Origin of the sequence: Terasakiella sp. SH-1 (genome assembly GCF_004564135.1) — a bacterium.
Classification (GTDB): Bacteria; Pseudomonadota; Alphaproteobacteria; order Rhodospirillales; family Terasakiellaceae; genus Terasakiella.
Genome location: NZ_CP038255.1, coordinates 377,642 through 1,300,387 on the forward strand (window position 1 = coordinate 377,642; position 922,746 = coordinate 1,300,387).

The 922,746-nt window shown below is 47.7% G+C and carries 839 protein-coding genes, 13 tRNA genes, 2 other RNA genes and 9 pseudogenes (2 of these 863 only partly in view); 484 read left to right on the forward strand and 379 right to left on the reverse strand.

Annotated features, from left to right (window positions below):
* The 4 genes in view from E4K71_RS01770 to E4K71_RS01785 are tightly spaced (at most 28 nt apart) and all read right to left on the reverse strand, a layout consistent with a single transcriptional unit that may run on beyond the window.
* A protein-coding gene (locus E4K71_RS01770) for an ATP-binding cassette domain-containing protein (RefSeq protein ID WP_135075666.1) crosses the window boundary here: on the reverse strand, nucleotides 1-192 show its 5' portion. It extends 639 nt beyond the left edge of the window; 192 of the gene's 831 nt are visible here — the first part of the coding sequence; its start codon is at nucleotides 190-192; its stop codon lies off the left edge, out of view.
* Complete coding sequence (locus tag E4K71_RS01775) at nucleotides 189-1,007, reverse strand: ABC transporter permease (RefSeq protein ID WP_135075669.1); 819 nt, start codon at nucleotides 1,005-1,007, stop codon at nucleotides 189-191. Before E4K71_RS01775 ends, E4K71_RS01770 begins: the two co-directional genes overlap by 4 nt.
* 28 nt (nucleotides 1,008-1,035) lie before the next feature.
* Nucleotides 1,036-1,371 (reverse strand): STAS domain-containing protein, encoded by a 336-nt coding sequence (locus tag E4K71_RS01780; RefSeq protein ID WP_135075672.1) that lies wholly within the window; start codon nucleotides 1,369-1,371, stop codon nucleotides 1,036-1,038.
* Nucleotides 1,368-3,137 (reverse strand): SpoIIE family protein phosphatase, encoded by a 1,770-nt coding sequence (locus E4K71_RS01785; RefSeq protein ID WP_135075675.1) that lies wholly within the window; start codon nucleotides 3,135-3,137, stop codon nucleotides 1,368-1,370. Before E4K71_RS01785 ends, E4K71_RS01780 begins: the two co-directional genes overlap by 4 nt.
* A 157-nt stretch (nucleotides 3,138-3,294) precedes the next feature.
* Here E4K71_RS01785 and pap point away from each other — a divergent pair, with 157 nt between their 5' ends.
* Nucleotides 3,295-4,833, forward strand: a complete 1,539-nt coding sequence (gene pap / locus E4K71_RS01790) for a polyphosphate:AMP phosphotransferase (RefSeq protein ID WP_135075678.1) — start codon at nucleotides 3,295-3,297, stop codon at nucleotides 4,831-4,833.
* A gap of 20 nt (nucleotides 4,834-4,853) precedes the next feature.
* Here the strand turns inward: pap and E4K71_RS01795 are convergent, their stop codons facing one another.
* Genes E4K71_RS01795 through pabB form a run of 3 tightly spaced genes read right to left on the reverse strand, consistent with a single transcriptional unit; the run spans nucleotide 4,854 to nucleotide 7,563 of the window.
* Nucleotides 4,854-5,681, reverse strand: a complete 828-nt coding sequence (locus tag E4K71_RS01795; protein WP_135075681.1) for an aminotransferase class IV — start codon at nucleotides 5,679-5,681, stop codon at nucleotides 4,854-4,856.
* Nucleotides 5,678-6,247 (reverse strand): aminodeoxychorismate/anthranilate synthase component II, encoded by a 570-nt coding sequence (locus tag E4K71_RS01800; protein WP_135075684.1) that lies wholly within the window; start codon nucleotides 6,245-6,247, stop codon nucleotides 5,678-5,680. Before E4K71_RS01800 ends, E4K71_RS01795 begins: the two co-directional genes overlap by 4 nt.
* Nucleotides 6,244-7,563, reverse strand: a complete 1,320-nt coding sequence (gene pabB / locus E4K71_RS01805; RefSeq protein WP_135075687.1) for an aminodeoxychorismate synthase component I — start codon at nucleotides 7,561-7,563, stop codon at nucleotides 6,244-6,246. Before pabB ends, E4K71_RS01800 begins: the two co-directional genes overlap by 4 nt.
* Before the next feature lie 92 nt (nucleotides 7,564-7,655).
* Here pabB and E4K71_RS01810 point away from each other — a divergent pair, with 92 nt between their 5' ends.
* Both E4K71_RS01810 and E4K71_RS01815 read left to right on the forward strand, forming a co-directional pair.
* Nucleotides 7,656-7,970, forward strand: coding sequence for a (2Fe-2S) ferredoxin domain-containing protein (locus E4K71_RS01810; protein WP_135075690.1), 315 nt, complete (start codon nucleotides 7,656-7,658; stop codon nucleotides 7,968-7,970).
* A 21-nt stretch (nucleotides 7,971-7,991) separates the two neighbouring features.
* Nucleotides 7,992-8,657, forward strand: coding sequence for an SDR family oxidoreductase (locus E4K71_RS01815; RefSeq protein WP_135075693.1), 666 nt, complete (start codon nucleotides 7,992-7,994; stop codon nucleotides 8,655-8,657).
* Between the two features lie 32 nt (nucleotides 8,658-8,689).
* Here the strand turns inward: E4K71_RS01815 and E4K71_RS18125 are convergent, their stop codons facing one another.
* From E4K71_RS18125 to E4K71_RS01825, 3 genes are read right to left on the reverse strand one after another with little or no spacing between them, the layout of a single operon-like run.
* Nucleotides 8,690-8,851 carry a hypothetical protein gene (locus E4K71_RS18125; protein WP_167730204.1) on the reverse strand — a complete coding sequence of 54 codons (162 nt, stop codon included), beginning with the start codon at nucleotides 8,849-8,851 and terminating at the stop codon, nucleotides 8,690-8,692.
* Between the two features lie 2 nt (nucleotides 8,852-8,853).
* Nucleotides 8,854-9,120, reverse strand: coding sequence for a hypothetical protein (locus E4K71_RS01820; protein ID WP_135075696.1), 267 nt, complete (start codon nucleotides 9,118-9,120; stop codon nucleotides 8,854-8,856).
* Entirely contained in the window at nucleotides 9,117-9,410 is a 294-nt protein-coding gene (locus E4K71_RS01825; RefSeq protein ID WP_135075699.1) for a hypothetical protein, read from the reverse strand. The genes E4K71_RS01820 and E4K71_RS01825 overlap by 4 nt, the downstream gene beginning before the upstream one ends.
* 68 nt (nucleotides 9,411-9,478) lie before the next feature.
* Between E4K71_RS01825 and queA the strand changes: the two genes are divergently transcribed.
* The 4 genes from queA (at nucleotide 9,479) to E4K71_RS01845 (ending at nucleotide 12,926) form a co-directional block, all read left to right on the forward strand.
* A complete protein-coding gene (gene queA / locus E4K71_RS01830) occupies nucleotides 9,479-10,513 on the forward strand; it encodes a tRNA preQ1(34) S-adenosylmethionine ribosyltransferase-isomerase QueA (RefSeq protein ID WP_135075702.1) in 1,035 nt (344 codons plus the stop codon).
* Complete coding sequence (gene tgt / locus E4K71_RS01835) at nucleotides 10,510-11,640, forward strand: tRNA guanosine(34) transglycosylase Tgt (RefSeq protein WP_135075705.1); 1,131 nt, start codon at nucleotides 10,510-10,512, stop codon at nucleotides 11,638-11,640. Before queA ends, tgt begins: the two co-directional genes overlap by 4 nt.
* A gap of 87 nt (nucleotides 11,641-11,727) precedes the next feature.
* Nucleotides 11,728-12,195 carry a preQ(1) synthase gene (queF, locus tag E4K71_RS01840; protein ID WP_135075708.1) on the forward strand — a complete coding sequence of 156 codons (468 nt, stop codon included), beginning with the start codon at nucleotides 11,728-11,730 and terminating at the stop codon, nucleotides 12,193-12,195.
* Between the two features lie 86 nt (nucleotides 12,196-12,281).
* Nucleotides 12,282-12,926, forward strand: coding sequence for a glutathione S-transferase family protein (locus tag E4K71_RS01845; protein ID WP_135075711.1), 645 nt, complete (start codon nucleotides 12,282-12,284; stop codon nucleotides 12,924-12,926).
* On the opposite strand, the gene E4K71_RS01850 is transcribed toward E4K71_RS01845, so the two are convergent.
* Nucleotides 12,923-13,933, reverse strand: coding sequence for an NAD(P)-dependent alcohol dehydrogenase (locus tag E4K71_RS01850; protein WP_135075714.1), 1,011 nt, complete (start codon nucleotides 13,931-13,933; stop codon nucleotides 12,923-12,925). The genes E4K71_RS01845 and E4K71_RS01850 overlap by 4 nt on opposite strands.
* 96 nt (nucleotides 13,934-14,029) lie before the next feature.
* Here E4K71_RS01850 and E4K71_RS01855 point away from each other — a divergent pair, with 96 nt between their 5' ends.
* The 6 genes from E4K71_RS01855 to E4K71_RS01880 all read left to right on the forward strand — a co-directional run bounded on the left by E4K71_RS01855 (nucleotide 14,030) and on the right by E4K71_RS01880 (nucleotide 35,666).
* Nucleotides 14,030-14,380 (forward strand): ArsC family reductase, encoded by a 351-nt coding sequence (locus tag E4K71_RS01855; RefSeq protein ID WP_135075717.1) that lies wholly within the window; start codon nucleotides 14,030-14,032, stop codon nucleotides 14,378-14,380.
* 20 nt (nucleotides 14,381-14,400) lie between these two features.
* A complete protein-coding gene (locus E4K71_RS01860) occupies nucleotides 14,401-16,050 on the forward strand; it encodes a thiamine pyrophosphate-binding protein (RefSeq protein WP_135075720.1) in 1,650 nt (549 codons plus the stop codon).
* Nucleotides 16,051-16,229: 179 nt separating this feature from the next.
* Nucleotides 16,230-32,423 (forward strand): tandem-95 repeat protein, encoded by a 16,194-nt coding sequence (locus E4K71_RS01865; protein ID WP_135075723.1) that lies wholly within the window; start codon nucleotides 16,230-16,232, stop codon nucleotides 32,421-32,423.
* Nucleotides 32,424-32,527: 104 nt separating this feature from the next.
* Nucleotides 32,528-33,400 carry a serine/threonine-protein kinase gene (locus E4K71_RS01870; RefSeq protein WP_167730206.1) on the forward strand — a complete coding sequence of 291 codons (873 nt, stop codon included), beginning with the start codon at nucleotides 32,528-32,530 and terminating at the stop codon, nucleotides 33,398-33,400.
* Between the two features lies 1 nt (nucleotide 33,401).
* Complete coding sequence (locus E4K71_RS01875; RefSeq protein WP_135075729.1) at nucleotides 33,402-34,805, forward strand: malonyl-CoA decarboxylase; 1,404 nt, start codon at nucleotides 33,402-33,404, stop codon at nucleotides 34,803-34,805.
* A gap of 6 nt (nucleotides 34,806-34,811) precedes the next feature.
* Entirely contained in the window at nucleotides 34,812-35,666 is an 855-nt protein-coding gene (locus tag E4K71_RS01880) for an isocitrate lyase/PEP mutase family protein (protein ID WP_135075732.1), read from the forward strand.
* A 38-nt stretch (nucleotides 35,667-35,704) separates the two neighbouring features.
* Here the strand turns inward: E4K71_RS01880 and E4K71_RS01885 are convergent, their stop codons facing one another.
* The 3 genes from E4K71_RS01885 to E4K71_RS01895 form a co-directional block, all read right to left on the reverse strand.
* The gene (locus tag E4K71_RS01885) at nucleotides 35,705-37,402 is read right to left on the reverse strand and encodes a cache domain-containing protein (RefSeq protein ID WP_135075735.1); all 1,698 of its coding nucleotides are present in this window, start codon (nucleotides 37,400-37,402) and stop codon (nucleotides 35,705-35,707) included.
* Nucleotides 37,403-37,670: 268 nt separating this feature from the next.
* On the reverse strand, nucleotides 37,671-39,437 hold the full coding sequence (locus E4K71_RS01890) for an EAL domain-containing protein (RefSeq protein ID WP_135075738.1): 1,767 nt from the start codon (nucleotides 39,435-39,437) through the stop codon (nucleotides 37,671-37,673).
* 155 nt (nucleotides 39,438-39,592) lie between these two features.
* On the reverse strand, nucleotides 39,593-40,795 hold the full coding sequence (locus tag E4K71_RS01895; RefSeq protein ID WP_135075741.1) for a pyridoxal phosphate-dependent aminotransferase: 1,203 nt from the start codon (nucleotides 40,793-40,795) through the stop codon (nucleotides 39,593-39,595).
* Between the two features lie 192 nt (nucleotides 40,796-40,987).
* Here E4K71_RS01895 and E4K71_RS01900 point away from each other — a divergent pair, with 192 nt between their 5' ends.
* On the forward strand, nucleotides 40,988-41,743 hold the full coding sequence (locus E4K71_RS01900) for a transporter substrate-binding domain-containing protein (RefSeq protein ID WP_135075744.1): 756 nt from the start codon (nucleotides 40,988-40,990) through the stop codon (nucleotides 41,741-41,743).
* Nucleotides 41,744-41,796: 53 nt separating this feature from the next.
* Here E4K71_RS01900 and ppk2 read toward each other — a convergent pair whose 3' ends face one another.
* Entirely contained in the window at nucleotides 41,797-42,795 is a 999-nt protein-coding gene (ppk2, locus tag E4K71_RS01905) for a polyphosphate kinase 2 (protein ID WP_135075747.1), read from the reverse strand.
* 124 nt (nucleotides 42,796-42,919) lie between these two features.
* Here ppk2 and uvrB point away from each other — a divergent pair, with 124 nt between their 5' ends.
* Genes uvrB through E4K71_RS01930 form a run of 5 tightly spaced genes read left to right on the forward strand, consistent with a single transcriptional unit; the run spans nucleotide 42,920 to nucleotide 47,886 of the window.
* On the forward strand, nucleotides 42,920-45,040 hold the full coding sequence (gene uvrB, locus E4K71_RS01910; protein ID WP_135075750.1) for an excinuclease ABC subunit UvrB: 2,121 nt from the start codon (nucleotides 42,920-42,922) through the stop codon (nucleotides 45,038-45,040).
* Nucleotides 45,037-45,453 carry an alternative ribosome rescue aminoacyl-tRNA hydrolase ArfB gene (gene arfB / locus E4K71_RS01915; RefSeq protein ID WP_135075753.1) on the forward strand — a complete coding sequence of 139 codons (417 nt, stop codon included), beginning with the start codon at nucleotides 45,037-45,039 and terminating at the stop codon, nucleotides 45,451-45,453. The genes uvrB and arfB overlap by 4 nt, the downstream gene beginning before the upstream one ends.
* Before the next feature lie 38 nt (nucleotides 45,454-45,491).
* Nucleotides 45,492-46,109 (forward strand): LysE family translocator, encoded by a 618-nt coding sequence (locus E4K71_RS01920; protein ID WP_135075756.1) that lies wholly within the window; start codon nucleotides 45,492-45,494, stop codon nucleotides 46,107-46,109.
* A 5-nt stretch (nucleotides 46,110-46,114) separates the two neighbouring features.
* Nucleotides 46,115-47,182 (forward strand): PLP-dependent cysteine synthase family protein, encoded by a 1,068-nt coding sequence (locus tag E4K71_RS01925; RefSeq protein ID WP_135075759.1) that lies wholly within the window; start codon nucleotides 46,115-46,117, stop codon nucleotides 47,180-47,182.
* Nucleotides 47,182-47,886, forward strand: a complete 705-nt coding sequence (locus tag E4K71_RS01930; protein ID WP_167730208.1) for a glycerophosphodiester phosphodiesterase family protein — start codon at nucleotides 47,182-47,184, stop codon at nucleotides 47,884-47,886. The genes E4K71_RS01925 and E4K71_RS01930 overlap by 1 nt, the downstream gene beginning before the upstream one ends.
* Before the next feature lie 18 nt (nucleotides 47,887-47,904).
* Here the strand turns inward: E4K71_RS01930 and rlmJ are convergent, their stop codons facing one another.
* From rlmJ to E4K71_RS01970, 8 genes are all read right to left on the reverse strand, one after another.
* Nucleotides 47,905-48,672 carry a 23S rRNA (adenine(2030)-N(6))-methyltransferase RlmJ gene (gene rlmJ / locus E4K71_RS01935; protein ID WP_135075765.1) on the reverse strand — a complete coding sequence of 256 codons (768 nt, stop codon included), beginning with the start codon at nucleotides 48,670-48,672 and terminating at the stop codon, nucleotides 47,905-47,907.
* A gap of 13 nt (nucleotides 48,673-48,685) precedes the next feature.
* A complete protein-coding gene (locus tag E4K71_RS01940) occupies nucleotides 48,686-48,925 on the reverse strand; it encodes a hypothetical protein (RefSeq protein ID WP_135075768.1) in 240 nt (79 codons plus the stop codon).
* A 121-nt stretch (nucleotides 48,926-49,046) separates the two neighbouring features.
* Nucleotides 49,047-49,451 (reverse strand): F0F1 ATP synthase subunit epsilon, encoded by a 405-nt coding sequence (locus E4K71_RS01945; protein ID WP_135075771.1) that lies wholly within the window; start codon nucleotides 49,449-49,451, stop codon nucleotides 49,047-49,049.
* 33 nt (nucleotides 49,452-49,484) lie between these two features.
* Complete coding sequence (atpD, locus tag E4K71_RS01950) at nucleotides 49,485-50,909, reverse strand: F0F1 ATP synthase subunit beta (protein WP_135075774.1); 1,425 nt, start codon at nucleotides 50,907-50,909, stop codon at nucleotides 49,485-49,487.
* 42 nt (nucleotides 50,910-50,951) lie between these two features.
* The gene (locus E4K71_RS01955; RefSeq protein WP_135075777.1) at nucleotides 50,952-51,848 is read right to left on the reverse strand and encodes a F0F1 ATP synthase subunit gamma; all 897 of its coding nucleotides are present in this window, start codon (nucleotides 51,846-51,848) and stop codon (nucleotides 50,952-50,954) included.
* Nucleotides 51,849-51,883: 35 nt separating this feature from the next.
* Nucleotides 51,884-53,416 (reverse strand): F0F1 ATP synthase subunit alpha, encoded by a 1,533-nt coding sequence (gene atpA / locus E4K71_RS01960; RefSeq protein ID WP_135075780.1) that lies wholly within the window; start codon nucleotides 53,414-53,416, stop codon nucleotides 51,884-51,886.
* Nucleotides 53,416-53,976, reverse strand: coding sequence for a F0F1 ATP synthase subunit delta (locus E4K71_RS01965; protein ID WP_135075783.1), 561 nt, complete (start codon nucleotides 53,974-53,976; stop codon nucleotides 53,416-53,418). The genes atpA and E4K71_RS01965 overlap by 1 nt, the downstream gene beginning before the upstream one ends.
* Before the next feature lie 284 nt (nucleotides 53,977-54,260).
* Nucleotides 54,261-56,465: a primosomal protein N' gene (locus tag E4K71_RS01970; RefSeq protein WP_240796859.1), complete on the reverse strand. Its 2,205-nt coding sequence runs from the start codon at nucleotides 56,463-56,465 to the stop codon at nucleotides 54,261-54,263.
* A gap of 240 nt (nucleotides 56,466-56,705) precedes the next feature.
* On the opposite strand from E4K71_RS01970, the gene fsa reads away from it, so the two are divergent.
* The 3 genes from fsa to E4K71_RS01985 are packed head-to-tail and all read left to right on the forward strand — an operon-like array spanning nucleotide 56,706 to nucleotide 59,090.
* Nucleotides 56,706-57,362 carry a fructose-6-phosphate aldolase gene (fsa, locus tag E4K71_RS01975; protein ID WP_135075789.1) on the forward strand — a complete coding sequence of 219 codons (657 nt, stop codon included), beginning with the start codon at nucleotides 56,706-56,708 and terminating at the stop codon, nucleotides 57,360-57,362.
* 49 nt (nucleotides 57,363-57,411) lie between these two features.
* Complete coding sequence (locus tag E4K71_RS01980; protein WP_135075791.1) at nucleotides 57,412-58,110, forward strand: DUF484 family protein; 699 nt, start codon at nucleotides 57,412-57,414, stop codon at nucleotides 58,108-58,110.
* 2 nt (nucleotides 58,111-58,112) lie between these two features.
* Nucleotides 58,113-59,090, forward strand: a complete 978-nt coding sequence (locus E4K71_RS01985) for a tyrosine recombinase XerC (protein WP_240796860.1) — start codon at nucleotides 58,113-58,115, stop codon at nucleotides 59,088-59,090.
* Nucleotides 59,091-59,109: 19 nt separating this feature from the next.
* Here E4K71_RS01985 and E4K71_RS01990 read toward each other — a convergent pair whose 3' ends face one another.
* The 4 genes from E4K71_RS01990 to E4K71_RS02005 are packed head-to-tail and all read right to left on the reverse strand — an operon-like array spanning nucleotide 59,110 to nucleotide 62,653.
* Nucleotides 59,110-59,289 (reverse strand): hypothetical protein, encoded by a 180-nt coding sequence (locus E4K71_RS01990; RefSeq protein WP_135075794.1) that lies wholly within the window; start codon nucleotides 59,287-59,289, stop codon nucleotides 59,110-59,112.
* Nucleotides 59,290-59,314: 25 nt separating this feature from the next.
* On the reverse strand, nucleotides 59,315-60,103 hold the full coding sequence (locus E4K71_RS01995; RefSeq protein WP_135075796.1) for a metallophosphoesterase: 789 nt from the start codon (nucleotides 60,101-60,103) through the stop codon (nucleotides 59,315-59,317).
* 11 nt (nucleotides 60,104-60,114) lie between these two features.
* Nucleotides 60,115-62,256, reverse strand: a complete 2,142-nt coding sequence (locus tag E4K71_RS02000; protein WP_135075799.1) for an exonuclease domain-containing protein — start codon at nucleotides 62,254-62,256, stop codon at nucleotides 60,115-60,117.
* 25 nt (nucleotides 62,257-62,281) lie between these two features.
* The gene (locus E4K71_RS02005; protein ID WP_135075802.1) at nucleotides 62,282-62,653 is read right to left on the reverse strand and encodes a response regulator; all 372 of its coding nucleotides are present in this window, start codon (nucleotides 62,651-62,653) and stop codon (nucleotides 62,282-62,284) included.
* A gap of 153 nt (nucleotides 62,654-62,806) precedes the next feature.
* On the opposite strand from E4K71_RS02005, the gene ettA reads away from it, so the two are divergent.
* Complete coding sequence (gene ettA, locus E4K71_RS02010; RefSeq protein ID WP_135075805.1) at nucleotides 62,807-64,486, forward strand: energy-dependent translational throttle protein EttA; 1,680 nt, start codon at nucleotides 62,807-62,809, stop codon at nucleotides 64,484-64,486.
* 236 nt (nucleotides 64,487-64,722) lie between these two features.
* A complete protein-coding gene (locus E4K71_RS02015; RefSeq protein WP_135075808.1) occupies nucleotides 64,723-66,873 on the forward strand; it encodes a PAS domain-containing hybrid sensor histidine kinase/response regulator in 2,151 nt (716 codons plus the stop codon).
* Between the two features lie 159 nt (nucleotides 66,874-67,032).
* On the opposite strand, the gene E4K71_RS02020 is transcribed toward E4K71_RS02015, so the two are convergent.
* Complete coding sequence (locus tag E4K71_RS02020) at nucleotides 67,033-67,440, reverse strand: hypothetical protein (protein ID WP_135075811.1); 408 nt, start codon at nucleotides 67,438-67,440, stop codon at nucleotides 67,033-67,035.
* A 144-nt stretch (nucleotides 67,441-67,584) separates the two neighbouring features.
* Entirely contained in the window at nucleotides 67,585-68,205 is a 621-nt protein-coding gene (locus tag E4K71_RS02025; RefSeq protein ID WP_135075814.1) for a cell wall hydrolase, read from the reverse strand.
* Nucleotides 68,206-68,493: 288 nt separating this feature from the next.
* On the opposite strand from E4K71_RS02025, the gene E4K71_RS02030 reads away from it, so the two are divergent.
* Nucleotides 68,494-69,147, forward strand: a complete 654-nt coding sequence (locus E4K71_RS02030) for a pseudouridine synthase (RefSeq protein WP_135075817.1) — start codon at nucleotides 68,494-68,496, stop codon at nucleotides 69,145-69,147.
* Here the strand turns inward: E4K71_RS02030 and E4K71_RS02035 are convergent.
* Together E4K71_RS02035 and E4K71_RS02040 are read right to left on the reverse strand one after the other, a co-directional pair.
* Entirely contained in the window at nucleotides 69,144-69,791 is a 648-nt protein-coding gene (locus E4K71_RS02035; protein ID WP_135075820.1) for an ABC transporter substrate-binding protein, read from the reverse strand. The two genes, E4K71_RS02030 and E4K71_RS02035, sit on opposite strands and share 4 nt — an antisense overlap.
* A gap of 12 nt (nucleotides 69,792-69,803) precedes the next feature.
* The gene (locus tag E4K71_RS02040) at nucleotides 69,804-70,610 is read right to left on the reverse strand and encodes a VacJ family lipoprotein (protein WP_135075823.1); all 807 of its coding nucleotides are present in this window, start codon (nucleotides 70,608-70,610) and stop codon (nucleotides 69,804-69,806) included.
* A gap of 417 nt (nucleotides 70,611-71,027) precedes the next feature.
* Here E4K71_RS02040 and E4K71_RS02045 point away from each other — a divergent pair, with 417 nt between their 5' ends.
* From E4K71_RS02045 to metH, 4 genes are all read left to right on the forward strand, one after another.
* Nucleotides 71,028-71,954: a metalloregulator ArsR/SmtB family transcription factor gene (locus E4K71_RS02045; protein WP_135075826.1), complete on the forward strand. Its 927-nt coding sequence runs from the start codon at nucleotides 71,028-71,030 to the stop codon at nucleotides 71,952-71,954.
* A gap of 162 nt (nucleotides 71,955-72,116) precedes the next feature.
* Entirely contained in the window at nucleotides 72,117-72,926 is an 810-nt protein-coding gene (gene metF / locus E4K71_RS02050; RefSeq protein ID WP_240796900.1) for a methylenetetrahydrofolate reductase [NAD(P)H], read from the forward strand.
* Nucleotides 72,923-73,990, forward strand: a complete 1,068-nt coding sequence (locus tag E4K71_RS18320) for a homocysteine S-methyltransferase family protein (protein WP_206201938.1) — start codon at nucleotides 72,923-72,925, stop codon at nucleotides 73,988-73,990. The genes metF and E4K71_RS18320 overlap by 4 nt, the downstream gene beginning before the upstream one ends.
* A gap of 14 nt (nucleotides 73,991-74,004) precedes the next feature.
* Complete coding sequence (metH, locus tag E4K71_RS02055) at nucleotides 74,005-76,644, forward strand: methionine synthase (protein WP_206201939.1); 2,640 nt, start codon at nucleotides 74,005-74,007, stop codon at nucleotides 76,642-76,644.
* Nucleotides 76,645-76,689: 45 nt separating this feature from the next.
* On the opposite strand, the gene E4K71_RS02060 is transcribed toward metH, so the two are convergent.
* A complete protein-coding gene (locus E4K71_RS02060; protein ID WP_135075832.1) occupies nucleotides 76,690-77,589 on the reverse strand; it encodes a response regulator in 900 nt (299 codons plus the stop codon).
* 4 nt (nucleotides 77,590-77,593) lie between these two features.
* Entirely contained in the window at nucleotides 77,594-79,090 is a 1,497-nt protein-coding gene (locus E4K71_RS02065) for a hypothetical protein (RefSeq protein ID WP_135075837.1), read from the reverse strand.
* Nucleotides 79,091-79,213: 123 nt separating this feature from the next.
* Between E4K71_RS02065 and E4K71_RS02070 the strand changes: the two genes are divergently transcribed.
* The 6 genes from E4K71_RS02070 to E4K71_RS02095 all read left to right on the forward strand — a co-directional run bounded on the left by E4K71_RS02070 (nucleotide 79,214) and on the right by E4K71_RS02095 (nucleotide 86,595).
* Nucleotides 79,214-79,684, forward strand: a complete 471-nt coding sequence (locus tag E4K71_RS02070; RefSeq protein WP_135075840.1) for a thioesterase family protein — start codon at nucleotides 79,214-79,216, stop codon at nucleotides 79,682-79,684.
* Between the two features lie 65 nt (nucleotides 79,685-79,749).
* Nucleotides 79,750-80,826 carry a diguanylate cyclase gene (locus tag E4K71_RS02075; RefSeq protein ID WP_135075843.1) on the forward strand — a complete coding sequence of 359 codons (1,077 nt, stop codon included), beginning with the start codon at nucleotides 79,750-79,752 and terminating at the stop codon, nucleotides 80,824-80,826.
* A gap of 82 nt (nucleotides 80,827-80,908) precedes the next feature.
* A complete protein-coding gene (locus E4K71_RS02080; RefSeq protein WP_135075846.1) occupies nucleotides 80,909-82,684 on the forward strand; it encodes a chloride channel protein in 1,776 nt (591 codons plus the stop codon).
* 65 nt (nucleotides 82,685-82,749) lie between these two features.
* Entirely contained in the window at nucleotides 82,750-85,047 is a 2,298-nt protein-coding gene (locus E4K71_RS02085; protein WP_135075849.1) for a UvrD-helicase domain-containing protein, read from the forward strand.
* Between the two features lie 122 nt (nucleotides 85,048-85,169).
* Nucleotides 85,170-86,045 (forward strand): 50S ribosomal protein L11 methyltransferase, encoded by an 876-nt coding sequence (locus tag E4K71_RS02090; RefSeq protein WP_135075852.1) that lies wholly within the window; start codon nucleotides 85,170-85,172, stop codon nucleotides 86,043-86,045.
* 67 nt (nucleotides 86,046-86,112) lie between these two features.
* Nucleotides 86,113-86,595, forward strand: coding sequence for a hypothetical protein (locus E4K71_RS02095; RefSeq protein WP_135075855.1), 483 nt, complete (start codon nucleotides 86,113-86,115; stop codon nucleotides 86,593-86,595).
* An 18-nt stretch (nucleotides 86,596-86,613) separates the two neighbouring features.
* Here the strand turns inward: E4K71_RS02095 and E4K71_RS02100 are convergent, their stop codons facing one another.
* Complete coding sequence (locus E4K71_RS02100; protein ID WP_135075858.1) at nucleotides 86,614-88,308, reverse strand: methyl-accepting chemotaxis protein; 1,695 nt, start codon at nucleotides 88,306-88,308, stop codon at nucleotides 86,614-86,616.
* Nucleotides 88,309-88,506: 198 nt separating this feature from the next.
* Between E4K71_RS02100 and E4K71_RS02105 the strand changes: the two genes are divergently transcribed.
* The 5 genes from E4K71_RS02105 (at nucleotide 88,507) to E4K71_RS02125 (ending at nucleotide 95,331) form a co-directional block, all read left to right on the forward strand.
* Nucleotides 88,507-90,156 (forward strand): NAD+ synthase, encoded by a 1,650-nt coding sequence (locus E4K71_RS02105; RefSeq protein WP_135075861.1) that lies wholly within the window; start codon nucleotides 88,507-88,509, stop codon nucleotides 90,154-90,156.
* A complete protein-coding gene (gltX, locus tag E4K71_RS02110; RefSeq protein ID WP_135075864.1) occupies nucleotides 90,153-91,487 on the forward strand; it encodes a glutamate--tRNA ligase in 1,335 nt (444 codons plus the stop codon). Before E4K71_RS02105 ends, gltX begins: the two co-directional genes overlap by 4 nt.
* 84 nt (nucleotides 91,488-91,571) lie before the next feature.
* Complete coding sequence (gene cysS, locus E4K71_RS02115; protein WP_135075867.1) at nucleotides 91,572-92,939, forward strand: cysteine--tRNA ligase; 1,368 nt, start codon at nucleotides 91,572-91,574, stop codon at nucleotides 92,937-92,939.
* 23 nt (nucleotides 92,940-92,962) lie between these two features.
* A complete protein-coding gene (locus E4K71_RS02120) occupies nucleotides 92,963-93,721 on the forward strand; it encodes a transporter substrate-binding domain-containing protein (RefSeq protein WP_167730210.1) in 759 nt (252 codons plus the stop codon).
* 77 nt (nucleotides 93,722-93,798) lie between these two features.
* Nucleotides 93,799-95,331 (forward strand): DUF4384 domain-containing protein, encoded by a 1,533-nt coding sequence (locus E4K71_RS02125; protein WP_135075873.1) that lies wholly within the window; start codon nucleotides 93,799-93,801, stop codon nucleotides 95,329-95,331.
* A gap of 1 nt (nucleotide 95,332) precedes the next feature.
* On the opposite strand, the gene E4K71_RS02130 is transcribed toward E4K71_RS02125, so the two are convergent.
* Nucleotides 95,333-95,851 (reverse strand): adenine phosphoribosyltransferase, encoded by a 519-nt coding sequence (locus tag E4K71_RS02130; RefSeq protein ID WP_135081948.1) that lies wholly within the window; start codon nucleotides 95,849-95,851, stop codon nucleotides 95,333-95,335.
* A gap of 135 nt (nucleotides 95,852-95,986) precedes the next feature.
* Here E4K71_RS02130 and E4K71_RS02135 point away from each other — a divergent pair, with 135 nt between their 5' ends.
* Nucleotides 95,987-96,964 (forward strand): TAXI family TRAP transporter solute-binding subunit, encoded by a 978-nt coding sequence (locus E4K71_RS02135; RefSeq protein WP_240796861.1) that lies wholly within the window; start codon nucleotides 95,987-95,989, stop codon nucleotides 96,962-96,964.
* A 4-nt stretch (nucleotides 96,965-96,968) separates the two neighbouring features.
* Here the strand turns inward: E4K71_RS02135 and E4K71_RS02140 are convergent, their stop codons facing one another.
* Both E4K71_RS02140 and E4K71_RS18325 read right to left on the reverse strand, forming a co-directional pair.
* The gene (locus E4K71_RS02140) at nucleotides 96,969-98,519 is read right to left on the reverse strand and encodes a hypothetical protein (RefSeq protein ID WP_135075876.1); all 1,551 of its coding nucleotides are present in this window, start codon (nucleotides 98,517-98,519) and stop codon (nucleotides 96,969-96,971) included.
* A gap of 120 nt (nucleotides 98,520-98,639) precedes the next feature.
* Nucleotides 98,640-99,476 (reverse strand): hypothetical protein, encoded by an 837-nt coding sequence (locus E4K71_RS18325; RefSeq protein ID WP_206201940.1) that lies wholly within the window; start codon nucleotides 99,474-99,476, stop codon nucleotides 98,640-98,642.
* A 175-nt stretch (nucleotides 99,477-99,651) separates the two neighbouring features.
* Between E4K71_RS18325 and E4K71_RS02150 the strand changes: the two genes are divergently transcribed.
* Nucleotides 99,652-100,359 carry a hypothetical protein gene (locus tag E4K71_RS02150; RefSeq protein ID WP_135075878.1) on the forward strand — a complete coding sequence of 236 codons (708 nt, stop codon included), beginning with the start codon at nucleotides 99,652-99,654 and terminating at the stop codon, nucleotides 100,357-100,359.
* A 42-nt stretch (nucleotides 100,360-100,401) separates the two neighbouring features.
* Complete coding sequence (locus E4K71_RS02155) at nucleotides 100,402-102,264, forward strand: ABC transporter ATP-binding protein/permease (RefSeq protein WP_135075881.1); 1,863 nt, start codon at nucleotides 100,402-100,404, stop codon at nucleotides 102,262-102,264.
* Nucleotides 102,265-102,921: 657 nt separating this feature from the next.
* Here E4K71_RS02155 and E4K71_RS02160 read toward each other — a convergent pair.
* Nucleotides 102,922-103,905 carry an MDR family oxidoreductase gene (locus E4K71_RS02160; RefSeq protein ID WP_135075884.1) on the reverse strand — a complete coding sequence of 328 codons (984 nt, stop codon included), beginning with the start codon at nucleotides 103,903-103,905 and terminating at the stop codon, nucleotides 102,922-102,924.
* 278 nt (nucleotides 103,906-104,183) lie between these two features.
* Between E4K71_RS02160 and E4K71_RS02165 the strand changes: the two genes are divergently transcribed.
* Genes E4K71_RS02165 through E4K71_RS02180 form a run of 4 tightly spaced genes read left to right on the forward strand, consistent with a single transcriptional unit; the run spans nucleotide 104,184 to nucleotide 107,187 of the window.
* Nucleotides 104,184-104,957 carry an ATP-binding cassette domain-containing protein gene (locus tag E4K71_RS02165; protein ID WP_135075887.1) on the forward strand — a complete coding sequence of 258 codons (774 nt, stop codon included), beginning with the start codon at nucleotides 104,184-104,186 and terminating at the stop codon, nucleotides 104,955-104,957.
* Nucleotides 104,958-105,016: 59 nt separating this feature from the next.
* Complete coding sequence (locus E4K71_RS02170; protein WP_135075890.1) at nucleotides 105,017-105,760, forward strand: transporter substrate-binding domain-containing protein; 744 nt, start codon at nucleotides 105,017-105,019, stop codon at nucleotides 105,758-105,760.
* A gap of 57 nt (nucleotides 105,761-105,817) precedes the next feature.
* The gene (locus tag E4K71_RS02175) at nucleotides 105,818-106,513 is read left to right on the forward strand and encodes an ABC transporter permease (RefSeq protein WP_135075893.1); all 696 of its coding nucleotides are present in this window, start codon (nucleotides 105,818-105,820) and stop codon (nucleotides 106,511-106,513) included.
* On the forward strand, nucleotides 106,510-107,187 hold the full coding sequence (locus tag E4K71_RS02180) for an ABC transporter permease (protein ID WP_135075896.1): 678 nt from the start codon (nucleotides 106,510-106,512) through the stop codon (nucleotides 107,185-107,187). The genes E4K71_RS02175 and E4K71_RS02180 overlap by 4 nt, the downstream gene beginning before the upstream one ends.
* Nucleotides 107,188-107,189: 2 nt before the next feature.
* Here the strand turns inward: E4K71_RS02180 and E4K71_RS02185 are convergent, their stop codons facing one another.
* From E4K71_RS02185 to E4K71_RS02220, 8 genes are all read right to left on the reverse strand, one after another.
* Nucleotides 107,190-107,714, reverse strand: coding sequence for a sigma-70 family RNA polymerase sigma factor (locus E4K71_RS02185; RefSeq protein ID WP_135075899.1), 525 nt, complete (start codon nucleotides 107,712-107,714; stop codon nucleotides 107,190-107,192).
* A 3-nt stretch (nucleotides 107,715-107,717) separates the two neighbouring features.
* Nucleotides 107,718-108,407 (reverse strand): glutathione S-transferase N-terminal domain-containing protein, encoded by a 690-nt coding sequence (locus E4K71_RS02190; RefSeq protein WP_135075902.1) that lies wholly within the window; start codon nucleotides 108,405-108,407, stop codon nucleotides 107,718-107,720.
* Nucleotides 108,408-108,478: 71 nt separating this feature from the next.
* Nucleotides 108,479-110,356, reverse strand: coding sequence for an SLC13 family permease (locus E4K71_RS02195; protein WP_135075905.1), 1,878 nt, complete (start codon nucleotides 110,354-110,356; stop codon nucleotides 108,479-108,481).
* A 138-nt stretch (nucleotides 110,357-110,494) separates the two neighbouring features.
* Nucleotides 110,495-111,373: a DMT family transporter gene (locus E4K71_RS02200; RefSeq protein ID WP_135075908.1), complete on the reverse strand. Its 879-nt coding sequence runs from the start codon at nucleotides 111,371-111,373 to the stop codon at nucleotides 110,495-110,497.
* Entirely contained in the window at nucleotides 111,370-112,158 is a 789-nt protein-coding gene (locus E4K71_RS02205) for a PhzF family phenazine biosynthesis protein (RefSeq protein WP_135075921.1), read from the reverse strand. The genes E4K71_RS02200 and E4K71_RS02205 overlap by 4 nt, the downstream gene beginning before the upstream one ends.
* 2 nt (nucleotides 112,159-112,160) lie before the next feature.
* Nucleotides 112,161-112,865: an alanyl-tRNA editing protein gene (locus tag E4K71_RS02210; RefSeq protein ID WP_135075924.1), complete on the reverse strand. Its 705-nt coding sequence runs from the start codon at nucleotides 112,863-112,865 to the stop codon at nucleotides 112,161-112,163.
* A 10-nt stretch (nucleotides 112,866-112,875) separates the two neighbouring features.
* On the reverse strand, nucleotides 112,876-113,421 hold the full coding sequence (locus tag E4K71_RS02215; protein WP_135075927.1) for a LysE family transporter: 546 nt from the start codon (nucleotides 113,419-113,421) through the stop codon (nucleotides 112,876-112,878).
* A gap of 79 nt (nucleotides 113,422-113,500) precedes the next feature.
* Complete coding sequence (locus E4K71_RS02220) at nucleotides 113,501-113,752, reverse strand: DUF1127 domain-containing protein (RefSeq protein ID WP_167730212.1); 252 nt, start codon at nucleotides 113,750-113,752, stop codon at nucleotides 113,501-113,503.
* A 114-nt stretch (nucleotides 113,753-113,866) separates the two neighbouring features.
* Between E4K71_RS02220 and E4K71_RS02225 the strand changes: the two genes are divergently transcribed.
* The gene (locus tag E4K71_RS02225) at nucleotides 113,867-115,267 is read left to right on the forward strand and encodes a PLP-dependent aminotransferase family protein (protein ID WP_135075933.1); all 1,401 of its coding nucleotides are present in this window, start codon (nucleotides 113,867-113,869) and stop codon (nucleotides 115,265-115,267) included.
* Here the strand turns inward: E4K71_RS02225 and E4K71_RS02230 are convergent.
* From E4K71_RS02230 to E4K71_RS02240, 3 genes are read right to left on the reverse strand one after another with little or no spacing between them, the layout of a single operon-like run.
* Nucleotides 115,260-115,976 carry an LrgB family protein gene (locus E4K71_RS02230; protein WP_135075936.1) on the reverse strand — a complete coding sequence of 239 codons (717 nt, stop codon included), beginning with the start codon at nucleotides 115,974-115,976 and terminating at the stop codon, nucleotides 115,260-115,262. The two genes, E4K71_RS02225 and E4K71_RS02230, sit on opposite strands and share 8 nt — an antisense overlap.
* Nucleotides 115,969-116,310 (reverse strand): CidA/LrgA family protein, encoded by a 342-nt coding sequence (locus E4K71_RS02235; protein WP_135075938.1) that lies wholly within the window; start codon nucleotides 116,308-116,310, stop codon nucleotides 115,969-115,971. Before E4K71_RS02235 ends, E4K71_RS02230 begins: the two co-directional genes overlap by 8 nt.
* The gene (locus E4K71_RS02240) at nucleotides 116,307-117,209 is read right to left on the reverse strand and encodes a hydrogen peroxide-inducible genes activator (protein ID WP_135075941.1); all 903 of its coding nucleotides are present in this window, start codon (nucleotides 117,207-117,209) and stop codon (nucleotides 116,307-116,309) included. Before E4K71_RS02240 ends, E4K71_RS02235 begins: the two co-directional genes overlap by 4 nt.
* 122 nt (nucleotides 117,210-117,331) lie before the next feature.
* Between E4K71_RS02240 and E4K71_RS02245 the strand changes: the two genes are divergently transcribed.
* A complete protein-coding gene (locus E4K71_RS02245; RefSeq protein WP_240796901.1) occupies nucleotides 117,332-118,270 on the forward strand; it encodes a response regulator in 939 nt (312 codons plus the stop codon).
* Here the strand turns inward: E4K71_RS02245 and E4K71_RS02250 are convergent.
* Nucleotides 118,267-119,457: a DUF2478 domain-containing protein gene (locus E4K71_RS02250; protein ID WP_135075947.1), complete on the reverse strand. Its 1,191-nt coding sequence runs from the start codon at nucleotides 119,455-119,457 to the stop codon at nucleotides 118,267-118,269. The genes E4K71_RS02245 and E4K71_RS02250 overlap by 4 nt on opposite strands.
* A 69-nt stretch (nucleotides 119,458-119,526) precedes the next feature.
* On the opposite strand from E4K71_RS02250, the gene E4K71_RS02255 reads away from it, so the two are divergent.
* From E4K71_RS02255 to E4K71_RS02280, 6 genes and pseudogenes are all read left to right on the forward strand, one after another.
* A complete protein-coding gene (locus E4K71_RS02255) occupies nucleotides 119,527-120,192 on the forward strand; it encodes a histidine phosphotransferase family protein (RefSeq protein ID WP_135075950.1) in 666 nt (221 codons plus the stop codon).
* 220 nt (nucleotides 120,193-120,412) lie between these two features.
* Nucleotides 120,413-123,199, forward strand: coding sequence for a chemotaxis protein CheW (locus E4K71_RS02260; protein ID WP_135075953.1), 2,787 nt, complete (start codon nucleotides 120,413-120,415; stop codon nucleotides 123,197-123,199).
* A gap of 126 nt (nucleotides 123,200-123,325) precedes the next feature.
* The gene (locus E4K71_RS02265) at nucleotides 123,326-123,691 is read left to right on the forward strand and encodes a response regulator (protein ID WP_135075956.1); all 366 of its coding nucleotides are present in this window, start codon (nucleotides 123,326-123,328) and stop codon (nucleotides 123,689-123,691) included.
* 47 nt (nucleotides 123,692-123,738) lie between these two features.
* Nucleotides 123,739-124,872 (forward strand): chemotaxis response regulator protein-glutamate methylesterase, encoded by a 1,134-nt coding sequence (locus E4K71_RS02270; RefSeq protein WP_135075959.1) that lies wholly within the window; start codon nucleotides 123,739-123,741, stop codon nucleotides 124,870-124,872.
* A pseudogene (locus tag E4K71_RS02275) lies at nucleotides 124,872-125,672 on the forward strand (protein-glutamate O-methyltransferase CheR); the annotation flags it as partial. The gene E4K71_RS02270 and the pseudogene E4K71_RS02275, both read left to right, overlap by 1 nt.
* A 345-nt stretch (nucleotides 125,673-126,017) precedes the next feature.
* On the forward strand, nucleotides 126,018-127,625 hold the full coding sequence (locus E4K71_RS02280; protein WP_135075967.1) for a hypothetical protein: 1,608 nt from the start codon (nucleotides 126,018-126,020) through the stop codon (nucleotides 127,623-127,625).
* A 39-nt stretch (nucleotides 127,626-127,664) separates the two neighbouring features.
* Here E4K71_RS02280 and E4K71_RS02285 read toward each other — a convergent pair whose 3' ends face one another.
* Entirely contained in the window at nucleotides 127,665-128,369 is a 705-nt protein-coding gene (locus E4K71_RS02285; protein WP_135075970.1) for a response regulator transcription factor, read from the reverse strand.
* Between the two features lie 220 nt (nucleotides 128,370-128,589).
* Between E4K71_RS02285 and fliI the strand changes: the two genes are divergently transcribed.
* Nucleotides 128,590-129,987 (forward strand): flagellar protein export ATPase FliI, encoded by a 1,398-nt coding sequence (gene fliI / locus E4K71_RS02290; RefSeq protein WP_135075973.1) that lies wholly within the window; start codon nucleotides 128,590-128,592, stop codon nucleotides 129,985-129,987.
* Nucleotides 129,988-129,999: 12 nt separating this feature from the next.
* Nucleotides 130,000-130,428 carry a flagellar export protein FliJ gene (locus E4K71_RS02295; protein WP_135075976.1) on the forward strand — a complete coding sequence of 143 codons (429 nt, stop codon included), beginning with the start codon at nucleotides 130,000-130,002 and terminating at the stop codon, nucleotides 130,426-130,428.
* Nucleotides 130,429-130,500: 72 nt separating this feature from the next.
* Here E4K71_RS02295 and E4K71_RS02300 read toward each other — a convergent pair whose 3' ends face one another.
* From E4K71_RS02300 to E4K71_RS02365, 14 genes are all read right to left on the reverse strand, one after another.
* A complete protein-coding gene (locus E4K71_RS02300; RefSeq protein ID WP_135075979.1) occupies nucleotides 130,501-130,878 on the reverse strand; it encodes a hypothetical protein in 378 nt (125 codons plus the stop codon).
* 2 nt (nucleotides 130,879-130,880) lie between these two features.
* Nucleotides 130,881-132,518: a hypothetical protein gene (locus E4K71_RS02305; protein ID WP_135075982.1), complete on the reverse strand. Its 1,638-nt coding sequence runs from the start codon at nucleotides 132,516-132,518 to the stop codon at nucleotides 130,881-130,883.
* A gap of 15 nt (nucleotides 132,519-132,533) precedes the next feature.
* Nucleotides 132,534-133,313 (reverse strand): MinD/ParA family protein, encoded by a 780-nt coding sequence (locus tag E4K71_RS02310; RefSeq protein ID WP_240796862.1) that lies wholly within the window; start codon nucleotides 133,311-133,313, stop codon nucleotides 132,534-132,536.
* A gap of 133 nt (nucleotides 133,314-133,446) precedes the next feature.
* Nucleotides 133,447-133,839 (reverse strand): hypothetical protein, encoded by a 393-nt coding sequence (locus E4K71_RS02315; RefSeq protein ID WP_135075988.1) that lies wholly within the window; start codon nucleotides 133,837-133,839, stop codon nucleotides 133,447-133,449.
* Nucleotides 133,840-133,925: 86 nt separating this feature from the next.
* The gene (gene flhA / locus E4K71_RS02320; protein ID WP_135075991.1) at nucleotides 133,926-136,055 is read right to left on the reverse strand and encodes a flagellar biosynthesis protein FlhA; all 2,130 of its coding nucleotides are present in this window, start codon (nucleotides 136,053-136,055) and stop codon (nucleotides 133,926-133,928) included.
* Nucleotides 136,056-136,073: 18 nt separating this feature from the next.
* A complete protein-coding gene (locus E4K71_RS02325; protein WP_135075994.1) occupies nucleotides 136,074-137,432 on the reverse strand; it encodes a sigma-54 dependent transcriptional regulator in 1,359 nt (452 codons plus the stop codon).
* Between the two features lie 24 nt (nucleotides 137,433-137,456).
* On the reverse strand, nucleotides 137,457-138,263 hold the full coding sequence (locus E4K71_RS02330) for a MotA/TolQ/ExbB proton channel family protein (RefSeq protein WP_135075998.1): 807 nt from the start codon (nucleotides 138,261-138,263) through the stop codon (nucleotides 137,457-137,459).
* Nucleotides 138,264-138,274: 11 nt separating this feature from the next.
* Complete coding sequence (fliN, locus tag E4K71_RS02335) at nucleotides 138,275-138,574, reverse strand: flagellar motor switch protein FliN (RefSeq protein WP_240796902.1); 300 nt, start codon at nucleotides 138,572-138,574, stop codon at nucleotides 138,275-138,277.
* 76 nt (nucleotides 138,575-138,650) lie between these two features.
* On the reverse strand, nucleotides 138,651-139,451 hold the full coding sequence (locus E4K71_RS02340) for a FliH/SctL family protein (protein WP_135076001.1): 801 nt from the start codon (nucleotides 139,449-139,451) through the stop codon (nucleotides 138,651-138,653).
* An 18-nt stretch (nucleotides 139,452-139,469) separates the two neighbouring features.
* Nucleotides 139,470-140,489: a flagellar motor switch protein FliG gene (gene fliG, locus E4K71_RS02345; RefSeq protein ID WP_135076004.1), complete on the reverse strand. Its 1,020-nt coding sequence runs from the start codon at nucleotides 140,487-140,489 to the stop codon at nucleotides 139,470-139,472.
* 12 nt (nucleotides 140,490-140,501) lie between these two features.
* Nucleotides 140,502-142,133, reverse strand: a complete 1,632-nt coding sequence (fliF, locus tag E4K71_RS02350; protein ID WP_135076007.1) for a flagellar basal-body MS-ring/collar protein FliF — start codon at nucleotides 142,131-142,133, stop codon at nucleotides 140,502-140,504.
* 422 nt (nucleotides 142,134-142,555) lie between these two features.
* Nucleotides 142,556-144,730, reverse strand: coding sequence for a flagellar hook-basal body complex protein (locus E4K71_RS02355; RefSeq protein ID WP_135076010.1), 2,175 nt, complete (start codon nucleotides 144,728-144,730; stop codon nucleotides 142,556-142,558).
* Between the two features lie 89 nt (nucleotides 144,731-144,819).
* Nucleotides 144,820-145,566 (reverse strand): flagellar hook assembly protein FlgD, encoded by a 747-nt coding sequence (locus E4K71_RS02360; protein ID WP_135076013.1) that lies wholly within the window; start codon nucleotides 145,564-145,566, stop codon nucleotides 144,820-144,822.
* A 32-nt stretch (nucleotides 145,567-145,598) separates the two neighbouring features.
* Complete coding sequence (locus E4K71_RS02365) at nucleotides 145,599-147,392, reverse strand: flagellar hook-length control protein FliK (RefSeq protein ID WP_135076016.1); 1,794 nt, start codon at nucleotides 147,390-147,392, stop codon at nucleotides 145,599-145,601.
* 262 nt (nucleotides 147,393-147,654) lie between these two features.
* On the opposite strand from E4K71_RS02365, the gene E4K71_RS02370 reads away from it, so the two are divergent.
* The gene (locus E4K71_RS02370; RefSeq protein WP_135076019.1) at nucleotides 147,655-148,791 is read left to right on the forward strand and encodes a glycosyltransferase; all 1,137 of its coding nucleotides are present in this window, start codon (nucleotides 147,655-147,657) and stop codon (nucleotides 148,789-148,791) included.
* Between the two features lie 3 nt (nucleotides 148,792-148,794).
* Here the strand turns inward: E4K71_RS02370 and E4K71_RS02375 are convergent, their stop codons facing one another.
* Both E4K71_RS02375 and E4K71_RS18530 read right to left on the reverse strand, forming a co-directional pair.
* Nucleotides 148,795-149,913: a hypothetical protein gene (locus tag E4K71_RS02375; RefSeq protein ID WP_135076022.1), complete on the reverse strand. Its 1,119-nt coding sequence runs from the start codon at nucleotides 149,911-149,913 to the stop codon at nucleotides 148,795-148,797.
* Nucleotides 149,914-150,000: 87 nt separating this feature from the next.
* Nucleotides 150,001-150,642, reverse strand: coding sequence for a CatB-related O-acetyltransferase (locus E4K71_RS18530; protein ID WP_135076025.1), 642 nt, complete (start codon nucleotides 150,640-150,642; stop codon nucleotides 150,001-150,003).
* 195 nt (nucleotides 150,643-150,837) lie between these two features.
* On the opposite strand from E4K71_RS18530, the gene E4K71_RS02385 reads away from it, so the two are divergent.
* The 6 genes from E4K71_RS02385 to pseB all read left to right on the forward strand — a co-directional run bounded on the left by E4K71_RS02385 (nucleotide 150,838) and on the right by pseB (nucleotide 157,662).
* The gene (locus tag E4K71_RS02385; RefSeq protein WP_135076028.1) at nucleotides 150,838-151,746 is read left to right on the forward strand and encodes a flagellin; all 909 of its coding nucleotides are present in this window, start codon (nucleotides 150,838-150,840) and stop codon (nucleotides 151,744-151,746) included.
* A gap of 91 nt (nucleotides 151,747-151,837) precedes the next feature.
* The gene (locus E4K71_RS02390) at nucleotides 151,838-152,284 is read left to right on the forward strand and encodes a flagellar biosynthesis repressor FlbT (RefSeq protein WP_135076031.1); all 447 of its coding nucleotides are present in this window, start codon (nucleotides 151,838-151,840) and stop codon (nucleotides 152,282-152,284) included.
* A complete protein-coding gene (locus tag E4K71_RS02395) occupies nucleotides 152,220-152,711 on the forward strand; it encodes a flagellar biosynthesis regulator FlaF (RefSeq protein WP_135076034.1) in 492 nt (163 codons plus the stop codon). The genes E4K71_RS02390 and E4K71_RS02395 overlap by 65 nt, the downstream gene beginning before the upstream one ends.
* Before the next feature lie 20 nt (nucleotides 152,712-152,731).
* On the forward strand, nucleotides 152,732-154,594 hold the full coding sequence (locus E4K71_RS02400; RefSeq protein WP_167730214.1) for a CDC27 family protein: 1,863 nt from the start codon (nucleotides 152,732-152,734) through the stop codon (nucleotides 154,592-154,594).
* Between the two features lie 12 nt (nucleotides 154,595-154,606).
* On the forward strand, nucleotides 154,607-156,625 hold the full coding sequence (locus tag E4K71_RS02405) for a 6-hydroxymethylpterin diphosphokinase MptE-like protein (RefSeq protein WP_135076040.1): 2,019 nt from the start codon (nucleotides 154,607-154,609) through the stop codon (nucleotides 156,623-156,625).
* A gap of 17 nt (nucleotides 156,626-156,642) precedes the next feature.
* A complete protein-coding gene (gene pseB, locus E4K71_RS02410) occupies nucleotides 156,643-157,662 on the forward strand; it encodes a UDP-N-acetylglucosamine 4,6-dehydratase (inverting) (protein WP_135076043.1) in 1,020 nt (339 codons plus the stop codon).
* Nucleotides 157,663-157,785: 123 nt separating this feature from the next.
* Here pseB and E4K71_RS02415 read toward each other — a convergent pair whose 3' ends face one another.
* A complete protein-coding gene (locus E4K71_RS02415; RefSeq protein WP_135076046.1) occupies nucleotides 157,786-159,021 on the reverse strand; it encodes a phytanoyl-CoA dioxygenase family protein in 1,236 nt (411 codons plus the stop codon).
* Nucleotides 159,022-159,297: 276 nt separating this feature from the next.
* Between E4K71_RS02415 and E4K71_RS02420 the strand changes: the two genes are divergently transcribed.
* The 13 genes from E4K71_RS02420 to E4K71_RS02480 all read left to right on the forward strand — a co-directional run bounded on the left by E4K71_RS02420 (nucleotide 159,298) and on the right by E4K71_RS02480 (nucleotide 175,402).
* Nucleotides 159,298-160,410, forward strand: coding sequence for a radical SAM protein (locus tag E4K71_RS02420; protein WP_135076049.1), 1,113 nt, complete (start codon nucleotides 159,298-159,300; stop codon nucleotides 160,408-160,410).
* Between the two features lie 17 nt (nucleotides 160,411-160,427).
* Nucleotides 160,428-161,195 carry a hypothetical protein gene (locus E4K71_RS02425; protein ID WP_135076052.1) on the forward strand — a complete coding sequence of 256 codons (768 nt, stop codon included), beginning with the start codon at nucleotides 160,428-160,430 and terminating at the stop codon, nucleotides 161,193-161,195.
* A gap of 25 nt (nucleotides 161,196-161,220) precedes the next feature.
* The gene (locus E4K71_RS02430; RefSeq protein WP_206201942.1) at nucleotides 161,221-162,744 is read left to right on the forward strand and encodes an N-acetylneuraminate synthase family protein; all 1,524 of its coding nucleotides are present in this window, start codon (nucleotides 161,221-161,223) and stop codon (nucleotides 162,742-162,744) included.
* Nucleotides 162,745-162,750: 6 nt separating this feature from the next.
* On the forward strand, nucleotides 162,751-164,580 hold the full coding sequence (locus E4K71_RS02435) for a thiamine pyrophosphate-binding protein (protein ID WP_135081952.1): 1,830 nt from the start codon (nucleotides 162,751-162,753) through the stop codon (nucleotides 164,578-164,580).
* Between the two features lie 7 nt (nucleotides 164,581-164,587).
* Nucleotides 164,588-165,967, forward strand: a complete 1,380-nt coding sequence (locus E4K71_RS02440; RefSeq protein ID WP_167730216.1) for an NAD(P)-dependent oxidoreductase — start codon at nucleotides 164,588-164,590, stop codon at nucleotides 165,965-165,967.
* A gap of 5 nt (nucleotides 165,968-165,972) precedes the next feature.
* A complete protein-coding gene (locus E4K71_RS02445; protein ID WP_135076058.1) occupies nucleotides 165,973-167,115 on the forward strand; it encodes a class I SAM-dependent methyltransferase in 1,143 nt (380 codons plus the stop codon).
* Nucleotides 167,116-167,365: 250 nt separating this feature from the next.
* On the forward strand, nucleotides 167,366-168,886 hold the full coding sequence (locus E4K71_RS02450) for a radical SAM protein (protein WP_167730218.1): 1,521 nt from the start codon (nucleotides 167,366-167,368) through the stop codon (nucleotides 168,884-168,886).
* Nucleotides 168,887-168,915: 29 nt separating this feature from the next.
* Nucleotides 168,916-170,034, forward strand: coding sequence for a radical SAM protein (locus E4K71_RS02455; RefSeq protein ID WP_135076064.1), 1,119 nt, complete (start codon nucleotides 168,916-168,918; stop codon nucleotides 170,032-170,034).
* Nucleotides 170,031-170,579 carry a TIGR04076 family protein gene (locus E4K71_RS02460; protein ID WP_135076067.1) on the forward strand — a complete coding sequence of 183 codons (549 nt, stop codon included), beginning with the start codon at nucleotides 170,031-170,033 and terminating at the stop codon, nucleotides 170,577-170,579. The genes E4K71_RS02455 and E4K71_RS02460 overlap by 4 nt, the downstream gene beginning before the upstream one ends.
* Before the next feature lie 26 nt (nucleotides 170,580-170,605).
* Nucleotides 170,606-171,772 carry an iron-containing alcohol dehydrogenase gene (locus E4K71_RS02465; protein WP_135076070.1) on the forward strand — a complete coding sequence of 389 codons (1,167 nt, stop codon included), beginning with the start codon at nucleotides 170,606-170,608 and terminating at the stop codon, nucleotides 171,770-171,772.
* A gap of 35 nt (nucleotides 171,773-171,807) precedes the next feature.
* A complete protein-coding gene (locus E4K71_RS02470; RefSeq protein ID WP_135076073.1) occupies nucleotides 171,808-172,884 on the forward strand; it encodes a glycosyltransferase family A protein in 1,077 nt (358 codons plus the stop codon).
* Nucleotides 172,881-173,963: an SDR family oxidoreductase gene (locus E4K71_RS02475; protein WP_135076076.1), complete on the forward strand. Its 1,083-nt coding sequence runs from the start codon at nucleotides 172,881-172,883 to the stop codon at nucleotides 173,961-173,963. The genes E4K71_RS02470 and E4K71_RS02475 overlap by 4 nt, the downstream gene beginning before the upstream one ends.
* Complete coding sequence (locus E4K71_RS02480) at nucleotides 173,888-175,402, forward strand: radical SAM protein (RefSeq protein WP_135076079.1); 1,515 nt, start codon at nucleotides 173,888-173,890, stop codon at nucleotides 175,400-175,402. Before E4K71_RS02475 ends, E4K71_RS02480 begins: the two co-directional genes overlap by 76 nt.
* Before the next feature lie 26 nt (nucleotides 175,403-175,428).
* On the opposite strand, the gene E4K71_RS02485 is transcribed toward E4K71_RS02480, so the two are convergent.
* Genes E4K71_RS02485 through E4K71_RS02495 form a run of 3 tightly spaced genes read right to left on the reverse strand, consistent with a single transcriptional unit; the run spans nucleotide 175,429 to nucleotide 179,143 of the window.
* A complete protein-coding gene (locus E4K71_RS02485) occupies nucleotides 175,429-176,601 on the reverse strand; it encodes an FkbM family methyltransferase (RefSeq protein ID WP_135076082.1) in 1,173 nt (390 codons plus the stop codon).
* Between the two features lie 57 nt (nucleotides 176,602-176,658).
* Nucleotides 176,659-177,921 (reverse strand): radical SAM protein, encoded by a 1,263-nt coding sequence (locus tag E4K71_RS02490; protein WP_135076085.1) that lies wholly within the window; start codon nucleotides 177,919-177,921, stop codon nucleotides 176,659-176,661.
* A gap of 31 nt (nucleotides 177,922-177,952) precedes the next feature.
* Nucleotides 177,953-179,143, reverse strand: a complete 1,191-nt coding sequence (locus E4K71_RS02495; protein WP_167730221.1) for a radical SAM protein — start codon at nucleotides 179,141-179,143, stop codon at nucleotides 177,953-177,955.
* 237 nt (nucleotides 179,144-179,380) lie between these two features.
* On the opposite strand from E4K71_RS02495, the gene E4K71_RS02500 reads away from it, so the two are divergent.
* From E4K71_RS02500 to E4K71_RS02515, 4 genes are all read left to right on the forward strand, one after another.
* Nucleotides 179,381-180,433: a glycosyltransferase family 2 protein gene (locus E4K71_RS02500; RefSeq protein ID WP_135076090.1), complete on the forward strand. Its 1,053-nt coding sequence runs from the start codon at nucleotides 179,381-179,383 to the stop codon at nucleotides 180,431-180,433.
* 27 nt (nucleotides 180,434-180,460) lie between these two features.
* The gene (locus E4K71_RS02505; RefSeq protein WP_135076093.1) at nucleotides 180,461-181,747 is read left to right on the forward strand and encodes a radical SAM protein; all 1,287 of its coding nucleotides are present in this window, start codon (nucleotides 180,461-180,463) and stop codon (nucleotides 181,745-181,747) included.
* A 127-nt stretch (nucleotides 181,748-181,874) separates the two neighbouring features.
* Nucleotides 181,875-182,873 (forward strand): glycosyltransferase, encoded by a 999-nt coding sequence (locus E4K71_RS02510; RefSeq protein WP_135076096.1) that lies wholly within the window; start codon nucleotides 181,875-181,877, stop codon nucleotides 182,871-182,873.
* A 245-nt stretch (nucleotides 182,874-183,118) separates the two neighbouring features.
* Nucleotides 183,119-184,060, forward strand: a complete 942-nt coding sequence (locus tag E4K71_RS02515) for an IS110 family transposase (RefSeq protein ID WP_135076099.1) — start codon at nucleotides 183,119-183,121, stop codon at nucleotides 184,058-184,060.
* A 199-nt stretch (nucleotides 184,061-184,259) separates the two neighbouring features.
* Here the strand turns inward: E4K71_RS02515 and E4K71_RS02520 are convergent, their stop codons facing one another.
* From E4K71_RS02520 to E4K71_RS02545, 5 genes are all read right to left on the reverse strand, one after another.
* The gene (locus E4K71_RS02520) at nucleotides 184,260-188,285 is read right to left on the reverse strand and encodes a filamentous hemagglutinin N-terminal domain-containing protein (protein ID WP_135076102.1); all 4,026 of its coding nucleotides are present in this window, start codon (nucleotides 188,283-188,285) and stop codon (nucleotides 184,260-184,262) included.
* 18 nt (nucleotides 188,286-188,303) lie between these two features.
* Nucleotides 188,304-190,022: a ShlB/FhaC/HecB family hemolysin secretion/activation protein gene (locus E4K71_RS02525; protein ID WP_135076105.1), complete on the reverse strand. Its 1,719-nt coding sequence runs from the start codon at nucleotides 190,020-190,022 to the stop codon at nucleotides 188,304-188,306.
* A 168-nt stretch (nucleotides 190,023-190,190) separates the two neighbouring features.
* Nucleotides 190,191-190,859, reverse strand: a complete 669-nt coding sequence (locus tag E4K71_RS02530; protein WP_135076108.1) for a response regulator transcription factor — start codon at nucleotides 190,857-190,859, stop codon at nucleotides 190,191-190,193.
* An 84-nt stretch (nucleotides 190,860-190,943) separates the two neighbouring features.
* Entirely contained in the window at nucleotides 190,944-192,548 is a 1,605-nt protein-coding gene (locus E4K71_RS02535; RefSeq protein ID WP_135076111.1) for a transporter substrate-binding domain-containing protein, read from the reverse strand.
* Nucleotides 192,549-193,141: 593 nt separating this feature from the next.
* Nucleotides 193,142-193,528, reverse strand: a complete 387-nt coding sequence (locus E4K71_RS02545; RefSeq protein WP_135076117.1) for a hypothetical protein — start codon at nucleotides 193,526-193,528, stop codon at nucleotides 193,142-193,144.
* A gap of 87 nt (nucleotides 193,529-193,615) precedes the next feature.
* On the opposite strand from E4K71_RS02545, the pseudogene E4K71_RS18395 reads away from it, so the two are divergent.
* Nucleotides 193,616-194,026: pseudogene (locus tag E4K71_RS18395) on the forward strand (IS481 family transposase); the annotation flags it as partial.
* Nucleotides 194,027-194,236: 210 nt separating this feature from the next.
* Nucleotides 194,237-195,922, forward strand: coding sequence for a radical SAM protein (locus E4K71_RS02555; protein WP_206201943.1), 1,686 nt, complete (start codon nucleotides 194,237-194,239; stop codon nucleotides 195,920-195,922).
* A gap of 45 nt (nucleotides 195,923-195,967) precedes the next feature.
* Here the strand turns inward: E4K71_RS02555 and rfbH are convergent, their stop codons facing one another.
* The 10 genes from rfbH to pseF are packed head-to-tail and all read right to left on the reverse strand — an operon-like array spanning nucleotide 195,968 to nucleotide 206,488.
* Entirely contained in the window at nucleotides 195,968-197,335 is a 1,368-nt protein-coding gene (gene rfbH / locus E4K71_RS02560; RefSeq protein ID WP_135076123.1) for a lipopolysaccharide biosynthesis protein RfbH, read from the reverse strand.
* Nucleotides 197,336-197,348: 13 nt separating this feature from the next.
* The gene (rfbG, locus tag E4K71_RS02565; RefSeq protein WP_135076126.1) at nucleotides 197,349-198,392 is read right to left on the reverse strand and encodes a CDP-glucose 4,6-dehydratase; all 1,044 of its coding nucleotides are present in this window, start codon (nucleotides 198,390-198,392) and stop codon (nucleotides 197,349-197,351) included.
* Nucleotides 198,392-199,162 carry a glucose-1-phosphate cytidylyltransferase gene (gene rfbF / locus E4K71_RS02570; protein ID WP_135076129.1) on the reverse strand — a complete coding sequence of 257 codons (771 nt, stop codon included), beginning with the start codon at nucleotides 199,160-199,162 and terminating at the stop codon, nucleotides 198,392-198,394. The genes rfbG and rfbF overlap by 1 nt, the downstream gene beginning before the upstream one ends.
* A gap of 5 nt (nucleotides 199,163-199,167) precedes the next feature.
* Complete coding sequence (locus tag E4K71_RS02575) at nucleotides 199,168-200,253, reverse strand: FkbM family methyltransferase (protein ID WP_167730223.1); 1,086 nt, start codon at nucleotides 200,251-200,253, stop codon at nucleotides 199,168-199,170.
* A gap of 1 nt (nucleotide 200,254) precedes the next feature.
* Nucleotides 200,255-201,772: a class I adenylate-forming enzyme family protein gene (locus tag E4K71_RS02580; RefSeq protein WP_135076136.1), complete on the reverse strand. Its 1,518-nt coding sequence runs from the start codon at nucleotides 201,770-201,772 to the stop codon at nucleotides 200,255-200,257.
* A 3-nt stretch (nucleotides 201,773-201,775) separates the two neighbouring features.
* The gene (locus tag E4K71_RS02585; protein WP_135076139.1) at nucleotides 201,776-202,027 is read right to left on the reverse strand and encodes an acyl carrier protein; all 252 of its coding nucleotides are present in this window, start codon (nucleotides 202,025-202,027) and stop codon (nucleotides 201,776-201,778) included.
* A gap of 11 nt (nucleotides 202,028-202,038) precedes the next feature.
* Nucleotides 202,039-203,091: a pseudaminic acid synthase gene (gene pseI, locus E4K71_RS02590; protein WP_135076142.1), complete on the reverse strand. Its 1,053-nt coding sequence runs from the start codon at nucleotides 203,089-203,091 to the stop codon at nucleotides 202,039-202,041.
* Nucleotides 203,091-204,224 (reverse strand): Gfo/Idh/MocA family oxidoreductase, encoded by a 1,134-nt coding sequence (locus tag E4K71_RS02595; RefSeq protein ID WP_135076145.1) that lies wholly within the window; start codon nucleotides 204,222-204,224, stop codon nucleotides 203,091-203,093. Before E4K71_RS02595 ends, pseI begins: the two co-directional genes overlap by 1 nt.
* Before the next feature lie 6 nt (nucleotides 204,225-204,230).
* Entirely contained in the window at nucleotides 204,231-205,838 is a 1,608-nt protein-coding gene (gene pseG, locus E4K71_RS02600; protein ID WP_135076148.1) for a UDP-2,4-diacetamido-2,4,6-trideoxy-beta-L-altropyranose hydrolase, read from the reverse strand.
* Nucleotides 205,838-206,488 (reverse strand): pseudaminic acid cytidylyltransferase, encoded by a 651-nt coding sequence (pseF, locus tag E4K71_RS02605; protein ID WP_240796903.1) that lies wholly within the window; start codon nucleotides 206,486-206,488, stop codon nucleotides 205,838-205,840. The genes pseG and pseF overlap by 1 nt, the downstream gene beginning before the upstream one ends.
* Between pseF and E4K71_RS18400 the strand changes: the two genes are divergently transcribed.
* The gene (locus tag E4K71_RS18400; protein WP_240796863.1) at nucleotides 206,414-206,584 is read left to right on the forward strand and encodes a hypothetical protein; all 171 of its coding nucleotides are present in this window, start codon (nucleotides 206,414-206,416) and stop codon (nucleotides 206,582-206,584) included. The genes pseF and E4K71_RS18400 overlap by 75 nt on opposite strands.
* On the opposite strand, the gene E4K71_RS02610 is transcribed toward E4K71_RS18400, so the two are convergent.
* The 8 genes from E4K71_RS02610 to E4K71_RS02645 all read right to left on the reverse strand — a co-directional run bounded on the left by E4K71_RS02610 (nucleotide 206,562) and on the right by E4K71_RS02645 (nucleotide 215,788).
* Entirely contained in the window at nucleotides 206,562-208,085 is a 1,524-nt protein-coding gene (locus E4K71_RS02610; protein ID WP_135076153.1) for a flagellin, read from the reverse strand. The two genes, E4K71_RS18400 and E4K71_RS02610, sit on opposite strands and share 23 nt — an antisense overlap.
* Nucleotides 208,086-208,096: 11 nt before the next feature.
* Nucleotides 208,097-210,265, reverse strand: coding sequence for a flagellar hook-associated protein FlgK (flgK, locus tag E4K71_RS02615; protein WP_135076156.1), 2,169 nt, complete (start codon nucleotides 210,263-210,265; stop codon nucleotides 208,097-208,099).
* 28 nt (nucleotides 210,266-210,293) lie between these two features.
* Nucleotides 210,294-210,725 (reverse strand): flagellar export chaperone FlgN, encoded by a 432-nt coding sequence (locus tag E4K71_RS02620; RefSeq protein WP_135076159.1) that lies wholly within the window; start codon nucleotides 210,723-210,725, stop codon nucleotides 210,294-210,296.
* Nucleotides 210,726-210,727: 2 nt separating this feature from the next.
* Entirely contained in the window at nucleotides 210,728-211,123 is a 396-nt protein-coding gene (locus E4K71_RS02625) for a rod-binding protein (RefSeq protein ID WP_206201944.1), read from the reverse strand.
* Nucleotides 211,123-212,205, reverse strand: coding sequence for a flagellar basal body P-ring protein FlgI (locus tag E4K71_RS02630; protein ID WP_240796904.1), 1,083 nt, complete (start codon nucleotides 212,203-212,205; stop codon nucleotides 211,123-211,125). The genes E4K71_RS02625 and E4K71_RS02630 overlap by 1 nt, the downstream gene beginning before the upstream one ends.
* A 354-nt stretch (nucleotides 212,206-212,559) precedes the next feature.
* Nucleotides 212,560-213,213, reverse strand: coding sequence for an IS1595 family transposase (locus E4K71_RS02635; RefSeq protein ID WP_135081955.1), 654 nt, complete (start codon nucleotides 213,211-213,213; stop codon nucleotides 212,560-212,562).
* 208 nt (nucleotides 213,214-213,421) lie between these two features.
* Nucleotides 213,422-213,916 carry a hypothetical protein gene (locus E4K71_RS02640; RefSeq protein ID WP_135076162.1) on the reverse strand — a complete coding sequence of 165 codons (495 nt, stop codon included), beginning with the start codon at nucleotides 213,914-213,916 and terminating at the stop codon, nucleotides 213,422-213,424.
* A 213-nt stretch (nucleotides 213,917-214,129) separates the two neighbouring features.
* Nucleotides 214,130-215,788 (reverse strand): flagellar hook-basal body complex protein, encoded by a 1,659-nt coding sequence (locus tag E4K71_RS02645; protein WP_135076165.1) that lies wholly within the window; start codon nucleotides 215,786-215,788, stop codon nucleotides 214,130-214,132.
* Nucleotides 215,789-216,017: 229 nt separating this feature from the next.
* On the opposite strand from E4K71_RS02645, the gene E4K71_RS02650 reads away from it, so the two are divergent.
* The 6 genes from E4K71_RS02650 to E4K71_RS02675 all read left to right on the forward strand — a co-directional run bounded on the left by E4K71_RS02650 (nucleotide 216,018) and on the right by E4K71_RS02675 (nucleotide 221,028).
* A complete protein-coding gene (locus E4K71_RS02650) occupies nucleotides 216,018-216,449 on the forward strand; it encodes a flagellar assembly protein FliX (protein WP_135076168.1) in 432 nt (143 codons plus the stop codon).
* Nucleotides 216,450-216,601: 152 nt separating this feature from the next.
* Nucleotides 216,602-217,018, forward strand: a complete 417-nt coding sequence (gene dksA, locus E4K71_RS02655) for an RNA polymerase-binding protein DksA (RefSeq protein WP_135076171.1) — start codon at nucleotides 216,602-216,604, stop codon at nucleotides 217,016-217,018.
* A gap of 136 nt (nucleotides 217,019-217,154) precedes the next feature.
* Nucleotides 217,155-217,538, forward strand: a complete 384-nt coding sequence (locus E4K71_RS02660) for a hypothetical protein (protein WP_135076174.1) — start codon at nucleotides 217,155-217,157, stop codon at nucleotides 217,536-217,538.
* Nucleotides 217,539-217,753: 215 nt separating this feature from the next.
* Nucleotides 217,754-218,896: a UDP-4-amino-4,6-dideoxy-N-acetyl-beta-L-altrosamine transaminase gene (gene pseC, locus E4K71_RS02665; RefSeq protein ID WP_135076177.1), complete on the forward strand. Its 1,143-nt coding sequence runs from the start codon at nucleotides 217,754-217,756 to the stop codon at nucleotides 218,894-218,896.
* A gap of 177 nt (nucleotides 218,897-219,073) precedes the next feature.
* Entirely contained in the window at nucleotides 219,074-219,460 is a 387-nt protein-coding gene (locus E4K71_RS18330; protein ID WP_206201945.1) for a DDE-type integrase/transposase/recombinase, read from the forward strand.
* 422 nt (nucleotides 219,461-219,882) lie between these two features.
* Nucleotides 219,883-221,028, forward strand: coding sequence for a GMP reductase (locus tag E4K71_RS02675; protein ID WP_135076183.1), 1,146 nt, complete (start codon nucleotides 219,883-219,885; stop codon nucleotides 221,026-221,028).
* Between the two features lie 2 nt (nucleotides 221,029-221,030).
* Here the strand turns inward: E4K71_RS02675 and E4K71_RS02680 are convergent, their stop codons facing one another.
* Nucleotides 221,031-222,518, reverse strand: a complete 1,488-nt coding sequence (locus E4K71_RS02680; RefSeq protein ID WP_240796864.1) for an MFS transporter — start codon at nucleotides 222,516-222,518, stop codon at nucleotides 221,031-221,033.
* Here E4K71_RS02680 and E4K71_RS02685 point away from each other — a divergent pair.
* Nucleotides 222,517-222,942 carry a hypothetical protein gene (locus E4K71_RS02685; RefSeq protein WP_135076186.1) on the forward strand — a complete coding sequence of 142 codons (426 nt, stop codon included), beginning with the start codon at nucleotides 222,517-222,519 and terminating at the stop codon, nucleotides 222,940-222,942. The two genes, E4K71_RS02680 and E4K71_RS02685, sit on opposite strands and share 2 nt — an antisense overlap.
* Here E4K71_RS02685 and E4K71_RS02690 read toward each other — a convergent pair.
* Nucleotides 222,939-223,868, reverse strand: a complete 930-nt coding sequence (locus E4K71_RS02690; protein WP_135076189.1) for a pseudouridine-5'-phosphate glycosidase — start codon at nucleotides 223,866-223,868, stop codon at nucleotides 222,939-222,941. The genes E4K71_RS02685 and E4K71_RS02690 overlap by 4 nt on opposite strands.
* Before the next feature lie 92 nt (nucleotides 223,869-223,960).
* Here E4K71_RS02690 and E4K71_RS02695 point away from each other — a divergent pair, with 92 nt between their 5' ends.
* Complete coding sequence (locus E4K71_RS02695) at nucleotides 223,961-224,845, forward strand: SUMF1/EgtB/PvdO family nonheme iron enzyme (RefSeq protein WP_135076192.1); 885 nt, start codon at nucleotides 223,961-223,963, stop codon at nucleotides 224,843-224,845.
* Nucleotides 224,846-224,906: 61 nt separating this feature from the next.
* Complete coding sequence (locus E4K71_RS02700; protein ID WP_135076195.1) at nucleotides 224,907-225,986, forward strand: sensor domain-containing diguanylate cyclase; 1,080 nt, start codon at nucleotides 224,907-224,909, stop codon at nucleotides 225,984-225,986.
* Nucleotides 225,987-226,043: 57 nt separating this feature from the next.
* Here E4K71_RS02700 and efp read toward each other — a convergent pair whose 3' ends face one another.
* From efp to gap (E4K71_RS02715), 3 genes are all read right to left on the reverse strand, one after another.
* On the reverse strand, nucleotides 226,044-226,613 hold the full coding sequence (gene efp / locus E4K71_RS02705) for an elongation factor P (RefSeq protein WP_135076198.1): 570 nt from the start codon (nucleotides 226,611-226,613) through the stop codon (nucleotides 226,044-226,046).
* A 76-nt stretch (nucleotides 226,614-226,689) separates the two neighbouring features.
* The gene (thiE, locus tag E4K71_RS02710; protein ID WP_135076201.1) at nucleotides 226,690-227,307 is read right to left on the reverse strand and encodes a thiamine phosphate synthase; all 618 of its coding nucleotides are present in this window, start codon (nucleotides 227,305-227,307) and stop codon (nucleotides 226,690-226,692) included.
* A 3-nt stretch (nucleotides 227,308-227,310) separates the two neighbouring features.
* The gene (gene gap, locus E4K71_RS02715) at nucleotides 227,311-228,321 is read right to left on the reverse strand and encodes a type I glyceraldehyde-3-phosphate dehydrogenase (protein WP_135076204.1); all 1,011 of its coding nucleotides are present in this window, start codon (nucleotides 228,319-228,321) and stop codon (nucleotides 227,311-227,313) included.
* A 187-nt stretch (nucleotides 228,322-228,508) separates the two neighbouring features.
* Here gap (E4K71_RS02715) and E4K71_RS02720 point away from each other — a divergent pair, with 187 nt between their 5' ends.
* The 5 genes from E4K71_RS02720 to E4K71_RS02740 all read left to right on the forward strand — a co-directional run bounded on the left by E4K71_RS02720 (nucleotide 228,509) and on the right by E4K71_RS02740 (nucleotide 230,881).
* Entirely contained in the window at nucleotides 228,509-228,883 is a 375-nt protein-coding gene (locus E4K71_RS02720) for a hypothetical protein (protein ID WP_135076207.1), read from the forward strand.
* The gene (locus E4K71_RS02725; RefSeq protein ID WP_135076210.1) at nucleotides 228,883-229,275 is read left to right on the forward strand and encodes a cell division protein ZapA; all 393 of its coding nucleotides are present in this window, start codon (nucleotides 228,883-228,885) and stop codon (nucleotides 229,273-229,275) included. Before E4K71_RS02720 ends, E4K71_RS02725 begins: the two co-directional genes overlap by 1 nt.
* Nucleotides 229,276-229,307: 32 nt before the next feature.
* Nucleotides 229,308-229,468, forward strand: a non-coding RNA gene (gene ssrS, locus E4K71_RS02730) — 6S RNA.
* A 21-nt stretch (nucleotides 229,469-229,489) separates the two neighbouring features.
* Nucleotides 229,490-230,047 (forward strand): 5-formyltetrahydrofolate cyclo-ligase, encoded by a 558-nt coding sequence (locus E4K71_RS02735; protein WP_135076213.1) that lies wholly within the window; start codon nucleotides 229,490-229,492, stop codon nucleotides 230,045-230,047.
* Nucleotides 230,048-230,071: 24 nt separating this feature from the next.
* On the forward strand, nucleotides 230,072-230,881 hold the full coding sequence (locus tag E4K71_RS02740) for a TIGR00282 family metallophosphoesterase (RefSeq protein ID WP_135076216.1): 810 nt from the start codon (nucleotides 230,072-230,074) through the stop codon (nucleotides 230,879-230,881).
* Nucleotides 230,882-231,029: 148 nt separating this feature from the next.
* Here the strand turns inward: E4K71_RS02740 and E4K71_RS02745 are convergent, their stop codons facing one another.
* The gene (locus E4K71_RS02745; protein ID WP_135076219.1) at nucleotides 231,030-233,192 is read right to left on the reverse strand and encodes a methyl-accepting chemotaxis protein; all 2,163 of its coding nucleotides are present in this window, start codon (nucleotides 233,190-233,192) and stop codon (nucleotides 231,030-231,032) included.
* 360 nt (nucleotides 233,193-233,552) lie between these two features.
* Between E4K71_RS02745 and E4K71_RS02750 the strand changes: the two genes are divergently transcribed.
* The 14 genes from E4K71_RS02750 (at nucleotide 233,553) to folP (ending at nucleotide 246,731) form a co-directional block, all read left to right on the forward strand.
* On the forward strand, nucleotides 233,553-234,302 hold the full coding sequence (locus E4K71_RS02750) for a YebC/PmpR family DNA-binding transcriptional regulator (RefSeq protein ID WP_135076222.1): 750 nt from the start codon (nucleotides 233,553-233,555) through the stop codon (nucleotides 234,300-234,302).
* Nucleotides 234,303-234,305: 3 nt separating this feature from the next.
* The gene (ruvC, locus tag E4K71_RS02755) at nucleotides 234,306-234,800 is read left to right on the forward strand and encodes a crossover junction endodeoxyribonuclease RuvC (protein WP_135076225.1); all 495 of its coding nucleotides are present in this window, start codon (nucleotides 234,306-234,308) and stop codon (nucleotides 234,798-234,800) included.
* Nucleotides 234,797-235,423, forward strand: a complete 627-nt coding sequence (gene ruvA / locus E4K71_RS02760) for a Holliday junction branch migration protein RuvA (RefSeq protein WP_135076228.1) — start codon at nucleotides 234,797-234,799, stop codon at nucleotides 235,421-235,423. The genes ruvC and ruvA overlap by 4 nt, the downstream gene beginning before the upstream one ends.
* Nucleotides 235,424-235,516: 93 nt before the next feature.
* Nucleotides 235,517-236,569, forward strand: a complete 1,053-nt coding sequence (ruvB, locus tag E4K71_RS02765; protein ID WP_135076231.1) for a Holliday junction branch migration DNA helicase RuvB — start codon at nucleotides 235,517-235,519, stop codon at nucleotides 236,567-236,569.
* Nucleotides 236,566-237,006, forward strand: coding sequence for a tol-pal system-associated acyl-CoA thioesterase (ybgC, locus tag E4K71_RS02770; RefSeq protein WP_135076234.1), 441 nt, complete (start codon nucleotides 236,566-236,568; stop codon nucleotides 237,004-237,006). Before ruvB ends, ybgC begins: the two co-directional genes overlap by 4 nt.
* Entirely contained in the window at nucleotides 236,996-237,727 is a 732-nt protein-coding gene (gene tolQ, locus E4K71_RS02775; RefSeq protein ID WP_135076237.1) for a protein TolQ, read from the forward strand. Before ybgC ends, tolQ begins: the two co-directional genes overlap by 11 nt.
* Nucleotides 237,728-237,732: 5 nt before the next feature.
* The gene (tolR, locus tag E4K71_RS02780; protein WP_135076239.1) at nucleotides 237,733-238,188 is read left to right on the forward strand and encodes a protein TolR; all 456 of its coding nucleotides are present in this window, start codon (nucleotides 237,733-237,735) and stop codon (nucleotides 238,186-238,188) included.
* A 9-nt stretch (nucleotides 238,189-238,197) separates the two neighbouring features.
* Nucleotides 238,198-239,082, forward strand: coding sequence for a hypothetical protein (locus tag E4K71_RS02785; protein WP_135076242.1), 885 nt, complete (start codon nucleotides 238,198-238,200; stop codon nucleotides 239,080-239,082).
* Nucleotides 239,083-239,166: 84 nt separating this feature from the next.
* On the forward strand, nucleotides 239,167-240,480 hold the full coding sequence (gene tolB / locus E4K71_RS02790) for a Tol-Pal system beta propeller repeat protein TolB (RefSeq protein WP_135081957.1): 1,314 nt from the start codon (nucleotides 239,167-239,169) through the stop codon (nucleotides 240,478-240,480).
* Nucleotides 240,481-240,595: 115 nt separating this feature from the next.
* Entirely contained in the window at nucleotides 240,596-241,087 is a 492-nt protein-coding gene (pal, locus tag E4K71_RS02795) for a peptidoglycan-associated lipoprotein Pal (protein WP_135076245.1), read from the forward strand.
* Nucleotides 241,088-241,220: 133 nt separating this feature from the next.
* Nucleotides 241,221-242,261: a tol-pal system protein YbgF gene (gene ybgF, locus E4K71_RS02800; RefSeq protein ID WP_135076248.1), complete on the forward strand. Its 1,041-nt coding sequence runs from the start codon at nucleotides 241,221-241,223 to the stop codon at nucleotides 242,259-242,261.
* On the forward strand, nucleotides 242,252-243,490 hold the full coding sequence (gene tilS, locus E4K71_RS02805) for a tRNA lysidine(34) synthetase TilS (RefSeq protein WP_135076251.1): 1,239 nt from the start codon (nucleotides 242,252-242,254) through the stop codon (nucleotides 243,488-243,490). The genes ybgF and tilS overlap by 10 nt, the downstream gene beginning before the upstream one ends.
* 78 nt (nucleotides 243,491-243,568) lie before the next feature.
* Nucleotides 243,569-245,491, forward strand: coding sequence for an ATP-dependent zinc metalloprotease FtsH (gene ftsH, locus E4K71_RS02810; RefSeq protein WP_135076254.1), 1,923 nt, complete (start codon nucleotides 243,569-243,571; stop codon nucleotides 245,489-245,491).
* A 151-nt stretch (nucleotides 245,492-245,642) separates the two neighbouring features.
* Nucleotides 245,643-246,731: a dihydropteroate synthase gene (gene folP / locus E4K71_RS02815; RefSeq protein WP_135076257.1), complete on the forward strand. Its 1,089-nt coding sequence runs from the start codon at nucleotides 245,643-245,645 to the stop codon at nucleotides 246,729-246,731.
* On the opposite strand, the gene E4K71_RS02820 is transcribed toward folP, so the two are convergent.
* Entirely contained in the window at nucleotides 246,728-247,291 is a 564-nt protein-coding gene (locus E4K71_RS02820) for a YigZ family protein (RefSeq protein WP_135076260.1), read from the reverse strand. The genes folP and E4K71_RS02820 overlap by 4 nt on opposite strands.
* A 106-nt stretch (nucleotides 247,292-247,397) precedes the next feature.
* Here E4K71_RS02820 and glmM point away from each other — a divergent pair, with 106 nt between their 5' ends.
* The 5 genes from glmM (at nucleotide 247,398) to E4K71_RS02845 (ending at nucleotide 252,048) form a co-directional block, all read left to right on the forward strand.
* The gene (gene glmM, locus E4K71_RS02825; RefSeq protein ID WP_135076263.1) at nucleotides 247,398-248,741 is read left to right on the forward strand and encodes a phosphoglucosamine mutase; all 1,344 of its coding nucleotides are present in this window, start codon (nucleotides 247,398-247,400) and stop codon (nucleotides 248,739-248,741) included.
* Complete coding sequence (thiD, locus tag E4K71_RS02830; RefSeq protein ID WP_135076266.1) at nucleotides 248,738-249,541, forward strand: bifunctional hydroxymethylpyrimidine kinase/phosphomethylpyrimidine kinase; 804 nt, start codon at nucleotides 248,738-248,740, stop codon at nucleotides 249,539-249,541. The genes glmM and thiD overlap by 4 nt, the downstream gene beginning before the upstream one ends.
* A 100-nt stretch (nucleotides 249,542-249,641) precedes the next feature.
* On the forward strand, nucleotides 249,642-250,631 hold the full coding sequence (gene moaA, locus E4K71_RS02835) for a GTP 3',8-cyclase MoaA (RefSeq protein WP_135076269.1): 990 nt from the start codon (nucleotides 249,642-249,644) through the stop codon (nucleotides 250,629-250,631).
* A 43-nt stretch (nucleotides 250,632-250,674) separates the two neighbouring features.
* Entirely contained in the window at nucleotides 250,675-251,442 is a 768-nt protein-coding gene (locus tag E4K71_RS02840; protein ID WP_135076272.1) for an NAD kinase, read from the forward strand.
* Nucleotides 251,443-251,520: 78 nt separating this feature from the next.
* Complete coding sequence (locus tag E4K71_RS02845; RefSeq protein WP_135076275.1) at nucleotides 251,521-252,048, forward strand: DUF2726 domain-containing protein; 528 nt, start codon at nucleotides 251,521-251,523, stop codon at nucleotides 252,046-252,048.
* Here the strand turns inward: E4K71_RS02845 and E4K71_RS02850 are convergent, their stop codons facing one another.
* The 13 genes from E4K71_RS02850 to E4K71_RS02910 form a co-directional block, all read right to left on the reverse strand.
* Entirely contained in the window at nucleotides 252,049-253,290 is a 1,242-nt protein-coding gene (locus E4K71_RS02850; protein WP_135076277.1) for a hypothetical protein, read from the reverse strand.
* Nucleotides 253,290-253,811, reverse strand: coding sequence for a hypothetical protein (locus tag E4K71_RS02855; protein WP_135076280.1), 522 nt, complete (start codon nucleotides 253,809-253,811; stop codon nucleotides 253,290-253,292). Before E4K71_RS02855 ends, E4K71_RS02850 begins: the two co-directional genes overlap by 1 nt.
* A complete protein-coding gene (locus tag E4K71_RS02860) occupies nucleotides 253,808-255,439 on the reverse strand; it encodes a hypothetical protein (protein ID WP_135076283.1) in 1,632 nt (543 codons plus the stop codon). The genes E4K71_RS02855 and E4K71_RS02860 overlap by 4 nt, the downstream gene beginning before the upstream one ends.
* Before the next feature lie 81 nt (nucleotides 255,440-255,520).
* A complete protein-coding gene (locus E4K71_RS02865) occupies nucleotides 255,521-256,492 on the reverse strand; it encodes a sensor domain-containing diguanylate cyclase (RefSeq protein ID WP_167730225.1) in 972 nt (323 codons plus the stop codon).
* Between the two features lie 100 nt (nucleotides 256,493-256,592).
* Nucleotides 256,593-257,558 (reverse strand): GGDEF domain-containing protein, encoded by a 966-nt coding sequence (locus E4K71_RS02870; protein WP_135076288.1) that lies wholly within the window; start codon nucleotides 257,556-257,558, stop codon nucleotides 256,593-256,595.
* A gap of 121 nt (nucleotides 257,559-257,679) precedes the next feature.
* Nucleotides 257,680-258,228 (reverse strand): membrane lipoprotein lipid attachment site-containing protein, encoded by a 549-nt coding sequence (locus E4K71_RS02875; protein ID WP_135076291.1) that lies wholly within the window; start codon nucleotides 258,226-258,228, stop codon nucleotides 257,680-257,682.
* Nucleotides 258,229-258,245: 17 nt separating this feature from the next.
* A complete protein-coding gene (locus E4K71_RS02880; RefSeq protein ID WP_135076294.1) occupies nucleotides 258,246-259,451 on the reverse strand; it encodes a murein transglycosylase domain-containing protein in 1,206 nt (401 codons plus the stop codon).
* A gap of 5 nt (nucleotides 259,452-259,456) precedes the next feature.
* Nucleotides 259,457-260,290 (reverse strand): hypothetical protein, encoded by an 834-nt coding sequence (locus E4K71_RS02885; protein WP_135076297.1) that lies wholly within the window; start codon nucleotides 260,288-260,290, stop codon nucleotides 259,457-259,459.
* Nucleotides 260,291-260,362: 72 nt separating this feature from the next.
* Nucleotides 260,363-261,349 (reverse strand): hypothetical protein, encoded by a 987-nt coding sequence (locus tag E4K71_RS02890; RefSeq protein ID WP_135076300.1) that lies wholly within the window; start codon nucleotides 261,347-261,349, stop codon nucleotides 260,363-260,365.
* Between the two features lie 24 nt (nucleotides 261,350-261,373).
* The gene (locus E4K71_RS02895) at nucleotides 261,374-262,480 is read right to left on the reverse strand and encodes a hypothetical protein (protein WP_135076303.1); all 1,107 of its coding nucleotides are present in this window, start codon (nucleotides 262,478-262,480) and stop codon (nucleotides 261,374-261,376) included.
* Nucleotides 262,481-262,698: 218 nt separating this feature from the next.
* The gene (locus tag E4K71_RS02900) at nucleotides 262,699-263,103 is read right to left on the reverse strand and encodes a cytochrome c family protein (protein WP_135076306.1); all 405 of its coding nucleotides are present in this window, start codon (nucleotides 263,101-263,103) and stop codon (nucleotides 262,699-262,701) included.
* Between the two features lie 200 nt (nucleotides 263,104-263,303).
* Entirely contained in the window at nucleotides 263,304-263,657 is a 354-nt protein-coding gene (locus E4K71_RS02905; RefSeq protein WP_135076309.1) for a response regulator, read from the reverse strand.
* A 362-nt stretch (nucleotides 263,658-264,019) separates the two neighbouring features.
* Nucleotides 264,020-265,183: a hypothetical protein gene (locus E4K71_RS02910; RefSeq protein WP_135076312.1), complete on the reverse strand. Its 1,164-nt coding sequence runs from the start codon at nucleotides 265,181-265,183 to the stop codon at nucleotides 264,020-264,022.
* A 144-nt stretch (nucleotides 265,184-265,327) separates the two neighbouring features.
* Between E4K71_RS02910 and E4K71_RS02915 the strand changes: the two genes are divergently transcribed.
* From E4K71_RS02915 to mobA, 9 genes are all read left to right on the forward strand, one after another.
* Nucleotides 265,328-266,131, forward strand: a complete 804-nt coding sequence (locus E4K71_RS02915; protein WP_135076315.1) for a dienelactone hydrolase family protein — start codon at nucleotides 265,328-265,330, stop codon at nucleotides 266,129-266,131.
* A gap of 73 nt (nucleotides 266,132-266,204) precedes the next feature.
* A complete protein-coding gene (locus tag E4K71_RS02920; protein ID WP_346504512.1) occupies nucleotides 266,205-267,992 on the forward strand; it encodes an ABC transporter transmembrane domain-containing protein in 1,788 nt (595 codons plus the stop codon).
* Nucleotides 267,993-268,020: 28 nt separating this feature from the next.
* Nucleotides 268,021-268,713, forward strand: a complete 693-nt coding sequence (locus tag E4K71_RS02925; RefSeq protein WP_135076318.1) for a DUF2927 domain-containing protein — start codon at nucleotides 268,021-268,023, stop codon at nucleotides 268,711-268,713.
* Nucleotides 268,714-268,879: 166 nt separating this feature from the next.
* A complete protein-coding gene (locus E4K71_RS18135) occupies nucleotides 268,880-269,020 on the forward strand; it encodes a hypothetical protein (RefSeq protein ID WP_167730227.1) in 141 nt (46 codons plus the stop codon).
* An 89-nt stretch (nucleotides 269,021-269,109) separates the two neighbouring features.
* Entirely contained in the window at nucleotides 269,110-269,904 is a 795-nt protein-coding gene (locus E4K71_RS02930) for a NapC/NirT family cytochrome c (protein ID WP_135076321.1), read from the forward strand.
* Nucleotides 269,905-269,933: 29 nt separating this feature from the next.
* The gene (modA, locus tag E4K71_RS02935; protein ID WP_135076324.1) at nucleotides 269,934-270,626 is read left to right on the forward strand and encodes a molybdate ABC transporter substrate-binding protein; all 693 of its coding nucleotides are present in this window, start codon (nucleotides 269,934-269,936) and stop codon (nucleotides 270,624-270,626) included.
* Nucleotides 270,610-271,293, forward strand: coding sequence for a molybdate ABC transporter permease subunit (modB, locus tag E4K71_RS02940; protein WP_135076327.1), 684 nt, complete (start codon nucleotides 270,610-270,612; stop codon nucleotides 271,291-271,293). The genes modA and modB overlap by 17 nt, the downstream gene beginning before the upstream one ends.
* Nucleotides 271,290-272,384 (forward strand): molybdenum ABC transporter ATP-binding protein, encoded by a 1,095-nt coding sequence (gene modC, locus E4K71_RS02945; protein WP_135076330.1) that lies wholly within the window; start codon nucleotides 271,290-271,292, stop codon nucleotides 272,382-272,384. The genes modB and modC overlap by 4 nt, the downstream gene beginning before the upstream one ends.
* On the forward strand, nucleotides 272,381-272,962 hold the full coding sequence (mobA, locus tag E4K71_RS02950) for a molybdenum cofactor guanylyltransferase MobA (protein WP_135076333.1): 582 nt from the start codon (nucleotides 272,381-272,383) through the stop codon (nucleotides 272,960-272,962). The genes modC and mobA overlap by 4 nt, the downstream gene beginning before the upstream one ends.
* 28 nt (nucleotides 272,963-272,990) lie before the next feature.
* Here the strand turns inward: mobA and E4K71_RS02955 are convergent, their stop codons facing one another.
* The gene (locus tag E4K71_RS02955; RefSeq protein ID WP_135076337.1) at nucleotides 272,991-273,767 is read right to left on the reverse strand and encodes an FCD domain-containing protein; all 777 of its coding nucleotides are present in this window, start codon (nucleotides 273,765-273,767) and stop codon (nucleotides 272,991-272,993) included.
* A gap of 286 nt (nucleotides 273,768-274,053) precedes the next feature.
* Between E4K71_RS02955 and E4K71_RS02960 the strand changes: the two genes are divergently transcribed.
* The 14 genes from E4K71_RS02960 (at nucleotide 274,054) to E4K71_RS03025 (ending at nucleotide 293,829) form a co-directional block, all read left to right on the forward strand.
* The gene (locus tag E4K71_RS02960) at nucleotides 274,054-275,103 is read left to right on the forward strand and encodes a TRAP transporter substrate-binding protein (RefSeq protein ID WP_135076340.1); all 1,050 of its coding nucleotides are present in this window, start codon (nucleotides 274,054-274,056) and stop codon (nucleotides 275,101-275,103) included.
* A 181-nt stretch (nucleotides 275,104-275,284) separates the two neighbouring features.
* Entirely contained in the window at nucleotides 275,285-275,866 is a 582-nt protein-coding gene (locus tag E4K71_RS02965) for a TRAP transporter small permease subunit (RefSeq protein WP_135076343.1), read from the forward strand.
* A 4-nt stretch (nucleotides 275,867-275,870) separates the two neighbouring features.
* A complete protein-coding gene (locus E4K71_RS02970; RefSeq protein ID WP_135076346.1) occupies nucleotides 275,871-277,253 on the forward strand; it encodes a TRAP transporter large permease subunit in 1,383 nt (460 codons plus the stop codon).
* A gap of 11 nt (nucleotides 277,254-277,264) precedes the next feature.
* A complete protein-coding gene (locus E4K71_RS02975; protein ID WP_135076349.1) occupies nucleotides 277,265-278,023 on the forward strand; it encodes a (Fe-S)-binding protein in 759 nt (252 codons plus the stop codon).
* Complete coding sequence (locus E4K71_RS02980) at nucleotides 278,010-279,449, forward strand: LutB/LldF family L-lactate oxidation iron-sulfur protein (RefSeq protein ID WP_135076352.1); 1,440 nt, start codon at nucleotides 278,010-278,012, stop codon at nucleotides 279,447-279,449. Before E4K71_RS02975 ends, E4K71_RS02980 begins: the two co-directional genes overlap by 14 nt.
* A complete protein-coding gene (locus tag E4K71_RS02985) occupies nucleotides 279,442-280,098 on the forward strand; it encodes a lactate utilization protein (RefSeq protein WP_135076355.1) in 657 nt (218 codons plus the stop codon). The genes E4K71_RS02980 and E4K71_RS02985 overlap by 8 nt, the downstream gene beginning before the upstream one ends.
* A 17-nt stretch (nucleotides 280,099-280,115) precedes the next feature.
* Nucleotides 280,116-283,565 (forward strand): pyruvate carboxylase, encoded by a 3,450-nt coding sequence (locus E4K71_RS02990; RefSeq protein WP_135076358.1) that lies wholly within the window; start codon nucleotides 280,116-280,118, stop codon nucleotides 283,563-283,565.
* 76 nt (nucleotides 283,566-283,641) lie between these two features.
* A complete protein-coding gene (locus E4K71_RS02995) occupies nucleotides 283,642-284,886 on the forward strand; it encodes a methyl-accepting chemotaxis protein (protein WP_135076361.1) in 1,245 nt (414 codons plus the stop codon).
* 35 nt (nucleotides 284,887-284,921) lie between these two features.
* The gene (locus E4K71_RS03000; protein WP_135076364.1) at nucleotides 284,922-287,726 is read left to right on the forward strand and encodes an FAD-binding and (Fe-S)-binding domain-containing protein; all 2,805 of its coding nucleotides are present in this window, start codon (nucleotides 284,922-284,924) and stop codon (nucleotides 287,724-287,726) included.
* Between the two features lie 124 nt (nucleotides 287,727-287,850).
* Nucleotides 287,851-288,852 carry a cytochrome-c peroxidase gene (locus tag E4K71_RS03005; RefSeq protein ID WP_206201946.1) on the forward strand — a complete coding sequence of 334 codons (1,002 nt, stop codon included), beginning with the start codon at nucleotides 287,851-287,853 and terminating at the stop codon, nucleotides 288,850-288,852.
* Complete coding sequence (locus E4K71_RS03010) at nucleotides 288,849-291,269, forward strand: DAHL domain-containing protein (protein WP_135076367.1); 2,421 nt, start codon at nucleotides 288,849-288,851, stop codon at nucleotides 291,267-291,269. Before E4K71_RS03005 ends, E4K71_RS03010 begins: the two co-directional genes overlap by 4 nt.
* Before the next feature lie 67 nt (nucleotides 291,270-291,336).
* On the forward strand, nucleotides 291,337-292,032 hold the full coding sequence (pxpB, locus tag E4K71_RS03015; protein ID WP_135076370.1) for a 5-oxoprolinase subunit PxpB: 696 nt from the start codon (nucleotides 291,337-291,339) through the stop codon (nucleotides 292,030-292,032).
* Nucleotides 292,029-293,075, forward strand: coding sequence for a biotin-dependent carboxyltransferase family protein (locus tag E4K71_RS03020; protein WP_135076373.1), 1,047 nt, complete (start codon nucleotides 292,029-292,031; stop codon nucleotides 293,073-293,075). Before pxpB ends, E4K71_RS03020 begins: the two co-directional genes overlap by 4 nt.
* On the forward strand, nucleotides 293,062-293,829 hold the full coding sequence (locus E4K71_RS03025; protein WP_135076376.1) for a 5-oxoprolinase subunit PxpA: 768 nt from the start codon (nucleotides 293,062-293,064) through the stop codon (nucleotides 293,827-293,829). Before E4K71_RS03020 ends, E4K71_RS03025 begins: the two co-directional genes overlap by 14 nt.
* Nucleotide 293,830: 1 nt before the next feature.
* Here the strand turns inward: E4K71_RS03025 and E4K71_RS03030 are convergent, their stop codons facing one another.
* Complete coding sequence (locus E4K71_RS03030; protein WP_167730229.1) at nucleotides 293,831-295,261, reverse strand: methyl-accepting chemotaxis protein; 1,431 nt, start codon at nucleotides 295,259-295,261, stop codon at nucleotides 293,831-293,833.
* A gap of 290 nt (nucleotides 295,262-295,551) precedes the next feature.
* Here E4K71_RS03030 and E4K71_RS03035 point away from each other — a divergent pair, with 290 nt between their 5' ends.
* The 8 genes from E4K71_RS03035 to E4K71_RS03070 all read left to right on the forward strand — a co-directional run bounded on the left by E4K71_RS03035 (nucleotide 295,552) and on the right by E4K71_RS03070 (nucleotide 307,357).
* Nucleotides 295,552-296,136, forward strand: coding sequence for an ANTAR domain-containing protein (locus E4K71_RS03035; RefSeq protein WP_135076383.1), 585 nt, complete (start codon nucleotides 295,552-295,554; stop codon nucleotides 296,134-296,136).
* A 6-nt stretch (nucleotides 296,137-296,142) separates the two neighbouring features.
* A complete protein-coding gene (locus E4K71_RS03040) occupies nucleotides 296,143-297,252 on the forward strand; it encodes a CmpA/NrtA family ABC transporter substrate-binding protein (RefSeq protein WP_135076386.1) in 1,110 nt (369 codons plus the stop codon).
* 383 nt (nucleotides 297,253-297,635) lie between these two features.
* Complete coding sequence (locus tag E4K71_RS03045) at nucleotides 297,636-299,021, forward strand: CmpA/NrtA family ABC transporter substrate-binding protein (RefSeq protein ID WP_206201947.1); 1,386 nt, start codon at nucleotides 297,636-297,638, stop codon at nucleotides 299,019-299,021.
* Between the two features lie 117 nt (nucleotides 299,022-299,138).
* The gene (locus E4K71_RS03050; protein ID WP_135076389.1) at nucleotides 299,139-300,137 is read left to right on the forward strand and encodes an ABC transporter permease; all 999 of its coding nucleotides are present in this window, start codon (nucleotides 299,139-299,141) and stop codon (nucleotides 300,135-300,137) included.
* 29 nt (nucleotides 300,138-300,166) lie between these two features.
* Nucleotides 300,167-301,885, forward strand: a complete 1,719-nt coding sequence (locus tag E4K71_RS03055) for an ABC transporter ATP-binding protein (protein WP_135076392.1) — start codon at nucleotides 300,167-300,169, stop codon at nucleotides 301,883-301,885.
* Between the two features lie 13 nt (nucleotides 301,886-301,898).
* The gene (gene nirB / locus E4K71_RS03060; RefSeq protein ID WP_240796865.1) at nucleotides 301,899-304,352 is read left to right on the forward strand and encodes a nitrite reductase large subunit NirB; all 2,454 of its coding nucleotides are present in this window, start codon (nucleotides 301,899-301,901) and stop codon (nucleotides 304,350-304,352) included.
* Nucleotides 304,353-304,365: 13 nt separating this feature from the next.
* Nucleotides 304,366-304,701 carry a nitrite reductase small subunit NirD gene (gene nirD, locus E4K71_RS03065; RefSeq protein WP_135076395.1) on the forward strand — a complete coding sequence of 112 codons (336 nt, stop codon included), beginning with the start codon at nucleotides 304,366-304,368 and terminating at the stop codon, nucleotides 304,699-304,701.
* The gene (locus E4K71_RS03070) at nucleotides 304,694-307,357 is read left to right on the forward strand and encodes a nitrate reductase (protein ID WP_135076398.1); all 2,664 of its coding nucleotides are present in this window, start codon (nucleotides 304,694-304,696) and stop codon (nucleotides 307,355-307,357) included. Before nirD ends, E4K71_RS03070 begins: the two co-directional genes overlap by 8 nt.
* Nucleotides 307,358-307,404: 47 nt before the next feature.
* Here the strand turns inward: E4K71_RS03070 and E4K71_RS03075 are convergent, their stop codons facing one another.
* A complete protein-coding gene (locus E4K71_RS03075; RefSeq protein WP_135076401.1) occupies nucleotides 307,405-308,403 on the reverse strand; it encodes a response regulator in 999 nt (332 codons plus the stop codon).
* A 151-nt stretch (nucleotides 308,404-308,554) separates the two neighbouring features.
* On the opposite strand from E4K71_RS03075, the gene E4K71_RS03080 reads away from it, so the two are divergent.
* Together E4K71_RS03080 and E4K71_RS03085 are read left to right on the forward strand one after the other, a co-directional pair.
* On the forward strand, nucleotides 308,555-310,267 hold the full coding sequence (locus tag E4K71_RS03080; RefSeq protein WP_135076404.1) for a PAS domain-containing sensor histidine kinase: 1,713 nt from the start codon (nucleotides 308,555-308,557) through the stop codon (nucleotides 310,265-310,267).
* 94 nt (nucleotides 310,268-310,361) lie between these two features.
* Nucleotides 310,362-311,696, forward strand: a complete 1,335-nt coding sequence (locus tag E4K71_RS03085; protein WP_206201948.1) for a diguanylate cyclase — start codon at nucleotides 310,362-310,364, stop codon at nucleotides 311,694-311,696.
* 274 nt (nucleotides 311,697-311,970) lie between these two features.
* Here the strand turns inward: E4K71_RS03085 and E4K71_RS03090 are convergent, their stop codons facing one another.
* Complete coding sequence (locus E4K71_RS03090; protein ID WP_135076410.1) at nucleotides 311,971-312,297, reverse strand: hypothetical protein; 327 nt, start codon at nucleotides 312,295-312,297, stop codon at nucleotides 311,971-311,973.
* Between the two features lie 89 nt (nucleotides 312,298-312,386).
* On the opposite strand from E4K71_RS03090, the gene E4K71_RS03095 reads away from it, so the two are divergent.
* Nucleotides 312,387-312,590, forward strand: a complete 204-nt coding sequence (locus E4K71_RS03095; RefSeq protein WP_135076413.1) for a hypothetical protein — start codon at nucleotides 312,387-312,389, stop codon at nucleotides 312,588-312,590.
* Here the strand turns inward: E4K71_RS03095 and E4K71_RS03100 are convergent.
* On the reverse strand, nucleotides 312,579-312,950 hold the full coding sequence (locus E4K71_RS03100) for a hypothetical protein (protein WP_135076416.1): 372 nt from the start codon (nucleotides 312,948-312,950) through the stop codon (nucleotides 312,579-312,581). The genes E4K71_RS03095 and E4K71_RS03100 overlap by 12 nt on opposite strands.
* A gap of 521 nt (nucleotides 312,951-313,471) precedes the next feature.
* Between E4K71_RS03100 and E4K71_RS03105 the strand changes: the two genes are divergently transcribed.
* The 4 genes from E4K71_RS03105 to E4K71_RS03120 all read left to right on the forward strand — a co-directional run bounded on the left by E4K71_RS03105 (nucleotide 313,472) and on the right by E4K71_RS03120 (nucleotide 317,043).
* Nucleotides 313,472-313,810, forward strand: a complete 339-nt coding sequence (locus E4K71_RS03105) for a P-II family nitrogen regulator (RefSeq protein ID WP_135076419.1) — start codon at nucleotides 313,472-313,474, stop codon at nucleotides 313,808-313,810.
* A 62-nt stretch (nucleotides 313,811-313,872) separates the two neighbouring features.
* Nucleotides 313,873-315,294: a type I glutamate--ammonia ligase gene (glnA, locus tag E4K71_RS03110; RefSeq protein ID WP_135076422.1), complete on the forward strand. Its 1,422-nt coding sequence runs from the start codon at nucleotides 313,873-313,875 to the stop codon at nucleotides 315,292-315,294.
* 531 nt (nucleotides 315,295-315,825) lie between these two features.
* Nucleotides 315,826-316,080 carry a hypothetical protein gene (locus tag E4K71_RS03115; protein WP_135076425.1) on the forward strand — a complete coding sequence of 85 codons (255 nt, stop codon included), beginning with the start codon at nucleotides 315,826-315,828 and terminating at the stop codon, nucleotides 316,078-316,080.
* Nucleotides 316,081-316,566: 486 nt separating this feature from the next.
* Nucleotides 316,567-317,043 (forward strand): hypothetical protein, encoded by a 477-nt coding sequence (locus E4K71_RS03120; protein ID WP_135076428.1) that lies wholly within the window; start codon nucleotides 316,567-316,569, stop codon nucleotides 317,041-317,043.
* Here E4K71_RS03120 and E4K71_RS03125 read toward each other — a convergent pair.
* Together E4K71_RS03125 and E4K71_RS03130 are read right to left on the reverse strand one after the other, a co-directional pair.
* Complete coding sequence (locus E4K71_RS03125) at nucleotides 317,040-317,768, reverse strand: SprT family zinc-dependent metalloprotease (RefSeq protein ID WP_206201949.1); 729 nt, start codon at nucleotides 317,766-317,768, stop codon at nucleotides 317,040-317,042. The genes E4K71_RS03120 and E4K71_RS03125 overlap by 4 nt on opposite strands.
* Nucleotides 317,758-318,969: a type I restriction endonuclease subunit R gene (locus E4K71_RS03130; protein ID WP_135076430.1), complete on the reverse strand. Its 1,212-nt coding sequence runs from the start codon at nucleotides 318,967-318,969 to the stop codon at nucleotides 317,758-317,760. Before E4K71_RS03130 ends, E4K71_RS03125 begins: the two co-directional genes overlap by 11 nt.
* Before the next feature lie 8 nt (nucleotides 318,970-318,977).
* On the opposite strand from E4K71_RS03130, the gene E4K71_RS03135 reads away from it, so the two are divergent.
* Nucleotides 318,978-320,045, forward strand: coding sequence for a tyrosine-type recombinase/integrase (locus E4K71_RS03135; RefSeq protein ID WP_135076433.1), 1,068 nt, complete (start codon nucleotides 318,978-318,980; stop codon nucleotides 320,043-320,045).
* 242 nt (nucleotides 320,046-320,287) lie between these two features.
* On the opposite strand, the gene E4K71_RS18535 is transcribed toward E4K71_RS03135, so the two are convergent.
* From E4K71_RS18535 to E4K71_RS03150, 4 genes are all read right to left on the reverse strand, one after another.
* The gene (locus E4K71_RS18535) at nucleotides 320,288-320,413 is read right to left on the reverse strand and encodes a hypothetical protein (protein WP_276321851.1); all 126 of its coding nucleotides are present in this window, start codon (nucleotides 320,411-320,413) and stop codon (nucleotides 320,288-320,290) included.
* A gap of 11 nt (nucleotides 320,414-320,424) precedes the next feature.
* Nucleotides 320,425-321,738 (reverse strand): TRAP transporter large permease subunit, encoded by a 1,314-nt coding sequence (locus E4K71_RS03140; RefSeq protein ID WP_135076436.1) that lies wholly within the window; start codon nucleotides 321,736-321,738, stop codon nucleotides 320,425-320,427.
* Nucleotides 321,738-322,208, reverse strand: coding sequence for a TRAP transporter small permease (locus tag E4K71_RS03145; RefSeq protein WP_135076440.1), 471 nt, complete (start codon nucleotides 322,206-322,208; stop codon nucleotides 321,738-321,740). The genes E4K71_RS03140 and E4K71_RS03145 overlap by 1 nt, the downstream gene beginning before the upstream one ends.
* A 99-nt stretch (nucleotides 322,209-322,307) precedes the next feature.
* Nucleotides 322,308-322,979 carry a GntR family transcriptional regulator gene (locus tag E4K71_RS03150; protein ID WP_135076443.1) on the reverse strand — a complete coding sequence of 224 codons (672 nt, stop codon included), beginning with the start codon at nucleotides 322,977-322,979 and terminating at the stop codon, nucleotides 322,308-322,310.
* Nucleotides 322,980-323,138: 159 nt separating this feature from the next.
* Here E4K71_RS03150 and dctP point away from each other — a divergent pair, with 159 nt between their 5' ends.
* The 7 genes from dctP to E4K71_RS03185 all read left to right on the forward strand — a co-directional run bounded on the left by dctP (nucleotide 323,139) and on the right by E4K71_RS03185 (nucleotide 331,611).
* Nucleotides 323,139-324,182 (forward strand): TRAP transporter substrate-binding protein DctP, encoded by a 1,044-nt coding sequence (gene dctP / locus E4K71_RS03155; RefSeq protein WP_135076446.1) that lies wholly within the window; start codon nucleotides 323,139-323,141, stop codon nucleotides 324,180-324,182.
* A 90-nt stretch (nucleotides 324,183-324,272) separates the two neighbouring features.
* The gene (locus E4K71_RS03160; protein ID WP_240796866.1) at nucleotides 324,273-325,367 is read left to right on the forward strand and encodes an isocitrate/isopropylmalate family dehydrogenase; all 1,095 of its coding nucleotides are present in this window, start codon (nucleotides 324,273-324,275) and stop codon (nucleotides 325,365-325,367) included.
* 27 nt (nucleotides 325,368-325,394) lie between these two features.
* Nucleotides 325,395-326,663 (forward strand): 3-oxo-tetronate kinase, encoded by a 1,269-nt coding sequence (gene otnK, locus E4K71_RS03165; RefSeq protein WP_135076449.1) that lies wholly within the window; start codon nucleotides 325,395-325,397, stop codon nucleotides 326,661-326,663.
* Entirely contained in the window at nucleotides 326,660-327,334 is a 675-nt protein-coding gene (locus E4K71_RS03170) for a class II aldolase/adducin family protein (protein ID WP_135076452.1), read from the forward strand. Before otnK ends, E4K71_RS03170 begins: the two co-directional genes overlap by 4 nt.
* 2 nt (nucleotides 327,335-327,336) lie before the next feature.
* Nucleotides 327,337-327,621 (forward strand): putative quinol monooxygenase, encoded by a 285-nt coding sequence (locus E4K71_RS03175; protein WP_135076455.1) that lies wholly within the window; start codon nucleotides 327,337-327,339, stop codon nucleotides 327,619-327,621.
* 285 nt (nucleotides 327,622-327,906) lie between these two features.
* A complete protein-coding gene (locus E4K71_RS03180; RefSeq protein ID WP_135076458.1) occupies nucleotides 327,907-330,030 on the forward strand; it encodes a methyl-accepting chemotaxis protein in 2,124 nt (707 codons plus the stop codon).
* 18 nt (nucleotides 330,031-330,048) lie between these two features.
* Nucleotides 330,049-331,611: an ATP-binding protein gene (locus tag E4K71_RS03185; RefSeq protein WP_135076461.1), complete on the forward strand. Its 1,563-nt coding sequence runs from the start codon at nucleotides 330,049-330,051 to the stop codon at nucleotides 331,609-331,611.
* Here E4K71_RS03185 and E4K71_RS03190 read toward each other — a convergent pair.
* Nucleotides 331,608-332,297 (reverse strand): FCD domain-containing protein, encoded by a 690-nt coding sequence (locus E4K71_RS03190; protein WP_135076463.1) that lies wholly within the window; start codon nucleotides 332,295-332,297, stop codon nucleotides 331,608-331,610. The two genes, E4K71_RS03185 and E4K71_RS03190, sit on opposite strands and share 4 nt — an antisense overlap.
* 335 nt (nucleotides 332,298-332,632) lie before the next feature.
* On the opposite strand from E4K71_RS03190, the gene E4K71_RS03195 reads away from it, so the two are divergent.
* From E4K71_RS03195 to gap (E4K71_RS03260), 14 genes are all read left to right on the forward strand, one after another.
* On the forward strand, nucleotides 332,633-333,619 hold the full coding sequence (locus E4K71_RS03195; protein WP_135076466.1) for a sialic acid TRAP transporter substrate-binding protein SiaP: 987 nt from the start codon (nucleotides 332,633-332,635) through the stop codon (nucleotides 333,617-333,619).
* 20 nt (nucleotides 333,620-333,639) lie between these two features.
* The gene (locus E4K71_RS03200; protein ID WP_135076469.1) at nucleotides 333,640-334,218 is read left to right on the forward strand and encodes a TRAP transporter small permease; all 579 of its coding nucleotides are present in this window, start codon (nucleotides 333,640-333,642) and stop codon (nucleotides 334,216-334,218) included.
* Between the two features lie 9 nt (nucleotides 334,219-334,227).
* A complete protein-coding gene (locus E4K71_RS03205) occupies nucleotides 334,228-335,505 on the forward strand; it encodes a TRAP transporter large permease (protein WP_135076472.1) in 1,278 nt (425 codons plus the stop codon).
* A gap of 27 nt (nucleotides 335,506-335,532) precedes the next feature.
* Nucleotides 335,533-336,636: a mandelate racemase/muconate lactonizing enzyme family protein gene (locus tag E4K71_RS03210; RefSeq protein WP_135076475.1), complete on the forward strand. Its 1,104-nt coding sequence runs from the start codon at nucleotides 335,533-335,535 to the stop codon at nucleotides 336,634-336,636.
* A 16-nt stretch (nucleotides 336,637-336,652) separates the two neighbouring features.
* Nucleotides 336,653-337,681, forward strand: coding sequence for an alcohol dehydrogenase catalytic domain-containing protein (locus E4K71_RS03215; RefSeq protein WP_135076478.1), 1,029 nt, complete (start codon nucleotides 336,653-336,655; stop codon nucleotides 337,679-337,681).
* 19 nt (nucleotides 337,682-337,700) lie between these two features.
* Nucleotides 337,701-338,465: an SDR family oxidoreductase gene (locus tag E4K71_RS03220; protein ID WP_206201980.1), complete on the forward strand. Its 765-nt coding sequence runs from the start codon at nucleotides 337,701-337,703 to the stop codon at nucleotides 338,463-338,465.
* Between the two features lie 62 nt (nucleotides 338,466-338,527).
* Nucleotides 338,528-339,454, forward strand: coding sequence for a sugar kinase (locus tag E4K71_RS03225; RefSeq protein WP_206201951.1), 927 nt, complete (start codon nucleotides 338,528-338,530; stop codon nucleotides 339,452-339,454).
* A gap of 11 nt (nucleotides 339,455-339,465) precedes the next feature.
* Nucleotides 339,466-340,107 (forward strand): bifunctional 4-hydroxy-2-oxoglutarate aldolase/2-dehydro-3-deoxy-phosphogluconate aldolase, encoded by a 642-nt coding sequence (gene eda / locus E4K71_RS03230; RefSeq protein ID WP_135076484.1) that lies wholly within the window; start codon nucleotides 339,466-339,468, stop codon nucleotides 340,105-340,107.
* A 226-nt stretch (nucleotides 340,108-340,333) separates the two neighbouring features.
* The gene (gene pyk / locus E4K71_RS03235) at nucleotides 340,334-341,764 is read left to right on the forward strand and encodes a pyruvate kinase (protein ID WP_135076487.1); all 1,431 of its coding nucleotides are present in this window, start codon (nucleotides 340,334-340,336) and stop codon (nucleotides 341,762-341,764) included.
* Nucleotides 341,764-342,222 carry a methylglyoxal synthase gene (locus tag E4K71_RS03240; protein WP_135076490.1) on the forward strand — a complete coding sequence of 153 codons (459 nt, stop codon included), beginning with the start codon at nucleotides 341,764-341,766 and terminating at the stop codon, nucleotides 342,220-342,222. Before pyk (E4K71_RS03235) ends, E4K71_RS03240 begins: the two co-directional genes overlap by 1 nt.
* 15 nt (nucleotides 342,223-342,237) lie before the next feature.
* Nucleotides 342,238-343,314, forward strand: coding sequence for a carbohydrate kinase family protein (locus tag E4K71_RS03245; RefSeq protein WP_135076493.1), 1,077 nt, complete (start codon nucleotides 342,238-342,240; stop codon nucleotides 343,312-343,314).
* Between the two features lie 277 nt (nucleotides 343,315-343,591).
* The gene (locus E4K71_RS03250) at nucleotides 343,592-347,047 is read left to right on the forward strand and encodes a pyruvate carboxylase (RefSeq protein WP_135076496.1); all 3,456 of its coding nucleotides are present in this window, start codon (nucleotides 343,592-343,594) and stop codon (nucleotides 347,045-347,047) included.
* A gap of 202 nt (nucleotides 347,048-347,249) precedes the next feature.
* A complete protein-coding gene (gene eno, locus E4K71_RS03255; RefSeq protein ID WP_135076499.1) occupies nucleotides 347,250-348,515 on the forward strand; it encodes a phosphopyruvate hydratase in 1,266 nt (421 codons plus the stop codon).
* Between the two features lie 19 nt (nucleotides 348,516-348,534).
* A complete protein-coding gene (gap, locus tag E4K71_RS03260; RefSeq protein ID WP_135076502.1) occupies nucleotides 348,535-349,545 on the forward strand; it encodes a type I glyceraldehyde-3-phosphate dehydrogenase in 1,011 nt (336 codons plus the stop codon).
* 409 nt (nucleotides 349,546-349,954) lie between these two features.
* Here gap (E4K71_RS03260) and E4K71_RS03265 read toward each other — a convergent pair.
* Nucleotides 349,955-350,155 (reverse strand): annotated as a pseudogene (locus tag E4K71_RS03265) (transposase); the annotation flags it as partial.
* Nucleotides 350,155-350,817, reverse strand: coding sequence for a transposase (locus E4K71_RS03270; protein WP_135076505.1), 663 nt, complete (start codon nucleotides 350,815-350,817; stop codon nucleotides 350,155-350,157). The gene E4K71_RS03270 and the pseudogene E4K71_RS03265, both read right to left, overlap by 1 nt.
* A 56-nt stretch (nucleotides 350,818-350,873) precedes the next feature.
* On the opposite strand from E4K71_RS03270, the gene E4K71_RS03275 reads away from it, so the two are divergent.
* The gene (locus E4K71_RS03275) at nucleotides 350,874-351,812 is read left to right on the forward strand and encodes an IS3 family transposase (protein WP_240796905.1); all 939 of its coding nucleotides are present in this window, start codon (nucleotides 350,874-350,876) and stop codon (nucleotides 351,810-351,812) included.
* A gap of 301 nt (nucleotides 351,813-352,113) precedes the next feature.
* Here E4K71_RS03275 and E4K71_RS03285 read toward each other — a convergent pair whose 3' ends face one another.
* Nucleotides 352,114-352,620 (reverse strand): hypothetical protein, encoded by a 507-nt coding sequence (locus E4K71_RS03285; protein ID WP_135076511.1) that lies wholly within the window; start codon nucleotides 352,618-352,620, stop codon nucleotides 352,114-352,116.
* Between the two features lie 124 nt (nucleotides 352,621-352,744).
* Nucleotides 352,745-354,298 carry a glutamine-hydrolyzing GMP synthase gene (gene guaA / locus E4K71_RS03290; RefSeq protein ID WP_135076513.1) on the reverse strand — a complete coding sequence of 518 codons (1,554 nt, stop codon included), beginning with the start codon at nucleotides 354,296-354,298 and terminating at the stop codon, nucleotides 352,745-352,747.
* Between the two features lie 165 nt (nucleotides 354,299-354,463).
* Here guaA and E4K71_RS03295 point away from each other — a divergent pair, with 165 nt between their 5' ends.
* Entirely contained in the window at nucleotides 354,464-355,081 is a 618-nt protein-coding gene (locus E4K71_RS03295) for a TetR/AcrR family transcriptional regulator (protein ID WP_135076515.1), read from the forward strand.
* A 10-nt stretch (nucleotides 355,082-355,091) separates the two neighbouring features.
* On the opposite strand, the gene E4K71_RS03300 is transcribed toward E4K71_RS03295, so the two are convergent.
* The 5 genes from E4K71_RS03300 to E4K71_RS03320 all read right to left on the reverse strand — a co-directional run bounded on the left by E4K71_RS03300 (nucleotide 355,092) and on the right by E4K71_RS03320 (nucleotide 360,749).
* Nucleotides 355,092-355,883: a TSUP family transporter gene (locus E4K71_RS03300; RefSeq protein ID WP_135076517.1), complete on the reverse strand. Its 792-nt coding sequence runs from the start codon at nucleotides 355,881-355,883 to the stop codon at nucleotides 355,092-355,094.
* Nucleotides 355,884-355,890: 7 nt separating this feature from the next.
* On the reverse strand, nucleotides 355,891-357,177 hold the full coding sequence (locus E4K71_RS03305) for an RsmB/NOP family class I SAM-dependent RNA methyltransferase (protein ID WP_167730232.1): 1,287 nt from the start codon (nucleotides 357,175-357,177) through the stop codon (nucleotides 355,891-355,893).
* Between the two features lie 101 nt (nucleotides 357,178-357,278).
* The gene (gene guaB, locus E4K71_RS03310; RefSeq protein ID WP_240796867.1) at nucleotides 357,279-358,742 is read right to left on the reverse strand and encodes an IMP dehydrogenase; all 1,464 of its coding nucleotides are present in this window, start codon (nucleotides 358,740-358,742) and stop codon (nucleotides 357,279-357,281) included.
* Between the two features lie 115 nt (nucleotides 358,743-358,857).
* A complete protein-coding gene (locus E4K71_RS03315) occupies nucleotides 358,858-359,577 on the reverse strand; it encodes an RlmE family RNA methyltransferase (protein WP_135076523.1) in 720 nt (239 codons plus the stop codon).
* A 146-nt stretch (nucleotides 359,578-359,723) separates the two neighbouring features.
* Nucleotides 359,724-360,749 (reverse strand): Ppx/GppA phosphatase family protein, encoded by a 1,026-nt coding sequence (locus E4K71_RS03320; protein ID WP_135076526.1) that lies wholly within the window; start codon nucleotides 360,747-360,749, stop codon nucleotides 359,724-359,726.
* A 606-nt stretch (nucleotides 360,750-361,355) separates the two neighbouring features.
* On the opposite strand from E4K71_RS03320, the gene E4K71_RS03325 reads away from it, so the two are divergent.
* From E4K71_RS03325 to E4K71_RS03345, 5 genes are all read left to right on the forward strand, one after another.
* The gene (locus E4K71_RS03325; RefSeq protein WP_135076529.1) at nucleotides 361,356-361,616 is read left to right on the forward strand and encodes a DUF4212 domain-containing protein; all 261 of its coding nucleotides are present in this window, start codon (nucleotides 361,356-361,358) and stop codon (nucleotides 361,614-361,616) included.
* Between the two features lie 23 nt (nucleotides 361,617-361,639).
* Entirely contained in the window at nucleotides 361,640-363,415 is a 1,776-nt protein-coding gene (locus tag E4K71_RS03330) for a sodium:solute symporter family protein (protein WP_135076532.1), read from the forward strand.
* A gap of 190 nt (nucleotides 363,416-363,605) precedes the next feature.
* Nucleotides 363,606-365,459, forward strand: a complete 1,854-nt coding sequence (locus tag E4K71_RS03335) for a DUF294 nucleotidyltransferase-like domain-containing protein (RefSeq protein WP_135076535.1) — start codon at nucleotides 363,606-363,608, stop codon at nucleotides 365,457-365,459.
* A 10-nt stretch (nucleotides 365,460-365,469) separates the two neighbouring features.
* Nucleotides 365,470-366,168, forward strand: a complete 699-nt coding sequence (locus tag E4K71_RS03340; RefSeq protein ID WP_206201952.1) for an exonuclease domain-containing protein — start codon at nucleotides 365,470-365,472, stop codon at nucleotides 366,166-366,168.
* A gap of 99 nt (nucleotides 366,169-366,267) precedes the next feature.
* The gene (locus tag E4K71_RS03345; protein ID WP_135076538.1) at nucleotides 366,268-366,783 is read left to right on the forward strand and encodes a hypothetical protein; all 516 of its coding nucleotides are present in this window, start codon (nucleotides 366,268-366,270) and stop codon (nucleotides 366,781-366,783) included.
* 11 nt (nucleotides 366,784-366,794) lie between these two features.
* On the opposite strand, the gene E4K71_RS03350 is transcribed toward E4K71_RS03345, so the two are convergent.
* The 3 genes from E4K71_RS03350 to E4K71_RS03360 form a co-directional block, all read right to left on the reverse strand.
* Nucleotides 366,795-367,208, reverse strand: coding sequence for a hemerythrin family protein (locus E4K71_RS03350; RefSeq protein ID WP_167730237.1), 414 nt, complete (start codon nucleotides 367,206-367,208; stop codon nucleotides 366,795-366,797).
* An 81-nt stretch (nucleotides 367,209-367,289) separates the two neighbouring features.
* Entirely contained in the window at nucleotides 367,290-368,279 is a 990-nt protein-coding gene (gene dusA / locus E4K71_RS03355; RefSeq protein ID WP_135076544.1) for a tRNA dihydrouridine(20/20a) synthase DusA, read from the reverse strand.
* Nucleotides 368,280-368,344: 65 nt separating this feature from the next.
* A complete protein-coding gene (locus tag E4K71_RS03360) occupies nucleotides 368,345-368,551 on the reverse strand; it encodes a dodecin (protein WP_135076547.1) in 207 nt (68 codons plus the stop codon).
* 83 nt (nucleotides 368,552-368,634) lie between these two features.
* Here E4K71_RS03360 and E4K71_RS03365 point away from each other — a divergent pair, with 83 nt between their 5' ends.
* The 7 genes from E4K71_RS03365 (at nucleotide 368,635) to E4K71_RS03395 (ending at nucleotide 377,247) form a co-directional block, all read left to right on the forward strand.
* A complete protein-coding gene (locus tag E4K71_RS03365; RefSeq protein WP_135076550.1) occupies nucleotides 368,635-371,454 on the forward strand; it encodes a PAS domain S-box protein in 2,820 nt (939 codons plus the stop codon).
* Between the two features lie 115 nt (nucleotides 371,455-371,569).
* A complete protein-coding gene (locus E4K71_RS03370) occupies nucleotides 371,570-372,832 on the forward strand; it encodes a methyl-accepting chemotaxis protein (RefSeq protein ID WP_167730239.1) in 1,263 nt (420 codons plus the stop codon).
* 20 nt (nucleotides 372,833-372,852) lie between these two features.
* Nucleotides 372,853-373,158, forward strand: coding sequence for an STAS domain-containing protein (locus E4K71_RS03375; RefSeq protein WP_135076556.1), 306 nt, complete (start codon nucleotides 372,853-372,855; stop codon nucleotides 373,156-373,158).
* A 9-nt stretch (nucleotides 373,159-373,167) separates the two neighbouring features.
* The gene (locus E4K71_RS03380) at nucleotides 373,168-374,049 is read left to right on the forward strand and encodes an ATP-binding protein (protein WP_135076559.1); all 882 of its coding nucleotides are present in this window, start codon (nucleotides 373,168-373,170) and stop codon (nucleotides 374,047-374,049) included.
* Nucleotides 374,049-375,092 (forward strand): SpoIIE family protein phosphatase, encoded by a 1,044-nt coding sequence (locus E4K71_RS03385; RefSeq protein WP_135076562.1) that lies wholly within the window; start codon nucleotides 374,049-374,051, stop codon nucleotides 375,090-375,092. The genes E4K71_RS03380 and E4K71_RS03385 overlap by 1 nt, the downstream gene beginning before the upstream one ends.
* A gap of 242 nt (nucleotides 375,093-375,334) precedes the next feature.
* A complete protein-coding gene (hemA, locus tag E4K71_RS03390; RefSeq protein WP_135076565.1) occupies nucleotides 375,335-376,552 on the forward strand; it encodes a 5-aminolevulinate synthase in 1,218 nt (405 codons plus the stop codon).
* A gap of 122 nt (nucleotides 376,553-376,674) precedes the next feature.
* Nucleotides 376,675-377,247, forward strand: coding sequence for a hypothetical protein (locus E4K71_RS03395; RefSeq protein ID WP_135076568.1), 573 nt, complete (start codon nucleotides 376,675-376,677; stop codon nucleotides 377,245-377,247).
* Here E4K71_RS03395 and E4K71_RS03400 read toward each other — a convergent pair.
* Together E4K71_RS03400 and E4K71_RS03405 are read right to left on the reverse strand one after the other, a co-directional pair.
* A complete protein-coding gene (locus E4K71_RS03400; RefSeq protein ID WP_135076571.1) occupies nucleotides 377,244-377,615 on the reverse strand; it encodes a response regulator in 372 nt (123 codons plus the stop codon). The two genes, E4K71_RS03395 and E4K71_RS03400, sit on opposite strands and share 4 nt — an antisense overlap.
* 89 nt (nucleotides 377,616-377,704) lie before the next feature.
* Nucleotides 377,705-378,448 carry an SDR family oxidoreductase gene (locus E4K71_RS03405; RefSeq protein WP_135076574.1) on the reverse strand — a complete coding sequence of 248 codons (744 nt, stop codon included), beginning with the start codon at nucleotides 378,446-378,448 and terminating at the stop codon, nucleotides 377,705-377,707.
* Nucleotides 378,449-378,492: 44 nt separating this feature from the next.
* Between E4K71_RS03405 and E4K71_RS03410 the strand changes: the two genes are divergently transcribed.
* Entirely contained in the window at nucleotides 378,493-380,058 is a 1,566-nt protein-coding gene (locus E4K71_RS03410) for a bifunctional aminoglycoside phosphotransferase/ATP-binding protein (protein WP_135076577.1), read from the forward strand.
* Nucleotides 380,059-380,088: 30 nt separating this feature from the next.
* Nucleotides 380,089-380,949 carry a universal stress protein gene (locus E4K71_RS03415; protein WP_167730241.1) on the forward strand — a complete coding sequence of 287 codons (861 nt, stop codon included), beginning with the start codon at nucleotides 380,089-380,091 and terminating at the stop codon, nucleotides 380,947-380,949.
* Here E4K71_RS03415 and E4K71_RS03420 read toward each other — a convergent pair.
* Complete coding sequence (locus E4K71_RS03420) at nucleotides 380,946-381,521, reverse strand: SOS response-associated peptidase family protein (protein ID WP_135076583.1); 576 nt, start codon at nucleotides 381,519-381,521, stop codon at nucleotides 380,946-380,948. The genes E4K71_RS03415 and E4K71_RS03420 overlap by 4 nt on opposite strands.
* A gap of 2 nt (nucleotides 381,522-381,523) precedes the next feature.
* Nucleotides 381,524-382,729: an ABC transporter substrate-binding protein gene (locus E4K71_RS03425; protein WP_135076586.1), complete on the reverse strand. Its 1,206-nt coding sequence runs from the start codon at nucleotides 382,727-382,729 to the stop codon at nucleotides 381,524-381,526.
* 78 nt (nucleotides 382,730-382,807) lie between these two features.
* Here E4K71_RS03425 and E4K71_RS03430 point away from each other — a divergent pair, with 78 nt between their 5' ends.
* Nucleotides 382,808-383,473: an HAD family hydrolase gene (locus tag E4K71_RS03430; RefSeq protein ID WP_135076589.1), complete on the forward strand. Its 666-nt coding sequence runs from the start codon at nucleotides 382,808-382,810 to the stop codon at nucleotides 383,471-383,473.
* Here E4K71_RS03430 and E4K71_RS03435 read toward each other — a convergent pair.
* Nucleotides 383,470-383,928 (reverse strand): winged helix DNA-binding protein, encoded by a 459-nt coding sequence (locus E4K71_RS03435; RefSeq protein ID WP_135076592.1) that lies wholly within the window; start codon nucleotides 383,926-383,928, stop codon nucleotides 383,470-383,472. The two genes, E4K71_RS03430 and E4K71_RS03435, sit on opposite strands and share 4 nt — an antisense overlap.
* Nucleotides 383,929-383,989: 61 nt before the next feature.
* Complete coding sequence (locus E4K71_RS03440; RefSeq protein ID WP_135076595.1) at nucleotides 383,990-384,577, reverse strand: TIGR00730 family Rossman fold protein; 588 nt, start codon at nucleotides 384,575-384,577, stop codon at nucleotides 383,990-383,992.
* Between the two features lie 56 nt (nucleotides 384,578-384,633).
* Here E4K71_RS03440 and E4K71_RS03445 point away from each other — a divergent pair, with 56 nt between their 5' ends.
* Nucleotides 384,634-385,488 carry a hypothetical protein gene (locus E4K71_RS03445; RefSeq protein ID WP_135076598.1) on the forward strand — a complete coding sequence of 285 codons (855 nt, stop codon included), beginning with the start codon at nucleotides 384,634-384,636 and terminating at the stop codon, nucleotides 385,486-385,488.
* An 81-nt stretch (nucleotides 385,489-385,569) separates the two neighbouring features.
* A complete protein-coding gene (locus E4K71_RS03450; protein ID WP_135076601.1) occupies nucleotides 385,570-386,535 on the forward strand; it encodes a LysM peptidoglycan-binding domain-containing protein in 966 nt (321 codons plus the stop codon).
* Between the two features lie 3 nt (nucleotides 386,536-386,538).
* Here the strand turns inward: E4K71_RS03450 and E4K71_RS03455 are convergent, their stop codons facing one another.
* Nucleotides 386,539-387,183 (reverse strand): hypothetical protein, encoded by a 645-nt coding sequence (locus E4K71_RS03455; protein ID WP_135076604.1) that lies wholly within the window; start codon nucleotides 387,181-387,183, stop codon nucleotides 386,539-386,541.
* Nucleotides 387,184-387,348: 165 nt separating this feature from the next.
* Here E4K71_RS03455 and pssA point away from each other — a divergent pair, with 165 nt between their 5' ends.
* Entirely contained in the window at nucleotides 387,349-388,173 is an 825-nt protein-coding gene (gene pssA / locus E4K71_RS03460) for a CDP-diacylglycerol--serine O-phosphatidyltransferase (RefSeq protein WP_135076607.1), read from the forward strand.
* A gap of 72 nt (nucleotides 388,174-388,245) precedes the next feature.
* Here the strand turns inward: pssA and E4K71_RS03465 are convergent, their stop codons facing one another.
* Complete coding sequence (locus E4K71_RS03465; RefSeq protein ID WP_135076610.1) at nucleotides 388,246-388,668, reverse strand: hypothetical protein; 423 nt, start codon at nucleotides 388,666-388,668, stop codon at nucleotides 388,246-388,248.
* A 194-nt stretch (nucleotides 388,669-388,862) separates the two neighbouring features.
* On the opposite strand from E4K71_RS03465, the gene E4K71_RS03470 reads away from it, so the two are divergent.
* From E4K71_RS03470 to pyrC, 3 genes are all read left to right on the forward strand, one after another.
* Entirely contained in the window at nucleotides 388,863-389,579 is a 717-nt protein-coding gene (locus tag E4K71_RS03470; RefSeq protein WP_135076613.1) for a response regulator, read from the forward strand.
* Nucleotide 389,580: 1 nt separating this feature from the next.
* The gene (locus tag E4K71_RS18405) at nucleotides 389,581-390,987 is read left to right on the forward strand and encodes an ATP-binding protein (RefSeq protein ID WP_167730245.1); all 1,407 of its coding nucleotides are present in this window, start codon (nucleotides 389,581-389,583) and stop codon (nucleotides 390,985-390,987) included.
* 66 nt (nucleotides 390,988-391,053) lie between these two features.
* Entirely contained in the window at nucleotides 391,054-392,103 is a 1,050-nt protein-coding gene (gene pyrC / locus E4K71_RS03480; protein ID WP_135076619.1) for a dihydroorotase, read from the forward strand.
* A gap of 60 nt (nucleotides 392,104-392,163) precedes the next feature.
* Here pyrC and E4K71_RS03485 read toward each other — a convergent pair whose 3' ends face one another.
* From E4K71_RS03485 to dmeF, 6 genes are all read right to left on the reverse strand, one after another.
* Complete coding sequence (locus tag E4K71_RS03485) at nucleotides 392,164-392,916, reverse strand: sulfite exporter TauE/SafE family protein (protein WP_135076622.1); 753 nt, start codon at nucleotides 392,914-392,916, stop codon at nucleotides 392,164-392,166.
* An 89-nt stretch (nucleotides 392,917-393,005) separates the two neighbouring features.
* On the reverse strand, nucleotides 393,006-393,689 hold the full coding sequence (locus E4K71_RS03490; protein ID WP_135076625.1) for an orotate phosphoribosyltransferase: 684 nt from the start codon (nucleotides 393,687-393,689) through the stop codon (nucleotides 393,006-393,008).
* A 136-nt stretch (nucleotides 393,690-393,825) separates the two neighbouring features.
* Nucleotides 393,826-395,226, reverse strand: coding sequence for a TRAP transporter large permease subunit (locus E4K71_RS03495; RefSeq protein ID WP_135076628.1), 1,401 nt, complete (start codon nucleotides 395,224-395,226; stop codon nucleotides 393,826-393,828).
* Nucleotides 395,226-395,882, reverse strand: a complete 657-nt coding sequence (locus tag E4K71_RS03500) for a TRAP transporter small permease (RefSeq protein ID WP_135076631.1) — start codon at nucleotides 395,880-395,882, stop codon at nucleotides 395,226-395,228. Before E4K71_RS03500 ends, E4K71_RS03495 begins: the two co-directional genes overlap by 1 nt.
* 128 nt (nucleotides 395,883-396,010) lie before the next feature.
* Nucleotides 396,011-397,000 carry a TRAP transporter substrate-binding protein gene (locus tag E4K71_RS03505; RefSeq protein ID WP_135076634.1) on the reverse strand — a complete coding sequence of 330 codons (990 nt, stop codon included), beginning with the start codon at nucleotides 396,998-397,000 and terminating at the stop codon, nucleotides 396,011-396,013.
* A gap of 368 nt (nucleotides 397,001-397,368) precedes the next feature.
* Complete coding sequence (gene dmeF, locus E4K71_RS03510; RefSeq protein WP_135076637.1) at nucleotides 397,369-398,358, reverse strand: CDF family Co(II)/Ni(II) efflux transporter DmeF; 990 nt, start codon at nucleotides 398,356-398,358, stop codon at nucleotides 397,369-397,371.
* A gap of 174 nt (nucleotides 398,359-398,532) precedes the next feature.
* On the opposite strand from dmeF, the gene E4K71_RS03515 reads away from it, so the two are divergent.
* Nucleotides 398,533-399,138 (forward strand): response regulator, encoded by a 606-nt coding sequence (locus E4K71_RS03515; RefSeq protein WP_135076640.1) that lies wholly within the window; start codon nucleotides 398,533-398,535, stop codon nucleotides 399,136-399,138.
* A 17-nt stretch (nucleotides 399,139-399,155) separates the two neighbouring features.
* On the opposite strand, the gene E4K71_RS03520 is transcribed toward E4K71_RS03515, so the two are convergent.
* From E4K71_RS03520 to E4K71_RS03530, 3 genes are read right to left on the reverse strand one after another with little or no spacing between them, the layout of a single operon-like run.
* Nucleotides 399,156-400,517 (reverse strand): sigma-54 dependent transcriptional regulator, encoded by a 1,362-nt coding sequence (locus E4K71_RS03520; RefSeq protein WP_135076644.1) that lies wholly within the window; start codon nucleotides 400,515-400,517, stop codon nucleotides 399,156-399,158.
* A complete protein-coding gene (locus E4K71_RS03525; protein WP_135076647.1) occupies nucleotides 400,510-402,435 on the reverse strand; it encodes an ATP-binding protein in 1,926 nt (641 codons plus the stop codon). Before E4K71_RS03525 ends, E4K71_RS03520 begins: the two co-directional genes overlap by 8 nt.
* Nucleotides 402,436-402,482: 47 nt before the next feature.
* Nucleotides 402,483-403,268 (reverse strand): transporter substrate-binding domain-containing protein, encoded by a 786-nt coding sequence (locus E4K71_RS03530; protein ID WP_135076649.1) that lies wholly within the window; start codon nucleotides 403,266-403,268, stop codon nucleotides 402,483-402,485.
* Nucleotides 403,269-403,375: 107 nt separating this feature from the next.
* Between E4K71_RS03530 and E4K71_RS03535 the strand changes: the two genes are divergently transcribed.
* Both E4K71_RS03535 and E4K71_RS03540 read left to right on the forward strand, forming a co-directional pair.
* A complete protein-coding gene (locus E4K71_RS03535) occupies nucleotides 403,376-404,347 on the forward strand; it encodes a mitochondrial fission ELM1 family protein (protein ID WP_135076652.1) in 972 nt (323 codons plus the stop codon).
* A gap of 17 nt (nucleotides 404,348-404,364) precedes the next feature.
* Complete coding sequence (locus tag E4K71_RS03540; RefSeq protein WP_167730247.1) at nucleotides 404,365-405,114, forward strand: transporter substrate-binding domain-containing protein; 750 nt, start codon at nucleotides 404,365-404,367, stop codon at nucleotides 405,112-405,114.
* Nucleotides 405,115-405,185: 71 nt separating this feature from the next.
* Here E4K71_RS03540 and E4K71_RS03545 read toward each other — a convergent pair whose 3' ends face one another.
* From E4K71_RS03545 to E4K71_RS03570, 6 genes are all read right to left on the reverse strand, one after another.
* Nucleotides 405,186-407,066: an autotransporter domain-containing protein gene (locus tag E4K71_RS03545; protein ID WP_167730248.1), complete on the reverse strand. Its 1,881-nt coding sequence runs from the start codon at nucleotides 407,064-407,066 to the stop codon at nucleotides 405,186-405,188.
* A gap of 207 nt (nucleotides 407,067-407,273) precedes the next feature.
* Entirely contained in the window at nucleotides 407,274-409,433 is a 2,160-nt protein-coding gene (locus tag E4K71_RS03550) for an autotransporter outer membrane beta-barrel domain-containing protein (RefSeq protein ID WP_135076661.1), read from the reverse strand.
* A gap of 129 nt (nucleotides 409,434-409,562) precedes the next feature.
* Nucleotides 409,563-410,237, reverse strand: a complete 675-nt coding sequence (locus E4K71_RS03555) for a response regulator transcription factor (protein ID WP_135076664.1) — start codon at nucleotides 410,235-410,237, stop codon at nucleotides 409,563-409,565.
* 75 nt (nucleotides 410,238-410,312) lie between these two features.
* Nucleotides 410,313-412,037 (reverse strand): ATP-binding protein, encoded by a 1,725-nt coding sequence (locus tag E4K71_RS03560; protein ID WP_135076667.1) that lies wholly within the window; start codon nucleotides 412,035-412,037, stop codon nucleotides 410,313-410,315.
* Between the two features lies 1 nt (nucleotide 412,038).
* Nucleotides 412,039-413,463, reverse strand: coding sequence for an FAD-binding oxidoreductase (locus E4K71_RS03565; protein ID WP_135076670.1), 1,425 nt, complete (start codon nucleotides 413,461-413,463; stop codon nucleotides 412,039-412,041).
* Nucleotides 413,464-413,523: 60 nt separating this feature from the next.
* Nucleotides 413,524-415,584 (reverse strand): M48 family metalloprotease, encoded by a 2,061-nt coding sequence (locus E4K71_RS03570; protein ID WP_135076673.1) that lies wholly within the window; start codon nucleotides 415,582-415,584, stop codon nucleotides 413,524-413,526.
* A 202-nt stretch (nucleotides 415,585-415,786) separates the two neighbouring features.
* Here E4K71_RS03570 and gatC point away from each other — a divergent pair, with 202 nt between their 5' ends.
* The 4 genes from gatC (at nucleotide 415,787) to E4K71_RS03590 (ending at nucleotide 419,975) form a co-directional block, all read left to right on the forward strand.
* Nucleotides 415,787-416,077 carry an Asp-tRNA(Asn)/Glu-tRNA(Gln) amidotransferase subunit GatC gene (gene gatC, locus E4K71_RS03575; RefSeq protein ID WP_135076676.1) on the forward strand — a complete coding sequence of 97 codons (291 nt, stop codon included), beginning with the start codon at nucleotides 415,787-415,789 and terminating at the stop codon, nucleotides 416,075-416,077.
* A 2-nt stretch (nucleotides 416,078-416,079) separates the two neighbouring features.
* Nucleotides 416,080-417,558, forward strand: coding sequence for an Asp-tRNA(Asn)/Glu-tRNA(Gln) amidotransferase subunit GatA (gene gatA, locus E4K71_RS03580; protein ID WP_135076679.1), 1,479 nt, complete (start codon nucleotides 416,080-416,082; stop codon nucleotides 417,556-417,558).
* A 3-nt stretch (nucleotides 417,559-417,561) separates the two neighbouring features.
* A complete protein-coding gene (gene gatB, locus E4K71_RS03585) occupies nucleotides 417,562-419,019 on the forward strand; it encodes an Asp-tRNA(Asn)/Glu-tRNA(Gln) amidotransferase subunit GatB (RefSeq protein ID WP_135076682.1) in 1,458 nt (485 codons plus the stop codon).
* Between the two features lie 155 nt (nucleotides 419,020-419,174).
* Nucleotides 419,175-419,975: a transporter substrate-binding domain-containing protein gene (locus tag E4K71_RS03590; RefSeq protein ID WP_135076685.1), complete on the forward strand. Its 801-nt coding sequence runs from the start codon at nucleotides 419,175-419,177 to the stop codon at nucleotides 419,973-419,975.
* A gap of 6 nt (nucleotides 419,976-419,981) precedes the next feature.
* Here E4K71_RS03590 and E4K71_RS03595 read toward each other — a convergent pair whose 3' ends face one another.
* Complete coding sequence (locus tag E4K71_RS03595; protein WP_135076688.1) at nucleotides 419,982-420,203, reverse strand: hypothetical protein; 222 nt, start codon at nucleotides 420,201-420,203, stop codon at nucleotides 419,982-419,984.
* Between the two features lie 128 nt (nucleotides 420,204-420,331).
* On the opposite strand from E4K71_RS03595, the gene E4K71_RS03600 reads away from it, so the two are divergent.
* The 7 genes from E4K71_RS03600 (at nucleotide 420,332) to E4K71_RS03630 (ending at nucleotide 426,317) form a co-directional block, all read left to right on the forward strand.
* The gene (locus E4K71_RS03600) at nucleotides 420,332-421,018 is read left to right on the forward strand and encodes a glutathione S-transferase N-terminal domain-containing protein (protein WP_135076691.1); all 687 of its coding nucleotides are present in this window, start codon (nucleotides 420,332-420,334) and stop codon (nucleotides 421,016-421,018) included.
* 71 nt (nucleotides 421,019-421,089) lie between these two features.
* Nucleotides 421,090-421,179: transfer RNA gene (locus E4K71_RS03605), tRNA-Ser, on the forward strand.
* A 361-nt stretch (nucleotides 421,180-421,540) separates the two neighbouring features.
* The gene (locus E4K71_RS03610; protein WP_135076694.1) at nucleotides 421,541-422,518 is read left to right on the forward strand and encodes a hypothetical protein; all 978 of its coding nucleotides are present in this window, start codon (nucleotides 421,541-421,543) and stop codon (nucleotides 422,516-422,518) included.
* A gap of 3 nt (nucleotides 422,519-422,521) precedes the next feature.
* Nucleotides 422,522-423,511 carry a DUF3578 domain-containing protein gene (locus tag E4K71_RS03615; RefSeq protein WP_135076716.1) on the forward strand — a complete coding sequence of 330 codons (990 nt, stop codon included), beginning with the start codon at nucleotides 422,522-422,524 and terminating at the stop codon, nucleotides 423,509-423,511.
* A gap of 429 nt (nucleotides 423,512-423,940) precedes the next feature.
* The gene (locus E4K71_RS03620; RefSeq protein ID WP_135076719.1) at nucleotides 423,941-424,540 is read left to right on the forward strand and encodes a site-specific integrase; all 600 of its coding nucleotides are present in this window, start codon (nucleotides 423,941-423,943) and stop codon (nucleotides 424,538-424,540) included.
* 531 nt (nucleotides 424,541-425,071) lie between these two features.
* Nucleotides 425,072-425,386 carry a helix-turn-helix transcriptional regulator gene (locus tag E4K71_RS03625; protein ID WP_135076722.1) on the forward strand — a complete coding sequence of 105 codons (315 nt, stop codon included), beginning with the start codon at nucleotides 425,072-425,074 and terminating at the stop codon, nucleotides 425,384-425,386.
* Nucleotides 425,387-425,429: 43 nt separating this feature from the next.
* Nucleotides 425,430-426,317 (forward strand): reverse transcriptase family protein, encoded by an 888-nt coding sequence (locus E4K71_RS03630; protein ID WP_167730251.1) that lies wholly within the window; start codon nucleotides 425,430-425,432, stop codon nucleotides 426,315-426,317.
* Here the strand turns inward: E4K71_RS03630 and E4K71_RS03635 are convergent.
* Nucleotides 426,314-426,586 (reverse strand): hypothetical protein, encoded by a 273-nt coding sequence (locus E4K71_RS03635; RefSeq protein WP_135076728.1) that lies wholly within the window; start codon nucleotides 426,584-426,586, stop codon nucleotides 426,314-426,316. The genes E4K71_RS03630 and E4K71_RS03635 overlap by 4 nt on opposite strands.
* Before the next feature lie 109 nt (nucleotides 426,587-426,695).
* On the opposite strand from E4K71_RS03635, the gene E4K71_RS03640 reads away from it, so the two are divergent.
* The 3 genes from E4K71_RS03640 to E4K71_RS03650 are packed head-to-tail and all read left to right on the forward strand — an operon-like array spanning nucleotide 426,696 to nucleotide 427,763.
* Nucleotides 426,696-426,983, forward strand: coding sequence for a hypothetical protein (locus tag E4K71_RS03640; RefSeq protein ID WP_135076731.1), 288 nt, complete (start codon nucleotides 426,696-426,698; stop codon nucleotides 426,981-426,983).
* A gap of 2 nt (nucleotides 426,984-426,985) precedes the next feature.
* Nucleotides 426,986-427,417 (forward strand): hypothetical protein, encoded by a 432-nt coding sequence (locus E4K71_RS03645; protein ID WP_135076734.1) that lies wholly within the window; start codon nucleotides 426,986-426,988, stop codon nucleotides 427,415-427,417.
* A complete protein-coding gene (locus tag E4K71_RS03650) occupies nucleotides 427,407-427,763 on the forward strand; it encodes a hypothetical protein (protein ID WP_135076737.1) in 357 nt (118 codons plus the stop codon). Before E4K71_RS03645 ends, E4K71_RS03650 begins: the two co-directional genes overlap by 11 nt.
* 931 nt (nucleotides 427,764-428,694) lie before the next feature.
* On the opposite strand, the gene ndk is transcribed toward E4K71_RS03650, so the two are convergent.
* Entirely contained in the window at nucleotides 428,695-429,117 is a 423-nt protein-coding gene (ndk, locus tag E4K71_RS03655) for a nucleoside-diphosphate kinase (RefSeq protein WP_135076740.1), read from the reverse strand.
* Between the two features lie 165 nt (nucleotides 429,118-429,282).
* On the opposite strand from ndk, the gene E4K71_RS03660 reads away from it, so the two are divergent.
* Nucleotides 429,283-431,160, forward strand: a complete 1,878-nt coding sequence (locus E4K71_RS03660) for an ABC-F family ATP-binding cassette domain-containing protein (RefSeq protein ID WP_135076743.1) — start codon at nucleotides 429,283-429,285, stop codon at nucleotides 431,158-431,160.
* Here E4K71_RS03660 and E4K71_RS03665 read toward each other — a convergent pair.
* Entirely contained in the window at nucleotides 431,157-432,950 is a 1,794-nt protein-coding gene (locus E4K71_RS03665; RefSeq protein WP_135076746.1) for a tetratricopeptide repeat protein, read from the reverse strand. The genes E4K71_RS03660 and E4K71_RS03665 overlap by 4 nt on opposite strands.
* 300 nt (nucleotides 432,951-433,250) lie before the next feature.
* Here E4K71_RS03665 and E4K71_RS03670 point away from each other — a divergent pair, with 300 nt between their 5' ends.
* Complete coding sequence (locus E4K71_RS03670; RefSeq protein WP_135076749.1) at nucleotides 433,251-433,556, forward strand: STAS domain-containing protein; 306 nt, start codon at nucleotides 433,251-433,253, stop codon at nucleotides 433,554-433,556.
* 15 nt (nucleotides 433,557-433,571) lie between these two features.
* Complete coding sequence (locus E4K71_RS03675) at nucleotides 433,572-434,366, forward strand: helical backbone metal receptor (RefSeq protein WP_135076752.1); 795 nt, start codon at nucleotides 433,572-433,574, stop codon at nucleotides 434,364-434,366.
* 199 nt (nucleotides 434,367-434,565) lie between these two features.
* On the opposite strand, the gene E4K71_RS03680 is transcribed toward E4K71_RS03675, so the two are convergent.
* Nucleotides 434,566-435,714 carry an IS3 family transposase gene (locus E4K71_RS03680; protein WP_135081968.1) on the reverse strand — a complete coding sequence of 383 codons (1,149 nt, stop codon included), beginning with the start codon at nucleotides 435,712-435,714 and terminating at the stop codon, nucleotides 434,566-434,568.
* Nucleotides 435,715-436,069: 355 nt separating this feature from the next.
* Between E4K71_RS03680 and E4K71_RS03685 the strand changes: the two genes are divergently transcribed.
* Nucleotides 436,070-437,374 carry a peptidoglycan DD-metalloendopeptidase family protein gene (locus tag E4K71_RS03685; RefSeq protein WP_135076754.1) on the forward strand — a complete coding sequence of 435 codons (1,305 nt, stop codon included), beginning with the start codon at nucleotides 436,070-436,072 and terminating at the stop codon, nucleotides 437,372-437,374.
* 3 nt (nucleotides 437,375-437,377) lie between these two features.
* Here the strand turns inward: E4K71_RS03685 and E4K71_RS03690 are convergent, their stop codons facing one another.
* Entirely contained in the window at nucleotides 437,378-438,148 is a 771-nt protein-coding gene (locus E4K71_RS03690) for a hypothetical protein (protein ID WP_135076757.1), read from the reverse strand.
* 223 nt (nucleotides 438,149-438,371) lie between these two features.
* Here E4K71_RS03690 and E4K71_RS03695 point away from each other — a divergent pair, with 223 nt between their 5' ends.
* The 4 genes from E4K71_RS03695 to E4K71_RS03710 all read left to right on the forward strand — a co-directional run bounded on the left by E4K71_RS03695 (nucleotide 438,372) and on the right by E4K71_RS03710 (nucleotide 442,293).
* Complete coding sequence (locus E4K71_RS03695; protein WP_135076759.1) at nucleotides 438,372-438,605, forward strand: DUF3489 domain-containing protein; 234 nt, start codon at nucleotides 438,372-438,374, stop codon at nucleotides 438,603-438,605.
* A gap of 3 nt (nucleotides 438,606-438,608) precedes the next feature.
* A complete protein-coding gene (locus E4K71_RS03700; protein WP_135076762.1) occupies nucleotides 438,609-439,058 on the forward strand; it encodes a DUF2924 domain-containing protein in 450 nt (149 codons plus the stop codon).
* Complete coding sequence (locus tag E4K71_RS03705; RefSeq protein ID WP_135076765.1) at nucleotides 439,051-440,661, forward strand: recombinase family protein; 1,611 nt, start codon at nucleotides 439,051-439,053, stop codon at nucleotides 440,659-440,661. Before E4K71_RS03700 ends, E4K71_RS03705 begins: the two co-directional genes overlap by 8 nt.
* A 351-nt stretch (nucleotides 440,662-441,012) precedes the next feature.
* Nucleotides 441,013-442,293: a tyrosine-type recombinase/integrase gene (locus tag E4K71_RS03710; protein WP_135076768.1), complete on the forward strand. Its 1,281-nt coding sequence runs from the start codon at nucleotides 441,013-441,015 to the stop codon at nucleotides 442,291-442,293.
* Between the two features lie 387 nt (nucleotides 442,294-442,680).
* Here E4K71_RS03710 and E4K71_RS03715 read toward each other — a convergent pair whose 3' ends face one another.
* Nucleotides 442,681-443,106: a hypothetical protein gene (locus E4K71_RS03715; RefSeq protein ID WP_135076771.1), complete on the reverse strand. Its 426-nt coding sequence runs from the start codon at nucleotides 443,104-443,106 to the stop codon at nucleotides 442,681-442,683.
* A gap of 137 nt (nucleotides 443,107-443,243) precedes the next feature.
* Here E4K71_RS03715 and E4K71_RS03720 point away from each other — a divergent pair.
* A pseudogene (locus E4K71_RS03720) lies at nucleotides 443,244-443,342 on the forward strand (nucleoside-diphosphate kinase); the annotation flags it as partial.
* 157 nt (nucleotides 443,343-443,499) lie between these two features.
* Here E4K71_RS03720 and E4K71_RS03725 read toward each other — a convergent pair.
* Nucleotides 443,500-444,954 (reverse strand): methyl-accepting chemotaxis protein, encoded by a 1,455-nt coding sequence (locus E4K71_RS03725; RefSeq protein ID WP_135076774.1) that lies wholly within the window; start codon nucleotides 444,952-444,954, stop codon nucleotides 443,500-443,502.
* 21 nt (nucleotides 444,955-444,975) lie between these two features.
* Complete coding sequence (locus tag E4K71_RS03730) at nucleotides 444,976-445,290, reverse strand: hypothetical protein (protein WP_135076776.1); 315 nt, start codon at nucleotides 445,288-445,290, stop codon at nucleotides 444,976-444,978.
* A 238-nt stretch (nucleotides 445,291-445,528) separates the two neighbouring features.
* Between E4K71_RS03730 and E4K71_RS03735 the strand changes: the two genes are divergently transcribed.
* Together E4K71_RS03735 and E4K71_RS03740 are read left to right on the forward strand one after the other, a co-directional pair.
* Nucleotides 445,529-447,160, forward strand: a complete 1,632-nt coding sequence (locus tag E4K71_RS03735; RefSeq protein ID WP_135076779.1) for an AMP-binding protein — start codon at nucleotides 445,529-445,531, stop codon at nucleotides 447,158-447,160.
* Between the two features lie 188 nt (nucleotides 447,161-447,348).
* The gene (locus E4K71_RS03740; protein WP_135076782.1) at nucleotides 447,349-448,908 is read left to right on the forward strand and encodes an inorganic phosphate transporter; all 1,560 of its coding nucleotides are present in this window, start codon (nucleotides 447,349-447,351) and stop codon (nucleotides 448,906-448,908) included.
* A 73-nt stretch (nucleotides 448,909-448,981) separates the two neighbouring features.
* Here the strand turns inward: E4K71_RS03740 and purN are convergent, their stop codons facing one another.
* The 3 genes from purN to E4K71_RS03755 form a co-directional block, all read right to left on the reverse strand.
* A complete protein-coding gene (gene purN, locus E4K71_RS03745; RefSeq protein WP_135076785.1) occupies nucleotides 448,982-449,632 on the reverse strand; it encodes a phosphoribosylglycinamide formyltransferase in 651 nt (216 codons plus the stop codon).
* Nucleotides 449,620-450,687: a phosphoribosylformylglycinamidine cyclo-ligase gene (gene purM / locus E4K71_RS03750; protein WP_135076788.1), complete on the reverse strand. Its 1,068-nt coding sequence runs from the start codon at nucleotides 450,685-450,687 to the stop codon at nucleotides 449,620-449,622. The genes purN and purM overlap by 13 nt, the downstream gene beginning before the upstream one ends.
* 122 nt (nucleotides 450,688-450,809) lie before the next feature.
* A complete protein-coding gene (locus E4K71_RS03755) occupies nucleotides 450,810-450,992 on the reverse strand; it encodes a hypothetical protein (protein ID WP_135076791.1) in 183 nt (60 codons plus the stop codon).
* Between the two features lie 206 nt (nucleotides 450,993-451,198).
* On the opposite strand from E4K71_RS03755, the gene E4K71_RS03760 reads away from it, so the two are divergent.
* From E4K71_RS03760 to E4K71_RS03775, 4 genes are read left to right on the forward strand one after another with little or no spacing between them, the layout of a single operon-like run.
* On the forward strand, nucleotides 451,199-452,308 hold the full coding sequence (locus E4K71_RS03760; RefSeq protein WP_135076794.1) for a DUF2066 domain-containing protein: 1,110 nt from the start codon (nucleotides 451,199-451,201) through the stop codon (nucleotides 452,306-452,308).
* A gap of 6 nt (nucleotides 452,309-452,314) precedes the next feature.
* The gene (locus E4K71_RS03765; protein WP_240796868.1) at nucleotides 452,315-452,878 is read left to right on the forward strand and encodes a CDP-alcohol phosphatidyltransferase family protein; all 564 of its coding nucleotides are present in this window, start codon (nucleotides 452,315-452,317) and stop codon (nucleotides 452,876-452,878) included.
* Between the two features lies 1 nt (nucleotide 452,879).
* Nucleotides 452,880-453,950 (forward strand): AI-2E family transporter, encoded by a 1,071-nt coding sequence (locus E4K71_RS03770; RefSeq protein ID WP_135076798.1) that lies wholly within the window; start codon nucleotides 452,880-452,882, stop codon nucleotides 453,948-453,950.
* Nucleotides 453,951-453,965: 15 nt separating this feature from the next.
* Nucleotides 453,966-454,631 (forward strand): DnaA/Hda family protein, encoded by a 666-nt coding sequence (locus tag E4K71_RS03775; protein ID WP_240796869.1) that lies wholly within the window; start codon nucleotides 453,966-453,968, stop codon nucleotides 454,629-454,631.
* Here the strand turns inward: E4K71_RS03775 and E4K71_RS03780 are convergent.
* The 3 genes from E4K71_RS03780 to E4K71_RS03790 all read right to left on the reverse strand — a co-directional run bounded on the left by E4K71_RS03780 (nucleotide 454,588) and on the right by E4K71_RS03790 (nucleotide 457,546).
* Nucleotides 454,588-454,872, reverse strand: coding sequence for a hypothetical protein (locus tag E4K71_RS03780; protein ID WP_135076801.1), 285 nt, complete (start codon nucleotides 454,870-454,872; stop codon nucleotides 454,588-454,590). The genes E4K71_RS03775 and E4K71_RS03780 overlap by 44 nt on opposite strands.
* 85 nt (nucleotides 454,873-454,957) lie before the next feature.
* Nucleotides 454,958-456,781, reverse strand: coding sequence for an aspartate--tRNA ligase (aspS, locus tag E4K71_RS03785; protein ID WP_135076804.1), 1,824 nt, complete (start codon nucleotides 456,779-456,781; stop codon nucleotides 454,958-454,960).
* A 156-nt stretch (nucleotides 456,782-456,937) separates the two neighbouring features.
* Nucleotides 456,938-457,546, reverse strand: a complete 609-nt coding sequence (locus E4K71_RS03790; RefSeq protein WP_135076807.1) for a response regulator — start codon at nucleotides 457,544-457,546, stop codon at nucleotides 456,938-456,940.
* Nucleotides 457,547-457,779: 233 nt separating this feature from the next.
* Between E4K71_RS03790 and E4K71_RS03795 the strand changes: the two genes are divergently transcribed.
* From E4K71_RS03795 to E4K71_RS03805, 3 genes are read left to right on the forward strand one after another with little or no spacing between them, the layout of a single operon-like run.
* A complete protein-coding gene (locus E4K71_RS03795; RefSeq protein ID WP_135076810.1) occupies nucleotides 457,780-458,076 on the forward strand; it encodes a DUF2849 domain-containing protein in 297 nt (98 codons plus the stop codon).
* A 13-nt stretch (nucleotides 458,077-458,089) separates the two neighbouring features.
* Nucleotides 458,090-459,748 (forward strand): nitrite/sulfite reductase, encoded by a 1,659-nt coding sequence (locus E4K71_RS03800; RefSeq protein ID WP_135076812.1) that lies wholly within the window; start codon nucleotides 458,090-458,092, stop codon nucleotides 459,746-459,748.
* Nucleotides 459,735-460,250 carry a DUF934 domain-containing protein gene (locus E4K71_RS03805; protein WP_135076815.1) on the forward strand — a complete coding sequence of 172 codons (516 nt, stop codon included), beginning with the start codon at nucleotides 459,735-459,737 and terminating at the stop codon, nucleotides 460,248-460,250. The genes E4K71_RS03800 and E4K71_RS03805 overlap by 14 nt, the downstream gene beginning before the upstream one ends.
* Nucleotides 460,251-460,316: 66 nt before the next feature.
* On the opposite strand, the gene E4K71_RS03810 is transcribed toward E4K71_RS03805, so the two are convergent.
* Together E4K71_RS03810 and E4K71_RS03815 are read right to left on the reverse strand one after the other, a co-directional pair.
* Nucleotides 460,317-462,131, reverse strand: a complete 1,815-nt coding sequence (locus E4K71_RS03810) for a hypothetical protein (protein WP_135076818.1) — start codon at nucleotides 462,129-462,131, stop codon at nucleotides 460,317-460,319.
* Between the two features lie 148 nt (nucleotides 462,132-462,279).
* Complete coding sequence (locus E4K71_RS03815; protein WP_167730253.1) at nucleotides 462,280-463,920, reverse strand: S8 family peptidase; 1,641 nt, start codon at nucleotides 463,918-463,920, stop codon at nucleotides 462,280-462,282.
* A gap of 161 nt (nucleotides 463,921-464,081) precedes the next feature.
* On the opposite strand from E4K71_RS03815, the gene E4K71_RS03820 reads away from it, so the two are divergent.
* Nucleotides 464,082-468,305 (forward strand): hypothetical protein, encoded by a 4,224-nt coding sequence (locus tag E4K71_RS03820; protein WP_135076823.1) that lies wholly within the window; start codon nucleotides 464,082-464,084, stop codon nucleotides 468,303-468,305.
* A gap of 12 nt (nucleotides 468,306-468,317) precedes the next feature.
* Here the strand turns inward: E4K71_RS03820 and E4K71_RS03825 are convergent, their stop codons facing one another.
* The 3 genes from E4K71_RS03825 to E4K71_RS03835 are packed head-to-tail and all read right to left on the reverse strand — an operon-like array spanning nucleotide 468,318 to nucleotide 470,872.
* The gene (locus E4K71_RS03825; RefSeq protein ID WP_135076826.1) at nucleotides 468,318-469,130 is read right to left on the reverse strand and encodes a CbiX/SirB N-terminal domain-containing protein; all 813 of its coding nucleotides are present in this window, start codon (nucleotides 469,128-469,130) and stop codon (nucleotides 468,318-468,320) included.
* Nucleotides 469,123-469,878, reverse strand: a complete 756-nt coding sequence (cobA, locus tag E4K71_RS03830; protein WP_135076829.1) for a uroporphyrinogen-III C-methyltransferase — start codon at nucleotides 469,876-469,878, stop codon at nucleotides 469,123-469,125. Before cobA ends, E4K71_RS03825 begins: the two co-directional genes overlap by 8 nt.
* A complete protein-coding gene (locus tag E4K71_RS03835; protein WP_135076832.1) occupies nucleotides 469,871-470,872 on the reverse strand; it encodes a glycosyl transferase family protein in 1,002 nt (333 codons plus the stop codon). Before E4K71_RS03835 ends, cobA begins: the two co-directional genes overlap by 8 nt.
* A 154-nt stretch (nucleotides 470,873-471,026) precedes the next feature.
* Here E4K71_RS03835 and E4K71_RS03840 point away from each other — a divergent pair, with 154 nt between their 5' ends.
* Together E4K71_RS03840 and E4K71_RS03845 are read left to right on the forward strand one after the other, a co-directional pair.
* Nucleotides 471,027-471,716 (forward strand): cyclic nucleotide-binding domain-containing protein, encoded by a 690-nt coding sequence (locus E4K71_RS03840; RefSeq protein WP_135076835.1) that lies wholly within the window; start codon nucleotides 471,027-471,029, stop codon nucleotides 471,714-471,716.
* Nucleotides 471,706-472,389, forward strand: a complete 684-nt coding sequence (locus tag E4K71_RS03845; RefSeq protein WP_135076838.1) for a Crp/Fnr family transcriptional regulator — start codon at nucleotides 471,706-471,708, stop codon at nucleotides 472,387-472,389. The genes E4K71_RS03840 and E4K71_RS03845 overlap by 11 nt, the downstream gene beginning before the upstream one ends.
* 4 nt (nucleotides 472,390-472,393) lie before the next feature.
* Here E4K71_RS03845 and rsmA read toward each other — a convergent pair whose 3' ends face one another.
* The 5 genes from rsmA to lptF form a co-directional block, all read right to left on the reverse strand.
* Nucleotides 472,394-473,215 (reverse strand): 16S rRNA (adenine(1518)-N(6)/adenine(1519)-N(6))-dimethyltransferase RsmA, encoded by an 822-nt coding sequence (rsmA, locus tag E4K71_RS03850; RefSeq protein WP_135076840.1) that lies wholly within the window; start codon nucleotides 473,213-473,215, stop codon nucleotides 472,394-472,396.
* The gene (gene pdxA / locus E4K71_RS03855) at nucleotides 473,212-474,213 is read right to left on the reverse strand and encodes a 4-hydroxythreonine-4-phosphate dehydrogenase PdxA (RefSeq protein ID WP_135076842.1); all 1,002 of its coding nucleotides are present in this window, start codon (nucleotides 474,211-474,213) and stop codon (nucleotides 473,212-473,214) included. The genes rsmA and pdxA overlap by 4 nt, the downstream gene beginning before the upstream one ends.
* On the reverse strand, nucleotides 474,210-475,487 hold the full coding sequence (locus tag E4K71_RS03860; protein ID WP_135076845.1) for a peptidylprolyl isomerase: 1,278 nt from the start codon (nucleotides 475,485-475,487) through the stop codon (nucleotides 474,210-474,212). Before E4K71_RS03860 ends, pdxA begins: the two co-directional genes overlap by 4 nt.
* 70 nt (nucleotides 475,488-475,557) lie before the next feature.
* Nucleotides 475,558-476,661 (reverse strand): LPS export ABC transporter permease LptG, encoded by a 1,104-nt coding sequence (gene lptG, locus E4K71_RS03865; RefSeq protein WP_135076848.1) that lies wholly within the window; start codon nucleotides 476,659-476,661, stop codon nucleotides 475,558-475,560.
* 4 nt (nucleotides 476,662-476,665) lie between these two features.
* Complete coding sequence (lptF, locus tag E4K71_RS03870) at nucleotides 476,666-477,820, reverse strand: LPS export ABC transporter permease LptF (protein WP_167730255.1); 1,155 nt, start codon at nucleotides 477,818-477,820, stop codon at nucleotides 476,666-476,668.
* Between the two features lie 79 nt (nucleotides 477,821-477,899).
* Between lptF and E4K71_RS03875 the strand changes: the two genes are divergently transcribed.
* Nucleotides 477,900-478,352, forward strand: coding sequence for a dCMP deaminase family protein (locus tag E4K71_RS03875; RefSeq protein ID WP_135076854.1), 453 nt, complete (start codon nucleotides 477,900-477,902; stop codon nucleotides 478,350-478,352).
* A gap of 19 nt (nucleotides 478,353-478,371) precedes the next feature.
* Here E4K71_RS03875 and E4K71_RS03880 read toward each other — a convergent pair whose 3' ends face one another.
* Nucleotides 478,372-478,689 carry a hypothetical protein gene (locus E4K71_RS03880; protein ID WP_135075034.1) on the reverse strand — a complete coding sequence of 106 codons (318 nt, stop codon included), beginning with the start codon at nucleotides 478,687-478,689 and terminating at the stop codon, nucleotides 478,372-478,374.
* 515 nt (nucleotides 478,690-479,204) lie between these two features.
* Between E4K71_RS03880 and E4K71_RS18140 the strand changes: the two genes are divergently transcribed.
* Entirely contained in the window at nucleotides 479,205-480,791 is a 1,587-nt protein-coding gene (locus tag E4K71_RS18140; RefSeq protein ID WP_167730257.1) for a hypothetical protein, read from the forward strand.
* A 163-nt stretch (nucleotides 480,792-480,954) separates the two neighbouring features.
* Here E4K71_RS18140 and E4K71_RS03890 read toward each other — a convergent pair whose 3' ends face one another.
* A complete protein-coding gene (locus E4K71_RS03890) occupies nucleotides 480,955-482,739 on the reverse strand; it encodes an acyl-CoA dehydrogenase (protein ID WP_135076857.1) in 1,785 nt (594 codons plus the stop codon).
* 175 nt (nucleotides 482,740-482,914) lie between these two features.
* On the opposite strand from E4K71_RS03890, the gene E4K71_RS03895 reads away from it, so the two are divergent.
* Nucleotides 482,915-483,739, forward strand: coding sequence for a hypothetical protein (locus E4K71_RS03895; protein ID WP_135076860.1), 825 nt, complete (start codon nucleotides 482,915-482,917; stop codon nucleotides 483,737-483,739).
* A gap of 10 nt (nucleotides 483,740-483,749) precedes the next feature.
* Here E4K71_RS03895 and E4K71_RS03900 read toward each other — a convergent pair whose 3' ends face one another.
* The 4 genes from E4K71_RS03900 to E4K71_RS03915 form a co-directional block, all read right to left on the reverse strand.
* Nucleotides 483,750-484,505 (reverse strand): transporter substrate-binding domain-containing protein, encoded by a 756-nt coding sequence (locus E4K71_RS03900; RefSeq protein ID WP_135076864.1) that lies wholly within the window; start codon nucleotides 484,503-484,505, stop codon nucleotides 483,750-483,752.
* A gap of 58 nt (nucleotides 484,506-484,563) precedes the next feature.
* Nucleotides 484,564-485,922: an oxygen-independent coproporphyrinogen III oxidase gene (hemN, locus tag E4K71_RS03905; protein ID WP_135076867.1), complete on the reverse strand. Its 1,359-nt coding sequence runs from the start codon at nucleotides 485,920-485,922 to the stop codon at nucleotides 484,564-484,566.
* A gap of 211 nt (nucleotides 485,923-486,133) precedes the next feature.
* Complete coding sequence (locus E4K71_RS03910) at nucleotides 486,134-486,682, reverse strand: peptidylprolyl isomerase (RefSeq protein ID WP_135076870.1); 549 nt, start codon at nucleotides 486,680-486,682, stop codon at nucleotides 486,134-486,136.
* 18 nt (nucleotides 486,683-486,700) lie between these two features.
* The gene (locus E4K71_RS03915; protein ID WP_135076873.1) at nucleotides 486,701-487,195 is read right to left on the reverse strand and encodes a peptidylprolyl isomerase; all 495 of its coding nucleotides are present in this window, start codon (nucleotides 487,193-487,195) and stop codon (nucleotides 486,701-486,703) included.
* A 225-nt stretch (nucleotides 487,196-487,420) separates the two neighbouring features.
* Between E4K71_RS03915 and E4K71_RS03920 the strand changes: the two genes are divergently transcribed.
* Complete coding sequence (locus tag E4K71_RS03920) at nucleotides 487,421-487,897, forward strand: helix-turn-helix domain-containing protein (RefSeq protein ID WP_135076876.1); 477 nt, start codon at nucleotides 487,421-487,423, stop codon at nucleotides 487,895-487,897.
* Here the strand turns inward: E4K71_RS03920 and E4K71_RS03925 are convergent.
* Both E4K71_RS03925 and E4K71_RS03930 read right to left on the reverse strand, forming a co-directional pair.
* Nucleotides 487,894-488,442 carry a hypothetical protein gene (locus tag E4K71_RS03925; RefSeq protein WP_135076879.1) on the reverse strand — a complete coding sequence of 183 codons (549 nt, stop codon included), beginning with the start codon at nucleotides 488,440-488,442 and terminating at the stop codon, nucleotides 487,894-487,896. The two genes, E4K71_RS03920 and E4K71_RS03925, sit on opposite strands and share 4 nt — an antisense overlap.
* A gap of 42 nt (nucleotides 488,443-488,484) precedes the next feature.
* Nucleotides 488,485-489,075, reverse strand: a complete 591-nt coding sequence (locus E4K71_RS03930; RefSeq protein ID WP_167730260.1) for a GGDEF domain-containing protein — start codon at nucleotides 489,073-489,075, stop codon at nucleotides 488,485-488,487.
* A gap of 285 nt (nucleotides 489,076-489,360) precedes the next feature.
* Between E4K71_RS03930 and E4K71_RS03935 the strand changes: the two genes are divergently transcribed.
* Nucleotides 489,361-490,158: a DUF1849 family protein gene (locus E4K71_RS03935; protein WP_167730262.1), complete on the forward strand. Its 798-nt coding sequence runs from the start codon at nucleotides 489,361-489,363 to the stop codon at nucleotides 490,156-490,158.
* Between the two features lie 62 nt (nucleotides 490,159-490,220).
* On the opposite strand, the gene E4K71_RS03940 is transcribed toward E4K71_RS03935, so the two are convergent.
* The 4 genes from E4K71_RS03940 to E4K71_RS03955 form a co-directional block, all read right to left on the reverse strand.
* The gene (locus E4K71_RS03940) at nucleotides 490,221-492,116 is read right to left on the reverse strand and encodes an autotransporter outer membrane beta-barrel domain-containing protein (protein ID WP_135076888.1); all 1,896 of its coding nucleotides are present in this window, start codon (nucleotides 492,114-492,116) and stop codon (nucleotides 490,221-490,223) included.
* Nucleotides 492,117-492,323: 207 nt separating this feature from the next.
* Nucleotides 492,324-493,601, reverse strand: coding sequence for a DNA polymerase IV (locus E4K71_RS03945; RefSeq protein WP_135076891.1), 1,278 nt, complete (start codon nucleotides 493,599-493,601; stop codon nucleotides 492,324-492,326).
* 111 nt (nucleotides 493,602-493,712) lie between these two features.
* A complete protein-coding gene (locus E4K71_RS03950) occupies nucleotides 493,713-494,138 on the reverse strand; it encodes a rhodanese-like domain-containing protein (protein WP_135076894.1) in 426 nt (141 codons plus the stop codon).
* Between the two features lie 68 nt (nucleotides 494,139-494,206).
* Nucleotides 494,207-495,097: an ROK family protein gene (locus E4K71_RS03955; RefSeq protein WP_135076897.1), complete on the reverse strand. Its 891-nt coding sequence runs from the start codon at nucleotides 495,095-495,097 to the stop codon at nucleotides 494,207-494,209.
* 194 nt (nucleotides 495,098-495,291) lie between these two features.
* Between E4K71_RS03955 and E4K71_RS03960 the strand changes: the two genes are divergently transcribed.
* Both E4K71_RS03960 and E4K71_RS03965 read left to right on the forward strand, forming a co-directional pair.
* Nucleotides 495,292-496,056, forward strand: a complete 765-nt coding sequence (locus E4K71_RS03960) for a hypothetical protein (protein ID WP_135076900.1) — start codon at nucleotides 495,292-495,294, stop codon at nucleotides 496,054-496,056.
* A 12-nt stretch (nucleotides 496,057-496,068) separates the two neighbouring features.
* Nucleotides 496,069-497,100: an MBL fold metallo-hydrolase gene (locus E4K71_RS03965; protein WP_135076904.1), complete on the forward strand. Its 1,032-nt coding sequence runs from the start codon at nucleotides 496,069-496,071 to the stop codon at nucleotides 497,098-497,100.
* A 77-nt stretch (nucleotides 497,101-497,177) separates the two neighbouring features.
* Here the strand turns inward: E4K71_RS03965 and E4K71_RS03970 are convergent, their stop codons facing one another.
* Nucleotides 497,178-498,032 carry a methyltransferase domain-containing protein gene (locus E4K71_RS03970; protein ID WP_135076907.1) on the reverse strand — a complete coding sequence of 285 codons (855 nt, stop codon included), beginning with the start codon at nucleotides 498,030-498,032 and terminating at the stop codon, nucleotides 497,178-497,180.
* Between the two features lie 82 nt (nucleotides 498,033-498,114).
* Nucleotides 498,115-498,432, reverse strand: coding sequence for a metalloregulator ArsR/SmtB family transcription factor (locus E4K71_RS03975; protein ID WP_135081971.1), 318 nt, complete (start codon nucleotides 498,430-498,432; stop codon nucleotides 498,115-498,117).
* A 232-nt stretch (nucleotides 498,433-498,664) separates the two neighbouring features.
* On the opposite strand from E4K71_RS03975, the gene E4K71_RS03980 reads away from it, so the two are divergent.
* On the forward strand, nucleotides 498,665-498,895 hold the full coding sequence (locus E4K71_RS03980) for a sulfurtransferase TusA family protein (protein WP_240796870.1): 231 nt from the start codon (nucleotides 498,665-498,667) through the stop codon (nucleotides 498,893-498,895).
* A 15-nt stretch (nucleotides 498,896-498,910) separates the two neighbouring features.
* Here the strand turns inward: E4K71_RS03980 and E4K71_RS03985 are convergent, their stop codons facing one another.
* Together E4K71_RS03985 and E4K71_RS03990 are read right to left on the reverse strand one after the other, a co-directional pair.
* Entirely contained in the window at nucleotides 498,911-502,048 is a 3,138-nt protein-coding gene (locus E4K71_RS03985) for an efflux RND transporter permease subunit (RefSeq protein ID WP_135076910.1), read from the reverse strand.
* Nucleotides 502,045-503,169, reverse strand: a complete 1,125-nt coding sequence (locus tag E4K71_RS03990; RefSeq protein ID WP_167730264.1) for an efflux RND transporter periplasmic adaptor subunit — start codon at nucleotides 503,167-503,169, stop codon at nucleotides 502,045-502,047. Before E4K71_RS03990 ends, E4K71_RS03985 begins: the two co-directional genes overlap by 4 nt.
* Before the next feature lie 192 nt (nucleotides 503,170-503,361).
* On the opposite strand from E4K71_RS03990, the gene E4K71_RS03995 reads away from it, so the two are divergent.
* The 5 genes from E4K71_RS03995 to E4K71_RS04015 all read left to right on the forward strand — a co-directional run bounded on the left by E4K71_RS03995 (nucleotide 503,362) and on the right by E4K71_RS04015 (nucleotide 508,202).
* Nucleotides 503,362-504,300, forward strand: a complete 939-nt coding sequence (locus tag E4K71_RS03995; protein WP_135076915.1) for a histone deacetylase family protein — start codon at nucleotides 503,362-503,364, stop codon at nucleotides 504,298-504,300.
* Between the two features lie 66 nt (nucleotides 504,301-504,366).
* Nucleotides 504,367-504,606, forward strand: a complete 240-nt coding sequence (locus E4K71_RS04000) for an exodeoxyribonuclease VII small subunit (RefSeq protein WP_135076918.1) — start codon at nucleotides 504,367-504,369, stop codon at nucleotides 504,604-504,606.
* Between the two features lie 74 nt (nucleotides 504,607-504,680).
* Entirely contained in the window at nucleotides 504,681-505,508 is an 828-nt protein-coding gene (locus E4K71_RS04005; RefSeq protein WP_135081973.1) for a polyprenyl synthetase family protein, read from the forward strand.
* A 23-nt stretch (nucleotides 505,509-505,531) separates the two neighbouring features.
* Nucleotides 505,532-507,454 (forward strand): 1-deoxy-D-xylulose-5-phosphate synthase, encoded by a 1,923-nt coding sequence (gene dxs / locus E4K71_RS04010; protein ID WP_135076921.1) that lies wholly within the window; start codon nucleotides 505,532-505,534, stop codon nucleotides 507,452-507,454.
* Nucleotides 507,438-508,202: a TlyA family RNA methyltransferase gene (locus E4K71_RS04015; protein WP_135076924.1), complete on the forward strand. Its 765-nt coding sequence runs from the start codon at nucleotides 507,438-507,440 to the stop codon at nucleotides 508,200-508,202. Before dxs ends, E4K71_RS04015 begins: the two co-directional genes overlap by 17 nt.
* A 76-nt stretch (nucleotides 508,203-508,278) precedes the next feature.
* Here E4K71_RS04015 and E4K71_RS04020 read toward each other — a convergent pair whose 3' ends face one another.
* The 4 genes from E4K71_RS04020 to fabI form a co-directional block, all read right to left on the reverse strand.
* Nucleotides 508,279-509,217: a nucleoside recognition domain-containing protein gene (locus E4K71_RS04020; RefSeq protein WP_135076927.1), complete on the reverse strand. Its 939-nt coding sequence runs from the start codon at nucleotides 509,215-509,217 to the stop codon at nucleotides 508,279-508,281.
* 277 nt (nucleotides 509,218-509,494) lie between these two features.
* Nucleotides 509,495-510,067 carry a peroxidase-related enzyme gene (locus E4K71_RS04025; protein WP_135076930.1) on the reverse strand — a complete coding sequence of 191 codons (573 nt, stop codon included), beginning with the start codon at nucleotides 510,065-510,067 and terminating at the stop codon, nucleotides 509,495-509,497.
* A 225-nt stretch (nucleotides 510,068-510,292) separates the two neighbouring features.
* A complete protein-coding gene (gene aroC / locus E4K71_RS04030) occupies nucleotides 510,293-511,366 on the reverse strand; it encodes a chorismate synthase (protein WP_135076933.1) in 1,074 nt (357 codons plus the stop codon).
* Nucleotides 511,367-511,453: 87 nt separating this feature from the next.
* Nucleotides 511,454-512,263, reverse strand: a complete 810-nt coding sequence (fabI, locus tag E4K71_RS04035) for an enoyl-ACP reductase FabI (protein ID WP_135076936.1) — start codon at nucleotides 512,261-512,263, stop codon at nucleotides 511,454-511,456.
* 172 nt (nucleotides 512,264-512,435) lie between these two features.
* Between fabI and E4K71_RS04040 the strand changes: the two genes are divergently transcribed.
* From E4K71_RS04040 to E4K71_RS04050, 3 genes are all read left to right on the forward strand, one after another.
* The gene (locus E4K71_RS04040) at nucleotides 512,436-513,656 is read left to right on the forward strand and encodes a YihY family inner membrane protein (protein ID WP_135076939.1); all 1,221 of its coding nucleotides are present in this window, start codon (nucleotides 512,436-512,438) and stop codon (nucleotides 513,654-513,656) included.
* Between the two features lie 2 nt (nucleotides 513,657-513,658).
* The gene (locus tag E4K71_RS04045) at nucleotides 513,659-514,165 is read left to right on the forward strand and encodes a hypothetical protein (protein WP_135076942.1); all 507 of its coding nucleotides are present in this window, start codon (nucleotides 513,659-513,661) and stop codon (nucleotides 514,163-514,165) included.
* Between the two features lie 78 nt (nucleotides 514,166-514,243).
* Nucleotides 514,244-515,194 (forward strand): ABC transporter substrate-binding protein, encoded by a 951-nt coding sequence (locus E4K71_RS04050; protein WP_135076945.1) that lies wholly within the window; start codon nucleotides 514,244-514,246, stop codon nucleotides 515,192-515,194.
* Here E4K71_RS04050 and E4K71_RS04055 read toward each other — a convergent pair.
* The 4 genes from E4K71_RS04055 to E4K71_RS04070 all read right to left on the reverse strand — a co-directional run bounded on the left by E4K71_RS04055 (nucleotide 515,181) and on the right by E4K71_RS04070 (nucleotide 518,042).
* On the reverse strand, nucleotides 515,181-515,636 hold the full coding sequence (locus E4K71_RS04055; protein WP_135076948.1) for a YaiI/YqxD family protein: 456 nt from the start codon (nucleotides 515,634-515,636) through the stop codon (nucleotides 515,181-515,183). The two genes, E4K71_RS04050 and E4K71_RS04055, sit on opposite strands and share 14 nt — an antisense overlap.
* Nucleotides 515,637-515,657: 21 nt before the next feature.
* Entirely contained in the window at nucleotides 515,658-516,461 is an 804-nt protein-coding gene (locus E4K71_RS04060) for a PDZ domain-containing protein (protein WP_167730266.1), read from the reverse strand.
* 67 nt (nucleotides 516,462-516,528) lie between these two features.
* Nucleotides 516,529-517,500 (reverse strand): DnaJ C-terminal domain-containing protein, encoded by a 972-nt coding sequence (locus E4K71_RS04065; RefSeq protein ID WP_135076954.1) that lies wholly within the window; start codon nucleotides 517,498-517,500, stop codon nucleotides 516,529-516,531.
* Between the two features lie 59 nt (nucleotides 517,501-517,559).
* Complete coding sequence (locus E4K71_RS04070) at nucleotides 517,560-518,042, reverse strand: RT0821/Lpp0805 family surface protein (RefSeq protein WP_135076957.1); 483 nt, start codon at nucleotides 518,040-518,042, stop codon at nucleotides 517,560-517,562.
* Nucleotides 518,043-518,175: 133 nt separating this feature from the next.
* Here E4K71_RS04070 and pdxH point away from each other — a divergent pair, with 133 nt between their 5' ends.
* Complete coding sequence (gene pdxH / locus E4K71_RS04075) at nucleotides 518,176-518,718, forward strand: pyridoxamine 5'-phosphate oxidase (protein ID WP_135081974.1); 543 nt, start codon at nucleotides 518,176-518,178, stop codon at nucleotides 518,716-518,718.
* A gap of 19 nt (nucleotides 518,719-518,737) precedes the next feature.
* Nucleotides 518,738-519,652, forward strand: coding sequence for a cation diffusion facilitator family transporter (locus E4K71_RS04080; protein ID WP_167730268.1), 915 nt, complete (start codon nucleotides 518,738-518,740; stop codon nucleotides 519,650-519,652).
* 255 nt (nucleotides 519,653-519,907) lie between these two features.
* Here the strand turns inward: E4K71_RS04080 and E4K71_RS04085 are convergent, their stop codons facing one another.
* Together E4K71_RS04085 and E4K71_RS04090 are read right to left on the reverse strand one after the other, a co-directional pair.
* Entirely contained in the window at nucleotides 519,908-520,111 is a 204-nt protein-coding gene (locus tag E4K71_RS04085; RefSeq protein WP_135076960.1) for a DUF2892 domain-containing protein, read from the reverse strand.
* On the reverse strand, nucleotides 520,108-520,425 hold the full coding sequence (locus tag E4K71_RS04090; RefSeq protein ID WP_135076963.1) for a metalloregulator ArsR/SmtB family transcription factor: 318 nt from the start codon (nucleotides 520,423-520,425) through the stop codon (nucleotides 520,108-520,110). Before E4K71_RS04090 ends, E4K71_RS04085 begins: the two co-directional genes overlap by 4 nt.
* Nucleotides 520,426-520,489: 64 nt before the next feature.
* Between E4K71_RS04090 and E4K71_RS04095 the strand changes: the two genes are divergently transcribed.
* Nucleotides 520,490-521,470, forward strand: a complete 981-nt coding sequence (locus tag E4K71_RS04095) for an efflux RND transporter periplasmic adaptor subunit (RefSeq protein ID WP_135076966.1) — start codon at nucleotides 520,490-520,492, stop codon at nucleotides 521,468-521,470.
* A complete protein-coding gene (locus E4K71_RS04100; RefSeq protein WP_135076969.1) occupies nucleotides 521,467-524,664 on the forward strand; it encodes an efflux RND transporter permease subunit in 3,198 nt (1,065 codons plus the stop codon). The genes E4K71_RS04095 and E4K71_RS04100 overlap by 4 nt, the downstream gene beginning before the upstream one ends.
* On the opposite strand, the gene E4K71_RS04105 is transcribed toward E4K71_RS04100, so the two are convergent.
* The gene (locus E4K71_RS04105) at nucleotides 524,661-526,499 is read right to left on the reverse strand and encodes a GGDEF domain-containing protein (protein ID WP_135076971.1); all 1,839 of its coding nucleotides are present in this window, start codon (nucleotides 526,497-526,499) and stop codon (nucleotides 524,661-524,663) included. The genes E4K71_RS04100 and E4K71_RS04105 overlap by 4 nt on opposite strands.
* Before the next feature lie 174 nt (nucleotides 526,500-526,673).
* A complete protein-coding gene (locus E4K71_RS04110) occupies nucleotides 526,674-528,410 on the reverse strand; it encodes an alpha/beta fold hydrolase (RefSeq protein WP_135076974.1) in 1,737 nt (578 codons plus the stop codon).
* Between the two features lie 95 nt (nucleotides 528,411-528,505).
* Here E4K71_RS04110 and E4K71_RS04115 point away from each other — a divergent pair, with 95 nt between their 5' ends.
* Entirely contained in the window at nucleotides 528,506-529,666 is a 1,161-nt protein-coding gene (locus E4K71_RS04115) for a M20 aminoacylase family protein (protein WP_135076977.1), read from the forward strand.
* On the opposite strand, the gene E4K71_RS04120 is transcribed toward E4K71_RS04115, so the two are convergent.
* The 4 genes from E4K71_RS04120 to E4K71_RS04135 all read right to left on the reverse strand — a co-directional run bounded on the left by E4K71_RS04120 (nucleotide 529,663) and on the right by E4K71_RS04135 (nucleotide 535,117).
* The gene (locus E4K71_RS04120; RefSeq protein WP_135076980.1) at nucleotides 529,663-530,067 is read right to left on the reverse strand and encodes a DUF1465 family protein; all 405 of its coding nucleotides are present in this window, start codon (nucleotides 530,065-530,067) and stop codon (nucleotides 529,663-529,665) included. The two genes, E4K71_RS04115 and E4K71_RS04120, sit on opposite strands and share 4 nt — an antisense overlap.
* Before the next feature lie 50 nt (nucleotides 530,068-530,117).
* Nucleotides 530,118-530,483, reverse strand: a complete 366-nt coding sequence (locus tag E4K71_RS04125; RefSeq protein ID WP_135076983.1) for a hypothetical protein — start codon at nucleotides 530,481-530,483, stop codon at nucleotides 530,118-530,120.
* A gap of 422 nt (nucleotides 530,484-530,905) precedes the next feature.
* Nucleotides 530,906-534,043 (reverse strand): efflux RND transporter permease subunit, encoded by a 3,138-nt coding sequence (locus E4K71_RS04130; RefSeq protein WP_135076986.1) that lies wholly within the window; start codon nucleotides 534,041-534,043, stop codon nucleotides 530,906-530,908.
* Nucleotides 534,044-534,046: 3 nt separating this feature from the next.
* On the reverse strand, nucleotides 534,047-535,117 hold the full coding sequence (locus E4K71_RS04135; protein ID WP_135076988.1) for an efflux RND transporter periplasmic adaptor subunit: 1,071 nt from the start codon (nucleotides 535,115-535,117) through the stop codon (nucleotides 534,047-534,049).
* Between the two features lie 140 nt (nucleotides 535,118-535,257).
* On the opposite strand from E4K71_RS04135, the gene E4K71_RS04140 reads away from it, so the two are divergent.
* From E4K71_RS04140 to E4K71_RS04160, 5 genes are all read left to right on the forward strand, one after another.
* Nucleotides 535,258-535,788: a GNAT family N-acetyltransferase gene (locus E4K71_RS04140; RefSeq protein WP_240796871.1), complete on the forward strand. Its 531-nt coding sequence runs from the start codon at nucleotides 535,258-535,260 to the stop codon at nucleotides 535,786-535,788.
* Between the two features lie 10 nt (nucleotides 535,789-535,798).
* Nucleotides 535,799-536,239, forward strand: coding sequence for an Rrf2 family transcriptional regulator (locus E4K71_RS04145; protein ID WP_135076991.1), 441 nt, complete (start codon nucleotides 535,799-535,801; stop codon nucleotides 536,237-536,239).
* Between the two features lie 397 nt (nucleotides 536,240-536,636).
* The gene (locus tag E4K71_RS04150; RefSeq protein ID WP_135076994.1) at nucleotides 536,637-540,104 is read left to right on the forward strand and encodes an EAL domain-containing protein; all 3,468 of its coding nucleotides are present in this window, start codon (nucleotides 536,637-536,639) and stop codon (nucleotides 540,102-540,104) included.
* A 39-nt stretch (nucleotides 540,105-540,143) separates the two neighbouring features.
* A complete protein-coding gene (locus E4K71_RS04155) occupies nucleotides 540,144-540,659 on the forward strand; it encodes an HAD-IA family hydrolase (protein WP_206201955.1) in 516 nt (171 codons plus the stop codon).
* Nucleotides 540,660-540,817: 158 nt separating this feature from the next.
* Complete coding sequence (locus E4K71_RS04160; RefSeq protein ID WP_135076997.1) at nucleotides 540,818-541,156, forward strand: hypothetical protein; 339 nt, start codon at nucleotides 540,818-540,820, stop codon at nucleotides 541,154-541,156.
* Between the two features lie 13 nt (nucleotides 541,157-541,169).
* On the opposite strand, the gene E4K71_RS04165 is transcribed toward E4K71_RS04160, so the two are convergent.
* Both E4K71_RS04165 and ccoG read right to left on the reverse strand, forming a co-directional pair.
* Nucleotides 541,170-541,565 carry a hemerythrin family protein gene (locus E4K71_RS04165; protein ID WP_167730270.1) on the reverse strand — a complete coding sequence of 132 codons (396 nt, stop codon included), beginning with the start codon at nucleotides 541,563-541,565 and terminating at the stop codon, nucleotides 541,170-541,172.
* Nucleotides 541,566-541,740: 175 nt separating this feature from the next.
* Nucleotides 541,741-543,183, reverse strand: coding sequence for a cytochrome c oxidase accessory protein CcoG (ccoG, locus tag E4K71_RS04170; protein WP_135077003.1), 1,443 nt, complete (start codon nucleotides 543,181-543,183; stop codon nucleotides 541,741-541,743).
* A gap of 139 nt (nucleotides 543,184-543,322) precedes the next feature.
* Between ccoG and E4K71_RS04175 the strand changes: the two genes are divergently transcribed.
* From E4K71_RS04175 to E4K71_RS04185, 3 genes are all read left to right on the forward strand, one after another.
* Nucleotides 543,323-544,714, forward strand: a complete 1,392-nt coding sequence (locus E4K71_RS04175) for a PLP-dependent aminotransferase family protein (RefSeq protein WP_135077006.1) — start codon at nucleotides 543,323-543,325, stop codon at nucleotides 544,712-544,714.
* Nucleotides 544,715-544,751: 37 nt separating this feature from the next.
* Complete coding sequence (locus tag E4K71_RS04180; RefSeq protein ID WP_135077009.1) at nucleotides 544,752-545,168, forward strand: GNAT family N-acetyltransferase; 417 nt, start codon at nucleotides 544,752-544,754, stop codon at nucleotides 545,166-545,168.
* 101 nt (nucleotides 545,169-545,269) lie between these two features.
* Nucleotides 545,270-545,596: a gamma-glutamylcyclotransferase family protein gene (locus tag E4K71_RS04185; RefSeq protein WP_135077012.1), complete on the forward strand. Its 327-nt coding sequence runs from the start codon at nucleotides 545,270-545,272 to the stop codon at nucleotides 545,594-545,596.
* A 97-nt stretch (nucleotides 545,597-545,693) separates the two neighbouring features.
* On the opposite strand, the gene rpsI is transcribed toward E4K71_RS04185, so the two are convergent.
* The 7 genes from rpsI to E4K71_RS04220 all read right to left on the reverse strand — a co-directional run bounded on the left by rpsI (nucleotide 545,694) and on the right by E4K71_RS04220 (nucleotide 549,729).
* Nucleotides 545,694-546,185: a 30S ribosomal protein S9 gene (gene rpsI / locus E4K71_RS04190; protein ID WP_135077015.1), complete on the reverse strand. Its 492-nt coding sequence runs from the start codon at nucleotides 546,183-546,185 to the stop codon at nucleotides 545,694-545,696.
* A 2-nt stretch (nucleotides 546,186-546,187) separates the two neighbouring features.
* The gene (rplM, locus tag E4K71_RS04195; protein ID WP_135077018.1) at nucleotides 546,188-546,652 is read right to left on the reverse strand and encodes a 50S ribosomal protein L13; all 465 of its coding nucleotides are present in this window, start codon (nucleotides 546,650-546,652) and stop codon (nucleotides 546,188-546,190) included.
* Between the two features lie 251 nt (nucleotides 546,653-546,903).
* On the reverse strand, nucleotides 546,904-547,530 hold the full coding sequence (locus tag E4K71_RS04200; protein ID WP_135077021.1) for an AEC family transporter: 627 nt from the start codon (nucleotides 547,528-547,530) through the stop codon (nucleotides 546,904-546,906).
* Between the two features lie 256 nt (nucleotides 547,531-547,786).
* Nucleotides 547,787-548,104 carry an AEC family transporter gene (locus tag E4K71_RS04205; protein ID WP_135077024.1) on the reverse strand — a complete coding sequence of 106 codons (318 nt, stop codon included), beginning with the start codon at nucleotides 548,102-548,104 and terminating at the stop codon, nucleotides 547,787-547,789.
* Between the two features lie 38 nt (nucleotides 548,105-548,142).
* Complete coding sequence (locus E4K71_RS04210; protein ID WP_135077026.1) at nucleotides 548,143-548,343, reverse strand: hypothetical protein; 201 nt, start codon at nucleotides 548,341-548,343, stop codon at nucleotides 548,143-548,145.
* Between the two features lie 71 nt (nucleotides 548,344-548,414).
* Nucleotides 548,415-549,236, reverse strand: a complete 822-nt coding sequence (locus tag E4K71_RS04215) for a transporter substrate-binding domain-containing protein (protein ID WP_135077028.1) — start codon at nucleotides 549,234-549,236, stop codon at nucleotides 548,415-548,417.
* Between the two features lie 70 nt (nucleotides 549,237-549,306).
* Entirely contained in the window at nucleotides 549,307-549,729 is a 423-nt protein-coding gene (locus tag E4K71_RS04220; RefSeq protein WP_135077031.1) for a PaaI family thioesterase, read from the reverse strand.
* 114 nt (nucleotides 549,730-549,843) lie between these two features.
* On the opposite strand from E4K71_RS04220, the gene E4K71_RS04225 reads away from it, so the two are divergent.
* Together E4K71_RS04225 and E4K71_RS04230 are read left to right on the forward strand one after the other, a co-directional pair.
* Nucleotides 549,844-550,647, forward strand: a complete 804-nt coding sequence (locus tag E4K71_RS04225) for an enoyl-CoA hydratase (protein ID WP_135077034.1) — start codon at nucleotides 549,844-549,846, stop codon at nucleotides 550,645-550,647.
* 4 nt (nucleotides 550,648-550,651) lie between these two features.
* Nucleotides 550,652-551,092, forward strand: a complete 441-nt coding sequence (locus tag E4K71_RS04230; RefSeq protein WP_240796872.1) for a CoA-binding protein — start codon at nucleotides 550,652-550,654, stop codon at nucleotides 551,090-551,092.
* Here E4K71_RS04230 and E4K71_RS04235 read toward each other — a convergent pair.
* Both E4K71_RS04235 and E4K71_RS04240 read right to left on the reverse strand, forming a co-directional pair.
* Nucleotides 551,089-551,352 (reverse strand): GIY-YIG nuclease family protein, encoded by a 264-nt coding sequence (locus E4K71_RS04235; RefSeq protein WP_135077037.1) that lies wholly within the window; start codon nucleotides 551,350-551,352, stop codon nucleotides 551,089-551,091. The two genes, E4K71_RS04230 and E4K71_RS04235, sit on opposite strands and share 4 nt — an antisense overlap.
* On the reverse strand, nucleotides 551,349-552,140 hold the full coding sequence (locus E4K71_RS04240) for an alpha/beta hydrolase (RefSeq protein WP_135077040.1): 792 nt from the start codon (nucleotides 552,138-552,140) through the stop codon (nucleotides 551,349-551,351). The genes E4K71_RS04235 and E4K71_RS04240 overlap by 4 nt, the downstream gene beginning before the upstream one ends.
* Nucleotides 552,141-552,316: 176 nt before the next feature.
* On the opposite strand from E4K71_RS04240, the gene E4K71_RS04245 reads away from it, so the two are divergent.
* From E4K71_RS04245 to rpe, 6 genes are all read left to right on the forward strand, one after another.
* Nucleotides 552,317-552,874 (forward strand): hypothetical protein, encoded by a 558-nt coding sequence (locus tag E4K71_RS04245; RefSeq protein WP_135077043.1) that lies wholly within the window; start codon nucleotides 552,317-552,319, stop codon nucleotides 552,872-552,874.
* A gap of 179 nt (nucleotides 552,875-553,053) precedes the next feature.
* On the forward strand, nucleotides 553,054-553,308 hold the full coding sequence (locus E4K71_RS04250) for a hypothetical protein (protein WP_135077046.1): 255 nt from the start codon (nucleotides 553,054-553,056) through the stop codon (nucleotides 553,306-553,308).
* Between the two features lie 16 nt (nucleotides 553,309-553,324).
* Nucleotides 553,325-553,843, forward strand: a complete 519-nt coding sequence (locus E4K71_RS04255; protein WP_135077049.1) for a hypothetical protein — start codon at nucleotides 553,325-553,327, stop codon at nucleotides 553,841-553,843.
* Between the two features lie 101 nt (nucleotides 553,844-553,944).
* Nucleotides 553,945-555,915 (forward strand): transketolase, encoded by a 1,971-nt coding sequence (gene tkt / locus E4K71_RS04260; protein WP_135077052.1) that lies wholly within the window; start codon nucleotides 553,945-553,947, stop codon nucleotides 555,913-555,915.
* Between the two features lie 80 nt (nucleotides 555,916-555,995).
* On the forward strand, nucleotides 555,996-557,060 hold the full coding sequence (fba, locus tag E4K71_RS04265) for a class II fructose-bisphosphate aldolase (RefSeq protein ID WP_135077055.1): 1,065 nt from the start codon (nucleotides 555,996-555,998) through the stop codon (nucleotides 557,058-557,060).
* A gap of 61 nt (nucleotides 557,061-557,121) precedes the next feature.
* Nucleotides 557,122-557,766, forward strand: a complete 645-nt coding sequence (gene rpe / locus E4K71_RS04270; protein WP_135077058.1) for a ribulose-phosphate 3-epimerase — start codon at nucleotides 557,122-557,124, stop codon at nucleotides 557,764-557,766.
* Nucleotides 557,767-557,877: 111 nt separating this feature from the next.
* Here rpe and E4K71_RS04275 read toward each other — a convergent pair whose 3' ends face one another.
* Entirely contained in the window at nucleotides 557,878-558,171 is a 294-nt protein-coding gene (locus E4K71_RS04275; RefSeq protein ID WP_135077060.1) for a pyrimidine/purine nucleoside phosphorylase, read from the reverse strand.
* A gap of 136 nt (nucleotides 558,172-558,307) precedes the next feature.
* Here E4K71_RS04275 and E4K71_RS04280 point away from each other — a divergent pair, with 136 nt between their 5' ends.
* From E4K71_RS04280 to E4K71_RS04290, 3 genes are all read left to right on the forward strand, one after another.
* Nucleotides 558,308-559,258: a recombinase family protein gene (locus E4K71_RS04280; RefSeq protein WP_240796906.1), complete on the forward strand. Its 951-nt coding sequence runs from the start codon at nucleotides 558,308-558,310 to the stop codon at nucleotides 559,256-559,258.
* A gap of 43 nt (nucleotides 559,259-559,301) precedes the next feature.
* Nucleotides 559,302-559,805, forward strand: a complete 504-nt coding sequence (locus tag E4K71_RS04285) for a hypothetical protein (RefSeq protein ID WP_135077065.1) — start codon at nucleotides 559,302-559,304, stop codon at nucleotides 559,803-559,805.
* 162 nt (nucleotides 559,806-559,967) lie between these two features.
* Complete coding sequence (locus E4K71_RS04290) at nucleotides 559,968-560,621, forward strand: IS1595 family transposase (protein ID WP_135081979.1); 654 nt, start codon at nucleotides 559,968-559,970, stop codon at nucleotides 560,619-560,621.
* A gap of 25 nt (nucleotides 560,622-560,646) precedes the next feature.
* On the opposite strand, the gene E4K71_RS04295 is transcribed toward E4K71_RS04290, so the two are convergent.
* From E4K71_RS04295 to E4K71_RS04335, 10 genes and pseudogenes are all read right to left on the reverse strand, one after another.
* Complete coding sequence (locus E4K71_RS04295) at nucleotides 560,647-561,414, reverse strand: TIGR02186 family protein (RefSeq protein WP_135077068.1); 768 nt, start codon at nucleotides 561,412-561,414, stop codon at nucleotides 560,647-560,649.
* Nucleotides 561,415-561,422: 8 nt separating this feature from the next.
* Nucleotides 561,423-561,848, reverse strand: a pseudogene (locus tag E4K71_RS04300) (sulfite exporter TauE/SafE family protein); the annotation flags it as partial.
* A gap of 141 nt (nucleotides 561,849-561,989) precedes the next feature.
* Nucleotides 561,990-562,349, reverse strand: a complete 360-nt coding sequence (locus E4K71_RS04305) for a DUF86 domain-containing protein (protein ID WP_135077074.1) — start codon at nucleotides 562,347-562,349, stop codon at nucleotides 561,990-561,992.
* Complete coding sequence (locus E4K71_RS04310) at nucleotides 562,327-562,635, reverse strand: nucleotidyltransferase family protein (protein ID WP_135077077.1); 309 nt, start codon at nucleotides 562,633-562,635, stop codon at nucleotides 562,327-562,329. Before E4K71_RS04310 ends, E4K71_RS04305 begins: the two co-directional genes overlap by 23 nt.
* A gap of 290 nt (nucleotides 562,636-562,925) precedes the next feature.
* Nucleotides 562,926-563,114, reverse strand: a pseudogene (locus tag E4K71_RS18410) (transposase); the annotation flags it as partial.
* Between the two features lie 125 nt (nucleotides 563,115-563,239).
* Entirely contained in the window at nucleotides 563,240-563,368 is a 129-nt protein-coding gene (locus E4K71_RS18540; RefSeq protein ID WP_276321853.1) for a hypothetical protein, read from the reverse strand.
* A gap of 259 nt (nucleotides 563,369-563,627) precedes the next feature.
* Nucleotides 563,628-564,521, reverse strand: a complete 894-nt coding sequence (locus E4K71_RS04320; RefSeq protein WP_135077080.1) for a DMT family transporter — start codon at nucleotides 564,519-564,521, stop codon at nucleotides 563,628-563,630.
* A gap of 407 nt (nucleotides 564,522-564,928) precedes the next feature.
* Entirely contained in the window at nucleotides 564,929-566,350 is a 1,422-nt protein-coding gene (gene pyk / locus E4K71_RS04325) for a pyruvate kinase (protein ID WP_135077083.1), read from the reverse strand.
* Nucleotides 566,351-566,447: 97 nt separating this feature from the next.
* Complete coding sequence (eno, locus tag E4K71_RS04330) at nucleotides 566,448-567,743, reverse strand: phosphopyruvate hydratase (protein WP_135077086.1); 1,296 nt, start codon at nucleotides 567,741-567,743, stop codon at nucleotides 566,448-566,450.
* A gap of 3 nt (nucleotides 567,744-567,746) precedes the next feature.
* Nucleotides 567,747-568,754, reverse strand: coding sequence for an aminoglycoside phosphotransferase family protein (locus tag E4K71_RS04335; protein ID WP_135077089.1), 1,008 nt, complete (start codon nucleotides 568,752-568,754; stop codon nucleotides 567,747-567,749).
* A 117-nt stretch (nucleotides 568,755-568,871) separates the two neighbouring features.
* Between E4K71_RS04335 and E4K71_RS04340 the strand changes: the two genes are divergently transcribed.
* Nucleotides 568,872-569,864, forward strand: a complete 993-nt coding sequence (locus E4K71_RS04340; RefSeq protein ID WP_135077092.1) for a LacI family DNA-binding transcriptional regulator — start codon at nucleotides 568,872-568,874, stop codon at nucleotides 569,862-569,864.
* A 27-nt stretch (nucleotides 569,865-569,891) separates the two neighbouring features.
* Here E4K71_RS04340 and E4K71_RS04345 read toward each other — a convergent pair whose 3' ends face one another.
* Nucleotides 569,892-570,917, reverse strand: a complete 1,026-nt coding sequence (locus tag E4K71_RS04345) for a LacI family DNA-binding transcriptional regulator (RefSeq protein WP_135077094.1) — start codon at nucleotides 570,915-570,917, stop codon at nucleotides 569,892-569,894.
* Nucleotides 570,918-571,385: 468 nt separating this feature from the next.
* On the opposite strand from E4K71_RS04345, the gene E4K71_RS04350 reads away from it, so the two are divergent.
* From E4K71_RS04350 to E4K71_RS18545, 5 genes are all read left to right on the forward strand, one after another.
* On the forward strand, nucleotides 571,386-572,429 hold the full coding sequence (locus E4K71_RS04350) for a TRAP transporter substrate-binding protein (protein ID WP_135077098.1): 1,044 nt from the start codon (nucleotides 571,386-571,388) through the stop codon (nucleotides 572,427-572,429).
* A 102-nt stretch (nucleotides 572,430-572,531) separates the two neighbouring features.
* Nucleotides 572,532-573,227 carry a TRAP transporter small permease subunit gene (locus tag E4K71_RS04355; protein WP_135077101.1) on the forward strand — a complete coding sequence of 232 codons (696 nt, stop codon included), beginning with the start codon at nucleotides 572,532-572,534 and terminating at the stop codon, nucleotides 573,225-573,227.
* Nucleotides 573,224-574,594 (forward strand): TRAP transporter large permease subunit, encoded by a 1,371-nt coding sequence (locus E4K71_RS04360; protein ID WP_135077104.1) that lies wholly within the window; start codon nucleotides 573,224-573,226, stop codon nucleotides 574,592-574,594. Before E4K71_RS04355 ends, E4K71_RS04360 begins: the two co-directional genes overlap by 4 nt.
* Nucleotides 574,595-574,625: 31 nt before the next feature.
* Nucleotides 574,626-575,717 carry a mandelate racemase/muconate lactonizing enzyme family protein gene (locus tag E4K71_RS04365; protein WP_135077106.1) on the forward strand — a complete coding sequence of 364 codons (1,092 nt, stop codon included), beginning with the start codon at nucleotides 574,626-574,628 and terminating at the stop codon, nucleotides 575,715-575,717.
* A 310-nt stretch (nucleotides 575,718-576,027) separates the two neighbouring features.
* Entirely contained in the window at nucleotides 576,028-576,120 is a 93-nt protein-coding gene (locus E4K71_RS18545; protein ID WP_167730272.1) for a 3-methyl-2-oxobutanoate hydroxymethyltransferase, read from the forward strand.
* On the opposite strand, the gene E4K71_RS04370 is transcribed toward E4K71_RS18545, so the two are convergent.
* The gene (locus E4K71_RS04370; RefSeq protein WP_135077109.1) at nucleotides 576,109-576,342 is read right to left on the reverse strand and encodes a hypothetical protein; all 234 of its coding nucleotides are present in this window, start codon (nucleotides 576,340-576,342) and stop codon (nucleotides 576,109-576,111) included. The genes E4K71_RS18545 and E4K71_RS04370 overlap by 12 nt on opposite strands.
* A 239-nt stretch (nucleotides 576,343-576,581) precedes the next feature.
* Between E4K71_RS04370 and E4K71_RS04375 the strand changes: the two genes are divergently transcribed.
* Together E4K71_RS04375 and E4K71_RS04380 are read left to right on the forward strand one after the other, a co-directional pair.
* Nucleotides 576,582-577,742, forward strand: coding sequence for an aminotransferase (locus E4K71_RS04375; protein WP_135077112.1), 1,161 nt, complete (start codon nucleotides 576,582-576,584; stop codon nucleotides 577,740-577,742).
* A gap of 77 nt (nucleotides 577,743-577,819) precedes the next feature.
* Nucleotides 577,820-577,896, forward strand: a tRNA-His gene (locus tag E4K71_RS04380).
* Nucleotides 577,897-577,980: 84 nt separating this feature from the next.
* Here E4K71_RS04380 and E4K71_RS04385 read toward each other — a convergent pair.
* Both E4K71_RS04385 and E4K71_RS04390 read right to left on the reverse strand, forming a co-directional pair.
* The gene (locus E4K71_RS04385; RefSeq protein WP_135077115.1) at nucleotides 577,981-578,169 is read right to left on the reverse strand and encodes a hypothetical protein; all 189 of its coding nucleotides are present in this window, start codon (nucleotides 578,167-578,169) and stop codon (nucleotides 577,981-577,983) included.
* A gap of 92 nt (nucleotides 578,170-578,261) precedes the next feature.
* On the reverse strand, nucleotides 578,262-578,456 hold the full coding sequence (locus tag E4K71_RS04390; RefSeq protein ID WP_135077118.1) for a hypothetical protein: 195 nt from the start codon (nucleotides 578,454-578,456) through the stop codon (nucleotides 578,262-578,264).
* A 279-nt stretch (nucleotides 578,457-578,735) separates the two neighbouring features.
* Between E4K71_RS04390 and E4K71_RS04395 the strand changes: the two genes are divergently transcribed.
* The 4 genes from E4K71_RS04395 (at nucleotide 578,736) to ssrA (ending at nucleotide 579,744) form a co-directional block, all read left to right on the forward strand.
* Nucleotides 578,736-578,820 (forward strand) — tRNA-Tyr (locus E4K71_RS04395).
* A 30-nt stretch (nucleotides 578,821-578,850) separates the two neighbouring features.
* A tRNA-Asp gene (locus E4K71_RS04400) sits at nucleotides 578,851-578,927 on the forward strand.
* Between the two features lie 28 nt (nucleotides 578,928-578,955).
* Nucleotides 578,956-579,032, forward strand: a tRNA-Asp gene (locus E4K71_RS04405).
* A 340-nt stretch (nucleotides 579,033-579,372) separates the two neighbouring features.
* Nucleotides 579,373-579,744: a transfer-messenger RNA gene (gene ssrA / locus E4K71_RS04410) on the forward strand.
* 16 nt (nucleotides 579,745-579,760) lie between these two features.
* On the opposite strand, the gene E4K71_RS04415 is transcribed toward ssrA, so the two are convergent.
* Entirely contained in the window at nucleotides 579,761-580,438 is a 678-nt protein-coding gene (locus tag E4K71_RS04415) for a DUF2270 domain-containing protein (protein WP_135077121.1), read from the reverse strand.
* Between the two features lie 271 nt (nucleotides 580,439-580,709).
* Here E4K71_RS04415 and E4K71_RS04420 point away from each other — a divergent pair, with 271 nt between their 5' ends.
* Nucleotides 580,710-580,889: a hypothetical protein gene (locus E4K71_RS04420; protein ID WP_135077124.1), complete on the forward strand. Its 180-nt coding sequence runs from the start codon at nucleotides 580,710-580,712 to the stop codon at nucleotides 580,887-580,889.
* A 72-nt stretch (nucleotides 580,890-580,961) separates the two neighbouring features.
* Here the strand turns inward: E4K71_RS04420 and E4K71_RS04425 are convergent, their stop codons facing one another.
* The gene (locus E4K71_RS04425; protein WP_135077127.1) at nucleotides 580,962-581,375 is read right to left on the reverse strand and encodes an acyl-CoA thioesterase; all 414 of its coding nucleotides are present in this window, start codon (nucleotides 581,373-581,375) and stop codon (nucleotides 580,962-580,964) included.
* Nucleotides 581,376-581,501: 126 nt separating this feature from the next.
* Between E4K71_RS04425 and parE the strand changes: the two genes are divergently transcribed.
* Complete coding sequence (parE, locus tag E4K71_RS04430; protein ID WP_135077130.1) at nucleotides 581,502-583,493, forward strand: DNA topoisomerase IV subunit B; 1,992 nt, start codon at nucleotides 581,502-581,504, stop codon at nucleotides 583,491-583,493.
* A gap of 194 nt (nucleotides 583,494-583,687) precedes the next feature.
* A complete protein-coding gene (locus E4K71_RS04435) occupies nucleotides 583,688-583,879 on the forward strand; it encodes a hypothetical protein (protein WP_135077133.1) in 192 nt (63 codons plus the stop codon).
* 108 nt (nucleotides 583,880-583,987) lie between these two features.
* Here E4K71_RS04435 and argC read toward each other — a convergent pair whose 3' ends face one another.
* Together argC and E4K71_RS04445 are read right to left on the reverse strand one after the other, a co-directional pair.
* Nucleotides 583,988-585,028: an N-acetyl-gamma-glutamyl-phosphate reductase gene (gene argC / locus E4K71_RS04440; protein WP_135077136.1), complete on the reverse strand. Its 1,041-nt coding sequence runs from the start codon at nucleotides 585,026-585,028 to the stop codon at nucleotides 583,988-583,990.
* 182 nt (nucleotides 585,029-585,210) lie between these two features.
* Nucleotides 585,211-585,801 (reverse strand): rhodanese-like domain-containing protein, encoded by a 591-nt coding sequence (locus tag E4K71_RS04445; RefSeq protein ID WP_135077139.1) that lies wholly within the window; start codon nucleotides 585,799-585,801, stop codon nucleotides 585,211-585,213.
* 206 nt (nucleotides 585,802-586,007) lie between these two features.
* Here E4K71_RS04445 and E4K71_RS04450 point away from each other — a divergent pair, with 206 nt between their 5' ends.
* Nucleotides 586,008-587,369, forward strand: coding sequence for a methyl-accepting chemotaxis protein (locus tag E4K71_RS04450; RefSeq protein ID WP_135077142.1), 1,362 nt, complete (start codon nucleotides 586,008-586,010; stop codon nucleotides 587,367-587,369).
* A 144-nt stretch (nucleotides 587,370-587,513) separates the two neighbouring features.
* Entirely contained in the window at nucleotides 587,514-588,254 is a 741-nt protein-coding gene (locus tag E4K71_RS04455; protein ID WP_135077145.1) for a transporter substrate-binding domain-containing protein, read from the forward strand.
* 6 nt (nucleotides 588,255-588,260) lie between these two features.
* Here the strand turns inward: E4K71_RS04455 and E4K71_RS04460 are convergent, their stop codons facing one another.
* Nucleotides 588,261-588,548 carry a hypothetical protein gene (locus tag E4K71_RS04460; RefSeq protein ID WP_135077148.1) on the reverse strand — a complete coding sequence of 96 codons (288 nt, stop codon included), beginning with the start codon at nucleotides 588,546-588,548 and terminating at the stop codon, nucleotides 588,261-588,263.
* Nucleotides 588,549-588,820: 272 nt separating this feature from the next.
* Between E4K71_RS04460 and E4K71_RS04465 the strand changes: the two genes are divergently transcribed.
* A complete protein-coding gene (locus E4K71_RS04465; protein ID WP_135077151.1) occupies nucleotides 588,821-589,762 on the forward strand; it encodes an IS110 family transposase in 942 nt (313 codons plus the stop codon).
* A 24-nt stretch (nucleotides 589,763-589,786) separates the two neighbouring features.
* Here E4K71_RS04465 and uvrA read toward each other — a convergent pair whose 3' ends face one another.
* A complete protein-coding gene (uvrA, locus tag E4K71_RS04470; protein WP_135077153.1) occupies nucleotides 589,787-592,612 on the reverse strand; it encodes an excinuclease ABC subunit UvrA in 2,826 nt (941 codons plus the stop codon).
* 76 nt (nucleotides 592,613-592,688) lie between these two features.
* Nucleotides 592,689-593,435 carry a transporter substrate-binding domain-containing protein gene (locus E4K71_RS04475; protein ID WP_135077156.1) on the reverse strand — a complete coding sequence of 249 codons (747 nt, stop codon included), beginning with the start codon at nucleotides 593,433-593,435 and terminating at the stop codon, nucleotides 592,689-592,691.
* A 174-nt stretch (nucleotides 593,436-593,609) separates the two neighbouring features.
* Between E4K71_RS04475 and ssb the strand changes: the two genes are divergently transcribed.
* The 7 genes from ssb (at nucleotide 593,610) to E4K71_RS04510 (ending at nucleotide 600,284) form a co-directional block, all read left to right on the forward strand.
* The gene (gene ssb, locus E4K71_RS04480) at nucleotides 593,610-594,149 is read left to right on the forward strand and encodes a single-stranded DNA-binding protein (RefSeq protein WP_135077159.1); all 540 of its coding nucleotides are present in this window, start codon (nucleotides 593,610-593,612) and stop codon (nucleotides 594,147-594,149) included.
* Between the two features lie 285 nt (nucleotides 594,150-594,434).
* Nucleotides 594,435-595,163 carry an SDR family NAD(P)-dependent oxidoreductase gene (locus tag E4K71_RS04485; protein WP_135077162.1) on the forward strand — a complete coding sequence of 243 codons (729 nt, stop codon included), beginning with the start codon at nucleotides 594,435-594,437 and terminating at the stop codon, nucleotides 595,161-595,163.
* Between the two features lie 71 nt (nucleotides 595,164-595,234).
* The gene (locus tag E4K71_RS04490) at nucleotides 595,235-595,627 is read left to right on the forward strand and encodes a YbaN family protein (RefSeq protein ID WP_135077165.1); all 393 of its coding nucleotides are present in this window, start codon (nucleotides 595,235-595,237) and stop codon (nucleotides 595,625-595,627) included.
* Nucleotides 595,628-595,966: 339 nt separating this feature from the next.
* Nucleotides 595,967-597,553 carry a Re/Si-specific NAD(P)(+) transhydrogenase subunit alpha gene (locus E4K71_RS04495; RefSeq protein WP_135077168.1) on the forward strand — a complete coding sequence of 529 codons (1,587 nt, stop codon included), beginning with the start codon at nucleotides 595,967-595,969 and terminating at the stop codon, nucleotides 597,551-597,553.
* Between the two features lie 14 nt (nucleotides 597,554-597,567).
* Nucleotides 597,568-599,001 (forward strand): NAD(P)(+) transhydrogenase (Re/Si-specific) subunit beta, encoded by a 1,434-nt coding sequence (locus tag E4K71_RS04500; protein ID WP_135077170.1) that lies wholly within the window; start codon nucleotides 597,568-597,570, stop codon nucleotides 598,999-599,001.
* A 97-nt stretch (nucleotides 599,002-599,098) separates the two neighbouring features.
* Nucleotides 599,099-599,656: a cysteine hydrolase family protein gene (locus E4K71_RS04505; RefSeq protein WP_135077173.1), complete on the forward strand. Its 558-nt coding sequence runs from the start codon at nucleotides 599,099-599,101 to the stop codon at nucleotides 599,654-599,656.
* A gap of 226 nt (nucleotides 599,657-599,882) precedes the next feature.
* Nucleotides 599,883-600,284: a bacteriohemerythrin gene (locus tag E4K71_RS04510; protein WP_135077176.1), complete on the forward strand. Its 402-nt coding sequence runs from the start codon at nucleotides 599,883-599,885 to the stop codon at nucleotides 600,282-600,284.
* A 215-nt stretch (nucleotides 600,285-600,499) separates the two neighbouring features.
* Here E4K71_RS04510 and rpsU read toward each other — a convergent pair whose 3' ends face one another.
* Nucleotides 600,500-600,643, reverse strand: coding sequence for a 30S ribosomal protein S21 (rpsU, locus tag E4K71_RS04515; RefSeq protein ID WP_069186507.1), 144 nt, complete (start codon nucleotides 600,641-600,643; stop codon nucleotides 600,500-600,502).
* Between the two features lie 267 nt (nucleotides 600,644-600,910).
* Between rpsU and E4K71_RS04520 the strand changes: the two genes are divergently transcribed.
* The 5 genes from E4K71_RS04520 (at nucleotide 600,911) to E4K71_RS04540 (ending at nucleotide 607,150) form a co-directional block, all read left to right on the forward strand.
* Nucleotides 600,911-603,514: a PAS domain-containing hybrid sensor histidine kinase/response regulator gene (locus E4K71_RS04520; protein ID WP_135077178.1), complete on the forward strand. Its 2,604-nt coding sequence runs from the start codon at nucleotides 600,911-600,913 to the stop codon at nucleotides 603,512-603,514.
* A gap of 99 nt (nucleotides 603,515-603,613) precedes the next feature.
* Nucleotides 603,614-604,135, forward strand: a complete 522-nt coding sequence (gene def / locus E4K71_RS04525; RefSeq protein ID WP_135077180.1) for a peptide deformylase — start codon at nucleotides 603,614-603,616, stop codon at nucleotides 604,133-604,135.
* Between the two features lie 4 nt (nucleotides 604,136-604,139).
* On the forward strand, nucleotides 604,140-604,784 hold the full coding sequence (locus E4K71_RS04530) for a COQ9 family protein (protein ID WP_135077182.1): 645 nt from the start codon (nucleotides 604,140-604,142) through the stop codon (nucleotides 604,782-604,784).
* Nucleotides 604,785-604,815: 31 nt separating this feature from the next.
* A complete protein-coding gene (locus tag E4K71_RS04535; protein ID WP_167730274.1) occupies nucleotides 604,816-605,883 on the forward strand; it encodes a peptidoglycan DD-metalloendopeptidase family protein in 1,068 nt (355 codons plus the stop codon).
* Between the two features lie 70 nt (nucleotides 605,884-605,953).
* On the forward strand, nucleotides 605,954-607,150 hold the full coding sequence (locus E4K71_RS04540; protein WP_167730277.1) for a multidrug effflux MFS transporter: 1,197 nt from the start codon (nucleotides 605,954-605,956) through the stop codon (nucleotides 607,148-607,150).
* A 36-nt stretch (nucleotides 607,151-607,186) separates the two neighbouring features.
* Here the strand turns inward: E4K71_RS04540 and E4K71_RS04545 are convergent, their stop codons facing one another.
* Nucleotides 607,187-608,284: a 5-(carboxyamino)imidazole ribonucleotide synthase gene (locus E4K71_RS04545; RefSeq protein ID WP_135077188.1), complete on the reverse strand. Its 1,098-nt coding sequence runs from the start codon at nucleotides 608,282-608,284 to the stop codon at nucleotides 607,187-607,189.
* A gap of 17 nt (nucleotides 608,285-608,301) precedes the next feature.
* Nucleotides 608,302-608,796, reverse strand: a complete 495-nt coding sequence (purE, locus tag E4K71_RS04550) for a 5-(carboxyamino)imidazole ribonucleotide mutase (RefSeq protein ID WP_135077190.1) — start codon at nucleotides 608,794-608,796, stop codon at nucleotides 608,302-608,304.
* A 148-nt stretch (nucleotides 608,797-608,944) separates the two neighbouring features.
* Here purE and E4K71_RS04555 point away from each other — a divergent pair, with 148 nt between their 5' ends.
* Nucleotides 608,945-609,697 (forward strand): diguanylate cyclase, encoded by a 753-nt coding sequence (locus tag E4K71_RS04555; protein ID WP_135077192.1) that lies wholly within the window; start codon nucleotides 608,945-608,947, stop codon nucleotides 609,695-609,697.
* On the opposite strand, the gene E4K71_RS04560 is transcribed toward E4K71_RS04555, so the two are convergent.
* A complete protein-coding gene (locus E4K71_RS04560; protein WP_135077194.1) occupies nucleotides 609,687-609,887 on the reverse strand; it encodes a DUF465 domain-containing protein in 201 nt (66 codons plus the stop codon). The two genes, E4K71_RS04555 and E4K71_RS04560, sit on opposite strands and share 11 nt — an antisense overlap.
* Before the next feature lie 89 nt (nucleotides 609,888-609,976).
* On the opposite strand from E4K71_RS04560, the gene E4K71_RS04565 reads away from it, so the two are divergent.
* The 3 genes from E4K71_RS04565 to E4K71_RS04575 all read left to right on the forward strand — a co-directional run bounded on the left by E4K71_RS04565 (nucleotide 609,977) and on the right by E4K71_RS04575 (nucleotide 613,663).
* Nucleotides 609,977-611,062, forward strand: a complete 1,086-nt coding sequence (locus E4K71_RS04565; RefSeq protein ID WP_135077196.1) for an ATP-dependent 6-phosphofructokinase — start codon at nucleotides 609,977-609,979, stop codon at nucleotides 611,060-611,062.
* A gap of 90 nt (nucleotides 611,063-611,152) precedes the next feature.
* Nucleotides 611,153-611,320 (forward strand): YdcH family protein, encoded by a 168-nt coding sequence (locus tag E4K71_RS04570; RefSeq protein ID WP_135077198.1) that lies wholly within the window; start codon nucleotides 611,153-611,155, stop codon nucleotides 611,318-611,320.
* Between the two features lie 606 nt (nucleotides 611,321-611,926).
* On the forward strand, nucleotides 611,927-613,663 hold the full coding sequence (locus E4K71_RS04575) for a methyl-accepting chemotaxis protein (RefSeq protein WP_135077200.1): 1,737 nt from the start codon (nucleotides 611,927-611,929) through the stop codon (nucleotides 613,661-613,663).
* 114 nt (nucleotides 613,664-613,777) lie between these two features.
* On the opposite strand, the gene E4K71_RS04580 is transcribed toward E4K71_RS04575, so the two are convergent.
* Nucleotides 613,778-615,412, reverse strand: a complete 1,635-nt coding sequence (locus E4K71_RS04580) for an acyl-CoA synthetase (RefSeq protein WP_135077202.1) — start codon at nucleotides 615,410-615,412, stop codon at nucleotides 613,778-613,780.
* Between the two features lie 299 nt (nucleotides 615,413-615,711).
* Here E4K71_RS04580 and E4K71_RS04585 point away from each other — a divergent pair, with 299 nt between their 5' ends.
* Nucleotides 615,712-617,613 (forward strand): propionyl-CoA synthetase, encoded by a 1,902-nt coding sequence (locus E4K71_RS04585; RefSeq protein ID WP_240796873.1) that lies wholly within the window; start codon nucleotides 615,712-615,714, stop codon nucleotides 617,611-617,613.
* Between the two features lie 84 nt (nucleotides 617,614-617,697).
* Here E4K71_RS04585 and E4K71_RS04590 read toward each other — a convergent pair whose 3' ends face one another.
* Both E4K71_RS04590 and E4K71_RS04595 read right to left on the reverse strand, forming a co-directional pair.
* A complete protein-coding gene (locus E4K71_RS04590) occupies nucleotides 617,698-618,774 on the reverse strand; it encodes an adenylate/guanylate cyclase domain-containing protein (RefSeq protein ID WP_135077206.1) in 1,077 nt (358 codons plus the stop codon).
* Nucleotides 618,775-618,889: 115 nt separating this feature from the next.
* Entirely contained in the window at nucleotides 618,890-619,432 is a 543-nt protein-coding gene (locus E4K71_RS04595; RefSeq protein ID WP_135077208.1) for a TlpA family protein disulfide reductase, read from the reverse strand.
* Nucleotides 619,433-619,593: 161 nt separating this feature from the next.
* Here E4K71_RS04595 and E4K71_RS04600 point away from each other — a divergent pair, with 161 nt between their 5' ends.
* The 12 genes from E4K71_RS04600 (at nucleotide 619,594) to E4K71_RS04655 (ending at nucleotide 630,655) form a co-directional block, all read left to right on the forward strand.
* The gene (locus E4K71_RS04600) at nucleotides 619,594-620,970 is read left to right on the forward strand and encodes a pilus assembly protein TadG-related protein (protein ID WP_167730279.1); all 1,377 of its coding nucleotides are present in this window, start codon (nucleotides 619,594-619,596) and stop codon (nucleotides 620,968-620,970) included.
* 28 nt (nucleotides 620,971-620,998) lie between these two features.
* Nucleotides 620,999-621,415 carry a TadE family protein gene (locus E4K71_RS04605; protein WP_167730281.1) on the forward strand — a complete coding sequence of 139 codons (417 nt, stop codon included), beginning with the start codon at nucleotides 620,999-621,001 and terminating at the stop codon, nucleotides 621,413-621,415.
* Entirely contained in the window at nucleotides 621,402-621,950 is a 549-nt protein-coding gene (locus tag E4K71_RS04610; RefSeq protein ID WP_135077214.1) for a TadE/TadG family type IV pilus assembly protein, read from the forward strand. The genes E4K71_RS04605 and E4K71_RS04610 overlap by 14 nt, the downstream gene beginning before the upstream one ends.
* A gap of 198 nt (nucleotides 621,951-622,148) precedes the next feature.
* Nucleotides 622,149-622,394 carry a Flp family type IVb pilin gene (locus E4K71_RS18340; protein WP_135077216.1) on the forward strand — a complete coding sequence of 82 codons (246 nt, stop codon included), beginning with the start codon at nucleotides 622,149-622,151 and terminating at the stop codon, nucleotides 622,392-622,394.
* A gap of 154 nt (nucleotides 622,395-622,548) precedes the next feature.
* Nucleotides 622,549-623,052 (forward strand): prepilin peptidase, encoded by a 504-nt coding sequence (locus E4K71_RS04620; RefSeq protein ID WP_167730285.1) that lies wholly within the window; start codon nucleotides 622,549-622,551, stop codon nucleotides 623,050-623,052.
* A gap of 18 nt (nucleotides 623,053-623,070) precedes the next feature.
* On the forward strand, nucleotides 623,071-623,982 hold the full coding sequence (cpaB, locus tag E4K71_RS04625) for a Flp pilus assembly protein CpaB (RefSeq protein WP_135077220.1): 912 nt from the start codon (nucleotides 623,071-623,073) through the stop codon (nucleotides 623,980-623,982).
* A 6-nt stretch (nucleotides 623,983-623,988) separates the two neighbouring features.
* The gene (locus tag E4K71_RS04630; protein ID WP_135077222.1) at nucleotides 623,989-625,341 is read left to right on the forward strand and encodes a type II and III secretion system protein family protein; all 1,353 of its coding nucleotides are present in this window, start codon (nucleotides 623,989-623,991) and stop codon (nucleotides 625,339-625,341) included.
* 17 nt (nucleotides 625,342-625,358) lie between these two features.
* Nucleotides 625,359-625,988, forward strand: coding sequence for a CpaD family pilus assembly lipoprotein (locus E4K71_RS04635; protein WP_167730287.1), 630 nt, complete (start codon nucleotides 625,359-625,361; stop codon nucleotides 625,986-625,988).
* Complete coding sequence (locus E4K71_RS04640) at nucleotides 625,988-627,199, forward strand: AAA family ATPase (protein WP_135077226.1); 1,212 nt, start codon at nucleotides 625,988-625,990, stop codon at nucleotides 627,197-627,199. Before E4K71_RS04635 ends, E4K71_RS04640 begins: the two co-directional genes overlap by 1 nt.
* An 85-nt stretch (nucleotides 627,200-627,284) precedes the next feature.
* Nucleotides 627,285-628,700, forward strand: a complete 1,416-nt coding sequence (locus tag E4K71_RS04645; RefSeq protein WP_135077228.1) for a CpaF family protein — start codon at nucleotides 627,285-627,287, stop codon at nucleotides 628,698-628,700.
* A 12-nt stretch (nucleotides 628,701-628,712) separates the two neighbouring features.
* Complete coding sequence (locus E4K71_RS04650; protein WP_167730289.1) at nucleotides 628,713-629,693, forward strand: type II secretion system F family protein; 981 nt, start codon at nucleotides 628,713-628,715, stop codon at nucleotides 629,691-629,693.
* Complete coding sequence (locus tag E4K71_RS04655) at nucleotides 629,690-630,655, forward strand: type II secretion system F family protein (protein ID WP_135077232.1); 966 nt, start codon at nucleotides 629,690-629,692, stop codon at nucleotides 630,653-630,655. The genes E4K71_RS04650 and E4K71_RS04655 overlap by 4 nt, the downstream gene beginning before the upstream one ends.
* Here the strand turns inward: E4K71_RS04655 and E4K71_RS04660 are convergent.
* From E4K71_RS04660 to E4K71_RS04680, 5 genes are all read right to left on the reverse strand, one after another.
* Nucleotides 630,652-631,431, reverse strand: coding sequence for a tetratricopeptide repeat protein (locus tag E4K71_RS04660; RefSeq protein ID WP_135077234.1), 780 nt, complete (start codon nucleotides 631,429-631,431; stop codon nucleotides 630,652-630,654). The genes E4K71_RS04655 and E4K71_RS04660 overlap by 4 nt on opposite strands.
* Before the next feature lie 405 nt (nucleotides 631,432-631,836).
* A complete protein-coding gene (locus tag E4K71_RS04665) occupies nucleotides 631,837-633,579 on the reverse strand; it encodes a methyl-accepting chemotaxis protein (RefSeq protein ID WP_135077236.1) in 1,743 nt (580 codons plus the stop codon).
* Nucleotides 633,580-633,741: 162 nt separating this feature from the next.
* On the reverse strand, nucleotides 633,742-636,030 hold the full coding sequence (locus E4K71_RS04670) for a GAF domain-containing protein (RefSeq protein ID WP_135077238.1): 2,289 nt from the start codon (nucleotides 636,028-636,030) through the stop codon (nucleotides 633,742-633,744).
* Nucleotides 636,017-636,670: a hypothetical protein gene (locus tag E4K71_RS04675; RefSeq protein ID WP_135077240.1), complete on the reverse strand. Its 654-nt coding sequence runs from the start codon at nucleotides 636,668-636,670 to the stop codon at nucleotides 636,017-636,019. Before E4K71_RS04675 ends, E4K71_RS04670 begins: the two co-directional genes overlap by 14 nt.
* A gap of 70 nt (nucleotides 636,671-636,740) precedes the next feature.
* Nucleotides 636,741-637,427, reverse strand: a complete 687-nt coding sequence (locus E4K71_RS04680; protein ID WP_135077242.1) for a hypothetical protein — start codon at nucleotides 637,425-637,427, stop codon at nucleotides 636,741-636,743.
* A 455-nt stretch (nucleotides 637,428-637,882) separates the two neighbouring features.
* Here E4K71_RS04680 and E4K71_RS04685 point away from each other — a divergent pair, with 455 nt between their 5' ends.
* Nucleotides 637,883-638,200 (forward strand): hypothetical protein, encoded by a 318-nt coding sequence (locus E4K71_RS04685; protein WP_135077244.1) that lies wholly within the window; start codon nucleotides 637,883-637,885, stop codon nucleotides 638,198-638,200.
* An 80-nt stretch (nucleotides 638,201-638,280) separates the two neighbouring features.
* Here E4K71_RS04685 and E4K71_RS04690 read toward each other — a convergent pair whose 3' ends face one another.
* A complete protein-coding gene (locus E4K71_RS04690) occupies nucleotides 638,281-639,393 on the reverse strand; it encodes a porin (protein WP_135077246.1) in 1,113 nt (370 codons plus the stop codon).
* Between the two features lie 263 nt (nucleotides 639,394-639,656).
* Here E4K71_RS04690 and E4K71_RS04695 point away from each other — a divergent pair, with 263 nt between their 5' ends.
* Nucleotides 639,657-640,136, forward strand: coding sequence for a 4Fe-4S dicluster domain-containing protein (locus E4K71_RS04695; RefSeq protein ID WP_135077248.1), 480 nt, complete (start codon nucleotides 639,657-639,659; stop codon nucleotides 640,134-640,136).
* Between the two features lie 14 nt (nucleotides 640,137-640,150).
* Nucleotides 640,151-641,998 carry an aldehyde ferredoxin oxidoreductase family protein gene (locus E4K71_RS04700; protein ID WP_135077250.1) on the forward strand — a complete coding sequence of 616 codons (1,848 nt, stop codon included), beginning with the start codon at nucleotides 640,151-640,153 and terminating at the stop codon, nucleotides 641,996-641,998.
* A gap of 53 nt (nucleotides 641,999-642,051) precedes the next feature.
* Here the strand turns inward: E4K71_RS04700 and E4K71_RS04705 are convergent, their stop codons facing one another.
* From E4K71_RS04705 to E4K71_RS04720, 4 genes are all read right to left on the reverse strand, one after another.
* Nucleotides 642,052-642,465: a hemerythrin domain-containing protein gene (locus E4K71_RS04705; RefSeq protein ID WP_135077252.1), complete on the reverse strand. Its 414-nt coding sequence runs from the start codon at nucleotides 642,463-642,465 to the stop codon at nucleotides 642,052-642,054.
* A gap of 3 nt (nucleotides 642,466-642,468) precedes the next feature.
* Nucleotides 642,469-645,090, reverse strand: a complete 2,622-nt coding sequence (locus E4K71_RS04710; RefSeq protein WP_135077254.1) for a bacteriohemerythrin — start codon at nucleotides 645,088-645,090, stop codon at nucleotides 642,469-642,471.
* A 56-nt stretch (nucleotides 645,091-645,146) separates the two neighbouring features.
* Entirely contained in the window at nucleotides 645,147-645,632 is a 486-nt protein-coding gene (locus tag E4K71_RS04715) for a YchJ family protein (protein WP_135077256.1), read from the reverse strand.
* 126 nt (nucleotides 645,633-645,758) lie between these two features.
* On the reverse strand, nucleotides 645,759-649,808 hold the full coding sequence (locus tag E4K71_RS04720) for a cadherin-like domain-containing protein (protein ID WP_135077258.1): 4,050 nt from the start codon (nucleotides 649,806-649,808) through the stop codon (nucleotides 645,759-645,761).
* A 378-nt stretch (nucleotides 649,809-650,186) separates the two neighbouring features.
* On the opposite strand from E4K71_RS04720, the gene E4K71_RS04725 reads away from it, so the two are divergent.
* From E4K71_RS04725 to rnd, 6 genes are all read left to right on the forward strand, one after another.
* Complete coding sequence (locus E4K71_RS04725; protein ID WP_206201956.1) at nucleotides 650,187-651,869, forward strand: ABC transporter transmembrane domain-containing protein; 1,683 nt, start codon at nucleotides 650,187-650,189, stop codon at nucleotides 651,867-651,869.
* Nucleotides 651,866-654,061, forward strand: coding sequence for a peptidase domain-containing ABC transporter (locus E4K71_RS04730; RefSeq protein WP_135077262.1), 2,196 nt, complete (start codon nucleotides 651,866-651,868; stop codon nucleotides 654,059-654,061). The genes E4K71_RS04725 and E4K71_RS04730 overlap by 4 nt, the downstream gene beginning before the upstream one ends.
* Nucleotides 654,058-655,422: an HlyD family type I secretion periplasmic adaptor subunit gene (locus E4K71_RS04735; RefSeq protein ID WP_135077264.1), complete on the forward strand. Its 1,365-nt coding sequence runs from the start codon at nucleotides 654,058-654,060 to the stop codon at nucleotides 655,420-655,422. Before E4K71_RS04730 ends, E4K71_RS04735 begins: the two co-directional genes overlap by 4 nt.
* 45 nt (nucleotides 655,423-655,467) lie before the next feature.
* Nucleotides 655,468-656,748 carry a DUF2336 domain-containing protein gene (locus E4K71_RS04740; RefSeq protein WP_135077266.1) on the forward strand — a complete coding sequence of 427 codons (1,281 nt, stop codon included), beginning with the start codon at nucleotides 655,468-655,470 and terminating at the stop codon, nucleotides 656,746-656,748.
* A gap of 12 nt (nucleotides 656,749-656,760) precedes the next feature.
* The gene (locus tag E4K71_RS04745; RefSeq protein ID WP_135077268.1) at nucleotides 656,761-657,105 is read left to right on the forward strand and encodes a LysR family transcriptional regulator; all 345 of its coding nucleotides are present in this window, start codon (nucleotides 656,761-656,763) and stop codon (nucleotides 657,103-657,105) included.
* 168 nt (nucleotides 657,106-657,273) lie between these two features.
* Entirely contained in the window at nucleotides 657,274-658,431 is a 1,158-nt protein-coding gene (gene rnd / locus E4K71_RS04750) for a ribonuclease D (RefSeq protein ID WP_135077270.1), read from the forward strand.
* A 90-nt stretch (nucleotides 658,432-658,521) separates the two neighbouring features.
* Here the strand turns inward: rnd and E4K71_RS04755 are convergent, their stop codons facing one another.
* On the reverse strand, nucleotides 658,522-660,015 hold the full coding sequence (locus tag E4K71_RS04755) for a Ppx/GppA family phosphatase (RefSeq protein ID WP_135077272.1): 1,494 nt from the start codon (nucleotides 660,013-660,015) through the stop codon (nucleotides 658,522-658,524).
* A 9-nt stretch (nucleotides 660,016-660,024) separates the two neighbouring features.
* On the reverse strand, nucleotides 660,025-662,184 hold the full coding sequence (locus E4K71_RS04760; RefSeq protein WP_135077274.1) for an RNA degradosome polyphosphate kinase: 2,160 nt from the start codon (nucleotides 662,182-662,184) through the stop codon (nucleotides 660,025-660,027).
* A gap of 161 nt (nucleotides 662,185-662,345) precedes the next feature.
* On the opposite strand from E4K71_RS04760, the gene E4K71_RS04765 reads away from it, so the two are divergent.
* Nucleotides 662,346-662,858 (forward strand): histidine phosphatase family protein, encoded by a 513-nt coding sequence (locus tag E4K71_RS04765; RefSeq protein ID WP_135077276.1) that lies wholly within the window; start codon nucleotides 662,346-662,348, stop codon nucleotides 662,856-662,858.
* Between the two features lie 2 nt (nucleotides 662,859-662,860).
* On the opposite strand, the gene E4K71_RS04770 is transcribed toward E4K71_RS04765, so the two are convergent.
* Nucleotides 662,861-663,262 (reverse strand): hypothetical protein, encoded by a 402-nt coding sequence (locus E4K71_RS04770; RefSeq protein WP_135077278.1) that lies wholly within the window; start codon nucleotides 663,260-663,262, stop codon nucleotides 662,861-662,863.
* A 151-nt stretch (nucleotides 663,263-663,413) separates the two neighbouring features.
* Here E4K71_RS04770 and pyk (E4K71_RS04775) point away from each other — a divergent pair, with 151 nt between their 5' ends.
* Together pyk (E4K71_RS04775) and E4K71_RS04780 are read left to right on the forward strand one after the other, a co-directional pair.
* Nucleotides 663,414-664,829 carry a pyruvate kinase gene (pyk, locus tag E4K71_RS04775; RefSeq protein WP_135077280.1) on the forward strand — a complete coding sequence of 472 codons (1,416 nt, stop codon included), beginning with the start codon at nucleotides 663,414-663,416 and terminating at the stop codon, nucleotides 664,827-664,829.
* Nucleotides 664,830-664,831: 2 nt separating this feature from the next.
* Nucleotides 664,832-665,707 carry an AEC family transporter gene (locus E4K71_RS04780; protein ID WP_135077282.1) on the forward strand — a complete coding sequence of 292 codons (876 nt, stop codon included), beginning with the start codon at nucleotides 664,832-664,834 and terminating at the stop codon, nucleotides 665,705-665,707.
* A gap of 4 nt (nucleotides 665,708-665,711) precedes the next feature.
* Here the strand turns inward: E4K71_RS04780 and E4K71_RS04785 are convergent, their stop codons facing one another.
* The 3 genes from E4K71_RS04785 to E4K71_RS04795 all read right to left on the reverse strand — a co-directional run bounded on the left by E4K71_RS04785 (nucleotide 665,712) and on the right by E4K71_RS04795 (nucleotide 672,385).
* The gene (locus E4K71_RS04785; RefSeq protein WP_135077284.1) at nucleotides 665,712-669,182 is read right to left on the reverse strand and encodes an indolepyruvate ferredoxin oxidoreductase family protein; all 3,471 of its coding nucleotides are present in this window, start codon (nucleotides 669,180-669,182) and stop codon (nucleotides 665,712-665,714) included.
* 210 nt (nucleotides 669,183-669,392) lie between these two features.
* Nucleotides 669,393-670,505 carry an HD domain-containing phosphohydrolase gene (locus tag E4K71_RS04790; protein ID WP_135077286.1) on the reverse strand — a complete coding sequence of 371 codons (1,113 nt, stop codon included), beginning with the start codon at nucleotides 670,503-670,505 and terminating at the stop codon, nucleotides 669,393-669,395.
* A 95-nt stretch (nucleotides 670,506-670,600) separates the two neighbouring features.
* On the reverse strand, nucleotides 670,601-672,385 hold the full coding sequence (locus E4K71_RS04795; RefSeq protein WP_135077288.1) for a long-chain fatty acid--CoA ligase: 1,785 nt from the start codon (nucleotides 672,383-672,385) through the stop codon (nucleotides 670,601-670,603).
* Nucleotides 672,386-672,473: 88 nt separating this feature from the next.
* Here E4K71_RS04795 and E4K71_RS04800 point away from each other — a divergent pair, with 88 nt between their 5' ends.
* Complete coding sequence (locus tag E4K71_RS04800; RefSeq protein ID WP_167730291.1) at nucleotides 672,474-674,237, forward strand: M3 family oligoendopeptidase; 1,764 nt, start codon at nucleotides 672,474-672,476, stop codon at nucleotides 674,235-674,237.
* Nucleotides 674,238-674,260: 23 nt separating this feature from the next.
* Here E4K71_RS04800 and E4K71_RS04805 read toward each other — a convergent pair whose 3' ends face one another.
* Together E4K71_RS04805 and E4K71_RS04810 are read right to left on the reverse strand one after the other, a co-directional pair.
* Complete coding sequence (locus E4K71_RS04805) at nucleotides 674,261-676,168, reverse strand: ATP-binding protein (RefSeq protein ID WP_135077292.1); 1,908 nt, start codon at nucleotides 676,166-676,168, stop codon at nucleotides 674,261-674,263.
* 7 nt (nucleotides 676,169-676,175) lie between these two features.
* Nucleotides 676,176-677,150: a substrate-binding domain-containing protein gene (locus tag E4K71_RS04810; RefSeq protein WP_135077294.1), complete on the reverse strand. Its 975-nt coding sequence runs from the start codon at nucleotides 677,148-677,150 to the stop codon at nucleotides 676,176-676,178.
* Nucleotides 677,151-677,358: 208 nt separating this feature from the next.
* On the opposite strand from E4K71_RS04810, the gene E4K71_RS04815 reads away from it, so the two are divergent.
* Nucleotides 677,359-679,524, forward strand: coding sequence for a bifunctional diguanylate cyclase/phosphodiesterase (locus E4K71_RS04815; RefSeq protein ID WP_135077296.1), 2,166 nt, complete (start codon nucleotides 677,359-677,361; stop codon nucleotides 679,522-679,524).
* A gap of 6 nt (nucleotides 679,525-679,530) precedes the next feature.
* Here E4K71_RS04815 and E4K71_RS04820 read toward each other — a convergent pair whose 3' ends face one another.
* From E4K71_RS04820 to E4K71_RS04835, 4 genes are all read right to left on the reverse strand, one after another.
* Nucleotides 679,531-679,809 carry a DUF3572 domain-containing protein gene (locus tag E4K71_RS04820; RefSeq protein WP_135077298.1) on the reverse strand — a complete coding sequence of 93 codons (279 nt, stop codon included), beginning with the start codon at nucleotides 679,807-679,809 and terminating at the stop codon, nucleotides 679,531-679,533.
* Nucleotides 679,809-680,894 carry an HD domain-containing phosphohydrolase gene (locus E4K71_RS04825; protein ID WP_135077300.1) on the reverse strand — a complete coding sequence of 362 codons (1,086 nt, stop codon included), beginning with the start codon at nucleotides 680,892-680,894 and terminating at the stop codon, nucleotides 679,809-679,811. The genes E4K71_RS04820 and E4K71_RS04825 overlap by 1 nt, the downstream gene beginning before the upstream one ends.
* A gap of 78 nt (nucleotides 680,895-680,972) precedes the next feature.
* Nucleotides 680,973-682,859 (reverse strand): PAS-domain containing protein, encoded by a 1,887-nt coding sequence (locus E4K71_RS04830; RefSeq protein ID WP_135077302.1) that lies wholly within the window; start codon nucleotides 682,857-682,859, stop codon nucleotides 680,973-680,975.
* A 139-nt stretch (nucleotides 682,860-682,998) separates the two neighbouring features.
* Nucleotides 682,999-683,075 (reverse strand) — tRNA-Arg (locus tag E4K71_RS04835).
* Between the two features lie 183 nt (nucleotides 683,076-683,258).
* Between E4K71_RS04835 and E4K71_RS04840 the strand changes: the two genes are divergently transcribed.
* Both E4K71_RS04840 and E4K71_RS04845 read left to right on the forward strand, forming a co-directional pair.
* Nucleotides 683,259-684,074 carry a phosphate/phosphite/phosphonate ABC transporter substrate-binding protein gene (locus tag E4K71_RS04840; RefSeq protein WP_206201957.1) on the forward strand — a complete coding sequence of 272 codons (816 nt, stop codon included), beginning with the start codon at nucleotides 683,259-683,261 and terminating at the stop codon, nucleotides 684,072-684,074.
* 24 nt (nucleotides 684,075-684,098) lie between these two features.
* Entirely contained in the window at nucleotides 684,099-686,327 is a 2,229-nt protein-coding gene (locus E4K71_RS04845; protein WP_135077304.1) for an ATP-binding protein, read from the forward strand.
* Between the two features lie 8 nt (nucleotides 686,328-686,335).
* Here the strand turns inward: E4K71_RS04845 and E4K71_RS04850 are convergent, their stop codons facing one another.
* The gene (locus tag E4K71_RS04850; RefSeq protein WP_135077306.1) at nucleotides 686,336-686,827 is read right to left on the reverse strand and encodes a response regulator; all 492 of its coding nucleotides are present in this window, start codon (nucleotides 686,825-686,827) and stop codon (nucleotides 686,336-686,338) included.
* Nucleotides 686,824-688,119, reverse strand: coding sequence for a hemerythrin family protein (locus E4K71_RS04855; RefSeq protein ID WP_135077308.1), 1,296 nt, complete (start codon nucleotides 688,117-688,119; stop codon nucleotides 686,824-686,826). The genes E4K71_RS04850 and E4K71_RS04855 overlap by 4 nt, the downstream gene beginning before the upstream one ends.
* A gap of 193 nt (nucleotides 688,120-688,312) precedes the next feature.
* Between E4K71_RS04855 and E4K71_RS04860 the strand changes: the two genes are divergently transcribed.
* Nucleotides 688,313-688,993: a hypothetical protein gene (locus E4K71_RS04860; RefSeq protein ID WP_135077310.1), complete on the forward strand. Its 681-nt coding sequence runs from the start codon at nucleotides 688,313-688,315 to the stop codon at nucleotides 688,991-688,993.
* A 21-nt stretch (nucleotides 688,994-689,014) separates the two neighbouring features.
* Complete coding sequence (locus tag E4K71_RS04865) at nucleotides 689,015-691,759, forward strand: response regulator (RefSeq protein ID WP_135077312.1); 2,745 nt, start codon at nucleotides 689,015-689,017, stop codon at nucleotides 691,757-691,759.
* Here E4K71_RS04865 and E4K71_RS04870 read toward each other — a convergent pair.
* Nucleotides 691,756-694,377, reverse strand: coding sequence for an ATP-binding protein (locus E4K71_RS04870; RefSeq protein WP_135077314.1), 2,622 nt, complete (start codon nucleotides 694,375-694,377; stop codon nucleotides 691,756-691,758). The genes E4K71_RS04865 and E4K71_RS04870 overlap by 4 nt on opposite strands.
* 254 nt (nucleotides 694,378-694,631) lie before the next feature.
* On the opposite strand from E4K71_RS04870, the gene E4K71_RS04875 reads away from it, so the two are divergent.
* Nucleotides 694,632-697,823 carry a PAS domain S-box protein gene (locus E4K71_RS04875; protein WP_135077316.1) on the forward strand — a complete coding sequence of 1,064 codons (3,192 nt, stop codon included), beginning with the start codon at nucleotides 694,632-694,634 and terminating at the stop codon, nucleotides 697,821-697,823.
* A gap of 318 nt (nucleotides 697,824-698,141) precedes the next feature.
* On the opposite strand, the gene E4K71_RS04880 is transcribed toward E4K71_RS04875, so the two are convergent.
* The 3 genes from E4K71_RS04880 to E4K71_RS04890 form a co-directional block, all read right to left on the reverse strand.
* Complete coding sequence (locus E4K71_RS04880; RefSeq protein ID WP_135077318.1) at nucleotides 698,142-698,522, reverse strand: hypothetical protein; 381 nt, start codon at nucleotides 698,520-698,522, stop codon at nucleotides 698,142-698,144.
* Between the two features lie 17 nt (nucleotides 698,523-698,539).
* The gene (locus E4K71_RS04885) at nucleotides 698,540-698,782 is read right to left on the reverse strand and encodes a hypothetical protein (protein WP_135077320.1); all 243 of its coding nucleotides are present in this window, start codon (nucleotides 698,780-698,782) and stop codon (nucleotides 698,540-698,542) included.
* 343 nt (nucleotides 698,783-699,125) lie between these two features.
* A tRNA-Ser gene (locus E4K71_RS04890) sits at nucleotides 699,126-699,195 on the reverse strand.
* A gap of 144 nt (nucleotides 699,196-699,339) precedes the next feature.
* On the opposite strand from E4K71_RS04890, the gene E4K71_RS04895 reads away from it, so the two are divergent.
* Nucleotides 699,340-700,608, forward strand: a complete 1,269-nt coding sequence (locus E4K71_RS04895; RefSeq protein WP_135077322.1) for a site-specific integrase — start codon at nucleotides 699,340-699,342, stop codon at nucleotides 700,606-700,608.
* On the opposite strand, the gene E4K71_RS04900 is transcribed toward E4K71_RS04895, so the two are convergent.
* On the reverse strand, nucleotides 700,600-701,640 hold the full coding sequence (locus tag E4K71_RS04900; protein WP_135077324.1) for a hypothetical protein: 1,041 nt from the start codon (nucleotides 701,638-701,640) through the stop codon (nucleotides 700,600-700,602). The two genes, E4K71_RS04895 and E4K71_RS04900, sit on opposite strands and share 9 nt — an antisense overlap.
* Nucleotides 701,641-702,021: 381 nt before the next feature.
* Between E4K71_RS04900 and E4K71_RS04905 the strand changes: the two genes are divergently transcribed.
* The gene (locus E4K71_RS04905; RefSeq protein WP_167730293.1) at nucleotides 702,022-703,386 is read left to right on the forward strand and encodes a DUF87 domain-containing protein; all 1,365 of its coding nucleotides are present in this window, start codon (nucleotides 702,022-702,024) and stop codon (nucleotides 703,384-703,386) included.
* On the opposite strand, the gene E4K71_RS04910 is transcribed toward E4K71_RS04905, so the two are convergent.
* From E4K71_RS04910 to E4K71_RS04920, 3 genes are read right to left on the reverse strand one after another with little or no spacing between them, the layout of a single operon-like run.
* Nucleotides 703,359-704,000 (reverse strand): hypothetical protein, encoded by a 642-nt coding sequence (locus E4K71_RS04910; protein ID WP_135077328.1) that lies wholly within the window; start codon nucleotides 703,998-704,000, stop codon nucleotides 703,359-703,361. The genes E4K71_RS04905 and E4K71_RS04910 overlap by 28 nt on opposite strands.
* On the reverse strand, nucleotides 703,984-704,370 hold the full coding sequence (locus tag E4K71_RS04915) for a hypothetical protein (RefSeq protein ID WP_135077330.1): 387 nt from the start codon (nucleotides 704,368-704,370) through the stop codon (nucleotides 703,984-703,986). Before E4K71_RS04915 ends, E4K71_RS04910 begins: the two co-directional genes overlap by 17 nt.
* 54 nt (nucleotides 704,371-704,424) lie before the next feature.
* Complete coding sequence (locus E4K71_RS04920) at nucleotides 704,425-705,429, reverse strand: hypothetical protein (protein WP_135077332.1); 1,005 nt, start codon at nucleotides 705,427-705,429, stop codon at nucleotides 704,425-704,427.
* Between the two features lie 62 nt (nucleotides 705,430-705,491).
* Between E4K71_RS04920 and E4K71_RS04925 the strand changes: the two genes are divergently transcribed.
* Nucleotides 705,492-705,764 carry a hypothetical protein gene (locus E4K71_RS04925; protein WP_135077334.1) on the forward strand — a complete coding sequence of 91 codons (273 nt, stop codon included), beginning with the start codon at nucleotides 705,492-705,494 and terminating at the stop codon, nucleotides 705,762-705,764.
* A gap of 5 nt (nucleotides 705,765-705,769) precedes the next feature.
* Nucleotides 705,770-706,051: a type II toxin-antitoxin system RelE/ParE family toxin gene (locus E4K71_RS04930; protein ID WP_135077336.1), complete on the forward strand. Its 282-nt coding sequence runs from the start codon at nucleotides 705,770-705,772 to the stop codon at nucleotides 706,049-706,051.
* A gap of 45 nt (nucleotides 706,052-706,096) precedes the next feature.
* Here E4K71_RS04930 and E4K71_RS04935 read toward each other — a convergent pair whose 3' ends face one another.
* Entirely contained in the window at nucleotides 706,097-706,324 is a 228-nt protein-coding gene (locus tag E4K71_RS04935; RefSeq protein ID WP_135077338.1) for an AlpA family phage regulatory protein, read from the reverse strand.
* A 218-nt stretch (nucleotides 706,325-706,542) separates the two neighbouring features.
* Between E4K71_RS04935 and E4K71_RS04940 the strand changes: the two genes are divergently transcribed.
* Nucleotides 706,543-708,342: a hypothetical protein gene (locus tag E4K71_RS04940; protein WP_135077340.1), complete on the forward strand. Its 1,800-nt coding sequence runs from the start codon at nucleotides 706,543-706,545 to the stop codon at nucleotides 708,340-708,342.
* A gap of 105 nt (nucleotides 708,343-708,447) precedes the next feature.
* On the opposite strand, the gene E4K71_RS04945 is transcribed toward E4K71_RS04940, so the two are convergent.
* The 3 genes from E4K71_RS04945 to E4K71_RS04955 all read right to left on the reverse strand — a co-directional run bounded on the left by E4K71_RS04945 (nucleotide 708,448) and on the right by E4K71_RS04955 (nucleotide 711,846).
* The gene (locus tag E4K71_RS04945; protein ID WP_135077342.1) at nucleotides 708,448-709,890 is read right to left on the reverse strand and encodes a hypothetical protein; all 1,443 of its coding nucleotides are present in this window, start codon (nucleotides 709,888-709,890) and stop codon (nucleotides 708,448-708,450) included.
* Nucleotides 709,891-710,067: 177 nt separating this feature from the next.
* Complete coding sequence (locus tag E4K71_RS04950) at nucleotides 710,068-711,018, reverse strand: tetratricopeptide repeat protein (protein ID WP_135077344.1); 951 nt, start codon at nucleotides 711,016-711,018, stop codon at nucleotides 710,068-710,070.
* A 36-nt stretch (nucleotides 711,019-711,054) separates the two neighbouring features.
* Nucleotides 711,055-711,846 (reverse strand): tyrosine-type recombinase/integrase, encoded by a 792-nt coding sequence (locus E4K71_RS04955; RefSeq protein ID WP_135077346.1) that lies wholly within the window; start codon nucleotides 711,844-711,846, stop codon nucleotides 711,055-711,057.
* A gap of 182 nt (nucleotides 711,847-712,028) precedes the next feature.
* Here E4K71_RS04955 and E4K71_RS04960 point away from each other — a divergent pair, with 182 nt between their 5' ends.
* Complete coding sequence (locus tag E4K71_RS04960) at nucleotides 712,029-712,436, forward strand: hypothetical protein (RefSeq protein ID WP_135077347.1); 408 nt, start codon at nucleotides 712,029-712,031, stop codon at nucleotides 712,434-712,436.
* Nucleotides 712,437-712,557: 121 nt separating this feature from the next.
* On the opposite strand, the gene E4K71_RS04965 is transcribed toward E4K71_RS04960, so the two are convergent.
* The 4 genes from E4K71_RS04965 to E4K71_RS04980 are packed head-to-tail and all read right to left on the reverse strand — an operon-like array spanning nucleotide 712,558 to nucleotide 714,842.
* Complete coding sequence (locus tag E4K71_RS04965) at nucleotides 712,558-712,974, reverse strand: DUF3732 domain-containing protein (protein WP_135077349.1); 417 nt, start codon at nucleotides 712,972-712,974, stop codon at nucleotides 712,558-712,560.
* A 35-nt stretch (nucleotides 712,975-713,009) separates the two neighbouring features.
* Nucleotides 713,010-713,675: an IS1595 family transposase gene (locus E4K71_RS04970; protein WP_135077351.1), complete on the reverse strand. Its 666-nt coding sequence runs from the start codon at nucleotides 713,673-713,675 to the stop codon at nucleotides 713,010-713,012.
* 8 nt (nucleotides 713,676-713,683) lie between these two features.
* The gene (locus E4K71_RS04975) at nucleotides 713,684-714,193 is read right to left on the reverse strand and encodes a DUF3732 domain-containing protein (protein WP_135077354.1); all 510 of its coding nucleotides are present in this window, start codon (nucleotides 714,191-714,193) and stop codon (nucleotides 713,684-713,686) included.
* A gap of 4 nt (nucleotides 714,194-714,197) precedes the next feature.
* Nucleotides 714,198-714,842 carry a hypothetical protein gene (locus E4K71_RS04980; RefSeq protein WP_135077356.1) on the reverse strand — a complete coding sequence of 215 codons (645 nt, stop codon included), beginning with the start codon at nucleotides 714,840-714,842 and terminating at the stop codon, nucleotides 714,198-714,200.
* Here E4K71_RS04980 and tnpA point away from each other — a divergent pair.
* From tnpA to E4K71_RS05035, 11 genes are all read left to right on the forward strand, one after another.
* On the forward strand, nucleotides 714,831-715,103 hold the full coding sequence (gene tnpA / locus E4K71_RS04985; RefSeq protein ID WP_206201958.1) for an IS200/IS605 family transposase: 273 nt from the start codon (nucleotides 714,831-714,833) through the stop codon (nucleotides 715,101-715,103). The genes E4K71_RS04980 and tnpA overlap by 12 nt on opposite strands.
* A 133-nt stretch (nucleotides 715,104-715,236) precedes the next feature.
* Nucleotides 715,237-715,977, forward strand: coding sequence for a hypothetical protein (locus E4K71_RS04990; RefSeq protein WP_135077358.1), 741 nt, complete (start codon nucleotides 715,237-715,239; stop codon nucleotides 715,975-715,977).
* Between the two features lie 28 nt (nucleotides 715,978-716,005).
* Complete coding sequence (locus E4K71_RS04995; RefSeq protein ID WP_135077360.1) at nucleotides 716,006-717,151, forward strand: VWA domain-containing protein; 1,146 nt, start codon at nucleotides 716,006-716,008, stop codon at nucleotides 717,149-717,151.
* Between the two features lie 137 nt (nucleotides 717,152-717,288).
* Nucleotides 717,289-720,375, forward strand: a complete 3,087-nt coding sequence (locus E4K71_RS05000) for a virulence factor SrfB (RefSeq protein WP_167730295.1) — start codon at nucleotides 717,289-717,291, stop codon at nucleotides 720,373-720,375.
* A complete protein-coding gene (locus E4K71_RS05005) occupies nucleotides 720,368-722,890 on the forward strand; it encodes a virulence factor SrfC family protein (RefSeq protein WP_135077365.1) in 2,523 nt (840 codons plus the stop codon). Before E4K71_RS05000 ends, E4K71_RS05005 begins: the two co-directional genes overlap by 8 nt.
* Entirely contained in the window at nucleotides 722,883-725,894 is a 3,012-nt protein-coding gene (locus tag E4K71_RS05010; RefSeq protein ID WP_135077367.1) for a hypothetical protein, read from the forward strand. The genes E4K71_RS05005 and E4K71_RS05010 overlap by 8 nt, the downstream gene beginning before the upstream one ends.
* Nucleotides 725,895-726,011: 117 nt before the next feature.
* On the forward strand, nucleotides 726,012-728,879 hold the full coding sequence (locus E4K71_RS05015) for a hypothetical protein (RefSeq protein WP_135077369.1): 2,868 nt from the start codon (nucleotides 726,012-726,014) through the stop codon (nucleotides 728,877-728,879).
* A gap of 12 nt (nucleotides 728,880-728,891) precedes the next feature.
* The gene (locus E4K71_RS05020) at nucleotides 728,892-731,492 is read left to right on the forward strand and encodes a hypothetical protein (RefSeq protein WP_135077371.1); all 2,601 of its coding nucleotides are present in this window, start codon (nucleotides 728,892-728,894) and stop codon (nucleotides 731,490-731,492) included.
* A 200-nt stretch (nucleotides 731,493-731,692) separates the two neighbouring features.
* On the forward strand, nucleotides 731,693-732,367 hold the full coding sequence (locus tag E4K71_RS05025) for an ATP-binding cassette domain-containing protein (protein ID WP_240796907.1): 675 nt from the start codon (nucleotides 731,693-731,695) through the stop codon (nucleotides 732,365-732,367).
* Nucleotides 732,368-732,373: 6 nt separating this feature from the next.
* Nucleotides 732,374-734,329 carry a hypothetical protein gene (locus E4K71_RS05030; protein WP_135077376.1) on the forward strand — a complete coding sequence of 652 codons (1,956 nt, stop codon included), beginning with the start codon at nucleotides 732,374-732,376 and terminating at the stop codon, nucleotides 734,327-734,329.
* Nucleotides 734,330-734,337: 8 nt separating this feature from the next.
* The gene (locus E4K71_RS05035) at nucleotides 734,338-735,780 is read left to right on the forward strand and encodes a hypothetical protein (RefSeq protein WP_135077378.1); all 1,443 of its coding nucleotides are present in this window, start codon (nucleotides 734,338-734,340) and stop codon (nucleotides 735,778-735,780) included.
* Nucleotides 735,781-735,836: 56 nt separating this feature from the next.
* On the opposite strand, the pseudogene E4K71_RS18415 reads toward E4K71_RS05035, so the two are convergent.
* Nucleotides 735,837-736,603 (reverse strand): annotated as a pseudogene (locus tag E4K71_RS18415) (IS3 family transposase); the annotation flags it as partial.
* A gap of 101 nt (nucleotides 736,604-736,704) precedes the next feature.
* Here E4K71_RS18415 and E4K71_RS05050 point away from each other — a divergent pair.
* From E4K71_RS05050 to E4K71_RS05060, 3 genes are read left to right on the forward strand one after another with little or no spacing between them, the layout of a single operon-like run.
* The gene (locus E4K71_RS05050) at nucleotides 736,705-737,526 is read left to right on the forward strand and encodes a hypothetical protein (protein WP_135077384.1); all 822 of its coding nucleotides are present in this window, start codon (nucleotides 736,705-736,707) and stop codon (nucleotides 737,524-737,526) included.
* Nucleotides 737,513-738,061, forward strand: coding sequence for a hypothetical protein (locus E4K71_RS05055; RefSeq protein WP_135077386.1), 549 nt, complete (start codon nucleotides 737,513-737,515; stop codon nucleotides 738,059-738,061). Before E4K71_RS05050 ends, E4K71_RS05055 begins: the two co-directional genes overlap by 14 nt.
* A gap of 10 nt (nucleotides 738,062-738,071) precedes the next feature.
* On the forward strand, nucleotides 738,072-738,503 hold the full coding sequence (locus tag E4K71_RS05060) for a hypothetical protein (protein ID WP_135077388.1): 432 nt from the start codon (nucleotides 738,072-738,074) through the stop codon (nucleotides 738,501-738,503).
* Nucleotides 738,504-738,594: 91 nt separating this feature from the next.
* Here E4K71_RS05060 and E4K71_RS05065 read toward each other — a convergent pair whose 3' ends face one another.
* The gene (locus tag E4K71_RS05065) at nucleotides 738,595-739,260 is read right to left on the reverse strand and encodes a hypothetical protein (RefSeq protein ID WP_135077390.1); all 666 of its coding nucleotides are present in this window, start codon (nucleotides 739,258-739,260) and stop codon (nucleotides 738,595-738,597) included.
* A gap of 231 nt (nucleotides 739,261-739,491) precedes the next feature.
* Nucleotides 739,492-740,379 carry a hypothetical protein gene (locus E4K71_RS05070; protein ID WP_135077392.1) on the reverse strand — a complete coding sequence of 296 codons (888 nt, stop codon included), beginning with the start codon at nucleotides 740,377-740,379 and terminating at the stop codon, nucleotides 739,492-739,494.
* 100 nt (nucleotides 740,380-740,479) lie between these two features.
* Between E4K71_RS05070 and E4K71_RS05075 the strand changes: the two genes are divergently transcribed.
* The 3 genes and pseudogenes from E4K71_RS05075 to E4K71_RS18420 form a co-directional block, all read left to right on the forward strand.
* Nucleotides 740,480-741,025 carry a hypothetical protein gene (locus tag E4K71_RS05075; RefSeq protein WP_135077394.1) on the forward strand — a complete coding sequence of 182 codons (546 nt, stop codon included), beginning with the start codon at nucleotides 740,480-740,482 and terminating at the stop codon, nucleotides 741,023-741,025.
* Nucleotides 741,026-741,027: 2 nt separating this feature from the next.
* The gene (locus tag E4K71_RS05080; RefSeq protein ID WP_135077397.1) at nucleotides 741,028-741,708 is read left to right on the forward strand and encodes a DUF6710 family protein; all 681 of its coding nucleotides are present in this window, start codon (nucleotides 741,028-741,030) and stop codon (nucleotides 741,706-741,708) included.
* A gap of 49 nt (nucleotides 741,709-741,757) precedes the next feature.
* Nucleotides 741,758-742,758, forward strand: a pseudogene (locus E4K71_RS18420) (IS3 family transposase); the annotation flags it as partial.
* 258 nt (nucleotides 742,759-743,016) lie between these two features.
* On the opposite strand, the gene E4K71_RS05095 reads toward E4K71_RS18420, so the two are convergent.
* From E4K71_RS05095 to rlmB, 3 genes are all read right to left on the reverse strand, one after another.
* A tRNA-Thr gene (locus tag E4K71_RS05095) sits at nucleotides 743,017-743,092 on the reverse strand.
* 27 nt (nucleotides 743,093-743,119) lie between these two features.
* Nucleotides 743,120-743,195, reverse strand: a tRNA-Thr gene (locus tag E4K71_RS05100).
* 111 nt (nucleotides 743,196-743,306) lie between these two features.
* Nucleotides 743,307-744,170, reverse strand: coding sequence for a 23S rRNA (guanosine(2251)-2'-O)-methyltransferase RlmB (gene rlmB, locus E4K71_RS05105; protein ID WP_135077403.1), 864 nt, complete (start codon nucleotides 744,168-744,170; stop codon nucleotides 743,307-743,309).
* A gap of 166 nt (nucleotides 744,171-744,336) precedes the next feature.
* Here rlmB and E4K71_RS05110 point away from each other — a divergent pair.
* From E4K71_RS05110 to rplL, 11 genes are all read left to right on the forward strand, one after another.
* Nucleotides 744,337-744,421 (forward strand) — tRNA-Tyr (locus tag E4K71_RS05110).
* A 61-nt stretch (nucleotides 744,422-744,482) separates the two neighbouring features.
* A tRNA-Gly gene (locus tag E4K71_RS05115) sits at nucleotides 744,483-744,556 on the forward strand.
* Between the two features lie 58 nt (nucleotides 744,557-744,614).
* Nucleotides 744,615-745,799, forward strand: a complete 1,185-nt coding sequence (tuf, locus tag E4K71_RS05120) for an elongation factor Tu (RefSeq protein WP_135077405.1) — start codon at nucleotides 744,615-744,617, stop codon at nucleotides 745,797-745,799.
* Between the two features lie 75 nt (nucleotides 745,800-745,874).
* Complete coding sequence (locus tag E4K71_RS05125) at nucleotides 745,875-746,216, forward strand: carboxymuconolactone decarboxylase family protein (RefSeq protein WP_206201959.1); 342 nt, start codon at nucleotides 745,875-745,877, stop codon at nucleotides 746,214-746,216.
* Between the two features lie 122 nt (nucleotides 746,217-746,338).
* A tRNA-Trp gene (locus E4K71_RS05130) sits at nucleotides 746,339-746,414 on the forward strand.
* Nucleotides 746,415-746,461: 47 nt separating this feature from the next.
* Nucleotides 746,462-746,650, forward strand: coding sequence for a preprotein translocase subunit SecE (secE, locus tag E4K71_RS05135; protein WP_135077407.1), 189 nt, complete (start codon nucleotides 746,462-746,464; stop codon nucleotides 746,648-746,650).
* Between the two features lie 10 nt (nucleotides 746,651-746,660).
* A complete protein-coding gene (nusG, locus tag E4K71_RS05140; RefSeq protein ID WP_135077409.1) occupies nucleotides 746,661-747,194 on the forward strand; it encodes a transcription termination/antitermination protein NusG in 534 nt (177 codons plus the stop codon).
* Nucleotides 747,195-747,438: 244 nt separating this feature from the next.
* The gene (rplK, locus tag E4K71_RS05145) at nucleotides 747,439-747,867 is read left to right on the forward strand and encodes a 50S ribosomal protein L11 (RefSeq protein WP_135077411.1); all 429 of its coding nucleotides are present in this window, start codon (nucleotides 747,439-747,441) and stop codon (nucleotides 747,865-747,867) included.
* A 4-nt stretch (nucleotides 747,868-747,871) separates the two neighbouring features.
* Nucleotides 747,872-748,567 (forward strand): 50S ribosomal protein L1, encoded by a 696-nt coding sequence (gene rplA / locus E4K71_RS05150; RefSeq protein ID WP_135077414.1) that lies wholly within the window; start codon nucleotides 747,872-747,874, stop codon nucleotides 748,565-748,567.
* Nucleotides 748,568-748,867: 300 nt separating this feature from the next.
* Entirely contained in the window at nucleotides 748,868-749,380 is a 513-nt protein-coding gene (rplJ, locus tag E4K71_RS05155; protein ID WP_135077416.1) for a 50S ribosomal protein L10, read from the forward strand.
* A 60-nt stretch (nucleotides 749,381-749,440) separates the two neighbouring features.
* A complete protein-coding gene (gene rplL / locus E4K71_RS05160) occupies nucleotides 749,441-749,818 on the forward strand; it encodes a 50S ribosomal protein L7/L12 (protein ID WP_135077418.1) in 378 nt (125 codons plus the stop codon).
* Nucleotides 749,819-749,887: 69 nt separating this feature from the next.
* Here rplL and E4K71_RS05165 read toward each other — a convergent pair whose 3' ends face one another.
* A complete protein-coding gene (locus E4K71_RS05165) occupies nucleotides 749,888-750,598 on the reverse strand; it encodes a transporter substrate-binding domain-containing protein (protein ID WP_135077420.1) in 711 nt (236 codons plus the stop codon).
* A 375-nt stretch (nucleotides 750,599-750,973) separates the two neighbouring features.
* Here E4K71_RS05165 and rpoB point away from each other — a divergent pair, with 375 nt between their 5' ends.
* The 5 genes from rpoB (at nucleotide 750,974) to E4K71_RS05190 (ending at nucleotide 761,472) form a co-directional block, all read left to right on the forward strand.
* The gene (gene rpoB / locus E4K71_RS05170; RefSeq protein ID WP_135077422.1) at nucleotides 750,974-755,134 is read left to right on the forward strand and encodes a DNA-directed RNA polymerase subunit beta; all 4,161 of its coding nucleotides are present in this window, start codon (nucleotides 750,974-750,976) and stop codon (nucleotides 755,132-755,134) included.
* A 1-nt stretch (nucleotide 755,135) separates the two neighbouring features.
* On the forward strand, nucleotides 755,136-759,371 hold the full coding sequence (gene rpoC / locus E4K71_RS05175; protein WP_135077424.1) for a DNA-directed RNA polymerase subunit beta': 4,236 nt from the start codon (nucleotides 755,136-755,138) through the stop codon (nucleotides 759,369-759,371).
* Between the two features lie 416 nt (nucleotides 759,372-759,787).
* Entirely contained in the window at nucleotides 759,788-760,324 is a 537-nt protein-coding gene (locus E4K71_RS05180; protein ID WP_135077426.1) for a PAS domain-containing protein, read from the forward strand.
* A gap of 1 nt (nucleotide 760,325) precedes the next feature.
* The gene (locus tag E4K71_RS05185) at nucleotides 760,326-760,988 is read left to right on the forward strand and encodes a hypothetical protein (RefSeq protein ID WP_135077428.1); all 663 of its coding nucleotides are present in this window, start codon (nucleotides 760,326-760,328) and stop codon (nucleotides 760,986-760,988) included.
* Nucleotides 760,957-761,472, forward strand: coding sequence for a methyl-accepting chemotaxis protein (locus E4K71_RS05190; RefSeq protein WP_135077430.1), 516 nt, complete (start codon nucleotides 760,957-760,959; stop codon nucleotides 761,470-761,472). The genes E4K71_RS05185 and E4K71_RS05190 overlap by 32 nt, the downstream gene beginning before the upstream one ends.
* A 58-nt stretch (nucleotides 761,473-761,530) precedes the next feature.
* Here the strand turns inward: E4K71_RS05190 and E4K71_RS05195 are convergent, their stop codons facing one another.
* Nucleotides 761,531-761,974 carry a helix-turn-helix transcriptional regulator gene (locus E4K71_RS05195; protein ID WP_135077432.1) on the reverse strand — a complete coding sequence of 148 codons (444 nt, stop codon included), beginning with the start codon at nucleotides 761,972-761,974 and terminating at the stop codon, nucleotides 761,531-761,533.
* Between the two features lie 726 nt (nucleotides 761,975-762,700).
* Between E4K71_RS05195 and E4K71_RS05200 the strand changes: the two genes are divergently transcribed.
* From E4K71_RS05200 to E4K71_RS05390, 39 genes are all read left to right on the forward strand, one after another.
* Nucleotides 762,701-763,234, forward strand: a complete 534-nt coding sequence (locus E4K71_RS05200) for a PAS domain-containing protein (protein ID WP_135077434.1) — start codon at nucleotides 762,701-762,703, stop codon at nucleotides 763,232-763,234.
* Nucleotides 763,234-764,379, forward strand: a complete 1,146-nt coding sequence (locus E4K71_RS05205) for a methyl-accepting chemotaxis protein (protein ID WP_135077435.1) — start codon at nucleotides 763,234-763,236, stop codon at nucleotides 764,377-764,379. Before E4K71_RS05200 ends, E4K71_RS05205 begins: the two co-directional genes overlap by 1 nt.
* Nucleotides 764,380-764,620: 241 nt before the next feature.
* On the forward strand, nucleotides 764,621-764,992 hold the full coding sequence (gene rpsL, locus E4K71_RS05210; protein WP_135077436.1) for a 30S ribosomal protein S12: 372 nt from the start codon (nucleotides 764,621-764,623) through the stop codon (nucleotides 764,990-764,992).
* A gap of 12 nt (nucleotides 764,993-765,004) precedes the next feature.
* The gene (gene rpsG, locus E4K71_RS05215; protein WP_135077438.1) at nucleotides 765,005-765,475 is read left to right on the forward strand and encodes a 30S ribosomal protein S7; all 471 of its coding nucleotides are present in this window, start codon (nucleotides 765,005-765,007) and stop codon (nucleotides 765,473-765,475) included.
* A 15-nt stretch (nucleotides 765,476-765,490) separates the two neighbouring features.
* A complete protein-coding gene (gene fusA / locus E4K71_RS05220) occupies nucleotides 765,491-767,578 on the forward strand; it encodes an elongation factor G (RefSeq protein ID WP_135077440.1) in 2,088 nt (695 codons plus the stop codon).
* Between the two features lie 41 nt (nucleotides 767,579-767,619).
* On the forward strand, nucleotides 767,620-768,804 hold the full coding sequence (tuf, locus tag E4K71_RS05225) for an elongation factor Tu (protein WP_135077405.1): 1,185 nt from the start codon (nucleotides 767,620-767,622) through the stop codon (nucleotides 768,802-768,804).
* Between the two features lie 364 nt (nucleotides 768,805-769,168).
* A complete protein-coding gene (locus tag E4K71_RS05230; RefSeq protein ID WP_135077442.1) occupies nucleotides 769,169-769,783 on the forward strand; it encodes a hypothetical protein in 615 nt (204 codons plus the stop codon).
* Between the two features lie 199 nt (nucleotides 769,784-769,982).
* Nucleotides 769,983-770,291 (forward strand): 30S ribosomal protein S10, encoded by a 309-nt coding sequence (rpsJ, locus tag E4K71_RS05235; protein WP_028878479.1) that lies wholly within the window; start codon nucleotides 769,983-769,985, stop codon nucleotides 770,289-770,291.
* Nucleotides 770,292-770,304: 13 nt separating this feature from the next.
* On the forward strand, nucleotides 770,305-771,030 hold the full coding sequence (rplC, locus tag E4K71_RS05240) for a 50S ribosomal protein L3 (RefSeq protein ID WP_135077444.1): 726 nt from the start codon (nucleotides 770,305-770,307) through the stop codon (nucleotides 771,028-771,030).
* A 5-nt stretch (nucleotides 771,031-771,035) separates the two neighbouring features.
* The gene (gene rplD, locus E4K71_RS05245) at nucleotides 771,036-771,656 is read left to right on the forward strand and encodes a 50S ribosomal protein L4 (RefSeq protein WP_135077446.1); all 621 of its coding nucleotides are present in this window, start codon (nucleotides 771,036-771,038) and stop codon (nucleotides 771,654-771,656) included.
* A complete protein-coding gene (locus E4K71_RS05250; RefSeq protein ID WP_135077448.1) occupies nucleotides 771,653-771,976 on the forward strand; it encodes a 50S ribosomal protein L23 in 324 nt (107 codons plus the stop codon). Before rplD ends, E4K71_RS05250 begins: the two co-directional genes overlap by 4 nt.
* Before the next feature lie 3 nt (nucleotides 771,977-771,979).
* Nucleotides 771,980-772,810, forward strand: coding sequence for a 50S ribosomal protein L2 (rplB, locus tag E4K71_RS05255; protein ID WP_135077450.1), 831 nt, complete (start codon nucleotides 771,980-771,982; stop codon nucleotides 772,808-772,810).
* Between the two features lie 11 nt (nucleotides 772,811-772,821).
* Nucleotides 772,822-773,100, forward strand: a complete 279-nt coding sequence (gene rpsS / locus E4K71_RS05260; protein WP_069185982.1) for a 30S ribosomal protein S19 — start codon at nucleotides 772,822-772,824, stop codon at nucleotides 773,098-773,100.
* Between the two features lie 3 nt (nucleotides 773,101-773,103).
* Complete coding sequence (gene rplV, locus E4K71_RS05265) at nucleotides 773,104-773,484, forward strand: 50S ribosomal protein L22 (protein WP_135077452.1); 381 nt, start codon at nucleotides 773,104-773,106, stop codon at nucleotides 773,482-773,484.
* Nucleotides 773,484-774,170, forward strand: coding sequence for a 30S ribosomal protein S3 (gene rpsC / locus E4K71_RS05270; protein WP_135077454.1), 687 nt, complete (start codon nucleotides 773,484-773,486; stop codon nucleotides 774,168-774,170). Before rplV ends, rpsC begins: the two co-directional genes overlap by 1 nt.
* 14 nt (nucleotides 774,171-774,184) lie before the next feature.
* Complete coding sequence (gene rplP / locus E4K71_RS05275; RefSeq protein WP_135077456.1) at nucleotides 774,185-774,604, forward strand: 50S ribosomal protein L16; 420 nt, start codon at nucleotides 774,185-774,187, stop codon at nucleotides 774,602-774,604.
* Between the two features lies 1 nt (nucleotide 774,605).
* Entirely contained in the window at nucleotides 774,606-774,791 is a 186-nt protein-coding gene (gene rpmC / locus E4K71_RS05280; RefSeq protein ID WP_135077458.1) for a 50S ribosomal protein L29, read from the forward strand.
* An 11-nt stretch (nucleotides 774,792-774,802) separates the two neighbouring features.
* Nucleotides 774,803-775,039 carry a 30S ribosomal protein S17 gene (gene rpsQ / locus E4K71_RS05285; RefSeq protein ID WP_135077460.1) on the forward strand — a complete coding sequence of 79 codons (237 nt, stop codon included), beginning with the start codon at nucleotides 774,803-774,805 and terminating at the stop codon, nucleotides 775,037-775,039.
* A gap of 186 nt (nucleotides 775,040-775,225) precedes the next feature.
* Complete coding sequence (gene rplN / locus E4K71_RS05290) at nucleotides 775,226-775,594, forward strand: 50S ribosomal protein L14 (RefSeq protein ID WP_135077462.1); 369 nt, start codon at nucleotides 775,226-775,228, stop codon at nucleotides 775,592-775,594.
* Between the two features lies 1 nt (nucleotide 775,595).
* Nucleotides 775,596-775,913, forward strand: a complete 318-nt coding sequence (gene rplX / locus E4K71_RS05295) for a 50S ribosomal protein L24 (RefSeq protein ID WP_135077464.1) — start codon at nucleotides 775,596-775,598, stop codon at nucleotides 775,911-775,913.
* An 11-nt stretch (nucleotides 775,914-775,924) separates the two neighbouring features.
* Nucleotides 775,925-776,464 carry a 50S ribosomal protein L5 gene (gene rplE / locus E4K71_RS05300; RefSeq protein WP_135077466.1) on the forward strand — a complete coding sequence of 180 codons (540 nt, stop codon included), beginning with the start codon at nucleotides 775,925-775,927 and terminating at the stop codon, nucleotides 776,462-776,464.
* Between the two features lie 20 nt (nucleotides 776,465-776,484).
* Nucleotides 776,485-776,790, forward strand: a complete 306-nt coding sequence (gene rpsN / locus E4K71_RS05305; RefSeq protein WP_135077468.1) for a 30S ribosomal protein S14 — start codon at nucleotides 776,485-776,487, stop codon at nucleotides 776,788-776,790.
* Nucleotides 776,791-776,802: 12 nt separating this feature from the next.
* Complete coding sequence (gene rpsH / locus E4K71_RS05310) at nucleotides 776,803-777,201, forward strand: 30S ribosomal protein S8 (protein ID WP_135077471.1); 399 nt, start codon at nucleotides 776,803-776,805, stop codon at nucleotides 777,199-777,201.
* Nucleotides 777,202-777,215: 14 nt separating this feature from the next.
* Entirely contained in the window at nucleotides 777,216-777,749 is a 534-nt protein-coding gene (gene rplF, locus E4K71_RS05315) for a 50S ribosomal protein L6 (protein ID WP_135077473.1), read from the forward strand.
* Complete coding sequence (gene rplR / locus E4K71_RS05320) at nucleotides 777,749-778,111, forward strand: 50S ribosomal protein L18 (protein ID WP_135077475.1); 363 nt, start codon at nucleotides 777,749-777,751, stop codon at nucleotides 778,109-778,111. Before rplF ends, rplR begins: the two co-directional genes overlap by 1 nt.
* Nucleotides 778,112-778,125: 14 nt before the next feature.
* A complete protein-coding gene (gene rpsE, locus E4K71_RS05325) occupies nucleotides 778,126-778,716 on the forward strand; it encodes a 30S ribosomal protein S5 (protein WP_135077477.1) in 591 nt (196 codons plus the stop codon).
* A gap of 6 nt (nucleotides 778,717-778,722) precedes the next feature.
* Complete coding sequence (gene rpmD, locus E4K71_RS05330) at nucleotides 778,723-778,908, forward strand: 50S ribosomal protein L30 (protein ID WP_135077479.1); 186 nt, start codon at nucleotides 778,723-778,725, stop codon at nucleotides 778,906-778,908.
* A gap of 63 nt (nucleotides 778,909-778,971) precedes the next feature.
* Nucleotides 778,972-779,433, forward strand: a complete 462-nt coding sequence (gene rplO / locus E4K71_RS05335) for a 50S ribosomal protein L15 (RefSeq protein ID WP_135077481.1) — start codon at nucleotides 778,972-778,974, stop codon at nucleotides 779,431-779,433.
* 45 nt (nucleotides 779,434-779,478) lie between these two features.
* A complete protein-coding gene (gene secY, locus E4K71_RS05340) occupies nucleotides 779,479-780,822 on the forward strand; it encodes a preprotein translocase subunit SecY (protein ID WP_135077483.1) in 1,344 nt (447 codons plus the stop codon).
* Nucleotides 780,819-781,463 (forward strand): adenylate kinase, encoded by a 645-nt coding sequence (locus tag E4K71_RS05345; RefSeq protein ID WP_135077485.1) that lies wholly within the window; start codon nucleotides 780,819-780,821, stop codon nucleotides 781,461-781,463. Before secY ends, E4K71_RS05345 begins: the two co-directional genes overlap by 4 nt.
* Before the next feature lie 118 nt (nucleotides 781,464-781,581).
* Nucleotides 781,582-781,950 (forward strand): 30S ribosomal protein S13, encoded by a 369-nt coding sequence (gene rpsM / locus E4K71_RS05350; RefSeq protein ID WP_135081983.1) that lies wholly within the window; start codon nucleotides 781,582-781,584, stop codon nucleotides 781,948-781,950.
* Nucleotides 781,951-781,969: 19 nt separating this feature from the next.
* The gene (rpsK, locus tag E4K71_RS05355; protein ID WP_135077487.1) at nucleotides 781,970-782,362 is read left to right on the forward strand and encodes a 30S ribosomal protein S11; all 393 of its coding nucleotides are present in this window, start codon (nucleotides 781,970-781,972) and stop codon (nucleotides 782,360-782,362) included.
* Nucleotides 782,363-782,434: 72 nt separating this feature from the next.
* A complete protein-coding gene (locus tag E4K71_RS05360; RefSeq protein WP_135077489.1) occupies nucleotides 782,435-783,505 on the forward strand; it encodes a DNA-directed RNA polymerase subunit alpha in 1,071 nt (356 codons plus the stop codon).
* 150 nt (nucleotides 783,506-783,655) lie between these two features.
* Nucleotides 783,656-784,090: a 50S ribosomal protein L17 gene (gene rplQ / locus E4K71_RS05365; protein ID WP_135077491.1), complete on the forward strand. Its 435-nt coding sequence runs from the start codon at nucleotides 783,656-783,658 to the stop codon at nucleotides 784,088-784,090.
* 180 nt (nucleotides 784,091-784,270) lie between these two features.
* Entirely contained in the window at nucleotides 784,271-785,686 is a 1,416-nt protein-coding gene (locus E4K71_RS05370; RefSeq protein ID WP_135077493.1) for a DegQ family serine endoprotease, read from the forward strand.
* Nucleotides 785,683-786,972, forward strand: a complete 1,290-nt coding sequence (locus tag E4K71_RS05375; RefSeq protein ID WP_135077495.1) for a replication-associated recombination protein A — start codon at nucleotides 785,683-785,685, stop codon at nucleotides 786,970-786,972. The genes E4K71_RS05370 and E4K71_RS05375 overlap by 4 nt, the downstream gene beginning before the upstream one ends.
* Before the next feature lie 133 nt (nucleotides 786,973-787,105).
* Nucleotides 787,106-788,152, forward strand: coding sequence for an HD domain-containing phosphohydrolase (locus tag E4K71_RS05380; RefSeq protein ID WP_135077497.1), 1,047 nt, complete (start codon nucleotides 787,106-787,108; stop codon nucleotides 788,150-788,152).
* Between the two features lie 111 nt (nucleotides 788,153-788,263).
* The gene (locus E4K71_RS05385) at nucleotides 788,264-789,157 is read left to right on the forward strand and encodes a response regulator (protein ID WP_135077499.1); all 894 of its coding nucleotides are present in this window, start codon (nucleotides 788,264-788,266) and stop codon (nucleotides 789,155-789,157) included.
* A gap of 23 nt (nucleotides 789,158-789,180) precedes the next feature.
* A complete protein-coding gene (locus tag E4K71_RS05390; protein WP_135077501.1) occupies nucleotides 789,181-790,779 on the forward strand; it encodes a HAMP domain-containing sensor histidine kinase in 1,599 nt (532 codons plus the stop codon).
* A gap of 263 nt (nucleotides 790,780-791,042) precedes the next feature.
* Here E4K71_RS05390 and E4K71_RS05395 read toward each other — a convergent pair whose 3' ends face one another.
* Nucleotides 791,043-791,840, reverse strand: a complete 798-nt coding sequence (locus tag E4K71_RS05395; protein WP_135077503.1) for an ion transporter — start codon at nucleotides 791,838-791,840, stop codon at nucleotides 791,043-791,045.
* 124 nt (nucleotides 791,841-791,964) lie between these two features.
* Nucleotides 791,965-793,452, reverse strand: a complete 1,488-nt coding sequence (locus E4K71_RS05400) for a hypothetical protein (RefSeq protein ID WP_135077505.1) — start codon at nucleotides 793,450-793,452, stop codon at nucleotides 791,965-791,967.
* 153 nt (nucleotides 793,453-793,605) lie between these two features.
* Here E4K71_RS05400 and crcB point away from each other — a divergent pair, with 153 nt between their 5' ends.
* Entirely contained in the window at nucleotides 793,606-794,001 is a 396-nt protein-coding gene (crcB, locus tag E4K71_RS05405; RefSeq protein WP_240796874.1) for a fluoride efflux transporter CrcB, read from the forward strand.
* 9 nt (nucleotides 794,002-794,010) lie between these two features.
* Nucleotides 794,011-795,042, forward strand: coding sequence for an RluA family pseudouridine synthase (locus tag E4K71_RS05410; protein ID WP_135077507.1), 1,032 nt, complete (start codon nucleotides 794,011-794,013; stop codon nucleotides 795,040-795,042).
* 83 nt (nucleotides 795,043-795,125) lie between these two features.
* On the opposite strand, the gene E4K71_RS05415 is transcribed toward E4K71_RS05410, so the two are convergent.
* The 8 genes from E4K71_RS05415 to E4K71_RS05450 form a co-directional block, all read right to left on the reverse strand.
* Complete coding sequence (locus tag E4K71_RS05415; RefSeq protein WP_135077509.1) at nucleotides 795,126-795,407, reverse strand: acylphosphatase; 282 nt, start codon at nucleotides 795,405-795,407, stop codon at nucleotides 795,126-795,128.
* The gene (locus tag E4K71_RS05420; protein WP_135077511.1) at nucleotides 795,407-796,237 is read right to left on the reverse strand and encodes a transporter substrate-binding domain-containing protein; all 831 of its coding nucleotides are present in this window, start codon (nucleotides 796,235-796,237) and stop codon (nucleotides 795,407-795,409) included. The genes E4K71_RS05415 and E4K71_RS05420 overlap by 1 nt, the downstream gene beginning before the upstream one ends.
* 107 nt (nucleotides 796,238-796,344) lie before the next feature.
* Nucleotides 796,345-798,345, reverse strand: a complete 2,001-nt coding sequence (accC, locus tag E4K71_RS05425; RefSeq protein WP_135077513.1) for an acetyl-CoA carboxylase biotin carboxylase subunit — start codon at nucleotides 798,343-798,345, stop codon at nucleotides 796,345-796,347.
* 39 nt (nucleotides 798,346-798,384) lie between these two features.
* On the reverse strand, nucleotides 798,385-799,917 hold the full coding sequence (locus E4K71_RS05430) for an acyl-CoA carboxylase subunit beta (protein ID WP_135077515.1): 1,533 nt from the start codon (nucleotides 799,915-799,917) through the stop codon (nucleotides 798,385-798,387).
* 177 nt (nucleotides 799,918-800,094) lie between these two features.
* Nucleotides 800,095-800,679, reverse strand: a complete 585-nt coding sequence (locus E4K71_RS05435; protein ID WP_135077517.1) for a hypothetical protein — start codon at nucleotides 800,677-800,679, stop codon at nucleotides 800,095-800,097.
* A gap of 80 nt (nucleotides 800,680-800,759) precedes the next feature.
* On the reverse strand, nucleotides 800,760-801,473 hold the full coding sequence (locus E4K71_RS05440; protein ID WP_240796875.1) for an ATP12 family protein: 714 nt from the start codon (nucleotides 801,471-801,473) through the stop codon (nucleotides 800,760-800,762).
* A gap of 74 nt (nucleotides 801,474-801,547) precedes the next feature.
* Nucleotides 801,548-803,629 carry an AsmA family protein gene (locus tag E4K71_RS05445; RefSeq protein WP_135077519.1) on the reverse strand — a complete coding sequence of 694 codons (2,082 nt, stop codon included), beginning with the start codon at nucleotides 803,627-803,629 and terminating at the stop codon, nucleotides 801,548-801,550.
* A gap of 3 nt (nucleotides 803,630-803,632) precedes the next feature.
* Entirely contained in the window at nucleotides 803,633-804,313 is a 681-nt protein-coding gene (locus E4K71_RS05450; protein ID WP_135077521.1) for an HAD-IA family hydrolase, read from the reverse strand.
* Nucleotides 804,314-804,507: 194 nt separating this feature from the next.
* On the opposite strand from E4K71_RS05450, the gene E4K71_RS05455 reads away from it, so the two are divergent.
* Nucleotides 804,508-805,323, forward strand: a complete 816-nt coding sequence (locus E4K71_RS05455) for an OmpA family protein (RefSeq protein WP_135077523.1) — start codon at nucleotides 804,508-804,510, stop codon at nucleotides 805,321-805,323.
* A gap of 62 nt (nucleotides 805,324-805,385) precedes the next feature.
* Here the strand turns inward: E4K71_RS05455 and lipB are convergent, their stop codons facing one another.
* Nucleotides 805,386-806,015: a lipoyl(octanoyl) transferase LipB gene (lipB, locus tag E4K71_RS05460; RefSeq protein ID WP_240796908.1), complete on the reverse strand. Its 630-nt coding sequence runs from the start codon at nucleotides 806,013-806,015 to the stop codon at nucleotides 805,386-805,388.
* 141 nt (nucleotides 806,016-806,156) lie between these two features.
* Between lipB and E4K71_RS05465 the strand changes: the two genes are divergently transcribed.
* Nucleotides 806,157-806,241: transfer RNA gene (locus tag E4K71_RS05465), tRNA-Leu, on the forward strand.
* A gap of 65 nt (nucleotides 806,242-806,306) precedes the next feature.
* Here the strand turns inward: E4K71_RS05465 and E4K71_RS05470 are convergent.
* The 4 genes from E4K71_RS05470 to E4K71_RS05490 form a co-directional block, all read right to left on the reverse strand.
* Nucleotides 806,307-808,076 carry an HlyD family type I secretion periplasmic adaptor subunit gene (locus E4K71_RS05470; RefSeq protein WP_167730301.1) on the reverse strand — a complete coding sequence of 590 codons (1,770 nt, stop codon included), beginning with the start codon at nucleotides 808,074-808,076 and terminating at the stop codon, nucleotides 806,307-806,309.
* Between the two features lies 1 nt (nucleotide 808,077).
* Nucleotides 808,078-810,315, reverse strand: a complete 2,238-nt coding sequence (locus tag E4K71_RS05475) for a peptidase domain-containing ABC transporter (RefSeq protein ID WP_135077527.1) — start codon at nucleotides 810,313-810,315, stop codon at nucleotides 808,078-808,080.
* Nucleotides 810,316-810,427: 112 nt separating this feature from the next.
* Nucleotides 810,428-811,525, reverse strand: coding sequence for a hypothetical protein (locus E4K71_RS18155; protein WP_167730304.1), 1,098 nt, complete (start codon nucleotides 811,523-811,525; stop codon nucleotides 810,428-810,430).
* A gap of 199 nt (nucleotides 811,526-811,724) precedes the next feature.
* On the reverse strand, nucleotides 811,725-813,950 hold the full coding sequence (locus E4K71_RS05490; RefSeq protein ID WP_135077531.1) for a response regulator: 2,226 nt from the start codon (nucleotides 813,948-813,950) through the stop codon (nucleotides 811,725-811,727).
* Between the two features lie 470 nt (nucleotides 813,951-814,420).
* On the opposite strand from E4K71_RS05490, the gene E4K71_RS05495 reads away from it, so the two are divergent.
* The 17 genes from E4K71_RS05495 (at nucleotide 814,421) to E4K71_RS05575 (ending at nucleotide 831,896) form a co-directional block, all read left to right on the forward strand.
* Nucleotides 814,421-816,724, forward strand: a complete 2,304-nt coding sequence (locus E4K71_RS05495) for an NADP-dependent malic enzyme (RefSeq protein ID WP_135077533.1) — start codon at nucleotides 814,421-814,423, stop codon at nucleotides 816,722-816,724.
* A gap of 6 nt (nucleotides 816,725-816,730) precedes the next feature.
* On the forward strand, nucleotides 816,731-818,149 hold the full coding sequence (mgtE, locus tag E4K71_RS05500) for a magnesium transporter (RefSeq protein ID WP_135077535.1): 1,419 nt from the start codon (nucleotides 816,731-816,733) through the stop codon (nucleotides 818,147-818,149).
* Between the two features lie 72 nt (nucleotides 818,150-818,221).
* Nucleotides 818,222-818,614, forward strand: a complete 393-nt coding sequence (locus E4K71_RS05505) for a MerR family DNA-binding transcriptional regulator (protein ID WP_135077537.1) — start codon at nucleotides 818,222-818,224, stop codon at nucleotides 818,612-818,614.
* Between the two features lie 122 nt (nucleotides 818,615-818,736).
* On the forward strand, nucleotides 818,737-819,186 hold the full coding sequence (locus E4K71_RS05510; protein ID WP_135077539.1) for a thioesterase family protein: 450 nt from the start codon (nucleotides 818,737-818,739) through the stop codon (nucleotides 819,184-819,186).
* A gap of 12 nt (nucleotides 819,187-819,198) precedes the next feature.
* Entirely contained in the window at nucleotides 819,199-819,633 is a 435-nt protein-coding gene (locus E4K71_RS05515; RefSeq protein WP_135077541.1) for a PaaI family thioesterase, read from the forward strand.
* 83 nt (nucleotides 819,634-819,716) lie between these two features.
* Nucleotides 819,717-820,280: a YeeE/YedE thiosulfate transporter family protein gene (locus tag E4K71_RS05520; protein ID WP_135077543.1), complete on the forward strand. Its 564-nt coding sequence runs from the start codon at nucleotides 819,717-819,719 to the stop codon at nucleotides 820,278-820,280.
* Complete coding sequence (locus E4K71_RS05525; RefSeq protein ID WP_135077545.1) at nucleotides 820,280-820,852, forward strand: YeeE/YedE thiosulfate transporter family protein; 573 nt, start codon at nucleotides 820,280-820,282, stop codon at nucleotides 820,850-820,852. The genes E4K71_RS05520 and E4K71_RS05525 overlap by 1 nt, the downstream gene beginning before the upstream one ends.
* A 204-nt stretch (nucleotides 820,853-821,056) precedes the next feature.
* Complete coding sequence (locus E4K71_RS05530) at nucleotides 821,057-822,229, forward strand: isovaleryl-CoA dehydrogenase (protein WP_135077547.1); 1,173 nt, start codon at nucleotides 821,057-821,059, stop codon at nucleotides 822,227-822,229.
* A 25-nt stretch (nucleotides 822,230-822,254) separates the two neighbouring features.
* Nucleotides 822,255-823,445 (forward strand): acetyl-CoA C-acyltransferase, encoded by a 1,191-nt coding sequence (locus tag E4K71_RS05535; protein ID WP_135077549.1) that lies wholly within the window; start codon nucleotides 822,255-822,257, stop codon nucleotides 823,443-823,445.
* Nucleotides 823,446-823,482: 37 nt separating this feature from the next.
* Entirely contained in the window at nucleotides 823,483-824,619 is a 1,137-nt protein-coding gene (locus tag E4K71_RS05540; protein ID WP_135077551.1) for an acyl-CoA dehydrogenase family protein, read from the forward strand.
* A gap of 138 nt (nucleotides 824,620-824,757) precedes the next feature.
* Nucleotides 824,758-825,366: a 2-hydroxychromene-2-carboxylate isomerase gene (locus E4K71_RS05545; RefSeq protein ID WP_135077553.1), complete on the forward strand. Its 609-nt coding sequence runs from the start codon at nucleotides 824,758-824,760 to the stop codon at nucleotides 825,364-825,366.
* Nucleotides 825,367-825,369: 3 nt separating this feature from the next.
* A complete protein-coding gene (locus E4K71_RS05550; protein ID WP_135077555.1) occupies nucleotides 825,370-826,983 on the forward strand; it encodes a carboxyl transferase domain-containing protein in 1,614 nt (537 codons plus the stop codon).
* A 9-nt stretch (nucleotides 826,984-826,992) separates the two neighbouring features.
* A complete protein-coding gene (locus tag E4K71_RS05555; RefSeq protein ID WP_135077557.1) occupies nucleotides 826,993-827,781 on the forward strand; it encodes an enoyl-CoA hydratase/isomerase family protein in 789 nt (262 codons plus the stop codon).
* A 2-nt stretch (nucleotides 827,782-827,783) separates the two neighbouring features.
* Nucleotides 827,784-829,781: an acetyl/propionyl/methylcrotonyl-CoA carboxylase subunit alpha gene (locus E4K71_RS05560; RefSeq protein WP_135077559.1), complete on the forward strand. Its 1,998-nt coding sequence runs from the start codon at nucleotides 827,784-827,786 to the stop codon at nucleotides 829,779-829,781.
* 84 nt (nucleotides 829,782-829,865) lie between these two features.
* On the forward strand, nucleotides 829,866-830,765 hold the full coding sequence (locus E4K71_RS05565; RefSeq protein ID WP_135077561.1) for a hydroxymethylglutaryl-CoA lyase: 900 nt from the start codon (nucleotides 829,866-829,868) through the stop codon (nucleotides 830,763-830,765).
* 37 nt (nucleotides 830,766-830,802) lie between these two features.
* A complete protein-coding gene (locus tag E4K71_RS05570) occupies nucleotides 830,803-831,480 on the forward strand; it encodes a DUF445 domain-containing protein (protein WP_135077563.1) in 678 nt (225 codons plus the stop codon).
* Nucleotides 831,477-831,896, forward strand: a complete 420-nt coding sequence (locus tag E4K71_RS05575) for a DUF1489 domain-containing protein (protein ID WP_135077565.1) — start codon at nucleotides 831,477-831,479, stop codon at nucleotides 831,894-831,896. Before E4K71_RS05570 ends, E4K71_RS05575 begins: the two co-directional genes overlap by 4 nt.
* A gap of 1 nt (nucleotide 831,897) precedes the next feature.
* Here E4K71_RS05575 and E4K71_RS05580 read toward each other — a convergent pair whose 3' ends face one another.
* Together E4K71_RS05580 and E4K71_RS05585 are read right to left on the reverse strand one after the other, a co-directional pair.
* Nucleotides 831,898-832,833: a response regulator gene (locus tag E4K71_RS05580; RefSeq protein ID WP_135077567.1), complete on the reverse strand. Its 936-nt coding sequence runs from the start codon at nucleotides 832,831-832,833 to the stop codon at nucleotides 831,898-831,900.
* Between the two features lie 20 nt (nucleotides 832,834-832,853).
* Nucleotides 832,854-833,816: a nucleoside recognition protein gene (locus E4K71_RS05585; RefSeq protein WP_135077569.1), complete on the reverse strand. Its 963-nt coding sequence runs from the start codon at nucleotides 833,814-833,816 to the stop codon at nucleotides 832,854-832,856.
* Nucleotides 833,817-833,913: 97 nt separating this feature from the next.
* Here E4K71_RS05585 and E4K71_RS05590 point away from each other — a divergent pair, with 97 nt between their 5' ends.
* Nucleotides 833,914-834,345: an Lrp/AsnC family transcriptional regulator gene (locus E4K71_RS05590; protein ID WP_135077571.1), complete on the forward strand. Its 432-nt coding sequence runs from the start codon at nucleotides 833,914-833,916 to the stop codon at nucleotides 834,343-834,345.
* A gap of 3 nt (nucleotides 834,346-834,348) precedes the next feature.
* On the opposite strand, the gene E4K71_RS05595 is transcribed toward E4K71_RS05590, so the two are convergent.
* Together E4K71_RS05595 and E4K71_RS05600 are read right to left on the reverse strand one after the other, a co-directional pair.
* Nucleotides 834,349-834,672, reverse strand: coding sequence for a PilZ domain-containing protein (locus tag E4K71_RS05595; RefSeq protein ID WP_135077573.1), 324 nt, complete (start codon nucleotides 834,670-834,672; stop codon nucleotides 834,349-834,351).
* A gap of 99 nt (nucleotides 834,673-834,771) precedes the next feature.
* Entirely contained in the window at nucleotides 834,772-835,824 is a 1,053-nt protein-coding gene (locus E4K71_RS05600) for an amino acid dehydrogenase (RefSeq protein WP_135077575.1), read from the reverse strand.
* Between the two features lie 298 nt (nucleotides 835,825-836,122).
* Between E4K71_RS05600 and cobD the strand changes: the two genes are divergently transcribed.
* The 3 genes from cobD to E4K71_RS05615 all read left to right on the forward strand — a co-directional run bounded on the left by cobD (nucleotide 836,123) and on the right by E4K71_RS05615 (nucleotide 837,758).
* Nucleotides 836,123-837,124, forward strand: a complete 1,002-nt coding sequence (cobD, locus tag E4K71_RS05605) for a threonine-phosphate decarboxylase CobD (protein WP_135077577.1) — start codon at nucleotides 836,123-836,125, stop codon at nucleotides 837,122-837,124.
* 69 nt (nucleotides 837,125-837,193) lie between these two features.
* Entirely contained in the window at nucleotides 837,194-837,397 is a 204-nt protein-coding gene (locus E4K71_RS05610) for a hypothetical protein (protein WP_135077579.1), read from the forward strand.
* 112 nt (nucleotides 837,398-837,509) lie between these two features.
* A complete protein-coding gene (locus E4K71_RS05615; RefSeq protein ID WP_135077581.1) occupies nucleotides 837,510-837,758 on the forward strand; it encodes a hypothetical protein in 249 nt (82 codons plus the stop codon).
* A 12-nt stretch (nucleotides 837,759-837,770) separates the two neighbouring features.
* On the opposite strand, the gene E4K71_RS05620 is transcribed toward E4K71_RS05615, so the two are convergent.
* The 5 genes from E4K71_RS05620 to E4K71_RS05640 all read right to left on the reverse strand — a co-directional run bounded on the left by E4K71_RS05620 (nucleotide 837,771) and on the right by E4K71_RS05640 (nucleotide 841,988).
* Nucleotides 837,771-838,865: a hypothetical protein gene (locus E4K71_RS05620; RefSeq protein WP_135077583.1), complete on the reverse strand. Its 1,095-nt coding sequence runs from the start codon at nucleotides 838,863-838,865 to the stop codon at nucleotides 837,771-837,773.
* A gap of 8 nt (nucleotides 838,866-838,873) precedes the next feature.
* Nucleotides 838,874-839,992, reverse strand: coding sequence for an NAD(P)/FAD-dependent oxidoreductase (locus E4K71_RS05625; RefSeq protein ID WP_135077585.1), 1,119 nt, complete (start codon nucleotides 839,990-839,992; stop codon nucleotides 838,874-838,876).
* A gap of 64 nt (nucleotides 839,993-840,056) precedes the next feature.
* Nucleotides 840,057-841,016, reverse strand: coding sequence for a DUF3179 domain-containing protein (locus E4K71_RS05630; protein WP_135077587.1), 960 nt, complete (start codon nucleotides 841,014-841,016; stop codon nucleotides 840,057-840,059).
* Between the two features lie 83 nt (nucleotides 841,017-841,099).
* Entirely contained in the window at nucleotides 841,100-841,435 is a 336-nt protein-coding gene (locus tag E4K71_RS05635) for an STAS domain-containing protein (RefSeq protein WP_135077589.1), read from the reverse strand.
* 85 nt (nucleotides 841,436-841,520) lie between these two features.
* Nucleotides 841,521-841,988 (reverse strand): hypothetical protein, encoded by a 468-nt coding sequence (locus E4K71_RS05640; RefSeq protein WP_135077591.1) that lies wholly within the window; start codon nucleotides 841,986-841,988, stop codon nucleotides 841,521-841,523.
* Between the two features lie 114 nt (nucleotides 841,989-842,102).
* Here E4K71_RS05640 and E4K71_RS05645 point away from each other — a divergent pair, with 114 nt between their 5' ends.
* The 8 genes from E4K71_RS05645 to E4K71_RS05680 all read left to right on the forward strand — a co-directional run bounded on the left by E4K71_RS05645 (nucleotide 842,103) and on the right by E4K71_RS05680 (nucleotide 851,099).
* On the forward strand, nucleotides 842,103-844,157 hold the full coding sequence (locus tag E4K71_RS05645) for a molybdopterin-dependent oxidoreductase (protein WP_135077593.1): 2,055 nt from the start codon (nucleotides 842,103-842,105) through the stop codon (nucleotides 844,155-844,157).
* Nucleotides 844,157-844,918: a division plane positioning ATPase MipZ gene (locus tag E4K71_RS05650; RefSeq protein WP_135077595.1), complete on the forward strand. Its 762-nt coding sequence runs from the start codon at nucleotides 844,157-844,159 to the stop codon at nucleotides 844,916-844,918. The genes E4K71_RS05645 and E4K71_RS05650 overlap by 1 nt, the downstream gene beginning before the upstream one ends.
* 10 nt (nucleotides 844,919-844,928) lie before the next feature.
* The gene (locus E4K71_RS05655) at nucleotides 844,929-845,435 is read left to right on the forward strand and encodes a DnaJ domain-containing protein (RefSeq protein ID WP_135077597.1); all 507 of its coding nucleotides are present in this window, start codon (nucleotides 844,929-844,931) and stop codon (nucleotides 845,433-845,435) included.
* Nucleotides 845,428-846,849: a hypothetical protein gene (locus E4K71_RS05660; RefSeq protein WP_135077599.1), complete on the forward strand. Its 1,422-nt coding sequence runs from the start codon at nucleotides 845,428-845,430 to the stop codon at nucleotides 846,847-846,849. The genes E4K71_RS05655 and E4K71_RS05660 overlap by 8 nt, the downstream gene beginning before the upstream one ends.
* A gap of 88 nt (nucleotides 846,850-846,937) precedes the next feature.
* A complete protein-coding gene (gene galU, locus E4K71_RS05665; RefSeq protein ID WP_135077601.1) occupies nucleotides 846,938-847,813 on the forward strand; it encodes a UTP--glucose-1-phosphate uridylyltransferase GalU in 876 nt (291 codons plus the stop codon).
* Between the two features lie 29 nt (nucleotides 847,814-847,842).
* Complete coding sequence (locus E4K71_RS05670) at nucleotides 847,843-849,159, forward strand: UDP-glucose/GDP-mannose dehydrogenase family protein (protein WP_135077603.1); 1,317 nt, start codon at nucleotides 847,843-847,845, stop codon at nucleotides 849,157-849,159.
* 95 nt (nucleotides 849,160-849,254) lie between these two features.
* Entirely contained in the window at nucleotides 849,255-850,634 is a 1,380-nt protein-coding gene (locus E4K71_RS05675; RefSeq protein WP_135077605.1) for a phosphomannomutase/phosphoglucomutase, read from the forward strand.
* Nucleotides 850,635-850,703: 69 nt separating this feature from the next.
* Nucleotides 850,704-851,099, forward strand: a complete 396-nt coding sequence (locus E4K71_RS05680) for a response regulator transcription factor (protein ID WP_135077607.1) — start codon at nucleotides 850,704-850,706, stop codon at nucleotides 851,097-851,099.
* 11 nt (nucleotides 851,100-851,110) lie between these two features.
* On the opposite strand, the gene E4K71_RS05685 is transcribed toward E4K71_RS05680, so the two are convergent.
* Nucleotides 851,111-852,301: a D-alanyl-D-alanine carboxypeptidase gene (locus tag E4K71_RS05685; RefSeq protein ID WP_135077609.1), complete on the reverse strand. Its 1,191-nt coding sequence runs from the start codon at nucleotides 852,299-852,301 to the stop codon at nucleotides 851,111-851,113.
* A gap of 110 nt (nucleotides 852,302-852,411) precedes the next feature.
* Between E4K71_RS05685 and E4K71_RS05690 the strand changes: the two genes are divergently transcribed.
* The 5 genes from E4K71_RS05690 (at nucleotide 852,412) to E4K71_RS05710 (ending at nucleotide 858,006) form a co-directional block, all read left to right on the forward strand.
* A complete protein-coding gene (locus tag E4K71_RS05690; protein ID WP_135077611.1) occupies nucleotides 852,412-853,074 on the forward strand; it encodes a hypothetical protein in 663 nt (220 codons plus the stop codon).
* A 138-nt stretch (nucleotides 853,075-853,212) separates the two neighbouring features.
* Nucleotides 853,213-853,995, forward strand: coding sequence for a phasin family protein (locus E4K71_RS05695; RefSeq protein ID WP_135077613.1), 783 nt, complete (start codon nucleotides 853,213-853,215; stop codon nucleotides 853,993-853,995).
* A gap of 146 nt (nucleotides 853,996-854,141) precedes the next feature.
* Complete coding sequence (gene clpS, locus E4K71_RS05700; protein WP_135077615.1) at nucleotides 854,142-854,468, forward strand: ATP-dependent Clp protease adapter ClpS; 327 nt, start codon at nucleotides 854,142-854,144, stop codon at nucleotides 854,466-854,468.
* Nucleotides 854,469-854,498: 30 nt separating this feature from the next.
* The gene (clpA, locus tag E4K71_RS05705) at nucleotides 854,499-856,814 is read left to right on the forward strand and encodes an ATP-dependent Clp protease ATP-binding subunit ClpA (RefSeq protein WP_135077617.1); all 2,316 of its coding nucleotides are present in this window, start codon (nucleotides 854,499-854,501) and stop codon (nucleotides 856,812-856,814) included.
* 97 nt (nucleotides 856,815-856,911) lie between these two features.
* Complete coding sequence (locus E4K71_RS05710; protein WP_135077619.1) at nucleotides 856,912-858,006, forward strand: CoA transferase; 1,095 nt, start codon at nucleotides 856,912-856,914, stop codon at nucleotides 858,004-858,006.
* Here the strand turns inward: E4K71_RS05710 and E4K71_RS05715 are convergent.
* The 4 genes from E4K71_RS05715 to E4K71_RS05730 form a co-directional block, all read right to left on the reverse strand.
* Entirely contained in the window at nucleotides 858,000-858,314 is a 315-nt protein-coding gene (locus E4K71_RS05715; protein WP_135077621.1) for a hypothetical protein, read from the reverse strand. The genes E4K71_RS05710 and E4K71_RS05715 overlap by 7 nt on opposite strands.
* 93 nt (nucleotides 858,315-858,407) lie before the next feature.
* The gene (locus E4K71_RS05720; RefSeq protein WP_135077623.1) at nucleotides 858,408-859,535 is read right to left on the reverse strand and encodes a GNAT family N-acetyltransferase; all 1,128 of its coding nucleotides are present in this window, start codon (nucleotides 859,533-859,535) and stop codon (nucleotides 858,408-858,410) included.
* The gene (locus E4K71_RS05725) at nucleotides 859,528-859,998 is read right to left on the reverse strand and encodes a RidA family protein (RefSeq protein ID WP_135077624.1); all 471 of its coding nucleotides are present in this window, start codon (nucleotides 859,996-859,998) and stop codon (nucleotides 859,528-859,530) included. Before E4K71_RS05725 ends, E4K71_RS05720 begins: the two co-directional genes overlap by 8 nt.
* Nucleotides 859,999-860,157: 159 nt before the next feature.
* Nucleotides 860,158-863,820: a vitamin B12-dependent ribonucleotide reductase gene (locus E4K71_RS05730; protein ID WP_135077626.1), complete on the reverse strand. Its 3,663-nt coding sequence runs from the start codon at nucleotides 863,818-863,820 to the stop codon at nucleotides 860,158-860,160.
* A 655-nt stretch (nucleotides 863,821-864,475) separates the two neighbouring features.
* Between E4K71_RS05730 and E4K71_RS05735 the strand changes: the two genes are divergently transcribed.
* The 5 genes from E4K71_RS05735 to E4K71_RS05755 all read left to right on the forward strand — a co-directional run bounded on the left by E4K71_RS05735 (nucleotide 864,476) and on the right by E4K71_RS05755 (nucleotide 868,146).
* On the forward strand, nucleotides 864,476-866,266 hold the full coding sequence (locus E4K71_RS05735; protein WP_135077628.1) for a bifunctional diguanylate cyclase/phosphodiesterase: 1,791 nt from the start codon (nucleotides 864,476-864,478) through the stop codon (nucleotides 866,264-866,266).
* A gap of 82 nt (nucleotides 866,267-866,348) precedes the next feature.
* Nucleotides 866,349-866,702 carry an NADH:ubiquinone oxidoreductase subunit NDUFA12 gene (locus E4K71_RS05740; RefSeq protein ID WP_135077630.1) on the forward strand — a complete coding sequence of 118 codons (354 nt, stop codon included), beginning with the start codon at nucleotides 866,349-866,351 and terminating at the stop codon, nucleotides 866,700-866,702.
* Between the two features lie 80 nt (nucleotides 866,703-866,782).
* Nucleotides 866,783-867,253: an MlaD family protein gene (locus E4K71_RS05745; protein ID WP_135077632.1), complete on the forward strand. Its 471-nt coding sequence runs from the start codon at nucleotides 866,783-866,785 to the stop codon at nucleotides 867,251-867,253.
* Nucleotides 867,254-867,274: 21 nt separating this feature from the next.
* A complete protein-coding gene (locus E4K71_RS05750) occupies nucleotides 867,275-867,736 on the forward strand; it encodes an outer membrane lipid asymmetry maintenance protein MlaD (RefSeq protein ID WP_346504513.1) in 462 nt (153 codons plus the stop codon).
* Between the two features lie 2 nt (nucleotides 867,737-867,738).
* Nucleotides 867,739-868,146 (forward strand): DUF2155 domain-containing protein, encoded by a 408-nt coding sequence (locus E4K71_RS05755; protein WP_135077634.1) that lies wholly within the window; start codon nucleotides 867,739-867,741, stop codon nucleotides 868,144-868,146.
* On the opposite strand, the gene aat is transcribed toward E4K71_RS05755, so the two are convergent.
* The 4 genes from aat to aroQ form a co-directional block, all read right to left on the reverse strand.
* The gene (gene aat / locus E4K71_RS05760) at nucleotides 868,068-868,751 is read right to left on the reverse strand and encodes a leucyl/phenylalanyl-tRNA--protein transferase (RefSeq protein WP_135077636.1); all 684 of its coding nucleotides are present in this window, start codon (nucleotides 868,749-868,751) and stop codon (nucleotides 868,068-868,070) included. The two genes, E4K71_RS05755 and aat, sit on opposite strands and share 79 nt — an antisense overlap.
* Nucleotides 868,752-868,842: 91 nt before the next feature.
* A complete protein-coding gene (gene accC / locus E4K71_RS05765) occupies nucleotides 868,843-870,186 on the reverse strand; it encodes an acetyl-CoA carboxylase biotin carboxylase subunit (RefSeq protein ID WP_135077638.1) in 1,344 nt (447 codons plus the stop codon).
* A 12-nt stretch (nucleotides 870,187-870,198) separates the two neighbouring features.
* Nucleotides 870,199-870,648, reverse strand: a complete 450-nt coding sequence (accB, locus tag E4K71_RS05770; protein WP_135077640.1) for an acetyl-CoA carboxylase biotin carboxyl carrier protein — start codon at nucleotides 870,646-870,648, stop codon at nucleotides 870,199-870,201.
* 18 nt (nucleotides 870,649-870,666) lie between these two features.
* Nucleotides 870,667-871,110: a type II 3-dehydroquinate dehydratase gene (gene aroQ, locus E4K71_RS05775; RefSeq protein WP_135077642.1), complete on the reverse strand. Its 444-nt coding sequence runs from the start codon at nucleotides 871,108-871,110 to the stop codon at nucleotides 870,667-870,669.
* A 142-nt stretch (nucleotides 871,111-871,252) separates the two neighbouring features.
* Here aroQ and thiS point away from each other — a divergent pair.
* From thiS to E4K71_RS05840, 12 genes and pseudogenes are all read left to right on the forward strand, one after another.
* A pseudogene (gene thiS, locus E4K71_RS05785) lies at nucleotides 871,253-872,238 on the forward strand (sulfur carrier protein ThiS).
* Complete coding sequence (locus E4K71_RS05790; protein ID WP_135077648.1) at nucleotides 872,238-872,954, forward strand: type 1 glutamine amidotransferase; 717 nt, start codon at nucleotides 872,238-872,240, stop codon at nucleotides 872,952-872,954. The pseudogene thiS and the gene E4K71_RS05790 overlap by 1 nt, the downstream one beginning before the upstream one ends.
* 35 nt (nucleotides 872,955-872,989) lie before the next feature.
* Entirely contained in the window at nucleotides 872,990-873,745 is a 756-nt protein-coding gene (locus E4K71_RS05795) for a YdcF family protein (RefSeq protein WP_167730306.1), read from the forward strand.
* 14 nt (nucleotides 873,746-873,759) lie between these two features.
* Nucleotides 873,760-874,953 carry a lytic murein transglycosylase gene (locus E4K71_RS05800; RefSeq protein WP_167730308.1) on the forward strand — a complete coding sequence of 398 codons (1,194 nt, stop codon included), beginning with the start codon at nucleotides 873,760-873,762 and terminating at the stop codon, nucleotides 874,951-874,953.
* A 67-nt stretch (nucleotides 874,954-875,020) separates the two neighbouring features.
* Nucleotides 875,021-875,989, forward strand: coding sequence for a septal ring lytic transglycosylase RlpA family protein (locus E4K71_RS05805; protein ID WP_206201960.1), 969 nt, complete (start codon nucleotides 875,021-875,023; stop codon nucleotides 875,987-875,989).
* Nucleotides 875,940-877,139 carry a D-alanyl-D-alanine carboxypeptidase family protein gene (locus E4K71_RS05810; protein WP_240796876.1) on the forward strand — a complete coding sequence of 400 codons (1,200 nt, stop codon included), beginning with the start codon at nucleotides 875,940-875,942 and terminating at the stop codon, nucleotides 877,137-877,139. Before E4K71_RS05805 ends, E4K71_RS05810 begins: the two co-directional genes overlap by 50 nt.
* Nucleotides 877,139-877,777 carry a dTMP kinase gene (gene tmk / locus E4K71_RS05815; protein ID WP_135077654.1) on the forward strand — a complete coding sequence of 213 codons (639 nt, stop codon included), beginning with the start codon at nucleotides 877,139-877,141 and terminating at the stop codon, nucleotides 877,775-877,777. The genes E4K71_RS05810 and tmk overlap by 1 nt, the downstream gene beginning before the upstream one ends.
* A complete protein-coding gene (locus E4K71_RS05820; protein ID WP_135077656.1) occupies nucleotides 877,774-878,889 on the forward strand; it encodes a DNA polymerase III subunit delta' in 1,116 nt (371 codons plus the stop codon). The genes tmk and E4K71_RS05820 overlap by 4 nt, the downstream gene beginning before the upstream one ends.
* Before the next feature lie 59 nt (nucleotides 878,890-878,948).
* A complete protein-coding gene (gene metG / locus E4K71_RS05825; protein WP_135081990.1) occupies nucleotides 878,949-880,673 on the forward strand; it encodes a methionine--tRNA ligase in 1,725 nt (574 codons plus the stop codon).
* A gap of 11 nt (nucleotides 880,674-880,684) precedes the next feature.
* Nucleotides 880,685-881,464, forward strand: coding sequence for a TatD family hydrolase (locus E4K71_RS05830; RefSeq protein ID WP_135077658.1), 780 nt, complete (start codon nucleotides 880,685-880,687; stop codon nucleotides 881,462-881,464).
* A 1-nt stretch (nucleotide 881,465) separates the two neighbouring features.
* Nucleotides 881,466-882,239, forward strand: coding sequence for an MBL fold metallo-hydrolase (locus tag E4K71_RS05835; RefSeq protein ID WP_135077660.1), 774 nt, complete (start codon nucleotides 881,466-881,468; stop codon nucleotides 882,237-882,239).
* A gap of 598 nt (nucleotides 882,240-882,837) precedes the next feature.
* Complete coding sequence (locus tag E4K71_RS05840) at nucleotides 882,838-883,338, forward strand: hypothetical protein (protein ID WP_135077662.1); 501 nt, start codon at nucleotides 882,838-882,840, stop codon at nucleotides 883,336-883,338.
* Nucleotides 883,339-883,403: 65 nt separating this feature from the next.
* Here E4K71_RS05840 and E4K71_RS18550 read toward each other — a convergent pair whose 3' ends face one another.
* From E4K71_RS18550 to E4K71_RS05925, 19 genes are all read right to left on the reverse strand, one after another.
* Complete coding sequence (locus E4K71_RS18550; protein WP_276321854.1) at nucleotides 883,404-883,535, reverse strand: hypothetical protein; 132 nt, start codon at nucleotides 883,533-883,535, stop codon at nucleotides 883,404-883,406.
* The gene (locus tag E4K71_RS05845; protein WP_135077664.1) at nucleotides 883,535-883,762 is read right to left on the reverse strand and encodes a hypothetical protein; all 228 of its coding nucleotides are present in this window, start codon (nucleotides 883,760-883,762) and stop codon (nucleotides 883,535-883,537) included. The genes E4K71_RS18550 and E4K71_RS05845 overlap by 1 nt, the downstream gene beginning before the upstream one ends.
* Nucleotides 883,763-883,772: 10 nt before the next feature.
* Nucleotides 883,773-883,925: a hypothetical protein gene (locus E4K71_RS18160; protein WP_167730312.1), complete on the reverse strand. Its 153-nt coding sequence runs from the start codon at nucleotides 883,923-883,925 to the stop codon at nucleotides 883,773-883,775.
* Nucleotides 883,926-884,031: 106 nt separating this feature from the next.
* Complete coding sequence (locus tag E4K71_RS05850; protein WP_135077666.1) at nucleotides 884,032-884,232, reverse strand: hypothetical protein; 201 nt, start codon at nucleotides 884,230-884,232, stop codon at nucleotides 884,032-884,034.
* The gene (locus E4K71_RS05855; RefSeq protein ID WP_135077668.1) at nucleotides 884,232-884,726 is read right to left on the reverse strand and encodes a cell wall hydrolase; all 495 of its coding nucleotides are present in this window, start codon (nucleotides 884,724-884,726) and stop codon (nucleotides 884,232-884,234) included. Before E4K71_RS05855 ends, E4K71_RS05850 begins: the two co-directional genes overlap by 1 nt.
* A gap of 37 nt (nucleotides 884,727-884,763) precedes the next feature.
* Nucleotides 884,764-885,702, reverse strand: coding sequence for a discoidin domain-containing protein (locus E4K71_RS05860; RefSeq protein WP_135077670.1), 939 nt, complete (start codon nucleotides 885,700-885,702; stop codon nucleotides 884,764-884,766).
* Nucleotides 885,703-886,251 carry a hypothetical protein gene (locus E4K71_RS05865; protein ID WP_135077672.1) on the reverse strand — a complete coding sequence of 183 codons (549 nt, stop codon included), beginning with the start codon at nucleotides 886,249-886,251 and terminating at the stop codon, nucleotides 885,703-885,705.
* Complete coding sequence (locus tag E4K71_RS05870; RefSeq protein WP_135077674.1) at nucleotides 886,251-886,625, reverse strand: hypothetical protein; 375 nt, start codon at nucleotides 886,623-886,625, stop codon at nucleotides 886,251-886,253. Before E4K71_RS05870 ends, E4K71_RS05865 begins: the two co-directional genes overlap by 1 nt.
* 2 nt (nucleotides 886,626-886,627) lie before the next feature.
* Nucleotides 886,628-887,035 (reverse strand): hypothetical protein, encoded by a 408-nt coding sequence (locus E4K71_RS05875; RefSeq protein ID WP_135077676.1) that lies wholly within the window; start codon nucleotides 887,033-887,035, stop codon nucleotides 886,628-886,630.
* Nucleotides 887,032-887,265, reverse strand: coding sequence for a hypothetical protein (locus E4K71_RS05880; protein WP_135077678.1), 234 nt, complete (start codon nucleotides 887,263-887,265; stop codon nucleotides 887,032-887,034). Before E4K71_RS05880 ends, E4K71_RS05875 begins: the two co-directional genes overlap by 4 nt.
* Before the next feature lie 11 nt (nucleotides 887,266-887,276).
* Nucleotides 887,277-887,591, reverse strand: coding sequence for a hypothetical protein (locus tag E4K71_RS05885; RefSeq protein ID WP_135077680.1), 315 nt, complete (start codon nucleotides 887,589-887,591; stop codon nucleotides 887,277-887,279).
* A gap of 12 nt (nucleotides 887,592-887,603) precedes the next feature.
* Nucleotides 887,604-888,500, reverse strand: coding sequence for a hypothetical protein (locus E4K71_RS05890; RefSeq protein ID WP_135077682.1), 897 nt, complete (start codon nucleotides 888,498-888,500; stop codon nucleotides 887,604-887,606).
* A gap of 12 nt (nucleotides 888,501-888,512) precedes the next feature.
* Nucleotides 888,513-888,650, reverse strand: a complete 138-nt coding sequence (locus E4K71_RS18165) for a hypothetical protein (protein WP_167730314.1) — start codon at nucleotides 888,648-888,650, stop codon at nucleotides 888,513-888,515.
* A gap of 127 nt (nucleotides 888,651-888,777) precedes the next feature.
* A complete protein-coding gene (locus tag E4K71_RS05895) occupies nucleotides 888,778-889,440 on the reverse strand; it encodes a hypothetical protein (protein ID WP_135077684.1) in 663 nt (220 codons plus the stop codon).
* A complete protein-coding gene (locus E4K71_RS05900; protein ID WP_135077686.1) occupies nucleotides 889,427-890,059 on the reverse strand; it encodes a hypothetical protein in 633 nt (210 codons plus the stop codon). The genes E4K71_RS05895 and E4K71_RS05900 overlap by 14 nt, the downstream gene beginning before the upstream one ends.
* 514 nt (nucleotides 890,060-890,573) lie before the next feature.
* Entirely contained in the window at nucleotides 890,574-891,782 is a 1,209-nt protein-coding gene (locus E4K71_RS05910) for a replication initiation factor domain-containing protein (RefSeq protein WP_135077690.1), read from the reverse strand.
* Between the two features lie 59 nt (nucleotides 891,783-891,841).
* Complete coding sequence (locus E4K71_RS05915) at nucleotides 891,842-892,036, reverse strand: hypothetical protein (protein ID WP_135077692.1); 195 nt, start codon at nucleotides 892,034-892,036, stop codon at nucleotides 891,842-891,844.
* 7 nt (nucleotides 892,037-892,043) lie between these two features.
* Nucleotides 892,044-892,502: a hypothetical protein gene (locus tag E4K71_RS05920; RefSeq protein WP_135077694.1), complete on the reverse strand. Its 459-nt coding sequence runs from the start codon at nucleotides 892,500-892,502 to the stop codon at nucleotides 892,044-892,046.
* A gap of 250 nt (nucleotides 892,503-892,752) precedes the next feature.
* On the reverse strand, nucleotides 892,753-892,989 hold the full coding sequence (locus tag E4K71_RS05925) for a hypothetical protein (protein WP_135077696.1): 237 nt from the start codon (nucleotides 892,987-892,989) through the stop codon (nucleotides 892,753-892,755).
* 483 nt (nucleotides 892,990-893,472) lie between these two features.
* Between E4K71_RS05925 and E4K71_RS05930 the strand changes: the two genes are divergently transcribed.
* Both E4K71_RS05930 and mazG read left to right on the forward strand, forming a co-directional pair.
* A complete protein-coding gene (locus E4K71_RS05930) occupies nucleotides 893,473-893,826 on the forward strand; it encodes a hypothetical protein (RefSeq protein ID WP_135077698.1) in 354 nt (117 codons plus the stop codon).
* 329 nt (nucleotides 893,827-894,155) lie between these two features.
* Complete coding sequence (gene mazG, locus E4K71_RS05935; RefSeq protein ID WP_135077700.1) at nucleotides 894,156-894,992, forward strand: nucleoside triphosphate pyrophosphohydrolase; 837 nt, start codon at nucleotides 894,156-894,158, stop codon at nucleotides 894,990-894,992.
* Nucleotides 894,993-895,095: 103 nt separating this feature from the next.
* Here mazG and E4K71_RS05940 read toward each other — a convergent pair whose 3' ends face one another.
* The 5 genes from E4K71_RS05940 to E4K71_RS05960 all read right to left on the reverse strand — a co-directional run bounded on the left by E4K71_RS05940 (nucleotide 895,096) and on the right by E4K71_RS05960 (nucleotide 899,729).
* Nucleotides 895,096-895,959, reverse strand: a complete 864-nt coding sequence (locus E4K71_RS05940) for an NAD(P)-dependent oxidoreductase (RefSeq protein WP_135077702.1) — start codon at nucleotides 895,957-895,959, stop codon at nucleotides 895,096-895,098.
* Between the two features lie 76 nt (nucleotides 895,960-896,035).
* Nucleotides 896,036-897,847: a DNA helicase RecQ gene (gene recQ / locus E4K71_RS05945; RefSeq protein WP_135077704.1), complete on the reverse strand. Its 1,812-nt coding sequence runs from the start codon at nucleotides 897,845-897,847 to the stop codon at nucleotides 896,036-896,038.
* On the reverse strand, nucleotides 897,840-898,664 hold the full coding sequence (locus E4K71_RS05950; RefSeq protein ID WP_135077706.1) for an inositol monophosphatase: 825 nt from the start codon (nucleotides 898,662-898,664) through the stop codon (nucleotides 897,840-897,842). The genes recQ and E4K71_RS05950 overlap by 8 nt, the downstream gene beginning before the upstream one ends.
* 53 nt (nucleotides 898,665-898,717) lie before the next feature.
* Complete coding sequence (locus E4K71_RS05955) at nucleotides 898,718-899,389, reverse strand: hypothetical protein (RefSeq protein WP_135077708.1); 672 nt, start codon at nucleotides 899,387-899,389, stop codon at nucleotides 898,718-898,720.
* 52 nt (nucleotides 899,390-899,441) lie between these two features.
* Nucleotides 899,442-899,729, reverse strand: a complete 288-nt coding sequence (locus tag E4K71_RS05960) for a hypothetical protein (RefSeq protein WP_240796877.1) — start codon at nucleotides 899,727-899,729, stop codon at nucleotides 899,442-899,444.
* A 110-nt stretch (nucleotides 899,730-899,839) separates the two neighbouring features.
* Between E4K71_RS05960 and E4K71_RS05965 the strand changes: the two genes are divergently transcribed.
* On the forward strand, nucleotides 899,840-900,085 hold the full coding sequence (locus tag E4K71_RS05965; RefSeq protein ID WP_135077710.1) for a hypothetical protein: 246 nt from the start codon (nucleotides 899,840-899,842) through the stop codon (nucleotides 900,083-900,085).
* A gap of 57 nt (nucleotides 900,086-900,142) precedes the next feature.
* Here the strand turns inward: E4K71_RS05965 and hflX are convergent, their stop codons facing one another.
* From hflX to ccsA, 11 genes are all read right to left on the reverse strand, one after another.
* Complete coding sequence (gene hflX / locus E4K71_RS05970; RefSeq protein WP_135081992.1) at nucleotides 900,143-901,528, reverse strand: GTPase HflX; 1,386 nt, start codon at nucleotides 901,526-901,528, stop codon at nucleotides 900,143-900,145.
* Between the two features lie 41 nt (nucleotides 901,529-901,569).
* Entirely contained in the window at nucleotides 901,570-901,818 is a 249-nt protein-coding gene (gene hfq / locus E4K71_RS05975) for an RNA chaperone Hfq (RefSeq protein ID WP_069185874.1), read from the reverse strand.
* A 95-nt stretch (nucleotides 901,819-901,913) separates the two neighbouring features.
* Entirely contained in the window at nucleotides 901,914-902,561 is a 648-nt protein-coding gene (locus E4K71_RS05980) for an HAD family hydrolase (protein WP_135077712.1), read from the reverse strand.
* Nucleotides 902,562-902,565: 4 nt separating this feature from the next.
* Entirely contained in the window at nucleotides 902,566-903,414 is an 849-nt protein-coding gene (locus E4K71_RS05985; protein WP_135077714.1) for a D-amino-acid transaminase, read from the reverse strand.
* Between the two features lie 4 nt (nucleotides 903,415-903,418).
* Entirely contained in the window at nucleotides 903,419-904,795 is a 1,377-nt protein-coding gene (trkA, locus tag E4K71_RS05990) for a Trk system potassium transporter TrkA (RefSeq protein ID WP_135077716.1), read from the reverse strand.
* Between the two features lie 18 nt (nucleotides 904,796-904,813).
* The gene (locus E4K71_RS05995) at nucleotides 904,814-906,199 is read right to left on the reverse strand and encodes a sigma-54 dependent transcriptional regulator (RefSeq protein ID WP_135077718.1); all 1,386 of its coding nucleotides are present in this window, start codon (nucleotides 906,197-906,199) and stop codon (nucleotides 904,814-904,816) included.
* On the reverse strand, nucleotides 906,189-908,495 hold the full coding sequence (locus tag E4K71_RS06000) for a PAS domain-containing sensor histidine kinase (RefSeq protein WP_135077720.1): 2,307 nt from the start codon (nucleotides 908,493-908,495) through the stop codon (nucleotides 906,189-906,191). The genes E4K71_RS05995 and E4K71_RS06000 overlap by 11 nt, the downstream gene beginning before the upstream one ends.
* 176 nt (nucleotides 908,496-908,671) lie before the next feature.
* Nucleotides 908,672-910,120 (reverse strand): nitrogen regulation protein NR(I), encoded by a 1,449-nt coding sequence (ntrC, locus tag E4K71_RS06005; protein WP_206201961.1) that lies wholly within the window; start codon nucleotides 910,118-910,120, stop codon nucleotides 908,672-908,674.
* Nucleotides 910,117-911,238, reverse strand: a complete 1,122-nt coding sequence (locus E4K71_RS06010) for an ATP-binding protein (RefSeq protein ID WP_135077724.1) — start codon at nucleotides 911,236-911,238, stop codon at nucleotides 910,117-910,119. Before E4K71_RS06010 ends, ntrC begins: the two co-directional genes overlap by 4 nt.
* Nucleotides 911,239-911,241: 3 nt before the next feature.
* Nucleotides 911,242-912,222, reverse strand: coding sequence for a tRNA dihydrouridine synthase DusB (gene dusB, locus E4K71_RS06015; RefSeq protein ID WP_135077726.1), 981 nt, complete (start codon nucleotides 912,220-912,222; stop codon nucleotides 911,242-911,244).
* Nucleotides 912,223-912,363: 141 nt separating this feature from the next.
* Nucleotides 912,364-913,167, reverse strand: coding sequence for a cytochrome c biogenesis protein CcsA (gene ccsA / locus E4K71_RS06020; RefSeq protein ID WP_135077728.1), 804 nt, complete (start codon nucleotides 913,165-913,167; stop codon nucleotides 912,364-912,366).
* Between the two features lie 210 nt (nucleotides 913,168-913,377).
* On the opposite strand from ccsA, the gene E4K71_RS06025 reads away from it, so the two are divergent.
* A complete protein-coding gene (locus tag E4K71_RS06025) occupies nucleotides 913,378-914,523 on the forward strand; it encodes a bifunctional 2-C-methyl-D-erythritol 4-phosphate cytidylyltransferase/2-C-methyl-D-erythritol 2,4-cyclodiphosphate synthase (RefSeq protein ID WP_135077729.1) in 1,146 nt (381 codons plus the stop codon).
* 48 nt (nucleotides 914,524-914,571) lie between these two features.
* Here the strand turns inward: E4K71_RS06025 and cutA are convergent, their stop codons facing one another.
* Nucleotides 914,572-914,895, reverse strand: a complete 324-nt coding sequence (gene cutA, locus E4K71_RS06030; RefSeq protein ID WP_135077731.1) for a divalent-cation tolerance protein CutA — start codon at nucleotides 914,893-914,895, stop codon at nucleotides 914,572-914,574.
* Between the two features lie 123 nt (nucleotides 914,896-915,018).
* On the opposite strand from cutA, the gene E4K71_RS06035 reads away from it, so the two are divergent.
* Nucleotides 915,019-915,282 carry a hypothetical protein gene (locus E4K71_RS06035; RefSeq protein WP_346504514.1) on the forward strand — a complete coding sequence of 88 codons (264 nt, stop codon included), beginning with the start codon at nucleotides 915,019-915,021 and terminating at the stop codon, nucleotides 915,280-915,282.
* Between the two features lie 239 nt (nucleotides 915,283-915,521).
* Nucleotides 915,522-915,791 carry a (2Fe-2S) ferredoxin domain-containing protein gene (locus E4K71_RS06040; protein WP_167730317.1) on the forward strand — a complete coding sequence of 90 codons (270 nt, stop codon included), beginning with the start codon at nucleotides 915,522-915,524 and terminating at the stop codon, nucleotides 915,789-915,791.
* Nucleotides 915,792-915,812: 21 nt separating this feature from the next.
* On the opposite strand, the gene E4K71_RS06045 is transcribed toward E4K71_RS06040, so the two are convergent.
* Both E4K71_RS06045 and E4K71_RS06050 read right to left on the reverse strand, forming a co-directional pair.
* Entirely contained in the window at nucleotides 915,813-918,335 is a 2,523-nt protein-coding gene (locus E4K71_RS06045; RefSeq protein WP_135077735.1) for an EAL domain-containing protein, read from the reverse strand.
* Nucleotides 918,336-918,408: 73 nt separating this feature from the next.
* A complete protein-coding gene (locus tag E4K71_RS06050; RefSeq protein ID WP_135077737.1) occupies nucleotides 918,409-919,002 on the reverse strand; it encodes a malonic semialdehyde reductase in 594 nt (197 codons plus the stop codon).
* A gap of 143 nt (nucleotides 919,003-919,145) precedes the next feature.
* On the opposite strand from E4K71_RS06050, the gene E4K71_RS06055 reads away from it, so the two are divergent.
* On the forward strand, nucleotides 919,146-919,826 hold the full coding sequence (locus tag E4K71_RS06055) for a class I SAM-dependent methyltransferase (RefSeq protein WP_135077739.1): 681 nt from the start codon (nucleotides 919,146-919,148) through the stop codon (nucleotides 919,824-919,826).
* Nucleotides 919,827-919,926: 100 nt separating this feature from the next.
* On the opposite strand, the gene E4K71_RS06060 is transcribed toward E4K71_RS06055, so the two are convergent.
* Together E4K71_RS06060 and E4K71_RS06065 are read right to left on the reverse strand one after the other, a co-directional pair.
* Nucleotides 919,927-920,979, reverse strand: coding sequence for a 2-oxoacid:ferredoxin oxidoreductase subunit beta (locus tag E4K71_RS06060; RefSeq protein ID WP_135077741.1), 1,053 nt, complete (start codon nucleotides 920,977-920,979; stop codon nucleotides 919,927-919,929).
* A gap of 5 nt (nucleotides 920,980-920,984) precedes the next feature.
* A protein-coding gene (locus E4K71_RS06065; protein ID WP_135077743.1) for a 2-oxoacid:acceptor oxidoreductase subunit alpha crosses the window boundary here: on the reverse strand, nucleotides 920,985-922,746 show its 3' portion. Its footprint extends 80 nt past the window's final position; only the last 1,762 of its 1,842 coding nucleotides appear in the window; its start codon lies off the right edge, out of view; the stop codon is at nucleotides 920,985-920,987.

Here is a 922,746-nt window from a genome sequence, read left to right on the forward strand (position 1 = left end):
CAAGCTCATGAGATAGCGCAACAAGGTGGATTTACCAGAACCCGAGCCGCCCATTACCACCATAATTTCGCCTTCACGCACATCCATGGAAATACCATGCAGGATTTCGCGCTCTCCATAATGGGTGACGAGATCTTCGACTTCAATGACTTTGGGGCGGGCCAGCAGTTCGGCTTCGGTTGGTTTTGTCATCGCGTCACCATGAAAGCAAACAGCATGTCGGTTAAAACAATGGCAGAGATGGATTGAACAACGGCACGGGTGGTGACTTTACCTACCCCTTCGGCCCCGCCGCGCACGCCTGCACCATTGGCGACCCCGATGACGGCGATCAAGATGGCAAATAACACACTTTTCCCAAGACCATGCATGACATCATCCACACTCAGCCATTCAAAGACCTGATCCCAATAAGCGGCCAGTGAAATGCCAAGGTCGATGGAAACATAAATCCCGGCCCCTAAAAGACCGATGACATCGGAGAAAAAGGTCAGGCACGGCACCATAATCACCATGGCAAGCAAGGCCGGGGCAACGAGAAAACGCACAGGGTTAATCCCCATCACCGATAAGGCATCCACTTCCTGATTGATGTTCATGATCCCGATGCGTGCAGCCAAGGCTGATCCTGAACGCCCGGCCACCAGAATACCTGTAATCAGCGGGGCAAATTCACGCACGACAGAAAAGGCAATGCCGATGGTGACATGGCTTTCAGCGCCAAAAATCCGCATGGTATAGATACCCTGGATTGCCAGCATCATGCCAACCGTTACCCCGAGCATGGCGACAATGGGAATGGCGCGAATGCCGGTTTCCATCATTTGGGCAAAAAGCGATTGTACACGAACGGGCTGGCCCATGGATTTCCCCATGAAGGTCCAGTACAGGGTCTCCCAGACCAAAGAGGCGCAGTAGCCGATTTCAGCCACACCAACCATAGTTGTGCGCCCGATGTTTTCGACTTTTTGGGCCAATGGGCCGTTTTCTGCGTCTTTATCGCTCATGTCTTTCTGATCCTTGAAGCGATGAGGCTTAGCGGGTTAATTCAGTGACGGCTTCACTAATGGTGTCATGAATGGTAAAAATTTTATCCAGACGGGCAAGCTGGAAAACGCGAATAGCCTTGTCTGAAATATTGGCAAGGGCAAAACCTGCGCTGGTGCGTCGCCCGGTTTGATAAGCTTCGACAAGGCAGGCAATGCCGGAACTGTCGATATAGCTGACATCAGCCATGCTGACGACGATCGACTTTCCCGCGTTGACTTCTGTGAGAAGCGCCTCTCGCAGTTGTGGCGAGGTTTCCAGATCAACATCTCCTTCCAATTCAAAAATGATGATGCTGTTGTCTTCTCTTCTTTCCAGTTTCATTTCTCGTCTTCGCCCTTGTTAAGTTCGAGGTGTTTAACCAATCGTAGCAAATTTCCTTCGCCTTGTGTGGGGCGAAGATATTGGACTTCATCCATAACTTCCTGAATAAGATGTGTGCCCAGTCCACCGGGGCGGATATCTTCCAGATCTCGTGGTTTGATTTCGCCCGGTGCCACCATAGGGGCAAAATCGCGCAGGCGAAAGACCAGTCTGCCGGGGCGCTGGCGCACCGTCAGTTCAATTTCTTCATCGCTTGGCCCGCCATAGGCATGACGAATTACATTTTGGCAGGCTTCATCCACCGCCAGCACCACATCATTGACGGTTTGTTCATCGCAACCGACTTTTTTACAAGCCTCGCTTACGCAGGCCCGTGCCAGCTTCATCCAGCTGGGGCGGGCTGGGAATTTAAAATCAATCAGCCAGTCACCATCACGTTCTTCGGTGTGATTAATATCATTCTGGCTTGCTTTGATTTCACTGTTTTCATCTGAACGTAGCGAATCTGTCAGGGCCAAAATAGTCACATCGTCGCGCAATTTCATGCCGTTGGGCGAAACTGCTGAAATGAGATGATCCAGCTGCTTTTTTAAGGGGAGGTGGGAATATTGCGAAAGAAGGTCACGCACGCCTGTAGCGTCCAACGGGTCCCCGTTTTGTGTATAGCCTTCTGTCAGCCCGTCGGTGTAAATAAAGAGTCCACCACCATTGGGGAAAATCTGGATTTCTTCGTAATCACCGTCATCACCGGGCAGGGGGGGGACAATGCCCAGCGGTGGCCCATCTGCGCCAAATGTTTCAAATTCGCCCTCTTTTTGGAGAAGAACGGGTTCATGACCGGCGTTGGCAAGGCGAATAAGACCTTCACAGCCAGGGCGTGGGTCATATAACCCTGCGACCATGGTGACAAACATGCCATGGGCAGCGGTTTCACAGAGTTCAGCATTAATGCGGCCCAACAGTTTGCCCGGATCACGTACCGTTTTCCCCAGACAACGAAACAGGGAAGCGGTTTTGGACATCAACAAGGCGGCATTGATGCCTTTGCCAGATACATCGCCAAGGGCAAAATAAATTCGCCCGTCTGGCAAGGTGAAATAATCAAAAAAATCCCCGGAAACGCCGCGTGCAGCCTTATTCACCCCGATAATCTGATCTTCATTATGGGCGCTGCTATCAGGCAGGAAACGGCGTTGAATTTCTGCGGCCAGTTCCAGTTCACGTTTGACCCGTTCCTGTTCGACCAGAGCCTTGGCCATACGTGCGTTGATGACGGCAAGAGCAGCCGAAGCGGCCAGTGTTTCCAGAACTTTCAGGTCATTTTCTGCAAACAGGTCGTCATGGTTCTTTTTATTGACCAGCTCAATGGCACCAACGCAACGGTCCTTGACGCTTAAGGGGGCACACAAGATAGAACGGGTGGTAAAGCCCGTTTGGTCATCGACCGCGCCGTAAAAATTGGGATCATTTTGAACGTCGCGGACCAAGGCCCCTTTGTTATCGGCGACGGATTTGCCGACAATGCCTTGACCATATTCCAGCGTCAGTCCGGTAATTTCTGTTGCCCCGCAACAGGTAACACAGCTGATGATTTGAGACGTTTCATCCAGCAGGAAAACGGCCCCGCCTTCGGCCTCCAGATAGTCGGTGATTTCGCGAAGCGCATGATGCAGTGTTTCATCCACATTCAAGGTATTGGCGAATTCGGCGGTCATGGTTGCCAGCAGATTGATCTGCTTGCTGATATTTGCAGGTATCTTTTCCATAGGGGTTACTATGACCGGAATATTCAAAAACGAAAAGGAGAACTTTTTGCCTAATTATATTTCATGGTGTTGGGGGCTTGTGATTGATTCTTTCTGATGGACTCCGCTTGTTAAGTCTCTATAGTTGTGGGCAGGAAACAGAAAAATGGAGGGGCTTATGTTTGAAACGGCGGAATTAGGGCGATCTATTCCTAAAAAAGAATTTGAAGCAGAAGTACAGGACCTGCGAACACAACTTCTGAGTATACAGCAGGACCTGCGTAAATGCGATTTTCCGGTGATTATTGTCATGGCGGGCGTGGATGGCGCTGGTAAGGGAAGTACGGTTAATGCATTGAATGAATGGATGGACTCTCGCTGGATCGACAATAATGCCTATGTGCGTCATTCCGATGAAGAATCCGAACGCCCGCCTTATTGGCGTTATTGGCGTGACTTACCGCCCAAAGGTAAAATTGGGATTTTCCTGAGTTCCTGGTATAGTTCCCCCTTGCTGGATAACGTTTATGGCAAGATCAACCGGGCAGAATTTGATGAACGTCTGGACCGCATTAAGGCGTTTGAGAAAACCCTGGCCGATGACGGCGCGTTGATTTTGAAGTTCTGGATGCATTTGGGGAAGGAAGACCAGAAAAAACGCCTCAAAAAGCTTGAAAAAAATGAACTTCAGTCGTGGCGGGTGAAGGAAAGCGACTGGAACCATTGGCGTATGTATGATGATTTTACGGACAGTGCTGAACGTCTGATCATGCGAACTTCCAAGGGTCATGCGCCTTGGTCCATCGTGGAAGGTATGGATACACGTTATGCCTCCGTGACGGTAGCCAAACAGGTGCGTGATGCGATTTTACGCCATATGGACGTGCGTAAAACCCAAAAGGAAACGCTGGAACAGCTTAAGAAAAAGCAGGCGGCAGAGAAAAAGCCTGCTGCGAAAAAAGTGGATAAGGATGCTGCTGTGAAGCCTTTGCCCTATCCAACGGTTCTCAGTTCTTTGGATATGAGCAAGACGGTTGAAAAAGACGCCTATAAGTCGGAGCTGAAAACGTTGCAGGGACGTTTGAACATGTTGTCGCGCAAGGCTTCGGATAAAGGGATTTCGACGGTTCTGGTTTTTGAAGGGTCTGATGCTGCAGGAAAGGGGGGCAACATCCGCCGGATTACCGGGGCATTGGATGCGCGTATCTATAAGGTCTTGCCTTTTGCCGCCCCCAATGATGAAGAACGTGCCCATCATTATCTTTGGCGGTTTTGGCGTCACATGTCACGGGCTGGACGTATGACGATCTTTGATCGCTCCTGGTATGGTCGGGTTCTGGTGGAACGCTGTGAAGGTTTTGCCCGCGAAGAAGAATGGCGTCGTGCCTATGGCGAAATTGTCGATTTTGAAGACCAGATTGTGGACCATGGCACGGTCTTGTTGAAATTCTGGATTCATATTACGCCGGACGAACAGCTTGAACGCTTTAAAGCCCGTGAAGTGACACCATGGAAACAGTGGAAACTGACGGATGAAGACTGGCGTAATCGGGAAAAATGGTCTGATTACGAAGAAGCCGTCAATGATCTGGTGGAAAAAACCAGCACATCAAATGCACCGTGGTTGCTGGTGGAAGGCAATGACAAAAAATTTGCCCGCATCAAGGTCTTGCGTGCAGTCTGCAAAGCGTTGGAAGAGCGTTTAAAGCAGAAGTAAAACAGGGGTGAGGCAGGGGATTATTCTTCTCCTGCCTTCACGACTGCTAACAACTTGTCTGTCCAGTTTTGTGCAGGTATGATACGGCCATCAATTTCGCAGATGGGGCGCACGCGAAACAGGCTGTTGGTCAGGAAGGCTTCGTCACATTTTTGTGTGATTTCCGGCCACAGGCTTTCTTCGTGAACGCCGAGCCCAATCTCTTCGGCCTTTTGTAAAATCACCTGGCGCATGGTACCGGGCAAGCAGCCGTCTTCGATTTGTGGCGTGAACAGGTCGTGGCCTTTGATAAAAAAGATATTGCTGATGGTGCCTTCGGCAATATGGCCTGTGGTGTTCAGCATCAAGGCTTCATCAGCCCCTGCATCATGGGCTTCTTCAAAGGCGATGATATTATCTAAATAACACAGGCTTTTGATCCGGCTGGTTGGACTATATTCGTTGCGCCGTACCGAAACGGTTTTGACCACAGCGGCCTTGAAATGATCCGGGGCCTCGGAAGCTGAAACCAATATTTGCGGGCTCATTTCCAGTGGTGGCATTAATCCACGAGGGCCACTGCCCCGTGTGATGGTCAGGCGGATGGCTGCACGTGTCTTGGTCAGTTGACAGCCGACCAGGACAGCTTGAATGGCCTCAAAAATCTCATCATTACTGTAGGGGATTGGAAGATTGAGCTTTTCACCACTCTGGCGAAACCGCGCCATATGATCGTCAAAGCGGATCACCTTTGTTTCTTGGGCCGCCATGGTTTCAAAAAAACCATCACCCAGCAAAAATCCCCGATCCGTTGCCGAGATATGGACACCGCGCAACGGAAGAAGTTCTCCATTAAACCAGGCAATCATGACAATACCCCCGCCAGTTTGAGAAAGTTTTTCAACACATCATGCCCATGATGAGTCAAAATTGATTCTGGATGAAATTGTACACCAAAAACCGGATCGCTTTTATGACGAATTGCCATAATCTCCCCATCCGGGCTGGTGGCATTGATCTGTAAATCATCAGATGAGTCAACGCTGAGGGAATGATAGCGCCCGACTTGCAGCGGATTGGGCAGGCCATGAAACAAGCCTGTTTCATCATGCTGGATCAGTGATGATTTCCCATGCATGGGAATTTTGGAACGTCGCACGGTTGCGCCATAATGTTGGGCAATCACCTGATGGCCCAAACACACCCCAAGGATGGGAATAGTCCCGGCAAAGCTTTTCACCACATCAAGGCAGATACCGGCTTGACCCGGTCCACAAGGGCCGGGGGAGAGGATGATGGCTTGCGGGTTTAAAGTGTTGATTTCATCAATGCTGATGGCATCATTGCGCACCACACGGGTATCGCTATAAAGCTCTTCGCAATAGCGTGACAGATTGTAGACGAAACTGTCATAATTATCTATGAGCAGGATCATGATGCCCCCTGTGTGAAGGCAGTAAACAGTGCATGCGCCTTGTCCAGAGTTTCTTGATATTCTGCCTCGGGCTGGGAATCTGAGACAATTCCCCCCCCAACCTGGGCACAGACCCGATCATCTTTGAAAATCAGTGTGCGGATGACAATGTTGGTATCCATGGTGCCATCTGCACCAATATAGCCAATGGCCCCACAGTAAGGACCGCGCGGGCAAGCTTCCAGTTCTGAAATAATTGCCATGGCGCGCACCTTGGGGGCTCCGGTGATGGAACCGCCGGGAAAACAGGCTTTAAGCAGGTCGATACTGTCATAACCTTCTTTAAGTTTGCCTGTCACAGTGGAAATCAAATGGTGCACACTGGCAAAGCTGTGAACTTCACACAGCTCGGGCACTTGTACGCTGTGAGGGGCACAGACTTTAGAGATATCATTGCGCAGCAGGTCCACAATCATGGTGTTTTCAGCCCGATCCTTTTCACTGTTTTTCAGCTCAAAGGCAAGGGCTTGATCTGCCTGTTTCGTATCCCCACGCGGGCGTGTACCTTTGATTGGACATGTTTCCACATCTCGCCCATCGGTTTTGATAAACCGTTCCGGGGAGCTGGAGGCAATGCTGAACCCCTCAAAATTCAGATAGGCTGAAAAAGGGGCGGGGTTAATGGTGCGCAGGTTCTGATAAAGGTCATAGCAATCAAACGCATGGGGTAAATCGGCACGAAAGCGCTGGGTCAGGTTGGCCTGAAAAATATCGCCTGCATGAATATACTCAATGACCTTTTGAACGGTGGCGATATAGTTTTCTTTGCTGAAATCCGATGTCCAGTCAAGCTCAACAGGGCTGAAAACTGGTGTGGTGTATGCCTGTGATAGGGCATCTTTTAGGGTTTGCGCTGTTTCAAGACCGCTTAAAGAAAAAATCCAGCCTTTTTCTTGGTGATGATCAAATGCGGCAACTGTTTCATAAAAGCCAAGGGCAACATCAGGGCAAGCAAAATCATCGCCGTTTTGTTGGGGAATATTTTCAATCTGATGGAGAAGCTCATAGCCGAAATAGCCCATCCAGCCCCCTTGAAAAGGGGGCAGGCCCGCGTGGCGCTCAAAAGGATAATTCGCACAGGTTTCTTTGAGGGTGGCAAACAGGTTTTTGGGTGATGTGATGGTTTTAACGGGATCAAGCGCGATATAGCTGTAGCGCCCTTGTTTGTCATCTCTGCGTGAAGAATCCAGAAACAGGGCAAAAGGCTTGTTTGCATGAGGGGCAAACAGGCAGGCAGGTTCCCGGTAGGGGATCTCTATGATGGCGGGCTTTTTCATGATCTTGGGTATTACACGAAAGCTGCTTGGCTTGTCGAGTAGAGTCGGTTATGAAAGAGGCAACTCGTGAATACTATTTAAGGAATAAACCCATGCCAAAGACATTTCGTTGCCACCTTTTCTGGTGCGGTCATGAACGTGAGGGGGACGAAAAACCGTCTTGCGGCAAACGGGGATCCCCCGATATTGGCAAGCAATTAAAACAGGAAATGCGCGATCGAGGTCTGCGTAACGAGGTGGCCGTGACGAAATCCGGTTGCATCGGTCAATGCACTGTTGGCCCAGCGATGATCGTTTATCCCGAAGGTGTCTGGTATAAGGTTGAAAATATGGAAGACGCCCGCGAAATCCTCGACTGTCACCTTGAGAAGGGTGAAGTTGTGGAACGTTTGGTGATCCGCGATTAATCTTGTGAAAGGGGCAAACGCATGGCGTTGACAGTTGTTGTGACGGGGGCAAATCGGGGAATCGGCCTTTCCTTCTGTAAATTCTATAAAGCACAGGGCTATAACGTCATTGGCGTGTGTCGTAACAGTTCCACTGAATTGGACGGGATTGCACAGACAGTGATCACGGGTGTAGATGTCAGCCACGCAGCAGACCGTCAGAAACTGTTTGACCAATTGTGTGATGTGAAAATTGATCTATTGATCAATAACGCTGGCATTTTGCGCAATGAAATCTTGGGTCAGCTTGATTTGGAGACCATTGAGCAACAGTTTCAGGTCAATGCTGTGGCCCCCCTTGCCATTAGCGAAGGGCTTTTGGACTCTCTTAATCGGAGTGCCAAAATTGCGATCATCACCAGCCGCATGGGTTCCATTGCCGATAATGGCAGCGGTGGTCGATATGGCTATCGTATGTCCAAGGCGGCGTTGAATGCTGCGGCGAAATCTTTGGCGCTGGATGTGCAGTCTCGCGGTATTACTGTTGGTATCTATCACCCCGGTTTGGTCGGAACTGAGATGATTGGCGGGGCGGGGGACATTACCCCGGATCAGGCCGCAGAACGACTGGCTGCACGTATTGAAGAGCTGTCGTTAGAGAATACGGGGGCCTTCTACCATTCTAATGGTGAAGAGCTGCCTTGGTAAAACTGTCATCATCGGGCGTGACGGTGGAGTGTTTAAGCCGTGACCACGAGGTCAGCTTCTAAAATCTCATCGACAATTTCATCCCATTCGTCAGAAGACAATTCTTGTGTCAGGTCTTTCACGGGGGCGTCTGCAGCCTTGATGATGATGTCCGCATCGTCAAACAGTCCGGTATGGAGAACGAGTTTTTCCATGTTTAAAAGCTCACGACTCTATCTGCCTGATTAATCAGTTCGGCCAAATTCTCACAAGGCACCGTATCGGGGATGCCGCTCACTGTTGCGCGTGGGATGATTTCAGCGAGTTCGAGCATTTCAAAATTATCAATTTTGCCATTTGGGGCCAGCGGAGCTTCTTTCATAAAGACAAAATCAACCGAGTTATTGCGGATGGTCAGGCCAGCAGCCACCCGCATGGCTTCAGAGACATCACGGCGGGCCAGAACAAGGATATGTTTATTCATAGGCTGACCACCTTATCGGCTTTGGCGACAAGGCCGCTGTGGTGGAACTGGCTACCCACATCCACCGGGCAATCTAGCCCCGTCATATGAACTTTCCAGGCTTCTGCGCAGACAACGGCTTCATCACAAGATGAGGCCACAAGATCGCTGAAGGCTTCATCGGCCAATGTCTTGACCCCGTCGCCTGTGAAAAAACAGCCCCAATCAAGGTCTGCACGCACACATGCTTCCCCCAAGGGGGCGGCAATACGGGTAGCCTCAGCACTGGAAATAACGAGGAGAAGGTCCATTGTCTTTTCTATCGAATTCGTATAAGTTGCGCCGCCTTGATAGCACATCCACACACATGAGGAATAGTATGAAAGTCGATGATTTCGACTTCGATCTGCCCAAAGAGCTGATTGCGCAGCGCCCGGTTACGCCGCGCGATGCTTCCAAGCTGTTGCGCATTGATGCAGATTTAAGCGATCATATTTTTGCAGACCTGCCTGATCATCTTAGTACAGGCGACCTGTTGGTTTTTAACAATACCCGTGTGATCCCGGCTCGCTTAAAAGGCAAACGCGGTGAGGCCAATGTGGAAGTGACCCTTCATAAACATGAAGGCGAAGGCACGTGGATTGCCTTTGCCAAAGGGGCAAAAAAGCTGAAACCCGGCCAGACCATTATCTTTGATCATGATTTCAGTGCTGATGTGCTCGATAAAGACGGCGGTGAAGTCACCCTGAAGTTTTCCTGTGAGGGTGCTGCCCTGATGGAGGCTTTGGAAGCCCATGGCGGCATGCCGCTGCCACCTTATATCAAGCGTGAAGGCTTGGCCGATGAACAGGATAAGTCAGACTATCAAACGGTTTATGCCGAAAAAGAAGGCGCGGTGGCGGCCCCCACGGCTGGCCTGCATTTCACAGCGGAACTGTTGAAAAAGCTGGAAGAAAAGGGCGTGAAATTTGCCTATGTCACCTTACATGTGGGGGCGGGTACCTTTCTGCCGGTGAAGGTTGATGATGTGGCAGATCATAAAATGCACGCCGAATTCGGTGTGGTCGATCAGGCAACATCGGACTTGATTAATGAAACACACGCGGCAGGCAAACGCGTGGTGGCTGTGGGCACCACATCCTTGCGCCTGTTGGAAAGTGCCGCGCCTGAAAAAAATGTCATGGCCCCGTTTGAAGGTGATACAGATATCTTTATCACGCCGGGTTATGAGTTTAAAATCGTCGATATGTTGACGACCAATTTCCATTTGCCACGCTCCACCCTGTTTATGCTGGTGTCAGCCTTTGCCGGGTTTGAGCGTATGAAAAAGGCTTATGCCTATGCCATTGACCATGGCTATCGTTTTTATTCTTATGGGGACGGTTCACTCTTGAGCCGCCATGATCAGATATGACAACTGACTTTAATTTTGAACTTTTAGGCACAGATGGCCCTGCGCGTCGTGGCCGTGTCCATACCGCCCATGGGGCGATCAATACACCTGCGTTTATGCCTGTGGGCACTGCGGCAACCGTGAAGGCTATGATGCCGGAATCTGTGGCGGATACAGGCGCGGAAATTCTGCTGGGTAACACCTATCATTTGATGCTGCGTCCCGGCGCTGAACGTATTGAAAAGCTTGGCGGGCTGCATAAGTTCATGAATTGGGATAAGCCGATCCTGACCGATAGTGGCGGCTTTCAGGTCATGAGCTTGGCGCAACTGCGCAAGATCACCGAAGAAGGCGTGCGTTTTCGCTCCCACATTGATGGGGCCTATTATGATCTGACCCCGGAAAGCTCGACAGAAATTCAGCGTCAGCTTGATGCGGATATCACCATGTGTTTTGATGAATGTCCGGCCCTGCCAGCATCAAAAGAACGTGTGAATGAAGCCATGCAACTGTCCATGCGCTGGGCCAAACGGTCTCGCGACGCCTTTGTTGAGCGCCGGGGCTATGGTCAGTTCGGGATTGTTCAGGGCGGCACCGAAGAAGATTTACGAAAAGAGTCCGTGGAAAAGCTGGTCGATATCGGCTTTGAAGGCTACGCCATTGGCGGTCTGGCGGTAGGTGAAGGCCAGGAATTGATGTTCCAGACGCTGGATTACACCACCCCTGTCATGCCGACCGATAAGCCACGCTATTTGATGGGCGTGGGCAAGCCGGATGATTTGGTTGGGGCTGTGGCCCGTGGTGTGGATATGTTTGACTGCGTATTGCCGTCACGTTCCGGGCGCACGGCAGAAGCCTGGACGCGTCGTGGGTCGGTCAATCTGCGCAATGCCCGTCATAAAGACGATCCGCGCCCGCTGGATGAAAATTGTACCTGCCCGTGTTGTCGCAGTTATTCCCGTGCCTATCTTTACCATCTGACCAAATCCAAAGAGATTTTGGGTCTGATGCTTCTGACCTGGCATAACCTGCATTACTATCAGGAACTGATGGCGGGTATGCGTGGTGCCATTGAAGAAGGTACATTCGAAAAATTTGTTATTGATTTCCATGCTCTTCGTGAGCAAGGCGATATTGAACCGATATAAGATAATTCGTCGTCCTCGCGAACGCGGGGACCTTTATCCCATTTGAACGAGGTCCCCGCCTTGCGCGAGGACGACAAGGAATGAGAAATGTCTGATCAAACTATTTATGCCGATCTGGAACAGCTAGGTTCCACAACCGATTCACCGACCAACCCGGATGAAGCCAAACTGGAAGCGGTGAAGAATCCGCACCCGGGTACGGACTATCTGGTGCGTTTTACCTGTCCTGAATTTACCTCGCTCTGCCCGGTAACAGGTCAGCCGGATTTTGCCCATATCGTGATTGATTATGTGCCGGAAGAGTTGTTGGTGGAAAGTAAATCTCTGAAAGTCTACCTCCATGCCTTTCGCAACCACGGGGACTTTCATGAAGCCTGCACAGTGGGGATCGCCAAACGTTTGGTCGAGTTATTGAAACCAAAATGGTTGCGCATCGGCGGTTATTGGTATCCGCGCGGCGGCATTCCCATTGATGTCTTCTGGCAAACCGGCGAAGCGCCTAAAGGGGTGTGGATTCCAGATCAAGGCGTACCGGGTTATCGCGGCCGGGGCTAACACTCTTTTGTCGTCCTCGCGCAGGCGGGGACCTTTATCCACTTTGAACAAGGTCCTCACTTTCGTGAGGACGCCGAGAAAATAAGATGCGCAAACTCTTTTATGTGCCCGATACGGCGTCCTTGGCCCCGCATATCATCCTGAACCGTTTGGCTCAGCCCTTTGAGCTGGTGAAAATGAGCAAGGAAGACGGCTCGCTTCATGAATATACCTATATTGAGCTGAACCCCAATCGCCGGGTACCCACCTTGGTGGATGGGGATTTGGTTCTGTTTGAATCGGCTGCGATTTGTTTACATTTGGCCGATCTTGATCCTGATAGTGGATTGATGCCGCCCTTGGGTAGTGCCAAACGGGCGATGGCCTATAAATGGCTGGTCCATATGACCAATTCCATTCAGGCCGACATGATGCTGTATTTTTATAAAGAGCGTTTTTCCAAAACAGCGCAAGGGGCCGAAGAAGTGCGTGATGTAGCGATTGAACGCGTCACCACCTTTATGCGCCAGATAGACGAAGCCTTAAATGATGGTCGTCCCTATTTGTGTGGCACGAACAAAACGATTGTGGAAGATTACCTGTTGATGCTGGGGCGTTGGTTTGTGCAGATGGGCCAGGAAGGCAGGTTGAAATCCATGGCCCATTTGCATGCTTTGCTGGGAGTATTGGAAGGTGATGTGGTGGTCAAGGCAACCTATGACGCAGAAGGGTGTACAGCCCTGTTTTCTTAAAGTTCGATACAGACCTTGCCGAAATGCTGACCACTTTCCAGATATTTAAAGGCGCTGGGGACTTCATTAAAATTAAAGGTGCGATCAATGACAGGGGTGATTTTATGTTCCCGGATAAAATCATTCATCCGCTCAAAGGCACTGCGTGATCCCACAGTGACCCCTTGAATACGGATGTTGCGCATTAAAATCAGCGGTAGCGGGATAGAGGAGGTATTGGTGCCGGTTAACACACCGATTAGGCTGATATGTCCACCGATGCGCACTGAGCGGATGGATTGTTCCAGTGTTTGTGCGCCACCCAATTCAATAATATGATCCGCCCCTTCTGACCAGACGGACTTGACTTCGTTACGCCAGTTTGGATTATCATAATAATTGACCGTATGATCTGCTCCCAGTTCTTTGGCCATGGCAAGTTTTTGATCACTGGAAGAGGTGATTAGTACTTGTGCACCCACCGCCTTGGCAAAAAGAAGGGCAAACAGGGCGACCCCACCTGTCCCCTGTATGACAAGACTGTCAGATGAATTGAGATCGGCCTGTTCAAAAAGTGCACTCCAGGCTGTTAAGGCTGCACAAGGCAGGCTGGCAGCTTGCACATCGGTGAGGTGATCTGGCACCATGACGCACGCCTTTTCATCGACTGCCATATATTGGGCTAATGTCCCGTCATATGCTCCACCCAAGGCATCGGGTAGCACATAAGGCGTTGCAGCCCCGTCAATCCAGTGAGGAAAGAAAATCGGACTGATGCGGGTACCAATGGGAAAACGCGTGGCATTGGGGCCTTGTTCCACCACTGTACCAACCCCGTCAGAACAGGGGACCAAGGGGGTTTTGACCGTTTTGCCATACGCCCCGGCAACGGTGACGAGATCCCGATAGTTAAGCGAACAAGCCGCCATTTTGATCAGGACTTGCCCGTTTTGTAATTTAGGGTAGGCCACCTCTTTGATATGGAGGTTTTCCAGGCCGAAGGAATTTTCAATCTGCCACGCTTTCATGTCTTTATCTTTTATCCCTGTTAGATTTTTCAGCTTGATTTAAGCATAATTTGGGCTAACTGTTGAACAATTGCTTTTGAAAATTATGTGGTAGATATGATTAAATTTGTTGGATTGAAAAATTGTGATACGTGCCGCAAGGCTAAAAAGTGGCTGGAGGCTGAAGGTTTTGACTATGAATATCAAGATGTACGCGCCGATGGATTAAATGCTGAGGATTTAAGCGTTTGGGCAGGTAAAGTGGGCTGGGAAGCCCTGTTAAACCGCCGTGGTACCACGTGGCGTACCCTTGATGAGGCACAAAAGTCTGATGTGGATGAGGCCAAAGCCATTGCCTTGATGGTGGAACATCCCGCCTTGATGAAACGCCCTGTTTTCCAATCTGGTGATCAAATCATCCTTGGTTTTAAACAAGAGCAAATGGATGCTTTGCTTGCCCTGAAATAGGCCCTGATATCGGAGGGATCATGACACAACAAACCGGTGCCCAATGTCTTGTCGACCAGCTGATCTTACATGGATCAGACAAGATTTTTGGTGTGCCAGGGGAAAGCTATCTTAGTGTTTTGGATGCCCTTTATGATGCTGAACAGTTGAGCTTTATCACCTGTCGTCAGGAAGGGGGGGCGGCCATGATGGCAGAAGCTTATGGAAAGCTCACTGGACGGCCCGGTATTTGTATGGTGACACGGGGGCCGGGCGCAACCAATGCCTCAGCCGGTGTGCATGTCGCTTTTCAGGATTCGACCCCGATGATTTTATTTATCGGGCAGGTGGGTCGTTCCATGCAGGAGCGTGAGGCTTTTCAGGAAATTGATTATCGTCGCATGTTCGGCCAAATGGCAAAATGGGTGGCCCAGATTGATGAGGCTGCGCGCATCCCTGAATTTATCGCGCGTGCCTTTCAAACGGCAACCTCAGGACGCCCCGGCCCGGTGGTGCTTGCCTTGCCCGAAGATATGTTGCGCGATATGGTTGGGGCTGAGGTTTCGCTATCTCCTTTTAAACCCGCTCAGTCTTATCCTAGCCCGCAGGACGTGGCGGCTTTTTCCCGTTTGCTGCAAGGGGCAGATAAACCTTTAATGATTGTCGGTGGGGGCGGCTGGTCAAGACAGGTTCAAAATCAGGTGGAAGACTTTTGCCAACACTATGGCTTGCCTGTGGCTGGGTCCTTTCGCTGTCAGGACTATATCAATAATGACTTGGATGTTTATGTGGGGCATGTGGGTATCGGGATTGACCCAAACCTGACATCCGCGATTGAAGAAAGCGACCTGTTGATTGTTTTGGGTGCACGTTTGGGGGAGATGACGACGAGTGGATATAGTTTGTTTTCGCCGCCCAAAACCACTCAAAAAATGGTTCATATTTATCCCTGTGGTGAAGAACTTGGGCGCGTTTATCAGCCGGATTTAGCAATGATTTCTACGATGCCCTCCTTTGGGGATGCATTGGCAGAGCTAGAAGTAGACGTTCCTGATTGGTCGGGATGGGCGCAACGCCTTCGCCGTATTTATGAAGAATTTACCACTCCGATCCCCCATTGTGGTCAGATGCAGCTAGCTGATTTGGTTAGTCTGTTGCGCCAAACCTTAAGGGCCGATGCCATTATGACCAATGGGGCGGGGAATTATTCTATCTGGACCCATCGTTTTTTCCGCTATCGCCAATATGGGACACAGCTGGCCCCCACATCCGGTTCTATGGGCTATGGCCTGCCTGCTGCGATTGCTGCAAAGTCTTTATACCCGGAGCGCGAGGTGATCTGTATGGCCGGGGATGGCTGTGTGATGATGACGGTGCAGGAATTTGCCACGGCTGTGCAATATGGGCTTAGGATTATCGTGATCGTGGTGAATAATTCAATGTTTGGTACTATTCGCATGCATCAGGAAAAACGCTACCCTGCCCGCATATCAGGGACGAATCTACAGAATCCTGATTTTGCAGCACTGGCACAAAGCTTTGGTGGCTTGGGCTTGCGCGTTGAAAATAATGACGAATTTGTGACAGCCTTTGCAAAAGCCCAAAAGCATGATGGGCCGGCTCTTATAGAAGTTATTGTTGATAATCAATTACTTACGCCAACTTTAACGGTTGGCGCACTTCAGTCATAAGCCTTTTGGGGTGTTGCCCCTATGTAAAATGAGAGTACTAAGCTCAAATAATTGCCTTTGGCATGGGTTGAAATCCATATCTTCGTGAATTTTTCGCTCTTTCTATCGTATCTTATACTTAAGGATAGAAAGTCGTTTTGAAGGTGCGTTCTTCAGGGCGATAGAAATGGAGGCTTACGATGGCAGACGATGATGTCAAGCAACCTGATAATGAAGAAGGTGGCGATAACACGTCCAATGTGGAAACGGGCAATGTGGAAACGGGCAATGCAGAAGATGCGGTTATTCTGGATGAAATGACCTCCCTTCAAGATACCGAGGAAATGAACCTCGGTGGTCAAATGCAGGGCAAGGAAAATGCAGAAGGCGGCGCACAATATCAGGAAGATATGAGCTATATGGCCTCTGTCCACCAGGGTGGTTTTTCAACAGATCAGGACATTATTGACGGCATTATCCCCGAAGAAGATTTGGCCTTTGATAACGAAGAAGAAATCCGCGCCGATGATGAAAGAAATGAACGTGACCTTGGTGAGGTTGACTTTGAATCCCGTGGTCGTCGTGGTCGTGTGGAAGACGAAGCCTCTCTTTTGGACATTGAACCCGATGAGGTCATTGACGAAGAAATCATTATTCCTGATGAAGAAGTGGTCGCACCCGCTTTAGACCCTGCTGATCCCAATGCCATCGACGGATCGGTTGGAACACTTGATCTTTTTTCTATTCCTCAGGCTGATGACGACGATGACGAGGAGATTGAAGAAGAACCGGAAGAGGAAGAAGAACCCGAAGAAGAGCTTATTGTCATTCAGCCAGATACGGATGCCCCTGTCATCAGCGGAAATATCTTCCCGGAGGCGGATGGTGATTATGATCCCAATGGTGATCCGATTATCATTCGTGAGTCTGATATTCGTTCAAATGTTACCGATGAAAGCGACTATTCAATCAATGTGACGGCTCAATATCTGAAAGATCGCGGTATTGATGTTGAAATTTCCGGCCCATTTGGTGAAGAACCAAATCGCACCTGGGAAATCAAGTCTGGCGTCACCGATGAAGATAGCAATGTCGAAGTCACCATCATCTTAACCGACAGTGAAGGAAACTCAACACAAGCCAGCCAAAGCTTCGGTTTTGACGTGGATAGTGCGGTTAATCATGATTCTGCAACCACTGAATATGGTGAGTCTGTTACGGTTGATGTTTTTGAAAATGATGAGCTGCTTGATACGGTATGGACAGCAGACCGTTCAGAATTTTCCGTGACACAACCTGCTGAAGGGGAAGGAAGTGTAACGGTTACTTATGACGACAACAACAAGCCGATTGTCACCTATACCCCTGATGGTGATTTCAGTGGAACCACAACATTTACCTATACGGTCACGGATAATGTTCATAATGAATTGAATACACCAAGCCCGGCGCTGATCAATTTTGATGAACTTCTTAATGATGTTGATGAAAGTACGATCACTCTGGGTGAATCCCCTAATGGTACTTTTGAACTGGTGAATGGGCAGATTGTCTTTACGAAAAATGATGATTTCGATGGTAAAGAAACGGAACTGACCTACACACTCACCGATAGCGAAGGTAATACCCAAACTTACACCGAAATTGTCAATGTGGATGATGAACCTGAAACTCATACGGCTACGGTGACAATTTCTGTTGGTGTTGATGGCACACCGGTTGTTGGGGATATTACGCTTGATGCAGGGGTGGAATATAACACCTACATCCTGAGTAAAGATGACCTGTTGGCGAACACGACAGATGCCGATACGGCGATTGCAGACCTGACGGTGGGGAACCTATCAGGTGGGGACCATTTAACCATTACCGATAACGGCGATGATACCTGGACCATTGTTTCTTCTGAAGAGGGGATTGAGGAATTCTCCTTTACCGTCAGTGACGGCGATCATGACGTTTCCAAAACAGCCACCATCAACTTTGCCGATGTGGATAATAGCCTGGCCGATGATGCGGCCACCCTCACAGAAGATGGCTCCAAGACGATCAATGTTCTGTCCAATGACAGTATCATTGATGGCGGGGAAGTGACGAGTGTCACCCAGCCGGCCAATGGGGAGGTGACGTTCAATGCCGATGGCACGGTGACCTACACCCCGGATGCGGACTTTAACGGCACCGACAGCTTCACCTATACGGTCACAGACGAAGATAACGAGACCACGACGGCGACGGTGACCATGACGGTGACGCCAGAAAATGACGCGCCTGTGGTGGAGAGCGTGACCCTGCCAGATGGGGTGGAATATAACACTTATACGCTCACAGAAGATCAGCTGCTGGCGAACGCTTCTGATGTGGATGGTGATACATTGTCTGTCACCGAAGTTACGGGTGGCTCCAACCTGGCGATCACCGATAATGGCAATGGCACCTGGACGATCATCTCTGATGAGGAAGGTCTGGAATCCATCAGCTTCACGGTAAGTGATGGCACGACTGAGGTGGATCAGAGCGCCACCATCAACTTTGCCGATGTGGATAATAGCCTGGCCGATGATGCGGCCACCCTCACAGAAGATGGCTCCAAGACCCTTAATGTTCTGTCCAATGACAGTATCATTGATGGCGGGGAAGTGACGAGTGTGACCCAGCCGGCCAATGGGGAGGTGACGTTCAATGCCGATGGCACGGTGACCTACACCCCGGATGCGGACTTTAACGGCACCGACAGCTTCACCTATACGGTCACAGACGAAGATAACGAGACCACGACGGCGACGGTGACCATGACGGTGACCCCGGAAAATGACGCGCCTGTGGTGGAGACCGTGACCCTGCCAGACGGTGTGGAATATAACACTTATACGCTCACAGAAGATCAGCTGCTGGCGAACGCTTCTGATGTGGATGGTGATAGCCTGAGTGTGACTGAGGTGAGTGGCGGCTCCAACCTGGCGATCACCGATAATGGCAACGGCACCTGGACGATCATCTCTGATGAGGAAGGTCTGGAATCCATCAGCTTCACGGTAAGTGATGGCACGACTGAGGTGGATCAGAGCGCCACCATCAACTTTGCCGATGTGGATAATAGCCTGGCCGATGATGCGGCCACCCTCACAGAAGATGGCTCCAAGACCCTTAATGTTCTGTCCAATGACAGTATCATTGATGGCGGGGAAGTGACGAGTGTGACCCAGCCGGCCAATGGGGAGGTGACGTTCAATGCCGATGGCACGGTGACCTACACCCCGGATGCGGACTTTAACGGCACCGACAGCTTCACCTATACGGTCACAGACGAAGATAACGAGACCACGACGGCGACGGTGACCATGACGGTGACCCCGGAAAATGACGCGCCTGTGGTGGAGACCGTGACCCTGCCAGACGGTGTGGAATATAACACTTATACGCTCACCGAAGATCAGCTGCTGGCGAACGCTTCTGATGTGGATGGTGATACATTGTCTGTCACCGAAGTTACGGGTGGGTCCAACCTGGCGATCACCGATAATGGCAATGGCACCTGGACGATCATCTCTGATGAGGAAGGTCTGGAATCCATCAGCTTCACGGTAAGTGATGGCACGACTGAGGTGGATCAGAGCGCCACCATCAACTTTGCCGATGTGGATAATAGCCTGGCCGATGATGCGGCCACCCTCACAGAAGATGGCTCCAAGACCCTTAATGTTCTGTCCAATGACAGTATCATTGATGGCGGGGAAGTGACGAGTGTGACCCAGCCGGCCAATGGGGAGGTGACGTTCAATGCCGATGGCACGGTGACCTACACCCCGGATGCGGACTTTAACGGCACCGACAGCTTCACCTATACGGTCACAGACGAAGATAACGAGACCACCACGGCGACGGTGACCATGACGGTGACGCCAGAAAATGACGCGCCTGTGGTGGAGAGCGTGACCCTGCCAGACGGTGTGGAATATAACACTTATACGCTCACCGAAGATCAGCTGCTGGCGAACGCTTCTGATGTGGATGGTGATACATTGTCTGTCACCGAAGTTACGGGTGGGTCCAACCTGGCGATCACCGATAATGGCAATGGCACCTGGACGATCATCTCTGATGAGGAAGGTCTGGAATCCATCAGCTTCACGGTAAGTGATGGCACGACTGAGGTGGATCAGAGCGCCACCATCAACTTTGCCGATGTGGATAATAGCCTGGCCGATGATGCGGCCACCCTCACAGAAGATGGCTCCAAGACGATCAATGTTCTGTCCAATGACAGTATCATTGATGGCGGGGAAGTGACGAGTGTCACCCAGCCGGCCAATGGGGAGGTGACGTTCAATGCCGATGGCACGGTGACCTACACCCCGGATGCGGACTTTAACGGCACCGACAGCTTCACCTATACGGTCACAGACGAAGATAACGAGACCACCACGGCGACGGTGACCATGACGGTGACGCCAGAAAATGACGCGCCTGTGGTGGAGAGCGTGACCCTGCCAGACGGTGTGGAATATAACACTTATACGCTCACCGAAGATCAGCTGCTGGCGAACGCTTCTGATGTGGATGGTGATACATTGTCTGTCACCGAAGTTACGGGTGGGTCCAACCTGGCGATCACCGATAATGGCAATGGCACCTGGACGATCATCTCTGATGAGGAAGGTCTGGAATCCATCAGCTTCACGGTAAGTGATGGCACGACTGAGGTGGATCAGAGCGCCACCATCAACTTTGCCGATGTGGATAATAGCCTGGCCGATGATGCGGCCACCCTCACAGAAGATGGCTCCAAGACGATCAATGTTCTGTCCAATGACAGTATCATTGATGGCGGGGAAGTGACGAGTGTCACCCAGCCGGCCAATGGGGAGGTGACGTTCAATGCCGATGGCACGGTGACCTACACCCCGGATGCGGACTTTAACGGCACCGACAGCTTCACCTATACGGTCACAGACGAAGATAACGAGACCACCACGGCGACGGTGACCATGACGGTGACGCCAGAAAATGACGCGCCTGTGGTGGAGAGCGTGACCCTGCCAGATGGGGTGGAATATAACACTTATACGCTCACCGAAGATCAGCTGCTGGCGAACGCTTCTGATGTGGATGGTGATACATTGTCTGTCACCGAAGTTACGGGTGGGTCCAACCTGGCGATCACCGATAATGGCAATGGCACCTGGACGATCATCTCTGATGAGGAAGGTCTGGAATCCATCAGCTTCACGGTAAGTGATGGCACGACTGAGGTGGATCAGAGCGCCACCATCAACTTTGCCGATGTGGATAATAGCCTGGCCGATGATGCGGCCACCCTCACAGAAGATGGCTCCAAGACCCTTAATGTTCTGTCCAATGACAGTATCATTGATGGCGGGGAAGTGACGAGTGTGACCCAGCCGGCCAATGGGGAGGTGACGTTCAATGCCGATGGCACGGTGACCTACACCCCGGATGCGGACTTTAACGGTACCGACAGCTTCACCTATACGGTCACAGACGAAGATAACGAGACCACCACGGCGACGGTGACCATGACGGTGACGCCAGAAAATGACGCGCCTGTGGTGGAGAGCGTGACCCTGCCAGATGGGGTGGAATATAACACTTATACGCTCACCGAAGATCAGCTGCTGGCGAACGCTTCTGATGTGGATGGTGATACATTGTCTGTCACCGAAGTTACGGGTGGGTCCAACCTGGCGATCACCGATAATGGCAATGGCACCTGGACGATCATCTCTGATGAGGAAGGTCTGGAATCCATCAGCTTCACGGTAAGTGATGGCACGACTGAGGTGGATCAGAGCGCCACCATCAACTTTGCCGATGTGGATAATAGCCTGGCCGATGATGCGGCCACCCTCACAGAAGATGGCTCCAAGACCCTTAATGTTCTGTCCAATGACAGTATCATTGATGGCGGGGAAGTGACGAGTGTGACCCAGCCGGCCAATGGGGAGGTGACGTTCAATGCCGATGGCACGGTGACCTACACCCCGGATGCGGACTTTAACGGTACCGACAGCTTCACCTATACGGTCACAGACGAAGATAACGAGACCACGACGGCGACGGTGACCATGACGGTGACCCCGGAAAATGACGCGCCTGTGGTGGAGACCGTGACCCTGCCAGACGGTGTGGAATATAACACTTATACGCTCACAGAAGATCAGCTGCTCGCCAATGCAAGTGATGTGGATGGTGATAGCCTGAGTGTGACTGAGGTGAGTGGCGGCTCCAACCTCGCCATCACCGATAATGGCAATGGCACCTGGACGATCATCTCTGATGAGGAAGGTCTGGAAACCATCAGCTTCACGGTAAGTGATGGCACGACTGAGGTGGATCAGAGCGCCACCATCAACTTTGCCGATGTGGATAATAGCCTGGCCGATGATGCGGCCACCCTCACAGAAGATGGCTCCAAGACCCTTAATGTTCTGTCCAATGACAGTATCATTGATGGCGGGGAAGTGACGAGTGTGACCCAGCCGGCCAATGGGGAGGTGACGTTCAATGCCGATGGCACGGTGACCTACACCCCGGATGCGGACTTTAACGGCACCGACAGCTTCACCTATACGGTCACAGACGAAGATAACGAGACCACGACGGCGACGGTGACCATGACGGTGACCCCGGAAAATGACGCGCCTGTGGTGGAGACCGTGACCCTGCCAGACGGTGTGGAATATAACACTTATACGCTCACCGAAGATCAGCTGCTGGCGAACGCTTCTGATGTGGATGGTGATACATTGTCTGTCACCGAAGTTACGGGTGGGTCCAACCTGGCGATCACCGATAATGGCAATGGCACCTGGACGATCATCTCTGATGAGGAAGGTCTGGAATCCATCAGCTTCACGGTAAGTGATGGCACGACTGAGGTGGATCAGAGCGCCACCATCAACTTTGCCGATGTGGATAATAGCCTGGCCGATGATGCGGCCACCCTCACAGAAGATGGCTCCAAGACCCTTAATGTTCTGTCCAATGACAGTATCATTGATGGCGGGGAAGTGACGAGTGTGACCCAGCCGGCCAATGGGGAGGTGACGTTCAATGCCGATGGCACGGTGACCTACACCCCGGATGCGGACTTTAACGGCACCGACAGCTTCACCTATACGGTCACAGACGAAGATAACGAGACCACCACGGCGACGGTGACCATGACGGTGACGCCAGAAAATGACGCGCCTGTGGTGGAGAGCGTGACCCTGCCAGACGGTGTGGAATATAACACTTATACGCTCACCGAAGATCAGCTGCTGGCGAACGCTTCTGATGTGGATGGTGATACATTGTCTGTCACCGAAGTTACGGGTGGGTCCAACCTGGCGATCACCGATAATGGCAATGGCACCTGGACGATCATCTCTGATGAGGAAGGTCTGGAATCCATCAGCTTCACGGTAAGTGATGGCACGACTGAGGTGGATCAGAGCGCCACCATCAACTTTGCCGATGTGGATAATAGCCTGGCCGATGATGCGGCCACCCTCACAGAAGATGGCTCCAAGACGATCAATGTTCTGTCCAATGACAGTATCATTGATGGCGGGGAAGTGACGAGTGTCACCCAGCCGGCCAATGGGGAGGTGACGTTCAATGCCGATGGCACGGTGACCTACACCCCGGATGCGGACTTTAACGGCACCGACAGCTTCACCTATACGGTCACAGACGAAGATAACGAGACCACCACGGCGACGGTGACCATGACGGTGACGCCAGAAAATGACGCGCCTGTGGTGGAGAGCGTGACCCTGCCAGACGGTGTGGAATATAACACTTATACGCTCACCGAAGATCAGCTGCTGGCGAACGCTTCTGATGTGGATGGTGATACATTGTCTGTCACCGAAGTTACGGGTGGGTCCAACCTGGCGATCACCGATAATGGCAATGGCACCTGGACGATCATCTCTGATGAGGAAGGTCTGGAATCCATCAGCTTCACGGTAAGTGATGGCACGACTGAGGTGGATCAGAGCGCCACCATCAACTTTGCCGATGTGGATAATAGCCTGGCCGATGATGCGGCCACCCTCACAGAAGATGGCTCCAAGACGATCAATGTTCTGTCCAATGACAGTATCATTGATGGCGGGGAAGTGACGAGTGTCACCCAGCCGGCCAATGGGGAGGTGACGTTCAATGCCGATGGCACGGTGACCTACACCCCGGATGCGGACTTTAACGGCACCGACAGCTTCACCTATACGGTCACAGACGAAGATAACGAGACCACCACGGCGACGGTGACCATGACGGTGACGCCAGAAAATGACGCGCCTGTGGTGGAGAGCGTGACCCTGCCAGATGGGGTGGAATATAACACTTATACGCTCACCGAAGATCAGCTGCTGGCGAACGCTTCTGATGTGGATGGTGATACATTGTCTGTCACCGAAGTTACGGGTGGGTCCAACCTGGCGATCACCGATAATGGCAATGGCACCTGGACGATCATCTCTGATGAGGAAGGTCTGGAATCCATCAGCTTCACGGTAAGTGATGGCACGACTGAGGTGGATCAGAGCGCCACCATCAACTTTGCCGATGTGGATAATAGCCTGGCCGATGATGCGGCCACCCTCACAGAAGATGGCTCCAAGACCCTTAATGTTCTGTCCAATGACAGTATCATTGATGGCGGGGAAGTGACGAGTGTGACCCAGCCGGCCAATGGGGAGGTGACGTTCAATGCCGATGGCACGGTGACCTACACCCCGGATGCGGACTTTAACGGTACCGACAGCTTCACCTATACGGTCACAGACGAAGATAACGAGACCACGACGGCGACGGTGACCATGACGGTGACGCCAGAAAATGACGCGCCTGTGGTGGAGACCGTGACCCTGCCAGACGGTGTGGAATATAACACTTATACGCTCACAGAAGATCAGCTGCTCGCCAATGCAAGTGATGTGGATGGTGATAGCCTGAGTGTGACTGAGGTGAGTGGCGGCTCCAACCTCGCCATCACCGATAATGGCAACGGCACCTGGACGATCATCTCTGATGAGGAAGGTCTGGAAACCATCAGCTTCACGGTAAGTGATGGCACGACTGAGGTGGATCAGAGCGCCACCATCAACTTCGCCGATGTGGATAATAGCCTGGCCGATGATGCGGCCACCCTCACAGAAGATGGCTCCAAGACCCTTAATGTTCTGTCCAATGACAGTATCATTGATGGCGGGGAAGTGACGAGTGTGACCCAGCCGGCCAATGGGGAGGTGACGTTCAATGCCGATGGCACGGTGACCTACACCCCGGATGCGGACTTTAACGGTACCGACAGCTTCACCTATACGGTCACAGACGAAGATAACGAGACCACGACGGCGACGGTGACCATGACGGTGACCCCGGAAAATGACGCGCCTGTGGTGGAGACCGTGACCCTGCCAGACGGTGTGGAATATAACACTTATACGCTCACAGAAGATCAGCTGCTGGCGAACGCTTCTGATGTGGATGGTGATACATTGTCTGTCACCGAAGTTACGGGTGGCTCCAACCTCGCCATCACCGATAATGGCAATGGCACCTGGACGATCATCTCTGATGAGGAAGGTCTGGAAACCATCAGCTTCACGGTAAGTGATGGCACGACTGAGGTGGAACAGAGCGCCACCATCAACTTCGCCGATGTGGATAATAGCCTGGCCGATGATGCGGCCACAACGACACAGGGACAGCCTGTGACCTTGAATGTAGCGGACTTATTGGCAAACGATAATATTATTGATGGGGGGACGATTACGTCTGTTCAAGGCGCGGAAAATGGTAGTGTTGTTCTGAGTGAAGATGGGGCGACAATCACTTTTACACCAGCACCGGGATATGATGGGACTGAGGCTTCTTTCACCTATACGGTGACAGATGAGGATGGTCAGACGGCGACTGCAACGGTTGATGTAATGGTGAATGATCTTGATAACACTTTGGTGGATGACGTAGCGAGCCTGAGTGAAGATGGGTCCAAGACCATTGATGTTCTCTCCAATGATGAAATTTTGGACGGTGGGGAAGTCACAGCTGTGAGCCAGCCGGAAAACGGCACGGTTGTTATCAATGATGATGGGACAGTGACCTATACTCCGGATGAAAACTGGAACGGGACGGAAAGCTTTACCTATAGTGTCACAGATGATGATGGAGAAGTCACAACGGCCACCGTGACTATGACGGTTAATCCGGAAAATGATGATCCGATTGCGATTGATGATATTTCCACCACAGATGAAGACCAGCCTGTAACCATTAATTTATTAGATAATGATAGTGATCTGGATGGTGACACATTAACCATTACACAGATTGACGGGCAGGATATTGTGGCTGGGGAAACCATTAGTTTGAGTGATGGTTCCGGCAGTGTCACCTTGAATGCAGATGGGACAGTGACCTATGATCCGACAGATGATTTAGCGGGTGAAGTCAGCTTCAATTATACGATTTCGGATGGTCAGGGTGGAACGGACAGTGCAACGGCCACCATTACGGTGGATGAAGTCAATGACGGCCCTGTTGCTGTTGATGATGCCTTTAGCGGGCTGGAAGATAATGTGATTACCTTTACAGCTAATGATCTCTTGGGCAATGACAGCGATATTGACAGTGATGTTTTGAGTGTTGCCCAGATTAATGGCGTAAGCCTTGACAGTTTCCCGACGGGGGGGATGGATCTTGGTGATGGCACGTTGAGTTATGATAGCGAAACGGGCACCTTTAGCTTTAACCCGGATACGGATTGGAGCGGGACGGAAAGCCTGTCTTATACGGTGACGGATGGGGAAGGCGGATCGGCCCAAGCCAATATCAACCTGACAACAGAAGGTGTGGCGGATGTGCCGGACCTGGCTGTTTCACTGGTGGAAAGTGATCATACGGGGGACAGCCTAACGGTGACTTTCCAAGGCAGTGATGCAGGGTATCACAACACATATGGCTATTATGTGCTTGATGAAAATGGTGAGCCAAGCACGGGTGAGATTATCTTTGCCGATCTTCATGATCAGGAGATCGGTGATACCTTCACACTGGATGGTGTCGATCAAGACAGCATCGGCTTCTTCCTGATTTCTGATGGAGATGGGGAAAATACCGGGCTGATCAACGGGATGGATGTGACCTTTGCCCAAGATGAGGAAGGCAACTGGCAGGTCCTTGATCCGTTGGGTGAGCCGCTAAACCACGATGATAATGGCGGGCTTTATTTCACCGATCAGCAATTTAATGAAGATGGTCTGGATCATGCCTATGATGATGGTGATGTGGCCGGAGAGCAAAACTGGGAAGATCAGAATAGCCAGCATAGTGGCAATGATTTTGATTACAATGATGCGTCCTTCAACATTGATTGGGATCAGAGTAATTCCGAAACCACCTATGATGTGAATATCTCTGCTGCAATTACCGATGATGATCTCTCTGAAGAGCTTTCCATCACCATTGAGAACTACCCGGCCGGGGCTGAGTTCAATATGGGTGAATTTATTGATGGCAAACTGGTCATCAGTGGTGATGAGATTGAGGATCTTGACAGTTTAACCATGATGGTGACAGGGGAACCTGCTGATTTCACCATTAATGTGATCGCAACGGCGACAGAACCGAACGGTTCAACCGCCAGTACCTCCCTAAGTGTGAGCCCGAATTTCGATCCAGATGCGATGGATGATACGGGCAGCGTCACTGAGGGGCAAAGCTTGACGATGGACCTGATCAGCAACGATACAGATGCTGATGGGGATACATTAACTATCACGGAAATTGATGGTCAGGATATTGCAGTTGGTGAAACGGTTGAGGTCGATAACGGGAACGTGACGCTGAATGGTGATGGTTCGATCACCTTTGCTGCTGATAATGGGTATGAAGGTCCGGCAGACTTTACTTATACGGTTTCTGATGGTCAGGGCGGTACAGACAATGCGACGGTGAACCTTAACATTACCGATGGGAATATCGCCCCTGTTGCAGTTGATGATACGGCAACGACGGATGAAGACCAGCCTGTGACGATCAATTTGCTGGATAATGACAGTGATGCCAATAATGATGCGCTGACTATTACGCAGGTTGACGGGCAGGATATCAGTGTGGGTGAGACCGTTACCTTAAGTGATGGGTCCGGTACAGTTACACTTAATGAAAATGGGACGGTCAGTTTTGACCCGGCTGATAACCTGAATGGGGACATCAGTTTTGATTATACCATTACCGACCCTGAAGGTATGAGTGACACGGCAAGTGTCAATGTTGAAATTGATGCGGTAAATGATACCCCTGTGGCAAATGCAGATAGTGCCGAGACATTGGAAGATAACGCGGTGACTTTCAATCCGTTGGACAATGATACGGATGTTGAAAATGATGCGTTGAGCATTACACAGATCGAGGGACAGGATATTGTCGCAGGCGGTTCTGTCGATGTGGGTAACGGTAGCGTCACGCTGAATGCTGATGGCACGGTGACATTTACCCCGGATGAACATTATGCGGGCTCACAAAGTTTTGACTATACGGTTTCAGATGGTCAGGGCGGCACAAGTACGGCAACAGCGACCGTGGATGTGGAAGCTGATGCGGATGCGCCATTGGTTTCTATTGATATTGGTTCACCAGTAGCCGTGGGTGATGGTGGTGTTGTCGGCGGTACGGTGACAGGTGATGATGTCACCAATAATACCGTTGAAGGTGTGACCATTACCGGTCTGGATTCAGAAGGTAATCCATCTGCTGTTGAGCAAGTGGTTAATGGTCATGGTGATGGCATTGGCGTTAGTGGGCATACAACAGGGTCTAAAGACCTGTTGGGTTATGACAGTCGTGAAGGAGCCAGTGAGACCCTGATCTTCGAATTTGACGAAGACGTTAATAATGTCAGCTTCGATGTGGAACAGTTTGGCGAAGGGGGAAGTGGTCGCAACGCAAGCTATGAACAAGGCACGTGGGAAGCCTATGATGATGGGCAATTGGTTGCTTCTGGTATATTTGACGGGCGTGATCTTAATAATGCGGATGATACGACCTCTGTTACCATTGATGGGGTAAGCTTTGATAAGCTGGTGATCACGGCAGACACCACGATTAATGCGGATGGATCAACTGCTGCTGGGGATTCGGATTTTGCCATTAATAATTTGGAATTCACCCATGCGGATGCCACAGGTGAGATTGAATATTATGATTATCCACTGGATGTTTCGGCAAGTCTGGTTGATTTGGATGGATCAGAAAGCCTGTCGGATGTGACATTGTCTGGCTTGCCCGATGGGGCTGTGTTGACGCAGGATGGTGTGGAAATCACCATTAATGACGGGGTTGCAACCTTGTCTTCGGATGATTTAGATGGGCTAAGCCTGCGTGTTCCAGCTGATGCAGATGACTTTACGCTTCAGGCTGCGGTAACTACAACTGACAGCAATGGGGATCAAGAAACATCAACGGCGAGTGACAGCGCAGAAATCCCTGATATTGATATCAATAATGGTCCGGATGCTGTTGATGATCAGATGTCGGCTACAGAAGATTTAGCGACTGTTATGGACCTGCTGGCCAATGATACCGATGCTGATAATGATGATTTGAGCATCACGCAAATTGATGGTCAGGATGTGGCTGTGGGTGACACCATTGATGTGGGTAACGGGATGGTTACGCTCAATCAGGATGGGACGGTCACTTTTGAAGGTGATGATGATTTTGCTGGTACGGAAAGTTTTGATTATACGGTTTCCGATGGCACAGAAACATCAACCGCGACTGTCGATGTTGATATCGAAGCTGTGGCCGACGCACCAAATCTGTCGATGACATTTGGTGAGGCCGAGACAGTGACGATTGGCGGGGACAGTGGTGAAACCGGAACCTTGACGATTGACAATATCAAGTCCACTGATGGTGTAAGTGTTGAGGCCAAAGACTGGACGGGGAGTTCCGGCGGCTGGCAGACCAGTGAAAGCTATGTTGTTGAAACAGGGGGCGGCATTGGGATTAAGGCGACAGGCAGCAAGAAGATTGAAGAGAATGAAGAGCTGATCATTTCCTTTGATAATGATCTCAGTGATGCTTCTGTCACTTTCAGCAGTTTTAGCGATGATGAGCAGGCCGCATATCGTCTTTATCAGGATGGAAACCTGGTTGAAAGCGGAACTTTCTCCGGTCAGGGAAGTGATGTGTTGAGTTTGCCTGATGGCTCCGGTGTGACGTTTGATCAGATTGTGATTGCCGGGGACAACGATGATACTGACTTTAAGATTATGTCTATTGACTATAGCGAGGTTGGGGAGACAGAGACATATCTTGATATTCCCGTAGAGATTACAGCCACAGAAGCTGATATTGATGGATCGGAAACCTTGTCTGCTGTGACCTTAAGTGCGATCCCCAATGATGCGGTTTTGCTGGTGGATGGCAATGAAGTGACTCATGATGGATCAGCTGATATTGCCTTGGGTGATCTGGATAATGTGGTGATCCGTGTTCCAAATGGTCATGCTGATTTTGACCTGAGTGCCGCTGTGACATCCACGGATGGAACAGATACTGCCACTTCGACTGTGACTGAAACCGTTGATGTCCCAACAGCCAATACGGCTCCTGATGCACAGGATGACAGTTTCACAACCACGGAAGATACAGCAGAAACATACGATCTGGTCGCCAATGACAGCGATGTGGATGGGGATGCTCTAGCCATTACGCAGATTGGAGGGCAGGATATTGCTGTTGGTGATACGATCAATGTTGCCAACGGGGCTGTGACCCTGAATGCGGACGGGTCTATTACCTTTATGCCCAGCAGTGATTACAGCGGGTCTGTTGCCTTTGACTATACGGTCTCAGATGGGGCAAGTACGGAAACAGCGACAGCCGTTGTGGGTGTGGAGGCCGAAGCCGATACACCAACGCTGTCAGTCAGTGCGGGTGATGTTAGTTTTGAAGAGGCATCAAGTGGAGATTCATCAGCTGGACGTGCTGTTCAGGATATTGATGATGCGACCTCAGAAGGGGTTGATGCTTCGGATTATGAAGCTGTCAAGGAAGCCAAAGAAAATCTTGGTGATTACAAGAAAGACGAAGGCAGCAACAATGATGATGTTCTTGATGGCAATAAAGATGCTTACAAGAAAGGAGGGAATGAATATTACAACGCCAAAGACGGTGATGATATTGTTGGGGTTGCCGGTGATGGCAACTGGGGCAATGATGTCATGCGCGGTGGCGATGGTGATGATACGGTTTATGGTGGTTCCGGTAATGATGTGCTTTACGGGGATGAGGGCAATAACCTTGATTATGGCACCACGGTTGTTTCTGGTGATTATGTCGTCCCACTTAATATTGCCTCGGCTTCAACTGATCGTGATGGTTCAGAAAGTGTCAGTGTGACAATCTCCGGCCTGCCTTCCGGGGCAAGTCTGAATGCAGGGAGACAAAATGATGATGGCAGCTGGACATTAACAACTGCCCAGCTCAGCGGCCTGGAAGCAACAGTTCCATCTGGTGAAACTGGTCTGAATTTGACTGTGACAGCCACTGCCGAAGAAAGCAGTAATGGCGATACCGCCTCAATGAGTACAAGCCTGAGCGTTGACTTTGCGAATGTGGATACAGGGGCTGAAAGTTCCTCAGCTGCCGAAGGGGGGGATGACACCCTTTATGGCGGTTCCGGTAATGATGATTTGTATGGCGAAAGCGGTAACGATTATCTGGATGGCGGTTCCGGCAATGATATGCTTGTCGGTGGGGCTGGTGATGATGAGCTGTATGGTCAGTCCAATAATGATACGATCCACGGCGGTGCCGGGGATGACGACATGTATGGCGGAACCAACGATGATGTCATGCATGGGGGCTCCGGTGATGACTTGCTTGATGGGGGCACCAATGATGACACGATGTTTGGTGGCTCTGGTGCAGATACCCTTTATGGTGGGGAAAATAACGATACCCTTGAAGGTGGGAGCGGTGATGATACGCTTGATGGCGGTGCTGGTGCCGATACCTTGCGAGGTGGTGCGGGCGATGATGTTCTAAGCGGCGGTGTCGGCTGGGGGGATGACTCGCTTTATGGCGGTGACGGGGATGACCTGTTTGTCTTTGGCGGTGCCAACCATGACAGTGTAAACGGGAACGACTGGGTTGATGGCGGTGCTGACTTTGATACGATTCAGCTTAATGGTAGCGAGGGCTGGACCATGACTATCATGACCAGCGAAGGTACCGAAGAAACCATTACCTCTGATCAGGCCGCACAGATGTCTGATTATGAAGATGTTTCCGGCCTTACCGGGCAGATCGAATTTGACGATGGATCAACTGTTCTGTTTGAAGGTGTTGAAAAAGTCGAGTGGTAAGTCCCTTTTTCCACAGATACCAAAGGGTGATGAGGAGATCATTTTCATCACCCTTTTTTATTGCCTAAGTCATTGTTATTTGTTCTTCTATCTTGATGAGACAAATGCCCAAAGCTGCTTATGACAAGATTGGAAAGTACCTTGTGAAACGTGTGATCCGTTCCACAGGGAGTGCTGATCTATATGAAGGTTTTGACCCGGACCTTGAACAAAAGGTCGCGCTTAAAATTTTTCTGATCAAAGAACGTTTGTTGAAAAAACTGCCCTATAGCCGGGAAAGCTGGCAACGCCGCTTTATTCGTGAAGCCAAGCTGTTATCCCAGATAGACCACCCTCATGTGATTAGTTTGCGCGAGCTTTCTACATGGGAGGAGAAGCCTTTTTATGTCATGCCATATGTGGAAACAAATCTGCTCTATGAAATGGGGGTGGATGGCGATCTGGAACATTATGCCCCTGAATTACAGGATGCCCCTTTGGCAAGGCAGTTGACGGTGCTGCGCAGTGTTGAAATCCTGTATCAAACCGCCAGTGCCTTGGCCGCGTTTCATGGGCGGGGATTGGTTCATCGCGATATAAAACCTGCGAATATTTTGCTGACAAAAAAGAAAAAGGGTTTGGTGAAACTATGTGATCCCGGCATGGTGAAATTCCCCAATTCAGAAGAATCTCTAGGGGGCTATTGGATTGGGACGGAAGATTATATTGCCCCGGAACAAAAACGCAGTGCCATGGATGTAAAGGCCACAGCCGATATCTATGCCTTGGGGGTGATGGGCTATCGGATGCTGGTTGGTCATCTGCCCGCAGGTGTGTTTAGCGGTCCTAAGGAAGATGTGGCAGCTGTGCCAGAAGCGCTTAATGATTTAATCATGAGATCAATGTCGCGCAAAGTGAAAAGACGCCCTATAAATGCATTGGCCTTTTTAACGGAACTTGCGCCTATTCGCGCGGATTTGAGACGCAGGGGAGGATAGTATGGCAGATATACTGGAAAAAATTAAAAGCTGGCGTTTGCCATGGCGGGAGATCGCCCAAACCGGTTCGCATGATGAACTTTCACAGTTGGAAGCCGATTTGCCGGATCATCAGATTAATCAGGTGCGTGAACAAATGAGTGCGTGCTTGCAGGCCAAAGGGGGGGAGGTTTCAGCCCGTCAACGTGCTGCTGCCTTAGGACAGGCATATCTGGATTTAAATGAAGAGGGGCGCCTGCGTTTTATGAAAATCCTTGCCGATGATTTTGGGACGGACCGCGAAGTTGTTGCTCAGGCCATTTACAATTTTCAAAGTGCCGATGATGAAGAGATCAAGCGGGACTATGAAATTGAACTGCGCCGTACGTTGGAGCCGGACCGCATGCGCTTGTTGCGACAGTTCAATGCCTTGCCTCAGGGGGTGAAATTCCTTGTGGACCTGCGTGCAGAACTGATGGTGCTGGCAAAGAAAGAGCCGAGTTTGAAAGTTGTTGAACGCGACCTTAAGGATGTGTTGATTTCATGGTTTGATGTGGGCTTTCTGGAATTGCATCGTATCACGTGGAATTCACCAGCAGCTGTTTTAGAAAAGATCATTGAATATGAGGCTGTGCATTCTATTCAAAGCTGGTCCGATTTGAAAAACCGTCTGGAACGTGATCGCCGTCTCTTTGCCTTTTTCCATCCGCGTATGCCGGATGAACCGTTAATCTTTGTGGAAGTCGCTCTTGTGAACGGTATGGCGGATAATGTGCAGGAATTATTGGATGAAGAAGCCCCGCTCTTGGACCCTCATGGGGCGGATACGGCGATTTTCTATTCCATTTCAAACGCACAAGCCGGGTTGGCCGGGATCAGTTTTGGTAATTTTCTGATTAAGAAAGTGGTCGGCAATTTGTCACAGGAATTGCCCAACTTGAGAAACTTCGCAACTTTATCGCCCATTCCAGGCTTTCGGAGATGGCTGGATAAAGTGTTGGCCGAAGGGGATAGCACTTTGTTGCTTACGCAGGAACGCGAGGCTTTGAAAACAGCCAGTGGTCAAAAAGGGGCCAAGGGGGGATTGAAATCCTTGTTGGCGCAAAAAGGTTGGCATGAGAATGACCAGGCCCATGATGCCTTGAAGGGGCCGCTCATGCGTTTGTGTGTGCGTTATTTGACGCAAGCTAAACGCAAAGGCACGCGGACACTCGATCCGGTGGCCCATTTCCATCTCACCAACGGGGCGCGTATGGAACGTTTGAACTGGCTGGGGGATATTTCTGAAAAAGGGATGAAGCAATCAGCCGGCTTGATGATCAATTATCTCTATAAGCTCAAGGAAATTGAAAGCAATCACGAAGCTTATAGCGGGGATGGCAAAATTAAAAGTTCATCCCAGATCAAGACATTGAAAAAAGGATAAAGCGCTGTGAATGCTGCTGAGAAATTGCGCACATTACTTAATCGTGATGCGTTTTTAATGATGCCCTGCTGTTTTGATGGGATGAGTGCAAAACTTGTGGAACGTGCAGGCTACCCTTTAACGTTTATGAGTGGTTTTTCCGTTTCTGCTGCACGCACAGCCCTGCCGGATACCGGATTGTTGTCTTATGGGGAAATGGTGGATCAAGGACGTGCGATTTGTCAGGCCACAACATTGCCGGTGATTGGAGATGGGGACACCGGATATGGCAATGGCTTAAATGTGAAACGCACAGTGGCAGGATATGCCCAAGCCGGGTTTGCAGGTATTATGATTGAGGATCAGGTTTCCCCAAAACGCTGTGGTCATACGAAGGGCAAGCAGACCGTTGGGTTTGACGAAGCCTGCATGCGTATTCAGGCTGCGGTTGATGCCCGTAATGAGGGGGCCGATATTTTGATTATGGCACGAAGCGATGCGCGAGAAACCGAAGGTATGGACGAAGCCATCAGGCGTATGAAAGCTTTTGAAGAGATCGGTGCGGATATTCTGTTTCTTGAGGCCCCTCAAAGTGTTGAAGAAATGAAACGTTTCTGTGAGGAAATCAGCGCCCCCAAGATGGCAAATATGGTGGAACAGGGCAAGACACCTGTTTTGGCCCCTGCTGAACTGGAAGCGATGGGCTATAAGATTGCGGCTTATCCATTGACCTTGATGCTATCGGCCTTAAAAGCGATGGAACAGGCTTTGGAAGAGTTAAAAACAGGGAAGCACCCTTCCAATCTGGCAAGTTTCGCCCATCTGCAAGAGGTTGTCGGTTTTCCTGAATATTATGGAGCTGAAGACAAGTACAAGATTTAGGGTCAGGACCCTAGGGCGTGTATTCCCGCCCTAAACTTTTATTGGGCACTTGTTTTTAGGTCGGTAATCAGGTTGTTCATGGTTTCATCCAGCATGGCTGAACTGTTGCGCAGTTCGTTACTGGCTTCCTGAACTTCTGTGGCCGACGTCATTGTTTTATCGGCATCTTGAGAGACCGCAGCAATATGGACGGAAATCTCTTCTGTACCATTTGAGGCTTCCTGCACATTCCGGCTAATTTCCTGAATACAGGCATGTTGTTCTTCGACAGCTGCGGCAATGGCCGAAGAGGCATCACGTACATTGGTAATGGTGGCTGTAATGCCTTCGATTGCATGGACAGCCTGATCTGTACGGGCCTGAATCTCGGTAATTTGTTGGGAAACTTCCTGAGTCGCCTGTGCCGTTTGATTAGCAAGGTTTTTCACTTCCGAGGCCACAACGGCAAAGCCTTTACCAGCACTGCCAGCACGTGCGGCTTCAATGGTCGCATTCAGCGCCAGCATGTTGGTTTGTTCGGCAATATCTTGAATCATGACCACAACTTCACCAATTTTGCCAGCTGCGCTGCTCAGGCTTTGAATGACCTCATTGGTTTGCTGGGCCTCATGGGCAGCGCTTTCTGCGGTTTGGTTGGTGTGTTCAACTTGCCTGCCGATTTCACCGGAAGAGGCATTCAGCTCTTCTGTTGCTGCCGCAACGGTTTGAACATTCTGCGATGTTTCCTGAGAGATTTTAGCAACTGCGGTACTTTCCTTGTTGGTTTCAACCGCATTATGATGCATGTCCCCGGCTGAGGCCCCAAGGTTGTCGACCACATGGGTGATTTGTTCGACGACACCATGCATGCGTTCATTCACATTAACGGCGAGAGACAGAATGCTCTCCTTGCGTTCTTTTTCAGCTTGCTGGCGGGCCTGTTCCTGTTGATTGCGCAATTTTTCAGCATCTTGGGCATTTTGTTTAAAGACTTCAACCGCATTGGCCATCATGCCAATTTCATCCCCACGGTTTTTTCCCATAATGTCGATATCAAGCTTTCCAGTGGAGAGTTCTTCCATTTGACCGGAAATTTGCGTGATGCCATTGCTGAGATTGCGGGCAATAAGAAAGGACATCCCTCCTGCAATGATCAGGGCAGCAACTACAATCAGGGCAAAAAAGCGGAACTGGCTGTGAAAGGCTTCTTCAACATCGTCCAAATACAGGCCGCTGCCCACAATCCAGCTCCAGTCTCGCGACAGTTTGACATAAGAAATTTTTTCTACGGGGTCGTCAAAGCCGGGCTTGGGCCAAAGATAATCGACAAAACCTGCACCGTTATTGGTTTTAACCGTTTTCACAAATTCCGAGAAAAAATATTTGCCGTTTTTATCTTGGAGCTTGGAGAGGTTTTTACCATCCAAGGAAGGTTTGATCGGATGCATGATCATGACGGTGTCGATATCATTGATCCATAGATATTCTTTCCCGTCATAGCGAATCGCCTTGATAATTTCCTTGGCTGTATCTTGGGCTTCTTTTAGCCCCATTGCGCCAGAACGTGCCTTTTGGGCATAACTTTCAATGATACTATGGGCTTCTTCAACGACGCTGCGGACTTTATCCTGACGGTCGGTGAAAAGGATTTCATGCATGTTGTTGGCTGAAAATGCAGCCACGCTGATAAGTGCAACCGTAAATATAATTGCTGGAAGCCAGATTTTTGAACCGATGTTCAGTCTGTCTAAGAACATGATGCCCCCCTTTGTTACCCGCTCTTTAAAATCGTAGGTAATTGTGCCTAGATTATGTCTAATTGTATTAGTTTTTTAATTGTTAAGTTTGTCTATCCTATCCATGAAGATAGGATGACGCAAACGTGATGCTTATGCATCAAGTTTGTGCTATTTGCAATTACAAATTGATTTTGTTGAAAGTCAAAAGTGTCTGAATTGACTTATAAGTAAGCCGCTGGTTTTGTTTTTTATCTGAAAGCTTTAATTAATATAAGTTGAAATTCTACTATTTGGCTTTGGTTCTAAATGCCCTTTTTTCAGCAAAAAGATTGAATTCCTCAATCTTTAGCGGGCGGCTATAATAATAGCCCTGACCGAGCTGGCAGCCTTTGCCCAATAAAAAATCATTATGCTCTTTTGTTTCGATGCCTTCACCGACAACTTCAAGGCCAAGACTCTGTGCCATGGTGAGAATCGCACTGACCATGGCGGCGTCTTCCGGATTGCTGGTGACATCACGCACAAACATGCGATCAATTTTCAGGGTATCAAGGGGGAAACGTTTGAGGTAATTCAGGCTGGAATATCCGGTGCCGAAGTCATCAATGGAAAGGCGCACGCCCATGGCTTTGAGTTCATGAAGGATCACCAGTGCATCTTCGATATTTTCCATCATCAGGGTTTCAGTGATCTCAAGACTAAGCTGATTGGGGTTAAACCCGGTGCGTTTTAAAACACCCTTAATGATATCAGGTAGGTTGGCTTCTCGAAACTGACGGCTGGACAGGTTGACACTCACACGAAAGGGGCTATGGCTTTGATCAGACCAGCCCTTGATTTCACGACAGGCTTGTTCCAGCACCCATTCCCCAATGGGAACAATCAGATGGTTCTGTTCGGCCAAGGGGATAAACTGATCAGGGGAAACCAGACCACGTTCTGCATTGTGCCAACGCACCAGTGCTTCGGCACTTTTCATATGCCCTGTTTTTAGATCAACAATGGGTTGATAGACCACATGAAATTCATCAAATGTTTGCACCGCCTTGCGCAGGTCAATCTCAAGGGTGCGTTTGGCCTGGGCTTTGGCATCAAGGTCGGGGGTAAAGAAATGATAGGTATTTCGCCCAGACTCTTTGGCCTTGTTCATGGCGCTGTCTGCATTGCGCAGCAGGGTTTCCACATCATCGCCATCACCGGGCCAGCTGCAAATACCGATTGAGCAGGAAATATGGATTTCCTCATTTTCGATATCAAAGGGCCGATGCAGGCTGGCGAGGGTGGCCTCAGCCGCCAATCGGGTCTGTTCATCATTTTTAATATCGGGAATGACAGCGGTAAATTGATCGCCACTGAAGCGCGCAACAGTGGTTTCTTTACTTAACGTATTGCTAAAACGAATGGCGACTTCCTGTAACAGCTTGTCCCCAATTGTATGCCCCATTGTGTCATTGATGATTTTGAACCCATCCAGCCCAATGAACAGCAGGGCCGTTTGGGACCCTTTTTGACCAGAGGTATAAAGCGCATTAATGAAATGGTTGAGAAACAGGTTCCAGTTGGGCAGGTCTGTGATCAGGTCGTAATTACTGCGATGGGCGAGTTTTTCTTCGGTTTCTTTTTCCTGGGTAACATCTCGGAAGAAAAAGACATAATTCGCCATATCCGGGTCGTCGTTATCCAGACTGTGGATATGGGTATCAACACGATAGACTGTTCCGGTCTTTCCTTCATTCCATAACAGTCCTTCCCAATGGCCTTCCTGTTCCAGGCTGGTTTGAACTCTAGGCCAAAGTTCCCCCCGTTTATGATGGGCAATCATGGCATTGATGGGGAAGAACTGAATCTCGCTTTCGTCATATTCGGTGAGCTTACAAAAGGCCGGGTTGACGCTGATGATCTGGAAATTGGTATTGACCAAGGCAATGGGCTGGGTAGCAGACTGGAAGACAGAAGACAGCATGCGATAACGTGCAACTTCGCGACGTTGGGCAACGAGCTTGCTTTTGAGAGCGGTGATCTCTCTTTTCAGACTGTCAATTTCCTGTGTCATATAATCAGGGGCCGGGGGCTATGTGTTTGAAGATATTTCTATAAGTTACTCATTAGAATTACTTTAAATCATTGTGTGGGGAATGACCAGACACAAAAAAACAGCGCTAAAGCAATCTGCTTTGCGCTGTTTTTTTGTGTGATGCTGAAAGAAGCTTATTTCAGGGCGGCACAGGCGCGTTGAATGCGTGTGCAGGCTTCGCTCAGTAATTCATTGCTTGTCGCATAAGAGACGCGGAAATGCGGAGACAAGCCAAAGGCTGCACCGTGAACCGCAGCGACACCTTCTGTTTCCAGCAGGTAAGTGACAAAATCTTCATCATTTTCGATTGTCTTGCCATCCGGTGTTGTTTTGCCGATTAGGCCAGCACAAGACGGATAGACATAGAAAGCACCTTCCGGTGTCTGACATTCCAGACCTTCTGCCTCGTTGAGCATTTTCACAACCAGATCACGACGGCCTTTAAACACGTCATTATGTTTTGCCACAAAATCATGTGATCCGTTCAGGGCTTCCACGGCTGCGGCCTGTGCGATGGAACACGTATGTGTTGTGCTTTGAGACTGGATTTTGTTGATTGCCTTGATCACTTCAACCGGGCCTGCTGCGTACCCTACACGCCAGCCTGTCATGCAGTAGGCTTTGGATACACCATTCAGTGTCAGTGTGCGATCAAACAGTTTGGGTTCAACCTGTGCCGGTGTGACGAATTCGAAATCATCATAAACGATCAGTTCGTACATATCGTCAGTCATCACCCAAACATTTTCATGTTTGACCAGCACGTCCGTCAGGGCCTTCATCTCGTCACGGGAATAAGCCGCACCTGTCGGGTTAGATGGGGAGTTCAGGATGACCCATTTTGTTTTATCAGTGATCGCAGCTTCCAGATCAGCCGGTTGCAGCTTGAAGTTATTTTCAGCCGAGCAATCCACAAACTTCGGTGTCCCACCTGCCAGCAGCGTGATATCCGGGTAAGATACCCAGTATGGGGCCGGGATGATGACTTCATCACCATCATTCAATGTCGCCATCAGCGCATTGTAAATGGTTTGCTTGCCCCCACAGCCAACAGAGATTTGATCCGGCGTGTAGCTCAGGTCGTTGTCGCGTTTCAGCTTGTCACAGATTGCCTGACGCAGTTCTGGTGTTCCGGCAACGGCAGTATAGCGGGTTTTGCCATCTTTCATCGCCTGAACAGCTGCATCAATGATATGTTGCGGTGTGTCGAAATCAGGTTCTCCGGCACCCAGACCGATGACATCACGACCAGCAGCTTTCAGTTCAGCAGCCTTTGTTGAAACGGCAATCGTCGGGGACGGTTTGATACGGGACAATTTTTCAGCGAGAAAAGACATGAGAGGCAAACCTTTTCAAAGAGGTATGGATAATAAAAAATAGAGTTAGTCCGATGAAAAGAATCATCAAACCATTTGAACAGACCCTACGCCTGAGTCTTCTTTGACGCAAGGTTTATTGGCAGTTTTGTGACAATTTCTTCCCCATTTCGCTAACTTGCCCTGAAATCGACTTTGCAATAGAATTAAGGAATGTTTAGGCACCTCTTTTTGTTCTTGGCTTTTGTCATTCTGCCACTTTCTTCTTCGCAGGCAGAAGAGGTGGATGTGCACCTTTTCCTGTCTGATATTGCAGGAATGAGTATGCCGGGTGAGGCTGAAAAAGGGATGGGGCGTGAATTGGCCGAACATGCCTTGCAGGCAGCAGGGTTAAGTTACGAGATCCGTTTTTTACCCTGGTCACGGCTGGTGAAAACAGCATCACGTGACCCAAAAGCAGTCATGCTTCCATTGGGGCGCACACAACAGCGCGAAGAGTCCTATACCTGGATCAGGTCCATTTTTAAGGCAGAGATCGGATTTGTATCTCTTAACCAAAGCATTGATGATTTTGAAACAGCCAAGGGGCTAGACAGTCTCGGCGTTTGGAAAAATACGTTTTTTGAAACGGTGTTAAGGCAAAAGGGGTTTCAGAATCTCTCCCTTTTTAAGGGGGATGAAAAACTGGGCAAGCTGTTTCTTTCCGGGCGAACACAGGCTTGGTATGGGGAATTAAACGAAAGCCGCTATCGTTTCAAAAACTTTGAAGAACAAGAGCAATTACGCCAGCTCAATATTTATTTCGGCAAACCTGTTACGGCAATTGAAGCCTGGATGGTTGCAGGCAAAGACTTTGCTCCTGAAAAGGCTGAAAAAATCCGAATTGCGCTTAATGCCTTGTTTCTTTCAGGTTATGCAGATCAGCTTTATCAGCACTATTATGATTTTACAGGTAAGGAAAGCCATTAGGCCGTTCTCGGGTTTGCTCCTTGAGAACGACCTAATGGGTATAGGATAGGCGCTTAGTCTTCTACGTCCAGTTCCTGTTCTGTCGTGCGGATAATGCGGGGGTCCCACTGGAGCAATTCTTCGTTTTTGCCCTCATATTGGACTTGGCTTAAGAAATAACGAATGGCATTGATCCGTGCACGTTTCTTGTCATCGGATTTCACAATGGTCCAGGGCGCTTCCTTGGTATCGGTATAGAAGAAAACATCTTCTTTGGCCTTGGTATATTCATCCCACTTGTTTTGGGATTCCTTATCCACAGGGGAGAGTTTCCATTGTTTCAGGACATCATTTTCCCGGCTGGCAAAGCGGCGGGCCTGTTCTGTTTTTGAGACAGAGAAATAGAATTTGAACATTTTCAGGCCGCTGCGATACAGCATGCGTTCAAATTCCGGCACAGAACGCAGGAACTCTTTGACATCATCGGGGTCACAAAAGCCCATGACGCGTTCCACCATGCCCCGGTTATACCAGGAACGGTCAAACAAAATGATTTCCCCCGCAGTTGGCAGGTGTTGAACATAACGTTGGAAATACCACTGGTAACGTTCACGGTCCGTCGGTTTTTCCAGAGCAACCACCTGACAGCCCCGTGGGTTGAGATGTTCAATAAAGCGTTTGATCGTACCGCCTTTACCGGCCGCATCACGCCCCTCAAAAATAGACAGGATTTTCTGTCCGCTGACTTTGACGTGGTTTTGCATTTTCAGCAATTCCACATGAAGTGGGGCAATGATTTCCAGATAATCTGCGGTTCTGATTTTTGTCAGGGGGGCATCCAATCCATCAAGCTGGTCAATGGGTGTGCCGTTGAGTAATCCGGTTCCCATTTGTTTGATTTTTTTCTTGCCGCCTTTTTTGCCTTTGAACTTTTCCGCATCGCGACCTGAAGGTTTGATCAGTTCCAGATTATCGGTTGCGATCATTTCCTGCTCAATCAGCGCATCATCCTGTGTGTCCGGGTCCAAAGTGACGATATTGTCGAGTTGCTTTGATGTTTTCTTGGATGCCATTGCATTTCCCCTTTTTCTATTCTTCCTGTTTCCTATCGTAATGTAGAAAGCAGTGTGCGGGGCATTCTGAGAAAAAGCAAATTTATTCTAAAAAAAAACGATGGAGTTTGATATATCCATAGGTATGGAAAATGAAACAGTCTTTACCTCACCCAAGCATCCCATCCCCAAAGGGGGAAAGGATTTTAAACTGGTCAGCGAATATGATCCTGCTGGCGATCAGCCCGAAGCCATTGCCGAACTGGTTAAAGGAATTGAAGAGGGAGAAAAAGATCAGGTTCTACTTGGGGTTACAGGATCAGGGAAAACGTTTACCATTGCCCATGTGATTGAAAAATTACAACGCCCGGCCGTGGTGTTGGCCCCAAATAAGACCTTGGCGGCCCAGCTTTATGGGGAGATGAAAAGTTTCTTTCCTGATAATCATGTGGAATATTTTGTTTCCTTTTATGATTATTATCAGCCGGAAGCCTACGTTCCCAAGACTGATACCTATATTGAGAAAGATAGTTCGATTAACGAACAGATTGACCGGATGCGTCATGCGGCGACTCGGTCTCTGTTGGAATATCGCGATACCATCATTGTAGCATCTGTCTCTTGTATTTACGGTATCGGGGCGGTGGAAACCTATTCAGAAATGACACTCGCCATTGAATCCGGTGGTGAATATGAAGTGCGCGATTTAATGAAGGGGTTGGTGGAGCTGCAATATCAGCGCAATGACAATAATTTCCAGCGGGGATCTTTCCGTGTACGTGGTGATATTATTGAAATTTTCCCCTCTCACTTTGAAGACCGCGCCTGGCGTTTGTCTTTCTTTGGCGAAGAGCTGGAAGACATCTGGGAATTTGATCCCTTAACGGGGGAGAAAATTACCACCCTGGAAAAGGTCACGGTTTACCCCAATTCCCACTATGTCACCCCGCGTCCAACCCTGATGCAGGCATCTAAAAAGATCAAAGATGAAATGAAGGCACGGGTGAAATGGTTTCAGGATAACAATAAACTGATTGAAGCACAGCGTATTGAAGAACGGACCATTTTTGATCTGGAAATGATTGAAACTACGGGGTTCTGTTCAGGGATTGAAAACTATTCACGCTATCTGACCGATCGTAATGAAGGGGAACCACCGCCAACCCTGTTTGAATATTTGCCTGATGATGCCTTGTTGTTTGTCGATGAAAGTCATGTGGGGGTGCCGCAAATCGGTGGCATGTATCGCGGTGACTATAATCGCAAAAGTACCTTGGCAGGGTATGGCTTTCGTTTGCCCAGTTGTGTTGATAACCGCCCGCTTAAATTCGAAGAATGGGACCATATGCGCCCTCAGTCGGTCTTTGTTTCTGCCACACCTGGTGATTGGGAGATGGAACGCACTGGTGGGGTTTTTGCCGAACAGGTGATCCGTCCCACGGGCCTGATTGACCCGGTCTGTATTGTGCGTCCGGTGGAAACCCAGGTGGATGACTTGCTTAATGAATGTAAGGAAACAGCCGCACGAGGGGAGCGGGTTTTGGTCACGACCTTGACCAAACGCATGGCCGAAGACCTGACGGAATATTTTCATGAACAGGGCGTGCGCGTGCGCTATATGCATTCTGACATTGATACGCTGGAACGTATTGAGATTATCCGGGACTTGCGCCTTGGGGCCTTTGATGTGCTGGTTGGGATCAACCTGTTACGTGAAGGTCTGGATATTCCGGAATGTTCGCTTGTGGCCATTTTGGATGCGGATAAAGAAGGGTTCCTGCGTTCCAAACGTTCATTGGTTCAGACCATTGGCCGTGCTGCGCGTAATATCAATGGCCGGGTTGTGCTCTATGCCGATAAGATGACGGAAAGTCTGGATTATGCCATTGGCGAAACAGAACGTCGCCGCGCCAAGCAGCAAGCCTATAATGAAGAACACGGCATCACGCCACAAACGGTGAAATCTAATATCACTGATGTGTTAGATGATGTGTCTCAAGGCGATTATCTGACCGTTGATACGGGGGCCGCTGGGGAAGACCATCTGGTTGGTAAAGACCTGAAAACAGTTCTGGCGGAGCTGGATAAGAAAATGAAAGAGGCCGCAGCCAATCTGGAATTTGAAGAAGCTGCCCGTCTGCGCGATGAAATTCGCCGTCTGGAAGCCAGTGATCTGGGCCTTGATCGTGCCGGTGTTGCCAAGGGTGCGGCCCAACGCGCAGGTGTCGGGGGCAAGAAAAAGAAGAAAAAACGCCGTGGGCCATGATGCGGATAACGGATAGTATTTCCATTGATGAGGCTGAGCTTGAAGAAAAGTTCATCCGCTCCCCCGGTAGTGGAGGGCAGAAGGTTAACAAAACAGAGACGGCGGTGCAGTTGCGTTTTAATGCACGCAAAAGTCTTGTGATAAATCATGCCGTTTTTTTGCGTCTACAAAAAATTGCGGGTAGCAGGATGACGCAAAATGGTGAGATTGTCATAACCGCCCATCAATTTCGTACTCAGGAATTAAACAGGGAAGATGCCCGTGCCCGTCTTATCAAGATGATTGCCCAAGCTGTTATTCCCCCGAAGAGGCGACGGAAAACAAAGCCTACTTTGGCTTCGAAAAGGCGTCGACTAGATGGTAAGAAACGGACAAGTGAATTAAAAAAAGGGCGTGGCAAAGTTCGGTTTTAAGCGTATCCTGTCTCCACTTATTATTCGGAGGTACACCTATGGATATCGAAGCGCTGTTTGGCCTTGTTGTGGCAACTATTATTCTTGGCCTTGTTCCCGGTCCGGTGGTCGCGGCCCTTGTTGGGCGTGCATTGTTTAGCGGGGTTCAGTCGACGTTCGGTTTTCTTGGGGGTGTTTTTGTTGCCGACCTGATCTGGTTGTTAGCCGCTGTTTCCGGCCTTGGGTATGTGGCGGCGACCTATTCGACCCTTTTCCTTGTGATTAAATATGTAGGCGCGCTTTATCTGATCTATCTTGGCATCGGTGCCCTTCGCCATGCGTTTGATCAAAATATGGAAGTGAAAATCCCCAGACAATCTCGCAAAGGGGCAGGTTTTATGAGTGGTTTGCTGGTGACATTGGGCAATCCGAAACTAGTGGCTTTTTATGTGGGTTTCCTGCCCACCTTTATTGATATGGAAGCCTTGGCTTTTAGCGATACAGTCGTTGCGGCTATTTTGGTCCCGGCGGTTTTCTGTTTGTGTAATTTTGGCTGGGCGTTCAGCGCATCCAAGGCCCGTACCTTGCTGAAATCAGAAACTCCCATGCGGGCGTTGAACTTTGTTTCTGGTGGTTTGTTGACTGGAGCCGGGGTCTTCATGATGGCGGAGGAATAGGCGCGATGAGCTGGCTGAATGAAACAATGCGCCGTATTGAGGCGGATTATAACCGGTCTGCCGATACCCATATGATCCATCACCCTGTGCCGGGATGTCAGGAAATTGACCTTTATTTCAAGGATGAATCAACCCACCCATCCGGCAGTTTAAAGCATCGTTTGGCCCGTTCGCTCTTTCTTTACGGGGTCTGCAATGGCCTGATCAATGAAGGGACGACGATTATTGAATCTTCATCTGGCAGTACGGCGATTTCAGAGGCTTATTTTGCCCGTTTCCTCGGACTTCCTTTTATTGCGGTTGTGCCAAAAGCGACGGCCAAAGCCAAACTGGATCAGATTAAGTTTTTTGGCGGGCAATGCCATTTGGTGGAACCTCATGAAATATACAGTGCAGCACAGGCGCTGGCTGATGAGTGCAATGGTTATTATATGGATCAGTTTACGAATGCTGAACGGGCAACCGATTGGCGTTCCAACAATAATATTGCGGACAGTATTTTCGCACAGATGAGCGGAGAGCAGCATCCGGTGCCAAGCTGGATTGTTGTGAGTGCTGGCACAGGGGGGACATCGGCCACGATTGGGCGATATAAACGGTATTATTCCCGCCAGTTTGGTGCGGCAAAACTCTGTGTGGCAGACCCGGATAATTCGGTTTTTTATGACTATTTCCAAACAGGTGATCAGGACTTAACCTCGCCCCATAGCCCGCGTATTGAGGGGATTGGCCGTCCACGGGTGGAGCCGAGCTTTATTCGCACCGTGGTGGATCATATGGAACAGGTGCCTGATGCGGCCAGTATTGCGGCCATTCATTTTCTTGAAAAAGTGATGGGGCGTAAATGCGGGGCGTCCACAGGGACGAATTTCTATGCCACTCTTAAATTGATGTGCGAGATGAAGGCCCGCGGGGAAAAGGGCTCTGTGGTCACCATGATCTGTGATCCCGGCGAACGTTATATTGATACCTATTACAATGCAGATTGGGTGGCGGCACAAGGATTTGATCTAGAACCTCATTTAGAGCTACTGGAACAGGCTTACAAGACAGGTGTGTGGGCAGCATGTTAATGGCCCCGATTATTGGCCATCGGGGTTGTGCGGGCCATGCGCCGGAAAATACATTGGCAGGTATTCGTGATGCTGCGCGTGTGGGCTGCACATGGGTGGAGGCGGATGCCACCTTATTGGCTGATGAAACAGTGGTGTTGTTTCATGACGATACACTGGACCGATGTTGTTGTGATGCCAGCGGGTTTATTCGTGAACAAAACTGGAAAGATGCGATCACGCTGGATGCTGGGTACTGGTTTGACGATGGGCGCTTTGTAGGTGAACACATTCCGCTTTTAAGGGATGCGGTGAGCTGTTGTCAGGCGTTAGACCTCGGTTTTAATATTGAGCTTAAAACCCATCGTGGGGAAGGCGAACATTTGGGGGCACGTGTTGCCGAATTGTTAAAAGAGTCAGGTAAGTATCTTGTTTCCAGTTATGATGTGGGTGCGTTAAAAGCTTTTCACAAACAAAAGCCAGCTTGCCCGCTGGGGATTATTTATGATGATTTGCCCCAAGACTGGCGGGTCCTTGCCGATGAACTGGAAGCGGTCTCCATCCATTTGTGGTCTAAGCACATAACACAAGAGGTAATTGATCAGGTGAAGGCGACAGGGCGTGAACTGTATGTTTTTACCGTGAATGAAAAAAAACAGGCCGAAAAGCTGTGGGCGCTGGGGGTCGATGGTCTATTCAGTGACTTGCCAGACCAGTTGCGTTAGGCTCTTAGGGCCAGGACCCTAGGGAAAGAGGCATTTTTTCATTTCTTGTTCTGCGCCTTCAAATGTCTGGTCAAAGTCATCTGGGGGATTGAAAATGGCGAGCCCGGTGCCATACATGCCCCGTTCTTTTTTCGGGCCAATCAGCTCGTAGCATTTTGCCCCTTTGAGTTTACTTTTCAAATCCTGATGGCGGCCTTCGGGCAGGATGGGATACCAAACCATAGTTGTTGCACCCGGCCAGCGTTTATGGGAGTTGACGGCCAAGCGGGCAATGGTGTCATATTCTTCTTTTTGTTCAAAAGACGGGTCGATTAACAATAAACCGGGCGCTTTACGGTTCGGCAGATAGTTCACCAGCTCGTCCAGTGAATTTTTATTCAGCAGCTTCAGGCGGCTGTCTTCACCCATATTGTTTTGCAGGACCTGATATTCATTGGGATGAAATTCAAAAAAAAGGGCGCGATGATTATCGGCCATCCGTTTTTGCATAAGGGCAGGGGAGCCGGGGTAACACTGGGGGCCAAAGCTGGAGACAAGATCCACGTAATCAGCTAACGCCGGGTTCGTTACGCCCTGATCTGAAAGACGACCAATCCCTTCTTTCCATTCACCCGTTTTCTGGGCCTGTTCCCCACTTAGGTCATAAAGACCACAGCCGGAATGGCTGTCCATATAGGTGACAAGTCTGGACTGTTGACCTAGAGATTTCAGAACAAGACAAAGGGCCGTGTGTTTATGCACATCGGCAAAATTTCCGGCGTGATAACCGTGCTGGTAACTGAGCATTTAAAAGTGCGCTTTATTTGGGTGGATGGAGCACACCGTCTACTTCATGGGCCATCTTTTGTAAATGATTTAAACGGCCAATGCTTTCACAGTTGAGCTGGTCACGGTTGGCTTCCATATCATCTAAATGTTTGATCACCGCACGCAGGCGATTGCTGGCGGCTGACTTTTTATCCTTGGCAATATCATCTAATGCGAGATTGAGTTTTGCGCGATAGTCAACGAAATCTTTATAGGCAAATGAGTGTGACACGAACCTCTCCTGTATTTTGATTTCAATATAAAAAGGCTAGGTGTCTTAAAGGGAAGAGTCAAAGAAAAAGGGTGTATGGAAGAACCATACACCCCAATTCTTTTGTTTCTGATGTGCTTAATTAAGCACCGCAGGCTGCAACCATGGCTTCCGCAGCAGCAAGCTCACGCTCGGCAACTTTACGGGTGACATCATTGTCAGCTGCTTGAAGGTCGTCATTTGCCTTTTGCAGACGGGCTTCAGCATGATCGCGATCGAGTTCATCAAGCGCAATAGCTTCTTCCGCCAGAACGGCACAACGTTCTTCAGAAACTTCAGCAAAACCGCCTTCGACAAAAATGCGTTTCGCAACTTTGTCGTTTTCGTAGATGTCGATGATGCCGGGACGAACCGTCGTCAGCATCGGCGTGTGCCCGGGCAGGACACCGAAGTCACCTTCGCCGCCCGGAACCACAACCATTTCGACTTCTTCAGACAGAAGCAGCTTGGCCGGGGAAACGAGTTCGAATTGAACTTTATCACTCATTGTGTTGTCTCCTGGCTAGTTGTTTTGTCTAAATTAGGCAGCTTCAGCAGCCATTTTCTTGGCTTTTTCGAGAGCTTCCTCGATACCGCCAACCATGTAGAAAGCAGCTTCTGGCAGATGATCATATTCACCAGCTACGATACCTGTAAACGCCTTGATAGTGTCTTCCAGTTTAACGTATTTACCAGGGGAGCCTGTGAAGACTTCCGCTACGTGGAACGGTTGAGAGAGGAAACGCTGGATCTTACGAGCACGTGCTACAACCAACTTATCTTCTTCAGACAGTTCGTCCATACCAAGGATGGCGATGATGTCTTGCAGAGATTTGTATGTTTGCAGAATACGCTGTACTTCACGAGCAACTTTATAGTGCTCTTCACCAACTACGCGCGGCTCAAGTACACGAGACGTGGAGTCAAGTGGGTCTACCGCAGGGTAGATGCCGAGCTCGGCGATGGAACGGTTAAGTACGGTTGTCGCATCCAAGTGAGAGAATGACGTAGCCGGCGCCGGGTCAGTCAAGTCATCGGCAGGTACGTAAATCGCTTGTACGGATGTAATAGAACCTTTTTTCGTGGACGTAATACGTTCCTGAAGGTTACCCATCTCTGTTGCAAGTGTCGGCTGATAACCTACCGCAGACGGGATACGACCCAGAAGTGCGGACACCTCAGAACCGGCCTGTGTGAAACGGAAGATGTTATCAACGAAGAACAGTACGTCTTGGCCTTCTTCATCACGGAAGTATTCCGCCATTGTCAGACCAGTCAGAGCAACACGAGCACGCGCCCCAGGAGGTTCGTTCATCTGACCGTATACGAGAGCCGCTTTAGAGTCATCAGAGTCAAGCTTGATAACGCCAGATTCGATCATCTCATGGTACAGGTCGTTACCTTCACGAGTACGCTCACCAACACCGGCGAATACGGAGAAACCACCGTGGCCTTTCGCGATGTTGTTGATCAATTCCATGATAAGTACGGTTTTACCTACACCCGCACCACCGAACAGACCAATTTTACCACCCTTCGCATATGGTGCGAGAAGGTCAATAACTTTAATGCCTGTTTCGAGAATTTCAGCTTCCGTAGACTGATCTACGAATTCCGGTGCTTCACGGTGGATCGGCAGTGTGCCTTTGGAAGTCTTGATCTCACCGCGTTCGTCGATGGCTTCACCAACAACGTTTACGATACGACCCAGCGTTTCCGGACCAACTGGAATAGAGATCGGTGCACCAGTGTCCACAACTTCCTGACCGCGAACCATGCCGTCAGTTGTGTCCATCGCAATACAACGAACTGTGTTCTCACCCAAGTGCTGAGAAACTTCCAGCACCAGACGTTTGCCCTGGTTTTCAAGTTCCAGAGCGGACAAGATTTCAGGCAGGACGTCGTCGAACTGTACGTCGACTACCGCACCCAGTACCTGAGTTACCTTACCAATATTTTTGCTCATCGCAAAAAACTCCTACTTCGCAAATAAATTTGCGTCTTACGGTTACAGCGCTTCAGCGCCGGAAATGATTTCGATCAGTTCATTCGTAATTGCAGCTTGACGTGCGCGGTTGTAAGTCAGTGTGAGACCGTTAATCATCTCACCTGCGTTACGTGTCGCATTATCCATGGCTGCCATACGAGCACCCTGTTCAGAAGCAAAGCTTTCGAGCATGGCGCGGAAGATCTGTACCGAAAGGTTCCGCGGCAAAAGTTCTTCCAGGATATCTTCTTCTGAAGGCTCATATTCATAAAGAGCTTTCAGTTCAGCACCTTCTTCCTCAGTTGCTTCTTCAGTTTGTTCAGCAACCTGGAAAGGAATGACTTGCAGCGGCGTTACTTCTTGTGTAATGGCGGATACAAACTTGTTGTATACGACAGTACATACGTCGATTTCACCTTCTTCGTACATTGTACGAATGCGAAGTGCGATAGAATCAGCGTCTGTATATTGCGCGCCGTTCTTGGTCAGGTCTTCCATTGTTTCAAGGATTGTATCCCCGAATTGACGGTTAACCTGATCACGACCTTTGCGCCCCAAGCACAAGACTTTTACGGATTTGCCAGCTTCTTGAAGCTCGGCAATTTTATTCCGGGCATATCGACCAATGTTTGCGTTGAAACCGCCACACAGACCACGGTCAGAAGACACCAGCACGATGAGGTGCTTTTCGTCTTTGCCGTTACCTGCCAGCAGTTCCGGAGCGCCATCCACACCGTCGAAGCTCTTTGCAAGAGCCCCAACCATTGCTTCCATGCGCTCGGCATAGGGGCGAGACGATTCTGCTGCCATTTGGGCTTTACGCAGTTTCGCCGCCGCCACCATTTTCATGGCCGAAGTGATCTTCTGTGTCGATTTGACACTGTCGATCCTGATTTTTAGGTCCTTGAGGTTTGGCATATGCCTATTTCCTCTTCTTCAACGATGAAACTTAATTAGGCGAAAGACTTAGTGAAGTCGTCTAGGTACTTCTTAAGTTTTTCTTCTGTCTCATCGCTGAGCTTCTTCTCACCACGGATAGTGGAAAGAATTTCAGAACCATTTGCGCGAATGTCGTCAAGCATAGCAGCTTCAAAACGGTTTACGTCAGTAGCAGCGATACCGTCGAGGTAACCATTCACACCAGCGAAGATGGAAACAACTTGCTCTTCAACCGGAAGCGGAGAGAACTGCGGCTGCTTCAGCAACTCAGTCAAACGCTCACCACGTGCCAGCAGTTGCTGAGTGGACGCATCAAGGTCAGAAGCAAACTGTGCGAACGCAGCCATCTCACGATACTGGGCCAATTCCAGTTTAACGGAACCCGCAACCTGTTTCATGGCTTTGATCTGCGCAGAAGACCCTACACGAGATACAGACAGACCAACGTTTACGGCCGGACGGATACCTTTATAGAACAGTTCAGTTTCCAAGAAGATCTGACCGTCTGTAATGGAGATCACGTTTGTCGGAATAAACGCAGATACGTCACCACCTTGTGTTTCAATAACAGGCAGAGCTGTCAAAGAACCGGCACCCATGTCGTCAGACATTTTACAAGCGCGTTCAAGCAGGCGAGAGTGAAGATAGAATACGTCACCCGGATAAGCTTCACGCCCAGGAGGGCGACGCAGCAGCAGGGACATCTGACGGTAAGCAACGGCCTGTTTGGACAGGTCATCGTAACCGATCAGGGCGTGCATGCCGTTGTCACGGAAGTATTCACCCATGGCAGCGCCACAGTACGGTGCAAGGAACTGCATCGGAGCAGGTTCAGAAGCTGTCGCAGCAACAACGATGGAATATTCCAGAGCGTTGTTCTCTTCAAGAACTTTAACCAGCTGAGCAACAGTAGAACGTTTTTGACCAACAGCAACGTAAACACAGTAAAGCTTTTCGCTTTCATCTTTAGCGTTGTCGTTTACGTTCTTCTGGTTCAACATTGCATCAAGGATGATGGCTGTTTTACCAGTCTGACGGTCACCAATTACCAATTCACGCTGGCCACGACCAACCGGGATCAAGCTGTCAACAGCTTTCAGGCCAGTTTGTACAGGCTCGTGTACGGATTTACGCGGGATGATGCCCGGCGCTTTTACTTCCATCAACTGGTTTGTAACGTCTTCCAGCGGGCCTTTGCCGTCGATCGGGTTACCCAGACCGTCAACAACGCGACCCAAAAGGCCCTTACCAACCGGTACTTCCACGATGGCGCCAGTACGTTTTACTGTGTCGCCTTCTTTGATAGCACGGTCATCACCGAAAATTACGATACCGACGTTGTCGGTTTCCAAGTTCAGTGCCATACCTTTCAAGCCACCAGGAAATTCAACCATTTCCCCTGCTTGAACGTTATCCAAACCATGTACGCGGGCGATACCATCACCCACAGACAATACTTGACCAACCTCAGCTACGTCAGCTTCGGTTCCGAAATTAGCGATCTGATCTTTGAGGATCGCAGAAATTTCCGCGGCGCGGATTTCCATCACCCAACCCCTTTCATGGCGAGTTGAAGATGTTGCAGCTTGGTACGCAGGCTAGAATCAACCATGCGTGAACCGACCTTGACGATCAAACCGCCAAGTACTGCAGGGTCCACCTTCTGTTCAACAGCGACATCACTGCCAATTGCTTCCTTGAGGGAAGCGGTCAACGAATCAACTTGCTTCTGCGTCAGCGCTTTAGAAGAAGTTACAGAAGCTGTAACTTCGCCTTTGTGCTCAGCAAGAAGCGCCTGAAAGCCGATAATCATGCCTTCAAGTTCAAAGAGGCGACGGTTTTGTGCCACCACTCCAATAAATCTTTTCGTGAGATCTGAAATTTGTGCCTTGTCCATGACAGCAGTCATGGCTCGGCCTTGTTCTTCGCGTGCGATCACAGGACTATGAACAAGTTTGGAGAGATCTTCCGATTCCGCCAGCATAGCTGACAGGTCAGAAAGATCCTGAGCCACTTGATCAACCGCGTTGTTATCCACAGCAAGCTCAAAAAGAGCCTGAGAATAACGACCGGCAAGTCCGCTTGCACCTTGTGCTTTAGAAGCCACTTGGGACAGCCCTCGACATTTGGTCCACCCGAAGGGACATGCGGTGCACGTCCCCAAACGACGATACCCTTCTCCTAAGCAAAAACACTTAGCAAATGAGTAGCGGTGTCATAACACACCGTCGCCCCAAGATGCAAGCAACCATCTCTTGCATGTGCAAATTAATCGAAACCGTGGGAAAATAAGGCGGATTCTCAACTGTGGTCATACCAGAATGGGCCTTTTTGAGGGCTCTTTTGTTGGGGAATCGAGCCCACCTGAGCGGGAATCTATGCGCAAGATTCTTACAAGAAACTATAGGGGTCGATATCGACCTGTACACGCACGCTGCGTCCCGGTGCAGTTCTTTCCAGCCAGTCTTTCAGGATGGCTTGAATAGGGATGTTTTTATCTGTCTTGAGGAGCAGGCGACGGCGATGTCGTCCCCGGATCATCGCCAAGGGGGCAGGGGCAGGGCCAAGGGCAAGGATGCCCTGACCATGTGGGGCATTGCGCCCCAGTGCGTTGGCGGTTTCATCAACCAGCACTTCATCTTCACCGGAAACAATCAGGGCAGCGAGGCGGCCAAAGGGGGGCATGCCTGCGGTTTTGCGTGCTTCGGCTTCGCATTCAAGAAAACGGTCACGCAAACCCGATTTCAGGGCTTTCATGACTGGATGGTCCGGCATAAATGTTTGCAGCATGACAGTGCCGGGGCGATCACCGCGTCCTGCGCGTCCAGCCACCTGATACAGCAGTTGGTAGGTGCGTTCACTGGCGCGTAAATCTCCACCGGACAGGCCCAGGTCGGCATCGACGACACCGACCAGTGTAAGCATGGGGAAGTGGTAGCCTTTAGCCACCATTTGTGTGCCGATCAGAAGGTCGACTTCATGATCTTCGATCTTGCGGACCAATTCGGCAGCTTGTGCGGGGGAGGTCACGGTATCACTGGCGGCAACAATGGCGCGTAAGTCGGGAAAGGTTTCGGCCACTTCTTCGGCCAGTCGTTCTACACCGGGGCCGCAGGCTGCAAAATTTCCTTCTGACTCGCAGTTTGGGCAGCTATGCAAGGGGCGGGTGAAAAAACCGCAGTGATGACATTGCAGTTTCCCGGCCTTGCGATGTTCCACCAGCCAGCTTGTGCAGTTGGGACATTGCAGACGATGCCCGCAAGAGCGGCATAAGGTTAAAGGGGCATAGCCGCGGCGGTTGAGATAGAGCATGACTTGCTCCCCTTTGGCGACGGTCTCTTTAATCGCGTTGATCAGGCTGGGCGAGAGCCATTTTTGCCGTTCCGGTTTATCGAGTCGCAGGTCAACCGTTTCCACCGCAGGCAGGGGGACATTGGCATGGCGTGCAGGCATGTGAAGATTGTCGTAGCGATGATCCCAGCTGTTAACCACTGTTTCCAGCGAGGGGGTGGCAGAGGCCAGAACCACCGGGCATTTCCCCATCTGGGCACGCACGACGGCCATGTCGCGCCCATTATATATGACGCCTTCTTCCTGTTTGAAAGACGCATCGTGTTCTTCATCCACGATAATCAGGCCAAGGTCTTTATAAGGCAAAAACAGGGCAGAGCGTGCCCCGACCACCACATGGGCCTGCCCACGAATAATGGCGCGCCATGTTTTTTTGCGCATGGATTGGCCGATGTCGGAATGCCACACAGCGGGTTCTACACCAAAGCGTTTTTTAAAACGTTGCAGCCATTGGGACGACAGGGCGATTTCCGGTAGCAAGACTGCCACCTGTTTGCCTTTGGATAGGGCCATGGCAATGGCTTCAAAATAAACCTCGGTTTTACCGGAACCAGGCACGCCGTCTAATAAGGTGACATTAAAGCCATTCTCGCCGCCCGCCCGTTCGGTTTTGGCAACCAGATCATCGGCAGCGACTTTTTGTTGTTGGGCCAGTTCATAACCATCCTGTTGCCAGTTCGGTTCCTGAAAGGGGCTGGGGTCACTGATATGGAGTGAATTTAAGGCCCCAGCCTCAAGTAATCCTTTTAAGACGGAGGTACCGCACCCGGCCTCACGCGCAATGTCGCTGGCGGCCATGGGGGGCATACCCTCCATAAAAGACAGAACACGTTCACGGGCTTTGGTGAGTTTTAACCCGTCAGGCTGATGAGGTGACTTTATATAAGCAGTTTTTGGGGCAGGGTCAGAGAGGGCACCGGGCACCGACATGACCATTTTTAAAATAGAACCGGCAGGTTGCAGGGTGTAGCGTGTCACCCAGTCAATAAATTTGCGCGACGGGGCCGGAATAGGGGGCTGGTCCAGTTTTTCAATAACGTTTTTCAGTTTTTCAAAGGGCAGGTCTGGGTTTTCGGCTTCTAAGGACCAAACAACACCCGTGCGTTCACGCGGGCCCAATGGCACGGTGACAAAATCGCCTTCACTGACTTCGATACCCGGTGGTAGCGCATAGTCATAAACCCCGCTTAAGGGCAGGGGAAGAAGGACGCTGATGCGTCGTTCCTGATCGGCAAAAAGGGACACGTCTAACCTTGTCATCCTCGCGAATGCGGGGATTTGTAAAACCAAATGAAAAAGGCCCTTGTCTGCACAAGGACAACGAAAAAATGATATTATGCGTTTTTATGTCATAAAGTCTTTACCTTATCACTTTAAAACGGCAATTTCATAGAAACACCCTGTTCGTGAAATATAGGGGTCTCTTTTAATAAGGTCTTTGGAAAAAAGATTTTCGAAGATAACAAGAAATGTGGAGCTTCACTTATGAAATTTTTTGTTGATACCGCTGATGTAACCGAAATCAAGGAATTGGCCGATGTGGGCTTGTTGGATGGTGTCACCACCAACCCGTCTTTGATTGCAAAATCGGGTCGCCCGTTTTTGGAGGTTGTCGCAGAAATTTGTAAGATTGTGGATGGTCCGGTCAGTGCCGAAGTCACGGCCCCTGATTTTGAAACCATGATGAAAGAAGCTGACGTTCTGCGCAAAATCGCTGATAATGTCGCGATTAAAGTCCCGATGACGCGTGATGGCATTAAAACTTGTAAGCATCTGTCTGATGATGGCTGTCAGGTCAATGTGACCCTGGTGTTCTCTGCGGCTCAAGCCTTGCTGGCGGCTAAAGCCGGTGCGGCCTTTGTGTCCCCATTCATCGGTCGCTTGGATGATTTGGGACAGGACGGGATGTCCTTGATTGAAGATATTGTTGAAATTTATGCCAATTACCCGGACCTGCAAACCGAAGTTCTGGCAGCGTCTGTGCGTGGCCCACTCCATGTGGTTCAAGCGGCTCAAGCTGGTGCAGATGTGGCAACGGTTCCGGCTAAGGCCCTGTGGCAGTTGTTTAACCATCCGCTGACAGATAAAGGTCTGGCGGCTTTTGAAGCCGACTGGGCGAAAACAGGGCAAAGTATTTTGTGATCTGAAAAAAACAGATCAAAGATATTAAAGTAGTGTGAAAGGTTCAAGCATGTCTGGCGAAAAAGAGGGTTCAACAGGTCAACTCCCCCTGAGCGATCAGGATGTGGTGGTGTATTTGCAGAAAAATCCTGACTTTTTTGTGGAAAACAAGGCTTTGCTGGAAGTGCTTGAACTGCCTGCACGCTATAGCGGGGAACAGATTGTTGATCTTCAACATGAAGCCTTAAAGCGCTTGCGGGCCAAGCAGGACATGCTGGTGGATAATTCCCGTTCCAACATGTCTATCCAGATGGCGACCCATGAGGCGGTGCTGGCCATGTTGGAAGCACGCACACTGGATGAATTGATTGGGATCGTTCAGGATGAATTGCCGATTTTACTTGATATTGATATGGCGGCGATTGCCTTGGAAGGGGCTGTGGAAACGATTGATATGTCCGCTGAAGGTATGCCTGTCTTATTACCCGCTGGGGAGGTGCAAAGACGCCTTGGGGATCAGGATGTTTCTTTGGTGGCATCGGTTCAACCCGGTGATCCTTTGTTTGGGGCGGCACGTGATCTTGTGCGTTCTGTTGCCATTGCACGCCTGTATTCCACAGAAACAATGCCTGCGGGGGTGTTAATCTTGGGGGCACGGGATGAAAACTCATTTCATCCCCATCAGGGAACGGAATTGATTACCTTTATGGCGCGTGTGGCGGAAATTCTGGTGGAACGTTGGCTCAGTGCCAGTGACATGGATGAATAAAATTGGCGACAAGCAAGGAAGCTTTGGACCGTATCACATTTGATTGTGAACCCGCCTTAAAAGAGGCGGTTGCCAATTGGCGCACATGGCTGGAAAGCGAACGTCGGGCCTCTAAACATACGCTGGATGCCTATTTGCGTGATCTTTCCGCCTTTTTTATTTTTGCACAAAATCTGCTGGGGTATCCAGCCGGTGTGGAAGATTTACGCACCTTTACAGCAGCTGATTTTCGGGGCTTTCTTGCTGATCGTACGGAAAGCGGGATTGCGCGCAGTTCGATTAATCGACAGATGTCGACCTTGCGTAATTTTTTCAAATACCTAGATCGTGAAAATATCTTGCAAAACCCGGCTTTGGCTGCGGTGCGTACACCCAAGCAAACACAAGCGGTCCCCAAAGCTTTGAGCCAGCAAGAGGCCGTGGTCTCCATGGATGCGATTGAAGGGTTAAGCGATGGTGATTGGCATGAAAGCCGGGGATTATCCTGGATTGCCAAACGTGATGCAGCGGTTTTGACATTATTATACGGCTGTGGTTTGCGTATTGGGGAAGCCTTGAGCCTGAAACAAAAAGATGCACCGACCTGCGATGTAATGCGCATTGTCGGGAAGGGCAAAAAAGAACGTTTGGTCCCTGTTTTACCTTTGGTGATCGAAGCGATTAAAGCCTACCGCGAAGCTTGTCCGTTTGAGCTAAAACAACGTGATGCCTTGTTTGTCGGGGCACGGGGCAAGCCACTTGACCCCGGTGTGATCCAGCGTCAAATCCGCAAATTACGTCCCTTGTTGAATTTACCGGAAAATGCCACACCTCATGCGCTACGCCATAGTTTTGCCACCCATTTGTTGGCAGGCGGCGGTGATTTACGCACGATACAGGAATTGTTGGGCCATGCGTCCCTTTCAACAACACAGCGCTATACAGCCGTGGATGCTGCCAAGCTGAATGCGGAATACAAAAAGGCACACCCACGGGCGTAAAGAAGTTCTCGTTACGAGATTACTCGCGTTTTTCAGCCTGGTCTTTGTTTGTCGCATCACCAAAAAAGAACTGCTTGGCAAAAATCAGCATGAGGAAGACAGCCAGAAGTTCAGCAGCAAAGGCTGTGAGCAGGTCTTCAGTGACGACGAAAGTCACGAGAAAAACAACGGCCATAATGACCCAGGCAAGATATCTCATGAGAATAAGAACTCCTGTATGAAAGTTAGTCGGATGTGACCTGAAAGATCGTCATCTCGTGGTTAAAGAAAATCGCCCCGCTTAACACGCCATGCAGGCAGGCCCCGGTGTCCAGTCCGATGCGGTGGGGCTCCAGTTTGGGGCCGGGGATGACTGTATGACCATGAACAACAAACACACCCTCAGGAAAAGGGCCGTCATGATCCAAAAAGCCATCCCTGATCCAGGCCCAATGCCTGGGGTGTTGGGATAAACGGTCTGAACTGAAATTTTCTTCCAGCGTTTTTTGAGGGTCAACACCAGCGTGAACGCATAAAATGCTGCCACTGCGATAAAAGGGATAAAAGTTTTGAATATAATCAATGCGTTCTTGGCGAAGCGCCTGTATCAGGGCCTTTTTATGAGAGGCTGCTGAGATATCGGCAATGGGCGGAATTTCAATTTGCAGATTTTCCAAAGTTGAGAGACCGCCATTGCCACGCCACATCCGCCATGTCGGGCGATAGGCCGCATCACTGGCATTTAAAACACGCAAGAGAAGCTGTTCGTGGTTCCCTAAAATCGGGATGATATTCCAGTCATCAATGCCTTCCCGAATATAGTCGATGACTTCGATGGCGGCGTCACCACGATCAAGAATATCACCTAATAAGACAAGGTCGACTTGCTTGGCATCCTGGGGAAGAGATTTGCGAATACAGGGAATGGCTTTTCGCAGCAGGTCATAGCGCCCGTGAATATCCCCAATGGCGACAAGACAAACATCTTTGTCCGGTGTACCGGGGATCGGGAAGGGTTTTCTAACAATTTCCACGTAAGCGCCTTTTAAAACTCAGCTTGTTGTGCTCTGACTTCGACCACTTTCTTACTCGCTTCAATGGCATCATTCAAGGTTTCAATGCCACGGGCTTTCAGCATGGGGATCATACGCAGGAAAATACCGGCTGTCACCAATGCATCGCCAATGGCAGTATGACGTCCTTCAATTTCAATACCGAAACGTTTGGCAATGTCATCCAGTGAATGTTGATCTGTATGATCATGTAAAATGACGGACAGCAGAAGGGTGTCAAGAACAGGTTGGTCAAAAGAGATATTGCAATCGTCTTTTTTGAGTTCAAGAAATTTCATGTCAAAGGCTGCATTATGGGCAACCAGAACGGCCTGATCGACAAAATCATGGAATTGGGGCAGGATGATTTGTGCGGGTGGTTTGTCTTTGACCATTTCATCGGTAATGCCATGAAACTTGATGGAAGCCTTGGGGATTTTACGCTTGGGATTGACCATGCGGGCAAAGGATTCCCCTGTTAAAATCCGGCCATTCACGATCCGCACACCGGCAATAGCGATGATTTCATCGCCTTGGGAGGGTTTTAATCCCGTGGTTTCCGTATCGAAAATAACAAAGGGCAGATCGCTTAAGGGGCAATTGCCCAGTTCATCGGAAATAGCGCTGGGCTGATTGAGCAAGCCGAAATCATAAAATTCAGGTCGTGCGGGAAGTTCCTCACTGGTGCGGTCCGCAATGGGGCGATGGGCGGCCAACATAGGCAGGCGAATACGTGCCCGTGTGGCGTCAATGCTTTCACTCCACATGGCACAGCGATGATGTTCCAGAATATCGCGCAGGCTCATGCCGCCGATGGATTCTTTCAGATTGATATCGAGCCAGCTGTCGATTTCAGCCGAACTTAACGGCATTCCTTCCCAGATGATATCTATATGGATGCGATCTTCCCGGCTGGAACTTTGAAGATCGAACTCTCCAGCTCCTGTAGCCTGATGGATATTATGAACAATTTGATCCAGAGCCAGCAACAGGGAATGGCTGTCGCCATGCAGCCAGCAGGGAATCCCGGTCATGACAGCTTTGATGTTTTGCTCGTCACTCAATCTGAGAGAGACAAGGCTGAGTAAATTGGCCGAATAAATATCGGCCATGGGCCAATGGCTGGTGGCAAGGCCGTGATATTCGTTGGCCAGTTCATCAATCCGGGCAGATAGGGAAAGGCTTTCTTTTAGAACAACCTGTTGAAAACGCTCGCGCAGTTCAGGTGCCATCTCCTCAGGGGTGTTGAGCATTTCAGCAGCAGCACGCAGGTTGGCAACAGGCTGGCGCAAGCCTTCGGTGGTCTCGCGCAATAAATGGTCCCGTTTCCCAAGGGCCGTCAGGTCGTCGGTGACATCTTCAAAGGTCAGAACATAGCTTTGCGGGATATGTTCATCCGGGTCCAATGTCAGGGTCATGCGTGCTTCCAGCGTATAGCGCCCATCACATGTGGCGCAGACAAACGAGGTGCTTAACCCTTCTGGATGGTTGTGGTGGCGTTTTTCAGCCAGCCGGTTGCGCAGGCGACGCAAGCTGTGCATGAGTGGCGGGCGATCAATCACGCTGAACAGGGAACGCCCCAGGCCAATATCACCACTGACATGCAGTAAAGACAGGGCCTTTTGGTTATAAAGCAGAACCTGATTATTCAGATTGCAGATAATCACTCCTTCGTAAAGGTCCTTTAAGACCGTTTCCAATGTCCGTTTTTGTTCGTTTGTTTGGGCTGTGGCATCGCTGATAGCCTTATCAACTTCGATACGTTGTTTGCGATATTGACGGGCCAGATCACGCACGGTTTCTGGCAGGTGGTCCAGATAACGCCCGGAATTGACTTCGATGGAATGATCGTGATTGCTGTGCAAGATCGTTTGAATATCGCGGATCAAGCCTTGAATAGGACTGGCGATATTGATGTCAAAGAGGACCCCAATGGCAATAATGCACAGGGTACAGAGAAGCCCCGCGCCCAACCCAAAGAGAAAAAGCGAAGTGGCCGGGTCGTTATGTGTTTGAATATGATCAAAGGCAAAACTGAAGGTCAGGGCAATCACAAGCGTGATGCAAACGCATAAAAGGGCAAAAAACAGAAGGGTGCGTACACGAAGGCTGAGTTTTGAAATGCGTCTGAGCATATTCCCCACTTGTCAGAGACGTTATTTACACGTCTCCTAACAGCTCCTTTACGCGTTTTGTCAGTTCACTGGTTGAAAAAGGTTTGGTGACATAATCATTGGCACCTAAGGCAAGACCTTTTTCTTTTTCAACTTCACGGCCCTTGGCGGTCAGCATAATGATTGGAATTGCGGCCCATTCTTCAGATCGGCGCAAGGTCTGGCAGACGTCATAGCCGTCACGTCCCGGAATCATGAGATCAAGCAGAATTAAATCCGGTGTTTTTTCCACAACAGATTCCAGTGCTTCGTTGCCATCGCGTGCAATGCGCACGTCATAGCCGGCTTGTGTCATCAGAAATTCAAGTGATAGGACGATATTGGGTTCATCATCCACAATCAGGACCGATTTGGTCATATTGGTTTCGTGCCTCCCGAAAGTATTCTTTGGATTTTTTATAATCCTTATTTTTACATCATAACATGTTTTTATGCACATGACATAGCGATGTAGTCCTGCTAAAAGACAAGAAACTCTGTTTCTCATTCTTACTATGGATATAAAAGCACGATGGCTTCCTATCAATACGTATATGTCATGAAGGACCTGTCCAAGGTCTATCCGGGCGGGAAGAAAGTTGTTGAGAATGTATTTCTCTCTTTCTTACCGGGCGCAAAAATCGGTGTGTTGGGTCACAACGGGACGGGTAAATCTACCCTGATGAAAATCATGGCGGGCCTTGATACGGAATATAATGGGGAAGCCTGGGCTGCCGAAGGGGCAAAAGTTGGTTACCTGCCACAGGAACCTCAGCTTGATGCGACAAAAACCGTTGCTGAAAACGTGATGGACGCATTGGGTGATGCCAAGGCTGACCTGGATCGTTTCAATGAAATTTCTGCCAAATTCATGGAACCCATGGACGATGACGAAATGAATAACCTGCTGGCTGAACAAGGTGAATTGCAGGAAAAAATTGATGCGGCAAACGGTTGGGAAATCGAACGTACGATCGAGATTGCCATGGATGCGCTGCGTTGCCCACCGGGTGACTGGTCTGTGGATAAGCTTTCTGGTGGTGAAAAACGCCGTGTGGCCCTGTGTAAGCTTTTGTTGGAAAAGCCTGACCTGCTGCTACTTGACGAACCGACCAACCATTTGGATGCAGAATCGGTTGCATGGCTGGAGCGTTTCCTTGAAACATATGAAGGTACTGTTGTGGCCGTCACCCATGACCGTTACTTCCTGGATAATGTGGCAGGCTGGATTCTGGAATTGGATCGTGGTCGCGCTATTCCGTATGAAGGCAACTATTCTGAATGGTTGAAGCAGAAGCAGAAGCGTTTGGAGCAAGAATCCAAAGAAGAAGCTTCTCGCCAGAAAACACTGGCTCACGAAATGGAGTGGATCAAGCAATCCCCGAAAGCGCGCCAAGCCAAATCCAAAGCCCGTATCAAGGCTTATGATGAACTGCTCAATAAAGATATTAAAGAGCAGATCAACAATGCCCAAATCGTTATCCCGCCAGGGCCGCGTCTGGGTAATGTGGTTATCAAGGCTGAAGGTGTGGCTAAAGGGTTTGACGATAAACTGCTTTATGAAAACCTTGAATTCAACCTGCCAGCAGGTGGTATTGTTGGGATTATTGGACCAAACGGTGCGGGTAAGACAACTTTGTTCCGTATGATCACAGGTCAGGAAACACCGGATGCCGGGACATTCACGGTTGGTGAAACGGTGAAGCTTGGTTATATCGACCAGTCGCGTGACAGTCTGGATGACAATAAGACCGTGTGGGATGAAATCTCCGATGGTTTGGATGTGATTGAATTGGGCAAAGGCTCGATGGCGTCACGTGCCTATGTATCACGCTTTAACTTCAAGGGTGGCGACCAGCAAAAGAAAGTTGGTCAACTGTCTGGTGGTGAGCGCAACCGTGTACATTTGGCAAAAATGCTTAAAGAAGAAGCCAACGTGCTGTTGCTCGATGAGCCGACCAACGATTTGGACGTGGATACACTGCGTGCACTGGAAGAAGCTTTGGAAAATTTCGCGGGCTGTGCGGTGGTGATCTCACACGATCGCTGGTTCCTTGACCGTATTGCCACTCACATTCTGGCCTTTGAAGGCAACTCTGAAGTCGTGTGGTTTGAAGGAAACTATGAAGATTATGAAGCCGATCGCAAACGCCGTTTGGGTGCCGATGCTGATCAGCCGCACCGTATTAAGTTCAAGCCGTTGACACGCTAGTCAGGCTGAATAAGCGAATAAAAAGAAGGCAGCTTTCGGGCTGCCTTTTTTATTTTGGGGCTGACCCAGATAAAAGTGAGGGGCGAACGTTAGAAATTCATGCTTTATAAATGGCTTAACCATATTAATTAGAGTATCTTTATTTCCACTTTAAGTTTCTTCTAACTCTAAGCTTGGTGTCGGTTCTAAACGTGCGATTTATATCTATATCTCCAATCACCAAATTGATTGCTTTCATGATGGCCTTAGTTGTTATTGCCGTTTTCTTTATCGGCAGTAAGTGGCTTCATATTGTCAATTATTATGGGCCAATCGTTAAGACCACTTATGAAATCAGAAACAATCTGGTTGAAGCTCACTTATGGTTTGAAGAACTTATATCGGGTGACAAAACAGTTTCGTTGGAAAGTGTGTTGGATATTGTTGATCGCTCAATCATCAATAGTGATCTAATTCTTGCTGGTGGGGCCATAGAGTCGGGCGAAATTCAACCTCTCACAGGGGATGAACCGCGTCTTCAGTTTAAGGCTGTTTTATCAGACCTTCAGGTTTTTAGATCGGTCATTCTGAAACGTCATGCAAGCCGTTTGTTATCTTATACAGGTTCACCGATTGACCAGGAGTTTGACGAGCTTTTTACTGATATTCAAATGCAGCTCAAATCATTTAATCTCCAGATGCAATCAGAAGAACATAATTACAGGCAACAGATTGTTACACTCTCGCTGTTGGTTTTAATTCTTTTATTTTTGGGGGCTCTTATTAGTGCGGTGTTGATTTCTCGTATAGAGAAAAAGCAAACCGTCCTCGCCTCTGGTTTGAAGCAGGCGCAAAAAATCGCACGGCTTGGGAACTGGTCACTGGATTTGAAAACCAATACTCTGGAATGGTCAGATGAAATATTCCAGATTTTCGGAACAGATAAGACTGAGTTCTCGCCAGATTACGAGGCGTTTTTGAATACGATCCATCCTGAGGACCGTGCTTATGTTAACGAACACTATAAAGGTGCCGTTGAGGGGTGTTTTTCCTATGATATTCAACATCGTATCATTCGACAGGATAATGGTGAAACGCGCTGGGTTCATGAGGTGGGTGAACATCAACGCGACAGTGATGGCAATGTGATTAAATCCGTTGGGACAGTACAGGATATTACAGAACAAAAAGAAGCCGAATTACAACTGCGTGATGCTTTAAAAGACGCAGAGCGTATGCATGAGGCCGAAGCTGCCAATAAGGCGAAGTCCCAGTTCTTGGCTGCGATTAGCCATGAACTTCGTACCCCTTTAACAGGAGTTCTTGGTTTTTCAGATTTGCTTTTGGATGATAATATCTCCGCAGAAAGTAAGCTTAAGGTTGAGCGTATTAAAAATTCAACCAGCTCTCTTTTGCGTATTATTAATGATGTTTTGGATATGTCTAAGCTTGAAGCTGGTAAAATGGAGCTGGAGCGACTTGATTTTGATCTCAGGGGAATGGTTGATGAAGTGGCGAGTCTATTCAGTAAAAAGAGATCAGGGGAAAAGGATTTAGGCTGGAATATCAATATTTCTGACAAGATCCCCTCTTCTATAAACTCAGACCCAACCCGTGTGCGCCAAATTTTGGTCAACCTGATGGGAAATGCTTATAAATTTACCCCGGCAGGTGAGATTTTAATTCGATGCGAACAGGTTAGGGAGAATGACGAGAGATCTTTCCTGAAATTCACGATATCTGACACAGGGATTGGTATGGATGATGCCACGCTTGGGTCCATTTTCACAGAATTCACACAAGCTGATGCCTCTATTTCCCGTAAATATGAAGGAACGGGGCTTGGGCTGACGATCACCAAGCATCTGGTTGAACTGCTTGGTGGTCAAATCGGTGTGGAAAGTGTTGTTGGTAAGGGAAGTACATTTTGCTTTACCCTTCCTTTTGTGGAAGGCAAACCTGTTCAACAAGACCGCCATCATTCAGGTACAGATTATAAGGCAGTGCGAAATTTGAATGTATTGCTTGCTGAGGATAATCGTATCAATCAAATCGTGATTCAGAAGTTTCTTGAGAAGTTTGGCCATCAGGTCAGTATTGCCCATAACGGGGTTGAGGCTGTTGAAATGCATAAGACAAATGAGTATGACCTTATTTTGATGGACGTGCGCATGCCTGAAATGGATGGCCCCACTGCAACACGAATGATCCGTTCCTTAGGGGAAGGGAAAGAAGAGATCCCAATCATTGCCGCAACGGCAGATGCTGTTGTAGAGCATGTAGAAGGCTATTTTGAAGCCGGTATGGACGCTTATGTCAGTAAGCCATTAGACTGGGGGCAGCTTGTTCTAACGATTAACAAAGTAATGGATGAAGATGTCCATATTTTAAAAATGGATGGGGATTGATATCCATTTCAAAAGTAAGAAGGGCTCACGCTTTGATCGCTTATTTCAAGCGAAATTCACACCACATCGTAACGTTAAAATTAACGTGGTGATTTGAGAGAACGCATAAGAGTATGCTTCTCCTTCATAAAAGGCGTAGGTGGCCCAAGGACTGTAAAATTAATCTTGCAGCAGCTTCATCGGGTTATTGATGAATTCACGGTAATGGCGCACTTCGGCAACAGGTAAGCGGAAGGTTTTACCGTTGACCTTGCGATAGCCGTGATAATGACCAATCAATTTATTGTAGCTGATGAAAGCATCATCAAAAAGCCAGACCTGCACACAGTCTTTATCAAAGACAGGAGGTAATTTTTCCAGTGTTGTTGTGAAATTGTCTTGAGGTTCTGCAAACTGATGTTTTTCGTCAGTTGCGATCAAGTCCATCAAGTCTTGTACAGCAGCTTCGATCTGGGCGCGATAGCTTTCTTCTTCCACATCTTCAAGAAGGTCAAACAAGAAGTCTTGTGCAAGCTCAGCCCCGTACATTTCCAGTAAGATATGCGGGTTGAGATCATCTGTGGTCATCAGCACGTTGCTTCCTCATGGTTGTTTACCTTTAAACAGTATGAAACGTGATGAGATTTAGGTCAAGCCACTGCGTGTACTCTATTGGGATAAAAACTTATACGTTTGTGCTATGTACTACGTATGTCCCCTTATGGGTAATGTTTAGTTTAAGTTGAGTTTTGCTGTTTCACGTACAAGCGCACGATAAAAAATATGGCGACCGATCTTGGCGGTGCGTGTCATTTTATGGGCCCAGCTTGGGTTGACGTAATCGGCATGATACCACAAGGCATTGGATGTAGGGTCAGTATAGATACCGGCCAGATAGAGGCGGGCCACCTGCTGAGCATTGCGCCAGGCTTCCAGTTCTTTCGGGGTATCTGTTTTACCATCGCAATACCAGGAAAACTGACAACGGTGCAGGCGGGCGCTGCGGCTGTGTTTCACAACACCGCAGATGGTATCGGGGAATTTTTTGTTGGCAACACGGTTCATCGTGACCCCGGCAACAGCCAGTTGACCGTTCAGAGATTCTGAACGGGATTCCCAATAGATATTGAGGGCAAGGCACCGTAGTTCGCTGGTATCGACCACCAGGTTATGGGAGGTAATGCTGTTATACTGGCGGGCAAAACTATCAGCTTGCGAGGCCGGGCGTTTGTCCTGATGATATTCATCCCAGGGGATAAAGCCTGTAACACCCAAAAAAAGGCATAGACTTACTGTCGTGATTGTCAGTAGTCGTCCCAAGGGCGTAGCCGTGAGTGATGTCATCGAACGCATGTATCTATCCACATCTGTTTCAGTTACAGGTCCGACGATTGGGCAACCAGCACTTTCAGGTTGATTGCGTCTCAGTTAGGCGTGACCTATTTTTATTTTTCGAAGATCACCAAGGGGTCGGACAGCATTAGCGCCTCTTATGCGCGGGGTAGATATATGAAAAACTGCAGATGAAGTCAAGATTATGTTGCGTTGCAAAAATAGCACAGATTAACCATCTGATATTGCATGATTTTTAAAGTATGCGTAGAGTTGTCAAGCTTTTAATAATCCTAAACTGCTTGTGTCATGAGTTTTGAATATAACCCTCCGGCCGATTTGCCTGATCCGCTATATATTGATGATTTTATTGTAGTTGTGAATAAACCTAGTGGATTACTGTCTGTTCCCGGGCGTGCGCTGGAGCATCGCGACTGTTTGGAAACACGCTTAAGGGAGAGTTTTTTCTCGATTCAAACCGTTCACCGTCTGGATATGGATACATCCGGCGTGATGATTTTTGCACTGCAAAAAGAGGCGCATCGGATTCTGTCCAAACAGTTTGAACTCAAGCAAACATCCAAGAGCTATGTTTGTCTGGTTGATGGTTATGTGGAGCAAGAGGAAGGAGAAATAAATTTACCGCTGAGGTGTGACTGGCCCAACCGCCCGTTGCAGATGGTTGATTTTGAACAGGGGAAAAAAGCACAGACTTTTTGGCGTGTATTAGAGCGTTGTGAAGAGGGGATAACGCGGCTTGAATTGACCCCGATTACGGGGCGTTCTCATCAATTACGTGTGCATTGTAAGGAGTTGGGACATCCTATTTTAGGCGATCGTTTCTATGCCCCGCAAACCGTTGTCAAAAAAGCAAAACGCCTGTGCTTGCATGCCCAGGCGCTTGAAATTTTCCATCCACAGACAGAAGAGATAATGAGGTTTGAATGTTCGGCTGATTTTTAGTTTGTTGCTTGATCAACACTATCAATCAATTGAGCTGTCTTATTCTTCAGCGCATCAATCAACCCATTGACCTTACCGCCATTGCGTTTGATGACAGAGGCAAATTCAGAACGTTGGGTCTGGCTCATGCTTACACCAGCAATGAGAACATCAACAACCTTCAGATTCCCTTCTTTGTTCGCCTTAACACGCCAGTCAACAATGACAGGTTCACTGGTTGTGGGGCGATCAATCTTGGAACGTACGATCGCATCTTTGTCATTTTTTGCCATGGATTGGGTGACTTTCAGGGTGATATTTTTCCCTGAGTAATCTTTGAAACGGTTGGCGTAGGTGACAATGATGAAATCTTCGAAAAGTTTGAGATATTCTTCTTTTTCCGCAGGTTTCGCCTTTCGCCAATAACGTCCCAGAACCCATTTGCCAATGGCACGTACATCAAAGCCATCGTTTAAGATCATGCGAAATTCTTTTTGCAGGGCGGCATCATCTTCAATCGTGCGGAAAGAATGCATGGCTTTGTCAGCCATCGTTTGGACAAAACCCTCAGCCTCTTTGGCAAAATCTTTCGCAATGGCACCTGTTGCATTTAATGTTAAAAATGCAGATAGAAGGGCAATGGTAAAAAAACGACGTGTCATCATTAGGCGTGGTCCTTAACGTGCTTCGGTGATTTCTTCATCACCGGGGGCCGGGGCCTCAAAATCAAAGGACAGGCTTGGAGCTGCCTTTACTTTCGGCGCATCACTATTCATGATTTCAGCCTGACGGCGTTGCATATAGAAGCTGCGCATGGCAACGTAAGGATCAAGGGAGTTCTTTTTGATGTCTTCCAGCGCATCATAATAATAAGCACGTGTATCTACAGCACTTACAACAGAGCGGCCAGTGGGGAAGCCATCACGGTTTGTATTGTTTGCCCAGGCATTGATCGGGTCTGTGAAATAATCAACGACCAAGCCGACAGTATCACGTGGGCTGGAGGGGCCAAAGATCGGCAGAACAATGTATGGACCGTCGCCAACACCCCAAACAGCCAGAGTTTGGCCGAAATCTTCGCTGTGTCGTTTAAAGCCCATGTCTTCGGCAGCATCGTTAAAGCCAAGGACACCAACGGTGGTATTAATGGCAAAACGCGAGGCCGTGTTCAGGGCGCGTTCGCCTTCACCTTGTAAAATATCATTCAGCAGAACAATCGGTGTGCTGAGGTTGGACAGCATATTGTGAATGCCTTCCTGCACAGGTGGCGGCAGAAATGCACGATAAAGTGTTGCCGCAGGACGCATGAACCAAGTATCGACCAATTCATTGAAACCATAAACCGCACGGTTTACGCCTTCCAGCGGGTCGTTTACCTCATCAACAGCTTCTGGTTGACTGGCACAGCCTGAGAGAATCACAGCAACAGCAGCGATTCCACCAAGTTTTTTCATCAAACTTTTTTGCGTCACGGGCTTTGTCATTCTACACCGATTTCTTTTTTGTTTTCGCTTTTCAGTAATAAAGACAATGACTTATGGATTTAAATCAAATTGTATCTATTTCTGGGTCCGCACATGTTAATACAAACATTCTGTCTGTTAATATGCAAAACCAATCAATGAACTACCATAGCGTAGCTTAAAATACCAGCACTGGAAACAATGAAAAAATCATCACTCCTTTCTGGCTGTTGCACTTTTATCACAGTGTTAGGGGGTAACTCATAAAATAGCCTTGCCTATATTTCTGGGAAATCCCGTAAAGGACTGGATGTCTACCCTCAAATACATCTCCGCCAAACAAGTCTATTTTATGAGTTACACCCTAAATGACCCTTGCAATCATATAAAGATATGTTTATATCTTAAATCAAGTTACAAGAGGCTAGGTTTTAAGAAATGGACAGGATACTAACAGCGCTGAAAGCTTTGGGGGAGCCTACGCGTATGCGGGTGATGGCTTTGTGTGCCCAGGGTGATTTGACAGTGTCTGAGCTGGTTCACATTTTAGGTCAAAGTCAGCCGCGTGTATCGCGTCACCTTAAGTTGTTGTGTGAAGCTGGTCTGTTACAGCGCTTGCGTGAAGGTAGCTGGGTCTTTCACCGTCTTGCCATAGATCAGGTGGAGGCCGGGTTTGTGCGCAAGCTGGTCGATTTGATCCCCAAAGAAGATGAGGTTTTATTGCGTGATCGTGAGCGTTTGGAGGAAGTTAAACGTGAGCGGGCGCAAAAGGCTGCTGATTTCTTTGGTCAAAATGCACAACGTTGGGCAGAAATTCGGGCGTTGCATGCCGATGATAAAGAAGTTGAGACCATTTTGCTTGAAACACTTGCCCCTGATCAGACGCAAGACTTTCTGGATATTGGGACAGGTACGGGGCGCATGATGGAAGTTTTTTCCCCCCATATCCGTCAGGGATGGGGCATTGATTTATCTTCTGAGATGCTTTCCATTGCACGGGCCAATCTGGAAGAGGGGGGCTATGGCAATTGTGCGGTTCGTCAAGGTGATATGTATCAGGTGCCCTTTAGTGCAGAAAGTTTTGACCTGGTGAGTATTTATCAGGTGCTGCATTATACAGATGAACCTTCGCGCGCGATTGCCGAAGCTTCTCGTGTTCTGCGCTCCGGTGGTAAATTGTCGATCGTCGATTTTGCCCCTCATGAAGAAGAAAATTTACGTAGTGAATATCAGCACCGCCGACTGGGCTTTTCAGAAAGTGAACTGTCCCTTTTGTGTGAAGAAAGCGGGTTGAGTATTTCCCAAATTTGCCAAATTCCCGGCAACCCCTTAACAGTCACTGTTTGGGTTGCGACGAAACAATAGATACAAACTGATGATGAAATCTGCATGTCAGCAGATGATGGAGAAAATAAAGTGACGATTAAAGAAGAACAACAAGCCATCCTCAAAGGATTGCCTGTGGCCGCCCCGCTTCCCAATGATGTGAATGTGTCTTTTGAATTTTTCCCGCCGAAAACGGAAAAGATGGAAGAAACCCTTTGGGCATCGTTGAAACGTTTGGAACCACTGAACCCGCAGTTTGTCTCTGTGACTTACGGGGCTGGCGGGACAACACGTGAGCGTACCCATAATACGGTTGTCGGGATTCAAAAAGAAACCTCCATGACCGCAGCTGCGCACCTGACGTGCGTTGGCTCTTCAAAGGCTGAAATTGACGAAATTGCTGATCGTTACTGGGAAGAAGGTATCCGTCATATTGTGGCGTTGCGTGGCGACCCGGCAGAAGGCGATAATATTTATAAGCCGCATCCTGATGGCTATGCCTATGCTGTGGACTTGATTGAAGGGCTGAAAAAACGTCATGATTTTGACATCAGCACAGCAGGTTATCCCGAAACACATCCAGAAGCACCAAGCGCACAGTTTGATCTGGATTATTTGAAAAAGAAAGTGGATGCCGGGGCTGACCGTGTTATCACGCAATATTTCTTTGAAGCTGAAACCTTCTTGCGCTATCGCGACAAAGCAGCCGCCGCTGGCGTGAATGTGCCGATCATTCCAGGCATTTTGCCTGTGACCAACTTTAAGCAAGTCTTGAAAATGTCTGAGATGTGCCAGACAAATGTGCCCGCATGGCTGGCTGATTTGTTTAATGGTTTGGATGATGAACCTGAAACACGCAAATTATTGGCCGCAACGGTGACGTCAGAGCTGTGCCGCGTGCTTCACGCCAATGGTGTGAAAGACTTCCACTTCTATACTTTGAACCGTGCAGATTTGACCTTTGCCTTCTGCCATATTCTGGGTGTTCGCCCGAAAGGAGCCCAATCATGACCACACGTGATGATCGTCTGGCCTATCTGAAATCAGAAGCCGAAAAACGTATTCTCATTCTGGATGGGGCCATGGGCACCATGATCCAGCGCTATGGGCTGACAGAGGCTGACTACCGTGGGGAGCGTTGTGCCGATTGGGGGCAGGATGTGAAGGGCAATAATGATTTGCTGTCTATCACCAAGCCGGAAGTCATCAAGGAAATTCACCGTGAATATCTTGAGGCCGGGGCAGATATTCTGGGCACCAATACATTTTCTTCCACAACGATTGCACAAGCTGATTACGCCATGGAAGAACTGGCTTATGAAATGAATGTGGAAAGTGCGCGTATCGCCCGTGAAGTAGCGGACGAAATGACGGCAAAAACACCGGATCGCCCGCGCTTGGTTGCAGGTGCGATGGGGCCAACAAACCGGACAGCCTCTATTTCCCCGGATGTGAATGATCCGGGCTATCGCAATGTCTCTTTTGATGAACTGCGTTTGGCCTATCGTTCAGCTGCCAAGGGCTTGCTTGAAGGCGGCGCAGACCTCCTGATCGTGGAAACCATCTTTGACACGCTCAATGCCAAGGCTGCGCTTTTTGCTATTGAGGAATTGTTTGATGAGCAAGGCTGGTCTGTACCGATCATGATTTCCGGGACATTGACGGATGCGTCTGGTCGTACCCTGTCCGGTCAAACAGCAGAAGCTTTCTGGAATTCCGTTCGTCATGTGAAGCCGTTTTCTGTGGGGTTAAACTGTGCCTTGGGCGCTGATTTGATGCGCCCGCATATCGCAGCCCTGTCTGCTGTGGCTGATACCCATGTGTCGACTTATCCAAATGCCGGTTTGCCCAATGAGATGGGTGGCTATGATGAAACACCGGAAGAAATGGGTGAGGCTTTGAAAGAATGGGCTGAGAGTGGGCTGATTAATATTGTCGGTGGTTGCTGTGGTACGAGCCCAACGCATATTAAAATCATTGCCGATTCTGTTGCGGGCGTAACGCCACGTCCGGTGCCGGAGCTGGATGCCAAAATGCGCCTGTCCGGTCTTGAGCCGTTTAACATTGCGTCCTGACAGAGAGAGTGAAAATGACAAATCAACAAGCAACATTTATCAATGTCGGTGAGCGTACAAACGTTGCAGGCTCAGCCAAGTTTAAACGATTGATCGCAGAAGAGCAGTATGACGAAGCCTTGAGTGTGGCTTTGCAACAAGTGGAAAACGGGGCCAATATCATTGATATCAACATGGATGACGCCATGATTGATAGCGAAAAAGCCATGGTGCGTTTTCTGAACCTGATTGCGGCAGAACCTGAAATCGCACGTGTGCCGATTATGGTCGATAGTTCAAAATGGTCTGTGATTGAAGCGGGCTTGCAATGTGTACAGGGCAAGGCGGTTGTAAACTCTATCTCCTTAAAAGAAGGCAAAGAGCAATTCGTTGAACAGGCCAAGAAGATTAAACGCTATGGTGCGGCTGTAGTCGTCATGGCTTTTGATGAAAAAGGCCAGGCTGATACCAAAGACCGCAAGGTGGAAATCTGTAAAAACTCTTATGATATTCTGGTCAATGAAGTAGGTTTTCCCCCCGAAGACATCATTTTTGACCCCAATATCTTTGCGGTTGCCACAGGGATTGAAGAACACGATAACTATGCGGTGGATTTCATTGAGGCTGCGCGCATTATTCGTCGTGATTGCCCCCATTGTCATATCTCTGGCGGTCTGTCCAACGTGTCCTTCTCGTTTCGTGGCAATAATCCGGTTCGTGAAGCTATGCATTCGGTCTTTTTGTATCATGCCATTCAGGCAGGTATGGATATGGGCATCGTGAACCCGGCCCAGCTGGAAGTCTATGATGAAATTCCGGCAGAACTGCGTGAGCGTGTGGAAGATGTGATCTTGAACAAACGCTCTGATGCGACAGACCGTTTGTTGGAAGTTGCCGACAAATATAAAGAAAAAGGCGGGTCTAAAGCCGCCACTGTTGATCTGTCCTGGCGTGAAAAACCTGTGGCTGAACGCTTGTCTTTTGCGCTGGTCAAGGGCATTGATCAGTTTATTGAAGAAGACACCGAAGCGGCACGTCAAATGTTTGACAAGCCGATTGAGGTGATTGAAGGCCCTTTGATGGACGGCATGAATGTGGTCGGTGATCTGTTTGGTGCAGGTAAAATGTTCCTGCCTCAAGTGGTGAAATCTGCTCGTGTGATGAAAAAGGCGGTGGCCTACCTGATGCCGTTTATTGAAGATGGCAAGGAAGCGGGGTCTGAGACGGCGGGTAAAGTCTTGCTCGCCACGGTAAAGGGCGATGTCCACGATATCGGTAAAAATATCGTTGGTGTGGTTCTGCAGTGTAACAACTTCGAAGTGATTGATCTGGGCGTGATGGTCCCGACAGAGAAAATCCTTGAAGAAGCACAGAAGCACAATGTGGATATCATCGGGCTGTCCGGTTTGATCACCCCATCACTGGAAGAAATGGTCAATGTGGCGCGTGAAATGAAGCGTCTGGACATGAATATCCCGCTGCTGGTTGGTGGGGCGACCACCTCCAAGGTGCATACGGCAGTGAAGATTGATCCGTCTTATGAACATCCGACGGTTCATGTGCTGGATGCGTCGCGCGCCGTGGGTGTCTGTTCCAACCTTCTATCTGAAACCCGGCGTGACGGTTTTGTTGCCAACCTGGCCGAAGAATATGAACAGACCCGAATTGCACGGGCGAAAAAGCAAAAAAGTGGCAACAAGATTTCTCTGGATGATGCGCGTAAAGCCAAGCAGCCGATTGATTGGGATAACTTCAAGGCGGTGAAACCCAGCTTCTTAGGCACGAAAACTTTTGACGAGTATCCGCTGGATGATCTGGTGGAACGTATCGACTGGACACCGTTCTTCCGCACATGGGAATTGGCTGGGACATATCCGAAGATTTTGGATGATAAGGTCGTGGGGGAAGAGGCAACCAAGCTGTTTGCTGATGCTCAAGAGATGCTGAAACAAATCATTTCTGAAAAATGGCTGACAGCCAAGGCTGTGATTGGTTTCTGGCCGGCGAACTCAACACCGGATGACAGCATTCGTTTGTTTAAGGATGAAGGCCGTTCAGAAGATTTGGCCCGCTTCCATATGGTGCGCCAGCAAATCCCGAAAGCCGAAGGGCGTTATGATAACTGTCTGGCTGATTATATCGCCCCAGAAGGTGATGATTATATCGGTGGTTTCGCAGTGACAACAGGTCATGGCATTGAAAGCAAGCTGGCTGAATTTGATGCGGCTCATGATGATTATCGTTCCATTATGTTGAAAGCCTTGGCTGATCGTCTGGCCGAAGCTTTTGCAGAACGGATGCATGAACGGGTGCGCAAAGAATTTTGGGGTTATGCCTCTGATGAAACGCTGGATAATGAAGCTTTGATCAAGGAAGCTTATACAGGTATCCGTCCAGCACCGGGCTATCCGGCGTGTCCTGAACATTCTGAAAAGGAAATCTTGTTCAAGCTGCTGGATGCGCAAGCCCAGGCAGGTATTGAACTGACCGAAGGGTATGCCATGATGCCAACAGCGGCTGTATCCGGTTTCTATTTCGCCCATCCAGAAGCGAAATATTTCGGGGTAGGCCGGGTTGAAAAAGATCAGGTGGAAGATTACGCCCGACGCAAGGATATCAACCTTGCACAGGCAGAAAGACTTCTGAGCCCTGTTTTGGGATATGATCCAAAATAAATGATAAAAGCCCCGGCCCTGTTGGTCGGGGTTTTTGCTTTATGTTTATATCTTTACTGCGGCGCGGACTTTATTGCCGCAGCCGATATATTCCAGCTCGTCAAAAGACAGTTTTTTGGCCATGGCGATGCCGCGACCGTGGGCATCGAAAATGCGACAGGGGTCAATCTCCAGATAGTCATTGGAGCGAAAGCCCTTGCCCTTATCCGTGATGAAAAGCTCAAGCTTGTCCTTGCCGCGCATCAGTTTCACGTCAACCGTCTTTTTTATATTTTCCGGCAGGTTTTGACGGCGATCAATCTCGCTTTGCCATTGACCCGTAGCGAGAAGCTCACTTTTTTGGTGATAATCCAGTGCCAGATTGCCATGTTCAATCGCATTGGTCAGCAGTTCATGAATGCCCAGATAAACCCGATCAGGATCAGGGAAGCTACAACTGAGCAGGTTCGCCAGTTTCTGAGCATCATCAAGTGTACGAATGACAAAACGGGCGGCTTCGGTAAATTTCATCCCCAGACGGGCCTGGGCGTGTTTGAAGTCATTATGTTCATTTTGTTCTTTATGGCTTTTGGCTGAAATCACAAGGGAACGGACGATTTTTTTGTCTGTGGATTTATCCAGAAAATAATACGCCCCGGCGGCTAAAGCTTCGCTGACAAAAGTAATGTTGTGATTGTCGGTTTTAATAATGATCGGCAGGTGGAGAAAACGCTCATCGGCCTTGATGGTTCTCAGGCAGTCTAGACCGGATTGTTCTTCTGAGAGATCAAGATCAATGATCAAGACATCATAATGGTCCGGCCTTTTATGAAGGCTTTCCAGAACCAAGGCTGGGTCATCCTTGAAGTCCAGCATGATATTGTCATCAACCAGATGATCTGCCAGCAAGCTTCGGGCATAAGGGTCCGTATCAATGAGGAGGACTTTTATTTTTGTTTGAGGCATTTTTTCATCCGCATCTATCAGCGCTCAGGCCCGGATAGGTTTGTTGTGTGAATTTACAGCGGTTTTGCCCTGTACGCCCACCAACGGCCCGACAATATTCCAGTTGTGATGGCTTGTGTAACTGAATTCCGTTAATTATACCTGACTTATAAAACGAAAAGTTGATTTGCCACAAGTCCGGATCATTTTCCAATGTTAAAAGGGCTGCGCGATAATTCCCCAGCTGACCGCTTCCCCGGCTATAACAGCCATAGGACTGAACAGGGAGCATCATTAAGAAGTCAGCGGCTTGTTCGCTTGATAAAGATGGGCCAACAATATGGCTTGTCCCTTCAACCAACAGATTCGGATCTTCTGTAAAGAGCAGGCGGGCCTCATCATGGATTGTTACAGGCCCATGCATTAAGTTTGTAAACTTTGCTGCGGTTTCATCTTTGGTGTTTTTGAAGAGGCGCACAATGGTGCTAAGTGTCGAATTCATTGCATTGGTAGAGATGCTATCGCTCGTTTCTTTTGTGGGAAGCTCAAGCCCCATGTTTTCAAAAAGGGCTGTGGTCGCATCTGGGGCGCATTCTTTGCGGTAGTCCAGGTTTTCTGCAAAAAGGGTATGGGACTGCATCATATGGAACAAAACAAGGGCACTATCGCGGGGGGATACCCCTAAGCGTTCTTGCAAGGTCTTTTGAATAGCACGACAGTTTGGGGCCAATTCATGAAGGGGAAGGTTCCAGAAACGGGCTTCCAGATCCCCCAGAACGGATCGGGGTGTTTGATCTTTAATTTGAAAGTTGAGAATCTCGCTATAGCGAACGGGCTTGCTTGGGGGGAAAGGGAAAAGTGATGTTTTGCCTTTGACGTTGATGTGCAGGCTCAAGGCCATTTCCCCCGTGGCCCCGATTAAGTTCAAAACAGTCCCTTGAGCATTTAAATAGGTAATCGGGGCATGGGCGATATCTTGAAAGCTTACTTCTTTTATGGCGCTGATGCGTTGGGCAAAATCATGTGCAGCCACATCCAAGTCTGGCAAGAGGTCTTGAAGCAATACCATGTCCAGAGAAACAGACAGCGGCGCATGTTGTGTCACAAAATAGGAGGTTAAAGGGCCGTCGGCCTGAAAGCGGTTGGTCCAGCGCTCTTGCTTCTTTTCAAAAATAAAGAGGGGGCGAGCAGGTAGCGATATACCTTCGCCTGCATTAAAGCGGGCTAGTATGATCGCTGTTTTGGTTTGATCTGAGGTAATGCCGGATAAAAATGCCTCAGCTGATCTGGGCTGCGGGCCCGGGGCAGCGTGAATTTGAATGTAATCACTGTTTTTGGTAAGCGGGGGGCTGGCAACGTCAAGGGCGGCAATACGCTGAACAGCCAGTTTATGTGCTTTTTCAGGGTTGTAAGGTGGTTTTTCTTCAACCTGTTTGGGGGCGGGTGCAGGTTCTTTACAGGCGACAAGCCCAAGCAGAGGAAGGCCACACACCAAAACCATCTGTAATAGTCTTCTCATCATCACCGTCCCTTTTCTTCCCCGTAAGCCCAAGCACTATTGTGCAAGCAATCTTTTTTCCCTTATATAAAGTGGCTCTAACCTAACACGACTTTTTAACGTTGTTGAGAAGGGGATACTACGTACATGATGGTGCATGAAGAAACGGTCAAAGCCGACTGGATTGATTACAACGGTCATATGAATGTGGCCTATTATGTTCTGGTGTTTGATCACGCAACTGATACAGCTTTGAATGTTTTAAAGTTAGGTGATAACTACCGTAAGAAAGGGAATAATTCCTTTTTTGTGGTGGAAACACATGTGACGTATGAACAAGAGGTCAAAAAAGATGAATTGTTGGTAGTCAAAACGAAATTGTTGGGGTATGACACCAAGCGCTTGCACCTGTTTCATGAGATGTTTGTCAAGGATGGTGACGTCAGGTGTGCAAGCAATGAAGTAATGGCATTGCATGTGGATATGGATAGGCGCAAAGCAGCAGAGATCCCCGTTGAATGCAGGGCGGTGCTGCAAAATGGCGTTGATATTTCTTTGCGTGAGGGCTGGCCTGAGAGCTGTGGCCGTTCGATCAAAAAACTAAAGAATATCACGTAAGTGTTGATTTTGAATTTTTTGCTTGGAGTCATGCAAGAGATATCTATACTTAAGTATAGATATATGTGACCTTAGGTCGTGGCGGAGTTGAAACTTTGGAATATACGGAAAATATTGATCAGGCCCTTGAATATGCCAACAACGCAGTCGAGAAAATGCGTGAAATCGGCGTGCCTGCCAATCCGAATAATTTTACTGTTTGGTTCCACTATTACAGTGGCACATTTCCTGATTTAAAACGAACGCTTGATATTCTTTTGGATAATCAGCAGGAATTTACGGAAACACGAAATTCTGAAATTTTTCAGAAGTTTTTCACGCTGGATCAGGAAAGCGCCATGCTGCATGACACCACGGCACGTATGGAAGGGGAACTTTCCCGTATCGTCGGGGTACTGGATGGGGCCGAAGATGATTTTGCCGGGCTTAATGTCCAGTTACGTGATTTTCAGGAAAAGATTGCCGACTGTGAAATCAATGACGATATGGCTCATGCGTTGCACAGCCTGAATGGTCAAATCGGTCAGGTGCTGGCCCGCAATACCTCCCTTGAAGAAGAATTGCGTTCTTCCATCAAGGAAATTGATGAATTGAAGGAAGATCTGGAACGCATGCGCCGTGAAGCCATGACCGATGGCCTGACTGGCATTGCCAATCGCAAGCTGTTTGATCTGGAATTGCGTAAATCTTCCATGAATGCCATGGCAAGTGGGGAAGATTTGGCCTTGTTAATGATTGACGTGGATCATTTTGGCCGTTTCAACCAACATTTCGGGCATCAGGTTGGAGATCAGGTGTTAAAGCTGGTGGCTGTGACCATTGGCGAATGTATTAAAGGTCAGGATACCGCAGCACGTTATGGCGGGGATGAATTCAGTGTGATCTTGCCGCGTACCAATTTGGAAAATGCCACGCGCCTGGCAGAAAATATCTGTAAACGGGTGAGTTCCAAAAATGTGGTGAACCGTTCAACCGGGGAACGATTGGGTAAAATTACCATGTCGGCAGGGGTCGCCTTGTTTGAATATGGTGAACCGATCAGCCAGCTTCTGGTTCGTGCTGATCGTGCATTGCATCAGGCCATGAGCGGTGGTCATAATCAAGTTTTGACACAGCATGATCTTGAAGGGTCTGCTGCTTAAAAGCAAGCTGTTGAAAACCATACGTTAACCCTTCTTTGTCATGATAGCCTTGCGGTGTTGTCTTGTGATGAAAGGGTAGAACGTGGCACAGGGGCGCAACAGGCCAAGTCCATATATGATGTTCATGCGCAAACTGGTTGATAATGACCAGCTTGTTATGACGTTGCTGGCTGTTGTCATTGGGGCCTGTGTCGGGACCTTAGCCATCTTGTTTGTCGAAAAAATTGATTTTTTCCAATCCTTGTTTCTGGGGATCAGTGGGGAAAGAATCGCCGATTACATCCGCAGTTTACCCCCCTGGAAAGTGGTCCTGATCCCGACCATTGGCGGACTGTCTGTAGGGTTGTTGCTGCATTATTTTATGGGCGATGGCAAACCCAAGGGGCCAGCAGATGTGATTGCGGCCTGTGAAGTCGGTGGTGGGCAAATGTCGCTCAAAGACGGAATTGTTGCCCTTTTTGCCAGTAGCTTTTCCATTGCCAGTGGTGCCTCTGTCGGGCGGGAAGGTCCGGCCGTTCATATGGGGGCGACTTTTGCCGCCTGGGCATCGGATAAATTACAGATGTCGCGTTCCAATACGCGGGTGTTGTTGGGGTGTGGTGTGGCGGCAGCCGTGTCAGCTTCTTTTAATGCACCCATTGCGGGGGCGCTTTTTGCACAGGAAGTGATCTTGTCGCATTATGCCTTGAAAGCCTTTGCCCCGGTGGTGATTGCCAGTGTATCTGGCACGGTGGTCGCCCATCAGGTGGTGGGTAATGTCACCGCCTTTGAACTGAAGGCTTATGAGCTGGGGTCTTATCTGGAATTCCCTGCCTTTGTCGGTTTGGGGGTTTTATCAGGTCTCGTTGGACTTGCCTTTGTCTCTTCCATTTTACAGACCCAAAAACAAGTCGAAAAAATTCCTGGCCCCACATGGTACAAGCCAGCCATCGGTGGCTTTCTGGTTGGAGGCATTGCGTTATGGTTTCCCGAGGTTCTGGGGATTGGTTATGAGGCGACAGATAATGCGCTTAAGGGACATTATGCGTTAAACATCCTTTTTGCCCTGTTTGTCTTTAAATTTCTTGCTACGGTACTGTCCTTGGGATTTGGCTTTGGCGGTGGCGTTTTCAGCCCTGCGCTGGTGATTGGGGCCATGTTGGGGGGGAGCTTCGGCATGGTTGTTACCGGCATTTTCCCTGAACTGTCTTCCGGGGCCAGTGCCTATTCCCTGATTGGGATGGCGGCAATGGCGGCTGCTGTTTTGGGGGCGCCGATTTCAACCACCTTGATTGTTTTTGAACTCACCGGGGATTATTCCATGACCATTGCGGTGATGTGTGGTTGCGTGATGGCGACCTTGGTGAATGACCAGATGGGCAAGCAGTCTTTCTTTTTAGAGCAATTGAAGGGGCGCGGCATTGATTTGGCCGATAGTCTCAGCAGTTTGATTTTACAACAGATTAAAGTCACAGATATTTTAAAACAGCAAGGCATTTATGTCAGTGCAGATACGCCGTTGTCCCATGTGATCCAAAAGCTGCAACGGGCACCGGGCAGTGTGATTTATGTGATTGCCCATGACCGTCGCCTTTATGGAACAATCAGTTGGGATCAGGTTCCTGATGAAATTCTGGATAAAGACTTGAACACCCTTATTATTGCGGCTGATTTGGCTGATCGCCGTCCCCCTGTGTTGCAGACGCGTGATACACTGGATGTGGCAAAGGCTGTTTTTGAAGAAGTGGCTGTTAGTCAGATTGCAGTGGTTGACCCTCAGGAAAACCGTGCTTTTGTCGGCTGCATTGATGAACGCGAAGTCATGGCTGCTTATAATGAAGAGCTGCTTAAAAAGCGCAAACAGGAACATGGGGAATAAGAATTAAAGACAGAAACAAACGTTCTCACTTTGTTTCTGTTTGATCTGGTGGTATAACCCCGGTTATGAACGATCCATTTGATTTCAGTGATGAGCCTTATGCGCCTGCGGAAACCCCTGTTCCTCAAGGCCCGCCACCCTATGTCACCACCTTAAACCCGGAACAGCGCATGGCTGTGGAAGAAACCGACGGTCCTGTGTTGGTGCTCGCAGGTGCGGGAACCGGGAAGACCCGTGTGTTGACCACCCGCTTGGCCCATATTCTGGATTGTGGTCTGGCGTACGCCGGTGAGATCATGGCTGTGACCTTTACCAACAAGGCTGCGGCGGAGATGAAAGAACGGGTCGGTGATATTTTGGGCCGTCCGGTTGAAGGCTGGTGGCTGGGGACCTTTCACTCACTGGCGGCGCGCATGGTGCGTGCCCATGCCGAAGTGGTCGGCTTAACGTCCAATTTCACGATCATTGATACAGATGACCAAATCCGCCTTCTCAAACGGATTATGGAAGCTGAACATGTCGATGAGAAAAAAAATCCGGCGCGTAATCTTATGGGAGTGATCCAACGCTGGAAAGATCGGGGGCTGACACCAGAAAAAGTCTCACCTGCCGAAGGGGCGGCTTATGCCGATGGTGCGGCCATTCGGATTTATAAAGCCTATCAGGATCAACTGAAACTGACCAATGCCTGTGACTTTGGCGATCTCTTGCTCCATGTGTTGACCATTTTTGCCGAAGAACCGCAAATTCTGGAACAGTATCAACGCCGCTTTCGCTACATTCTGGTGGATGAGTATCAGGATACCAACGTCACGCAATATCTTTGGCTACGCTTGCTTGCCAAGCAACATCGCAATATCTGTTGTGTGGGTGATGATGATCAGTCGATCTATAGCTGGCGTGGGGCCGAAGTCACCAATATTTTGAAATTTGAAAAAGACTTTCCGGGGGCCAAGGTGATTCGGTTGGAGCGTAATTATCGCTCTACGGCGCATATTCTTGGAGCAGCATCCGGCTTGATTTCTTATAATGAGGATCGTTTAGGGAAAACTCTACATCCGCAAATCAAGGAAGATGCTATTAAGGTCCGGGTGGAAAGCCTGTGGGATGGAGAATCGGAAGCACGCTTTGTCGGTGATGAAGTCGAAGCCTTACAGCGTAAAGGTGAAAGCCTGAATGAAATTGCGATTTTGGTGCGTGCCGGTTTTCAAACCCGTGAATTTGAAGAGCGCATGATCACTCTTGGTCTGCCTTATAAGGTTGTGGGTGGTTTACGTTTTTATGAACGCGAAGAAATTCGCGATGCGCTGGCTTATCTGCGTGTGGTGGCCCAACCGAATGACAGTTTGGCCCTTGAGCGGATTATCAACAAGCCTACGCGTGGCTTTGGGGGCAAGACCAAGGGCTTGCAGACTTTGATGGAATATGCCCGCATCAATAGAGTCTCGCTTTATTCTGCAGCGGTCACTTTGGTGGAAACCGATGAGCTGACGCCCAAGGCACGTGGGTCTTTACGTGACTTGTTGATTCAGTTTGATAGCTGGCGTGCCTTAAAAGATGGACTGGATGTGGATGATCTGGTTGGGCAAATTCTGGATGAGGCCGGTTATATGGACTGGCGTGTGAATGAGGCCAAGAAAGGCAAGGATGTGAAGGCACAAGGCCGTGTCGATAACCTGAAAGAACTGGTTTCCGGTCTGGAAGAATTTGAAAGCCTCGAAGAGTTTCTGGAACATGTTTCCCTGGTGATGGAAGTGCAGGAAAAAGGCGATGATGCCAAAGTGACCATCATGACCCTTCATGCCGCCAAGGGACTGGAATTTGACAATGTCTTCCTGCCCGGTTGGGAAGAAGGCACCTTCCCCAATCAACGGGCTTTGGATGAGTCCGGCACGCGTGCGCTGGAAGAAGAACGCCGTTTGGGATATGTCGGGATTACGCGGGCGCGCAAACGTTCCATCATTTCCTATGCGTTGCGCCGTCGTGTGTTTGGTCAATATAACGACATGTTGCCATCACGCTTTGTTGATGAACTGCCTAAAGACCATATTGAAACGGGTGGGGAAACAGGCACACCGTCCGGAGATTATGGCGGGGGGAATTATGGCTTTTCAGATCGCAGCCAGCAGCGTTTCACCTATCGGGGAGAACGTGAAAGCCGAAAAGAAAAACTGATCACCATTGATGCCTATGATGTGAAGGTGTCTGATGCACCTGATGGGGGCTTTCGTAAAGGAGACCATGTGCGTCATGGCAAATTTGGCACTGGTGTTGTGCTGGCAGTTGATGGTAACAAGCTCGACATCGCCTTTTCGTCCGGTGGTCGCAAAAAGGTGATCGACAGTTTTGTTGAGAAAGTCTAGGGGCAGGACCTATTAATTTAGGGGCTGACCCTGAGAGCTAATCGCCATCCTCGCGCAGGCGGGGATCTTTATAAATAGGCAAGGAGGTTCCCGCATTCGCGAGGACGACAAAAGGTATTAAAATGTCCGATACATTGTGGCGCGTTGATTTGGCGGTAACGCCGGAACTGGCAGAAGCTTATGAATTTGCGCTGGAAGATTTTTGCGAGGCTGTGACCCAGTATCTGGATGATGACGAACTGGCCCAACGCATTGAAGCTTATAGCGAAAACCCCATTGATGAGGCTGCTCTTTTAGCTTCTGTGAAAGCCGTGGCCGACCGCAATGGCGTAGAGGCCCCTGATGTCAAAATTTCCGAGGTGGAAAATAAAGACTGGTTGGCGGAATATGCCCGCAGCTATCCCCCGCTTCAGATCGGGCGTTATTTTATCTATGGTTCTCATTTCGATGGTACGTTGCCAGCTGGGAAAATTGCCTTGAAGGTGGAAGCCGCGACGGCCTTTGGCACAGGGGAGCATGCCTCCACCAATGGGTGTTTGCAGGCCCTTGATCGTCTTTCCAAACGTTATCGTTTTAACCAGCCCTTGGATATGGGCTGTGGCTCGGCCATTTTGGCGATGGCGATTGCCAAGACATGGGGGGCACCTGTCATCGCCAGTGACATTGATGCCCAATCGGTTGACGTGGCGCGTTATAACGCTGAGGTCAACGGCGTGGGGAGTTACATCCTGCCGGTGTGTGGTGATGGTTATCGTACCCCGTCTGTTTCGCGCAATGGTCCTTATGATTTGATTATGGCGAATATCTTGGCCCGCCCCTTGTCATCTATGGCGAAAGATTTGGCAAAACATTTGCAACCGGGTGGCTTTGCCGTACTTGCAGGATTTTTGGACCGAGATGCCAACTGGGTGTTTGCCGCACATCGTTGTCATGGTTTGCGCTTGGTTGAACGCATCAAAGTCGATGGTTGGCAGACTTTGATTTTGCGCAAAGGGTAGCTTTTTGTTATAGTAATCAAACAGGCAAGAAAGCCCGTATTGGATTTAAACAGAAGGTTTAAACATTATGGTTACAGAAATTGCGGTTGCCCAACAGACGCAGCTTAGCGTGAGTGTGTCTTATTCCAGAAAGACCGAAACCACCATCACGAAAGAAGAAGGTGGCCCACGTGATTATAAAGACCTCATTGAAGAGGAATTTAATGATCTGGAAGCAACCAAGGAAAAGCTTAAAAACGCCAGTAGCCCGGAAGAAATGATCTCCTTGCTTAAGGAAGGTCAGGAACAGGCTATGCGTGCGGTTGAGAAATTTAAAGCCGTTGCCAATAAATTTTTTGGGACAGATGATCAAACAAAGGCTGATTATTTTCAGGACTTGTTATTTCAAGCCGTCAGCGATGCGGTGGGTGATGTTCTCACAATCCAAACAAAAACCACGGAAGAGATTGAGATCAATATCTCTTTTGAAAGCCGAGTCGCCATCGCCATGCGCGAACGCGACCCGGAATTAATGGATCAGTTAGAAGGCAAATTGCGCGAAGAGGCTTAAGAACACAGGACCTTAAGCTTATTGACGAATACTGCCCAGGAACCCTTCGACTTCGCGGTTGAGCAAATCGGTCGGTTCTTTCAAATCTTCTGCAGCCCAGGTGACTTGAATCGCCGTGTTGTGGGATTTGGCAGCATTTCGCGTCATATTAACGATCCGGTCAGCAACAGCCTGGGCATCACGTGAGACATTTTGCACATTTTGCGCAATGTCACGGGTGGTGGCATCCTGTTCTTCCACTGATGCTGCGATTGTGGCTGCGATCTGGTCAATTTGATGGATGGTGCTTGAAATATCTTCAATGGCATCTACGGCTTCCCCTGTTGCCCCCTGAATCTCGGTGATTTGTTTGGCGATTTCGTCGGTGGCACTAGCTGTCTGGTTGGCAAGGTTTTTGACTTCTGAGGCGACAACCGCAAAGCCTTTCCCTGCATCACCAGCACGTGCGGCTTCAATGGTTGCGTTCAGGGCCAGTAGGTTGGTCTGTTCGGCAATATCGGTAATCAAATTCACCACTTCCCCAATACGCTGGGCGGCGATGGCAAGGCCATTGACCTTTTCATTTGCAGCACTGGCTTTGGAAACAGCTTCATTGGCAATGTCGGTGGACTGGGTAACTTGTTGCCCAATTTCGCTGATGGCGGAGGAGAGTTCAGCTGTGGCTGCTGCGACCGTATCGGCATTGGTTGTTGTGCGTTCAGACGCTTCGGCAACTTCCATGGACTGGCTGGTGGCATGTTCGGCAGAAACATTGCCATTGTTGTTACAGACGTTGAGGATATCCCCTGTTTTGTTACCAAGGCTGCCAATTACCGAGGATACGGAACTTTCCAGATGATCGGCCAGACGCATCATCTGATTGCGATTATCCTGTTCACGTTTTTGACGTTCGTGTTCCTGATTGGCCCGCATTTCATCCATTTCGACAAGATTGTCTTTAAAGACACTGAGGGCACCGGCCATTTCACCAACTTCATCACGACGTTCATCATTGGGGATATCAATATTGAGGTTTCCGTTTGCCAGTGCTTGCATGGCCTTGGTCATAAAGCGAACAGGGCGTGAAATACTATTGGCAAGCAACAAGGTGAGGGCAAAGACACCGATTAAGACAATCACCAGAATAATGGCATCGGCCTGAATGGTTTGATCAATGCTGTTATTTGCCGAAGTGAATTGGAGGTCCGCAGTTTCTCGCCAGTTATCAACCTGACTTTCAAGCCCTTGATTGACCTGTGAAAAAAGATCATCAGCTTCAAACATGTAAACAACGGCCATCGTTGCATCTGTTTCAGCCGTATCAATGACATCAATGGCGGCTGTTTTATAATGACCAAAAAGAGTGGTGATCTTATCAACAGCCTTTTTTTCTTCCCCGCGGAACTGATGCTTTTTGATCAGTAGTTTGAGATCAATTTCCAGTCCGTTCAGGTTGGAACGTAAAGACTCGCGCATGGCTTTTTGCGATTCTTCATCAGTCATATTGCTGGCTGCCCAGCTGATCATACGAAACAAGCCACCATTAAGGGCGCTTAGGGATTCCTGAAAATCAAGGGCTTTAACCACCTTAGCCGTGTTTTCATTAAATAACGAATCCATGGTGGTACGGATCGTTTGAACGCCTGTGTACGATAACCAGGACAAAAAGATCAGGGCAACGGTGAAGATCACCGGAGAAACGAGGAGTTTCTTCGTAATGCTCCAATTTTTCATGTCTTTATCCTCTAAAACAATGAAGCCAGCTTTTATTATTGTTCATTAGACGAACAAAATATGGAGAGGGAAGAGAGAGAGCAAGTTTAACATTGTAATAAATTGTAAGTGGCCTATTGAGCACCCCGTTTCATTGACATTTGGGCAAAGTCTGCGTAGGTTGCCTGACCCTGATCGAAAATCACCAGAAACAACAAAATGACTGCTTCTCTGACCCTCGCACTGGCCCAACTCAACCCGATTGTCGGGGCTATCCATCACAATATGGACCTGCTGCGCCAGGCTTTTGATAAGGCCCTTGATCAACAGGCTGACCTGCTGGTGAGCACTGAATTGCTAACTACAGGCTATCCGCCGGAAGATCTGGTGTTGAAGCCTGCTTTCATGGATGAGGTCGAAAAGGCTGTTCATGATTTTATCGAAACAACAAAGGGCAAAGACACGGCAGTTTTACTGGGTACCCCCTGGCGGGTTTCTGATAAGCTGTATAATGCGGCGCTGATGATCGTGGATGGGGAAATTCGTGATGTAATTGTCAAACGCCACCTGCCAAATTATGGCGTGTTTGATGAAATACGGATTTTCAACAAGGGGCGCGAAAGCAATCTGGTCCAGGTGAAAGACCACAAAGTCGGTGTGATGATTTGCGAAGATATGTGGTTTGAAGATGTCTGTGCTGATTTGAAATTTGAAGGTGCCGAATTGCTGGTGGTGATGAATGGATCACCTTTTGAGGCCGATAAGCCCTCCTTGCGCTATGATCTTGCGCATGAGCGTGTCCATGAAGCAGGTGTCCCACTTGTTTATGTCAATCAGATTGGCGGGCAGGATGAACTGGTCTTTGATGGCGGCTCTTTTGTCATGGCAAAAGATGGGGAACGGGTGTGCCAGATGGCCCATTGGGCGGAAGATTTCAGCCTTGTCACCATTACCAATGACGGGGTAATTCAGGGGCCGCAAGGCAAGGATAGTGAAGGGCTGGAAGCGATCTATCAGGCGATGGTTTTGGGCTTGCGCGATTATGTGAATAAAAACGGTTTCCCCGGTGTGGTGCTGGGCTTGTCCGGTGGTATTGACAGTGCCCTGTCTGCCGCCGTTGCTGTGGATGCACTGGGCGCAGATCGCGTTAAATGCGTGATGATGCCGTCACCTTATACGTCCCAAGACAGCTTGGATGATGCGCGTGATTGTGCCGAATTTTTGGGTGTGGACTATGACAGTGTGTCGATCGCCCCGGTGATGGGGGCCTATGATACCATGTTGTCCCCGTTGTTTGCGGGCTGCGATAAAGATATCACCGAAGAAAATATCCAGTCGCGCAGCCGGGGCCTGTTGCTCATGGCCTTGTCCAACAAGTTTGGTCACATGTTGCTGACCACAGGCAATAAATCGGAAATGTCTGTGGGCTATGCCACCATTTATGGCGACATGTGTGGTGGCTATTCCGTTTTAAAAGATGTTTATAAAATGACAGTCTTTGCGCTGAGTGCCTGGCGCAATGACCATAAACCTGAGGGTTGTTTGGGACCAGACGGGCGCGTGATGCCTGATAATGTAATCTCCAAACCGCCTTCGGCTGAACTTCGCCCTGATCAAAAGGATGAAGACAGCCTTCCGCCATACGAAATTCTTGACGACATACTGGAATGTTTGGTCGAGAAAGAGTATTCCCTTGATGATGTTGTGGCCTGTGGTCATGACGCTGATGTGGTGCGTCGCATCTGGAAACTGCTGGACCGCGCAGAATATAAGCGCCGTCAAGCCCCCCCAGGTGTGAAAATCACCTCACGTGCCTTTGGCCGTGATCGCCGCTATCCCCTTACCAATGGTTTTACGAGTCTGATATGACCTTTAAAGTACGTTTTGCACCTTCACCAACTGGCATGATGCATATCGGCAATGCCCGTATGGCTTTGATCAACTATCTTTACGCTAAAAAAGAAGGCGGGACATTCCTGCTGCGCGTGGATGATACCGATCAGGAACGTTCCAAGCCTGAATATGAAAAGGCGATCAAGGATGCCATGAACTGGCTCGGCCTGAGCTGGGACGAAGAAGAACGCCAGTCTGAACGGATGGATCGTTATGAAGAAGTTTTTGAAGACCTGAAATCCAAAGGTCTGGTCTATGACTGTTATGAAACGCCGGAAGAACTGGAATATATGCGCAAGCGTCTGCGCAGCCGTGGCAAGCCGCCGATCTATGACCGTTCTGCACTGGAATTGACTGAGGAAGCCAAAGATAAGCTGAAGGCCGAAGGTCGTCAGGCCCACTGGCGTTTCAAACTGCCGGATGGGGATATCCAATGGACTGATCTGGTTCAGGGTGAAAAGACATTTAAGTCTGAAAACCTGGCGGACCCGGTGATCCGTCGCGCCGATGGTACCTTCCTTTACATGATGCCGTCTGCCATTGATGATATTGATCTGGCCGTGACCCATGTTTTGCGCGGTGAAGACCATGTATCGAATACTGCGGTGCAAATTGCCATGTTCAAGGTGTTGAATGATGGCAACTTCCCGGCCTTTGCTCACTTGCCGCTTCTGTCGGGCACAGAGGGTGAAAAACTGTCCAAACGTAAAGGCTCCATGTCTTTGGCGGAAATGCAGGAAGACGGCTTGGAAGCCATGTCTGTGACCAGCTTGCTGGCACATTTGGGCACCTCTGAAAATATCGAAGCGGTTGATAATATGGAGGCACTGGTCGCCTCTTTTGATATCGGCAGCTTTGGTCGCGGGACGCCGAAATTTGATTTTAAAGAGCTGGAGCGCCTGAACGCGAAACTGATCCACGATATGGATTGGGCAACCGCCTCTGCCCGTCTTGATCTGGAAGGCGCGGACGAAGCGTTCTGGGAAGCGGTGCGCCCGAACCTGTCACGTGTCAAAGATGCGGCTGATTGGGCAGCGATTGTCTTTGGTCAGGTGGAACCGAAAATCGAAGATGCGGATTTTACGGCCAAAGCCATGGCTGTTCTGCCGGAAGGCGACTGGGATGATACCACATGGAAGACTTGGACCAATGCGGTGAAAGAAGCAACAGGGGCCAAGGGTAAAGGCTTGTTCATGCCGTTGCGCCAAGCCCTGACGGGCATGGACCATGGGCCGGAACTGGGCGTTTTGCTGCCCTTGCTGGGCCGTGAAAAGGTTGAAGCGCGCCTTAAGGGTGAAACTGCTTAATAAATCACGTCGCCCTCGCGTATGCGGGGGCCTTTTTTGAAAGAGATCCCCGCGTTCGCGAGGATGACGATTAAGGTATTGATAATGACATTACACATCTACAACACACTGACCCGTACAAAAGAAGAGTTTAAGCCGATTAATCCTGAGGCTGTCGGCATGTATGTCTGTGGGCCAACTGTTTATGATTTTGCCCATATCGGTAATGCCCGTCCGGTGATTGTGTTTGATGTGCTCTATCGTTTGCTCAAGACCATCTATCCCAAGGTGACATACGTGCGCAACATCACGGATGTGGATGACAAGATCAATGCCAAGGCAAAAGAAACGGGTGAAGATATCCGCACCATTACGGAGCGCACAGCAGCCATGTTCCATCAGGATATGGCTGCGCTCAATGCAGGGAACCCGGATATTGAGCCGCGTGCCACCGAACATATCGCGGAAATGATCGAGATGATTGAGCGTTTGATCGAAAACGGTAATGCCTATGCCGCAGATGGTCATGTGCTGTTTCATGTACCGAGTATGGCGCAATATGGGGCACTGTCTGGTCGTAACATGGAAGATATGATTGCCGGTGCCCGCGTTGAAGTGGCCTCTTATAAAAAAGACCCGGCGGACTTTGTTCTGTGGAAACCGTCAGAAGATGATATTCCGGGCTGGGATAGCCCGTGGGGGCGTGGTCGTCCAGGCTGGCATATTGAATGTTCTGCCATGAGCCGTAAATATCTGGGGGATACCTTTGATATTCATGGTGGTGGGCATGACCTGATTTTCCCACATCACGAAAATGAAATTGCCCAAAGCTGCTGTGCCAACAAGACTGAAAAAATTGCCAATTACTGGATGCACAACGGCCATTTGATGGTTGAAGGTGAGAAAATGTCCAAGTCCTTGGGCAATTTCTTTACGGTGCATGACCTGTTGGAAGACGTTCCCGGTGAGGCCCTGCGTTTTTACATGTTGTCGGCGCAATATCGCTCCCCCTTTGATTTTACCAAGGAAGGGGTGAATGAAGCGAAATTGACTCTGGATCGTTTCTATACAGCCTTGCGCCAGACAGAAGGGGTAGAAGCCGCTGAAGTCGAAGCCCCGGCAAATTTCCTTGCGGCTTTGAAAGATGACCTGAACACCCCGCTGGCGATTTCGATTCTCCATGAATTGTTGAGTGCGCTGAACAAGAATGCTACAGCTGAGAATAAGGGGAAGCTGATGGCCGCTGCCCAAATTCTTGGTGTTTTACAACAGGATGTGGATAGCTGGTTGAAGGGGGGCACACAAAATGCCTCTGGCCTTGATGAAGCTGAAATTGAGCGTATGATTGTTGAACGCCAGGAAGCAAAGGCCAATAAAGACTTTGCAACAGCAGACCAAATTCGAGACGAACTGGATGCCCAGGGTATTGTCTTGGAAGATGGCGCCGGTGGAACCAACTGGAAACGCAAGTAGGACGAAAGGAAAGGTCGATGAGGATGAAGCCCTATAGTCTGCTTCTTTTGATCGGTCTTTTGTGTTCTTTTACATCCTCTCTTTATGCGCAAACCCTGTCTATCGGTGTGGGCCTGTCCAAGCCCCCTTATGTGATTCAGGACTTAAATGCGGGCATGGAATATGAGGTTATTCAGCGCTCACTTGAAATTGCGGGCTATAAGATGCAACCCAAATATATGCCGTTGAAACGCATTACATATGCATTAAATGGCGGGGCACTGGATGGGGGCATGCATATGCGTTCCCATATGAAGGTCGATGGTTTTTTCTCTGCTGAGGTCATGACCTATCGCAACTATGGCGTTACCTTGAAGTCTTCTGCTTTAAAAATTACGGATATTGGCGATTTACGCCACCATAGCGTGGTGGCCTTCCAAAATGCCCATAAGGTGTTGGGAAAAGCCTTTCATAGTGCCGTAAAGGCAAATAAACAATATAGCGAACTGGCCAATCAGGAATTGCAGGTTCGACTGTTGGCTGCTGGTCGTAAGCAGGTCGTGGTCTCTGATTTTCGGATTTTCTTACATTTTAAAAAGAAGGTGGAAGCGGAACTCGGGCGGAAAATCGAGGTCCAGTTTCATGAACTTTTCCCCCCCTCATCTTATCGGGTGGCCTTTCGTCGCAAAGATATTCGAGACCGTTTTGATCAGGCACTGGCGTCTTTAAGGCAATCGGGTGAATATGAGAAAATTCTAGCAAAATATATTTCCCCGGATGATCTTGCGGGATTGACCCGATAAGAAAATCACATATTTCTCGAAAAATATGGTCTAAACCTTTTATAGTGATAACAGGCTTCAATTTGTTGGGGGTTCTGGTGGGGTATCTTCGTTTTATTTGTCTGGTATGTGCGCTGGGTGTTGTCTTCCCTGCGTTTGAGAGTATGGCCCAACAAAATACGGATGCGTTTCATGCGGATAAACCATGGCGCAAAAAGCCGGACGAGAAGAAAAAGAAAGCGAAGAAAAAAGCATCAGACCTTAAAAAATTCAAGACAATGGCCCGTGATTTATTGGGACGTCCTCATTGGAGTGAGAGATTTCTTAATCTGTTGGATCAAGAGGCCCCTAAAATTGCAGTTCATCCCTTTAAGGAAGATGAGTTACCGATTTCGTTGGAAGAGGCTCAAATCTATGTCGATGGCTTTACCCGTGCCTTGGTTAAACAGGCCGGGGACCGTTATGCGATTGTAGGGCGCAAGGAATTGGGGGCGGTGATCCATGATATCAATGAAATGGGGACGCGCAGTGACAGTATTAACCCGCTGGGGGATTTGATCAGCCGTGCCCGTTCTGATTTGTTGGCGGTGGGGGAACTCAGCCTGAAAGGGGAGAAAATTATCCTGTCTTACAAGCTGGTGGAAACAGAAACCGGGCGTATTGTTTCAGCCAGTCAAAAATCATTTAAACGTAAGGCGGGGGAAATCCAAGAAGCAGGTGGGCTGTCATTAAACGGGGCCGCGCAAAAAGCAGCGTCCGTTCTCATGCGCGATGTGGTGAACCCCCGTAAAATCATGGTGCAAGGATTACGCTATCAGACCAGTGGGGTGCATACTTCCTTTGGGCGTTATTTTATGGGGACGCTGGGCGATGCGTTTCGCAGGCAAGGGGCAAGTGGGCCGCGCAATATCAATGACTTTGATATCAGTGAGTTTGTTGTGGAAGAAGAGCAATTTCGCGGTTTAAAGCTCGCCAGTGGCAGTGTGGAAAGCCACCGTCTGGAGCGACATAAACGTGATTATGTTCTTAAAGGAACGTATTGGGTCTTTGATCAATGGGTTGAGGTTCGCCTGACGTTGATCGGGCAGGGCGGGACGTCTGTTTCCTGGCGGGGGCGTGTGATTAAAAGTGAAATTCCGGCCAATCTCGATTTGATCCCACCTCCTGCGCCCATTGAGGAAGAGGCCCGCAAGCCGATTGGGCCGATGAACCTGTATTTATCCAGTAACAAGGGGGAGAATCCGCTTTTCAAGGTCGGCCAGAAAATGGTGCTGGCCTTAAGAGTGGATCAGGATGCCTATGTCAGCTGTTATTATTTGCAGGCAGATCATCAGATTTTCAGAATTTTTCCCAATCCATTTGTGACGTCCCACAAAATGAATGGTGGCTTTACACAGAAAATTCCAGCAGCAGGCATGCCGTTTTCGTTTGAATTTACACCTCCGACAGGGGTTGAGGCGGTGAAATGTTTTGCGCTGGACCGCGATGCGTTGCTCGAGGTTGGTCGGCAAATAGGAAAGGCTGCGTTCGAACCTTTATCCCTGACAACAGAAAGGGAATTAACCAAGGTCTATCGCAGCCTTCCAAATGTGGCGTTAAGCGAGGCATCGCTTATTGTGACGGTCCAGTAATCTAGTCGTCGTAAGACACCAAGGCATCAAAGGGCACACCATTAAGGCGCTCACGTCCATTGAGGAACGTCAGTTCAATCATGCTGGCCGTACCGACCACTTCGGCTCCGGCATCTTTAAACAGCTTAATCGCTGCTTCCATAGTGCCACCTGTGGCGAGAAGATCGTCCAGAATAACAACGCGCTGGCCCGGTTTTACACAGTCGACCTGAATTTCAATGGTGTTGGAACCATATTCCAGATCGTAATCATATGTGATGGTTTTACCGGGCAGTTTGCCTTTTTTACGAACCATGGTAAAGCCAAGGCCGAGCTTAAGGGCAAGCGGTGCTGCGACCAAAAAACCACGGGCATCAAGGCCAGCTAGAATATCGGGCTGATGGCGACTGACAATTTTCGCCATACGCCCCATGGCAACCTGCCAGGCATCAGGATGTGCCAGCAGGGTGGAAATATCATAAAATAAAATGCCCGGTTTCGGAAAATCAGGAATACCGCGAATATGGTCTTTCAGGTCCATGTCTGCCCCCAGTTTATAGTGAATGGCCCCATCATAGTCAGGGAGGCAAACGGTGTCATTCAAAAAACTTTGGTCAAAACCGGGGATGTGCCTATACTGCCTTGTTATGGTTATGTTGAGAAAAGGAAGAAAGTCGTGATCTATCGTCCCGTTGTTTTGGGTTTTTCTGCCTTTCTTCTGGCAATGACTTTTGTGAGTTTCTCTGTGCAGGCCAGCCAGATGTTTATTACCATTGGGACGGCTGGTGTAACCGGGGTGTATTATCCGACAGGTGGGGCCATTTGCCGTTTGGTGAATAAAGGGCGCAAAGAGCATGGTATTCGTTGTTCTGTGGAATCAACGGATGGTTCAGCACATAACATTACCTCTATTCGTGAAAATGACCTGAACTTTGGGGTGGCACAATCAGATGTGCAGGCCGCAGCTTGGCTAGGGACCCATTCCTTTGAAAAAGCAGGGAAATATAAAGACCTGCGTGCTGTCTTTTCTGTCCATGGAGAGCCCTTGCAGTTGGTGGTACGCAAGGATGCGGGCATTGACCGGTTTGAAGATGTTAAAGGCAAGCGGGTGAATTTAGGCAATCCGGATTCAGGCCAACGTGAAACCATGATGCGTATACTGGGGCATTTGGGATGGTCGAAAAAAGATTTCTCTTATGTTGGCGGGTTGAAATCGGCGGAACAGTCCAAGGCGTTGTGTAATAATCAGCTGGATGCGGTGTTTTTTACAGCAGGTATTCCAAACGGATCGGTGAAAGAGGCTACGACATCGTGTGAGACAAAACTGATTTCATTGACTGGGCCATGGGTTGATGGCTTTTTGAAAAAATATCCGCAATATTCCAAAGCGGTGATCCCGGCGCGAACGTATCGTGGAACAGATGTTGATATTCAGACATTTGGGCCAAAGGCAACGGTGGTGTCTTCAACCGATACCGATGATGAAGTCGTGTATCAGATTGTCCGTTCGGTTATGGAAAATTTCACGTCTTTCAAGCGGTTGCACCCGGCTTTCAAGAATGTAGAGAAATCAAAAATGATCAAAGATGGTTTGTCCGCCCCGTTGCATAAAGGAGCCTTGCGCTATTACAAGGAAGCCGGGTTAATCAAATAATCCGCTATTTTTTGATGCGTTCAATCGGCAGATTAAAGGGTGGGCGCAGTTTATCCGTGACTTTGGCAAGAGCCTTGCCACAAATAAGGTCACTTCCCAAATCAATCATGTGAGCGAGCTGCTCACGGCTTTTAAGCCCAAAGGTATAAAGCTTTTGGCCCTGTTGGTTTGCCTGTGTTCGCAATCGAGTGATTGTTTCTTCTGAGATCGCCTGATCGGGACGCGATTGTTTTAAATCAACCCCAATCCAGTCAATGCCCTTGAGCGTGAGTTCCTGTTTATGGTGCCCTAAAAAGGCCAGCGCCAAGATCTGTTTTTTCAATTTGATCAGAACGGCCTGTAAGGATTTGTTGTTCCATTTCCCATCATCAATGATTTCTAAAATAAGGTAGCCTTTGCGCAGATTATCGGTGAAACGTGTTAATGTTTCCAAAAAGACCGCCAGATTTTCACCTCTGAGGGAGGAAGAATGAACCGGGACGAAAACAGGGGTCTGCACCCGTTTGCTGATCATCGGGAACAGGCTTTTGGCTGTTTCCTGTAAAACACGCAGGTCAATTTTCAGGCGGTCTTGGGTAGAGCTGTAGCCGGAATAGGCGCTTAACCCTTCGATTTTACGCTGGTCTGCGGCGACATAACATAAGGTCGCACGATAGATATGCAGGCTTTGTTTCTTTTTGTCCCAACAGGGTTGGTAATTAAAAAGATATTGGGGTTTTTGCAGGGTGATATCAACATTAGGTTTAGCTGCCTGATTTTCTTGTGCGATGGCCTGCCAGTTTGGGTCTCGTGGGCGTGCTTCACAGCCTTCTACCTGCTGTTTTTGCCAGTCCGGGTCAGCCCCACATAAGTTATCTAAATTCTGTTGTTCCCAGTTTGTATTGACCTCGGCATTTTCAAGCTGTTGTTTTTCCCAATCTGTTTTGGCTTCTTCATGTTCCCACTTTTTCTTTTGCCAGGCGAGCTTTTCAGCATCTTCATCATCCTGACCAGGATCAATTTTTTTACCGTCTTCATCGTGGACGCCTTTACCGGCGGTAATACCGTCACGCCCAGCGGCTTCCAACAGTTCGATATCAAGAGTGCCGTCTTCGTTAAAGGCATCGGCGAGATCCACATCGGCAACACGAACCAAGGGGCGGCGCGAGCCATCAAAGCGTTCACCGATGATCTTGAAACCGATTTCTTCTGCAATCTCAAAGGATCGCGCTTGGGCTTCGACTTCTGAAAGTTTGGGAAACAGCATGACATAGATTTCTTTACTGCGATGTTCCCAGCGGTTGCCGGGGCCAATTCTGTCACGCAAGACCCCTTCGGTCAGCATAAAGATTTTATCTTCACGGGCATCCCAGGTATCGCCAAGAACCTTATGAAATTCCGTTAAACTGAGAATATGAAGTTTACCCAGGTCTTCCGTTTCTTCCTGATTGGCAAAGTCTTCGATGCTGACGGAGATGTCTTCAGACAGAAAACCATCGTCTTCAATACGGACAAGTGAGCGCTGGTTGCCTTTCCCCGTTATTAATCGTTTTGCTTTTTTCACCCACTTGAACACGAATTTTCTACCTTATAAATGCGCTTCTTTCCTGTTTGTTTAGCAGGTTGTTTAGAACAGGAAAAGAGCGAAGACGGATAAGCAGTCCTCGCTCTTTGTAGATTTTCATTCAATCTGAAGTTAACGGCGGTATTCTTCTGGCAGGAACAAGAGGCCATCACTCTCTTCTCCGGCCGCATTATGGCATTCAAAACAGAAATTCATCCCGCTGGAATTTGTTCCCTTTGTTTGCCCCCAAAGACTGCCATCGGCATTGATCATGGTGTATTTCCAGTCCATCGAGGCTGCATTCCAGCCTGTGGGCATTTTTTCCATCATAAAGAGGGGGCCGATGTCTGCACTGCCATCTGTTTTGCCAACAATGGTGGGTTTTGCAATGATTGAACCTGCGGGCAATTGGCCAGCTTCTTCCCATTTGGCATAATCTTTCCCTGTGTCGTTAACGATATTGACGAGGTAGCGATCCCCATGGGTACTGGATTGATAAGGGTTTTTGGTGACATTGATCCAGTCAAAGAACTGGGCAGCAGCCGGGATATTGGACAGGGCGTAGGTGGTTCTCATGGTTGCAACAAGACGGTCCCATTCAGCTGTGGCCTGAGCATCGCTTAATTCAGCAGGTTGTGCTGCTGCACATGGGTTGGCGGCACACGGATTTGCAGCGCATGGGTTTGCCGCACACGGGTTCTTAGCAGCGCATGGATTTTTCGGAGCGCATGGGTTTGCTGCACACGGGTTCTTGGCAGCGCATGGATTTTTTGGAGCACATGGGTTTGCCGCACACGGGTTCTTGGCAGCACACGGATTTTTTGCGCAGCAAGGATTTTCCATACAGGCTTTGGCAGCGCAAGGGTTTGCCTGGGCAGGGGGGATGGTGCCCAGGCTCGCAAAACCAATTCCGAGCCCAAGGGCAATAGGTGAAAGTGAACTACAGAAAAGCATTTTGCGATAGGTCATGGTACCTCCAGGGAAGAGTAGGATGGGAAATGTCTTGGAAAATACTATGCGCCTTTCAAGGAGAAGGGTCTTTAAACAAAGCCCTCACAAGTGATCAATAAAATGTGATGAACAGCTATGCCTGATCGGGTTATACTGCTTTAGAGTCAGGGCTCTAGAGCGTAATGAGGATAGAATGCGTGTAGATTTTTCTAATGTATCAACGGATCGTTTGAAAAAAATGCTTCGTGCTGGGCGGGAAGTGTCCGATTGTCAGCGTGTTCTGTCAAAGGTAGGGGAAAATATTGTTTCTGACCTGTTGAAAGGCAGTGATACCTTTTATCAGATGAACCATTACCCGGAAGGCGATGTTTATGACCATGAAACCCATGGTCAGTATTATTATCATGCTCATCGCAACGGTGAACATGGTCACTTCCATTTGTTCTTGCGCCCCAAAGGGATGCCGGAAGGTGTCCTGCCTGCCCCGCTGGATGATTATGAAAAACCATCAGGTGTGAATGACGCCTTGAGCCACTTAATTGCGATTTCCATGGATTCATTTGGGGCAGCACAAGGGCTGTTTACCACCAATCGGTGGGTGACGGCAGAATATTGGTATGATCATGAAGACGTCATTAAAATGCTGGATCATTTTGATATTGACCATGCCATTCCGTCCTGGCCTGCAAACCGTTGGGTCGGGGCGATTGTTCAGCTTTATTATCCACAGATTTGTGAGTTGCTCCGTATTCGTGACGAGGTGATTGTAGACTGGGCCAATGAACACCCCGAAGATAATGCTTATGAAGATCGCCGTTTGGAAATCACCTCGGAAATTGACTGTAATGTGGATTATCAAGTCGCTTTGATTGAGGAAGAGCTGGCGAAACGTTCAAGCTAAACTATATAATGTGGCTGATAATAAATTAAGAAAGCAGCCCTCATGCGCCATTTTGCCCAAGATGCCCCCAAACAGACGGGTCCCAGAAATGACTGGAGAACCTTAAAAACACTTCTTCCCTATCTGTGGCCGAAGAATGCGACCAACTTGCGAGTTCGTGTGCTGATTGCCTTGTTGTTACTGGCCGCAGCCAAGGCGACCAACGTATCGGTGCCTCTTTTTTACAAAGAAGTCGTTGATGCTTTAAGTCTGGGGGAAGAGGCAGGCGTGATTGTGGTACCGGTGATGTTACTCATTGCCTATGGTCTGGCCCGTGTGATGGCGCAAGCCTTTGGGGAATTGCGCGATGCGGTCTTTGCCCGTGTGGCCCAGCGTGCCATTCGCGATGTGGCGCTTAAAACCTTTGAACATCTTCATCGTTTGGCTTTGCGTTTTCATGTGCAACGCCAAACAGGGGGCTTGAGCCGTTCCATTGAACGCGGCACCAAGGGGATTGATTTCCTTCTTAATTTTATGTTGTTCAACATATTGCCCACTTTGTTGGAAATTGTGCTGGTTTGCGGCATTTTATGGGTGCTTTATGACTGGACCTTCGCGGTTGTCACCTTTGGCACCATTGCCAGCTATATTGCCTGGACCTTGATTGTGACGGAATGGCGGATCAAATATCGCCGGACCATGAATAAAAGTGATAACGAAGCCAATACCAAAGCGATTGATTCCTTGCTCAATTTCGAAACGGTGAAATATTTCACCAATGAAGAGCATGAGGCCCGGCGTTATGACGTGGCCTTACGCGAATTTGAAGAAGCCTCCATTAAATCAAAAGTGACCCTCAGTCTGCTTAATATCGGGCAAGGGGCGATTATTTCTGTTGGTTTGACAGCCGTGATGTTGATGGCAGGCTATGGTGTGCAAGACGGTTCCATGACATTGGGGGATTTCGTGCTGGTGAACAGTTATCTCATTCAGCTCTATATGCCACTCAACTTCCTGGGCTTTGTCTATCGTGAGATTAAGCAATCCCTGACTGATATGGAACATATGTTTGCCTTGCTGGATCAGGAAGCGGAAATCGCTGATCAAGACGGGGCGATTGACTTGCCTCAGGGTGGTGGGGATGTGCGCTTTGAAAATGTATCCTTTGCCTATGATGAACGCCGCCCGATTTTAAAAGGGGTGAATTTCCATGTGCCTGCGGGGAAGACCACGGCAATTGTGGGCTCCAGCGGGGCGGGGAAATCAACCCTGTCACGCTTGCTTTTTCGTTTTTATGACGTTTCAAACGGGGCGGTGAAAATTGATGGGGCGGATATTCGTGATGTCAAACAGCATGCGTTGCGTTCTGCCATTGGTATTGTGCCCCAAGATACCGTCTTATTTAACGATACAGTCTATTACAATATCGCCTATGGCCGACCGGATGCCACACCGGGGGAGGTGGAAGAAGCCGCCAAACTGGCACGTATTCATGATTTCATTATGGATTTGCCCGATGGGTACAACACCATTGTGGGCGAACGTGGCTTGAAGCTTTCCGGTGGGGAAAAACAACGTGTTGCTATTGCGCGCACCATCCTTAAACGTCCACGTATCTTGTTGTTTGATGAAGCGACTTCGGCGCTGGATACCCATACGGAAAAAGAAATTCAGGTGTCTTTGCGTGAAGTGTCCAGTGGCTTAACCACCCTTGTTATTGCCCACCGTTTGTCCACTGTGGTGGATGCCGATGAGATTATTGTGCTGGATCAAGGCGAGATTATTGAACGGGGCAGTCATGGGGCTTTGCTGGCGCTGGAGGGGGCTTATGCTTCCATGTGGGCAAAACAGCAAGAAGCCGCCTTGGCGATGGAGACTTTGGAAAAGGTCGGGGAGATCAAAGACGAACTGTCATTCCAAACTTGATTTGGAATCCAGAATCCCCTTCAAAGTTTAATTGGATCCTCGTATCAAGTACGAGGATGACGGGATTTAGCTGATAAAAAAATGCCCCTCTTGTCGGGAAAGAGGGGCAAGGTTTGGGGAGAGTTATCTTTAATAGTTGGCCGGATGTACGGTGGAGTCTTCGGGCAAAGGCTCTTCATCTCGTACATAATGGGCCACCGGGCGCGGCGCTGCTGGTTCCAACCGATCGGGAGGTGAGGGCGTGTCAAATCGGCTGGGATGAGGGCCATAGTAATTAACCAACCTGGCCGCGTCCCGGTGAACTGGTTCGCTGAAACATTGGATGGAGCCGAGTTGCTTGTAACAATATCTCGGTTCCCAGTCATAGACGGCCTCTTCGTATTTATCGACATAGCCGCATGCCGCCAACAAAGTTAAGCCGCCTATCACCGCTCCTAGCTTCAACGCTCTAATCATTTTTCATCTCCTCTTCCCTGTTTTTATTTTTTAAGGTGTCACCCCTGCCTTTAGGGCAGGGGCCCGTTTTATTTTTATGGGTTCCTTTTTAGGAATGACGGTTCTCTTATGCCTAAGAGTAAAGCAAAGGGGATGCCAAAAAAGAAAAGGGGCTGTTAAAAAGTTAACAACCCCTTAAAATTCAAATGGTTAATAAAGTGTTTACGAATTTACATCGACCAGGATACGTCCCTGTGTTTCCCCTTTAAGGATTTTTTTGCCTACCTCGGGCAGTTCAGACAGGCAAATTGTGCTGCTCATGCCATCCAGTTTGTCCATGGGCAGCTCGTTAACCAGTCGGTTCCAGGCAGTGACGCGTTTGTCATAAGGGCAGGTTGCGCTATCAATGCCTTGCAGGGTGATCCCGCGCATCAAAAACGGTAAAACTGTTGTGTTAAGCTCGTTCGACGCCGCCAACCCGACAGAGGCACAACAGCTCCAGTATTTTAAGGTTGCCAGAACGTGATGCAGGGTTGGGCCGCCCACATTATCAATGGCCCCAATCCACTTTTCACCCCCTAGTGGTCCACGTGGGCCTTCTTCCAGTTCGCTTCGCGGCACAATGGTGGTGGCCCCCAGTCCGATGAGGTAGTTATGGGAACTTTCTGATCCGGTTGAAGCCGCAACCTGATAGCCAAGGCGTGATAAAATAGCCACAGCAATGGAACCCACGCCACCAGAAGCCCCTGTTACCAGCACTTCGCCGTCTTGTTTGGGGTCAAGGCCATGATCTTCCAGTGCCATGACCGAGAGCATGGCGGTATAACCGGCTGTTCCAATTTCCATGGCGCGTTTGGTGGAGATTTCTTCTGGCAAGGGGACCAGCCAGTCGGCTTTCACACGGGCCTTTTGGGCATAACCACCCCAATGGATTTCGCCTACACGCCAGCCATTAAGTACCACACGATCACCGGGTTTATAGCGATCATCTTCTGATTGTTCGACCGTGCCGGCAAAATCAATACCTGGGACATGGGGGTATTGTTTGACCAGTTTGACCAGCCCGTTCATGATCAAGCCATCCTTATAGTTCAGGGTGGAATAATCCACCTTCACTAGAACTTCGCCAGCAGGTAGGTCATCTTCGCTGATGGATTGGATGCCAATGGACATATCTTCATTGAGTTGGAGCGCGTTAAAAGCCATGGGAGCCTCTCTCTGTTCATTCTTTATTCGACTTAAAATCAACGATATAGAATGTTCGGGGTACGATCAATCTGTTTAAGCGAATCTTATGCTGGATTAGAAATGGTAATTATCTGGGGTAATTTCATTTCAAATAAAAGGTTTGGATTGTTTCTCTATTTCAAAAGTGACGGGTTTTGCCTGCTTTTAAATTGAAATATGACAGTTTCTTGACTTCTTGGTTAAGTCTTCGCAGAGTTGACCTTCCATTCATGTCCTTCAATCCATACATCAAAGATATGACAAAAGATTTTCCAGCCCTTGAGGTCACAGACATCCATAAATCCTTTGGTGAACTTGAGGTGCTGAAAGGCATTTCACTGACCGCCCATTATGGTGATGTGATTTCCATTATCGGATCATCTGGTTCCGGTAAAAGCACGTTCCTGCGTTGCCTCAATTTGCTGGAGCGTCCCACCAAAGGGGCGATTTCAGTAGCCGGTGAGCCCATGAAGCTGAAACGGGAAAAAGATGGTCAGTTGGGGGCGGCAGATAAAAAACAGATCACGCGGCTACGCTCTGAAATCGGGTTTGTTTTCCAAAGCTTTAATCTCTGGTCTCATATGGATTTGATGGAAAATATCATCGAAGGCCCAGTGCAGGTTAAAGGGATTTCCAGGAAAGAAGCCATCGAAAAAGCAGAAGGGCTGCTGCAAAAAGTGGGGCTTTATGAGCGAAAAGGTCATTTCCCTGCCCAGCTTTCAGGCGGGCAGCAACAACGTGCGGCCATTGCGCGTGCACTGGCGATGGAACCGGAACTTTTATTATTTGACGAACCAACCTCAGCCTTGGACCCGGAGCTGGTGGGCGAAGTGTTGAAAGTCATGCAGATGCTGGCGGAAGAAGGGCGCACCATGTTGGTTGTGACCCACGAGATGGGTTTTGCCCGTGAAGTTTCCAGCCATGTGATGTATCTGCATCAAGGGCAGGTGGAAGAGTTTGGACCACCTCAAGAGGTTTTTGAAAACCCGAAATCCGAACGTATGAAACAATTCATCAGTACGGAACTTTAATAAAAATCCGGCTGGTTAGGGACAAACAAGCAATCATCTATAACGGGAGATTTTCTCACATGAAAAAAATTGCAATCGCATTGGCTGCTGTACTCGGCCTTGGTATTTCTGTCGCAGATGCTGGCGACAAGCTGCGTATCGGGACAGAAGGGGCTTACCCTCCGTTCAACGGTATTGACAAAGCGGGCAAAGCCTTTGGTTTTGACGTGGATATTGCCAATGCGCTGTGTGCCGAAATGAAAGTGGAATGTGAAATTGTTGCGCCGCTGGAATGGGATTCCATCCTTATTGGTTTGAAGAAAAAGAAATATGATGCGGTTGTAGCATCCATGTCCATTACCGAAGAACGCAAAAAAGCGGTGAACTTCACTATTCCTTATTATTCCAACAATCTGACGATGGTGGCGAAAAAAGGCTCCGGCTTTAAACCGCATATGCTGCGTGGGAAAAATATCGGTGCGCAACGTGCAACGATTGCGGCGAACTATGTGACTGATAGCATGATGGGCGTGAATGCCAAACTGTATGACACGCAGGAAAATGCCTATCTTGATCTGGCTTCTGGTCGCATTGAAGTGCTCGTCTCTGATAAGCTGCCAGCCTATGACTGGTTGCGTTCTGATGCCGGTCAGGGCTTTGAATTCCTGGGGAAAGCCATTGACGTAAATGACAAGATCGGCATTGCGGTGCGCAAGAAAGACAATGATTTGCGTGAAAAGCTGAATGCTGCGATTAAGGCAATTGTCGCCAATGGTACATACGCCAAGATCAACGAGAAATATTTCCCGTTCTCTATTTACTAAGACGATTACATGTCGCCCTCACCCATGTGGGGGCGATGGTTTACACGGGATAGAGACATGATCGACCTACAAGGATTTGGCCCGCAGATTGCCATGGGTGCCTGGATGACCGTTCAGGTGGCTTTAGGTGGTTTGGTGATTGGTTTGGTCTGTGGCCTGTTGGGGGCTGCGGCCAAGCTGTCATCATATCGTATGCTGCGTGGTATCGGGAAAAGCTATACCACGGTTGTGCGCGGCATTCCTGAAATCCTTGTGGTCTTGTTGGTCTATTTCGGTGGTGAAGATATCATCAACCGCATTGCTGAAAATGTCGGTTATGATGATTATATCGAGATCAATGTGTTTGTCGCAGGCATTTGCGCATTGGGCCTGTCCTTTGGGGCCTATGCGACTGAGGTGTTTCGCGGGGCTATTCAGTCGGTTCCAGCAGGCCAGATTGAAGCTGGCGTTGCCATGGGCATGCGTTCAGGCCAAATTTTCTGGCGCATTACATTGCCGCAGGCCATGCGCCTTGCCATTCCAGGGTTGGGCAACCTGTTTCAGGTCTTGCTCAAAGATACCTCTTTGGTCTCGCTGATTTCACTGCCTGAATTGATGCGTACATCGGGTATTGCCATCAGTAATACCAAGGAACCTTTTACCTTTTATTTTGTTGCCGCCCTGATTTATCTGGCCATTACCTCTGTTGTGATGATCGGGCAGCTTTATGCTGAACGATGGGCTAACCGGGGTGTGAAGAGGGCCACGTCATGAATTGGGAAGAAATCTTTATTGCCCTTCCCAAATTGATGGACGGGGCCTGGCTGACATTGGAACTGGTGCTGATTGCCTGTCTTGTCGGTTTTGTGATTGCCATACCTGTGGCCCTGATGCGGGCCTCGCAGAACTGGTGGGTGCGCAATATTCCACTGGTTTACACTTTTTTCTTTCGCGGGACGCCGTTGCTGGTGCAGTTGTTCCTGTTCTATTACGGGGCAGCACAGTTTGAAGCGGTGCGTGAAAGCATTTTTTGGTCGGTGCTGAAAGAGGCTTATTGGTGCGCTTTAATCGTCTTTGCCTTGAATACCGGGGCCTATACGGCTGAGATTTTCCGTGGTGCCATTCAGGCGGTTCCACATGGGGAGGTTGAAGCCGGTGTTGCCATTGGCATGAATAAATTTACGCTTTATCGTCGCATCGTCCTGCCCCGTGCGATCCGTATGGCCCTGCCTGCTTATGGGAATGAGATTATCCTCATGATCAAAAGTTCAGCACTGGCTTATACAATTACACTGTTGGACCTGACAGGGGTGACACGCACCATTATCGCACGCAACTATCTTGCCATTGAGATGTATTTTGCCGCAGGCGTGATCTATCTGTTGATGACCTTTATCTTCATCCAAATCTGGATGCGGGTGGAAAAGCGTTTGTTGCGTTTTCAATAAGTTTAACAGTCACAGTTTTTCTGTTTCTGTTCGATCTGACTGACCCGGCCTTTGGGGTCAAATTCCATATGACAGCATTGCTGGTAGCGTTTTGCCAGAAGCTGGCGGGCTTTTTTCAATTGAGATTTCAGGGTTGAATATGGAATATTCTGTGCTTCGGCATAGTCCTTCTGGCGGACATGAGCCAGATCAATATGGCGCAAAAGCGCTTGTTCTTTTTCAGGTAAGTCATTGATGAAGGGTTCAAGACAGCCTTCCATTTCCTGCAAGGGGGCTGTGTCGGTTTCATCTGTCAAAAACTCTGAAAGTGGTATTTGTTTTTGCCTGAAATGGTCAATCAAGCGATTGCGGGCAATACCGAATAACCAGGCTTTCAGGTTTTCTTCCTGTTGAAGCTGGTCCTGTTTTTGCCATGCTTTAAAGAGAATATCTTGTGTCAGGTCTTCGCCATCAGCCTGATTGAGCCCTTGTTTGCTCAACCAGGCGATTAATAATTGGCGATGGTTCTGCCAAATTTCAGCCTTCATGTGTTACTCGCAACAGCTTAGTGGTTTTTTCGGGGCTTGGTCGCAGTCTTCTTGCCCATGGATCAGATAGCGTTCTTCTGCCAGATAAAAGTGACTAAAACGCTCTTCAAAATCAGGTGGGACTGATTTTTCTGTCCATTCTTGTGTGAGCAGTTTTCTTTGCCAGTCTTGTAGTAAGGGTAAGTTTTCCAACATGTCAAAGCAAGTCTTACGTTGGATGATGTCGGCACGATGCAGCAGCACAAGCCAGGCGCTGCTTAACAGGGATATGTCTGTTTTGGCAGTCGTTTGGTTTGTGCGCAGGGCCTGTTCCATTTTTTCAAAGGCAGCACGTAATTTTTCATGGTGAGTTTCAAAGCTACTTTGGTTCTTACTGCTCATGGTCGAACATTGAACCAGATAGTTTTTAACCGCAAGGCTGGCCCAGGCTTTTTCAAGGGCGCGGGCTTCTGGTGAAGCTGTGGTTAAATATGTATCGGCAACATAATCCGCAATCGCATCTGATTCAAAAAGGATGGTTTCGTCTTCTGTAATCAGTAAAGGAACTTGACCGTGCGGCGAGATATCCAAAAACCATTGGGGCTTGTCTGACAGTTGGATGAATGTGGTTTCGTAAGGAACGCCTGCGCCTTCTAGCAGGGCGGCAATGCGCTGGACAAAGGGACAGATGGTAAAGCTGATTAGTTTGATCATTTCTCAAAACTCCATTTTATAAGGTTCTGACCCTAAGACGGAGCTTTGAGAAAAAAGACGAAAAAAAACTTCTAAAATCCGTAGAAAAACGGAATGAACAGGCTGAAGGCAATCCAGATGATGAAGACCAGAGGTGTGCCTGCGATGATAAAATCCTTAAAGCTATAGCGTCCCGGTGCCATGACCAACAGGTTGGTTTGATAACCAATCGGGGTGGCAAAGGCACAGTTGGCGGCAAAGACAACCGCCACGGCAAAGGCACGCGGGTCAACACCCAGCTCGTTCGCCATAGAGACCGCAATGGGTGTAAAGAGAACCGCACAGGTCTGAGTGGACAGAACGTTGGTCAGCAAGGCAATCAGCAGGAACAGGGCTGAGAGCACCGTCCTTGGTCCGGCCCCATCCAGCATATCCACCACCCCGTGGGCAAGGTAAGTCGCCGCCCCCGTGGCTTGCATGGCAGACCCCAGGGCAAGGGCAGCGCCAACCATGGTGACAATCTTGGAATCAACGGCGCGAACGGCCTGGCGAACATTGAGTGCGCCAATGGCAACCATGGCGGTCGCACCGATAAGGGCACAGGTGACAGTTGGCAACAAGCCACTACCGGCCATAAAGACAACACCGACGAAAATGGCCAGTGCGCGGCGGGCATGGTGGATAGCGGGAAGTTCTTCCTTAGACCATTCCAGCAAGATCACATCGCGATTGGAACGCAGGCTGTGGATATCACTGGGGTGGCCCTGAACCAGCAGCACATCACCGGATTGCAGGCGAATATCATCCATACGTGCGCGGATCATGCGTGAACGGCGCTGAATACCAATAACCTTACAGCCGCTTTTGGCTGCAAAACTGGTATTTTGCAGGGTCTGACCAGATAGCTGGGAGGTCGGGGGCAACATGACTTCGACGAGCATCTGATCTGGGCTTTTTGCTTCTTCGTCTCCCTCTTCTTCCGTTTGTGAAACAGCTTTGTCCGGCTGTTCTGAATGATGGGGTTCCAGAAGGCCCTTGTTTTGGGTCAAGACTTCGGTGATGGTTTTGCGCGTTGCTGCCACAACCAGAATATCACCGGGCTGAATTTTGTGATCTTCAAAAGGCGGCAAAATGGCTTGGCCGTGGCTTTGGATCATACGCACGGTCATATTGGGCAGGTCGATGAAAAAACCACCCATGGATTCTTTCCCCACCAGTTTGGCACCAGGCGCAACGGTAAGCTGGGCAATGAAATGTTTGCCACTATGTTTGTTTTCACCTTCTTCCCCACTGCGATCAGGCAGCAGGCGGGGCATGACAAAGACCACATAGACCAGCCCGATAGAGGCCAGAACAAGGCCAGGCAGGGTAAAGTCAAAAAACTTGAACGGCACTTCGCCAAGCTGGATCAGGGCGGAGTTCACCAGCAGGTTGGTTCCTGAACCGATCAGGGTAATCATCCCGCCTAAAACCGCTGCGGCACTCAGGGGCATCATCACCTTGGAGGCGGATTTGTTAATGCGTGCGGCCAAAGCCTGCATAATCGGGATAAAGATAACGACAACCGGGATATTGTTGAGCATGGAAGAAATCAACATGCCCACAATCAGGGTGAGCAAAATGGTGATCCAGGTATTTTTCCCCCCTAGCCGCAAAAGAAGCTGGGCACCACGTTCTAACACCCCTGTGCGTACCATGCCCTGACCAACAACAAGCAGGGCCAGTACGGTAATCAGGCCGGTATTGGCAAAACCAAGCAAGAGGTTATGGGGGGATAGAAGATTGGTTCCCCCCTCGTCAATAACCGGGAATACATGAAAGACAACCATGACCAAACCAAGCGTGACCAAAGACGTCAGCTCTACGGGAATATCTTCAATGGCATATGCGATCAGGGCAGCCAAAATGATGATGTAGGTTAACCACATCTGGAAATTCGCCCCAAAAAGATCTATCGCAAGCTCAGTCATGCTGTTCCCAATTATTGTTATTTATCTTCAAGGTATCGCTTATGGCAGCGTTTCACACAAGTTTTTTTGACAAAAACAAGGTTTTACAGCTGTTTTCCCTGTCGCAAAATGGCAATTGTCAATTTTGCCCGATGATCTTTAGGCCCGTCGGGTGATCATAATGCCTGCAAGAATAGCAATCGTTGAAATTGCGATTTCAAGGGTGAGACTCTCACTCAGAAAGCTGATGGCAAGGGCTATGCTGACAATGGGTTGGGCAAATTGCAAAGGGGCGATGGGGCCGACACCGCATTCACCGATGGCCCAGAACCAGCAGACATAGCCCAAAATGCAGATGAAAATGACAAGATAGGCCATTGCCCACCATGCTGATGGCTGGATTAATGAGGGGTCAAGGTTTAAAGAGAGGGGGATAAACAGGGGAAGCAGCAGTAATCCGCTGAATACCAAGGTCCAGGCCGTGGCAGCCCATGTGCCAATAGCGGCACTCAGGCGTCCGCCTGCAACATATCCAGCACTGACGCACAGGATACTTAAGAAAACCAGCAGATCACCTTGAAGGGTTGCACTGCTGGTTTCTTTTTGTTGGGACAGGATCAGGTATATTTCCCCGATAAATGCAACGCCTGCACCCATCCACCATAAAGACCGAGGCCAGTTTTTCTCAACACTAAAACCGATTAGCCCGGTGAAAATCGGGGCTGAGGCAATGATCAAGGCAGCATGGATGGTTGACGTTTGTGTCATTCCCATACTGAACAGGAGGGCATAGCCGATGGTTCCCAAAAGACAAGCAATGGCGAGGGCAAACCAGTCTGTTCGGTTTTTGGGAAGGGGGAGACGTTTAAAAAGAGCAAAAGGCAAAATGAGCAAGGCGGCCAGGAAAGTGCGAAACACGGCTGCTTCCATGGCACTGAAACTTTGGACAGCAAGTTTGGTTGCCGCTGGCGAGGCCCCCCAGATGAGAATACCCAAGCCTGCGATCAGATAGACCCGAAGAGAGTTGGGGCTGCTCATATATAGATAGAGCCCTTCATATAGAGAACGGCCTTTCCATAGATTTCAAGACGCGTTTCTTTTAAATCACAGCGTAAATCCCCGCCACGTTTGGAAATCTGGCGGGCATGTAATGTTTGTTTTCCAAGAATTTTCGCCCAGTAAGGGACAGATATACAATGGGCAGAACCTGTCACCGGGTCTTCGGGGATACCGTGTTCAGGTACAAACACACGCGATACAAAGTCATAATCTGGGGAGGGAGCTGTGATAATAAAATTTCCCGGTGCAATAGATTGAAGGGTGGGGAAGTCTGGTGAGCAGTTTTTGACCTGCTCTTCATTTTTGGCACGGACAATGGCAAAAATACTGTTTTCACAGGCCAGGACCTCTTGCGGTTCAAAGCCAAGAGCCTGAGACAGCCCTTCTGGCACCTCAATATGTTTGCTATCATATTTGGGGAAGTTGAGGACAAAGCCTTCGTCTTGGCGGCGAACGGTTAAATCGCCAGACATGCTGGAAAAGACGATTTCTTCTTCTCTATAACCCAATTCACTATAGGCAATAAAGGCAGAGGCCAGAGTAGCATGGCCGCAGAGTGGGATTTCCACTGTCGGTGTAAACCATCGCAGATGAAATTTGTTTCCTTCTGGAACGAAAAAAGCGGTTTCCGCCAGATTGTTTTCTGCGGCAATGTTCTGCATAACGGTGTCATCCAGCCATTTTTCCAATGGAATGACAGCTGCGGGGTTGCCTTCAAAAACAGAGTTGGCGAAGGCATCAACTTGATAAATGTTAATCATCATATTCACGCAAAATGGATGTTGATACGACGGTTAAGTTTGCCTTTTTTCTCAACCTTTCCAATACGGACAGGGCCGATTTCACCTGTGGATTTGACATGGGTCCCGCCACAGGGTTGATAATCCACATCTCCCACACGAATGGTACGTACAGACCCTTGGCCCATAGGGGGCTTAACCGACATTGTGCGCACCAGATCAGGGTTACTTTCAAGTTCTTGATTTGTAATGGCACTGATTTCAACAGGTTGGTTGGCTGTGATTTCTTGATTGATCGCTGCGGCCAGGGCCTCTTTATCCGGGGCTTCGGGGAGATCAAAGTCCAGACGGCTTTTTTCCAACCCGACAGAACCACCGGTAACGGCCCCGTCCACCTTTGAACACATGATGTGTAAGGCCGTGTGCATCCGCATTAGCTGATGGCGGCGTTCCCAGTCGATAATGGCTTTGAGCTTTGTGCCAACTTCTGGCAGTGGAGTACCTTCTTCAACCAGATGCAGGTGGGCACCTGTTTCGCGATCTTTTATCGTATTGGCAATGGTGATGGTTGATCCATCAGCCAATTCAAAGGTGCCGCTGTCACCGGGCTGGCCACCACCAGTGGGATAGAAAACGGTTTGATCCAGAATAATTGCCCCTTCTTGTGTGGCAATCACTTCTGCCTCACAGGATTTAAGGTAGGAATCGTCACGAAACAGTTCTTTAGTCATGTATCTTTCCTCACAAGAAAATTGTCGCCACCATAATCAGGGACAAGATGATATAGAGTATGCGTGTGCGCAAGGGATTGTCGATGAGAAAGCGACGCATCCAGGCACCGGCAAAAATCCATGAGGCACAAACCGTATTGGTCAGGGTGAAAATGACAGCACCGGTTACGGTATCTAATCCATACGAGGTCGCCCCGGCAAAAGCCATCATCAGGGCCTTGGGGTTGATCCATTGAAAGGCGGCTGCGCGAAAGAACCCCCAGGGTTTTTCGTCGGCTGATGGATCTGCAAACTCAGTGGAGGCTGTCGCAATCTTAAAGGCGATGTAAAACAACAAGGCCATCGCCACCCATTCCAAAACCTCCATACTGCCTTCAGGCAATAAAGGCAGGATGGAGCCAACCAGTAAAAACATAAAGCCGAAGCCAAGGTTAATGCCAAAAAGATGGGGCAAGGTTCGTTTGATGCCAAAGCGCACACCAGAAGCCATCAACAGGGAGTTGTTCGGCCCCGGTGTGATCGAGGTTACAAATGCAAAGAGGGCGAAATTAAGCATTTTTTAGACCTGTCATTCTTAGAAAAAATAAAAGAGGCAAGGCGGTCCCCGCGTGTGCGAGGACGACACCCTTGTCCGTTTATGCTGTCCAGAAAGGCTTATTTGCTTCCTTTTGGATTTGATCGCGGCTCAGCCCCACATCTTTCAGGGTTTCGTCTGAAAGAGTATGAAGAGAGCGACGCTGTTGTGCGCGTTTTGTCCAAATTCGCCATATCTGCATAAGCTGGAGAATGTCTGCACGGACCATATGTACCCCAGCTTTTGCCCATTGGCCCCAGCTTGGTAGCGGGGCAGTTGTTGTGTCGATTGTATCGATACAATTCTGTCTCATCGGTCCATTCTCCGCTTGAAGTGATAAATATTTAATGACATTTACGGTAAAATAGATACAATATCGCGTCAATTGATACATTGTCACCGTGACAATATAATTTGGAGTACCTCAATGTCCTTATGGGTTCCTGAAATCGAAAGCCGCCGTGGTCCGCGCTACCTTGCCATTGCCGATGCTATTGGTGAAGCCATTCGACAAGGGGAGCTAAAGCCGGAGGAACGCCTGCCGACCCATCGTGATCTGGCCTATCATCTGGGGGTGACGGTGGGAACGGTGAGCCGGGCTTATGGGGAAGCAGTGCGTCGTGATTATGTGATTGGTGAAGTTGGGCGGGGCACGTACGTTAAGCCGGAAGAAGATGGCACGATGGATACGCCGTTTCATATCCCTGATATGTTGGACCCTAACCTGATTGATTTCAGCATGAATATTCATTCCGAAGGTGAAGGGGTGGAAAAACTGCGCATTGCCTTACAGGTCTTGGCGCAAGACCCTGGACTTGGGGCCTTGATGCGTTATCAGGCCGAACAGGGGATGGAACATCATCGGGTTGCCATGGCGAAATGGGCGCATTGGCATGGTGCACCTTATGATCCGGATCGGATTGTGGTTTCAAACGGGGTGCAACATGCCATGGCATTATCCTTAATGGCGTTGTGCAAGGCAGGCGATACCTTGCTGTGTGAAGAATATTCCTATCCCGGTATCAAGACGCTGGCGACGCAATTAGGGGTGAAAATGCAGGGCCTGCCCATGGATGAACATGGCCTTATTCCCGATCGGTTGGAAAAGGCGATTGTTCAAACGGGTGCGCGTGTTCTTTATTGCATGCCGAACTATCAAAACCCCACAAGTGTTAGTATGGATCTTTCACGACGCCAAGAAATTGTAGAGATTGCCAAACGTCATGGGCTCTGGATCATTGAAGATGATATTTATGGTTTTGTACATGAAAAGATGGGCAGTCTTCAGCCCTTTGCCACTTTGTTGCCAGAGCAGACTTTTTATCTGAATGGGGCGTCAAAAAGTATCAGTCCGGGCTTGCGTGTCGGCTTTGCTTTGGTGCCAGAACAAAAAGTCCAGACGGTTGCAGCCTGTGTGCGCTTAACCAATTGGATGGTTGCACCGCTGACGGTTGAAATTTTATCTCGCTGGATTGAGGATGGGACGGCGCAGTATTTTATGGATTGGCATCGCAAAGAGGCATCAAAGCGCCAAGAGGTGATGCTAAAATATATCACACGCGGCGAGCTGCAAACCTCGCCTAATAGCTATCATAACTGGTTCACCCTGCCAGCCCCTTGGACGGCAGAAATGTTTTGCCTGCGTGCGCGAGAACGTGATGTCTCAATTATGCCCGCTCATATTTTTTATATTGGCAAGGGGGCACCGGTTAATGCGGTGCGATTGTGTTATGGTGCCCCTGCAAGTGTGGATGTGGTCGAAGATGGCATGTCTCGTTTGGCAACGCTTTTAAACGAAGAAATCCATGCTTTCCATTCGGTTATGTAAGCCAGAAATACAATAAGGGCAGTAAAATAGCCGTTGCTAGTGCATTCAGCCCCATGCCAAGTCCGGCAAAAGCCCCAGCCGTTTCATTCAGGCTAAGCTTGCGTGCGGTGCCAATGCCGTGTGAGGCAATGCCCACGGCAAGGCCACGGGCTTTTTTATCTTTTACACGCACCAATGTGAGGACCATGCCGCCAAGGACAGCGCCCGTCACACCGCTAAGAATAACAAGGACAGCAGTGAGTGAGGGTGTCCCGCCAATGATTTCAGCCAAGCCCATGGCAACCGGGGCAGTCACGGATTTTGGTGCAAGGGAAAGCAGGGTGGTTTGTGATGCCCCAAGAAATGCAGCCACCCCAACACCGCTGGCAATGGCAAAGATGCACCCTAATATGATTGTTATCATAATAGGGAGAAGGGCGGCTTTGACATGGTGGATATTTTTATAAAGGGGCACGGCCAAAGCCACTGTGGCAGGGCCAAGCAAGAAGTGAATGTATTTTGCCCCGTCAAAATAGGTCAGATAGTCTGTTCCTGTTGCCCATAGGGTCAGGGATACGGTGATGATGGAAAAAAGGACCGGATTGGTCAGCGGATGCTTGTTGGCTTTTTGATGGAGCCAGTCACCGAGAGCAAAACAGGCCAGTGTCAGGGTAATCCCCAGAAGCGGCGTTTGGGCAAGATATTCCCACAATGAGATTAACTTATCCATGGGACCTGTCCAACAGTTTCATCACCAGCCCACAAAAGGCAATGGTCAAAAGTGTTGCAAAAATAATGGAGGCCGTAATGGGCAACCATTCCTTGGTGATCAAGTTAAAATGCAAGGTCACGCCGACCCCGGCCGGGACAAACAATAAGGCAAGATAGCTTAAAAGGGTGTTGGCTGTTTTATCCAGATTTTCCGGTAAGCCTTTCTTGATCAACAAGCCGACAAGCAACAGGGCCATGCCGATGACCGGGCCGGGAATGGGAAGCCCGCTTAGATAGACAATGGCTTCGCCCACCAGTTGAAGAAAACAAAGGAGGAAAAAGAAGGCAATCATGGGGCTAATGTCTCCTTAAGAAAGGTCGCAAGCATTTTAAATTCTTCTGCACGACCAGATGTTTTGCGCCAGACCAGCCCAATATCGCGTGGCGGGCTGTTTTGGGCCAAGGGAATGGTTTTAATATCGCAGCCTTTGTCAATGCCGGCTTCAATTGCCATTTGGGGCAATAAAGTGATCCCAAGACCATTGGCAACCATTTGAACGATGGTGGACAAGCTGGTGGCCCCAAATTCATTTGGACCTTTGTTGCTGGGCCAGGAGCAGGCCGCCATGGCATGTTCACGAATGCAATTGCCTTCTTCAAGCAAGAGAAGGTCCTCATCATAAAGGTCATGCGGCATGATGGCTTTGTGATCGCACATTGGGTGGGATAAAGGCAGGGCGCAGTAAAAGGAGTCCTGCATAAAGGTCAGGGTTTCCACGCCTTCTGCTTCATAAGGTAAGGCAAGAATCAGCAAGTCCAGATGCCCCCCATGCAGGCTGTCAAGCAGGCGAGCTGTTTGATCTTCTTTCAGATATAGGGTGAGATCGGGAAACTCATCGCGAATGGCATGCATCAGTTTTGGCAGTAAAAAAGGGGCAATCGTGGGGATCACGCCTAAGCGCAGATCGCCGTTTAAGGGATTGCCCTTGGATTGGGCAAATTCCATCAAGGCATTTGCTTCCAATATAATGGCCTTGGCGCGTTCTAGGAGTTCTTCGCCAATCGGGGTGACAAGGACATGACGTTTGGTGCGTTCAAACAATTGTACACCCAGTAAATCTTCAAATTCCTTGATGGCCGCGCTTAAGGTCGGTTGGGTTACAAAGCAGGCTTGGGCGGCGCGGCCAAAGTGCTTATGTTCGCCAACAGCAATGAAATATTTCAGATGTTTGAGGGAAAAAGATGCATTCATAAAAATAACCTATAAATCAAACAGTCTTGATAGGCAAATGTCTTTGGTTGATATTTTTTGTACTAATCCGCGTAAAATGTAATATATCTATAAAGATAGAAATTAGGGGTACATACGTGGTTATGGCAGCGATGGGGCACGAGCAATTTGAAGAAGTAACCGTAGTGATTGCGGACCCGGACCCACGGGCACGAACGGTTGCAAAAAAGACATTGGTTCAGGCAGGCTTTCGTAAAATTTTGACAGGTCATTCGTTAGATTTTGTCCGGCAAAGTTTTGAGATTGAAATGCCTGAGTTATTGATTGCGGAAACAGAATTACCTGATGGCGACTTTACCGATTTTGTAAATGATATTCGTCATCATAAAATTGGGAATAATCCGTTCCTTGTTATTTCAGCCCTGACGGCAAACCCATCACCGGAGCTGGTGAAGAAAGTGATTCAGGCGGGGGCGGATGATCTGCTGTCTAAACCCTTTGATGTGGACACCCTCATGCGCCGTGTCGGGCGTTTGATTTATCAGCGCAAACCCTTTGTCGTGACTGGGGATTATATTGGGCCGACCCGTCAGGCTAAATCCCAAAAAGAAGCCAATGCAGAACATTTTATTCCGCCCAATACCTTAAAGGCGCGGGCATTGAACCAAGGGTCGGTGGATGATGTTCAGGCCATGGTGGATGCGGCTATTGAAACGGTGAATACGCAGGCTCTGGAATCTCATGCCGAAGATATTGAAGAACTCGTGACCATTTTAACACCGCGTTTGATCAATGGTGAGGTTGATGCCACATCAAAGCTGTGTCTGGATCGCCTGCGTTATGCGTCAGAAGATGCCAATCGCCGTTTGGATGGGACGGCTTATGATCATGTTTCTGATTTGTGTCAGACCTTGTTGGGGGTGGTTAATCGTATTCGTAACAGCGGTGGCTTTCCTGCTGATCAGGATGTGAAACTATTGCTTCCATTGAATAAAGCCATTCAGCTTGGGTTTGACAAGAACGCCGATGTGGCAGCAGCTCGCCAAATTTCCCAAGCTGTTTTGGCAAAAATTGCGGGTTAACCTTCTTTTTCCAAGGTAATATAACGGCTTGCGGGTTTTAGGTCTTTGGGGGTACCACCATTTTTAACAATCTCGATGGCTTTTTCAGTATCCACGATAATGCGCCCGGACAATACGTTTAATCCATAATCAAACAGGGCTGGGGCCAGTGGGGTTTCAGGACCGACCAGAACCGTTTCTGCCAGCCCCTTGGTTTCCAGCAAGGTGGGGAGCAAGCCATCACCGAATGTGTGGGACGGCAGGATCACCCCGTCATAGGCATTTTCAATCAGATGTTGAAGGGCACGTTCCGTTGGCAGCATGGTGAAGTCATTGCTGTAATCTTTGTTTGGGGGAAAGTGTCCGGCAATCAGGACACGTTCATCGCGCCCCTGAAAATGGGTCAGGCCACTATGATCTGATCCTGTCATGTCAGAACGGTTGTAATGGGCAAGGATGGCTGCGACACCGATGGCATGTTCAATCGGGTTATGCATCTGTGTGGCCCCAAGGGCTAAAGATTTCAGGCTTTGGTGAAGGGGGTGGTCCAAAGCTGTTTTCCCCAATGGGTTGGCCGTTACACCACAGCCATGAGCACCTGCGACCAAAATGGCGTTTTCCCCGACCTCTACATGTAAAACCGGGGTGTCATCCACATTTTGGGCGAGTTCCTGATATAAATTCCATTTCGGCCACCATTGCCACAGGGCTTCCTGATCATGGGGCAGTAAGGCCCCTAAGCGCCCAGTGAAATCATTCCAGATTTCAAGGGCGCTGGCAGGTACGGCAACCAATGTGGGAATGCCAGCCAGGGCGGCTGCGATGATTTCTTCTGCCAGCCCGTTGCCGTCTTGTTCGCGCTCACCGAATTTTTCCACCACTAACAAGTCTGCTTTTTCTTCAATAGCGCGCCGCAGAACGCTGGAAGCTTCACACAGCAGGCTGACGTCAAATCCACAGGTGTTGTTTTCTCTATCTTCCTTGCTGGGACGTGCCAGCGGGTAATGATCGCCATTTTTAATGTCGATGGCATCCAGACCGATTTTTTCCCCCTTGTCATCATAGGCGAGTTCTTGGGTTAAGCCAGCCACATGCCAGCCCCGGTCTTGCAAAATTTTTGCAAAATCCAGCAAAGCGTTCCGTTCGGGGGTGTTTGCGGCGTAAAGAACCCCGCCAAGGCGGGTTGGTCGGGTTGTTTGAATTGACATTGTCAGCGATTCGCTTTTCTTCTATGTTGTGTTTTGGGGTTAGCTTAACAAAAGAAGGAACAGATTTCCATGGGTGTGCAAGTCGATATGAGAGTAGCCGAATTATTATGTTCGCGTTTGTGTCATGACTTGGTGGGTCCGGTCGGGGCTGTGAACCATGGAATTGAACTGATTGAAGAAACCAACAGCCCGGTTATGGCCGAAGCTGCCCAGATGATTGGTCAAAGCGGGCAACAAGCTGCAAGCCGTCTGGAATTCTTTCGTCTTGCCTTTGGTCTGTCTGGCGGGGGCAGTGGGCGGATGTCCATGCTACAAGGACGCCAGCTTGCTCAGGGCTTTATTGAAAAGCATATTCAGCTTCACTGGCCGCAAAACCCTGAATTACCCTGGAAAGATAATGAACCCTGCGTGCCCAAAGATGTCATCAAGGTTATTTTAAACCTGTTGATGTTGGGGATTGATTGTTTACCCCGTGGTGGCACTTTAACACTTAATCAGGCGGCCTTGCCGGAAGGTTTGGGTATCGCCTTGGTTTGTGAGGGGCAAAAAGCCCATATCAAAGATGAAATTCAAAGCGCAATTGCACCCAATGCCAGTTGCGATTCTTTGACGGCGCGAACTGTTCAGGCTTTCTTTATGGCGCGTCTGGCTGATGATTTAGGGTTGGATTTTGAAATTTCCTGCCCACAGGCTGACTATGTGCAAATTGCTGCACTTATCCCTCTTGATTTATAGGAAGTCCCCGTATGGTGCGGGCTGCGTGATTGCCTGAAATAGAAAATAAAATAGTTTCATTTCTAAACTAAAATGAAAAAAATATTACATTTACGGAATGATGTCGTTTTTTTCTTTGTGCCCGTAGGGGTTTTACGTAATAGTAACGCCAACATTAGTCTATTTTCGAATGCCGTCGTATGAAATTTAGTGCGGTACAGATAAGGAGAAAGGTAGAACCATGGATGATCTACTCAGTGAATTCATAACAGAAACATCCGAAAGCCTCATGGTGCTTGACTCAGAATTGGTAAAATTCGAGCAAGACCCCAATGACACAGAAATCCTTTCCAATATCTTCCGCTTGATGCACACCATTAAGGGGACTTGTGGTTTCCTTGGTCTGCCACGTCTTGAAAAAGTGGCACATGCGGGTGAAAACGTACTGGGTAAATTCCGCGATGGTTCGCTGGAAGTGACACCACAAGCTGTGACACTGATTTTGCATGCGATTGATACCATTAAAGAATTGCTGCAAATTCTGGAAGAAACAGAAGCTGAACCAGATGGCAATGATCAGGAATTGATTGATCAGCTGAACGCTATGGCAGAAGGTCGCCCGGTTGAAGCCGCTGCCCCTGCGCCAGAACCTGCCCCTGCTCCTGAAGCGGCTCCAGAACCGGTTGTTGAAGAAGCTGCCCCGGCTGCAAGTTCCGGCCCGGTCACTGATGCCAATGGCTTCCCTGTTGCTGCAGAATTGCTGGCTGAAGTTGAAGAAGCGGTTGCTGCTGGTGTTGTCGCGCCAAGTCAGGATGAACTTGATGAGCAGATGAAGGCGGAAATGGACGCGGAAAAAGCAGCAGAAGCACCTGCTGCCCCGCCTGCACCCGCTGCACAGGTGCCTGCTGCTCCGAAAGAAGAGAAAAAAGAACCTGCAAAAGCCGCCGAAGCGAAAAAAACTGTCGGTGCGGCAAAAGAATCTGTTGCCAACCAGACAATTCGTGTGAACGTTGAATTGCTTGAAAACCTGATGACATTGGTGTCCGAGCTGGTTCTGACGCGTAACCAGCTGTTGCAGATGGTTCGTGGGTCTGATGACAGTGTCTTCAAAGTGCCGTTACAGCGTTTGTCTCATATTACATCTGACCTGCAAGAAGGTGTGATGAAAACACGCATGCAGCCAATCGGGAACGCTTGGGCGAAACTGCCACGTATTGTTCGTGATCTGGCCGTTGAATCGGGCAAGAAGATTGACCTGCAAATGATCGGTGCGGAAACCGAACTTGATCGTCAGGTTTTGGAACTGATTAAAGATCCGCTGACACATATGGTGCGTAACTCTGCCGACCACGGTCTGGAAATGCCAGATGAACGTATTGCCATTGGCAAGCCGCAGGTCGGTACGGTGACATTGAACGCTTTCCATGAAGGTGGTCACATCATCATTGAAATTACCGATGATGGTAAAGGTTTGAATACGGACCGTATTAAAGCGAAAATTCTTGAAAATGGCCTGGCGTCTGAAGCTGATCTGGAAACAATGTCTGATCAGCAAATTCATCAGTTTATTTTCCGTGCTGGTTTCTCTACAGCTCAAAAGGTGACATCTGTTTCCGGTCGTGGTGTGGGTATGGATGTGGTTCGTACCAATATTGAGAAAATCGGTGGTACGATTGAACTGAAATCTGTGGAAGGTAAAGGCTCAACCTTCACCATCAAGATTCCGCTGACATTGGCAATTGTGTCTGCACTGGTTGTTGAATGTTCTGGTGAACGTTTTGCGATCCCACAAATCAGCGTTCTGGAACTGGTTCGCACTTCTGCAGCATCTGACAATGCGATTGAGATGATCAATGATGCACCGGTTCTACGCTTGCGCAACCGCTTGCTGCCGCTGGTTTCGCTGCATGATCATCTGAAACTGGATGAAAACAAGAAAGACCTGGCTAATGATGAGCTGTTCATCGTTGTGACGCAGGTTGGGACATATCAGTTCGGTATCATCGTGGATCGCGTCTTTGATACGGAAGAAATCGTTGTGAAACCTGTTGCACCGATTCTGCGCCACATCTCGCTCTTCTCCGGGAACACAATCCTTGGTGATGGTAGCGTGATCATGATTTTGGATCCGAACGGTATTGCTGCAACAACAGGCGAGGTTGCTATGGGCTCTTCTCAGGAAGCGCAAAGCACAACAGTGGCAACCCGCACAGACGGCGAAACAACCTCGATCCTTATTTTCCGCGCCGGTGGCGAAGAACTCAAGGCGGTTCCGCTGGCTCTGGTTGCTCGTCTGGAAGAAGTCGATGTGACGAAGATCGAATACTCTGGCACGAACCCGGTCGTTCAGTACCGTGGTCAGTTGATGCCGTTGATCCCGATCGACACTGGTCACGAATGGAAAGAGGAAGGCCGTCAGCCTGTTCTGGTCTTCACTGATAAAGATCACTCTATGGGGCTGGTTGTTGATGAGATCGTTGATATTGTTGAAGACCACCTCAACATCGAACTGGCGTCTGAGCGTGATGGCTTTGTCGGTTCGGCTGTGATCAGCGGTAAGGCAACTGACCTGATTGATGCGGGCTTCTATCTGACGAAAGCTTTCCCGGATTGGTTTGGCCGTCCGGAATCGGCAACATCTTATGGTGACGATGCTGTTGGTGGGCCGCGTGTTCTATTGGTGGATGACAGCCCGTTCTTCCGCAACCTGTTGACGCCGATCCTGTCAGTGGCTGGTTATAATGTGGTTACGGCAGAAAGCGCGAAGAAAGCATTGGAGCTGCGTTCTGCCGGGGCGATCTATGATGCGATCGTTAGTGACATCGAAATGCCGGATATGAACGGTTTTGAGTTTGCAGAAGCGGTACGCAGTGATACACGTTGGAAGGAAATTCCAATGATTGCCCTGTCTTCACATGCAACCGAAGCGGACTTCGAACGTGGCCGTGAAGTTGGGTATAATGACTATTGTGCGAAGTTTGATCGTGATGGTTTGTTACAGACTTTGAGCGAAACTCTGTCCGTATAACAACTTATTTTTCAAACTTTGTTGAGTTTGGCGGCTTACTCCTTTATTTTGTTTTTGTGTGTAAGCCGCCTTCTATCTGGGAGACGGTACGCTTAAGGTGTTATAGCCGATAGGAACCGTGAAATAATGAAATCTTGTCTGATTGTTGATGACTCAAAAGTTATCCGAATGGTAGCTCGTAAAATCCTGCAGGAGCTGGGCTTTGAAACTATTGAAGCTGCAGATGGCCAGCAGGCTCTGGACGAATGTATCAAAGAGATGCCAACAGTTGTGTTGCTTGACTGGAATATGCCTGTCATGAGTGGCATTGAATACCTGAGAGAACTGCGCAAACAGCCCGGTGGGGATGAGCCCGTTGTTGTTTTCTGTACAACAGAAAATGATATCGAGCATATTCAGGAAGCCATCGAAGCTGGTGCAAACGAATATATTATGAAGCCGTTTGATAGTGAAATTATCCAGGCGAAATTCTCGCAAGTCGGTCTTCTGTAATTTGAATTTGATTTGAGGTTCTTTTGACGGGTCTCGTTGGGAAAAATATGTCGGTAAACGCAACACAAAAAAGTGATAATCCGATCCGGGTCATGGTCGTAGACGATTCTGCGGTTGTACGGGGTCTGATCACGCGTATGCTGGAGGCTGAGGCCGATATTTCCGTTGTTTCCTCAGTAGGTAACGGAAAAATGGCCGTTGACAGTTTGGCACGAAATGAAGTTGAGGTCATTGTCCTTGACATCGAAATGCCTGTCATGGATGGCCTGACGGCACTACCAAAATTATTGGAAGTTGATAGCTCTATCCGGATCGTGATGGCCTCGACACTGACGGCCAGAAACGCGGATATCAGTCTGCGTGCCTTGCAGGCGGGTGCGGTTGATTACATTCCGAAACCGTCCTCATCTCGTGAACTCTCCGGTGGCCGTGACTTTGCGAAAGAGTTGGTGGAAAAAGTCCACATTCACGGTGCAGCACGTCGCAAAGTAAAAGGTGCCCCGAAGATTTCATCTGCAAAAGCGCGTCCTACAACGCCACGCCCCCTTTGGCAAACGCAGGCACCAAAGGAAATTAAAATCCGCCCAAGCACAGGTGTTAAGGAACGCCCGGACATTATTGCGATTGGGAGTTCAACAGGGGGGCCGCAAGCCCTGTTTACTGTGCTGAAAGGGATGCATGGTAAGGTCAAGCAGCCTGTTGTGATTACACAGCATATGCCTGCGACATTTACAAAAATCCTGTCTGAACATATCAATCGGATGACAGGCTGGACCTGTTCAGAAGCAACTGACGGTATGGTGATTGAGGCTGGGCAGGTCTATCTGGCACCAGGGGACTACCATATGACGGTGGTTTCGCAGGGAACGCAGAAAATTTTGCGCCTTGATCAAAATCCGCCTGAAAACTTCTGTCGTCCGGCTGTGGACCCGATGTTGCGCAGTGTATCAGCAGCTTATGGTCGCAAGGTTTTAACGGTTATTTTGACAGGCATGGGCTCTGATGGCATGAAGGGCGGTGAAATCGTTGTGAATAACGGTGGGGATTTGATTGCTCAGGACGAAGCTTCAAGCGTCGTTTGGGGCATGCCCGGTGCCGTGGCTCAGGCTGGTATTTGCAGCGCAGTTCTACCGCTTGATGATATTTCAGGCTATGTTGTGAAGGCTGCGGGGGGTGTGTGATGAAAACAGATGATTTCCTTTTCCTCTCCACATTGGTGAAAGAACGTTCTGGCCTGGTGCTGACGGAAGACAAGGCATATTTGCTGGAAAGCCGTTTGATGCCTGTGGCGCGCAAGCGTGGCATGAAGGGGCTGGAAGAACTTGTCAGCTCGCTAAAGGCACGCATGGATAATGCTCTGGCTGATGAAATCACCGAAGCGATGACGACGAATGAGTCGTTCTTCTTTCGTGATATCAAGCCGTTTGACATTTTTCGTGATACGGTTCTGCCAAATTTGCTCAAGACACGGGCAAGCAAAAAGTCTTTCCGCATCTGGTGTGCTGCGGCTTCCAGTGGGCAGGAACCTTATTCCATTGCGATGGTCTTGAAAGAGGCAGCAGCCCAGCTTCAAGGTTGGCGCATTGAGATCGTTGGGACCGATATTTCCAAGGAAATGCTCGATAAAGCCAAGGCGGGTCTTTACTCCCAGTTTGAGGTACAGCGCGGTTTGCCTGTGCAGCATTTGGTGAAATATTTCAAGAAGCGCGATGACCTGTGGCAGATTGACTCAGCCTTGCGCGGCATGGTGCAATATAAGGAATTCAACCTGCTGGACGATATGAAGTCACTCGGCACCTTTGATGTGGTTTTCTGCCGCAACGTGTTGATCTATTTTGATCAGCAAACCAAAGGTGAAGTTCTGGGCAAGATTGCCCAGCAGATGACCGATGATGGTGTGCTCTACCTTGGGGGGGCGGAAACTGTTCTCGGGATTTCAGATGCCTTTAAACCTGTTCAGGGGTTGCGCGGTATTTACAGCCGTCCGCTTTGTAATGAATCACTGGGCACCGTTGATCCAAATGCCAAGCCAGCTGCTGCACCAGCCGCACCGGCTGCGGGTGGGTTAAGCTTTGCAAAGCCGAAACACATGCAAGAAGGCCGTGCCCCAAAAGGGGCAGAGCCTGCTGCGGGCACAACGGCGCGTCCACTGGGGACAACACCGGGCTTTAAAAAGACGTAACTCGTCTTTCAAGTGAAACTCTTAAAAACAGCTCCTGACCTCAGGGGCTGTTTTTTTGTGTTTTTCCTTGTGGCAGAAAAGTAGTCCATTCACCCTAAGTTGTGTTATGTTTTAACAATCGCATAAGACCGTAAAGAGAAATATATGACACAACTCGATTCCCGTGATCAGTTTGAAGCATGGTTGAAGACGCAGGATGCTTGGGTTGCTATAGCACTAACTACACGGATCGGATTACGCGTTATTCCAAATCTATGTGCTTTTATTTTGCGAAATAAGAAAGAATATAGTTCAACGATTGCTTTGCCTGTTTTTCGTGCTATTGCAACAGCTTGGTGTGGAGGATTGCGATTAAAGAACGTCGCTGGATTAAGAGGGGCAGCGATCCGAGCGATTTATGCAGGCAGGGCTAGCCGTTATGCTGTGGAAGCAGATGCTGGGTATTTTAGTGATTATGCTGCTGATATTGCGGCCGATGCGGCTTATAAGGCAACCTGTGCAGTAACGGCTTATATCTCTGATAATGCTTTTGATGAAGTGGTGGATGTGGTTCTACGTTCTACTTTAAGCTCATGGCAGGAAATTAGTCATGATATTTCTCTTATCGAGAAAGGGGAAACATGTGAGCAGCTGATGTCTCGCCCCTTATGGGGGGAAGTGCCTCAAACGCGTGATGAAGATTGGCAAGAACTAAAAACAATCCTGCTGGCTTTAAATCAAAATTGGCAGGTTTGGACGCAGTGGTATGAAGACCGCCTTATTGGTGGTCCCAACCCCAATGGACGGCAATTCCTTTACCCATTGGAAAAGGAACGTGTGTTAATCCCGGATGGGGATTGGAAGAAGGGGCCTGCTCATGTCAATCGGTTGATTGCGGAAATTGAAAATCGTTATCGCGGGGTACCTGAGCCTCGACAGATGATGCAGCGCCCGGCGGTTATTACGTTACAAAGGGGCGATGATGATGTGGTTCGCCTGCGCCCGGATGATGCGCCGACAGCAGCCACGCAGCAGCAAGCGGACCATTGGCAACAAGCCTGGGAAGGGGTGTGTGAATCTTTTGAGGATTTCATGGAGCTGGAGCCAGGGCGCAATAACCGGGCCTTGGCGAAAACCTTGAAACGCTATGGGGAGGCTCTGGCCAGTCAGTATACTGACTTAAGCGTGATCAAGCTTGGTCAACATGGCAAACGCCTTGCCAGCTTGTTGCAATCTGCCTCTGATGAATTGATGGTCGATGTACAGGCCGAATTGGCCGCCTTGCTCGTGAACCACAATGAGTTTATTCAACAAATCCCTGAATGGCTTGACTATTTAAAAGGTTTAAAAGCCACTGTTGCCAATGCCGATGTTGAATTTGCCTTTCATACGATTGAAAATATTGAAGAGTTGATCGGCATTGTCGATGACGAGGTGATTGAATCTTTCGAGCAATATCTTGAAGATATTATGGAAGATTATGTGCCTTCCTCGGAAGGGACGACATCTGATCCTCTTGTTATTGATTTTGTGCGAAGTGTTGGCAACCTGCTCTCTATTATCGCCAAGCCGGTGGCCCGTTATATTCGTGAAGTTGGCAGGGTGGCTGTAAAGGGCAGCTTGACTGCTTTTGAAAAACTCTCTGAGAAATTTATTCTTACCATTGGTGCAGGAGCTGCGGCAGCGGGGCTTTCTCAATTATCCGGGATTGTCAGTGATTATGCCTGGTTATTGCCCATTTTGACCTTTTTACAAGGCGGGAAAAAGAAATAAAAAACGGCCCCTCAAATCTGGGAGCCGTTTTCTGTCTTTTTATGCCGAAGCCTGCGCCGGTTCTGCCGGGGCATCCGGGTCGCGCAGCACATAGCCGCGTCCCCAAACCGTGTGGATGTAATTGTCATCCGTGGCCTTGGTCAGTTTTTTGCGCAGTTTACAGACAAATACATCAATGATTTTCAGTTCCGGTTCGTCCATGCCGCCATAAAGGTGGTTGAGGAACATTTCCTTGGTCAGGGTGGAGCCTTTGCGCAAGGACAACAGTTCTAGAATGCCGTATTCCTTGGACGTCAAATGCACCGGCTTGCCATCGCTTTCCACCGTCTGGTTATCCAGATTAACCGACAGTTTGCCTGTTTTGATCACAGACTGGGAATGACCTTTAGAGCGGCGCACAATTGCATGGATACGTGCAATCAGCTCGTCCTTGTTATAAGGTTTGGTCAGATAGTCATCTGCACCGATCTCAAAGCCCTTAACCTTGGAAGGGGGCTGATCAAGACCAGACAAAATCAGGATGGGTGTATCAATCTTGGCACTACGCAAGGCACGCAAAACCTCAAAGCCATCAATATCCGGCAACATGAGATCAAGAATGATAATGTCGTAATCGTAGAGCTTACCAATCTCAATGCCTTCTTCGCCGTAGTTGGTGACGTCTACCACCATACCTGCGGATTTTAGCATCAATTCAATTGCTTTTGCTTCGCTTGGGTTGTCTTCAACGAGTAATGCACGCATGGCCTATCCCCGATTGCTGTGTGCGTTAACCTTTTCTTAACCTTTCGTTAACCTTTAGCACAATCATGATTTTATTAAAACATTTTTTTTCGCTCAACGCTATATTTTCTCGCGAGTCGCAAAAAATGTTGAATCTTGTCAAGGGGTTTGTCATTTTCCCGAATAAGAGTATAGTATAAATGCCCTATACCCGTAGTTTCACTGAGATGGAGCATTGAACGTGGCCCTTTTGGTCAATAACGTAATCGCAGAAGTTGATAAGCTTCCCGGCTACAACGTATATGGACGTGTAGCTGCCGTTAAAGGATTGATGGTTGAAGTCGGCGGGGTGCAAGGTGCCTTGTCCATTGGGGACCATTGCCGCATCCATGTGCGCAGGCGTGACTGGATTACCTGTGAGGTGGTAAGCTTTCGCGATGGTCGTGCCCTTGTGATGCCCTTTGGTTCTGTTGACGGGATTGCCATGGGGGATCGGGTGGAGGTTGGTCAGCGTGAGCCTGTACTCTATCCTTGTGAAGAATGGTTGGGGCGCGTCATCAATGCCATGGGTGAACCTGTAGATGGGAAAGGTCCCTTGCCGGTGGGGCCAAACCCCTATGTGATTAAAGGTTTGCCACCGTCCGCCCATGAACGTACACGGGTGGGTGGAAAAATGGATTTGGGGGTGCGTGCGATTAATACCTTCCTGACTTGTTGCCGGGGGCAGCGGATGGGTATTTTTGCGGGCTCAGGTGTGGGTAAATCGACCATCCTGTCCATGATGGCACGTAATACCGAGGCTGAAATCAGTGTCATCGGGCTGATCGGGGAACGGGGACGTGAAGCGCGTGAATTTATCGAAGATGATTTGGGTGAAGAAGGATTGGCGCGTTCTATCGTTGTGGTTGCCACATCCGATGAACCGCCCTTGATGCGTCGTCAGGCTTCTTATGTCACTATGGCGGTGGCGGAATATTTCCGTGATCAGCAAAAAGATGTGCTGTGTTTGATGGATAGTGTGACCCGTTTTGCCATGGCCCAACGTGAAATCAGCCTGTCTGTGGGGGAACCACCGGCTTCAAAAGGGTATACGCCGTCTGTTTTTGCGGAATTGCCGCGTTTGCTGGAACGTGCTGGACCGGGGAATGCGCAACAGGGCAATATCACCGGGCTGTTCACTGTTCTGGTGGAAGGCGATGATCATAACGAACCGATTTCAGATGCGGTACGTGGTATTTTGGATGGTCATATTGTTTTGGATCGTGCGATTGCTGAACGGGGACGTTATCCGGCGATTAACCTGCTGCGCAGTGTGTCGCGGACCATGCCTGATTGTAATGATGATCAGCAGAACGCCTTGGTCTTTAAGGCGCGCCAGTTGTTATCAACCTATGAAGATATGGCAGAACTGATCCGTTTGGGGGCCTATCGTCAAGGGACAGACCCCAAGGTGGATGAGGCGGTTTATTATAATCCGGCCTTGGAAGCCTTCTTATCACAAAACAAGAATGAACCGATGGATTTGGAAACCGGCTATATGGCGTTGGCGCAGTTGTTAGGTATGCAATATCGTGATTTTAATGGTGATGTCAGCCAGTTGGGTGTAGCGCAAGATCAGCTTCAGGCTCCACCACAGTAAGGCATGTGATCTATGGGAAAGACACTTGCCAACCTGATCCGCTTACATAAATATAATGTGGACGAAAAACGCCGGGTTCTTGGCCTACTTTATGGTGAGCTCCATGCCATGGAACAAAGGCTTCAGGATTTAGAAGACCAGATTGTACGGGAAAAGGAAATTGCCGCCAGTTCCCCTGAACAGGCGATGTTTTCTTATGGCCGTTTTCATGAGCGTGCCATGTCTATTCGTGAAGAAATCAACGCCGCTATGGCTGCTAAGGAAGAAGAGATTGACGCGGCTCGTGAAGAGGTCAATGAGGCGTTTCGCGAGCTGAAAATCTATGAAGAAGCTGAAAAAAACCGTATTCAGCGGGAAAAAGATGAACAGACTCGCAAGGAAAATATCGAGATGGATGAAATCGCGATGAACCTGTATCGTGCCCATCACGATGACACGTGATTGTTATTTCCACGAAAGTGAGAATCTTTATGTGGAAAGAGATCCCCGTATTCGCGAGGAGGGCTGATAAAATTAAACCTTGCTTAGCCGTGCCATGAAATGGGGATTGTCCCATTGCGGTTGCTGATCTTCAACAATGACGAAATGCTGGTTTGCCTCGTCAAAATCTTCACTGACTTTAACCTGAACCCAACGGGCGACCAGTTCGTTATTGATATCTTCCAACAAGGTATTGGCGATGGTTTCAATCGGTAGATTTGCATCAGCAAACAAAGCGACCATATAATTCTGAAAGCAGTTTCGTTCCATAATCAGGCGATCTGGGGCATAGCGCAGGGTAAGGTGGCGTTTTGCTTGCGGGCATTGGCCTTTTAAACTCACGAGATAATCAATGGCTTTATTGGGGTTATCCTGTGTTTTAATCAGATTGCGTCTTTGAGAAAGGTCCATGTCTACACCAGCATGCCAAGGTTGATTTCCCCTTTTTGCACCTCAATCCCGTCGACATCAACGAAATTCGGTGTGACTTGATACGAGATGTTGCCGTCAAAACCGATCACCTGCATGCCTTTTTCATAAATTTCAAAGATATCTTTGCGCATGAAACCGGGCAGGGCAGTGTGTGTGCGAATGATCAGGTCGAATTTCTTACTTTTATCCTTAGCGAGGCCGTCGAGCTGCATCGGGCCTGTTTTTGATAAGTCCAGATCAATCACGAAGCGCACGCCGGGTTCATCTTTATCGCCATCTTTTTCTTCCTGATGATCACGCTGGGCAATTCGAATTTGATTGATTTCCCCATTATTTTGTAGGGGCACATAGGCGATTTTCCAATCGGTTGAATTGGGTGTTTTTGCCTTATCAGCCAGTTGGGTAAAATCTTTCTCCAGTTTGCTGAGCAATTCCGGTTTTGATTTGGCCAGTGCTTTGATAGTGCGATCATCGGCCCAGTTTTTGAAACTGCCGCGTCCCAATGCCTTTAAAAAGAAAATCATGTTTAAGGCAAGTCGGGTATCGGGCTTGGGCATGAGCGCATTGCTCAGATTATCTGCCAAGGCGGGGTTTATGTCTTTTAAGGCACTAAAGGCTTCTTCTAATGCAGGCCATTTCTGGCTAAGGGGGGCGTTGCCCTGATTGAGGGGATTGGGGTGGAAAGAAGTCGCCTTCGCCATAGGTTTAGAGGAAGACAGGACTTCCAGTTTTACCATGGTGCCATCGGGCATTTTGGCTTGCGTATCCAAAGAAATATTACCTTGGGGCAATTTGATAACAGGTTGACCCTGTGGGCTTTTTCCTTGAACGCTGCCTTGAGTGATGACCGAATTGGGACTGACTGGTTTTGTATCTGTTTGGAGAGGCGTTGCAGCCTGACCGGGCTGTTGAACACTGATCAGGCGGATGTTGAGCTGACGACCTGTTTGGAAATGAGCCGCTGTGTTGAGCTGGGTCGTTGTGTTTGGTGTTGCCGTTTGAGCGGTTGCTGAGGGCTGTTTGCTCTGGCCGGGCAAAATATTCTTTAAGGCTTTTTGCAATGGATTCTGCATGACAGCTTGGGCAGTGCCAGGCGTTGCATTATGGGGCGTGGCCTGTGGATTGGTACTCAAGACAAAGGCTTTCATGCCCGATGCTGTATTTAAGTTCAGCAGGGTTGCCGGGGCTTTGGCTGTCGTGGCATTTTGGGCTGCTTGCCCGCTATTTTGCCCCAGTGCTGTTGGTGTAGAGGTTCCTTGCATCAATTGATTGGCAAGAGAGTTTATCCGTGAAGCGGCGGTGTTGAGCGCAATAGGCTTGCCATGAATATGGCTCAGTTGGAGCTGTACAGCTGGTTGTGTCTGCACGACCTTGAAGGTTGCAGGCGTTTCAGGTGGCAGGTTGAAGGGGGCTTTAAATTGCAACGGGCCGAAACTGGTTTGCAAGGTTGTGAGACCTTGGGCATTAGGCGCTTTGATCAGGCCGGACAGAAAGCTGTCAATCGGGAGCTTGCCCAGCTGGGCTGTGGCTGTTGCAGTCAGGGTTACGGTTAATTGCGCAGCACTGCCGCCGCCACTTGGCGGTAGGGGAGGCGGGGGCGGGGGCGCAACGCTCGTCATGAAGAGCCTATCGTTTTAAAAACTGTTAATCAAACTGTTCGCAATAGCGGCAACATCCTTGGCTGCAACGCAGTTGGGCGCATGGCTAAGCAAGGGTTGTTGGTGTTTGATTGTATCACGAACCCGCTTGTCCCAACGAATCACACCCGCCAAGGGGGGAGAAATACCCAGAAAACCTTCACAGGCGCGACGCAGTGTATTGTAGGTCCGTTCCCCATCACGGATCGAATCGCTCATATTCACGACAACGCGCAGATCCAGACCGGGGCGATCCTTACTGATGGTTTTAATAAAGGCATAGGCATCGGTCATGGCTGTGGGTTCATCAGCGGTGACAACAAGACAAGTTCCGGCCTTGGAGGTTAATTGCCGTGTTGGTCGTTCAATCCCGGCTCCCAGATCAACAATCACCCGGTCATAAGAGGCAGATAAGACACTCAGGTCATTGCCCAGATGTTGAATTTGGTTGGCTGGAATATGATTAAGCGTGCTGGAACCAGATCGTCCGGGAATAATATCAAAGCCCCCTTCGTCAAAAGGCTGGGCGGCTTGATTGAGAGTCAGGTTGCCCCCGACAACACCGGAAAGATCATGTTTGGGCATCAGGCCAAGCTGGATATCCACATTGGCAAGACCAAAGTCCCCATCAAACAATAAGGTCCGTTGACCCAAATCTGCTAACGCATGAGATAACGTTACTGCAAACCAGGTCTTTCCCACACCGCCTTTTCCTGACGCAACAGCAAAAACATTGCTGCCTTTACGTGCAGCCGGTGCTGGAGTGGTTTTTTTCATAGCTGCAAACATAGTTATTATATGTACAGCGAAATGGTTACCGAAGCGTTAGGCAAAAATATTTTTTGCCTGTTAAATGAATAAAGGCATCACTGTAAAAAGTGATGCCTTTGATTCTTAAAGTATAATTACTTTATTTTTTTGCAGATGCTTCTGTTGTAAAGCCGCAATTCTTTTTAAGAGAGGCGCGGTGCAGTGCTTCTGCTTCACCTTTTAGGCGAGCGAGTTCATTTTCTTTATCATCAGTGCCTGCAAGCATGAACAGGGCAGGCCAAAAGAGGACGAGACCAACACCCATGGAAACGGCATCTGTCGTGGCGGCTTCTTGTTGTTGTCCTGTTACTTCTGCAACACGTGCATTAAGGCGCGCGCTTTCTTCCCCAATCTGTTGACAGGACAAGCTATTATATTGGATTTCAGAAACGTATTGCGCTTGAATAGAACTTGGGTCTGATGCACAGCCTGCGATGCTTAATGCATAGCCCCCTAATACTGTGGATAAGACAGATTTTTTAAATAATTTCATATTCCCAACCCTTGGCAATTTTTAGTAGTTGGGGAAACTAGCAATTTGTATATTGCGTTGTCTAGTTATAATTCTCTTATAAGTGGTTAAATTTGTCCAATAGTTTTGATTTTCGCCTTCGGATGGACTTCACTTTGTGACAGGACAGCCGTTGAGGGGCGGAAACGTTCAATGATGGAACGGACATATGGGCGAATGGCCGGGCTGGTCAGCAGGGCGGGGGTTTCACCCATCATGGCCTGGCGTTCAAACGTCTGGCGAACCGCATTGATGAATTCTTGCATCTTGCTGGGGGCCATGGACAGTTGGCGTTCATCCCCGCTCCCAACCAGTGATTCTAAAAAGACCTGTTCCCATTCAGGAGACAAAGTGACCAGAGGCAAGACACCTTGCGGGTTGGTCAGCATGTCGCTGATCTGGCGACCCAGACGGGAGCGCACATGTTCTGTAATCATATTGACGTTACGGGTATAGCCGGTGGCTTCTGAAATGCCTTCCAAAATGGTCGGCAGGTCACGAATGGAAATTCGTTCAGTCAACAGGTTCTGCAACACACGTTGGACGCCACCGACACTCATGGCATTTGGAATAATATCACCGATGAGTTTTTGATGTTCTTTATCCAGATCATCCAGCAATTTTTGTGTTTCAGAATATGACAACAGTTCGGCCATATTGTCTTTGACCAGTTCGGTCAGATGCGTGGTGATGACAGTGCCGGGTTCCACAACCGTATAGCCCCGAAACAGGGCTTCTTCGCGGTTGGTGGAATCCACCCACAGCGCAGGCAGGCCAAAGGTGGGTTCTTTGGTGGCTTCACCGGGAAGAGAAATATCTTCGCCGCGTGGGTCCATAATCATCAACTGATTAGGGCGCAGATCGCCCCGGCCCGCTTCAATCTCTTTGACCCGAATGACATAGTTATTGGCCGGAAGCTGCATATTATCCTGAATACGCACAGATGGCATGACAAAGCCCATTTCTTGCGCAAGCTGGCGGCGCAGTGCCTTGATCTGGTCGGTCAGGCGTTGACCGTCCAGTCCGGCATTGACAAGGGTGAGAAGACCATAGCCAAGCTCCAGACGCATCATGTCGATTTTCATGGTCTGGGAGATCGGCTCTTCGCTTGGGGCAGGGGGGGCTGTGGCCTCTGCCATTTGGCGTTTTTCTTCTTCTACTTTTTCTTCTTGCTGCTTTTGATGAACATAATAAGCTCCACCACCTGTTAGAATGCCAAGGATCATGAAGGGCAGCATGGGAATACCCGGCATGGTCGCCATGGCAAACAAGATGGCGGAACTGACACCCAATGTTTTCGGGTTTGCGCCAAACTGGCCGATCAGTGCCTTATCAGCGGTACCAGATACACCAGCTTTGGTGACAAGAAGACCGGCTGCGGTTGATACGATCAAGGCCGGGATTTGAGAAACAAGACCATCCCCAACAGTCAGTCGGGTATAGCTGTCAGCAGCCACCCCCATTTCCAGATCTTTTTGAACCACCCCAATGATGATCCCGCCGATGACGTTGATAAAGGTAATCAAAATCCCGGCAATAGCATCCCCGCGTACGAATTTGGAGGCACCATCCATGGCCCCGAAGAAGGTGCTTTCGTCTTGCAGTTCTTGGCGGCGTTCTTTGGCCTGGTCTTCATCAATCAGGCCCGTGGACAGATCGGCGTCAATCGCCATTTGTTTACCGGGCATGGCATCCAGGGTGAAACGTGCCGTTACCTCGGCAATCCGGCCGGAACCTTTGGTGATAACAATGAAGTTTACAATCACCAGAATGGAGAAAACGATAATCCCGATGACGAAATTACCGCCCATGATAAAGCCACCGAAGGCTTCAATCACCGCCCCTGCGGCATGGGTGCCTTCGTGACCATTGGTCAAAATCAATCGGGTGGAGGCCAGGTTCAAGGCCAGCCGGATCATGGTGGCAATCAGCAAAACTGTTGGGAACGCGCTGAAATCCAGTGGCTTTTCCAAGAAAATGACTGTCATCATAATCATGACAGAAAAGGTAAAGGAAAAGGCCAGTGAAACGTCCAGCAACCAGCTGGGCATAGGGAAGATCAAGACCACAAGGATGGTTGAAATCCCAACGGCCATGCCGTAGTCGCCTTTTAAAAAGGCGTTTTTAACCTTGTCAAAAAAAGCGCCGACCTGATCGCCGCCTTGTCCTTGTTGGCCCGGTGTTGCTGGATCTGCCATTTACCTGTTACCCGCCGTTTAAGTGCCGCTACCTGCTGCGGGGACATCAAAACCTTCATCCCCATAAAGCTTTAGCTTGTTGCGTAACGTGCGAATGGAAATGCCCAAAATATTGGCCGCATGGGTTCGGTTGCCCAAACAGTGATCCAATGTGGCGATAATCAGTTTGCGTTCCATATCAGCAACGGTTTGGCCGACAAAATCAGCCGGGTTTTCCGCTTGTGCAGCCAGTAACGGCGCGCCAGCTTCTTGGGTCGGTGCACTGGGCGCTGTCATGGGGCTGCCGCTCAGCATAATAGCTTCTTCGCCAATTTCTGTCGGGCCACCGATAAGCACGGCACGGTGCATGGTGTTTTCCAGTTCCCGCACGTTGCCCGGCCAGTTATGGGCAAGGATCTTTTGCAACGCCCCTTTTGACAGTGGGCGTTCATCCATCTCGTTGGCTTTAGCGTATTTTTTAATGAAGTGTTCAGACAGAACCGCAATATCTTTGGGGCGTTCTTTCAAAGAAGGAAGTTGCAGGTTCACCACATTGAGGCGGAAGTACAAATCTTCGCGAAACTCGCCCTTGGCAACCGATTGTTCCATATTGCGGTTAGAGGTCGCCAGAATGCGGACATTGACCGGGACAGGTTTCTTGCCGCCAACGCGGTCGATTTCGCGTTCTTGGAGAATACGCAATAGCTTGGCCTGCAGGCGCACATCCATCTCGGAAATCTCATCGAGCAGGATGGTGCCGTTATTGGCCTCTTCAAACTTACCAATTCGACGTGCAACGGCTCCTGTAAAAGCGCCTTTTTCATGGCCGAACAGTTCTGATTCCAGCAGGTTTTCCGGGATGGCGGCACAGTTCACGGCAATAAACGGGCCGTCTTTACGTTTGGAATTGCGATGGATGAAACGGGCCATAATCTCTTTACCCGTTCCGCTTTCCCCGGTGATGAGTACACTGGCATCACTGGGGGCGATTTGTTTCCCCAAACGCACCACATTATCCATGGCTGGATCGTTATAGATCATGGCGTGGCTTTCTTCAGCCACAGCGCTGAGAACCGCGCCAATCAATTCTGCATCAGGGGGCAGGGGCAGATATTCTTGTGCGCCGGCACGAATGGCGCGCACGGCGGCTTGTGCATCTGTTGCTACGCCGCAGGCGACCACAGGTGTGCTGATCCGTTCTGCATTCACATTGGTGATGAAGGTTTCAATATCCAGCTGAATATCGACAAGCACAAGGTCAATGCCCTTGCCTTGGCGCAAACTGTCCAGACCTTGGGTGATATCATCGGTGTGAATGACCTTTGCACCGCGTTTTACCGCGATCTGGCTGGCAGCGCCAACTTGTCCATTCAAGGTTCCGACAATTAAAATCTTCATCTAACTTCAACCTTTTAAATCACGTTAATCGAAATATTGAACGCGACGGTTCGGTGGTAAAATACTGTTTAACATCATTTCTAGACGGCGCGGGTTTTCCTGACGCCCAATGGAAGCGGTAGCAAGAATATAGAGCTGATTGACGAGAAGTTCCTCATCTGAATTCCGCTCTAATTTCGCAGCCAAGGGAATGAGTACCATATTTGATAGAACTGCGCCATAAAAGGTCGTCAACAAGGCCACCGCCATGGAGGGGCCGATGGTAGACGGGTCATCCAGATTACCCAGCATCTGAACCAGACCGATCAGGGTGCCGATCAATCCCATAGCCGGGGCAAATTCAGCGGCCTTGCGTAACACGTTTGCCCCCTTGTTGTGGCGCCCTGCCATGGCTTCAAGTTCGCCAACCATCATGTTTTCAACTTCATCAGCAGGTGTTCCATCCACAACCATGGACAGCCCCTTGTAGAAAAACTCTTCCCTGCGGATGCTATCTAAAACTCCTTGGAGCTGAAGAACGCCTTGTTTGCGGGCAATTTCAGCAATGCGAATGGTTTGGATGGCAATAGCACTGGCATCATGGCTTTTATAAAAGACGGTTTTGACGATCAGCTGGCCGCTGCGCAACATTTCACCAAGGGAAAAACACACCATGGTGACGCCGATGGTTCCGCCAAGCACAATCAGAACCGAGGGCGGGTTAAAGAAGGAGTCCGGTGATCCGCCCAGTATGATTGCAGCCCCGACCAATGCAAAGGCCACGACAAGACCAACGACCGTGGCTGTATCTACCCCTGACTTTGGGCGACCAATTCCTTCACCATCACTCATGATACTGTAACTTAGCTCCGGTCGGATTTAATAATCTCAGTCATGGTCACGCCGAGGCGTTCTTCAACCACCACAACCTCACCACGGGCAACCAGTCGGTTGTTAACGTAAATGTCGATCGCTTCACCAACTTTACGATCCAGTTCGACAACCGCACCGCGCCCCAGTTTCAAAAGGTCACTAACTGGCATAGTGGCTTTCCCCAAAACAGCAGAAACCCGTACCGGGATATCATAAACGGCTTCTAGCTCACGTGCACTGGTTGGCAGGTCCTGTACGGCACCGCCCATGCCGGGACCACCTTGTCCCATCTGGGCTTCCGGGGCCATGGGGCCTTCGGGGTTTTCCAGATTGTTGAGTTCTAAATTATTTTCATCATCAGCCATCTTATGATGTCTCCTCTAGTCCTGTGTCGATGTTGCCTACAATATCCTCACTTACAACACCGCCAAGAGCTTCTTGCGCATCAGCCGTGGGCTGAGTTTCGCCGGAATGACTACCTTGCGTCAAGTTCCGTTCTATAATTTCATCAATTACTTGCCACAAATCGTCACTGTTGCGTTCTGCCCCGCCTTCTGACCATTCCACACGGCAATCACCAGGCACAATATCTTCTTCTGCCAGAACGATAACACGCCCGTCAAAGCCAACCTGATCGGCAATTTCAATCAGCTTGTCATGAACATCATCGCGCAAGGAGTCGTGAACCTTGACGATAATGCGTGGTTCTGCGCGTAAAGGTTCCAGACACAGGCGCACCACATGAATAATTTCTTCCAGCCCGTTTTTTTCGGCATAGGCCGGAATGATTTTGCGGGCAACAGCCGTGGCAACAGACAAAGCATGCGCTTCGTGGTCTTGCTGGCCTTGCCCATGGGCGTCAAAAATGGTCGGCATGGTTTGGGAAATTTGGGTCAGGGCTGTGGCAATCAGATGCTCAAACTGTGCATTGGCTTCCTGAAGGCCCGCTGTTTTTCCCTCATCAAAGGCAGTTTGCTGGGCAGCAAGAACTTCTTCCTCACTAAAGGTCGGGGGAGGGGGAACTTCTTCTTCCTCTTCCAGTTCTTCCTCATCTTCTTCAAACTCGCCTTCTTCTTCCCCGTCATAATCATAGCTATGATCAGCATCCGGGTCATAATCCGGGTCGAAGTTTCGGTTTTCAAACAGATATCTTTTTACAGTGCCCATAAAAAATTACGATCCCTATTAGAAGACGAGTTCGTCTTCTTCGCCCGGCTGCGAAATGTTGATCTCACCAGCATCGGCCAATTGTTTTGCGACAAGGACGATTTCAGCCTGTGCTTCATCCACATCACGCAGACGCACAGGCCCCATGGCTTCCATATCTTCGCGCATCATCTTGGCTGCACGTTCAGACATATTCTTGAAGAAGAGATCCTTGACCTCTTCGGACCCACCTTTGAGAGCCATGGACAGTTTGTCTTTTTCCGCCTGGCGCAGCAGAACCTGAATACCAGCCTGATCCACACGGGTCAGATCGTCGAAAGTAAACATCAACGCCTTAATACGTTCTGCAGACTCACGGTTACGTTCTTCAAGGGCGGTGATGAAGCGGTTTTCGGTGTTACGATCCAGGTTGTTGAAGATATCGGCCATCAATTCATGGCTGTCACGACGTTGTGTACGCGCCAGGTTGGACATGAATTCTGAACGCAGGGTTTTTTCCACACCATCCAGAACTTCTTTTTGGACCGCTTCCATACGCAGCAGACGCATGATAACTTCCATCGCGTAGTTTTCCGGTAAAAGCGAAAGCACGCGTGCGGCATGGTCCGGTTTAATTTTGGACAAGACCACGGCCACGGTTTGCGGATATTCGTTTTTGAAGTAGTTGGCCAGAACAGCTTCGTGAACGTTGCCCAGCTTATCCCACATGGTACGACCCGCCGGACCGCGGATTTCTTCCATGATGGAAGCCACACGGTCTTTGGGCAGGGAATTTTTGAGCAGGCGTTCGGTACTGTCAAATGTACCCACAAGAGAGCCTGCCGAAGACAGCTGGTCGGCAAATTCAACAAAAAGACGCTCAATTACAGTGGAGCTGACAGAACCCAGTGATGCCATGACCTGTGACATTTCACGGATTTCTTCATCATCCATCATGTCAAACAGCTTGCCGGAATGTTCCTCGCCAAGCGAAAGCATGAAAATAGCAGCCTTTTCCTGGCCTGTCAGACTTCGGTAATCGTCCTTTACGCGTGCCATACTTCTTTACCTCTAACCTTCCTGATACATCCAGTTGCGGATAATAGCCAAAGCTTCTTCCGGGTGTTTGTCCACGATCTCGCCAACCTTCTTCACAGAGGATGCCTTCACTCGACCTTCTACGCGGTCGATGTCAATAAGTTCTTCGAAACTGTCATCATCTTCAGCAACGGTATCCGATGGGACCGGAACGCCAGCCGGGCCTGCCAGGGCTTCTTGTTCTGCTTCGGCCAGAGCGGCGGCTTCGGCAGCGGCTTGTTGTTCGAATACACGTTTGATGAGCGGGCGAACCACCAGAAGGATGACCAGCAGGGCAACAAAGCCCAGAACCACCATCTCTGCGTAGCGCATCAGCTCTTCTTTGGTGAAAATCCAGAAGACAATTTCCGGTGCGTCATCAAATTCTTCAACGGCGGCAAAGCGCATGTTGATGACATCTACACGGTCACGTTCGTCCTGATAACCAATGGCACTTTTGACCAGAGTGGAGATTTGATCCATCTCTTCCTGTGTGCGTGCCTCATAGGTTACATTGCCGTCCTCATCTTTAGCATAAAGGCCGTCAACCAAGACAGCGACAGACAGACGATTAACAACGGCGGTTTCCCGAACACGGTTTGTAACCCGTTTTGAAATTTCATAGTTTACGGTTTCCTGTGTGCGGTTTGCACTGGATCCTGCGGTGGCACCACTCCCACCTTGTTGGGCATCCGGCAGGTTGTTCCCCACCGTGACGGCCATATCGTTTTCACTCTCGTTGCTTTGCTCGTTTTCTTCCAGGGTGGAACTGGAACGTACAACCTGACCTTCCGGGTCAAAGGTTTCTTCTACAGAAGTTTCACGCGAGAAATCCATGTCGGCATGAACCTGAGCACGGACCTTGCCAAAACCGACGGTCCGTTCCAGCAGGCTTTCAATCTTGCGCGCAATATCTTCCTGTTTTTTCAGACGCTGGCGTTCAATTTCCTGGGACTTATCAGCCCCGGTTGGGTCATCAAACCCTTTAGCCAGCAAGGTGCCCTTATCATCAACGATAGAAATACGATCCGGTTTCAGGTCAGGCACGGCCGAAGCTACCAAATGTTGGACGGCTGCAATCTGTTCTTTTTTCAGTCGTTCCACGTTGGCCATTTTCAGGACAACGGAGGCACTGGGTTGTTGGCGCTCGCGTGAAAAGAGTTCACGACGTGGTAAAACAAGGTGAACACGGGCGGCTTTTACACTGCCGATGGATCGAATGGTACGGGCCAGTTCCCCTTCAAGGGCGCGGACAAGGTTGACGTTTTGTTGGAAGTTAGTGGAACCTATTGCATCTGAATTGTCAAAAACTTCATAACCGACAGAGCCACCGCTGGGCAGGCCGTTTTCAGCGATTTTTAATCGCATGGGACCAACCTGGTCGGATGCGACAAAAATTTCGGTGCCTTCCTTGGCAACATCATAAGGGACTTGTTGTCGCGACAGGATTTCCACGATCTGGCGGGAGTCATCAGCACTCAGGTTCGTATAGAGCAATTCCATCTGCGGGGTGCCGATACGGGTCATCAAATAGATGAAAAAGGCAACGAGCGCCAGGATCACACCGCCGACGACAGCCAAGCGCTGAGGGCCTAAATTCTTTAATGCGTCTACAAAACCACTCACTTGACGTGTCCCTTCTGACTAAACCTTTTCGTCTTTGACACCATACGCAAACCCATGCGCGCGTATGAAACTACACTGTAGAATCTTACGTCGCTACCCTAAATAAGAAGTTAACAACCCGGCAATTTTTGCCTACCGCCATATGTCTGGCGAATCGCTTCCTATAAAATGGCCTGAAAACCATGAAGATTCTAGTGTTTTTTGTGCAAAACTAAAAAGTATTTTGTCGTCCTCGCGTAGGCGGGGACCTCTGAGGTCCTGACCCTAACTGGTTGAAATAGATCCCCGCTTTCGCGAGGGTGACGGAATTCGGCTGTTTCATTCCCATAAAAAATACCCCGACGCGCAGGAAGCGTGCCGGGGCCAAGTCTTAAAGAGAACCGATAAAATCGGAGATAAACTGAAAGTGAAAAGTCAGTTAATTAACGTTTCACTCTCAGAAGTTCTTCCAACATCTCATCTGATGTTGAAATAATCTTGGCCGCAGCGGAATAAGCCCGCTGGGTTGTGATCATAGAGGTAAATTCTTCACCCAAATCCACGGTGGAGGCTTCGAGGGAGGACTGGTTCACCGTACCGGCCCCGGCAGAGCCTGCTTCACGTACTGTGGGTTGACCGGAATAATCGGTTTCAATCCAGACGTTACCGGACAGGCTTTCCATACCGTTCGGGTTCACCATGGTCGCAACCGGGATCATAAAGACCGGGCGGGTCACACCGTTATCGAACAGGGCGGTGACAACACCGTCTTCACCGATGGTCACACCTGCAAAGTTACCAAACGAGGCACCGTTTTGGGAGATATAGTTGATCTGGTAGGTGTCACCAAATTGTGTCAGGCCGTCTGCCACGTTATAGTTACCCAAGGCAACGGATAGGGCTGGGCTGTCAGAACCGTTCATGTCTTCAGCACCGTTTGCCCAGTCAATCTTATACTGGATACGTGGATCAGAAGCCGTGGCTTCGTCTGTGCCAAAGAATTTGTCTGGTGTACCGTCACCGTTGAATTCAACCGTATAGTTGCTTGTCTGTGTCCAGGCAGCAGCAGAGTCCAGTTTTTCAACCGTATAAACTTCGTTTTGGTCAACAGCGGCGACGCCACCTGTGGTCAGGTTGGTCATGTCAACGGAGATATCATAAGAGGTGGACCCATTATGGAAGAAAAGGGAGTTTTCGCCCGCAATACGTTCACCCCAAGTATAAGGTGGTTTTTTCGGTGTCCCGCCATATTCTGTTTGTAGAATGTTGTTTACGCGATCGGCTACTTTATCCATCACCTGAGACAGGGAGCGACCATTCACGTTAACACCCAATGTCCGGTCTGCTGCGGCAGCCAGGGTTGCAGGGGACAGGCCACCGTCTGTCAGGGTCAGGGCCGAAGATTCTGAGAATGTAACTGCGTTTGCAGGGGCAGCAGCATTGACCGGGTTGTTAAAGGTAATGACGTTACCAGAAACGGAGAACCAATCCCCATTCCCCAGAACAGCATCAGCACGGGTATTTAGGGCTGTGTTGAGGTTACTGACTGTGGAGTTAATGGTTGTTCCGATGGAAACAGAGTTATTGCCTGCGGTTACAGAACCGTCATCATCAAATTCAAATACATAAGCTGTACCGCCCACATCCATGGTGAAGGTTTCCCCATCGGCCGGGTTTGCCCCCGCAAATGTCAGGGAACGGGTTTGTAGGTAGTCGTCATCGGCACCGGTGAATTGAATGGTATATTCAGTATTATCAATATTGATGGTCATTTCCGTCCCGGCATCAGGGATGGAGTTAAAATCCATACGACCAATAGACATATAGTTGTTACGAACCGAGTTCTGGTCTTCGATAACGATGGAGGCTGCACCTTTTGGCGGGATGACATTCAAGTCCCAGGAGTTGGAAGCCCGTTTTGTCCAGGTGTGGTTGATGTTATGGGCGGCACCCAAAGAGTCATAAATCAGAACGTCTGTTTTATTCTGTGTGCCAATATCGGCAGAAGACGGCAGGTTTGCCCCCATGGAAATGGTTGTGGAGGCCACAGCCGTACCACCGATTGTTTTCAGGTTCAACGGTTTCAGGTTGGTGTTATCCACGATGTTATCGTTGATATAAACCGTATCGCCTTCATCGTTTTTGTAGGCTTTCATATAAGTATCGTTGCCCACTGTTTTTTGAACGGCCTGTGTGGAACCATCCCATGTTTGCAGCGGCCAGCCTTGCATGTAGTAGCCAGATACGTTTTGCAGGTTACCTTCTTTATCCACCTTGAATGAACCGGCACGAGAATAAGCGTAGATATCACCTGTGGAGGGATCGCCTGCTTCGTTCACAATGAAGAAGCCGCTACCGGAAATCGCAACGTCGGTTGCAGAGGTGGTGGATTGCAACAGGCCCTGAACATCAATGCCTTGGCGGGGTTTGGATTGTACACCACCGGCAGAATATTTAGTCAGTGACGCTTGTTTTGTTACCAGTGACTGGAAGTTCACAGTCGTGTTTTTATAACCGGATGTGTTAACGTTTGTGACGTTATCAGCAATGGCACCCATGGCGCTGGATTGCGCTTGCAAGCCTGATACGCCTGAGAATAATGCACCGTAAAGGCTCATCGTTTATCTCCTGATTGATACATTGTGCGGTTCTCGCTGTTTTCTTGTTTATAGCGTTTCATTCTAAAACACCGGTTCTCTAAGTTTTATTATTCTGTTGTTGTTGCTTCAGGGTCAGCTTCAGCCTCGGCCTCTTCAAGGGCCTTGTCTGCTTCTGTCAGGGTCATTGCCTGTTCCTGAATAGTGATAACCTTGTCAAGGCCAAGAGCCTGATTTGTCATCATCAATTGTGGTGCGGTATCAGCATAAGAAACGCCGGTTACCTTACCGATTGTTGTGGTGGTCACATCCACTGGTGCCCCGTCTTTATCCATCGCGGTGACTGTCAGTTTATAGAGACCATCTGGAAGTTGCTGGCCGCCGAGGTCCGTACCATCCCAGACCACGCCGTGCTTACCAGCAGAAACATTACCATCAGAGGAGAAGACCGTGCGGCCTGTATCATCCTGAATGTTAAGCAATGTGCTGGCAGCATCGTCATGAAGGACATAGTTGAATTCAGCTTCGCCGTTGTAGACTTGAACCTGATTACTCTCAGCCTCAACCATGCGGCCAACATAGCTGGCAACAGAGGCAAGCTGAGCGTTTTCTTGTGCCTGAAGCAATGCTTCCAGGTTAGCGTTCTGGGAAATCTGCTGTTCAACACTCGCAAACTGAACCAGCTGGGTTGTGAACTCGTTTGCATCCATGGGATCCAATGGATCTTGGTGTTGCAGCTGAGTTGTCAGCAGGGTCATGAAATCGTCGAGGTCGTCCGCCAGTTTCTGAGCATCGGCAGCAGCATTGGATGATCCTGATGCGGCTGATGCGCCAATTCCGGTAATTGCTTCAGACATTGTTCTTATCCTTCTTTATCGAAACCTGAGTTTTACGCGCTCATGTCCACGCCGCCATAAGAGGCACGCAGTGCTGCACGTATTTCTTGGGCTTCTTGTTCGGTGGCAACCACATCTTCACCACGAGCAAGGGAGTCTTCTTCGGCCATGGTGTTGGCTGAACCGCCGTTTCCATTACCGTCTCCGTTTTGTTGGGCTTCTTGTTGTTGCTGGCGCAGGTTGAAGTTCATGTCACCCATGTCCAGACCTGCTTCGCGCATGGCTTTTTCCAGATCACGCGCATCGCCTTTCAACATATCCAGTGTTTCCGGACGATCTGCAGTCACCGTTGCCATCACCTTGTTGCCCATCATGTCGAGCTGAACCTCAATACGGCCCAGTTCAGCAGGCTTGAGCTGAATTTTGATGTTGTCGGCACCCACACGCAGGGCTTTGGAAATTTCAACCTTAACATCTTCGGGGGTGGCGGTTGTCTGCACAGTTTGTTTTGTCTGCTGTGCTTCCTTGGCATTGGCCGATTGCTGTGTCTGGTTGGTTGCCTGATTTTGGTTGGTGGTGCTTGTTTGTGCGGTTTCACCACCAGCCGTTTGCGCAACCTGGGCTGTTGTTCCTTGGTTGGCATTGGTTTGGACACCTTTGGCCTCACTTACCATTTGGGAGAAGCTTTGGCTTTGTGTCTGCTGGTTGGTGTTTTGCTGCACATTTTGCGCCTGTGCATTTACCATCGCGGCCTGTGGGTTTTGACCCATGTTACCTTGGGCGTTGCCCTGGTTGGCATTTGTTGTTGTGGCCGTTGTGGTGCTAGAAGCATTAGCAGCGACGCCTGCGGCATTGGACAGGGACGAGGATGTTTGCGATGTGGTTGTTTGCGCCGCATCACTCACCTGAACCTGAATGTTTGCCTGCTGGTTTGCACCCAGTTTTTTGGCAATGCCAGCAGCTTGTTGCTGCGTTTGGCTGGCCGTTTCAGCTTGCTGGTTTGCATTGACATTTTGCTGGTTCAGATTGTTGGCTTGTGCCTGTTGCTGACCTTGGTTCTGAGCCTGTGCCTGCTGACCGGATTTGTTTTGCTGGCCTGCTGCCTGCATATTGCTGATGGAAGAGCTGCTGGTTTGTGCACCATCGGCATCAACTGTTAACACATCCTGAACAGCTTCTTTAACGACCTGTGTCTGGTTGGTGTTTTGTTGCACCATTGAGGCACCGGCCAGAACAGAAGGGTCTGTTGCCACCTGAGCTGTCGTTGTGGCAGCCTGCGCCAGATTGCTTACAGCTGCGGCATCAGCTGTATCGTCGCTCTGGGCATTTTGGTTACCGGACTCTTGATTATTGGAATTGGTCTCAGACTGGGATCCGTCATCAGCTTGTGCTGTTTCTTGAGAACCGCTGTCTTCTGAAGAATTGTCGTCTGAGGATTTATTTTCCTGTTTTGGGGCATGATCGTCATGACCATCGTCGTGAGAAGAGTCTGCTGTTTCCTGACGATCATCACGGGGGCGATCATCTGCTGCGCGATCTTCGCGACCGTAATCGCGTTCATCTCCACGCGGCTTGTCGTTTTGATAGTCCCCTTTGTCGGCCCCATGGGCTTCGTGGTTGTCATTGTATGACTGTTCATAACCACTGTCTGCACCACGATCGTATGACGGTTCCGTCGGTACTTTCGCTGTGGACATGGTTAAGTTTGCATTCAAATTACTACCCGAAAAAGCAAGGAGATCGGCAAAGCCGGAACCTGCTACGCCTTGGACTTTTTGTCCATTGAGCGCGCTGGCTGCCGCTGCTGCCGCTACATTGTTTTTCGCGTCTAACGCTAAGTTATCCATGATTGCTTCCTCGCAAAATTCACGTGTTCGCCGAATTAAATGCAAGGGGTGTGCCAAAAGGTATTTTTGTTGTTAAGTGTTTGCTTTTAAATGATATATTTGACCTTCTATTTTGTAGTTTGTTCTCTGAAGTAGCAAGAAAGGAGGGGCGTATCTGCCTGCCTATGGAAAAAATTACCGGGTGCGGGGAAGGGGGATTTGTTAATCTTCTTACGTTAATCTTTTGGGGAATAGACTAAATTCGTTGTTTTGAGGTTTGGGTATGTCTCCTAAAAATGTGTCTTTTATTTTAGGTCTGGAAGATGATCAGATTTGTAACCATCTTAGCCGGGAATTTGTTCACGGGTTTCAGGCCCTTGGCGTGCAGGCACATCTTTTTCAATTGAAAGAGGGGGGAGACATAAAACGTTTTGCAAAGCACATTGATCAGTGGGATTGTGATTTAGTGATTTCTTTAGCTGGGATGGGGATAGACAGGGTTAAAGAGTTTCAGCACATTTATGAGAGAAATATTCCTTCGCTTACCATGTTATTAGACCCTTCAATTCTTTATTGGCCTGTGGTGCAATACCCGCTAGAGAATAACTATGTTGCTTGCCTTTCCCAGTCGGATGTGCATTTTGTTGCTGAACATGAGGCATCAAAAGTCGGTTGTTTTCAACTAAACCATGCTGCGATTGAAAAAGAGGTGACGCCTTGGAGTAAGAAAGATATTGGTCTTTTTTATTGTGCTTCGTTGCGTAACTCGCCTGAAGAAACTCGCCGGAGCTGGGATAGCTTCAAGCCAGGAATTGCAAAAATCCTTAATGAAATTGTTGAGTGCCATATGGTTCGACAAGGTATTAACTTGATGGAAGATGTTGCCACTGTATTGAATTGTTACCCTTCACCTTATGATGTTAATATTTTCAGGAACTTCTTTTCTCAAGTTGATTTGTACTTTCGCGATTTTCGCCGGGTGGAAACTTTATCTAGATTGATTGATAAAACATCTATTCTGTTAGCAGGACCTGGCTGGGATCAGGTAATTGATACCACACACTCAAATGTAACTTATTTGGGGCGTATTCACCCGACAGAGGTTCGGAAATATAATGAGCGTTCCAAAATTGTATTGAATGTCATTAACTATTATCATGAGAGTCACGAGCGCGTCTTTAGTTCTATGGCAGATGGCGCAGTCGTTTTGAGTAGTAATAGCCCGTTTTATGAAAAATCTTTTACTGAGAAGGAAGGAGTTTTCTTTAACTGGGCGGATACTGGTGTATTTGATAAGGTTAATGACTTACTAGATGATGATGTTTCTTTACAGGAGATGGCACATGCGGGGAATCAGGCTTTCCTGAAAGGGCATACTTGGAAGCATAGAGCTCAAACTGTAATGGAAAATATCAAATAGGGGTCAGACGTTTAGATTGAAGAGGCTCTGTGCCAAAGAGTTCCCTGTCGGAATAAGATTCTGGTATTCATTCTTAACAACTAGGGCTTGAGCTAAGCTGCTTTGAACAGCCTGGAATTGTTGGAACATTTTACTTTGCTTTTCAGCTACGGCGCGGGCAGCTTCTGCTTCAATGCTAATTCGCTCTTTCCGGTTTCCGTTTATGTCATTTTTGGCGCGTTCGTAATAAAAGTTTAGTGTGGCTTCGTGCATGTCATATTTTGAAAGCTCGACATTAATGGCCTCTTTAGCGGCGTTAATATCTTCAAGTGCACGCTCGCGATTGCTTGAATCAGCTAACCCACCATAAAGCCAAGCGTTTGTGATCCCAATCCCTTCCCGTGTAATCGTCGCTGTATAATTTTGAGGGGAAGCTGTATTTGCTGCTGTTGTAAAGGCAACAGTATCTGGGGCTGTGTAACTATCGAGTTGAAGCCCCTGGTCGTATTTCATTGAAGCGACTTCTGTGCCTTCTTCAAAAGGATAGGACTCATATACTCTTAGTAATTGGCCGGATTGTTCAGGGTACCAAGTCTCATCGTTTTGGTCAGTTAGGTAGTAATTTGTTTTGATGTCGCTGCCGTAAATAAGGGCGCTTACACCGTTTTCGTTAAGGGGGTAGCGGACAGAAGTCGTATCAGAAACAAGTAGGTTCGTTGTGCGGGTGTTGTTGATTAAGTCTTCAATCCGTCTGTAATATGAATCATGGGCAGCAGCATACCCATGAGCCATGAAGTTAACGTCTGGGTCATTTTCAGACTCTGTGGCTTTATTGACATTGATAATCATATTATCAAGGCTAGAGAGAACCCCTTCAAGCCTTGTTTTGGTATTTGATATGACGTCAAGGCTGTCTGTAAGTTCCTCTCTGTATTTTTTGAGGAGGTCTCCTTCTCGGAGGACGCTATTTCTTTCAATGCTATAAGAATCATTAATGCGAGTAACTTCTTCTTCTATGCGTTTATTAAAGTCGTTAGACATTTGCTTGTTTAAACGCGTGGTGGCAGCATCGTGTTGCACATTAAAAATGGAAGCTGATCCGGCTGCTGAGAAGCTTGATATTGTATCAAAGATATTAACCATTTTCTTCGGTTCCTAAGAACTTTATTCGTAAAAGTTACACACTTCTAGTGATTCTTAATTCTAGCTAAGTGAGGCTGTATAGTCAATCTATATTGCTCGGATGTCTTTGATGAGGTCTATGCACATTTTAATATTGTGATGTGGAAGTTTCTCGATAATGTCATGAGGGAGAGACCACCATTTTGTTTCGAGTAGATCGGTAATGATTTCGGGTTCGAAGCGGTATTTAATGATTCTGCCGGGATTTCCGACCACGATGGCGTATGGTGGGACGTCTTTTGTGATGATGGAGCCTGCTCCAATGATGGCACCGTGGCCGATTTTGACGCCTTGTAGGATGACTGTGTTGGCTCCGATCCAAACGTCGCATCCTAAGGTTGTGTATTTCGGTTCTGGTGCGATATAGTCTGGTGAAGTTGGGGCGAAATTTGTGCTAAGGCAGTCCATGTGGTGATTGCTGTTGCCAAGGAATACGTCCTTGGATATGGAGCAGTATCGCCCGATCAGAGTGTGGGCGGTAAACATGCCACCGGGCATCATGTATGAATTTCGACCAATGAAAAAATCAGGGAAATTCTGAGGGTTTTCTTTCAGGAGCGATGTGACGCCTTCTTCGGTAAAGAAAAAAGCGTTTTCATCGTGGAAGTCGATATTAAGGGTCCAGTTTTCTTTTAACCAGCCTGTTGCATCCATCATTTTATTGAGACGCTCGTAAGAACTTTCGGTCATGTTTTTCTGCAGTACTCTGTTTGTTATAGGGTAGTGTGTCCTCTGTACCTTTAAGAAAAGGTGAATAGGGAGGGGGATTGGTTACAGTTTGTGGTTTATTTTATTGTTTATATGTGATAAACAATATTCTTGAGAGCGCAGTATGCGCATTTTCTTTTGCCTTCGTGGCAAACTCTATAGAAATGGAGACTTATTATGACTGATATCGCACTTTCTTCAACGGTACGTTCTAACTTGATGGCTCTGCAAGATACATCAAGCTTTATTGGTCGTACTCAAGGTCGTCTTTCCACTGGTCTTGCTGTTGCAAGCCCGGTTGACGATGCGGTGAAATTCTTCCAAGCTAAATCACTTTCAAACCGTGCCTCTGACTTGTTGGAGCGTAAGGATGCTGTGGATCAGGGTGTTAACGCTCTGAACGCTGCCTTGAAAGCGACTGATGCGATCGAAGAGCTCGTTAAACAAATGAAAGGTGTGGTTGACTCTGCACGTTCTGCGGATGAGACGCAGCGTACAGCATATACTACACAGTTCGAAGAGCTGGCCACTCAAATCCAGAGACTTGTCGATGATGCGTCTTATCAAGGTTTGAACCTGGTTAACTCTTCTTCTTCTCAGTTGTCTGTTCGTTTTAGTGAGAAGTCTGATTCCAAGCTGGATGTAGATGGTGTTAACTTTAACACTTCTGCGTTCTTTAAGGATGAGAACGGCGCTATTGCTAGTGCCGGTGGTGCTGGTACTGTCTTGTCTCAAATGGGCTTGGGGAATACTGGTTTTGAAGACTACGACACAACTGATGCTGATGAGTTGGCGTCTTTCAACGCCCATGCCGATACTGTGATTAATGCGTTGGATAAAACAATTTCCAACCTTCGTTCAGAAGCTGCAACAATGGCCGGTAACGTTGCTATTTTGCAGGTTCGTTCTGATTTCACATCTGAGTACACCAACGTACTTACAGAAGGCGCAGGTCAACTGACCTTGGCTGATCTGAACGAGGAAGGCGCCAACTTGTTGGCTCTTCAAACTCGTCAACAGATGGGTATTCAGGCTCTGTCATTTGCCGGTCAATCCGAGCAAGCTGTACTGGGTCTGTTCCGTTAAGCCTACAGTCTACGGAAAGGGGTTGGTGCTTTCCATCAACTCCTTTCTTCTGTTTTTTTATCCCTTTAAAATAATTAATACGGGGTGAGTTATGCCATTAAAAATCAACCTTAAAAAAGGGCAGAAAATCATCTTGAATGGGGCTGTTATCGAAAATAATAGTCCGCGTTCAGTTAGCTTTACCCTGATTAATGAGGCATCCATTCTTCGTGATAGTGATGTAATGACGGCTGAAGAAGCGTGTACGCCAGCCAGCCGAATTTATTTTTCCCTGCAGGGTTTATATCTTTTTCCTGAAAAAAGAGAGTTGTATTTCCAAAATCTTAACGACTTGCTGAAAGATTATGAAAGTGCAGCTCCTTCTGCAAATTCCATAATTGAAGAAGTGCGTGAAAAAATAGATAATGGTGATTATTATCCTGCTTTAAGAAAAGCACGTGAGATAATCGAACATGAAGGGAAGATCTTGAGTAATGTACAAGCCACCATTACAGAATTACGACACGGGGCCGATCGAGGGGAATCCGACGCAAAGTGAAGCCTGGGCCTTGACCCAAGCGGCTTTGAAAATGCGCGATGCGGTAAATTCTGGTGATCCGGAAATCATGAAGGCGGCAGTTCGGCTGAACTGGCGTCTTTGGACAATTTTCCAAGCGGATCTGTTTGCACCTACATGTGAGGTGCCGACCGACATTCGCCAAAATGTACTCTCTCTCGCAAAATTTGTTGATAAACATTCTATCGACTTTATGGGGGATCCGAAAGCTGAACGTGTTGATGTACTGATCAATATTAACCGTGAAATTTCCGGTGGCCTTTATGATGGAGCAGTAGCCAGTCAGGCTCAGGCACAAGACCCTAATAATCGTAGTAGTGAACAGCAAGCGCTACCATCAGAGCCTTCACAGGGCGAACAAGCGCAACCCGTAGAGGGTTTGGGCGGTCTATCTGATATTGAAGCATAATAAGAAAAATGAGGACACCAATGGGCGGCGTGGAAAATTTTGTGAAATCTGGGGAGTGGGAACAGGTTGTTCAAATTCTTGAAGAAAAGTGGCAAACCGAAGAACCTGGTTCTTCAGATAGTTTCTTCAGGGCTTTAGCTGCCTTTGATGCAAAGGATTATTATACAGCGTATCAATACGGGCTTCATTCTTTTGAACTGGACGGTGATTGTGCTGAAGTGTCTGAGTTTCTAGCTGTCCTATGTGTATTAGCAGGCAAGACAAAAGAGTCTTATTTCTATCGTAAAAACTTGTCTATACTTGAGCCAAACCAAGAACTACAAAAAATAATTCCATTTGGTTTTATCCCGGATTACACAAGTGCCCTAGATAATATTACTGAAACGCCGCTTTTGCAAAAAGCGGAAAGCCATGTCAATCGCCTTGAATGGGATATAGCGGAATTTTGGTTTTCTCAGCACTTGGCTTTTGAGCCTAATGATCGTGATGCCTATCTCGCTCTGGCAAGGTGCCTGATGCGTCAGGAGCGTTTTAGAGCAGCTTCTGAAAGTTTGAAAAGTTGTGCCGCTCTATTCCCAAAAGATACCGAAATTGCAACGATGCAAGGCTATTTGATGACCGAGCTGGGCCAGTTTAGTGAAGCTCGTGCAATTTACAAGTGGGCAATGGAACTTGCCCCTTACGATGAACAGGTTTTTGCAAACTATATCAAAGATATGCAAGCCAACCCGAATATTAGCGAACAGCAGCTTATGTCTGAAATGGAAGACTGGATTGAAAAGCATATTACGGAGATAAAGTCTGCCATTGAACCAAGAGTACATGGGCCGCGAGATGTTTATAATGTCGGCATTATTGTATCTGGTGTTGACCGTACGCGTGTTGCTCCGATGATTGGTGACATTTTTACTCAGCGTGATCTTAGTAAGTTCTATGTAACAGCATATGGGGAAGGGGATATTACATATCCTTTTAATACCTATTTTAAGGCTGCTGTTGATGAGTGGCGTGATGTTGCGCATGCAGATAGTGTCACATTACGAAATATGATTGTTGCAGATGGTGTGGATATCCTTATTGATTTTGGAGGGCTGCAATCAATTGAAAGCTTGAAATGTTTTGGTAGCCGTCTTGCTCCTGTTCAAATCAGTTGGAGCGGGAGTGTCCTATCTGGGGCCTTACCGCAATATGACTATGTTGTTGCTGAGCAATTGCCAGAACAATATGCGGATAAAAAAGCAACGTGCGAAATTTCAAATATTTTCAGTGCGAAGCGCGAAGCCTTGGATAAGCAAGAGGAACGTACAGATAATACAGCGACCTTTATTGCAGATGTGACGTTGTCTGAGTTGACATTTGATACGGTGTCCACTTTCGCTAAAGTTTTGTTGGCAAAGCCGGAGGCTATGTTGGTTTTGCGTAGTCATGACTTTTATGCAGAAGATAATAGTCGTCTTTTGATTGAGCGTTTTGGTCTTTATGGAGTTGCGCACCGCGTTGATGTTATTCAGGAGAGTGACCGTCGTGCCTTCTTTAATAATGGGGATGTTGCGCTGATGCCAAATGGAGGGAATGAGCCTGAAGTTGTACTTGATGCGATGACAGCAGGTGTGCCTATTCTTGGTAAGATGGCTGATCGCAATTCCTTATGTAAAGGTTCAACAGCGCTTGTCTGTGATCTGGGCTATAGCCAGGAAATGCTTTACAGTACGACAGATGATTTTGTTGCCGGTGCTTGTCGCTGGATGGATGACTTTGAAAAACGCAGTCAATTGTCTGATGAAATGAATAATCGGCTGGAACAGTCTGAGTATCTGAACCCGCAAAAGCGGATGGAAGATATTGCCAATATGCTTGAGGGGCTTTGGCAAAACAGCAAGTAATTGAGAAATAAAATGGATGATAGATTAGAAAATCTTGTAACATCAACAAAGACTTCAGAGAAGCTGAAGGAAGATAATATTCACTTTTTCGAAGAGAACTATCCCGGAATTGCAAAAGCCGTGAATGGAGCTCAGGATTCTTTGTCAAAGCTCTCTTTTGTGGAAGGAGAGCTTGATAATCTTTTGGTCGATGGGACGCCTCTTTATGGGGGGGATGCTCAAAGTTATTGTGAAAAACAACTGAAAGAATTCTGGGCGAAACCCGAACAGATAATTTTTGAAGGCACAGCCAGCTATAATGCCTCCCCTGTTTCCAAAGGGATGATGGAGGCCCTTAATGATGAGTTTTTCCATCCGAAAAAGGGCTTGGAAACCAGTAATAAGCCTGTGACTGATCAGGGCTATTGTTTTGTTTTTGGTTTTGGGCTTGGGCTGTTCTTATCAGAGCTGATTGAGAAAAAAGTCGCACGTAATATTGTGATTATTGAACCAATGAATGATTTCTTCTTTCAAAGTATGAACGTACTTGATTGGAGAGAACTATATGAAAAGGCTGATGAAAATCAGATCACAATACATTACTGTTTTCATAAAGAACCTGAGGTGATTGTTGAATATTTAGAAACAATTGTGCGTAAGGTCGGTAATACCTTTTTGGATGGCTCGTCCTTTTTCATGCATTACCCGTCATGGGAGATTATGGAAGCTTACAAGCTTTTTAGGGAGCGCCTTAAGGTGTATTTCCAGTCTTCGGGTTTTTATGAAGATGAATTGATCATGTGCAAAAACACCTATTTGAACTTGATCACAGCGAAATTCCGTATTGTACGGCGTAAACCTTTTCTTCATCAGGATTATCCTGTTGTTGTTGTCGCATCAGGTCCTTCTTTTGAATTCGACCTTGAAAATTTGAAAAAAATTCGTGATCAGGTGATTGTTGTTTCCAGTGGAACGACGATTAATCTTTTGCTGAAGAATGGTATTCGTCCAGATTTTCATGCTGAGTTGGAAAATGTTGAAAAGACCCATGAATGGTTATCAATGGCCAAAGAAAAATATGGTTTCCATGGAATCTCTCTTTTAGCAAGTATGTCTGTTTTTAAAGGGGTCGCAGGTCTTTTTGATGAAAGCTATCTCTTTATGCGTAGCGGCAGTAGTGCAGCAACATTGTTTGATAACGGTACTGTCGGTGAGATTAATGAAATTACACCGATGTCTGCCAATGCTGCAATTGCAGGGATCGCTTCGTTAGGGTTTCGGAATTTTTATCTTATCGGGGTGGATTGTGGCAAGTATGAAGGCGCAAACCATCATGCCAAAGGGACAATTTATGACGAAATCGGCCTGGATATGGACCATCATAACGAGTTCTTTAATATTAAAGTGCCCGGCAATTTTGGTGGGACTGTAAGAACGTCCAAATTTTTAAATATATCACGACGCAATATTACGGGGTTGACCCGCCGCTTGGGTCTAAATGTTTATAATTGCAGCCATGGGGCGCGTATTGATGGGACGAAACCTCAAGCTGCGGCAACGATACAGCTCAAAAACAAGCCGGGTCAGCAAGAACTGGTTAAACAAAGCATTCGCAACCAAGCTAGAGAATATCAACCCGCCGAATATTTTGATGAGTTGCAGTTTGATAAGACTGTTTTGAAAGTTGATATTTTAGAGAAAAGCCTTAAAGATTTTATTGCTAAGGCTAAGGGTTCATGCACATCAATTTATGATTTCGAACAAGCCTTTGAAAAAGAGTATTGGGATGCCAATCTCGATAAGTGTAAAGGGGTGATGGGCATTGCAGCAGGTTCTCAATCTACGATGATCCGCCTTGCTTCTTATGGGGGGGCACGCATTGTTGATGAAGAAGAAAGAAACAACTTTATTCAGCTTTTTATAGGTGTGTTTGAGCGTCAGTCTCTTTGGATGTTTGAGCAAATAAGAGGTTTTCTCGGAGAAATGCTGACGCATAATCTTGAGTTGTCTGAGCCTGAAGAATACCAATTGAAGAAAACAACGGAAGACTGAATTGGGAGAGGAAACACATGCGAAGCTTTAGTGGGGATTTTGCCTTATTCAATCATAAGTCTATTTTGGTCACAGGCGGGACAGGCTCTTTTGGAAAAGCTTTTGTTTCAGAGGTTCTGGATAAGGCAGACCCGCGCCGATTGATTGTTTTTTCTCGTGATGAGTTAAAGCAATATGAAATGCAAGAAATGTTTGCATCACATGATAAGGTTTCAACACTGCGTTTCTTTATCGGAGACGTTCGTGATGAAAAGCGTTTGACTATGGCATTTCGTGATGTGGACTTTGTGATCCATGCTGCTGCGCTTAAACAGGTGCCAGCGGCAGAATATAACCCAACCGAATGTATTCAGACCAACATTATTGGGGCGGAAAATATTGTTCATGCTGCCATTGCCTGTAATGTGGAAAAGGTTGTGGCCTTATCTACGGATAAGGCGGTGAACCCTGTGAACCTTTACGGCGCAACGAAATTGGCATCTGATAAAGTGTTTGTTGCGGCCAATAATCTGGCAGGGCGTGAAGGAACCCGTTTTAGTATTGTGCGTTATGGCAATGTTGTGGGCTCACGTGGCAGTGTGGTTCCTTTATTCCAAAAACTCTTAGCAGAAGGGGCGCAGAAAATTCCGTTGACTGATCCGGATATGACCCGGTTTTGGATTACTTTAAATCAAGGTGTTGATTTGGTGGTGCGGGCTTTTAATGACATGCGGGGGGGAGAAGTCTTCATCCCGAAAATCCCCAGCATGAAAATGTCTGATATGGCAACAGCTCTTGTGCCAGGAGTTGAGCAGGAAGTCATAGGTGTTCGTCCCGGTGAAAAGATGCATGAAATTATGATTTCTCCAGATGATGCCCGAAATACGATTGAGCTTGAGGATTATTATATCATTAAATCGTCCTTTGCTTATTGGGGGCAAGGGGAGCAGGGCTATGAGAATGCCAAGCCTGTTGAGAAAGGGTTCCAATATTCAAGTGACCTCAATACAGAGTGGCTAGATAAAGAAAGCTTGTTACGGATGTTGTCATCCGCCTAACCGTATTGAGAATAGACCAAATATATTGCTAAAACGCTATCCCGCAAACACGTGCGGGATTCTCCAAAACGGTCAAATCGTTTATTGCATTTCCGACCACTTTTTAGCGCTTTTATGGGGGGATTACCACTGAGGTGGTTTCTGCAAGGCCCCTTTTTTAATACCAAAATCTACCCCGATTAGGCGTTTAAGCAAAGGGGAAGCACTGTCTTGAATGTCTTGGTCAACCACTTTGGTATAGTCTTCTTCCAAGCACATTTCTTTTAAGTGACTGGCTGTAAAGCCTGCAAGTAAAGCAATGCGAGGTTCATGCGTATTGTTCTGGCCACTCTGGTGCCACAAGGAACCATGCCAGACAACCATGGCTCCTTTGGGGGCGATGACTTTTATCAGGTCAGGAGACTTTTCATCTGCAGGGCTTGGTTTATCTGGCCGATTATGGGTGGCTGGGATAACAAGGCTGGCTCCATTCTCTGCTGTAAAGTCATTCAGTAGGAAATTGGCATTGGCACGTACAGGCCATTGGGGGAGGGGCTCTGGTACGGCAGAATCAACATGGAGCATCTGTGCTTCCCCACCTTTATAGACAATATTGGCAGCCCAACTGTGCATGACATATTTTTGATGGAGGGTCGGGCGATCAAAAATGTGGTTCATCACTTGATGGATGACCGGACGTTGGATGACCTCTCTGAACATTTCATGCTTGTTGAGCAGGTTCCAGATCCGTTGTAAGCGGTTTTCATTACCATAAAAGTGTGCACAACCTTGTTCTTCTTCCCATTGTGCCAAGCGTAAGACAATATCACGGGCTTGGGCAACTTCTTCTTCACTTAAGACGTTCTCAATGACCATATAGCCTAATTCATCAAGTTGTTTACGTTTGCTGGCAGTAAAAGGAGAGGCTTCGGCTGTACATAATTCTGGTGCCAGCTCTTTTTGGGCAATATCTTGGAGGCAGAGGCGACTGAAAGTCTGTAGCAGGGAAAGGGTATCTTGGTTGTTAATGGCATCCTGTTCTGCACTGGGGGTAAGGTGTTGGATCATGGCCCGGAGCTGTTTTTCATGCTGTGTGCTGGAATTGGCGAGCCATTGGCTTATTTTTGCATGGCTTGGTAAGTGGTCGAGCTCTAAAGCATCTTGAAAATGCCGATTGGTTTGGAAATGGTCAATTTCTGAAAAATCAGTTTTGTCCAAACAAATCATGCCAATGATGGATTTGGTGAGGTCAAGATCGCTGGGGGAGGTATTGGCACCTGTGGAATTGAGATGATCGTTTGCTTTTGCTTGTAAGAAGTATTCTCTTAAAAGGGCGAGGCTGTCATAGGAAGTAAGTTTTTGTGTTATGTGTCCGATCATCAGTCATTCTCCTGAATTGAAATACGATCAAGTTCTTTGATGCTTTAGGACTATAGGTAGGCTGATTGGTTTTGTCATGACCTACATCATAAAAGGTAGGAATAAATATCATCATAATGATATGAAAATTCCATAAATATAGCGTTGTAACGCATGTCTATAAAAAAAAATCTGGTATTTCTCTTCTATACAGATTATTTCTTAAGGTGATCTTGTATTTGCCTTAGAAATTAGGCAAACTATATAAAATGCTCTAGACCAGGAGGAGACATAGAAATGTCTTCAAAGGCGCTAACGGATGCAGCATTAACGTCGGCAGAACAGTCGAAACGCAATGATTTGGCATCGCGCAAACCTTATGTTGCTGAGAAATTGGCACGAATTAGTGAGATGGAACGCCGTGGCGAGATAAGTCCGATCGTTCGTCTTGAGAAAAGTTATCTTTGCAACTTTCAGTGTACCCATTGTTCGGCGGAATACTATATGGACCGCCACCTGAAGAATGTACATCACATTGAAGATGACCGCAGGCAAATTGATTTGGATGCGGTACGCGAATTGTCCAAACAGGCTGACGAATTGGGGCTGGCCCGTTTTGTAATCACTGGCGGTGAGCCACTGGTGATGAGAGACTTTGATGCGGTTGTTGAGGCAATCGACCCGGAAAAACATTATATTATCACAGATACCAATGGCTGGTTTCTGGATGAGGAACGTGCCCGCCACCTTAAAAAAATTGGTGTGGAAAAAGTCCAGCTTTCCCTTGATAGTATGATTGAGGAAGAGCATGATGCCTTTCGTAATAAAAAGGGCTCCTATAAACGGGTTCTGCGTGCTGTGGATGCGTCTTTAGATGCTGGGTTGAATTTGATTCTCTCAACAGTGCTGGTAAAAGGTCGGGCCAAGTCAAAAGAATTTCGTGAGATGTGTGAATATGCCACCAAGCGAAATTTTGGTCTTTATGTCTCTTATGCCAAGCCGACAGGCTCCTGTAGCGAACATCCCGAGTTTGTTATTGATAAAGAGGATGCCGATATTTTGCGGGAGATGGAAAAAGACTATAATGTCTTTACCCATATGACCCCATCTTATGGTTCCCATAAAGGCTGCATTACGGTGAAAGGTATTATCACTGTAACCTCAACCGGGGAAGTAACACCTTGTCCCTATATTGATATGTCCTTGGGCAATATCTTTGAGACCCCTTTAAAAGAAATCTTTGACAGAGGGATGCGTAACCCTTGGTTAGGGCCACATCGTCCGGATTGTTTGATCGGGGAAGACCCGCAATTCATTAAAAAACACGAAGAGATCACATCAAAATATAAAAAACTGCCTGTCCCTTGGGGTGAAGGTTTTTCAGATGATGACAGTCTGATTGAAGAATAAGAAGAAAAGGAAAGACGATGCAGGCTGTTTTTGATGAATTTGGCAGAGCTGTTCCTGGACAAGTGAAGGGGGCGGTTCAGCAAAAGGTAAGGCGTTATTTTCGCTGTGATCAACCTGAACTGGATTTAGACGCTATTTACGGGCGCATTCAAGCGGTTTTAGGTGAGGGCTCTCTTTCTTGTGAGGCTTTTAAGTCCCGTGTTGCTGCTTTGATTCAAGGGCTGGAGAGGGATGCGGCTCATTGTGGTATTTTAAAGGGGGTCTATGTCCCTTTTTATATTCCTCAACGTGACACAAAAGATATTGGCCGAGATATTGGCGAGCTTTACCTTCCTGCTCTAGCTCAATCATTTACGGGCAAATGTCCGGATTATGATTTTAAAAAACATGATCAAAAACAATTGGAAGGAAACCTTTCGATTGTCGCAGGGGCAAAACATGGGCGCTTGTTGGAAAAATTGGCGACGCAAGATGTTGTGGGGCTTTATTTTCCCGCTTTGGATGGTTACTCCCTGGAGGCCGCTCGGGAACAGGTTGCGTTTTTACCCCAGAGTTTTTCTTTGGCAGGGGGGGCAGATACTTGTGCTGCAATGATTGGTTCTCCTGATTTATTGTTGCGTCAGGATGGCTACCCCCCCTTGTTGTGGTTTGGTGGCCTGGAGGCAGAAGACCCGTCTGAAAATGTTCACTTGGAAGCCTATGGTTACGATCTCACCTTTAATCGGCGGGTCCATTTGGGTAATGCGGATGAATATTGGGCCAATGGGATTGTGGTGAGCGATTAAAAAAAGAGCAAAGGAATAGGTAGCTATGAGTGCACATAAAATACCGATGCCCTTGGTCGTTTTGGAAATGGCCAATAACCATATGGGTAGTCTTGATCATGGTCTAAAATTGATCGAAACATTTGGAGAGGTTTGCAAAGGTTTCCCTTTTACATTTGCCTTAAAGTTGCAATATCGCCAGATGGACACCTTTATTCACCCGGACTTTCAAGACCGGATGGATTTGAAATATGTGAAACGCTTCATGGAAACCCGCTTAAGCCGGGAACAGTTCCAACAGCTGATCAAAAAAGCAAAAGACTGTGGTTTTTTAACCATGTGTACGCCTTTTGATAATGAGTCTGTCGGCATTATTGAAGAGGAAGGTTTTGATATTTTAAAAATCGCCAGTTGTTCCTTTACCGATTGGCCATTGTTGGAACGTGTCGTACAAACCAATTTGCCGATTATCATTTCAGCAGCCGCAGCTACAACGGAAGAATTGGACAATGTGGTCACGTTTTTAAAAAACCGTGACAAGGTGTTTGCCTTAAATCATTGTGTGGCGGAATACCCTACACCGCCGGAGAAAATTCAGCTCAATCAGATTGATTATATGCGTAATCGTTATCCCGGTGTCGCGATCGGTTATTCTACCCATGAGCCGCCGTCTTTTATGGGATCTATTGCGATGGCTGTGGCAAAAGGGGTGGAATTATTTGAACGCCATATTGCTTTGCCCAGTGATGAGTTTGCGCCCAATGCCTATTCGGCAACACCGGAGGAATTGACGGATTGGTTAAAGGGAATTGAAACCGCAATGACCCTATGCGGAGGTTCCGTAGATAAGAGAATTGAAGCCCCGCAAGAAGAAGTCGATAGTTTGCGTGCTTTGCGTCGCGGTGTCTTTTTAAAGCAGGATGTGGAAGCAGGAAAGCCTGTGAGTGAAGACGATGTCTTTTTTGCCATTCCCTGTGAAGAAGGGCAAATTACTGCGAATGATTGGTCAAAGTATGTCCATTACAGCACGACACAAAAGCTGAAAGAAAATGCTCCTTTGATGCATGAGGCTGTGGAGGCCGTTCATGCCCGCGAGCAGGTGTTAGAAATTGTTTCGCAAGTCAATCAGCTTTTGCAAAAAGCTCATGTCCTAGTGCCTGTTGATGCTGAACTGGAAATTTCCCACCATTATGGCATTGAAAAATTCCATGAAACGGGCGCAGCGATGATCACTTTGATTAATCGTCAATATTGTAAAAAAATTATTGCGGTACTGGCGGGGCAATCGAACCCGGAACATTATCACAAGCAAAAGGATGAGACCTTTTATGTGCTTCATGGCACTTTGGATATCACGGTTGAGGGGCAGCTGCACTCTTTAAAGGAAGGCGATATGCTAACCCTGAAACAAGGGGAACGCCATTCTTTTTCAACCCAAACCGGGGTTGTCTTTGAAGAGGTCTCAACCCAGCATAAGGCGCATGACTCATTTTATTCTGACCCGGATATTATGGCTAATGATCAGCGTAAAACTCACCTTCGTTTCTGGCAGAACAAGATAAGCGACTAAACCGTGATGACGACAAACAAGAAGATCCGCCTGGCTGATTTTGTATTTCAATATCTGGCAGACAAAGGGGGAGATCATGTATTCCTGTTGCCTGGCGGTGGAGCCATGCATTTGGTTGATGGTGCTGGACGCACAGAAGGGGTCACTTGTATTCCCTGCCATCATGAACAGGCCGCCGGTATCGCCGCTGAGGCTCATAGCCGGATTACAGGTAAGCCGGGGGTCGCGCTTGTCACGACAGGGCCAGGGACAACCAATATCGTGACACCCGTAACTGGGGCCTGGATTGAATCTGTGCCCATGGTGGTGGTTTCAGGACAGGCCAAGCGGGCGGATCGTATTGGGGACAGCGGTGTGCGCCAAATGGGGGTGCAGGAAGTTGAAATTGTCGAGATCGTAAAATCTGTAACCAAATATGCGGTTACAGTAAATGATCCAACTGAAATTCTCATTCATCTGGAAAAAGCATTGCATCTGGCTACTACAGGGCGTAAAGGGCCAGTTTGGCTGGATATCCCGTTGGATGTACAGGCCAGTCAAATTGAGCCTGATACCCTTAAGTCTTGGCACGGGGAAGAACAAGACCGCTTTGAGCAAACCGACGAGGCGGTAACTCAGGCATTGTCGTTATTAAAAACGGCGAAGCGGCCATTATTTATGATTGGTCACGGTGTACGTTTAAGTGGGGGCGAACAAGTTCTACGTCAAGCCTACGAAGCTTTGGGCATCCCGGTGGTTACCACTTGGAATGCTATGGACATGATTGCTGATACTCATCCTTTAAGTGCAGGCAAGCCAGGGTCTGTTGCCTTGCGTGGCGCTAATTTTGCGGTCCAAAACTGTGACCTTTTGATTTCTGTAGGCGCACGTTTGGATCAAGTTGTTACAGCTTACGCTCCAGATAAATTTGCGCGTGGTGCTCAACGCTTGATTGTCGATATTGACCCTCAGGAATTAGAGAAGCTGGGAGGCGAGCGGACACAAAAATATATCAGTGATGCCAAAGCCTTTTTTGAAAAGCTTATTGAACAACAAGACGGTGTAAAGTTGCCCGATTTCACGCCATGGCAGGTAATCTGTCAGCAATGGAAAAAACGCTACCCCATTAATGATGGGGCGGCTTTCCCAACAACAGGGGAAATCAGCTCCTTCCATTTGACTGATGTACTGTCTGACAAAATCCCCGAAGATACGTTGGTGGTGACTGGAAGTTCAGGCTTGGCAGTGGAAGCTTTTTATACAGCCTTCCGTAATAAGGAAGGTCAGCGTGTGATGTTGACTTCCGGTTTGGGCTCTATGGGCTATGGCTTGCCTGCGGCCATTGGGGCCTGTTTGGCAAATGACAGCAAACCGATGGTCTGTGTGGAAAGTGATGGAAGTTTGCAATTAAACCTGCAAGAACTCAGCACTCTTTATCAGCAGCAACTCCCGATCTGCATGTTTATTATGAATAATGCTGGCTATGGTTCTATTCGCAATACACAACGTAATTATTTTGATGGTCGTTTTGTTGGAACGGGCAAAGAGGCTGGGTTGCATATTCCTGATATTGTTGGTTTGTGTGACACAATCGGTTTGGCAACCATGCGCATTACGTGCGTCGATGAACTGGAACGTGGGATCGAACAGGCATTAGCCCATCAAGGGCCGTTGGTTTGTGATGTGCGTTTGATTGAGGATGAAGTCCTGTGGCCCAAGTCAGCGGCAATTCCGCAAGAGGATGGGTCGATGTTGTCTATGCCGTTGGAAGATATGTCGCCGCTTTTGCCGTTGGATGAATTGAAAGACAATATGGTGGTGGATGTACTTCCCGCCTCAGTTCAAGCGCGGAGCTAGGTCAATCATGTTTTTGGATATTGAAACTGAGGATTTAGAAACGATTGTTAAACGCTCTCCTGACTTGTGGGAGGCACTGGCAGGCAAGTCCCTTTTTATCACGGGGGGAACTGGTTTTTTCGGCAAGTGGGTCTTGGCTAGTGTGCTTTATGCCAATGCGCAGTATGGTTTTGATATTAAACTCTGTGTGATGACACGCAATGCAGAAGCCTTTAAGGTTCAGTTCCCGGAAGCAGATCATCCCAATATCCGTTTTTATGTGGGTGATATCCGACATAAAATCTTCCCTCAGGAACGGTTTGATTATGTTTTACATATGGCAACTGATTCCAAATTTGATGATCCAAAGGAACATATGGGACTGATGGATGGAATTTTAACCGGTACCCAGCGAGTTTTAGATTTTGCTGTTCATTCAGCTCAGGCGGAGAAGTTTCTTTATGTGAGTTCGGGGGCGGTTTATGGACCGCTTGCAGATGGGGAGGTGAAAACCCCGGAACACCATCCTATTGCGCCTGCGCCTCATGAACCACGTGCCTTGATTGCGAATGCCAAGCGCATGGCCGAACAGATGTGTACGCTTTACCATCATCAGTTTGATCTGGATGTTAAAATTGCACGTTGTTTTGCCTTTGTCGGGCCGCATTTACCCATGGATGCTTATTTTGCCATTGGTAATTTTATCCGCGATGGGCTTGAGGGAGAGGGGATCCACATTGCCGGTGATGGCACCCCGGTTCGTTCGTATATGTATGCGGGGGATTTGATCAGTTGGCTTCTGGAAATCCTCATCAATGGAGAGACAAATACGCCTTATAATGTGGGGAGTGATCAACCTGTTTCAATTAAAGAATTGGCAGAACAGGTCGCTGAAAGCCTTGCAGGCAATCAGACGGTGAGTATTGCCAAACAGGCTGTGAAAAAGCCGGATTTAAATTGTTATGTCCCCAATGTCGATAAGGCAAAAGAGGCACTTTCCGTAGATAATTGGACTGGTTTGGGGCAGGGGATCGAAAAAACAGCCCGCTGGTATCAGGCTTATGGGCAAAAACATACGGTTGCACCTGTCCGGGTTGAAAAGAAACGCTTTGTCATGGACATTGATGGGGTGATTGCCACGATCACGCCGGGGAATGATTACCGACTTTGTGAACCCATTACCCATAATATTGCGGCGCTTAATCGCCTGTATGATGCTGGGCATGAAATTATTTTGTTAACGGCACGAGGCTATGTGACCGCGATTGACTGGCGAGAAACCACAGAAAAACAAATGGAAAAATGGGGGGTGAAATATCATGAACTCCATTTGGGTAAGCCCAACGCTGATTATTATGTAGATGATAAGATGCTGTCTTTGGAAATGTTTCGGGATATGGGGAGATGATGCTTATGGGATTTGTGCATGACTGCCGCGTCTGTGGTGGGCCTTTATATGAAACGCCGCTGCTGTGTTTTGAAAATATGCCAGCTATGGCTCAAAACTTTCCAGACGACAGTCAGTTAGCCCAAGATCATGGGCAGGATTTAACTGTGTGTCAGTGCTCACTTTGTGGTTTGGTTCAGCTCGATTGCCCACCAGTGCCTTATTATAAAGAAGTTATCCGTGCTGCGGCATTTTCTGAGGAGATGCGAGGCTTTCGCCGGGAGCAGTTTGCTGATTTTGTTTCCACTCATGAGTTGCAGGGAAAGAAAGTTCTGGAAGTGGGCTGCGGTAAAGGAGAATATTTAGAGTTAATGCAGGAACAAGGGGTTCAGGCGCATGGTATTGAAGGGGGGCTAGAGGTCGTTCAGGCATCTCAAAGCAAACCTTATCATATGCGTCATGATTTTTTGGAAAAGGCTGACCAAACACTTTCTGATGGGCCGTATGATGCTTTCTTCATGTTGAACTATCTTGAGCACCTGCCCAATCCCAACGAGACATTGCGCGCTATTGCCCATAATCTGTACCCCGGTGCCGTGGGGTTGGTTGAAGTTCCGAATTTTGATATGATTATCCGCGCGGGATTATTCTCCGAATTTATCAATGACCATTTATTTTATTTCACGAAAGAGACTTTGTCGGACCTGTTAACACGTAATGGGTTTGAGCTGTTGGACTGTTCTGAGGTTTGGCATGACTATTGCCTGTCTGCAGTGGTCAAAAAACGTCAACCAAGCGATTTGTCTCACCTCAAAAAGATTGAAGCCAATATTAAAAAAAATATCTCTGATTTCTTGGAGCCTTACGCATCCGATGAGGTTGCTTTGTGGGGGGCTGGTCATCAGGCATTAGCCAATATCAGTCTCTTGAAACTACAAGAGCATATTGCATATGTCGTGGATTCAGCACCCTTTAAACAGAATAAATATACACCCGCTACCCACGTGCCGATTGTGCCTCCTGACCGTCTAAGAGAACATCCTGTCAAAGCGGTGATTGTCATGGCAGCAAGTTATTCTGATGAAGTCGCAAGCCTCCTTCGCCGTGATTATTCCCGTGAAATTGAAGTGGCAATTTTACGGGAACATGGGCTGGAGCGGGTTGAGTAATCACGAAGGGCTGGGCATTTGTTTTGAATTGTGTATACGGGTATATTTATAGAATTGAATAATTTTAAAATATGCGATAACTTTTTATATGTATTGATATTTGTGAGTAAAAATGATGGATAAAATTTTATTTCTTGTTCCCCCTTCTATCAGCTACGAGAAATTTAAATATCCGAGCAATAACGTTCGAGCCTTACAAAAAAAGGATGGGAAGTACGGTAGTTTGTTGACTGATATGCCTTTGGGGGTCATGGCTTTGAGTGCGTATGTCAAGGTCTATACGGATGCAGAAGTCAAATGTGTGGATTTTTGTACTGTTTTGAACCGGGCAGAGACATTTGATTATCCTGATTTTGAAACTTTTTTTGATCAATATCTGGCAAGTCCTGAAATAACAGATTTTGCACCAACAATAATCGGGATTTCAGCATTATTTACGACAACATATGAAAATATGATCATGATTGTAAAGTCGTGCCGTGCTTTATTTCCTAATGCAATTATTTTGGGAGGCGGGGCTGTGCCTACCAATATGTATCGTGAAATTTTCAGTCATACAGATTGTTTTGATGCTCTCTTACATGGTGAAGGTGAACGTCCTTTGGTCGAATTGATCAAGGCAGAAGACAAACAGGTTGCGATTAATGGTAATAGTTGTTGGATCACGCCTGAAAAAGTTGCTGAAAAGCAATCTTTTACCTTTGATTTCATTGAAGAGCTGGATGAAATACCGACCTATGATTACGATGTTATTGATTTAGCAGACTATCGTTTAAACCCAACCATTTCGGCCTATCCCGGAGCGGATAGTTCAAAACAAAATGTAACCTATATGACCTCTCGGGGGTGTCCGTTTCGTTGTGTGTTCTGTTCTGCTCATTCATTACATGGGCGTAAGATGCGTTTCTATAGTTTGGAACGTATGAGGCAAGATTTTACACTGTTGAAGGAAAAATACGGGACGGAACTTATTATTTTCCAAGATGACCATTTTATGGCTGATACTGATCGTGCCCATGAAGTGCTAGCCTTATTGAAGGAATTAGGGCTGTCAGCTTTTTTCCCCAATTCTTTGACACTTTATGCGCTGGATCGTCCAATGTTGGAAGCGCTGAAGGCCGTGAATGTCAAAATTCTGATTTTAGCAGTGGAGTCCGGAAGTGGGCGGGTTTTGAAAGAAGTGATGAAAAAGCCCTTGAAATTGCCCATCATTAATCGGGTGGTGGATGACTGTCATGATTTGGGGATTGATACGGACGTAAATATCATTATCGGTCTGCCCGGTGAGACAAAAAAAGACATGCAAGATGCACGTGATTTTCTGAAAACCTTACATGCGACTTGGTTCCGCGTTTATACGGCAGTGCCCCTTGTTGGGAGTGAGATGTATGAAAACTGTATTGAAAATGGCTATATTGAAGATGGCTTCATTGATGGTGATTTCAAAAATGCAGTGATCGAAACCGAAGATTTCACGTCTGAATATGTACAGCGTATGGCTTATACAATGAATATTGAGCTGAACTTTGTGCATAACGGTGAAATGAAACGCGGCAATTATGGTCGGGCGTTAATGGACTTTAAGAATACGATTAGAGTTAAAGACGATCACGCTTTTGCCTATTATTATGCGGCGCAATGTTTTGAAAAACTTGGTGATGAGGAACAATCCGTCGTTTATAAAAAACAGTATAACCAGATTATGCAAGGATCTGAATTTTGGCAGGAATATGCTGCCGAATTTAATGTGCCCGCATCTGTATCCCTGTAGGAGAAACCTACGTTTGAAAGGTAGAATACATGAGTTTTAAAGATCATATGGATGGCTATTATGACTTACGGACACTTTACCAAGTCGATAGTCTCTATGCGTTAAAGCATGGACAATATACGCCGCCGATTTTGGTGGAAATTGACCCGATGAACAAATGCAATCAGGAGTGCCTCTATTGCTATGCCTATGGTCGAGGCGGTGAAGAGTCCAAACTGAAAGATGATGCTTTTTTAAACCTGTTTAAACAACTGGCTGATACTGGCGTACAGACGGTGCTGTTTCAGGGGACGGGGGAGCCGTTGGCACACCGCAAAGCAACCGAAGCGATTGAAGAGGCAGCAAAATACGGATTAACGGTTGGGATCAATAGTAATGGTGTTCTTTTTACCCCGCAGATGCAGGACAGGGTCCTTAAAGACATTTTCTATATCAAGTTTTCTGTGATTGACCACAACAAAGAACGCTATACCAAGTTACATGTGTGTCCAGACAACCATTGGGACAAGCTGCATGAAAATATGACCTATGCCATTGAGTTGCGAAAAAGGGAAAAATTGGGCGTTGCTTTGTGGGCGACGGTTTATCTGGATGAAGATAACTTCCACGATGCTTATGACATTGTGAAATTTTATAAGGAGATGGGCTTGGATTACATTGTGATCCAAGAAGCAACCTATAGCGAATACTCGCCAGCCGGGGTGCGCCCTTATGCTTCTACCCATTTTACGGCGGAAGAAATTGCAGAGACAAAAGAGAAAGTCCTGAGTTTGAATACGGACGATTTTGTCGTCAAATTTGTTTTCCCCTTTATTAATGATGATATTAATCATGCAGGTCAAACACCAGAAGGTTTTGTTCCTCATTTTTGTCAGGGGCCAAAACTGTACACAACCATTTGTTCTGATGGGGAGGTTTACCCCTGTTGGCGTCTATGGGGGCGCGGTAAGGAATTTAGCTGTGGGAATATTTATGAGCAGAGCTTTGAGGAAATCTGGAAAGGGAAAAAACGCCAGGAATTAGAGGAATATATCAATACGGTCCCCCCTTGTGGTGATGAATGTAAAGTGTGTAACCATGCTCGTTTGAATGAGATTTTGTATAAGTTTCTTAATGCAGACAGCCCTTGGAAAGGTTTTATCATATGAGCAAAGAATACAAGATTCATCAATTGGCTGGTGAAACCGAATGTCCCTGGCATAAATCGAATAAGGAAACAGGGAAGACATATTCCCACAATGAGATTTTTAACAGTGGGGTTTGTCCGATCATGTGGCATACCCTTTACCCTTATTTCCTCGGTGCTTTATTTGGCGCCAAATATACCTATAACGAACAAGGTGACTGCCACGTTTGCTGTCCGGCTGAAAAAGGCGTGGATGTTTTGGTCCGGGTGCGCGCAAACGATGGCAAATTTGAAGAAGGGGTACCCGATGATTGGCGTGATGTGATTCATGCTGAAGTGGTCAAGGTCAATGGTGTCTGTGATTATGACCATAAAGTCGGTGATCGTTTTGTGTTTCCAACCTGTATGAAAGAAACACATGCCTGTCCGTCTGGTGTACATAACATGTTTCCGTTTATGGATATTGAAATCCCAAAATGTATAAATCAGGATAAAATTCGTTGTACGGATTGGTTGGAAAATATGTATTTCTCTCTTGATGCTGAAGACAGCAAAATCAAAAAATAAGACGGTTCAAACAAAGGAAATAGGCTATGCGGGATGCATCTTACTGCCAAGCAACAGCATATCATTTTGGCTTGGAGACAGATCAGCTCATAGGTCAAGAGGTAAAAAAACATACAGATAAAGTGTTGTTGCATTACGGACGTAACAGCATAAAAAGACACGGTATTTATGACAAAGTCGTTCACTCTTTAAAGGCATCAGGTGTCGAGTTCTATGAACTTGGCGGCGTGTTGCCCAATACGGACTCCCGTCTTATTTATGAAGGCATTCAATTATGCCGTGAACATGATATCGACTTTATTTTAGCTGTTGGTGGCGGCAGTGTCATGGATTCTGCTAAAGCCATCAGTGTTGGGGTTGGATATGATGGCGACTTTTTTGATTTATTTCTGCAGGAGGCGAAGCCCGAGACAGCCTTGAAAATGGGTTTTGTCGTGACGGTGCCTGGTTCAGGAAGTGAGGCCAGTTATGGCAGTGTGGTGACGGACTATCAACGCCAGGAAAAGGCCGTGTGTGATACGCCGCTTTTAAGTCCAACATTTGTTATTCTTAATCCGACACATACGCTTTCTCTCTCCCCGTCTCAGACCAGTTGTGGCATTGTGGATGCGATTAGCCATTTGCTGGAGAGATATTTTTCACCGACAGATTATGTGGATTGTACGGATCGAATGTGTGAAGGTCTTATGATGACCTTGATGAAATATGGGCGTCTGGTTCTATCCGATCCTGAAAATGTGCAAATTCGTGGCGAAATCATGTGGGCCTGCAAAATGGCACAAGACCAAATTATCAATTTTGGTCGTCAGCAGGATTGGGGGTGTCATAAAATTGCCCATGAAGTGGGAGCCTTTTATGATGTGTCTCATGGGGCTCTGGTCAATGTGATTTTCCTGCAATGGATGGAACGGGCAGCAAAAGAACGTCCTGAGCGTTTTATCCAATTGGGAGAAAGAATTTTCGGCCTTGATTTCCCACAAGCCTCTTGTGCGATGCGAACTGTAGAAGCCTATAGGGCTTTTCTACTGGATTTAGGGATGGCTACAACATTGTCTGAATTAGGGATTAAACAAGACATTCATTTTGATGCAATCGCCAAGAAAGCAGTTCGTTATATGGGAAGTGGTACTATTGGGAATTATATACGCTTGGCACCGGATGATATTGTTACTTTGTTAAAACAAGCTGTGTGATTTCGGCTTTTAAGATTAAGATATTAATAGAATTTATGATGACACAACGACCGACACCTCATTTATCCCATGCAGACAAACCTTTGGTTACTGTCATGGTTTGCAATTTTAATTATGGGCGTTTTTTAGGGGCATGTTTAGAAAGTATCTATCAACAAACTTATGAGAATGTTGAGATTATTTTCTCTGATAATGCCTCAACCGATGAATCTTGGCAGGTCGCACTGGATTTTCAAGAGCGTCATCCTGAACTAATTACGATTAATCGTAACCGTCATAACTACGGGACAGATGCGAATTTCAACAGTTGTTTTGGGAATACGCGCGGTAAATATATGATTTTCATGAGTTCTGATGACATCATGGGACCGACATATATTGAAAAATGTGTACGTGTGATGGAAGAAAATCATGAGTTGGGTTTTGTCATGGTCCACCGCACGGTGATTGATGAGCATGGAACGCAAACAACGGAAGCACCTTTTTACGATAAAAGCTGTATTATTCCCGGCGAAGAACAGGCGGCTGTTTATATGGTCGCAGCTGTCAATCCAAGTGTGGCACAGGTTATGTATAATCGCCATCGCACCGAACGCAAATATATCAAACGTGCATTGATTTCACGTTGGTATGGCTGCCGTGTTCTGGACTTCAATATGTGTATGGAATACCCGATGGCTTATATTGCAGAACCGCTTTTGCAGCATCGGATACATGGAAAAAATGATTCTTTGAGTGCGGCTGACAATTTAATGGAAGTGATTGGTCCTTATGTTTTATCTCATCAGTTTGTCGAACTGGCAAAGCTGCATGGTATGGATAAGGTCGTTGATCGTTTGCCGGAAGCCGTTGAGAAATGGGGATTGCTTGCGTTACGTTATTCGGTTCGTGCGATTCGAAAAAATGACGAGAAAAATGCCAAGAGATATTATCATCTTGCGGCTGCCTTAGCTGGAGACTTAGAGGAAGACCCGATTTTCCAAAAATTGACAAGCTATTGGGGGAGTGTCGCTGAAGAAAAGGCTGTGATCCTAGAGGAGCTTGTTAATACCGATAACTTCCTGACCCGTACGGTTTCTTACGCGCCGCCGCCAGGTAGTGTTTATATATGAGTAAAACAGAAAAGATTTGTGTCTTTGGCATTGGGGAACGTTTTGCTGAAAGTTACAATCAGGTCTTCGCTGTTTTAGGGAAGGCTCCTGATTTTTTTTGTGACAATGATCCGACAAAATGGGGAGAATCTTTTTGGGGTGTCCCCTGTTACCCTCCGCAACAGCTGCAGGTTGAACAAAACCCGGTTAAAGTGATTATCACTGCTCGTCGTTATGAAGATGTTGCTCTCCAATTACAGGCGCTGGGGATCCATGATCCTTTTGTCATGGTGTACAGTCGTCAGTATTATGCGATTGATGGGGTTAAGCCGCTTGGTTTGGTTTCACAAGGACAAATAGATAGACTAGACCTGAAAGGAAAGTGGGCCTTTATAACAGGGGCCTCTCGGGGGATTGGGTACCAGGTTGCTTGTGCGTTGGCCCTACAGGGCATGAATATTGTTGTCCATAGTCGAAGTACGGAACATAACACTAAGGTTGTTAGCTTTTGTCATGATATTGGTGTAGAGACAGTGTCTCTTGCTGGTGACCTTGGTGATACACAAGCGCTTTTATCCTTGCTTGAAACGTTAGAAAAAGAAGGGCCCGCGATTGATGTATTATATAATTGTGCTGGGGTCTCTCTAAAACCGGAAGAAGACCCATGGCAGATGACAGCTCAGACTTTTCAAGAAACGTTTGCAGTCAATACAGTCGCTCCTATTCTCATTTCAAATCATCTTATCCCCCAAATGTTGAAACGGGGCTTCGGTCGCATCATCAATGTGAGCAGTTCAATTCAAAACAGCCTGAATGAAATGGCTTATGCCTGTAGCAAAGCTGCATTGGATAAATATGCACATGATATTCTGCCTCAATTGAAGGGATCTGATGTGCGTATTTCTTCACTGGACCCAGGGTGGCTTAAGACCGATATGGGAGGGGCAGAGGCGCCCCATGAGGTTGAAAATGTATTACCTGGGGCGCTTTTAGGGGCTGTCATGACTGACTTTACAAATGGGCGTTGGTTTACGGCACAGGATTATTGTGGTCTAGAGATGGAACAAGCCATCCAGAAAGCACATTTTGTCAGTTGTTGATCCTTGTAAAAGGAAGGTGGAATATGAGTAGAAACTCAAAACAATATGGCTCAAAGGATGTAGTTTTATCCTGCCGTAAGCTTGAAAGTGGTTTACGTTTTGGGCAAGAAGGGATTGCAGCCTGTGCTTTAGGACCGTTTCAATCTCCTGTTTATTGGAGTGGGACTGAAGCTGCTGAGATAACGATTACAAAAGAGATGCTGGAAGAAAAACGGCGTTGGATTTTTGATCTTCTAAATGATGAAACGGCTGAAACACCTTGTAAAGGGTGCCAGATGGTTGTCGAAAAAACATTTGGCGAGGTAGATTTCTCCCGCTTGGGCCATATTGATTATTCCGCAACAAGTTCATGCAATATCCGGTGTAATTATTGTGATTATACGATCAAGGATAATTTCAAAAAGGCACCTTATGAGTCGCTGGAGATTTTAAATCTATTTAAACCAACGGATGTGGTCTGGGATGCGGCGGTTGATTTTGGTGGGGGAGAGCCGACGCTGCTGCCTAATTTCGATGAATGTTTATCTTTTTTCAAACACAATAAAATCCGCACCTTTCTTTATACAAATGCGGTTCGTTTCTCTCAGAAAGCCTATGAGGGCTTAAGAGATGGTAGTATCAGCTGGGTTTGTGTGTCACTGGATTGTGGGACCCCATCAACCTATTTGGCCACGAAAGAGCGAGATCGTTTTTTTGATGTGATGGATAATTTGCATAAATATGCAGAGGCGAGCCGGAAGGGTTTGGGTAATCTATCTGTAAAATATATTTTCACTCAAGATAACTGCAGTGATGACGATATTTCTGGCTTTGTTTTTGCGATGTTGTCTGTGAAACCAGATAAAGTCTGGCTTACGTTTGATTTTGAGCCTCTTAAATTTTTGTCCGGGGGGGATGATGGCTTTGGTGGGTATGACTACACCAAACAAGTGGATGCCTATGTGAAGCTTTATTTGATGTTAGAGCAATACGGCATAAAAGCGGGGCATTTTGAAGAGAACCACCTATCGCAGGTGACAAAAGCTGGAAAACGTTTGCTGGATATGGTTCATAGCCGCCTTGCTACTGTAAAACCAGAGAGCAAAACTGAAAAGAAAACCGAACTGTCCTGTCAGTTGATCAAGATGTCTGATATTGGGGAGGCGGTACGGTTGACAGAAGAAAAAGTCGCCATTGTGCCTTGTTCAGTGCAAAGCTTGGCTCTACAGCGTCAAGTAAAGGCTTTAGGAGGAGAGGTCGTCGCCATTATTGATCGCGACCCGACCTTACAGGGCAAAGTTATTGAGGGCGATACGGTTATGCCTTATCAGGATCTGGCTGGCTTATCTTGTGATAAAATCTTGATTACTTGTCACGCATTGCATCAACAAGCCATTTTAGAAGAAGTAAGGTGCCATAGTCCTCTTCCTGTAGAACGTATTATAGTCGTGGAAGATTAGCAATTGTTTAGGCAGCACCGCAACCATCATTCTTCTTTTGGAATTTCTGTCTTATCGCAAACGGCATAAAGAACTGTTTCAATGGTAAAAGACGTGTAGTTTCTTAAATAAAAACGATAACCGAGGTCCAGGCTATGTAGGTAAAGAGCCAGGCTCCACAGATGTTCGATTGAATGGTAGACACATATAGCAAGGTCGGGCTGGTGTTTTTTGATGATGTTCTCAGCGCCTTTGAGTGCATGGAGTTCTGCCCCTTCAATATCCATTGTGACCATCGTTGGTTTTAAGTTCGGCAGCGTTTCATCTAGGGATAGGCATTGGACATGTAGAGGGCCATTTGGGGATAAGCGGGAACCAAGCCCTGTTGCTTCTGTGAAATTGCGGACTTTATGATCATCATAGATGGCGCAAGGTAGGGCGGTAATATGTGTCGCAATCTGGTTTTGGAACTGTTGAAGATAAGTTGTGAGCCGAGTGAATATTTTGGGGTCGGCTTCAAAGCATACGACTTCATCCACTTTGCCTTTTTCTTGTACCAGGCTACGAATTACATCCCCATCATAAGCACCGCAACAGACAAAACGGCTGTAGCCTTTTGTCAAAGGGATGTCTGTTGGAAAATATTGTTCATTTCTTGGGCGTCGAGGGATTTCTTGTGGGGATTTCCATATATGTGTTTGCAAGACAGTTTCAAAAATAAGTTGACTGGTTTGATCTTCCAGAAGGTCGTAAGCTTGTTTGATATTTTCTTGCTCGCTGTTGAAAAAAACAAGTGGATCGTGTCGCCAGCTTTCAGGCAGCATGAAGGGGTTGTGAACTTCATAAATTTCAAATAAAGAAACAATATTTTCATAGCCTTTGGTTAAAAGAAAAGACCTGATTTCTTTGAAAGCGGACAGACTTCCTACGCAGACGACGACAATGCCTTTTTTTTCTTCAGGGCTAGGATCATGATGATCTGGTGAAAATGCTTTTACTCCTTCGTAAACTCCAGGGATAGTGTAGCGACGATCCAAAACAATATCAGGGTAAAAGCCATGAATTTTCATGACGATTTCTACAAACCAATGACTGCTTTCACCGGCACCATATAAGGTTAGATATGCGTTCTGTAACTTCTCTTTCAGGATGAACGGTTTCACATTGCCTGATTCTGTTAAAGTTTTTTGCAAGTCAAAGGAGCCGTGTTGATTTGTCATGTGGAACCCGTGGATGTGTACAGAATAAGTGGTGTTTGGAGAGAGCTAAGTTAACACCTATTTCCCTATGATAATTTGAGACTTTTTACGTCTTCGTAATGGGTTTTTGGGTAGTTGGACGCCAGCTTTGATTGGTTCACATTCAACTGAGGGGCAGTAATCGCATGCTTGTAGTGCAGTCGTGCGTGTTGCAAAATCCAATATCTGCCGGGTTCTTTCTTTTTGAGGGATATCTGCGGTTAAGTCTATGTAATCACTTTGAAAACTAGGTATCAATCCAAGGTATTCTGCATGATTAGAAAAAGAGCAACGATGAGCTTTTCCATTCATTATCTGAACACATAACAAGGTGCCACTAATACATTCTCTATAAAGCTCATCATTTACATGCTGAGGGCGTTTACGTTCATAAATAGGTGTGAGTTTATTCCACGATGTGTTGTCGTACTTATAGTAATCAAAATAAATGTTATTTTTCTCTAACTCTGTAGAGATCTCATTGATTTTATTAGATGGTTCACCATAGTCTGAGATTAAGACAGTACACCCGTGAAGAGAAATTTGATCAATTTTGTTTTGAGGAGGGACAATAGTTCCGTTGGTAACGAAATCAATAAACAACAAGTTAGGGATTTTTGAGACTTCTTCTATAAGCTGATTTAGTTTTGGATATAAGAATGGCTCCCCTCCTTGAAGGGCAATATGATGAACAACATCAAATGCTTCACAGTAATTTCTAATATCTTGAACTATTCGTTCCATCTCAATTGATTGTGGGTCTTTGTAATCAGGAACAAAAGCTCCACAACCATTACATTCTAGCGTACATTTTTGTGTCAGTACATAAGACAGCGTTGGTGAGAGGTTATAGTCGCTTTTATCTGAGTTGAAATATGTAGCAAGTGTCTCACTGAATTTATCAAAATCGCATGCTCTATGAGCAACCTGAGAGAAGTAATACAATAAAAAGGCAGGGGCGAGTGCATGGACATTCTGAAAGCCTCTGCGATTAAAAGTTGATTCTACTTCTGTTGTTGTTTGTGGGTTTAAGGTACCAAGGAGAATGGTTGAGTTTTTATAGTCATTTTCGGCCTGTTCCATAGAGATGACTGGAATGCCATAATAACCTTGGCTTTGTTTTACTTTATTATTGTCAATAAAGGCAGTCAGAGGAAGATTTAGAGATTTCAGGACTTGTCGAAGATACCATCCTCCTCTGCTCGCTCCGAATATAAGAACTTTCCCATCTTTTTGCTGAACGTCTTGAATAAAAGACTCTATATCATTGTGATATTGCTTTCTTTGAGACATCAAAGTCATCTTTTTTAACCTTTATTGGAGCTGTCTATTTTTATGCTAGGGGTTTTTGGCCTGTTTCTTCAATAATACGTTTATTCTTTCCTGAAAGTTGTATGGCTGGGGGAACGACCACAAACTCATCTGGGTCACAATATTTGCATACTCCAAGAGCTGTATCTTTTTTTAGGTACTCTCGAACCCCTTCAATATTGGGGCTTCCATCTTTAAGCCTCAAGGGGACAAAATCTGTGTCTTTTTGTAGGGGGACTAAATTTTGTTTTCCGCCATGTGCTGCAAGTGAGCAACGGTAGAGGTCCCCTTCAAGGATGTGTGCACAGATTTTTGTCGATATGCATTTTTTGTAGACTTGATCGTCTTGTTCAAGAGAGCGTTTGAAATCTTTGATTTCAGTTCGGTGCCATTTCGTATCGTCAAAAACAAAATTGATATCACAATATAAATCATTTTGTGCAGCGAGATTAAAAATGGCCTCCTGTTTCTTTGAAAGAGACTGATAGTCACTTTGATGAAAATCAGCACCCGCTTTTTTTAGTTTTTCCCAGTTTTCAGGGGAAGGTAATAAAGTGCCATTTGTATAAACGTTGATAAATACAAGATTTGGAATTTGCGATAGTTTTAGGCAAATTTCCCCAATATCTTGGTTTAGGAGAGATTCCCCCCCCTGAAGGCTGATTTCTGGGACAAGATCAAAACACTCGCAGAAGGCTGCAATGTCATCGTAAATTTGATTTGGAGTGTAATTCTGGGGAGACTCGTACAAGGGGATATATTGAGAACAGTCCATGCATTTTAGATTGCATTTTGTTGTAATATTTCCAGTAGTGTAGGGAGAGACAAACAGGTTTTCTTTCACCTCTCCGTATTGATAGCCTTGACAGTCATAATATTCGCGTAATTTTTCAATTGTTTGTGCGAACTCCAGCGATGAAACATTTCTATTTATAATGTTGGTAAAATAATGATGTATGTAGCTATAAGGATCATGCTCAATCACATTAAAGCCTTGCTTCTTTAGGTTTTGAGAAACCGTTTCGCGCGACGTTGAATTAAAGATAGCTACAAGAATTTTGGCATCTTTAGCCCATTCTTCTTTTAACAGTTCTGGTTGTGAAATAACTTTAATACCATGATAATGTGAAAAATCATCACTCGCACGTTGGTCGCAAAAGTATGTTGTTTCAATCTGGTTCTTTTCTAGGCTTTTCCATATATACCACCCCATTTTAGAAGCACCATATATGACAATGGGTGTTTCCGTACATTTTAGTTCAGTTATATTTTTCTGGAATATTTGTTCGTATTTTAGCATTTTGTGATGAGACTCAGAGTTTGTGATCAAGTGTTAAACTTTTTTATCATTTCCAACTTGATTTGATTAATCAATTACATTTTGGATCTTGGTTGGTTTTGTTTTAGAAAAGGGCTTTGCATCCTTTCCTTCGGTGATAAACTCCCTGCTATGAATGATCAGATTACATACGTTAGTATTATCATTCCCATGCATAATGCTTCTCAAACCCTTGAAATCTGCCTGCGGAGTGTTCAACAACAGAGTTTCCAAAACTTGGAGGTGTTGTTAGTCGATGACGGCTCAAGCGACAATACGCTAGAGATTGCAAGGCACTTGATCCATAAGGACGAGCGTTTCGTACTTTTATCGCTGCCTCATAACCTAGGGCCTGGAGCCGCGCGTAATTTAGCACTTTCTCAAGCTAAAGGTGAATTTGTTTTTTTCATGGATGCGGATGATCATCTTCCTCAAGATGCGATTGAAACCCTTGTTAGATTTGCAAAGAAACATCATTTAGATTTTGTTTCCGCACCACATATCCAAGACCGAGGAATGCAAGGGCAGCATTTAAAGGATGGGAAAATAACCGAAGACACGATTTTTACTCAGGAAAATCTTCTAAGTTATATCCATAATTATACGCGGCTTCCGTATGTTTATACGGCTTTTGTCCATTGTTGGGGAAAGCTTTATCGTAATGAATTGATTCAACAGCATAGTTTACGTTTCGATGAAAGTTTGACGCAAATGGAGGATGTGCATTTCAATTTTCATATCCTTAGCTGTTGCCATCAGGTTGGCTATCAATTCCAGCCAACATATTATCATCACATTGCTGAACAAAGTACCTCTCTCAGTACAAAAATGGGGCAGGAAGACCAACCTGCTCTTAAGATGGAAAGGGCCTTAAGCAGCCTTCGCGACTTCGCCCAAGAGATAGACCCTCAACAAGAAAAACTATCTCGCCAACAGCTTCATCACCTTTATATCAGTATGGTGGTTATTTCTATTTTGCGCTTGTGTCGGGAATTTATAAAAACACCCTCTTGGCAGTTTTATAGCCGCATTCAATATTGGGTATCCTCAGAACAAGTACGCCAACAAAGAGCCGATTATATGCCTCAGGTCGGTGAAAGTCGTCTCTTGGGGTGGTGTTTGCGACATGGTTTTACGCCAGGTGTATTTATCATTGGTATTTTACGCATATTAAAATTACACTGAAATAGTAAAAAGATCGGCTTTGGAAAAATGAAACAATCACTTACACGCCCCCCCCATGATTTAGAGGGGTTCAAAGATTATATTGCAACACATCAATCTTCCATCATGATCTTCGGTGCTGATATCGCCGGAAAAGTAGTTGGTGAGATACTTAAAAAGCAGGGGCTGAGCGTCAGTGCTTATCTGGATAATAATGCCAATAAATGTGACACAACATTATCTGGCGTTGAAGTGAAACACGCCTCCTGCCTCAATGAGACGACACGTGATACGGTTATCTTGATAGCCTCAACCTATATCTCTGATATTATTCATCAAATAGAAGGTCTTGGTTTTTATAACTGGGTGCCAATCTCAGGTTTTCTTGAAGAGAAGAAAGATGAAAACTTTGAAGACTATCTGGAGGGAGAGCTGGCCTTAAATCACGTCGGTGGTGAGTTTACCGATGATTTCGCTAAATTCGTCATCTCCAATATGGTCAATTCTCAAAAAAAATATCTTGATCCTACTAAGCTCTATATCCGCAGTGTTGATTTAATCGTCACTGAAAAATGTTCTCTTAAATGTAAAGATTGTTCCAATCTTATGCAGTATTATGATCGGCCCGTTAATATGGATGCCAATGAACTGCTCAAAGACCTGCAAGATCTGTGTCATGTTGCTGATGAAATCAATGAAATTCGTATCATTGGTGGTGAACCATTTATGAACAAGCAGGCTTATGAGGTGATTAAACAGGCTGCTAGTTACCCTCAAGTCAATAAAGTTGTCGTTTATACAAATGGGACGATTTGTCCAAAAGATGAACAGCTTTTAGAAATTGCCAATAATAAAACTTTTATCTTTATCACCACTTACGGTGCCCTTTCGCGAAATGGAGAAAAATTGGCTGCTACACTGGAAAGATTGAACATCCAGCATAATATTCAAGCGGCTTATGGATGGACAGATTGTGCTGACATTGGAGGGCATGAGCGTAGTGAAGAGGAAAATATCGAGATTTTCCGACATTGTTGTGCCAAACATTTTACAACTTTGACCGATGGACGCATGTTCAGGTGTCCTTTTTCTGCAAATGTGGAACGTTTACAAGCCATACCAGAAGCTCCAGATGACTATGTGAATATTCGTGGTGCCCATGAAGGGGGGCATGACCTTGATCAACTGAAACAACATTTACGTTGGTTCTTAAGAGAGAAACCTTATATCGAGGCATGTAATAGCTGCAATGGACGTACCTATGGCGACCCGGAAATTACACCGGGCATTCAAACAGAAAAAATCTTATCTTATCAAAAATATGAACGCCCTTAAAACAAGATATAGTGATTTAACCAGAGGCTTTTCTTAGGGGATAATCTATTATAATGATTTGATTATCTCCTTTATAATCAAATCATTATGGATGATACAGCGGACTTTAAAATAAATTGGTAATATAATGTCTTACAATCCACTTCTTTCAATCGCCATACCGACCTATAACCGGGCCAATCATTTAGACTTTTATTTTGAAACTCATATCGAAAGTTTCAAAAAGCATAATATTGCTATTTTTATTTCAGATAATCCGTCAGGCGACCATGCAAGTGAGGTAATTGCAAAATGGCAGGGGGAGTATGAAAATATATTCTCAACCAAACTTGATACTATGGTTGATACGGATACCAATCACGAATATGTAATCAAACTCCCTGATACAGAATATATTTGGATTTGTGCAGATAGCTACGAACTTCCGGATGCGACAATTACTCAAGTTTTAGAGTGTCTGGAGAATGCACCGGAGAAATATGACAGCCTGCATATTAATCTTGTGAACAGAATTAAAGACCTCCCTGAAAAAACCTATACAGACCATAATGAGTTTCTGTCAGAAATAGGTTGGTCTATTAGTTGTAATACAACTAATATCATCAGCCGGGATATGGCTGACAATGGTCCTTACGGGGTTGCAAATGGCTCGCTGTTTGTTGTTCCCGGTTTTATCTATCATTACCTGAGCAAACCAGATTTTAAAGCAAAATGGTTGCCTTCTGCCAGTGTATTTACGCTTAAATATCCTGGTCCGATTAAATTGGGACTTCGCTTTACTGCCTTTGACCTGATTTTTAAGCATTGGCCAGAGCTGATTAACAATTTACCTGATGTTTATTCTCAACAAAGTAAGGAAACATTGATTTTAAAACATACCCATCTGGTTGGCTGGTTGCATTGGCGACGTCTCTTGGGATTTTATGGTGATAATTATATTTCTGAGGAACAGCTAGAGAAATATAAAGAAGGTATTCGTACCTTGACCCCAAAATCGACCCAATTCTTCATTTATTTCTTTCGCAGGGTTCCTGCCCCTATATGTAAATTCTTTTCCGTTATTATTGAATGGAGTAGACGCCGTAATTATAGGATCCGAAAGAAACTTGGCCTGGAGACGAACTAACCATTTGTGATTTATATTGCTTAATATCAGGATATATCACTGATGAGTTTTTTAGAACCTTGTGTATTTAAAATTTGTTAGACTTATGCCCATAGTAGCCCTTGGCCAAGGGCTACTATGGGTGGAGTTTGCCGTTAGAGCCTTGAGGCTTAGACCTCGTTAGTCAGCAAGGTAACTCCACCTTCTTCATATCTCGAACAGTTGATTGGGACCTTGATCCCGGAGCACAAGAAGGAGAAAGAAGTATGGCACATTTCAATTATTTTGTCGGCATTGATGTTGGGAAATATGAATGCCTCGTTGCTTTTAGTCATTCCTCCAAAATTTTATCCATCCCCAACACAGCAATCGGATTGCAAGAGCTTATTGATGGCCTTGAGGAAATCAAATCCAATACGCTCATTGCCATGGAAGCCACGGGAGGCTATGAAGTGGCCTTCTGGAAAGTTCTTCACAAAGCGGGTTTTCATGTTCGTCAAGTCCCTCCCGCTCAAGTAAGATCTTTTGCCCGTTCCAAAGCTCAAATTGCAAAAACAGATCGCATTGATGCCAAAATCATTTGCCGTTTTATACAGGAAAACCCAAATTCAGGCCGTTCCCTTCCATCTGATAATGTATTGAGGCTCAATAGGTTAATGGCAAAACGTCATCAACTCATTAAAGTAAGGGCTGCATTAAAATGCCAATCTCGACAACAGCAGGAAGAAGACCTTGAAGAATTGGACAAGGCTCATATCCAGTTTCTAAATAACCAGATTTCCAATTTAAACGCTATGATCACAACGCTCATTCATGAGAATCATGACCTTGAAGAAAAGGATCGTATTTTGCAATCGATCCCCGGCGTTGGCCCTGTCCTCAGTGCAAGTTTTCTGGCCTTCCTTCCCGAACTTGGAACGGCCTCAGATAAACAAATTGCCTGTTTATGTGGTATCGCTCCTATCGCACGAGATAGCGGGAAATATAAAGGAAAGCGTTTTATGTCTGGCGGGCGAAAACAGGTTCGTGACGTTCTTTATCAAGCTGCATTAGTCGCTTCATGGCATAACCCGAAGATAAAAACCTTCTTTGCACGCCTTAAGTCTGCTGGAAAACCGCATAAAGTTTGCGTTATTGCAGCAGCTCGAAAGCTGGCAACAATTGCAAACGCCATGGTGCTTCAGAAATCAGAGTGGCAAACTGATTAATACTTTTGCTGACCCTAGGTGTTTAGTCCTATAGTGTGGTGGAATAATTTATACTGATCTATCAGCAGGTGGACCCGTTCCCTAAAACTGGAGAGCATCTTCTGTTAAAATGAGATTTACAGGAGGAATAAAGTCGCTCACTTCTCTTCATAGCCCAAAGGCGACAATTGCCAGATTGCTCGGGTGATTCAGGTTTTCATCACTTCGTTCTTTCTGAAATCACCACGAGGAATTCTGTATCACCGGATTTCACGATCACTTCAAGAGGGAGGCCTTGGTTGGGAACGGATGTGGCTTCGAATTTGCGGCTTGCGGGATCGTATTTTAGCCAAGCAGGTAAAGCACCGCCATCTGCGCGTAAAACAGTTGCAGTTTCATGATTTACGTTTTTTACGACTTTTTCAGGCAGGGCAAAGCTAAAGCCTGTGCCTTTAGCGGCTGTATTCTTTGGCAGCGTTACCGTTACAATACCAGCCTGATTGGTTTCCACATTATCGCGTGCCTGTTCCAGCGAAATTGTAATGCCGCCTGTTCCAACTGTTTGGGCTGCACTTTCAGCACCTTCGCCCGCGTTTACTGTTGTTTGCGCTCCCGGCGTTGCGAGGACTTCGATATTCATGGCGCTTTGAGGAGACGTGTTTGCCAAACCAGTGTTTGTTTGTGAAGTATTGGTATTTGTTGCTGGTGTTGAAGGCGTAACAGTCGGTGGTGTGACAACGGGCTGCGCGCTAACCGTCAACGTACCTGTACCATAGGCCAGAGTATAACCAAATTGATCAGCGGCCCCTGCTGCTGTCATGCTATGCGTCCCCTCAGCGTAATTGCCGTTGCTGTCTAGGGAACTGCCAACCGTCACTGTTGGCTGTGTGCTCAGGGCTTGTGCCGCTGTATCCCCGTTTACGCCCCCTAAGTCCACCGCCAAAGACGGGCTATTACCATAAATGATTGTCTCATCACTGGGTCGGATGGTTGCTGTTGGTTGTTCACGATAAACCGCATAAGTGCCCGTTGCACCAATCGCCTTGGTGAAATTGGTTGCGACTTCGTCAGAATTATAGCGGAAGTTCCCGCTGCCAGAGCCAATCAGACTGGTTAGACCGGAGCTTCCGGAAACACTTCCGGTATACAGAATAGCATTGCCTGTTGTTGCCGAAATAGTCGGACTACCGGAAACAATAATGTTGCCACCTGTTGACGTCCCTGCTGCCGTATCCTTACCAGCATTCAATACAGTCGTAGAACCGGATACATTTTGTGAAACAGTCAAGTTGCCAGTTTTGGTTTCAATCGTTGTGGTGCCTGATGCGCTCATACCATTTGTTGAATCGACAGTACCGATTTCCACATCATCTGCGTCTGTGAAGGCAACGGAATCAAGACCACTGCCGGCAATGGTGTTCACGTCATTTGAAGCATGATCAAAGGTGACGGCCCCATCTAATAAGGCAAGCTTGTCCGCAATCAGATAACCACTTGCCCCATCTGAAACCGTACCGGAACCATCCAGCGTGATTGTGCTGTTGGTAGCGGTCATAGGGTTATTAATGGTGAGGTCGCCACCATAAAGGGCGATATCGCCGCTAACCGTTTCGCTTTTGGTCATGGTAATATTTGCTGTATTACCTGATTTGCCAATGGTTAGGCCAGAAAGCGTCGCACCACCCGTTGAATTGACGTTCAACAGTGTGTCGTTCCATGTAATCGCGTTGGTGAAACTGGTATTGTATGGTGCCAGAGTCAGTTCACCACTGGTTCTGACACGTCCTGTCCAGTTGTTGTTAGTTAGATTATCTTCATTAAAGATAATATTACTACTGGAAGCCCCAACGTTTACGTCAATTACCCCAGGGTTATTTGTCAAACCGTCATTACCTGCACCGCTTAATGTACCGCTGCCGAAGTTACTGTATTGAACAAAACCGTCCGCACCACTTTGCGTTCCATTGACAGTGATCGTTCCGGTATTGGCCAAAATGTTATAAATATAAATCCTGAAATCTAGGGGACTGGTGCCGCTACCAGAACCGGTCACAGTAATATTACCGCCATTTGTGGCTTCCAAAGTTCCCCAGTTGGTACTATGACCGTTTAACGAGACACCATGGTTAAAACCGCTTGCCCCACTGGCTGTACCTGAGATGTTAATGTTACCACTTCCGGTACGAAGATGCGTACTCACATTTGAAATCGTACGAGAACCGATCAGAACTCCCCGGGTATCTGTTTTACCAGTCGCTTCCCCTGTCACGGAGATGTTACCGGCGGCCCCTGCATCAAATGCAATACCATCTTGCGCGTATACACCGAAAATACGTGAGCTTGAGCTATCTGTCGCTTTACCATTCAGGCTGATATCTCCACCGCCTGAATAGAATGTAATATTTGTATCATGAACGGCGCTATCGCTACCGGTATCATCGGGATAGCTGCCGTCGGTTGTCCCAAGTGTAATACCTGCAACGGCTGCGTCAGCACCATTAGATTGCAAGGCAAATCCGGTTGGCGTACTCGTGCCTGCCGTGCCACCGCCAAGGGTGATGGTCCCGCCGCCAGATGCGGTACTGGTATTGGAGGCATTGCGGTCACTAATGGTTCGGCTATCTAACGTGACATTGTCAAGAATATAGATATAACCGCCATTCCCATCTGTATCTGACCAAAGCGTAATGTTTCCGCCGTTTGTTGCAATGGTATTTCCGTCATTCACTGTAATGTTATTGTGGGCCTTAAGTGTCAGGTTGGCATTGCCTGTCGTTGACGTTACCTGAATGCTGGTGTCAACGGTAATGTTACCGTCTTCAGTACCGCCAGAACCAGTTTGGACGGTCACATCCGTTCCGTTATTCAGCTGGGTTAAAATATCGTCACGATCAATCACGCTGCTGTCTGTCTGAGCGACATAGCCTGGCAGGCTTGATGATCCAGCCGTTGTCGTGCCGCCATTGTTAATGGTGATATTGTTCGGATCAAGCAGCCATTGACCGTTTGTCCCTCGTGTCGCACTCGCATTTACAGAAATACCTGCCACATCCAGCTTGGCACCAGATGTTTCGATACGACCGCCATCACCACCGCTCACACCACCTTTGGCTTCAAGTATGCCATGTGCCGCGGTGACAGAGGTTACATTACTTACATCAGACCATAAGACAACTGTACCGCCATCGCCGTTATCTGTTGCATTGGCTTTTATAGCCGCTTCTGTTTCCATGGTAACTGTGGTGGCTTGTGTCATATCACCACTGCCTTGCCATTCCCCACCGACATAGATTTCGCCGCCACCTAAGGCACCGGATGCATCAATAGTACTGTTGCTTGCCAAAGTGATATGATCACCACCCAGAACAATTTTACCGCCTTTACTTGTCAGGCTGGTTGCTTCCAACGAACCACTGTTCTTAATCGCCCCACCTTGGAGACTATTGGCTGCATGGGCGGACAGAATAATAAGGCCATCGGGGGCGAGAACCGCTTGTCTATTTTCCACCAATGTTTCAATCTGGCTTGGTGTGGCAGTGATACCCGTAAGGCTGCCATCTGTGCCAAGATCAAGTGTAATTGCTTCGCCTGAAGCAAGTGCAACCGTGCCCGCTTTAGCAATGATGACGCCTTCATTTCGAACTTCAGATGCCAAAAGCGCAATGTAGCCAGCAATTCCAGTGGTAGACAGATTGCCTTCGTTAATGACAGAACCTGTCGCACCATCCCTTGAAAAAGTGGTTGCACCGTTCATGAAGTCATCTGTATTCATGCTGTGTGTTGTGGCGACTAGCGCTCCGACATCCACACTGGCCTTTGGGGAAAAATAAACACCGTTTGGATTTGTCAGAAAGACCTGACCTGTTGCTGTGATCTGACCGAAAATCTGGCTAGGGTTGCTGTCTAACACGCGGTTCAAGGTCACGCTGCTTGCGGATGGCTGGTTAAAGTTAACCCTTGCATTAGAACCGACATTGAAGGTGTTCCAATCAATTGCAGCACGCCCTGTCGTCTGGTTGATGTTCATTGTGTTGCCGGAAGACTGAATTGTCGCCTGTCCCCCAACCACATTCCCCCCTGTGGGAAGTTGATTAACATCAGGTGCCGCCACAGCCATATCGGCACACAACAGCATAACCGCTGCACTCGCTACAACGACAGCCCCGCCTTTAACCCGAGTATTTTCCGGTACGGGCACCCACATTTGGGAGGCTGCTTTCCAGACTAAACCATAAGCATTATTCATTGGATGATCCTCCCTCTCTTAAAACGGTACTTTTAGGGCAAGCCAGAAACGGTGTACTTTTTTGGAACCGTCTTGGTCATAGCCGCTGGATGTCGGATTAGGGTTACTTCCAATGCGTCGTGCATAGGTCGCTACAAGGTTTGCGTTGCCTGGACCTACCCAGCTTGCCGAAACACCTGCACCTTTGAGATTGAAGTTATTCGGGGCTGCTGGTGATGTGATGGAATTATCTTCATTAACAATCACACGCCCCCAGTCATAGAATCCCGTCAAAACCAAATCCTTATTCCAGCGATAACGAAGCTCGGCATTGATCATATGACCTTCGCTGCCTCCCCCTTCATTGGCAGGATAAGCCCGCACGCCATTTGCGCCACCGAGATAGAATTTCTCGGCAGAATCAAGGTTTTTACCAGCAAACTGTCCGGAAAGGCTGGTAAATACGGATAAATCTTCAACAAGAGCCTGCTGTCTTGAAAGGGAATAGCGAAGCTTGGTAAAGCGACCATCGAGTTCAGAATTTTCATTTGAATCCACAACACCGAGATCAAGATCACCATGGGTCAAGGTCAGGCTTGCCATATTGGCTCCACCGCCGCCAAATCTATCAAACAGATTACCTGTGACATTTACATAGAGATTATCAATACCATATTCGCTATTTACAGAGCTTAGCGAGCTATTGCGATAGGCTTTACGTTCAAACCCACCACTGACATACAGGTTACGTTTACCTGAACGTATAATCGGATATTCCAGATTAGCCCCAAATGACTTGGAATGACCATTGAGGTCAAGTGACGCAAACTCCGGTGTAATGACATTGTAGCTCAGGTACGAGCTATTGGCCCCAACCCTTAAACCATCATCACCAATTGGTAGGCTGTATCCCAAACGCCCGTACTTTGTTCCTCTGCTAAGGATTACATCACTGGTGATGAGGTCGCCAATGCCTGCGGGACTATTGACAAAGACATTCATGGTACCACGTTCTTTGCCCGTGGTTCTTGACCCGGTGTTATCCAGCCCCAACGTGCCGTTGACTAAAGGCTCATCGGCAATTTTCAGAACCAGATCGGTCTCTGCCTGATTTGCACCAGGTTTCAGGTTTCCCGAGACTGAAACGCCGGGGAAATCATCCAGTAACAACAAACGGCGATCCAATGCACGTGCATTGAAAATCTTGCCCTTTGTCTGATCTTTTTCAACAACGGATTTTATACGTTCTTCTGAATAACGTTTAGGTTCACCATCAAGGTACACTTTACCAAAGACAGCCTCAACGATCTCAATCGTCACCACACCATCCGCAATTTCCTGATGCGGTAGATAGGCTTTTACCAACCAGCCAGCTTCACGATAGGTTTCGCCAACCGCTGCAGCAGCAGCTTGAAGCCCTGCAAAATCAATGGGCTTTCCAAGATAGTCTTCAACCGCAATTGTGAGCAGGTTATCATCAAGTTCGTTATTACCAACAAAGCGGAACTTGGAAACCGTAAAAGTCAGGCCACCACTTGATTTCATCTCAGGGGGCAACGGGGCCAATGATGGGGATTGATCAGGCAATGTCGGGGCTTTGCGTTTTTCAAGTTGCTGCTGAATAACGCCTGAATCAGGTGTTGTCTGGGCATAAACAGGAACCGAGAAGGCGAAACCTAAACACAAGCCTGAGGTCAACAACGCAGTATTACGGCGTTTTTTGTGCGTTACGCCACAATTACTCAAACAGTTCGACATTATAAATTTTATCCCTGATCACCATACAGATTTGCTCTCTTGCCTTTTGAGACAGCACCGGAATATAGCAAAGGGAATTTCAAAAACCTCACGCTGGATAACGCAGGCTAACGAAACCTAACAACAGCAGTTAAATTGAGAGAAAACTTATATTAAAACAATCAGAGTTTAAATAATCTGGATATCCATACAAAGGCGATAACCAACCCCTCTTTCCGCCTTGATCACGTCTGAGGAAATACCGACATTATGGAATTTTTTGCGCAAGCGGGTCAGACGCATTTGCAAACTACTGAGCGTCATACCTTCACTTTCCTGTCCGAATTGTTCCATTATTTGCCACTGCTCCAGCAAGTGGTTTTCTGCAAGGGTTAAAGCGGATAAAACGCGGACTTCCGCCAAGGTGAGAGGAATAACACCAGAAGGTGTGGCGATTTCCTGTGTCCTTGCATTCAAGTTCAAAACCTGTTGATCTGAATGACGTCGCCCCAAACGTGAACATAACACAGCGATCAGTTCTGCAGGATCAACGGGTTTAGAGAGGTAAACATCCGCACCAGCCTCATACCCTATAACACGTTGATTAAGCTCTGAACGTGCAGTCGTGACAATGATATTGGCATTGGGTTCAGCTCGCCTCAATCGTTTAACCAGACTGATCCCGTCTTCACCGGGAAGATTCAAATCAATGATATAAGCCTCTGCTGTATGGGTGCCTGGCGTATCATCAATATCTTCAGCACATTCAAGTGCAATGACCTGAAAGCCTTCACTTTCAAGAATGCCGGATAAAGCATTTCTCAGGTTTTCATGGTCTTCAATTAAAACAATAGCCATTTTTCATCAAAATTTATAAGTAGATTATTGGTGCTGAATGTATCACGCCTCACAGGTGTTAGCTAACGTAGCCTAACATATATATTAGATGTCCCTGAAATTTCGAGGGATGGAAAGATAAAAGACAGCTTTATCTTGCGTCGGCTGGTATTGAATGTTCGCCTCCAATAAGCTTGCAAACCCCTTTACCAGATACAAGCCAAGACCAGATCCCGTTACCCGATGGGCGTGATTTCCACGGTGATATTTATCAAATAATTTTTGCGGATCAGGCTTATTTTTTTCATCAACATAATTCGCTATCGTTAAAATCAATGTGTTTTGATCACTATTATCACGTAAATCAATTTCAATGGGCTTGTCAGGCACGCCATATTTGACAGCATTTTCAATCAGGTTTGAAAGGATGACTTTTAAAAGGGAGGGATCAGATTGAATCTCAGCCGAAGCCGTCTTTGATATTTTTGCACGACCTTGCACATGTTGTTTTTCAATCAAGTCTTCTAACATTTTATCCAGAGAGCATTGTGAAATACTAAGTTCCAGAGCATTTGCCTCAAATCTTTCTGCCATCTGACTGGTTGAAACGACTTCATCAATCTCAGTGATTGACGCATTTGCCATTTCAATCATTTCCGGCGTAATCTTTTTATTCGCCAAGAGAACTCGTATCACAGCCAAAGGCGTTTTCAGCTCGTGGGCGAGCATGGAAAGAAAACGCGATGTTTCTTCGCGTTTATGTTTCTCATCAGTCACCATTTGATTGAGTTTGCGGTTAAGGAGTCTTGTTTTATAATAAAAATATATAAAAACAGTGATGATCAAAATCCCTACACTCAGGACTAACAAAATAGGCCCATAATTCGGTTTCTTTTCAACCTTTATGGTATACCACTTTTGTAAAATTGCATCCCTTTCCGCTACAGAAATCGTATCTATTGTTTTCTGCATTATAGATAACAAAATGTCGTCGTCATTACGTACAGCAACTGAGCCGCCTAGCTTAAGGTCTATTCTTCCAGCTATTTTTAGATCGCCTATTTGGTACTTTTGCAAGGCATATACTATGGCAGGTAAAGCATCTATGTATCCATATACTTCCCCTTGTCTGACGGCATCAAGTCCCTTTTCAATATTGCTAAACTCAATTAATTCAAGGTGAGGATGTTTTTCTTTCAAGGCTTCCATTACAGCAGAACCACTCGAAAAACCGACCTTGTTATTATTCCTTTTTTGAATGCCATCGATAAAACTGACATTTAACCCTGTCACTTCAACAAAAGGCACTAACAAATAAGAAGTGGTGAAATTCAAATACTTTTTTCTATCTGGCGTACTCCTTGCTAGTGAAAGAATGTCACACTTTCTTTCTTTAACAAAATTGAGGGATTCATTCCAATCAGAGGTACTAACAACTTCAAATTTGATATTAAGACGGCGCTGAAAAACTTCAAAAAAGTCAGCAGAGATACCTACATATTCATTGTTTTTGTCAATTTCTTCAAAAGGCATCCAATCTGGGTCAACACAGATGGGAATCCTGTCTTTCAATTTTAAGTATTCTTTTTCTTCAGGTGTCAGGGCGAAGCCGTCATCAGCGGCAGCGTAAAACGAAAAAAACGAAAAGAGAGCCAGTACGACAAGGCGTAGGATTTCATGTTTTATGCGGGTGTATGTCTGTATTAACATGTAAAAATTAGATACTCATTCGAAAGGGGCTTTTTTTTTAAGGTATGGTTTAAAATGAACCCGCTGCACTAATGTGAAAAGGGGGGGTAAAAATTTCATGAGTAATTAATACGGATTCGGGATAAGGATTTTATTAAGTTAATGATTCACAAAGATAAGGTGATGGGAGTAGGCTATTAATCACCACAAAAAACGGCCTACAATGGAGGTGCCCGTGGTTCCTATCGAAGAGATTTTCTGTGAGGTTGACGATTCCTGCAAGCGTTTCTTTCCCGCTTTTGAACGCGGTCTTCTTCCTAAAGAAGGAAGCAAACGTCTACGACCCAGCCGTATGAATGCTAGCAAAATCATGATGATCCCTGCGGTTTTACCTTCTTTCGGACAGATGGCTCCAAAGATATAGGCTGAACGGTTTCGCAAATCCTGTATGGTTTCTGGACGTGTGCCCCGCTTGGCCCATCTTCGGGTTTGCTTGTTCTTTTACCACTTCGCCCTCGAATTTTTTTTGAAAGCCTCATTGGCCTCTTCATTGCGTTGACGGTGGCAAGGACGTGCCGACAATTTGCGATATCCCATCTTGTTCAATATACGGCCTAACGAGGAAGGTCGATATGGAGATGCGATATTCTTCCCAAATCACACAATCGCCAGCGTACCACGTTATGGATCGCAGGTGTAGGGCCTTTTTCTACGATATCTGCAAGGGCGTCACGCTGTTCCTTATTGAGCAATGGCACTGGACCGCCTGACCATTTATCTTTCAGACCATTAGGCCGCTCTTTATTCAAACGCAAAATCCAGTCACGGATTATTTGCAAAGTCACACCTCCAACTTTGGAGGCATCGGTACGACTTCCGTCATCGTAGATAATCGCAAGGCTCAAGAGGTGACGGACCTGTGTTGCATTATTGGTTTGCTTGGCAAGATGGCGAAGAGCATCACCGTTGTAACCTGATCGCAAGGGAATTGGGGCACCCATAGAAAACTCCTATTCGTTTTCTATATTGAATCAGGGTTTAAGCGGTTTGGGAATCCCCTTTATGAGTCAAAACCTATAGGGCCTGGTATAAGCCAGCGTTACGGTATTAATCCCAAGACTGTTTGTAAGTGGAGAGCGCACGATACTGTAGAAGATGCAGCCATGGGGCCAAAGAACCCGTGGACTGCCCCGTTTAGGTGCTCCATGGCCTAAGTTTGTGTCGCCTTTACCCTATTGCCGTTTGATGATTGCCTGTATGCTTTGCAGGCCAGCCTTCCACATTTAACCCGGTCCTCTTTGCATCGCTATTTTCAGCGTCATGGCATTTCTCGCTTCCCCCTTGAAGGGGATGGAAAAACAAAGAAGAAATTCAAGAAATACCCGATAGGCTATTTCCACGTTGATATTGCCCGGGTGCGTACAGAAGAAGGAAAACTCTGTCTGTTCGTCGCCATAGATAGGACTTCAAAGTGGGTCTTTTGTGAACTACATGAACGTCAGAAATATGCCTTTCATCACATTTTTGATCGGTATGCGACGAATATGTTTGTAAAATCTGGACAAAGGAGCCGGAAAGATTCAAAGTTGACCCAACCCATCACACTCTGGGACTAAACAACTAAAATAATAGTAGTTATTTTTTATTGTAATTCAGACTTGTTAGTCCTTATATTAGACCTATTAGAACAAATAGATGAAAGTTGGAAATTGACGGATACACGTATTCTCTTTCTGTTACCGCCAAACATTACTTTTGAAGATTTTGTCTCTCCTCCAAACAATATCAGTACAATTCTGAAAAACGGTGGCAAAGAGCAGTTTGGTTCAGTGATTACCGATATACCCTTAGGGGTTTTATCGTTGAGTGCATATTTGAAGAAGTTTCATTCTGTAGAAAGTCGGGTTATTGATTTTAATGTCAGGCTTAATCAAGAAGCCTCCTTTACGTTTCAGAATTTTGCGAGTTATTTTAAGTCAGAAATTGGTCAATACGCTGATTTTGATCCCCATTATATCTGTATTTCTGCCCTTTTTACCCCAGCATATAACAGTATTTTAGAACTGGCGCAGGTTAGTAAAGAAATTTTCCCTAATGCGCTTGTTCTTGCAGGGGGGAACCTGCCAACATCCATGTATAAAGAAATCTTGACGGATACAAAATGTGTCGATGCTATTTGTTTTGGTGAAGGTGAAAAGCCTCTGAACGAGTTACTGCAAGCAGAAGATAAGCAGGGGTTTCTGAATGGGCATAGTTCGTGGATTACCCATACAAATATAGCTAATAAACAGACTCTATTTCAGCATGACTTTATTTATGATCTGGATGAAATTCCCTTTCTGGATTATGGAATTTTGGATTTGGAAGGCTATAAACTTAATTCGACTTTATCACGTTACAGTGTTAGCGATAAACTTAGTGACTCAATAGGTACTTCTGGGGAAGAAGAGACTAGTTTTCCAATTATGACGTCTCGTGGTTGTCCCTTTCGTTGCACATTCTGCGCGTCTCATGCTGCTCATGGTCGTAAAATGCGATATTACAGTTTGGAGCGGGTCACTGAAGATTTGAAACAATTAAAAGATCTTTTTGATGTCTCCGGCATCATTATTCAAGATGATCATTTCATGGGTGGTGATCAGCGACCATATGACATTGTCAGTCAAATCAAAACGTTTGATTTGAAAATGTTCTTCCAAAATGCTTTAGCGATTTATGCTCTTAAACCGGACTTTCTCAAGCTATTGAAAGAGGCTGGAGTTAGGGAGCTTGTTCTGCCGATTGAATCGGGGAGTGCTCGTGTTTTGAAAGAAGTTATGCGCAAGCCTCTGAAGTTGAAAATTGTTCAGGATGTAACCAAAAATTGCCGTGAAGCCGGAATTTATACGGATTGTAATATTATTCTCGGTATGCCAGGCGAAACTATGCAAGATATTGCCGACAGTCGCGAGTTTTTAAAGACCCTTTATGCAGACTGGTTTCGTGTTTTTGTTGCTATGCCCATTCCGGGGAGTGAGATGTATGAGGAATGTGAGATTAATGATTATTTTAAAATTACGCCTATGAAGGCAAATTATAAAAATGCCGTTATTGAAACTGAGTTCCTGACACCACAAGATGTGCAGTTCATGACCTATTATATGAATATTGAACTTAATTTTGTCTATAATGCCAATTTCCGTCTTGGGCACTATAATACAGCGTTAGAGAGTTTTCTTAATGTAATAAAAGTTAAGCCTGATCATGCTATTGCGCATTTTTATATTGGGCAATGTTATGAGAAATTGGGCAAAGCCTCACAAGCTGAAACACATTATAGTTTAGCGCGAGGATATACTCAGGAAACGGATTTTTGGGATGTGTTCATTAATGATTTTGAGATTCCAATCCATTAGAGCTTGTCATGTATAGGTAGTTTCATTCCATGTAAAAGTTGAGTGTTAACTCAATACTTTCTTAAAAGACTGAATGACATAATCCAGCATTTCTTCATTTAGGGCAGGTTGAACACCAATCCAGAAGGTATTGTTCATAATGGTGTCTGTATTGGTAAGCTCCCCACTGATGCGGTAGGTTTTCGCGGACATATAGGGCTGTTTGGTCAGGTTCCCGGCGAATAGAAGACGAGTACCTATCTTTCGTTCATCCAGAAAACGTAAAAGCTCTACCCGGCTGATTGGGGCATTGTCTTTCAATGTGATGGGGAAACCAAACCAGGAAGGGTCAGCGTTTTTTGTCGGTTCTGGTAAGATCAAAAATTCTTCCAGTGGCTTTAAACCTTCTTTTAGATAGGCAAAGTTCTTTTTGCGCAGGGTGATGAAACCCTCCAGGCGGTCCACCTGGGCTAAACCGCAGGCGGCCTGCATATCGCTGATTTTCAGGTTATAGCCGACATGGCTATAGATATATTTATGGTCATAGCCTTCGGGTAGCTCACCCAGTTGCCAGCAAAAACGCCTGCCACAGGAGTTATCTTTGCCTGGTGCGCAGAAACAATCGCGGCCCCAGTCACGGAAAGATTCAATGATCTTTTTCAGTTTCAGGCTGTCGGTATAAACGGCACCGCCTTCGCCCATGGTGATATGGTGGGCAGGATAGAAGCTGAGGGTTGCGATATCACCAAAGGTTCCGCATAAGCGAGGGACACCTGCTTCAATCGTTGTCTTCTTATCTTTTTGACGGGTGATGGTGGGGGTGTAGGTCGTGCCTAGCGCATCACATGTATCTTCAATGACCCATAAATCATATTTATCGGCCAAGGCCATAACCGTATCCAAATCAAACGGATTGCCCAACGTATGGGCCAGCATGATAGCGCGAGTTTTTGAAGTGATGGCTTCTTCGATTTTACTGGCATCAATATTGTAGGTTGGAATATCCACATCGACAAAAACGGGAACCAAACCATATTGCAGCAAAGGATTAACCGTTGTGGGAAAACCAGCAGCAACGGAGATGACTTCATCACCAGGTTTTAACGCACGTTCGCCGAGTTTTGGTGAGGTCAGGCTTGCCAAAGCCAGCAAGTTTGCTGAGGAGCCAGAGTTGGTGCTGAGCGCATGTTTAACTCCGAGAAAATCAGTGAGCCTTTGTTCAAAGGCATCGTTAAAACGCCCGGTGGTGAGCCAGCCATCAAGGGAGGCATCTACCATATTTTGCAACTCGCCTGTGCCAATAACTTTACCTGAGGGGGGGATCACAGTCTCACCACCTGCAAAAGTCTGGGGTTGGTATTGCAGGTTGGCATATTCGCTGACCAGTTCACGGATTTGAATGCGGATTTCGTCTTTTCTATTCTTAGAACTCATAACAATTTCTTTGTTAGTGTTGTGTGTATTCAATGATTTGCTGGCGGGTTACATCACGCATGTCTTTCTGAGAGTGATAGGCCCGTTGCCAGTCGATGATTTTTCCAAGACAAGTTTGCAGGTCCCATCTTGGGGCCCAGTCTAAATTCTTTTGGGCTTTGGAACAATCTAGTTTCAAATAATGGGCTTCATATGGGGTTTGGTTATCTGTTTCCACGTGATAGGCTGCACCTTTCCCCCACTGGTGGGTAAGTTCCTGAACAATCCATAAAACAGGCTTGGCATCTTCATTTGCGGGGCCAAAGTTCCAGCCCTGCCCATATTCCTCGGGCTGTTCGTATAGCGCTTGAGCCAGTTTTAGATACCCGCAGAGAGGTTCCAGCACATGCTGCCAGGGACGGATAGCCTTGGGGTTGCGGATAATGACCTCTTCGCCTTTTTCAATGGCGCGTAGAATATCTGGGACAAGACGGTCTTCGGCCCAATCGCCCCCGCCAATGACATTGCCTGCACGCGCACTAGCCAGTTTTAACCCATAAGAATTGCGATAGGCGGAGGTTATCAGCTCTGCACAGCCCTTGGAACTGCTATAGGGGTCATGCCCCCCCATAGGGTCGGTTTCTGTGAAAGGAACAGCCAGTTCCTGATTATCATAACATTTATCGGAGGTGACATTGACGACAGCTTGAACCGAAGGTGTTTGGCGTACGGCTTCCAACAGGTAGGTGAGACCCATCACGTTGGTTTCATAGGTTTCGATGGGATTGCTATAGGAATAACGCACTAAAGGCTGGGCGGCCATATGGATCACGATATCCGGTTGGGCATTTGTCATGGCCTCAAGCACGGCATCTTTATTGCGGATATCTGCAATGATCGAGGTCATGCCATCTGCCACATGGGCAATGTCAAACAAGCTGGGGTTTGTTGGTGGTGTCAAGGCAAAGCCGGTGACATGAGCCCCCAGGTCTTGCAGCCATAATGACAGCCAGCTACCTTTAAAGCCTGTATGTCCGGTCAGGAAAACGGACTTTCCATTCCAAAAAGTGCGATCCATTACCAGACTTTCCAGGGGGCTTTGCCGGATTTCCAAAGATCATGCAGATAGTTTTGATCACGCAGGGTATCCATCGGTTGCCAGAAGCCTTCGTGCTTATAAGCTGCAAGATTACCTTCTGCCGCCAGTGTATTTAGCGGATCAGATTCCCACGACATATCATCAGATGAGATATAATCCAGTACGTCAGGGGAAAGAACGAAGAAGCCCCCATTGATCATATTGCCATCGCCACGGGGTTTTTCCTGAAAGGCATTGATTTTATCCCCACCAATCTCCAGAGCACCAAAACGCCCTGGTGGGATGACGGCGGTTAAGGTGGCTTTGGCCCCTTGCTCTTTGTGGAAGTTAATACTTGCTGTGACATCAATATCAGCCACACCATCGCCATAGGTAAAGCAGAAACAGTCTTCATCTTTGACGAAATCGGCTACGCGTTTCAGTCGCCCGCCTGTCATCGTATGTTCCCCTGTATCAATCAGGGTAACTTTCCACGGTTCGGCATGTCGGTTGTGGACTTCCATTTCGTTATTGGACATATCAAAAGTCACGTCCGAAGTATGAAGGAAATAGTTGGCAAAATATTCCTTGATGATATAGCCCTTATAACCACAGCAAATGATAAAATCATTGATGCCATGGGCAGAATAAATTTTCATGATATGCCAAAGGATCGGCTTTGTGCCGATTTCCACCATAGGTTTTGGCTTTAGGTGGGTTTCTTCAGAAATTCGGGTGCCAAGTCCCCCGGCAAGAATGACCGCTTTCATCTGCTTTAATTCCCTTTTTGTTTTGGAATACAGTATAAAACCGTTTCCAGTAACATATCACCATATACTCGTAAGTACATCTCGTATTGAGTGTTCATTGAATGAATCATGAGAGGAAGTTCCCATAGGTCTGAAGGTTTATGATAAAGACAGATCGCTAAGACAGGGCTATAGGTTTGAATGGTTTTTTTTGCCCCTTTTAGGGCTTCGGCTTCGGCACCTTCGATATCCATTTTGATGTAATTGGGCCGTGTGTTGAAAAGGCATTCATCAATCGACGTTGCTAAGATAGACTGAGAGAGATCAACAGGGCCTTCTTGTGTGGTGATACAGCTTGAAGATGATTGATTGGCTGCAAAATTAAGAATTTCTGAACGAGACCAAACCCCCGTTGGGTACACAAAAACGTTTATGGCATCGTCACAACAGGTGTCCAGTTGTTCATGAAGGGCTTTTAAGTTCTTCTTATCCGGTTCAAAGCAGGCAATATAGTCGATTGCAGTGTTCGATTTTTGGCTGTGTGTGATCAGGGGGGGAATTGTGTCGCCAATAAAAGCCCCTGCATCCACAAAGCGCAAAGTTTTTAAACCCTCAAAAATAGGGACATCATCTGGAAAGTATTGTGCTTCTGTATCACGAAGAACATAGTCTTCTACCTTGAAGCTGGTCCTGAAACGAATGAGTTGGTCCAAGAGCTGTCTGCTTTTATCATCGACAAGCAAGGCCCTAAACTCGTTAAGCTTCTGTTGATTGACCCGGTCTTCTATATTTTCGCTGTACCACAGGCTATAGATTTTCAGAGCATGAATAATATCAGGGTATTTCAGGACTGTTTCTGTGTAGTCATAGACATTTTGAAATAGGTCAGTTTTGAGTTGCTCTTTAATTTTTTCACTAATCATACCAACGGAGACATATATTTCAGCTTCTTTGTTGTTGACCGCCTCAGGGCGTTGCACAGGCAAGTCGTTATAGCTTTCTCGTGTTGAAAAACTATCAATAAAGCCCGAAACAGGAAGGCCAAGTTTTTGAAAGACCTTGAGGAAAGCTTGACCCTGGATACCTGCACCAAAGATATAACGTTCTGTCATCTTATTCTCCTGTCCCATACATCATCATACGCAACACATCCGTCCAGCCGTCGTTCAGCTCGTTATATTCTTTGCGCAGTTCCCGTTTGGATAGTTTACCAGAGGCTGTCAGGGGGAAGTTTTCAACGAAGAAATATTTCAATGGGCGCTGGAATGGGGCAAGCTCTTTGTTGGCAAGTTTGCGTAAATTACGTTCAAGTTTTTTATTGTTCTCACTGATACAAACAGCAACAACGACTTCGCCCAGCAGGTCATCATCTACACCGATCACCGCTGTTTCACGAATGCCGTCGCAGCTGGCCAGAACAGCTTCGATATCTTTGGGATAGATATTAATCCCACCGGAAATGATGATGTCTTTTTTACGCCCGACATAGGTGAGAAAGCCGTCTTCATCCATAAAGCCAAGATCACCTGTGCGGAAAAAGTCACCCGCGTAAGAAGCTTTGGTGAGGTCTGGGCGTTTGTAATAACAACTAAAAGCGAGAGGGGAGCGAACGGTGATTTCTCCCACCTCGCTTTGCTGTACTTCTTCAAGCTCATCATCAAGCAGACGAATATCTACATCCGGGCAGTTTTTCCCTACACTACTGAATTTTTCCTTGGCATCGCGTGGGAATAAATTGGTGGCACAGGCCACTTCGGTCGCACCGTAGATTTCATGAAAGTCACAACCGATTTGTTGAAAGAGCTGGTCCTTGAAATGACTGTCAATGGGGGCCGATGAGGTCACAATGGTTTTGAGTGATCTCACTTGGGCAGCATTGTCCAGCAGCTTGTCTTTTAAGGCATAGAGGTGAGAGGACACACTGGTTGTGTAAGTCACTCCATGACGTTTGACCAGATTAAGCCAGTCTGTGGGCGTGAAGCTTTTCATATGAACCAGCGTACAGCCCAGCAACAAAGGCGTGTAGACCAGCCTCAACCCCATGGAATGAAAGAAGGGGGAGGCGCAGAGTACCACATCGTCGGCGGTGAGTTTATAGAGATCCCACGCCTGCTGCTGACGGTTGAGCTTCACTTCTTGAGAAATGACAATCGGTTTGGGATCGCCTGTTGAACCAGAAGACAGGACAATTAAAAAGGCATCACTGTCCGGCCATATGTGGTCAGAACGATTCTGTTGTGACCAAAGCTCATCAGTCGAAATAAAACGAATATCCGGCGCATCGCATTTTTCAATGGTTGTGGCAAATTCCGGCTCATAGATCACCAAAGTGACTTCACACAATCGCCAGCCTGTGACTAGTTGTTCAGCGGTCAGATGTGTATTACTTGGAATACAGATGCCGTTGATTTGTGCCAGTGACAGTGACAAGGTGGCATTATGCAGGGCCTGTTCGCACAGCAGGCCGACCTGAGGTTTTTGGTCATCATGTAGGGCGGAAATACGTTTTGCCCAGTGATCCACCCTTTGGGCCAAATCGCCATAGCTATAGCTTTCCCCTTCACTGATCAGTGCGGTTTTTTTGCGATAGTGTGTTGCGACTTGGGAAAAGCGGGTGAACAGAACAGGCATGGGTTATGCTTTTTTTTCCAGGATCGTATCTGCCATATTGGCAACGACTTGCAGGTCTGCGTTACTCAGTTCCTGTGGAGTGAATTTGACGGCAAACTCACTTTCCAGCGTCATGATCATACTGAGGATGGAAAAACTATCGAGCAGGCGGGTGGTCACGAAGTTCGTATTTTCATCTACGCTCACTGTTTCATCAGCTATATGGTCTTTAATATAGGTGATCAGGAAATCCTGAATTTCTTTTTTATCACTCATGGTCTTCCTTCTTATTCAATCACATCCCAGCTGAGGCGATCGCCAACTTCCAAATCTTGCGTTGCCTTTCGACCCAAAACCTTGTCTTTATATTTCGGGGCAAGTCCGAAGCCGGGGCGAACGGACTTGATATTGTTTTCGGTGAACATGTCACCCTTTTTCATTTGGGCACTGACGTAAAGTGAGCGTCGGCCATTTTTATTTTTGGCGGCTTCCGGTGTCAGGTCATAACGCACGGTGCCTACGGCCTGTTCGGCACGGCGGATTTCAGTGATCATATTTTGGAATTCAGAAATGGTCAGAGAGAAGAAACTATCGACTGTTTCTTCGTCATCTTCCAGTTTGATATGTTTTTCAATCATGCAGGCACCAAGGGCAACAGCAGCCACAGATACTCCGATGCCGGTGGTGTGGTCTGACAGGCCCGCCAGACAACCGAAGGTCTCCCTTAGATTTTCAATTGTGCGCAAATTAACTTCTTCGGGGGGGGTAGGGTAGGCGGTGGTGCATTTAAGTAAAACGATATCTTCACAGCCATATTCACGCAGGCAGGAGACGGCTTCATAGACATCACCGATATTTGCCAATCCAGTGGAGACAATGACGGGCTTTCCTGTCTTGGCAACTTTTTTTAACAGGCCGATATCAATAATCTCAGGTGAGGCAATTTTATAGGCGGGGCAGGGGTATTTCTCCAGCTCGTCCACCGAGGTTTCATCAAAGACGGAGCCAAATAGTTTAACACCGCGTTTTTCAGCTTCTTCAAATAACTGCGGGAACCATTCCCACGGCGTATGGGCATATTCATACAGGTTATAAAGGTTCTTATAGGCCGCCCAGGCGTTATCTTTGGCAATGGCAAAATCCCCATTGCTGGTGTTCAGTGTAATGGTATCAGGGCGATAGGCTTGAAGCTTGATGGCATCAGCACCCGTATCACAAGCCGCATGAAACAGCTCCAGGCATTTTTCTAAAGAACCGCCATGATTACCGGAAAGTTCCGCAATCACATAAGCCGGTTGGCCGGGGCCGACTTTCCGGTCTGCGATCATGATATTGTTCATCAGCTTTTCTCCGCCATTGAAATCCAACGTTCTTCTTGATGGGCGCGTGCGCTGGCTTGTAACAGCTCAAGCCCTTCGTGGGCATGATCCCAGCCAAAGACGTACGGATTATCTATTCTGCCTGAGTTATTGAAGCTTTTCAGCGCATCGGCAATATCGCCATATAAATTGGCAAAAGCTTCAATAAAACCACCAGGATGGCCGGGTTTGAAACGATCTCTGATTTCATCGGGATAGAGGCAGTTACCGCGATCATAAGTCAGTCGTGTGCTGTCTTTATTAAAAATATGCAGTCGTTCTGGTTCTTCCTGTACCCATTCAGCACTGGCCTGATCGCCAAACAGGCGTACGCGCATGCCGTTGCGATAGCCAAGGGCTGATTTACTGACCCACAGGTTTGCCCGGAAGTCTTGATTATATTTCACCCATAACCAGGCATCATCAATAATGCCGTCAAAGATACTGTCATGGTGAAAATCGGCATTGACCGATTGAGGGGTAAGTTCGGTCAGGAAACCTGTGAGGTGATGGAGATGAACAGCCAAATCCAGCAGGATGGTCGGGACGTGACCATCTTGTAAGCGCCAGGCTTGTGGATGCATTTTTTCGCGAGCCTGAATGAAGGCGTCTGAGGGCATTTCAACCTGGACTTGTTTAAGTTTACCAAATTGGCCCGATTTGACATGCTCGCGCAACACCCGCAACATGGGATAGCCGCTGTAATTAAAGGTCACGGCCAGAAAACCATTGCTGCGATCAAGGGCAGCTTTGATTTGTTGGGATTGTTCGATATCTGCGGCCATTGCCTTTTCACAGATGACTGGGATACCCGCATCCAACAAAGCACAGACGATATCGACATGGGTGGGGGTTGGTGTCAGCACAACCACAGCATCAAGCTTGCCTTTTTCCTGTGTAATGTAGTCTCGCCAATCTGTATACAGCCGATCAGACGAGATTTGCCAGCTCTTACCGGTTTTCGCACATTCCTCACTATTACGACTGAAACAGCCGGATACAACCTGCCAGCGTTGGTCAAGCTGACTGGCCGTCCAATGGGCGTAGCCGACAGCGGAACTGAGCGAACCGCCGATGAAGCCAAGATTAAGTGCTGGTTTGTTTGTTATGGTCACGCGGTGTCATCCCTGTTCAGTCTTGATGACATAATAGAAGTCTTGTGGCGAAGCACCATTGAAAAAATGCCCTGTAGCTTCGAAAAACGGATGGTTCGGTCCAATTTCAATAAAGCCCATGTAATCATTGAGTAATTTGACAAATTTATTGTCACGTTGAATGACTGCCACCCACGGGACATTGGGGTGTTCTTTGGCGCAGTAATCGAGCTGCCAGGTCAGAGCGAGCAGGGCATCTTGAAAATTTGTATCATCGGTGCACACAAACCAGCCACCGATCAGATAGTCCTGCTCCTGATAGGTGCGTTTTTCGTGCCAGATATAAAGGTTGGGTTGGTCGTCTTTTGACAGCAGGAAGTTGTCCCGTTTGTGGCTAAACCACCAGCCATAGTGATCCAGCTGAGAAATCGTGGCCGATTGCACCATGTTGGTGCGGTTGCTGTCCCGGTTGCGACTATTTAGATAGTGGTTAAGGTCGCAATCTGTGGCTTTGCGAATACTATGTTCGTCAGATAGTTTTTCTTCTTGAGGGTCTTTTGGGAAAGCTTTTTCGTTACTTAAATCTGTGGTTTTATTGAGTAAGGCATTGGCAATCCGTTTGCATCCCTGCCCATCAATGGGAAGGATAGCACTTTCTTCTAATGCCTGAAAACGTTCTGGCTGATCCATGACATGGCGCACAAAGGGGGCAATTCGGGTAAAGTCGTCTTTGCTCCACTTATTGAGATGGAAATAGTGGCCGATATCTTCCAAATGGTTGCGATTAATGTTTTGGCTTTCCGCAATGGAAAAGGTCAGTGCAGGGATGTTGAGAGATTTGACTTGATAAATCATCCCGCCAGCAGCCCCGATGAAAAGATCTGTTTGGTGAAGCTCTTCAAATAGATCGGTTTTTCCTTCAATCACGCTCACATTTTCATAGGATGAGATTGTTTGCAGGAAGGTTTCTTTATTCTTTGCCAAGGGGCCAATAACGGCAAAGATATGAAAGGTTCGATCCGCTAGAGCTTCGGAATTTTCCAAATCATTTAAAATTAATTGTAAGAAGTTCAGATCTCCCCCTCCCCCCATGGATAAGAGGATACTAAAGGGACGGTTTGCATTTTTCTGCAAATGGGATCTGTTAAATTTATCGGGTAAAATCACATAGTGTGGGCCAAGCAGTTTAGTGGCATGGTCGGGAAGCAGGTTGTCATAGGTGTGTAATGTCTCTGGCCCGTTCCATGACATATCAATCAAATAATCACAGGTGTGTTCACGTTTCAGGTCATCAATACAACAAAGCTTTAATCCCTGTGAGGTGATCGCTTCTTCCCAGCTTTTCCCAAGCCTGTAATCATCAAGGATAATGAAGTCTGGCGTCAGTTTGTCCTGACAAAGGTGTAGAAAATGCTCAGCATCTATGGTGGGATTGAGGTCTGACGGAATGGTGTCATAGAGGCTATAATAGGTAAAGCCCTGAAGATAAGGCAGGATAAGATCTTCTACTGTATCTAGAACAAAGATGCAGGTACATTCCCGGCGTTTAAATTCTTGGGCGAGCTGTATGCAGCGATAGAGGTGGCCGATCCCGGTTTTTGAACTTGCATTTGTTCTAAATACAAGTCGTTGCATTATTCGATATCCTGTTGCTGAAGTTGTTGTACTTTATACATGATTTCTGCCCGTATCCAGTCTTGCGGTGTGTCGATATCCTGTACTTCATGGCCTGGGAGAATATAGGGCAGTGTATGTGCCCCCCAGCCAGGTGTATCTAGTTCGGGTGCATCTATTTTCTGCCAGCTAAATTGGCCGGCATCATGATAGGCTTTTTCAAGATCTTGTGAACGACTAGTGAAATGTTCGGGCTGGAACATCGCAACATCGCCTGCTGGTGAAATCTTAATGGCGCGTTGGATCGGAAAGACGAATTCCGTAACTGAAACACAGGAAAACTTTTTGGGTGTTTCAAGAAGGCGTTGATAAGATTCTTGAATAGATTGAGCGCGAACAAACGGGGCCGTTGCCAGTAAAAGACACAGATAGTCGGGACATGAACCTTTCTTTTCCAGCCAATCTAAGAGATGGTCTATGACGGGACCGATATCGGTATGGTCACCAGAAAGTTCTTTTGGCCTCAGGAAAGGGACTTCGGCACCATAGAATTTTGCAATCTCTGCAATTTTTTCATCATCGGTTGAAACAAACACATGATCGAAACAGTCGCTTTTCAGGGCTGCTTCGATGGAATAGGCGATAATGGGTTTACCACAAAAATCTTTGATGTTTTTGCGCGGGATACGTTTGCTCCCGCCACGGGCTGGAATGATACAGATATTAATGACAGCACCTATTTACTTAGAGATACTGAGACAGGTTGAGCTTCTGTGTTCTGGACAAGACCTGATAGGACGCTTGTAAGGCGCGCTCGATATCCATCAATCCTGTCGTGGCTTCCAGCATATCGACATCTTCAATGTTAGACACGTTATTGAGAAGATATCCGATCATATCTTCTTCACGCTCAATTGAACTCTTGATTTGCTGGCGGGCAAAGGCACCATTAAAACGAAGTTGTTCAATACTATCGGTTTCTTCTGTTCCATAAGGCGGGGTACCGTCTGTTGGGAAATCTAGTGCAGAATCCAGTAACCAGAGGGCGTCTTCTGTCCGACCTGTGTTTTGGTCCAACCCTCCAGCACTGCCAAATTCCCCTTGGGCAATGATGGCCAAGCCTCGGATGGCTTTGTCAAAGGCTGGGTTTAGGGCATTTGTATCCAAATCAATGGTTCGGTTTTTATCAATGCGATGCTGAATTTCCATCTGGTCACCACCATAATAATCAGCCATGGTGATGGTACCCGTGTCATTCGTGCCAGCAGTTGCGGTTTTCTGTTCAACTGTAAGGGAACTACCATCAGCACTGACAGATGAAATTGTTACCGTCATATTGTTGTTGCCACTACCCGAAGCAATTTCAAGAGTTGCAGGGATTTCAATGTCATTAAATGTCCCTGCCCCTGAAGCCGCCGTAATCGTATTACCTGAATAGGTCATGCTGTCGGAAATAATCGTATCGCGATCTGATCCCTTTTTAATGGTAAAAGTGTCTGAAGAGGTTTCATCCGTAAAGTCTTTACGGGCAACACGGATATAGCCAGTTGTCGTGTCAACGGCAGTGACCGTCCAACGTCCGTCATTGGCCGTATCGCTTAATTCAATATCTGCACCAACGGTGAAATTACTGTAATCCGCAGCAGCATAAGAGGAAATATCAATTTCCATATATTGGTTGTTACCTGTACCGCCCAGGGTGAAATCAAAATCAGCACTGACGCCAAATTCAGCAATATGGGCATCACGGGATTCCGGATATTTAAGCGTGTCGCCATTCCATTTTTCCTGAAATTCCGCAATGTCTTTTCCCAGACCCAGATCAACAGAACGTTGGGCCGTACGAGAACCGGAAAAGAGATAACGTCCGGCAACGGTTTCATTCAAGAAACCCTGAATATCACGCAAGGCTTGGTAAGCAAATTTCTGAACCTGTTCGACTTGTTCTGCATCGCGACGCTCACCTGCACCATAATCAGAAATCATGTCGTACATATTGCGGATGGTATCTTCCACACCGACAAGGGCAATGTCGGTGGACTGTAGGCGTAAGTCTACGACTTCGTTGTTATCAATGAAGCGCTGGGATTGAGCCGCCAAATGTTCCAATTGGACCACACGGCCAGACTGGTCTGGAATGCCCATATAGTCTTGTGTCTTCTTCTCAGTCGCTACAGACATCTGGGAATCAAAGAGGTTTTGTTGCAGCTTGAACAAATGCGAGTTCAAGAGCGTATGATGTGCCATATTTGCAAGTCTAATAGCCATTTTCTAACTCCTTATCTCACGGCCCCTTCTAGGGTGTCGAACATGCTTTGGATCACGCTGATTACACGTGCTGCTGCTGCGTAGGCTTGTTCATACAAGATCAATTGTGACAGTTCTTCGTCAAGGTTTACACCTTTTTCTGAATCGCTGCGGTTGGTCAGACTATTCACCAAGGCTTCCTGAATTTCCACATCCAGCTCATTGTTAGCCGCATGGGAAGAGTTCAGTGATAAAATAGAGGATGCATATTGGTGAATGGTTGCTGTTGTATCACTCAACCCGCCGGACTGGTCAAAAGACAGGGAGGAATTGAATGTTTCTGCCATGGCCGAAGCGGTGTAGTTATCCCCGGCACTGACATAATATTCCCCCCCTGTGCCAAGAGAAGCATCCCAACGCAGAATACCACGCGAGATGTTACCCGGAGTGGAGCTGATATCGCTTCGGACTTTTAAAGAACTCGCTGTTCTGACGTCGGCGACTTCAAAGTCTGTATTGCTGACGAAGCTGCCGAAATCCTGCACAATATTCATATTGTGACCATCTTCGTTGGTGATGCGCAGGCGTTTGCCATCCCCTTCGGAGATTAAGGTTGCGCGAACACCGATATTCGCCGAATTAATCAGGGAAGTAATGTTTTCCAGATTACCTGAAATGGGAACCGACCCCATAGAATTCAGGCTCCCTGTTGAATCATCATAAAATGTTAGGGTCGATCCACTTTCTGTATAGTTTTCTGATAAAACGCCTGTTTGGAAAATATTGGACCCTAAATCATCAGTATAGAAATCGTTCAAGCCGAAGAAATCGGAAAAACCGTTGTGGGTTTTGGAAAGATTTGTTCCATCAGCATAGAAATTAACAGTTGCATCAGACATGGCATCACCGAGACCAGTTCCTGTTTGGTCGCGCATGCTGAGGTAGCGGTCTGTGTTGGACAGCTCGATTTGTAATTTACCATCGACAAAGGAGGCTGTGCCGCCGCCTGCATTTGCATCAAGCCAGCTGTCAACCGTGGTTGCGAGATTATCCAGTGTCCATGGACCTGCACCGTGGTCTGTTGTGAGCTGAGTGGACAGGGAGACACTTGCTACTTGGTTGCCGTCTCCATCCATAACGGCAAGACGGGTATCGCCACTACCAAAGGCAAATTTTTGTGCAGATGAATCCAAAAAGGCTGTGGACCCCTGAAGACTATTAAGGCCAGGGAAGGCAACACCACGGTTATGTACTGCATTCATATTGTCACGCAATTGGGCGGCCAGATGGTCGATTTCTGCCTGCATTTCCTGAAGCTTGGTATCGCGCATCTCGATAAGCCCTTTGAGCTGACCGGCTTGGATATCATCGGTGATATCATTGGCTTCTACAGCTGAGCCTACATAGACCCCGGAAAAATCACCTTCTTCATGGGTGGTTGTCGCACTAACACTGGCCCCCCTATTATGGCTCATCCCAATTGATTCCTGGTCAACCAGTACGGTTCCGCCTTTGGTGAAGATGGACATTTCGCCATTGCTGCGCTCAAAATAGGTGATGTCAACTAGTTTCGATAATTCGTTGATTGATTGGTCACGTTTATCCAGAAGGGAGGAAATATCCTGATTGGCAACATCGTTTCTTACGATTTTATGGTTCAGGTCGGCAATTTCACCCAAATGGTTATCAATTTCCAGTACAGCCTGATGGATTTCATCATCGGCTTGTTTACGCAGGTCCTGTAGGGTGTCAGTCATGTCCTGAAGTTGCAAGGCGACGTTTTCTGCCCAACGGACCACTTCACTTTGTTCAAGAGAACGTTCCGGGGTCACTGAGAGCATTTCCATGGATGTGTTCAGCTCGGAAATTGTATGGGCGATGGAACTGTTGTCACCGGGGGAGCCAAACAATTCCTGCATGCGGTTATAAAATTCCGTTTGGGAACTGATCTTATGCAGGTCCATGGTTTCATCGCGCACATCACGAAGAAGTTCTTCGTTCACAGCACGTTGAACATCTGCCACATTGACCCCAACCCCGACACCAGCCAGGATATTGGTCTCAAATTGGACAATCTTTCGTGAATAGCCTTCGGTATTGGCGTTGGCTACGTTGTCTGAAACCGTCCCCAGCGCGCTCTGTGTGGCGAGAAGGCCACCGGCTGCGGTGTGGAGTGCAAGAGTGATTGTACCAGCAGACATAACTTGTCCCCTTAGTTCTTAAAAATGATTACAGGCTCTCGTTCAAGGAGATCGGTGCGGTTGCTTCCGCTTTTACTCCGACATTCGCAGCGGCATTATAGGTGCCGGAATGCGGCGTCAATTTTTGGGCAACATCGGCAAAACGTTCCAGCACACGGCGGTTCAGGTCCATATGGAGCTTGAGCATACGGGCGTTAATTTCGACCAGTTTGTCCATTTCACGGCTGACTTCCTTGAGGTGCGTTTGCAGGTCTTCATCAACCTTTTTCAGTTCTGCCGCATTTTGGGAAACTGCGCGGGTATGGCGTTCATAAAGGCGGCTCATCTTGTCTTTTTCCACCATGGTTTCCATCAGGACATGGGGAGTTTGCGCTTCAAGTGCTTCGTTTTCTTTATTCAGGATTTCAATCATGCGCTCGCAGATAAAAATCAGTTCATTTACGCGTTCTGTCATATCCATGATTAAAGTCCTTCCTGTGCACGTAACAATTGACGTTCGATATGATCGGCCAAGCCAATGCCGCCGGATTTGGCGATGGCTTTGCCATATTCGCTGACAAGCATGCCTTGCCACATTTTTTCTGCATGACCGCCGCTAAAGGGTTCTTCTGCCTGAATGCCTTCAAACATGGGTTGAAGCATTTGACCGAGGAACTGGGCTTCAAACTCCTGTGCTGTTTCCTTGATTTTACGACGTTGCATCACATCAAGGTGAGTTGGATCCATGCGCTGTTGTTTTGAAAGCGCTTTGGCAAAAGAATTTTCGTTTTGGGTCGGTGTTGCAACAGTTGCTGGCGCTGTGGCCTGTGCGTTCTGATAGGCCAGTTGTGCCTGTGACATGATGGATAGGTCGCTCATTACATCACCTCAATTTTGGCTTGCAGGGCACCGGCGGCTTTGATCGCTTGTAAGATAGTGATCATGTCACGCGGGCCAATTCCCAAGGCGTTCAGGCCATTGACCAATTCTTGCAGGGATACCCCATCATCCAGAACGGTCAGTTTTTTCTCTTCGCCTTCATCCACATCAACGGCTGTACGGTCTACTGTTGTTGTTTCTCCGGTTTCAGCAAAGGGGCCGGGTTGGGAAACCTGTTGGTTTTCGGTAATACGGATGGTCAAGCTACCTTGGGCAATCGCAACAGTACTGATGCGGACATTTTCACCCATCACGATGGTGCCTGTGGTTTCATCAATGACCACACGGGCCATTTGGTCGGGTTCCACACGCAGTTGTTCAATATCTGTCAACAGATTGACTACATTGCCGTCATAACGGTCCGGGATTTCCAGCTGTACGGTCCCCGGGTCTGTCGGGCGTGAAGAGCTTGTCCCCAAGAAGGCGTTGATGGCCTGGGAAACGCGACGTGCTGTCGTAAAGTCAGGATTGCGCAAAGACAGTTTCACGCTGTCCATTTGTGCCATTTCAAATTGCAGTTCACGTTCAATAATCGCCCCATTGGCAATACGACCAGATGTCGGTACACCTTTGGTCACTGCTTCGGCGTTTCCGGCTGCAGCAAAACCACCAACGGCCAATTGACCTTGGGCAACGGCGTAGACTTCGCCATCTGCACCGATCAGGGGCGTTACCAATAAAGTTCCACCCATCAGGCTGCTGGCGTCACCCAGTGCGCTGACAGTCACATCAATGCGTGAACCTTGGCGGGCAAAGGGTTTTAAGGCAGCTGTTACCATAACGGCAGCAACGTTTTTACTGTCGAGACCGGATTCTGTTGGTTTGACACCGAGGCGTTCCAGCATGGACAGCAGGCTTTGTTTGGTAAAGTGACCATCGGCCAAACCATCGCCTGTTCCATTGAGACCAACGACCAGACCATAGCCAACCAGCATGTTGTCACGCACGCCTTCAAAGGTCACGATATCTTTGATGCGTGAAGAGGCATTGGCATTGTTCGCGTTTAACAATAGAACGGTCATCAGTACAATGCTGATTCCCAGCAACCAGGCGGCAAACAGCTTCTTGGTTGTTTCTAAAGCGCTCATAAACGCAATTTCAGTTCTCTTTGTTTCGGCAGTCATGGTTTTCTCATCTTGTTGCCGTTTAAACTAATTTGTCCTTTTAATAGCAAGGAGTGTGCCAATAGTTAACAAAGGGCGTTTTTTCTGAGAAAACAAGGGGTTGGTACTTGTTTCCTGAAAGAGGAAGTCTTGAAAAAATGCCGACTAGGAGGAAACTTCCGCTTTACCTGTCCTTTTTTGCCTAGTGGGTGATGGGCTTTCTTCACTGGTGCAAAAAGCTTATAAAAAACAAGGGGCTGAAGTAGCTAAGGGTTAATGTTTAGCCTGTTTATACCATATTTTCAGCTGCTTTAGGAGGTCTGCGTGGTTGCCTCCATTGAAACGCCATTCACACTCCTTGAGAAACCAGTAGAAATGGTCAGTTTTGATACCGTTGAATTTCCGCATATGACGCTTTGCCTGATTCCAAAAGTTCTCAATGCCATTGATGTGATTTTGTTTGTCTGCAAAGAGTTTGGAATGGTTGATGCGGCGGTGATGAAAGTCCGAAACATCCAATGCGTTGTAAGCGCCAAACGTATCGGTATAGACGATACTGTCAGGCTCGACCTTCTCCTGAATAATCGGTAACAGCGTCTCTGTCTTTGCATTGGGAATGATTGCCGTATAGACCTTGCCACCCCGCTTTAAAAGGCCAAACACAGCCACTTTGCCGCCAGCACCACGACCTCGTTTTCCTTTACGGACACCGCCAAAATAACTTTCATCAGCTTCAATCTCGCCTTGCAAACGATAGCTCGGCAACTTGCTGGCAATCAATTGGCGAAGCCGCATGAAGAAGCGGATCGATGTGTTCGCTTGGATACCTACAATTTCAGCAGTCGCACGAGCCGTGCTGCCTGCGACAAAATGCTCAATCAACTTGCTTTGCTGACGTAAAGTCAGACGACTTTTTCGGATGTACATCGTAGCCATTATAGAACCTCTTTCAGTCCTTAGCTACTTCAGCCCCAAAAACAATAAGGCAGCATCACCTGTATGTAATGCTGCACCTCAAATGTTCGGACGTTTCTTTTTACTTCTTCATGTTGCCAAACAGGCAGTCGTTCAACGTTTTCTGAAAAGTTGCTGGATATGGAAACCTGTGTTCCATACGCCAGAAGAGGGCTTGTCTTTAAGCGTCCTCTTCAATTTCCTTAACGATCGTACCTTCACCCATTTGGTCAGGTGAATTGAGCGAGCTTCTTTCTTTCTCGCGCATTTTTTGAGCGAAGATAGAAGAAAAAGTCATTAGAACTTTTTCGTGATCTGTCAGATCACCTTTGTTATCCACAATCAGTTCAAACATCGCATCGCGTGCAGCTTCGAATTGATATTCTTCATCCCAGCGTTCACCAGGGAGTTTGACATATTCGACAACTTCTTCGATACGTTCTTTGACTTTTTCCTGCTGTTTTTCACTGGGTAACATGCCAATGACTTCGTCTGTGTTTTGTGTTCCACGCAGACGTTCCAGCATTTCAATGTGAGGGTGAATTTGGACGACATCTTCAATTTGATCAGGATGACCGCGTTGGCCAAAGTCGTCACCGTTGCCGCCGTTTTCGGCGCGAGAAATCGCACGCCAAGCTTCCTGGGGCGTTACGTCTCTAATCGGGTCGTTACTCATGACATTGCTCCTTTCTTGGAGGCGCTTCTAAAGTATTTCTATACAGTATCAGACTATGATGCCTTATCATAAAACAAGGCAGCGCCAAAAGCAAGATTTACGTGATCTTGTCAAGAGGAAACCGAGAATTAGAGCGAAAAAATGGGATGCAGAGCTGTTTGGGTTGGAAAAATCCTTTTAATCTGATCTTAAATTAGATGGGAATCGGGTGACTTATCGTTTCAGGTCACGGGCAACCTGTGTCATTTCATCAATGGTTTTGACCATGGTGGAGGCCGTGTTATAGGCATTTTGGGTCATGATCATGTTGGTGAATTCGTCGGACATTTCCACGTTGGAGGTTTCGCGTGCGTTGGGGACAAACTCACCGGCACCTTGACCGCTGGCGGTGCGAACAACCATTTTTCCTGCATTAGGTTCATACTTGTAGACGTTGCCGTTAATGGGTTCTAGCGCATCTGGATTTGTGAAAGTCGCCAAAGGCAGTTTATATATTTTGCGTTGTGTTGCATCGGAAAAGCGTCCGATGACTTCCCCGGAAGAGTTAAATTCAAAACTCTGCAAGCGGGCATCAGAACGTCCATTATATTCATAAAAGACTTCGGCGATACTGCCGGAGGCATAGTTGGTGATTTCAGAAATGTCCAGGGCAATATCACCAGCAGCAGCTGGAATTGTCAGGTTTGTTGGCGTTTTAAGGGCGCCTGATCCATCAAATTCCAATACCAGTCGGGTTGGGGTGGTATCAGTGTCAATATTAAGGGCGTTATCTGAGGCGTCATATATTTCCATTGTCCATTGGTTTTTGACCTCAGCTGCTTTGATCCCATCAACGGTGCTGGTTGCTGTATCTGTTGCCAAAGCCGTTTGGGTCATATTTGAAAGGTCAAGGGCAAAAACAGCCCCGTTTGTGCGGTTGGTATCCACGGTAATGGCAGGAACCGGGGCATCAATAACACCGCCTGTAAAGGTAATGGGGACGGCGTTGGTAATGCCGTCATCAGTACCGTCGATATCCAGCTCGGTTGATTCTTCAATAACACGCAAGTCCCAGGCATCAGCTCCTGTTTTAGTGAATTGCAGGGAGACATCATGGGTGTAGCCATCAACATCGTAAACGGTTACATCCTGTGAGATCGTGTCGCCGACAGCAGCCGTACTTGATAGATTCCAGTTGGTTGCCACATTTTCTGTGGTGCTCCCCAGAACCAAATTAGTGAATTTGACCTGGAAGCTCGTAAAGTCCCCATTGTTATCATAGGCTTTGATAAAGGTGGACTCATTGTAATTTAACCCGGCGTCAGAAGGCAGGTTCACCCCAAGAGAGGCTGTGGTTGTTGCTTCGCCATTTGTGGTAAAGGCTTCTGGGTCAATGCGCAAGGATTGCAAGGAGGCTTCGTCTGTAGGAAAGGTTTCAAGGTCGGGGTTGACAGGCCAGCCTTGTAGGAAATAGCCGTTTTTATCAACGAGGTAGCCTTCGCGTGATTTAACATTATTCCCATTCACGACAATATCAATTTCATCACCAAGCTGCTGTTCCAGTGTTCCATCTCGGCCAAAGACCGTAGTGCCACTGCCATCAATTTCGGAATTGAGCATAAAGAAACCATTGCCGTTGATGGCAACATCATAGTTACTGGCACTGGAAAGAAGGGCACCTTGCTGGCTGATCATGGAACGGCTGATGCCACGCACACCACCAATATCCATATTATTGCCATAGGTCTTGGCAATCATGGTGGAGAAATTTGTTTCTGTCCTTTTGTACCCACCTGTATTCAGGTTGGCGACATTCAAACCGATGGTTTCAAGTTTTTTACTTTGTGCCATCATTGCGCCGACAGGGGCGGCAAATTGTCCGAGAAGGCTCATCGCATTCCTCACTCATTTGGAGTTAATATTGGTGTCACGAGGACTTGGAAATGAAAAAGCAAAAGGTGTGCCAGTTTATAACTTGTTGTTATTGCTGGTTTTTGCTTTGTGTCTTTACCTTTCTTAACCCTGTCCGGAAAAAATTACCGGGCAGAGTTTCCCCACTTGGGAAGTGTAGGGAATTGGGCTATACTTGAAAAAATGACGAGATAATGAATGGGAAATTGAAATGAAAATTTCAAATGCAGGTCCAACAAAACCAGCGTTGAAAGGCAAAAAGAAAGAAGCTACGGGACAAACCAGCGGCTTTTCATCTCACCTCAATCGTACGCCAGGGGGGAATGATGGGCAGGTCGAGTTTCAGGAGATTAATCCGGTTGCCTCGATGGATTCCATTCTTTCCATTCAGGAAGTTGGTGATGCAACAGAAGAAGAAAACCGCCGTGTGCTTTATCAGCGTGGGGAAGATATTCTGGACCGTTTAAGTGAAATTCAACAGGAAATCTTAAGTGGTGCGATCTCGGTTGATCGTTTGCAAAATTTGGCTCATTTGCTACGGGCACGTCGCGAAACAGTTGATGATCCTCAGCTGGTACAAATTATTGATGAAATTGAATTACGCGCAGAAGTGGAAATAGCCAAGTGGGGACGCACTAAATAGTCGGCCAATTATGGTCTGATCCCCTAAGTTATTGGGATTTCTGATATAAATAAAGTTGCAACTCATCGAAGAAAACTTCTTGCGATCTTGTCAGACTCTCCTTATATTGCGGCCAATTTTACAGGGTGGCCGTACATGTAAGGGGTACTGGTATGAGCGTCGATTTGGCAGAAAACTATAAGCCGTCAGATGACGAAGAGTTCATGAATGAAGATATGCAGGAGTATTTCCGTCAGAAGCTCTTGGCATGGAAAGAAGAACTGATTCGTGAATCCAACGAAACACTGGAACATCTGCAGCAGGAAGACAATCAGGCTCCTGATCTTGCAGACCGTGCTTCCATGGAAACGGATCGTGCACTTGAGCTACGTACACGAGACCGAGCCCGCAAGCTGATCAGCAAGATTGATGCTGCGCTGGGCCGTCTTGAAGATGGATCTTACGGCTATTGTGAAGAAACGGATGAACCAATTGGTATTCGCCGCCTGGAAGCGCGCCCGATTGCGACATTAAGTATTGAAGCGCAGGAACGTCACGAACGTATGGAAAAAACTCATCGTGATGACTAAGCTTTGGCAGTGACGAGATTTGAAAGCGGTAATCGAAAGGTTGCCGCTTTTTTTATGTTATGTAATTTGAGGTTTGGTTTTAATTTATTCTTAGAATTTTTCTTTCATCATAGATTGGAGGAAAAAGGAGCTTGCTATGTCTAAATTTGATTATGACTGTTCAAAATGTGCGGCTTTTTGCTGTATTGCCTTGGGGTATGAGCAGTCCGATCAATTCCCTTATGAGAAACCGAAAAATCAAAGATGTAAAAATTTGGATCATTGTGACTCTTGTCTGATACATGATGACCTTGAGGAAAAAAGGTATAAGGGGTGTATCGCGTTTTCCTGTCATGGGGCAGGCCCCCATTTAGTTTCGCTATATAGTAAAATTGATTGGAAGAACGATCCTGAATTAACAGAGGAAGTTTATGATAAGTTTCATTTTCTTCGAGCTGCTTTTCAAATTGCGGAAGTGACGTTAACAACTTTACAATCACGCAATATAAAGACCAAACTTTTGCAAAGAGAGTTTTTTTAAGATGGTTGGTACCCGTCAAAAAGTTCCGGTGATTTTGGATGAAGAAAAAGCAAATGCTTTTACAGATAAATGGGACCAGGCTATTCGTAGCTTTATTTCAAAGAATGTTTGAAGTGATTTATCTTAGCTCCATTCACCCACGTCAATTTAAGTGGTTTTAATGCTAGGGTCCGGACCCTAGCTTATTGAGAATTAAAATAAAAGAAAGACTAAGAATGTCATTTAAACCCTATGCTCGTCCTGATGTGCGCGACAGTGATATTGACGCTGTTGTTGAGGTTCTGAAAAGTCAGTTCTTAACTACAGGACCCAAAGTACCGGAACTGGAAGCTTTTTTCTCTAAAATAGTGGGCGTACAAGAGGCTGTGGCTTGCTCCAATGGAACAACAGCATTGCATTTAGCTTCTTTAGCTTTGGGTTTGAAGCCGGGGGATAAGGTGATTGTTCCGGCTTTAACTTTTTTAGCAACAGCCAACGTGGTGCGTATGTGTGGTGCTGATGTTGTTTTCTGTGATGTCGACCCTGACACGGGTATTATGCGGCTTGAGGATTTGCAAAAAACGGCAGAACTTACAGGGCAAGGGGTTGTAGCTGTTTATCCCGTCCATATTGGTGGACACTGTGCTGATATGAAGGCAATTTCTGCCTATGCCCGCAAACGGGGTTGGAAAATTGTTGAAGATGCTTGTCATGCCTTAGGTGGGAGCAATCATGGTCATAGTGTCGGGGCATGTGCCTATAGCGACTTTGCTTGTTTTTCATTGCATGCGGTTAAGAGCTTTACCTCTTGTGAAGGCGGGGTAGTGACGACGAATGATCCTGCTATGGCTGAGCGAATGAGGCGTTTGCGAAACCATGGAATAAGCCGCAGTGAAGAGGCTGGGCCTTTACGTTATGAGATGCATGAATTGGGATTTAACTATCGTTTGTCAGATGTTCATGCCGCTTTGGCTCTTTCCCAGCTGGAGCGACTGGATGAGGTCGCAAAGCGTCGGGCGGAAATTGTGGAATGCTACCGACAGGAACTCAATGGTATTGCAGATGCTGTTTGTTCTGTAAAACCAACGCTTCATGGAGTGCCCTTACTTCATCTCTTCCAATTATTAATCGACTTCGAAAAGCTGGGATTAGCACGAGATGCCGTGGCCCAGACACTGGCTAAGAAAGGGGTCGGGACACAGGTGCACTATCAACCTGTATGCGACCAGCCTTATTATAAAAAACGATATGGTGTTGCTGATGTACCTGGAGCACGGCGGTTTTATAAAAGAGTATTGGCTTTGCCGCTGTATGCCTCCTTAACTGAGGTTGAGGTCAAGCAAGTTGTTCAAGCTGTGAAAGAGACTTTTATATATTGAAAGGTGGTGTTGTGGTCCCGTTCCTATAAAGAGGAGAGTACTTTCTGTTAGATTGAGATCAAACTTTCTCCACCAACCGTGCAAAAAGTTCTGAACAAAAACGGACAAGGTCATCTTCCCAATCGTTAAAACGCCGTAAGCATCCAAAGCGGTATAACCCCTATTCCCGGCGACAGAGTGCAAATTGATGTCTGTAAAGTCGCTCCCGGAATATACCACTATGCTGCCATAGACGATTGTTCTCGCTACAAAGTTCTTGGAATTTACCCTCGCAGAACTGCGGCAAATACAATCAAATTCCTTGAGCGTGTCGTTGAAGAAATGCCGTTCCCGATACAGCGTATTCAAACAGACAGGGGACGCGAGTTCTTTGCCTATAAGGTTCAGGAATGGATGCAGCAATATTGTATCAAGTTCCGCCCTATCAAACCCTATTCACCTCATCTGAACGGCAAGGCCGAACGAGGTCATAAAACCGATTTACAGGAGTTCTATGCCACTGCTGATCTGGAAGCACCGGACTTGGAAGACGAACTGGGTTACGGGCAGCATTTTTATAACTAGCACCGCCCGCACTCTTCACTTGGAGGCAAAACACCAGTTGATCGCTGTCACGAATTAAGCAGTAAGACACCGTTCTGGGACGAGGTTGAAGCCAACTATTTTCCAGAGAACGAACCGATACGAGAACAGCATTACAAACTTGATCAGGCCATCAGGAAATTGAAATGATGTCTGTTAACCCCACACTTAAGGCGGTAAAGCGCGTATCTCTTATCAAGATCAAAGTGGCTGTAATGTTTTCCCATAGCAATTCCAGTCTATAACTGAATTGCACTTCGTTTGTGAATTTAGCCCCCTCCCTTTCTCGTGTTGACTTATGGCGTATCATCTTGATGGTACGCCATTTTTTTATAACTTGTCGAAATGGTCAGGGCAGTGTTAGTGTTTTTAATCGGTGCAATGAACAGGGAAGGCATAGGTCTATGCGTATTGATACCGAAGTTAAACTGGATTACAAAAATGTTCTGATCCGGCCCAAGCGATCTTATTTGTTATCGCGCTCCGAAGTGGATATGGAACGCGAATTTCGCTTTCCCCATGCCCCAATAACATGGAAAGGGGTGCCGATCATTGCGGCTAATATGGATACGGTTGGAACTTTCAAGATGGCCAAGGTGCTGGCCGCTCATGGGGCCATGACAGCCCTTCATAAATTTTATGCACTGGAAGATTATCAGGCATTTGTAAATGGCAACCTGTTAAATGAAGCTGAGAATATTCCGCTTGATCCGGAACAGGGACTGAATGTCTGGAACAGTACCTTCTTTTCTTTTGGCATTACGGACCAGGATAAGGACAAACTGGATGCGGTGATGAAAATTGCTGAACAACGCCCCGAAGGGCAGCCCATTTTCATCTGTCTGGATGTGGCAAATGGATACAGTGAACGGTTTGCTCGCATTGTGGAACAAATTCGCAAGAAACATAAAGATTGCATCATCATGGCAGGCAATGTGGTGACGGGAGAAATGACGGAAGAATTAATCCTGTCTGGTGCCGATATCGTCAAGGTCGGGATTGGGCCGGGCTCAGTCTGCACCACACGGAAAATGACAGGGGTAGGCTATCCACAACTTTCTGCCGTGATTGAATGTGCCGATGCTGCCCACGGGCTAAAGGGGCTGGTGTGTGCCGATGGCGGTTGTACCGTACCGGGCGATGTTGCCAAAGCTTTTGCCGCCGGGGCAGATTTCGCCATGCTGGGTGGCATGTTAGCCGGTCATGATGAAAGTGACGGTCAAGTTCAAACCCGTCGTTTTCTGACAAACGAGCTGGATGATGCGGGCAAGCAGATTATTCGTGAAGAAAAATACGTTGAATTTTACGGCATGTCCTCAGATACCGCGATGAATAAACATTATGGCGGTGTGGCAAAATACCGTGCCAGTGAAGGCAAACGGGTTGAAATTCCTTACCGTGGCCCGGTGGAAGGGACCTTGACGGACATTTTAGGCGGGGTGCGTTCCACTTGCACCTATGTGGGGGCACAAAGCTTGAAGGAACTGTCCAAACGCACAACCTTTGTGACCGTATCACAGCAGATTAACGAGGTTTTTGGGCCATCCTAAGGCTATCTTTGCGGCCATTTCACATGATGGGCATCAATCACAAAGGGGTGGGCATGACGGACCTCTTTGTGGCGATGTTCATGGACATGGGGTTCCGGGCCTTCCCAGCCTTCATGGTCATGTTCATGATGGTGGTCGTTATGGCGATGGGGGTGGTCATGGGTATGGGCCTGATGGGTATGTTCCATCACAACCGGATCATTGGTTGGCCAAAGCTTCAAGGCCCATAAGGTCAGCAGAAAGGCAAGGCAGGCCAGAATGCTGAATGTTTGGGACAGGCCGATTGTAGCCCCCAGCCATCCGGCAAGGCTATAACCCATAAACCACGCAGCATGAGAAAGTGCGAAGTTGGCACTGAAATAGGCGGCGCGATCACCACTGGCAGCTGAACGGTTAACAACACGCGCAGCTGGTGTTTGGATAAGGGACCAGCCAGCCCCCAGCAGGAACCAGATGATCACAATGCCGATCAGCCCGGGCATAATCATTCCCCATAAAAGGGCCGATGCAATCAGACTGCCGCCAAGTATCATCATCGGGCGATCAGGCAGGGTGGTGAGAAGTCTTGGCAAACACAGCGCAACCAGCATGGACCCGGCCCCGGAGGCCATCATCACCATGGCGGTTTCACTTTCGCCTAGCCCTAGATAGCCGCGTATATAAAGTACCGTATTGACGATCACCATTGCCCCCCCACAGGCAACCGCCCCGTGCAATGCCAACAGGCCCCGCAGGCGCGGGGTGGTGAGATATGCCTTGATGCCAAACGTGATATTTTTCAAGATAGACGATTCGCGTTCGGTGACAGCGCCCTTGGGTAATGTCGTAATCAGGACCAGCAGGGCAGAAAGAGCAAAAGTCACGCCATTGAGCATAAACAGTGTGTCAAAGCTCCACAATGTCAGCAACAGGGCTGCAAGGGTGGGGCTGAGCATATTTTCCAGATCATAGGCCAGTCGGGAATAGCTCAATGCCTTGGTGTAGCGTTCTTCATTGGGTAATAACTCGGGGATGATGGACTGGAATAAGGGGGTAAAGCAGGCAGAACAGACATTGAGCAGAAAAATCACCCCATAGAGCTGCAAGGGGGTGGATAGAAAGGGCAGGGTTAAGATCAGTCCGGCCCTGATAATATCCAGAATAAAGAGCGTTGTTTTTCGGGGGAGAAGGTGTGCAACCCCACCGGCAATGGGGGCCACGCAGACATAGGCCACCATTTTAATGGCAAGGGCTGTCCCCAGAACCTGTCCGGCCTTGTCCCCGGCCATGTCATAGGCCAGCAGGGCCAAGGCAATGGTCGTTAGACCCGTTCCCAGCAAAGAGGTCACTTGCGCACAAAAGAGATTGCGATAACTGGGATTTTTTAGCGGCGAGGGGATGGATTGGCTCATATGAATGATTTTATGCGTTTTTTTCGATAAGAGAAGGTTCTTTTCTGCGTGATCATAAGATAAGCTGTTCAGAATTGTTTCAAAAGCCAGAAATGCCATGCAGGTTCTTTTTGTTCTTTCCTTTATTTTGATGGTCGCTGCTTCCCTGTTTGTTGGAAATGCCTTATCCGGGGGGTATGTGCCCTATATGGGGATGATTGCTGCAGGCTTGTGTCTTTTGGCTCTTTTTATGCCGTTTCTGAGTGAATATAATATTCTGCATCGGGGCTTTTCCAAAATTGGGGATAATTTCAAAAGCCTGATGGGAGGGCAGGACCATCATCAAGGCGATGTGGAAATCCTTCTGCCCGGTGAAAGCCATTTGCATGTCCGTGATTTTGAGAAACCTACAACGAAGACATTGCCCATTGGGATGATCATTTTGCTTGTGCTTTCGACCCTTTTGTTAGGAACGGATGCGGTGACTTACTATTTTGTCGAAGAGGGATTGAAGCCCGATAAGGGGCCCATCAGTAATTTTTAAACCTTTTGGGCCAAAGAAGCTGCAATCTGTGCGGCCAGTGCGGCATTATTTTTAAGCAGGGCAATGTTGCTATCCTTGCTTTTGCCTGCACTGAGTTTACCTAATTCAGCTAACAGGTAAGGGGTGACGTCCCGCCCTGTTGCCGTCATGCTGCTCAAGGCCGTTTCAATCAGCCCTTCGATTTCTTCCTTGGCATATTCATCTGCAAGGGGGATTGGGTTGCCGATTAACACACCACCGTCAAAACATAAGCCATCGGGCCAGTTGGCAAGGTTCCATTTGTGGATCAATAGGTTGGTAATATCGCTGATTTGATCCAGCCGGGTGGATCCGTTGACGCCGCTATTGCGATAATAAAAGGCCGGAAAGTCGTCACAGCCATAGGAAATGGTGGGCACACCCTTGGTTTCCAGAACTTCCAGTGTTTTGGGGATGTCCAGTACCGCTTTGGCCCCGGCGCAGACCACGCAAACAGATGTGTTAGCCAGTTCTTCAAGGTCGGCAGAAATATCAAATGTCTCTTCCGCCCCGCGATGGACCCCGCCGATCCCGCCTGTGGCAAAAATACGGATGCCTGCCTCTTGGGCGATGAGCATGGTGGTCGCCACTGTGGTGCCGCCATTTTTATTTAAAGATAAGGCCAGTGGCAGGTCGCGACGGCTGAGTTTCATGGCGTGGTTGTCTTGTGCCAGTGTGGCAAGCTGCAGGTCTGTCAGGCCCACATGGATTTGCCCCTCTATAACGGCAATGGTGGCTGGAATTCCCCCATGATCGCGCACGGTTTGTTCCAGTTCACGTGCGGTTGCCAGATTATCTGGATAAGGCAGGCCGTGGGTGATCACCGTACTTTCCAGGGCGACAATACCTTGGCGCTGGGAAAAGGCAGTGCGAACTTCCTCACTGATTGTGATGCGGCGATTGGTCATGTTAAGCCCTTCTTTTTAGAGAGTTTAAGCTTGCGTCAAAGGCGTTCCTAAGAGATGTTATAACAAACAAATTTATTGAGGTGGGCACTATAATGTCGTTTCGTTTAAAAGGGTTGCTGTTGGGGGCATGTGGTTTGGTGCTTGGTGCATGTGCAACCCAGCCAAACCCGCTGGAAGTTGCCAAGCTGCGTGAAATGCCCCAAGTCGTCGATATCCCCAGTTCGATCTTTTATACCGGCTCAACCGAGGCGGAACGCCGTGCGGCCTATAAGACTGATGAAGATGCCTATAAGGTGCCTGTGACGCGTCAACAAAATTGGTATGAATATGAACTTCCCCATGAACAAGTTCGCCTAAAGCGTTTTTTCATTACTAAAACACCTATTACCAACCATCAATATGCTGCCTTTGTTCGCGATACCCATCGTCAGGCCCCGGATGTGGATGTGGTGGATTGGGAAAGCTATGGTTTGAGCCATTCCTTTGCAAGTACGCGTAAATATGCCTGGAAAGAAGGGATGTATGGACCGGGACGGGGGGATCACCCGGTTGTGTTGGTCGATTTGGCTGATGCCAAGGCGTATGCCCAGTGGTTAAGTGATCAGACCGGAAAATATTGGCGCCTGCCCACTGAAAGAGAATGGGAGCTGGCAGCACGTGGGCAAGAGGGATGGGCTTATCCATGGGGGAACCATTTTAACCCGGCCAAGGCCAATACGGCAGACCTTGGGCCTTATGATACCTTGCCTGTGGGGTCTTTTCCACGCGGGGCTAGCCCGTTTGGCGTATTAGATATGGCTGGGCAGGTTTATGAATGGACGACCACACCGGGAGAAAAGGGGCGCATTACGGTTAAAGGCGGGGCCTGGGATGATCGCGGATGTGGTGTTTGCCGGGCGGCTGCACGACATCATCGACGCCCGGATATGAAGCATATTTTAATCGGTTTTCGCCTTATTCGGGAAATTGATGAGTAATCTATCTTGAATTCATAATCAGGGTACTTACCTCTATGAATGGGATGCTTAAGGAGGTCATATGAAAGCGGCACCAATTCCTGAAAATGACAAGGAACGTCTTGAATCCCTTCGTAAAATGAATTTGCTGTCAACGGCAAGGGAAGGGGATCTTGACCGGGTTACTCGTACGGCGCAAAAATTCTTTCAAATCGAAATTGCGCTGATTTCCCTGATTGATGAAGAACGCCAATGGTTTAAATCGCGTTGTGGGCTGGATGTGGCCCAAACCGGGCGTGATATTTCTTTTTGCGGTCATGCGATTATGGGGGCAGATGTTTTCATCGTTGAAAATGCCCTTGATGATGAACGTTTTTTTGATAACCCATTAGTGACAGGTGGGCCGGAAATTCGCTTTTATGCCGGACAGCCTTTAAGTAATACTGAGGGACATCACATCGGGACCTTGTGTATCATTTCCCCCAAGAGACGAAGCTTGAGTGAAAGTGATGCGCAGGCTTTACGGGATTTTGCCCGTATGGTGGAAATTGTTCTGGAAAACAGGCATCTAAATGAAATGCAGCTTAGCTTGCTTTCGGCCCTTGAAAATGCCCAACGCGATGCCATGCTTGATACGCTGACGGGCATTTGGAACAGGGATGCCTTTCATAATTTTTTTGAACGTCAAAAAGAACAAGCGCTGCGTGAAGGGAGTTCTTTTGGGCTGGCGCTGGTTGACCTTGATGATTTTAAGAAATTGAATGACCAGTTTGGGACAGAGGTCGGGGATCTGGTGATCAAGGAAACGGCTTCTATTTTGGTGGATAATTCACGCTCTGCCGATTTTGTTGTGCGTATGGGCAGCGAGTTATTTGCCCTGATCTTCCATGATGTGGATGAGTTGACCCTGCCTTATATGGGGGAAAAATATCTGACGGCCTTTCGCAGGCGGGGCGAAATTCAAACAGAAAGTGGTCCCTGTCGTTTTACGGCCAGCATCGGAATGGTCTTTGTAAATCCGGCTATTGATGTGGGGGATCTGGAAAAAGTCGTGCTTGATCAGGCTGAAGAAGCCTTGTTTGAAGCAAAAAAAGCAGGAAAAGCCTGTTCACGGATTAAAGATTTTCAGGAAGAGGTTCTTAAGGCATTGGCCTTATCGTAAAACAAAAAAAGGCTCCGCAGATCGGGAGCCTTTTCCGTATCGAATATGTCGCTGTGCTTAGTCTTTGGCACGTTCCACATAGGTGCCGTCCATTGTGTTGACCACAATGCGTGTTCCTGCACCAATGTGCGGCGGAACAAGGATTTTAACGCCATTGTCCAGAACAGCCGGTTTGAAGGAAGAAGACTGGGTTTGACCTTTTACAACCGCATCGGCCTCGGCAATTTCAAACGTCATTTTTTCCGGCAGTTTGACACCGAGGATTTCACCTTCATAGGTTTCAATCTCAGCGGTGATACCGTCTTTTAAAAACGGGGCTTGTTCTTCCAGCAGCATAGAGCTGTTGGCTTCAATTTGCTCATATGTTTCATTGTCCATGAATGTCAGCAGTTCGCCATCGCTGTAGAGATACTGATATTCTTTTTGTTCCAGGCTGACACGTTCAACGGTTTCAGACGCACGGAAACGTTCGTTCAATTTTGTTCCAACGCGGATGTCTTTGAGTTCGACTTGGTTGAAAGCACCGCCTTTACCCGGTTTTACGGCCTGACATTTAACTGCACGCCACAACGCACCCTTATGGCTGATGACATTACCGGGGCGAATTTCGTTACCGTTGATTTTCATAGCTTGAATATTTCCACAAAAAATAAGACTGAAATCTGGCGCGCAACCTAACAGGAAGTGCGCGCAAACGCAATTATCACTTCAAAAGTTGGTTGAATTTTTTTACGGCTGCCTCTGGGCCTTCGGGGTGTTCCCATACACCGGAACTTACCGCAAGAAAGTCGGCCCCTGCCTCAACAAGGGGGGCGGCATTTTCTGTCGTAATGCCACCAATGGCGACACAGGGGACTTCAAACATGGTGGACCACCATTCCAAAATCCACGGTTCAGCCTTTGATTTGGCTTCTTTGGTCTGGGTCGGGTAAAACGCACCAAAGGCCACGTAATCAGCACCTTGTTCACCGGCGATCATCGCCAGGTGTTTCGAATCGTGGCAGGTCACGCCCACAATGGCATCTTTGCCGACAATCTCACGTGCCTTTTTATAAGGCGTATCATCTTGGCCCACATGGACCCCGTCACAGCCCATTTCCTTGGCGAGTTTCGGATTGTCATTAAGCACAAAGGCAATGTTGCGGCCCTGAACAATAGGGGCCAGCTTTTCACACGCCGTGCGCACCACATCATCACTGACATCTTTTAGGCGCAGCTGTACACAGGCAACATCGCTTGCATCCAGTGTGCTTTCCAGTATGGGGGCGAATGTATCGAGATCAATAGCAGGCGGGGTGATGAGGTAAAGTTCAGCGCTCATATCTTAAAATCCGGCTTGGGCCATAGCAATGGCGGTATCTGACATGCGGTTGGAAAAACCCCATTCATTGTCATACCACGACAAGACGCGAACAAAATTGCCATCCATCACGGTGGTTTGTGTCAGGTCAAAGGCCGAAGAATCCGGGTTGTGGTTATAATCAATGGAGACCAGCTGTACATCATAAGCCCCAAGCACCCCTTTTAAGCGGCCATTGGCAGCCTCAACAATGGCTGTGTTGATTTCTTCCACCGTGGTGTCGCGCCCGGCATCAAAGGTTAAGTCGATCAGCGACACATTCGGGGTCGGGACACGAATGGCACAGCCATCCAGCTTACCCGCCAGTTCAGGGATGACCAGCCCGGTAGCGCGTGCGGCCCCGGTGGTTGTCGGGATCATGGAAACAGCCCCTGCGCGTGCGCGGCGCATATCACGGTGCAGGGCATCCACCGTATTCTGGTCCCCGGTATAGGAATGCACAGTTGTCATATAGCCTTTTTTGATTCCCACAAGCTTATGCAGGACATCTGCGACCGGCGCGAGACAGTTGGTCGTGCAGGAGGCATTGGAAACGATCTTGTGATCTTTGCTCAAAAGGTCATGATTGATCCCGTACACAACAGTGAGGTCAGCATCCTTACCCGGTGCGGAGATCAGCACTTTTTTCGCCCCGGCATCCAGATGGGCCTGGGCTTGATCTCTTTCCTTAAATTTTCCGGTGCATTCAAAAACGATATCCACATCCAGCTCTGCCCAGGGCAGGTTTTTGGGGTCGCTTTCAGAGGTAAATTTAATCACCTTGCCATCAATGGTCATGGAGTCGGCACTGGAAGAGACATCTGCATTTAAGATCCCATGGGCAGAATCGTATTTCAGCAGATGGGCATTGCTGTCAACCGGGCCAAGATCGTTGATGGCGACCACGTTGATATCATCACGCTTGTTTTCGATCATTGCGCGCAGGCAAAGACGACCAATGCGGCCAAAGCCATTAATTGCTACGCGAAGCGCCATTGCATCCTCCATAAGGCTCGAAAAAGATTAGGGATTCTATAGCATGGAGTCTGAGGGAAAAACCAGAGTCTGATCACTTGTTTTTTACTTTTAAGCTTCTTTCATGGCTTCGGTCTTGCCCAACGGGTAATTTTTTGTCATTACCTAGGGCTTGGAATTTTCAATTTAACGGCATTGAGGCATTTTCTTGTCCGGTCTTGCACAGATTTCACCACGGGTTTTATCCGCTTTTGAGCGACTCGAAAAAGCTGTCGAGCGTCTGAACAAGGTGTGCGAGTCGCAGTCTGACAAGGTAGATGCCAGCGAACTGGATATCCTTCAGGCACAGGTGAAAGGATTACAAGATGATAATCTGGCCTTGTCTGAAGCACTCGAAGTTCATACGCAGGCCGATTATGATGCTCAGTTCGAACAGCTTAATGACAAGATTATTGCCTTGAGCGATCAAAACCGTGAACTGGCTGAAAGCAATACTTCGCTTAAAGAAATGAATAGCGGTTTTTCACAGCGTCTGGAAAAGCTGATCGGAAATGTTCAGCAGGTCTTGCAGGAGGAAGAATAATGGCTTCTGTTGCGATTACGGTGAATGGACGGCGTTATGAAATTGCCTGTGAAGAAGGTCAAGAAGCTCAGCTTGCGCGTTTGGGGCGTTATGTCGATGAACGGGTGCGTCAGCTGGCTGCAGCCGTTGGGCAATTGGGCGACAGCCGTCTGATGGTGATGACAGCCTTGCTGCTGGCTGATGAACTCAGTGAAAAGAATAACGAACTGGAAGCTTATAAAGTCGAACATAATGCGTCTGTTCGCGATCGAAAAGAAGAAATTATTGCGGAAAAACTAGACCTTATGACAGGGCGAATTGTCAAGATTGCCGAAGCCCTGGAAGGTGAAGAAAGGCTGGATTTAGAGGTTCCGCAAGGTCGCGGCGAAGATGAGGCGCCAGAAGAGGCGTGACATTTAATTTAAGAATGACTATATAGCGCGGTGTGAGGCTGCGAAGTGCGTAGGTGTTCGTGAGTCCCCGGGGCCAATAACGAAACCATAGGGAGCTGTCCCTGTCCACCTCGTGGGGTGGTTACACGGCGCCCACCTGCTTTGGCAGGCCTATGGTGGACCTAGAAAACATCACGGCTTATGTGGCTTCACCCGATTTCTTGATGAGGTACGATTGCCTTCACTGGCTGAACAAAAGGCGCAGTTGCGCAAGGAAATGTCACGCAAGCGCAAAACGCTGGGTGGACCAGATTATGCGCAACAGGTTGAAGCTCGCTTTTTTTCCTCCCCTACCTTACAGGCTTTCACAAAAATTGCGGGATATTGGCCCATAGCGGGGGAGCTGGATATCTGCCCGTTGTTAGGCAGCTTGTGCCAGAAAGGGCATATCTGTGCGTTGCCTGTTGTGAAGAAAAAAGACCATCCCTTATGTTTTTTGCGCTGGCAAACGGGTGATCAGCTGGAAGCTGGTGATCATGGAACACAACAGCCCCAATTCGGTGCTGAGGCTATTGAACCGGATTTAGCGCTGATTCCCTTATTAGCGTTTGACCGACAAGGTGGGCGACTGGGGTTTGGTGGGGGCTATTATGATCGGACGCTTGCTGCTTTTAAGGGAATGAAAGCGGTCGGGATTGCGTATGATGAACAGGAGGTTGAGGCGATTCCGATGGATCGCTTCGATCAAAGAATGGACTGGATTGTCACCCCGACACGGGTTATTGAAGTGTAATCTTCTTATTTAAAAGGTAGTCAAATGCGTTTTCTTTACTGTGGTGATGTGATGGGCCGGGCCGGGCGCAAGGCAATCTTAGAAGGGGTACCGCAGTTAAAAGATCGTTTGGGGCTGGATTTTGTTATTGTAAACGGAGAAAATTCAGCCCACGGCTTTGGCATTACGCGTAAAATCTGTGATGCCTTTTATGAGGCCGGAGTGGATGTGATTACCACAGGCAATCATGCCTGGGATCAGCGCGAAGTGATGAATTTTATTGATGATGAGCCCCGCTTGCTCCGTCCGCTCAATTATCCGGAAGGCACACCGGGGCGGGGCTTTCATGTCTATGACATGAGTGATGGCCGCAAGTTTTTTGTCGCTCAGGTGATGGGACGGCTGTTTATGGACCCACTGGATGATCCCTTTAGTATGATTTCCGCTGTTTTGGATAAGCATGTTTTAGGTCGTGATATTCAGGCTGCTTTGATTGATGTTCATGCCGAAGCCACCAGTGAGAAAATGGCGATGGGGCAGTATCTGGATGGCCGCGTCTCTTTGGTGGCGGGAACCCATTCTCATATCCCGACAGCGGATGCACAAATCTTGCCTAAAGGGACGGCCTATCAGACTGATGTGGGTATGTGCGGGGATTATGACAGTGTGATCGGTATGGAAAAGACAGTGCCGATTGAACGGTTTACCAAGAAGATCAGTGGCCGTTTGTCTCCTGCAGATGGCCCCGCCACGCTGTGTGCGGTTTTTGTTGAAACAGACGATGCAACAGGCTTGGCAAAACGAGTCTCGCCTGTTCGGGTCGGTGGCCGCTTGATTGAGGTTGTGCCGGAGTAACCAGAATAAAATGTCATTCTCGGATTTGATACGAGATCCAGCCTTTCTTTTAAAGCCCTTCTGGAACCTCAATCGAGTTGAGGGTGACTGTTAATCATAAAAAAGCCCGCCAAAATCGGCGGGCTTTTTCGTTGTTCCTTTTGGAAGCTTAGTTACTGCGGACCTGATGGAGGAACTGGTTCACAACATCTTTCAGTGATGTTGCTTGCGAGTTCAAACCACTGGAGGCTTCCAGAACCATCTGTGCGGCATTGCCTGTTTCAGCAGCTGCCATATTCACATTTTCGATGTTCTTGGTCACTTCAACGGTCCCGTTAGCAGCTTCCTGAACGTTTTTGGAAATTTCTACGGTTGCCGTGCCTTGTTCTTCAACAGCAATGGCAATGCTTTCAGAAATATCGTTCATGTTATCAATAGTTTGGGCAATGCTGCCAATCGCGCCAACGGCGTTGCTGGTGGCACTTTGCATCGCATCAATCTGTTCGGTGATTTCTGCTGTTGCACGTGCTGTTTGGTCGGCAAGGTTTTTCACCTCACTGGCCACAACCGCGAACCCTTTACCTGCTTCACCTGCACGGGCCGCCTCAATGGTGGCGTTCAGGGCAAGAAGATTGGTTTGTTCGGCAATAGAGGTAATCAGTTCAACAACCTCACCAACCTTGTTGGCAGCCGAAGACAGGCTTTCAACTGTGCTGGTGGCTTGTTGGGCTTCGCTCACCGCACCTTTGGCGATATCGCGAGACTGATCAACCTGACGTGAAATCTCAGAAATGGAAGCTGACAGTTCTTCTGCTGCAGATGCCACGGTCTGAACGTTGCCCGTTGCATGTTCGGCTGCTGAGGCCACCACATTGGACTGTTCAGAGGTTGAGGCCGCAGTAGAAGACATGCTTTGAGCTGTGTTTTCCATGTCTTGAGCTGCTGTACCAACTGCGGCAACAACACCGGAAACATTGTTTTCGAAGTCATCTGCCATCTTATGCAGAACGACGCGTTGTTTTTCTTCAGCCTGGCGCTGGTTTTCTTCCTGTTCTTCGCGCAGGCGTTCAACTTCCTGTGCATTTTTGCGGAAAATACGAAGCGCATCGGCCATTTCACCAACTTCGTCGGCACGAGTGTCGGCCAGAATTTTAACCTCAAGGTTCCCTTCGGCCAGCACATGCATCACTTTGGTCATATCGGAAATCGGGTTGGCGATGTTGCGTGCCACGATCAGGCCGATGATAATGACGACAACCAGTGTCAGGCCCGCACCAACAATGATAAAGGTCCGCATGGTGTGGACACTTTCCAGAACCTCTCCTTGTGACATTTCAGCAACCACGCCCCATGTCAGTCCCATGAATTTCAAGGGAGCATAGGCGGCAAAAACATCATCGCCTTTATAGTCGGTGGTCTCTGTCAGGCCCGTTTGCCCCAGCAGAACCTGTGTCACGGCATCATTGTCGATTTTTTGTTTCAGGATTGTCTTTTCTTTGACGAGACGCAGATCACTGCGCAGGCGCTTGTCTTTACCAATGATATACGTTTCACCCGTTTTGCCAAGGCCACGGGCATTTTGCATTACATGGTCAATACTTTTGATCGGCATACGTACCACAAGGGCACCGACAAATTCGTCTTCTTCGTTTTTAACCGGGCTACCCATGAAGCTGGCGGGTTCGTTATTATCTCCAGCGTAGGCTGCAAAGTCGGTCAGGGTAACATATTCTTCATTGTTTCCATTCGCCTTTATATCTTTGAAAATATTGGCAAAATCAGTATTTTTCCATTTGCCCTTTTCAAGGTTGGTGGCGAAGTCACCGGATTTAAAAACAGAATAAATTACATTGCCTTTGGCATCTACGATGAACAGATCATGATAATGGCGCGAATGGGTCAGTGGACGAAACCAGGCATGATAGCGTTCGTGTGTATCGTGATAGGCGTCTTCTGAATCGCCACGCCATAGTTTATCACGTTCCCCTGCCTTATGCGGGTTGGCTTCGATATATTGTTTTTGCAGGAAGCTTGTCGCATCACCATGTTCAGAACCGATATCTTCAAAATCAACGGCGAGTTCAACAAGGGCGTCTTTTACCATCTGGTTGCTGGACAGAATGCCCAAATCCTGGCGGATCCCCTCAAGGAGGTTTTTAATCGTTGCCTTACGGCTGTCGATCAATGTCTGCATGTTCTCTTCGGCAACAGTCGTCATGTTATCGGCAGATTTGAAATAAGCCAGCATGCCAGTCACCAAAATGGAAACCAGTGATAGCACAACGAGAATTGCAGGAAGTTTTACTGAGATTTTGACGTTAGACAGAGTCATTTATTTATCCGTTCTGAAGGTGTGCCTTAACCTGTGTTCCTACAGTTCGTAAGCGACAAGTTTCTCAAAAATGATGCGCACAAAATTCTTAATTATTTATGACACAATAGATAAGCCGAACGATAGGAAAAAAAATTGATTTAACTCAAGATAAATCAACGTTTCTTGTATATTTATCAGAACTATCGTAATGATTATCTACAAAAGTAGTATCACGAAACTCTTGACACATACTTTATGTAAAAAAAGCAAATCTTTCAAGCTGTGCGTTGTTTGTCATAGAGACTTTGTGCTAATAGATTCCCAGAAGAAGAAACTCTCATTTATTTTCTATGAAAAATAAGGATTAAAAGTAGGACCATGGCAGGCCATTCCAAGTTCAAAAACATTATGCACCGCAAAGGCGCCCAAGATAAAAAACGCGCTAAAGAATTTGCCAAACTGTCAAAAGAAATCATGGTTGCTGCCGGGATGGGCACACCTGATCCGGATATGAACCCGCGCCTTCGTACCGCCATTGCTGCGGCAAAAGGGGCGTCCATGCCCAAGGACAATATCGAACGGGCCGTCAAAAAAGGCTCTGGCGAGATGGATGGCGATAATTTCGTGGAAATGCGCTACGAAGGTTATGGTCCAGGCGGTGTTGCCGTGATCGTGGAATGTTTGACGGATAATAAGAACCGCACAGCATCTGATGTGCGTTCTACTTTTTCCAAGCGTGGCGGGAATCTGGGTGAAACAGGGTCTGTTGCCTTTTCCTTTGAACGTCGCGGTTTGATTACATATGCTGCCGATGTCACTGATGCGGACGCCATGTTTGAAGCGGGCCTGGAAGCAGGCGCAACAGAAGTGGAAAGCAATGATGATGTTCATGAAATTTCCTGTGAACCGGAAGAATTGCACGCTGTTCTGGATGAATTGGTAAAACAGTTTGGCGATGCCAAGGGGGCTGCATTGGATTGGAAGCCAACCAACACAACAGAACTGGATGCTGATAAAGCAGAAAGCCTGATGGGGCTTGTGGAAGCACTGGAAGATTTGGATGACGTTCAGGAAGTCTTCACCAACATGGAAGTCTCCGAAGAAGTCATGGCCAATCTGGCTGGTTAACCCATGCGGTTGTTGGGGCTTGACCCCGGATTGCGTATCACCGGGTGGGGAATCATCGACATTGATGGCAACAGGATGAGCTGTGTGGCCGATGGGGCCATCAAAACCGATGCCAAATTGCCTCTGGCCGAACGGCTTGTTCAATTGAACGAAGGGATCGAAAGCGTGATCAAACGCTTTGGTCCCGTTGAGGCCGCTGTTGAAGAGACTTTTGTCAATAAAAACCCGACTTCGACGTTGAAACTGGGGCAAGCTCGCGGGGTTGTGATGTTAACCCCTGCGCGTGCGGGACTGAGCGTATTTGAATATACACCCAATCAGGTGAAAAAGACGGTGGTTGGTGCAGGACATGCGCAAAAAGAACAAGTGCAGATGATGGTGAAAACATTATTGCCAGCCGCCAAACTTGAAATTGCCGATGCTGCCGATGCTCTGGCCGTGGCGATTTGTCATGCCCAACATCGCAATACACCGGATAAATGGGGGAGCGTATCATGATTGCCAAATTAAAGGGGCTGGTGGATAGCTTTGGAGAAGATTGGGTCATCATGGATGTTAATGGCGTGGGCTATCTGGTCTTTGCCTCTTCCAAAACACTGGCGAAATTGCCTAAGGCGGGCGAAGCCTGTTCCCTGATGATTGAAACCCATGTGCGAGAAGATCATATCCACCTGTATGGTTTTGCCGATGCGGGGGAACGTGACTGGTTCAAGCTGTTGACGACGGTACAAGGGGTGGGGGCCAAGGTTGGTCTGGCAATCCTGTCAACCTTGTCTGCACAAGATATTGTCCATGCCATTGCGGCTCAGGACAAAAAGGCATTGACCCGTGCCAATGGGGTGGGGCCAAAGGTCGCAACGCGTATTCTCACAGAATTAAAAGATAAAGCGGGGGCGATTGCCCTGACGCCTTCGGCTACGGGAAGTTCGGACACAGGTGAAGCCCCTGCCAGTGCAAGTTTTGGCGGTGCGCCTGTGGAAGCGGCCTCAGCTTTGGTGAATTTGGGCTATAATCGGTCCGATGCATTGGCTGCTGTGTCCAAAGCCAATAAGAAACTTGGCGGGGAAGGCAAGCTGGATGACCTGATCCGTGAAGGGTTGAAAGAATTGTCGATTTTATGATGATGTCAGGTGTTGTCATCCTCGCGACTGCGGGGATCTATTTGAATATGGAAAAAGGTCCCCGCGTTCGTGAGGGCGACAAGGATGGGCAGAATGTATGAAGATGAAGACCGCGTTGTTTCGGCTGAACGCAGTGCGGAAGACAGCCCGGAAAATTCCCTGCGTCCGTTAAATCTGGACGAATTTATCGGCCAGAAACAGGTCCGTGAAAACCTGAAAATCTTTGTTGAAGCTGCCAAGGCCCGTGGCGATGCCATGGACCATGTGTTGTTTTATGGCCCACCAGGGCTGGGTAAAACCACCTTGGCCCAAATCGTTGCGCGCGAACTGGGGGTGGGCTTTCGCGCCACATCCGGCCCTGTCATTGCCAAAGCTGGGGATTTGGCCGCACTTTTGACCAACCTTCAACCCCATGATGTGTTGTTTATTGATGAAATTCATCGCCTTAACCCGGCGATCGAAGAAGTTCTTTATCCGGCCATGGAAGATTTCCAGCTTGACCTGATCATTGGCGAAGGTCCGGCGGCGCGTTCGGTGCGGATTGATTTGCCCCCCTTTACTTTGGTCGGGGCGACAACGCGCTCTGGTTTGATTACAACGCCGCTGCGTGATCGTTTTGGTATTCCATTGCGGATGAATTTCTATGAAGTGGATGAACTGGAAGAAATTGTGACGCGTGGGGCACGTATTTTGGGCATGGAAATGACCTCAGACGGGGCCAATGAAGTTGCCAAGCGTGCCCGTGGCACACCACGTGTGGCAGGTCGCTTGCTACGTCGGGTGCGCGATTTTGCTCATGTGGCAGGTGTTAATCCCGTGGATGCAGCCTGTGCCGATGGGGCGCTTAATCGTTTAAATGTGGATCATCGCGGCTTGGACGAGATGGATCGGCGCTATCTTGCCTGTATTTGTGAAAATTATGGCGGTGGCCCTGTAGGGGTGGAAACCATGGCCGCTGCTTTGTCTGAACAGCGCGACACCATCGAAGAGGTGATGGAGCCGTATTTGATCCAGCAAGGGTTGTTAATGCGCACTCCACGCGGGCGGATGCTGTCCGATGCGGCCTATCGCCATTTGGGGCTGGATGCGCCGCGCGGTCGGGAAGCTGCTCAGATGGATTTACTTAAAGGAACGAAAGCGAAATGACCCAAGGCCGTATTGAAGGTTCAACCTTTATTTTTCCTGTTCGTATTTATTATGAAGATACGGATGCAGGGGAAATCGTTTATTACGCAAATTACCTGAAGTTTGCTGAACGTGCCCGCACAGAATTTTTGCGTCATTTTGGTATTTATCAATCTGAACTGCTGGAAAAAGACCGGATTGCCTTTGCGGTGCGCAAGGCCGAGGCTGATTACCGCAAACCTGCAAAATTGGATGATTTACTGGACGTTCATACCCGCTTGGTGAAACTTGGTGGGGCGTCGCTGGAAATGGTGCAAGAGTTGAAACGCGGTGAAGAGACTTTAGTTTCTGTGAAAGTTCGGGTAGCTTGTATCCATCTTGAAGGGCGCCCTGTGCCCATTCCAACGAATTTGCGTCACACTTTCGAAGAAATGTTAGGGGAAAACCATGGAAGGTAACGTGGTCGAAGCCGCTGTTCTGGCAGGCTCACTTGAAGCACCGGATCTCAGCATGTGGGGCCTGTTTATGCGCGCAGACCTTGTGGTGCAATCTGTCATGGTGGGCTTGCTTCTGGCCTCTATTTGGTGTTGGGCCATTATCATTGATAAGGTTTTCCGTCTGCGCAAACTCAACCAGATGGCCGATGTATTCGAAGATAAATTCTGGTCAGGCCAGTCATTGGATCAGCTTTATGATGCGCAGGGTAATAACCCCAAAGACCCGATGACGGCTGTTTTTGTCACAGCCATGCGTGAAGTGCGTCGCACACAGGCGAAATCAAACACCGCCGGGGATGAAATGCGTACCCGCTTGCAAGACCGGGTGGACCGGGTGATGCAGATCACGGTGGGGCGTGAGATGGACCGGGTGGAAAAAAGCATGACTTTCTTGGCTTCAACCGGCTCAACAGCGCCATTTATTGGTCTGTTCGGTACTGTATGGGGGATTATGAATGCCTTTACCGCCATTGCCCAAACCAAAAATACCACACTGGCTGTTGTTGCCCCCGGTATTGCCGAAGCTCTGTTTGCAACAGCGCTTGGTCTGGTTGCAGCGATCCCTGCTGTTGTGGCCTATAACAAGCTAAATCGTGATCTGGACCGTTATGCCGGGCGTCTGGATAGTTTTTCCGGTGAATTTGGAGCGATCCTGTCGCGCCAGCTCGATGAAAAGAAGTAAGACCCATGGGCGCTTCATTAAATCAACGCCGCAATAAAGGCCATTATGGTCGGCGTCGCAATTCAACGCAGATGTCGGAAATCAACGTCACGCCGATGGTGGATGTCATGTTGGTGCTCTTGGTTATTTTCATGGTAACGGCACCACTTCTGACTGTTGGGGTTGAAGTCGATTTACCGAAAACCAAAGCTGGTGAAATCCGTGGTCAGGATGAGCCTCTGGCTGTGAGTATTGACAAAGAGGGTAACCTCTTTGTTCAGGACACACAGGTTGAATTGGATGGTCTGGCTCCTCTCTTGTTGGAGATCAGTAAAAACAATCAGGATGTCCGCATCTTTGTACGCGGGGATGAAGCGATTGATTACGGCACGGTCATGCAGGTCATGGGTGTGTTGAACAAGGCGGGCTTTGGCAAGGTGGCCTTGATTACCCGGAATCCCGATCAAGGCAGAAAGAAATAAGCGGGCCTGATGCGCAATAGTTTTTTCATATCGGTCTTTCTCCACATTTTTGTTTTTGTCGTGGCCTATGTCGGGATTCCGATGTTGCCGGATGATGACTTGATTGTGGAAGCGCCCATTGTGGTGGAGGTGGTGAATATTGATGATGTGTCAAATGTGCCCGCACCTCAGCCCAAGGCGAAGAAGCCGGATGTGAAAAAGCCACAGCCCAAAAAAGCTAAGCCAAAACCACCACCGCCAGCCCCACCTAAGCCGGAACCTGCCCCAGAACCTGCCCGAGAACCGGAAGAGGCTGAAATTATTCCGGATAAAAAGTCTAAGCCGAAGCCAAAGAAAAAAGAGCCTGAACAACAGGTTCAGAAACCAGCCCCGCGGGTGAAGTCTGTTAAACTGGCACGCAAACCTAAGCCGCCACAAAAAAATGATTTTGAATCCCTGATGAAAAATCTGGCCCCAACCCTGGATAAGGTCCCAAAGGCGGATAAGAAAAAAGAGCAGGAAGATTTCAAGCTGGACGATTTGGCAAAAGAAATTCAGGAAGCCATTAAAAAACCAAGCAAGTTTTCCGATCCGAACAAAAAACTCAGCATCTCGGAAATTGATGCGCTGCGTGCGCATATTGAAAAATGCTGGAACCCGCCGATTGGGGCACGAGAGGCTGAAAACCTGAAGATTGAAATCCGGATTGCCATGAATCCGGACGGAACGCCGCGCTCTTACGGGATTGTGTCTAATCCGCGCATGTCTGATCCGTTTTATCGGGCGGCTGCGGAAAGTGCGAGGCGTGCTGTTGGCAACCGTCGTTGCTGGCCCTATCCCTTGTCGCCTGAGACCTATCAGCAATGGCGTGACTTGACATTGGTCTTTGATCCCAAGCATTTGCTGGGGCTTTAGCACTTTTGGGGTAAAACACCCCTTGGCATCTCAGGTTGATCTGCGTATCTTCTTGGCAAATGTTTTCTGTTGGGATGATCCGTGATGAAGTTTGCCGTGAAAGTTGTGGCCCTGTTTGCCTTTGCATTAAGTGCGTTTCCCGCATGGGCTGAACTACGTGTTGATATTACACAAGGCCGTGTGGAGCCCATGCCTTTGGCCGTGGTGGAATTTACAGGCGACAATCTTGAGGCCGCTCAAATCGGCAGTCAGATTGCCAAGGTTATTCAGGCGGATTTGGAACGATCTGGCCTGTTTCGCCCGATTGATCCGAAAGCCTTCATCCAAAAAGAATTATCCATGTCCACATTGCCGCGCTTTGGGGATTGGCGAATTTTGAATGCTCAAGCTTTGGTTCAAGGTCATGCGGTCCCACAAGCTGATGGGCAACTGGCCATTCAATTCCGTTTGTGGGATGTGTTTGCTGAACAGCAAATGGTCGGTCTGGCTTATAATACAGTTGCGGATAACTGGCGTCGTGTGGCCCATATTATTGCCGATACGATTTATCAGCGTATTACTGGGGAAAGCGGCTATTTTGATACCCGTGTGGTTTATGTGGCTGAATCCGGTCCGGCCAATCGGCGTGTGAAACGTTTGGCGATCATGGATCAGGATGGGGCGAATCACCGTTTCCTGACCGACGGACTGGATATGGTGTTGACACCACGTTTTTCACCGACCCTGCAGGAAATTACCTATCTGTCTTATTACCAAAACACCCCGCGTGTGTATCTGTTTAATATTGATTCCGGGCGTCAGGCCATTTTAGGCGATTTTCCGGGTATGACTTTTGCCCCACGTTTTTCTTTTGACGGGACCAAGGTCATCATGTCTATGGCTCAGGATGGTAATTCTGATATCTACACGATGGATATTGCCACACGCCAGTCGCGCCGATTGACGCGCCATAGTGCGATTGATACGTCGCCAAGTTATTCACCGGACGGCAAACAGATCGCTTTTAACTCGGATCGAGGGGGCTCTCAACAGATCTATGTTATGGATTCGAATGGGAAAAATGTGCGTCGGATCAGTTTTGGCAAGGGAAGATACGCCACACCGGTCTGGTCACCGCGTGGAGATTTAATTGCTTTTACCAAAATGTTGTCGGGTAAATTCTACATTGGTGTGATGCGCACCGATGGGTCTGGTGAACGCCTGCTGGCCGATGGCTATTTGGTCGAAAGCCCAACGTGGTCGCCCAATGGCAGGGTTTTGATGTTCTTCCGCGAGACGCTTCGTGGTGGTGAAAAAACAACCAAACTCTATAGCATTGATCTTACAGGATATAACGAAAGAGAGATTATTACGCCGCTTGAAGCATCTGACCCTGCATGGTCCCCCTTGATTCCTTGATAAGGTACGCATATAGTCACTGACAAGGCTACTGGCGTATTTCTAATCAGGGGGCGTCGATCAGTCTGTTTAATTTAATGTTTAAAATATAATTAGTCCTACAAGGGGATTGCTCATGCGTAAGTTTCTCGGTCTGGTTGGTGCTGTAGCTCTGCTCGCGGCTTGTGAGACCGCTCCTCAAGATGGTGCCAATGCATCTGCCGATGCAGCAGCTGCTCAAAAACTGGGGCCGGCTGCTGGTACAGCTCAAGATTTTGTTGTTAACGTTGGTGACCGTGTTTTCTTCGGTTTCGATCAGTACAACCTCACTGCTGATGCTCGTTCCACACTGGAAAAGCAAGCAATGTGGCTGAAAAAATATCCAAGTGCGACAATCGCACTGGAAGGCCACTGTGACGAGCGCGGTACACGCGAATACAACTTGGCTCTGGGTGAGCGTCGTGCAAATGCGGCGAAAGAATATCTGGTAAGCCTTGGTGTTGATGCAATGCGCATCAAAACAATCTCTTTCGGTAAAGAGCGTCCAGTTGCTCTGGGCCATAACGAAGCTGCTTGGACACAGAACCGTCGTTCTGTAACAGTTGTTTCTATGGGTGCAGGTTCCTAATTTTTTAGGAATTTCACTTAGAAAGACTTTCGAACAAGGCGTTTGCTGCATATCTTGTGGCAAACGCCTTGTTTTTTGGGGCGATTACAGGCACAAATGGTGAAACGATAAAACTATTGCAGGTTCGCGACCGATGAAAACCACGTTAAAGATACTTCTCAGCACCAGCTTTTTGCTGACGGCCCCTCTTTTACCAGCCTCTGCCCAGGATGCTGATATGCAGGCTTTGTTGGACCGTCTTGAACGGATGGACCGTGATATTAAGGCGTTGAACCTGAAAGTGTACCGTACAGGTGGTGCAACAGCAGAAGGTGCGGCCTCCACACCTGCAATAGGTGAAGATGTTTCCGGCCCGTTGGGTGCGCGTTTGAGCGTACGCATTAACGAGTTGGAAAGCCAGATGCGCCAAATGACAGGACAATTGGAAGAAACAGCCTTTCGAATTTCTCAATTGACCAGCCGTTTGGACAAGCTGGTGGTTGATGTGGATTATCGTCTGACAGCCCTTGAAGGTGGCACACCGGGAATGGAGCCCCAAGCCAGCCTTGCTCCACAAACGCAAGGTGAGGTGAAGCTCCCCACAGGCATGACAGGGCAGCAATTGGCCCCACCAAGCAGCACATTGACACCGCCGGTGCAGACGCAACCAACTGCCCCGCAACCGGGCGTGTTGGGGACGCTTTCCGGGTCTGATATGAAAAACCCGGCTTTGACGGCACCCAAACCTGTTGCATCAACGCCGCCTGCGCCGACCCAACCTGCGGTCCCTGTTCAGGAAACGGTGAAATTAACACCCAAGGCGCAGTATGAAAAATCTCGTCAAATGTTGATGCGTGGGGAATTTGGCCCGGCAGAAAAGAGCTTTAAATCCTTCCTTGAAACAAACAAGGACCACAAGCTGGCGGGCAATGTGCGCTATTGGCTGGGGGAAACCTATTATGTACAAGGTAATTATGCGCAGGCGGCTTCCACTTTCCTTGAAGGTTATCAAAAAGCACCGCGTGGGGCAAAAGCACCGGACAGTTTGTTGAAGTTGGGAATGTCATTGACGCATATGGACAAAAAGCGTGAAGCCTGTGCGACGTTTTCAAAGCTGCGTGCTGATTTCCCGAAAATGCCAGCCCATTTGTCTAAAACGCTGGAACGTTCCCGTTCTGCGGCAAAATGCAACTAAGCACACAGTCTTTTGCAGACTTAATGAAGCCCCTGCCTGAGGTCGGGGCAAAATTTGCCGTGGCGGTTTCCGGCGGGGCAGATAGCCTTGCCCTGTGCCTGTTGGCTCATGAATGGGCACAAAATCATGGAAAAGAACTGGTTGCCTTAAGCGTTGATCACGGTTTGCGTGTTGAGTCTGCTCAGGAATGCCTGTGGGTGCAGCAGGCCCTGAAAACACGGGGCATTTCCCATCATATTTTGGTTTGGGAAGGGGAAAAGCCGAAAAGTGATATTCAGGCGGCTGCGCGTGCTGCCCGTTATGGTTTGATGGCTCAGTGGTGTGCAGAACAAGGTGTTGCAGACGTCTTTGTCGCTCATCACCAAGATGATCAGGCGGAGACATTTCTGTTGCGTTTGGCGCGTGGCAGTGGGGTGGAGGGGCTATCGGCTATGCGTCCCTATAGCCAGCAAGGGGGGATAAACCTGTATCGTCCGCTCTTATCCTGCCCGAAAGCCAGCTTGATAGCCTATTTAAAGGAAAATGATCAGGATTGGATTGAAGACCCTTCCAATCGTAATGAGGCTTATGAACGGGTGAAAATTCGCCAAGCCCGTGAAATCTTAAGTGAGTTGGGGCTCACACCTGTCCGATTGGCCCAAACAGCGCAGGCAATGGCGCGCACCCGTGATGTGATGGCCCGGCTGTGTCGGGACTGGCTGGAAAGCTATGTGGGGATGGAGGAGGCCGGTTATGTCCGCTTGGATATGGCGGGACTTTGGGCATGTGAAGATGAGATTATCCTGCGCAGCCTGTCGCGAATCGGTATGGCCGTGGCTGGGGGGGCGTATCCCCCACGTTTTGAGAAATTACAGCATTTGCTGAAGAAGCTTAGGCAAGGAGAAGATGCCACCTTGATGGGCTGTCGCTGGTTTGGGCAGGAAAACCACGTGTTTGTTTGCCGTGAGGTACGAAAAACGGAGCTAAAAGAAAAGATTTATCATATTGATAATCATCATTCTTTCGCCAATGTTGATGTGCGATTACTGGGGCAGGAAGGCTGGGAGAATATTCTGTCTCACCAACCAGATCTGAAAAGCTTAGACCAGCCTCGTCCTGTGATTTATGCCATGGTGTCTTTTTGGGATAATGAGGGGGTTTTGGCTGTCCCGCATTTGGAATATGTACGTATGGGCGAATGTTTTGAGGCTGAATTGACATTAATTGCTAAAAAACGGCTGTTTGCATAAGTTTCGCCTTGCGCAAGACTGAAAATAGCTTATCTCTAATTCACAAAGTTTAAGTCTACGACGAAGAGGAATTCAAACGTGAACTTTAGCAGGAACCTGGCGTTATGGGTCATTATCGCATTGCTGATCTTTGCGCTGTTCAATCTGTTCCAAAGCTCCAGCCAGCATATGGACCAGTCGACTGTACCGTTCTCCACCCTGATGGATGCGGTTGAAGAAGGCAAAGTCCAGGATGTGGTTATTCAGGATAATACGATCAGCGGGACATATCGTGATGGCATTAAGTTCCAGTCTTATGCGCCGAACGATCCAAACCTGATTACCACGCTACGTGACAAAGGTGTGAAAATCACGGCGATGCCGAAAGATGAAAGCGTGTCTTTCTTCTCCATCCTGATTAGCTGGTTCCCGATGTTGCTGTTGATCGGTGTTTGGATTTTCTTCATGCGCCAGATGCAAGGCGGTGGCGGTAAAGCCATGGGCTTTGGTAAATCCAAGGCGCGCCAGCTGACAGAAAAGCAAGGCCGTGTGACCTTTGAAGATGTCGCGGGTATCGAAGAAGCCAAGCAGGAACTGGAAGAGGTGGTTGAATTCCTTAAAGACCCATCCAAGTTCCAGCGTCTAGGCGGTAAAATTCCACGCGGTTGTCTGCTGGTTGGCCCTCCGGGAACAGGTAAGACATTGCTGGCCCGTGCCATTGCCGGGGAAGCCAACGTTCCGTTCTTCACCATTTCCGGTTCTGACTTCGTTGAAATGTTCGTTGGTGTCGGTGCATCACGTGTTCGTGACATGTTTGAACAGGGCAAGAAAAACGCCCCTTGTATCATTTTTATTGACGAGATTGACGCGGTGGGTCGTCATCGTGGTGCCGGCCTTGGCGGTGGTAACGATGAACGCGAACAGACATTGAACCAGTTGCTGGTGGAAATGGATGGTTTCACCGATAACGAAGGTGTGATTCTGATTGCGGCGACCAACCGTCCAGACGTTCTGGACCCGGCATTGTTGCGCCCCGGTCGTTTTGACCGTCAGGTTGTTGTGCCGAACCCGGATATTCAGGGCCGTGAGCATATCTTGCAAGTTCACATGAAAAAAGTGCCGTTGGGTCCGGATGTGGATGCACATACAATTGCGCGTGGCACACCGGGTTTTTCTGGTGCAGACCTTGCTAACCTTGTGAACGAAGCAGCCTTGTTGGCGGCACGTCGTAACAAGCGTCTGGTGACAAATGCAGAATTTGAAGATGCCAAAGACAAGGTCATGATGGGTGCAGAGCGCAAATCCATGGTCATGTCTGATGAAGAGAAAAAACTCACAGCCTTCCACGAAGCGGGTCATGCGCTGTGTGCCCTTCATATGGAAGCTTCTGACCCGATCCATAAGGCGACAATCATTCCACGTGGTCGTGCGTTGGGGATGGTGATGCGCCTGCCTGAAGCAGACCGTGTGTCTCTGTCCGTTGAAAAACTGCGTGCTGATCTGGTTGTTGCTTTTGGTGGCCGTGTGGCAGAGGAACTCTGCTTTGGTGCTGATAAGGTGACAACGGGTGCGTCTAACGACATCAAGCAAGCTACCAACATGGCCAAACATATGGTGATGGAATGGGGCATGTCTGAAAAGCTTGGTCCGATTGCCTATAGCGAGAATGAACAGGAAGTTTTCTTGGGCCATTCAGTCACGCAAACGCAGAATAATTCTGAAGAAACAGCAAAAGCCATTGATTCAGAAGTTCGTAACATCATTGATGTCGCCTATAAGAAGGCTGAAGAAATTCTGACGAAATATCGTGACCAACTGGATATCATTGGTGACGGGTTGATTGAATATGAAACCCTGACAGGTGATGAGATCAAAGAGTTGATTGATGGCAATCCACCCAAGCGCGGTGGTTCTGGTCCAGCCAATGGCGAAAAACGCCGCAGCAGTATTCCAACTGCGGGCCAGAAAAAAGACTCATCGGATGGCAATGGTGTTGAGCCTGAGCCACAGCCGGGTGAGTAATAAAGCCTATATCCATGTCATCCCGCACTTGTTGCGGGATGATTTTTTTTGAAATATTGTCATTCCCAATTTGATTGGGAATCTTTCTCCCATCAGGAAGAAGATCCCCGCTTTTGCGAGGATGACATTTACGTTCAAGCTGGCACATATCATGACCATCTATACCAATGATTTCGGTTCCCCCTCTTTACCGCGTGGCTTTTGCACGCCGGACGGTGATCTTTCCAAGACTGTTTATATCCGCCCGCTTGCACCGTTTAAAAAAGGTCAGTTTGACTTTCCCTTATATGAAGTTGCCCTGCGCACAAATAGCGAGGTCTGGCGTTTTAAGGTGACTCATAATGCCTTGATGTCCTGGGCTGAAGAGGAAGGCGAGGATTTGGTCGTTCATGTGGGCAAGCTGCTGGAACATGTTGAAAGCCCAAGAAAGAATTTTGCTGGCCTTGAGGTCGGTATGCGTCCCTTGATCATGGGGATTGTCAATGTCACCCCGGACAGCTTTTCTGATGGTGGGGATAACTTTAATCCGCAGCACGCCATCGAACATGCCAAACAGATGGTCGCCAATGGGGTAGATATTCTGGATATTGGGGGCGAATCAACGCGCCCGGGGGCACAGGCTGTGGGGACAGATGAAGAAATGCGCCGGGTCTTGCCTGTGATCCGTGGTATTCGTGCTGCCGGGCTTCAGGCCAAGGTTTCTATCGATACTCGCCATGCCTTGGTGATGAAAGCAGCCATTGAAGAAGGGGCCGATATCATCAATGATGTGACCGCATTGGAAGGCGAAGGCGCGTTAGAAGTCGCGGCCCAGCTGGATGTGCCTGTCATGTTGATGCATATGCAGGGCGAGCCGCAAACCATGCAGGAAAACCCGACCTATGATGATTGCACACTCGATATTTATGATTATCTCCATGAACGGGTGCGTGCTTGTGAGGCTGTTGGTTTGAAGCAGGAAAATATCTGTGTTGATCCCGGCATCGGGTTTGGCAAGACGCTGGACCACAACATGGCGATCATGGATCAATTGGCCCTTTATCACGGTTTGAATTGCCCGGTTTTGCTGGGGGCATCGCGCAAAAGCTTTATTGCGAAAATTTGTGGGGATGTGGCGGCAAAAGACCGTTTGCCCGGTTCACTGGCGGCGGCCATCAAAGGGGCTAATGCCGGGGCGCAGGTCGTGCGGGTCCATGATGTGGCCGAAACCAGACAAGCCCTTGATGTTTGGTCGGCTTAATAATTCATAGCCTGCCATTTTAGCTCCAGATTTGTGACAGTCTCTTCATCACCGCAGATATCAATTTCAATGCCGCTTTCTGTGTAGCGGCGTTCTTGAACCATATCTGGGGATAACAACCGTTCCAGATCACTGGTGCGATTGAAATCGGCACATAAGGTTGTGGTGGCTTGATGGGCGAAAGTTTGCAGTTCAGCGATTTCACAGACGGATTTGGTCGCCCCTGCATAAGCGCGTGCCATGCCACCCGTGCCAAGCTTGATACCACCGAAATAACGCACGATGATCACAGCAACATTTACCAGTTCATAGCCTTGAAGAACCTTTAAGGTGGGCATTCCAGCAGAGCCACTGGGTTCACCATCGTCTTTGGCCCCTTCATGCAGTCGTTTATCTGTATCGAAATAACGAAAGGCAGAGACATGATGATTGGCTTTTGGATGCTGTTCACGCAGCTTGTTTAGCGTGTCTTCATACTGGTCATAAGGGCAGAGAAAGGCGAGAAAACGTGATTTTTTCTCTTCTGTTTCTTCAAAAGCGGGAATCGAGAGGGTTTTCATCAAAAAAAAGCAGAAAATGTCAGGGAATTTCAGGCAACTGTTTGCTAAGAAGCCTACCAAGTGCTAAACAAAATGTAACGCTTTTTAATAACGAATGAAGACCACAATGACACGTAAATTCTTTGGTACAGATGGTATTCGCGGCACAGCCAACAGTTATCCCATGACGGCGGAAATCGCCATGAAAGTCGGGATGGCGGCAGGTCATTATTTTGTACGCGGCGATCACCGCCACCGTGTGGTGATTGGTAAAGATACCCGTTTGTCCGGTTATATGATTGAACCTGCGCTTGTGGCTGGCTTTACCGCCATGGGGATGGATGTGTTGCTGGTTGGTCCCATGCCGACCCCGGCGGTGGCCATGTTGACCCATTCCATGCGTTGTGATTTGGGCGTGATGATTTCAGCATCCCACAATCCCTTTGGCGATAACGGCATTAAGCTGTTCGGCCCGGATGGATTTAAGCTGCCAGATGAGGTAGAGCTGAAACTGGAAGAGCTGATTGAAAGTGATCTGTCTTCGAAATTTGTCGCACCGGATCAATTGGGCCGGGCGAAACGTTTGGATGATGCCTCTGGCCGTTATGTGGAATTTGCCAAAAATACCTTCCCAGATGATTTGCGCCTTGATGGCTTAAAGATCGTACTCGATTGTGCAAATGGCGCGGCTTATAACGTGGCCCCGGAAGTCTTGTGGGAATTGGGTGCGGAAGTCATTCCGGTGGGGGTGAATCCCAATGGCTTTAACATCAATAAAGAATGTGGCTCAACCTACACGGCGACCTTGAGTGAACAGGTTGTGGCCCATCAGGCCGATATTGGTATTGCCCTTGATGGGGATGCAGACCGGGTGATTATTTGTGATGAACATGGTCAGGTGGTTGATGGCGATCAGATCATGGGGCTAGTTACGACCCATATGCATAAACGCGGTCTGTTAAAAGGCGGCGGTTTGGTGGCAACTGTCATGTCCAACATGGGGCTTGAAAAATACCTGGAAGATTACGGACTGACGCTGGAGCGTACACAGGTTGGTGATCGCTATGTGGTGGAACGCATGCGCAATGATGGCTTTAATGTGGGTGGGGAACAATCCGGTCACATCGTGTTGGGCGATTATGCCACAACTGGGGACGGTTTGGTTGCGGCCTTGCAGGTTTTGGCTGTGGTGGTGGAACAAGGCAAGCCAACCTCAGAAGTCTGCAAACTGTTTGAACCTTTCCCGCAAATCTTGAAAAATGTGCGTTATGGTGCAACCTTCCCGCTGGATGAAGACAGTGTGAAAGAGGCGATTTCTTCTGGGGAAGAGCGCTTAAATGGCTGTGGCCGGGTCTTGATCCGCAAATCAGGCACTGAACCGCTGATCCGCGTTATGGCCGAAGGTCAGGATTCACAGCTTGTGGAACAGGTTGTGGACGATATTGTCGCTGCGGTTTCTGCGGTCGCATGACGGGCCGTGTCCTGATCATTGCGGGTTCTGACAGTGGCGGGGGCGCTGGTATTCAGGCGGACCTGAAAACCGTCACCTGCCTGGGGGGCTATGCCATGACGGCAATTACGGCCCTGACCGCGCAAAATACCCATGGGGTGAGTGCCATCCATGATGTGCCCGCTGATTTTATTAAAGAACAAATCCGTGTCGTGTTGACGGACCTTGGGGCGGATTGTCTCAAAACTGGGATGCTTAGCCAGCCTGCGACCATTCATGCCATCTGTGATGTGCTGGATGAATTGGGGATGGATATTCCCATGGTCGTGGACCCGGTGATGGTAGCTAAAGGCGGGGCGTCTTTACTGGCCCAACAAGCTCTTGAGGCCCTGAAAACCCGCTTGATCCCGCGTGCGACTGTTCTGACGCCCAATGTACCGGAAGCCGAAAGCCTAACCGGGCTTGTTATTCAATCAGCTGAAGATATGAAAAAAGCGGCTGAAAAATTGTTTGAGCTGGGGCCACAAGCGGTTTTGATGAAAGGCGGTCATTTACATGAAGAATCGACTGCGGTAACAGATTACTTGTTTGCATCTGATGGCATGGTTCACATCTTTGAAGGCCAACGGCTGAAAACTCGCCATACCCATGGTACGGGTTGCACTACCGCATCGGCCATTGCCTGTGGCATTGCCCAAGGTATGAGCGTGGATAAAGCGGTCAAACGAGCCAAAGGGTATGTGTTTGAAGCCATCCGTACGGCACCCGGCTATGGCGGGGGGCATGGGCCGTTAAATCACGGTCATACCGTCAAGGGATAAAAGACCCTACTTTTTGCTGGTTTTTGATGAATGTTATTTCGGGTATTCTGTATCTGCATTATCAATAGGCTAATAGAATTAAAGAAATAGAGCTGCCATTATGAAGGATACCTTCGGTCGTACCATCACATATTTGCGTGTTTCCGTCACAGACCGCTGTGATTTTCGTTGTACCTATTGTATGGCGGAAGATATGACCTTTTTACCTCGCCAAGAGATTCTGTCTTTTGAAGAGATGGAACGGATTTGCACGGCCTTTATCAATCGCGGTGTGACAAAAATTCGCTTAACTGGTGGGGAACCATTGGTGCGCCACGGTATTATGGATTTAATTGCACAGCTCAGCCATCATTTAAAAACAGGCGCGTTGAAAGAACTGACCTTGACGACCAACGGGTCGCAACTGTCAAAACGTGCAGATCAACTGGCGGAACTTGGGGTAAAGCGCATCAATGTGTCTCTGGATACGCTTAATGCCGCCCGTTTTGCCGAGATTACCCGCCATGGCAAGCTGGAAACGGTTTTGGCTGGCTTGGAAGCAGCGAAACAGGCGGGGTTAAAGGTCAAAATCAATACAGTGGCTTTGAAAGGTCAGACGGACGAAGAACTGGATGACCTTTTACAGTTTGTTGCCGATAACGGTTTTGACCTGACCTTTATTGAAACCATGCCCTTAGGCGAAATTGGTGGATCTCGTGTGGACCATTATTTGCCGTTGACTGAAGTGCGGGCCAATATTGCCAAACGTTGGACAATTGAAGAATCTGATTATAATTCCGGCGGTCCGGCACGTTATGTCGATGTGGCTGAGACAGGCAAACGTATTGGCTTTATTACGCCGCTAAGTCATGGGTTTTGTGAGAGCTGCAACCGTATGCGCCTGACCTGTAAGGGCACATTGTTTATGTGTTTGGGCCAGGATGGGAATGTGGATTTACGCGAAGTCGTACGTTCATCTGAAAGTAATGAACCGTTACAGGCCGCCATTGACAAGGCTTTGAACCTTAAGCCGGAAGGTCATGAGTTTATTATTGAAGAAGGGCGTGATGGTCCGGCCTTAAATCGTCATATGAGCGTGACAGGCGGATAAGACTGAGGCATAGTAGGGCCATGTTCACCAGAAGGTTAAAGTGATGGCTCATCCCAAGATTGCGTTTGTCGCGGGTAAAACAGATACCGCACAGGATGCGATGTCCAAACTATGTGGCAAGTATGACCATGTGACACCGGATAAGGCCGATGTGATTGTCGCCCTTGGCGGGGATGGCTTTATGCTGCGTACCCTTCATAAATATCTTCACCTTAAAAAGCCTGTTTTTGGAATGAATCGCGGGTCGGTCGGTTTCTTGATGAATGAATATCGTGAAGATGATCTGATGGAACGCATTGGCCGTATGGAATCTTTTGAAATCCATCCCTTGCGCATGGAAGCGGAATGTAAAGGCGGTAAACACCACGAGGCCATCGCTTATAATGAAGTCTCCTTATTTCGCGAAACTGGCCAAGCGGCCCATATCCGCGTCAGTGTGGATGATGTGGTGCGATTGGAAGAAATGGTCTGTGATGGGCTGTTGATCTCGACCCCGGCAGGGTCCACGGCCTATAACATGTCCGCCTATGGCCCTATTTTGCCGCTGGGGGCGGGGGTTTTGGCCTTAACAGCGATCTCAGCCTATCGTCCTCGACGTTGGCGTGGGGCGATTTTGCCACATAGTGCCTCCGTAAGTTTTGAAATTCTCAATGAAGAAAAGCGCCCGGTGGGGGTTTCTGCCGACTTTAACGAGTTTCGTGATGTGTTGAAGGTGAAAGTCTATGAAGACCGTAGCCTTTATTCCATGGTGCTGTATGACCCAGAACATAATCTGGAAGAACGTATCTTACAGGAACAGTTTATGGGGTAGTGGGTAGTTTATCATTTACATTTCAATTTTAGATTTATACTTTAAGTGAATTTTCTATGATAACTTGAGAAACTCCCCATGTATGACATTATTGGTTATCTTTTAACTCTGGTTATGCTTGTCCTTTTTTTGCGTGAACTAGCCAAGAAAAAGAAGCGAAATCATTTCCAGCAATATGATCTCAGTGATCCCAATAATCAGCTTCGTTTTGTTTCAAATGCATCTTTCAAGTCAAAACCTTTGATGGAACGAAAGGTTGCCCATGTTTTTTACGATATCGAGAATAAATTGAAGGCAAGGGATTTAGGGGAAAGAGTTTTTAGTGAAGTTGCTCTTGGTGCGTATTTAAATACGGTGCAGCGTGACGATAATGCTTTTAAGTCTATAAATTCAAAACGATGTGATTTCTTAATTATCAACCGTTATGGTCAGCCCATATGCGCTGTGGAGTATCAAGGAAAAGAACATTATCAAGGAACAGCTCGTCACCGTGATGCGATTAAGGCAATCGCCCATGAAAAAGCAGGTGTGGCATTTCTTGAACTTTTCCCAGAAGATTCAAAAGATATTATTCATGCCAAGCTGGAAAGAGCGTTAGCGGCGTAATTACCTCACCAAAGAATGCACCATGCTGGTCACGGTGATTTTTTCTTCAACCAGTTGGACTTTCATTTTCTCCCAATTGGGCTTTTCTTCTCCAAATGAACTGCGCAACATGCGGTTGACCGCATCGCCCAAGGGGCTGGAAGAGGCCAAAGCAACAATGCGGTAATCAATGGTTTTGCTCAGGTTTTTAGGGAGGATCATGCGCCAGCCAATCAGACCTTTCTGCATGTCAGCTTCCAGCAAGCCTTCACGGTCAGCCAGCAGGAAATGACCATCTTCCAACCGCTGGGCAAAAGCCCACATATAGGCCGGTGCGCCCATGTTATTAACGGTGATTTCCAACGCACACAGTCCGTTCAAAGAACTGCTGGGGAAACTGGAGCCATCACGTTGCAGTGGGATTGTATCGGGGGACTGACAGCCCTTATCGGTATTAGCACGCAGTTCTGAAATGCCGATTTTCAGACTACCTGCACGCAAGGCGATGATATTATCTTCAAACTGCATATAAAGGCCGACACCCAAGGCGACCAGGCAGAGGCCAAGGGCAATCAGTTTACCCAGACGGTTGTCTTTCAGGGGCGGCGGGGCGTTCGGGTCTGGTTTATAGAGGTCAATAACCTCGTCATCATCACCCTCGTCTTCATCCTCTTCTGTTTCAGGAAGGGGAGGGGGCAGCTCAAAACGTTGGATAATACGATGAACATCAATAAGGGATTCAAGATGGAGAAGATCACCGTCCACACCCAGTTCTTCTAAGAACTCGTCCTCAGGAACCAATCCCGCTCCACTGGGGAGGAAACAAAAAACCCGGATATTTTGTTCACGCAGCTGTTGGAACAAGGCTTGTGAAGCCAGAAGCTTTTCCTTGATATGATCAACCGGGCGAACTTTCAGGTCTCGGTCCAGCTCACCCGTGCACCAAAGAACGGTATCAATTTCATCTTCTGGGCCGGCCAGTTCTTCTTCATTTTCCAGAGCATGGGCCACGAAGGCACCAAGTTGCCAGCTGTTGCCATCGGTAATGACCCGATCTACATCCATACGATAGGAGGGATGAGCGTATGATCGCTGAACCACGCCTGTAGGCTCTTTGACAAAACTGTCATAGGCGCGTGAAATCGGCAGGGCCTTGGCTGTCCCGTTTAGGCAGACCACGCTGCGCACATCCGGGTCTTCACGGCTGATGCGCTGGATGCAAACCGGGCCTTCAGTCGTGGCGATATAAACTCTCATGCTCATCAGCGCAGAATGACTTCACTTTTCACATTACGCAAGGCTTTGACGATCTCATCATCGCTGAAAAGTAAAATTTGTGCTTCGCCGTCAAAAAAATCATCAATGACAAGGCGCAAGATAGGCCCATCTTCCTGTTCAATGAAAAGAAGGTTAAGAGACAATTCGGGATTATAGGATTGAATGAGGAGATATACCTGATCCGGATTGGATTTTGAGGGGGTCAGACTGAGCTTGACTTCCTCGTTATCACGCACGACAAGTTCGCCTGAACTGGCGGCAACAGCACGTGGAATAAAGCTGATTGCCTGTTTGTCCAGTAATCGGCGCAGGTCACGGCGGGTTTTCAGGTTGGTGGATAGGGCGTGGACTAAGGCTTCTGAGGGGGTATGGGCCGGGTTTGTTGCATACGCATAGAGTTCACTGAAGGTGACGGCTTTTTGGCTTTGCCCATGCCCCATAATCTGGTCCAGATCGTTCAGGGCCTTGAAAATCTCTTGGGCCTGTTTGTTTGGGGGATGGGTCATGACATGCCTCCATAGATTTTACTGAATTGGCCGTTGAACAGGGTGCGGTCATAGGAAAACTGGGATTGCCAGCCCCCACCGGCGAGAGCCATACAGTCCAGCCGTTCTAAAAAGGCATCAATATCGCGTGCAATGTCTAACAAAAGGTCAGCCCCTTGGGCAAAGGCGATGCACAGTTCAGGATGTTCGTGCACATCTTCCTTGAAACCTTTGCGTGACAATTTTTTATAAGCGATTTCTGAGGTACTCATCATTTCGGCGACTTTGGGTCCCACAGCTTGAGGATCGTGCAAGATGCTCATAAAACGATCTGTGATGGCGTTTGTATGAAGTGTGACCACATTTGTATCTTTCTCTTTCTCATCAATAAGATGTTGTGCCAGCGAGGAAAAATCAATATCGGGTTCCAGTTTTAACATCACATTGACGGCATCTTTATGGCGGGCTGTCGCCAAAGCATGAAGACTGGCATAAACGCTACGTTCCAGATGTTGGCGCAAGGACTGATAGGTCATCTGGCGGTCTTGATAGGTTTCATCAGGCCCTTCGTCGATAAGATTCTGGAGTTCACTTGTCCCGACATGACGGCGCAGGGCCTGTGTCAGTCGTGCCTGTGATCCACTGAAAATATCACTACGCAAAATGGACAAGGGCAGGCGCAGGGCCAATGTACCTGCACTGAGGAGCCCCTCAAGATCAGCCTGTTCCTGTTTGTTGAGAAATTTGACCTGATTGAGAGGGCTGGAGGTAAGCTGCAGTAAAGGAGATAGGGTTTCCTGTACCGAATCGATGGTTTGGGACAGAAGGTCGGGATTGATTTCCCCGGCCTCATGATCATGGCCGATGGCCCCGGCATTATGCAGGGCAGAGAGGTCGCGCGCACTTTCAATCGCCTGTATGACGCGAATAAAAGTCAGGAGAACGCTGTCAAATGTTTTGAAATCAACGCCTTTTTCTGGATTCAGGGACGCTTCCTGCCAGAAATTCAGGATCATGGTGTCATCAATATTTTCAACGTCATTTTCACAATAGGCAAGGATCTTGCGAAATTTCCGTTGGGACTGAGCCGGGGGCAGGTGGGTGCGAAGATACGCATAGAGCAGGCGGCTTAGATTATTAGCAGCATCTGAGACCGCCTTTTTCGTCGGAGGGGCTTGGCATAGGAGGTCCTGCAAAATCTCATCAATATCGCTATAGCCAAGGGCGGTCAGTAAAAATTCAAACAAGGCTGATAAGACGGGCATGCGGCTATATTGAATGGAAAATTCACCATCGGGGTAGGATATGGTTAGTCCTTTGGGCGATAAGCTGACCTGTTCACAGGTGTTTTCAGCTTCTGCCTGACAGCAATAATGCTGGAAATGGGAGCTTTGGGCAGGGCCGCTATCCCAGAAAAAGAATTCATAGCGCCCTGTCTCTATGGAGAGGTCGCTGGCGGCAACAATAAGGTGAGACAGTTCCAGCAAGGCGCTGGCATAATTGCGACAGACGATCAGCTTGCCGATTTCACGACAAACCATTGGTGAGAATTTCATTTCACCATCAATCTCACATTCTGCCATCGTATGTAAGACAGCGCTCAGTTCGTTGCTTTTTCCTGCTTCCAGCAGCAATTCTTCTGATCCCATGAGGTGTTCCTGTGTTTTAGTTTCTCGTTATTGTAGTGAAAAACCGTCTAAGGTCTACTATGGAAGGATCAGGGTGGTTTTTTATTCGCTTGTTACCCGGTTGCGTCCGCCTTCTTTGGATTGATAAAGCGCTTTATCTGCCCGGCGGAACATGTCATCCAGGCTGTCGCCCTGATGAAAGGTTGTGACACCAAAGCTGCCTGTAACTTTGACTTCATGTTCACCGCTATGAACGGTGCTTTTTTCAATGAGCTTACGAATGCGTTCGGCAAAGCCAATGGCGCTGTTCAGGTCCGTCTGGGGCAGGGTGACGGCAAATTCTTCCCCACCGATTCGGGCAAGGTGGCTGTCGTTACTGCGTTCATCACTCATATTCATGTGGCGTGAATGATCATGCCAAAGCGAAACCACCATTTTGAGGACATCATCCCCGGCATCGTGACCATAACTGTCATTGATTTGTTTAAACCAGTCCAAATCAAAGATAATCAGGCTGAGAGGACAGTTTGTCTCGTGAGCTTTTTCAAGGGCCTTGCCTGCTTCTTGCATGAAATAGCGGCGATTATAGGCCCCTGTGAGCGGGTCTGTCATGGACAGGCGGACCAATTCACGTTCTTTCATGATCAGTTCTGTGACGTCTTGAAGAACGATTTGCACACAATGCAAGCCTTCCCACGGCAGGCGACCAATGCTGATATTCACAATATGACAGCTGCCATCCTGTGTATGCAATTCAACTTCGGAAAGATTGACCGGGTTGGGATCGTGAAAGGCATTCATAAACAGGGGGAGCAGTCTTTCGCGTAATTCATCGGTCATAAAGTCAAGCAAGTGTTTCCCCAGCATGTCATCATGACTGGTGTTAAACATGCGGCAGACTTCATTATTGACAAACAGCATGGCTTGGGGCTGATGGATCAGCAACCCCATGGGGATCACATTTGGCAGAAGGTCCAGCAACGCACCAAGACGTTCTTGTGTATCCATCAAATGTTGTTGAGTCTGTACGGCCTGTTCAGTGCCGTCGCGGTCATCCCAAAAGAAATCAACCAAGTGCTTATCCATCTGTCTAAGAGCTAGGGACAGTAAATTAATAGATCCTGACCCTATAACATATTCAGTATATATATGAATGCGTTATATTGATAGGTGGTTATGCAAATTCTACTCGGTTTCGGCCATTTTCTTTGGCTTGATAAAGGGCCCTGTCAGCCCGTCTGATCAGGTCATCCAACTTCTGGTCATCGCCTTGTAAGGACGTTAAACCAAAGCTTGCTGTAATGCTGAAACGGTTGTCTTCAAAAATGATGACTTCATGTTCAATGGCGCGACGAATACGTTCTGCAATTGCTTTTGCACCTTCTTCATCCACATTGGGCAGATAAATGGCAAATTCTTCCCCGCCAATTCGCGACAGGGTGCCATCATTTTTGCGGTTATCAAATTCATTATGGCGGGTATTCAGCCGCCAGACTTTTGAAATGATTTTCAGGGCTTCATCACCGGCCAGATGGCCGTAGGTATCGTTGACCTGTTTAAACCAGTCAATATCAAAAATCATGAGGCTGAAAGGTTTGCCTTCATCCAGGGCATGGGTAATGCATTCTTCGGCATGTTGAACGAAATAGCGTCGGTTGTAGGCCCCGGTCAGCACATCATGGAAGGTCAGTTTTTGGAGTTCATCGGCTTGAAGGCGCAGTTCGGTGACATCTTCCAGCATGATTTGCACAACACTGGTCCCTTCCCAGGGCAGGCGTGATGCTGTGACCTGAATATAGAGTGTACGCCCGGCAGATTGTTCAAGCTTAATCTCAGGAAAGCGCACAGGCTCATCACGCATGAAGGTGGTCATGAACAATTCGCTGCATTTTTCCCGCTGGTCTTCTGATACGAAGTCGAGAAAGTGCTTTCCGACAAGAGTGGTGACGTTTTCATCCAGCAGGTAGAGGGCCTGCTGATTGGCAAACAACATCCCTTGCATTTGGTGGATAATCAACCCCGTTGGCATGAGGTCAAGCAGAGTGCCCAGTTTTTCTTGGGTGTCAACAAGGGTCTGATGGGTTAAGGCCGCATCACTAGTCCCCTCATTGTCATCAAAGAATAATTCTTCGTTTTCCATTTTTTCCGAACTTATTTGTTTGGGGTAGAATAACGACGTTCGACTTTAGATGCAAAACTAACTTTTCCATGGTGACAAAAAAGTGAAGGGGGATTTTATTCTCCCCCTTCTAATAAAGCCTTTACCAGCCTGATTTATAACCCGGTCCAAAGTCATCGTTTGAACGGTTAACCTGATTGCCCCCTAATTCATCGGAGAGATTTTCCCATGTCCCCCGGTTGTGGTGGCGCTCTTCTCTACGATCTTTGCGTCGATTGTCTGCACGTTGTGGGTTACGATCCCAACGGTTGGAGATCAAATACCAGGGGACATTATCTTCGCGACAGGCAATTGCCGTCCCATTGAGCCATTTGTTATTGACCATGACGGCATGGCGAAAACGTCGACAATCGCGATCACGGCGGTCACGCACATCCCCGGTTGGGCGCAAACGGGCGCTGACACCGGCATACCAGTTGGTTGTTAGGCCATTATCTGAGAAAAATAGGGCTTTTTCGATTTCACTGTTCATTTTGTCTTCATTGGCGCGGCTGATATTTAGGTTCGCCTCTGAGGTCAGGATAGAGCCGATATCTGTGCCATAGACCTCACCGGGGCGCAAAGACCCTGTTGTTTGACAAGCGCTCAGGACTGTCAGGGCGCATAACCCAAGAAGTGTCTTTTTCATCATAACCTCTTTGTTAAAGTTTAGCTGTCCCAGCTCGCAAATGTCTTGGTGTCTTTATGTACACGTGCGAGGTAGGTTTTGGTTTCTGCATAAGGCAGATGGGCTTGCAGATGCTTGTAGATGGCATCGGCATCCATCTGGTTAATTTTTTGAATGGCAGGGCGGAGTTTCATTTTCCCGGTGAAGGCTTTGGCAACATTGCCTGCTCCGGTGTTATAGGCGGAAATCACCAGATATTGCCGGGCGGTTTCATTGGTTACTTTGCCGAAATAGCGGGTGTTGAGCAAATGAAGGTAAGTTGCCCCCAACATGATATTTTCATAGGGGTCATATAAAACATCCGGCCCCGGTGTAGCTTCGTGCCCCAAAAGATAGCTATAGGCTTCTTTTCCGCCGCTGGTGGCAACCAGTTGCATCAGCCCCATGGCATTGGCGTGGGAACGTGCACGGGGGTTAAAAGAGCTTTCGTTTTTGATCACCGACAGGATCAGAGAGCGGGGCAGCATATATTTTTGTGCGGCTTCCAAAATCGGACCGCGCAGGGCCTGTGCGCTCAGTTGATCGCGGTTTTTGCGCAAGGGAATCGTGATACGGGAAAGCTGGGCACGTTTGCCTTTGCTTAACGCCACATTGCGTTTGATAAATTTGGGGCGTACACGTGGGGCAACTAATGTGGAGAGTTCGCGTGGGCGTTTCCATTGAATGGTGGCGTCTTGTTTGGGGCGCTTCCAGCTGCTGCGTGGGCGTTTTTCACGGGGCTGGTCTTGAACAATATTTTCCTGGCGTTGCCAGAACTGGTCGGATTTTTCTTTCAGTTTTTTGCGCAGTAAGGCACGTTCGTCCAACTGGCTGCTGTCTTCCATGAGAATTTCCTGAAAGTCCCCGAAAAGGTCCTTTTCTTCCTTATCAAGACCTTCGATGGACATTTCCCCGCGTTCATAATCCACAATAATCCGGCTGGTTTTATCCTTGTTATAGCCAACCCAGACTTTGGGTTCGGGCAGTTGGCGACTGTCCCCCCAGATGTCGGCCAGCTCACGGTCCAGTTCTTCAACTCCTTCACGCAAGGCTTTATCAAAGGCTGCATCTGTTTTTTGGAAGGTTTGTTCAAACTGGCTATCTATTTTATCCAGCCAGTCTGCTTGTGCCCAGCCTAGTGCAGGGATAGCGACTGCGCAAGCAAGGGTGCCACAAAGTAAACGATATGAAAAACGGGAACGCGTCATAGGCTTTAATCCAGTGCGACAATCATGCGGCCTTGCTTGACAGCATCCAGAGTGCGGATTTTATCGCTATCGTTATTGGAGACAACGATCTGGTTTTCCGCTGTGATGCGCAGGGCTTTGATGATTTTGGGGCTTGGGCCGCTGATCTCCAGTTGTTTGGCTTTTTCAACAGACTTGGCATAGTGGATCAGGCCCTTATCGACAATTGTGTTTTCTGCAACGGTATCTTGGGAATAAATGATGGTCCCGCTTTCATTGACCACTTCCGGGCTCAGTGCAGGCAGATACATGGCTTGTTCCAGATCAATAATCACGGCACTTGTGTCTGTGGAAGGCGGTGTTTTTTGTGTTGTAGGGGAGGATTTAAGGCCAAGGGTCGCTTTGGTCAGGTTTTCAGGTGTGGCCTGACAGGTCGGGGAAATACAGACCCGCAAGGTCACTTCGGCCATCACAACTTCGCCACGGCGGCTGGATTTGTCTTTATGCCAGCTGATTTTTTCATCAATGGTTTGTGCCCCTTTCAGGGTGCCTTTAATGCGTGTTGCTGCACGGGTGTCTCCTGCGCCATGTGTGCCAATGGTGGTTAAGCCGGTTAGACGAATGCCTTTAATCGTTTCCAGCAGGCGGGCCTGTGCAGTGGTACGTGCGGCCTGTTTGGCCATGAGTTCTTCTTGAATGCGATTGCCCATATAGCGTGATGTGCCTTGCCCGGTGGCTTCAACGTAGCCTTCAGACCAGTCTGTCAGGGCATGCTTGCCTGCTTCAACCCAGCCGTCTTGGGCAAGGGCAAGGCAGGAAAAGGCCATGGTAAAGGCGGCTGTGATCAACGGCAATTTCATCAGGGTTTCCTCAAACGGGCTGGAAGGTTTAGGGGCGGGGAAGAGTGGGACCCTTCCCCAAAGAAGGGCTGCTTACCACTTACTGCCATCGTTATAATAACGGCTGCGGCGTTTGTTCACTTTGGAAATGTTGAATTCCTTGCCCTGATAACGTACCCGGCCAGACATGCCGAGATATTCAAGCGCACGCACCAGATTGCGTTTCAACTTGGCCGTATGCAGGCGTGTTTTATAGACATATTCGTGGGTGCGCCCGTGAGAGCCTGCTGGGCGGTGATCCACATAACAGGAAAATTTCGCCAGAATGACATCTTCGATATCCAGCATTTCCTGTTCTGTGAAGTTTTGGAAGTTGAGGAAAACATCCTGAACACGGCCACGACAACCATCATTTCCACGGCGGCGCGCCATATCTTTGGTGGAACCGTTGCCATAGCCATCGCGATCATCATAATCGTCACGGTCATCATAGCCGTAGTCAACTTCATCGCCCAGTTTCTGGACCAGAACATCGGCCACATCACGGGCCAGCAGGCGGGCATTATCCCCGACAGTTTCCAAAATACATTCGCGATTACAATTGACCGGGGCACGGAAGTTACGCGGGGAAGAAACTTCAAAGTTCCCCATGCGGCGACCGGAATGGACATCAAGGAGACGACCGGACAAACGGGTGCGAACCTTGGTGGTATAATCCAGACGTTCTGCGCTGGCATAAATTTCAAAAAGAACGACAATATCAATGGGTGGGCGGGTGATAGAACGGGCCACATCAATCAGTTCTGCATCGCTGCGCCGTGAACGCCCTTGCGCATAATCATCCAGTGAGACAGCCGTTTCATCATAGACATCAAAGCCATCGGCATTCATGGCTTCGGCCAGTTCGTTCAGGACACGGCGAAAAACACGACTGTCACGCGGAATGGCATCTTGGTCATTATCTTCACCCATGATCATCAGATAAGGCAGTTCGGCTGCCTGTGATTTGTTTGACAGCAGGACGGTTGCACATAGCAAGCTGAAGGCTGCAATCATGAAGGTTGTGGTCAGGCGTTTCATTCTATTCCCCTAAAATAAAAGCAATTATTCAAACATTGGATCATCAAATTGATACGTCAGGTTGCGGCCCTTTATCCTGAACTCAAATGGAATATCCTGAGAACTCAGCAAGCTGGATATTTCTGTGTTCAAGGTTGAAGGTTTCAACAAAGACCAATAGGAAAGGGTTAGGGCATTTTTTTTCTGCCCTGCCAATTTATGGCGCACATAACCGCTGAGGTTTGCCAGATCCGTTTCAAGATATTTGATGGTTTTTGCATCAAATTTTGAAAAATGGATCTCGTAGCGCTGTCCCTCTTCATAGACTTCTTTTTTGATGTTTTTGATTAAGGCCGCAGCGACTTGGGCACTGGGGCCATAAATATGATCTTTGGCTTCATTAATAATGGCGGCACGATTATTTTTTTCATCGCGTGTCCAGTTTGCCATGTCGAAATTGATTTCTTCGCGTGCAAGGGAGCGATTGCTGGCAACGTCAAGGCTTTCCAAACGTAGAACATAAGGTGCGTTGCGGCCTTTAAGGATTTCAACAAAGATAATGAAATTGGCCTTGGCTCGCCTTGCCCGTTTCAGGTTGTTTTTACGGTCTGTATGGCGGTAGTGATCTCGTCCGGCCTGACGTGTGGCTTCAAAGTCCAGTGTTTCGAAACGAAAGTCTTCGCGTAACGTGCTTTCAACACTTTCTGTTAAGAGGCGGAAATCATCACTCAGGCTGGAGATCGAATCAAAATCTTCGTCCAGACCTGCGACCAAAACCCGTGGGTGTGCAGCCATTTTCATCAGGGTGGACAGGGCCTCTGTACTGTCTTCCAATGATTTTTCATCAACTTCGGCATCAATGGTGATATCAACCATACCACTGGGATCAACCGTTTTGTGAAGGACTTTATAGGAACGCACAAACCCTTTTGTATGGCTCAGGATTTGTTGGCGCACGACCTGAAAGTTTTCAACCAGTGTATTGTTTTCAATGGATGTTCCCAAGCTCATTTCCACGGCTTGACGCAGGGCATTGTTCAGGGCCTGACGCTGGTTACTGCCTTGGGCACTGACTTCAATAGCCTGTGTACTGTAAAGGGGGAGCAGGGTTAAAAGTGCGGCTGTGGGCAACAAAAGAAAAGGGCGTTTCATGATCTATAAACCTGACGATAAAACAATTGTGTCTGTTGCCTTCATCTATGAAAGGGGCAGAGGGATTATTCTTTAAAAAGGACGTTATCATGTCTTTTTACACGTTAAAAGATATCTTTGGTGCAGGAGTTTGTTTTTTATGACAAATTCACAATAAAAAAACCGCAAGGCATGAACCTTGCGGTTTTTAAAAGAAAAGCTGTGCTCAGCTTTGTCGCTTATTTGTTCTCTTTCAAATAAGCGATGACGTTTTTACGGTCTTTTTCTTTTTTCAGTTTGAAAGTCATTTTGGATTTAACTTTCTTGCCAGCTTGTGCAGACAGGTACTTGGACGGGTCTTTCAGGTATTCCATCAGAGCAGCATCGTCCCAAGTCAGGTTGCCAGCGGCAGCCATGTAACCTTTAGAGTATTTGTAGCCTTCAGCGGAACCGCCAGACTGACCAACAACACCAAACAGGTTCGGGCCTACTTTGTGTTTGCCGCCTTGCTCGATTGTGTGGCAAGACTTACATTTTTTAAATACTTTAGCGCCCTTTTTTGCATCGCCATGACCGTCTGCCAGTGCAGAACCGCCAGCAAATGCTACCATGCCAGCTACGGCCAGTGCTAGAACCTTACGCATAGTTATTCTCCTAAGCTTAGAATACTGTGAATCGATCGACGACATATTATCAAGCCAATCGGGTTTGGCAATACCTTTAACTCGCTATTTTCACGTTTTTAAAGGTATATTCTGTTTTTCTGAAGTTCCTCCTTTCTCCTGATGTAAATACATCCGATTCTCTGAGTTTGTTATGGAGAGCTTAGAGGGCGTTTTTTGTATTAATGGACCAATTCATTAATCGCATGGACTAATTTTCTGGGGTCAAACGGTTTGGCAAAAAAATGATCGACATTCAGGCTGCGTGAAATTTCTTCTTCACTTAAACGATCTTTCATTTGGCCGGAAACGGCAATGATAGGCATGCGGCGACAAATCTTCGAGATGGTTTCAATACCGCCACTGTACGGCATGAACAGGTCGACGATGGCCAGATCAAAATCTTGTTTTTGGATCATATCCATCGCTTCGATACCATTGCGTGCCAAAGTGACATGGAAGTCATAAGCTTCCAGAAATAGCTTTGTGCTATCAAGGATCTGTGGATCGTCATCGACGAGCAGAACGCTAACCATAGGATATTGCCGTTAAACTATAAATTACATGAAACGGCATCTATGATATTTCAGATTTTACTGATTTTAATCACCCAAATGGGGGAGAAGCTTTTAGGTCGTAAACTCATAAAATAGACTTGCTTTGGTTTCCCTAAAATATAGGCAAGACAAGGCAAAGGCTTGCAGGAAGTACTTGTACTTTCAAAAGACTTTAACGCAGTAATGCCTATATTTTAGGGAAATCCCGTAAGGGACGGGATGTATTTGAGGATAGAGCTGCGTTATAAAACCCTTAAAGTGCTCGCACTTCTGCGGGTTTCATGCCTTGTCTATCCTCAAATACATCTCCGCCAAACAAGTCTATTTTATGAGTTTACGCCCTAGTATTCATCCCGTTCTTTGCCGAGTTCGCTCATTTCCTGCCAGGTTTGGCGGGTTTTGAGGAAGCTGTTTAAATCTTCCCATGTTTCGCGGAAAGTCTGGTTACGTCGGGCTTCTTCTGCCAGTACATCGTTCCAGGCATCTTTCAGGGGCTCAAGGATATAGGCTGGCAGTTTCTGTAATTTTACATCCTGTTTTGCCAGTTCCCCTAATCCGTCGATTTGTTTTTGGGCGGCTTTGGCATGGCTTAAGGCTGTATGTTGATCACAGGATGTTTTCAACAGGGATTTTCGTTCCTGATCCAGCTTTTTCCATGTTTTTGCATTGATCAACAGTAACAGGGGCTGCCCTTGATTTTGCCAGCCAGGATAATAATAATTTTGGGCAAAACGCCTATAATCGGATTTGGCGTCCATTTCCGGACTGGAGAACACAGCACCGTCCAGTTTATCTTGATCAAAGGCCCCCATGACCTCTTCCGGTGTGATGGGAGAGACAACGGCCCCCGCTTTTGCCCAGACTTTTGCACCAAGACCGGAGATGCGAATACGCAAGTTCTGAATATCTTCGCTGCTATTGAATTCTTTCACAAACCAGCCGCTGGATTCGGCAGGCAGGAAACCACAGACAAGCGGGTGGAGGTTATGAGCGGACAGAATCTCCCGAAGTCTTTTTACACCGTTGCCCGCTTGTAGCCAGGCCAGTGTCTCTTCGGGTTTAGGGCCAAAGGGAATGGCGGAAAACAGGGAAAGGGCAGGTTCTTTGTCAACAGCGATATCGGCTGTGGCAAAGAGTGCATCAATACGGCCCAGAGCGACGGCTGCAAATAAACGATCCGATGCGATCACATCCTTGGCAGGCAGAACCGGCAAGATCATTTTTTCACCAGATAAAATTTGCAGCTGTTTGGCAAATTCACGTGCCTGTATGGCGACATTGGGGCGATCTGAGGGGAATGGCGGGGCTGAGCGCCAATGAATGGCATCACCTTGTTGTAAGGAGGCCAGAACCGCAGGCGTAACGCTGCTTCCTTTTTCAAGGTCGCGTTCACTTAAAACAGCTTTGGAGGCCGCATGGGTCTTAATTTTCGGTGTGAGAATGGTGACGCCCAAGACCACACCAATAACAAGGCCGATTACAAGACCGATGACAATATTGCGCATTTTTCTCGTCCATTATCCTTGTTCACAAGACTGAGCCGTGGGCAAAGAAACTAGCTCAAGCAATTTAAAACGGCAAGCTCTTGTAATTCATCGGGACTCTCCCAAGCTGCAATAAGGTGGAATTGATAATGTATGGAGCTGATTATGGCACGCTTTGTAAAAGTTCTTATGTGTGTTTGTTTTGTATCTTTTACCCTTTCAGGGCAGGTACAGGCCAAGGTCGTGGGTGAAGAAATCAAATATCATGTTGATGGGCAGGAATTTACCGGATATCTCGCCTATGATGACCGGATGGAAGGCGCAAGGCCCGGTATACTGGTTGTTCATGAATGGTGGGGGCATAACCCTTACGCCCGCAAACGTGCTGAAATGCTGGCCGCACTTGGCTATACAGCGTTGGCCTTGGATATGTATGGTACAGGCAAACTGGCCCAGCACCCCAAAGATGCCAAGGCTTTTATGATGGCAACAGTTTCAAATATGGAAGTGGCTGAAAAACGTTTTGACGCCGCCCATGCGTTATTGAAAAGCCTGACGGTTGTAAATGAAAAGAAAACAGCTGCACTTGGTTATTGTTTTGGCGGCGGGATGGTTTTACATGCAGCCAGAACAGGACGTGATTTAAAAGGGGTGGTCAGTTATCACGGTTCTTTAAAAGCCAAAACAAAGGCAATGCCCGGTAAGGTAAAGGCAAAAATACGTGTCTTTAACGGGGCTGATGACCCTTTTATCAAGGCTGATCATATTACGGCTTTTCAGCAGGAAATGAAGGGTGCAGGTGTGGATTATGATTTTGTCAATTATGCCGGGGCTGTGCATAGTTTCACCAATCCTGAGGCAGATAAATTTGCAACAAAATTCAAAATGCCCGTGGGGTATAATGCACAGGCTGATGCGGATAGCTGGATGCGGACACGGGCTTTTTTGCAGGATTTATTTGCACAGTAACTTGTGATGGGCGGGACTTCGGCTTATCTAGGCTGCACTTGATTGTATTTTAATGCCGAAGGGATAGTGAACTGTGGCCCAAAACCCGCGTCTGATGGATCGCCCAAAAAGCAAGAACCTGAATGTTCTGGTTCGTCTGTTTTCATTTCTTAAGCCTTATAAAGGGCGTGTCGTTCTGGCCTTTATTGCACTGAGCACAGTGGTTGTCGCGACTTTGGGGTTGGGCCAGGGGTTACGCCAGCTTATTGATACGGGCTTTAGTGCGCAAAATCCCGATGCCTTGGATACGGCTCTGATGATGTTGGTGGGACTGTCGGTTGTTATGGCAGTTGGGACCTTTGTGCGGTTTTACATGGTGTCCTGGATCGGGGAGCGCGTGGTTGCCGATATTCGTCAAGCTGTGTTTCAACGTATCCTGTCTTTGGACAGTGCTTTTTTTGAAGTCACCAAAACTGGGGAAATCCTGTCGCGTTTAACAACGGATACCACCTTGTTACAATCGGTTATTGGTTCCAGTGCATCCATGGCCTTGCGCAATATCATGAATTTAATCGGCGGTATTGTGATGTTGTTTATCACCAATGTAAAGCTGACCGGGCTGGTTTTACTGGTGGTGCCTTTGGTGGTGATCCCGATCATTTTTTATGGCCGCAAGGTGCGCAAGCTTTCCAAAGAAAGTCAGGACAGGGTGGCCGATGTCGGGGCTTATGCCGAAGAAAGTATCAATGCTATGTCCACCGTTCAGGCATTTACCCATGAGCAGGAAGATTCCAAACGCTTCTTTGGGGAAGTTACAGGGGCGTTTGATGCTGCCATTCGTCGTATTCAGGCGCGTTCCATCCTGACCGCAACAGTGATTTTGCTGGTTTTTGGCGCCATTGGTGCGGTGTTGTGGGTTGGCGGGCGCGATGTCATGGAAGGTGTCATCAGCGGTGGTGAACTTGCCGCCTTTTTATTTTATGCCACGATGGTTGCCTTTAGTGTCGGTGTGATCAGTGAGGTCATGGGCGAATTACAGCGCGCTGCCGGGGCAACAGAACGTCTTGTTGAATTGCTGGATACTGAAAGTCAGGTCAGTGCCCCACAAAATCCGGTTGCTTTACCTGATTACCATGAAGGAGGGGTGAAATTTGATACTGTGAATTTCCGCTATCCTTCCCGCCCGGATATTGCAGCGTTAACGGAGGTTTCGCTTACTATTGCACCGGGGGAGACGGTGGCTTTGGTGGGGCCAAGCGGGGCAGGTAAAACCACACTGATGCAATTGATGTTGCGTTTTTATAATCTGGATTCCGGCTCTGTTGAGATCGACGGGGTGGATATTGCCCATGCTGATCCGGTTGAAGTCAGAAAGCGCATGGCCTTGGTTCCGCAAGACCCGGTGATTTTTTCCGCCAATGCCTGGGAGAATATCCGCTATGGCCGACCCGAAGCCAGTGACGAAGACGTACGGGCCGCAGCCGATGCAGCACAGGCAACAGAATTTCTGGAAAAACTGCCCGATGGGTTTGATACGTTTCTGGGGGAAAAGGGGACGCGCCTGTCAGGTGGGCAGCGTCAGCGTTTGTCTATTGCCCGTGCATTATTACGTGATCCGTCAATCTTGTTATTGGATGAAGCCACCAGTGCACTGGATGCGGAAAATGAACGGATTGTGCAACAGGCTCTGGATCGTTTAATGGTTGGGCGCACGACCTTGATCATTGCACACCGTTTAGCCACTGTGGTGAATGCAGATCGGATTTGTGTGATTGATCAGGGCTGCATTAAGGCCATTGGCACCCATCAGGAGCTTTTAGAAAACAGCGAACTTTATGCCAAGCTTGCAAAGTTGCAGTTCTCCGCCGATATGACACAATAGGAACTTCATTGCGCTGAAAGGGCTGGTTATGCGAACGGCTTTTATTTTCTGTTTTGTTTTCTTGCTGAATGCTCAAGCACAGGCTCAAAGCGAGAAACTTACCCTGAAAAGTCTAATCGCGCAGTTTAATACGGTTGTTTTTGTCCATGAACATGGCAAAAATGGACGTGAGCCCAAACCCTTGATTAAGTGGAACCGCCCGATTGTTTATTCTCCATCTGGCACATTGACGCGTGATCAGGTCGAGAAGTTTTTCACTTTGATGAAACGGATCAAACGCTTGACCAACCTGAACATGCGCATGGCAAAAAAAGGGGAAAAGGCCAATTTGATCATTACCTATCTGCCGAAAAAAGCATTGGCGAGAAAGGCCAAGCCGGGGATTAATTGTTTTGGTAAAATCAGTGTGGATAAAAAGAGTTTTGAGATCATTGGGGCCAAAGCTTATATTCCATCGGACCGTCCCGATAAAACCGATCATTGCTTGATTGAAGAAACAGTACAGCTGTTTGGGCTGACCAATGACAGTACGGTCCTTAAAAAATCCATGTTTTATGAACATTCCAAACGCACGAGCCTGTCGGTTTCTGACCAGATTTTGCTCAAAGGTCTGTATGACCCCCGTTTAAAGGCTGGTATGAAGCGCGAAGATGCCCAGCCAATGGTGCGCAAGGTTCTTTTTGATATTGTTCAAAAGGCCAGCAAGAAGAAAAATAGATAGGATCAACTGGCGTTTCTTATCGTAAAAGAGCAGGAAAATATTGCCTCTTGATGGGGTGTTGTAACCACAGGTATAGTTAAAGAAAAAGAGGTCAGAAGGGCCTCATCTCTACGCCTTTGAGGGAATTACTCATTTTTATTGACAGAAAGTCATCGGAGTTATTCATATGACACAGCCATATCAACAACATACAGATGCTAAGCAAAACCCTGGCGTTTTGATCGGTTCGGCAGAACTTGAAAAGTTTTTGCAGTTTGTCGAAAAAATTTCACGCACAAATGATGATAAAAAGCTTGAGGTAAAATAGGCTCAAGCCCAAAAAACTCTTTTTCCTGTGGTCAAATATGTGAAATAAGCAGACCCTCATCATGGTCGGGCCGAAAAAAAGAGTGAAAAATGATAAAAATCTGGAATTGGTTCTGGACGAAAAGTAACCGTTATACGTTTGCTTGCGCACTCTTTGTGATTGGCGTGGTGTGCTGGGGTGGTTTTCACATGGCGCTGGATTATACCAATCAGACGGAATTCTGCATTTCATGTCATGAGATGAAGGATAATGTTTATGAAGAATATAAACGCACCGTCCATTATCAAAACCCTTCAGGCGTGCGTGCTGGCTGTGCTGATTGTCATGTCCCTAAAGACTGGGGGGCAAAGCTGGTTCGTAAAATCAAGGCCACAGGCGAGCTTTACGGCGCAATGATCGGGAAAATTGATACGAAAGAAAAATTCAACGCTCATCGTATGGACATGGCGCGCAAGGTTTGGAACCAAATGCGTGAAAATGGCTCACAAGAATGTAAAAATTGCCATTCTTATGAGGCCATGCATCTGGATAAACAAGGCGAAAATGCCCAAAAATTTATGCGCCCTGCTGCCCAAAAAGGGGAAGCCTGCATTGATTGCCACAAAGGGGTGGCACACCGTTTACCCAATTTGTTCAAAACCTATGACCAATGGGAAGAAGAGTTTGAAGCAGTGAAAGCCATGGGCGATGATGCACAGATTACTAAAGCCAAAGAGACTTATGTGGCGAATTTATGGGAAGTCGACTGTGGACTGTGCCATGCCCTTTATGACCCTAAAGACTATAGCGCTGATGATTGGACCGGCCATATGAAAGTGATGGAACGCTATACCAGCTTAAATGAAAAACAATTTGGCTTGGTGCTGGAATATTTGCATAAATAACCCATGTGCAATCGGGGAAGTTTCTGTTTATGAAATTCATTTGGGCAATGATGGTGGGCTTGGTCTGGCATGTCTCGGCGTGGGCCGGGTCGGTGCATGTGGCCGTGGCGTCCAATTTTACGGCCCCGATGAAAGAGATCGCCCATGTTTTTGAAAAAGAGACCGGGCATCGGGTGATTGTCAGTTTTGGCTCCACAGGGAAGCTTTATGCACAAATCCTGCATGGGGCGCCTTATGAGGTGTTTTTAGCGGCTGATCAACACCGCCCCCGCTTGGCTGAAGAAAAGGGACTGGCTGTTCAGGGAACCCGCTTTACCTATGCGCTGGGCCGTTTGGCCCTTGTGCCTCAGATTGATTTGAAGGTTGAGAAATTTTCCAAACTTGCGATGGCAAACCCGAAGACAGCACCTTATGGTCAAGCCGCTCAAGCCACCTTGCAGGCACTGGGGGTGTATGATCAGCTCAAGGATAAACTGATTTTTGGGGAAAATATTGCCCAAACTTACCAATTCAGCCAAAGCAGCCCGCAGATTGTCGGCCTTGTTGCCTTGTCACAGGTGAAGGGCCAAAAAGATATCTGGGTTGTGCCTGAAAAATTGCATCAACCGATTGCTCAGGATGCCGTCCTGTTAAAAGAAACAACGCTGGGCAAAGCTTTTCTTGCTTATCTGCAAGGGACGCAGGCAAAGGCCATCATCACCCATTATGGTTATGGGGGCTGATGTGCTGGAAACCATTCTCCTTACTTTGAAACTTGCGGGTTTAACTACCCTTATCTTATTGCTGTTGGGGACGCCACTGGCGTGGTGGTTGGCGAGGTCTGAGGCATGGTTTAAAGAAGCAATTGGCGCAGTGGTGGCTTTGCCGCTTGTCCTGCCCCCGACCGTGTTGGGTTTTTATCTGCTGATTGCACTGGGGCCGCATAGTCCAGTGGGACAATTGGCAACGTCCCTGTTTGGGCAGAGCTTGCCTTTTAGTTTTGCAGGTTTGGTCGTTGGTTCTGTTGTTTACTCCTTGCCGTTTGTTGTCCAGCCTGTGCGCAATGCCTTTGAAGCCATTGGTCATAAACCGTTGGAAGCCGCAGCGACCTTGCGCGCTTCACCACTGGATGCCTTTTTAAATGTGGCCTTGCCCTTGGCCCGACCAGGCTTGTTAACCGGGGCGGTCTTGGGGTTTGCTCATACGGTGGGGGAATTTGGCGTGGTCTTGATGATCGGGGGGAATATCCCCGGTGAAACCAAGGTGCTGTCCATTGCCATTTATGATCATGTGGAAAGTTTGGAATGGATGCAGGCTCATGTTTTATCCGCAGGCATGTTGGTCTTTAGCTTTTGTGTGATCCTGATCATGATGGTTCTGGAAAAACGTTTGAGACGGGGGCGGGTATGAGCAAGATTTCCGCACGTTTTCAAACCCAGCTGGATCAATTCGCCTTGGATGTGGATGTTCATATTCCGGAAAAAGGGGTAACGGCCCTGTTTGGGCAGTCGGGCTGTGGTAAAACAACAGTACTGCGCTGCCTTGCCGGGCTTCATCGTGTTGAGACAGGCTTTCTTCAGGTAGGGGAGGAGGTCTGGCAGGATGACCATACCTTTGTCCCCCCTCATAAACGTGCCATTGGCTATGTTTTTCAGGATGCTAATTTGTTTGATCATCTCTCTGTCAAGGGCAACCTGCGTTTTGGTTATAAACGGGCCAAGACCCAACAAGATGGGCTGGATTTTGATGAGGTTGTGAACCTGTTGGGGCTTACTTCTTTATTAGAGCGTAGCCCCTCGCACCTTTCTGGGGGGGAGCGTCAACGCGTCGCCATTGCGCGTGCGCTGCTTAATGCACCCAAGATGTTGTTGATGGATGAACCGCTCAGTGCGCTGGATCGCTTTAGCAAGGATGAAATTATTCCTTATCTGGAAAAGCTTAATGACGTGCTGTCCATTCCCATTGTCTTTATTTCCCATGATACGGACGAGGTGGAACGGCTGGCTGATCATATGATCCTGATGGAAAAAGGGCAGGTGCGCGCAAATGGCCCTTTGTTGGATATTCTTGCTGACCCCAGCCTATTCATTGCCAAAAGCTCTAAAACCGCCAGTGTGTTTGAGGCTGTTATTGAAGGCTTTGAGAGTCAGGACCAACTTTCGACACTCCGGCTCAGTGGGGCACAGCTGCTGGTCCCCGGTTATGTGGGGGAGATTGGGGAAAAGCGCCGGGTGCGGATTTTGGCAACCGATGTCAGTCTGGCTGTTGAAAAGCCATCTAAAACAACCATTTTGAATGTTTTGCAGGCCAATATTTGTGATATTCATGCGGTGGATGAGGCACGGGTCAATATTGTTTTATGTTTGGGTGAAGAGATGCAGGCCCGCTTGATTGCCCGTATTACCACGCGTTCGCTCCATAGTTTTGGCTTTGAAGTCGGGCAGACGGTTTATGCACAGGTCAAGGGTGTCTCTATGGTCAAGCGCAGGGGGCTGAAATGAGTGAAATTTACGGTGTGTTGCTGGCGGGTGGCCTTGCCCGACGTATGGGCGGTGGAGATAAAGGCTTTCGCACGGTTGATGGGGTGCCGCTTATTGAACGGGTGCTGGCAACCATTACTCCTCAGGTCAAGGAGCTGGTGATCAACGCCAATGGGGAGGCCAGCCGTTTTGATCATTTAGGGCTTCCTGTGGTATCAGACAGTGTGGAAGGGTTCATTGGACCATTGGCCGGGGTGTTGGCGGGAATGGACCATTTCAAAGGGCAAGGCGATTGGCTGTTATCTGTCCCAACAGATACGCCCTTTTTACCGGATGATCTGGTGGAACGCTTGATGCAGGTAGCACTGGACCAAGAAGCACAGATCGTCATGGCACGATCTGGCGGGTTTGATCATCCTGTTGTTGGATTATGGTCCATAGCCTTGGTGGAAGAATTACGTAGCGCTCTTGTTGAAGAAGACATCCGTAAATTAAAACAATGGATCAAGCGCTATCGTCATGCCTCGGTTGAATGGTCAACTGAACCGCGTGATCCGTTTTATAATGCCAACAGACCAGAAGATTTGGACGTTTCCTAAAAAATTCCCGCATCCGCAAGGATGATGCTTACTTCGCCATTTTCTGTTTATAGCGTTCCAAGCGCTGGCTGGAAACTTGCTGGCGCATTTCTTCACGTTCCAGGTCCCGCATGACATCTTGTACATAACTTAAATGAGCTTTGGCAGCTTTGCGCGCTTCGTCTGGGTCGCCTGACATGACGGGCTCATAGATGGCACGGTGTTGTTTGAGCAACAGGTCACGTGCCCCGCGACGGGTGTAAAGTTGCATGCGGTTGTAAAAGACCCCTTCACGCAGCACGTTGACCATGGCCCGCATAATATGAAGCAGCACCACATTATGAGACGCTTCGGCAATGGCAAGGTGGAAGTCTGCATCAATATCGGCTTCTTCATGGGGGTCGTCTTCGGCATGGGCTTTTTCCATGGCCTCAAAACACCCCTTTAGAATCTCCCGATCAGCATCTGTGGAACGAAGGGCGGCATAATAAGCGGCATTGCCTTCAATGATGGAGCGAAATTCAACAAAGTCACTGGCCGTATCAGGATGGGTTTGTAACATTTCCATCAGTGGATCAGTCAGGCTTTGGGCAAGGAAATTTTTCACATAGGTGCCACCGCCCTGTTTGGTTTCCACGAGCCCCTGCTTTTCCAATTGTTGAATCGCGGTGCGCAGACTCGGGCGCGAAACGGACATTTGAACGGCCAGTTCGCGTTCAGCGGGCAAGCGATCGCCGGGCACCCATAATCCCTGGAGAATATTGTTTTCCAGTTTCTTTGCCACCACATCTGCGACTTTTTCCTGTTTAACCTTTTTATAAGTCATTGAGTTATCGCCGTTTTTCTGAGTCTGAGTTCAATTTTGCCAATCAGCATATTAGATATAGCAGAAAATTACCCGTACCCAAAACTACTTAGGCGCTCCCTACGAATTAATTGGTAAATTAAATTTACCTATTTACAAAATTGGTAAAAAAATATAACCAATTTATATGACGTAGCTCAAGAGATGAATTTCTCAAGGGCCAATAATAAGAAAAAGTCACCATTTTATTTGTTTTAACGGTCAAGCCTTTTGACCAATTTATGTAACCTTGGGAGGTTATAATTTAATGCGTAAGCTTATTCTTGCTACGGCTGCTGCGGCAGCACTCTCTCTTTCCGCTGCACCGGCAATGGCTGGTAAAGTTCTTTTGAAAACACCGGTTGCGTTTGGTACGCACCTGCCGGGTCTGGGTACGCCGATCGTACGCGTTGCAGAAGAACTGAAGAATGCTTCTGGCGGCGACATCAAAATGAAAGTGTACGAGCCGAAGAAACTCGTTGCACCGTTTGAAATCCTTGATGCGGTTTCCACTGGTAAAGTAAACGCTGGTTATTCCACAGCGGGTTACTGGGCTGGTAAAATGAAAGCGGCACCGCTGTTCTCTGCTGTACCGTTCGGCCCGGAAGCGGGTGAATATATGGCGTGGTTGTACTATGGTAACGGTATGAAGCTGTATCAAGAAATGTACGACACAGCTGGCTACAACGTAAAAGTTCTGCCTTGTGCGATCATCGCACCGGAAACTTCTGGCTGGTTCTCTAAACCGATTGAAAAGCCGGAAGACCTGCAAGGTCTGAAAATGCGCTTCTTCGGTCTGGGTGGTAAAGTGATGCAGAAACTGGGCGTTTCCACATCCCTGCTGCCAGGCGGCGAAATTTTCCCGGCACTTGAGAAAAAAGCAATTGATGCCACTGAATTCTCCATGCCGGCAATCGACAAGAAACTCGGTTTCCACAAACTGGTTAAATACAACTACTTCCCGGGCTGGCACCAGCAAGCAACAGTTTTCGAACTGCTGATCAATGGCGACACTTGGAAGAAAATGGACGCGTCTCAACAAGCAACTGTTGAAAACGTCTGTAAAGCATCCATGGCACATTCCTTCGCAGAAGGTGAAGCCATCCAGTTTGAAGCTATGAAAGAAAACGTTGAGAAAAACGGCGTTAAAATCATGACTTGGAACGACACAATGCTGTCCACTTTCAAAAACACTTGGGAAGAAGTTGCTGCTGAAGAAGCAAAAGACGCTGGCTTCAAGAAAGTTTACGACGATCTGACAACTTTCCGCGACGGGTACGCAATCTGGAAAGCAAACGCTTTCTTGCCTCGTAAGTAAGATACGCCTCCCTAGAGTATCTGACTTATAAACTGGGGCGTGGTGGACTAACCCGAACACCGCGCCCCCTTTTTTTACCGCCCATGCATCGTCATTCCCGCGCAAGCGGGAATCAAAAGGATCAATCGATCCCCGCTTCCGCGAGGATGACCATAGGGCACAAAAACTGGAGGATCACCAGATGGGTACACCAAACGATCTCCCCCCACATCCCCATGTGGCGGAGAAAGTCGACGAACTAAAAATCCATGAGGATGAAAAACACGTCGCTTTCCCTGACTTTCTTGACAATCTTATTCGTCATATCGGCCATGCGGTCTGCGGTGTGAATGCACTTTTGATAGCTGCCATTATCGGCAATGTGGCCCTGCGTTATGGCTTTTCCAACGGTCAGGTCTGGATGGAAGAACTGCAATGGCACTTCTACGCCATCGGTGTGATGATGGGCTTGTCTTATGCGCAAGTAAACGACAGTCACATCCGCGTGGATATTCTTCATGCCCGTTTTTCTGATCGCACCAAACGCATTGTCGAAATCATCGGTATCTTCCTGTTTGTCATGCCGTTTATCTGGGTGGTTTTCTATCACTCTCTCGATTTCGTTGCGGATGCCTTCCGTACAAGCGAACGATCTGATGCACCGTTGGGCCTGCCGTTTCGTTGGGCAATTAAGGCTGTGATCCCACTGTCTTTCGGCCTGCTGGGTCTGGCTGTGTTCTCTCGTCTTTCTCGTGATGTTTACCTGCTTGTGAAGGGGAAATAAGACCATGGAAAACGAAATCATCGTTGGCGCAATGTTCGCCACTTTCATTATCTTCCTCTTTTTGGGGATTCCGGTGGCCTGGGTTCTGGGCGGTGTCGGTGTCCTGTTTGCCGGTGTTGGTTATTTTGCCGATATCTATCTGGACACAATGACGGGTCTGGATTTCCTCACCCTTGGCCTTGTGGTCAACCGTGTCTTCAAGATCATGGATAACTGGGTGCTTGTCGCCTTGCCCATGTTCATCTTTATGGGCCTCATGCTTGATGAATCCGGTATTGCTGAACGTCTGATGAAATCTATGCAGGAATTGTTCGGTAAGGTCCGCGGTGGTCTGGCGATTACGGTGACCTGTATCGGGATTATTCTGGCGGCTTCCACGGGTATTATCGGGGCGTCTGTTGTTCTGCTCGGTCTGTTGTCCCTGCAACCCATGTTGCAACAAGGCTATAACAAGCAACTGGCTGTGGGTACGGTCGCAGCGTCTGGCTGTCTTGGTATCCTGATCCCGCCATCTATCATGTTGGTGATCATGGCCGATCAGCTTGCCCTGTCTGTTGGTGATCTGTTCATGGGGGCTGTCTTCCCCGGTTTGTTGCTCGGTGCACTTTACATCATCTATATCACCTTTTACGGCCTGATTAAGCCGGATCAAGCGCCGCTATCTGATGATCGCCGCGAACTTGAACTTCATGTCATCTGGGATGTAGCCAAGGCTGTTCTTCCTGCTGTCTTGCTGATCTTTGCTGTACTGGGTTCTATCTTTGCCGGGATGGCAACACCGACGGAAGCTTCCGGTGTGGGTGCACTGGGTGCAACGCTGCTGGCGGGTTTTTATCGTAACCTGAACTTTAAAGTCTTTTTTGAGGTTTGTAAGGCAACGTTTAACACCACGGCTTATATCTTCGCCATTTTCCTCGGTGCCACATGTTTTGCCCTTGTTCTGCGTGAGTTGGGCGGTGATGAAATCATCGAAGGGATGCTGACAGGTCTGCCGTTTGGCCCTTATGGCATCATCATGGTGATCCTGGGCTTTGTCTTCCTGCTGGGCTTCATTCTGGACTGGATTGAAATCACCTTGATCATGCTGCCGCTGCTGGCACCTGTGATCTCTGCCCTTGGTCTGGATGTACCGGGCTACGGCGTGGTTGATAACCCGGATCTGGTGTGGTTCGTGATGTTGGTGGCAATGACCTTGCAAACCAGTTTCTTAACCCCACCTGTAGGTTTTGCCCTTTTCTATCTCAAAGGCGTTTGTCCGCCGGAAATCAAGTTGATGGATATCTATAAAGGCGTTGTTCCTTTCATCATCCTACAGCTCATCGGTCTGGCAATTATTTTCTTCTATCCGACACTCGTCACCTGGTTGCCCTCTGTGGCCTATAACTAAGGAGTAAGTTCATGAGCCGAACCTATCCTGATAAACCTCAATCCGTGTACTTCTTTGGTACCTGCCTTGTGGATCTCTTCTATCCCAAGGCAGGGGTTGCCGGAATTGAATTGATCAAACGCGAGGGGGTGGACGTGATCTTCCCCCAAGGCCAAAGCTGCTGCGGCCAGCCTGCGTTTAATTCCGGTCACCGTGATGAAGCCCGCGAAGTCGCCCGTGCCCAACTTGACCTGTTCCCCAAGAACATTCCGGTTGTGCTGCCATCTGGGTCCTGTGCCGGGATGATGCATAAACATTATCCTGAACTGTTTGAGGGTGATCGCGATTATGACAAGGCTTGTGAACTGGCTTCGCGTGTCTTCGAACTCAGTGACTTTTTGCTCAATGTGTTGAAAGTGTCTCTTGAAGATAAAGGGGACCCGCTGAAAATCACCTGGCATGGCTCGTGTCACTCCCAGCGTGAAATGGGTGTGCGCGAACAGCCAAAAGAGCTGATCAAGCAACTGTCCAATGTGGAACTGGTTGAACTGAAACGTGAAAAAGAATGTTGCGGCTTTGGCGGTACATTCGCCGTGCGTCAGCCAGAAATTTCTGCGGCTATGGTGTCAGATAAGGTTGATGACGCCGAAGCCACAGGGGCGGATAAGCTGATTTCTGGGGATTGTGGCTGCATGATGAATATCACCGGCCATATGGAACACCGCAGCAGTGACCTTTCCGGCCAACATCTGGCAGAATTTTTATGGGAGCGTACCAATGGGGATCGTTAACGGTAAAAATTTCAAAGGCCGCGTGTCTGAGGCTTTAAAGGATCAGGAACTGCGCGGGAATTTCCGCAAGGCCATGGATGGTTTGATGACCAAACGTGCCGCCCAGTTTGAAGATGTGGATGAATGGACACGCTTGCGTGCCCTTGGCGAAAGCATCAAGAAACGTGCGCTGTCCAAACTGCCTGAATTGCTGGTGCAGCTGGAAGAAAACCTGACCAAAAACGGCATTAAGGTCCATTGGGCGGAAAATGTCGATCAGGCCAACGAGATTATTTTAGGCATCCTTCAATCTCACGATGTGAAAACCGTGGTGAAGGGGAAATCCATGGTGTCAGAAGAAATGGAACTGAACCATTTTCTGGAACCTCATGGGATTAAAGCCTTAGAAGCGGATTTAGGCGAATATATTGTGCAGATGGCCGAAGAAATGCCATCCCACATCATCATGCCTGCAATCCATATGAACAAAGGGCAAATTGCAAAACTGTTTGAAGATAAGCTGCCGGGCACCCCTTATACGGAAGATGCCGCCAAGCTGACAGAAATTGCCCGTAAAGAACTCCGCCGTGAATTTGCCGAGGCAGGCGCTGGCCTGTCGGGTGTGAATTTTGCGGTGGCCGAGACCGGAACGCTCTGCCTCGTGGAAAACGAAGGTAACGGGCGGATGGTGACGACAGTTCCCCCTGTCCATATTGCTGTCACCGGGATCGAAAAAGTGGTGGAAAACTTAAGCGATGTCCCCGCGTTGTTAAGTTTGTTGACCCGATCAGCGACGGGCCAGCCCATCACTACTTATTTCAACATGATCAGTTCCCCACGCAAAAAAGGCGAGAAAGACGGCCCTGAAGAAGTCCATCTTGTCTTGCTGGATAATGGACGTTCAGACGTTTATCGCGATGCTGAAACACGCGATACCCTGCAATGTATTCGTTGTGGGGCGTGCATGAACCATTGTCCGGTCTATACCCGTGTGGGCGGTCATGCCTATGGTGGGGTTTATCCTGGCCCAATTGGGAAAATTCTCACGCCACAGCTGGAAGGGCTGGATAACTACCCGGAACACCCAAGCGCTTCAACATTGTGTAATGCCTGTGTTGAGATTTGCCCGGTGAAAATTCCCATTGCCAAGATGCTGGTGCGTCTGCGCGATGAAAATGCTGGAAACTGCCCCCATGGTGAACATCCGGTTAAGGGCCGGGGCAGCAAGTCTTCTGCTGTGGAACATGCCAGCTGGAAAGGCTGGAAAGCCATGAATGCCAATCCGACAACCTATAAGGTCGCAACCAAAGCCATGAGCAAGATGGGCAATTTAATGCCCTCAAGCCTGCCCATGCTATCTGAATGGACCTCTGTTCGTTCCAAGCCGAAGTTTGCGTCACAGACCCTACATGACCTTGTTAAGAAAATGGATGTGAAAGATGACTAATACTGCCAGAGATAACATTCTTGCCAAACTGAATGCAGCTGCGCCTTCCAAGTCTTTTGACGCTTCTGATTTCAATGTGTTGAAAGAAAAACAGCTGAGTGCAGAAGAGCGCATTCGCAAATATAAGGAAGTCACCACTGCGGTAAATACCCAAGTGTTTGACCTTGATCGTGCAGACTGGACACAAAAGCTGGAAGAGATTTTGGTGCAAAAAGGTGTGCGCCATATGCTTTATGGTCCGTCCAGCCACTTGGGTCGCAACCTTGAAGAAAACTGGCAAAATAAAGACGCTGCCTTGGTGCCTTACAACAAGGCGATGGAAGAATGTAAAGACATCCTGTTTGATATTGATGCGGCCATTACCTCCACATTGGGCGCGGTTGCTGAAACGGGCAGTGTCATTTTATGGCCAACCAAGGAAGAGCCACGTCTTTTATCGCTGACACCGCCGATCCATATCGCGGTTGTTGAAGCTGATAAATTCTACACCACATTTTATGAAGCAATTGAGACAAATCAGTGGGCGGCCAATATGCCGACAAATGCCCTGTTGATTTCAGGTCCCAGTAAGACAGCCGATATTGAGCAAGAACTCTGTTACGGCGTGCATGGCCCCAAAGAACTGATTGTCCTTATTATTCACGATTAAGCAAAGAGCATTACATCATGATCACGCGTCCCGAAAAGATCCGCAAGCTGTTAGCCGCCAACCGTGGTGAGATTGCCATTCGTATTTGCCGTGCGGCAAGTGAGCTTGGCATTGAGACTGTTGCGATTTATTCCAATGAAGACCGTTTTGCCCTTCATCGTTTTAAGGCTGATGAGTCGTACTTGATTGGCGAGGGCAAAGGTCCGGTTGAAGCCTATCTTGATATTGAAACCATCATCCGTGTGGCCAAAGATGCCAATGTGGATGCGGTTCACCCCGGTTATGGCCTTTTGTCAGAAAACCCGATCTTTGCGCGTCGTTGTCGTGAAGAAGGTATCATCTTTGTCGGCCCCAGCCCGGAAGTGATGGAAGGTCTGGGCAATAAGGTATCGGCCCGTGAACTGGCCGTTCGCGCTGGTGCGCCAGTGGTGCCTGCAACTGACGCTTTACCCGCAGATGAGGCGATCATTAAGGCAGAAGCCGCTAAAGTTGGCTACCCCATGATCACCAAGGCATCCTGGGGCGGCGGTGGCCGTGGCATGCGCGAAATTGAAAGTGAAGCGGAACTGCTGCAACAGGTCGATGCGGCCAAGCGTGAAGCCAAGGCTGCTTTCGGTAATGACGAGATTTATCTGGAAAAACTGGTCCGTCGTGCCCGCCACGTGGAAGTCCAGATCATGGGCGATACCCACGGTAATATCGTTCACCTGTTTGAACGCGATTGTACGGTTCAGCGTCGTAACCAGAAAGTAGTGGAACGCGCCCCTGCGCCATATCTGAATGATGAAAAACGCAACGAGTTGTGTGAAGCGGCCCTGAAAATTGCTCGCACAGCTGGTTATTCTTGCGCCGGTACCGTTGAGTTCCTGATGGATGTGGACACCGAAGAATTCTACTTCATCGAAGTGAACCCGCGTGTTCAGGTGGAACATACGGTGACAGAGGTCGTGACTGGCATTGATATCGTTCAGGCCCAAATTCGCATCTGTGAAGGCGCCATGATTGGCCGCGATGACAGCGGTGTACCTGTTCAAGATGAGATCAAACTGCATGGTCACGCCATCCAGTGTCGTGTCACCACAGAAGACCCAGAAAACAACTTTATCCCCGATTACGGTAAAATCCTCGCGTACCGTGGGGCCACTGGCTTTGGTATTCGCCTTGATGGCGGTACGGCCTTTTCTGGCGCACTTGTCACACGTTATTACGACAGCTTGCTGGAAAAAGTCACTGCCTGGGGGGCAAGCCCGAATGAGGCCGTTGCGCGTATGGATCGTGCCTTGCGTGAATTTCGTATTCGCGGTGTGGCGACCAATCTGGTCTTTTTGGAAAACGTGTTGTCCCATGAAAAGTTCCTGACTGGAGCCTATACTACTAAATTCATCGATACCACGCCTGAACTGTTTGATATGCCCAAACGTCAGGACCGTGCCTCTAAAATCCTCAATTTCCTGGGTGAAGTCATGGTCAATGGCAACCCGGAAGTTTTGGGGCGCAAGGCACCTGATCATATCCACCATCCGGTTGCCCCCAGCCATGCGGTTCCCCTGCAAGAGGGCTTGAAGCAAAAGCTTCAAAAAGACGGGCCAAAGGCGGTGGCTGATTGGGTCCTTGCGCAAAAACAATTGCTCTTGACCGATACCACCATGCGGGATGCGCACCAGTCCTTGCTGGCAACCCGTGTGCGCACAGACGATCTGGTCAAGATTGCTCCGACTTATGCGGCGCGCTTGCCGGAATTGTTCTCTATTGAATGTTGGGGCGGGGCAACGTTCGATGTGGCCATGCGCTTCTTGAAAGAATGTCCGTGGGATCGACTGGAACGCCTCAGCGCGGCCATGCCGAACCATTTAACACAAATGTTGCTGCGTGCTTCAAACGGGGTGGGCTATACCAACTATCCAGATAATGCGGTGAAATATCTGGTCAACCGTTCAGCGGAAGCCGGCATGGATGTATTCCGTGTCTTTGATAGCCTCAACTGGGTTGAAAATATGCGCATCGCCATGGATGCGGTGCTCGATACTGGCAAGGTCTGTGAAGCCACCGTTTGTTATACTGGCGATATTCTCGACCCGAACCGCGCCAAATATGACCTGACCTATTACGTCAATATGGCGAAGGAACTGGAAAAAGCAGGCGCTCATATTCTGGCGATTAAGGATATGGCAGGCTTGCTCAAACCCGAAGCCGGGCGTCAGCTCATGCGGGCCTTGAAAAACGAAGTCTCCATTCCGATCCACTTCCATACCCATGACACATCCGGTATCGCCGGGGCCACCATCATGGCCATGAATGAAGAAGGTCTGGATATTGCCGATGGGGCTCTGGATGCTATGTCCGGCTTGACCTCACAAGCCAATCTGGGCTCTATCGTGGCGGCCCTTCGCAATACGGAACGTGATACCGGTATTGATCAGCTCGCCATGCGCGAAGTCTCTGATTACTGGGAGCAGGTCCGTGCCAACTATGTGGGCTTTGAAAGCGATATCCGCTGTGGCACATCGGATGTGTATAACCATGAAATGCCCGGTGGTCAGTATACCAACCTGCGCCAACAGGCTCGTTCCCTCGGGATTGAAGAACATTGGAGTGAAGTCTCTGATGCCTATGCCGAGGTCAACCAGATGTTCGGCGATATCGTCAAGGTCACGCCATCTTCCAAGGTTGTTGGTGATATGGCCCTGATGATGGTGACGTCAAGCCTGACCCGCGCCGATGTGGAAAACCCGGATAAGGAAATTGCCTTCCCGGAAAGTGTAGTGTCTTTCTTTAAAGGCGAGTTGGGCCAGCCCACAGGGGGCTTCCCTAAAGAGCTGCAAGCAAAAGTGCTCAAAGGCGAAGAACCCATTACGGTGCGCCCCGGTTCTGTCATGGAACCGCTGGATCTGGATGCTGAAAAGCAAGCCGCCAGTGACTTGGCAGGGCGTGAGATCACAGATAATGAACTGGCCTCTTACATCATGTATCCGCAGGTGTTTCGTGATTATGTCAGCCATCAAAATCAATATGGCGATGTGACGGTTCTGCCCACAGGGGCGTTCTTCTACGGGATGGAACCGGGTGAAGAAATAGCGGTGGACCTTGAAAAAGGCAAGACCCTGTTCATTCGCTTTCGCGCCATCAGTGATGCGGATGAAGAAGGCAAGCGTACAGTCTTTTTTGAACTGAATGGTCAGCCGCGTAACGTGAAGATCACCGATAAAACCCAGGCTCCGCTGAAAGAAGCGGCGCCAAAAGCCGAAGACGGCAACGAAAACCACATCGGCGCCCCCATGCCGGGCCTGGTGGTGTCTGTCTCGGTCAAGGAAGGTGATCGTGTGGAACGCGGTGATGTACTGCTGTCTATCGAAGCCATGAAGATGGAAACATCCGTTCTGGCCGACAAACCCGGCACCATCACAAAAGTCATCGCAACTGCAGGAACCCAGGTCGATACCAAAGATCTGTTGATGGTGATTGACTAAGACGTCACGCATGTAAAAGCGCATCACATTAAAAACAACAACAAGATGCGCTTTTAATTTTAAGGAGTAACTTGAAATGAACCAGACAGGACAGGGGGAGCAAGGGGTGACAACCATTAAATTGGATGTGTCCTATGCACAGGAAGTTTGTGACCTGATTGCGGACCAAACGGAATGTATTATCTCCTTCATGGGGGAGAAGGGGAAGATTCTCGCTTCCTCCATCCATGAGCGCATTGGTGATATTCATGATATTGCTGGTCAGATTATGACCGGGCAGATGGATGTATATGATGTTAGTGCTCAGGAAGCCGCCAAGTCCGAAGGGATGCGTGAAGGGCGCAATATGGCTTTGGATGTGGAAGGTATGCGGGTGTGTAGCATCGGTGTGGGTGGGCCGTTGGAAAAGGCGCGGGCTTATGCAGCCATTGTCCATCTTTCAATCCGCACCATGCTGGAAGCTCAATCCATGGAAAGCCGTCATAAGGCTGAACTGGCCAATATTCTGGAAAAACGTTTAAATTGTAGTCTGGATTCTATCCGTGGTTCCATCCGTGCCTTGGACGAGCTGTGCCAGATGATGGGGGAGCAAATGACATCCACGGTTCATAGCGGTCAAAATGTGTCAAATGCCAGCCTGTCGACCCAGCAAAATGTGGAAATGGTCTCAGCAGCGACAACGGAACTCAGTGCTTCGGTTGGGGAAATTACCCGTCAGGTTGGCGATGTGGCCGGGGCGGTGGATGAAATGCATGAAATTTCAGGTGAGACCAGTAACCAGATTGTTCAGCTGGAAGAAGCTGCCGATCAGATTGGGCAGTTTGTCCAGTTGATTACCGGGATTTCCAGTCAGACCAACTTGTTAGCGCTGAACGCCACCATTGAAGCAGCACGTGCAGGTGAGGCGGGCAAGGGATTTGCCGTTGTTGCCAGCGAAGTCAAAAGTTTGGCGAAAGAGACAGATAAGGCGACCAAGGAAATTTCTGCACAAGTCAAGCATATCCAGTCACAAACCGGACAATCGGTTAAGGCGATGAGCCGGATTTCATCTTCGGTCATTGGCATCAATGAAATTGTCAGTTCTGTTTCAGAAGCGACCAATCAACAGGCACAGGCCACACACGAAATTGCAGAAAATTCCACACAGGCTGCTGGGGCGGCTGCGCAGATTTCTTCTGAGATTTCCGAGGTGATTGGTCTGGCTCAGTCCACAGAAGAACGGGTGCAAACAGTTGCCCAGACTATGCAAAGCCTGCGAAGCGATGTACGCTCTCTTTCAGAAGATATGAAAGAAGTGATTGAGTCGTTGCGTGTGCAATAAGATACTATGAAGCTCCAAGTCGAAAGAAGAAGAACATGCTGAAATCTCCCTATAACGATCTTCATACACATTTACAGAAGACTTTCCCGCAAGAGCGCTTGATTACAGACCCATTGCGCACCCTTGCTTATGGAACAGATGCGAGCTTCTATCGACTGATCCCGCAAATCGTTGTGATTGTGGAAAGTGAAGACGATGTTCAGACACTTTTGGAGCAATGTCGCGCCCATGATGTCTCTGTCACTTTCCGTGCTGCGGGCACAAGCTTGTCGGGCCAAGCAGTGACCGATAGTGTTTTGGGATTGCTGGGGGATAACTGGAATGGTTTTGATTTGGCGGATGATCATTCAACCGTCAGTCTGCAACCCGGTGTCATCGGCGGGCAGGCCAATGCCAAGCTTGCGCCGTTTGGCAAGAAAATCGGGCCGGACCCAGCTTCGATCAATGCGGCGAAAATTGGCGGGATTGCGGCCAATAATGCCTCAGGTATGTGTTGTGGCACAGCGCAAAACAGCTATCGCACCCTGTCGTCTATGCGTTTGATCTTACAAGATGGTACATTGTTGGATACAGGTGATGAACAGTCTGTTCAGATTTTCCGCCAGTCCCATTCTGAATTGCTCAATGGTCTGTCGGCCCTGCGTGATGAGGTCAAGGCTGATCCTGTTTTAGCAGCGCGTATTGAAAAGAAATTCAAGATCAAGAATACCACGGGCTATAGCCTGAATGCCTTGATTGATTATGAAGACCCGATTGATATCTTGCAGCATTTGATGATCGGCTCAGAAGGTACATTGGGCTTTATTGCCGAAGTCACTTATGACACGTGTGTGGAACATAGCCATAAAGCCTCGGCCATGGTGTATTTTGAAACCTGTCAAATTGCTGCCAAGGCCGTGCAAGCACTGAAAAACGCGCCGGTGTCAGCGGTGGAGCTGGTGGACCGTGCGGGGCTGCATTCCGTTGAAGATAAAGAGGGGATGCCGTCTTTCCTTAAAGATCTGCCCGAAGATGCCACAGCCTTGTTGATTGAGGTTCGTGGGGAAAATTGTGGTGAGCTGAGCGCCTTGATTGAAGAGGCAACCCGCTCTTTTGCCCATATCCCAACGGTGCAACCTGTTGAATTTTCAGATGATCCGGACGTTTGTGCGCGCTACTGGGGTATTCGTAAAGGGCTCTTCCCCTTAGTTGGTGCCATGCGTGAAACTGGCACGAGCGTGATTATTGAAGATATTGCCTTTCCGATTGAACATTTGGCCGATGGTCTTGTGGATCTCCATCATATCTTCAAGGACTACCATTATGATGAAGCGATCATTTTTGGTCATGCACTTGAAGGTAACCTGCATTTCGTCTTTACACAGGATTTCAATACGGAAAGTGAAGTTGAACGTTACGGGAAATTCATGGATGCCGTCTGTGAAATGGTGGTCAAAAAATATGATGGCTCCTTAAAGGCAGAACATGGCACCGGGCGTAATATGGCCCCGTTTGTGGAAATGGAATGGGGGGCAGATGCCTTTGCCTTGATGAAACGGATTAAGGCGCTGTTTGATCCACAGGAAATTTTGAACCCCGGCGTTATTTTGAATGATGATAAAGATATTCATTTGAAAAATCTAAAACCCCTGCCTGCGTCTGAAGAGATTGTTGATAAATGTATTGAATGCGGGTTTTGCGAACCGAAATGCCCATCGCGTCACCTGACGTTAACGCCGCGCCAACGCATTGTGGGCTGGCGTGAGATTTCGCGTCGTGATGATCAGGGCGAAAATAGCACGGACCTGCGTAATCTTTATGCCTACCAAGGGATGGAGACCTGTGCAGCTTGCGGGCTTTGTGCGACGGCTTGTCCGGTGGGGATTGAAACAGGTGCTTTGGTCAAAATGTTGCGTGGGCGCGAAGCGGGTGAAAGTGCAGGCAAGATTGGGCAGTGGTTTGCCGATCATTATGGCACGGCTATGGGGGCGACTTCCATGGGGTTAAAAGCAGCCAACCTTGCCCATGGGATTTTGGGTTCCAAGATCATGCAGGGAATGACGGATGGCATGCGCAGCTTATCTGGTAAGCGTATGCCACGCTGGACCCCGGCCATGCCTACAGGGATTTCATTTGATCCACAACCATCTGAAAAAGCAGAAAAGGATGTGGTGGTTTATATTCCGAGCTGTGCATCGCGCACCATGGGGCCAGCGCGCAATGATGAAAAAAAGACACCTTTGCCGGAAGTCACCGAACGTTTGCTCAAACGTGCAGGTTTTGCGGTACGTTACCCTGATGGGCTCAAAAATCTGTGTTGTGGTCAGCCATTTGACAGTAAGGGGTTGAAAGATACGGCAGATGGTAAGGCCGAAGAGCTGGAGGTGGCTTTGCTTAAAGCATCTGAAGGCGGGAAATATCCCGTGTTGTTTGATACTTCGCCCTGTGCCTTCCGTATGAATGCGCTGAAAGGGGAGAAACTGCAAAGCTTTGATATGACGGAATTTATGCATGATCAGGTGATGCCGCGTCTGGAACTGAAAAAGATTGAACGCAAAGTGGCGATCCATCCAACCTGTTCCACCCAGAAAATGGCCCTTGATGGCAAGATGAAGGCTGTGGTCCAAGCGTGCGTCAGCGAAGTCGTCGTGCCCGAAGGGGTCGGTTGCTGTGGCTGGGCCGGGGATAAGGGCTTTAATACACCTGAGTTAAATGAACATGCCTTGCGCAAGTTGCCTGCAAGCTTGAAAGGTGTTTTTGAAGGGTATTCAACCAGTAGAACGTGTGAGATTGGTCTCAGTGAAAAGGCAGGATTCCCATATCGTTCTATCGTTTATCTTTTGGATGAATGTTCTCAATAGCAGGTTGAGTTGCCTGAACCCAACGTAAAGGTGGGATATTACATTATCTTAATGTATTGGTTTGACATTAAGTGCTGATCCTTGCATCATGGCCCCAACAAAGTGCCGGGTAAATGAGTGTGAAATGAACGGGGAAAACAGCTATAAGTTATTGCCAGCCGGGGTGCGTCTGCTTGCCGCCTGTATGGCAGTGTTTGTATTTTCTTCCCCGGTTCAGGCTGGCGATGGGGCTATTTTAAAATATAAAAATGAACCGATTACGCCTATCCCCTTACATAGCGGTGAAGACCCGGATATCGTTTCACTAGGGCGCGATTTGTTTCATGATCCGCGTTTGTCCACGGATGACACGGTTTCGTGTGCCTTTTGCCATCCCATTGAACAAGGTGGGATGGACGGGTTGATTGTGTCTGTCGGGGTGGAAGGGCGCCAGGGACCCATTAATACTCCAACAGTCCTCAACAGTGGATTGCATTTTGTACAATTTTGGGATGGTCGTTCACCAACCTTGGAAGCACAAATTGATGGCCCGACCCATTCTCCCTTGGAAATGGCAAGCAATTGGCCGGAAATTGTGCAGAAACTTAACGCTGATGACGAATATAAAGAGCGTTTTGCCAAACTTTATCCTGAAAAGGGCATTCACCCAGATACGATCAGGTCGGCCATTGCGACGTATGAGCGCTATTTGCTCACGCCAAACAGTCCGTTTGACCGTTTCTTGCGCGGAGAAGATGATGCCTTGTCACAAGAGGCGAAACAGGGATATGTCCTGTTTAAAGGGTTTGGCTGTTCTTCATGCCATCAGGGGGTGGCCGTCGGCGGCAATATGTATGAAAAGCTTGGTGTTTTTCGTGATTATTTTAAGGACCGGGGCAATATCACCAAGGCAGACTGGGGGCGCTATAACGTCACCGGTGTTGAAGAACATAAATTTGAATTTAAGGTCCCCAGCCTGCGCAATATTGAATTGACGGCCCCCTATTTTCATGACGGGGCGGCCAAAACGTTGCAGGCTGCTGTCAAAACCATGGCGAAATATCAATTGGGACGGTCTATTAAAGACCATGAGGTTGAGTTGATTGTGGCCTTTTTGAAAAGCCTGACAGGGGAAATCAAGCCATGAAATGGGATGTTGTCAGACCCGTTGAATGGATCGGGCTTACCTTTGTCTTGACTGCCTTGGCAATTGTCTATTTTCAAAGCCCAAACATTGATGGGGAAAAACACGCACGCACCCTTCACAGTGTGGCTGTGTTGGAAGAAGCTTTAGGGCATTTTGCAGCCGTGGCGGTGGAAACCCGTTTTGGTATGTTACCCAATTTTGATACGTTGGTGGCCGCACAGCAAGATGCAAATCGCAAGGGTTTGGAACTAAAGGGGAAAATTCCCTTTGAGGAGGAGCAGACACTTATTTCAGTGTGGCAAGCCTATGCAGATGGCTTTTCCCAAAAGCAGGATGTGGTGGAAGATTTCAAATCCCATTTGGCGATTTTAAAGAATTCAGTGAACTATCTACCTGTTGTTACCCGTGAATTTATTGCTGCGGCAATCAAACATCAGATCGACCCGCAAAAAATCGAAGCTGCCAGAATATTGTTGGTTGAAGGGCTAATTTTCTCCCAGGATTATGGTTTTGAACATATTGAGCAAGTGAACCGATCTCTTGCTATGCTAAAGCCCCTTCATAATGGCTTACCTGCTGAGGTCGATGAGGTTTTGCGCGGTGTGATCATACATGCCGAAGCCATTATTGAATATAAGCATGAGGTCGATGGCCTTTTAAATACGATGCTGGCCATTCCCATGGACCGTCTGGTACGTGATGTGCAGGATACCTATTTGAGTGCCCATCAAAAAAAGCTCAAAAGTGTGGAAGCCTATAAGAGTTTTCTGATTGCTTTAGCTGCTTTGTTGGCGGTTATGATTGCAAGCCTGTTGTATCGTTTGGCGCGTTCTTCCCAGAAATTGCACGAAACAGTGACGCAGCTCAATTTCCAGAAAAATACGCTTGATGAACATGCGATTGTGAGTATCGCTGATGTGAGGGGGCGGATTACCTACGTTAACCAGAAATTCTGTGATATTAGTGGCTATACACTGGAAGAATTACTGGGAGAAAATCATCGTATTGTGAAATCCGGTGAACATTCATCTGAGTTTTTCAAGGAAATGTGGACAACCATTTCTTCCGGGCATGTCTGGCATGGGGTGATTAAAAATATTGCCAAGGATGGACGGGAATATTGGGTGGATTCCACCATTGTACCGTTTTTGAATGAGCAGAAGAAACCCTTCCAGTATGTGTCGATCCGCACGGACATTACAAAACTCAAGAACATGGAAACCGCCCTTGAAAAATCCCGTGACAAGGCGGAACAGGGGAGCCAGTCCAAGAGTGCATTTCTGGCAAATATGAGCCACGAGATCAGAACACCCATGAATGCAGTGATTGGGTTGAGCCACTTGTTGCTGAATACAAAACTGGATGAAAAACAGGAAGATTACGTCAATAAGGTTTTGTCATCGGCCAATATCTTGCTTGATATTATCAACGATATTCTTGATTTCTCAAAGATTGAAGCTGGAAAACTTGCTTTTGAAGAGATTGCTTTTAATCTGGATGATGTTTTCGATGAAGTCATGACATTGACCACGCTTAATACGCAGAAAAAGGGCTTGAAGATTAGGCTGCAGCGTGACGTTGAGTTATCTCATATGTTGATTGGCGACCCATTGCGCCTCAAACAGGTCTTGATCAATATTTCCAGCAATGCCGTTAAATTTACCCATGAAGGTGAAGTGACCTTTGTAATTGAAGAGGTGCAGCGAACAGGCGAACGGGTTGTTTTGCAGTTTAGCGTACAGGATACAGGCATTGGCCTGAGTGCAGAACAAATTGAAACCCTGTTTGATTCCTTCTCTCAAGCCGACCTGTCGACCACCCGTGAATATGGGGGGACGGGCCTTGGCTTGGCGATTTGCAAGAATTTGGTTGAACGTATGAAAGGCCAAATCCATGTGGAAAGCGAAAAGGGACATGGCAGTACATTTAGCTTTACTGCTGAATTTAAAATTGGCCCAAGACTCTCGGTTCTTGAAGGGGAGCAATCATTTTCCATTTTGAATAATCAGGTCGAGCGCACACAACAAGCACAGGTAGCTGAACCCCATGATTTCAAAGGGGCCAAAGTGTTGATTGTTGAAGATAATATTATCAATCAAAAGGTTGCCGCCGGGTTGTTACAACGTTTTGGCCTGGACTGTGAAATTGTCAATAATGGTAAAGAAGGGGTTCAGGCTGCGCGTGATAATCGCTTTAGTGCTATTTTGATGGATATCCAGATGCCGGAAATGGATGGGGTGCAGGCCACTGTGGAAATTCGCAAGGCTGATACGGATATTCCAATTATTGCCATGACGGCCCATGCCATGGCCGAAGAACAGGAAAAATGCCGCCTTGCCGGGATGAATGATTATGTCACCAAGCCTGTAGACCCGGAACAATTGCGCCGTGCTTTAGAGACCTGGATTAAGGTCTAGGGGCAGGTTTTTAGGGGACAAGGGAAAAGCAGTTTACGCTCTGATAGCAATAAAGTACAAAACCTTTATGAACATGCGTGTCTTATATCTGGGCGATCGCGCCGTCACCTTTGAATTTGCCGATCATATTTCAGTGCAGGCCAATCTGCGTGTGTTGGCCATTCATGCCTTGGTTGGGGAAGCTTTGGGCCAAGGCAAGCTGGATGGCATTATCGAAACCGTGCCAACCTTTCGTTCCATCACGGTGCATTATGACCCTTTGCGTCTTTATCCTGATGACGTTGAAAAAATGATGGCCCCTTATTTAAGCCCATCAGACTTACAGCGCCGTGATGTGAAGGAATGGGAATTTCCCTGTTGTTATGAAGGGGGCTATGGCGAGGATTTGAATGAGGTTGCGCAGTGCTGTTCCTTGAGCCCGCAAGAGGTGATAGACATTCACAGCAGCCAACAGTTTGAAGTTTTTATGTTGGGCTTTTTACCGGGGTTTGGCTTTTTGGGGCAATTGGATGAGCGCCTTGTTTTACCGCGCAGAAAGGAGCCTCGCATTGTGGTTCCCAAAGGGGCTGTTGCGATTGCAGATAAATTAAGTGCTGTTTATCCCTCGCAGAGCCCCGGTGGCTGGCATTTGATTGGGCGTACCCCCGTGGAATTCTTTGATTTGACAAAAGAGCGTCCAGCCTTGCTACAGGCCGGGGACAAGGTTCGTTTTTATCCGATCTCAAGGGCAGAATTTGAGTTGCTGGAGGCTGAGGGAGGATGAATAGGTTGGAAATCCTCAATCCCGGTTTTCAGGCCCTGGTCCAGGATGATGGGCGCAGGGGCTTTCAGGAATTTGGCGTTCCGGTATCGGGATGCGTTGTGCCGGACTGGATGGTTTTGGGCAATCATTTGGTAGGAAATGCCGATACTGCAGCAGGTATTGAATTTCGCCTCATGGGGCCAAGCCTGTGTGTTCATGGGGCACCGGTCAAAGTCGTGGTCTGTGGCGAGGTTACATCTGAGTTGATTATCAGTGGGCAGGGGGGGCCAAGTTGTCATAAAATGCCCCCATGGCGAAGCTTTACCTTGAAACCGGGTGCAGAATTGCGGGTTGGGACGTTAGAGAACACACCTGCCGGGTTTATTGCCATTTCCGGCGGGGTGGATGTGCCGGTGGTGATGAATAGCCGTTCGACCTATGCCCGTTCTAAAATCGGGAACTGGCTCCAAGCCGGGGAGATGTTGCCTGTGGGGGCAGTAGAAGTCTGGCCCGATTGTGTTTTACCCAATCCGCCGCTTGCAGATACGTCTGTGGTACGTGTCGTGTTGGGGCCACAAGATGATTATTTTGAGGCAAGTGAAATCCAGCGTTTTTTGTCCTCGCCATACGTCATTTCAAAAGCCGCAGACCGCATGGGCGCACGCCTTGATGGCCCTGCCTTGGCACATCGTTGTGAAAAGGGGGCGGAAATTCCGTCTGACGGGGTGGTCAGTGGGGCCATTCAGGTTCCCGGTAATGGTCAACCGATTGTGTTGCTAAATGACGGGCAGACGGTTGGCGGCTATCCCAAGATTGCCACGGTGATCTCAACAGATGTGGCTTTGATTGCCAATGGTCTGTCAGGTAAGGAAATTCGTTTTCAAGAGGTGAGTGCCCGTGAAGCTTGTGATATTGCCAGAGCCCATGCCCAGCAGCTGGAACAGCTTAAACGCTCAATCATCAAAGCGTCAGCAAATGGTTTTATTGACTTGCAGGCTTTGTATGAAAGTAATTTGATCGGCGGTGTCGTTGATATGATGGAGGAACCTCATGAAACAGATTAACCTTAATGCGGATATGGGGGAAAGCTTCGGTAGGTATCAAATGGGCGATGATGTGCAGCTGATGACCTCTATTTCTTCGGCCAACATTGCCTGTGGTTTTCATGGCGGGGACCCGTTGGTCATGCAAAAAACGGTGAAACTGGCTGTTGACACAGGTGTTTCCCTTGGTGCGCATCCTTCCTTTCCAGATTTACAGGGATTTGGGCGTCGAATGATGCGTTTGAGCCAAGATGAGCTTTATAGCACAATGGTGTATCAGATTGGGGCCTTGCAGGCTTTTGCGCATGCACAAGGGGCAAAAGTCACCCATGTGAAACCGCATGGGGCACTGAATAATATGGCGTGCGAAGAGGCAGAGATGGCTCAAACCTTGGCCCATGCCGTTAAAGATGTAGATGCGGGTTTGATCTTTCTTGCCCCGGCTTTATCCTGTCTTTCTTCTGAAGCAAAAAAGGTTGGCTTGCGTGTGGCAGAAGAAATTTTTGCTGATCGTGCTTATACGGAGAAAGGCACTTTGGTTAACCGCCAGAAAGACGGGGCCGTTATTCATGACGGGCAAGCTTGTCTGGAGCGTATTCTTTTGATGTTGGACAAGGGCGGGATCGTGTCACAAAGCGGTGTTTTACTGCCTTGTGAAATTCATAGTATTTGCGTGCATGGCGACACGGCACATGCTTGCAGGGTTGCACAAACCATCCGCAAGGGGCTGACGGATCATGGGTATCAGCTCTGCCCCTTGCCGGATATGGTTTAGGTTATTGTGCGCTGAGTGACTTGATGAAACTGTCACTGGCTGTGGAAATATCCTGACTTAATCCTTTCAGGCTGAGAACCTGTTCGCCCACATGATCAGCAAGACCAAGAAGGTCAGAAGAAACCCCGTTCATGGTTTCTACGTCCGTATCAATGGCGCTGAATGTGGTTTGTACACTGTTCAGGCTTTGGCGAATGGTGTCGGTGGCTTCATGTTGAATGCCAACCACATCACTCATCTGTGTTGTATTGGATTCCAGATCAGTCATGGAGGCATCCACATCATTCATCAGGCCGATGCTGGAAGAGGTGATGTTTAAAATATCGCCCAGTTGATTGGAAATATCCTGAGATGACTGTTCTGATTGCAGGGCAAGGGATTTGATTTCAGCTGCGACAATGGCAAACCCCTTTCCAGCCGATCCCGCACGTGCCGCTTCAATGGAGGCATTAAGACCAAGCATACGGACTTGACCTGAAATTTCTGAAACATTTCGGGCAATGCTTTCAATGTTGGCGGCAAGTTCGCCCAGCTTTTCAAGTTCGGTTAATGCGTTGCTGACTTTGAAACCCAGTTGATCCACGGTCTGATTGACGCTGGTGTTTGATTGTAATGTTTGGGTTTCCACATCGACAAGGCGCTCAATCGCATCTTGTAAAATATGGAGGTTGTCTGAAATCGTTGTACGCCCTTGGGCGACTTTGGTGCATTGTTGATTGTTAATCTGGGCTTGGGATTGCACCCCTTGACCAGCTTCGTCCAATTGGTCAGAACCTGTCGCCAGATCATTTACAGAGGCTTGAACACTGCTTAAAAATTGTTCAACAAGCTGTTCCTGATGGGCGTGGTTTTGTTCACGTTCATAAAGACGGGCGAGCTGGGCACTGACATATTGCATGATCTCAAGGGATGTTTCATCCAGCAGGCCGATTTGGCGTCCGTAAAATTCAGCAATGGCAACGCAGTCACCACTGACGATAATGGGAAAACCGAAAAAACCGCGCACACCACTTCTTTTGGCGCTGTCAGCACGCAAGAATTGGGTGAGAACTGTGACATCTTCAACTGCTTTTGCTTCTTTTTCCTGGGCAATTTGGCCGATTAGCCCCTTGCCACGGGTGAAAACGGTTTCTTCACTAATGCGTCTGAACTCTGCAATGGCTGAACGATCTAAAGTGTCTTCCAGATACCAGATGTCGTTGGACACATATTGATCGTCAGTATCGGGTGTTTTTATATAAAGGTGCGCGATGGGCCAGCCTGTGAAGGCACAGACTTCTTCAAAAATCTTTTTAGTCGCGACTTTAAAGTCGTTTGTTGTATCGGGCACATTGGATACCCGGTTTAAAAAACTTAACACAGTGCTTAATGAAGCGGCATCTGTGCTGCTTTCGTTAGCTTTGGCCGGAAAATCTATAATCTTGGCTAACATGGAAACCCTCCTCAACATGGTGATTGAAACAGGGCCCACCGTTTTTAGCGGTCTGGCGACGGGCCTATATGACAAAGAATAGAGCAGGATCCGTGCCAGTTTAAAATCGCTGTAAAATGGCAGGTTTCTTACATATTTTGCTGCATATTGATGCAAAAGCGGGCAGCAAACGCTCCATATTTGTGCAGTGCAAAATGAGTATCCTCCCAAAGTGCTAATACTAAAGGGGTTTGAAAACGGCATGACTCTTGCTGTGGTTTGGCAAAGATTATTGTGAAGGGTCAGAATTCGTGGAAACGGATCTAAAAATATTATTGATTGATGAGAACGAGGCACGGGCAGCGATCTTGTTTGAAGGGTTGCGCGCCAGTGGTCTGGATTGTGTGGAATGGCTGAAAGATACGAAAAATCTTTCAGAACGTATTTTTGCCTTGGATCCGGATGTGATCCTGGTTGATTTGGAAAACCCGAACCGGGATGTTCTGGAGCAGATGTTTCAGGTGAGCCGGGAGGTCAAGCGCCCGATTGCCATGTTTGTGGATCAATCGGACAGTCAATCCATCCATCAGGCCATTGAGGCCGGGGTAAGTGCTTATATTGTCGATGGTCTGAAAAGCGAACGTGTGAAGTCTATCGTTGATATGACGGTCAGTCGCTTTAATGCATTTGCCAAACTACATCGGGAGTTGGCTGAAGCCAAGACAGCTTTGCAGGATCGAAAGATCATCGACAAAGCTAAAGGAATTCTTATGCAACAGCGCGATATTGGGGAGGCTGAAGCCTATGCGCTGTTACGTAAGGCCGCTATGAACAAAGGTCAGAAAATCAGTGAAATCGCCAGCAGTATTGTGACCGCATCGGAATTGTTGGGATGATGAAATATGACAAATAATCTTCAAACTGTGAAAATTGGTTTTATTCCGTTGGTTGATTGCGCATTACTTGCCATTACCAAGGAAAAAGGTTTTGGGGCAGAACACGGGATTGACCTTGATCTGCATAAAGAAGTCTCATGGGCAAATATTCGGGATAAAGTGTATCTTGGCTATCTGGATGGGGCGCAAATGCTGGCAGGGATGCCGCTGGCGGCCAATCTGTCTCTTATGCCTAATAGCAGTGATATTATTGCCCCGTTTGTTTTGGGGCGAAACGGGAATGCAATCACGGTTTCCCATGCTTTATATGAAGAAATGGTAGCCGAAGGCGGGGAGCTTCTTGATGAGCTGGATCTCGTTAAAACAGGAGCAGCTTTAAAAGCTGTTATTGAAAAACGAAAACAGACAGGTAAGTCGCGCTTGCGTTTTGCTATGGTTTTTCCATTTTCCTGTCATAACTACCATTTGCGCTACTGGATGGCGGCGTGTGGCATTGATCCAGATGTGGATGTACACCTGGAAGTCATCCCCCCTGCTTTTATGGATGAGAATTTAGAGCAAGGCTATATTGATGGGTTTTGCGTGGGGGAACCCTGGAATTCGCTGGCTGTCGCGCAGGACTTGGGGGTGATTATCGCCTCAACAGCGCAAATTTGGTCACAAAGTCCGGAAAAGCTTCTGGGAATGCGCAAGGATTGGGTTGAGCGCAATAGCGCTCTTTTCACGGGCTTAATGAAAGCCTTGGCCCAAGCAGCAAACTGGGCTGCTGAAACAAGTCATCAGGAAGAAATCGCAGAGATTTTATCTGAACATCAGTATCTGGATGTCCCGGCAGAGATTATTTTGAAAGCATTGAGCGGAAACCTTTGCCTTAAAAAAGGCAATGCCCCTGTTTTCATCAAAGATTTTATGGCCTTGGCAGGGCAGGGGGCAAACTGTCCGCACCCTCAAGAGGGGGTGTGGATTTTGCAACAGATGGAACGCTGGAAACAGATCAAGCCCCCTTTTGATGCGCAGCTGGCACTGGAAAGCGCTTTTTCCAGAACGCTTTACGGTGAAGTTCTTGGCCTTGAAGAAGGTGAAGAGCAGGGACTGCGCTTGTTCGATTTTGCATAATTTTTAACCAATAAAATAAAATGCCTAGAAAATAGGCAATTAAAAAAGGAGGGTGCTTGAATCTTTTGCAGTGCAAAATGAATAAGCAGATAGATGAGAGCTATTTCTGCGGTGCAAAATAACTAAGTATTTGTAAATAAAATGAAAAATTGATTTTTACCAAAACTGGCACGATGTTTGAAAGGTAAAAGGCAGCTATCTAACAAAGACGTTGGATCAATATATCACCCGATTTTGGGTAATCAGCAACGCCGCTGACGTGACACACAAATTCCTCCCTACCTTCCTTGTGTGTTTTGTCAGTGGCGTTTTGTTTTTGGGATCTGGTTCTGGCGATCTGGTGAACAGGAACAAGGCTCAAACTTTAAGGAGAGAAAGCCGTTATGAAAAAAATGAAATCTTTTAAATCCATGCTGGCAGGTGCCGTTTGTGCTTTAAGCGCGATGAGCGGTTCAGCCTTGGCTGAAATGCTGGAAGTGGAAAAAGAAGAACTGAAATTCGGTTTTATTAAATTGACTGATATGGCCCCGCTGGCTGTGGCTTATGAAAAAGGCTACTTCGAAGATGAAGGTCTGTATGTGACGCTGGAACCGCAAGCCAACTGGAAAGTGCTGCTGGACCGTGTGATTGATGGCGAGCTGGACGGCGCGCATATGCTGGCAGGTCAGCCGCTGGGTGCGACCATCGGTTTTGGTACGCAGGCCCATATCATCACGGCTTTCTCCATGGATTTGAATGGTAACGGTATTACAGTTTCCAACGATGTTTGGGCCGAAATGAAGAAACATATCCCAACGGGCGCAGATGGTAAGCCGGTTCACCCGATTAAGGCGGATTACCTGAAACCTGTTGTGGAAAAGTATAAATCTGAGGGCAAGCCGTTTAACATGGGCATGGTGTTCCCGGTTTCCACGCACAACTATGAACTTCGTTACTGGCTGGCTGCTGGTGGCATTCACCCCGGTTATTATTCAAAAACGGATATTTCCGGTCAAATTCAGGGGGATGCACTCCTGTCTGTAACGCCACCGCCGCAAATGCCGGCGACATTGGAAGCTGGCACCATTTATGGCTATTGCGTGGGTGAACCGTGGAACCAGCAGGCTGTATTTAAAGGTATCGGTGTTCCGGTTGTGACAGATTACGAGATTTGGAAGAACAACCCGGAAAAAGTATTCGGTGTGTCCAACAAATGGGCCGAAGAAAACCCGAAAACCCATACGGCTGTTGTCAAAGCCTTGATCCGTGCAGCGAAATGGCTGGATGAAAATGATAACGCTAACCGCCCGGAAGCCGTGAAAATTTTGGCGAAATCTGAATATGTGGGTGCAGATGCAGAAGTAATCGCCAATTCCATGACAGGTACGTTTGAATATGAAAAAGGCGATAAGCGCGAAGTGCCTGACTTCAACGTCTTCTATCGTTATTTCGCGACTTACCCGTACTATTCTGATGCGATTTGGTATCTGTCCCAAATGCGTCGCTGGGGCCAGATTGCCGAAGGTAAGTCTGACCAGTGGTACCACGATATTGCGAAAAAAGTATATCGCCCGGACATCTATCTGGAAGCTGCCAAGATGCTGGTTGAAGAAGGCCATGTGGCAAAAGAAGACTTCCCTTGGGAGACTGATGGGTATCGCGCACCGCAGACACACTTCATCGACAATATTACCTATGACGGTCGCAAGCCGAACGAATATCTCGAAAAATTCGGGATCGGCCTGAAAGGCAAGCAGGTTGTGAAAGGCACTGAAGTCGCCGCCAACTAAGAGGCAAACCCAAGGTGGGAGCGTCACTCTCGACATAAACGGCGCTCCCGCCACCCCTTTAAAACCAACTTATTCATTTTTTACTTTTTAAATTTCAATTCGTTTTACAGGTGCAATATGTCTGATACTTCTGTTCAAACTGCCGATGTCGGCTTTCTGGGGCGCGTTGTCCCCGGTGCGACTTCTTCATCAGACGCGGTGAAGAAAATTTGGCAAGCCTTTGGCATTCCCGTTTTCTCTATTCTGGTGTTTATGTTCATTTGGGCGCAAGCCGCCAGCAACATTCAAACCAGCCTTGGTGCTATCCCCGGTCCCGTTGCTGTATTTGAAGAAACGCTGATCTTGTGGGATGACCATGTTCAAACCCGCGAAAAAGAAAAGAAATTCTACGAGCGTCAGGAAAAACGCAATGCGGCCAAGCTGGAAAAGAACCCGGATGCTAAAATCAAGGTTCGTGCCTATACAGGTAAGCCAACTTATATCGATCAAATTCTGACCAGTCTGAAAACCGTCTTTATGGGCTTTATTCTGGCAACCGCTGTGGCCGTTCCTCTCGGGATTGCCTGTGGTCTGTCAAAAAGTGTGAATGCGGCCTTTAACCCGCTGATCCAAATCTTCAAGCCCGTATCCCCATTGGCATGGTTGCCGATCGTGACCATGGTGGTTTCTGCCCTTTATGTCACGAAAGACCCGATGTTTGACAAGTCATTTTTGACCTCTGCCATCACTGTAACACTGTGTTCATTGTGGCCGACGCTGATCAACACATCACTGGGTGTGGCATCTATTGATAAAGATTTGCTCAATGTGTCACGCGTTCTGCGCCTTGATAACAAGACGACTATTTTCAAGATGATCCTGCCGTCTTCACTGCCGCTGATCTTTACAGGGCTTCGCCTTTCCCTCGGTGTGGGCTGGATGGTTCTGATTGCCGCTGAAATGCTGGCGCAAAACCCGGGTCTTGGCAAATTCGTTTGGGATGAATTCCAAAACGGTAGCTCTCACTCTCTTGCACGCATCATGGTGGCTGTCTTCACCATCGGTATCATCGGCTTCCTGCTGGACCGTGTGATGTACACGCTGCAAGACCTCTTTACTTTCACTGACAAACGCTAAGAGCCCACTCTTAAGAAAGGATAACCCCCATGTCATTCTTAGAACTTAAAAATGTAAATAAGGGCTATGGTAAAGGTGTAGATCGCACTGAAGTCCTGAGCGACATTAATCTCTCCATTAAAGAAGGTGAATTCCTCGCCATTGTCGGGTTTTCCGGCTCGGGCAAGACAACATTGATTTCTGCCATCGCAGGTCTGGTTGAACCAGACACGGGGGAAATCCTTCTTAAGGGTGAAAAAATCCAGGGCGCAGGCCCGGATCGCGGCGTCGTGTTCCAAAGCTACTCCCTGTTTCCCTGGATGTCTGTCTTTAGCAACGTCATGTTGGCCGTTGATAGTGTTTTCAAAAATGCGTCAAAGGCTGAAAAAGAAGAACGCGTTCATCGTTATGTGGAAATGGTAGGTCTTGGTCATGCCAAGGATCGCAAGCCTTCCGAACTCTCAGGCGGTATGCGCCAACGTGTGGCTGTGGCTCGTGCCTTGGCTATGAGCCCGCAAATCCTTTTGCTGGATGAACCATTGTCAGCCCTTGATGCGTTGACACGGGCCAATCTGCAAGATGAGATTGAACGCATTTGGGAGCAGGAAAAGAAAACAGTGATCCTGATTACCAACGATGTGGACGAAGCCATTTTGCTGGCAGACCGGATTATTCCGCTAACACCGGGGCCGAATGCCACATTGGGACCTGATTTTGTTGTGGACCTGGAACGCCCGCGTGATCGCACGGCGATGAACCACGACCCTAAATTCAAGAAGCTGCGCAAAGACGTCACTCAGTACCTGATCGATGTGGGGATTGAGAAGAATGCTGAAACTGGCGAATTTGCGCCGCTGCCTTCTGTGAGCCCGATTATGCCGGGCGCACGTATGCCGAAAAAGGCGAAAGAGGCAGCCAAAGCGCGCAGCGGTGACACCCACCGTTTTGTTGATTTCTCCCACGTTCACAAGGTCTACCCAACCCCCAAGGGCCCGTTGACTGTGGTGGAAGACTTCAACCTGCAACTGCGCAAAGGGGAATTCGTTTCCGTCATCGGCCATTCCGGCTGTGGTAAATCCACAGTTCTGACCATGGCGGCGGGTCTTAACGATATTTCCAAAGGCGGTATCATCCTGGATGGTCGTGAAGTGGATGGCGCGGGGCCGGATCGTGGCGTGGTTTTCCAGGCCCCCAGCTTGTTCCCTTGGTTGACAGCGCGCGACAACGTGATGATTGGTGTGGAACGGGTTTATCCTCATGCCAATGAACATGAGCGTCGTGATATTTGTGAATACTATCTTAGCCGTGTAGGTTTGGCGGACTCCATGGATAAGATGGCCTCAGACATGTCGAACGGGATGCGCCAACGTGTCGGGATCGCTCGGGCTTTCGCACTCTCTCCGAAGTTCCTGTTGTTGGACGAACCGTTCGGCATGCTTGACAGTTTGACCCGTTGGGAATTGCAAGAGGTTTTGATGGATGTGTGGAAACGCACGCAAGTGACGGCCATGTGTGTAACCCATGATGTGGACGAGGCCATTTTGTTGGCTGACCGCGTGATTATGATGTCCAACGGTCCACGTGCCACTGTTGGTAAAATCCTCGAAATTGATCTGCCGCGCCCCAGAACGCGTAAACAATTGCTGGAACACCCGCGCTATTACGAGCTGCGTGAACAGCTGTTGAGCTTCCTGGAAGAATATGAACACGGCAACCCCGAGCCCGAAGCCTCATCCACAGATGATGGCGATGATAAAGAAGCGGCTTGAAAGGAATAGAATAATGCAAAAACTCATCGTTATTGGCAATGGTATGGCAGGAATGCGTGCAGTTGAGGAAATCCTCAAGCGTGATGCCAACCAGTTTAAAATCACTGTTTTCGGTGCAGAACCTTATGGCAACTATAACCGCATCATGTTGTCTCCCGTTTTATCTGGGGAGAAGACATTTGAAGAAATTATGATCAATACGCCTGAATGGTATGCAGAAAACGATATTACCCTGCATGTGAATGCCGAAGTCACAGAAATTGATCGTGAAAACAAAATCGTTAAATCGGCAAATGGTATTGAAGAATCTTATGACAAGCTGTTGATTGCCACAGGTTCAGAACCTTTCATTATTCCGGTACCGGGTAAAGACCTTGACGGGGTGATTTCTTTCCGCGACATGAATGATATTGCCGCCATGGAAGATGCCATTTCCAAATATGAAAATGCAGTTGTGATTGGTGGGGGCCTGTTGGGTCTGGAAGCCGCTTATGGCTTGCAACGCCGTGGCATGAAAGCCACCGTGATCCATCTGATGGATACCTTGATGGAACGTCAGCTTGACCCATCCGCAGGTGCCTTGTTGAAGAATGAGCTGGAAGGGCGTGGTATTAGCGTTCTGACCGAAGCCAACACCAAGGAAATCGTTGGTAAAGATGGTCGTGTGACGGAACTGCACTTGGCAGATGGCCGTGTGATCCCAGCCGATATTGTGGTGATGGCTGTTGGTATTCGCCCCAATGTAGCACTGGCTCAAGCAAGTGGGCTTGAGGTGGAACGCGGCATTGTGGTCAATGATCAGCTGTTGACCTCTGATGAACATATCTATTCCGTTGGTGAATGTGTCCAGCACCAAGGCAATGTCTATGGTCTGGTTGCCCCGCTTTATGAAATGGGCAAGGTCTTGGCCGATCATATCACGGGTTCAGACAATGCTTATCAGGGCTCTGTAACCTCAACAAAACTGAAAGTATCCGGTGTGGATGTTTTCTCTGCCGGTGACTTCTCAGGTGGGGATGATTGCGAAGATGTGGTTCTGCGTGATGCAGCCCGTGGCATTTACAAGCGTGTGGTCTTGAAAGATAACAAAATCCAAGGCGCTGTGCTTTATGGCGATACGGCTGATGGGGCCTGGTATTTCCAGATGTTGAAGGATGAGCAGGATATCAGCGATATTCGTGACTTGTTGATCTTTGGTCAAGCTTTTGCCTCAGGAGGGGGCGCATCTCAGGACCCCATTGAGGCCGTTGCAGCTTTGCCGATGGATGCGGAAATCTGTGGCTGTAACGGCGTGTGTAAAGGTGACATCGTAAATGCGGTGAATGATAAAGGCTTAACCACCCTTGATGAAGTCAAGGCACACACGAAAGCGTCTGCTTCTTGCGGAACGTGTGCAGGTTTGGTTGAAAATGTGCTGAAAGCCACCTTGGGTGATGCCTATTCAGAAGTCACAGTGAAGCCTATGTGCGGCTGTACAGAACATACCCATGATGAGGTTCGCGCCGCCATTGTGGAGCAAGAGTTAAAGACCATTCCTGATGTTTATCAGGCACTGGAATGGAAAACGCCAAATGGGTGTTCTTCCTGTCGTCCGGCAATGAACTATTATCTGCTGTGCGCATGGCCGGGGGAATATCAGGACGATACCCAGTCGCGTTTCATTAACGAACGAGCCCACGCCAATATTCAAAAAGATGGCACTTATTCTGTCGTGCCGCGCATGTGGGGGGGCTTGACCAACCCGAAAGAGCTGCGCGCCATTGCCGATGCAGCTGAAAAATTCAATGTCAAGACGGTGAAAGTCACAGGTGGTCAGCGGATTGACCTGTTTGGCATCAAGAAAGAAGATCTCCCTGAAATCTGGGCGGATTTGAATGCTGCAGGCATGGTGTCCGGTCATGCCTATGGTAAATCCTTGCGCACGGTAAAAACCTGTGTGGGGAAGGAATGGTGTCGTTTTGGCACACAGATGTCCATGGACTTGGGGGTGAAGCTGGAAAAAATGGCCTGGGGCTCTTACATGCCGCATAAATTCAAGATGGCCGTATCTGGTTGTCCGCGAAATTGTGCAGAAGCCACCATTAAGGATTTCGGTGTCATCTGTGTAGATAGCGGCTATCAGCTCTCAGTGGCAGGTAATGGTGGCATCCATGTACGTGCCAATGATGACCTTTGTCTGGTGAAGACCGAAGAAGAGGTGCTGGAATATGCCGGAGCCTACATTCAGCTTTATCGTGAAGAGGCCCGTTATTTGGAACGCACAGCACCTTGGATTGAGCGTGTCGGCCTTGAATATGTGAAATCCATCGTTGTTGATGACGAGGCACGGCGCAAAGAACTTTATGCCCGGTTCACGCATTCACAAAGCTTCTGGCAGGATGATCCATGGGCCAAGGCGGTGAATGAAGAAGAAGCCGGTGCAGAATTCAAACCATTGGCTGTTATGACAGCACAAGCAGCAGAATAGGGAGATCAGGAATATGAGTAACTGGATTGAAGTCGGTCAAGTCAATGATATCCCGAAATTGGGCGCTCGTGTGGTAAAATCCTTGCGCGGCGACATTGCGGTGTTTCGTACTGCGGATGACGAGATTTTTGCCATTGTGGATGAATGCCCCCATTCCGGTGGGCCGTTGTCTCAAGGGATTGTGCATGGCAAGGCGGTGGCCTGTCCGCTGCATAACTGGAACATTGATCTGGAAACAGGGGATGTTCTGGACCCTGATCATGGGTGTACCCGTGTGATTGAAGTTGCGATCACAGATGGGTTGATTCGTATCTTTGTCGAAGCGGAGGCAACAGGGACACATGGCTGATACTGTACGCACGACGTGCCCTTATTGCGGCGTTGGTTGCGGGGTACTGGTCACAAAACAGGAGGACGGGTCGGTTTCTGTAAAGGGCGACCCGGATCATCCGGCCAATTTTGGTAAGCTTTGCTCCAAAGGGGCGGCCCTTGGCGATACGGTGGGACTGGACAATAGGTTGCTTGAGCCCAAAATCGACGGGCGCACCGTTGAGATGGAAGACGCACTGGATGTTGTGGCCTCCCGTTTTAAAGAAACCGTTCGAAAATTTGGGCCAGATAGTGTGGCGTTTTATGTTTCTGGCCAGTTACTGACCGAAGATTATTACGTTGCAAACAAGCTGATCAAAGGTTTTATCGGGACGGCCAATATTGATACGAACTCTCGTCTGTGCATGAGTTCATCAGTAGCTGGACATAAACGTGCCTTTGGATCAGATACGGTGCCGCAAAACTATAAAGATCTGGAACTGGCTGATTTGGTGGTTTTGGTCGGGTCGAACTTGGCCTGGTGTCACCCGATCTTGTTCCAGCGTTTGAAAAAGGCGCAAAAAGAACGCGGCACAAAGGTTGTGGTGATTGATCCACGCAAAACGGCGACGTGTGAAATTGCTGACCTCCATCTGGCGATCAAGCCGGGTTATGATGTGGCACTATTTAATGGCTTGTTGAAATATTTGTCTGAAAATAATGCCATTGATAAAGCCTTTGTCTCAGGTCATGTCCAAGGCAGTGAAGAGGCTGTTGCCAAGGCTGTTGAACAGGTTGAGGATTACCAAATTCTGGCCCGCCAATGTGATGTGCCCTTGGCTGATCTCATGACATTTTATGAATGGTTCCTGCAAACCCAGAAGAGTCTGTCGGTTTATAGTCAGGGGGTGAACCAATCTTCTCAGGGCACCGATAAGGTCAATTCCATTCTGAATTGCCACTTGTATACGGGCCGTATTGGTAAAGAGGGATGTGGACCACTTTCTGTAACAGGCCAACCCAATGCCATGGGCGGCAGGGAAGTTGGGGGCTTAGCCAATATGCTGGCTGCCCATATGGATTTCACACCGGAAGCTTTAAATCGGGTTAAAACGTTTTGGGATAGCCCGACACTGGCAAGTAAGCCGGGGAAAAAAGCCGTTGATATGTTTGAGGCTGTCCATCGTGGCGAGATTAAAGCCATCTGGATCATGGCGACCAATCCGGTCGTTTCCTTACCTGATGCCAATCGGGTGCGCAAGGCGCTGGAAAAATGCGATTTTGTGGTGGTTTCAGATTGTATGGACAATACGGATACCATGGCTTACGCCAATGTTGCTCTGCCTGCTGCCACATGGGGGGAGCGTAATGGTACAGTAACCAATACCGAACGCTGTATTTCCCGCCAACATCCGTTTAAGGCATTGCCGGGTGCAGCCTTGCCTGATTGGCAAATGATCACCCGTGTGGCCCAAAAAATGGGATATGGAGAAACTTTTGCTTATGAAACATCTTATGATGTTTTCTCTGAACATGTGGCCCTGTCGGCTTTTGAAAATGAAGGCACGCGTGATTTTGACCTGTCTGGCTGGCAAGGGCTCAGTCAAGAAGAGTTTGATGCCATTGATCCGGTGCAATGGCCGGTTACAGACCAGCCAAAGGAACGTTTCTTTAGTGAAGGGGGGTTTTATACACCAACAGGAAAAGCCAATATGCTGACCCTTGATGTACTTGCCCCAAAAAATGCACCGGATGACCAATATCCTTATGTTTTAAACAGTGGTCGTATTCGTGATCAGTGGCATACCATGACGCGCAGTGGTTTATCCCCGCGTTTGAATGCCCACTTGCCTGAACCGTTTTTGGATATCCACCCGGACACAGCCCATAAGGAAGGGCTGAAAGAGGGCGGTCTGGTAAAAGTGTCCTCTAAATGGGGGGAGGCAATTTTGCGGGTGAAGCTGAGTGAAACGGTAAAGCCCGGTGAATTGTTCATGCCTATGCACTGGAATGATGAAAACTCTGCATTGGCGGTTGTTGGTCGCTTGGTCAATCCGGTTACAGATCCGTTTTCCGGTCAACCGGAAAGCAAGCATACGCCCGTGACTTTATCCAAATTTGAACCGGACTGGCATGGCTTGCTTTTTAGTCGGGAAAAAATTGAAACCAGTGGCTTTGTCTATTGGACGCGCAGTCAGTCAAATGGGTGTTATGTCTATGATCTGGCTGGATTAGGGGAGCCTTCAAACTGGGATGAATATGCCTCCGTCCTGTTGGGGGAAGGGGAACTGTTGTCCATGGCTGATCAAAAACGCAAGCATCACCGTTATGCGGTGTTGCGTGATAATGTGCCCACAGGCGTTTTAATCACCTCTCAGGCGCGGGGCAATATTCCCTCACGGACCTGGATTGCCAGCCTGTTTGAACAAAGTGAAGTCAGCGTTGAAGAACGTATTTCATTGCTGAGTGCCAAACCCGCAGGCCAGACGGTTGATAAGGGGGCGATCGTTTGTTCCTGTTTCAATATTGGTTTGTTGGAAATTCAGCGTGCCATTTTGGAAGAAGGTAAAATGAGCGTAGAAGCCATCGGTCATTCCCTTAAGGCCGGGACCAATTGTGGGTCCTGTCAAAGTGAAATCGCTGATATTATTGAGGAAACAAAGGGGCAAGCAGAAGAGAAAAAGCAGGTGGCCTGACATGACAATAACCTGCCTTCTGTATCTGCGCAGGGGGCAGGTTGATTTTATTGAATAAAGGTACGGGCAACCACGTGGTTGCCTTTTCCTTTATATTCTACTTCATTGAAGGCCATATGCATGCTCAACATAATGCCTCGGCCATGGGTATGCGCCATGCGTTCAGGTGAAAAGTCGGTATATTTTTGCCAGTTAAACCCATCGCCTTCATCAATGATTTCGACTTCCAGGCAATCATCTAGGCGACGGAAGGTACAGACGGCGACACGATCCTTATATTTATCCTGTTGCAGGCGACGTTCGCATTCTTCTACCCATTCACCATTTTCCAGCAAGTCACCCTTATCGTCATAGGTAATCCCCAAATTGCCATGTTCAATGGCATTGACCAGCAATTCGTTGAGACCCAACAAGGCGTTTTCCGGTTCAGGAAAGAAATGAGACATGGTTAGAGCGACATTTTCTGCATCATCAATGGTTTGAATATGATATTCAGCATTTTTCAGCTTTTGAATCGCTGCTACCGGGCGGGAGGACTTTTTCATCAAGTCCTTATGGCGGTCCACAATGGATTGAAGCTGGGCTTGTTTGTTTTTGCTCAGCTGTGTGGTGCCGCCGGCTTCCAGTTTTTGGAAGAAATCATTGATGGACAGATTGATGCTGTGGATGGAGCGTTCTGTCGCTTTAAGTTGTGCCTTGATCGTTGCCAGCAGAATTTCAAAATCAATCGGCTTGGTCAGAAAGTCATTTGCCCCGAGTTCCTTGGCGCGCAGTTCATTTTCGCGCGCAGTTGAGGCGGTGAGGAAAAGAAAGGGAATACCGGCGACTTCGGGATGATTGTTTTTAAGGGATTCAAAAAATTCCGTGCCATCCATATTGGGCATGGACAAATCTGAAACGATAATGTCTGGTTGATGTTCAACAGCCTTGGCAAGACCATCGCGGCCATCAACAGCTTCAACGGTGTCAAAGTCATTTAGCTCTAAAAAGTCGACGACGTCTTCGCGAACGTCAGCTTCATCTTCAACAATAAGAACCAATGCCATTATCTTTTCCTGCTTTTATATGCAACAATGCTTGTACTTACATAACTCTACTATTATCCTGTCGCTAAGGATATATAGATAAAAACAAAAACACAATGATTGAGCTTCTAAAAACGAAGCTGAATTTCCAAATGTAACTGAAAGTTGAGATATGGTTTCCTCCGTTGAATTGTTCGGTGATGATGACGATTTGTTTTTCGACGATGATGAAGGCTCGCAAAATGCTGCCAAGTTAGAACGCCTTCTCGGTGAAACCGAAATGCAGATGGGGATGATGTTTGAACTCATGCCCATTGGCATGGCCTTGCATCAGGAACAAAGCATTATCTACGCCAACAAGGAAATGGCACGTCTGTTGAGTATGACGCCAGAAGCTTTGATTGGGCGCCACTGTCTGGATTTCATCGAAGGCGATATTCTGGCTGACCTCGTTGAAAAGTTTATGATCCTGTTTAAAGAGGGCACAAGCTTTGAAATTCCGGTGGTGGAAATCCGCGATATGAAAGGGGATTTGCGCAAAATTCAGCTGATTGTGGGGATGATGCCCTGGGAAGACAGCCATGTTGCGCAAGTACTGATGCAGGATATTTCCAAGATCAAAGAACTCGAAAAAGACTTGGAAATTCAAAAAGAGAAAAAGCGCCTGCTGGAAGAACAAAAAGCGGTTATTGAAAAATCAGAAGTCCACTTCCGTACGTTGTTCGAATCTTCACGTGATGCCATTATTCTGTCCGATAAAGACAGTTTGTTGGACTGTAACACAGCTGCCTTAAGGCTGTTTAAGGCCAAGACGAAAGACGAGTTTTTATCTCATTCCAAAAGGTTCTACAGTCCGGAGTTCCAGGAAAATGGTGAGGCTTCTTTGGATTTGTCGCGTGATAAATACAGGGAAGTCAGGGAACGTGGTGGTAGTTTCTTTGACTGGATTCATAAAAAAATTGATGGCAGCGAATTCCCGGCTGAAGTTTTCCTCAGTTCTCTGGAGGTTGACGGGCACCAATTGATCATGGCATCGGTACGGGATGTGTCCAAACGTAAAAAACAGGAACAGGAACTGCTGCGTCACAGGAACCACCTGCAAGACATGGTGGATGAAGCCACCCACAGTCTGAAAGAGAAAAACGAGGAAATTGCGGAAAACCTTCTCAATGAAATTCAAAACCAGAAGGCCCAGCGCGAATTTATCTCGGTTATTTCCCACGAATTCAGAACACCGCTGACGGTGATTGATGGTGGTGCGCAAAATATCAAGCTTTTCCTTGAGCGCGGGAATGCAGAGAAAGCGGCAAGCCGGGTTGAAAAAATCCGCAGCGGGGTGTCGCGCCTTAACGGGATGATTGATGAAATCCTTCTGTCATCCAAACTGGAAAGCGGCACTTTTGAAATGGTGCCGTCTTATGTGGACTTCGCCCAGATTGTGAATGATAAGTGTGAAGCCATGCGCGATGCCTATCGGGATCACAAGATTATTTGTGATGCAAGCTCTGTCCATCAAAGCATTTGGGCGCATAATGATTCCATTGAAAAAATTGTCGAAAACCTTTTGTCCAATGCGTTGAAATATTCACCACAAGCGGACCGGATTGAAGTTTCCCTGAAGGAAGAGGGGCAATTTGCTGTGTTGAAAATACAGGATTTTGGCGTTGGTATTCCCAAGGATGATTTGGACAATCTGTTTAAACGATATTTCCGGGCGAAAACCGCACGCGGCATTAAAGGAACCGGGATTGGGCTTAATTTGGTGAAAACGCTGGTGGATTGGCATAAGGGGCATGTGGATGTCGAAAGTGTTGAAGGGGAGGGGACTTGCTTTACGATTTCCCTGCCGTTTTATTCAAAAGACATCAATCCTTCTGAGCATTAAGTCAAAACCCTGTTTTGTCGTAAAAAGAGTTTCAAAACCATTTTGCACACAGTAAATTTGCGCGAAAGCAAGCCTTCAATCTTGGGAGAAACGATTGTTCGAGTGGATACAATTTACAAGTCCTAATCAGGATCTCTCTTTGGCGTATATGGGGCAGTATGATGGGGGCCTGGTTGCCCTGTCTCTGATCATTGCGATTGGGGCGTCTTATGCTGCCTTGCTGATTTCAGAACGGGTATCTGCGACCCATTCCTTTTTGCAAAAACTGTTTTGGGTGTTTTCGTCTGGTTTGGCCTTGGGGGGCGGGGTCTGGTCGATGCATTTTATCGGCATGCTCGCCTTTAGCCTGCCGTGTGGGGTGGAATATGATCCGCTTGTCACGCTGGCCTCTATGATCCCCGGTGTGTTAGCCAGCACCTTTGCCATGTGGTTTGTTTCCCATATGGGCTCTTCCAAAAAATGGTTGTTGGGATCTGGCATTATTGTGGGTGCCGGGATTGGTGCCATGCATTATACGGGGATGGCGGCCATGCGTTTGGATGCAGTGCTGTATTATTCCCCAAATATTTTTGCCTTGTCGATTGTCACGGCGGTGATCTTGGCTGTCGCGGCCCTTTATGCCAAATGTGCCGCCAGCACATATTTTAAGGGGTGGCAAAGCTCTCTGGTTGCGGCCCCGATTATGGGAAGTGCCATTGCGGGTATGCATTATACAGCAATGGAAGCTGCGTTTTTCATCCCTCTTGAGCCATCCAACCAATCCATTGCAGGCTATTCCCCCCAGCTTATGGCGATTGCAATTTGCGTTGTGATGGCTTTGATGATTTCCTTGGGGGTAGTTTCGTCTTTGTTAGGGCGATTTGTTGAAATCAGTACAGCGTTAAAAGAACAAAGTGAAGAGCTTGTTCTTGCTAAGGAAAAGGCCGAAAAACTGGCACGAATTGACCCTTTAACAGGTTTGGATAACCGTTTGTCTTTTTATGAAAAGGCCAATGAAATCCATAAACTTGCGTGTCGCCATGAACACCCTTATGCGGTGATCATGCTGGATATCGACTTTTTCAAGAAAATCAACGACACCTATGGTCATCATAACGGGGACAAAGCGTTGATTGCTCTCGCGCGAACCTTACAGGCCACAGCGCGTTCCACAGATATTATTGGACGGATCGGTGGGGAAGAATTTGTTATTGTTCTGCCTGAAACGGCTTATGAAAGGGCAAGCACTCTGGCGGAAAGAATACGCCAGGCGATTTCCGAAATCGTTCTTCCGATTGAAGACTATGAGGTGACTTTCACGGCAAGTTTGGGCATCTCTTACCATAACAATGCAAATGAAAGCTTTCAAAAAGCCGTTGAACAAGCCGATGAGGCATTATATCAGGCCAAGAAACAGGGGCGTAACAGGGTTGAGGTTTTTAGGTCGTAAACTCATAAAATAGACTTGCTTTGGTTTCCCTAAAATATAGGCAAGACAAGGCAAAGGCTTGCAGGAAGTACTTGTACTTTCAAAAGACTTTAACGCAGTAATGCCTATATTGCAGGGAAACCCCGTAAGGGACGAGATGTATTTGAGGATAGAGCTGCGTTATAAAACCCTTAAAGTGCTCGCACTTCTGCGGGTTTCATGCCTTGTCTATGCTCAAATACATCTCCGCCAAACAAGTCTATTTTATGAGTTTACGACCTAGTGGGTAATTTGATCAACCCGTCATGACATCCAGATAACCTGCCTCAATCGCTGTTTCCAGTGCTTGAGAAGCATGGCGGAGTTCTTCAAAGGCTTTGCGGTGTTGCTTCAGCTGTTTGACCTGTTCTGGGTTTGGCAAATCATCACCACAGATTTTGGTCACTTCAAACAATTCTTTCAGATAAGCCGCACGGGCTTTGGCAACCAGTCGGAAAATGGGCTCGATCTTGTGTAATGTCAGTTCTGGTACATCCGGGTTGATCACCTCGCGATTCACTTCGCGTAGCGCCTTATCCATTTGAAGCTTCAAACGGTTGCGTTCAATATGTTGAGCTGACATGATCTTTAACCTCGACCCAATTGGAATATGCTTTAAGATGCGCCACTATATTCCAGAAACATTTAAAAATCCAAGGGATAAGCACAGTTATGGATTATCTTTCATTCGGTAGAATTGCGGTCAAGCCGGATCAGATTGACGCTTTCTTGGCAGAAGCGCGTTCACAAGGTCTTCACATCACCCATAGCACTGCAAATATTTACGAATTTGGCATCAAGCTGCCAACGCTTATGGATCAAGATCACTTACGCCGTACAGCCGGATTGATCGGCCTGAAATATTCAGCCGATTAATGTTTCCATTGCGGCTAAAGCAGTTGCGGCATCTTTATGCTGTGACAGGTCAAGTGTGTATGTTGCTGGGGGAAGTTGACCAAGCTGACTTAAAAAAGCCTCGGTATCAAGATCATGGTTTTGCAAATATTCAAATTGTGCCTGCGTCATATGCATGGCGCGACATTGTAGAGTAAAGGCAGGTTCTGGCTGGAACATGTAAGTCGTTGTAATCAGCGTTTGAAATGTCTTTTGGGCAGGGCCGACATTTAATCCATAATCCCCGCCCTTACCATCTGGGCCAGTCCAGCCAAATAAAAACAGCTCGAGCTGTTCATCGGTTTCACAAAATAACGCCTTAAATTCAGCAAGATGGTCCATAATAGCCTCACAGCCCAAAGGTTGGGCATTCCTAAACAGCAACTGCTTCCTTTCTATTCATTTGCCTTCCATAATGCAACTGCACAGTCAGGCAGAAATATCCGAGTCGTCCTTTTAAAAAGATGGAAGAGGTTTTTCTGGCTTGGGAATGCATAAAATATTTCTTTAAAAACAATGGGGTATAATATTTCTCCATCGGGTTTGTTTTTTACGTTTTGCGGAAATTCCATTCCAGTCTAACATGTCGTCCAGAAACAAAGCTACCAGGCAAGGAAAAGAGAGAAAATCACCTTATCGCTCAATTGAAATGCAGTTGCTTATTTTTTAATCATTTAAAATGTCTAAAAAATAAGCAATGCGATGAGTCGTATTTGGGCGACTCCTGATTTTTCCTCATTTCCTTAGATTTTACCTAGTTGGCATGATCTATGCTTTAGATGGCGACAGAAACATCTCGAAATTTTGTTTCAGATGTTCTATTTGGGAAAGTAGAAACAAATAAGGTTAAGAGGCACCAGCTGATGAAAAAGATCGAAGCCATCATCAAACCGTTCAAATTGGACGAAGTAAAAGAAGCCCTGCACGAAGTTGGACTTCAAGGCATCACGGTTATCGAAGCCAAAGGCTTTGGTCGTCAGAAAGGTCATACAGAGCTGTATCGCGGCGCTGAATATGTCGTTGATTTTCTTCCGAAGGTCAAAATCGAACTCGTCGTTGACGATGCTATGGTCGAAGGCGCCGTTGAAGCCATTCAACAGGCTGCCCATACAGGCCGCATCGGTGACGGTAAAATCTTTATTTCCAGTGTAGAAGAAGCCATTCGTATTCGTACCGGGGAAACCGGTGGCGAAGCTGTTTAATCTTCACTGATCACCTTTTATCATTTTTCTTAAACTAAGTAAGTAAGGGAAGGGAAAGCATTATGCCCTTGGATTGCAAAACTCCTGCAGATATCTTCAAAGTCTGTAAAGAAAACGAAATCGACTATATCGACCTGCGTTTCACTGACCCGCGTGGTAAGTGGCAGCACCTGACAATGTGTGCAGACGTTCTGTCTGAAGGCGATTTTGAAGACGGTATCATGTTCGACGGTTCTTCCATCGAAGGTTGGAAAGAAATCAACGAGTCTGACATGGCGCTGATCCCGGACCCGACCTCTGCTATTATCGATCCGTTTTCTGCACAGCCGTGCCTGATCGTAAACTGTGACATTTACGAGCCGTCTACAGGTCAGCCGTACAACCGTGACCCGCGTTCCATCGCGAAAAAAGCTCTGGCTTACATGGAATCTGCTGGTATTGGTGATACAGCATACTTCGGTGCAGAGCCGGAATTCTTCGTATTTGACGACGTTCGTTTCTCCAACGAAATGCACGACACTGGCTTCAAAATCGATTCTGACGAAGGCCCCTGGGTAACTGGTAAAGAATTCGACGAAGGCAACACAGGCCACCGTCCGGGCGTTAAGGGTGGTTACTTCCCGGTACCGCCAGTTGACTCTGCACAAGACCTGCGTGCTGAAATGACAACGATCGCGAAGGAAATGGGCCTTCCGATGGATAAGCACCACCACGAAGTTGCACCGTCTCAGCACGAACTGGGCATGATGTTCGGTAAACTGATCGAAACTGCTGATAACGTACAAACTTACAAATACGTTGTTCACATGGTTGCTCACGGCTTTGGCAAAACAGCCACATTCATGCCGAAACCGATCTCTGGTGATAACGGTTCTGGCATGCACACACACCAGTCTATCTGGAAAGATGGCAAGCCGCTGTTTGCTGGTAACGGTTATGCTGACTTGTCTGACATGTGCCTGTACTACATCGGTGGTATCATCAAGCACGCTAAAGCGCTGAACGCTTTCACAAACCCGTCTACAAACTCTTACAAGCGTTTGATCCCGGGTTTCGAAGCACCGGTACTGCTGGCATACTCTGCTCGTAACCGTTCTGCTTCTTGCCGTATCCCGTTCTCTCCGTCACCGAAAGGTAAGCGCGTTGAGATCCGCTTCCCGGATGCGACTGCGAACCCATACCTGGCCTTCACTGCAATGATGATGGCTGGTCTTGACGGTATCCAGAACAAAATCCACCCGGGTGATGCAATGGACAAAAACCTCTATGACTTGCCGGCTGAAGAACTGGCTGAAGTCCCGACTGTTGCAGGTTCCCTGCGCGAAGCTCTGGAATCTCTGGATGCAGATCGTGAGTTCCTGAAAAAAGGCGGCGTCATGGACGACGACATGATCGACGGTTACCTGGAGCTCAAGTGGGAAGAAGTATACAACTTCGAACACGCTCCGCACCCGATCGAGTTCAAAATGTATTATTCTTCTTAATCGTTATTCCGCTTTATTATCAATAAGATAAAGCAGAAAACGTTAGACAGATTATACTGATCTAAATGGGAATAGGGCGTAAGGTTTTTCAAGACCTTGCGCCCTTTCTCTTTGCCTGAGTCTAACGGATTTTATGTTCGCGCAGCGAACAGAGTCTAACGTTGTCTAACGCAATATGTAGTTTTTCACCGCAATAAAACCAAGACTCACATACTCGTATTACTTGAGAGTTTGACATTGGCCAAGTTACAACGCAAACCAGCAAGCCACTTACTTACAAATCTCAAGTAAAAATGAAAATAAATCATTTACTTTCATAGCGTTGACAGAATCGAACGATTCACTTATAAGGCTTTTACATAAAGAACGACATAGGCGGTCAAACCAATCCTCAGGATTTGGTCTGCGCCTAAACTGTAAGTGATGCTCAGCAAATCAAGCAGCGTCTTTCTTGAAATGAAATTGAATTCGTTGGTCGGAATTTCCGTTCTGATCGTTGTTTGAATTTGTCATTTTAGGAAGGAATTGCTTATGACAAATCATATTGAAAGCATCACCGCCATCGTTGACGGTACCTTTACTCACAAAGACGCTAAGTCTTTTCATCGCCAGTTTTATGCTGACGGTGAGATTGCTCTTACTGTTGCTTATTCAAAAGTTCAAGGATGGTACATCCAAACTTTTGAAAACTTACGCTACGATTTTCCGAAAGCCTACATTGAGATAATTATCTACGCAGGTTTCAAACATATTTCTATCGAACACCTCCAAGCGGAGGATGCGTAATGTCCTGTTTGAAAAGAAAAGACTTCTCGCTTCCTGCGTCACACAAACCTGAAACTGCTAAACACTTCATTGTCCGCGTACCAGATGGATATGACTTTAAACGTGCGAGTGCGCGAAACAACACTCACTCTTGGCGTCGCAAAGTCACATATGTGAAACCGCATTTATTTGAAGACAACGCCTTCGAAGGCCCATTGCTTGAGCCGTCAAGTGACCTTCTAATGAGTAGTTCAGAGTTAATTCTAGCACTAGATCGTTCCTCATGTTCCGCCCCAAAACATGAGAACCAGCACTTTTGGGTTCGGCTTTATCAAGTCGGCGCAAAGGGAGAACTATTTCGCATAGCCGAGTCCAAAAACCCTAAAACTTGGGTAGAGAGCCTGAAATGCTCCGCCGTTAAGTCAATGGGATTTTTCCTCAACCAACAAAACGAGAAAGTTGAAGTCAGTTTCTGACTTCAACTGCCCCACACGGAGCTAAGCTAAAATGAAACTTGTGATCCAATCCCCTAACGACATCGACCTTATTGAAGGCAGCGGTGATTTTGAAGATCATGTCGAAATAAGCATCCACAAGGACTACTTGTATGATGTGCTTCGACTGCTGTACTACGACGAAGCAGAAGAACTAGCCGTAATGGAATTAAACGGAGCAATTATCAATGGTTTAATTTCGCCAGAAAACGCGACGATAATGCAAAACAATTTCAGCGTATTTTTTCATGCCCTACATCGGCTGTACGGCAAAGGTGAAAAATTTGAGGTCAACAATACCCTTCGCTATCCCATTACGCTAAAGCGCAAAGAAGTACCAGAGGATAAAACCCCAAAACTCAGACCTGACGGACGCCCCTCACTTTTCAATGTAGACTTTGCTGAAATGGAAAAAAGAATAGAGAAGGCAAGAGAAGGTATCTATGACATCAAAACACTGGAAGAAGTGAAAAACAAATCCACGGGTTAATATTTCCAGTCTTCGTGCGCCAGCGGCATCGAATTAAGCAGATCGCGGTTGGTGCGCCATGTTGGCATGAATTGGTCCATAAGCTCTATAAAACGGTGATTGTGATGCCGTTCGAGCAGATGGACCATCTCATGCACAATAATATATTCGACGCACTGTATGGGCTTCTTAGCCAGTTCAAGATTTAACCAAATGCGACCGGCGGCAATATTGCAACTACCCCATTTGGTCCGCATCCGTTTCACTCCCCAGTCATTAACCGTAACACCGATTTTCTTTTCCCATTTAGAAATCAAATCTGGGATAACTTTCTTGAGTTCACTACGGTGCCAAGCGATGAACAGAGCTTCACGTTTTTCAGTCCCCATTCCTTCATTGATAAACAAATCGATCTTCTTTTTGCCGCGCAGTTGCAGATATGGTTTCGCGTCCGTAACCTCGACATTCAACAAGTATCGCTGACCAAAGAAATAGTGACTTTCCCCAGTAATACACTCGCGGGGCGTTTGCCTTGGTTGGTCCCGAAAACTTTTCTGCTGGTTTCTGATCCATGCCAATTTGGAAATGACCGCCATACGGATTGCTTCATCATCAATGTAAGTTGGTACGGCAATACGAACACGCCCGTCTGGCGGATATACAGACAAGTGTAAGTTCTTAATGTCTTTGCGAACAACTGCAACGGGGATACCGCTTACATCAATATTACGTGCTTCAATATTCACTTTGGTTCTTCACAATCTCAAAGATTTCTTCCGGGTCGAAGCCCTTATCTGCGACAACAGATTTGATAGCAAGAAAGAGTTCTCGTTCCTTCATACTGTGCCCACGCCAATTTGCTTTTTTGGTCAAAACAATCGCCTGATCGACCCGAATAGCGGTTTCTTCGTCGCTGCCCAAGTTATCGAACAAAGCGCGTTTAGCCGGAGAGTTCACCGATGACGGATAATCTCGATCTGCGTCAGGCTTTTTAACCTTCGTCGTCAGTTCAACGATTTTTTCCAGATATTTCTTATACTCAATGGCCTGTTCTTTTCGAGCCTTAATCAACGCATCGAGCAACTGTGACATTTGTTCATAATATTTCGGATTGACCGGTTGTTCTTCGATAATGGTGCTACGGACATTGTTTTCGATTGTCTCAGCAACCGCTTCTTGGTCCTTGAGAATGCCCGGTGGTAAATCGTTGATTGCATCTACACCACGCTCAACAATCAGGTCAATCAGTGTCATATCCTCAAATGCGGAGATAGTTTCACTTTCTTCCGCTCTGATATACTGATCGATCAACCGACGCATGCCCGGCTCATATCGTTTCATATCGATATTTTCCTTGGCATTCACCATTACCTCTTTACGAGCGTCCGCGTAGTGTTCAACTTCTTTCTGAATGGTTGCGATTTCACCTTCGCTGAAACCGGCTTCTTCCATTTCGTTGGCAAGATTGGCATATGAGCGGATGTATGCCCCGGTCAGCTTGTAGAACATGTGACGCTTCATTTCGTTGCGTTTTAAGGCACTGGCATCACTATTGTCTTCGGCAGAAAAGAAACGAATATAAGCCATCGTGTTGCTTGGCTTTTCAACATTCTCACACAATGCTTTTACAGCTTCACGGGCCGTTCTTAGGCTCTCTGCCGCTTTGGTCAATCGATCTTCTAAAAGCCCGGCTACGTCGGATTTGTCATAAGCATCAAACGCACCACCGGTATAGTCATTGATGGATTTTTCAAGAGACTTAAACAGGTCCTTGTAATCAATGATGTAACCATACTCCTTCTCGTCACCATCCAACCTGTTCACGCGGCACACCGCTTGGAACAATTCGTGGTCCGACATCTTCTTGTCGATATAGAGATAGGTTTCCTGATCGGAAACGTCATTTGCAGCTATCGTGAAAAGGTTATCGCTCAGTGTTTGGCGCATAAATAATCATGGGCGAGAACATTCCATACATTACGACCAGAACAAATAAATCTGGTTCATTACGATACTACTGGCAGCGGAGCGGACATAAAATTGTCCGCCTTCCCTCTGATCCGATTGATCGAGCAAACTTAGCCATTCGCCTCAATAACGCAGCAGACCAAAAGGTAGAGATTAACCTCGCATGGGCAGAAGACACACTTGGCTGGGTAATTGCGAAATACAAAAACAGTGCTGATTACAAAGCGCTCGCAAAGGGGACTCTCAAGTATTACAAACGGTTCTTGAACGATATTCTGGAACTCGGCGGAGAGATGCCTTTCGACGAAATCAGCCGTGCCGATGTAATTGATTTTGTAGAAAGCTACCCTAAAGACTCACAACGCAAACATTGTTCTGCGGTTCTGCGTAATCTATTCAACGAAGCCATGTATCGTGGATGCGCTTCTCACAACCTTGCATCAAACCTTCGTTTGGCGGAGATGGGTTCACGTACTCAAATTTGGCAGCAAGAAGATATTGATTCGTGGAAGAAGGCAGCTAAGAAGCATGAAAAAGCCGATGCGTTGATCTTGGCCTTCGATATGCTCCTCTACACTGCTCAACGCCCCATCGATGTATTGGCATCCAAATGGAGCCAATACACCGATGATAACATCATCTTGGTTCGCCAACAAAAAACCAAAACACTTGTTGGCCTACCCGCACACCGGGATTTAAAGAAAGCGTTGGAAATTGCCCGTGACAAGCGTACCAGTGAAACCATCGTATCCAATAAAAATCGTCAAATGTCTTACAGCGTTTTCCGCAAGGCGTTTGTTCAAATCTGCGCCATGGCTGGTATCCGTGATTTACAACCACGCGACCTTCGCCGCACCGCGGTTGTTCGTTTGGGACAAGCTGGCTGCACAATTCCCCAGATTGCATCCGTGTCTGGACACACCATCGATACTACGACGCAAATTCTTGAAAAGTACCTTCCTCGCCGAGTGGAATTGGCAATGGCAGCGATACAAAATCTTGAGAATGCCGAAGATAGTAAGAAGCTAGCCACTCTAACGCCGGAGCCAAAATAGATATGTTTTTGCTAACGTAATCTATAAAAAACAATCACTTACAGAGGTGAAAAATATACAAAATGTACTACTCTGCTTAAGTCAAAGAGTCTGAGACCTTGTTCACTCCAGTTGGTGGAGCAAGGAGTGCAATCTGATCAGAGAAACCCCGCAAGTTTTTCTTGCGGGGTTTTCTTTTTGTGACTGTATGAAACTTGATCGGTTAAAAGAGAAGGCCCCGCAGTTGTGCGGGGCCTTTGTCGTTAAAGGATACCTGTTGAGAGTTTAATCAGGAAGGTGATTAACCCTGCGACCATGGCGGCGCCGATGATTTCGGGCCACCATCCCAGGTCATAGACTGGGGCATCTTTTTTATTGTCTGTTTGCATGATGTATCTCCTTATTTACCTAAATTTGGGAGCCACATGGCGATTTCAGGGAAGATGAGGACAAGTGTCAGGCCGATCAGTTGCAAACCGATGAAAGGCAGGACAGCGACAAATATTTCCTGCAGGGTGACATCTTTGGGGGCCACACTTTTCAGATAGAAACAGGCTGGACCAAAGGGTGGGGACAGCATGTAAATCTGAATGTTCATGGCAAACAGAATACCAAACCATACCGGGTCATAACCAAGGTCAACAACAACCGGGGCAAAGACAGGCACGGTGATAAAGACAATGGCAATCCAGTCCATGAAAGTACCCAGCAACATGATGATCGCCATCATGATCAGGATGACCACAATCGGGGCCACATCCATACCTGTAAGCAGGCTTTTCAGGAAATTGGTCCCACCCATGATGTTATAGATACCGACAAGGCTGACCGCACCAACGATTAACCAGACGATCGAGCCTGTGGTGATGGTTGTGGACCAAAGGGCATCACGCAGACCTTGAATACTGAGTTCTTTGCGAATAACGGCAATCAAAACAGCACCTACAGCGCCGAGGGCTGCAGATTCTGTAACGGTTGCAACACCGGTGTAGATGGAGCCCAAGACACCAAAGATTAAAAGGAACGGTAAAATCAAACCTTTGAGATATTGCATACGCTCAAAGAAGGGAAGCTTGGCTTCTGGGGCATCATAAACCGGACCCATTTCCGGGTTCATACGACAACGGATCATCACATAGGTAATGTAAAGACCAGCCAGTAACATACCCGGGCCAACACCGGCAGAGAAAAGATCGCGCACAGAAACGCCAGCTTCCGCCCCATAAACAATGAGGACCACACTTGGCGGGATCAAGGTTGCCAGCGAACCGGATGCAACAATGGAACCTATGGACAGTTTACGGTCATAGCCAAGGCGGAACATTTGGGGCAGGGCAATCAGGCCGAGAAGAACGATTTCACCGCCTACAATGCCACTCATGGCCGCGAGGATCACACTGACAAAGATGGTTTGAACAGCCACACCACCGCGCATCTGGCCACCTAAAATAGCCATACTGTTGAACAGGTCTCGCGCGACCCCGGATTTTTCCAGAATATTCGCCATAAAGACGAAGAAGGGAACCGCAACCAATGTGTATTTGGTAAAGACATGGGCAACGTTACTGCCCACAAGGATCAAGCCGGGAGGGCCGAAATAGAACAGGGCAGAAGCAACCGAAACCAGAAGAGTCGATGCCCCAAGCGGGACCCCCATTGCCATTAGGCTGAAAAGTGCCAGAATGATCAAGAGTGTGATGATTTCAATACCCATTATCCGTGCTCCTTCTCATTTGCACCCTCAAACGGGTATTCTTCTTCATGTTCATCAGCCGGGGCGAACATGTTGGCGATCAGTTGCAGGGCATAAAGGACACAGGCAACGGACAGCATCACTTTTAAATAGCTGGGGACAGGTGGGTTAAAGGCACTGCCGGAACGTTCAAGATGGTTGAAAGAATTCAGTGTGGCATCCCAGTTGGACCAAAGCAGGCCGAGCACAGCGATAATGCTGATAATCAACGCAATTTTGGTCATGCGGTGCCAGAGTTTTTCACCCACGATGAGTTCCATTGCCGTCACTGTGATATGACGGCGTTGTTGGGTAACAGCACCAACGGATAAGAGCCAGGCGGTGCCGCACAGGGTCATGATGGTTTCTGATGTCCAGGCCGTCGGGGCGTCCAGAACATAGCGCATGAACACTTCAAAGACAGACAATGTGATTGCGGTTATGTAAAACATCCCGCAAGTCTTACCCAGAAATACACTGAGCTTGCCTATAAGTGTATGGAAAGTATGGTTAGACAAAATAGCCTCCCTTCGAGTGTTCGGTTCTGGTTGTTAGAGATTTGAGAACCGATATTCGTCTAATATTTTAACAAGTTCTTTAGCTGATCTTTCGCGGTGTTCACGAAAGACGGATTTGGCTTTTTCCGCATTACCGGATGTGATGGCATCCATGAGTTCACGATGTTCCTGTGTGGATTTCACCGGCATCTCGCGCAGTTTCAAGGTCAGCATCCGTGCACGGTGAGCCTGGTCAAACAAGGTGCTGATGATTTTTTCAAGACGCTTGTTGGCACAAAGCTCAAGGAGTTTACGGTGGAAGCCATCATCGGCCTTTGCCCAGGATTCCCGGTCTTCTTCCTGAATGGCCTTTTCCATTTTAGTGGTTAGATCTTCCAACTCTTTCAAGTCATGATCATTTATGGTGCGACTCGCCAATAGATAAGCCGCTTCGGGTTCCAGGGCCGTCAGAATCTGATAAATTTCGCTCATATCTTCGGGCATAATGGGCAAAACGCGAGCGCCACGGCGCGGAATAATCTCTAAAAGCCCTTCGGCTTCCAGTTTTAATAATGCCTCACGTACAGGTGTGCGGCTCATTCCCAAACGGACGGCAATTTCTGGCTCTGTTGCTTGAAAGCCAGGTGGCATACGGTTTTCGAGTATTTCTTCCTTGATCATGTCATAGGCGTTATCTACGCGGGAAACCTTGCTTTTTGCTGTCATGAGAGTTCTCCTTTCGGGCTCGTGTTAAAAAATATAATAATGTATACATTGACAAATGCACAAGAAAATAATTTAATGATTTTAACGCATCGGTGAGGATGCGGGAAGAGTTAGATCTTCAAAACGTTAGAAACTGCCAAATTTTAAGGGAGGACTTTCATGTTCAAAAAGGCAATTTCCAAACTTCCGGTTCTGGCTGGTGTTATTGCAGCAGGCATGTCACTGAACGTATCAGCTGATGCTGCTGAAATGCTGCGTGTGCAGACGTCAACAAAATCTGGCGGTTTTTCGTTTCAATATATGAATGACAACTGGGTAAACAAACTGCCTGCCATGACCAATGGTGAAGTTCAAATCCAGTTCATGCCGATTAAATCTGTGATGCCGCGTAATGAAACACCCGAAGGTGTGGCAGCAGGTGTCTTAAGTGGTGATTTGACGTCGATTGCTTATTTTTCCGGCCGTAACCCGGCATTTGCCATTCTGGGTGATCTGATCGCAGGTTATGATTCTCCGGCACAGGTTCAGCAATTCTGTAAAGATGGTGGTGGTTCTGAAGTTTTGCAAAAACTGTGGGACAAAACACTGCCGGGTAAAATCAAGGTTGTTGGTTGTGGTGCTGTTTCTAAAGAAGCACTGGTTTCCAAAAAGCCGATTAAAGGCGTTGCGGACCTGAAAGGCATTAAAGTGCGCTCTCCAGAAGGTTTGGCTGCGACAGTCTTTCGTGCTGCAGGTGCAAGCCCGGTAAATATCCCGTTCTCTGAAGTCTATACATCTTTGGAAAAAGGTGTGGTGGATGCAGCTGATGCGTCTGCTTATGTCAATAACGACAAAAACGGTTTCCACCAGATTGCAAAATATCCGCTTTATCCGGGGATCCACTCTATGGCAGTTCACCAGTTCACAGTCAGTACAAAAGTCTGGAACAAGCTTTCTCCAGCAGCGCGTTCTGGTTTGAAAGACTGGTATTATGCGGCTTATGCAGACCTGCTGAAAGCACTGGATGCACAAGATAAAAAGCTGGTGGCCCGTGATAAGGCTGATCCGAACATCACAGTGATTGACTGGGCGCAGAAAGATCGTGATGCGTTCCGTCAAATTGCGACGTCTTCCTGGGAAGAAACAGCAGGCAAGTCACCGGAAGCACGTGAAGCACTGGATGCACATTATTCCTTCATGAAGACAATTGGTCTTCTGAAGTAAGGGTTCTCCCGGCTGAGGTGGGCATTCGTCCCTAACCATGTCCACCTCATTTTTTTTAAGAATAATTAATAATGAAAAAGGAATGTGTCTATGACCACCTCTTCTATGCAAGTTGCTGTGATCAAAGGTGATGGGATTGGCGTTGATGTGACAGAAGCCACCATTGCTGTAATTGAAGCTGTAAAGGAAAAAGTTGGCGGCTTTGAACTTGATTATAACTATATCTCTGCCGGGGCAGGCTATTATCAAGAAACTGGAAAAGATATTCAGGATAATGGTGAAGAAGATGCGGGCAAGGCAGATGCAATTTTCCTTGGCGCTATTGGTTTGCCTGCCATTCGTTATGAAGATGGGACGGAAATTTCGCCCCATTTGCGCTTGCGTGACCGTTTTCAGCTTTATGCCGGTGTGCGTCCGGTGCGTGCTTATCCCAATGCGCCGCAAAAGCTGGCTGCACCGCAAGCCGCAGGCATTGACCTTGTGATCTTGCGTGAATCTACCGAAGGATTGTTTTATTCCGCCGCCGTTCATGATCGTTGCCCGGTTGAAAATAATGAAGAAGTTCAAGATGTCATGCGCATTACGCGCAATACGACTGAGAAACTTCACAATTTTGCCTTCCGTTTGGCGCAGAAACGTAAATCACGTGGCAAGCTTGGCAAGGTGACTTGTGTGGATAAGGCCAATGTTTTTAAATCCATGGCTTTCTTTCGTCAGATTTTTGATGAACGTAAAGCGAATTTCGCAGATGTGGAAGTGGGTTACAATTATGTTGATGCCCAAGCACTTGACCTGATCCGTCGCCCGTGGGAATTCGATGTGATGGTCACGGAAAATATCTTCGGTGATATTTTATCTGATCTGGCTGGTGGTCTTGTTGGTGGTATGGGTATGGCCTCTTGTGCTGAAATTGGTGATAACCACGGTCTTTTTCAACCGGCACATGGCAGTGCACCAGATATTATGGGTCAAGATAAAGCCAACCCGTTGGCGGCGATCCTCAGTGGTTCTTTGATGTTGGATTATCTGTCTGAAAAATCAGGGAACCAGTCCTTGGCCGATGCTGCACAATTAATTGATGAAGCTGTTTATGCCGGTTTTGAAGCCAATGCAATTCGCCCGATGGAATTTGGCGGGGATATGGGCACACAAGCCGTCACCAAAGAAGTGATTGCACGCATCTAATCAAGAAATCAAAGGGAAGACAGTATTATGAGTATTGTTCTTGGCTGTATTGCAGATGACCTGACCGGGGCAACCGATCTGGCAATGATCTTGGTACGTGAAGGTATGAAGACGGTGCAGATTGTTGGTGTTCCTGATGAAGACACCCCTGTACCGGACGCCGATGCGGTTGTGATTGCATTGAAATCACGCACCCTGATGGCATCGCAAGCTGTCAGTATGTCCTTATCTTCTTGTGGCTGGTTGCAAAAGGCAGGGGCCAAGCAAATTTTCTTTAAATATTGTTCGACCTTTGATTCTACAAAAGAAGGTAATATTGGTCCGGTCACAGATGCGTTGATGAATAAGCTGAATTGCCGAAATACGATTGCGTGCCCATCTTTTCCTGAAAATGGGCGTACAGTCTATCGGGGGCATCTGTTTGTGCATGATGTTCTCTTGTCTGAATCTTCATTGAGCAATCATCCCTTAACACCCATGACGGACCCTAACTTGCAACGGGTTCTCTCAAAACAGACCTCAACGCCCATTAGCAATGTCTATTATGAGGATGTTGAAGCTGGGGTCGATGTGTTGCGCAATAAGTTTGCCCAAGACGGTATCCATATTGTGGATGCCATATCTGATGCACACTTGCGCACCATTGGGGAAGCTTGTCGTGATTTAGCGCTCATTACAGGGGGATCAGCTGTCGCACAAGGCTTGGCCGATAACTATCGCACACAGGGGCTTTTGCCTGCAAAAAGCAATGCAAACAGTTTTCACGGCCCCAAAGGAGCAGCACTGGTTTTATCTGGCAGTTGTTCTGAGGCAACACGAGGGCAGGTTGCTTATGCACAGGCCCGCATGCCGCATTTTAAACTGGATGCATACGATATTTTAGATGGTAAACCCGTTGCTGATGAGGCGATCAGCTGGGCCAATGCGCATTTGTCACAGGATCAACCTGTTTTGATTTATTCGTCCGCTGATCCTGCTGAGGTCTCTCGCGTGCAGGCCGAACGGGGCCGGGTTGAAGTCGGTGATCAAGTCGAAGCCGTAATTGCTGACATCGCTAAACGTTTTTATGAAGCTGGGGTGCGACGTTTTGTTGTGGCCGGTGGGGAAACATCTGGTGCTGTGATTGAGGCACTTGGGGTAAAGGCGATGGAAATTGGTCCAGCCATTGATCCGGGGGTGCCTTGGACAAAAAGTCTGAACGATGATGAAAAAGCTTTGGCTCTTAAGTCCGGTAATTTCGGGACAGAAGATTTCTTTATTAAAGCACTTGAACAATTAGACGAGCTATCTTCATGACAGATTTAGAATTGAGAGAGGAACTGATCCAAACCGTTTTGAAAATGAACGATATGGGGATCAATCAAGGCACATCGGGCAATGCAGCGGTTCGTGTTGAGAGGGGCTTTCTGATTACCCCCTCAGGGATGGCGTATGAAGATATTACACCGCAAGATGTGGTCTTTAAGGAAATCGGCGGGGGGTATGAAAGCCCCAACGGATTGCGCAAACCGTCCAGTGAATGGCGTTTTCATGAGGATATTTTCATCGCCCGTCCCGAAGTTAGTGCCATTGTCCATACGCATGGCAAGGCGGTGATGACTATTGCCTGTCTGCAAAAAGATATTCCCCCGTTTCATTATATGATTGGGGTGACGGGTGGGGAGACAATTCGATGTGCCCCTTATGAAACCTTTGCAACGCAAGCCTTGTCAGATGTGGCTGTTCAGGCGCTGGAAGGGCGAAAAGCCTGCCTGTTGGCCAATCATGGACAAATTGCCCTTGGGGGGACTCTGAAACAGGCTCTTTCCATGGCGCTGGAAGTCGAAACCTTGTGCGACGTTTATTGGAGAACACTGGTTGCAGGTGGTGCTGTCATTCTTGATCAAAGCAAGATGGATGAAGCACTGGCGAAATTCAATAAAGGTTATGGAAGCGCTAAGGCTTTTGTGGACGAAGGAAAGGGATAGATATGTTCGTTGTACTTGTTGATTTTGTGATCAAAAAAGGCTGTGAAGAGCAATTTAATCACGCCATGTTGGAACAGGCAGAAAACTCGCTGAGTCAAGAAGTAGACTGTCACCAGTTTGATGTGTGCCGCAATCCTGACAACCCACAGGAGTTTTTCCTGTATGAGCTTTATACAGACCACGCAGCCTTTGATGTTCATTTAGCCTCTGAACATTTTATTGCTTTTGATCAATGTGTTAGCGCCTGGATTGAAAATAAGGAAGTTCGTTTGTTGCAGCGATTGTAAGAACTGTTATGCTCGTGGGTGGGAAAATGCAGGTGAAAATTGGTAATACAATTGTGTATGGTTTACCATATACGTCTGGTCAATAGACGTGGTTTCGAAAATAAGCATAATACCGTAAAAATAAATAGTTTGGTTAACCAAATGATGGGAGATGAGGCTAATCGTTAGGCGATATCCGGTCCTTCGCTATTGTGGGTCTGGTTGAGACACCGTGTTGTCGCTGGTTTTGCGCAGATGGCATTTCTGTATGGATAGTGCTGTCTGTTTCAAACAGTGGGGGTGTAGATGAATACCGTAGATCAATCCGATATTACATTATCACGGGATGAAATTCGTTCTGGCATTGGCAAGCAGTTGTTTACTGCTTTTTCCGTTGTCGCTTTGATGACTGTTTTGGTTAGTATTATTGGCTGGTTCAGTATTGAAAAGCTGGATAATGCACAAACGAGTCTGGCATCGCAGGAAGTACCTGCGATTACGTCAGCTTTGAAATTATCTGAAGAAATTGCAAATTTGGCGGCTTCTGCGCCACGGCTAAAGGCAGCACGTAATGATGAAGAGCGCAAAGCCATTCTGGCCTTGCTGGCCCAATCAAATAAACGGGCACAAGAAAGCCTAAAAACCTTGAAGCTCCATACCAAGGATGTGAAGGGGCTTGAAGCTATTGAGGCGGGCCTGTCCAAACTTCCCTGGTATATGACCCGCTTAAATCAGGTGGGCTCTCGTTTATTTGCCAAGATTAAACGCCGTAACGAGTTGGACGGTAAATTAATCATTTTTCGAGAGACCGTTGCGAAAAAACTGCGCCCTCATTTGCTGAATGTCCGGATTGCCGTTATTGAAGAAAGCGAAGATGTGCTGCGATCTTTTCAGCGCCAAGAAGAGCTGCTGGAATTTAAAAGTGCAACCAATCTTCTTGTTGGTCTTTTGGCTGAAGGGGGAAAATCCAATTCGGAAAAAGAGATCGAAAAGATTGAAAGCCGTTTTCTCAGTTCAATTGCGAAAATGGCAGTTCCTCTGTCTCGGATTGAGAAAACCGCAAATGTAAGTGAGCTGAGCCATATTTTTAAATCTTTGCTACGTTTTGGCAGCAAAGGGGGGCCAGATGATAATATTCTTCTGTTGCGCAAGGCTGAATTGAAGGCTTTGGCAGAAACAGACGAGATTATGGAAGAAACCCGCGATCTCTCCAAGAAAATGTCACAGCAAGCCAATGAGGTCGTTCAAAATGTTGAACAATCCATTCAGGCTTCCATTGAAAGTAACCAATCATCTATTCGTTCGACCAAGATCAGCTTGGTTTTAATCTCAGTCGGTGCCTTGGCCGTTTCTGCCTTAATCGGTTGGTTCTATGTGAATAAAAGAATTGTTCATCGCTTGATGGTTCTGGTGAACTCTATGGAAAATATTGCCAAGGGGGATTTGGCAACGCGGGTCAATCGCAATGGTAGTGATGAAATTTCCTTGATGGGGAAAGCTTTGACGGTTTTGCGTAATGCAGGGCGTCAGGCCGAAGATGACCGGACAGCTTTTGAAGCCCAACGCCAAAAATCAGAAGAGGAAAAACGTCAGGCCCAATTGTCTTTGGCGGATAGCCTTGAAGATTCTTCAAGTGTGTCTATGGATAAGTTGTCGCAAAATGTTTTGACTTTGCAAGAACAGGCGCGGGTCATGGAAGGTTTGTCTCAAACCGCACTGGATAAAAGTATTGATGTGACACATGCCGCTGAACGCATGACAACGGATATGGGGGATGTATCTGCCAGTATCGGGGAGTTGAGCAGTTCAATTGATGAAATTAGCCAGCAGTCCCAGCAAGGTTGGAAAACGGCAGATGATGCGGTCAGACGTGCTGATACAATGAACGACAGTATCTCTCAGCTTCAGGGGAGTTCACGCCGTATTGGGGAGGTGATTATGTTGATTAACGATGTCGCCGCCCAGACCAATATGTTGGCGCTGAATGCAACCATTGAGGCCGCACGTGCCGGGGAAGCAGGCAAAGGTTTTGCCGTGGTGGCCCAAGAAGTCAAAACACTGGCATCTCAAACAGAAAATGCAACGGGTGAAATTGATCTTTTGATCAAGGGGATTCAGTCTGAAATCCACAGTACGGTTGAAGCCGCCAAGCATATTTCCCATGTCATTTTTAAGATCAAGGAAGTGACCACGACCATTGCGTCTGCGGTTGAGCAGCAAAGTGCCGCGACCAGCAGTATTGACCATACGGTTCGCAAAAGTGTGGATGAATGTTTGCAGGTTTCCACCTGGATTAAAGAAGTGTCCGAAGTCAGTGAAACAACCGGCCAAGCCATTCAGGAAGTGCGTAAAACATCCGGTGATGTGGAAAGTGAATCTCAAGGGCTGCAAAGTGACATTGCCCGTTTCCTCACCTCTGTTCGGGCTTGAAAAAAGTAAGGTAATTCGATGCAAGAAGAAAAAAGTCGACGTATCAGCCATTTGGTTGCTGCGGTTGAATGCTTGTCAGAAAGTGTGACTATTTTTGATGGGGAAGATCGTCTTGTCTTTTTTAATGAAAAATTTAAGGAAGATAACGCCCATACGCCAGAAGCTGTGGTTTTGGGTCTGACGTTTGCGCAGATGATACAGCGTTTGCTTGATAATGGTGCGATTGTTGATGCGGTTGGTTGTGAAGAGGAATGGTTTGAAGAACGCATGCAAAAACATCGCGTCCCCCAAGGTGCTTTTGAGGTACAGCGCTGCGATGGGAAATGCCTGCTGGTTTTTGAACAAAAACTCAATGATGGCGGGACGATCATTTTGGCGACCGATATTACGGACAGAAAGCTTTATGAGCAGCAGAAATATCAAAAGGAAATGGCGATTAAAGCCAATATGGCGAAGTCTGAATTTCTGTCATCCATGAGTCATGAACTACGCACACCGCTCAATGCAATTTTGGGGTTTGCCCAGCTTTTAACGATGAACAAGTCTGATTGCTTGTCTGATATGGAGTTGCAATATCTCCAGCATATTATTTCCGGTGGGAAGCACCTTCTCTCCCTGATCAATGACATTCTGGACCTGTCGAAGATTGAGGCCGGTAAAATTGTGTATTCCATCGAAGCTGTGGATGTGGACGAGCTGATTGAAACCTGTATGTCCTTCGCCAATGCGTTGAGTGATAAAGCCAATGTGTCGCTGGAATATGTCAAAAAAACATCAAGCCCCGTGATTACGTCTGACTATCTCAGAACCAAGCAGGTTTTGATCAATCTGATCAATAACGGCATTAAATATAACCGCCCCAAAGGCTATGTGCGTCTTTCCTGTGAAGAGATTGAGGGGGAAAGGCTTAGGATTTCCGTTGTCGATAATGGCTATGGTATTGCCGAAGAACATCAGAGCTTATTGTTCCAACCCTTTCAACGTGCTGTCGGACCGCAAAGTGAAATTGAAGGCAGCGGTGTCGGTCTGGCCTTGACCCAACGTTTGGTAAAGGAAATGGGCGGTGAGATTGGCTTTGAAAGCACCGAAGGCGAGGGGAGCCGTTTCTGGGTCGAATTTCCAAAAGGGTTTAAGGGCACCGATGGTTTGGACATGGATGATCATGCAATCCGTGTGGTTCAGCCCGCGCTGGGCGAAGAGCAAAAGCTGTTGCTTTATGTGGAGGATAATCCGTCAAATATTGCCTTGATGGAAGGTGTGATCGCCGGGTTACCCAATATTGAAATGATTGTGGCCCATAATGCGGAAGATGGCTTGGTTCTGGCTGAAGAAAAGAAGCCGGATTTGGTGGTTATGGATATTAATTTACCGGGTATGAGTGGCATTGAGGCGATGAAACGCCTGCAAAAAAATCGTCCAACTCAAAACTTGCCAGCCATTGCACTCAGCGCCAATGCAATGCCCCATACGATTGTGGAGGCCAAGGCCGCAGGCTTCCTTGAATATATTACCAAGCCCCTTGATGTAGCGAAATTCCTGGAAGTGTTGCAGGAGGTGCTGGCGGTGGAATATGGGCGTTAAAAGGTGCTGCGGATATGTTCCCAGGCAACTTTTAAGTGGTTGTGCATGGCTTCTTCGGCGCCATCTGGGTCACGTTCCAGGATTGCATTATAGACGGCTTCATGCCCGGCAAAGGTAACTTTATTGATTTCTACACCGCGTTCCATTTTGGGCCAATGTCCGGATAACCAGGAAACATAGGCATTTTGAAGGGCTGTATAAATTGGGTTTTTGGGGATTTCGTAAAGTACTTTGTGGAACAAAACATCCGTGCGGTAAAATTCTTCTGGGTTTTCCATGGCTGCACGGTTGTTTTCAAGGGCTTCTTTTAAGCGGGCAATATCGTCTTTGCGGGCATTTAAGGCCGCATAGCGGGAAAGGGAGGTTTCAATAAAGATGCGGCTGTCATACAGGTTTTTAAAACCGCCATCTTCATTCATGAAATGGTGGACCAAAGCGCTTAAGCTTTCCAGTGCGGTATCGTATCCGGCTTGGGCAACAACAGGGCGGTGTCGAGGTTTTGTAATCAGCAAGCCATTTCGTGACAGAGAGGAAATGGCTTCGCGGATGATATTCCTGCCGACACCAAAACGATCCATGAGGTCGCGTTCTGAGGGAAGCATTTCACCCTGGGCAAAAGTGCCATCCAGAATCTTTTGTTCCAGCTCTGCAATGACAAAGTCTGTTTTACGGCCTGTAATTTCCATTGTCCCACTCTTTCTGCTGTGCCGGAGAATCCGGATGCTCTTTATATAATATTAAGACCAAATTCTGACAAGAATGTCTTTCCTAAGGATAAAATACATTTTTGGTTTACCAAAATATAGGAAAAATCGTTAAATTTGGCATTTTTTTAAAAAAAACTTGCGATATGGTGCATTTTCAGTAACCATAATAATTAATTTGGTAAACCAATAAGCCAGCGCCCCTCGCACAAGAGGGAGATAAAAAAAGATTTAGCTGTCGGTTGATTTTGTGTCATTCGACAATTTAGCAGAGAGGCACTCCCCTTTGAGCGGAGTGCAAAACAAAGGAAGAAGTTATGAATTTCAAGCGTACGCGTAAGTTTATTTTAAGTGCTGCTGTGGCCGTTGCAGGCTTCGGCGGTTTTATTAGCCAGGCTGATGCGGGTCAGACACTGAAATGGGCTCACGTTTATGAGCCGGAGCATCCGTATCATAAAAGTGCACTTTGGGCTGCCGAAGAAGTGAAAAAACGCACCGAAGGTCGTGTGGAACTTCAAGTGTATCCAAGTTCTTCATTGGGTAAGGAAATGGATATCAACGAAGGTCTGACAATCGGTTCCATTGATATCATCATCACAGGTGCGGCATTTGCTGAACAGTTCTACGGTCCTGCAGCGATTTCAAACTATCCGTTCATGGTTCGTGATTACGACCACTGGAAAAAATACCGTGACAGTGACCTGTTTGCTGAAATCCGCCAGGGTTATAAAAAGGCAACAGGCAATGAAATTACGGCCCTGTCTTATTATGGTCAGCGTCACGTCACATCTAATAAGCCGATCAAAACACCGGCTGACATGAAGAACCTGAAAATCCGTGTGCCAAATGCACCGTTGTTCATGATGTTCCCGAAAGCAACGGGTGCAAACCCGACACCGATGGCTTTCTCTGAAGTATATCTGGCGTTGCAACAAGGTGTTGTTGATGCACAGGAAAACCCGCTTCCGACTATCAAGTTCAAAAAATTCCACGAAGTACAGTCTCACATCAACCTGACAGGTCACATCACAATTTCTTCTTTGACGCTGATGTCTGGTCTGACAGAACGCAAAGTGGGTAATGCTGATTATGCGATCCTCAAGCAAGTAACGCAGGAAGCGTCTGTGCGTGCCTCTGAAGAAATCAACAAGTCTGAGCAAGAGCTTGGCGCTTGGTTTGAAGCACAAGGCACAAAGGTGATCTCTGTTGACAAGAAAGCTTTCCAGGATGCGCTTGTTCCGGCCATGTCTGCAGAAGACCTGCCGTTTACACAAGAGCAAGTCCGTCGTCTGAAGTCTCTTTAAGTCAAAACAGGTGTTGAGTTATGTCTTCCCAACATAATCATACATCCGGTCCGGGAGAGGGGGATGCCCCTTTCCCAGAACTGGAAATCGAGGAAAAGGAAGTCGATGTCTCTGACTTTAGTTGGGTAGACACTCCGGGCCTCATTTTCTTCTGGATCTTAATGGTCGTTGTTTTCTTACAGTTCTTTACCCGCTATGTCCTGAATGACTCGCTGGGTTGGACGGAAGAAGTCGCCCGTTTTCTCCTGATCCTTGTTGCGTTTTGTGGGGCGATTACAGGGGCGAGAAAAGGAACCCATATTTTCTTGGAGTTCTTTTACCGCTTTGTCCCAACTCCGGTGGCAAAAGCCCTTTCGATCCTCGCAGAACTCATCAATGTTACGTTTTTCGGCTATATGGCCTATGTGGGATATCAGCTGGCAGAAGTCACGCGCCAGAATATGATTTCCATTCCGGTTCCCAAGGCAATGATCTACTGGGCCGTCGCCATTAGTTTCGCAATTATGGCTGTATATTCAGTCATCTGGCTCGTTCACAAAATTCGATCTGACAGCAAGACAATTGTCGCTGAAATCGAAGAACATGCCCTGAATGAATAGGAACTTATCATGTCAATTATTATCCTATTTGTACTCTTGTTTTTCTTCCTGATCATCGGCGTGCCGGTGGCGGTTTCTCTGGGCTTGTCTTCTTTGATCTTCATTATGTTTCAAGGTCTGCCGGAAATGGTGGTTCTGCATAATATGATCAGCGGTGTGAACAGCTTTCCCCTGATTGCCGTGCCGTTCTTTATTCTGGCTGGCCATTTGATGAATTCATCAGGGATTACCAATAAAATCTTCAGCTTTGCACGCGCTTGTGTTGGCTGGATGCATGGTGGTCTGGGTCACGTAAATGTTGGTGCCAGTGTGATCTTTGCAGGTATGTCCGGTGCGGCAGTGGCTGATGCTGGTGGTCTTGGCAATGTTGAGATCAAGGCGATGAAAGATGCCGGTTATGACAAAGACTTTTCTGTCGGGATTACAGCGGCTTCTTCGACCATCGGTCCGATTATTCCACCGTCCCTGCCGTTGATTGTTTACGGTGTTATTGGCGATGCCTCTATCGGTCAACTGTTTGCTGCGGGCATCGTACCGGGCCTGATGATGGCCGGTTCCTTGATGATGATGGTTTGGTGGTTCTCACGTAAACGTGGGTATCCGAAAGATGATTGCTTTATGTGGTCTCGCCTTGGTCATACATTCAAGGAAGCTTTTGCGCCACTCATGACACCGGTCATTATCGTAGGGGGTATTCTGACGGGTCTGTTTACACCTACAGAAGCAGCGATTGCAGCGGTAGCTTACTCCATGTTCCTTGGCACTGTCGTTTATCGCACGTTGAACCTGAAATCCATTTTACGGGTCTCAATGGATACGTTGGAAACAACAGCCTCAATCATGATGATCATTGCAGCTTCTACTATCTTTGCCTGGATTTTGACGGCAAACCAAGTGGCGGAACATTTTGCAACAACCCTGCTGGGCTTCACAGATAACCATATTGCGATCATGTTGATTGTGACGGTGCTGATCCTGATTATCGGCTGCTTTATGGAAACTTTGGCCGCCATCACAATTTTGGTGCCAGTTCTCCTCCCCGTCGTGATGAAAATGGGTGTTGATCCGGTTCACTTCGGCATCATTTTGATCCTGAATCTGATGCTTGGTCTGCTGACCCCGCCTGTTGGCATGGTTCTCTATGTCCTGTCAAAGGTATCGGCCGTCCCGTTTGAACGATGCGTGGTTGCAACAGCACCATTCCTCATCCCCCTTGTAACAGTCCTTCTGATCCTGACGTTTGTGCCGCAGCTGACTATGTGGTTGCCAGAAACACTTTATCGTTAATCAGCAGGCCGGATTGAGAAAAAAATAATGAGTACAAAGATTTCAAATATCCAAACACAACTTTTCGCTGTACCTCTGAAAGAAGTTCTCTCAGATGCGAAGCATGGTGATCACACACATTTCGAGCTGATCGTTGTGAAAATCACTCTGGAAGATGGCAGCGAAGGGTTTGGTTATACTTACACTGGCGGTAAGGGCGGACGTGCCATTGCTGCGATGATTGACTACGATATTGCCCCGGCCCTTATTGGTCGTGATGGGACCAATATCGAAGAACTTTTCGACATGATGGAATGGCATATTCACTATGTCGGTCGCGGTGGCATTGCTTCTTTTGCAATTTCCGCCCTTGATATCGCCCTTTGGGATATCCGTTGTAAGAAGCTGGGCCAGCCCCTGTGGAAAGTGGCCGGTGGGGCGTCTGATCGCACCAAAGCTTATCGTGGCGGTATTGACCTGAATTTCTCTTTGGAAAAACTGCTGGGCAGCATTCAGGGATATCTGGATGACGGCTTCAATGCGGTCAAGATCAAAGTCGGTCAGGAAGATTTGGCTGATGATATTGAACGTGCCCGTGCAGTTCGCCAATTGATTGGTGATGATATCACTTTCATGGTGGATGCTAATTATTCCATGTCTGTGGAAAAAGCCATCGAAGCCAGCCGTGCGTTTCAGGAATTTAATGTTCTTTGGTTTGAAGAACCAACCATTCCTGATGATTATGACGGTTTTGCCCGTATTGCTGATGAAACAGGTATTTCACTGGCCATGGGGGAAAACCTCCATACCATCCATGAGTTTGAGTACGCCTTTGACCGGGCCAAGCTGACCTTTATTCAGCCGGACGCTTCAAACTGTTGCGGTATTTCCGGTTGGTTGAAAGTGGCTGAAAAGTCCCGAGAACATGGATTGCAGATTTGTACCCATGGCATGCAGGAACTGCACGTCAGTCTGCTTTCTGCCCAATCCAATGCAGGTTGGCTGGAAGTTCATAGTTTCCCCATTGATGAATACACCACCCGTCCATTGGTTGTGGAAGATGCCCTGGCCATTGCCCCGAGCACACCGGGCACAGGTGTCGTCTTTGATTTTGAAAAATTAAACCCGCACGAAGTTTCTCTGCGCTCTTAAAGGTTAGGAAAAGAAAATGAAAGCAGCGTTTTATACAGGTGATAAAACATTTGAAATCAGAAGTGTTGAGGCGCAAGCCCCTGCTGCTGATGAAGTCCAAGTTCAGGTCGCTTATTGCGGTGTGTGTGGGACAGATCTCCATGCCTATCATGGTTCAATGGATGCCCGTATTGGTCATAACCGTGTTATCGGGCATGAAATGTCCGGTACGGTGACAGCTATTGGCAGTGATGTCGGTGACGTCAAGGAAGGCGATCATGTGGTGATCCGTCCGTTGAAAGCCTGTGGTGAATGCCCGGCTTGTAAGGCAGGTCATTCTCATATTTGTCATAATCTCAAATTCCTGGGCTTGGATACGGATGGGGCCTTTCAGCAAAGTTGGACAGTGCCTGCCAATACGGTTCACAAAATCCCGTCTTCTATGCCGCTGAAATACGGCGCGTTGGTTGAGCCGATTGCAGTTGCCTGCCATGACGTTCGCCGCAGCCGCTTACAAGCTGGTGAAGATGTGCTGGTTATCGGTGGTGGCCCGATCGGGATGCTGGTGGCGATGGTTGCACGCAAGCAGGGTGGTAATGTCATTATCTCCGAAGTGAGTGAACAACGTCTGGCTTTTGCCCAGCAATTGGGCTTTGAAACCATCAACCCCTTAAACGAAGATTTGGTAACGACCATTAACCAGAAGACCTGGGACAAGGGTGCTGATGTGGTCTTTGAAGTTTCCGGCTCTCAACCCGGTGTGGAAGCGATGACTGCGGCAGCAGCTGTACGTGGCCGTATCGTGATGGTTGCGATCCACCCTAATAAGCCGCAGGTCGATATGTTCCAGTTCTTCTGGCGGGAACTCGAATTGCTGGGTGCGCGTGTTTACGAAGGTCAGGATTTTGAAGATGCCATTCAGATGGTGACAAATGGGGATATCGATTGTGAATCCATGATCACAGATGTTCGTGCCCTCAGTGAGATTACGCAAGCCTTTGAAGCACTCAGTGGTAATCCACAAGCGATGAAAAGCCTGATTCAGGTTGCTGACGAAATTCAATAAACGGAGAAAACACGTGTCTATTCTTGATAAATTTTCCCTTGCGGGCAAAACAGCGTTGGTCACAGGTGGCAAGCGCGGCATTGGTAAGGCAATGGCTGTTGGTTTGGCAGAAGCCGGTGCTGATATTATCTGTGTGAGTGCAACACTGGAAGCCGAAGGCAGTGAAGTTGAAAAAGCTGTACGTGCCACAGGGCGTAACTTTAAAGGCTATTCCTGTAACTTTGCAGATCGTAAAAGCCTGTATGCCTTTATCGAAAAGGTAAAAGCGGAAAACCCGCAGATTGACATTCTGGTCAACAACGCCGGGACGATCTTGCGCACGCCTGCGGCTGAACATCCTGATGAAATGTGGGATGAGGTGATTGAAGTCAACCTGAACGCCCAGTTCATTCTGACCCGTGAAATCGGTAAGGAAATGGTTGCGCGTGGTTATGGCAAGGTCATCTTTACAGCCTCTTTGCTGACGTTCCAGGGCGGTATTACAGTGCCGGGTTATGCAGCCTCTAAAGGCGGTGTGGGTCAGCTTGTTATGGCGTTTGCCAATGAATGGGCATCACAAGGTGTGAATGTCAATGCGGTGGCACCGGGTTACATCAAAACAGATAATACACAGGCGCTGCAAGATGATGCAGAACGTGCCAATGCGATTTTGTCACGTATTCCGGCTGGGCGCTGGGGCGAGCCTGAAGATTTTGCTGGTCCGGTTGTCTTTTTGGCGTCGGATGCATCAAGCTACATGAATGGCGCGATCACTCTTGTTGATGGCGGCTGGATGGGTCGTTAAGGCCCTGATTGGAATGGGCTATTGTCCCCATAGCCCATTCCAAAACTTTGAAGGAAAAGATCGTGCAGTCAAATCGAAAAGCAATAGCCTGTATTGGCGAATGTATGGTGGAGCTATCTCCAGCCCAAGAGGGTTTGTTCAAGCTTGGTTTTGCCGGTGATACCTACACTACAGCCGTTTATTTGAAGCGCCAGTTTGGTGATGCCGTGGATGTCAGCTATATCACGGCGTTGGGTGTGGATCCGCAAAGTAAAGCAATGGTTTCAGCTTTTGAGCAAGAAGGGATTGATACTTCCCACGTGCGGCTTTTCGAAGATAAAGCACCGGGGCTTTACCTGATTGAGAATGACGAAACCGGCGAGCGCTATTTCCAATATTGGCGTTCAACAGCAGCAGCACGCTTTTTATATCAAGATCGAAGCATATCAGATATTGCGCAACAGCTTGAAGGATTTGATCTGGTCTATGTATCTGGCATTTCACTGGCTGTTCTGGATGCGGCACAGCGTACAAATTTGATTGAAGCCTTGAAAGCTAATCAAGCCGATGTGGCGTTTGATCCAAATTTCCGGGCGGCTTTATGGCCGGATTTAGATGAATGTCGACAGGCTTTCCAAGATGTTGCCGGGGTTTCCAAGATTGTTTTTGTTACCCCGGAAGATGATTGTGCCCTGTGGGGGGAGGCTCTTCTTGATGACGTTTGTCAACGCTGGTCAGGATTTGGTGCTGAGGAAGTTGTGGTCAAGGATGGCGCAAATGGTTGTCTGGTTGTGACTGATCTTGAACGCGATCATATCAACGCGCCTGAAAAACTGTCACCTGTTGATACCACAGGGGCAGGGGATTCCTTTAGTTCAGGTTATCTCGGTGCACGCTTGCAAGGGGGCTCTATTCGTCAGGCTGCTGAAATGGCCCACAGGGTTGCAGCTCAGGTGATTATGCATCCCGGCGGTATCATTCCACAAAATGTTTGGCAAAAGGTAAGTTAAGGAATTTTCTGATGAAGACACGTGTCTCTAGTGTAACTGGTCTGAGTAAAATCATCCCTGTTCTTGTGATTGAAGATGTGGCCCATGCTGTCCCTTTAGCCCGTTGTTTGGTGCAAAATGGACTGCCTGTTCTTGAAATTACGCTGCGTTCATCCGCTGCCCTTGAATCTATTCAGGCAATTATGAATGAAGTTGAAGGGGCCGTTATTGGTGTGGGTTCGGTTTTAGCACCTGAACAGCTTGAACAAATTGAAAAAATGGGCGTGGCCTTTGGGGTGTCGCCGGGGGTTTCTCCGAATTTGTTTAAAGCTCTGAAAGACAGTGATCTGCCGTTCCTTGCTGGGGGAAGTACTCTGAGTGAAGTTCTGACCTTACGTGAGGCAGGCTTTATGGAACAAAAAGCCTTTCCTGCCAGTGTGGCAGGGGGGATTGATTACCTCAAAGCGGTTTCTGGCCCGGTTGGCGATGTTTCTTTTTGTCCGACAGGTGGGGTGAAGCCTGCAAATGTTCTGGATTATCTCGCATTGGACAATGTTTTTGCTGTTGGCGGTACCTGGATTGCCCCCGGTGATTTGGTGAATAAGCAAGATTGGGATGAGATCGGTCGCCGTGCGGCATCTGCTAGTGCATTGGTAAACAAGGATAAGCTCTAAAAATAATATCATATTATGAATGATGCTTGAGTTCCGGGTGGTTTTTCTATAGTATTATCATAATATGAATGATTGTTTGGTTGAATGTAGGGCGGGAAAGGGCTTGACCCGTAGTGGATATTAATGAATAATATAATGTATACATTAATTCATTTGTGAACTGAGCTCGTGACCTTTCGATTAAGTAAAGTTTCGTTTTAAGGATTGAAATAAGTTGGAAAATAACATGACACAGACATCATCTAAGCAGGCAAAGATTATTGCGACCTTAGGGCCGTCCAGTTCCTCAGTGGAAATGGTTTTGGCTTTGGCAAAGGCTGGTGCCAATGTTTTTCGACTGAATTTCTCTCACGGGGATTATGAAGAACATGCTGCCCGTATTAAGGCTGTGCGCCTTGCTGAAAAGGAACTTGGTCGCCCCTTGGGAATGTTCATGGATCTTCAGGGGCCAAAATTCCGTCTGGGAACCTTTGTTGAAGGCAAGGTTTATCTGGAAAAAGGTCAGTCTATCAAATTTGATTTGAACAGTGCTGCAGGTGATGAAAACCGTGTGCATTTGCCACACCCTGAAATCATCAATGCTTTGTCAGAAGGCGATCGTTTGCTGATTGATGATGGCAAGATGATCATGCGTGTGTCCAAGGTTGATGAAGACCGCGTCATCGCTTTTGCAGAAGTTGACGGTTATCTGTCTGACCGTAAAGGTGTCAGCCTGCCTGATTGTGAGATCAATGTTTCGGCCATGACAGAAAAAGACAAGCGTGATCTTGCCTTTGGCCTGGATCAGGGGGTTGGCAGTGTCGCCTTGTCCTTTGTACAGCGTCCGGAAGATTTGATTGAACTGCGCGAACTCGCAGGTGAACGGACACAGCTTATTTCAAAGATTGAAAAGCCAACAGCCCTTGTGCATCTGGAAGGTATTTTGGAACATACAGATGCTGTCATGGTTGCACGTGGTGATCTGGGGGTGGAGCTTCCACCAGAAAAAGTACCTGCGATCCAAAAGCGCATTGTGTCTGCGGCGCGTAACTTGGGGCGCCCTGTGATCGTTGCAACACAGATGCTTGAAACGATGATTAATACGCCAACCCCAACGCGTGCGGAAGCTTCTGATGTGGCCTCTGCCGTTTATGATGGTGCGGATGCGGTGATGTTGTCTGCAGAAACAGCTGCCGGGGATTATCCGCTGGAAGCTGTCTCCATGATGGCGCGCATTATCACCGAAGTGGAAAGTGACCCGCTGCATCGCTCCTTGATGGAGGCATCTCGCAAGGGAACAGAAAGCACCAAGACAGATGCGATCAGTGCAGCAGCACGTCAGGTTGCCCCAACGGTGAATGCCAAAGCTGTGATTTGTTATTCCACCTCGGGTAAGACGGCCTTGCGTGCCGCCCGTGAAAGACCGGAAGCCCCTGTCATTGCCTTGACATATGACACGCAGATTGCGCGTGCGCTGAGTCTGGTTTGGGGTGTGAATGCGGTTGTATGTCCTGATGCAACGGATATGCGCGAAATGGTACAAACAGCGCTGAAAGTCACCAGCGAAAAAGGCTTGGTCGAAACGGGTGATACGGTGGTGATTACCGCAGGTGTACCTTTTGGCAGCGCCGGGACAACCAATATCTTGCGCATCGCTGAAGTCGGCGGGGAGGCTTAATGTCCAAACCGCTTGCCATAGGTCTGGTTGCCCATGATGCGATGAAAGCAAATCTCGTGGGGTGGGTAACTGAAAATAAGGAACGTCTGGCAGGACACCGTTTTTACGGAACGGGCACAACCTCCAAAACCCTGCTTGAGGCCCATCCCGAGTTGGACCTGACACCCTTAAAGTCAGGTCCATTGGGTGGGGACCAACAGCTCGGGGCCTTGATTTGCGAAGGCAAGCTGGATGCGTTGATTTTCTTCCAGGACCCTATGACAGCACAGCCCCATGATGTGGATGTAAAGGCATTGGTAAGGCTCTCTACCCTTTATGATGTGCCGATTGCCTGTAATCCGGCAACGGCTAACTTGATTGTGACAAGCCCGGCTTTTTCACAGATTTCCGAACACCGTCTGGCAGAACGCGAAGAACGTTGGACCAGCTATTTAAACCGCAGTGTGTCAAAAACATAACGTAAGGACAGGGATATGAAAGTACTTGTGATCGGTGGTGCATCAATTGATGTGATTACCTCAATTGATACAGAAAATATCGAATGCCTGACCATGAGTAATGCGACCAATTCCTACTTGATGATGGAGCAGGGCAAGAAAGTTGAAGCCCGGCGTATTGATAATCATGTGGGTGGCGGTGCGGCCAATGCAGCGGTTGCCATGGCCCGTTTGGGGGGAGAGGTCTCTTGTGTTCTTAAGCTGGGGGATGACCTTGATAGTGAGCGGGTTTTGAAACGCTTACACGAAGAACAGATTGACACCCGTCATGTCCGAAAAGAACCGGGGCGTCAGACAGGCAAGTCGATTATTGTGTCTTCCCATGATCGAAATGCTGGCATTTTTGTCCATCGTGGGGCCAATACAACCCTGTCTTTAGACGATCTTTCTGAAAAGACCTTTGAGGGCATAGATTTGGTCTATGTTTCAACACTCAGTTCCAATTCTGCGGATGCTTTTCCTGCCATTGTGAAAATGGCGAAAGATGCTGGGGCTTTTGTCGCCTGTAACCCCGGTATTCGCCAAATTCGTAACCGCAAACAACAGGTTCTTGATGCCTTGGCTTCTGTCGATTTGATTGCGATCAATAAGGAAGAGGCCACAGCTTTAGCCCAAGGCATGGCCATCGCTCAGGATCAGGTGACAGCGAAAGCCATTGATTTACCTGAAATCATCGCTGAGGGGCTTGGCGAGACAGATGCGAAAGTTTCTCTGAAACATTTACGCGATCAAATTCTGTCAATTGGGGGCACTTATTTGATGGTGACCAATGGGGCGGAAGGGGCCTATCTGGCAACAAAAGAAACCATTCTGTTTCGCCCCTCTGTACCGTGTGAGGTTGAATCAACCATTGGGGCCGGGGATGCCTTTAATGCGACCTTGGCTTTTGCGCTGGCCTCCAAGCAAACAGTTTATACGGCCTTAAATATGGCAGTTAGTAACGGGGCGGCAGTGGCCTCAACATTAGATACACAAAGCGGCCTGATGCAGGCTGATGAACTTCAGAAAAAGATTTTGGGAATGGATAGTTCCCGCATTCAGTCTTTCCTCTGAATATTCAGGAGATAGGAAACACATTGAGACACTCCCCTGTGTGTTTTCTCCACCCGCAGAACCTTGTGCTTACGCCATAGGTCATAAGGTTTATGCGACAAACTGTCTGAGGGGAAGAGGTTTTGACCATTATGGTTTTCCCCTCAGACTTTTTTGAAGAATACCATATCGGCAACGAGACCCACGCTGATATGGCGAGTGTTCAGAGGGGGCCTTTCCGGTGCCTTAGAAAGCCCCCTCTGAATGTTCACAAAAAGAAGAATGAAGTAGGTACATCATGATCACGCGTCCCGAAAAGATCCGCAAGCTGTTAGCCGCCAACCGTGGTGAGATTGCCATTCGTATTTGCCGTGCGGCAAGTGAGCTTGGCATTGAGACTGTTGCGATTTATTCCAATGAAGACCGTTTTGCCCTTCATCGTTTTAAGGCTGATGAGTCGTACTTGATTGGCGAGGGCAAAGGTCCGGTTGAAGCCTATCTTGATATTGAAACCATCATCCGTGTGGCCAAAGATGCCAATGTGGATGCGGTTCACCCCGGTTATGGCCTTTTGTCAGAAAACCCGATCTTTGCGCGTCGTTGTCGTGAAGAAGGTATCATCTTTGTCGGCCCCAGCCCGGAAGTGATGGAAGGTCTGGGCAATAAGGTATCGGCCCGTGAACTGGCCGTTCGCGCTGGTGCGCCAGTGGTGCCTGCAACTGACGCTTTACCCGCAGATGAGGCGATCATTAAGGCAGAAGCCGCTAAAGTTGGCTACCCCATGATCACCAAGGCATCCTGGGGCGGCGGTGGCCGTGGCATGCGCGAAATTGAAAGTGAAGCGGAACTGCTGCAACAGGTCGATGCGGCCAAGCGTGAAGCCAAGGCTGCTTTCGGTAATGACGAGATTTATCTGGAAAAACTGGTCCGTCGTGCCCGCCACGTGGAAGTCCAGATCATGGGCGATACCCACGGTAATATCGTTCACCTGTTTGAACGCGATTGTACGGTTCAGCGTCGTAACCAGAAAGTAGTGGAACGCGCCCCTGCGCCATATCTGAATGATGAAAAACGCAACGAGTTGTGTGAAGCGGCCCTGAAAATTGCTCGCACAGCTGGTTATTCTTGCGCCGGTACCGTTGAGTTCCTGATGGATGTGGACACCGAAGAATTCTACTTCATCGAAGTGAACCCGCGTGTTCAGGTGGAACATACGGTGACAGAGGTCGTGACTGGCATTGATATCGTTCAGGCCCAAATTCGCATCTGTGAAGGCGCCATGATTAGCCGCGATGACAGCGGTGTACCTGTTCAAGATGAGATCAAACTGCATGGTCACGCCATCCAGTGTCGTGTCACCACAGAAGACCCAGAAAACAACTTTATCCCCGATTACGGTAAAATCCTCGCGTACCGTGGGGCCACTGGCTTTGGTATTCGCCTTGATGGCGGTACGGCCTTTTCTGGCGCACTTGTCACACGTTATTACGACAGCTTGCTGGAAAAAGTCACTGCCTGGGGGGCAAGCCCGAATGAGGCCGTTGCGCGTATGGATCGTGCCTTGCGTGAATTTCGTATTCGCGGTGTGGCGACCAATCTGGTCTTTTTGGAAAACGTGTTGTCCCATGAAAAGTTCCTGACTGGAGCCTATACTACTAAATTCATCGATACCACGCCTGAACTGTTTGATATGCCCAAACGTCAGGACCGTGCCTCTAAAATCCTCAATTTCCTGGGTGAAGTCATGGTCAATGGCAACCCGGAAGTTTTGGGGCGCAAGGCACCTGATCATATCCACCATCCGGTTGCCCCCAGCCATGCGGTTCCCCTGCAAGAGGGCTTGAAGCAAAAGCTTCAAAAAGACGGGCCAAAGGCGGTGGCTGATTGGGTCCTTGCGCAAAAACAATTGCTCTTGACCGATACCACCATGCGGGATGCGCACCAGTCCTTGCTGGCAACCCGTGTGCGCACAGACGATCTGGTCAAGATTGCTCCGACTTATGCGGCGCGCTTGCCGGAATTGTTCTCTATTGAATGTTGGGGCGGGGCAACGTTCGATGTGGCCATGCGCTTCTTGAAAGAATGTCCGTGGGATCGACTGGAACGCCTCAGCGCGGCCATGCCGAACCATTTAACACAAATGTTGCTGCGTGCTTCAAACGGGGTGGGCTATACCAACTATCCAGATAATGCGGTGAAATATCTGGTCAACCGTTCAGCGGAAGCCGGCATGGATGTATTCCGTGTCTTTGATAGCCTCAACTGGGTTGAAAATATGCGCATCGCCATGGATGCGGTGCTCGATACTGGCAAGGTCTGTGAAGCCACCGTTTGTTATACTGGCGATATTCTCGACCCGAACCGCGCCAAATATGACCTGACCTATTACGTCAATATGGCGAAGGAACTGGAAAAAGCAGGCGCTCATATTCTGGCGATTAAGGATATGGCAGGCTTGCTCAAACCCGAAGCCGGGCGTCAGCTCATGCGGGCCTTGAAAAACGAAGTCTCCATTCCGATCCACTTCCATACCCATGACACATCCGGTATCGCCGGGGCCACCATCATGGCCATGAATGAAGAAGGTCTGGATATTGCCGATGGGGCTCTGGATGCTATGTCCGGCTTGACCTCACAAGCCAATCTGGGCTCTATCGTGGCGGCCCTTCGCAATACGGAACGTGATACCGGTATTGATCAGCTCGCCATGCGCGAAGTCTCTGATTACTGGGAGCAGGTCCGTGCCAACTATGTGGGCTTTGAAAGCGATATCCGCTGTGGCACATCGGATGTGTATAACCATGAAATGCCCGGTGGTCAGTATACCAACCTGCGCCAACAGGCTCGTTCCCTCGGGATTGAAGAACATTGGAGTGAAGTCTCTGATGCCTATGCCGAGGTCAACCAGATGTTCGGCGATATCGTCAAGGTCACGCCATCTTCCAAGGTTGTTGGTGATATGGCCCTGATGATGGTGACGTCAAGCCTGACCCGCGCCGATGTGGAAAACCCGGATAAGGAAATTGCCTTCCCGGAAAGTGTAGTGTCTTTCTTTAAAGGCGAGTTGGGCCAGCCCACAGGGGGCTTCCCTAAAGAGCTGCAAGCAAAAGTGCTCAAAGGCGAAGAACCCATTACGGTGCGCCCCGGTTCTGTCATGGAACCGCTGGATCTGGATGCTGAAAAGCAAGCCGCCAGTGACTTGGCAGGGCGTGAGATCACAGATAATGAACTGGCCTCTTACATCATGTATCCGCAGGTGTTTCGTGATTATGTCAGCCATCAAAATCAATATGGCGATGTGACGGTTCTGCCCACAGGGGCGTTCTTCTACGGGATGGAACCGGGTGAAGAAATAGCGGTGGACCTTGAAAAAGGCAAGACCCTGTTCATTCGCTTTCGCGCCATCAGTGATGCGGATGAAGAAGGCAAGCGTACAGTCTTTTTTGAACTGAATGGTCAGCCGCGTAACGTGAAGATCACCGATAAAACCCAGGCTCCGCTGAAAGAAGCGGCGCCAAAAGCCGAAGACGGCAACGAAAACCACATCGGCGCCCCCATGCCGGGCCTGGTGGTGTCTGTCTCGGTCAAGGAAGGTGATCGTGTGGAACGCGGTGATGTACTGCTGTCTATCGAAGCCATGAAGATGGAAACATCCGTTCTGGCCGACAAACCCGGCACCATCACAAAAGTCATCGCAACTGCAGGAACCCAGGTCGATACCAAAGATCTGCTCGTTGTGGTGGATGATGATTAACAAATTATTTTTGGAGGCGTTCTTTTACCCGAATTGAGAACCTTTCCAATTATGCCCAAAGGTGCAACTCCTGAGCTTTTTGCAAGCACCTTTGGGCGGTTTTTGCCTCCCTGTTGTTTCGAGCTCCCTAGACATCGAACACAGGTCAACTTCCCTCAGGAGGCCATGCTCCTGAGGGATTTTTTTTAAAGGAAAACAGATTATGTCAATGATTGCAGACATCAAAGCAAGAGAAATTTTAGATAGTCGTGGCAACCCCACTGTTGAGGTGGACGTTGTATTGGAAAGCGGTGCAATGGGTCGTGCAGCCGTACCTAGCGGGGCTTCTACAGGTGTTCATGAAGCTGTAGAATTACGCGATGGTGATCAAGAACGTTATCTTGGTAAAGGGGTCTTGAAAGCAGTTTCAGCGGTGAATGACGAGATTGTTGAAGCGCTTGTTGGTTTGGATGCAACTGATCAGCTTTTGGTTGATGAGACCATGATCAAACTGGACGGGACTGACAATAAAGGGCGTTTGGGGGCAAATGCCATTTTGGGTGTGTCTTTAGCCACAGCGAAAGCCGCCGCAGAAGAAGCTGGCTTGCCGCTTTATAAATATCTGGGGGGTGTTTTTGCCCGTCAGATGCCTGTGCCCATGATGAATATCATTAATGGGGGGGCGCATGCCGATAACCCGATTGATATTCAGGAATTTATGATTATGCCTGTGGGCGCTGCTTCTTTGAAAGAAGCTGTTCGTATGGGCGCAGAAGTTTTCCATGCGCTTAAAGCTGGCTTGAAAGCAGCAGGGCATAACACCAATGTTGGGGATGAAGGTGGTTTTGCCCCGGCCTTGTCTTCCAGTGAAGAAGCATTGGAATTCATCATCAAAGCCATTGAAGATGCAGGTTATACGGCGGGTGAAGATGTGAAGGTTGCTCTGGATGTGGCCTCTTCTGAATTTTACAATGATGGCAAATATGAACTGGCGGGTGAAGGCAAGAGCCTGAGTTCAGAGGAAATGGCCCGTTATCTGGCTGATTTGGTGGAAAAATTCCCGATTGTCTCTATTGAAGACGGGATGGATGAAGATGACTGGACGGGCTGGAAAATCCTGACTGACCTGATTGGTGATAAGTGCCAGTTGGTCGGGGATGACCTGTTTGTGACCAATCCGAAGCGTCTGGCTGATGGGATTGAACAAGGTGTGGGCAATTCCATCCTGATCAAGGTGAACCAGATCGGCACCCTTTCTGAAACATTGGAAGCCATCGAGATGGCTCATAAGGCTAATTACACAGCTGTTGTGTCGCATCGCTCCGGTGAAACAGAAGATTCAACCATTGCAGATATCGCTGTGGCAACAAATGCTGGTCAGATCAAGACAGGCTCACTCAGCCGTTCTGACCGTATCGCCAAATATAATCAACTGATCCGTATTGAAGAAGAGCTTGGTGAGCAGGCTCTTTATATCTCAACACTTTAAGTATGTACTGGAGAATAAAATGACTGTTCGCGTCGCTATTAATGGATTTGGCCGTATTGGCCGTTTGTGTCTACGTGCCCTGATTGAAAGCAACCGTGATGATATTGAGGTGGTTGCCATCAACGATCTGGGCCCGGTTGATACCAATGCACATTTGCTCAAATATGACTCTGTGCATGGTGTGCTGCCTGCAGAGATTTCTGCAAGTGAAGACGCGCTTGTGATCAACGGTAAGGCGATTAAATGCACAGCGGAGCGCAATCCGGCAGAATTGCCTTGGGCTGAACTGAATGTAGATATCGTTTATGAATGTACGGGTATCTTTGTGTCAAAAGACGCTGCTCAGGCCCATATTGATGCCGGTGCCAAGAAAGTTCTGATTTCTGCACCGGGTAAGGATGTCGATCTAACCGTTGTTTACGGGGTGAACCATGACAAACTGACAAATGATCACAAAATTGTTTCCAACGCTTCTTGTACGACAAACTGTCTGGCCCCTGTTGCAGATGTGCTGAATAAAACGGTTGGCATTACCAAAGGCTATATGACAACGGTTCATTCTTACACAGGGGATCAGCGCACAGTCGATACGTTGCATTCTGATCTGCGTCGTGCCCGCGCAGCTGCTTTGTCTTTGATCCCAACGTCAACGGGTGCGGCCAAGGCGGTTGGTCTGGTTTTACCGGAACTGTCTGGTAAGCTTGATGGGTCTGCCATCCGTGTACCAACACCGAATGTCTCCATGGTTGACCTGACGTTTGAAGCAGCACGTGAAACAACGGCTGAGGAAATCAATGCAGCGATTAAAGAAGCCGCAGAAGGCCGCCTGAAAGGCGTTCTGGGGGCTTATGATGCACCGTTGGTGTCCATTGATTTTAATCATAATGCCAATTCATCCGCATTTGACCTGACGCAGACAACCGTTATGGAAGGCACATTTGTACGTATCCTGAGCTGGTATGATAACGAATGGGGCTTCTCAAATCGTATGTCTGATACGGCTATTGCGATGGCAAAAACAGGTTTGTAAAGAAAAAATGAGGGGAGGGGCTCGTCCCCTCCTTTTGTTCTGAATAAGTTAGACCCCCTTTTAAATGAAGGGGCAGGGAAAACTACCTATAGGCGATATGCTTTCAGCGTTCACATGTCCAAAATGATATCGCGAAGGCAGAGAGGGGATGCCCATCTCTATAACTCTCCCAAAGAGGTAAAGAAGTAAAGGTGAAAGAGGTAACGCTTCCCCTAGGGAAGCGTCCTGGCGAGACGAAAACCCAAGTTGCTGTGTCTGGATTTTGACTTGTACCTAGCAGAGCCTAGGGCGTCAGGGTCATCATACCAAGAACCACCCCGGGCGATGCGGAAACCACATTTTACTGCCCCCCAAAGCGGTAGTGTCCGATCTTCCGTGTAAATGACCGCTTAAGTTCACTTTTCCATCCTCAATATATTGAGGATGGAAAACGGTCTTCGAACAGGACGGCAAACTGGTTGAGAGCCTGTTTCCATGTTCGAGTGGGTATGGTCCACTTTTTTGAGGCATTTTTCAAGGCCAGATACAACAACTTAGTCGCCGCCTCGTCATTGGGAAAGTGGCCCCTGTTTTTTATGATTTTTCTCAAGGACATATTCAGCAACTGTATTAATCAGTTTGCCACTCTGATTTCTGAAGCACCATGGCATTTGCAATTGTTGCCAGCTTTCGAGCTGCTGCAATAACGCAAACTTTATGCGGTTTTCCAGCAGACTTAAGGCGTGCAAAGAAGGTTTTTATCTTCGGGTTATGCCATGAAGCGACTAATGCAGCTTGATAAAGAACGTCACGAACCTGTTTTCGCCCGCCAGATATAAAACGCTTTCCTTTATATTTCCCGCTATCTCGTGCGATAGGAGCGATACCACATAAACAGGCAATTTGTTTATCTGAGGCCGTTCCAAGTTCGGGAAGGAAGGCCAGAAAACTTGCACTGAGGACAGGGCCAACGCCGGGGATCGATTGCAAAATACGATCCTTTTCTTCAAGGTCATGATTCTCATGAATGAGCGTTGTGATCATAGCGTTTAAATTGGAAATCTGGTTATTTAGAAACTGGATATGAGCCTTGTCCAATTCTTCAAGGTCTTCTTCCTGCTGTTGTCGAGATTGGCATTTTAATGCAGCCCTTACTTTAATGAGTTGATGACGTTTTGCCATTAACCTATTGAGCCTCAATACATTATCAGATGGAAGGGAACGGCCTGAATTTGGGTTTTCCTGTATAAAACGGCAAATGATTTTGGCATCAATGCGAACGAGAAGGTTCATCCCCTAACGATGATGCTCAAAAGGAGTTAGCCCGTCTTCGCCGTGAAGTACGAGAACTGCGGGAGGAGAGGGCTCGCGAAGCGGACGGAACGGCACATTCTAAAAAAGGCGGCTCGTTACTTTGCGAGCCAAAAGCCGTGAAGTTCCAGTTTGTCCACCTGCAACGTGAGAACCATAGCATTGCTGGTCTGTGTCGTGCGATGAGCGTTTCTGAGAGTGGCTATTTTGCTTGGCGTAATCGTCCTACCAGCAAACGCCAACGAGAAGATATGGTACTGCTGGCCCATATCAAGTCCATCCATTATGCCAATTACCAATCCTATGGGCGAGGCCGTATGAAAGATGAATTGCAGGAAGAGGGAATTTGTGTCGGTGAACACCGCGTTGCCCGTATTATGAAGCAAAACAATTTGCGGATCGTGCGAAGTCAGAAATTCAAACGCACCACTGACAGCGATCACAAACATAATATTTCGCCTAATCTGTTGGATGGTGACTTTGCCGCGACAGCACCGGATCAAAAATGGGCGGGTGATATTACCTACCTGTGGACGGGTGAAGGCTGGCTTTACTTGGTGGTTGTCATCGACCTTTACTCCCGTCGCGTGATTGGTTGGTCTGCAAGTCGACGTATGAAAAAGGATTTGGTGATGGATGCCCTAAACAAGGCAATTGCCCTTCGCAAGCCACCTGCTGGTGTGATTTTTCATTCAGATCGCGGTTCACAATATTGTTCAAATAAATTCCGTAAACTGCTGGCAAAGTACAAGTTCGAACAGTCAATGTCCGGCAAGGGGAACTGCTACGATAATGCCGCTGTGGAGACATTCTTTAAGACCTTGAAAGCGGAAATGGTCTGGAAAATCGCCTTCCAGACACGCGACCATGCTAAAAAGGAGTTGTTCAAATATATAAATGGATTTTATAACGCAAAGAGACGCCATTCATATCTGAATGGCCTCAGTCCGATTAAATTTGAAAAACGGGCTGTCTAAGTGAGTGAGACGCACTCCACTTTTTCCGTACAGGTCCATAGTCTAGCGGTGATGCCAAAGTGCCTTAATGAGTAAAATGACAGTTTCCGATCTTCTCTAGAAATACCAGATTTGGTTAGGATTTCATCCCACAACGAATAGAACTGTCTTTTCGAAATGATTTTGCCAGTGCGGTTATCGGTGAAAATATAGTCCTTCTTATTGGCGAAACTTGAAATCCTTTTTAGTCTAGCGAAATGCTGACCGCCTCGTGCCATGACGGTTCTCGATTTTCTGTTTTTGGCGATTTCTTTCGGGATGTTTATTTCAACGAAAGTTTCGTCAGGATAGAGGTCAGCCTGCGATATTGAGCAAAGTTGTAGAATTTTGATTTGTCAATTTCGTTGACTTGCCTGTTCGAACCAACTTTTTGGTTACTGTCACCAAGAAATTCATAGAGGTGTTTGGTCAACTGGGTTTTAATAGTCTGATAGCGACCTTCGGTAATGAGACCCGTAGATACACGCTGTTGCTGATACTTCAAGAACTCCTCGACAAGTTCACCAACTTTCAGCCCGAACATTTTACGACCGGTTCGAAGTTGTAACTGAATGTCATAGAAAAGTTGTTTACCTCGTTCCAACGCAGTTTCGAGGTCACGTGTCTTTAACGTCTTACGGTAATATTTCTTCTCAGCAGATATCCAACAACGGAATTGGTAGATTTCACCATTCTGCCGAGTACGGTAAACGACAGCATCTCCACCGAGAATTGGGTGCTGGTCTACGAACGTTTTAGTTTCGCGGGATTTATTGTCAGCGATAATCACCAAAGTATGTAACTTTTCTGTAAGTCAAATTTCTAACTCATTGAAAAGTAACACACCTTGGTTGACTATGAAAAGACTATGCAAATGTTAAGTATTTGTAACACTTGCGTTTTTTAAGTGAAATTTATTCCCACTCAATCGTCCCTGGTGGTTTGCTTGTGCAGTCATAAACGATGCGGTTGATGCCGCGGACTTCGTTGATGATGCGGTTTGTGACACGACCCAAGAATTCATGGTCGAAGTGATAGTAATCGGCCGTCATACCATCTGTGGAGGTCACAGCACGCAGGGCGCAGACATAGTCGTATGTGCGGGCATCTCCCATGACGCCAACGGTGCGAACCGGTAGGAGAACGGCAAACGCCTGCCAGATGGCATCATATAGGCCAGCATTGCGAATTTCTTCCAGATAGATCGCATCGGCTTTGCGCAGGATATCGCACTTTTCCGGTGTGAGGGGCTGACCTGGAATACGAATGGCCAAGCCTGGTCCTGGGAAGGGGTGGCGGCCAACGAATTTTTCCGGCAGGCCCAGTTCACGGCCTAATTCGCGGACTTCGTCTTTAAACAATTCACGCAGGGGTTCAACCAAATCCATATTCATTCGTTCCGGCAGGCCACCAACGTTATGGTGTGATTTGATGGTGACGGATGGGCCACCAGTAAAGGATACGGATTCAATCACATCCGGGTACAATGTCCCTTGAGCGAGGAAATCAGCACCGCCTGCGGCTTTGGCTTCTTCTTCAAAGACATCAATGAACAAACCACCGATGGTTTTGCGTTTTTTCTCTGGATCAATTTCATCGCCAAGGGCATCAAAGAATTGCTGTGAGGCATCTTTGTGAATCAATTTGATATTGTAATGATCACGGAACAGGGTGACGACTTCTTCGGCTTCTCCCATGCGCATGAAACCTGTGTCGACGAATACGCAAGTGAGCTGCTCACCAATCGCTTCGTGGAGGAGAACGGCCACAACTGAGCTGTCCACTCCACCAGAAAGACCGCAGATGACCTTGCCATCACCGACTTGTTTGCGTACAGCTTCGATTGCCTGGTCTTTAAAGGCAGCCATGGTCCAGTCACCGGAACAACCTGCCACATTATGGGTGAAGTTCTGGATCAGTTGCGCTCCATGGGGGGTGTGAACCACTTCCGGGTGGAACTGAACGGCATAAAATTTCTTTTCTTCATTCGCAACAGCGGCATAAGGTGCGCCTTCGGAAGTCGCAACAACCTTAAAGCCTGGTGCCAGTTTGGTGACGCGATCACCGTGGCTCATCCAGACTTGTTCTTTAGCACCTTTTTCCCAGACACCTGTGAAGATGGAACATTCTTCGCTTACCTCTACAAAGGCACGGCCAAATTCGTGATGATCAGAGGTTTCAACCAGACCACCGAGTTGTTGCATCATGGTTTGTTGACCATAGCAAATACCAAGAACCGGAACGCCCATTTCAAACACCTTTTCCGGTGCACGTGGTGATTCTTCCCAGGTGACGGAAGCAGGGCCACCGGACAGGATCACAGCCTTGGGGGCATATTCATCCAGAAAGTCGTCTGTAATGGAATTGAAGGGGTGGATTTCAGAATAAACACCGCTTTCGCGCACACGGCGTGCGATCAATTGTGTTACCTGAGATCCGAAGTCGATAATCAAAATGCGATCGGTCATTGGGCCACCAGATTTATGGTCTTGAAAGTGCGCGCAACATACATCAAGTGGTTCGCCCCCACAATATATATAGTGGGGAAAGGCTGAAAAAATGGAATATGATATTTATCATACTTATTTATTATGTTATATATCATATTTGAAAATAAAGGATAGGGGAAGGTCATGGGATATCCGGCAGGCCATAAGGAAAAAACACGCAACCGCATTATAGCAGCCGCACGTAAACTATGGAAAACACAAGGCTACAGTGGGGCCAGTGTGGATCGGGTTATGGAGGAAGCGGGGCTGACCCGTGGGGGCTTTTACGCCCATTTCAAATCCAAGGATGATTTGTTTGCTCATGCGTTGAATGAAAATATCACACTGGTTCATTTGGATAAGCTCAAGGAAGAGGGTGTTGATGATTTTAAAGAGCAACGCAGACAGGTGATTCAAAATTATTTGTCCCCGCTTTATCGTGATCATCCAGATCAGGGGTGCCCTCTTACGTCCTTGGCTCAGGAAGGGGCACGTTTTCAAGGGGCGCCACAACAGGCCATGAGTAGCGTGATTGAAGAGTTGGTGACATGGTTATCTGGTGGGGAGAAAAGCAATAAAGGGCTGGCCGGGCTTTCGATGATGGTGGGAGCACTAACCTTGTCACGGGCCACGCATAACACGGAATTGTCCGACAAGATCTTACAATCGGTTGAACGTGAACTGGGGCAGCTTTTTAATGATGACCCTAACAAGGATATTCTGCGTCGCAGAAGTATGGAAATTTTAAAACAGACGCTTTAGGAGCGGAACTCTAAAAGCCAATCCACTGACGAATGATATGGTCTGGTGTTGACCAGATGAGTTTGGCTGTCATTGCCAATGAAACCAGAACAAGTAAGGGGCGGATGATTTTTGCCCCGTGTTTCATGCTCATATGTGAACCGATATAGGCTCCAATGGTTTGCCCCATTGCCATGATCAGGCCAATAATCCAAACAACTTGCCCACCCAGTATGAAAAAGAATAGGGAGGCAATGTTGCTGGTGAAATTCAGGATTTTGGTATGGGCTGTGGCCTTGATCAGGTTAAAGCCCATCAAGGTAACAAAACCGATTGTGAAAAATGATCCGGTGCCGGGGCCAAAGAAACCATCGTAAAAACCAAGTGAGAAACCAATCAACAGCGCAAAGCCCCAAAGGTGCAGGCGTTGATGGCGGTCTTCATCACCGATTTTGGGCTGGACCAGAAAGTACAGGGCAACCCCCAGCAGTAAAAAGGGGATTGTGTCCATCAGGACCCCGGCGTCCAGTGATTGCACCAGAAGGGTCCCGCAGGCAGAGCCAATGAAGGTAAGTAAGATCATCGGCCATATATCTCTAAGCTGAAGGTGGCCCTTTTGGATGAAATTGACGGAAGCGGCAAATGTGCCGAAACTTCCCTGTAATTTATTGGTTGCCAGTGCCTGTGCAGGATTGAGGCCGACGCCCAGCAAAGCAGGCAAGGCAATTAAGCCGCCACCGCCGGCAATAGAATCCACCCACCCGGCAACGAGCCCGATACTGAATAAAAGGGCGATGGTCTCTATGGTCAGGGCTTCGCTCACGGTATTTTTATGCCTTGCGTTCTAATACGGCGCAGAAGAACCCATCGCTTCGATGCAGGTCTGGGCGCATGGACATGAAGTTCCCATCAAAGGGGCTGGGGGTATGCAGGACATCGCCCCAGACGTCACTCATCGGTTTGATGTGATAGTCTGGATGACCGGTGAGGAATTTTTCAATTTGTTCTTCATTTTCCCGTTTGAGCAGTGAGCAGGTCGCATAGATCAGGCGACCCCCCGGTTTTACCATATGTGCAGCGGTTTCTAAAATGCGTTCCTGCCTGCCGATCAGGTCTTCCAGCAGCTCAGATGTCATTTTCCAGCGGCTTTCCGGGCTGCGCCTCCAGGCGCCAACGCCACTGCAGGGGGCATCAATCAACAGACGTTCCACACGGGATTCAAATTGCTTGAGCCAAGGGTCGCTTTCGCTTTTAATCGGGTGAAGCTCAACATTTGTGGCACCCGCACGCTCAAGGCGTGGGCGCATTTTAAACAGGCGTTTAGGGGAAATATCCAAGGCATAAAGCATCCCCTGATTATTCATTTCTGCGGCTAAAGCCAATGTTTTTCCACCGGCACCAGCACAAAAATCCATGACAAGCTCACAGTCTTTGGCCTCAGTTAACAGGGCAATGAGCTGTGATCCTTCGTCCTGAATATCGACCAGCCCATCTTTGTAGACTTTGAGACCAGCCAGTTTTATTTTTTTGGAACTGCGCAGGCAGTAGGGCGAGTATTCCCCTTTGGTGACATCAATATTTTGTTGCTGTAACAGGTCAATCACATTCGATGGGTCTGTATGTAACCCATTGACCCGCAAATCAAGCGGAGCTTCTGTATTCAGGGCGTTCAGGGTTGCTTCAAAATGCCCCCTCAGTGAGGCACGTAAGTCTGTATCCAGCCATTCTGGATATTCAAAGCGTACATGGTCCGGGGCTTTTTCGATGTTGACTTCGGACAACACAGCCAAGGCATTTTCTTCTTTTGGGTGAAGTGGGGCAGGGCAGTATTGATCCCCTGTGAAAAGCGCAGATACCTCTTCATCCTGTAAAAGACAATCAATCAGAACCAGTTGACGTGGTTCATGTTCCCATGAGACTTGATCAGCCATCCACGCAAGTTTGGCGCGGTGACGTAAAATACGATAGACTCGTTCATTGATTGAACGCCGGTCTTTGGAACCAGCATAGCGCCGTGCCTTGAAATATTGTGTTGTGATCGTATCGGCAGGCTTTTGGCCCTCAAATACAGTATGCAGGATTTCAATCGTTGATTGAAGGCGCGCAGCTGGTTTCATGGATAACCTCCCCTTAAAATACGTCATCCCGCCACGAGGGCGGGATCTCTAAAAGTTAAAGAGGTCCTCGTAACTTACGGGGACGACGTTATTTTATTGTTTTATTTCGCACCACTATAGTTCGGCGCTTCACGTGTAATCGTTACGTCATGGACGTGACTTTCACGCAAGCCCGCATTGGTGATGCGATTAAATTCACAGTTTTTGCGCATTTCATCAATGGTGGCACAGCCTGTATAGCCCATGGAAGAGCGCAAACCGCCGACCATCTGGTGAACAATCGCAGAAGCTTCCCCTTTATAAGGGACGCGACCTTCAATGCCTTCGGGCACGAACTTCATATCGTCTTTGACATCAGCCTGGAAGTAACGGTCCGCAGACCCGCGTGCCATTGCGCCCATGGACCCCATGCCGCGATAAGACTTATAAGAACGCCCTTGGTAAAGGAAGACTTCACCGGGGGCTTCATGTGTGCCAGCCAGCATGGACCCAACCATGACACAGCTTGCACCGGCGGCAACCGCTTTGGCAATGTCACCGGAATGTTTGATACCGCCATCGGCAATCACCGGAACACCATGTTTGTCGGCCATTTCACAGGCATTCATGACGGCTGTAAGCTGGGGTACACCGACACCGGCGACAATACGGGTTGTGCAGATGGACCCCGGGCCAATACCAACCTTTACAGCATCGGCACCAGCATCAATCAGGGCTTCGGCTGCTTTACCTGTGGCAATGTTGCCGCCAATGACTTGAACGTTCGGATAGGTCTTTTTGATCTTGGCAACCTGATCAATCACGCCACGGGAGTGACCGTGGGCAGTGTCCACAACCAGTACATCTACCCCTGCATCAATCAAGGCAAGGGAACGTTCCCAACCGTTATCACCTGTGCCTGTTGCTGCTGCCACGCGCAGGCGGCCCTGGCTATCTTTACAGGCATTCGGGTGTGTTTCAGCCTTATCAATATCTTGAACGGTGATCAAACCAACACAGCGATAGTCATCATCCACGACCAGCAGTTTTTCCACACGGTTTTGATGGAGCAGACGTTTGGCTTCGTCACCAGAAACGCCACCTTTCACAGTCACCAGGTTGTCCTTGGTCATCAGTTCGGAAATGGGCTGGTTCGGGTTTTCAGCAAAGCGCATGTCACGGTTGGTGATAATACCGACCAGTTTACCTGTCCCACGTTCCACAACGGGAAAACCAGAGAAAGAAACTTCCTGTTTTTTGGCCAGGACGTCAGCGAGCTTGGCGTCCGGTGTGAAGGTCAGCGGGTCTGCGACCATACCGGATTCGAATTTTTTGACTTTGCGAACTTCAGCAGCTTGTTCTGTAATCTCAAGGTTTTTGTGAACAACGCCGATCCCGCCAAACTGGGCCATGGCAATCGCCATGGAACTTTCCGTTACCGTATCCATGGCCGCAGATACAAGAGGAATATTCAGCTGAATTTCCTTGGTCAGATTTGTTGATGTATTTGCTGTTGCAGGCAGGACGTCAGATTCTGCGGGTACAAGCAGGACGTCGTCGAAGGTCAAAGCTTCTTTAATAATCACGGCCATCTCCATGTGCATAGGTTGTCTGGATTTGGCGCGTTATATATACATAGGTCTTACCAAACTTCCACAAGATTCATACATCTGGCGCAACTTTTTTTCGCAGGCGCAGTATTTATTCGTCGCTATAGGCATTTTTGCCGCGAAAACCACTGGCAATCACATAGGTTTCTGATGAATCCTTGCGGCTAGCTGGCGGTTTGGCATGGCGCACTGTAGTGAAAGATTTTTTCATGGTGTTGAGAAGATCGTTATCTGTGCCCCCGGCCAGAACCTTGGCAACAAACCAGCCATTGGGTTTCAGGATTTCGATGGCAAAATAAAAGGCTGCTTCAACCAAGCCTGTGATACGCAAGTGATCGGTTTGCGGATGCCCACTGGCTGCAGCCGCCATGTCACTGAGTACAATATCAACGGAGCCCCCGATGACTTCCTTTAAACGGTCCGGGGCATCATTTTCCATGAAGTCACCAACCAGAAGGGTCGCACCGGGGATATCCTCGACTTCTTGCAGATCAATGCCGATGACGTGCCCGTCCGGGTTTTTCTCGGCTTCAATACGTTCCGCAGCAACCTGGGTCCAGCCCCCCGGGGCACAGCCAAGGTCGACCACTTTCTGGCCGGGTTTAAGAAATTGAAAGCGGTCATCAATCTCAATGATCTTGAAAGCAGCCCGAGAGCGATAGCCCTTACGATTGGCTTCCTGTACATACGGGTCATTAAGCTGGCGTTGTAGCCAACGGGTCGAAGATAATTTACGTCCTCGTGCCGTTTTGACGCGAACGGATTTATCGCGACGGGTGATTGAAGTTTTCCATTTCTTACTTTGGGACATGGCGACACATATATATAGAGAGTGCAAAGGTCAGGGCGTCATCCTCGCGGATGCGGGGATCTCATGATCAACGAGATTCCCAATCAAGTTGGGAATGACACTCAGGGTGGTTATTACATAGTCTTCTTTATAGCATAAAGAAAGGTCTAAAGGGACTCATCAGAAGATTGCATGAGCTTAAGCAGGATACCTTCGCGAATACCGCGATCCGCAATGGTCAGTTCCCCCACAGGCCAAAGCTGGCATAAGGCTTCCAAAATGGCACAGCCTGCCACAACCAGATCGGCCCGGTTGGCCCCAATGCAGGGGTGTGCGGCGCGTTCTCTGGGGGACATATTGACCAAGCCATTTGAGACTTTTTCAATTTCGTCAAATGAAAGAGTTGTCCCGTCAACTTTGGAACGCAGATAACGCGGTAATTTTAACGAGATCGCGCCAAGGGTTGTCACTGTGCCCGATGTGCCCAGCATTTGCACCACACCTTCTGCCACATCTTTAGAAATGTGGTTGCGGATATCAAACTCTGTAATCTCTTTTAAAACCAGTTCCTGAATAGCTTGATAGTTTTTAGGTGAAATTTCTGTATGACCGGGTTCCGTAAATTCTTCAGAAACAGTCACGACCCCAATCGGTAGGGAAATAATATCGACAACTTGCGGGTCCCCCATCCGGTCCAACTCAATCCACATGATTTCTGTGCTGCCCCCGCCAATATCAAAGACCAGTCCTTTGGGCTTTTTCAGGTTGAGCAAGGAAGCACAGCCGGTTAAGGCGAGGCTGGCTTCTTCTTCCGGGTTGATGGCTTCCAGTTGGAGGCCGGTTTCACTTTGCACGCGGGTGAGAAAATCAATGGCATTTTCGGCGCGACGACAGGCTTCTGTAGCGACAGAACGGACAAAGGATACATTGCGGTTCTGGATTTTTTTGGAACAGACCAGTAAGGCTTTCAAGGTTCGTTCCATGGCATCGTCACTTAAACGACCACTTTGGGCGACATCTTCGCCCAAGCGTGTGATGCGGGAAAAAGAGTCCACAACACGAAAGCCTTGTTTGGTCCGTCTGGCAATCAGCATACGGCAATTGTTCGTCCCCAAATCCAGTGCCGCATATAAAGGCATGGTCGCAGCTTTGGCGGCGCGACTTGGACCTTTGCGTTTTTTGCGGTTTTGCATGTAGTTTGGGGCCACGTTTATCTATATGCCTCTATATAAGTGATTGGCTGATTACAAAATTCTTACATTCTTTCTATACGAAGACGCACCATTTGCGAAACACATATTATATATAAATGTAAAAAAGACCCACAAAAGAAGGTGTGAAGATACCGTGAAAAGGCGACAAATATGGTGGCCGTTTCGGGACATTTCTGAGTGATTCTAAATGCTGAGCTATGCAAAAGTCCGAAATCAGGCATGAAAAAAACGCATATTGCGTTGCGAAATGCAAAAAAATAAGGCGGTAATACCACAAAGCCTTAATTTGCTTGGCTTTTCTTTAAATTAGCATTGTGTGCCTTAGAAACCTTAGCCTTGCGGCTTTAGAATAAATCTAGCAATGCACTTCGCAGTCGCACAAATATGTTTGTAAAGCGTACAAAAATTTAAAATTTCTCAATTTTTTTTGCATTGATGACTGGACCATGGGTCCGTTCTTGCGGTACAAAATTGCGGGTTACGGCGCTTTGTTTGTAATAAAGTTGTCGTATTTAAGTTTTTGTAACAAATAAACCGCTGCTATTTTGCAGTGGAAGCTCTCGATATGTAGGGGAGGCATTTTTTATGAGTGATCATGATGGATCAGGCTACTGGGCGGCAAATATTCGCCTTGTGACTTGGCTTCTGGTTATCTGGGCAGTTTGCTCTTATGGCTTTGGTATTCTCCTGCGTCCTGCGCTGGATGCTATGGTACCGTTTGGTGGTGTTGGACTGGGTTTCTGGTTCGCACAACAAGGTTCAATTTTTGTTTTCTTGGCGATCATTGCGATCTACACCAAGAAAATGGCACAAATTGACGAAGATTTCGGCGTACACGAAGACTAAAATCGTCTGGGGAATGACTTAATATGGATCTTACAACACTTACGTATATCTTTGTGGGCGGCTCTTTTGCGCTCTACTTTGGTATCGCGATTTGGGCCAAAGCTGGCTCTACAGGTGAATTCTACGCTGCGGGTCGCGGTGTACACCCAGTAGCCAACGGTATGGCTACTGCGGCTGACTGGATGTCAGCTGCATCCTTTATCTCTATGGCGGGTTTGATCGCCTTTAAAGGTTACGACGCATCTATCTTCCTGATGGGTTGGACTGGCGGTTACGTGCTTCTGGCACTGCTTCTCGCTCCGTACCTGCGTAAATTCGGCAAGTTCACTGTGCCGGAATTCGTTGGTGACCGTTTCTATTCTTCCACAGCACGTGTAACAGCTGTTGTTTGCTTGATCGTAGCGTCTATCACATACGTTATCGGTCAGGTTAAAGGTATCGGCGTTGCATTCGGTCGCTTCCTGGAAGTAGATTACGCAACTGGCCTGGTTATCGGTATGGTAACTGTAGCGTTCTACGCTGTATTGGGTGGTATGAAGGGTGTAACTTACACTCAGATCGCTCAGTACTGTGTACTGATCTGTGCTTACACTGTTCCGGCTATCTTCATCTCCTTGAACCTGACAGGTTCTCCGCTGCCGCAAATCGGTCTGTTCTCTGAAACAGAAGGTGGCATCGCGATGTTGACTAAACTGGACATGGTTATCACGGACCTTGGCTTTAAAGAGTACACTGCTCAGAAGGGTGGTATGATGAACATGTTGTTCTATACCTTCTCCCTGATGATCGGTACTGCTGGTCTGCCGCACGTAATCATCCGCTTCTTCACAGTACCTAAAGTACGTGACGCTCGTGCGTCTGCTGGTTGGGCACTGGTATTCATCGCGATCCTGTACACAACTGCTCCGGCTGTTGGTGCTATGGCTCGTCTGAACCTGATGAACGCTATTCAAACTGGTGAAGTTGGTACAGTTGAAGGTAACCTGAAGTACGAAGAACGTCCTCAGTGGTTCAAAAACTGGGAAGCAACTGGCCTGTTGAAGTTTGAAGACAAAAACGGTGACGGCCGTATCCAGTACTACAACGACAAGAACAAAGATTTCGCTGCTAAAGCCGCTGCTTGGGGCTGGAAAGGTAACGAAATGGTGAAAGTTGACCGTGACATCATGGTTCTGGCGAACCCTGAAGTTGCTCAACTCCCGAACTGGGTAATCGCTCTTGTTGCTGCTGGTGGTCTGGCTGCTGCCCTGTCTACTGCTGCGGGTCTGCTGCTGGCGATCTCTTCTGCCGTATCTCACGATTTGTTGAAGTCTACGTTCATGCCGGAAATCTCTGAGAAGCAAGAACTGATGTATGCTCGTCTGTCCATGATCGGTGCGATCATCCTGGCTGGCTACTTCGGTCTGAACCCTCCGGGCTTTGCAGCTCAAACTGTAGCCCTGGCGTTCGGTCTGGCCGCTTCTTCAATCTTCCCGGTACTGATGATGGGTATCTTCTCTAAGAAAATGAACAGCACTGGCGCGATCGCTGGTATGGCAGCTGGTATCGGCTCCACTCTGCTGTACATCTTCTCTTATAAAGGTTTCTTCTTCGTCAAAGGCACTGAGTTGATGGCTAACACTCCTGCTAACCACTTGTTCGGTATTTCTCCGGAAGCATTTGGTACAGTTGGCGCGATCATCAACTTCGCAGTTGCGTTCATCGTGATGAACATGTCTGCGCCGGTTCCGGCTGAAATCGAAGCTATGGTTGAAGACATTCGTATCCCGAAAGGTGCGGGTGCTGCTCAAGACCACTAAGATTTATCTTAGCTGATCTTAGCGAACCAAATTCAGGAGACGGGCTCTGCTTTGGCAGGGCCCGTTTTCTTTTGGGCGGTTCTGTCTTTCTTTTTCCTTTGTTGTCGTTTGCGATAGGGTTGTACTTGACCTTTGGATTGAAAGAGACCAATCTAGGCAAAATTTAATTTGGCGCGATATGGGGGTCATAATGGATATCGAACTGATTGAAATCAGGGATTTTTTGAAGGTGCACCATCCCTTCGATCTTTTACCGGAAGAAGCTTTGGAAACATTGCCAACCACCATTGAGGTGCGTTATGCCCGCCGTGGAACTGTTATGTTTGAGCCCGGTGATGATAATAAGTTCCTGTGGGTGGTGCGCACAGGTGCAGTTGAAACCCTTGATCCAGATGGCAATCTGCTGGCTCGTCTGTCAGAAGGGGAATGTTTCGGGGTACGTGCGATTTTGCGTGGTGGTGTTGCGGTGAACCGTTGCGAAGCCATTGAAGATAGTTTGCTCTATTTACTTCCTGTTGCTGAATTTGATCGTTTGCGCAAAGAATATCCTCAGTTTGCCTATTTCTTTGCCCCAATGGGTGGGGATCGTTTGCGTTCTGCACGCGAACATGCCGAGGCATCGACAGAAGATGCCATTGGCCTGATGTCCACAAAGTTGAGCGATATGCTTAAGCGTGATCCTGTCACAATTGCACCGGATGTGACAATTCAACAAGCCGCCAAGGCCATGTCTGAAAAAGGGGTCTCTTGCCTGCTGGTTACTGAAAATGAAAAGCTCAGCGGTATTGTGACGGATAAGGATTTGCGCAAACGGGTTGTGGCCGAAGGTCTTGCCTATGACACACGCTTGTCCCAAATCATGACCTTTGACCCAATCCACATTGATGCGGATGAGTATTTGTTTGACGCCTTATTGGTGATGTCACGAAATAATATTCGTCACCTGCCTGTATTGGATGGGGAGAAGGTTGCTGGTGTGGTCACGACGACCAATATTGTGCAAAAACAGACAACTTCCATGGTTTATCTGGTTGGGGATATTTATAAACGCAACACGGTTGCGGGCCTGAAAGATGTGGTCAAGCAGGTCCCGAATATGGTGATGAATCTTGTGGACGGTGGGGCAACGGCCCATAATATCGGCCATGTAGTCTCCACTGTCACCGATGCAATTGCTACACGCTTGATCCAAATGGCCGAAGAAAAACTTGGCCCAGCCCCAGTCCCGTTTGCCTGGATTGTTGTGGGGTCAGAAGCGCGCCATGAACAAACCGCAATTTCCGATCAGGATAACGGTTTGATTTTGGATGATACTTACGACGAAGCCCAACATGGGGACTATTTCAGAGAATTGGCCAAATTTGTCAGTGATGGGCTGAACGAATGTGGCTATGTGTATTGTCCAGGGGATGTGATGGCGACCAATGATAAATGGCGTCAGCCACTGGTCGGATGGAAAAACTATTTTGCGAAATGGATTGATGCTCCGGAGCCGGAAGCCCTGATGCTATCGAGCATTTTCTTTGATATGCGCAGCATTTATGGGGACGAGCGCCTTTATGCTGAATTGCGTGATTTCGTTTTGAAGAAATCAACAGGTAATCGGATTTTCCTGTCCTTTATGGCGGGCAATGCGCTGACACATCAACCACCGTTGGGCTTCTTTAAGAATTTCGTATTGATCCGGGGCGGTGAGCATGACCATACCTTTGACCTGAAACATAATGGGGTTGTGCCGATTATTGATTTAGCGCGGACCTATTCACTGGATGCCGGATTGACCGAGGTGAATACAAAAGACCGCTTAAAAGCAGCTGTTGAAAAGAAAATCATCTCAAAAGACGGGTCTGATGACCTTCTTGATGCGCTTGAGTTTATCAGCATTACGCGCCTGCGCCATCAGGCCCAGCAAATCCGCAATGGGGAAAAGGCGGATAACTTTATGGCACCGGAAAATATGTCCCATTTTGAACGCAACCACCTTAAAGATGCGTTTAATGTGGTCAAAACCATGCAATCGGCCTTGGCGACGGCTTACACCTAAGGGGTGATTTATGTGGAAACGGATGTTCGGCCCGGACCTGCGACGGGAATGGTATCTGATCAAGATGCCGGAAGGGCCGATGAAGCAATATTATCGCAAACCCATTCCCTGGCCGGAAACCGATTATCGCGAGCTGGAATATCTCTGCATTGATCTGGAGCTAACAGGTCTCAATCCTGAAACGGATGAAATTCTCAGTGTCGGTTTTGCCCCGATTGTGGATCAGAATGTGATCCTGTCTGAATCGGCCCATTATCTGGTGCGTCCCAGTGGGGAGTTGCCCGAAGATTCTGTCGTGGTGCATGGCTTGACCGATGATCGTCTGGCAGAAGCCGAGCCTTTGGAAGATGTGTTGCCCCATGTGTTGATGGCCCTGTCTGGCCGGGTGCTTTTTGCTCATCATGCACCAATTGAACTGGGGTTCCTTAACGTTGCCTGTGAACGGATTTATGGGTACCCCTTGCTTACCCGTGCAGTGGATACTTTAGAGCTGGAAAAACGCAACCGCCAGCAACGTAACCAGCCTTTGGACGGTGGTGTGTTGCGATTGGCAAAAGCACGCGAAAGCTATAACTTGCCGCGTTATCGTGCTCATAATGCCCTGGTGGATGCGGTTGCCTCCGGCGAATTGTTCCTTGCTCAGGCCGCTCACAAAACCGCAAAAGGCGAAAAAATAACCTTGCGAGAGCTGATGTTTCGTAATCGTTGAGAAAACTTGTGAATTTACGCAGGAAAAGCTTGAGTTTTTTCGGGTTTCCTCGCATTTTCTCCTGACTTTATTTCTGACGGTTAAAAAAGAAGATCACTCATGTGGGACATTATTATCGCCATCTCTCTGGTTTTTGTTGTCTGTGGACCGATTTGGGCCATTTGCCGTTATCTGCGCGTTGATCTTCCCAAGTTTATTCTGCCCATGTTGGCGGGTGTGACCCTCTTGGGGTTTAATGCCTATATGCGTTATACATGGGGGGACCGCACGGCCGAAGCATTTCCCCCAGAAGTGGTTGTTCTAAAAGAATACCGTCATTCTAACCTGTTTGAACCCTGGACATTCCTGTGGCCGCGTGTCTCTCACCTGATTGCGGCGGATACCACACAGACCCGCACAAATGCAAATTACCCAGATGTCATTATGGGCTCTACGGTGATGATGCAGGAACATCAGGATACGACTGAAATGTCGGTCTTGGTCAATTGTAAGGAAGGGTTGGTTGCCGTTTTGCCAACCAATATGGTTGCACAAGGCCAAAACCCTATTGAAACAGCGCAATGGACAGCACGTAGCGAATTTCCATTCATTGCTGATTTCTACTGTAAACCATAACGGGCAGGCTCTTAGCCCTCCGTCCCCTTGATGAGATAGTCTTTAATCGTCAAGTCCTGTTCGACCATATGTTTGAGGACAAGGGCGCGCAAGAACAGGGTTGAGGCTTCGACCTGATCTGATGCATCATTTTGACACAGATCCTGATAAACCTGCACGGCATCTTCCAGCAGGCTGTGATGGTGGCGCTTGTGTGTATTGTAATCAGGAAAGCCAATATTCTTCATGATCTGTTCTTCATAATGGAAATGGCTTTTGACCTCATCCATCAGGCTGGAAAACAGGTCGCATAAATCGGGGTGTGCCATTTCATTTGCAATGGCATCCAGAAAATCGTTAAACAGATTGATCAGCTTTTGGTGTTGCCGATCAACACTGACCAGTTCAGTTGTGAGCTTGTGGCTCCATTCAATTTTCTTAGTCACGTGCAGCCTTCTTTGATATTTTTGCTGCAAGTCTATGGTATTTTTAAGCTTGCTTCTACGCTTTCTTGATCCCAGCTGGAATTATTCTTCGATTTTTTCAACAGCTTGGCGGATGACATCTGCATTGGCATCATTCAAAAACATATGTTCACTGAGATAACGACGCCAGGCTTTGGCCCCACGCTGCCCTTGGAAAAGTCCGAAGAGATGTTTAGCCATATGGCGTACATAAACATCATTTTCAACCTGTTGATCAACATAAGGCAGGAATTTTTCCAGAGCTTCTTTTCGTCCAATCACCGGGGCATCTTCCCCATAAATCAGCTGATCGGCATTTGCCATGATATAGGGGGTTTCATAAGCAGCCCGTCCAATCATCACGCCATCCACTTTATCAAGATGACTGGCAGCTTCTTCAATGCTTTGAATACCACCGTTTAAGATGATTTCCAGATGGGGGAAATCTTGTTTGATCATATGAACAATATCATGGCGAAGCGGGGGGATCTCTCGGTTTTGTTTCGGGCTCAAGCCTTTCAGCCAAGCTTTGCGCGCATGAATAATAAAGGTCTCACAGCCAGTTTGGGCAATCGTATCAATAAAGGCCCCTAGCAATTCGTAACTGTCCAGATCATCAATGCCAATACGATGTTTAACGGTAATGGGCACTTCACTGGCATCCTGCATGGCCTTGATGCAATCGGCTACAAGGGCGGGTTCTGCCATCAAACAGGCCCCAAAACGCCCGGCACTGACACGGTCACTGGGGCAACCGCAGTTCAGATTGATTTCGTCATATCCCCAGTCATTGGCAATTTTACAACATTGTGCCAGTTGAGCAGGGTCACTTCCCCCTAGTTGTAAGGCGATGGGGTGTTCAATATCGCTATAATCCAGAAAGCGCCCCGGTCCATCTTTGCCAAAAATAATGGCTGGTGCCACAACCATTTCAGTATACAGCAATGTATTCTTTGTCAGCCCCCGCATAAACACCCGTTGATGACGGTCAGTCCATTCCATCATCGGGGCTACAGAAAGGCGGCGATCCAGCTTTTTAGGTGAAGTGTTCATAGCCGCGCAATATAAGCAGCTGGGGCTCTTTTTCAAGAGAATTCATCGCTAGGATCAAGCCTGCTTTAATCCAGACGGAAGCCGACTTTCAAGACAACTTGGTAATGACCGACTTTTCCTTCCACAATATGACCTCGGGTTTCTTTGACTTCAAACCAGTCCATATGTTTGATGCTTTGAGATGCCTTGGCTAAAGCGGTTTCAATCGCATCTTCAATGCTTTTGGTGGATGATCCGACGATTTCAACTTTTTTATAGACGTGACTGCTCATAACTGAATCCCTGTATATACAATGGACAATATTTTCTTATTATATTGGATATAGGAATGAAGAGGCCCAATACGTAGGAAAAAATGGTGGTGTATCCGACCTCACTGGCTAAAAAACGCCTGATTACTTTTATACTGATTGCCTTTTTTGGGTTGTTTTGTTCGGTTGGGGCTGGGGTCTTTGTTAAGGTCTGGTATCAAAACAGTTTGAAAATTGCTGAAAAAAACTGGGGGGCGAATGTAGCATCCCAGATTAAAAGTGAGATTTCTCGTGAGACGGAAGTTTTACACAGCGTTAAAAGTATCTTATCTGGTCAAAGCGACTTTCCCAAAGATCACATCGACGTTTTTATGTCCTCTTCACTTGTACGCTATCCTCATTTACAACAGGTTTTTTGGGGGGAGAAAACCCGGAAAAGGGGCCGGACCTATAACATGACGCAGGTCTTTCTGCGCAATCGGACAGGTGTTGAGAGTGAAGAAAATATTCTGGACCTTCGCGAAATTGATTTACTTGTGGAACGGACGCAACGAAGCCGCCGTTTATTAATTGTTCCCAAGGGAAGTTTGCGTGGTCAAAGCCTTTTTTATGCAGCCTTACCAGTGAACGCCGGGGAGGGCACAGGCCATAATGTGGTTGAGGGAGTACTCCTTGCCCAATTTGATTTTGGAAATCTCTTTCGCCGGGTTTTGACCACGCGAGCAGGTCAGATGGAAGCGATTGAATTATATGATGTGACCTTATCAATTGTGCCATTAAGGCTCTTTTCCCATCATGGCAATGCACTGAAAAAGACAGCGGGGATGACCCGTTTTGCCGTTGCAGGGCGGATTTTTGAGGTGCGTTTCCAATCGCTAGGGCAAAACCAGTTTGTACCGATATGGCTTTTGGTCATTTTGCTGGGGGTGGTGATCACCGGGCTGGTGCTTGTCTTGACCTTCAGAATGAACCAGATGGCGTTTATGATTGAAGATGGGGTCGCACTTCAAACCCAAGACCTCAATCAGCGAAATTTATTGTCACGTCACTTTCTGAATTCAACGTTGGAGGCGTTTTTTGCCCTTGATGAGAAGGGAATGATTATTAAAGGCAATACACGGGGGGATGAGTTGTTTTTTGGCGGACTGGAAAGTTGTGTCGGGCGGCCTATCGCTGAATTGTTTATTCCGATTGAGTTTAACAAGATACTCACATCGCAAGGCGGGTTTCATCCTATTGAATTGAATAAGGCCATTGCCGTGGACGGGCGGGCTTATGATGGGGAAAAAATCCCGTTGGAGGTTCGCCTTACCGAGATTGAAGGGGCAGAAGACTTTAAATGGCTGGTGATTTGTCGTGATATTACAATGCGGATGCGGGCGGAAAAAAGACTGGCAAACAGTGATAAACAGTTCCGTCAGGCGTTTACGCTCAGCTCTGTTCCCATGGCGATTTTGAATCCCACTGGCTTTATTACGGATTCTAACAAGTCGTTTCAAAAGTTTTTGGGCTATTCTGATCAGGAACTGTCATCAAAGCCGATTAAAAGTTTCATGCATCCGGATATGGTGGATGAATTTTATGATTGGTTACAAAGTGCGAATGAACGCAAGCGCCAGTCCTATCAGACAGAGCAGCGGCTGCTGAATCAGGCAGGGTATAACTTGTGGGTTATTGCCAGTTTCACAGCGGTGTATCGTTTTGACGGCAGTTTGAAACATGTGATTTGTCAATATCAGGATTTTACAGATCAACGCTATGCTGAACAGGAATTAAAGCTCCACCGCGATAAATTGAAGGAGCTGGTGATTGAACGTACCCGCGAGGTGGAAGGAACGCGGGAACGGTTGGTGACTTCTATTAACGCGGCAGATAGCGCCATCTTTGTTTATGACAGCAAGATGAACTTGGAATTCTGTAGTGATCTGGCCTTGGAAATGTTTCCCAAAATGAAACATGTTTTGCAGCCGGGTATCAATGCCTCTGAAATGGTGAAAGTCTGGTCCCTTTACAGTGGGGAAAATGAAGAACAGCAAGGCAAGCGTATTGAACGTCTTGAAGGCGGGGTGAATGAAGCTGACGTACGTCTAAATGATGGGCGCTGGATTAAAATCAGTCGTCGTAAAACCCCCTCTGACGGGACGGTTTCGGTGATGTCGGATGTGACAGCCTATAAGAAACAGCAGGAATTGCTGCGCATACAAGCCGAAGACTTGGCAATTGCCCTGAAGGGCCAGCAGGAAGTGAACGAACAGCAAAAAATGTTTACCTCTGTCATCTCACATGAATTTAGAACCCCCTTGGCGATCATTGATAGTACGGTTCAGCGCATCGTGCGTCGGGGGGATAAGTTAAGTGAGGCAGAACTGTATGATCGTTTGGGGCGGATTCGCATTTCAGTAAACCGTTTGTTGAAGTTAATTAAGAGTATTTTAACTGCACAGCGCCTGGAAACCGGAAAATTGGAATATAAACCTCATTTTATTGAAATAATTTCTTTCATTCAGGAGGTCTGTAGCTCTCATACGGAATTGACACAAAACCATAACATTCAGGCCCCTGTTAAAGACGATCAGATTCTGGCAAAACTGGATGGAGAATTGTTTGAACTGGCCTTGGTGAATTTGTTGAATAACGCAGAAAAATATTCACCTGAGGGCACGACAATCACGGTTAATGTCGCAGAACAGAATGGTTTCATTCATGTTTCAGTCGAAGATGAAGGGATGGGAATCTCGCTTGATGATCAGACGAAAATCTTTGATCGTTTTTTCCGCTCTTCAGACGTTGGAGCAGCAGAAGGCAGTGGGGTTGGGCTGTCAATTGTTAAACAGATAATGGTGCTTCATGGGGGTGATGTAACCTTTGAAAGTGTACCGGGTAAGGGAAGCAAGTTCACTTTAGTTATTCCAAAATTAGACTAGTTGTGTAGTTTCTCGTTTATGCATATGATGCCAATAAAAAAATAATGTGAATTAAATAAAAATAACATGAGGAGGGGAGATGTTCGGGTCATCCCTTAATACAATTCGGATGTGCATGGGCACAGCATTGCTTTTGATGCTGGTGCAACTTGTAATGTCCATCTCATCAGGCGCTGTTCTTCCTATTGCTGTGTCTTTGGTTGCTCTGATCGCGTCTCTTGTCGCCTTGATTTATTTGTCGCGGGTTTCTGGCAAAATCAAGGGGGCCGTTGCTTTTTGCCGCAAGGTTGAAAGTGGCGACTTTGAAAGCCGGATTACAGACATTGAAGGGTCTGGCGAAATCGCAGAAATGTTGTGGGCTATGAACGGTGTGGTTGACCGTATGGATGCCTTTGTGCGTGAAGCAATGGCTTCAATGGAAGCTGTCAGCCACAACCGTTTTTACCGCCGTATTCTGGAACCAGGAATGGTCGGGACATTCCTGCATGCTTCCCAAACTATTAACACGGCGACAGACGCCATGGAAAATGTGTCTGCCCGTATGTTGAAAATGGGGGATGAGCTGGAAGAAACCGTTGGTAATGGTGTAGTGGCCATTTTTGAAAGTGCCAATCAGATCAAGAACCGTTCCCAGAATATGGGCAAACGTCTGGATAGTTCATCAACGCGTTCTGTCGATGTGGCACGTGCTGCACAACGCACCAATGAAACGGTACAAATTGTCGCAGATGCGACAGACCAGCTTTCTGCATCCATTACAGAAATTAGCTCTCAGGTAAACCAGTCTGCCGCGATTGCGCGTGATGCCGTGGGGAATGCCGAGGCAGCCACATCAGCCATGGATGGCTTGAATGTGGCGGCGAACAAGATCGGAGAAGTGGTGCAATTGATTACGGCGATTGCAGAACAGACGAATCTCTTGGCCTTGAATGCAACGATTGAGGCAGCGCGCGCGGGTGATGCCGGCAAGGGGTTTGCCGTGGTTGCTGGTGAGGTGAAGAACCTTGCCAATCAAACAGCGCAGGCTACAGAAGAAATTTCTCAGCAAATTGGTGGTATTCAGGATGCAACGGAACGGGCAAGTGATGCCATCAGCAGTACCAGAAAAACAATTTCCCAGATTGATAAGATTGCAACAGCTATTGCATCAGCCGTGGAAGAGCAAGGGGCCAGCACTGAAAATATCGCATCTAATATGCGGGATGTGGCTGAAAACTCCGAAATGGTCCGTAGCCGGATTATTAAGGTTAACCAGGGCTCGGCAACATCTTACAGTGCGGTCATTCGCGTCATGTGGGCGGCGCGTGATTTGAACAAGCCTGCACAACAACTCGACGATGAAGTCAAAGCATTCCTGAAGAGTTTGCGAACACAATAAATGAGAACAGAGAGAAATTAATGCAACATACAATTACTGAAAATAACGGGGTCGTACACGTCAAGCTGTTAGGGGAGTTGACGTTAACTGACGAGGAAAGCTTCCGTTCCCTTAGTCTGGAGGCATCCGAAGCAAATGGCAGCAAATGTGTCATTGACCTGACAGGGTTGGAGTTTCTGGATTCCGCAGGTCTTGGGCTTTTGCTTGTTTTAAAAGAGTTTTGTGATGATACATCCAAGACTGTTTCACTGATCCCTGGTTCCGGGGATGTACGTGAGATCCTTGATATTTCAGAATTTTCGAGCCTGATCCCTTACGAAGAGTAATTATTTCCGATGGAAAGCTGGAAAAGCAACTGTCTGGTCATTGAAAGTGATCCCGAAGCACGCCAGAAAATTACGAACTGCGTGAGCGTTCATGGTTTCGGCATGGTGTTTTGTGATGGCTTGAAGACCTGTCCTCCATTGGAACATGAGCCTGACACCATTATTTTTGGCCCCGGTGCCATCATGTCTGAGGACGATGATGTCAGCGATATGGAACTCCTCATTCGGGAATGCCAAATTCCGATCCTGTGTTGGCCGGATCAAAAGGCGATGTTGGACGAACGTTATGAGGATGTGCACAGCTATCATGGTTGTGAAGACATTACTCATATGGTGTTGTCCTATGTGTTATCCCATGCACGGCGACGCAACATCCGTGAAATGATGTTGAATGCGGTGGAAGGGATTTCGCATTTAAATTCTGGTGAATTTGTCTTTAAAAATTTTGAAGAAGCACAGGCGCTTGCCCGCTTGCTGTCCAGTTTATCTCCAGACAAAAAAATATTGCGTCTGGGGATGATGGAATTGTTTGTAAATGCCATTGAACACGGCAATCTGGAAATTACCCACGAAGAAAAGATTGATTTGCGCAATCAGGGGCGCTGGGTTGAAGAAATTGAAAAACGTCAGGAAGACGCTGTTTTTCGTGAGCGATGCGCCAGCTTAAAACTTAAACGTGACAATGACAGACTGTACCTTAGGTTGGAAGATGAGGGGCAGGGGTTTGACTGGGAAAAGGTCATGAAAGCCATGCAGGAAAAAGCCAACTTGACGAAATCCGGGCGTGGTATTGTCATTGTGCAGAAATCCGGTTTGGAAAATATCAGTTATATTGGCAAGGGTAATATTGTCGAATGTTCCTTTGAAATCACAAATAAAGAGGGGTTGTGATGGTCAAAATTCTGTGTATCGAAGACGAAAAAGACCTGCGCCGCGATATTTGTGAAGAATTGCGTGATAATGATTATGACGTGATTGAAGCTTCCAACGGGGCGCAGGGACTTGATTTGATCCGCACCGAAATGCCTGACTTGGTTTTATGCGATATTCGAATGCCCATTATGGATGGCTATGAGCTGTTGGATACGGTGCGTAACAGTTATGGACAGTGGGCCAATGTGCCTTTCCTTTTTCTGACAGCTTTTGGTGAACGTGAAGATGTGCTCAAAGGGCTGTCTTGTGGGGCAGATGATTATCTGACCAAACCAATTGACTATGACATGTTGATTGCGCGTGTGGTGACCGTATTGCGACAGGTCAACCGGGTAACGCAACAGGTCAAGAACGATCAGCGTGAAATGCAGAAAGAGCTGAATCGCGCTCACGCCATGCAGCGTGACCTTCTGCCTTCTGAAGAGAAAGAACGCTTGTTAGAACGGGCCTATAACCTGACGATCTCAAGCCATTATGAACCATCGACCGAGCTGGGTGGGGATATTTGGGGAATGCACCTGATGTCCCCCAGTAAGGTGATGTTCTATCTTGTGGATTTCTCTGGTCATGGCATTGCGGCTGCCATGAATACATTCAGGCTACACAGTAAAATTGATAGCGAACCCATTGGGGAGATGAACCCGGCTGAATATTTAATGCATTTGAATGAATGGCTAAGTACTCAATTACAGACCGGGCAATATGCAACCATCACATTGGGTGTCATTGATCTGGAGCGTCATGTGTTTGAATATGCTGCTGCCGGGTCAACCACACCCATTCGTCTGGATCATCAAAAGCAGAAAATTGAGCTGGGTTCAGGAAAAGGGATTCCCCTTGGGCTTAGTGCTAAGGCCAAGTATGAAAACCGGACAATGGAATTCAATAAAGGGGACGGGATCTTCCTTTATAGCGATGCCTTGATTGAACATGGTCGCAAAGAAGGCTTAAGCCTTGGGCGTGATGGTGTGGAAATGCTGGCGCTGGAAGCCCTGTATTAATATTCAAACGATTTTGCAGCCCTTCCTTGATCAGGCACCGCGTCCCTTAAGTGATGATTTGACGGCCTTTTATTGCGCTTGGAACGGTTAGGTTGTACGCACATCCTATTGATGTAATTGGATAATTTTTGCAATTATTGCGAAATAAGGCAGATTTCGACATATTGAGGTCACATTCATTCGTTAGGACTCTTTAACAGAGATTAAGGGGAACCGGGTAAGCTCCCGGTCTGGAGAAGAGAATGAATTACGAAGAATTTTTTGCTGAACGTATTGCTGACCTGCAAGATGAGGGTAACTATCGTGTCTTTGCAGATTTGGAACGTCGTGCGGGTGATTTCCCCCATGCGATGAATTATCGCGACAGTGGCGTTGAACAAGTGACGGTCTGGTGTTCAAATGACTATTTGGGCATGGGCCAGAACAAAGAAGTCATGAACGCCATGCATGAGGCTCTGGATAAATGTGGTGCTGGTGCTGGCGGGACCCGCAATATTTCCGGGACCAACCACTACCATGTTCTGCTGGAACAGGAACTGGCAAAATTGCATGGTACAGAAGCCGCCTTGATCTTTACCTCTGGCTATGTGGCGAACTTTACCGCTCTTTCCACATTGGGGGCAAAGATGCCAGGGATGCTGATTATCTCTGATGAGTTGAACCACAACTCCATGATTGAAGGGATCCGTTTGGGCCGCAGTGAAAAAACGGTTTTCAAACATAATGACCTGGAAGACCTTGAGCGTATCTTAAAAGAGCAACCGCTGGATCGCCCGAAAATGATCGCCTTTGAATCTGTTTATTCCATGGATGGGGACATTGCCCCGATCAAGGAAATTTGTGATTTGGCCGATAAATATAATGCCATGACCTATATTGATGAAGTTCATGCCGTTGGCCTTTATGGTGAACATGGCGCTGGTGTGGCGGAACGTGAAGGGCTGATGGATCGTCTGACGGTTATTCAAGGGACGATGGCGAAAGGGTTTGGCGTTGTTGGCGGTTATATCGCTGGGTCCAAGGCTATGTGTGACTTTGTCCGTTCCTTTGGTCAGGGCTTTATTTTCTCCACATCCATTCCGCCTGCGGTGGCAGCAGGGTGTTTGGCATCCATCAAATATGTGGCTGAACATAATGAAATCCGTGTGAAGCATCAGGCCAACGCCAAGATGTTGCGTGAGAAACTCGATGCTGCAGGTATCCCTCATATTGAAAACCCAAGCCATATTGTACCGGTTATGGTGGGGGATCCGGTTCTGTGTAAGCAGGCCAGTGATATGTTGATGGAAAAATTCAATCATTATGTCCAGCCGATCAACTACCCGACGGTTCCCAAGGGGACAGAACGTTTGCGCTTTACGCCTTCGCCGTTCCACACCGAAGAAATGATGGATAACTTGGTGGCTTGTTTGAGACAGGTCTGGGAAAGTCTGGCTTTGAAAAAAGCGGCTGCTGAATAATTTATTTCACAGCGATATTCTGACTTGGGCGGCCTTGGCCGCCCTTTTTATTTTACCTGCTTGCACCTTAACAAGAAATCGGCCATATCATAGAGGCACTTTTATTTCTGAAGAAACGTGTCATGTATGCCGATAATACACTAACGCCAAAAGAAGCTGTCAGATTATGCGCACTGGGCACTCTTGCTCAGGCCGAGCAGCCTATGCGTTATAGTATTCTGGCCCATGATGCCCGCCATTTTATGAGCCGTGTGACTGGCCCATCCCTGGAATTGATGGGCACTTCCCTTGAGTTGTTGAAATTTGAAGGGCTGATTGCCCCATCTGAGGGGCAGGGGATGGAAGATGACGCGCTGATGGAATTAACCGATAAGGGGGCAGAAGAATTACATAAGCTTCTTATGGCGCGGGTGCGTGCGGAAAGTAATGACCTGAATAAACTGATCATCACGCTAAAATTCCGTTTTCTCCACCTTTTACCTGCCGAAGAACAGTGCAACCAGGTCGATAGTTTGTGTGATGCTGCCCAGGCCGAACTTTCCCGTTTGGGGGATTTGCGTGATAACCATGTAGAAGAAACCGGCCATCTCACCGATTGGTTGGACCATGACCTTGATCTGATCGAAAAACGCCTTGAATGGCTTGAAACAATGCGTAACGCCCTGTACGAAAAAGCCTTTCCAGACGGGCTTTAAGCACTTTGCAGATGGACTTCCAGCCCGTTTTTAAACAGGTCTGAAGAGAGTTCTTTTTGAAGATAGCCGACAGCACCGTTGTGAATGCAGCTTTCAGCGACAATCGTATTGTCATTGGCTGTCAACATAATGACTTTTGCTGCCGGGTTGATTTTTAACAGGCTTTTCAGGGTATCAATCCCGTTTTTGCGGGGCATTTCAATGTCCAGCAGGGTTAAATCAGGCTTGAGTTCTGTAAACATCTCTTCGGCTTCCACCCCGTCACAGGCTTGACCCACAACAGTCGCCCCCATGGCTTCAATCATGACAGACATCATGGTGCGGATGGTTTGGGTATCGTCAACGATCAGAACAGTTGGTTTTGTCATTTTGCGCCTGTTTATTATGATTAATACTTATTCTCTTTTATAATAGGTTTTGTGCAATACAGTTTAAAGTATAATTTAAAAGAAAAGCCTTAAAACAAATGTTGCCCACCTGTCAGCCACATTTCCGTCCCCGTCACATAAGACGAATCTTCTGAACAGAGATAATAGATGCTGGAGGCGACTTCGTCTGTGGAACCCATGCGGTTAAGCGGGATGCGTGGGATCAGGGTTTCATATTCCGGCTGGATCATATCGGTTTGAATTTCCCCTGGCGCAACCGCATTGACCCGTACGCCAATGGCGGCAAATTCATTGGCCATTTCACGGGTGAGGGCTGACAGGGCAGCCTTGGAAATAGAATAGGCTGATCCGGCAAAGGGGTGGATATAATGCCCGGCAATGGAGGTTACATTCACAATCGCCCCGCCACCGCGATGAAGGGCAGGCGCAAAGCCACGCGAGAGTTTGAGCGGAGCATAGAAGTTAAGATCAAAGACCTGTTGCCAAGCCTCTAAATCGCCATTCAAACAGCCCAGTCGTTCTTTGAAGGGCGTCTTTGGGGACATGCCTGCATTGTTGACCAAGGCGTGAAGCGGGTCATCGCCCAATAGCTTGTTAGCCTCATGTACAAAGCTTGCCAGACTGTCATCATCACCCAGATCGGTTGGGTAATGAAAGGCGTAATTTGGGTCGCGCATACATTCCGGTGGCACATCCTGACGCGCACAGGTAATCACCCGCCAGCCTTTGTTGAGGAAATACTGTGCCGTTGCATGACCAATCCCTTGGCTTGCCCCTGTAATCACTGCTGTTTTTTGTGTGTCATTTGCCATAATATGAAGAGAGTAACGCCACTTGCTTGTCAGGACAATCAGAAATGAAACAAAGCGAAGTGATTGATTTTCTCATGAAACCGCAAAGTTATGGCTTGGATGAGACGCAACCCATTCAGCGTTACGATACCCATATCTCGGTCATTTTTATTGCAGGCGATTATGCCTATAAATTAAAGCGGGCTATCGCCTTACCTTTCGTTGATTTCAGCCGATTGGAAGACCGTGAGAAATTTTGCCGTCTGGAATTGAAAATTAACCAGATAAACTCCCCGCACCTGTATCTGGATGTGGTGCCCATCTGTGAAAAAGAGGGGCTTCACCTTGGCGGGCAGGGAGAAGTCGTTGACTGGCTGGTGAAGATGAAATGCTTTGATCAGTCCCAACTGTTTGATCAGCTTTGTGAAAATGGGCAGCTTCATATCGCTGATATGGAAAGCCTGAGCGATCATATCGTGGAGTGTTATCAGGATTACCAACGCAATGATGAATATGGCGGTGCTGCGGGGATGGTGCGGGCTTTTGACGGCCATTACAAAGCTTTTGAAAATTGCCCCGAGCATGTGCTGGATCAAGCTTTGCTCGATGATCTGAAAAAGCAGGTGGCTGGGGAAATGACACGCCATACAGAGGGGTTAAATGCCCGTCAAAAAAATGGTTATGTGCGCCATTGTCATGGGGATTTACACCTGCGCAATATTTGTTTTTTTGAAGGTCAGATCACTTTGTTTGATGCGATTGAGTTTGAACCGGATTATGCGGTGATCGATATTCTGTATGATTTGTCCTTCTTATTGATGGATCTCTGTCATCGCAAACGTTTGGATCTTGCCAACTGTGTGATGAACCGTTATCTCGGGCGCACAGGCGATGTGGCTGGTTTGAAGCTCTTGGGGCTGTTTTTATCTTCGCGTTCAGCTATCCGTACTCATGTAAATGCGGTGGCCTCACAAAACCAGCCATCAGCGGCTCTCAGGTTGGCGTGGGAAGAAGATGCCCGATGTTATTTAAAAGAATCTCTGGGCTATCTTGAAGCGCAGCCTGTGATGCTGGTCGCCATTGGCGGGTTGTCTGGCAGCGGGAAATCAACACTGGCAAAAGCATTGGCCCCGACGTTAGGTAAGCAACCAGGGGCTTTTATCGCCAGAACCGACATGATCCGCAAAAGATTGATGCAGGTTGCTCCCTTTGAAAAACTTCCCAAATCGGCATATCAGCTGGATGTGACGCAAAAGACCTATGAGACCTTGTATCAGGAAACCCGTGTCGCGATTGAAAGTGGCTATTGCGTTATTATTGACGGGGTATTTGCCAAAGAGGAAGAACGACAAAAATTGTCTGAATTAGCCACTGAGTTAGGCATTCCTTTTGCGGGCCTTTGGCTTGAGGTTGACCAAAAGGTTCTGGAAAATCGGGTGAGGGGACGTAAAAACGATCCTTCGGATGCAGATGTTCAGGTTGTGCGTTTACAGGCGGGATATAAGCTCGGAGCTATAGATTGGCACAGGCTTGATGCATCGACTGATTTGGGCCATCTGACTGAAAAAGCCCATAAAATTTTGACCGATGTCTGGAAAAGCTTAAAAAATCAGGGTATGCTTAACAGGTAATACCAAAAACGCTGGGAGGTTGTTATGTGTATGAAATCCATTCTTGCCCCGATTGATGGGGCCAAGTCATCCCATGCGGTTTTAAATGCGGCTTTCGTCATTGCCGAAGAATTTGCCAGCCATATCAATGTGCTGCATGTGGAGCCTGATCCCCGTTCTGCGATCCCTTTATTGGGGGAGGGGATGTCCGGGGCGATGATTGAAGATATGATCGCCTTGGCTGAAAAAGAAAATAGTGAACAGCGTGCCCAGGCTCATAGTTTCTATAAATATGCCCTAGAAGACCATGAGGCCGTGGAAAGCTCAAGGCCGCTTGAAGGGGTAAAGATCACAACGCAATGGTTGGAAGATCAGGGCCGTGAAGATGAGGTTATTGCCCGTTATGGGCGTTTGGCTGATATGATTTTGGTGCCAAAACCTGTCGAGGATAACGAAGTTTATTCCACACTGGCGATTAATGCAGCCTTGTTTGAAACCGGGCGCCCCATGATGTTATTGCCGGAATTACCTATCGAGAAATTTCCCAGAAATATTACCGTTTGCTGGAATGGGTCCATGGAAGGGGCGCGTGCGGTTGCAGCGGCGAAACCTTTTTTGAAAAAGGCAGAAACAATCTATGTGATTACCGCTGATACATCAGCAACCGATAGCCCGGTGGGCAATGAACTGCTGGACTATCTGCAATGGTATGATATTGAGGCCAAAGCCGTTTTTTTCACCCCAGCTGGAAAATCAGTTGGTCAGGCCCTGTTGTCAGAAAGCTTGAAGCTGGGGGCTGAAATGATGGTTATGGGGGGGTATACCCACAGTCGCATGCGGGAATTGATTATGGGGGGCGCCACACGTGATGTGATCGAAAATGCCCAAATTCCTGTGATTATGGGGCATTAAAACAGCCCCAGCTGTTTTTCCCTTGGTTGTTCTTCGTCGATATCAAAGGCAATATTCTTTGGTGGGGCTAAAAGGTCGCCTAACTGTTGGGTTTGGGTTTTCTTGTCCAGCCAGCGTTGATATTGAATGGGCGGCAATAAAACGGGCATCCGGTCATGAATATGGGCAATAGCCGGGTGTGGGGCGCAGGTGATGATTGTAAAACGGTCCTTATCATACAGCCCTGCCATGGCAAATTGTGTGATCCCGTTAATGGAAATCCGGTTTTTCAATTTGCCCCCTTCATCTTGACGATATTCAAACCAGGCTGTTGCTGGAACAAGGCAACGGTTTTGTAAGGCGGGGCGGAAGGTTGCTTTTTCAAGTAAGGTTTCTGCACGGGCATTAATCAGGGGCTTTGTCGACCATTCAACTTGAAATCCCCATGGTAAGACTTCGGCATGGCCCATTTGGTCAATGACCAAGGCATCATCGGTTGGGCGCTTTAGGCGTTTTGATTTTGGAATGGTCGATAAGCCATAGGTTTGCTGGAGGACCTTTGCCAAAATATCAGCTTCAAAGGTGGAACACATGGTTATTCGCTATTTCGTCGTTGGGCGATTACCTCGGCACTGGGCCAGAAATCAGCCCCGTCGGCGTAGTACCAGTCGCTGAGGCGGTTTATACCGTTTTGATGATGCAAGCGTCCGATGAAGGTTCCCATAGAAGATTGATGATCGCTGGCCCGATAGTGAATGGTTCCCAAGGGGCTGTCAAAAAACAGATTTTCGAATTTCTCTGCACTGGATGGTGCTTGATCGTTTTTGAAAGCTTGGGCAATCGAAGTCAGGGTCATATAACCAACAAGGGAGCCCAGCATAGGGGATTCTGCAAAGCGTGATTGATAGGCTTGCACAAATTGGCGATGGGCATGGGTTTGAATTTGTTCCCATGGATAGCCGGAGACAATCCAGTTGTCACAGACTGGAGAGGTCAGCGTTTTCAGGTATTCCGGTTCACCACTGAGCAGGCTGACCACGGATTTATTCTGGAAGAACTTTGTCTTTTCAGATGCTTTGACCAGCTTTTCCAAATCTGTTGAAAAAGTGACGTTAAAGATAGCGTCGATATTTTTATTCGACAGGTTTTCAATGACGTCATCTGGCCGGATTTTAAACAGATCAACCCATTGGGTTTCAGCAAATTCTACATCTGGGCGGGCGGCGCGAATGACGGTTTTGAAGTTTTCAACAGCAGAATGACCATATTCGTAATTGGGAGCAATACAGGCCCACCGGGTCACAGGCAGCTTGATCGCTTCTTTTGCCAGCATGCGGGTTTGCATATAGGTACTGGGGCGCAGACGAAAGGTATAGGGATTTCCCTTTTCCAGTGTGATTTTGTCGCTTAAGGGTTCTGCTGCGATAAAGGGGATACGGTTTTGTGCGGCATAATCAGCCAGGGCCAGCCCAATGTGAGACAGGAAAGAGCCGCTTAGAACATCGGCCTTTTTTGTTTCAGTCAGGAATTTTGCAGCGCGCACCGCTTCTGTGAGGTTGCCCCGATCATTTTGGGAAAAGACCTCCAGCGGTCTTCCTGAAACACCGCCGTTTAAATTGATTTGTTCTTTTGCCAGTATCCAGCCTTTGCGATAAGGAATGGTGAAGCGGTTGATGCTGGGAATATAGCTATTGATATCCCCGACGATCAGGGGGCGCACACGGGCGTGAAGCAGGGAAGGGGTGCATATGGCAGCGACACCGCCTGCACCAAGCTTCAATATATCGCGCCGATGAACCATAGGGCACTTCCTTCACATTTATCTTCTCTCAGTGTATAAGTTCGCCTACCTTCTCGCAACTGGTTAAAGAGTTTCCCCATGCCTTCTGAACTTCCCACAAATGTTACGATCGGCAGTGATCATATTTGGTGTCAGCTTTTTGACAGTGCAAAACGTTTTAAGACCTCACGGCCCACATTATTTCTGGATCGTGATGGGGTCATTGTGGAAGAGGTTCATTATTTGCATAAGGTTGAAGATGTTGCCCTGATAGGGGGGGCTGCGAAAATTATCCGTGCGGCAAATGAACGTGACATTCCTGTAGTGGTTGTGACCAATCAATCGGGGCTGGCCCGTGATATGTTTGGTTGGGCGCAGTTCAATGCGGTGCAGGCAAAAATGCATGAGTTGTTGAAGGATGAGGAAGGGGCTTTTGTGGATGCGGTCTATGCCTGCCCCTTTCATAAAACTGGTATTGAGCCTTTTAACGATCCTGATCACGAAGCGCGCAAACCCAACCCGGGGATGTTATTACGTGCGATGGGGGCATTGCCGATTCAGGGGAAAGGGTCCTGGATTGTTGGGGATAAGGCCAGTGATTTAAAAGCCGGGTTAAAGGCACAAATCTCAGGTGGGGTCCATGTTCTAACAGGGCATGGGCGCGATGAAGGGGAAGCTGACAAAGCAAAAGCCGTCGCAAAGGACGGCTTTGATGTAAGGTCGCTTAATTCGATTGCTGAAATCAGAATAGATGAACTGTTTTAATCGTTTGGACCGTAATGGATGTAATCTGTCCAGGTTCTTTCCAGACGTTTCAGGGCTTTTAGGGTGACTTCTACTTCAATGGGGGTGAGACCGAATGCTTTCATGGTTTGGGCATGATGGTCTTCCATTTTCTTAAGGTTTGCGGTGAACTCAAGCGCTTTTGGTGTCAATTTCACATTGACGGAACGACGGTCATGAGGGGAACGCTTTTGTTCCAGAAAGCCGCTTTCTGTCAGTTTCTTGATATTATAGGAAACGTTGGAGCCTTGATAATACCCGCGTTCGATCAAGTCACGAATCGAAATTTCTTCATCTCCGATGTTGGCAAGCAACAAGGCTTGCACGGCATTTAAATCTTTGATCTCCAGGCGGTTGAGTTCAGCACGCAATACGTCGAGAAAACGACGGTGCAAACGCTCAATCATACGTGTGAGGTCAAGATATTCTTTTTTCATTCATTTCATCCCAAGAGCCATCTTCTGCCTAGCTTATGCCACGATTAAGAGCGTTATTCAATCAGAGATGACTCGTAAATACCTCTTCACGTGTATTTGGCAAGTCTTTAAAACTGTGAAACACATCTTCTGCTGTTTTTACCAGGCAATACAGGTCGCGCACAGCCTCATGGGCAAAATCACCGGCAATGGTGGCTTCAACCAGTTGGTGAAAAGGTTGCCAGTAATTTTTCGTATCCAGAACAATGATGGGCTTGTCATGCAGGCGCAATTGTTTCCATGTCATAATTTCAAAAGTTTCATCCATGGTCCCTAATCCGCCGGGTAAAACAATAAACCCGTCGGAACGTTCAAACATGGTGCGTTTGCGATCATGCATGCTTTCGGTAATGATTAATTCATTAAGGTTTTGATGGCCGACTTCAAATTTTTGCAGAAATTCAGGAATGACACCGGTGACACGCCCGCCATGGGCAAGAACTTCTTCTGCAATGACGCCCATGATGCCGATGGACCCGCCACCATAAACAAGTTCAACCCCTTGATCAGCCATCATTTTCCCAAGTTTTTGGGCTTCCTTGACAAATTCGGGATCATTGCCATTTTTTGAACCGCAGAACACACACAGGGATTTGGGGGTAAAGGTCATGTTGATCTCTTTCAAACTGAAACGCTTTGGTAACTCTTTAGAGCTATCTTAGCATCATGACCAGTCTAATGAACAACAGCTTCTTTTTATCCCTTCTCTTTCCTGCCGTCACTGTGCTGGGAACATTACCGCTTTTGCGTTGGGCCATTGGCGGTGAAAAACGTGATGTTTTTGCTTCGCTCAGCTTAGGGTTGGGATGTTTTATCGCGGTGATGATTGCCTTTGGGCGGGTGGAAGAACCTTTCCAATTTGGCATGAAGGCGCTTCCCTATGGATTGGGTTTTGCCAGTTTTATGGGGTTGTTGCTGTGTCTGATCAGCCAAACAACCATTCGTCTGATTGGGATGCTGGTGACTGTCGTGATTTGGGGCTGGATTCTATGTGGTATGAGTCTTGATCTTGCCATATTAATCAAGACAGCCTTTGCTGGCCTTGTTTTATACCTGTTTAGTTTTGTGCTTGCCTTAAAAGCCCGCAATGAGCTGGCACAGGCCCATCAGGCGCTGGATGCATTTCTGCCTTTATCCATGATTTCCTTTACCCTGTTTCTTTTTGCCAAGGGAAGTGGGGATCAGATGGCGCAAAATTTTGCCATTGCCCTGTGTGTGATCGGTATTTCAGCCATGGTTTGGTGTGTGCCAAAACTGCAATTCACGTTTCATGAAAATGCAGTTCTACCCTACAGTCTTGCCATTGGTGCACTGGCATGGGATATGTGGTTGCAGGGCCATGCACCATTGATCAGCCTGTTATGCCTGTGTTTGGTTTTATTTAGTCGACAAAGCGTGGAAAAGATCGTTGATGGACGCTCACATCTGATTGTGCGGGCCAAATATGCTATTTATGTCATAGTTGGTGCATTACCTGCCTTTTTAAGCCTTGTTTTTTATGATGTTTTGCGGGCGCTTTAGAGTTTCTTGAATTGCATATTGGGGCGTTTAGGTCTAGTCTGTAGCTTTAGAGCAATCGCTTCAATGGGGTAGGAGAAGATTTTGCGTTCAGTTATTCTTATTGCGTTGGGTCTCGCTGCGGTGATCGCAGCCTTGTTTTTAGCTTTATCCGGCGAGGATGAAGCAACACCATCACAAGCGCAACAAACTGAACAGCCCAAATCCACCCCACCTGCATCTGCGACAAAAACAGCTCAGAAAAAAACGGATAATGAGATTCCAAGTTTTGATGTCGTGCGCATTAATCCCAATGGGGATGTGGTTATGGCAGGGCGTGCGACTTCAAAAGCAGAAGTCACCGTATTGGATAGTGATACCGTTTTAGGCAATATCAAAACCGATGATCGTGGAGAATGGGTGTTTTTGCCAACAAGCCCGCTTGAGCCTGGTGAACGTGAACTGAGCCTGCGCAGCTTGAACCCGGATGGGTCTGTCATGACATCGAAAGATATTGTTGTGTTGATGGTCCCTGAAAAAGAAGGGGAAACAGCGCTGGCTGTTACCATGTCCAAAGATGGCAAAGGCCCGGTTAAAGCCTTGCAGGTGCCGGGGGCTCAAGGTCTGGACCTTGCAATTGATGCGGTTAATTATGATGAAGGCGGGAAGCTTTCCATTTCTGGTACAGCACCGGAAGGGGGCGTTGTCTTTCTTTATCTAGATCAGGATTTTCTGGGTAATACACAGGCTGATGATCGCGGGGGGTGGACCTTATCCCCGAATAGTGCTGTTAAACCGGGTGTTTATAAACTGCGTGCAGACCATGTGGATGAAAATCGCAAAGTGTTGAACCGGGTGAGCATTCCGTTCTCCCGTGCCGCTGAAATCCCGAATATTCCCGATGAACGCAAAATTGTTGTACAGCCGGGTAACAGCTTATGGCGCATTGCACGGCGTGTTTACGGTACGGGATTTGATTATGCTGTGATCTATCAGGCCAACCAAGCACAAATCAGTGATCCAAACCTGATTTACCCAGGTCAGATCTTTGAACTGCCCAAAGCAAAATAAGGTTTATTTCGGTGCAGTCTTTATGTTGGGCTTTAACTTAACACGGAATGTTTTGGGGGCTCTTTTCTTGGGTGTTGTCAGTGTCGGTGCAGGCTGCTGTTGTGTAGCCTCTGTAAACTCAACACTGGATTCCGGTTGCTTTTTATAGTTCTGGGGGGCTTTCAGGGTCGATGTTTGGGGGGGCTGTAATTCTGTCACCAGCATCAGATAAGGTTTGACCCGCAGTAATACCTTTGTTGTTTCGGCAAGGACAACTTTGGGGGAAATGCCACCTTCAAATTTGATTGTATCAATCAGGATAATATTCTGCGCCTCATCAATCTGGACGCTACCGCCCAAGGCCCGACTGGCAGCACGCACAACAGCCATGATATTGGTGCGCGCAAAGGCGCTTTCAAAAGAGTAGGGGAGTTTGCCTATTGCACCGTGAATATGCAGGAAGGTTTTTGTGCCTTGCTGATCAACATGGATGGCAAACCAGTAGCCCTGATATTCAACCATAAAGTCCAGATTGTTTTTCTGTCCCCCAAGGGTGAGTTCCGTACCTTGGGCAGACACCTGATCTGTCAGACTGATTTCCCCTGTTTTGGAGCTGCTAAACTGGACGAGGCTTTTGGCTGTTTGTGGAAAATCGCTTGATGGGCTCACAATACGATCCTGTTTTTCTTTGACTTTATGCACAATCTAACATGTAACTGAAATATAAACAAAACCTTCTTTTCATAAGTTTATGATCCTAATTGCTAGAGACATGGGGTGTGATATTTGGTAATTTGGGCACAATTATTCCCATTTTCGGTGAAGATGACCACAATGACAGAAAAACGCCGCCCAAAACTAAAACGTTTACCGATTAACCGCCTTATTCCCAATATGCTGACAATTTCCGCCTTGTGTGCGGGGATGACGGCCATTAACTTTGCTTCTCGCGAAATGTGGGAAGCTTCGGTTTTTGCCATTGTTGTTGCCGCGATCTTGGATGGGCTGGATGGTCGTGTTGCCCGTATGTTGAATGCCCAAAGCAAATTTGGCGCGGAACTGGATTCCCTGTCCGATTTCATCAGCTTTGGTGTCGCCCCGCCCATGATTTTATATTTCTGGGTGTTGGAAGATGCAGGCCGGGTTGGCTGGGTGTTTGTGTTATTTTTCTCTGTCTGTATGGCTTTGCGTCTTGCACGATTTAACACCGCCTTGGAAGACCCCAACAAACAAGCCTGGGAAAATAACTTTTTCACCGGGGTACCGGCCCCGGCTGGTGCCTTGTTGATTATGTACCCATTGGTGCTGTCTTTCATGTTTGGGGATGGTTTTTTCAGAAGTCCTTATATGGCGGGCCTGTTTCTCAGTGTTATTGGCGGGCTGATGGTCAGCCGCTTTCCGACATTTTCGTTCAAAAAGGCCAAGGTTCCAGCCCCTTACGTTCTGCCTGTGATGATTGCCGTTGGCTTGTTTGTTGCTTTTTTGGTCAGCGCACCGTGGGCCATGTTATCGGTGATCGGGGCGATTTATCTGGGCAGTATCCCGTTAAGCTTCCAGTCTTATAAGAAATGGCAAAAACGTGCCGAGGCCGGAGATTTAGATGATGATGATGACATTGATCTCGATAGCGCCGAACAAGACGACGCAAACCGCACATAAAGCGCACATAAAAAGAAGGGCTCCTGAATTTCAGGGGCCCTTTGAGTTTTTCGGGGAGAATAGGCGTTTTGTTTAGCGAAGTGGGCGTTTTGCCCCGGTTTTTGGATCAATTGTGAAGGTTTCCACCAGTGAGTTGTCTTTAGTCACCAGCTTGGCAATGATGTTGCCGTCTTTATCTGTGCTGACATCACCGACTTTCAGGTTGTCATTGCCATGCCAAGCCAGCTTGCCTTCCATGATTTCCTTGACGCGTTCAGGGGTGAGTTCCAGATCGAAATTACCATCTTTCATAAAGCGACCCATGTGATGGCCCCCCATCATGCCAAGGCCCATGCCATGGCCGTCACCTCGGTGCATGCGGCCATATTCACCGCCTTTGCCATATTTACCTTTGGGGCACCAGCCGCGCTCGTCATCATCGGCGATCGCCACTGTGGTGATCCCTGCAAGGGCGATGGCACTGATAGCAGTCAGGATAATTGCATTGCGTTTCATTGTAAGTCTCCGTCTGTGTAGGTTGAGGCGAGTGCTATCGCCCTTTCGATGACTATAATTAAACACCTGTTGTGTAACCGGGATGTGTCCTAAAGCGGGTGAAAAGGTGACGGATTGTTTCAGCAGCGCAATCTGTTACAGTCTGTTACAGAGAAAGCGCCGCGCCCCGTTAAAGTTTCGGTTATAGTAAGGTTATGGAAAAACAAGCACACATATTGGTCGTTGATGATGACCGTGAAATTCGCGACCTTGTTGCGAAATTTCTCAAGCAACATAACCTGCGTGTCACCACCGCTCAGGATGGGCGTGAGATGAAACGCGCCCTGGATGACTGGGCGATTGATCTGGTGGTTCTGGATGTGATGATGCCCGGTGAAGACGGGTTGACCCTGTGTCGTAATTTACGGGCAACATCCCAGTTACCTGTTATTATGTTGACGGCGATGGGGGAAGATACCGACCGGATTATCGGTTTGGAAATGGGCGCTGATGACTATATTGCCAAACCTTTTAACCCACGTGAATTACTGGCGCGTATCAAGGCCGTCTTGCGTCGCACAGGTGAACGTGAGGTGGCGGTTGTACAGGAAGAAGGGGAAAGCTTTAAGTTTAATGGTTGGGAGTTTCGCCCGGAACAGCGTGAATTGCTGAATGAAGAAGGCACACTTGTAGCCTTGAGCCGGGGGGAGTTTGAACTGTTAGATACTTTTGTTCGCCATCCCAACCGTGTGCTTAATCGTGACCAGTTGCTGGATATGGCTCGTGGTCGCGAGGCCATCCCGTTTGATCGTGCTATTGACGTGCAGGTCAGCCGCTTGCGCAAAAAATTGAAGGATGAACCGAAAAACCCGACAACGATCAAGACCGTGCGGGGTGGGGGCTATATGTTTTCTGCCAAGGTGGAGCATTAAGATGCGCTGTATCCCCCAAACCATGATGGGCCGTACATTGGCGATTGTCATTGGCTGTATTTTGACGGTGCAGATTGTCGGTGGTATCGTGCATTATCGCGAATGGCGTGAGTTTACGGAAAATGCAGAACGGACACAGTTGATTGAACGGCTTGCGACCTATGTGAAATGGATGAACGCAGCCAGCCCGTTGCAGCGTAAATTTTTGCTGCAATCCAACCGCTTGTCCGGAATGCGGGTGTGGCAATCCAAAACACCCTCCATTCATCGCCCTGAAAAATGGTTTGGGATTGAACCATTTGTGCGTACCCGCTTGGCTGAACAGCTTGGCGGGATCACAGAAGAACGCATTCGTGTCGAAGATAGTGATTTTCGCGGTGATATTCGGGATCGCTTTTTCCGCCATGATGATGACGACGATGATGGTGAACATGAATGGCGTGAACATCGCCGTCATATGTCGAGTGGGCGTTTTAAACCTAAAATCCTTGTGGCGGTGGAACTTGATGATGGCATATGGCTGAATATGAAGGTGCCGTTTAAAGGGGGGCCACGTCCGTTTTTGCCGCCGTTTGTTTTTCCGTTCTTGTTTATGACCGGGATTGTTGCCCTGTTGGCCTTTGTCATTATGCGCCGGGCGAATAAACCTTTAACCATGATGGCAGCGGCAGCTGACCGTTTGGGGCGTGATGTGAATGCCGCCCCCATGGAAGAAACAGGCCCGCGTGAGGTCCGCGAGGCAGCAAGTGCTTTTAATGAAATGCAGACCCGCCTGCGTCGTTTCGTACAGGATCGCACCCATATGCTGGCGGCGATTTCTCATGATTTGCGCACACCCATTACCCGCATGCGCTTGCGTGCTGAATTTGTTGAAGATGACCAGCAACGTGAAAAAATGCTGGCTGATCTGGATGAAATGGAATCCATGATTGCCGCCACTATGGCCTTTGCCCGTGATGATGTGGCAAATGAACCTGTATCCCAGATTGATCTGGCGGCTTTGGTGGAAAGCCTATGTGAAGATATGCGCGAAACGGGCGGTGATGTGACCTATCAGGGGCTGGAGGAACTCTCCTTTAAAGGGCGACCTGTTGGGTTGAAACGCGCTGTGGGGAATTTGGTCGGCAATGCTTTGAAATATGGCAGCAGCTGTCAGGTGGTTTTGGCGTGTCATGATGGGCAAGTTGTTCTGTCTGTCACCGATAATGGGCCGGGTATTCCCGGTGAGTCCCTTGAGGATGTATTCAGACCTTTCAGGCGGGTGGAAACATCACGTAATAAGGAAACAGGCGGTGTTGGCCTTGGGCTGGCGGTTGTGCGCTCTGTTGCCCATGCCCATGGTGGCGATGTGGTACTGAGAAATTTAAATGCAGGCGGTTTGGAAGCAAAAATCACACTTCCGACTTGATAGCAGGACTATGCTGCTTTTATGATGGGCCAAACCTAGCGATTTTTTTGACGAAAGACATAACTTATGACTGATACGACCCTGACAATTCGCCGTCCGGATGACTGGCATGTGCATTTTCGCGATGGGGACATGCTCAATGCTGTTGCGCCTCATACAGCCCGTCAGTTTGGCCGCGCGATTGTCATGCCCAATCTGGTCCCGCCTGTAACAACCATTCAGGCGGCAAGTGACTATCGTGACCGTATCATGGCCGCAGTCGGGGCAGAGGCAGGCTTTACCCCCTTGATGACATGCTATCTGACCGATACAGCCGATGCAGATGAGATCGCACAAGGGTTTAAGCAAGGTGTGTTCAGTGCGGTGAAATTCTACCCGGCAGGGGCGACAACAAATTCCGATTCCGGTGTCACAAATGTGAAAAATGTCTATCCGGTGTTTGAACGTATGCAGGAAATCGGCATGCCTTTGTTGGTCCATGGCGAGGTCACAGACCCTGAAACCGATATTTTTGATCGTGAAGCTCTGTATATCGAACAGGTTCTCACACCGATTTTAAATGATTTTCCGTCCCTGAAAGTGGTGATGGAACATGTCACCACCAAGGATGCGGTTGATTTTGTGCGATCTCAAGCCGATAGCGGGCGTTTGGCCGCCACCATTACGGCGCACCATCTGGTGATTAACCGCACAGATATTTTCAAAGGCGGCATTCATCCCCATCTGTATTGCTTGCCCATTGCCAAACGTGAACTTCACCGCTTGGCCCTGCGTGAAGCTGCAACGTCTGGCGAAGCTGCGTTCTTCCTTGGTACAGATACGGCACCGCACGCGCGTCATGCCAAGGAAAGTGCCTGTGGCTGCGCTGGGATCTTTACAGCCCCCACAGCGATTGAAACGTATGCCAATGTATTTGATGAAGAAAACGCGCTGGATAAGCTGGAAGCCTTTGCCTCTTTAAACGGTCCGGCCTTTTACGGCATGGCAGCCAGTGAAGAAACCATTACCTTGTCAAAAACAACCTGGACACCTGAGGAAACTATTGAAACGGCTGCGGGCGACCCGGTTCGTATTTTTGGCGGTGGGGAAGAACTGGCTTGGAAGCTGGTGGATTAAAAGCCTTAGCCCTTATCTGTTAGAAAAAGCTCCGTAAGTTGATCGCGGGGCTTTTTCTGTTTAGGTCACAATCAGGTTGCTGGCCGTTAAGATCAACAAGCCTGCGGCAATGCGGCGCATGGTCGTATCGCTGACCTTGGGGGGATAATGTTTGCCAAGCCATGTTGCGCCCATGGTGACGGGGAAGGCAAGAAGACTGATGATCCAAACCATATCCGGTAGCCCATCCAAGGCAATGGCAAGCCCAGTTCTTGTGGCAGCTGAGACTGCAAAAATGGCCAAGAGGCAATCACGGATAACCGCAATGGGCAGGTTTTGGCGGTAAAACTGAAAGATCAGTGGTGGCCCGCTGGTTGAAAATAGGCCCCCCAGTAATCCGGCAATCATCCCAAAGAGGGAGAAAACAGGCAGGGAGGAGACGGCCTTTCCCGGCTTTGGTGGAAAGATCAATACCAGACTTGAGGCAATAATAACGCCCCCGAGAAGTGGGCGCAGGGTTGAAACATGGTCTTGGCTGAGGAAATCGAGCAGCCAATATCCAACCCAGACCATAGGAATACTGAGAATTAACGTTGCACCAACCAAGCGCCAGTCCGTATGGCGTTCTGCTTTTTTGAGGGCAAAGACAGTATTAATGACAGCAAGGATGCTGACGATCAGTGTGGCTGTTTTTAAATCAATCAGTTGCGCAACCGATACCACACCGACAAAGATCAGACCGAAGGCAAATCCGGTGACGGCTTGTGCATAACATCCAATGGCAACGGCCCCCATCAGGTAAAACAGGGTGGCCGCATCCATTGGGAGTGTCATGGCATCAACATGGGCACAACGAAATATCCAATTACCCCAAGGGCAACGATCTTAACAGATACCCAAAAGGCCAGCTTTTTCGGTGTCATTTACGCCCCACCGTGTTTGCCGGACCAACCCAGCGGGTCTTCAAGGAATTCTTTTACACCTGCGATTTTTTCCGGTGTGAAATAGTTGCCTTTTTCTGCCACATGCAGAACGTCCCACCAGTTACACAGATAGTGCAGGGTCACACCTTCTTTATCCAGTTCTTCCAGGGCACCGGGAATAACACCATAGAAAAAGACCACAAAGGCATCGTTACATTCAGCACCCGCATTGCGCAGGGCATTGACGAAATTCAGTTTGGAACCACCATCTGTTGCCAGATCTTCCACCAGAAGAACACGCTTGCCTTCTTCCATATGGCCTTCGATCTGGGCGTTGCGGCCAAATCCTTTTGGTTTTTTGCGCACATACAACATGGAAGCATCAATGGCATCGGCCATCCAGGCCGCATAAGGGATACCCGCTGTTTCGCCACCTGCGGCATAATCAAACACTTCAAAACCTGCATCTTGTTGCAGCTGGTGTTTTGCCAGTTCCATCACCGTGCGACGTGCACGGTTAAAAGAGATTAGTTTACGGCAATCAATATAAACCGGGCTGGCTTTACCAGATGTCAGGATATATGGCTCTTCCGGGCGAAAGTTGATGGCTTCGATTTCAAGCAGAATCTTGGCAACGGTTTCACCTGTTTTCTTATGTTCGTCAGAACGTGCGATAATAGCCATATGTTTTATCCTTTGAATGGGAAAATCCTTGCGGTGTTTTTATAATCAAAATGGAGTCAAATCAACCATCATCCGCACAAAAAAAGGGGCCGCTGTGAAAGCGACCCCAAGGTTTTAGACACGAGGTCTAGGGTGATTATTTAAACCCTCTCATCTGATCAATGAATTCCGGCAGGAACAGAGAAATCTGCGGGATATAGGTGATCAGGATGAGGAAGATCAACAGCAGGGACAACCAAGGCAGTGCAGCTTTTACAGCCCAGCCGATGGAATGTCCGGTAATCCCGGCCGTTACGAAGAGGTTGAGCCCCACAGGCGGTGTTATCATCCCGATCTCCATATTCACCACCATGATGATACCAAGGTGAACCGGGTCGATGCCCAACTGGATGGCAATCGGGAACAGGATCGGTGCCATGATCAGGATAATCGCACTTGGCTCCATGAAGTTACCAGCAGCCAGAAGCAACAGGTTCACCACGATCAGGAAGCCCCACCACGGCAGACCCCAGCCAACGATGGCTTCGGCAATGGTGTGCGGGATACGTTCTGTGGTCAGTACGTGAGCAAACAACATGGCGTTGGCGATGATGAACAGCAGCATCATGGATACTTTTGTTGCATCAATCAGCACCTTGCGGATATCCGGGTCATTGATACATTTGGGCAGGGCGATAACGGATTGAACGACGGAGCGACCAAAGGCTGCAACAGCGTTTTCACCTTCTTTGGACCATTCCTTGTCTTTCAACGGACCCATGTCACGATAAACGAAGCAGGACACCCAGAAGGCATAGACAGCAGAAACAGCCGCAGCTTCGGTTGGCGAGGCAATACCGCCATAGATGGAACCCAGAACGATAACGATCAGCATGATCCCGCCCATGGCAGACATCATGGATTTGCCAAGTTCTGCAAAGCCTGGGAAAGGTTCAGACGGCAGGTTCATGACGCGTGCAGCGATATAGATGGCAATCATCAGGATCAGGCCCATCATGATCCCCGGAATGAAACCGGCCATGAACATTTTAGAAGCAGAAACTTCTGTTGCCGCAGAATAAACCAGCATGACGATGGATGGCGGGATCAAGATACCCAATGTACCAGCGTTGGCAATCACACCAGCACCGAACTTTTCTGGATAACCGGATTTCACCATGCCAGCGATCACGATGGAACCAATGGCCGCCACAGTTGCGGGGCTTGAGCCCGATACAGCGGCAAACAACATACAGGCCAGTACAGAGGCCATGGCCAAGCCACCTTTAATGTGGCCCACAACGGCTGTGGCAAAGCGGATCAAACGTTTTGCCACACCGCCTGTGGACAGGAAGGCAGATGACAGGATGAAGAACGGGATCGCCAGCAATGTATAGTGTTCAGACAGGGCCTCAAACAGTTTAAGCGCGATGGAGGCCAGTGAGTCACTGGAGAACAGCAAGATTGTACTGACAGAGGAAAGACCCAAGGCAACCGCGATTGGCATACCGAGGAACATACAGCCAAATAGGGCGGCGAATAGGAATGCAATCGTCATTATTTAGCTCCCTCTTTTGCGTGTTTTGCTTCTTCTTCTTCAGAAATGATGTCCGTATCAATGCCTGCTTCTTCCAAGGCTTCCTTGGCTTCGTCAGCCATATGCAGGTCAGTCCATTCACCTGTAATCAATTTTTTGAGGACTTCAATGAAACGATAAGCCAGCAAGATGAAACCAATCAGAAGCGGACCATGGGCAAACCACATGGGCAGCAGCGGTTCTTCAGGATCAATTTTAAATACGTCCCACCATAGGTCTTCAGGGATGAGCCAGAGGAAAATACCCGGTGTCGGTGTGTCTTCCATGAACAGGCCGATTTTATAGACCTTGGCAAGATAGACCCACGCACCAGACAGGATCAGGGCGCAGTATACGAGACACAGCAGAACAGCGATGATGCTGACGATGCGCTTGGTTTGAGGCGACAGCAGGCGAACAACGGCATCAACACCGATGTGGGCGCCAACTTTAACCCCGTATGAAACTCCGAAAAGAACGAACCAGGCAGAGGCATGAAGGGTCACTTCCTGTGCCCAGTGGATGCCTGTATTAAAACCGAAGCGTAAAACCACTTCGACAAAGACGAGGAGGGTCATAAAGACCAGCAGGAAGCTTAAGACTCCTTCCTCTAATTGGCGTGTAAAATTAGCGACCATCACATTGCCCCGAATTGTTACGACGTTACGTGCGATTAAATGAAAATGAAAAGGTTTTAAAAAATAATTTTAGGTAGAAAATACCCCTTAGGATGTGGTGGTCCTAAGGGGTATCTCAAGCAGACAGCTTAGTTATTGGCTGCGATTGCGGCGTCCAGAAGGTCTTTACCGACAGCGCCTTCAAATTTCGCCCAGACCGGCTTCATGGCGTTAACCCACTGCTGACGCTCAGCATCAGTCAGGTCGATCACTTTAGAGCGTCCAGAAGCTTCGATGGCAGCACGATCGCCTGTTGCTTTTTCAGCAGCGATTTTGTTGCCGTGTGCGATGGCTTCGTCCATGGCTTTCTTAACGTCGCCACGGATGTCAGCTGGCAGGCCATCCCAGAATTCAGTCGAAGTCACAACCAGATAGTCCAGCAGACCGTGGTCAGAGGCCGTGATGTATTCCTGAACTTCGAAGAACTTCTTGGAATAGATGTTAGACCAGGTGTTTTCCTGACCGTCGATCGCTTTTGTTTGCAGCAGTGTAAATACTTCAGAGAACGGCTTTTTCAGCGGTGTTGCAGAAACAGCTTCGAACTGTGCAGACAGAACGTCAGAAGACATGATGCGGAATTTTAGGCCATTGGCATCAGCTGGAACTTTCAACGGCTTGGAAGCAGACAGTTGCTTCATACCATTGTGCAGGTAGCCTAGGCCCTGAATGCCTTTACGCTTCATGGAGTTCAGCAGCTTTTGGCCCGCTTCAGACTGTTGGAATTTTTCAGCAGCTGCCATGTCTTTGAACAGGAACGGCAGATCAAACAGTTGCAGTTTCTTTGTATATTTTTTGAATTTAGACAAAGACGGGGCTGCGATTTGAACGTCGCCCAGCAGCATAGCTTCGAGAACTTTGTTATCACCATAAAGCTGGGAACTTGGGTACACTTCAACAATTACTTTGTCGTCGCCCAGGCGCTCTTTAACAAGGTCGCGGAATTTGTTAGCCATTTGGCCTTTCGGTGTGTTTTCAGCAACAACGTGTGAAAACTTGATTACGATCGGATCAGCAGCTGTTGCAACAGTTGCAGTCATCATAGCAGCAGCGGCAAAAAGGCCAGCGGTAAGCTTACGCATAAGGAAAAATCCTCCCAGTTAAAATAATGGTGGGGCGGCTTACGTGAGGTTTCACCTGTAGGGGAATGAAACCCGACACTCCCATTGCCGCGCCACACCGAAGTTTGAAACTTTAAACAAAGAAAGTATCCATAAGGTGACAAAGACCTGAGCCGGGGAGAAGGGTGAAAATGTGAAAAAACGGGAAAAAAGCGTGGGTGCAATGCAATATTAGATATTTTGTTTCACCCTGAAAAAATGATAGGCGGAAACCCGCCAACACCCGAAAAAAAGGGTGGCGGGTTTCCGCCTATTCAATTGTTCGCATTCTAAACAATGTCTACGTTATGCAAAAAATGCATGGCTGAAATGAAAGATTCGCACCTGTTTTATGTGGCCGAAGATTGCTCTGGCAGGCAGGGTTCGCTCACTTCAATGGTGATGTGTGACAGGTGATAAGGGGCCAGCAGCTTTTTATAGTCGTCTGCGCTTTGTGGGTAATGGGTGACAAGGGAAACTATCGCGGCTTGATGCTTTGGCCCAACGCGCCAGACATGCAGGTCTGTGACACGGTTATCTGAATGGTCTTCAATTGTGTGTTTGATTTTGTCTTTCAGGTGTTCATCTGCATCCCCATCCAGCAAAATACGCCCGGTATCGCGTAGCAAGCCGTAAGTCCAATGGGAAATCACCAAGGCACCGACGATGCCCATCATCGGGTCCATCCAGACCCAGCCATAAAATTTTCCGGCCAAAAGGGCGACAATGGCGAGTACCGAAGTCAGCGCATCTGCTACAACATGGAGAAAGGCAGCACGAAGATTGTGATCATGCCCATGCCCGTGTCCATGGTGGTGATGATCGTGGCTGTGATCGTGCGAATGATGATGTCCATGGTCATGGCCGTGATGGTGGTCGTGACCGCCTTGGTGCAGCAACCATGCGCTGGCAAGATTAACCACAAGGCCAATAACGGCAACGCCAATGGCCTCATTAAAACTGATGGTCATAGGTTCGAAGAACCGTTGCACAGATTCCCAGATCATCATGATGGTAACGACACCCAAAACAACCGCACTGCCAAAACCACCCAGAACACTGACTTTTCCGGTACCAAAGGTATATTGTCGGTTATGCAGGTTTTTGCGCGCATACCAATAGGCAAAGACCGTAATGCACAGGGCTGCGGCATGGCTTGCCATATGCCAGCCATCGGCTAAAAGGGCCATGGAGTTAAACAGCCAGCCAGAGAAAATTTCAATAACCATCATGGTGACGGTCAGGGCAATCACCCAATAGGCCCGCTTTTCGCCTTTTTCCTGTTCTTCTGCGATAAAGACATGTTCATGGCACCAGTCATCAAGAGAATGAATATGCATGATATAACCTGAGATTAATTCTTAATATTAAAGTTGTCATATATATACAGCACAAACGGGCTGTCAAATGAAATAACATGGTGGAATTGTGATAAAGGGTCCCCAAATGGGGATAGTCTATATTTGTATATTAGAATAGCTTGTCGCAACTTGGATTTCTGGGGCTGAAAGACAATGCGGGTACTGTTTGTTGATGATGAGGTAAATGTTTTGAATGCATTGGCGCGGACATTGCGCCACAAACGGGGAGATTGGGAAATGGATTTTGCCAATTCCGGCTATCAGGCCATTGATCTGTTTGAACAGCATCCATACGACGTTATTGTCTCAGATATGATGATGCCGCAGATGAGCGGTGAAAAACTTCTGGATCATATTTGGAGACATTTTCCCGATACCGCACGCGTGGTCTTATCCGGTCATTGCAATCAGGCCACAGCGTTTCGCCTTGTTGGATCGGAACATTTATACCTTTCCAAACCCTGCTCTTATGAGCTGCTGACTTCGACCATTGAAAATGCCTATGCCTATACAGAAGCCAAGAAGCAGAAAAGCCAGGGCATGACGACGCAAAGCTTGGAAATCAAGGTCTCCGCTTTTTTACTGGATCTGTTAAGTGCAGGGAAAATTACCAAAGGGGACCTGCCCATCGACTTGCATTTTTTACTGCCTGACGATGTTTTGCAGTCCTTTGCCCCGGTTTTTACAACCGATGAAGCCTTAAGCGGACGCTCAGACTTGGAGGTCGGTGAATTTATGGATTTGCTGAATGACCATTAGCAGGGGCCTTTGAAGCTTTATTTCTCTTGAAAGTCTGCCCGGTCAATTTCGTATTTCTTGAGCTTGTCACTTAGGGTTTTGCGCGGCACCCCAAGAATTTCCATCGCCCCTTTGATGCTGCCGCCTGCTTTTTCAAGGGCCTGCATAATCAGTCCCTTTTCATAGGCTTCTACTTTTTGAGGCAGGTTCTGGCTGTCTTCATTAAGGGCTGCCTGTTCGCCTGCCAGAGGGCTTTGCCCGTCATTGAGAACAAACCGTTCAGCCGCATTTTTTAATTCCCGGATATTGCCCGGCCAGTTGTGTGCGACAAGCCCCTGAATTTGTCCTTCACGTATTATGGGGCAATCACGTGAGAAGCGCTGGCTGGCTTCTTGTGCAAAATGTTGGAAGAGCAGGGGGATGTCTTCTTTCCAGTTGCGTAATGGGGGGGTGGGGATCATCACAACACTCAGGCGATAATAGAGGTCTTCACGGAAATTGCCTTTTTGGACTTCATGCAGCAGGTCGGCTTTGGTGGCTGCTAAAATGCGTAAGTTAAGGGGAATGACCTGATTTGATCCCAGCCGTTCAATGGAACGTTCCTGTAAAACCCGTAACAGCTTGACCTGCATGGTCATGGGCAGGGTTTCAATTTCATCTAAAAATAATGTGCCGCCGGAAGAATGTTCGATTTTGCCGATGCGGCGATTTGGATTGCCGGGAAAGGCACCGGGCTCATAGCCAAAAAGTTCACTTTCAAAAATGCTTTCGGGCATGGCACCACAGTTTACGGCAACAAAATGGGCATTATGACGGGTGCTGTTTTCATGCAGGCAGCGTGCAACCATCTCTTTGCCCGTGCCGGTTTCGCCCATGATAAGCACGTCTGTATCGGTGTTTGCCACATTGCCGATGAGTTTTCGCAGCTGTTCAATCGGTTGGGATTTCCCCAGCAGATTCTCCGCAATGCCGGACTGGTTTTTCAGTTTTTCACGCAGTTCGCGGTTTTCCCGGATCAGGCTGAGCTTTTCCATCGCCCGCCCGGCGGTATCACTGAGGAGTTCAGAAGGGAAAGGTTTTTCTATGAAATCATAGGCCCCATCGCGCATGGCCTGAACCGCCATGGTGACATCGCCGTGCCCGGTAATCAGAATAATCGGGATGTCTTTATCAATATCATGGGCTTTTTCCATAAAGGTAAGCCCATCCATTGTGGGCATTTTAATGTCGGAAATGACAATCCCCGGCCAGCCTTGTTCCAGTTGTTTCAGGGCATCTTCGGCATTTTCCAGACAGACCACATCGAACCCGGCCAGTTCCAATGTTTGTTTGGCCGAAAGCCGGATATGCATTTCGTCGTCGATGAAAAGAACCGGACCTTTATATTGATAGTCAACCATGTGCCGCCTGTAGAAGTTCGATGGTGAAGACAGCACCGCCGTCAACGTGATTATGTGCCTTTAAGACACCGCCGAAATCTTGAATGATCCGTGATGAAATGGAAAGCCCTAATCCCAGACCTTTGCCCACTTCCTTGGTGGTGAAGAAGGGGTCGAAAATACGATCAAGTTCTTCTTCTTTAAAGCCGGGGCCAGTATCACGGATCAGGATAGAGACACGGGTTTGTGTGGTTTGGCAGGAAATCCAGATTGTTGCTTCGCTTTGGTCAGCCATTGCATCCAGTGCATTGCGCAAAATATTGATCAGAACTTGTTCCAGACGGATGGGTTCACCCAAGACCATAATATCCTGTTTGCCAATCTCGTTATGGATGGTGACGTTCCCCATCTTGGCGCTGCTTTCCAGCAAGGCAAGGGTTTCATTGATCACTTTTGACAGGCTGATAGGTTCTTTTTCTGACGGGGTTTTGCGTGAAAAGACCTTAAGCTGGCCTGAAATTTTGCCCAATCGGGCACACAGGTCTGAAATTTGTTGCAGGTTGGAATGGACATCATCCAGACGTCCACGGTCCAGCAAGACCGTTGCATTGTCAGAATAGCTGCGAATAGCGGTCAGGGGCTGGTTCATTTCGTGGGTGATACCAGCCGCCATTTGCCCAAGGGCGGCAAGCTTTCCAGCCTGTATCAATTCATCCTGTGCCATATGGAGATCGTTTTCGGCTTTCAGCCTTTCCTTAATTTCTTCTTCCAGCCGATTATTGGCTTCACTTAAGGCTTGGGTGCGTCGTTTGACCCGATGTTCCAGTTCAATGGCAGCTTGTTCCAATGTCTTTTGGTGTTTTTCCTGATAGGCAAGGCGATGGGTGATCATATTGCGTCGTTGCACGATATAGAGAAAACTCAAAATCGTGATGAGCCAGGCAAAGGCAGCAATGATCAGGGTGTTAATCACATCTTCGCGTAATTTGGCCTCACGGAAAATATAATGGATGGTCCAGTCCGTTCCTAAAACCGGACGGGAGCGCAGATAAATATCTTCCCATTTTTTGGAATTTTGCCCCTCCAGTTTGGGTTGGCGAATGGCAAGGCGTACTGTTTGTTCGTCAATCGTATTTTGACGCCCCATTTCAACGGGGATGAGTTTGGCATCGGAATATTGACGTGACAGGATAAGGGTGCTGCGTTTTTGTTCGCTAAGTGGTTTCAGGGTGCGAAATTTCCATTCTTCCTGTCCTGCGATGATCACAACCCCATTGCTATCTGTCACAATGACTTCCTCATTTGCGGTGGCCCAGGCTTCTTCAAGGCGGGCAACGCTGACTTTTACAACGACCACACCATTAACATCATCTGTATCACCAATGGGATGGGACAGATAATAGCCGGGAATTTTGGAGGTTGTGCCCAAGGCAAAGTAATGACCTGTTTTGCCGGTCATGGCATTTTTAAAATAGGGGCGAAACTGAAAGTTTTTTCCGACAAAAGATGCCTCTTCTTCCCAGTTGCTGGCGGCAATTGTATTACCTTGCGGGTTCATGACATAAACGGCAGAAACTTCGGCTGTATCGCGAATGGCACTAAGGTGACGGTTGGCCCGATCAATTCGGTAGTCCATCATGTCGCCTTCAAACAGGGATTTCAGGATAGGGTCGCGGGCAAGGATTGTGGGCAGATATTCGTATTTTTCAAGTTCGCTGACGATGTTGGAGGAATAGAGCTTCATCCGGGAATCCAGTTGCTGGCGAAGATTGCCCAAGCTGGCGTCATACGTCCATTGCGCCAAAGCCCACAAGCTAAGGGGCATGGCAACACACAGTAAAACGATCAAGGTGATTTTGATTGATCTGTTTTTCAGTAAGTCGGTTGTATCGTCATTGAGTTCCGAATAGGGCGGCAGCTCAAAAGAAGTATCTGTCATCACGTTTGAGAAGAGGTTAAAGGGACGACTTTCTTTCTAACATGAAATTACTTCTCTTGAAATGGGGCGTCTTTATAGCGTTTTTCCATCAGTTCCCCATGCAGAAGTTGTTTGTGGTCCAGCTTGCCATTTGCCTTGATTTGTGCAAATGCCTGATTGAATGTTTTTTGCAGGTCGGTTTGTTCTTTTTGGAACCAAATCACAATAGGGCGCACAATCAGGGGTAGGAAATTTGGCTCTTTGTTAATGTTTTGCTTTTTAAAGTACCAGTTGAAATCATCTGAGCCCCACAGTAACGGGGCGCGTTTGCTTAAAAACATTCTGGTCGCTGTATAGACATCATTGGCGGTGAACAGCTGGACGGCTTTTTCCTTATGCCATGTGTCAAGCTGAGGCATGAAGGCATAAGGCGAACGCATGCCAGCCACAACAATCAGGGACTGGCCCAGAACATCATTGGAAATTTGTGGTGTTTCATTCAACTTCATATGGGTGAAAAAACCTGCTGACCACGGTGTTTCCCACTGGGTGGGGGTGCAGCAGTCTTCAAAACGAGGCACTTTGATGGTAATAATGCCATCGGCCAGTTTATTATCAATTTTCTGATAGGCCCGTTTGAAAGGGAGAACCTCAATGTCACATTGGAGGCCAGTTTGTTCGCAGGCGTATTTCACCGTTTCTCCAACAGTGCCGGAAAATTCCCCTTCAACACTGGTGTGAAATAAAGGCGGGTAATTGAAAGTGACCAGCTTGACCACACGTGCATGGGCTGTATTCGCCATAAAAAGCAAAGTCAGTAACAGGGAGAGAATATGATGTTGTTTAATTTTCATAAAATTTTATCCAAAACTTGACGTAGATTTACCGAAATAAAATCATATGAACAACTGTCTTTATGTATTAGAAATATATAGGTAATTTGTTTTGATAGGTTGTTTTTATGCCTTCTGATACACGCATTTGGGCTCTTTGTGATGATCGCGCAGGTAATGTAAGCCAGTGTTTGGGCGTGGCTGAGGCATTAAATCTAGAGTTTATACGAAAAGATATTACGTATAATTCCCTAGCAAAAATTCCTAATATGTTATTAGGTGCATCTTTAGCAGGACTATCACCCAGCAGTAGAAAGGAACTGGTAGGGCCTTGGCCAGATCTTGTGATTGGGGCTGGGCGGCGCACGGCACCGGTTGCGCGTTATATTAAAAAGAAAAGCGGCGGGAAGACGAAGCTTGTCCATATTATGCACCCCGGTCAGGCTGGAGCCGATGCGTTTGATTTGATTTGTGTGCCTGCCCATGATGAAAAAAGTTTTTCTTCCAATGAAATGACCATTACGGGTGCACCGCACCGGGTCACGGAAAGCAAATTGGACGAAGCAGCAAATGAGTGGCAAGAGCGCTTGGCCTCCCTTGCATCTCCGCGTATTGGTTTGATTGTCGGCGGGGCAACAAAGAATAAAGAATTTACCCCTGAAATGGCAGAAAAACTGGGGCAGGTGGTGAATGCACAGGCTGAACAGATGCAGGCCAGCGTGCTGGTGACGACATCACGACGCACGGGCATCGCTGCAGACGCTCTATTGAGCAATATTAGCGTGCCCGCCTTGAAATATAAATTCGGTGATGAAGGGGATAACCCGTATTTTGCAATTTTGGCCCTGTCTGATATCCTGATCGTGACGGGTGATAGTGTCTCTATGTGTTCCGAAGCCTGTTCAACAGGTAAGCCTGTGTATATCTATGCCCCGGATGGGATGATTTCTTCCAAACATAAGCGTATGGTGAAGTCTCTTTATGAAGGTGGTTATGCCTTTGCGTTTAATGAAAGTCTGACCGTGCGCCCAACAAAGCAACTATCTAACAGGCAGGAAATAGTTGAGCGGATTCGAACGGATCTTCTCGGTGAATTATAATGGGGAGGTGTAAGGAAATGCTGAGAAAAAGATATCCTCTCATTTTATTGCTGGTGGGGGTGTTGATGTATAACCCGTTATATGCCGAAGAAAAGATTAGACCGATTAAGCTGGCGGCACCCACACTTCATAAGTTGGCCCATGTAGATGAAAAGGGGGCTCTGGCCGGGGCTGTCTTGGCTGTCATTGCGACAATAGAACAGGCAACAACTCAACGGGTTGATGGGTCTGTGTTACCGTTTCCCCGTATTATTGCCATGCTGAAAGCCGGGGAAATTGACTTGGGAATTTTTATTGAAAACCCGGAAAGAGACAAAATCGCTCATCGGCTCCAGCGAATTTATCAAACCAACTTTGTGTTAGTGCGCCCAAAAAACTCCTCCATTAAAGGGATTGATGACCTTGCGGGGAAAACGGTGGGGATCAGCCGGGTTGGTGTCAGTAAAGAACTGACGGGGAAAATTAGCAAATCGAATATTTTGCAATTCAGCAGCCACCGACCGCTGATGTCCTCTCTTCTCGTTGGGAAAATTGATGCCTTTTTCACACCGGATTTCCGGTTCGTCGAATTAATTGAAGAAGGGACGATCACTTATGATGATTTTGATGTTTCCCTGTTTGCAGGCGATCGGTATTTAGCCCTTTATGCAGCCCCTCGCTTTAAAGCGGAACAGCCTGAAGTCTTTCAGGCCATCCAAAATATTGAAGAGTTGAAGCTGGAAAATTTCGGCAGTGCGATCTTAAAAGAGCATTATTCTTTTAAATGAAAACAAACTCACTAAAAAAGGCAGGCCCTCAATCGAGGTGCCTGCCTTTTTTAGTGAGGAAGTGGCGTCCGCTAGAACGTCATATCAAGACTGAGCTTGATCGTATGGAAGCGCGAATGGTTTAGGGCACCTTCCTGTTCGTAATAAACGCGTGCTGCTAAACCCAGATCCGTTTCATATTCAGCCCCGACATTGAACTTCCAGTGGGAGCGGGATTCCACTTTTGGCATGATGTGATAATTTGTGCTTGAAGCTGAAATATATTGAACGTCAATGCTTGAAGAGCGAGAGAAGTCATAGCCGTATTCCAGCGAGCCAAACGGGTTCAGCTGTACACCGCCTAAATCCATCTGATAATAAAGGTCTGAACCGATGAAGGCCATTGTCTTGAGCATATCCTGCTTATTGACATGCAGGGCCAGAACACCACCATCTTCACTAAAATCACTTAAGCGGAAATAGGAAAGTTCAGCACGGCCAAATGGTTTCACCTGAATACCACTTACGTCAATCGGTTCATCACGCACCATGAGAAAGCCATAAGCCATATCCATGTTGCGATTACCTGTTAATGTTTGTTCCCCATCAACACGTTTGGTGTCCAGCATGCTGCGGCCAATACCAATCATGCCCTCAACGGTTGGGATCGGACCAAGGGGCATGCTGCCATAAGCGGCGATAGAATAGTTGTTGGATTTAACACCACTTCCATCGGTGCCAATATCTGTATCAGACTGACCAAAGGTGGCGGAGAAACCATAGAAACCATTTTTATCTTCGCGTGGGTGATCGACACCCATTGTGACAGAGTATGTATCAATATCAGAGAAAGTGCTTCTGTTGGTCGCGCCGATTTTACCCATTGTCAGTTGGGTTTCCATCCAGCCTGACCAGTCCCCCATAAGGGTGCCCCCTGTTGGATTTAGATTAAAACCACCCATTTGTTCTTTAAGCTTTGAGGTTGCTAAAGCAATAGCATCGGCCTGTGTGTGCTCAGATATAACGCCTTTATTGGACGCGATCTGAAACATTGCCTGTGTATATTTGTTTTTCGTCTGTTCAGACAGTTCTTCATCTTTAGCATCTGAACTTAACCCTTCATACAGCCCTTTTAAGACGGGGTCAGCTGTTTTTAAACGCAAGGAAAGTTTGGATTTTTTATTCGTATCCTTGTGATCGTGTAAGAAACTCATCCGTCGGGTCATGGAATTTCTGACCGTTGTGGTGAAATTGACGCCTGCGACTTCGGGGGCAGACAACACCGCAGCAACCGTTGGGTCCACAGCAGGACCAGACGCAGCAGAGGCAACAGCAGAAAAACCAAAAACGACTGTTGTTAATTCAGTTGCTGGAGTCGTGCGTGTAAAGGTGAACTGAAAGGAGACAACATTGGTGGCATTTACTTTGCCGATGAAAAAGCCTTCATCAGCCGTATAATAGGTCACGTTTGAAACAGTGGTTTCTGTGGCATCCGCAGCCGTGCCGTTATCAGTCGTGTGATTCCCACTGGCACCGCCACCACCGTTGGTGAGGAATTCAATATCCATGGTTGCGCCACTGCTGGAACCATTGATTTTATTGAGCTGGATCGTCGCGTTATTGCCTGCGTTACCAAGACTGGCAACGGCCATATAGGGATTATCCACGGGGCTTGAGAAGGTAACTGTATAGGTCCCGCTTGTATAAGAAGCGCCTGTTGTTAGATCAAGAGCTGCGTTGGCCGTAGAGGGGACGTTCCATCCGGTAAATGTCCCTGATGACCATGGGTTAGTGATAGAGGTATCTGCACCTGCATCTTTGGTAATGGTGAAGCTTGTCCCCGCAGCGGCACCTGTAATGGTCGTTGTATTATTTACGGTTAACGTACTGTTCCAATTAACTGCATGAGCTGTTGAAATATAAAGACCCAGCTGTAAAAGCATGAGAGCCAATATTGGAAATGCACGAGGCATTGTCAAACCCATGAAAATCCGATTAGGTCTAGGCACGGTATCCCCCAAAGTAAAATTTTGTCAGTTGGGGGCACTTTAATAAGTTGCTAAGATTGTTGCCTACATGTACCTACATGGATTGAATAAGAAAAAGGCAGGCCCTCAATCAAGGTGCCTGCCATTAAAGAGATCGACGGGTTACAGCTGCAAAATTTTGGCAGTGCGGTTTTAAAAGGACATACTTAATTTAAGACGAAAAGTATCGGCGTGTCCTGCGCTTACCGCAATGGAACGTTCATAAGATACAGAAGCTTTTACTGTTTCATCCAAGCTATAATCCGTTCCGATTCTGAACATCCAATGTGAGCTTGCGATTTTTTCTTGTTGAAGGGTATATGCTGTGGACGCATTGGCATAACGCATGCCGACGTCGGACTTTCCTGTAAAGTCATATCCATATTCAAGTGCCCCATAAGGCATGAAACGGCCATCGGCATAATCGGTTTGATAGGTTGCATCAAAGCCCAAGAAAGCCATTCTGCGATTGATATGTTGTGTGTCAAAGACGAGAGCTTCACTTCCACCTGCTTCTTCAAATCTATTCATTTTGATATAAGAAGTTTCAAGCTGGCCGTATGGGGTGAAGGTGAAGTCTTCAACCTTAATCGGATCGTCGAACATCTTGACATAGCCCGTGATAAAATCGGCGTTACGATCGCCTGTCAGGGTTTGTGTCCCATCAATGCGATTGTTCTTTATATGCATACGGCCTGCGCCGAGTGACAGCTCTACTTGCGGGATATATTGGGTTTTGAATGTGGAATAGGTTGATAGGGTGTAGTTATTGGATTTCATGCGGCTACCAACTGTGCCGATTTTGACATCATCGTGTCCATAGGTCATTGAGAAACCAAGCACGCCTTCATTCCAGAAGGGACGATCAAGTCCAAGGGTCAGGGCAAAGGTCTTTGATTTTTGAAGCGAGGAATCTGCTGTCTCATCAACTTCACCAATTGTGATTTGGCCTTCTGTCCAGACGGACCAGTCTTTAACCAATGTGCCGCCTGTCGGGTTTAAGTTAAAGCCCCCCATCTGGTCACGCAGTTCACCCATTGTAGTTTCAATTAAATCGGTTTTGAGTGTTGGTGCAATGGTTTCAGCACTGTAAGCCGCTGCATATTTTTGCAAAAATATGGGGGCATTCTCACCAGTCATGGATTTAAACCCTTGGGAGGTACCATTTACAAACTGGTCCAAATAAGGGTTTGCAAATCTGACTTTAATGCCTTGGCGAGATTTATGTTCAGCAGTCTTGTTGTTGCGTAGCCATTGAAGGCGGGTGTTAACCATTCTTCTGTTGGCTTGGGCATAATTGAGGGCAGCTTTTGAACTTGCTTCAACTGTTCCAACTACATCGGCCTTTGCCATGGGGGTAGGTGAGGTGTTCCAGACAAACTGTGCTGCTGCAAAGTTGTTAAGACCACCGACTGTGGATGTATAGGTACTGGCCGCGATATCAACAGTTACGGTTACACCCGGACCAGACGGGGTTAGTGTCGCCGTATAGGTCGTGCCGGAACCAGCGAAATTACTGATGGAGCCATTGGCAACGGTTACATCGCCACTTGCAAATGTTGTTGTGGTTTTTGAAGATGTGAAAGTCAGGCTAAGTGTATCATGCGTCGAAGTGTCACCACTTGAAATTTCTGCTGATGAGATCGTTATAGAGGGATGCTCAGATGTCGCTACGGAAATGCCAGCCGTTTGATCTCCACCACTCGTTCTTGTGATTTTAACGGTGAGGCTCGTGAATGACCCTGTTAGGCGAACACCAAAGCCATGGTTTGCCGTATCTGCCGAACCTGATACAGATACCTTATCATTCGCAAGTGAATAAGTGGCACCCGCACCGGCACTTCCAACAAGACTTGTCACGCCTGTACCATTTGGTGAAAAGTCATATGTTGTATTCTCATCTACCCAGTTTAGCATGACATATGGGTTTGAGACGGATGCACTGAAAGTAATCGTCACCGTTGCGGTTTGAGTAGAAGTGTAAGCAACTGACATACCGATGTTATTGCTTACTGGTGCAAGATCGGCAGGCAATACATCAGCCCATGTCGCTGCAAATGTTTGACCAGAGTTAATGGCATTATAATCTTCGGTTAAGGTGACTGTCGTTGCCCCTAATGTACCTGTACGCGTCTCGCCGTTGGCGCTTGGGTTAGCATTGGTGAATGAGCTAGTTGAAGTCGTCCAGTTCACACTGGTTGAGGCAGCATGTACGTGGTTGCCAATAAATACACTACACAGGATAAAGGCCCAAATCAGGAAAAATCTTATATTCATTTGTTTACAACGACCATCAAGAGTAATTTTCGACATAATCAGCGGGTTCTTGACCTTTTCATGAATGATAAGAGAAGGGCAAAGAACCACATGGTCTTGTCGTATAACTGAAGATATGTTGTTAAACCTTCATTTGCCTACAACCTGTGGGCATGTGTTCAGGTCTTAGAAAATTTCAATGCTGTTGGTTAGCTTGTAACCTTTAAGGCGAACGGCGCGGATATCGAGTTTATCACCGGCTGCATTCTTGATTTTCTTGCGCAAGCGAACGACCCGCACTTCAAGGGTTTTCTTGTTATATTCCTCATCATTCATCCCCAGCAGGTTTGCGGCTTGGCCATATTCCAGTTCGTAATTTGGGGCGCGCATACAGGCAGTGAGGAGTTTAGTTTCCGCCTCTTGTAAGGTGACGCTGCCTTTGGGGCCGTTAAGCTGGTTCTCGCTTTGGCTCAGAGTGATGGGTTGATTCTGCGTTCTCCCATGAAGGCGACGTTGCAAGGAACCAATGGCTGACAGCAAGGTTTCCGGGGCCAAGGGCTTGATGAGGTAAATATCAGCGCCACTTTCATAACCAACGGTCATGTCTTTTGGGGTATCACGCCCGGTCATCATAATAATGCCAACCAGGGGGTGGGCTTTACGCAGTCGTTTGGTTAGGCTGAGGCCATCTTCACCGGGGAGATTGAGGTCAATGACAATAATATCAATGCGTGCCCCGTCCAAAATGGAATCCACGTCTTCTGCATAGGCCAAATCAGTCACGAAATATCCTTTTTCGCGCAGAACCGTAGCTGTCATTTCACGCAAGGCATCATGGTCTTCCACGATAACGATATGCATTGCCAAGTCTTTCTCTCTATTCCTACTGTAGAATCTTACTTATCAGGACCTCTGGCACAAAACCTACGTTTGCCTTCATTCTTGCTTGAGGGATATAGGGAGCTGTAGAACGAAGCGAATCTGGTTTTCGTTCGGCTTATACTCAATTTGTCCTTTTAATAACTTGGTAATGCCATGGACAAGATATAACCCCAGCCCGCTTCCGCTAATGCGTTGGGCTTTGACGTGGCGATAATATTTGGTGAAAACCATTGTGGGGTCCGGCCAGCCTGCTTGGCCGGGATGATTGGCAATACTGATTTCAATCCGTTGGTGTTTGTTGCGTTCCACAATGGCAAAATTAATCTCAATTTGTTTTTCCGGGGTGGAATATTTGACCGCATTATGAAGCAGGTTGGTCAGAATGATAGATAAGAGGCGACCATCTGTTGTAATCGTGGGCTGGGGGCAGTCCCCAAGGGCGAACCGATCTTCTGAATCTAAAGTTGCCATGATGTTTTTAAGGCTCGAAAGGATATCATGCTTGGCGATATCCAGTTCCATTTTACCGGCATCCAGTTGTTCCACATCTTTACTGCGGCCGATGACGAAATCCATATCCGTAATAGCTTGTTCGGCTGTTTCCCGAATATGCGGGGTCATCTGATCGCTACCAAGTGCCATGCGGATAACAGAGATCGGTGTTTTTAACTCATGGGAAAGCATGGCGAGAAAACGGGCTTTTTCTTCGTTTTTTGAACGTTCATACAGGGCAAATTCATGCAGCTGGATAGACTGGTTGACGGTGCGAAAATGTTCTCGAATAAAGATGGTCATCAAGAACCAGATTAAGGCGAGGCCAAAAACATAACTATAGAGCTTCCCCCGCCATGTAGCCAGTAGCGCGTCTTGTTCCAAGGCGATGACAACATAAAAAGGAAGCCCTTCCACACGTTTTATATGGATAAGGTGGCCGTTATTTTGAACCGTTTGATATAGCGGGCTATCAGCACTTTGGGGTAACAGTTTAAGGAAGGCTGGGGAAAGTTTTTGTTGTTCTTTCGTTTTTTCTGTTTGGGGGAGTTGCGCCAGAATGCCGCCTTCTAGGTCCGTAATGGCAAATAAGCCTTCATGCTTCACATTTAATTTATTCAACCACTGCTGGAAGAAGGTCATGGTGAAGGAAACAACAGAAATTCCGACAAATTCATTTTGTTCATTTCGAACACGATGAACATAGGCCATTGTTTTTTCACCAGTATAGCCATCATAGATTTTAGACAGATAGCTTTCTCGTTCTGGAAAATCGACCAGGCCGCGACAGGCATCGCGATGTTTATTATCCATGCCGACGGGGAGCAGTATGCCTTTGAAATTCTTGTTGGGATAGGTTTTGCCCTTGGATTTATAAACACCCCGCGTTGCGCCAATCACCGTATAGCATTCATGATTTGTATAACCGACGGTGAGAAGCTGCGGGATGGTTTTTCCTTCTGCGACAAGAAAGGTTTCCAGCTCTTTATAGCGTTCCATATCCACGGGAGGGATGGCAATATCAGAAGGGAGCACCTTTGCCCGTAAGGTCATGTCCTTGTGTTTGACAACTTCAAAAGAGCCTGTGATCCATTCCGACACCAGAAAAGATGAAGAGCGAACCTGTTCTGTTGTTTGGTTAAGCGCCGTTTGACGAGATGTATAAATTTCCCAGAGAGCCACAAGGCTGAGGGACAGGCAAAAGATGATGGCCCCTGTTAAATAGAGTTTTTTCTTGTGATCAAAATCAGGGTCATTTTCTGGGGGAGATGTTGTCTTTTGAATCACTTTACCCACCTTTAGTATCTTTGATAACTTTTCCTGGATTCATAATATTATTGGGATCAAAGGTTTGTTTCAGGGCGCGCATCATGTCGAGTTCCACACCGCCTCTGAATAATTCCATTTCTTCTGTTTTAAGTTGACCAATACCGTGTTCTGCGCTGAAAGACCCGCCGACTTTTTCTGCCATTTCATGGACGATTTCGTTGAAGTCATTCCAGTGGGCCAAGAAGGACACCTTCTTCATTTCTTCTGGCTGGCTGATGTTAAAATGGATATTACCATCTCCCATATGACCAAAGGCACAAATACGGGAATTGGGGACGATGTTTCCAATCATGTGACTGGTTTCTTCGATAAATTCAGCAATTTTTGAGACAGGCACCGATACGTCATGTTTGATGGAGCCTCCTTCGCGTTTTTGGGCTTCTGACATATTTTCACGCAAGGCCCAAAGCTGATTGGCTTGTTCCATATCTTGCGCGACCGTGGCATTTTGCAGGAAGCCACGATCAAACAAGGGATGCAGGGCATCTTCCAAATCGCTTTGCAAGTCACTGTCAGGGCGCGAGGTTGCGATATCCACCACGGCGTACCAGTGATAAGGGGTGTGAAAAGGGTCCCGTGTTCCCGTCATATGTTTGATGCTGATTTCCAGACCAAAACGGGGCATGATTTCAAAGGCTGTGAGTTCTTCACCAAACTGCTCACGCAACAAGGCAAAGACTTCCATTAAATCTGCTGGGCTTAAAGCGCCAAGAAAAGCCGTTGCGTGATCTTTGGGTTTGGCCGATAGCTTTAAAACAGCGCCTGTAATCACTCCCAAGGTGCCTTCAGATCCGATAAACAGGTGTTTGAGATCATAGCCCGTATTGTCCTTGCGCAAGGCCCGCATGCCATTCCACAGGCGACCATCGGGCAGGGCAACTTCGAGACCGAGAGTGAGTTCTCGTGTGTTGCCATAGCGCAAAACATGAATGCCCCCTGCATTGGTGGCAAGATTTCCGCCGATTTGGCAGCTGCCTTGTGCAGCAAGGGACAGGGGGAAATATAATCCGGCTTGATCTGCAGCAGTTTGGATGTTGTGCAAAATACATCCTGCATCCACACTGATGGTTGCATTCAGTGCATCAATCTCGCGGATATGATTAAGCCGGGAGAGATTGAGCAATATCCCCCCGTTGGGGACCGCCCCGCCACAATGACCAGTGTTGCCCCCTTGCGGCACTACAGGGATGTCGTGATCATTACAGGCTGCGAGAACTTCGGCAACTTCCTGCGGGGTGGCGGGTTTAATCAGCGCATCGCATTTGCCGTGAAACTTGTTGCGACTTTCCACCAGAAAAGGGGCAATCTCACTTTGTTTGGTGACAAAGCCTGTATCTCCGACGATGGAGTGAAGAGATTGAAGAATGTTGGCGGATAGGGGCATTTTATAAGGCTCTGTCAGATGACGCTTTTTTATAGTTTACTCCCTAGTATAGTCTTTTTTCTAGCCAATATTCCAAAAATACAGACTGATGAGCGCAATCAGGCCGGGCAGGGCATAACTCCAGGCCCATACTGAGGTCTTAATAGGGGCTTCACTCTCATCAAGGCAACGAAGTTCTTTGACTTCAATATAGGGAACCGGGGCGCGGCGATACCAGCCGATGATCTCAACTTCTTTGCCGATATAGCGTTTGGCCAGGATAAAACCAAAAAAGAACTCCATGATGGAAAGGGGCGTGCGATGGCTGAGATACATCATGCCAGTTTCATCTTGGATATAAAAATCGTCGCTGAAAAAAGAACCGGGATTACCCTTGCCGATAATGCGCCCGCGTATTGTACAGGGCACGGGACGGACGTTAGAAACCTTGACGGTTTTTAGCAGGCTGGCGATGGCGCTTTTGACATAATGTCCCAAGGGGTAACGTACGTATGCCTTAATTGCCAACCCTATGGCACAGGTGAGAAAAGCAGCCGGGACGTGAACCGTATGTGCCAAATCAATGGCTTTTAGAATTTCCAGCCAGTTTGTTGATGTCATGGATATACTCAAGTTTACAAACTGCCACAGGATTTGTCCCAAGGGCACGCAGAACAGGCCGATCCAAGGCAACAGATAGATGGAAAAGTCGATGGCAAAATCATCCCAGTAGGATTCTGGTTTTTTCAGATTAAAATCTACATAAGGTTTTTGCCCCATGGCTTTGGAGCAATTGCCCAAATGTTGCAGGCGTCGTGCAATCAAGGGATGAGTGGAGGATAGCTCATACCAACGTGCCCAAGGGTTCCATAAATCCCATTTCATAACTTGTTTCAGTTCATCTGGACTATGGGGCAAGTCGTTTGACAGGCGGGGCACCATGAGACTGCCTGCAGAATTGATCCCCATGATATTCAGGGCTTCAAATTGTTTGACACTGTGGGGCTTGTCTGTCGAGGGGGCGCTTTCGCTTGAACCATGGATAAGGCCATATCCGATTTTAATCAGGGCAGAAGAAAGGTAATGACCATTTTGCTGGGCCGTGGCGGCAAAACGATCAGCATGCAGTTCACGCACACGTGATAACCCCAGGGCCAGATATTCAGACAGAACATAAAGCAGAAAGAAAAAGGCACTGATCCCACCTGCGTAAGCGGAGCGATCTTCACTTGGACGTGGGATTGTCATACGAAAAAGTTGATAAAACACCAGAGGATAGAGTTCGACCCAGCTCATCAAGGCGATATCCCAATGTTTGGCATGACCCATTTCGTGGGCGCAGACGGCTTCAAGTTCTTTTTCCCCCAATATTTTTAGCAATCCGGTTGAAAGGACGATGCGGGCAGTGTCAGGTGTATGACCATATGTGAATGCCTGTGGGGCACCGTCTAAAATCAGATGGAGAGCGGGGCGGGCCATATTATGGTGTTGGGCCAGTCTGTCGATGAAATGGCGCAGGTGTGGGGGAAGGTCATCAAAGGCATTGAGTTTACTTTTGTAAAAATAGGCTACGGTTGCATCAATAATCCAGGGGGAGGCCAAAAAACTGACAAGACAAATCAAAATATCGAGCAGAATGAGGATATGCAAAGGGATATCAAGATTGAAGGTATATCCAGCCAGCCACCCCGTTCCTAAAAAGAAGGCATTAAGCAAAACAAGGAGCTTTACGGTATGCAGTCCTAAAGAAGGCAAGGGGGCTGTTTTTTGCTGTTCAGGTTCAATCAGGATGTCTTCGCACAGCTCAAAGTCCAACAAGGGGGACCATTTGAGCAGTTTTTGCCATTCCTCAGCATCAAACCATAATCCACCATTGGTTGGGCTTTGTTCAAATCGGGCAATATTGTGCAAGGAACAAATTTGCATGGGAACGCCGGAACGGGGGCATATTCGCCCTTGTTCAGAGGTCTGTTCATAATATTTATGAAAGAGCTGCTCCATCAACTGCGGTTTTTTCGCCAGCAAGAAAAGTTCACCTTGATCCAGCCAAATGCCTCCGCTTTGTGGGCAAATATCGACTTCGACACCGGATTTTGTCATGCGGCGGATCAATTTGGTTTGGGGCATTGCGGGGGAAAACATTGTGAAAATCCATTGCTTAATTTGATTACAAAGTTTGTTATGAACAGATTAGGGCGTTTTTAGTCCTTTTTGCCATAAAATGAGTCTCAAATGTTACTCTGCCCCCTTGTTTCTTGCGTGGGCTAGTGCTACTTTCTGCACCGCTATTTTTCACATCTATGAGTAGGTCTGCATAGCTGGACCGATAAGGGACGAAATCGTCATGTCTTCATTGGACAAAGATACCGTCAAGAACATTGCTTTTCTCTCACGCATCGAAGTCGCTGATGAAAAGCTGGAGCCGCTTGCTCAGGACTTGACCAAAATCCTTGATTGGGTTGAACAACTTTCAGAAGTTGATACAGACGGCGTAGAGCCGATGACATCCGTTGCTGCACAGTCCTTGCACTGGCGCAAAGATGAAGTGACCAGCGGCGACCAGCCGGATTTGGTCCTTAATAATGCACCGGATCAAGACGATCACTGTTACCTCGTTCCCAAGGTGGTTGAATAATCATGACAAAATTAACGAACTTAACGCTGGCTGAGGCCCGCGACGGCCTGAAATCCGGTGATTTCAGCGCAGTTGAGCTGACACAGGCCCATGTGGATGCCATGGCAGCCAACACAGACCTGAACGCTTTTATTACAGAAACACCGGAACTGGCTTTGGAACAAGCCAAGGCATCTGATGAAAAAATCAAATCGGGTGATGCAGGTGCGATGGAAGGTCTGCCGATCGGCATGAAAGACCTGTTCTGCACCAAAGATGTGCGCACAACAGCGGCGTCTCGCATTCTGGATAACTTCATCCCGCCATATGAATCGACTGTTTCTGCCAATTTGAAGAAGGCAGGTGCTGTGATGGTTGGTAAAACCAACCTTGATGAATTTGCCATGGGGTCTGCCAACATTACCTCTGCTTTCGGGTCTGTGAAAAACCCGTGGGGTGCAAATGTGGGTAAAGATCTGGTGCCCGGTGGGTCTTCTGGTGGCTCTGCTGCGGCTGTGGCGGGTGAGCTGTGCTTGGCGGCAACGGGGACAGATACGGGTGGTTCCATCCGTCAACCTGCGTCCTTTAGCGGTATTGTTGGGTTGAAGCCGACATATGGCCGTTGTTCGCGCTGGGGCATTGTGGCCTTTGCTTCTTCACTGGATCAAGCAGGTCCGATGACCAAAACGGTTCGCGATAGTGCCATCATGCTGCAATCCATGGCGGGGTATGACGTGCATGATTCCACATCTGCCCGTGTTGATCTCCCGAACTTTGAAGCTGCGCTAAGCGGTGACATCAAGGGGCTGAAAATCGGTATTCCTCAGGAATATAAAGTGGACGGTATGCCACAGGAAATCGTTGATCTGTGGAAAAAAGGCGAAGATATGCTCAAAGACGCAGGCGCAGAAATCGTTTCTGTTTCCCTGCCGCATACAAAATATGCGCTGGCGACTTATTATATTGTTGCCCCTGCTGAAGCCTCAAGCAACCTTGCGCGTTATGACGGTGTGCGTTATGGCCACCGCGCAGAAGGTGATCTGGACAGCCTGGACGATCTGTACATGAAAACACGTGCACAAGGCTTCGGTGAAGAAGTTCAGCGCCGTATCATGATCGGGACGTATGTGCTGTCTGCGGGTTATTATGATGCCTATTATGCCAAGGCACAGAAAATCCGCACATTGATTGCCCAAGACTTCGAAAAAGCGTACGAGCAATGTGATGTGATCCTGACTCCGACATGCCCGTCTGAGGCTTTCGGTATTGGTGAAAACGAAGACGATCCGGTGAAAATGTACCTCAATGACGTCTTCACGGTTCCCACATCGCTGGCGGGTCTACCGGGGATTTCTGTTCCGGCGGGCTTAAGCGAAGGTGGCTTGCCACTGGGCTTGCAGTTGATCGGTCGTCCGTTTGATGAAGAAACTGTTCTGCGCACCGCAGATGTATTGGAAAAGGCCGCTGCATTCAGCGCCAAGCCGAAGATGTTGGAGGCGTAAATTATGGGTTACGTAATCAAAGGTGAAACAGGCGATTGGGAACTGGTCATCGGTTTGGAAGTTCACTGTCAGGTGATTTCAAATGCCAAGCTGTTTTCCGGGGCTTCCACAACATTTGGGGCTGAGCCAAACCATAATGTGGCGTTTCTGGATGCCGGTATGCCGGGCATGCTGCCGGTTATCAACGAAAAATGTATTGAACAAGCTGTTCGTACTGGTCTGGGCCTGAAGGCACAAATCAACGAATATTCTGTTTTTGCCCGTAAAAACTATTTCTATGCCGATCTGCCGCTGGGCTATCAGATTTCACAATTTGATAAGCCGATTGTGGGCGAGGGGACAATGATCCTCGATCTGGAAGATGGTGAAACCAAGGAAGTGGGCATTGAACGCCTCCATATGGAAATTGATGCGGGTAAATCCCAGCATGATCAGCACCCGTCCAAGTCCTATATTGACTTGAACCGTGCCGGTGTGTGTTTGATGGAAATCGTATCCATGCCGGATATGCGCTCCCCTGAAGAAGCCGGTGCCTATGTGCGCAAGTTGCGTTCCATCGTGCGCTATCTGGAAACCTGTGATGGTAACATGGACGAAGGGTCCATGCGCTGTGACGTGAACGTTTCTGTACGTAAAGTGGGCGAAGAAGGTTTGCGAACCCGTACAGAAACCAAGAACGTAAACTCTGTTCGTTTCGTCATGCAGGCCATTGAGGCCGAGGCGGCGCGTCAGGTTGAAGTTTACGAAGACGGTGGCGAGATCGTTCAGGAAACACGCTTGTTTGACAGCACGACAGGGACAACACGTTCCATGCGTTCTAAAGAGCATGCCCACGATTATCGCTATTTCCCGTGCCCGGACCTGTTGCCACTGGAATTGCCGGAAGGCTATGTAGACAATATCCGTGCAACATTGCCGGAACTGCCGGACGAAAAGAAAGACCGTTTCATTAATGAGCTGGGTCTGTCTGCTTATGATGCCTCTGTTTTGGTGGCTGAAAAGGAAAAGGCGGATTACTACGAAGTTGTTGCCAAGGGCCGTGATGGCAAGCTGGCAGCGAACTGGGTGATCACCAACCTGTTTGCCGTGTTGAACAAGCAAGGTGTGTCCATTCAGGATAGCCCGGTATCCGCAGAAAACCTCGGCAAGCTGGTTGAACTGATTTCCAATGACACGATTTCTGGGCGCATTGCCAAGGACGTTTTTGAAATCATGATTGAAACAGGTGATGATCCTGAAAAAATCGTGGAAGAAAAAGGTCTGAAGCAGATCACGGATACGGGCGCGATTGAAGCGGCCATTGACGAGATCATTGCGGCCAACCAGGACAAGGTTGAAGAAATTCGTGGTGGTAAAGACAAGATGCTGGGCTGGTTTGTTGGTCAGGTGATGAAAGCCACACAGGGTAAAGCCAATCCGGGTGTCGTCAATAAACTGCTGCGCGCTAAGATTATGGGCTAAGCCTGCTCTTTTTACCTTGGTAAAAAAAATGCTAGAAAAGAAAACGCTTCCAATAAAATTGGGGGCGTTTTTTTTGGAGTATTACATCTCTGCTAAAATTGAGTTATATTCTTGGGTTGAAAATTAGATCGCTTTAAACAGCTAAATGATGTCCGATGAAGTTTCTCAGCGTTATTCTTTTACTCGCATTTTGCGTGATGAACACCAATGTGAAGGCACAGGACCCTGCACCGGATAACAGTCTGGTGATTGCGTCTTTTTCTTTCCCTCCTTTGCTGCATTTGGCCGATAATGGTACATTTTCTGGCACAATGGGGGAGACTGTCAGGTTTATCTGTGAAGAAGCCAAACTGGATTGTACATTTAAACTGGTGCCGTTGAAGCGTGCTTATAACGACTTGCGACACGGCCGTGTGGATGGATTGATTACATTGGATTTAGGTCAATTCAAAGAGTGCTGTTTCAGCAGTAAATGGTTTTCTGAATGGTCTGCGGGGCTATTCTCAACTCATGAGCCAGCAAAGATACCATCTACTCGTGAAGAGATATTGGGGGGCTCCCTAATCGTGGTGAACGGGATGCGTTCACCCTATAGTTTTCTCCCCGATATGGATCAATTAGCCAAGGAGAAGAGCATTCGGTTGTATAAAGTAAAAAACATCTCTACAGCAGTGAAGATGTTTGCCGTAGATCGTGCTGATTTCCTTTGGGGTGGGGAAGATTTTAAATGGTATTTGCAACGTATCGCTCCAAACAAGCAGTATCACTATAAGCCATTGTTTAAGAAAAATGTGGTGTTATGGACGCAAAAGGTCAAAAGTTTACCGCTTATGCGGTTTAATAAAGCTTATACGGCGTTAAAAAACAAACAAGCTCTTAGCCAAAACGGCCTGATGATCCCTTACTTTATGGATAAGAGATACAAAGAGTATTCGATGCCGGAAACGATGGATTAAGCTGTTTTAGGAACGGCTGGGGATATTTGCAGCTGTACGCCCCAGTGGTGTGATGGTTGTTTTATGAAAACCTGCACCAAAGACAGAGCGCCTGACCCAACCCTTTTTCTCACATTCTTCAACTGTGCGTTCCAGAATTGTACCGGAAATGTCATCAGCTAGCGCAATGTCACCGGACATGATCAACAGTTCAAGCAATAAACGTTGTTGTGGAAGAACGTCCGGCATCTTTGCACCCCTTTATTTGGCCTTTGCCTTCATCCTTGAAGACAAAATTGTGAAGTTGGTCATATTTCCCCTAGTTGGAATGCTTTAAAATAGCCTACAATTCTTAAAACTCTCTAAACGGTGGAAAAATGATTGATCTTTATAGCTGGCCCACACCAAACGGGCATAAAGTCCATATCATGCTGGAAGAAACCGGACTGGATTATCGCGTCCATGGGGTGGATATTGCCAAAGGCGACCAGTTCGAACCGGATTTTCTGAAACTGAGCCCCAATAACAAGATCCCGGCCATTTTGGATCATGATGGCCCAGGTGGGAAGCCGATCAGCTTGTTTGAAAGTGGGGCCATTTTGATTTATCTGGCTGAAAAAACGGGCTCTGAACTTTTGCCAAGTGATCCGGCAAAACGATATGAGACTTTGCAATGGCTAATGTTTCAGATGGGGGGGCTTGGCCCCATGCTCGGTCAAGCCCATCATTTTCGTAAATATGCCCCTGAAACAGTAGAGTACGGCATTAATCGTTATACCAACGAAGCAACGCGTCTCTATGGCGTGATGGATAAACGTTTGGGGGAGGCTGAATATTTGGCGGGAAGCTATTCTATTGCCGATATTGCCTGCTTGCCCTGGATTAGATCTTATAAGGATCAGGGGCAGGATTTAGATCGTTACCCAAATCTCAAACGCTGGTTTTTGACGATTAAGGAACGTCTTGCTGTGAGACGGGGCTTGGCCGTGTTGGAGGAAAGTACGCGCAAAACCCCTTATAATGATGAGGAGCTAAAAAGACTGTTCAACGTAGAGAGAAAATAAATTCCTAAAAGCTCTTTTTGGACGTTGACAGAGCGTTCATGTGTTTGTAGAACCCTGTGACAACATCTTATGGATAGTTGGCCGAGTGGCTGAAGGCGCTCCCCTGCTAAGGGAGTATGGGTTAACGCTCATCGAGGGTTCGAATCCCTCACTGTCCGCCATTAAATCCCCTGCCGTTAATTCGGTGGGGGTTTTTGTTTATTATCAAGGTGTTATGGTGTGCTTCTCTGGGTAGAGTCGAAGGCCTGATGGCAGTAAAACCACCTACCTCTACCACCTACTTTTATGCTGAAAAATGTCCCGATAGAGAGTGTGTATTGTGTAGCAATCTGCTCTGGTTGTGAATGAACCAATAAAGATTTCAGCTAAGTTGATCCATTTACGCCGACAAAATGCAGTACATTCGAGACGTGGAGGTGAAATTTTAACGTCAACCTACCAGTTTAAACTGTTCACTTCCTCTTGTTCTATGCTTGAAGAATTGCTTATGATGCCCGTCAAAAATGAAGGTGAGGGGGATTTATGGCTGAATACAACAGTACCGTAGAAGAGTGCGACGTTGAGGGCAAGGAAGCCTTAACGCAATACCGTCAGAAGCGAGAGGAGTGGCAATCTTGGTTACACGGTGATGACGAACATTCAGTCATGAACCAGATCTACAACATGATGTGGAGTGACACTGTCTACCGCATTCTCGTGAACCAAGCACGACTCCTGGGAAATGAGGCCCCTACATCCGCGCGTAACGGAGCCTTGGGTCAGTTCATCGATCAAGGTTACATCTCCACTCAGGTTCTTTCAATTCGTCGCCTGGTGGATCCAGAAGCCCGCAGAGCTGAACGCCAGCCCATCTCTATAAAGCGTGTCCTTAAAGATATAAAACGTCATAAGGAGCTATTAACACGAGAGAACTTCGTCTGCGGTGATGGTTTACCTTATGACTTCAAGGCCGAACGAGATAAGTGGTTTGAAAAGGTCGCAGTTGAATTGGGCCATGAGCCACAAGAGCAGACTGAAGAAGACAAAGCACTTGGAGATGCGTGGGATCACTCTAAACGCCTTCATGGAGAGTTTGATCGTCTTTCAGGCGTTAAGCCGGCAGATAGGAAACGCTCTGACCAGGTCTCTGATGAGGTGTTCACGCAACTGAGTAATCTGATAGCCATTCAAGAGATCAACGAGGTTGGTGATTTTGCAGACAAGTTTATAGCTCATGCAGCAGACCCGACATCACGGGCGACCATCTCTCAAGAAGGTATGACTGTTTCCATGGCAAAACTGTCCACATGTCATCAAGCACTGTTCTCTCTTACTCAGGCCATTTCAGGGCAACTGCTATGGGGGACTGCATCACCTGCAATTCCTCACCCACAGTTTGATGTTCTCGAACATCTCGATACGCAATGGCTCAGCGATGAGAACCTTGAGCAAGCAAGGGAAGCGTGGAACGAACGTATTGATGAGGTCGAAGGCTGGCGACCTCCGAAGTTGGAGGGCTAACCAATGGCAACACTTAGAGAAGCGTTGGAGAGAGTTGGGCGTGAATATCCGAACGCAAAGAAAGAGACCTTTGCAGGTCACCCTACTGCTCACTACGTTCGGCATGAATTGGCCAATGCAATTCGTACTGCTCTTAGAGGGCTGGTTGACAGGTACAAGGTGAAAGCAAGCCCAGGCCCCAATCAATGGAGCACTATCCCATGGGGAGCTATCTTAGACCCAAGCATCACTACAACACCTCAGAAGGGCTTTTATGTCGTCTATCTGTTCTCAGACAAAGAGCCGATTGTGCACTTGTCACTGAACCAAGGTGCGAGAGAAATACTGGACGATTTTAAGTCAAAGGCTTTCAAAATCCTAACGGACCGAGCTACATTTATGAGAAGTGCTCTGCCCGAATTCCATAGTCAACTGAATGTTCACGAGATCGCCTTCTCGTCAAATATAGACCTGCCAAGGGGATATGCAGCCGGACACGCTCTTGGCATCGACTATGACTTGAAAAACTTACCCAACAACGACATCCTTGAAAATGACCTGAGAATGTTGCTTGAAGCTTATGGGACGCTTGAATTCCGTTGTGGTGATAAGTTTGATAAAGACTTCACTTCCCCAGACGAGGATGACCCTGAAGCAAGGCCACCGTCCCAGTCGGTGGAAGAAACTCGGAAATACAAACTTCACCGCAGGATTGATCGTCGTTCAGCCGCTGCCACGAAAGCAAAAAAACATCATGGTTCGGTCTGCATGGCATGTGACATGACTTTTGAAGAGGTTTATGGGGAGTTGGGTGCAGGATTTATTGAAGCACACCATAAGGTTCCTCTCTCTGAGCTTACAGAAGGTGTTGCCCGGGAGTATGATATTGAAAAAGACTTTGCCGTTTTGTGTTCGAATTGCCACCGAATGATCCATAGAATGGACGATCCATCTGATGTTGAAGGGCTGCGTGAACTGTTAAGGCTTCACAGAAAAACAGATGAAGAGCCTTGAACAGGTGAAAACAATAGATGAGGGCAGGGTGGTCTGAGGTGTAAGGAACACCTTAAAAAACAATCTCTCCTCATCAGGTAATCCAGAGGTTTCTTCAAGGAACACATAAGGGGAAACATAAGGGGAAACCTTCCGGGGGCTTCCTATAGTGCGGGTTAATTGTTTTCCAGCAGAATTGGCTTACCAATCTCTGAACCTGCTCTGCTTGCCACTGTTCACCTCAAGCAGGTGGAATGCCCCTATCGTTAAGTATCTTGGCAATGCGTTCCAAACGGCTTACACCGCCTACTTGAATATCTGTGACCATAGAGATGAGGTCTTGTGCTCTCTACTGTGCCTTTGGTTTCTTAGCTGCGGTGGCTTTACGGATAGTCGGGGCGAAAAAGGCGTTCTCGTACAAGAGGCTCCTGAAGATAAAGCCATGCGCAGATGGAAATCGACACCGCACAGAAAGAATGGGACGTACCACTGACGGTCAATCCGGTGAAGATGATCAAGAAGCCCCGTTCCCCGAAAGCACGGGATCGTCGCCTTACGGTGGATGAATGGTCAAAACTGATGGAGGCTGCACAACAATCCTATCTAACGTGCCTTGCCGATGTCGTAGAATTTGCCGCAGAAACCGCCATGCGCCGTTCTGAACTGGTTCGTATTTCACCCGATAACATTGACCTTGAACGCTGCTTGTTGCACATCCCCATCACTAAAAATGGACATCCAAGAAGCATCCCTTTGTCATCACGCGCAACCGTCTTAGCGAGAAAGTATAATAACTGCGACAAACCGACCCTGTTCCCATGCACGTACCACCAACTTGGCAGATGGTTCCGTGCCGCTTGTAAAGACGCTGGTATCACAGACTATCATTTTCACGATGTACGCCATGAAGCGGTATCACGTTTGACGGAGAAAGGACTGTCTCCGATTGAAGTATCATTGATTAGCGGACACCGTGACTTACGGATATTGATGAACTATTCCCACATGCGGGTGGAAGAAGTAGGGCGAAAGTTAAAAGTTCGCCAGTAGCGAACTTTTTTCTCAATTTGACGAAAAAAGTATTTCATCTTGCGATTACACCTGCTATAGTCATCTTGTTTAGTGAGAATATTGGCACCCTTGGTGTTGATGTCGCATAACTCGAAGCCTTTGGCTTGCGGGAACTTCGGTTCCTACTCTCCGCTGCGCAGGCGACGAAATGGACAACGACTTCCGCTGCTCCGTATCGTCCCACTCACCCAGCGTTAATCCGATGCCGTTGCGAACGGCATCGGTAGAAGGTTTAGGGGTTCTGCTCTCGTTTGGACTACGTTGCGTTTTTTGCGACGCTAAAGCACTCCTGCTTTAGTGAAACGTGACATAGGAGTTTATTATTATGTCCTCCCCACTAAACACCAAACGAGAGGCGTTGCTCGCACGCCTGTATCAAGGCATTAAGGATGTTATCCGCATCCTCTTGGTCAATCCGCGTGTATGGAATGCAGCAATCAACTTTGTGCGCTTCATCTCCACACTATTCGATGAGTGACAACCCCTAAACTAACTAAAGGAATAACAGTTATGTTAAATGATGCACTCAGATTAATTCGCGTTTATCACAACCAAACGCAAGCACAAGTATCAGAAGGTTTAGGGTTATCGAAATCATATATTTCTGAGATCGAGAAGTCTCGGAAGAAAGTCAGCATGGAGACGCTTCAAAAGTATGCTGATTACTTTGGGGTACCAGCATCATCTCTCATGCTCTTTGCTGAAAATTTGGAAAACCCATCGGCATCAACGAAAGTGAAAAATGCCGTCGCTGGTAAAGTTGTAAAAATGTTGGACTGGCTTGCAACCATTTCGGATGCAGACCCAGATAAGGTTAGAGGCTGAGCCATTGAACCAATACCCGTTGCATAGATCGTCGTTGTATAGAATGCGCTCCCCACATGCGCTGGCAAAACTGTTGTATGTGTCGCGGGAGCAATTGGAATATTTAGCAAACCTTGATGACAACAAGCGTTTTCGCATTTTCACTACGAAAAAGGGTCGTACAGTTCAAGAACCTATCAAACCGTTACAACGGCTTCACAAACGGTTAAAGAAACTGCTCACAAGAATTGAGACACCTCAATATCTGCAATCTGCCAAAAAAGACCGTTCGTACGTTACTAATGCTCAAGAGCATTTGGGCGTTCACAGCACGTTGAAAACAGATGTGAAAAAGTTCTACCCGTCAGTGAAACGCAGTGTTGTTTATGGGTTCTTCGCTCATGGTTTGGAGTGTAGCAAAGACATTGCTGCACTTCTGGCAAAACTGACTACAGTAAACGGACATTTAGCAACAGGAAGCAGCGTTAGCCCAATACTGTCCTATTTCGCACATCGCCCTATGTTTGAAGAAATTCATGCTCTTGTAGAAACACGAGAAGCGATTATGACACTATATGTCGATGACATCTCCGTATCAGGTGATCATGTAAGCCAAAACCTTTTGAGCAAAATCCGCGCAATCATATCGCGCCATGGGCTGCGCTCTCACAAATCGCACTACTTCCCACCAAAGGCGAATAAAACAATCACTGGCGTTATCATCGCCGATGGCGAGATGCGATTACCCAACAAGCGTCACCTCAAAATCAAGAAGGCATTTGATGCCGTAAATGCCGCTGATATGTCTGACGAGAAACTGGACCTATATAAAGCACTGATTAGTCGAGTGTACGAAGCATCCCAAATCGAAGACAAGTGGGAACCTCGAGCGGTCAATCTTGTAAGCGCACAAAGCAGATTGAAAGAAGAATTAGACGCACGAAACCCTTAAAATGGATAGGACCAGACGTACACGGTGCAGCCACCGAACCCATCAATTTCGGTGCGGATGCTATCACGGTCCAGCAATGTCCCGATGCCATCTGTGATAACTGATTTACGTCCTTTCAGATACCATTGACCATCCAATTGGGCGATGTCGTTTTTGTCCGTGATGGTCACACATTCTTTCAGCATATAACCTGTGTGAAGGGCTTTCAGAACGTCATTGTGATGTTGTGACGGGTCTATCGTTACCCGTGCGGCTTGGTTACAGAACATATGTATTCTCCGTGCATATTATTGTGATTCTCCGTCTTAATAGAACGGTCTTACGTTCCGTATTTAGCGATAAATAATTGACGTTAGAAACGACCAATGGAGAACGCATATGACCTGCATTTCTAAGACCGTATTCACGGAACTACGCCGCTTGAATATCCTCAAATCGAGTGAAGAACTCAGTATCATGATGGCACGGACATCCTCTTATGCAAGGTCAGTCTGGTGCCGTAACGCCACGGTAACAACGGAGGCTCTATTCCATCTCTATATCGATTTGGGCAACCTTGTGATGGAAACGGCAGACCAACCCGATACAGCAACCGCACTGGCTGATTTACAGACCATCATCTGGCAGGAACTTTGTGACCGCGCCCATAAGAAACTGGTGGCATGATCATGCGCATTAATGAAGTGACCAGCCATATCCAACACCTGCCGACACCCACGGATAAACACGTCTATATCGTTCCGGTACGCTGTTTAGGCACCTGCACCATCAAATCCAGCACAGCACCCAAGAAAGCCCATGTGGTCGTTGATAATCAAGTTATCGGCAATGAAACCAGCGACATTACATTTGAAGATGCAGGTGGTGGTGAAATCATCGCAATGGCAGAGTGTTTCGGTAACATCATCGTTAATGCCGAAAATCACGAGGAATTAGAAAATCTCGTTAAAGACTTCACCCCGAACCTTCACACACCGATTGGTGACTTCACGCTCAAGAAAGGGCGTGTCAAAATCGTCGGTAATGTGGTGCGGGTGGACTTCCAACAGCAATCAATCATGGTCAAAGTGGACCGCACGGGAGAGATACATGCGCATTGATGACATATATGTACCGGAAGACGAACCATCGGCTTTTGCTTTCACTGTTACTTTTGAGAACCCATGTAATGCCACTGCCGTCAATATCTTCGTACCGGGAGCATCCAGTCAGGTTAAATCGGTTAATGGCAAGATTACCGTGCTGATTGCTGCATTGTCTGAAACCACAGAAGAACTGCAAAGCATGATCAGAAATGCCGTGCTGTCATGTAATGGCATTGACTACGTAGGTGCTGAATTACGTCCCACACTTTCCGGTGGATTGATCGAAGTCCCACCGGGGTTTCATGGATGCCGTTACCATGCGCTGCATCAGGTCTATCCTGATTTCTTCTGTATGTCATGAAGGCACCTTTTGGGGAAATCTCGTCATAGCGCATGGGGCGTTCTTTTTTGAACCTTGTCGCCTCTTTCGCTGACGCTGCAAGAGTCGATAACATCGCCCAATCCATCCACAAACTGACGTTTGTGTCTGTTTTTGGTCGAGTTAGTTTATCTCTGATAGATGGTTCAGATTATTCATTTCAAGGCGGTAAGCCCGTTTCTTCACTTGCAATAGATTGAAGTGGTCTTTTTATTCCCCCTGTCCCTGAAAATCAGTTCAAGAACAAAGGGGAGAAGTTTTGCAATGAGTATCGCAGTCTGTAATGTTGTTCGTTATCAGTTACCTGAAACACTGGCGGTCGCCCGTTGACCAGCATATATCCGAACAGTCTATCGACGGTTATCATATCGTAGATATGAAGCATCCCATATAGCCACACTACCGACCACATGAGATTGGCAAGTCCATGAACATCCGACACGGGTCTTGCCTCTTTTTGGCGTTCTTTATTTTTACTCGCAACAACATTGATACCTAAATGTCCATCGCCACTGATTGGTGCGTTTTGGGATACGATATCGCAATCTTCGAGCCAACTGGAAGGTGCAGCCGATAAGAGGTCGGTCTTTGTCCCGATGTCCTCCCATATTCAATAGAACCTTCTTGGCATGCGTTGATTTTCTCATACGGGTATTCAAAAAAGCAATAAACTTTTCACCCAAGTAAAAGGAATATCATCGCATACACGTTATTTATACAACGGTGAGTGAAACCACGCACAAAAGCCTCAAAAACACAAAAAGACCAGATAGGGCAACCTATCTGGTCTTTGTGCAAACTTGTGCAATTCTTGTGCAGTGATTGACGATTTCCTGAACCGTCTTATACTGTTGGATGAAACATCAACAACAGAAACCGCACAGGCACCTACAGTTAAAAAACCGCAGAAACCTTAGCCCACAATTTCACATGCGCTAAAGAAATATGCAATCTCTTCACGCGCAGTTTCAGGAGCGTCAGAACCGTGTACTGAGTTCTCTTGAACGTCAACGGCGAAATCTTTACGGATTGTGCCTTCTTCAGCGTTCGCCGGGTTTGTTGCACCCATGATCTCACGGTTTGCGAGGATAGCGTTTTCGCCTTCCAGAACCTGAACAACAACCGGCTCAGACATCATGTATTCAACCAGTTCGTTGAAGAAAGAACGCTCTTTATGTACAGCGTAGAAGCCTTCAGCTTGTGCACGAGTCAGGTGGATGCGTTTAGAAGCAACAACACGCAGACCTTTTTCTTCAAAGCGTGCGATGATTTGACCAGTCAAGTTACGGCGAGTTGCGTCCGGCTTGATGATGGACAATGTACGTTCGATAGCCATGAGGGAGACCCCTTTACCAAAAATAATTCTCTATTAAGCCACACGACCCAATGCCTGTGACAAAGTGGGCGCCTTATACAGGGTCAAAACACATTTTGCAACTGCACAAATCATGAAATTCAACTTTCATAGTGAATTGCCCAAAATTTATGCTATTTAAACCGAATGTTACATATTAATGACCTCACATACCGCATTGGCGGACGTACCCTTTTTGATCAGGCAACCGTTGTGGTACCTGCGGGCCATAAAGTTGGCCTGGTAGGTAAAAACGGGACAGGCAAGTCCACCCTGTTTAAACTTATTCTGGATGAGCTATCGCCTGATGATGGCGGGCTGACCATTCAAAAACGTGCGCGTGTGGGTCGAGTCGCTCAGGAAGCCCCCACAGGCAGCGACAGTTTGCTTGAAACCGTGCTTAAGGCCGATACGGAACGCGAAAGCCTGCTGGCAGAGGCTGAAACCAGTGAAGACCCAAACCGCATTGGCGAAATCCATGCGCGTCTCGGTGATATTGATGCCCACAGTGCGCCCGCACGTGCAGCTGCTATTCTGCAAGGTCTTGGCTTTGATCATGAAGCACAACAACGCCCCTGTAGTGATTTTTCAGGCGGGTGGCAAATGCGCGTGGCACTGGCTGCGGCGCTGTTTGCCAAACCAGACCTGTTATTATTGGATGAGCCGACCAACCATTTGGATTTGGAAGCGGTTATGTGGCTGGAGGAATACCTCAAACGCTATCAAGGCACCATTCTGGTCATTAGCCACGAACGCACTCTGCTTAATAATGTGGTTGATGAAATCATCCATCTGGAACATTGCAAGCTGAACCGTTACGGCGGCAATTACGATACATTTGAAAAGACCCGGCGTGAAAAACTTGCCCTGCAAGCCAAGGCTCAATCCAAGCAACAGGCGCAACGCAAACACCTGCAAAGCTTTGTTGATCGTTTCCGGGCCAAGGCCACCAAGGCCAAGCAGGCCCAAAGCCGCCTGAAAATGCTGGAACGTATGGAACCGATTGCTGCGGTCATGGAAGAAAAGACCTATGCCTTTAATTTCCCTGACCCGGAACCGCTTTCATCTCCACTGATTGCCATGGAAGATACGGCTGTGGGTTATGAGGAAGACAAGCCGATCCTCAAAAAGCTTTCCCTGCGTATTGATATGGATGATCGCATTGCCTTACTCGGGGCAAACGGGAATGGTAAATCGACACTGGTGAAATTACTCGCCAATCGCTTAGAGCCCATGGATGGAACCTTACGTAAATCCTCCAAACTGAAAATCGGCTATTTCGCCCAGCATCAAACTGACGAGCTGAATGTACAAAAAACGCCTTATGACCATATGGCGGCGCTCATGCCAGATGCTATTGAAGCCAAAGTGCGCGCCCAACTAGGGCGTTTTGGTTTTGAAGGCGACAAGGCCGATAGCAAGATTGAAAAACTATCCGGCGGGGAAAAGGCACGCCTGTTATTCGCGCTTATGAGTTATGAAGCCCCGCACATTATGTTTTTGGACGAACCGACCAACCATTTGGATGTGGATAGCCGTGAAGCTCTGGTTCAAGCCATCAATGCCTATGACGGGGCGGTCGTGATTGTCTCACACGATCCGCACTTGCTGGAACTGACCTGTGATCGTTTATGGATTGTGGAGAAAGGTGACTGCAAAGCCTTTGAAGGTGATCTCAATGAATATAAACGCCAGTTGATTGAAAGCCGAAAGACGGAAAAGAAAGCAGCCAATACATCAAACACCACCAGTGTTAACCAGAAAAAAGCCAACCGTCAGGACCGTGCTGCTCAACGCGCCGCACAGGCCCCCTTGCGCAAAAAAGCCAAAGAGGCGGAAAAACGTGTGGAAAAACTGACCGGTGAAAAGGAAAAGCTGGAAAACAAACTGGCGGACCCGAAAATCTACGAAGGGCCAAGCGAGAAGCTTCAAGAACTTCAAATCCAGCTAGGTGAAATTAACAACCAGCTGGAAGAAGCCGAACTAGAATGGCTGGAAGCGGCTGAGGCTTTGGAAGAAGCTTAAGCTCCAATTCTAAGATCAGTTGGTTTCTGCCCAGACATAAACAGATGATAGGCTTCCTCATAAGCCAGTTCAATATTTCTCGTATATCGCAGTGTATCAAACAAGGGAACAGACAGCCTGCTCTCCTCAAGCCTTTGACGAAACTCTTTCAACATGTTTTGCTTTGATGTGGCCAGTTGATAGGCAAGCTCTTCATATTCCGACGGAGTTTCTGTAATTAACTCTGGCAATTGAGCGGCATTCAGCAAACTTGCAGCCACACGTGCTGCAAATTGCTGACCAATTTTTGTCAACACTGGCAGCCCTGCCCATAAGGCATCACTTGTCGTGGTATGCGCATTATAATTAAATGTATCAAGGAAAAGGTCAGCCAGTTTTTGACGGGCCAAGTGAACATCATTGGCAACTCGACCGGCAAAAATAATCCGCTCAGGTGCAATGCCACGGGCCTGTGCCTCTTTCAAAATATTTGCCTCCGTCCATTGATTGGCCTTTAACAACCATAAGACACTGCCTTCAACCCGGTGCAGCAAGTTCATCCAAATGTCAAATTCCTGCGGCGTAATTTTATAATTGTTGTTGAAACAACAAAAAACAAAGCCGTCTTGCGGCAAATTATAATCGGAACGGCACATTGTTTCTTTAGACAGCACGCGTGTATTGTCATTGGGTTGATATGTATCTGGCATATAAATGACATTTTCACTGTAATATTGGCGTAAATGATCAGGAATAAGTGTTTCATCGCCTACAATATAATCCATAAACTCAGCCCCCATGGTACTGGGATAGCCAAGGTAATTGATTTGGATCGGAGCCAAACGATAGGCAAACAATCCCGTTTTGGAGTTACCTGTATAGCCGTTCATATCAACGGCAACATCAATTCCCTTTGCGCGGACCAAATCAATAATTTCGGCATCTTCAAGCTCTGTCACGTCAACAAATTCATCAACACTCTTCCGTGCCTGTTCCAACATGGGATGTTCGTCTTTCGGGCCGTAATAAAAGGCGAAAATTTCAAACTTTTCACGATTATGGTTTTCCAGCATACCGGCAACCAAGTGCATAACCGGATGGTTGGTCAGATCGGAGGAAAAATAACCAATTTTCAGTTTTTCAGGCTTCTCACGGCCCGAAGGCGTAAAAACATATTCTTTGCGTTTTAGCTTCCGTGTGGCGCAATCACGGGCACAACGCAATTGTAATTGGGGGTTATCTTCCTTGCTAATCAGACTGAAGGGTTCAATCGGTGCACCTTCTCTCCCTAATTGTGGGGATAAAGCCTGATATTCTTCGTAAAAAGACCAGTCACAAATCCGGGCCTGTTCCTGAAATTTGTAGAGTTTCGCCTCACGTAAACCGGGATTGGCTTTCAAAGCCTGCTTGTAAGCTTCTATGGCTTCCACATGTTTTTTCTGAGTGCGATACAGGTGCCCCAGATTGTTATGAACTTCCGCCAGGTCTGGTTTTAGGTCCAGCGTCTTTTTATAAATCTCAATTGCCTGATTAATCTTACCCTGTTTATGGATAGCTAAACCGTAATTGCAATAGCCTTCTGCAAAATCAGGCAAAAGCTCAATTGTCTTTTTAAAACAGCGTTCAGCATCGACAAAGCGGGTAAGGCCAAGGAAAACAGCTCCGAGCAAATTCCATAAAAAAACAGACTGATCATACTCTTTTAAAAAAGCCTCCGCCCCGTCTTTAACTTTCAGCAGCTCCCCACTGGAATAGAAAGCCATCAATTTTTTCAGTTCTTCTTTCGGCGGGTTGTCGGCTTCAACAAACATGTTCAAATCTTTCTAAAATCCAGGTTCGATGGAACAATAACGGGATATAACCCCATATTTCAATTCCTAAAGTCGTTCAGAAAAAATAGCCCTACATAAATGCATATACCAGTCTGTACTAATACAGCAAGCGACCTACCCCTTTAAACTAAGTACTTCTCCAGAGTTCTATCTATATTAACCATTTGCTATAAGTGATTTTCCGTCTAGGATAATACAGTTGCTCTTGTAGACCTTGTCAAAGATTTCATATCTGATTAGTCTATAAGCCTTACAGAAATACACACTCAAAGGTTTACTATGGAATATTCTCTACTTGATGAAGGTAACGTCAAACGTGTCGCTTTCTACGGGAATATTAATTCAGCGTCTCGCCCCAAAATCCTCGAAATCGCGCAAGCCATGCCACAAGCCCCTCGTCGGGAATGGATTTTGGATGTGGACGAGTTTGACTATATTGATTCATCCGGTTTAGGCATGATGCTGGAACTGCAAGAAGTGGCAGAAAGAAACGGCATCACCCTGTCTATTCGCGGCGCCAATGCCCTTGTGAAGCGGATGTTCAAGCTGTCACGCTTTGAAACGCTTTTCAATATTATTGAATAATCCCCGTTGACCCCAATGTTTACGGATGCGATCGGCACTTCCCATGAAACGGCACCGGATGCACGTATCCTGTCGCTTGTGCCTAGCATAACCGAATTGCTTTTTGACATGGGGCTTGGACCACAGCTTGTCGGGCGCACAGCTTTTTGTGTTCACCCTCAAGACCGTGTGAAACAAATCCCCAGCATTGGGGGGACCAAACAAGTCAATATGGATAAGGTGAAGGCCCTGAATGCCACCCACCTGATTGTCAATATTGATGAAAACCCCAAAGAACTGGTCGAGGAACTGGCAAAGTTCATCCCTCATATTGTCGTGACACATCCCAACACCCCTGCAGATAATATTGACCTATTCAGTCTGCTGGGAAATATCTTTGAGCAAAAAGGCCAAGCAGCCCGCTTAATCAGCGAGTTTCAAGCTGCCCTCACCCATGCGCAACTCAGTGCCATGGATCTACCAGAAAGAAAAGTTCTGTATTTTATCTGGAAAGACCCGTGGATGAGTGTCTCATCAGACACCTATATTTCCCATTCACTCAAAATGGCGAATATGATCACCCAGCCGCCACAAAATGAAAACCGCTATCCCGAAGTTGATCTGAGCGAGGCGCTACTGAATGAGGTTGATGCGATCCTCTTTTCATCCGAGCCTTTCCTGTTTAAGGAAGACCACCTTGATCAATTTGCCGGAAATTTCAATATTGCACGCGAAAAGCTGCATATCATTGATGGGGAAATGACATCCTGGTATGGCAGTCGTGCAATTAACGGCATGCGCTATCTGGCTGACTTTGCAAAAACCCTCTAATCTCTTCATATGTATTTTGAATACCTAATACTATTCAGGAACGAGATGATGAAAATGGTATTTTTTATTAGATTTTCTCTCTGCCTTTTATGCTTCTTTTGCTTCATTGGCAAAGCACATAGCGGATTTCAGCATTCTATAAAACGAGCCCAGAACGGAGATGGACCTGTACGGAAAAAGTGGAGTGCGTCTCACTCACTTAGACAGCCCGTTTTTCAAATTTAATCGGACTGAGGCCATTCAGATATGAATGGCGTCTCTTTGCGTTATAAAATCCATTTATATATTTGAACAACTCCTTTTTAGCATGGTCGCGTGTCTGGAAGGCGATTTTCCAGACCATTTCCGCTTTCAAGGTCTTAAAGAATGTCTCCACAGCGGCATTATCGTAGCAGTTCCCCTTGCCGGACATTGACTGTTCGAACTTGTACTTTGCCAGCAGTTTACGGAATTTATTTGAACAATATTGTGAACCGCGATCTGAATGAAAAATCACACCAGCAGGTGGCTTGCGAAGGGCAATTGCCTTGTTTAGGGCATCCATCACCAAATCCTTTTTCATACGTCGACTTGCAGACCAACCAATCACGCGACGGGAGTAAAGGTCGATGACAACCGCCAAGTAAAGCCAGCCTTCACCCGTCCACAGGTAGGTAATATCACCCGCCCATTTTTGATCCGGTGCTGTCGCGGCAAAGTCACCATCCAACAGATTAGGCGAAATATTATGTTTGTGATCGCTGTCAGTGGTGCGTTTGAATTTCTGACTTCGCACGATCCGCAAATTGTTTTGCTTCATAATACGGGCAACGCGGTGTTCACCGACACAAATTCCCTCTTCCTGCAATTCATCTTTCATACGGCCTCGCCCATAGGATTGGTAATTGGCATAATGGATGGACTTGATATGGGCCAGCAGTACCATATCTTCTCGTTGGCGTTTGCTGGTAGGACGATTACGCCAAGCAAAATAGCCACTCTCAGAAACGCTCATCGCACGACACAGACCAGCAATGCTATGGTTCTCACGTTGCAGGTGGACAAACTGGAACTTCACGGCTTTTGGCTCGCAAAGTAACGAGCCGCCTTTTTTAGAATGTGCCGTTCCGTCCGCTTCGCGAGCCCTCTCCTCCCGCAGTTCTCGTACTTCACGGCGAAGACGGGCTAACTCCTTTTGAGCATCATCGTTAGGGGATGAACCTTCTCGTTCACGATATTGGGAAACCCAACGGTTCAAACTGCCGACACTGACACCAAAATCGGCGGCGACCACTTTACGCGGCTGATTACTGCTTAAAGCAACACGGGCGGCTTCTTCTCTAAATTCTGGGGTACGTTTGCGACTCATCATATTCTCCTGTAGTCAGCATAGTTAACTCAGGAGACACACTCCACTTTTTCCGTACAGGTCCAATAACACCCGCCAGCAGAAAAATGGTCTGTCTCGCGTGGGGAATGTAGCTGTCAGAGCTTGTCGTTCCAGTTTCTCAGGAGTGCGAGACTTTTCTCATCCTACAACAAAAAGGAAATATTAATATTCACTATATGTTCTTGACTTTATTCCTGCGTTAAGTTACATGTAGCCTCAGTCAACAGGAGAAGTGTGACCGGATGGTTGCCTTCTCCTGTTTTCGTTTCAAAGCCGCGTTTTCCGCATATTCGGAAGACGCGGTTTTTTTTGTGTGCACAACAAGGAACCTACAATGTTTAAATTCTTAGATGATGTTGCCAGCGGGTTTGGCAACTTGTTCTCCGTCGATAATGGCTATTCACCCGATACACCTATTTCATCACCCGATGCCATCAAGACAGGTGGAGCTCTGTCCGATCTCGGCTTCTTTGGCAATAATGGCCAAGGAGAGTTTGATCTCAACAAAAGCGTGAAGGCATTTCAGGAAGACAATGGGCTGAAGGTCGATGGCGTGATCAATCCAGGTGGGCCAACGGAAAATACAATTTCTAATGCGCTTTCGCAGAAAAGTGTGTCGGCAATTGATCCGCTGGAAGCTACAACAAATGATCTGCCGTCTAATGTTACTGTCAGTAAACCTGAAAGTTCTAAGCCGGATCAACAATCTTGGATTGCTTCAGCTTCTTTTGGTGAACCTACAAAGTCCAAGACACCAAACTTGCCAAAAATTGATCCCATGACAGGCCTGACCGATCCTTTGGCCTCTGCTCCAAAAGGCAAAATGCCAACAGCGAAGCAATGGGAAGAAGCCGCTAAAATACAAAAGCAAAAAGCAACGACAGCTATTGTCCCTGAAGGCAATACGGTCCAGCAGCGTATACAGTCCATGATGGCTGATAAACGCTACAACGATAAATCCGATACTCGCCTGCGTGATCATATCGTTAAACAATTCAAAAAAGCCTATCCGGGTGAAGTACAATATGATGAGACGGGTAAGATGGTTCAGGCAGAAGCCGTGATCCAACCTGAAGAAGTTGAACCGTTTGATCCAGATGGTGAACTTATTGGCGGTTCCGGCACAGATATTCTGCAGGAAGATCGTCAGACTGAAATTGCTCAAGCCTCAACTGTTGAAACAAACTCTGCTGAGGAACAGGAACCCCTAAAATTCAAGGGGCCGATTGATAAAGGTACTATTAGAGGAGATGATCCATATGGCTCCGGCCATTATGGAGCCCCCCGCGGTCGTCGTACCCACAATGGGATTGATATCAAAGCATCGCCCGGTCAGCCCGTAACGAGTCCCGTTTCAGGTACATTTGTTCGTCGTGCTAATCCTTATAAGGATGACAACAACTATAGTGGTGTTTTCATTAAGACTGATGACGGACGTGAGGTGAAGATTTTCTATGTTGATCCAAACTCAGGCCTGCAAAATGGAAGCCGGGTAAAAGCTGGGGAAACTGTCATTGGCGTAACACAGGATTTACGCAAGAAATATCCAGCAAAAAGTGGAAAGTCAGCTATCACCCCTCACATCCATATCCAGGTTCAAAAGGATGGGAAATATATTGATCCGACGGAGGGCTTTTAGAGATTAACTACAGGCGACACCCCATCTCCAAATCAAAAATGAGGTGTCGCCACTTTTCCATAGATCGTATTGAAAACGTTCAGAGGCTTCTTTTGAAAACCCTAGGCTTTTAATTATATCAATCTCATCTTGTGATGCAGCCTGCGTCAGTTTGCTTGCACACATGTCAGTCGAAACAGTTTTGAAAGGGCCAGAGTTATCCACTGTGAAGCATGTGCTATTCGCTGCCCAATACAAATCTCCTGTTTTGGTAAGGCTCAATTTTTCATGCCATTGTCCCATCTCCCATGATGGTGAGGACAACCATTCAGTTTTTTGGTTTTCAAGATTAATGATGGCGAGAGACTTTTTGTCTCCAATAATTATCTTTGGATCAGCTATTTCAAGAACGCCTTTATCGGTCAAAATAAGACCGCCGGTTTCAGTCAACCCGACTGTTGCGACACTTGTGTCACGGCATCCCAATTGGTCTCCAGGATACCTGAAGACCACTTTATGAGCTTTTAACTCACCACCATTTAGCTTGCCCATCATTTGAACAGTTGCTGGGCCATATCCAGAGTCATCAGGATTGAAATCTAGAACAGGTGATTTCCCATCTGCCCCTTTGAGAAAATTCACATCAAACAACAAGCAAGGCTTCCCATTATCCGGGCAAACCGTTTCGGCTTTTAGAGTTTCACTCATCCCATCTGAGGGGAGCAGAAAAGCTGCAAGAAGTAGGGTCCCGATAAACATGGAACGTTTCCAATAGTTCTTAACAAACGTGGACACTTTGCCACTCCTTTTACGTGCTGTTTGATATCTTTTATATCTTAATGGAAGGTCTAGAGGAATATTTTGTTTATTTGCACTTTCCTCTGGACTTCCGTTGCCAACAGAGCGGTACTGTTGGTGGCTTTAGGGCCGGTGCTTGAAGGGAAATATCGATCTCTCAGGCATTTGGGCAGTGGGAGCTTTTACATAACGTGAAAGCCGAAACTGACGGAGGCCTGATATGGCTGCTCAAGCAAATAAATCCACCAAAACCAAGAAAGATACTGTCCTTGCTCTGCTCAAACGCAATCAAGGAGCCAGCGTTGCGGAAATTCAGAAATCTACCGGATGGCAACCTCATACCATTCGCAGCTTTATTTCTTTTACCGTGGGCAAGAAACTCCAGCTTGAGGTCATAAGCTCGCTGACCAAAAACAACGTGCGCCGCTATCGCATTCAAAAGCAGGAGGGCTAAATCATGGCCTCTTCTCTTGATCATATCGCAAACCTGGACGCGCAGAACCTGCGTGTCCTCTGGCAGCAGGAGTTCGACTGTGAACCGGCTCCGCGCCTTGGCAAAGACCTGATGATACGGTTGCTGTCTTTCAAAGTGCAGGAGAAACAATCTAAGGGGCTGTCAAAACCGGCCCTTCGCAAACTGAATAGCTTTAAAAAGCAATTTGCCGAGAAAGGTAAGATTACACCGACCGACAGCATTCGCATCAAATCTGGGACCAAGCTGATCCGTGAATGGAATGGCAAAACGCATACAGTTTTGAAAACAGAACAGGGATTTGAATATGAAGGGGAGTGTTTTTCGTCACTTTCCAATATCGCCAAACAGATCACAGGCAGCCACTGGTCCGGCCCCCGTTTCTTCGGTTTGAACAAGAAACCGACACCTCCGGGAGTATCAAACCATGCCTAAGAAAACTGTCAGATGCGCCATCTATACCCGCAAATCCACCGAGGAAGGATTGGATCAAACTTTCAACACTCTTCATGCCCAACGAGAAGCTTGTGAATCCTACATTCAAAGTCAGCGTCATGAAGGTTGGGTAACGTTGCCGGAGCTTTATGATGACGGAGGTTCCTCCGGCGACAATATGGATCGCCCGGCATTGAAAAAGCTACTCGCAGATATTGAAGCTGGGCTGATAGATACGGTGGTCGTTTATAAAATTGATCGTTTGACCCGCGCACTTGCGGATTTCGCCAAAATGGTAGAAATATTCGATAATCCTGACCACCCGGTATCCTTTGTTTCTGTTACCCAGCAATTCAACACCACGACATCTATGGGCCGACTAACCTTAAATGTCCTTCTATCATTTGCTCAGTTTGAACGCGAGGTTATCGGTGAACGGGTGCGAGACAAGATTGCTGCCTCCAAAAAGAAGGGCATGTGGATGGGCGGTCTGTTGCCCCTTGGCTATGATGTTGAAGACAAACTTCTCAAAATCAATAAGCCTGAAGCCAAAACTGTTCGAGATATCTTTCAAACATACCTCAAACTGAAATCGGTTCGTGAACTCAAAGAAAATTTGGATAAGCGCGGGATTGTTAGCAAGGTTCGAGTTTCAAAAGAAGGCAATACTTCCGGCGGCAACCCACTTGCCAGAGGCGCACTTTACACCATTCTGCGAAACCCTACCTATATCGGCAAAATCCGGCACAAAGATAAGGTTTACGATGGGGGACATGAGCCGATAATCGATATGGAACTCTGGCAACAGGTTCAAAACCTGTTGGATGAAAACCAGGCGAGGCAGGAAGGCAAAACGGATTGTAAGAACGGAAGCCTTCTGGCGGGCTTGATTTACGATGCCGAAGGCAACCGCCTGACACCCAGCCATGCGGTGAAGAAAACGGCATCCGGCAAGAAACGATATCGCTACTACATTTCCCGACCATTGACGACAGGCACAGGAAAAGGCCTTCGTCTCCCAGCTACTGATGTTGAGCAGATTGTGATTGTCAATTTATGCGCTTATCTGAATGACCCCAAGAATATCGCCACCCCAGAAGAACTTGAAGAATACACAGAGTTTGCAAAAACCTTGAAAGATCACAGTACCTTCAACCGGATCTTTCTTCTCAAACAACTTCTGGAATCCGTTATCGTTGATACTTCTCAAATCACCCTGAACATTAGAAAAGGTGACAATATTGTCCCGATGAAAGTCCCAGCTCAATTGAAGCGATGTGGTTTGGAGATGAAAATGGTTTTAGGCGATACAGAACGAAAACCAGCAAACGATCCGGCTTTAATCAGAGTTCTTACTCAGGCTCACGTCATTTTCGAAAAACTGACATCCACGGATCGCATCAGCATCACCGAAATAGCCGAAGCAGAAAAAGTCACACCTTCCTACATCACACGCCTGTTGCGACTGACGTCACTCTCTCCGAGAATTCAGGAGGTCATTCTAACTGGAAAACAGCCACCTGAGATGACCGCAAATAAACTGATGAATTTGAAGGTGCTCCCAATTGAATGGTTAGAACAGGAATCTCTGCTTGGTATCTAAGAAAACGCCCATTCCATTCCCGCCCTTTCTCCTCAAAAAGGGCTTTTTTGTGCGTGAACCGTACCACCACTTTTCGCCACAGAGATAATTCGGATATCTGGCTCTGAATTCACTGTCTCAGGTCCGGCTTAAAGAGCTCATATGATGCGCCACCACCCACAACCCATTGACTTTAAAAGACGAATACAAAGAAAAAGCGAACCGGCTGGAAATCAGCGGTTCGCTTTAAAAATTCTGGCGGACAGTGAGGGATCAGATGACATCAATTCTACAACCCGCAAAACCCCTTGATTTCATACACTTGAGCCATTAAAGGTAGGTGGTAACGGTAGGTGGTTTCAAGGGAAAGTCATGGCTCGATATATCGTCAAGCAGAAGCAAGGTTACTATGCAGCATTGGAAATACCCAAGCCACTGCACAATCACTTCGGAAAGAGGCGCTTCAAGGAAACCCTCAAGACACGGGACATCTCAGAAGCCCAGCGCAGAGCATTGCCCATTATTGCCAAATGGAAGTGTGAGATCGAAGCTGCCCGCAACGAGAACCAAAACTCCTTAGAGCGCGACCATAAATTCTGGCGGGAGTCCTTGGGGATAGCTGAGACCAACAGTGGCTACACTGACGAACAAGGCGAAGACATCTACCCTTCAGAGTACGACATCATTCTTGATCACCTGCAGGGTCAGGCAGAGAAGCTGGATAAGCAAGAGGATGGTTCAGGTACAGATTTTTACCAACAGTCCACAGGGCAAAAAGCCGTCACATCTGACTATATCGAAGAGTGGAAGAAGGCTCTCACCAATACTGAGAAGACCAAAGACATGAAGGTATCTTCTGTCAGAAGGTTTGCCGAGAAGTTCACTACCATTGACATGGTAACCAAGAAGGAAGTCAGACGTTGGGTAGATAGACTTCAGCAGGAAGATGGCCTGTCCCTCAAGACCGTTAAGAGTATCCTGTCGGCCTGTCGTGATTACTGGAAGTATCTGACTGCAATCGAAGTGGTCAGCGAAGACTATACACCTTTGAACAACCTGGGCCTTGCCAGCAAGGTGACAAAAGACAAAGCCAACGAACGCAAATCATTCACAGAAGAAGAAGTCTTAACCCTTCTGGGTAAAGCGAAAGAAAAAGGTGATACCTCCCTTGCTGATCTGATCACACTCGGCATGTGGACTGGAGCCCGTATTGAAGAACTCTGTTCGCTGAAGGTGAATAAGGTGAAGGACAAATCATTTGAGATTGAAGATGCCAAGACCGCCTCTGGTTGGCGTGAAGTCCCGATCCATTCAAAACTAAAGCCGAACATCCAGCGCCTCGTTAAAGACTCGAAAGATGGCTATGTTCTCAGTGGTTTAAGCGAGAACAAGTATGGTGACCGGAGCAATGCTATAGGTAAACGCTTCGGACGTTTAAAGACAGAGTTAGGCTTTGACAGACGTCACGTATTCCACTCACTCCGTAAAACAGTGATCAGTAAATTCAAACACGCTGGGGTTAATGAAGACAAAGCTGCTGATATTGTCGGGCATGACATCCCCACCATGACGTATGGCCTGTACGCCGATGGTAGCCTGTTACAAGAAATGATCGATGCTATGGAAATGATCACCTACAGGGGATGGAACTGACAACACAATAGCTTCAAGACCTATTCCAAGAGTCACCATGATGATCGTAGGGAAACTGCGGAGAAACTGAAGCTCCTTGAAAAAATAACTGTCCTGATCAATCAGTAATGGTCGTTAGGGTCCGGGTTCAATGCAGCATCCCATTCATTGATTGGCTTCTTGCGTCGTTTCGCACTGGCCTTCTCTATAGCATCCATCATAGGGCGTAAATGCTCCATCAACTTCGCGTCCTCCTCTGGGGTACGTTTCGGCGGTTCTGGTGCGTCAGCATGTTCTCGCCAGTTAGGGAAGCAAATATCCCAGACTTCCTCAGAGACCATCCCTTCACCTCGCCATGGGTGTTTAATGAAAGCAGCGGTTCCTTGTGACTTGTCTGCCTTGTCCCACCTATCTGCAATAAGTTTCAGGTCCGCTTGCGGAACTGATCAGACATAGGTCATGGCGGCATGACCCTTCTTTGATTTGTGTCATGCGCTGGTCCCGGTAGGTGGCGATCATACCAGCGGTAAGGCGGTCCAGTGTGGTGGTGGTAAGAGGCTGACGTAACAATCGGTTGATACGTGTGTTTTCCCGCGCAATGGTACTGCCGCGTTTTGTCGGCGTGACTTCTTTCTGGTAGCGTCGTAACAAATCTGCAAGCGTGATGGTTTTCAAAACTTCTTCGGGACGGTTGCGCAAAAGTTCCAGTTTCGATTCTTCTGCCATCGCCCATCGGGTGGCATCCGCTTTCTTGGTAAATGAGCGTGTGATACTGTGACCGTGCTTGCGAATTTGCACCCGCCATTTCTTTCCAGATTTATGTACGCTTGCCATGCTTTTTGCTCCTGACTGCACAGAAATTGCACAAACATGGTCGTGAACAGTTAAAAACGGTGGGGCATATCGTTGCCCAACAATGGCAGAAAACCTGATGGTACGCTGTGCTTCACAATCAAAGAAGATGGAAAATCGTCAAGGTTCAAGAGAACTCCGTACACGGTTCTGACGCTCCTGAAACTGCTGCTGAAGAAATCGCTTACTTCTTCTCTGCATGTGAGATCGTTGGCTAATAAACTTGCGGTTTTTTAACTGTAGGTGCTTGTGTGGTTTCTGTTGTTGATATCATGTCGACAGTATGGACGGTGTTTTAAAAGCATCAATCACTGCACAAAAATTACAAAAAGACCAGATGGGGGGTCCTATCTGGTCTTTTTGTGTTTGAGCCTGTTACTTAATTTCCAGTGTAGACAAGAATTCCTTGATTGTTTTCTCAACAGATTGAGTTTCTGAATTCATTTGTTGATTGGCTGCCATGACTGAACTGGATTTGCTGACTGTTGCATCCGCAATTTCACTGAACTGCTGTACGTCGTTGTTTGCCTTTGCCGCCTGTTCTGCGGCACTACGGGTATTTTGGGCAATTTTTAGGGTGACTTCATTTTGCTCATTAACATCTGAAACAATCGAAGATGATATTTTTTTCACTTCCTCAATCGTTGTTGTAATTTGAGAAATTGCATTGGTTGCATTGGAAGTTTGCTTCTGTATGGATTCAATTTGTGTTGATATTTGAGAGGTGGCATTGGCCGTTTGGTTTGCCAAGTTTTTCACTTCAGAGGCAACGACTGCAAAGCCTTTCCCCGCATCGCCGGCACGTGCTGCCTCAATTGTCGCATTTAAAGCCAGCAAGTTTGTTTGATTTGCAATATCGGTGATTAAGTTGATCACAGAAGTAATCTCTTCGGCAGCAGCGGACAGGCCCAATACAGATTGATTACTGTTTCTGGCTTTTTCATCAGCAACTTCAATGATTTTAGATGAATGAGTAATCTGGTCATTGATTTGTTGAATAGATGAAGACAGGTTGCTTGTCGCTTTGGCAACTTCATCCACATCAGAGTGAACATACTTAATTGAGGAATGGATTGTTTCGGACCTTTCTTCAATCTGTTGGGATATGGCATTCATAGATTGTGTGTGTTCATTCATGTGTTCTGTCGCTTCATTCATAGAACTAATCGTTTTTTGAATGTCTTGTTCAAAACCAAAAATGAGTTTTTCACTTCGGGCAAACTTTTTCTCTTGCTCTGAGGCAGAACTTTGAACTTGTTCTGAAAGTTTTTCTGCTTTTTCTGTTGCTTCTTCAGCTGCTTTGAGGAGTGTATCGGCTTCAAGCAAGTTGGCTTGAAGGCTTCGGGTTACAAAAAATAATACGCCAGCTTCAATCAACAGGATCACAGCATGGAAAACAACCCTGAAAAAGTCTCCTCCTTGGGGGAAAACGGCTAAAGGATAAAGAAAGTTCAATGATAAATGGTGTACAGCCACAGCCGCTGTGAACAGCAAAATTGCCCGCCAGTCACACCATGCGGATAAGATCGCCAGTAGGGCGAAGAAATACATGTGAACATCAATTTGCCACGGGTGTTCACGGAAAACATAGACCAATAGCATGACACAAACGGCAAGGACTAAGGAGGACATGCTTAGACTGCTCAACCCAATCGGATTTTTGCGCCAGGTGAGTGTGTAAAGTGTGGCGCCCAGTGCAGCAAGAAGTGTTGGGAACACCCAGTCGTTTCCTGTAAAGAGGCATGCGACCCAAATCAAAGGAACATGAAACCATATAAATGCGACGAGACATTTTGCGATAAATGCCTGTAAATTATGTAAGCGTTCCATTTACGAATTCCTTTTGCTTGATTACTTCTGCTGAATCGGGAAACAAAACCCAGTAACAACAGGATTAAAAACGAGCCATGCGCCGGCTTCATACAGCTTCTGCTTTTGATGAGGTATGTCTGTCGTTACAATTCCAATATTGGCAGCGGCCCCAAATCTGACAATCTGTGTTGCAGAACGTTCCACAACTTTTAAAAAGCCCTGTTTCCCTTCCCACGGTGATGTGAGAATTGCATATTGTGCGCCTTTCCCCTCAGGTATCGAAGTGGCTGTCATCCAGATAATAGATAATGATCCCAGCATAAAAAAAAGGATCGCAGGGAAGACGTCTTTCATGAAAATTAAGTCCATACCTAAGAGAGAACTTTAAGTAGAACGGGTAACATACAACAGTTTTGTATAAAATATTTATATTTTTTTAGATTAAAAAAACAAAAATGTAGATCATAAGACTTTTCCGGGGTGGAAATACTTTCAGGTTCTGACCTTAGCTTTACAATTTTTCACAAGATCATTTTCCCATCACGCGCTACACTCTGTTCAAACAGAACATAAAGACAGGGAGTATCTTCATATGAGTGATGTCTATCAGGCGATGCGCGACGGGTTTGATCTGGAAATTCCGGCCAATTACAATTTTGCTTTTGATCTGGTGGAAAAACGCGCCAAGGAAACGCCTGAAAAGGTAGCTTATATTGCGGTCAGCCGGGATTGTGAAACGGTGGTGGAACATACTTACGCTCACCTCAATGCCCAGGCCAACCGTTTTGCCAATGGGTTGAAAAAGCTTGGCTGTAAGAAAGGGGATTTTGCCTGTGTCGTCATTGCGCGTCTTCCGGCCTGGTATGAAGTGCTTGTGGGATCTATGAAAGTTGGGGTGGTTTCCATGCCGGGAACGAACCTGCTGACAGCCCATGATCTGGAATATCGCATCAATCGCGCTGGGGCCAAGCTGGCGATTGTGACGGCGGAACATGCCTCCAAGATTGAAGAGATCAAAGAAAAATGCCCGACGTTGGAGCATCTGATCATCATTGGGGAAGATCGTGACGGCTGGGTGAATTTTGAAACCCTGTGTGAAGAAAACTCCGATCAGTTGGAGCGTGCAGAGTGTGAGCCCACTGGTGCAGATGATCTCATGTTGATCTATTTCACATCTGGCACCACATCCTTGCCCAAAATGGTCCCACGTAATTATTCCTATGGCCTCGCCCATAAAATTACCGGGCAATATTGGATGGATTTGGCCGATGGGGATATCCACTGGACCTTGACTGATACGGGCTGGGCGAAAGCGGCCTGGGGCATGTTGTTCCCGCCTATGCTGCAAGGTGCGACCATCTTGCTTTATGATGGCGACCCGAAATTTGATGCGGATGTGCATTTAAAGCTGATTGAACGCTTCGGCGTGAATTGTTTCTGTGCCCCACCGACTGTCTATCGTGTGTTCGCGCAAATGGACCTGTCGCCTTATAATCTGGGGAGCCTCAACCATTGTATTGGCGCCGGCGAGCCGCTGAACCCGGAAGTTATGCGTACCTGGAAGGATGCCACAGGCTGTGATGTCTATGACGGTTATGGTCAGACGGAAACGGTTAATATTGTAGCGAACTACAAGGGGATGGAAGTGCGCCCCGGTTCCATGGGTAAGCCTGTACCGGGCCTGACGGTAGATGTGATTGATGAAGACGGTACAATCGTTGAAGATGACACGGTTGGTCATATTGCGGTGAAACTGACAGAGCCGCATCCCCTTGGTCTGTTTGATGGTTATTTCAAAGATGAACAAGCCAATGCCAAATGTTTTAAAAACGGCTGGTATTATACAGGTGATACGGCCACGCGTGATGGTGATGGCTATATCTGGTTTGTTGGGCGCTCTGACGACATTATTGGGTCTGCTGGTTATCGCATCAGCCCGTTTGAGGTGGAAAGTGCCTTGATCGAACATCCGGCCGTGGTCGAATCCGCTGTGGTGGGGAAACCGGACCCGGTGCGTGGCGAGATTGTGAAAGCTTATGTCACGCTAAGTGCGGGCTATGAAGCTTCTGACGAGCTGGAAAGGGAAATTCAGGATTTTGTGAAGAATCTGACAGCCCCTTATAAGTATCCGCGTGAAATTGAATTTCGCGAGGCATTGCCCAAAACGATTTCAGGAAAAATTCGTCGTGTTGAATTACGTGATGAGGCGAAAGTAGAGTCTTAAGCTTTGATTACAAAGAGTTTTTTATGAAGGAAGGGTGCTTGAGAAAAGGGCCCTTTTTTTCTGCCTAAAATTCGCCAAGAGTCTCCTTGTAATGAAACTTTAAAAAAAATATAACACGTTTGTCATATTGCTATAGGCAATCAGACCTCGCCCTCTTTGTAATGGGAAGTACATCAAGAGTATTTGGCATGGATCTCAATAATCTTCAGAAAATCGAAAACGCTCAGTATCTCAACAGACGTGAGCTTGTTCGTATCGGCACAGCAGCATTGTTTCTGGTGGGCATTATTATTTTCGTCGGCGCAAAAATGCCGGGAAGTTTCTTGCTGATTTCAGCAGCTGTTATCGGTGGATATATGGCGCTGAATATCGGTGCAAACGATGTGGCCAATAACGTTGGCCCGGCGGTGGGGTCCAAGACCATCACCTTGACAGGTGCGATTATCATCGCTGCGATTTTTGAATCGGCTGGTGCCATCATTGCCGGGGGTGATGTGGTCGGCACCATTCGAAAAGGCATTATTGATCCATCAGCCATTACGGACCCGCAGGTTTTCGTCTGGTTGATGATGGCGGCCCTTTTGGCCGGTGCAGTTTGGCTAAACCTGGCAACCGCCTTGGGCATGCCGGTTTCCACCACACACTCCATCGTTGGAGGCGTGCTAGGGGCTGGTATTGCAGCGGCTGGCTGGGATATTGCCAACTGGACCAAGGTTGGTCAGATTGCGGCCAGCTGGGTGATCTCTCCTGTCTTTGGCGGGATGATTGCGGCGACCTTCCTTTATATTATCAAGCGAACCATTACCTATCAGTCCAATATGATTGAGGCGGCCAAGAAAATGGTGCCGCTGTTGATCGGGGCGATGGCTTGGGCTTTCACGACCTATCTGATTATGAAGGGCTTGAAGAAGCTCTTTAAACTGGATTTCCTGACAGCTGTCGGTGGGGGCTTTGTCGTGGCTGTTATTATTGTCATGATTGTCCGCCCAATGATTGCCAAGGCAGCAGAAGGGTTGGAACCGACAAAGGCATCTGTAAACAAATTGTTTGTCATTCCGCTGATTTGTGCCGCAGCTCTGTTAAGCTTTGCTCATGGGGCAAATGATGTGGCAAACGCGGTTGGCCCGTTGGCGGCGATCTATGACGTGATCTCTCATGGGGCGATGGCAGCGAAAGCAGCTATTCCATTGTGGGTGATGATCATTGGTGCTTTGGGGATTTCTGTTGGCTTGGCTTTGTTCGGCCCGAAACTGATCCGCACTGTTGGTTCTGAAATTACCGAGTTGGATCAGGCACGTGCTTTCTGTATTGCGATGGCTGCGGCCATTACGGTGATTATTGCCTCTCAATTGGGCTTGCCTGTAAGTTCGACCCACATTGCCATTGGGGCGATCTTTGGGATTGGCTTCCTGCGAGAAGCGATCAAATCCAACTATGGTAAAAAGGTTGCAGAAATTCGTTCTCATCATGAAGGTCAGGATGAAGAGGAAGTCAATGCGTTCCTTGATAAGTTTGAAATGGCAAGCTTTGAAGAAAAAGGCCATATGCTCCGAGACCTGAAAAAGCATAAACAAGCGCCGACAGTGACCAAGAAAGAACGCAAAAGACTGAGCAAAGAATACAAGAAAGAGCTGGTTAAACGCTCTGCTGTGCTCAAAATTGCAGCTGCTTGGGTGATTACGGTGCCGCTTTCCGGTCTTTTGGCTGGTATGATTTATTTCACACTGCGTGGCATGATGATGCCATAAGAAAATTGTGAACCTATAAAAAAGGCCACCCGTTTTTACAAGCGGGTGGCCTTTTTATTTGTTCAATCTGTTTTTAACCAACAGGGTTAATCACACTTTCCGGCAAGCAAGCCACACCGTTATAAAGAACTTTTTCACCTGAAACGCGGACTTTGCGCTGTGCAATCAGTTTCAGGGCAAGCGGGTAGATTTGGTGTTCTTGTTCCAAGACGCGTGCAGCCAGTTCATCTGGTGTATCACTGGGCAGAACCGGGACCGCAGCCTGTACGATGATCGGTCCTTCATCCATGGCTGGGCGCACATAGTGAACAGTTGCGCCATGGAATTTTACACCTGCCTCAATTGCACGTTCGTGTGTGTGCAGCCCTTTAAAGGAGGGCAGGAGGGCCGGGTGGATATTGATCAGGCGGTCACGCCATTTCTGGACAAACCCGTCTGTGAGCAAGCGCATGAAACCTGCCAGACAGACCAGCTGTATGTTCTCGCTGTCCAAAACCTGGTGAATGGCATCTTCAAAGGCTTCGCGGCCATCATATTTCTTATGATCAATCACCATGGTTTTGATACCCGCCTGTTGGGCGCGTTCCAAGCCATAAACGCCATCGACGTTAGAAATCACACGAACGATTTCAGCCGGGGCATCGTCTTGGGCACAGAGATCAATCAGGGCTTGCAGGTTACTGCCGCCCCCGGAAATCAGGACAGCGACTTTTAGCTTTGCCATGTCTCAATCCCTGCGATTTCAACTTGTTCGCCACTGTCGCGTTTCACAACGGTACCGATGTTGGTGACTGTCTCACCACCGTCTTCCAGAATTTTTGTCAGCGCATCAACCTGATCGGCCTCAACAATGACGCACATACCGATACCGCAGTTAAAGGTGCGTGCCAGTTCATGATTGGCAATCCCACCTGCTTCGGCCAACCAGGAGAAAACAGCCGGCAGCTTCCATGTGGAGGCATCAATATCCACACCCAAGCCATCAGGCAGAACACGTGGAATATTTTCAACCAGACCACCGCCTGTGATGTGAGCCAGCGCATTAACACCGCCTGCTTTAATCGCAGCCAGTGTGCTTTTGACATAGATTTTTGTCGGGTCAAGCAGGGCTTCTGCCAATGTGCGGGAGCTATCAAACGGGGCAGGGGCCGCGTAATCCAGACCCGCAGCCTCAACAACGCGACGCACCAGCGAGAAGCCATTGGAATGCAGACCGTTTGAAGCAAGGCCCAGAACAATATCGCCTTCTTTTACATTGGCGCCTGTCAGTTCTTCACCACGTTCAACCGCACCAACGCAGAAACCGGCAAGGTCATAATCGCCTTCTGAATACATACCCGGCATTTCAGCCGTTTCGCCCCCGATAAGCGCGCTACCGGCTTGATTACAGCCTTCTGCGATGCCTTTGATGATATCGCGACCGGCTTGAACATCCAGTTTGCCTGTAGCGTAATAATCAAGGAATAGAAGCGGTTCCGCCCCTTGGACAACAAGATCATTGACGCACATGGCAACAAGGTCGATCCCAACGGTATCATGCTTGTCAGCCAGAATGGCGACTTTTAATTTTGTACCGACACCATCGGTGCCAGATACGAGGATCGGGTCCTGATAACCTGCGGCGCGCAGATCGAAAAACGCGCCAAAACCGCCAAGCCCGTCCATAACACCGGGGCGTTTTGTGGATTTTGCAAGGGGTTTGATCTCATCGACCAAATCGTTACCAGCGTCAATATCAACGCCTGCATCTTTATAGGTGAGACCTTTTTGATCTGCCATGACCCAACCTTATCTAAATATGATATGAAAACGGCGTCCAACATACACCATATTGAACGCCGATGAACATACTTAATTGGGCACAGTTTGCAATGAAGAAAACGTGAAAGGACGTTTTTCTTTTAGGCAGCCTGTTCGCCGTGTTTCAGGCTTTCCAGAGCCGTACCGATATTTTGCCAAACAGATGCTGTTTCCTGGTCCTGACAACGGTTCAGGTGATAGCGATATTTTTCAATAGCCTGTGAATGGCCATGTTCCTCAATGAGGTGTTGTGCAATTTCTTTGGGACTTACGCTCATTTTCATGGATGTGATTCCTTGTCTATGTGTTAGCGCAGCAGTTAGCGGCATTGTCTTTGTTGCAATGCAATATTTGCATTGTGCGCCGCAATAGTCAAGTTTGCTGATGTAAAAATTATGTTACAAAGTCGCAAAATGGGGCCATTTTCTTGCATCTGTTTGAAAAAACGGGCAAAACTGTTGCACGCAGAATTTAATGATGAGACCCTTAAATGACCCTACATATGCGCGTTGTTGCTTTGCTGACTTTGGTCGGGAGCTTTTTTTTCACTGTTGATTCACCTGTCTACGGCGCAGATGTTTTTGAAGTTAAAGGGATTTATGTGGATGTCACGGCCAAAAGCGTGACTGAGGCCCGCAAAAAAGCTATGCGTGAAGGTGAGGGGCGTGCCTTTGCTATTTTGCTGAAACGTTTAACCATGAAAGATGACCGTGGGTTATTGCCATGGATTGAGCCGCGTCATCGCGCACAATATATCCGTGATTTTTCAGTTACAGGGGAAAAGTCTTCATCCGTTCGTTATCTGGCAACTTATAGCTATCACTTTAAGCCGGATGCAATTCGCAACTTGTTGAAAGCGCGGGGCATCGCTTTTGCGGAAACCATCAGCAAGCCTGTGTTGGTTTTGCCGCTTTTTGAAAATGGTCAGCAGGCAACTTTATGGAATGATCCGAACCCCTGGCGCGAAGCCTGGAGTGGTTTGGGTGTGCAGCATGGTTTGGTCCCGATTGCACTGCCGCTGGGGGACTTGGCAGATATTTCAGGTGTGTCTATTCAGCAGGCAGCCGGTGCTGATGAAGCCGCAATGATGGATATGGCTAATCGTTACGGGGTGAACAGTGCGGTTGTTGCCCATATGGTGGTGACAGGGCGTGATCAGGCTGGCCAGCCTAATAATGTGGATTTGGTGATTAACCGGGTTGGTTCCAAATACGCTGGGCGGATGACTTTGCTGGGGGTTGCCGCACAGGAGGGGGAAACATCTCAAGCTTTCTTAAAACGTGCGGCTATGGAAGTTGCTGATGTGATTGAGGAAAGCTGGAAGCGCGATAATCTGTTGCAATTTGGGATGGTCGATGTACTCCCGGTGAATTTAAATATTCGCAATCTCAAGGAATGGTTGAGTGTACAGGAACGGTTAAAAAAGGTTCCTGTGGTGCGCCGGGTTGAGTTGGCTTTACTTTCACGTGATGCGGTCCAGTTGAACCTGCATTTTATTGGCAAGCTGGACCAGCTTATCAGTTCCCTGCGTCAGGTTGATCTTGATCTGGCTGTGACAGGGGAAAGCTGGTCATTGGTGAATTTATCTGGGCGGGGATAAGGCTACGTGGGCCAGCATTTTTGGCTGAATATACCGAATGTCATTACAGTGGGGCGGGTTTTTGCCGTTCCCTTCATGGTTTGGCTGATCCTGACCCATGATTTACATGCGGCTTTCTGGTTGTTTGTCGCGGCCGGTATCAGCGATGGGGTTGATGGCTATCTTGCCAAGATTTTACAAGCACGCACACGCATTGGTGCCTTTTTAGACCCGATTGCTGACAAGCTTCTGCTCGTCAGTGCATTTTTGACGCTCGGGGTGCAGGGGTTGCTGCCCCTGTGGTTGGTGATTATGGTGGTCTTTCGGGATTTTGCCATTGTGCTGGGTGCCGCTTTAATTGAAATTTTGACCCGAGATTTGAAAATGGCTCCTAATTTCAGTAGCAAGGTGAATACAACGGTGCAGATTGTACTGGTTTCTGTGTTGTTGGGGGTACATGGCCTGTCCGTTCAAGGGATGGACTGGGCGGTGACGGGCTTGATTTATGCGACGGCTCTCACAACGTTGGTATCCGGGCTGATTTACCTCTATCAATGGGGGATTACAATTTCACAGGCCAATGGGGATTAAGATGGACGCAACCAAACAATTGAGAATCTGGTCATTCAGCCTGCTGGTTTTTATTGTATTGCTGTATGTTTTGCGCGATGTGTTGACGCCTTTTGTCGCTGGAATGGCCGTGGCCTATTTCATTGACCCGTTGGCAGACAAGCTGGAAAAATGGGGACTGTCGCGCACAGCGGCCACAAGTGTCATTACGATCGCCTTTTTTATTTTAACGATTGGGGCACTGTCGACCTTATTACCTGTCTTAACCTCGCAAATCATTGGTTTTGCCGGGCGGGTACCGATCTATTTTGATCATTTACATGCCATACTGGAGCCTGTGGCCAAGCAGATTTTTTCCGGTGCATCTGAGGCCGATTTAAAAGAGTTAGGGGCAACAGCCGCAGGTTTTGCCAAGCAGGCATTTAGTGTGATTGGAAACCTTCTACAAAAATTGATCAGCGGCGGTGCTGCCCTGTTTGATGTGATTTCCATTTTGGTCCTGACTCCTTTGGTGACGTTCTATCTTTTGCGTGACTGGGATCTGTTGGTGGCGCGTATTGATCACTGGTTACCGCGCAAACATGCCCCGACGATCCGTGAACAGTTCCGCTTAATTGATGAAACATTGGCAGGCTTTGTGCGTGGGCAGGCATCGGTCTGTTTGATGCTTGGCACTTTTTATGCGGTTGGCCTGTCAGTGTTGGGCTTGGAATTTGGCTTGTTGGTCGGGCTCGGGGCCGGGTTAATTTCCTTTATTCCGTATTTCGGTTCTATCCTTGGCTTTGGTGTGTCGATCTCCATTGCCCTCGTACAGTTCAGTGATATGACGCAAGTGGGGCTGGTTGCAGGTGTCTTTGCGATTGGGCAGGTGTTGGAAGGAAATGTCTTAACCCCTAAACTGGTGGGGGAAAAGGTTGGGCTTCATCCTGTTTGGGTGATCTTTGCCTTAATGGCCGGTGGGGCCTTGGCTGGTTTTACAGGGGTGATGCTAGCAGTACCAGTTGCGGCAATTATTGGGGTGCTGGTGCGATTTGGTCTTGCCCAATATATGAAAAGTGCGCTTTATACAGGCAACCCCACTGACCCTTCCTAGAAGTCTGTAGAACCCGTGTCGACCCATTCGCAATTACCATTGGATTTTGAATATCGCCCTGCCATGAGCGGCGATGACTTTCTGGTTTGTGCCAGCAATGCAGAAGCCGTAGCCTGGCTGGATCGCTGGCCGGACTGGCCAGCTCCCTTTGTGGTGATTTACGGCGAAGCAGGATGTGGTAAAAGCCATTTAGCTGCAGTGTTTCGCCAGGCAACGGGGGCGGAACCTGTGAGCTTGCAGTCTGACCCTTATGAGACAATGGGCGAGGCCACAGTCGGTGTGATAGAAGATGTTGATCTGATTATTTCAGATCATCAGAAAGATTTATTCCATCTTTATAATCATGCCAGAGAAAAGGGCCTGACCTTATTGCTGACAGCACGCCATGCCCCGGTGGATTGGGATGTTAACCTGCCAGACCTTAAAACGCGCTTGGGCACTGTCCCTGTGGTGGAGATTGGTCAGCCTGATGACATGCTGATGGAAGCCGTTCTGGTGAAACTGTTTTCAGATCGCCAGATTCAGGTTGAGCGTGACGTCATCGCCTTCATGCTGTTGCGCATGGAACGTTCGTTTGAACAAGCCATCACACTCGTTCAGGAAATTGATCGCCGTGCTCTTGCGCAAAAGCGCAGGATTACTGTACCTCTGGTTCGATCAGTTTTACAGGATCAATCATAGCCTCTTCGATAATTTCATCCTGACAGACATCTTCACGTTTGAGCGTGCGGATCATTTTGCAGTCTTTCTGTGTGACAGCAGATAAGCCGTGGTCTGTGATTGTCTTGTCCGTGGCAAGATAGGAAATCCCATCAGCCATAAATGAAATGACCTTAAGAGCTGGTGGCCCTGCGCAGGCAGAGAGAAACAGGGGGGAAAGTCCCAGCAAGAGATAGGCGCGTAGTTGTGTTTTTTTCGGCATGTTTTGCTTCTTATTGAAGTTAAAAAAAACGCGGTCATTTACAGTATGACCGCGTTTCCTTAACGTGTGCTTAACGCAAGAGTTGTTAGCCTACCTCACCTTCTGCATCAGAGGTTTTTTCGACTTTAACTTTTTCTTTTGGAAGGTTCAGTTTGATGTGCAGTTCACGCAGCTGCTGGACGGAGACTTCGCTTGGGGCTTGCATCAACAGGTCTTCTGCGCGTTGGTTCATCGGGAAGGCAATGACTTCACGAATGTTTGGCTCATCAGCCAGCAACATCACCATACGGTCGATACCCGGGGCACAACCACCGTGGGGGGGAGCACCAAATTTAAAGGCACGCAGCATGCCGCCAAATTCTTTTTCCACCACTTCCGGCTCATAACCTGCCAGACCGAAGGCTTTGTACATGATTTCCGGTTTGTGGTTACGAACCGCACCGGAAGACAGCTCAATACCGTTACAAACGATGTCATACTGCCATGCCAGAATGTCCAGCGGGTCTTGTGTTTCAAGCGCTTCCATACCGCCTTGTGGCATTGAGAATGGGTTGTGAGAGAAGTCGATTGTGCCTGTCTCTTCGTTCATCTCATACATGGGGAAGTCAACAACCCAGCAGAAGTTGAACTTGTTTTCTTCCAGCAGTTCCAGCTCGTCACAAACGCGGGTACGAACCACACCAGCAAAATCAGCCGCATCTTTTTCTTTGCCACAGACAAAGAAGACGGAGTCGCCATTGCCCAGACCACAGATGTCGAGGATTTGTTGAACACGATCTTCACCTAGATTTTTGGCAATCGGGCCTTTTTGCGTGCCGTCTTCGGCAATCGCAATGTAACCGAGACCACCCTTACCTTCATCACGTGCCCAGTTGTTGAGCTTGTCAAAGAAGGAACGTGGACGACCGGCAGAACCCGGTGCCGGGATGGCGCGAACCACATTGCCCTGATCCACCAGTTTGGCAAATAGGCCGAAGTTTGACCCGCGGAATGGTTCCGTCGTATCGGCGATGATCAGCGGGTTGCGCAGGTCCGGTTTGTCAGAACCATATTTCAGCATGGATTCTTTATAAGGGATACGCGGGAAGGGCAGGGGTGTGACATCACGGCCATTACCGAATTTGGTAAAGATTTCATGCATCACAGGTTCGATGGCGTTAAAGACATCATCTTGTGTGGCGTAAGCCATTTCGAAATCAAGCTGATAAAATTCCCCCGGTGAACGGTCAGCACGGGCATCTTCGTCACGGAAACACGGGGCAATCTGGAAATATTTATCAAAGCCGGAAACCATCAACAGCTGTTTGAACTGCTGCGGGGCTTGGGGCAGGGCGTAGAATTTACCCGGATGGTTACGTGCCGGTACCAGATAGTCACGCGCACCTTCTGGTGAAGAAGCCGTCAGGATCGGTGTCTGGATTTCCATGAAGTCCTGATCCGTCATTTGACGACGGATTTCAGAAATGACCTGAGAACGCAGTTTGATGTTGTTGTGCAGCTGTTCACGACGCAGATCAAGGAAGCGGTGGCGCAGGCGGATTTCTTCACCAGCTTCTTCGTTACCAGCGACCTGCATGGGCAGAACGTCACAGGCAGATTCCAGAATGACCTCATCCATATAGATTTCGATCTCACCTGTCGGCATGTCTGGATTAACCGTTTCTGCTGTACGTTTGACCACTTTACCTGTAACCGTTAGAACGCTTTCTACACGGGCACCTTCAGCGATTTTAAACAGTTCAGAAGAGACGTCGATCACACATTGTGTCATGCCGTAGTGATCGCGCAAGTCGATAAACAGCAGGTTACCATGATCACGTTTGGAGTGAATCCAGCCGGAAAGGCGAACAACTTCGCCGTCGTTGTCTGCGCGCAGTTCGTTACATTTATGTGTGCGATAGGGATGCATCTTTCGCTCGTCTCTTTGCATGAATTTCAAGGGTGTCCTGATTGTAAGAAATCAGACAGCGTGAAATCGCATTTAAGAGGGGCAAATGTCAAGAGATATGGTGAGAAAACTTCAAAGAAATCCCACTCTATCTCTGCATTTTACAGGCTGGCGAAATTACATGCCGATGGCGATGGCCTTGCGTACCAGATCAGGCAGGTTGGGCGCATCCATTTTACGCATCACCGTTGCGCGATAAATTTCAACGGTACGCGGGCTGATATCCAGTGATTGCGCCGCTTCCTTGTTGGAAGCACCTTTAACGATCAGGTCCATGACTTCACGTTCACGCGGGGTTAACTCATCGACCGTTTTTTTCACAATCTCGGCTTCTTCAGCAGAAGGCAGGTTTTTTTGCGGTGTGTTAATGACACGGTCAACACAGGCAATCAGCTCATCTGGCTGAACTGGCTTTTGGATGAAATCAATCGCACCGGCCTGCATGGCTTTCACAGCCATGGGAACTTCGGCATGGGCGGTGAGGAAAACGATGGGGAGCGGGAATTTCATCTCGTTTAGCTTTTGCTGTAGCTCAAGCCCATCCATCTCAGGCATGTTGACATCCAGAACCACACAGCCAGATTGTGGGAGGTCGTCTATATCTGAAAGAAACGCGCTGGCTGATGCGTAAGTGTGGACTTTACGTTCGTCCCCGCTGATCGCTGTTTCGAGATAGTCCAGCAAGTCCTGGTCATCATCGACAAGATATACGTTAATCGGTGCCACTTTGTTCGTTATCCTAGTACTTATCCTTAAGGGTAGGACTAAGATTCTACCAAAACCGCTTATGAATCAAGAGGGATGTTTAAAAAATAGGCGGTTAAATTGAATAACAATAAAAAAATGTGTATAAAAAATAAAATACAAAAAATATTGACTAATTAAAAAAATAGTCGCATATAGTCCTCAGTGAGGTGCTTGTCACCGTTGGAAATTAAGACAAATCGAGGCTTCTACCCATGTCTTTACAAGTCGTAACTGCAAACCGTCTGGATGATGGATTGGCTGTTTTCTATGGCGAAGATGGTCAGTGGCATAACACCATTAATAATGCCGCTATTGTCGAAAAAGGTAATGAAGGCGACAACTTACTGGCGAGTGCATCAGATGATGCGAATCAGTTGGTTGTGGTCGGCCCTTATTTGATTGATGTTGAAAAAGAGGGTAGCGCACCGGTTGCACTACGTTACCGTGAAATGATTCGCACAAAAGGCCCTTCTGTGCGCCCCGATCTTGGCTATCAGGCTGATAAATAAGGAATCGTGACCTATGTACAAGTATGATGAATACGATCAACGACTGGTTGATGAGCGCGTCGAGCAATTTCGTGATCAGGTCAAGCGCCGTTTAAGCGGTGAACTGAGTGAAGAAGAATTTCGCCCTTTGCGATTGATGAATGGTATTTATCTGCAAATGCATGCCTATATGCTGCGTGTGGGTATTCCTTACGGGACGATGAATTCCACGCAGATGCGTCAGTTTGCCTATATCGCGCGTAAATATGATAAGGGCTATGGTCATTTTACAACGCGCCAGAATTTGCAATTTAATTGGCCTAAACTGGTTGACTTGCCGGATATTTTGGCGGATTTGGCAAAAGTGCAATCTCATGCCATTCAAACAAGTGGTTCGTGCATTCGTGCCATTACATCGGATCAATATGCCGGTGCGGCGGTTGATGAATTGGAAGACCCGCGCCCCTGGAGTGAGATTTTACGTCAGTGGTCCAGCCTACATCCTGAATTCACCTATTTGCCGCGTAAATTCAAGATTGCTGTGACAGGTGCAACATCGGATCGCGCGGCTGTCGCCATTCATGATATTGGTCTGCGCATTCGCCGTGATGATCAGGGCGAACTGGGCTTTGAAGTTATGGTTGGCGGTGGGTTGGGCCGCACGCCCATGATTGGTAAAACCATCTGTGAGTTTTTACCCAAAGAAGATTTACTGTCTTATGTTGAGGCCATTTTGCGGGTGTATAACCAATTTGGTCGTCGTGACAATAAGTACAAGGCACGGATCAAGATTTTGGTTCATGAACTGGGTGCTGATAAATTTGCAGACTTGGTTGAAAAAGAATGGGAAGCTATTCGTGATAGTGACCTTCATCTGCCTATTGATGAAATTGATGAATTCAAACTGCATTTCACCGCCCCAAGTTTTGAGAGTCTGCCCGCCTTTAGTTCTTCTTTTTCTGAACAGGTTAGTGCCGATCAGGACTTTGCCTATTGGATTCAGAACAATGTGAAAGAACATAAGCAGCAAGGGTATGCGATTGCCAATATTTCTCTAAAACCGATTGGCGGCATTCCCGGTGATGTCAGTCATGTGCAGATGGACGCACTGGCGGATTTGGCAGATCGTTTCAGCTTTGGCGAGTTGCGTTCTACCCACGAACAAAACTTGGTTTTGCCTCATGTTAAGCGTGATGATCTTTATGTTCTTTGGCAAGAGCTGGCTAAACATGACCTTGCGACGCCAAATTCCGGCCTGATCACGGATTTGATTGCCTGTCCGGGGCTGGATTATTGTAACTTGGCCAATTCGCGCTCAATCCCGTTGGCACAACGTATCTCCAAACGATTTGGTGAGCTGGACCGCCAGCATGAAATCGGCAAAATTCAGGTAAAAATTTCTGGCTGTATCAATGCTTGTACACATCACCATGTCGGTCATATCGGCATTTTGGGTGTGGATAAGAAAGGGCAGGAATTCTATCAAATTACCCTGGGGGGGCGTGCCGATGAAAATGCCAAAATAGGGAAGATCATCGGGGCGGGTTTCTCAACAGAAGATGTTGTTGATGCCGTTGAGACCATTATTAACACATACCTTGGTTTGCGTGAAAATAAGGAAGAAACCTTCCTTGAGGCATTCAACCGTGTAGGTGACAAGCCGTTTAAGGAGGCTCTTTATGGCACTCGTTAAAAATAACCTTATTGTTGAAGATAAATGGAGTCTTCTTGGCGATGAAGACAGTTTGCCTGAGGGGGACGTTATTGTCTCCTTGACCTATTGGCAAGAAAACCGTGAGGCGTTGCTTGCGCGTTCTGGTGGCCTTGGGCTGATTTTGCGCAGTGATGAAAATCCTGAGGAAATTCTGGGCGATTTACAATTTTTCCAGTTAATCGCCCTGGACTTCCCTGCTTATACCGATGGGCGTGCCTATAGCTATGCCCGACTGTTGCGCGAACGTCATAATTTTGATGGTGAATTGCGGGCTGTCGGTGATGTGTTGCGTGATCAGGTGTTTTTGATGAGCCGATGCGGCTTTGATGCTTTTGTGATTGATGCGCAGGATCAAAAGGCATTGCAAATCTGGCTGGATGCCCAAAAAGACTTTACGACTTTCTACCAGCCGACAGGGGATGGCCGCAAAACGGTGAGTTCCTTGCGTCAACGCCGCCGTGTCGCACGCGCAGCTTCTTGAAGATTGTGCCGTTTATATAATATAATATCAAAGGGCCTGTATCATACGCTGATACGGGCCTTTTTCTTAACGTAATTTCATATAATCCAGATCAGAGGTCAGGCTGAAAATTTCACGGGCGCCTTCAAAATAGGCACGTATGGCTCCGCGTTGGATATCGGGTAAAGTGCCACGCATATCTGATATCTTGCGAATTTCAAAGACTTCGACCAGACCTTCGTCCGTGTTTTCCTTGCGCCAGACATAAGTGGGGTTCTGAATGATCCCTTGTTTTAAGGTCCGTGTGCGCCGGACAAAATGGGTGGTGGCAGGACCCAGCTTTTCTTCATAATGGGCGATGATATCGTCAAACCCTTCTGTCTTGAACATGGTGAAAAGACGTGTGGCGAGGCTGCCATCAAATTGTACAATGCCCTGACGCCCTTTATAAAGGTGACTGGAAACATTGAAATGTCCTGCAATGTCAGACGGCCAGCGAGTCGGGGTGACGCAAAAGGCGACGGTGCCCCGGTTTTTAGTGAAACATCGGGCGTTTTTGCTCAGGTCATCATCGCCCTGACCTAACAAGATGTCGCGTCCTAGCCCCAGTTGAGCCTTGATCAGGCGCGGGTCTACTGGTTTGGCTGTGATGGTGGGTTCTTTTGGCGGCTCTTGTTTGGGCTTTACTTTTTCTGGCGGTGTCTTTTGTTTTATTTTTATCGGTTCAACAAGAATGTGGCGTTCTGTATCTACCTCTTCGTTTGCACCAAAGGCTTGATCGAACATATTCTTAAAACGCTCAAGAAGACCTTCTGAGGTCTCTTCTGTGGGCTCGTCTATTTCAGGCGTTTTCTCAACTGTAGCAACAGGAGCAGGGGTTGGCGTGCTTGGAGCAATATCTGTTGTTTGTTTGCTTGGTTCGACCGCTGCTGCAGGTGGCGTGTCTTTGGGAGTAAAGAAATCACTAAGCCGATCAAAAAGCCCTTTTTGTAGCTTTTCTGATGGTTGTGCTTGAGAGGTCGTTGTCTCAAGCGGCTGTGTCTCAAGTTTTTCTTCTGGTTTGGGCTTTGTTTCTACTGCGACTTCTTTTTTGTCTTGACTCAAAATCTCGTCAAACAGGGCGTCCGTGTCCGGTTTTTCTGCAATAGGTTGGGGTGCCTCTTGCGTTTGGTCTTTTGCCTCGGAAGGGGAGAACATATCGCTGAGCTGATCAAAGAAAGATGTTTCTGTCTGTTTTGTCGCAGGCTCTTTGGGAATGACAATTTCGGGAGCAGGGGCGACAGGAGGCTTCGTGGTTGCTTCGGGTATCTTTTTTGGTGTGAACAGGTCACTCAGCTGCTCAAAAAAAGAGGTTTTTTTTGCCTTGGGTTCTTGTGTCGTCAGTTCTGTTTTATCGTGGCTTTTGTCAGTTACTTTTTCTGTATCAGCTTTTGGCGCTTTTACAACCGTTTCAGGCTTTTGGTCTGGTTCTTTGACATAAAGCGGTGCGGGGTAGGGCGTTTGAGGAAGGGCGTTAGGCAGGTTCGGGGCCACTGATGTGGGGGCAAACGGGTTGGGTTCATTCGGGTTTGCCGGGGCGTGATAGGGGCGAGATGTTTCAACCGTTTGCGCAGGGGCCTTTGCAACAGGTTGCGAAGTCGGTTTGATATTCGTTTTGGGGGTCGGTGCAGGTCTAGTCGTTTTTTCAGGGGGCTCTTGAACCGTTTCAGGTATGGTAATCGGGGTGGCAACAGGTTTTACCTCAACCGGTTTTGTCTGTACGGATTGTGGGGCGCGTGGCGGTAATTTTGGGGCAACAGGTACAGGGGCTGTCGGTGCGGCTGTGGGCAGGCTGGGGGCTATGGTGGTTGGGGCAAACGGATCGTTGACCGTTTGTGCCCAGGAAATTGAGCTTAGAGACAAGCAAATACCCAGCGATACACTAAAGCGTAAAGCGTTTTTAAAATTTCTATGTCGTCTTCGACAGCCCATGAGTGCCTGATTTTATTTTCTTATCAAAGTTCTTTAAGGCGGATATTGCGATCTCATGGACTGTGATGCAAGGAAAAACCTACCATCTCATGCTTTCACTACGTCCCGTACGGCTATCAAAAATGCGAATGCCACCCACTGAATTGCTTGTGGGTTGTTGTGTGTTTTGGGTGGGGCTGGTCGGTCGCTGGTTATAGGCCGGAGCTGGAGAACGTTCTGAAGACTGTTCTTTTGTCACCACAACCCGCTGGCTCAGAGCCTTGGCAATGTTCAGCCTGCCACCGGACAGAACTTTACCTTTCAGACTGGGCAGGGGGTCAGTGCCGGACATCAACATGCTTTTGAGTTGCAGATTGGTCAGGCGTGGGTTCTGTGCCAGAAGCAAGGCTGCTGCGCCGCTCACAACTGGGGCTGCCATTGAGGTGCCAGATGTGGAATAATAGCTGCTTTTAGGCCAGTCGCGTTTTACATCACGCGGCACTGTGCTGAGAATTTTGACGCCGGGGGCGGCAATATCCACATTGCGCGGCCCGAAATTTGAAAATTCTGCGAGCTGGTCACGGCGGTTTGTTGCTGCAACACTTAAAATACCGGGAGCTTCATAACTGGCGGGATAGCTTTTTAAACGCTCGTCATTATTATTGGCTTCGTTCCCGGCCGCAGCGATGACCAGAACCCCTCGTTTACTCAGATAGTCATAAACATTCTTTGCCATTTTGGTTTTGCCGTACCCGCCAAGGCTCATGTTAATGATCCGCGCCCCCATCTGATAGGCATAAAGAACAGAGCGTAAAACCGAAATCGTGTCACCAGAACCACAAGGTCCCCCCAGAGCCTTAATCGGCAGGATCTTGATGCGATCATAAATACCGGCAATGCCGATTTGATTGTTACGCGCCGCTGCAATAATGCCGGCAACATGTGTACCGTGCAGCTCATATTCACGCTTGGTAGGATGGCCTGTGCATTTAAAACGCCCGGTTGCTGAATCCACGGCAAGTACCGGGGTCGGGTTTAGGTGCGCATAAGGGATGGGGTTGTCATCATGGAAATTCCAGCCATATGTGTCATCCACAAAGCCGTTGTTATCATCATCTTCCAGGTTATCAGGGATTTCACGTTTGTTTTTCCACATTAAACCGTGCAAGTCCTCGTGATCCAGCTGAATGCCGGAATCCACAACGGCAACAATAATTTCCTCGTCATCAGATCGTTTGGAGGGCAGGCGGTCCCAAGCCTGAAATGCAGAAACCTTATTGAGATGCCACAGTTCATCAATGAATTCATCATTGGGCTTGGTGCCTGTGGCGTGCAGGATATAGTTCGGTTCAACAGCGGCAATGTTGGGGTCGGAAGATAAGGTATTGGCAAGGTTTTCCCATTGCCCGCTTGCTGCCGGGTTGGTCGTTTTAATATGGGCAATGTTAAAGGCGGAAAGAGACGTGTCAATTTTGGCGTCTTTGCCTAATTTGCGCACCCAGCTTGGTTTCGTGCCGCTTTGCAGGCTTTTAAGCGATGTGTCTGTTTTAAATTGAACCAGAAATTCGCCTTCTATGGCTTGTGCTTCCAGCGGGGTTTGAAAGACCCGAATGCCATCTTCATTCCCATCAGCAAAAGCCTTAGGAATCTGCGGAGTCGCACCAAGAAATAAAATTGAAAAAATGAATGCAAAGCTGTGTATTTTTGGTAAAAAACATGTATATTTTATTAATGTTCGCATTTTCATTGACTTTCTTTCACGCAAGAGAAGGGTGGGTGCGCCTTTTAGGTTGTCTAAAATCGGTCGATGTATCGTAATGGACGCTTTGTGGTGGCGCAAAGAAAATATGAACGGCTGTGAGGCTTTTTTCGATAACCCGCTTTACGGGCACGAGTGGCAAAATGGGTAATGATGGTTCAAAACGGGAAGGCTCTTCTATAGAAGTGGCCTTCGATGCAGATAATCAGACAGAACAAACGTCTGAGGTGCAGGATGAAAAAGCGGCAGAAATGCCAACGCTTTCGCCCTTGCAGAAAGATTATTTGCTGGAAGATGGCGACCGCATGGTCGATGTGGAAGAACTCGCGTCCGAAGACTGGAGTGCGCCCTTCTATGTTCGTTTTCGCCTGTTGAGCCTGTCTGCTGCCTTGTTGAGTGTCGGCTGGGTCTATGGGGCCTATGATTATATCGAAACCTATTTCGGCTGGTCGACCCTGACGGAATTGATGCCCCATGAAATTGGCGGCTTGGCTGCGGGGCTGGTGACGCCATTGGCTATGTTGTGGTTGGTTGCGGCTTATCTGGAACGCAGCCGTGCTATGGAAAATGAAAGTCAGGCGTTGCGCTGGTATCTGCGCCGCATGGTTTATCCCTCTGAAACAGCAGAAGAACGCGTGCGTGCCATTACCGATTCTATTCGTGATCAGACACAGGAATTAACGCGTGCCTCAGAAGATGCGCTGGTGCGTTCACGTGCCATCAATGACTTGTTGCGTTCACGCAGTGTGGAATTGACCGAAGTTTCAACCGAAGCCGATATTCGTGCCAAGGAAGCCGAAGACAGCCTGCGCCGTCAGGCCGAAGATTTGCTGAATGTATCTGATCGTGCCATTGACCGGGCGCGTGAAGTCGGCAACGTGTTGCACCACCAAGCCCATGATTTGGTCAATGTGTCTGAACGTGCTTCCAGTCGGACCGAAGATATTGCGGAAACCCTGAAACGTCGTGCCCAGGATTTGGACCGGGTCTCTGATGGGATTGTCAATAAAACCAAGGAAACGGCGTCGATCTTCCAGCGTGAAGGCAAATCGCTGGAAACCATCTATGAAAATGCCAAGGGGCGCAGCGAAGAACTGAGCGAACTTTTGTCTACCACCATGGGGGGTGTGACAGAGGCTGCTGAAAGTGCGGCTGATCGTATTGGAACCAGTGCCAAATTGCTGGAAGACCATACACTGAGTTTGCGCAAAAATACCGATGATGCCCGTGAGCAGGGCGAGGCCATGGGCGAAGCGTTTGATCGTCAGCTTAAGGAACTGAATTCCACTGCTGAGCTGGTTCGTTCTCAAACAGGGCAAATTCAGGACAATCTGTCGTCTCAAACAAGTCATTTGAATAAAACGGCTGATCAGGTTAGTGAGCGGGTCCGTGACATGCGCGATGTCTTGACGGACAGTGCCCAGCAATTAATGAATTCTACCGATAATTCCCTGATGGGGATGCGATCAACAGCTGATGGTTTTCGCCAACAGGCTCGTGAACTGGATGCGGCAACCGAACGGGCATTGGATCGCACAGGTAAATTAACCGATGCCATTCATGACAGTACGCAAAAAGCGACCAACTCTTCCAATTTGGCGATTGAAAGTATTCGTCGGGTAGATGAACAAATTCAGGAAGCCGGACGTGATATTGAAATGATCGGTGATGAAGCCCGACAGCAGCTGCAAGGGACAGGTGAAGTTTTGCGTTCGCGTATGGATGAGTTGGAAGAACTGTCCATCATGTCCGAACAACGCCTGCAAAATGCCGGGACACATTTGCAGAAACGTTCCCTTGATTTGATTGATAAAGCGACCAATGCAGCCAGCCGCATCCAGTCTGTCACATCGGCACTTCACGATGGGTCGCAGACCTTGTCCGTTTTGTCGGACAAAGGGGTTGATAGTATTGACCTGGCAACTGAGAGCCTGCGCCGCAGTGCACAGGAAGTCACGCTCTTGGGTGAAAAAGCACAGATCCAGAGTGATCACCTGGTCAATCGCCTTGATGAAATTCGCGACAGTGCCAACAATGTGGATGTGAATATGAAATCGCTGGGGGCAGAGATTTCAGAACAGCATGAACGGCTGCAAAAAACATCCATGGCTTCGCGTGATGCCTTGGCCGAAGCTGGTCGTCGTCTGGCGCACCATGCTTCCAACCTTGATACGGCCTCTAGTGAAGCGGCTGAACGGATGTCCAGTGTGAGTGAAACCTTGCAAGGGCGTACAGATGAACTGGATCAGGTGAGTGCACGAACCGCAGACCGTCTGCATGATATGGATAAGACCCTGCAATCCAGTACCCGTTCTTTGAAAAATACAGCCGATGCCGCAGCACGTCAGATGGAAGGGTATTCTGAACGTCTGGATCAGCAAACAGCTGTTTTGCAAACGACAGCGGATCAGACGGCAAGCCAGCTGGAGCAGGCACAGGCTTCTATTCGTCAAAGTGGTCATGAAATGGCCGGGGCATCTGACCGTGCGGCCAAGCTTATGGGGCTGGTTGGTTCTGGTTTCCAACGTCAACGCGATGCCATGATGAATGCGACCGAAGAAGCGGGTAAGCGCATTTTTGATATCGGTGAGGGGCTTGAAAACCATGCGTTGCGCGTGCAGGATGTGGCTGATCAGGCCGGGTCAACTTTGGCTGATACGGTTACGGAAATGGAAAACCGGGTGGAAGATGCTGGTGTCAGCCTGACCAAGCGGGTTCAGCGTGTTGGCATTCAGGCCGAAGCGGTTGTTGAAAGTGTTGATAACGTTACCAAGAGCTTGGAAGAACAAGCTTTGCGTATGTCACAATCGGCTGACCATGTGACCCATCAAATCAATAATGTCAGTGAAGAAACGCAAAAAGCCACCCATGAGGTGCTGGGGCTGACAAGTCAGACGGCGGAACGTTTGAACCAGATGGGTGCAGACTTGAAAGACCGCATGACGTCACTGGATGAAATGGCATCAGGTGCGCAAGGCACCTTGTTTGAAATGGGTGAGATGCTCTCCAAACGCGGCGATGACATGACCCAGGCTGTGACCGATGCCCGTAATCAGGTGGTGATGGTTTCTCAAGAACTGGACCGTCAAAATGCTCGTGTCAATGATGTGACTGATAACGCCATGTCCCAAGTCAATCAGCTGGGGGATGAACTGGATTATCGTACTGAAAATATTTCCAAATCCATGACCCGTGCAGCAACCTTGATGACGCAAATGGCGCAAAAACTGCAAGTTGCCAGCCGTGAGACTTCGCAGGCCAGTGATCAGGCCAATACCCAGTTGCAGGCTGTCACTCATAATATGGAACGCAGCAGTGATCAGGTTGAACAGGTGACACACCAGACGGTCTCCCAGCTGAAAGATGCGATTACTGCCATGCAGGATTTCGTTACCCAGCTTGAAGGCCGAACTGACAAGGCAGCACAGCGTCTGGATAAAGCAGGTGAAACGGTACGTGATCGTTCTGAAGGCGTGGCCCATGCAGCCCAGAAAATCCATATGGATATTACGCAGGCAACAGACAAGCTGGATGAACAGGTCCGGGCTATTCAGTCGGCCGGGGAACGTTCAGCCGATCAAATTGATCAGGTTGCCAAATCCCTTGAGCGTAAAACGCAAATGGCGCAAAGCGGAGCACAGGAAATCAAGAAAGGTTTCGATATTGCCGGGGCAGCTGTTCGCCAGCAGATGGACGAACTTACCGGAACCATGGCTCAGACCATGAAGGAAATCCAAGGCGCAGCCGATGGTCTGGAAGATCGTGTGGGCGAGGTTCAGCAAGTTTCCGATACGGCGATGGACAAGCTGGGCGCATGGGACGAGAACTTGCAGAAACGTTCCGACTTGCTGCGTAAAACATGGTCCGATGCGGCTCATGAAGCCCATGATGCTGCCAAGATGATGGAATCACAAACAAGGTCGATGAATGAGGCGAACAAGCATGCCAAACAGCTGACCATGGATCTGCGTGATGTGGACAGCAAGGTTGGTACCGAAGAATTTATGCGCCGCCATGCCTTTGTTGTGGAATCCTTGCAGTCCTTGGGTGTGGATATCACCCGTGAGCTTGAAATCGGGATTACCGAAGATGAATGGCGTCGCTTTACCCGTGGGGATCGTGGTATTTTCGTGCGTAAACTGGCAGCACTGAAAGATCGCAACAAGTTGAATGCGGTGAAAGATGCTTATCAAAATCACGAGGCTTTCCGGACCTACACCAACCGTTATTTCAGCGAATTTGAACAGTTGATTGGCCAAGCCAAGGATAAGGACCAGCACGGTATTTTGGCGAATACCTTCTATGGGTCTGATGTGGGTAAAGTTTATTTGGCCCTGTGTGCCGGTTTGGGGCGTGAGCCTCAGTGATCTTAGGGAAATTTAGGTCAATTTTTCCTTTGCGATTTCGACAATGAAATCGGCAATGGTGGGGTGTGAGCCCATGGCACGCATGATCCACAGTTTGTGATCATCGACTTCAAATGGGCCTGCCGGGGTGGCATGTTCGCGCATATCAAAGGCTTGTTGTTCTGTTGGCTCGACACCTAAAAAACGGGGGATGTCGCGTGCGCCATGAACCCCTGCGGCAATCATGAAAGGCAGGACAATGACATTAGGGGAGGTCGTGCGTTTTCGCCAGCCATGCAGAAAAGGCTTTTCTTCGATAAAGGCAGGCAGGATGGCATGGATTGGATGGTGTTGATAAATCCGTGTGGCCATCATGACTGTGGTATCATGGGAGGCGGGGCGATCCGGATTGGGATTGCCATGGGCGACCAGAAAAACCGTGGTATCTTTGGCCTTTAAGTCCCGTTCTTCCATCACTTCTTTGATGCGGTTGGCAATCAGGGCTGGTAGCCCGTCATGTTCCCCAACGGGTTTGCACAGGTGAATGTGCTGTCCTTCTTTTATCGTCAATTCACCATCAAGCCCCATTTCGCGGGGGATCACCACCTTGTTGATGTGACCGGAACAGGCAAGGTTTGGGACAATCACCACCTCAGGGGTTTGAACGCTGCCCAAGACCTCATGCAAGCGGGTGTCTTCTTTCCAGAAGGCGGTTTTGACATCAGCAAAGATGTTTTTATCAGCGATATATTGGGCATGTTTACGTGCCGGGCGAGCCTGATTTGGGTTCTTGCTGGACCCGTGGCCTGCGATAATCAAAGTTGTCTGTTTGAGGCGATCAGTCATGGTTGAGTATTTTGGCAATTTCAATGACTTGCCCGACAATCAACAGGGAAGGCGGTTTGAAATCACCTTCGAGCCGGGTTTGCGGCAGGTCTTGCAGGCTGGTATAGGCAATGCGCTGTTTTTCCGTTGCGCCATTTTCAACGATGGCGGCAGGTGTATCAGGGGCGCGTCCTGCCTGAATCATATTGGCAACAATGTTATTGAGGTTTTTTAATCCCATATAAATGACAACGGTCATTTCCGGGTCAGCCAGTGTAGCCCAGTCGATATCCAGCCCATGGCCTTCTTTATGATGGCCTGTGATGAAACGCACGCTACGTGCCATGCCACGATGGGTCAGGGGAATGCGTGCCGCAGCCCCGCATCCGGCAGCTGCTGTAATGCCGGGCACCACGTCATAGGAAATGCCATGTTTAATCAGATGTTCGGCTTCTTCACTGCCCCGGCCAAACACAAAGGGGTCCCCCCCTTTTAGGCGCACGACGAGCTTGTGCTTGGTCGCCAGTTCCACCAACAACTCATTAATCTCTTCCTGTTTCAGGATATGACGACCGGGGGCCTTGCCGACAAAGACTTTTTCCACCCCTTCGGGGACAAGGCCAAGGATTTCATCACTGACCAGTCGGTCATGAACAATCACATCGCCCCTTTGAATGAAATGGAGGGCACGCAGGGTTAAAAGGTCAGGATCGCCGGGACCGGCCCCGACCAGAACCACATGGCCGTTATCTGTTGCTTGGTTAGGCATTCGTCAGGTTATCTTTATTTCTGTTGGCCCAAAGGTCCTGGGCTTGTTGTTGTGCCGCTTTTGGGTTATCGGCCTTGCCCATCAGGCGCAAGGCAATGGCAATGGTGCCTGTGATGGCTGATAAGGCATAAGGGTGAGTGTCTTCCCCAGCCCATATTTTTTTCAGGCGGGGCAGGTCCATTTTTTCATCATGGGCTGCATGCTCGCTGTTCAGAAAAGCAGGCCATTCTTCATCACTTTTTTCACCCTCAACCAGATATTGCACAGTGACAGGCTTGGCTGCACGTCGCTCAATTTCCCCGCCTTCACCTTTAAAGACGCACATGCGTTTTTGGCCCAGCAGGTCTGCGCAGTCGCGATGAATTTCACGATATGCGGCATGGGTAATGCATTGCATTATGTTTGGTGCATCAAAGGCATTGATCATGCGGGCAAAGGTATTTACGGGGGTACGCACCCCAAGGGTTGCTTTCAGGTCAATGATTTCTTGCAAGGGGGGGCTGATTTCTTTAAGCGGCAGGTAGGTAAAATTATGGGTCCCAAGTTGCTCGGATGCTTCTTGCAGGCTGCGGGCTTGGGCAATGCCGAGATGGGCCAACGTCTCTTCTGTATAAAGGCGCCCTTCTGTATGACCTGCTGCGCCGTGCATGAATATTTTAATACCGCTTTGGGCCATGGCGAGGACAGCCAGCACATAATAAGGCAATTGGCGGGCTTTTCCGGCGTAAGTCGGCCAGTCAATATCCACCTTTGGCAGTTGATCTGGGAGGTTCAGGTTGGCACGCACGGCATCAATGAAACCTGCACCTTCGCTTGGGTCTTCAGAACGTACGCGCAAGATACATAAGAAGGCCCCGAGTTGAACCGGGTCGACTTCTTTTTTCAAGATCATAGTGGTCGCGGCACGGGCTTCTTCACGGCTAAGCGGGCGTGAGAGGCGCGGGCCTTTTCCAATAATGCGGATATATTGCGCAAAGGGATGTTCTTGAACCATGGAAATTCCATCCAATATTGAGAATGTTTATTACATATGCCTTTCTACGCTTCAGGGGAAGTATATTGTGAAGAATTTGCTATAAATTCGCCCCTTTTAGCGCTACACCAGTAAGGTGACTTTGCCTATTTCGAAAAACTGTAATCGAGTTTCCATGAAAACAGATCGACTTGCTCGCCTGCCCATTTTAATGCGTTTGCCTCAAGCTTCTTTTGAACAGGTCGTTGGGGTGGGGGAATTACGAATTTTAAAAGAGGGTGACTCCCTTTGCCAACAGGGCCAACAGGTTGATGGTGTAATTTGGTTGGTTGACGGGCGGGTGAAAACGTCTGTGTCACACAATGACGGGCATGAAATTGTACTAGATATTCTTACGCGGGGGCGTGTGATCGGGCTGGCTGAAGTCTGTGATGGGGGGAGGCAGGCATTTAGTGCGCAGGCGATTGCTGAAACGATGGTTTTTACTGTGCCTAAAGCGGCTTTTACAGTCTTTTTAGATGATGATTTTGATTTTCAAATGGCCGTTTTTGCCCGTGTTTCAGCAGAATTACGCACAGCGGTGAAAGAAATAAATGATTTGAATTTGAAAAATACTTCAACCCGCCTGGGGACTTATCTTCTCGGGTTCACGGATCAAGAAGAAGGTGAGGTGAGGTTTGATGTGCCTTTTGGTAAAAAACTGCTGGCGGCACGTTTGGCGATGAAGCCTGAAAGCTTGTCTCGTGCTTTGGCAAAATTAAAACCCGTTGGGGTGACGACTAAAAGTACCAGAGTCCATATTCAGGATATTGGGGCTTTGCAGGATTTTTGTGGTTGGGAAGAAGGGGACGGCCATGAGTCATAAGTTAAGCCCTCAGGATTATCAGGATGTTGCCAAGGTCCTGTTTTTTAAAGGTCTGTCAGACGAAGACTTGAAAGTATTACTTGCCAATGCGCTTGTCAGCGAAGAGCCAAAGGGCAGTTTGCTTTTTTCACAAGGCGATCAGGCGGATCGTTTCTATATTCTCTTAGAAGGACGGGTCAAACTCTTTACCGCGAATGAAGATGGGGAAGAAAGCATTGTTGAGGTCTATAACGGACCAAACAGTTTTGCCGAAGCAGCCATGTTTGCCTCTGCCCGTTTTCCTGTAAATTGTGAAACTGTCTCTGAAGTTCGGTTGGTGCGGGTTGATGCTGGACCGTTTTTAAAAGTGCTGCAAGACCAGCCTCAAATCAGTAAGTCCATTTTGAGAAAGCTGGCGACCCGTTATCGTGAATTACTCGATGAAGTCATACAGCTCAAAACACAGTCTCCGGCACAGCGTTTGGGCGTTTTCTTCATTTCCTTGGTCGAAGGGATAGAAGATCTGTCTGTTGAACTCCCCTATGATAAGCATTTGATTGCAGCGCGTGTGGGAATGAAACCAGAAAGCCTGTCGCGTGCCTTGGTTCGCTTAAAAGAGATTGGGGTCAGTTGTGAAAAGAATATCCTTGAGATTAAGGATATGGAAAAACTGCGTGCCTTTTGTGAAGGCTAGTTGTTTACAGCTCTTGAACCAGAGAACAAAAATCCTGAACACTGAGTTCTTCTGCGCGTTTTGTTGGTTCAATCCCGGCAGACTTTGCCAGTTCTTCCCCGTTTACACCCAGGGTTTTGAGGCTGGCGCGCAGCATTTTGCGCCGTTGCCCAAAAGCAGCCTGGGTCACGCGTTCCAGTTTGTCACGTTCCACATCCACTAGCGGCGCCTCACGTGGGACAAGGGTTGCAACCGTGGACATGACCTTGGGGGGCGGGGTGAAGGCGGTTGGCTTAATGTTAAAATTGGGGCGAACCTCACACAGCCATTGGGTAAGGACAGACAGACGACCATAGTCTTTAGTACGTGGTTGGGCAGCTAGTCGATCAGCTACTTCCTTTTGGAACATCAGGGTCAGGCATTCATAGGCTTTGATGTTTTCCAGCCAATTTAACACCAGTTGGGTGGAGATATTATAAGGCAGGTTGGCAACAATTTTACGCGGCCCGTCACATAGGCTGGCAGGATCAATGTCCAAGGCATCGCCTTCAATAATTTCCAGTCGGCCGGGGTAAGCCGTTGCGATTTCCTGAAGGGCGGCAATGGGGCGTTCATCACGTTCAATAGCAATGACTTTTTTTGCCCCTTCGGCCAAAAGGGCGCGGGTCAGGCCACCGGGGCCGGGGCCAATTTCAATCACTGTACATTGGCTCAGGTCGCCAGCGGCACGTGCAACCCGTCCGGTCAGGTTCAAATCCAACAGAAAATGCTGGCCCAGTGATTTTTTGGCAGCCAGATCGTGTTTGGCAATGACATCGCGCAAAGGGGGCAGGTTATCGGTTGTCATGACTGTGTTTCCAGTTGTCTTTGGGCCATTTCGCCCGCCATTTTTAATGCAGCACACAGGCTGTTTTCACTGGCCTGTCCTGTTCCCGCAATCCCAAGGGCAGTGCCGTGATCCGGGGAGGTTCGAATGAAAGGCAGGCCAAGAGTGACATTTACCCCGAGATCAAAGGCAAGTGTCTTAATCGGGATCAGCGCCTGATCATGATACATACACATGGCGACATCATAAGTTTGACGGGCTTCTTGGTGGAACATGGTATCTGGGGGTAGGGGGCCGAACACATCCAGACCATCGGCTTTTAATTGTTCAATCGCAGGGGTAATCATGTCGATTTCTTCCCACCCCATATCGCCATCTTCACCGGCATGGGGGTTAAGCCCCGCAATGGCAAGTTTCGGGGTCTTGATCCCGGCGCGTTCCTGTAAAGAGCGAGCGGTGATTTTACATTTTTCAACGATCAAGTCCGTGGTGAGTTCTTCAATCGCATCACGCAAGGAAACATGAACGGTCAGCGGGACCACGCGCAACTCATCACAGGCAAGCATCATAATTGGCGGTGTGTTAATGCCTGCCAGATCTGCCAAAAATTCGGTATGACCGGGAAAGTTAAACCCGGCCTGATGAAGATTATGCTTATGGATGGGGTTGGTTACAACGCCTGCGGCCTCCCCTGAACGGGTTAAGCTAACCGCGCGTTCAATGGAGGTAATAACAGATTTGGCCGTATGTTTGCTGAGCTGCCCCGGCGTGCCTGCGGTGACAGGATGTTCTAAAATAGGCAGGGCATCGGGAAAAACATCATGGGCATCGTTGGCTTGTTCTATTGGGCAGACTGGGACTGTCCAGCCCAGTTGACTGGCAAGTCGGCTGATCCGGTCCGGGCAATCAATGAGAAAAAAGCCGGGAAGCTCTTGGCGATGATCCCGCCAGGCTTTCAGTGTAATTTCCCCGCCAATCCCGGCAGGTTCCCCCATGGTCAATGCAAGGGGGGAGATCATAAACGAATATCCACGAAGGCATTGCGGCGTAGCTTTTGCAGCAAACGGCGACCTTCACGGCCAATTTTTTCCATACGCAAGCTTTGCTTAATCCGGTTTTTCTTGGCGATTTCCGGCACTTTTGCCACAGGCTGGCGCTTACAGACCATCAAGACCAGCATGGCACGCCCTGTTTGTTCAAGTGTCGTGATCTGGTTTGCACTCAATGGTGTCAGGGTTTTGCGCACATCAGCGGACATGGTGGACAGTTTGACATTGCTAAAGCGGCGGGCATCGACACCTTCAATCTTTTGACCCCGTGTCACAAGGTCGTTACAGCTTTGCGTTTCATGGGCAAGGTTGCGTGCTGCTGTTCGCTTGTCATTCAGCAAATCATCAGCCATGGTGGCTTTAAGAGGGAAAACGGCTTGTGCAACATCCAGAATTTCGTCATTCTCTTCTGCGCCCGCAATGCGTTTTTTGCGCAAGTGAAGAATGTAATAACCAGATGCGGTACGCAAGGGATTGGAATAGCCCCCTTCGTCAATAGCGTTTAGGCGAGCTTCAATTTCAGCAGACATATTGCCGGACTGTACCCAGCCAAGATTACCGCCCTGAAGGGCAGACGGGCTTTGGGAAAAGTCACGTGCCAAGGCTGCAAAAGGAGAGCCGTTTTTAATATGGGCGATCAGTCGCTCACTCATTTGACGGGCAGAGGCATCATCGGCAGGTGTTTCAACAGGCAGGAAAATTTCAGAATAGAGATATTCCGGCTTGCCTTTGTTGGCTTCAATCTGGGCAAAGATATCGTCAATTTCTTTGTCAGTCACCTTGATGCGATCACCACTGCGACGGGTCAAAACCTTGGTCCAGGTGATTTCTGCAATAGCCTGTTCTTCGATAATTTCCTTATCGACACCGATTTTATTGAAATAGGCATCAATCCCATCCGGCTTGATTTTTTGGGAGGCCGCGAAATTGGCAATGCCTGATTTAATCTCTGCATCCGTGGCGGCCATGCCTTGGCGTTTGCCTTCCTGTGCCTTGAGCCGTTCATCAATCATGGTGCGCAAAATTGTTGGGGCAAGGCGCTGACGCACCTGCCGTGTGTCTTTCATGCGCGAGGTGGCAATCGTCAGACTAATACGCTGGGCCAGATCAAGGGCGGAAATCACATCGTCATTGACGACGGCGGCAATGCGCATCACCCCCTGGGCATGAGACTGGATGGGCAGCAAGCAGGCCCCTGCAATCAACAGGGAAGCAATGAATTTGAAGCTCTGACGTTTTATCATTTTTCAGTAGATTATTAGCGTTTCGACAGTAACCGTATAATTTATACAGTTTTTCGAAGAAGTATAGCCCCTAACCGTCTTCCAGATGCAATATCATGGCTGATCCGAGCAACAGGCAGATACATGCCGGTGCCCACGCTGCAAGCAAGACGGGAATACTGCCCGATAAAGCAAGCGCCATAGAGATATCTGAGAAGAAATATAGTACAAATCCTGTCAGCATTCCCCCCGCCACAACAAAGGTGGTGCCGCCTTTTCGGGTATGGCGCAGGGTGAAGGTCGCTGCAATCAAGATCATGGCAGCCAGCAGGAAAGGAGCTGACAGCAAGCTGTGCCAATGCAGCTTGTGGCGTTTACCGCTAAAGCCTGCACGTTCCATGGTTTCAATAAAGCTGGGCAGGGACCAGAACGACATGGTTTCAGGCGAAGCAAAACTTTCCTGAATTTTATTCAATGTCAGGTCGGTTTCAAACCACAGTTCTTCGTTAAACTGGGTGGGTTGTTCAGCAATATGAACCTGCACCTCATAAAGATGCCAAAACCCATCTTCCAGCGAGGCCCGGTCAGCTTCAATACGATGGGAGAAATTATCCCGATCCCGATAGACAAAGATGCTGACATCGTTCAAATCCACGCTGTCTTCTTGTTGCAAGACAAAGCGGGAATGCAGAACAGACTGACCATCCAGATTGCTTTGTCGTAGCCACAACCCATTGGCGGAAAGACTAAGCATATTGGATTTGCCATCAAAAAACTTGCTTTCCATTTGTTCAAAGGCACTCAGGCTGGCTGATCCCAATGGATTGACCACCATGACCTGAAACATGCCCAGAATAAAGGCCACTAAAATCGCCGGGGTCATGAAACGCCAGGCCGACACACCTGCAGCACGCGCCACCACCAGTTCATGAGATTTGGTCAGGCGGCTAAAGGCGGACATGCCTGCAAACAACACGGCAAAGGGGAAGGTCTCCTGGCCGATATGGGGCAGCTTCAACAGCGCCATTTGCAGGGCGATAAAGGCCGTGACGCCTTCTTTGTTCGAAGATCGGCGCAGCAGTTCAATGGAATCAATCAGGAAGATGAGGCCCAAAAACACCAGCATGAGGATGGCAAAATGGGTCAGAAAATGACGACCAATATAAAGCGACAGGGTAGGGGCAAGGCGGATCATGGGCTTAAGCCTCCTTCATACTGTCAGCTTGGGCGGCAAATTCCAGCTCGCGCGCGACACTTTTGGCGCTGCGCTTTTTATTCCAGCTCATGAAGAAGCTACAGACCGGAATGGGCAGAACCGTGGCGATATAGAGCAGGGGCAGCAAGTCAAGGTTCTTAGCCGATACGTTCGCCATGCCGAGCGAGGCCACCTGTAATAAAATCACACCAGCAACAGCCATCATAATGCGTTTGCCTTGCCCGCGACGGCTGAAATGTCCGGCAGTTAGGAACATGACCGCAGCCAACGCGTTGGACAGGCATAAAAACGGGCTGATGATGCGCTGATGACCTTCGACAATGAATTTGCCGTAATCATGGGTACCGATCAGGCGATTTTTTTCCGGTTCCAGCAACTGATGAACCATAAGTTCGCGTGCTTCTGGCGCACGTTCGGTTGCGGCCTGACGTTTGAGCGGCACATCATGGGTATAACGATCGAAATAGAGCATGGAAAACTTGCCACTGTGACGGTCCACCAGTTGGCGGTTGCCTTCAAACATAATCACGCGGGCAGAGCCTTCAACCTCAACCAAAACGCCACGTTCAGCCATTAAGGTCACTGGGCGGGTTTGGTCACTTTCATCATGCACCAAAATGCCCAACAGCTGGCCTTCCTTGGTGCGTTCGCGCACATAAACCGTGACCTTGCTGCTCAGTTCGTTAAAGGCCCCTTCGCGCAACAGCAGGTGGGAGGCAGAATGACGTAGTTCCCATTGTAGCTCGCGAAACAGCTCGTAAGATTTGGGCACAAGATAGAGGTTCAGGGCATAGGATGCCATCATCACCACAGCGGTCAGGATCAGGGCTGGCTTGGCAATGGTCCAGTTGCTCATGCCACAGGCGCGCATCACAGGCAGCTCGCGATCCATGTTGAGGCGCGCATACACAAAGGTCACGACGGAAAAAAGCGCCACAGGCAGAATAATGGTGAGAAAGTTGGGCAGCAACAGGGCGGTAAAATAGACGAACATACCGATGCCCAGGCCCCGGTTTACAATCATTTCGACAAAGCGAAGCGATTGCGTGAGCCACAGCACACAGACAAGGGCCAGGGCCACCATCACGAAGCCGGCAAAGAGCTGTGCAAAAAGGTATCTGTCCAAACTTTTCATCATGGGCGTGAAGTATAATCCTTTACGTCGGGAAGGAAAGCAATATGATGGGCTGAGGCAAAAATGCAAGGGGATTGACGCCATGTCTGGAAATAAATGGAATATGCGCGGGATCGAAGTGGCGCGCACCGTTGCCAAATGGTCCAAAGATCAAAGCACGCAGGTCGGTGCCGTGGTCATGATGGAAGACGGCACGCCCCTGACGTTTGCCTATAACGGTTTTGCCCGTGGCGTCGATGATAATGTTGAGGCCCGCCACGAACGCCCTGCCAAATATAAATGGACCAGCCACGCCGAAGAAAACGCCATCGCCAATCTGGCACGCACAGGTCAACAAGCCATGGGCTCCACCCTGTATGTCACCCATTATCCATGTACGGGATGTGCACGCAAAATCATTCAGGCGGGCATCAAGCGCGTGGTGGTGGATGGGGCATCCATGAGTGAAGACTTCCTGTCACGCTGGGAAGAGGATATGGAAGTCTCCAAAGAAATGTTTGGTGAAGGTGGCGTGGACGTGGTGGTCCATAAATAAACCCAGCGCCTTTTATCTCTCACCCCCACGGCCTGCGCTCTGTGTCGTTCAAGCGATAAAGCGGCAGGCGCGACAGGGTTAAAATCAGAAAAAACGCCACATCGACTTCCTGATCATCCAAGGCATGATGGATTTGCTTGCGCAAGGCTGCATCCAGATTATCCCCATAGGTTTGGCTGAGTGTTGCCAGATAATCTTGCGGTGTGGTTGTACGCCACAGGCTGGCCCCGCTTTTGCGTTCATCTGCGGTGGATTTGGTGGGGTCCGTATGGTCGCGCAGGGCGTCGATGATACGGTTAATGAAGATGTCGTAATCGTTGTTTTGGTCCAGATGCATGTCGCTTTTCCTTTTTAAAACTCCATCTCTGGCCACCAGAATTTTCTGGTGACCGGGAGTTTAGCAACATGTTAGTAGACATGCGGACCTATTTCCCGAGGGTGTTATATTCAGCCCACTCCCGACCATAGGAAAAGCCTTGCATGCCGTTTTACAGACACACAAAGACCGCCCAGTCGGGGGCAGTAAACCGCTACTAAAACGTTGCTAAACGTCACCTTGCACCATAAGGTGAAAAACCGTGGGGAACAAGGGGTAATGAAAGCACATGTCATCCCCAGCTTGACTGGGGATCTTTGTCCGTCTTGAAAAAGGTCCCCGCGTGCGCGAGGACGACGGTTTTATCGACAAGAAGAAACCAGTAACGACGTGACGGGGGCGTCATCCCCAGCTTGACTGGGGGTCTTTGTCCGTCTTGAAAAAGGTCCCCGCGTGCGCGAGGACGACGGTTTTATCGACAAGAAGAAAATGACCTGCTATCTTTTCGTGCAAATGAGATAGGCGTAGGGTAGCAGATGACACAGGTGCAAAACCGTAAGGAATTTGAAGCGTGGTTGAAGGAACAGGACCGATGGGTGTCTGTCGCGATGGCTGCGCGGATTGGCTTGCGGGTCTTGCCGAAACTGGGGCCTGTGATTGTACAAGATCCGAAAGAATATAGCGCGACCATTGTTTTGCCGGTTTTTCGTGCTATAGCTGTCCCTTGGGTCGCGGGCACAAGACCGACCCAAGGGACAGAGTTTAGAGCCGCCTACGCCGCCGACGCCGCCGCCGCCGCCTACGCCGCCGTTTACGCCGCCTACGCCGCCGCCGCCGCCTACGCCGCCGTTTACGCCGCCGACGCCGACGCCGACGCCGCCGCCGTTTACGCCGCCGACGCCGCCGCCGCCGCCTACGCCGCCTACGCCGCCGCCGCCTACGTCAACATCTGGGAAGAGATTCATCTGGATATTGCGGCCATTGAAACGGGCGCAACGGTTGAACAGTTGATGGAACGCCCCTTATGGGGAAAGATGCCGGATGATGTGAAAGAACATTGGCAAGAGCTGAAACAGGCCCTGTTGGGTCTGGACGAAAACTGGCAGGTCTGGACCCAATGGTATGAGGATCGTCTTATCAGCGGCCCCAAACCCAATGGCCGCCCGGTCTATTACCCGCTTGAAAAAGAACGTGTCTTGATCCCCGATGAAGACTGGGAAAAAGGTCCGGCACATGTCAATGGGCTGATTGCCAGGATTGAAGAAAGATATCGCGGGATTTCTGAACCATCGGGGCAACAAGCGGCCTCTTTGGAATTTGAAAGAAAGCCCAATGGCAAAATTGGTCGCCAGCCCCTGCAGCCCCAAAAGGCGGAGGATGAAGAACAGGCTGAGATCTGGCGTGAAGCATGGGAAGGAATACGTTTTTCGTTTGATGATCTGTTGGAGATGCAACCTGCACGAAACCTGCCACGGCTTCAACCCATCTTAAAAAGATATGATCGGGCCTTGTCACAGGATTTCGACGATATGTCTGTGGTGCAGCTGGGGCAAATGGGGCAACGGCTTTTGGAACTGTTAAACCGTAATACGGATATGCTTTCTGATGATGTGACTGGGGAAATATCGGCCTTGCTTGCCAGCCATCATGATTTCATCCGCCAAATGCCGCGCTGGCAGAAGTTTCTGGCTGCACGCAATGATGATATAGGCAAGGAAGATGTCGCCCTTTCCCTCACCCTTGGTCATCAAAGTATTGAAGAACCCGAGATGCTGGAAAAAGAAGCGGCGGAAGATGTTGAACTGTCGCTTAAATCAGTGGAAGACGTTCTTGATGAGGGGGAGGAACAGGAGGAGTGGCTGAAGGATAAAAGCCTGCCTGCGGACCATGTGCGCAGTATGGATAACCTGATGAATGTATCCTGCCAATTGATCATCCGTGAAATCCGTGAAAAAGGCAATGATGTCACCCAGCTTGATGACCCGACCAAGGACATGTTGATGAAACTGTGTGACGATGAAGTCTTGGTCCAAACCTTGATGGAACAAGGCGCACGCAGTGAATTTGCCTGGTTGATCCCATTGTTGCATTTTATCCGTACCGCATCAAAGGCGGAGTCTTGAATGACGGTGTTGGAAAGAAAAAACACGTCATCCCCAGCTTGATTGGGGGGGGGCGGCCGTCTTTGAAAAGGTCCCCGCCTGCGCGAGGACGACCATAGGGATAAAAAAGAGCCTCCGCACAGAATGCAGGGGCTCTTTTTTATTCAATGGTGAAGAGGTGGGCTTAGAGCCATTCGTCTTCGCATTCCAGAACCGCACCGTAGCCTTTAGTAAAGATGGCTTTGAGCGCACTGGAGGTAGGCAGGATTTGTTCTGCGAAGAAGCGGGCTGTATTGATCTTGGCTTTCATGAAGTTTGGATCGCCAGCACCGTCATCCAGTTTACCTTGGGCGATGAGGGCAGATTTGGTCAAGAGCCAGCCACCGCACAGGTTACCCATCAAACGCAGGTAGTGAACAGAACCTGTGGCCGCTTGTTTCGGGTCTTCCTTAAAGCTGTCGATCAGCCAGCTTGTGGCTTTTTCCGTATTGGCAATGGCAACGTCCAACGCATCAGCCATTTCAGCAAACACGCCGCCTTTGGCTTTGGCAGCAGCCACGTCTTCTTTGATCATGGGCAGCAGGATATCAAGATATGTCCCACCGTTCATGGCGACTTTACGCCCGATCAGGTCGTTGGCCTGAATGCCGTTGGTGCCTTCGTAAATGGCGGTGATGCGCACATCGCGCAACCATTGGGCCGCACCGGATTCTTCAATAAAGCCCATGCCGCCATGAACCTGAATGCCATCATCGGCGACTTCGCGACCAATGTCGGTGGAATAGGCTTTGACAACCGGGGTCAGCAGTTGAACAAGCGCATCGGCTTGTGCACGTGATGCCTCATCTGCGCCTTTGACCTGAAAATCTTGCTGGCGGGCCGCGAAGTACGAAATAGCACGGGCGGCTTCTGTCTTGGCCTTCATGGTCAAGAGCATACGGCGCACGTCCGGGTGTTTATCAATGGTGACAGATGTCTTGTCTTTGGATCCAATCAGCGGGCTTTGCACACGCTCACGGGCATATTCACGGGCACATTGATAGGCACGTTCAGCCGCCGCGTAACCTTCGTTACCTACGTTCAGGCGCGCATTGTTCATCATGGTGAACATGCAGGCCAAGCCCTTGTTTTCTTCTTTCACCAGATAGCCTGTGGCTTCTTCAAAAGACATGGTGGCCGTTGGGGAACCGTGGATACCCATCTTATGTTCAATAGAGATACAATAAGCCGGATTGCGTTCACCCAAGGAGCCATCTTCATTGACCATATATTTCGGTACGATAAACAGGGAAATACCACGTGAGCCCGCAGGCGCATCCGGTGTGCGGGCCAAAACCAGGTGAATGATATTTTCCGCCATGTCATGTTCACCAAAGGTGATGAAGATTTTTTGACCGGAAATTTTGTAAGAGCCATCGTCTTGTGGCACAGCCTTGGTAGAGACAGCCGCCAGATCAGACCCGGCAGATGGTTCGGTCAGGTTCATAGTGCCTGTCCATTCGCCGGAGATCATCTTCGGCAGGTATTTTTCTTTTTGTTCGTCAGAAGCGTGGGCTTCAATAGCTTCAATCGCGCCGCCTGTCAGCATGGGGCACAGGCCAAAGGCGATGGAGGCTGAGTTCCAAATCTCGTTAACCGCATTTGACAGGACAAACGGCAGGCCCATGCCGCCATATTCAGGGTCACAGCCCAGACCCTGCCAGCCGCCTTCGATAAATTGGGCGTAGGCTTCTTTAAAACCGGGCGAGGTGGTGACTTCTGTATCTTTCCATTGTGCGGAATTTTCATCAGAGGTCCGTGCCAGCGGGGCGATGATGTCGCGACCCAGTTTGCCCGCTTCGTCCAAAATGGCGTCCACCATGTCTTCTGTCGCTTCTTCATAGCCGGGCAGGGCAGTGATGCTGTCAAGGTCCAGCAGGTCCTTGATCAGAAATTCCATTTCGTTAAGCGGGGCGTTATATACAGTCATCGGGGGACGCTCTCTTATTTCATGTTTCCAGTAATTTGGTATGACTATACCGATTAAGCGAAAAATATTCCAGAATAAATGTTCGGTCTGCGAATTAATATTTGTGAGGAAATGTAAAGGAATTTATGTTTTCTTTTGTCATCATTCGGGTTTCATTTTGTAATAGGAGGGGTGGATGACCAGTCTGATCCGTCTGCCGCTTTCGGTGGATCATCAAAAGAAAAAGGCACGTTCCATTGAACTGCCTTTTGCGCTGTATCTACATTTTATTACAAGCGATGAATTTGAAGCGATCCTGCCCAAAGAGCTGAAGGCAAAGGCGGAGAAATCGAAGAAGACATTTCTGGCGCAAAATCAGTTTTTTAGCGAGGAATATCAGGCGGAATATGAGCGCAGTGGCTATATCCGTTTTCTGACGGGGCCGGATGTGCATAAATTTTTTGCAAAAATCCTGTCGCTCAATTATCAGGCCCATCAAAACCTGCTGCAGGAACAGGCAGGATCGTTTCAGGAATATTTTTCAGACTTGAAACTGTTCTGGAATGGGAAATATCATCGCGAGATTAAGGGGGCGGATTTCAGTCATCTCCGTCAGGCCCTGTTCTGTCAGGCATGTTTGCGCACACAACATAAACGCATGACGGAAAAACAGACCCTTTATGACAAGCTGGGAGACTTTGCCAAGCAGGAGATCAAGGCGAAAGAGCTGGAAGTCAAACGGCTTAAGCAGGAATTGAGGCAGACTCAGCAAGAAACACAGCACTTACAGGAAAAATGTGAGGGGGTGGAGCAGGAATTGGCGAAAGTCAAAGAAGACAACATCGTGCTGGTGCCCAGTGATCCACATTATATGCTGGGGCTTGACCCAAAATCTGCGCAGGATGTAGAAGCGCGGGCAAAAATACTGCTTAAAACATTGCATCCGGATCGCAGTGGGTCCCATGAAACGGGCTATCTGTTTGATATGGTTGTGAAAGCGCGTGATATGATCTTGAAATAAGCCCTTTGTCTTATTTCCAGCTGTGCTCTGTGCTGGACCCGCTGTTTAATTGCTTGAAATAGGCTGTTTTAGAGAAAGCCTGATAGGTTTTGGTCATGGTTGTGCGTAGTTTTTGGTGGGCACGGTTGATATACATATAGGTTTCTTCAAAATAGATCGGATTTTTTGATGTTTGAAACGGGGTGTGTTTGTATTTACTCAAAATATAGTCAAGATTGCTTTTTGATACAAAGGCAAGATCAATCCGGCCAATTTTGATGAGCTTTACCAACTGATCAAGGTTTTTCGCCCTGACCAAACGTTGTCCGGGCAGGGGGCGGGTGAAGGAATTATAAATGAGATAGCCAATTTTAAGATTTGTGTTGTTTTTCAGCTCTTTTTGCATATCCATTTGCTTGGTCGACAGGGCAAACATGGGCGATTTATCAATCACAAAAGGTAATTTGCGGATGTTTTCAAGGGGCAGATTACTGGCAACGGCATAATCGACAAGCAAGGCGCTGCTGTAAGGGCCAATCATATGGAGTTCTTTCTGGCTTAAGGCCCAGATGGAACGTTTAAAGGGCTGGCGAAGCAGTTTAAATTTATAGCCGCTTTTCTCCATGACCTCTGTAAGTAGAGTATGGAAATAAAAATTATCACCAGTTGTTGCAATTTTAATGACAGTCTCGGGCTTGTCTTGGGCCTGTGTTGGCACAGTCGTGATACAGGCAGCAAAAAACGACAGCATGATAATGCTGGTGATGCGATGTGCTGATGATAACATGCAGCGTTTCCTGACCCGATCTTTATCTGTTTGTGTAATTTTCGCACTATAACGAAAATTACACAGCACGGGAATGTTTTTTCTGACCTTGTTGCAGATATGTGTCAAAGGTGGCGGCAACCATACGCATCAGCGGGCGCCCTTCTTCGGGCAGGCTCAGGACATGGTTGTCCAATGTGCAGATTTCATCTTCGACCAAGGGCTGGAGGCGTTTGATTTCATCGGCAAAAAAGTCTTCTGCGACATTGTGTTTGTTACACATGGCGGCAAGGTCGACTTTCATATTGCACATGATCTGTTCAATGACCTCCCGGCGCAGGATGTCTTCGCTACTTAAATCACGTGTGCGCCCCACAGGCAGGATGCCCGCATCAATCATGCGTTTGTAATCACGCAAAGGCTGAACGTTTGCCACATACCCCAGTGGCGTTTGCCCGATGGAAGACGCGCCAAGGGGCAGCATCACCGGATTGTTATCTACCGTATAGCCTTGGAAGTTACGATGCAGGCGTTCTTCGCGCATGGCGATGGTCATTTCATCATCTTCACGGGCATAATGATCCAGACCGATTTTGACAAAGCCAAGTTCTTCCAGCTTTTGGGCGGCTGCTTCCATCTGTTCCCAACGTTCCATGGCATTTGGAAGGGCCTCTTCGGGGATGAGCTTCATATGAGATTTCATCCAGGGTACATGGGCATAGCCAAAGACCGCAAAGCGTTTTGGGCCAAGGCTGACGGCCTTTTCCACCATATCAGTGACTCGTTCGGTGGTTTGGAATGGCAGGCCATACAGCAAGTCAAAGTTAATGGAGGTAATGCCATATTTTTTTAGCCATTCTACGACTTGTTTGGTGGTCTCAAAAGGCTGAACACGGTTGATGGCAACCTGAACTTCTTCATGGAAGTCCTGTACGCCGATAGAGGCACGGTTGATCCCGGCTGCAGCAATGGCTTTGACATAATCTTCTGTGGCGGTACGTGGGTCCAGTTCAACGGCGAGTTCGGAACTGTCATCAATATCGAAAACGTCTTTCAGTTTGTCGATGATGGATTTCCAGTCTTCGGCCTTCAACATGGTGGGCGACCCACCGCCCCAATGGACATGTTTGGCAGTCATGCGCGCTGGCAAGGCAGCGGCCAGCAGGTCAATTTCTTTGTGAACATATTCAAGATATTCACTTACCGGGTCGTAGCGTTTGACGATCTTGGTATAGCAGCCACAAAAAGAGCACATGGAGTCACAAAACGGCACATGGATATAAAGCGAGACCCCGGCTTTTGGGTCCAACTTGCCCAGCCAGTCACGATAATCCTGATCCGTATCCGTTTCCTGAAAATGGGGCGATGTGGGATAGCTGGTATAACGGGGGACACGAAGGTCGTATTTTTCTGATTTCTCAGCGATGGAAACGCTCATGACTACTCTTTTATCAATAGATTGACTGGCCCTATTCGTCATCATCGCGTATGCGGGGATCTTTTAAATCCAAGAGATCCCCAGTCAAGCTGAGGATGACAGCAAAGGACAATAGGCTATATCGCGTTTAAATGTGGTCATTGTGGGGCAAAAGAAAAGCCCCGACTGAAATCAGGGCTTTAAAATAGTCGTGACCGGTTGTTTGTGAAGCTTATTTCACATCCGCAGCGACTTGCATTTTGATGATCTTGTCTGGGTTTGTGACTTTACCGTTATTATAGCTGCTGCCTTTTTTGATGCGGTTTACAAACTCCATACCTTCGACCACTTGGCCCCAAACGGTATATTGACCGTCAAGGTGGCCTGCACGTTTAAACACAATAAAGAATTGGCTGTTGGCACTGTGCGGGTTGCTGGAACGTGCCATGGACAGGGTGCCTGTCACATGCGGTTCATTGGAAAATTCCGCAGGCAGGTCAGGATAGTCACTGCCGCCCATGCCTGTGCCGGTTGGGTCGCCGGTTTGGGCCATGAAACCACGGATTACCCGGTGAAAGACAATCCCGTCATAAAAGCCTTCGCGAGTCAGCTTTTTAATGCGTTCCACATGTTTCGGGGCCAGGTCCGGGCGCATTTTAATCACCACACGACCATCTTTTAAGTCCAGATACAGGCTGTTTTCTTTATCAAAATCCTGTGCCTGTGCACTGAAGGACAGGCCAGTCACCAAAAGGGCTGTCAGAAGAAGGCGTTTTAACATGGTTGGCTTCCCTTAATCTTAGTCTTGTACGTCTGCAACAACTTGCATTTTAATAATAGAGTCTGGGTCTTCGACAGACCCATTGTCAAACGGGCTGCCTTTTTTAATAGCATGAACATGTTCCATACCATCAATGATTTGGCCCCAGAACGTATATTGATTGTCCAGATGCGGTGCGCGATCAAAACACAGGAAGAACTGGCTGTTGGCGCTGTCTGGTTCCATGGACCGCGCCATAGAACAGGACCCTTCGATATGGGGTTCATCAGAAAATTCCGCCGGCAGGTCAGGATAATCACTCCCACCAAAGCCTGTACCGCTTGGATCACCGGACTGGGCCATGAAACCGTCAATGACACGGTGGAAGACAACGCCGTCATAAAAGCCCTCACGCGCCAACATTTTTAGGCGTTCCACATGTTTGGGGGCAAGGTCCGGGCGTAGCTCAATTGTGACGCGACCGTCTTTAAGGTCAAGGTAGAGGGAATTTTCTGGATCTTTGATATCGACCATCGGGGTACTGCCTAACTTGTTAAGTAATCAAAATTGGCAAGCAGACTATCATAAAATGCGTGAAGAGAAAGAGGGGAAATGTAAAATGCTTTATTGTGCTTTTTATAAGGGGCATAGTGATATGTCGTGTCCTGTCACCTTGCTGTCGTGTCCGTGTCGTGGTTGTTTGGTCATGTTTTTCTTAGCGTGTCGACGTGTTTTTTGAATTTAACAAAGGGAAGTCAGATGTCTCATATTTTGAAAATGTTACGTACAGAGAAAAACTGGTCGCAGGAACAATTGGCTGAATGTGCCGGAATTAGTGTGCGCACGATCCAGCGCATTGAGAATGGGGCTGCTTGTTCTCTTGAAACAGCCAAATGTTTGGCCGCTGTATTTGAAGTGGAAGCCAGTGTCTTCCTGACACAGGAAGAAGACGATACCAGTAATGAAGACCAACTCACCCTGATTTTAGCCCGTCAAAAGGTGAAAGAAGAGCTGAAATTTTATTATCATCTTGTGGCCTATATTGCCGCCAATGCCGGGATGATTGGGGTCAATCTGAAGACCAATAGCGATCATCTATGGTTTATTTATCCGTTACTGGGCTGGGGCATTGGTTTGGCTTTTCATGGCATTAAAGCCTTTTCAGCCGGGTGTGAGCAAAAGCTGATTAATAAGCTTGCTGAAAAGAAGTTACAAAAAGAGAAACTGGCGGATTAGGCAACAAAGTCCATTTTGTTTTCAACCCCTTTGAGAACGCCGAGAATTCGATCAATTTGGTTCAGGGTTTTCGGGTTCTCTGATGGGTAGCGCTGTTCAAAATCATAGCGCTCCTGCCATTCCTGAACATAGTCACGCGGGCGGTCCGGTTCGGAATGTTCGCCTGTCAGGGCGCCAATGGTGTCTTCAAAACGGGGATGCATTTCCGGCTGAAAGGCCAGCATGGAATATTCATCATAAGAAAGAACCCCGTCGATATAAAGATCAAGACTGAAGTCCCCCATTTCACGGGGGCTGAGCTTGCGAATGTTAAAGGTGTCTTCGCCAACACCGCCTTCGGGGATATTGTCCAGATCAATTTCGATGCCTTGAAATTCAACAATATCTTTTGGGGCTGTACGTTGGGCTTGTTGGGCAAGCTTTTCCTGTTCCTGGGTATTGGGGGGCGGGGTAATAAGGACATTGGGCTGGGACGCAGCGGACTGTCGAGACAGGCTTTCCTGCTCGTTTAACAAAACCTGAGAAAGGCTTGCATCAATATGCATGACACAACCCTTTCAAAGAACCTGATAATGTAAATCCGTGCGTTATTCCGCAGCGTTCAATGTGCATTTGTCCGGTTTCTCTTCCTGTCGTGATTTTTTGGCCGCATACATGGCCCGGTCAGCGCCATTGAGCAAATCCTGTGGCGTGGATGAGCTATCATAGAACTGAATGCCCACACTGGCCTTGATCCCCAGAATGTGACCTTTCCAGCGTAATGTGGAGGTGTTGAGTTCCTGTGTGATTTTTTCAATGCATTTTTGACCGTCAACCCAGGAGGTCCGTACCAGCAAAATCGCAAATTCATCACCGCCCAAACGGGTGACATAATCTGTATCACGGGTGTAGCGTTCCATAATATAAGAGACATGGCGCAAGACTTCATCCCCGCAGGCATGCCCATATTCATCATTGATATCTTTGAAATCATCCAGGTCGATATAGGCCAGCACCCCTGTTTCCTGAAACCGTTTTGCTGTGGCAAGAACCCGATGAAGTTCGGCTTCAAAACCGCGACGGTTTAAAAGGTCGGTCAGGCTGTCCGTCATGGCGAGACGGTCAAGGTAGGCGATCTGGTCATTGCGCTGGTTCAGCACACCTTCCAGCTTATAAGCCAGTTGTAATGCGTCGTGCAAAGCTTCTTCCCTTTCAGATGCGGAGGCACGGCCCTCTAAACAGCTGGCCAATTTGCAAATTCCGCCTACGAGTTCACAAACATTCGTTTCTGTATTCTTTCCATTATCAAACATATGGGTCTCCACCTCTTATTCGTTCGATATGCCGATGTGGAAGTTATCGCAAAAGATATGCCAGTTTTAAAACGGCGGAATCTCTCTACTTACGGTTATTTTTTGTCGTTATTTCTTATGCGCTAGGCAAAATATGCCGCCTTCTAGGCAAAAATGACCTATAGTGCCTGTATGAGAAATGTTTTTTCCTTTGCCATTGCGATGGCTTTTTCCTTCCCTGTTTGTGCAGAACAGGTGATTTTACGCTCCCACGATGCGACTTATGCCATGAAGCAGGTGCGACAGTTTGATCGCAACTGGTCAGTGCTGGAACGTGCCGATGGGGTCTTGCGTTATAAGTTTCGCAATACCTGTGAAGGCTGGACGGTGGAACATCAAAGCGCCATGCATATGGAATATGAAAATCAGCAGCAGGCTCAGATGACCTGGAATTATACAAGCTGGGAAAGCCGGGACGGTCAGCGCATGCGTTTTCGTAGCCGAACAAAACATAATGGGGTGGTGAGCGAGAACCAACGTGGTGAAGCGCGCAAGGAAGAGGGAAAAACCATTGCGATCTATGCAGAACCAAACGGTCGACGCGAGGTTATGCCCGCAGAGACGCTATTTCCAACAACTCATTTGCGCCATTCCTTACAGCAGGCGCAAAAAGGACTGAGCGTTTTTTCCAGCCCTTATTTTGATGGCAGTGGTCAGGAAACATTTTATGAGGTGGATAGCGTTATGACCCCTTATAAGGGTCAACCTGTTTTGGAGGTTAATGGGCAAAAGCTTGTTAAACAGAAAACATGGGATATGCAGCTGTCTTTTCATCTGCCCAAAAGCCAAAACAGTGTGGCGGAAATGGAAATCGGTGCGCGGTATCGCTTAGATGGAGTTTCAACCCGCCTTGTACAGGATTACGGGGATTTTGTGTTGGAAGGTCAGTTGGTCGAGTTGACCTATGTGGATGAACCGGTGTGTGAGTAGGTAAAAAAAGAGGGCACCCGTTTTATAGGGTGCCCTTGTCAAGGTTCGTCGTGATAATCCGTTTAGAATTGCAGCTGTAGGTTCAAGTTGAACTCGGGACTGTTTTCACCGATTTCAGAGGCTGTTTGCGTCACATCAAAGCTGGCGGACAAGGCATTGGCATCGTCTGTAAATTTTACACCTGTTGCAAACGTCTGTGCATCATTGGTGAAGTTTGTTTTGATGTAAGGTTCTGCAATTCCAGCTTGTTGACCATCATTGTGGTCTACGGTGAAGCTATAAGCAATCAGGCCGCTGAAACTATGTTCAGAATAATCGGAACGACCATATTGTTTTTCGCCTTCCAAAGAACCGCTTAAGCCTGTTGCGCTGGAGGCAATGCGCACACCGCCACCGATATTATAGGCCCCACTGTCCCCATTGGTCGCATCCGTTGCATCATAGATGTAATCGGCCTTGGCATAGGGCTGAATGGCTTTTCCCTCAATGTCAAAGGTATAGGCAGCTTCAACACCAGGCTTGAACTGGCGGGTGTTGGAAATGGACTTTGCTACATCCGTATTGTCACTTTCCACGAAAGCATCTACCGTTTTATGGGCTGCAAGGAAAGAGGCTTTGGCCGTCAAATCGAGCGGGAGGGCCTTGTTTGGGCGGGCTTTATAGGCCCCGGAAAGGGAGGCAAACCACATTTTTGAATCTGTCTTGCCGGTGACTGTCCCGCGTGTACGGTCAATATCACCAATGGTATAGCCCGCGACCATGGACAGGGTTGTTTCTGGTGTGGGTTGATACATGGCATAAGGCGACAGGGTCCAGCCCTTTTCGTCATACGTGCCACTGTTATACGTTGTCGTCAGGTCGGTTTTGGTATAGCCAAGGGACAGACCAGCGACCAAATTCGGGCGGTAGCGGTAATCAACCCCAATGTTGTATCCCCAGACATCCCCGTCATACCGGCTGTCATCATTGGTGCGGTTACGTTCATTTTCAACAGAAGTATAAGATCCGTGGCCCCAAACGGTATAGTTGCTCAAAGCGCCTAACGCCTGACGTTGTTTGGTCCCTTGTAAGGGATCATTGTCATCACCTGCGGCAGACAGAACCATTTGTGAACTATCAAAATGTGCCATCATGGCGAGGTCACGCAAGGACCCTTTGCGCGACGAAAATTCCATGTTGTCCCAATCTTGCACAGAAGAAGACAGGCTGAACATAGGGGCAAAGCTGGAAGCTTGTTCCTGTGTCCCCGGTGTCCCTGTCGGTGCCCCACCAGATGGTGTACTCCCGGACGGAGCCCCACCTGAAGGGATATTGACAGCGGGGGCAGAAGTTGCTGCCGCATAAGACAGGCGGGTCTGCACGTTCTCGGTTACGACTTTGGAAACAGAGCGTGAAACAGCTGATTGGACAGCCTTATTTGCGTGAGTGTTGGTTACGCTGGATGCTGCTGATACACCATAGCTTACAGTCGCACTTGTAATGTCGATGTCATTGCCATTACTCGAGATCGTGTAACTGACGTTCATGGTGTAGGTTTCACCATTAATTAAATAGCTGGCGCTGGCGGTTTCTGAACCATTTGTTGTTCGATTGTCTGCGCAATCTGTACCGTCAGAGATGCTAAAGCTCCCAATCGTACAAGTGCCTGAATAGGTTGTTTTGTTGTATGAATTTGATATTTTCTGGTTAAATGATTCATCGTTTGCGCCAGTAGCTGCGCGAAAGAAGATTGAATTTGTATTCCAATTGGTCGAATCGGCAAATAAGCCATCTGTTACAACACATTGGTCAGTTGCAGGATCGAAGGTCACACCAGATGCATTGCTGGTGGTTTCTGAAGCTGTTCCGGTACAGGTAATCACTGCTGCTTGAGCTTGTCCGGTCCATAACGCGGATATGAACAGACCTGCCCCTAACGATAGGGTTTTAAAATATCTAAATTGTGTGAAAGCTTGCATGGATTGCTCTTAATTTTATTGGCAATAGACAGGGTTGGCCCCATCAGACTGCAGCTTTTTTAGCGGTCTGAAAAAAAAGATGAATTACCCAAAGAGATAGAAAAATCAGATTCTTAGGCGGTGTTAATGGCCTGTTAATGTCTGTTGATGGTTTGTTAATGTAGAGTCAGTTTCAGGCGCTGATTCTGGATGTGGACAGTTTACGCCCTAAAGTAACCGCCCTTTTACAATCGCATTTCCCCCATATTTCTGGCGGATTTCTTCAATGGCTTTGGCGGAGCGTTGGTCTTTTTGTTTTTCGGCCAGTTCAAACAGGTCGGGGGCATCTGGTGTGAGCTGGTTGACGTCTTCCAGCATGGAAAAACCTGTGCCAATCAGGCGATAGCTGCGGCCATCACATAAAGGTTCCAGCAGGTCAATGGAACAATCAAAGAGGTCTTCTGCCGATTGGGACGGTTTGGGCAGTTGGCGCGAACGGGTGATATTACGAAAACCAGTGGTTTTGACTTTTAAGGTAACGGTACGCCCGGCCAGTTGAGCCTTTTTCATGCGTCCTGAGATTTTTTGGCAGATGGGATAAAGGGCATCTTTCAGGTCAGTAAAACTATGCAGGTTTTCATCCAGTGTGACCTCGTTGGAGATGCTTTTTGTTTCTGACTCTGGTGTGACTTTTCGTTCATCTTCGCCGCGACAAAAATGATATAGCCGTGCCCCTATGGCCCCATAGGCCCGCATCAGGTCCGTCTTTTCAAAGGGGCGCAGTTGACCAATGGTGGCAATACCGTCTGAGGCAAGCTTTTTTTCCATGGCCGCACCAACGCCAAAAATCATTTTAACGGGTTTATCTGCCAGATAATCAACGGCCTCGTCGCGTCCTAAAATGGCAAAACCACGGGGTTTATCCAGGTCTGAGGCGAGCTTTGCCAGTGACTTGTTATAGCTTAACCCGATGGAGGCCGTAATGCCGATTTCCGTTTCAATGCGTTTGATCAGCCGGACTAATGTGCGGGCAGGACTTCCGCCATGCAGGGCTTCGGTGCCGCTGAGATCAAGGAAGGCTTCGTCAATGGAAAGCGGTTCCACCAAGGGGGTGGTTTCAAACATGAGGTTACGCACCTCGCGCCCGACACGGCCATACTTATCTTTGGAAGGAGGGACGATGACCAAATCCGGGCAAAGCTTTAAGGCCCGCATCATCGGCATGGCAGAACGCACCCCGTAAATACGCGCAATATAACAGGCTGCTGCGACAACACCACGATGGCGCCCGCCCACGGCGACGGGTTTGTCTTTCAGCTCAGGGTTATCGCGTTTTTCGACGGTGGCAAAAAAAGAGTCACAGTCGATATGGGCGATGTGAAGGCTGTTAAGTTCCGGGTGTGAGAGCAAACGCACCGAACCGCATTTTGGGCAGCGTTCGCTATCGGGACGGTCTTCAAAACTATGGGCGCAATCGCGGCATAAGGTCGGCAGGGTCTCACTCATAAGACATAATATAGCCTGCCGACTTTGAAAGGGTATAGCAAATCACGAGGAATTGTGATTAAAAATGGCGACGACGTATTTGCGTAAAATCAAAGAGTTATAGCGATAGGCTTATTCAGGTGTGCTAACCGGATGGCCAGCTTCTGTCCAGGCTGGCATGCCTGCACGGAAATATTTAATGTTGGTATAGCCCCAGCTGACAGCACGGGTACTGGCGGTATAAGAGCGCATGCAGGCCGTGCCGTAACAGTAAAACACGATGGCCTGGTCTTTTTCCGCCAGCATTTCGATGGCATCTTTATTAAACGGGCCTGCCAAATTCAGGCTTTCAGAACCGGGGATATGACCCTTGGCAAAATCTTCTTCCATGCGCAGGTCGATGAAAAGGGCACCATCATCATGCAGGGCCTTTGCCTGTTTGACATCAATGGTTTCTGCGCCTTCTACATTTGGCGGGGCGACTTCTGCGGCCTGTGCATTTGTATGTGCAATAATAAAGAAACCCGTGACGACAACGGCGAGAAAAGATTTGAACATAGTGTCTCCCTGTGTTTATTAAGTTTTTTTAATACTACCTGTGGGTTAGGGGCTTGTCTATGGTTTTATCAGGTTTTGGGCCATAACCAGGCCGCGCCACGCACGCCACTTGAATCGCCATGTTCTGCTTTTAATAAAACAGTATTGCATTCATTGCCAAACACCCACTTGTGCCAAAGTTGAGGCACGGTGTCATACCAGCGATCAATATTGGACAGGCCACCGCCCAAGATGATGGCATCCGGGTCAAAGACATTAATAATACTGGCAAGGGCACGGGCTAGCCGGTCTTCATAAATCTGAAATACCGGATTGCTGATATCGGCGGGCAGGGCGGCAATATCCTTGGCTTCAATGTCTGTCCCGCAGATATTCTTAAAGGTCCGTGTCAGGGCGGAACCACATAGGAAGGTTTCAATGCAGCCTTTTTGTCCGCAATAACATTCTTCACCCGGCAGTTCATGGGGCTGTGCCCAGGGCATGGGATTATGCCCCCATTCACCGGCCACACCGTTAAGACCACCGAGGATTTGTTTCTGAACAACCAGTCCACCGCCTGTGCCTGTTCCCAAAATAACACCGAAAACCGTTTCGTAATTTGTTCCGGCCCCATCAACAGCTTCGGACAAGGCAAAACAATTGGCATCGTTGGTCATGCGCACGTCGCGCTCCAGAGCATCGGATAAATCTTTCTGAAAGGGATGACCGATGAGCCATGTGGAATTGGCATTCTTAACCAAGCCTGTTTTTTTAGAAATAGAACCGGGAATGCCGACACCGACACTGCCTTTTTTATCAATTTCTCTTTCCGTAGACAGAACAAGATCGCGAATCGAAGCGACTGTTTTTTGATAATTTCCGGGAGAGGTAGGAAATCTTTTCCTTAAAATTTCTTCATCATTGTTGCCAAGACAGAGAATCTCTGTTTTGGTGCCGCCAAGATCGATTCCGATTCGCATAAGAATTTCCTTGTGGTTACGAAGTGTTAATCTTTTGCAGGCATTGTATCACAAGATCGGATCTGTCAATGGGCATTATTTGCCTAGTCGATCAGGGCGAAACTTCTTTGCAGATCAAGGAGTTTAAAGTTAAAATATCGTTTACTCGTACAATGAGTGCGAATGCGAAATTTAAATTCAGGGAAGACCAAGTAATGGTTGATCAGGTCGAGTCAAAAACAGGAATTACAAAAGCAGGCATTTCCTGTGCGTTGGACCTTAAAGAAAAATACAAGGCCAATCAGCCGATTTGCGTACCCGGCGAGAAAACAAAAATCCTGATGCCGGAAAATCTGCTGAATATTAATCTGGATCTGGAAGCTCTGGAAGATCCGATGCCGCTTTCCCTGATGGCGACACGTGATCCTGAATCTCCGATGTCTATGGCAGCTGCGGCACGTTTGAGCCCGCAGGCAGGCAAAAATAAATTTGTCGGTGAAGTTATGCGCATTGTGGCTGATTCATCCAAACATGAAAATGTGACGCATGCCATTAACATGTTGCATGAAAATGACTTCCACCCCAAAGCCATTGGTGAAGTCGTTCGTCAAACAAACCGTGTGATCGTTCAAACGCGCAAGCAATTCTCATCTGCACTTCGCCAAAACCTGCATGCCCTGCTGGAAGGTGATATGGCGCCGCGTTCGTTTGTTCATGAATTTTTTGAGCTGACGGAAAATGGCAACCTGCGCCATGATATCCGCAAGCGTCTGGTGACATCCATGTTGCTGTCCACCACCATTCGTCCTTCTATCAAGTTCCTGTTTTTGGAAAACTTTGACCGTTTGCCGGAAGCCGTGCGTATGACCATCATTAAAGATGTGTTGAACGCCCCGGAAAACCATCACACTGAAGTGATTAAGGAAGAACTTGCCTGGATTGTGAATAACGAAAAAGGCGGTACGTTCAAGTATCACTAAGCGCGAAAAGTTATGAGCGACGCTAAAATCCTTTATCCTTTTGATGCAGTGCCTGCTGGCGGTGAGGCTGTGGAAGTCGCGCCCGGTGTGTTCTGGCTGCGCATGCCATTACCTTTCAAGCTGAACCATATCAATTTATGGATGTTGGAAGATGGCGATGGCTGGACCATTGTTGATACCGGGATTAATACCCCTGAAGTTCGTGAAAATTGGGAAACGCTTTTGGCTGGCCCGATGGGGGCAAAGCCGATCAAGCGGATGATTGTGACCCATTTCCACCCTGACCATGTTGGTTTGGCCGGGTGGTTTGAAGAAAAATTTGATATTGCCTTGTGGATGACCATCGGTGAATGGGGCATGGCGCGTAATCTCAAGCTGGAAACCACAGAACGCTCCACTGACTATCTTAATCAATTTTATCATCGGGCAGGCTTTGATAAGGCCCTGATGAATATTATCCCGGAACGCAGTGTTTCTTATCCCTCACGTATTACGGTGCCACCTGCCGGGATCAGGCGGATTGTGAATGAAGAAAAAATCACCATTGGCAATCACGATTGGGAAGTGATCGTCGGTACAGGCCACAGCCCGGAACATGCCTGTCTTTATTGTGCGGACCTGAATGTGATGATTTCAGGGGATCAGATTTTACCGCGCATCAGCCCGAATATCAGTATTTGGCCACAAGAACCGGATGCGGACCCGCTGACCCAGTTTTTGGATAGTCTGGAATTGTTTGACCATTTACCGCGTGATGTATTGGTCTTGCCGTCTCATGACTGGCCGTTTCGTGGGCTGCATTATCGCTTGAACCAGCTGGCCTGCCATCATGATGAACGTCTGGAAGAAACGTATAACTTATGTGAAAAGCCCGTAACTGCCTTGCAGGTTTTGCGAGGTCTCTTCACCCGTGAACTGGATAGCCATCAGGTGTTTTTTGCCATTGGTGAAAGTCTGGCCCATCTCCATTATCTGGTTGCCCAAGGGCGCTTGATCCGTGAAGACGGTATGGATGGGGTGACGATGTTTCGGCAGAAACCTTAAGGGCAAACGTCATCCCCGGCGTTATGTAGGGGGGAGGGAGGTCTTCCGCTTTCGTGGAAGGCGGCCTGTTCCTTGACTTACTTATTCACAGCTGCCGCAATGACATGAATCCAGCCAAGATAACCATCTTCGGCCGCACGTTGCCATAATTCCATGCCTTCACGGGCATTGTCATAAGACTCTTGGCCGATACGCGGCAGGATTTCTGATTTTTTACGTTCCAGCTGCTTTAATGCCCAGCCGTAGGTGCGCGCCACATTATCGGACCAGTCATCCCATTTTTCCACCTGAAAATTGGCTTCTTTCAGGTTGATTTCATATTCATGTTTGGACCACATGGACGGGCTTTTGACCCGTTTGAGGATTTTTTCGCGCAAAGCTGGCGGGGTGGAACGGCGAAGTGTGATTTCAGAAAATGCCAGCAGGCCAAAGGGTTCCAGCACACGGTGGGCTTCGCTTAAAACACGCATGCGATCCCCGGCATGGAGGAAGCTTTCTTGTGACCAGTAAACCTCAAAGCTGTTATTGGCATAAGGCAATTGGTGATAATCGCATTTTTCAAAGCGGACTTTCTCAGAAAGCCCTTCGGCTTCTGTTAATTCAGCGGCGCGGGCGAGCTGTTTATCGGAAATATTTGTCGCCAGAATAGAACAGTCAAAACTGCGTGAAAGCTGGCGGGCCAATGTGCCATAGCCACAGCCGACTTCCAAAACCTTGCTTTCGTTATGAAGGGCAATGCCGTCAATCATAGTGTCTTTGGCGCGTTGCATGGCGCTGGGCAGGGTTTCATCGACAGAAGAAAAAAGCCCCAGATGAATGCTGCTGCCCCAAATGCTGCGATAAATTTCGTCAGCAGTTCCATCATAATAATCGACCGCAGCTTCGACAGCAGATTCAATATGTTGGCTTTTGGCAAGAGAAAGGGGCGTCATGGTCACAGCTTTATCATCTATTTGGAATCAAACAGGCCGCCACAAAATGACGACCTGGTTGTTAATGTACTCGTTATAAAACTTAAGCGCAAGCTGCGGTTTCATCATTTGCACAATAAAGATTGTACAATGTTTCAATCACAGTTGCTGCTTCTTCCCCCTTAAGGGAGTAATAAATTGTCTGGGCATCACGGCGGGTTTGCACCAGATTATCGCGACGCAGGCGGGCCAAATGTTGAGACAGGGCCGATTGGCTTAAGCCGATAATCTCTTCCAGTTCGCCAACAGATTTTTCCTGACCTGAAATCTGGCACAGGATCATCAGGCGATGCTGGTTGCTCATGGCTTTAAGTAGGGTGCTGGCACGACGGGCGTTTTCTTCGAGTTTTTGGAGTTCAATATCCATTGATCTATTCGCTGAAAAGTTTGTTAATAATCTTTCTTAATTGGCTAAGCGCGTATATAAGAAGATTGCATAAACGGAATATACGCAGATACGTTAAAATAATCTACATAAAAATGTGAATATTACGAAAAAAAATAGTATTTATCGTTGTGGGTAAACTGCGTGCTGTTCATTTGCATAAAACCGTCTTATAAGGGCTCTTCCTGTCAGGCAAAGATGAAATACAATGATGCAGATTGATCGAACATTAGATGCGTCGGGGATGCGATGCCCCATTCCGGTTTTACGTGCAGGCAAGGAAATTCGTGCCATGCAATCTGGTGAGGTGATTGAAATCATCGCAACAGACGGGCAGGCCCCACGTGATTTTCATGACTTTTGTCTGGAAGCCGGTCATGAAATTTTGATCAGTGAAGAACGTGATGGCAAATATGTCATCATCATCCGTAAAGGGTGAAGTGGGGCCCTGATCCTAAGCTTTCTTTGGCAACACAATCGTTAACAAAGGTGGAATAATCACGAGAGTCAGCAGCGCTGATAAGGTCAACCCGCCGACAACGACTGAGCCTAACCCCCGATAAAGTTCTGAGCCCGCACCGGGAAACAGCACGAGGGGCAACATGCCAAAGACACTGGTTAGTGTGGACATAAAGATCGGGCGAATACGGCTTTTGGTCGCAAGGCGAATGCTGGCTGCGGGGCTCAGGCGTTCTTCACGCACGTGGAACAGGCTTTGATGAACCAACAAAATAGCGTTATTAACTACAATGCCGACCAGAATGACAAAACCCAGTAATGTCAGCATATCAAGAGGCTGTGGTGTGAAGAGATTGAGCAAGCCAAGCCCGGCAATGCCGCCCGCCGTTGCTAGGGGGACCGACAGCATAATGACAAAGGGATAGACAAAGCTTTCAAACAGAACAGCCATGGTGAGATACACAATGGCAACGGCAAGCAACATTTCCCAAACCATCGCATCCCATGCCTGTGTCAGCTTATCAGCCGTCCCCGACATATGAAGGGTGACACCATTCGGAAGCCCTTCTTTTTGTAGAGGTTTCATCACTTGATCACGCAAAATGTCCATGGCGCTTTCAAGAGGTATATTCGGGCTGGGTCGGACCTCAAGCGTGACGGTACGTTGGCGCTCAAGATGGCGGATTTCTGTCGGGCCGGAGGTGACTTTGACATCGGCCACATCATTGACCGATATAATATCGCCACTTTGGGTCACAACAGGCAGGTAGCCAATGCCTTGAGTTTGAGTGACTTTTTTCTCAGGGCCTTTCAGGGTCAGGTCAATACGTTTGCCTTCAACGGTAATTTCAGCCACCCGCATGCCATCATTAAAGGCATCTACGGTTTGGCCAAGGTCACGCGCTGTGACCCCATTATCGGCCAGCTTTAACGGGTCGGGATAAACGCGCACTTCCGGGGCACCCAGTTCCAAGCCCGGCTTTGGCCTGAATTGGTTGCCTTCGGTACGAGGAAGAAGCTGGGTGATTTTCCCGGTGGCACGCAGGGCGACTTCCAGTACTTTTTCAAGATCAGGGCCAGATACATTTAAATCAATGGACCGCCCAGACCCAATGGATCGGCCAAATAGCGAGGGTTGAGTAACAAAGCCAAAGGTTCCCGGTTCACTAAAGACCGGCTGGCGCAGCACCGGGATCAGTTCTGCCGCACGCGAGGGGTCTTCACTTGCCGCGCCAACAAAGGTAGTCGTGTTACGTGCAACGAAGAAGAAATTCTTGATTTTGGGCGGTTGGCCTTCTTCACTTTCCGGTCCGGTCTCACTGGACCAGAGATGTTTAACAGCGTTTTCAACCCGATTGGCAATGCCGGTGGTGGTTTCCAGATTATACCCCGGTGGGGGGAGCAACATGCCGAAGACGAGATTACGATTGCCTTCGGGCAGGTATTCCATCTTGGGTAAAAAGGCCCAGCTGGCAAGCAAGGCACTCAGGCTGATTGCACCAACCACAATGAGGGAGCGAATTTTTGATTTGGTAACAAGGTCGGTATAATCCAGCACCTTTTGAACGAAGAGAGCCGCAAATTTATCAAGGGCTGGTAATTTTACCTCATCTTCATCCTTGCTGTATTGCTCTTTGAGCAGGCGGTTGGACAGGGCCGGGATAACGGTGATGGCAACCACAAGGGAAAGCAGGACAGCAACGGAAATGGCGACTGCAATATCACGAAACAGCTGGCCGATTTCCAAATTCATGATCAGCAGCGGCAGGAAAACCAAAACGGTGGTCAGGGCTGAAACCAGTACGGCACTCCAAACCTGAGCTGCGCCTTGATAGGCGGCCTCAGAGCGTGATTTGCCTTCTTGTCGCAGGCGATAGATATTTTCCAGCACGACAATGGCTGCATCGACCACCATGCCAACAGCAAAGGCAATGCCCGCCAGTGAAATCACGTTGATCGAGCGCCCCATGGCGGCCATGGCGACGAAGGACCCAATGACGGAAACCGGAATGGCAAGGGAAATAATGACGGTTGCCCGTGTTGACCGTAAGAAGACCAGCAGGACAAGGGCGGCTAAAACACCACCGATATAAATATTTTGCTGTACCAGTTCAATGGCGGAATTGATATAGACCGTTTCATCATAGACTTGCGTCAGTTTGAGCTTGGCTGCAGGGAGTTCATTTTCATTGAGTTCGGCAATCGCAGCTTTTAACCCAGTCATAGTTTCAATGACATTGGCCCCGGTATCGCGTTGGGCATTCATGGCAATGGCAGGTTGGCCCAATTGGCGAATACGGGCTGTTGGCTCTTTATACTTAAAGGTCACATCGGCAATATCAGACAGGCGCACCCGCGCCACACGGCCGCTTGCCACATCCTGAGTACTGCGCACCACGACATTTTCCACCTGTTCGGTACTGGTCAGTTCGCCTTCGGTACGTACCACATAGCGGCGTTTGCCTTCTTCCACATCCCCAGCAGAGATAGAGGCATTGGCACTGCGCAAGGCGTTGACCACTTGGGGCACGGTCAGCTGATATTGGCTGAGGCGCACAGGATCAACGGTGACAACCAGTTCACGTTCGGAACCGCCATAGACATTGACCATGGCAATGCCGTTAACCCGTTCTATTTTGTCTTTAATGACATCTTCGGCAAAATCATCATAGGTGTGAATGGGGCGCTCATTACCGTCAAGGCGTTGCAAGACAAACCAGGCAATGGGGTTATCTTCACTGCCCGATGTATCAAAGGTGGGCTCGTCTGCTTCTTCTGGATAGCCGGAAACCCGGTCCAGCCGATTGGCGACCAACAGCAGGGCCTTGTCCATATTTTGGCCGACAGAAAATTCAAGCGTGATGCGCGAGCGCCCCTGTTCAGAGCGGCTGGTCATTTCATCCAGCCCTTCCAGTCCGCGCAAGACTTCTTCCTGTCTATTCACAATCTCGCGTTCAATTTCAGCCGGGGCGGCACCGGGCCAGTTGGTGCGTACCGTAATGACAGGCTTGCGTACATCAGGGGTAAGCTGAATGGGAATGGTTTGCAGGGCGACCAGTCCAAACAGAATCGTCATAATCACCGCAGCAATAACGGCAATCGGGCGATAGATGGAAGTATGGATCAGGTTCATTTCGCTGCCCCCATTGCCTTGACGGCTTGACCTGGGCGCAGGCGTTCATTGCCGCGTACAACCACGACATCACCATCTTTCAGGCCGGAGAGAACTTCAAAATAACTGCCTGTAGCATCGCCTAGTTTGACTGGTGTGATGGTCGCTTTTCCGTCTTTGATGGCATAGACCATCTGTTTGCCCTTTTTATTTAAAACAGCATCTTTTGAAACGGTGAGGACTTTGCGGGCATCTCCTTGCGGGATATGGACCGTGATGGTCTGGTTACTGGCGAGTTGATAATCTGTCGGGTTAAAGTCAGGTGTGAGCCGGACGGCACGGGTTCGGGTCAGAGGGTTTTCTTCGGGGACAATTGCCCGCACTGTGCTGGTGAGTTTTTGGCCTTGACCTAAAGTAATGCTGACAGAAGCCCCTTTTGCCAACCCGCTGAGACGATGGGTTGCCACATCAGCTTCGATTTCCAGATCCCGTGCGTTGATCAGTTTCAGCACCGTTTGCCCAACACTGACATAATCCCCCTGATCAACTTGGCGCAAAGTGACCGTACCGGGGTAGGGGGCGACGATCTGGCTATAGGTTAAGTCCAGTTCCCGTAAATTCAAGTCAGCTTTGGCCTTGCGTACAGCAGCTTCGGCCTCGCTGACCGCACTTTGAGACTTGATTTGCTCCAGTCGTTTATCGTCATAGCGTGCCTGATTAAAAGCAGCTGATTTTCTTAAACGTTGTAGGCGTTTGAGTTCTTGGGACACAATATTGAGCTGGGCTTTTGCTGTTTGCAGGGCGGCTTGGGCGCGTTCCAATTCTGCAACGGCCAGTTCTTTTTGATGGATCAGGCGATCTGCAACCAATTTGACAAGGGGCTGTCCGGCAAACACGTGATCCCCGACATCCACCAGAACATGTGCGATCGGTGCATTGATGCGTGCAGCAATCTCACTGGCTTGTTTGGCGATGAGGCGCCCGGAAACAGGGATGGTTTGGCTGAGACTGCGAAGTTCCACAGAATCTGCCCCCACAGCTGTGGCACGAGGAACAGGCTTTTTCTCTTGAGCCTGTACGTTTGTACCCACAACGAGCAGGCCAGCGAGAATCAGGGCAAGAGCTGTCTTTTGTTTTTCCACCGAATTATCCCCTTTATTTGAACCTTTAAAGCCTTGTGAAATGATATTCAGCTTTCTTGACCAAAAGGTAAAGGTTCAATTTGTAACTGTTTGTAAGCCTATGCTTAAACACGCTAAAAGAGATTTGGCTTTTGTGTTGATCTTTTCTATGATGTGCCTCACACAAAACGATAAAAAACAGTGGGGACGGTCATGGCGACATTATTACTTACGCATCCGGTGTGTCTGAAACACGATACCGGGGAACATCATCCAGAACGCCCGGCACGGCTTCGTACCATTTTGCGCCATCTTGACCGTCAGGAATTTCATTTTCTGATTCGCGATCAGGCACCGCGTGCGACCCATGCTCAACTGGAACTGGCTCATCCTACCAATTATATTGAAGCCGTTGAAAAAGCTGTCCCGACAGAAGAGGGGCATTTGAATTCCATTGACGGGGATACGATTGTGTCACCGGGCACATGGGATGCCGCCTTGCGTTCGGCTGGCGGGGCCTGTTTTGGTGTGGATGAAGTGATGGCAGGCAAGGCGCGCAATGCTTTTTGTGCCACACGTCCACCGGGGCACCATGCAGAAACATCAAAGGCCATGGGGTTTTGTTTCTTTAACAATGCGGCGATTGGAGCGATCCATGCGGTGGCGAAATATCCTGAGGTTAAAAAGGCAGCCGTGATTGATTTTGATGTGCATCACGGCAATGGCACGCAGGATATTTTTTATAATAGCCCGAACCTGTTTTATGGCTCTTCCCACCAATCACCGGGCTATCCGGAAACAGGGAAAGAAAGTGAAACCGGTGTTGCCAATAATATCTGCAATGTGGAATTGGAACCAGGTTCCAAGCCAGAAGAATTTCGCAAAGCTTATTCAGAAAAAATCCTGCCGCGCCTGCGTGAATTTAATCCGGACTTTTTGATTATTTCTGCCGGATTCGATGCGCATGCCCGTGATCCACTGGCTCATTTGCGTTTGTCCATTGATGACTTTATCTGGGTGACCGAAGAATTGCTCAAGGTGGCAAATGAGTGTTGCGAGGGCCGTGTAGTGTCTGTTTTAGAAGGCGGATATGAGGTTGATGCGCTGGCTGCCAGTGTGGCTGCCCATGTGAAAACACTCATGCATGTCTAAATGCTTGCTCTAAAGGGGGGGCGGGGCTAGACTGCGCGCCACTTTTAACGAACAGAAGATATCTTGATGTCCCAATCTGAAATCGAAAAGCTCAGCTTCGAAGAAGCGCTGGCACAGCTTGAAGAAATCGTCCGTCAGCTGGAAAGCGGTTCTGGCAAGCTTGATGATGCGATTACGGCTTATGAAAAGGGCGCATTGCTCAAACGTCATTGCGAGGCCAAACTGGCCGAAGCCAAGGCCAAGGTGGATAAAATTTCACTGGCCCCCGATGGCAGTGTGACGGCGCAGCCGACAGAAATTTCTTAAAGGTTGGGATCGCCGTGCCTGATTTAAAACTGGCCTTAAAGGCCGAAGCTGAAAGTGTCGATCAAGTCATCGATATGCTTCTGGAAGAACCAGAAGGCCCCGAAGCCCAAGTGGTGAAGGCCATGCGTTATAGTGCGCTGGGTGGCGGTAAACGGGTGCGCCCGTTCTTGGTGATGATGTCATCGCGCCTGTTTAATGTATCTGAACAAAGTGCGCTGCGCGTGGCGGCTGCCCTTGAGATGGTGCATTGTTATTCGCTGATCCATGATGATCTTCCAGCCATGGATGATGATGATCTGCGCCGTGGTCGTCCCACGTGCCATATCGAATTTGATGAAGCCACAGCTATTTTAGCAGGTGATGCGTTGCTCACCCGTGCTTTTGAAGTGTTGGCGGATGAAGAAACCCATCCCTCCCCATCTGTGCGCTGCCAATTGGTCAGTGAACTGGCCAAAGCTTCTGGCATGAACGGCATGGTCGGTGGTCAGATGATTGATCTGATGGCGGAAAAGCGTGAACTGGATATCCCTGAGATCACTCGTTTGCAGCGTTTGAAAACCGGGGCCTTGATTGTCTTTGCTTGTAAGGCCGGGGCCATTTTGGGCAAGGCGGAAGAGCTTAAACGCCATGCGCTGCGCAACTATGGTCATGATCTTGGTCTGGCGTTTCAGATCGCCGATGATCTGCTGGATGTAGAAGCCTCAGAAGAAGAAACAGGTAAAAAGGTTGGCAAGGATGCTGAACGCGGCAAAGCCACCTTTGTTTCTCTGTTAGGGGTGGAACGTGCGCGCGAACAAGCCCATATTCTTTCAGAACAGGCGTGCAAACATCTGGATGTTTTTGACAGCAAAACAGAATTATTGCGCGCCATGGCCCAATATGTGGTAAATCGCCGTAGTTAAGAAAAAAGACATATAAATTAGGAATACGTAACGTGTCTGACACCCCATTACTTGATAACGTCAATTCACCTGCTGATCTAAAGTCACTGGATCTGGAGCAGCTCAAGCAGCTTAATGATGAATTGCGCAGTGATGTGGTTCGCATTGTCTCGCGCACAGGCGGGCATCTAGGGGCGAGCCTTGGGGTCAATGAACTGACATTGGCGTTGCATTATGTGTTTAACACCCCAGATGACAAGATCATCTGGGATGTGGGCCATCAATGTTATCCACATAAGGTGCTGACCGGACGTCGCGAGGACATGAAAGGCTTGCGCCAAGCTGGTGGCCTGTCCGGTTTTACCAAACGCACGGAAAGTGACTATGACCCCTTTGGCGCAGGTCACAGTTCGACCTCTATTTCTGCGGGGCTGGGCATGGCGGTGGCACGCGACCTCAAAGGTGCAGACAACCATGTTGTTGCGGTCATTGGTGATGGTTCCATCACCGCAGGCATGGCTTATGAGGCCATGAACAATGCCGGTGCGCTGGATAGCCGCTTGATCGTGATTTTAAACGATAATGACATGTCCATTGCCCCACCTGTGGGCGCCATGAGCTATTACCTGTCAGAACTATTGACCAGCACGACGTTGAAGTCTTTCCGTCACAGTGCCAAGGATATCGTCAATAAACTGCCGCAATCCATTGCCCAGACGGTGAAGGGTGCAGAAAGTGCCGCGCGCAAGATGGTGACAGGTGGCAGCAATATCTTTAGTGATCTCGGCTTTTATTATGTTGGCCCCATTGATGGGCATAATCTGGAATATCTGATTTCGGTTTTGGAAAACCTGCGTGACGATAAAGATCCGGGTCCGGTTTTGCTGCATATCAAAACGCAAAAAGGCCATGGCTATGAACCTGCGGAAAAATCCGCTGATAAATACCATGGGGTGTCCAAGTTTGATGTGGTGACAGGCAAGCAGCAAAAAGCCAAATCCAATGCGCCAAGTTATACAGGCGTGTTTGCCAAGGCCCTGGTGAAAGAGGCCGAATGTGATGACAAGATCGTTGGCATCACGGCAGCCATGCCGTCTGGTACAGGTTTGGATGTGTTTGCCGATCGCTTCCCTGATCGTATGTTTGATGTGGGGATTGCTGAACAACATGCCGTGACTTTTGCGGCCGGTATGGCGACAGAAGGCTATAAGCCGTTTTGTGCGCTTTATTCCACTTTCTTGCAACGCGGATATGATCAGCTGGTTCATGATGCGGTGTTGCAACATTTGCCCGTGCGTTTTGCCATTGATCGCGCAGGTCTGGTGGGGGCTGATGGCCCAACCCATGCCGGGACCTTTGATATCGCCTTTTTGGCGTGCTTGCCCGATATCGTCGTCATGGCCCCATCGGATGAGGCCGAATTGATGCATATGGTTGCGACCTCCGCAGCCATTGATGATCGTTCAAGCGCGTTTCGTTATCCGCGTGGCGAAGGTGTGGGGGTGGAACTACCGGAAAAAGGCAGCGTCCTTGAAATCGGCAAGGGTCGCATTGTGAAAGAAGGCGGCAAGGTGGCGATCCTGTCTTATGGCACGCGCCTGAAAGAAGCGCTGTTAGCGGCCGAAAAGCTGGAAGCTTTGGGTTTACCAACAACTGTGGCGGATGCGCGTTTTGCTAAACCGATTGATGAGGCATTGACCAAGCAATTGGCGCAAAACCATGAAGTGCTGATTACGGTGGAAGAAGGTTGCGTTGGCGGCTTTGGTTCCCAAGTCACGCAATATCTCATGAATGAAGGTCTGTTGGATGGCAATTTGAAAATGCGTTGTCTGACCATGGCTGATGCCTTCATTGATCATGGGGATGTCTATGCCCAATATGAAGCCGCAGGTATCAATGCCTCCGGTATGGTGGGAGCTGTTTTAAAAGCACTGGGACGCTCGGTTAAAGATGCCCAACACGCCTAAGAAAAAAGTCGCCAAGCTGCGCCTGGACCAATTGCTGGTGGACCGTGGCCTTGTGGAAAGCAAGACTCGCGCCCAAGCCATGATCATGGCAGGCAATGTCTATTCTGATACCAAACGTATGGATAAGGCAGGCCAGAAGGTCGCCGAAGATATCCCCATTGAGCTGAAAGGTCAGGATCATCCGTGGGTGTCGCGCGGCGGACTTAAGCTGGTGAAAGGCTTGGATGAATTTGATATTGATGTCACTGATTTTATCGGCATTGATGTGGGGTCCTCCACCGGGGGCTTTACCGATGTGCTACTGACCCGCGGTGCAGCCAAAGTCTACAGTGTTGATGTGGGCCATGGCCAGTTGGCGTGGAAGTTGCGATCTGATGATCGTGTTGTGGTCATGGAACGCACCAATGCGCGTCACCTTGATGAAGACATGATCCCTGATCCCATTGATATCGTGGTCTGTGATGCCAGTTTCATCGGCTTGCAAACTGTTTTACCTGCGGCCATGGATCGGGTGAAAGACGGCGGTTATCTCTGTGCCTTGATCAAACCGCAGTTTGAGGTCGGTAAGGGTCGTGTGGGTAAAGGCGGTGTGGTGCGCGAACCGGAACTGCATCAGGAAGTCTGCGGTAAGATCGAAGGCTGGCTCAATGAGTTGCCCAATTGGTCCGTCCTCGGCCTGACCCAAAGCCCGATCAAGGGGCCGGAAGGCAATATCGAATTTCTGATTTGTGCCCGTAAGGAAGCATAGATAAATGTCATCCTCGCGTACGCGGGGATCTCTATGATCAGAAAGGTCCCCGCATTCGCGAGGACGACAAACTGTGTTACAACAACACCCAATGCAGAACGGTACGTAGTGCAATGGCAATAGCACCACCCAGTAGCGCAGGCTTTAACACTTCAGCCACGCGCGGGCCTGCGGAAATGAGTACAGCGATACCTGCCACATCATAGGGGCTGATGAGAAAACCGGCGAGGCGGTTAAATTCATCAATGCTCATCAGGTCCTGATCAAGGAAGTCTTTCATCACCCCCATCATGGCCGTACCGCCTGCAATGACTTTAGTGATTGCTGCCATAATGAAGCTACCGGGCAGGTCAAGCTGGTTTAGCGCTGGGGTGAGGAGATCTTCCAGTAATCCCATAAATCCACTGGCACGCATGAGGGCGACAAAGACAAGGGCGAGCACCAACATGGGGATGGCCCCGACGGTGATTTTAAGGGCTTCGGCCCCGGCCTTATTGATGACGTCCAGAATTCCTTTGGGGCCATCGGCATCCTTGTGTTTGACCGTCATTTCATTTTCGTCATCACGGTCCGGTAGGTTTTTGGCAAAGATATGATAGGTAAAGGCCGCGCCGATCAGGCCACAAAGCGCGGAAATCCCCATGGTGACAGGGGCGTTTAGACCAAGGGCGGCCATGGGAAAAACCACATTGGCTTGGGCCATACCCAAAACCATGGCAAGGGTTGCAGCAATATGACGTCGTGGGGAACCACCACGATCCATCATGGCGAGTGTTGCCATGGGGGCGGCAAAACTGACAAATAGCACTTGGATCATGGCAAAAACCCCAAGGCCGGGCAGGCCAAAGGGGCGTAAAAGTGGGGCAACCAGATCGACTAATTTATCCAGAATGCCTTTGGCTTCAAGCAAACGCATGAAGCTGAGCATCACAATCATCACAGGTAAGAGAACAAATAGGGCAAGTTCAACACCTGCACGTCCAGCATGGAGAATGATAGTGGCAAATTCAGTCATGGTCTGGGGCCTAAGTTTAAGAGGGCGCCTCTTTTAACAGAAATAAATTTTCAGGCAAAAGAAAAACCGTCCCGGGCGTGGGGGTAGGAACAGGGGGGGGGAAGTCGCCCGAGACGGTAGGAAACGTGGCTGTCTCAATCTTTTTAAAAGCGTTAACGTTCTTAATAAGATCTCATCAACTTAGTGAGAACAATTATTAATCGGATAAAACACACCTGTCAACATAAATTATAATAATTATAAACTGATAAAGTGTAGGGTTATTATCCTTTGGTTATCAACGCGATAGATTGTGGTACTCAGGGTTTGGAATCATATCCGTACCATGGGCCATACGGTTGGTGTAATTGAAGAAGGCTGTTACATCACAAATGTCAAGGATAGCGCTTTCACTCCAGCCCACATTGCGCAGGGCGTCACGGTCTGCATCGCTGATATCATGCGGGGTGTCGGTCAGTTTCCAGGCGAAATCCAGCATGGCGCGTTGTTTGTCATCCAGTTCAGCTACGCGGTAGTTAATCACCATCATTTCCCCAAGTTGCGGATCACCAGACAGTTCACGCACAGCCTGACCATGGGCCACAAGGCAGTAGTAACAACGGTTACAGCTTGAGACCACAACAGCAATCAGTTCGCGTTCCAGTTTGCTCAGCTCACTCTCGCCCAGCATCAATTCATTATAGAATCGGGTAAAAGTGCGGAATTTATTTTGGTTGAAGGTGAAGGCTTTCAGCACATTGGGCACCATGCCGAGCTTTTCATTACAGACATCAAGATAGCCCTTAACATCGTCTTCCAGTGTAGATTCGTCAGGTAGGTCGAATTTTACGATATGGTTAGGTTGTGGCATGAAATCCTCCGTTCATTAATGTTCGTTATGCAAACAATAAATAACGTATTTGTATGACAAATAAAAGAGGTAAATGAAAAAAAGTTGAAGTAGGATAGAAAGGTTTTTTATTTCAATGATCTAGGCGCAGTTATTCATCATGCCCAACTTGATTGGGAATCCAGTTTCGTTATAGAAAATGCTCTGGATGCCCGATCAAGCCGGGCATGACGATTCAGCTTTTACTTAACCCTGTTGGGCGCGGTTCAGCATCATGTGATCAGCCAGGACGCACGCCATCATGGCTTCGGCCACAGGTACGCCGCGAATCCCAACACAAGGGTCATGGCGACCTTTTGTGATCAGGTCACATTCATTGCCTTGTGTATCAATGGTTTTGCGTTCCACCAGAATGGAGCTGGTCGGTTTGATGGCGACGCGCACGACAATATCTTGACCGCTGGAAATCCCGCCGAGGATACCGCCAGCATGGTTGGACAGGAAGACAGGCTTGCCGTCTTCGCCCATGCGAATCTCATCGGCATTATCGACGCCGCTGAGGGCTGCGGTGTCAAAACCATCGCCGATTTCAACGCCTTTAACCGCGTTGATGGACATCATGGCCTTGGCAAGGTCTGCATCCAGCTTGTCATAAACCGGCTGGCCCCAGCCCACAGGAACACCTTTGGCAACGATTTCCAGTACAGCACCGATGGAAGAACCATCTTTGCGGATTTCATCTAGATAATCTTCCCATTCTTTGGCGACAACAGGGTCAGGGCAGAAAAACGGATTGTTATCAATTTCACCCCAGTCAAAACGGGAACGATCAATCTTGTGCGGGCCAACCTGAACCAGATAGCCTTTGATATCAATGCCATCACCTAGCACTTTACGTGCAATGGCACCCGCAGCCACACGCATGGCCGTTTCACGCGCACTGGATCGCCCACCACCGCGATAATCGCGAATGCCGTATTTTTGCCAATAGGTATAATCGGCATGGCCGGGGCGGAATTTATCTTTGATGTCACCGTAATCTTTGGAACGTTGGTCCTGATTGATAATTTCCAGACCAATGGGGGTGCCTGTGGTGACGCCTTCAAACACACCGGAAAGGATACGCACTTCGTCCGGTTCTTTTCGCTGTGTGGTAAAGCGGCTTGTTCCGGGTTTCCGTTTTTCCAGCCAAAACTGGATATCTTCTTCTTTCAGCGGAATTTGCGAAGGCACCCCATCGACAATACAGCCAATGGCCGGACCATGACTTTCCCCAAAAGTAGTGAAGCTGAAAACGTGACCGAAACGATTACCGGACATATTCTTTCCTCGTCATCCCCAACTTGATTGGGGACCTTTTAAAAGCAGGCACGAGGTCCCCGCTTATGCGAGGACCACGATGATTATTTAAGATGTGGCGATATCTGGTGCATCAACGGCTTTCATACCAACCGTATGGAAACCAGAATCCACATGATGGGTTTCCCCAGTCACACCAGATGATAGCGGAGAAAGCAGGTACAGGCCACTGCCGCCCACATCTTCCATGGTGGTGTTGCGGCGAAGCGGGGAGTTCAGCTCGTTCCATTTCAGGATATAGCGGAAATCACCAATGCCGGAGGCAGCCAGTGTTTTCATCGGACCCGCAGACATGGCATTGACACGAATGCCGTCTTTACCCAGATCTTCGGCCAGATAGCGAACAGACGCTTCAAGGGCTGCTTTTGCCACACCCATGACGTTGTAATGGGGGATGACACGTTCTGCACCGTAATATGTCAGCGTCAGCATGGAACCGCCTTCATTCATCATGGCAGCTGCGCGTTTGGCAACAGCTGTGAAGGAGAAGCAGGAAATATCCATGGTTTGCAGGAAGTTCTCGCGCGAACAATCCACATAACGCCCTTTCAACTCGGACTTGTCAGAATAAGCAATCCCATGGAGGATAAAATCAATTTTACCCCATTTTTCTTCCAACGTGTTAAAAACCGCATCAATACTGTCTTGATCGGTCACATCACAAGGCAGAACGATATCGGAACCGATGGATTCAGCCAGTGGCTCCACACGTTTTTTCAACGCATCACCCTGATAGGTAAAAGCCAGTTCTGCACCTTGTTCTTTCAGTGCCTGTGTAATGCCCCATGCGATCGAACGATCGTTGGCAACGCCCATGATCAGACCTTTTTTACCAGCCATAATTCCAGCGGCAGTCATGTCATCCTCACTTCATAGTCTTATTCTAAACTCACCAGATTTGAAGCCTTTTTGCCTTTTTTCAAAGAAGGCTTCAATATTTCTTTGAACTTTGTATAGGATATTATCAACAAAGGTGAAAGAATTCTCTCCTCACAATTTTAAAGTTTTTGGTAACAGTCGGTAACAAAACATGGATCAGGCAGAAAAAAAGACCTTCGACAAGGAAGCCATCGCAGAAATCTGGAAACTGGTTTTACGCCGTTTTGGTGAAGATCAATGCCTGCGCATTGCCGCTTCGCTCAGTTACACATCGCTTTTATCGCTGGTCCCGCTTATGGCGATCAGCTTTGCGATTTTTGCGGCTTTTCCTGCTTTTGAAGGGGTGCAGCAACAGCTTCAATCCTATGTGTTTGAAAATTTTGTGCCCGCTGCTGGTGATGCGGTGTCGCAATATCTGAAATCCTTTACTGAAAAAACGGGTGGCATGACCACCATCGGGATCGTTGGTCTGGGTGTCACGGCCATCATGTTGCTTGCCACCATTGAGGATGCCTTAAATCGAATCTTTAGGGTGCGTGAGAAACGCCCCTTTGTTTCACGCCTGTTGATGTTTTGGGCGTTGTTGACACTCGGCCCGCTGTTGATGGGGGCAAGTTTGTCGCTGTCCACTTATTTTTACGCCCTGGCCAATTGGGTTAATGTGGATCAGATGGGCGGGATTAATGTTTCTGCCTTTGCCAGTGTGATCTTGCCCAATGTCATGGTGATGGCGGCGCTGACTTTCTTTTATATATTTGTGCCTAACCGCACGATCTCAAAACGAAACGGGCTGATCGGCGGGGTGGCAGCAGGGGCCGTCTTTGCGGTTTTGAAAACTCTGTTCGGCTTGTATGTCTCTCATTTTCCATCCTATCAAGCCATTTATGGTGTGCTGGCGACCATTCCTATTTTCTTGATCTGGATGTATCTGGCCTGGGCGGTTGTGTTGATGGGGGCCTTGTTGACGGCAACCTTAGAAGACTGGGGCCATACGGCCTTTCGTGAAGGCAAGTTGATTACACCGGCAGACCGGCTGGCCGCTGCCCTTCATGCGTTGCGTCTGTTAAAGGAACAACATGGTAAGGGGGGACCGCTGGCTGATACCATTCTTAATCAGGAATTGGGCACTCATGTGGCTTCTGAGGTCATGAAAGCGCTGAATAAGGCAGGGTTTGTGGCCCTGACAGGGGAAGATAAATGGGTACTGGCCCGTGATCTGACACAGGCAGAACTCGCTGAGCTTCATCAGGTTCTAGGGCTTGAATTAACAGATGCGCAATATGGGCATGGCAAGACGGCGCAGGCGATTAACGAAGCGGAACAGGCCCGCCTGAAAGCCATGCAAAAGGCATTGTCCGAGGTGATTGATTAGTCATGGCTATTGGCAAACAGATCATTGTAAATGACAAGATGCAGCAGGGGTATTGTTACGCGTTGGTTGCCCCTATGGGAGAAGATTTTGCGGATGGCTTTAGCCCGTATTACAGCCCGAAGGAAATGCTCCAGATGGGTGTGTTTGAAGGGAAGTACCTCAATGATTGTCGTGATGAATTTCCTGCGGACTGGTTTGAAGGGGTAAAGCTGAGTGAAACACCAGATGTCTCTTTAAACTATTTTGGCGTGAAGAGCCGTCAGCCCTTATCTGTTTGGCAGGAAAAGGGCTGGATTTATGGCCCGGACCCAAGAGGCTGGTTTCAATGGTATTGTCGCTATTATATGGGACGCCGTTTGCCTGAAATAGATGAGAAACAGATTAAACGCTGGCGCAGCTTTGCTCGTCATAGCGCACAGGTGCGCAAAAATTGTGAGCCGGGAAATGTGTTTTGTCGTCCCCGTCAAAGGCAAGGTTTGCTACAATGGGCGTATGATCCATTAATTTAAAATTATTCTAGAAACCATTGCATAACTATCAGAAAACATTAAAATATAGCTTTATCTTTGTGCGTTTTACTATCGGTGATGAAGTTTCTTTCCATACTCTTTTTAAGTGTTGTGTTCCTTTTGTCCATGATCGGGCAGGGGCGTGCGCTAGAGGCTGTTTCCTTAAAGCTTCAGTGGTTGGACCAATTCCAGTTTGCCGGATATTATATGGCAAAGGAAAAGGGCTTTTATCAAAACGCCGGTCTGGATGTTGAGATTATTCCTTTTACATTTGGGTCTTCCAATGTCGTGGAAGATGTTGTTTTGGGGAAGGCAACTTATGGAACGGGACGTTCTTCCCTTTTGGCAGCACGTTATCAGGGATTACCCGTTGTTGCATTGGCGGCTGTTTTTCAGGAGACACCATCTGTCTTATTGACACGAACAGATACTGGAATTGAAAATATTTCTGATTTGATTGGACGTCGTATTATGATCACGCCAGATGAGCTGGGGGCAGCTGCGACGATGGGAATGTTGGCTTCTCAGGGGTTACGGGCCTTTGATATCGTGCGCATTAAGCACAGCTATAATCTGGATGACCTGATTAACAAAAATACAGATGCTATGGCTTGTTATGTTTCTAACGAACCATTTGTCCTGAAAGAAAAAGGTGTGGCTTTTAACAGTTTTGCTCCTAGCCAATATGGTCAGAATTATTATGGTGATTTGCTGTTTACCTCTGAATCTGAGGCTAAGTCTCATCCAAAGCGGGTGGCGGCATTTAAAAAGGCATCGTTGCAGGGCTGGGCTTATGCCTTTAACCATATTGAAGAGACGGCCCGCTTGATTAAGGCAAAATATAACGGGCAGGATAAGTCGATTGAAAGCCTGATTTTTGAAGGCCGGGAATTGAAAAAGCTGGCCTATAAAAAAGGTGTGCCTTTAGGGAATATCAGCACAGAACGTTTTCAGGAAATTGCCCGGCTTTACTATGACCTTGGGGTCTTATCTGAGATTAAGCCCATTGATGGGTTTATTTGGGATTGAAGCTTTTCTGAACCAGTGTGTCCAGATTGCTTAAAAATTTGGAACGATCGCTTTTGGAAAAGCTTTTGCCTGATCCACCTTCAATTTCCCCAATATCACGTAAATGGGTCATTAGATCACGAGAGGCAAGGGCCATCCCGATACTGTCTTCGGTAAATTCCTGACCATTGTGATTGATGACAGCAGCCCCCTTTTTAATGCAGCGCGCAGCCAGTGGAATATCCCCGGTAATACAGATATCATCTGCATTAATATGCTCGGCAATCCAGTTATCGGCTTCATCGGGGCCTTCGGGGGCCAGCTGCATATGGATGAGAGGGCTTTGGGGCAGGCGCAGCCACTGATTTGCGACAAAGTGGACGGGGGTGTTGTGACGGGCAACCACTTTTAAAGTTTCGTCTTTAACCGGACAAGCATCCGCATCCACATAGATTTTGCTCATATTACAGCCCTTTTCTCTAAATCACATCATTGGTTTATGCCGTTCGTCAATATCCATATAAAGTGTGTACACATTTCCGTCGCGCCAAAACGTTACAGGAACTTTATTTTTTCCAGGTAATGTGTTTGCAATAGATCTAAAATGTTTTGCATCTTTGATTTTTATATCATCAACAGAAATGAGAATATCATCTTTGAATAGATTGGCGTTAAAGGCGGAAGAGTCTTTAAACACAACAGCGATGACAGCGCCAAAATTACTGCTGGTTGCTTTGCGTTGTTCAGTTTTTAGATTGCTGACAAGAACGCCAAAGCCACCAGGGGTGCGTTTTACGAAAAAGAGGGCCTCTTGTTCATATTTTTTTATGTAATTTGGGATCCAGGTTGTCGTTGTACCATAAGTTGTTGATGTTCCAGAAAAGAATGTCGTTCCGCTTGAGTAGGCATTGTTGACTCTTCCTGAATGATAGGTTGTTTGGGTGTCTGGTGTTGTTAGGGCGAACGAGCGGTCCTCTGTTCCGGTATATTTTTTGATAAAGAGAACTCTAGCCGCTTGTAACTTCTGAGCAACGCTTTGGATATGAGCATTTGTTGCGGCTTCGCCGTTAAAGGAGGAGCTTCCAACGTACAAATAGCCTTCTTCCATGAGGCTATCTAGCTTTTCTTTGGCGCCTTCATGTTTTGAGAGAATAATCTCAGCAGGGCCTGTGTGGGGAATAAAGTCTGATAGGGCAGGGCTGTTTGGACTCGCCTTATAAAATTTTTCAACACTATTTACGCAGGCTGACAAGCTGAACAATAAAGTGAAAATTGCAATGTAACGCATAAAGGGTACCTTCAACTGATTTTGTTGAAGGAGTATAGTATGCGTATTATGTTCTTTAAAGTGTATTTTAGCTTTTCTTTGCACGGACGCTGTAGGGTTTGCGTTCGGCCCATTGTTTGACAAACTCGGCAAATTCCTTGTCGGACTTTTCCGGTAGCATGACACGCAGTTTGACATATTGGTCGCCGCGTTTACCGTCTTTGGATTTAATGCCTTTTCCACGCAGGCGCAGGGTTGTGCCGGAGTTGGCATGTTCCGGGACCTTGACATTTACAGGGCCGTCAATGGTTGGAGCTTCGATCTTGGCCCCCATAATGGCTTCGGGAACGGTGACGGGCAAATCCAGATGAACATCATTGCCTTTGCGTGAGAACATCGGGTCTGGCTTGATGTGGATTTCCACCATGGCATCCCCGCTGGGCGCACCGTTTAAGCCCGGCATACCTTGACCTTTTAAGCGCAGGGACTGACCGTCTTCAAAGCCGGGGGGGACATTGACATTCAATTTCTTACCTGTGGGCAGGCGGACTTCTTTTTTGCAGCCGCGTGCGGCTTCACTGAAATCAAGTTCCAGCCAGCAATTAACCGTTGCGCCTTTTTGTTGGGGATGGGTTTCATCGCCAAAGCCGCCGCTGAAGTTGGAATTAAAGCCACCAAAGCCGCCGCCAAATCCGGAAAACGGATCATCATCTTTTTGCCCGCCACCACGGGCTTGATTGGCAAAATCCTTGAAAATATCGTGAAAGCTTGCGCCATCGCCAAATCCGCTGGTGGAGCTGCGGCGTTGGCCGCGAAAACCACCAGAACGGAATGTGGGATTACCATCGGCATCAATTTGCCCCCGGTCAAACTGTGCACGTTTATCTTCGTCTGAGAGAAGCTGATAGGCCGCTTGAATCCCTTTAAAACGCTCTTCCGCCTTACTGTCGCCTTGGTGCAGATCAGGGTGATTCTGACGGGCAAGTTTACGGTAGGCCGATTTGATCTCATCTTGAGATGCGTTTTTACTGAGTCCGAGGACGGCGTATGGGTCTCTCATGTTTTCAACAAAATCCTAATTATAGAAATCTTGGCGCATAAATAGTCGCCTTCGCAGGATTAGTCAACGGTGCGCCATGTGCCATCGGGGCGGCGACAGGCTGTGCCTGAGATGGTTTCCAGCTGTCCGTCAATGGTAACGGTACTGCTATATTCACGACAAGGTTCTGTGCGTGCGGGTTCGTAATAGGTTTTGGTCGGTGTGACGCTGCCATAATTACCGCTATCGGGGTTTGACCAGCTGGAGGTTTCGCCAACGGGTTTGTTTTCCAGTGCTTCCTGTGTGGTGCGTTCCATTTTCATTTTATCCAGCTCGTCCATGGAGCGGCCAATGGAACTGCCCAGCCAGGCACCAGCCAGAGTGCCCAAGGCAACGCCAACTGTATTTCCTTTTCCCTTACCCATGTTGGAGCCAATAACCGCACCGGCAGCGGCCCCTAAAATTGTCCCGAGGGTCTCTTTAGGGTTGTCTTCCATGGTGGTTTGACAGGCTGCCAGCATGGAAAGGGCACCAAGGGCACATGCAAATTTTGACATAGACATGACGAAAGACCTTTCGTGTGGGTTGACAAATGCGTAACAAGAAGCGAACTCTACTTATATCGCTTATTTACAATTTTAAGACAGGTTTGTCGTGACGCAAAGCCCTAATCCCATTTCTTTATTCCATGAATGGATGAAAGAAGCCGAAGAAAGTGAAATCAATGACCCAAACGCCATGTCTTTGGCAACGGCGACAAAAGACGGTGTGCCATCGGTTCGCATGGTGTTGTTGAAAGGTGCAGATGAAGACGGGTTTGTCTTTTATACAAATCTGGGAAGCCGCAAGGCCGAAGAATTGTTGGAAAACCCCCATGCCGCCCTGTGTCTGCATTGGAAATCCTTGCGCAAACAGGTGCGTGTGGAAGGGGCGATTGAACCCGTGAGTGAGGCAGAGGCAGATGAGTATTTCCACAGCCGCGCCCGCGTCAGCCGCATTGGTGCCTGGGCGTCCAAACAGTCACAGGAAATGGAAGGGCGTTGGGAGCTGGAAAAACGGGTGGCGGAATTTACCGCAAAGTTCGGTATTGGCGATATCCCCCGTCCTGAATTTTGGTCCGGTTTTCGCTTGAAGCCACGGGCGATTGAGTTTTGGAGTGACCAAAAGTTCCGTCTTCATGATCGAGTCGTCTATAGCCAGCTTGATGGGGACTGGGTGACAAAACGCCTTTTCCCATAAATTCAAAAGGTAGGTTGTGATGAATATAACGCAGGAAGAGCTGAACAAGCCCAGACTCATGCGTGCGGCGACCTATGCCTCTGTGAGTGTCGCGGTGGTTTTGATTGGGGTAAAAATCTTTGCCTGGCTGGCAACGGATTCTGTCAGTTTACTCTCAACCTTGGTGGACTCTATTCTGGATGCCGGGGCGTCACTGGTGAATTTAATCGCTGTCCATTATGCCTTACAGCCAGCTGATCGCGACCACCGTTTTGGTCATGGTAAGGCAGAGCCTTTGGCGGGTTTGTTGCAATCCGGTTTTATTTTTGCATCTGCTTTGTTTTTGATTTTTGAAACGGGCAAACGCTTTTTGGCCCCTCAGCCCATTGAAAACAGTACGATGGGAATTAGTGTCATGGGGATTTCCATTGCCTTGACCATTGCGTTGGTCACGTTTCAAAAATATGTGGTGCGCAAAACCCAGTCTGTGGCTGTAAATGCAGACTCATTGCATTATACCACCGATATTTTGGTCAATGTCGGGGTCATTGTGGCCCTGATTGTGACAAGCTTGACGGACTGGTTGTGGTTTGATCCGCTTATTGCTGGGGTGATTGCGCTTTATATCTTGTGGTCTGTGCGTGCCATTGCCATGGATGCCATGGATTTATTGATGGATCACGAGTTTCCTGACCATGAACGTGCGACCATTAAAAATGCGGTAATGTCTGTGAAGCAGGTCAAAGGCTTACATGATTTACGGACCCGTTCCAGTGGGCCGCATAAATTCATCCAGCTCCATCTGGTTTTGGATGGGGATTTAACGTTGCGCGACAGTCATGCCATTTCTGATGAGGTAGAAGCATTGCTGCGTCAGCTTTACCCGGATGCAGAGATCCTGATCCATGAAGACCCGGATGATATTGTTGAAGATATCCCGGAATTTGAGAAATAAAGTTTTTCTATTTTATGAGTTTACGCCCTAAAACGTCATCCTCGCGTATGCGGGGATCTTTGTGACCCCCATAGATTTCCGATCAAGTCGGGAATGACGAATTGGGTGGTTGATTGAGCAATCTTTTATGTTTAGGGCAATAAAAAAGCGCACCAACCGACAGGTTTGAGGGGATCGGTTGATGCGCTTAGAGCGTGAACGCTCCACACCCGAACTTGGGAGGGGCCCCGTCGGGAATTTGGTATCTTTGGAAGCTTAGCTGAAAGCTTCGCCCGGCTTTGCACCCAGCTTTTTCAGGATGGTCGCCAGTGGGCAGAACCCTGTAAATGCCGCCTGAAACATATTGGCACCGACAAAAGCAGTCAGCCACCAGAAGTTCGGGTGAACGAAGAAGGTCAGGGCCAGAGACAGCAGAATCATTGCGCCAGCAAAAGCCATTACGATACGGTCAATACTCATGAGTTTTCCTTCAAGTCCAGTGTCGGGCAATAGAGCCCATAAAGGGTTTCAATCAATTTCTCCACTTCACCAGAAGTCAGAGAATAAAAAATCATTTGCGATTCCCGCCGGGTTGTGACCAGACCTTGAGAACGCAGTTTGGCAAGATGTTGCGATAAAGCTGATTGTTTTAAACCAACAAGGTCTTCCAGCTCTCCGACTGACTTTTCACCGTTGCCAAGTTGGCATAAGATCATCAGACGTCGTTCATTCCCCATCATTTTGAGGAGTTCGGATGCTGCAAGTGCCTTATCTGCAAAATCTTTAATATTCATAGTTGCTAATTTAGCTGTGAATGATACTATTGTCAATACGAATAATTCTAATTGGAGCCTTCCCATGAATTTGCGCCGCTTTGCCTTGCTTTCTTCGCTGGTCCTTTTTCAACCTGCTTTGCTTCAGGCTCAGGAGGTCTTTCCCGTACGGCTTCAGATGATTGAAGATAAAAAAGCGGTGCTGGCGACCGTGCAAACCGTTGACTTGACCCCGGCGCGTGCCCGTATTGGCGGAACAGTTGTGGAACTGTTGGTCGATGAAGGCAGTGCGGTGAAAGATGGTGAAGTCATCGCCCGCATTAAGGATGAAAAGCTCCAACTGGAAAAACAAGCGGTGGAAGCACGCATTGCTTCCTTGCAGGCAGAACGCAAGCTGGCCAAGATTGCTTTGGATCGGGCGCAGCGTTTGCGCAAAAGTGGGGCGGGGTCTCAAGCCAAGCTGGATGAAGCCCGCACCAATCTGGATGTGGTGGTGAAAAACCTGACGGCCATGGAAAATGAACGTGGCCTTGTTTTACAGCGTGAACGCGAAGGTGCAGTTCTGTCTCCGGCCAAGGGCCGGGTGATCAGTGTGAAAGTCACCAGCGGGGTGGTGGTGATGCCGGGTGAAGCCATTGCGACGATTGCGGATCAAACCTATATCCTGCGTATCGAAGTGCCTGAACGCCATGCCCGGTTTATTCAGCACGGTGATACGGTGCAGGTTGGTGAACGTGGCACAGGAAACGGGATGGAAACGCTGCGCACTGGGAATGTGCGACAAGTGTATCCCGCCATGCAAAATGGCCGTGTTATTGCAGATGTTGAGGTTTCAGGGTTGGGAGATTTCTTTATTGGGGAACGTATCCGCGTGTTTGTCTCTACGGGCAAACGCGAAACTTATTTGGTGCCCCAAGATTATGTCTACAGCCGTTATGGGCTTCATTATGTGCGCTTAAAAGATAATCGTGAAGTGGTGGTCCAGCCCGGTCGTTTGATGGATGGAAAGTATGAGATCCTTTCCGGTTTACGTAGCGGAGATCAGTTGATTGGGGGTGGCTCATGAAACTCGGTATTTCAGGGGCAATTACCAAAGCCTTTATTACATCGCCATTAACACCTTTACTCTTACTGGCCTCCCTTGTTGTGGGAACGGTGGCACTTGTGATGCTACCACGTGAAGAAGAACCGCAAATTTCGGTGCCGATGGTCGATATCCTGGTGTCTGCCAATGGGTTGAAAGCCGCCGATGCCGTGGAATTGGTGACAGAACCGCTGGAAGATATCGTTAAAGGTATTGATGCGGTGGAACATGTCTATTCCCAGACACAGGATGATTATGTGGTCGTGACCGCACGTTTTCTGGTGGGAACCAGTGAAGATGATGCGATTTTGCGTGTCCATGAAAATATGCGGGCCAATGCAGCCAAGTTGCCCCATGGGGTCGCTGAACCTTTGATCGTTGGGCGTGGCATCAATGATGTGGCGATTGTGACGTTGACCTTATCACCTACGCAAGAGGCGTTGGCGCGTTGGGATGACAATGCTCTTTATGCTGTGGCCGATGAATTACAACATGAGTTGGTCAAGGTGAACAATGTGGGCTTGAGCTATATTGTTGGCGGACGCGCCGACCAAATTCGTGTGGAGCCGGACCCGGAAAAACTGGCTCTTTATGGGATTGCGCTCAATCAGCTGGTGGATAAGATCGAACACGCCAACCGATCTTTTATGATTGGTCGTTTGCGCGAACAAAACCGCTCGCTTCCAGTTGTGGCGGGGCAAACCTTGCAAGGGATGCCGGATGTCGGTTTGTTGCTGCTGACCTCTCATGATGGTCGTCCGGTTTATGTGAAAGATGTTGCCCATGTGATTGTTGGGGCCAAGCCGGAAGAAAAACGTGTCTGGCAAATGGAAAAGGCAGAAGGGGGCGCATTGGTGCGTAAGCCTGCTGTGACACTGGCTTTGGCAAAACGCCAAGGGGCCAATGCGGTTTTTGTTGCAGAAGATATCCTGACCCGCCTGGAAATGGTGAAAGGTAAGCTTTTACCAGAAGGTGTGCAGGTTGATGTCACCCGTAATTATGGGGAAACAGCGACGGAAAAAGCAGATGAGCTGCTTTTCCACCTTGGGCTTGCGACGGTTTCCATCGTTATTTTGATTTATTTTACGGTAGGCTGGCGTGAGTCTGTGGTGGTTGCCGTGGTGATCCCGACAACCATTTTGCTCACGCTGTTTGCGTCTTACCTGATGGGCTATACCATCAACCGGGTCAGCCTGTTTGCCTTGATCTTCTCTATCGGGATTTTGGTGGATGATGCCATCGTGGTGGTGGAAAACATCGTGCGCCATTGGAATATGAAAGATGGTCGCCCACCGCTACAAGCTGCGATTGAAGGGGTGGCCGAAGTCGGCAATCCGACCATTATTGCCACGCTGACCATTGTGGCAGCCTTGTTACCCATGATGTTTGTGTCCGGCCTGATGGGACCGTATATGAGCCCGATCCCGGCCAATGCGTCTGCCGCCATGTTGTTTTCTTTCTTTGTCGCAGTGATCATTACGCCGTGGTTGTTGATGCTGTTGCGCGGGCGCATGTTGGAAGAAGAGGGTGGTCATCATGAGGAAAGTGATGGCGGCAAGATGGGGCGTTTTTATGAACGTTTTGCCCGTCCGGTCATCGCTGATCGCAGCAAGTCAAAAAAGTTCCTGACCATTGTTGGTGTGGCGACCATTGTTTCTTGTGGCTTATTCTATACCAAAAGCGTAACCGTCAAGTTGTTGCCTTTTGATAATAAATCTGAAATTCAAGTTGTCGTGGACCTGCCTGAAGGGGCAAGTCTGGAAGCAACGGAACGTGTGTCGATGGAGGTGGCAAACAGGCTGAAAGATATTCCGGAACTGATGAATATGCAGGCGTATGTCGGGACGTCCATGCCGTTTAATTTCAATGGTCTGGTGCGTCATTATTACCTGCGTGACAAGCCGGAATATGCCGATGTACAGCTTAACCTGTTACCCAAACATGAACGTGATCGTGAAAGTCATGAAATTGCGCTGGAAGTGCGTGAATTGCTAAAAACGGTTGAGGCCCCTGAAGGAACCTCAATTAAAGTGGTGGAAGTCCCGCCAGGGCCACCCGTTATGGCGACCTTGCTGACAGAAGTTTATGGCCCGGATGCCGATAGTCGGCGTGAGGCTGCGGCAAAACTGCGCAAGGTGTTTGAAGAGATCGACTTTATTGTTGATGTCGATGATAGTTTCGGCAGCCCATCGGAGCGCCTGCGTCTTGAAATTGATCAGCAGCGCCTTGAATTCCATGGGGTCGAACAAGAAGCGGTTTATGACACATTAGGGGCACTTCTCGGCGGGGTGAAAGTTGGATATTCCCATCGGGGGAGTGGCGCGGACCCCATGGAAATTATGGTGCGTTTGCCCAAAGAAGACCTGCATATGTCCGAACGCCTGCTTTCCACCCCGGTTCCGGGCCTGAAAGGCAATGTGGAACTGGGCGAAGTGGTGAATTTAGTGCGTGAACAGGCTTCCCATCCGATCTTTCGTCGTGATGGTTATGCCGCAGAAATGGTCACGGCAGAATTGGCTGGGCGTTATGAAGCGCCGATCTATGGTATGTTTGCGGTGGAAGATGCCCTTCAAAATGTCGATTGGGGGGCTGCTGGCATGCCTGCGCTGAAATATCATGGTCAGCCGCTTGATGAAAGCCATGTGACCTATCTCTGGGATGGGGAATGGGAAATCACTTATGTGACGTTCCGCGATATGGGGGCGGCCTTTGGTGTGGCGATTTTGGCGATCTACTTGCTGGTGGTCGGTCAGTTTGGGAGCTTTAAATTGCCTTTGGTGATTTTGGTGCCCGTGCCCTTGACTTTAATCGGGATTGTGCTGGGGCACTGGATGTTTTCAGCGCCCTTTACCGCGACCTCCATGATTGGCTTCATTGCCTTGGCCGGGATTATTGTGCGTAATTCCATCTTGTTGGTGGATTTCATCCGCCAGCGCCAAGGCGAAGGTCGTGCGATCCGCGATGTGTTGTTGGAAGCTGGGATGATCCGCTTTAAGCCGATTTTCCTGACAGCGGCCGCCGCCATGATTGGTGCCGCCTTTATTCTGGCCGATCCGATCTTTCAGGGGTTGGCGATTTCATTGGTCTTTGGCCTGTTTTCATCCACAGCCCTGACGTTGCTGGTGATCCCGGCTATTTATGTGGTCTTGCGCGATGATGGCAAGGAAATGAGCTAAAGGCGTGTAACCGGGGCGGGTGCGCAATCCAGATATTGTGCATATTGGTTAATTCCCATGGGCGCTGCATAAAGAAAACCTTGGCCGAAGTCACATCCTAAATCCCTGAGGATGTCGGCTTCGGCTTCATATTCAATGCCTTCTGCCACCACATGACAGCCGAAATCATGAAACAGCTTGATCAGAGATGTTGCAATGTTGCGGTTGTCACGGGAATGATGAATGTTGGTGATAAAGCTGCGATCAATTTTGATGGTATCAAACTGCACTTGTTTGAGGTAAGACAGCGATGAATAACCTGTGCCAAAATCATCAAGGGCCAGGGCAAAACCTTCACGTCTGAGCTGTTTCAGGTTTTCCAGACTGACGCGATCTTCATCCAGAAATGTACTTTCGGTGACTTCAATTTCAAACTGCTGGGGCAGGGTCCCGCATTTTTGGATACGGTCCACCAGTTGATTGACATAATTGGGGTTTCTCAGTTCTGTCACGCTGGCATTAATGGCAAGGACATGATTACTTTCCCCAAAACTTTTAATCAGGTTGAGGTCTTCACAGATGTTATCCTGAACCTGTTGGCCCAGTTCTGTGATCATCCCGGTCCGTTCTGCAATGGGGATAAAATGAGACGGCGGAATAAAGGAGCCAAATTGATCCTGCCAGCGCACGAGTACTTCACCTGTTGTGGTTCTGTGGTTTTGTAGATTGACCTTGGGCTGATAGTGATTGACCAGCCGGTGGTCCAGCAGGGCGGTTTTGAGCTTCTTTTTCAGGCGAATATGGTTGATATATTCAGCACCGATCATTTCATTATAGGTGATAAAACCCGCATTTGAGGTTTCTTTGGCCTTGAACAAGGCAATATCACACTTGCGAATAAGGCTTTTGACTTTCTTGCCATGTTGGGGGTAAAGGGCAGCACCGATTGAAATGTCCAGTGTGAGAAGGTCTGTTCCAACCGGGAGGTTGATTTTAAGGTATTTGGTCAGCTGGTCAGTGGTTTGCGTCATATCTTCCTGTGTATAGATATGACGGGCAATGATGAATTCGTTGCTGGCGGTACGTCCAATCAAGGCGTCAGGCAGGGCGCGTGTGAGGTGCAGGGCCAGTGATTTAAGTGTTTCATCGCCCATTTCATGACCGTGAATGTCATTAATATGGCGAAAGCCCCGAATATCCAGTAAGGCGAGAAAGAGGGGGGTATCTTCTTGTTGGGTGATTTTCTTTTTCAATTCTGAAATAAAATAAGTCGCATTGGCCAGCCCGGTCAGTTGATCATTGCGCATGGCCTCAAACAGCTTCATTTCCGCCATGCGGCGATTATGGTCAATCAGGAAAAGAGAGGTAAAGTTGGCAATGGATTCTGCAAAATAGATTTCTTCCAGCGCCCAGCGATGGGGAACATCATATTCACAGCAGATGATGCCCGATGTTTGTGCATCAATTTGAATGCCTGCGCACAGTTGGGCACACATATGTTGTTCAAAAAACTGGACGGGGGGCGTGGCACGCCGGGACATGGTGCTGCAATTATCAATCGCATGGATGAAGTCCTGATCAAGTTGTTTGATCAGTTCTTCAAGGTCACAACGTTTGAAATCTGCATGGGTTTTGTGGGTGGAACTCAGGCAGGTCCATTGTTCTGATGTGTCCTTGTTGCAGGCCCAAATACCGATACGGGCTTGCGGGAAGGTTTCTTCCAGCGTTTTAATAATATCGTTCATTGCCCCATAAAGATCACCGCATAAAACGGAAGGGCTGCGTGAGAGGTTTCGCAAAGCTTGCATATGGTTATACAGTGTGGCGTCGTTTCGGCGTTCAGTTTGGCGATGCATGCTCAATTTCTCCTCAAAATTCCCCAATCCGAGCTGGTCGCTTTTTTATGGTTTAGAGTCTATGTTGTGCCCCAACCAGAGAGTTCAAGAGATGATTTCGTACTAAAGTATAAAAAAAGTCCTTGCAGTTTCCCGCAAGGACTTAATGTTGAAATCAAAGAGGCTGTAAGCAGCTTATTCTTCAAAGACATAGGTGCCTGGTGCCGCACAAATTGGGTCGTAATCGCCTTTTGTTGTGCCCATGCTTGGCGGGTTAACCTTGCCTGAGGAATTATCCACCAGCCATTTTTGCCATGGTTCCCACCAGGACCCTTCAACGACAGGCTGCTTTTCCGCCCATTCCTGAGGCGGGACAAATTTGTCATTATCCAGTTTGGTGGCAATTTGATAGTGACGGCGCGGGTGGCCCGGCTCGTTGACAATCCCAGCGTTATGACCACCATTTGTCAGAACAAAGGTCACATCTGTATCGACAAGCTGGTGAATTTTATAAACAGATTTCCATGGGGCCACATGGTCTTTACCCGTGGCAACAGCAAAGATTGGTGTACGGATATCGGAAACGGCAATGGGTTTACCACCCACTTCAAAACGACCGGCAGACAAGTCGTTATTCAGGAATAGACGGCGCAGATATTCCGTATGCATTTTATAAGGCATGCGGGTGGCATCGGCATTCCAGCTCATCAGGTCATTCACACGTGGTTGTTCACCCAGCAGATATTCAGATACCATCTTGGACCAAACCAAGTCAAAAGAACGCAGCAATTGGAAAGCCCCGGACATTTGCTTGGTATCCAGATAGCCCTGATCCCACATCATGTCTTCCATGTAGGAAATTTGGCTTTCATCAATAAACAGCATCAATTCACCAGCTTCGGAAAAATCCGTTTGTGTGGTGAAAAGCGTGATGGTTTTGAAACGCTCGTCATTATCACGAGCCATAGCAGCAGCGGCAATCGTCAGCAGGGTACCGCCAAGACAGTAACCCACACCGTGGACTTTTTGATCCGGTACAATGGTTGTGACGGCTTTTAAGGATTCCATCACCCCTTGCTTAACGTAATCTTCCATATTGAGATCACGGTCTTTTTCCGTCGGGTTGTGCCAGGAAATCATGAAGACTGTATGGCCCTGATCGACCAGATATTTGACCAGTGAGTTATATTGAGAAAGATCAAGGATGTAATATTTCATGATCCAGGCCGGAACGATCAGGATTGGTTCAGCATCCACCTTTTTGGTTGTTGGCTCATACTGGATCAACTCAACTAAGCGATTGCGATAGACCACCTTACCTTCGGTACAGGCAATATTGTCACCAACCTGAAATTCACTTTCTGCCGCATTATGTTCATCGGTGATGTTGCGCATGACTTCATTCCAGAAGTTTTCCGCCCCTTTCACCAGATTTTGCCCGCCTTGTTCCATAGTTGTCTTGAGAACTTGCGGGTTTGTCGCAAAGAAGTTGGTCGGGGAAATGATATCCAGCCATTGACGTGCGCCAAAAGAGACCATGCTTTCGTGGTGCTTGGAGACACCGGGAATGCCCATGGTCGCGTAATGCCACCATTGTTCTTTCAGCAGGAAGCCTTGTGCAATAACGTTAAAGGGGAACTGCTTCCATTCTTCTGCACGGAAACGACGGTCTTCCGGTAGAGGCTGGATAAAATCGGGAATATCCGGGTCCATGGTTGCACGCGCTGCCCAGATGTTGAAATCCATCGTTTTGCGGGCAAAGTTTTCAGACATTTCACCGATTTTGCCGGGTGAATGTGCCATATGAACCAGCCAGTCAAAATAAGCCACCATAATGGAAGCTGGGGACAGGCCGTTTGTCATACGCCCTTCAACCGCGTGAATAGCGCGATCAATGCTTGTCTTTACGTTTGGAACGGACATGCGTGTCATGGTAAAAAATACTCCACGGAGATTATTATCTTTTTGCGTTGCAGCATAATATAGACGTATAGCACATTTTCGGCAATTGATTAGGGTCATTTTTCATGAAAATTTCACAGGCACACTCTCTTGTTCAGGAGATGACAAACTGGCGTCGCCATTTACATCAATATCCGGAAACGGCTTTTGAAGAAATTTTAACGCAGGAATTTGTGGCAGCACGCCTGAAAGAGTTTGGGTTGGAGGTTTATGAAGGGCTGGCGAAAACGGGCATTGTCGCCACATTGAGAAATGGGGAGGGCGGCGCAATTGCCTTGCGGGCTGACATGGATGCGCTGGATATGGTGGAACAGTCCAATGTGCCACATTGTTCGCGTCATGACGGCAAAATGCATGGGTGTGGTCACGATGGCCATATGGCGATGTTGCTGGGCGCGGCCAAATACCTATCTGAAAATAAAGAAACCTTTTCAGGCACAGTTCATTTTGTTTTTCAACCTGCTGAGGAAAATCAGGGCGGTGGCCGTGTGATGGTTGAAGAAGGTTTATTTGAAAAATTTCCTGCGGATGCTGTATTTGGGATGCATAACTGGCCGGAGCTACCTGCGGGTACCATGGCGATGAAGCCGGGGCCGTTGATGGCAGCTTGTGATGCGATGGAAGTGCGGATTAAAGGGGTGGGGTGTCATGGGGCAATGCCGCATTTGGGCATTGATCCTGTTGTTGTTGCCAGTGAGCTGGTTTTAGCCTTGCAAACCATTTCCAGCCGTGTGGTCAACCCGCAAGATGCTGTTGTTGTATCCATCACTCAAATCAATGGTGGTCATACCTGGAATGTGATCCCGCAAGAGGTTGTTCTACGAGGAACCATTCGTTCCTTTGACACTGGTGTTCAGGCCAAACTGGAAGAAACCATTAATCGCATTACCAAGGGTGTATGTTTGACCCATGGGGCGAGCTATGAGCTGGATTATATTGCGGGGTATCCTGCAACTGTGAATGATGCTTCTCAAACCGAAGTCGCCAAAAGGGCCGCCTTAAAGGTGGTCGGGCAAAACCATGTGATTACGGACCCAACCCCGAGCATGGGGGCCGAAGATTTTGCCTATATGCTTCAGGCCAAGCCGGGCTGTTATGTCTGGTTGGGAACAGGGGGCATACCGGGGGGCTGTCTTCTACATAATCCGGGTTTTGATTTTAATGATGATGTGTTGCATATTGGCGCAAGTTATTGGGTGAGTCTGGTCGAGGAAATTTTAGGTTAATGTTTCCTCAACATGCCCTCGATGCGGCTGGCACGCATGAAAAGTTCCCAGCTTCTTTTGCGTAGGCTTTGCAGGGCCTGGGGGCAGCATTTGATGTTGTCGCATGCTGGTTCGGTGCAAATCGTTTCATCTGCCAAAGGTGGATTTAGGTCAAGGAAGTCCTGACGGGTAATTTCATGGTTTAAAATGGCTTTTTCACTCATCAGCCAGGAAACCATGTGGGACAGGCGCGAGGTCACACGCAAGGACTCTTTGGTCAATGTAAGGCGCTCATCAGGGACAAGGTGACTGACTTGTTGCTGGAAGCAATAGGCATGATATTGTTCTGCTTCAATGAGAAGGGAGAGTGTCTCATCAAAGGTTTTTTCCAGCCAGAAAACAGTGGTACCCGTTTTCCCCATTGATCACCTTTCGCCATGTTAAAACATCTACAGGCGAAAGTTTTGATGGATTAGTGAACTGAGCAGCCTTCCGGCGTTGTTTCATCAAAAATGCTCGCCGTAAATTCATATGTGTCCTGGTCAATACGAATTCCAGAAATTTCTGGATAACGCGCTGCCATCCACAATACATATTTGGCGACAGAGGTACCGTTTTCTTCAGCAATCGCATCACGGATCAGCTGGGCAACAACGCCAAGGCGGTTTTGATGGTCAAGGAAATGGGTCGGGCCGAACCATTTATCTGAAAATTTGCGGACTTCACCGTCAATGGTATCGGCATGTTCGCGTGCAAATTCTTCCAGCACGTCTGCCTCAAATTGAACAGGGTAGGGAGCGCCATTCATGGCAATCATAAAAGACAAATCGGAATACATATTGCCCTCCAGCTCGTTATACGCTTTACACCCATAAACTGTACGTTTTTGGCAGAATATAGCAAATGTGCATAAGAGTTAGGTGAAATGCGACATTTTGCTTCCTTAGTACTATGGGGAAATACCTATGTTGCCCTGTTTTTAGACTGGTTCTACCCAAGATTACTTAAGGTGTAGAGAGGTGTTTTTCACAGCTAACTGGAGAGGAATTGTATATTACCTTTTGTTTTAATTACGTTTATTTGATTTTACGGTAAGCTTTTCCAATATTTTTAGTACAGTTTTGTTTTGTCTTTTTGAATATAAAATCACCTTCTGATGGATGCTATCTATGAAGTAATACGAAAGGATTAAATCCTGATATGGTGCTATTTAGAGTTGGTTTTCGAGCATTTTTTTGCGCATTACAAGCTTTTGGTTCATCACTTTTGTGATGATTTTTTTCTATTTTTATACCATTCCTGCACATTTGCCCGCACCATCAAGGCGCATGGCGTGACGACAAGGGTTAAAATTGTTGCAAAACCAAGGCCGAAAACAATAGCTGTGGACAGTTGAACCCACCATTGGGTTGAGGGTGCCCCTGAACTGATTTCCCGGGTAAAAAAGTCGATGTTGAGCTGCATCACCATCGGCAGCAGGCCCAGCATGGTTGTGACGGTGGTCAGCAGCACCGGGCGCATACGTTGTGCCCCGGTCAGGACGATGGCATCAAAAACAGTGCCTGTTTCGTGTTTTAAGCGATCAAATGTATCAATTAAAACGATGTTGTTATTCACAACAATCCCAGCCAGTGCAATCACGCCAATCCCGCCCATGACAATCCCAAAAGGCTGGCCTGTGATCAGTAGGCCGATGAAAACCCCGATGGTGGACATAATCACAGCCGACAGGATGAGAAAGGCGCTATAGAAACTGTTGAACTGGGTTACAAGAATGATTGCCATAATAAACAGGGCAACCCCGAAGGCTTTACTTAAGAAAGCTTCGGCCTTGCGCTGTTCTTCATCTTCGCCCTTAAATTCAACCTTGATGCGCGGGTCAATCTTTTGTGTTTTCAGCCAGTCTTTAATTTCCTTGAGCTTGGCATCCACATTCACACCGGGCAAGACATCAGCCTTGACCGCCATGACGCGAAAACCATCGACGCGATTGACATTGCCTACACGCGGTTCAGCCGTGGTTTGGACAAAGGTGCTAATCGGTACACTGCCTGCTTCAGAATTGATGCGGATGTCTTCCAGCTGGTCAATGGTGCGATCAGCAATGGGAAAACGGGCGCGAATTTCAACTTCATCATCAGTGTCATCAGGGCGATATTCCCCAAGTTTCAGACCTGTGGTGGTCATTTGAATGAAATTGCCCACCAGACCGATATCTGCACCGAACTTTGCGGCTTGTGCCCGGTCTACTTTCAATTCCCAGTCAATACCGGGCAGGGGGCGGGAGTCTTCAAAATTCATCATCCCGTCCATTTGTTCCAATCCGGTACGAATGGTCGCAATGGCTGCGGGCAGGAGGTCTGTATAACGTGACGACAGCTGAATATTGACCGGCTTGCCTGTCGGGGGGCCTTCTTCCTGTTTGCGAAAATCAATTTCGATACCGGGGATATCGGCTGTGCGCTTGGCAATGTCGGCCAGAATTTCATTGGCGGGACGGCGGTCCTGCCAGTCTTTAAATTCAAGAGAGACGGAACCAATGATATCTTCGGCTTCTTCGCTGTTTTGTTCTTTGCCAATACGGGTATAGACGGTTTTAAATTCCGTCATGGGGAGAATGCGGGCTTCCACAAGCTCGACAATTTCTTTTTGTTCCCAGACAGACAGGTTGCCGCGTGCGCGTACGTTTACCTTGGCGTTTTCAGGTTCAACTTCAGGGAAGAATTCGACACCTTTACCAAAGTTGCCATAGACGACCTGAACTAAAACCAGCACAGCCACCGCTCCGCCCAAAATTTTGGCCGGGTGGCGCAGGGCCTTTTGCAGGAGGTGGACATAGCGTCCGGTCAGGCCGGAAAGCTTGCTCAGGTCAGTTTCCTTATCCGGTGCAATTTCGCTTAAGTCGGGCACAGCCTGTGAGGCTTTCCCAAATAAAGAGCCAAGGGTGGGGACAAAAACCAGGGCCATGAGCAAAGAGGCCGATAAGGTTGCAATCAAGGTGATGGGCAGGAACTTCATGAATTCCCCGACAATGCCCGGCCAGAAAAGAAGAGGGAGAAAGGCTGCCAATGTCGTGGCGGTGGAGGCGGTGATCGGCCAGGCCATACGCTGGGCGGCCAGACCGTAGGCTTTACGGCGATGCAAGCCTTCAATCATTTTACGATCAGCATATTCTGTAACAACAACAGCCCCGTCAACCAGCATGCCAACAGCCAAAATCAAGCTGAAAAGCACCACGATGTTCATGGTCATATCCAGAGCCGAAATCACCAGAATACCGGTCAGGAAGGAACCGGGAATAGCAATGCCGACCAGTCCTGCCGTACGTAGGCCAAGGGCGGCGACAACAACAACCATGACCAGCAAAATCGCGCTGAGAACGTTATTTTGCAGATCGGCCAGCATGGTGCGAATTTGGTTGGAACGATCTTGAGAATAAGAGACTTGAATATTTTCTTGCAGGGCCTGGGGCCAAAGGGAATGTTCAAGGTCCACCACACGGCGTACCCGTTCAATGGTTTCAATGATATTTTCACCTGTGCGTTTGGACACTTCCAGCGCAATGGCAGGCTTGCCGTTTACACGGGCAAAACTGGTGGCATCAACAAAGGTCCGACGTACATCGGCAATGTCCCCCAATTTCACAACCGCATCACCGTCAACTTTTAAAGGTTGGGCTTTGATGTCAAAGACACTTTCATAAAGGCCGGGCACCTTGACGGCAAAACGTCCCTTGCCCGTATCCTGGGACCCCGCAGCAACCAGTTTGTTGGACGATGTGACCATATTCATGGCTTGAGCCGGGGTCAGGCCATAGAGTTCCACGCGGGCGGGATCAATGATGATTTCCACGATTTCATCGCGATCACCGGCAATTTCGGCTTCCAGTACAGTAGGGATCGCTTCAATGGCGTCTTGCAGGTCCCGCGCCAGTTTGACCAATGTGCGTTCGGGCACTTCCCCTGCGATTGTGACGACCAGAACGGGGAACAGGCTGAAATTGACTTCATGTACGGTGGGGTCTTCGGTTTCATCAGGCAGTTCTGATTTGGCAAGGTCGACTTTTTCACGCACGTCATCCAAAGCCTTGTCAGCATCAAAGCCTGCTTCAAATTCCAGTGTGACGTTTCCCCCGCCTTCATAGCCGGTGGAGCGCATTTCCTTAACCCCTTCGATGGTGCGCAGTTCCTGTTCCAATGGGCGCAGGATAAGGCGCTCGGCATCTTCTGGTGAAATACCGTCATGGCTGGCAACGACATAGATGATGGGGATGTTAATGTCTGGATCGGACTCTTTGGGGATGGTGTTATAGGCAACAGACCCGGTAATGAGGATCAGCAGCAACGTTAAAATAACGGTGCGTGAATGACCCAGTGCTGCTTCAATTGCATTTTTCATCGCTTATTGTTCCTCAGCACTGACCAGTTGCCCGGTTTTAACATATTCCTGCCCCCGGATGATGATACGTGCACGGGCAGGAAGGCCGGATACCCAGATCCCTTTGACTGTATCTTCAATCAGGTTGACGGGGTGAAATTCAACTTGATCCGTTGCATTAACAGTCTTTACCCCAATAACACCTTGATCAGATAAGGTTAAAATGGATGGAGAGAGTAAATAAGCCGATTGTGTCCCAACTTGGAGGTGCAGCTTGGCTGTAAGACCGGCTGTGATTTCATGGTTCGGATTATCGGCTTCCATTTCTACCTTATAGGTTCGCGCTGTACTGTTGCTGGTGGAGGCAACATAGCGAATGATCCCTTCAATAGATCGACCGTTATTGAGGATCGCTGTCGCAGCTTGCCCGTCTGCAATTTTGGTAATGTGGTTTTCCGGAATGTCAGCGGCAATGACAATGGGGGAAAGGTCAACCAGTGTTGCCACAGATTGGCCGGTGGAAAGATAATCCCCCACCTCAATCATATGATCGTCCAGTTTGCCGGGAAATGGGGCCTTGATTTCAATGTGGGCAAGGTCAAGCTGGGCATTTCTAAGTTCTGCTTTGGCAGCATTCAGCAGGCTTTCGGCTTCGGCCAGTTTGGTTTGGGAACGAAAGCTTTTTTGTGAAAGCTTGCGCGAGGCTTCAAATTCAAGCTGGCGAAAACGCACAGCACTTTGTGCACTTTGTAAGCGACGGTTACGGTCATCGACTTTCAGGCGGGCAATCACATCACCTTTTTTGACAAAGGTGCCCTTTTCAATCAGCAGTTCTTTAACCTCACCAGCGGTTTGGGCTTTGATTTCAATGGTGCGGTTGGCTTGGGTTTGACCATAAATTTTAACAATGTCCCGGTGGTCTATAGCCTGTTGGGAAGAGACTAGCACATGGACTTTTTTTGGCGTTTTTTGATCCTCTAAATCCTGAATGACAGTGGTTGCATCCTCTTTAAACAGGCCCGAAAGCAGCCACAAGGAGATGGCAAGCGCAATGGAAATAGCAATCACAATGGATTTATTGATCGGTAACGTCATGGTATGTGCCCTTTTTACAACTTGTGCACTATATATCACGGTGCGTGTTAAAATTCTGTGAAGGGTTTCACAGAGAAACGAGGTTGAAAACGGAAGAGAAACAAGTTTTTTGAGAGGAGTCTTTACAAAGTGGTACCGAAATGCGTATTTTAAGAAATACGGGAAAACACAGTAGTGAAGGCATTGCCAAAGTTATGGGTAAATCGGAATTCCTTAAGGAAATGAAGGTCGATGGCGTGACCTTTATCATCCGTGATGCGGATGAAAAAGACTTGCCTGCTGTTACTGACCTGCATGCCTATAATACCGGACAGCATAAGCCTGATTACTGGGCTGAAACCTATCATCGCTATGGGGATTCCAACGAGGGCTTTTTCTATGTCTGTGAAATTGATGGTACTTTTGCAGGCTTTATCATTGGTGAAGTGCGCGCCTGGGAGTTCGGTTCAGAACCTTGTGGTTGGGTCTATACCATTGGGGTGAACCCGGAAATGCGCCTTAAGCAAGTGGGGACCCGTTTGTTTGAAACCGTCTGTGAACAGTTCCGCAAGGCAGGTGTGGGGCAGGCCCGTACCATGTTGCATCGTAAAGATAACCTGAACCTTAGTTTTTTTCGAAGCCAGGGCATGATGGGTGGTCCTTACATCGAACTTGAAATGCCGCTGGATTGAGGGACATGGTATGAAACTTCAAAAAGCGACATATTGTGCTCTTTATGCGGTTCTGGAATTGGCCCGTGATCCAGATGTACAGCTTTCCGCAACAGATATTGCTGAAAAATACAATATTTCCGCCAATCATTTGGCGAAGGTTTTGCGGGATCTGGGCCGGGCCGGGCTGGTTGAATCTGTCCGTGGGGCAGGCGGGGGCTATCGTTTTTCCGGTAATTTGAAACGCACCACTCTTTTTGATGTGATCCATCTTTTTGAAGATGTCGGTGGGGAAAATGAGCGCAGCCGTGATGCGCAGGCCGATACAGATATTGGTAATGCACTGAATATGGTGCTGACAGAGATTGACGAGATTGCCCTTGCGACCCTTGGGTCCATTACGATTGGCACCTTGTTGAAAACCATGCGCTGGCGTAATGAACGTGCAGAGCGTGATGAGGCGAAAGCTTAGGGCGTAAACTCATAAAATAGACTTGCTTTGGTTTCCCTAAAATATAGGCAAGACAAGGCAAAGGCTTGCAGGAAGTACTTGTACTTTCAAAAGACTTTAACGCAGTAATGCCTATATTTTAGGGAAATCCCGTAAGAGACGGGATGTATTTGAGGATAGAGCTGCGTTATAAAACCCTTAAGGTGCTTGCACTTCTGCGGGGTTCATGCCTTGTCTATCCTCAAATACATCTCCGCCAAACAAGTCTATTTTATGAGTTTACGCCCTAAGAGAAAAGAGCCGTAATCTTTGGTTGCGTTATAAAAAACGTGATAAGTCCTTCAAAAACAGATAGACTATTTATATCTGAATAGGAACAGGTCTTATCGGTTTTTAACCTAAAGCTGGAGGTGCGTCTATGATCGCGGCCCCATCTGAACATGGGCAGTCAAAGAAAAGGCTCTATCTGCGATCTTTCGCAGCGCTGGTTTTTGGGTTATCGCTTACAGGTTTACTCAGTTATTATGTCTTGCAGCTTCAATTTGAACAGGGACAAAAAAGACGTGAGGTGTTGTCCAATGAATATGTTCAGGCTTTTGCTGCGGAGCTGAAAAAAAGCTCAAACCTTCTGGTGCCAATAGCCGGTCAATTTTTCGTTGAGGCTGAACAGCCTGAAAAAGAGGATATTCGCGCTGCGTTACAACGGGTGAAGCCCTTGTTGGCTGGGTTAACGCTTCAAGACGGCTACCGGCATCTTGCCTGGGCTCCTTTATGGATGGAGAGAGAAGAGGGCCTTTATGATGATATTGTCACCTTAAATGCTTTAGACCAACAGCACACAGGGGACTTTATTTGGGACCATCAGGCCAAGTGGCAGTCCAGTATTGCAAAACCCGAAATTCAGGATAGTGTTGTTTTTGGACTGGATGTCGTTGAAGAGCAGGGGACGGCCTATCTTGTGGTTGGACAGCCTTTTTTCCAAAAAGCCAGCATGCTCCACAAATCTGGCTCTGGGACGCTGCAACCCGAAGGGTATTTGCTGGGGTGGCTGGACCTGTCACGTATTATGCGTAAAAGCTGGGATGGTTTCAGGGCACCGAATAATCTGATTTACCTTAAGCTTGAAGGAAAGCAGGGCCAAGACGTCTATATTGCCTATCAATCCGGTCTGGTGGAAAGAACGGATGGTCATAACCTCCATGAAGCGGCATCTTTCAGACAGCATGTCTCTTTTGGTACAGCCGGATTTCATATGGAGCTTTCCCTTGTGGCTTTGCAGGATAAGGACCAAGGGGTTTTGCATGACTTACACTGGATTGTTTTGTTGGTTGGTGTTGGCACAACCCTTTTATGGTGCGTGTTACTGGCCTTTATGGGGCGTCATAAGCACGAGCGCGATGCTTCGCGTAATTCCCTTGAAAGTTATAACCTGCAACTGGAACAAGAAGCCAAGCAACGCCGCATGATCGAAGGCGTGTTGCGGATGAATGAAGCGCGCTGGCATTATGTGGTGGACAATTTGCCGATTGCTCTGTTTGCGCTGGATGGACAAGGGGTTTTTACGCTGGGGGAAGGGCGTGGACTGGCGGCTTTGGGCATGGACAGTGAAACGATTGAAGGCCAAACGGCTTTTGATGTGTTTAAGGGCCATCCTGATATTCTTAATTGTTGCCGTGAATGTTTGTCTGGCGAAGAACGCCGGGCGATTTTTGCCATTAACCGTCACTGGATTGAGATGCGTTTCTCACCGGTTTTAAAGGCCCCGGATGAATATGATGGTTTGATCTGTGTGGCGATTGATGTCACCGAAGAACAATATACCCAGCAAAACCTGGATAAAGCCAACCTTCATCTGCGCAGTTTGCTGGATAATATGCCGGTTGGGGTCGTGTTCGTGCGTGACGGGGTTATTCAATGGTGTTCGTCTCAACTTGAAGCCATGTTTGGTTTTGGGCGTGGACAGTTGGTTGGGCGCAGTCCTGAGGTCTTTTATAGCGACCCGTCCAGTTTTCAAGATGCTCTTCTCTATAGTCGCCCAAAGCTGCAGGAAAACCAGGTGGTCGAGCTGTCCCCCTTATTGCGCAGGCAAGAGGGGGAGCGTTTTCATGGCAAGTTAATTGGACGTGTTATTGACCCTAAAAATTATCAGGCCGGAAGCTTGTGGGTTGTACAGGATCTGACAAAAACGATTGCCGAAGAAAAGCAGCGTCGTTTATCCAAAACCGTTTTCGATAATGTGATGGAAGGGGTGATGGTCTCGGATGCACAAAACCGTATTGTCTTTGTCAATCAGGCTTTTCAAAGCATCACAGGGTATCAAGAAGAGGAAATTTTAGGTCATAACCCGTCTTTGCTCAGTTCCGGTAAGCATGATCATGAATTTTATCAGGCCATGTGGGGCTGTCTTGAAACAGACGGGCGTTGGTCGGGCGAGATTTGGAACCGCCGCAAAAATGGGGAAAGTTATCTGGAATGGTTAACCATTACGGCCCATAAAAATGGTGAGGGTGAGATCGAAGAATATGTGGCGGTTTTTAGCGACATTACTATTCATCGTGAAAATCAGGAACAGCTCAGTTATCAGGCAAATTATGACCATTTGACGGGATTGCCGAACAGGCGCTTGCTGAGTGACCGGTTTCAACAGGCCGCAGCAATGGCGGACCGGGAAGAAAAGCCGTTTGCGCTGGTCTATATGGATGTGGATAATTTTAAATTTTTCAATGAAAGTCTCGGGCATGGGACGGGGGATGTGATCTTAAAAGAGGTTGCGCGCCGTCTGGACCATGTTGTGCGCAGTGCAGATACCATTGCCCGTGTCAGCGGTGATGAATTTATCTTGCTGTTATTGGGGGCAGGGGATGAAGCTGCGGCAAGCCGGGCGGTGACAAATCTGTTTCATGCGTTAAAAGCTCCTTTTAAATTGAGTGGTTTACAGCAGGAAGTCAGCCTTTCAGCCAGCAGTGGCATTGCGCTTTATCCCAGTGATGGTAAGGACTTATCGGAATTAATCCGCAAGGCAGATGCCGCTCTTTACCATGCCAAGGAACATGAGCGTGGCAGCTTTATGTTCTTTACAGAAGAAATGAATGTGCGGGCACAGGAACGTGTCCGGCTGGAAAACCGTTTGCGCCATGCTTTGGAAGAAGATCAATTTTCGATGCATTACCAGCCCAAAGTGAATGCGAAAACCGGAGAGATTATCGGGGCTGAAGCTTTAATCCGCTGGGAAGATCCAGAACATGGGCTGATCGGGCCGGATAAATTCATCCCGCTGGCAGAAGAAACAGGTTTGATCCTGCCTATTGGTGAATGGGTCTTTCGAACAGTGTGTTCACAAATCCGAAAATGGAAAGAGACAGGTGTTCCAGTGGTGAATGTGGCGGTTAATCTGTCTGGGCGACAGTTTTCAAAACCTGACCTCGCACAGGAGCTGTTGAGCATCATGGCAGAAGAAGGGGTGGAACCCCATATGCTGGAAATTGAAATTACGGAAAGCTTTATTGCCTCTTCCCATGCGGCCATGACTCAATCCTTGAACGCCTTGTCAGACAAAGGGGTCAAGCTGAGTATTGATGATTTTGGGACAGGGTATTCATCTTTGAATTATCTCCATCATTTCCCGCTGGATATTATGAAAATTGACCGTTCCTTTATTAATAATATTGAGGATGGGAAGGGGGAGACATCGGAAAAGCTGGCCAAAGCGGTGATTGCCATTGCCAAAAGTATGGATTTGGAAATTGTCGGTGAAGGGGTGGAAAATAACCAGCAGCTTGAATTCCTGCGCCAAAATGGCTGTGATTACATTCAGGGCTTCTATTTTAGCAAGCCTTTGGCAGCAGCTGAGTTCGAAAAGCTTTTACTTCGTGGCACAGCGTTGTAGAGTACGTCCCAAGAAATTGATCTATAAAGGGGACTTTCGGTGTTTATTCGTGAAAAACTTTCACCGCGTGATTTCAAGGAAAAGCTGAAAACGGTCAAACTGTTGAGTTTGGATGTTGATGGCATTCTGACCGATGGCGGGCTTTATTATACCGAAACCGGTGATGAGCTGCGCAAGTTCAATGTCAAAGACGGGATGGGAATGAAATGTGCCCGTGAAGCCGGGGTTGAGCTTTGTATCATCAGTGCGAGCACAACAAATGCCATTCAGGAACGTGGTAAACGTTTGGGCATTCCTCATGTCTATACCGGGGCGAAAAACAAGATCGAGATTTTGCAAAAGATTTGCGATGAACTGGGTATCAGCCTCGATAATGTGGCTCATATGGGGGATGATTTGAACGATCTGTCCATTATGGAAAAAATCGGCACACCTATTACCGTGGCTGATGCGATTGAAGAGGTGAAAGAGCAGACCATTTACGTTACCCAAAAATGTGGTGGGCAAGGGGCTGTGCGTGAAGTCTGTGACCTTTTGGTTAAGGTGAATTCTTAAAATATCTCTGTAATCTATATGGTTATTATAGTGCTATTTAGCTCATTAAATAAGTAAGTACCCATCTTTTTTAAATGGTTTTAAAAGGCTTGTTTCTGAAACCGTGAGTGCTATAGTATGGACCAAAGGGAAGTCGTTGAATAACTACGAGAAGATGCATGACACCTGAACAGCTTGCACGTATCAAACCGAATAAAGATCGGATCATCCGTTGTCAGTTTATGAGCATTCTGGCTTATTTAGGCACACTTTGTTTTATCCCGTTAAGCGTGAGTGATGGGGACCAATATATTTTGCTTCATGCCCGTCAGGGGTTGATTTTATGGGGGCTGGAACTGTTTGCCACACCACTGTTATTTATTCCCGGTGTGGGGAAAAGCCTGTTTCTGATTATTTTTATCCCAATTGTAGGCTTGTCCTTAATGGGGATTCTGGGCGTGTTATTGCGCCGGACATGGCGTTTGCCCTTTGTCTATAGGTTATCTCTGGCGATTTAAATTTGGCTAGACCTTAGTGTGTCGTGCGAGGCCGGTTTTTGATTTCATCAATCAGGGCGTGATTATTCCACCAATCAGACAAAAGCGTTTTGATTTGGTAGAGGATATCAGGCTGGCGTTCTTCAAAGGCTTCGCAGATAGAGCAGACTTTTTGCAAGAAGGCAGAATGTTTTGCTTTTTGTATTTCAAGGTTTGAAGCACCGCGTTCTTCAAGCAGGGCTTCTTCTGCGATCAGGTGGTCAGCATATTCCACCAGTTCCCAGAGGATTTCGGTCACAAGTTCTTCGCTATAATCGTTTTCGTTTAGGTCATGTAGTTGATTATAAAGCGAGACTATTCTTTTGTTCTTTCGGTCAATTTTATCGTGGCCTGTTCTATGACGGGCATTTTGCCAAGTGATCGTTTCCATTCGTACCCCCGTACTTCCCAACATCTGATATTTTTATTCTTATTAGGAAGTATCCTAACACTGGGAATAAAAATAAAAAATCCGTAGAAACACCTTAGACAAAGGTGGCTAAAGCTATCTTTTTGTAGAGAGACTTTAGTAGTTATCCTTAGGCGGTACGGGGGCATGGTCTTCCTTACGACCCTGTGTGGAAAACTGTTTTGACAGTGATGGTTTCGCTGTTTTGTTGCCCTCGCAGTTCAAATGTAACTGGCTGGGCTGCTGTTTGAGGGGCGGAACCTTTGGCAAAAACACGTAAAGTTACGACTTGTCCTGCAGCAACTTTGATGGTGTTGTCAGTTTGTCCAAGGATTTTGAGTTCGGGCACGTACTCACCTGATGCAGAAAGTCCGAACTGTTTATCCTGATCTGATTTATTGAGAACGCGAATTGTATAGGCATTCTGGATTTGACCATTGCTCAAAGTCACAAAAAAAGGAACACGATCTTTTAACACAGTGATTTTCGTCATTTCACGAGACGAGAAGCCAAAAATGGTTAGAGAAACAGTTGTCAGCAAGATTGTCAGGTAAACGAGATTTCTTGGGCGCAACAGGCTTGTTTTTGACTTGGTAAGGGAAACAGGTATTTTGCCTGCGCGTTGATTAATATTGTGCTGAGAATCATATGAGATCAGTTTTTTCGGCAGGCCAAACTTTTCCATCACCGTGTCACAGGCATCAATACAGAGACCACAACCGATACAGCCCATCTGGTTGCCTTCCCTGATATCAATGCCTGTCGGGCAGACCTGAACGCACATGGTACAATCCACGCAATGGCCCCGATTGCTGAAATCACGATTTTTCCCCGGTTTTTGTCGTGTTTCACCCCGCCAGTCCTCATAGGTAATGACTTTGCTATGCTCATCCAGCATGACCCCCTGAAAGCGACCATAGGGGCACATGTAGAGACAAACCTGCTCACGGGCAAATCCTGCCATAAGGTAGGTCATAATCAACAGGGTGAGAAATGTGACCAGTGACCAGCCGGAGATATTTCCATTCAAGATATCTTGGGTCGTTTGAAAGGCATCTCCAAAATACCAAAGAAAGGACAAGGAGAAAAAGGCGGAAATCACAAGCCAGATACTATGCTTTAAGGTGCATTTGAACACTTTCTCAAAGGATAAGGGGGCTTTGCCAAGGCGAAGTCTTGCATTTCGATCACCTTCGATTAAAGCTTCGACTTTCACGAATAAATCTGTCCATAAGGTCTGAAAGCAGGTGAAGCCACACCATGCCCGCCCCCAGAGTGCTGCAGAGAAAAACAGGCCGATGGCTGCAAAAATCATAATACCTGTGAGGATGTAAATATCTTGCGGCCAAACCTCGATTGCAAATAGGTAAATCCGCTGTGCAGAAATATCAAACTGGACGGCCTGATCGGTCTTGCCTTCACCGCGATCCCATCTGAGGAGTGGTGTCAGGTGATAAAGAGCCAGTCCACCCCACAGGAAGCTATTTTTTAAACGGCGATAAAACCCTTTGACCGATTTGGCCTGGATTTTGGGCGGGCTGGCATAAAGCGGCCCCTTGTTTTGAGATAGAGATGTTGCTGTATTTATTGTGTCAGGCATGGAAGTTCTCCAGATCAATACAATTGATTTTGTATGGTCTGGGATACATACAAAGACCTCGGATAACAAATAATCCTAGTGAAAAAGATAAATTGTATGTAAATTCAGGCATACAATTCGTGCCGTCGGGGACTTTTGAATGCGTACAAACTGGATGCCTATAGAAATCAATGGGGTAAAGCCTGTCTATCTTACCATAGCTGATGCAATTGAGGCCGATATTGCCAGCGGTCGTTTGCACTATGGGGATAAACTGCCAACGCAACGACAATTGGCTGCTGATATAGGTGTGGATTTTACGACCATCACCCGTGCTTATGGGGAAGCACGAAAAAGAGGCTTGATTGTCGCACATGTTGGGCAAGGCACATTCGTACAAGGCCGCTTAAGTGAACAGAGTGAGCAGGAACAAGCGCCTTTAAGTGAAATTGATATGGGCATGAATATGCCACCGGTTCCGACAGATCCTGCTGTGATAACGCGGATGCATCATGAAATGAATGAAGTGACCCATCGTTTGACGACACGCTCTCTCTTTGGCTATCAACATTTTATTGGATCCCCTATTGAACGAGAGCAGGCAGCAGCTTGGGTCAGCCGTTTTTTGCCTGAGGCAAGGGCCGAACATTTGTTAATTTGTTCGGGGACACAAAGTGCGTTGCTTTCTTTGGCTTTGTTTTTGTTGCAACCGGGTGATACGGCTGCATCTGAAGCGGTTACCTATCCGGGGTTCAGTATTTTAATGCGTCAACTCGGGGTCAGGCATATCGGTCTTGAAATGGATGAAGAGGGGATTATTCCTGCCACCTTTCGCAAAGCCTGCGTTGAGAAGAAGGTTTCCGTTCTTTACTGTAATCCGACGCTTCATAACCCAACAACAACAACATGGTCGACATCACGTCGCGCTGCCATTGCCAATATTGCGCGTGAATATGATGTAAAAATTATTGAAGATGATGCGTATGGGGGACTGGCTGTATCTGCTCCACCGCCTTTGTCCACTTTTGCCCCGGAACGTTCCTATTATGTCATTGGTTTGGCAAAATGCCTCTCAAGTGCGCTTCGAATTTCTTTTCTATGTGTTCCTGATTATAGCAAGTTTCAGGCATTGGCCCTGTCCAACCGCGCAACCTCCATGATGGCTTCCCCCATAACCAAAGCAATGGCCCTGCACTTATTGACAAGCGGCTGTGCTGATTTGGTTGTGCAAGATATTTTGAAGGAAGTAAAGGTCAGGCAGAAACTGGCAAAAGACATTCTGCCCTATGGGTCTTTTAAGGCTGACCCTAATGGTTTTCAGGTCTGGTTACAGTTAAATGATCATTGGGGCTTAAATGAATTTATAGCAGCCATGGGGCAACAAGGTATTCGTCTGATTGGCGGAGATGCTTTTGTTGTGAGCGGCAAAGCCCCCAAAGCGGTTAGGGTTTGTCTGGGGGTGCCTGAAACATCCAAGAAAACCGAAAAAGCCCTCAAGGCAATTTCCCAAACATTATGCCTGTCGCTGCATGGCAATAACGCTATTGTATAAAGGTTGGTTTATAGGAAAGATACATTGGATTTATGATATGTCCCCGCTGATACAACAGATTGAAGCTCAAGATACTTACCTCATGCGTCATAAGGTTTTGTGGCCTGACCTTCCTTTGGAAGAGTGCATGCTGAAAGGCGATGATGTCGCCCTGCATTTTGGTGCATTTGTTGAAGATCACCTTATCGGTGTGTTGTCCCTATTTCCTGATAATGACCAGTCAATCAGACTGCGGAAGTTTGCAATTAGTCCAAGGTTTCAGGGGCAAGGCATTGGGCTTCTGATGTTAAAAACAGTTTTGGAAGAACTCGGGATATCTGGGAATAAATCTGTCTGGTGTGATGCCCGCGCAAATGCGGTTGATTTTTACCGCAAGGCTGGCTTTGAAATAGAAGGGAATGAGTTTTTAAAGAGGAATATCCCATATTACAAAATGTCTTGTCATTTTAGGTGAAATATCCTGCTACGGATATTCATTCTATTTCAAAATATCTTAGTTCCCTAAATTTAATCCATTTTTATACTCAAACCTCAAATTCATTGGAGGGAAACTGGATGGATAAGCTTTTTGTCTATGGAACGTTAGGTCCTGGGGGGCCAAATGAGGATGTAATGAAGAAGATAGGCGGGAAATGGATAAAGGCGATCGTAAAGGGCTGTTTGTATTCTGAAGGCTGGGGAGCTGAGATGGGATACCCTGGACTTCTTCTCGAGGAAGAAGGTGATGACATAGAGGGGCATATTTTTATTTCAGAACGTTTAGAAAAGTATTGGAGCTTTTTGGATGATTTTGAGGGTGACGGATATGAACGTATTGAAGTTTTAGCCTATTGTGAAAATGGGGAAAGAATAGCAACCTATGTCTACGCATTGAAAAGATAGATGGTTATTTCGTTCACTGAAAAGAAATGACAAAAAAACCGCAACCAAAAGGCTGCGGTTTTTTTTGTATCCGTATGTCTCGGAAGTGGTGTGAAAATCAGCGCTTGGAGAACTGGAAGGAACGGCGGGCTTTTGCTTTACCGTATTTCTTACGTTCAACAACGCGAGAGTCACGAGTAAGGAAGCCAGCGCTTTTCAGAGCCGGGCGCAGAGCCGGTTCGAAGTTGTTCAGGGCACGGGAAAGACCGTGGCGAACTGCACCGGCTTGACCGGACAGGCCACCACCAGTTACTGTTGCAACAACGTCAAACTGACCTTCACGCTCAGTTACTTCAAATACTTGGTTCAGGATCATTTGCAGAACCGGGCGTGCAAAATATTCAGCAACGTCACGGCCGTTTACAGTGATCTTACCGGAACCCGGCTTTACCCATACACGAGCAACAGCGTTTTTACGACGACCTGTGCCATATGCACGGCCTTGCGCGTCGATTTTCGGCTCAGCAGGAGCAGCAGCTTCAGCAGCCGGAGCTTCAGAACCAGTCGCTACGTCAGCGAGGTCTTCCAAAGTCTTCTTTTCTTCAGCCATGATTATGCGCTCCGTTTGTTTTTGTCATTCATGGAAGCAACGTCAAGTACTTCCGGCTTTTGAGCTTCATGCGGGTGCTCAGAACCAGCATAGACGTGCAGCTTTTTCATTTGCTGACGGCCCAGCGGGCTGCGTGTGATCATGCGCTGAACAGCTTTTTCGATTACGCGTTCCGGGTGTTCACCATCCAGAATTTGTTCTGCTGTACGCTGCTTGATCCCGCCCGGGTGACCCGTGTGCCAGTAGTACACTTTGTCAGAACGTTTGCGGCCAGTCAGTTGAACTTTCTCAGCATTGATGATGACGATGTTATCACCAGTGTCGATGTTCGGTGTGTAAGTCGGCTTGTGTTTGCCGCGCAGGTATTGCGAGACGATAGCAGCAAGACGGCCCAAAACAACGCCTTCGGCGTCGATTACGAACCACTTGCGTTCAATTTCGCTCGGCTTTGCAGTGTAAGTTTTCATGTCATTCCACTTGCATACGGATTAATAACGGTTTCTCAAACGGTGCAAAAAACACCTGCTGAGAAGGAGCGCGCATTATGTTGAATTTTACAGCGAAGTCAATAGGAAAAAATCGTTTAAAAACAGTGTATTAAAAATACGGTACTATGATACCTTTTCTGTGTGCCGCAGGAAATAATGGGGTTTGGCCCCTCTTGTAAATATAGAAAAAACAAAGAGTTATGTCGTTTGGTTTGTTATCTTGGGAAGGGCTAGGGAGCCGGAAAGAAAAGTAAAAAGGCGCTGAGGGTAAACAGCGAGATCATTGTGGTTAATAGAATCGAGTTCCCCGCGATGCGATCTCCTACGCCATATTTTGTGGCAAAGATGAAGGCATTGGCACCGCTGGGCATGGCGGCACCTAATGTCGCAATCATGGTCCATAGCGGGGATGTTTGAAGAATGTAAGTGCAGGTCAGCCAAACCCCAAGAGGCATGATCACAAGTTTGGCAAGAGTGACCAGCAGGACGGGTGTTCTGGTTTCTTCCAGTCTTAAAGCGTATCGGGCCATGCCGCCACCCACGACAAAAAGAGCGCAGGGCGGAGCGGCTTTGCTAAGCAGTTCAGTTACCCGATCAATCAAGGAAGGAAGTTCTGCTTCGCTTAATGAAAACAACCAGCCAGAGATTAAGGCGATGACCAGCGGGTTGGTTATGACACTTTTTACAGCACCAGCGATGATGACACCAATATTGGCATTGGGGTTGCGTCCGGTTTCGATCATTACGCAGGGCAGGGTAAACAGGATCATGGCGTTAAAGGTGATCAGGGTCATCAGTGGAGCAAGGGCCTGAGGCGGGTAGGCCGTTTGTACGATGGGCAGAGCGATGAGGGCCAAGTTGCCAAAACTTGCTGAAATTCCAGTAACGATACTGCGCTCATAACCTACAGCTCTTTTCTCTAAATCTGACCCGTTTCATGGAGCCTTAATCTGTGCTTGAGTTAGGAAAATTGTGCAAAGCGATGCGGGGCATCGGTTAAGCAAATTGACGCGACACAAGCACAGATAAGGCCCACCGGAGGCGTTTATCTCAAACAATGTGGAGGGCGGCACCTTCCATTTGCGGTGAATAACACCGCTGCATGCAAGGTTTCTACCCACATTGTTTGAGATAAACGTGAAAGCAAGTCAGATTTAGAGAAAAGAGCTGTATTTTGCGCATAAGGACATAGGTTCCCAGTAAAATCGTAACCCCCATGCCGTAATAAGACAGGAGAATAGAGAGTTCCAGACGTTGGGTCATGACCCCGCTGGCAGAGGTGCGAAATAACAGGGAGGGAACAGCAAGATAGAAGATAAAGCGCGTCAGGTCATCAACGCCGCTTTGGCTGAATAAGCCACGCTTGACCATGAAATAGCCAAGGCCAATGAGGGCAAAAACGGGAAGAATAACATTCAGGACCTGATACATGGTGGCTGTACAGGTCCCGTTAGCTTTTTAAAATGTGCTTAAACAACAATATCAATCTTATGGGCCGAAACGGCTTGTGCAGAGGCCGCTTTTGCCTGATCGGCAGCTTGCTGGCTCAGTTGTTGTGCGGCTTGGGTATTGCTTTTTACAGCTTGCTTCACCATGGCGACAGAGCTGTCTTGTTTTTGCGAGGCTTGGGTCATGCCAACGCTATATGCGGCTAATCCTGTAATATCCATAGCGTCCTCTTTTGGTTACTCAACAGGAAAAGAGTATAGCAAGTTTTTGGCCCTTCGACAAGGTTTACCCCTTAATTCGGGTGTAGGGCATACTTCTTTAGTAAGCCTGTGTAAGCTTTCGTTTGTTTGAAACTTCGGATGTTTTCCCAATAGGCTTCGCAGAATTGAGGGTACTGTTTGTAAAACTCATGGCTGAACACAAGGTAATATGGCTTTGTGCGAACGGGGGGCTCAAGCTTTTCAATAAGCTGTGCATATTGGGGATGGGTGGCGAGATAACGATCACCCATGCCTTCCAGTTCGGCGTAGGCAATGATGCGGTCTGAGAGTAATTTCTTGATGTTTTTTTCAGAGTTATGGGTTTCTTCAATAGTCGCCTGATGGGCTTTTAAGTCACTGGCGATGGAATAGCCTAGCTTAATCCCAATGTTTTTTTGACCGGAATGAAAGTCAAAGCTTTTTCCTGTCCATGTGAAATGGTTGGTGCCTTTTTTGACATATAAAACATACCTTTGGACCATCAATGCTTTTGATGTATCGACTGAATGGTCTGGCAGGGATGGGTAGCGGGCAAATTTTGTACGTTTTTTTTGAAAGCTGGCATCAAATAAACCATTGATGGAATTGTCTGTTAAAGAGGCAATTGCCCGTTTCCACGGGAGCCTGAGAAATTCCAACGTTACATTTTGTTGATTTGCGACTTGTTTTAAAAGCTCGACGGTCAGGCCGGGGTTTTCCTGTGGGACCTGATGACCAGTACCTAGGTAATAGGGGGGATTTTCTATCGGTTCATAGCCGATGATGATTTTTGTCGGTTTTTCGGCATGGCTAACGGATAGATTGAGGGTGAGGGCAATGAATAATAAGAGGAATACCCTCAGGATATAATTCATTTACACTCTCCGCATCATCCTTGTTACAAGTTTAAATGTAGCAAATTTCGCGCTATGGTTACAAGGTGATTCATATTTCACGTGGCGGGATGGAATAGGTGCCTGTGGCATGGGCAACGGGTTCGTCATGACCATCAGAATGCAAGGTAACTTCCATGACACACAGGCGTTTGCCCAGTTTCAGAATGCGTCCTTCAGCCATGAGATCACCGGGGGCTGGGCGATGCATGAAATTGATATTAAAATTGGTGGTGACAGCCAGCTTGACCTTGCCAATGGCGGAAAGTACGACGGCATACATACAGGCATCGGCCAAGGCCATCATGGTGGGGCCGGAAACGGTTCCACCGGGGCGCAACATATTGTCGTTAAAAGGCAGGCGCAAGGTTGCTTCCCCGTCCCCAATGACATCGGTCGTCATGGCAATGTCTTTCGCCCAGGGGAGTTCTGTTGCGATAATATGATCGAAATCCGTTTTTGTGATTTTTGCCATACCTGTCTCTCTTTTAATTTTGTATACTTTGATAAAGATCGTATATGACGTTTACGTAAACGTCAATTTTATATATGGTGTTGCAAGCCAATCAAACAGGGAGTTTACAATATAATGACTGCGATGACAGAAGCTCAAACAGAACAGCTGGTAACACGTTGTGATGAAAATGGGGTTGCAACCCTTACATTAAATCGTCCGAAAAAATTCAACGCTCTTTCCATGGCCGTTCTGGAGGCATTGCTGGAGGAGCTCACCCGTGTGGGCGAAGATAAATCCGTGCGGTGTGTGGTCTTGGCAGGTGAGGGGAAAGCCTTTTGTGCAGGTCATGATTTGAAAGAAATGCGCGAAGAAACCACACGTATTGCGATGCAGGCTTTATTTGGCAAATGTTCAGAAGTCATGATGAAGATTACCTCCATTCCGCAGCCGGTTATTGCCCGTATTCATGGAATTGCCACAGCCGCCGGGTGCCAGCTGGTCGCAACGTGTGATTTGGCAATCGCAGTGGAAGAGGCACGTTTTGCCACATCGGGTATTAATGTCGGCCTGTTCTGTTCCACCCCGATGGTGGCCTTGACCCGTAATATGCCGACCAAGCAAGCCTTTGAAATGCTGGTGACGGGCGATTTCATTGATGCGCAAACCGCCCTTCAATATGGTTTGATCAACAAGGTGGTGCCCGCAGATCAATTGGACAAGGCTGTGGCGGAAATGGCAAACAAGATTGCATCCAAGCCGGCAATTTCCATCGCCTTTGGCAAGCAGTTATTCTACAAGCAATTGGAAGCGGCGAAAGAAGCGGCTTATGACATGGCAGCCGATACCATGACATGCAATATGTTGACAGAAGATGCACAGGCAGGCGTGGATGCCTTTATTGCCAAACAGCCCATGCCGGAATGGAAAGGGCGCTAAGATTATGATGGAACTGGCCTATGGTGATGAATATCTCACAACAATTCTTAAAGATGTGCAAGTCATCGCCATGGTCGGGGCTTCTGCCAAAGAAGAACGTCCGAGTTATTCTGTGATGCGCTATTTACAGGCACAGGGCTATCGCGTGGTGCCTGTCAACCCGGGGTTGGCCGGACAGGACATTCTGGGTGAAACGGTTTATGGCTCGCTGGCTGATATTCCGTTTGACTATCAGATGGTCGATATTTTCCGAAATGCTGAGGCGGCTGCAAAAATCAGCGAGGAAGCCGTTGCGTTAAAAGATGACAAGTCGATTGCAGTCATCTGGATGCAGCTTGGAATTTGCCATGAAGAAGCGGCGGAACGAGCAAGGGGGGCTGGGCTTAAGGTCGTGATGGACCGTTGCCCGAAAATTGAATATGGCCGTTTGTTGGGGCGTTCTTAGTTTTTTAAGGCTGCTTTAAATTTTCGATCTTTTTTAATGGCGGCTTCCCGGCTTTGTGCTTCGCTACGATTTAGGAAGCCACTTTCTGCATAGACCAGTTTCCACGGCCTGCGTGCACGGGTGTATTTGGCCCCGCCGGGACGTTGACCGTTATGTTCTTCAAGGCGGCGCTCAGGGGTGGTGTCGTAAGTCACCCCTGTATAAGCCTCATTTTTCTGATTGAGCAGAACATAGACAAACCAGCGTTTTTGTACGCTCATAGGCTTCGCAACAACCACGCGCGGATGCGTTCAGCCACCATTTTCCAGCGTTTGTCCAACATGACCGCGTGGGGGACACCGGGGATGATCTCCAGATCAGCCTCATGGAATTTAGCAGTTTCCTTAAAGGCGGAAACCGGGATCATAACATCGGCATCCCCACCGATGACGGCAATGGGAATGTCATCTTTGGCCCGTTTGCGCGGTACATCAAACAGGGCAACTTCATTGATAGCGCGCAGGGATTCTGGTTGGAACAAGCCGTGGGCTTCCGCCAGTGAGGCCGGGTGTGTATCATCAGACACCAGCAGGCGCTTAAGCATATGAAAACTCATGGCATCCGGGCCAAACATCATCACCTGATTAAGAGACCAATAAAGGTCTGGTGAACCCGTTACCATATGCATGATGGAACTCATCGCCCCACTTGGGGGGAGAGAGCTGAGCAACACAGCTCCGCGACAGTCATGTTTTTCAATGTATTTCTGGACAACCATGCCGCCAAGGGAATGACCGATCAGGATCGGTGGTTCGCCAATTTCATCAACAGCCTTGATCACATCATTGACGTAATCGCTCAGACCTAGCAGGTGTAATGTCCATTCATTGGCTTGTGGTCCGTGCCCGCTTAGGGAGACGGCGTAACAGTCATGGCCGTGATCTGCAAAAAACGGCATGAAACGATGACGCCAAATGGGGGCGGAACAAAAAGAGCCATGAATGAAGAGGAGAGGGGCTTTTTTTGGGGTGCGATCACTCGCTTCTAATTTTAGGAGTTCAAAGGCCATTTTTTTAATTTCTTATGTTTAGAGGTCGAAGCAAGGAAGACTTCATCTGTTGTAATCCGCTAAAGAATAAATTTTAGTAAATTAATCCGTATTTACTCCGGCTCATGACATATTCCGTATTCACATTTCTGTCAAAGTGTTGTACATCCCTGTGCGCAACTAAAAAGGGCTGTCAGATGGGCTTGAAAGAAGCAAAAGAGCAACATATTGAAGAGGTGCTTGTAAAGCATAAGGAATTTGCGAAAGATTATGCGCTGATTTCCACTTATGTTGGCATGTTTCCTTCTATTACCGTGCAAGATGACCTGTTGGTTTGTCTGCGTTCTTTGTATGAAATTCAGGTTGCCAATGATGTGGCTGATGTTGCCCCTAAATATGACAAGGCTGTCTTTCATTTGAACCTTGCCCGATTGCAGTGTTTGCGTGATTTCCTCGCATCATTTCTTGACCGTCTGAGCCTCTGCTCTCCTTGGGTGAAGGGTGATTTGTTGGAAGATACGACTGCGATGGAAATGGCAACTCTGATTGGTGATTTTAACAAAAGGGCGAATGCAATTTATAATGCATGGGAAGATGATGCTACACCTTTTGATGCAGAAAAATTATGCGATGCCTATCGGGAAATTGTTAAAAGATGCAGCCAGATTGAAAGCCATTATATGGAAAAATATGGCATCGGATTATGGGATGTTTTTGTGGAATATGACAAGCAAGAAGAAAACGAAGCATCGTAGAATAAGATTAAAAGAATGGTTTTAGTTGTGGACAAACGCCATTAGCATTTTATAATAGCTCTCCATGTTCACCGTTTTTAAGGCGATTCCATTGTAGGGGGCGACCCCTTAGCTCAGTTGGTTAGAGACAGGAATTTCTGGAAGCGGGTACATGGTATTTCTCGGGTGAGGGGGCGTAAATGCCAGACCGTAATGATGTTGAGACATCCAGAAGAATGACAAAAAAAACAGAATTCGAAGCACAAACAAGAAAACTGGCCAAAGCCGCGAAAAAAGAAGGCTATATTCCAGTTGATAAATCCATCGTTCGCGGAAATATTAAAATTCCGGGGGGCGAGGTGTGCAGTAAAAAGAAGACGGATCGCACGCTGAATGCGGCGACCACTGCTCTGGCTGTCCTCGGCCTTTCCGGGCAGCGCGCCAAGTCTGCCTGAATATCGGCGAAAAACCATGGAACCTTATCATTTTGATGCCATTGAGGAAATCCTCGTCGGTCATTACGCAAAATTAGACCAGGAACTTTGTGAGGTCTATTCTGTCGAAGAGGCTGATATTCAAGGTGTCGATAATGAATGTCGCAGCGCCTTGACCCATATTGCGCGTATCATGGATTTGAAGACCCCTGACGAGGTGAAAAAAGAACAGGTCCGTGCCGCAGGCCATCTGGAACGCGCCCGCCGTGATGCGTTGAAGCATAAGACATATTGGTGGGTCGACCTGATACAAAAACTGGTACGTCGGACAATGGAATCTGGGGTCATGATCCCCAAGCCCCATTTGAAAGAATTGGAAAAGTTGCGTAGAAAACATTTCATGATTTTGCGCAACGAAGTCCTGACAGCCAACAATAAAACAGATGATGAAATTGCGCTGGAGTATGAGGACTTATGTACGAAGCTCAGCAGCATCTATGAAAGATTAGACAGTTACGCAACACTGGCTGGTGTTTGCGATCCGGCTGAATCCTAAAAACGATCTTATCCACGTAATCCTCTTGCTTAAAAAAGGACTCTCAGGTAGGGTGCGCCCACCATTTTAGGGACTTTTTTAATAAAAGGATCGCAAGTACGATGACCTCGCACAAGGATATGGCGAACGCCATTCGTTTTCTCTCCGCTGATGCCGTTCAAAAAGCCAAATCCGGCCACCCCGGTATGCCCATGGGCATGGCAGATGTTGCCACTGTTTTGTTCTCCAAATATATGAATTTTGATCCCAAACAGCCAAAATGGGCGGATCGTGACCGCTTTGTGCTGTCGGCTGGTCATGGCTCCATGTTGATGTATTCCTACCTGTATCTGACAGGTTATGAAGACATGACCATTGAACAGGTGCGTAACTTCCGCCAAATGGGTGCGATTACGGCAGGTCATCCTGAATATGGTCACGCCACAGGGATTGAAACCACAACGGGCCCACTGGGCCAAGGCATTACAACTGCTGTCGGTATGGCAATTGCTGAAAAAATGCAAAATGCCCGTTTCGGTGACGATGTGGTTAATCACTATACATATGTCATTGCCGGTGATGGTTGCCTAATGGAAGGCATCTCCCATGAAGCGATCTCCACAGCAGGTCACATGGGGCTGAACAAGCTGATCGTTTTCTGGGATGATAACGAGATCACCATTGACGGTAAACTTGATGTTGCAGCCTCTGATGATCAGCTCAAACGTTTTGAAGCTTCTGGCTGGCACACACAAGCCATTGACGGTCATGACCCGGATGCCATTGCATTGGCGATTGATCATGCCAAGGAAAGCAACAAACCGTCTTTGATTGCTTGTAAAACTAAAATCGGTAAAGGCGCCCCGAGCCTTGAAGGCTCACATAAAACCCACGGTGCCCCACTGGGTGATGAAGAAATCGCCAACATGCGTGAGCAACTGGGGTGGGATGCTGCCCCGTTTGAAATTCCAGCTGATATTCTGGAGGCATGGCGCACGGCGGGTGGTCGTGGTGCAACTGCACGCGAAGCTTGGCAAGAGCGCTTTAACGAACTGGATTTGGATGCACAGGAAACATTTGTGCGCACCAATGATGGCGGTCTGCCGGAAAACTGGATGGTTGCGGCTAACGATTATAAAAAGCAACTGTGCGAAGACGCGCCTAAAAAAGCCACACGTCAGTCTTCACAAATGGCCTTGAATGCATTGTGTGAAGTGATCCCGGAAATGGTCGGTGGTTCTGCTGACCTGACAGGCTCCAACCTGACCAAGGCAACAAGTCAGACCTCAATTACACCGGACGATTTCTCCGGGAACTATCTGCACTATGGTATCCGTGAATTCGGGATGGCGGCTTTCATGAACGGGATTGCCCTTCATGGCGGGTTTGTTCCTTATGGCGGTACGTTCCTTGTTTTTGCTGATTACATGCGTGCGGCCATGCGTTTGTCTGCGCTGATGGAACAGCGTGTTGTTTATGTTTTGACCCACGACTCCATCGGTCTGGGTGAAGATGGCCCGACGCATCAGCCTGTTGAAACGGTTGCGTCCTTGCGCGCGATGCCGAACACCAATGTGTTCCGCCCCGCTGATGCGGTGGAAACTCTGGAATGCTGGATGCTGGCCCTGCAAGCGGAAAAAACGCCGTCTGTTCTGGCCCTGTCACGTCAAGGTCTGCCAGCGGTTCGCACTGAATATTCTGAAGAAAATAAATCTGCCCGTGGTGCATATGTGTTGGCCCAAGCCGATGGTCCGCGCAAAGCAACCTTGATTGCCACAGGTTCAGAAGTTGAAATCGCGATGAATGCACGCGAAGCTTTGCAAGCTGATGGCGTGCCGACAGCTGTTGTGTCTATGCCGTGTTGGGAACTGTTTGAACAACAGGACGATAACTACAAGCGTGACACATTGGGTGACGGTGTGCGCGTGGCAATCGAAGCCGGCCTGCAAATGGGCTGGGATCGTTATATCGGGGCCAACGGTGCCTTTATCGGTATGACAGGCTTTGGTGCCTCTGCCCCGGCAGGTGAACTGTATGAGCATTTCGGTATCACTGCCGAAGCTGCCGTCAAAGCGGTTAAAGACAGAGTTTAAGACTTGAATAAAGAGGCGGTCCCAATGTGGGCCGCCTCAAACTTTTTATAAGATTTAAGATTCGAATTGGAGGAAATCCTATGGCACTCGTTTCCATGCGTCAGCTTCTTGATCATGCTGCAGAAAACGACTACGGCCTTCCGGCGTTCAACATCAATAATATGGAGCAGATGCTGGCGATTATGGCCGCAGCGTCCAAAACCGACTCTCCGGTCATTATGCAGGCATCACGCGGTGCGCGTAAATATGCCAATGATGTGGTGCTGAAGCACTTGATTCAGGCGGCTGTTGAAATGTATCCGGACGTTCCGGTTTGTATGCACCTTGATCACGGTAACGAGCTGCGCACCTGTATGTCTGCTATGGCAAACGGTTTTTCTTCTGTGATGATGGACGGTTCCCTGGAAGCCGATGGCAAGACACCAGCTTCTTATGACTATAACGTGGATACAACTGCCGAAGTGGTCAAGGCTGCGCACCTGATCGGTGTGTCTGTTGAAGGGGAGCTGGGTGTTCTGGGCTCACTGGAAACAGGTGAAGGCGAAAAAGAAGACGGCCACGGTTTTGAAGGTAAGCTTGATAAAGACAAGCTGCTGACTGATCCGGATCAGGCGGTTGATTTTGTCTCTAAAACCAAGGTGGATGCGCTGGCAATTGCGATGGGGACAAGCCACGGTGCCTATAAATTTACTCGTAAACCCGATGGTGAAATTCTGGCGATGGATGTGGTGAAAGAAATCCACAAGAAGCTGCCGAACACGCATTTGGTGATGCATGGCTCTTCTTCTGTACCACAAGAACTGCAAGACATCATCAATGAATATGGTGGGGAAATGAAGCAGACGTATGGTGTGCCGCTGGAAGAAATCGTTGTGGGCATCAAAAATGGTGTACGCAAGGTCAACATCGACACAGATAACCGTATGGCGATCACGGGTGCAATCCGCAAAGCCATGCAGGAAGATCCAAGTGCGTTTGATCCGCGTCACTATCTTAAGCCTGCGATTGCAGCCATGGAAAAAGAATGTGTTCAGCGCTATGAAATGTTTAACTGCGCTGGTCAAGGTTCCAAGATCAAGGCCATTAACCTGAACGATATGGCAAGCCGTTATGAAAGCGGTTCGCTTGATCCGGTTCTGGGTTAATTGAAAAAAGCATGTCGCCCTTATTTGTTATGAGGGCGACATTTTTTTTAGGAATAGACATATGCTTAAAATCGCCCCTTCCATTCTTTCTGCTGACTTTGCCAAATTGGGTGAAGAGGTTGTCGCCGTTGATAAAGCAGGAGCGGACTGGATTCATATTGATGTAATGGATGGTCACTTTGTTCCGAACCTGACCTTTGGCCCTTGTGTTATCAAGGCCATTCGGTCTTACACGGACAAGCCCTTTGATGTGCATCTGATGATTGATCCAGCCCAAGAATATTTAAAGGAATATGCCGATGCTGGGGCCGATATCATCACGGTCCATGCCGAAGCAGATAAGCACCTGCATCGTTCTGTTCAGATGATCAAGGATTTGGGCAAAACGGCCGGGGTCTCTTTAAATCCAGCGACACCTGTCAATGCTGTGAAATATGTGCTGGATGAAATTGACATGATTTTGGTCATGTCGGTCAATCCCGGCTTTGGCGGGCAGAAATTTATTCCGTCACAGTTAGAAAAGATCAAACGCCTGAAAGATATGATCGGGGATCGCGACATTGATATTCAGGTTGATGGCGGGGTAAACCCGGCCACGATTAAATCGGTTGTGGATGCCGGGGCCAATGTGGTGGTTGCCGGTTCTGCTGTTTTTGGTGGGGATTATGCTGAAAACATCAAAGCCATCCACGAGGCTGCGAAATAAGCAGACTCAGCCCTTAACAAAAAGCCCGCATCAGGTCAATTGATGCGGGCTTTTTGTGTTAGGTCGTCATTCTCAACTGGATTGAGAATCTTTTAGCGGCGATCAACCCAATTAAGCATAGGTACAAAGATACGCTGTATCCTGTTTTACTTTCAGCTGGAATTTTGTATTGGCTTCCACTTCGAAGCTTTGGCCGGAATTGAAAGTTACAAACTCGTCCGCACCCGGTAACTTAACTGTCAGCGCACCGCTGATGACAGACATAGTTTCGTGTTGGCTGGTGCCAAATTCATATTCACCAGGAGCCATTACGCCAACGGTTGCAGGCAGTTTTTCACCCTGAAAGGCGATGGATTTTACTTTACCGTCGAAATATTCATTTACGCTTAGCGGAACATCGGTCATTGTCTTAATCTCCTAAAGAAATGGATAGGTTATGAAAGCGTATAGTTATATTCGATACTCCACTGCCATACAAGGTAAAGGCTCCTCCTTATAGCGCCAGCAGGCGGCTGCAAAGGCATACTGCGAAGAGCAAGGACTGGAGCTTGTCAGTGACTATAAAGACTTGGGTGTGTCCGGCTTTAAGGGAAACAACCAGAAGCATGAACTTGGGAAGTTCCTTGCAGATGTAGAGGTTGGGCGCATATCCACCCCATCGGCTTTGATTGTGGAAAGCTTGGACAGGATCAGTCGACTTCCTGTTGATGATGCCATGCCTTTATTCATGATGCTCAGAAGTGCGGGTGTCGAAATCCACACACTATCTGACAGGCAGGTTTATAAGAAGGGGGATGACTGGACCAAACTGATTGTTGCCATGGCTGTTATGGCTCGTGCCCATGAAGAAAGTGCAATCAAAGGAGAGCGTATCAAGAAAGCTTCTCTCAAGAGGCAGAAAGATAAAGCAGCTCATAAGACACCCCATGTTCCTTTCTGGTTCGAAAAGGGTGAGGATGATTTGATTATTCTCGAGGACAGGGTTGCAGAACTAAGAAAGATATTTGATTTGTATCTTTCCGGCATCGGCTCAAGGCGCATTGCACAGCAGATGAATAAGGAAGGCTGCAAAGGTCCAACAGGAAAAGGTTGGTCTCAGTCTTACGTCAATATTTTAGCAAGCCAGAAAACACCAATTGGGACACATATCACCGAAGATGGTCGGGAAATCGAGGGGTACTATCCCCAAGTGATTGACACGGATACATGGCTTAAGGTGCAAGCCGCGAAGAAAAGAAACCGGGTAAATCGTGGCACCCATAAGAACGGTAGGCTTGGTCTCGTCCCGAACCTGTTTACAGGAATTGCCTTCTGTGGTGAGTGCGGTAGCCCAATGAGGTTTGATCATGTCTACAATAAGAAACGGGTAATGTATCGCTATCTCGGTTGCGCTGATGCTGTAACCGGACTGGAAAAAGAAAAGCGGTGTAAGAATAAGGCCCATAAATATGACTTCTTAGAGCCCTTTATCCTGAAGGGGTTGAGGCACTGAAGTCTCAAAAGATGACACGGAAACGCGCTCAAAGCTGGATAAAGTGCAGGGACAGCTTATAGACCTTCAGGTGACTTCTGAGAAACTTGCTGGAGCTATTCAAAGAGCCCCAAATATTGACGCATTGTATGACCAGCTTGAGGACATATCCAACGAGATTGAAGATGCCAGAAAGGAAGAGACGCGCCTTAAAGCTTTATTGGCTAGTGTATCCTCGACTGAGGAGCAGGTAATTGTGCGAGAAGAAGGGCAAATGGTGAACGCACAAGAGCTTGTGGCAACTTACATACAGGCAACTGATGCACTCTTTGGGGATGAGGCAAGACAGGTAATCAGAAAACGGGTGCTGGCCCTTATCAGCGATATTACCATCTGGGCTGATGGCAGGTGCAAAGTGACTTCAGGTGATAGCTGGTTTGAGTTCCGTTTCACCAAGGAGAGTTTTCATGGACGGACAGCCAAGGCGGTTTATCTCTATGATAATGGTGAAAACAAGGTCAGACTACAGAGGACTGGACCGCTCCAGTTATCAATGAAGAGATGGTGAACAGTATCTACGGTAAAAATAAAAGCTAATGAAATGTCACTATAGTTTTGCTGCATTCTCCTTCTTTCTGGGTGTTGGCGAAGGTTGAATGAATTATACTGCGCGTAATAATATTTGGGGCTGAAGTAGCTAAGGACTGAAAGAGGTTCTATAATGGCTACGATGTACATCCGAAAAAGTCGTCTGACTTTACGTCAGCAAAGCAAGTTGATTGAGCATTTTGTCGCAGGCAGCACGGCTCGTGCGACTGCTGAAATTGTAGGTGTCCAAGCGAACACATCGATCCGCTTCTTCATGCGGCTTCGCCAATTGATTGCCAGCAAGTTGCCGAGCTATCGTTTGCAAGGCGAGATTGAAGCTGATGAAAGTTATTTTGGCGGTGTCCGTAAAGGAAAACGAGGTCGTGGTGCTGGCGGCAAAGTGGCTGTGTTTGGCCTTTTAAAGCGGGGTGGCAAGGTCTATACGGCAATCATTCCCAATGCAAAGACAGAGACGCTGTTACCGATTATTCAGGAGAAGGTCGAGCCTGACAGTATCGTCTATACCGATACGTTTGGCGCTTACAACGCATTGGATGTTTCGGACTTTCATCACCGCCGCATCAACCATTCCAAACTCTTTGCAGACAAACAAAATCACATCAATGGCATTGAGAACTTTTGGAATCAGGCAAAGCGTCATATGCGGAAATTCAACGGTATCAAAACTGACCATTTCTACTGGTTTCTCAAGGAGTGTGAATGGCGTTTCAATGGAGGCAACCACGCAGACCTCCTAAAGCAGCTGAAAATATGGTATAAACAGGCTAAACATTAACCCTTAGCTACTTCAGCCCCAAAGGTTATTTTTTACGGAAGGCGACCGAGGCAACCCAGCCTGCAAACAAGGCAATGATGACCGCCAGCACGCCGTAAGCAAAGCTGTGACGGTGGGCAAAATCGAAAATTTCGGCCTCTGCACCGATTTTGGAGACAAATAATGGGGTAATCTGGCTGCTGACCACATCTTTGTTCTTAACCAGATAGACATAGACCAGATAGGTGCCAACCGGGATATTGGCTGGAAAGACAAAGTCAGCACGAAACAGGCGATTACCCAGAAACTTGACCTTGGTTGGGGCTTCGGCGTATAGGCCCTGACGTTTTTTGGCACGCAACAGTGCATCCCAGAAGATTTCTTTTTTCTCTGCTGAGATATGCTTGCTTTGCGGGGCCAGATAGCTGTTGAGATAATCTGGCCCTAGCTCTAGGCGTTGTAATGTCTCTCCTGAGACCATTTCTTCAAGGTCACCCGATGTTGCAATATTATAGAAGACGGGGGCACCGCTGAATGTGACCTGGTCTTTGTTGGCCCATACCCCCATGACACGCCCTTTTTTGCGGACCACTTCATTTTGTGAAGGACCGCGCACAATGACAACCACATCGCCTTCGCCTTTTGTCGCCCCAAACAGCAGAACTTTGGAGCCACTGAAACTTGTATCAATGGCAACAAGGTGATCACCAAGGGCCGCAACAATCTCGTTGGAAATATCCGGTGTAGCCCCCTGTGAAGGAGAAGCAAAAAACAGGGGAAGCAGGAGGCTAAGCAGGCGCAGGGTTTGTATCATCAGTGACCACCTCCAATGCCAAGACTAAAGAGGTCATCGGGCGTCACCATCAGGTCAAAACCAAGCTTGACACAAACGGCCAATACCATCAGGGCCAGAAGGATGCGCAGTTGCTCGCCTTGCATTTTCATGCCAACACGGGCACCAAATTGTGCGCCAATCACACCACCGATGAGCAGCATGGAGCCCATTTTAAAATCTACATTTTTTCGTCGGGTATGGGCGATTACACCGGATACGCTGGAGGCCACAATCTGATTGGCCTCAGTCGCGACAGCAACGGTGGAAGGAACACCGATAAAAATCAAAAGCGGGGTCATCAAAAAGCCACCGCCCACGCCAAACATGCCGGATAGAAAACCCACAGCCCCACCCATTCCGAGCAGGAGAAACATATTTACGGAAATCTCAGCTATCGGTAGATAGATATTCATTCGCTATGGCCCAAGAGTTCAACCCCAAACCTTGATCTGGGAAGAATGATCGCAATTTCAATAAGTTTTATGCCAAACCAAAGGGCGAAGCAATATGAGAACCGCATTAGCCTGAAAAAACTTGTGCATATGCGAAGAAAATTACTCAGCAGCGTCTTTTTTTAATCTTTTCAGTGACATTTTTAACCCTTGAAGGTCGCGTGCGACGGTCTCCCAGATGATTCGCGGGTCCACATCGAAATATTCATGGGCGATAAAATTGCGCATATGGCGAAGGGCCATCCAGGGGACAGCCTTGTAATGTTTGCGCACTTTATTGGGGACGTGATGGGTGGCTTCTCCAATGATCTCCAGGTTCCGAATGACGGCATCCATAGTGCGATCATCCCTGAGGAAATCTTTCCTTTTCATACCGCGAACATAGCGCTCAATCTTATTAATTGCGGTAATCATCTGTTCCAGATGAAAGGTCCAGCGTTCATGACGTTGTGGTTTTGTCATCGAAAATCACCTCCGCCAGAACATTTTCTTTTAAATCAGAAGCAAGCATTTCAGACGTGGCAATATCCACGCGTCGCCCAAAGGATTCCTCCAGTTTGATATGAAGCTCAGCCAGTTGAATTAACCCCGGTGTCTGGTTGAACTCGACCAGCATGTCAATATCACTGTCTGTGCGCGGCGTGCCACGTGCATAAGACCCAAACAAACCAATTCGCGCAATGCCGAACTCATCAAGATCAGTTTGCATGGCTTGCAGTTTTTTGAAGATGTCCTCTTTATTCGTCATGCATAGAGTATAACATATTGGGTCCGTGTCTTAAAATGGGCTAAAATATTTTGACGACATGACGTATAGGAAAGTACCTAAAATGACCGAAAACCATAAGAAAACTCCCGCGGATCAGGTGCTTGATAGTTATGGCACGACCATTTTTACCAAATTTTCGTGAGAAGCTCAAAATCGGCAGGAAGGAAAGTCCGATACAAGCACCACACAGCGATTACAGGATGATATCGCAGTCAGTCGGTGTAGCATACGGTTCAGAACACCGCAGGCAACCTTCCCATAACCATTTTGGCGTTAAGTCCCAAGGCCAGATAAACAGCCTTGTTGCGGACCGTGCCTTTATCGCGGATTTTAACCCGCAGGGCATCAAAGATGATGACAGGATAAACCGCATCAAGAGGGCGGTTCTGTCAGTCTCAGACTTCATCTATGACAGCATCTGTCACCGTGGAAAACAAATTCTTGGAGACTTCTACGCCGCAGATTTCCTTAAGGTGCCACTCTGCACGGTCAATATAAGCATTACCGGCAATAGCCAACCGATCCAACCAGAACTCGATCAGACCCGTATCCGACTTGACCTTTCGCAACCGCTCGACTTCCGCTATCTGTAAGGCTGGTTCACCATATTATGGCCACGACGGCGTTCTTCGAGTGGATCGAATTGCTCAAGTCGGATACGGGGCTGAATCGTTTGAGTTGTTTCTTTGGCGGCATATATTACAAGTTCCATGAGCGGTAGTTGCTGGGGCTGATTTTGAGCAGCAGGCCCGGCACGGTCGCGTCCCAGAGCAGCTTATTTTTTTTACCGGGCTTCGTCGTTGCACATGTCAGGTCAGTTAGGACTTTTCTTTTGTATGGTGTTCCCATTACAATCCTCCCAAAAGTTGACGTCAAGCATTCGTCAGCTTTGGGTTGTTATTTGTTGTCACTTTCTAGCATTGAAAGTCATTCTTATCAACTGCGGCACTTTACCCCTAGGAAATACTCTCTTAGTCTGCACGCAGTGTTAACCAGATCCCCGTGGTGACGAGAAACATGCCAATCCATTCGAGTGGAACAGGGGTTTCTTGAAGGATTGGTATGCCAGCTAGCGACGCGATTGTAGGGACAACGGCGACAATGGCGGCTGTTGGGGTTGTTCCGAGGTGTTTGATCGCCAGATAGAAGAAAATGAGCCCCAAGATACTTGGTCCCAACCCCTGATAGATCATTTGGATGAGGATATCTTCCATCGGTGAGGCGGCAAGGTTAGTGGGTAAGAACAACCACCAGATGGGGATGAAAAGGACGGCATTGACAATGGGGACCATGGCAAGCAGTTCTTTGAGGGAAACTGTCCAGGTTCTGGTTGCAGGCATATAAACGGCCATGGAAAAAGCCGCAGTCATAAAGAACGCATCACCGATGAGGCTGTTTAAATTACCAAACCCGTCTTTGGCAAATGCCGTTAAGGCACAGCCGCTTAAGATGACAAAAATAGCGATCCAGGTTTGAACAGAGGGGCGGCTACCCAGCCAGACAACGGTAATCAGCGTTGCAAAGATTGGCAAGGTGCCATTAATAAAGACACCACCATGTGAGACAGGTGCAAATAGAAAACCAGTATAGGCCAATAAGACGTAGGGAACGCCTGTTCCACCAGCAAGGACCAGAATTTGAAAGAGGCTTAAATGGCGTGGCCACCACAAGTAGGTTGCCGGTAACAGCAAAAGCCCCGCAAATCCGAAACGTAAGGCCGCCATATCATAAATGGTGAGAGGGCTGAGTGCTCCCAAACGGGAAACGACGATAAAACCGGCCCAAATACCCGCCATCAGAACAGCGCAAATAAAGCCAAGGAGAGGAGATGTCTTCTCTTCTGTGAGGGGGGATTCTTCCTTCATTGCGTTGCCTTGCTCCTAGGGCGTAAAATCATAAAATAGACTTGTTTGGCGGAGATGTATTTGAGGATAGACAAGGCATGAAACCCGCAGAAGTGCGAGCACTTTAAGGGGTTTATAACGCAGCTCTATCCTCAAATACATCCCGTCCCTTACGGGATTTCCCTAAAATATAGGCATTACGGCGTTAAAGTCTTTTGAAAGTACAAGTACTTCCTGCAAGCCTTTGCCTTGTCTTGCCTATATTTTAGGGAAACCAAAGCAAGTCTATTTTATGAGTTTACGCCTTAATAGAAAAAAAGCCCCTCGGGATCACGGGTCACGCCCGAGGGGCAAGTTGCCTGCGCTCTCATTCTAGGGAGACGAAAAAACACAGGTGTATTAAAAATATATTGTTGCTGTGAACGCTTCTATTGCACCTCTGCAATGCGAAGAATATTTGTGGTACCTGCACTCCCAAAAGGGACACCTGCGGTGATGACCACACTGTCACCGACGTTAACAAAGCCTTTGTTTTTGGTAAGTTCCAGGGCGATTTGAACCATTTCACTGACATTTGTTGCATCACTACATACAATCGGGGCAATGCCCCAGCCAAGGCAGAGTGATCTTGCCACTTGCAGATCATGGGTCAAGGCAATCACCGGGGCTTCGGGGCGCTCACGTGCAGCCCTTAGCGCTGTTTTTCCCGATGTGGAGTAACAAATCACCGCCTGTGCCTCAATTGTGGAGGCCACCTGGCGGGCAGCTGCACTGATGGCATCTGTCTTGGTGTTTTCTGTTTTGTTACGCGACGCATCCATCAAGGAACGATGTAACGGGTCTGTTTCGACTTCACGAATAATGCGTGACATCAACGAAACGGCCTCAACCGGATAATCCCCGGCGGCTGTTTCCGCCGACAGCATCACCGCATCCACGCCGTCATAGACTGCTGTTGCAACGTCAGAGGCTTCGGCCCGTGTTGGGGTTGGGGTGTTGATCATGGTTTCAAGCATCTGGGTTGCCACAATAACGGGGCGGCCACGGTTGCGGGCATAAGAGATGATTTTCTTTTGAATTGCAGGGACTTTTTCTGGCGGTAGTTCTACACCGAGGTCGCCACGGGCGACCATCACCGCATCGGTTTCTTCAATAATGGCGGCAAGGTGGTCGACTGCATTTGGTTTTTCAATTTTCGCAATGACTTGGATGCGCCCACCGGCAAGCTCTCTCAGTTCTTTTAGGTCTTCAGGGCGTTGTACAAAAGATAGCGCCACACTGCCAATGCCTTGTTCAAGGCCAAAGGCCAGGTCGCGTTTATCCTTATCAGTCATAGCTGACACTTTAATTTCTGAATCTGGAACACTGACGCCTTTGCGATCAGAGAGATATCCGTCAACTTCAGCCTTGGTTACGGCATAACCGCTGCCAACCTCTGTCACCGTCATGATCATTTTGCCATCGTCAATTAACAAACGGTTGCCAATGGACAATCCTTGCAAAATTTCTGGATGGGGCATGTACACACGCTCTTGCGTGCCCGGTTTATCCTGTAAATCAAACCGGAAAGACTCACCAGCTTTCAAATGGATTTTTTGATCAGTAAATGTCCCCAGACGGAACTTTGGCCCCTGTAAATCCATGAAAAGGCCAAGGGGACGATCAAGTTCCTTTTCAGCCTGACGCACGGCCTTGATACGTGCAGCATGTTCGTCATAATCACCATGGGAGAAGTTTAAGCGAAAGACATTGGCCCCTGCCTTTGCCAGTTCCAGAATTTTCTCGACTGAGGAGCTGGAGGGGCCAAGGGTGGCGACGATTTTGACTTGTTTTGAGGGGGCGTTTGTCATTGTCAGCTTTCTTGTGAGGCGTGTTGTTCGATTAAGGTTTAAAACAGCGCAGGACTGGCAGGCGGGCTGTTGCCTGCCAGTCCTGCATTGCAGGTGGTTACTGTTTTGCCCACCATGTGTTTTTCAACGGGGCACCACCAACAAATGTATCAGCACCCAGTTCGTCCTGAATGCGTAAACATTCATTCCATTTCACCATACGTTCAGAACGGGTGAAGGAACCGACTTTCAATTGACCACAGCCCAGACCTGTAGACAGGTGACTGATGGAGACATCTTCTGTTTCACCAGAGCGTGCAGAAACCACCGCGCCCCAACCGGCTTTTTGTGCAGCCTTGAATGTGTCGACAGATTCACTGACCGTCCCGGCTTGGTTGACTTTGACAAGAACGGCATTACAGGCGTTATCAGCAATGCCCTGTTCAACCAGCTTGGCATTGGTCACGAGATAGTCATCACCGATGATTTGCAGCTTGTCACCAAAACGACGGGTGAATTCGATCATGCCTTCTTTATCGCCTTCATCCACCGGGTCTTCAATCGCTGCAATCGGGTAATCAGTGATCCATTTGTCCAGCATGTCAATCATGGCGCTACTGTCCATTTCACGATCTTCCAGTGCAAGGCGGTAACGACCATTTTCACAGAATTCAGAGGCCGCAATATCCAGTGAAATCACCACGCGCTTACCCGGTTTTTCACCCGCCTTTTCAATTGCACTGACCAGTGTTTCCAATGCTTCTTCGTTGCTGTCAAACATCGGCCACCAGCCGCCTTCATCGGCAACACCAGCCAGCTTGCCTTTTTGTGCCATGATGTCACCAGCGGCAAAATAGACTTCGTTGGTCACTTCCATCACTTCATCAAAAGACGAAGCACCGGGCACCATGATCATGAAGTCCTGAATGTCCACACGGCCAGAGGCATGGGCACCACCACCAAAGATTTGAATTTCCGGCAAGGGAAGAGCAGGGGTACAGTCATAGGTGTCGGCAACATGACGCCACAAGGCTTTCTTTGCATTGGCCGCTGCACCGTGTAAACAAGCTAAAGAGGTTGCTACGGTCGCATTGCCCCCCAGATTTTCTTTCATCGGGGAACTGTCCAAGCCAAGAATGGCATCATCCAATGCTTTCTGATCTTCAATATCCATACCTGTCAGGGCCTGGGCAATGGGACCATTGACGCTGGCAAGTGCCTTGTCGACACCCTTACCGCTGAGCGCAGAACCACCATCGCGAAGGTCAATGGCTTCGCGCAAACCACGCGAGGCTCCTGCGGGTGCAATGGCGCGACCCATAAGGCCGTTTTCCAATGTGATATCGACTTCAACTGTCGGGTTCCCACGGGAATCCCAGACACGGCGACCTTTAACTGCTGTAATTTTTGTCACGGGTTATTTTCCTTCTAAATCCAGTGTGAGCTGATTGATAAAATCAGATAAAGTTTGTTTTGGTTCTTTTAAGAGCGAGAGCGCCAGCCCCCTGAGAGAGGTGCGTTCATCTTCATTCAAGTATTCAACAGGTGATTTCCCATCGACGCGAGCCAGCATAAAAGCGGCGAGTAAGCGGCAAACGCGTGCTTCCAGAACAGCGGGGTCTTCCCAGCAGATATGGGAGGCATAAGATTCCCAGAATGTGAGAGCCGATTTAAGCAGCTGCTTTCTTTTGGCTGGGAGGTGAAGAGCCTTAATCACCAGATGGTTCAGGCAGAAGGCAGGGTCGAAACTGGCATCCCCCATGGTCGCGCATTCGGCATCAAGGAACACCGGTCCTTCGGTGCGCAGAAGAATGTTCTTCGGGCTGATATCACCATGAACAAGGACTTGATTACTGTTATAAAGACCCTCGGCCATTTCTTTTAGTGTATCAGCGATCTCTGGGTGGCGACCTGCTGTAAAGACGAGATAAGGCTCTACGCGAATATCGTAAAAATCATCACGATTTTTAAAGGCTGACTGGTCAAAACCATCTTGGGCAGAGGCTGCATGAATATGGCCCAAGGCATCACCGACCATTTCAGCTTCCTCACCTGCGGAATCACCTTCTAACATGGCTTCTTTCCAGAGATAGACCCCATCACCAGAGACAAATTCCATTGCAAAACCATGCAGCTCGTCTGATTGTCCAAATAATTTCACGGCCCCCTTGGGTTGCATTTCTGCGGCGACTTTAAGCCATGCATATTCAGCGGCGTTGCGATGAACCGGGGCCTGCCAGTCTTCTTTTACTTTCAATTTCGCCAATGCAAATTTGATACAAAGTTGACGACCACCAACAGTGACCCGTGCGATATCAGATGCAACCCCACCAGTGAGGGGGGTGACTTCCGTCACATCCTGAGCGTTGCCGATTCCAAGCTGTTCAATTAACTCAACGCATCTGTTTCTGAGTATGTCTGACATGTTGGTTTTCTCCTTAGGGTGCCTCAATGTTCACGTGAACATATCATTTTAAAAAAATATTTGTCAAGTCTTCAAATTCATTTAAAGATAGTGAAACTATTTAACAAGAGATGACAATTGACCAAACGCGCTACGATTAAATCCATTGCACAAGACCTGGGAATTTCCCATATGACGGTCTCTCGTGCCTTGTCAAACCATCCAAATGTCCAAAAAGAAACTCGTGAAACTGTCTTAAAAAGGGCACGAGAGCTTGGGTATGTCAAAAATGCTGCCGCCAAGGCCATGCGTGGGGACATTACAGGAATTGTGGGTTTGCTTCTGCCTAATATCGTCAATGAATTTTATGCCCGTTTTGCCAATGCCATGGCACATGCCTGTGATGAAAACTCCTATCATCTGATTATTCATCTCACCAATGATGATCCGGAAATTGAACAACAGGCCTTGGAAAGACTGCGAGAGGTTCAGGCGATGGCGGTTGCCATGGTCCCAACCCCGGGCACGAGTGCCAGCGATGTGAACAGTTTTGGGAGCATGAAAGTCATTCAACTTATCCGGCAAACTCCAATAAAAGTTCCTTCTGCTTCGATTCTGATTAACGATCATGATGCAATTTCTAATGCTGTTGTGGAACTTGCAAAAAAGGGCCATACGCATATTGGGTATATTGGGGCTGATACACAGCTCTCAACCGGAAGAGCCCGGTTATCTGCCTTTATGGATGGGATTCGCGAGGCTGGCTTAAAGTCAGAAAATCAACTCATCTATACAAAATCACCGTCTTTCAAAATGGGGCAGGAAAGTGCGAAAGATATTTGCACCCAAAAGAAAGCGACAGGTCTAATCTGCGGTGGTTTTGAAATTTCGACTGGGGCGTTGAGCACCCTGATGGAAAATAAGCTTAGCCCACATACTGATGTCTGCTTTATTGGTTATGGTGATCCATCGTTTTTTGAATGGTTAGATGGGGGCATTTCAACGGTTCGCCTCCCCGTAGATCGCTTGGCCCATGAAACCATTGAACTGATCAAACCCCCATGGGAAGAAGCGACAGCCAGCACCACACGCGAAAAGAAATTTGACGCGGATCTTATTATTCGTGGTTAGTCTAGGGGCCTGACCCTAGTTCAGGTTTTATCTGGATGCGCCGCAGCTTTTTCGAATGACCAAGCGTGGTTCTGTAATGATCCTTTCAAAATCCCGTTCAGGGTTTTCCAGTCGTTTGCACATTAGTTCTGCGGCGTGTCGTCCGATTTCTCTTTTGGGGATGTTGACGGTGCTTAACTGTGTGTAGGCGCGAGACCCTTCTGGAATGCCATCACAGCCCATGACCGCAATATCTTTACCGGGTGTCAGCCCCATCTCGATAAGTTCAGACAATACTCCCAACGCAATCAAGTCTGTAAAACACAGAATTGCCGTTGGCCTGTTGGGCTTGGACATCATTTCTTTGACAGCTTGTGCACCACTTTCTGGACTGCTGTTACAATCCACATAATGCTGGTCTGTCACTTCAATAGCAGCAGCCTCCAACGCTTTCTTAAAGCCTGTACGACGCCCTATGCTGGTTGAGGTCTTCTGATTGCCGCCTAACATCACGATATTTTTATGGCCTAAAGCAAGAATGTGTTCAGTTGCCAAAAAAAAGGCACGCTTTTCATCATTGCCAACAAAATCACAAGGGGCTTCTGCAATCTCCCGAACAATATTGACAACTGGCATGCCTGTGCTTTGCAGCCGTTTGATCACATCAGCTTTTGTATGTTCGGCGGGGCATAAAATAAGACCATCTGCATTATGTTCAATTAAAGCCTTGATGAACCGATCTTGAATTTCAAGCGAATCGTTTGTGTTCGTTAGAAACGCCATCCGTTTATGTTTTGTCAAAACTTCTTCAACAGAAGCACCGAGTCGCGCAAAGTACGGGTTATTAATATCATGTACAGCAAGGCCGATTGTTCGAGTTTCCCCTGTGGTTAAGGCAGCTGCCCGTCGGTTATAAACATATCCCAGTTCAGTGGCGGCTTTGGAGACTTTTTCTCTTGTTTTTTGGGAAATGAGGTCATTTCCTTTCAATGCCATAGAAACTGTTGCTTTTGAAAGGTTTAGATGCAGGGCAAGATCCTTCAGGGTTATTCTTTTTTGTTTTTCTGAATTCATTTTATTTTCCAATACCCTTTGGGTCTAACTCATAAGATAGGGGGCTTTTGTGATGTCTCTTTTTACACTCTAAAATAATTTGAAATCTGAAACTATAGAAAAAGCAACTTGACAAGTCGGAATTGAACCGGTTTAATTAACTTAATTTGAACCGGTTCAAATTTTTCAGGTCATGATTTCAAGCTCTCTGCTAATTAAGCTTTAATCCGAACACCTTTTGTTGAACTGACTCACTTTAGATGGAGCCATAATAAAAATAGAAGGCTTGACATTTTGTCAGACACTGGAATATGTTCACGTGAACATTCGTTAAGGATGACAAAAAGGAAACGTCTTACCGTTCAGCAAGAAGTCCGCAGTAAACGCCTGGTTCTACATGGTGCGACCTTGTGGGTAATCAAGCTGAACCGGTTCAATTTTTTTTTTATTTTTAATATTCTGCCTTTAACACCAAGGGAGGTTTTGCAGATGAACTTTAAGAAACTTATTGGCGCAGGCTTGATTGCTGCTGCTACTTTAACCGGCCTGGGCGATACCGCTGATGCAAAAACACGTATGAAGCTCCATTCCGCATGGGGGCAAAACCTACCGATTTTGGGGACAGGTGCTCATGGTCTTGCCGATAAAATCAACACCATGAGTGGCAACGAGTTGGCTGTAAAAGTGTTTGAACCCGGCGCTCTCGTTGGTGGCACGAAATATTATGATGCGGTCTCTCAAGGTTCTATTGATGCTGGTTTCGGTGTCTCTGGTTATCACGTTGGTAAAAACCCGGCCTATGCGTTTTTCTCTTCCGTGCCGTTTGGTCCTGGTGCTGGTGAATTTCTTGCCTGGATGCGTTACGGCGGTGGTCTGGAAATCGCAGAAGAAATGTTTGCGCGCGACAATATCAAATATCTGGTTTGTGGGGTTATTCCACCAGAAACATCTGGTTGGTTTAAAAAGCCGATTAACAGCGTTGAAGATCTTAAAGGTTTGAAAATGCGTTTCTTTGGCCTTGGCGCAAAAGTCATGGAAAAATTCGGCGTTTCTACACAATTGCTGGCTGGTGGCGACATCTATCCGGCGCTTGAACTCGGCACCATTGATGCAACTGAATTTTCTATGCCAGTCGTTGATAAAAATATCGGTTTTTATCAAGTTGCAAAACATAACTACTTCCCTGGTTGGCACCAGCAAACGACTTTGCTTGAACTTCTCGTGAATATGGACAAGTGGAAAAAACTGTCCAAGGCTGAGCAAGCGATCATCACAACATCTTGTGAAGCACAAACGGCAAATACATTTGCAGAAGGTGAAGCCACTCAGTTTAGTGCCATGCTGGAAAGTCAGGAAAAAGGCGTCACGATTCACCGTTGGTCTGATGAGATGATCGGTCACTTTGAAAAAGCATGGAAAGAAGTGATTGCTGAAGAAATCGCAGATAGCGAAGATTCCAAGCGTATCTGGAAATCCTATTCTGACTTCCGCGAAAACTACAAAGTTTGGCGTAAGAACGGCTACCTCCAGTAATTCCTGCCCTTACGTCATGGGAGAGGGCGCCGTCTTTGGCGGCAATCTCTCCCATTTTCTTTAAGGATTATTTTTTTCCGCAAAAGACAAAGGGATCTTAACATGCCTTTTTTATTGAAAGTAACCGACAGGATAGATCGTCTTTGCGAAAAAGTCGGTCAACTGGGAAGCTGGCTTATTTTACCGCTTATATTCATCATTATTTTTGATGTCTTAACCCGAAAATTTCAATTTATCCAACAAGCCATCCTGAATTCACCGTTGTATGAATTTCTGTCGCCAACCAAATTGCAAGAAATGGAATGGCACCTTCATGCCGCGATTTTCTTGACTGCATTTGGCATGACATATCTTCACAACGCCCATGTTCGTGTTGATGTCTTGCGCGAAAACCTATCGCACCGACGCCAGGCCATTAATGAGCTGCTGGGTATTCTTTTTTTCGCTTTACCGTTCTTCGCCGTTATTTGTTTCTACAGCTGGGAATTTGTCGCCAGAGCCTATCTTTCAGGTGAAGGCTCAGATGCGCTGACTGGACTGCCTCATCGCTGGATTATTAAATCTGTATTCCTTGTGGGTGTGGTTGTCATCTTCCTGACTTGTGTGTCCGTTGCGATCAAACTGGCGTTCTATCTGTTTGGTAAACCCGAGCATGCTGCTGCTGCCGATGAAGCATTGAATATTTTCCCGGTAGAAGTTGAGGAACATGTGGACGACGTTTCGCCCGGCGATGGCTCTCATGAAGAGTTTCATGTCGATAATCCGGAAATTCCTGATGAAAATAGGCCCATGACATGATTGAACATTTTGAAGAATTTCTCGCGGCCTATATGTTTCTGACTTTGGGCATCACTCTCTTTGCTGGATTACCTGTGGCCTTTACGCTTGGCGGGGTTGCACTGGGTTTTGGTCTTCTCGGCTGGGAATTTGGCTATCTCCAACCCAATGAGTTTTTCCTTTTTGTTGAACGGCTTTGGCAAGGCGCTGCACAGAACCTTGTTTTGGTGGCTATTCCCTGTTTTATTTTTATGGGGACCATGCTGGAACGAAGCCTTGTTGCAAAAGATTTGCTTTATATCCTGCAAGTTCTCATGCGGCGCGTTCCCGGTGGCCTGGCCCTTTCTGTGACAGTCATGGGCACAATTATGGCGGCGACAACCGGCATTATCGGTGCTTCTGTGGTGATGATGACCATGATGGCCCTGCCAACCATGTTGTATCAGCGCTATCATACTCCGCTGGCAACCGGCACGATTGCCGCGTCGGCGACATTGGGCATTCTCATCCCGCCTTCCATTATGCTGGTGATCATGGCGGATTTGATGGCAATTTCGGTTGGGAACCTGTTTTTAGGGGCGATTGTCCCTGGCCTGATTCTATCTTGTTTGTATTTCGTCTATATCCTGTTTATTGCGAGCAAGAACCCGCATTGGGCACCGCCTTTAAGTGATGATATTGGTCCGGAAAGCACCAAAGAACTGGTCATCTTGCTGCTGAAAGGGTTCGTACCACCGGTCTTTTTGATCATTATGGTTCTGGGCTCAATCTTTGGCGGTTGGGCGACACCGACCGAAGCTGGGGGTGTGGGTGCATTTGGGGCTATTTTACTCGCCCTGTTCAATGGTCGTTTGAATAAAGAAGCGTTGCAAGACGTTTGCCACAGAACGGCACTGACTGCGGGGATGATCTTCATGATTTTCCTCGGTGCGACAGCTTTCTCCTATATTTTCCGTGCGTTGTACGGCGAAGACCTGATTATTGAATTTATCAATTATCTGGATTTAGGGTCCTGGGGACTTCTCTTCCTGCTGATGGCGGTGATTTTCCTGCTCGGTTTCTTCTTTGACTGGATTGAAATTACACTGATTATCCTGCCTGTCTTTACACCGATTGTAGCGGCAATGGATCTTGGTGGATATGTCGAACAGAAAGATATTCTGTACTGGTTTGCGATCCTTGCAGCGATCAATTTGCAGACATCGTTTCTAACCCCGCCATTTGGTTTCGCCTTGTTCTATATGAAGGGGGTCGCGCCAAGTTCTGTGAAAATGAAGCAGATTTATGCCGGGATTATTCCTTTCATCCTCCTCCAACTTTTTGGGCTTGCACTTGTCATTCTTTGGCCGCAACTCGCCTTGTGGCTACCAAATGAGCTTTTGCAGTAAGCATTTACTTCCTTCAACGGAGATATAACTTATGTCTAAAATCAGCAGCATTGATGCGAGACTTTTCAAAATTCCATTGAAGGAAGTCTTATCCGATGCAAAACATGGTGATCATGATCATTTTGAGCTGGTCACTGTAACCATCCGCCTGGACAGCGGGATCGAAGGGACCGGTTATACCTATACTGGTGGCTGGGGCGGTCATGCCATTTTGGCAATGATTAAACACGATCTTGCACCTTCATTGATTGGGTGTTCACCTAAAAATGTTGAGCAGATCAACGAAGATTTGCATTGGAAAATTCACTATGTTGGTCGAGGCGGTGTGTCCGCCTTTGCCATCTCTGCCCTTGATATTGCGCTGTGGGATATTCGTGGTAAGGAAACAGGTAAGTCTCTTCGTGAAATGGCTGGTGGGGCAGACACATCCTGCCATGCCTATTGCGGTGGTATTGACCTGAATTTTTCTTTGGAAAAACTCATGTTGAACATTCAGGGCTATAAAGACCGTGGGTTCAACGCCTTTAAGATCAAAGTGGGGCGTGAAAACCTGCAAGAAGACGTGCACCGGGTTGAAGCAATCAGAGATTTCATTGGCCCGGAGGCTGCTTTTATGGTTGATGCCAATTATGGGATGGACCTCGGACATGCTTTTGAAGCCTGTAAAGAATTCAAGGCCAGTAATCTCGTCTGGTTTGAAGAACCCATTATTCCGGAAGATTTAGCCGGTTATAAGCGGTTGGCAGAAGAAACCGGCGTGCCCTTGGCAATGGGGGAAAACCTTCATACCATTCATGAGTTTGAAACCGCGTTTGAACAGGCGAACCTGTCTTTCATCCAGCCAGATACCGGCAATTGCGGGGGGATCACTGTCTGGCTACAAGTTGCTGAATTATCCGTGAAACATGGCATTCCGGTCTGTAGTCATGGGATGCAGGAACTCAATGTCAGTTTATTGTCCGGCCATCCCAACGGTGGTTGGCTGGAAGTCCATAGTTTCCCGATTGATGAATATACCCTGCGCCCCCTTCAGGTCAAAGACCATAAGGCTGTTGCGCCTAATGAACCGGGTGTTGGTGTGACGTTTGATTTCGACAAACTTACCCCACATCAAGTCGGTTAACTTTCCTAGGGCGTAAACTCATAAAATAGACTTGTTTGGCGGAGATGTATTTGAGGATAGACAAGGCATGAAACCTGCAGAAGTGCGAGCACTTTAAGGGTTTTATAACGCCGCTCTATCCTCAAATACATCCCGTCCCTTACGGGATTTCCCTAAAATATAGGCATTACGGCGTTAAAGTCTTTTGAAAGTACAAGTACTTCCTGCAAGCCTTTGCCTTGTCTTGCCTATATTTTTGAGAAACCAAGCAAATCTATTTTATGAGTTTACGCCCTGATGCACCATTCCAAGGCTAGAGGATATTTCCCCTATGAGTAAGCAGTCGCGTTTAAACCGTATTACATTGGCGCAATTACAGGCCCGTAAAGGCGGCGGTGATCCCATTGTTTGTTTAACCGCTTAACCGGGCATCCCATTCTGGTTTGGTATGCTGTTTAAGTTCTTTTTTTCCGTTCTTTGGGTTTAACTGCCGCCATTGGATAAAGTAGCAAACCTTGGTTTTAGTGATACGGACCCCCATACCTGCCGGGTCATCATCCCAGAGTAAAAGGTACCGTTTATCAGGTGGGCATTTAACGGATAAATCTTCGTAAGTCAGGTGCTTACGAGCAAATGGTTTTCCCATTTTGAATACTCCTATTGCAACGTGACAAAGAAAGTTGATACAGAGCCAGACAAATTGAAATGCTTACTGTATTGTTTTGTAAGCAGGAAATGCGAAAAGGTTGAGACGAGTTCTTCAATTCCCATTTTTTTGATGATCGTCTCAATCTTATGCAGTTTAATGTTGGCGTTTTGTTTCATTTTCTGTCACATATTGTCATTTAGTTTCGTTCTCGAAACGTTCTTAGGGGCTTGATATAAATGAGTTTTTCAGAAAATTCAATACTTTCCGAATACGGAACTACGATCTTTACCGCGATGTCGGCGCTGGCAGCAGAGTATGGCAGTATTAATTTGGGGCAGGGGTTTCCGGATGTGGATGGGCCAAAGGAGATCCGTCAGATTGCTGCGCAGGCTCTGCTGGACGGGTCAAACCAGTATCCACCGATGATGGGACTGCCTGAATTGCGCCAAGCGGTTGCAGAACATAACAAACGTTTTTACGACTTGGATGTGGATTGGCAAAGTGAGGTCATGGTGACGTCTGGGGCGACAGAAGCGTTGTGCGATTGTTTTATGGGATTACTTAATCCGGGTGACGAAGTGGTGTTGATTGAACCGCTTTATGATTCATACCTCCCCATCATCCGTCATATTGGCGCGATCCCCAAACTGGTGCGTGTGGAACCCCCTCATTGGGAGTTGCCCCGTGATGCATTGGCCGCGGCCTTTAGTGAGAAGACCAAGCTCTTGGTTTTAAACTCTCCAATGAATCCATCTGGCAAAGTTTTTAATCAGGAAGAATTATCTTTTCTGGCCAGGATCCTAGAAAAACACGGTGCCTATGCCATTTGTGATGAGGTTTATGAGCATTTGGTGTTTGATGGACAGAAACACCACCCTCTGATGACTTTGCCGGGTATGCGCAATCGTTGTGTCCGCATTGGGTCGGCTGGCAAGACTTTTTCTTTAACAGGTTGGAAAATTGGTTATATCACGGCCACTGCTGAATTGATGGGGGCTATTGCCAAGGCGCATCAGTTTGTCACCTTTACCACAGCGCCAAACTTGCAAAAGGCTGTGGCGGCAGGCTTGCGATTTGATGAGCCCTACTTTACCCAGTTTACAGCCGATATGCAGACACAGCGCGATATCCTTGCGGATGGATTGAGAGAGGTTGGGTTTAAGGTCCTTCAAAGTGAAGGTACCTATTTTCTGACAGTGGATTTCTCCCCCTTGGGGTTTGAAGGTGATGATGGGGAGTTTTGCCGTTATATCACAACAGAAGTGGGGGTAACTGCTGTGCCAACAGGGGCGTTTTATCAAGAAAATGGACCGCGCCATTTTGTACGTTTTTGTTTCTGCAAACAGCCTTCTCTTTTGCGTGAGGCAGTTGCCAGATTAAAGGCACATTTTGGCTGATTCATTTTTTTGTCATTTTTCGTCGAAAAGCTATTGACGATGAAGGTGAGCTGGCGTACATAAGCGCCCACCCAATGGCGATTGTAGCTCAGTTGGTTAGAGCACTGGTTTGTGGTACCAGATGTCGTGGGTTCGAATCCCATCAATCGCCCCATATAAAAAAGCCCCACTTCTTTACGGTGACGTGAGAAGTGGGGCTTTTGTTTTGTGAACAGCCTGTTTGATTAGGGATAGCCCCCTAGGTGTGACTTGCGACTAATGCTTCAACTTGTTGATAGGCGGCCTCGTCCTCAATGCCGTCCATGGCGGCAAGCATCATGGCTGCGGCTGTGGTGGCTTCTTTGGTATCTTCTGGTGCGCTAATGCCTCGGCTGTGAGCTTCTTCGAGGGCTTCTTCATAAATGTCCAAAATTGCGGCGGCGTCCATCTGACAGAATCCTGCATTTTTTTGTAGGGAAGTAAAAACAGCCCTTTAATCAAGAAAGGGCTGGAGGGAAGGCGCGAGAAGAATCTATAAGCTCAATTCAGCAAGTTTGAAGCCACAACTTCTTCAACCTGATTATAAGCAGCTTCATTTTCAATGCCATCCATGGCTGCGAGCATCATGGCGGCGGCGGTTTTTGCTTCGCGCTTGGCTTCCATATCAGCAATTCCACGACCAAGCGCTTCGTCAAACGCCTCGTCATAAATATCCATTACTGCTGCTGCATCCATTGTCGAATCTCCATTTACTGGTGTTTTCCAGACTTCAATCATTCTTATTTACAGTAACATACCCCTGTAATTTCGTGATGAGAGTATTTGTAGATAGCCTTGGTGCAGTTGTAGTAGGTATATATGCGTAACACCCCTGTTTTTCTGCGGTTTAACAGGCGGAAAACTGCAGCAAAGACAATTAAGTGCAAAAAAAATGAAAAATCCTGTTGCAAGGGGTTTAGGGCGCTGTTATAACCCGGCCCACACCACGACACAGAGCGTGTGACAAGGGTCCTGGGAGGGATGCCTGAGTGGCTAAAAGGGGCGGACTGTAAATCCGCTGGCTACGCCTACGTTGGTTCGAATCCAACTCCCTCCACCACTCTTTTGCTCTGCGTCTGAATGAACGTGAGGGGGTGTAGCTCAGTTGGTTAGAGCGTCGGCCTGTCACGCCGAAGGCCGCGGGTTCGAGTCCCGTCACTCTCGCCACTTTCGCGTTCATTGGGTGCTCCTTTATGGGGGTGTAGCTCAGTTGGTTAGAGCGTCGGCCTGTCACGCCGAAGGCCGCGGGTTCGAGTCCCGTCACTCTCGCCATTTAAAAAGCCTGCCGTTTTCGGCGGGCTTTTTTATTTTCAGGTTCTTAAGTATAGGTTTTGAATTTTACTTTTGCGAATTCTTGACTTTTTAATGTAGGTGCGAAATAAGAGGGGCACTTGCAACATGAAAAGCTAATGGAGTTTAGGGTATGTTCGAATTCTTCAATGAAAAAGTTATGGGTGACTGGTTCCCGCTTACAACAATGGGCATTGGCCTGTTTATGCTGGCGTGGTTGTTCTTCCTTGGTGATTTGGTCATGGGCCGCTAATCAGCTTGATTTGCAAAAACGAATTTGAAAAGTCTGTCGCAATTGCGGCAGGCTTTTTTTTATTTTAGATTCCTTGACCTTTGGTCTTTGTCGGCTTACATCTAGGGGGTCTGCTTAGCGGCAGACTACGGCGCTAGAGGCTTGTATGGAATAGGCTGACTGGACCCGGGGGCGGTACCCGGCGCCTCCACCATAAGCTGATTGTAGATATGATCAGTTTGTGAGGGGGGCGAAATAGGATCGACAGCGGTAGTAAAGATACAGTGCTGCGCTCGGTGAGCTACCACCGACATCGGTGCAAACTTTTATAGATGCCAACGACAATCGTATGGCTCCGGTTGCAGCTGCTGCGTAACGCAGTCGCTTGACCAAATTCAATTCCTATTAAGGTGAGTCTTAATAGGTGGGGTCCGGGGGTACCTAGCAACAGAGACCCCCACTTCCTTCAAAATTTGATTTAGCCCATGCCAACGCCTTTGTAGCGGCGCTTTAGGCGTGAAACCTTATCGTGATAAAGGGTACCGACGGCGACACTGATCCAGCTTAAATGGAACAGTGCATGCATGAAGATGACGAATTCACCGGGCAAAGGACCGATGGAGGCTCGTTCAAAAAGCTGGGTCATATCTTCCATAGGGGCGGGGTGAATCGCCAGTTTGCCGTAATAGGCAATGGCTTGAATGGCTAACAGCCAGGCATAACTGCGGCGCAGGCGTCGCCCCGTTGCGCGTAACAGGCTGATATGATGTTTCGGGTTGATGTAATCGTTGGCGAGAATCTTGTGCCAGTCCCCGTTTCTTTCATAATCATCACCGAGAAGCATGGGGGCGTAAAGCTCTGTTTCAATGTGACGGGCACGCGCACGCCAGACATTGAAGTAGCGATAGCGTCGTGCTTCAAAAATCAGGAACACGATAACCAGAAGCCCAACGAGAACAAGGGGGAGGGGAGAGGCATTTACGCCACTGAAGGTGATGGAAAAAGCAATTCCTGTCGTGACAACGGCCCAGTTGGTCGTATTGTCCAGTCGCGTTCGCCAAGTGGTGGAACGATAAACCTCGCCACGATAAAGGTGGGCCAAGGCACCAAGTTCTGCAGCCGTGAATTTCGGCACGCCTTGATTTTCTTCTGTCATACTTATTGTATCCCTGTTTTTTTCTATGCTGCGACATTGGGCCTTGCCTTGCAATAAAAAACTAAATAAGAACATTTTAAGAACAAGTCTTGACAGGGTAGAGGTGTTCTTTTAATGTTCTTTTAACAGAGGCGAACGGAGTGGAGAAAAAAGATGATTATTCCGACTTTTGCAAAAGAGTTTATGGCGCTCGGCAGTATCTTTGCTGCGGGGTATCTCTGGTCTTTTATTTTGTAAATTAATGTGTGGAACAAAACAGGAATTTAAAAGTATGGCTTATCGTGAGCTGGGAGAGGCCCGCATTTTAAAGCGTTATGGAAAAACCGACTGGTTGAAGCCTGCACGTGTACAGGTTGTCCCCGTTGCAAGAAGTGCAAGTTGGCAACCGCTTGATCTGGTTGTTCCTCATTTGCAAGAAGATCTCAACGCCGCATGTGTCGCGGCGCAATAACAGTTACTTGCCGGGTGAGGCGATATATCCCCAAGGTTATTGCCCTGACCTCACATATCGCCTCACCATTTTTTAGCTCAGAGACAGCGAACTATCCGGTACAGGGGGGAGGGGACGCTTCTTGCCGTTGTCGTCAATGGCAACAAAGGTAAAGACCCCTTCGGTAACTTTCTCTCGATTAAGGCCGCTTTGTCGCAGAACCCAAAGTTCAACCATGATCGCCATGGATGTGGTACCTTCGCGTACAATGTCGGTATAAACGCACACCACGTCCCCTACGCTGACGGGTTTTAAAAAGGACATGGCTTCAACGCCGACAGTTGCGACACGGCCTTGTGCACGCCAGGCTGCGGTGACGCCACCGGCAATATCCATTTGCGACATGACCCAGCCACCGAAAATATCGCCGTTGGGGTTGGCATCACCGGGCATGGCCAGTGTGCGAATGGCGGGTTTGCCGGATGGACCGTTTTGTTCTTCTGACATGGTGTTTTTTTTCCGTTCTTATTGTGAATTGGCTTTGGATTGTTTATGACAATATCATGCTTGCCCGAAAGGATCATCCTTCCTATCATCGGGCACAGATTTTTTGGTTAAGGGTGGGCAGTAAAATTGGCTACGGATTTATTTGAAGGCGACGCACCGAAAACAGGTGGGGAATATACAGCACAGGATATTGAGGTTCTGGAAGGGTTGGAACCTGTTCGCAAACGCCCCGGTATGTATATTGGCGGGACGGACGAACGTGCCTATCATCACCTTGTGGCTGAGATTCTTGATAACTCTATGGATGAAGCTGTTGCCGGACATGCCAGCCGGATTGAGTTGGAACTGGACAGTAACGGATATGTGACCGTGCGCGATAATGGGCGGGGTATCCCGGTTGATCCGCATCCCAAATTCAAAGATAAGTCCGCTCTTGAAGTGATTCTCACAACCTTGCACTCCGGTGGTAAGTTTTCAGGGAAAGCTTATCAGACTTCTGGTGGTCTGCACGGGGTGGGGATGTCGGTTGTTAACGCCCTGTCTGATAGTCTGACGGTGGAAGTTGCCCGTGATCGTACCCTTTGGCGCCAATCTTTTAGCCGTGGTCTGCCCGAAGGCCCGTTGAAGAATGAGGGGCAGGTTAATAATCGTCGCGGCACGATGATTTCATTTCATCCTGATGAGCAAATCTTTGGTGGACGGATTAAATTTAAGCCGGCGACTCTTTATAAAATGGCCCGTTCCAAGGCTTATTTGTTTAAAGGGGTGGAAATCCGTTGGAAATGTGATGAAAGCCTGATCAAGGAAGGGGATAAAACCCCGGCGCAAGGGGTGTTGCATTTCCCCGGTGGTCTTTCTGATTACCTCACGAATGTGTTGGAAGGTCGTGAGGTTAAAACCGATGAACCTTTTGCCGGTGATGTGAAATTCCCGGACGAACAGGGCAAGGTGGAATGGGCCATTGCCTGGCCTGCAGATGAAGAGGCTTTCTTTAATTCCTACTGTAACACCGTACCGACCCCGTTGGGTGGCACGCATGAACAAGGTTTTCGCAATGCCTTGACCAAAGGTATTCGTGCATATGGGGAGTTGATCAATAACAAGGCGGCCTCCAAGATCACGGCTGATGATGTGATCAATGGTGCTTCTATTATGTTGTCGGCCTTTATTCGCGACCCGCAGTTTCAGGGGCAGACCAAGGAAAAGCTGGGTACGCAGGAAGCCGCAAAGCTGGTGGAAACGGCTATTCGCGATAATTTTGATCACTGGCTGGCCGGGAATCCGGAAATTGGCACACAGCTTGTCGAATATATGGTGGAGCGTGCGGAAATTCGTTTGCGCAAGAAAAATGCCAAGCAGATGAAACGTCAATCAGCAACCAAACGCTTACGTCTGCCGGGGAAATTGGCGGATTGTACGCGTTCGGTTTCCGATGGTACTGAAATCTTTTTGGTGGAGGGTGATTCTGCGGGCGGTTCTGCCAAACAGGCGCGAAACCGGGAAACGCAGGCCATTTTGCCTTTGCGTGGTAAGGTCTTGAATGTGGCTTCTGCTTCTGTGGATCAGATTAATGCCAATAAAGAACTCAGTGATATGGGCGAAGCGCTTGGTTGCGGTACACGTGAAGCATTTGAGCTGGATGACCTGCGTTATGAGCGCATTATCATTATGACTGATGCGGATGTGGATGGTGCCCATATTGCTTCCTTGTTGATGACGTTCTTTTATCAGGAAATGCCGGGCTTGGTCGAATCTGGCCGTCTTTATCTCGCACAGCCGCCGCTTTATCGTTTGGCAACGGGGGCAAAAAGCATCTATGCCATGGATGATATGGAAAAAGATGACTTAATGGAAAAAGAGTTTAAAGGCAAAAAAGTGGATATCAGCCGCTTTAAGGGGCTGGGGGAAATGCCACCTGCGCAGCTTAAAGAAACCACGATGGACCCGAAGAATCGAACCTTGCTTCGGGTGACTGTCCCGCATGGTCATAATGATGAAGATATCGAAGAGGCCAAGGAAACAAAAGATTTGGTTACTCGCCTGATGGGGAAAAAGCCGGAGCATCGTTTCCAGTTTATTCAGGAACGCGCCAAGTTCGTCGAAGATCTGGATGTTTAATTTCCTTATTTGGTTTTGGGTGTAAAGTCCGCCTATGTAATTGAATTCAGAGGGCTTATTTCTAAGGTATGCAATTTTTGCAATGCTGCGACGCAGCATTAGCGTTTTTCGACCTGTTTCTAATTCCTTATGCTCCTAAGCAATGAAGCCGAGTGTGCTTTCACTAATGATAAAAATGCAAAGGATAATAAGATATGACACAGCCTGAAATTAAATTCGAAAATGATTTTGAAACTTTGACTGAGTTGATGCATACGGCTGAAAAAGAGCGTGCGGCTTATATTTCTCAGTTGTCTGCGAGTTTGTTCTCAGGGCTGGTTGGTGTTGTTAAACGCGTCTTCTCAGCATTGTCACAGTCACACGGTAAAACAGCACAAGGCTGTTGATTTATAGAATTTTCAAGAGACTGAAAAATAAAAAGCGTGGAAATATTGAATTTCCACGCTTTTTTGTCATGCTTATATTGCATGTCTGTTGCTGAACGGGTGAGGGCCTTATGGGAACATTGGCTGTTGCGTCAGCCCTGCGGTTTCATCAAAGCCAAACATGATATTCATATTCTGGACGGCCTGTCCGGATGCGCCTTTCACCACGTTATCTTCGACACAGACGAGAATTGCACGCCCCGGTGCACGATCAGCAAAAACACCGATCAGGCAATAGTTAGATCCGCGCACATGGCGTGTTGCCGGGCTCATACCTTCTTCAACAACACGAACAAAGGGGGCTTGAGCATAGGCTGTATCCAGCGTCTCGCGCAAGTCATCAATGCTGACACCTTCTTCAAGGCTGACATAGATGGTGGAGAGAATGCCCCGGTTCATTGGCATCAGGTGTGGAGTAAAGCTGACAATCACATCCTTGCCCGCAGTTTCGCTCAAACCTTGTTCAATTTCCGGCCCGTGACGGTGGGTGCCGACACCATAGGCATGGATCGCATCGGAGACTTCACAGAAAAGTGTCCCTTCTTTTGGGGCACGTCCTGCGCCTGTTACACCGGATTTTGAATCAATAATGATATTATCCGTCGTGATTTTTCTTTCCTGCAACAAGGGGATGAGGGGCAATTGGGCTGATGTTGGATAACACCCAGGGTTTGCAACAAGGCGAGCCTTGGCGATTTCGTCACGTTTCAGTTCTGTGAGGCCATAAACCGCTTCTTTTTGCAGGTCCGGTGCGCGGTGTTTGTCTCCATACCATTTGGCATATTCTTCAACGTCTTTAAGGCGGAAGTCAGCCGACAGGTCAACAATGCGGACATTTTGGGGCAAAGAAGCGATAAATTCCTGAGTTGTCCCGTGGGGCAGGCAGCAAAAACACACATCAATGCCAGACCAATCGACCTCATCCATTTTCACCAGATCAGGCAGGGATAAGCCGCCCAGGTGGGGAAACACATCAGCCATGCGCATGCCAGCTTTTCGATCGGCTGTCATTGCGGCAATGTCCACATGGGGGTGATTGATCAAAAGGCGGACAAGTTCTGCACCTGTATATCCGCTGGCTCCGACAATGGCTGCTTTGATTGTGTTCATTTTCTTTCTCGATTTTCAAATAAAAAAAGGACCCGAACGGGCCCTTATTTAAAGAGTCCAATACACCCGTTCAGTAAAATTAATTCGCTGTTCGTGTGTATCGTCGCATAGCTCTTGTTTCCTGATGGTCTATCCTAGAGCCATATTTATCATTTTTTTTGTCCGGAAATCCAGCCTTTATATTAATCAAAAAGGGTATAGATTTTGTCGCTATCCAATGTGTAGGTCCAGGGCAGGCCGGAATTACGCCAGCCATTTTTGGCACGTACACCCATGGATTTCCCTTCTTTCAACTTACCACCTTCAAAACCATCAACCATGGTGTAGGCATTTTTGTATCCAAGTTCGAAAAACATGCTGGCAGCAGGGGCGCTACGGGTTGAACCGGAACGACACATGAAAATAAGGGTGGTGTCTTTTGTCGCCCCTTTTTCAGCCAGTTTTTCTTCAATTTCGTTCATGAAAGTTTCATTGACCGGGAACTCAAAAGATTTTCCCGTAACACGAGTGCGATCCACAATGCGAAAGGGGACGTGAATGTCGGTGTCATTGGTCCAGCCTGTAAACATAATCTCTACAGGGTCACGAACATCAATGAGTAACGCCTTGGTATCTTTCTGTAAAATGTCATAGGCTTCCAGAGCGGTGACATAGAGCCCTGACTTGGTCAGTGCGGTTTCTTTTTTGGGTACATCAGCCGATTCGGCGCTGAGAGAAGTCAGCACACAAAGGGTAAATGCAACTTTAAATAACCAAAAAGACTTAAGTTTCATGGTGCAGCGGCCTTCCTTAATATTAGTCTAAATTTATAAAATTAATGTCTAATGTTTATAGCATATTTTTCATATTCATTGGGTTTTATCGCCATTTCATTCTATGTATGCTTTTTAAACGATTTTAGGATTGTACTTATTCTGTAAGAGCTACTATTCTTGGCTCCTTCAAAAGTATTAACCCTTTGTATGTTTTAGGTATCTTGATGAGTGACGAATTAATCAAACAAGGTTGGCTTCCTCCACAGCGTGTTGATGAAGTGATTTCGCTGCTGGAAGCCGTGGGCCAAGGTACCTTTTTGTCTATTCCCAAGGGGGAGGATAAAATCGGTCAGGCCGTCCGCAAAATGGCTGTTAATATTGGGCGTCTATCAGCCAGTGAGATGAAACATACCGTCGCCATTTCCATGGAATTGAATGAGGCTGTTATCGCCGCTGCAAGTTTGAGCCGCGCAACAACGGTGACAGATACGAATGCGCAGGGGATGGCCTCTGCTACCGAAGAAATGTCGGCTTCTGTCGATACAATTGCCATGCAGGCACAGGAAACATCCAAGCTTGCTGATGGTGTGAAAAACTTGGCAGAAAAGGGGGAGGCCCACGCATCTTCGGCTGATGATGCCATGTCGGATATTGAAGTGTCCATGCGTGGGGTTGCTGAACGTAGTGACTCTTTAAGTGAATCCTCGCGAGATATCGGACAAATTGTTGATTTGATTTCGGAAATTGCCTTCCAGACTAACCTGTTGGCCCTAAACGCAGCAACCGAGGCTGCACGCGCCGGTGAAGCGGGGAAAGGCTTCGGCGTGGTGGCAACTGAAATTCGCAACCTTGCAGAACGCACCCGTGAAGCGACCAAGGATATTCAGCGCAATATCACAAATTTCCAAAATGAAATTGGGGCAATTATTGAAGCTTTGGACCGCAGCGATAAAACGGTAAAAGACGGACATGATATTATCAGTATGTCACGTGAATCTATGCAGGAAATTGTGGGGGCGATTGCCGATTTGACGCAGCGCAGCAGCGATATTTCTGAAACGGTGGGGCAGCAAAAGGTGGCTGCACGTGAAATTGCCCAAGGGATTACAGAAATTGCGGGTATGACCCGGAAAATTCAGGGGGCAACCCATCAGGTGCTGGATTCAATGGATGGGGCAGAAAAACATCTGACAGCGCAAATTGATGATATGGCAGACCTGGACTTGCCGAAAAAAGCACTGCATCTGGCAAAGTCAGACCATATTATCTGGAAGAAACGTTTGGCTGCCATGGTGGTGGGGCGTGAGAGCCTTAACCCGGATGAGCTGGCTGATCATACCTGCTGTCGTTTGGGGAAATGGTATTATGCCTGTCAGGATCAACGCGTTAAATCGCTGAAATCCTACAAAGAAATTGAGGCACCTCATATTTTGGTGCACAAACACGGGATTGAAGCAGCACGGCGTTACAAAGCCGGGGATGTCGCAGGCGCCTTGGCTGAAATTGATCGGGTGCAAAAAGCATCGGTTCATGTGATCCATCATTTGAATGAACTGACCAGACCTGTCAAAAAACGAAAGTCATAACTGACACGTAAATTTCTTTTTCTTTTCGAAGGATGTTTTTGTTTTTCTAGGCTTTTTTCTGATTTCGACGTGCAATCTTTAATTTAATCCCTATAATAATATAGACTCTCGTTTATTAAAGGTTGCTGGGTTGAAGGTGTGACTGTGCGGTTCCTTGCATATATTCTTATTGCTATTGTATTGAGTGTGGGCAAAGCGTCTGCACGTGACATTACGATTGCTATGGGTAATATCGAACCCTATTTCATCCCAAAGCAGGATTCCGGTATTTTTACAGATTTGGTGTTGGCCACCTTTCGCCATATGCCGGGGCTTAAACCAAAGTTTCGTTTTGGCCTAACCAATAAAGTACGGTGGAACCTGTATGAGGTGGGTAAAGTCGATGCGGTTGCCAATATTTTTGATTCTGTAACGGCCGATGGGTGTCGTACAGATGAACTGTTCCGTTTCAGTGATGTGGCGATTACGCGAAAGGAGTCAAAGCTGAAATTGGAAAGTGTTCAAGACCTTGCCGGGAAAGATATCATTTCTTTTGAGGGCGCGCGTGGCTTTTTTGGTGAAAGCTATAGCAAGCATTTGAGCGCTGATCGCTATTTTGAAACCAAGGTACAGGCATCTCAGGCGCGGATGTTGATTACCAAGCGTGTTGACGTCAGTGTCGGTGACTTGTTCATTTTTCTAAATGCCTTGCAGGACCCGCTCAATGTTGGGGTTTCCCCCGCAGACTTTGATTACCATCCCCTCTTTCCGCAAATTTCCACTCGTATGGCTTTTAAAGACACGTCTTTGTGTCAGCCCTTTAATGAGGCATTGGCAAAACTGCGAGCATCTGGGGAATATGAAAAAATCTATGACATGTATTTGAAGCGGTATAATTACAAATAGGCCGTTTTATTTGACCCGTTCGCCAATGTCAAATTCCACAGGGGCACATGTGCCTGATGTCAGTTCCTTGATTTTCACCTTATAGACTTGTGCAGGTTCCACATCATCAGGGAAGGCATTGGGGGCGAGCTTTGCATTGGGGTATTTGGCATTGATGCTGACAATCACTTGATTGGGCACGCTCACAACATGAGCATAGCCGTCTGTCGTTTCGTACGTACAGTTATTTTCTATTTGTGCGCAAGCGGTCAAGCCAGTCAATGCGCCAATCCATATCAAGTTTTTCATCAACATTTATTTTTTCCCATTTGAGTATGGGGATGAATAACGCAAAAACAGGCCAAGCGTCTATTGGACCAAAGTTGTGAGCGTTAAGAGCCTTGTGTATTTAAAATTTGTTAGACTTATGCCCATAGTAGCCCTTGGCCAAGGGCTACTATGGGTGGAGTTTGCCGTTAGAGCCTTGAGGCTTAGACCTCGTTAGTCAGCAAGGTAACTCCACCTTCTTCATATCTCGAACAGTTGATTGGGACCTTGATCCCGGAGCACAAGAAGGAGAAAGAAGTATGGCACATTTCAATTATTTTGTCGGCATTGATGTTGGGAAATATGAATGCCTCGTTGCTTTTAGTCATTCCTCCAAAATTTTATCCATCCCCAACACAGCAATCGGATTGCAAGAGCTTATTGATGGCCTTGAGGAAATCAAATCCAATACGCTCATTGCCATGGAAGCCACGGGAGGCTATGAAGTGGCCTTCTGGAAAGTTCTTCACAAAGCGGGTTTTCATGTTCGTCAAGTCCCTCCCGCTCAAGTAAGATCTTTTGCCCGTTCCAAAGCTCAAATTGCAAAAACAGATCGCATTGATGCCAAAATCATTTGCCGTTTTATACAGGAAAACCCAAATTCAGGCCGTTCCCTTCCATCTGATAATGTATTGAGGCTCAATAGGTTAATGGCAAAACGTTATCAACTCATTAAAGTAAGGGCTGCATTAAAATGCCAATCTCGACAACAGCAGGAAGAAGACCTTGAAGAATTGGACAAGGCTCATATCCAGTTTCTAAATAACCAGATTTCCAATTTAAACGCTATGATCACAACGCTCATTCATGAGAATCATGACCTTGAAGAAAAGGATCGTATTTTGCAATCGATCCCCGGCGTTGGCCCTGTCCTCAGTGCAAGTTTTCTGGCCTTCCTTCCCGAACTTGGAACGGCCTCAGATAAACAAATTGCCTGTTTATGTGGTATCGCTCCTATCGCACGAGATAGCGGGAAATATAAAGGAAAGCGTTTTATATCTGGCGGGCGAAAACAGGTTCGTGACGTTCTTTATCAAGCTGCATTAGTCGCTTCATGGCATAACCCGAAGATAAAAACCTTCTTTGCACGCCTTAAGTCTGCTGGAAAACCGCATAAAGTTTGCGTTATTGCAGCAGCTCGAAAGCTGGCAACAATTGCAAATGCCATGGTGCTTCAGAAATCAGAGTGGCAAACTGATTAATACAGTTGCTGACCCTAAGGGATCCTATTTCAAATAGTCTTTGAGATATTTCGCCGTATAGCTTTCTTCTACCTTTGCAACTTGTTCCGGTGTGCCTGAGGCAACAATACGCCCACCTTTTGCCCCGCCTTCGGGGCCGATGTCGATGATGTGATCGGCGGTTTTGATGACTTCCAGATTATGTTCAATCACCACAACCGTGTTGCCTTGTTCAACAAGAGCATGCAACACTTCCAGAAGTTTGCGTACATCATCAAAATGCAGTCCTGTGGTGGGTTCATCCAGAATATAGATGGTTTTCCCTGTGGCGCGACGTGATAGTTCCTTGGCCAGTTTGACCCGTTGGGCTTCCCCGCCTGAAAGGGTCGTGGCTTGTTGTCCAAGGTGGATGTAACCTAGACCAACCCGTTCCAGCGTCACCATTTTGTCGCGAATGCTGGGGACGGCCTTGAAAAAGTCAACGGCTTCTTCGACGGTCATATCCAAAACATCCGCGATGGATTTACCGCGAAATTTCACTTCCAGCGTTTCCCGGTTATAGCGCTTGCCCTTACAGACATCACATTGCACATACACATCTGGCAGGAAGTGCATTTCGATCTTGATCACCCCATCGCCTTGACAGGCTTCACACCGCCCGCCTTTGACATTAAAGGAGAAACGTCCCGGCTTATAACCACGGGTTTTGGCTTCTGGCAGATTGGCAAACCATTCGCGGATGGGGGAAAAGGCCCCGGTGTAGGTTGCCGGGTTGGAGCGTGGGGTGCGCCCGATTGGGGACTGGTCAATATCAACGATCTTGTCGATGAACTCGAGACCTTCGAGTTTTTTATGTTCACCGGGGTGCAGGCGTGCACCATGTAGCTTTTTCGCCAATGCCTTGTAAAGAGTTTCAATCACCAAGGAGGATTTTCCCCCGCCAGAAACCCCGGTTACACAGGTAAAAGTGCCCAGTGGAATTTGTGCATTCACATTTTGCAGGTTGTTGACCTTGGCCCCTTTGACTTTAATAAACTGGCCTTTCTTGCCTTTGCGGCGCTTGGTGGGCAGGGGGATTTGTTCCAGCCCTGTAAGATATTGCCCTGTCAGGCTATCTGGGTTCGCCATGACTTCATCCGGTGTCCCGGCAGCCACAACTGTTCCACCATGAACACCCGCACGTGGTCCCATGTCAATGAGATGGTCAGCACTGCGAATGGCATCTTCGTCATGTTCCACCACAATGACCGTATTATCGAGGTCGCGCAGACGCACAAGTGTTTCCAATAAACGGTCATTGTCGCGTTGGTGCAGGCCGATGGACGGTTCATCAAGCACATAAAGCACCCCGGTCAGGCCCGACCCGATTTGGGAGGCAAGACGAATACGTTGACTTTCCCCACCGCTCAAGGTGCCGGAAGAGCGCGAAAGCGTGAGATACTCCAGGCCAACATTGACCAGAAAGCCAAGCCGTTCGTTAATTTCACGCAAGATGCGACGGGCAATTTCTTTTTCTTTTTCACCCAGCGTATCTTCCAAAGAACTATACCATTTTGCTGCCTCGTCAATGGAAAAGGCGGTGACTTCACTGACATGCAGACCGTTGATTTTTACAGCCAGAGCTTCGGGGCGCAGGCGGTGGCCTTTACAGTCCGAACATTGTGTGACGGTCTGATATTTTGATAGCTCATCACGCACCCAGGAACTGTCTGTTTCGCGCCAGCGTCTTTCCATGTTGGGGATGACGCCTTCAAAAGGCTTTGTGACCTGATAGGAGCGTTTACCATCATTATAGGAAATGGTGATTTCTTCATCGCCTGAGCCATAAAGAACAACATCGCGTACCTTTTTAGGCAGTTTGGCAAAGGCTGTTTCTAAACCCACGTCATAATGTGTGGCAATGGCTTGCAAGGTCTGAGCGTAATAGACACTGGAGGAATTGGCCCAAGGGGCAACGGCTTTTTCCAAAGCCTCCCCATCATTGGGGACGACCAGTTCCGGGTCAAAATACATTTCAGTCCCCAGGCCATCACAAGAAGGGCAAGCCCCAAAAGGATTGTTGAAGGAAAAGAGACGCGGTTCCACCTCATCAATGGTGAAGCCGGATACAGGGCAGGCAAATTTGGCTGAAAATGTGTGACGATCACCGGATTTGGCATCTTCGGCAAAGAGTAATCCATCAGCAAGGTCAAGGGCCGTTTCGATACTGTCAGCCAGACGGGATTCGACCCCTTCACGTACCACAAGGCGATCAACCACGACTTCGATGTCATGCTTTATTTTTTTGTTGAGTTCCGGCACAGCATCGACATCATAAAGTTCACCGTCAACCTTGACCCGTTGAAAGCCCTTTTTCTGAAGCTCGATAAATTCTTTTTTATATTCACCTTTGCGCCCACGCACGATGGGGGCAAGCAGGTAGAGTCGGGTGCCGTCTTCCAGTGTCATAATCCGGTCTACCATTTGTGAAACCGTCTGGCTTTCAATGGGCAGGCCGGTGGCCGGGGAATGAGGTACCCCGACGCGTGCCCACAAAAGCCGCATATAGTCATAAATCTCTGTGACGGTCCCGACGGTGGAACGCGGGTTTTTTGAAGTGGTTTTCTGCTCAATGGAAATGGCAGGCGACAGTCCCTCAATATGATCGACATCAGGCTTTTGCATCAGTTCAAGGAACTGGCGGGCATAAGCGGAAAGCGATTCGACGTAGCGGCGCTGACCTTCGGCGTAGATGGTATCAAAGGCAAGGGATGACTTCCCTGAGCCTGAAAGCCCGGTGATGACGGTCAGGGAATTCTTGGGAATATCAACATCTACATTACGCAGGTTATGTTCACGTGCGCCGCGGACCTGAATTTCATCAACACTCATATCGCTTGTTCCAGATAGATCAAAAGGAGAACATTTAAGTCATCACAGATAGTGCGATATGGCCGTAATGTAAAGCCTAAAAGCCGAAAAAGGTGCTTCTGATCTTGGCGTATCCCCCATTTGCCTTAAGGGCGGCAAGGCCCGTGTTAAATTCGCTGAGGAACTGTTCGCTTTTGGGGAGTTGGCGAGAAGCTGCGATATGCTGGTCATTAATGGAAATGGCGGGTTCCATCACAAGGGTTTTCAACACATCATATTCATTCAGCTTGGCAATGGTGTTGTGGTATTGATCAATATTGACAGCGAACAGATCAATGCGTTTTTTAAAGAGAAGCTGGATGCCCTGTGCTTCGTCTTTCACCACATTTTTTCGAAGCTCGCTATTGCTTTCAAATGCCGGTGAATAGGCCCATTTGCGCCCGACACCAATCATATAGGGCTTCAGGTCATTGAGAGATTTATAACGGGCACCGACGAAATTTTCGCGCAACCCGACAAAGACCATTTTTGTTGTGTTAAGTGGGGCGGAAAAATGGAAAGAGCGGGCACGTTCATCATTGTAAAAAGCACTGAGCAAGCCATCATATTTACCTTTTGCCGCTTCTGCCAGAGCGCGTGGCCAAGGGCGGTAATCTATGGTCAGTTCATGCCCGCGTTGCTTCAGGGCTTGTCGGGCAACTTCAACAAGAAAGCCGCCTTTAACATGGTCAGGGTTTGTAAAAGGCTTAAAGGGGGCCGTAACCAGATGAAAGGTATCGGCCTGAACCTGAGAGCTTATTAAAACCAAGGTTGTGACAGCAATGCCAATGGCGCGTTTCATCATGACTCATGTCTTTCTATGAAAATCAATGAAAGGAGAAAATATGGTATCTGCATAAGGATGAAATGTTAAATGATTTTTCTAGGGTCATAACCTGATTTGGCTGGAAAGTTAATTTTATACCCTGTATGTTCGGCCCAGATTGAAAATAACTGCGAAAGACATGAAGGAGTTCCCATGGCAGGTTCGGTAAACAAAGTGATTTTGGTCGGAAATCTCGGGCGTGACCCAGAAGTACGATTTACCAATGATGGCGCTAAAATCGTTAATCTGTCCCTGGCAACGTCTGAAACCTGGAAAGATCGCCAAACAGGGGAACGTCGTGACCGTACGGAATGGCACCGTGTTGTGATTTTTAATGAACGTTTGGCTGATGTTGCAGAACGTTTCTTGCGCAAAGGTTCGACTGTTTATTTAGAAGGGGCTTTGCAGACCCGTAAGTGGACAGACCAGCAAGGTATTGAAAAATATACCACGGAAGTTGTTTTGCAGCGTTATCGCGGCGAATTGACCATGCTGGGTAGTCGCTCTGGTGGTGGTGAAGGTGGTTATTCTTCCGGTGGTGGAGATGACTATGGGCAAGGTTCCGGTGGTTTTGGCGCTCAGGCCGACCCGCAAGGTGGCAGCACAGGCCCTGAATGGAATTCCGGTGGTGGTTCCGCTGCTGGGGGTGGTGGTATTCCAGGTGGTGATCTGGATGATGAAATCCCGTTCTAAGGTTAGAAAACCCGTTCTAAGATTAAGTGTCTGACACTAAGAAAGCCTCCGGTTGGGGGCTTTTTTATTACCTATTTTATGCAAATTAAAATTATTTGAAATTATGTCGTAGGGGTATCATCTAACAGTATTAAGTACTTTCAACTAAGGGGGCACAGGTAAGGGAGTTCGTTTAAGGACAATAGTTTAAGGGAGATAGTTTAAGTACGCGCACGGAATTTAATCTGATAATTAATTCCCATATATTCTTTATGAATTAAGAACAAAACCGAGAAGGATATATTGATGAATCAGTTCGTAAATGTAATGGTTTTTGGTGCGTCTGGTGGTGTTGGAAGGGCATTACTTGACAAGATTTTAGAGTTCCCTTCCGTCGAACGAGTCTTTGCCGGGTCAAGAACTGAAGTGACCCATCCCTCAAAAAAAGTGGTGTCCTTTTATTTTGATTTTGATGATGAAGAAAAGATCAAACAAGCCATTGAATTTGCTGCAATGGAAAAGCCCCTTGATTTAATTGTCGTTGCAACAGGTATTTTGAGTGAGGCATACGGGATTGCCCCGGAAAAGAGCTTGAAAGAACTGGAGTGGGACCAGCTGTTACATTATTTTCATGTCAACTCGGTTGGTCCTATGTTGGTGGCAAAACATGCAATCCCTTTGCTCAATCGAAAAAGTACCAGTGTTTTTGCTGCGATGACGGCTCGTGTGGGCAGTATTTCAGATAATAGTTTGGGGGGCTGGTATGGATACCGGGCTTCTAAGGCGGCATTAAATATGATGATTAAATGTGCGGCGATTGAAGCAGCGCGTAATAATGAACAGGCAACGGTGATTGGGTTGCACCCTGGCACCGTGGATACGGCCTTGTCCAAGCCTTTTTTATCCCATGTGCCGGAGGAAAGATTGTTTACATCTGATTTTGCAGCTGAAAAATTGATGGATGTATTGACCAGCGTCAGGGCCAATGACAGTGGCCGGGTGTTAGCCTGGGATGGTCAGGAAATAGGGGCTTAGGGTCAGGACCCTAACCATTTTTCTTGAACCTGATGTCTTGTATTGATCAAACGTGACCCAACATATCAAGAATGAATGTAAAAATTAGACAAACACTTTATCTGTCCGTTGGTTGGTTTTTCACCGGATTAGGCTTTATTGGAGCTTTTTTACCTGTGTTGCCGACAACGCCGTTCTTGCTTGTTGCCGTCTGGGCTTTCAGTAAAAGTTCACCAAAGCTCAAACGGTGGCTTTATACCCATCCACAGTTTGGCCCTCATATCAGAAACTGGTTTGATCATGGTGCAATTACGACACGGGCAAAAATTTTTGCTGTGAGTTTGATGGGAGTGTCTGTCGGATTCTCTACACTTTTAAGTGAAAGTTTGTACTTGCCAATAGCACTTTCTTTGATAATGGTTGCGGTTGCAACTTTTATTTTGACCCGACCAGCTCCTTCGACTGTTGTAATTAAGTCACACTGATTCCTGCGAAGTTGTCATACCAGCTTGTTGCAGGGCAAAATAAAAACCCCTTAAATTCTGCGCTTTTTAGAATGTTTTGAAGGTTAATTGACTGTAAAACCAGCTTGTCAATATCAGTTTTTTGTAATGTTGCGTTGCGCAAAAAAATAACTGTATCGACAAATGTAGGACTTGCAGCCACTGGTATGACCAAGGCATAAAGGTAGGGCGAAAAGCGAATTCGGCGTGTGGTGCCGTTCTGTCGGGTCGGGCTGACGGAACGGCATCGTGCGCTCTAGCCGGGTGAGAAAAACATGAATGGATTACCTCAAATGACTGCAATGAAATACTGGAGGATTTATGGATAACGGACAGATTATAGGCACGCCGAAGGAACTGTTTGAAGGCGAAGCACGCGTTGCGATGACACCTGACTCCGCTGCCCAACTTCAGAAACTTGGATACCAATGCGCTGTTGAAACCGGCGCGGGGGTGCAGGCAGGCTTTTCTGATGAAGCTTACGAAGCTGCTGGCGTCGAAGTGATCAAAACAGCCAAGGCCCTGTGGGAAAAAGCCGACATCGTAGCAAAGGTTCGCCAGCCAGAAGAGGCCGAGCTAAAGCATCTTGTCAAAGGCAAAACTCTGATTTCTTTCTTTAACCCTGCGGGGAACGAAGAAGGTATGGAAGCGGCAAAAGCTTCTGGTGCCAACGTGATTGCGATGGAAATGGTTCCACGTATTTCGCGTGCACAGAAAATGGACGCCTTGTCGTCCATGGCGAATATCGCAGGCTATCGCGCAGTGATTGAGGCAGGGAACAACTTCGGTCGTTTCTTTACAGGCCAAATTACAGCTGCGGGTAAAGTACCGCCTGCCAAAGTGATGGTCGTTGGTGCCGGTGTGGCCGGTCTGGCGGCAATCGGTGCCTCTGTTTCTCTTGGTGCGATTACTTATGCATTTGACGTGCGCCCGGAAGTGGCCGAACAGGTTGAATCCATGGGCGCTGAGTTTGTCTACCTTGATTTTGAAGAAGAACAGGCAGACGGCGCGGCAACTGGTGGGTATGCTTCTGTGTCCTCCCCTGAATTCCGCGAAGCGCAGCTGGCAAAATTCCGCGAGCTGGCACCGGAAATGGACATTGTCATCACAACGGCTTTGATCCCGAACCGTGATGCACCGAAACTGTGGCTGGAAGATATGGTTGCGGCCATGAAGACAGGCTCGGTCATTATTGACTTGGCAGCAGAACGTGGCGGTAACGTTGAAGGTACCGTTAAAGATGAGAAAGTCGTTTCTGATAATGGCGTGACCATCATCGGTTATACGGATTTCCCTTCACGTATGGCGACGCAAGCCTCTACGCTTTATTCCACAAACATTCGTCACATGATGACGGACCTGACACCGGAAAAAGACGGTCAGGTCAATCACAACATGGAAGACGATGTGATCCGTGGGGCAACCGTGACCTTTGAAGGTGATATTACCTTCCCGCCACCCCCACCGAAAGTTCAGGCCATTGCAGCTCAAAAGAAAACCGAGCCTGTAAAGGAAGAAACACCGGAAGAACGCCGTGAGCGTGAGGTTGCTGAATTCAAGAAAGCAACGCGCAATCAGGTTCTGATGCTGGGCGTGGGTGGTTTGTTGATGTTGCTTGTGGGTGCCTTTGCGCCAGCCAGCTTCATGAATCACTTTATCGTTTTCGTGCTGTCTTGTTTCGTCGGTTATCAGGTGATCTGGAATGTATCCCACGCGCTGCACACGCCATTGATGGCGGTGACAAACGCTATTTCAGGGATCGTTATTTTGGGGGCGGTCTTGCAGATCGGTTCCAGCAGCCCACTGGTTGTCATTATGGCAACAATCTCGGTATTGATTGCAACCATTAACATTGTCGGTGGCTTCTTTGTCACACGCCGCATGCTTGCGATGTTTGAGAAGTCCTAAGGAGAAAAGAAACAATGGTTTATGGTATTATGACTGCTGCATATATTGCAGCCTCGGTATTGTTCATCCTTTCTCTGGGGGGGTTGTCTAACCAAGAAAAAGCAAAACGTGCCGTTTGGTACGGTATTGTCGGTATGGCAGTGGCTGTGTTGGTGACTGTTATTAACCAGACAGCGTTCAGCTTTATCTGGTTGATCCCGGCGATTTTGATCGGTTCTGTGATCGGTTATTTTGTGGCCGCACGTGTGCAGATGACAGAAATGCCGCAACTGGTGGCAGCTCTGCACTCTTTCGTTGGTTTGGCTGCAGTCTTTATTGGCCTCAATGCCGAGTTGGAACTGCAAGTGGTTCTGGCCATGGAAGAAGAAGCCCGCAAGGCCCTTCAAGGCTTTGCCCTGAAGCTGGCTCATAAAACAAGTACTGAGATTGCCATCTTGAAAGTGGAAGTATTCCTGGGGATCTTTATCGGTGCTGTGACCTTCACGGGCTCTGTTGTGGCCTTTGGTAAGCTGGCAGGTAAAATCGACGGCAAGCCGTTCAAGTTGCCCGGTGGTCACATCTGGAATGCGATGACAGCTCTGACCTGTTTGGTGCTGGGTATCCTGTTCTGCAATGACTTTGGTATCTGGACGATGGTTCTGGTGACAATTATTGCAGGCTTCATCGGCTGGCACCTGATCATGGGCATCGGTGGTGCAGACATGCCGGTTGTGGTTTCCATGTTGAACTCCTATTCCGGTTGGGCGGCATCTGCCATCGGTTTCACACTGGGCAACGACCTGTTGATCGTGACCGGTGCGCTGGTTGGTTCAAGTGGTGCGATCCTATCCTACATCATGTGTAAGGCGATGAACCGTCACTTCGTTTCTGTAATCCTTGGTGGTTTCGGTGGTGAAACTGGTCCAGCGATGGAAGTGGAAGGTGAAATGCTTCCGGTTGAAGCCGACGGTGTTGTGGCTGCACTTGAAGATGCAGACAGTGTGATCATCGTTCCCGGTTACGGTATGGCGGTTGCGCAGGCACAGAATTCCGTGTCTGAGCTGACAAAACGCCTGCGTGGTCAGGGTAAAGAAGTTCGCTTTGCCATCCACCCGGTCGCAGGTCGTCTGCCTGGCCATATGAACGTTCTGCTGGCCGAAGCCAAGGTGCCTTATGATATCGTAATGGAAATGGACGAAATCAATGATGACTTCCCGGATACGGATGTGGTGATCGTGATTGGGTCCAACGACATTGTGAACCCGGCGGCGCAAGAAGACCCGAACTCTCCAATCGCAGGCATGCCTGTTCTGGAAGTTTGGAAAGCCAAGCAGGTGTTTGTCTCCAAGCGTGGTCAAGGTACGGGCTATTCCGGTATCGAGAACCCGCTGTTCTATAAAGAGAACACGCGCATGTTCTACGGTGATGCCAAGCAGTCCCTGGATATCTTGCTGGAGAACATCCACTAAACACAGGGCTGAGATTGCACTCGCAATTTAACCTGACTATAGTAAGAGGCCGCTTCCAAATGGAGGCGGCCTTTTCTTTTGGTGATGGGGAATAAGAATGGAATTATCTGAGAAAACGGCCCTCGTGATTGTGGATGCGCAACAAGCGCTGTATGAGCCGGATATGGGAGCCTTAAGTAATCCTGATTTTGAGATGCAAATTCTTGATCTTCTAACCCTGTGGCGGGCACGTCACTGGCCTGTTTTCCACGTTAAACATACATCTCATGAGCCAGCATCTCCGTATTTCAGCCTGTCGCCTTCCTGTGAGTTTATTGAAAAAACAGCTCCTGTGGCAGGGGAACCCGTGGTTGGGAAAGAATATGCCAGTGCCTTTTTAAATTCGGCGCTGGGGTCCATGTTGCGCATGGATGGGTGTGAACAACTGGTTATTTGTGGGGCACATACCCATAAGGCCGTGGATGCAACCGTGCGTCATGCCTCAGGTCTTAAATTTGAAACCTATGTGGTGAGTGATGCCTGTGCAGCGGCGGATCAGACAGATTTAAGCGGGCGTTTATGGAATGGCGAAGATGTGCACCTGTTGGCCTTGGGGGTGTTGAATGAAGATTATGCCAAGGTTATTTCCATGCAGGATATCTTTTCTTCAATCTGAGAGTCTGACCCAAAGGGTAGCCTTATGTTCGCCCATCAGGGCGTCAAGGTTTGCTTATGATGCCTCCAGCATCACCGCACAAATCTTTTCTACTGACGAACAAACATAAGGCTATGAAAAGCAATAAATACTTTCGGGTCAGGCTCTGAGCTTGAGCAGTATCAAGGATGTGCTCTTTGGAGAGTGGTATAGATATTCTGGAAGAAAAACAATCTGAGGGATATGTATGACCCGCTTAAAATGGCAGGAGAGTTATAGTGTTGGTGATGCTGAAATTGATCGCCAGCACCAGAATTTGTTTAGCCTGATTGATCGTCTTGAAGACCGGGATTTGGATGTGAGTACGGTCAGCGTTATTTTTGAAAAACTGGACACTTATGTGGAAGAACATTTCTCTGATGAGGAAGATAAGCTGGCAGAAAATGCTTACCCTGATCTAGAGCCTCATATTCGCCAGCATCATGAATTTCGCGACTGGCTGGAGGCTGCGAAAGAAAGCTTTCAGCAAGAAAGCAGCAATCACCATGCGATCAGCCAGAATGTCCATGATTTTTTACGAGACTGGTTACTGAATCACATTCTCACAGCAGATCAGGCGTATAAGGAATGGATGACATCCGATACGTAATTTCAATATTGAGAAAATAAAAAAGGCGAAGCCGCTGTTTCAAGCGCTTCACCTTTTTTGAAGGGTATATGAGGTGCGATTCGAAATTCGAACCACAAACGCCCACATCACCACCTTTCAAGTAGTATATATCAAACAACCCATCAGGCATTGCGGATTGTTTGTGAAAAAAAAGTCAAATACACATCCCGACAAAGAAGGTCGGGCAGGGGTATTTAGAAGCCTTCACGCTCCAGACGCTTGCGCTCAAGCTTACGTGCGCGACGTACAGCTTCAGCGTCTTCACGTGCTTTTTTCTCAGACGGCTTTTCATAGTGACGGCGAAGTTTCATTTCACGGAATACGCCTTCACGCTGCATTTTCTTTTTCAGTGCTTTCAGTGCCTGGTCGACATTATTGTCGCGAACTACTACCTGTACGATGGTCAGGGCCTCCTTCTAAAAAAACATAACTGGGCCATATGCCCATTCCTTTTCACTTTTGTGAAAGGGAAACGGTCCATACCATATGATTCAAAATCGGTAAAGGGGATTCAATCAATCCTGTTGTTATTTTGTAATTATCGCGGGTTTCGTCAATAATTTCTGCTATAATTTTATTTAGGATTTAACCAAGGGCATTCTTATATGGAATTATCCCAGGAAGATATTGAAAGCTTGCAACGCTACTGTGATCAGCTGTGTGCAGCTTTTGGGGTGGATATTCTTCTTAGCGACAAACAGCAGCGAGATATTGTTGTGAGCAAGGGGGCCACGCTGGATGAGGCGCAGCAATCGGCAACCTATAAGATGGAAAGTTACTGGCAGGGGGAGTTGATCATTTCCGGCAGGCCCCAAGCCATTGAAGATTTCGCATCTTTACTGCATTCAAAGATACAGGACCAAATTTCCAAAATTGGGGATAAAACCCGGATTGAACGCTATGAAAGCTTTCTTGATATTGCTGCGGACTGGTTCTGGGAAACGGACCGTGAGCATCGCTTTACCTATTTAAGTGGAAAGTTGGAAGAAATTTTGGGCTTGCGACCCGATGAAATTTTGGGTCAGACCCGCAAGGAACTTTATGGGGGCAGTCACGATACCAATAATGATTATTGGCAGGCGCATTTGTCCGCCTTGGATGCTCATCGTCCCTTTTATGCTTTTGAAGTGATGTGGTTACGGCCCGATACGGGAGTGCGTTATTTACGTTTGAATGGATCGCCTTTTTTCAGTGAGGAAGGGGAATTCCTTGGCTATCGCGGGACCGGGCAGGATATCACGGATCATAGACGGGCTGAGCTGAATTTCAAAAATCTGGTCGAAGGGTCCATTCAGGGGATTTATATCCATACCAATCAGCAAATTCTTTTTGCCAATGAGGCCATGGCGCGGATGTTTGGCTATCGCACCGCCAATGAGTTTTTACGCCATAACAATGTGGACAGCCTGTTGCTGCCCCAAGAGGTTGAGCGCGTTCATGGATTATGGGCCAATCACGCAGATGAATATGAAGCCGATTACCGTAAAAAAGATGGCACTGTTCTGACGCTACACTCCTTGAACCGCGAGATCGAATGGAATGGTCAAGCCGCCATTCAAAGTGTGGTGATTGATATCACGCAAAAAAGAAAGGCCGAAGAAAAGCTGCAACGCCATCATGTTCAGTTGCAGGAACTGGTGGACGAACGCACCGCTGAATTGAAAAAAAGCGAAGAACGTTTTCGTAAAATTGCAGAAAGTGCCTCTGACTGGTTTTGGGAAACCGATAAAGACCATCGTTTTACTTTTTTGTCAGACCGTTTTCTGGATGTAACGGGGATTGATTCTGGCAAAGTGATCGGGAAAAGCCGAATTCAATTTGCCGAAGAGCAAGTCAGGCTGAATGAAGATGGTGAAAAATGGAAAAAACATCGCGAAGATTTGGAAAATCATCGCCCATTTGAAATCCGCTATTGGGTGTCTGCCCCCACGCAAGGGGATACATGTTTGGAAATTAAGGGAAAACCCATCTTCAATGGGGATGGTGAATTTGAAGGCTACCTCGGTGCCGGGGCAAATGTGACCGATAAGGTCAAGGCACAGGAAACTCTACAGAAAGCCAAGGATATGGCGGAAAAAGCCAATCAGGCGAAATCTGACTTTCTATCCAGCATGAGTCATGAACTACGCACCCCCTTGAACGCCATTTTGGGCTTTACCCAGTTGTTGGAAGGAAATGTTGAGGGGAATTTGATGGATGTGCAGCTTAAGCATCTTCATCATATTCGCAAAGGGGGGGAGCATCTGCTTCAATTGATTAATGAAATTCTCGACCTTGCGAAGATTGAGGCTGGTAAGTTGACCTTTAGCATGGAAAAAATCAGTCCTCGCAGCTTAATTGAGGATTGCTTGCCCTATGCCAAGGCGTTTGCGTCTAAATATGATGTCACCATTGTTGATCGTAGCGAAGGTGATTTGCCCTTGGTGCGTGTGGATGCCTTGCGGGTGAAGCAGGCTTTGTTAAATCTGTTATCCAATGCCAGCAAATATAATCGGGCTGAAGGGATGGTCTGGATTGATGTCAGCTACCCCCGTGATACACTTATCCGCATCAGCGTGCGTGACACCGGAATGGGTATTGCCAAGGAAGACCAGCGTTTGTTGTTTCAACCCTTTCAACGCTTGGGGGGGACGGATAATAAAGTGGAAGGCACAGGCATTGGTCTCGTTTTTACCAAGAAGCTGATTGAAGAAATGGGCGGGACTGTCGGTTTTGAAAGCGAATATAAAAAAGGCAGTACGTTCTGGATTGATTTGCCTCTGGTTTCACGCCAGCCTTCCCCCGTTTCGATTTTACCGACAGCCCAGCCGGTGGAAGGGATGCCTGTGTGTGCTCCAGCTGGAAAACACACGCTTCTTTATGTGGAAGATAATCCATCCAATTTGTCTTTGATGGAAAGTATTGTCGATTGCATTCCCAGTCTTGATATGATTTCTGCTCATACTGCTGAAATTGGCCTGTCGCTGGCTGAAGAAAATATTCCGGACTTGATCTTGCTGGATATTAATTTGCCGGGAATGAGTGGAAGCGAAGCATTACAGCACCTGAAAAAGAATGAAAAAACCAGACATGTCCCGGTTTTAGCGATTAGCGCAGATGCCATGCCTGCATCCATTAAGGGAGGGATGGAAGCCGGGTTTGACCGCTATTTGACCAAACCGATTGATATTCCCAATTTGATGCAGGTGTTGGACGAGTTTCTGGATTGATCCCGCTTTCAAGGGCTGATATCAAGCAGCTAGAGATGGGCTAAATAAATTAATAGGTCCTGACCCTAACAAGACATTATTAACAAGCAGGTTGTTCTCATGATCCTGAAAATTGCCCGTATGGGCCATCCGGTCTTGCGCCAATATGCCGAACCTGTTGCAGACCCGCAAGCGCTGGAGATCAAAGTTTTAGTAGAAGACATGATTGAAACCATGAAAGATGCCAATGGTGCCGGATTGGCCGCCCCGCAAGTGCATGTGCCTTTGCGTGTGGTGATCTTCCATGTGCCACGCGGGCGTGATGCACAGGATCAGGAAATTGGCCTGACCGTGTTGATTAACCCGGAAGTTGAAGTACTCGGCCCTGAAATAGAAGAAGCTTTTGAGGGGTGCCTGTCCCTGCCTGAGATGACGGGAAAAGTCAAACGCCCTGCTCATATTCGCTATCGTGGTGTTGGTCTGGATGGTGAAATCATTGAACGCGAAGCCACAGGATTTCATGCCCGTGTCGTACAGCATGAATGTGATCATTTGGACGGAATTCTCTATCCGCAACGTATGGACGATCTCGCTACATTCGGTTATGTTGAAGAAATGCAAAAAGCGATGAAACAGGAATAAGCGCATGCAGGATATCAAGATTAAAGACGAAATTCTTTTGGCAACATTGCCCAATGTTGTGTTTGATGGCTGGACAGATCGTGCGCTTGAAGATGGTGCTGTTGAGGCCGGGTATGATGCATCTATGGCTGTGCGTGCATTTCCCTATGGGATGAATGATGTGCTGGCCCATTTTGCCACATATATCAATCGTCAGATGGCTGAAAAACTGGAAGGTATCGATCTTGAAAATATGGGGATCGGTCATCGCCTTGAAACAGCCATGCGCATTCGTCTGGAGATTGAGGCCCCTTATCGCGAAGCTGTGCGCAAGGCCATGTCTCACTATGCCTTACCACAACATGCCCCGGAAGGGATCAAGGTCGTTTGGGATGCGGTGGATGAAATGTGGTGGTGCTGTGGTGATGAGTCAGTGGATTTTAACTTCTATACCAAACGGGCATCGCTGGCCGCAGTCTATTCTGCAACGATGGTCTATTGGCTCAATGATGAGTCTGACGGGGCAGAAGAGACTATCCTGTTTTATCGTCGTCGTTTGATGGATGTGATTTCAGCGGTGAAAACCCGCAAGAATATTTTCGGTAAAATTGAGGATATGGTCTGTAAACTGACCGGGCACGGTCATTCTGTTGGCCTGATGAAAAGATAACGGATGATTATCAAAGGGGGCTGAAATGGTGATGGGACAGAAAACATTTGGCTCTCTGCTCTTTGTTTTGGCGGCTTCACTGTTGAGTGGAGAGGCGTCTGCCTTTTTTAAAAAAGACCGGGTAAAACGTGATTTTCGCCATATGGATGCAAATCGCGATGACCAAATCAGCCGTGAAGAATGGAAACGTCGCGGCAATTTTGAAAAGCTGGATCAAAATGGCGATGGGTACCTCACAATTGATGAGGTTCGGGGCATTTATCAAGGTCATCAAAATCGCGATTATGACTGGCCACCAGAAAATATGACGCCTTATAGCTCAAAGATTGATCCTTCCATTGCAACTGACCGGGTGTCGCGTGATGAGTTAGGTGCAGATGTGATCTGTGGTCTTGGGCGCGCCAAACATTGTGGAACGGCTGAACAAATCCGGCGGGGGTTACTGGAAACAGGGACAGGACCGGTATTCCCCAAAGGTGTTGATTGCCCCGGCGTTGATGATTATTGGGCGATGAATTACAGCTATAAACGTAATCGTGACTCGTTTCATGGCGGTATTGATATTCCTGTTCCGTGGGGGGAGCCGATGCGGGTGGTGGCCTCAGGGGCTGTGGTCAATATGTATCAGGCCCACCAGTCCAAACGGGGCTATGAGGTCATTGTGCGTCATAGTCCGGAAGATACCGGACTCCCTATGTGGACCTACAGTGCTTATGGACATTTGGACCGTTTGCCGGATTTTAAGCCCGGTCAGCGCCTTGCCATGGGGGATATTATTGGTCCGACGGGAAATAGCGGGATCAGTGCACGAGGGAAAAAAGGCAGTGGGGCACAATCAAAATCACGCCGACCAGCCATTCATCTGGCCATGTTCTATAGTGCTCACCGTCAGTTTGGGGAAGAAAACGATACGATCTTGCCCAAAGAAGGCTATTGGCTGGACCCTTATGCCTTTTACAGGCAGAAAGAACCGTTTCTTTCTGCTGAGGTGAAGGCCCTGCCAGAGGATGAAAAAGCCGTTATGATCCCGGTGCTGTTGGAGGGGGGAAGGACTATTCCCGCCAATACGAAAATCATTTGGCCCTATAGCTGTAGGTGAACTGTTTCACAGTCTGTGCATGAAGAGACATGTATATAAGCCTTATATCAATCCTGAAAGGCGTGAAATCATGAACCAAACACAGCAAAAAACTGGTGAATTTATTGCTTTGATGGCGTTTCTTATGTCGTTGGTCGCATTGGCGATTGATGCCATTTTGCCTGCCTTTTTGGCGATTGGTGATGCCTTTGCCATTGAAGACCCTAATCAGGTACAGCTGATTATCGGTGTATTGTTTTTAGGCATGGCGGTTGGGCAATTGTTTTATGGGCCGTTATCTGATTCTATCGGGCGTAAACCAGCGACCTATATTGGCTTGGTCTTGTTTATCATCGGCTCGTTGATTTCTGCTTTTGCAGCGGATTTTGAAACCATGTTGGCGGGGCGGTTTTTGCAAGGGTTTGGTGTGGCGGGGCCACGAACCATTTCCATTGCGTTTGTGCGGGATCAATATAGCGGACGGGCGATGGCACGGATTATGTCCTTTGTCATTACCATCTTCATTTTAATGCCGGCATTGGCCCCAAGTTTTGGGGCTGGGATGTTGATCTATGCGGATTGGCAGAGCATCTTTTACCTGTTTGCCTTGTTGGCTTGTGTGAATTTGGTCTGGCTGTATTTGCGACAGCCAGAAACCCTGCCCAAGGACAGGCGTATTCCTTTTTCTTTCGCCAATATCTTGCGTGGGGCTTTAGAGGTTTTAAAAAATAGAATATCTGTGGGCTATATGATTGTGGGGGGGCTGGCGTTTGCGGCGCTGGTTTCTTACCTCAATATGGCGAAGCAGGTTTACCTTGATGTGTATGGCATTGATGAGATGTTTCCGCTTTATTTCGCTATTCTCGCTTTGGCCGTGGGGGCATCTTCTTTGGTGAACGGCAAGATCGTAATGAAATATGGCATGCGGCCTTTAATGCAAGGGGCTTTGGCCTTGATGATTGCCGCAAGCGGGTCCTTTTTGACTTACCTGCTGATGTTTGATGGTCATGCACCCTTTGTTTTATTTATGGGGGCAATGATGGTGATCTTTTTCTTTATGGGCATTTTGTTTGGTAATGCCAACGCGATGGCTATGGAGCCCATGGGGCATATTGCCGGGATTGCGTCTTCCATCATTGGGGCTGGGACGACTTTTATTTCCATGAGTTTGGGGACTGTCATTGGGCAGTTCTATGATCAGACGCTGATGCCCATGATTGCAGGCTTCACTGTGCTGGCAATGACGGCTTATGTGTTGATGATGTGGATTGAAAAAGGGCAGAAATGAAAAGGCCCCTGTTTTTTACAGGGGCGCATTTTCGTTTTATTTTTTGGGTAGCTCACCAAGTGGGTAGACCAAATTGACATGGCCCATTTTACGCCCCCGTCGCGTGGAGGCTTTACCATAGAGGTGAAGTTTGGCATTGGGCTCGTTGAGGTAATCGGGCCATTTTTCCACGTCAAAACCAATGAGGTTTTTCATCACCAGATCATTGCGCCGTTCAACAGAGCCAAGTGGTAGGCCGCAGACGGCACGTACAAACTGTTCAAACTGATCAGAATAACAGGCATCCTGTGTCCAGTGACCAGAGTTATGCGGGCGCGGGGCAACTTCATTGACGACCAGCTGGTCATCGCGTGTGTGGAACATTTCAACGGCGAGCAAGCCAATGATTTCCATTTTTTCTGCCAGGGTGACTGCAATACGCACTGCTTCTTCAATCAGCCCATCAGGGATATGGGCAGGGACGCTAGAGGTATCCAGAATACCATCCACATGGACGTTTTCAGCAGGTTCAAACGCCGTCCATTGGCCGCAGGCACTGCGCGCGACAATGACGGAAATCTCGCGTTGGAAATCAACAAAGCCTTCCAGAACAGACGGTGCCCCGGCCATGGAATCATAAGCGGTTGCTAAATCCGTTTCCGGGCGGATCAGGGCCTGACCTTTCCCGTCATAGCCCATGCGGGTTGTTTTCAAAATGCTGGGACGGCCCAGTTCTTCAACAGCTTTTTCCAGATCAGCCAGCGAGTTCACTGCCTTAAACGGTGCTGTGGCAATACCGCATTCATTAATGAAGGTCTTTTCAATGAGGCGGTCTTGCGAGATATGCAGGCAGTTCCAGCCCGGACGAACGTCCACATGTTCGGTCAGCAGCTGTACGCTTTCATGGGGGATGTTTTCAAATTCAAACGTCACCACATCACAGGCATCGGCAAAAGCAATCAGGGCTTCACGATCATCATATTCTGCCACAGTGGCCTTATGGGCGACCTGTTCAGCTGGGCTGTCTTCGCAGGGACCAAAGACATGACACATATAGCCCAGACGGGCTGCTGCCAGTGCAGTCATGCGACCCAGCTGGCCGTTTCCGATAATTCCGATGGTGCTGCCCGGTGGCAGTTGTTTAGGTGCGTTCATGGTTTTTACCCCAATCCTTATTGGTCAACAGGCTCTTCTGCAACAGAGGCTGTCTGGCGGGCGCGGAAATCATCGAGTTTGGCGGCAACCCCTTCATCTTGTAAGGCGATGATGCTGGCGGCCATGATGCCTGCGTTTTTCGCCCCGGCATCGCCAATAGCCAATGTCCCAACCGGAACACCGCCCGGCATTTGTGCGATGGAATAGAGGCTGTCAATGCCGTTTAAGGCACGGCTTTTAACCGGAACACCCAGTACGGGCAGCGGCGTCATGGCTGCGGCCATACCCGGCAGATGCGCAGCCCCACCAGCACCGGCGATAATTACTTGAATACCGCGTGCTTTGGCGTTGGTGGCATAATCATAAAGACGTTGTGGTGTGCGGTGTGCAGAAACAATGCGCTTTTCATAAGAAACGCCCATTTCTTCCAACATGTCAGCGGCAAGTTTCATTGTCGGCCAATCTGATTGGCTGCCCATAATAATCCCGACACAAGGTGTTGCACTGTCCATCGCTTTTTCCTTCGATTACGACCTTAAAAAAGGGGCGTATTATATGGATATAGTAGAGAATCGCAAGTTTTTTGCTTTGAGTTAGGAAAAGGTCAATCTTTACAGTATACTATAAAGGTACTGGATAAAGAATGGTTGTGAGGCGGTCATGCCTGTAGACGATATTAAACCAACCGATGCACTGCGCCATTATATTGGGAACGAGCAAGACCAAAGCAAGCATCGCCCCTCTTATGGTGGTGGTCGCTTTACAGGGAAGCGCAAATACCCCGCACCCAAGCGCAATATCAATGATGTGACCAGCTTTATGAATATTCCGCAGGATGAACTGACACCGGCGGTGACAGAAGCCATTAGTTCCTTGATGGAAGAAGTGGAAGAGCTGCGTGAAGAGCTTTCCATGACCCAACATTTTGAACAAAAACTGTCAGCCACCTTGGATAAGCACATGGATTTACCAGTGTTGACGCGTCATGCTCTGATGCGCGAGGTTGCGGTGATTGCAGCGCAAACCCAACGCAGTGGGGCGCAGGCGACGTTCATTTATTTTCAGATCAGAAATTTTGCGGAAATCAAAAAACGCTTTGGTTTGCTGGCCGGGGAAACGGTTATTCGCGAAACTGCCCAAATTTTGCAGCCTCAGTTGCGTGAAACCGATCGAGTTGGGACACTTGGCGGGGATGGGTTTGGGATTGTGATGGCTCTTAGTGATGTGAAACATGCACTGGAAAAAGTCCGTCATTTAGAAAATCTGGTGAAACGTGGTCCAATTATGCATGGAGCCCATATTCTGGATGTGGAGGTCGCTTATGGGCTTCACAGTCTGCATCTGACAGAAGAAATTGACACAATCTTACATGAGACCGACAAGGATCTGCATCGCCGTTTTGTCAGGCTATGATATCTGGGACCAGTAATGCTTCTATTTTGGCAATCTGATCTTTCAGTGTCAGCTTTTTCTTTTTTAAGCGTTGGAGCTGTAACTGGTCATAAGGTGGATTTTCAATGAGGCGACTGATCACATCATCTAGGTCGCGGTGTTCAGTTTGCAAGACAGCGAGTTTGATTTCCAGTTCACGGTTTTCGGGCATGGTTTTCCCAGCTTGTTATGATCTTATTGAAACTCAGTGGCTGGGATCATACCATAGAAACGGCTCTAAAGAACAAAAAAGGAAACAAGATGAGTAAAAAACGTATTGGCATTCTCACCAGCGGGGGGGACTGTGCCGGGTTGAATGCTGCTATTCGTGCAGTGACGCGTCGGGCCATTGATGGATACGACTGGGAAGTCGTCGGAATACGTAACGGAACGCTGGGTCTGATTTCTGAACCCGTTGAAGCTGAAATTCTGGATAAACAGACCTTTGGTGGGATTTTGTTGCGTCAGGGGGGAACTTTTCTCGGGGCTTCGACCAAGGGGAATCCCTTTGCCTTTAAAATGCCCGACGGGCAGGTGAAAGATCGTTCGGCAGAATTTGTTGCAGGCTTTAAAAGTTTGAATCTGGATGGGTTGATCGGTATTGGCGGTGACGGGTCAATGAAGATTCTTAATCGTTTGTGTGAGCTTGGCGATATACCTTTTATCGGCATTCCCAAGACGATTGATAATGATGTGGCCTGTACGGAATTTACCATCGGCTTTACCACGGCGGTCAATGTTGCCGTCGATGCGCTGGACCGGTTATTGCCAACCGCAGCCAGCCACCATCGCGTTATGGTGTTGGAGGTCATGGGCCGCGATGCCGGCCATATTGCGCTTCATGCCGGGATTGCAGGGGGGGCTGATGTGATTTTGGTGCCGGAAATTCCTCATGATATGGAAATGGTCGCAGAAAAAATCCGTCAGGTTTATGAAGGAGAACAACGCACCCATGCCTTGGTTGTTGTTTCAGAAGCGATTAAGACGCCGGAAGGTAAAAAGGTGATGCATGCCAATGAAGAAGGCAAGATGAATTACGGCGGTGTGGGCCATGTGATTGGCGATCAAATTGCTCAACTGACAGGGGCAGATACTCGCGTCACGGTTTTGGGGCATTTACAACGCGGTGGTACGCCAGCCATGCGCGATCGGGTCATTGCTTCTGCCTTTGGGGTGAGTGCCGTTGACTTGATGGCACAAGGCAAGACCAATCGGATGGTTGCCTGGCAACATCGCGAGGTGGTGGATGTGGCACTGGATGATGTGGTGACGCGCTATAATAATATTGATGTTGCAGGTACGATGGTTCACACCGCGCGCGGGCTTGGGATTTGTCTTGGAGATTGAAATAATATTATCCAAGTGAGTAGTGGAATTTTCCATTAATTTTATGTATCATAAAAACTTCTAAAAACTGACATAAGGGAGGTTGTTCGCATGAGCGTAATAGACCGTATCGAATCTCTTAAAACCAAGCACGCAGAACTTGCAGGAAAAATTGAAAAAGAGGAGGTCAGACCTCACCCCGACGACGCGCTCATACACGATCTCAAACGACAGAAATTGAAAGTCAAAGACGAAATCAGCACTTTGGCTACACAATAATACTGCGTTAGAGCGTGTCGCGTATAGGTAGGTTCATTTCATGATGTGAATTTTTGTCTTGAGTTAGGAAACTTGTGCAGAGCGATGCGGGGCATCGGTCAAACAATTTGACGCGACACAAGACAAAAAGACACATCACCGAAGGCGCTTCATAGAAAAGGTATGGAGGGCGGCACCTTCCATTTGCGGTGAATGACACCGCCGCATGTAAGGTTTCTACCCATACCTTTTCTATGAAGCGTGAAAGTGAACCTACCTATACGCGACACGCTCTAGTGCGCAAAACAGATTTCATAACTGTTGAATTATAGAATCCTTTTATCTATGAGGATTGAGACGAAAAGTCGTCAATAAGCCCCTGACTCTTCTTAAGAGCAGGGGCTTTTTATATACTTCCTTCTTATTTATTAAGCGATTAAGAATTATTATCAATATTTTTATAATTCTAAAGTATGTACATTTTATACTTTTGTAGTAATGCGAATGCTTTTTGTATTTATGATCTTATGAGTTGAAAAAAAGAAAAATAGTTTCTAAGAAACGGGCTGAAATCAGTAGAAGTACCTAGGTTCTGGCTCCTGGGGCACTTTGAAGGGGTAGATTAATATGAACAGTTTAAGATGGAAGCTTGTGCTTCCTGTGCCTGTCTTCACGCTTATTGCGGTTATCGGTATCTGGTTTTACACAACCAGTCTGGTTGAAGAGACGGCTGTAAGTGATGCGGTTGAACATGCAGAATCAACCGTCAAAGAATTTAAGACCATTCGGGCGTATTATACGCAAAATGTCATTAAAAAAGTACTGGGAAGCGGTGCTTTAAAGCCGTCTATTGACCATGCTGGTGTTGAGGGCAAGGTCCCATTGCCTGCGACCATGATCCATGATTTGGCAAAACGTTTGAAAAAGGAAGGGTTGTATATCAACCTTTATTCCAAATACCCGTTTCCAAACCGATCTTCTCGTCAGCTTGATGCGTTTCAGGCCCGTGCCTGGGATGAACTGTCGAAAAACCCTGATCAGGTCATGCATCAGATCAAAAGGGTGGGGGATAAAGATTTCGTACAGGTTGCCATTGCCGATAAAATGGTGGCTCAGGCATGTGTGACTTGTCACAACAAACGTGCGGACACCCCTAAAAATGACTGGAAGCTGGGAGATGTACGCGGGATTTTGCAGGTTGATGTGGATATTTCAAATTCACTTGGCCGTTGGTCCGATTTTTCTGTGATCCTGACAACCTTGATTATTTTACTTGGTGCTGTTCTGTCCTTTATTGCCTTTTACATGGGGAATAATGTGGCGACACCCATTCGCCGTTTGACACGTTCTATGTCCAGCCTTGCCAATGGGGATTTGGATGTTGATGTGCCTGCACAGGACCGTCAGGATGAAATCGGTGATTTGTCACGCGGTGTGCAATATTGGAAAGAGGCTGCCACAGATCGTCGTCGATTGGCACAGCAGGAACATGCCGAAGTTGCCAAGCGTCAGGAACGTCAGGAAAAGATTGCACAGCTGACGACTTCCTTTGATAATCAGGTTTCCCATGTTTTGGGTAAGGTGACGAATGCGGTCAGTACTTTAAACGGGTCTTCAACCAATTTGATGGCAAATGCTGAACAGACCAAGCAACAAAGTACATCTGTTGCCAGTGTCGCCCAGCAGGCATCCTCTAATGTGGAGACGGTTTCTGCGGCCAGTGAACAGCTCTCGGCCTCTATTCAGGAAATTGCCCATCAGGTGACACAGTCTTCGACTTTGTTGACGTCAGCGGTTGAAGAAGTGAATGAAGCCAATCAAAAAGTGGTCGGTCTTGCCGATAGCGCGACAAAAATTGGTGAAGTTTTGAAATTGATCAACGATATTGCCGATCAGACCAACTTGTTGGCCTTGAACGCCACGATTGAATCTGCGCGTGCTGGTGAAGCGGGCAAAGGTTTTGCCGTTGTTGCCAGCGAGGTGAAAAACCTGGCCGGGCAGACCGGGCGGGCCACCGAAGAAATTGCTGCACAAATTCAGGCAATCCAGAATGAAACATCTGGTGCAGTACATGCTATTCAAGGAATTGCTGGTACGATGGAACGTGTCAATGAACTGGCAACAACCATTGCCAGTGCCGTTGAAGAACAAAGTGCTGCCACAGGTGAGATTGCCCAGAATATCTATCAGGTTTCTGAAGGCGCGAGCGAGATTTCTGGTAATATTACCTCTGTCACCACTGCGGCAGGCCATACTGGCCAGACGGCACAGGAACTACTGGATGCCGCAGCATCGCTGACGGAAGAAAGTGATAACCTGAAAAACAGTGTTGATACGTTCTTGTCCAGTGTGCGTGATGCATAAGTGACGATTTGTCATCCTCCTCTTCATGTAGGAGGAGGATGCGAAAGACACAATAAGAAAAGCCCCGCTGAAATTTATCAGCGGGGCTTTCTGTTTGGTGAGGGTCGGTGAGACTTACATCTCGCCTGCTTCTTTTCTCAAACCATCGCGCAGGATGAATTTCTGGATTTTACCTGTCGATGTTTTCGGCAGTTCCTGGAAGATCACGGTGCGTGGGCATTTGTAGTGGGCCAGATTGTCACGACAGTGCTTGATAATATCTTCTTCTGTTGTGGTTGTGCCCGGTTTCAGCTCGATAAAGGCTGCGGGCGTTTCCCCCCATTTTTCATCCGGTTTGGCAACCACAGCTGCGGCAGAGACATCCGGGTGACGATAAAGCGTATCTTCCACTTCGATGGAAGAGATGTTTTCCCCACCGGAAATGATGATGTCTTTAGAGCGGTCTTTCAGCTGAATATAGCCATCAGGGTGTTTGACGCCCAAGTCACCGGAATGGAACCAGCCGCCTTTGAAAGATTCATCTGTCGCCGTCGGGTTTTTCAGATACCCCTTCATGACAATGTTCCCACGGAAGCAAACTTCGCCCATGGTTTCGCCATCCCAAGGCAGTTCCGTTGTGGTTTCAGAATCTGCAATCATCAGACCTTCTTCCAGCGTATAGCGCACGCCTTGGCGGGCTTTCTGGTAAGCTTGGCGTTCAATCGGCAGTTCGTTCCATTCTTCTTTCCATGCACAGAAGACAGCCGGACCATATGTCTCTGTCAGGCCGTAAGCATGGGTCACATCAAAGCCTTCGTCCTGAATCGCTTTCAAAACAGACGCTGGCGGTGGGGCCGCTGCTGTCATGATGGAACATTTATGATCAAACGGTTTCTTTTCTTCTTCGCTCGCATTGATAACAAAAGACAGCACGATTGGGGCACCACAGAAATTGGTGACTTTATGTTCATCAATGGCGGCATAGATGTTTTTCGCATTGACTTTACGCAGGCAGATGTTTGTCCCGGCCTTGGCGGCCAGTGTCCAGGCAAAGCACCAGCCGTTGCAGTGGAACATGGGCAGGGTCCACAGGTAAACCGGATGTTGTTGCATATTCCAGTCAAGGGCATTGCCAATGGCGTTCAGATAGGCACCTCGGTGGTGGTACACAACGCCTTTCGGGTTGCCTGTCGTACCGGATGTGTAGTTCAGCGAAATCGCATCCCATTCATCGGCCGGGCCGGACCAGTCATATTCAATGTCGCCTTTGGAAATGAAATGTTCGTAATCTTCCTGACCGATCAGCTCGCCGCCTTCGGCCAGCGGGTCGTCAATGTCAATGACGATGGGCTTGCGCTCAAGGCGTGCCACGGCTGCCTTGGTGATATCGGAAAATTCGCGATCTGTGAACAGAACCTTGGCTTCACCATGTTGCAGGATAAAGGCAATGGCTTCGGCATCCAGGCGGATATTCAAGGTGTTGAGAACAGCCCCGCACATGGGCACACCAAAATGTGCTTCGTATGTTTCTGGTGTGTTGTTGCCCATGATGGCAACGGTGTCGCCTTTCTCAATGCCCAGTTTGGACAGGGCAGAAGCCAGACGAACAGAGCGTTCATATGTTTCTTTCCAGGTGAAAGTCTTGTCACCATGGATCACTGAGGGGCGATCAGGGTAAACCATCGCGGTACGTTTGATGAAAGAAAGTGGAGAAAGCGGCTCATAATTGGCTGCATTTTTCTCCAGATGCATATCATAGATGTTTTCCATGGTGTCAAAGTCCCTAGTGTCAAAATTCATTGAGACGATTCATACCAGCAAGCGTGCGCGCACGAAATACCAAAATGCGCGTAGGAATGTAAAAAAAAGTAAGTAAGGCCCTTTTTTTTTGAAATTTTTATGCTTTGGAACATGTTGAAAGATCATAAAGAATACATAAATCGGTAAAGTAATACCAAATTAACACTTTTATTTTTTCACATTTTCAGGCAGACTTTCTCCCCAGTTTGAAGGAGAGGGAATTTCCTCAGGCTCACATTTGGGAAAATCGCTTGGAAATTGGGGACGTTATGACCAATCGGTACGAAGAAGCATATAAAGAATCTATGGAAAACCCGGAAGAGTTCTGGGCAAAAGCTGCTGAAGAAATCAAATGGGATAAAAAGTGGGATAAAGTATTGGATGAGTCCAATGCACCGCTTTATCGCTGGTTTGCGGGTGCAGAATGTAACACCTGTTACAACGCTGTTGACCGTCATGTTGAAGAAGGTCGCGGTGAACAAGACGCGATTATTTATGACAGCCCGATCACGGGGCGTAAAAGCAAGCTGACATATAATGAACTGAAAGACAAAGTCTCTCGTTTCGCAGGTGTGTTGAAAGCACGTGGCGTGACCAAAGGCGACCGTGTGATCATCTATATGCCGATGATTACAGAAGCAGCCATTGCCATGTTGGCCGTTGCACGTTTGGGTGCGGTTCACTCTGTTGTATTTGGTGGTTTTGCCTCTAACGAATTGGCTGTACGTATCAATGATGCCAAGCCAAAGGTAATTGTTTCAGCCTCTTGCGGGATCGAGCCTGGCCGCGTGATTGCTTATAAACCGCTTTTGGATGGTGCGATTGAACTGTCTGATCACAAGCCGGTGGCAACAGTGATCGTAGCGCGTGAAGAAGCTGAAGCCGAGCTGAAAGACGGCTACGACTTCGATTACGAAACAGAAATGGCTAAAGCAGAACCTGCTGATTGTGTGCCTGTTGCTGCAACTGACCCGCTTTATATCCTTTATACATCAGGCACAACAGGACAGCCCAAAGGTGTTGTTCGTGATAATGGCGGACACATGGTTGCATTGAAATACAACATGAGCGCCCTTTATAATGTAGAGCCGGGGGATGTCTACTGGGCAGCCTCTGACGTGGGGTGGGTTGTTGGTCACTCTTACATCGTATACGGTCCGCTGCTGCATGGGTGTACAACAGTCATCTTCGAAGGTAAGCCTGTGGGTACACCGGATGCGGGTACATTCTGGCGTATGATCGAAGAATACAATATTCGTGTTCTGTTTACTGCACCGACGGCTTTCCGTGCGATCAAGCGTGATGACCCGAATGCGGAATTCCTCAAGAAATATGACACATCCTGTCTGAAAGCCCTGTATCTGGCAGGTGAACGTACAGACCCGGATACCCTGCAATGGGCACAAGATATCCTGAAAAAGCCGGTTGTCGATCACTGGTGGCAGACAGAAACTGGCTGGGCGATTTGTGCCAACCCGCTGGGTCTGCATGAATTTGAAGTCAAGCCGGGCTCACCGACCAAGCCGATGCCGGGGTGGGACGTACAGGTTCTTGATGATGCCGGTCACCCGGTTGGGGCCAACACCATTGGTGCGATCGTTTGTAAGCTGCCTTTGCCACCAGGCACACTGCCGACACTGTGGGAAAAAGACGACCTTTATAAGTCTAAATATCTGGAAGAATTCCCGGGTTTCTACGCAACGGCTGATGCGGGTATCATTGATGAAGACGGTTATGTGTCCATCATGGCGCGTACCGACGATATCATTAACGTGGCGGGCCACCGTCTTTCCACAGGTGGCATGGAAGAAGTTCTTTCTGCACACCCGGATGTAGCTGAATGTGCGGTTATCGGGGCTGATGACAAGCTTAAGGGTCAAAACCCGGTTGGCTTTATCGTTCTGAAGTCCGGTGTTGAAAAAGCGCATGATGACATTGTTGCTGAAGTTGTAAAAATGGTACGCGAGAAAATCGGTGCTGTTGCAGCCTTCAAAAAATGTGTTGTGGTTGAACGTTTGCCGAAAACACGGTCTGGTAAAATCCTGCGTGGCACCATGCAAGCGATTGCGGACTGTAAAGAGTACAAAATGCCTGCAACAATCGACGACCCGGCGATCCTGCCGGAAATCGACGAAGCCTTGCAGACCATCGGTTATTCTTCTGCGCGTTAAGGCAAAGTTGATAGCAAATGAAAAGGGTGAGCGGTTAATCTGCTCACCCTTTTTTATGGTCGGTGTGTGACAAAATAGAGGTTCTTAGCTTGCGCGTGAAATATCTTTTGTCTCTTCTTCAAGGGTAGGGCCAAACAAAGCAATTTCAGCATTTCCAATCCCTTTTAAAGCGACTTCAAGGGTTTCTGTGTTTTTAGGTGGGGTTTCAAGCTGATTTAAAAGTTCTTTTGGAAGGGCGAGCATGCCCGGTTTTGATGCGCTGCAGAGACGCGCAGCCATATTAACCGTATCGCCCCAGACATCAAATTGAATGCGTGTTGCGCCAATGATACCACCAACGATGGGGCCTGCGGCTAAGCCAATTTTGACTTCCCAGCCGATTTCCAATTCGCGGGTTTCTCGGATCATTTGGAAGCAGGCTTCAATAACCTTTTCAAGCTCGTAACTCTCTTCCAAGACGCCACCGACCGCCATATAGGCATCACCAATTGTTTTAATTTTTTCAAGCCCGTAGCGTTGGGTAATGCCTTCAAAACGGTTGATAAGTCGGTTTAGATTCTTTACCAGCTTTGCAGCCGTATGATCTGTTGTATAGCGTGTAAAATCACAGACATCTGCAAAAATAATGACTGAGTTTTCCGTTATAATGGGGCGGAAACGGTCTGTTTGAATGAGTTCAGAATATACTTTTTCAGGCAAGGTATTTGCCAGCAGGTTTTCCTGCTTATTCTTTAAAGCACTTAGTTCAGATATAAGGTCACGGCGGCGTTTTTGGATGGTGTAAATTTCAATCGCACGCAGCAATCGGGCTTCCATGATTAAGGGTTGTAATTTCTTTTGCAAAAAATCATGGGCATTCTCCCGTAGATAATAGCTGACCAGTTCGTCGTCATATTCCTCACCTGTCATGACGAGGGTTGGAATGAGCTTGAAATTCTCAAAACTGTTTTTTTCTTTGAGGAAATCAAGCCCTGTTTCGTCGGCGAGTTGATGGTCCAACATGATCAAACCGACTTCATGTTTATGTAGTAAGTCCATCCCCTGTGCGCGGTTTTCAGCCTCCAGGATTGGGTGGTCCGGTAGAACGCGACGAATGACTTTCGTTAAAAATAATCGTGCGGTCCGACTATCATCTAATATGACAATATAGGGGAGGGACATGCCTAATTTTACAACTCTTCACAGTTCAACTCGTAGTTATTTAGCAGAACTTGGCTTTTCTTTGAAGGAGCTTTTTGTAGTAAGAGGCAGCCAGAGGGAAAGTAAATGACAGGTTTTACTGCGTAATCGCTTTTTTTAGCGCGATTTTTGCTTTGTCCGTGTCCCATTTGGTCATGCCGATGACGCCGCCACGCATGCGCCCTTCTTTATCAATGATAAAGGTGACGGGCAGGCTGTTAATTTCCATCATACGCAGAAAATTCTGTTTTGGGTCATGTAGGGAAATCATATCGGTCAGGTTGCGTTTTTCCAGAAATGCATCGGGCTTTTCACGGCCTTGGCGTCCGGTTGCCACTGCAAGTACAACAAAATCATGGTCCTTGAATTCTTTGGCAAGGGCATTGAGGGCAGGCATTTCACGAATACAGGGCGGGCACCATGTTGCCCACAGGTTTAGAAGAATGGTCTTGCCCTTGAAATCGGCAAGGCTGACGGTTTGGCCATCCTGTGTGGTGAATTCAACATCCGGGGCTGTAGGTGTATTGGTCAGGTTACGATAGGCACGAATATTGTCGGACAGGTCATTGTAGCTATCGGCCAGGGCCGGGGTGCTGAGCGTCAGGGCGATGAAAAAGCTACAAAGGCGGGCAAGGCGCATGAGACTTCCTTTTATTAATCATTTATTGTGCCCAAGCTTAGCGGTGAAAAAGGTCAAGAATGGGGCAAGTGATAGCAATCACAGCATTTGAGACTTTTTTAACATACCCTTTAAATAGACGGAGTCCTAAACCGGGACTTTTGTTGAAAGGGAAGAAAGCCATGTCAAAGATGCAAAACATATTTGATCATTTGACCCGCTGTGTGCTCAGGGATGAACGGGGCAGTGTTTCTGTGTATATGGCTGGCTTTTGCGTTATTGCACTGGGATTAGGGGCGTTGGTGATTGATACGGGGCGGGCCACAGTTTTAAAGACACAATTGCAAAATCGGGCGGATGCGGGGGCCTTGGCTGGTGCCGCGCAGCTAGATGGGCGTGAGGGCGCACGTGATCGCGCAACACAGATGGCGATGAATGCCATTTCCCAATCTTCAAACTTAACGCAAAGCCGTGGTGAATTAAATGTCCAGTCCGTGGCTTTCTATCAGGAAGTCAGTCCTTCCTATGTGTTGGCCGATACGGATGAAAATGCAAAATTCATTCATGTCACCATGGCCCCGCAATCTATTGAGAATATGTTTTTTACGGCGGCATCAACCTCTTTATCAGGAACAAGCAGCTATGATGCACAGGCGGTGGCCCAGCCCGATCCTTTTATGTGTCATGCGCCGCCTTTGATGATTTGTGACCTGGGGGAAAATGATCCCTCCATTAACCTGTCTTCTAATGATGTAATTGGTCGTCAGGTTGTGTTGAAGCCTGCCCAGGGTGGGGATGCCTGGGCACCTGGGAATTATGGTTTGCTGGCCTTGCCCGATGGGTCTATCGGTGCCAATTCCTTGGAGGCTGCTCTGGCTGCTATCCAGCCACAAGATTGTTATGGTCTGGAATTGGGTACGGCACCGGGGGTGAAAACCAATAAAATTCAAAGTGGGATGAATGCCCGTTTTGAATATGAAACCAAATGGGATTTTCCAGCCCCAAACGTTATTAGCTATCCACAAGATGAAGATGTTTTATCTGGTGTTGAGACACGAATGGGCGATGGGGTATGGGATTTGGCAACTTACTGGAATGAGAAACACGCAACGCCTTTACCTGATGAGCTGCTGAATGCTACACGCTATCAGGTTTATTTGTATGAAATTGGGGTGAGTTATGCCAAAAACGGGGCGCAAACCCTTTATCCGTTAGATGGTTCACCGTTGCCCAGTGGATTTGAACAGATTGATCCACCCGCTGCGGCTATCCCTGTTTCTGAAACACACCCAAATGATCCAGCTTATGATGGTGTGCCCTCAGGGACGGTGGCATCAAATGGTGCGCTTCGTCGGGTTGTACAGGTGGCAATCTTGCAATGTATTGCAGAAGGGGTGCGTGGATCTCATAACTATCCGTCCCAAGGCAAGTATTTGGAAATGTTTATCACTGAGGCCGTGCCAGATGCTCCGGCCGGGGCTATTTATGGTGAAATTGTGCGACCTTTATCACTCACTGTAACACCGGATTTTCATGCAAATGTTCGACTTGTTAAATAAATTCAGACGCTCAGAAAAAGGAGATACGGTGGTAGAATTTGCCGCCATCATTCCCTTTATGCTGCTGTTGTTTATTGGCTTGACGGAAATGGGGCGCGCCTTTGTACAGGCCAATGCGGTGGAAAAAGCCATGCGTGCTGCTGCTGTTTATGCCGCACGCGTTGAAAACCCGACAGCGCTTGATACGGTGGCTGTAATTGAAAATCTGGTTAAGACCGGGACAGCTGATGGCACCGGGCATTACCTTGTATCGGGTTGGGCGCAGGAGTCTTCACGCCTTGATATTGCGCAGTCTTATTTTGATCTGGGTGAGGCATCTATTCCTGTGATCCGCCTAACGGCCAGCGTTCCATTTAATCCTATGATCCCTGAACTTGCCACAATGGTCGGGCTGGATGATTTCAACATCGTTCTCAGTCATGAGCAAGCTTATGTGGATAATTAAACGACATATGTTGAGGGATGAGAACGGGGCGATGGTGCCAGCCTTTGCCCTGCTTTTGCCTTTTCTGGTGTTGATATCTCTTGGTGTCGTTGAGGTTTCGACCTTGCTTTTTGAATGGCACCGAACAGGGGAGGCAACGCGGCGGGCGACACGACATATTGCCATCGAACAACCTGTTGCGGATTTATCTGCTTTTCAAAGGGGCTCTGTTGTAAATTGTAGTGCAAATGCAGGTGCTGTGGTCAGTTGTTCCAGTGGTACTGGGGCAAATGTGGGGGCCTTTGCGACAATGCTGGATTTGATGCAGGCGATCCAGCCTGCAATCCTGCCTGAGCATGTTCGTATAATCTATAGTGATAGCGGGCTTGGGGATCCAACGACGCCGGGGGGAATCATTCCTTTGGTCAAGCTTGAGGTCAGTGGCTTGACACGCCCTTTAATGGTCGTCGGAGGCTTCTTAGGGATGCCGTCTGAATTTACCTTTCCGTCTTTTATGGCGACTCAGATGTCAAACGGTCTTGGTCCCACAAATTAAATCCCGAAAATATGATTTTTTTGTTTTTCTAACCTGTTGAGAAGGTTAGGTAAATACACGTAGTGTGATGGTAGTCACAAATAAAGTTTAAATAAATTTAATGCATGTGATTGTTGTCACAGAATAAATAATCAAATAGGTGCTTAATATAAACAGTTGATTAAAACATTTTATGAGTATTCACCAAGGAGAAAAGTCATGTTTACAACTGTTAAAAATATCTGGAACGACGAGTCTGGTGCAACTGCAATCGAATATGGCTTGATTGCCGCTTTGATCTCCGTTATCGCAATTACAGCGATGCAGTTAACAGGGCAAAGTCTAAGTGGTGCATTTACAAGGGTTTCTACAGACCTTAATAATGCAATCGGGACATCCGATACAACGTCAACAGATTCAACATCTACTGATACAACAACATCAACCGATACATCTGGCGGTTAAGTTGGATTTGTAATGTAAGTAAAGCAAAGGGCGCATTTAGCGCCCTTTTTTATTGTTTAATATTTATAATGTTGTGATTGTTGTCACATGAATACATGTAGTTATATGTTTTAATATAATTAAGATTTAAAAATACCTTTTTATGGGTGTCGTTATGAGCTTGGTTATCTTAAATAATTTATTTGTTTCGGCTTTTGTCGCACTTCTTCTCGTCGCAGCGATTGAGGATCTCGATGATTACCGTATTCCGAACTTTATTTCACTGGCTCTGATAGGGCTCTACCCTCTGTATGTTTTGACTGCTCCGTTTGAGGTTTATCTGGGGTGGAGTTTCGGCATTGCCAGCCTGTTTTTTCTGATGGGTCTGGGGCTGTTCAGCCTTGGCATTATGGGCGGGGGGGATGTGAAACTTATCACGTTAACAGCCTTGTGGGTTGGCCCTGTGGGGTTGATCCCGTTTTTGCTGGGGATGGCTTTGGTGGGCGGGGCTATGTCCCTTTTCATGCTGTCGGCCCCTGTTCGTCACAGTACCGCTTATGTCTGTGTGCATATGGGCTTGATGCGTGCACAGGAAAAAATCCTGACCGATAAGCTGCCGTATGGGGTGGCGATTTGTGCAGGTGGTGTTTTTGCCGCTTATCGAATGTTCATGCTGTAAGGCAGAAGGAGGTTTGCCATGTCTATTCGCATCATCATTTTACTGATTATGGCCCTGAGCACCGCAGCTGGTACCGCGATGATGGCGCAGAACTGGCTGGCTTCTGAACGTGCAGAAATTATGGCTTCCGTTCCCAAGACAACGCCTGTCAAAAAAGTTGGGCACAAAAAAGTTCTGGTTGCCAAAACCGACCTGTTGGCCGGGACCTTTGTCTTGAAAGAAAAACTCACTTGGCAAGACTGGCCCGATAATGCCCTTGGGGAGCGGATGTTGCAAAAAGGCGCGGTATCTATGGATGATCTGGTTGGTTCTGTTATTCGCACCCGTATTCCTGCAGGCCAGCCCGTATTGCCCGCAGCCTTGGTCCGTAAAGGGGAACAAGGCTTTATGGCTGCTGTTCTGGCTCCGGGCATGCGGGCGGTGACTGTGCCATTAAGTGCAATATCCGGGGTTGGTGGCTTTATCTTTCCCGGTGATCAGGTGGACTTATTGCTGACCATTACGCAAAAAGTTGGCGAAGGCAAAATGCGCTTTACCGAAACCTTGCTGAAAGATGTACGTGTGATTGGCAAGGACCAGTCTGCTGTGCAGGCCGAAGGTCAGGCTCGTGTTGCCAAAAGCGCCACTTTGGAAGTGACACCTAAGCAGGCGGAGATTGTCTCATTAGCAACCCAGATGGGCAAACTGTCTTTAAGTTTGCGAAGTTTGGCTGATGAAGAGCTGGTCTTGGCTGAGGTTCAACCATCCGGTTTTGACCACAAAATTGCCTTTACACAGCCTATGGAAATCAAAGAGCAACTCAGCCTGACCACCGATAAACAGTTGAACTTCTATTTACAAAAAATGGCACAAAAACGCAAAAAACAAGGTGGCGCGTCCCGCAGTGTTCAAGTCCTGCGTGGTGGGTCAGCCAGCGTTAAAAAGTTTTAGGAGGCGATGATGAAATACGTCCTGTACATGATGATTGGTCTGATGGCTCTTTTCAGTCTTCTCCCCTTTTCAGCCGAAGCCGTGGAAATTGTTCCCCAAGCCCACCAGTCGTTGAATGTGGAACATCATAAAAGCCGTTTGATCCGCCTGCCGCGTGCCGCCTCTTCCGTCTTTATTGCAAACCCGGATATCGCCGATGTGCAGGTCAAGTCTCCAACCTTGATTTATCTGTTTGGTAAGGCGGTTGGCACCACAACCCTTTATGCGGTTGATGGGCGCGATCAGGTGATTGCCAATATGGATGTGGATGTCACCCATAATCTCAAAAACCTGAAACAAGCTGTGTTTCAGGCTGTTCCCGGTGCTGATGTACATTTTTCCAGTATCAATGGGGCACTTGTCATGGATGGCACGCTTCATTCTGCCCGTGAAGTCGAAGAGGTGCGCCAAATCGCAACACGTTTTAGCCCGGCCTCATCTGGTTTAATCAACCGTTTGCGTGTCGATGCGCTTAATCAGGTGAATTTGCGGGTGCGTATTGCGGAAGTGTCACGCGATGTGGATAAACGTCTGGGCTTTGATTGGTCTGCCATGGGGACGTTTGGCAGTATTGCTTCTTTTACCTTGGCTTCAACCAACCCCTTTGCTCAAGCTGTGAGCACCTTAAGTGTCAGCAGCAACGATATCAGCGGGGTGATTGATGCCATGGAAGATGAAGGGCTGGTGACGATTTTATCTGAACCTAACTTAACCGCGATGAGTGGCGAAGAAGCCAGCTTCCTTGCCGGTGGTGAATTCCCCATTCTGGTTCCCGGTGACAGTGGGCCAACCATTTCTTTTCGTGAATATGGCGTGCGCCTGTCTTTTAAGCCGGTGATTCTGGATGACGGGCGGATTAATCTTCAGGTTGAACCGGAAGTGAGCTCTCTTTCTGAAAGTAATTCGGTTTCTTTAAACGGGTATGTCATCCCGGCCCTGACCACGCGTAAGACAAAAACGACTGTGGAACTTGCCAGTGGGCAAAGCTTTGCAGTAGCTGGGCTATTGCAAAATAAAACAGGTCATAATCTGAATAAATTTCCGGGCCTTGGTGATCTACCAATTTTAGGTACATTGTTTCGTTCCGACAGTTTTCAACGCGAAGAAAGTGAACTGGTGATCATCATTACCCCTTATTTGGTGAAACCGATCACCCATGCCAAGGCGGTTGCGCCAACTGATGGCTTTACACCGCCCCATGATATGGAAAGGATTTTTGTAGGTGGGGCATACCATCAACAGTCCAAGCAGGGGGCTGGCCTTCAACTGGATGACCAAGGGCGCAAACTTATTGGCCCGGTCGGCTTTACCCTGAATTAAGGATGAGGAGAAAGATCATGAAAACAGTATTTACCGCCCTGTCTTTGTCCATTCTGTTCTTATCAGGCTGTCAGACCGTACAGGATATGCAGGTCACACGCAGTGTGCCTCAGCCAGTGGTGCATCAAAGTGATAATCGTCTTGAAGTCCAGTTTGATGATGACACCAGTTTGCTCAGCCATGAGGAACGTCGTGCCTTGGATCAATTTATTATGAAACATGAAATCAAACATAATGATGAACTGGTGATCAACGTGGCGTTACAAGGTGGAACCCTGGCGGAAAAACGGGCTGAAAAAGTAGCTGCCTATTTCCGCAGTTTTGGTCTGAAACCTCAATTTAAAGGATTGGAGGCTGCGCAGGGTTTACAAAAGATTGGCGTTAGCCTGAGGCGGTATCGTGTATCCGTACCAAACTGCCCGAATTGGACGGACGATCCGAATGCGACCTATCACAATCAGCCCCATTCCAATTTCGGCTGTGCGACAGCGGCCAATCTGGCCTTGATGATTGGCAACCCCCGTGATTTGGTGCGTGGGCGTGATTTATCAGCCGCTGATGGGGCTGTGCTATCTAATAGCCTGATCCAATATCGTCAACCGCGCAGCACGAGCACCACCCAAACCACAGGAGGAGGGACCAAGTGATGAGCGCTCTTATACAACAAAGTGGGACTGAGCCTTTCATGGCTTTTGTACAGGATGATATCACCACGCATTCCCTTGGCGATATTGTGTCCTTGCAGGGGTGGAACAGAAATCGCATCTTTGATGGCGGGATTGACCTTGCCATTGCGACCTTGGGCGATATCCATACGCCTGAGCTGTTGGTTATTGATCTGACAGGCTGTCAGGACCCGCTGGGGAAAATTAATCAACTGGCATCTGTATGCGAAGCAGGTGTGCGCCTTGTCTGTCTGGGCACCACCAATGATGTGGCCCTCTATCGTGATTTGCTGGATATGGGGGTGGAGGATTATCTGCTCAAACCCATTGATCGCGAGACTTTGGAACATGCCCTGCAACGCGCGATGGAAAAACCGGAAGAAAACCCGCAGGTTGAAGCTGGTTGTGAGGGCGAAGTCATTTCTGTTTTGGGGGCTTTAGGTGGGGTTGGGGCGTCCAGTATTGCACTGAATATGGCTTGGGCCTTATCTGGGCGTTATAGCCAGAAAGTCGCCTTGGTCGATATGGATCTCCATTTTGGCACTATCGCCTTGTCTCTGGATCTGGAGCCGGGAAAAGGTTTTCGTGAAGCCTTGGAAAACCCTAGCCGGATTGATTCTCTTTTTTTAGAACGCGCTATGGTTAAGGTGAATGAGAATTTAAGCATTCTGGCCTGTGAAACAGATTTGGCTATGACGTGTCAATTTGAAACGGAGGCGTTGGATTTACTGATTGAACGCTTACGCCAAAAATTTGATTTGGTGATTTTGGATATTCCACGCATGTTGCTACCCCAATGCGGGGAGCTATTGGCCGGTTTGGGCAAGATGCTGGTGGTAAGTGACTTATCTCTGGCCGGTATGCGTGATTGCTTGCGTATATCGCGTTATGCCAAAGATTATATGGTGGACGATAACCTGATGGTTCTTGCCAATCGGGTCGGGGAAAATAAAGAGCGTGAACTCAGCCCCAAGGAATTTGAAAAAGGGGTGGAACGTTCCTTGTCTGCCCATCTGCCTTTTGATGCCAAAGGGTTTGCTGCGGCGGAAATGCAGGGAAGCCCGCTTTTGGAGGTTGCAGCAAAGTCAAAGGCTGGACAGTCTCTTTCTCCGTTTATTCGTAGTTTGGTCGATCACGGTGAGGATGTTGAAAAAAGCCCCTCTTTTTGGCGAAAATTGTTTAAATCCAAGTGATTGCTATCACAGCATTGATGGCCCCCCTGTCATATAGTTAAGAGACTAAGAACGTATCTGTGAGGATAAAACAGGAGGCCGGATCATGCCACTGGGTGAAACAGGACAACAACGCGTCACATTTGGATCACGTGGCAATGCGGCCTTGCAACGCAAACCTCAACGTCGCCTTGAACCGTCTGTGGATGGGAAAACAACGGATCAATCTTCTGAACAAGATGAACTGAGCCAAGCCAGTCGCGATAGTGTGGAACGGGCCAAACTTGTTGTTCAGCCGGAAATTCTGAAACGTATTGATGCAGGTAAAGCCGCCAAAATGCCGCGGGGTGAATTGGCGGATCAGCTTGGTGAAATTGTTTCTGAAATCCTGATTGAAGAAGGTCAGCAGCTTAATCTGGTTGAACAACGTGACCTGATTACCATGTTGCTTAATGATATGTTGGGTTTGGGGCCACTAGAACCACTTTTGGCTGATGAGGCTGTGACGGATATTATGGTCAATGGGCCGAAACAGGTCTACGTGGAACGCGGAGGCAAGCTGGAAGTGTCCGGTGTGACTTTTCGCGATAATGCCCATGTGATGAATATCGCCAATCGAATTGTATCGCGCATTGGCCGTCGGGTGGATGAAAGCTCGCCCTTATGTGATGCTCGCCTTGAAGATGGTTCGCGGGTTAACATCATCATTCCCCCTTTGGCGATTGATGGGCCAAGTATTTCTATTCGTAAATTTCCCAAGATGCGCATCACATTGGACCGCATGGTAGAAACGCAAAATATGTCGGATGCCATGTGTCGGGTCTTGAAAATTGCCGGGCGTGCACGGTTGAATATTTTGATTTCCGGGGGCACAGGGTCGGGGAAAACAACGCTTTTAAATGCCATGAGCCAAATGATTGATCATGGTGAGCGTATTGTCACGATTGAAGATGCTGCTGAACTGCAATTACAACAGCCCCATGTGGTGCGCCTTGAAACCCGGCCAGCCAATCTGGAAGGGGACGGGGCAATTAGTCAGACAGAACTGGTGAAAAATGCCCTGCGTATGCGCCCGGACCGAATTATTCTGGGCGAAATTCGTGGATCAGAAGCGCTGGATATGTTGCAGGCGATGAATACGGGGCATGATGGCTCGCTTGGCACATTGCACGCCAACCGTCCACGCGAAGCCCTGACCCGGATGGAAAATATGGTGGCTATGTCGGGTGTGAAATTGCCCAATGAAGCTGTGCGGGCGCAAATTTCAAACGCGCTGGATTTAATTGTACAGATTTCACGTATGCGCGATGGCGTGCGCCGGATCACCCATATTACCGAAGTGATCGGTATGGAAGGTGAGATCATCACCACGCAGGATTTATTCAAATATCAATTTGAAGGCGAAGATGCCAACGGCAAGCTGATGGGGCGTTATGTTTCCACAGGTTTGCGGCCTAACTTTATGGATCGGGCAGATTATTTCGGTCTGGGCCGGGCCTTGATGGAAGCAATGGCGCAATAGGAGGCAATGATCATGTCACAAGAATTGATCCTGTTTTCGGCTTTGGGTATCAGCGTCTTGCTGGCTTTATTAGCGATGGCAGAACTGGTGTTGGGTAAAAACAGGCAGCTGCAAAAACGGTTGAAAAAAATGCGCCAACGCATGGGCGATGAACTCCCCGATGTCGATGTGCAGGCATCTGTTTTGCGTGAAGATAAAACCAAAGCACCCGGACTGGATAAACTTGTCAAAAGACTGTTGCCCAGTGCACAAGTCTTAAGCCAGCGGCTTGCCCGCGCAGGGCTGGAACTGGGGCCGGGTAGTTTTGTTGGATTGTCGGTCTTGGCCGGGATTGGCGGGGCAGGGGGCTTGTACCTGTTTGGGGAACTTTCCTTGCTTGTGTCGGTCTTTGGCGGGATTGGTCTTGGGGTTGGGGGGGCGCATATAGTGATTGACCTGTTTATTGCCCGACGCAATATGGTTTTTACCAAGTCCTTTCCTGATGCGATTGATCTGATTGTACGTGCGGTCAAATCCGGCCTGCCTGTAACAGAAGGTATCAGTATCGTTTCAAGCGAAATGGACGGCCCGGTCGCCCATGAATTCAAACGCATTTCAGAGGCCATGAAAATTGGTGAAACCATGGAGGATGCCCTGTGGTCAGCAGCCAAGCGATTGGAGAATGCCGAGTTCAATTTTTTTGTGATTTCTTTGGTCGTTCAATCAGAAACCGGGGGCAATTTGGCAGAAACTCTGGAAAATCTCAGCGATATTTTACGCCAACGTCAGACCATGAAGCTTAAGGTCAAGGCTATGGCGTCAGAAGCACGCGCATCTGCTTATATTCTGGGGGGCTTGCCTTTTGCGATGTTCGCCATTCTGGAAATCCTCAGCCCCGGTTACACCAGCCCGCTTTATGGCAACCCCACCGGGACCGTCTTGTCTATTGGGGCGCTGGTGTCAATCGGGATGGGGGCCTTTGTCATGTTTAAGATGGTGAGGTTTGAGATATGAGTATGTTCACATCTATCCCTGTGGAAACCCTCATTGTTTGGGGGGCTGGCTTGCAGGCGTTTTTTGTCGTGTTGTTTGTCTGGCAAGCCTTGTTGGTACGTGACCTGAAATCCAAACGATTAAAGTCGATCCAACGCCAGCAGCAGGAATTGCAACATCAATCCTTAAGTGCCAGCAAGCACAGTTTAAAGCGCCCACAATTGATGAGTGTTGTGAATAAGGTGGTAGCGAAATTGAATGTTTTGCGTTCGCGTGAGGCAGAAAAGGTGGCTGATGATCTGGCGCGTGCAGGTTATCGTTCCAAGGAAGCCTTAAGTATTTATTTTTTCTTCCGCTTTTCTCTTCCCTTTGCTTTTGGCGGTATTGCCGTGGTCTGGCTGTATGTATTGGGCATGGGAGATATGCAGCCTATGGGCCGTATGTTGGTGGCGGTGGTGGCTGTATTGATCGGGGCCTATGTCCCAAAACTTTATATCACCAATCAGGCACAAAAACGTGCCGAAGCGCTGCAAAAAGCCTTGCCTGATGCACTCGATTTGATGGTGGTTTGTGCCGAGGCTGGTTTAAGTCTGGATATGGCATTGAAACGGGTGGCAAAAGAAATGATGGGACCAAACCCACAAATGGCCGAAGAATTGAGCCTGACAGCCATGGAGTTGGGCTTTCTGCCCAATCGGGCTGATGCGCTGAACAACCTGAATAAACGCACAGACATGCCATCTTTGCGCGCTGTTGTGGGGACGCTGCAACAGACAGAACGTTATGGCACACCACTGGCACAAAGCCTGCGGGTGCTATCACAGGAATTTCGCACTGAACGGATGTTAAAGGCAGAAGAAAAGGCGGCAAAATTGCCTGCAACATTAACTGTGCCGATGATTTTATTTATCATGCCAGCGTTATTTATTGTGCTGCTGGGGCCTGCGATCATTCGGGCAATCGCGGTGTTTCCCGATTTTTAATTCCCAAAGACAGCTTTTGTGCGCTGGGCTTGTGTCATTGTGCGCAATCTTTCATAGACTTGCAGGTTATGTTTGACAGTCTCGCGATCCAGAATTTGTCCGGCAATCTGGGCTGCTGTTTCTGCATCTCCCTTAAGCCCGTAAAAAAGGGCTAAATTCAGGCGCAGGCGTTTGGGGGCTGTGCTGTCGTGACTATGGGGGCTGAGCATCTCAATCGCTTTGTCCAGATGACCGGACAGGGCCAAAGACAGGGCATAGTTGCTTTTTGCATCCAGAGAGGGAGCGTTGTGATTCAGAGCATTTCGGTATTGGGCCTGTGCGGCCTCATGCTGTCCCGTCATATCCAACGCCACGCCCAGGCTGTTCAGTAACATGGCATCATTGGGGGCAAGGGCAAGGCCGTTTTTAAACTGTATAATGGCTTGCGGCAATTTGTTGCGTTCAACCAGCACATTGCCATAAAGGCGGATCACTTCAACATTATCAGGCACATATTGAAGACCATTGGCATAAATTTGTTCCGCTTTGTGCAAATCCCCTTCACGGCGGGCCATATCAGCCATGACGATCAATAGGTCCGGGTTTTGCGTGTCCAGACTATAGGCGCGTTGATAAAAGCCAAGGGCATTGGCGTGATCACCTGCTTTGGCTGTTCGTTCCCCAAGGCGCGTGAGTTGCTCGATTTGTTGTTGGACAGCCCCGCTTGTCTGAGGGGCAGGTGCGGGGGCACAGGCGGGAAGGACAAGCAGGGTGCCTAAAACAAGAAGGGATTTCATGATATATCACCCGTATTGGTCAAGGGGAGGTTTCATCAAGTGTATCGGGTTGGCAGGGGCCATGCAAAACATAAAAAAAGTCGTGTGCCATAATGAAGACACACGACTACAGCTCTTTTCTCTAAATCTGACCCGCTTTCACGTTTATCTCAAACAATGTGGGTAGAAACCTTGCATGTGGCGGTGTTATTCACCGCAAATGGAAGGTGCCGCCCTCCACATTGTTTGAGATAAACGCCTCTGGTGGGCCTTATCTGTGCTTGTGTCGCGTCAATTTGCTTAACCGATGCCCCGCATCGCTTTGCACAATTTTCCTAACTCAAGCACAGATAAGGCTCCATGAAACGGGTCAGATTTAGAGAAAAGAGCTGTAAGGTTGCGGATTGGTAATTTCGTCAAAGAGGATTAAGACGCTGTACGGTTCATTTCAATTTCCTGTGTGGCAGAGCGCACAACGTCATTGAGGTGATCAACAAGATATTGGATGCCCTGAGAGATCGAGCTGGCCCCTTCTGTAACGACTGTGGCTTTGTTGGCCGCAGCAAGTGACTTGCCGGAAACTTCAGAAATTTGATCGGCTACCTGTTTGGAAGCATGTGTATTTTCCTGAACGTTGGAGCTGATCTCAATCGTTGCCTGAGATTGTGAATCAATTGTATCACGCACTGCCTGAGTGGTTTCAGTCATCTGTTTCAGGATATTTGCGATTTTGCTGATTTCCTGTACGCTGCGAGTACTGTCTTGTTGAATGGCACTGACTTGCGCAGAAATCTCTTCGGTGGCCCGGCTGGTTTGAACGGCCAGATTTTTCACTTCGGAAGCCACAACGGCAAAGCCTTTGCCAGCTTCCCCAGCACGGGCGGCTTCGATGGTGGCGTTGAGGGCCAGAAGGTTGGTTTGTGCTGCAATATCCTGAATCAGGGTGACAATATCACCGATGCTCACAGCAGCTTCGTCCAGTCCTGAAATGGTACGTGCAGATTGTTCAGCTTGGGTGCTTGCTTCGTTGGCAATGGCAAACTGATTTTCAACCTGTTGTAAAATGGCGTTGATGGAGCTGCTGAGTTCTTCGGTTGCAGCCCCCACACTTTGTGAATTGCTTAAAGAATCTTCTGCTGCAACGGCAACGGACTGGGAATAGTCAGTTGTTTCTGTTGCTGAAAGATGCATGTCACTGACAGCAGATTGCATTTTGGAGACTTCTGCTGTGACTTTTTCCAAAGCAGAACGGGATTCTTCCTGCACCTTGTTAGCCATGTTGGAAAGGGCAAAACGACGCTCTTCGGCTGATTTCTCATCTTGAAGGCGCTGTTGTCTTTTCAGTTCTTCATTTTCGGTGGTTTGTTGTTTGAACACATCCAGTGCACGGCCCATGCTGCCCAGTTCATCCTTGCGGCTGGCTTCTGGCACGTCAAAGTCAAGAATACCCTTGGCAAGCATGGTCATTTTTTCGGTCATGCGCGCAATGTTGCGGCTGATCCCATTGGCTGTGAAAAAGGCAAATAGCCCCAAAATGATGGCAAGAAGAGCAGGGATAAAGGAAAGGGACTTAGCTTGTGACAGGATGTCTTCTGTTTCCTGTGCATTCTTTTGTGCATCCAGTGCCAGCTGTTTGACATCTTTATCAATGATGGCCTGAAACTTATCCATTGTTTCCTGAATGGCGGCAGCAACCTCGTCAAAGGCGGCCATGGTTTTATTACCCGCAGCTGGCCCCCCGGCAATATAGGCTTTTGCCATCACGACCCCTGTTTCGTAATAGGGATCAAAAACATCGTTCAGGCTGTTAATGATTGTGTTGAGTTCGCTGTTGTTGAAAGGCTGGGCAAGCTTTTTGATCTTTTCCACATTCTGTTTAAACAACTGGGCATTGGCTTCGGCTTCGTCAAAGCCATCGTTGAGCCCATCCAGCCCACGTGTGGCAGAAATATCGGTCAGCCATTGCTGCACCTGCACGGTATTGAGCTTCAAATCTTTGGCAGAAGAAACCAGGGGGAGAATATTATGGGAAATCTTCTCGCTATTATGTTTAAGTTGATTCGCATTGTGATACACAGAATCAAATTGCGTAAGTGTAAAACCAATGGAGGCAATCACCATTATGGTTAGGGAAAGCGCCGAAAGCAGCAGCTTTTGCTTGATAGACATCTTATTCACCAATCTCAAATTTTTATGATTTAAAGAAAGAGCGTATATAACTTGAAATGGAAAATAAAGTTTAAATTACGTATTTTTACTGTTATATAATAAGTCTTAAAATTATTATAATTTAAGTTTTTGCTAAATGGTAGATAAGGATTTTGAGCTGTTTTACTTGGAGGTCATAACCCAGACTCCATCCCATGTTTCCGGATCAACCGTTTCCTTGAGATGTTCACAGCGTTCAATATAGATTTCTGACGCTTTGTCTTTGGGGTTCAGTTCCAGAACCTTGCGGAACTTGTCAATGCCATCGTCAAATTTGCCTGTACGATAACAATCAATACCATCGCGGAAATAGGCAAGGGCCTCTACCATATTGGGGAAGGTTTCTTCGGTATGGTAATCCAGAACTTCGTAAATACCGACCGGTTCGGTCTTCCCTTTGACCACCACATGGTCCATGGCACGGGTGCGGTAGGTGCTTTTCAGTTCCTTGAAGGTAAATTCAGAAATTAGGATATGGGCACCATATTGTTTGGTGCCACTTTCAAGGCGAGCGGCCAGGTTCACCCCATCACCGATAACGGTATAATCCATCCGTTTGGGGGAACCGATGTTACCGGACACCACGTTATCGGTATTCAGGCCAATCCCGATATCAATTTCCATCAAGCCCTTGGCGGCGCGTTGCTGGTTGAATTCACGCAGTTTGACCATCATGTCAATGGCACAACGTACCGCACGGTCCGGGTCATCTTCATGGGGGAATGGCGTGCCAAAGATCGCCATGATGGCATCACCGATAAATTTATCCAGCATGCCGCCTTCTTCATTCAGGCAATCGACCATGACGGTGAAATAGTCATTGAGCAGGCTTACAATCCCCTGTGCACCCAGTTCTTCCGACAAGGTTGTAAAGCTGCGCACATCAGAAAACAGAACGGTGGCGACGCTACTTTGCCCGCCAAGAATTTCTTCCCCACCACCCATGAGCTTGTCGGCAAGGCCAGGGTCCATATAGCGCGACATGGTGGATTTCATGCGTTTTTCAGAACTGATGTCTTCCATCATGATCATGGTACCAATTGCCTTGGAATCTTTATCCAACAGCGGCAGGGTCGTGATGTTGACGGACGTTTCTTCCTTGTCTTCGCCGACCAGCAAGACGGCATCAAGGAAGATATCAGCCTCATTTTCATCACGCACGGTGCGCAGGCGTTCCACAACAAAGACATTTTCTTCGGTGAAGAAATCGGCATCTTTTTTACCGATGATCTCTTCGGCCTTGACCTGAAGAATACGCAAGCCTGCGGCGTTACAAGTCACGATGTTGCCTTCTTCATCAAAGGTAACAACGGCGTTACTCATACTTTCCAGCATGCTTTCGTTATAGTTTTTCATCTGTTGCACGTCGGCAAAGAGCTGGGCGTTTTCCAGCCCGACGGCAATTTGTGAGGTAAAGGCTTTCAGGCGCTGTTCATCTTCATCGCTGAATGGCCCTCCTTTTTTATTAAGAACCTGTGTCACCCCGATGACCTTGCCGTCTTTGTTCAGTACCGGACAGCACAGGATAGAACGTGTGAAATAACCCGTTTGCTTGTCAAAGGCCGGGTTAAAGCGCAGGTCGGCATAGGCATAAGGAATATTGACGGTCTTGCCAGAGGTAAAGACCGTGCCTGCAATCCCCAGATGATTGGGCAGGCGAATGTTGGTGGCACCCAGCCCCTGACCAATCTGCGTATAAAGCTCACTGGTTTTTTCATCGTTAAGAAACAGGGTGGAACGATCAGCCTGCAACATTTTAGTGATGGCATTCATGATCATCTGGAGCAAGGGGCCAAGATTGATCTCGGACGATACATCGGACACCACATTGAGGAATTCGGCTTCCTGTTCGCGCAGTTTTTCCATGCGCTCCACAAACAGGGTGCCTTGCAGAGCGATGGAAGCTTGCGTGGTGATCGCCTGCATGATGGCAAGGTCATCATCGCTGAATTCGGCCTCATCATTTTTATTCAGGGTCTGGGCAACCCCTAAAATATCGCCTTTAACCGTGCGCACAGGGGCACAAAGAATGTTGCGTGTTTTATAGCCGGTGGCATGGTCAACACTGTGATTAAAGCGTTTATCGGCATAGGCATCAGGCACAATCTCGGGCTCACCACTGGTATAAACGGCACCTGCAATACCAGAATTATTCAGGATACGGATTTCGCGCTTGATATCGCCCAAAGCAATGCGCGAATAGAGTTCGTTGGTGGCATGGTCATTCAAAAATAATGTACCGCGATCAGAATCGGTGGCTTCGGTCACGGCTTCCATAATAATGCGCAGTTGTTCATCAAGGGTTTCTGCCTTGGCAACATCATGAGAGACCTTTAAGACCAGTTCTGCCGTACTGGGGGTGACGTGAAGTTCGTTTTTGATCACGTCTTGTGTTGTATTACTTTCCGGCATGTTGCGCCTCCAACGCTTCCCTCATTGAGGTGATTGTATCACGTAATTGTTGGTTTTCATCGCGAAAGCTGCTTTCCATCTGCGTGCGTTCTTCATCATAACGGTGCTTCATCAGCTCCATTTCATCGCGCAGGCTGGAAATTGTACGTTGCAATTGCAAGGCTTCCCCATGGCCATCGGCCTTGGTTTTTTGCACGCTTTCGTCTTTGTCTTGTCTCAGGTTTTCCAGCTCATCACGCAAGGCTTGCGCGGTGTTGATCAGGGTACCTGCCTCTTGCTTGCCATCGGCCAGCGTGCGCTGAATTTCCGCATCTTTATTCAGGCGCAGGTTTTCCAGTTCGTCGCGCAGGGCTTGCGCGGTTTTGGTCAGCTGAACAATTTCACCATGAGCATCGGCTTTGGCCTTTTGTACCGCATCTTCCATTTCGCGGCGTTTGTCTTCCAGTTCGTCGCGCAAGGCAGAAACCGTTTTCTGCAGTTGAAGATGTTCCTGATGGGCATCGGCCACAGCCTTTTGTACGGCCTCGGTTTTTGATGCGTTGAGGCTGTCCATCTCATCGCGCAAGGCTGCGATGGTGTTTTTCAGATGTCGGATTTCGATTTGAGCCTTGTAAAGCTCGCTTTCCGCTTCAGTTGTCATGACCCGCCCTGTTAGACTCAAAAGTGATTTAGTGTAATATGTTGAGTCTTAACAACACTTTAACCCATAATTATTCGACAACAAAGACATCTTCCAAATCTTCAAACGATCCGTCGGTATTTTCCGGGGTGATCAGGGCCAGACCGTCCAGAATAATAACGGCATTTAAGGCTGCATCGCGTTCCACCCCATCACGTAAACGTTCGGCCAAAAAACCATTGACGATGGAAAGCTGGGCGTAATTTCTGTTGAGTTCATCAAAATTCAGCGGCTTTTGTCCACCATTGTGGGAATTTTCAACAAACTGGCGCAGCAAGTTCGCCGCAAGGGAGCGAAAGACCGTTTCCTGTTCATTGGCAAAGGGCAGGTGGAAGCGGGCCAGCGGGCGCAGGAATTTGGTGTGCGGGCAACCCGATGTGGCACACACCAGCCCCAGAAGCGAGGCAATACCCGTTTGAAAAGTCGATTTTGTAATGATGGTGCGCTGTGGGGTTTCAACCTCAATCACGGTTTTTTCATAAGAAAACTTTTCTGTGAAATGGGGCAGAAAATCAGCCACAGCCACAGCAGTTGGGCACCATTCAACATCATCGCCAAGGGGGCAGTTGGAACATTTTTGATGGGATAGTTTGGCCCAACCTGGTTTTTCCATATCCTTACGAGGTTGAATTTGAAAGGTCTGTTCATCAAAATCCAGCTCGATATGAACAACTTCTTCCTTGGCTGCGAAAAACTTATAAATAATTTGTTGGGTCATTGTTTGAATGTGCCTCTAGTTTTCGGAAATCAAGCTGTTGTTTTCTTTATTTTTACACAGTATGCGAAGTTTTTGGCGTGAGCTTCATCAAATTGGGTGAGAAAAAGCATATTTACATGATTTCAGGATAAGAAAAAGAGAAAAGGGCTGTGACATAAACCCGTGATCCTTGCGCAGGTTTTGATGTTTCTCAATCTCCCCTTGTTCCTCACGATTTTTCGCCTTATGGTGCAAGGTGACGTTTAGCGACGTTTAAAAAGCGGTTTACTGCCCCCGACTGGGCGGTCTTTGTGTGCCTGTAAAACGGCATGCAAGGCTTTTCCTATGGTCGGGAGTGGGCTGAATATAACACCCTCGGGAAATAGGTCCGCATGTCTTTTTACATGTCGCTAAACTCCCGGTCACCAGAAAAAACTCTGGTGACCAGAGATGGAGTTTTAAAAAGGAAAAGCGACATGCATCTGGACCAAAACAACGATTACGACATCTTCATTAACCGTATCATCGACGCCCTGCGCGACCATACGGACCCCACCAAATCCACCGCAGATGAACGCAAAAGCGGGGCCAGCCTGTGGCGCACAACCACACCGCAGGATTATCTGGCAACACTCAGTCAAACGTACGGGGATAATCTGGATGCAGCCTTGCGCAAGCAAATCCATCATGCCCTGGATGATCAGGAAGTCGATGTGGCGTTTTTCCTGATTTTAACCCTGTCACGCCTGCCACTCTATAGCTTGAATGAAACAGAGCGCAGGCCGTGGGGATGAGGTAACAGGTGTTGAGCATTAAAAAACCGCCTTGGTTGTTATTCCAAGGCGGTTTTCAATACCATGATATGGTGAAGGGATTAGAAGGCAACTTCCATGCCCAGAACGACCCCTTTACTGATATTGTCTACAATCGTGCTGGATGAAATATCATTGACGCCATAGCCGTTGACATCATAGCGGAAGACCGACCCTCTGAAAGTGACGCCTGCGCCAAGGTCATAAGCCCCTGAGATCATAGCGATGTTCAAGTCGGATTTGGCTCCTGAAACAGTTGAATTGGCATCATAAATCCCTGAAAGATAGGCGGCTGTGACACTATACGGCCCTGTTTCATACCCAAGACCTGCTTCCCATGTTTGACCATCAAAGATGGAGGCCGCATATCCTGTCGTGGCGTTGCGATCTTCAAGGTTAGAGGTCCGTTTATAGGAACCGCTCAGGCTGAAGCCTTCATATTCCAGATCAAGACCGGCACGATAGAAATTGCGATCGCTCACGTAGCGTTTTTGTACTTTTGAAAGGTCTGCCCCGATTTTAAGATCGTTCCACTCACCACTATAGCTTAAGGCAAACGCTTGAGCTGAACGTTTCGGGCTGTAGCTGCCCTCTTGACTTTCTGTTGCGCTAATCAAATGGCTGAACCCAAATTGAAAACCATTGAAGACGGGGGAGTAATAATGAATGCCGGGGGGCTGTATTTCTAAAGAGCTTCCAACCAAAGCTGTTGTGTAGGCAACATCAGTTGCAAATTGTGCGCTTGGGCGCCATTCTTCAACATCACCTTTGTTCAGGCCGATGCCGACATCTCTGGCCTTATAGGCCATTTCGGTGCTGACGTTGTCTGTGCGTCCCACCTGAATTTTACCGTAGCTATCAGAGGAAATCCAGCCATAGGATTCATCGGTATTGCCATCGCTGGTTCCGCCACTGCGTTCTGTTTCCATCATGACACCAACAGACAAACCGTTATCCAGTTTTGTCGACCCGCTGAAATAGATTTCAGCATCTGAATAGGTGCCGACGTTGGAATAGTTCCAGCGTGAAAGTTTATTGATGGAATGTTCGGTGTAACCAACCCATTGTTTCATAAAACCGGAAATATTCAGTTCGATCGGGTCAGCAGCTTGTGCCGACAATGCGCCGAGGCAGAGTGCGCTTATTGCGGTTGTGCGCAGGATGACTTTTTTCATGATACCCCAAAAATGTATTTACATACGTTTCGTTATAGTAAGAGATTCGAAATCTGGGCGCAGGGTAATGGATGGGGGCGTCAAAAGCAACCTGTGCCTGATAAAAAAACTCGTTCTGTTAATGTCTTGTTTACATGGCTGGAATTTACCATCGACAGCTTTGGGTGTTGGATATACACTCTTTACTGATTATTCACTTTTGAAAACATAAAGGTTCTAAACGTTTTAATAAAAAGCGAATGGGCCAACAGGGAATGTGAGAGATGCAAAAAGCGCTGAATATCAGTCCGGATAAATGTACCGGATGTCTACAATGTGAGGTCGCCTGTTCATTTGAACATACAGGGGCGTTTAACCCTTCAAAATCACGTATCAAAGTTTTTAAGTTCCATGATGAAGGACGCTTTGTTCCTTATACCTGCACACAATGTAGCGAGGCATGGTGCATGCAGTCCTGCCCGACAGGTGCCATTACTCAGGATGGGGGAACAGGGGCCAAGGTTGTGGCTGATTCCGCCTGTGTCGGCTGTAAGGTCTGCACCATTTCCTGCCCGTTTGGGACGGTGAATTATGTACCCGATACGGGCAAGGTTGCCAAATGTGATTTATGTGGGGGGGATCCCAAATGTGCATCGGCCTGCCCAACAGGGGCGATTACATTTATTGATGCCGAAGCCACCGGCCTTGATAAAATGCGCGCCTGGGCGGCCAAAACCGATAATGCTGCACAAGCTGAAAGTTAAGAGGAGGATATCACATGTCATGGACACGTAAACTTTTGCGGGTGAACCTCTCAAACGGGGCCTGCACATCAGAAGATCTGAATATGGACTGGGCCAAGCAATATCTTGGTTCACGCGGTCTGGCGACCAAGTATTTTATTGAAGAAACCGATCCAAAGGTTGATCCTTTATCAGCGGATAACAAACTGATTATGGCGACAGGGCCGTTAACAGGCACTTGCGCCTCCACTGCCGGGCGTTACACGGTTGTGACCAAGGGGGCCTTAACAGGGGCGATTGCCTGTTCTAATTCCGGTGGGTTCTTTGGTAATGAAATGAAAAATGCCGGATGGGATATGGTGATCTTTGAAGGCAAGGCGGATAAGCCGGTTTATTTGCTCATTGAAAATGAAGATGCTCGTTTGGTCGATGCTTCCAACTATTGGGGTAAATCCTGTTGGGATACGGAAGAAGGGATCAAGGCTGATCATCAGGACCCGCAAATCCGTGTGGCCTCCATCGGTGTGTCCGGTGAAAAGGGCGTGATGTATGCCTGTGTGGTCAATGATATGGACCGTGCGGCAGGACGTTCCGGTGTGGGTACGGTTATGGGGTCAAAGAACCTGAAAGCCGTTGCCATTCGCGGCACCCGTGGTGTGCGTGTGGATGATCCGGCCGCTTTCCTTGAAACCACGAATGCAGGCAAGCAGGTACTGGCGGAAAATCCGGTGACAGGGCAGGGCTTGCCGACCTATGGTACGCAGGTGTTGATGAATGTGATCAATGAACTGGGTTCATTGCCGACGCGTAATTTCCGAGATGTGCAGTTTGAAGGGGCGGCTAATATTTCCGGTGAAAAAATGCACGAGGTTCGCGCCGATGGGACCAAGAACTTAGTGACCAATGCGGCCTGTTATGGCTGTACCATTGCGTGTCAGCGGGTATCTACGGTGGAGCGCACCCATTATACGGTCAAAGATCGCCCGGAATATCAAAAGGCATCCGGCGGGCTGGAATATGAGGCAGCCTGGGCACTGGGCGCAGCCACTGGTGTGGATGATCTGGAAGCGCTGACTTTTGCCAATTTCATCTGTAACGAACAAGGCTATGACCCGATTTCCTTTGGGGCCACCGTTGGTGCGGCCATGGAACTGTTTGATATGGGGCTGATCACCACCGAACAGACGGGCGGTATTGAGTTTAACTTCGGCAATGCCAAGGCGTTGACTGAGGCTTGTGAACTGGTGGGCCGTGGTGAAGGTTTTGGTGCTGAGCTGGGCTTGGGTTCTGCACGGCTGTGTGAGAAATATGGTCAGCCGGACTTGTCCATGTCGGTGAAGAAGCAGGAATTCCCAGCCTATGATGCACGTGGGATTCAAGGCATGGGGCTGACGTATGCGACCTCAAACCGTGGGGCGTGTCATTTGCGTTCTTATACGGTGGCCTCAGAAGTTTTGGGCATTCCGGAAAAGACCGACCCCTTGGTGACAGAAGGCAAGGCCGGATTGGTCATGGCCTTTCAGGATGCAACCGCTGCGGTAGACTCATCTGGCCTGTGTATCTTCACGACCTTTGCCTGGTCCCTGGAAGATATCGCCCCGCAGGTCAATGCGGCTTGTGAAGGGGACTGGACAGTGGACAGCATGCTGGAAGTCGGTGAACGTGTCTGGAATATGGAACGTCAGTATAATATTGCTGCGGGCTTTACGGGTAAGGACGATACATTGCCCAAGCGTCTGTTGAAAGATGCCGCCAAGACCGGCCCAGCCAAAGGCAAGGTCAATGAGCTGGATAAGATGCTGCCGGAATATTACCAGATCCGGGGCTGGGATGGGGATGGCATTCCCACAGCTGAAACCTTAAAACGTCTTGGTTTAGGCTAAGGCTTTTCCAGAAGAAACGAAAAAGCGGCTGCCAGAGGGGAGCCGCTTTTTTTTTATCTGCTTAAAATCTGATGCTGTTGATAGGTTTCAAGGAATTTTGAATCTTCTTCAATAATGTGGTGGAAAAACTGCATGATCATCCCTTCCACAAATTCTTTGATTTCTTCACCCGTTTTCAGAGACAGGGCCTGTTGAATGCCGTCTTCCATCAGCAGACAGAGTTTTTGATGTTCGTTCATATGTTCAAGCAATCCGTCAAAGCTGCATTTGCGCATGAGTTCTTCTTCACTGGCGAAATGTTCATGAACGGATTTAATCACTTGATTGGCAGATGCTTTGATCAGGACATTATCTTGATGGAGGATGCTGTTAAAACAGCTGTTGATGACCTCAACCAGTTGTTTGTGTTCTTCATCGACACATTCAATACCAAGGTGGTATTTTTCATTCCATCTGATTTGCAACATAACCTAGAAAATCTCACTACTCAGAATATATGACGCATATTTGCGATCTTCCAGCAGGATATGTAGCAGAACCCAGCGTTTAAGAAAGTTATAAATTTGTTCGGCTTCTTTTTTATTCAGGCGTTTGGCGCAGCGTTCTGTTAAGGCATCAAGCTGGGTTGCGAGCTTTCTGTGTTTTTCGATATGAGAGGTTGCTTCTGAATAGCCAGCTTCGTTGAAGATTTCTTCTTCTTTTTCAAAGTGGAAGCGGGTGTAATCTGCCAGTTCCTGGGCAATTTTCTGAATTTTGGGCAGGGCTGTTTGCTGTTTGATGGCGCTGATCAGGTCTTTTGTAAGAGACAAGAGCTGTTTGTGGTGCTCATCAATGATATCCAGGCCGACGTTATATTCTGTGCGCCAGCCAAGCAGGGAATCATCCCATATATGAGAATTCGCCAGTGCCCGCATTTGTTTGGAGACTTTTTCAAGCAGCTTCCATTGTACGATGGGAATTTCCTTAATCACTGCCAGCGGGATCAGGGCGATGGCACAATCTTGTGAAAATTTCAGTTTGAAGATGCTTTCCATGCCGTAAACCGCATGGTCTTCAAACAGGGTGTCCCCCACGCAAAGTTCCTGAAAGACATGATCGCCCAGCATTAGGGTGACACTGCCTTCTTTAATCAGGCCGATATAATCATGTGTACTACCAAAATCCTGAAACGCTTTCAGGTCATCGGTAATATGCATGCTGGCGGAAATGGCATTTTTGATCCCGTCAGAAATAGACCCGCCAAACAACCAGGATTTTTGCAGCAATTCCCGTTTTTCTGCCAACATGGACAGGGCAGAAAACATGTTATTGCGTTTGACAAATTCCATATACATATTCATGGGGAATTTTAAGGCTTTGACAAAGCTTAAGGCGCGGTAGGTCTCGCTTGCTTTTTCCCCGCACAGGCCATGCATATCCGCAATAAAACTGCCAGCCGACATGCGGTGGATTTTATGAGCTTGCGGGTTCAGGATTTCCACTGCTCCGCTCAAAACGAAATAGATGTTATGAATATCATCGCCTGCCTTGACGATGATTTCTTCGGGGTTGAAGTCGATGATTTCGTGGTTCAGCAGCAGTTTGAACTGGTCACGGGGTAAATCGGGGAAGAAAGACCGCAAGTAGCCGTGAGCCTTGGAAAAGAGGAAGTCATTACTGCCCGGAATGAGAATATCTTCGGTCCCAAAGGGGGCACCACTGCCGATTTGACGTTCCTTTTCGTTTAAGGAGCGTGCGGTGTGGGCAAAAATAATTTTTTCTGAGCGATCTTCTGTAAAGTCACTCGCAACCCCGTGGATCAGTCCACCGCCATTATCCAGTTTTTTTAAATCGCAGGGCTCCAAATACTGTTGTTTGACCTGCTCGCAATAGGCTTGTGAAATGCCGGGCTGGCCTTCATCTTCGCAGACCATCCCATCCAAAACCTGAAAAGAAGCAATGTCAGCCAGATGACCATATGTCTTATAACCATCCCCCCATTGGGTGCGGAAATACATGATGGTTGTTTCCATAGGGTGGGGGGAATTGATGGGTTTGACTTCCAGTCCCTCCACATTATTCCAGTCATTTTCTTTCAGATCAAAGACATCAAAGAACTGGGTGAACCGGCTTTCTTCCATCGCCAGCAGGGCGGAAAGTTTTTTGATTGTGGCATGGCGCACCAGACGGGTGGAGAAAAACTTGATCCGGTGATCAGACCGGATCAGGGTGGGCAGGCCCGCAAAATGGTCATCATGACAATGGGTCAGGAAAATGCCTTCAATCTCGCTGATATCAATGCCAAGTGACTGCAAGGTGGTTTCAATATTCGGTCCGGCATCAATCAGATAGGTCTTGCCCTGAAAGACCAGAATGCTTGCCATGGACGGGCGCTCAATATCCCAGCCATCACCTTCACCGGAATGGATGATGCTGAAATAGGGACGTTCCACCTGATATTGGCCGAGCTTGTAGGGGGGGAGATATTGTTCATCTTCATCCAGGTTTAAATCAACCGTGATTGTTTCATCCTGATAGCAGAATGTGAAGATATTCACGGCTGTACGTTCAATGGTTACGCCATTGCGAATGGGGGTAGCTTCTGGTTCAATGACCAAACTGTCAAGAAGTTCGCTCGGGTCCGCAATTTTGCCAAAGGCAAACTTTAGCTTCAGGCGCATCAACTGCTTGGCATCTGCAGCTGTGGCTCCAGCCTGCATCAATTCATCTTCTGATGTGAGGCCGTAGTTGCCCCGGTGGATGTAATGAATTTGTGCGGTCAACTGGTCCGGATTGCCAATAAGAAGGGGCTTTACCCCCGTGTTGCCGGGGTGATTTGGCAGGATCATTCCCTGACGATAGAGCATCTGTAAAACAGGGAATTCGCTCAGGTTGGAGAAATTACTTTTCTGGACACTCAGGTCAGATAATAAAATGGCATTGGGGCCTGTCTCATGAAAAACGGGGCTGGCTTCGTTTGTGAAGATCACCCCGCGTTTCATCATATGTTTAACGGCGTCTGCCGGACAGCCACATAGAATGCGTAAATCCGCATCGGGGAAATCAAGCCAATAGACACCGTTTGCCAATTTGGTTTTGATGATTTTCCCCATGGGCCTGCCTTTTGTCTGCCTGTTTTATAAGCTATATTCTGGCATATGTTGTGGAACTATGCACCACAGCATTTTTTATATTTTTTACCAGAACCACACGTGCAAGGGTCATTGCGCCCCACTTTGTTGGCGACAATGCGTTGTTCCTGTGCCGGGTTGATCACACCGTCTTCATAATACCAGCGGCCTTCAACTTTTTTGAAAGAGCTACGCTCGTGATGAACCTGCTGCTGGCCGTTCATTTTAAAATAGGCACGAAACTCAACAATTCCAGTCTCATCTGTTTCCTGACCTGCTTCGGTCTTGACGATTTCCAGCTTGTTCCATTTGGCAGAACTCGCCCATTGTTCAGTTTCTGTCGCGTCATAGTCTTTTTTGCTGGCTTCTGTCAGCGTGTCGGACAAATAAGCCATTTTCCCTTTTTCAAAGGCGCAGTAGCGCGAGCGCATCAGCTTTTCTGCGGTTGGTGCGGCTTCGCCGTCATGGAAAGGCTCACAGCAGTTGGCATATTCAATTTTTGATCCGCAAGGGCACAGTGACATGGTTTAATCGTCCTATATGTGAAAGTTATGTTGAACAGGTGATCTCATTTGAAGGACAGCTTGTCAATACGAGAAAAGCCCTTCACACAGGGTAAAGGGCTTTCTGTCAGTTTTTGGGTCAGGCTCTTACCATTCGAAACGTTCAATCCCGTCAAAGGTAAGTTCACTGCCATCAGAGAAAGTGATCGTCCCGTCTGAATCTTGTGATAGTTCGATATAGCCATCAGCCTGATTTTCGATAGAGCCGCTGTTTAAGGTCAGGGTCCATTCATTTTCAGCTACAGCGGTGCCGTCTTCGTTGACCAGCTCAACCGTATCCATCCAGCTGCCGCCATCGCCACCAGAGATGATGTCATCGCCCGATCCGCCGCCAAAGTGGAACAGGTCGGTGCCATCACCGCCATCAATAACATCATCGCCGGCCCCACCTGTGATGTCGTCATCGCCATCACCGCCAACGATGATATCGTCACCAGTCCCACCGCTAAGGGTGTCATTTCCATCATTCCCGGAGATCACATCATCATTGCTGGTGCCAGTTACAGTTCCTGCCTCGTCATTATCGCTGAGTGTCACCGTGGCATCTTGGACCCATTCATTATTGATATCCTGATAATCGCCATTGGCTTGCATAGCAGCCGTATCAAGCACCTGTTCAGATGATGTATCATAAATCAGTGTGCTATCGCCTGTGCTTCCATCGGCAAATTTAACGGCTTCAAAATTATTCAGGGTGACATTCATGTTGCCGGGGCCTGTGATTTGTCCCCCCAGTATTCCTGAGTTATCTGTCAGCCCCGATAGGTCATAATCGGCTTGATTACCCGGCAGGGATAGAACATCGCCTCCGCTTCCCCCTGTGATATTAACGTTGTCGCCGGGGTCTTTTTCAAAGATAACGACATTATTGCCGTCACCAACATTTAACGTCAGGTCACTGGCATTGTTTTTCACGACAAAAATATCATCGGTGTTATCCAGATCAAAGGTCGACTTGTTGATGTTCATAAAGACCATGTCACCAGTTGTATGGTTATTGCCGTTGGCAGCTTCAATGGCTTCGGCTGTGGAATTAACATCCAGATTGTTGGCGTTACGCCCGCCACCACTATAGGACCAGTCTTTGGCTGTCTGGGTGGTCACGGTTTTATAAATTGGGGTGGCGGAAACGGTGACTGTATCGCCCACATTATCCAGTTCATTTACGGCAATTGTTCCGGTGCCCGGTGTTGTGGTCGTGCCATCAGAGACATCATAAGTCAGGTTGATATCGCCGCTGAAATCCGCACTTGGCTGGAAGGTCCATGTGCCATCATTGTTATTGGTCAGGGAACCACCACTGGCTTGCAGGTTTTGCACGGACAGACTGTCGCCATCTACATCGCTTGCTTTGGCGAGGAGCTGGGCTTCGGTGATGGTGAGGGATGAATCTTCATCTGTGTTAAAAGACGTTGCGCCAGAAACAACGGGAGCATCATTTACCGCATTAACGGTGACAGTTGCATTGGCTGTATTTGTTGTTGTGCCGTCAGAAACAGTATACTGGAATGTCTCAGACCCATTATAATCAGCATCTCCGGTAAAGCTGACAGTTCCATCTGCATTCAGTGTCACCTGCCCATTGCCGACATCCACCGTATCACCTGCGGAGACATTTTGTCCGTCAATCTGTGTAATCGTTAGGCTGTCCCCGTCAATATCGCTATCGTTGGAGGTGAGGTTCATTTTAACTGAACTATCCTCATTGACGCTGGCGCTATCGTTCACCGCCGTCGGCCCATCATTCACCGCAGAAACCGTGACGGTGGCATCAGCTGTTGTGGTCGCGGTGCCGTCAGAGACGGTATATTGGAAAGTCTCAGACCCATTATAGTTGGCATCCGGTGTAAAGGTGACGGTGCCATTGGCGTTCAGGGTGACAGAGCCATTATCCACATTGACCGATCCACCAACCGAGATATTCTGCCCATCAATCTGTGTGATGGTCAGGCTATCGCCGTCGATATCGCTGTCGTTGGTCAGCAGGTTGAGGGTAACGGCATTATCTTCTGTGGTGGTGCCTGTATCATTGACCGCCGTCGGCCCATCATTCACAGCGGAGACTGTGACCGTAGCATCGGCTGTTGTGGTGGCCGTGCCGTCAGAGACGGTATATTGGAAGGTCTCGGATCCATTATAGTTGGCATCTGGTGTAAAGGTGACGGTGCCATTGGCGTTCAGGGTGACAGAGCCATTATCCACATTGACCGATCCACCAATCGAGATATTCTGCCCATCAATCTGGGTGATGGTCAGGCTGTCGCCGTCGATATCGCTGTCGTTGGTCAGCAGGTTGAGGGTAACGGCATTATCTTCTGTGGTGGTGCCTGTATCATTGACCGCCGTCGGCCCATCATTCACCGCAGAAACGGTGACCGTGGCATCGGCTGTTGTGGTGGCCGTGCCGTCAGAGACGGTATATTGGAAGGTCTCAGACCCATTATAGTTGGCATCCGGCGTAAAGGTCACAGTGCCATTGGCGTTCAGGGTAACAGAGCCATTATCCACATTGACCGATCCACCAACCGAGATGTTCTGCCCATCAATCTGGGTGATGGTCAGGCTGTCACCGTCGATATCGCTGTCATTGGCAAGCAGGTTGAGGGTGACAGCGTTGTCTTCTGTTGTCGAGCCTGTATCATTTGTGGTGTCTGGTGCATCATTGACGGCACCCACAGAGATATTGCCTGTGGCCGCTGTTGTGGTTGTGCCATCAGACACATCATAAGACAGGCTGATTTGACCGTTAAAGCCACTGGCAGGCTGGAAGGTCCATGTGCCGTCATTATTATCTGTTAGATTGCCGCCGCTGGCAGACAGGTTTTGTACGGAAAGACTATCGCCATCTACGTCAGAAGAATTGGCAAGTAATTGTGCTTCTGTGATGGTCAGTGAGCCGTCTTCATTCACGCGGAAGCCTGTAGCGCCAGAGACATCTGGAGCATCGTTGACGGCCGTGACATCAATGACGCCTGCCGCCGTATCGCTCAGGCTACCATCGGTGACATCGTAACTGAGGTTGATATCACCGTTGAAGTCGGCAGCAGGGGTAAAGGTCCATGTACCATCGTTATTATCGACCAGTGTGCCGCCATCAACACTGAGATTTGAAACGCTTAGGTTATCGCCATCTACATCAGAAGAATTGGCAAGTAATTGGGCCTGTGTAATGGTGATGGTGCCGTCTTCACTCATGGTGAAGCTGGTATCAGCCCCTGCGTCTGGTGCATCATTGACGGCTGTGACCTGAATGGTGCCTCCCGCCGGTGTCACAGTGGTGCCGTCGCTGACATTATAGCTTAGATCAATGTCACCATTGAAATCAGCAGCAGGCTGGAAGGTCCATGTGCCGTCGTTATTGTCGGTGAGCGTCCCGCCTGTGGCTGTTAGCCCTGTGATCGACAGGGTATCTCCATCCGCATCAGAGGAATTGGCCAGTAACTGGGCTTCTGTAATGGTGATGGTGCCGTCTTCATTTACCGTAAAACTTGTTGGGCCAGAGACTTCTGGGGCATCGTTTATATCTTCAATAGCTTCAGTAAGGATGAGGTCTTCTACAGGCGTTGTGGTTAGAGAAGAGTTTTCTTCTGATTCTGTTGTATCCGCTTCTGTGTCGGAGTCTTCAAGGAGGGGGAGAAGGTCGACTTGTAACTGGAAGGTCTCAACGGTTGTGGGGTTGATTGCGATGGCAACGTCGCTTGCTTCATCTGTTTCAATTGTGATGGACCCATCTTCCTGAACAGTGCCCGTGGAAACTTCGACCCCTTCTGGAAGGTTGCGCAGGATGATTTGTTCACCAGCTTCTGTTTGATAGGGGGAAAGATCAAGTTGCAGGAGAATGAGCTTGTCATTGGCGGCGGCTTCTTGAAGGGTTGCTTGGTCTACCCTTACGTGAAGCCTTTGGATTTCAATAGACTCTTCTGCGAATTCAGCTGAATCTTTCAGGGCAATTTCCTGTGCCAGACGGGCCTTGTCTTTATCGTTGGCAATGTGGGTTGCTTGCAGGGTCAGGTCGCTTTCCTGTTCAATTTCAAAGTTACTGACTTCGACAACTTGATTGGAAAGCCCTTCCTGCTGCCCCATATTTTCCAGATCGAACATTTCGATACTGCTTTTTGTACCTGCTTTGACTTCCATTGCTCTCACCCTCGGTGCTGAATGCGTATGTAATGCGCCTGATACACATCATTTTGTTGATATTCAGAATTTGGCTTAATTTAACATTTTTACAACCTTGTCGCCCGTGAAATGCAGCTTCTGAGAAAATAAGATTTTTTAAAATTATCTATTTTAGTTTATCTTATAAAGGTATTACGTAATCATACTTAATTCTTATGTTTAGTTTAGTTGCTATACTGAGGAATTAGTTACTCTTTTTTAACGAACTTAGGGGTAGTCTGTTACGTAGTAAAAAAGGGTGTTGATCCAGAATCTGTAACGTCGTTCAAATAAAGAAAAACATAAATGGTGAAAAAAAAGCCAAATAACCGGTTTGTCCGACCGATGCACCGTGTCATGTTCAGTCGCACAGAAGTAATGGTTGCCTCTTTGGCAATTAACCTGCTGACACTGGCATTGCCACTGGTCGTGCTGCAGGTCTATGACCGGATTATTCCTAGTAATTCAACGGATACCTTCACTTTTATGGTGATTGGTCTGGTATGTGTGGTTTTGCTGGATGGGGCGCTCAGGATTTTGCGTACCTATGCCATTACCTGGGCGGGAACACGTTTTGAACATGCGGCTTCCATTCGCGCCTGTGATGTTTTTCTGGGATCTGAGATCCAGGACTATGAAAAAACACCCCCTGGTGTACAGATGGAACGCTATAGCGGGGTTGAAGCCTTGCGTGATCATCAGTCAGGTCAGGGGCTGATCAGCTATACTGAGCTTCCTTTTGCTATTTTATTTGTCGCCCTGATCGCCCTGATCGGTGGCCCGTTGGTGATTGCACCGATTGTGGTGTGTGTGATTGCGATCATCTTTGCCATTTGGCTGGGCTATAATATTGATAGTATCATTCGTCGGCGTAACAAGCTGGATGATGATCGCTATAACTTTATCTTTCAGGTTCTAAACGGTATCCATACGGTCAAAGGGCTGGGGATGGAGGCCAAGATGTGCCGCCATTACCAGCATCTCCACGCCCCTGTGGCGCAGGTGATGGAAAAGCTGGTGTTTTATTCCTCCCTCGGTCAATCAGTTGGGGCGATCCTGAGTAACTTTGCCATGGTTTCTGTGGCTTTGCTGGGCAGTGTTTTTGTGATTCAGGGGAGCCTGACGGGTGGCTCACTGATGGCTTGTACGCTGCTGGGGGGACGGGCCATTCAGCCGTTGATCCGTATGATCGGGGTTTGGGTGCAGTATCGCTCCATTAAAATGTCTCATGAACGGTTGAGTTCGCTAGGCCAGATCAAACAGGAAAATAATTCAGAAGAGCATGTTGCCAACACACCTGTGTTGCAAGGTGATATTAAATTTGATGATGCAACGATTTATCAGGTTAATACAGGGGTGCCGATCTTTCAGGGGCTGAACTTGCATATCAAGGCAGGTGAAATTATTGCGATCCTGGGGCAAGTCGGCGGGGGGAAATCGTCCCTGTTGGAAGCCATCGCCGGGTTTATTCCAGTGTGTGAGGGCAAGCTGCTTTATGATGATGTGGATTCACAGGAGTTAAGCTATCGCCAATTGCGCACGCAGATGGGCTATGTTCGCCAAAACGCTCCCTTGTTTAGAGGAAGCTTGCGTGAAAACCTGACGAAATTTCGGGGCAATGAATATCTGCCCCCGGCGTTGGAAGTCGCCGATAAATTGGGGCTGACAGAAATTGTTGCAGCCATGCCCAAAGGGCTGGATACCCCCGTCGGTGAATCAGCCGCAGAAGGTCTATCAGGTTCTGTACAGCAGATGGTGAGCTTGACCCTGACTTTTGCAGATAAGCCGAAAATTTTATTGTTGGATGAAGCCAATACGGCACTGGATGGGGATGCAGATCGGCGTTTGCGTGAATATCTGGAAACCCTGAAAGGTGAGACAACCATTTTAATGATTACGGAACGCCCCTCTCTCATCAATATTGCAGATCGGGTGCTGGACGCTTCACATGGGGTGGTTAAACCTGTGGAATGGGAAGGGTTCGGTCCAAAGAAAACCGTAAAACCCGTTGCTGAAAGACAGATGGAGAAACAGGCATGACCAAGAAAATTGTTCTCCATCAACCGCCACCGAAGAACCCCGTGCGCTTGTGGCGCAAGGCGGTGTTTAATTATACAGGGGCCGAAGAACTGGACCCGGTTCTGGCTGCTTTGATCGGTTTGTTTGATGCCATGGACTGGAAAGGCTCCCCTCATCGTTTTGTTGAGGCCCTTCCTTATGATGCCACCGATTTAACAGTGCATGATTTACGTGATATTTTGTTGCGAGTTGGCTTTAAAACCATTCGTCTGAAAACACGTAATGACAAGCTGTCAGCACGTTTGTGCCCGTGTGTCTTACATGCCAAAGGGAAATATTACGTTGCCAAAAAAGACGAAAATGGTCAAATCGTTGCTGTTGATACACAAACAGATGAAGTAAGACCATTGCGTTCGGTTCATGCCGGGACATTTTACGTTATTGAAAGTATTGACCGGGAAAATCATGGCAATGAAGATCGTTCGGCTCTTTGGTTCAGGAACCTGTTTTTACAGTTCAAGCCATTGATCATGAAATCTTTTGTGGTCAGCTTTTTTGTGAACCTGATGGCCTTGACGATCCCGTTGGCAATCATGATGATTTATGATCAGGTGATTGCCAAAGAATCAATTGAGACACTCTATTATGTCGCCAGTGGGGTAGGGATTGCCCTTGGTTTTGAATTGATCATGCGTATTATCCGGGCCAAGGAACAAGCCTATATCGGGGCACGCTTTGATTATCTGGTCACAACTCGTGTGTTTGAACAGATTTTGCATTTGCCCCCGGTCTTTACCGAACGTGCCCCGGTGGGGGGACAGGTTTCGCGTATTCGAAGCTTTGAATCCCTGCGTGAAATTTTTACAGGGTCGTTGGCCAATACGGTTTTAGACCTGCCATTTGTTGTTTTATTTATTAGCGTGATTGGCTTTATTGCCGGGCCGATGGTGGTTGTGCCGTTGGTGTTGGCGGCCCTTTATGCCGTTATGGGCGGGGTTGTCATGCCTGAAATTCGTGCCAGAACCAAGGATGCGGCAGAAGTTCGTTCAAAACGTTATACGTTTCTGGTGGAAATGTTATGGCAGATGCGTCAGGTCAAACAACGCTGTAGTGAAGAACGCTGGAAAAAGCGTTTTCGTGAATTTTCCGGTGAAGCTGCCTGGGCGAACCTTCAAGTCACCCGTTTGCAAGGCAATGTGCAAAATGTGGCTCAAACCTTGATGATGGCATCAGGGGTGGCGACGCTTATTTTTGGGGTGCAAGGTGTTATGGCCGGGGATATCAGCCTTGGTGCGTTGGTGGCAACCATGATGTTGGTCTGGCGTATTTTGTCGCCTTTGCAGGCATTGTTTAATGTTTCGAACCGGATTGAGCAGATGCAAAATGGTATTTTGCAGCTGAAAAGTATTTTGAATTTTGCCCCGGAACAGGAGCCGGGGGATACACCGCATACCAATGTGTCTTTTAAAGGGGCAATTGAATTTAACCGGGTGAGTATGCGTTATAAAACAGATTCAAACCCGGCCATGCTGGGCGTTAGTTTTAAGATTAAACCCGGTGAAATGATTGCGGTGACGGGACATTCAGGGTCGGGTAAAACAACCTTGGCGAAATTGATCTTGGGGCTTTATCGACCACAGGCTGGGGCTGTGACTATGGATGGGGTGGATATTCGCCAATTACGGCCAATTACTTTGCGCCAGACCCTTGCGTATGTCCCTCAAAGTAACCATGTTTTCCCTGGGACTCTTTATGAGAATCTGACTTTATCAGACCCAACTGTCAGTTTTGCTCAAGTTCGTAAAGCCTGTCGTCAGGCTGGCATTCTGGATACGATTGAAGCCTTGCCAGATGGTTTTGACACGGAATTTAAAGAGGGGCTGGAAACACAAATTCCACAAAACTTCTTGCGTAAAATTGCCTTGGGTCGCGCCTTTTTGCGCAAAGCCCCTGTCCTGATCCTGGATGAACCTGCGGGGTCTATGGACGAAAAAGATGAAGCCACCTTCATAGAGGCGCTGGAACGTGTACGCGGGACACAAACCATTATCATGATTACACAGCGCCCGTCGCATATGCGGTTATGTGACCGTTTGATGGTGCTGAAAGAAGGTCAAATCGACATGTTGGGTAAACCCAATGAGGTTTTGGACAAAATGTTTGCAAGACCCAAAGCCAAACCTCAGCCCAAGGTGCAAGGAACACAAGCATGAGACAGAAGCACAGCAACGTTGTAAATGAAGTTCTTTCCAAGAAGCGCAATGTGCCTCGCGAGCAGTTGAAGCTCCTTTCCCACGAAGCTATGCTGGAAGAGGCTGGCCCGTCACGGGCGGCTTCTGGCTTAATCCTGCTGATTACCGCCTTGTTGGCGTCTTCTGTGGTCTGGTCCCATTTTGTGGAAATCAAGACATCTGCGACAACCGAAGGAACGGTGATCCCATCTGGGGATAAGCGCGTGGTGCAGCATTTGGAAGGCGGCATTGTTAAATCCATTTTGGTTCGTGATGGTGATGTGGTGAAAAAGGACCAGCCCTTGTTGGTGTTTGAACCAACCTTGCGTACCGCAGAATTAAATCAGATCAGGGCACGCGAGGCTGCTTTGGCGATTAAGTTACAGCGACTGCGTGCCTTTATTGATGGGGCAGAACCTGATTATGCAGCCTTTATGGAAGAATACCCCCAGCTTGTTGAAGAAAGTAAGTTTAACCTGAAAGGGGTGCGTGCCCGTATTGAAGGGGAGAAAACGGTTCTTCAGTCCCAGATTGATCAACAGCGTAAATCCGTTGAAAATTACGCCAAGCAGATTGGGAGCCTGAAAAAACAGTCCAAGCTGTTAAAGCAGGCAGTGACCATGCGTCAGAAACTGTTTAAATCAGGTCATGGCTCGCGGGTGAATTTGATCAATGCGGAATTGGATTTTGCCAAGAACAAAGGCGCGATTACCGAGGCTGAGGTCTCTCGCGAACAGGCACTAGCCAGTATTGAAGAAACCCAAAACCAGATTTTGGAGGTTGATGTACAGGAGCGCGGTAAGGCACTGGATGAACTGGATAGTGTGTCTGGTCAATTGGCCGAAGTGCGCGAAAACATTGCCCGCCTTGAAGATAAAGTGACCCGCCTGCAAATTATCAGCCCGGTTGATGGCGTGGTGCACGGTCTGGAAATCAATACACCAGGGGCGGTGGTCGAACCTGCTCAAGTCGTGATGGAAATTATTCCGGCTGATGAACAGGTCATTATTGAAAATAAAATCCAGCCCAGTGATATCGGCCATATGGAAGTGGGGCAGGAAACCACGGTGACAGTGACAGGGTTTGATGCGCGCCGATATGGCACCATGAAAGGGGAATTGGTTAAGTTTTCCCCGACGACCTTTATGGATGAAGAAGGGAACCCTTTTTTCCGTGGTCATATTCAGCTCAAGGAAGAACACTTGCTTGCTAATGGTGTAGAGCATAAAATTGTACCCGGTATGACTGTGCAGGCAAATATTGTAACCGGAGAGCAAACATTGCTGGAATATCTAACGCGCCCCGTTTATGTATCCTTACTTAATGCTTTTCGTGAAAGATAAGGGTATGTTATTACTTGTAAAAATAAGTATGGAGTTCCCCCTTAAGTGTTTGATTGGTTAAAAGGCAAGCGCGACAAGCGTCCCTCTTATGAAGAGGCTAAAACCATCGCTCAAAATGGTGATGTGGATGCGCGTCGTGATCTGGCAGCGCTGACTGATCTTGAGCCGGAGCTGCTCTATTTCTTTGCTACAGATAAAAACGCAGATGTGCGTCGTGCTGTTGCTGAAAATCAGGCTGCTCCTGTCCATGCCAAGGCCCTCTTGAGTAAAGATGAAGACCGTCAGGTGCGTGAAACGCTGGCAAGTCGTATTACGGAATTAACCCCGGCCTTGGATCAGGATGCATCCTCGCGGGCCAGTGAGCTGGTGTTGGGGGTGATTAAAGATCTGGCGAATGATCAGCTGGTTGAAATTCGCGCGATTTTGTCTGATGAAGTTAAACAGCTGGAAAATATCCCGCAGGAAACGGCGTCTAAGTTGGCGCGTGATATTGATGCCTCTGTATCTTCGCCCATGTTGGAATTTTCACCTCTCTTGGATGATGAACAACTTGTTCAAATTATTTCTGAATCCATTCAGGATGAGGCGCTAACTGCGATTGCCAGACGGAATAATCTTGGTGAAAATGTTGCCCATGCGGTTGCCGAAACAGAAAGTGGTGAAGCGGTTCAGGCCCTGTTGGAAAACCAGTCGGCTAATATCGCGGATAACACTTTGACCTTTATTTCTGAAAAGGCAGAAGATCATGAAAACTGGCATGGTCCTTTGATCAACCGGGATCGTCTGCCAGATCAGGCCATTCAAAATGTGGCGCAATATGTGACGACAAATCTGGTCAACCAGATGATTGCCAAACATCAGCTGCCTAATGATGTGGTGAAAGATTTGCGCCGCACGGTCTTTGATCGTTTGAACAAAGTGCGCAGCCGTTATGCCAAACATTATGCGGAAGACCGTGTTTTATTGGCAGAAGAAGACGACAATGTACGTCGCCAACTGGAAAACTCGCTGACCGAGCTGGGCTTTATTGATATTCGTTCCGTTGGGGACGGGGAAACAGCCATGCGGGTTTTTGAGGCCGAACGCACGCCTGTGAAATTGATGATCTGTTCTGACAATCTGGAAGATATGGAAGGTCAGGAAATTCTTGAAGAAGTCCGTGATCTGGATGAAGAACTTCCCTTTATGTTGTTGTCTGGAAAAAATGATGAAGACGCTATTATGGAAGCGAAGCGTTACGGCGTGAACGAATATATCCTGAAACCTTATAGCGATGAGGACCTAATGAAACGGGTTGAAAACATTTATCGCAAAAAGGGCTATTAAGGGGCTGTTGTAGTGACGACTTCAACCAAGTTGCGTATTCGAATTGCTTTTCCAAATGGTCACATCGGACCGGGCAAAATTGCTTTGCTGGAACAGGTTGAAAAAATTGGCTCTATCAGTGGGGCAGCCAAGGAAATGGGCATGACCTACCGTCGGGCGTGGCATCTTCTGGAAACCGTGCAAAGTGTGTTGAACGAAGATGTGATTGAAACCTCTGTCGGTGGGAAAAAGGGCGGCGGGGCACAATTGACCCCGGTGGGCAAAGAATTGATCACCCTTTATCGTCAGGCCGAAGAAGGCGCCAGCCAGGGGGCCGCTCCCTTGTTAGAGAAAATGGACAGCCTGTTAAAAGTCTGATTTCACCCGTGGGGTGAAAAGCAGCTGGGAATTAATCCGTATTTTTAAACGTTTATTCTATTCACGAAAGCGTGTATAGCTAAGGGCATTGCGGCGAATTTCATGCCTGATCCAGCTTTATTTTCAGCGTCGTTAAACATATTAAATGAATAGGTTCTGATCCTCTCCATGCAAATGATTACAGATACATCAACCCTTGCGGCGTTTTGTGACAGTCTGGCGGGCGAAAGTTTCGTCACTGTTGATACGGAATTTATGCGTGAAAAAACATACTGGCCTAAATTGTGTCTTGTGCAGTTAGGCGGCAGTGAAGAAGCCCGTTGTGTGGATGTATTGGCAAGCGGGATTGATTTGACGCCGTTGTTTGACCTGTTGGCGAACCCGGATGTATTGAAGGTCTTTCACGCTGCGCGTCAGGATGTGGAGATTTTCGTTAAATTGACCGGGCAAACGCCACAACCCATGTTTGATACGCAGGTTGCAGCCATGGTCTGTGGTTTTGGTGAATCTGTCGGTTATGAAACGCTGGTCAACAATATTTGCCGTAAAACTCTGGATAAAGGCTCGCGCTTTACTGACTGGAGCAAACGCCCGTTAACAGAGCGTCAGGTGACGTATGCTCTTGGGGATGTGACTTATTTGCGTGAGATTTACAGCTATCTGAGTGACAAGCTGGAAGCAAATAATCGTGCAAGCTGGCTTGACGAAGAAATGACGACGCTGACAAGTGTCGATACCTATATTATTGATCCCCAAGTGGTCTGGAAGAGACTGAAAGCACGTACCAAAAGCAGCAAGGTTCTGGCTGTATTGCGCGGTGTTGCCGCATGGCGTGAAAATGAAGCCCAACGCAAGGATATGCCGCGCAATCGTGTGATCCGCGATGATGCCATTATTGATATTGCCCATCAGTGTCCTAAGGATGCCGAAGCACTGGAACGGGTACGGGGGTTAAACAGGTCCATTGCCAACGGTCGTTATGGCAAGGAAATTCTTGAAGCTATTCACGCTGCCTTGGCCCTTGATCCCAGTGAATACCCCAAGCCACCCGCCAAAAAAGATTTACCCAAAGGTTTGGGACCGGTTGTGGATTTGTTGAAGGTTCTGTTGAAATATAAATCTGAACGCTTCGACGTCGCCCAAAAGCTGATTGCCAATGCGCAGGACTTGGAACAGTTGGCCGCTTATGGCGAAGAAGCCGATATCGCCTGTATGAAAGGCTGGCGTCGCGAATTGTTTGGCGATGATGGGCTAAAGCTAAAGGCAGGTGGTTTGGCCTTGGCGGTAAAAGGCAAGAATATCAAGGTCATTGATCTGGAAGAATAGGATCAGCTGTCGTCCTCGCGTATGCGGGGACCTTTTTCTGATTGGACGAAGTTTCCCAATCAAGTTGGGAATGACGGTTTCAGTTGGGTTTTACCCATGTTCCAAGCGGCCACTTAGGCCCATATGTTTGGCAACGGTCTGGACCCGTTTGGCAACCGCTTCCCCCAGAAAGATATCTTGGCCCTCCGCTAAAGACAGGATCAATTCACCACCGCGTACTTCCAGATGGGTTTGTTCAAGTAAATGCGGTGCCCCGCTTGCCAGCGTATGGGCAAGACGCAGGGCTGCGCCAACGGTTTTGGTCCAGATTGCATCGTCATCATTGAGGAAGGTGCGCAAGGGCTTGGCAATACGGGCCTTAAAATCCCCTTTATAACGGCTATAGACGCAAGCCCCCATCAAAGCGCGATCATGGTGGGAGAGACCGGCGACAGGCAGGCGCAAAACACGCAAAAAACCATGATCTGCACGATAATCAGGATGTTCTGCCCAGGCAATATCATGAAGCAGGCAGGCAGCGTGGCGCAGGTTCTTTTGTTTATTGCTTTCATCGGGGAAAAGCGGGCTCATCCAGTCATAGACTTCTTCTCCCTGCTGGCCAAAACGTCCTTCGCGTTTAACCAAATTTATACAGGAGCTGATCAGCGGGTCTTGCTGTTTTACCGCGTCATCAAGGGATAGGAAGAACTGGCCTTCGCGCATACTATAACCGGAAAAAACCAGATGAGACGGCTGCACTATTTCCAGAACCTCCTGAAGCAAAGCAATGGCGGCAGGCAGGGTTTCCAGACGTTTTTTTGAGACGTCCGGGACTTTATGTAATTCTTCTGCGCTGAGTTCAGCCAGCTTTTGCAGAAGTGCACTTGCCTCTTCAAATTCCAAGGTGAAGTTATCAATCACATGTAAGGGGTAATCCGTTTGATGCATGATCAGGCGGGCAACCGCACGCAATGAGCCACCGACCGCATAAAATGGGCGGGCTTCCATTTCTTTGATCCAGTTCAGTGGGGACAGCTTTTCATGGATAAATGTGCGCATGGCTGCAATGGTGTTACGCTCATTGTCAGAAATACGCAAATGGCCCAGTGGGGTGGTATCATGTTTGGCAAAGGTCCCGTGATCAAGGCCAACAAGATCAAAGCTTGCACCGCCCATATCGCCAAGAAGCCCATCGGCTTGGGGCAAACCGCTTAGGATACCGTATGCAGCCAGTTTGGCTTCTTCTTCCCCACTGATGACACGAATGTCAGCATCAAAGCGTTTTTTGATTTCAGCGACAAAGGCAGGGCCATCCTTGGCCTCACGCACCGCTGCGGTGGCGAGCAGGCTGACATGATCCACATGCATGACCTCTAGCAGCTTCATAAAACGGTTTAGGGTTTCATACGCCAGTTCGACCCCTTCGGGATTTAACAATCCGGTTTCATCAATCCCTTTGCCCAGACGGCATTGAACTTTTTCATTAAAGACGGGCAGGGGAATACGCGCTGGACCGTGAAAGACAACAAGGCGTACGGTATTGGACCCGATATCAACAATAGCGGTAAGCTTTCCGGTGGCATCGGGTCCAATGAAATGATACATGCGCGTTTCTTAGTCCAACATTAGCTTTTTCAGGCTGGTGCCTTTTTTCTTCAGGGCAGACCCACGGCCAGACAGGCTGGGGTTCGTCATGAAATAGGTATGACAGGAGAAGGCATCTTCACCATTTGTCACGCGATCAAAGGAACCATCGGCTTTCAGGACCCAGCTTTGTGCCTCATCCTTTAAGTTGGCAACCATGATCTGATCTAGGATTTGGCGATGAACCGTATCTGTTTCAATAGGAATAAGTGTTTCAACACGACGATCCAGATTGCGTGGCATCCAGTCCGCCGAAGAAATATAAATCTTTGCCTTGGAATTAGGCAGCTTGCCACCATTGCCAAAACAGACAATACGGGAATGTTCAAGGAAACGACCAACAATGGATTTGACCCGGATGTTTTCTGATAGCCCCGGTACCCCCGGACGCAGACAGCAAATTCCGCGAATGACCAGATCAACCTGAACACCTGCCTGAGAGGCTTCGTAAAGGGCATCAATAATTTTGGGGTCCACAACCGAATTCATTTTCGCCCAGACATGGGCAGGCTTTTTCGCCTTGGCATTTTTGATTTCGTTCTTAATGCCGTCAATGATGGTATCGCGCAAGGTCAGCGGCGAATATTCCATCTTTTCCATTTTTTCCGGTTCAGCATATCCTGTCATATAGTTAAACAGCTTGGTCGCATCGCGACACAGGGCCGGGTCACAGGAGAAGAAGGACAGGTCGGTATAAATTTTGGCCGTAATAGGGTGATAGTTCCCGGTACCAAGGTGAACGTAAGAGCGCAGTTTTTCCCCTTCACGACGCACAACAAGGTTGATCTTGGCATGGGTCTTTTTATCGACAAAGCCATAGACCACTTGTGCACCGGCACGTTCCAGATCACGCGCCCAGCGGATGTTGGCTTCTTCATCAAAACGCGCTTTTAATTCGACCATAGCCGTTACAGATTTTCCAGCTTCTGCCGCTTCGATCAGGGCCTTAATAATCGGGGAGTTGTTGGATGTGCGATAAAGCGTTTGTTTAATCGCGACAACTTCTGGGTCACGGGCAGCTTGAAGAACAAACTGCACAACCGCATCGAAGCTTTCATAGGGGTGATGCACGACGAAATCTTTTTTGCGAATGGCGGCAAAACAGTCCCCACCGAAATCGCGGATACGTTCAGGGAAACGAACATTATAGGGGCGGAATTGTAAATCGGCGCGTTCATCACAGATCAATTCCTTGATATCAGCCAGACCCAGCAGGCCATCCAGCACGAAACAGTCTGCTCTATCCACATCCAGTTCTTCAATCACCAGATCACGCAGTTCAGCAGGCATACCTGCATCAATAGACAGCCGAATGACGGATCCGCGACGACGGCGTTTCAGTGCCGTTTCAAAGGTGCGGACCAAATCTTCGGCTTCTTCGTCGATTTCCATTTCACTATCACGAATGATTTTGAACAGACCGGAAGAAGAAACCGTGTAGTTCGGGAACAGCCGATCAAGGAACAGGCGGATGACTTCTTCAATCGGCATGAAACGGATGGTTTTACCGTAATCGGGCAGGCGCACAAAACGCGGCAGCATTTGCGGCAGCGGGACAAGCGCTTTAAGGGGCTGCTGATCAATGGTGGATTCCAGCCCAAACATCATGGCTAGCCCCAGGTTTGGAATAAACGGGAAGGGGTGGGCCGGGTCAATTGCCAGCGGGGTCAGGGACGGGAAAATCTGATGGATGAAATGTTCCTCCAGCCAGCCGATATCGCGTTTGGGGATATCTTCGCATTTTAAGACCTTAATGCCTTCTTTCAGCAAGAGGGCGCGAAGGGCGCGGTAGCGTTCTTGTTGACCTGTTACCAGTTTATCTGCGGCCTCATGAATTTGTTCCAGCTGTTGGGCGGGGCTGAGGCCATCATAGCTGAGTGTTTTGACCCCGGCGTGAACCTGACCGTTCAAACCGGCCACGCGGACCATGTAAAATTCATCAAGGTTGGCTGCTGAAATAGACAGGAAACGCAGGCGTTCCAAAAGCGGATGATGTTCGTTGTCGGCTTCATCTAAAACCCGTGTGTTGAAGGATAGCCAGGAAAGTTCACGGTTAATAAACCGTTCCGGTGAATCCATCGGAATAGAAGGAGGTGCGACTTTTTTTTGTGTTTGTTGCTGTGTTGCCATGTCAATCATCTCCAATGCAGGTTTTAGGGTCAGGACGAATGTTGAATTTATAGTCTATAGAAGGGACTGAGGGAAATGTTTAGCGGGGAAATAGCTGAAAAAGATGAAACTTTTATGATGGTTCGCTATGATTGTAACGTAACGAAGGAGATATCGCTGAAATGAAGCAGCTTTTGCTTTTACGTCATGCCAAATCCAGCTGGTCTGATCCGGCTTTGGTTGATTTTGATCGCCCTTTAAATCATCGTGGGCGTAAGGCCGCGCAGGATATGGCAGTTTTTCTGTCTCAAGAAAGGCCCCTACCGGATACGATTCTCTGTTCAACGGCACAACGTACCCGCCAAACTCTCATGGCGTTGCTGGATATTTATTGCCATCCCATCCAGATTGAAATGAGGCGCGATTTATATCATGCAGAAGATCAGGTGATTTTGAATATGATCCAAGGGGTGAAGCATGACCCTGAGGTCTTGATGATGATTGGTCATAATCCGGGATTGGAAGATGTTGCACATTTGCTCTGTCATCAGGGAGACGCAGAAGCCTTGCGCGAGATGTGTTTGAAATTTCCAACAGCGGCTTGTGCCCATATCCGTTTTGATGTGGAACAATGGCGCGATATCACCGCGCAAAGCGGTCAGCTTAAAAGCTTTATCAAACCACGTGACTTGTAATTTTATTTCCCGCCAAAAGCCTTAATCGCCGTCAGGTAAAGTCGCGCACGGGTTTCGTCGTCCAGTCCGTTAAGGATGTCTTGCTTGGCTTTGCGCACTTTCATGGCCGAATCAATCAAGGCCCGACGTTCCGGTGTCATTTTACGGGCGGCTTCACGTTTGACCTCGGCCAGCAGTTCTTCATTTTTTGCCAGCATATCGTCCATTCTGACGCCGCTGTTTTCAAGCTTGTCGATGGCATCGTCCAGGGCAATGCGAGAATCGGAGCGGATATCCGCATCTTGTTGTGGCTTGATTTTCGCTTTTGCTTTTTTACCTGTTTTGGACTTCGCCCCTTTTTTCTTTTTATCCTTGGGCTTGTCCATGGCTTTATTCAGCAGCATTTTTTGAAGAGATTCAAACATCGCACTAATATGTCAACTTCATGAAATTTCGATCTGTTTGACATTGTAGCACGAAAATATTGTGGAAATCTAAATGCATCTCGTTATTCTTGACGTAGCTTTATTTTTATCTCCGCCAAACTCAGTAAATGAATAGGTTCTGACCCTTATTATGAAAAGATCAAGAAATGCAAAAATCATCGCAACGTTGGGTCCGTCTAGCTCAACTCGCGTGCGTATCGAACAGTTGTTTACAGCAGGGGCTGATGTCTTTCGCCTGAATTTCTCTCATGGGTCCCATGAAGATCATAAAGAACGTTACGATGCCATTCGCGATGTGGAGAAAGAATTAAACAGCCCGATCGGCATTATGATGGACTTGCAAGGTCCGAAGCTCCGCCTTGGGGCATTTCGTGATGGCAGTGTGTTGCTGGGCATGGGGCGTCGCTTTCGCCTTGATCTGGATATGACACCGGGGGATGTAACGCGTGCACCGTTGCCTCATCCTGAAATTTTTGCAGTGTTGAAACCGGATATGACGCTGTTGCTTGATGATGGCAAGATGCGCCTTAAAGTCATTGAATGTGGCGAAGATTATGCTGAAACCGAGGTTTTGGTCGATGGTACCTTAAGCGATCGCAAGGGGGTGAATGTTCCGGATGCGGTTTTGCCGCTGTCTGCTTTGACAGAAAAAGATATTGCGGATTTGCGTTTTGGCTTGCAGCTTGGTGTGGATTGGGTAGCTCTGTCCTTTGTACAAAAGGCAGATGACATTCGTGAAGCCCGCAAGTTAATTGGTAAAAAAGCCTCCATTATTGCCAAGCTGGAAAAGCCATCGGCTATTGACGATCTGGAAGAGATCATGGAATTGACCGATGCGGTGATGGTTGCACGTGGTGATCTGGGTGTGGAAATGCCGCCGGAAGATGTCCCGATTTTGCAAAAACGGATTATCTCATTGGCGCGTCAAAAAGGACGCCCGGTGATTGTGGCAACACAGATGCTTGATTCCATGGTCAGTGCCCCAGCCCCGACCCGCGCAGAAGCATCAGATGTGGCAACGGCTGTTTATGATGGCGCAGATGCGGTGATGCTGTCAGCTGAAACCGCTGCCGGGGATTATCCGATTGAAACGGTTGAGATCATGGACCGCATCATTCAACGTGTGGAAAGTGATACGCTTTATCGCCGCATTCGTGAATCTGATCGCCATGCCCCGGAAGCAACCGAGGCAGATGCCATTAGTGCGGCGGCCCGTCAGGTATCTGGGACCCTTAAGGCAGCAGCCATTGTGACCTATACGACAACCGGGTCCACGACCTATCGTGTGGCGCGTGAACGCCCGGAAACCTGTATTCTTGGCCTGACACCCAAGGTGGAAACAGCGCGTAAACTTGCCCTTGTCTGGGGCGTTGTATCGGCTGTCTCCCCGGATGCAGCGGATTTTGCGGAAATGGTGAAAGGGGCACGTAAAGTGGCCAAGGCCGAAAAAATCGGTGAGCGTGGTGATAGTCTGGTCGTGACAGCCGGGGTGCCCTTTGGGACGCCGGGGGCGACCAATATCTTGCGCATTGCGACTGTAAGCTAATTATGTTTGGGGAAATCTTTTCCATTTTGGCGCCGGTTTTCGTATGTGTGGGGATCGGTTATGGCTGGTCCAAAAGTGGTCGCACGTTTGATACCCCCATGGTCACAACAATTGTGACTTATTTTGCAACACCTTGTCTGGTCTTTTATGCGCTGGCTAAGGTGGAGCTGGATATGTCCAAGCTCTGGGACATGGGGATGGCCGCGCTTTATGCCAATGTGGCCTTTGCCGTGATCGGGGCGGTGGCCTTGGCAATTTTTAAATTGCCCCAACGTGCTTTTTTGCAGGCACTGACCTGGCCCAATGTGGGGAATATCGGCCTGCCATTATGTCTTCTGGCTTTTGGTGAAGAAGGCTTGGCACTGGCGATTACTTTTTTCACCGTCTATGTGGTGATCCAGCTAACGGTCGGGGTGGCGTTTGTTTCAGGTAGCTTTTCGCCTAAAAGCATTTTGAAAATGCCGATTATTCCAGCCACTCTTTTAGCATCGGTTTTCCTTTTTACTGAGCTTGAGGTCCCGGCCTGGCTGTTTAATACGACCAAACTGATTGGTGATCTGACGATCCCATTAATGCTTTTTACCTTGGGTGTTTCTCTGGCCAGCTTGAAAATTGGCGGGTTGGGTACAGCGCTTTGGTTATCTGTTTTACGCCTTGGCATGGGCTTTGGTGTTGGCGTTGGTCTGGTTGAGATAATGGGGTTAAGCGGTCCCGCAGCTGGGGTGGTGATTTTGGAATGTGCCCTGCCAGCAGCGGTGTTTAGCTATTTGTTTGCGCAGCTTTATGATCAGCGACCACAGGAAGTCGCAGGTTTGGTGATCGTATCTACCTTTTTGGGGTTTGCCACCTTACCTGCGCTTTTATGGTATGTGCTCTAGGAAATTACTGTGCAGCTAGTGGGGCTGCACTTTTTTCCTTAAACTGTTTGATCAATTCTTTCTCACGGGCGCGGACTTCTTTCACCGCCTGTTCCTTGATATGCCCATACCCACGGATTTCACGGGGCAGGTCGGCGATTTCAATGGCAAGGTCAAGGTTATAGGGTTTGAGCTTCTGACAAATTTCTTCCAGAACCCCCATATATTCGGAGATAAGTTCACGTTCCATCCGGCGCTCAGCCGTTTTGCCAAATAGGTCATATTTGCTGCCGCGCAATCCTTTAAACCGTGCCAACATTTTGAAAACAGACAACACCCACGGGCCATATTCCTTTTTATAAAGCTGTCCACTGCGCGGGTCTTTATCAGCCAATAGGGGCGGGGCAAGGTGGAAGGTGAGCTTGTAATTGCCTTCAAACTGATCTTCCAGTTTTTGTTTAAAATCAGGATGACTATAAAGACGGGCGACTTCATATTCATCCTTATAGGCCATGAGTTTTGCCAGTACATGGGCGACGGATTTGGTCAGTTCCTGCGATCCTGTGCCCAGTTCCTGTTCGGCGCGATAGACGCGAGAGACCATATTGGCATAACGTTCAGCATAAGCCTCGTCCTGATAATCGGTGAGGAACTGGATGCGATGTTTGATCAGGGCTTCCAGATCATCCTGAATGAATTCAGGTTTTTCATCGGCAATCAAGTCTAACAGCTTATCAATATCATGGGCGGCCCAACGACCCAGAATAAAGGCGCGTTGATTGAAAGCGACTTTCACTCCATTGAGTTCAATCGCTTTCAGCAGGGAGCCTTCGCTGATGGGGATGAGGCCACGCTGGAACGCATAACCAACCACAAACAGGTTAGACCCGATGGAATCACCCAGCAGTTTGGAGGCCAGTTGGCTGGCATCAAAGAACCAGCTGTCCTTTTCATCAACGGATTGTGCAATGGTTTGTTTCATGGCGTTCAGCGGGAAGGGGGCATCACGATTGCAGGCAAAATCGGGCGTCATGACTTTGTGGTCATTGATGATCGCTTTTGATTTTCCAGCCTTGAGTTTCGCCAAAGCATCATAACTGGCGGAGGTCACAAGATCACAGCCCAGCATGAGGTCAGCTTCACCTGCCGGAATTTTGACGGAATAGATATCTTCCGGTTTATTTGCCAAGCGGATATGGGAAATAACTGATCCATTCTTTTGGGCCAGCCCTGTCATATCGAGAACCGAAACCCCCTTGTTTTCCATATGGGCGGCAATACCAAGCAGCGCCCCAATGGTCACAACCCCTGTGCCGCCAATACCTGTGACGACAATTGAATAGGTTTCTTTCGTATCTGGCAGGATCGGGGCTGGTAGGTTGGTCGTGGCAAATTGATCGTCCTTGATCAGCCCTTCTTTTTTGCGCAAAGCGGCCCCATGGACAGAGACAAAGCTGGGGCAAAAACCATTGACGCAGGAGTAATCCATGTTGCAGGTGGATTGATCAATTTTGCGTTTGCGCCCCAGCACTGTTTCCTTGGGCGTAATGGACACGCAATTAGAAGCCACACCACAATCCCCACATCCTTCGCAGACGGCATCATTGATGAACAGGCGTTGATTGGGGGTATCAACCTGTCCGCGTTTGCGTTTGCGCCGCAGTTCGGTTGCACAATGTTGGTCATAGATCATAACCGATACACCGGGCCAGTTGCGCAGGTCGCGCTGAATTTCATCCAGATCATCACGATGGTGAAAGGTGACATCGGGGGCAAAATCCGTCTTGGTGGGATATTTATGGGGATCGTCAGAGACAATGGCGATCCGTTTGACGCCTTCACCATGAAGCTGCTTGGTCAGGCCCTGAACAGTCAACGGCCCATCAACAGGTTGCCCGCCGGTCATGGCAACAGCGGCATTAAACAGGATTTTATAGGTGATATTGACATTGGCGCCCAAAGCTTGGCGAATGGCAAGAATGCCGGAATGGTAATAGGTGCCATCGCCTAAATTGGCAAAAACATGCTTTTCCTTGGTGAAATGGCTTTGACCGACCCAAGGCACACCTTCACCGCCCATCTGGGTGAAGGTCTGGGTTTGTTCGGCGCGCACCCATGTTGCCATATAGTGACAACCAATCCCGGCAAGAGCGCGTGAACCTTCTGGCAATTTGGTGGATGTATTATGTGGACAGCCAGAACAAAATGTCGGCATGCGCTGGGTTGTGCGTCGTGGTTTTGCCAGCTCTATTTCTTTGGCATCCAGCCATTTGAGGCGTTCTTCAATAGCAGCATCACTGTAATATTTTTGAATGCGGGTTGCAATGACACGGGCGATGCGTGCGGGGGATAGTTCATTGGCACTGGGTAAAATCCAGTCACCTGCATCATCGAATTTGCCATAGACATGGGGACGGTCTTTTTCCAGCCAATTATAAAGCTGCTCTTTCAGCTGGTTTTCAATAACGGCGCGTTTTTCTTCGACCACCAGAATTTCATCCAGCCCTTTGGCGAATTCCTTGATGCCTTCGGGTTCCAGCGGCCAGGGCATGGCAACTTTGTAAAGGCGGATGCCCAGTTCGCTGGCGCGTGCCTGATCAATACCCAGATCACTAAGCGCTTGAAGGACATCCTGATAAGACTTACCCGATGTGACAATGCCAAGTCGTGCCTTGTCGCTATCAATCATAATCTGGTCAAGCTTGTTGGCGCGTGCAAAGGCAAGGGCGGCATAGAGTTTATATTTTTGCAGGCGGTATTCTTGTTCCAGTGGCTTATCCGGCCAGCGAATATGCACGCCGCCATCTGGGAAGGTAAAATCGGGATAGACGGTTTGAATGCGCACCGGGTCCACATAGACAGAGGCGGAGGCATCAACCGTTTCAGAAATGGTTTTCATCCCGACCCAGCAGCCGGAAAAACGCGACATTTCCCACCCCAGAACACCGTAATCCAGAAACTCTTGCACATTGGATGGGTTCAGCACAGGGATTTGGGCATCCATAAAGGCATATTCAGATTGGCACGGAATAGTGGATGATTTGCAGTTATGGTCATCCCCAGCCAAGGCCAGCACGCCGCCATTGGGGGATGTGCCTGCATAGTTGGCATGTTTAAGCACATCGCCGGAACGATCAATCCCCGGTGTTTTGCCATACCACATACCAAAGACACCATCATACATGGCATCGGGGAACAGGCCGACTTGTTGGCTGCCCCATACGGATGTGGCCCCCAGTTCTTCGTTTACGCCGGGTTCAAATTTAATATGTTGTTTGGCAATGAATTCTTTGGCTTTCCATAGCTCACGATCCAGATTACCAAGGGGGGAGCCACGATAGCCGGAAATAAAACAGGCCGTCTTGAGACCTTGGAGTTGGTCACGTTGTCGTTGCAGCATGGGCAGACGTACAAGGGCTTGCGTGCCCGTCATATAGGCTTGCCCACATTCCAAGGCGTATTTATCCGACAGCGTCACATCGCGTTGAATATTCATGGTTCTTCCCTGTGTGTTTTGTTTCTTTATTATGTAAGTATCAGGGGAGAAAATACCAGATTTCAATAGGTAAGTTGGGCTGTCCTAAAAATCGCAAGAAATGAAGTCGTTCCCTTGGTAATCGGGTGAAAAGTTACGTCAAAATGTTTGCAGCATAAACAATGTTGCGTACATTGCGTCGCAGCAAAAATGTGCGTTTGCGGTAGTTTTTTACCCGGCGAAGTCTTCGACAAATTCTTTCTGGATGCGTTCGACTTCATCTATTTGGCTGATGAAAGAGTCCACGCATTCCTGATCCAGTTCTTTGCCAGCCTGATCGCGCAACAGTCCCATGGCCTCTTCATTTGTCCAGGGCTTTTTATAGGGGCGACAACTGGTCAGGGCGTCAAAGATATCAGCAACAGCGCAAATACGTGCTTCCAATGGGATTTCTTCGCCTTTTAGACCCAAGGGATAGCCGGAACCATCCATTTTTTCATGATGCCCAGCAATGATGTTGCGCAAAATATCAAAGTGATTGAGTGCATCCAGATCGAATTCCTGGCTCATCACCGTGATGATATCGCTACCTTTTTGCACATGGGTGCGCATGACATCCAATTCATCGGTATCTAAACGACCGGGTTTGAGAAGGATATTGTCCGGGATGGCGACCTTGCCGACATCATGAAGCGGGGCAAATTGAAAGATATATTCCACCCAGTCTTCTTCCTTGCCATGTTTTGGGGCAAGGTCACGGGCAATCAGGCGGGAAAAGCGGGACATACGTTCCAGATGATTACCTGTTTCTTCATCGCGTTGACGGCTGAATTCCCGTGCGGTTTTGACTGCACCTCTAAAGGTTTTGAGGGTCTGGAGTTCATTTACGACCAATAAAGAAATCACGCCGGCATAGGCTTTGATCCCACTGCGTCGCGCTTCATTGAAATAAGAGGGTTCTGTCGCATTAAAGAACAGAAAACCATATAAGGCCCCTTTAAAGTTGATGGGGATGGTCATGCTGGATAAATAGCCGGATTCCAGTAATTTATCAGTGTGCCTGTTATTTGTCGGCAGCTCTCTTAAGTCATCAATCACCCTTGCATCATGGGATTGGGCAATGTCCTGCAAGGACTTTGCTTCGCTGAGTTGGGCCTCATAAAAGCTGATGGGGGAGTCCCCTTCTGTTGAATGGGCAAATGTTTTCAGCTTGTCCGTTTCACGATCATAAATGGCGATGGCAATGCGGCACAGTTCAGGGTGAAGAGTGCGGATTTCTTCGTGAATTTCGCACAAGCGCTGTGCGATGGAAAGTTCACTGTGACTGAGTACTTTTTGTAACATATGCGCCCTGTTTCAACTTTGTATGTATTTTTTTCATACAGTATAAACGCTGCGCGATATGAAGGCGATTATCCCTATGTATAGGTGGGTGGGGATTATCTATAAAGTTGTGAGAGCGCATCCCCATATTGGGCTTTGATCATATGGCGTCGAATTTTCAAGGTCGGGGTCATTTGCTCATTTTCGATTGTGAAGGCTGTGTCGCTCAGGATAAATTTTCTGACCTTTTCAATATTTGATAGGTCTTGATTGACCCGTGCAACCGCTTTGGCAATTTCATTTTTGAAATCTTCATTGGCGATGATTTGAGCGGGGTCATGATCACATGAGTTTTCTTTCGCCCAGTTTTCAACGAATTCTTCATCCGGTACGATTAAGGCAACGAGATGAGGGCGCTGGTCGCCATAGACCATGGATTGGGCGATTTCACGTTGCAGGGATAGAAAGCCTTCAACCCGTTGTGGGGAAATATTGTCCCCGCCTGAATTGACGATGATATCTTTTTTACGATCGGTAATTTGCAGGAAGCCATCATCATCAATAAAACCGACATCACCGGTATGGAGCCAGCCATCAATAATGGTTTCCTGTGTGGCATTCGGGTTGCGCCAATAGCCCTGCATCACAAGATCGCCGCGCACAAGGATTTCACCATCGGGTGCAATCTTGATATCGGTATGTTCAAGGGCGGGGCCGACGGTCTGCATTTTGATTTTATAGGGGGGATTGACGCTAATGACCGGGCCTGATTCTGTTTGTCCGTAACCTTGCAGGATGCGAATGCCAAGGGCCTGAAAGAAGATGCCCACATCTTGGTTAAGGGGGCCCCCGCCTGATACCATCGCCTTGAGCCGCCCGCCAAAACGTTGGCGCACTTTATCACGCACAAGTTTTTCCAGCACAAGATGTTGCACCGTTCCCCACAGGCCCAGCGGTTGCCCAAGATGTTTGGCCCGGCCCAGGTCATGGGCTTTCATGAAGAGGTTCCGTTTGGTTTCCGGTTGCTGTTCAAGCCCGCGCAGGATTTTGCCGCGCATCATTTCATATAGACGCGGCACGGCAGTCATCAGGGTCGGATGACATTCAGCCATATCAGCAGCCAGTGTATCAGCGCGTTCGGCATAATAAATTTGTGCCCCCAAATAGATGGGCCACATCAGTCCGGCGGTATGTTCGTAAGAATGAGACAGCGGCAGGAAAGAAAGGAAAACTTCATCATCCAAGCCAATGGATTTCAGCAGTTTTGTCGCCCCCTGGCAATTATGCAATATGGCCCGGTGGGGCAGCATGACGCCTTTTGGTGTTCCCCCTGTGCCTGAGGTATAGATAATACAGGCTGTATCTTCCTGTGTCAGGTCACTTGCCTGATGGATGATATCGCTTTGCAGGCTTGCTCCGATGTCCTGCATGGCCTCCCATGTATGAATGGGGTGGGAAAGTTCCTGCTTTAAATCAAACTGTTCCATGGATACCACAAATTCCAGCTCAGCTGCTCCGTGGCTTGCTGGTAATAGAGTTTCGGCCAGTTTCTGTGTGGACACAATGGCGGCTTTGGCCTGTGAATTATTCAGGATATGGCGGTGGTCATTGATGGTGTTGGTGGTGTAGGCCGGAACGGTAATGGCACCAGCAGCCATAATGGCAAGATCAGCAATCCCCCATTGTGAGCGATTTTCAGAAACAAGAACAACACGGTCGCCTTTTTTGATCCCGTGATTTTGCAGGGCACGGGCCAGATGGATGACTTGACTGGCGGCTTCAGACCAGCTGGTGGGTTGATATTGTTGATTGACCTTCTGCCAGACAAAGGGCTTGTCGCCTTTGGTCTTGGCCTGATCAAAGAACATGGAAACCAGATTTTGCCAGCGGTACTGTGTCATGATTATATCTTGGGTTATTGACTTTCACGAGATGAAGCGCCAATTCTACTCGCAAATCGCCGTTTAATTCAAAATGAAAAGATATCTTATGACGACAAATTTACCAACCTGGGACCTCAGCCATCTTTATCCGGCTATTGATTGTAAAGAACTGAAAGATGATTTGGCAAAAGCCAAGAGTTTGGCTTCTGAGTTTGCAGGTAATTATCAGGGGAAGCTTGCTTCATTAGATGGTGCCGACTTTGCTCAGGCACTGCTTGATTATGAGGCATTGGAAGATATTTTAGGGCGTATTATCAGCTTTGCCCAATTGCATTATGCCTCTGATAATTCTGATGCAGCGATTGCGCAATTTTATCAGAATATGCAGGAAGAAATCACAACCCTGTCCAGTCAGGTTTTATTCTTCACACTTGAAATTAATCAGTTGGAAGAGAGCGTTTTGGACACTTTCTTTGCTGATGAGGTCGCCAGCAAATACCGCCCTTGGGTGATGGATGTGCGGGTGATGCGCCCTTATCAGTTGAGTGAGGAAATGGAAAAGCTGCTGCATGAGAAATCCGTTTCCGGCAAGCGGGCCTGGAACCGCCTGTTTGATGAGACTATGGCAAATCTGCGTTTCCCTTATGAGGGGGAGAATGTCACCATTTCCGACATTCTGGATAAAATGTCCTCCAAGGAAGGAAGCGAACGCAAAGAAGCTGCCAAGTCATTTGGGGGTGTGCTGGGGGATAATATCCGCCTGTTTTCCCTGATCACCAATACCTTGGCCAAAGACAAGGCCATTGAAGATGACTGGCGCGGGTTGGAACGTCCGATTTCTGCGCGTAACCTGTCCAACCTTGTGGAAGATGAAGTCGTCGATGCGTTGATCTCTTCGGTGAAAGAATCTTATGGTGATCTGGCACACCGTTATTATGGGCTGAAAGCCAAATGGTTTGGTGTGGACAAGATGGATTATTGGGACCGCAATGCTCCCTTACCCGAAGATGATGATCGCAAGATTGAGTGGGGTGAGGCGAAAGAGACTGTTCTATCTGCCTATCATGCCTTTGATCCGGACATGGCAAAGATCGGTCAGCGTTTCTTTGATGAAAACTGGATTGATGTGCCCCCGCGTGTGGGGAAAGATAGCGGTGCCTTCGCCCATCCGGTGACGCCATCGGCACACCCTTATATTTTGTTGAACTATCACGGCAAGGTGCGTGATGTGATGACGTTGGCCCATGAATTGGGGCATGGGGTGCATCAGGTTTTGGCTGCAGGGCAGGGGGGCTTGATGGCTGATACGCCCCTGACTTTGGCGGAAACCGCTTCTGTCTTTGGGGAGATGCTGACGTTTCGGTCCATGCTGGATGGGGAAGGTGATGCCAAACGCCGTCGTATTATGTTGGCTGGTAAGGTGGAGGATATGCTCAACACCGTTGTGCGCCAAATCGCCTTTTGTGATTTTGAACGCCAGGTTCATGATGAACGGCGCGGTGGTGAACTGACACCGGATCGCCTGGGTGAAATCTGGATGGGTGTACAGACCGAAAGCTTAGGTCCAGCCTTTCGTTATGACGAAGAATATAAACATTACTGGGCTTACATCCCGCATTTTGTCCATACGCCTTTTTATGTTTATGCCTATGCCTTTGGGGACTGTCTGGTGAATTCCCTTTATGATGTGTTTCAAGGCGGTCATGAAGGCTTTCAGGCGAAATATCGTGATATGCTGGGCGCAGGCGGATCCAAACGTCACAAAGAGCTTTTGGCACCTTTTGGTCTGGATGCCAGTGATCCCCAATTCTGGAAACGGGGCTTGAAGGTGGTTTCCGGGTTTATTGATAATCTGGAAGATGTGATCTAAATACAGTTTCTAGGGGCCTGATCCTACGTGGATTGCGGCACAAGGCGTTCTGGGGTGATGGGAATGGATATTGTTGTTCCTTCACCCTTTTCGCTTTCCACACGGATGCCCCAACCATGCAGCTGTACAAGTGATTGAACCAACGGAAGCCCAAGGCCGGTCCCTTCAAAACGGCGCGACATATGGCTTTCTACCTGACCAAAAACCTCAAGGGCTTTTTTAATCTCATCTTTGGTCATGCCGATCCCGCTATCACACACTTGTAAAAGCACTCCGCCGTTATCGGCATGTGAAATTTTCACACTGACCTGACCTTTTTTTTCGGTGAACTTAACTGCATTGGAAAGCAGGTTGATCAGAATTTGTTTCATGCGGGTTTTATCGGCAAAGACTTTGGGGAGGTCATCCTCTATCTGGACTTTTAAAATAACCTGACCTTGTTGGGCACGGTCCTTGATCAGGCGGATACTGGCTTGTGTGACTTCATGGAGGTCAACATCTTCTTCTTCCAAGACCATTTTTCCTGCTTCAATCCGTGAAACATCCAGCACATCGTTGATGACATCGAGCAAGTGAACGCCAGACGTATGGATCGTGGCGATATATTCATCATAGGCATCGGCGTTTTTCACAGGATCAAATATTTTCAGTTTGATGGCTTCGGAAAAACCGATGATGGCATTTAAGGGGGTGCGAAGTTCATGGGACATATTGGCTAGAAATTCTGATTTTGCCCGACTTGCCAGTTCGGCTGTTTCTTTGGCCTGTTGCAAATCCCTTTGGTGTTTGCTGAGGACAATATGAGTTTGATAGATAATGAAAAAGGCAAGACTTACGCAGACAATTGCAACAATGATAATGGCAATTTCACTGGTGTTCAGGGTTTCGCCTAATTCATTTTGGATGCTGACGATGTTATTTTCTGCTGCGGCAACGGTACTTTCTGACAAAATGAAGATCAAATCTGTGAAGTTACGTTGTTCATTCAGTGTTTGAACAATTCTCTCGTTAGTTTTTAGCTCGTTTTCTATGACGGAAAATAGGTTCTTATCGCCAGCAAGATAGCTGTTAAAACGATGTTCCAGCTTTAATAAATTGACCTTGAGGATGGGGTTGCGCATGGCAAGGGGGCCTGCTTCAAACGCGCTGATAGCTTCATGGAAATCACTGAAGGCTTGGATATATTGGTTGCGCAGTGGGGCCAGCATATTTTTATCTGTCATTTCAGCCACACCATTGAGCAAACTAACCATTAACGTCGCGTTGTTTCGCATGCTCATGGCATAATCAAGATTATGCAGGGCGTAATCTGTCAGCCCTGTAATCTTGTCTTTGATGTTTTGCCTTTCATCTTTGGTTGGGGCGGGGGGAAGCCCTCTGCTCAGTTGATGGGCGGTTCGGCTTCCTTCTAGCCGGGTCAGTGAGGTAACACCGTAGATCAGAGGGGAAAGGATATCGTCCATCTCATTTTGCAGGTTATGGACATCCTTCATGATGGCTTCATGTTGGGCGTGTTGATCAATGCGCTGATGGGTGAGTTGGCGTATTCGTAAGGTGAGTTGCCAGACTTTTTCACTATTTTTGACGAAAGCGTTAAATTCAGCGGTGCCTTCCTCATTGCTGAGATGGCGCAGGGAATGGCGCATGTCCTTATAATGTTTTTCCAGCCGGGTGATTTCTTCGGAAACATCCTGATGGGTTTGTTCCAGTGCAATTTTGGGGGCACCGGCTGCAATCAAGGCGGCGCGTTCTGATAAACGGATTGTTGCCGCCATACGTGGTATGGTTTTGCTTGTTGCATTTTCAACGACCCCGCCAAACATATCAAATGCGATTAAGGCAACGCTTGAGGCCAAAATCACAAGAGCGACAATACTGCTAAAGGCAATGAGTAGCCTTGTGCGAATGATATTTGCTTCCCCCTTATTCATTCGCCGCTCACTTAATCAGATTGTGATGTTTTAAGATGGTCGGGGCATTGGCTGGGGTGATGGTATCTGTGGGTAAGGTCAGGCGTTTTTCTATTTTTTCACCACCCAGATGTTTTAACGCCTGACGAATAGCATCGGCACCGGGGGTTTTATAAAGAAAGGTGGCGTCCAGCTTGCCTTCGTGAACCCACATGACACCTTCCCCCGGAATTGCATCAATCCCGATAAAGGCGATGTCTTTTTCTCGCCCGATATCGGATGCTGCAAGATAGGCACCATAGGCCATCGGGTCATTATGGGCATAGACAATATCAATTTTTGGATGTTGTTCCAGTGCATTGGCCGCAATTTCATAGGCTTTATCCTGTTTCCAGTCGCCGTCTTGAGGTTTGTTTAAAATCTGGATACCAGGTTCTTTTGAGATAATTTCCCAAAAACCGTTATGGCGGTCATGGGCCGGGGTGGACTTCATGCCCCCCCAAATTTCAAGGATCGTGCCTTTTGCTTTTCCTGTACCGCCCAATCGGGCAACCACATAGTTTCCAGCTGCGCGTCCGATCAGTTTGTTATCCCCGCCAATGAATTGTGTGTATTTATCATTGCTGATGTCACGATCTAGAACAAAAACGGGAATGCCTGCCTGATGGGCCTTGTTGACGACTTTTGTTAAACCGTCAGCTTCTTTTGGGGAAATCAAAATGGCATCAACCTTGCGGGCAATGAATTCTTCCATATCAGCGACTTGTTTGGGCACGCTATCTTGGCCGTTGCGTACCAGCAGGGTCAGGTTCTTGTGTTTTTCCGCTTCACTGCGTAACTCTTGATTAAAAAGGATACGCCAAGGTTCGGTTGTTGTGGCTTGTGAAAAGCCGATGACATATTTGGTTTGTGCGGTCCCCGCTGTGGCAAAAAATACTCCAAATGCAAACAAAAGGAGGCCGAAAAAGGGAAACACGTTCCGTTGTGGTAAGAAAAGTCCCATGGAACACCTGCCTGTTATGATTGTATTTTATATATTTTTATTAAATAGGATGGACTGGTGGGGAGTCAAAGGTAATCCTGAAAATATATCTTTGAAATTTGTAGTATTTTGCCTTTCAATAAAAAGCTCTTGTTCTTTGTCTTTCTATTGCGCATGATATTTCTTAAATACAAAGAATTACGCCAAAATCACGCCTGAGATTAAGAGATTGACTGAACAAAAAAGACGGAAAAGCGTTCTTTCGCAAATTATTGAAAGTACGCCTGTTCCGACATTCGTTATAGATACGCAGCATCGTATCATCCATTGGAATATGGCTTGTGAAAATGTCACAGGCATTCGTGCTGATAAGATGATTGGCACGCAAAAAGCATGGGTTGCTTTTTACGCTGATGAGCGCCCGACGATGGCGGATATTGTACTGGATGGCAACCCGGACGATATCGAGACGTTTTATTCAGGCAAATACCATAAGTCGGATGTGTTAGACGGTGTTTGGGAGGCCGAAGACTTCTTTCCGCATTTTCCTGATGGCGGCAAATGGCTGTCTTTCAGTGCAACCATTTTAGAAGATGAAGAAGGCCGTGTTATTGGGGCTGTGGAAACATTGCGCGATATCACCAAGCAGAAGAATTACGAAAAGTCTCTGAAAAAAAATCAGAAAATTCTGTCCGAAGTCATTGATGGTTGTCCGGTTCCGATGTTTGTTCTTAATGATGAACACCAAGTCACCCACTGGAATAAGGCATGTGAATCCATTATCGGAACGCCCGCAGATGAGGTTGTGGGGACAAAGGAACAGTGGAAAGCATTTTATGACGAGGAACGTCCCGTTCTTGCCGATTTGGTGATGAACAACAGTTATGATGCCATTAGTGAGTTTTACAAAGGGATCTGGGCAGCCTCCCCGTTAATTGAGGAAGGGTGGGAGGCAACTGATTATTTCCCCAACTTCAGGTCCGGGGCAAAGTGGTTATATTTTACAGCAGCACCGTTGCGCAGTGATGATGGCGAAATTTTTGGTGCAGTGGAGACGTTGCAAGATGTCAGTAACCAGAAACAATATGAAGCCAAACTGGAATTTCAGGCCAACCATGATGCGCTGACGGGGCTTGCGAACCGGACCTTGCTGACAGACCGTATCAAGCAGGCGATTGCGCATGCTGAACGTGATAATCGTTTGTTGTCTCTGTTATTTATTGATCTGGATAATTTCAAAACCATCAATGATACGTTGGGGCATAATGTCGGGGATCAACTGATTTGTGAAACCGCAAAGAAAATTTCCAATGCGGTGCGCACCGGGGACACGGTGGCGCGTTTGGGTGGGGATGAATTTGTGGTTTTGCTGTTTGCTCCGGAAAGTGAAGATCATGTCACTGATATTGTACAGCGCCTGACCGAAGAAGTTGCCACCAGCTTTTGTCATAATGGTCAGGACTTGCATGTGGGATGCAGTGTCGGGGTTGCGATGTTCCCGCAAGATGGGGGGGATGTTGAAACCTTGATGAAAAATGCTGACAGCGCCATGTATCTGGCCAAGGCAACGGAGAAAGGGAGCTTTTGCTTCTTTACACAGGATTTAACAGATCGTGCCCTGCGGCGTTTACAGATTGAAAATGACCTTCATAAAGCGATTGATCGCCATGAATTTTATTTGGAATATCAGCCGATTTATGAATTGGCGACAGGGAAAATTATTGCGGCAGAGGCTTTGCTGCGCTGGAACCATCCGGAACAGGGGCTGATTAACCCGGTTGATTTTATTCATATCGCCGAAGAAACCAGCATGATTGTGGACATCGGTGAGTGGGTGTTACGCACTGCGGCCAAAGAAGCCATGTATTGGCACGAAGAACTGGGCAAGACCTTGCGGATTTCCATTAATGTATCGGCGCGCCAGTTCAGAAATCATGAAATTCATGAAGCTTTGGAACGGGTGTATAATGACATCGGCCATCCCGGCTTTAATATTGAGCTGGAGCTGACGGAAAACCTGGTCATGCATAATCCGGAACGGGCAGAAGAAAGTCTGGCGAAATTACGTGAGATGGGTGTCTGCCTTGCCATGGATGATTTCGGTACAGGCTATTCCAGTCTGGCATACTTGCGCCGTTTCCCCTTTGACATGATCAAAATTGATAAGGCTTTTGTCGATGACCTTGGCAAAAACAAGGAAGCCGAAGCCATTGTGCGTGCCATGTTGGAATTGGGCCGTGCCCTTGGCTTGCGTATGTTGGCCGAAGGGGTAGAAACGGAATTGCAGCGTACGTTTCTGGCCCGTGAAGGCTGTGATGAAGTTCAGGGGTTTCTTTTCTCGCGACCAAAGAAAGTCGAAAATTTCCGAGAGATGTTACGCAAAGAGACCTTTTAATAGACGCTACCCATCCCACAATTGTTCGCCACCGGGCAGGGCACGCCGTGCCTTGATGACAAGTTCGGGCTGGAGGTCTGCCTGATCACAAAAGGCGAGTAAGGCCCCTTCGTCGGAAAGAAGAAAATCAAGAATACCAGCCAGAAAGGCCGGGTCTGAAATTTGTTCTTTCAGGTCATCAACACCTGCCCCGCTTTGTGCCAGAAGCCCATGTAAGGCGCGTTCATCACTGCCGATAAAGGTGATGGCTTGCAGGGCGATAACTTCCGCCTGTTCCTGCTTCATTATTGGGCTGTCTCTTCGTGGCTGTCCTGATGCTCTTCACGGATATCCAGCACTTTGGGCAAAATATCAATGAATTTTGGCACAAGGTTTGGATCAAAATGCGTGCCTGCATTTTCTTTCAGGAACTCAATAGCCTCTTCAATCGTCCAGGCTTTTTTATAAGGGCGCCAGGAGGTCAGGGCATCAAAAACATCACAGATGGCTGCAATACGCCCTTCCAGTGGGATTTCTTCACCTTTTAAACCGTTAGGATAACCCGTTCCATCCCATCTTTCATGGTGGGTCAGGGCAATCGTGCGTGCCATCTGGACCATTTCAGACTCGTTATCTGCCAAAATACCTGCGCCCAAATGGGCATGGGTTTGCATGGTATTCCATTCATCTGAGGTCAGCTTGCCGGGTTTAAGAAGGATATGGTCCGGGATGCCGATTTTGCCGACATCATGCATGGGGCTGGCATAAAGGATCATCTCGGCATGGCGTTCAGAAAGGCCGAGGGCCAGAGCCAAAGCCTGACAGGATTTGGACATGCGGATAACATGTTCCCCTGTTTCGTTATCGCGATATTCACCCGCGCGGCCCAGACAGCGAATAATATCCAGCTGGGATTTTCGCAATTCTGCGGTGGCTTCATGAACTTTTTCTTCCAGCGTATGGCTATATTCTTTTTGTTGTTTGTAAAGGTGGCGAATTTCAAGCGAATTGTGAATGCGCTGAAGCACCTCGGCATGCTGGAAGGGTTTGGTGACAAAATCACGTGCCCCAAGATCAAGGGAACGCAAGCGGGTGTCCATATCTGTCTGGGCGGTTAAGACCAGTACAGGCAGGTAGTCATCCTGATCATGGTGTTCTTTTAATTGTTCCATGACTTCAAAGCCATTGAGCTTCGGCATCTGGATATCCAGCAAAATCAAGTCAAAATCATGTTCTTCATGAAGAGATCGCACCACGGTCGGGTCCGTTGTACTCGTGATATTGTGGTAATCTTCTTGTTGTAGCAGTGCTTCCAAGAGCAATACATTGGAAGGGTTGTCATCAACAACCAGAATTTTTGAGTCTTTTAGTGTCTCTAGTTTTACTGCCATTCGGCTCTCCCTGGCGCCGTCTTTTTCTATTTTCTAGCATACCTGAATGGCGCATGCCAAAGGAGATTAACATAAAAATTAATTTTTATTTGTAGCGACAAGAAACGGCGTGTCTTTGTTGCAGCGCGGTAAGTCGATCCAGAAGCTGCTTCCCTTGTTCAAGGTTGTCGTATATCCAATTTTTCCCCCCATCAATTGGGAAAGGTGTTTACAAATTGTCAGCCCCAGTCCTGTCCCTTCGATCCCTCTGCTATGGGCATTTAAGCGATTGAAGGGTTCAAAAATATCTTCTTGATGGCCTTGGGGGATACCTTGTCCGGTATCTTTGACCTTAATGCGGATTTTCCCACCTTCTTGTTGATGGCAAGAAAGTGTCACCCGGCCCCCTTTGCGATTGTATTTGATAGCGTTTGAGATCAGATGCATCATAATTTGTTGCAGGCGGGCATGATCGGCAAGGACCAGATATTGCGTATCGTCTGATTGTTTGATTTGAACGATGACATCATTTTTACGGGCAAAGTCCAAATTAAGATCAATACAGGCCAGAAAGATTTCCTGCATATCAATTGTTTGCAGGGACAGGCTGACTTTGCCGCTTTCAATCGCGGCGATATCAATAGCCTCGTTGATAAGCTTGAGCAGATGTTCCCCCGCTTTGAACATATGGGTTACAAAGTTCAGCTGCTGTTCATTCAGGTTGCCTTCTGTATTGTTATTCAGAATTTGTGCAAAGCCTAGGATCGCATTAAGGGGCGTGCGTAGCTCGTGGCTCATGGTGGAAAGAAAATGTGATTTCGCCTGACTGGTGGTTTCAATATCTTTCATGGCCTGGCGCAGGACTTCTTCTGCGGCAATGCGTTCTGAAATATCATCAAAGACAACCACCTTGCCACTGACGCCTTTTTCATCCTGAATGGGAGTGATGGTGATCTTGATGGGAAGGCGGCGTTTGGATTTGCAGCGAATTTCGCTTTCCCCATGATAAGGTTTATTCGGGTTAGCCTCATAAAAGGCGTCGTCTTCAATAAGGTTGAGCAAAGACTTGTTCTTTAGCTCATCCGTATCATAGCCCAGCAGTTTTGCTGCAGCAGGGTTGATAAACTGGATAATGTTATGCGTATCCACCCCTAAAATGCCAGCTCCCGCAGCAGACAGGATCAGCTTGTTTTGCTCACTCAGGTTTTGAATAGCCTGTTCTGCCCGTGTGATATCGGACAGATCAACAACCCAGCTGAAAATACGGCGCACCCCGTCAATGGTAATGATTTGGGAGGTCAGCAGCATCGGGAAAGTCTTGCCGTTTTTGCGTTTCCCCAGACAGCGAAAGGTGGTGGGGATGGTATTTTGATGCAGGGCCGCCAGCAGCTCAACCCGGTTATCTGGATTGGCATAGAAATCAAGAACGCTTAAGTCATCTGTATCGTCTGGCTCATAGCCGAAGATTTCAAGCAGACGTGAATTTAGATAATAAATTGCCCCGTTGAGTTCGACAAGAATTGCCCCAACCGGGCTGAGTTCCAGATAGCTGCGAAATTCGGTTTCCCGTTTTTCCAAGGCGGCTTTGGTATTATGGGCTTCGGTAATATCTTCATAAACGGTGACAAGCCCCCCATCAGGCAGCGGAGAGGTGGAAACAGAAATCACTTGTCCGTTGGGGCGTGTGCGTGTGATTTTCAGTTTTTTGCGCAGGCGTAGTTGTTTCAGGCGTTCTTGTAAAATGTCTTCGGAAAAATGCGGGCCGTATTCGCTGTTGGCAATATTATAGCGAATGATATTTTCCAAAGGGAGACCGGGCTTTAGAAAACCGTCAGGATAGCCAAACAGGCTTTGGAAATGTTGATTGTAAAGGCATAGATTGAAGTCAGCATCAAACAGGCTGAATCCCTGATCCAGTTGATCAAGTGCTTGTACAATCAGCCTTGTTTCCGGCGTTAGGTTTTTTAGGCCCGCATAATCAGACATTTGACCCTGTTTAAGTCAATTTATATTCTTGATTTAACCAGGCTAGATTAATTCGCTTTAGCCTTTAGGGCAAGTCTGAGTACCCTGATTTTATGAAAAAATCATACTTTAGATGTAAATTGCAAGCTTTGGGAGGAAATGGCGGTCCCGGCGCGATTCGAACGCACGGCCTTTTGCTTCGGAGGCAAACGCTCTATCCAACTGAGCTACGGGACCTTATCCAAGTCGAAAAGTGGGCGCACAATACAAGACATGATCTGCTTCGTAAAGTAGGCATCGCATTAATTTTTAACGAAGCTAATTTTATACATTCCAAAGTGATATAAATAGGGTTATGTGTTGATTTGCTGGTCTTGAATATTTATCTTCGGGGCTTATTTCTGGGTGAAGGAGTTTTTTATGCAAAAAATGTCAAAATTTTGTGCAGTTTTGCTTGTTTCTGCAGGTGTTTCTTCTATGGCGCAAGCCAGTGAGAAGGTTTTTACCTTTTCGGTTGTGCCGCAACAATCGGCAAGCAAGACAGCTGCAATCTGGAACCCTGTCTTGAAATATCTTGGGGAAAAAACAGGCCAGAAGTTTAAACTTTCAACAGCCAAGAATATTCCTACTTTTGAAAAACGTTTGGCAAATGGCGAAGCCGATTTTTCCTATATGAACCCTTATCATTATACGGTTTTTCATGAACGTTCCGGCTATAATGCCATTGCACGGGCCAAGGACAAGCGGATTAAGGGTATTGTTGTTGTGCGTAAAGACAGCCCCCTTGGCAAACTTGAAGAACTGAACGGGCAAACTCTTGCTTTCCCATCACCTGCTGCCTTTGCTGCCAGTGTGTTGCCGCGTGGTTATTTGAAGGCCAATAACATCAATATCACACCGAAATATGTGTCGTCACATGATTCTGTTTACTTGAATGTGATGAAAGGGCGTATGGTTGCGGGTGGGGGTATTATGCGTACCTTTAACAATACAAAACCGGAAGTGCGCGAACAGTTGAAAATCCTGTGGACGACCAAAGGCTATACACCGCATGCGATTGCTGCTCATAAGCGGGTTGATCCTAAAATTGTAACAGCTGTTCAACAGGCCCTTGTCGATTTATCTGCAACAGAACAAGGTCTTGCCATGGTGGGGAAGATGAAACTGAAAGGTTTTATCAAGGCACAGAACGAAGATTGGGATGATGTGCGCAGCTTGAAGCTCAACCAGCTTTAAGATCATTTGGTTGGACCGTTTGCTATGTCATTAAGGCTCAAGACCATCCTTGGGATTGCCATTATCGAAGGCTTGCTGTTGCTGGCCTTAATTATGATGAGCCTTAATGTCTTTAGTGCCACGCTGGATCAGGAGCTGGTGAAATATGGGACATCGACGTCCCGTATTTTTGCGGCCACCACGCGTGATGCGGTGATTGAAAGCGATCTGGCGACGCTTGACAGTTTTGCCGACAGCGTTCTGGAAAATCCGGGCATGGTCTATGTGCGGGTTTTGGATAGTCAGGAAGAGGTTCTGGTTGAAAAGGGGGAGGAGCGTTTTCTCAAGGCCCCGTTTGTCCCTGATGAAAGTTTAGCCCAAGCTAAAAACGATGGTGTGTATGATACCTTTGCCGATATTCGGGAAGATGACTTTTTCATTGGTCGGGTTGAGCTTGGGATTGAAGCCAGCCGCTTGAACCAGATTTTGGTGGACACACGTAATAAAGCCACGGTTATTGCCTTGGTTGAAATTATGTTGGTCGGTTTGTTTTCCCTGATTTTGGGAACTTATCTGACCCGCCAAATTTTGAATTTGAAACAGGCAACGCAGCGTCTTGTTTCTGGTGATCTTGGGCATGAGGTTACTGTTAAATCCAATGATGAGATTGGGGACCTCGGGCATAGTTTCAATGCCATGTCGCGAAAGCTCAAGGAAGCCCACGTACAGTTGGATGAGCAACGGGCCTATCTGGAAAGTGTAATTTTCAATATTCTTGATGGGATCATTATTTTTGATCGTGAGGGGCTGATTCAAGATTGCAACCCGGCGATTAAAACCATTTTCGGCTATGACAAAGAAGAAGTTGTCGGGAAAAATATTTCAATTCTTTTGCCTGAAGGTCAGCATAAAAGGCGTCATCAGGAATATTTGGCCTCTCCGGTATTGATGGAGAGAGTTCTACAGGCCAAAAGAGAATTGGTTGCTGAGAAAAAAGACGGCAGCAAAGTCTATATTGAACTATCCATTAATCAGATGGATGACCATAGGGGCGAAGAACATTTCGTAACGATCATCACGGATATTTCCCGGCGCAAGCAAGATGAAATCAGGTTGCAGGTGGCTTTGGACAAGGCCCATCAGGCCAGTAAGGCCAAATCTGAATTCCTGGCGGCAATGAGCCACGAAATTCGCACGCCGATGAATGGGATCATCGGAACGGCAGATTTGCTTTCCAGCACAGGGCTGAACCCGGAACAAGCGGGCTATGTCGACACCATCTGCCATTCCGGGGATATGCTGCTGACGATCATTAATGATATTTTGGACTATTCCAAGATTGAGGCGGGACAGATGAATTTGGAATCTGTTCCCTTCGTTCTCAATGATTTGGCGAAAAGTGTGATTGATCTGTTACAGGCCCGCGCTGATGAAAAGGGGCTGAAACTTGTCTATCAACACAGTGGTGATCTGAAAGGCATGTTTATCGGGGACCCAACCCGCCTGAGACAGGTTTTATTTAATCTGTTGGGTAATGCCATTAAGTTTACAGAGCGGGGACAGGTTTCCTTGATGGTGAAGCCCTCAGCAGCCGGGCATTTATATTTTGCTGTGACAGATACCGGTGTGGGGATTTCAGAAGACCACCAGGAAAAGATTTTTGAAAGTTTCAGTCAAGCCGATGGTACCATCACGCGTAAATTTGGTGGGACGGGGTTAGGGCTGGCTATTTGTTCCAAAATTGTCCAGATCATGGGCGGTGAGATTGGTGTGCAAAGTATAGAAGGCCAGGGCAGTACTTTCTGGTTTGATGTGCCCCTGACCTATCAGCATGTTGCTGTCGCAGAAGAAAAAACGGTGCAAGAACCTGCTCCAGTATCCAATGAAAGTAGCACAGCCGACATTGGCACAAAGAAGATTTTGGTGGCTGAAGATAATGATGTGAACCGGGAAATTGTACGCATGTATCTTGAAAAAATGGGCCATGAGTGTGTCTTGGCGGAAAATGGCCTGGAAGCCCTTGGTGCTGTGACGCAAGATCAATTCGATCTGATCCTGATGGACATGCAAATGCCTGAAATGGATGGCTTAAGTGCAACGCGTGAAATCAGAAAATTGTCATCTGAGTTGGGCGCTATTCCGATTATTGCATTGACGGCCAATGCCTTGCATGAAGATCGTGAAAGATGCTTTGAAGCTGGTATGACGGGATTCTTAGCCAAGCCGATCAAGAAAAAAGAGCTGGAAGAAGCTTTGATTACGGCGCTGTCTTAGGACCTGACCTAGCGTTTGCGCCGCTCTATACTGACGTCATAATGGCGACAACGCCGGTCGGGGCCTTTGTATGTTGGGCCGTTGATAAAGGGCTTGGGGTGTGTAATCAAGGAAACGATATGGCTGTATAATGAACGCGCACTAAAGGGTTTGACGAGGAATTCATTAACCCCAACGTCACGGGCCTGACTGACACTGGAGATATCGGTGACGGCACTCACCATCAAGATGTGGGCATATTGATAACTTTCGAAATCGGCCTGTCTGATTTTCTGGACCAGATCAATCGTTGTGCTGTCTTGTAAGGCGTATTCCATGATTAGGATATGAGGATAGCCGCAATTGAGAATATCCCAAAAATCCTCTTCGCTGAGGGTGATGAGAACTTTCTGAAAACCAAAATTTTCCAGATAAGTCTTTATGATATGGGCCGAAGCTTCATCACGTTCTAAAACAAGTGCGGTGAGTTTTTGAAAATTCATACGTGCCCGGTCACTCATTCTTTTTCTCCAAACCAGTTTTTGGGCAAGTTGTAGTCTTTCAACAGGTCTGTAATCTCCTGATTATGTTTTTTGACGATTTCCTTATAGCCAAAATCCGTCAGGGCAATATGTTTTAAGTGCCAGTTTTTATAGCGAATGGCTTTTTCCAGCAGGCTGTCGTTATTGGGGGAGTTCAGGCTTTCATTGCGGATATCCACAATCTCGGCCAATAGATTTTCATGCTCTTTTTTATGGTCTTCCAATGACGGGTCGCCAAATTTCTCAAGGATCATTTCCTCGCGCCCAAAATGGATACGTGTGTAGGCTTCTAACATGACGATAATGCTATCGGTAATGAAAAGACTGCCTTGTTTTTCGTATTCCCGGTACAGCATTTTGATCAGATGTAAAATATAGCGGTGATCTTCGTCAAATTCATTACATCCGGTGCGATAGGCGGCTTTGAAATTAAAGTCTTCTGCGCAAACCCGTTCTGCAACAATTGGGCGGTAATGCTTTTTACCGTTTTTGCCGGCCAGTATTTCAGTCAGCTTTTCCTGACTATCAACATTGCGTTCCAAAATGTCGGCAAAATCATCATCAATTTCAAAATTATTTTTATAATCATGTAGGAGCTTATGCAGGCGTTCCAGCAGCCGTGTACCTAAATCTCCACCTTTGCCGATAAGCTTGTGTGTCAAAATAAGCTGAATGGAATTGCTGAAAGCTTTGAGAATTCGAACTCTATGAATTGGTTGAGCTTGCGGGGCGGTGATTTGATCAAGAAAACGATCCAGCTGATCGCCCACAATACTAAGCAAGGGATAGTTATAGCAGTCCCCCTGTGCCTTAAGGTCATAAGTCTTATGCTGAATTGACGGGAGTTGTTGACCTAATGTGACTGGGTTGACGACCAGCGTGCTGATCACTTCGTTGAGTTGTGCAACCAGCTTTTCACATAGAGAGATAAAATGCCCTGATTGTGAAAGAAGGGCCTTATTTGCTTTTACAAGAATTTGGTTATCAACGAGATTGACCTCGTGCAGGTTCACAAGATTACGCAATGCAGGGGTGAGGGCAGGTGTAAAGCTTTTCAGGGCAGGGCATTCTCCCTTTTTGACCCGTCGGGCAGCTTCGGCCAAGGAGTCGGCCTCGACCTTATAGAGTTTGAGCTCCTGAAACTGGTCTGTTTTTTCTTCCAGATCGAAATTGGCACAAATATCTGTCCAATAAGTTGCGGCCTCCTGCTTTCCCCAGAAGCTGGAAAAGTCTCTTTCCCCAGACTTGCGTATGGTTTGAACGACGTACATTTACCCCTATCCACTTTTAAAGTGCTGTTTTTATTTACATTATACAAAAAAAGGGGAGGGTTGAATTGATTCTTGTTAACTGAACTCTAAATTTTTAACTTTATTTAAAATAAAGATATGGTTTTTCTTATCTATTTTGTACATTAGTATAAACTGACAAAGACGCACTTATAGGGAACGATAGGACTGAGAGATGAATCAAACGCGTGCCGTTATTTTGATGGTGACATTTGCCTACCTTTGCCTATTCGGTATTTATTATGTGACGATGAATTTGTCGGAAGAATTGTTGCGCAAATCCATCACACAGGCAACGCAGTCGGCCAATCAGACGGTTACCAAAATCTTTGTGAATGATGTGTATCCCGATATTACAGAACAGCTTGACCTTGATGACCGGGCGGAGGGACTAACAGGGGAGGCTTTGGACATCGTTGATCATAAAGTCCGTTCATTCATGTTTGGCACGGATGTCTTGAAGGTCAAAGTCTTTAACCTGGCTGGGTTGACGGTCTATTCCACCGAACATGCCCAGATTAATCAAAGCCGTGAAGATAATTCAGCGTTTCAGACCGCAGCTCAAGGCGGTCTTGGTAGCCAGATCACCCATAAAGGAAAATTTTCCGCGATTGATCAGATGGTCTTTGATCGTGATCTTGTTTCTTCCTATATTCCAATTCGTGACAAGAAACGGCGTATTCTTGGTGTGCTGGAGGTTTATACGGATCGAACAGCTGAATTGGCAAAAGTTGCGGGTTTTCTTAATCAGCTGAAATCAACACTGATTATTGCCTTGAGCATAACCGGATTGGGGATAAGCCTCTTGATGTGGGTATCGCTTTATCGCAAAGTAGACAAGTCGACAGACGAATAATGCATGAGGGTATGAAGGTCAATGGCAAGATTTTTAGGGGGCATTGAGGCACGTATTGCTGTGACCTTGACGGCGGCGTCTTTGGTGCTGGCTGTCGTTATTCTGCTTTTGGCCCATACCTATACCAGAAATACCGATAATACAGCTTTGGTGATTGCGGCAAAATCTTATTCCCACGCCATTTCGTCTTTTAGAAATTTTTATGCCAATGTTTTGCTGGATAATATTCACACTGATGCCGTGGATATTACCCATGAATATGCCAAAAAAGAAAATGCCCTGCCGATCCCTGCGACATTTACCATTGATTTGGTCAGTTTTCTAAATGGCACAGATACAACACTGCATGTCACACTGGGCAGTCAATACCCTTTTCCCTGGCGCAAGGATCGTAAGATTGATGCCTTTACTCTGGAAGCGATCAGCTATTTTTCCGCTAACCCAAGTGATGATTATTACAAGATTGTTGAAAGGGCAGGGGAACGATATCTGAAATTTGCCACGCCCATTATCATGGGGGAGGGTTGTGTCGGGTGCCACAATAGCCACCCCGATACCCCTAAAAATGATTGGAAAATTGGGGATGTCCGTGGGGTGCAGGTTGTGAGCCTGCCTGATACGAGTATTGCCGGGCGCAGTGATATCTGGTTTGCCTATCTGGTCTTGTCTTTTGCAGTCTTCCTCATCATTACGTTTTCAGCCGTTGCCCTTTTGTTAAAGCGAAACAAGGCGGTGCTGGATGATTTGAATGATGAAACCGCCCGCTTGGCCCAAGCCAACCAATCCTTGAGCGCAAAGGATAAGGACCTGCGGGAGGCATTGGATAAGGCCAAGGCAGCCAGCGAAGCCAAGTCTGAATTTTTGGCAACCATGAGCCATGAAATCCGCACCCCTATGAACGGTGTGATCGGGATGACAGGGTTATTGCTGGAAAGCCCCTTAAATGATCAACAGCAACATTATGCCCAGACGATTAGAGGATCTGGGGAGGCATTGCTTCACATCATCAATGATATTCTGGATTATTCCAAGATGGAAGCTGGGCGCTTGCGCCTTGAAATGGAAACCATCCCTGTACGGACCTTGATTGAAGAAATTATCGAGCTGCTGGGGCCACGGGCTTATGAAAAGGATATTGAGCTGGCTTATCTTGTTGCCCCAGAAGTTGCGCCTTTCTACGAAGGGGATTCCGGGCGTTTACGTCAAATTCTTCTAAACTTGATTGGGAATTCGATCAAGTTTACGGAAAAAGGCGGGGTGTCGCTGGAATTGTCCTTACAGGCAGATGGTGCGTTGCGTTTTGCTATTCGGGATACCGGGATTGGCATTTCGCAAGCCCAACAGGAAAAACTATTTGCCAGCTTTAGTCAGGTTGATTCTTCCATTGCCCGTCGTTTTGGCGGAACTGGGCTGGGGCTTGCGATCTCCAAACAGTTGGTGGAATTGATGCAAGGCCGGATCGGTGTAGAAAGCGAACTGGGTCAGGGCAGTTGTTTTTGGTTTGAAATCCCCTTGAATGTTCTGGACTTAGGGGAACTGCCGTCCCGTGCTGGGCAAACTTCATGGGATCATCCGCTATCTGCTTTGATCATTGATGATAATCAGGTCAATCGTGAAATCTTTGAACGTCAGATGGAAGGCTGGAATATTCAAAGTGATACATGTGCATCTGTTCAGGATGCAGCTCACAAAATGCGGGAAAGAGAGTATGACTTCCTGCTTCTCGATATTCAGATGCCGGAACAGTCGGGCCTGGACTTGCTGGAAGACCCTGCCTTTAAACAAAATGTGACAAAGACAAAGGTGATTGTTGCCTCCTCCATTCATAAAGAAGAGCTGGCAGGGGGGGGAAGTCTGGAAAAGGCAGATGTATTCCTGACAAAACCTGTGCATCAATCCAATTTATATAATGCCATTGTCGATTTGTTTGCGCCGGGTGATGTCAAAAAAGTTGTCGCCCCGAAACCTGTCGAGCCAAAGAAGCTTGTTTCTGAGTTGTCCTTGCGGGTGCTGGTTGCAGAAGACAATTATGTCAACCAAGAGGTCGTGACGGGCTTTTTGCGCCGTATGGGCCATCATAGCGATGTGGTTGGCAATGGATTGGAAGCTGTTGAGGCTGTCAAAACCATTCCATATGATTTGGTGTTAATGGATGTGCAAATGCCTAATATGGATGGCTATGCCGCTACACGCGAGATCCGAAAACTGGCAGCCCCGTTATGCGATATCCCGATTATTGCGGTGACGGCGAATGCCATGAAAGGTGATGCTGAAAAATGTCTGGAAGCTGGCATGGACCAATATTTGGCAAAACCGATTAACAAGGCTGAATTATTCAATGCCATTGCGCAGACTTTCGGTGTGGAGGTTACACAGGAAGAAGAGCCTCGCCCGTCTGTTCAGCCTGTACCAGAAGCTGGTGGCCCTTGTCCGCTTGATTGGGAGTTCCTCCACGGGCGTGAAGAGGATTTGGATAAGGATAGTGTTGAAATGTTGCTGGGGAACTTCTTTGGCAACCTTCCTGAACGTATCGAAAAACTTACAGAGGCAGTAAAACAGGGTGATCATACGTCCTTGAAAAAGGAAGCGCATAGCCTGAAAGGGGTTAGTGCGAACATGGGGCTGAGCAAAATGTCTGAGATCGCCCATGACTTTGAAGGCGAGATTGAGCTCGGTGAAAATTCCCAAGGCTTGGAAATGTGTCAACAGCTCTCTGTTATTGCGGAACAAAGCCGTATTGAATTGTTAAAACGCTATGAGTTTTAAGCACTTTTATCAGCTTCTTCTTTGAGAATATGGATGTCTTCCCCGAGAACTTCGTTGATTGTTGTGACAAGGGTTGTCCAGTTAAGGGGCTTGGAGACATAAGCATCCATGCCTGCTTGTAAATAACTGTCGATATGTTCCTTAATCGCATCCGCTGTAACCGCGATGATGGGGATTTCTGTATTTTTTTTGCGAATTTCTTCTGTCGCCTGTGGTCCATCCATCTCAGGCATTCGTACATCCATTAAAATAATATCAAAATGATCGCTGTGATGAAGTTCAACGGCTTCTTTTCCATTATTGGCAATTTCAAGATGATGCCCATATGCAGACAGGAAGTTTTGCATGATTTTCTGATTAACCAGATTATCTTCTGCAACGAGAATCTTTAGAGGGCGCACGGCGTGGTAACTGCTGGCACGGATCTCTTTTTCTTTGCGGCCAATCGCTTGTTGGACAGGGTGGTAGGGCAGGGTAAACCAGAATGTACTGCCTGTCCCTTCAATGCTGGTGACACCAATTTCACCACCGAGAAGTTCGGTCAGCTTCTTACAGATCACTAGGCCAAGTCCTGTCCCTTCATATTTGCGTGAAATAGAAGCATCAGCTTGTGTAAATTGATTAAACAGGTTGGCAATGGTCTTTTCATGGATACCAATGCCGGTATCGGTAATGGTGAATTTGAGATACGGATTGGTGCCTGTATCAGTCAGGGACTGGCATGTCAGTTTCACCTGACCTTCGTGGGTGAATTTATGGGCATTGCCGATCAGGTTGACAAGAATTTGGCGAATGCGTGTTGGATCTGAACGGATTTCACGGGGGAAACCGTCTTCATATTCAATAAATGTTGGCACCTCTTTACCTGCAGGATGAGCCTTTTTGAACATAGAGGCCACATCATCAATCAAATCCTCTAAATGAAAATCAATATGTTCGACTTCCATTTTGCCGGCTTCAAGTTTGGACATATCAAGAATATCATTGATGATCCTGAGCAGGGAGTTCGTCGACCCTTTAATACTGTTGACCAATTCCTTATTGTCATTTGAAAGGTCTGCTTCCAACAGCATATCAGAAAACCCGATAACGCCGGTCATGGGGGTGCGTAGTTCGTGGCTCATGGAGGCGAGGAATTCTGATTTGGCCTTGTTTGCTTGTTCAGCAGCGGTTTTTTCTGTCAGGGTCCGCTGATGGGCTTCTTTTAATTCCGTAATATCACTGACTAAGGTTACGGTATTGCCATCCAGTGTCAGGTTACGTGTGACCTGAAAGATTTGGCCGTCGGGTCGATGGTCTTCGAAAGTTTTATTGCTGGGATTCTTAAGAGAATTCACCCGTGTTTGTACCAATTCATCAATGTTCCCTTCACCATAATCGCCCCGTTCTGCCAGATAACGCAGGAAGCTGGGGTAATAGGCACCAGGCTGCAAATATTCTTTGGGGGCATGATAAAGGGCGGGGAAGGCATCACTGCTGAAAATAATCTTTAGGTCAGGACCTGTGAGAACCATGGCACCGGGGAAATGGTCTAAGGCAATACGTAGACGTTTCTCATTTTCTTCGGCCTGCTTTTTTGATTTTTCCAGTCGTGCATGGGACTTGTTTGTTTGAAAAATGAAAAGAAGCAATCCAAATGTAACAGCAACGGCAGTGAAGCCTGAAATGACAAGTTCCCGGTGAATGTGATGATGGCCCTGCGTCCCCGCAAAAGAGTGATCAATACAGGATATGATGTAGATATCAGAAAGGGATTTGGAACTGTTTGAGGGGGAAAAGCGGGAAGACTGAATTTTGCGATAAACCCATTTCTGATCCTTTCCTTTCTCCTTAATGATATCGGTTTGGCCTGCCAGAACTTTTTGCCATATCGTGGGGTGCTGCCATTTGAAACCGACTTCTTTATCAAACATAAAGCCCCAGTTATTGTCTGCATTAGGGCTGGACAGGCTATACCCATCTGCAGTGACAATATAACGCTTGGCATGGGTTTCTATTTCTGAGGAAGGAAGGTTCAGCAAGCCAGATGCATCATGGTTGATGATGAGATAGCCAATTTTCAGGTCCTGCTTGTAAATGGGGGTGGCCACACGAAAAATAGGCTGGATCGGTTCGACGATTTGCCCAAATTCAACGTTCAGGTCCAGCTGGCTGAGGAAAACCTGATTCTCAGTAAGTTTTTGTGCCTCTTTGACATAATATCGTTGGGATTTATCCTGTAGACCCTCTTGGGGAACGATTTCAATCTGATCTTTGTTATTCAGGCGCAAAATTTCACGGCCATTCAGGTCTGTGACGCGAATTTGCAGATAATTCTTATTGATCTGCAACAGCCTTTTATATCTTTCAGACAAGAGTGTCTGGTCACTGGGGTGACGGTTGATAATGAAATTGATTAGTTCCAGTGAATGGGCCAGGTAGCGGGTGTCATTGGTGATTTTTTCAAGGTCTTTTGCAAAAAGTGCAGTTTGTCGGCTTAATAAGTTGTTTTCCGATGTGCTCACTTCTTTTTGCATGTTTTCATGCAGCCAACTTGCAAGCAAAAGCCATAGGGCCAATGGGATGATGATGGATGCAATAATCGCAAATATATATTTTTGTCTTATTGAAAAAATCATAATAATCCCTTGTTCACATCTGCGCAGCCTATCCTATCTTGTCGCTTTATTGAAGGGGGAAGAATACTTAATGTATTAAGGGTTTTGTTTGTATTGTTGAAATTGTCGTAATAGTATTTTGCAATTGAATGCTGTTATAAAACAGTTCCGATATAAAAGGGCGCTTTTTATAAGCAATCTCTAGTTTAGTTTGTGCTTTTGAGCGATCTCATGTAAAACAATCGGCAGATTTTGTTCCTCAAAAGGGGTGGGAAATGAAGCAAGACAAAAACTTGGCGTGGCAATTGATGCCTGTGCAATTGTTGGCCGCAATTGTTTTTGCTGGGGCTGTTTTCTTTCTTTTTCCCTATCTTTCGCAAAAAAATGCTGAAGATCAGGCGATTAGCACCGCAGGCCAGCTGGCCCATCAGGTGAAGACATTACGCGCATATTATACCAATAATGTCGTAAGCAAGGTCATGCGCGGTGATAATAATATCACTGTCAGTGCTGATCATATGGGGAAAGATAATGTTATTCCCTTGCCTGCTAGTATGGTGAATGATCTGGGCGACCTTTCTAAGGGGGAACAGTTTAACCTGAGCTTTTACAGCCCATATCCTTTCTGGAAAAATAAACGCCCCGCGATGGATGCGTTTAACCAAAATGCATGGGCTGCGCTGAACCAGAACCCCGGGGAACCTTATGCAGAAACGGTGATGCAGGATGGGCAGCATATCATCCGTGTGGCGATTGCAGATACAATGGCGAGCAAGGCATGTGTGGAATGCCATAATACCCATCCTGAAAGCCCTAAAACAGACTGGAAAATGGGGGATGTTCGCGGGGTTGTTGAGGTCTCTGCCAATATTTCACAAGCCATTATTCAAAGTCAGTTACAAGGGCTTTATCTTGCCCTGGCAATGGTCGCGGTTTTTGGTGGCATTATTCTGATCTCTTTTCGAAAAACACTGGCGCAAGTGGATCAATGGTCCAGCGATTTGCAAGTGCGTGAAGAGGATTTGGAAAAAGCTCAGGCGATTGCCAAGGTTGGCAGCTGGAAATATGAACGCACAGCCAATCAAATTCATTGGTCCGATGAAATATATCGTTTGATCGGTGTGAATAAACAAATGGTTCTGCCCTCTTATGCGACCTATAAAGAAGCCATTCACCCTGAGGATCTTGACTTTGTGCGCGGCCAATATCTGAAATCCCTGTCTGGGGGGTATGTCTATGATCTGGAATACCGCATTGTCAGACAGGATGACCAGCAAGTCATCTGGGTCCACGAAAAATGTGAACATATCTTCAACGAGGCGGGCGACAATATTTTCTCAAGTGGTACGATTCAGGATATTACGGAACGGGTCCATGCCAAAAAGGCCCTGATTGATAGTGCTCAGCGATCGCGCACAATTGTTGATATGGCCCTGGATGGGATCATTACGATTAATGCCAAAGGTATTATTATTTCGGCCAACAATGCTGCAGAACAGTTGTTTGGCTACTCCCAGCAAGAACTTGTCGGACAGAATATTTCCCTGATTGTTCCTGCGCCCTATAAAGACAGCCATGATGATTATATTCAGCGCTATCTGGAAACAAAGGAAGCCAATGTCGTTGGCCGTGCACGGGATGTTTTTGCCCAACGGCGCGATGGAACGCCGTTCCCTGTGCGTTTGGCCGTTAGTGAGGTCATGCTGGATGACGACTTGCATTTTGTTGGTATTATCTCAGACCGTTCTGCTCAGAAAGCGGCGGAAGAGCATGTGCGCTCCTTGTTGGCAGACACCGAGGTTGTGTCACAAATTCAGGCATTGTCTCTGACTTCAAAAAGTTTAAAAGACATTTTGAATGAAGCGCTAGAGCTGATTTTGAAGCGTGATATGCTGGATTTACTCGGCATGGGGGCTGTTTTCCTCTACGAAGAAGACAGTGACGAGCTGGTTATGGTTGCTGAACGTGATTTGCACCCGGCCGTAAAGGCGCAGTGCTCACAGCTCGCTCTGGGGAGTTGTTTATGTGGTAAGGCAGCTCAAACAGGTCAGGCGATTTTTAAAAGCTATATTGATGAAGACCATACCAATATCAGTGTGGAAAATATGTTTCCTCACGGGCATGCCTGTATACCACTGAAATATGAAGAGAAACTTCTGGGGGTTTTGAACCTTTATCTCCCCGATGGGGTGGAAATGAGCGAGAAGGAAGAACTCCTCATTCGAAATGTGGCTGCAACACTGGCGGGGTTGATCCAGCGTAAAAAGACAGAACAAAAGCATCTGATCGCTAAAGAAAAGGCAGAATTATCCAGCCGGGTGAAATCTGAATTCCTGGCGTCTATGAGCCACGAATTGCGTACCCCGATGACAGGGGTTATCGGTTTTGCTGACCTCCTTCTGGAAGATGATCTGAACGAGGAAAGCAAGGATAAGGTTCACCGCATTAAAAGTTCCACCAATGCTTTGTTGCGTGTGGTGAATGATATTTTGGATATGTCCAAGCTGGAAGCCGGAAAAATGGAGGTTGAGGATATCGACTTCCATCTGCGGAGTCTGGTTGAAGATGTCCATTCCATGTTTGCTCTAAAACGTCGCAAGGATACGGCCGTAACCAGCCGAATTGAATTTTCAGAAGATTTTCCGGATGCGCTTCATTCTGATCCGACACGGATCAGGCAGGTTTTACTGAACCTGTTAGGAAATGCGTTTAAATTTACCCATGAGGGCGAGATTCTTTTACGTGCGGAATTAAGCCAAAGCCTGCAGGGGGAACCGGTTGTCAAATTCTCTGTACGCGATACGGGGATCGGGATGGATGATGAGACGCTGGATCGTCTTTTCCATAACTTTACGCAGGCTGATGCCTCTATTTCACGTAAATATGAAGGCACAGGTCTGGGGCTTGCCATCAGTAAGCGACTGGTTGAATTGATGGGTGGAAATATCGGTGTTGACAGTACAGTCGGGGAAGGTAGTACCTTCTGGTTCACAATCCCTTATGAAGAAGTTCAGACTGAGGTTAAACCGGAAAAACAGGAAGTGCAGGCCAGTAAATACAAGGCTGTGCGTCATTTAAATGTTCTGTTGGCCGAAGATAACCGGGTGAACCAGCTGATCATTCAGAAGTTTTTAGCGGCTTATGGCCATACAGTGACCATCGCCCAAAATGGGTTGGAGGTCTTGGACTTGCTTGTTCAAAATGAAGCGGGTTTTGACCTTATTTTGATGGATGTGCGCATGCCGGAAATGGACGGAACAGAAGCGACCCGCCATATCCGTGCTCAATCCACCGCCCAAGCCGATATTCCGATCATTGCTGTGACTGCAGATGCGGTAAAGGAAAATATTGACGGGTATTTTGAGGCTGGTGTGAATGGCTATGTCTCCAAACCACTCAACTGGCTGGAACTGATCACCACGATGGATAAAGTCCTGGGTGAAGAGGTTCATATCCCTAAGGAATGATGCTGGTTTTCTGTTCTTTTAAGGTTAGAAAACCTCTAGGTATCTTTGCTGAATCTCTTCGCCAGAGCTTCAGCTTTTCTTTTAATTGCTAGGATTTGTGCATCAGTTAGGTTTTTATGGAATTTTGTATGTTTGTCTAAGATTGCTTCTGGAAAGCTAAGATGTGCAATCATCTGGAAGAGTTGGACATATTGCCAAAATAGAACGTCTCTTTGAGTTAATCCCGTTTCTTTTTGTATTTTGTATAGAGGCGTTTAATCCCCATACTCGCCGTTGGATGAAGATGATCCAACTTTTGAGATGCTTTTTAGTTAGCTGTTAAAATGATAGTTTTTCGTATTCAGTCCATACTTGTTGACCATTCTCTAAACCGACTTTTAGATATTGCAAAGTAGTGTGTTCATCCACAACGATGCTTTTTTGGTCCAGTGGACCTGTTACTTTAGTTCCTTTAGCAACTTCCGAGCAGTGTGGCTCTGAGAGAAGCTCAACGAATAATTCAATCTCATCTTTCGCCATCGCTTCCATTGACTTGATAAAACCATCGACCTTTTTACATGCTGTTCCAGCAGTAATAAAACTTCCTGACTTTGAGGTGTTTGAGATCGGAGAAATTATTGCGGTTATGCTTTTTTCCAGATTATTAATTTGCTGTGTTCGCTTCCCTTTGTTGTTTAGATAATCTACCCCCAGTATCATTAGTGTTTGTGGGGTGATCAGAGTGTTGGGGAAATCGGCGCATTAGATGCAGCTTTCATTGCCTTAACTTGTTTCAGCCACATAGAATATTTACAGCATTCGTCAAAGCCGTACTGATGGAACTCTTTGTCGTTCTTGAATGCTTGTAACTGATTAAACAGTTTTTGGTAGTTTGTTTGACGCTGCTGGTCAGATGCCTCAGCCGTTGAAATATTAAGTGCAAGAAGGGTGATTAAGGCTAATTTAGCAAAGGTTTTCATCGTTGACTCTCATAATAATGGGAATGCAGCATCTTCTCTGCGAGAGTAGAGTTATTGATAATAATAAAAGGTTGTATTGAATGTGTCTATTCCAAGGGTTTGATTATCTCACAAATGATTTTCACATTTTTTGAAAGGCTAGGAGTGCTGCGCACTTCCAGCTTATTTTTTGTGTGAAAAATAGAAAAAATGAGAGCGGAATTAAAAATAAATACTGTTATTTTTCAAATCAGTAGCGATCTGAATGGCTTCTCACAAAAGTTTCTCACAAGTTTTGTATGCGAGGGTGTTTATAGGCAAGAAAAAACCCGCAGAAAGCTATAATTTCTGCGAGTTTGAAAACTGGTGCCTCCACACGGACTCGAACCGCGGACCTACTGATTACAAATCAGTGAAACATGCTGAATATAGGCGAAAGTCTAATAATAAAAATTGTAATTAAGTATATGTTTTAAATAAAATAATATGGATTATATAAATATAGTTGAACATTGACGAATATGAGAAAATAGGATAAATGTGTTACCTTAAAGTTACCTAAAAATTGGGGGCACGTCATGCCTAAAGTAAAATTAACGGCTCTTGCCGTTGAGAAAATCCAAGTCCCGGAAAAGGGGCAGGTGGATTATTTTGATGCCTCCATGCCAGCTTTTGGTGTTCGTGTTTCATATGCGGGATCAAGAACCTTTTTTGTTATGACGAGATTGTTAGGAAAACAAATTCGTCTGTCATTGGGCAAGGCTCAGTGTGGCAGGATTGAAAACGGTCTTTCTCTTAAAGATGCTAGGGCAAAAGCCGGAGAATGGGTGGAGCTAGCCCAGCAGGGTATTGATCCTCGAAAATTACGTAATGACGAGAAGAAAAGAAACGAGACCACTTTTCAAAATACATTCTCGGTCGTCGCAGATCGCTTCATGCGCCAGTATGTGAAACCTCGTTTGGCAGTGAAAACCCAGAAGGGGTATGACGGTGTGTTGTTCGGGCAAGACTTGGATGGATGGAAAAATATCCCTGTTGCAACGATCAGTCGGGCCGATGTACGTGAGCGATTGGAATATATCGTGGAAAGAGGCTGTCCGACTTTAGCGAATAATACGCTCGCCTATTTGCGAAAATTTTTTAACTGGTGTGTTGATCAGGAACTTATTGAACATTCACCTGTAGACCGCCTCAAAGCACCAGCGCCGAAAGTTGTCGGTGATAGAGTATTGTCTGAAGATGAAATCAAGGTCGTTTGGCAAGCTTTTGAGAATGAAGGATTGGTTTTTGGTGATTTGTTCAAATTGCTGCTACTGACAGGTCAAAGGCGTTCAGAAGTTATTGAAATGACGATTGATGAATGTCGAGGCTTGAATACTCTGGAACCCATTTGGGAAATTCCAGCGCATCGCACAAAAAACAAAAGACCTCAAATTGTCTACCTTTCGCATATGGCTGCTGAGATTGTTCGTAATCGCCCTATATTTGGTGAGAAAGGCTTTTTGTTTACGACCAATGGGGCAACGCCTGTATCGGGTATCAGCAAGGCCAAGAAACGGATTGATGAAGATATCGAGAGTATTTGTAAGAAAAAAGAAATACCCGTAATCCCGCATTGGAGGATACATGACTTACGCCGTTCTATGGTTACAATTATGAACGAGCAGTTGTCTATTCCCCCTCATGTCGTTGAGGCGTGTGTGAACCATATTTCCAGCGGTGCCAAAACAGGCGTGGCAGGTGTTTACAATAAGGCTCTGTACCTGAAAGAACGCAGAAAAGCTTTTGATGCCTGGGGGACGTTTGTTCAAGAGCTACTTAATGAGAAACAATCTGTCTTAGTGTAATTTTTTCTTTTCAGGAGCGTAATTTGTGGGGATGAAGTTAACGGCTTCTTGGTGATACCAGCCAATGATCTCTTCTGCTAACTTTGCACCTTGACTTGCTGCCTCTTTCGCTTCTTCAGCATAGGCATTTAACGAAGAATTCAATTCAGCAGTTCTGGCAGTTATAAAATTGTGCAAAATATGATTTCGGCTTTTGCGCCATTCATTAACCTGATCCAATAGCTTTGTGGCTTCCTCGTTCTTTTTCAATGATTTTTGACTTTCCCGTATCAGATTAAAGAACTTTGTGTCTTTGAACCCTTTTCTTTTTGCATGACAATATTGATATAGGCAATTTCTGATAATTGATTCTTCAAGTGCGACAGCTTCTAGGTAAAATTCAGCCGAGATAGCTTCATTTATCTTGGTTAAGCCCTCTTGTTGTGCGGTGTGGCGATCAAGAAGGTTCGCTTGTGCTTGTTCATAAGGGATATCGTTTGTTAGTGCGTTATGTAACGTTTCAAAGCCTGTTACGCCTTTCTCCTTAGCTCCTTGACGGTCAAATTCTTTCATAAAGCCAAAGAATTGATCGTGTAATCCATTTATGAAAGTGTGGACGAACGTCCATTCCGGCTTCGCCCATGCGTGATAGAGACCTTCTTCTAGTATTGGTAATTCCATTAGATCGTGTCCTATGCCGTATATCCAATGGGGCATAACGTAGAGCAATGCTGATGGGTGAATTAGAGTGGCAACTTTATCGGGGTAGGCAATTGCCATTTCGGGTGTCCAGTTATTAATCGGATACACTTTTATCCAACTTTCCAACTCTTCGATGGGACGTTCATTTTCCTTAGCCCAATCGTAGATCATAGCGATGAGAAAATCATACATATCTCTGGGCTGAGGGGATAAATGGAGAATGTCGTCTGCTGCAAAACATTGAGATAAGCGGACACAGAAGGCTTCAAGGTCTAACCAGCCATTACCATCCAAATGTTTGTGTGTTTTGATATATTCGTAGAACATTTCAACTTCTTCATTTTTATTCATTTTCTATGCTCAACGGTTTGGATGTTATCTGTTGGTGAAAGTTTATGGTCACACTGTAAAGTCGTATATTAAATAACGATATCAATATAAAGATAATTGTTCATTTTAGAGCGAAAATGAAATAGTCGGCCTTTTAAATTCGTTATTTTCCTGTTTCTCTACGTAAAATTTTTTCCAATTGAAATGTAGCTCATTGGAATTGCGTTGGAAAATCAATTGGAAATTTCACAGTTGTTCTTGAGGAATTACGATTAGGTCGAACTTAATTGAAGAAATCTGCTCAAGTTAAACCCATTTATCGGCTGGTTACTTTTATTGCCGCTAAGGTGTCTGATTTTAGGGTTTGGCCTGATTGGAATTATGTTGCTCTACTGTGTTGGCTTGGGACGTAGTTACCTTGCAACGATCATCAAAAATATTGCTTCTGATTTTCTTTTTTTCTCAAACGATGACCTTGATGAAGAACGCAAGAAACATATGCACTTGTTGGGGGCAACGGGAGCCGGGAAGTCATGTGCAATTGAATATTTCCTTGATGATAATATTCGAAAAAAACAAGGTTTTCTTTTGATTGAACCACATGGGGAACTCTCTGGCAGGGTGATTGCCAATAAACGTTTTCTCAAAGCATATCCAAAGCTTCTTCTGCTGGATTTTGACCAATCCCCACCAGCCTTCAATTTTTTTGCCCTACCTCTGCCTGAGAAAAATCCACAACAATTTATCAATGGGCTGGCAAGTGATATCACCAGCGCGTTTGCAACCAACATGCAGCCTTCAATGACGGAGGCTCAATTCATTATGCTGCGAAACCTGTTTATTGCCGGATTTTATATGAAGCAAGCAACCTTCTTGGATATTCTGGACTTACTTTCTGACAATGCAGCCCAAAAAGCTCAAGCCCTGTTACCCAGCTTACCGACACCACCATTGCAGAACTATTTTCAACAAGATTTTTTGGCGGGAGATGCCAAACGAACTCGTCAGACTTTACGAGGAAGATTGAACAGCTTTGTTATCCCCCGGCAAATGTATGAAAGTTTGTGCGCAAAGACCTGTGATATTGATTTTCGATCTGTTCTGGCAGAGGGAAAACATGTCATTCTCAAGGCTACGACCACTACATTGGGGACGTTTGAGGCGGTTACGGTTGGGAACCTCATTCACAGTATTTTTGCGAAATATGTCTTTGAGCGATTGAAATGTGCCGAACAGCCCAAACCCTTCTTCGTTTATTTTGATGAAGCTCAGTATTACATGAACGAAACCGTTGAGCGTTGCCTGACAGGTGCCAGAAAGACAGGGGTGAGCTATACGCTTGCTCATCATGAATTGGGGCAAGTAGGCATGTCCGCTTCTGCGCAACGCACGATCATCAATAATACGAATGTCAAAATATATGGTTCCCTCAAATGGAAAGACATGAAGGAAGCAGCCGATATTTTAGGACTGGATGATAGGTGCCGGCTTTCAAAACTGAAGCCAGGTCATTTCTTTATTAAGGCTGGAAGAAAAGAGAGTTTCTATAAACATTTTCCTGCACGATTTTCGATCAAGAAAGCAGGGTTCGGACGGGGCTGGTTTATCAACGCTTATGCGAAGTCACATGAAACGAAAAACATGCTGAAACGTATCATGAAAAAACCGTCTCCTCCCATGTATGAAAAGACAGTAGATCGTCCACTGCCACCAAAAACTAAACCATTTAACTTTAATCCTCATGGGAACATGCCTTTCTCATCGTGATCTGGTGATCCTGTTGCACCTTCAGGACAAAGTGAGCCTGACCATCTCTCAAATTCATCGCTTGTGTTTTCAGGTGTTGGGACGGGACAGTGTCTATAAAGGAATATGGCACTGGCAATTAAAGCTTCAGAATCTTGTAATTTTGCTTGCTCGCGCGCGATTTCTAAATCTGCCTTGAGAGTAATTTTTGCCATTTCCTCGGCTTGCTTGTGAAGAAGGATAAGCCGTTTTTCTTCTCTTTCGCATTCATATTTTTTGCCTTGTTCTAAGACGTTTTCGCGGTTAATCCATGCTTGTTCTTCAGCCTCTAAAATCTTGAGCTGTAGTTCATGGCCAATACGCATAATTTCAGGCTGCATTTGTGCTTGCAGCTCGGCTATGTAAACCTTTGAGGCTTCGTATCGCTCTTTAGCGTCTTGTCTGTCTTGGGCTATTTGATATTGCTGCTCTACAGCACGCTTTTTAATAGCTGTTGCTTCGTCTATTTTGGCTTGTCGCTCTTCGAAATGTCTTTCTTTTTGTTGGCGGTCTAGAGCCTCTTTATTGCTTTTTTGTTCTAAGCGCATTTCAGTTAATGCGCGTTGATGTTTTGCGCTATCAGGATCGTAAACCATTATTTACCTCATCGTGTGCGGCCATTGCTTTACGCAAAATACTATCACGGATATTATTTATATTTTCAGTGACATTTTCCCAAGGTTCGTAATCTGGGTCACTTAATAAATCGCTTTCGTCTTTTGCAAATTGGTGAATTTTAGCAATATCTTTATAAACAGAACCGTACCTTTTTATCCAATAAGACAAATATCTTATTTTATCATGCTCATAAGGTTCGGTCTGGTGTGCCATTGCGGTTAAATGGCCTACGTTGTAATCAACTTGGTCTTCCGCCACAAAACAAGCGTTCTGTAACGCTAAAATACTGTCTAAAATTTCCAATTTTTTTTCAGATTTTTCAAGTTGTCGTTGTTGGAATTCTTCCACAATAGCATAGTTAAATTATGCAATATATTAGCAAGAATTAATATAAAGGTAAACCTATTCTTCCCCAAGTTTCATAATTTCATTTTTCATGTTTTCAAATTCACTCAATCCCGAAGCTTGAGAGAGATTATTTTCAAAAGCTTGTCTATCTGCATCGGCTTGTTTTTGGGCAAAGGCTTTTTGGCCTTGTTCACTTCGAATTTGTTTTATTTCTGTTACAAGCTCTGAGATTTCATCTTTTAATACTCTGTTGGCTCGTTCTTCTTCATCAAAAAATACTTCTTGGTAAATTTCAAATGCTTTTGGCCAATCATCAGGATTATATTTATCCAAATTAAAAATGCGGCCTGTAAGGTCACGATTATATGCTGCTATTTCGCGTTCTTTTTGAATTTTTTGTTCTTCTTCAGCCTTAATTCGAGCTTCTTCTTCTCGTTTTTTGCGTTCCTGTTCAGCTTTAACTTTAGCTTCATGTTCTCGTTTTTGTTGTTCTAATATAGCCTGTCCTCTAGCTTTTTCCTCTCGATTTTTTCGATCTTGTTCGGCTTTAACTCTGTCTGCTTCTTCTCGTTTTTTCCGATCTTGTTCAGCTTTAATTTTAGATTCTTTTTCTCGTTTTTTCTCTTCCCGTTCAGCCTTAATTCGAGCTTCTTGATCTTTTTGTTGATCTCGTACTCTTTGGCGTTCTTCTTCTAGCCGTTCAATTTTAGGGTACATTTCGCAACACTTGCTGAGAATTTGTCGAGTGTAGTAGTCAAAGCATTTAGTAAATTCAAAAATGCAATATTCTATAATGGGAATATGAGGCTCGGATATTCGATAAGTTCCGTCCATAAATTTACTAATCCCACCTGTGCGCATTCTATTACCGTACAAGCAAGCTAATAAATCTTCTAATTCTTCCTGTTTTTGGTTCTTGCGTGTATTGAAAAGTTTGTCACTTACCCCTTTGGTTCTCTCTTTTCGGCCAATTTCTTCTTTAATTTTCATTTTGGAGGGGATGTGATACCTAATTCTTTCGCTCAACTCTTCATAAGTTGTGTAATCTTCAATATCCATAACGACTAGCCCTCCTGCATTTTTTTGATTACAATAGAAGCAGATATTAGTAAGGTTTTATTATGGGTACAATTGCTATTTCAGATAATGCAGCATATCAACTGCAAGAGCTATCAGAGCTTACACATGAAGCACCAGAAGAAGCTTTAGCTCATGCTATTGAAGAACGTCTAGACGTTCAACGTTGGCAAGTGCATCAAGTACAAGAGGCTGTAGAACGCGCTGACAATGGCGGGAAATTTATAAGTAATGATGCAATGGGTGCGTGGGTGCGTTCTCTTGGTACAGATAACGAGCTCCCAAGTCCGAAAGCTACTCTAAACCGTAACGACTAAATTCGATGCGTGTATTATGGTTAGAAGGCGCAGAGAGCGACCTTAAGAGCATTTATGAATATATTGCCGCTGAAAATCCTTCAGCGGCTGTTTTCGTTGTGCAAACAATTTATGAAAAGGGCAGTAACCTTGAACAGTTCCCAGAAATGGGAAAGGTTGGAAAAGTTGAGGGCACAAGGGAACTTATTATTGCCGATCTACCTTATATGATCCCGTATCGCATTATGGGAGAAACAGTTGAAATCTTGCGTGTTCTCCATACCTCACGAAAATTCCCCAATATTTAAATTAAAAAGGGATGATTGAGTGTGCACCTCAACCATCCCAGCCCCTCAGAAGGAAGCGTTCAAGTCATTGGACGCATCACGAGCGTTGAGGCGTTGCATAATCCATTCATCAATCTCTGACAGCACCCACGCAACCCGATTTGCGCCTAGTCGAACCCTTTTGGGAAAATGACCTGCTGCTTCGAGCCGTGCAATGTGTTGAGGCGTGTATGGAATACCGCAAATAGTTCTCAACTCCTTCTTTGATACGAGCCTGTTTTTAAACTTTGACATCGGATTTCTCCCTTTAGGGAGGCATCGCGATGCCTCAGTGTGGAAACAAGCCGCACCGGATAGGCTCAAAGATAGTATTTCCGTTTTTTATTGAAGTCTAGAATTGTATGAAATTCTTTTTTTGTTCTGTATATTGATTATATTCCTATACCTGCCTATTTCCCATTTGATCACTTCAGAAAGTGGTCTGTTTTTCATAACGGCAGGATACAGGGAAAATGAGTTTTTCAGATATGTTCAAAGGGTTTAAAGACTTTTTTACAGTCGATAATCCCGTTTCGTCTACATCGTTTGGGATGTCTAACGATGTGGTTAAAACACAAAATGCCTTGGGAGAGTTGGGGCATTTAAATGAATACACTCCCGATATTGGAGAAGGCTTGAAAAGTTTTCAGGCTGAACAAGGTTTGCAAGTCGATGGGTTAATGAACCCCGGCGGCGAAACCGAAAATGCCTTAAGTCAAACTCTGGCAAGTCAGGGTATTGGCAATACGGATTTATTGGCAAAGTCAGACAGTCCATTGCCTTCAAATGTAACGGTGACGAAACCCACCAGTTCAAAACCTGATCAGAAGTCTTGGACGGCTTCTGCATCATTTGGTGAGCCTAAAAATCCGAGACCGACACCCAAAGCAAAGATTGATCCCATAACAGGTTTGGTTGATCCGTTGGCACAAGCGCCGAAAGGGAAGATGCCAACCGCCAAACAATGGGAAGAAGTTGCCAAACTTCAAAAGCAGAAAGCCAAGACCGCGATTGTTCCAGAAGGCAAGACCGTTCAGCAACGTATCTCTTCCATGATGTTTGACCCGCGATACCAGGACAAAAATGATACGAGGTTGCGTGATCATGTGGTGAAGCAGTTTGAGAAAGCTTACCCCGGCACACTTCAATTCGATGAAACAGGAAAGATGGTTCAGCCGCAGTCGGTTATCAAACCGGAACAAGTTGAACCTTACGATCCAAACGGAGAATTGAAGATACAGGAGCAGAGCCATGACCAAGGGCAAACGGATTATGTACAGGGCATACCGAATGAGTTGCCCCAGCGAGATCAAACGACTTCAGCAAATGCAAATCAGACAGGACGAGTTGATTACCCGCAAGCTGCGAATGTCCGATCAGCCACCGCAAAATCATCTGATCAACTGGCCTCTGATATCCCTCTCAATGCAGATGCTTTGAAGGATGCCAAAGGGTATGGTTTGGAACAAGCTGAACAAAGTAATTCCTATCAGGTTACACAAGTTTCTCAAACAGGTGTGATGAGTGATGCTCAAAACAATAATCCATCCCATGATTTGGGTCATGGTGGGCGTGATAAAGTTATTGAGACATACGAGTATCTCAAAGACCTTCAGGCAACTGACAGTGAAGCTTATAGCAAACTTCCTGATCATGTGAAAAATGCCAATGAAAAATATTGGTATGTGATGCGCTCTACTGATCCTGAGTTCGCAGGTTTAGATGCCAAACAAAAGCTCGAAAGAGCTCTCCGTATTTCAAATGCAGAGGCGGCTTTATCCGAATATCCGCTTAAGTTCAAACGCGATCATATCAAAACAGTAACAAAAGTTGCTAAGGGACTTTCTGGAATAGTTGGTGACAAAAAAAGTATGGAAGAAGCTGACCATAAAAGAAATGAGCTTCTTGATAATAATAAAATTTCACCAAATTATGAAGGTGAGATGCCACCGGATATTGAAAGTAAAATTATTGGTGATGTTCCTATTCTGGGACATGCAGCAACTGCCAGTGATGAGTATTTAAAGGCGGTTAAGGCGGGTGTTCCTGAGTGGCTTGCCAAAACTCAAGGGGTTGCTGTTGCATTATCTGGTGATATTGGAAAAAAAGCCCTTAAATATCTTAGCGATGCAGCACAGAATAAGCTTGGGAAAAGCCTAAAAGAGCTTACCTCGGATGAGGTCAATCTTCTTATCCAACAAGGCACGCCCAAGGCTGCACAAGAAGGTGTGAAGCAGGTTTTTGATTATATTGGTAAGCAACTTAAAGATTAACCACCGCTTCCTATGATTTGATTGGCGGCACAGAAACAGGGCGTTCTTGGAACGCCCTGTTTCAATATATGAGAAACATAGTTTATTGGGATGTAATAGTTAAATCTAGCTGATCGTAATTGATTGAATAACATATTTATCTTTAGATTTTACCATAACAATCCGAACATTATGATCGCTATAGTTGATGTCATTTACTGCAATTTTTAACTTGCCCTTTGCAAAATGAGCTTCCCATTTATTGAATGAATTAGGTACAGGTTCTAAGCTGGTCCAAGAACTGTCATTATTAAATGATACAGCCGTTTGGTAGTCAGTTGGAGTGAATTTTTGATCAACCTTCGCTACAATAACTTTCCCACTATCATCCAAAATTTCGGGAGTGAGAATCTTTGTTTTTTTAGGGAGGTAATCGGTAATGTCTTCTTCCATTGAGCTTTGCGAAAGGAACATGGACATTTCTCGACAATGACCTGTATTACAATTTTCAATTCCCTTGAGTTTTCGTAATGGCCTCTTTGGTGTAGATTCGATCAAGCTCCAACTGGAGTTGTCAAGTTTTCTATAGTGAGCCATACTTAATTGCGCGGTTATATTTCCCTGAGAATCTTTCACACCTTGGATTCCTAGTGTTGCCCAATTGTCAATAGCTCGAGCAAGCAAGAGTACTTTGTCTGCATAGACCAATGGCATATCTGAAATATATGTGGAAAATGCCCTTAATTGGTTGAATAAAGGTTGAATGCCCGTTTCGGAAAGGTTGTTGTCGACTTCAATTAGAGAAATTTTCCACACATTCAGTCTGTTGTCTTTAAATTCATCAAGTGCAGAATTGAGTTCTTTGTCGACAAAATAGCCTTTATTTTTGCTAAAATTAACAGTCATAATAGGCTGAACGGTTTTTCCATTATTCGCAGGAATTCCAAAGGTGATTGTGTCTTTGTTTATGTTCTCTGGTAATAAAACAAAAGTGGTCTCCATCTTTTTATTGTCCGATGGCCACATATCTTCGATTAAATCGACAAGCATTGTTGAGATGCCGAGTGCTTCATCAGCCTTTGCTGCTGTGATCCCTCCAAAAAGTTCTGTAGCACCAATCATTTTTTTTATTAAATCGGCCTTAGCTTCATTCTCCCAGTAGTGAACCACAAGCTTCAGTTTTGGAGGGGTGTTGGGGTTATAGGCGTAGTTTCTTAACAAAGGAAAACTGATTTTGTCTTTCAGTGTAGCAATATTGTTAATGTCATAATTGTTAGACGATTTTGCAGAATACATGAAAAGTGGGATTTTTACCGTATTGTCCCCTTGTATGTATTCCACGTAAATCAATCCATATTTTGCATCACGTCCCCATAAACGATCCCACCAAGAAGGAGCGTCAGTTTTTGGTTCAGACAAAGAAGTAATATTGATATTCAAATATTCATATTTGTGATTAAAATTGAAATCGTTTGTACCTTGTGAAGTAACGTTTATTTTCTCGACTGCATAAGCGGGTAGTGAAAATAAAACTCCAATTAATAAAAAGAGCTTGATCATTTTAGACATTGTGCATCCCCATTTTCTACTGTGCTAGTAAGTCGGCAGGTACTCTTTTTATGATTATTATGCGGTAAATATTATCACTATACGAGTATAAAGCAATCAATGAATATGGAGTGGTGTTTATCACTACTTATGGGAAGTGCTTGTGTGTCGAGCCTAATTCTCAATCATTAGGGGAGCTTAAAGGCATTCGTCTAAATATGGTTTTGCAGGCTTGTGTCCAAATTCGTAGGAGTATTTGAACCAAGCGCAGGCGGCCTTTCCATTTGCTGTACGCCCTAAACCGTCTTTCAAAAATATGCCTGTATAAAACATGGCTTTTTTATTTCCAATCTTTGCCAGATGGATAAATTTCGAGAAAGCTTCCGTATAGTTTTTGTCTTTATATAGCTTGAGAGCTTCTTGAAGATGAGGCTCTCCCTTTTCATTGAACATTTTTATAAAAGCCTGAGATTCTGTATACCCCAATTCTGCTGCTTTCACGTAATAGAGTTTTCCTTCAAAAACATTTTCCTCTCGTCCTTTTCCGAAATAAAGGCAATTGCCATACTTATGCATGCTACGTTCAAATTTTTTTAAAGCGGATTTTTCATACCAATCACACGCAATTTTTGCATCTTTTACAACCGCTTTTCCTAGACGATACATATCACCCAAGTGATCCATAGCAATAGGATTTCCTGCTCTGGCATAAGGTTGTATTAGGGGTAAAGCTTCTTCAAAGCGTTCTTCTTTTGAGTATAGGTAGCCTAGTATGTCTTTATGGAGTTTTCCGCCTTTAGAATGCCCAATTTCAAGCAGTTTGATTGCTTCTGAGGTATCTTTTTTTCGGCCCTCTCCTCCAGCAAAACAAACACCTAATTGTGTATAACCTTCGGGGTTACCTGCTTCAGCGGCTTTTAGAAACCAATCACACCCTTTGCTTTTGTTATGATGAGAAAAATCATCATTGAAATGCAGTTGTCCCATAACAATCATGGCTTCTGTATTCTTGGCCTCAATTAGCCCATTCAACATTTCAAGTGCTTCTTCAGTTTGCCCAAATTCATACAAAGCTTTAGCTCCTTCAACACTCTGAGCATAAGAGGGAAGAGTAAAAAGGAATGAAATAAGAAGAATGAGAACTTTCATAATCTTATGCCTTGGAAAATTTTAACCATGTTGAAGCTATGGAAAGTCTACAAGGGTTTTTAGTTGTGTTGGTAAAATTTTTTCACTTCTCCTTACATTTCCTAAACAGGCAGATGAAAGAATTTGAAGAGCTTTTCTTATAGCAACAATATCAGGGGTGGTTTCCAGTTCCTTTCCAAGCTCAATCTGTCTAGCAGCTTCAAGGGCTTTGTGAAGATTTTTCTTCAGGTAATGCTGAGTAGATGAAAGGTGTTTATGGCCTAAGAGATCGCGAATTTCTGTAACCTCACTGATTTCTCCTGTATCGAGAATGTTTACTTTGCTTCGTCTTAGACTGTGGGAACTGTACTCTTTGGGATCAAGGCCAATGACTTTGACCCAACCTTTTACCAAACGCCGAAGGTGGTCTGTTGTAATCGGTTTGTCTGGTGTTCCTCTCTCACTGAAAAAGAGGTAATCCGTATCTCTGAGGTTTGCTAATTTGATCCATTTTTTGAGGACGCGCTGTGTATGTTCTGTTAGGCAAACAAGAACGCCATTACCTGTTTTGTGTTGCCTGACAGTGAGATTGTTTTTGATTTCACCATGTATGTTTTGCACATCTGAAACTTTCAGGCTGAGCAGATCGATACCCCGCAACATTGTATCAAAACCACATGAAAATAAAGCCAGATCGCGCCATTTTCTCATCCGTTCCAAATTTGTCATGATTTGATTCGCTTCATCAAATTCTATCGGTTTTTTGGAACCGACCGAAATGCCCTTATTCCAGGGTACGTATGGTTTTTTAGACTTAACAAACGGCGATAACAGCTTTTTGAAAAACATAGGGAACTCAATTAAGGAATAGATAGTCACTGGCCCTATGTCGGCTTTTGATAAAAGCAGACATTACGATCACGCCTTAAGCGGGAGTAGGGGCGATAGCATTCATTTTATGATGGGTGACTAAGCAAGCGTACCTCTATTGCCGCGTTGAACTCAACGTGATTTAGAATAGGGGATTTAGTGTGAAGAAATTTGCTTTTGTTGCTGTGATTTCTGCATTTGCTTTAATGGGCTGTAAAACAGCTGAGCAATCGTTCCAAGAAGCTGGTTTGAAACCATTACCTACCAACGAAATTTTAAAGCTCATTGTCGGCAATACAACGAACGTTGTTTTGGCGCAAGGAGGCATTCGTGCAACAACATATTTCCGTGAAAATGGAACTATGATTGCGAAAAACAGCCGTGGAGGCTCAAGTGATGGTACATGGCAAACCAAAGGCGAAAACCAATTATGCGTTAATTGGGCCAAATGGGGCAGAAAATGCGTCAAAGTCTATCCATCGGGAAATGAATACAAGGAAGTTGATGAAGGTGGAAAGCTCTATCTAACGATTACAGGTGTTCGAACGGGTAATCCAGAAGGCTTTTAAACTGGATTTTGTGTTAGCGACAGACTATCTGAAGCGGGGAAAGGTTAAAGCCTTTCCCCGCTTTCGTTTTTCTATGTCTGCTTTTATCAAAAGCAAGGGTAAAAGTCGGAAAATTTCAAACTTAAGCCTCTGGAGCTAATTCAATAAAGCCTCTAGTTCTCCAACGTGCCCTAACAAAGCTTTCAAAATTATATTCACCTTCAAGATTGAGACCGTCAACGTGATCCGAAACAATGATTTGCGGCATTTGACCTGTGTCTAGTTCTATTGCTTCACATTGGATTGCAATTTCACTGAAAAAACGTTCCACAGATTTAATATCATCATCCGCATGACCATCTCGTTCAACTGGAACGAGTTCTTCAGCAGAGAATTCTGACTTGTTGTCTCGTGAAGTGTTTGGGAAATATACTTGCGAAGGTTGATCTAAAAAAAGGATTGGAGGAATTTTACATCGAGTTCCTAGCTTGCAGAATAACGTTTGTAGGCTGATGAACAGCATCAGATGGCAATAAAGCCAGTTGGCACTACTTCCCATTGATCTTAAAAAAAACTTGATGTTGATCCAGATAACTAAGTTAAATATAGTCTAACCCATTGTTTAATATGACGTAATTGCTCCTGGTAGTCAGGATTGTTAAAACACCACTCACATTCCTTTAAAAATGGCCCAAAATGTTCTTTGGGAACACCATTGAATTTTCGCATATGTCGTTTCGCTTGGTTACAGAAATTTTCGATGCCATTGATGTGATTCTTTTTGTCTGCAAAGAGTTTTGAATGGTTAATTCGATAGTGCTTAAAACCGTAAACACCCAGCACGTTATATCCTCGCCAGCAGTCAGAATAGACGATGCTATCAGGGACGACTTTATCCTGAATGATTGGCATTAAAGTAGATGAAAAAGCATCGGGAATGATCTTCGTGTAGACCTTCCCTTTTCGCTTTAATAGGCCAAATACCGGGATTTTTCCCGCCGCACCTCGACCACGTTGGCCTTTGCGTCTTCCGCCAAAATAAGATTCATCAACTTCGATTTCTCCGCTGAAAATCTCATTGGTATCAAGTTCTAATTGGCGACTAATGATTTCTCGCAGTCGCTGGAAATAATAAATAGCTGTTTTGCTGTTCACACCAATTAAAGCAGCCGCACATCTGGCTGTCGTCCCTGTGACAAAATGTTCAGCTAGACGATCTTGTTTTGCTAAGCTTAAACGACTTTTCCTCATAGTACCCATTATAACAGCTAAATGGCGTTATCTGGGTCAGCCCCAAAAATTTTTTTACCATCAGCTCGTGTGTTCCAAAGGTCGAAGTTCTTTAGGAGGAGCTTTAAGTTTAATGGTTTATATGAAGCTTCAAAATCAAGGTTAATAGACATTTCATTCATAGACTCATTAATGAAAGTCTCAAAATTTTCCATTTGGGTTTCAAGACGGTATTCTTTAATCTTATCTTTTAGGTCTTTGACTACCTTCTTTTTAGCGGAAATTTCATCTTCGATGTCCTTTAAAGGCTTCTCAAGTAAATCTTCTAGGTAGTTCTCGATTTTTAATTTGATCTTTAGTGCCATGCCTTGAATGGATTGGCGTTTACTCATTTCGGTGATTTGATTTTCTAGAGCCCAAATTTCACTATTGATAGCTGTCAATTCGGCTTTTTTATTCCTGATCTGACTATCAACCTTGTTTTCATTACTCTGGAATGATATTTTCGTATAAGGGCTGCGTCTCAATTCTGTATTAAGCCACTTCACAGCACTATCTAGCTAGTTTATTTATCTCAGGAGCTAGAGGTGATGTGTCACTATGGCCAAATGGGCATTCAATAAGAACTTCTTCTGCTGTTTGAGGGTAAGATAACTCCCCAATGTTCTCAGAGTACCTTTTGGCATAGTCGATTGAAGATTGGATGTTTTTTCGTTCTACTTCCATCGCACGTAGTTTAACGAGTGACTTTATACGGATTTTGTCTAGCTTGTTTAATTGGAGTGAGAACTCGTCAGAAGCCGTATCTACTTGCAAGACGGTTTCTTTGAAATGGTCTAACCACTTTTTCGGATTTCGTACTAAGGCACTTTCATTTTCTTCTATTAATTGTGTCCCTGTTAATGCGGCATATTCAGAGAGAAGAAGTCTAAGCGTTTCTTCTTTTTGTTTTTTCTCTACAGCTTTTTTAGGAACGAGGTTTTCCAATCTTTTTAAAGCGGCCCTTTTTTCTGACAGTTCTTGCCTTATCAAATAATATTGTTGGTCAACTAATCCTAAAAATATTTTCAAATGTTCAATAACTTGTTCTCGTTTATCTTTTTTATCAAATCTGTTGAAAAGAGCATGTTTATTTGCCACGAGGTTTTGGTGTTGAAGCATAAATGACGTAAAGTCTGTGAGGATATGGGCGTTCATATTGTGAAAGGTGTCCTTGTAACAGATCATGTTCATATGTTTGTCGAAATACCACCGCATATTGCTGTGAGTTATTTTGTTCAACGAGTAAAAGGTCGCTCCTCCCGCAAAGTCCAGCAGGAATTCCCGGAACTTCGAAAACGCTATTGGGGGCAGAGGTTTTGGGCAAGAGGATATTTCTGCGCAACAAGTGGAAATATTACTGACGATATCATCACGGAGTATCTGGACGGACATTCAGAGAAATTACAGCCGTCTTAAGACATCGTAGAACCTACCGACATCAGTCGGTAGTGGTTCAGTTTTACAGAGTACTCCAAATATTGCGTTGTATTAAAGGGTTTCTTAGTGCAGAGTTTTGATCGTAAAGGGAAATGAATTTGACGGTAGGGCTATGAGAAAAATAATACTGGCGCTGACCCTGATCGGGTTTAGCGTGATCGAAAGCCATGCGAATGACTTGGTCCAGTCAGTCTCTGATTTGCATCCAAAAAAGCAGGTCACACCTGTTCTTATCGTTGCTCAACCGGATGTTGCGGCCAATCAGACAGCTGAAATTCGTGATCGGCTGGAACAAGCTCTTTATCGCAGCAAAAATATCTTGAAGAGCCGGAAGATTACGCTGGCCTATTCGGGCATGCAGAATGTTCAGACTGTCTATGATATGATTGTGAATTTCGCGCAGCCAAGCCTGCAGAATCAGCGTCTGCTGTCTCGCCTCGGCGTTGACAATATTCTGGTCGGTGAATTCCGCCGCCAGAATGATGAGTTCTTCAAACTATCCCTGCGTATGGTTGAAGTGAAATCCCAGGAAATCAAAGCGATGACCCGGACCTGTTCCATCCGTAAGTTGGAAGGGCCGGATCAATTTGAAGAGTTAAAGGCTTTCTTCACCCGCAAAGTGATTGCCACATTGGAATGTTCCTCAGATCTTGGCTCGGTGAATAATGCCAAGCTGGTGAATATCATTGAAAATGATGATGGCGGCGGGGATATCAGCGGTGATTTCGATACACACTATCTGATTGACATTCCTTCCTGCTTTGTCGGCAAGACCGACTACTACGGCAGCATGCAGGCCTTACGCAAGAGAACGCCCAAGGGCGCGCAAGACGCAAGTGCAGCGTGTCTTTAGAGATAACTGAGTTTTTATTGATAGGTTTGTGAAGCTTGAGGTTGTTTTGAAAAAATTCACGATAGATACACGTGATTTACAGGTGATTACTCTGATTGAGACCCCTGTGATTAATTACTGGAATGGTGCCCAAAAACATTTGGATAATTGGTTTCCAGACAATAAGGTTCTGTTGACTGAACCGGTGGATTGCGGGTCGGTGATGAAATGGAGCTTTGAGGAGTCGCAGGATTGGGTTCCTCTGTCTGCATTGGATGATGCTCAAAAGGATACAGTCCAATATCTACTTACCGAGCATCTCAATGGCATTATGAAAAGCCTTGATGCAGAGACATCGTTAGAAATTGAGGATGAAGGCTTTGCGATAGACCTTCTAGAGCTGGCTTTGAATGTGCCAGCCCCCGTGGAACAGTATGTTTTTTGGTCAGCACAGATACAGAAAATGGCGTTGGTGGGGTGGGGATGCTGTCATGCGAATGAGGCCCTCAATACTGAAACGCTCCGTGGTTTTGTTAAGAAGCATAATGTTGAGCGCCCGCCTGAATTGCCCGGATTCAACAAAGAAAACAGAGACAAAATTTCTGCGGCCTGGGAGCAAGCTGCGGAAATTTGTCAGGATTTCGAGGACTTGAATGTCCAGAATGAAATTGCATTTTATATTCTTGTGGATATGTCCGGTTCCATGTCCGGGGACCCGGCTGAAGCTGCCTCCAAAGGCGTACTTCTTTTGGCTGAGGTGCTGGGGCGTATGAAAATCTCCTATAAGATCAGTGCGTTTCAGCGGAACGTCATGCCGGTGGTGGATTGGAGCAATGAAATTACGGCCAAGTCCCGGAAAGCAACTCTGGGTATGTATAAAATGGCGGGGGGCGGAAATGACGATGCCCGTTGTGTTGAGCAGGCTGCACAAGAATTACATGCGAGCGGTGTGCCTGTAAAATATCTGATCGTTGTCAGTGACGGCAGTCCACCAGATGAGCAAGGACTTACGGATACATTGGAACGTATTAGCTCAGAGCCAATGAATATCAATGTGATGGGAGTTGGAATTGGCGAGGGAACGGAACACGTGGAGAAATTATATAAAGAGGCGATAGCAAATGTGTCTTTGGAGCATTTTCAGCGTGCGATCGGAAGAATTTTGTATGACAAAATATCACAACTACGAAATTAAGTTTCTAAAGCCCTCGGTATGTTGATTTATTAAATTTCTTAATGCAATATGAGTTTATCTAATTTTGGTAGTATTTAAGTTGCTGACTCTACTTTGGAATGGTTCTTAGCCGTTGCTATTTGAAAGGTGTTTACCCAATGCAGGAAAATAGGTTTTTTAACGCAAAAGCAGTAGGGCTTATTCCGTCAACCTCCATTCAGTACCTCGATATTCTGATTGGTCCTGGTACAATCAAAAAAGACCCGGGTGTGTTTTACCACGTCTATGTTGACGAAGGTGCGTATAAAGCGTGTGAGCTGACCGAGACCGAAACGGATGAAGAAGATGAATATGGTGAAAAGAAAAAGGTACTGATTGACCTTGTCAGCCAAAAAATTTATCAGAAGCCCAAAGATGGTAAGCCGTCTTTCAAAGAAGTTGCGAAGCGTTTTGAGGGAATGTGGTTTCCTCTGCCCTTCTTTAAGCTGAAGCCTAGTGGAAGATCGACCTTCTATGGGCCGACAAACTGGGTTCGCGGCCAGCTTCAGGCAATTGATGACAAAACCTTCCATCTGGTTGTCGCAGTGGATACGAAGATAGACATCCGCGAAAATGCAGATGAGAACCGCAAATATAGTATGCCTCGCAGCAAGGATATTGCGACCAGCTCACAGGATAGCAATATCAAATTCCAAATGGCTGATGAAGGAAGCCTATTGGAGTTTGCTGCGGAAGATTGGGTTTCTCAGTGGGTGGACGAATGCTACAAAAAAAGCCTGAGCGGGGATGAGAAAGCTCCCTCCGTTCTATTGCAAGATGATGACATGAGGATACGCCGGGGCCGGCGTGACTTTTTATACCTCTTGAAATATCTTTCTTCTCCTCCTCAAAAACTCGGAGAGAAGGAAAAAAGAACTCTTTTACCGAAGCTGCACTTCTATCAAACCGTTTCCAAGAAAACGAAAGCGCCGCACGTCAATGTTGATCTGATTTTGGATATCGGCCACAGCCGAACTTGTGGTTTTTTGTTGGACCGGGAAAAGAGGCTGCAAGGGCGTAAGTTGGAAATACGTGATATGAGTAAGCCGCACCAGGTTTATTCAGAAGCTTTTGAAAGTCGCTTGGAGTTTTCCAATGCTGAATTTGGAAATACGCGACTGAGCAGAATTACAGGTCGGGCGGGAAAGCTGGAAGCCTTTGTGTGGCCATCTGCTTGCCGCGTCGGCAATGAAGCGCAGCGTCTTTCCTATGAAAAACAGAATTCTTTCGGTGAATCAGGCTTCTCTGATCCGAAACGCTATTTGTGGGATATCCGTCGCAGCCCGAATGAATGGTTTTTTAGTTCATCCGACCCTTCATTCCAGAAGAAAATTGTGACAGCAAGTTTCCCTCAGAAATTGAATGTCAATGGCGATTGGGTGAACGCACCGGACAACCCTAAACTCCCGTATGTCGTTGGACGCTTTAGCCGCAGTTCAATGATGGTGTATTTTTTAGGGGAAATTATCGCTCAGGCTGTGACCCAAATCAATTCACATTCCTATCGCGAGAATAACGACAATATAAATTATCAACGCTATCTGAAGAATATCATTCTGACAGTCCCTTCCACCATTCCTGAATATGAGCTGACCTTTTTTAAGAAACGTGTTCAGAGTGCCATCAATGTTCTTTGGGACTTGTTGGAATGGTCGAAGTCGGATGGACAGAAAGTAGATGTCTTCTCGCCGCCGCGACCGAAAATTTCGGTCATGTGGGACGAACCGACCTGTACCCAGGCAACATACTTATATGCGGAAATCGTCAATAAGTTCGAAGGCCGTTCTGAGGATTTTCTAAAGGTTTTGGGCACAAAACGTAAAGTGTCGAAAGAGAAAGGCGAGAAACAAACTGTTCGGATTGCCTGTCTGGATATTGGTGGCGGCACAACTGATCTGGCGATTGCCACCTACCGTCGGATTGGCACATCGTCGACGTTGGATTGCACATTTGATTTTCGTGAGGGTGTCCGGCGTGGCGGGAGTGAGGTCGTCAGGAAGGTGATTGAGAATACCGTTCTTCCGGGCATGGTTCGCGCATTGGAACTGCACAATTGTAAAAATGCGTTTGTTGATGTCCAGGCCCTGCTTTCCCATGACAGGATCAGCGATACAGCCTTGGCCAGTGCTGCCAGAAAAGCCTTTGCAACCCAAGTGGCACAGGAAATTGCGTTCCATGTTTTGGAAAAGCATGAAAATCGATCAGATTACGACGGTGGTGTGATTGAATGGGTGAAAATAAGTGATGTTATGGAGGGCAGAAAAGAGCCCTCAGAGAAAGCTAGAGATTTTTTAAACGGGGTGCTCTCCTCAGAGATTGATGATGAGTTTGATATCCTCAATCTTTCCATTCCGATTGATATGAAGTCGGTAGAACAGGCAGTGAAGGATGCCCTGCTGGATAGTGTTTCCAATCTGTGTGAAGCTATCCATCGGTTTGACTGTGATGTGTTGCTTGTGACCGGTGGGGCATCGCGTCTTCCGGCAGTTCAGAATATGATTGCCAGTTTATACCCTGTGCCTCTCCATCGGATTGAGTTCATGAAAGGCTACCGGGTTGGGGACTGGTATCCTTATCGCGATAAACATAACCTGCTGGATGATCCGAAAACCACGGTCGTGATTGGTGCCGCCATTTTGCATAATGCGATCGGTAATACCGATCATATGTCTTTGGAAATCGAGAAGTTCAGCATAGGCGATGGCATTCGTCATATTGGGGTTCTTGATCGTAGACCATCCCTGGTCGATGACCAGATTATTTTTGACGATATTGATCCTGCGGGCATTTCGGATGCTCCGCTTGAAGAGACGGTTGAATTGTCTGTTCCCTGCGATATCGGTTTCCAGCAAATTCGATTGAGGCGATGGCCTTCAAAGCCGTTCTATCGTCTTGAATTCAAAAATGAAAAAGTAGCTGAAGAGTATTCAAGTAATGTGATGAAAGCGACGTTTTCTCTGGATGCGATTTCACAGCTTGTCGATGGTGATGACAAGGTCATTGATCTGAAACTGGAGCTGAGCGGGATTAAGGCGGTGAACGAAAATGTTAATGCCAATCTGGATGATTTTATCCTCATTCCACGAACCATTACCGAAGAGCAGGAGCAGCGGAATTGGCAAGTGACAGGCGCATTTGAGTTTACGCGAAATTCGCAATTGGATAATTGCACAGCAGAAGAAATGGAGCAATTCACCAATGCCTAATAATATACAAATTTCAGAAGTGCTGCGTGAAGGTGAAGCCTGGTTAAGGGATCATGGGGAAAATGCTGGTGTGGTTGGTGCCAGTCCGCAATGGAATTTGCGGGCGCTGCGCGCGCAAAGTCAAGTTTTGGAACAGGCCTCTAGCAGTTTAGGTAACCTCGTCTTATATGGTGTGTCACAGGCCGGAAAGTCCTACGTTGTCAGTACCTTAGCTGCGGACAAGGGAGGTTGTTTAGAAATCCCTCTGGGTGGAAAAAATTATGATTTTATTGATGAAATCAACCCTCCGGGAGGTGAAGAGTCAACGGGTGTCGTTACCCGGTTTACCTTCTCGCCGCAACCAGCTGTTCCAGACCCTGGTTTTCCTGTTCATGTTAAGCTCATGAACGAGGCTGATGTTATTAAAACGCTGATTAATTCGTATCTGAATGATGTCAACCACGTGGCAGAGGAAGAAGCGGATTTGGAGGTTGAAAACAAAACAGCCTGGCTTCAAACAGTTTCTAAATCTTCAAAAAACTCGGGTATGGATGCTGACGATATTTTGGGTATCCGAGAATACCTCAAGAAATATTCGGGCTTGCATATCAAAAAGTTTGACGAAACCTATTGGGTTAAACTGATTGAAGCCATCCCCTATTTAGATGTTGAAAAAAGGTGTTACGCATTGTCGCCTCTCTGGGGGAATATGGATCATTATAGTGATTTATATAAAAAATTGCGTGAAGGCCTCGAACGCCTGGAATTCAGCTCTGATGTCTATTGCCCCATAGAAAAAACACTGATTCCTAGGTCAAATGGCATCTTAAAGGTTTCAACTCTGGCTGAGTTGGTGAAACCTGACGACGAGCAATCTTTTGTGGAGGTCTGTTTAACAAAAGACAGACAAATTGGGATTCCAAGGGCGTTACTTACTGCATTGTGCCTGGAACTGGTTGTCGATCTTTCAAGCAAACAGAAACCCTGGGATTTATTCGCTTATACCGATCTTTTGGATTTTCCTGGATGCAGAAGCCGCAAGACCAAAAGGCCGTCCGATATTCCTGAGGCGCTCGAATTGACCAAAGGAGAATATGCCGCAAATGTTTTGTTGCGCGGGAAAGTTGACTATCTGTTTAATGTCTATCTCGAACAACGTGATTTGACATCGATGGTGGTTTGCCTGCCGGAGACGATCAATGAAACCGAACCTTTGCTCTATGTCATCGAAAAATGGTCTGCCGAGATGGTCGGTACAACGCCGGAGGTTCGTTCGGAGAATGCAGATTTGGCGACGCTCTGGATGAACTTGACAAAGTTTGACATGTCTTTGATGAAGAAAAAAAGGCAGTTGCCTAGCGAGCGCTGGGAGGCTCGGTTTAAGTCTTCGTTATACGATCCTTTTAATGCGGAAGGTTGGTTTACGAAATGGGCGGAACAACCTTTCAACAACACTTTGTGTTTCCGTAATACCCGAGAGGGTCGCCTGGACGGCCTTTTCACATATGATTCCAAGACAGATATACAGGGTGATTTTGTCTTGGATGAAGGAAAAGAGTGGTTTGAGAAACAGGAAGAGGGTTTCCTCAATCTCCCTCTCGTGCAAAAACACGTACGTGAGCCTCAGAAAGTTTGGGATAATGTCTGGTCGCCGGATGGCGGGGTAGAGTATTGCGTTGAACGTATTTCTCGCCTGGTGAAGCCGGACCTGAAAGAACGCCAACTTGAGAGTCTTTTCAAAGGCGTGATGGAAAAATCACGCGCTTTGTTGAAAATGTATCATCGTAACACAGAAAATGTTCAGGAAGAACTCAAGAAGTGTGCGGAGAAATTTGAAAAGCTCTCTTCCTGCTTGCAAGACGAAATGGAAAGCGGGAAGCATGCAGCTTTCTTCCTGGATCTGATGGTTTCCGAAGAAAATGCCTATCAGATGCTGAAAGCGGGCGATTTTTATTTGAAACCTGCGCAAGACACGTCGGGTAAGGCCAAGCAGCAGGTCGAATATGTAATGTCGGCTTGGAATGATCAATTGTTGAGCCTGACTGAGACACCGGCGTTTTTGGACTGGTACGGGTTGGAAAAAGAAACAGCCGATTTTGCTATCCAGCATATTCTGGAAGCGGCGCGACGTGTGGACGTTCGCAGCCAACTGGTTCAGGACTTCTATGAAATTATTGTAGGGTCCGGTTCGAAAAAAGAGACCCTCGTGATACGCTCCAAAGTCGTGACTGAAAGGCTTTCAAACTTCATATCCAAGTTGGGACTGGACAGTATGGAAGTCGCGAAATGGCCAGAAAGTAAGGTTCGCAAGGGGTGTAAAATTTTCACCAAAGCGGATGTTTGTGATGGCATTCCTACCTTGGCCTCTTCCAGGTACCTTTATGAAAATGAATATGTTTCCGATTGGTTGACGGCTTTTTATTTCAGTGTTGTAGAAAACCTGAATCAAGGCGAAGGCGGCGGCTTCGATGTGGAAGCGAACGCTGAATTGGGAAAAATAATTGGCAAGCTCTCGTGGGATCAAGAAAATGGTTAGTATTGTTCAACATTCAGATGACTTTTTGAAGGTCATTGTTCCCAATGTTCAGTCAAAGGGAAATAACATCAAGGTCGCCCTGCGATTGCCAGGAGATGACCCGGATTACGCAGATTACAATATTGGCGACTGGTCGGAAACACCGGTTTGGTATCCACTCGATCAAATTGACAAAGTCGGCAATTCCATCAAGTTTCTCATTCCTTTCGCCTATGCTGTCGCTATAGAACCGGGAACCGAGGTTCAGTTGGATATTTGCTATGCAGATGTCGGCAGTCCTTTTGATATGAGACCCCTTGTCTGGCAGATCGCCAGCAATGAGGAAGACATCGGTGATGACGGACCGATACCTGAGAAACCCATAACGGCAAAAGATATTTCGGTTAAAGTGTTCAAAGGGACAACGAAATCAGTTGACCTGGAACAGCTGAACGAAACTGATGGACCGGACATTGGGAAAATTAAGTACCATCTGGAAAAACAGGACAAGCCGGATGCGAATGTAAACTTGTCGGACAAAGGTGTATTCTCATACAAGGCTGGTAAAGACCAGAATGAGGAACTGGAGTTCATTTACACGCGGGTGCGCGGCACTGATATCGTGAAGGGCACAGTGATCGTTAAATTTTTACCCAATCCGTGGCCTTACATTTGGTTATTAATCGCCGCGGTAATTGGTGTTCTTTTGGCCTTTGTCTTTTGGCCGACACCGGCATCTTTAGAGGCAAATGATGATCAATTTACGCTGAATGGCGGGGAGCGGAAACGGGTTGATATCTTACAGAACGATAGATATCAGACACCGGATGTTCTTGTTGAGATTATCCAAGAAACAGAGCATGTGACAATCGAACTTGATGCGGATAACAAGGTGTCGATTTCCATGTTGGAAGAAGATCATGCCACTGGAGACAAGTTTGTCTATCGGATTTCTGAGAATGGCGAAAGCAGCACCGCTACCGTCAATTTGACTTTAAAGCCTCTCCCTTTATTCGAAGCCAAGGACGACACGGCAGAATTGTCCCTTGAGCAGGATGAATATGTCATCAATGTCCTTGAAAATGACATCGTGCCGTCAGTGGAAAAAGCGAAGTTGAAGGTGTTGACTCTTCCAGAACAGGGTGACGCAAAGTTTGATCGAGACAATAAGCTTCTTTTCACTGCTCCGCGAAATTATCTGAATTCAGAGGAAATAGTGCTTTCCTATGAGGTCGAGGTCGATGGCCGCAAACGCAGTGCAGAGGTTTCTCTTTTCCCTCCTGATCTGCCGGCGTTTGATGCCGTGGATGATGAAATTCTGGTGGAACCGGGACAGGAAGTCAGTTTTGATTTGTTGGAAAATGACATCCTTGAACGGGCAGGAACGCCTCGCGTGGAGTTTTTTGGCAATCCTCAGTATGGCATCTCTCGTCACGGTAATGGCATCTTGACATACAGGGCTGCTGGCTTTGCGGAAGTTGGCGCTACAGAAAGCTTTTCTTATGAGGTTTCTGTCGAAGAGAGCGGTTCACGTGATAGCGCGGATGTTACCGTTAAGATTATTGCGCCCAAAATTCTTGAACTTCAGGATGATGAGATTGATCTGATTCCTGGGGAAACTGTTGACCTTGATGTGTTGGAAAATGATACCGTAACGACAGGTGTAAAAGCCTTAACCTTACAGGCGATGCCAACCTTTGCCGACGCCATCGTTACAGAGGATAATCAGCTTTCCTTTACAATGCCTGTGGATGGCCGCTACGGCGCTGATGAAGTCGTAGAGTATGAGGTCGAAGACCTTGACGGGAAAACTGAAACCGCAATGGTCAGGGTGCGTTCGCCACGTGAGAGGGTGCAGGCTGAAGATGATCAGGAGAAGATCGAGCCTGGGCAGAGGAAGATTGTAAGGGTGCTGGAGAATGACATTTATCCGTCTTCCGGTGACTTTATGCTGAAAGTTGTATCTGCGCCAAGTGAATGGATGGTGAATGTCATCAATGGACGTGAGTTGGATGTGCAGGCACCAGACGGTATTTCGTTCGGTCGTATTGAAACCGTCGTTTATGAGCTGAGCGGTTACAATCAAACCTCGACAGCGAATGTGCATCTTGACATCGTTCCGCCACGTGAGCCCATGCAGGCCAATGATGATCTGGTGAAATATACCATTCCCGGCGAGATGAAGCGGGTTTCTGTTTTGGATAATGACGACGTGCCGACACGTGTGCCGACAAGCGTCAAAATCGTGGGTGAACCTCAGTTCGGGACAGCCCAGCTTGTTGGCAATGACATTGAATATGTGGCTTCCCCAGGTTTCCGCATCGGATCACAGGATAAAATTTCTTATCAATTGATTGAGGGGGATTATGTATCTCAGGCTGATGTTATCATCTCCTTTGAGGAAATTCCTTCTGGTCGATACTGTCTGCCGGGTGTGTTCGGTGAAGGTGTCGCCATGATGTATGTGCCGCCGGCGACCTATAATGTCAAAGACCATGCCAACCCTGTCATTAGAAATATAGGGGCGGCTTTAGGTAAAGACGAAGTGCGATTGAGCAAGGGGCTTTGTGTTCCGCATATTGAAGTAACGGGTAGGGAGTTCTCTGAATATCAGGATCGTTTGTCCGATGAAGTGCGTAAAGATATTGATCGTACGAACTGGGCGAGAGCTGGGCAACGACCTGTGCGCAAGGTCAGCAAGAAGTTGGCTGATGCCTATCTGGCGTTGATTTCAAGAAAACCGACAGTGAATACACGCTATATCGTAACTTTGCCGGATATGGACATGTGGCTGGCTGCCTTGGTTTATTCGACCCAGTTGAATAACCAGACGGTTTATAAGAGCTTTAACCGGGGCGTGCGGGAAGTTTCAAAGGTCCCGTGTGGTAACAAGGGGACCACTTTCTATATCTTTGGTGAGAGCGATGATTACCGTGCCGGTGATACGCCGAGTTACCTGATTTGTGATAGGGAGGACCGAAGCGTCTTTGGCGTTGGTTTCCGGCCTTTCTATGTCGTGAAGTAATGTGGTTGAATGGGAAACAAGGTGCTTGAATTGAGATTCGAGGCTAAGTAGTGTTGAAGTGAAGTAATTCTGCTGACTATTTTTATAAAGAGGTTGGCAAACTGAGGGGAAGTACTCGTGAAGAATATGTGGCGTCAATTTTTGCAGGTTGTACTTGTTGTTACAACGGCTGTTGGGGCAACCACCGTGTTGTCAGAAGAGGCAAAAGGTGAGGATCCTCGCTCAAAGGTGACGATACCTGATCGAACCATTGAAAAAGTCAAAGCCAGATATGCGCGCTGGCTTAGAGAAGAAGGCCAGATGGCCAGCTATTTAAATATGGGCCGGGTTGCGACGTACTACATACAATATGGCGAGAAGTTGTGTTTTTCTACCCTTGAAGGGAAGTCAAAAGGATTTGAGCATATTGGGAGCGCCAAGCGCAAGGAACTGGGCTTTTCAGCTTTTCCAGAAAGTCGGCTTGTATATAGAAATAAAAACGAAATCGCGATAAAGCTGGTGCCATATATTCACTTCAGCAATGATGACTATTATGAAGTGATGTTGAACTTTAAAAGTGTCCATAAAACCAAGACAAATGTTCATGCTTTCAATGGAATGTTTCATCCCTGTAAAGCGAATGTCTTTGGCAATGGGCGTCATTCTGGATATTTCCCTCTAAAACTCACAGTGAAGACGGAAAAGGATGGGGAAGAACTAGAGGCTTTTCTAAGGAAAAAACTAGGTAAAGGTACGACGCTCGCTGATTGGGCAATTGGCGGTGAAGTATCTTTTGGTGACTATTGGAAAGCCACAAAGAAAGGTGACGAACCGATAGTCGGAAATTGGGTTAAATATTATTTGGAAAATTTCACGCGAACTGGCGAAGATCTTCCATTTCTTAGAGGGTTTGACAAGCCTGTTACATTGAGTTCTCCGGCAGTAGCGGAATATGTACAAGAAGATAGAGGTGAGAAGTGGGATTGGACGTATGAGTGGAAGCCTAAAGACAAAACGCCTAAAACGACAGAGCAAATACCTCAGTCCGGTGGGAGTGGCACTGCTAAAAGTCCGGTAAACCTGCAAACCGCAAAAATAGATGAAAAAAACGGTGAAGTGGTGTCCGAAGGTAAAAAACCGGAGACAGAGACGCCTGCACCAACAGGAGGTGAGGGAAATAAAGGGGAAAAAGCCGAGGGTAGCGGGGAGCCTGAACAACAGCTTCGTGATATTGAAATCATAGCACCCTTTGATGTGTCAGATTGGACGGGGGGGAGTACTTGGAGTGGTGCAGGCTGCAAAGAAACACGCCTGCATGAGGGGAATAAAAGAATAACATCAAAATGCCCAAAAACTGTTCAAAACATAAATTTATCAAAAGGTGTTTTGGTTTTTGAACTCGGCAAGGCTCTTTCTGAAAAAGATGAAATTGGTGTAGAAGAGTTAAAAGCTGTTGCCCAGGTTAGCGCCGATACTTTTTATACGGATCATCCAACGAAGGACCCGAACTTAGGGACGTTTTCAACAAATGGACTTTCGTTTGAGGAATTCACCAATAGAGAAGAAACTGGTTTAAAGACGAATATCCGTGAGCTTAGACAAAAAGCCTGTCGATCCCATTACGGCCTGACACTGGTACAACTAAGCAATATGACGGACAAGATTGAAGTTCTGTCGAATTGCAAAAAAATTGAGTTTGAGAACATCGTCGTCGGCATCGTGCCGGACACATCAAAATGTCTGGAATGGACCGCAAATTCACCGGTCTGTTATCTGCTGAAAACAGAGACCGCCACACCAACCATTACAGTGCGAAGTGGGTGGGCGCATGGGGGATATAAGCCAAATTCTAACCATAAGGCCGATCTGTTCAAAAACTTGCGTCCAATGGTTTCCTTGGAAAACCAGGTTCATGCGAGTTATCGTCTGTCAGCCATTGAGTATTGTAAAGGAACGACCTGTAAGCCTTATCCTGGCCGCTCACCAGATATAGCCGATTTGCCAGATCTCAATATTATGAATTGGCCGGCTGGCACAGATTTACCGACCAAAATCAGGCTGACCTACAATTACACAGGTGATAACGCGATCTATGAGCCTCAAGTGGGACCAATAGAGGTCGCACCGGGAGGAAGCTTTAAGTTTTCTGAGGAAGTGTTGAAGCCGCAAAGGCCTTTCACAATTTCTGCCCATACCTATCCGAATCAACGCTTGCGCCACGCAAGGATTGATGTTTTTGCGGATGAAGTGACATGCCGTAGTTTTGGGACGAGTGTTCGCTCTATTCGTCTTACATCGAACGGTGCAATTGCAAATCCAAATGATGCCGTGATCGGACAAGAAGAGTGGGCTATCAGTTATCACGGCTCGAAACCAATTTCCGAATGTGCGTCGCCGAGAGAGAGTGGAGAGGGATTCACGCTCAGCTTCCTTCCGCGCCCAAAAGAGAAAGTTGATGTGTTTGTGATCGCACCATCTCATGACTTTTATCAATTGAGATCGGTGATCGCCAATAGTCTGACCAAGACACTGGCTGCAAAAAATGAAAGTGAGTTTTTCCTGCTCTATCAAGCGCAACCAGATGGCAGTTTGACAAGAGCCGTTAAGCTACCGAATGACACTGCCGCCGATGAGGTGGAAATCAAATCGGTTGTAAATAGCATTAACCATCAGGATATTGTCGGGGCAAGTGTCTTGCGCCCACTCGATTATATCAATGATGATGTAGAGGCATTAAATACGCAAATTAAGAGCGTGGTCTATTTCCATAACGCTTTAAACAGTCAGGCTGAAATCAAGCCACGAAGCCTCGGGACATTGCTGACGTGGAAGGCTGAAGGTATACCATTCAAGACAGTTGCCATGGATTGTACGGCGTGGAACAGCGTTAAGTCCTTGAAAGGTTCCTGTATGGGCTTACCGCCCTATGGCTCGGAACCGAAAACGCGTAAAGCGCAATCGGATTTGAGCGACGAAATTTCAACTTTCATTCAACCAACCCAATAAAAGGAGAGGCAGATGCTTAGTCAGGACAGTATGAATATGCCAATGCGCACTACGAAGCGGTATGTTTCTTCAAAAATTACAAGGAATACGATTGTGAAGAAGGCCAACTTAGATATTTGCAGTTTTGTTTTGTGCTTGACCCTATGTGTTATGGTTGGTCTTTTCACAAGCTCATCCGCTAGGGCGATGGATGGAAGTTGTACTCAGGTTGATTTTAGTGCAATGCGGTTGGGAGACGGAAGTTTCGATACAACGGCTCAAAAAGCATTTACGATTGAGGCGTATTTACCAGTCTACGATTCAGCCGATGCGCAAGAAAGTGTGTCTACAGCAGCGTTCAACAAATATGTTGCCATTCTGGATGAACAGGGAAGTAGGGTTTTTATCAAACATGCAAATGGCGGTGACATCGGATGGGTGGAGAAGGATACGTTGCTGTGTTCTTTCCGCCCATTGAAAGTGGAAGGCGGCTATCTGGAACGAAAAGCCTATATCAAAACGGTTACCTACCGCAGAGGAAGTGATGAGGCCGAAATCAATGCGGTAACTGCGTATGGTTCTTCAGATGTAGAAAGAGAAATTTGCCCTGAGCAAATTGGCTGTACGAAATTGGGGCGTTTTGAACTCTATTTTGTTATGGCAGAAAAAAATGATGCTCTCCTTTTGAGTCAGGATTTTACGCTAACAAACCGCTTTCACAATCTGGTTGGATGGGTTGATAAAAACCATACATTCCCTTGGAATACGTCTTTGGCAGTGCGCCCGTCCGAGTTCTACAGTGCAAATGGGAAGGCTCCAGACGATAGCGTGATGTGCGGATACCGCTCCATTGAGCGTGCTGAGACTAAAAAGCCAAAGGATTGCATTTCTGTTTTGGGGGGAAATACATGGTTTAAAAGTACGAACCGTTTGATCGTACTGAATAAACAGGGGCCGTTTTATGAGGTTGCAGCTCCTGTTTCTCAGATGGATGAAAGCCGTTTTAGCAGACCGGATGAACAGGGAAATATGACGGTGAGTTTTGTTGACCCTAAAACTCCGGGCGGCTTCCGCGGTAATATCTTTGGTCAGTTCAAGAATATTGACGTGTTCTTTATTATTGATGGCACAAACAGTATGGATCCGTGGATTAAAGCCATTCGTGGTGCGCCGGGGCGCCCGGGTATTGTGCAGAAAATTGCGGATCAATTGAAAGGGGACATTGCTTCGGGGGCAAATATCCGATTTGGTTTTCGCGTGTATACCGACACTTCTCCTACTGATGAAGACGGATTGGGCGAATATTATATGTCGCCTGTGAAAAAATGTGATGCAATTACTGCTGCTGAGGTTACTGAGAATCATAAGGGATTTAAGGCTGCGGTCAGCAATATTCAGGTAACATCTGGTGATCGTGCAAAAAGGGATGACTATCCCGAAAACTTGTATGGGGGTGTCGCAGAATCTATGGTTGACATGGCGCAGTGTCGTGACAACTTGAAGCTTTTCTTTGTTATTGGTGATGCTGGGTATGACCGGTCGATGCAGAAAAAACGTCATAATTTTTCTTTTTCAGTTGATGACCTAGCGGGGTCAATGGCCGAATATAAGAAGCCATTGTTTTTCTTCATTCGACCTGCACAATCCACGGCTACAATGAGAAAATTTGATCTGTACGAAAGTGCTTGGAATAGCTATCGCACCCAAGCGATGGAATTGATTCGGAAAAATCTTGGCCAATTGCGCAAAGGACAAGATTTGGGGAGCGTGAACCCAGAAAACTTCTTCATCCAATTGTCTAATTCGGCACAGGCATCAGATGATATGCTGCAAAAAATTACGGCCAATGTTGATAGTGTAATCAATATTCAAATGCTGGAGGCCTTGGAGTTGAACATCAGAAACGGTGCGAATGTTCGTGAGGTTATGGCGCAATATAGGGACGAGTTTAATGATGTTCCTGTGTTTATCTGGGAAATGCTGGATGACGCTTTGTGCAGTGATACTCCCCAAAAATGTGAAGAAGACACATATGAAGCGGTTACATCTTTCTTTATTCAAGAACACCCGCAATTGGTTGAAGATGTCTGGATGGAAAAAAGCCGCCTCAGTGCTTTACAAGGGGTGCTTGGGAAAACGAAGACTACCAGTGTTTCAGAAGATGAAATGAGGGAGCGTATTCTGGATGGATATTTGGCAGGGATTGAAGATATCGTCAAAACTCCGTTTTCAGCGACAAGGGAAGACTTGCCAAAATTTGTAGAGCGAGCGTTCGGTATACCATCCGACAATCCGACACCGCTACTCAGATATCAACTGCATGAGCTGAGTGGTGGAACCAATGAGGAAATGATTGGGGGCTGCGAACTCGGGCAATTGATGGATTGGATTGCGGATTCACACGATATGCTGAATGTGGTTGAGACCAGATATAACAGACCTGAGGTGAAGTTTGGACAGCGCCCCAATGACGTCTGTCCGGGAGGTCAGTTGACAGAAAAAGGTAAGAAAATTCCTTACAGGGTAAGTGATACGATTAGCAGTGTACCATTAGGTGATGACAACAGCTTTAGCTATGCTAAGGAATTCAGAAACACCACAACCATCTGGGTGCCTAGGGAGTTCTTGCCATGAGGTCGAGCGCTCAAATTGGAGCAGAGGCATCCTCTTCTGATAGATCTCCCAGTAAAATAGTACTGGAGTTCAAGGATGTATCCGCGCTTTGGGATAAGGGAAAACCGTTGTTTGAAGGCTTTTCTGAAACGATTGTTTTTGATGAGACGGATTTCATGCTGCCCATTCAAGGTGAAAATGGGTCTGGTAAAAGTACGCTCATGTATTTGCTCTCAACATTAAAGGGTATACACAAGGGCAGTGTTAAATGGACTTTCCCTTCCGACAATGACGGGGAATCTCTGGTTTACGAATGGAGCGCCGATAAACCGCTCAATCCGAGGGAAGTAAAGGAGTTGAGACAAAATCGTTTTGGGTTTGCATTTCAACGAAACACTATGCTTCCCTATTTGACCGTGGAAGAAAACCTGGCTTACCATTATGAATTGAAGGGGGCTTCCAAAAAGGAAGCGCTGGATGAGGTTGACAGGGTTCTGGAAGAGCTTTTCCTGAATGATGGTTCCGTCAATGCTACTGTGGAAGAAAAAAGGACGAAATATCCCGGCGACTTATCCGGGGGGCAGCTAAAGAAAGTATCGATTGTGCAGGCATTGGTAAAGCGGCCGACCATCTTGTTTGCCGATGAGCCTGCGGCCAGTCTGGATCATAAGTCCAAAGATGAAATTATGAAGTTTGTGCGTGATTGGGCGCAAAAGGGCAAAGGCAGGCGCGGTTTTGTCTGGGTCACTCATGAAAAAGAAGACCCGGATGATTACTCCGGTGGTCGGTGTCTGGATGTAAAAATCGAAGGAACGGCGAACGAGGAAAAGCCGACAAACAGGTTCCTGTATTACACCCCCCCAAAAAAAAAAGCGATGAACGAAATTATTGAGTAATTGAAAATGGCGAACTCCCTGTTCTCACATGCGTTGAGAGAGTACAAAACAAGTTTTGCATGGCGTCGCAAAGCCCCCGGCGGGCGCGATTTCCTGTGGCTAAGTCTGGCAATGAGTCTGTTGCTGACTGTGGGGATAATGCTGGGCGTTGTCTATGAGGGCATGATCAACAAGTTTGCGGACAGTCTCGTTGGCCATGTTGAGAATGTGGGCTCTCCTATCTGGGTGACAAGAAGTTTCGACATGAGAGGTAGTTTTAATCGTGAGATATACAATTATACCGGGCGCAATGATGGGTTGGAGACCGGATTGGAAAGGGCAGAAAACGAACAGTTTGCTAAGCGCTTTCCCTATTTGAAGCATCAGGAAATTGATTTGCTGAGGAAAGCGCTGATCTATCCGTACAGCGATGTACTAGGTTATATCGATTTACCGACAATGAAAATAACAAAAACTGAAAATGGTGAAGAGAAGGAGTTTGTTGTTTCGCCCTGGAAAACCAAAAAGAAGGGAGGCAGGTTGAATTTCGACGGTTGGGCTGTGCGGGGGAAAGACCCCATTTGGCAACGGGCCTTGATAGAAAATGGTTTTACGCGTACTAAAGACCAGAATGTAATTGCAAGCAATGAGTACAAAGTGCCTTTGGAGATTGTGTTGCCACGAAAGGCGTTTAAAGATTTTGATTTCCAGGCCTATCGTAATGCCCTGAAAAGTATTCTTCCACAGAAATTGTCTGCTCAATTGCCTAGCAAAATGGAAGAGATGCACCAGATCTGGTTGTCCGTTGTTTCTGAAGGCCAAAAGAGCGAGTTTTTGCCTTTTAAGGTTTTATGGGTTGATAGTCTTCCTTCTCTTCAAGAAAAGGCCTTTATCATTTTATCATCTACATTTGATGCCATGCGATTGATGAAGTTTCAGCCCGGTGTTCCCTACTTTTTTGAAGGTGAATCCAGCCGCGCCGAAAGAATTCGCTCCATTCGAATAAAAACGCGTGGAAAGATGCTGGCACCAGGTCTATTGAAGGATGAGTTTGTGCAATGTCTAAAGCGTGGGCAGCTCAAAAAGGTAATGCACAGAGAGATGCTCCATTTCGAGCCAGCCATGCCACGTTTCTGGCTGGAGAGTTGCCTGCCGGCAGATCAATGGGAAAAGGCAAAGATAAACATTAAATTTGTTCAGAACTCTATTGGCCTCAAAGTTGGCGAGCATAGCTTGCATGTGCCGTGTGGGTTATTAGGTGACAGCCTCATGAGCCCCAAAGATTTACGCGCGTGCGAGAATCAAGGTGGGCAGTATATGGCAAAAGTTGATTATGCCAATGCAAACAATGAATTTTCCGGCGCTAATGTTTATGTATCCCATCGTAGTGACCTTGTGCCCACCAAAGATGCTTTGCTGAAAGTAAAATTCTGGGGAGAAAAGAGAACCAAGGAAAGCAAAAAACAAGGCGTCCTCGTCTTTGCGCTGAATGCACTTTATGAAGACTCTCTCAAGCGTTTTGGTTTCTTGACGGAAGTCTTGACCTGGTTTTCAGGGTCTATTCTGCTGGGCGGTGTAGCTTTCTCAATATATTTCTTTTTTGTGAATTTAAACAGTGCACTGGGACATCGAAAGCCGAACTACGGGTTTCAACTTGCCCAGGGTGAAACACATAAGAATATCCGCAAAATTATTGGATACCAATTAAGTCTCAGTTATTTCTTTGGGTTGCTGATCGCTTTGCTCTTTGTTGAGACAACCGTGTTGGGTGTGAATTATCTGTTCCTGTCATACAGTGACGCTGCTCAAATTGCACAAATGAGTTTGGGGCTGGGCGAGTTGCAACTGCTACCTCATCTGCCAGAAGTTTGGCTGACGGTTGGTTTATGTGCCCTTGGAGTCTGGATAATCTGTCGTGGCATTCTGAGTCTGGTGGTTCGCATTATGTTGGCAGACAAACACCCAATTGATTTAGCAATATAGAGGCTTCAATGACTTCTATGCTCCTGGTTGAAACGTCGGTATTGCAGATGGCCTCCCGCAAGGCGCAAGGCGGAGTGTCCATATATACAATTGCGGACTCACTCAGAGATGTCCTTGAAAAGGAAGCGGGTGTTGAGATTTCCGATCTGTTTGCAAGGCCATCACATGATGAAGAGGCTCAGCGCATTGACTGGTATTGCCCAAAGGGTGCCGTAAAAAAATATACCGAGATCGTGGACGCTGAAGAAAAAAGGTTATTTGAAGAGGAGCTTCACAAAAAAGTTTCGAAAGTTACTGTGCTTATTGAGCGTTTTGAAAATAGTGAAGTTGACAATGAGAGGGCCCTGGCTGAGTTTTTAGATGAAGCACTGAAAATTCCCAGTCGCGAATATATATATTCGGTTGATGGGAAACCAGTTTTTGCGGCTTGGGGCTTTGAGGGGAGAGCGGCTGATGAGATTGAAGACTTAAGCCAATATGCGGATTTGAAGGTTGATGATCAACATTCCCGTATTGACGGGGGCGAGGATGGCGATGAGCGCCCGACGGATAGGGTGAGCGAAGAGGAAGGAAGAGATGATGAGGATGAATGGGCTAAGGGCAAAGAGATAAGGGCTAAATATACTGGTCCCAAGGCTAGGTGTTGGTGGTGCTGTTTGCTTCTTCCTCTTCTTCTTTTTCTGCTCGGGCTTTTCATTGGTCGGGTTTTATGTTTTTGCTTCCTAACGGATTTTCAATCTATATTGTCAGGCCAAGGGTCCTTGAATAGTTGTATTCAGCAAAGTGTCACCGTTGAGGTGCCTCCGATAGAGGGTCCCGAGCCACCTGGGCGGGATGCCCCTCGGAATGAGATAGAGGTTCCTGATCCTCCAATAATGGATCCAGATCCTCGACTAGAGGACCCAGGGCCTCCGTTTCAGGATACTGAGCCTCCTCTAGAGGACCCCGAGCCTCCATTAGAGGAGGCATTGTTAAAAGAAAAGGAAACTATTGAGAATGAAATTGATGATCGGCGAGAGCGAGAAGGTGGAAAAGTAGGTCAAATTACCGTTTCCTTGTCTTGGGATACCAAAGACGATCTTGACCTTTATATTGCGTGCCCAGCAGTCCCTGACCCGTCTCTTCTCGCTGTGTTGGCAGAGACTGTTCTCGGGGTGAGTGAGACACGAACAATTTATTATGGGAGTTTAACGGCCTGTGGAGGCACTCTTGATGTTGATATGAATTATAAGAGTGTTGAGGACAGCCCAGTTGAAAATGTTACGTTCCCGGATAGGCCCGATGTTCCCGGAACCTATACAGTTTATGTGAGTAATAACGGTGACCGTGATCCCGTTGGGCAAGAAATACCCTTTAGTCTTATTGTGAAGAAAGGGGACGACACTGATTTAGTTCAAGGTGTAATAGATAAAGCGGGACGGAAGGTTGAAGTGACTTCCTTTATCTATTGATAGTACTCTTGAATGTTTTGGACTTGTACGGAAAAAGTGGAGGGTGTCTCACTTATTTAAGCAGCACGTTTTTCAAACTTGATAGGACTGAGGCCATTCAGGTATGAATGACGGCGACGGGCATTGTAGAATCCATTTATGTATTTGAACAATTCCTTTTTGGCTTGATCTCGTGTCTGGAAGGCAATTTTCCAGACCATTTCCGCTTTCAAGGTTTTGAAGAAGGTCTCTACAGCAGCATTATCATAACAATTCCCCTTGCCGGACATTGACTGCTTGAACTCATACTTTGCCAGCAGTTTACGGAACTTGGTTGAGCAATATTGACTGCCTCGATCTGAATGGAAAATGACACCTGGTGGATTCAGGAGTGAAGTGCAATAGCTTTGTTCAAAGCATCAATTACCAAATCCTTCTTCATCCGCCTGCTTGCAGACCAGCCAATCACGCGACGCGAGTAAAGATCGATGACAACCGCCAGATACAGCCAGCCTTCTCCTGTCCACAGGTAGGTAATATCGCCAGCCCATTTCTTATCCGGTGCATTCGCTGTAAAATCACCATACAGCAAGTTAGGCGAGATATTATGAGCATGATCGCTATCGATTGTGCGTTTGAATTTCTGGCTTCGTAGGATCCGTAAATTATTCTGTTTCATAATACGGGCAACACGGTGCTCGCCGACACAAATGCCTTCTTCCTGCAATTCATCTGTCATGCGGCCTCGTCGATAGGATTGGTAATTGGCGTAGTGAATGGATTTAATATGGGCAAGTAAGACCAGGTTTTCACGCTGGCGTTCGCTAGCGGGGCGGTTGCGCCATTGCAAAATAACCGCTCCACGTTCAACAAGTTTGCGCGAAGGGATGAATAGTCTCTTGAGGTCTCACAATGACTGAGGTGCAAACTGTTCAGGATAATGGGGTGGTTGCTGTTATTCCCCTCGCTGATTTACCTTCTGCTTTGTCTGCGGTGTGTAACGATCATCAATCATTTAAATTGCTTTGTAAGCATTCGGACGCTGCAAAGTATGGTGTGCCAATGCGGTTAAGCACGTTTGAAAAGCTCATTCCGCTTTGTGACTGTCTGCAAATGAAACAGGTAATTGAAGAATTTCTAACTCCTGCTGGTGAAGAGTTTAATACAAGGCAGAATATTACGGCTTTGTTGAGCATGTATCCTAAAGGAAAGTTTGCGTTAGAGAATACGCCGTATGTTTCAGCATTAATTCGGGCGTTTGGTCGTTTGCCTGAAGAACATATGCCGGTCTTGCTGGAAGCCATGAGCCAGAACAAACCAGAATATGCCCATGCAGCCGCCCATATGCATGAAGGCAATAGCGACGCGGCTTTAGCCATTTTGGAAGGTGAAGAAATCGGTCGGTTGGAAAAGCAATATGTGCCAAAGAACAACGCGGATTATAAAGATGGAATTTTAAATAAACTTCACGGTGGTGGCCTTGTTCTTGAAGCCTTGCCAATTGAGTTGCGCGCTGGGATCGAAAAGACGGTGCGTTCAGTCTATACAAAGTTATCCCGTGATGAACATGACGTGTCTGGGGATGTTGACGAAGAACGCCTAGAAAAAGCTGTAAACATTGTAACTGGTGGCATGGTTGAATATGACCGCCCCGGCTTAAATGGTAAACCGGGTGCAAACCTACCAACGTTTGGTTTTGAAATTGATTTGGGCTGGAATGATGAACCGGCAAAGCCACAAGAAAGAAAAGAAGATGAAACAGAATGACGATCACATGTACTTTTTTACAGGGTTTGAACATGGCTTAGCATATTATCTTATGGAAGGGTGGCCCCGTCGCGCTGCTGCTTTGGAAGTGGCAAAGAATTTAAAACTGAATAGCGGAATAGTTTTGGCCAATGAAGAGGCTTTTAAACAAGCACGCAAAGCGCTGGTTAATGAAGAATATATCAAATGGGTTTCGGGTCTTATTCGCGATCATTTGGCATTGCAACATAGTGGAAGCGATATTGATGACCTAGAACGGACTTGTCGGCTCATTTCTCAAAGCATGAGAGGTTTTAGAAAAGAGATACAAGAAGTTGAGCATGGGCTTTTAATAGAAGAAAATTCTCATGAGAAAGAAGAATGCCAGAAAATACAAAAGGAACTTATAGCATCTTATAAAAAAGAGTTATGGCGATATAACCTATGCCGAGTTAGACGTCGTCAAATTCGCCTGCTGATACCAGAAGATAGAATTTTCTTAAAACTTTCCCAAGTTCAGTTCCTAAGTGCGCATCCAAGTAATCGGCCACAGTAAAGAATGCAAAATGCATTGTTTTAAACCTTTCTTACCATTGAAAAATGCAAGTTGCATTCTTGCTCTAATTTTACTTGAAAATACTTTTTTACTTATACAAAGTTGCTCTGCATTAATGATGAAAGGGCATGTTATGGCTTTGAATACAGATTTAGTTATTGTTGATATGTGGCAAGAATTCTGTGCGCTGGAATGCTCATTGAATGGCTCAATACAAGATGAAAAACCGGGGGAATGGGCACGTTACGATGAATTATTTGCAGCAATTGCGGCGTATGAGACAAAATCACCCGTTGGTGCACTGGTTAAATTGGCTGTGGCTGGAAGCCCAATGTTGGAAGTGCAGGAAGAGGAAGGCACACAAGAAGGTGAAATGCTTTCATCAGCCGTTAAAGTCGCGTCAAAATGGCTTAAAGAAAACCATTCTATAAGTATTCAATAGATTGTATATTTGCAGATAAAGTCGATGATAGCGGCATTGGTTCACGGGGATGCAGTGGAGCCGGTGCCGCTATATTTCTATCCCGACATTTTTATTTTGGCAGTAAATCAAAAAGGTATTTACTTGCGTTCTCTGCTAGAGATTGGGCAAAACTTGATGATCCATGTTCGCTTATTTTTTTAGCAAACTTCTTAAGTGTGTTACCGGTGTTCCCAACGAGTTCGGTTTCAATTAATGGAGCTTTAAGAAGAGTGATAGTGGTTTCCAGAAGTTCGATTAACGAATGCCTGTAATAAGTATCAAGCTCCTCAATACTCGAGAGAGAGTTTGATCTTTTCAACTGTTCAATTACTTGGGTTAGTAAGTTTTGAATTTCATTAGCAAGTTGGTTGTCTTCTTTTAGGGGGTTAGGTATCCAGCCTGCGTATCCTGATTTTTGGGTGGCATCATCTATCAAATCACCAAGAATATCGTTTGATATTTGCACAAGAGTATTCAGTACGCGAAAAAATGACGTCAGTTTGATTTTCCTGTAGCCATGTGTTTTCGAAGTGAAAAAAGTCGTGCTGAGTGCAGTTTGATCGGCAATAAATTGTCTTGTTACTCCTAGTGTCCTAGGAGCAACCCAAACGATTTCCCAAAAGCTCGCTAGTTGTCGGTCATTATATGAACCGCTGGAAATCTCTTTCATAAGTTTCTCGGCAGATAGCCGTAACTTATTTATCTCTGGCGCGTTCACATGATCTGGTTTGTTCATTCTCAGCCTATTGAAATAATTTCGGGATTAGAATTTCTTTATAGAAGGGGAACGCAAACATATGCACAAAAGCCAAGGCGGTTATTGGTAGCTTTAAAGCATAGTAAATGAAGCCGTCTGGGAAAGTGTTTGCCCAATCCCATGCCTCATAAAGTGGCCACCACAAGATAAGCCACAATACGAATGCCATTGTACTATCTCGTTTTTTTACTGCTTCGTGTGGGGCTGATTTCATTTCTGGATCACATACAATTGAGCACCAAGGTTTTTCAATGCAATATCCGCCAGTGTCCTAAGATTTTCCTCGGTTCTGGATTTTGCCGGGCGAGGTTCTGGAAGGCGGCGTGCTGGGTATTGAATAGGGGCTTCTGTTTCAATTTCTTGTTGAGGACTGATTAAAGCTCGTGCAATTTCCTGTGGTCCTTCAAGTTTGAGGCTTTCCTCTTCTCGCAATGCTTCTCTTTCTTCCTCTAATTCATCTGCGAATTGTTCTGCTTGTTTGGCCAATATAAGTGCTTCTTCAACAATGCCGCTATCTAGTGGTATGGAAATTTGATCTAGTTGCGTTGTCAGAGTTTTTCTAAATTCATCACCATGGTAGCCCCTAACCTCTTTTGGTTCTGAAAAAACGCGATGAATTCTTTCATCAAAAGAAACATGGTGAAACCCGTCATCAAGTACGCCGATATCACGAGGACGGATGAAAAATGATTTATCAATCATGTTTCCATTTTTCCATGCATCATTTAGTTCATTTGGTAGGTGGAACTTGGGCGCAGCATAAAAAACAGCATTAGGCCCTTGATCTAAACCCAGTAACAAATCGTGTTGGCGAGAACGTCTCCTTTCCGTGATTTTGAAGCGATAGAAAGGTAATTTGAAATTAATGTTATGGTCTTTAATCTCTTTTGCTGATCGTCTGGTTAGGCAGTCACTTCGTTTGAATTGAAGAAATAATAATATACCGGGAGAGTCTAGCTTAACGTCATAACCGCCACCGCTTCTACCTTCTTCAATTAGGCTCGGAAATATTGGAGCTGCATTCAAGTCCCCGATATCTGCAATGCATTCGTGAGTTAATGAAAAACCATATGAGAATTCAGATATTTCGGGCGTCATGTTTCAATCTTTCCATGTAATGTTGATTGATTTACAGGATTGCTTGATGATATTTCTTTAATTTAATTATTCAATAGTTTTCTACTAAAGGTGTTGTTTGGTGAAGCCCACAGAAAAGCCTGCATGGCTACAAAAGAGAGAAAAACTTAGATCGCAGCCAAATAAGAACGAATTCTTCGTGAGTTTGTTTGATAGAGTTTTTGAAGGAGCATTTCAGCATTTCAATTCCAGCCTTCCGGCTATGATGAGGTTGCTTGTACTTGCATCAGGTGCAGCGTTAGCGGCTTCGATTGGTGCAGCATTGCAGTATTCTGAAAATATGATGGTTGTTGAAATTTTGCCTTCAATTAGCGTTGGCTATTTCTGGGCTCTTGTATTTGGCTTTTTAGCAATGCTGACTTTGTTCTGGGGGAATAGTTCGTCTTTGCCTCTAATTATGGACATCCAATATCATTTTTCGAACCCTAAAGCTGGAGGTCTTGCAAAAGAGCAGAAAGCTGAAATTAAGGTCCACGTAGATACAATGAAGTTTTTTAACTATGTATGTCTGGCTTGTTTTGGAATTTCTGCATTTATATTTGTTTCTACTACGGGGTTACTTGTTTACGGAATAGATGAATTTTTAGCGTTGGCCCAAAAGAAATAGTTATGAAAAACAAACATTTGAAATCTATGTGCCGTAAGTTGCTTCAAGGTGTTGCAGACACGCGGGGCACATTGAGCAATCAACAAGTTTTTCAACGAATTATGAAAAATGTTGCAGGACGTGATTTAGCGTATTCTGGTGATAAAGAAGATCGGAGAGAATACTTTCATGATAAAGAATACCTGCTGCGTATCGTTCGAATTTTGGCGTCACCATTACAAGACGCTTTGATTGCGAGAATGTGGCTTGCGGCTGGTGAATTGGACACATACGGCGATGACATAGACATTGGGGATTTGTTTTTGCCGTATCATACTAAATGGAATAATGAAAACCTTACGGATAAGGCGTGGCGAAGAGGTCAAGCTGAAACGATGCGGTTGGGAATAGACCCTGTATTAGTCTGGCCATGGCGTCATAGTCGATTATATGAGGTCTTAGCTTTGATTGGCGAGAACCGCCCCTATGGGGAATGGGAGCAAGATGATATAGGTCATGATTTAACAGTAGTAATGCCAGTACGAATTGGAGTGCTGGGTTCAGGTGGAAACCATTCGATTGCAACAGGAATTGCAATGCGTACTGGCGAGGTGAAGACCAAAAATGCATATGATTTAAGTGTGTTATATCCTATCGTTCATAGTGACGGTCGTGGCGTAGCCCCCGAAAAGTGGTCCACATAAAATGTTAGTTTTTTTGGCTTATTCAAATCCATGAATAAGGAGAAAAGACATGGGAAAACAGAAACGCCCAACGCCTGAACAGATCATCATGAAGCTTCGTGAAGCTGAGGTTTTTATTGCTCAAAGGCATACCATTGCCGATGCTGCCCGCAAAATCGGTGTGACGGAACAGACCTATTATCGCTGGCGAAGCCAGTATGGCGGGATGAAAACCTCTCAGGCCAAAAAGATGAAAGCTTTGGAACAGGAAAACGCCCGTCTTAAAAAGGCGGTGGCCGAACTGACGTTAGACAAGCTGATCCTCAAGGAGGCAGCCGAGGGAAACTTCTGAGCCCAGCACGCCGTCGCAACTGTGTTGACCACGTCATGAACGTCCTTGCGATATCAGAACGTCGAGCTTGCAAGGTTCTTGGTCAGCACCGTTCGACCCAGCGAAAGAAGCCGACAAAGCAAGCAACGGATGCGGCTCTGACAGAAGCAATCACTGCACTGGCTGAATATTATGGGCGGTACGGTTATCGCATGATTGCGGGTCTGCTGCGTCTTGAAGGCTGGTTTGTTAATCATAAGCGGGTTGAACGCATCTGGCGACGTGAAGGGCTTAAAATACCAAAGCAACAACCCAAACGAGGACGACTTTGGATGAACGACGGTTCCTGTATCCGTTTACGTCCTTGCTGGAAGAACCATGTTTGGGCCTATGACTTTGTCATGGATCGCACGGCTGATGGCAAGGCGTTCAGAATGCTTACTGTCATTGATGAATTCAGCCGTGAATGTCTGGCAATTGAGGTTGAACGTAAACTGAAATCCGAAGATGTCTTGCATGTTTTAACTGAATTGTTTGCCACACGCGGTGTCCCCGATCATATTCGCTCTGACAACGGGTCGGAATTTACGGCTCAAGTGGTTCGCGACTGGCTTGGCAAGGTCGGTTGCAAGACGCTCTATATCGAGCCGGGGTCACCTTGGGAAAATGGCTATAACGAAAGCTTCAATGGCAAGCTTCGCAATGAGCTTTTAAATGGAGAAATATTCTACACTTTGGCAAGCCTAGACGTGCACGAAGTTTAGTAACCGGTGTTACAAGTACATAGATTGCAACGAGCAACGTTAGAAATGTTAAGAAGCCGTCAAACGACATTTTGAACCCGCGTTTCTGAAGAAAAGGGATGTATATCTTAAATATTCGGCTTTGTTAATGAAATCAGTGTTTTATGGATTTTAGTAAATTGGTATGTTGTGCCCCGGGTGTGCCCCGAAACAGAAAAAGGACCTAGCCGATAAGGGCTAAGTCCTTGAAAATTCTGGTGCCTCCACACGGACTCGAACCGCGGACCTACTGATTACAAATCAGTTGCTCTACCAACTGAGCTATAGAGGCTTAATCTATATCTATGTTTTTGAAAAGTGGTGCCTCCACACGGACTCGAACCGCGGACCTACTGATTACAAATCAGTTGCTCTACCAACTGAGCTATAGAGGCTGAACCATTTTTCAAAAGGGCTTTCATTGAAAGCGAGCGGAACTTACTCCACTGTTTTTTTGATTGCAAGAGGGATTTTACGCTTTTCGTAAACTTTTTTGTATTTTTTCGTCACTCTTGCTTTTGGCGGGCAATTTCATAAAGGGCGACAGCCGTTGCATTGGACAGGTTTAAGCTTTCAACGCTTTGAGAAATCGGGATTTTTCCAAGGAAATCACATTTTTCTTTTGTCAGTCGCCGCAGGCCACTGCCTTCGGAGCCCATAACCAGTACAGTTTTGCCTGTCATGTCTATTTTGGATAAGGTGGTTTCGGCATAACCATCCAGTCCCACAGACCAAAAGCCTTCTTCTTTGAGTTGATCCAGGCTACGTGACAGGTTGGTGACACGAACAAAGGCAATGCGTTCGAGCGCACCGCAGGCGGCTTTTGCCATGGCTGCAGTGACTTCCGGGGCATTTTTTTCCGGAATTAAAACGGCACTGGCCCCAAAAGCAGCCGCTGAGCGCAAGACGGCACCAATATTTTGCGGGTCTGTGGCCTGGTCCAGAGCCACAATCAGGGCATTGGGCTGTTCGCTAATATCAAACAAAATATCTTCCAGCGTCAGACGGGGCAGGGGGTCGGCTTGCAGGGCAACGCCTTGATGGACACCACCTTGGACGGCATCTTCAATGTCACGACGTTCAACAATTTCAGGAGCAGGGCGTTTTCGTTCACAGTCACGCAAGGCCCGGTTTAATTCATCACCATGGGATTTGAGAAAGTCGTCGCTGACCAGCAAACGGTGACAGTGGCGCTCTTCATTTTGGATGGCGGAAATCACGGCATGGCGACCATAAAGCCAAGGCGGGCCTTTGGGCCGTTCAAAAGCCGGACGCTCCTGATTATGTTTGGCGACTCCATCACCGCGTTTTGTCTGTGAAGGGCTTTTGCGTTTTGGTGAGTTGGCTCGGCGCTTATTCTGTTTGCTCATGGCAGGAAAATCTGTCGTTTAAAAAGGGGGGAAACCATAGGCTCAGGCGAGTGAGAAAGAAACATTTTTATTTTTTCATCATATATTGTCCTTTTGGCGTTGACAGGGGGGCGATTTTTCCATATTCCCTCCCGACGCGTCATGCAATTGACAGTCCCTTCTCCATGGAGGGATGCCTGAGTGGCTAAAAGGGGCGGACTGTAAATCCGCTGGCTACGCCTACGTTGGTTCGAATCCAACTCCCTCCACCACTTTGGGGCTGTTGATGTGCGTGATATCACATACTGCAAGAGACCGCGGTAAGCGAACAGGGCGGGTGTAGCTCAATGGTAGAGCAGCAGCCTTCCAAGCTGAATACGAGGGTTCGATTCCCTTCACCCGCTCCAACTTTTCTTACGTGGTCGTTTTTGTGTTTGCTATTTACTTAGATTTCAAGGACGAAAAATGGCTAAAGAAAAGTTTGACCGCTCCAAACCGCACTGTAACATCGGTACAGTTGGTCACGTTGACCATGGTAAAACCACACTGACTGCTGCGATCACCAAAGTTCTCGCTGAAACAGGCGGTGGTGAAGCTGTTGATTTTGCTAACATCGACAAAGCACCGGAAGAACGTGAGCGCGGTATTACAATCTCTACTGCACACGTAGAATATGAAACAGAAGCTCGTCACTACGCACACGTAGACTGCCCGGGTCACGCTGACTATGTGAAAAACATGATCACTGGTGCTGCTCAGATGGACGGTGGTATTCTGGTTGTAAACGCTGCTGATGGCCCCATGCCGCAAACGCGTGAGCACATCCTGCTTGCTCGTCAGGTTGGTGTACCGGCTCTCGTCGTGTTCATGAACAAAGTTGACCAGGTTGACGACGAAGAACTGTTGGAACTGGTTGAAATGGAAATCACTGAACTTCTGGAAAGCTATGGCTTTGAAGATGTTCCGATCGTTGCTGGTTCTGCACTGGCTGCTCTGGAAGGCCGTGACGACAACATCGGTAAAGAGAAAATTCTTGAGCTGATGAAAGCTGTTGACGAGCACATCCCGCAGCCGGAAGCCGATACTTCCAAGCCGTTCCTGATGCCGATTGAGGACGTGTTCTCTATCTCCGGTCGTGGTACTGTTGTAACAGGCCGTATCGAAACGGGTATCACTAAAGTTGGTGAAGAAGTTGAGATCGTTGGTCTGAAAGACACTGAAACAACGACTGTAACTGGTATCGAAATGTTCCGTAAGCTGCTCGACGAAGCACGTGCTGGCGATAACGCTGGTGTTCTGCTGCGTGGTATCAAGCGTGACGAAATCCAGCGTGGTCAGGTTCTGGCTGCACCAGGTTCTATCACGCCGCACAAGAAATTCACTTGTGAAGTTTACATTCTGACAAAAGAAGAAGGTGGCCGTCACACGCCGTTCTTCGCGAACTACCGTCCGCAGTTCTACTTCCGTACAACTGACGTCACTGGCTCCATCACACTGCCTGAAGGCACTGAAATGGTCATGCCGGGCGATAATGTTAAGTTGTCCGTTGAGCTGCTGGGTGCGATTGCGATGGACGAAGGTCTGCGTTTCGCGATCCGTGAAGGCGGTCGTACAGTAGGTTCTGGTGTTGTTGCTTCTATCGACGACTAAGACCTAGCATAAGCTAACGAGAAAGCCTCCTCCCCGTAAGGGTAGGGGGCTTTTTTGTGTTTATAAAGGAGTCTCATGCTGCAAAGATGGGATGTATTTTGCTTGCCGGGGGAAAGAGATATGTTGACTAAAAAACACCAACAACGATATGACGCATTTTATACATCAACTCATAAAAATGAATACTTGGACCAGAAGACAGAACTGTTGGTTGGTTTATCTGCTGCAATGGCGATGAATTGCTTACCCTGTATGGATTATTATCTTAGAGAAGCGAAAAAGGCCGGGATTAGTAAGGGTGAGATCTCGGAAGTTCTTGCTAAGGTTATGGCTGTTGCAGCTGGTCAGAAGCGTTTGCAATTGAAAGAAGTTGTCGAAAAATACGAGATTGACCTTGATGGTTTTCAGGAAGAGTAAAAAAGTTTCATAAAACTGAACTTTAATACTTGCAAGGGGCGAGAGCAGGGGATATAACGAGCCCGCTTTCGCGTTACAGATAACGCGCACGCACTTGAGTATTCCCTGAGGGGAAGCACTGTAGGAGTGTAGCTCAGTTGGTAGAGCATCGGTCTCCAAAACCGAGTGCCGGGGGTTCGAGTCCCTCCACTCCTGCCATTTATTTGATGTATCCGTCACCATTTGAAACTTAAGGATAGGCGATCATGGCGAAGTCAGGTCCGGCAAAGATTGCACAAGAAGTTCGTCAGGAAGCGAAAAAGATTACATGGCCCACCCGTAAGGAAACGTTTGTTTCGACCGGGATGGTTTTTGTGATGGTCTTTTTGGCTGCAATCTTCTTTTTCCTCATAGACCAAATTTTGTCTACGACTGTAAAAGCGATCTTTAACTGAGGTAAGACCTATGGCACAAGCACGTTGGTACGTTATTCACGCATATTCCGGTTTTGAAAACAAAGTTGCCCAATCTATTCTGGAGCAGGCTGAAAAAAAGGGCCTGTCTGAGTTTTTTGAGCAGGTGATTGTCCCGACTGAAGAAGTCGTGGAAATGCGTCGCGGGAACAAGGTCAATGCAAAACGTAAATTCTTCCCTGGTTACGTTCTGGCGAAGATGCAATTGACTGATGAAACGTGGAACATGGTGAAGAATACAGCCAAGGTCACAGACTTCCTTGGTGCGCAAGGTAAGCCTTGCCCGATTACGGAAGCTGAGGCCAACCGTATCCTGCATCAGGTTGAAGAAGGTGTGGATCGTCCGCGCCCGAGCGTTTCCTTCGAAGTTGGCGAAGAAATTCGTGTTATCGACGGGCCGTTTGCTTCCTTCAACGGGTTGGTTGAAGAAGTTGATGAAGAAAAAGGCCGCTTGAAAGTTTCCGTATCCATCTTCGGTCGTGCGACCCCGGTGGAACTGGAATATAATCAGGTCGAAAAAGCTTAAATCTAGCCGGTTTGAGAGTGTTGAAAAGCGAGGTATTTGCCTCGCTTTTTTTGTTTTCTAGCCTGTTGTTATTGGCAAGATAATGCCTTTTCCGATGAGATTGAATTTAGGACTCGACAGATCGCCCTTGTCTCTGTATAAGGCGGCTCGTTTCGCTTCTGGTTTTAGAAGGGAACAAAGAGTGTGGGAGGTTATAGTCAAACCCGACCACGCACCGAAGTAACACTATAAACTGAGGTTTATTATGGCTAAAAAAGTAGCAGGCTACATCAAGCTGCAAATCGCAGCTGGCCAAGCTAACCCGTCCCCGCCGGTAGGTCCGGCACTGGGTCAGGCTGGCTTGAACATTATGGAATTCTGTAAGGCGTTTAACGCTGCGACACAGAAAATGGAACCGGGTACACCGATTCCTGTGGTTATTACAGCTTACCAAGACCGTACATTTACGTTCGAAACAAAGCTGCCGCCGGCTTCTTACTACATCAAGAAGAAAATCGGCCTGAAAAAAGGTTCTCAAACTCCGGGTCAGGGCTTCGTTGCGCAAATCACAAAAGCGCAACTGGCTGAGATCGCTGAAGAGAAAATCAAAGACATGAACGCAAACACAATCGAGGCAGCTGTTCAGTCCTTGGCTGGTTCTGCACGTTCTATGGGCGTTGAGGTAGTGGAGTAAGATCATGGCTAAACTTGGTAAACGTCTTTCTGCCGCTAAAGAAGGTTTTGACGCACTGGCACAATTCGATGCCGCTGCTGCTGCGAAACTGGTTAAAGAGCGCGCAACTGCTAAATTCGACGAAACAATCGAAATCGCTGTGAACCTCGGTGTTGACCCACGTCACGCTGACCAAATGGTTCGCGGTGTAATCGCACTGCCGCACGGTACTGGTAAAACAATGCGCGTTGCTGTTTTTGCACGTGATGCAAAAGCTGAAGAAGCAACTGCTGCTGGTGCTGACCTGGTTGGTGCGGAAGACCTGATGGAAAAAATTCAGGGCGGCGAAATGGATTTCGACCGTGTTATCGCGACACCGGACATGATGGCTGTTGTTGGTCGTCTGGGTAAAGTGCTCGGCCCGCGTGGTCTGATGCCGAACCCGAAACTCGGTACTGTTACACCGAATGTTGCTGATGCTGTTAAAAACGCAAAAGCGGGTGAAGTTCAGTTCCGTGTTGAAAAAGCTGGTATCGTGCATGCTGGTATCGGTAAAGCTTCTTTCTCTGAAGAGCAAATTGCGGAAAACATCACAGCGTTCATGGGCGCGATCAACAAAGCCAAGCCGTCTGGCGCAAAAGGCACTTATTTGAAGGGCGCAACCGTTTCTTCTACAATGGGTGTTGGCGTTAAGCTTGACATTGCTTCTCTGGCAGGCTAAAAGCCGCCTCGAAGTTTTTAGAGATTCTTCCGATCTCTGTTTTGCAGGGATCGGAAGTTGATCGAAAGGTGAAAGACCTTTCGTGACTGTCCAAGACTGAAGGTGTGGGGCGACCCATTTAAAATTTGCCTTCATAGACAGAAGTAAAGATTTAGATGTACGACTCTTCGAGACGCGCCTCTCTTGAACTGACCTTCTGTGACAATCTAAGACAGTGGAAACCGGGTAAGGGGATTTTTCCTTTTACTCAATGTCCATCGGATATCTGTTTGTCAGATATCTAAGAGCATCGGAGACGATATGAACCGTACCGAAAAAGAAGAACTCGTAGCAGAAATGCGCGACGTGTTCGCGAATAGCTCTACAGTTGTTGTTGCCCACTACAGTGGTCTGACAGTATCTGAAATGGAAGAGCTGCGCGGCAAAATGCGTGAAGCTGGTGCTGGTTTCAAGGTAACGAAAAACCGTCTTACGAAACTCGCTCTTGCGGACAGCAAGTTTGAAGGCATTGGTGAACTGCTCAGCGGTCCGACTGCAATTGCATATTCGGAAGACGCTGTAGCGGCTGCTAAAGCCACTATGGATTTCGCTAAAGGCAACGAGAAACTCGTTGTTCTTGGCGGTGCCATGGATGAAACCACACTGGACCCAGCTGGCGTTAAAGCACTTGCTTCTATGCCGTCCCTGGACGAACTGCGTGGCAAACTTGTTGGCTTGCTTCAGGCTCCGGCCCAGAAGCTGGCTTCCGTTTCTCAAGCACCGGCTGGCCAACTGGCTCGCGTATTTGGTGCTTATGGCTCGAGCGACGCGTAAGCGGACGTTTTTTGATTTTTATTTTTACAGAACATAAGTTCTAATTGGAGTTTAAATACTATGGCTGACCTCGAAAAGTTGGTTGAAGACCTTTCCGCTCTGACTGTTATGGAAGCTGCTGAGCTGTCCAAACTTCTGGAAGACAAATGGGGCGTTTCTGCTGCTGCTCCTGTAGCTGTTGCTGCTGTTGCTGGCGGTGCTGCTGGTGGCGAAGCTGCTGAAGAAAAAACTGATTTCGACGTAATCCTGGCTTCTGCTGGCGACAAGAAAATCAACGTGATTAAAGAAGTTCGCGGCATCACAGGTCTTGGCCTGAAAGAAGCTAAAGAGCTGGTTGAAGGTGCTCCTAAGCCGGTTAAAGAAGGCGCTTCTAAAGACGAAGCTGAAGAAATCAAGAAGAAACTTGAAGAAGCTGGCGCTACAGTTGAACTCAAGTAATCTTGATGAGGCTTTCTTAAGCTTCAAAGATTTCGAGAAAGCGGCTCTCCCAATCGGGAGGGCCGTTTTTTATTGGGAGAAAGCTTTTTTATAGGCTGCGCGAAAACGTTCGACCAGCTCTTGTGGTGTGTCTTTGCTAAAGGCGATATAGACAGGCTTTGAAACTTTTTTCAATTTGAGTACAGGAACCAAAGCGTCTTTTGGTTGGCTCAGTTCTTTCAGGCTTTGGTTTAAGGAGTTAATATCTGCGGGGATCATGTCAAGGCGACCGGATAAAACCATTTTGACCCCTGAGTTTTGGCTGCTGATCGGCCAAATTTTATAACCTTGATCAATCAGGTGCTTGCCTTTTGCATCCTTGCTTAAAGCGCCTGTCTTATAGGCTAATCCCTCTTCAAGTGTGGCAAGCTGAACCGCTTCATTGCCTTTTTTCTTGAAAAGAAAGGCTTCAATCGCAGCAATTTTTCCAATCCAGTGAAACTTGTCTTCGCGTTCAGGCGTGCGGATCATGGAAAAGATAAGTGTTTTGGGACGTTTTAGGGCACGTTTATAGGCATTGGGCCATGTGGTGACATGAATCTGGGGATCGAAATCCAGTTCCTTAAAAATACGCTGGGCTTGCGCAACAGAAATACCGCGTGGAGTGCCATTATATATGTAGCTGTAAGGCTTGAAAGACGATGTAACAACGGTAATATCCGCGAATTCATCTTGTGCTGAGCTTGGTGAAGTGAAAACGAGCAGGCTAAGCAACAAGGCAGCCAGAATAAGCGGGCGCATGGCCAAATGTCTCCATCTTTGAAAAACTCTAAGTTAAAATACAGGAAGGGGAATGTAAACCATCCCTTTACTGTGTTGGGTCCTGTTCTAAGAATCCTCTTTACGCTGTGAGTTTCTTTCTTTATAAGGCTTATTAATACATTGCTGGGCTGGGTTGAATCAATGATTCGATCCGGCCCGGCTGTCTTTGTCTGCATTATGGATAAAGACACCTCCGTCTCAGGCCCGGATAGGCCCCGCCGTGGCCGATAAAGTCTGAGATATTCAAGGAGTTGGTCCTGTTCGATACAGGGCTATATGGATGAAAGTTGTACCAAGGGTTCGGCGACCAGCGGTGCAATGGACATTCGATCTATATTATACTTGAGGACTCTAATGGCGAATAATCCGCTAATTAACCGCAAGCGTATCCGTAAGAGCTTTGGTCGTATCCCGACTGTTGCCCCGATGCCGAACCTGATTGAGGTTCAAAAATCCTCCTACGAACATTTCCTACAAGCTAAAGTTCCAGCAAACGAGCGTATTGATAACGGTCTACAAGCTGTCTTTAAATCGGTTTTTCCGATTAATGATTTTTCTGAGCGTGGCACGCTGGAATATGTTTCTTACGAATTTGAAGAACCCAAATACGACGTTGAAGAATGTCAACAACGTGGCATGACCTTTTCTGCTCCGTTGAAAATGACCCTGCGTCTGGTTGTTTGGGATGTGGACGAAGATACCGGTGCGCGCTCTGTTCGCGACATTAAAGAACAAGATGTTTACATGGGCGATATGCCGTTTATGACATCTAACGGTACATTCGTTGTCAATGGGACAGAACGTGTAATCGTATCGCAAATGCACCGTTCACCGGGTGTGTTCTTCGATCACGATAAAGGCAAGACGCACTCTTCAGGTAAATATCTGTTTGCTGCACGTATCATCCCTTACCGTGGTTCCTGGCTGGATTTCGAATTCGACGCTAAAGACATCCTCTATGTCCGTATTGACCGTCGCCGTAAATTGCCTGTCACAACTTTGATGATGGCGCTTGATAACGCTGCTACTGCTGAAAAACGCGATGCTGGTGAGAAGTTTGACGTGGGTGAAGCTGTGGGCATGTCCCCGGAAGATATCCTAAACTTCTTCTACCAGACTGTGGAATACACGCGTGGTAAAAAAGGTTGGCAAACAACATTTGATGCAGAACGCCTGAAAGGCGTGAAGCTGATGCATGACCTTGTTGATGCGAAAACAGGTGAAACTGTTCTGGGGATCGGTAAGAAAGTGACACCGCGCCAAGCCAAAAAGCTGGCAGAAGGTGGTCTGGAAAACATGCTGGTTTCCAATGAAGAGATGATCGGCAAGTTTATCGCATCTGATCTGGTCAACGAAAGCACGGGCGAAATTTTTGTTGAAGCCGGTGGTGAGCTGACAGCTGAATTGCTGGATGAACTGGAATCTGCTGGTATCACAGATCTGCCATTGCTGGCGATTGACCATGTGAACGTTGGTCCGTACCTGCGTAACACTTTGTCTGTAGACAAGAACTCTACCCGCGAAGAAGCATTGATTGATATTTATCGTGTCATGCGTCCGGGGGAGCCGCCGACCTTGGAATCAGCCGAAGCCCTGTTTAATAGCCTGTTCTTCGATCAAGAACGTTATGACCTGTCTGCGGTTGGTCGTGTGAAAATGAACATGCGTCTTGGCTTTGATGATCTGCCAGACACTATCCGTACATTGCGCCGTGAAGACATTCTTGAAGTTCTCAAGATCTTGTTGGAACTGAAAGATGGTCGTGGTGAAATCGACGATATCGACCACCTGGGTAACCGTCGTGTGCGCTCCGTTGGTGAATTGATGGAAAACCAATACCGTATCGGTCTGCTGCGTATGGAACGTGCGATCAAGGAACGTATGGGCTCTGTTGATATCGACACGGTTATGCCGCACGATTTGATCAATGCAAAACCAGCTGCGGCTGCGGTACGTGAATTCTTCGGTTCTTCACAGCTGTCACAGTTTATGGACCAAACGAACCCACTGTCAGAAGTTACGCACAAGCGTCGTCTGTCAGCCTTGGGCCCGGGTGGTCTGACGCGTGAGCGTGCGGGCTTTGAAGTTCGTGACGTACACCCGACGCACTATGGTCGTATCTGTCCGATTGAAACGCCTGAAGGTCCGAACATTGGCCTGATCAACTCTTTGTCCACTTATGCCCGTGTCAACAAATACGGCTTCATTGAAAGCCCGTATCGCCGTGTTGAAAACGGTCAGGTACAAGACGAAGTGATGTATCTGTCTGCCATGCAGGAAGGCCGCTATACAGTGGCGCAGGCAAACGCTGCTTTGGATGAAAACGGCTGCTTTGTTGACGAGATGATTTCTTGTCGTCAAGCCGGTGAATATATCATGGCACGCCCGGAAGATATCACCCTGATCGACGTATCGCCAAAACAGATCGTATCCGTTGCGGCTGCGATGATCCCGTTCCTTGAGAACGATGACGCCAACCGCGCATTGATGGGATCAAACATGCAACGTCAAGCGGTTCCGCTTCTGCAAGCTGATGCTCCACTCGTGGGGACAGGCATGGAAGAAGTTGTGGCCCGTGATTCCGGTGCTGCGATTGTTGCCAAACGTGCTGGTATCATTGATACGGTCGATGCGACACGTATCGTGGTTCGTGCCGAAGGTGACGATGCCTCCACTGTGGGTGTTGATATCTATACATTGAAGAAGTTCAAACGTTCCAACCAGAACACCTGTATTAACCAACGTCCGTTGGTGAAAGTTGGTGATCGTGTTGACGTTGGTACGGTACTGGCGGATGGCCCGTCTACTGATCTGGGTGATCTCGCCCTTGGTCGTAATGTGCTCGTGGCCTTCATGCCGTGGAACGGTTATAACTTCGAGGATTCCATCCTGATTTCTGAACGCATCGTACGGGATGACGTCTTTACTTCCATTCACCTGGAAGAATTTGAAGTCATGGCGCGTGATACCAAGCTTGGTCAAGAAGACATCACACGCGACATCCCGAACGTGGGTGAAGAAGCGCTGAAGAACTTGGACGAAGCCGGTATCGTGTATATCGGTGCAGAAGTGAAAGCTGGCGATATCCTCGTTGGTAAAGTGACACCAAAAGGCGAAAGCCCGATGACGCCGGAAGAAAAACTGCTGCGTGCTATCTTTGGTGAGAAAGCTTCTGACGTTCGTGATACGTCTTTGCGTATGCCTCCGGGTGCGACAGGTACGGTTGTTGAAGTCCGTGTCTTCAACCGTCGTGGTGTAGAAAAAGACGAACGTGCCTTGGCGATTGAACGCGCTGAGATCGAACGTCTGGCAAAAGACCGTGATGACGAACGTAAAATTCACGAACGTAACCTTGCTGCGCGTATGAAGTCGACTGTGATCGGCCAAGTTGCTGTTGCAGGCCCGAATGGTATGCCGACAGGTGTTTCAATCACAGAAGAAATGCTGGATCAATTCAACCCGGGCCAACTGGTTCATGTTGCGGTTGAAGATGATGCGGTACAAAATGCTGTTGAAGCGCTGAAAAAGCACTTTGATGATGGTATTTCTGCGGTTCAGGAACGCTTTGACAATAAGGTTGAGAAGCTGCAACGCGGTGACGAATTGCCACCAGGCGTGATGAAGATGGTTAAAGTCTTTGTTGCGATCAAACGTAAGCTGCAACCGGGTGACAAGATGGCTGGTCGTCACGGGAACAAGGGTGTTATCTCCCGTATCGTTCCTATCGAAGACATGCCATATCTGGAAGACGGTACTCATGTTGACGTGGTACTGAACCCGCTGGGTGTACCATCACGTATGAACGTTGGTCAGATCCTTGAAACTCACTTGGGTTGGGCTGCTGCCGGTCTGGGTCGCCAAATCGGTGAACAGCTGGATGCGGCGAAACGCTCCGGTGCGTATGACGGTGTTCGTGACAAGCTGAAATTTGCTTATGGCGATGAAATCTACGGCGAATATGTCGAAGAAATGGACGATACCGAAGTGGACGAACTGGCAGGTAACCTGCGCAAGGGTGTCCCGATGGCAACGCCTGTTTTCGATGGTGCCACACAGGATGATATCTCCAAACACCTTGAAATGTCTGGCTTCAACACATCTGGTCAATCCACATTGTATGATGGTCGTACCGGGGACATGTTCCACCGTCAGGTCACCGTGGGTTACATCTATATGTTGAAACTGCACCACCTTGTCGATGACAAACTGCACGCCCGTTCTATCGGCCCGTACAGCTTGGTGACACAGCAGCCGTTGGGTGGTAAGGCCCAGTTCGGTGGTCAGCGCTTCGGTGAGATGGAAGTGTGGGCTCTTGAAGCCTACGGTGCGGCATACACGCTTCAGGAAATGCTCACGGTTAAATCCGATGACGTTTCTGGTCGTACAAAAGTGTATGAGGCCATCGTTCGCGGTGAAGACTCTTTCGAAGCCGGTATTCCGGAATCCTTCAACGTATTGGTCAAAGAACTTCAGGCTCTCGGCTTGAACGTCAACATGAACCAAGGGGATTACTAATATGTCAGAATTGATGAAATTCTTTGGTCAGGTGAGCGGTGCTCAGCAGTTCGATAATCTGCAGATCAACATTGCAAGTCCTGAGAAGATCCGTTCTTGGTCTTATGGTGAAATCAAGAAGCCGGAAACAATCAACTACCGTACTTTTAAACCTGAGCGTGACGGCCTGTTCTGTGCACGTATCTTTGGTCCGGTAAAAGATTATGAGTGCTTGTGCGGTAAATATAAGCGCATGAAGTACAAAGGCATCGTTTGTGAAAAATGTGGCGTTGAAGTGACATTGACCAAAGTGCGTCGTGAGCGCATGGGTCACATCGAACTGGCAGCACCTGTTGCTCACATCTGGTTCCTGAAATCCCTGCCGTCTCGTATCGGTCTTTTGCTGGACATGACGCTGAAGGATCTGGAACGTGTTCTTTACTTCGAAAACTTCGTTGTTGTTGAACCGGGTCTGACGCCGTTGAAGCAGAAAGAACTGCTTTCTGAAGAACAGTATATCAATGCTGTTGAAGAATACGGTCAGGATGCATTCACAGCTGGCATCGGTGCGGAAGCGATCCGTGACATGCTGTCTGAAATCAACCTGGATGACGAACTGGAAGACTTGCGTGACGAACTTCGTGAAACAAATTCCGAAGCCAAGCGTAAGAAACTGGTGAAACGTCTCAAACTGGTTGAAGCGTTCCTTGAGTCCGGCTCTCGCCCGGAATGGATGATCCTGGAAGTTGTTCCGGTTATCCCGCCGGAACTGCGTCCGCTGGTACCGCTGGATGGTGGTCGTTTCGCAACGTCTGACCTCAACGATCTTTATCGTCGTGTGATCAACCGTAACAACCGTCTGAAGCGTCTGATTGAACTGCGCGCACCGGAAATCATCGTACGTAACGAAAAACGTATGTTGCAGGAATCCGTTGACGCCTTGTTTGACAACAGCCGTCGCTCTCGCCCGATTACTGGTGCGAACAAGCGTCCGTTGAAATCACTGTCAGACATGCTCAAAGGTAAGCAAGGTCGCTTCCGTCAAAACCTGCTTGGTAAACGTGTCGACTATTCTGGTCGTTCGGTTATTGTGGTTGGCCCGGAACTGATGCTGCACCAATGTGGCTTGCCCAAGAAAATGGCATTGGAACTGTTCAAGCCGTTTATCTATGCCAAGCTTGAGCTTTATGGTATGGCAACAACCATTAAGGCCGCCAAGCGTATGGTGGAAAAAGAGCGTCCGGAAGTTTGGGATATTCTTGAAGAAGTTATCCGTGAACACCCGGTTATGCTCAACCGTGCCCCGACGCTGCACCGCTTGGGTATTCAGGCGTTCGAGCCGACCTTGGTTGAAGGTAAAGCGATCCAGTTGCACCCGCTTGTTTGTACAGCCTTTAACGCTGACTTCGACGGTGATCAGATGGCGGTTCACGTGCCGTTGTCACTGGAAGCACAGCTTGAAGCCCGCGTTTTGATGATGTCTACAAACAACATCTTGCAACCGGCTTCTGGCAAACCGATCATCGTACCGTCACAGGATATTGTTCTGGGTATTTATTACCTGTCCATGGTCCGTGAAAACGAAAAAGGCGAAGGCATGGTCTTCTCCGGTGTGGGTGAAATCCACCAGGCACTGGATAACGATGTTGTCAGCCTGCACGCCAACGTGACCTGTCGTTACCGCACAATTGATGAAAACGGTGACGAGATCGTTGAACGTGTTGAAACAACACCGGGCCGTATGCTGCTGTCTGAGCTGCTGCCGCGCCACGTTGATGTACCGTTTGCCCTGATCAACAAACTGTTGACCAAGAAAGACGTTTCCAACGTGATCGGTGAAGTTTACCGCCATGTGGGTCAGAAAGAGACTGTGATCTTCTGTGACCGCATCATGGGCCTTGGTTTCAAATGGGCGTGTAAAGCGGGTATCTCGTTCGGTAAAGACGATATGGTTATTCCGGCTGCCAAAGCTCCGTTGGTTGCAGAAACCAAGGAAGCGGTGAAGGAATTCGAACGTCAATACATGGACGGTCTGATCACACAGCGTGAGAAGTACAACAAAGTGGTTGATGCTTGGTCACACTGTAACGATCAGGTGACATCTGAAATGATGTCTGAGATCTCTAAAGACGTACCGGGTAAGCCGATTAACTCCGTATACATGATGGCACACTCTGGTGCGCGTGGTTCTACCGCCCAGATGCGTCAGCTTGGTGGTATGCGTGGTTTGATGGCGAAACCGTCTGGTGAAATTATTGAAACACCGATTATCGCGAACTTTAAAGAAGGTCTGAGCGTACTTGAGTACTTCAACTCAACACACGGTGCGCGTAAAGGTCTGGCTGATACGGCCTTGAAGACGGCGAACTCCGGTTACCTGACACGTCGTCTTGTTGACGTTGCTCAAGACTGTATCATCTTCGAAGAAGATTGCGGGACTGAGAACGGCCTGACAACACGTGCTGTTATGGACGGCGGTGATGAGATTGTTTCTCTGTACGAACGTATCTTGGGCCGTTCTGCTGGCGAAGACATCACACACCCGGATACGGGCGAAGTGCTGTTGGCTGCTGGTGAGCTGATCAACGAAGAAGAAGCCAAGGCGATTGAAGCTGCGGGTGTGGAAACGGTTAAGATCCGTTCCGTTCTGACATGTGAAGCTGAAAACGGTGTTTGTGCCACATGTTACGGCCGCGATCTGGCCCGTAACACGAAGGTGAACATGGGTGAAGCTGTCGGTGTTATCGCAGCCCAGTCCATTGGTGAGCCGGGTACACAGCTGACCATGCGTACGTTCCACATTGGTGGTGCGGCCACAGGTGGTGCGGAACAGAACTCCATTGAATCGTCTTATGATGGTACGGTTCAGTTGGTGAACTGTCAGACCGTTAAAAACTCCGCTGGCGTTGATACGGTCATGAGCCGTAACACAGAACTGTTGTTGATCGACAGTGCAGGTAAAGAACGTGCTCGTCACCGTATTAACTACGGTACGAAACTGTTCGTGACTGACGGCCAGAAAGTGGAACGTGGCAGCAAGTTCGCTGAATGGGATCCGCACACATTGCCGGTTCTGACAGAAGTAAACGGTACGGTGAAGTATGTTGATTTGGTTGACGGTGTGTCCGTTGCTGAACAAACAGACGAAGCCACAGGTATCGCTTCTAAAGTGATCGTTGACTGGAAGTCACTGCCTGCTGGTGCTGATCTTCGTCCGCACATTGCGATTGTGGATGAAAACGGCAACCCGCAGAACCTGGCGTCCGGTAACGCAGCCAGCTACTTCCTGTCTGTAGACTCTGTATTGTCCGTTCAAGATGGCGATGCGGTACACGCCGGTGACACACTGGCACGTATCCCACGTGAATCTGCCAAGACACGTGACATTACCGGTGGTCTGCCACGCGTTGCGGAACTGTTCGAAGCTCGTAAGCCGAAAGATCATGCGATCATCTCTGATATTGATGGCCGCGTCACTTTCGGTAAGGACTATAAGAACAAGCGCCGTATCGTTGTGACACCTGAAGGTGAAGATGCAGAACCAATGGAATTCCTGGTTCCAAAAGGCAAGCACATCTCTGTTCAGGAAGGTGACTACGTTCGTAAAGGTGATCCGTTGATGGATGGTAGCCCGGTTCCACACGATATCCTTCGCGTGAAGGGGGTTGAAGCACTGGCTGAATTCCTGATTGCTGAAATTCAGGAAGTTTACCGCCTGCAAGGGGTTATGATTAACGATAAGCACATTGAGACCATTGCGCGTCAAATGCTGCAAAAAATCGAAATCTCTGATCCGGGCGATACAACCTTCCTCGTTGGGGAACAAGTGGATCGCGTTGAATTCCGTCGTGAAAACAAGAAGGCTGAAGAACGTGGTGATCGTATCGCTGCGGGTCAACCGATCCTGCTTGGTATCACGAAGGCATCTCTGCAGACACAATCCTTCATCTCCGCAGCGTCTTTCCAAGAAACAACTCGCGTTCTGACTGAAGCGGCTGTTTCCGGTAAGAAAGATTACCTGTTGGGTCTGAAAGAGAACGTGATCGTTGGTCGTCTGATCCCAGCCGGGACAGGCGCTTACATGAGCAAGATCCGTCACATTGCAGCTGAGCGTGATCGTGCAGCTGGTTATGTACCGGAACACGAACAGGCGGCAGCTGCTGCTGCCGCAGCTCAGGCGGAAGCCGAAGCTGCACATGCAGCAGCTTTGCCGGGTGCAGAAGGTTTGGAAGAAGCGCCAGCAGCACCTGCTGAATAAGCGTTTTCAGACTTAAATAAAAAAGCCGGATAGGGAAACCTGTCCGGCTTTTTTTATGGTGACGACTCTGCAGTTAAGGAATGAGTTGGAGGCGAATCTTTCACTTCCTAGTTGGGAGGGTCGCCTGTTTCTGCGTGTTAATAGAATGAAATAATCGCCATAGTGGTAAAAGCTATGGGAAAATGACATTATGTTTCAAAATCCATCATAAAAGTATCGCATCGTGATGTATTTGGTTGAATTCTCTGGACTAAAGTCCCAAATTCATCGGGGTAATAGGGCTAATTGCCAATATTAAAATTTGTTCACGGGTGTAAATAAGGGCAACTTTTAACGGTAACTTATCTCTGTTTCCTAATAAAAACTCGAGCGCGAAAAGTGCCGGGAAACAACGAAAAAAAAGGGTGGGGGAGTTCATGCAACTCTATGGAAATCCTGATTTAACAGGTACTGAACGTTATTTTGATAAAGACGAGGTGATTGTTTCCAAGACAGATACAAAGGGAATTATCACTTATGCCAACAGGACATTTGGCCGTCTGGCTGGGATGACACCACAACAGGCTGTTGGGAAAAATCATAATATTATTCGTCACCCGCATATGCCGAGATGCGTTTTTAAATTGCTGTGGGATACAATTTCACAGGGACACGAAATTTTCGCCTATGTGATTAACCGTTCTTTGAACGGGGATCATTATTGGGTCTTGGCCCATGTAACGCCCAGTTATAACAAAGCAGGTGAGATCGTTGGCTATCACAGTAATCGCCGTGTACCAAACCGTGAGGTGATTGATACGGCGATCATTCCGCTTTATTCCTCCTTGCTTGAAATTGAAAAAAGCCATGAGTCTCCAAAAGAGGGCATGATGGCGGGCTTGAATAAAGCCGTGGAAGTCATTGGTGGCAGTGGCAAAGAATATAACCATTTCATTATGTCGCTGGGAGGATAAGATGTTTGGTGGAAAATCTAATCAAATCCAACATGCGATTGCTGAATTAAAGCAGGTTCTTGCTGGTGATTTTGAAGTCCGCATTACGGATATTCGGGGTAATTCAGAATTGGATGAATTGCTTTATCTCATTAATGATGTGATTGACCGTTCTGATGCGTACATGCGTGAGTCAGCAGCTTGTACTGAACATGTGGCCCATAATAAATATTGGCGTAAGATTGAAATGGATGGCATGTTAGGCGATTATAAAATCGCCAGCGAGAAAGTGAATGCTGCTGTAGATGCCATGAACCATAAGGTTGATTCTTTCTCTCAAACCTTGCTGGAATTTGAAGGCGAAGTTTTGATGGTTGCTGATACGGTTTCTGATACCTCTGAGCAAGTGGAAGATGCCGCACGCGGTATGGAACGTATCGCTGAATGTACAGCAAAAGATTCCATGTCCGTGTCAGAAGCTGCCCAGCAAGCCTCTCTCAACGTACAGACGGTTTCTGCTGCGTCTGAGGAACTAACCGCGTCGATTTCAGAAATCAGTTCACAAGTAGGCCATGTGTCGCAAATGACATTGGAAGCCCAGACGGATAGCCAGGCTATTTCAGGGCAGGTGCAAACCTTGTCTGAAACATCCAGTGCTTACCTCAGTTGTAAATTTGATCCGTGATATTTCTGAACAAACCAATATGCTGGCCTTGAATGCCACGATTGAGGCTGCACGTGCCGGGGAGGCTGGGAAAGGTTTTGCGGTTGTCGCAACAGAAGTCAAAAATCTTGCCAAACAAACTTCTGAGGCAACAGACAGTATTGAAGAGCAGATTAAAGCCATCCAGCTGGCGACCAATGTCGCTGTAGAGGGAATTGAAAAAATTGTCTCTAAGATTGATTATGTTGCACAGGCAAACTCTTCGGTTTCTGCCGCTGTGGAAGAACAATCTGCAGCAACCGCTGAAATTGCCCGTAATATTGAGCAGGCGGCAAATGGTAATGTCGAAGTGAATGATAAAATTGCTGATGTCGCCGAAGGTGCAGATGAAACCCGTGATGCAGCACATCTTGTTCAGCAACAAACCGAAGTGCTCCTCACTGAATCCAGAAAACTATCTGATGGTATTGATGTCTTCATGGATAAAGCGCGTGCTGTTATTTAATTTTTAAAGAATTTTATCGAATGAGGAAACCCACTGTTTCAGGCAGTGGGTTTTTTTATTAGAGTGTTCTCACGCGCACCATGCTACAAATAATATTCGTGATATTCTGGGGGGAATGCATCTCGTTATTCTGGCTGATAACAAGATAGCTTTCTTTGATAATGAGCGCTTTTATTTCTGGTGTGATGGTTTTCTTTTCGTGTAGTAGACAGTTCTCAAGCTCGCTGATGATCTTTTGCAACAAGGGGCTATCAAGGGCGTCTTGACTTTTATTGGCATTGGTTGTTGGAACTGGATTCCCTCTTCCAGATAATAACCAAACCGGGTTAATACCGACACTAGAAAGGTGGATCAAAACTGATGCTTTTGGTTCATTTTCTCCTCTCTCGTAACGTTCCCAAGATGAACGCCCTCCTAATCCAACCTGCTCGGCCATTTCTCGTGCGCTTAAGCCTAGGATATGACGGGCTTTTCTTAGTCTTTCATTCAGGGTGTTTGTCATGGTTCTCCTCTCGAAATATAGGAGAAAGAGGAAGAAAGGCGATTTTTTAGATCTTTTCTTATATGAAAAGCCCTTGATAAACAGCAACTTATAACTTTAGTACCGTTTTTGGAGAATAAGAGTATTAATTGGTGCATTTTGCACTTGCTAACGAAGCAATTTTGAGTCACTATGCAGTCATAGATATTACGGGGTATGGTTTTTCGGGAGTACGATAAGCTGTTGTTGTGAAATTGCAAATTAGGCACTCTCTATAGTTTCAAACAAGCATAAGTATATGTCACGCTAAGTATTTGATTTTACTGGCGTGTTTTGTTTGTCGTGGGAATGGTTGAATCGCAGTTTGATCCAGTTCGAGAGCCGTCCGGGGTGACGGTTCGAAGTTGGATTTGTGATGTTTGCCCTTCCTCGGGATGATTATATACATCCCGCAAGCTTGGGGAGAAGACAAAAATGCTGCATTTGTGTTGTTTCTCTATTGGATTAAGTAGAAATACGTATCTGAATATTTATTATCGCAACGTAGCGGTAATAATTTCAGGATTTTATCTACTCTAGGCAATCGCTTCCGGGCCACCTTTCCTTACTTTCTGTGAAAAAATATTAAAGATCGCAGCTAATGCGATGATGATGTATGCGTACATTGGTTGAGAACGACGGTAGATACTCGCGTAGATGTTTTTTGAAACATGTATATCTAAAGTATTAGGATAGGCTGTATAAGCTATGCAAGTAAATCCGGTTTTAACAGGTTGTGAACGCGTTTTTGATGTTGATGAAGTGATCGTGTCAAAAACAGACCTGAAGGGTAAAATCACATATGCGAACCGAACGTTCGCTAAATTGGCTGGTGTTTCACCAAAAGATGCTGTTGGGAAACCGCATAATTTCATCCGGCATCCCGACATGCCGCGTAGTGTGTTTAAGTTGTTATGGGAAACCGTAAGTGGCGGGGATGAGATTTTTGCTTATGTCATCAACCGTTCTCTTAATGGGGATCATTATTGGGTCTTGGCCCATGTGACACCCAGTTATGGAAAAAATGGTCAAATTGTTGGCTATCATAGTAACCGGCGGGCAACGGATCGCCCGGTTATTGATGAACATATTATCCCGCTTTATGCCGAATTGACGGCAATTGAAAGTACGGCCATATCACCAAAGGAAGGGCTCAAGGCAGGTTATGAGAAGCTTATGTCGGTTTTTTCTGGAAGCTTGAGCGAATATAACAAATACATTCTTTCCTTGGGAGGGGCCTGATGATTATCAATTCCCGGCAGCTCGATCACGCGATTGAGGCATTGACCGAAATTTATAATGGTAACTATGAAGCCCGTGTAACCGATATTCGCGATAAGAATAAATTTGACGAGCTTCTATATCTTATTAACGATATTATTGATCGCAATGACTCTTATTTGCGTGAAGCGGCTGCCTGTACGGAACATGTCTCCAACAACCAGTATTGGCGCAAAATTGTGCAACGCGGTATGGTTGGTGTGTACCGTGAAGCTGCGCAAAAAGTAAATGGTGCTGTTGATAATATGGCAGCAAAGACTGCGCAGTTTAATTCGGTGCTGGATAATTTTGAAAGTAACGTTCAAACCGTTGCTAATGGTGTATCGCAGGCTGCAGGCCATATGTCTGAGTCCATGCATGATATGGAAAAAATTGCGGTACAGACATCTGCTGATTCAAAGTCAGTGGCACTGGCCGCAGGGCAGGCCAGCTCCAATGTAGAAACCATTGCCGCAGCCTCAGATCAATTGAGTGCGTCCATTTGCGAGATTGCATCTCAGGTGACGCAAGTCAGTGAGATGGTCATGAATGCACAAAATGTCAGCCGGGATGTGAATGACAATGTGTCTCAGCTTTCTGTGACTTCAAGCTCCATTAACGAGATGATCAATTTAATCCGGGATATTTCAGACCAGACCAACATGTTGGCGCTCAATGCCACGATTGAGGCTGCGCGAGCTGGTGAGGCTGGTAAGGGCTTTGCTGTGGTGGCAACTGAAGTGAAAAACCTGGCTAATCAGACAGCGCAGGCAACGGATAGTATTGAAAGTCATATTTCAGCAATCCGTCAGGCAACCGATGTTGCAGTCGATGGGATTGGCAATATCGTGAAGCGGATTGAAGATATTTCCGGGGTTAATACGATTGTTTCTGCGGCTGTGGAAGAGCAATCCGCTGCGACCAATGAAATTGCTAAAAATATTGAACAGGCTGCTGGTGCGGCCTCTCAGGTCAATACGTTGATTACCCATGTCTCTCAGGATGCGGATAAAACGGAAACGGCTGCTCAAACGGTGCAGGAAAAGTCCACTTATCTGACGGAACAATCTGCCAAGTTACAGGAAAATGTGACGGAATTTATGGGGGCAGCTCGGGCTGTTTTATAAATTGAACAGTTATGAGGGCGCAGCTTTTCTTAGGAAGTCTGTGCCCTTTTTCTGTGCGAATATGGGTTTTTCTTGACAAATTGGGAAAAAACCATAGTATCGCGCGCCTATTGAGTGGTGGAGTCTGTCTTTTTTTTGTCAGGTTTCACATTGTTGTAACAGGAACGTTATAGCATCCGCGGGATTTTTTAATTTTTTCGCGCGCCATAACGTTGCGAGTGTGTCAAGGAACATACTGCTTATGCCTACTATTAACCAATTGATCCGTAAGCCGCGTAAGGCGAAACCGGTTCGTAACATGGTTCCTGCGATGGAAGCATGTCCGCAAAAACGTGGTGTTTGTACGCGCGTTTATACGACTACCCCTAAGAAGCCTAACTCAGCCCTGCGTAAGGTTGCCCGTGTGCGCCTGACAAACGGCTTTGAAGTTTCTTCTTACATCCCGGGTGAAGGTCACAACCTGCAAGAACACTCTGTCGTGATGATCCGCGGCGGCCGTGTAAAAGATTTGCCGGGTGTTCGTTACCACATCATCCGCGGTACTCTCGATACTCAAGGTCTGCAAGACCGTCGCCAACGTCGTTCTAAATACGGCGCGAAGCGTCCGAAATAAGGGGTTTAGAATATGTCTCGTAGACGCGCTGCTGAAAAACGTCAGGTACTGCCTGATGCGAAGTACGGTGATATCGTACTGACGAAATTCATGAACGGTTTGATGCTGGACGGTCGTAAGTCCGCTGCTGAAAAAATCGTTTATGGTGCACTGGAAAATATTGAGAAGAAAACGGGGAATGACCCGGTTGCTCAATTCCACGAAGCACTTGAAAATGTTAAGCCTGCTGTAGAAGTTCGTTCTCGCCGTGTTGGTGGTGCGACATACCAGGTTCCGGTTGAAGTACGTGCCACACGCCGTCAGGCTCTGGCTATTCGCTGGATTATTGATGCTACACGTAACCGTAGCGAAAACACTATGGCTGACCGTCTGACAGGTGAACTCCTGGATGCGGCTCAAAACCGTGGTGCGGCCGTTAAGAAACGTGAAGACACTCACCGTATGGCTGAAGCTAACAAAGCCTTCTCTCACTACCGCTGGTAAGATCGGATTTCCTAAATGGCTGATAAATATCCTTTGGAAAAGTATCGTAACATCGGCATCATGGCACACATTGATGCGGGTAAAACGACTACAACTGAACGTATCCTGTACTACACTGGTAAATCTTACAAGATTGGTGAAGTACATGACGGTAACGCAACAATGGACTGGATGGAGCAGGAACAAGAGCGTGGTATTACTATTACCTCTGCTGCGACAACAACGTTCTGGCGCGATCACCGTGTAAACATCATTGACACACCGGGCCACGTGGATTTCACCATTGAGGTGGAACGTTCACTGCGTGTACTCGACGGTGCTGTTTGTGTATTTGACTCCGTTGCTGGTGTTGAGCCGCAATCTGAAACTGTATGGCGCCAGGCTGACAAATACGACGTTCCGCGTATGTGTTTTGTCAACAAAATGGACCGTATGGGTGCTGACTTCTACCGTTGCGTAGACATGATCGTTGATCGTCTAGGTGCAACGCCGTTGGTTACTCAGCTGCCGATCGGTGCAGAAGCTGACTATGCTGGTCACGTTGACCTGATCAAGATGAAAGCTGTAATCTGGGGCGGTGAAGAACTCGGTGCGAAATTCGACTATGTCGATATTCCTGACGATCTCGCTGACAAAGCTGCAGAATACCGTGAGCAACTCATCGAAACTGCTGTTGAGCAAGACGATGATGCCATGGAAGCATACCTCGAAGGCAATGAGCCGTCTGAAGAAACTCTGATCAAATGTATCCGTAAAGGTACAATCGGTCTGGCTTTCGTTCCGGTTCTTTGTGGTACAGCCTTTAAGAACAAAGGTGTTCAGCCGCTTCTCGACGCTGTAATCGACTACATGCCGGCACCGACCGACATTGATGCGATTAAAGGTGTTGATGCGAAAGACCAAGAAGTAGAAATCACGCGTGAAAACTCTGAAGACGCGCCGTTCTCTGCTCTGGCCTTTAAAATCATGAACGACCCGTTCGTTGGTTCCCTGACTTTCGCACGTATCTACTCTGGTACGCTGGAAGCTGGTTCTTACGTCACAAACACGGTTAAAGGCAAAAAAGAACGTATCGGCCGTATGCTGCTTATGCATTCTGCTGAACGTGAAGAAATCAAAACAGCATCTGCTGGTGACATTGTTGCCCTGGTTGGTCTGAAAGATACAACAACGGGTGACACACTCTGTGCCAACGACAGCCAGGTTATTCTGGAACGTATGGAATTCCCAGAGCCGGTAATCGAAGTTGCTGTTGAGCCTAAGACAAAAGCTGACCAAGAGAAAATGGGTATCGCCCTGGCTCGCTTGGCTGCAGAAGATCCGTCTTTCCGCGTAGCAACTGACCACGAAACTGGCCAGACTGTAATCGCAGGTATGGGCGAATTGCACCTGGACATTCTCGTTGACCGTATGAAGCGTGAATTCAAAGTTGAAGCTAACGTTGGTGCGCCTCAGGTTGCTTACCGTGAAGCCTTCGGCAAAGAAGTTGAAATCGACTATACCCACAAGAAACAGTCTGGTGGTTCTGGTCAGTACGCTCGTGTACAACTTCGCTTCGGCCCGATTGATGCTGATGCTGAAACGACTTTCGAATTCAAATCTTCCATCGTTGGCGGTAACGTACCGAAAGAATACGTCCCAGGTGTTGAAAAGGGCCTCAAAACTTCCATGGAAACAGGCTGCATTGCAGGCTTCCCGGTTGTTGGTCTTAAAGCTGAACTGTTCGACGGTGCATACCATGATGTTGACTCCTCTGTTCTGGCCTTCGAAATCGCTGCCCGTGCAGCCTTCCGTGAAGGTATGAAACAGTCTTCCCCGAAACTGCTTGAGCCGATGATGAAGGTTGAAGTTGTGACGCCGGAAGAGTATATGGGCGACATCATTGGTGACCTGAACTCTCGTCGTGGTCAGGTTAACGCCATGGACCAACGTGGTATCGCGCGCGTTGTTGACGCACACGTACCGTTGGCCAACATGTTTGGTTACGTAAACAACCTGCGCTCCCTGTCTCAGGGCCGTGCACAGTTCACAATGCAGTTCGACCACTACTCAGAAGTGCCGAACAACGTTGCTGAAGAAATCAAAGAAAAGTTGGCCGGTTAATCCGGTCAACTCTGACATTATAAAATTGGAGTTACTTAGTAATGGCTAAGGAAAAGTTTGACCGTTCGAAACCGCACTGTAACATCGGTACAGTTGGTCACGTTGACCATGGTAAAACCACACTGACTGCTGCGATCACCAAAGTTCTCGCTGAAACAGGCGGTGGTGAAGCTGTTGATTTTGCTAACATCGACAAAGCACCGGAAGAACGTGAGCGCGGTATTACAATTTCAACTGCACACGTAGAATATGAAACAGAAGCTCGTCACTACGCACACGTAGACTGCCCGGGCCACGCTGACTATGTGAAAAACATGATCACTGGTGCTGCTCAGATGGACGGTGGTATTCTGGTTGTAAACGCTGCTGACGGCCCCATGCCGCAAACGCGTGAGCACATCCTGCTTGCTCGTCAGGTTGGTGTACCGGCTCTCGTCGTGTTCATGAACAAAGTTGACCAGGTTGACGACGAAGAACTGTTGGAACTGGTTGAAATGGAAATCACTGAACTTCTGGAAAGCTATGGCTTTGAAGATGTTCCGATCGTTGCTGGTTCTGCACTGGCTGCTCTGGAAGGCCGTGACGACAACATCGGTAAAGAGAAGATTCTTGAGCTGATGAAAGCTGTTGACGAGCACATCCCGCAGCCGGAAGCCGATACTTCCAAGCCGTTCCTGATGCCGATTGAGGACGTGTTCTCTATCTCCGGTCGTGGTACTGTTGTGACAGGCCGTATCGAAACGGGTATCACGAAAGTTGGTGAAGAAGTTGAGATCGTTGGTCTGAAAGACACTGAAACAACGACTGTAACTGGTATCGAAATGTTCCGTAAACTGCTCGATGAAGCACGTGCTGGCGATAACGCTGGTGTTCTTCTTCGTGGTATCAAACGTGACGAAATCCAGCGTGGTCAGGTTTTGGCTGCACCGGGTTCTATCACGCCGCACAAGAAATTCACTTGTGAAGTTTACATTCTGACAAAAGAAGAAGGTGGCCGTCACACGCCGTTCTTCGCGAACTACCGTCCGCAGTTCTACTTCCGTACAACTGACGTCACTGGCTCCATCACACTGCCTGAAGGCACTGAAATGGTCATGCCGGGCGATAACGTGAAGCTTTCTGTTGAACTGCTTGGCGCGATTGCGATGGACGAAGGTCTGCGTTTCGCGATCCGTGAAGGTGGTCGTACAGTAGGTTCTGGTGTTGTTGCTTCTATCGACGACTAAGACCTCTTTCGGAATTACCGAATAAAGAAGGGCTCCAGCTAAGGCTGGGGCCCTTTTTTGAGTCGAAATGGCAGGTGTTTAGTGAAAACTAGGCCAAGTCATTTGAGCATGTCCGGCTCCAAAACTCCGAGATGATGTGTTTTCGTAAATATCGACATCAACATCTATCATCAGGCTTTTAGCTGTATATGCTTGTCTTGTAATTTTCCCTGTTTCAACGCTCCTGTTGAAATGCATCACAGAGGTGGCCAAATTGTATGTCCATTGGTTCTGCCCGAACAGAAAAACTAATGCTCATCCTTTCATAACCTCCTATTGTAAGTGTATCGGTCTGATGTCTGTGAAAAGTAAAGGGGGGAAGGCGATGAAAAAAAGCCTATTTATTCTTTTTTTGTTTTGTTTTCCGGTGTCGGAAACATATGGACAAACAGTTGGGGAATTATGTCCCCCTCCAGGAATTTCAAAACAAAATAATTTATTTTACAGTACTTGGGCTCATAGCTGTTATAGCCGTATTGAAAACTATGAATCCGTTATGGTTCAAAAGGTCATCCAAACGTTCTCATACTATTTGTACGAAGATATTTTGCAGCAATCGAACAGCGCTTCCTTGCTAAATGGCGCTTCTACATTGGCATGGCTTCTCAATAAGCAAGGTCAGTTGGATGATAAATTAGGGGTTAATCAAAATGAGGAACGTATTTATACAGTTCTGAGAAAAGCGAAGGCTTCTCCCTATGATCGGGCAAAGGTTTTGTTGAACCTTGCCTATTACTGGCGAAAGTTGGGAGAAGTAGAGAGATTAAAAGCGGTCTTGGTTGAGCTGCTTGCTTCTTTGCCAAATGTCCAGCCTGTGGCTTTGGATCATGATAATCCGCGTAAATATGTTTTGAATGGGGTTCTAAATGCTCAGAAGTCTGCTGGGATGCATGACTGGTATTACGAAACTTATCAAAAGTACGCAGATATTCTTAAATGAAGCTCTAAGCTAACCCTTTGAAAAAAGATTCAAAAAAGAGTCACTTTGACCTTGCATCCCATCCGGGCTTCCCATATAAACCAGCCATTCGCTCTTTCACCCCATTTAAGGGGTTGAGTTCTTCGGCGTTCTCATGCGCCCTTTCGGGGGTTGAGAGTGTCGAGGTTTTTTTGTTGTCTGAGTTAGGTAATAAACTCTTATGGAACACCAAAATATCCGTATCCGCTTGAAAGCGTTTGATCACCGCGTACTGGATCAGTCCGCGAAAGAGATCGTTAACACGGCCAAGCGTACAGGTGCTCAGGTAAAGGGTCCTATCCCTCTACCTACTCGTATTGAGCGTTTCACAATTCTGCGTTCTCCTCACGTAAACAAGAAATCTCGTGAGCAGTTCGAGACGCGGACACACAAACGTCTTTTGGACATTGTGGATCCGACGCCGCAGACTGTGGATGCGCTTATGAAGCTGGACCTCGCGTCCGGCGTTGATGTTGAAATTAAGCTTTAAAGGATTAGGGCAGATGCGATCTGGTCTCATCGCGCAAAAATTGGGTATGACCCGTGTCTTTGCTGAAGACGGCAACCATGTTGGCGTAACAGTATTGAAGGTTGATACTCAGGTAGTAGCGCAGCGTACCGAAGACAAGGATGGCTACACAGCAGTGCAGCTCGGATTTGGTAGCGCCAAGGTCAAGAACGTGAGCAAGCCCATGCGCGGGCACTTCGCCGCTAACAAGGTGGAGCCAAAAGCCAAACTGGCAGAATTCCGCGTGGAGCCTGAAGGTCTTATCGAAGTGGGTGCGGAACTCTCTGCAGAACACTTCGTCGTTGGTCAGTCTGTTGATGTAACAGGCACGTCCATCGGTAAAGGCTTTGCAGGGGGCATGAAACGTCACAACTTTGGCGGTCTTCGTGCTTCTCACGGTGTATCAATCTCACACCGTTCTCACGGTTCCACCGGTCAATGTCAGGACCCTGGCCGCGTCTTCAAAGGTAAGAAGATGGCGGGTCATATGGGTGCTGCGCGTGTGACTGTTCAGAATCTCGAAATCGTCGCCACAGATGGCGAGCGTGGTCTTATCATGGTTAAGGGCGGTCTGCCCGGTGCCAAGGGTGGTTACGTTCTGGTGAAAGATGCTGTTAAGCGTCCGGCACCTGAAGGTCTTCCGTTCCCGGCAGCTGTGAAGTCTGCGCCAGCAGCAGCAGAGGCTCCGGCCGAAGCTGAAGCTGAGACGACTGAGGAATAAGTGGCATGAAGTGCGACGTAATTAGTCTTGAAAATAAGAAAGTCGGCGATATTGAGCTGGACGACGCTATCTTTGGCGTTGAGCCGCGTGCTGACATTCTTCACCGTGTGGTAAACTGGCAGTTGGCTCGTCGCCAAGCTGGTACACACAAAGTAAAAACTCGTGGTGAGCTGGCTATCGTGAAAACGAAACCGTTCAAGCAAAAGGGTACTGGTAACGCTCGTCAGGGCTTTAAAGGTGTCACCCAGATGCGTGGCGGTGCGACTGTTCATGGTCCGGTTGTTCGTTCTTACGCACACAACCTGAACAAAAAAGTTCGCAAGCTCGGTCTGAAATGCGCGCTGTCTTCAAAAGCAGCTGGCGGTTCTCTGATCGTTGTTGACGAAGCCAAGCTGGATGCCCCGAAAACAAAAGAAGCTGCTGCTAAGCTGAAAGCTCTGGAGCTGACTTCTGCTTTGTTTATCGATGCAACCGACGTTGATGCCAACTTCCAAAACGCCATTGCCAACATTCCTGGTATTGATGCGTTGCCGAGCCAAGGTGCTAACGTTTACGACATTCTGCGTGCTGACAAATTGGTTCTGACCAAAGGTGCAGTCGAAAAATTGGTGGAGCGCTTGTCATGACAAAATATCTTGCAAGCAAAGTAACCGTTTCTAAAGAACGTGAGTTTGAATTGCTGCGTTCTCCGGTTATCACCGAGAAAGCGACACTGCTGTCAGAACACAACCAGGTAACATTCCGTGTACCGATGGATGCGAACAAAATTGAAGTTCGCAAAGCGGTTGAGAATGTGTTTGGTGTGAAGGTTACTGCGGTTAATACCATTATTACTAAAGGTAAAGCCAAACGTTTCCGTGGCCGCATGGGTCGTCGTTCCGATGTCAAAAAAGCAATCGTGACACTTGCCGAAGGTGAGTCTATCGATGTGACGACGGGGGTCTAAACCATGGCTTTGAAAAAATTCAAACCGACGACTCCGGGCCAGCGTAGCTTGGTTCTGGTAGATCGTTCCGATCTGTACAAAGGCAAACCGGTCAAAGCATTGACTGAGGGCCTGCGTAAGAGCGGCGGTCGTAACAACACAGGTCGTATTACATCTCGCCGTATCGGTGGTGGTCATAAGCGTCGTTATCGCTTCATCGACTTTAAACGTAATGCGAAATTTGATGTTCCGGCTACAGTAGAGCGTCTTGAGTACGATCCTAACCGTACAGCCTTTATTGCTCTTATCCGCTACGAAGACGGGGAACTGTCTTACATCATCGCACCGCAACGTCTGCAAGTTGGCGACACTGTTGTTGCTGGCGAGCGCGTGGACGTAAAACCGGGTAATGCTATGCCTTTGGCAAACATTCCGGTTGGTACCATCATTCATAACGTCGAAATGAAGCCTGGTAAGGGTGCTCAGATCGCACGTTCTGCCGGTACTTACGTTCAGCTCGTTGGTAAAGACCAGGGTTACGCTCAGCTTCGTCTCGGTTCTGGCGAGGTTCGCCTGGTCCGTGGTGAGTGCATGGCAACTATCGGCGCTGTTTCCAACCCGGACAACCAAAACGCTAAGCTCGGTAAAGCCGGTCGTAGCCGTTGGTTGGGCAAACGCCCATCTGTCCGTGGTGTGGCAATGAACCCTGTCGATCACCCACATGGTGGTGGTGAAGGTCGCACCTCTGGTGGCCGTCATCCGGTTACACCTTGGGGTAAACCGACTAAGGGTAAGCGCACTCGTAGCAACAAGAAGACGGACGCGTTGATTATGCGCAGCCGTCATAAGAAATAGGAGGTCGGCTCATGGCTCGTTCCGTATGGAAAGGACCGTTTGTTGACGGCTATCTGCTTACTAAAGCAGAGAAGGCGCGTGAGTCCGGTCGCAATGATGTCATTAAGACATGGTCGCGTCGTTCCACTATCCTGCCGCAATTTGTAGGCCTCACATTTGGTGTCTACAACGGTAACAAATTTATCCCGGTTTTGGTGACAGAAGACATGATCGGTCACAAGTTTGGTGAATTCTCACCGACTCGTACCTATTATGGTCACGCAGCCGACAAGAAAGCCAAAAGGAAGTAAGTTATGGGTAAGAAAAAGGCAGATCGTCGCCTTGCCGATAACGAGGCAATGGCTCGCGCCAAAATGATCCGTGTCAGCCCGCAAAAGCTGAACCTGGTCTGTGCCTCTATCCGTGGCAAAAGCGCTTCTTCTGCGGTTGCAGAACTGGCATTTTCCAAACGTCGTGTCGCTAAAGACGTTAAGGCGGTTCTGGAATCTGCTATTGCAAACGCTGAGAACAACCACCAGCTCGACGTTGACAACCTGTTTGTCGCAGAAGCCTCTGTAGGTCGTGCTATGGTCATGAAACGCTGGAAAGCACGTGCTCGTGGCCGTGTTGGCAAAATCATGAAACCTTGGTCAAACATGCGCATCATTTTGCGTGAACGTGAGGAGACAGCATAATGGGTCAGAAGGTAAACCCGATTGGTCTGCGCCTCGGGATCAACCGTACATGGGAATCCCGTTGGTACGCTGATAAAGGCGATTATGCTGGCAAACTGCACCAAGACCTTGAACTGCGTGAGTTGATCAAAAAAGAACTCGCACAGGCAGGTGTTGCGAAGGTTGTCATCGAACGTCCGGCAAAGCGTGCTCGCATTACAATTCACACGGCTCGTCCGGGTGTTGTAATCGGCAAAAAAGGCCAAGACATCGAAAAACTGCGTCAGCGTCTGTCTAAAATGACTGGCAATGACGTTCGTTTGAACATCGTTGAAATCCGCAAGCCGGAATTGGACGCACAACTGGTTGCTGACTCTATTGCTCAACAGCTGGAACGTCGTGTTTCTTTCCGTCGTGCGATGAAACGTTCTGTTCAGTCTGCTATGCGCCTTGGTGCACTCGGTATTCGTATCAACTGTTCCGGCCGTCTGGGCGGTGCTGAGATCGCGCGTACTGAATGGTATCGTGAAGGCCGTGTTCCGCTGCACACACTGCGTGCAAACGTTGATTACGGGACTTCTACAGGTCACACGACTTATGGTGCGTGTGGTGTGAAAGTCTGGATCTTCAAAGGCGAAATCATGGAACACGATCCGATGGCAGTTGAAAAACTGTCTGCTGATGCGCAGCCGGCTCAGGCTCGCTAAGGGAGAGGTTAATCATGTTATTGCCAAAACGTACAAAGTTCCGCAAACAGCATAAAGGCCGTATTAAAGGCAATGCGAAGGGCGGTTCTACTTTGAACTTCGGGACTTATGGCTTGAAAGCTTTGACTCCTGAGCGTGTTACGTCTCGTCAAATCGAAGCTGCGCGTCGTGCTATGACCCGTCACATGAAACGTACAGGTCGTGTATGGATCCGTATCTTCCCTGACGTGCCTGTTTCCAAAAAACCTGCTGAAGTCCGTATGGGTAAAGGTAAAGGTTCACCGGAATTCTGGGCTTGTAAGGTAAAGCCGGGCCGTATCATGTTTGAAATCGAAGGTGTTCCGCAGGATGTAGCGCGTCGCGCTATGGAATTGGCTTCTGCCAAGTTGCCGGTACGCACTCGCTTCGTAACCCGTTTGGGTGAAGGAGAGTAAGATGAAGGCTGCAGAAATCCGTTCCAAAAGCTCTGACGAGCTGAAGGATGAGCTGCTGAAACTGCGTAAAGAAGCGTTTAACCTGCGCTTCCAGGCAGCCAGCGGTCAATTGGAAAACACAGCTCGTGTCCGTCAGGTACGTCGCGATATCGCACGTATTAAGACGGTCATCGGCGAAAAAGCCTAAGGAGCAAAGTGATGCCTAAACGTATCCTCCAAGGCGTTGTTGTTAGCGACAAACAAGAAAAGACTGTTGTGGTGAAAGTAGAACGCCGCTTTATGCACCCGCTCTACAAAAAGTTCATCAAGCGCTCTAAGAAGTATGCCGCGCACGACGAGAACAATCAGTTCAAAATTGGTGACGCAGTGAAAATTGTGGAAACCAAACCTATTTCCAAGAATAAAACTTGGGAAGTGGTTATCGAGGAAGCCTAAGCCGTTAGGCTTCCTCTTTTTTAGACAGCATGTATCGCTGATAAGTCTTGACTCTTGGGTCCTAAGAGATTAGGTATCCGGACCTCATGACATAAAAGTGTTACTTGTATGTCTGATGAATAGGGAAGCCTAAGTATTTAGGCTTCCTTAATTTCGTGACCAAGGATCTAGATAAGGGAAAATTCTATGATTCAGATGCAAACCAACTTGGACGTGGCGGATAACTCCGGTGCACGCCGAGTGCAGTGCATCAAGGTTCTCGGTGGTTCCAAGCGCCGTTGGGCTTCTGTGGGCGACGTTATCGTCGTTTCCGTTAAAGAAGCTATTCCGCGCGGTCGTGTGAAAAAAGGTGACGTGCATCGCGCCGTTATCGTTCGCACAGCCAAGGACATCCGTCGCCCTGATGGCTCTGTAATTCGTTTCGATAAGAACGCTGCTGTTTTGATCAACAAAAACGGCGAACCTATCGGTACACGTATCTTTGGCCCAGTTACACGTGAGCTTCGCTCTCGTAACTATATGAAGATCGTCTCCCTAGCTCCGGAGGTGCTCTGATATGGCAGCCAAGATTAAAAAGGGCGATAACGTTATCGTTCTGACCGGTAAAGACAAGGGCAAGCAAGGCGAAGTCCTCAGCGTAAACCCATCTGCTGCCAAAGCTGTAGTGCAAGGCATCAATATGGTGAAGCGCCACACGAAGCCGACCCAGTTCCAAGCCGGCGGTATCGTTGAAAAAGAAGCCGCAATTGCTCTGTCCAACATTGCGATTGTTGATCCTAAAGAAGGCAAAGCAACTCGCGTTGGCTTCAAAACTCTCGAAGACGGCAAGAAAGTACGCGTTGCGAAACTTTCTGGCGAAGTCATCGACAGCTAAGGGATTGGATAATGGCTCGTCTTAAAGAAGTATATAATTCTAAAATCCGTGGTGAGATGAAAGAAGAGTTCGGTTATGCAAATGAAATGCAGATCCCGAAACTCGAGAAAATCGTCGTAAACATGGGTGTGGGTGAAGCTGCCCAGGACAAGAAGAAAATCGAAGCAGCGGTTGCTGAACTTGAAGCAATCACTGGCCAGAAAGCGATTAAAACCAAAGCGACTAAATCCATCGCCGGCTTCAAGCTGCGTGAAGGTCAAGTGGTTGGGGCAAAAGTTACGCTGCGTCGTAACCAAATGTTCGAATTCATGGATCGCCTGGTGAATATCGCTCTTCCGCGTGTTCGTGACTTCCGTGGTCTGAATGGCAAGTCTTTCGATGGTCGTGGTAACTACGCCATGGGGATCAAAGAACAAATCGTATTCCCGGAAATCGACTACGATAAAGTAGACGCAATCCGTGGTATGGACATCGTAATCTGCACAACGGCGAATACTGACGACGAAGCACGCTCTTTGTTGGCTAAATTCGACATGCCGTTCGCGAAGTAACGATAGAAGGATATTTAGTTATGGCTAAAGCAAGTGCTATCGATAAAAACAAAAAGCGCGAACGTAAAGTAGCGAAATACGCTCAAAAGCGCGCTGAGTTGAAAGCGATCATCATGAACCGTGACCTTCCGGGCGAAGAGCGTATGGCTGCTCAGTTTAAACTGAACGCTATGCCGCGCGATGCGTCTGCAAGCCGCGTTCGTCTACGTTGTGAAGTAACCGGCCGCCCGCGCGGCAACTACCGTAAGTTCAAAATGTGTCGTATTAAATTCCGCGACCTGGCTTCAATCGGTAGCTTGCCTGGTGTGGTTAAGTCGAGCTGGTAAGGAGATACGATCATGTCTATGTCAGATCCCTTAGGGGATATGCTGACCCGTATCCGTAACGGTCAACAAGCAAACAAAAGCGCTGTAAATGCGCCGGCGTCCAAGCTTCGTGCGAACGTTCTGGAAGTATTGAAACGGGAAGGTTACATTCGTGGTTTTGAAAAAGTAACTGGCGATGCCGGCTTTGATGAACTGCGTATTGAACTGAAATACTACGATGGCAAGCCTGTCATCTCTCAAATCAAGCGTGTGTCTACACCGGGTCGCCGTGTGTATTCTGGCGTTAGCGATTTGCCGAAGGTTTTCAATGGCCTGGGTATTTCCATTTTGACTACACCACGCGGTGTAATGTCTGATGCAGAAGCTCGTGACGCCAACGTTGGCGGCGAGATCCTCTGCACGGTCTTCTAAGGAGGGAGCATACTATGTCACGTATTGGTAAGCACCCTGTAGAAGTACCTTCTGGCGTTACTGTGACTGTAAACGGTCAAGATGTTGTCGCTAAAGGTAAGAACGGTGAGTTGACTTTCACTGTAATGGACGAAGTTGCTGTTTCTCAAGAAGACGGCAAAGTTGTTGTTGCACCGAAAAACGATTCCCGTCGTGCCCGTCAAATGTGGGCAACAGCCCGCACACGTATCAACAATCTGGTCATTGGTGTGAACGAAGGTTTCTCCAAGGAACTGGAAATCCAAGGCGTCGGTTATCGTGCCGCCGTTAAGGGTTCCAACCTGGAACTACAACTGGGTTTCTCCCATGACGTAATCGTGCCGATTCCGTCTGACCTGAAGATTGCTTGTCCTTCACAAACAGAGATCACGATCTCTGGCGCGGATAAACAGAAGGTCGGTCAGATCGCTGCTGAAATCCGTGGGTATCGTCCGCCGGAACCTTACAAAGGTAAAGGTGTACGTTACAAGGGTGAGTACATCCTTCGTAAGGAAGGGAAGAAGAAGTAATGTTAAGTTCAAAACAACTTCAGGAACGTCGCAAATCCCGCGTACGTTACCAAATCCGCCAACGCGCTACTGGTCGTCCGCGTCTGTCGGTTTTCCGTTCCAGCAAACACATCTATGCTCAAATCATCGACGACGCCCAGGGCGTTACGCTGGTTGCAGCATCTTCCATTGAGAAAGATCTTAAAGGAAGCTTGAAAACTGGTGCAGACAAAGATGCCGCTTCTAAGGTGGGTGCTTTGGTTGCTGAGCGCGCTGTCGCTGCCGGTATCAAGGATGTCGTCTTCGATCGTGGTGGCTACCGCTATCATGGGCGTGTGAAAGCTTTGGCTGACGCGGCTCGTGAAGCTGGTCTGTCGTTCTAAAGGAAGAATGAGATATGGCACGTAATCCTAAAGAAAACTCTCGCGGTAAAGGCCGTGGCAAAGATAAGGCTCAGGAACAAGATTCTGACCTGATCGATAAGCTCGTCGGCATTAACCGTGTCGCTAAGGTGGTCAAAGGTGGCCGTCGTTTCTCATTTGCTGCTATGGTCGTCGTTGGTGATGGTCGTGGTCGTGTCGGTTTCGGCACGGGTAAAGCACGTGAGGTTCCGGAAGCTATCCGTAAGGCAACCGATCAAGCTAAACGTAACATGATCCGCGTTCCGCTTCGCGAAGGTCGTACACTTCACCATGATGTGAAGGGTCACTTCGGCGCAGGTAAAGTTATCCTGCGTGCTGCACCGTCTGGTACTGGTATCATCGCCGGTGGCCCGATGCGTGCAGTTTTCGAAACAATGGGCGTACAAGACGTTGTTGCGAAGTCTCAGGGTACACAGAACCCGCAGAACATGATTAAGGCAACTTTTGATGCGCTGAAGAATTCTTATTCTCCGCGTTCCATTGCTTCCAAGCGTGGTAAGAAAGTTGGTGAAATCGTTGCTCGTCGCGACTCTAGTGCTGCTGCCGCTGCTGCTGCAAAGGAGTAATGAGACATGGCTGATAAGAAAACCGTTAAAGTGCAACAGGTCGGTAGCCCGATCGGTCGCAGAAACGATCAGCGCGCAACGCTGGTTGGCCTTGGTTTGAACAAGATCAATCGTGTTTCTGAACTGGAAGATACTCCTTCTGTTCGTGGCATGATTGCTAAAGTTCAGCATCTCGTGAAAATCGTTGAGTAAGGTGTGATTTCACACCTTCCTCTTTTTCGATAAATTACGAGAAACTTTAAAGGATTTTGAAACATGAAACTCAATGAGCTTCGTGACAATGATGGCGCTAGAAAGTCTCGCATGCGTGTGGGCCGTGGTATCGGTTCGGGCAAAGGCAAAACATCTACGCGTGGTCAAAAAGGTCAAAAAGCCCGCAACACGGTTGCTGTAGGCTTTGAAGGCGGTCAAATGCCGCTGTATCGTCGCTTGCCGAAGCGTGGCTTTAACAACATCTTCCGCAAGGAATACGCTGTTGTTAACGTCGGTCGCATTCAAAAAGCGGTTGATGCTGGTAAAATCAAAGACGGTGATACTGTCAACATCGAGGTTCTCAAGGCTGCTGGCCTGGTGAACCGTATTAAGGACGGCGTTCGTCTCCTTAATAAAGGTGAGATCACTGCTAAGGTTAAGGTTGAAGTTAACAGTGCTTCTGCTTCTGCAATCGCTGCCGTTGAAAAGGCTGGTGGTTCTGTAAGCGTTGACGCTGCTGAATAAACCGACTTCGATTTTCGGACCAAGTATTAAGTCCAGGGGACCGTTATGGCATCTGCCGCAGAACAATTAGCCGCTAACATGAACTTCGGTTCAATCGCGAAAGCAGAGGAGCTGAAAAAGCGAATCTGGTTTACGTTAGGGGCTTTGATCGTTTATCGCATTGGCGCTTATATTCCAATTCCGGGGATCGACCCTGTTATTCTGCGTGATATTTTCACGCAGAATGCAGGTGGCATTCTGGGAATGTTTGATATGTTTGCCGGTGGTGCGTTGGGTCGTATGACCATTTTCGCACTGAACATCATGCCGTACATTTCGGCTTCTATCATCATGCAACTGGGGACGGCGGTTTCGCCAAGCCTGGAAGCCATGAAGAAGGAAGGTGAAAGTGGGCGCAAGAAGATTACGCAATATACCCGTTACCTGACGGTTCTGATTGCATCACTCCAAGCTTACGGTATTGCCGTTGGTCTGGAAGGGATGACATCCAGTGCTGGGAGTGCGGTTATTGATCCGGGCTATTTCTTCCGGGCTGCTACAGTGATTACACTGGTTGGCGGTACAATCTTCCTGATGTGGCTGGGTGAACAAATTACAGCGCGTGGTATCGGTAACGGTATTTCACTGATTATCTTTGCTGGGATCGTGGCAAACTTGCCAAGTGCCCTTGCAGGGACATTGGAACTCGGTCGTACAGGCGCACTGTCTGTTCTGTTGATCGTCTTCCTGTTGGTGATGAGTGTCGCTGTTATCATGTTCATCGTGTATGTTGAACGTGCACAACGTCGCGTCGTGATCCAGTATCCGAAACGTCAACGTGGTAACAAAGTATATGGGGGCGAATCTTCCCATATGCCTTTGAAAATCAACACCGCTGGTGTAATTCCGCCAATCTTTGCAAGTTCGCTTCTATTACTCCCAACAACTGTGATCTCTATGACCGCAGGGCAGGGGCCAGAATGGTTGCAAACTGTCGCAGCATGGTTGGGCCATGGGCAGCCTTTGTATATTGCGCTGTACATTGCCATGATCGTGTTCTTCGCATTCTTCTATACATCGGTTGTTTTCAACCCGACAGAGACTGCGGAAAACCTGCGTAAAAATGGTGGTTATGTTCCGGGCATTCGCCCAGGTAAAAACACGGCTGAATATCTTGATAAGATTACAAGTCGTTTGACAGTCATCGGTGCAGCTTATCTGTCTGCTGTCTGTCTGTTACCTGAAATTCTGATTTCGAAATGGCAGGTGCCTTTCTACTTCGGTGGAACAAGCTTGCTGATCGTTGTCACCGTGACCATGGATACGGTGGGCCAGGTGCATTCGCATCTTCTGGCACACCAGTATGAAGGTCTGATTAAGAAGTCTAAACTTAGGGGAAAAAGAGGATGAAACTGATTTTGTTAGGTGCTCCGGGTGCTGGTAAAGGTACTCAAGCCAAACGTCTTGAAGAAGCTTACGGTATTGTACAACTTTCCACGGGCGACATGCTGCGTGCGGAAGTGGCAAGCGGTAGCGATCTCGGCAAAGAGCTGAAAGCTGTGATGGAAGCGGGTAACCTCGTAACTGACGAGCTGATCATTTCCATGATCTCCAGCCGTGTCGATCAAGACGACTGCGCAAAAGGTTACATCCTGGATGGTTTCCCACGCACAACTGCCCAAGCAGAAGCCCTTGATTCCATGTTGGAAGAAAAAGGTCAAAAGCTGGACAGCGTCATCGAAATGGAAGTTGACGAAGAAGTGCTGGTTGGTCGTATTACTGGTCGTTACACCTGTGCGAAATGTGGCCAAGGTTATCATGACGAGTTCCAAAAGCCTGCGAAAGAAGGCGTTTGTGACAAGTGTGGTGCAACTGAATTTACGCGTCGCGCTGATGATAACGAAGAAACCGTTCGTTCCCGTCTGGTTGCTTACCGCGAGCAAACAGCACCGATCGCATCTCACTATGATGCGAAAGGGATGTTGAAGAAAGTCGATGGCATGGCTGACATCGACGAAGTAACAAGTCAACTCAAGGCAATCTTGGGTTAATTATTGTATGGGAAAAGAGGGGCTTGACAGAAAGGGATTTCTTTCTATAATGCCGCCCCTTGGTTTCCGGTAAGTTTTTTTACTTACCTTTTTTATTTTTGGTGTGAGGAGAACCGCTTTGGCGCGTATTGCAGGTGTGAACATTCCTACTCAAAAGCGAGTAGTTATTGCACTTACGTATATCCACGGAATCGGCCCGGCTAAGTCACAGGAAATCTGTGCGAAAGTAGGCATTCCGTCTGAAAAGCGTGTAAACGAATTGTCTGACGACGACGTCGTTAAAATTCGTGAAACGATTGATGCTGACTACACGGTTGAAGGTGACCTTCGTCGTGAAGTGGCAATGAACATTAAACGTCTGTTAGACTTGAAATCTTACCGTGGCCTGCGCCACCGTAAGGGCCTTCCTGTACGTGGTCAACGTACCAAGTGTAACGCACGTACTCGCAAAGGGCCTGCACGCCCGATCGCGGGTAAGAAGAAATAATTCATAGGATTGTTGAATTATGGCAAAAGCTAGCAGACAAACTCCGCGTCGTCGTGAGCGCAAGAATATCGTTTCCGGTATTGCCCACGTAAACGCAACGTTTAACAACACGATCATCACCATTGCTGATGCACAGGGTAATGCAATTTCCTGGTCTTCTGCTGGGGCACAAGGTTTTAAGGGCTCTCGTAAGTCCACACCTTATGCTGCACAGATTGCTGCGGAAGATGCAGGCAAAAAAGCGATGGAACATGGCATGAAGACACTTGAAGTTCTGGTGAAAGGTCCTGGTTCAGGGCGTGAATCAGCACTGCGTGCGCTGAATGCTGTTGGTTTCACGATTACTTCTATCAAAGACGTGACACCTATTCCGCACAACGGTTGCCGTCCGCGCAAACGTCGTCGCGTTTAAGTCGCCTGTTCAATCGGGTTTTTCTTACGCCAATAACCGGTACCGTTTGATGGGTATCGGTTTTTGGCTTGAATGGCCCTCAGATTGGATTCGCAAATTTTTTTACACTTGTGTGAGGTCAGGGTTGTGATTCAAAAGAATTGGCAAGAACTCATTAAACCATCCAAGCTTGAAGTTAAATCTGGCGAAGATGATGGCCGTACGGCTGTTATCGTTGCTGAACCGCTGGAGCGTGGATTTGGTCTGACTCTTGGTAACGCGATCCGTCGTGTTTTGCTGTCATCTTTGCAGGGTGCTGCAGTTACAGCAATTCAGATTGATGGTGTTTTGCACGAGTTTTCGTCTGTAGCGGGTGTCCGTGAAGACGTAACTGACATTGTTCTTAACGTTAAGAACATTGCACTTCGCTGTGAAAGCGAAGGCGCGAAGAAGATGCATCTCGAAGCAACTGGCCCCGGTCCTGTGACTGCCGGTATGATCGAGTGCCCAGGCGACATTGAAGTCATGGATCCGGATCTGGTTCTCTGCCACTTGGATGCAGATGCCAAATTGAAGATCGAATTTACTGTTGATACAGGTAAGGGCTATGTTCCTGCGGTTCAAAACCGTCCGGACGATTCTCCGATCGGTTTGATCCCTGTTGATGCGATCTTCTCTCCGGTGAAGAAAGTTTCTTACAAAGTCGACAACACACGTGTTGGCCGCGTAACAGACTATGACAAACTGTCTTTGACTGTGACAACAGATGGTTCTGTAACACCGGAAGATGCGGTGGCTCTGGCAGGGCGTATCCTGCAAGACCAGTTGCAACTCTTCATCAACTTCGACGAGCCGGAAGTGGCTCTGCCGGAGAAGAAAGAAGACGATCTTCCGTTCAACAAGAACCTCCTGCGCAAAGTGGACGAGCTGGAACTGTCCGTTCGTTCTGCCAACTGTCTCAAAAACGACAACATCATCTACATCGGCGATCTGGTACAGAAAACCGAAGCAGAAATGTTGCGTACGCCGAACTTCGGTCGTAAGTCCCTTAACGAGATCAAAGAAGTTCTCGGTGGTATGGAACTTTCACTGGGGATGGACGTTGACGGCTGGCCGCCGGAAAATATCGAAGATCTGGCAAAGCGTCTGGAAGATCCGTTCTGATCATCCAAGCGTTAAGCTGAAAGATTACCTCGGGCCACGTTGGTCCAGCCTTTTCGTTCCCGCCCTTAGTCATTAGGGTAAGGGCGTGGCGGAAAGTTTTACTTATCGTCTCTGGTCTTGCCAGAACGAACCTGAAGAGGAGATACCGCTATGCGTCACCGTCTATCTGGTCGCAAACTTAACCGTACTAAATCACACCGCCGCGCGCTGTTTGCGAACATGGCGGTTGCTCTGATCACTCACGAGCAAATCAAAACCACTTTGCCAAAAGCGAAAGAACTGCGTTCTTACGTTGAGAAAATGATTACTCTGGGCAAACGTGGCGATCTGCATGCACGTCGCCAAGCGATTGCTGCGCTTCGTGACGAAGCTGCTGTTAAGAAACTGTTTGATACACTGGGTTCTCGTTATGCTGAGCGTAACGGTGGCTACACACGTGTTCTCAAAGCTGGTTTCCGTTACGGCGATGCCGCACCGATGGCTTTCATCGAGCTGGTTGAGCGCGATGTTGATGCCAAAGGCGCTGCTGATAAAGCTCGCGTAGAAGCAGAACAGGAAGCTGCAGAGGCTGCTGAAGCTGTATAAGTGAGTGTTCACACACCACATGAAAAGGCGGCTGCCCGATGGTAGCCGCCTTTTTTGTTGTTTGGGCTTGCGCGAAGTCTATGTTCAGCGCAAATATATCTATGTGTCGTCCTCGCGAAAGCGGGGACCTTTATTCAACGTTAAAGAGGTCCCCGCTTTCGCGAGGACGACGAGACAATCATGTTCTTGAGAATTTTCTTCCTTTCTTTCTTCCTGATCAATACGGCGCAGGCTGAAATCAAAACCATCCCGTCTTCTCGATTGGAGACGCAACTTTCTTACGCACCTTTGGTGAAATCTGCTGCCCCGGCTGTGGTGAATATCTATACCAGCAAGACGGTGCGTACGCGTTCGACCTCGCCACTGTTTAACGATCCGTTTTTTCGTCGTTTCTTTGGGGATGCGTTTCGCGGGGTACCTCAGGGGGGACGTAAGAAAAAAGTTCAGAATTCACTGGGCTCCGGTGTCATTGTCGAATCCAGCGGTGTCGTGGTGACAAACCATCATGTGATTGAAGGGGCAGAAGACATCAAGGTGGTGCTCAATGATCGCCGTGAATTTGAAGCCAAGCTGGTGGCTTCGGATGAACGTACTGACCTGGCGATCTTGCAGGTTCAAACCGATGGTGTTGTTCTGCCCACATTACCCCTTGGTGATTCGGATGGATTGGAAGTCGGTGATCTGGTACTTGCCATTGGTAATCCTTTTGGTGTGGGCCAAACGGTGACCAGCGGGATTGTTTCTGCGTTAGCGCGTACACAAGTTGGCATCACGGATTACAGCTTTTTCATTCAGACCGACGCGGCGATTAATCCGGGGAATTCCGGTGGAGCCTTGGTGGATATGAATGGGCGGTTGATTGGGGTGAATTCTGCGATCTATTCCAAGGGCGGTGGGTCCAATGGCATTGGTTTTGCCATTCCGGTCAATATGGTGCGATCGGTCATTTCAGGTGTCTCAAAAACAGGCAAGGTGGTGCGCCCGTGGTTGGGGGCCAGTGGTCAGCCGATTACACAGGATTTGGCCGATAGTTTTAATCTGGAGCGTCCCACAGGCGTGTTGATTGATGAGGTCTATCGCGGTGGTCCTGCGGATGAGGCTGGCTTGCAACGCGGTGATATTATTTTAAAAATTGATGGGCATGTGGTGGATGAACCCAAGGCCCTGCAATTCCGCCTTGCCACGCTATCTTTGGGGGACACATCGCGTTTTGAAATCTTGCGCCATGGCAGTCGCAAGACGTTGAACTTTGAAGCCTTGCCGCCCCCAGAAGTGCCGCGTCGCAGTGAAACCCGCTTGAAAGGCTATCACCCCTTTGATGGGGCTGTGGTTGTCAACCTGTCACCAGCCTTTAATGATGAACAGGGCTGGAATGTAATGGATAAGGGGGTTGCCATTTATAAAATGGTGCGCGGCAGTACGGTGAACCGTTTGGGCTTTCGTATTCGTGATCGCATCACCGGGGTGAATGGTATCGAAGTTAAAACCGTCAAAGACCTGAAATGGGTGCTGCAACGTATGGAAGGGCGCAAAGGCGATTGGCGCATTGGTATTATCCGAAATGGTAAACGACAAGAGCTTCAGTTTCGCGGATGACCTCACTTTTTGAAGATCAGGCCCCCCGGCCCTTAGCCGATAGTCTACGCCCCCAAACCTTGGAAGAGGTTATTGGGCAAGACCATCTGCTGGATGAAGAGGGCTCCATTGGGCGTATGGTGCGCAATGGCGGGCGATTGACCTCCATGATCTTATGGGGGCCACCGGGTTGTGGCAAGACGACGGTAGCGCGTTTGCTGGCTGATAAGACGGACCTTTATTTCGAACCCTTATCGGCGATCTTTTCCGGTGTGCCGGATTTAAAACGGGTGTTTAAGGAAGCACGTGCGCGCCGTGAAGGCGGGCAGGGGACCTTGCTGTTTATTGACGAAATCCATCGCTTTAACCGGGCGCAACAAGATGGTTTCCTGCCTTATGTCGAAGACGGCACGGTCATTCTGGTCGGGGCGACAACGGAGAATCCGTCATTCGAATTAAATGCGGCTTTGATGTCACGTTGTCGAGTCATGGTGCTTAATCGCCTGTCCGATGATGCATTGGAAGGGTTGTTAGGGCGTGCCGAAGCTGAGAAAAATCGCAAACTGCCCGTGGATGAGCAAGCCCGTGCGTCCTTGCGGGCCATGGCCGATGGCGATGGGCGTTATCTGCTGAATATGGTGGAGGCGGTGTTTGAACTGCCGGATGAGCCTGTGTTGGATATGGCGGCCTTGTCCCAAGTGGTGCAAAAGCGCATGCCCATTTATGACAAGTCGCAGGAAGGTCATTACAATCTGATTTCCGCCTTGCATAAATCCTTGCGTGGGTCTGATACGGATGCGGCACTTTATTGGTTTTCACGCATGCTCGATGGTGGGGAAGATCCCAAATATATCGCCAGGCGCATGTTGCGTTTTGCCGTGGAAGATATCGGTCTGGCTGATCCCAATGCGATGACACAGGCGTTGCAGGCGTGGGAAACTTATGAACGTTTGGGAAGCCCGGAAGGGGAACTTGCCTTGGCTCAAGCCTTGATCTACTTGGGTACTGCACCAAAATCCAATGCGGCTTATACGGCTTATAAACAGGCACGGGCGGCAGCGAAACAAACTGGATCCCTGATGCCGCCTAAACATATTTTGAATGCGCCGACCAAGATGATGAAAGAAATCGGTTACGGCAAAGGCTATCAGTATGATCATGATGCACAGGATGGTTTTTCTGGGCAGGATTATTTCCCTGACGGGCTGGAGCGGATGGAATTTTATCAACCCAAGGATCGTGGTTTTGAGCGGGAATTATCCAAGCGGCAGGCATATTGGTCCAAATTACGACAGCAAAAAAAATAGGTCTGGACACAGGCTCGTAGGTGAAAATATTTTTCCCAAGTGCAAATTGGAAATTTAATGTATTGTCTTGTGGTCGTGAAATGACTTATGTAGCATTTATCTGGAAGCATTAAAAATTGGAGCTGGTGTGGGAGTGACTGATAATCCTAAAATCATTGTTTGTGATGATTCCAAAACCAATATTGCAATGGCACAGGCTTTGTTAACGTCCTGTGGGTTTGAAGATATTCGCACGACAATAGACCCGCGTAATGTTAGGGGGATGATCGAAGAAGGGGGCTGTGACCTTCTTTTACTTGATTTAGAAATGCCCCATATGACCGGGTTCGATGTGATTAATCAGATCCGTCAGGATATGAACAATCAGTCGATGCAGATTTTGATGCTAACGGGGAAACTGGGGATTGAACCGCGCAATGAGGCCCTGCGGATTGGGGCGAATGACTTTGTGAATAAGCCGTTTGATCCAACCGAAGTTTCTTTACGGGTGAAAAATCTGGTGACTGTCTATCAAACACAGGCACGACAGCGCCGGATGAATGAGATTTTGGAAGAAGCTGTTATTAAACGTACAGAACAGCTTAACAGAGCGGCAGATGACTTGTTGTCCACACTGGCCCGTGCCGGGGAATATCGTGATAGCGATACGGGAAAACATGTCAGCCGCGTGAGCCATTATACCTATTTGCTTGCCAAAGCTTATGGGGTGGAAGAAAAACAGGCGAAGATGTTTGCTCAAGCCGCTCCTGTACATGATATTGGCAAAATTGGTGTTTCAGATACCATTCTTCACAAGCCCGGTCCTTTAACGGATGAAGAGCGAGAGGCCATTAAGAAACATTGCGAGATCGGGGCAGAAATTTTGTCGGGCTATAGTTCGGAAATTGTCCTGATTGGCCAGAGAATTGCGTTGACACATCATGAAAGATGGGATGGTGCAGGCTATCCCCAGGGGATTGCAGGTGAGAAAATTCCGCTGGAAGGGCGCATTGTCAGTATCGCTGATGTGTTTGATGCCTTAACAACCAAGCGGCCCTATAAAGAAGCCTGGTCAGCAGAGAAGGCATTTTTCATTTTGGAAGAAGAATCTGGTAAGGCGTTTGAGCCAAAACTGGTCTCGTTGTTTATAGAAAACCGTTCGAAGGTTGAGGAAATTATGAACAACTTGCGTGACATATAAGAACATTATTAAATTCATAAATATATGCATCCATAAGTGGTCTTAGTAGTATCCCGTATTTTCGTTCGTTCTGTTTTGCTGTATCCTTTTAGATAAAAATAGGAGGGCGATATGGGCGGTGAGGTTATTCTATGTGTGGATGATGAGGAATTTAACCTCGATATTCTGTCTGAACGGTTGGAGGATGCCGGTTTTCTGGTTGATTTAGCCGAAAATGGGACGCAGGCGTTAGATGCCTTACGCGTGAACCCAACGCGCTATAGTGCCGTCCTTTTAGATCGCATGATGCCTGATATGGATGGGATTGAGGTGTTAAAGGCTGCCCGTGCCTTGCCCCAGCTGGAGGCCCTGCCCATCATTATACAGACAGCAAAAGCCAGTAAAACAGATGTTCTGGAAGGGCTTGAAAGCGGGGCACATTATTATCTTAGCAAGCCGTTTGGCAAAAAAGAATTGTTGGCTATTGTGAATTCTGCGGTGGAAGATTTTCAACGTTTTTGTCATGCCCGTGATGAAGTACAAAATACAGATACCGCGTTGAAAAAATTACAAACAGCTGTTTTTCAGTTCAGCTGTCATGATGATATTGCGGGGCTTGCCCCTCTTCTTTCTCATATCACACCGAACCCGGAATGGACGGTCATGGGATTAAGCGAGCTAATGATCAATGCGGTTGAACATGGCAATCTGGCTTTGACCTATGCTGATAAAACGTCATTGGTTGAAAATGAAGATTGGGAAATTGAAATTCACCGCCGCCTGAAAAGTGAAGCTTATAAAGACCGGGTTGCCACGATTGAAGTCAATGTGGATGCCGAAAAAATTGAATTTTCAATTAAAGATCAGGGCAATGGGTTTAATTGGGAAGAATATATGAGCTTTGATAGTGGTCGGGCTTTTGACACACATGGTCGTGGGATCATGCTGGCTAAGGAAATGAGTTTTGATTACATGCAGTATCTGGGGTGCGGTAATCATGTGATTGTAGGGATATTCAAAAGCTAGGGATTGGGAAGGGGAACGGTCAAATGAGGATTGCCAAACGCATTTTTCTGAGCTTCGGTGTCCCTGTGGTTTTCGTTGTCTTTTCTGTTCTTTTTGTAACCCAACGGGTCGGACATATTCAAGGCTTGTATGAAGAATTAATCGCCCGTGAAATTCCGCTTCATGAAGCTCTTGGCGGGCTACAGTTTGCCGTTGCGCGTATTGTGGCTTCGACCAGTGAATTTGGTTTTATTGTTGCAGAAAAACAGAGGCTGTCCGAACGAGAGCTTGAACATATTGCAATAGAAGAAAGCGAAGAGCAGGAAGAAGAAGAGTTAATTGAAGATGGTAAAAACGCAGTGAATGCGAGCTTTGCTGACTTGAAACCTTTTTTGCGAAATAAAGAACAAACCACAGAATTAGAGGCGGTCTTACAGGCTTTAATTACACAAAGTGAGGAAATTGTTCAGGCCAAGGAAAGGGGGCTTTCCGGTCTTCCTATTCTGGATATGAAGGAAGAGTTTGAACGTCTGGAAAAACGGGCTTTAGGGCTGTTGGAGGATGTGCATGAGGTTGAAAATACCTTATTGCAGCGTTCCCAAGTGGAAAATAAGAAAACGGTGGAGCGATTGTTTTATGAACTGATCGCTTTTTTACTGGTGTTTGTCCTGCTTTCAATTGTTGCCGGAAAGTCACTTTTCCAGAAAGTTGTACGTCCGATCAAAAGGATTGCCAAAGATATTATTGCAATTAAGAAAGAGAAGAAAAAAGCAATCCATTTAAATCTACGGGGAATGGAGAATGATGAGATCAGGCTGTTTGTTGAAACCTTCAAAGATGCATTGATCGACAAAGAAAAATTGTTGGAGCATTATCTCCAGGAAAAAGAAAAGGCAGAAACAGCCAATCAGGCGAAAAGTGAGTTCCTTGCCAATATGTCCCATGAACTGCGCACCCCTATGCATGCGATTATCAGTTACAGTGAAATGGGGAGTGAGAAACTGGACGATCACCCCGATGAAAAATTGGAAAAATATTTCAACAGGATTCACCAAAGTGCACGGCGCCTTTTACTGTTGTTAAATGACTTGCTGGATTTATCAAAGCTGGAAGCCCGGCAAATGTCTTTTAATTTTGAAAAGGTCAATGTGAGTGAGTTGATTGACCGTAGTGTGCTGGAACTTGATGGATTGTTTAATCAAAAAGAAATCCAGTTACAGGTTACTTCTGTTTCACAACCCTCCCTTCTTCAATGTGATGAGGAAAAAATAGTTCAGGTTTTGGTGAATCTTTTGTCCAATGCAGTTAAATTCTCACCCCAAGCTGGAAAAATTGACCTTACATTGGAAGAAAGTGATGTGGCGTTTCAGGGGCGACCTGCCTGTGCCGGAGTTCTGGTGCAGGTCAAAGACCAAGGTCCCGGCATTCCGGAAGAGGAACTGGAAACCATTTTTGATAAATTCAGCCAATCCTCACTGACGCGCAATCAAGCTGGTGGGACAGGTTTGGGGCTGTCCATTTGCCGTGAAATCATTCATGCCCATCAGGGGAGTGTTCAGGCAAGCAATACGATTGATGGCGGGGCCTGCTTTAGCGTGTTGCTGCCTTATGAACAAAGAGAGAGTGAGGGCGTAAACTCATAAAATAGACTTGTTTGGCGGAGATGTATTTGAGGATAGACAAGGCATGAAACCCGCAAAAGTGCGAGCACTTTAAGGGTTTTATAACGCAGCTCTATCCTCAAATACATCCCGTCCCTTACGGGATTTCCCTAAAATATAGGCATTACTGCGTTAAAGTCTTTTGAAAGTACAAGTACTTCCTGCAAGCCTTTGCCTTGTCTTGCCTATATTTTAGGGAAACCAAAGCAAGTCTATTTTATGAGTTTACGCCCTAGGGCGCACTCTTATTTTTTTAGCAGCTCTTTTAATTCGCCAATCTCACCGCGCAAGGCACTGATTTCAGCACGCAAGGTAGCGGTATCTTCATGAACCGCTTCTTCGATAACTTCGGCCTCTTTTTGGTGCTGGCCCTGCATGGCGTCCACAATCACACCGATGAACAGGTTGATGACGGCAAAGCTGGTGACCAGAATAAAAGGCACGAAGAACATCCAGGCTTCGGGGTGCACATCCATAATCGGGCGCACAATTCCCATGGACCAGCTTTCCAGTGTCATCACCTGAAACAAGGTGTACATGGAGGCCCCGATATCACCAAACCATTCATTGAAGGTATCGGCATAGAAATTGGTGCTTAAAACGGCGGAAACATAAAAGATCAGGGTAATCAGCCCGATGATGGAAAACATGCCGGGAATGGCTGTAATCAATGCCTGAATAACCGAACGCATCTGCGGTACCATGGACATGAGGCGCAGGACCCGCAAGATACGGAAAGACCGCAAGACGGCCAGTGGACCGGAGGCCGGGATGATAGCAATGGCAACAACGATGAAATCAAAAATATTCCAACCGTCTTTAAAAAAGCCAAACCCGCGACCATAGAGTTTGAGCAAAATTTCAATGACGAAAATACTTAAGGCTGCCTTATCAAGAAAATGCAGCAGGCCGCCAAACTGGTCCATGATGCTATCCGAGGTTTCCATACCCAGCGTAATGGCATTGAGGATAATTACACCGGTAATGAAAAACTGAATATTGCGGCTTTCAATCCAATTGGCGATACGCGTGCGGTTGTCCATTCTTCTGCCCCTAAGATGCTAATTTTATGTGGGGGAAAATAAGGGGATCGTTTTGATAAATCAAGGGAGGGAGAGGGAGAAATTACCCCGTAAGGTTACAGGGTAATTTCCATGTGTATTGACCTTAGAATGCACGGTCCGGAATCGTCCATTGATAGTCTGTCAGGGTGAGTGGGGCAAGACAGCCACTTTCCGGGGTAAGATGGGCCAGCATATTGTCACAATCAGGGTTTTGATAGCTTGCTTTGCCTTTTTCTTTCGGCTTGCCAATCGGGCTGATGGGCCAGCCTGCACGGATGTGGCAGTTTTGACAATTTGTTGCCACCGGATGGATGACCAGCTCAATATAGGGGTTCATTGCAACAGGCATATCTTGGCCCTTCGGTGGTGTCACATCATATGCATCAACCAGTTCGTAATGTTGCCACGGTCCTTTTGCTTGCGGGAGTAAAGGGCGGTTCTTGCTATATTTTCCGGCATTTGGGGTCGGGGACCACCATGTGGAATTCAGCGCCCAGCTGGGAACTTCCTTGGTATTGATGTGCATGGCAATACTGACCAGATAATCACCTGGTTCAAATGGTTGGTTATAGGCCCAATAGCTGGAAGCATTCAGGATCGCTTTATCAGCCTGGTCAAAACTGTCCCAGTCCTTTTGGGTGACTTGATGATGGTAGAATTTATCAAGACCAAAGATTTTACTTTCTTTGCTGATAGGCAGTGTCGGGCGGCGGGAGGCCGGCAGGTCACTGAAATCAACACCATAGAGGTAAGAGGTTTTGACCGTTTCACCCTCACGCTTATTGCTGGGGTCAATGGCAACGGTTTGGTTCCACAGCTCATAGCCCGCATATCCGGTAAACTCATCCCCATAATCATTCATCCAGACAGGAAGAACGCCAAGCTGGCCTTTCTTAACCGGCCAGTACATATGTTTGGTGACGATACTGGCTGTGGGGGCTTGGAGTTGGTGGACACCTTTTGCATGAAGTTCATCCAGGGTGGATTGTTTATAAAGCGCCGGGGCTTTCGGGTCGAGAGGGTGAATCCAGTCAAAAGCCTGTTTGCTGAAGGATTCCGTTGGGATCATAATATCCCCGTTAAATTGAAAATGTTTGCCATCCAAAATCGTACATCCTGTTTTTTCATCATAGGATGTGGCCTCGGGGTAGGCTTTAATGACAGCAGCAGGGATAGGGTAGGTTGGCAGCTTGACATCATCCATGATGCTGTTTCGTGCATTGGCGGCAAGCAGACCCGTCTGTGTCTTTTGTTCCATAGCTGTGCCTTTAAGGTTGGGCAGTGGGCATGGTGTTGCGGTTGCTGCTGGATCTTTATAGGCTGCTGTTGCATTGGGCCAGCTGTACCAGACAGGCCAGGTCATATCTGTAGGCTGTTGCATGATACCAGCCCAAAGTTTCCACCCATGCTGGCGAAGAAAGGGAATATTTCCGGTTTCAACAGCTTTTTCCAGTTGCTGGTTTTCATGCATATAGCTGTAACCTTGTGGAAAGGGATGATAAATCTGGTCATCTGCATGACTGCTGGGGGCGCAGGCTATCGTCGCCAGAAAGCCCAGTGCTGCAATGTAGTATTTATTTCTGGTTTTCATTTATATTAATCCTGAACTCAAAAGTTGTGAATGCTTTTAATTTTTAGTTGATAAAAATATAATGAGTCAATTTTTTATTGTCTCTTGCACGCGTGAGCAGATCGCAAAGGATTTATTTTGAATTTGTTTGGTTTGGCCGTTATGGTTTCAGCCATGTCAATTACAACGCTTATATATGTTGCCGCAGGTGGTGCGATTGGGGCGGTGGGGCGCTATGCTGTGGTGTCCATGGTTGGTCACTGGGCGCACAGTGCGGGCACCCATTTCCCTTATGGGACCATGGTGGTCAATATTCTCGGCTCCTTTATCCTGGGGGCCTTGGTGGAAGTTTCTGCTTTGGCCTGGTCGCCCAGTCCTGAAATTCGTGCCATGTTGGTGGTCGGCATGCTCGGGGCCTTTACCACTTTTTCCACCTTTTCACTGGATGTGGTCACAATGGCGACGCGCGGCGATTGGTTGCAAGTTGCGCTTTATGTGGGCTTATCTGTTGCATTCTCCATCATTGCCCTCTATATGGGCATGCAAAGCATGAAAGCCCTCTTACATTAAGGAAATACCATGTCTGGTGTGAAGCAAGTCACTGTGAAAGCTGATGACGACGATATCCGTTTGGACCGTTGGTTTAAACGCCATTATCCCGAACTGTCTTATGGTCGTTTGGAAAAACTGCTGCGCAAAGGGCAAATTCGCCTTGATGGCAAACGGGCAAAATCTAACCAGCGTATTGCCAAGGGCCAAGTCGTACGCGTTCCGCCCTTTGGGGATGCTGCGGGGCTCAAACCTGTTGAGGCCAAGGAAGAACATAAGCTGAGCCAAGATGAGATTGACGAAGTGCGTTCCTGGGTATTGTACCGTGATGACGATGTGATTGTGATCAACAAGCCTGCTGGATTGCCGACCCAAGGCGGCACGGGGGTAAAACGTCATCTGGATGGGTTGCTCCATGCCTTGAAATTTGATCTTACAGATAAGCCTCGCTTATGCCATCGTCTGGATAAAGACACCTCCGGCGTGTTGGTGTTGGCTCGTTCAGCCAATGTGGCCTCTAACCTGACCAAGGCGTTTAAGACCAAGGAGGCACGCAAGCTTTATTGGGCGCTGACCGTCAAGGTGCCGAACCCGCGCGAAGGCAAGGTTTTCCAACCAATTGCCAAGCTTCATACTCACAGTGGTGAACGCATGGTGATTGATGCTGATAACGGCAAGGACGCCCGTTCTTTATTTCGTACCATTGAAAGTACAGGCAATGTAGCTGCCTGGGTTGCGTTGGAACCACTGACCGGGCGGACACATCAGCTGCGTGTCCATTGTGCCTATCTGAAAACCCCCATCCAAGGCGATGGCAAGTATGGCGGACAGGAAGCTTACCTGACAGGGGAAGGGGTGAGCAAGAAAATGCACCTTCATGCCCGTCGCATTCAAATTCCGGCCCCCGATGGCATTGGCGTGATTGATGTAATGGCTCCGCTGCCAGAACATATGGTGCGTTCCTGGGACTTCTTCGGTTTTGATGAAAAGACTGAAGAGGCGGATGAGCTGTTTGATTTGTCCAAGAAAGTCACTGCGACCTATAAGCACCACGATTATTGAATCTAGTCGTCCTCGCGTCTGCGGGAACCTGTATGTGATGGAAAAAGATCCTCGTATCAAGTACGAGGATGACGATCTTTGGTTTAGATCGTGCGTTCCTGCGCAAAACCTGCTGGGGCTTCTTCGTCAGTATCAGTAATAATGATATTATCAACGCGCGCGGCTGTTGGGCCTTCCCAACATTTTTCAACCAGTTGGGCAACAGCATCTTCTTCACCAGAAACAAGGGCTTCGACACTGCCATCCATACGATTGCGTACCCAGCCGTTGAGGTGCAGCCCCAAGGCTGTTTCACGTGTCCAGGCCCGGTACCAGACGCCTTGAACGCGCCCTTTAATGGAAAGGTGGACTGTTTTTTTTGCCATTATTGTGTTGATCCTGTTGTGAGATATTTTTCTTGTAGGCTGCGATATTCATCTGTTTGTTTAAAACGAGCAATTTCATCCCAGAAGTTTTCTGCAAAGTCAGGATAGCGACGATAGAATTCCTGGCTGAAAATCAGGTAATAGGGTTTGGTGCGCAAGGGCGGTTCAACTTTTTCAACTTGTTGGGCTTTTTCAGGGTTCCGGGCCAAATAATGGTCAACCATGTTTTCCAGATCAGCATAGGCAATCAGGCGCTCTACGATCAGTTTGGAAATGTTTTTCTCTGAATTAGTTGCTTCTTCGACGGTTGCTCCGAGTTTTTGAAGGTCGGTCGCAATAGAATAGCCTGTTTTAATCCCTACTTTTTTTAAGGGAGAATGAAAGTCTAAGACGTTCCCATTCCAGTTAAATTTTTGCTTGCCCCTTTTGATGTAGAGCATATAGCGCTGAACCATTAACGCACGTGACGCGTCTGGCCCACCATCATAGCGAAGGGGGTATTGGGCGAAAGTTGTACGCTTCTTTTTATAGCTGGCATTAAACAGGCCATTAAGGCGATTTTTTTGTAAATTCAGCAAGCCCCGCTTCCAGGGCATACGTTCAAATTTAACCGGGGTGCCTAGACGTTTACCAACATGTTGCAGCAACTCGACCACCAAGCCGGGCGTGCCTTGCTGTATGGTTTGTCCTGTCCCTAGATAGTGGGGAGGGTTTTCGATATCTTCATAGCCAAAAACCAGTTCCTGCGGTTTTCCATTTCCAGCCATCGCACTTGCAATATGCAGGATGCTATAGAGCATGAGGATGATAATGGCATTCAGGTTTGGCATATGGTTCTCCTTGGCAAGGAGAAACTTATCATGAAATGACGTAAAAACACAAAAAAAGAGCGGGTGAAACACCCGCCCTTTTAGAAAAAGTTCAATAAGAACTTGTTTTAGTCGTCGCTTGCAAACTCGATGATTTTCTCATCAACCATCAGGGACCCGCCTTCAGCCGCGTGGATCTTCTTGATCACAACGTCTTTTTCAGCGCGCATGATGTTTTCCATTTTCATGGCTTCGATGATACAGAGAACTTCACCAGCTTTGACTTCCTGACCTTCTTCAATTGCGACAGAAAGCAGCAGACCCGGCATCGGGGAGAGCAAGAAGGCAGACATGTCTGGCGGTGCCTTAAACGGCATCAGATCGTTCAGTTCAGCCTGACGGGCTGTCAGAACTTTCACAGATGCTTGTGCACCCGCATGGAACAGGCTGTAACCCGTTGCTTCTTTGTCAACCTGTACACAGATTTCTGTGCCATTGATGTCAGCAAAGAACAGTGGCTCACCAAATGTCCAGGCTGAACGGATATGCAGCGTCGTACCGTCGATATCAACGTCATAACCGTCTGTTTCGTTCGGTGTTACAGTCGCATTGAATTTTTCATCATTGTACTGAACAACCCATTCGTCTGCGATCTGGCGACCACGGCTACCTTCCATCTGACCGGAAATCATGGTTTCGCGCTCTGCTTCCATACGTTTCATGAAACAGGCAACAGCCACCAGGTTTTTCGGGTCTTTTTGCGGTACCATGGAGGCATCGAAGCCATCCGGATATTCTTCCGCAATGAAGTTGGTTGTCAGGTTACCGTCGATGAAACGTTGTTTGGACATCACCGCGTTCAGGAACGAGATGTTATGACCAACGCCACGGATGTAATATTCATCCAAAGCGCGTTTCATGTTTTCAGTACATTCTTCACGATCTTTACCCCAGGTGACCAGCTTGGCGATCATCGGGTCATAATACATGGAGATTTCGCCACCTTCATACACACCTGTATCAACGCGAACAGTATCGCTTTCAACCGGCGGGCGGTATTTGATCAAACGACCAGTAGACGGCAGGAAGTTACGGAACGGGTCTTCCGCATACACACGGCTTTCCATGGACCAGCCATTGATGCCGATGTCTTCTTGCTTAAGCGTCAGTTCCTGACCGTCAGCAATCTTGATCATCCATTCAACCAGATCAACACCAGTGATCAGCTCAGTTACAGGGTGTTCCACCTGTAAACGAGTGTTCATTTCCAGGAAGTAGAAGTTCTGATCTTTATCAACGATGAATTCCACAGTACCGGCAGAACGGTAGTTAACCGCCTTTGCCAGAGCAACTGCTTCTTCACCCATTTTCTTACGGGTTTCAGCTGTCAGGAACGGGGAAGGAGCTTCCTCAATTACCTTCTGGTGACGACGCTGAATAGAACATTCACGTTCTTGCAGGTAAACTGTGTTGCCATGTTTGTCTGCCAAGATTTGGATTTCGATGTGACGTGGCTCTTCAATGAATTTTTCAATGAAGACACGGTCATCACCAAATGATGAAACTGCTTCAGAAGTTGCACGTTCGAACCCGTCGCGACATTCTGCTTCGTTAAAGGCAACACGCATACCTTTACCACCACCACCGGCAGAGGCTTTCAACATAACCGGGTAGCCGATTTTGTTCGCGATTTCTACGGCGTGGTCTGTGTCTTTAATGACTTCAGTGTAACCCGGAACTGTACTTACACCAGCTTTCTGAGCCAAAAGTTTTGATTCGATCTTGTCACCCATCGCTTTAATAGCAAGAGTTTCAGGACCGATGAACTCAACGCCAGCAGCGTCAAGTGCGTCAAAGAACGCAGCGTTTTCAGACAAGAAGCCGTAACCCGGGTGTACAGCCTGTGCACCTGTTTCTTTAATGGCTTTCAGGATGTTGTCCATCACCAGATAAGACTGGGCAGATGGAGCCGGGCCGATGTTTACAGCTTCGTCCGCCATTTCGACGTGAAGCGCATCTTTATCGGCATCGGAATAGACCGCAACGGTCTTGATGCCCATTTTGCGGGCTGATTTGATTACGCGACAAGCAATCTCACCGCGGTTTGCAATCAGGATTTTATCGAACATGTGTCCGTTTCCTTTTAACTAGCTTAAATTCGAAAGATCTTAGAGAGGAATGTTGCCGTGCTTACGCTCGGGGTTCTTCAGATCTTTGTTCTTCAGCATTGCGAGAGATTGACAGATACGACGACGTGTACCATGCGGCATGATCACATCATCAATGAAGCCACGGCCACCAGCCTTGAACGGGTTGGCGAAGTTGCGGGCGTATTCATCTGTACGTTCCTGAATTTTCTCAGGATCGCCGATGTCTTGACGGAAGATGATTTCCACAGCACCCTTTGCACCCATTACCGCGATTTCCGCAGACGGCCATGCAAAGTTCACGTCACCACGCAGGTGCTTGGAACTCATTACGTCATAAGCACCACCGTAAGCCTTACGTGTAATGACAGTCACTTTCGGTACAGTTGCTTCAGCAAAAGCGTACAACAGTTTCGCACCGTGTGTGATGATACCGTTATATTCTTGGTCAGTACCAGGCATGAAGCCCGGTACGTCAACAAATGTCACCAGCGGAATGTTGAACGCATCACAGAAACGAACAAAACGTGCCGCTTTAACAGAAGAGTCGATATCCAGACAACCTGCCAGAACCATCGGCTGGTTGGCAACGAAGCCAACAGTGTCACCGTTCATACGGCCAAAACCAACGATGATGTTTTTGGCATAATCCGGCATGATTTCAAAGAAATCACCTTCGTCTGTGACTTTGGTGATCAGTTCTTTCATGTCATATGGCATGTTCGGGTTATCTGGAACCAGCGTATCCAAAGAACCATCATCGCGATCCGCCGGGTCAGTTGTCGGACGGTGCGGTGCTTTTTCTTTGTTGTTGCTTGGCAGGAAGTCAACGAAGTCACGCAGTTGCAGCAGGGCTTCAACGTCATTTTCAAACGCAAGGTGTGCTACACCGGACTTAGTTGTGTGCGTAACCGCACCACCGAGTTCTTCCTGTGTTACTTCTTCGTGTGTAACGGTCTTTACAACGTCCGGACCTGTTACGAACATGAAGGAGCTGTCTTTTACCATGAAGATAAAGTCAGTCATTGCAGGGGAGTATACCGCGCCACCTGCACATGGGCCCATGATCATGGAGATCTGTGGGATCACGCCAGATGCTTCAACGTTGCGTTGGAATACGTCAGCATACCCACCCAAGGAAGCGATGCCTTCCTGAATACGTGCCCCACCTGAATCGTTCAGGCCGATACATGGTGCGCCAACTTTCATGGCTTGATCCATGACCTTGCAGATTTTCTCAGCGTGTGTTTCAGACAGTGAACCACCGTAAACTGTGAAATCCTGTGAGAATACGAAAACAAGGCGACCGTTTACTGTACCGTAGCCAGTAACAACACCGTCCCCCGGTGTGTGGTCTTTTTCCATGCCGAAGTCTGTGCAACGGTGTTCTACGAACATGTCCCACTCTTCGAAGCTGCCTTCGTCCAAGAAAAGGTCGATTCTTTCACGGGCAGTCAGTTTGCCCTTTTTATGCTGTGAGTCGATACGCTTCTGACCGCCACCAAGACGGGCTTTGGCGCGTTTCTCGTCAAGCATCTGGATAATGTCGTGCATCTAAATATGTCCCCTCAGCTCATTGATTTGAGCATAGATATATTTGGAAGAAATGAAGACTTCCTGCCGACTTTGATAACACAATCGTATAGCATGTGCCAGAAAAAATACGCACTCTAATACCGAATTACCGATTTATTTTAGAGGGGAGCTTATAAATTTTTATAAATCAATGTGTTATATCTTCTCTTCGGCGTTCTTACCCATCAGGTTCAGTAAGATCACCATGCTGATTAGAAGGAAAATATATTCAAGATAGCTCGTTTGGGCGAGGGTGGTTTTGGAAAAGAGCGTCTCCCGCCCGGTATCGGTCAGGCTCAACAAACCTTTGACGGCTGAAAAAATCCCGTGAAAGCGATATATATACATAAACAGGTTTTCGCTTCGGGTACGTTCTTGTTTGAAAAATGCAATGAATTGGCTGATGGCGAAACTGAAAGTCGCGGCAACAAAATAAACAATGGCAAGGCGGACATTCAGGAACTCGGCCTCTTGGCCCAATAAAAGGATTAAACCAAGATAGCCAGCCAGAAAGACGCCCATGACCCAATGGCCACGATAGTTATGGCCAAGATAGCGCAGGCAGCCAAGACCCAGCATGTAATATCCGATGAACTGGCAGAAGTGTCCACTGATGACAGAAAGCAGATAGAGATCATAAAGACGTAAGAAAAGGGAGGAAAAACTCAGCCCAAAGAAGATAAAGCTGATAATCCATTCTTTCTGTCCGCGATAGCGATCAATCCCTTTACCAATCACCATTAAGGAGGCTGCACCCAATAGGCAGATGCTTAAGCATATATACAAATAGGCTTGCACAGGGGCCCCCTAATACAGGTTTTTTAGTCTCGGATAAGCGTCAGCCAATCGACAACGGATTGCAGGTCTTTCTTGATGACGTCACGGCGGTCTTTGGCTTCCCAGTCTTCGCCCCACAGTTCAATCTGATAGGTTTCATCAACTTGAGAATCTTCAAAGGCTTGGGCGCTGTCAATTCGTCCTTCTGTTAAGGAAAGTGCCAGCAGGATAGAGCCTGTGCAGTGTGTCGCACTTGAAAGACCTGAGAGTTCCCAGTCATTATAGCCTTCGACAACCTCACGGATTGCGCGTACTGAATTTTCGGGTTGTTCCACATGCATGATGCCAGTTTGGGTTTTAAATTCGGCGCCATATGTTTCCTTGGCCCAGTCGATATAAGGCATCCATGCCTTGGCTTGACGTTCAGCCAGTTCTTTGGGCTCATCCGTCCAGTAACAAACCAGATCGGTTTCAGCATATTTGGCAATTTGTTCAATCACACCATCGCGCAATTCCCCGATACGGTCTACAGCCGTGGAGGCCAAGGCCATCATGGGCATGGTCAGGGGCTGGATATGTTCTTCCTGTGCATCCCATTCCTTGGCCAGGGCATCAGCCAGAGCTTTTGTTGGCAATAGCAGGGAGCGTTTGGCCGGGCTTTTGAGTTGACGTCCGTCCAGTGTCACGCGAAAGCCGTCTCCATCTTGTTCAACAGCGACAGTTTTATAAAAACGTTTCAGCGGTGCAGATGGATCCATGATCAACAGTCCTTGAAGTAAAGTGGGCACCTGCCAACGCCATGGTGTGACGTTGGCAGAAAGAAGTTTTGCCCTTAATTACCGCTTCCAAACATTTTGAGCAAGCCCCCAACTGGATTTGCCGGGGCTTGTTGTTGCTGTTTGGGTGCAGGTTTTGGACTGCTTGTGGATTTGCTTGTCGATTTCTTGCCCAATGCGGTCGCACAGGGATCGCTATCAGACATCGCCTTATCTGTCAGGCCACTGACGAGTAAGGAGAGGCCACCTGTTGCTACGGCTGCACCAAGGCCCAATGCAGCCTTGGCTGTACCAACCGCATCAACACCCACACCGGGTGCAGACAGGGGACCTGTTAAACGAACCATTCCAGCCAGTCCGCCTGCATTGACCCCCAAGTCAGCGGTATCCCCACGAGGTTCCGGTTTGACACCCACATCAAGAGTTTCATTTGCCAGATTAACCTGACCGGAGCTGGTGATATTCATAACATTGGTTTGAATGGCGATTGTGCGTTCAAACTTGGTGACACCTTTGTTGAAATCCAGATTGACCACCATACAGGAGAAGGGGGTGAATTCACCGGATTTGGCACTGGGTAGGAGCTTTTCCAGCACCCCTGTAACCAGATCACCACCCAGAAAATTGACTTTATCTGATTTAATTTTACCATCCCCGACATTGACCAAAGTTTTACCTTTTAAGCTGCCCATCAACCCGGCAACCGATTTACCTGTCGCAGCCAAGTTCAATTTGACTTGTGTAGCCCCACCATGGATGAGGTCTGTAACCCCCGTTTCTTGCAGGCTTTGACCAAGGCCAAGATTTTGACCGGACAGATTAATGCGCAGAGAGGCGGGAAGTTTGCGCCCATCCAGATCAATGACACCGCCAAATTTACCACCGCCCATCATAAAGCCAGGCTGTATATTCAGCTTGCCGCCGTTCAGTTTGACGATCTTAGTGACATTATTCAGGGCAAAATCAGCTACAATCAGTTTTTTAGCGTTAAAGCGGATATCCGCATTGACCGCTTTTAAGCCATCAAGGGGCAGGGGATCAGACGGGAAAATCTTGGCGGGCTTTCCTGCTTTTGTTTTTTCTGTTTTTGCTGCTGGGGCCGTTTGGGCTGTTTCTTCGCTGGCTGGGGTAACATCCTTGATATTCAGCAGGTTGGAATTTAGCCCAACTTTGATATGGGGGACTTTGCCTGCCAAAGAAACCATCATATCACCAGACAGGTCACTGCCGCCGATTTTCATGTTCAGGCCCCCAAGCTTATAGCTTTCATCGCCATCTGACAGGGTTGCAGCCATTTCAAACGGGCCAACTTTTCCCACCTTGGTGCCTGCAAGTTCAGCAAGGCGTGCGATATTGTCGCTTTTGGCTGTCAGGGCGAGGTTGAGCCCCTTGCCCGCAGCTGGTTCTTTGATTTGGCCGGAGATATTAAAGCTGGCCCCGGCGGCTTTAAGGGCAAGGTTAATGTCTAGTGGTTTGCCTTCCATCAGGCTTTCCGGGGAGCCAAGCTGGCCTGTCAATTCAACAACATGCTGGTTGAAAGCCCCCTTAAAGAGCAAGTTCAAGGGGTCATCCATATCTGCTGCATGGGCTTGCATGGTGTCAATCACGATGGATGTTTCTTCCCCTTTAACCCCATCTTTGTAAGTGAAACGGGCTTTTTCAATGCGAACGGAATTCACAGCAGGCAGGGGCGGGGCAGAAGAATCTGAAGCTTCGCCTTTTTCTTCTTCTGGGGGATTGGTTTGCCCCATCACCCAGTTCCCGTTCCCACTTTTATCGGTTTCCAGCAGGATATTCGGTTCAATCAGAACAAGTTCAACAATGTGGATATCGCCAAACAGCAGCGGCATGAGTTTCATTTCTGCGGCAAAGCTTTTCAGCTTCACCATTTCAGCACGTGACCCCCATGTGGCGTTTGACAGGCTGACCCCATCCACGCGGACTTTGGGCGAGAGGGAAATATCCAGTTCCAGATCGCCGGCAATGACAAGGTCGCGACCTGTTGCTGCTTTGGCCTGTTTGGCGATTTCGCCTTTATATTGGTTGAAATCAGTGGATTTCAGGATGGCAACGCCTGCGATAATAACGCCGACGAATAAGACGACAATGCCCCCGATAATTAATTTTAAACGTCCCATAACTTATGCCTCCATTACCTGTTTTATTGCTTGTGGCAGTTCGCTGTAATCATGAATGACGCAGGCCGCACCAGCTTGCAGTAATTCCTCGCTTGCATGATAGCCCCAGGAAACGCCGATGGATTTGACTTTTGCATTCCCTGCCATATGTATATCGTACGTGGTATCACCAATAACAACAGCATTTTTTGCATCGACACCGCTTTCTGACAGGGCCTTTTCCACTATTTCAGGGTGTGGTTTACCCATGGCGCGACATGCCGTTTGCAGGGTGACAAACCTGTCTTGTAGGCCGTGGGTTTTTAATGTCGGGATCAGGCCACGCATGGCCTTGCCTGTTGCGACACCCAATAACCAGCCATCTGCTTCTAGTGCATCCAGTGCTTCTATCGTGCCTTTAAATAGCGGTTCTTCAACTTCATCATTTAAGCGCATATCGCGAAAGTGGGCGCGATAGGTTTCAGCCATTTCGTGATGAGTCTCCCTGTTTTCATTTGCAAAAAGCATTTCCATTGCAACTTCAAGGGGGAGGCCAACAACACGACGCACGGATTCGGCAGGGATTTTATCGAATCCATAGGTTTTACAGGTCATATCCATAGCGCTAATGATGGCATGCTGGCTGTCTACCAATGTGCCGTCACAGTCAAAAATCGCCAGTTGTAAAGGCTTATCGCTTGCCACAAGCTGCTCCTTTTATAAAAAAACGTCCCTATTTTGAATATTTAGCTTGCACTAAATGGGCGTGGACACAATCATTTTAATAATCCTAAAGTTCAGGTGTCTATCTACAAATGTAGCAAATATTTGAAGTTTAGGTCAGGGTTCTTTCAAAATTAAGAGATGAATCGTTATTTGACAAATCGAGGAGGCTATTCATGAAATTTCTAAAAACAGCTACGGCATTATGTGCTCTTCCGCTTCTGGCTGCTTGTGCATCTAACTGGGATGTGGATGGGGCAAAAATGGCTCAGAATGATGGTTCAGCTTTCCAGAAGGAACTGCAAAGCGAATATGCACGCCTTGCGGGCTTGGAGCGTGATGAAGGCGACTGGACAGATGCGAAACTGTTTGTCGGCAAAGCGCTGGCTGCGACAAAAGGGGATGTTGAACCCCAAATGGTTGCAGATCGTAATATTCCGGCTGACAAGGTGGATGAGCTCACGGCTGCCCGCAATAAGCTGACCATGGCCTACGCTATGGGGGGCAAGATGAAATATCCGCAGGCTGCTGCGCGTGCCCAAGCCGGGTATGATTGCTGGATGCAGGAACAGGAAGAAAACTTCCAGCCGGAAGATATCGAAGCCTGTAAAAAATACTTTATGGCCGCAATGAATGACATGGGCGAGAAGCCAATGGCAAAGGCTGCGATGGATGACATCATTATTTATTTTGATTTCAACAGCGCAATGCTGACTGAAGATGCCAAAGGTCTGCTGGTGAAGGCATCCATGATGGGCCGTGGGGCCAATGCCGTTATGGTTACAGGCCATACAGATACAAAAGGGAACGCTGCTTATAACGAAGGTTTAGCACTGCAACGTGCACAAGCTGCTTCTGACTTCCTGAAAGCGCATGGTGTGATGGGTAAATCCATCCGCGTAGGGGCAAGTGGTGAAAGCATGAATGCGGTTACGACAGGCGATGACGTTGAAGAAGCCCGCAACCGTCGCGTGGTGATTTCTTTTAAATAAGAAAAGAACCTGATAAATGAAGAAAGGCGGCTCTTGTTTGGGGCCGCCTTTTTCTATGTGCTTTATTCCTCGTCTTCAAAGACGGCATCAAAACAAGTCATCAGCAGGCTGTCGACTTCCTGCATGGTAATCCAGACCCCAAGGTCTTGCAGGGAGGTCACGCCATGTTCTGAAATGCCACAGGGCACGATTCCCTGAAAATGACTAAGGTCAGGTTCAACATTAAGGGAAATCCCGTGGAAAGTGACCCATTTGCGAACCCGTACACCGATGGCACCGATTTTATCTTCTTTGCCCATGCCACGATCCACCCAGATGCCGACACGGCCTTCACGGCGTTCCCCTGTAATGTTAAAGGTTGCCAGTGTCTGGATGACCCATTCTTCCAGTTTATTGACAAACTTGCGAATATCGCGTCCCCGCTTGGTCAGGTCCAGCATGACATAGGCAATGCGCTGGCCCGGTCCATGATATGTATACTGTCCGCCTCGTCCAGCGTCATATACGGGAAAGCGATCCGGGTCGATCAGGTCTTGTGCATTTGCGCTGGTTCCTGCGGTATAAAGGGGCGGGTGTTCCAGCAGCCAGATACATTCTGCTGCCTTGCCTTCTGAGATGGCTTTGACGCGTTCTTCCATGAAAGACAGGGCTTCTTCATAAGGGACTTCGTCATCACTGAAACGCCATTCGATGCCATTTCTCATGATTGTTGAAATTTTTTTATCATTCATGCTTGATCTATCTGACTTCTTTGTTTATACCCACGCCCACGCAGATGGTTGACGGTTTTACAAACCTCATACACCGTTAACAAATCTTTTGCCACATTTTATGCGCTCGTGGCGGAATTGGTAGACGCGCATCGTTGAGGTCGATGTTCTTAACCGAGTGGAAGTTCGAGTCTTCTCGAGCGCACCAATAAAAAATCCCTGCCAAGCGGTGACGCTGGCGGGGATTTTTTTGTGCTATGACCTGAAATAGGGTTAATTCGGCTCGGTAAAGCTGGTTTCAATGGTCCTGATGACGGGGTACAGGAAGTAAGTAATCAGGCGTCTTTGCCCCACACGAATGTCACCGGTGAGTAACATGCCGGGGACAAGACGGAAATCGTCGGGTAAGTCATGCAGGTTATTGCCCTGAATATTGGCATGAATCCGATAGTAGGTTCCTTTTTCACCTGTCAGGGATTCTTCAACAGTATCTTCGGAGATAAAAGTAATCGCTGCATTCAGGTCGCCATGCTTTTGATAGGGGATAGCATCCAGCTTTACAGACATTTCAGCACCGGGATAGAGGTTGCTGATATCGCGCGGGTCAATGTCGATTTCAACATTGAGGGGAACGTTGCTGGGAACCAGCGTCATAACGGTGGAACCTTCTTTGACAACCCCGCCCTCATAAAGGTTTTCCAAAGCGATAATGACGCCATCCGTTGGGGCGATGATTTCGATGTTTTCGCGTTGACGGCGAAGCTTGACCAATTCTTCTGTTTTGGCATCTCGCTGCTTGGTTGCATCGGCCAGCTTTTCACCAATGCCTGAAAACCATTCACTGACGAAGGCTTGTTTTTTGGCTTTCAGTGCGTTGATTTCCCCGCGCAGTCTGTTGGTTGAATTGCGCAGTTCGGTCAGTTCCCGTTCTGCCATAAGCCTTTCATTTCTGGCTTGCAGGTAATTGACCTCTGAACCAATTTGTTTGTCGAAAAGGCGTTTGCGCGCCGCTTCGAGTTTTTGCTTAATACGGAATTGTTGTTCCGCCAGAACAGCATCGCTTTTTGCTGACTTGATTTCAGAATGAAGATTACGCAGGTCCTGATCAAAAGAGGTGATGCGGGAGCGGTATTCGTCTTGGCGATTGAGATAGATTTCGCGCTGGATCCGGCTGGGAATGTCTTTTGCGATGTTTTTTCCCAACTGGTTTATTTCCGCTTCCAGACGGAAAATTTCAGAATCCAGTTGTTCGACTTCTTGTATTACTCTGGTCAGGTCAGATTGGGCAAACGTGGCATCAAGGGTGACAAGAATATCGCCCTTTTTAACGCTTTTACCAACCGTGCTATGGACTTTTTTCACCATTGCGCTGCCCGTGGACTGGACTTCGATTGTAGGGACCGTTGTGGTTAAGCGCCCACGGGCTGAAACGGTTGTATCAATGATGGAAAGGGAGGCCCATATGATAAAACCAAAGAACACGCCTAGGATACCAAGGAAAGACAGGCTGATGATGCGGGGAAGACCCTGATGTTCAATGGCTTCGGCCCCGGCTCTGAACTCGTCAATAATGGCTTCTTCATCTGGTTTCCATAATTGCCAGACTTTTTCTTTTTCAACAGGTGTATCAGGTGTTTGTGTCGCTTCATGATCAAAGCTGCTGCTTTCCAGGCTTTTATTTGATGTTCTGACATAACTCGCCAGACGGTACATCATGTTCATGGCGACTTCGGGGGTCTGTTTGATATGCCCCATCAAGGCGGTTTCATCAATTTCACGCACAATGACATCTGTGATGGCTCTGGCCGATGCGCTACGCGGTGATTTGTCAATAATAGCCATTTCACCGAAGAGTGTACCTTCGGGCAGAGCCTGCAAAGTAATGAGCTTGCCAGCAGACAGTTTGCAGACTTCCACTTCCCCGGATACAACGACATAGGCGAAATTGCCGACTTCGCCTTCCTGAAAAATGAAATCCCCGGCTGCAAAGCGTCGTTCATTTTGTTTAAGCTCGTTTGGGTTTTGAGAGGATGGTGTATTCATTTTATACCTCCGTCTCATTTTGTGGTGCTGCGGGGCGTTTGCGTGCCCCCCAGCCCCGTCGTTGGGGTGGGACTGTTGTGGCGGGCGTTGACTGTTCAACTTGGGGAAGGCCGATCAGGTTGAGTTCTTGCTTCCACATATCAGCGTAAACGCCTTTTTGGGCAACAAGGTCTTCATGCTTTCCGCTTTCAACAAGACGTCCTTCTTTCATAACAAGGATTTGGTCGCATTCGCGGGCATGTGAAATACGATGGGCAATGAGGATCAGGGTTCTGCCAGAGGCAATATCAGGCATTTTTTGTCGAACAGCATGTTCTGTTTCCAGATCAAAATGGGCAAAGGCTTCATCTAAAATAAGGATGCGGGGGTTCCTGATTAACGCTCGGGCCAAGGCGATTTTATGACGCATACCGACCGATAGATTACTGCCGCCTTCTTCAATTTCTGTTTCATAGCCGTTGCTAAGCTGGTCAATATCCACATCCAGCCCGACAAGTTCTGCCGCCCATGTCACCCGCGCACTTCCCGCACCAGGAAAAGGCTGCATGATGTTTTCACGAATGGTGCCTTTGAAAAAATGGGGCGTTTGGGTGACGCAAGCCACGTTATAGCGCAGGTGGGCTAAATCCATCAGGCGCAAATCATGCCCATCAATGGTGATGCTGCCGTTTTGTGGGCGGATAATGCCCTGTATCAGCCGTCCCATGGTGGTTTTACCGGACCCTGTTGGCCCAACGATTGCGATCTTTTGGCGCGGCTGGATGTTGACGTTAAGCTCTTTAATGGAAGGGGCGCTATCATCATAGTGAAAGCTAACGTTGTGAAACGTGACATCCCCTAAAATTTCAGGAACTTCCCCCCGGCGATGCATTTCACCACGGGTATTCATGACCGAACCGATACTATCAACGGCTCGTGTCACTTTTTCAACATCTGTCACCAGTGTCACAAGCTGGACTAATGGCCCGGTGACTTTGCCTGCAAGCATGTTCACACCAATCAGGACACCTGCGCTCAATTCACCAGCAAAGACCAGCTGGACCCCAATGAAAATAACGGCAACAGTCATTAATTGTTGAAGGGTTGAACTGATTTGGGAAGAAATGGCATTGGCACTTCCCAGTTTTAAATGGGCAACGGTATGATCTGAAATTGCATCTTCCCAGTTTTTCTTCTGAACCGGTTCCAGAGCCAGTGTTTTGACTGTTTCAATACCCGAGATTGAGTCCATCAAGATGGCTTGTTTTCTAATGTCTGCGGTTGAGGCACGTTGTAAGCGATGTTTCTGGAGCTTGGTTGCCACAATCACATTGGCTGAAATAGCAAGGGAAAACAGAATGACCACGCCACACAAGAGAGGGCTGTATATAAACAGAATGGGAATGAACACCATTAAAGATGTCGCATCCAGTACAGCCCCGAAAAAACGTCCAGTTAAGGCTTGGCGCAAGGAAATGGTCTGTTGCAGAGTTTTTGAAACTTCTGGAATCGAGCGTTTCTGAAAGTAGGAAAGCGGAAGGTCAAGCAGCTTGGAAAAGAGCTTTGCATTCAGGCGGACATCTACTTTGCCAGAGGCAAACAGGACAATATATTGGCGCAGATACCCCAAAAAGCCATTGAACAAATAAGCAATGATCACACCGGAGGTGATGACATAAAGTGTCGATGTGGCTTCAAAATTAACCACTTTGTCCAACACGATCATGATGAAGACGGCAGGTAAAACGGCAAAAGCATGCAAAATCAGGGAAATAACAAGCAATTGTCCCATCAGGGATTTATGTCGAAAATACCCTGACATCAGCCATGAGAAATCAAACGGGCGGTCTTCATCGAAGAAGTCGTACTTTCTTTTTAATAAGATAAGTTGCCCTGCCCAATGCTGGGCAAAGGCAGCATGGTCGACTGTTTCAGTCTGGGGGGTGCCTGAGGCAGGATCAATGACCGTCAGGGATTGGATTGAGTGTTTATCTTCAGCAAGTTTAAACCCTGTCAGCAAGACGCAACGGTTATCTTTGAGCCGGGCAATAAGGGGGAAGGCATCTTTTAAAGAGGTTAGCTTTTCTAAGGAAAAACTTCCCTGCTTTGCTTTCAGGCCGTGTTCTTGTGCAATGCGCACCAGTGTTTTGGTATCGGCTTCTTTATCGCCAATGTTAAATGTGTGAACCAGTGTATCCACACTCAGTTCAATCCCTTGTTGGCGTGCGGCCAAAACCAGACATTTCAGTGCTGTGTGCATTATCCCTCAGATCGTTTAAACGATTTCTTGTATGAGTTTACGCTTTAGGCATTTAGATTTAAACAAAAAGGGAGAACTCTTTGAAGATAGAGTTCTCCCGATTTCACCGTGTTTACACGACGTCCGTTTCGTCCATTTCCGGTGGTGGGGGCATATCTCCTGCCATATCGCCTTCTGGCGGTGGTGGCATGTCCCCATCCGGGTGTGGTGCATCTGTCATATGTTCATCCATGCTTTTGCTTACGGCATCATCCATCGCGGCCATTGTCGCATCTTCTGGCGGTGGTGGCATGTCGCTTTGTGGTGGTGGCGGTGGTGGCATATCTCCGCCCGGTGGTGGCATGTCCCCTGCCTGTGGCTGGTCAAACATTGGGATGTCTTCACCCGTATGTTCCATTGGTGCAGGGTCATTCCCCCATGTCCCGTCTTCAGGTGGGGGTGGGGCCTCACCATCAGGGGGCGGCATATGTTCGTCATGGGGGGGGTGTTCTTCACCAGGTGGTGGCGGTGGCGGCATTTCACCTTCATGATGGTGTTCATCCCCACCAGCAGCATCAAGGCCAGCCCCAAAGGCTTCTTCAGGGGAGGCACCATCGGCCAAGGCTGTGTCAAAGGCTTCCTGAACAGCAGTCGCACCTTCTTCAAACTCTTCTGGCGGAACGCCGATGTCTTGAGCGGCTTGTGCAGCAGCATCCATGGCAGCAGCCATGGCATCTTGTGGTGTTGCCCCGTTATCCATGGCATCCTTAAAGGCATCGCCTGCAGCTTGCCCAATCTCATCTCCCTCTGGCGGTGGCATGTCACCCGGTGGCGGAGGTGGTGGCGCTTCTCCTTCCGGCGGTGGCATATCACCCGGTGGTGGAGGTGGTGGTGCTTCTCCTTCTGGTGGCGGCACATCACCCGGTGGCGGTGGCGGCATTTCGCCTTCTGGGGCAACAGCATCCATACCGGCACCAAAGGCTTCTTCTGGTGAGGCACCATTTGCGAGGGCATCGCTAAAAGCGGATTGGAACTCTGTCGAGCCTGCTTCAAATTCTTCCGGGGGCATGCCCATGTCTGTTGCAACTGTTTGTGCTGCACCCATTGCTGCATCTAGTGCTTCTTCAGGGCTGGCCCCATTGTCCATGGCGTCTTTGAATGCTGTGCCTGCAGCTTCACCAAGGGGGTCTCCTTCTGGAGGCATTTGAGGATTATTAAATTCGTCTGCCATAATATTAAGTCCCTGCCGTTCGTTAATGAAAGAGTGTGAAAAAACTCAATAAAAAGATAGTGACATATTATTTTGGAACTTAAAAGAGGTAATACCAGTATTATTACGTAGGTATTTTGTTCTTTTGGAGCGAAGGGCATAAATAAGCCCCTGTTACAGGGATAGGGGCTTATATAAGTTATTGTTTCATATGGTTTGTTTATGAAGCCTGTTTTATTGTGTGGATGTCTTCATCCAGTTGTTCATTAATCATCAAAATGAGTTCAACCCAGTTAAATGGCTTGGTTGCATAGGCATTCATTCCGACTTCCAGGTAGCTATCAATATTTTCCTTCATCGCATCGGCTGTTGCAGCGATGATCGGGATGTTGGCCTTTGGCGATTCCATGGCCCGAATACGACGCGTGGCCTCAATACCATCCATTTCCGGCATGCGTACATCCATTAAAATAAGATCAAAATCATGCTCTTTATGGGCCTCAATAGCGATTTTGCCATTTTCTGCGATATGAACATGATGACCATAAGCCCCAAGGAACTTTTGAATCAGCATCTGGTTGACCCGGTTATCTTCCGCCAACAGGATGTTCAGTTTTCTTTGTGCCTGATAGTCATGAGCCGCAAAAAGTTCACGTGTTTCTGCGGGCAAGGCTTGGCCTTCTTCAAAGGGCAGGGTGAATTCAAATGTGCTGCCAACACCAAGTTCACTCTTCACAGTGATATTGCCGCCAAGAAGCTCCAGCAGGTGCTTGGTAATGGCAAGGCCAAGGCCCGTCCCTTCAAACTTGCGGGAAATGGAAGCATCAGCTTGTGTAAATTCGGTGAACAGGGCGTTGATCGTTTCCTGACTCATACCAATGCCGGTATCGCGAATGCTACATTTTAGAAAGGAAGTTCCGTTTTCGTCTGTAAAGCTGTCACAATGGATAAAAACCTGACCTTTTCCGGTAAATTTAAAGGCATTGCCGACAAGGTTGGTCAGGAGCTGTTTGAATTTGGTCGGGTCCGACTTGATCGCCTGTGGGATGGCTTCTGCAATTTCAAGATGGCAATCAATCGGGTGGTCATCACTTCTTGTTTTTTCAAACATGCCGATAACTTCATGTAGAATGTTATGCGGGTTGAAGTCAATGTGTTCCACCTCCATCTTTCCGGCTTCAAGTTTGGACATGTCCAAAATGTCATTGAGAATATTCAGCAATGAGCGCCCGGATGTTTTAATGCGGTAGACTTTTTCTTTGGTGGTTTCTGGAATGTCGTCTTTCAGCATCAGCTCAGCAAAGCCGATAATACCTGTCATGGGCGTGCGCAGTTCATGACTCATTGAGGCCAAAAATTCAGATTTTGCCTTGTTGGCGACTTCGGCATGATGTTTGGCTTGTGCAAGGGAGTCCGTATAGCGTTTGATGTCGCTTTGGGCGCGGCCAAGAACGAAATAAAAAATCAGGAATACAATTGCCCCGCCAAGGCAAGCCGTCAGGGTTGTTTGAATGATCGAATTTTCAAAAGTGTGTGTGGCCGCTGTGATATCCTGAACCACATAAAGGTCCCCGACATCCCGGCCACTGTAATCAAACAGGGGAAGGGGGCTGATCTGGTATTTTTTCTGTTTATCTTCAAAGGTTTCATGCATCGGCACATGTGCGCCGGTATCGTCAAAAAGGCTGTGTTTTTGAATGAAATGCTTAAAATGCTCGTTGAACGAGATGTTTTGTTTACCCACGATAACGATGTTTTTGAAATCATTCCAGTTGACAGAATAATCAACAAAATTCTGCCCGACTTCCCAGTCGGCTTTTGTGAGGAACTCTTTACGAATGGTTCCTAAAAGACCGAGGTTATAATGTTCGGTAATTCCCCGGTTGATATGGTCAATCTCTTCACCGACTTCAACATAACCGATGAGTTCCCCTTTATGGTGCCAGGGCATGACTGCTCGTAAGGTAAAGGTGCCAAATTTACCCAATTCCAGGCCATGGGAATATTGACCGGTTTTTTCCGTGTTCAACAGGGTTTTGCGATTAATGATATCGCTGTGGCGGTTTTGTTGGTGTACCCGCAGAAACGTCCGGCGTTCAGGGGTGAAAAAATAAAAGTGGGTAATGTGATGGTTTTCTTTGAGACGCTCGAAAATACCTTGGGTTTGTTGAAAGAGGCGCTCGCGGTCACGCTCTTGAAAGGTTTGTCGCAGGTTATCATTACTCATGATGTCATGTAAGGCGACATGCATCAGTTGGACATCACTGTCAATTCGGTGTTCATATTCAGACTGGACACGTTTTAAGGCATCGTCAAAAGCAAGGGAGAGCTGTTCTTCTTCGCGCAAATAGCTCGACCCAATAAAAAGGCCGATAACAGTAAGCAGGATAAACGTAAAAGGCACGAGGATAACGACTCGCAGGCGTTGTGTGCTGAAAAAGAACATTCAGTCTCCAGTATAACTTCAAGTAGATGGAGCTATGATAGGTGTAAATTTATAGCTTTGAAAGCATGAAGAAGATGGCTGGTTTGCGATATTTTATGGAGTAAAAATTCGCTTTATAAGTGAGTGAACTGGAGGTTTATTTAGAATGAAATAAAAGTGCATTTTAGTGTGTATTGTGTGCTTTTTAGAGCTAGAAATAAAAAAAGAGATGGAGAGGCAAAGAATCGCTTTTTCTGTTGTGCTTTTTTTATATAAAGCTATTGTATTTTCCAGACCCGGAAAAAATGCGGGCAACAAAGAAACGTCCTTCCTGAAAACCATGACCTGAAAGCAAAAAGAAAGGTTGGTTTGTCAGGAATCCCTGTGCTTTGTAGGAGAGGGAAGCATTGGGACACTTATATATAATATTCGAATCGCTGTCGAAATTGGGCCAATTCATGGCCGTAGCCAACACATAAGGGGACGAGTGAATGGCAGAAGAAAATAAAAGCACTGAAGAAAAATTCCGTGAAGGGGCGTTGGAATACCACCGCAATCCAGTACCCGGCAAAATCAGTGTGACTGCAACCAAACCATTGGCAAACCAACGTGATCTGGCGCTTGCCTATTCACCTGGTGTTGCCTTTGCCTGTGAAGAAATTGTTCGCGATGAAAAAGAGGCCGCGAACATGACGGCACGCGGCAATCTTGTTGGGGTTATTTCCAACGGGACGGCGGTATTGGGGCTTGGGGCGATTGGCCCGTTGGCCTCCAAGCCGGTGATGGAAGGTAAGGGCGTTCTTTTCAAGAAGTTTGCCGGGATTGATGTTTTCGATATTGAGATCGAAGAAAAAGATCCGCACAAACTGGTTGATATCATCAAGTCACTAGAACCGACTTTTGGCGGGATCAACCTTGAAGATATCAAGGCACCGGAATGTTTTACGGTTGAGCGTGAGCTTAAGGAAAAATGTAATATTCCGGTTTTTCATGATGATCAGCATGGTACGGCGATCATTGTGGGTGCTGCGGTGAAAAACGCCCTGCGTGTTGTGGGCAAAGATATCAAAAATGTGAAACTGGTTGCCAGTGGGGCCGGGGCGGCGGCGCTGTCCTGTTTAAATGTCCTGAAACATATGGGCCTGCCTGCGGAAAATATCATTGTGACCGATATTGCCGGTGTTGTTTATAAAGGCCGCACCGAAGAGATGGACGAATTCAAGGAAATCTTCGCTGTTGAAACAGACCTGCGCACCCTTGATGAAGCCATTGATGGGGCTGATATTTTCCTCGGCTTGTCCGCACCGCGTGTATTAAAGCCGGAAATGGTCAAGAAAATGGGCGAGCAGCCGATTATCTTTGCCTTGGCAAATCCTGAACCTGAAATCCGCCCGGAACTGGCAAAAGAAGTTCGCCCGGATTGTATTATGGCGACAGGACGTTCGGATTATCCAAACCAGGTGAACAACGTTTTGTGTTTCCCTTATATTTTCCGTGGGGCGCTGGATGTGGGCGCAACCACGATTAATGCGGAAATGAAAATGGCCTGTGTGGAAGCCTTGGCTGAACTTGCCATGGCCGAAGCAGATGAACGTGTCACCAAGGCATATGGCGAAGAAAACCTGCGCTTTGGTCCAGAGTACCTTATTCCCAAACCGTTTGATCCGCGTTTGATTTTGAATGTGACGTTGGCGGTTGCCAAGGCGGCGATGGACAGTGGGGTGGCAACACGCCCGATCCATGATTTCCATGCTTATCGTGAAAAACTGAACCAGTTTGTATATCGTTCTGGCATGACGATGAAGCCTGTGTTTGAACAGGCCAAACGCGCACCGAAGAAAATCGCTTATGCCGAAGGTGAAGACGAGCGTGTGTTGCGTGCAGTCCAAATCGTGGTCGATGATGGGATTGCCCAACCCGTGTTAATTGGTCGTCGTGAATCCATTGAAACGAAAATTCGGGACCTGGGCCTGCGTTTGCAAATTGATAAGGATATTGAAGTTGTGGAAATCATGCGCGATCCGCGTTTCCATAACTATGCCGATTATTATCACCGTTTGATGGGTCGGCGCGGGGTTTCGCCCAAGGCCGCACTTGGGCTTGTGCGATCACGCCCAACCATTGTGGCGGCATTGATGCTGCGCCGGGGGGAAGTTGACGCCATGGTTTGTGGCACAACGGGGCGTTATTTCAAACATTTGCAGGAAGTCACCAACCTGATTGGCAAACGTAAAGGCCAATCTGTTTTGGCGGCAATGAACTTGCTGATCACAGATAACGATACGATTTTCCTGTGTGATACGTATGTGAACTATAACCCATCAGCCGAAGAACTGGCAGAGATTACGTTGCTGGCGGCAGAAGAAGTGCGTCGTTTCGGGATTACGCCGAAGGTTGCACTGGTGTCGCATTCCAACTTTGGCAACCGGGATTCTGAATCTTCCATGAAAATGCGTCGTGTACGTGAGCTTGTTCTGGAATTGGACCCGAATTTGGAAATCGAAGGGGAAATGCATACCGATGCGGCGCTGTCTGAACAGCTTCGTAACAATATCTTCCCAAATTCGCGCTTGCGTGGGTCTGCCAATCTGTTGATCATGCCGAACCTGGATGCGGCCAATATTTCCTTTAACCTGATGAAAATGACAGCAGACGGCTTGCCTGTTGGCCCGATTTTGTTGGGTACGGATAAGCCGGCGCACATCTTGTCGCCATCTGCAACAGTGCGTGCGGTGGTGAACCTGAGTGCGGTTGCGGTTGTGGATGCACAAATTCACGCTGGCGAAGCGGAGTAAAAATGGGTGAGTGAATTGCCTGAACAGCAAGTGGAAGACGAGATCGCTGATGGTCGCCCTCAGGTCGATATTGAGGAAGGCGATGCATTCGGTTTCGGTGGTGAACATGTTAATCAGGTTCGCGACCACTTGCGTTCAGACAATCACGACGCCATTAAAGAACTCTTTGACGACCTTCATTATGCTGATGCAGCCGATGTCGTACAGCAGCTGAAACCTGATGATCGTTCTGCTGTTTTAAAAACAGTGGGTACGGACCTTGAACCTGAAGTCTGGTCTGAACTGGACGAAGATATTCTGGAAGAGGTGGTTGACGAAGTCGGTGCAAATGCCGTTGCACTTGCGATTGTCGAGATGGAAGATGACGATGCCTTGGCCGTTATTGAAGAGCTCGACGAAGAAGACCAAAAAGAAGTTCTGGAAGCACTGCCCCATGGGGAACGTAGTGTTATTCTAGAAGGGCTGTCTTTCCCGGAAGATTCCGCCGGGCGTATGATGCAGCGTGACTTGGTCACTGTCCCCGCCTTTTGGACAGTGGGCGATACGCTGGATTATTTGCGCAGTGATGTGGACTTGCCGGAAGATTTCTATGAAATTTTTATTGTTGATCCCAAGCAACAGCCATTAGGCACAATCCCGCTAAGCCAGCTGTTGCGTAACAAGCGTCCCGTGCGTGTGGATGGCTTAATGGAAGAACAGTTGACCACCATCCCGGTGGAAACCGATCAGGAAGAAGTTGCTTTTATCTTTAGGGATCGTGACCTCGTTTCCGCCCCGGTTGTGGATGGGGATTCCCGCCTGCTTGGGGTTATTCATGTGGATGACGTTGTTGACGTTATTGATGAAGAACACGAAGAAGATATCATGCGCATGGGCGGCGTGACGCAAGATGAGTTTTATAGCTCTGCTCTGGATGCGGCAAAATCACGGGTCTGGTGGCTGGTGGTTAATTTGGGAACGGCGATTTTAGCCTCCCTTGTCATTGGCATGTTTAGTTCAACGATTGAGCAGTTGGTGGCTTTGGCTGTGTTGATGCCGATTGTGGCTTCCATGGGCGGCAATGCGGGGACGCAAACCTTGACGATTGCTGTGCGTGCCATTGCCATGAAGGAATTGACGCCAGCCAATGCCCTTCGGGTTGTGGGGAAAGAAGTCGCCGTTGGCGGGGTGAACGGGGTGATCTTTGCCCTGCTGGTTGGCCTATGTACCTGGCTGTGGTTTGGCGATACGGCGTTGGCTGGGGTGATTGCTGCGGCCATGGTGGTCAATATGATTGTGGCGGGCTTGGCCGGGGCTTTGATCCCGGTGGCACTGGATCGTTTTGGGGCAGACCCGGCGGTATCTTCTTCTGTCTTTTTGACAACGGTGACAGATGTGGTCGGTTTTTTTGCTTTTCTTGGACTGGCAGCAGGTTTCCTGTTATAGCTCTGACGAATTGACGTTGGGGAAAGAAAGTTCTTTACGTTTACGTAAAGGTAAAATAATATCGCTTTTGTTATGACTGAAGAAAAATCAAAAACATACAGTATCACGGAATTATCGAAGGAATTCGATGTTACCACCCGTACCATCCGTTTTTACGAAGACAAGGGGTTGATCTCTCCTGAGCGTGAAGGCCAGCGTCGGATTTATTCGCCACGTGATCGCGTGCGTCTGCGTTTGATTATGCGGGGAAAACGGATTGGCTTTGCCTTGTCTGAAATTCAGGAATTGATTGATCTCTATGATACGGACCGTTCTGAGGTGACACAGCTTGAAGTGCTGATTGACCGTATTCAGGGACGCCGAGATGCATTGGTCAGTCAGCAGCATGATATCAACACAATGTTGGAAGAACTAAGTGATCTTGAAAATAAGTGTGTTCAAAGACTGAAGTCCAAAAAAGTCTGAAAACTTATTTCTAGAGCGTGTCGCGTATAGGTAATGATGTTCAGATTAAATGTAGTTTATAAGTTGACGTTTACGTAAACGTAAATATAATAGCCTCGTCATTTAAAATCACGAGGTGCATCATGACCCAAACTCAAAAGACAATCCTGACACATCGCAGTACGGTGCAGCAGTGGGAATGTGACCATATGGGGCATTTAAATGTCCGTAACTATATGGCTAAATTTGATGATGCAGCCTGGAGCTTTCTTGCGGTTTTAGGCATTAATAAAGCGTATTTTACCGAACGCCAGGGCGGCGTGGCAGCTGTGGACCACCATGTAACCTATAAGAAAGAACTTTTGCCCGGTGATTGTGTTGAGGTTTATTCAGAATTGGTGATGCTGGCAGGCAAGAAATTTAAAATTCACCATCAAATGCGCAATGCGGTCACCGGGGATGCCATAGCTGACTGTGAACTTTTCGGGGTGCATATGGATCAAAAAGCCCGACGCGCCTGTGATTTTCCTGAAGATATTCTGCAAACAGCACAAGCCTATTTGCCTGTTGCTGATGATGTTGCCGCGCAATGAGGAGAAAGAATAATGAACTTTCAGCCGCGTTCGCAAAACTATATTGAAATTGTGCAGGCTGCGTTTGAACGACAAGGCTTTATGAAACATCTTGGGACTGAGCTGGTTGATGTCCGTCCCGGTTTTTGTGAATTACATATCCCGTTTAAGGAAGAATTGGACCAGCATCATGGTTATTTTCATGGTGGAGTGATTGGCTCACTGGCTGATGTGTCTGGTGGTTTTGCGGGCTATACATTGGTGGAAGAAGGTCAGGCTATGCTGACGGTGGAATATAAGCTCAATATTATTTCACCGGGGGCTGGGGATTATTTGAAAGGGGTGGGCCGTGTTGTTAAATCCGGTCGTACCCTGACTGTCACCCATATTGATGTCTATGGGGTGAAAGATGGGATCGAAACCCAATGTGCCACCGCAATCCAGACTTTGATGGCGGTATCGGCTTAAATTTCAAAACAATTAAATTAACGCTTGCTTATATGATCTTCTCTTTTTTATATTAGTTAAAACTAATTATTTTGGAGAAGAAAATGCTCTGTTGGAAAAAAGGTGGCCTGTTGCTTGGCTTCGTTTTTTTAATGGCGGTCGTATTGGTTAAGCCCATTGGGGTTTCAACCCAGTTTGTCATTTTTGATGGTATCTTGTGGGATGCTGTTGATAATTCTGTCGTGGTGGAATCTACAGAAAGCAAAAGTGGCTATGCCAGTGAAAACGCGTATTTGAATAAAAGTGGTGGCAAATATGCCAAGAATGTATCCAACCCGGTGAATTACAGCTTTATTTTCGTCGTTGCCATGATTGTGGGGGCGGGACTGTCTGCTTTTTTACGAGGTGGTGTAAAAACAGAAGAAAAATGCATGCCTGATGTATGGCGGGCCAATTTCGGGGATGACCCGATGAAACGTTATGTCATGGCCTTTGTTGCGGGCTTTCTCGTTCTTTATGGTGCGCGTTTGGCGGGGGGATGCACCAGCGGCCATATGATGAGCGGCATGATGCAAACCGCAGTGTCTGGTTATATTTTTGCCCTTGGGGCTTTTGCAGCAGGAATCCCACTTGCCATTATGATGTTTAAAAAGCAGGAGCGTAGCTGATGGAAAAGATTATTCTTGCGATTGTGATCGGCGGGGCGTTTGGTTTTGTACTGGACCGCATTGGGGCAACCAACCCAAATAACATCATTCATATGCTGCGTTTGAGCAAGCTACACTTGATGAAGACAATCTTGCTTGGCATTGGGTTTTCATCTGTGTTGATGTTTGGTGGCTTGATGGTGGGGCTTATTGATGTTGCCCATATGTCTGTTAAGACAGCTTATATAGGCGTATTTGTTGGCGGTATTTTGCTTGGTCTTGGGTTTGCGGCAGCTGGTTATTGTCCTGGGACTGGCTTGGCAGCTATGGCAACGGGGCGCAAAGATGCGATCTTCTTTGTGCTGGGTGGTCTTGTGGGGGCTGGGGCCTATATGGCGACCTATTCCCAGATTAAGGCGACAGGTCTTCTTGATAAGGTATTGGGCGGGAAAGTGACGCTTGGTGCTGTTGATGGATCTAAATATGGCAGCCTGTTTGAAGCGATGCCCGGTGAAATGATTGGTATTGCACTGGGGGTTGTCTTCATGGTGATTGCTTTTGTTCTGCCTAATAGTTTCAGAAAAGAAGCTTAGATTCCTGCTTTATAGAGAACAGCGGGGGCAGTTTAATCTGGTTTGACCGGATGAGGGTAATTTAAAAAATGCGATGTTTCCTAGGGTTTAGGGGCATCGCATTTTTTTATAATTTATAAGTTGACGTTTACGTAAACGTTAAATACGCTTTAGGGAGAATTTAAAACAGGTCAATTTAACCTTTTTGGGAAATGGAAAAGAGATATGAGTTTCGTTGAATATCCGTCTTTGAACTTTAACCTTGGTGAAACAGCGGACATGATCCGCGATACCGTGAGTGCCTTTGCACAGGAAGAAATCGCACCGATTGCGGAAAAAACGGATGTTGAAAACGCTTTTCCGAACCATTTATGGAAACGTTTTGGTGAACTGGGTTTGCTCGGCATTACGGTTGAAGAAGAATATGGCGGCTCTGGTCTTGGCTATCTGGAACATATCATCGCCATGGAAGAAATCAGCCGTGCATCTGCTTCCATCGCCCTGTCTTATGGGGCGCATTCCAACCTGTGTGTGAACCAAATTCGCCGCAATGGTAATGACGAGCAGAAACAGAAATATCTGCCGAAACTGATCTCTGGTGATCATATCGGCGCACTTGCCATGTCTGAGCCGGGTTCTGGTTCTGACGTTGTGTCCATGCGTTTGAAGGCAGAGAAAAAGGGTGATCGCTATATCCTGAACGGTAATAAAATGTGGATCACCAATGGCCCAGATGCAGACACTTTGGTGGTCTATGCCAAAACGGATCTGGATGCTGGCCCGAAAGGCATCACGGCTTTCATCATTGAAAAAGGTTTTAAAGGTTTCTCAACGGCACAAAAACTCGACAAGCTCGGCATGCGTGGGTCCAACACCTGTGAGCTGGTCTTTGAAGACTGCGAAGTGCCGGAAGAAAATATCCTTGGTGAATTGAACAAAGGTGTTCGCGTTCTCATGTCCGGTCTGGACTATGAACGTGCGGTTCTCGCTGGTGGGCCGACTGGTATTATGATGGCGTGCATGGACGTCGTGGTCCCCTATATCCATGAGCGCAAACAGTTCGGTCAGTCCATCGGTGAATTCCAGCTTATTCAAGGTAAAGTCGCTGATATGTATTCCACCATGAATGCATGTCGTGCTTATGTCTATGCGGTTGGTGGGGCGTGTTCTCGCGGGGAAACAACCCGTAAAGATGCTGCTGGCGTGATCCTTTATTCTGCGGAAAAAGCCACACAAATGGCACTGGATGCTATTCAAATCCTTGGTGGTAATGGCTACATTAATGAATATCCGACAGGTCGTCTGCTGCGTGATGCCAAGCTTTATGAGATTGGCGCAGGTACATCTGAAATTCGCCGCATGCTGATCGGGCGTGAGCTGTTCAACGAGACGAAGTAAAAGCGATAAAGAGGTTACATTTATTATGTCAAACAATGATCCTATCGTAATTGTCGGTTCTGCACGCACACCTATGGGCGGCATGCAGGGTGATTTCTCTGGTCTGACAGCCTCACAGCTTGGTGGGGAAGCCATCAAGGCAGCTGTAGAACGTTCTGGCCTTAAGGCTGAGGATGTGGGTGAAGTGATTTTCGGTAACGTGTTGGGCGCAGGCCAAGGTCAGGCCCCAGCACGCCAAGCTGCCCTTGGTGGCGGTCTGGAACTGAAAACAGGTTGTACGACCATTAATAAAATGTGTGGGTCCGGTATGAAAGCGACCATGCTGGCCCATGACCTGATCAAGGCGGGCATTAATGATGTGATGGTTTCCGGTGGTATGGAGAGCATGACCAATGCGCCTTACTTGTTGGAAAAAGCGCGTGGCGGTATGCGTCTGGGCCATGGTGAGGTCAAAGACCATATGTTCCTGGATGGTCTGGAAGATGCCTATGATAAAGGACGTCTGATGGGTACCTTTGCCGAAGAATGTGCACAGTCTTATCAGTTCACCCGTGAAGAGCAGGATAATTTTGCCATCCGTTCACTCTCTCGTGCCAATGCTGCTATTGAAGATGGCACGTTCAAAAGCGAGATCACGCCGGTAACGTTGAAAACACGCAAGGGCGAAACGGTTATTGATACGGATGAGCAGCCGGGCAATGCACGCCCAGATAAAATCCCGTCCCTGCGTCCGGCCTTTGCCAAAGATGGCACGGTGACAGCAGCGAACTCTTCTTCTATTTCCGATGGGGCAGCAGCGCTTGTTCTTATGCGTGAAAGCGAAGCGGAAAAGCGTGGCCTGAAACCACTGGCACGTATCATGGGCCATACGACCTATGCGCAAGAGCCAAACCTGTTCACCACAGCCCCTGTGTTCGCCATGAAAGAGCTGCTCGACCAAGTAGGGTGGACAAAGGACGATGTGGACCTGTGGGAAATCAACGAAGCCTTTGCAGTTGTGACCATGGCGGCCATGCGTGATCTGGAACTGGATGCAGATAAGGTCAATGTCCATGGTGGGGCCTGTGCATTGGGTCATCCGATTGGGGCAAGTGGTGCGCGTATCATCGTGACATTGCTTAACGCGCTTGAAAAATACGGCAAGAAAAACGGTGTGGCTTCGCTCTGCATCGGAGGTGGTGAAGCAACCGCCATGGCCTTTGAACGTGTCGAATAATCGTCAGTCCTGATAATTGAAAAATAGAGTCAACAAAATGATTCTGAATGAAGAGCAAATCCTAATTCGTGACATGGTGCGTAATTTCGCCCGTGATCGCATCACCCCAAACGCTCGTGAGTGGGAGGCCAATGAGGCCTTCCCCAAAGAGATTTTTGCCGAGATGGCAGAGCTTGGTTTGATGGGGATGGTTGCCCCGGCTGAGTATGGCGGGTCCGAGATTGGTTATGTCGGTCTTGCACTGGCACTTGAAGAAATTGCTGCTGGAGATGGTGGTTTAAGTACGGTGCTTTCTGTCCATAATTCAGTGGGTTATGGGCCAATCTTAAAGTTTGGAACGAGCGCGCAAAAAGACAAGTTTCTGGCCCCAATGGCGGCTGGTGACAAACTTGGATGTTTTGCTTTAACTGAGCCTCATACCGGTTCAGATGCCTCTGCATTGAAGTGTCGTGCCAAGCGTGATGGGGATGAGTATATCCTGAACGGCACCAAGCAATTTATCACGTCCGGGAAAATTGGCGATACGCTCATCGCGTTTGCCGTAACTGATCCGGATAAAGGTGCCAAGGGCATTTCTGCCTTCATCGTGCCGACAGATACACCCGGTTATATCGTCTCTAGCCTCGAACATAAGATGGGGCAAAAGGCATCTGACACGGCACAGATCGTGTTTGAAGATATGCGTATCCCGGCAGCCAATTTGTTGGGTGAAGAAGGTATGGGTTACAAGATTGCCCTGTCCGGCCTGGAAAGTGGTCGCATCGGTATTGCGTCCCAATGTGTCGGTATGGCACGTGGGGCACTGGATGCGGCTGTTGAATATGCCAAAGAACGTGAAGCTTTTGGCAAACCGATCTGCGAACATCAGGCGATTGCCTTTAAATTAGCCGATATGGCGACCCAAGTGCATGCTGCACGCCAAATGGTGATGCATGCTGCGAGCTTGAAAGATGCAGATCAGCCCTGTTTGGCCGAGGCTTCCATGGCGAAAGTCTTTGCTTCTGAGATGGCGGAAAAAGTCTGTTCTGATGCCATTCAGGTTTTTGGTGGCTATGGCTATTCATCGGAATTCCCGGTGGAAAAATACTATCGTGATGTTCGAATTTGCCAAATTTATGAAGGCACAAGTGAGGTACAGAAAATTGTTATCTCCCGTGCGGTTCTAAACGGTTAATTTGACCATCTACTAGGTCTGTAACTATTTGTGAAGTAAGGGAAAAAGATTTAACATTTCTTTACTTCATAAAACGCTTTTCAGGGTGTTAACTGGAAAGAAAATGCCGTTTCTACAGGTGTAGTTGGGAGAAAACGCATGGCAAATCCAATTGAATTCTATTTCGAATTTGGTAGCCCCTATGGCTATTTTTCTGCCCAGGAAATTGACGCGATTGGGCAGGAATTTGGTCGTGAGGTGGTCTGGAAACCTTTCATGCTCGGCTCGGCTTTTAAAGCCACGCAATCCATGCCGCTGATGAATGTACCGCTGAAAGGTCCCTATTGTGTGCATGACTGGGAACGTATGAGTGCCTATACGGGCACCGCGTGGAAACTGCCTGAAAAATTCCCGGCAGCCATTCTGGCGGCACCGCGTGGGTTTTACTGGTTGAAAGATCAAGGTCAGGACGAGCTGGCCGTGACTTTTGCCAAGGCTGCTTACAAAGCCTATTTTGCCGAAGGTCGCCCCTTGTGGGAGTTGGAGGCGACAGCAGATATCGCTGCAGAATGTGGCATTGAGAGAGATGAGTTCTTACAGGCGGTACAAACGCCTGAAGTTAAAGCGAGATTAATTGAAGAAGGCCAGAAAGCTATTGAGTCTGGTGTGTTCGGTTCCCCCTTCATCCGTGTAGACGGTGAAGACTTCTGGGGATGGGACCGCTTGGCTATGGTTCGTGACTGGCTCAAAAATGGGAAGTGGGGATAATTAATGTCTGTCCTTAAAAGTTCAATCAACACCCGGTCTGATGATTTCAAGACCAATGCCGAGGCCATGCAAAAGCAGGTCGACGAGCTTAAAGATGTCATCAAAACGGTAAAACAAGGCGGTGGTACGACAGCGAATGAGCGTCATATTCGCCGTGGTAAATTACTGGTACGTGAACGTATCCGTCGTCTGCTGGATGTGGGGTCACCGTTTCTGGAACTCTCACAGCTGGCTGGCTGGGAAATGTACCCAGAAGATGGTACCATTGCCGCAGGCGGGATCATCACCGGGATTGGCCGTATTGAAGGTCAGGAATGTATGGTGGTTGCCAACGATCCGACCGTAAAGGGGGGCTCTTATTATCCCATCACGGTGAAAAAGCACTTACGTGCGCAAGAGATTGCCAAGAAAAACAATCTACCTTGTGTGTATCTGGTTGAATCCGGTGGGGCAAACCTGCCGCGCCAAGATGAAGTTTTCCCAGACCGTGACCATTTTGGTCGCATCTTTTATAACCAAGCGACAATGTCGGGTCAGAATATTCCGCAGGTCGCGGTGGTTCATGGGTCTTGTACGGCAGGTGGGGCTTATGTACCGGCCATGTCTGATGAGAGCATCATTGTTAAAGAACAGGGCACCATCTTCCTCGGTGGCCCACCGCTGGTAAAAGCAGCCACGGGTGAAGTGGTTTCTGCCGAAGACCTTGGTGGGGCAGATGTTCACTGTAAAACATCTGGCGTGGCTGATCACTACGCCCAAGATGATGGTCATGCGTTGGCCTTGGCGCGTCAGGTGGTGCGTAACCTCAACCGTGTGAAGAACCCGAATTTGGATATCCGCGAACCTGTTGATCCCCTTTATCCCGCAGAAGAACTCTATGGCATCATTCCGGCTGACCCGAAAAAGCCGTTTGATGTACGCGAAGTCATTGCCCGTATTGTGGATGGGTCACGCTTTGATGAATTTAAGGCGCTGTACGGCACAACATTGGTGACAGGTTTTGCCCACCTTTATGGCTATCCAGTTGGGATTGTAGCGAACAACGGTATTTTGTTCTCAGAATCTGCGCAAAAAGGCGCTCACTTTATTGAGCTTTGCGCCCAACGTGGCATTCCGCTGCTCTATTTGCAAAATATCACGGGCTTTATGGTTGGTCGTAAGTATGAAGCCGAAGGCATCGCCAAACATGGTGCCAAGATGGTAACGGCAACGGCTTGTGCCAACGTTCCGAAAATCACCTGTGTAATTGCGGGTTCCTTCGGCGCGGGTAACTACGCCATGTGTGGTCGTGGTTATGATCCAAACTTCATGTTCATGTGGCCGAACTCCCGTATCTCTGTGATGGGTGGGGAACAAGCTGCGGGCGTACTTGCCACCATCAAACGTGATGGGATGGAACGCAAAGGTGAAGAGTGGTCTGCCGAAGAAGAAGCCGCCTTTAAGCAGCCTATTTTGGAAAAATACGAAGAAGAAGGTCACCCGTTCTATGCCTCTGCCCGTTTGTGGGATGACGGTATTTTTGATCCGGTCAATACACGCATGATGCTGGGCCTCAGCCTGTCAGCGTCCCTTAATAAACAGATTGAGCCGACAAACTTCGGCGTCTTCCGTATGTAAGGGGCGATCATGACGGATACTTCAAAAATTGAGATTGATGCGCGCGGTGTGGCAACTTTGACCATGACCCGTGGCGACATGCACAATGCCTTTGATGATGCGATGATCGCAGATTTAACGGCCAAGCTTAAAGAGCTGGAAGCTAACGAAGCGGTGCGTGTGGTTGTGCTGGCGGCAGAAGGCAAAAGCTTCAGTGCAGGTGCAGACCTGAACTGGATGAAGCGTATGGCTGGTTATTCTTATGAAGAAAATGTTGAGGATGCCATGGGCTTGGGCGGTTTGCTGGAAACGCTGAATTTCCTGAAAAAACCGACCATTGCGAAAGTTCAGGGCGCTGCCTTTGGCGGCGGTGTCGGTTTGGTCGCGGCCTGTGATATGGCGGTGGGGACAGAAAAAGCCAGCTTCTGCCTGTCAGAAGTCAAGCTTGGCCTGATCCCGGCGGTGATTTCACCCTATGTGGTGAACGCCATGGGGCAACGTGCCAGTCGTCGCTACATGCTGACAGCAGAACGGTTTAAGGCCGATGAAGCCTTGCGTTTTGGCTTGCTGCATGAGGTCGTCGGCGTTGATGAGCTGGACGGTGCGGTTGAAAGCCTGATCGAAGCCATGATGGGCAATGGCCCGGCCTCAGTTGCGGCCTGTAAAGACCTGATCTTTGCTGTTTATAACCGTCCGGTCGATGAGACAGTGATTAAAGATACGGCCAAGCGCATTGCCACACAGCGTGCGAGTGTTGAAGGAAAAGAGGGCCTGGGTGCCTTCCTTGAAAAAAGAAAACCTGCTTGGGTGGGGGAATAAGAATGTTTACGAAAATCCTGATTGCCAACCGTGGTGAGATTGCTTGCCGTGTGATTAAAACTGCGCGCCGTATGGGTGTGAAAACGGTGGCTGTATATTCAGATGCCGATGCCGGGGCCATGCATGTGGCCATGGCGGATGAGGCTTATCATATTGGGGGCGCGGCTGCGGCTGAAAGTTACCTCTGTTACGACAAGATCATTGAAGTCTGCAAACAGTCTGGGGCGCAAGCCGTCCATCCAGGCTATGGCTTCCTGTCTGAAAACGCGGCCTTCTGCCGTGCCCTGGCTGAAAATGACATTACCTTTATTGGTCCGCCAGTTGGCGCAATTGAGGCTATGGGGTCCAAATCCGAAGCCAAAAAGATCATGGAAAAAGCCGATGTGCCATTGGTACCGGGCTATCACGGGGATGAACAGTCTATCGAGTTCATGAAGAATGAAGCCGATAAAATGGGCTATCCGGTGATCTTGAAAGCTGCTGCTGGTGGTGGCGGTAAGGGCATGCGCATTGTCTGGAAAGCCGAAGAGATTGAAGATGCTTATGAAGCAGCCAAGCGCGAAGCAATCAAGGGCTTTGGCGATGACCATATGCTGGTTGAAAAATATCTGACCAAGCCACGCCACGTGGAAATTCAGGTCTTTGCCGATCAACATGACAATGTGGTTTACCTGTTTGAACGCGATTGTTCCGTTCAGCGCCGCCACCAAAAAGTCTTTGAAGAAGCGCCTGCCCCCCTGATGCAGAACGACCTGCGTGCCCGTATGGGGAAAGCAGCCTGTAATGCCGCGCGTGCCATTGGCTATGAAGGCGCAGGCACGGTTGAATTCCTGTTGGATGAAGACGGGTCTTTCTATTTCATGGAAATGAACACCCGCTTGCAGGTGGAACACCCGGTGACAGAAATGATCACGGGCGAAGATCTGGTGGAATGGCAACTGCGTGTGGCTGCGGGTCAAACCTTGCCACAAAAACAGGATGACCTGTCCATCAGCGGTCATGCCATTGAAGTGCGTGTTTATGCCGAAGACCCGGATAATGATTTCTTGCCGGCAACAGGGACATTGACCCACCTGCGTCCACCGCAAGAAAGCGCCCATGTTCGTGTGGATACAGGTGTGCGCGAAGGTGATGAAGTCTCCATTCATTATGATCCGATGATTTCAAAACTGATCGTTTGGGCTGATACACGTGAGGGCGCTTTGCGTCACCTGCGCAAAGCCTTGAACGAATATCAGGTGGTCGGTCTGACAACCAATATTGAGTTCCTTGCCACACTGGCGGCCCATCCGGCTTTTGTGAATTTTGATGTGGATACGGGCTTTATTGCCAAACATGAAAATGACCTCTTCCCTAAACGTGAACATATCACCGATGATGCTTTGGCATTGGCCTGTCTGGATGTGTTTATCACCCGTGATGAAGAAGCACAGGCACAGGCCGATTGGTCCGGTGACCCGTTCAGCCCATGGCATTCCACAAGTGGTTTCCGCATGAATGATGATAACCATCATGAACTCTATTTCGTGGAAGGCGATGATATCATTACAGTGACATGCCACTACCGTGATGAAGGTTATGTGATGGAACTGCCCGGTGGTGATGTTCTGGTGCGTGGTGAGCGTGATGACAATGGCGATCTGGCCGCTGACCTCGGCGGGCGTCGCATGAAGGCAACTGTGGTGCGCCATGGGGATAATCTGGAAATCCTTGTTCATGGTCGTGCCCATGCGCTCAAACTGTTTGACCCGCTGGCCGCAGCCGAAGGTCAGGATGAGGTTTCCGGTTCCTTGACATCACCCATGCCGGGTAAGGTTGTTTCTGTTTTGGTGGAAAAAGATCAGGAAGTAAAAGAAGGCGATAGCCTGATGATCCTGGAAGCCATGAAAATGGAACATACGATCTTTGCCCCCATGGACGGTGTGGTGGCTGATATCTTCTTCAATGCTGGTGACCAGCTGGAAGAAGGTGTAGAGTTGCTGAAACTTCAGGGTGAATAAGACGATAAAGTGGCCCTCGCAAAATGCGGGGGCCTTTATCCAACAGATTTTCGTATTGGCGAAGATGACGAAAGAATAAAGAAAATGCCTTTTCCAAAAAAAGTAAAAATCGTCGAAGTCGGCCCCCGTGACGGGTTGCAAAATGAAAAGCAATTGGTCTCTGTCGATACCAAGGTTGAACTGGTTGATCGTTTGACCCAAGCGGGGCTGAGTGCCGTTGAAGCCGGAAGCTTTGTATCGCCCAAATGGGTGCCGCAAATGGCCGATAGTGACAAGGTGCTGGCACAAGTCAAAAAGGCCGATGGCGTGTCTTTCCCGGTTCTGACCCCCAATATGAAAGGGTTTGAGGCCGCGATGGAAGCTGGCGCTAAGGAAGTCGCGATTTTTGCCGCAGCCTCAGAAGGGTTTTCCCAAAAGAATATCAACTGTTCAATTGCAGAAAGTATTGAACGGTTTGAACCGATTATGGCGGCAGCAAAGGAACAGGATATCGCGGTGCGCGGTTATGTTTCCTGCGTGGTTGGCTGTCCTTATGATGGGGCGATTGCACCAGAAAAAGTTGCTGAAGTTTCTACGCGCCTTTATGACATGGGCTGTTATGAGATTTCATTGGGCGACACCATTGGGGTGGGGACCCCGGCCAAGGTTGCTGAAATGATTGCTGCGGTGTCGCAAACCGTGCCGATTGGCAAGCTGGCAGGTCACTTCCATGATACCTACGGTCAGGCCCTTGCCAATATCTATGCGGCACTGGAATTGGGTATTCATGTGTTTGATTCGTCTGTGGCGGGGCTGGGCGGCTGTCCTTATGCCAAGGGGGCCTCGGGCAATGTGGCAACAGAAGATGTTGTCTTCATGCTGAATGGATTGGGTATTGAAACTGGCGTGGATTTGGCTACATTGTGCGAGGCAGGTCGCTATATCAGCCAGTCGCTGGGCCGTGTTCCTGCCTCAAAAGTATCTTTGGCGTTGAGCGCACAATAAACGGACTTCATGTGCGCGTCTGATGAGGGGAGCGCACATGAACAAGTCTATCCTGACCAACCTGATTGCCTTTGGCGTTTGTGTTATTGGTTATACCATGCCTGAAAATGGCGAAATGATTTTCACGGTTGGCTTGTTTGCCTTGTCCGGCAGTCTAACCAACTGGTTGGCGATCCATATGCTGTTTGAAAAGGTACCTTTGCTTTATGGTTCTGGTGTGATCCCCAACCGTTTTGATGAATTCAAGGCGGGGATTAAAAAACTCATCATCGAAGAATTCTTCTCACACGAACATATCGAACGTTTCTTTGAACAGAACAGTTCTGGGATCAGCAGCTCTATCGTTGAAAAAGTGGATTATGACCGCGTATTTAATGGGCTGACCGATGCGATTGCTTCATCGAGTCTGGGCGGAATGCTCTCCCTTGTTGGTGGGATTAAAGCGCTGGAACCGCTGCGTGATCCGGTGAATAAAAAGCTGGAAGAAATCGTCACCGAACTCGCCAGTGGTGAAATGGGCGATGGCATGAGCCAGGACCTGACGACCACTCTGGTCAATAAGGTGGAAACCATTATTGATAATCGCTTGGATGACCTGACCCCGCAAAATGTGAAAGATATTGTTCAAGATATGATCCGCCAGCACCTTGGTTGGCTGGTTGTTTGGGGTGGTGTTTTTGGTGGGGCCATTGGTCTGTTGGTGGGGCTGGTATGACGGTTCACATTCGCAAATTGGCTGCCCGTGTTGAAGATATTGAAGAGCTGGAATCCATTCAGGCACGCAAGCTGCAAGATTATGGCCGTCTCTTTACCTATACCCGTAATACGCCAAAACGGCAGGAGGAACTACTGGATGGTGGGTCGCTTTACTGGGTGATTAAGGGGCAGTTTCGTGTACGCCAAGAAATCATCGGCTTTGAAACCGATATGGATGAGGAAGGGCGTAAGTATTGCTTGATCACGCTTAAGCCCGAATTGATCCGCACGGAACTAAAAGCACAAAAAGCCTTTCAGGGCTGGCGCTATTTTCAGGACAGTGATGTACCAAAAGATTTGGATGGGACTGCTCAAGTGGGCGAAGACTTACCAGAAGATATGCAGGCTGAACTGCGCGATTTGGGCCTGTTGTAGGTTATTTCTGATATTTATCCTGAACAGAATGGATGATTTCATCGGCAAAGGGTGCTGCGGCCTTAACAGATTTAAAGGTTGCCGAAATCGCTGCTGAGAGTTCAGGCAGCAGTTCCAAGTCTTTCTGCTTGGGCAGGGTACCGCTTTTCCATAGGGATTCTGCCACGGTTTCCAATGTGGCAACAAGACCGGACAGGTGATTGAAATCACTGTCTTCAAGGCGGTGTGCAATATCTTTGGACACATCCACCAGCCGGGCACACTGGGTCATGCTTTCTTTATTGAACTGTTTGGCCTGATAGGCGGGGACAATGCGGTCAACCAGATAGGCAATCTGATAAGCTTGGCGTTCAATTTTTTGCGAATTGATATTCCAGAAAGCGTTTTCTACATCTTCACGAAATTTGCGTTCGTTAAAGATACCCGTGGCTTTATCTTTCAGGCTGTTGGGAACATCAATAGCGTCAATTTTCTGAGTGCCCGGACGATGCCCTGTGCGACGATCCGGGCCGATATAGTCAGTCGTCACCACAAAAGGTTTGCGCTTTTCTACGAGATACTGCACCCGATCAAGTACTTTTTGAGCGACAATCGGCTTGATTTGTAGATCGTCCACTCCAGCCCGTGATGCCCGGCTGACCACATCCTGTGTGGGTTCATCAATAAATAAAATGATGGAGGCAAAGGGATTAAAGCCACATTTTTTGTGGCGCAGTTCAACAATTGTCTCACAGACATCACCGCCGGGCAGGTCAACATCACATAAAATCAGGTCAGGAGACTTGATTTTAACTTCATCAACCAGTTGTTCGTGCGTGCCCACATCCTTGATATCGCGAAAACCGGACTGATGCAGCATCCCTTTGAGCCCGGCGCGCAATTGCAGGTTCTGGTCTGCGATTAGAATATCGACGTCATCATATGAGTATTTTTTCATTCTCTTAAGCTACTGTGATCCTAACCTTTTGAAAAGAGGATTTTATCAAAGAGGGGTTGAGGCAAACGTTTGACCAACTGACTGAGCAGAAACACAACGATAAAGGCAAACAGGAAGCGGGCAATTAAGATACCGCTCAGGTCCGCACCCAGGGCAAAGATCAGCAAGGTATCTTCCAAGGCACTGTGGAATAAACACATGAAGCTTAAGGAAAGGAAAATATCCTGTTTTGACATGTTGCCCTCTTTGGCTTCGCGCAGGATTAAGGCCCCGCCATATCCCAGACCCAGCACAACACCGATAAGTGTGACCGGAATAGCGTGATTGGAGATGCCGAGAAGGCTAAGCAGGGGGGAGAGTACTTTGGAAATCAAGTCATTGATTTTTAAATCTTCAAAGGCTTTTAAGACAATGACAAGGGCAAGGATAATCCAGAAAATAGTGAAGAGGGAGATTGCGCTGTCAATAGCCCATTCCTGCCATGTCGCATTTGCTTCGGTAGCTGGGAGCCAATCAATATGGGCAGGCTCGCTCAGCATGTTGAAAGAGCTGTAAAAGACATTCAGGATCGCGCCTAATGCCATAGCCCCTGCGACACGCAAAGCCGTTGTTGCGGTGAAGCTTGGCCCGGCTTTTTGCACGATGCGTTGTTCAATCGGCAGGCTGTGGGCAATCAGGATCATGGTGCCCAGTACGGTGACTTGGGCGATGGTCATGGGGGCTTCGGGCAGCAGGGTGACAAGGGCCACCATGGCGGCATAGATATTGACCAGCATGGCGGTTGTCCAGATGATCCCGGCTTCTGGTGGCAGGCCAACGAGGTCCATGAAGGGGGTGAAGATTTGGGCGATAACTTCAATCATGCCAAATTCCACGCCAAGGCGAACAAGGATCATAATCGGGACCATGACTTTGAGAAGTTCCCAGTAAAGGGTAACACTGTCGCAAACAGGCTTTTTAAACCAGTTGATAATCGGGAGCATGATCTGTGGTCCTCATTCCAATTGAAGATGAAGGGACCATAAATGAAAGTGCAAAGAATTTGTGGTCAAATATTGTTGGTTTGTGCAATATTATTGCATGGATAAGATTGATCAGAACATTCTCGGCTGCCTTCAACAAGATGCAGACATTACAAATGCAGCTTTGGCAGAAAAGGTAAACCTGTCCCCCAGCAGCTGTTTGCGCCGGGTTCAGCGTTTGAAAAAAGATGGGGTCATTCAGAAAACGGTTGCCATTATTGATGACAAAATATTGGGCAAAAATCTGAAAGCAATTGTCGAGGTTGATCTGGATCGCCATGGCGCACAAGCTCAGGCCGCTTTTCGTGACTCTATTAAAAAAGAAAGTGCCGTGGTTCAAGCCTATAGCATTACAGGGGAAAGTGATGTGCTGTTGGTGATGCATTTGGCGGACATGGAAGAATATCAGCAGGTCTGTGACAAGCTGTTTAACCATGATCCGAATGTCATGCGGTTTCGCACCTCTTTTGCAATGGAGGTGCTTAAGTAACTTTTATTCAGCGTGACCACACACGCCATAAATCGCCAGATTATAGAGGAAATCATTCAGGCGATCCTGATCGTCAAAAAAACGCAGGCCACAACTTTGCCCGCTGGACCAGATGACGGTTGCGTCCAGTTCATTCAGGAAGGGCAGGTCAATTTGTACTTCACTATCTTTATCCAAAGTGGAGGCTGCAAGAGTGATCTTTGCGCCCCCTTTAGAAATATCCAGAACTTGCGCAGGGTGAGAGGTATTCTCACACAAAAGGTTTGCCATCACATTGATCGCATGCCTTTTACTTTGGCGGTGGTCCATATTAATGGTGTGTCCCATATGCTCCTCCTGCTCTCTGTATTTAATTTACATAAAATTTAAACTAAATTAAGAAAAACAGCAACGCTAAATTCCCTTCTGGTTGATGTGTTTTCTGATTTATTCAGCCGCTTGAGCCTCAAAAGGGCCTTTAAAACGTTCTTCTGCCATGTGGTCTGCAATGATTGAGGGCGGGAGGTTCTGCTTGTCTGAGCGTTGGAAGATCTCAAGTAAGGTGTCGTAGATTTTACTGATTTTGGCTTTTACAATCTCAACATCATAGTCTTCTGTTTCGTGGGCAACATTAATCAGGCCCCCGGCATTAATCACATAGTCAGGGGCATAGAGAACCCCCATTTCCTTTAAGGCTTCCCCGTGATGATCCTGAGCCAGCTGGTTATTGGCAGCCCCGGCAATGATGGTGGTTTTGAACTGTTCAATAGTCTGGTCATTGACTGTCGCACCAAGCGCACAAGGGGCATAGACGTCAACGGCCTGGCTATAGATATCGTCCAACCCGACAATCTGTGCGCTAAATTCATTTTCAACCCGTTGGAGAGATGTTTTGTTAATATCGCATACGACCAGTTTGGCCCCGGCTTCATGCAAATATTTACACAGATAATAGCCAACGTTTCCGACACCTTGTACGGCAATGTGCAAGCCTGTCAGGTCGTCTGTTTTCAATTGATGTTTAACAGCTGCTTTCAGCCCCAGAAAAACCCCAAGGGCGGTGAGGGGGGAGGGATTACCGGACCCGGTTGATTTACCGCGTACATGGCGGGTGCTTTCTCGGATATAGTCCATATCTGTCACTGTGGTGCCGACATCTTCTGCGGTAATATATTTTCCGTTTAACCGTTCAATCACCCGGCCAAAAGCACGCATGAGGTCTGGTGTTTTTATCTTTTTGGCGTCACCAATGATGACGGACTTTCCACCGCCCAGATCAAGGTCGGCAACAGCAGCCTTGTAGGTCATCCCTTTGGACAGGCGCAAGACATCGGTCACGGCATCCTGCTCGTTGTCATAATTCCAAAAACGAGACCCGCCAAGGGCAGGGCCACGGTTGGTGTTATGTATGGCGATAATGCATTTTAATCCGGTGGCTTCATCACAGCCAAAGACAACATTTTCGTGCCCGTCGAAATCGGGGGCGGTAAAGACAGACATGATTGCGCTCCTGTATTTTATTTATGAACCAATCTTTATTTTATGTGAGGATTCAATAGGGTTTTTCAAGGGGTAAAATTACCTAAATTGTTGTTTTTTAAGGTAATTGTTGGCAATGCAGCAATTGAAATGAACTTGCGCACCAAGGTGATTTTTTCTAATTTTCTTAACTGTGGTAATTTCATATGAAATTTTATTTCACTTTTATAATTTGTCTTGCTTGAGTGGGCGAATAGACCATGCTACCCATTGCGTCAAATCAACGCTTCATAAAAGAAAATTACACGGGAGATCGGCCTTGGCAGTCTTTCACGGCGGCAACTTAGCGGCTGCAACACAGCAATTTGGGGTGCCAATTGAGGAATGGGTCGATTTATCAACGGGAATTAACCCGCACCCATATCCGATTCCTGACCTTGAAAAAGACCTCTGGGGGCGCTTGCCCGATCAGCATTTGTTGCAGGATTTAAAAGAGGCGGCAGCTTCTTATTATGGTGTGGATTGCGCAAATAAAGTGATCCCTGTTTCTGGGACACAGACACTTTTACAAATTCTGCCTCATTTGTTTGAGAAAACAAAAAAGGTCCGCATTGTCGGTCCAACCTATAAAGAACATGCCTACTGCTGGGGCCTGGCCGGACATGATGTGAAAGAAGTCCCTCTTTTGTCACAGGCGGAAGCTGAAGGCGATATTGTTATCGTTGTGAACCCGAATAATCCAACGGGTGAGATTTATATGCCGGAGGATTTGTTGGCTTTGGCGGCGCGCCAACATGCCAAAGGGGGCTCTTTAATTGTGGATGGGGCCTTTATGGATTGTATGCCCGATATTGACCTTTCGCAGCATGTTGGGTGTGAAGGGCTGATGGTTCTACGTTCCTTTGGAAAGTTTTTTGGTCTGGCTGGTATTCGCTTGGGCTTTGTATTGGCTGCTGGTTCGATCTCACAACGTTTAAAAGACGGTATTGGTCCCTGGGCTGTAAATGGTCCAGCTATGGAAATAGGGCGTTGTGCCTTTCGTGATGATGTATGGATTGAACAGACCCGTGTTGATTTAGAGGATGCACAAAAGCGTCTGGATATGCTTTTACAAGCAGGCGGGCTTGAAGTTGTCGGGGGAACTTCCTTATTTCGATATTGTTTTCACCCTAATGCCGGGCAAGTTTTTGAACAACTGGGCAAGGCAGGTATCTTGACCCGGCCTTTTGCAGACCAGCCGCAACATTTGCGCATAGGCTTACCTGCTTCGGAGCAAGGTTGGTCAAGATTGAAGAAAACTTTAGATAAAATCCATTTGTGATATAGATCACTGATCTACAATTTGATATGCTTTATTGTCTTTTCAGATAAAATGCTAAAGGTTACACAGATGGCTCTCTTTGAAGTTGAAATTTATAATGAACTGGTGAAACAAGCCGTACAAAATGACGAGCCTGCTGAATATAGTGATGATTGGGCAGATATCCGTTTTATTGAAGTCAGTGCACGTGATGAAATGGATGCACGCCGCAAAATTTTGACGAAATACCCAAAAGATCGCGGCTTTATTATTCGGAGTATTTCACCTGCCTAGGGTCAGGACCTATTCATTTACTGAGTTTGGCGACACATCAATTAAATCTTAATAAAGTGGTCTTACCATTATTCATGAGATTAGAGCGTGAATAAATCAGGAGAGTAGGACCATGTTTGCTGTTGCAACCGGAAACCAGAAAACCTTTGAAATCGGTATCTACAATCGGGCTGTGCGTGATTGTGTGAAGGAAAACGACCATCATCTGGACTTTGGGGACGAATGGGCTGATGTTCATTACCAGAACATCGTGGCTGATACCCAGGATGAAGCACTAGTGCTGATTACAGACCGTTATCCACCGGAAAAAGGCTTTGTTATCCAATCTTGTACAGAAGCGCATTATAGCCGTAAGTTTTAGGCCATAATAACTTTACTGTGCGCGTTCTTCGTCCAGCTTGTCCGGGTTGTCAAAAAATTCGTAATTTTCAACCCCGTCGAGCAGGATACCGTCATAGCCTTCTTTCATGATACCATACATGAAGGACATGTTATGGCCGTAAAGAACCTGATGCCAGCTGGGATGCCAGTATTGTACAAGGTACTTGTCGGAACTGGAGGGGGCCAAGTCCAAAATCCAGGATGGATTGCCCATGCGCCAGCTATCTTGCCAGTAAAAGGCTCCGACATCAGCAGCGCCGATATCGAGATAGGCGAGAACAGGGCGGCGTGCGCCCGTCTTTTTAAACTGCATCTTGCGCACGTTATGACGCCCCAATGTGGTGGAACGGCGGTGGAAGACCGGGGTGATAACCATATCGAAATTTGTGTTATGCACTTTCATCGCATATTCTTCGCGTGTGCCAAAACGTGAAGAGTCATTGATGATCAGATAGTTTTTGATGGATTGTGCATTGGTAACGGTATGGGAGTTTTCGCGAAAGGGGCGTTTGGGCCAGTTGGCAATCTTGTTATTGCGCAAGCCCATCCCCGGTGCCACATAGGGAACGAATTTGTTCTGGGCAGCTGTACGAATGGCCTTGTCCACATCTTTGGGCTTTGAGGCATAATCCAGTGTGAAGACGTTGAGCCCGGTATCACGGGCAATTTGCAGTTCTTCTAAAATACCTTTTTGTTCTTTTTCTGTCAGGGCTTCACCGAAAGCGTCCATGCCATAAGATAGATGCGGCTGGATAATCCCATCAATGGTTTGCAGATAAACGGAACTGGGAGCACTGATCAGCTGGTCAACATCAATAAGCTGGGTGAGCAAACCACGTCCGCCATAGGTCAGTACCAGAAAATCACGTTTGAATTTACGGCCATATTTGGAAATGTTCTGGACCAGCTTGCGCATCTCAGCGGCATAGTCCAGTGATGGTCCGGAATAGATGGCCTTGGATGGATCGTCATCCCCATCAGTCAGGACTTTACCTTGAGAGGTGACTTGTGCCACAGCGCCTGTTGCCATGAAGGACAGGGCAAAGGCCATTGTTGCACATTTTTTCCACACCGTGAGTTTCATCATATCCACACTTAGCTGAGATCCAGTTTCCGTACGACCTCTCTTGCAATGGCAAGGCTGGAGGTCAAGCCCGGTGACTCTATTCCAAAGAGGTTTATAAAACCTAAAATACCATGTTCTTGAGGGCCTTGGATAAGGAAATCTTTGGCTTCCTCATCGGGCTTTTGGATTTTGGGGCGCACGCCAGAATAATCAGCATGCAGATCACCTTCTTTCAGCTCAGGCCAGTAGGCACGAATGGCATCGTAAAATTTCTCACCTCGTTTGGAGCAGACATCATAATTAATATGGTCACCATTTTCGAGCCATTCAACATCAGGGCCAAAACGGGCTTGTCCGCCCATATCCAAAGTTAAATGCACGCCCAGACCTGCCTTTTCAGGTACGGGGTAGATCAGGTGGGAAAAGGGGGCTTTGGTGGCAAGTGAGAAATAATTGCCCTTGCAATAATAATCTTGTGGGATATCTGGTGCAGGAAAGCCCTGAATTGTACGTGCTAATTTAATGGCATTTAAGCCGCTGCAATTGATTAGAAGTTCGGTGAAAATTTCCATGGGGGAATCTCCTCCAACCTGAAGTGTCACGCCTGTCTCTGTAAGCCGGCCTGATAAAACCGGACTGTTCAGGGCAAGCATAGCCCCATGTTCTTCGGCATCCCCCAACAGGGATAACATATAGGCATGGGTATCAATAATCCCGGTGGAAGGGGATAAAAGGGCGGCTTCGGCCTTGAGAGCAGGTTCTGCCTTGTAAGTTTCTTCTTTATTAAGCCAGATTAAATCATCCACCCCGTTTTCTTTTGCTTTTTGTTGGATGGATTTCAGGGTGTCGATTTGTTCTTTTGAGGTCGCAACAATCAGTTTACCAAGTTTTTTATAGGGGACACCATGGCTGTCACAATAGTCATAAAGCAAATGTTTGCCTTCGACGCATAAGCGGGCTTTGAGGCTGTTTTTAGGATAATAAATGCCAGCATGAATGACTTCGCTGTTGCGTGAGCTTGTGCCCATGCCAATGGCTGTTTCAGCCTCAATAATGATGACTTCTTTCCCGGCTTTTGCCAGTTCACGGGCGCAGGCAAGCCCGACAACACCAGCGCCAATGACGATGGCTTGAACGCATTCACTCATTTGATTAATTCCTCTTATGGCCTGATGCTAAATATAGGGGAAAGTTATGAAAAAAATAAATAATTTATTGAATGATTTGTCCACCTTTTGAAAAGGCATGATAGACGAAGGCAAATTCAATAAAATAGACGATATCTTTGCCATTTTGTGTTGCTGTGACATTGCCAATATCACGTCCTTTTGCAATCAACCGGCCATCAAGGGCGCTGTTTTGTCCCGCACTCCAACGAAAAACAACGTCATTTGGGGCTTTAATCTCACCGCGTTCTCTAAGAAGGGCAAGAGAATAGGCAATGTCGCGTTTTTGTGTGGTGATGACGCGTTGCATAGGGTTGATCCCATCAGGGAGTTCCCCCTTGTATAAAAACGGGTAGCCTTTTTCATAGCCTGCATATGGGTTTATCCCGTAATTGCGCATTCTTGGGTTTGTCGGGACAAGAATGGGAGCATTGGGGCCTGCGCGTTTTTTATAATTGGCAAAGCTTTCTATACGTGCGGGCAGCATTTCCAGTTCTTTGCCTGCCAGTGTCCCCATAATTGCAACCCCCATTGCCTGCTGGAAAAAGCTTTCGGTTTGGCGATCATACATCACAAGGTCGGAATGGCGCAGCCGCCCTGTGGTGCCAAAATCCAGAATCTGGCCTTCAAGTGTCCGGTTAAAGACAATGGCAGCATTACACAGGGGGCAGTAGGTAACAGTGATCGGCTGGCCTGCCAAATGATCATTGACGATTTCATGCCACATGAGAATGCGCAAAGGATAGGCTTTATATTGCCCGTTGATTTCTATGCCGATGACTGGTTCTGTTTCGGTTAGGTCGACATCATGGGCAGGCTTGAACAGGGGGGTGTCAATGGCGGGGATTGCATCACGGGGCACACCGCCTGACAGGATTTCTTTATAAGGAACAGTGGTTTTGGAAAAGTCTGCTTTTGGGAACTCGCGCTGCCATTGCATCACATCTGCAATGGCAGCTGTCGCAAACAGCATAAGGGAGATAAAAAGGAAAATACGCGTTAACATCTATACACCATATCTGTGGCCCTGATATATGATCGCAAGTCGTTTGATCTCAGGCAAATCACAATGGCGTGTATATGTTTTACTTACAAATGCTGTTGATGGGGATCTCCGGGAACTTCATTGATACTCATGATCCGGTTGAACGAAGAGATTTCCAATACTTTGTGAACCTGATCTCTGGCATTTCGAACATGAAAATTGATGTCATGATGTTCAAAAAGTTCATGCGCCTGCATCAGAAGTCCCAGCCCAGCTGAATCAATGTAGATACAGTCAAATAAATCAAAAATGCAGGTTTCAGGCTTGTTGGTCACAATATTGTCGATCATGGAACGGAAAAGCTCACTATCAAGGAAGCTTATTTTTCCAGATAGATAGACAACGCAGTCACTTTCTATTTCTCGGATGCTGATTTCCATTTTTAGACCCTCTATTTGAGTTACTACTAAAGGATACAATAAGATGGGCGAGAAATAAATTCGGACTGTTACGTAGTTTGGTGATTTATTCGGGGGACAAGCCTTTTTCTTTTAAGACACGATGGGCTTTTTCTGTGGCGGACTCGCGTTTTTTACTATCCAGATCAGCAATATAGTCAATCACACTCTGTGCCACGGCATTGTAGGTTTGCGGTTTCTTTTCTTCCAGCGCCATCGTGTAGATTCCGCTACAGTTTTTCTGTGCCAGATCATTTTCCTTTTCCCACTTCTTTTCAACCAGTTTGATGAAGCGCGTGAGATAGCCCGGCTGGGTTGCTTCGATCCCTTCACGATTGGCAAAATGATGGATCAGGTTGAGCATGGTTTCCACTTTGTCGGAACGATCCAGTTTCTTAAACACACTGGTACAGCCAATGGCGCTATAGAGAAACCCTTCTTCTTTGCTGACATGTTCGCTTTGCCACAGGATAAAGGCTGAAACACCGCCAAAAAGAGCGAGAAAGGCGAGGACGAACAGGATGGATTTTTTCATGATAGGGCTCAACCGAAAATTAGATTGGGCAGACCCTACTGTGTTCCTTGCCAAAAGACAAGTAATCACACTACATTACAAACACATAATAATATTGAGAAGATCCCTTGTCCCATGTGTGCTGAATTCGTTAAATCCGTCTGTCCCCATGATTGCCCGAGCGTATGCCCGCTGGAGGTGGAACGTCTGGGCGATAACCGTATTGGCAAGGTGAAGGGGAGCCCGGATAACCCATTTACCACAGGGATTATCTGCGGGAAAGTGTCGCGCTATAGTGAACGTCTCCATCATGCTCATCGCCTGCTGTATCCAATGAAGCGGGTTGGGCCGAAGGGGGCGGATAATTTTAAGCGTATTAGCTGGGATGAAGCCTTAAATACAGTGGCGCAAAATTTGCTGCGTGTTGAAGAAGATTATGGGGCTGAGGCAGTTTGGCCGTTTTTTTATGCGGGTACCATGGGGCATGTCATGCGTGACGGGATTAACCGTTTGCGTCATGCCAAAGGCTACAGCGGGATGCAAGGTACCTATTGTGTCGCCCTGAGCGGGCCGGGCTGGGAAGCCGGGTGTGGCGCAAAGCGTGGTACAGATGTACTGGAAATGGAAAAATCCGATCTGATTGTGATCTGGGGGCTCAATGCAGTGTCCAGCCAAATCCATCTGATGACCCATGTAATTAACGGTATTCGCAATGGGGCGAAGCTGGTGGTGGTTGACCCCTATCAGAACAAAACAGCAGACAAGGCCCATCTCCATATTCCCTTAAGACCGGGAACGGACGGGGCGCTGGCTTGTGCGGTGATGCATGTCCTGTTTAAGGAAGGGTATGCAGACCGGGACTATCTGGCAAAATATACTGATGTCCCCCACGAGCTGGAAGCCCACCTGAAAACAAAAACACCGGCCTGGGCTGCCGATATTACAGGGGTGCCTGCCCATACCATTGAATCTTTTGCGCGTCTTTATGGCAGTTCAAAAAAGACCTTCTTGCGTGTTGGTCATGGGATGACGAGATCGCGCAATGGCGCACACAACATGCACGCCGTTTCTTGCCTGCCTGCAGTGACGGGGGCGTGGCAATATGAAGGTGGAGGGGCCTTGTATGGGCAGGGGGATCTTGCCAAACTGGATACGACCTTGATTGAAGGCAAGGATGTGCGCGATTCAAAGGTGCGTGTTTTGGATCAATCGCGCATTGGCGAAATTTTGACAGGACATGAAGGGGCGCTTCATGGTGGGGCAGAAGTAAAGGCCCTGTTTATTCAAAATACCAATCCCGTTGCTGTGGCCCCGGATACCTCAAAGGTGCGAAAAGGCTTTATGCGTGAAGACTTGTTTGTGTGTGTGCATGAACAGTTTATGACGGAGACAGCCAAGCTTGCCGATATCGTCTTGCCTGCGACGATGTTTCTTGAACATGATGACCTTTATACAGCCAGTGCTCATTGTACGTTACAGGTTGCGAAATCTGTTATGGCAGCACCGGGGGCTTGTAAATCCAATCATGAAGTGATTTGTGAGTTGGCAAAACGTGTGGGGGCAAAGCATCGTGGCTTTGATCTGAGTGCGCTGGAACTGGTGGAAGAAACCTTAAAAACATCGGGCTACCCAGTAGCATCTGAGATTATTGCCAAGACCGGGCATGACCTGACCTTGCCGTTTGAAGAAGCGCATTTCCTCAATGGCTTTGCCCATCCTGATGGAAAATTTCGCTTTAAACCCGATTGGTCATCCTTGGGGGTACGGGGAAAAGAGATGCCAGCCTTGCCTGATCATTGGGATGTGATTGACGAAGTGACAGAAGATAAGCCGTTTCGTTTAATTACACCGCCTTCTCAAAACTTCCTGAACTCAAGCTTTAGTGAAACCAAAACATCACGGATTAAAGAGCGTTGTCCCGAAGCTTTGATCAATCAGCGTGTGATGCGCAAGTTAGGTTTGGTTGAAGGTGATCTTGTACGTATTGGTAATGACCAAGGCAGCGTGTTGCTTAATGCTGTTGCAGCCAAGAACCAGCATGAAGATACAATTGTGGTTGAAGGCATTTGGCCCAATTCCTCCTTCCTTGAAGGGCAAGGCATTAATAGTCTAACATCAAGTGAGCCGGGCTATCCCAATAACGGGGCAGTCTTTCATGATACAGCAGTGTGGTTGAAGGCACATAAATAATGTCAGCACATGTAATTGTCTTTGGGAACGAAAAAGGTGGTACCGGGAAATCCACCGCTGCGATGCATGTCATTGTTGCCTTGCTGGATCAGGGCTTTCGGGTGGGCAGTGTCGATCTGGATATCCGTCAGGGTACCTTGTCGCGCTATGTGGAAAACCGCGCACAATCTGATCGTGATTTAAAGGTGCCTAATCATGTCCGTATCACAGGAGATGACGGTGTTTTTCAGCAAACGATAGAACAGTTGTCTCAAAGCGTTGATGTCATTGTCATTGATACACCGGGCCATGACAGCGCACTGGGTGTCTTGGCCCATACTTATGCCGATACGTTGATCACACCGTTAAATGACAGTTTCATTGATATGGATGTTTTGGCGCTGGTGGATGGGCAATCCCTTAAAATCAAACGCCCCAGCCATTATGCTGAAACTGTTTGGAAGCAACGTCAGGTGAAAACCATGAAAAAGGCCGGGGCCTTTATGGATTGGATCGTGATGCGTAACCGCTTAAGCCATTTGGATGCGCGCAACAAACGGGAAATGGAAGTCTTATTGGAAGAGTTTTCCAATCGCATGGGCTGTCGCATTGTTTCCGGTTTTGGGGAGCGGGTGATTTATCGTGAACTTTTTCTTAAAGGATTGACCATGATGGATTTTGAAGGTGATGCCTTGTCCATGTCCCATCTGGCTGCCCGTCAGGAAGTCCGCAATTTGGTCGAAGCCATTCGCAATGGCCCGAACCCGGCTAAAGAAGAGTAGGGGCGATAGCATGTTTCATTTGATACTTCTTTTCTTTGCACTTGGTGTTTTATATTTTTTGGCAAGATGGTATGTGCGCGCTCATCCGCGTGATGTGATCCGGGTGTTTAAATGGATTGCGATTGCCTTTGTTGCTTTTTTGATCATTCGCTTGCTATTCAGTGGGAAGTTTTGGCTGGCGGTTGCTGCTTTACCTGCCCTTTTTGTCTGGTTTGAGAGATTTCGCACGGTCTTTCATGTGGGGCGCACCTTGCGTAACTGGTTTTATGGCACGCCAGACCCCCGTCAACAACAGAGCCAGCAACAGCAATCCTATCAGGAACCACCGCAAGCAGACCCGTCTGTTATGAGCCGTGAAGAAGCGCTGGACCTTTTTGGTTTGGCAGAAGGAGCTGGGGAGGCTGAAATTAAAGCAGCCTATCACCGCCTGATTTCCCAAGTGCATCCAGATCGTGGTGGGTCTGATTATTTAGCCGCAAAAATCAATCAGGCACGAGATGTGTTGCTCAATGATTAGGCTTTTGTTTTTGTTGGGGCTGGTCATTTTTGCCCTGCCTGCACAGGCGCGTGATTTTTGCGATATGAATACAATGTTAGCTTCTTATAAGGCTGCGTATAATCGCAAAAAACTGGGGGATCTGGATGGGGCACATCATAGCTTTTTAAAATTGGCAAAAGCGGCAATTGCCCCCGCCCAGCGCCATGTCGCACAATATTACTTTGAAGAATCTCGTGAAGATATGGCGCTGGAAAAAGCCATCATGTGGGCACAGCTGGCTGCTTGGGGTGGGGATGACAAGGCGCAGAAACTGCAGGAACAGGCCGTTGAATCTGCACGTTATCGGGTGTCTGAGGCAGGATTGCGCTGGGCTAACGACTGGAGGCCCGAAGAAACAAGTTGCTTTAATGGGACGTTGAGCGAACAAGATGATGACCTTCAAGCTGTTGGGCGTTTTCCCGTTGTTCGCCATGAGGAACTGGACGAAGAGGTCTTTGCTGCCTTTGTTACTCGGCTGAATGAGGCCGTGGCCATTGTGCCCAAGGTGGCCCCCTATTTTACCCCTCTTCTTGATTTGATCCCGGCCTTTCATGTTATTGAGGGGGAGGGCAGTGATCGTTTTATTCAATGGGATGAAGACCGTGATTGGCTGACCATTTCAGCAGGCTATCTTGGGGATTTATCTGCGCGGCAACTCAGTTACAGCCTGATTTTGGCGGTACAACGTCGTCTTTTTTCCTTGATTAAGGATGCTAAATTTGAAGATCAGATCGGTACAAATTATGGGGCGATCAAGCTTTACGGTTCCCTTTACGGTGATGTGAAGACCAAACGGTTTCTTAAGGAGCTTCATGAGGCCATCAAGACTGCACGTCTGTTGCCCGTTGTCTTGCGTGACAAGGTGAATTATCTCAATGAAATCCACTATATGCCGCCGTCGCGCTATCAACGTTCACGTTATTCCAACAGTAAGCATTTTGCCATTTATGACCATAAACGCAGCAAGCCGGAAAAGCGCATCATGATGGTGATGCAGAAAATGGCTTTTGAAGAAACCGATCAACTGGTGTTGGAGCTGGTACGCGCCGGTCATCAGGCCCAGCAGCACACATGGATTGAGGGGCTGAGTGCTCAGGTCGATGGCAAGGGACGGGAAAATGCAATCCTGAAAGCCCTGGAAGGGGATATGGAGGCTGCGGCAAAGGCTTTTACCCGTTCAACGACCAAGCGCAAAAAGGAAGTGGAAGACTGGGAACGCCTTGGCCCGGATGGTATCAAGGCGCTTTATTGTGATACGGTTTTTTATCAGACAAAGGCGGCGATTGCCTTGAAAATTCATGAAAACCGCTTTAGTCGCACGGTGAAAATGAACAACTGTACAAAGGCTCGCAAAGCGTGGCGGGCCTATATGGATGAACAAGCAAAAAAATAGTGTCACTTTCCATGTCGGTTTACTTGCTTTACAGAGTGCGCTGTGGCACAAAACCGTGTCTAGAAAAGTTTATGTCTAGGGGAAAACTATGACCAAGCCTGTCAGGAAAGCGGTGTTCCCGGTTGGGGGACTAGGTACACGCTTCCTTCCGGCAACCAAAGCAATGCCCAAAGAGATGTTGCCGGTTGTCGATAAGCCTTTGATTCAATACGCTGTTGAAGAAGCTATTGAAGCCGGGATTGAACAATTTATCTTTGTGACCGGACGCGGTAAATCTGCGTTGGAAGATCATTTTGATCATTCTCACGAGCTGGAAGATACGCTTCATGAAAAAGGCAAGGATGAGATTCTTCAAACCGTTCGCGATATCCTGCCCAAGCCGGGGTCTGTTTTCTATACTCGTCAAATGAAACCCAATGGGTTGGGCCATGCGGTTTGGTGCGCCAAGGAATTGATCGGTGATGAACCTTTTGCGGTTCTGCTCGCCGATGATCTCGTTTTGGCACAGGGGCAATGTTGCTTAAGCCAGATGATCGACGTTTATAATGAAACGGGCGGTAATGTGGTTGCCATCGAAGAAGTACCGCGTGAAGAAACCAACAAGTATGGTGTTCTTGATGTGACAGCGGATGATGGCCGTATTGCACAAGCCAAAGGCTTGGTTGAAAAACCAGCCCCGGAAGATGCGCCGTCAAATCTCTCTATCATTGGTCGTTATATCTTGCAGCCTGATGTGTTTGCCCAGCTGGATAAACAAGAACGTGGCGCAGGTAATGAAATTCAGCTGACGGATGCTATGGCCAACACCATCCCGGATGTGGACTTTAGAGGTTTGCGTTTTGAGGGACGTCGTTATGACTGCGGCTCAAAAGTCGGTTTTATCGAAGCCAATCTCGGTTTTGCACTGGCGCGTGATGATATGCGTGATCGTGTACAGAAAATCATTTCTGATTTGAATAAATAATTTTGACTATAACGCGTTAAGGAAATCCCATGCGTATTGCAATGATCGGTACCGGATATGTTGGACTTGTCTCCGGTGCATGCTTCTCAGAGTTTGGTACAAATGTCATTTGTGTCGATAAAGACGAAACGAAAATTAACAAGCTGCATGACAACATCATGCCGATTTTCGAGCCGGGCCTTGATAAGCTGGTTGAAAATAACGTGTCCGGTGGTCGTCTTGAATTTACGACGGATTTGAAAGAGGCCGTTAAAGGGGCGGATGCGGTCTTTATTGCAGTGGGCACACCAACACGTCGTGGGGATGGTCATGCAGACCTGTCTTATGTCTATGCCGCGGCAAAAGAAATTGCGGAAGCTATGGATGGTTATACGGTTGTTGTCACAAAATCTACGGTGCCGGTGGGCACAGGCGATGAAGTCGAAAAAATTATTCGCGAAACGCGCCCGGATGCAGAATTTGATGTGGTGTCCAACCCGGAATTCCTGCGTGAAGGTTCTGCGATTGAAGATTTTATGCGCCCGGACCGTGTGGTGATTGGTACGATGAGCGAGCGTGCGCAAGAAGTGATGCGTCAGCTTTATCGCCCCCTGCATCTGATTGAAACACCGATCCTGTTTACAGAACGTCGCACGTCTGAGCTGATCAAATATGCCGCGAATACGTTCTTGGCGGCCAAGATCACTTTTATTAACGAAATTGCTGATCTGTGTGAAAAGGTTGGTGCTGACGTTCAGGCCGTTTCCAAAGGTATTGGTCTGGATGGTCGTATTGGCAAGAAATTCTTACATGCTGGTCCCGGTTATGGTGGGTCTTGTTTCCCAAAAGATACATTGGCTTTGGTAAAAACAGCCCAGCAATATGACAGCCCGTTGAAGATCATTGAAACAGTTGTGGATGTGAATGCAGAACGTAAGCAAAAAATGGCAACAAAAGTCATTGAAGCCTGCGGTGGTTCTGTTGAAGGCAAGAAAATCGCTGTTCTCGGCGTGGCCTTTAAGCCGAACACAGATGATATGCGTGATTCACCGTCTTTGGATATTATTCCGGCCTTGCAAAAGGCTGGGGCTGAAATCCATGCGTTTGACCCGGAAGCTATGGGTGAAGCAAAAGAGATGCTGCCCGGTGTTCAGTGGCAGGAAAATTCTTATGACACGATGACTGATGCGGACGCTTTGGTCATCATTACGGAATGGAATGAATTCCGCTTGTTGGATTTGGAACGTGTAAAAGAGTTGGTTAAGTCCCCGGTTATGGTGGATTTACGTAATATCTATAATCGCCAGGAAATGAAAGATGCAGGCTTTGCTTATAGCTGCATCGGCCGTGCCCCGCTGGCAGATTAATCAGACGAATTGACGAAATGAGCCCCTGCTAATTGCAGGGGCCTTTTTATTTAAAGAGAGATACCTGTCTAACAGGGAAACAGGATGAGATCAAAATGACGACAATCAACCCAAATATCCTTCGTGAATATGACATCCGTGGCATTGTTGGTGACAATTTTACTGAAGAGGTTGTTGAAACATTGGGCCGCGCCTTTGGTACGCGTATTAAACGTGCAGGCGGGTCTTCTGTAGCTGTGGGGTATGATGGTCGTCTCAGCTCTCCGGGGTTGGCAGCAGCGGCTGTGCGCGGCTTGTCTGCCTGTGGTCTGACGGTTTATGAAGTTGGCCGTGGTCCAACGCCGATGCTGTATTATTCCACATATGCGTTGGAAGCTGATGCGGGCCTGATGATTACGGGCTCACACAACCCGCCTGATTACAACGGCATGAAAATGATGCTGTCCGGTCTGTCTTTCTTTGGCGCTGATATTCAGGATTTGGGGCGCATTGCAGTTGAACAGGATTTTGAAACAGGGCAGGGCAGTTCTGAGCAGCGCCCAATGTTGACGCAATATGTGGAACGTATTACGTCTGATTTCAAAGCCGGGCGTGATCTTAAGGTTGCGTGGGATGCAGGCAATGGTGTGGCTGGTGAAGCCATGACCATGATGTGTGAGAAACTGCCGGGCGAACATCACCTGATGTTTGCTGATATTGATGGCACGTTCCCGAACCACCACCCAGACCCAACTGTGGAAAAGAACCTGAAAGATTTGAAAGAAGCGGTTGCGTCCAAAGGCTATGACCTTGGGATTGCTTTTGATGGGGATGGTGACCGTATTGGCGTGATTGATAGTCAGGGCCGTGTTCTTTGGGGTGATCAGTTGATGGTGATCTGGGCCAAGGAAATCCTGTCGCGCAATCCCGGTGCGACGATTATCGCTGACGTGAAAGCCTCTCAAGCCCTGTTTGATGAGGTTGAGCGCATGGGCGGCAACGGCTTGATGTGGAAAACAGGCCATTCTCTAATCAAATCCAAGATGAAAGAAGAAGGTTCTCCTTTTGCTGGGGAAATGAGCGGCCATATCTTCTTTAAAGATGGGTATTACGGTTTTGATGATGCGCTGTATGCAGCGATCCGTTTGATATCGATTCTCACCCAAGCGGATGAAACACTGGATCAAATGCTGGATGCCATCCCAAAAATGGTGAATACACCGGAACTGCGTTTTGATTGCCCGGAAGAACGTAAATTCATTGTGGCAGAAGAGGTGAAGCAACGCCTGGGTAATGCAGAAGGTGTTCAAGTTATTGATGTGGATGGTGTACGTGTTCTCAATGAAGATGGCTGGTGGCTTTTGCGTGCCTCTAATACGCAGCCTGTCCTTGTTGCGCGTTGTGAGGCGAAGGATGAAGCAGGGCTTGAGCGTTTGAAAGAAAGTTTGAAGCAACAATTGCTTGCCAGTGAAATTACACCGCCAGCCGATTTATAAATTGAAACCCACGGTTTCGTATTGTAAAGTGTAGACCTCTAATAAGTGAATGTTTTAGGGTTCTAATTTATGTCGAAGCAGGTTGAAAACTGGCTCCATGTTATGATCATTGATGATCAGGAGGAAATGCGGAAAATTATCCGTAAGCTTCTGAACAGTTGTAACATTGATAAAGTCAGTGAAGCAGCCAATGGCAAAGAAGCATTGGGCATTATTTTACAAGAGGACTATCCCCGTCCTGACGTGTATATCGTGGATTTGCATATGGACGAAATGGACGGTATGGAATTTATTGCCAATCGCCGTCGTAAAAAAGACCGTGCCCCCATCATTTTATTGACGGGGGAAACGGATGAATTCGTTTTGAATGTTGTGAAGCAGGCCGGGGCAAACCATATTTTGCACAAGCCAGTTTCTGCACCGGAACTGGTGAAGGCAATTCGGGCTGCTATCAGCGCGATGTAATTTACGCCTTATTAGCGCTTGTTCATAGCCACCTGTGTGCCTTTGGAACGAAAGACCATACAAGGCTGGCGCATTTTCTTTAGTGCCTTACAGGCGCGATAGGCTTCACGTTTTTCAACGCCGACCACACGGGCACGATAGACTTTTTTACTGCCATTTTTCAGCGGAACGACTTTGGTCTGTGCGCCGCTTAGATAACTAGGGGCCCGTTTGATTGCAGCGATGGCTTGGGTGCGGGCTTTTTTAACGGTGTTAAAGGCACCAACTTGCACCCCCCAAGCTGTAGAACGACGTTTAGCAGCAATTTCAACAGCGCGTTTTTTCTGCGCCGCTTTCTTTTTCTTATTATAGGCCGCCATCATTTTGGGATCAATTTTGGTGAAGCCTCTGTCAAGAATACGGGCCATGATCGCATTGCGTTGATTTGCGGTTTTACCCCCAAAAACCACACCAATCAAACGGTGCCCACCACGATTAACAGAAGAGACCAGATTAAAGCCAGCTGCGCGGATATAGCCGGTTTTGATACCGTCCATTCCGTCATATTTTTTCATCAGCTTGTTATGGTTGCCGTAGGTGCGCCCTTTATAAGACCATTTTTGCGTTTTGAAATATTTGTAATATTGCGGAAAACGTTTCCAAAGCTCATTACCAAGTTTTGCCATGTCACGTGCTGTGCTGAGCTGACCGCGATTCGGCAGGCCAGAGGCATTGCGGAAATTGGTTTTCGTCATGCCAATGGCATGTGCGCGTTTGGTCATAGCCTTGGCGAATTCCCATTCGGTTCCACCAAGGGCTTCGGCGACAACAGTAGCAACATCGTTGGCTGATTTGGTAACAAGCGCATAAATGGCATCTTCTGCCCGGATATGGCTTCCTGCTTTCAGGCCAAGGCGAGAGGGCGGTTGCCAGGTTGCGCGACGAGACACACGCATTTTTGTATTAAGGGTGATTTTCTTTTGTTCAATGGCTTCAAACAGCATGAACAAAGTCATCATTTTGGTCAGAGAGGCTGGGTAATTACGTGTATCGGCATTGACAGAATGCAGCACATGCCCTGTATCCGCATCCATCACAAAAGAGGCGTATTTCGCATGGGAATGCGATGACACAAGGATGCCAAACACCAAGGCCGCGAACAGGGCAATCCCCATTGGGCGTTTAAAAGGCGATGAGAAATTTATTTTATCTATCATTTTCATCGTTGTGGAGCCTATCTCATTGCGCGATAATCGTCGATATTTTTTCAGTTATTATTCAGTTTGCCTATAGTTTGATAAGAAAAGGTAAAGATTGGTCAGGAGTTTTAAAAATGTTTATCTGCCGTGCAATATTTGCCTTCTTGTTGGTCATTTTTGCCGCCTCCTGTACCTATCAAGGGGCATCGGATAATCCGGTTGCGCGCAAGTTTACCTGGTTCAGCTATATCAATGGGGACGATATACGCAAGGCTTGTGCCAGCTTGGGTGGGGATCGTTACCGTTTTGTCTATAACGGGATTTATCAATATCAAACCCGCACCTATGATGTATTTGGCTTGTCTAAAAAACTGTCTATGCAGGTCAGAGGTCCATCCAATTTAAAAAAACTGGATATACAAGACTTTTTTGCTCCCTGGCGCGGGGTGAGTGAACAATTACAGGTAAGCGATAAGGTGCTTGCCCATTTGAAAAAGGCACTGATTGAAAGTGCTGCGCTGCAACCGCCACCTCAGGGCTTAAGGTTGTATTCCGATCAGTTTTATTGGACTGTCATTGCCTGTGTTGAGGGAGACATTTACTTCAATGCTTATAAATGGCCGTCCCAACGTTGGGATCAGATCCTGTTTGATGATGTGTTGCTTTCCCTTGATGTAACGGGCGTTCCCTTTGAAGAACCGAGGGTTTTATCCACCCTGGATATTTGGGGAAGCTTGTCGGATGCTAACCCGTTTTTAATTCAGGTGGGGCAGAACGGGCTTGTCGGTTTTGAATAGAAGGGGTGCTTTGTTGCGCTGCAAAAATTTCTTATTGACCTTACGATGAAGTATGGTATTGTGAAGTTAATGCTGCAATGCAAAACGCGTTCAGCGAGTATTTTGGAAAACAATTCGTTTTCACTGAAGAGGTTGATCATGTCTACTACAGAAAACAAAGCACCCGCTGGACAAGCTAAGCCTGCGACTGCTCGTAAGGCCCCAGCTCGTAAAGCTCCGGCTGCAAAGGCTGCGCCAAAAGCTCCAGCCGCCGCGAAAGCTCCAGCTGCGAAAACAGCTGCAAAGCCTGCACCTGAAGCAAAAACAGCAGAAAAAGTTGAAACGAAGCCGCAAGCAGCTGAGAAGGCACCTGTTGCCAAAACAGCTGCCCAGCCTGCGCCTAAAGCAAAAGTTACTGCGCAAGAAGAAGCCCCGGCTTTTGATATGCAGATTGAAAAAATTTCTACTCAAATTCAAGAAGGTTACAACGAAATGTTTGAATTCGGTAAAGAGCAAATGGAAAAATTCTTTAAATTCGACAACATGGACGCTTTTAAAAACATGGATGCTTTCAAAAATGTTGACGCATTCAAATCTGTTGAAGATGCAATGACTTTCTCTAAAGACAATGTAGACGCTTTTGTTAAGTCTTCTTCTATCGCTGCCAAAGGTGTTCAGGACGTTGCCAGCCTTGTTGCTGAAATTACAAAATCTTCTATCGAAGAAAATGTAGCGGCTTCTAAGAAAATCTTCGAATGCAAAACACCGCAAGAAGCTGTTGAGCTGCAAACAGAAATGATGAAAGCTGGTTATGACAAGATGCTGGCTGATGCAACACGTATCTCTGAAGCTTCTACAAAGATTGCAGAAGAAGCTGTTAAGCCGTTGCAAGCACGCTTTGAAGCTGGCGTTGAAAAAATCAACGAAACAACAGTTGCTTAATCCAAGCACTATTTAAAGACAGTTTTTAAAATGCCCGATTGGTTTGCCCGATCGGGCATTTTTTATGCTTAAGGGGTTTCATCATCTGGAAAACCGACTAATATTATAAGGGCCGAACTGAATAGAATTCCAAATGGTTAGGAAGAATGAGTAACAAAGACCATAAATATGACGACGACGGTGATGTAGGTATTGCGGTCAAAACCCGTTCTAAAACAAAAAAACCGTCTATGTATAAGGTGTTATTATTAAATGACGATTATACGCCGATGGAATTTGTCGTTCATGTGCTTGAACGTTTCTTTGGTAAAGACCAGGAAGAAGCAACGCAAATTATGTTGCATGTCCATACCAAGGGGGTCGGGGTCTGCGGCGTCTTTACCTATGAGGTGGCAGAGACCAAAGCCTCTCAAGTGATGGACCTGGCGCGACAGCACCAACATCCGTTGCAGTGTTCAATCGAAAAAGATTAGTCATATAATTAAGAAAAGAAGGGAACTTACATGCTATCAAGAAATTTAGAACAAACCCTTCATCGCGCTCTGGCGATTGCCAGTGATCACCGCCATGAAATGGCAACACTGGAACATCTCCTGCTTGCCTTGATTGATGACTCGGATGCGGTGGCTGTCATGCGGGCCTGTGATGTGTCTGTTGAACATTTGCGCGAAGATTTATCTGTTTTTCTGGAAGAAGAATTGAATGAGCTGAAAAGCGATACGCCGGTTGAGCCTTCGCCAACAGCCGGGTTTCAGCGCGTGGTCCAACGTGCTGCCATTCATGTGCAATCTTCTGGCCGCGAAGAAGTGACCGGGGCCAATGTTCTTGTTGCGCTGTTTTCTGAGAGGGAATCCCATGCGGTTTATTTCCTTCAGGTTCAGGAAATGACCCGTTTGGATGCGGTCAATTATATCTCTCACGGGATCGCCAAAGTCCCGGGTATGTCCGAAGAACGTCCGGTTCATGGTGCAGACATGGACGGGGAAGATGAAGAAGGTTCTAATGAAGATGGGGCCAAGGCACTGGATGCTTATTGTGTTAACCTCAATGAAAAAGCATTGGAAGGCAAGATTGACCCGTTAATTGGGCGCACGGCTGAGCTGGAGCGTACCGTACAGGTTTTATGTCGTCGCAGTAAAAATAATCCCCTTTATGTGGGGGACCCCGGTGTGGGCAAAACCGCCATTGCCGAAGGTTTGGCCCTTCGCATTGTGAAAAAGCAAGTGCCGGAAGTTCTGGACGAGGCGGTGATCTATGCCTTGGATATGGGCTCTTTGCTGGCTGGGACACGCTATCGCGGGGATTTTGAAGAACGGCTCAAGGCGGTGGTGAAAGAGCTGGAGAGTCGGCCCCATGCGGTTCTCTTTATTGATGAAATTCATACGGTCATTGGGGCTGGGGCCACAAGTGGTGGGGCGATGGATGCTTCTAACCTGCTGAAACCGTCTTTGGCTAGTGGGGCGTTACGCTGTATTGGGTCGACCACTTATAAAGAATATCGTGGGCATTTTGAAAAAGATCGCGCTTTGGTCCGCCGCTTCCAAAAAATTGATGTGGCCGAACCATCTGTGGAAGATGCGATAAAAATCCTGCGTGGCCTGAAACCCTATTATGAAGAGCATCATAAGGTACGTTATACCAATGATGCGCTGAGTGCTGCCGTGGAATTGTCGGCACGTTATATCGGTGATCGCAAGTTACCGGATAAGGCCATTGATGTGATTGACGAGGTTGGCGCCTCGCGCATGTTGTTGCCCGAAAGCAAGCGCCGCAAGACGGTGACGGTCAAGGATGTGGAAGATACGGTCGCCAAAATTGCCCGCATCCCGCCGAAGTCTGTGTCGACCGATGATAAGGAAACGCTTCGCTCCCTTGAAAATGATCTCAAGCGTATGGTCTTTGGTCAGAATGAAGCGATTGATCGTTTGTCTACTGCGATTAAACTTTCTCGCGCAGGTTTACGTGAACCAGACAAGCCGATTGGCAGCTATCTGTTTTCTGGCCCAACAGGGGTTGGGAAAACGGAAGTGGCCCGCCAGTTGTCACGCACCTTAGGTGTGGAGTTGCTGCGTTTTGACATGTCTGAATATATGGAACGCCATTCCGTTTCCCGCCTGATCGGCGCACCACCGGGATATGTGGGCTATGACCAAGGCGGTTTGTTAACCGATGGGGTGGATCAGCACCCCCATTCAATCGTGTTGCTTGATGAAATTGAAAAGGCGCATCCAGACCTGTTTAACATCCTGTTGCAGGTGATGGATCATGGCAAGCTGACGGATAACAATGGCAAGACCATTGATTTCAGAAATGTCATTTTGATCATGACGACAAATGCCGGGGCGGCTGATTTGGCGAAAAATGCCATTGGCTTTGGCCGGGAAAGTCGGGAAGGTGAAGATAAAGAAGCCATTGAAAAGCTCTTTACCCCGGAATTTAGAAACCGCCTGGATGCAATTGTACCCTTTGCTCATCTGGCACCGGAAGTAGTGGGGAAAGTGGTCGATAAATTTATCATGGAGCTGGAAGGTCAACTGGCTGATCGTGGCGTTGAATTCCAACTGACCCCTGCGGCGCGGAAGTGGCTGGGGACAAAAGGCTATGATAAACATTACGGTGCGCGTCCTTTAAGCCGTGTGATTCAGGAGCATATCAAGAAGCCACTGGCCGAAGAATTGCTCTTTGGCAGTTTGGTTACAGGGGGCTTGGTGAAGGTTAAGGTCGAAGATAATAAACTGGCCTTTGAGTTTCCTCAGGATGATTTGGAGAAAAAGCCAAAGCGCAAACCCAAAAGTAAAGTGCCGGAAACGGTAAAATAACTGTTTGCTACCCAAACAAAATATGTCTTAATAACATCAATTGTCATCCCCGCTTTGTCGGGGATGACGTGTTTTGATGATGAAAGTGGCGTTTTCCATGTTTAATAATTGCTTAGATGGTTTACTGGTTTTAGATCTGTCCCAATATATTCCCGGTCCTTTTGCCACCATGACCTTGGGGGATTTAGGGGCGGAGGTGATTAAGATTGAACCGCCCTTTGGTGATCCGATGCGCCATGCCTTTATGGAAGGTGAAGACGGAATTTCACCGCTTTACAAGCAATTGAATGGAGGCAAGAAAGTCGTCAAACTCGACCTGAAAACTCAAGAGGGGAAAGAGGCTTTACGCCAGCTTGTTAAAAAAGCCGACGTGCTTTTGGAATCTTTTCGCCCCGGTGTGATGGGGCGCTTGGGCTTTGATCCTGCGACCTTGAAAGACTTGAACCCCACACTGGTTCATTGTGCTTTGTCCGGTTATGGTCAAACCGGGCCTTATGCACAGACGGCGGGGCACGATATGACGTATGTTGCCTTAACCGGGGCCTTATCCCAAACAGGTCATGCCGACAGTGGCCCTGTCCCCATTTTCCCGCCGCTGGCAGATCATAGTGGGGCCATGCAGGCGGTAAATTCTATTTTAGCAGCCCTGTTTCGCCGGGAACGTACAGGGCTGGGGGCGTTCATTGATGTCAGCCTGTTTGAAGCGGCCTTAAGTTGGAATTATCTGAGCCTGACCCCTGCGGCCCATGGTCAGGTTGACAAATGTGGACAAGGTGAACTGACAGGTGGTGGTGCGGCCTGGTATGCGATTTATGAAACAAAAGATAATCGCCATTTTGCCTTCGCCCCGATTGAGCCAAAGTTCTGGCAGAATTTCTGTACTGCGATTGGGCGTGAAGACTTACTTGCCCGTCATATGGAACCTCAACCCCAGACGGACCTCATTCAAACGTTGCGAGATTTGTTTAAGGCAAAGACATTATCTGAATGGTCGGAAATTCTCTTACCCGCAGACTGTTGTATGGAACCGATCCATCGCCCTGATGAGGTGTTAAACCATCCTCATGTCGAAGAACGCCAAATTGCTTTTGGTCATGAAATTCGCTACCCGGCTTGGGTCGATGGCTTGCCGCCGGTGGAACGCCAGCCTATGGTGGAATGTGAAATTACGGATTTATTATCAGATCAGTGATTGATGGCGTAACGAAGCCAGCCTCGGATATTGTTAATGGCCAGATCCTTGGACAGGGCCTTGCTGTGACGGGTGAACAGGTCTTGGGTCGCTTCCAGGCGTTCTAGCGCTTCTGGGTGAAAACCATAATCGGATCGGTTTTCGGTTTCTGCTTTATCAATGTAATTTTTGGTGAGATCGTGCAGCGCACCTAATGTTTCCAGAACATCGTCAACCTTGCCGCCTTCTTCAAGCGTATGACAGATTTCATCAACGAGTTTTGTAACTTTAGGATAGGTTACAAACAAAAACGGCTCTTGTTTATCCATGTGACGCTCTTATTTTTCTTAGGCATTTATTTGTCAATCAGTACGTTAGTACTATGTGGTATATTTACACTAGGGACAAGGGGTTTCTTGGCTTTATTTATAGGGGCTGAATTTTGAGAGTTCTTGCATTTCCAGTTCATTGACTTTCCGGTCATGATCCAAAAAATCTACAAGTGCAGTTTTAAAGCCGGGGTCAGCCACCCAATGGGCGCTGTAGGTTTCAACGGGAAGATAGCCGCGTTGAATTTTATGTTGCCCTTGTGCACCGGCTTCGACCCGTTTAAGCCCGTGGGTGATGGCATACTCAATGGCTTGATAGTAACAGGTTTCAAAATGGAGGAATTTATAGTCTTCCAGGCATCCCCAATAGCGCCCATACAGTGTTTCTGAACCTTTCAGGTTTAAGGCACCTGCAACAATACGGTTGTCTTTAAGTGCGAGGATAAGAATGGTGCTTTTTCCAAGCCGTTCCCCTAATAGGGTGAAAAAATCACGGTTTAAATAAGGATGGCCCCATTTACGCCCAGAGGTGTCCATATAAAACTGATAAAAAGCATCCCAATGTTGAGCTTCCAGGGTGTTTCCATTCAGAATTTGAAATTCAATACCTGCTTCTAAAACTGCCTTGCGTTCTTTGCGAATAGATTTGCGCTTGCGCGAAGATAAATGAGCAAGAAAGGCGTCAAAATCAACATAACCCTGATTGTTCCAATGATATTGGTGCCCTGTACGTGGCAAGAGCCCGTGGTCTTGTATCAAATCCCATTCATTCTTTTGGGCAAAGGTAATATGGAGAGAGGAAATTTGTAGTTCTTTGGCCCGTTCAATCATGGCTTTTAGAAGAGTTTCTGTATGTTTGGCTGTTGCATCCGGGCAGGACATGAGGCGCTGCCCTGTCACAGGGGTGAAGGGAATGGCACATTGGAGTTTGGGATAATAGCGCCCACCAGCACGTTCATAAGCTTCGGCCCAGGACCAGTCGAAAACATATTCCCCATAGGAGTGGCTTTTAAGATAAAGCGGGCAGCAGGCTTTAATTTTATCCTCGTCATAAAGCACGAGGTGTTGTGGCATCCATCCGGTTTTAGGCTGGACGCATTGGCTGTCTTCCAAGGCGGAAAGGAATTGGTGACGGCCAAAAGGTTCATCAGCGCCAACACATTGATTCCAATCTGAGGCGCTGATATCAGAAATCTTATCTAAGCGTTCAACCTTAAGCAAATTCGAAGATACCGTCGATTTCGACAGAGATACCTAAGGGCAGGGAAGCCACACCAACAGCAGCGCGTGCATGTTGCCCAACCTGATCACCAAACACTTCAACCATCAGGTCAGACGCCCCGTTGATGACCAATGGCTGATCTGTAAATTCCGGTGTCCCATTCACAAAGCCACCAAGCTTAACCACGCGTGTGATACGGTCCAAATCCCCATCTAGGGCATTTTTAACCTGTGCAATCAGGTTAAGGCCACACAGGCGGGCAGCGGCAATGCCGTCTTCGACGCTCAGGTTTTCACCCAATCGACCAATATATTTTAATTCCCCATTTAACATGGTGATTTGGCCGGAGACATGGATGAGGTTTCCACTCATCACATAAGGGACATAATTTGCCACTGCCTTGTTTGCAGTGGGCAGGGTGATGGCGAGGTCTTGTAAGCGTGCCTCAATTTTGCCAGCCATTTTTTAATTCCTTTTTCAAATGCTTCTGTATTCAATTTAAGAGAAGTCTTTGAAAGAACAAGTGGTTATTTATGAAATTTTGAATTGAGAGCAAAAAAGAAGGGGAAGGTACCCAATTTGTACACTTCCCCTAAGTCTTCGCTTAAAAGCTAAGATCTTTTATGAACAGCCAGATGTGGACCCGCAGGTCACGCATTTCAGGCATGTGCCGTTACGTACCAACGTGAAGTTGCCGCATTCCGGGCAGGCATCGCCTTCATAGCCCTTCATGCGGGCTTCACGGATTTGTTCCAGCTTTTGATCTGTTTCTTCAAAGATGTCTGGCTCGCCATCAATGCTGGCAGCAGCAGCCAAGTCCGCCGTGCCGCTGGCGCCAGCCCCACTAACCGCCCCACCTGTTGGGGTACCTTCTGATCCTTCTGCATCCTTGCCTTTAAAGACGAGGAAGCGGCCACGCATATAACCTTGAGAGGCCACGCGTTCGATCATCTGGTTTGCTTGCTTGGTTTGATCTTCCGGCAGTTCAGACTGGGATTCGCCTTCACCAACGGTGTCATGATGCAGGTCATCCGGCTTGATATGGGCCAGATCGTTACGGTCCATATAGGAAACGGCCAGTTCACGGAAAATGTAATCCAGAACAGAAGACGCCATTTTGATGGTATCGTTCCCTTCGACCATACCGCTTGGTTCAAAGCGGGTGAAGGTGAAGGCTTCGACAAATTCATCCAGCGGTACGCCATATTGTAGGCCAAGGGAAATACCAATGGCAAAGTTGTTCATCAAGGAACGGAAAGCTGCGCCTTCTTTATGCATGTCAATGAACAGCTCGCCCAGTTGGCCGTCTTCATATTCACCTGTGCGCAGGTAAACCTTGTGTCCGCCAACGGAAGCTTTCTGCGTATAACCTTTACGACGGTTTGGCAGTTTGCGACGTTTGGCAACAACGCGTTCAACGATTTTTTCAGCAACAATTTCAGCTTGCTTGGCTGCGGGTTGATCAGCCACAGCTTCGGCTAGTGTTTCTTCGGCCTCATCATCTTCAAGGATTTGAGCTTGCAGTGGCTGGGACAGCTTGGAGCCATCGCGATAAAGCGCATTGGCTTTCAGGCCCAGTTTCCAAGACAGGAGGTAAGCTTCCTTACAATCTTGCACCGTGGCGTTATTGGCCATGTTGATTGTTTTGGAAATGGCACCGGAAATAAAGGACTGGGCCGCTGCCATCATGCGGATATGGCTTTCCACAGACAGGAAGCGCTTGCCTTTGCGACCACAAGGGGTGGCACAATCAAAGACAGGCAAGTGCTCGTCTTTCAAGTGTGGGGCACCTTCCAGTGTCATGGAACCACAGACATAGGTATTGGCATTATCAATGGCTTCTTTGGCGAAACCAAGTTCAGCCAGCATGTCAAACTCCGGCTTATCCAGCTGTTCTGCACTAAACCCTAGTTTCTTGATACAGAAGTCTTCGCCCAGTGACCATTTGTTGAAGGCAAACTTGATGTCAAAGGCGTCTTGCAGGGCTTTTTCCAACGCCTCAATCCCGGCATCATCAAAGCCTTTTGCACGCAGTTGATCATGTGTCAGGTGGGCAGAGCCTTTGAGGGTGCCATGACCAACCGCATAACGGATCATGTCGTTGGCTTGTTCTTCACTATAGCCCAGTTTGATCAGGGCTTGGGGCACAATACGGTTGATGATTTTGAAATAACCGCCACCAGCCAGTTTCTTGAATTTTACCAAGGCAAAGTCCGGCTCAATCCCGGTTGTGTCACAATCCATGACCAGACCGATTGTCCCTGTCGGGGCAACAACGGAAACTTGGGCATTGCGGAAACCATGTTCGTTGCCCAGTTCCAATGCACGGTCCCAGGCCCGGCGGGCTGATTCGACCAGCTCTCCTTCCGGGCAGTTGGCTGCATCAAGGGGAACCGGCAGAACGGACAGACCTTCATAATCGTCTTTTAAGCCTTGGGCTGCGCGACGGTGGTTGCGAATAACACGCAGCATATGGTCTGCGTTGTTCTGATAACCGGGGAAGGCACCAAGATGCTGGGCCATTTCTGCAGATGTGGCATAAGCTTCACCTGTCATCAAGGCCGTGATGGAACCACACAGGGCACGGCCTTCCGGGCTGTCATAAGGCAGGCCGGATGCCATCAGCAAACCACCGATATTAGCAAAACCCAAACCAAGGGTGCGGTAGTCATAAGATAGTTTGGCAATTTCCTTGGACGGGAACTGGGCCATCAAAACGGCGATTTCCAGTGTTACAGTCCAGATACGTACCGCGTGTGAGAAACCTTCCACATCGAAGCTGCCATTTTCACGGGTGAATTGCAGCAGGTTGAGCGAGGCCAGGTTACAGGCGGTATCATCCAGAAACATATATTCTGAACAAGGGTTGGACGCATTGATGCGACCATCAGATGGACAGGTGTGCCATTCGTTAATGGTGCTGTCGAACTGGATACCCGGATCGGCGCAGGCCCATGCGGCATAGCCGATGTTTTCCCACAACTCTTTGGCCTTGATGCGTTTGTTTACGCTGCCATCTCTCCGATTGATCAGTTCCCATTCGCCATCTGCAAGAACCTTGTTCAGGAACTCGTTTGACACACGAACGGAGTTGTTGGAGTTCTGACCGGCAACGGTCATGTAAGCTTCGGAATCCCAGTCGGTGTTGTAAGCCGGGAATTCGATATCTGTATAGCCTTGTTTGGCAAATTCGATGACACGCTGAATATAGTTTTCCGGGATCATTACTTTGCGGGCAGAAATGATGGCTTTTTTCAGCGGTTTGTTTTTCTTGGCATCAAAGGCATCTTCGCTGTCGCCTGCTTCCACGCACGCTTTCATCACCTCACCTAGATGGGTTTGGGCGAGTTTAGAGCCAGCAACAAGGGCGGCAACTTTTTGTTCTTCTTTAACTTTCCAGGTAACGAATTCTTCAACGTCGGGGTGATCCACGTCCACGACTACCATTTTGGCAGCACGGCGGGTTGTTCCACCAGACTTGATGGCCCCGGCAGCACGGTCTCCGATTTTCAAAAAGCTCATCAGGCCGGAAGATTTGCCCCCACCAGACAGCGGCTCACCTTCACCACGCAGGTTGGAGAAGTTGCTCCCGGTACCAGAGCCATATTTAAACAGACGCGCTTCGCGAACCCACAGGTCCATGATCCCGCCTTCATTCACCAGATCATCCTGAATGGACTGAATGAAACAAGCGTGCGGCTGTGGGTGCTCATAAGAAGATTTGGAGCGCACCAGCTTACCTGTTTTAAAGTCAACATAGTGGTGGCCTTGGGCCGGACCATCAATGCCATAGGCCCAGTGCAAGCCTGTGTTAAACCATTGCGGGGAGTTCGGTGCACCCATCTGCGCACAAAGCTGGTAGCGCATTTCATCGTAATAGGCACGCGCATCAGTTTCGCTATCGAAATAGCCACCTTTCCAGCCCCAGTAAGTCCAGGTACCAGCCAAACGGTCAAAAACCTGTTTTGCTGAGGTTTCGCCACCAAAACGATCTTCATCATTCAATGATTTCAGGGCATCCTGATCAGGTTCACTACGCCAAAGCCATTGCGGGACGTCTTTTTCTTCAACCTGTTTCAGTTTGGCGGGAACGCCAGCCTTGCGAAAGTACTTTTGAGCCAGAACATCACAGGCAACCTGTGACCAGCTTTCAGGTACATCCAGATCGTTAGCCTGAAAAACAATAGAACCATCCGGGTTACGGATTTCGCTTGTTGCTTTACGAAAGGCAATCCCATCGTATGGTGATTTATCTTGGTGCGTGAAATGACGGTTGATACGCATTATACCCCTGTATGCCTCTTACCTTTTGAATTGAGCGGCGGAAAAAATGATCATTATCTTAATTGGTTTTCGTGCCCCAGGCGGTGCGACATACAACAGTATTTGGCGTTTGCCGTCGCAGTGGGCACAAGATGTAGAACATTTTCCAAAAAGGATTTCAAGGTACTACGAAAGTATAGTTTAGTGATGTTGCGTATATGTAATGACTGTAATCATAAGCCGGCAGCCGATTCCCGATGAAGCCGATCTATGAAAAAAAAATTATAAAAAAAAGGTCTTGAAACCGGCCAAGTCTGGCAAAATATCCGCAAGCCCTTGTGTTTGCTGATGATATTGCCTACTAGGTTTGGTGGTCTGTATTGCGCCTGCACAAAATATAGGAAAACCCTGTAGAGAATCGAAAAATGAGGGAAGTTATGCTTAAAAAATAGGCAAAGCGAAGAGGGGGAACCCTCCAGAATCGCACCTTGAACCAAAGCATCTTTATCGCGAATTAAACGATACTAAAGTGCAGAAAACCAATGTTTTCACTAGCTTTGTGCTGTAAAATTGAATAGAAAATAAAATAGAAAACTCAGGGCTGACTGTAAAAGCTGTGGTATGGTGGCGCTCTCTCTTGAATGAGAGAGAAAATTAAATATAAGAAAAACGGGATATGGTGTCTGGAACATATAGCGGAGATGCTGATTTTGGGGGAAGTGAATCAGTTTCCGATTTAAAAAAGCAGATTAATGTGTTGCAGGACGCATTAAAAACATCTGAAAATCGCCTTGGAGAGATGATGGGCAATCTCCCGGTGACGTTGTTTCGTTTGGAACGTAGCAGTGATGGCACCATTTCCTTTCCATATATCAATGCGGGCTCAGCAGCACTGATGGGGGCAGACAGTGAAGGGTTGCTGGCAAATCAGAATGGCTTTTTAGGTCTTTTAAGTACACAGGATAAATTCAGGCTGATGCGTTGCCTGAGCCGATCCATTAAAAAGCAAACCCCTATTGATGAAGAAATATGCCTGAATGTCAGCGCACTGAATAAAGTGTGGGTGCGTGTATTTGCCAATATTCATGAAATGAACGAGGATAAAACTGTTTGGGACGGCGCGGCTATTGATGTGAGTGGGCAGCATATGCTGGATGAGCGCCTGCATTATCTGGCTTATCATGATGAAACCACCAAATTACCCAATCGCTTGGCAATGGAAGAATATCTCAATGGCTTGTTTGCACAGCCTGTTGAAACGTCTTTTGCTGTCTTGGCCCTTGCAATTGATCGGCTTGATCTGGTCAATGATACTTTGGGGATGGAAACAGCCAATCGTTTGGTGATTACGGTTGCTGAACACCTGCAAAAAATGTTGCCTCACGGGACATTCTTGGCCCACCCACGTGCTGAAAACTTCTGTATCGTCTGGGAAGGTTTTGACAGTGACCAAGAGGTGGCGAATATTTCCAACAAGATCCTGGAGGCATTGAAAATTCCTTTTGATATTGGGGCACGTCAGCTGGATATCAGTGTCAGTCTGGGGATCAGTATTGCTTATAGGGACGGTGAGGATGCAGATGCCCTTATGATGAATGCGGATACGGCCATGCGCCGGGCGCATTTGACATCACCGGGGGGCTATCGTTTCTATGTCGAAGAAATGAATACGCGGGCCTTGCGGGTTTTGGCTTATGAAAACCGTTTGAGAAAGGCAATTTCCAATAAGGAGTTTGTTCCCTTTTTCCAACCTTTGGTCAATATCCAGACTGGGGAAATTGCGGCGATGGAAGCTTTGGCCCGTTGGAAGCATCCAAGACTGGGCCTTGTGGGGCCGGGGGAGTTTATCCCGGTGGCTGAAGAGGCTGGTCTTATTGGTGAGATTTGCCATCAAATTCTTTATAGCACATGTGCGACGGCGAAAAAATGGCTGGATGACGGGCTCAAGCCCATTCCGTTGGCGGTGAATATTTCCTGGCGTCAATTTGCCCAGCCAGAACGTTTGTTATTATTGATGAACCGGGTCCTTCAGGAAACAGGTATGCCACCAGAACTGGTTGAGTTGGAATTAACGGAAAGCTCTGTGATGGAAGAGCCGGATTCTGCTATTCGGACCCTGAATGACTTACGCGAGTTTGGGGTCACGGCATCTATTGATGATTTTGGGACAGGGTATTCTTCCTTGTCCTATTTGAAGCGTCTGCCAATTTCCAAGCTGAAAATTGACAGGGCCTTCATTCATGAGGTGACTGAAAATGAGCGTGACGGCGCAATTGTCGATGCGATTATTCAATTGGCCCGTGCGTTGGGATTGAAGACGGTTGCCGAAGGGATTGAGACCCGCCAGCAATATGAATATCTGCGTAACAAGGGATGTGATTTTGCTCAAGGGTTCTTTTTCAGCAAGCCGGTTCCGGCGGAGGAAATGGAGAAAATGCTGATCAAAGGAAGCTTTCCAACCTCGTAACACTTGAAGAAACAGGCGTGATCGACTAAAAATATAAGGGTAATTTCTCGCGTGCTTTTACAGCTTTACAAGGGGATGTGATATGACAATCGGAACCCGACTTTATACTTGGTTGAATGGTACGTTGGTGGGGACCGACGAATTCGGGAATAAATATTATCACAATAAAAAGAAGCTTCAGGGCCGGGAACGTCGCTGGGTTGTGTATAAAGGTATTGCTGAAGGGTCAAAAGTCCCGGCAGAATGGCACGCCTGGTTACATCACACTGTAGATGACCCGCTGACCGAAGAAGCAACACAGGCCAAGCAATGGCAGAAAGAGCATGTGCCGAACCTGACGGGAACTGAAAATGCCTATTACCCTCAGGGGGATGCACGTCATGGCGGTAAGCGTGCGGCTGCGACAGGGGATTATGAGGCTTGGCAACCAGAATAAGGGTTTGAACTTTCACAGGTTTGACCCTAAAATCGGCGGGCGCTTTTTCAGGCGCCCCTTTTTATGAGTAGGAGGTTTGTGTGACATATTCATCGCGCAGGGAAAAAATTGTAGGCGGGCTGACGTTCTTGGCCTTGGTTATTGCAATTTTTGCTTCCTACGGTGGCGCTGATAGCGCAGTGGATGAAAGCATCTATCAGGTTTCTGCAACCTTTGGCCGGATTGATGGCTTGGCAGAAGAGGCCGAAGTCCGTATGGGTGGAGTACTGATCGGTCAGGTGATGAAGGCGGATTTAGACCAGAATTACCGCGCTGTTGTCACTATGGGGATTCATAAAGATGTGAAACTGCCACTGGATACCTCGGCAGCGATTCAAACCGACGGCTTGTTCGGGGCAAAGTTCATTGAACTGGAACCAGGGGGCGAAGAAGAAATGATGGTTAATGGCAGTGTGATTGATATGGCGCAAAGCTCTGTCGTTGTTGAAGAATTGCTGGAACTGATTATTTCAGAAGGCAAATCCAAACGTGCGCAACAACAAGACCAATAAACAGGAATAGGAACGTTCATCATGATGGGTAAGAATATTGTTGAAACAGTCATGGGCGGTGTGGTGTTGCTGGTCGCTGCCGGGTTTCTGTTTATTGCTTTGAACACAGCACAAGTGAAATCGGTTGAGGGCTATACGGTCGAAGCAGCTTTTCTGAAAATTGGTGGTCTGCAAAAGGGCAGTGATGTCCGCATGAACGGGATTAAAATCGGTACGGTACAAGAAAGCCGTCTGGACCCGGAAACCTATGATGCGGTTGTTGCCATGAGCATTCGCCCGGACTTGAAACTACCTGCTGATACGGTGGCTTCTGTTGTCAGTGGTGGTTTGATCGGTGGTAAATATGTGCGTTTGGAGCCGGGGGCTGATCGTGAGAATTTTGTTGCTGCAGGTGGCCGACTGGAAAATACCAAAGATTTCAAATCTCTTGAAGATCAGGTGGGTGAAATCATCTTTTTGGCCACAGGTGGTGAGGACCAATAATAATGTTAAAACGCTTTATCCTAGCTTGTAGCCTGCCGATGACTTTTGCCCCCGTGGCGTTGGCTGAACCTTATGATACGGTTGTTTTACAAGGTTTGGATAAAGTAACGGCGCGAGTTTCCCGTTTGGAAGCCCGTGTGGGGGATTTTATTAAATTTGGTAATCTGGAAATTGTCGCGCGCACGTGTGATAAGCGCCCGCCAACAGAAACACCGGAAAGTGCAGCCTTTCTTGATATTGCAGAAGTGAAGCCTGGGGAGCCTGCAAATGAAGTTTTTCGCGGGTGGATGTTTGCGTCCAGCCCAGCGTTAAATCCAATGGAGCATCCGGTCTATGACGTCTGGGTTCTGGACTGTAAGAACATGTCTTCCAACTCAGAAGCAAGTTCATCTTCTATCGGGTCTGAATAAAAAGTCAGCACGGGAATTTGCAGGGCTTCATCAAGAAGAAGGTGATAGGCCCGACGTGGAATTTCAATGGCCCCCAGTGTTTCTAAATGTTCTGTGACAAATTGGGTATCAAGCAAGCTGTAACCAGACAGGCGTAAACGGGCAACCAGATGCATCAGGGCGACTTTAGAGGCATTGGGGCGTCTGGAAAACATACTTTCCCCAAAGAAGCCTGCCCCCAGTGATACGCCGTACAGCCCGCCGACAAGTTCGTCACCTTCCCAACATTCTACGCTATGGGCACAGCCCATCTGAAAAAGTTCGTTATAAAGGCGAAAGACATCTTCATTCATCCAGGTGTCAGGACGAGTTTCGGTGCTTTCAGCACATTTTTCCATGACACCGAGGAAGTTCGTATCACACCGTACATCAAATTTCTTTTGTCGGATGGTTTTATAAAGGCTTTTTGAAATTTTCATCCCGTCCAACGGGAAAATACCGCGCAGTTCCGGATCGACCCAAAAGAGGTCCTCGGCATCACGGGTTTCAGCCATGGGAAACACGCCTGCGGCATAAGCACGCAGCAAAGTTTCTGCCGTAATCACGTATCTTTCGCTTCTATCCATAGGATAAATATATGGGATGATTGGATAAATTCAAGGAATAGGGGGAAAAAGAAAAACCGCCATTTCCGAATTGGAAATGACGGTTGTCTTTTTAATCTTCAAGGCCGACAAACTTTTCCAGCCATTTGATATCGTAATCCCCATTAATGAAGTCCTGATTTTCCAGAAGCTTCTGATGAAGAGGGATGGAACTTTTAATACCGCCGATGACATATTCGCCAAGGGCACGACGCAGACGCATCAAACATTCGTTCCGATTATTGCCATGAACAATCAGTTTGGCAATCATGCTGTCATAATGTGGTGGGACGGAATAACCGCTGTAAAGGGCAGAATCAACACGTACACTCAGGCCACCTGGGGCATGATAGTCGGTAATTTTACCCGGACAGGGCATGAAGTTTTCCGGGTCTTCTGCATTGATACGACATTCGATGGAATGACCATGGAATTTGATATCATCTTGTGTCATGCCTAGTGGGGCACCAGACGCCACACGGATTTGTTCCCGGCATAAGTCCAGACCTGAAATCATTTCAGAAATTGGGTGTTCCACCTGTAAACGTGTGTTCATCTCAATAAAGAAGAACTCACCATCTTCATATAGGAATTCCACCGTGCCCACGCCACGATATTTCATCTTACGCATGGCATCGGCAACGGTTTCACCGATTTTATTGCGCTGTATGTCATTCAGGGCAGGTGAGGGGGCTTCTTCCAAAACCTTTTGGTTACGGCGTTGCAAGGAACAATCACGTTCACCCACATGAACCGCATTGCCATGGGTATCACACAGAACCTGAATTTCAATATGGCGGGGCTTTTGAAGGAACTTTTCAATGTAAACGTCCGCATTACCAAAGGCAGCAAGCGCTTCGGTACGGGCTGTTTTCCAGTTAACTTCCATTTCGTCGGCATTGCGTACAAGCTGCATACCGCGGCCACCGCCGCCTGCTGTGGCTTTTACGATAACCGGGTAACCGAACTCTTCACCAATCTTCAGGGCTTCTTCAACCGTATCAACAGACCCGGCGGAACCAGGAACAATTGGCATGCCTGTTTGTTCTGCAATCTGTTTTGCGGTGATTTTATCACCCATCTGACGGATATGTTCTGGTGTCGGGCCAATAAAGGTAAAGCCGTGTTCTTCTACCATTTCGGCAAAATTGGCATTTTCTGACAGGAATCCATAGCCCGGATGGATGGCATCCGCCCCGGTAATCGTCGCAGCAGACAGGATGGCCTGAATATTCAGGTAACTGTCTTTGCTGGGAGCAGGGCCGATACAGACGGCTTCGTCAGCCAAACGCACATGCATGGCATCTGCATCGGCTGTAGAATGAATAGCCACTGTTGAAATACCCATTTCCTTACAGGCACGATGGATACGCAGGGCGATTTCACCACGGTTGGCAATCAGAACTTTTTCAAACATGGGCAAAACCAATTATTCGATAATGAACAGGGCGTCACCGAATTCCACAGGTGCACCGGAGTTCACCAGAATGCGGGAAACCTTACCTGCTTTCGGGGCGTGGATCGGGTTGAAAACCTTCATGGCTTCAACAAGGCACAGGGTTTGACCTTCTGTGACGGAATCGCCAACATTGACAAAGTTTGGTGAATCCGGATCCGGGGACAGGTAAGCAACACCCACCATCGGTGATGTTACAGCACCGGGGTGGTTGGATGCATCAGCCTCATCTTGTGCGGGAGCAGCCGCAGCACCAGCCACGGGTGCTGCCGCAACAGGGGCAGCAGTAGCATTTACAGTAACGTTTTTGGCAACACGAACGTGCCAGTCATCCTGACCATATTCGATTTCTGTCAGACCGGTATCGTTAAGCAGCTCTGCCAGTTCGCGAACCAGTTCGCTATTGAATTTATCCTTAGCCATTATAATTGATTCTCTTCATCAGCGACTTGAAAGGAGGCGACAAACAGCTTGCACCGCCAATTGATACCCATGTGTGCCCAGGCCGCAAATGACCCCATTGGCAGATTTGGATACAAAAGACGTGTGGCGAAACTCTTCGCGCTTGTGAATGTTTGAAAGATGTACTTCTACAACGGGTTTTTCAACAGCCTGCAAGGCATCGTGGATCGCCACGGATGTATGTGTATAGGCCGCTGGATTAATGACAATCGCATCAAAATTATCCCGAGCTTCCTGAATCCAGTCGATCAGGTCGCCTTCATGATTAGATTGGCGAAAATCAATCTCAACACCTTCGCCCTGTGCTGTTGCCAGACATAACTGTTCAACATCTGCTAAGGTTTCATGACCGTAGATTTCCGGTTCACGTTTGCCCAGCAGGTTGAGGTTAGGACCATTTAGTATGAGAATCTTATTCGACATCGTTATCATTAGAAATGTTTGCGAAATAGTACTGGCTTTATAGCATGCCTTGCACAGCTTGCAATCTTTCTTTAATCGCCCTCTTGCACTTAAGAAAAGGCTCGTACATACTCGGGCAAATTTTTAAGCTTATGGATAAAGAATGAACGTCATTGTTAATGGTGAAGAAAGAACACTTTCTCAAACGCAATCTGTAGAACAATTCCTTGTTGAAATTGGGCTCGATCCCAAAAAGGTTGCCGTAGAACGCAATTTGGAAATCGTCCCGAAATCAGAATTTGCAACACAGATGCTGGATGATGGCGACAAGCTTGAAATCGTACATTTTATTGGTGGAGGGTCTCAGTAATGAGCGACACATTTGAAATTGCCGGACAAACATTTAATTCCCGCTTGTTGGTCGGGACGGGTAAATATAAGGATTTCGACGAAACCAAATTGGCGATTGAAGCCAGTGGGGCTGAAATCGTTACGGTCGCTGTGCGTCGTGTAAATGTCAGTGATCCAAGCCAACCCATGCTGGTTGATTATGTTGATCCGAAAAAATATACCTATCTGCCCAACACCGCAGGCTGTTTTACCTGTGATGACGCCGTGCGCACCTTGCGTCTGGCCCGTGAAGCTGGTGGTTGGGACTTGGTGAAGCTCGAAGTTTTGGGCGATCAGGCGACCCTTTACCCCAATATGCCGGAAACCTTGAAGGCCGCTGAAATGCTGATCAAGGAAGGTTTTAAGGTGATGGTCTATTGTTCGGATGATCCGATTGCAGCCAAGCAGCTGGAAGATATGGGCTGTGTGGCGATTATGCCGTTGGGCTCACTGATTGGCTCCGGTCTGGGGATTTTGAACCCGGTTAATATTCAGATCATCAAACAAAATGCCAAGGTTCCCGTGTTGGTCGATGCTGGTGTGGGTACAGCGTCGGATGCAGCCTATGCTATGGAACTGGGCTGTGATGGTGTGCTGATGAATACAGCGATTGCGGCGGCGAAAGATCCGATTGCCATGGCACAAGCCATGAAACTGGCTGTGGAATCCGGTCGTTTGGCATTTAAAGCAGGGCGTATGCCCAAGAAGCAATATGCGGATCCTAGTTCGCCGACATCCGGGTTGATTGAGACGAAATAATGATCAGGCTGGGCATGTTGACCTGCGGTGCTTTTGATGATGAAACCATCGGAAGCAAATATGAAGGCGATTATGTCGATTTCTTTTACCGTGGGTTTACTGCTGCGGGGCGGGAGTTCTCTTATAAAAACTATCATGTTTTTGAAGATGAATTCCCTGACACGATTGAAGAATGTAATGCCTGGTTGGTGACAGGTTCTAAAAATGGAGCCTATGAGGATTTACCCTGGATTCATAGGCTTCAGTCTTTTGTCAAAAAATCCTATGATGCCCAAATTCCCCTAGTTGGTATTTGTTTTGGCCATCAGCTTTTGGCACAAGCCCTTGGTGGGAAAGTGGAAAAGGCCAAGGCTGGCTGGGGGATTGGTGTTCAAAAATATACACTGTTTGAACCCCTTGGCGGGATTGAGGGCAATTGCTTGAAACTTTATGCCATCCATCAGGATCAAGTGGTGAAACTGCCGCCACAGGGCAGGGTGATTGCGTCAACGGATCATTGCCCAATTGCGGCTATTCGTTACCAAGGTCCGGCGGTTTCCTTTCAGCCCCATCCTGAATTTACCAAAGAGTTTGAACATGATTTGGTCAAACGCAATATCGGGGTGAATTTTTCAGAAAAACATGGTCAGCAGGCTCTGGATAGTCTGGAGACTGAGAGTGTACAAAACCGTGAAGTCATGGCGTATATCGCTGACTTTATAACGGACTATATTTGATGTTTTTCTATCTTTCCAAAATTCTGTGGTGGTTTATGGACCCCGGCAATGTGCTATTTATCGGCTTGTTATTTGGCACTTTATTATTATGGACCAAATGGGTACGTATAGGCAAAACTCTTTGCTTGTTATCCTGTGTCTATTTTTTGATTGTCGGTGTGTTGCCTGTCGGGACATTTTTACTGGATATTTTGGAACAACGTTTCTCAAAACCAGACGTAATGCCACAGCATGTTGATGGTATTGTTGTTTTAGGCGGGGTTGTTAATATAAAGAAGACGGTCAAAACGCAGCAGCTTTCGTTGATGAAAACCCGTGAGCGTGTTGATGTTTTACCTGAGTTGACAAAAAGATACCCCAAGGCCAAGGTTCTATTTACATCTGGGTCAGCAGAGCTTGTGGATAATGAGGTGAAAGAAGCTGATCTTATTAAGCCTTATTTAGAAAAAATTGTCGCAGACCCATCGAAGCTGATTTTTGAAAACCAATCGCGCAACACCATTGAAAATGTCATTAATAGTAAGAAGCTTGTGAAACCTCAAAAAGGGGAAACTTGGTTGTTGGTGACATCAGCGTCTCATATGCCAAGGTCCGTGGGGATTTTTCGCAAGCAAGGATGGGATGTGACACCTTATCCGGTCAATTATGTGGTGGGGAATTATTATCTCTACGATATTGAAGTGTTTTTGAGGAAAGGTTTAACCCGATTACGTACACCTCTTCACGAATGGTTAGGGCTTTTGGCTTATTATCTGACAGGTAAAACGTCGGCATTTTTCCCGGCACCTTAATGAATGAGGATCAAATGATTGATAAGAAAAGATTTTTGAAGGCTGGCGCGTTAGCAGGGGCTTTGTTGTTTAGTTCAATGTTACCGGCGCATTCTCAAGAAGATTATCAATCCTGGCTGAAAAACTTCCGCCAGACAGCTGCGCAACAAGGTATTTCCCAAAAAACACTGGATGCGACGCTTAAGGGCCTGACACCTAATAAGCGGGTGTTGGAACTGGATCGTCGTCAGCCGGAATTTTCTCTGACATTTTGGAAATATCTCAATAACAGTATTTCAGAAAAGCGAATTAAACGCGGGCGTGACTTGCTGAAAAAACATGCAGCTCTCTTTAATAAAGTGCATGCGAAATACGGTGTACAGCCTCGCTTTCTCGTGGCTTTTTGGGGGCTGGAAACAAACTTTGGGGATTACACAGGTGTGTTTCCATTGATCCAGTCTTTGACCACGCTGGCCCATGATGAACGCCGTCGTGAGTTTTTTACCAAGCAATTGATCACAGCCTTGGAAGTGATGGATCGTGGTGATATCCCTTATGATGTGAAGGCATCCTGGGCAGGGGCCATGGGCTATTGTCAATTTATGCCGACAACCTACAAGGCTTATGCCGTTGATGGGGATGGAGATGGCAAGCGTGATATGTGGAACAGCCTGCCGGATGTTTTTTATTCAGCATCGAATTTTTTGTCTGAGTCAGGCTGGCAACCGGGTGAGACCTGGGGACGGGAAGTGAAAATTCCGAAAAGTTTTAATCTGGATCTGACAGGCTTGGGAACGAAAAAGCATATTAGCGAGTGGGCAAGACTTGGCATTGTCAATATTGATGGCAACTCCTTGCCCAAGGCAGATATTAAAGCATCGCTTATAATTCCTGCCGGCTATAAGGGGCCTGCATTCTTGGTCTATGAAAATTTCAGAACGATTCTGGATTGGAATCGCTCAAACTTTTATGCCATTGCGGTTGGGCATCTGGCAGACCGTCTGGTTTGGAAAGGCCCATTGCAAAGCCCGCAATATAAAGAAACCCCTTTAAGCCGTGCGCAAACCCTGAAAATTCAGGCTCGCCTGAATGCGATGGGCTATAGCGTTGGAAAACCTGATGGAATTGCCGGCTCTCGTACACGTAAAGCCATTAAAGCTTTCCAGAAAAAGCATGGAATTCCTGCTGACGGGCATCCCAGTGTTGAACTTTTGGGCCTGTTGAAATAAGCGATGACTTGAAGCTTTCAAAATTGGACAGTATTGTAGGCAAATGCTTGAAACCGGGATTATTGAAATGAAGAAACTACTGCGTCCGCGCACCGCCCTTTATGCCATGATGGCAGCTGTTTTATTAAGCGGTTGTGCTGAGACACGTTTTCTGGCCACCTCTGCCAAGAAAGTTGGTGGGGCACCTGCGGTCAGTGGTCACTATAAGGTCGGCAATCCTTATCAAATCCAAGGGGTCTGGTACTACCCAGCCGAAGACTACGATTATGTGGAAACAGGCATTTCATCCTGGTATGGCCCGAAATTCCATGGCAAGCCGACAGCCAATGGCGAAGTGTTTGATATGAACCTGGTCAGCGCCGCCCACCGCACCTTGCCAATGCCCTCTCTCATTCGGGTGACAAATCTGGAAAATGGCCGCTCACTGGTTGTTCGTCTGAATGATCGCGGACCTTTTGCACATGGTCGTATCCTTGATATGTCACGTCGTGGCGCACAATTGCTTGGCTTTGAAAAGCAGGGAACGGCACGGGTACGTGTTGAGCTTTTGAAAGAACAAAGTCTGGCCCTCAAAAACTCTCTGGTTAATCAGGTTGCAGGTAACAATGCGCCGATTAAATCAGGCGGGATGCAAAAACCGATGGTGAGTGCACAAAATCTTTCTGTGCCAAACGGGGCGCAAGCCGCACCGCCTGCACCAACGCAAACTGTTCTGGCCCCACAGCAATCTTCCTGGGCGAACCCGCAACAGGTCCAGCAGGCAGATACCTCTATTCGCACTTATGCCGTGACACCAACGCGTATGTATATTCAGGCAGGGGCCTTTTCACGTTATGAAAATGCCAACCGGGTAAAGGCTGCTTTGTCTTCGGTTGGGGATGTGGAAGTGTCTCAGGTACTGGTGAACGGGCGTGATTTCTTCCGTGTGCGTGTCGGCCCGCTACAAAATGTGAATAAGGCTGATCAGCTTTTAAATGAAGTCATCAATGCTGGCTATCCATCTGCAAAAATTATTGTTGAAAAAGGAAAAGGCTAAAATGGGTCTGCGCTCAACCTTTCTTGCGACTGCGTTTACTGCATCTCTTCTGGCATCAACGTCTCACGCGATTGATACATCAGCGCGTGAAGCTTTCATGATTGACATGAAAACGGGGCATATCCTGTTGGAGAAAAACCCGGATGTGTCTATGCCGCCCGCTTCCATGAGTAAATTGATGACTCTCTATTTGGTGTTTGAGCGTCTTAAAGACGGGCGTTTGACACTGGATGACAAATTCACGGTTTCTGAGCGTGCTTGGCGCAAAGGTGGGGCGGCTTCTGGCAGTTCCACCATGTTTCTGGAGCCGCGCCAAAAGGTCCGTGTGGAAGACCTGATCAAGGGGATTATCATTCAATCTGGTAATGATGCCTGTATTGTTGTTGCCGAAGCGGTTGCTGGGTCTGAGAAGAATTTTGCTGTGGAAATGACGGAAAAAGCCCGTGAACTGGGCATGGAACATTCCACTTTTTCCAATGCAACTGGCTGGCCGGACCCCGGTCAACGTATGACACCGCGTGACTTATCTATTCTGGCAGAAGCCTTGATTACCGAATTTCCCGAATATTATAAGTTCTTTGCAGAAAAGAATTTTAAATATAACGGCATTCGTCAAAGCAACCGCAATCCACTTCTTTATAAGACAATGGGTGCAGACGGTTTAAAAACAGGGCATACATCCGAAGCCGGATATGGACTGACTTCTTCAGCAGAACGTGATGGCCGTCGTTTGATTCTGGTGGTCAATGGCCTAAACAGCGTTCGTGCGCGTTCCAGTGAATCTGAACGACTGATGGAATGGGGGTTTCGTGAATTCAATAACTACTCTCTCTTTAAAAAGGGGGAGGAAGTGACGCAGGCTGAACTTTGGCTTTCTGATAAGCAGTCTGTGGCGTTGTTGATTGATCAGGATGTGGAAGTGACCCTACCACGCAAAAGCCGTCGCAAGATGAAAGTTTCCGTTCAATATGACGGTCCGATTCCAGCACCTGTGAAAAAAGGTCAGGAACTGGCGAAAGTTGTCATTACGGCACCGGATGTAAAAGATATTGTTATCCCGCTTTATGCGGCGGAAGATGCAGAACGTCTTGGCTTTGTCGGTCGTCTTGGTGCGGCACTTAAGTCCATTATCTGGGGTGTGACCGGGTAATGACACGGGGGAAGTTCATTACCCTTGAAGGCGGCGAGGGGGCTGGTAAAAGCACGCAGGTTCGTCTTTTAAAAGAAGCCCTTCAACGCCAAGGTCTTGAGGTGGTGATTACCCGTGAGCCTGGTGGTAGCATTGGTGCCGAAGAAATTCGCAATCTGTTGGTCACAGGTGAACCGGGCCGTTGGGACGGTATGACTGAGGCCCTGTTGAATTTTGCCGCGCGTCGCGATCATTTTGCTAAAACCATTTGGCCTGCGTTAGATGAAGGCAAGTGGGTGATCTCAGACCGTTATGCAGATTCGACCATTGCTTATCAAGGTTATGGACATGGCTTGGATATGACTGCCCTTTATCAGCTATGGGATATTGCCATTGATGGGTTTCGCCCGGACCTGACTTTTGTTCTTGATTTACCTGTTGAAGTCGGGCTGGAACGGGCATTGGGGCGTGGGGACGGGGAAGACCGTTATGAAAAAATGGCCACTCAGTTTCACCATGACTTACGTGCAGGCTTTTTGAAAATCGCAGCCAAAGAGACAGATCGCTGTTGTGTGATTGATGCTACCCGTTCTATCGAAGATATTCAGGCTGATATGCAAACTGCATTGTGCCGTCGTTTTGAGATCACTTTGTCATGAGTACGGATGACAAAACCTCACCTCGTAATTCTACGGTCTTGCTCGGTCATTCTGAGGCCGAAAAGACACTATTAGACAGCTATAACTCCGGTCGCATGCATCATGCCTGGTTAATTACTGGGCCACGTGGCATTGGTAAGGCAACATTGGCTTATAGTTTTGCCCGTTTTCTTTTAAAACATGGCAAGCCCGGTGGGGCCGATGAAGGTGATAGCCTGTTTGGCGATGCGCTTCCCGCAGCTGAGCCGGATAGTCTACAAGTAGATGTTGAAGACCCGATCTATCGCCGTATTGCTGCCAGTGCCCATGGCGACCTGATGACCATTGAACGCGAATTTGATGAAAAGAAAAATCGTTTCAAGGGTGTGATCGGCGTGGACCGGGTGCGTGGCGTAGGTTCTTTTCTTGGGAAAACATCTGCCGAAGGCGGCTGGCGTGTGGTGATTATTGATGCGGCTGATGAAATGAACCGCAATTCCGCCAATGCGGTGTTGAAGGTTTTGGAAGAACCGCCGGCGCAAGCTGTGTTGATTTTGCTGGCCCATAATCCCGGCAAGCTATTACCAACGATCCGTTCACGTTGTCGTACACTCACATTGAATAGTCTCAGTGATGAAACGATTGTCCAATTGATGGCACAACATTGCCCCGATTCGTCTGAACAAGAGGCTTTGGAGCTGTCAAAACTGGCCGAAGGCAGCTTTGGTCGCGCTTTATCTTTATATGAAGAAGGCGGCTTGGACCTACATCAACAGCTGACAAAACTGCTTTCAACATTACCGCAATTAGACGTGGAAGCCTTGCATAAGCTGGCAGACAAGATGGCAAGGGCAGGGGCCGATGATGCCTTTCGCACTCTTGGTGACCTCTTATGCTGGTGGTTAGGACGCTTGATCTCTCAAGGGGCACGGGGTAAGACCTCAGGGCTTGGCTTGAATGATGCTGATGATGCGCTGATGCTTCGTGTGCTGCAATCTGCGGACGTGAATGCATTAATGGATGTTTGGTCAAAAGTGGGATCACATTTTGATCAGGCACTCAGCGGCAATCTGGATCGCAAGCAAGCCTTGCTGAATTCTTTTCTCGCGCTTGAAGGCGCAATGAGAAAGTAATGTCTTGGGGCCAGTCCCTAAAAAACACACCGTTTGACTTTATATTGGAGACCCCAACCATGGGTGCGACACCTTTTTACATCACAACGCCGATCTATTATGTGAATGACAAGCCGCATATCGGTCATGCCTATACGTCGCTTGCCTGTGATGTAATGGCCCGTTTTAAACGTTTGGATGGCTATGATGTAAAGTTCCTGACCGGGACGGACGAACATGGACAAAAGGTGGAAAAGTCTGCCAATGCCAAAGGCGTTGATCCGCAAAGCTTTACCGACGGTGTGTCGCAGAATTTCCGCGATCTGGCTCAATTTATGGGCTATACCAATGATGACTTTATCCGCACAACGGAAGAGCGTCATAAAAAAGCCTGCCAGGCCCTGTGGACAACCTTGCAGGAAAAGGGCGATATCTATCTGGGTGGCTATGAAGGTTGGTATGCGGTTCGCGATGAAGCGTTCTATACGGAAGATGAGCTTGAGAAAAAGCCCGATGGCACACGTATTGCCAAAGCATCCGGTGCGGAAGTGGAATGGGTGGAAGAACCCAGCTATTTCTTCAAACTTTCAGCCTATGAAGATCAACTGCTGAAATATTACGAAGACAATCCGGATTTCATCTTGCCCAAATCACGTCGCAACGAAGTGATCAGTTTTGTGAAAGGTGGGCTGCAAGACCTTTCCGTTTCCAGAACGACTTTTAAATGGGGTGTGCCTGTTCCTGGTGACGATGACCATATTATGTATGTGTGGATGGATGCGCTGACAAACTATATGACGGCTGTGGGCTATCCCGATCAGGAAGCGGAACAATATAAAAAATATTGGCCTGCTGATGTCCATATGGTGGGTAAAGATATTTTGCGTTTCCATGCGGTTTACTGGCCGGCCTTTTTGATGGCGGCAGGCCTGCCTTTGCCCAAGCGTGTGTTTGCCCATGGCTGGTGGACGAACGAAGGTCAAAAGATTTCCAAATCATTGGGCAATGTGATTGACCCGATTGATCTAGTGAATAAATACGGCTTGGATCAGGTGCGTTATTTCATGTTGCGTGAAGTCCCGTTTGGTAATGATGGGGATTTTGCCCATTCTGCTATGGTTTCACGTATGAATGGCGAGCTGGCAAACGATCTGGGGAACCTGTCCCAGCGTGTGTTGTCCATGATCGTGAAAAACTGTGAAGAAGCTATCCCGACACCACAGGCTTATACAGCTGAAGATCAGGAAATGTTGAATCAAGCTTATGGCTTGTTGGGCACCGTGCGTGAAAGTATTGAGGTTCAGTCTTTCAATGATTCTATTGAGAAAATCTGGCTGGTGATCCGTGCGGCCAATGGTTATGTGGATCATCAGGCCCCTTGGAAGCTGAAAAAGGAAGATCCGGAACGTATGGGCACGGTGCTTTATGTACTGGCTGAAACCATTCGTAACGTGGCCTTGATGCTGCAACCGTTGATGCCGGCCAGCATGGATAAAATGCTGGGCCTGTTGGAAGTTGCCGAGAGTGATCGCGCATTTGCGTCTTGTGGTGAGGCAGGTGCCTTGAAACCGGGGACAGTCCTTGAAAAGCCGGAAGGGGTCTTCCCGCGCTTTATTGATCATGAAGAGCTGGAAAATTCCTATGAAGGGAAAGATGGCACGTTCTTGATCAAACGAGCACTGCGTCAAAACCCGAAAAATAAAGAAACGGTTTTTGAGATTGAATTTGCAGATGGCAAGACGGAAGAGCTGCTGTCAACGGATTTGGAAAAAGCGAAAGAGAAGGGGGCTTTGACGCAAGTCTAAGTCTGTTTGTCATGCTGGTTGATACCCATTGCCATCTCGATTTCCCTGATTTTAAGGATGATTTTGATCAGGTTCTTGCCAATGCCAAGGATGCTGGCGTTGGAACCATGGTGACTATCTGTACCTATGTGACCCGTTTTGAACAGGTTCTGGACATTGCCAAGCAGCATGACAACATCTTTTGCACCGTGGGGATTCATCCTCATAATGCAGAAACGGAACCGGAAGTCAGCGTTGAAGACCTGACAAAAATGGCGAGTCATCCCAAGGTCATTGGCTTTGGGGAGACCGGATTGGATTATTTTTATGAACATAGTCCACGTGAAACTCAACAAGCTCAATTCAAAACGCATATCCAAGCTGCGCGTGAGTTAGGATTACCCGTTATCATCCATACGCGCGAAGCAGAAGCTGATACGTTGGCGATTATCGAAGAAGAAATGGCGAAAGAGCCTTTTTCTGGGCTTATCCATTGCTTTTCTGCCTCTAAAGAGTTTGCAGATCGTGTGGTGGAGCTGGGGCTTTATATCTCTATATCCGGTATTGTCACCTTCAAAAAAGCGCAAGAACTTCGTGATGCAATCGCTGATGTCCCGCTGGATCGCTTGTTGGTGGAGACAGATGCGCCTTATTTATCCCCCATTCCATATCGTGGCAAGCGCAATGAGCCTGCTTATACGGCTCATACAGCGGCCAAGGTGGCAGAAGTGAAGGGGGTAAGCGTGGAAGAGTTCACCCAGCAAAGTACGGACAATTTCTTCCGTCTGTTTGCTAAGGCAAAACGGGGCTGATATGCGTATTACGATCCTGGGATGTGGGCCATCAGGTGGCGTGCCCGGGATCGGGCCTTATTGGGGAAAGTGCGATCCTCAAAACCCCAAAAACCGCCGTTTACGGCCCTCTATCCTCATTCAGGATCATGATGTATCTCTACTAGTGGATACGTCACCAGACCTAAGACAGCAGCTTTTAAGCGTGGATTATGGCCGCATTGACGCGGTTCTTTATACCCATGGGCATGCGGACCATCTTCATGGCATTGATGATCTGCGTAGTGTCAATCGACAACAAAATGAAGCGATTGATATCTACCTTAACCAAGAAACACTGGATCATATTGAGCAGCGTTTTGGCTATGTGCTGGAGCCTTTGGCTGAAGGTGCAGATATGTTTTATAAGCCGGTTCTGATCCCGCATCTGGTGGTGCCGGGAACTGCGTTTGAAGTTAAAGACCTGTCTGTGATGCCAATTTTGCAGGATCATGGCTATTGCGAGACCATTGGATATCGTATTGGTGATTTTGCCTATTCCACAGACGTCGTAAATATGGCTCCTGAGAGCTTTGAGCTGCTGGCAGGGGTAAAGACCTGGGTGATAGGAACGCTCATAGACACGCCTCATACGACCCATGCAGACGTGGATAAGGCGCTTCGGTGGATTGAGCGTATAGGCCCTAAGAAGGCGTTTTTGACCCATTTAGGTAGTGCATTGGACTATCAGACGCTGACAGAGACGCTACCGTCACATGTGCGCCCATGTTTTGATGGGCTGCAAATAGAGCTGTAAGCGCTCTAGATTCATCTTCCTGATTCTTGTTTTGCTAGACTCATCTCAGTGATTCTATTTCTGCACCTTGGTGAAAATAGGGGGCTGTTTGAGTGTTTTTTCGCTTAAGCGCGAACGCATTTTATTGAGTTAATTCACTCTGAGTTTTTCTGTTTTCTTTAGCTGAAAATGAGCTTCTTTCTAAGCATCAATTTACGTGAAGTTTGTTTGAGAAATAGATGGCTGAATCGCAAGGGTAGAAAAGTTAAACTGTTTTTTGCGTATCAAAATCAAAGAAATCCATTCTTATTATTGGGCGGTTAATAATGCTAAATTCCACATCTAATACCATCTAAGTCATTGATATATTATGTATATAAAAAATATACATAATATATATTATGCGACAATGTATCACTATTTGCGCCGCCGCCATTCTTAAACCACCCTCTCTTTGTCTGTTGAGATTTTACTTTAACTTACAACCATCGCGTTATGATTGTGGTTCAAATAAGTATCTTTGAAAAAGCTTAATGCGGCACTTACACCAGAAGAAAAAATTAAAACTTTTGGTGTTTAAAGTGCCGCTAATTTTTTTTTTGATTGTGGAGTGATTTCTGTGTTTGAAGAGCTTGATTTTCGATTTTCTAATGCTCTTTCGTCTTTCGACGCTGAACAGTTGCAGATTCTTGCAGCCTATTATCGGGCCATGGCAGACCAATTTGACGCACGCGCTCAACAACTCATTGATTACCCCTCCAGTCCTCCAGTCTGTAAAAGATTTGCCAAAGAAGTACGCACGCGAATTGTGAACGGTCAGGATTTAGAAGACGCACTGGAGGACTGTGAACGCTATTTCCAAGTAGATCAGAGACTATTCAAAGCTGATTTTTTCCGGTTCTATGGAGAAAATGCCATTGAGAAAGCCGTTGCAGATCGTCCTGCCAATGTGAACAAACGGATTATAAAAGCCTTCAAGGGTGGCCTTACACGTCAACAGCTGGCAGATACGTTTCAAATGCCCAAAGGTGAAATTAGCCAGATCATAAAGACATGGCAGAACCGGAATAAACAGACCCTACCCTATGACAAAGGTCCCGACTGGTGCTATGAGGCATAAAAAAAGAGCGTTGCCCATTACAGCAACGCTCTTTCAAGTTTAGGAGATTACCGTGTCAAAAACGGTCAGCTTTTAACCTTCACCACACGACCACCTGGCATATACTTGAAGCCTTTTTTAAGTTTGCCGTTTTTGTCCAGTGCATTCATCTTTTGAGCCGCTGAGAACTTATTGCGGAATTTCTTTTTACGTGCCATTAGCCGCGCCCCTTCTCTTTCATAAACATGGAAGCAAGACCGAAAATCAGAGTTGCAACACCGAAGAGTGGGCCACCTGTTGCAAATGAAGTCCCGGCATCAACGGCGACTTCTACGCCTTGGGCTACTTGCGGGTTATCAAATAGTTGGGCCACGCCTAAAGCTGCAACGCCCATACCGCTGATCGTTGACGGTTCTGACACACGTTTTACAAATTCGTTATCCATAACTTTGTCCTTAGTTTAAAAGTTTCAAATATTTTAAAGCAGTTTCCAAAACGGCCATTCGTTCTTTCATAGAAACCATTTCAGGCAGTAACCAAGATAAAATCCCGGCGGTTACCACAGAAGCCAGATGACCGCTGGCTTGAATAAGTTTTAAAAAATCCATCAGTCTTTCCCCCAGTTGACCAGAAGCCACCAAATAAAGGAGATAGCGGCCATCATTTTAATCAGGCCGTGTTGTGGGTTTTTTGCTGGTAAAATTACGGCGCCCATTATTTTTTTCTCCGAAACTTAAAATAGGCCCAGACCCCTACCGCGCCGATCCCGGCAACGATGTATTTTGTGCGTGCGCCTTTTCGTTCATCAGCTGTTACAGGGTCATCATCAGGCCCTTTCATAACCTGATAGGTTCCAGCAGCACCTAAGCCGACTAAACCAATTACTTTTGCTGCTGCCCAAAATAATGCTGGCATTAGGCAAGCCCCTTATAGAATTCATGACCGCCAGCCGTGTAACTTGCCACATGGCCTACTGCCCAGTTCGCATACAAGCCACGGACCTTATAATGGTAAACATCATATCCGATGTGGTTCGGCATCGTTCCGGCCATGGCTTCACCAGCAATTTCATAAGCCAGATTAAAAACATCATTGTCCCCTGGCATAAGCTTTTCGATCTTTGAACGGTTTGGATCGTTATAATTCCAGCATGAGAACTGCCATGGTTTCAGGCAAACACTTGCAATGTCATTCCCCCACCAGCCACCACGATTGACACGGTTTAAAATTACCTGAGCAACACACTCCATACCGTGACGGCCTTCCCCGCGTGCTTCACCATATAAAGTCCGGGCCATAGTCAGGCGTATTTGTTCGTTTGGCTTATATTCTGTTTGTTTGTCCATTTGACTTGCTCCAAAGATCAGCGCCGCCGCACCGACGGCTATCAGCAACGCTTTCTTACTCATTTTGTTTTCACCGGATCAGAACCGGGCTTGATACGTTTTATTGCCATTGTACCCATACCCCATAAATTTCATTTGAAACCCCGGCGGTTCCCTCAAAGCGCCAAACGATTTGCGTCCCAGCCACCCCTGTAAAAGGAATGTCGCAGGTTGAAATGTTTAATTCCCCTTCATTTGGAAACCACGCAGAACCCTGCGCCTCAACAGTAGAGGCACTGGCAAAAGTGACGCCATTATCGCGTGAGATTTTAACCACACCGTCCAGTGCGACAGAATGCAGCAGAACCAGCCGCGCCGTAGATGGGCTTTCAGTCGCATCCTGCGCAACCCCTTGGAGGACCAAGGCCGGGTTATTCGCTTCAAAAACACGCCATTCTGCCATGTACCAATTCGCCTCAGCGGGGGACGTGTTGCCTGTTGGAATTAAGCGCCAATGCTTATGCGCCCCGACACTGGACCAAGAAATAGTCTTATCCGTCCCACCTGTTACGTTTGGAGTAAATTGTGTCCAGTCCGTCCCATTATCAGAATAAGCCACATCAAAAGCAGACACATACTGGTTGCCGTAGCTTGTTGTCTGGTCCAGAAACATTTCAACAATTTCTTTGTCAGCCGCAAAGGATTGCTGCAAGTAAATCCCATTCAGATAGTGATTGATCCCATCTACAGCAAACCCCGTAGACATATCCTCGTCATACAAACGAGAAATAGGGGTTCCACTTGGGGCATTACTTGCATCTGTTGACGCCGAAGCAACATTAACCAAGGCGCTATTCACAGAGTATTTACCCGCCGAATAGACATGACCGGAACAAGCCCCGGTATTCATGCCCATTTCATCGCTAAATTGGTCCGCAAAGCCATCGACCATTTTGGAAATCGACCAGCCGTTATCAACCATTTGACGTAGGAAGTTTTCAGCCGCTAATTGGCGGGCCACCGCATCATAGGAAACACCGCCACCTGTTGAGCCAGACATTTAGAATTCCTCCAGAACATAAACATCAACCGTACCAGTGGCGGCAATCCCATAAATATCGCTTTTACTTTGATCCAGCACAAACTCACTTGAAATCGGATAGCCCTTTGTTGTCGTATCTACATCACTTTCACCTATAAAGATTTCAGCATTATTCTTAGGCTTAAGCACCAGTGAAAAGCGCCCTGCCCCAGATGAAATCAAAGTTGGTACACTGGATACTGTGACTTTACGCCCTTTGGCTGTTGTGCCCCGTTTGATTTCTAAATCATCAAGAAGGGTGCGCCCATCGTAGTAATCATCATCAGTACAAAGAACCGTAATCGTATTCGGCGCTGTATGGATATTCTTGATCTCAAATTCATCAAAACCACCCTCAGGGCTACGTTTTGATTTATTTTCAGACTGAATACGCCGTTCACCACCAAACCCTTGTTCAAAAGGCCCGTCTGCGCTCAATACAATGAAGTGACGCCCACCTTCTGAAACGCGCCAAATTTGGCCCGGTTGCAAAGTTTGCGTATCACGATAATTGCGACGATCACCCATTAATCTTTACCCCAAAATAACCACATTGCAAAAAGAGATACCCCTGTAAAAAGAAGCCCTTTAACCGTCATTTCAGCCATTTCCTTGGCGTCATTCTCGGTCTTTTCTTCTGCAATTTTTAAACTTTCAATAGACAGTTTTTCTGCCAGATCACGCGAGGCTGTCATGACATCCCGTGATAAATCCATAGAAGCTTCACCCAAAGCTTGCGCAAGGTTCAGCCCGTTCGGGTCCATCGCTTCAATGATCACGTCACCCGCACTTGAAGCAATGCCGCCATTTTCCAAAATCTGACGAGTGTCATAGATATCATCGTCATAAGTTGTTGTTGTCTGGTTGGATGAACTGGATTGACTTGAAGACTTAGAACCCATGATTAGAACCTGTAGACTTCTTCAGCCAGCTTTGCACCAGCCGCACGCAAAGCACGACCAACGGCCCGATTTGACGTGTGCGCACGCATATGCTGGCAATTCTTATTCTTCATTTCTTGGATCAAGGCAGGCATAGCCCGTTTCAGGCCGTTTCGTGTGCCTACCAATGATGCACCCGCCTGAATAACCAACTCACGTGCCTGTCCCACAGGATCAACCCATAGGCAACAATATCCAAGACGTTCAGCAGGAGAAACGGCCATATCAATGACCGCGAAAAGAACGGTACTGCCACGCGCAACCTCAGTTTTCAAATCGGCAATTGAATAGGTCGGATCGTTTCCAATAGCCTCAGCCATTTTACGTTCCGCTTCTTCATTCCAATTTGCACGTTGAAGAACAACACTCATTTTTTCTTTTTTCCCTTGCTAAGCCAAGAGGTCGCGACAAAGGCAACCAATGCGAAAATCGCAATTTTGCCTAATTCAGTCGTGACACCACTTGTTTTGTAATTGAATGGCATGGAGACGCCGGATGTGCGCGAACCGATATCATTTTGACCTCGGTTCGAGCTTTCCGCACGGCCAGCTGCCATTGAACTATTCTGGAAGGACCATCCCCCACCGCCAGTAGGTTCCATCTCAAAGCCCCTTATTTCGACAGGAACTTAAAGATTGCGATACCACCAACAATAATCCCGATGATCACGCCGATCTTTTCCAATGAAAGAGGTTTCTTCGTTGGATTTGACCAGTCTGACTGCATCCAGTTTGGATTTGCAGTGTCGCCCACCGTTGGCGGAGGCGGCATTGAGTTATTTGAATTATATGCAGATGAAAGTTCCATCTGTTTTTTGTTCAAATCCCATTCAGCCGCCGTTTTTCCAATTTCCAGAATATCCTGAAAAATAGAACCGCCACCGGAGATCGTGCTACCACCGCTAAAACCTAAATAGTTTGAAAGCATGACAGCACCCCTTTACTTTTTGTCTGCAAAATCCATCGGATTGTAGAGCGTTTCACAGACATAGCGGACCGTACCTGATACAGCGCCTTCAACGTTTGTATCGGTGTTCCACCACTTGGACGTATCAACAATATCCTGCGGACGGTTGCCCGCAAAATCAATGTGTGTGTAACCAGCTTGAGGAACACGGCCAGAGGTTCGGTAAGACGCAATATCTGCCAGATATGGCAAATGTGCCTTTTCCATTTCAAAAATATCTGTACGGTTTGTACGAATTTTGAAACGATCAATATCCGTGCTTGCAATGTGCAGAGCCTTGAGGCCACGCTGCATACCGTCTAGATAATCTTCTTTCAGGTTATGGACGCCGGATGTTGTAAATTGCAGTTCACCGCCAAGAACGCGAATGATTTCACCAACAGGCTGGTTACCACCGGAATAAACAGCATGACGTGTCTCCAATGTGTAAACAAACGCACCAGCTTTAAGTTTCAGCTTAATTGTAACCTTGGAAAGGTCACTTGTACCCAAGCCTGCACCGTCTTCGGCATTGATGACTTCTTTACCATCGCTCACCTGATCCATATACGGCAAGGCATGAATGATAGGGAAAATACCGTTATCATCTTCAAGAGGAAAATCAGTGTATTTCAAAATACAATCAATGTATTCAGAGCCTGTGCATTCAATGATTGTATGCGTCCCCATGCGAGAGGATGAATCGCCTTTAATCTTGAATTCCACTTCTTCAATGTGGGTACGCATCTGAGCAATGGTTGCAGGCACGCCGTCAATTGTCAGCGTATTCATATGCAAAGCATATTTAACATCGGTATCACACATAAGTGTAGCGTTACCGCCCGGTGTTACATGCTCCCAATCATCACCAGTAAGGACATATTTACTCATGTAAATTACTCCTTACAGATAGCCGTTTACAACATCAGTGGCGGTACCATAGTTACCGTCAAAAATGAAACGCTTAATCGCGCTGCAAACCACAAACATAATACCAAAAGCGGCCCATGCCTTAGGATTTTTCAAAGAGCCAAAGCCCATATCTTTTCTCCAAAATTCAAACCAAAATCAGCCCACTCCCCGTGTGGGTTAAGTGAGCTGATTTCGCCGGAACGGGAGACTTTTATCAAACGGTCTAATAGACCTATGGGTCTAATACCTATTAGACCTAAATCGGAGGAACTAACTCGACGTCACCACCCTCATAATAGAGGTGATAATAGTCTTTTAGGTCTAATACACCCTTTTCGATATCTTCGTTATCATCACACATGGCTGCAACGGCTTTGGCTGCATTCTTACCAGAGACCTTAAAGGTACATACACGGTCTACGTTTTCACGGAAATCAGTAGAAATTCGTTGAGGGCGTTGTGTTGAATAAATGATGCTGATGCCAGATTCCCGTCCCATGGTAATCGCCTCAAGCAAGCCAGTACCAAATGGATATGGATCATGTAACGGATTAGCCATATGGGCTTCATCAATGAACAGCGTAAACTTTTCATCACTATCCAGTTCCATATAGGGCCGCTGAATTTTGAAAATTAATTTACAAAGTTCATGCATTTCCTGACGACCATTTACCGCATCTGGGAAATACAGAATACGAAAGTTCCCATCCCGGTTATCTACAAGCACGTCAACCAGATCGGCGAGACTTGTCGCGAAATACATGTTGTTATCATCAGCAAAACGTTTCCATGAAGCCGAACGTTTAAAATCAACAACCAACAAACGGTCATTGTTTATAAGTTCATGTTGGGCATAATACGATTTACCGGACCCTTTTTTGCCGATAATTGCCATAAGTACCCCATCACGATCCTGCATGATCTGTGTCTCCTTCTCGGTATTCAATTTCTTCTGATTGAGGTGTAATAGGGCGTTCTTCGGCTGTTTCTTGTGTTTTAGCCTTCCCTTTTTGTCCCATCTTACGTTCAATGCGTGCCTTCTTTTTGGCTTTGAGTTCGGCAATAATATCGGACACCACAGGTCCTGCACCGTAATACAAAACAAAGATGTCTTTAATATCGTCACTTGCAAAGAGTTTAAGAACAGGCTCAAGCGTAGGATTAGCCAAACGACGATGGACAACTTCACAGGCATCGAAGAAGTCTTGGTTATTTTTATCAATTTCCAAAGACTCAAGTTTCCCGATCTTCGATAAGAAGTAGGTGATTTTGATAACATTTTTATGAAACTCATCTACCGGGTAATGCGCCATGATTTCTGCGCGCACCCTGTCCGTTATATCGCCACCAGTCGTACTGGAGACATTGGCCGGATCGTCTGCCTCAAGTGGCAGATCGCCATAAATAATTTTTGAACCTTCAACGCGAATGTTTGACCATTCGTCAGGTTCAGAGACCTCTAAAGGCTCCACGACTTCCTGTGGTTCGGACTGTTCCTGTGTTGTCGTCGGTTTGGGTTTGCTTCCAAAGGGCCACATCGTTTTCTACTCCGTTAAGTTCGTTTTGATCTTGATCATCTAAAAGAAAAGGCTGCACAGCATGTTTTTGAATGTCCTGTGGCCGCGTGAACTTGTTGGAAAACAAATGTCTATCGTTGCAATCTTCAATATCGTTATTGCAGTTGTAATAAATCCTTGGATTTTTTTCGGAATTGTATTGGTACAGTTGCAGTACCTTCCCACAGGACGGACATTTAACGCCCCACCCTGTTAGTTTCTTTCCTGCCATTTTTGACTACCTTATTCAGAGCAGTCCGCCGATCAGGAATATATTACAACTGAAAAATTAACAAAAACGGTCTATTAGACCTCAATTAGATCATATCCTTGCCATTTTAGGGGCCTAATTGCCCTATTCCATGTCCCAACAGCTTTATCGCTTGTTTTACAGCCAGGTCCTTCTGCATAGCATCTTTTGCAAACGACTTTCCTTAATTGACCTAAGATTTGTAGCTTTGCATCACCACCACAAAAGGGACATTTCCTAAGTTTTCTATTCGGCGTCATTGACATATCGGTATCTTTCAAAGGCAAGATCAATTTTTCTCTTATGTTCTGGGTCAGACCATATCATCTCAACGGTTTCTTTCACCAGTTCATTCAAAGTTTTTGCCTGAAAATCATAGTCCTGTGTTTCCAAAACGACCAAAGAACGCAAGGTTCCTGCTGCATTCCGTTTCATTTGATCGCTTAGCTCAGTTTTTCTACCGTGCACCTGTACTTTCAATGGTATCGGCCAATAAGACTCCCCAGCCGCGTCCCAGCATTCATCCCATAATGGGTGGTTAGGCCATCGTGAACGGTTGGTGTCGTTGGTCGGTTGCGCCAGCCGCCGCCGTTCTAAACAGTCCTTGAGCAATGCATCCTTATTCTCCATGAACTGTTCGTAAGTCTGGATACCTCTACGTTTCAGGTATCCTTTGCCATTAAAGCGTAATTCCACACGCCAGATATGATCAAAGCTATCTAAAACTAAGCCATATTCATTTCTGTTCCATAAATCCAACATCCAAGTTTTTTTGGAATTCTCACGGATTTCACGCCCTTTATCGTAAATTTGGACTTGTAAGGATTTCAATGTTCCTACTGTTAATGTCTCTGTTCGTCCGCCCGATCCGAACGCTGACCACTGTAATTCTGATATATTGTTTGGCAATTCAGTCATTTTGCCGCGCGTACCATTTTTTACTCTTGAAAGACAGACAAACTGGTCATGCATGGCCGCACTAATTTCATTGGTTAATTCTTCGGAATGAAAGTCAAAAGCCCAATGAATGGATGACATACGTATCCAGTCTGTTCCCTTGGGTATCCCAAGAAAACGGGCAATTTTTTGAGCTTTTGCCCTTAAGCTATCAGGCGTAAATTCCCAAAGGGCTGCTGAACGATATTCTATGGTCAAAATCCACCCATCCATATCGCGTGAACGGATTTTGATCATAAAATGATTGTTCAACATAACAAAGACAGCGCCACCGCCACCTTTCCCCTGCATTTGGAAGGTTTCTCCGCAAATTTCAAAGGGGGTAAGCCCTTTGCCTCGTTTGCACTTCCCTTTTGCCTCTTCTTGCATCCCTTCCAGCCATTCCCAAATATAGTCTGTAATTCCAATATCAAAGGTCTCAATGAGGGTATCTACACCTTGCGCAAGTAGGGTCGCATAATCCGCTTGAAAGGATTGATTGAGTGCGTTTGCTGACATTGGATTTTCCTTGGTATGTATTTGGTGTACCCCCTGTTAGACGGTCGGGGGTACAGGTATCAATTTATTAAAGTTGAATGAGGTTCGGAAAGATGCAATTTTAAATTGCGAATATCAATCTCTTTTTTTCCCTGACAATCACCAAAAAGGAAGTCGAGTTCTGCCTGTGTTTCTGGGTCATATAGAGGGTGGGTCGATGCAGGGGGAACTGCATCGACTTGCTTACGTTTAAAGAGTTTGCTTAACCACTTCATGACGACCTCAGTACGGAATTTCATCTTCGGTACTTGGATCGAATGAAGAGCCAGAGTTCCAATCCGGTCTTGGTCCATTGCCAGCCGAGCCGCCAGACGTCCCTGCATTCGCAGTAGAGGCACCAGAGCCGTTTCCCCCTGCCTTTTTGCGTGGCGGTTCCCAAACAAGGCGATACGTGTCCTGCCCGGCTGCATATCCGGTCATAAATAGCTTTTCAGGCCAATCTAAGCTGGCAAGGTTCACATTCAGGACTTTTTCTCCCGTGTTCGGCAGGACGCCAAATTTGGCAGTTCCAAGCTCCCAGCCTTCCATATCTTCAACGATATATCGTGGGATACGGTCATTGCCTTGCTCGTATTCAGGATTGTCTTTCAGAACAAAGTTGACGATTTCTTTTTTCCAAACACGAACACGACCTTTCAGTTGGCCTTCTGGCGTGATGTGGATTTTGCCGATTGCGGGCATGTTTAGACTCCTTGTCTGTCATTGAGTAGGGGTGCGGCCTGTAGGCCGGGTAGCCTAAAGGCTTCTTGTGATGGACGTTTTTGAGGAGGTGGGGGAGAGGCCGGAGTTCGACGCCAATGCCTGTCCCCCTCCATCACAGTCAGCCGCGCGCGGGGCTACCAACACCGCAACGCTTCGGATGCCTTGCGGCAAAACAAAAGCCGGATACGCATCTGCGTACCCGGCTGTAAAACTGGATAATGAATGTTGTTTAGTTTTCGGTTTTGAACACTTTTGTTTTTTCAAGGACGCGAAGACGCTTGCCTTTTCCTGCAAGCGCAGTTCTAGCAAGTTCCCACCAACGATGTGGCATTTCTTGCCTTTCCCAACTGGAGCGCCCATGACAAGCTTCGAGTTCACCGTCATCCCACAGTACCACCGTGAATGTCAGTTCTTCCTTCGGATCGTACAGCTTGGCCTTCACTCCCAACGTCATCTTTTCTTTCATGTGGCTTGTCCCAGTCAAAATCAAAACTAATGTCTGTATGACTGTACACTCGCCCCGTTAATTCTTCGAGACGAAAAACGAAAGACTGGAGGCTATCGACAATTTCTTTGTGGAGTTTTTCAGATTTATCAAAATTCTTCCCGTCAGGATCGACAGGCATCACAACCCGTACACGGCCACCAATGGTATTTGTTTTTGATTTCATCTCTTTCCCCTTTTGTTGCTTTTGTCGGCAACACGGGGAAGGAAGAAAGTCGGCGGACTTTGGGTTACAGCTTATACGGGGTGCCGTGGCCCGGCCCCCTACTTTTGTGTCTCCCTTCCCCGCGAAGTTCGACAGATCAGAAGCCAAAAGCGAAGCCTTGGACCTCCATACCCACCAATGACACTTGGCAAGTGCCCAGAGCCAACCACACAACGATTCACCTTGTCAATGGCAAGTGACGCTTGCCATAATTCATTCAGACAGATAAGGAGCTCAAAATGAAGACTATTGATGAGTACATTGACAAAGCAAAAGAGCTAAACAGCTTTCAATCAGACCGCGAACTAGGTCGCGCATTAGGTTTTAAAGGAAATCCAGTTAACAATTGGCGTACTAAGCGTACATGGCCTGCTGAAGGTACTATGATCGAACTTGCAAACCTTGCAGACGTCCACCCAGAAATAGCCCTCTTGGATTTGGGCATTTGGCGGTCCGAAGGACAGGCTTCTGTAGTCTATACACACATGAAAGAGTTACTTGAGACTATGCCTAATAAGCTTATGAGTTTATTGGCTTTTGCTGCGTTTCTACCGCTTTTTAATCCTAGTCCCCTCACCCGTAGGGACATCTAAATATATATGTGGTGCATTGTCGCATCATGTATAGGTAATGTACGGTAGTACACCCTATATATTATGCGACAAAAAATGATGATGGAAACGTGAGTTGCTGTGGTCTCTATCCTTCTTAACGTGAAGTGATTTTACTTTAACTTTGCCCTTCGCTTCGTAGTTGCGATGCAAATAGATGTACTGAAAAATGCTTAGTGTTTTTATCGTGGCTTGATTCTATATGCGGACTTTGTTGTTGAGTTATCGACTTCGGGCTTTCTTGAGGGGCAAAACTCAGGCATGGTGCGCTTCAAATATTTCTTTTGTTTTGAACGCGTGGAGCTTCAATCATGACAAAATTTGACAGTGCGTCATTTGATAGTGAAATCACTCGCCTGCTGGCGATCATGGCAAAATTGCGTGATCCAGAAAATGGCTGTCCATGGGATGTGGAACAGACTTTTGCGACGATTGCGCCTCATACCATTGAAGAAGCTTATGAAGTCGCTGATGCGATTGAGCATCAAGATTGGCCTCACTTGCAAGAAGAACTGGGTGATCTTTTGTTGCAGGTGGTTTTTCATGCGCAGATGGCGAAAGATGAAAACCTCTTTGAGTTCAATGATGTAGCAAAGAATATTTCCGATAAAATGGTGCAGCGTCATCCCCATGTGTTTGGTGATGAAGTCATAGAAAGTGCTGAAGCACAGACGGTTGCATGGGAGCAGTTGAAAGAAGAAGAACGTAAGGCAAAAGCAGTAGAAAAAGGTGCTCATCCCCCTTCTGCTTTAGACGGTGTTTCACCAGGATTGCCTTCTATGACGCGAGCGATGAAATTGCAAAAGCGGGCTGTGCGTGTTGGCTTTGACTGGCCGGATGTGAATGGGGTTCTGGATAAGATTAGAGAGGAGTTGGCTGAAGTCGAAGAAGAGGTCCGTGAGGTTAATTTATCACAAGATCGTATCAAGGATGAAATTGGTGACTTGCTCTTTACAGTTGTGAACCTGGCGCGATGGGCGGAGGTTGACCCGGATAGTGCTTTGCGTTCCTGTAATGCTAAGTTTGAACGCCGCTTCAAGTCGATGGAAGCAGGGGTGCGGGCGACTGGAAAAGAGGTGTCAGAGGCCGCCCTAGAGGAGATGGAGAGCTTCTGGCAACTGGCTAAAGCAGATGAGAAAAAACTTTAATAATGAACTCTATCTATTTGTTTTAATTTGATTTGTTTGTTTAGTTGAAGTGATTTCTTGCCGTCATCCCGCACTTGATACGGGATGACGGATAAAGCAAGAACTAATCTCTTAAAAGTTTGATCAAAGAGGATGTATCCCAACGCCCTCCCCCCATGCGCTGAACCTCTTTATAGTACTGGTCAATGATCCCGGTGATGGGTAAGGCGCTACCATTTTTACGTGCTTCATCCAAGGCGAAACCAAGGTCCTTTCGCACCCAGTCAACGGCGAAACCAAAGTCAAATTGGTCGTCAATCATGGTGTGCCCTCGGTTTGAAAGTTGCCACGATCCAGCAGCTCCTTTTGAGATTACATCGACAACTTGTTTGGGGTCCAGTCCGGCTTTTTCGGCAAAGGCTAATCCTTCTGAAATAGCCTGAACAGCCCCAACGAACGTGATCTGATTAACCATCTTGGTCAATTGCCCTGCCCCAATCTCTCCCATAAGGGTGACAGCTTGGGCATAACATTCTTGCACGGGCTTGGTTTTATCAAAGTCGCTTTGTCGTCCACCGCACATGATGGTGAGGATGCCGTTTTCAGCCCCTGCTTGCCCACCAGAGACGGGTGCGTCCATGAAAGATAATTCTGCCTCTTGAGCAGCCCCAAGCATCTCGCGAGCAACTTCGGCAGAGGTTGTGGTGTGGTCCACAAAGATGGTGCCTTTATCCATAGCTTGAAATGCGCCATTTTCACCGATACAGATGGCACGCAAATCATCATCATTGCCAACACAGGCAAAAACGATCTCAGCCCCTTTGGCAGCTTCGGCTGGTGTCTTACCAAATGTGCCACCATATTCGGCCACCCATTTTTCAGCTTTGGCTGTTGTGCGATTGTAAACGCAGACCTCATGGCTACCTTTTTGCAAGTGGCCTGCCATGGGATAGCCCATCACGCCGAGACCAAGAAATGCGACTTTCATCTCTAACCCTTTCTATATTTGAATTGTGAAAAGTATAGGCAGACGTCAGGTTAACGCAATGCGCGTTACTGGGTAGTCAGGTGAAATCTGCAATAAGGTCCATAAAAACGGCGCTGTAGCGTTCCAGCTTGGTTTGCCCTACCCCTGAGAGGTCTAAGAAGTCAGAGGCACTCTGTGGGCGTTTTTTTGCCATTTCAATCAGGGTTGCATCGGCGAAGATGACATAAGGCGGCACTTCTTGTTCTTCGGCCAGGTTTTTGCGCAGGGCGCGTAAGGCTTCAAACAGCGCTTTATCATCTTCGCGTTCCAGAATGATACTGGATTTAGTTTCGCGTTTTGTTTTGCTGCGTGAGCCCCGCCCATCGGGGTCTTTGCGCATCAGAACCGTCTGTTCACCACGCAGGACAGCGCGGACATCCGGGCCAAGTTTAAGCCCGCCGTATCCTTCGATGTCCATCCGGACAAGCCCAAGGGCAATGAGCTGGCGAACGATGGAGCGCCAGCTATCACGTTTAAGCTCTTTCCCAATGCCGTAGGTGCTAACCTGATCATGGCGAAAGCGCGTGATCTTGTCGTTTTCTTCACCTAACAGCACATCAATGATATGGCCTGCGCCAAAACTTTCCCCCGTGCGATAAATACAGGACAGGATTTTTTGGGCGGCTACAGTACCGTCAAATGTGTCTACCGGTGTCTGGCAGGTATCGCAATTGCCACAAGGGTCTGCCATTTGGTCGCCAAAATATTCAAGCAAGACCTGACGGCGACAACGATGGGTCTCACAATAAGCCAAAAGCGCATCAAGTTTTTGACGTTCAATATGTTTTTGGCGTTCTGGGAGTTCTGAACTTTCGGTAAACTGGCGCAGCTTTGTCACATCTTGCAGGCCATAAGCCATCCAGACATGAGAGGGAAGGCCATCACGCCCTGCCCGCCCTGTTTCCTGATAATAAGCTTCCAGACTTTTAGGCGGGTCCATATGGGCAACAAAACGCACATCGGGTTTATCAATCCCCATGCCGAAAGCCACAGTGGCGACCATGACCATGCCTTCTTCACGCACAAACTTTTCCTGATTAATCGCACGGATATTTTTATCCATGCCTGCGTGATAAGACAGCGCGTCATAGCCTTTTTCACGCAACCAGCTTGCCATTTCTTCGACTTTTTTCCGGCTCATGCAGTAAATGATGCCGCTGTCACTTTCGTCAAAATCTTCAAGAAATTTCAGCAACTGAGTTTTGGCATTTTTCTTCGGAACGATACTGTAACGAATATTGGGGCGATCAAAGCCTGTGATGAAAGTTTCACCTGCTCCAAGATTAAGGCGCTCAATAATATCGTTTCGGGTTGGACCGTCGGCTGTGGCGGTCAACGCAATGCGCGGCACCGTGGGAAAATGATCATGGAGCGAAACGAGCTGGCGATATTCGGGCCGGAAATCGTGTCCCCATTGGGAGACGCAATGGGCCTCATCAATAGCAAACAGGGAAATGGGGGAATTTTTCAGCAGGTTAAAGAAACGGTCCGTTAATAATCGTTCCGGGGCAACATAAACCAGATCCAGCTCCCCTGCCCGCATGGCCCGTTCGATCTCGATTGTTTCATCCATGCTGATGGTGGAATTGAGGGTGGCTGCCTTGATCCCAACTTGGCATAAGGCTGTAACTTGATCTTGCATCAGGGCGATCAGGGGGGAAATCACAATGGCACAGCCGTCACGGCAAACGGCCGGAATTTGATAACACAGGGACTTCCCGCCGCCTGTCGGCATCAGGACAAGAGAGTCACCGCCCTGAATTGTGCGTTCAATGACCTGTTCCTGAACACCGCGAAAAGCCTCATAGCCAAAAGTATGTTGGAGAACCTCAAGTGCGGATTTAGGCATGATAACTGTCAGAACCGGGGTTAAGGAAACGTCGCGCTTCCTCCCAAACTTCTTCATTCGGGGTGAGAAGCAGGCAGTCTTCGTTGTAGACCTTGGGCGCATAAGGGGTTTGGGAACCGATCATTTTATCAAACCCACCAGCTTCGCGGTGAAGTAAGACACCTGCAGCGTGATCCCACGGCATCAGGCGGCGATATTGTGCGCAATGAAATTCACCTGCGGCCAGTGATATATAATCGTGAGCAACTGCCCCATAGCGGATGGCCATGCGGGGGATCGGGCCAAGCCCGTCAATTGCACGTTCTTCCAACCAGCGGCGATGGTTTTCATTTAGCGAGACGGTCATATGCTGCAATTGAGATGCTTTTGGGACGTAAAGAGGTTTGCCTGCGAGTTCAGCACCAGAACCCAGTTCTGCCACGGCTGTTCGTTTGCGCGCGGGGTCATGAATCCAGCAGGCGAGGATTTCCCCTTTATGGACCAGAGCAACCATGGAGCCAAATACGCTATCACCCTTGGCAAAATTACGTGTGCCATCAACCGGGTCCACAATCCAGACCGGGTCTTTTTCATTAAGAAGGTTCAGAACATCACTATTTTTTGCAACAGCTTCTTCCCCAACCACATGAGAGCCGGGCAGCACATCCGTTAAACGGGCCGTCAGTTTTATTTCGGCTTCGATATCGGCAACTGTGACGAGATCTCCGGGTGTTTTTTCCATCACGTCACCATCGGCCAGCTTACGCCAGCGGGGCATGATTTCTTCTTCTGCCACTTCAGCGATGATTTTGGTGATATGGTCCATGTCGATTTGCATGGCCCTTCTTGTAGCAACTCAGACCATGAGAGTCATGGTGAATTTTGAAGAATTTACGGTGGGGTAATATGAAAGGTCAGGTTTAATTTACGCCCTTTATTATCAATCCCAACCGCAGTTCCTGTCTTTTTATTTTGATATTCATAGGTACCACCTGCGGAATCTCCATTGTTACAGTTAATGGTCCAAGTGCCTTGGGGCATGGTGTCGCTGGCAAATTTTCCGCGTACATATTTACCTTCACCACTACAGGATTTATCGTCGGCGAGAAGAACCATTTGCCGTCTTCCGTTATAATTTGGTCTGAGTGTGCCAGCAATTGTTGTGCTCACACCTTCCCATGTACCTTTGATCTGAATTTCTCCTGACTGTGATGACTTTGGTGTTGCATTTTCAAGCAGGAGTTTATTGATGTTTTCCTGCGAGAGGGAGCTGACTTTAATGTCATCAATTGCATAGGGGTTGCATTTGGCAGTGAAATTTACTTTCTCAAAAAGGCTATTGCAGTGTTTTTTTGCTCGGTTATAGGCATCAATTCTCGTCCCGCGCGCTTTTGAGTAGGCATAAACAAAACCGCCATCAATGCTTTCATACACAAAAAATGCTTTATGGCCTGGAGCTTTTGCATATTGTGTAAAGCCTACGTGTGCACTGCCCCTGAGGTTACTTGTCTGGCACGCGTTGAGTGTTAAGAGCAGAGCCGAAAAGGCGAAAATTTTCTTCATGTTGTAACCTCTAAAATAGCTTGCGCGATTTTAGGTTGTTTACTTAAAAGGTTCAAGGTCGATAAATATCGCGATCGCGTTTATAGGCTGTTTCCAGTAAATCCAGAATACGCTTGGCTTCGGGGTTATATTCAGCCTGTTGGCGTATGGCCTTGGTGACAAAAGTGGCAAAGGTGACGGCTTCGGCTTTGCCTTTTAGGTCAAAGTCTTTTGCCATTTCTTCAAGGTCTTCATGGATGAGGCGCTTGGCCATGACATTAAGCTGTTTTTTTACCAGCTGGTTTTTGGATCGCCAGCGTGCCTGTGCTTCTTTTGTTGCCATGGAAATACCGGGTTTCACCTTAAAGGTTCGTCGTTTTAACTTGGAGTTAAGTAGCTTGCCCTTAGAAAGGACGCTCTACTCTCTTCATAGATATAATAGTTTTTAATAGTATAAACGGAAAAAACGTTATGAAAAAATCCTTATTTGTCGCAGCCTTCCTCTGTTCCGCCCTTGCCATCACTTCTGTACAGGCTGCCGGGCCTAACAAGGATATGCGTAAAGGTCTGAAAAATGTTGAACAGGCCCTGCAAAAGCTGAAAAATGCACCTGCGCAATATCACGGCCACCGTGCGCGTGCGATTAAGTTGCTTAAACAGGCTCAGGCTGAGATTGAAGCGGGTATTGCGGTGCGCAAAGCAAAGAATAAAAAGTAATCATTTTGGAAATGCCCCAATGAAGCCCCCATGCTCTTTATAGCTGGGGGCTTTTTATTATGTTGGGGACCAGCCCGTGGAGGTTTCTTCTTCCACCTCTTCTGCTGGGGCTTCAAAGAACTGGGGATACTTCTGCTTGAAGCGTGAGGCATTCATGTCGTTCATTTTGACCGTAATGGTAAAATGTTCTTCACCTTCACGTCGTTCTGTGACTTCACCATGATTATAAAGCCAGCTGAGCAGCTGCCCATCACTATAAGGCACATTGAGTTCAAAGGTCTGAAAACGTGCGCTCAATAATGTGTTGATATCGTCCAGCAGCTGTTCACAGCCCTGCCCGTCCATAGCTGAAACCATGCTGACACGGCCACCTGAACGGTTTGCCCGATTGGTAATGGTGCTTTTGGTTTCTTCATCCAGCAGGTCTGACTTGTTATAAACTTCGATCAGACAGTCTTCGAGTTTTTCTTCCACACCCAATGTTTTTAAGACATCTAATACGTCTGCGCGTTGGGCTTCCGTATCGGGGTGAGAGGCATCGCGTACATGTAAAATCACATCTGCTTCATGAACTTCTTCCAGTGTTGCATGGAAAGCCGCCACCAGTTCATGAGGAAGTTGGGAGATAAAGCCAACGGTATCGGACATGATCACATCACGCCCAGAAGGCAGTGTAATGGAACGCATGGTGGGGTCCAGCGTGGCAAAGAGTAAATCTTCGGCAAAGACTTTGGCCTGTGTCAGTCGGTTAAACAGGGTGGATTTACCTGCGTTGGTATAACCGACAAGGGCAACAATGGGATAAGGCGTGTTGCGTCGTGCCTTGCGGTGAAGTTCGCGTGTGCGTTTAACGTCTTCCAGTTCTCTTTTTAAGCGAACAATACGTTCATCAATCAAGCGACGGTCAATTTCGATCTGGGATTCACCGGGGCCGCCGATAAAGCCCAAGCCACCGCGCTGACGTTCCAGGTGAGTCCAGGACCGCACCAGACGGGAGCGCTGATAGGTCAAGGCGGCGAGTTCAACCTGCAAAGAGCCTTCTGCCGTGCGTGCGCGTTCCCCAAAAATTTCAAGGATCAGGCCCGTGCGGTCAATGACCTTGCAATTCCACGCTTTTTCAAGATTGCGTTGCTGAATGGGCGACAGGGCCGCATCGACAATGGCAAGGCCAATATCATCGTCATCCCATTCGTTTTTGGTCTTACCCACCCGGCCAATGGTGGTTGCCAAGGCATCAACAACCCCTTGTCCAAATAAAGTTGCCGGTTTGGGGCGTGCAATGTTGACGACCTCGCTGTGGACAACATCTACATGAATAGCCTGTGCAAGCCCGACGCATTCTTCCAGCCGGGCTTGAGGCGAACGCAAATTACCGCGCTCGCTTTTAAGGTGCGGGTGAACCACCAGGCAAGGTGTCTGGTTCTGGTCTTCACTCCAGCCCATTTTGGGTTGGTCCTTGGGCGGGAGATTACTGTTCGACACTCTTATTCTTCGTCTTCGCCAGACGGGTCAAACAGTTGAACCGGTGAAGACGGCATGATTGTAGAAATTGCATGCTTGTACACCAGTTGTGTGTGGCCGTCTCTGCGTAGAAGAACAGAGAAGTTATCGAACCACGTAACGATCCCTTGCAGTTTAACGCCATTCACCAAAAAGATGGTGACGGAATTTTTTTGTTTGCGAATGTGGTTCAGAAAGACGTCTTGCACATTCTGGGATTTTTCAGCAGCCATGGGTCAATGTCCCCTATTATCTTTATCGTTGGCATTTATGGTTTGGTTTTTTACAGAGCGCCTCGGCTTGATCAGTCTCCCAAACGTCACAAGATTTAAAGTGCCTCAGCTAACTCCATGCACTTATTGAAATACCAAGAAGGAGGGAACTCGTCAAACTCTCCATTTGTAGGTGGTGTCTCTCTGACCAGTACAGCGACGCATCCTGCGTTATGTGCACACTCTAAATCCACGTCCGTATCGCCGACGAACCAAACATCCGAACCCCTAGGGATTCCGCTACCTTCAAGGGCCATATCAACGGGTGCCGGGTTGGGCTTATCGCTCTTGGCATCCCCTGCCCCCAGTATCTTATTGAAATATTTAGCCCATCCCAGATGTTCAACTTCTTCGCGAAGGTACTTCCCGGTCTTGTTTGACACCACAGCAAGGTAGTATCCCTTGCTGTGTAAGGCTTTGAGCATGTTTTCAGCCCCTTCATGGGGGTGAAGTTGTGCAATGTGGGATTCTTCGAATCGGGCGTAGAAAATTTCAGCTGCTTCTTCCCAGCGATCGCCAAACAAGCCCGGAAAGCTATCGCGCATGGATTTACGTACACGACTAAGCGTTTCTTCATAGGTCCATGGCTCATGTCCCATGGCTTTCAGCGTGTGGTTATTTGCATCATGGATGGCAGGCCATGTATTGACCAGTGTGTTGTCCCAATCAAATAAAAGGGCTTTGGGTTTTTCTGTTGGGGCCATGTTTTTATCCTTTGAGGAAATTGGCATAGATGCGGGCGATTTGTTCACTGATGATCCCGACATTGCCATTCCCAATGGTATGTTCATTAATCTGTGTGACGGGTTTTAAACAGGCACTGGCACTGGTGACAAAAGCTTCCTTGGCCTCAAGTGCCTCTTCAAGGGTGAATGCCTCTTCGATAATCTCAATTCCCTTTTCTGTCGCCAGTGTGATAATGGATTGACGCGTGATGCCATTCAGGATCTCATGACTGGGTTTACGCGTTTTCAGCTTGCCATCTTTGGTCACAATCCAGGCATTATTAGAGGTGCCTTCGGTCACAAAACCGGCTTCATCCACCAGCCAGGCATCGTCATAGCCGTCGTCCAGAGCTGTTTGTTTGGAAAGTGCTGCGGCCAAAAGCTGTGTTGTTTTGATATCACAACGGCTCCAACGAATATCGGGCAGGCTTTTAACTTTTAGTGGTTTGAGTGCCTTATCCGGGTCAAAGGCAGGCATGCGCCGGGTGGTCATGACCATGGTTTGATCGCAGGCGGATGGGAACGGGAAATCACGTGTTGCAGAACCACGGGTCACTTGAATATAGACAAGGCCGGTTTTGAGACGATTGCGTTTGATCAGTTCTTTCATGATCAGCCCCATAGCCTTGCGTGACATGGGCATATCCATTTGTAGCTCATCTAAAGAGCGCTCCATGCGATCAAGATGAGGCTCGGCATCAATCAGCTTGCCTTGGTAAAGGTAGACGACTTCATAAACGCTATCGCCAAATTGAAATCCACGATCTTCGATATGAACAGAAGCATCGCTATGGCGCACGTAGGCACCATTGACATAGGCAAATCGGGACATAATTCTAGAAAAACTCCAAGCGCACAGAGAACATTTTTTCAACCTTGCGCACAGAATCAGATGCGGCAAACAGAACCACGCGGTCTTTGGGTTCCACAACTGTGCCACCACGCGGTGAAATCACCTGTCCATCGCGCACAATGGCCCCTAACAAGACGCCTGAGGGCATTTTAACGTCACGCAAGGGGGCACCAACCAGTGGTGAGGTTTCAAGGGCCTCAGCCTCAATCAATTCACCAAAGCCCTCACGCAAAGAGTGAACGCTATGGATACGGCCACGGCGGACTTGTTGCAGGATTTGTGAAACCGTGATGTTACGCGGGTTGACCACCACATCCACGTCCAGCTGGTTGAGCAAGGGTTCGTATAAAGATTTGTTAATCAGGGTGACAGCACGTTGGGAGCCCATGCGTTTGGCAAGCAAGGCACCAAGGATGTTGGTTTCGTCATCATCGGTGACAGAAACAATCGTTTCTGCTGATGATACGTTCGCTTCCATAAGTAAATCTTGATCGCGTACGTCACCGCATAAGACGGTTGTCTTGGTCAAATGGGCGGCGATATGGCGTGCGCGCGATTCATCTTTTTCAATGATCTTGGCATTGACCCACGGATATTCACGTTCCAGCTGCTGGGCCAAAAACAGGCCGATGTTCCCGCCCCCAAAGATCAGAAGGCGGCGGGCTTCTGTTTCTTCATGACCAAAGGCGGTTAAGGCACGGGCCATATGTTCTTCATCTACAACGAAGAAGGCTTCATCACCGGGAAGAATTTGATCGTCAGCGGTTGGGATCATGGATTTACCATCGCGCACCATACCAACCACAACGATATTCAGGTCCGGGAAAAGCTGGGCCAGCTGGCGCAGTGGTGTATGTACCAGCGGGCAGTCTTCTTCACAGCGCACCCCAACAAGGCGCACTTTGCCTCCACACAGCGGGATCATATCTGTGGCACCGGGAACGGTCAGACGACGCATAACAGCGCGTGCGACTTCAATTTCCGGGGAAATAATCACGTCAATGGGCAGATTGTCACGGGTATAAAGGTTTTGCCATTCCGGTGCGAGATAGCTTTGGGACCGGATGCGGGCGATTTTTTTAGGGACATTAAACAGGGAATGGGCCACTTGGGCGGCGACCATGTTAATCTCATCGGTATAGGTTACAGCAATGAGCATGTCGGCATCTTCGGCGCCAGCTTCTTTTAAAACGTCCGGGTGGCAGGCATGTCCGGTGACGCCGCGACAGTCCAATGTATCGGTGAGCTTGCCAATCAAGGTGGGGGATTGGTCGACAACGGTGACATCGTTGTCTTCCATGGCAAGATAGTGTGCGATGTTGGAGCCGACTTGCCCTGCCCCGCAGATAATGACCTTCATGTCTTATGTTTTCCTATCTTATGCCTTGGCTTTTTCATCGGCCGTCAGGTTCAGGGATTTCAGTTTGCGATGAAGTGCTGAACGTTCCATGCCGACAAAGCTTGCTGTTTTAGAGATATTCCCGCCAAAACGATTGATTTGGGTACTAAGATATTCCCGTTCGAAAATTTCACGGGCATCGCGTAGTGGCAGGCCCATAATTTCACTGGTTTGGTCCCATTTCAAGGTTTCAGAATCCTGTGCGGTGACTTCTCGGGGCAGCATGTCTGATTTAATCGGCTGGCTGGCATCGCCTGGGGCCATAATCAGGACACGTTCCACCACATTGCGTAGTTCACGTACATTACCGGGCCATTCGTAGGCTTGCATGGCGGCTAAAGCATCATCGCTGAAACTGCGTGGTGCATGCCCCAATGAATCAGCTGTTTTATGCATGAAATATTCCGCCAGTGTTGAGATGTCATCACGATGATCTGCCAGTGAAGGAATATCAATCGGCACAACACTTAAGCGATAAAATAAATCTTCGCGAAAACGCCCTTCTGCCATTTCAAGGCTGAGGTCTTTGGAACTGGAGGCAACAACACGCACATCGACTTCTACAGGGGTCGTGCCTCCTACACGTAAGAAACGTTGTTCTTGAAGAACCCGTACAATCTTGCCCTGAGTTTCTGCGGGCATGTCACTGACTTCATCAAGGAGTAGCGTCCCATTATGGGCCTGTTCAAAAAAACCGACCTTACCGGGCTGACCATTGGCTTCAACCCCGAAGAGTTCGCTTTCAACTTTATCAGATTCCATTGTTGCGCAATTAAGAACCACAAAGGGGCCTTTGGCGCGTTTGGATTGCAAATGGAGATGGCGCGCGGCCACTTCTTTACCGCAACCGGCCGGGCCGTTAATCAATACACGACTGTTGGATACGGCCACCTTTTCAACGGCTTGGCGTAACTGGTTAATCCGGCTTGAACTGCCAACCAATTGGTTTTCAACAGCCCCACGGGTACGGAGCTCCGCATTTTCACGACGAAGGTCGGCTGTTTCCAGAGCGCGTTCTACAGCCATAAGAAGACGGTCTGTTTTAAAGGGTTTTTCAATGAAATCATAGGCACCGTCATGCAGGGCTTTCACGGCTGTCTCAATCGTGCCGTGACCACTCATCATCACAACGGGCAGGTCTGGATGGTCTTTTTTCAGGGCTTTTAAAATGCCAAGCCCATCCAGACGGCTGCCTTGTAACCAGATATCCAGCAAAACAAGGCTGGGCCGACGTGTCTTGACCAGCTCAAGAGCTTGAGTGTCGCCACCGGCTTCGCGGGTTTCATAGCCTTCATCTTCAAGGATGCCTGAGGTCAGCATGCGAATGTCGGCTTCGTCATCAACGATCAGAATATCATGCGCCATCTGTTACCAACCTTACTGTCATTGCCATCGGGTCCTCTTGTTCTTCTTGTGGGTTTTTTTGCCCATGTTCTTCAAATTCGGGGAAGCGCAGTTCAACCAATGCTCCTCCCCCTTCTCGGTCTTTCAGAGTCAATTGCCCCTGATGTTCCTCCATGATTTTTTTCGCGATAGCCAAGCCCAGACCTGTTCCTTTGGTTCGGGTGGTGACATATGGGTCTGTCAGCTTTTCGCGTTCATCCTCAGGGAAGCCAATGCCATTATCAGAAATTTTAATTATGATTTCGTTACTTTCTTCACTTAAAGATAGGGCAACGGTGCCCAATGGAGCATCCATCCCTTCTTTCACCGGATCATCCGGGTCCATGTCATATTTGCTGAAAATCCCTTCGGCAGCATTTTTCACCAGATTGGTCAGCAAACGCGAGATTTGTTTGCGATCACACAGTAATACAGCACCGTTTTCAGGCAGTTCCAGCTCATAGTCGACCAGCTCCGTTCGGTTTTTCTCAAGGAAAATAATTTCCCCACAGAGTTCCTCAATGTTCTCTTTTTTCAACACCGGACGGGGCATGCGGGCAAAAGAGGAAAATTCATCGACCATATTGCGCATGTCTTCGACTTGGCGAATGATGGTTTCTGTACACATGGAGAATGTGTCAGGGTCATTTTCAATGTCTTTGAGATATTTACGTTTTAGGCGTTCTGCTGACAGTTGAATTGGGGTCAGCGGGTTTTTAATCTCGTGTGCAATCCGCCGTGCCACATTGGCCCAGGCTGCGCGACGTTCAGCACTTTGTAGTTCGGTAATATCATCAAAGGTCAGCACATAACCGATCAGGTCATCTTCCACCCATTCTGCGGCAATACTGGCATTGATGATACGGACTTGTCCATTGCGCAAAAGCTTGATTTCTTCCTGAGCGGGTCGATTGGGTTTGAGCGAAACTTTGGACAGCAGGTCTTCCAGTTCGGGTAAGACGTCACGCAAGGGCTGGCCCATCAGATGCCCAATTTCAGTTTGCAAAAACAGGCTGGCAAAACGGTTGGGTAAGTGAATAAAGCCTTCCGGGTCAATCCCGATCACTCCGGCAGAGACACCATCCAGAACGGTTTCGGTAAAACGGTGGCGTTCAGCCATTTCTCTGTTGGCTTCAATCAGGCTGTCGCGCTGGGCTTCGAGCTGTTCGGCCATTCGGTTAAAGGCGCGGCCCAGCATGCCAATTTCATCTGCACTATGTTCCTTATCCACCCGTACAGCCAGGTCGCCTTTTCGGATGCGCTCGCTGCCTTCAATCAAGTCTGTCAACGGGCGCACCATCTGGTTGGCAAAGGTCATGCCCAGCCAGGCAGCAGCCAGTAACAGCATGAAGGCAATGATCATAAAGATCATGACAAAGCTGATATGAATGCCTTCCCGGCGTTTTTCCAGTTCTGAATATTGGGAATAGGCATTATGAACCCGTTCAATTGACCCACTGATTTCCGGTGGAATGAAACGACCGATAAACAGGTAGGTATCAATATAACGTTCAAGTTTTACCACGGCGCGTGCGCGGTCATTTCGTGGCTCATAAGTGATTACCACATCCCGGTTGTTGGCCTTTTCAAAGACTTCGCGATCAATGGTATCAAAGGCAAGGCTCAGGGTTAGGGCTGTATGTGCCAGAACACGTCCCTGCCCGTCTAAAATTGCAGCTTCGACTAGGTTTTTTTCCTGTGCCAGACGGATCAGTTCCCGTTTTAGGGAATAGGTCGAACGAGAAAGTTGTGGTGCGTTGCGGTTGAGGGCATTTGCCATAGACAAGGCATCAATTTGAATGGAACGGATATGTTCCTCGCGATAGGCTTCTGCGACAGTTTGTGAGGAACTGAGCGCTGTTGAAACACGTTCGTTAAACCAGGACTGCATGCCCAAATTCAGGTAAAGACCTGCAAAAATAGCAACAAGAATGGCAGGTGTAACAGCCAGTAAGCTAAAGAACAGAACCAGCCGGGTATGCAGTTTTGACCCCGCAATACCACGTGAATGCTGTATTTTCAGGTTAATCAGTCGGCGGATGATTAATGTGCCCAGCAAAAGCATAAGAACGGCATCGACATAAAGAAGATTCAGGATGAGGGACGGGTCAGATTCCCCCGGTCCTGAGCTACTCATGGCAATAAAAGTTGCCAGCCCAGAAAAGATGGTTGAAATAACCAGTAAAAAGGCCAGCTTGCGCCCTAGCCCGGTGCGGCGAAACCAGATCAGAAATTTTGTGAGTTGATCTGCGCTGGATTTAGGTAAAGATACCGACATACATTCCCCTTAAAACGGGTTCCCACCATAGATATAGCAAATCCCGAGTAATTTTGATTAAAAATTACGACGACGTATTTGCGTAAAATCAAAGAGTTATAACTGATGTATTTAGGTGGGAGTTTAGCCTTAGTTGTTGCGCAAATGCAACACCTGTTGCGTTTGTGTCGGTAATTTTATTTCCCGGCATTTTTCGTGATTGGAATGTTGAGTTCGCGGATTTTTTTGCGAAGGGTATTCCGGTTCAGTCCCAGGACTTGAGAGGATTTGATCTGATTGCCGTTTGTCGCTTCTAAAGTCATTGAGATTAAAGGTCTTTCAATCTCTTTTAATATGCGGTCATAAAGTCCCGGTGGTGGCAAGCCATCATCATGGGCATCAAAATAAGAACGTAGGTGATATTCAACGGCAGCAGACAGGTTGTCTGGGTCGCTTTCACCACCGCCAGAGGCACTTTGGGCGCTGAGTTCAGCCAATTCCTGCTGGATGACTTCCAGTGTGATGGTTTCTTGCGAATAAAGGGCTGCAAGGCGGCGAATGATGTTTTCAAGTTCGCGCACGTTGCCCGGCCAGTTATGTTGTTTCAGGCGGTCAAGGGCTGTTCCCTCAATGGTTTTCCAAGGCAGCCCCTCTTCTGCAACAAGGCTGAGAAAGTGATTAGCCAGTTCTGGAATATCTTCTGTGCGTTCACGCAAAGGGGGTAAGCGAATGGGCACAACGTTGAGACGATAATATAAATCTTCGCGAAAGAGTCCCTGACGGATCAGGCTGCGCAAATCGCGGTGGGTTGCAGCCACAATGCGGACATTGGCCTTAATGGGCGTGCTGCCCCCGACTGTGGTGAATTCCCCTTCTTGTAAAACGCGCAACAGACGGGTTTGGGCTTCTGCTGGCATATCGCCGATTTCATCTAAAAACAGGGTGCCGCCTTCGGCCTGTTCAAAGCGGCCGGATTTACGGTTGGTTGCCCCTGTAAAGGAGCCTTTTTCATGGCCAAACAGTTCACTTTCAATCAGTTCTTTCGGGATGGCGGCCATGTTCAGGGCGACGAAATTTCCGTTGCGGCGTTTGCCGTAATCATGAAGGGCGCGTGCAACCAGCTCTTTACCTGTACCAGACTCCCCGGTAATCATCACCGACAGGTCGGTTCCCATCAGGCGGGCCAGCGTGCGATAGATATCCTGCATAGCCGCAGAACGCCCGATTAAGGGGAGTTCTTCTTCCATATTATCATCTGAAACGGCAGCGGGTTTGCACGGCTGTGGCGTTTCAAGGGCGCGTTTGACAACGGATGTAAGTTCGTTGAGGTCAAAGGGTTTGGGGAGGTATTCAAAGGCCCCGCGTTCGGTTGCGCGCACCGCTGTCATCAGGGTGTTTTGTGCACTCATAACAATGCAGCGCAGTTCGGGGCGGATTTTTTTGATGCGTGGGATCAGGTCAAGACCATTTTCGTCAGGCATGACCACATCGGTAATGACCAAATCCCCTTCCCCTTCACTGACCCATCGCCATAGGGTGGAGGCATTTCCGGTAACACGAACTTCATAACCTGCCCGCCCCAGGGCCTGATTGAGGACGGTACGAATGGCAGCATCGTCATCGGCAATTAGGATTGTGGCAGTCATGATTGTTTTTCCTTTTGGGTATCAAGGGGGCCGTGGAGTTTTTCTGAATACATGGGCAGCATAATGCGAAAGACGGTTTTCTTTGGCTCGCTTTCACATTCAATCAGCCCACCGTGATCACCGATCATTTTGGCAACCAAGGCGAGGCCAAGGCCGCTGCCTTTGGCTTTGGTGGTGACAAAGGGTTCAAATAGTTGGGAGCGCAGGTCTTCAGGGATGCCGGGGCCATTGTCCTGAATGGAAACCATCAGGGGGAGATGCACACGGGTGTTTGATCCGGGTACGGCCAGACGCACGCCATGTTGATAGGCGGTGGTGATGGTGATTTCTGCTGTATCCTGTGTGGCGGCCTCGCTGGCATTTTTCACAAGATTAAGGATGATCTGAATGAGATTGTCCTTATTGCCAAATACCGGAGGCAAAGAAGGGTCGTATTGTTCAATGAAACGTACATGTTTACCAAAACCATTTTGGGCAAGGTGGCGTACATGTTCCAAAACCTGGTGGATGTTGACGGCTTCCCGTTTGATGGGACGTCCGTCTGAAAAATTTTCCATACGGTCAACAAGGGCGCAAATCCGGTCTGTTTCATCGGTGATCAGGCGTGTCAGGGTCTTGTCATCGTCATTGGCTGTCGTTTCCAGAAGTTGTGCAGCCCCGCGAATGCCGGAAAGCGGGTTTTTAATTTCATGGGCCAGCATGGCAGACATGGCAGTAATTGTGCGTGCCGCAGACCTGTGTTTCAGTTGTCGTGCAATTTGATCTGCCAAGGAGCGTTTGGTCAGAGTCAGGATGATCAGGGACGGATCTTCAATCAGGGGCGAGGCATTGGCATTGACCAGCTGTTTACCCAAGCGTGGGGATTCCAGATTGACGCCATTTTCAGAGACATTGGCCTGATCAATGCGGGCTTGCTGGATCAGGGCAAGAATGGGGCTGTCATGGGGGATAAATTCATCAAGATTGCGTCCGGCTAAATAGGTTGCGCTGGCTTGAAGAAGCTGTTCACCACTTGTGTTGATGAAACGCATGATGCCTTTCTCATCAATGACAAAGACGCAGGAGGAAACAGAATTTAAAATAATTTCGCCATCAAATGAAATGGGGTCAGCAGGCATGGTTCAGGCCACCTTTCTTTCAATATTGGCTGTGTAAAAATCATGAATTTTTTGCGTGACTTCTTGCGGAGTGGCAAGCTTCATGATCTCATTTCTGAAATGAGTGGCATCTTTCAGTCCCTTGCAGTACCAGCCGAGATGTTTGCGTGCATGACGTACGCCAACATGTTCCCCATAATGGGCAAGCATGGCCTGATAATGTTCCAGTACAATATCGCGCTGTTCTTCCAAAGATGGCGGTTCTGTGATGCTGCCATCGTTCAGATAGTCCATGACCTGTTTAAGAAACCAGGGACGACCATAGGCACCGCGACCAATCATGACGCCATCAACACCGGATTGGGTGCGCATCTGATCGACATCTTCCAATGTGTTGATGTCGCCATTGCCAATGACGGGAATGGAAACAGCTTGTTTAATCGGTGCAATCGCAGCCCAGTTGGCGTGCCCGCCATACATTTGATTGCGTGTACGCCCGTGAATGGTGACGCAGGAAAGTCCTGCATCTTCAGCCATTTTTGCAAGGGTGACAGCGTTCAGGCTTTCTTCGTCCCAGCCCAGTCGCATTTTGACGGTGACAGGGACGCTGACTGCTTTTTTGACAGCTTGCATGATTTCGCCGGCGAGTTTTTCATTTCGCATCAAGGCGGAACCTGCATAGGATTTCACGACTTTTTTCACAGGGCAGCCCATGTTGATATCAATGATATCGGCCCCGCGTGCTTCGTTCATCTTGGCGGCTTCGGCCATGATTTCGGGGTCTGTTCCCGCCAATTGAACGGCAATGGGGTTTTCGTCTTCGCATGGGGTTGCCATTTTCTGTGTCTTGGTGGAGGCGCGGAGCATCTCCTGACTGGCAATCATTTCAGAGACAACGAGTCCGGTACCAAACTTTTTAACTAGTTTGCGAAAAGGCATATCGGTGACACCTGACATAGGGGCCAGGATCACCGGGCTTTCTAAGGTGATATTGCCAATCTTCATTGTCTAAAATTTAATCATGAATAATAACTGCACAAACTATAGGCAATTATAGGACGCGCTGCAACATAAAACTGAGCCTCTTATACGTAAGTAGAAGAGGTTTCACGTTTCTATAAAAAAGGATTGAGTAAGGTCCTGACTCTACGCCATCATAATGTCTGTGACGAACTTAACGCCCAGAAAACCAAGGCTGAGCAACAGATAGGCAACCAGAACAAGGCGGGCAGCTTTACGTCCGCGCATGCCACTGTGATGATGGGCCCACAACAGGGCTGCAATGGCGATAAAGGCAGCGATGGAAAAGAGGCTTTTGTGATCGGCTGTCAGCAATGTGCCTGTTTCCATCATGGAAACCCCCATGCCGGAAAGGAGCCCAAGGGCCAGAACAATTTCACATGCGATTAAAAGACGCACCAGCAGGCTTTCACTATCGACAACGGATGGTAAAATGCGGCTAAGCTTGGTTGGGCGTTTGGTTTTGAGTGCACGTTCAACCAAAAAGGCACTGAGCGCGGCAACGGCGGCAATGGTTGCCATAGCATAAGTGAAGACGGAAATCGCAATGTGGAATATAATCCAGTTGCTGATGGCCCCTTCACTTTCAATGGTTTGACCGGGAAAGGCTGACCAAAGCAGCGCCCACAGGCCCATCGCGGCCAGATAGGGCATCAACAAGGGGCTGAGACGCCAGGCCAGGCGGGTGAGTGCACATGTCAGGGCAAAGCAAACGGCGCTGGCCGAAATTGTCACCCATATGGCCAATGACAAGGAGGTGCGCCATTCACCGGAGAGTTGTACCAATGTCCAGCTGAGTGATCCGGCAAGAGCAACGGCTAACAGAGACCAGAAGGTCTTCCCCTGCTCTTTCGGTTCTTTAAAAAAATAGAGTGCAGGTACGGCCAGAGCGAGTACAGCACTGAAGCTGAAGATCATTGATTGTAACATAGTCTCAGTATCTAGCCTTATGTGGGCGTTGGATGCAATAGCTATTGTTTCATAGGGGGAGTCCCTTAATTTATTGAGTTTGGTTTGTGAAAAATGTCGCTAGGTAAGGAAATGACTTGCAGGAAGAGTATTTCTCTTTCAAAAGTCATTGATTATGGCCTTTGCGTCATTTTCTACAAATTCCGTAAATTAACTAGGTCCTGACCTTAGATGAAACAGATTTATGCCATTATTGTTGCGGGCGGGCGTGGAAGCCGCTTTGGCTCAGAACTGCCCAAGCAATATTGTGAGCTGGCTGGAAAGCCTGTGCTTTTCCATACGGTCCAAGCTTTTTTGTCTCATCCCCGTATATCAGGGGTGCGTGTGATTATTCATCCTGATGATTATGGGCTGTACGATTCGGCTGTGGAAGGTCTGGAACTGTTGGCTCCTGTTCATGGGGGGGCGACACGTCAGGATTCTGTTCGTCAGGGGCTTGAAAGTCTGGCTGAACTGGAACCGGATCTGGTTTTAATCCATGATGCAGCCCGCCCATTTGTCAAGGCTGATGTCATTGACCGGGTGATTGATAAAGTTAAAGAGGGTCAAGGTGTTATACCTGCCCTGCCCGTTTCTGATACCCTTAAAAAAGAGAAGCAGGGCTTATGCGTGGGGACGGTTGATCGCTCAAACTTATGGCGGGCACAAACGCCACAGGGCTTTTTATTTCCTGATATTTATGGGGCCCATCAAAGCCAAAAGGGATGTGAACTAACCGATGATGCTGCTGTGATGGAAGCGGTTGGCAAGCAGATTACTTTCGTTTTGGGGCATGAAGATAACCTGAAAATTACAACCCCGGATGATATGGGGCGGGCGCAAAGGATGATGAAAATGGATCTGGAATTTCGCAATGGCACAGGGTTTGATGTTCATCGTTTTGCCGAAGGTGATTTTGTAACCCTGTGCGGTGTTGAAGTTCCGCATACTCATGGTTTGTCGGGGCATTCAGATGCTGATGTTGCTTTACATGCCTTAACTGATGCAATCTTAGGCGCGATTGCGCAAGGGGATATTGGAAGCCACTTCCCACCGAGTGATATGCAGTGGAAAGGTGTCTCTTCGGACCGTTTTTTGAAAAAAGCCTGTGATTTGGTTGCTGAAAAAAAGGGAACCATCTGCCACCTGGACCTGACGATTATTTGTGAACGCCCCAAGATTGGCCCGCACCGCGATGCCATGCGTCAGAAAATTGCTGAAATTGCGGGTATTTCCATTGATCGTGTCAGTGTTAAGGGGACAACGACGGAAAAATTGGGTTTTACAGGCCGTTCTGAAGGAATAGCAGCGCAGGCCAGTGCAACCGTAAAACTTTAGAAAAATATAACGGGTGCGAAATAGACAGGACTGAAAATATTCCCGTTTTCAGTCCTTTTTCAGGGTCTGTTCGGCAATCCATTTGAGGTAATCCGGATTGCCTTTTTCAATGGGGAGAGAGACCACGCAGGGACAGTCATAGCTATGAAGCTCCCCTATCCTTTCGATGGCTCGATCAACATGAGTTGGTGTGGTCTTGGCAAAAAAAGCCGTTTCCGAATCATCTTGGACGGCATCATTCCACCAGTATAAGGACTGGATGGCTGGCAGGATATTAACGCAGGCGACCAGGCGTTCTTTGATCAATTGTTGGGCGATTGCGCGTGCTTCGCTCTGATCGCTACAGGTCACATATAGGGTAACGGCTTTCATATGAGGTCTCCTCTATCTCAGGCACGCTGCCCTCTGTTTCAAGGGCGGTATGTATAAAGCTTGGACAAAATGCCCTTTCGCAGTACCATAAGCTATCCTTGACGTTTGCAAAATGAGATTGCCATGACAAAGGACAAAATGGAAAGCACTGGACAGTATGATGGCGAAAAACCATCACAGACACAACGGAAATGGTTGTCTCGTGGACTGAAGCAGGCTGGAGGCAAGCTGCCGCTGTTTGATGAATTTGGACAACAGGTCAATCCACAAACCGTCAAAAGCTGTATCCGAAATGGTTGGGCCGAACCATGGTTTACAAATCCGCTCAAACCTGATTGGCTGGTTTGTAAGTTAACAGACTTGGGCCGAAAAATTCTGGAGGCTTAGTTCTGGTCTTTTTGTGTGAAAGAAAATAAATTCACATGGTAAATATGTTTAATTTCTGAGGTTTTCATTAATACGACTGCGATTCATTTTTCTTCTCTAAAAATGCCTTGCAACTGCAATTGAAGTTTTTTAGATAAAATTTGTAGGATTTTGTGTGTTGAGAAATCAAAAGAGGTTGATTACTTAACTGCATGTGTAGATTTTAAGCTGGGTATCGTTTAGTCAAGGGTGCTAGTATATTGAAAAAACTATATATTTGTACAAACGTGAGAGTGGGGGGCCGCCCTTCTTGCGCGTTGCGGGGAAGTAAGGAAACGTTACTTCTCCTAAGGCAAGAACTGGCCCTGCGTCATCTCGATATTGCAGTTGAAGAAATTGTATGTCTTGGTCAATGTGACCACGGCCCTGCCCTGCGCCTTGCCCCTGGCGGTGCTTTTCATTTAGGCGCAACGCCGGATAAAATACAGGAGATTGCCGACTGGCTGGAGAATGAGTTAGCAAAAGAGTGATAAGGTCTGGACCATGTGACGTCACTCTTTTTGTTTCGTTGGTATTTGGAAGTGCTTTTCAAATTCATCTGCAGGCTTGGGTTTGGACAAGAAGTAGCCCTGAATAATAGAGCAGCCCCCTTCGCTAAGGAATTCGGCTTGCGGCTGGCTTTCAACCCCTTCTGCGATACTTTGCATGCCGAGGTTTTCGCTCATGGACAGGATGGTTTTAATAAGCTGGCGGTTGCCTTCGTCATTGAACATGCCATGGATGAAGCTTTGATCAATTTTGAGGTGATCCACAGGCAGGCGGCGCAGGTAGCTCAGGTTGGAATAACCTGTGCCAAAATCATCAATGGCAATGCGCACCCCAATTTGTTTCAGGGCATGGAGATTGGATTTGACTTGCTCGGGGTTATCAATGAAGGAGCCTTCGGTGATTTCAATTTCCAGACAGCTCCCATTGAGTTCATATTGGTCCAGCAAGTCTTGCACCAGTTTGGGGAAATGATGGTTGGTAATTTGTTCTGGTGCGATATTTACCCCAATGGTCATGGCGGGATAGTCTTTGTCGCGCCATTCTTTCAGCTGTTTACACACGGTTTCCAGAACCCATGTGCCAATTTCTGAAATCAGGCCGATTTCTTCGGCAATGGGGATAAATTCTGCTGGACCGATTTTGCCAATTTCATCGTTATGCCAACGTAAGAGGGCTTCTGCGGCAATGATGTTGCCATTGGGGGCTTTGGCCTGTGGCTGGTAATAAAGTTCAAATTCATTTTTCGCAATGGCACTGCGCAGTGCTGTTTCGATTTGTAGCTGGCGCATGCCTTGTTCCGTGAAAGACGGATTGAACAGGTTGAAGGTGCTGCGCCCTTCTGCCTTGGAACGATACATGGCTGCATCAGCATGTTTGATAATGGTTTCCACATCTTCGCCATCTTCGGGAAAGACGCTCATGCCCAGGCTGGCGGTCACAAAAAGTGTGTGTTCCTGTACAGTAAAGGGTTTGGAGAACGCATCAATAATACGTTGGGCAACTTTGATGACTTCATCTACGCTGTCAATTTCCGGGAAAAGCAAAATAAACTCATCCCCACCCATGCGCGCAACGGTGTCTTCACCACGGGTGCATTTTTTAAGCCGTTCAGCAGCTTCTTCCAAAATGGCATCCCCGGTATTATGGCCTAGCGTATCGTTGATCTTTTTAAAATGATCAAGGTCCACAAACATAATGGACAGCTTGCTGTCATGGCGTTTGGCGCGTTCTACAGCCATATTAAGGCGATCTGAAAACAGGCGGCGGTTGGGCAGTTTGGTCAGTTCGTCAAAATAGGCCAGACGCTGGATTTGTTTTTCCTGATTTTTACGTTCTGTGATATCGCAGAAAATACCCGCATATTGGAAAATATCTCCAGCATCATTTTTAATGGCGGTGATGGTCAGCCATTCTGGATAGACTTCCCCATTTTTGCGACGGTTCCAGATTTCACCTTGCCAATAGCCATCTTTTTTCAGTTGTTCCCACATTTTTTGGTAGTAGCCTTTTTCATGGCGACCTGATTTTAACAAGGCTGGTGTGTGACCAATGGCTTCTTCTGCGCTATATCCTGTGACATGGGTAAAGGTTGGGTTGACGTACGCAATTTTGCCTTCTGCATCAGCGATGATGATACCATCCAGCGATGCCTCAATAATCTTATGGGCCAGATGCAGGTTATTTTGTGAGGTGCGCAACGCCTGAGAGCGTTCTTCTAAAATGGTATTGATACGCCGGACATATTCAAATTGCAGGCTGGAAAGAATTCCGGAAAAACTGATCAACCCGATAATATCGCCATTATGATTATGCACACCAAGATGGCGAAAGCCTGTTTTCACCAGCTGGTTGCGGGTTTCCAGCAGGTTTGCATCCTTGGAAATGGTCTTGAGAGGGCGTGAAGCCGCCTCCCCTGCGGTTTGGGGGAATTGACGTTGGGATAAAAAGCGTGTGACGTCTTTTTCCGTGATGATGCCATAACCATCTTCAAATTGTACGCAAACCGCAGCCTGTGGGGAATTGCTGATGATTTTTAAGGTATCATGCAGCGACAGGCTTTCATGCGCCATGGGGGCGGTTTGGGTGATCGTCTGTTCAACGGTTTTGACGGTCAGATAATATTCTTCGCCATGTTTCAAGATAACATCGGTCTGGGTGATGATCCCGATGGGCGTATTATCATCATTGATGACCAGAAGATGGCGAACCTTTTCTTCTTTAAAACGAACCGCAGCAGCCCCAATGGTGACATCTTCGCGGATGCTTTTGACCGGGAAGTTCATGAACTCACGCACAGGGCGATCAAAGATGGCCAGGTTGGAGACATCCATGCGCAGGCTGTCTTTTTCCGTCCAGATGCCAATGGGCATCCCGTTTTCTTCAACCAGAATAGAACTACAGCCATGGGCCTGCATTGTGTGGGCGCAGTGGGCAACCGTATCATCAGGGCGGCAGGTCAGCAGGTTGTGGTTTACAATCGTGCTGATAGGGTTATTGATCGGGTTCATTTCACTCTTCATTTCCATGGCGGTTCAGGAGCCTATCATAACCAAATGAAGAGTGAAAAGGTAGCGTTACGTATAAGTACTTATGTCTGAATTACAGGACATCGCACACTTCGTCAAAGGCTGGTCGTGGTCCGCGATTGTAAAGACCTGCTTTATCCCCATACCCAATATTGCACAGGAAGTTAGACTTGAGACTGGAGTCTTTAAAAAACTCTTCATCCAGTTTCTTGTTATCAAAACCGGACATGGGGCCGCAATCTAGTCCTAAAGTGCGACATGCCATGATGAAATAGGCACCTTGCAAGGTGCTGTTTCGGGTGGCTGTTTCTTCACACAGGTCCGGTGCATTTTCAAACATGTCAGCTGCACCGGGGAAGCTTGGGAACAGGCGGGGCATGTTGGTGTAGAATGTCATGTCAGTTGCAATGATTGCCGTCGCCGGAGCAGACATTGTTTTTTCGATATTACCTTCTGACAAGCAGGCTTTCAGGCGTTCTTTGGCTTCTGGCGTTTTGATAAAAGTGATGCGCACCGGGTTGCAGTTCATACTGGTTGGTGCCCAGCGGGCCAGGTCCCAGGCTTTGTTCAGAAGGTCATCCGAGACGTCTTTGTCCTGCCACACATTATGAGTGCGGGCTTCGAGAAAGAGTTGGTTAAGGGCTGTATCATCAAGCGGTTGAGACATGAGTATATTCCTGAATTAAATCTATTTTTCGAAGATAAGTCAGAGGGGGAAATTATTCAATCCCCTACCCGATTTTGTGATTGCTTTATTAGTGAAATGTAATTTTAATAAAGGTCAGATTTTATCATGTAGGATGGATCATCATGCAAAAAAGAAAAAATGCCGATGTCTTGAAAGAAACCTTGGAATTGGCGGGAAAGAAAGTTCTGGATATCGGCAGTGGTGAAGGCCACCTGACTCGCATGATGGCGAAACAAGGGGCTCATGTGATCGGACTGGAATGTTCTGAGCGTCAGATGGAAAAGGCCCTGTCCTATGAGACTGTGGCAGATGAACGTTTTATGGACGGTGTGGGCCAAGACCTGCCTTTTGATGATGAAACGCAGGACATCATTGTGTTTTTCAACAGCCTGCACCATATCCCACTGGATGAACAATTTAATGCCTTGAAAGAGGCCGTGCGTGTGTTGAAAAAAGGCGGACAGATTTATATCTCAGAACCTATTGCCGAAGGCCCGCATTTTGAGCTGTTGCAGCCCATTGACGATGAAACCCATGTGCGCGCGGTGGCTTATGACAATATCAAGCGATATGCGGAACTGGGCTTAAGCTGGGAAGCCGAAGAAATTTATAATCATCCGGTTCGTCGCAAGAGCTTCGAAGAATTGCATGATAAGTTGACAGGTCCAAACCCGGAACGTGAAAAGATTTTTGAAGACCAAGACGTGGAGCTACGCGCGGCTTTTGACCGACTTGGCGATCAAAAAGCAGACGGGCTGACTTATTTTGATCAGCCGACACGGATGAATTTATTGAAGAAGTAAGAAAGAAACCGTCATCCCCAACTTGATTGGGGATCCAGAAAGTCCATAAAGGTAACTGGATCCTCGTATTAAGTACGAGGATGACGGTTTTATTTGGTGATCAACGGAAGCTGTTGTTGATCCCGTCCAGGGCGTGGTTGCCCGGACACAGTGTTTTTTCATCCAGGCTGTTCAACGGTGTATCCGTTGTACCAAGGAAGTCGTGCATATCACGCAAGGTTGGGTCACAATACAGCAGACCTGTCAGGATCTCGCCTTTTGCACGGTGTTGTTCAATGGCATTGATAGCCGCAAAACGATCTTGCGGATCAAAGCCGTTGATACCCTTGTGCAGGCGCAGGATGGAACCATCATGCAGGCAGATATCCTTGCTTTCGCCTTCCGGATAAGACGTTGTGATCTCTTCTTGGGACGGCACGAAGTCTGTGATGTTGCCTTCTTCCACATGTTCACGCACGTAATCATAAGAGCGTGTAGATGTGGCGTGGTTGTTGAAGGTCACACAAGGTGACATGATGTCGATGAAAGCAAAACCTTCGTGACAGATCGCAGCTTTCAGCAACGGCACCAGCTGTTCTTTATCACCAGAGAAAGAACGCGCAACAAATGTTGCCCCCAGTTGCAGAGCCATGGTCGGCAGGTCAATCGCCCCCCACATGATCTCTTCACCTTTTTTGGTTTTGGAACCTTTATCCGCTGTTGCCGCTGTTTGACCTTTTGTCAGGCCATAAACACCGTTGTTGGCAACCACATATGTCATGTTCAGGCGACGGCGCACCACATGGGCAAACTGGCCCATACCGATAGACGCTGTATCGCCATCACCGGACATGCCGATATATTTCAGGCTGCGGTTTGCCATGGACGCCCCAGTTGCCACAGACGGCATACGGCCATGAACGGTGTTAAAGCCATGAGACTTACCCAGGAAGTAAGTTGGGGCTTTGGAAGAACAGCCGATACCAGACAGTTTGGCAACTTTGTGTGGCTCGATTGACAGCTCGAAACAGGCTTGAACAAGCGCTGCACCCACGGCATCGTGGCCACAACCCGCACATAATGTGGACAAAGACCCTTCGTAGTCACGATAGGTCAGGCCCAGTTCGTTGCGTGCCAGGTTCGGGTGATGAAATTTGGACTTTAAGTAACTCATTTTTCTTACCCTCTCTTCGCAGCTTTTTTCTTCGCCGGCTTGATGGCAATGTTTTTAACAATGGCTTCACTGATGAAGGAAGCTGTGATCGGCATACCGTCATAATGGGTGACTTGAACAACCTTGGCCGGATCAATTTCCAGCTCGTTGATCAAGAGCGTACGCATTTGACCGTCACGGTTTTGTTCAACAACAAAGACCTGATCATGTTTCTTGATGAAGTCATCAACAGCCTTGCCAAACGGGAAAGATTTCACACGCATACCGTCAAGGCTGTAGCCTTGATCAGCCAGCATGTCGAAAGTTTCGTCCATGGCATGGTCTGTTGTACCGTAATAGATCACTCCGACTTTAGAGCCTGCGTTGCCCGCATGCATTTCCGGCTGAGGCAGAAGTTCAGCAGCTGTTGCAAACTTCTTCTCCAGACGTTCCATGTTGCGAACGTAATCTTCGCCTTTTTCGGTGTAAACCGCATATTCATCACGGCTTGTACCACGGGTGAAGTAGATGCCTTTTTCCGGGTGTGTGCCCGGATATGTGCGATACGGAATACCATCACCATCCACATCAAGGTAACGGCCAAACTCTTCAACTTCTTCAAGCTGTTGGGCGTTGAGAACTTTACCACGGTCATATTCGCGGCTGTCATCCCAGCTCAGTTCTTCTGTCAGGTGATCGTTCATGCCCAGATCCAGATCCGTCATCAAGATGATCGGTGTCTGTAAACGTTCAGCATAATCAAACGCATCAGCAGACATGTCGAAACATTCTTTGGGGGATGATGGGAAAATCATCACTTGTTTCGTATCACCGTGTGAAGCATACGCGCAAGACAGGACGTCTGATTGTTGTGTACGTGTCGGCATACCTGTGGATGGGCCAGCACGTTGAACGTTCATCAGAACCACCGGAATTTCAGCGAAATAAGCCAAACCGAGGAATTCTGTCATCAACGACACACCCGGACCGGATGTGGCTGTGAAAGAACGTGCACCGTTCCAGCCGCCACCAATGGCGATACCGATCGCAGCCAGTTCGTCTTCGGCCTGCATGACGGCGAAGTTCTTTCTGCCAGATGCCGGGTCGATACGCAGGCGGTTACAGTATTTTTCGAAGTTTTCAACAACGGATGTGGACGGGGTGATCGGATACCAACCCGCAACCGTACAGCCCCCATAAACCGCACCCAGACCACAAGCTGTGTTGCCGTCAATCAGGATGCGTGAACCAACCTGATCGGAATTTTTAACGGTGATGGACAGTGGGCATGTGAAGTTGCTTGTCGCCATCTGATAGCCGAGTTCCAAGGCATGGACGTTCGGGGCAATGAGCTTTTCCTTGCCTTTGAACTGATCTGAGATCAAGCCTTTGAGAACGTCGAAATCCATATCCAGCAGAGCTGCAAGAGCACCGATATAGATGACGTTCTTAAACAGTTGGCGCTGACGCGGGTCAGTATATTCTTTACGGCACACATCAGAAATCGGCAGGCCGAGGAAGGTAATGTCCTTGCGCAGCAGCTGCGGGTCGATTTCTTTGGTGGAATCATAAAGGAAATAACCGCCAGCCAGTACATGTTCAACATCGGCAACCATGGACTGGGCGTTCATGCCCACTACGATTTCTGCACCGCCTTCACGGCGACCAAGATAGCCTTTTTCAGAAACACGCACGTCAAACCATGTGGGCATGCCCTGAATGTTGGACGGGAAGACGTTACGCGGACTTACCGGAACGCCCATACGGAACAAGGCTTTGGCAAACATG

What these genes read in the sequence shown, in the direction of transcription:
- E4K71_RS04125 (WP_135076983.1), bottom strand. Translation starts at nt 530,483, where the DNA reads ATGTATTCCGATTTGTCTTTTATGATTGCCATGAATGGCGCTCCCTAC.
- E4K71_RS03335 (WP_135076535.1), top strand. Translation starts at nt 363,606, where the DNA reads ATGGATATCGAACTGATTGAAATCAGGGATTTTTTGAAGGTGCACCAT.
- E4K71_RS03660 (WP_135076743.1), top strand. Translation starts at nt 429,283, where the DNA reads ATGTTACATATTAATGACCTCACATACCGCATTGGCGGACGTACCCTT.
- E4K71_RS03050 (WP_135076389.1), top strand. Translation starts at nt 299,139, where the DNA reads ATGTCTGATACTTCTGTTCAAACTGCCGATGTCGGCTTTCTGGGGCGC.
- rplO (WP_135077481.1), top strand. Translation starts at nt 778,972, where the DNA reads ATGAAACTCAATGAGCTTCGTGACAATGATGGCGCTAGAAAGTCTCGC.
- rpmD (WP_135077479.1), top strand. Translation starts at nt 778,723, where the DNA reads ATGGCTGATAAGAAAACCGTTAAAGTGCAACAGGTCGGTAGCCCGATC.
- E4K71_RS04920 (WP_135077332.1), bottom strand. Translation starts at nt 705,429, where the DNA reads ATGGATATTGAAGATTACACAACTTATGAAGAGTTGAGCGAAAGAATT.
- E4K71_RS03160 (WP_240796866.1), top strand. Translation starts at nt 324,273, where the DNA reads ATGACCACCTCTTCTATGCAAGTTGCTGTGATCAAAGGTGATGGGATT.
- E4K71_RS02065 (WP_135075837.1), bottom strand. Translation starts at nt 79,090, where the DNA reads ATGATGAGAAGACTATTACAGATGGTTTTGGTGTGTGGCCTTCCTCTG.
- purE (WP_135077190.1), bottom strand. Translation starts at nt 608,796, where the DNA reads ATGGACAGTGCAACACCTTGTGTCGGGATTATTATGGGCAGCCAATCA.
- E4K71_RS05885 (WP_135077680.1), bottom strand. Translation starts at nt 887,591, where the DNA reads ATGCTTTCAAACTATTTAGGTTTTAGCGGTGGTAGCACGATCTCCGGT.
- E4K71_RS06045 (WP_135077735.1), bottom strand. Translation starts at nt 918,335, where the DNA reads ATGGAAATGAAGAGTGAAATGAACCCGATCAATAACCCTATCAGCACG.
- E4K71_RS05830 (WP_135077658.1), top strand. Translation starts at nt 880,685, where the DNA reads ATGCTGGTTGATACCCATTGCCATCTCGATTTCCCTGATTTTAAGGAT.
- E4K71_RS18535 (WP_276321851.1), bottom strand. Translation starts at nt 320,413, where the DNA reads ATGCAAACAGACAATAAAAAAGATGCCCCAGTCTATGACCTGGGATGG.
- E4K71_RS01885 (WP_135075735.1), bottom strand. Translation starts at nt 37,402, where the DNA reads ATGTTCTTAGACAGACTGAACATCGGTTCAAAAATCTGGCTTCCAGCA.
- E4K71_RS02985 (WP_135076355.1), top strand. Translation starts at nt 279,442, where the DNA reads ATGACTAATACTGCCAGAGATAACATTCTTGCCAAACTGAATGCAGCT.
- E4K71_RS02375 (WP_135076022.1), bottom strand. Translation starts at nt 149,913, where the DNA reads ATGGTTAATATCTTTGATACAATATCAAGCTTCTCAGCAGCCGGATCA.
- E4K71_RS05755 (WP_135077634.1), top strand. Translation starts at nt 867,739, where the DNA reads ATGTTAAAACGCTTTATCCTAGCTTGTAGCCTGCCGATGACTTTTGCC.
- rplA (WP_135077414.1), top strand. Translation starts at nt 747,872, where the DNA reads ATGGCTAAACTTGGTAAACGTCTTTCTGCCGCTAAAGAAGGTTTTGAC.
- gap (WP_135076204.1), bottom strand. Translation starts at nt 228,321, where the DNA reads ATGGCGCTTCGCGTAGCAATTAATGGCTTTGGCCGCATTGGTCGTCTT.
- E4K71_RS03150 (WP_135076443.1), bottom strand. Translation starts at nt 322,979, where the DNA reads ATGACAGCAAAAAGCAAGGTTTCCCGCGTAGATAACGCCTATGACATG.
- secE (WP_135077407.1), top strand. Translation starts at nt 746,462, where the DNA reads ATGGCGAAGTCAGGTCCGGCAAAGATTGCACAAGAAGTTCGTCAGGAA.
- E4K71_RS04780 (WP_135077282.1), top strand. Translation starts at nt 664,832, where the DNA reads ATGTTTGGGGAAATCTTTTCCATTTTGGCGCCGGTTTTCGTATGTGTG.
- E4K71_RS03440 (WP_135076595.1), bottom strand. Translation starts at nt 384,577, where the DNA reads ATGACCTTTACCCCCAAATCCCTGTGTGTGTTCTGCGGTTCAAAAAAT.
- E4K71_RS03840 (WP_135076835.1), top strand. Translation starts at nt 471,027, where the DNA reads ATGAAAACAGATCGACTTGCTCGCCTGCCCATTTTAATGCGTTTGCCT.
- E4K71_RS03835 (WP_135076832.1), bottom strand. Translation starts at nt 470,872, where the DNA reads ATGGTTCAAGAACATCCCTTTGCGCAATATATCCGCATTATTGGAAAA.
- fliG (WP_135076004.1), bottom strand. Translation starts at nt 140,489, where the DNA reads ATGGCACGCGTAAAGGACGATTACCGAAGTCTGACAGGCCAGGAAAAG.
- E4K71_RS02690 (WP_135076189.1), bottom strand. Translation starts at nt 223,868, where the DNA reads ATGACCAATCGCCGCATCACAATCAGTGAGGAAGTTCGCACTGCCTTT.
- E4K71_RS03340 (WP_206201952.1), top strand. Translation starts at nt 365,470, where the DNA reads ATGTGGAAACGGATGTTCGGCCCGGACCTGCGACGGGAATGGTATCTG.
- E4K71_RS04760 (WP_135077274.1), bottom strand. Translation starts at nt 662,184, where the DNA reads ATGGCAACACAGCAACAAACACAAAAAAAAGTCGCACCTCCTTCTATT.
- E4K71_RS05560 (WP_135077559.1), top strand. Translation starts at nt 827,784, where the DNA reads ATGTTTACGAAAATCCTGATTGCCAACCGTGGTGAGATTGCTTGCCGT.
- E4K71_RS03210 (WP_135076475.1), top strand. Translation starts at nt 335,533, where the DNA reads ATGAGTACAAAGATTTCAAATATCCAAACACAACTTTTCGCTGTACCT.
- E4K71_RS05435 (WP_135077517.1), bottom strand. Translation starts at nt 800,679, where the DNA reads ATGGTGATTGGTAAAGGGATTGATCGCTATCGCGGACAGAAAGAATGG.
- lptF (WP_167730255.1), bottom strand. Translation starts at nt 477,820, where the DNA reads ATGATGAAAAGTTTGGACAGATACCTTTTTGCACAGCTCTTTGCCGGC.
- E4K71_RS02300 (WP_135075979.1), bottom strand. Translation starts at nt 130,878, where the DNA reads ATGGACCTTTCTCAAAGACGCAATCTGATTAAAACACAGGATAACCCC.
- atpA (WP_135075780.1), bottom strand. Translation starts at nt 53,416, where the DNA reads ATGGAAATCCGCGCCGCGGAAATTTCTGCGATCCTCAAAGATCAGATC.
- E4K71_RS04080 (WP_167730268.1), top strand. Translation starts at nt 518,738, where the DNA reads ATGAATATAACGCAGGAAGAGCTGAACAAGCCCAGACTCATGCGTGCG.
- E4K71_RS04790 (WP_135077286.1), bottom strand. Translation starts at nt 670,505, where the DNA reads ATGTTACAAAAAGTACTCAGTCACAGTGAACTTTCCATCGCACAGCGC.
- E4K71_RS03130 (WP_135076430.1), bottom strand. Translation starts at nt 318,969, where the DNA reads ATGCGCCAAACACTGAGCGATAACCTTTTCACGATAGCTGCAAATGAC.
- E4K71_RS02385 (WP_135076028.1), top strand. Translation starts at nt 150,838, where the DNA reads ATGACTGATATCGCACTTTCTTCAACGGTACGTTCTAACTTGATGGCT.
- rpsS (WP_069185982.1), top strand. Translation starts at nt 772,822, where the DNA reads ATGGCTCGTTCCGTATGGAAAGGACCGTTTGTTGACGGCTATCTGCTT.
- rpsH (WP_135077471.1), top strand. Translation starts at nt 776,803, where the DNA reads ATGTCTATGTCAGATCCCTTAGGGGATATGCTGACCCGTATCCGTAAC.
- E4K71_RS02495 (WP_167730221.1), bottom strand. Translation starts at nt 179,143, where the DNA reads ATGGGGTGGTATATATGGAAAAGCCTAGAAAAGAACCAGATTGAAACA.
- E4K71_RS02910 (WP_135076312.1), bottom strand. Translation starts at nt 265,183, where the DNA reads ATGCGCAATATTGTCATCGGTCTTGTAATCGGCCTTGTTATTGGTGTG.
- E4K71_RS01980 (WP_135075791.1), top strand. Translation starts at nt 57,412, where the DNA reads ATGTCTGGCGAAAAAGAGGGTTCAACAGGTCAACTCCCCCTGAGCGAT.
- E4K71_RS03625 (WP_135076722.1), top strand. Translation starts at nt 425,072, where the DNA reads ATGTTAAATGATGCACTCAGATTAATTCGCGTTTATCACAACCAAACG.
- E4K71_RS02310 (WP_240796862.1), bottom strand. Translation starts at nt 133,313, where the DNA reads ATGAAAAAAACCACTCCAGCACCGGCTGCACGTAAAGGCAGCAATGTT.
- E4K71_RS05035 (WP_135077378.1), top strand. Translation starts at nt 734,338, where the DNA reads ATGACTTCTATGCTCCTGGTTGAAACGTCGGTATTGCAGATGGCCTCC.
- E4K71_RS05165 (WP_135077420.1), bottom strand. Translation starts at nt 750,598, where the DNA reads ATGCGCCCGCTTATTCTGGCTGCCTTGTTGCTTAGCCTGCTCGTTTTC.
- E4K71_RS04210 (WP_135077026.1), bottom strand. Translation starts at nt 548,343, where the DNA reads ATGGATATTACAGGATTAGCCGCATATAGCGTTGGCATGACCCAAGCC.
- E4K71_RS05385 (WP_135077499.1), top strand. Translation starts at nt 788,264, where the DNA reads ATGGGCGGTGAGGTTATTCTATGTGTGGATGATGAGGAATTTAACCTC.
- hemN (WP_135076867.1), bottom strand. Translation starts at nt 485,922, where the DNA reads ATGAGCGTTTCCATCGCTGAGAAATCAGAAAAATACGACCTTCGTGTC.
- E4K71_RS03145 (WP_135076440.1), bottom strand. Translation starts at nt 322,208, where the DNA reads ATGTTTTACATAACCGCAATCACATTGTCTGTCTTTGAAGTGTTCATG.
- E4K71_RS05525 (WP_135077545.1), top strand. Translation starts at nt 820,280, where the DNA reads ATGGAAAAGATTATTCTTGCGATTGTGATCGGCGGGGCGTTTGGTTTT.
- E4K71_RS03935 (WP_167730262.1), top strand. Translation starts at nt 489,361, where the DNA reads ATGAGAAATGTTTTTTCCTTTGCCATTGCGATGGCTTTTTCCTTCCCT.
- E4K71_RS04635 (WP_167730287.1), top strand. Translation starts at nt 625,359, where the DNA reads ATGAAAACAGTATTTACCGCCCTGTCTTTGTCCATTCTGTTCTTATCA.
- E4K71_RS04680 (WP_135077242.1), bottom strand. Translation starts at nt 637,427, where the DNA reads ATGACCCAACAAATTATTTATAAGTTTTTCGCAGCCAAGGAAGAAGTT.
- E4K71_RS03590 (WP_135076685.1), top strand. Translation starts at nt 419,175, where the DNA reads ATGAAGTTTCTCAGCGTTATTCTTTTACTCGCATTTTGCGTGATGAAC.
- ndk (WP_135076740.1), bottom strand. Translation starts at nt 429,117, where the DNA reads ATGGCTATCGAACGTACATTGTCCATCATCAAGCCGGACGCAACTCGC.
- E4K71_RS03640 (WP_135076731.1), top strand. Translation starts at nt 426,696, where the DNA reads ATGACCTGCATTTCTAAGACCGTATTCACGGAACTACGCCGCTTGAAT.
- E4K71_RS05920 (WP_135077694.1), bottom strand. Translation starts at nt 892,502, where the DNA reads ATGCCCGCAATCGGCAAAATCCACATCACGCCAGAAGGCCAACTGAAA.
- E4K71_RS04230 (WP_240796872.1), top strand. Translation starts at nt 550,652, where the DNA reads ATGATGGAACTGGCCTATGGTGATGAATATCTCACAACAATTCTTAAA.
- E4K71_RS02960 (WP_135076340.1), top strand. Translation starts at nt 274,054, where the DNA reads ATGCGTAAGCTTATTCTTGCTACGGCTGCTGCGGCAGCACTCTCTCTT.
- E4K71_RS02885 (WP_135076297.1), bottom strand. Translation starts at nt 260,290, where the DNA reads ATGAAATTGCCGTTGATCACAGCCGCCTTTACCATGGCCTTTTCCTGC.
- E4K71_RS03815 (WP_167730253.1), bottom strand. Translation starts at nt 463,920, where the DNA reads ATGCGAACATTAATAAAATATACATGTTTTTTACCAAAAATACACAGC.
- E4K71_RS02250 (WP_135075947.1), bottom strand. Translation starts at nt 119,457, where the DNA reads ATGTCAATTCAAACAACCCGACCAACCCGCCTTGGCGGGGTTCTTTAC.
- E4K71_RS05490 (WP_135077531.1), bottom strand. Translation starts at nt 813,950, where the DNA reads ATGTTCTTTTTCAGCACACAACGCCTGCGAGTCGTTATCCTCGTGCCT.
- E4K71_RS04360 (WP_135077104.1), top strand. Translation starts at nt 573,224, where the DNA reads ATGATTGAACATTTTGAAGAATTTCTCGCGGCCTATATGTTTCTGACT.
- E4K71_RS04910 (WP_135077328.1), bottom strand. Translation starts at nt 704,000, where the DNA reads ATGGTTTACGATCCTGATAGCGCAAAACATCAACGCGCATTAACTGAA.
- E4K71_RS04020 (WP_135076927.1), bottom strand. Translation starts at nt 509,217, where the DNA reads ATGACTGAATTTGCCACTATCATTCTCCATGCTGGACGTGCAGGTGTT.
- E4K71_RS02695 (WP_135076192.1), top strand. Translation starts at nt 223,961, where the DNA reads ATGTCGTTTCGTTTAAAAGGGTTGCTGTTGGGGGCATGTGGTTTGGTG.
- E4K71_RS02150 (WP_135075878.1), top strand. Translation starts at nt 99,652, where the DNA reads ATGCGTGTAGATTTTTCTAATGTATCAACGGATCGTTTGAAAAAAATG.
- rpsJ (WP_028878479.1), top strand. Translation starts at nt 769,983, where the DNA reads ATGGAACACCAAAATATCCGTATCCGCTTGAAAGCGTTTGATCACCGC.
- E4K71_RS04245 (WP_135077043.1), top strand. Translation starts at nt 552,317, where the DNA reads ATGGGCTTGAAAGAAGCAAAAGAGCAACATATTGAAGAGGTGCTTGTA.
- tuf (WP_135077405.1), top strand. Translation starts at nt 767,620, where the DNA reads ATGGCTAAGGAAAAGTTTGACCGTTCGAAACCGCACTGTAACATCGGT.
- E4K71_RS05185 (WP_135077428.1), top strand. Translation starts at nt 760,326, where the DNA reads ATGTTTGGTGGAAAATCTAATCAAATCCAACATGCGATTGCTGAATTA.
- E4K71_RS04880 (WP_135077318.1), bottom strand. Translation starts at nt 698,522, where the DNA reads ATGATACTGGGGGTAGATTATCTAAACAACAAAGGGAAGCGAACACAG.
- E4K71_RS02750 (WP_135076222.1), top strand. Translation starts at nt 233,553, where the DNA reads ATGGCAGGCCATTCCAAGTTCAAAAACATTATGCACCGCAAAGGCGCC.
- pseB (WP_135076043.1), top strand. Translation starts at nt 156,643, where the DNA reads ATGCGAAGCTTTAGTGGGGATTTTGCCTTATTCAATCATAAGTCTATT.
- E4K71_RS05550 (WP_135077555.1), top strand. Translation starts at nt 825,370, where the DNA reads ATGTCTGTCCTTAAAAGTTCAATCAACACCCGGTCTGATGATTTCAAG.
- pyk (WP_135077280.1), top strand. Translation starts at nt 663,414, where the DNA reads ATGAAAAGATCAAGAAATGCAAAAATCATCGCAACGTTGGGTCCGTCT.
- eno (WP_135076499.1), top strand. Translation starts at nt 347,250, where the DNA reads ATGTCAATGATTGCAGACATCAAAGCAAGAGAAATTTTAGATAGTCGT.
- lptG (WP_135076848.1), bottom strand. Translation starts at nt 476,661, where the DNA reads ATGATCCGCCTTGCCCCTACCCTGTCGCTTTATATTGGTCGTCATTTT.
- E4K71_RS02915 (WP_135076315.1), top strand. Translation starts at nt 265,328, where the DNA reads ATGGCACGCTTTGTAAAAGTTCTTATGTGTGTTTGTTTTGTATCTTTT.
- E4K71_RS03795 (WP_135076810.1), top strand. Translation starts at nt 457,780, where the DNA reads ATGTCTTTACAAGTCGTAACTGCAAACCGTCTGGATGATGGATTGGCT.
- E4K71_RS02455 (WP_135076064.1), top strand. Translation starts at nt 168,916, where the DNA reads ATGAGTTTTAAAGATCATATGGATGGCTATTATGACTTACGGACACTT.
- rnd (WP_135077270.1), top strand. Translation starts at nt 657,274, where the DNA reads ATGCAAATGATTACAGATACATCAACCCTTGCGGCGTTTTGTGACAGT.
- E4K71_RS05845 (WP_135077664.1), bottom strand. Translation starts at nt 883,762, where the DNA reads ATGGATAACGAATTTGTAAAACGTGTGTCAGAACCGTCAACGATCAGC.
- pal (WP_135076245.1), top strand. Translation starts at nt 240,596, where the DNA reads ATGCGTAAGTTTCTCGGTCTGGTTGGTGCTGTAGCTCTGCTCGCGGCT.
- E4K71_RS02870 (WP_135076288.1), bottom strand. Translation starts at nt 257,558, where the DNA reads ATGGAAAACGAAGAATTATTCTTTGATGACAATGAGGGGACTAGTGAT.
- E4K71_RS04765 (WP_135077276.1), top strand. Translation starts at nt 662,346, where the DNA reads ATGAAGCAGCTTTTGCTTTTACGTCATGCCAAATCCAGCTGGTCTGAT.
- E4K71_RS02620 (WP_135076159.1), bottom strand. Translation starts at nt 210,725, where the DNA reads ATGGATATGACAGAACGCGTAAATGAACTGATTTTTATCTGCGAGCGC.
- E4K71_RS05440 (WP_240796875.1), bottom strand. Translation starts at nt 801,473, where the DNA reads ATGGATCCATCTGCACCGCTGAAACGTTTTTATAAAACTGTCGCTGTT.
- E4K71_RS05940 (WP_135077702.1), bottom strand. Translation starts at nt 895,959, where the DNA reads ATGAAAGTCGCATTTCTTGGTCTCGGCGTGATGGGCTATCCCATGGCA.
- E4K71_RS04145 (WP_135076991.1), top strand. Translation starts at nt 535,799, where the DNA reads ATGAAACTTCAAAAAGCGACATATTGTGCTCTTTATGCGGTTCTGGAA.
- E4K71_RS03880 (WP_135075034.1), bottom strand. Translation starts at nt 478,689, where the DNA reads ATGCATCTGGACCAAAACAACGATTACGACATCTTCATTAACCGTATC.
- E4K71_RS03305 (WP_167730232.1), bottom strand. Translation starts at nt 357,177, where the DNA reads ATGAAACCAGCTGCGCGCCTTCAATCAACGATTGAAATCCTGCATACT.
- E4K71_RS01810 (WP_135075690.1), top strand. Translation starts at nt 7,656, where the DNA reads ATGCCAAAGACATTTCGTTGCCACCTTTTCTGGTGCGGTCATGAACGT.
- E4K71_RS03545 (WP_167730248.1), bottom strand. Translation starts at nt 407,066, where the DNA reads ATGCCTCGTGCATTTCCAATATTGGCTCTCATGCTTTTACAGCTGGGT.
- E4K71_RS04950 (WP_135077344.1), bottom strand. Translation starts at nt 711,018, where the DNA reads ATGAAAGTTCTCATTCTTCTTATTTCATTCCTTTTTACTCTTCCCTCT.
- dmeF (WP_135076637.1), bottom strand. Translation starts at nt 398,358, where the DNA reads ATGCATATTCATTCTCTTGATGACTGGTGCCATGAACATGTCTTTATC.
- E4K71_RS02820 (WP_135076260.1), bottom strand. Translation starts at nt 247,291, where the DNA reads ATGAAAACCCTCTCGATTCCCGCTTTTGAAGAAACAGAAGAGAAAAAA.
- E4K71_RS03700 (WP_135076762.1), top strand. Translation starts at nt 438,609, where the DNA reads ATGGCCTCTTCTCTTGATCATATCGCAAACCTGGACGCGCAGAACCTG.
- E4K71_RS03370 (WP_167730239.1), top strand. Translation starts at nt 371,570, where the DNA reads ATGGGCACAGCATTGCTTTTGATGCTGGTGCAACTTGTAATGTCCATC.
- E4K71_RS05645 (WP_135077593.1), top strand. Translation starts at nt 842,103, where the DNA reads ATGTGTGCTGAATTCGTTAAATCCGTCTGTCCCCATGATTGCCCGAGC.
- E4K71_RS03405 (WP_135076574.1), bottom strand. Translation starts at nt 378,448, where the DNA reads ATGGCAAATGACACACAAAAAACAGCAGTGATTACAGGGGCAAGCCAA.
- E4K71_RS03980 (WP_240796870.1), top strand. Translation starts at nt 498,665, where the DNA reads ATGATGCAGATTGATCGAACATTAGATGCGTCGGGGATGCGATGCCCC.
- E4K71_RS04235 (WP_135077037.1), bottom strand. Translation starts at nt 551,352, where the DNA reads ATGAGCGTACAAAAACGCTGGTTTGTCTATGTTCTGCTCAATCAGAAA.
- E4K71_RS01955 (WP_135075777.1), bottom strand. Translation starts at nt 51,848, where the DNA reads ATGCCAAACCTCAAGGACCTAAAAATCAGGATCGACAGTGTCAAATCG.
- E4K71_RS03270 (WP_135076505.1), bottom strand. Translation starts at nt 350,817, where the DNA reads ATGAACCTTCTCGTTCGCATTGATGCCAAAATCATTTGCCGTTTTATA.
- E4K71_RS02355 (WP_135076010.1), bottom strand. Translation starts at nt 144,730, where the DNA reads ATGAGCCTTTACGGTGCATTATTCTCAGGCGTATCAGGCTTGCAAGCG.
- E4K71_RS05880 (WP_135077678.1), bottom strand. Translation starts at nt 887,265, where the DNA reads ATGGAACCTACTGGCGGTGGGGGATGGTCCTTCCAGAATAGTTCAATG.
- E4K71_RS02400 (WP_167730214.1), top strand. Translation starts at nt 152,732, where the DNA reads ATGGGCGGCGTGGAAAATTTTGTGAAATCTGGGGAGTGGGAACAGGTT.
- E4K71_RS05790 (WP_135077648.1), top strand. Translation starts at nt 872,238, where the DNA reads ATGATCAGGCTGGGCATGTTGACCTGCGGTGCTTTTGATGATGAAACC.
- E4K71_RS05675 (WP_135077605.1), top strand. Translation starts at nt 849,255, where the DNA reads ATGACGACAATCAACCCAAATATCCTTCGTGAATATGACATCCGTGGC.
- aat (WP_135077636.1), bottom strand. Translation starts at nt 868,751, where the DNA reads ATGGATAGAAGCGAAAGATACGTGATTACGGCAGAAACTTTGCTGCGT.
- E4K71_RS04645 (WP_135077228.1), top strand. Translation starts at nt 627,285, where the DNA reads ATGCCACTGGGTGAAACAGGACAACAACGCGTCACATTTGGATCACGT.
- ccsA (WP_135077728.1), bottom strand. Translation starts at nt 913,167, where the DNA reads ATGTTACAATCAATGATCTTCAGCTTCAGTGCTGTACTCGCTCTGGCC.
- E4K71_RS05025 (WP_240796907.1), top strand. Translation starts at nt 731,693, where the DNA reads ATGTATTTGCTCTCAACATTAAAGGGTATACACAAGGGCAGTGTTAAA.
- E4K71_RS04130 (WP_135076986.1), bottom strand. Translation starts at nt 534,043, where the DNA reads ATGAAAAATGCAATTGAAGCAGCACTGGGTCATTCACGCACCGTTATT.
- E4K71_RS04870 (WP_135077314.1), bottom strand. Translation starts at nt 694,377, where the DNA reads ATGATTTTTTCAATAAGACAAAAATATATATTTGCGATTATTGCATCC.
- dksA (WP_135076171.1), top strand. Translation starts at nt 216,602, where the DNA reads ATGAGCGTCGATTTGGCAGAAAACTATAAGCCGTCAGATGACGAAGAG.
- E4K71_RS04160 (WP_135076997.1), top strand. Translation starts at nt 540,818, where the DNA reads ATGACACCTGAACAGCTTGCACGTATCAAACCGAATAAAGATCGGATC.
- E4K71_RS04060 (WP_167730266.1), bottom strand. Translation starts at nt 516,461, where the DNA reads ATGCGTTACATTGCAATTTTCACTTTATTGTTCAGCTTGTCAGCCTGC.
- E4K71_RS02645 (WP_135076165.1), bottom strand. Translation starts at nt 215,788, where the DNA reads ATGAGCCTTCTCGGACAATTTGCCGCCCCTGTCGGCGCAATGATGGCA.
- E4K71_RS02980 (WP_135076352.1), top strand. Translation starts at nt 278,010, where the DNA reads ATGGGGATCGTTAACGGTAAAAATTTCAAAGGCCGCGTGTCTGAGGCT.
- E4K71_RS02170 (WP_135075890.1), top strand. Translation starts at nt 105,017, where the DNA reads ATGAAAAAAATTGCAATCGCATTGGCTGCTGTACTCGGCCTTGGTATT.
- E4K71_RS02900 (WP_135076306.1), bottom strand. Translation starts at nt 263,103, where the DNA reads ATGCGTAAGGTTCTAGCACTGGCCGTAGCTGGCATGGTAGCATTTGCT.
- E4K71_RS02630 (WP_240796904.1), bottom strand. Translation starts at nt 212,205, where the DNA reads ATGACCGTTCTATTGTTAAACGCGAACAATGCCAATGCCTCTTCACGC.
- E4K71_RS03755 (WP_135076791.1), bottom strand. Translation starts at nt 450,992, where the DNA reads ATGAAAATGAGCGTAAGTCCCAAAGAAATTGCACAACACCTCATTGAG.
- E4K71_RS02240 (WP_135075941.1), bottom strand. Translation starts at nt 117,209, where the DNA reads ATGAATGCATCTTTTTCCCTCAAACATCTGAAATATTTCATTGCTGTT.
- E4K71_RS03860 (WP_135076845.1), bottom strand. Translation starts at nt 475,487, where the DNA reads ATGATAAAACGTCAGAGCTTCAAATTCATTGCTTCCCTGTTGATTGCA.
- E4K71_RS04135 (WP_135076988.1), bottom strand. Translation starts at nt 535,117, where the DNA reads ATGACGTTACCGATCAATAAATCCATTGTGATTGCTATTTCCATTGCG.
- E4K71_RS04180 (WP_135077009.1), top strand. Translation starts at nt 544,752, where the DNA reads ATGTCCCCGCTGATACAACAGATTGAAGCTCAAGATACTTACCTCATG.
- E4K71_RS04105 (WP_135076971.1), bottom strand. Translation starts at nt 526,499, where the DNA reads ATGCATCGCCAAACTGAACGCCGAAACGACGCCACACTGTATAACCAT.
- E4K71_RS05795 (WP_167730306.1), top strand. Translation starts at nt 872,990, where the DNA reads ATGGACCCCGGCAATGTGCTATTTATCGGCTTGTTATTTGGCACTTTA.
- E4K71_RS04600 (WP_167730279.1), top strand. Translation starts at nt 619,594, where the DNA reads ATGTCAAAGATGCAAAACATATTTGATCATTTGACCCGCTGTGTGCTC.
- E4K71_RS02975 (WP_135076349.1), top strand. Translation starts at nt 277,265, where the DNA reads ATGAGCCGAACCTATCCTGATAAACCTCAATCCGTGTACTTCTTTGGT.
- E4K71_RS04415 (WP_135077121.1), bottom strand. Translation starts at nt 580,438, where the DNA reads ATGACAGAAGAAAATCAAGGCGTGCCGAAATTCACGGCTGCAGAACTT.
- E4K71_RS03000 (WP_135076364.1), top strand. Translation starts at nt 284,922, where the DNA reads ATGCTGAAATCTCCCTATAACGATCTTCATACACATTTACAGAAGACT.
- glmM (WP_135076263.1), top strand. Translation starts at nt 247,398, where the DNA reads ATGACACGTAAATTCTTTGGTACAGATGGTATTCGCGGCACAGCCAAC.
- metG (WP_135081990.1), top strand. Translation starts at nt 878,949, where the DNA reads ATGGGTGCGACACCTTTTTACATCACAACGCCGATCTATTATGTGAAT.
- E4K71_RS04585 (WP_240796873.1), top strand. Translation starts at nt 615,712, where the DNA reads ATGACCAATCGGTACGAAGAAGCATATAAAGAATCTATGGAAAACCCG.
- E4K71_RS05860 (WP_135077670.1), bottom strand. Translation starts at nt 885,702, where the DNA reads ATGTCTGGCTCAACAGGTGGCGGTGTTTCCTATGATGCGGTGGCCCGC.
- hemA (WP_135076565.1), top strand. Translation starts at nt 375,335, where the DNA reads ATGAATTACGAAGAATTTTTTGCTGAACGTATTGCTGACCTGCAAGAT.
- E4K71_RS01775 (WP_135075669.1), bottom strand. Translation starts at nt 1,007, where the DNA reads ATGAGCGATAAAGACGCAGAAAACGGCCCATTGGCCCAAAAAGTCGAA.
- E4K71_RS03940 (WP_135076888.1), bottom strand. Translation starts at nt 492,116, where the DNA reads ATGCAAGCTTTCACACAATTTAGATATTTTAAAACCCTATCGTTAGGG.
- E4K71_RS05835 (WP_135077660.1), top strand. Translation starts at nt 881,466, where the DNA reads ATGCGTATTACGATCCTGGGATGTGGGCCATCAGGTGGCGTGCCCGGG.
- E4K71_RS05230 (WP_135077442.1), top strand. Translation starts at nt 769,169, where the DNA reads ATGAAAAAAAGCCTATTTATTCTTTTTTTGTTTTGTTTTCCGGTGTCG.
- E4K71_RS04595 (WP_135077208.1), bottom strand. Translation starts at nt 619,432, where the DNA reads ATGCGCCTTGCCCGCCTTTGTAGCTTTTTCATCGCCCTGACGCTCAGC.
- E4K71_RS04095 (WP_135076966.1), top strand. Translation starts at nt 520,490, where the DNA reads ATGAATTTGCGCCGCTTTGCCTTGCTTTCTTCGCTGGTCCTTTTTCAA.
- E4K71_RS02090 (WP_135075852.1), top strand. Translation starts at nt 85,170, where the DNA reads ATGTCCGATACATTGTGGCGCGTTGATTTGGCGGTAACGCCGGAACTG.
- E4K71_RS01800 (WP_135075684.1), bottom strand. Translation starts at nt 6,247, where the DNA reads ATGATCCTGCTCATAGATAATTATGACAGTTTCGTCTACAATCTGTCA.
- E4K71_RS03205 (WP_135076472.1), top strand. Translation starts at nt 334,228, where the DNA reads ATGTCAATTATTATCCTATTTGTACTCTTGTTTTTCTTCCTGATCATC.
- E4K71_RS02475 (WP_135076076.1), top strand. Translation starts at nt 172,881, where the DNA reads ATGAGTAAAACAGAAAAGATTTGTGTCTTTGGCATTGGGGAACGTTTT.
- E4K71_RS04100 (WP_135076969.1), top strand. Translation starts at nt 521,467, where the DNA reads ATGAAACTCGGTATTTCAGGGGCAATTACCAAAGCCTTTATTACATCG.
- E4K71_RS03805 (WP_135076815.1), top strand. Translation starts at nt 459,735, where the DNA reads ATGGCACTCGTTAAAAATAACCTTATTGTTGAAGATAAATGGAGTCTT.
- E4K71_RS02970 (WP_135076346.1), top strand. Translation starts at nt 275,871, where the DNA reads ATGGAAAACGAAATCATCGTTGGCGCAATGTTCGCCACTTTCATTATC.
- E4K71_RS02625 (WP_206201944.1), bottom strand. Translation starts at nt 211,123, where the DNA reads ATGAGCGACCTATCCATCATGTCACAGGCACAACTGGCCTATCAGAAC.
- E4K71_RS05565 (WP_135077561.1), top strand. Translation starts at nt 829,866, where the DNA reads ATGCCTTTTCCAAAAAAAGTAAAAATCGTCGAAGTCGGCCCCCGTGAC.
- E4K71_RS01820 (WP_135075696.1), bottom strand. Translation starts at nt 9,120, where the DNA reads ATGAATAAACATATCCTTGTTCTGGCCCGCCGTGATGTCTCTGAAGCC.
- rpe (WP_135077058.1), top strand. Translation starts at nt 557,122, where the DNA reads ATGCTTAAAATCGCCCCTTCCATTCTTTCTGCTGACTTTGCCAAATTG.
- rplR (WP_135077475.1), top strand. Translation starts at nt 777,749, where the DNA reads ATGTTAAGTTCAAAACAACTTCAGGAACGTCGCAAATCCCGCGTACGT.
- E4K71_RS04580 (WP_135077202.1), bottom strand. Translation starts at nt 615,412, where the DNA reads ATGGAAAACATCTATGATATGCATCTGGAGAAAAATGCAGCCAATTAT.
- clpA (WP_135077617.1), top strand. Translation starts at nt 854,499, where the DNA reads ATGCTATCAAGAAATTTAGAACAAACCCTTCATCGCGCTCTGGCGATT.
- E4K71_RS05735 (WP_135077628.1), top strand. Translation starts at nt 864,476, where the DNA reads ATGGTGTCTGGAACATATAGCGGAGATGCTGATTTTGGGGGAAGTGAA.
- E4K71_RS05610 (WP_135077579.1), top strand. Translation starts at nt 837,194, where the DNA reads ATGGCTCTCTTTGAAGTTGAAATTTATAATGAACTGGTGAAACAAGCC.
- E4K71_RS04305 (WP_135077074.1), bottom strand. Translation starts at nt 562,349, where the DNA reads ATGACAAAACCACAACGTCATGAACGCTGGACCTTTCATCTGGAACAG.
- E4K71_RS04885 (WP_135077320.1), bottom strand. Translation starts at nt 698,782, where the DNA reads ATGAAAACCTTTGCTAAATTAGCCTTAATCACCCTTCTTGCACTTAAT.
- E4K71_RS02155 (WP_135075881.1), top strand. Translation starts at nt 100,402, where the DNA reads ATGCGCCATTTTGCCCAAGATGCCCCCAAACAGACGGGTCCCAGAAAT.
- E4K71_RS03465 (WP_135076610.1), bottom strand. Translation starts at nt 388,668, where the DNA reads ATGAAACGCAATGCAATTATCCTGACTGCTATCAGTGCCATCGCCCTT.
- E4K71_RS03650 (WP_135076737.1), top strand. Translation starts at nt 427,407, where the DNA reads ATGCGCATTGATGACATATATGTACCGGAAGACGAACCATCGGCTTTT.
- E4K71_RS05895 (WP_135077684.1), bottom strand. Translation starts at nt 889,440, where the DNA reads ATGCAGGATCGTGATGGGGTACTTATGGCAATTATCGGCAAAAAAGGG.
- E4K71_RS03550 (WP_135076661.1), bottom strand. Translation starts at nt 409,433, where the DNA reads ATGTCGAAAATTACTCTTGATGGTCGTTGTAAACAAATGAATATAAGA.
- E4K71_RS04895 (WP_135077322.1), top strand. Translation starts at nt 699,340, where the DNA reads ATGCCTAAAGTAAAATTAACGGCTCTTGCCGTTGAGAAAATCCAAGTC.
- E4K71_RS05630 (WP_135077587.1), bottom strand. Translation starts at nt 841,016, where the DNA reads ATGTTAACGCGTATTTTCCTTTTTATCTCCCTTATGCTGTTTGCGACA.
- E4K71_RS05410 (WP_135077507.1), top strand. Translation starts at nt 794,011, where the DNA reads ATGTCTGGTGTGAAGCAAGTCACTGTGAAAGCTGATGACGACGATATC.
- E4K71_RS03890 (WP_135076857.1), bottom strand. Translation starts at nt 482,739, where the DNA reads ATGACTGTATATAACGCCCCGCTTAACGAAATGGAATTTCTGATCAAG.
- E4K71_RS05360 (WP_135077489.1), top strand. Translation starts at nt 782,435, where the DNA reads ATGGCCCTCAGATTGGATTCGCAAATTTTTTTACACTTGTGTGAGGTC.
- rplN (WP_135077462.1), top strand. Translation starts at nt 775,226, where the DNA reads ATGATTCAGATGCAAACCAACTTGGACGTGGCGGATAACTCCGGTGCA.
- E4K71_RS05005 (WP_135077365.1), top strand. Translation starts at nt 720,368, where the DNA reads ATGCCTAATAATATACAAATTTCAGAAGTGCTGCGTGAAGGTGAAGCC.
- E4K71_RS02740 (WP_135076216.1), top strand. Translation starts at nt 230,072, where the DNA reads ATGCGTTTTCTTTACTGTGGTGATGTGATGGGCCGGGCCGGGCGCAAG.
- E4K71_RS18400 (WP_240796863.1), top strand. Translation starts at nt 206,414, where the DNA reads ATGATCGAAACAGTCGCTTTTCAGGGCTGCTTCGATGGAATAGGCGAT.
- E4K71_RS05390 (WP_135077501.1), top strand. Translation starts at nt 789,181, where the DNA reads ATGAGGATTGCCAAACGCATTTTTCTGAGCTTCGGTGTCCCTGTGGTT.
- E4K71_RS03415 (WP_167730241.1), top strand. Translation starts at nt 380,089, where the DNA reads ATGAAATCCATTCTTGCCCCGATTGATGGGGCCAAGTCATCCCATGCG.
- E4K71_RS03945 (WP_135076891.1), bottom strand. Translation starts at nt 493,601, where the DNA reads ATGAGTGAGACCCTGCCGACCTTATGCCGCGATTGCGCCCATAGTTTT.
- E4K71_RS04840 (WP_206201957.1), top strand. Translation starts at nt 683,259, where the DNA reads ATGCAAAAAATGTCAAAATTTTGTGCAGTTTTGCTTGTTTCTGCAGGT.
- E4K71_RS05000 (WP_167730295.1), top strand. Translation starts at nt 717,289, where the DNA reads ATGCAGGAAAATAGGTTTTTTAACGCAAAAGCAGTAGGGCTTATTCCG.
- E4K71_RS02675 (WP_135076183.1), top strand. Translation starts at nt 219,883, where the DNA reads ATGCGTATTGATACCGAAGTTAAACTGGATTACAAAAATGTTCTGATC.
- E4K71_RS05475 (WP_135077527.1), bottom strand. Translation starts at nt 810,315, where the DNA reads ATGCACACAGCACTGAAATGTCTGGTTTTGGCCGCACGCCAACAAGGG.
- E4K71_RS03500 (WP_135076631.1), bottom strand. Translation starts at nt 395,882, where the DNA reads ATGGTCGCTAATTTTACACGCCAATTAGAGGAAGGAGTCTTAAGCTTC.
- E4K71_RS02325 (WP_135075994.1), bottom strand. Translation starts at nt 137,432, where the DNA reads ATGAAGATTTTAATTGTCGGAACCTTGAATGGACAAGTTGGCGCTGCC.
- E4K71_RS01785 (WP_135075675.1), bottom strand. Translation starts at nt 3,137, where the DNA reads ATGGAAAAGATACCTGCAAATATCAGCAAGCAGATCAATCTGCTGGCA.
- E4K71_RS02230 (WP_135075936.1), bottom strand. Translation starts at nt 115,976, where the DNA reads ATGGATAAGTTAATCTCATTGTGGGAATATCTTGCCCAAACGCCGCTT.
- arfB (WP_135075753.1), top strand. Translation starts at nt 45,037, where the DNA reads ATGATGCGGATAACGGATAGTATTTCCATTGATGAGGCTGAGCTTGAA.
- E4K71_RS04630 (WP_135077222.1), top strand. Translation starts at nt 623,989, where the DNA reads ATGATGAAATACGTCCTGTACATGATGATTGGTCTGATGGCTCTTTTC.
- E4K71_RS04450 (WP_135077142.1), top strand. Translation starts at nt 586,008, where the DNA reads ATGAGTGACGAATTAATCAAACAAGGTTGGCTTCCTCCACAGCGTGTT.
- E4K71_RS03675 (WP_135076752.1), top strand. Translation starts at nt 433,572, where the DNA reads ATGTTTACGGATGCGATCGGCACTTCCCATGAAACGGCACCGGATGCA.
- E4K71_RS18540 (WP_276321853.1), bottom strand. Translation starts at nt 563,368, where the DNA reads ATGGAACTTGTAATATATGCCGCCAAAGAAACAACTCAAACGATTCAG.
- E4K71_RS05070 (WP_135077392.1), bottom strand. Translation starts at nt 740,379, where the DNA reads ATGACGCCCGAAATATCTGAATTCTCATATGGTTTTTCATTAACTCAC.
- E4K71_RS05950 (WP_135077706.1), bottom strand. Translation starts at nt 898,664, where the DNA reads ATGCAAATCGACATGGACCATATCACCAAAATCATCGCTGAAGTGGCA.
- E4K71_RS01930 (WP_167730208.1), top strand. Translation starts at nt 47,182, where the DNA reads ATGGCCCCGATTATTGGCCATCGGGGTTGTGCGGGCCATGCGCCGGAA.
- E4K71_RS03565 (WP_135076670.1), bottom strand. Translation starts at nt 413,463, where the DNA reads ATGCCCCTATCCGCCAACATTCTTCAATCTCTTCACTCCATCGTCGGA.
- cpaB (WP_135077220.1), top strand. Translation starts at nt 623,071, where the DNA reads ATGTCTATTCGCATCATCATTTTACTGATTATGGCCCTGAGCACCGCA.
- E4K71_RS03925 (WP_135076879.1), bottom strand. Translation starts at nt 488,442, where the DNA reads ATGCATATTGATGCAAGCCTTTCTCAGGTTTTGTTAAACGAGCAGGAA.
- E4K71_RS04115 (WP_135076977.1), top strand. Translation starts at nt 528,506, where the DNA reads ATGAAAATTTCACAGGCACACTCTCTTGTTCAGGAGATGACAAACTGG.
- E4K71_RS02360 (WP_135076013.1), bottom strand. Translation starts at nt 145,566, where the DNA reads ATGTCTGAAGCAATTACCGGAATTGGCGCATCAGCCGCATCAGGATCA.
- E4K71_RS04545 (WP_135077188.1), bottom strand. Translation starts at nt 608,284, where the DNA reads ATGAACGCACCTAAACAACTGCCACCGGGCAGCACCATCGGAATTATC.
- ybgF (WP_135076248.1), top strand. Translation starts at nt 241,221, where the DNA reads ATGAAAACCACGTTAAAGATACTTCTCAGCACCAGCTTTTTGCTGACG.
- E4K71_RS05470 (WP_167730301.1), bottom strand. Translation starts at nt 808,076, where the DNA reads ATGAATACACCATCCTCTCAAAACCCAAACGAGCTTAAACAAAATGAA.
- ppk2 (WP_135075747.1), bottom strand. Translation starts at nt 42,795, where the DNA reads ATGGCATCCAAGAAAACATCAAAGCAACTCGACAATATCGTCACTTTG.
- E4K71_RS04255 (WP_135077049.1), top strand. Translation starts at nt 553,325, where the DNA reads ATGGAACCTTATCATTTTGATGCCATTGAGGAAATCCTCGTCGGTCAT.
- tmk (WP_135077654.1), top strand. Translation starts at nt 877,139, where the DNA reads ATGACACGGGGGAAGTTCATTACCCTTGAAGGCGGCGAGGGGGCTGGT.
- E4K71_RS02660 (WP_135076174.1), top strand. Translation starts at nt 217,155, where the DNA reads ATGTCTAAATTTGATTATGACTGTTCAAAATGTGCGGCTTTTTGCTGT.
- E4K71_RS05805 (WP_206201960.1), top strand. Translation starts at nt 875,021, where the DNA reads ATGAAGAAACTACTGCGTCCGCGCACCGCCCTTTATGCCATGATGGCA.
- E4K71_RS04220 (WP_135077031.1), bottom strand. Translation starts at nt 549,729, where the DNA reads ATGGCAAAAATCACAAAAACGGATTTCGATCATATTATCGCAACAGAA.
- E4K71_RS03120 (WP_135076428.1), top strand. Translation starts at nt 316,567, where the DNA reads ATGAAACTTGTGATCCAATCCCCTAACGACATCGACCTTATTGAAGGC.
- E4K71_RS18165 (WP_167730314.1), bottom strand. Translation starts at nt 888,650, where the DNA reads ATGGGCTTTGGCTCTTTGAAAAATCCTAAGGCATGGGCCGCTTTTGGT.
- E4K71_RS03005 (WP_206201946.1), top strand. Translation starts at nt 287,851, where the DNA reads ATGAACGGGGAAAACAGCTATAAGTTATTGCCAGCCGGGGTGCGTCTG.
- ruvA (WP_135076228.1), top strand. Translation starts at nt 234,797, where the DNA reads ATGATTGCCAAATTAAAGGGGCTGGTGGATAGCTTTGGAGAAGATTGG.
- E4K71_RS04320 (WP_135077080.1), bottom strand. Translation starts at nt 564,521, where the DNA reads ATGAAGGAAGAATCCCCCCTCACAGAAGAGAAGACATCTCCTCTCCTT.
- aroC (WP_135076933.1), bottom strand. Translation starts at nt 511,366, where the DNA reads ATGTCCGGTAATCGTTTCGGTCACGTTTTCAGCTTCACTACTTTTGGG.
- E4K71_RS03315 (WP_135076523.1), bottom strand. Translation starts at nt 359,577, where the DNA reads ATGTCCCAAAGTAAGAAATGGAAAACTTCAATCACCCGTCGCGATAAA.
- E4K71_RS03670 (WP_135076749.1), top strand. Translation starts at nt 433,251, where the DNA reads ATGGAATATTCTCTACTTGATGAAGGTAACGTCAAACGTGTCGCTTTC.
- E4K71_RS04675 (WP_135077240.1), bottom strand. Translation starts at nt 636,670, where the DNA reads ATGACAACTGAAGCGGAAAGCGAGCTTTACAAGGCTCAAATCGAAATC.
- E4K71_RS02520 (WP_135076102.1), bottom strand. Translation starts at nt 188,285, where the DNA reads ATGAATAATGCTTATGGTTTAGTCTGGAAAGCAGCCTCCCAAATGTGG.
- E4K71_RS04215 (WP_135077028.1), bottom strand. Translation starts at nt 549,236, where the DNA reads ATGAATTATATCCTGAGGGTATTCCTCTTATTATTCATTGCCCTCACC.
- E4K71_RS04040 (WP_135076939.1), top strand. Translation starts at nt 512,436, where the DNA reads ATGGATCAGGCAGAAAAAAAGACCTTCGACAAGGAAGCCATCGCAGAA.
- E4K71_RS04165 (WP_167730270.1), bottom strand. Translation starts at nt 541,565, where the DNA reads ATGGAAACGATCACTTGGCAAAATGCCCGTCATAGAACAGGCCACGAT.
- E4K71_RS02415 (WP_135076046.1), bottom strand. Translation starts at nt 159,021, where the DNA reads ATGATCGGACACATAACACAAAAACTTACTTCCTATGACAGCCTCGCC.
- E4K71_RS03960 (WP_135076900.1), top strand. Translation starts at nt 495,292, where the DNA reads ATGGTTGATCAGGTCGAGTCAAAAACAGGAATTACAAAAGCAGGCATT.
- E4K71_RS03895 (WP_135076860.1), top strand. Translation starts at nt 482,915, where the DNA reads ATGACCAGTCTGATCCGTCTGCCGCTTTCGGTGGATCATCAAAAGAAA.
- E4K71_RS18160 (WP_167730312.1), bottom strand. Translation starts at nt 883,925, where the DNA reads ATGGATTTTTTAAAACTTATTCAAGCCAGCGGTCATCTGGCTTCTGTG.
- E4K71_RS04700 (WP_135077250.1), top strand. Translation starts at nt 640,151, where the DNA reads ATGTCATGGACACGTAAACTTTTGCGGGTGAACCTCTCAAACGGGGCC.
- E4K71_RS03620 (WP_135076719.1), top strand. Translation starts at nt 423,941, where the DNA reads ATGGAAATCGACACCGCACAGAAAGAATGGGACGTACCACTGACGGTC.
- E4K71_RS03365 (WP_135076550.1), top strand. Translation starts at nt 368,635, where the DNA reads ATGGTGGTGTATCCGACCTCACTGGCTAAAAAACGCCTGATTACTTTT.
- E4K71_RS03185 (WP_135076461.1), top strand. Translation starts at nt 330,049, where the DNA reads ATGCAAGAAGAAAAAAGTCGACGTATCAGCCATTTGGTTGCTGCGGTT.
- E4K71_RS04705 (WP_135077252.1), bottom strand. Translation starts at nt 642,465, where the DNA reads ATGTTGCAAATCAGATGGAATGAAAAATACCACCTTGGTATTGAATGT.
- E4K71_RS01860 (WP_135075720.1), top strand. Translation starts at nt 14,401, where the DNA reads ATGACACAACAAACCGGTGCCCAATGTCTTGTCGACCAGCTGATCTTA.
- E4K71_RS04250 (WP_135077046.1), top strand. Translation starts at nt 553,054, where the DNA reads ATGCCAGACCGTAATGATGTTGAGACATCCAGAAGAATGACAAAAAAA.
- E4K71_RS05415 (WP_135077509.1), bottom strand. Translation starts at nt 795,407, where the DNA reads ATGGCAAAAAAAACAGTCCACCTTTCCATTAAAGGGCGCGTTCAAGGC.
- ruvB (WP_135076231.1), top strand. Translation starts at nt 235,517, where the DNA reads ATGTATGAAGATGAAGACCGCGTTGTTTCGGCTGAACGCAGTGCGGAA.
- E4K71_RS03900 (WP_135076864.1), bottom strand. Translation starts at nt 484,505, where the DNA reads ATGTTATCATCAGCACATCGCATCACCAGCATTATCATGCTGTCGTTT.
- atpD (WP_135075774.1), bottom strand. Translation starts at nt 50,909, where the DNA reads ATGAGCAAAAATATTGGTAAGGTAACTCAGGTACTGGGTGCGGTAGTC.
- thiE (WP_135076201.1), bottom strand. Translation starts at nt 227,307, where the DNA reads ATGAGCGCTGAACTTTACCTCATCACCCCGCCTGCTATTGATCTCGAT.
- nirD (WP_135076395.1), top strand. Translation starts at nt 304,366, where the DNA reads ATGAGTAACTGGATTGAAGTCGGTCAAGTCAATGATATCCCGAAATTG.
- E4K71_RS02280 (WP_135075967.1), top strand. Translation starts at nt 126,018, where the DNA reads ATGACACAACTCGATTCCCGTGATCAGTTTGAAGCATGGTTGAAGACG.
- E4K71_RS02535 (WP_135076111.1), bottom strand. Translation starts at nt 192,548, where the DNA reads ATGTTAATACAGACATACACCCGCATAAAACATGAAATCCTACGCCTT.
- E4K71_RS04085 (WP_135076960.1), bottom strand. Translation starts at nt 520,111, where the DNA reads ATGAGTATTGACCGTATCGTAATGGCTTTTGCTGGCGCAATGATTCTG.
- E4K71_RS04505 (WP_135077173.1), top strand. Translation starts at nt 599,099, where the DNA reads ATGGAATTATCTGAGAAAACGGCCCTCGTGATTGTGGATGCGCAACAA.
- E4K71_RS05125 (WP_206201959.1), top strand. Translation starts at nt 745,875, where the DNA reads ATGCTGCAAAGATGGGATGTATTTTGCTTGCCGGGGGAAAGAGATATG.
- E4K71_RS03915 (WP_135076873.1), bottom strand. Translation starts at nt 487,195, where the DNA reads ATGGTCGATATCAAAGATCCAGAAAATTCCCTCTACCTTGACCTTAAA.
- E4K71_RS04090 (WP_135076963.1), bottom strand. Translation starts at nt 520,425, where the DNA reads ATGAATATTAAAGATTTTGCAGATAAGGCACTTGCAGCATCCGAACTC.
- E4K71_RS03380 (WP_135076559.1), top strand. Translation starts at nt 373,168, where the DNA reads ATGGAAAGCTGGAAAAGCAACTGTCTGGTCATTGAAAGTGATCCCGAA.
- E4K71_RS04640 (WP_135077226.1), top strand. Translation starts at nt 625,988, where the DNA reads ATGAGCGCTCTTATACAACAAAGTGGGACTGAGCCTTTCATGGCTTTT.
- E4K71_RS05730 (WP_135077626.1), bottom strand. Translation starts at nt 863,820, where the DNA reads ATGCGTATCAACCGTCATTTCACGCACCAAGATAAATCACCATACGAT.
- E4K71_RS05690 (WP_135077611.1), top strand. Translation starts at nt 852,412, where the DNA reads ATGTTTATCTGCCGTGCAATATTTGCCTTCTTGTTGGTCATTTTTGCC.
- E4K71_RS05420 (WP_135077511.1), bottom strand. Translation starts at nt 796,237, where the DNA reads ATGCCAAACCTGAATGCCATTATCATCCTCATGCTCTATAGCATCCTG.
- E4K71_RS04730 (WP_135077262.1), top strand. Translation starts at nt 651,866, where the DNA reads ATGACCAAGAAAATTGTTCTCCATCAACCGCCACCGAAGAACCCCGTG.
- E4K71_RS05820 (WP_135077656.1), top strand. Translation starts at nt 877,774, where the DNA reads ATGAGTACGGATGACAAAACCTCACCTCGTAATTCTACGGTCTTGCTC.
- E4K71_RS05530 (WP_135077547.1), top strand. Translation starts at nt 821,057, where the DNA reads ATGAGTTTCGTTGAATATCCGTCTTTGAACTTTAACCTTGGTGAAACA.
- E4K71_RS05800 (WP_167730308.1), top strand. Translation starts at nt 873,760, where the DNA reads ATGATTGATAAGAAAAGATTTTTGAAGGCTGGCGCGTTAGCAGGGGCT.
- E4K71_RS02060 (WP_135075832.1), bottom strand. Translation starts at nt 77,589, where the DNA reads ATGCCTCAAACAAAAATAAAAGTCCTCCTCATTGATACGGACCCTTAT.
- E4K71_RS04540 (WP_167730277.1), top strand. Translation starts at nt 605,954, where the DNA reads ATGAACCAAACACAGCAAAAAACTGGTGAATTTATTGCTTTGATGGCG.
- hflX (WP_135081992.1), bottom strand. Translation starts at nt 901,528, where the DNA reads ATGGGCTGGAGTGAAGACCAGAACCAGACACCTTGCCTGGTGGTTCAC.
- rplL (WP_135077418.1), top strand. Translation starts at nt 749,441, where the DNA reads ATGGCTGACCTCGAAAAGTTGGTTGAAGACCTTTCCGCTCTGACTGTT.
- E4K71_RS05925 (WP_135077696.1), bottom strand. Translation starts at nt 892,989, where the DNA reads ATGAAAGAAAAGATGACGTTGGGAGTGAAGGCCAAGCTGTACGATCCG.
- pdxH (WP_135081974.1), top strand. Translation starts at nt 518,176, where the DNA reads ATGAAAGAAGCCGAAGAAAGTGAAATCAATGACCCAAACGCCATGTCT.
- mobA (WP_135076333.1), top strand. Translation starts at nt 272,381, where the DNA reads ATGAGTGAAATTTACGGTGTGTTGCTGGCGGGTGGCCTTGCCCGACGT.
- E4K71_RS02070 (WP_135075840.1), top strand. Translation starts at nt 79,214, where the DNA reads ATGATGGTGCATGAAGAAACGGTCAAAGCCGACTGGATTGATTACAAC.
- ntrC (WP_206201961.1), bottom strand. Translation starts at nt 910,120, where the DNA reads ATGACTGCCACAATCCTAATTGCCGATGACGATGCTGCCATTCGTACC.
- E4K71_RS04045 (WP_135076942.1), top strand. Translation starts at nt 513,659, where the DNA reads ATGGCTATTGGCAAACAGATCATTGTAAATGACAAGATGCAGCAGGGG.
- E4K71_RS05345 (WP_135077485.1), top strand. Translation starts at nt 780,819, where the DNA reads ATGAAACTGATTTTGTTAGGTGCTCCGGGTGCTGGTAAAGGTACTCAA.
- E4K71_RS04495 (WP_135077168.1), top strand. Translation starts at nt 595,967, where the DNA reads ATGGATAACGGACAGATTATAGGCACGCCGAAGGAACTGTTTGAAGGC.
- E4K71_RS04690 (WP_135077246.1), bottom strand. Translation starts at nt 639,393, where the DNA reads ATGAAAAAAGTCATCCTGCGCACAACCGCAATAAGCGCACTCTGCCTC.
- E4K71_RS02995 (WP_135076361.1), top strand. Translation starts at nt 283,642, where the DNA reads ATGAACCAGACAGGACAGGGGGAGCAAGGGGTGACAACCATTAAATTG.
- E4K71_RS18320 (WP_206201938.1), top strand. Translation starts at nt 72,923, where the DNA reads ATGACCACACGTGATGATCGTCTGGCCTATCTGAAATCAGAAGCCGAA.
- E4K71_RS03525 (WP_135076647.1), bottom strand. Translation starts at nt 402,435, where the DNA reads ATGACAGATACTTCTTTTGAGCTGCCGCCCTATTCGGAACTCAATGAC.
- E4K71_RS04460 (WP_135077148.1), bottom strand. Translation starts at nt 588,548, where the DNA reads ATGTTGATGAAAAACTTGATATGGATTGGCGCATTGACTGGCTTGACC.
- E4K71_RS02195 (WP_135075905.1), bottom strand. Translation starts at nt 110,356, where the DNA reads ATGACTGAGCTTGCGATAGATCTTTTTGGGGCGAATTTCCAGATGTGG.
- E4K71_RS05520 (WP_135077543.1), top strand. Translation starts at nt 819,717, where the DNA reads ATGCTCTGTTGGAAAAAAGGTGGCCTGTTGCTTGGCTTCGTTTTTTTA.
- fabI (WP_135076936.1), bottom strand. Translation starts at nt 512,263, where the DNA reads ATGACTGCCGCTGGAATTATGGCTGGTAAAAAAGGTCTGATCATGGGC.
- uvrA (WP_135077153.1), bottom strand. Translation starts at nt 592,612, where the DNA reads ATGAGTGTTGATGAAATTCAGGTCCGCGGCGCACGTGAACATAACCTG.
- E4K71_RS05955 (WP_135077708.1), bottom strand. Translation starts at nt 899,389, where the DNA reads ATGAAGAAAATTTTCGCCTTTTCGGCTCTGCTCTTAACACTCAACGCG.
- E4K71_RS18340 (WP_135077216.1), top strand. Translation starts at nt 622,149, where the DNA reads ATGTTTACAACTGTTAAAAATATCTGGAACGACGAGTCTGGTGCAACT.
- E4K71_RS03515 (WP_135076640.1), top strand. Translation starts at nt 398,533, where the DNA reads ATGCGGGTACTGTTTGTTGATGATGAGGTAAATGTTTTGAATGCATTG.
- E4K71_RS03375 (WP_135076556.1), top strand. Translation starts at nt 372,853, where the DNA reads ATGCAACATACAATTACTGAAAATAACGGGGTCGTACACGTCAAGCTG.
- E4K71_RS18135 (WP_167730227.1), top strand. Translation starts at nt 268,880, where the DNA reads ATGACACAGCCATATCAACAACATACAGATGCTAAGCAAAACCCTGGC.
- E4K71_RS03420 (WP_135076583.1), bottom strand. Translation starts at nt 381,521, where the DNA reads ATGTGTTCCACCTTTGAAGCTGATATTTTGGCAAAGGTCCTCCAGCAA.
- E4K71_RS03200 (WP_135076469.1), top strand. Translation starts at nt 333,640, where the DNA reads ATGTCTTCCCAACATAATCATACATCCGGTCCGGGAGAGGGGGATGCC.
- E4K71_RS05900 (WP_135077686.1), bottom strand. Translation starts at nt 890,059, where the DNA reads ATGTGGCCCTTTGGAAGCAAACCCAAACCGACGACAACACAGGAACAG.
- E4K71_RS04800 (WP_167730291.1), top strand. Translation starts at nt 672,474, where the DNA reads ATGACGACAAATTTACCAACCTGGGACCTCAGCCATCTTTATCCGGCT.
- E4K71_RS04370 (WP_135077109.1), bottom strand. Translation starts at nt 576,342, where the DNA reads ATGGGAAAACCATTTGCTCGTAAGCACCTGACTTACGAAGATTTATCC.
- E4K71_RS02785 (WP_135076242.1), top strand. Translation starts at nt 238,198, where the DNA reads ATGCGCAATAGTTTTTTCATATCGGTCTTTCTCCACATTTTTGTTTTT.
- E4K71_RS05065 (WP_135077390.1), bottom strand. Translation starts at nt 739,260, where the DNA reads ATGAACAAACCAGATCATGTGAACGCGCCAGAGATAAATAAGTTACGG.
- E4K71_RS04005 (WP_135081973.1), top strand. Translation starts at nt 504,681, where the DNA reads ATGCTTCTGGAAGAACCAGAAGGCCCCGAAGCCCAAGTGGTGAAGGCC.
- folP (WP_135076257.1), top strand. Translation starts at nt 245,643, where the DNA reads ATGACCATCTATACCAATGATTTCGGTTCCCCCTCTTTACCGCGTGGC.
- efp (WP_135076198.1), bottom strand. Translation starts at nt 226,613, where the DNA reads ATGAAAATCAACGGTAACGAAATTCGCCCCGGTAATGTCATCAGCCAT.
- E4K71_RS05575 (WP_135077565.1), top strand. Translation starts at nt 831,477, where the DNA reads ATGACGGTTCACATTCGCAAATTGGCTGCCCGTGTTGAAGATATTGAA.
- rpsU (WP_069186507.1), bottom strand. Translation starts at nt 600,643, where the DNA reads ATGCAGCGTGAAGGCGTATTCCGTGAAATGAAACTTCGCCGTCACTAT.
- E4K71_RS02340 (WP_135076001.1), bottom strand. Translation starts at nt 139,451, where the DNA reads ATGGGCACTGTAAAAAGATATCTGTTTGAAAACCGAAACTTCGACCCG.
- E4K71_RS01845 (WP_135075711.1), top strand. Translation starts at nt 12,282, where the DNA reads ATGCGCAAACTCTTTTATGTGCCCGATACGGCGTCCTTGGCCCCGCAT.
- rlmJ (WP_135075765.1), bottom strand. Translation starts at nt 48,672, where the DNA reads ATGCTCAGTTACCAGCACGGTTATCACGCCGGAAATTTTGCCGATGTG.
- E4K71_RS04140 (WP_240796871.1), top strand. Translation starts at nt 535,258, where the DNA reads ATGCGTATTTTAAGAAATACGGGAAAACACAGTAGTGAAGGCATTGCC.
- moaA (WP_135076269.1), top strand. Translation starts at nt 249,642, where the DNA reads ATGAAGGATACCTTCGGTCGTACCATCACATATTTGCGTGTTTCCGTC.
- E4K71_RS02160 (WP_135075884.1), bottom strand. Translation starts at nt 103,905, where the DNA reads ATGGCTTTTAACGCGCTCCAACTCAATGAAGATATGTCCATTGGCATC.
- glnA (WP_135076422.1), top strand. Translation starts at nt 313,873, where the DNA reads ATGCCCTTGGATTGCAAAACTCCTGCAGATATCTTCAAAGTCTGTAAA.
- E4K71_RS04475 (WP_135077156.1), bottom strand. Translation starts at nt 593,435, where the DNA reads ATGATGAAACGCGCCATTGGCATTGCTGTCACAACCTTGGTTTTAATA.
- E4K71_RS02905 (WP_135076309.1), bottom strand. Translation starts at nt 263,657, where the DNA reads ATGGTTAGCGTTCTGCTCGTCGATGACGATCCACAGATCCTTGATAGC.
- E4K71_RS01855 (WP_135075717.1), top strand. Translation starts at nt 14,030, where the DNA reads ATGATTAAATTTGTTGGATTGAAAAATTGTGATACGTGCCGCAAGGCT.
- E4K71_RS03010 (WP_135076367.1), top strand. Translation starts at nt 288,849, where the DNA reads ATGAAATGGGATGTTGTCAGACCCGTTGAATGGATCGGGCTTACCTTT.
- E4K71_RS04850 (WP_135077306.1), bottom strand. Translation starts at nt 686,827, where the DNA reads ATGAGTGACCGGGCACGTATGAATTTTCAAAAACTCACCGCACTTGTT.
- E4K71_RS04770 (WP_135077278.1), bottom strand. Translation starts at nt 663,262, where the DNA reads ATGTTTGAATCTCTTCAAAAAATGCTGCTGAATAAAGCCATGGACAAG.
- E4K71_RS01780 (WP_135075672.1), bottom strand. Translation starts at nt 1,371, where the DNA reads ATGAAACTGGAAAGAAGAGAAGACAACAGCATCATCATTTTTGAATTG.
- purN (WP_135076785.1), bottom strand. Translation starts at nt 449,632, where the DNA reads ATGGCAAAGCTAAAAGTCGCTGTCCTGATTTCCGGGGGCGGCAGTAAC.
- E4K71_RS02700 (WP_135076195.1), top strand. Translation starts at nt 224,907, where the DNA reads ATGAAAGCGGCACCAATTCCTGAAAATGACAAGGAACGTCTTGAATCC.
- E4K71_RS03115 (WP_135076425.1), top strand. Translation starts at nt 315,826, where the DNA reads ATGACAAATCATATTGAAAGCATCACCGCCATCGTTGACGGTACCTTT.
- E4K71_RS04120 (WP_135076980.1), bottom strand. Translation starts at nt 530,067, where the DNA reads ATGGGGAAAACGGGTACCACTGTTTTCTGGCTGGAAAAAACCTTTGAT.
- E4K71_RS02420 (WP_135076049.1), top strand. Translation starts at nt 159,298, where the DNA reads ATGTCTTCAAAGGCGCTAACGGATGCAGCATTAACGTCGGCAGAACAG.
- E4K71_RS02095 (WP_135075855.1), top strand. Translation starts at nt 86,113, where the DNA reads ATGGTTACAGAAATTGCGGTTGCCCAACAGACGCAGCTTAGCGTGAGT.
- E4K71_RS02580 (WP_135076136.1), bottom strand. Translation starts at nt 201,772, where the DNA reads ATGCCTGTTCTGTTCACCCGCTTTTCCCAAGTCGCAACACACTATCGC.
- E4K71_RS02045 (WP_135075826.1), top strand. Translation starts at nt 71,028, where the DNA reads ATGGACAGGATACTAACAGCGCTGAAAGCTTTGGGGGAGCCTACGCGT.
- E4K71_RS03095 (WP_135076413.1), top strand. Translation starts at nt 312,387, where the DNA reads ATGGATTATCTTTCATTCGGTAGAATTGCGGTCAAGCCGGATCAGATT.
- E4K71_RS05515 (WP_135077541.1), top strand. Translation starts at nt 819,199, where the DNA reads ATGAACTTTCAGCCGCGTTCGCAAAACTATATTGAAATTGTGCAGGCT.
- guaA (WP_135076513.1), bottom strand. Translation starts at nt 354,298, where the DNA reads ATGACCGATCGCATTTTGATTATCGACTTCGGATCTCAGGTAACACAA.
- E4K71_RS03825 (WP_135076826.1), bottom strand. Translation starts at nt 469,130, where the DNA reads ATGACTGATCGCCTCAAACAGACAACTTTGATTATCGCAGGCCACGGG.
- E4K71_RS01920 (WP_135075756.1), top strand. Translation starts at nt 45,492, where the DNA reads ATGGATATCGAAGCGCTGTTTGGCCTTGTTGTGGCAACTATTATTCTT.
- secY (WP_135077483.1), top strand. Translation starts at nt 779,479, where the DNA reads ATGGCATCTGCCGCAGAACAATTAGCCGCTAACATGAACTTCGGTTCA.
- E4K71_RS03735 (WP_135076779.1), top strand. Translation starts at nt 445,529, where the DNA reads ATGAGTGATGTCTATCAGGCGATGCGCGACGGGTTTGATCTGGAAATT.
- E4K71_RS04375 (WP_135077112.1), top strand. Translation starts at nt 576,582, where the DNA reads ATGAGTTTTTCAGAAAATTCAATACTTTCCGAATACGGAACTACGATC.
- gatC (WP_135076676.1), top strand. Translation starts at nt 415,787, where the DNA reads ATGTCTTCATTGGACAAAGATACCGTCAAGAACATTGCTTTTCTCTCA.
- E4K71_RS03215 (WP_135076478.1), top strand. Translation starts at nt 336,653, where the DNA reads ATGAAAGCAGCGTTTTATACAGGTGATAAAACATTTGAAATCAGAAGT.
- E4K71_RS01925 (WP_135075759.1), top strand. Translation starts at nt 46,115, where the DNA reads ATGAGCTGGCTGAATGAAACAATGCGCCGTATTGAGGCGGATTATAAC.
- E4K71_RS05910 (WP_135077690.1), bottom strand. Translation starts at nt 891,782, where the DNA reads ATGTCAGCAAACGCACTCAATCAATCCTTTCAAGCGGATTATGCGACC.
- E4K71_RS04925 (WP_135077334.1), top strand. Translation starts at nt 705,492, where the DNA reads ATGGGTACAATTGCTATTTCAGATAATGCAGCATATCAACTGCAAGAG.
- E4K71_RS03070 (WP_135076398.1), top strand. Translation starts at nt 304,694, where the DNA reads ATGGCTGATACTGTACGCACGACGTGCCCTTATTGCGGCGTTGGTTGC.
- rplQ (WP_135077491.1), top strand. Translation starts at nt 783,656, where the DNA reads ATGCGTCACCGTCTATCTGGTCGCAAACTTAACCGTACTAAATCACAC.
- rfbG (WP_135076126.1), bottom strand. Translation starts at nt 198,392, where the DNA reads ATGGATCGCACTTTTTGGAATGGAAAGTCCGTTTTCCTGACCGGACAT.
- E4K71_RS05010 (WP_135077367.1), top strand. Translation starts at nt 722,883, where the DNA reads ATGGTTAGTATTGTTCAACATTCAGATGACTTTTTGAAGGTCATTGTT.
- E4K71_RS02435 (WP_135081952.1), top strand. Translation starts at nt 162,751, where the DNA reads ATGACGACAAACAAGAAGATCCGCCTGGCTGATTTTGTATTTCAATAT.
- E4K71_RS05590 (WP_135077571.1), top strand. Translation starts at nt 833,914, where the DNA reads ATGGATAAGATTGATCAGAACATTCTCGGCTGCCTTCAACAAGATGCA.
- E4K71_RS05615 (WP_135077581.1), top strand. Translation starts at nt 837,510, where the DNA reads ATGTTTGCTGTTGCAACCGGAAACCAGAAAACCTTTGAAATCGGTATC.
- E4K71_RS03055 (WP_135076392.1), top strand. Translation starts at nt 300,167, where the DNA reads ATGTCATTCTTAGAACTTAAAAATGTAAATAAGGGCTATGGTAAAGGT.
- E4K71_RS01795 (WP_135075681.1), bottom strand. Translation starts at nt 5,681, where the DNA reads ATGATTGCCTGGTTTAATGGAGAACTTCTTCCGTTGCGCGGTGTCCAT.
- E4K71_RS04720 (WP_135077258.1), bottom strand. Translation starts at nt 649,808, where the DNA reads ATGGAAGTCAAAGCAGGTACAAAAAGCAGTATCGAAATGTTCGATCTG.
- E4K71_RS03730 (WP_135076776.1), bottom strand. Translation starts at nt 445,290, where the DNA reads ATGAAAGACGTCTTCCCTGCGATCCTTTTTTTTATGCTGGGATCATTA.
- E4K71_RS04855 (WP_135077308.1), bottom strand. Translation starts at nt 688,119, where the DNA reads ATGTACGTCGTTCAAACCATACGCAAGTCTGGGGAAAGAGACTTTTCC.
- E4K71_RS02265 (WP_135075956.1), top strand. Translation starts at nt 123,326, where the DNA reads ATGAAATCTTGTCTGATTGTTGATGACTCAAAAGTTATCCGAATGGTA.
- cobA (WP_135076829.1), bottom strand. Translation starts at nt 469,878, where the DNA reads ATGCCTAACCAAGCAACAGATAACGGCCATGTGGTTCTGGTCGGGGCC.
- E4K71_RS04575 (WP_135077200.1), top strand. Translation starts at nt 611,927, where the DNA reads ATGAACAGTTTAAGATGGAAGCTTGTGCTTCCTGTGCCTGTCTTCACG.
- E4K71_RS01895 (WP_135075741.1), bottom strand. Translation starts at nt 40,795, where the DNA reads ATGTCTTTTCTCGCTGAAAAATTGTCCCGTATCAAACCGTCCCCGACG.
- E4K71_RS03595 (WP_135076688.1), bottom strand. Translation starts at nt 420,203, where the DNA reads ATGCCGGACGTTCTTCCACAACAACGTTTATTGCTTGAACTGTTGATC.
- E4K71_RS03740 (WP_135076782.1), top strand. Translation starts at nt 447,349, where the DNA reads ATGGATCTCAATAATCTTCAGAAAATCGAAAACGCTCAGTATCTCAAC.
- E4K71_RS06000 (WP_135077720.1), bottom strand. Translation starts at nt 908,495, where the DNA reads ATGTCGGTATCTTTACCTAAATCCAGCGCAGATCAACTCACAAAATTT.
- E4K71_RS01945 (WP_135075771.1), bottom strand. Translation starts at nt 49,451, where the DNA reads ATGAGTGATAAAGTTCAATTCGAACTCGTTTCCCCGGCCAAGCTGCTT.
- E4K71_RS03190 (WP_135076463.1), bottom strand. Translation starts at nt 332,297, where the DNA reads ATGGAAATTACAGGCCGTAAAACAGACTTTGTCATTGCAGAGCTGGAA.
- E4K71_RS04365 (WP_135077106.1), top strand. Translation starts at nt 574,626, where the DNA reads ATGTCTAAAATCAGCAGCATTGATGCGAGACTTTTCAAAATTCCATTG.
- E4K71_RS05555 (WP_135077557.1), top strand. Translation starts at nt 826,993, where the DNA reads ATGACGGATACTTCAAAAATTGAGATTGATGCGCGCGGTGTGGCAACT.
- ettA (WP_135075805.1), top strand. Translation starts at nt 62,807, where the DNA reads ATGGCTTCCTATCAATACGTATATGTCATGAAGGACCTGTCCAAGGTC.
- E4K71_RS05715 (WP_135077621.1), bottom strand. Translation starts at nt 858,314, where the DNA reads ATGGATAAACAAGAGCCGTTTTTGTTTGTAACCTATCCTAAAGTTACA.
- E4K71_RS04025 (WP_135076930.1), bottom strand. Translation starts at nt 510,067, where the DNA reads ATGCCACAACCTAACCATATCGTAAAATTCGACCTACCTGACGAATCT.
- E4K71_RS05600 (WP_135077575.1), bottom strand. Translation starts at nt 835,824, where the DNA reads ATGTCTGTCTTTACCGCCCCCGATTTCGACGGGCACGAAAATGTTGTC.
- galU (WP_135077601.1), top strand. Translation starts at nt 846,938, where the DNA reads ATGACCAAGCCTGTCAGGAAAGCGGTGTTCCCGGTTGGGGGACTAGGT.
- E4K71_RS02685 (WP_135076186.1), top strand. Translation starts at nt 222,517, where the DNA reads ATGCAGGTTCTTTTTGTTCTTTCCTTTATTTTGATGGTCGCTGCTTCC.
- E4K71_RS04355 (WP_135077101.1), top strand. Translation starts at nt 572,532, where the DNA reads ATGCCTTTTTTATTGAAAGTAACCGACAGGATAGATCGTCTTTGCGAA.
- E4K71_RS05930 (WP_135077698.1), top strand. Translation starts at nt 893,473, where the DNA reads ATGAAGACTATTGATGAGTACATTGACAAAGCAAAAGAGCTAAACAGC.
- E4K71_RS02120 (WP_167730210.1), top strand. Translation starts at nt 92,963, where the DNA reads ATGAAGCCCTATAGTCTGCTTCTTTTGATCGGTCTTTTGTGTTCTTTT.
- E4K71_RS05625 (WP_135077585.1), bottom strand. Translation starts at nt 839,992, where the DNA reads ATGAGTGAATGCGTTCAAGCCATCGTCATTGGCGCTGGTGTTGTCGGG.
- E4K71_RS02030 (WP_135075817.1), top strand. Translation starts at nt 68,494, where the DNA reads ATGAGTTTTGAATATAACCCTCCGGCCGATTTGCCTGATCCGCTATAT.
- pdxA (WP_135076842.1), bottom strand. Translation starts at nt 474,213, where the DNA reads ATGATCTCCCCCCTTGCATTGACCATGGGGGAACCTGCCGGGATTGGC.
- accC (WP_135077638.1), bottom strand. Translation starts at nt 870,186, where the DNA reads ATGTTTGAAAAAGTTCTGATTGCCAACCGTGGTGAAATCGCCCTGCGT.
- rpsN (WP_135077468.1), top strand. Translation starts at nt 776,485, where the DNA reads ATGGCTAAAGCAAGTGCTATCGATAAAAACAAAAAGCGCGAACGTAAA.
- E4K71_RS04590 (WP_135077206.1), bottom strand. Translation starts at nt 618,774, where the DNA reads ATGTCCCTCCCCTATATTGTCATATTAGATGATAGTCGGACCGCACGA.
- pseC (WP_135076177.1), top strand. Translation starts at nt 217,754, where the DNA reads ATGTCATTTAAACCCTATGCTCGTCCTGATGTGCGCGACAGTGATATT.
- E4K71_RS03360 (WP_135076547.1), bottom strand. Translation starts at nt 368,551, where the DNA reads ATGAGCAGTCACGTCTATAAAAAAGTTGAAATCGTCGGATCATCCACC.
- E4K71_RS05680 (WP_135077607.1), top strand. Translation starts at nt 850,704, where the DNA reads ATGTCGAAGCAGGTTGAAAACTGGCTCCATGTTATGATCATTGATGAT.
- E4K71_RS04185 (WP_135077012.1), top strand. Translation starts at nt 545,270, where the DNA reads ATGGATAAGCTTTTTGTCTATGGAACGTTAGGTCCTGGGGGGCCAAAT.
- E4K71_RS04000 (WP_135076918.1), top strand. Translation starts at nt 504,367, where the DNA reads ATGTCCCAATCTGAAATCGAAAAGCTCAGCTTCGAAGAAGCGCTGGCA.
- E4K71_RS02440 (WP_167730216.1), top strand. Translation starts at nt 164,588, where the DNA reads ATGTTTTTGGATATTGAAACTGAGGATTTAGAAACGATTGTTAAACGC.
- rpsC (WP_135077454.1), top strand. Translation starts at nt 773,484, where the DNA reads ATGGGTCAGAAGGTAAACCCGATTGGTCTGCGCCTCGGGATCAACCGT.
- E4K71_RS04490 (WP_135077165.1), top strand. Translation starts at nt 595,235, where the DNA reads ATGAATGTAAAAATTAGACAAACACTTTATCTGTCCGTTGGTTGGTTT.
- E4K71_RS05455 (WP_135077523.1), top strand. Translation starts at nt 804,508, where the DNA reads ATGAAATTTCTAAAAACAGCTACGGCATTATGTGCTCTTCCGCTTCTG.
- E4K71_RS01865 (WP_135075723.1), top strand. Translation starts at nt 16,230, where the DNA reads ATGGCAGACGATGATGTCAAGCAACCTGATAATGAAGAAGGTGGCGAT.
- thiD (WP_135076266.1), top strand. Translation starts at nt 248,738, where the DNA reads ATGACGGGCCGTGTCCTGATCATTGCGGGTTCTGACAGTGGCGGGGGC.
- ruvC (WP_135076225.1), top strand. Translation starts at nt 234,306, where the DNA reads ATGCGGTTGTTGGGGCTTGACCCCGGATTGCGTATCACCGGGTGGGGA.
- E4K71_RS02260 (WP_135075953.1), top strand. Translation starts at nt 120,413, where the DNA reads ATGGATGATCTACTCAGTGAATTCATAACAGAAACATCCGAAAGCCTC.
- rplC (WP_135077444.1), top strand. Translation starts at nt 770,305, where the DNA reads ATGCGATCTGGTCTCATCGCGCAAAAATTGGGTATGACCCGTGTCTTT.
- fliN (WP_240796902.1), bottom strand. Translation starts at nt 138,574, where the DNA reads ATGGGACAAGGTGGTCCCGGCATGGGCGGTGCCGTACAGGACCTGCCA.
- E4K71_RS03320 (WP_135076526.1), bottom strand. Translation starts at nt 360,749, where the DNA reads ATGCAAAACCGCAAAAAACGCAAAGGTCCAAGTCGCGCCGCCAAAGCT.
- E4K71_RS05695 (WP_135077613.1), top strand. Translation starts at nt 853,213, where the DNA reads ATGTCTACTACAGAAAACAAAGCACCCGCTGGACAAGCTAAGCCTGCG.
- purM (WP_135076788.1), bottom strand. Translation starts at nt 450,687, where the DNA reads ATGGCAGATCAAAAAGGTCTCACCTATAAAGATGCAGGCGTTGATATT.
- E4K71_RS02890 (WP_135076300.1), bottom strand. Translation starts at nt 261,349, where the DNA reads ATGAAACGCCTGACCACAACCTTCATGATTGCAGCCTTCAGCTTGCTA.
- gltX (WP_135075864.1), top strand. Translation starts at nt 90,153, where the DNA reads ATGACCTTTAAAGTACGTTTTGCACCTTCACCAACTGGCATGATGCAT.
- E4K71_RS04820 (WP_135077298.1), bottom strand. Translation starts at nt 679,809, where the DNA reads ATGAAGCAGGAACAGGCGGAAGTTATCGCCCTGCAAGCCATCACCTTT.
- E4K71_RS03970 (WP_135076907.1), bottom strand. Translation starts at nt 498,032, where the DNA reads ATGACGCCCCTTTCTCTTGCCAAAAGCCAACATATTGAATCTGCTGTC.
- E4K71_RS02840 (WP_135076272.1), top strand. Translation starts at nt 250,675, where the DNA reads ATGGCTCATCCCAAGATTGCGTTTGTCGCGGGTAAAACAGATACCGCA.
- clpS (WP_135077615.1), top strand. Translation starts at nt 854,142, where the DNA reads ATGAGTAACAAAGACCATAAATATGACGACGACGGTGATGTAGGTATT.
- E4K71_RS04945 (WP_135077342.1), bottom strand. Translation starts at nt 709,890, where the DNA reads ATGTCTAAAATGATCAAGCTCTTTTTATTAATTGGAGTTTTATTTTCA.
- accB (WP_135077640.1), bottom strand. Translation starts at nt 870,648, where the DNA reads ATGGCTAAGGATAAATTCAATAGCGAACTGGTTCGCGAACTGGCAGAG.
- E4K71_RS03955 (WP_135076897.1), bottom strand. Translation starts at nt 495,097, where the DNA reads ATGCGAATCGGAATCGATCTTGGCGGCACCAAAACAGAGATTCTCTGT.
- E4K71_RS03090 (WP_135076410.1), bottom strand. Translation starts at nt 312,297, where the DNA reads ATGTCAGCTCAACATATTGAACGCAACCGTTTGAAGCTTCAAATGGAT.
- E4K71_RS06050 (WP_135077737.1), bottom strand. Translation starts at nt 919,002, where the DNA reads ATGTCTCAACCGCTTGATGATACAGCCCTTAACCAACTCTTTCTCGAA.
- rplP (WP_135077456.1), top strand. Translation starts at nt 774,185, where the DNA reads ATGTTATTGCCAAAACGTACAAAGTTCCGCAAACAGCATAAAGGCCGT.
- rplX (WP_135077464.1), top strand. Translation starts at nt 775,596, where the DNA reads ATGGCAGCCAAGATTAAAAAGGGCGATAACGTTATCGTTCTGACCGGT.
- E4K71_RS05080 (WP_135077397.1), top strand. Translation starts at nt 741,028, where the DNA reads ATGAAAAACAAACATTTGAAATCTATGTGCCGTAAGTTGCTTCAAGGT.
- rpsQ (WP_135077460.1), top strand. Translation starts at nt 774,803, where the DNA reads ATGCCTAAACGTATCCTCCAAGGCGTTGTTGTTAGCGACAAACAAGAA.
- E4K71_RS03325 (WP_135076529.1), top strand. Translation starts at nt 361,356, where the DNA reads ATGAGTGATCATGATGGATCAGGCTACTGGGCGGCAAATATTCGCCTT.
- E4K71_RS02235 (WP_135075938.1), bottom strand. Translation starts at nt 116,310, where the DNA reads ATGATTGCCTTCTTTTTCCTCCTTTGTTTTCTTCAACTGGTGGGCGAA.
- E4K71_RS04275 (WP_135077060.1), bottom strand. Translation starts at nt 558,171, where the DNA reads ATGACCGATGTTCCGCTAAGCGTAAATGAATATTTCGACGGTAAAGTA.
- rplM (WP_135077018.1), bottom strand. Translation starts at nt 546,652, where the DNA reads ATGAAAACTTACACTGCAAAGCCGAGCGAAATTGAACGCAAGTGGTTC.
- E4K71_RS02035 (WP_135075820.1), bottom strand. Translation starts at nt 69,791, where the DNA reads ATGATGACACGTCGTTTTTTTACCATTGCCCTTCTATCTGCATTTTTA.
- pabB (WP_135075687.1), bottom strand. Translation starts at nt 7,563, where the DNA reads ATGAAAAAGCCCGCCATCATAGAGATCCCCTACCGGGAACCTGCCTGC.
- E4K71_RS04500 (WP_135077170.1), top strand. Translation starts at nt 597,568, where the DNA reads ATGGTTTATGGTATTATGACTGCTGCATATATTGCAGCCTCGGTATTG.
- E4K71_RS03505 (WP_135076634.1), bottom strand. Translation starts at nt 397,000, where the DNA reads ATGCGTAAGCTTACCGCTGGCCTTTTTGCCGCTGCTGCTATGATGACT.
- rpsG (WP_135077438.1), top strand. Translation starts at nt 765,005, where the DNA reads ATGTCTCGTAGACGCGCTGCTGAAAAACGTCAGGTACTGCCTGATGCG.
- E4K71_RS02965 (WP_135076343.1), top strand. Translation starts at nt 275,285, where the DNA reads ATGGGTACACCAAACGATCTCCCCCCACATCCCCATGTGGCGGAGAAA.
- E4K71_RS02895 (WP_135076303.1), bottom strand. Translation starts at nt 262,480, where the DNA reads ATGAAACGCCCTTTTCTTTTGTTGCCCACAGCCGCACTTTTAACCCTG.
- E4K71_RS05200 (WP_135077434.1), top strand. Translation starts at nt 762,701, where the DNA reads ATGCAAGTAAATCCGGTTTTAACAGGTTGTGAACGCGTTTTTGATGTT.
- E4K71_RS04560 (WP_135077194.1), bottom strand. Translation starts at nt 609,887, where the DNA reads ATGCCCGAAAACCGTGAACTGGAAATCAAACTCGCTGTCTTGCAAACT.
- E4K71_RS03400 (WP_135076571.1), bottom strand. Translation starts at nt 377,615, where the DNA reads ATGACAAAACCAACTGTTCTGATCGTTGACGATACCCAAACCATCCGC.
- E4K71_RS05030 (WP_135077376.1), top strand. Translation starts at nt 732,374, where the DNA reads ATGGCGAACTCCCTGTTCTCACATGCGTTGAGAGAGTACAAAACAAGT.
- E4K71_RS02405 (WP_135076040.1), top strand. Translation starts at nt 154,607, where the DNA reads ATGGATGATAGATTAGAAAATCTTGTAACATCAACAAAGACTTCAGAG.
- E4K71_RS02040 (WP_135075823.1), bottom strand. Translation starts at nt 70,610, where the DNA reads ATGACAAAGCCCGTGACGCAAAAAAGTTTGATGAAAAAACTTGGTGGA.
- pseI (WP_135076142.1), bottom strand. Translation starts at nt 203,091, where the DNA reads ATGAACAATATCATGATCGCAGACCGGAAAGTCGGCCCCGGCCAACCG.
- E4K71_RS06025 (WP_135077729.1), top strand. Translation starts at nt 913,378, where the DNA reads ATGAAACAGATTTATGCCATTATTGTTGCGGGCGGGCGTGGAAGCCGC.
- E4K71_RS03965 (WP_135076904.1), top strand. Translation starts at nt 496,069, where the DNA reads ATGAGCGACGCTAAAATCCTTTATCCTTTTGATGCAGTGCCTGCTGGC.
- E4K71_RS04570 (WP_135077198.1), top strand. Translation starts at nt 611,153, where the DNA reads ATGAGCGTAATAGACCGTATCGAATCTCTTAAAACCAAGCACGCAGAA.
- gatB (WP_135076682.1), top strand. Translation starts at nt 417,562, where the DNA reads ATGGGTTACGTAATCAAAGGTGAAACAGGCGATTGGGAACTGGTCATC.
- E4K71_RS02285 (WP_135075970.1), bottom strand. Translation starts at nt 128,369, where the DNA reads ATGCGTGCATTACTCGTTGAAGACAACCCAAGCGAAGCAAAAGCAATT.
- E4K71_RS05505 (WP_135077537.1), top strand. Translation starts at nt 818,222, where the DNA reads ATGACTGAAGAAAAATCAAAAACATACAGTATCACGGAATTATCGAAG.
- E4K71_RS01900 (WP_135075744.1), top strand. Translation starts at nt 40,988, where the DNA reads ATGTTTAGGCACCTCTTTTTGTTCTTGGCTTTTGTCATTCTGCCACTT.
- E4K71_RS05535 (WP_135077549.1), top strand. Translation starts at nt 822,255, where the DNA reads ATGTCAAACAATGATCCTATCGTAATTGTCGGTTCTGCACGCACACCT.
- E4K71_RS01990 (WP_135075794.1), bottom strand. Translation starts at nt 59,289, where the DNA reads ATGAGATATCTTGCCTGGGTCATTATGGCCGTTGTTTTTCTCGTGACT.
- E4K71_RS04150 (WP_135076994.1), top strand. Translation starts at nt 536,637, where the DNA reads ATGATCGCGGCCCCATCTGAACATGGGCAGTCAAAGAAAAGGCTCTAT.
- E4K71_RS02390 (WP_135076031.1), top strand. Translation starts at nt 151,838, where the DNA reads ATGCCATTAAAAATCAACCTTAAAAAAGGGCAGAAAATCATCTTGAAT.
- E4K71_RS02220 (WP_167730212.1), bottom strand. Translation starts at nt 113,752, where the DNA reads ATGAGACAGAATTGTATCGATACAATCGACACAACAACTGCCCCGCTA.
- E4K71_RS04785 (WP_135077284.1), bottom strand. Translation starts at nt 669,182, where the DNA reads ATGAATATTCAACGCGATGTGACGCTGTCGGATAAATACGCCTTGGAA.
- E4K71_RS02445 (WP_135076058.1), top strand. Translation starts at nt 165,973, where the DNA reads ATGGGATTTGTGCATGACTGCCGCGTCTGTGGTGGGCCTTTATATGAA.
- queF (WP_135075708.1), top strand. Translation starts at nt 11,728, where the DNA reads ATGTCTGATCAAACTATTTATGCCGATCTGGAACAGCTAGGTTCCACA.
- E4K71_RS02365 (WP_135076016.1), bottom strand. Translation starts at nt 147,392, where the DNA reads ATGGATAACTTAGCGTTAGACGCGAAAAACAATGTAGCGGCAGCAGCG.
- modA (WP_135076324.1), top strand. Translation starts at nt 269,934, where the DNA reads ATGAAATTCATTTGGGCAATGATGGTGGGCTTGGTCTGGCATGTCTCG.
- rfbH (WP_135076123.1), bottom strand. Translation starts at nt 197,335, where the DNA reads ATGAGTTCTAAGAATAGAAAAGACGAAATCCGCATTCAAATCCGTGAA.
- E4K71_RS05670 (WP_135077603.1), top strand. Translation starts at nt 847,843, where the DNA reads ATGCGTATTGCAATGATCGGTACCGGATATGTTGGACTTGTCTCCGGT.
- E4K71_RS02085 (WP_135075849.1), top strand. Translation starts at nt 82,750, where the DNA reads ATGAACGATCCATTTGATTTCAGTGATGAGCCTTATGCGCCTGCGGAA.
- E4K71_RS02315 (WP_135075988.1), bottom strand. Translation starts at nt 133,839, where the DNA reads ATGAAATTATTTAAAAAATCTGTCTTATCCACAGTATTAGGGGGCTAT.
- E4K71_RS04940 (WP_135077340.1), top strand. Translation starts at nt 706,543, where the DNA reads ATGAGTTTTTCAGATATGTTCAAAGGGTTTAAAGACTTTTTTACAGTC.
- E4K71_RS03630 (WP_167730251.1), top strand. Translation starts at nt 425,430, where the DNA reads ATGCGCTCCCCACATGCGCTGGCAAAACTGTTGTATGTGTCGCGGGAG.
- rfbF (WP_135076129.1), bottom strand. Translation starts at nt 199,162, where the DNA reads ATGAAAGCGGTCATTCTTGCCGGGGGACTTGGCACCCGAATTTCTGAA.
- rsmA (WP_135076840.1), bottom strand. Translation starts at nt 473,215, where the DNA reads ATGACAACCGATAACCTGCCCCCTTTGCGCGATGTCATTGCCAAACAC.
- E4K71_RS03520 (WP_135076644.1), bottom strand. Translation starts at nt 400,517, where the DNA reads ATGGTTGACTATCAATATAAAGGTCCGGTTCTTTTCATCGACGACGAA.
- E4K71_RS03075 (WP_135076401.1), bottom strand. Translation starts at nt 308,403, where the DNA reads ATGGCATTGGTTCTTATTGTTGAAGATGAAGCTGACGTTCGCGAAGAC.
- E4K71_RS05875 (WP_135077676.1), bottom strand. Translation starts at nt 887,035, where the DNA reads ATGAGTGTTGTTCTTCAACGTGCAAATTGGAATGAAGAAGCGGAACGT.
- E4K71_RS02175 (WP_135075893.1), top strand. Translation starts at nt 105,818, where the DNA reads ATGATCGACCTACAAGGATTTGGCCCGCAGATTGCCATGGGTGCCTGG.
- E4K71_RS01815 (WP_135075693.1), top strand. Translation starts at nt 7,992, where the DNA reads ATGGCGTTGACAGTTGTTGTGACGGGGGCAAATCGGGGAATCGGCCTT.
- E4K71_RS04205 (WP_135077024.1), bottom strand. Translation starts at nt 548,104, where the DNA reads ATGTATCAGGTCCTGAATGTTATTCTTCCCGTTTTTGCCCTCATTGGC.
- E4K71_RS03715 (WP_135076771.1), bottom strand. Translation starts at nt 443,106, where the DNA reads ATGGCAAGCGTACATAAATCTGGAAAGAAATGGCGGGTGCAAATTCGC.
- rpmC (WP_135077458.1), top strand. Translation starts at nt 774,606, where the DNA reads ATGAAGGCTGCAGAAATCCGTTCCAAAAGCTCTGACGAGCTGAAGGAT.
- E4K71_RS03950 (WP_135076894.1), bottom strand. Translation starts at nt 494,138, where the DNA reads ATGTTCAAATCTTTTCTCGCCGTTGTCGTCACGGGTTTCTTTATTATT.
- E4K71_RS04175 (WP_135077006.1), top strand. Translation starts at nt 543,323, where the DNA reads ATGCGTACAAACTGGATGCCTATAGAAATCAATGGGGTAAAGCCTGTC.
- E4K71_RS04350 (WP_135077098.1), top strand. Translation starts at nt 571,386, where the DNA reads ATGAACTTTAAGAAACTTATTGGCGCAGGCTTGATTGCTGCTGCTACT.
- E4K71_RS02270 (WP_135075959.1), top strand. Translation starts at nt 123,739, where the DNA reads ATGTCGGTAAACGCAACACAAAAAAGTGATAATCCGATCCGGGTCATG.
- E4K71_RS03445 (WP_135076598.1), top strand. Translation starts at nt 384,634, where the DNA reads ATGACCAGTCTAATGAACAACAGCTTCTTTTTATCCCTTCTCTTTCCT.
- E4K71_RS04055 (WP_135076948.1), bottom strand. Translation starts at nt 515,636, where the DNA reads ATGAGCAAAATCTATGTGGATGCGGATGCTTGTCCGGTTAAAGACGAA.
- E4K71_RS04425 (WP_135077127.1), bottom strand. Translation starts at nt 581,375, where the DNA reads ATGTCAGAAGAACAAAACGGTCCATCCGGCAAACCCGCCATTCGCACA.
- E4K71_RS05650 (WP_135077595.1), top strand. Translation starts at nt 844,157, where the DNA reads ATGTCAGCACATGTAATTGTCTTTGGGAACGAAAAAGGTGGTACCGGG.
- tnpA (WP_206201958.1), top strand. Translation starts at nt 714,831, where the DNA reads ATGGGCGTTCATATTGTGAAAGGTGTCCTTGTAACAGATCATGTTCAT.
- E4K71_RS04980 (WP_135077356.1), bottom strand. Translation starts at nt 714,842, where the DNA reads ATGAACGCCCATATCCTCACAGACTTTACGTCATTTATGCTTCAACAC.
- E4K71_RS18140 (WP_167730257.1), top strand. Translation starts at nt 479,205, where the DNA reads ATGACACAGGTGCAAAACCGTAAGGAATTTGAAGCGTGGTTGAAGGAA.
- crcB (WP_240796874.1), top strand. Translation starts at nt 793,606, where the DNA reads ATGTCAATTACAACGCTTATATATGTTGCCGCAGGTGGTGCGATTGGG.
- E4K71_RS05180 (WP_135077426.1), top strand. Translation starts at nt 759,788, where the DNA reads ATGCAACTCTATGGAAATCCTGATTTAACAGGTACTGAACGTTATTTT.
- E4K71_RS02005 (WP_135075802.1), bottom strand. Translation starts at nt 62,653, where the DNA reads ATGACCAAATCGGTCCTGATTGTGGATGATGAACCCAATATCGTCCTA.
- E4K71_RS05855 (WP_135077668.1), bottom strand. Translation starts at nt 884,726, where the DNA reads ATGAGTAAGAAAGCGTTGCTGATAGCCGTCGGTGCGGCGGCGCTGATC.
- E4K71_RS03570 (WP_135076673.1), bottom strand. Translation starts at nt 415,584, where the DNA reads ATGTTTTCCCCCGCAATGCCCCAAACCAAATTGATCCGCCGCATGACA.
- E4K71_RS03135 (WP_135076433.1), top strand. Translation starts at nt 318,978, where the DNA reads ATGGGCGAGAACATTCCATACATTACGACCAGAACAAATAAATCTGGT.
- E4K71_RS02305 (WP_135075982.1), bottom strand. Translation starts at nt 132,518, where the DNA reads ATGACGAGCGTTGCGCCCCCGCCCCCGCCTCCCCTACCGCCAAGTGGC.
- E4K71_RS18405 (WP_167730245.1), top strand. Translation starts at nt 389,581, where the DNA reads ATGCGCTGTATCCCCCAAACCATGATGGGCCGTACATTGGCGATTGTC.
- E4K71_RS02020 (WP_135075811.1), bottom strand. Translation starts at nt 67,440, where the DNA reads ATGACCACAGATGATCTCAACCCGCATATCTTACTGGAAATGTACGGG.
- E4K71_RS04620 (WP_167730285.1), top strand. Translation starts at nt 622,549, where the DNA reads ATGAGCTTGGTTATCTTAAATAATTTATTTGTTTCGGCTTTTGTCGCA.
- E4K71_RS03490 (WP_135076625.1), bottom strand. Translation starts at nt 393,689, where the DNA reads ATGGCTATTATCGCACGTTCTGACGAACATAAGAAAACAGGTGAAACC.
- E4K71_RS02000 (WP_135075799.1), bottom strand. Translation starts at nt 62,256, where the DNA reads ATGCTCAGACGCATTTCAAAACTCAGCCTTCGTGTACGCACCCTTCTG.
- gap (WP_135076502.1), top strand. Translation starts at nt 348,535, where the DNA reads ATGACTGTTCGCGTCGCTATTAATGGATTTGGCCGTATTGGCCGTTTG.
- E4K71_RS05595 (WP_135077573.1), bottom strand. Translation starts at nt 834,672, where the DNA reads ATGGGACACACCATTAATATGGACCACCGCCAAAGTAAAAGGCATGCG.
- E4K71_RS05585 (WP_135077569.1), bottom strand. Translation starts at nt 833,816, where the DNA reads ATGCTCCCGATTATCAACTGGTTTAAAAAGCCTGTTTGCGACAGTGTT.
- E4K71_RS05060 (WP_135077388.1), top strand. Translation starts at nt 738,072, where the DNA reads ATGCATTGTTTTAAACCTTTCTTACCATTGAAAAATGCAAGTTGCATT.
- E4K71_RS05370 (WP_135077493.1), top strand. Translation starts at nt 784,271, where the DNA reads ATGTTCTTGAGAATTTTCTTCCTTTCTTTCTTCCTGATCAATACGGCG.
- E4K71_RS04335 (WP_135077089.1), bottom strand. Translation starts at nt 568,754, where the DNA reads ATGTCAGACATACTCAGAAACAGATGCGTTGAGTTAATTGAACAGCTT.
- E4K71_RS02225 (WP_135075933.1), top strand. Translation starts at nt 113,867, where the DNA reads ATGTCCTTATGGGTTCCTGAAATCGAAAGCCGCCGTGGTCCGCGCTAC.
- E4K71_RS05375 (WP_135077495.1), top strand. Translation starts at nt 785,683, where the DNA reads ATGACCTCACTTTTTGAAGATCAGGCCCCCCGGCCCTTAGCCGATAGT.
- E4K71_RS04530 (WP_135077182.1), top strand. Translation starts at nt 604,140, where the DNA reads ATGCAGGATATCAAGATTAAAGACGAAATTCTTTTGGCAACATTGCCC.
- E4K71_RS04015 (WP_135076924.1), top strand. Translation starts at nt 507,438, where the DNA reads ATGCCCAACACGCCTAAGAAAAAAGTCGCCAAGCTGCGCCTGGACCAA.
- E4K71_RS03780 (WP_135076801.1), bottom strand. Translation starts at nt 454,872, where the DNA reads ATGCCGAAAAAAACACAACTACGCGCCTATCTCTTGCTGGGACTTTCC.
- E4K71_RS03025 (WP_135076376.1), top strand. Translation starts at nt 293,062, where the DNA reads ATGAAACAGATTAACCTTAATGCGGATATGGGGGAAAGCTTCGGTAGG.
- E4K71_RS18155 (WP_167730304.1), bottom strand. Translation starts at nt 811,525, where the DNA reads ATGGCAGACGAATTTAATAATCCTCAAATGCCTCCAGAAGGAGACCCC.
- E4K71_RS06060 (WP_135077741.1), bottom strand. Translation starts at nt 920,979, where the DNA reads ATGAGTTACTTAAAGTCCAAATTTCATCACCCGAACCTGGCACGCAAC.
- E4K71_RS02210 (WP_135075924.1), bottom strand. Translation starts at nt 112,865, where the DNA reads ATGACTAAAGAACTGTTTCGTGACGATTCCTACCTTAAATCCTGTGAG.
- E4K71_RS04465 (WP_135077151.1), top strand. Translation starts at nt 588,821, where the DNA reads ATGGCACATTTCAATTATTTTGTCGGCATTGATGTTGGGAAATATGAA.
- E4K71_RS03875 (WP_135076854.1), top strand. Translation starts at nt 477,900, where the DNA reads ATGTCTGGAAATAAATGGAATATGCGCGGGATCGAAGTGGCGCGCACC.
- E4K71_RS05580 (WP_135077567.1), bottom strand. Translation starts at nt 832,833, where the DNA reads ATGAAAAAATACTCATATGATGACGTCGATATTCTAATCGCAGACCAG.
- E4K71_RS03175 (WP_135076455.1), top strand. Translation starts at nt 327,337, where the DNA reads ATGTTCGTTGTACTTGTTGATTTTGTGATCAAAAAAGGCTGTGAAGAG.
- E4K71_RS06010 (WP_135077724.1), bottom strand. Translation starts at nt 911,238, where the DNA reads ATGCCTGCTGACCCCATTTCATTTGATGGCGAAATTATTTTAAATTCT.
- E4K71_RS05710 (WP_135077619.1), top strand. Translation starts at nt 856,912, where the DNA reads ATGTTTAATAATTGCTTAGATGGTTTACTGGTTTTAGATCTGTCCCAA.
- E4K71_RS03395 (WP_135076568.1), top strand. Translation starts at nt 376,675, where the DNA reads ATGTATGCCGATAATACACTAACGCCAAAAGAAGCTGTCAGATTATGC.
- E4K71_RS03920 (WP_135076876.1), top strand. Translation starts at nt 487,421, where the DNA reads ATGTCTCATATTTTGAAAATGTTACGTACAGAGAAAAACTGGTCGCAG.
- tolQ (WP_135076237.1), top strand. Translation starts at nt 236,996, where the DNA reads ATGGAAGGTAACGTGGTCGAAGCCGCTGTTCTGGCAGGCTCACTTGAA.
- E4K71_RS04755 (WP_135077272.1), bottom strand. Translation starts at nt 660,015, where the DNA reads ATGTATCATTTCATTGGACCCGATGCCACCGGAAAGCTTACCGCTATT.
- E4K71_RS06055 (WP_135077739.1), top strand. Translation starts at nt 919,146, where the DNA reads ATGCAAAAAAGAAAAAATGCCGATGTCTTGAAAGAAACCTTGGAATTG.
- E4K71_RS02640 (WP_135076162.1), bottom strand. Translation starts at nt 213,916, where the DNA reads ATGAGTAACGACCCGATTAGAGACGTAACGCCCCAGGAAGCTTGGCGT.
- rplK (WP_135077411.1), top strand. Translation starts at nt 747,439, where the DNA reads ATGGCTAAAAAAGTAGCAGGCTACATCAAGCTGCAAATCGCAGCTGGC.
- ssb (WP_135077159.1), top strand. Translation starts at nt 593,610, where the DNA reads ATGGCAGGTTCGGTAAACAAAGTGATTTTGGTCGGAAATCTCGGGCGT.
- E4K71_RS03195 (WP_135076466.1), top strand. Translation starts at nt 332,633, where the DNA reads ATGAATTTCAAGCGTACGCGTAAGTTTATTTTAAGTGCTGCTGTGGCC.
- dusB (WP_135077726.1), bottom strand. Translation starts at nt 912,222, where the DNA reads ATGAAGATTGGCAATATCACCTTAGAAAGCCCGGTGATCCTGGCCCCT.
- E4K71_RS05915 (WP_135077692.1), bottom strand. Translation starts at nt 892,036, where the DNA reads ATGAAGTGGTTAAGCAAACTCTTTAAACGTAAGCAAGTCGATGCAGTT.
- E4K71_RS02545 (WP_135076117.1), bottom strand. Translation starts at nt 193,528, where the DNA reads ATGGGTGCCCCAATTCCCTTGCGATCAGGTTACAACGGTGATGCTCTT.
- E4K71_RS02025 (WP_135075814.1), bottom strand. Translation starts at nt 68,205, where the DNA reads ATGCGTTCGATGACATCACTCACGGCTACGCCCTTGGGACGACTACTG.
- fusA (WP_135077440.1), top strand. Translation starts at nt 765,491, where the DNA reads ATGGCTGATAAATATCCTTTGGAAAAGTATCGTAACATCGGCATCATG.
- E4K71_RS05635 (WP_135077589.1), bottom strand. Translation starts at nt 841,435, where the DNA reads ATGGAAATCAGCATCCGAGAAATAGAAAGTGACTGCGTTGTCTATCTA.
- recQ (WP_135077704.1), bottom strand. Translation starts at nt 897,847, where the DNA reads ATGCCTAAATCCGCACTTGAGGTTCTCCAACATACTTTTGGCTATGAG.
- E4K71_RS04610 (WP_135077214.1), top strand. Translation starts at nt 621,402, where the DNA reads ATGTGGATAATTAAACGACATATGTTGAGGGATGAGAACGGGGCGATG.
- E4K71_RS04955 (WP_135077346.1), bottom strand. Translation starts at nt 711,846, where the DNA reads ATGTTTTTCAAAAAGCTGTTATCGCCGTTTGTTAAGTCTAAAAAACCA.
- E4K71_RS02725 (WP_135076210.1), top strand. Translation starts at nt 228,883, where the DNA reads ATGGCTTCTGTTGCGATTACGGTGAATGGACGGCGTTATGAAATTGCC.
- E4K71_RS05985 (WP_135077714.1), bottom strand. Translation starts at nt 903,414, where the DNA reads ATGTCCCGATTTGCCTATGTCAATGGTGCCTACGTGCGCCATAGCGAT.
- E4K71_RS03800 (WP_135076812.1), top strand. Translation starts at nt 458,090, where the DNA reads ATGTACAAGTATGATGAATACGATCAACGACTGGTTGATGAGCGCGTC.
- E4K71_RS04810 (WP_135077294.1), bottom strand. Translation starts at nt 677,150, where the DNA reads ATGGGACTTTTCTTACCACAACGGAACGTGTTTCCCTTTTTCGGCCTC.
- E4K71_RS02530 (WP_135076108.1), bottom strand. Translation starts at nt 190,859, where the DNA reads ATGGCTATTGTTTTAATTGAAGACCATGAAAACCTGAGAAATGCTTTA.
- E4K71_RS03845 (WP_135076838.1), top strand. Translation starts at nt 471,706, where the DNA reads ATGAGTCATAAGTTAAGCCCTCAGGATTATCAGGATGTTGCCAAGGTC.
- otnK (WP_135076449.1), top strand. Translation starts at nt 325,395, where the DNA reads ATGAGTATTGTTCTTGGCTGTATTGCAGATGACCTGACCGGGGCAACC.
- rpoC (WP_135077424.1), top strand. Translation starts at nt 755,136, where the DNA reads ATGTCAGAATTGATGAAATTCTTTGGTCAGGTGAGCGGTGCTCAGCAG.
- E4K71_RS04715 (WP_135077256.1), bottom strand. Translation starts at nt 645,632, where the DNA reads ATGTCACTGTGCCCTTGCGGATCAAAAATTGAATATGCCAACTGCTGT.
- aroQ (WP_135077642.1), bottom strand. Translation starts at nt 871,110, where the DNA reads ATGTCGAATAAGATTCTCATACTAAATGGTCCTAACCTCAACCTGCTG.
- E4K71_RS04295 (WP_135077068.1), bottom strand. Translation starts at nt 561,414, where the DNA reads ATGATACAAACCCTGCGCCTGCTTAGCCTCCTGCTTCCCCTGTTTTTT.
- tuf (WP_135077405.1), top strand. Translation starts at nt 744,615, where the DNA reads ATGGCTAAAGAAAAGTTTGACCGCTCCAAACCGCACTGTAACATCGGT.
- E4K71_RS05055 (WP_135077386.1), top strand. Translation starts at nt 737,513, where the DNA reads ATGAAACAGAATGACGATCACATGTACTTTTTTACAGGGTTTGAACAT.
- E4K71_RS03180 (WP_135076458.1), top strand. Translation starts at nt 327,907, where the DNA reads ATGAATACCGTAGATCAATCCGATATTACATTATCACGGGATGAAATT.
- E4K71_RS03250 (WP_135076496.1), top strand. Translation starts at nt 343,592, where the DNA reads ATGATCACGCGTCCCGAAAAGATCCGCAAGCTGTTAGCCGCCAACCGT.
- E4K71_RS02465 (WP_135076070.1), top strand. Translation starts at nt 170,606, where the DNA reads ATGCGGGATGCATCTTACTGCCAAGCAACAGCATATCATTTTGGCTTG.
- E4K71_RS04345 (WP_135077094.1), bottom strand. Translation starts at nt 570,917, where the DNA reads ATGAATTCAGAAAAACAAAAAAGAATAACCCTGAAGGATCTTGCCCTG.
- E4K71_RS04110 (WP_135076974.1), bottom strand. Translation starts at nt 528,410, where the DNA reads ATGACACGCATGTCCGTTCCAAACGTAAAGACAAGCATTGATCGCGCT.
- E4K71_RS03540 (WP_167730247.1), top strand. Translation starts at nt 404,365, where the DNA reads ATGCTGAGAAAAAGATATCCTCTCATTTTATTGCTGGTGGGGGTGTTG.
- E4K71_RS04965 (WP_135077349.1), bottom strand. Translation starts at nt 712,974, where the DNA reads ATGGGAAGTAGTGCCAACTGGCTTTATTGCCATCTGATGCTGTTCATC.
- E4K71_RS04310 (WP_135077077.1), bottom strand. Translation starts at nt 562,635, where the DNA reads ATGACGAATAAAGAGGACATCTTCAAAAAACTGCAAGCCATGCAAACT.
- E4K71_RS05620 (WP_135077583.1), bottom strand. Translation starts at nt 838,865, where the DNA reads ATGATGAAACTCACGGTGTGGAAAAAATGTGCAACAATGGCCTTTGCC.
- E4K71_RS06035 (WP_346504514.1), top strand. Translation starts at nt 915,019, where the DNA reads ATGACAAAGGACAAAATGGAAAGCACTGGACAGTATGATGGCGAAAAA.
- E4K71_RS02450 (WP_167730218.1), top strand. Translation starts at nt 167,366, where the DNA reads ATGGCTTTGAGTGCGTATGTCAAGGTCTATACGGATGCAGAAGTCAAA.
- E4K71_RS05865 (WP_135077672.1), bottom strand. Translation starts at nt 886,251, where the DNA reads ATGGGTGATCGTCGCAATTATCGTGATACGCAAACTTTGCAACCGGGC.
- E4K71_RS03040 (WP_135076386.1), top strand. Translation starts at nt 296,143, where the DNA reads ATGACAAATAATCTTCAAACTGTGAAAATTGGTTTTATTCCGTTGGTT.
- E4K71_RS01890 (WP_135075738.1), bottom strand. Translation starts at nt 39,437, where the DNA reads ATGACACAGGAAATTGACAGTCTGAAAAGAGAGATCACCGCTCTCAAA.
- E4K71_RS03710 (WP_135076768.1), top strand. Translation starts at nt 441,013, where the DNA reads ATGGCTCGATATATCGTCAAGCAGAAGCAAGGTTACTATGCAGCATTG.
- E4K71_RS05995 (WP_135077718.1), bottom strand. Translation starts at nt 906,199, where the DNA reads ATGGCGCATGATATTCTGATCGTTGATGACGAAGCCGACATTCGCATG.
- E4K71_RS02460 (WP_135076067.1), top strand. Translation starts at nt 170,031, where the DNA reads ATGAGCAAAGAATACAAGATTCATCAATTGGCTGGTGAAACCGAATGT.
- E4K71_RS03410 (WP_135076577.1), top strand. Translation starts at nt 378,493, where the DNA reads ATGAAACAAAGCGAAGTGATTGATTTTCTCATGAAACCGCAAAGTTAT.
- E4K71_RS18550 (WP_276321854.1), bottom strand. Translation starts at nt 883,535, where the DNA reads ATGGCACGTAAAAAGAAATTCCGCAATAAGTTCTCAGCGGCTCAAAAG.
- E4K71_RS04845 (WP_135077304.1), top strand. Translation starts at nt 684,099, where the DNA reads ATGTCATTAAGGCTCAAGACCATCCTTGGGATTGCCATTATCGAAGGC.
- tolB (WP_135081957.1), top strand. Translation starts at nt 239,167, where the DNA reads ATGAAGTTTGCCGTGAAAGTTGTGGCCCTGTTTGCCTTTGCATTAAGT.
- E4K71_RS05495 (WP_135077533.1), top strand. Translation starts at nt 814,421, where the DNA reads ATGGCAGAAGAAAATAAAAGCACTGAAGAAAAATTCCGTGAAGGGGCG.
- E4K71_RS03430 (WP_135076589.1), top strand. Translation starts at nt 382,808, where the DNA reads ATGCCTTCTGAACTTCCCACAAATGTTACGATCGGCAGTGATCATATT.
- E4K71_RS02860 (WP_135076283.1), bottom strand. Translation starts at nt 255,439, where the DNA reads ATGGGATCAGAAGAATTGCTGCTGGAAGCAGGAAAAAGCAACGAACTG.
- E4K71_RS04725 (WP_206201956.1), top strand. Translation starts at nt 650,187, where the DNA reads ATGTTCAGTCGCACAGAAGTAATGGTTGCCTCTTTGGCAATTAACCTG.
- E4K71_RS03615 (WP_135076716.1), top strand. Translation starts at nt 422,522, where the DNA reads ATGGCAACACTTAGAGAAGCGTTGGAGAGAGTTGGGCGTGAATATCCG.
- eda (WP_135076484.1), top strand. Translation starts at nt 339,466, where the DNA reads ATGAAGACACGTGTCTCTAGTGTAACTGGTCTGAGTAAAATCATCCCT.
- E4K71_RS04065 (WP_135076954.1), bottom strand. Translation starts at nt 517,500, where the DNA reads ATGAGAGACCCATACGCCGTCCTCGGACTCAGTAAAAACGCATCTCAA.
- dctP (WP_135076446.1), top strand. Translation starts at nt 323,139, where the DNA reads ATGTTCAAAAAGGCAATTTCCAAACTTCCGGTTCTGGCTGGTGTTATT.
- E4K71_RS03635 (WP_135076728.1), bottom strand. Translation starts at nt 426,586, where the DNA reads ATGTTCTGTAACCAAGCCGCACGGGTAACGATAGACCCGTCACAACAT.
- E4K71_RS03045 (WP_206201947.1), top strand. Translation starts at nt 297,636, where the DNA reads ATGAAAAAAATGAAATCTTTTAAATCCATGCTGGCAGGTGCCGTTTGT.
- E4K71_RS03695 (WP_135076759.1), top strand. Translation starts at nt 438,372, where the DNA reads ATGGCTGCTCAAGCAAATAAATCCACCAAAACCAAGAAAGATACTGTC.
- E4K71_RS03820 (WP_135076823.1), top strand. Translation starts at nt 464,082, where the DNA reads ATGGGTAATGATGGTTCAAAACGGGAAGGCTCTTCTATAGAAGTGGCC.
- E4K71_RS05195 (WP_135077432.1), bottom strand. Translation starts at nt 761,974, where the DNA reads ATGACAAACACCCTGAATGAAAGACTAAGAAAAGCCCGTCATATCCTA.
- E4K71_RS02215 (WP_135075927.1), bottom strand. Translation starts at nt 113,421, where the DNA reads ATGCTTAATTTCGCCCTCTTTGCATTTGTAACCTCGATCACACCGGGG.
- E4K71_RS03610 (WP_135076694.1), top strand. Translation starts at nt 421,541, where the DNA reads ATGGCTGAATACAACAGTACCGTAGAAGAGTGCGACGTTGAGGGCAAG.
- E4K71_RS05810 (WP_240796876.1), top strand. Translation starts at nt 875,940, where the DNA reads ATGCTGGCTATCCATCTGCAAAAATTATTGTTGAAAAAGGAAAAGGCT.
- E4K71_RS02490 (WP_135076085.1), bottom strand. Translation starts at nt 177,921, where the DNA reads ATGACTTTGATGTCTCAAAGAAAGCAATATCACAATGATATAGAGTCT.
- E4K71_RS05545 (WP_135077553.1), top strand. Translation starts at nt 824,758, where the DNA reads ATGGCAAATCCAATTGAATTCTATTTCGAATTTGGTAGCCCCTATGGC.
- E4K71_RS02485 (WP_135076082.1), bottom strand. Translation starts at nt 176,601, where the DNA reads ATGACAAATCAACACGGCTCCTTTGACTTGCAAAAAACTTTAACAGAA.
- E4K71_RS03725 (WP_135076774.1), bottom strand. Translation starts at nt 444,954, where the DNA reads ATGGAACGCTTACATAATTTACAGGCATTTATCGCAAAATGTCTCGTC.
- E4K71_RS04290 (WP_135081979.1), top strand. Translation starts at nt 559,968, where the DNA reads ATGTACATCCGAAAAAGTCGTCTGACTTTACGTCAGCAAAGCAAGTTG.
- E4K71_RS03535 (WP_135076652.1), top strand. Translation starts at nt 403,376, where the DNA reads ATGCCTTCTGATACACGCATTTGGGCTCTTTGTGATGATCGCGCAGGT.
- E4K71_RS05980 (WP_135077712.1), bottom strand. Translation starts at nt 902,561, where the DNA reads ATGGCCCCAACAGAAAAACCCAAAGCCCTTTTATTTGATTGGGACAAC.
- E4K71_RS02845 (WP_135076275.1), top strand. Translation starts at nt 251,521, where the DNA reads ATGTATGACATTATTGGTTATCTTTTAACTCTGGTTATGCTTGTCCTT.
- E4K71_RS02395 (WP_135076034.1), top strand. Translation starts at nt 152,220, where the DNA reads ATGTACAAGCCACCATTACAGAATTACGACACGGGGCCGATCGAGGGG.
- gatA (WP_135076679.1), top strand. Translation starts at nt 416,080, where the DNA reads ATGACAAAATTAACGAACTTAACGCTGGCTGAGGCCCGCGACGGCCTG.
- E4K71_RS03470 (WP_135076613.1), top strand. Translation starts at nt 388,863, where the DNA reads ATGGAAAAACAAGCACACATATTGGTCGTTGATGATGACCGTGAAATT.
- E4K71_RS04825 (WP_135077300.1), bottom strand. Translation starts at nt 680,894, where the DNA reads ATGGCAGTAAAACTAGAGACACTAAAAGACTCAAAAATTCTGGTTGTT.
- E4K71_RS03020 (WP_135076373.1), top strand. Translation starts at nt 292,029, where the DNA reads ATGAATAGGTTGGAAATCCTCAATCCCGGTTTTCAGGCCCTGGTCCAG.
- E4K71_RS04670 (WP_135077238.1), bottom strand. Translation starts at nt 636,030, where the DNA reads ATGCCGGAAAGTAATACAACACAAGACGTGATCAAAAACGAACTTCAC.
- E4K71_RS04225 (WP_135077034.1), top strand. Translation starts at nt 549,844, where the DNA reads ATGACTGCGATGACAGAAGCTCAAACAGAACAGCTGGTAACACGTTGT.
- E4K71_RS04710 (WP_135077254.1), bottom strand. Translation starts at nt 645,090, where the DNA reads ATGGGGAAAATCATCAAAACCAAATTGGCAAACGGTGTCTATTGGCTT.
- E4K71_RS02430 (WP_206201942.1), top strand. Translation starts at nt 161,221, where the DNA reads ATGAGTGCACATAAAATACCGATGCCCTTGGTCGTTTTGGAAATGGCC.
- ccoG (WP_135077003.1), bottom strand. Translation starts at nt 543,183, where the DNA reads ATGCCTGACACAATAAATACAGCAACATCTCTATCTCAAAACAAGGGG.
- rplB (WP_135077450.1), top strand. Translation starts at nt 771,980, where the DNA reads ATGGCTTTGAAAAAATTCAAACCGACGACTCCGGGCCAGCGTAGCTTG.
- E4K71_RS03910 (WP_135076870.1), bottom strand. Translation starts at nt 486,682, where the DNA reads ATGTTAAAACGCCTTCTTCTGACAGCCCTTTTGGTGACTGGCCTGTCC.
- E4K71_RS05890 (WP_135077682.1), bottom strand. Translation starts at nt 888,500, where the DNA reads ATGAGTAAATATGTCCTTACTGGTGATGATTGGGAGCATGTAACACCG.
- E4K71_RS04390 (WP_135077118.1), bottom strand. Translation starts at nt 578,456, where the DNA reads ATGGATGCAGCAGCAGTAATGGATATTTATGACGAGGCGTTTGACGAA.
- rplE (WP_135077466.1), top strand. Translation starts at nt 775,925, where the DNA reads ATGGCTCGTCTTAAAGAAGTATATAATTCTAAAATCCGTGGTGAGATG.
- pap (WP_135075678.1), top strand. Translation starts at nt 3,295, where the DNA reads ATGTTTGAAACGGCGGAATTAGGGCGATCTATTCCTAAAAAAGAATTT.
- pseG (WP_135076148.1), bottom strand. Translation starts at nt 205,838, where the DNA reads ATGCAACGACTTGTATTTAGAACAAATGCAAGTTCAAAAACCGGGATC.
- E4K71_RS02255 (WP_135075950.1), top strand. Translation starts at nt 119,527, where the DNA reads ATGGGTGTGCAAGTCGATATGAGAGTAGCCGAATTATTATGTTCGCGT.
- E4K71_RS03030 (WP_167730229.1), bottom strand. Translation starts at nt 295,261, where the DNA reads ATGTTAGCCAAGATTATAGATTTTCCGGCCAAAGCTAACGAAAGCAGC.
- E4K71_RS05965 (WP_135077710.1), top strand. Translation starts at nt 899,840, where the DNA reads ATGAAAAAATCCTTATTTGTCGCAGCCTTCCTCTGTTCCGCCCTTGCC.
- rplV (WP_135077452.1), top strand. Translation starts at nt 773,104, where the DNA reads ATGGGTAAGAAAAAGGCAGATCGTCGCCTTGCCGATAACGAGGCAATG.
- uvrB (WP_135075750.1), top strand. Translation starts at nt 42,920, where the DNA reads ATGGAAAATGAAACAGTCTTTACCTCACCCAAGCATCCCATCCCCAAA.
- E4K71_RS03295 (WP_135076515.1), top strand. Translation starts at nt 354,464, where the DNA reads ATGGGATATCCGGCAGGCCATAAGGAAAAAACACGCAACCGCATTATA.
- rplD (WP_135077446.1), top strand. Translation starts at nt 771,036, where the DNA reads ATGAAGTGCGACGTAATTAGTCTTGAAAATAAGAAAGTCGGCGATATT.
- E4K71_RS05640 (WP_135077591.1), bottom strand. Translation starts at nt 841,988, where the DNA reads ATGAAAAAATCCATCCTGTTCGTCCTCGCCTTTCTCGCTCTTTTTGGC.
- nusG (WP_135077409.1), top strand. Translation starts at nt 746,661, where the DNA reads ATGGCACAAGCACGTTGGTACGTTATTCACGCATATTCCGGTTTTGAA.
- rlmB (WP_135077403.1), bottom strand. Translation starts at nt 744,170, where the DNA reads ATGAGCAAACAGAATAAGCGCCGAGCCAACTCACCAAAACGCAAAAGC.
- E4K71_RS05740 (WP_135077630.1), top strand. Translation starts at nt 866,349, where the DNA reads ATGACAATCGGAACCCGACTTTATACTTGGTTGAATGGTACGTTGGTG.
- E4K71_RS02015 (WP_135075808.1), top strand. Translation starts at nt 64,723, where the DNA reads ATGATGGCCTTAGTTGTTATTGCCGTTTTCTTTATCGGCAGTAAGTGG.
- E4K71_RS03985 (WP_135076910.1), bottom strand. Translation starts at nt 502,048, where the DNA reads ATGAACCTGATCCATACTTCCATCTATCGCCCGATTGCCGTTATTGCT.
- E4K71_RS02245 (WP_240796901.1), top strand. Translation starts at nt 117,332, where the DNA reads ATGGCAGCGATGGGGCACGAGCAATTTGAAGAAGTAACCGTAGTGATT.
- E4K71_RS02100 (WP_135075858.1), bottom strand. Translation starts at nt 88,308, where the DNA reads ATGAAAAATTGGAGCATTACGAAGAAACTCCTCGTTTCTCCGGTGATC.
- E4K71_RS03645 (WP_135076734.1), top strand. Translation starts at nt 426,986, where the DNA reads ATGCGCATTAATGAAGTGACCAGCCATATCCAACACCTGCCGACACCC.
- E4K71_RS03140 (WP_135076436.1), bottom strand. Translation starts at nt 321,738, where the DNA reads ATGGGTATTGAAATCATCACACTCTTGATCATTCTGGCACTTTTCAGC.
- metF (WP_240796900.1), top strand. Translation starts at nt 72,117, where the DNA reads ATGGAAGAAACCCTTTGGGCATCGTTGAAACGTTTGGAACCACTGAAC.
- rplJ (WP_135077416.1), top strand. Translation starts at nt 748,868, where the DNA reads ATGAACCGTACCGAAAAAGAAGAACTCGTAGCAGAAATGCGCGACGTG.
- E4K71_RS02165 (WP_135075887.1), top strand. Translation starts at nt 104,184, where the DNA reads ATGACAAAAGATTTTCCAGCCCTTGAGGTCACAGACATCCATAAATCC.
- E4K71_RS01870 (WP_167730206.1), top strand. Translation starts at nt 32,528, where the DNA reads ATGCCCAAAGCTGCTTATGACAAGATTGGAAAGTACCTTGTGAAACGT.
- E4K71_RS04695 (WP_135077248.1), top strand. Translation starts at nt 639,657, where the DNA reads ATGCAAAAAGCGCTGAATATCAGTCCGGATAAATGTACCGGATGTCTA.
- E4K71_RS04930 (WP_135077336.1), top strand. Translation starts at nt 705,770, where the DNA reads ATGCGTGTATTATGGTTAGAAGGCGCAGAGAGCGACCTTAAGAGCATT.
- E4K71_RS03685 (WP_135076754.1), top strand. Translation starts at nt 436,070, where the DNA reads ATGTTTAAATTCTTAGATGATGTTGCCAGCGGGTTTGGCAACTTGTTC.
- pssA (WP_135076607.1), top strand. Translation starts at nt 387,349, where the DNA reads ATGACAGAAAAACGCCGCCCAAAACTAAAACGTTTACCGATTAACCGC.
- E4K71_RS03770 (WP_135076798.1), top strand. Translation starts at nt 452,880, where the DNA reads ATGGACGCAACCAAACAATTGAGAATCTGGTCATTCAGCCTGCTGGTT.
- E4K71_RS02855 (WP_135076280.1), bottom strand. Translation starts at nt 253,811, where the DNA reads ATGACCCATCCCCCAAACAAACAGGCCCAAGAGATTTTCAAGGCCCTG.
- E4K71_RS02130 (WP_135081948.1), bottom strand. Translation starts at nt 95,851, where the DNA reads ATGGACCTGAAAGACCATATTCGCGGTATTCCTGATTTTCCGAAACCG.
- tgt (WP_135075705.1), top strand. Translation starts at nt 10,510, where the DNA reads ATGACAACTGACTTTAATTTTGAACTTTTAGGCACAGATGGCCCTGCG.
- E4K71_RS02105 (WP_135075861.1), top strand. Translation starts at nt 88,507, where the DNA reads ATGACTGCTTCTCTGACCCTCGCACTGGCCCAACTCAACCCGATTGTC.
- E4K71_RS02505 (WP_135076093.1), top strand. Translation starts at nt 180,461, where the DNA reads ATGAAACAATCACTTACACGCCCCCCCCATGATTTAGAGGGGTTCAAA.
- E4K71_RS04535 (WP_167730274.1), top strand. Translation starts at nt 604,816, where the DNA reads ATGGGACAGAAAACATTTGGCTCTCTGCTCTTTGTTTTGGCGGCTTCA.
- E4K71_RS05540 (WP_135077551.1), top strand. Translation starts at nt 823,483, where the DNA reads ATGATTCTGAATGAAGAGCAAATCCTAATTCGTGACATGGTGCGTAAT.
- E4K71_RS02930 (WP_135076321.1), top strand. Translation starts at nt 269,110, where the DNA reads ATGATAAAAATCTGGAATTGGTTCTGGACGAAAAGTAACCGTTATACG.
- E4K71_RS04865 (WP_135077312.1), top strand. Translation starts at nt 689,015, where the DNA reads ATGGCAAGATTTTTAGGGGGCATTGAGGCACGTATTGCTGTGACCTTG.
- E4K71_RS05725 (WP_135077624.1), bottom strand. Translation starts at nt 859,998, where the DNA reads ATGGCTGGCAAAATTGAGGCACGCTTACAAGACCTCGCCATCACCCTG.
- E4K71_RS02610 (WP_135076153.1), bottom strand. Translation starts at nt 208,085, where the DNA reads ATGGCTATTAGACTTGCAAATATGGCACATCATACGCTCTTGAACTCG.
- E4K71_RS05655 (WP_135077597.1), top strand. Translation starts at nt 844,929, where the DNA reads ATGTTTCATTTGATACTTCTTTTCTTTGCACTTGGTGTTTTATATTTT.
- E4K71_RS05660 (WP_135077599.1), top strand. Translation starts at nt 845,428, where the DNA reads ATGATTAGGCTTTTGTTTTTGTTGGGGCTGGTCATTTTTGCCCTGCCT.
- E4K71_RS18125 (WP_167730204.1), bottom strand. Translation starts at nt 8,851, where the DNA reads ATGGAAAAACTCGTTCTCCATACCGGACTGTTTGACGATGCGGACATC.
- E4K71_RS03485 (WP_135076622.1), bottom strand. Translation starts at nt 392,916, where the DNA reads ATGACACTCCCAATGGATGCGGCCACCCTGTTTTACCTGATGGGGGCC.
- E4K71_RS04875 (WP_135077316.1), top strand. Translation starts at nt 694,632, where the DNA reads ATGAAGCAAGACAAAAACTTGGCGTGGCAATTGATGCCTGTGCAATTG.
- E4K71_RS02850 (WP_135076277.1), bottom strand. Translation starts at nt 253,290, where the DNA reads ATGAGCATGAGAGTTTATATCGCCACGACTGAAGGCCCGGTTTGCATC.
- E4K71_RS03530 (WP_135076649.1), bottom strand. Translation starts at nt 403,268, where the DNA reads ATGAAAATTAAACAACATCATATTCTCTCCCTGTTACTGACTTTGCTT.
- pyrC (WP_135076619.1), top strand. Translation starts at nt 391,054, where the DNA reads ATGACTGATACGACCCTGACAATTCGCCGTCCGGATGACTGGCATGTG.
- E4K71_RS04565 (WP_135077196.1), top strand. Translation starts at nt 609,977, where the DNA reads ATGAGTAAAAAACGTATTGGCATTCTCACCAGCGGGGGGGACTGTGCC.
- rpsL (WP_135077436.1), top strand. Translation starts at nt 764,621, where the DNA reads ATGCCTACTATTAACCAATTGATCCGTAAGCCGCGTAAGGCGAAACCG.
- E4K71_RS05445 (WP_135077519.1), bottom strand. Translation starts at nt 803,629, where the DNA reads ATGGGACGTTTAAAATTAATTATCGGGGGCATTGTCGTCTTATTCGTC.
- E4K71_RS03105 (WP_135076419.1), top strand. Translation starts at nt 313,472, where the DNA reads ATGAAAAAGATCGAAGCCATCATCAAACCGTTCAAATTGGACGAAGTA.
- E4K71_RS03705 (WP_135076765.1), top strand. Translation starts at nt 439,051, where the DNA reads ATGCCTAAGAAAACTGTCAGATGCGCCATCTATACCCGCAAATCCACC.
- nirB (WP_240796865.1), top strand. Translation starts at nt 301,899, where the DNA reads ATGCAAAAACTCATCGTTATTGGCAATGGTATGGCAGGAATGCGTGCA.
- E4K71_RS04660 (WP_135077234.1), bottom strand. Translation starts at nt 631,431, where the DNA reads ATGAAATCCCTTCTTGTTTTAGGCACCCTGCTTGTCCTTCCCGCCTGT.
- E4K71_RS03170 (WP_135076452.1), top strand. Translation starts at nt 326,660, where the DNA reads ATGACAGATTTAGAATTGAGAGAGGAACTGATCCAAACCGTTTTGAAA.
- E4K71_RS04435 (WP_135077133.1), top strand. Translation starts at nt 583,688, where the DNA reads ATGACACAGCCTGAAATTAAATTCGAAAATGATTTTGAAACTTTGACT.
- E4K71_RS02680 (WP_240796864.1), bottom strand. Translation starts at nt 222,518, where the DNA reads ATGGCATTTCTGGCTTTTGAAACAATTCTGAACAGCTTATCTTATGAT.
- E4K71_RS03345 (WP_135076538.1), top strand. Translation starts at nt 366,268, where the DNA reads ATGTGGGACATTATTATCGCCATCTCTCTGGTTTTTGTTGTCTGTGGA.
- E4K71_RS03240 (WP_135076490.1), top strand. Translation starts at nt 341,764, where the DNA reads ATGTCCAAACCGCTTGCCATAGGTCTGGTTGCCCATGATGCGATGAAA.
- E4K71_RS02470 (WP_135076073.1), top strand. Translation starts at nt 171,808, where the DNA reads ATGATGACACAACGACCGACACCTCATTTATCCCATGCAGACAAACCT.
- metH (WP_206201939.1), top strand. Translation starts at nt 74,005, where the DNA reads ATGACAAATCAACAAGCAACATTTATCAATGTCGGTGAGCGTACAAAC.
- E4K71_RS02990 (WP_135076358.1), top strand. Translation starts at nt 280,116, where the DNA reads ATGATCACGCGTCCCGAAAAGATCCGCAAGCTGTTAGCCGCCAACCGT.
- rplF (WP_135077473.1), top strand. Translation starts at nt 777,216, where the DNA reads ATGTCACGTATTGGTAAGCACCCTGTAGAAGTACCTTCTGGCGTTACT.
- E4K71_RS04685 (WP_135077244.1), top strand. Translation starts at nt 637,883, where the DNA reads ATGCATCTGGACCAAAACAACGATTACGACATCTTCATTAACCGTATC.
- E4K71_RS02425 (WP_135076052.1), top strand. Translation starts at nt 160,428, where the DNA reads ATGCAGGCTGTTTTTGATGAATTTGGCAGAGCTGTTCCTGGACAAGTG.
- E4K71_RS04385 (WP_135077115.1), bottom strand. Translation starts at nt 578,169, where the DNA reads ATGGACGCCGCCGCAATTTTGGACATTTATGAAGAAGCCCTCGAAGAA.
- E4K71_RS03245 (WP_135076493.1), top strand. Translation starts at nt 342,238, where the DNA reads ATGAAAGTACTTGTGATCGGTGGTGCATCAATTGATGTGATTACCTCA.
- E4K71_RS04795 (WP_135077288.1), bottom strand. Translation starts at nt 672,385, where the DNA reads ATGACACAGTACCGCTGGCAAAATCTGGTTTCCATGTTCTTTGATCAG.
- E4K71_RS04735 (WP_135077264.1), top strand. Translation starts at nt 654,058, where the DNA reads ATGAGACAGAAGCACAGCAACGTTGTAAATGAAGTTCTTTCCAAGAAG.
- E4K71_RS03435 (WP_135076592.1), bottom strand. Translation starts at nt 383,928, where the DNA reads ATGAAAAAAGAATATCTTGACCTCACACGTATGATTGAGCGTTTGCAC.
- E4K71_RS02525 (WP_135076105.1), bottom strand. Translation starts at nt 190,022, where the DNA reads ATGTCGAACTGTTTGAGTAATTGTGGCGTAACGCACAAAAAACGCCGT.
- E4K71_RS05205 (WP_135077435.1), top strand. Translation starts at nt 763,234, where the DNA reads ATGATTATCAATTCCCGGCAGCTCGATCACGCGATTGAGGCATTGACC.
- E4K71_RS02745 (WP_135076219.1), bottom strand. Translation starts at nt 233,192, where the DNA reads ATGACTCTGTCTAACGTCAAAATCTCAGTAAAACTTCCTGCAATTCTC.
- modB (WP_135076327.1), top strand. Translation starts at nt 270,610, where the DNA reads ATGGTTATGGGGGCTGATGTGCTGGAAACCATTCTCCTTACTTTGAAA.
- tolR (WP_135076239.1), top strand. Translation starts at nt 237,733, where the DNA reads ATGGGCGCTTCATTAAATCAACGCCGCAATAAAGGCCATTATGGTCGG.
- E4K71_RS02925 (WP_135076318.1), top strand. Translation starts at nt 268,021, where the DNA reads ATGCGAACGGCTTTTATTTTCTGTTTTGTTTTCTTGCTGAATGCTCAA.
- rpsK (WP_135077487.1), top strand. Translation starts at nt 781,970, where the DNA reads ATGGCAAAAGCTAGCAGACAAACTCCGCGTCGTCGTGAGCGCAAGAAT.
- E4K71_RS04445 (WP_135077139.1), bottom strand. Translation starts at nt 585,801, where the DNA reads ATGAAACTTAAGTCTTTTTGGTTATTTAAAGTTGCATTTACCCTTTGT.
- E4K71_RS02880 (WP_135076294.1), bottom strand. Translation starts at nt 259,451, where the DNA reads ATGACGCGTTCCCGTTTTTCATATCGTTTACTTTGTGGCACCCTTGCT.
- aspS (WP_135076804.1), bottom strand. Translation starts at nt 456,781, where the DNA reads ATGCATCCCTATCGCACACATAAATGTAACGAACTGCGCGCAGACAAC.
- modC (WP_135076330.1), top strand. Translation starts at nt 271,290, where the DNA reads ATGAGCAAGATTTCCGCACGTTTTCAAACCCAGCTGGATCAATTCGCC.
- E4K71_RS02575 (WP_167730223.1), bottom strand. Translation starts at nt 200,253, where the DNA reads ATGACAGAACGTTATATCTTTGGTGCAGGTATCCAGGGTCAAGCTTTC.
- flgK (WP_135076156.1), bottom strand. Translation starts at nt 210,265, where the DNA reads ATGTCTGCTGGTACAATCACTCTTGCACTCCACACCGCAGCCGGTGGC.
- E4K71_RS04510 (WP_135077176.1), top strand. Translation starts at nt 599,883, where the DNA reads ATGACCCGCTTAAAATGGCAGGAGAGTTATAGTGTTGGTGATGCTGAA.
- E4K71_RS01825 (WP_135075699.1), bottom strand. Translation starts at nt 9,410, where the DNA reads ATGGACCTTCTCCTCGTTATTTCCAGTGCTGAGGCTACCCGTATTGCC.
- tkt (WP_135077052.1), top strand. Translation starts at nt 553,945, where the DNA reads ATGACCTCGCACAAGGATATGGCGAACGCCATTCGTTTTCTCTCCGCT.
- E4K71_RS02330 (WP_135075998.1), bottom strand. Translation starts at nt 138,263, where the DNA reads ATGAGTGATGGTGAAGGAATTGGTCGCCCAAAGTCAGGGGTAGATACA.
- E4K71_RS03385 (WP_135076562.1), top strand. Translation starts at nt 374,049, where the DNA reads ATGGTCAAAATTCTGTGTATCGAAGACGAAAAAGACCTGCGCCGCGAT.
- E4K71_RS05570 (WP_135077563.1), top strand. Translation starts at nt 830,803, where the DNA reads ATGAACAAGTCTATCCTGACCAACCTGATTGCCTTTGGCGTTTGTGTT.
- E4K71_RS02635 (WP_135081955.1), bottom strand. Translation starts at nt 213,213, where the DNA reads ATGTACATCCGAAAAAGTCGTCTGACTTTACGTCAGCAAAGCAAGTTG.
- E4K71_RS04990 (WP_135077358.1), top strand. Translation starts at nt 715,237, where the DNA reads ATGAGAAAAATAATACTGGCGCTGACCCTGATCGGGTTTAGCGTGATC.
- E4K71_RS18530 (WP_135076025.1), bottom strand. Translation starts at nt 150,642, where the DNA reads ATGACCGAAAGTTCTTACGAGCGTCTCAATAAAATGATGGATGCAACA.
- E4K71_RS01850 (WP_135075714.1), bottom strand. Translation starts at nt 13,933, where the DNA reads ATGAAAGCGTGGCAGATTGAAAATTCCTTCGGCCTGGAAAACCTCCAT.
- E4K71_RS02200 (WP_135075908.1), bottom strand. Translation starts at nt 111,373, where the DNA reads ATGAGCAGCCCCAACTCTCTTCGGGTCTATCTGATCGCAGGCTTGGGT.
- E4K71_RS03330 (WP_135076532.1), top strand. Translation starts at nt 361,640, where the DNA reads ATGGATCTTACAACACTTACGTATATCTTTGTGGGCGGCTCTTTTGCG.
- E4K71_RS05020 (WP_135077371.1), top strand. Translation starts at nt 728,892, where the DNA reads ATGCTTAGTCAGGACAGTATGAATATGCCAATGCGCACTACGAAGCGG.
- E4K71_RS04830 (WP_135077302.1), bottom strand. Translation starts at nt 682,859, where the DNA reads ATGTCTGATTATGCGGGCCTAAAAAACCTAACGCCGGAAACAAGGCTG.
- argC (WP_135077136.1), bottom strand. Translation starts at nt 585,028, where the DNA reads ATGAACACAATCAAAGCAGCCATTGTCGGAGCCAGCGGATATACAGGT.
- cysS (WP_135075867.1), top strand. Translation starts at nt 91,572, where the DNA reads ATGACATTACACATCTACAACACACTGACCCGTACAAAAGAAGAGTTT.
- E4K71_RS04420 (WP_135077124.1), top strand. Translation starts at nt 580,710, where the DNA reads ATGGCTTATCGTGAGCTGGGAGAGGCCCGCATTTTAAAGCGTTATGGA.
- E4K71_RS04970 (WP_135077351.1), bottom strand. Translation starts at nt 713,675, where the DNA reads ATGGGTACTATGAGGAAAAGTCGTTTAAGCTTAGCAAAACAAGATCGT.
- E4K71_RS03680 (WP_135081968.1), bottom strand. Translation starts at nt 435,714, where the DNA reads ATGAGTCGCAAACGTACCCCAGAATTTAGAGAAGAAGCCGCCCGTGTT.
- E4K71_RS05250 (WP_135077448.1), top strand. Translation starts at nt 771,653, where the DNA reads ATGACAAAATATCTTGCAAGCAAAGTAACCGTTTCTAAAGAACGTGAG.
- hfq (WP_069185874.1), bottom strand. Translation starts at nt 901,818, where the DNA reads ATGGCTGCTGAAAAATCCCAGAATGTGCAAGACGTCTTTCTGAACCAC.
- E4K71_RS05430 (WP_135077515.1), bottom strand. Translation starts at nt 799,917, where the DNA reads ATGCACGACATTATCCAGATGCTTGACGAGAAACGCGCCAAAGCCCGT.
- E4K71_RS18325 (WP_206201940.1), bottom strand. Translation starts at nt 99,476, where the DNA reads ATGACCTATCGCAAAATGCTTTTCTGTAGTTCACTTTCACCTATTGCC.
- rpsE (WP_135077477.1), top strand. Translation starts at nt 778,126, where the DNA reads ATGGCACGTAATCCTAAAGAAAACTCTCGCGGTAAAGGCCGTGGCAAA.
- E4K71_RS03080 (WP_135076404.1), top strand. Translation starts at nt 308,555, where the DNA reads ATGGTTTCCTCCGTTGAATTGTTCGGTGATGATGACGATTTGTTTTTC.
- E4K71_RS03495 (WP_135076628.1), bottom strand. Translation starts at nt 395,226, where the DNA reads ATGACGATTGCATTCCTATTCGCCGCCCTATTTGGCTGTATGTTCCTC.
- tilS (WP_135076251.1), top strand. Translation starts at nt 242,252, where the DNA reads ATGCAACTAAGCACACAGTCTTTTGCAGACTTAATGAAGCCCCTGCCT.
- E4K71_RS04935 (WP_135077338.1), bottom strand. Translation starts at nt 706,324, where the DNA reads ATGTCAAAGTTTAAAAACAGGCTCGTATCAAAGAAGGAGTTGAGAACT.
- E4K71_RS03555 (WP_135076664.1), bottom strand. Translation starts at nt 410,237, where the DNA reads ATGCATATCGTTATCGTGGAAGACCATGATGCCTTGCGTGAAATGACA.
- E4K71_RS05685 (WP_135077609.1), bottom strand. Translation starts at nt 852,301, where the DNA reads ATGAAAATGATAGATAAAATAAATTTCTCATCGCCTTTTAAACGCCCA.
- rpoB (WP_135077422.1), top strand. Translation starts at nt 750,974, where the DNA reads ATGGCGAATAATCCGCTAATTAACCGCAAGCGTATCCGTAAGAGCTTT.
- E4K71_RS05510 (WP_135077539.1), top strand. Translation starts at nt 818,737, where the DNA reads ATGACCCAAACTCAAAAGACAATCCTGACACATCGCAGTACGGTGCAG.
- flhA (WP_135075991.1), bottom strand. Translation starts at nt 136,055, where the DNA reads ATGGCAGATCCAGCAACACCGGGCCAACAAGGACAAGGCGGCGATCAG.
- E4K71_RS18545 (WP_167730272.1), top strand. Translation starts at nt 576,028, where the DNA reads ATGAGTAAGCAGTCGCGTTTAAACCGTATTACATTGGCGCAATTACAG.
- ybgC (WP_135076234.1), top strand. Translation starts at nt 236,566, where the DNA reads ATGACCCAAGGCCGTATTGAAGGTTCAACCTTTATTTTTCCTGTTCGT.
- E4K71_RS03995 (WP_135076915.1), top strand. Translation starts at nt 503,362, where the DNA reads ATGGCGACATTATTACTTACGCATCCGGTGTGTCTGAAACACGATACC.
- E4K71_RS02370 (WP_135076019.1), top strand. Translation starts at nt 147,655, where the DNA reads ATGTCTCCTAAAAATGTGTCTTTTATTTTAGGTCTGGAAGATGATCAG.
- E4K71_RS04520 (WP_135077178.1), top strand. Translation starts at nt 600,911, where the DNA reads ATGGAATTATCCCAGGAAGATATTGAAAGCTTGCAACGCTACTGTGAT.
- E4K71_RS05395 (WP_135077503.1), bottom strand. Translation starts at nt 791,840, where the DNA reads ATGGACAACCGCACGCGTATCGCCAATTGGATTGAAAGCCGCAATATT.
- E4K71_RS02295 (WP_135075976.1), top strand. Translation starts at nt 130,000, where the DNA reads ATGGGAAAGACACTTGCCAACCTGATCCGCTTACATAAATATAATGTG.
- pyk (WP_135076487.1), top strand. Translation starts at nt 340,334, where the DNA reads ATGACACAGACATCATCTAAGCAGGCAAAGATTATTGCGACCTTAGGG.
- cutA (WP_135077731.1), bottom strand. Translation starts at nt 914,895, where the DNA reads ATGAAAGCCGTTACCCTATATGTGACCTGTAGCGATCAGAGCGAAGCA.
- E4K71_RS02510 (WP_135076096.1), top strand. Translation starts at nt 181,875, where the DNA reads ATGTCTTACAATCCACTTCTTTCAATCGCCATACCGACCTATAACCGG.
- queA (WP_135075702.1), top strand. Translation starts at nt 9,479, where the DNA reads ATGAAAGTCGATGATTTCGACTTCGATCTGCCCAAAGAGCTGATTGCG.
- E4K71_RS02190 (WP_135075902.1), bottom strand. Translation starts at nt 108,407, where the DNA reads ATGATCAAACTAATCAGCTTTACCATCTGTCCCTTTGTCCAGCGCATT.
- E4K71_RS03425 (WP_135076586.1), bottom strand. Translation starts at nt 382,729, where the DNA reads ATGGTTCATCGGCGCGATATATTGAAGCTTGGTGCAGGCGGTGTCGCT.
- E4K71_RS04900 (WP_135077324.1), bottom strand. Translation starts at nt 701,640, where the DNA reads ATGAATAAAAATGAAGAAGTTGAAATGTTCTACGAATATATCAAAACA.
- E4K71_RS04555 (WP_135077192.1), top strand. Translation starts at nt 608,945, where the DNA reads ATGCCTGTAGACGATATTAAACCAACCGATGCACTGCGCCATTATATT.
- E4K71_RS04050 (WP_135076945.1), top strand. Translation starts at nt 514,244, where the DNA reads ATGAAGTTTCTTTCCATACTCTTTTTAAGTGTTGTGTTCCTTTTGTCC.
- E4K71_RS05750 (WP_346504513.1), top strand. Translation starts at nt 867,275, where the DNA reads ATGATGGGTAAGAATATTGTTGAAACAGTCATGGGCGGTGTGGTGTTG.
- E4K71_RS03665 (WP_135076746.1), bottom strand. Translation starts at nt 432,950, where the DNA reads ATGTTTGTTGAAGCCGACAACCCGCCGAAAGAAGAACTGAAAAAATTG.
- E4K71_RS04240 (WP_135077040.1), bottom strand. Translation starts at nt 552,140, where the DNA reads ATGGCCTTTGAACTCCTAAAATTAGAAGCGAGTGATCGCACCCCAAAA.
- def (WP_135077180.1), top strand. Translation starts at nt 603,614, where the DNA reads ATGATCCTGAAAATTGCCCGTATGGGCCATCCGGTCTTGCGCCAATAT.
- E4K71_RS04485 (WP_135077162.1), top strand. Translation starts at nt 594,435, where the DNA reads ATGAATCAGTTCGTAAATGTAATGGTTTTTGGTGCGTCTGGTGGTGTT.
- E4K71_RS05870 (WP_135077674.1), bottom strand. Translation starts at nt 886,625, where the DNA reads ATGGGTTCTAAGTCTTCAAGTCAATCCAGTTCATCCAACCAGACAACA.
- pyk (WP_135077083.1), bottom strand. Translation starts at nt 566,350, where the DNA reads ATGACAAACGCCCCCTCAAAACAAGTCAAAATCGTCGCCACCCTTGGC.
- mazG (WP_135077700.1), top strand. Translation starts at nt 894,156, where the DNA reads ATGACAAAATTTGACAGTGCGTCATTTGATAGTGAAATCACTCGCCTG.
- E4K71_RS04665 (WP_135077236.1), bottom strand. Translation starts at nt 633,579, where the DNA reads ATGTCTATCAAGCAAAAGCTGCTGCTTTCGGCGCTTTCCCTAACCATA.
- E4K71_RS02955 (WP_135076337.1), bottom strand. Translation starts at nt 273,767, where the DNA reads ATGACTTATAAAAAGGTTAAACAGGAAAAAGTCGCAGATGTGGTGGCA.
- E4K71_RS03600 (WP_135076691.1), top strand. Translation starts at nt 420,332, where the DNA reads ATGATTGATCTTTATAGCTGGCCCACACCAAACGGGCATAAAGTCCAT.
- E4K71_RS05400 (WP_135077505.1), bottom strand. Translation starts at nt 793,452, where the DNA reads ATGAAAACCAGAAATAAATACTACATTGCAGCACTGGGCTTTCTGGCG.
- accC (WP_135077513.1), bottom strand. Translation starts at nt 798,345, where the DNA reads ATGTTCGATAAAATCCTGATTGCAAACCGCGGTGAGATTGCTTGTCGC.
- fsa (WP_135075789.1), top strand. Translation starts at nt 56,706, where the DNA reads ATGAAATTTTTTGTTGATACCGCTGATGTAACCGAAATCAAGGAATTG.
- E4K71_RS04650 (WP_167730289.1), top strand. Translation starts at nt 628,713, where the DNA reads ATGTCACAAGAATTGATCCTGTTTTCGGCTTTGGGTATCAGCGTCTTG.
- pxpB (WP_135076370.1), top strand. Translation starts at nt 291,337, where the DNA reads ATGAACATGCGTGTCTTATATCTGGGCGATCGCGCCGTCACCTTTGAA.
- E4K71_RS04860 (WP_135077310.1), top strand. Translation starts at nt 688,313, where the DNA reads ATGAATCAAACGCGTGCCGTTATTTTGATGGTGACATTTGCCTACCTT.
- E4K71_RS02180 (WP_135075896.1), top strand. Translation starts at nt 106,510, where the DNA reads ATGAATTGGGAAGAAATCTTTATTGCCCTTCCCAAATTGATGGACGGG.
- E4K71_RS02185 (WP_135075899.1), bottom strand. Translation starts at nt 107,714, where the DNA reads ATGAAGGCTGAAATTTGGCAGAACCATCGCCAATTATTAATCGCCTGG.
- E4K71_RS02650 (WP_135076168.1), top strand. Translation starts at nt 216,018, where the DNA reads ATGAAAATTTCAAATGCAGGTCCAACAAAACCAGCGTTGAAAGGCAAA.
- E4K71_RS04805 (WP_135077292.1), bottom strand. Translation starts at nt 676,168, where the DNA reads ATGAATAAGGGGGAAGCAAATATCATTCGCACAAGGCTACTCATTGCC.
- E4K71_RS04655 (WP_135077232.1), top strand. Translation starts at nt 629,690, where the DNA reads ATGAGTATGTTCACATCTATCCCTGTGGAAACCCTCATTGTTTGGGGG.
- E4K71_RS04070 (WP_135076957.1), bottom strand. Translation starts at nt 518,042, where the DNA reads ATGTCTATGTCAAAATTTGCATGTGCCCTTGGTGCCCTTTCCATGCTG.
- E4K71_RS02875 (WP_135076291.1), bottom strand. Translation starts at nt 258,228, where the DNA reads ATGATGAAAAAGACACTTCTTGGGTTATGCGCCCTGACAGTCCTGAGC.
- E4K71_RS05850 (WP_135077666.1), bottom strand. Translation starts at nt 884,232, where the DNA reads ATGCCAGCATTATTTTGGGCAGCAGCAAAAGTAATTGGTTTAGTCGGC.
- E4K71_RS03100 (WP_135076416.1), bottom strand. Translation starts at nt 312,950, where the DNA reads ATGGACCATCTTGCTGAATTTAAGGCGTTATTTTGTGAAACCGATGAA.
- dusA (WP_135076544.1), bottom strand. Translation starts at nt 368,279, where the DNA reads ATGAACACTTCACCTAAAAAGCTGGATCGCCGCCTTTCTGTAGCCCCG.
- fba (WP_135077055.1), top strand. Translation starts at nt 555,996, where the DNA reads ATGGCACTCGTTTCCATGCGTCAGCTTCTTGATCATGCTGCAGAAAAC.
- E4K71_RS02500 (WP_135076090.1), top strand. Translation starts at nt 179,381, where the DNA reads ATGAATGATCAGATTACATACGTTAGTATTATCATTCCCATGCATAAT.
- trkA (WP_135077716.1), bottom strand. Translation starts at nt 904,795, where the DNA reads ATGAAGGTCATTATCTGCGGGGCAGGGCAAGTCGGCTCCAACATCGCA.
- E4K71_RS01875 (WP_135075729.1), top strand. Translation starts at nt 33,402, where the DNA reads ATGGCAGATATACTGGAAAAAATTAAAAGCTGGCGTTTGCCATGGCGG.
- E4K71_RS03760 (WP_135076794.1), top strand. Translation starts at nt 451,199, where the DNA reads ATGACCCTACATATGCGCGTTGTTGCTTTGCTGACTTTGGTCGGGAGC.
- E4K71_RS02515 (WP_135076099.1), top strand. Translation starts at nt 183,119, where the DNA reads ATGGCACATTTCAATTATTTTGTCGGCATTGATGTTGGGAAATATGAA.
- E4K71_RS02585 (WP_135076139.1), bottom strand. Translation starts at nt 202,027, where the DNA reads ATGAGTGATAAAAAAGAAATTCAGGATTTCCTGATCACCTATATTAAA.
- E4K71_RS02205 (WP_135075921.1), bottom strand. Translation starts at nt 112,158, where the DNA reads ATGATGATTAACATTTATCAAGTTGATGCCTTCGCCAACTCTGTTTTT.
- rpsI (WP_135077015.1), bottom strand. Translation starts at nt 546,185, where the DNA reads ATGGCTGAAGAAAAGAAGACTTTGGAAGACCTCGCTGACGTAGCGACT.